This is a genomic window from Corynebacterium callunae DSM 20147 (assembly GCF_000344785.1).
Lineage (GTDB): Bacteria > Actinomycetota > Actinomycetes > Mycobacteriales > Mycobacteriaceae > Corynebacterium > Corynebacterium callunae.
In genome coordinates, this window is record NC_020506.1 from 115,344 (window position 1) to 1,038,089 (window position 922,746).

Annotated in this window: 859 protein-coding genes, 17 tRNA genes, 3 rRNA genes, 2 other RNA genes, 22 pseudogenes and 2 riboswitches (2 of these 905 running past the window's edge); of the genes and pseudogenes, 561 read left to right on the plus strand and 342 right to left on the minus strand. The window is 52.7% G+C overall.

Annotated features, from left to right (window positions below; translation table 11 throughout):
- The 4 genes from H924_RS00530 to H924_RS00545 form a co-directional block, all read right to left on the minus strand.
- Positions 1-1,022: the 5' portion of an MFS transporter gene (locus tag H924_RS00530; RefSeq protein ID WP_015650014.1), read on the minus strand. The gene continues 460 nt to the left of window position 1, outside the view; the window shows 1,022 of its 1,482 coding nt (coding positions 1-1,022); it begins with the start codon at positions 1,020-1,022; the stop codon falls past the left edge of the window.
- A gap of 152 nt (positions 1,023-1,174) precedes the next feature.
- Positions 1,175-2,422: an amidohydrolase family protein gene (locus tag H924_RS00535; RefSeq protein ID WP_015650015.1), complete on the minus strand. Its 1,248-nt coding sequence runs from the start codon at positions 2,420-2,422 to the stop codon at positions 1,175-1,177.
- A gap of 109 nt (positions 2,423-2,531) precedes the next feature.
- Positions 2,532-3,125 carry a hypothetical protein gene (locus H924_RS00540; RefSeq protein ID WP_015650016.1) on the minus strand — a complete coding sequence of 198 codons (594 nt, stop codon included), beginning with the start codon at positions 3,123-3,125 and terminating at the stop codon, positions 2,532-2,534.
- 87 nt (positions 3,126-3,212) lie between these two features.
- On the minus strand, positions 3,213-3,728 hold the full coding sequence (locus tag H924_RS00545) for a hypothetical protein (protein ID WP_015650017.1): 516 nt from the start codon (positions 3,726-3,728) through the stop codon (positions 3,213-3,215).
- A 130-nt stretch (positions 3,729-3,858) separates the two neighbouring features.
- Between H924_RS00545 and H924_RS00550 the strand changes: the two genes are divergently transcribed.
- Positions 3,859-4,785, plus strand: a complete 927-nt coding sequence (locus H924_RS00550) for a Sir2 family NAD-dependent protein deacetylase (protein WP_029703768.1) — start codon at positions 3,859-3,861, stop codon at positions 4,783-4,785.
- On the opposite strand, the gene H924_RS00555 is transcribed toward H924_RS00550, so the two are convergent.
- The 3 genes from H924_RS00555 to H924_RS00565 all read right to left on the minus strand — a co-directional run bounded on the left by H924_RS00555 (position 4,782) and on the right by H924_RS00565 (position 7,291).
- Positions 4,782-5,777, minus strand: coding sequence for an esterase/lipase family protein (locus tag H924_RS00555; protein WP_015650019.1), 996 nt, complete (start codon positions 5,775-5,777; stop codon positions 4,782-4,784). The genes H924_RS00550 and H924_RS00555 overlap by 4 nt on opposite strands.
- Positions 5,778-5,795: 18 nt before the next feature.
- The gene (locus tag H924_RS00560; RefSeq protein ID WP_029703766.1) at positions 5,796-6,698 is read right to left on the minus strand and encodes an esterase/lipase family protein; all 903 of its coding nucleotides are present in this window, start codon (positions 6,696-6,698) and stop codon (positions 5,796-5,798) included.
- An 83-nt stretch (positions 6,699-6,781) separates the two neighbouring features.
- Positions 6,782-7,291 carry a MarR family winged helix-turn-helix transcriptional regulator gene (locus H924_RS00565; RefSeq protein ID WP_015650021.1) on the minus strand — a complete coding sequence of 170 codons (510 nt, stop codon included), beginning with the start codon at positions 7,289-7,291 and terminating at the stop codon, positions 6,782-6,784.
- An 86-nt stretch (positions 7,292-7,377) separates the two neighbouring features.
- On the opposite strand from H924_RS00565, the gene amn reads away from it, so the two are divergent.
- Positions 7,378-8,826, plus strand: coding sequence for an AMP nucleosidase (gene amn / locus H924_RS00570; protein ID WP_015650022.1), 1,449 nt, complete (start codon positions 7,378-7,380; stop codon positions 8,824-8,826).
- A 253-nt stretch (positions 8,827-9,079) separates the two neighbouring features.
- Entirely contained in the window at positions 9,080-10,546 is a 1,467-nt protein-coding gene (locus H924_RS00575; protein WP_015650023.1) for an aldehyde dehydrogenase, read from the plus strand.
- Positions 10,547-10,757: 211 nt separating this feature from the next.
- On the opposite strand, the gene H924_RS00580 is transcribed toward H924_RS00575, so the two are convergent.
- From H924_RS00580 to H924_RS00595, 4 genes are all read right to left on the minus strand, one after another.
- Positions 10,758-11,216, minus strand: a complete 459-nt coding sequence (locus tag H924_RS00580; protein ID WP_081602446.1) for an MFS transporter — start codon at positions 11,214-11,216, stop codon at positions 10,758-10,760.
- Between the two features lie 165 nt (positions 11,217-11,381).
- Positions 11,382-12,794, minus strand: a complete 1,413-nt coding sequence (locus tag H924_RS00585; RefSeq protein WP_015650025.1) for an IS1380 family transposase — start codon at positions 12,792-12,794, stop codon at positions 11,382-11,384.
- Between the two features lie 49 nt (positions 12,795-12,843).
- Positions 12,844-13,422: a transposase gene (locus H924_RS00590; protein ID WP_081602447.1), complete on the minus strand. Its 579-nt coding sequence runs from the start codon at positions 13,420-13,422 to the stop codon at positions 12,844-12,846.
- Positions 13,382-14,473, minus strand: coding sequence for a hypothetical protein (locus H924_RS00595; RefSeq protein WP_015650027.1), 1,092 nt, complete (start codon positions 14,471-14,473; stop codon positions 13,382-13,384). The genes H924_RS00590 and H924_RS00595 overlap by 41 nt, the downstream gene beginning before the upstream one ends.
- 381 nt (positions 14,474-14,854) lie before the next feature.
- Between H924_RS00595 and H924_RS00600 the strand changes: the two genes are divergently transcribed.
- Both H924_RS00600 and H924_RS14455 read left to right on the plus strand, forming a co-directional pair.
- Positions 14,855-16,294: an IS30 family transposase gene (locus H924_RS00600; protein ID WP_015650028.1), complete on the plus strand. Its 1,440-nt coding sequence runs from the start codon at positions 14,855-14,857 to the stop codon at positions 16,292-16,294.
- 7 nt (positions 16,295-16,301) lie between these two features.
- Positions 16,302-16,512, plus strand: a pseudogene (locus tag H924_RS14455) (IS3 family transposase); the annotation flags it as partial.
- Positions 16,513-16,794: 282 nt separating this feature from the next.
- Here the strand turns inward: H924_RS14455 and H924_RS00610 are convergent.
- The gene (locus H924_RS00610; RefSeq protein ID WP_015650025.1) at positions 16,795-18,207 is read right to left on the minus strand and encodes an IS1380 family transposase; all 1,413 of its coding nucleotides are present in this window, start codon (positions 18,205-18,207) and stop codon (positions 16,795-16,797) included.
- A gap of 105 nt (positions 18,208-18,312) precedes the next feature.
- A complete protein-coding gene (locus tag H924_RS13775; protein ID WP_211208106.1) occupies positions 18,313-19,041 on the minus strand; it encodes an MFS transporter in 729 nt (242 codons plus the stop codon).
- 273 nt (positions 19,042-19,314) lie between these two features.
- Here H924_RS13775 and H924_RS00620 point away from each other — a divergent pair, with 273 nt between their 5' ends.
- From H924_RS00620 to H924_RS00635, 5 genes are all read left to right on the plus strand, one after another.
- A complete protein-coding gene (locus tag H924_RS00620; protein ID WP_081602449.1) occupies positions 19,315-20,205 on the plus strand; it encodes a PaaX family transcriptional regulator in 891 nt (296 codons plus the stop codon).
- 118 nt (positions 20,206-20,323) lie between these two features.
- The gene (locus tag H924_RS13570) at positions 20,324-20,722 is read left to right on the plus strand and encodes a hypothetical protein (protein WP_052160427.1); all 399 of its coding nucleotides are present in this window, start codon (positions 20,324-20,326) and stop codon (positions 20,720-20,722) included.
- Between the two features lie 26 nt (positions 20,723-20,748).
- The gene (locus H924_RS13575; RefSeq protein WP_052160426.1) at positions 20,749-21,099 is read left to right on the plus strand and encodes a hypothetical protein; all 351 of its coding nucleotides are present in this window, start codon (positions 20,749-20,751) and stop codon (positions 21,097-21,099) included.
- Positions 21,071-21,601 carry an AMP-binding enzyme gene (locus H924_RS00630; RefSeq protein WP_015650033.1) on the plus strand — a complete coding sequence of 177 codons (531 nt, stop codon included), beginning with the start codon at positions 21,071-21,073 and terminating at the stop codon, positions 21,599-21,601. Before H924_RS13575 ends, H924_RS00630 begins: the two co-directional genes overlap by 29 nt.
- 99 nt (positions 21,602-21,700) lie before the next feature.
- Positions 21,701-22,579 (plus strand): RNase H family protein, encoded by an 879-nt coding sequence (locus H924_RS00635; RefSeq protein WP_015650034.1) that lies wholly within the window; start codon positions 21,701-21,703, stop codon positions 22,577-22,579.
- Position 22,580: 1 nt separating this feature from the next.
- Here H924_RS00635 and H924_RS00640 read toward each other — a convergent pair whose 3' ends face one another.
- Positions 22,581-23,885: an MFS transporter gene (locus H924_RS00640; RefSeq protein WP_015650035.1), complete on the minus strand. Its 1,305-nt coding sequence runs from the start codon at positions 23,883-23,885 to the stop codon at positions 22,581-22,583.
- A 438-nt stretch (positions 23,886-24,323) separates the two neighbouring features.
- On the opposite strand from H924_RS00640, the gene H924_RS00645 reads away from it, so the two are divergent.
- The 6 genes and pseudogenes from H924_RS00645 (at position 24,324) to H924_RS13780 (ending at position 32,578) form a co-directional block, all read left to right on the plus strand.
- On the plus strand, positions 24,324-27,782 hold the full coding sequence (locus tag H924_RS00645) for a bifunctional proline dehydrogenase/L-glutamate gamma-semialdehyde dehydrogenase (protein WP_029703761.1): 3,459 nt from the start codon (positions 24,324-24,326) through the stop codon (positions 27,780-27,782).
- 197 nt (positions 27,783-27,979) lie between these two features.
- Positions 27,980-29,587, plus strand: coding sequence for an AbgT family transporter (locus H924_RS00650; protein WP_081602451.1), 1,608 nt, complete (start codon positions 27,980-27,982; stop codon positions 29,585-29,587).
- Between the two features lie 15 nt (positions 29,588-29,602).
- A complete protein-coding gene (locus tag H924_RS00655) occupies positions 29,603-30,985 on the plus strand; it encodes a M20 family metallopeptidase (protein WP_015650038.1) in 1,383 nt (460 codons plus the stop codon).
- A gap of 159 nt (positions 30,986-31,144) precedes the next feature.
- Positions 31,145-31,525, plus strand: coding sequence for a YidH family protein (locus H924_RS00660; protein ID WP_015650039.1), 381 nt, complete (start codon positions 31,145-31,147; stop codon positions 31,523-31,525).
- Entirely contained in the window at positions 31,515-31,865 is a 351-nt protein-coding gene (locus tag H924_RS00665) for a DUF202 domain-containing protein (protein ID WP_015650040.1), read from the plus strand. Before H924_RS00660 ends, H924_RS00665 begins: the two co-directional genes overlap by 11 nt.
- A gap of 323 nt (positions 31,866-32,188) precedes the next feature.
- Positions 32,189-32,578, plus strand: a pseudogene (locus H924_RS13780) (VOC family protein).
- A 36-nt stretch (positions 32,579-32,614) separates the two neighbouring features.
- On the opposite strand, the gene mcrC reads toward H924_RS13780, so the two are convergent.
- From mcrC to H924_RS00690, 4 genes are all read right to left on the minus strand, one after another.
- Complete coding sequence (mcrC, locus tag H924_RS00675) at positions 32,615-33,667, minus strand: 5-methylcytosine-specific restriction endonuclease system specificity protein McrC (RefSeq protein ID WP_015650043.1); 1,053 nt, start codon at positions 33,665-33,667, stop codon at positions 32,615-32,617.
- Complete coding sequence (locus H924_RS13785; RefSeq protein ID WP_015650044.1) at positions 33,664-35,883, minus strand: AAA family ATPase; 2,220 nt, start codon at positions 35,881-35,883, stop codon at positions 33,664-33,666. The genes mcrC and H924_RS13785 overlap by 4 nt, the downstream gene beginning before the upstream one ends.
- A 102-nt stretch (positions 35,884-35,985) precedes the next feature.
- Positions 35,986-37,506, minus strand: a complete 1,521-nt coding sequence (locus H924_RS00685; RefSeq protein WP_015650045.1) for a mannitol dehydrogenase family protein — start codon at positions 37,504-37,506, stop codon at positions 35,986-35,988.
- 337 nt (positions 37,507-37,843) lie between these two features.
- Positions 37,844-39,193, minus strand: a complete 1,350-nt coding sequence (locus H924_RS00690) for an RbtT/DalT/CsbX family MFS transporter (RefSeq protein WP_015650046.1) — start codon at positions 39,191-39,193, stop codon at positions 37,844-37,846.
- Positions 39,194-39,419: 226 nt separating this feature from the next.
- On the opposite strand from H924_RS00690, the gene H924_RS00695 reads away from it, so the two are divergent.
- Both H924_RS00695 and xylB read left to right on the plus strand, forming a co-directional pair.
- Positions 39,420-40,271: a DeoR/GlpR family DNA-binding transcription regulator gene (locus H924_RS00695; protein WP_015650047.1), complete on the plus strand. Its 852-nt coding sequence runs from the start codon at positions 39,420-39,422 to the stop codon at positions 40,269-40,271.
- Complete coding sequence (gene xylB, locus H924_RS00700) at positions 40,271-41,650, plus strand: xylulokinase (RefSeq protein WP_015650048.1); 1,380 nt, start codon at positions 40,271-40,273, stop codon at positions 41,648-41,650. Before H924_RS00695 ends, xylB begins: the two co-directional genes overlap by 1 nt.
- Here xylB and panC read toward each other — a convergent pair.
- The 3 genes from panC to H924_RS00715 all read right to left on the minus strand — a co-directional run bounded on the left by panC (position 41,634) and on the right by H924_RS00715 (position 43,997).
- Entirely contained in the window at positions 41,634-42,461 is an 828-nt protein-coding gene (gene panC, locus H924_RS00705) for a pantoate--beta-alanine ligase (protein ID WP_015650049.1), read from the minus strand. The two genes, xylB and panC, sit on opposite strands and share 17 nt — an antisense overlap.
- Positions 42,462-43,271 carry a 3-methyl-2-oxobutanoate hydroxymethyltransferase gene (gene panB / locus H924_RS00710; RefSeq protein ID WP_035108005.1) on the minus strand — a complete coding sequence of 270 codons (810 nt, stop codon included), beginning with the start codon at positions 43,269-43,271 and terminating at the stop codon, positions 42,462-42,464.
- A gap of 156 nt (positions 43,272-43,427) precedes the next feature.
- Positions 43,428-43,997 (minus strand): DNA-3-methyladenine glycosylase, encoded by a 570-nt coding sequence (locus H924_RS00715; RefSeq protein ID WP_015650051.1) that lies wholly within the window; start codon positions 43,995-43,997, stop codon positions 43,428-43,430.
- A 177-nt stretch (positions 43,998-44,174) separates the two neighbouring features.
- Between H924_RS00715 and H924_RS00720 the strand changes: the two genes are divergently transcribed.
- Positions 44,175-44,762: a nitroreductase family protein gene (locus H924_RS00720; protein ID WP_015650052.1), complete on the plus strand. Its 588-nt coding sequence runs from the start codon at positions 44,175-44,177 to the stop codon at positions 44,760-44,762.
- Here the strand turns inward: H924_RS00720 and H924_RS00725 are convergent.
- Complete coding sequence (locus H924_RS00725) at positions 44,750-45,664, minus strand: alpha/beta hydrolase (RefSeq protein WP_015650053.1); 915 nt, start codon at positions 45,662-45,664, stop codon at positions 44,750-44,752. The genes H924_RS00720 and H924_RS00725 overlap by 13 nt on opposite strands.
- A 196-nt stretch (positions 45,665-45,860) precedes the next feature.
- Between H924_RS00725 and H924_RS00730 the strand changes: the two genes are divergently transcribed.
- Both H924_RS00730 and H924_RS00735 read left to right on the plus strand, forming a co-directional pair.
- Positions 45,861-46,469: an HAD family hydrolase gene (locus H924_RS00730; RefSeq protein ID WP_015650054.1), complete on the plus strand. Its 609-nt coding sequence runs from the start codon at positions 45,861-45,863 to the stop codon at positions 46,467-46,469.
- Complete coding sequence (locus tag H924_RS00735) at positions 46,462-47,019, plus strand: gamma carbonic anhydrase family protein (RefSeq protein ID WP_015650055.1); 558 nt, start codon at positions 46,462-46,464, stop codon at positions 47,017-47,019. Before H924_RS00730 ends, H924_RS00735 begins: the two co-directional genes overlap by 8 nt.
- Here H924_RS00735 and H924_RS00740 read toward each other — a convergent pair.
- The 3 genes from H924_RS00740 to H924_RS00750 form a co-directional block, all read right to left on the minus strand.
- Positions 47,012-48,166 carry a winged helix-turn-helix domain-containing protein gene (locus tag H924_RS00740; RefSeq protein ID WP_035107986.1) on the minus strand — a complete coding sequence of 385 codons (1,155 nt, stop codon included), beginning with the start codon at positions 48,164-48,166 and terminating at the stop codon, positions 47,012-47,014. The two genes, H924_RS00735 and H924_RS00740, sit on opposite strands and share 8 nt — an antisense overlap.
- A 181-nt stretch (positions 48,167-48,347) precedes the next feature.
- The gene (locus H924_RS00745; RefSeq protein ID WP_015650057.1) at positions 48,348-49,634 is read right to left on the minus strand and encodes an MFS transporter; all 1,287 of its coding nucleotides are present in this window, start codon (positions 49,632-49,634) and stop codon (positions 48,348-48,350) included.
- 25 nt (positions 49,635-49,659) lie between these two features.
- Positions 49,660-50,646: a hypothetical protein gene (locus H924_RS00750; protein WP_015650058.1), complete on the minus strand. Its 987-nt coding sequence runs from the start codon at positions 50,644-50,646 to the stop codon at positions 49,660-49,662.
- A 96-nt stretch (positions 50,647-50,742) separates the two neighbouring features.
- Between H924_RS00750 and H924_RS00755 the strand changes: the two genes are divergently transcribed.
- The 3 genes from H924_RS00755 to H924_RS00765 all read left to right on the plus strand — a co-directional run bounded on the left by H924_RS00755 (position 50,743) and on the right by H924_RS00765 (position 53,366).
- Positions 50,743-51,441 carry a hypothetical protein gene (locus H924_RS00755; RefSeq protein WP_015650059.1) on the plus strand — a complete coding sequence of 233 codons (699 nt, stop codon included), beginning with the start codon at positions 50,743-50,745 and terminating at the stop codon, positions 51,439-51,441.
- A 41-nt stretch (positions 51,442-51,482) separates the two neighbouring features.
- Positions 51,483-52,550 (plus strand): ankyrin repeat domain-containing protein, encoded by a 1,068-nt coding sequence (locus H924_RS00760; RefSeq protein ID WP_015650060.1) that lies wholly within the window; start codon positions 51,483-51,485, stop codon positions 52,548-52,550.
- A gap of 63 nt (positions 52,551-52,613) precedes the next feature.
- On the plus strand, positions 52,614-53,366 hold the full coding sequence (locus H924_RS00765) for a sulfite exporter TauE/SafE family protein (protein WP_015650061.1): 753 nt from the start codon (positions 52,614-52,616) through the stop codon (positions 53,364-53,366).
- A gap of 47 nt (positions 53,367-53,413) precedes the next feature.
- Here the strand turns inward: H924_RS00765 and H924_RS00770 are convergent, their stop codons facing one another.
- Positions 53,414-54,325 (minus strand): EamA family transporter, encoded by a 912-nt coding sequence (locus H924_RS00770; RefSeq protein ID WP_015650062.1) that lies wholly within the window; start codon positions 54,323-54,325, stop codon positions 53,414-53,416.
- A 103-nt stretch (positions 54,326-54,428) separates the two neighbouring features.
- Between H924_RS00770 and H924_RS00775 the strand changes: the two genes are divergently transcribed.
- The gene (locus tag H924_RS00775; RefSeq protein WP_015650063.1) at positions 54,429-55,151 is read left to right on the plus strand and encodes a trimeric intracellular cation channel family protein; all 723 of its coding nucleotides are present in this window, start codon (positions 54,429-54,431) and stop codon (positions 55,149-55,151) included.
- Between the two features lie 47 nt (positions 55,152-55,198).
- On the opposite strand, the gene panD is transcribed toward H924_RS00775, so the two are convergent.
- Positions 55,199-55,609, minus strand: coding sequence for an aspartate 1-decarboxylase (gene panD / locus H924_RS00780; RefSeq protein WP_015650064.1), 411 nt, complete (start codon positions 55,607-55,609; stop codon positions 55,199-55,201).
- 223 nt (positions 55,610-55,832) lie between these two features.
- Here panD and H924_RS00785 point away from each other — a divergent pair, with 223 nt between their 5' ends.
- The 3 genes from H924_RS00785 (at position 55,833) to H924_RS00795 (ending at position 59,746) form a co-directional block, all read left to right on the plus strand.
- Positions 55,833-57,497 carry a DUF885 domain-containing protein gene (locus H924_RS00785; RefSeq protein WP_015650065.1) on the plus strand — a complete coding sequence of 555 codons (1,665 nt, stop codon included), beginning with the start codon at positions 55,833-55,835 and terminating at the stop codon, positions 57,495-57,497.
- 793 nt (positions 57,498-58,290) lie between these two features.
- Positions 58,291-58,983: a SpaH/EbpB family LPXTG-anchored major pilin gene (locus H924_RS00790; RefSeq protein ID WP_029703754.1), complete on the plus strand. Its 693-nt coding sequence runs from the start codon at positions 58,291-58,293 to the stop codon at positions 58,981-58,983.
- Positions 58,943-59,746: a SpaH/EbpB family LPXTG-anchored major pilin gene (locus H924_RS00795; RefSeq protein WP_015650067.1), complete on the plus strand. Its 804-nt coding sequence runs from the start codon at positions 58,943-58,945 to the stop codon at positions 59,744-59,746. Before H924_RS00790 ends, H924_RS00795 begins: the two co-directional genes overlap by 41 nt.
- A gap of 76 nt (positions 59,747-59,822) precedes the next feature.
- Here the strand turns inward: H924_RS00795 and H924_RS00800 are convergent, their stop codons facing one another.
- Together H924_RS00800 and H924_RS00805 are read right to left on the minus strand one after the other, a co-directional pair.
- A complete protein-coding gene (locus tag H924_RS00800; RefSeq protein ID WP_015650068.1) occupies positions 59,823-60,944 on the minus strand; it encodes an AbrB family transcriptional regulator in 1,122 nt (373 codons plus the stop codon).
- Between the two features lie 32 nt (positions 60,945-60,976).
- The gene (locus H924_RS00805) at positions 60,977-61,531 is read right to left on the minus strand and encodes a hypothetical protein (RefSeq protein WP_015650069.1); all 555 of its coding nucleotides are present in this window, start codon (positions 61,529-61,531) and stop codon (positions 60,977-60,979) included.
- Positions 61,532-61,679: 148 nt separating this feature from the next.
- On the opposite strand from H924_RS00805, the gene H924_RS00810 reads away from it, so the two are divergent.
- Positions 61,680-62,462, plus strand: coding sequence for a TSUP family transporter (locus tag H924_RS00810; protein WP_015650070.1), 783 nt, complete (start codon positions 61,680-61,682; stop codon positions 62,460-62,462).
- 77 nt (positions 62,463-62,539) lie between these two features.
- The gene (locus H924_RS00815) at positions 62,540-62,935 is read left to right on the plus strand and encodes a hypothetical protein (RefSeq protein ID WP_029703752.1); all 396 of its coding nucleotides are present in this window, start codon (positions 62,540-62,542) and stop codon (positions 62,933-62,935) included.
- Between the two features lie 24 nt (positions 62,936-62,959).
- On the opposite strand, the gene hrpB is transcribed toward H924_RS00815, so the two are convergent.
- Both hrpB and H924_RS00825 read right to left on the minus strand, forming a co-directional pair.
- Entirely contained in the window at positions 62,960-65,302 is a 2,343-nt protein-coding gene (gene hrpB, locus H924_RS00820; protein WP_015650072.1) for an ATP-dependent helicase HrpB, read from the minus strand.
- A 102-nt stretch (positions 65,303-65,404) separates the two neighbouring features.
- Positions 65,405-66,049: a sugar O-acetyltransferase gene (locus tag H924_RS00825; protein ID WP_015650073.1), complete on the minus strand. Its 645-nt coding sequence runs from the start codon at positions 66,047-66,049 to the stop codon at positions 65,405-65,407.
- 24 nt (positions 66,050-66,073) lie between these two features.
- Between H924_RS00825 and H924_RS00830 the strand changes: the two genes are divergently transcribed.
- The 6 genes from H924_RS00830 to H924_RS00855 all read left to right on the plus strand — a co-directional run bounded on the left by H924_RS00830 (position 66,074) and on the right by H924_RS00855 (position 69,892).
- Positions 66,074-66,754 carry an alpha-ketoglutarate-dependent dioxygenase AlkB family protein gene (locus H924_RS00830; RefSeq protein WP_015650074.1) on the plus strand — a complete coding sequence of 227 codons (681 nt, stop codon included), beginning with the start codon at positions 66,074-66,076 and terminating at the stop codon, positions 66,752-66,754.
- A gap of 13 nt (positions 66,755-66,767) precedes the next feature.
- Positions 66,768-67,430 (plus strand): LysE family translocator, encoded by a 663-nt coding sequence (locus tag H924_RS00835; protein ID WP_015650075.1) that lies wholly within the window; start codon positions 66,768-66,770, stop codon positions 67,428-67,430.
- Positions 67,431-67,464: 34 nt separating this feature from the next.
- On the plus strand, positions 67,465-67,761 hold the full coding sequence (locus tag H924_RS00840) for an RNA-binding S4 domain-containing protein (protein ID WP_015650076.1): 297 nt from the start codon (positions 67,465-67,467) through the stop codon (positions 67,759-67,761).
- Positions 67,761-68,615 (plus strand): VOC family protein, encoded by an 855-nt coding sequence (locus tag H924_RS00845; RefSeq protein ID WP_015650077.1) that lies wholly within the window; start codon positions 67,761-67,763, stop codon positions 68,613-68,615. Before H924_RS00840 ends, H924_RS00845 begins: the two co-directional genes overlap by 1 nt.
- A gap of 13 nt (positions 68,616-68,628) precedes the next feature.
- Entirely contained in the window at positions 68,629-68,940 is a 312-nt protein-coding gene (locus H924_RS00850) for an MGMT family protein (protein WP_015650078.1), read from the plus strand.
- A 76-nt stretch (positions 68,941-69,016) separates the two neighbouring features.
- The gene (locus H924_RS00855) at positions 69,017-69,892 is read left to right on the plus strand and encodes a hypothetical protein (RefSeq protein WP_015650079.1); all 876 of its coding nucleotides are present in this window, start codon (positions 69,017-69,019) and stop codon (positions 69,890-69,892) included.
- Here H924_RS00855 and H924_RS00860 read toward each other — a convergent pair.
- The gene (locus tag H924_RS00860) at positions 69,878-70,792 is read right to left on the minus strand and encodes an alpha/beta hydrolase (RefSeq protein WP_015650080.1); all 915 of its coding nucleotides are present in this window, start codon (positions 70,790-70,792) and stop codon (positions 69,878-69,880) included. The two genes, H924_RS00855 and H924_RS00860, sit on opposite strands and share 15 nt — an antisense overlap.
- Before the next feature lie 167 nt (positions 70,793-70,959).
- Between H924_RS00860 and H924_RS00865 the strand changes: the two genes are divergently transcribed.
- On the plus strand, positions 70,960-71,589 hold the full coding sequence (locus H924_RS00865) for a CG0192 family protein (RefSeq protein WP_015650081.1): 630 nt from the start codon (positions 70,960-70,962) through the stop codon (positions 71,587-71,589).
- 500 nt (positions 71,590-72,089) lie between these two features.
- Here the strand turns inward: H924_RS00865 and H924_RS00870 are convergent, their stop codons facing one another.
- Positions 72,090-74,027, minus strand: coding sequence for a M13 family metallopeptidase (locus H924_RS00870; protein WP_015650082.1), 1,938 nt, complete (start codon positions 74,025-74,027; stop codon positions 72,090-72,092).
- A 72-nt stretch (positions 74,028-74,099) separates the two neighbouring features.
- Here H924_RS00870 and H924_RS00875 point away from each other — a divergent pair, with 72 nt between their 5' ends.
- The 4 genes from H924_RS00875 to H924_RS00890 all read left to right on the plus strand — a co-directional run bounded on the left by H924_RS00875 (position 74,100) and on the right by H924_RS00890 (position 82,255).
- On the plus strand, positions 74,100-74,837 hold the full coding sequence (locus tag H924_RS00875; protein WP_404825322.1) for a hypothetical protein: 738 nt from the start codon (positions 74,100-74,102) through the stop codon (positions 74,835-74,837).
- A gap of 2 nt (positions 74,838-74,839) precedes the next feature.
- On the plus strand, positions 74,840-75,784 hold the full coding sequence (locus tag H924_RS00880) for a PrsW family intramembrane metalloprotease (protein ID WP_015650084.1): 945 nt from the start codon (positions 74,840-74,842) through the stop codon (positions 75,782-75,784).
- Between the two features lie 418 nt (positions 75,785-76,202).
- Entirely contained in the window at positions 76,203-80,735 is a 4,533-nt protein-coding gene (gene gltB, locus H924_RS00885; protein WP_015650085.1) for a glutamate synthase large subunit, read from the plus strand.
- Positions 80,735-82,255 (plus strand): glutamate synthase subunit beta, encoded by a 1,521-nt coding sequence (locus H924_RS00890; protein ID WP_015650086.1) that lies wholly within the window; start codon positions 80,735-80,737, stop codon positions 82,253-82,255. Before gltB ends, H924_RS00890 begins: the two co-directional genes overlap by 1 nt.
- Before the next feature lie 131 nt (positions 82,256-82,386).
- Here the strand turns inward: H924_RS00890 and H924_RS00895 are convergent, their stop codons facing one another.
- The 6 genes from H924_RS00895 to H924_RS00920 form a co-directional block, all read right to left on the minus strand.
- Positions 82,387-83,871 (minus strand): glutamate-cysteine ligase family protein, encoded by a 1,485-nt coding sequence (locus H924_RS00895; RefSeq protein ID WP_015650087.1) that lies wholly within the window; start codon positions 83,869-83,871, stop codon positions 82,387-82,389.
- A gap of 148 nt (positions 83,872-84,019) precedes the next feature.
- Positions 84,020-87,457 (minus strand): arabinosyltransferase domain-containing protein, encoded by a 3,438-nt coding sequence (locus H924_RS00900; protein WP_029703744.1) that lies wholly within the window; start codon positions 87,455-87,457, stop codon positions 84,020-84,022.
- A gap of 43 nt (positions 87,458-87,500) precedes the next feature.
- Positions 87,501-89,534: a galactan 5-O-arabinofuranosyltransferase gene (locus H924_RS00905; RefSeq protein WP_015650089.1), complete on the minus strand. Its 2,034-nt coding sequence runs from the start codon at positions 89,532-89,534 to the stop codon at positions 87,501-87,503.
- Between the two features lie 150 nt (positions 89,535-89,684).
- Positions 89,685-90,446, minus strand: coding sequence for a decaprenylphospho-beta-D-erythro-pentofuranosid-2-ulose 2-reductase (locus tag H924_RS00910; RefSeq protein WP_015650090.1), 762 nt, complete (start codon positions 90,444-90,446; stop codon positions 89,685-89,687).
- A 16-nt stretch (positions 90,447-90,462) separates the two neighbouring features.
- Positions 90,463-91,929, minus strand: coding sequence for an FAD-binding oxidoreductase (locus H924_RS00915; RefSeq protein WP_015650091.1), 1,467 nt, complete (start codon positions 91,927-91,929; stop codon positions 90,463-90,465).
- Positions 91,930-92,021: 92 nt separating this feature from the next.
- The gene (locus H924_RS00920) at positions 92,022-92,258 is read right to left on the minus strand and encodes a hypothetical protein (RefSeq protein WP_015650092.1); all 237 of its coding nucleotides are present in this window, start codon (positions 92,256-92,258) and stop codon (positions 92,022-92,024) included.
- A gap of 36 nt (positions 92,259-92,294) precedes the next feature.
- On the opposite strand from H924_RS00920, the gene H924_RS00925 reads away from it, so the two are divergent.
- From H924_RS00925 to H924_RS00940, 4 genes are all read left to right on the plus strand, one after another.
- Positions 92,295-92,786 (plus strand): hypothetical protein, encoded by a 492-nt coding sequence (locus tag H924_RS00925; RefSeq protein ID WP_155861907.1) that lies wholly within the window; start codon positions 92,295-92,297, stop codon positions 92,784-92,786.
- Between the two features lie 106 nt (positions 92,787-92,892).
- Positions 92,893-93,801, plus strand: coding sequence for a hypothetical protein (locus tag H924_RS00930; protein ID WP_015650094.1), 909 nt, complete (start codon positions 92,893-92,895; stop codon positions 93,799-93,801).
- Between the two features lie 15 nt (positions 93,802-93,816).
- A complete protein-coding gene (locus H924_RS00935) occupies positions 93,817-94,251 on the plus strand; it encodes a GtrA family protein (protein WP_015650095.1) in 435 nt (144 codons plus the stop codon).
- Positions 94,252-94,259: 8 nt separating this feature from the next.
- On the plus strand, positions 94,260-94,664 hold the full coding sequence (locus tag H924_RS00940) for a hypothetical protein (RefSeq protein WP_015650096.1): 405 nt from the start codon (positions 94,260-94,262) through the stop codon (positions 94,662-94,664).
- Here H924_RS00940 and glfT1 read toward each other — a convergent pair.
- The 3 genes from glfT1 to wzm are packed head-to-tail and all read right to left on the minus strand — an operon-like array spanning position 94,653 to position 97,344.
- The gene (gene glfT1, locus H924_RS00945; protein WP_015650097.1) at positions 94,653-95,585 is read right to left on the minus strand and encodes a galactofuranosyltransferase GlfT1; all 933 of its coding nucleotides are present in this window, start codon (positions 95,583-95,585) and stop codon (positions 94,653-94,655) included. The two genes, H924_RS00940 and glfT1, sit on opposite strands and share 12 nt — an antisense overlap.
- 52 nt (positions 95,586-95,637) lie before the next feature.
- A complete protein-coding gene (gene wzt, locus H924_RS00950; RefSeq protein WP_015650098.1) occupies positions 95,638-96,435 on the minus strand; it encodes a galactan export ABC transporter ATP-binding subunit Wzt/RfbE in 798 nt (265 codons plus the stop codon).
- 12 nt (positions 96,436-96,447) lie between these two features.
- Positions 96,448-97,344, minus strand: a complete 897-nt coding sequence (wzm, locus tag H924_RS00955; RefSeq protein ID WP_015650099.1) for a galactan export ABC transporter permease subunit Wzm/RfbD — start codon at positions 97,342-97,344, stop codon at positions 96,448-96,450.
- 138 nt (positions 97,345-97,482) lie between these two features.
- Here wzm and H924_RS00960 point away from each other — a divergent pair, with 138 nt between their 5' ends.
- Complete coding sequence (locus H924_RS00960) at positions 97,483-98,658, plus strand: aminotransferase class V-fold PLP-dependent enzyme (RefSeq protein WP_015650100.1); 1,176 nt, start codon at positions 97,483-97,485, stop codon at positions 98,656-98,658.
- Here H924_RS00960 and H924_RS00965 read toward each other — a convergent pair.
- Together H924_RS00965 and H924_RS00970 are read right to left on the minus strand one after the other, a co-directional pair.
- Entirely contained in the window at positions 98,655-99,611 is a 957-nt protein-coding gene (locus H924_RS00965) for an NAD(P)H-quinone oxidoreductase (RefSeq protein WP_015650101.1), read from the minus strand. The two genes, H924_RS00960 and H924_RS00965, sit on opposite strands and share 4 nt — an antisense overlap.
- A 40-nt stretch (positions 99,612-99,651) precedes the next feature.
- On the minus strand, positions 99,652-100,182 hold the full coding sequence (locus H924_RS00970) for a hypothetical protein (protein ID WP_015650102.1): 531 nt from the start codon (positions 100,180-100,182) through the stop codon (positions 99,652-99,654).
- A gap of 106 nt (positions 100,183-100,288) precedes the next feature.
- On the opposite strand from H924_RS00970, the gene H924_RS00975 reads away from it, so the two are divergent.
- A tRNA-Ser gene (locus H924_RS00975) sits at positions 100,289-100,373 on the plus strand.
- A gap of 46 nt (positions 100,374-100,419) precedes the next feature.
- Here H924_RS00975 and H924_RS00980 read toward each other — a convergent pair.
- Both H924_RS00980 and hisC read right to left on the minus strand, forming a co-directional pair.
- Positions 100,420-100,842, minus strand: coding sequence for a phage holin family protein (locus H924_RS00980; protein WP_015650103.1), 423 nt, complete (start codon positions 100,840-100,842; stop codon positions 100,420-100,422).
- Positions 100,832-101,857: a histidinol-phosphate transaminase gene (gene hisC / locus H924_RS00985; RefSeq protein ID WP_015650104.1), complete on the minus strand. Its 1,026-nt coding sequence runs from the start codon at positions 101,855-101,857 to the stop codon at positions 100,832-100,834. The genes H924_RS00980 and hisC overlap by 11 nt, the downstream gene beginning before the upstream one ends.
- Positions 101,858-101,984: 127 nt before the next feature.
- Between hisC and H924_RS00990 the strand changes: the two genes are divergently transcribed.
- The 3 genes from H924_RS00990 to H924_RS01000 all read left to right on the plus strand — a co-directional run bounded on the left by H924_RS00990 (position 101,985) and on the right by H924_RS01000 (position 102,477).
- Positions 101,985-102,073 (plus strand) — tRNA-Ser (locus tag H924_RS00990).
- A gap of 27 nt (positions 102,074-102,100) precedes the next feature.
- A tRNA-Arg gene (locus tag H924_RS00995) sits at positions 102,101-102,173 on the plus strand.
- A 231-nt stretch (positions 102,174-102,404) separates the two neighbouring features.
- Positions 102,405-102,477: transfer RNA gene (locus tag H924_RS01000), tRNA-Arg, on the plus strand.
- Positions 102,478-102,584: 107 nt separating this feature from the next.
- Here the strand turns inward: H924_RS01000 and H924_RS01005 are convergent.
- The gene (locus H924_RS01005; RefSeq protein WP_015650105.1) at positions 102,585-103,607 is read right to left on the minus strand and encodes a prephenate dehydrogenase; all 1,023 of its coding nucleotides are present in this window, start codon (positions 103,605-103,607) and stop codon (positions 102,585-102,587) included.
- Positions 103,608-103,644: 37 nt separating this feature from the next.
- On the opposite strand from H924_RS01005, the gene H924_RS01010 reads away from it, so the two are divergent.
- The 7 genes from H924_RS01010 (at position 103,645) to tgt (ending at position 109,245) form a co-directional block, all read left to right on the plus strand.
- Positions 103,645-104,139 (plus strand): tRNA adenosine deaminase-associated protein, encoded by a 495-nt coding sequence (locus H924_RS01010; RefSeq protein ID WP_015650106.1) that lies wholly within the window; start codon positions 103,645-103,647, stop codon positions 104,137-104,139.
- Positions 104,139-104,618 (plus strand): tRNA adenosine(34) deaminase TadA, encoded by a 480-nt coding sequence (gene tadA / locus H924_RS01015; RefSeq protein ID WP_015650107.1) that lies wholly within the window; start codon positions 104,139-104,141, stop codon positions 104,616-104,618. The genes H924_RS01010 and tadA overlap by 1 nt, the downstream gene beginning before the upstream one ends.
- Positions 104,619-104,717: 99 nt before the next feature.
- Positions 104,718-104,924, plus strand: a complete 207-nt coding sequence (locus H924_RS01020; protein ID WP_015650108.1) for a CsbD family protein — start codon at positions 104,718-104,720, stop codon at positions 104,922-104,924.
- Between the two features lie 42 nt (positions 104,925-104,966).
- Positions 104,967-105,057 (plus strand) — tRNA-Ser (locus tag H924_RS01025).
- Between the two features lie 81 nt (positions 105,058-105,138).
- Entirely contained in the window at positions 105,139-105,492 is a 354-nt protein-coding gene (locus tag H924_RS01030; protein WP_029703736.1) for a hypothetical protein, read from the plus strand.
- 82 nt (positions 105,493-105,574) lie between these two features.
- The gene (locus H924_RS01035; RefSeq protein WP_015650110.1) at positions 105,575-107,980 is read left to right on the plus strand and encodes an MMPL family transporter; all 2,406 of its coding nucleotides are present in this window, start codon (positions 105,575-105,577) and stop codon (positions 107,978-107,980) included.
- Between the two features lie 11 nt (positions 107,981-107,991).
- Entirely contained in the window at positions 107,992-109,245 is a 1,254-nt protein-coding gene (tgt, locus tag H924_RS01040; protein ID WP_015650111.1) for a tRNA guanosine(34) transglycosylase Tgt, read from the plus strand.
- 65 nt (positions 109,246-109,310) lie between these two features.
- Here the strand turns inward: tgt and H924_RS01045 are convergent, their stop codons facing one another.
- A complete protein-coding gene (locus H924_RS01045; protein WP_015650112.1) occupies positions 109,311-110,030 on the minus strand; it encodes a queuosine precursor transporter in 720 nt (239 codons plus the stop codon).
- Between the two features lie 146 nt (positions 110,031-110,176).
- Here H924_RS01045 and H924_RS01050 point away from each other — a divergent pair, with 146 nt between their 5' ends.
- The 3 genes from H924_RS01050 (at position 110,177) to gluQRS (ending at position 113,716) form a co-directional block, all read left to right on the plus strand.
- Positions 110,177-111,262 (plus strand): P-loop NTPase family protein, encoded by a 1,086-nt coding sequence (locus H924_RS01050; protein ID WP_015650113.1) that lies wholly within the window; start codon positions 110,177-110,179, stop codon positions 111,260-111,262.
- A gap of 93 nt (positions 111,263-111,355) precedes the next feature.
- The gene (locus H924_RS01055) at positions 111,356-112,828 is read left to right on the plus strand and encodes an ABC transporter transmembrane domain-containing protein (protein ID WP_015650114.1); all 1,473 of its coding nucleotides are present in this window, start codon (positions 111,356-111,358) and stop codon (positions 112,826-112,828) included.
- 3 nt (positions 112,829-112,831) lie between these two features.
- Positions 112,832-113,716 (plus strand): tRNA glutamyl-Q(34) synthetase GluQRS, encoded by an 885-nt coding sequence (gluQRS, locus tag H924_RS01060; RefSeq protein WP_015650115.1) that lies wholly within the window; start codon positions 112,832-112,834, stop codon positions 113,714-113,716.
- On the opposite strand, the pseudogene H924_RS01065 reads toward gluQRS, so the two are convergent.
- Positions 113,710-114,686, minus strand: a pseudogene (locus tag H924_RS01065) (intradiol ring-cleavage dioxygenase). The gene gluQRS and the pseudogene H924_RS01065 sit on opposite strands and share 7 nt — an antisense overlap.
- Positions 114,687-115,019: 333 nt before the next feature.
- Here H924_RS01065 and H924_RS01070 point away from each other — a divergent pair.
- Complete coding sequence (locus H924_RS01070) at positions 115,020-115,403, plus strand: PH domain-containing protein (RefSeq protein WP_015650116.1); 384 nt, start codon at positions 115,020-115,022, stop codon at positions 115,401-115,403.
- 270 nt (positions 115,404-115,673) lie between these two features.
- On the opposite strand, the gene H924_RS01075 is transcribed toward H924_RS01070, so the two are convergent.
- Positions 115,674-115,758, minus strand: a tRNA-Ser gene (locus tag H924_RS01075).
- Between the two features lie 120 nt (positions 115,759-115,878).
- Here H924_RS01075 and ffs point away from each other — a divergent pair.
- From ffs to H924_RS01100, 6 genes are all read left to right on the plus strand, one after another.
- An RNA gene (ffs, locus tag H924_RS13790) (signal recognition particle sRNA small type) lies at positions 115,879-115,975 on the plus strand.
- Between the two features lie 87 nt (positions 115,976-116,062).
- Positions 116,063-117,343, plus strand: coding sequence for an aspartate transaminase (locus H924_RS01080; protein WP_015650117.1), 1,281 nt, complete (start codon positions 116,063-116,065; stop codon positions 117,341-117,343).
- Complete coding sequence (locus H924_RS01085) at positions 117,344-117,988, plus strand: suppressor of fused domain protein (protein ID WP_015650118.1); 645 nt, start codon at positions 117,344-117,346, stop codon at positions 117,986-117,988.
- Positions 117,989-118,006: 18 nt separating this feature from the next.
- Positions 118,007-120,253 (plus strand): DNA polymerase III subunits gamma/tau, encoded by a 2,247-nt coding sequence (locus H924_RS01090; protein ID WP_015650119.1) that lies wholly within the window; start codon positions 118,007-118,009, stop codon positions 120,251-120,253.
- A gap of 87 nt (positions 120,254-120,340) precedes the next feature.
- Positions 120,341-120,652 carry a YbaB/EbfC family nucleoid-associated protein gene (locus tag H924_RS01095; protein ID WP_015650120.1) on the plus strand — a complete coding sequence of 104 codons (312 nt, stop codon included), beginning with the start codon at positions 120,341-120,343 and terminating at the stop codon, positions 120,650-120,652.
- 103 nt (positions 120,653-120,755) lie between these two features.
- Positions 120,756-121,412: a recombination mediator RecR gene (locus H924_RS01100; RefSeq protein ID WP_015650121.1), complete on the plus strand. Its 657-nt coding sequence runs from the start codon at positions 120,756-120,758 to the stop codon at positions 121,410-121,412.
- A 67-nt stretch (positions 121,413-121,479) separates the two neighbouring features.
- Here the strand turns inward: H924_RS01100 and H924_RS01105 are convergent, their stop codons facing one another.
- From H924_RS01105 to H924_RS01115, 3 genes are read right to left on the minus strand one after another with little or no spacing between them, the layout of a single operon-like run.
- On the minus strand, positions 121,480-122,235 hold the full coding sequence (locus H924_RS01105) for a type 1 glutamine amidotransferase (RefSeq protein ID WP_015650122.1): 756 nt from the start codon (positions 122,233-122,235) through the stop codon (positions 121,480-121,482).
- The gene (locus tag H924_RS01110; RefSeq protein ID WP_015650123.1) at positions 122,235-123,506 is read right to left on the minus strand and encodes a Mur ligase family protein; all 1,272 of its coding nucleotides are present in this window, start codon (positions 123,504-123,506) and stop codon (positions 122,235-122,237) included. The genes H924_RS01105 and H924_RS01110 overlap by 1 nt, the downstream gene beginning before the upstream one ends.
- Before the next feature lie 29 nt (positions 123,507-123,535).
- On the minus strand, positions 123,536-124,648 hold the full coding sequence (locus H924_RS01115; protein WP_015650124.1) for a DNA polymerase III subunit epsilon: 1,113 nt from the start codon (positions 124,646-124,648) through the stop codon (positions 123,536-123,538).
- A gap of 490 nt (positions 124,649-125,138) precedes the next feature.
- Between H924_RS01115 and H924_RS01120 the strand changes: the two genes are divergently transcribed.
- The 5 genes from H924_RS01120 (at position 125,139) to H924_RS01140 (ending at position 133,962) form a co-directional block, all read left to right on the plus strand.
- Complete coding sequence (locus H924_RS01120) at positions 125,139-128,525, plus strand: SpaA isopeptide-forming pilin-related protein (protein ID WP_029703732.1); 3,387 nt, start codon at positions 125,139-125,141, stop codon at positions 128,523-128,525.
- 1,188 nt (positions 128,526-129,713) lie between these two features.
- On the plus strand, positions 129,714-131,231 hold the full coding sequence (locus H924_RS01125) for a SpaH/EbpB family LPXTG-anchored major pilin (protein ID WP_015650126.1): 1,518 nt from the start codon (positions 129,714-129,716) through the stop codon (positions 131,229-131,231).
- Between the two features lie 33 nt (positions 131,232-131,264).
- A complete protein-coding gene (locus tag H924_RS01130; RefSeq protein WP_155861909.1) occupies positions 131,265-132,245 on the plus strand; it encodes a class C sortase in 981 nt (326 codons plus the stop codon).
- A gap of 26 nt (positions 132,246-132,271) precedes the next feature.
- The gene (locus tag H924_RS01135; protein ID WP_015650128.1) at positions 132,272-133,162 is read left to right on the plus strand and encodes a class C sortase; all 891 of its coding nucleotides are present in this window, start codon (positions 132,272-132,274) and stop codon (positions 133,160-133,162) included.
- Positions 133,163-133,320: 158 nt separating this feature from the next.
- On the plus strand, positions 133,321-133,962 hold the full coding sequence (locus tag H924_RS01140; protein ID WP_245533880.1) for a surface-anchored protein: 642 nt from the start codon (positions 133,321-133,323) through the stop codon (positions 133,960-133,962).
- Positions 133,963-134,087: 125 nt separating this feature from the next.
- Here the strand turns inward: H924_RS01140 and leuA are convergent, their stop codons facing one another.
- Together leuA and H924_RS01150 are read right to left on the minus strand one after the other, a co-directional pair.
- Entirely contained in the window at positions 134,088-135,938 is a 1,851-nt protein-coding gene (leuA, locus tag H924_RS01145) for a 2-isopropylmalate synthase (protein ID WP_015650130.1), read from the minus strand.
- A 240-nt stretch (positions 135,939-136,178) separates the two neighbouring features.
- A complete protein-coding gene (locus tag H924_RS01150) occupies positions 136,179-137,048 on the minus strand; it encodes a DMT family transporter (RefSeq protein ID WP_155861910.1) in 870 nt (289 codons plus the stop codon).
- 256 nt (positions 137,049-137,304) lie between these two features.
- On the opposite strand from H924_RS01150, the gene H924_RS01155 reads away from it, so the two are divergent.
- Positions 137,305-138,570, plus strand: a complete 1,266-nt coding sequence (locus tag H924_RS01155) for an aspartate kinase (protein ID WP_015650132.1) — start codon at positions 137,305-137,307, stop codon at positions 138,568-138,570.
- Positions 138,571-138,600: 30 nt separating this feature from the next.
- On the plus strand, positions 138,601-139,632 hold the full coding sequence (locus tag H924_RS01160; protein WP_015650133.1) for an aspartate-semialdehyde dehydrogenase: 1,032 nt from the start codon (positions 138,601-138,603) through the stop codon (positions 139,630-139,632).
- Between the two features lie 43 nt (positions 139,633-139,675).
- Here H924_RS01160 and H924_RS01165 read toward each other — a convergent pair whose 3' ends face one another.
- Positions 139,676-140,254 carry an RNA polymerase sigma factor gene (locus tag H924_RS01165; RefSeq protein WP_015650134.1) on the minus strand — a complete coding sequence of 193 codons (579 nt, stop codon included), beginning with the start codon at positions 140,252-140,254 and terminating at the stop codon, positions 139,676-139,678.
- A 202-nt stretch (positions 140,255-140,456) separates the two neighbouring features.
- Here H924_RS01165 and H924_RS01170 point away from each other — a divergent pair, with 202 nt between their 5' ends.
- Positions 140,457-142,010 (plus strand): catalase, encoded by a 1,554-nt coding sequence (locus H924_RS01170; protein WP_015650135.1) that lies wholly within the window; start codon positions 140,457-140,459, stop codon positions 142,008-142,010.
- 212 nt (positions 142,011-142,222) lie between these two features.
- Here the strand turns inward: H924_RS01170 and H924_RS01175 are convergent, their stop codons facing one another.
- Positions 142,223-142,570 (minus strand): ArsR/SmtB family transcription factor, encoded by a 348-nt coding sequence (locus tag H924_RS01175; RefSeq protein ID WP_015650136.1) that lies wholly within the window; start codon positions 142,568-142,570, stop codon positions 142,223-142,225.
- An 81-nt stretch (positions 142,571-142,651) separates the two neighbouring features.
- On the opposite strand from H924_RS01175, the gene arsB reads away from it, so the two are divergent.
- Genes arsB through H924_RS01190 form a run of 3 tightly spaced genes read left to right on the plus strand, consistent with a single transcriptional unit; the run spans position 142,652 to position 144,844 of the window.
- Positions 142,652-143,743, plus strand: coding sequence for an ACR3 family arsenite efflux transporter (arsB, locus tag H924_RS01180; protein WP_015650137.1), 1,092 nt, complete (start codon positions 142,652-142,654; stop codon positions 143,741-143,743).
- 30 nt (positions 143,744-143,773) lie between these two features.
- Positions 143,774-144,193 (plus strand): arsenate-mycothiol transferase ArsC, encoded by a 420-nt coding sequence (locus H924_RS01185; protein WP_015650138.1) that lies wholly within the window; start codon positions 143,774-143,776, stop codon positions 144,191-144,193.
- Positions 144,194-144,217: 24 nt separating this feature from the next.
- The gene (locus tag H924_RS01190) at positions 144,218-144,844 is read left to right on the plus strand and encodes an arsenate reductase ArsC (protein ID WP_015650139.1); all 627 of its coding nucleotides are present in this window, start codon (positions 144,218-144,220) and stop codon (positions 144,842-144,844) included.
- Between the two features lie 55 nt (positions 144,845-144,899).
- On the opposite strand, the gene H924_RS01195 is transcribed toward H924_RS01190, so the two are convergent.
- Genes H924_RS01195 through H924_RS01220 form a run of 6 tightly spaced genes read right to left on the minus strand, consistent with a single transcriptional unit; the run spans position 144,900 to position 150,780 of the window.
- Positions 144,900-145,217 (minus strand): Na+/H+ antiporter subunit G, encoded by a 318-nt coding sequence (locus tag H924_RS01195; protein WP_015650140.1) that lies wholly within the window; start codon positions 145,215-145,217, stop codon positions 144,900-144,902.
- Positions 145,218-145,490 (minus strand): monovalent cation/H+ antiporter subunit F, encoded by a 273-nt coding sequence (locus H924_RS01200; RefSeq protein ID WP_015650141.1) that lies wholly within the window; start codon positions 145,488-145,490, stop codon positions 145,218-145,220.
- Positions 145,491-145,946, minus strand: a complete 456-nt coding sequence (locus H924_RS01205; RefSeq protein WP_015650142.1) for a monovalent cation/H+ antiporter subunit E — start codon at positions 145,944-145,946, stop codon at positions 145,491-145,493. It lies immediately after the preceding gene.
- Complete coding sequence (locus tag H924_RS01210; protein ID WP_015650143.1) at positions 145,946-147,478, minus strand: monovalent cation/H+ antiporter subunit D family protein; 1,533 nt, start codon at positions 147,476-147,478, stop codon at positions 145,946-145,948. The genes H924_RS01205 and H924_RS01210 overlap by 1 nt, the downstream gene beginning before the upstream one ends.
- The gene (locus tag H924_RS01215; RefSeq protein ID WP_015650144.1) at positions 147,479-147,886 is read right to left on the minus strand and encodes a cation:proton antiporter subunit C; all 408 of its coding nucleotides are present in this window, start codon (positions 147,884-147,886) and stop codon (positions 147,479-147,481) included.
- Positions 147,883-150,780 (minus strand): DUF4040 family protein, encoded by a 2,898-nt coding sequence (locus H924_RS01220; RefSeq protein ID WP_015650145.1) that lies wholly within the window; start codon positions 150,778-150,780, stop codon positions 147,883-147,885. Before H924_RS01220 ends, H924_RS01215 begins: the two co-directional genes overlap by 4 nt.
- A 190-nt stretch (positions 150,781-150,970) precedes the next feature.
- On the opposite strand from H924_RS01220, the gene H924_RS01225 reads away from it, so the two are divergent.
- On the plus strand, positions 150,971-152,416 hold the full coding sequence (locus H924_RS01225) for a hypothetical protein (RefSeq protein WP_015650146.1): 1,446 nt from the start codon (positions 150,971-150,973) through the stop codon (positions 152,414-152,416).
- Here H924_RS01225 and H924_RS01230 read toward each other — a convergent pair.
- From H924_RS01230 to H924_RS01240, 3 genes are read right to left on the minus strand one after another with little or no spacing between them, the layout of a single operon-like run.
- A complete protein-coding gene (locus H924_RS01230) occupies positions 152,413-153,075 on the minus strand; it encodes a response regulator transcription factor (RefSeq protein ID WP_015650147.1) in 663 nt (220 codons plus the stop codon). The genes H924_RS01225 and H924_RS01230 overlap by 4 nt on opposite strands.
- Complete coding sequence (locus H924_RS01235) at positions 153,072-154,565, minus strand: sensor histidine kinase (RefSeq protein ID WP_015650148.1); 1,494 nt, start codon at positions 154,563-154,565, stop codon at positions 153,072-153,074. The genes H924_RS01230 and H924_RS01235 overlap by 4 nt, the downstream gene beginning before the upstream one ends.
- 6 nt (positions 154,566-154,571) lie before the next feature.
- Positions 154,572-154,991, minus strand: a complete 420-nt coding sequence (locus H924_RS01240; RefSeq protein WP_015650149.1) for a hypothetical protein — start codon at positions 154,989-154,991, stop codon at positions 154,572-154,574.
- A 204-nt stretch (positions 154,992-155,195) separates the two neighbouring features.
- Between H924_RS01240 and H924_RS01245 the strand changes: the two genes are divergently transcribed.
- Positions 155,196-155,813: a DedA family protein gene (locus tag H924_RS01245; RefSeq protein WP_015650150.1), complete on the plus strand. Its 618-nt coding sequence runs from the start codon at positions 155,196-155,198 to the stop codon at positions 155,811-155,813.
- A 68-nt stretch (positions 155,814-155,881) separates the two neighbouring features.
- On the opposite strand, the gene H924_RS01250 is transcribed toward H924_RS01245, so the two are convergent.
- Positions 155,882-155,958: transfer RNA gene (locus tag H924_RS01250), tRNA-Pro, on the minus strand.
- Positions 155,959-156,016: 58 nt separating this feature from the next.
- Positions 156,017-156,934 (minus strand): metallophosphoesterase, encoded by a 918-nt coding sequence (locus H924_RS01255; protein WP_015650151.1) that lies wholly within the window; start codon positions 156,932-156,934, stop codon positions 156,017-156,019.
- Positions 156,935-156,961: 27 nt separating this feature from the next.
- Here H924_RS01255 and H924_RS01260 point away from each other — a divergent pair, with 27 nt between their 5' ends.
- Positions 156,962-157,414 carry a GatB/YqeY domain-containing protein gene (locus H924_RS01260; protein WP_015650152.1) on the plus strand — a complete coding sequence of 151 codons (453 nt, stop codon included), beginning with the start codon at positions 156,962-156,964 and terminating at the stop codon, positions 157,412-157,414.
- On the opposite strand, the gene H924_RS01265 is transcribed toward H924_RS01260, so the two are convergent.
- Entirely contained in the window at positions 157,411-159,801 is a 2,391-nt protein-coding gene (locus H924_RS01265) for a transglycosylase domain-containing protein (RefSeq protein WP_015650153.1), read from the minus strand. The two genes, H924_RS01260 and H924_RS01265, sit on opposite strands and share 4 nt — an antisense overlap.
- A 305-nt stretch (positions 159,802-160,106) precedes the next feature.
- Here H924_RS01265 and H924_RS01270 point away from each other — a divergent pair, with 305 nt between their 5' ends.
- The 4 genes from H924_RS01270 (at position 160,107) to H924_RS01280 (ending at position 162,174) form a co-directional block, all read left to right on the plus strand.
- Complete coding sequence (locus H924_RS01270; protein ID WP_015650154.1) at positions 160,107-160,454, plus strand: WhiB family transcriptional regulator; 348 nt, start codon at positions 160,107-160,109, stop codon at positions 160,452-160,454.
- Between the two features lie 120 nt (positions 160,455-160,574).
- Entirely contained in the window at positions 160,575-160,730 is a 156-nt protein-coding gene (locus tag H924_RS14045) for a DUF4177 domain-containing protein (RefSeq protein ID WP_003855791.1), read from the plus strand.
- Between the two features lie 3 nt (positions 160,731-160,733).
- Complete coding sequence (locus tag H924_RS01275) at positions 160,734-161,195, plus strand: RidA family protein (protein WP_015650155.1); 462 nt, start codon at positions 160,734-160,736, stop codon at positions 161,193-161,195.
- Between the two features lie 154 nt (positions 161,196-161,349).
- Positions 161,350-162,174: an MBL fold metallo-hydrolase gene (locus tag H924_RS01280; RefSeq protein WP_015650156.1), complete on the plus strand. Its 825-nt coding sequence runs from the start codon at positions 161,350-161,352 to the stop codon at positions 162,172-162,174.
- Positions 162,175-162,339: 165 nt separating this feature from the next.
- Here the strand turns inward: H924_RS01280 and glxR are convergent, their stop codons facing one another.
- Both glxR and H924_RS01290 read right to left on the minus strand, forming a co-directional pair.
- Positions 162,340-163,023: a CRP-like cAMP-activated global transcriptional regulator GlxR gene (gene glxR, locus H924_RS01285; protein WP_015650157.1), complete on the minus strand. Its 684-nt coding sequence runs from the start codon at positions 163,021-163,023 to the stop codon at positions 162,340-162,342.
- A gap of 255 nt (positions 163,024-163,278) precedes the next feature.
- Entirely contained in the window at positions 163,279-163,461 is a 183-nt protein-coding gene (locus tag H924_RS01290) for a hypothetical protein (RefSeq protein WP_015650158.1), read from the minus strand.
- A gap of 62 nt (positions 163,462-163,523) precedes the next feature.
- Here H924_RS01290 and nth point away from each other — a divergent pair, with 62 nt between their 5' ends.
- The 4 genes from nth to H924_RS01310 all read left to right on the plus strand — a co-directional run bounded on the left by nth (position 163,524) and on the right by H924_RS01310 (position 166,898).
- The gene (nth, locus tag H924_RS01295) at positions 163,524-164,309 is read left to right on the plus strand and encodes an endonuclease III (protein WP_015650159.1); all 786 of its coding nucleotides are present in this window, start codon (positions 163,524-163,526) and stop codon (positions 164,307-164,309) included.
- Positions 164,310-164,882 carry a TlpA family protein disulfide reductase gene (locus tag H924_RS01300; protein ID WP_015650160.1) on the plus strand — a complete coding sequence of 191 codons (573 nt, stop codon included), beginning with the start codon at positions 164,310-164,312 and terminating at the stop codon, positions 164,880-164,882.
- Complete coding sequence (locus H924_RS01305) at positions 164,882-165,625, plus strand: NUDIX hydrolase (protein WP_015650161.1); 744 nt, start codon at positions 164,882-164,884, stop codon at positions 165,623-165,625. Before H924_RS01300 ends, H924_RS01305 begins: the two co-directional genes overlap by 1 nt.
- Positions 165,626-165,701: 76 nt before the next feature.
- On the plus strand, positions 165,702-166,898 hold the full coding sequence (locus tag H924_RS01310) for a MarP family serine protease (protein WP_035107980.1): 1,197 nt from the start codon (positions 165,702-165,704) through the stop codon (positions 166,896-166,898).
- Between the two features lie 103 nt (positions 166,899-167,001).
- Here H924_RS01310 and H924_RS01315 read toward each other — a convergent pair whose 3' ends face one another.
- From H924_RS01315 to H924_RS01325, 3 genes are all read right to left on the minus strand, one after another.
- Positions 167,002-168,003, minus strand: coding sequence for an alpha/beta fold hydrolase (locus H924_RS01315; RefSeq protein WP_042392391.1), 1,002 nt, complete (start codon positions 168,001-168,003; stop codon positions 167,002-167,004).
- Positions 168,004-168,082: 79 nt separating this feature from the next.
- Complete coding sequence (locus H924_RS01320) at positions 168,083-168,631, minus strand: phage holin family protein (RefSeq protein ID WP_015650164.1); 549 nt, start codon at positions 168,629-168,631, stop codon at positions 168,083-168,085.
- 218 nt (positions 168,632-168,849) lie between these two features.
- Entirely contained in the window at positions 168,850-169,695 is an 846-nt protein-coding gene (locus tag H924_RS01325; RefSeq protein WP_042392828.1) for an HAD family hydrolase, read from the minus strand.
- A 477-nt stretch (positions 169,696-170,172) separates the two neighbouring features.
- Here H924_RS01325 and ssd point away from each other — a divergent pair, with 477 nt between their 5' ends.
- The 7 genes from ssd (at position 170,173) to H924_RS01360 (ending at position 174,603) form a co-directional block, all read left to right on the plus strand.
- Positions 170,173-171,237: a septum site-determining protein Ssd gene (ssd, locus tag H924_RS01330; protein ID WP_015650166.1), complete on the plus strand. Its 1,065-nt coding sequence runs from the start codon at positions 170,173-170,175 to the stop codon at positions 171,235-171,237.
- Positions 171,230-172,372 (plus strand): TadA family conjugal transfer-associated ATPase, encoded by a 1,143-nt coding sequence (locus H924_RS01335; protein ID WP_015650167.1) that lies wholly within the window; start codon positions 171,230-171,232, stop codon positions 172,370-172,372. Before ssd ends, H924_RS01335 begins: the two co-directional genes overlap by 8 nt.
- A 122-nt stretch (positions 172,373-172,494) precedes the next feature.
- Complete coding sequence (locus H924_RS01340; RefSeq protein ID WP_015650168.1) at positions 172,495-173,148, plus strand: type II secretion system F family protein; 654 nt, start codon at positions 172,495-172,497, stop codon at positions 173,146-173,148.
- Entirely contained in the window at positions 173,145-173,714 is a 570-nt protein-coding gene (locus tag H924_RS01345) for a type II secretion system F family protein (protein ID WP_015650169.1), read from the plus strand. Before H924_RS01340 ends, H924_RS01345 begins: the two co-directional genes overlap by 4 nt.
- 23 nt (positions 173,715-173,737) lie before the next feature.
- Entirely contained in the window at positions 173,738-173,938 is a 201-nt protein-coding gene (locus tag H924_RS01350; RefSeq protein WP_015650170.1) for a DUF4244 domain-containing protein, read from the plus strand.
- Positions 173,939-173,954: 16 nt separating this feature from the next.
- The gene (locus H924_RS01355; RefSeq protein WP_015650171.1) at positions 173,955-174,290 is read left to right on the plus strand and encodes a hypothetical protein; all 336 of its coding nucleotides are present in this window, start codon (positions 173,955-173,957) and stop codon (positions 174,288-174,290) included.
- Positions 174,265-174,603, plus strand: coding sequence for an Rv3654c family TadE-like protein (locus tag H924_RS01360; RefSeq protein WP_015650172.1), 339 nt, complete (start codon positions 174,265-174,267; stop codon positions 174,601-174,603). Before H924_RS01355 ends, H924_RS01360 begins: the two co-directional genes overlap by 26 nt.
- A 7-nt stretch (positions 174,604-174,610) precedes the next feature.
- Here the strand turns inward: H924_RS01360 and H924_RS01365 are convergent, their stop codons facing one another.
- Complete coding sequence (locus H924_RS01365) at positions 174,611-176,989, minus strand: DEAD/DEAH box helicase (protein WP_029703725.1); 2,379 nt, start codon at positions 176,987-176,989, stop codon at positions 174,611-174,613.
- Positions 176,990-177,304: 315 nt separating this feature from the next.
- Here H924_RS01365 and H924_RS01370 point away from each other — a divergent pair, with 315 nt between their 5' ends.
- The 6 genes from H924_RS01370 (at position 177,305) to H924_RS14325 (ending at position 185,857) form a co-directional block, all read left to right on the plus strand.
- Positions 177,305-177,508, plus strand: coding sequence for a cold-shock protein (locus H924_RS01370; protein WP_015650174.1), 204 nt, complete (start codon positions 177,305-177,307; stop codon positions 177,506-177,508).
- A 549-nt stretch (positions 177,509-178,057) separates the two neighbouring features.
- Positions 178,058-181,051, plus strand: a complete 2,994-nt coding sequence (topA, locus tag H924_RS01375) for a type I DNA topoisomerase (RefSeq protein WP_015650175.1) — start codon at positions 178,058-178,060, stop codon at positions 181,049-181,051.
- A 3-nt stretch (positions 181,052-181,054) separates the two neighbouring features.
- On the plus strand, positions 181,055-181,768 hold the full coding sequence (locus tag H924_RS01380) for a lysoplasmalogenase (RefSeq protein ID WP_015650176.1): 714 nt from the start codon (positions 181,055-181,057) through the stop codon (positions 181,766-181,768).
- Between the two features lie 504 nt (positions 181,769-182,272).
- Entirely contained in the window at positions 182,273-183,109 is an 837-nt protein-coding gene (locus H924_RS01385) for a hypothetical protein (protein ID WP_015650177.1), read from the plus strand.
- A 6-nt stretch (positions 183,110-183,115) separates the two neighbouring features.
- Positions 183,116-185,686, plus strand: a complete 2,571-nt coding sequence (locus tag H924_RS01390) for a VaFE repeat-containing surface-anchored protein (protein ID WP_015650178.1) — start codon at positions 183,116-183,118, stop codon at positions 185,684-185,686.
- Positions 185,687-185,710: 24 nt separating this feature from the next.
- Positions 185,711-185,857 (plus strand): hypothetical protein, encoded by a 147-nt coding sequence (locus H924_RS14325; RefSeq protein WP_169330519.1) that lies wholly within the window; start codon positions 185,711-185,713, stop codon positions 185,855-185,857.
- A gap of 221 nt (positions 185,858-186,078) precedes the next feature.
- On the opposite strand, the gene H924_RS01395 is transcribed toward H924_RS14325, so the two are convergent.
- Positions 186,079-187,605: an adenylate/guanylate cyclase domain-containing protein gene (locus H924_RS01395; protein WP_015650179.1), complete on the minus strand. Its 1,527-nt coding sequence runs from the start codon at positions 187,603-187,605 to the stop codon at positions 186,079-186,081.
- Positions 187,606-187,658: 53 nt separating this feature from the next.
- Here H924_RS01395 and H924_RS01400 point away from each other — a divergent pair, with 53 nt between their 5' ends.
- From H924_RS01400 to H924_RS01435, 7 genes are all read left to right on the plus strand, one after another.
- On the plus strand, positions 187,659-188,894 hold the full coding sequence (locus H924_RS01400; RefSeq protein WP_029703722.1) for a DNA polymerase III subunit delta': 1,236 nt from the start codon (positions 187,659-187,661) through the stop codon (positions 188,892-188,894).
- A gap of 63 nt (positions 188,895-188,957) precedes the next feature.
- Positions 188,958-189,030: transfer RNA gene (locus H924_RS01405), tRNA-Thr, on the plus strand.
- 310 nt (positions 189,031-189,340) lie between these two features.
- On the plus strand, positions 189,341-189,868 hold the full coding sequence (locus H924_RS01415; protein ID WP_015650181.1) for a P-loop NTPase family protein: 528 nt from the start codon (positions 189,341-189,343) through the stop codon (positions 189,866-189,868).
- Positions 189,869-189,997: 129 nt separating this feature from the next.
- The gene (locus H924_RS01420) at positions 189,998-191,104 is read left to right on the plus strand and encodes an S-(hydroxymethyl)mycothiol dehydrogenase (RefSeq protein WP_015650182.1); all 1,107 of its coding nucleotides are present in this window, start codon (positions 189,998-190,000) and stop codon (positions 191,102-191,104) included.
- Positions 191,104-191,739: an MBL fold metallo-hydrolase gene (locus H924_RS01425; protein ID WP_015650183.1), complete on the plus strand. Its 636-nt coding sequence runs from the start codon at positions 191,104-191,106 to the stop codon at positions 191,737-191,739. The genes H924_RS01420 and H924_RS01425 overlap by 1 nt, the downstream gene beginning before the upstream one ends.
- 115 nt (positions 191,740-191,854) lie before the next feature.
- Positions 191,855-193,066, plus strand: a complete 1,212-nt coding sequence (locus tag H924_RS01430; RefSeq protein ID WP_029703718.1) for an MFS transporter — start codon at positions 191,855-191,857, stop codon at positions 193,064-193,066.
- A 21-nt stretch (positions 193,067-193,087) separates the two neighbouring features.
- Positions 193,088-194,023 carry a GDP-mannose 4,6-dehydratase gene (locus H924_RS01435; protein ID WP_015650185.1) on the plus strand — a complete coding sequence of 312 codons (936 nt, stop codon included), beginning with the start codon at positions 193,088-193,090 and terminating at the stop codon, positions 194,021-194,023.
- A gap of 130 nt (positions 194,024-194,153) precedes the next feature.
- Here H924_RS01435 and H924_RS01440 read toward each other — a convergent pair whose 3' ends face one another.
- Both H924_RS01440 and H924_RS01445 read right to left on the minus strand, forming a co-directional pair.
- Positions 194,154-194,519: a DUF2304 domain-containing protein gene (locus H924_RS01440; protein ID WP_015650186.1), complete on the minus strand. Its 366-nt coding sequence runs from the start codon at positions 194,517-194,519 to the stop codon at positions 194,154-194,156.
- Positions 194,516-195,226, minus strand: coding sequence for a glycosyltransferase family 2 protein (locus H924_RS01445; protein WP_015650187.1), 711 nt, complete (start codon positions 195,224-195,226; stop codon positions 194,516-194,518). The genes H924_RS01440 and H924_RS01445 overlap by 4 nt, the downstream gene beginning before the upstream one ends.
- Before the next feature lie 79 nt (positions 195,227-195,305).
- Here H924_RS01445 and H924_RS01450 point away from each other — a divergent pair, with 79 nt between their 5' ends.
- The 5 genes from H924_RS01450 (at position 195,306) to H924_RS01465 (ending at position 201,512) form a co-directional block, all read left to right on the plus strand.
- Positions 195,306-196,364 (plus strand): ribonuclease HI, encoded by a 1,059-nt coding sequence (locus tag H924_RS01450; RefSeq protein ID WP_015650188.1) that lies wholly within the window; start codon positions 195,306-195,308, stop codon positions 196,362-196,364.
- Between the two features lie 59 nt (positions 196,365-196,423).
- Entirely contained in the window at positions 196,424-197,458 is a 1,035-nt protein-coding gene (locus tag H924_RS01455; RefSeq protein ID WP_015650189.1) for a glycosyltransferase family 2 protein, read from the plus strand.
- A gap of 185 nt (positions 197,459-197,643) precedes the next feature.
- Positions 197,644-199,686 carry a bifunctional metallophosphatase/5'-nucleotidase gene (locus H924_RS01460; RefSeq protein WP_015650190.1) on the plus strand — a complete coding sequence of 681 codons (2,043 nt, stop codon included), beginning with the start codon at positions 197,644-197,646 and terminating at the stop codon, positions 199,684-199,686.
- A gap of 617 nt (positions 199,687-200,303) precedes the next feature.
- Positions 200,304-200,477, plus strand: a complete 174-nt coding sequence (locus tag H924_RS14050) for a hypothetical protein (protein ID WP_155861912.1) — start codon at positions 200,304-200,306, stop codon at positions 200,475-200,477.
- Between the two features lie 318 nt (positions 200,478-200,795).
- Positions 200,796-201,512, plus strand: a complete 717-nt coding sequence (locus H924_RS01465) for a DsbA family protein (RefSeq protein WP_282705369.1) — start codon at positions 200,796-200,798, stop codon at positions 201,510-201,512.
- 843 nt (positions 201,513-202,355) lie between these two features.
- On the opposite strand, the gene H924_RS01470 is transcribed toward H924_RS01465, so the two are convergent.
- The gene (locus tag H924_RS01470) at positions 202,356-203,549 is read right to left on the minus strand and encodes an alcohol dehydrogenase catalytic domain-containing protein (protein ID WP_015650192.1); all 1,194 of its coding nucleotides are present in this window, start codon (positions 203,547-203,549) and stop codon (positions 202,356-202,358) included.
- A gap of 585 nt (positions 203,550-204,134) precedes the next feature.
- Here H924_RS01470 and H924_RS01475 point away from each other — a divergent pair.
- From H924_RS01475 to H924_RS01490, 3 genes are all read left to right on the plus strand, one after another.
- Positions 204,135-206,816 carry an excinuclease ABC subunit UvrA gene (locus H924_RS01475; RefSeq protein WP_015650193.1) on the plus strand — a complete coding sequence of 894 codons (2,682 nt, stop codon included), beginning with the start codon at positions 204,135-204,137 and terminating at the stop codon, positions 206,814-206,816.
- 1,074 nt (positions 206,817-207,890) lie between these two features.
- The gene (locus H924_RS01485) at positions 207,891-208,451 is read left to right on the plus strand and encodes a type 1 glutamine amidotransferase domain-containing protein (protein WP_015650194.1); all 561 of its coding nucleotides are present in this window, start codon (positions 207,891-207,893) and stop codon (positions 208,449-208,451) included.
- Complete coding sequence (locus tag H924_RS01490) at positions 208,448-208,759, plus strand: putative quinol monooxygenase (RefSeq protein ID WP_015650195.1); 312 nt, start codon at positions 208,448-208,450, stop codon at positions 208,757-208,759. Before H924_RS01485 ends, H924_RS01490 begins: the two co-directional genes overlap by 4 nt.
- 1,381 nt (positions 208,760-210,140) lie before the next feature.
- Here the strand turns inward: H924_RS01490 and H924_RS01495 are convergent.
- Positions 210,141-211,202: an NAD(P)-dependent alcohol dehydrogenase gene (locus H924_RS01495; protein WP_029703714.1), complete on the minus strand. Its 1,062-nt coding sequence runs from the start codon at positions 211,200-211,202 to the stop codon at positions 210,141-210,143.
- A gap of 545 nt (positions 211,203-211,747) precedes the next feature.
- Between H924_RS01495 and H924_RS14465 the strand changes: the two genes are divergently transcribed.
- A complete protein-coding gene (locus tag H924_RS14465; protein ID WP_245533882.1) occupies positions 211,748-212,140 on the plus strand; it encodes a GyrI-like domain-containing protein in 393 nt (130 codons plus the stop codon).
- A 213-nt stretch (positions 212,141-212,353) separates the two neighbouring features.
- Here the strand turns inward: H924_RS14465 and H924_RS01505 are convergent, their stop codons facing one another.
- The 5 genes from H924_RS01505 to rfbB all read right to left on the minus strand — a co-directional run bounded on the left by H924_RS01505 (position 212,354) and on the right by rfbB (position 218,249).
- Positions 212,354-213,127 carry a creatininase gene (locus tag H924_RS01505; RefSeq protein ID WP_015650198.1) on the minus strand — a complete coding sequence of 258 codons (774 nt, stop codon included), beginning with the start codon at positions 213,125-213,127 and terminating at the stop codon, positions 212,354-212,356.
- Between the two features lie 13 nt (positions 213,128-213,140).
- Positions 213,141-214,454 carry an MFS transporter gene (locus H924_RS01510; RefSeq protein ID WP_015650199.1) on the minus strand — a complete coding sequence of 438 codons (1,314 nt, stop codon included), beginning with the start codon at positions 214,452-214,454 and terminating at the stop codon, positions 213,141-213,143.
- Between the two features lie 556 nt (positions 214,455-215,010).
- Positions 215,011-215,874, minus strand: coding sequence for a glucose-1-phosphate thymidylyltransferase RfbA (gene rfbA / locus H924_RS01515; protein WP_015650200.1), 864 nt, complete (start codon positions 215,872-215,874; stop codon positions 215,011-215,013).
- Positions 215,875-217,230 (minus strand): sugar nucleotide-binding protein, encoded by a 1,356-nt coding sequence (locus H924_RS01520; RefSeq protein ID WP_015650201.1) that lies wholly within the window; start codon positions 217,228-217,230, stop codon positions 215,875-215,877.
- A complete protein-coding gene (gene rfbB, locus H924_RS01525) occupies positions 217,230-218,249 on the minus strand; it encodes a dTDP-glucose 4,6-dehydratase (protein ID WP_015650202.1) in 1,020 nt (339 codons plus the stop codon). Before rfbB ends, H924_RS01520 begins: the two co-directional genes overlap by 1 nt.
- 314 nt (positions 218,250-218,563) lie before the next feature.
- Between rfbB and H924_RS01530 the strand changes: the two genes are divergently transcribed.
- The 3 genes from H924_RS01530 to H924_RS01540 all read left to right on the plus strand — a co-directional run bounded on the left by H924_RS01530 (position 218,564) and on the right by H924_RS01540 (position 221,176).
- The gene (locus H924_RS01530) at positions 218,564-219,346 is read left to right on the plus strand and encodes an NYN domain-containing protein (protein WP_015650203.1); all 783 of its coding nucleotides are present in this window, start codon (positions 218,564-218,566) and stop codon (positions 219,344-219,346) included.
- An 87-nt stretch (positions 219,347-219,433) separates the two neighbouring features.
- Positions 219,434-220,414, plus strand: coding sequence for an ABC transporter substrate-binding protein (locus H924_RS01535; protein WP_015650204.1), 981 nt, complete (start codon positions 219,434-219,436; stop codon positions 220,412-220,414).
- The gene (locus tag H924_RS01540) at positions 220,415-221,176 is read left to right on the plus strand and encodes a siderophore-interacting protein (RefSeq protein ID WP_015650205.1); all 762 of its coding nucleotides are present in this window, start codon (positions 220,415-220,417) and stop codon (positions 221,174-221,176) included.
- A 106-nt stretch (positions 221,177-221,282) separates the two neighbouring features.
- On the opposite strand, the gene H924_RS01545 is transcribed toward H924_RS01540, so the two are convergent.
- From H924_RS01545 to H924_RS01575, 7 genes and pseudogenes are all read right to left on the minus strand, one after another.
- Entirely contained in the window at positions 221,283-222,506 is a 1,224-nt protein-coding gene (locus tag H924_RS01545; protein ID WP_015650206.1) for a hypothetical protein, read from the minus strand.
- Entirely contained in the window at positions 222,503-223,876 is a 1,374-nt protein-coding gene (locus tag H924_RS01550; protein ID WP_015650207.1) for a M1 family metallopeptidase, read from the minus strand. The genes H924_RS01545 and H924_RS01550 overlap by 4 nt, the downstream gene beginning before the upstream one ends.
- A gap of 5 nt (positions 223,877-223,881) precedes the next feature.
- The gene (locus H924_RS01555) at positions 223,882-225,885 is read right to left on the minus strand and encodes a prolyl oligopeptidase family serine peptidase (RefSeq protein WP_015650208.1); all 2,004 of its coding nucleotides are present in this window, start codon (positions 225,883-225,885) and stop codon (positions 223,882-223,884) included.
- 370 nt (positions 225,886-226,255) lie between these two features.
- Positions 226,256-226,777, minus strand: coding sequence for an excalibur calcium-binding domain-containing protein (locus H924_RS01560; RefSeq protein ID WP_015650209.1), 522 nt, complete (start codon positions 226,775-226,777; stop codon positions 226,256-226,258).
- A 500-nt stretch (positions 226,778-227,277) separates the two neighbouring features.
- Positions 227,278-228,372, minus strand: coding sequence for an FUSC family protein (locus H924_RS01565; RefSeq protein WP_015650210.1), 1,095 nt, complete (start codon positions 228,370-228,372; stop codon positions 227,278-227,280).
- Positions 228,373-228,519: 147 nt separating this feature from the next.
- The gene (locus tag H924_RS01570; RefSeq protein ID WP_015650211.1) at positions 228,520-229,620 is read right to left on the minus strand and encodes an alpha/beta hydrolase; all 1,101 of its coding nucleotides are present in this window, start codon (positions 229,618-229,620) and stop codon (positions 228,520-228,522) included.
- Between the two features lie 356 nt (positions 229,621-229,976).
- Positions 229,977-231,773: pseudogene (locus tag H924_RS01575) on the minus strand (prolyl oligopeptidase family serine peptidase); the annotation flags it as partial.
- Positions 231,774-231,955: 182 nt separating this feature from the next.
- Here H924_RS01575 and H924_RS01580 point away from each other — a divergent pair.
- Both H924_RS01580 and H924_RS01585 read left to right on the plus strand, forming a co-directional pair.
- The gene (locus H924_RS01580; RefSeq protein ID WP_015650212.1) at positions 231,956-232,939 is read left to right on the plus strand and encodes an ATP-grasp domain-containing protein; all 984 of its coding nucleotides are present in this window, start codon (positions 231,956-231,958) and stop codon (positions 232,937-232,939) included.
- Positions 232,932-233,639 carry an HAD family hydrolase gene (locus tag H924_RS01585; RefSeq protein WP_015650213.1) on the plus strand — a complete coding sequence of 236 codons (708 nt, stop codon included), beginning with the start codon at positions 232,932-232,934 and terminating at the stop codon, positions 233,637-233,639. Before H924_RS01580 ends, H924_RS01585 begins: the two co-directional genes overlap by 8 nt.
- Positions 233,640-234,154: 515 nt before the next feature.
- Here H924_RS01585 and H924_RS01590 read toward each other — a convergent pair.
- Positions 234,155-235,249 (minus strand): alpha/beta hydrolase, encoded by a 1,095-nt coding sequence (locus H924_RS01590; protein ID WP_015650214.1) that lies wholly within the window; start codon positions 235,247-235,249, stop codon positions 234,155-234,157.
- Between the two features lie 575 nt (positions 235,250-235,824).
- On the opposite strand from H924_RS01590, the gene H924_RS01595 reads away from it, so the two are divergent.
- The 18 genes from H924_RS01595 to H924_RS13580 all read left to right on the plus strand — a co-directional run bounded on the left by H924_RS01595 (position 235,825) and on the right by H924_RS13580 (position 257,588).
- Positions 235,825-237,225, plus strand: coding sequence for a polysaccharide biosynthesis tyrosine autokinase (locus H924_RS01595; RefSeq protein WP_015650215.1), 1,401 nt, complete (start codon positions 235,825-235,827; stop codon positions 237,223-237,225).
- On the plus strand, positions 237,215-237,817 hold the full coding sequence (locus tag H924_RS01600; protein WP_015650216.1) for an arsenate reductase/protein-tyrosine-phosphatase family protein: 603 nt from the start codon (positions 237,215-237,217) through the stop codon (positions 237,815-237,817). The genes H924_RS01595 and H924_RS01600 overlap by 11 nt, the downstream gene beginning before the upstream one ends.
- Before the next feature lie 324 nt (positions 237,818-238,141).
- A complete protein-coding gene (locus H924_RS01605; protein ID WP_015650217.1) occupies positions 238,142-239,956 on the plus strand; it encodes a polysaccharide biosynthesis protein in 1,815 nt (604 codons plus the stop codon).
- On the plus strand, positions 239,957-241,117 hold the full coding sequence (locus H924_RS01610) for a DegT/DnrJ/EryC1/StrS family aminotransferase (RefSeq protein WP_015650218.1): 1,161 nt from the start codon (positions 239,957-239,959) through the stop codon (positions 241,115-241,117).
- Entirely contained in the window at positions 241,104-241,718 is a 615-nt protein-coding gene (locus H924_RS01615; RefSeq protein ID WP_015650219.1) for a sugar transferase, read from the plus strand. The genes H924_RS01610 and H924_RS01615 overlap by 14 nt, the downstream gene beginning before the upstream one ends.
- Before the next feature lie 2 nt (positions 241,719-241,720).
- Positions 241,721-242,380, plus strand: coding sequence for a NeuD/PglB/VioB family sugar acetyltransferase (locus H924_RS01620; protein WP_015650220.1), 660 nt, complete (start codon positions 241,721-241,723; stop codon positions 242,378-242,380).
- 107 nt (positions 242,381-242,487) lie between these two features.
- Positions 242,488-243,636, plus strand: coding sequence for a glycosyltransferase family 4 protein (locus H924_RS01625; RefSeq protein ID WP_015650221.1), 1,149 nt, complete (start codon positions 242,488-242,490; stop codon positions 243,634-243,636).
- Between the two features lie 153 nt (positions 243,637-243,789).
- A complete protein-coding gene (locus H924_RS01630) occupies positions 243,790-244,560 on the plus strand; it encodes a glycosyltransferase (RefSeq protein WP_162139372.1) in 771 nt (256 codons plus the stop codon).
- Between the two features lie 199 nt (positions 244,561-244,759).
- Positions 244,760-245,926, plus strand: coding sequence for a nucleotide sugar dehydrogenase (locus H924_RS01635; RefSeq protein ID WP_015650223.1), 1,167 nt, complete (start codon positions 244,760-244,762; stop codon positions 245,924-245,926).
- 106 nt (positions 245,927-246,032) lie between these two features.
- On the plus strand, positions 246,033-247,505 hold the full coding sequence (locus H924_RS01640) for a lipopolysaccharide biosynthesis protein (protein WP_015650224.1): 1,473 nt from the start codon (positions 246,033-246,035) through the stop codon (positions 247,503-247,505).
- A 70-nt stretch (positions 247,506-247,575) separates the two neighbouring features.
- Complete coding sequence (locus tag H924_RS01645; RefSeq protein ID WP_015650225.1) at positions 247,576-248,874, plus strand: UDP-N-acetylglucosamine 1-carboxyvinyltransferase; 1,299 nt, start codon at positions 247,576-247,578, stop codon at positions 248,872-248,874.
- Positions 248,871-249,905 carry a UDP-N-acetylmuramate dehydrogenase gene (gene murB, locus H924_RS01650; RefSeq protein WP_015650226.1) on the plus strand — a complete coding sequence of 345 codons (1,035 nt, stop codon included), beginning with the start codon at positions 248,871-248,873 and terminating at the stop codon, positions 249,903-249,905. The genes H924_RS01645 and murB overlap by 4 nt, the downstream gene beginning before the upstream one ends.
- The gene (locus H924_RS01655) at positions 249,905-250,900 is read left to right on the plus strand and encodes a glycosyltransferase (protein ID WP_015650227.1); all 996 of its coding nucleotides are present in this window, start codon (positions 249,905-249,907) and stop codon (positions 250,898-250,900) included. The genes murB and H924_RS01655 overlap by 1 nt, the downstream gene beginning before the upstream one ends.
- 198 nt (positions 250,901-251,098) lie before the next feature.
- Complete coding sequence (locus tag H924_RS01660; RefSeq protein WP_015650228.1) at positions 251,099-252,325, plus strand: O-antigen ligase family protein; 1,227 nt, start codon at positions 251,099-251,101, stop codon at positions 252,323-252,325.
- A gap of 544 nt (positions 252,326-252,869) precedes the next feature.
- On the plus strand, positions 252,870-254,279 hold the full coding sequence (gene lpdA / locus H924_RS01665; protein ID WP_015650230.1) for a dihydrolipoyl dehydrogenase: 1,410 nt from the start codon (positions 252,870-252,872) through the stop codon (positions 254,277-254,279).
- Positions 254,280-254,403: 124 nt separating this feature from the next.
- Complete coding sequence (locus H924_RS01670) at positions 254,404-255,330, plus strand: UTP--glucose-1-phosphate uridylyltransferase (RefSeq protein ID WP_015650231.1); 927 nt, start codon at positions 254,404-254,406, stop codon at positions 255,328-255,330.
- 60 nt (positions 255,331-255,390) lie between these two features.
- Entirely contained in the window at positions 255,391-255,888 is a 498-nt protein-coding gene (gene ybaK, locus H924_RS01675; RefSeq protein WP_015650232.1) for a Cys-tRNA(Pro) deacylase, read from the plus strand.
- A gap of 71 nt (positions 255,889-255,959) precedes the next feature.
- The gene (locus H924_RS13580; protein ID WP_015650233.1) at positions 255,960-257,588 is read left to right on the plus strand and encodes a hypothetical protein; all 1,629 of its coding nucleotides are present in this window, start codon (positions 255,960-255,962) and stop codon (positions 257,586-257,588) included.
- 69 nt (positions 257,589-257,657) lie between these two features.
- On the opposite strand, the gene ramB is transcribed toward H924_RS13580, so the two are convergent.
- Positions 257,658-259,082 carry an acetate metabolism transcriptional regulator RamB gene (ramB, locus tag H924_RS01685; RefSeq protein ID WP_015650234.1) on the minus strand — a complete coding sequence of 475 codons (1,425 nt, stop codon included), beginning with the start codon at positions 259,080-259,082 and terminating at the stop codon, positions 257,658-257,660.
- A 422-nt stretch (positions 259,083-259,504) separates the two neighbouring features.
- Between ramB and H924_RS01690 the strand changes: the two genes are divergently transcribed.
- The 4 genes from H924_RS01690 to H924_RS01705 all read left to right on the plus strand — a co-directional run bounded on the left by H924_RS01690 (position 259,505) and on the right by H924_RS01705 (position 263,476).
- Entirely contained in the window at positions 259,505-260,278 is a 774-nt protein-coding gene (locus H924_RS01690) for a succinate dehydrogenase cytochrome b subunit (RefSeq protein ID WP_015650235.1), read from the plus strand.
- Positions 260,279-260,297: 19 nt separating this feature from the next.
- The gene (locus tag H924_RS01695) at positions 260,298-262,310 is read left to right on the plus strand and encodes a fumarate reductase/succinate dehydrogenase flavoprotein subunit (protein WP_015650236.1); all 2,013 of its coding nucleotides are present in this window, start codon (positions 260,298-260,300) and stop codon (positions 262,308-262,310) included.
- The gene (locus H924_RS01700; RefSeq protein WP_015650237.1) at positions 262,310-263,059 is read left to right on the plus strand and encodes a succinate dehydrogenase/fumarate reductase iron-sulfur subunit; all 750 of its coding nucleotides are present in this window, start codon (positions 262,310-262,312) and stop codon (positions 263,057-263,059) included. The genes H924_RS01695 and H924_RS01700 overlap by 1 nt, the downstream gene beginning before the upstream one ends.
- An 87-nt stretch (positions 263,060-263,146) precedes the next feature.
- A complete protein-coding gene (locus tag H924_RS01705; RefSeq protein WP_015650238.1) occupies positions 263,147-263,476 on the plus strand; it encodes a hypothetical protein in 330 nt (109 codons plus the stop codon).
- Between the two features lie 236 nt (positions 263,477-263,712).
- Here H924_RS01705 and H924_RS01710 read toward each other — a convergent pair whose 3' ends face one another.
- The gene (locus H924_RS01710; RefSeq protein ID WP_015650239.1) at positions 263,713-264,699 is read right to left on the minus strand and encodes a winged helix DNA-binding domain-containing protein; all 987 of its coding nucleotides are present in this window, start codon (positions 264,697-264,699) and stop codon (positions 263,713-263,715) included.
- Positions 264,700-264,770: 71 nt separating this feature from the next.
- Between H924_RS01710 and H924_RS01715 the strand changes: the two genes are divergently transcribed.
- The 7 genes from H924_RS01715 to H924_RS01745 all read left to right on the plus strand — a co-directional run bounded on the left by H924_RS01715 (position 264,771) and on the right by H924_RS01745 (position 271,239).
- A complete protein-coding gene (locus H924_RS01715; protein ID WP_029703847.1) occupies positions 264,771-266,081 on the plus strand; it encodes a DUF445 domain-containing protein in 1,311 nt (436 codons plus the stop codon).
- An 11-nt stretch (positions 266,082-266,092) separates the two neighbouring features.
- Positions 266,093-266,491: a CGLAU_01105 family protein gene (locus tag H924_RS01720; RefSeq protein WP_015650241.1), complete on the plus strand. Its 399-nt coding sequence runs from the start codon at positions 266,093-266,095 to the stop codon at positions 266,489-266,491.
- A gap of 18 nt (positions 266,492-266,509) precedes the next feature.
- On the plus strand, positions 266,510-266,815 hold the full coding sequence (locus H924_RS01725) for a DUF2516 family protein (protein WP_015650242.1): 306 nt from the start codon (positions 266,510-266,512) through the stop codon (positions 266,813-266,815).
- Between the two features lie 93 nt (positions 266,816-266,908).
- Positions 266,909-267,109 (plus strand): hypothetical protein, encoded by a 201-nt coding sequence (locus H924_RS01730; RefSeq protein ID WP_015650243.1) that lies wholly within the window; start codon positions 266,909-266,911, stop codon positions 267,107-267,109.
- A gap of 184 nt (positions 267,110-267,293) precedes the next feature.
- On the plus strand, positions 267,294-267,935 hold the full coding sequence (locus H924_RS01735; RefSeq protein WP_015650244.1) for a TetR/AcrR family transcriptional regulator: 642 nt from the start codon (positions 267,294-267,296) through the stop codon (positions 267,933-267,935).
- Positions 267,936-267,949: 14 nt separating this feature from the next.
- On the plus strand, positions 267,950-269,593 hold the full coding sequence (locus tag H924_RS01740) for a DHA2 family efflux MFS transporter permease subunit (protein WP_015650245.1): 1,644 nt from the start codon (positions 267,950-267,952) through the stop codon (positions 269,591-269,593).
- A complete protein-coding gene (locus tag H924_RS01745) occupies positions 269,593-271,239 on the plus strand; it encodes an MDR family MFS transporter (protein WP_015650246.1) in 1,647 nt (548 codons plus the stop codon). Before H924_RS01740 ends, H924_RS01745 begins: the two co-directional genes overlap by 1 nt.
- Before the next feature lie 49 nt (positions 271,240-271,288).
- Here the strand turns inward: H924_RS01745 and purU are convergent, their stop codons facing one another.
- Positions 271,289-272,203 (minus strand): formyltetrahydrofolate deformylase, encoded by a 915-nt coding sequence (gene purU / locus H924_RS01750; protein WP_015650247.1) that lies wholly within the window; start codon positions 272,201-272,203, stop codon positions 271,289-271,291.
- 50 nt (positions 272,204-272,253) lie between these two features.
- Here purU and deoC point away from each other — a divergent pair, with 50 nt between their 5' ends.
- Entirely contained in the window at positions 272,254-272,916 is a 663-nt protein-coding gene (gene deoC / locus H924_RS01755) for a deoxyribose-phosphate aldolase (RefSeq protein WP_015650248.1), read from the plus strand.
- A gap of 51 nt (positions 272,917-272,967) precedes the next feature.
- Here deoC and H924_RS13585 read toward each other — a convergent pair whose 3' ends face one another.
- From H924_RS13585 to H924_RS01785, 6 genes are all read right to left on the minus strand, one after another.
- Entirely contained in the window at positions 272,968-273,378 is a 411-nt protein-coding gene (locus tag H924_RS13585; protein WP_015650249.1) for a hypothetical protein, read from the minus strand.
- A 5-nt stretch (positions 273,379-273,383) separates the two neighbouring features.
- The gene (locus H924_RS01765; protein WP_015650250.1) at positions 273,384-273,698 is read right to left on the minus strand and encodes a metal-sensitive transcriptional regulator; all 315 of its coding nucleotides are present in this window, start codon (positions 273,696-273,698) and stop codon (positions 273,384-273,386) included.
- Complete coding sequence (locus tag H924_RS01770; protein ID WP_015650251.1) at positions 273,695-275,935, minus strand: heavy metal translocating P-type ATPase; 2,241 nt, start codon at positions 275,933-275,935, stop codon at positions 273,695-273,697. The genes H924_RS01765 and H924_RS01770 overlap by 4 nt, the downstream gene beginning before the upstream one ends.
- A 115-nt stretch (positions 275,936-276,050) precedes the next feature.
- A complete protein-coding gene (locus tag H924_RS01775; protein ID WP_015650252.1) occupies positions 276,051-276,866 on the minus strand; it encodes an LmeA family phospholipid-binding protein in 816 nt (271 codons plus the stop codon).
- Between the two features lie 415 nt (positions 276,867-277,281).
- A complete protein-coding gene (locus tag H924_RS01780) occupies positions 277,282-278,109 on the minus strand; it encodes a methyltransferase domain-containing protein (RefSeq protein WP_015650253.1) in 828 nt (275 codons plus the stop codon).
- Positions 278,110-278,121: 12 nt separating this feature from the next.
- On the minus strand, positions 278,122-278,625 hold the full coding sequence (locus H924_RS01785; protein ID WP_015650254.1) for a DUF2505 domain-containing protein: 504 nt from the start codon (positions 278,623-278,625) through the stop codon (positions 278,122-278,124).
- A 24-nt stretch (positions 278,626-278,649) separates the two neighbouring features.
- On the opposite strand from H924_RS01785, the gene H924_RS01790 reads away from it, so the two are divergent.
- Together H924_RS01790 and H924_RS01795 are read left to right on the plus strand one after the other, a co-directional pair.
- Positions 278,650-279,756 (plus strand): UDP-N-acetylmuramate dehydrogenase, encoded by a 1,107-nt coding sequence (locus tag H924_RS01790; RefSeq protein ID WP_015650255.1) that lies wholly within the window; start codon positions 278,650-278,652, stop codon positions 279,754-279,756.
- Positions 279,749-280,390, plus strand: a complete 642-nt coding sequence (locus H924_RS01795) for a DUF1801 domain-containing protein (protein ID WP_015650256.1) — start codon at positions 279,749-279,751, stop codon at positions 280,388-280,390. The genes H924_RS01790 and H924_RS01795 overlap by 8 nt, the downstream gene beginning before the upstream one ends.
- A gap of 45 nt (positions 280,391-280,435) precedes the next feature.
- Here H924_RS01795 and H924_RS01800 read toward each other — a convergent pair whose 3' ends face one another.
- Entirely contained in the window at positions 280,436-282,142 is a 1,707-nt protein-coding gene (locus H924_RS01800; RefSeq protein ID WP_015650257.1) for a long-chain-fatty-acid--CoA ligase, read from the minus strand.
- 97 nt (positions 282,143-282,239) lie between these two features.
- On the opposite strand from H924_RS01800, the gene mshA reads away from it, so the two are divergent.
- The 5 genes from mshA (at position 282,240) to H924_RS01825 (ending at position 287,435) form a co-directional block, all read left to right on the plus strand.
- Positions 282,240-283,511 (plus strand): D-inositol-3-phosphate glycosyltransferase, encoded by a 1,272-nt coding sequence (gene mshA / locus H924_RS01805; protein WP_015650258.1) that lies wholly within the window; start codon positions 282,240-282,242, stop codon positions 283,509-283,511.
- Positions 283,512-283,571: 60 nt separating this feature from the next.
- Positions 283,572-284,318, plus strand: a complete 747-nt coding sequence (locus H924_RS01810; RefSeq protein WP_015650259.1) for a phosphoglyceromutase — start codon at positions 283,572-283,574, stop codon at positions 284,316-284,318.
- A 10-nt stretch (positions 284,319-284,328) separates the two neighbouring features.
- Entirely contained in the window at positions 284,329-285,570 is a 1,242-nt protein-coding gene (locus tag H924_RS01815; RefSeq protein ID WP_015650260.1) for a sensor histidine kinase, read from the plus strand.
- The gene (locus H924_RS01820) at positions 285,567-286,262 is read left to right on the plus strand and encodes a response regulator transcription factor (protein WP_015650261.1); all 696 of its coding nucleotides are present in this window, start codon (positions 285,567-285,569) and stop codon (positions 286,260-286,262) included. Before H924_RS01815 ends, H924_RS01820 begins: the two co-directional genes overlap by 4 nt.
- Before the next feature lie 276 nt (positions 286,263-286,538).
- Positions 286,539-287,435, plus strand: a complete 897-nt coding sequence (locus H924_RS01825) for a hypothetical protein (protein WP_015650262.1) — start codon at positions 286,539-286,541, stop codon at positions 287,433-287,435.
- Here the strand turns inward: H924_RS01825 and H924_RS01830 are convergent.
- Together H924_RS01830 and H924_RS01835 are read right to left on the minus strand one after the other, a co-directional pair.
- On the minus strand, positions 287,432-290,002 hold the full coding sequence (locus tag H924_RS01830; protein ID WP_015650263.1) for an ABC transporter permease: 2,571 nt from the start codon (positions 290,000-290,002) through the stop codon (positions 287,432-287,434). The genes H924_RS01825 and H924_RS01830 overlap by 4 nt on opposite strands.
- A 182-nt stretch (positions 290,003-290,184) precedes the next feature.
- On the minus strand, positions 290,185-291,102 hold the full coding sequence (locus H924_RS01835) for a hypothetical protein (RefSeq protein WP_015650264.1): 918 nt from the start codon (positions 291,100-291,102) through the stop codon (positions 290,185-290,187).
- A gap of 33 nt (positions 291,103-291,135) precedes the next feature.
- Here H924_RS01835 and H924_RS01840 point away from each other — a divergent pair, with 33 nt between their 5' ends.
- From H924_RS01840 to H924_RS13795, 5 genes are all read left to right on the plus strand, one after another.
- On the plus strand, positions 291,136-292,065 hold the full coding sequence (locus H924_RS01840; RefSeq protein ID WP_035108047.1) for a Ppx/GppA phosphatase family protein: 930 nt from the start codon (positions 291,136-291,138) through the stop codon (positions 292,063-292,065).
- 25 nt (positions 292,066-292,090) lie between these two features.
- A complete protein-coding gene (locus H924_RS01845; protein WP_015650266.1) occupies positions 292,091-292,903 on the plus strand; it encodes a hypothetical protein in 813 nt (270 codons plus the stop codon).
- A gap of 50 nt (positions 292,904-292,953) precedes the next feature.
- A complete protein-coding gene (proC, locus tag H924_RS01850; RefSeq protein ID WP_015650267.1) occupies positions 292,954-293,766 on the plus strand; it encodes a pyrroline-5-carboxylate reductase in 813 nt (270 codons plus the stop codon).
- Positions 293,767-294,012: 246 nt separating this feature from the next.
- Complete coding sequence (locus H924_RS01855) at positions 294,013-294,204, plus strand: helix-turn-helix domain-containing protein (protein ID WP_003855509.1); 192 nt, start codon at positions 294,013-294,015, stop codon at positions 294,202-294,204.
- Positions 294,205-294,476: 272 nt separating this feature from the next.
- Positions 294,477-294,578, plus strand: coding sequence for a 30S ribosomal protein bS22 (locus H924_RS13795; RefSeq protein WP_003855542.1), 102 nt, complete (start codon positions 294,477-294,479; stop codon positions 294,576-294,578).
- Between the two features lie 53 nt (positions 294,579-294,631).
- Here H924_RS13795 and H924_RS01860 read toward each other — a convergent pair whose 3' ends face one another.
- The gene (locus H924_RS01860) at positions 294,632-295,696 is read right to left on the minus strand and encodes an HAD-IB family hydrolase (RefSeq protein ID WP_015650268.1); all 1,065 of its coding nucleotides are present in this window, start codon (positions 295,694-295,696) and stop codon (positions 294,632-294,634) included.
- Positions 295,697-295,892: 196 nt separating this feature from the next.
- Here H924_RS01860 and H924_RS01865 point away from each other — a divergent pair, with 196 nt between their 5' ends.
- The 6 genes from H924_RS01865 to H924_RS01890 all read left to right on the plus strand — a co-directional run bounded on the left by H924_RS01865 (position 295,893) and on the right by H924_RS01890 (position 300,708).
- Positions 295,893-296,144, plus strand: coding sequence for a glutaredoxin family protein (locus H924_RS01865; protein WP_035108048.1), 252 nt, complete (start codon positions 295,893-295,895; stop codon positions 296,142-296,144).
- An 88-nt stretch (positions 296,145-296,232) separates the two neighbouring features.
- Positions 296,233-297,624, plus strand: coding sequence for a glutamyl-tRNA reductase (locus H924_RS01870; protein ID WP_029703857.1), 1,392 nt, complete (start codon positions 296,233-296,235; stop codon positions 297,622-297,624).
- Between the two features lies 1 nt (position 297,625).
- The gene (gene hemC, locus H924_RS01875) at positions 297,626-298,522 is read left to right on the plus strand and encodes a hydroxymethylbilane synthase (protein ID WP_015650271.1); all 897 of its coding nucleotides are present in this window, start codon (positions 297,626-297,628) and stop codon (positions 298,520-298,522) included.
- A 690-nt stretch (positions 298,523-299,212) separates the two neighbouring features.
- A complete protein-coding gene (locus tag H924_RS01880; RefSeq protein ID WP_015650272.1) occupies positions 299,213-299,590 on the plus strand; it encodes a hypothetical protein in 378 nt (125 codons plus the stop codon).
- Between the two features lie 77 nt (positions 299,591-299,667).
- A complete protein-coding gene (locus tag H924_RS01885; protein ID WP_015650273.1) occupies positions 299,668-300,201 on the plus strand; it encodes a DJ-1/PfpI/YhbO family deglycase/protease in 534 nt (177 codons plus the stop codon).
- 66 nt (positions 300,202-300,267) lie between these two features.
- Positions 300,268-300,708, plus strand: a complete 441-nt coding sequence (locus H924_RS01890; RefSeq protein WP_015650274.1) for a type II 3-dehydroquinate dehydratase — start codon at positions 300,268-300,270, stop codon at positions 300,706-300,708.
- 27 nt (positions 300,709-300,735) lie between these two features.
- Here the strand turns inward: H924_RS01890 and H924_RS01895 are convergent, their stop codons facing one another.
- Positions 300,736-301,032 (minus strand): ribosomal protein L7/L12, encoded by a 297-nt coding sequence (locus tag H924_RS01895; RefSeq protein WP_015650275.1) that lies wholly within the window; start codon positions 301,030-301,032, stop codon positions 300,736-300,738.
- A gap of 498 nt (positions 301,033-301,530) precedes the next feature.
- Here H924_RS01895 and H924_RS01900 point away from each other — a divergent pair, with 498 nt between their 5' ends.
- From H924_RS01900 to ccsB, 14 genes are all read left to right on the plus strand, one after another.
- On the plus strand, positions 301,531-303,315 hold the full coding sequence (locus H924_RS01900) for a bifunctional uroporphyrinogen-III C-methyltransferase/uroporphyrinogen-III synthase (RefSeq protein ID WP_015650276.1): 1,785 nt from the start codon (positions 301,531-301,533) through the stop codon (positions 303,313-303,315).
- Positions 303,316-303,342: 27 nt separating this feature from the next.
- Positions 303,343-303,768, plus strand: a complete 426-nt coding sequence (locus H924_RS01905) for a DUF3806 domain-containing protein (RefSeq protein WP_015650277.1) — start codon at positions 303,343-303,345, stop codon at positions 303,766-303,768.
- Positions 303,769-303,849: 81 nt separating this feature from the next.
- Positions 303,850-304,863, plus strand: coding sequence for a porphobilinogen synthase (gene hemB, locus H924_RS01910; protein ID WP_015650278.1), 1,014 nt, complete (start codon positions 303,850-303,852; stop codon positions 304,861-304,863).
- Positions 304,864-304,903: 40 nt separating this feature from the next.
- On the plus strand, positions 304,904-305,500 hold the full coding sequence (locus H924_RS01915) for a hypothetical protein (protein ID WP_015650279.1): 597 nt from the start codon (positions 304,904-304,906) through the stop codon (positions 305,498-305,500).
- 27 nt (positions 305,501-305,527) lie between these two features.
- Positions 305,528-306,040, plus strand: coding sequence for a hypothetical protein (locus tag H924_RS01920; RefSeq protein ID WP_029703861.1), 513 nt, complete (start codon positions 305,528-305,530; stop codon positions 306,038-306,040).
- 71 nt (positions 306,041-306,111) lie between these two features.
- Positions 306,112-308,748, plus strand: a complete 2,637-nt coding sequence (locus tag H924_RS01925; protein WP_015650281.1) for a heavy metal translocating P-type ATPase — start codon at positions 306,112-306,114, stop codon at positions 308,746-308,748.
- 149 nt (positions 308,749-308,897) lie between these two features.
- Positions 308,898-309,974 (plus strand): uroporphyrinogen decarboxylase, encoded by a 1,077-nt coding sequence (gene hemE, locus H924_RS01930; RefSeq protein WP_015650282.1) that lies wholly within the window; start codon positions 308,898-308,900, stop codon positions 309,972-309,974.
- Between the two features lie 114 nt (positions 309,975-310,088).
- A complete protein-coding gene (locus H924_RS01935) occupies positions 310,089-311,450 on the plus strand; it encodes a protoporphyrinogen oxidase (RefSeq protein ID WP_015650283.1) in 1,362 nt (453 codons plus the stop codon).
- A 118-nt stretch (positions 311,451-311,568) separates the two neighbouring features.
- Positions 311,569-312,900 (plus strand): glutamate-1-semialdehyde 2,1-aminomutase, encoded by a 1,332-nt coding sequence (gene hemL, locus H924_RS01940; RefSeq protein ID WP_029703863.1) that lies wholly within the window; start codon positions 311,569-311,571, stop codon positions 312,898-312,900.
- A 12-nt stretch (positions 312,901-312,912) separates the two neighbouring features.
- Positions 312,913-313,521 (plus strand): histidine phosphatase family protein, encoded by a 609-nt coding sequence (locus tag H924_RS01945; RefSeq protein ID WP_015650285.1) that lies wholly within the window; start codon positions 312,913-312,915, stop codon positions 313,519-313,521.
- A gap of 6 nt (positions 313,522-313,527) precedes the next feature.
- Positions 313,528-314,151 (plus strand): TlpA family protein disulfide reductase, encoded by a 624-nt coding sequence (locus tag H924_RS01950; RefSeq protein ID WP_015650286.1) that lies wholly within the window; start codon positions 313,528-313,530, stop codon positions 314,149-314,151.
- A complete protein-coding gene (locus H924_RS01955) occupies positions 314,152-314,958 on the plus strand; it encodes a cytochrome c biogenesis CcdA family protein (RefSeq protein ID WP_015650287.1) in 807 nt (268 codons plus the stop codon).
- A gap of 54 nt (positions 314,959-315,012) precedes the next feature.
- On the plus strand, positions 315,013-316,638 hold the full coding sequence (locus H924_RS01960) for a cytochrome c biogenesis protein ResB (protein WP_015650288.1): 1,626 nt from the start codon (positions 315,013-315,015) through the stop codon (positions 316,636-316,638).
- 117 nt (positions 316,639-316,755) lie between these two features.
- Positions 316,756-317,760 (plus strand): c-type cytochrome biogenesis protein CcsB, encoded by a 1,005-nt coding sequence (ccsB, locus tag H924_RS01965; RefSeq protein WP_015650289.1) that lies wholly within the window; start codon positions 316,756-316,758, stop codon positions 317,758-317,760.
- Between the two features lie 60 nt (positions 317,761-317,820).
- On the opposite strand, the gene H924_RS01970 is transcribed toward ccsB, so the two are convergent.
- Together H924_RS01970 and H924_RS01975 are read right to left on the minus strand one after the other, a co-directional pair.
- Entirely contained in the window at positions 317,821-318,201 is a 381-nt protein-coding gene (locus H924_RS01970) for an ArsR/SmtB family transcription factor (RefSeq protein ID WP_015650290.1), read from the minus strand.
- 100 nt (positions 318,202-318,301) lie between these two features.
- Positions 318,302-318,634, minus strand: coding sequence for a hypothetical protein (locus H924_RS01975; protein WP_015650291.1), 333 nt, complete (start codon positions 318,632-318,634; stop codon positions 318,302-318,304).
- Positions 318,635-318,724: 90 nt separating this feature from the next.
- Between H924_RS01975 and H924_RS01980 the strand changes: the two genes are divergently transcribed.
- Positions 318,725-319,045 (plus strand): DUF4229 domain-containing protein, encoded by a 321-nt coding sequence (locus H924_RS01980; protein ID WP_015650292.1) that lies wholly within the window; start codon positions 318,725-318,727, stop codon positions 319,043-319,045.
- 3 nt (positions 319,046-319,048) lie between these two features.
- On the opposite strand, the gene H924_RS01985 is transcribed toward H924_RS01980, so the two are convergent.
- The gene (locus H924_RS01985; RefSeq protein WP_015650293.1) at positions 319,049-319,960 is read right to left on the minus strand and encodes a 1,4-dihydroxy-2-naphthoate polyprenyltransferase; all 912 of its coding nucleotides are present in this window, start codon (positions 319,958-319,960) and stop codon (positions 319,049-319,051) included.
- A 195-nt stretch (positions 319,961-320,155) separates the two neighbouring features.
- Between H924_RS01985 and H924_RS01990 the strand changes: the two genes are divergently transcribed.
- Positions 320,156-321,022, plus strand: coding sequence for a hypothetical protein (locus H924_RS01990; protein ID WP_015650294.1), 867 nt, complete (start codon positions 320,156-320,158; stop codon positions 321,020-321,022).
- Here H924_RS01990 and menE read toward each other — a convergent pair.
- The 7 genes from menE to H924_RS02025 all read right to left on the minus strand — a co-directional run bounded on the left by menE (position 321,019) and on the right by H924_RS02025 (position 326,306).
- Positions 321,019-322,149 (minus strand): o-succinylbenzoate--CoA ligase, encoded by a 1,131-nt coding sequence (gene menE, locus H924_RS01995; RefSeq protein WP_015650295.1) that lies wholly within the window; start codon positions 322,147-322,149, stop codon positions 321,019-321,021. The genes H924_RS01990 and menE overlap by 4 nt on opposite strands.
- 91 nt (positions 322,150-322,240) lie before the next feature.
- Positions 322,241-322,648, minus strand: coding sequence for a DoxX family protein (locus H924_RS02000; protein WP_015650296.1), 408 nt, complete (start codon positions 322,646-322,648; stop codon positions 322,241-322,243).
- A gap of 86 nt (positions 322,649-322,734) precedes the next feature.
- Complete coding sequence (locus tag H924_RS02005) at positions 322,735-323,052, minus strand: DUF3349 domain-containing protein (RefSeq protein ID WP_015650297.1); 318 nt, start codon at positions 323,050-323,052, stop codon at positions 322,735-322,737.
- Positions 323,053-323,167: 115 nt separating this feature from the next.
- Positions 323,168-323,452: a hypothetical protein gene (locus H924_RS02010; protein ID WP_015650298.1), complete on the minus strand. Its 285-nt coding sequence runs from the start codon at positions 323,450-323,452 to the stop codon at positions 323,168-323,170.
- On the minus strand, positions 323,452-324,699 hold the full coding sequence (locus tag H924_RS02015) for an inorganic phosphate transporter (RefSeq protein ID WP_035108052.1): 1,248 nt from the start codon (positions 324,697-324,699) through the stop codon (positions 323,452-323,454). The genes H924_RS02010 and H924_RS02015 overlap by 1 nt, the downstream gene beginning before the upstream one ends.
- A 327-nt stretch (positions 324,700-325,026) precedes the next feature.
- The gene (locus H924_RS02020) at positions 325,027-325,986 is read right to left on the minus strand and encodes a 1,4-dihydroxy-2-naphthoyl-CoA synthase (RefSeq protein ID WP_015650300.1); all 960 of its coding nucleotides are present in this window, start codon (positions 325,984-325,986) and stop codon (positions 325,027-325,029) included.
- A gap of 11 nt (positions 325,987-325,997) precedes the next feature.
- Positions 325,998-326,306 (minus strand): 4a-hydroxytetrahydrobiopterin dehydratase, encoded by a 309-nt coding sequence (locus H924_RS02025; RefSeq protein WP_015650301.1) that lies wholly within the window; start codon positions 326,304-326,306, stop codon positions 325,998-326,000.
- Between the two features lie 31 nt (positions 326,307-326,337).
- Here H924_RS02025 and H924_RS02030 point away from each other — a divergent pair, with 31 nt between their 5' ends.
- The 7 genes from H924_RS02030 (at position 326,338) to H924_RS02060 (ending at position 333,713) form a co-directional block, all read left to right on the plus strand.
- Positions 326,338-326,943, plus strand: coding sequence for a Type 1 glutamine amidotransferase-like domain-containing protein (locus tag H924_RS02030; RefSeq protein WP_029703864.1), 606 nt, complete (start codon positions 326,338-326,340; stop codon positions 326,941-326,943).
- Between the two features lie 23 nt (positions 326,944-326,966).
- Positions 326,967-327,983, plus strand: coding sequence for an o-succinylbenzoate synthase (locus H924_RS02035; protein WP_015650303.1), 1,017 nt, complete (start codon positions 326,967-326,969; stop codon positions 327,981-327,983).
- 10 nt (positions 327,984-327,993) lie between these two features.
- Positions 327,994-329,622, plus strand: a complete 1,629-nt coding sequence (menD, locus tag H924_RS02040; protein WP_015650304.1) for a 2-succinyl-5-enolpyruvyl-6-hydroxy-3-cyclohexene-1-carboxylic-acid synthase — start codon at positions 327,994-327,996, stop codon at positions 329,620-329,622.
- Positions 329,623-330,057: a DUF3592 domain-containing protein gene (locus H924_RS02045; RefSeq protein WP_015650305.1), complete on the plus strand. Its 435-nt coding sequence runs from the start codon at positions 329,623-329,625 to the stop codon at positions 330,055-330,057. It begins immediately after the preceding gene.
- Positions 330,058-330,186: 129 nt separating this feature from the next.
- Entirely contained in the window at positions 330,187-331,410 is a 1,224-nt protein-coding gene (locus tag H924_RS02050; protein ID WP_015650306.1) for a glycosyltransferase family 4 protein, read from the plus strand.
- A gap of 155 nt (positions 331,411-331,565) precedes the next feature.
- The gene (gene cycA, locus H924_RS02055) at positions 331,566-332,999 is read left to right on the plus strand and encodes a D-serine/D-alanine/glycine transporter (RefSeq protein WP_404825329.1); all 1,434 of its coding nucleotides are present in this window, start codon (positions 331,566-331,568) and stop codon (positions 332,997-332,999) included.
- 21 nt (positions 333,000-333,020) lie between these two features.
- Positions 333,021-333,713, plus strand: coding sequence for a demethylmenaquinone methyltransferase (locus H924_RS02060; protein ID WP_015650308.1), 693 nt, complete (start codon positions 333,021-333,023; stop codon positions 333,711-333,713).
- A 58-nt stretch (positions 333,714-333,771) separates the two neighbouring features.
- On the opposite strand, the gene H924_RS02065 is transcribed toward H924_RS02060, so the two are convergent.
- On the minus strand, positions 333,772-335,064 hold the full coding sequence (locus H924_RS02065; protein ID WP_015650309.1) for a geranylgeranyl reductase family protein: 1,293 nt from the start codon (positions 335,062-335,064) through the stop codon (positions 333,772-333,774).
- Positions 335,065-335,235: 171 nt separating this feature from the next.
- Between H924_RS02065 and H924_RS02070 the strand changes: the two genes are divergently transcribed.
- The 10 genes from H924_RS02070 (at position 335,236) to rplA (ending at position 340,571) form a co-directional block, all read left to right on the plus strand.
- Entirely contained in the window at positions 335,236-336,288 is a 1,053-nt protein-coding gene (locus H924_RS02070; protein ID WP_015650310.1) for a polyprenyl synthetase family protein, read from the plus strand.
- An 87-nt stretch (positions 336,289-336,375) separates the two neighbouring features.
- Positions 336,376-336,458: transfer RNA gene (locus H924_RS02075), tRNA-Tyr, on the plus strand.
- Positions 336,459-336,735: 277 nt separating this feature from the next.
- Positions 336,736-336,808: transfer RNA gene (locus tag H924_RS02080), tRNA-Thr, on the plus strand.
- 241 nt (positions 336,809-337,049) lie between these two features.
- Positions 337,050-337,122, plus strand: a tRNA-Thr gene (locus tag H924_RS02085).
- A 37-nt stretch (positions 337,123-337,159) separates the two neighbouring features.
- A tRNA-Met gene (locus tag H924_RS02090) sits at positions 337,160-337,231 on the plus strand.
- Between the two features lie 114 nt (positions 337,232-337,345).
- Positions 337,346-337,418 (plus strand) — tRNA-Trp (locus H924_RS02095).
- A 230-nt stretch (positions 337,419-337,648) separates the two neighbouring features.
- Positions 337,649-337,987: a preprotein translocase subunit SecE gene (gene secE / locus H924_RS02100; RefSeq protein WP_015650311.1), complete on the plus strand. Its 339-nt coding sequence runs from the start codon at positions 337,649-337,651 to the stop codon at positions 337,985-337,987.
- Between the two features lie 222 nt (positions 337,988-338,209).
- Positions 338,210-339,073 carry a transcription termination/antitermination protein NusG gene (nusG, locus tag H924_RS02105; RefSeq protein ID WP_015650312.1) on the plus strand — a complete coding sequence of 288 codons (864 nt, stop codon included), beginning with the start codon at positions 338,210-338,212 and terminating at the stop codon, positions 339,071-339,073.
- A 262-nt stretch (positions 339,074-339,335) separates the two neighbouring features.
- Positions 339,336-339,773 (plus strand): 50S ribosomal protein L11, encoded by a 438-nt coding sequence (gene rplK, locus H924_RS02110; protein ID WP_015650313.1) that lies wholly within the window; start codon positions 339,336-339,338, stop codon positions 339,771-339,773.
- Positions 339,774-339,860: 87 nt separating this feature from the next.
- Positions 339,861-340,571, plus strand: coding sequence for a 50S ribosomal protein L1 (gene rplA, locus H924_RS02115; protein WP_015650314.1), 711 nt, complete (start codon positions 339,861-339,863; stop codon positions 340,569-340,571).
- A 75-nt stretch (positions 340,572-340,646) separates the two neighbouring features.
- On the opposite strand, the gene H924_RS02120 is transcribed toward rplA, so the two are convergent.
- From H924_RS02120 to H924_RS02130, 4 genes and pseudogenes are all read right to left on the minus strand, one after another.
- Entirely contained in the window at positions 340,647-341,543 is an 897-nt protein-coding gene (locus tag H924_RS02120) for a S1 family peptidase (RefSeq protein ID WP_015650315.1), read from the minus strand.
- Between the two features lie 48 nt (positions 341,544-341,591).
- Positions 341,592-342,101, minus strand: coding sequence for a DUF418 domain-containing protein (locus H924_RS02125; RefSeq protein WP_081602457.1), 510 nt, complete (start codon positions 342,099-342,101; stop codon positions 341,592-341,594).
- Positions 342,102-342,283: 182 nt separating this feature from the next.
- Positions 342,284-342,436: pseudogene (locus H924_RS14470) on the minus strand (integrase core domain-containing protein); the annotation flags it as partial.
- A gap of 24 nt (positions 342,437-342,460) precedes the next feature.
- A pseudogene (locus H924_RS02130) lies at positions 342,461-343,681 on the minus strand (IS3 family transposase).
- A gap of 95 nt (positions 343,682-343,776) precedes the next feature.
- Here H924_RS02130 and H924_RS02140 point away from each other — a divergent pair.
- Positions 343,777-344,112 (plus strand): hypothetical protein, encoded by a 336-nt coding sequence (locus H924_RS02140; protein WP_015650320.1) that lies wholly within the window; start codon positions 343,777-343,779, stop codon positions 344,110-344,112.
- Between the two features lie 124 nt (positions 344,113-344,236).
- Here H924_RS02140 and H924_RS14055 read toward each other — a convergent pair whose 3' ends face one another.
- Entirely contained in the window at positions 344,237-344,380 is a 144-nt protein-coding gene (locus H924_RS14055) for a hypothetical protein (protein WP_155861914.1), read from the minus strand.
- A 1-nt stretch (position 344,381) separates the two neighbouring features.
- On the opposite strand from H924_RS14055, the gene H924_RS14770 reads away from it, so the two are divergent.
- From H924_RS14770 to H924_RS02150, 3 genes and pseudogenes are all read left to right on the plus strand, one after another.
- Positions 344,382-344,555 (plus strand): antitoxin VbhA family protein, encoded by a 174-nt coding sequence (locus tag H924_RS14770; RefSeq protein WP_015650321.1) that lies wholly within the window; start codon positions 344,382-344,384, stop codon positions 344,553-344,555.
- Between the two features lie 5 nt (positions 344,556-344,560).
- On the plus strand, positions 344,561-345,160 hold the full coding sequence (locus tag H924_RS02145) for a Fic/DOC family protein (protein WP_035108024.1): 600 nt from the start codon (positions 344,561-344,563) through the stop codon (positions 345,158-345,160).
- A gap of 76 nt (positions 345,161-345,236) precedes the next feature.
- Positions 345,237-345,956, plus strand: a pseudogene (locus H924_RS02150) (IS6 family transposase).
- A gap of 205 nt (positions 345,957-346,161) precedes the next feature.
- Here H924_RS02150 and H924_RS14415 read toward each other — a convergent pair.
- From H924_RS14415 to H924_RS14655, 3 genes are all read right to left on the minus strand, one after another.
- The gene (locus H924_RS14415) at positions 346,162-346,740 is read right to left on the minus strand and encodes a CueP family metal-binding protein (protein ID WP_015650324.1); all 579 of its coding nucleotides are present in this window, start codon (positions 346,738-346,740) and stop codon (positions 346,162-346,164) included.
- Positions 346,741-346,953: 213 nt separating this feature from the next.
- Entirely contained in the window at positions 346,954-347,379 is a 426-nt protein-coding gene (locus tag H924_RS02160) for a low affinity iron permease family protein (RefSeq protein ID WP_015650325.1), read from the minus strand.
- Between the two features lie 184 nt (positions 347,380-347,563).
- Complete coding sequence (locus H924_RS14655; protein WP_281167552.1) at positions 347,564-347,695, minus strand: hypothetical protein; 132 nt, start codon at positions 347,693-347,695, stop codon at positions 347,564-347,566.
- Here H924_RS14655 and H924_RS02165 point away from each other — a divergent pair.
- Positions 347,689-348,945 (plus strand): DUF2254 domain-containing protein, encoded by a 1,257-nt coding sequence (locus H924_RS02165; protein WP_029703822.1) that lies wholly within the window; start codon positions 347,689-347,691, stop codon positions 348,943-348,945. The two genes, H924_RS14655 and H924_RS02165, sit on opposite strands and share 7 nt — an antisense overlap.
- A 161-nt stretch (positions 348,946-349,106) precedes the next feature.
- Here the strand turns inward: H924_RS02165 and H924_RS02170 are convergent, their stop codons facing one another.
- The 3 genes and pseudogenes from H924_RS02170 to H924_RS02180 form a co-directional block, all read right to left on the minus strand.
- Positions 349,107-350,306, minus strand: a complete 1,200-nt coding sequence (locus H924_RS02170; protein ID WP_015650327.1) for a YihY/virulence factor BrkB family protein — start codon at positions 350,304-350,306, stop codon at positions 349,107-349,109.
- A gap of 136 nt (positions 350,307-350,442) precedes the next feature.
- A complete protein-coding gene (locus H924_RS02175) occupies positions 350,443-351,270 on the minus strand; it encodes a DUF2382 domain-containing protein (protein WP_015650328.1) in 828 nt (275 codons plus the stop codon).
- 428 nt (positions 351,271-351,698) lie between these two features.
- A pseudogene (locus tag H924_RS02180) lies at positions 351,699-352,466 on the minus strand (ISL3 family transposase); the annotation flags it as partial.
- Between the two features lie 200 nt (positions 352,467-352,666).
- Between H924_RS02180 and H924_RS02185 the strand changes: the two are divergent.
- Together H924_RS02185 and H924_RS02190 are read left to right on the plus strand one after the other, a co-directional pair.
- Positions 352,667-353,692, plus strand: a complete 1,026-nt coding sequence (locus H924_RS02185) for a DUF6414 family protein (RefSeq protein ID WP_015650330.1) — start codon at positions 352,667-352,669, stop codon at positions 353,690-353,692.
- Between the two features lie 448 nt (positions 353,693-354,140).
- A complete protein-coding gene (locus H924_RS02190) occupies positions 354,141-355,319 on the plus strand; it encodes a zinc-dependent alcohol dehydrogenase (RefSeq protein ID WP_015650331.1) in 1,179 nt (392 codons plus the stop codon).
- A 103-nt stretch (positions 355,320-355,422) separates the two neighbouring features.
- Here H924_RS02190 and H924_RS02195 read toward each other — a convergent pair.
- Positions 355,423-356,050: pseudogene (locus H924_RS02195) on the minus strand (IS6 family transposase).
- On the opposite strand from H924_RS02195, the gene H924_RS02200 reads away from it, so the two are divergent.
- The 3 genes from H924_RS02200 to fdxA all read left to right on the plus strand — a co-directional run bounded on the left by H924_RS02200 (position 356,018) and on the right by fdxA (position 357,555).
- Positions 356,018-356,263 (plus strand): hexameric tyrosine-coordinated heme protein, encoded by a 246-nt coding sequence (locus tag H924_RS02200; protein WP_015650333.1) that lies wholly within the window; start codon positions 356,018-356,020, stop codon positions 356,261-356,263. The pseudogene H924_RS02195 and the gene H924_RS02200 sit on opposite strands and share 33 nt — an antisense overlap.
- Positions 356,264-356,624: 361 nt before the next feature.
- Positions 356,625-356,960, plus strand: a complete 336-nt coding sequence (locus tag H924_RS02205) for a cupin domain-containing protein (protein ID WP_015650334.1) — start codon at positions 356,625-356,627, stop codon at positions 356,958-356,960.
- A gap of 271 nt (positions 356,961-357,231) precedes the next feature.
- Positions 357,232-357,555: a ferredoxin gene (gene fdxA / locus H924_RS02210; RefSeq protein ID WP_015650335.1), complete on the plus strand. Its 324-nt coding sequence runs from the start codon at positions 357,232-357,234 to the stop codon at positions 357,553-357,555.
- Here the strand turns inward: fdxA and H924_RS13800 are convergent.
- From H924_RS13800 to H924_RS02250, 8 genes and pseudogenes are all read right to left on the minus strand, one after another.
- Positions 357,443-358,197, minus strand: a pseudogene (locus tag H924_RS13800) (IS6 family transposase). The gene fdxA and the pseudogene H924_RS13800 overlap by 113 nt on opposite strands.
- A gap of 247 nt (positions 358,198-358,444) precedes the next feature.
- Entirely contained in the window at positions 358,445-359,359 is a 915-nt protein-coding gene (locus H924_RS02220; RefSeq protein ID WP_015650337.1) for an NADP-dependent oxidoreductase, read from the minus strand.
- 56 nt (positions 359,360-359,415) lie between these two features.
- Positions 359,416-359,844, minus strand: a complete 429-nt coding sequence (locus H924_RS02225) for a cupin domain-containing protein (protein WP_015650338.1) — start codon at positions 359,842-359,844, stop codon at positions 359,416-359,418.
- A gap of 57 nt (positions 359,845-359,901) precedes the next feature.
- Positions 359,902-361,779 (minus strand): heavy metal translocating P-type ATPase, encoded by a 1,878-nt coding sequence (locus tag H924_RS02230; RefSeq protein WP_015650339.1) that lies wholly within the window; start codon positions 361,777-361,779, stop codon positions 359,902-359,904.
- A gap of 641 nt (positions 361,780-362,420) precedes the next feature.
- Positions 362,421-362,738 (minus strand): hypothetical protein, encoded by a 318-nt coding sequence (locus H924_RS02235; RefSeq protein ID WP_015650340.1) that lies wholly within the window; start codon positions 362,736-362,738, stop codon positions 362,421-362,423.
- A 205-nt stretch (positions 362,739-362,943) separates the two neighbouring features.
- Complete coding sequence (locus tag H924_RS02240; protein WP_015650341.1) at positions 362,944-363,180, minus strand: heavy-metal-associated domain-containing protein; 237 nt, start codon at positions 363,178-363,180, stop codon at positions 362,944-362,946.
- 156 nt (positions 363,181-363,336) lie between these two features.
- Positions 363,337-364,077, minus strand: coding sequence for a Crp/Fnr family transcriptional regulator (locus H924_RS02245; protein WP_015650342.1), 741 nt, complete (start codon positions 364,075-364,077; stop codon positions 363,337-363,339).
- 85 nt (positions 364,078-364,162) lie between these two features.
- Positions 364,163-364,402, minus strand: coding sequence for a heavy-metal-associated domain-containing protein (locus tag H924_RS02250; RefSeq protein ID WP_015650343.1), 240 nt, complete (start codon positions 364,400-364,402; stop codon positions 364,163-364,165).
- 189 nt (positions 364,403-364,591) lie between these two features.
- On the opposite strand from H924_RS02250, the gene H924_RS14480 reads away from it, so the two are divergent.
- Positions 364,592-365,233: a quinone oxidoreductase family protein gene (locus H924_RS14480; protein ID WP_404825330.1), complete on the plus strand. Its 642-nt coding sequence runs from the start codon at positions 364,592-364,594 to the stop codon at positions 365,231-365,233.
- 94 nt (positions 365,234-365,327) lie between these two features.
- Positions 365,328-365,909: a hypothetical protein gene (locus H924_RS02260; protein WP_029703830.1), complete on the plus strand. Its 582-nt coding sequence runs from the start codon at positions 365,328-365,330 to the stop codon at positions 365,907-365,909.
- A 194-nt stretch (positions 365,910-366,103) separates the two neighbouring features.
- Here the strand turns inward: H924_RS02260 and H924_RS02265 are convergent, their stop codons facing one another.
- Positions 366,104-366,715 (minus strand): recombinase family protein, encoded by a 612-nt coding sequence (locus H924_RS02265; RefSeq protein ID WP_029703832.1) that lies wholly within the window; start codon positions 366,713-366,715, stop codon positions 366,104-366,106.
- Between the two features lie 889 nt (positions 366,716-367,604).
- Between H924_RS02265 and H924_RS02270 the strand changes: the two genes are divergently transcribed.
- Together H924_RS02270 and H924_RS02275 are read left to right on the plus strand one after the other, a co-directional pair.
- Complete coding sequence (locus H924_RS02270; protein WP_015650348.1) at positions 367,605-367,916, plus strand: hypothetical protein; 312 nt, start codon at positions 367,605-367,607, stop codon at positions 367,914-367,916.
- Between the two features lie 27 nt (positions 367,917-367,943).
- Positions 367,944-368,654 (plus strand): IS6 family transposase, encoded by a 711-nt coding sequence (locus H924_RS02275; RefSeq protein ID WP_015650349.1) that lies wholly within the window; start codon positions 367,944-367,946, stop codon positions 368,652-368,654.
- A 124-nt stretch (positions 368,655-368,778) separates the two neighbouring features.
- Here the strand turns inward: H924_RS02275 and H924_RS02280 are convergent, their stop codons facing one another.
- Positions 368,779-369,426 (minus strand): hypothetical protein, encoded by a 648-nt coding sequence (locus H924_RS02280; protein ID WP_029703833.1) that lies wholly within the window; start codon positions 369,424-369,426, stop codon positions 368,779-368,781.
- Between the two features lie 149 nt (positions 369,427-369,575).
- Here H924_RS02280 and H924_RS02285 point away from each other — a divergent pair, with 149 nt between their 5' ends.
- Complete coding sequence (locus tag H924_RS02285) at positions 369,576-369,929, plus strand: hypothetical protein (RefSeq protein ID WP_015650351.1); 354 nt, start codon at positions 369,576-369,578, stop codon at positions 369,927-369,929.
- Positions 369,930-370,002: 73 nt separating this feature from the next.
- Positions 370,003-370,263: pseudogene (locus tag H924_RS14420) on the plus strand (IS6 family transposase); the annotation flags it as partial.
- 5 nt (positions 370,264-370,268) lie between these two features.
- Here H924_RS14420 and H924_RS14660 read toward each other — a convergent pair.
- From H924_RS14660 to H924_RS02310, 6 genes are all read right to left on the minus strand, one after another.
- On the minus strand, positions 370,269-370,397 hold the full coding sequence (locus H924_RS14660; protein WP_011266046.1) for a dehydrogenase-fragment: 129 nt from the start codon (positions 370,395-370,397) through the stop codon (positions 370,269-370,271).
- Positions 370,398-370,484: 87 nt separating this feature from the next.
- A complete protein-coding gene (locus H924_RS02290; RefSeq protein WP_015650353.1) occupies positions 370,485-371,147 on the minus strand; it encodes a DUF305 domain-containing protein in 663 nt (220 codons plus the stop codon).
- Between the two features lie 52 nt (positions 371,148-371,199).
- Positions 371,200-373,419, minus strand: a complete 2,220-nt coding sequence (locus tag H924_RS02295) for a copper-translocating P-type ATPase (RefSeq protein ID WP_015650354.1) — start codon at positions 373,417-373,419, stop codon at positions 371,200-371,202.
- A 50-nt stretch (positions 373,420-373,469) separates the two neighbouring features.
- A complete protein-coding gene (locus tag H924_RS02300; RefSeq protein ID WP_015650355.1) occupies positions 373,470-373,802 on the minus strand; it encodes a heavy-metal-associated domain-containing protein in 333 nt (110 codons plus the stop codon).
- 58 nt (positions 373,803-373,860) lie between these two features.
- Positions 373,861-375,060, minus strand: coding sequence for a sensor histidine kinase (locus tag H924_RS02305; protein WP_015650356.1), 1,200 nt, complete (start codon positions 375,058-375,060; stop codon positions 373,861-373,863).
- On the minus strand, positions 375,057-375,779 hold the full coding sequence (locus tag H924_RS02310) for a response regulator transcription factor (RefSeq protein WP_003859491.1): 723 nt from the start codon (positions 375,777-375,779) through the stop codon (positions 375,057-375,059). Before H924_RS02310 ends, H924_RS02305 begins: the two co-directional genes overlap by 4 nt.
- 403 nt (positions 375,780-376,182) lie before the next feature.
- Between H924_RS02310 and H924_RS02315 the strand changes: the two genes are divergently transcribed.
- Together H924_RS02315 and H924_RS02320 are read left to right on the plus strand one after the other, a co-directional pair.
- Entirely contained in the window at positions 376,183-376,758 is a 576-nt protein-coding gene (locus H924_RS02315) for a CueP family metal-binding protein (RefSeq protein ID WP_003859489.1), read from the plus strand.
- Positions 376,759-376,828: 70 nt separating this feature from the next.
- Positions 376,829-378,310: a multicopper oxidase family protein gene (locus tag H924_RS02320; protein ID WP_015650357.1), complete on the plus strand. Its 1,482-nt coding sequence runs from the start codon at positions 376,829-376,831 to the stop codon at positions 378,308-378,310.
- 303 nt (positions 378,311-378,613) lie between these two features.
- Here H924_RS02320 and H924_RS14335 read toward each other — a convergent pair whose 3' ends face one another.
- Positions 378,614-378,757, minus strand: coding sequence for a hypothetical protein (locus H924_RS14335; protein ID WP_155268199.1), 144 nt, complete (start codon positions 378,755-378,757; stop codon positions 378,614-378,616).
- Between H924_RS14335 and cmtR the strand changes: the two genes are divergently transcribed.
- Together cmtR and H924_RS02330 are read left to right on the plus strand one after the other, a co-directional pair.
- Positions 378,758-379,123, plus strand: coding sequence for a Cd(II)/Pb(II)-sensing metalloregulatory transcriptional regulator CmtR (gene cmtR / locus H924_RS02325; protein WP_015650358.1), 366 nt, complete (start codon positions 378,758-378,760; stop codon positions 379,121-379,123).
- Positions 379,117-379,710 (plus strand): cadmium resistance transporter, encoded by a 594-nt coding sequence (locus H924_RS02330; protein WP_015650359.1) that lies wholly within the window; start codon positions 379,117-379,119, stop codon positions 379,708-379,710. Before cmtR ends, H924_RS02330 begins: the two co-directional genes overlap by 7 nt.
- A 425-nt stretch (positions 379,711-380,135) precedes the next feature.
- On the opposite strand, the gene H924_RS02335 is transcribed toward H924_RS02330, so the two are convergent.
- The 5 genes from H924_RS02335 to H924_RS02345 form a co-directional block, all read right to left on the minus strand.
- Complete coding sequence (locus H924_RS02335) at positions 380,136-380,678, minus strand: RDD family protein (protein WP_015650360.1); 543 nt, start codon at positions 380,676-380,678, stop codon at positions 380,136-380,138.
- Positions 380,671-381,714: a serine hydrolase domain-containing protein gene (locus H924_RS02340; RefSeq protein WP_015650361.1), complete on the minus strand. Its 1,044-nt coding sequence runs from the start codon at positions 381,712-381,714 to the stop codon at positions 380,671-380,673. The genes H924_RS02335 and H924_RS02340 overlap by 8 nt, the downstream gene beginning before the upstream one ends.
- Positions 381,714-382,022, minus strand: coding sequence for an ArsR/SmtB family transcription factor (locus H924_RS14495; protein ID WP_245533887.1), 309 nt, complete (start codon positions 382,020-382,022; stop codon positions 381,714-381,716). Before H924_RS14495 ends, H924_RS02340 begins: the two co-directional genes overlap by 1 nt.
- A gap of 65 nt (positions 382,023-382,087) precedes the next feature.
- Positions 382,088-382,216, minus strand: coding sequence for a hypothetical protein (locus H924_RS14665; RefSeq protein WP_281167553.1), 129 nt, complete (start codon positions 382,214-382,216; stop codon positions 382,088-382,090).
- A 328-nt stretch (positions 382,217-382,544) separates the two neighbouring features.
- Entirely contained in the window at positions 382,545-383,354 is an 810-nt protein-coding gene (locus tag H924_RS02345) for an SDR family NAD(P)-dependent oxidoreductase (RefSeq protein ID WP_015650362.1), read from the minus strand.
- A 52-nt stretch (positions 383,355-383,406) separates the two neighbouring features.
- Between H924_RS02345 and H924_RS02350 the strand changes: the two genes are divergently transcribed.
- Positions 383,407-383,928 (plus strand): TetR/AcrR family transcriptional regulator, encoded by a 522-nt coding sequence (locus tag H924_RS02350; protein ID WP_015650363.1) that lies wholly within the window; start codon positions 383,407-383,409, stop codon positions 383,926-383,928.
- 30 nt (positions 383,929-383,958) lie between these two features.
- Here the strand turns inward: H924_RS02350 and H924_RS02355 are convergent, their stop codons facing one another.
- Entirely contained in the window at positions 383,959-384,702 is a 744-nt protein-coding gene (locus H924_RS02355) for a DUF4839 domain-containing protein (protein WP_015650364.1), read from the minus strand.
- Positions 384,703-385,096: 394 nt separating this feature from the next.
- On the opposite strand from H924_RS02355, the gene H924_RS14670 reads away from it, so the two are divergent.
- Positions 385,097-385,231 carry a hypothetical protein gene (locus tag H924_RS14670; RefSeq protein WP_281167554.1) on the plus strand — a complete coding sequence of 45 codons (135 nt, stop codon included), beginning with the start codon at positions 385,097-385,099 and terminating at the stop codon, positions 385,229-385,231.
- Between the two features lie 134 nt (positions 385,232-385,365).
- On the opposite strand, the gene H924_RS02360 is transcribed toward H924_RS14670, so the two are convergent.
- The 4 genes from H924_RS02360 to H924_RS02370 all read right to left on the minus strand — a co-directional run bounded on the left by H924_RS02360 (position 385,366) and on the right by H924_RS02370 (position 388,628).
- The gene (locus H924_RS02360) at positions 385,366-386,214 is read right to left on the minus strand and encodes a hypothetical protein (RefSeq protein ID WP_029703784.1); all 849 of its coding nucleotides are present in this window, start codon (positions 386,212-386,214) and stop codon (positions 385,366-385,368) included.
- Positions 386,215-386,308: 94 nt separating this feature from the next.
- Positions 386,309-386,527, minus strand: coding sequence for a hypothetical protein (locus H924_RS14080; protein WP_155861916.1), 219 nt, complete (start codon positions 386,525-386,527; stop codon positions 386,309-386,311).
- 23 nt (positions 386,528-386,550) lie between these two features.
- Entirely contained in the window at positions 386,551-386,829 is a 279-nt protein-coding gene (locus H924_RS13590) for a hypothetical protein (RefSeq protein WP_015650367.1), read from the minus strand.
- A 290-nt stretch (positions 386,830-387,119) separates the two neighbouring features.
- Positions 387,120-388,628, minus strand: a complete 1,509-nt coding sequence (locus H924_RS02370; protein WP_015650368.1) for a PucR family transcriptional regulator — start codon at positions 388,626-388,628, stop codon at positions 387,120-387,122.
- 142 nt (positions 388,629-388,770) lie between these two features.
- On the opposite strand from H924_RS02370, the gene gabT reads away from it, so the two are divergent.
- The 10 genes from gabT (at position 388,771) to H924_RS02425 (ending at position 405,876) form a co-directional block, all read left to right on the plus strand.
- Positions 388,771-390,117, plus strand: coding sequence for a 4-aminobutyrate--2-oxoglutarate transaminase (gabT, locus tag H924_RS02375; protein WP_015650369.1), 1,347 nt, complete (start codon positions 388,771-388,773; stop codon positions 390,115-390,117).
- Between the two features lie 2 nt (positions 390,118-390,119).
- Positions 390,120-391,493, plus strand: coding sequence for an NAD-dependent succinate-semialdehyde dehydrogenase (locus H924_RS02380; RefSeq protein ID WP_015650370.1), 1,374 nt, complete (start codon positions 390,120-390,122; stop codon positions 391,491-391,493).
- Between the two features lie 49 nt (positions 391,494-391,542).
- Entirely contained in the window at positions 391,543-392,814 is a 1,272-nt protein-coding gene (locus H924_RS02385; protein ID WP_015650371.1) for an aromatic amino acid transport family protein, read from the plus strand.
- 62 nt (positions 392,815-392,876) lie between these two features.
- Positions 392,877-394,313, plus strand: coding sequence for a phytoene desaturase family protein (locus H924_RS02390; RefSeq protein WP_015650372.1), 1,437 nt, complete (start codon positions 392,877-392,879; stop codon positions 394,311-394,313).
- Between the two features lie 319 nt (positions 394,314-394,632).
- Positions 394,633-395,148, plus strand: coding sequence for a 50S ribosomal protein L10 (gene rplJ / locus H924_RS02395; protein WP_015650373.1), 516 nt, complete (start codon positions 394,633-394,635; stop codon positions 395,146-395,148).
- Positions 395,149-395,224: 76 nt separating this feature from the next.
- Positions 395,225-395,605 carry a 50S ribosomal protein L7/L12 gene (rplL, locus tag H924_RS02400; protein ID WP_015650374.1) on the plus strand — a complete coding sequence of 127 codons (381 nt, stop codon included), beginning with the start codon at positions 395,225-395,227 and terminating at the stop codon, positions 395,603-395,605.
- 145 nt (positions 395,606-395,750) lie between these two features.
- Positions 395,751-396,725: a DUF3068 domain-containing protein gene (locus H924_RS02405; RefSeq protein ID WP_015650375.1), complete on the plus strand. Its 975-nt coding sequence runs from the start codon at positions 395,751-395,753 to the stop codon at positions 396,723-396,725.
- A gap of 413 nt (positions 396,726-397,138) precedes the next feature.
- Entirely contained in the window at positions 397,139-400,636 is a 3,498-nt protein-coding gene (rpoB, locus tag H924_RS02410; protein ID WP_029703787.1) for a DNA-directed RNA polymerase subunit beta, read from the plus strand.
- Between the two features lie 84 nt (positions 400,637-400,720).
- The gene (locus tag H924_RS02415; protein WP_015650377.1) at positions 400,721-404,722 is read left to right on the plus strand and encodes a DNA-directed RNA polymerase subunit beta'; all 4,002 of its coding nucleotides are present in this window, start codon (positions 400,721-400,723) and stop codon (positions 404,720-404,722) included.
- A 371-nt stretch (positions 404,723-405,093) separates the two neighbouring features.
- Positions 405,094-405,876, plus strand: a complete 783-nt coding sequence (locus H924_RS02425) for a helix-turn-helix domain-containing protein (RefSeq protein WP_015650378.1) — start codon at positions 405,094-405,096, stop codon at positions 405,874-405,876.
- Positions 405,877-405,904: 28 nt separating this feature from the next.
- On the opposite strand, the gene H924_RS02430 is transcribed toward H924_RS02425, so the two are convergent.
- Positions 405,905-406,600 carry a DUF1707 SHOCT-like domain-containing protein gene (locus H924_RS02430; protein ID WP_015650379.1) on the minus strand — a complete coding sequence of 232 codons (696 nt, stop codon included), beginning with the start codon at positions 406,598-406,600 and terminating at the stop codon, positions 405,905-405,907.
- A gap of 327 nt (positions 406,601-406,927) precedes the next feature.
- Between H924_RS02430 and rpsL the strand changes: the two genes are divergently transcribed.
- The 5 genes from rpsL (at position 406,928) to H924_RS02455 (ending at position 412,648) form a co-directional block, all read left to right on the plus strand.
- On the plus strand, positions 406,928-407,296 hold the full coding sequence (rpsL, locus tag H924_RS02435; RefSeq protein WP_015650380.1) for a 30S ribosomal protein S12: 369 nt from the start codon (positions 406,928-406,930) through the stop codon (positions 407,294-407,296).
- Positions 407,297-407,302: 6 nt separating this feature from the next.
- Positions 407,303-407,770: a 30S ribosomal protein S7 gene (gene rpsG / locus H924_RS02440; protein ID WP_015650381.1), complete on the plus strand. Its 468-nt coding sequence runs from the start codon at positions 407,303-407,305 to the stop codon at positions 407,768-407,770.
- 346 nt (positions 407,771-408,116) lie between these two features.
- Positions 408,117-410,246, plus strand: coding sequence for an elongation factor G (fusA, locus tag H924_RS02445; RefSeq protein WP_015650382.1), 2,130 nt, complete (start codon positions 408,117-408,119; stop codon positions 410,244-410,246).
- A gap of 380 nt (positions 410,247-410,626) precedes the next feature.
- On the plus strand, positions 410,627-411,817 hold the full coding sequence (gene tuf / locus H924_RS02450) for an elongation factor Tu (RefSeq protein WP_015650383.1): 1,191 nt from the start codon (positions 410,627-410,629) through the stop codon (positions 411,815-411,817).
- A 129-nt stretch (positions 411,818-411,946) separates the two neighbouring features.
- Positions 411,947-412,648, plus strand: coding sequence for a hypothetical protein (locus H924_RS02455; protein ID WP_015650384.1), 702 nt, complete (start codon positions 411,947-411,949; stop codon positions 412,646-412,648).
- Here H924_RS02455 and H924_RS02460 read toward each other — a convergent pair.
- The 3 genes from H924_RS02460 to H924_RS02470 all read right to left on the minus strand — a co-directional run bounded on the left by H924_RS02460 (position 412,629) and on the right by H924_RS02470 (position 415,613).
- The gene (locus H924_RS02460; protein WP_015650385.1) at positions 412,629-413,432 is read right to left on the minus strand and encodes an ABC transporter ATP-binding protein; all 804 of its coding nucleotides are present in this window, start codon (positions 413,430-413,432) and stop codon (positions 412,629-412,631) included. The genes H924_RS02455 and H924_RS02460 overlap by 20 nt on opposite strands.
- A 26-nt stretch (positions 413,433-413,458) precedes the next feature.
- A complete protein-coding gene (locus H924_RS02465) occupies positions 413,459-414,469 on the minus strand; it encodes a FecCD family ABC transporter permease (protein WP_245533913.1) in 1,011 nt (336 codons plus the stop codon).
- Positions 414,470-414,629: 160 nt separating this feature from the next.
- Positions 414,630-415,613 (minus strand): iron chelate uptake ABC transporter family permease subunit, encoded by a 984-nt coding sequence (locus H924_RS02470; protein WP_035108022.1) that lies wholly within the window; start codon positions 415,611-415,613, stop codon positions 414,630-414,632.
- A gap of 774 nt (positions 415,614-416,387) precedes the next feature.
- Between H924_RS02470 and rpsJ the strand changes: the two genes are divergently transcribed.
- From rpsJ to H924_RS02545, 15 genes are all read left to right on the plus strand, one after another.
- Complete coding sequence (rpsJ, locus tag H924_RS02475) at positions 416,388-416,693, plus strand: 30S ribosomal protein S10 (RefSeq protein ID WP_003854291.1); 306 nt, start codon at positions 416,388-416,390, stop codon at positions 416,691-416,693.
- A gap of 32 nt (positions 416,694-416,725) precedes the next feature.
- Positions 416,726-417,382: a 50S ribosomal protein L3 gene (rplC, locus tag H924_RS02480; protein ID WP_015650388.1), complete on the plus strand. Its 657-nt coding sequence runs from the start codon at positions 416,726-416,728 to the stop codon at positions 417,380-417,382.
- Positions 417,379-418,035: a 50S ribosomal protein L4 gene (gene rplD / locus H924_RS02485; protein ID WP_015650389.1), complete on the plus strand. Its 657-nt coding sequence runs from the start codon at positions 417,379-417,381 to the stop codon at positions 418,033-418,035. Before rplC ends, rplD begins: the two co-directional genes overlap by 4 nt.
- Positions 418,035-418,340 (plus strand): 50S ribosomal protein L23, encoded by a 306-nt coding sequence (gene rplW, locus H924_RS02490; RefSeq protein WP_015650390.1) that lies wholly within the window; start codon positions 418,035-418,037, stop codon positions 418,338-418,340. The genes rplD and rplW overlap by 1 nt, the downstream gene beginning before the upstream one ends.
- A gap of 24 nt (positions 418,341-418,364) precedes the next feature.
- The gene (gene rplB / locus H924_RS02495; protein ID WP_015650391.1) at positions 418,365-419,207 is read left to right on the plus strand and encodes a 50S ribosomal protein L2; all 843 of its coding nucleotides are present in this window, start codon (positions 418,365-418,367) and stop codon (positions 419,205-419,207) included.
- 16 nt (positions 419,208-419,223) lie between these two features.
- Positions 419,224-419,502, plus strand: coding sequence for a 30S ribosomal protein S19 (rpsS, locus tag H924_RS02500; RefSeq protein ID WP_015650392.1), 279 nt, complete (start codon positions 419,224-419,226; stop codon positions 419,500-419,502).
- A 3-nt stretch (positions 419,503-419,505) separates the two neighbouring features.
- On the plus strand, positions 419,506-419,868 hold the full coding sequence (gene rplV / locus H924_RS02505; RefSeq protein ID WP_015650393.1) for a 50S ribosomal protein L22: 363 nt from the start codon (positions 419,506-419,508) through the stop codon (positions 419,866-419,868).
- Positions 419,868-420,614, plus strand: coding sequence for a 30S ribosomal protein S3 (gene rpsC, locus H924_RS02510; protein ID WP_015650394.1), 747 nt, complete (start codon positions 419,868-419,870; stop codon positions 420,612-420,614). Before rplV ends, rpsC begins: the two co-directional genes overlap by 1 nt.
- Positions 420,615-420,616: 2 nt before the next feature.
- Positions 420,617-421,033, plus strand: coding sequence for a 50S ribosomal protein L16 (rplP, locus tag H924_RS02515; RefSeq protein WP_003854302.1), 417 nt, complete (start codon positions 420,617-420,619; stop codon positions 421,031-421,033).
- Entirely contained in the window at positions 421,033-421,263 is a 231-nt protein-coding gene (gene rpmC / locus H924_RS02520) for a 50S ribosomal protein L29 (protein ID WP_015650395.1), read from the plus strand. The genes rplP and rpmC overlap by 1 nt, the downstream gene beginning before the upstream one ends.
- 2 nt (positions 421,264-421,265) lie before the next feature.
- Positions 421,266-421,544, plus strand: coding sequence for a 30S ribosomal protein S17 (gene rpsQ, locus H924_RS02525; protein ID WP_015650396.1), 279 nt, complete (start codon positions 421,266-421,268; stop codon positions 421,542-421,544).
- 372 nt (positions 421,545-421,916) lie between these two features.
- Positions 421,917-422,285 carry a 50S ribosomal protein L14 gene (gene rplN / locus H924_RS02530; protein WP_015650397.1) on the plus strand — a complete coding sequence of 123 codons (369 nt, stop codon included), beginning with the start codon at positions 421,917-421,919 and terminating at the stop codon, positions 422,283-422,285.
- A gap of 2 nt (positions 422,286-422,287) precedes the next feature.
- Positions 422,288-422,602, plus strand: coding sequence for a 50S ribosomal protein L24 (gene rplX / locus H924_RS02535; protein ID WP_015650398.1), 315 nt, complete (start codon positions 422,288-422,290; stop codon positions 422,600-422,602).
- Positions 422,602-423,177, plus strand: a complete 576-nt coding sequence (gene rplE / locus H924_RS02540; RefSeq protein WP_015650399.1) for a 50S ribosomal protein L5 — start codon at positions 422,602-422,604, stop codon at positions 423,175-423,177. Before rplX ends, rplE begins: the two co-directional genes overlap by 1 nt.
- Positions 423,178-423,852: 675 nt before the next feature.
- Positions 423,853-424,749 (plus strand): SpaA isopeptide-forming pilin-related protein, encoded by an 897-nt coding sequence (locus H924_RS02545; RefSeq protein WP_015650400.1) that lies wholly within the window; start codon positions 423,853-423,855, stop codon positions 424,747-424,749.
- Here the strand turns inward: H924_RS02545 and H924_RS02550 are convergent.
- Together H924_RS02550 and H924_RS02555 are read right to left on the minus strand one after the other, a co-directional pair.
- Positions 424,746-425,555 carry an aldo/keto reductase gene (locus H924_RS02550; protein ID WP_015650401.1) on the minus strand — a complete coding sequence of 270 codons (810 nt, stop codon included), beginning with the start codon at positions 425,553-425,555 and terminating at the stop codon, positions 424,746-424,748. The genes H924_RS02545 and H924_RS02550 overlap by 4 nt on opposite strands.
- A 49-nt stretch (positions 425,556-425,604) precedes the next feature.
- The gene (locus H924_RS02555) at positions 425,605-426,402 is read right to left on the minus strand and encodes a formate dehydrogenase accessory sulfurtransferase FdhD (RefSeq protein ID WP_015650402.1); all 798 of its coding nucleotides are present in this window, start codon (positions 426,400-426,402) and stop codon (positions 425,605-425,607) included.
- Between the two features lie 354 nt (positions 426,403-426,756).
- Between H924_RS02555 and H924_RS02560 the strand changes: the two genes are divergently transcribed.
- Entirely contained in the window at positions 426,757-427,374 is a 618-nt protein-coding gene (locus H924_RS02560; RefSeq protein ID WP_015650403.1) for a hypothetical protein, read from the plus strand.
- Between the two features lie 127 nt (positions 427,375-427,501).
- Here H924_RS02560 and H924_RS02565 read toward each other — a convergent pair whose 3' ends face one another.
- From H924_RS02565 to H924_RS02590, 6 genes are all read right to left on the minus strand, one after another.
- Positions 427,502-428,317, minus strand: coding sequence for an ECF transporter S component (locus H924_RS02565; RefSeq protein WP_015650404.1), 816 nt, complete (start codon positions 428,315-428,317; stop codon positions 427,502-427,504).
- The gene (locus H924_RS02570) at positions 428,314-429,999 is read right to left on the minus strand and encodes an ABC transporter ATP-binding protein (protein ID WP_015650405.1); all 1,686 of its coding nucleotides are present in this window, start codon (positions 429,997-429,999) and stop codon (positions 428,314-428,316) included. Before H924_RS02570 ends, H924_RS02565 begins: the two co-directional genes overlap by 4 nt.
- A complete protein-coding gene (locus H924_RS02575; RefSeq protein ID WP_015650406.1) occupies positions 429,996-431,153 on the minus strand; it encodes an energy-coupling factor transporter transmembrane component T in 1,158 nt (385 codons plus the stop codon). The genes H924_RS02570 and H924_RS02575 overlap by 4 nt, the downstream gene beginning before the upstream one ends.
- A 4-nt stretch (positions 431,154-431,157) precedes the next feature.
- Positions 431,158-432,162, minus strand: a complete 1,005-nt coding sequence (locus H924_RS02580) for a hypothetical protein (protein WP_015650407.1) — start codon at positions 432,160-432,162, stop codon at positions 431,158-431,160.
- A gap of 25 nt (positions 432,163-432,187) precedes the next feature.
- On the minus strand, positions 432,188-433,345 hold the full coding sequence (locus tag H924_RS02585; protein ID WP_029703807.1) for a prenyltransferase/squalene oxidase repeat-containing protein: 1,158 nt from the start codon (positions 433,343-433,345) through the stop codon (positions 432,188-432,190).
- Between the two features lie 67 nt (positions 433,346-433,412).
- A riboswitch (adenosylcobalamin (AdoCbl) riboswitch) is annotated at positions 433,413-433,557 on the minus strand.
- A 35-nt stretch (positions 433,558-433,592) separates the two neighbouring features.
- Positions 433,593-434,114: a GNAT family N-acetyltransferase gene (locus H924_RS02590; RefSeq protein ID WP_015650409.1), complete on the minus strand. Its 522-nt coding sequence runs from the start codon at positions 434,112-434,114 to the stop codon at positions 433,593-433,595.
- A 368-nt stretch (positions 434,115-434,482) separates the two neighbouring features.
- On the opposite strand from H924_RS02590, the gene rpsH reads away from it, so the two are divergent.
- The 23 genes from rpsH to H924_RS02705 all read left to right on the plus strand — a co-directional run bounded on the left by rpsH (position 434,483) and on the right by H924_RS02705 (position 453,912).
- The gene (gene rpsH, locus H924_RS02595) at positions 434,483-434,881 is read left to right on the plus strand and encodes a 30S ribosomal protein S8 (protein ID WP_015650410.1); all 399 of its coding nucleotides are present in this window, start codon (positions 434,483-434,485) and stop codon (positions 434,879-434,881) included.
- 18 nt (positions 434,882-434,899) lie between these two features.
- Complete coding sequence (rplF, locus tag H924_RS02600) at positions 434,900-435,436, plus strand: 50S ribosomal protein L6 (RefSeq protein ID WP_015650411.1); 537 nt, start codon at positions 434,900-434,902, stop codon at positions 435,434-435,436.
- 3 nt (positions 435,437-435,439) lie between these two features.
- Positions 435,440-435,844, plus strand: coding sequence for a 50S ribosomal protein L18 (gene rplR, locus H924_RS02605; protein ID WP_015650412.1), 405 nt, complete (start codon positions 435,440-435,442; stop codon positions 435,842-435,844).
- A 40-nt stretch (positions 435,845-435,884) separates the two neighbouring features.
- Positions 435,885-436,520: a 30S ribosomal protein S5 gene (gene rpsE, locus H924_RS02610; RefSeq protein ID WP_015650413.1), complete on the plus strand. Its 636-nt coding sequence runs from the start codon at positions 435,885-435,887 to the stop codon at positions 436,518-436,520.
- Positions 436,521-436,523: 3 nt separating this feature from the next.
- Complete coding sequence (gene rpmD, locus H924_RS02615; RefSeq protein ID WP_015650414.1) at positions 436,524-436,709, plus strand: 50S ribosomal protein L30; 186 nt, start codon at positions 436,524-436,526, stop codon at positions 436,707-436,709.
- Positions 436,710-436,716: 7 nt separating this feature from the next.
- Positions 436,717-437,163 (plus strand): 50S ribosomal protein L15, encoded by a 447-nt coding sequence (gene rplO, locus H924_RS02620; protein ID WP_015650415.1) that lies wholly within the window; start codon positions 436,717-436,719, stop codon positions 437,161-437,163.
- A gap of 369 nt (positions 437,164-437,532) precedes the next feature.
- Positions 437,533-438,855, plus strand: coding sequence for a preprotein translocase subunit SecY (gene secY, locus H924_RS02625; protein WP_015650416.1), 1,323 nt, complete (start codon positions 437,533-437,535; stop codon positions 438,853-438,855).
- The gene (locus H924_RS02630) at positions 438,855-439,409 is read left to right on the plus strand and encodes an adenylate kinase (RefSeq protein ID WP_015650417.1); all 555 of its coding nucleotides are present in this window, start codon (positions 438,855-438,857) and stop codon (positions 439,407-439,409) included. The genes secY and H924_RS02630 overlap by 1 nt, the downstream gene beginning before the upstream one ends.
- A gap of 186 nt (positions 439,410-439,595) precedes the next feature.
- Complete coding sequence (map, locus tag H924_RS02635) at positions 439,596-440,390, plus strand: type I methionyl aminopeptidase (protein ID WP_015650418.1); 795 nt, start codon at positions 439,596-439,598, stop codon at positions 440,388-440,390.
- 119 nt (positions 440,391-440,509) lie between these two features.
- Positions 440,510-441,292 carry a L,D-transpeptidase gene (locus H924_RS02640; RefSeq protein ID WP_015650419.1) on the plus strand — a complete coding sequence of 261 codons (783 nt, stop codon included), beginning with the start codon at positions 440,510-440,512 and terminating at the stop codon, positions 441,290-441,292.
- A 192-nt stretch (positions 441,293-441,484) separates the two neighbouring features.
- Positions 441,485-441,703, plus strand: a complete 219-nt coding sequence (infA, locus tag H924_RS02645; RefSeq protein WP_003854422.1) for a translation initiation factor IF-1 — start codon at positions 441,485-441,487, stop codon at positions 441,701-441,703.
- Between the two features lie 186 nt (positions 441,704-441,889).
- Entirely contained in the window at positions 441,890-442,258 is a 369-nt protein-coding gene (gene rpsM, locus H924_RS02650; RefSeq protein WP_015650420.1) for a 30S ribosomal protein S13, read from the plus strand.
- Between the two features lie 2 nt (positions 442,259-442,260).
- Positions 442,261-442,665: a 30S ribosomal protein S11 gene (gene rpsK / locus H924_RS02655; RefSeq protein WP_015650421.1), complete on the plus strand. Its 405-nt coding sequence runs from the start codon at positions 442,261-442,263 to the stop codon at positions 442,663-442,665.
- Between the two features lie 23 nt (positions 442,666-442,688).
- Positions 442,689-443,294 carry a 30S ribosomal protein S4 gene (gene rpsD / locus H924_RS02660; protein ID WP_015650422.1) on the plus strand — a complete coding sequence of 202 codons (606 nt, stop codon included), beginning with the start codon at positions 442,689-442,691 and terminating at the stop codon, positions 443,292-443,294.
- Positions 443,295-443,401: 107 nt separating this feature from the next.
- Positions 443,402-444,418 (plus strand): DNA-directed RNA polymerase subunit alpha, encoded by a 1,017-nt coding sequence (locus H924_RS02665; protein ID WP_015650423.1) that lies wholly within the window; start codon positions 443,402-443,404, stop codon positions 444,416-444,418.
- 55 nt (positions 444,419-444,473) lie between these two features.
- Positions 444,474-444,980, plus strand: coding sequence for a 50S ribosomal protein L17 (rplQ, locus tag H924_RS02670; RefSeq protein WP_015650424.1), 507 nt, complete (start codon positions 444,474-444,476; stop codon positions 444,978-444,980).
- Positions 444,981-445,073: 93 nt separating this feature from the next.
- The gene (locus tag H924_RS02675) at positions 445,074-445,688 is read left to right on the plus strand and encodes a hypothetical protein (RefSeq protein ID WP_015650425.1); all 615 of its coding nucleotides are present in this window, start codon (positions 445,074-445,076) and stop codon (positions 445,686-445,688) included.
- Positions 445,660-446,520 carry a tRNA pseudouridine(38-40) synthase TruA gene (gene truA / locus H924_RS02680; RefSeq protein WP_015650426.1) on the plus strand — a complete coding sequence of 287 codons (861 nt, stop codon included), beginning with the start codon at positions 445,660-445,662 and terminating at the stop codon, positions 446,518-446,520. The genes H924_RS02675 and truA overlap by 29 nt, the downstream gene beginning before the upstream one ends.
- An 81-nt stretch (positions 446,521-446,601) precedes the next feature.
- Positions 446,602-449,025: a DUF6541 family protein gene (locus H924_RS02685; protein WP_029703815.1), complete on the plus strand. Its 2,424-nt coding sequence runs from the start codon at positions 446,602-446,604 to the stop codon at positions 449,023-449,025.
- Positions 449,026-449,152: 127 nt separating this feature from the next.
- Positions 449,153-450,406, plus strand: coding sequence for a type VII secretion protein EccB (eccB, locus tag H924_RS02690; RefSeq protein WP_015650428.1), 1,254 nt, complete (start codon positions 449,153-449,155; stop codon positions 450,404-450,406).
- 17 nt (positions 450,407-450,423) lie between these two features.
- Complete coding sequence (locus tag H924_RS02695) at positions 450,424-451,986, plus strand: FAD-binding protein (RefSeq protein ID WP_015650429.1); 1,563 nt, start codon at positions 450,424-450,426, stop codon at positions 451,984-451,986.
- Between the two features lie 63 nt (positions 451,987-452,049).
- Positions 452,050-453,357: an SAM-dependent methyltransferase gene (locus tag H924_RS02700; protein WP_015650430.1), complete on the plus strand. Its 1,308-nt coding sequence runs from the start codon at positions 452,050-452,052 to the stop codon at positions 453,355-453,357.
- A gap of 126 nt (positions 453,358-453,483) precedes the next feature.
- Positions 453,484-453,912: a TIGR02611 family protein gene (locus H924_RS02705; protein ID WP_015650431.1), complete on the plus strand. Its 429-nt coding sequence runs from the start codon at positions 453,484-453,486 to the stop codon at positions 453,910-453,912.
- Here the strand turns inward: H924_RS02705 and mycP are convergent.
- Both mycP and eccD read right to left on the minus strand, forming a co-directional pair.
- The gene (gene mycP / locus H924_RS02710; protein ID WP_035108033.1) at positions 453,909-455,126 is read right to left on the minus strand and encodes a type VII secretion-associated serine protease mycosin; all 1,218 of its coding nucleotides are present in this window, start codon (positions 455,124-455,126) and stop codon (positions 453,909-453,911) included. The two genes, H924_RS02705 and mycP, sit on opposite strands and share 4 nt — an antisense overlap.
- Before the next feature lie 4 nt (positions 455,127-455,130).
- Entirely contained in the window at positions 455,131-456,519 is a 1,389-nt protein-coding gene (eccD, locus tag H924_RS02715; RefSeq protein ID WP_015650433.1) for a type VII secretion integral membrane protein EccD, read from the minus strand.
- 223 nt (positions 456,520-456,742) lie between these two features.
- Between eccD and eccCa the strand changes: the two genes are divergently transcribed.
- The 4 genes from eccCa to H924_RS02735 all read left to right on the plus strand — a co-directional run bounded on the left by eccCa (position 456,743) and on the right by H924_RS02735 (position 462,210).
- The gene (gene eccCa / locus H924_RS02720; RefSeq protein ID WP_015650434.1) at positions 456,743-460,495 is read left to right on the plus strand and encodes a type VII secretion protein EccCa; all 3,753 of its coding nucleotides are present in this window, start codon (positions 456,743-456,745) and stop codon (positions 460,493-460,495) included.
- Positions 460,492-461,421, plus strand: coding sequence for a type VII secretion-associated protein (locus H924_RS02725; protein ID WP_015650435.1), 930 nt, complete (start codon positions 460,492-460,494; stop codon positions 461,419-461,421). The genes eccCa and H924_RS02725 overlap by 4 nt, the downstream gene beginning before the upstream one ends.
- Before the next feature lie 146 nt (positions 461,422-461,567).
- Complete coding sequence (locus H924_RS02730; protein WP_015650436.1) at positions 461,568-461,894, plus strand: WXG100 family type VII secretion target; 327 nt, start codon at positions 461,568-461,570, stop codon at positions 461,892-461,894.
- Between the two features lie 25 nt (positions 461,895-461,919).
- Positions 461,920-462,210, plus strand: coding sequence for a WXG100 family type VII secretion target (locus H924_RS02735; protein ID WP_015650437.1), 291 nt, complete (start codon positions 461,920-461,922; stop codon positions 462,208-462,210).
- A 167-nt stretch (positions 462,211-462,377) separates the two neighbouring features.
- Here the strand turns inward: H924_RS02735 and H924_RS02740 are convergent.
- Positions 462,378-463,598, minus strand: a pseudogene (locus tag H924_RS02740) (IS3 family transposase).
- Positions 463,599-463,651: 53 nt separating this feature from the next.
- Positions 463,652-464,882, minus strand: a pseudogene (locus H924_RS02750) (IS110 family transposase).
- Positions 464,883-465,356: 474 nt separating this feature from the next.
- Here H924_RS02750 and rplM point away from each other — a divergent pair.
- Positions 465,357-465,800 carry a 50S ribosomal protein L13 gene (gene rplM / locus H924_RS02755; protein WP_015650439.1) on the plus strand — a complete coding sequence of 148 codons (444 nt, stop codon included), beginning with the start codon at positions 465,357-465,359 and terminating at the stop codon, positions 465,798-465,800.
- Positions 465,800-466,348 (plus strand): 30S ribosomal protein S9, encoded by a 549-nt coding sequence (rpsI, locus tag H924_RS02760; protein WP_015650440.1) that lies wholly within the window; start codon positions 465,800-465,802, stop codon positions 466,346-466,348. Before rplM ends, rpsI begins: the two co-directional genes overlap by 1 nt.
- Positions 466,349-466,868: 520 nt before the next feature.
- Here the strand turns inward: rpsI and H924_RS13815 are convergent.
- Positions 466,869-468,060, minus strand: a pseudogene (locus H924_RS13815) (IS3 family transposase).
- Between the two features lie 826 nt (positions 468,061-468,886).
- Here H924_RS13815 and H924_RS02785 point away from each other — a divergent pair.
- Together H924_RS02785 and dld are read left to right on the plus strand one after the other, a co-directional pair.
- Positions 468,887-470,044: a DNA methyltransferase gene (locus H924_RS02785; RefSeq protein ID WP_011013961.1), complete on the plus strand. Its 1,158-nt coding sequence runs from the start codon at positions 468,887-468,889 to the stop codon at positions 470,042-470,044.
- 378 nt (positions 470,045-470,422) lie between these two features.
- Positions 470,423-472,138: a D-lactate dehydrogenase gene (gene dld / locus H924_RS02790; RefSeq protein ID WP_013161533.1), complete on the plus strand. Its 1,716-nt coding sequence runs from the start codon at positions 470,423-470,425 to the stop codon at positions 472,136-472,138.
- A gap of 390 nt (positions 472,139-472,528) precedes the next feature.
- On the opposite strand, the pseudogene H924_RS02795 reads toward dld, so the two are convergent.
- Together H924_RS02795 and H924_RS13820 are read right to left on the minus strand one after the other, a co-directional pair.
- Positions 472,529-472,882, minus strand: a pseudogene (locus H924_RS02795) (transposase); the annotation flags it as partial.
- Positions 472,883-472,910: 28 nt separating this feature from the next.
- Positions 472,911-474,102 (minus strand): annotated as a pseudogene (locus H924_RS13820) (IS3 family transposase).
- Positions 474,103-474,238: 136 nt separating this feature from the next.
- Between H924_RS13820 and H924_RS02810 the strand changes: the two are divergent.
- The 8 genes and pseudogenes from H924_RS02810 to H924_RS02845 all read left to right on the plus strand — a co-directional run bounded on the left by H924_RS02810 (position 474,239) and on the right by H924_RS02845 (position 480,955).
- Positions 474,239-474,532, plus strand: coding sequence for a hypothetical protein (locus tag H924_RS02810; RefSeq protein WP_029703956.1), 294 nt, complete (start codon positions 474,239-474,241; stop codon positions 474,530-474,532).
- A gap of 454 nt (positions 474,533-474,986) precedes the next feature.
- Positions 474,987-475,350: pseudogene (locus tag H924_RS14715) on the plus strand (transposase).
- A gap of 46 nt (positions 475,351-475,396) precedes the next feature.
- On the plus strand, positions 475,397-475,873 hold the full coding sequence (locus tag H924_RS14720) for an IS3 family transposase (RefSeq protein WP_015650012.1): 477 nt from the start codon (positions 475,397-475,399) through the stop codon (positions 475,871-475,873).
- The gene (locus tag H924_RS14725) at positions 475,797-476,270 is read left to right on the plus strand and encodes an IS3 family transposase (RefSeq protein WP_015650447.1); all 474 of its coding nucleotides are present in this window, start codon (positions 475,797-475,799) and stop codon (positions 476,268-476,270) included. Before H924_RS14720 ends, H924_RS14725 begins: the two co-directional genes overlap by 77 nt.
- A pseudogene (locus tag H924_RS14835) lies at positions 476,210-477,338 on the plus strand (IS1634 family transposase); the annotation flags it as partial. The gene H924_RS14725 and the pseudogene H924_RS14835, both read left to right, overlap by 61 nt.
- 356 nt (positions 477,339-477,694) lie before the next feature.
- Entirely contained in the window at positions 477,695-479,038 is a 1,344-nt protein-coding gene (gene glmM, locus H924_RS02835; RefSeq protein WP_015650448.1) for a phosphoglucosamine mutase, read from the plus strand.
- 97 nt (positions 479,039-479,135) lie between these two features.
- Entirely contained in the window at positions 479,136-479,441 is a 306-nt protein-coding gene (locus H924_RS02840) for a hypothetical protein (RefSeq protein WP_015650449.1), read from the plus strand.
- Positions 479,438-480,955 carry a hypothetical protein gene (locus H924_RS02845; RefSeq protein WP_015650450.1) on the plus strand — a complete coding sequence of 506 codons (1,518 nt, stop codon included), beginning with the start codon at positions 479,438-479,440 and terminating at the stop codon, positions 480,953-480,955. Before H924_RS02840 ends, H924_RS02845 begins: the two co-directional genes overlap by 4 nt.
- 270 nt (positions 480,956-481,225) lie before the next feature.
- On the opposite strand, the gene H924_RS02855 is transcribed toward H924_RS02845, so the two are convergent.
- Positions 481,226-482,101: a poly(ethylene terephthalate) hydrolase family protein gene (locus H924_RS02855; RefSeq protein ID WP_029703542.1), complete on the minus strand. Its 876-nt coding sequence runs from the start codon at positions 482,099-482,101 to the stop codon at positions 481,226-481,228.
- Positions 482,102-482,226: 125 nt separating this feature from the next.
- Between H924_RS02855 and alr the strand changes: the two genes are divergently transcribed.
- The 11 genes from alr (at position 482,227) to groL (ending at position 493,560) form a co-directional block, all read left to right on the plus strand.
- Complete coding sequence (gene alr / locus H924_RS02860) at positions 482,227-483,336, plus strand: alanine racemase (protein WP_029703541.1); 1,110 nt, start codon at positions 482,227-482,229, stop codon at positions 483,334-483,336.
- The gene (gene tsaE, locus H924_RS02865; protein WP_015650454.1) at positions 483,326-483,829 is read left to right on the plus strand and encodes a tRNA (adenosine(37)-N6)-threonylcarbamoyltransferase complex ATPase subunit type 1 TsaE; all 504 of its coding nucleotides are present in this window, start codon (positions 483,326-483,328) and stop codon (positions 483,827-483,829) included. The genes alr and tsaE overlap by 11 nt, the downstream gene beginning before the upstream one ends.
- 156 nt (positions 483,830-483,985) lie before the next feature.
- Positions 483,986-485,587, plus strand: coding sequence for an aspartate:alanine exchanger family transporter (locus H924_RS02870; protein WP_015650455.1), 1,602 nt, complete (start codon positions 483,986-483,988; stop codon positions 485,585-485,587).
- Positions 485,588-485,674: 87 nt separating this feature from the next.
- The gene (locus H924_RS02875; protein ID WP_035107895.1) at positions 485,675-486,919 is read left to right on the plus strand and encodes an alpha/beta fold hydrolase; all 1,245 of its coding nucleotides are present in this window, start codon (positions 485,675-485,677) and stop codon (positions 486,917-486,919) included.
- A gap of 6 nt (positions 486,920-486,925) precedes the next feature.
- Positions 486,926-487,603: a tRNA (adenosine(37)-N6)-threonylcarbamoyltransferase complex dimerization subunit type 1 TsaB gene (gene tsaB, locus H924_RS02880; protein ID WP_015650457.1), complete on the plus strand. Its 678-nt coding sequence runs from the start codon at positions 486,926-486,928 to the stop codon at positions 487,601-487,603.
- On the plus strand, positions 487,600-488,133 hold the full coding sequence (gene rimI, locus H924_RS02885) for a ribosomal protein S18-alanine N-acetyltransferase (RefSeq protein ID WP_015650458.1): 534 nt from the start codon (positions 487,600-487,602) through the stop codon (positions 488,131-488,133). The genes tsaB and rimI overlap by 4 nt, the downstream gene beginning before the upstream one ends.
- Positions 488,134-488,136: 3 nt before the next feature.
- On the plus strand, positions 488,137-489,171 hold the full coding sequence (gene tsaD / locus H924_RS02890) for a tRNA (adenosine(37)-N6)-threonylcarbamoyltransferase complex transferase subunit TsaD (RefSeq protein WP_015650459.1): 1,035 nt from the start codon (positions 488,137-488,139) through the stop codon (positions 489,169-489,171).
- 18 nt (positions 489,172-489,189) lie between these two features.
- Positions 489,190-490,947, plus strand: a complete 1,758-nt coding sequence (locus H924_RS02895; protein ID WP_015650460.1) for a bifunctional ADP-dependent NAD(P)H-hydrate dehydratase/NAD(P)H-hydrate epimerase — start codon at positions 489,190-489,192, stop codon at positions 490,945-490,947.
- A gap of 53 nt (positions 490,948-491,000) precedes the next feature.
- Entirely contained in the window at positions 491,001-491,426 is a 426-nt protein-coding gene (locus H924_RS02900; RefSeq protein WP_015650461.1) for a hypothetical protein, read from the plus strand.
- A 216-nt stretch (positions 491,427-491,642) separates the two neighbouring features.
- A complete protein-coding gene (gene groES / locus H924_RS02905; protein WP_015650462.1) occupies positions 491,643-491,942 on the plus strand; it encodes a co-chaperone GroES in 300 nt (99 codons plus the stop codon).
- A gap of 10 nt (positions 491,943-491,952) precedes the next feature.
- On the plus strand, positions 491,953-493,560 hold the full coding sequence (groL, locus tag H924_RS02910; RefSeq protein WP_015650463.1) for a chaperonin GroEL: 1,608 nt from the start codon (positions 491,953-491,955) through the stop codon (positions 493,558-493,560).
- Positions 493,561-493,684: 124 nt separating this feature from the next.
- Here groL and H924_RS02915 read toward each other — a convergent pair whose 3' ends face one another.
- Positions 493,685-493,984, minus strand: a complete 300-nt coding sequence (locus tag H924_RS02915) for a WhiB family transcriptional regulator (RefSeq protein WP_015650464.1) — start codon at positions 493,982-493,984, stop codon at positions 493,685-493,687.
- Positions 493,985-494,389: 405 nt separating this feature from the next.
- Between H924_RS02915 and H924_RS02920 the strand changes: the two genes are divergently transcribed.
- Complete coding sequence (locus H924_RS02920; RefSeq protein WP_029703539.1) at positions 494,390-494,953, plus strand: sigma-70 family RNA polymerase sigma factor; 564 nt, start codon at positions 494,390-494,392, stop codon at positions 494,951-494,953.
- A 2-nt stretch (positions 494,954-494,955) separates the two neighbouring features.
- On the plus strand, positions 494,956-495,903 hold the full coding sequence (locus H924_RS02925) for a hypothetical protein (RefSeq protein ID WP_015650466.1): 948 nt from the start codon (positions 494,956-494,958) through the stop codon (positions 495,901-495,903).
- Positions 495,904-495,969: 66 nt separating this feature from the next.
- Here the strand turns inward: H924_RS02925 and H924_RS02930 are convergent, their stop codons facing one another.
- Entirely contained in the window at positions 495,970-496,341 is a 372-nt protein-coding gene (locus tag H924_RS02930) for a DUF5319 domain-containing protein (protein WP_015650467.1), read from the minus strand.
- Between the two features lie 178 nt (positions 496,342-496,519).
- On the opposite strand from H924_RS02930, the gene guaB reads away from it, so the two are divergent.
- The 5 genes from guaB to H924_RS02955 all read left to right on the plus strand — a co-directional run bounded on the left by guaB (position 496,520) and on the right by H924_RS02955 (position 503,314).
- Positions 496,520-498,040 (plus strand): IMP dehydrogenase, encoded by a 1,521-nt coding sequence (guaB, locus tag H924_RS02935; RefSeq protein ID WP_015650468.1) that lies wholly within the window; start codon positions 496,520-496,522, stop codon positions 498,038-498,040.
- Positions 498,041-498,181: 141 nt separating this feature from the next.
- Entirely contained in the window at positions 498,182-499,351 is a 1,170-nt protein-coding gene (locus tag H924_RS02940; RefSeq protein ID WP_015650469.1) for a GuaB3 family IMP dehydrogenase-related protein, read from the plus strand.
- A 188-nt stretch (positions 499,352-499,539) separates the two neighbouring features.
- Positions 499,540-500,934, plus strand: coding sequence for a GntP family permease (locus H924_RS02945; protein WP_015650470.1), 1,395 nt, complete (start codon positions 499,540-499,542; stop codon positions 500,932-500,934).
- Between the two features lie 119 nt (positions 500,935-501,053).
- On the plus strand, positions 501,054-502,625 hold the full coding sequence (gene guaA, locus H924_RS02950) for a glutamine-hydrolyzing GMP synthase (protein WP_015650471.1): 1,572 nt from the start codon (positions 501,054-501,056) through the stop codon (positions 502,623-502,625).
- A 230-nt stretch (positions 502,626-502,855) separates the two neighbouring features.
- Positions 502,856-503,314: an imm68 putative immunity domain-containing protein gene (locus H924_RS02955; protein ID WP_015650472.1), complete on the plus strand. Its 459-nt coding sequence runs from the start codon at positions 502,856-502,858 to the stop codon at positions 503,312-503,314.
- Positions 503,315-503,325: 11 nt separating this feature from the next.
- Here the strand turns inward: H924_RS02955 and H924_RS02960 are convergent, their stop codons facing one another.
- On the minus strand, positions 503,326-504,507 hold the full coding sequence (locus H924_RS02960) for a PspC domain-containing protein (RefSeq protein ID WP_029703536.1): 1,182 nt from the start codon (positions 504,505-504,507) through the stop codon (positions 503,326-503,328).
- 129 nt (positions 504,508-504,636) lie between these two features.
- Here H924_RS02960 and H924_RS02965 point away from each other — a divergent pair, with 129 nt between their 5' ends.
- The 3 genes from H924_RS02965 to H924_RS02975 are packed head-to-tail and all read left to right on the plus strand — an operon-like array spanning position 504,637 to position 506,908.
- On the plus strand, positions 504,637-505,851 hold the full coding sequence (locus H924_RS02965) for an ATP-binding protein (RefSeq protein ID WP_035107892.1): 1,215 nt from the start codon (positions 504,637-504,639) through the stop codon (positions 505,849-505,851).
- Between the two features lie 53 nt (positions 505,852-505,904).
- Positions 505,905-506,597, plus strand: coding sequence for a response regulator (locus H924_RS02970; RefSeq protein WP_015650475.1), 693 nt, complete (start codon positions 505,905-505,907; stop codon positions 506,595-506,597).
- Entirely contained in the window at positions 506,597-506,908 is a 312-nt protein-coding gene (locus H924_RS02975; RefSeq protein WP_015650476.1) for a hypothetical protein, read from the plus strand. Before H924_RS02970 ends, H924_RS02975 begins: the two co-directional genes overlap by 1 nt.
- 40 nt (positions 506,909-506,948) lie before the next feature.
- Here the strand turns inward: H924_RS02975 and H924_RS02980 are convergent, their stop codons facing one another.
- The gene (locus H924_RS02980) at positions 506,949-507,389 is read right to left on the minus strand and encodes a hypothetical protein (protein WP_029703532.1); all 441 of its coding nucleotides are present in this window, start codon (positions 507,387-507,389) and stop codon (positions 506,949-506,951) included.
- 117 nt (positions 507,390-507,506) lie between these two features.
- On the opposite strand from H924_RS02980, the gene H924_RS02985 reads away from it, so the two are divergent.
- Positions 507,507-508,280 (plus strand): hypothetical protein, encoded by a 774-nt coding sequence (locus tag H924_RS02985; protein ID WP_015650478.1) that lies wholly within the window; start codon positions 507,507-507,509, stop codon positions 508,278-508,280.
- A gap of 8 nt (positions 508,281-508,288) precedes the next feature.
- Complete coding sequence (locus tag H924_RS02990; protein WP_029703530.1) at positions 508,289-509,881, plus strand: Y-family DNA polymerase; 1,593 nt, start codon at positions 508,289-508,291, stop codon at positions 509,879-509,881.
- A gap of 95 nt (positions 509,882-509,976) precedes the next feature.
- Here H924_RS02990 and H924_RS02995 read toward each other — a convergent pair whose 3' ends face one another.
- Positions 509,977-510,615 (minus strand): AMIN-like domain-containing (lipo)protein, encoded by a 639-nt coding sequence (locus H924_RS02995; RefSeq protein WP_015650480.1) that lies wholly within the window; start codon positions 510,613-510,615, stop codon positions 509,977-509,979.
- Between the two features lie 216 nt (positions 510,616-510,831).
- On the opposite strand from H924_RS02995, the gene H924_RS03000 reads away from it, so the two are divergent.
- A complete protein-coding gene (locus tag H924_RS03000; RefSeq protein WP_015650481.1) occupies positions 510,832-511,695 on the plus strand; it encodes a sucrase ferredoxin in 864 nt (287 codons plus the stop codon).
- Here the strand turns inward: H924_RS03000 and H924_RS14510 are convergent.
- The 6 genes from H924_RS14510 to H924_RS03025 form a co-directional block, all read right to left on the minus strand.
- A complete protein-coding gene (locus H924_RS14510; protein WP_245533891.1) occupies positions 511,682-513,166 on the minus strand; it encodes an FtsX-like permease family protein in 1,485 nt (494 codons plus the stop codon). The two genes, H924_RS03000 and H924_RS14510, sit on opposite strands and share 14 nt — an antisense overlap.
- Before the next feature lie 9 nt (positions 513,167-513,175).
- Positions 513,176-514,162 (minus strand): ABC transporter permease, encoded by a 987-nt coding sequence (locus H924_RS14515; protein ID WP_245533892.1) that lies wholly within the window; start codon positions 514,160-514,162, stop codon positions 513,176-513,178.
- Positions 514,159-514,830, minus strand: coding sequence for an ABC transporter ATP-binding protein (locus tag H924_RS03010; protein ID WP_042392859.1), 672 nt, complete (start codon positions 514,828-514,830; stop codon positions 514,159-514,161). The genes H924_RS14515 and H924_RS03010 overlap by 4 nt, the downstream gene beginning before the upstream one ends.
- 176 nt (positions 514,831-515,006) lie before the next feature.
- A complete protein-coding gene (locus H924_RS03015) occupies positions 515,007-515,684 on the minus strand; it encodes a methionine ABC transporter permease (RefSeq protein ID WP_015650483.1) in 678 nt (225 codons plus the stop codon).
- Positions 515,681-516,724: a methionine ABC transporter ATP-binding protein gene (locus tag H924_RS03020; protein ID WP_029703527.1), complete on the minus strand. Its 1,044-nt coding sequence runs from the start codon at positions 516,722-516,724 to the stop codon at positions 515,681-515,683. Before H924_RS03020 ends, H924_RS03015 begins: the two co-directional genes overlap by 4 nt.
- Before the next feature lie 189 nt (positions 516,725-516,913).
- Positions 516,914-517,813, minus strand: a complete 900-nt coding sequence (locus H924_RS03025) for a MetQ/NlpA family ABC transporter substrate-binding protein (protein WP_015650485.1) — start codon at positions 517,811-517,813, stop codon at positions 516,914-516,916.
- A 163-nt stretch (positions 517,814-517,976) separates the two neighbouring features.
- Here H924_RS03025 and H924_RS03030 point away from each other — a divergent pair, with 163 nt between their 5' ends.
- From H924_RS03030 to H924_RS03045, 4 genes are all read left to right on the plus strand, one after another.
- Positions 517,977-521,144, plus strand: coding sequence for an error-prone DNA polymerase (locus H924_RS03030; protein WP_029703525.1), 3,168 nt, complete (start codon positions 517,977-517,979; stop codon positions 521,142-521,144).
- Between the two features lie 73 nt (positions 521,145-521,217).
- A complete protein-coding gene (locus H924_RS03035) occupies positions 521,218-521,667 on the plus strand; it encodes a PH domain-containing protein (RefSeq protein WP_029703523.1) in 450 nt (149 codons plus the stop codon).
- Positions 521,664-523,052, plus strand: a complete 1,389-nt coding sequence (locus H924_RS03040; RefSeq protein ID WP_015650488.1) for a PH domain-containing protein — start codon at positions 521,664-521,666, stop codon at positions 523,050-523,052. The genes H924_RS03035 and H924_RS03040 overlap by 4 nt, the downstream gene beginning before the upstream one ends.
- 10 nt (positions 523,053-523,062) lie before the next feature.
- On the plus strand, positions 523,063-523,734 hold the full coding sequence (locus H924_RS03045; protein ID WP_029703520.1) for a metal-dependent transcriptional regulator: 672 nt from the start codon (positions 523,063-523,065) through the stop codon (positions 523,732-523,734).
- Between the two features lie 6 nt (positions 523,735-523,740).
- Here H924_RS03045 and H924_RS03050 read toward each other — a convergent pair whose 3' ends face one another.
- The gene (locus tag H924_RS03050) at positions 523,741-524,535 is read right to left on the minus strand and encodes a metal-dependent hydrolase (RefSeq protein ID WP_211208109.1); all 795 of its coding nucleotides are present in this window, start codon (positions 524,533-524,535) and stop codon (positions 523,741-523,743) included.
- A 194-nt stretch (positions 524,536-524,729) separates the two neighbouring features.
- Between H924_RS03050 and H924_RS03055 the strand changes: the two genes are divergently transcribed.
- A complete protein-coding gene (locus H924_RS03055) occupies positions 524,730-525,506 on the plus strand; it encodes an NAD-dependent deacylase (protein WP_015650491.1) in 777 nt (258 codons plus the stop codon).
- A 6-nt stretch (positions 525,507-525,512) separates the two neighbouring features.
- Positions 525,513-525,965, plus strand: coding sequence for a tRNA-specific adenosine deaminase (locus H924_RS03060; protein WP_015650492.1), 453 nt, complete (start codon positions 525,513-525,515; stop codon positions 525,963-525,965).
- Positions 525,966-525,984: 19 nt separating this feature from the next.
- Here the strand turns inward: H924_RS03060 and H924_RS03065 are convergent, their stop codons facing one another.
- Positions 525,985-526,458 carry a tRNA (cytidine(34)-2'-O)-methyltransferase gene (locus tag H924_RS03065; RefSeq protein ID WP_015650493.1) on the minus strand — a complete coding sequence of 158 codons (474 nt, stop codon included), beginning with the start codon at positions 526,456-526,458 and terminating at the stop codon, positions 525,985-525,987.
- Between the two features lie 45 nt (positions 526,459-526,503).
- Here H924_RS03065 and H924_RS03070 point away from each other — a divergent pair, with 45 nt between their 5' ends.
- Entirely contained in the window at positions 526,504-527,358 is an 855-nt protein-coding gene (locus H924_RS03070) for a bifunctional methylenetetrahydrofolate dehydrogenase/methenyltetrahydrofolate cyclohydrolase (RefSeq protein ID WP_015650494.1), read from the plus strand.
- Positions 527,359-527,434: 76 nt separating this feature from the next.
- Positions 527,435-527,746, plus strand: a complete 312-nt coding sequence (locus H924_RS03075) for a DUF3017 domain-containing protein (RefSeq protein ID WP_015650495.1) — start codon at positions 527,435-527,437, stop codon at positions 527,744-527,746.
- A 1-nt stretch (position 527,747) separates the two neighbouring features.
- Here H924_RS03075 and H924_RS03080 read toward each other — a convergent pair whose 3' ends face one another.
- From H924_RS03080 to H924_RS03090, 3 genes are all read right to left on the minus strand, one after another.
- Positions 527,748-528,716 carry a DUF3500 domain-containing protein gene (locus H924_RS03080; RefSeq protein WP_015650496.1) on the minus strand — a complete coding sequence of 323 codons (969 nt, stop codon included), beginning with the start codon at positions 528,714-528,716 and terminating at the stop codon, positions 527,748-527,750.
- A gap of 131 nt (positions 528,717-528,847) precedes the next feature.
- Positions 528,848-529,981: a homoserine O-acetyltransferase MetX gene (gene metX / locus H924_RS03085; RefSeq protein WP_015650497.1), complete on the minus strand. Its 1,134-nt coding sequence runs from the start codon at positions 529,979-529,981 to the stop codon at positions 528,848-528,850.
- Between the two features lie 193 nt (positions 529,982-530,174).
- The gene (locus tag H924_RS03090) at positions 530,175-531,488 is read right to left on the minus strand and encodes an O-acetylhomoserine/O-acetylserine sulfhydrylase (protein ID WP_015650498.1); all 1,314 of its coding nucleotides are present in this window, start codon (positions 531,486-531,488) and stop codon (positions 530,175-530,177) included.
- Positions 531,489-531,906: 418 nt separating this feature from the next.
- Here H924_RS03090 and H924_RS03095 point away from each other — a divergent pair, with 418 nt between their 5' ends.
- Entirely contained in the window at positions 531,907-534,090 is a 2,184-nt protein-coding gene (locus H924_RS03095) for a carbon starvation CstA family protein (RefSeq protein ID WP_211208110.1), read from the plus strand.
- Between the two features lie 15 nt (positions 534,091-534,105).
- The gene (locus H924_RS03100) at positions 534,106-534,306 is read left to right on the plus strand and encodes a YbdD/YjiX family protein (protein ID WP_015650500.1); all 201 of its coding nucleotides are present in this window, start codon (positions 534,106-534,108) and stop codon (positions 534,304-534,306) included.
- A 45-nt stretch (positions 534,307-534,351) separates the two neighbouring features.
- On the opposite strand, the gene H924_RS03105 is transcribed toward H924_RS03100, so the two are convergent.
- The 7 genes from H924_RS03105 to H924_RS03135 all read right to left on the minus strand — a co-directional run bounded on the left by H924_RS03105 (position 534,352) and on the right by H924_RS03135 (position 542,300).
- Positions 534,352-535,053, minus strand: a complete 702-nt coding sequence (locus tag H924_RS03105) for a hypothetical protein (RefSeq protein WP_029703513.1) — start codon at positions 535,051-535,053, stop codon at positions 534,352-534,354.
- 76 nt (positions 535,054-535,129) lie between these two features.
- Positions 535,130-537,346, minus strand: coding sequence for an NADP-dependent isocitrate dehydrogenase (locus H924_RS03110; protein ID WP_015650502.1), 2,217 nt, complete (start codon positions 537,344-537,346; stop codon positions 535,130-535,132).
- Between the two features lie 83 nt (positions 537,347-537,429).
- Positions 537,430-538,341: a siderophore-interacting protein gene (locus H924_RS03115; protein WP_015650503.1), complete on the minus strand. Its 912-nt coding sequence runs from the start codon at positions 538,339-538,341 to the stop codon at positions 537,430-537,432.
- Positions 538,342-538,351: 10 nt separating this feature from the next.
- Positions 538,352-539,161, minus strand: a complete 810-nt coding sequence (locus H924_RS03120; RefSeq protein ID WP_015650504.1) for an ABC transporter ATP-binding protein — start codon at positions 539,159-539,161, stop codon at positions 538,352-538,354.
- Positions 539,158-540,201, minus strand: coding sequence for a FecCD family ABC transporter permease (locus H924_RS03125; protein ID WP_015650505.1), 1,044 nt, complete (start codon positions 540,199-540,201; stop codon positions 539,158-539,160). The genes H924_RS03120 and H924_RS03125 overlap by 4 nt, the downstream gene beginning before the upstream one ends.
- Complete coding sequence (locus tag H924_RS03130; protein WP_015650506.1) at positions 540,198-541,241, minus strand: FecCD family ABC transporter permease; 1,044 nt, start codon at positions 541,239-541,241, stop codon at positions 540,198-540,200. Before H924_RS03130 ends, H924_RS03125 begins: the two co-directional genes overlap by 4 nt.
- 6 nt (positions 541,242-541,247) lie before the next feature.
- The gene (locus H924_RS03135) at positions 541,248-542,300 is read right to left on the minus strand and encodes an iron-siderophore ABC transporter substrate-binding protein (RefSeq protein ID WP_015650507.1); all 1,053 of its coding nucleotides are present in this window, start codon (positions 542,298-542,300) and stop codon (positions 541,248-541,250) included.
- A 172-nt stretch (positions 542,301-542,472) separates the two neighbouring features.
- Here H924_RS03135 and H924_RS03140 point away from each other — a divergent pair, with 172 nt between their 5' ends.
- The 7 genes from H924_RS03140 to H924_RS03170 all read left to right on the plus strand — a co-directional run bounded on the left by H924_RS03140 (position 542,473) and on the right by H924_RS03170 (position 549,263).
- Positions 542,473-543,732: an MFS transporter gene (locus H924_RS03140; RefSeq protein ID WP_029703508.1), complete on the plus strand. Its 1,260-nt coding sequence runs from the start codon at positions 542,473-542,475 to the stop codon at positions 543,730-543,732.
- Between the two features lie 116 nt (positions 543,733-543,848).
- Positions 543,849-544,766: an exodeoxyribonuclease III gene (locus H924_RS03145; RefSeq protein ID WP_029703505.1), complete on the plus strand. Its 918-nt coding sequence runs from the start codon at positions 543,849-543,851 to the stop codon at positions 544,764-544,766.
- Between the two features lies 1 nt (position 544,767).
- A complete protein-coding gene (locus H924_RS03150; protein ID WP_015650510.1) occupies positions 544,768-545,427 on the plus strand; it encodes a trimeric intracellular cation channel family protein in 660 nt (219 codons plus the stop codon).
- A 188-nt stretch (positions 545,428-545,615) separates the two neighbouring features.
- Positions 545,616-545,807 carry a hypothetical protein gene (locus H924_RS03155; RefSeq protein WP_015650511.1) on the plus strand — a complete coding sequence of 64 codons (192 nt, stop codon included), beginning with the start codon at positions 545,616-545,618 and terminating at the stop codon, positions 545,805-545,807.
- 228 nt (positions 545,808-546,035) lie between these two features.
- Positions 546,036-547,076, plus strand: a complete 1,041-nt coding sequence (trpS, locus tag H924_RS03160) for a tryptophan--tRNA ligase (RefSeq protein ID WP_015650512.1) — start codon at positions 546,036-546,038, stop codon at positions 547,074-547,076.
- A gap of 126 nt (positions 547,077-547,202) precedes the next feature.
- Entirely contained in the window at positions 547,203-548,288 is a 1,086-nt protein-coding gene (locus H924_RS03165) for a YhjD/YihY/BrkB family envelope integrity protein (RefSeq protein WP_015650513.1), read from the plus strand.
- A 72-nt stretch (positions 548,289-548,360) separates the two neighbouring features.
- On the plus strand, positions 548,361-549,263 hold the full coding sequence (locus tag H924_RS03170) for an RDD family protein (RefSeq protein WP_015650514.1): 903 nt from the start codon (positions 548,361-548,363) through the stop codon (positions 549,261-549,263).
- Here H924_RS03170 and H924_RS03175 read toward each other — a convergent pair.
- Complete coding sequence (locus tag H924_RS03175) at positions 549,260-550,621, minus strand: D-alanyl-D-alanine carboxypeptidase family protein (protein ID WP_015650515.1); 1,362 nt, start codon at positions 550,619-550,621, stop codon at positions 549,260-549,262. The genes H924_RS03170 and H924_RS03175 overlap by 4 nt on opposite strands.
- Before the next feature lie 164 nt (positions 550,622-550,785).
- Positions 550,786-552,243: an APC family permease gene (locus H924_RS03180; protein ID WP_015650516.1), complete on the minus strand. Its 1,458-nt coding sequence runs from the start codon at positions 552,241-552,243 to the stop codon at positions 550,786-550,788.
- A gap of 242 nt (positions 552,244-552,485) precedes the next feature.
- Here H924_RS03180 and H924_RS03185 point away from each other — a divergent pair, with 242 nt between their 5' ends.
- Complete coding sequence (locus tag H924_RS03185) at positions 552,486-553,673, plus strand: tyramine oxidase subunit B (RefSeq protein ID WP_015650517.1); 1,188 nt, start codon at positions 552,486-552,488, stop codon at positions 553,671-553,673.
- A 30-nt stretch (positions 553,674-553,703) separates the two neighbouring features.
- The gene (gene solA, locus H924_RS03190) at positions 553,704-554,891 is read left to right on the plus strand and encodes an N-methyl-L-tryptophan oxidase (protein ID WP_015650518.1); all 1,188 of its coding nucleotides are present in this window, start codon (positions 553,704-553,706) and stop codon (positions 554,889-554,891) included.
- 102 nt (positions 554,892-554,993) lie between these two features.
- On the opposite strand, the gene H924_RS03195 is transcribed toward solA, so the two are convergent.
- From H924_RS03195 to H924_RS03205, 3 genes are all read right to left on the minus strand, one after another.
- Positions 554,994-556,223, minus strand: a complete 1,230-nt coding sequence (locus H924_RS03195) for a hypothetical protein (RefSeq protein ID WP_015650519.1) — start codon at positions 556,221-556,223, stop codon at positions 554,994-554,996.
- A gap of 98 nt (positions 556,224-556,321) precedes the next feature.
- On the minus strand, positions 556,322-557,152 hold the full coding sequence (locus tag H924_RS03200) for a C40 family peptidase (protein ID WP_015650520.1): 831 nt from the start codon (positions 557,150-557,152) through the stop codon (positions 556,322-556,324).
- On the minus strand, positions 557,149-557,412 hold the full coding sequence (locus H924_RS03205; protein ID WP_029703499.1) for a hypothetical protein: 264 nt from the start codon (positions 557,410-557,412) through the stop codon (positions 557,149-557,151). Before H924_RS03205 ends, H924_RS03200 begins: the two co-directional genes overlap by 4 nt.
- Positions 557,413-557,510: 98 nt before the next feature.
- On the opposite strand from H924_RS03205, the gene upp reads away from it, so the two are divergent.
- Complete coding sequence (gene upp / locus H924_RS03210; protein WP_015650522.1) at positions 557,511-558,146, plus strand: uracil phosphoribosyltransferase; 636 nt, start codon at positions 557,511-557,513, stop codon at positions 558,144-558,146.
- Between the two features lie 80 nt (positions 558,147-558,226).
- Complete coding sequence (locus H924_RS03215; RefSeq protein WP_245533893.1) at positions 558,227-558,628, plus strand: helix-turn-helix domain-containing protein; 402 nt, start codon at positions 558,227-558,229, stop codon at positions 558,626-558,628.
- Here the strand turns inward: H924_RS03215 and H924_RS03220 are convergent.
- Entirely contained in the window at positions 558,625-560,217 is a 1,593-nt protein-coding gene (locus tag H924_RS03220; protein WP_015650524.1) for a phospho-sugar mutase, read from the minus strand. The two genes, H924_RS03215 and H924_RS03220, sit on opposite strands and share 4 nt — an antisense overlap.
- A 107-nt stretch (positions 560,218-560,324) precedes the next feature.
- Here H924_RS03220 and H924_RS03225 point away from each other — a divergent pair, with 107 nt between their 5' ends.
- The 4 genes from H924_RS03225 to H924_RS03240 all read left to right on the plus strand — a co-directional run bounded on the left by H924_RS03225 (position 560,325) and on the right by H924_RS03240 (position 567,952).
- Positions 560,325-561,509, plus strand: a complete 1,185-nt coding sequence (locus H924_RS03225; RefSeq protein ID WP_015650525.1) for a M20 family metallopeptidase — start codon at positions 560,325-560,327, stop codon at positions 561,507-561,509.
- 138 nt (positions 561,510-561,647) lie between these two features.
- A complete protein-coding gene (locus H924_RS03230; RefSeq protein ID WP_015650526.1) occupies positions 561,648-563,057 on the plus strand; it encodes an NAD(P)H-quinone dehydrogenase in 1,410 nt (469 codons plus the stop codon).
- Positions 563,058-563,512: 455 nt separating this feature from the next.
- Positions 563,513-566,935, plus strand: a complete 3,423-nt coding sequence (locus tag H924_RS03235; RefSeq protein ID WP_015650527.1) for a pyruvate carboxylase — start codon at positions 563,513-563,515, stop codon at positions 566,933-566,935.
- A 102-nt stretch (positions 566,936-567,037) separates the two neighbouring features.
- Positions 567,038-567,952 (plus strand): YbbN family protein, encoded by a 915-nt coding sequence (locus tag H924_RS03240; protein WP_015650528.1) that lies wholly within the window; start codon positions 567,038-567,040, stop codon positions 567,950-567,952.
- Here H924_RS03240 and H924_RS03245 read toward each other — a convergent pair.
- From H924_RS03245 to H924_RS03260, 4 genes are all read right to left on the minus strand, one after another.
- Positions 567,932-569,020, minus strand: coding sequence for a GTP-binding protein (locus tag H924_RS03245; protein ID WP_015650529.1), 1,089 nt, complete (start codon positions 569,018-569,020; stop codon positions 567,932-567,934). The two genes, H924_RS03240 and H924_RS03245, sit on opposite strands and share 21 nt — an antisense overlap.
- A 73-nt stretch (positions 569,021-569,093) precedes the next feature.
- Positions 569,094-569,480, minus strand: coding sequence for a hypothetical protein (locus tag H924_RS03250; protein WP_029703494.1), 387 nt, complete (start codon positions 569,478-569,480; stop codon positions 569,094-569,096).
- A 65-nt stretch (positions 569,481-569,545) separates the two neighbouring features.
- On the minus strand, positions 569,546-571,321 hold the full coding sequence (locus tag H924_RS03255) for an acetyl/propionyl/methylcrotonyl-CoA carboxylase subunit alpha (RefSeq protein WP_015650531.1): 1,776 nt from the start codon (positions 571,319-571,321) through the stop codon (positions 569,546-569,548).
- Between the two features lie 222 nt (positions 571,322-571,543).
- Positions 571,544-572,440 (minus strand): sulfurtransferase, encoded by an 897-nt coding sequence (locus tag H924_RS03260; RefSeq protein ID WP_015650532.1) that lies wholly within the window; start codon positions 572,438-572,440, stop codon positions 571,544-571,546.
- Positions 572,441-572,733: 293 nt separating this feature from the next.
- Here H924_RS03260 and H924_RS03265 point away from each other — a divergent pair, with 293 nt between their 5' ends.
- Positions 572,734-573,801 (plus strand): Cj0069 family protein, encoded by a 1,068-nt coding sequence (locus H924_RS03265; protein WP_015650533.1) that lies wholly within the window; start codon positions 572,734-572,736, stop codon positions 573,799-573,801.
- An 86-nt stretch (positions 573,802-573,887) separates the two neighbouring features.
- Here H924_RS03265 and H924_RS03270 read toward each other — a convergent pair whose 3' ends face one another.
- The 5 genes from H924_RS03270 to H924_RS03290 form a co-directional block, all read right to left on the minus strand.
- A complete protein-coding gene (locus tag H924_RS03270; protein WP_015650534.1) occupies positions 573,888-574,304 on the minus strand; it encodes a DUF3151 domain-containing protein in 417 nt (138 codons plus the stop codon).
- A 16-nt stretch (positions 574,305-574,320) separates the two neighbouring features.
- Positions 574,321-574,932, minus strand: coding sequence for a Maf family protein (locus H924_RS03275; protein WP_015650535.1), 612 nt, complete (start codon positions 574,930-574,932; stop codon positions 574,321-574,323).
- 83 nt (positions 574,933-575,015) lie between these two features.
- On the minus strand, positions 575,016-575,255 hold the full coding sequence (locus H924_RS03280) for an acyl-CoA carboxylase subunit epsilon (protein ID WP_015650536.1): 240 nt from the start codon (positions 575,253-575,255) through the stop codon (positions 575,016-575,018).
- Positions 575,256-575,299: 44 nt separating this feature from the next.
- Complete coding sequence (locus H924_RS03285) at positions 575,300-576,913, minus strand: acyl-CoA carboxylase subunit beta (protein ID WP_015650537.1); 1,614 nt, start codon at positions 576,911-576,913, stop codon at positions 575,300-575,302.
- A 392-nt stretch (positions 576,914-577,305) separates the two neighbouring features.
- The gene (locus tag H924_RS03290) at positions 577,306-578,937 is read right to left on the minus strand and encodes an acyl-CoA carboxylase subunit beta (RefSeq protein ID WP_015650538.1); all 1,632 of its coding nucleotides are present in this window, start codon (positions 578,935-578,937) and stop codon (positions 577,306-577,308) included.
- A 240-nt stretch (positions 578,938-579,177) separates the two neighbouring features.
- On the opposite strand from H924_RS03290, the gene H924_RS03295 reads away from it, so the two are divergent.
- The 7 genes from H924_RS03295 to H924_RS03325 all read left to right on the plus strand — a co-directional run bounded on the left by H924_RS03295 (position 579,178) and on the right by H924_RS03325 (position 585,266).
- The gene (locus tag H924_RS03295; RefSeq protein WP_015650539.1) at positions 579,178-579,987 is read left to right on the plus strand and encodes a biotin--[acetyl-CoA-carboxylase] ligase; all 810 of its coding nucleotides are present in this window, start codon (positions 579,178-579,180) and stop codon (positions 579,985-579,987) included.
- Between the two features lie 10 nt (positions 579,988-579,997).
- Positions 579,998-580,489 (plus strand): hypothetical protein, encoded by a 492-nt coding sequence (locus H924_RS03300; RefSeq protein WP_015650540.1) that lies wholly within the window; start codon positions 579,998-580,000, stop codon positions 580,487-580,489.
- A 75-nt stretch (positions 580,490-580,564) separates the two neighbouring features.
- The gene (locus H924_RS03305) at positions 580,565-581,764 is read left to right on the plus strand and encodes a 5-(carboxyamino)imidazole ribonucleotide synthase (RefSeq protein WP_029703489.1); all 1,200 of its coding nucleotides are present in this window, start codon (positions 580,565-580,567) and stop codon (positions 581,762-581,764) included.
- A gap of 102 nt (positions 581,765-581,866) precedes the next feature.
- The gene (locus H924_RS03310) at positions 581,867-583,801 is read left to right on the plus strand and encodes a potassium transporter Kup (protein ID WP_035107885.1); all 1,935 of its coding nucleotides are present in this window, start codon (positions 581,867-581,869) and stop codon (positions 583,799-583,801) included.
- A 65-nt stretch (positions 583,802-583,866) separates the two neighbouring features.
- Positions 583,867-584,229 (plus strand): hypothetical protein, encoded by a 363-nt coding sequence (locus H924_RS03315; RefSeq protein WP_015650543.1) that lies wholly within the window; start codon positions 583,867-583,869, stop codon positions 584,227-584,229.
- 93 nt (positions 584,230-584,322) lie between these two features.
- Positions 584,323-584,820 carry a 5-(carboxyamino)imidazole ribonucleotide mutase gene (purE, locus tag H924_RS03320; protein WP_015650544.1) on the plus strand — a complete coding sequence of 166 codons (498 nt, stop codon included), beginning with the start codon at positions 584,323-584,325 and terminating at the stop codon, positions 584,818-584,820.
- Positions 584,820-585,266, plus strand: coding sequence for a YdcF family protein (locus H924_RS03325; RefSeq protein WP_015650545.1), 447 nt, complete (start codon positions 584,820-584,822; stop codon positions 585,264-585,266). The genes purE and H924_RS03325 overlap by 1 nt, the downstream gene beginning before the upstream one ends.
- Here the strand turns inward: H924_RS03325 and H924_RS03330 are convergent.
- On the minus strand, positions 585,263-585,826 hold the full coding sequence (locus tag H924_RS03330) for a dihydrofolate reductase family protein (RefSeq protein ID WP_015650546.1): 564 nt from the start codon (positions 585,824-585,826) through the stop codon (positions 585,263-585,265). The genes H924_RS03325 and H924_RS03330 overlap by 4 nt on opposite strands.
- Before the next feature lie 27 nt (positions 585,827-585,853).
- Between H924_RS03330 and H924_RS14775 the strand changes: the two genes are divergently transcribed.
- Both H924_RS14775 and H924_RS14780 read left to right on the plus strand, forming a co-directional pair.
- The gene (locus H924_RS14775) at positions 585,854-586,117 is read left to right on the plus strand and encodes a VOC family protein (protein WP_404825325.1); all 264 of its coding nucleotides are present in this window, start codon (positions 585,854-585,856) and stop codon (positions 586,115-586,117) included.
- Positions 586,118-586,156: 39 nt separating this feature from the next.
- Positions 586,157-586,315, plus strand: a complete 159-nt coding sequence (locus H924_RS14780; protein ID WP_404825326.1) for a VOC family protein — start codon at positions 586,157-586,159, stop codon at positions 586,313-586,315.
- Here H924_RS14780 and H924_RS03340 read toward each other — a convergent pair.
- The 8 genes and pseudogenes from H924_RS03340 to lcpA form a co-directional block, all read right to left on the minus strand.
- A complete protein-coding gene (locus H924_RS03340; protein ID WP_015650547.1) occupies positions 586,312-586,530 on the minus strand; it encodes a hypothetical protein in 219 nt (72 codons plus the stop codon). The two genes, H924_RS14780 and H924_RS03340, sit on opposite strands and share 4 nt — an antisense overlap.
- Positions 586,531-586,560: 30 nt before the next feature.
- Positions 586,561-587,397, minus strand: coding sequence for a carbohydrate ABC transporter permease (locus tag H924_RS03345; RefSeq protein ID WP_015650548.1), 837 nt, complete (start codon positions 587,395-587,397; stop codon positions 586,561-586,563).
- Positions 587,394-588,407, minus strand: a complete 1,014-nt coding sequence (locus tag H924_RS03350; RefSeq protein WP_015650549.1) for a carbohydrate ABC transporter permease — start codon at positions 588,405-588,407, stop codon at positions 587,394-587,396. The genes H924_RS03345 and H924_RS03350 overlap by 4 nt, the downstream gene beginning before the upstream one ends.
- A gap of 62 nt (positions 588,408-588,469) precedes the next feature.
- Positions 588,470-588,833 (minus strand): annotated as a pseudogene (locus tag H924_RS03355) (SRPBCC domain-containing protein).
- Between the two features lie 81 nt (positions 588,834-588,914).
- Entirely contained in the window at positions 588,915-590,189 is a 1,275-nt protein-coding gene (locus H924_RS03360; RefSeq protein ID WP_015650551.1) for an ABC transporter substrate-binding protein, read from the minus strand.
- Between the two features lie 135 nt (positions 590,190-590,324).
- A complete protein-coding gene (locus tag H924_RS03365; RefSeq protein WP_015650552.1) occupies positions 590,325-591,329 on the minus strand; it encodes an ABC transporter ATP-binding protein in 1,005 nt (334 codons plus the stop codon).
- 53 nt (positions 591,330-591,382) lie between these two features.
- On the minus strand, positions 591,383-592,033 hold the full coding sequence (locus H924_RS03370; protein WP_015650553.1) for a TIGR03089 family protein: 651 nt from the start codon (positions 592,031-592,033) through the stop codon (positions 591,383-591,385).
- A 117-nt stretch (positions 592,034-592,150) separates the two neighbouring features.
- A complete protein-coding gene (gene lcpA / locus H924_RS03375) occupies positions 592,151-593,728 on the minus strand; it encodes an arabinogalactan--peptidoglycan ligase LcpA (protein ID WP_015650554.1) in 1,578 nt (525 codons plus the stop codon).
- A gap of 400 nt (positions 593,729-594,128) precedes the next feature.
- On the opposite strand from lcpA, the gene H924_RS03380 reads away from it, so the two are divergent.
- The 3 genes from H924_RS03380 (at position 594,129) to H924_RS03390 (ending at position 597,105) form a co-directional block, all read left to right on the plus strand.
- On the plus strand, positions 594,129-595,004 hold the full coding sequence (locus tag H924_RS03380) for a glycosyltransferase family 2 protein (RefSeq protein WP_029703482.1): 876 nt from the start codon (positions 594,129-594,131) through the stop codon (positions 595,002-595,004).
- Positions 595,005-595,287: 283 nt separating this feature from the next.
- Positions 595,288-596,376 carry a mannose-1-phosphate guanylyltransferase gene (locus H924_RS03385; RefSeq protein WP_015650556.1) on the plus strand — a complete coding sequence of 363 codons (1,089 nt, stop codon included), beginning with the start codon at positions 595,288-595,290 and terminating at the stop codon, positions 596,374-596,376.
- 414 nt (positions 596,377-596,790) lie between these two features.
- Complete coding sequence (locus H924_RS03390) at positions 596,791-597,105, plus strand: WhiB family transcriptional regulator (protein WP_015650557.1); 315 nt, start codon at positions 596,791-596,793, stop codon at positions 597,103-597,105.
- Between the two features lie 53 nt (positions 597,106-597,158).
- Here the strand turns inward: H924_RS03390 and H924_RS03395 are convergent, their stop codons facing one another.
- Positions 597,159-597,617 carry a metallopeptidase family protein gene (locus H924_RS03395; RefSeq protein WP_015650558.1) on the minus strand — a complete coding sequence of 153 codons (459 nt, stop codon included), beginning with the start codon at positions 597,615-597,617 and terminating at the stop codon, positions 597,159-597,161.
- A gap of 94 nt (positions 597,618-597,711) precedes the next feature.
- On the opposite strand from H924_RS03395, the gene H924_RS03400 reads away from it, so the two are divergent.
- From H924_RS03400 to manA, 4 genes are all read left to right on the plus strand, one after another.
- A complete protein-coding gene (locus tag H924_RS03400) occupies positions 597,712-598,113 on the plus strand; it encodes a DUF3499 domain-containing protein (RefSeq protein WP_015650559.1) in 402 nt (133 codons plus the stop codon).
- A gap of 69 nt (positions 598,114-598,182) precedes the next feature.
- Complete coding sequence (locus H924_RS03405) at positions 598,183-599,559, plus strand: phosphomannomutase/phosphoglucomutase (RefSeq protein WP_015650560.1); 1,377 nt, start codon at positions 598,183-598,185, stop codon at positions 599,557-599,559.
- A gap of 72 nt (positions 599,560-599,631) precedes the next feature.
- Positions 599,632-600,630: a hypothetical protein gene (locus H924_RS03410; RefSeq protein ID WP_015650561.1), complete on the plus strand. Its 999-nt coding sequence runs from the start codon at positions 599,632-599,634 to the stop codon at positions 600,628-600,630.
- On the plus strand, positions 600,631-601,815 hold the full coding sequence (gene manA / locus H924_RS03415) for a mannose-6-phosphate isomerase, class I (RefSeq protein ID WP_015650562.1): 1,185 nt from the start codon (positions 600,631-600,633) through the stop codon (positions 601,813-601,815).
- A gap of 75 nt (positions 601,816-601,890) precedes the next feature.
- On the opposite strand, the gene H924_RS03420 is transcribed toward manA, so the two are convergent.
- The gene (locus tag H924_RS03420) at positions 601,891-602,646 is read right to left on the minus strand and encodes a hypothetical protein (RefSeq protein ID WP_015650563.1); all 756 of its coding nucleotides are present in this window, start codon (positions 602,644-602,646) and stop codon (positions 601,891-601,893) included.
- Positions 602,647-602,917: 271 nt separating this feature from the next.
- On the opposite strand from H924_RS03420, the gene H924_RS03430 reads away from it, so the two are divergent.
- The 9 genes from H924_RS03430 to secA all read left to right on the plus strand — a co-directional run bounded on the left by H924_RS03430 (position 602,918) and on the right by secA (position 613,580).
- Positions 602,918-603,271, plus strand: coding sequence for a hypothetical protein (locus H924_RS03430; protein WP_015650565.1), 354 nt, complete (start codon positions 602,918-602,920; stop codon positions 603,269-603,271).
- Between the two features lie 108 nt (positions 603,272-603,379).
- The gene (gene ahcY, locus H924_RS03435; RefSeq protein WP_015650566.1) at positions 603,380-604,816 is read left to right on the plus strand and encodes an adenosylhomocysteinase; all 1,437 of its coding nucleotides are present in this window, start codon (positions 603,380-603,382) and stop codon (positions 604,814-604,816) included.
- Positions 604,816-605,427 carry a dTMP kinase gene (locus H924_RS03440; RefSeq protein ID WP_015650567.1) on the plus strand — a complete coding sequence of 204 codons (612 nt, stop codon included), beginning with the start codon at positions 604,816-604,818 and terminating at the stop codon, positions 605,425-605,427. Before ahcY ends, H924_RS03440 begins: the two co-directional genes overlap by 1 nt.
- A 24-nt stretch (positions 605,428-605,451) precedes the next feature.
- Positions 605,452-606,132 carry a two-component system response regulator MtrA gene (mtrA, locus tag H924_RS03445; RefSeq protein WP_015650568.1) on the plus strand — a complete coding sequence of 227 codons (681 nt, stop codon included), beginning with the start codon at positions 605,452-605,454 and terminating at the stop codon, positions 606,130-606,132.
- 49 nt (positions 606,133-606,181) lie between these two features.
- The gene (gene mtrB / locus H924_RS03450; protein ID WP_052160416.1) at positions 606,182-607,819 is read left to right on the plus strand and encodes an MtrAB system histidine kinase MtrB; all 1,638 of its coding nucleotides are present in this window, start codon (positions 606,182-606,184) and stop codon (positions 607,817-607,819) included.
- Positions 607,816-609,510, plus strand: coding sequence for an MtrAB system accessory lipoprotein LpqB (gene lpqB, locus H924_RS03455; protein WP_015650570.1), 1,695 nt, complete (start codon positions 607,816-607,818; stop codon positions 609,508-609,510). Before mtrB ends, lpqB begins: the two co-directional genes overlap by 4 nt.
- Positions 609,510-610,100 (plus strand): ComF family protein, encoded by a 591-nt coding sequence (locus H924_RS03460; RefSeq protein WP_029703471.1) that lies wholly within the window; start codon positions 609,510-609,512, stop codon positions 610,098-610,100. Before lpqB ends, H924_RS03460 begins: the two co-directional genes overlap by 1 nt.
- A gap of 142 nt (positions 610,101-610,242) precedes the next feature.
- Positions 610,243-610,917, plus strand: coding sequence for a ribosome hibernation-promoting factor, HPF/YfiA family (hpf, locus tag H924_RS03465; RefSeq protein WP_015650572.1), 675 nt, complete (start codon positions 610,243-610,245; stop codon positions 610,915-610,917).
- A 125-nt stretch (positions 610,918-611,042) separates the two neighbouring features.
- Positions 611,043-613,580, plus strand: a complete 2,538-nt coding sequence (gene secA / locus H924_RS03470) for a preprotein translocase subunit SecA (RefSeq protein WP_015650573.1) — start codon at positions 611,043-611,045, stop codon at positions 613,578-613,580.
- Here the strand turns inward: secA and H924_RS14520 are convergent.
- Positions 613,577-613,819, minus strand: coding sequence for an Rv3235 family protein (locus tag H924_RS14520; protein WP_245533894.1), 243 nt, complete (start codon positions 613,817-613,819; stop codon positions 613,577-613,579). The genes secA and H924_RS14520 overlap by 4 nt on opposite strands.
- A gap of 223 nt (positions 613,820-614,042) precedes the next feature.
- Between H924_RS14520 and H924_RS03480 the strand changes: the two genes are divergently transcribed.
- Together H924_RS03480 and H924_RS03485 are read left to right on the plus strand one after the other, a co-directional pair.
- Positions 614,043-614,486, plus strand: coding sequence for an HAD family hydrolase (locus H924_RS03480; protein WP_282101773.1), 444 nt, complete (start codon positions 614,043-614,045; stop codon positions 614,484-614,486).
- 2 nt (positions 614,487-614,488) lie between these two features.
- On the plus strand, positions 614,489-614,995 hold the full coding sequence (locus H924_RS03485; RefSeq protein WP_015650576.1) for a DUF6912 family protein: 507 nt from the start codon (positions 614,489-614,491) through the stop codon (positions 614,993-614,995).
- Here the strand turns inward: H924_RS03485 and rsgA are convergent, their stop codons facing one another.
- On the minus strand, positions 614,996-615,985 hold the full coding sequence (rsgA, locus tag H924_RS03490; protein ID WP_015650577.1) for a ribosome small subunit-dependent GTPase A: 990 nt from the start codon (positions 615,983-615,985) through the stop codon (positions 614,996-614,998).
- The gene (gene aroA, locus H924_RS03495) at positions 615,978-617,270 is read right to left on the minus strand and encodes a 3-phosphoshikimate 1-carboxyvinyltransferase (RefSeq protein ID WP_029703468.1); all 1,293 of its coding nucleotides are present in this window, start codon (positions 617,268-617,270) and stop codon (positions 615,978-615,980) included. Before aroA ends, rsgA begins: the two co-directional genes overlap by 8 nt.
- A gap of 10 nt (positions 617,271-617,280) precedes the next feature.
- Between aroA and H924_RS03500 the strand changes: the two genes are divergently transcribed.
- Positions 617,281-617,922 carry an SOS response-associated peptidase gene (locus H924_RS03500; RefSeq protein WP_029703466.1) on the plus strand — a complete coding sequence of 214 codons (642 nt, stop codon included), beginning with the start codon at positions 617,281-617,283 and terminating at the stop codon, positions 617,920-617,922.
- Here H924_RS03500 and H924_RS03505 read toward each other — a convergent pair.
- A complete protein-coding gene (locus H924_RS03505; protein WP_245533895.1) occupies positions 617,919-619,055 on the minus strand; it encodes an HNH endonuclease signature motif containing protein in 1,137 nt (378 codons plus the stop codon). The two genes, H924_RS03500 and H924_RS03505, sit on opposite strands and share 4 nt — an antisense overlap.
- 141 nt (positions 619,056-619,196) lie before the next feature.
- On the opposite strand from H924_RS03505, the gene H924_RS03510 reads away from it, so the two are divergent.
- A complete protein-coding gene (locus tag H924_RS03510; RefSeq protein ID WP_015650581.1) occupies positions 619,197-619,823 on the plus strand; it encodes a sigma-70 family RNA polymerase sigma factor in 627 nt (208 codons plus the stop codon).
- Complete coding sequence (gene rsrA, locus H924_RS13840; RefSeq protein WP_015650582.1) at positions 619,820-620,089, plus strand: mycothiol system anti-sigma-R factor; 270 nt, start codon at positions 619,820-619,822, stop codon at positions 620,087-620,089. Before H924_RS03510 ends, rsrA begins: the two co-directional genes overlap by 4 nt.
- A 43-nt stretch (positions 620,090-620,132) precedes the next feature.
- On the opposite strand, the gene H924_RS14785 is transcribed toward rsrA, so the two are convergent.
- The gene (locus H924_RS14785) at positions 620,133-620,207 is read right to left on the minus strand and encodes a 50S ribosomal protein bL37 (RefSeq protein WP_020948532.1); all 75 of its coding nucleotides are present in this window, start codon (positions 620,205-620,207) and stop codon (positions 620,133-620,135) included.
- Between the two features lie 99 nt (positions 620,208-620,306).
- Positions 620,307-620,567: a WhiB family transcriptional regulator WhcE gene (gene whcE, locus H924_RS03515; protein WP_015650583.1), complete on the minus strand. Its 261-nt coding sequence runs from the start codon at positions 620,565-620,567 to the stop codon at positions 620,307-620,309.
- Positions 620,568-621,144: 577 nt separating this feature from the next.
- Between whcE and H924_RS03520 the strand changes: the two genes are divergently transcribed.
- The gene (locus H924_RS03520; protein WP_015650584.1) at positions 621,145-621,546 is read left to right on the plus strand and encodes a hypothetical protein; all 402 of its coding nucleotides are present in this window, start codon (positions 621,145-621,147) and stop codon (positions 621,544-621,546) included.
- On the opposite strand, the gene H924_RS03525 is transcribed toward H924_RS03520, so the two are convergent.
- Together H924_RS03525 and H924_RS03530 are read right to left on the minus strand one after the other, a co-directional pair.
- Complete coding sequence (locus H924_RS03525) at positions 621,543-622,736, minus strand: Rv3212 family protein (protein WP_015650585.1); 1,194 nt, start codon at positions 622,734-622,736, stop codon at positions 621,543-621,545. The genes H924_RS03520 and H924_RS03525 overlap by 4 nt on opposite strands.
- 3 nt (positions 622,737-622,739) lie before the next feature.
- A complete protein-coding gene (locus tag H924_RS03530) occupies positions 622,740-624,023 on the minus strand; it encodes a DEAD/DEAH box helicase (RefSeq protein ID WP_015650586.1) in 1,284 nt (427 codons plus the stop codon).
- Between the two features lie 68 nt (positions 624,024-624,091).
- On the opposite strand from H924_RS03530, the gene H924_RS03535 reads away from it, so the two are divergent.
- Genes H924_RS03535 through H924_RS03570 form a run of 8 tightly spaced genes read left to right on the plus strand, consistent with a single transcriptional unit; the run spans position 624,092 to position 636,127 of the window.
- A complete protein-coding gene (locus tag H924_RS03535; RefSeq protein WP_015650587.1) occupies positions 624,092-624,319 on the plus strand; it encodes a DUF3107 domain-containing protein in 228 nt (75 codons plus the stop codon).
- A 20-nt stretch (positions 624,320-624,339) separates the two neighbouring features.
- A complete protein-coding gene (locus tag H924_RS03540) occupies positions 624,340-625,200 on the plus strand; it encodes a DUF3152 domain-containing protein (RefSeq protein ID WP_015650588.1) in 861 nt (286 codons plus the stop codon).
- 9 nt (positions 625,201-625,209) lie between these two features.
- Positions 625,210-625,977, plus strand: coding sequence for a TIGR02569 family protein (locus tag H924_RS03545; RefSeq protein WP_015650589.1), 768 nt, complete (start codon positions 625,210-625,212; stop codon positions 625,975-625,977).
- Between the two features lie 3 nt (positions 625,978-625,980).
- Positions 625,981-629,034 carry a PD-(D/E)XK nuclease family protein gene (locus H924_RS03550; RefSeq protein WP_015650590.1) on the plus strand — a complete coding sequence of 1,018 codons (3,054 nt, stop codon included), beginning with the start codon at positions 625,981-625,983 and terminating at the stop codon, positions 629,032-629,034.
- Positions 629,027-632,269: an ATP-dependent helicase gene (locus H924_RS03555; RefSeq protein ID WP_015650591.1), complete on the plus strand. Its 3,243-nt coding sequence runs from the start codon at positions 629,027-629,029 to the stop codon at positions 632,267-632,269. The genes H924_RS03550 and H924_RS03555 overlap by 8 nt, the downstream gene beginning before the upstream one ends.
- Before the next feature lie 13 nt (positions 632,270-632,282).
- Positions 632,283-633,341: a potassium channel family protein gene (locus H924_RS03560; RefSeq protein WP_015650592.1), complete on the plus strand. Its 1,059-nt coding sequence runs from the start codon at positions 632,283-632,285 to the stop codon at positions 633,339-633,341.
- Entirely contained in the window at positions 633,341-634,060 is a 720-nt protein-coding gene (locus H924_RS03565) for an NUDIX domain-containing protein (RefSeq protein ID WP_015650593.1), read from the plus strand. Before H924_RS03560 ends, H924_RS03565 begins: the two co-directional genes overlap by 1 nt.
- 30 nt (positions 634,061-634,090) lie before the next feature.
- Positions 634,091-636,127, plus strand: coding sequence for an ATP-dependent DNA helicase UvrD2 (locus H924_RS03570; protein ID WP_015650594.1), 2,037 nt, complete (start codon positions 634,091-634,093; stop codon positions 636,125-636,127).
- Here the strand turns inward: H924_RS03570 and H924_RS03575 are convergent.
- The gene (locus tag H924_RS03575; RefSeq protein WP_015650595.1) at positions 636,124-636,915 is read right to left on the minus strand and encodes a hypothetical protein; all 792 of its coding nucleotides are present in this window, start codon (positions 636,913-636,915) and stop codon (positions 636,124-636,126) included. The genes H924_RS03570 and H924_RS03575 overlap by 4 nt on opposite strands.
- A 66-nt stretch (positions 636,916-636,981) precedes the next feature.
- Between H924_RS03575 and H924_RS03580 the strand changes: the two genes are divergently transcribed.
- Positions 636,982-637,470: a M48 metallopeptidase family protein gene (locus tag H924_RS03580; RefSeq protein WP_015650596.1), complete on the plus strand. Its 489-nt coding sequence runs from the start codon at positions 636,982-636,984 to the stop codon at positions 637,468-637,470.
- A 10-nt stretch (positions 637,471-637,480) separates the two neighbouring features.
- Here H924_RS03580 and H924_RS03585 read toward each other — a convergent pair whose 3' ends face one another.
- The gene (locus H924_RS03585; RefSeq protein WP_015650597.1) at positions 637,481-638,884 is read right to left on the minus strand and encodes a zinc-dependent metalloprotease; all 1,404 of its coding nucleotides are present in this window, start codon (positions 638,882-638,884) and stop codon (positions 637,481-637,483) included.
- A gap of 85 nt (positions 638,885-638,969) precedes the next feature.
- Here H924_RS03585 and H924_RS03590 point away from each other — a divergent pair, with 85 nt between their 5' ends.
- A complete protein-coding gene (locus H924_RS03590) occupies positions 638,970-640,025 on the plus strand; it encodes a YlbL family protein (RefSeq protein WP_015650598.1) in 1,056 nt (351 codons plus the stop codon).
- Here H924_RS03590 and H924_RS03595 read toward each other — a convergent pair.
- Both H924_RS03595 and H924_RS03600 read right to left on the minus strand, forming a co-directional pair.
- Positions 640,022-640,699, minus strand: coding sequence for a hypothetical protein (locus H924_RS03595; RefSeq protein ID WP_015650599.1), 678 nt, complete (start codon positions 640,697-640,699; stop codon positions 640,022-640,024). The two genes, H924_RS03590 and H924_RS03595, sit on opposite strands and share 4 nt — an antisense overlap.
- Positions 640,700-640,773: 74 nt before the next feature.
- Complete coding sequence (locus tag H924_RS03600; protein WP_015650600.1) at positions 640,774-641,298, minus strand: PPA1309 family protein; 525 nt, start codon at positions 641,296-641,298, stop codon at positions 640,774-640,776.
- A 101-nt stretch (positions 641,299-641,399) separates the two neighbouring features.
- Here H924_RS03600 and H924_RS03605 point away from each other — a divergent pair, with 101 nt between their 5' ends.
- Positions 641,400-644,345, plus strand: a complete 2,946-nt coding sequence (locus H924_RS03605; protein WP_029703460.1) for a UPF0182 family protein — start codon at positions 641,400-641,402, stop codon at positions 644,343-644,345.
- A 40-nt stretch (positions 644,346-644,385) separates the two neighbouring features.
- On the opposite strand, the gene pdxR is transcribed toward H924_RS03605, so the two are convergent.
- Entirely contained in the window at positions 644,386-645,762 is a 1,377-nt protein-coding gene (pdxR, locus tag H924_RS03610) for a MocR-like pyridoxine biosynthesis transcription factor PdxR (RefSeq protein WP_015650602.1), read from the minus strand.
- A gap of 88 nt (positions 645,763-645,850) precedes the next feature.
- Between pdxR and pdxS the strand changes: the two genes are divergently transcribed.
- The 4 genes from pdxS to H924_RS03630 all read left to right on the plus strand — a co-directional run bounded on the left by pdxS (position 645,851) and on the right by H924_RS03630 (position 648,888).
- Positions 645,851-646,759 carry a pyridoxal 5'-phosphate synthase lyase subunit PdxS gene (pdxS, locus tag H924_RS03615; protein ID WP_015650603.1) on the plus strand — a complete coding sequence of 303 codons (909 nt, stop codon included), beginning with the start codon at positions 645,851-645,853 and terminating at the stop codon, positions 646,757-646,759.
- Complete coding sequence (pdxT, locus tag H924_RS03620; RefSeq protein WP_015650604.1) at positions 646,756-647,352, plus strand: pyridoxal 5'-phosphate synthase glutaminase subunit PdxT; 597 nt, start codon at positions 646,756-646,758, stop codon at positions 647,350-647,352. The genes pdxS and pdxT overlap by 4 nt, the downstream gene beginning before the upstream one ends.
- A gap of 106 nt (positions 647,353-647,458) precedes the next feature.
- Positions 647,459-647,532 (plus strand) — tRNA-Met (locus H924_RS03625).
- Between the two features lie 342 nt (positions 647,533-647,874).
- Positions 647,875-648,888: a S1 family peptidase gene (locus H924_RS03630; protein ID WP_245533896.1), complete on the plus strand. Its 1,014-nt coding sequence runs from the start codon at positions 647,875-647,877 to the stop codon at positions 648,886-648,888.
- A gap of 79 nt (positions 648,889-648,967) precedes the next feature.
- Here H924_RS03630 and hisN read toward each other — a convergent pair whose 3' ends face one another.
- Complete coding sequence (gene hisN / locus H924_RS03635) at positions 648,968-649,756, minus strand: histidinol-phosphatase (protein ID WP_015650606.1); 789 nt, start codon at positions 649,754-649,756, stop codon at positions 648,968-648,970.
- Positions 649,757-649,762: 6 nt separating this feature from the next.
- On the minus strand, positions 649,763-650,638 hold the full coding sequence (locus tag H924_RS03640; RefSeq protein ID WP_029703458.1) for an inositol monophosphatase family protein: 876 nt from the start codon (positions 650,636-650,638) through the stop codon (positions 649,763-649,765).
- A gap of 78 nt (positions 650,639-650,716) precedes the next feature.
- Here H924_RS03640 and prfB point away from each other — a divergent pair, with 78 nt between their 5' ends.
- The 5 genes from prfB to ssrA all read left to right on the plus strand — a co-directional run bounded on the left by prfB (position 650,717) and on the right by ssrA (position 654,828).
- The gene (gene prfB / locus H924_RS03645) at positions 650,717-651,823 is read left to right on the plus strand and encodes a peptide chain release factor 2 (RefSeq protein ID WP_015650608.1); all 1,107 of its coding nucleotides are present in this window, start codon (positions 650,717-650,719) and stop codon (positions 651,821-651,823) included.
- 400 nt (positions 651,824-652,223) lie between these two features.
- Positions 652,224-652,913, plus strand: coding sequence for a cell division ATP-binding protein FtsE (gene ftsE / locus H924_RS03650; protein ID WP_015650609.1), 690 nt, complete (start codon positions 652,224-652,226; stop codon positions 652,911-652,913).
- A 10-nt stretch (positions 652,914-652,923) separates the two neighbouring features.
- Complete coding sequence (gene ftsX, locus H924_RS03655) at positions 652,924-653,826, plus strand: permease-like cell division protein FtsX (protein WP_015650610.1); 903 nt, start codon at positions 652,924-652,926, stop codon at positions 653,824-653,826.
- A 27-nt stretch (positions 653,827-653,853) separates the two neighbouring features.
- Positions 653,854-654,348, plus strand: coding sequence for an SsrA-binding protein SmpB (smpB, locus tag H924_RS03660; protein ID WP_015650611.1), 495 nt, complete (start codon positions 653,854-653,856; stop codon positions 654,346-654,348).
- 103 nt (positions 654,349-654,451) lie between these two features.
- Positions 654,452-654,828, plus strand: a transfer-messenger RNA (tmRNA) gene (gene ssrA / locus H924_RS13845).
- Positions 654,829-655,218: 390 nt separating this feature from the next.
- Here ssrA and H924_RS14095 read toward each other — a convergent pair.
- On the minus strand, positions 655,219-655,371 hold the full coding sequence (locus H924_RS14095; RefSeq protein WP_155861919.1) for a hypothetical protein: 153 nt from the start codon (positions 655,369-655,371) through the stop codon (positions 655,219-655,221).
- A 261-nt stretch (positions 655,372-655,632) separates the two neighbouring features.
- Between H924_RS14095 and H924_RS03665 the strand changes: the two genes are divergently transcribed.
- Positions 655,633-655,706, plus strand: a tRNA-Met gene (locus H924_RS03665).
- Here H924_RS03665 and H924_RS14675 read toward each other — a convergent pair.
- On the minus strand, positions 655,666-656,016 hold the full coding sequence (locus H924_RS14675; RefSeq protein ID WP_015650612.1) for a helix-turn-helix domain-containing protein: 351 nt from the start codon (positions 656,014-656,016) through the stop codon (positions 655,666-655,668). The two genes, H924_RS03665 and H924_RS14675, sit on opposite strands and share 41 nt — an antisense overlap.
- Before the next feature lie 81 nt (positions 656,017-656,097).
- Between H924_RS14675 and H924_RS14790 the strand changes: the two are divergent.
- Positions 656,098-656,226 (plus strand): annotated as a pseudogene (locus H924_RS14790) (hypothetical protein); the annotation flags it as partial.
- Positions 656,227-656,447: 221 nt separating this feature from the next.
- Here H924_RS14790 and H924_RS03670 read toward each other — a convergent pair.
- Entirely contained in the window at positions 656,448-657,119 is a 672-nt protein-coding gene (locus H924_RS03670; RefSeq protein WP_015650613.1) for a GNAT family N-acetyltransferase, read from the minus strand.
- A gap of 31 nt (positions 657,120-657,150) precedes the next feature.
- Between H924_RS03670 and H924_RS03675 the strand changes: the two genes are divergently transcribed.
- The 22 genes from H924_RS03675 to H924_RS03780 all read left to right on the plus strand — a co-directional run bounded on the left by H924_RS03675 (position 657,151) and on the right by H924_RS03780 (position 677,221).
- Positions 657,151-658,290 (plus strand): helix-turn-helix domain-containing protein, encoded by a 1,140-nt coding sequence (locus tag H924_RS03675; RefSeq protein WP_015650614.1) that lies wholly within the window; start codon positions 657,151-657,153, stop codon positions 658,288-658,290.
- A gap of 110 nt (positions 658,291-658,400) precedes the next feature.
- A complete protein-coding gene (locus H924_RS13600; RefSeq protein WP_015650615.1) occupies positions 658,401-658,754 on the plus strand; it encodes a WhiB family transcriptional regulator in 354 nt (117 codons plus the stop codon).
- Positions 658,755-658,983: 229 nt separating this feature from the next.
- On the plus strand, positions 658,984-659,496 hold the full coding sequence (locus H924_RS03685) for a hypothetical protein (protein ID WP_015650616.1): 513 nt from the start codon (positions 658,984-658,986) through the stop codon (positions 659,494-659,496).
- A 151-nt stretch (positions 659,497-659,647) separates the two neighbouring features.
- Positions 659,648-660,532: a hypothetical protein gene (locus tag H924_RS03690; protein ID WP_015650617.1), complete on the plus strand. Its 885-nt coding sequence runs from the start codon at positions 659,648-659,650 to the stop codon at positions 660,530-660,532.
- Positions 660,533-660,535: 3 nt separating this feature from the next.
- Positions 660,536-661,216, plus strand: a complete 681-nt coding sequence (locus H924_RS03695) for a hypothetical protein (RefSeq protein WP_015650618.1) — start codon at positions 660,536-660,538, stop codon at positions 661,214-661,216.
- Positions 661,209-662,840: a cutinase family protein gene (locus H924_RS03700; protein WP_015650619.1), complete on the plus strand. Its 1,632-nt coding sequence runs from the start codon at positions 661,209-661,211 to the stop codon at positions 662,838-662,840. Before H924_RS03695 ends, H924_RS03700 begins: the two co-directional genes overlap by 8 nt.
- A gap of 5 nt (positions 662,841-662,845) precedes the next feature.
- Complete coding sequence (locus H924_RS03705) at positions 662,846-663,490, plus strand: DUF6668 family protein (RefSeq protein ID WP_052160414.1); 645 nt, start codon at positions 662,846-662,848, stop codon at positions 663,488-663,490.
- 2 nt (positions 663,491-663,492) lie between these two features.
- A complete protein-coding gene (locus H924_RS03710; RefSeq protein ID WP_015650621.1) occupies positions 663,493-663,780 on the plus strand; it encodes a hypothetical protein in 288 nt (95 codons plus the stop codon).
- Positions 663,777-664,052, plus strand: coding sequence for a hypothetical protein (locus H924_RS03715; protein WP_015650622.1), 276 nt, complete (start codon positions 663,777-663,779; stop codon positions 664,050-664,052). The genes H924_RS03710 and H924_RS03715 overlap by 4 nt, the downstream gene beginning before the upstream one ends.
- Positions 664,053-664,107: 55 nt before the next feature.
- The gene (locus H924_RS03720) at positions 664,108-664,743 is read left to right on the plus strand and encodes a hypothetical protein (RefSeq protein WP_155861920.1); all 636 of its coding nucleotides are present in this window, start codon (positions 664,108-664,110) and stop codon (positions 664,741-664,743) included.
- Positions 664,743-665,600, plus strand: coding sequence for a hypothetical protein (locus H924_RS14100; protein WP_155861921.1), 858 nt, complete (start codon positions 664,743-664,745; stop codon positions 665,598-665,600). Before H924_RS03720 ends, H924_RS14100 begins: the two co-directional genes overlap by 1 nt.
- 5 nt (positions 665,601-665,605) lie before the next feature.
- Entirely contained in the window at positions 665,606-667,210 is a 1,605-nt protein-coding gene (locus tag H924_RS13605; protein ID WP_245533897.1) for a hypothetical protein, read from the plus strand.
- Entirely contained in the window at positions 667,188-668,678 is a 1,491-nt protein-coding gene (locus H924_RS03735; RefSeq protein ID WP_015650626.1) for an SCO6880 family protein, read from the plus strand. The genes H924_RS13605 and H924_RS03735 overlap by 23 nt, the downstream gene beginning before the upstream one ends.
- 18 nt (positions 668,679-668,696) lie before the next feature.
- Positions 668,697-669,509, plus strand: coding sequence for a hypothetical protein (locus H924_RS03740; RefSeq protein ID WP_211208111.1), 813 nt, complete (start codon positions 668,697-668,699; stop codon positions 669,507-669,509).
- Positions 669,510-669,511: 2 nt separating this feature from the next.
- On the plus strand, positions 669,512-671,182 hold the full coding sequence (locus tag H924_RS03745) for an ATP/GTP-binding protein (protein WP_029703448.1): 1,671 nt from the start codon (positions 669,512-669,514) through the stop codon (positions 671,180-671,182).
- On the plus strand, positions 671,179-671,439 hold the full coding sequence (locus H924_RS03750; protein ID WP_015650629.1) for a transposase: 261 nt from the start codon (positions 671,179-671,181) through the stop codon (positions 671,437-671,439). Before H924_RS03745 ends, H924_RS03750 begins: the two co-directional genes overlap by 4 nt.
- Complete coding sequence (locus H924_RS03755; RefSeq protein WP_015650630.1) at positions 671,436-673,022, plus strand: peptidoglycan DD-metalloendopeptidase family protein; 1,587 nt, start codon at positions 671,436-671,438, stop codon at positions 673,020-673,022. The genes H924_RS03750 and H924_RS03755 overlap by 4 nt, the downstream gene beginning before the upstream one ends.
- A gap of 13 nt (positions 673,023-673,035) precedes the next feature.
- Positions 673,036-673,629, plus strand: a complete 594-nt coding sequence (locus H924_RS03760; protein ID WP_015650631.1) for a hypothetical protein — start codon at positions 673,036-673,038, stop codon at positions 673,627-673,629.
- 11 nt (positions 673,630-673,640) lie between these two features.
- On the plus strand, positions 673,641-674,321 hold the full coding sequence (locus tag H924_RS03765; RefSeq protein ID WP_015650632.1) for a hypothetical protein: 681 nt from the start codon (positions 673,641-673,643) through the stop codon (positions 674,319-674,321).
- The gene (locus H924_RS03770) at positions 674,314-676,053 is read left to right on the plus strand and encodes a type IV secretory system conjugative DNA transfer family protein (protein WP_015650633.1); all 1,740 of its coding nucleotides are present in this window, start codon (positions 674,314-674,316) and stop codon (positions 676,051-676,053) included. The genes H924_RS03765 and H924_RS03770 overlap by 8 nt, the downstream gene beginning before the upstream one ends.
- A 34-nt stretch (positions 676,054-676,087) precedes the next feature.
- Positions 676,088-676,603 carry a DUF4913 domain-containing protein gene (locus tag H924_RS13610; protein ID WP_015650634.1) on the plus strand — a complete coding sequence of 172 codons (516 nt, stop codon included), beginning with the start codon at positions 676,088-676,090 and terminating at the stop codon, positions 676,601-676,603.
- Complete coding sequence (locus tag H924_RS03780; RefSeq protein WP_015650635.1) at positions 676,604-677,221, plus strand: hypothetical protein; 618 nt, start codon at positions 676,604-676,606, stop codon at positions 677,219-677,221.
- Between the two features lie 372 nt (positions 677,222-677,593).
- Here H924_RS03780 and H924_RS03785 read toward each other — a convergent pair whose 3' ends face one another.
- Complete coding sequence (locus H924_RS03785; RefSeq protein ID WP_052160413.1) at positions 677,594-678,568, minus strand: S1 family peptidase; 975 nt, start codon at positions 678,566-678,568, stop codon at positions 677,594-677,596.
- 60 nt (positions 678,569-678,628) lie between these two features.
- On the opposite strand from H924_RS03785, the gene H924_RS14525 reads away from it, so the two are divergent.
- The 3 genes from H924_RS14525 to H924_RS03795 all read left to right on the plus strand — a co-directional run bounded on the left by H924_RS14525 (position 678,629) and on the right by H924_RS03795 (position 680,700).
- A complete protein-coding gene (locus tag H924_RS14525; RefSeq protein ID WP_052160412.1) occupies positions 678,629-679,033 on the plus strand; it encodes a hypothetical protein in 405 nt (134 codons plus the stop codon).
- Positions 679,034-679,096: 63 nt separating this feature from the next.
- On the plus strand, positions 679,097-680,236 hold the full coding sequence (locus H924_RS03790; protein ID WP_052160411.1) for an LGFP repeat-containing protein: 1,140 nt from the start codon (positions 679,097-679,099) through the stop codon (positions 680,234-680,236).
- Positions 680,233-680,700 carry a hypothetical protein gene (locus H924_RS03795; protein WP_155861922.1) on the plus strand — a complete coding sequence of 156 codons (468 nt, stop codon included), beginning with the start codon at positions 680,233-680,235 and terminating at the stop codon, positions 680,698-680,700. Before H924_RS03790 ends, H924_RS03795 begins: the two co-directional genes overlap by 4 nt.
- An 83-nt stretch (positions 680,701-680,783) precedes the next feature.
- On the opposite strand, the gene mobF is transcribed toward H924_RS03795, so the two are convergent.
- The gene (gene mobF / locus H924_RS03800) at positions 680,784-684,788 is read right to left on the minus strand and encodes a MobF family relaxase (RefSeq protein WP_015650638.1); all 4,005 of its coding nucleotides are present in this window, start codon (positions 684,786-684,788) and stop codon (positions 680,784-680,786) included.
- 202 nt (positions 684,789-684,990) lie between these two features.
- Here mobF and H924_RS03805 point away from each other — a divergent pair, with 202 nt between their 5' ends.
- From H924_RS03805 to H924_RS03845, 11 genes are all read left to right on the plus strand, one after another.
- Positions 684,991-685,434: a hypothetical protein gene (locus H924_RS03805; RefSeq protein WP_015650639.1), complete on the plus strand. Its 444-nt coding sequence runs from the start codon at positions 684,991-684,993 to the stop codon at positions 685,432-685,434.
- Positions 685,435-685,436: 2 nt separating this feature from the next.
- Positions 685,437-685,997, plus strand: a complete 561-nt coding sequence (locus tag H924_RS03810) for a hypothetical protein (protein ID WP_015650640.1) — start codon at positions 685,437-685,439, stop codon at positions 685,995-685,997.
- A 183-nt stretch (positions 685,998-686,180) separates the two neighbouring features.
- A complete protein-coding gene (locus H924_RS03815) occupies positions 686,181-686,360 on the plus strand; it encodes a hypothetical protein (RefSeq protein WP_015650641.1) in 180 nt (59 codons plus the stop codon).
- 189 nt (positions 686,361-686,549) lie between these two features.
- Positions 686,550-686,885, plus strand: a complete 336-nt coding sequence (locus H924_RS14340) for a hypothetical protein (RefSeq protein WP_015650642.1) — start codon at positions 686,550-686,552, stop codon at positions 686,883-686,885.
- A gap of 104 nt (positions 686,886-686,989) precedes the next feature.
- Positions 686,990-692,494, plus strand: a complete 5,505-nt coding sequence (locus tag H924_RS03820; RefSeq protein ID WP_015650643.1) for a helicase-related protein — start codon at positions 686,990-686,992, stop codon at positions 692,492-692,494.
- Positions 692,495-692,590: 96 nt separating this feature from the next.
- Positions 692,591-692,851 carry a hypothetical protein gene (locus H924_RS03825; RefSeq protein WP_015650644.1) on the plus strand — a complete coding sequence of 87 codons (261 nt, stop codon included), beginning with the start codon at positions 692,591-692,593 and terminating at the stop codon, positions 692,849-692,851.
- 73 nt (positions 692,852-692,924) lie between these two features.
- Positions 692,925-693,092, plus strand: a complete 168-nt coding sequence (locus H924_RS14105; RefSeq protein ID WP_155861924.1) for a hypothetical protein — start codon at positions 692,925-692,927, stop codon at positions 693,090-693,092.
- A 212-nt stretch (positions 693,093-693,304) separates the two neighbouring features.
- A complete protein-coding gene (locus H924_RS03830; RefSeq protein ID WP_015650645.1) occupies positions 693,305-693,844 on the plus strand; it encodes a hypothetical protein in 540 nt (179 codons plus the stop codon).
- Between the two features lie 39 nt (positions 693,845-693,883).
- Positions 693,884-694,918 (plus strand): IS630-like element IS14999 family transposase, encoded by a 1,035-nt coding sequence (locus H924_RS03835; protein WP_015650646.1) that lies wholly within the window; start codon positions 693,884-693,886, stop codon positions 694,916-694,918.
- 8 nt (positions 694,919-694,926) lie between these two features.
- Positions 694,927-696,354 (plus strand): LGFP repeat-containing protein, encoded by a 1,428-nt coding sequence (locus tag H924_RS13625; protein ID WP_081602463.1) that lies wholly within the window; start codon positions 694,927-694,929, stop codon positions 696,352-696,354.
- A 69-nt stretch (positions 696,355-696,423) separates the two neighbouring features.
- Positions 696,424-697,800, plus strand: a complete 1,377-nt coding sequence (locus tag H924_RS03845) for an HsdM family class I SAM-dependent methyltransferase (protein ID WP_015650648.1) — start codon at positions 696,424-696,426, stop codon at positions 697,798-697,800.
- A gap of 482 nt (positions 697,801-698,282) precedes the next feature.
- On the opposite strand, the gene H924_RS13630 is transcribed toward H924_RS03845, so the two are convergent.
- Positions 698,283-699,002 (minus strand): DnaB-like helicase N-terminal domain-containing protein, encoded by a 720-nt coding sequence (locus tag H924_RS13630; protein ID WP_015650649.1) that lies wholly within the window; start codon positions 699,000-699,002, stop codon positions 698,283-698,285.
- Positions 699,003-699,005: 3 nt separating this feature from the next.
- On the minus strand, positions 699,006-699,461 hold the full coding sequence (gene ssb / locus H924_RS03855; RefSeq protein WP_015650650.1) for a single-stranded DNA-binding protein: 456 nt from the start codon (positions 699,459-699,461) through the stop codon (positions 699,006-699,008).
- A gap of 97 nt (positions 699,462-699,558) precedes the next feature.
- Between ssb and H924_RS03860 the strand changes: the two genes are divergently transcribed.
- The 3 genes from H924_RS03860 (at position 699,559) to H924_RS13860 (ending at position 701,949) form a co-directional block, all read left to right on the plus strand.
- Positions 699,559-699,780 carry a hypothetical protein gene (locus H924_RS03860; protein ID WP_155861925.1) on the plus strand — a complete coding sequence of 74 codons (222 nt, stop codon included), beginning with the start codon at positions 699,559-699,561 and terminating at the stop codon, positions 699,778-699,780.
- Positions 699,781-700,156: 376 nt separating this feature from the next.
- A complete protein-coding gene (locus tag H924_RS03865) occupies positions 700,157-701,650 on the plus strand; it encodes an LGFP repeat-containing protein (protein WP_015650651.1) in 1,494 nt (497 codons plus the stop codon).
- Positions 701,611-701,949 carry a hypothetical protein gene (locus H924_RS13860; RefSeq protein WP_245533898.1) on the plus strand — a complete coding sequence of 113 codons (339 nt, stop codon included), beginning with the start codon at positions 701,611-701,613 and terminating at the stop codon, positions 701,947-701,949. Before H924_RS03865 ends, H924_RS13860 begins: the two co-directional genes overlap by 40 nt.
- A 612-nt stretch (positions 701,950-702,561) precedes the next feature.
- On the opposite strand, the gene H924_RS03870 is transcribed toward H924_RS13860, so the two are convergent.
- The 10 genes from H924_RS03870 to H924_RS03920 all read right to left on the minus strand — a co-directional run bounded on the left by H924_RS03870 (position 702,562) and on the right by H924_RS03920 (position 709,286).
- A complete protein-coding gene (locus tag H924_RS03870; RefSeq protein WP_015650652.1) occupies positions 702,562-702,861 on the minus strand; it encodes a hypothetical protein in 300 nt (99 codons plus the stop codon).
- A 243-nt stretch (positions 702,862-703,104) separates the two neighbouring features.
- Positions 703,105-703,293, minus strand: a complete 189-nt coding sequence (locus H924_RS03875; protein ID WP_015650653.1) for a hypothetical protein — start codon at positions 703,291-703,293, stop codon at positions 703,105-703,107.
- A 242-nt stretch (positions 703,294-703,535) separates the two neighbouring features.
- On the minus strand, positions 703,536-704,330 hold the full coding sequence (locus tag H924_RS03880; RefSeq protein WP_015650654.1) for a restriction endonuclease subunit S domain-containing protein: 795 nt from the start codon (positions 704,328-704,330) through the stop codon (positions 703,536-703,538).
- A gap of 5 nt (positions 704,331-704,335) precedes the next feature.
- Entirely contained in the window at positions 704,336-705,205 is an 870-nt protein-coding gene (locus H924_RS03885) for an HsdM family class I SAM-dependent methyltransferase (RefSeq protein WP_162139367.1), read from the minus strand.
- A complete protein-coding gene (locus H924_RS03890) occupies positions 705,192-705,632 on the minus strand; it encodes a type I restriction-modification system subunit M (RefSeq protein ID WP_015650656.1) in 441 nt (146 codons plus the stop codon). Before H924_RS03890 ends, H924_RS03885 begins: the two co-directional genes overlap by 14 nt.
- Before the next feature lie 54 nt (positions 705,633-705,686).
- Complete coding sequence (locus H924_RS13635) at positions 705,687-706,184, minus strand: type I restriction enzyme HsdR N-terminal domain-containing protein (RefSeq protein ID WP_015650657.1); 498 nt, start codon at positions 706,182-706,184, stop codon at positions 705,687-705,689.
- A 474-nt stretch (positions 706,185-706,658) separates the two neighbouring features.
- A complete protein-coding gene (locus H924_RS03905; RefSeq protein WP_029703424.1) occupies positions 706,659-706,889 on the minus strand; it encodes a toxin-antitoxin system HicB family antitoxin in 231 nt (76 codons plus the stop codon).
- A 12-nt stretch (positions 706,890-706,901) separates the two neighbouring features.
- Positions 706,902-707,489: a ParA family protein gene (locus tag H924_RS03910; protein ID WP_015650659.1), complete on the minus strand. Its 588-nt coding sequence runs from the start codon at positions 707,487-707,489 to the stop codon at positions 706,902-706,904.
- 55 nt (positions 707,490-707,544) lie between these two features.
- Entirely contained in the window at positions 707,545-708,174 is a 630-nt protein-coding gene (locus tag H924_RS03915) for a tyrosine-type recombinase/integrase (protein WP_015650660.1), read from the minus strand.
- Positions 708,175-708,692: 518 nt separating this feature from the next.
- Positions 708,693-709,286, minus strand: coding sequence for a vitamin K epoxide reductase family protein (locus H924_RS03920; RefSeq protein ID WP_029703419.1), 594 nt, complete (start codon positions 709,284-709,286; stop codon positions 708,693-708,695).
- A 346-nt stretch (positions 709,287-709,632) separates the two neighbouring features.
- Between H924_RS03920 and H924_RS03925 the strand changes: the two genes are divergently transcribed.
- The 4 genes from H924_RS03925 to H924_RS03940 all read left to right on the plus strand — a co-directional run bounded on the left by H924_RS03925 (position 709,633) and on the right by H924_RS03940 (position 713,704).
- Complete coding sequence (locus tag H924_RS03925; protein WP_029703417.1) at positions 709,633-710,646, plus strand: siderophore ABC transporter substrate-binding protein; 1,014 nt, start codon at positions 709,633-709,635, stop codon at positions 710,644-710,646.
- Positions 710,647-710,860: 214 nt separating this feature from the next.
- The gene (locus H924_RS03930) at positions 710,861-711,880 is read left to right on the plus strand and encodes an ABC transporter permease (protein WP_015650663.1); all 1,020 of its coding nucleotides are present in this window, start codon (positions 710,861-710,863) and stop codon (positions 711,878-711,880) included.
- Between the two features lie 43 nt (positions 711,881-711,923).
- Positions 711,924-712,952 (plus strand): iron chelate uptake ABC transporter family permease subunit, encoded by a 1,029-nt coding sequence (locus tag H924_RS03935; RefSeq protein WP_015650664.1) that lies wholly within the window; start codon positions 711,924-711,926, stop codon positions 712,950-712,952.
- On the plus strand, positions 712,949-713,704 hold the full coding sequence (locus tag H924_RS03940; protein WP_015650665.1) for an iron ABC transporter ATP-binding protein: 756 nt from the start codon (positions 712,949-712,951) through the stop codon (positions 713,702-713,704). The genes H924_RS03935 and H924_RS03940 overlap by 4 nt, the downstream gene beginning before the upstream one ends.
- Positions 713,705-713,990: 286 nt before the next feature.
- Here the strand turns inward: H924_RS03940 and H924_RS03945 are convergent, their stop codons facing one another.
- Positions 713,991-714,257: a hypothetical protein gene (locus H924_RS03945; RefSeq protein WP_015650010.1), complete on the minus strand. Its 267-nt coding sequence runs from the start codon at positions 714,255-714,257 to the stop codon at positions 713,991-713,993.
- Positions 714,258-714,259: 2 nt separating this feature from the next.
- Here H924_RS03945 and H924_RS03950 point away from each other — a divergent pair.
- The 4 genes from H924_RS03950 (at position 714,260) to H924_RS03965 (ending at position 720,781) form a co-directional block, all read left to right on the plus strand.
- Positions 714,260-715,783, plus strand: a 16S ribosomal RNA gene (locus H924_RS03950).
- A gap of 386 nt (positions 715,784-716,169) precedes the next feature.
- Positions 716,170-719,251 (plus strand): 23S ribosomal RNA (locus H924_RS03955).
- 124 nt (positions 719,252-719,375) lie between these two features.
- A 5S ribosomal RNA gene (gene rrf / locus H924_RS03960) occupies positions 719,376-719,492 on the plus strand.
- Together the 16S, 23S and 5S rRNA genes form the textbook arrangement of a ribosomal RNA operon.
- A 125-nt stretch (positions 719,493-719,617) precedes the next feature.
- Complete coding sequence (locus tag H924_RS03965; protein WP_015650666.1) at positions 719,618-720,781, plus strand: pyridoxal phosphate-dependent aminotransferase; 1,164 nt, start codon at positions 719,618-719,620, stop codon at positions 720,779-720,781.
- On the opposite strand, the gene H924_RS03970 is transcribed toward H924_RS03965, so the two are convergent.
- The 3 genes from H924_RS03970 to H924_RS03980 are packed head-to-tail and all read right to left on the minus strand — an operon-like array spanning position 720,778 to position 725,407.
- A complete protein-coding gene (locus tag H924_RS03970; protein WP_015650667.1) occupies positions 720,778-721,419 on the minus strand; it encodes a DUF3239 domain-containing protein in 642 nt (213 codons plus the stop codon). The two genes, H924_RS03965 and H924_RS03970, sit on opposite strands and share 4 nt — an antisense overlap.
- Positions 721,420-723,153 (minus strand): DNA repair helicase XPB, encoded by a 1,734-nt coding sequence (locus H924_RS03975; RefSeq protein WP_015650668.1) that lies wholly within the window; start codon positions 723,151-723,153, stop codon positions 721,420-721,422.
- Between the two features lie 52 nt (positions 723,154-723,205).
- Positions 723,206-725,407 carry a helicase-associated domain-containing protein gene (locus H924_RS03980; RefSeq protein WP_015650669.1) on the minus strand — a complete coding sequence of 734 codons (2,202 nt, stop codon included), beginning with the start codon at positions 725,405-725,407 and terminating at the stop codon, positions 723,206-723,208.
- Between the two features lie 64 nt (positions 725,408-725,471).
- On the opposite strand from H924_RS03980, the gene H924_RS03985 reads away from it, so the two are divergent.
- Positions 725,472-725,660 carry a hypothetical protein gene (locus H924_RS03985; RefSeq protein ID WP_015650670.1) on the plus strand — a complete coding sequence of 63 codons (189 nt, stop codon included), beginning with the start codon at positions 725,472-725,474 and terminating at the stop codon, positions 725,658-725,660.
- A 93-nt stretch (positions 725,661-725,753) separates the two neighbouring features.
- Here H924_RS03985 and H924_RS03990 read toward each other — a convergent pair whose 3' ends face one another.
- Complete coding sequence (locus H924_RS03990) at positions 725,754-726,329, minus strand: resuscitation-promoting factor Rpf1 domain-containing protein (protein WP_015650671.1); 576 nt, start codon at positions 726,327-726,329, stop codon at positions 725,754-725,756.
- 5 nt (positions 726,330-726,334) lie between these two features.
- A riboswitch (cyclic di-AMP (ydaO/yuaA leader) is annotated at positions 726,335-726,464 on the minus strand.
- Between the two features lie 413 nt (positions 726,465-726,877).
- Between H924_RS03990 and H924_RS04000 the strand changes: the two genes are divergently transcribed.
- Entirely contained in the window at positions 726,878-727,261 is a 384-nt protein-coding gene (locus tag H924_RS04000; RefSeq protein WP_015650673.1) for a cold-shock protein, read from the plus strand.
- A 43-nt stretch (positions 727,262-727,304) separates the two neighbouring features.
- On the opposite strand, the gene H924_RS04005 is transcribed toward H924_RS04000, so the two are convergent.
- Genes H924_RS04005 through H924_RS04015 form a run of 3 tightly spaced genes read right to left on the minus strand, consistent with a single transcriptional unit; the run spans position 727,305 to position 729,327 of the window.
- Positions 727,305-727,841 (minus strand): DUF2771 domain-containing protein, encoded by a 537-nt coding sequence (locus tag H924_RS04005; protein ID WP_015650674.1) that lies wholly within the window; start codon positions 727,839-727,841, stop codon positions 727,305-727,307.
- A gap of 11 nt (positions 727,842-727,852) precedes the next feature.
- Positions 727,853-728,626, minus strand: a complete 774-nt coding sequence (locus H924_RS04010; RefSeq protein ID WP_015650675.1) for a glutaminyl-peptide cyclotransferase — start codon at positions 728,624-728,626, stop codon at positions 727,853-727,855.
- A 20-nt stretch (positions 728,627-728,646) separates the two neighbouring features.
- Positions 728,647-729,327, minus strand: coding sequence for an aminotransferase class IV (locus H924_RS04015; RefSeq protein WP_131385935.1), 681 nt, complete (start codon positions 729,325-729,327; stop codon positions 728,647-728,649).
- 340 nt (positions 729,328-729,667) lie between these two features.
- Between H924_RS04015 and H924_RS04020 the strand changes: the two genes are divergently transcribed.
- A complete protein-coding gene (locus tag H924_RS04020; protein ID WP_015650677.1) occupies positions 729,668-731,128 on the plus strand; it encodes an NCS2 family permease in 1,461 nt (486 codons plus the stop codon).
- The gene (locus H924_RS04025; protein WP_015650678.1) at positions 731,128-731,970 is read left to right on the plus strand and encodes a TrmH family RNA methyltransferase; all 843 of its coding nucleotides are present in this window, start codon (positions 731,128-731,130) and stop codon (positions 731,968-731,970) included. The genes H924_RS04020 and H924_RS04025 overlap by 1 nt, the downstream gene beginning before the upstream one ends.
- Here the strand turns inward: H924_RS04025 and H924_RS04030 are convergent.
- The 3 genes from H924_RS04030 to serC form a co-directional block, all read right to left on the minus strand.
- Entirely contained in the window at positions 731,967-732,830 is an 864-nt protein-coding gene (locus H924_RS04030) for a DUF6928 family protein (RefSeq protein ID WP_029703876.1), read from the minus strand. The genes H924_RS04025 and H924_RS04030 overlap by 4 nt on opposite strands.
- A gap of 9 nt (positions 732,831-732,839) precedes the next feature.
- Complete coding sequence (gene sepH / locus H924_RS04035) at positions 732,840-733,733, minus strand: septation protein SepH (RefSeq protein ID WP_015650680.1); 894 nt, start codon at positions 733,731-733,733, stop codon at positions 732,840-732,842.
- Between the two features lie 106 nt (positions 733,734-733,839).
- Positions 733,840-734,970, minus strand: coding sequence for a phosphoserine transaminase (gene serC, locus H924_RS04040; RefSeq protein WP_015650681.1), 1,131 nt, complete (start codon positions 734,968-734,970; stop codon positions 733,840-733,842).
- Positions 734,971-735,656: 686 nt separating this feature from the next.
- On the opposite strand from serC, the gene H924_RS04045 reads away from it, so the two are divergent.
- From H924_RS04045 to H924_RS04070, 6 genes are all read left to right on the plus strand, one after another.
- The gene (locus tag H924_RS04045) at positions 735,657-736,973 is read left to right on the plus strand and encodes a citrate synthase (RefSeq protein ID WP_029703877.1); all 1,317 of its coding nucleotides are present in this window, start codon (positions 735,657-735,659) and stop codon (positions 736,971-736,973) included.
- 134 nt (positions 736,974-737,107) lie between these two features.
- Positions 737,108-737,464 (plus strand): FKBP-type peptidyl-prolyl cis-trans isomerase FkpA, encoded by a 357-nt coding sequence (gene fkpA / locus H924_RS04050; RefSeq protein ID WP_015650683.1) that lies wholly within the window; start codon positions 737,108-737,110, stop codon positions 737,462-737,464.
- 93 nt (positions 737,465-737,557) lie between these two features.
- A complete protein-coding gene (locus tag H924_RS04055) occupies positions 737,558-738,427 on the plus strand; it encodes an aldo/keto reductase (RefSeq protein WP_015650684.1) in 870 nt (289 codons plus the stop codon).
- Positions 738,428-738,814: 387 nt separating this feature from the next.
- Positions 738,815-739,156: a DUF485 domain-containing protein gene (locus tag H924_RS04060; protein WP_015650685.1), complete on the plus strand. Its 342-nt coding sequence runs from the start codon at positions 738,815-738,817 to the stop codon at positions 739,154-739,156.
- 6 nt (positions 739,157-739,162) lie between these two features.
- Entirely contained in the window at positions 739,163-740,812 is a 1,650-nt protein-coding gene (locus H924_RS04065; RefSeq protein ID WP_015650686.1) for a solute symporter family protein, read from the plus strand.
- Between the two features lie 116 nt (positions 740,813-740,928).
- Entirely contained in the window at positions 740,929-741,696 is a 768-nt protein-coding gene (locus H924_RS04070; protein ID WP_029703878.1) for a serine hydrolase, read from the plus strand.
- Here the strand turns inward: H924_RS04070 and H924_RS04075 are convergent, their stop codons facing one another.
- On the minus strand, positions 741,697-742,530 hold the full coding sequence (locus H924_RS04075; protein WP_015650688.1) for a DUF1906 domain-containing protein: 834 nt from the start codon (positions 742,528-742,530) through the stop codon (positions 741,697-741,699).
- 273 nt (positions 742,531-742,803) lie between these two features.
- Between H924_RS04075 and H924_RS04080 the strand changes: the two genes are divergently transcribed.
- Entirely contained in the window at positions 742,804-751,704 is an 8,901-nt protein-coding gene (locus tag H924_RS04080; RefSeq protein ID WP_015650689.1) for a type I polyketide synthase, read from the plus strand.
- Positions 751,705-751,832: 128 nt separating this feature from the next.
- Here H924_RS04080 and H924_RS04085 read toward each other — a convergent pair.
- Positions 751,833-751,905: transfer RNA gene (locus tag H924_RS04085), tRNA-Arg, on the minus strand.
- A 114-nt stretch (positions 751,906-752,019) separates the two neighbouring features.
- Between H924_RS04085 and H924_RS04090 the strand changes: the two genes are divergently transcribed.
- Positions 752,020-752,286, plus strand: a complete 267-nt coding sequence (locus H924_RS04090) for a hypothetical protein (protein WP_131385893.1) — start codon at positions 752,020-752,022, stop codon at positions 752,284-752,286.
- On the opposite strand, the gene H924_RS04095 is transcribed toward H924_RS04090, so the two are convergent.
- From H924_RS04095 to H924_RS04110, 4 genes are read right to left on the minus strand one after another with little or no spacing between them, the layout of a single operon-like run.
- Positions 752,283-752,522, minus strand: coding sequence for a mycoredoxin (locus H924_RS04095; protein ID WP_015650691.1), 240 nt, complete (start codon positions 752,520-752,522; stop codon positions 752,283-752,285). The two genes, H924_RS04090 and H924_RS04095, sit on opposite strands and share 4 nt — an antisense overlap.
- Positions 752,523-752,526: 4 nt before the next feature.
- Positions 752,527-752,985: a dihydrofolate reductase gene (locus tag H924_RS04100; protein ID WP_015650692.1), complete on the minus strand. Its 459-nt coding sequence runs from the start codon at positions 752,983-752,985 to the stop codon at positions 752,527-752,529.
- Complete coding sequence (locus tag H924_RS04105; protein ID WP_015650693.1) at positions 752,982-753,782, minus strand: thymidylate synthase; 801 nt, start codon at positions 753,780-753,782, stop codon at positions 752,982-752,984. The genes H924_RS04100 and H924_RS04105 overlap by 4 nt, the downstream gene beginning before the upstream one ends.
- 41 nt (positions 753,783-753,823) lie before the next feature.
- On the minus strand, positions 753,824-754,582 hold the full coding sequence (locus tag H924_RS04110) for a 3'(2'),5'-bisphosphate nucleotidase CysQ (protein WP_015650694.1): 759 nt from the start codon (positions 754,580-754,582) through the stop codon (positions 753,824-753,826).
- A 34-nt stretch (positions 754,583-754,616) separates the two neighbouring features.
- Here H924_RS04110 and H924_RS04115 point away from each other — a divergent pair, with 34 nt between their 5' ends.
- The 3 genes from H924_RS04115 to H924_RS04125 are packed head-to-tail and all read left to right on the plus strand — an operon-like array spanning position 754,617 to position 760,321.
- Positions 754,617-759,161 carry an ATP-dependent helicase gene (locus H924_RS04115; protein ID WP_015650695.1) on the plus strand — a complete coding sequence of 1,515 codons (4,545 nt, stop codon included), beginning with the start codon at positions 754,617-754,619 and terminating at the stop codon, positions 759,159-759,161.
- Between the two features lie 9 nt (positions 759,162-759,170).
- Positions 759,171-759,944 (plus strand): DNA-formamidopyrimidine glycosylase family protein, encoded by a 774-nt coding sequence (locus H924_RS04120; RefSeq protein ID WP_015650696.1) that lies wholly within the window; start codon positions 759,171-759,173, stop codon positions 759,942-759,944.
- Entirely contained in the window at positions 759,941-760,321 is a 381-nt protein-coding gene (locus H924_RS04125) for a YccF domain-containing protein (RefSeq protein WP_015650697.1), read from the plus strand. The genes H924_RS04120 and H924_RS04125 overlap by 4 nt, the downstream gene beginning before the upstream one ends.
- Here the strand turns inward: H924_RS04125 and H924_RS04130 are convergent.
- The 5 genes from H924_RS04130 to H924_RS04155 all read right to left on the minus strand — a co-directional run bounded on the left by H924_RS04130 (position 760,299) and on the right by H924_RS04155 (position 765,663).
- Positions 760,299-760,916, minus strand: coding sequence for a DedA family protein (locus H924_RS04130; protein WP_015650698.1), 618 nt, complete (start codon positions 760,914-760,916; stop codon positions 760,299-760,301). The genes H924_RS04125 and H924_RS04130 overlap by 23 nt on opposite strands.
- Before the next feature lie 194 nt (positions 760,917-761,110).
- The gene (locus H924_RS04140; protein WP_015650700.1) at positions 761,111-762,289 is read right to left on the minus strand and encodes an MFS transporter; all 1,179 of its coding nucleotides are present in this window, start codon (positions 762,287-762,289) and stop codon (positions 761,111-761,113) included.
- 22 nt (positions 762,290-762,311) lie between these two features.
- Positions 762,312-763,934, minus strand: a complete 1,623-nt coding sequence (gene pgi / locus H924_RS04145; protein WP_015650701.1) for a glucose-6-phosphate isomerase — start codon at positions 763,932-763,934, stop codon at positions 762,312-762,314.
- Positions 763,935-764,052: 118 nt separating this feature from the next.
- Positions 764,053-765,132, minus strand: a complete 1,080-nt coding sequence (locus tag H924_RS04150) for an HNH endonuclease signature motif containing protein (protein ID WP_245533899.1) — start codon at positions 765,130-765,132, stop codon at positions 764,053-764,055.
- Positions 765,133-765,357: 225 nt separating this feature from the next.
- Complete coding sequence (locus H924_RS04155) at positions 765,358-765,663, minus strand: chorismate mutase (RefSeq protein ID WP_015650703.1); 306 nt, start codon at positions 765,661-765,663, stop codon at positions 765,358-765,360.
- A gap of 68 nt (positions 765,664-765,731) precedes the next feature.
- Between H924_RS04155 and pcrA the strand changes: the two genes are divergently transcribed.
- Positions 765,732-767,981 (plus strand): DNA helicase PcrA, encoded by a 2,250-nt coding sequence (gene pcrA / locus H924_RS04160; RefSeq protein WP_015650704.1) that lies wholly within the window; start codon positions 765,732-765,734, stop codon positions 767,979-767,981.
- A 60-nt stretch (positions 767,982-768,041) separates the two neighbouring features.
- Here pcrA and H924_RS04165 read toward each other — a convergent pair whose 3' ends face one another.
- The gene (locus H924_RS04165) at positions 768,042-768,749 is read right to left on the minus strand and encodes a M23 family metallopeptidase (RefSeq protein ID WP_029703881.1); all 708 of its coding nucleotides are present in this window, start codon (positions 768,747-768,749) and stop codon (positions 768,042-768,044) included.
- Between the two features lie 252 nt (positions 768,750-769,001).
- Between H924_RS04165 and H924_RS04170 the strand changes: the two genes are divergently transcribed.
- Genes H924_RS04170 through H924_RS04185 form a run of 4 tightly spaced genes read left to right on the plus strand, consistent with a single transcriptional unit; the run spans position 769,002 to position 773,384 of the window.
- Complete coding sequence (locus H924_RS04170) at positions 769,002-770,348, plus strand: cell division protein PerM (RefSeq protein WP_015650706.1); 1,347 nt, start codon at positions 769,002-769,004, stop codon at positions 770,346-770,348.
- Position 770,349: 1 nt separating this feature from the next.
- The gene (gene purN / locus H924_RS04175; RefSeq protein ID WP_015650707.1) at positions 770,350-770,949 is read left to right on the plus strand and encodes a phosphoribosylglycinamide formyltransferase; all 600 of its coding nucleotides are present in this window, start codon (positions 770,350-770,352) and stop codon (positions 770,947-770,949) included.
- Positions 770,950-770,955: 6 nt separating this feature from the next.
- Positions 770,956-772,518, plus strand: coding sequence for a bifunctional phosphoribosylaminoimidazolecarboxamide formyltransferase/IMP cyclohydrolase (gene purH / locus H924_RS04180; protein WP_015650708.1), 1,563 nt, complete (start codon positions 770,956-770,958; stop codon positions 772,516-772,518).
- Positions 772,519-772,577: 59 nt separating this feature from the next.
- Positions 772,578-773,384, plus strand: a complete 807-nt coding sequence (locus H924_RS04185) for an HpcH/HpaI aldolase/citrate lyase family protein (RefSeq protein WP_015650709.1) — start codon at positions 772,578-772,580, stop codon at positions 773,382-773,384.
- On the opposite strand, the gene H924_RS04190 is transcribed toward H924_RS04185, so the two are convergent.
- From H924_RS04190 to rpmB, 6 genes are all read right to left on the minus strand, one after another.
- Entirely contained in the window at positions 773,362-774,027 is a 666-nt protein-coding gene (locus tag H924_RS04190; RefSeq protein WP_015650710.1) for a TetR/AcrR family transcriptional regulator, read from the minus strand. The two genes, H924_RS04185 and H924_RS04190, sit on opposite strands and share 23 nt — an antisense overlap.
- Before the next feature lie 82 nt (positions 774,028-774,109).
- Entirely contained in the window at positions 774,110-774,970 is an 861-nt protein-coding gene (locus H924_RS04195; RefSeq protein WP_015650711.1) for a hypothetical protein, read from the minus strand.
- 136 nt (positions 774,971-775,106) lie between these two features.
- Positions 775,107-775,358, minus strand: coding sequence for a 30S ribosomal protein S18 (rpsR, locus tag H924_RS04200; protein ID WP_003858407.1), 252 nt, complete (start codon positions 775,356-775,358; stop codon positions 775,107-775,109).
- Positions 775,359-775,370: 12 nt separating this feature from the next.
- Positions 775,371-775,676 carry a 30S ribosomal protein S14 gene (gene rpsN, locus H924_RS04205; RefSeq protein WP_015650712.1) on the minus strand — a complete coding sequence of 102 codons (306 nt, stop codon included), beginning with the start codon at positions 775,674-775,676 and terminating at the stop codon, positions 775,371-775,373.
- A 3-nt stretch (positions 775,677-775,679) separates the two neighbouring features.
- Entirely contained in the window at positions 775,680-775,844 is a 165-nt protein-coding gene (gene rpmG / locus H924_RS04210; protein WP_006063179.1) for a 50S ribosomal protein L33, read from the minus strand.
- Positions 775,844-776,080 (minus strand): 50S ribosomal protein L28, encoded by a 237-nt coding sequence (rpmB, locus tag H924_RS04215; RefSeq protein ID WP_015650713.1) that lies wholly within the window; start codon positions 776,078-776,080, stop codon positions 775,844-775,846. Before rpmB ends, rpmG begins: the two co-directional genes overlap by 1 nt.
- A gap of 365 nt (positions 776,081-776,445) precedes the next feature.
- Here rpmB and H924_RS04220 point away from each other — a divergent pair, with 365 nt between their 5' ends.
- The 7 genes from H924_RS04220 to H924_RS14345 all read left to right on the plus strand — a co-directional run bounded on the left by H924_RS04220 (position 776,446) and on the right by H924_RS14345 (position 781,388).
- The gene (locus H924_RS04220; RefSeq protein ID WP_015650714.1) at positions 776,446-776,712 is read left to right on the plus strand and encodes a type B 50S ribosomal protein L31; all 267 of its coding nucleotides are present in this window, start codon (positions 776,446-776,448) and stop codon (positions 776,710-776,712) included.
- An 11-nt stretch (positions 776,713-776,723) separates the two neighbouring features.
- Positions 776,724-776,897: a 50S ribosomal protein L32 gene (gene rpmF / locus H924_RS04225; RefSeq protein WP_015650715.1), complete on the plus strand. Its 174-nt coding sequence runs from the start codon at positions 776,724-776,726 to the stop codon at positions 776,895-776,897.
- Between the two features lie 205 nt (positions 776,898-777,102).
- Positions 777,103-777,798: a response regulator transcription factor gene (locus tag H924_RS04230; protein ID WP_015650716.1), complete on the plus strand. Its 696-nt coding sequence runs from the start codon at positions 777,103-777,105 to the stop codon at positions 777,796-777,798.
- Complete coding sequence (locus tag H924_RS04235) at positions 777,795-779,231, plus strand: sensor histidine kinase (RefSeq protein WP_015650717.1); 1,437 nt, start codon at positions 777,795-777,797, stop codon at positions 779,229-779,231. Before H924_RS04230 ends, H924_RS04235 begins: the two co-directional genes overlap by 4 nt.
- An 84-nt stretch (positions 779,232-779,315) precedes the next feature.
- Complete coding sequence (locus H924_RS04240; RefSeq protein WP_015650718.1) at positions 779,316-780,551, plus strand: S1C family serine protease; 1,236 nt, start codon at positions 779,316-779,318, stop codon at positions 780,549-780,551.
- Positions 780,552-780,605: 54 nt separating this feature from the next.
- A complete protein-coding gene (locus tag H924_RS04245) occupies positions 780,606-781,193 on the plus strand; it encodes a MogA/MoaB family molybdenum cofactor biosynthesis protein (RefSeq protein WP_015650719.1) in 588 nt (195 codons plus the stop codon).
- 18 nt (positions 781,194-781,211) lie between these two features.
- On the plus strand, positions 781,212-781,388 hold the full coding sequence (locus H924_RS14345; RefSeq protein ID WP_169330522.1) for a hypothetical protein: 177 nt from the start codon (positions 781,212-781,214) through the stop codon (positions 781,386-781,388).
- A gap of 49 nt (positions 781,389-781,437) precedes the next feature.
- Here H924_RS14345 and mscL read toward each other — a convergent pair whose 3' ends face one another.
- The 3 genes from mscL to H924_RS04260 form a co-directional block, all read right to left on the minus strand.
- Positions 781,438-781,851: a large conductance mechanosensitive channel protein MscL gene (gene mscL, locus H924_RS04250; protein ID WP_015650721.1), complete on the minus strand. Its 414-nt coding sequence runs from the start codon at positions 781,849-781,851 to the stop codon at positions 781,438-781,440.
- 84 nt (positions 781,852-781,935) lie between these two features.
- A complete protein-coding gene (locus H924_RS04255; RefSeq protein WP_015650722.1) occupies positions 781,936-782,571 on the minus strand; it encodes an SAF domain-containing protein in 636 nt (211 codons plus the stop codon).
- Between the two features lie 15 nt (positions 782,572-782,586).
- Positions 782,587-783,162, minus strand: coding sequence for a 5-formyltetrahydrofolate cyclo-ligase (locus H924_RS04260; RefSeq protein ID WP_015650723.1), 576 nt, complete (start codon positions 783,160-783,162; stop codon positions 782,587-782,589).
- 72 nt (positions 783,163-783,234) lie between these two features.
- On the opposite strand from H924_RS04260, the gene H924_RS04265 reads away from it, so the two are divergent.
- The 7 genes from H924_RS04265 to H924_RS04295 all read left to right on the plus strand — a co-directional run bounded on the left by H924_RS04265 (position 783,235) and on the right by H924_RS04295 (position 789,442).
- On the plus strand, positions 783,235-784,170 hold the full coding sequence (locus H924_RS04265; protein WP_015650724.1) for a UTP--glucose-1-phosphate uridylyltransferase: 936 nt from the start codon (positions 783,235-783,237) through the stop codon (positions 784,168-784,170).
- Between the two features lie 27 nt (positions 784,171-784,197).
- Complete coding sequence (glp, locus tag H924_RS04270) at positions 784,198-785,457, plus strand: molybdotransferase-like divisome protein Glp (protein WP_015650725.1); 1,260 nt, start codon at positions 784,198-784,200, stop codon at positions 785,455-785,457.
- Positions 785,454-786,125 (plus strand): GNAT family N-acetyltransferase, encoded by a 672-nt coding sequence (locus H924_RS04275; protein WP_211208119.1) that lies wholly within the window; start codon positions 785,454-785,456, stop codon positions 786,123-786,125. The genes glp and H924_RS04275 overlap by 4 nt, the downstream gene beginning before the upstream one ends.
- 92 nt (positions 786,126-786,217) lie before the next feature.
- Complete coding sequence (gene sepX / locus H924_RS04280) at positions 786,218-787,141, plus strand: divisome protein SepX/GlpR (RefSeq protein WP_015650727.1); 924 nt, start codon at positions 786,218-786,220, stop codon at positions 787,139-787,141.
- Positions 787,142-787,191: 50 nt separating this feature from the next.
- Positions 787,192-787,599: a DoxX family protein gene (locus H924_RS04285; RefSeq protein ID WP_015650728.1), complete on the plus strand. Its 408-nt coding sequence runs from the start codon at positions 787,192-787,194 to the stop codon at positions 787,597-787,599.
- Entirely contained in the window at positions 787,592-788,257 is a 666-nt protein-coding gene (locus H924_RS04290) for a zf-HC2 domain-containing protein (protein ID WP_015650729.1), read from the plus strand. The genes H924_RS04285 and H924_RS04290 overlap by 8 nt, the downstream gene beginning before the upstream one ends.
- A 21-nt stretch (positions 788,258-788,278) precedes the next feature.
- Complete coding sequence (locus H924_RS04295; RefSeq protein ID WP_015650730.1) at positions 788,279-789,442, plus strand: alpha-amylase family protein; 1,164 nt, start codon at positions 788,279-788,281, stop codon at positions 789,440-789,442.
- On the opposite strand, the gene H924_RS04300 is transcribed toward H924_RS04295, so the two are convergent.
- Complete coding sequence (locus H924_RS04300; RefSeq protein WP_029703890.1) at positions 789,429-790,988, minus strand: dolichyl-phosphate-mannose--protein mannosyltransferase; 1,560 nt, start codon at positions 790,986-790,988, stop codon at positions 789,429-789,431. The two genes, H924_RS04295 and H924_RS04300, sit on opposite strands and share 14 nt — an antisense overlap.
- Before the next feature lie 47 nt (positions 790,989-791,035).
- Between H924_RS04300 and rsmI the strand changes: the two genes are divergently transcribed.
- The 4 genes from rsmI to H924_RS04320 all read left to right on the plus strand — a co-directional run bounded on the left by rsmI (position 791,036) and on the right by H924_RS04320 (position 797,851).
- Positions 791,036-791,881 (plus strand): 16S rRNA (cytidine(1402)-2'-O)-methyltransferase, encoded by an 846-nt coding sequence (gene rsmI / locus H924_RS04305; RefSeq protein WP_015650732.1) that lies wholly within the window; start codon positions 791,036-791,038, stop codon positions 791,879-791,881.
- Positions 791,882-792,032: 151 nt separating this feature from the next.
- Positions 792,033-793,817: a glycine betaine transporter BetP gene (gene betP / locus H924_RS04310; protein WP_029703892.1), complete on the plus strand. Its 1,785-nt coding sequence runs from the start codon at positions 792,033-792,035 to the stop codon at positions 793,815-793,817.
- Between the two features lie 50 nt (positions 793,818-793,867).
- On the plus strand, positions 793,868-795,700 hold the full coding sequence (gene metG / locus H924_RS04315) for a methionine--tRNA ligase (protein ID WP_015650734.1): 1,833 nt from the start codon (positions 793,868-793,870) through the stop codon (positions 795,698-795,700).
- 99 nt (positions 795,701-795,799) lie between these two features.
- Positions 795,800-797,851 (plus strand): RecQ family ATP-dependent DNA helicase, encoded by a 2,052-nt coding sequence (locus tag H924_RS04320; protein WP_015650735.1) that lies wholly within the window; start codon positions 795,800-795,802, stop codon positions 797,849-797,851.
- Here the strand turns inward: H924_RS04320 and H924_RS04325 are convergent.
- Entirely contained in the window at positions 797,838-798,455 is a 618-nt protein-coding gene (locus tag H924_RS04325) for a cyclase family protein (protein ID WP_015650736.1), read from the minus strand. The genes H924_RS04320 and H924_RS04325 overlap by 14 nt on opposite strands.
- A 21-nt stretch (positions 798,456-798,476) precedes the next feature.
- On the opposite strand from H924_RS04325, the gene H924_RS04330 reads away from it, so the two are divergent.
- The 10 genes from H924_RS04330 to ppk2 all read left to right on the plus strand — a co-directional run bounded on the left by H924_RS04330 (position 798,477) and on the right by ppk2 (position 809,188).
- Complete coding sequence (locus H924_RS04330; protein ID WP_015650737.1) at positions 798,477-799,301, plus strand: TatD family hydrolase; 825 nt, start codon at positions 798,477-798,479, stop codon at positions 799,299-799,301.
- Between the two features lie 180 nt (positions 799,302-799,481).
- Entirely contained in the window at positions 799,482-800,633 is a 1,152-nt protein-coding gene (locus tag H924_RS04335; RefSeq protein WP_015650738.1) for a resuscitation-promoting factor, read from the plus strand.
- 36 nt (positions 800,634-800,669) lie between these two features.
- Complete coding sequence (gene rsmA / locus H924_RS04340; protein WP_015650739.1) at positions 800,670-801,536, plus strand: 16S rRNA (adenine(1518)-N(6)/adenine(1519)-N(6))-dimethyltransferase RsmA; 867 nt, start codon at positions 800,670-800,672, stop codon at positions 801,534-801,536.
- Positions 801,537-802,475 carry a 4-(cytidine 5'-diphospho)-2-C-methyl-D-erythritol kinase gene (locus tag H924_RS04345; protein WP_015650740.1) on the plus strand — a complete coding sequence of 313 codons (939 nt, stop codon included), beginning with the start codon at positions 801,537-801,539 and terminating at the stop codon, positions 802,473-802,475.
- Positions 802,476-802,507: 32 nt separating this feature from the next.
- Positions 802,508-804,313, plus strand: a complete 1,806-nt coding sequence (locus tag H924_RS04350; RefSeq protein WP_015650741.1) for an ABC-F family ATP-binding cassette domain-containing protein — start codon at positions 802,508-802,510, stop codon at positions 804,311-804,313.
- 292 nt (positions 804,314-804,605) lie between these two features.
- Positions 804,606-805,202, plus strand: coding sequence for a YdhK family protein (locus tag H924_RS04355; RefSeq protein ID WP_015650742.1), 597 nt, complete (start codon positions 804,606-804,608; stop codon positions 805,200-805,202).
- A gap of 32 nt (positions 805,203-805,234) precedes the next feature.
- Positions 805,235-807,343: a heavy metal translocating P-type ATPase gene (locus H924_RS04360; protein ID WP_155861926.1), complete on the plus strand. Its 2,109-nt coding sequence runs from the start codon at positions 805,235-805,237 to the stop codon at positions 807,341-807,343.
- Between the two features lie 72 nt (positions 807,344-807,415).
- Positions 807,416-807,739 carry a putative quinol monooxygenase gene (locus H924_RS04365; protein WP_211208113.1) on the plus strand — a complete coding sequence of 108 codons (324 nt, stop codon included), beginning with the start codon at positions 807,416-807,418 and terminating at the stop codon, positions 807,737-807,739.
- A 75-nt stretch (positions 807,740-807,814) separates the two neighbouring features.
- Positions 807,815-808,138, plus strand: a complete 324-nt coding sequence (locus H924_RS04370; RefSeq protein ID WP_015650745.1) for an antibiotic biosynthesis monooxygenase family protein — start codon at positions 807,815-807,817, stop codon at positions 808,136-808,138.
- Between the two features lie 126 nt (positions 808,139-808,264).
- On the plus strand, positions 808,265-809,188 hold the full coding sequence (ppk2, locus tag H924_RS04375) for a polyphosphate kinase 2 (RefSeq protein ID WP_015650746.1): 924 nt from the start codon (positions 808,265-808,267) through the stop codon (positions 809,186-809,188).
- Positions 809,189-809,240: 52 nt separating this feature from the next.
- Here the strand turns inward: ppk2 and H924_RS04380 are convergent, their stop codons facing one another.
- Entirely contained in the window at positions 809,241-810,041 is an 801-nt protein-coding gene (locus H924_RS04380; protein WP_015650747.1) for a Cof-type HAD-IIB family hydrolase, read from the minus strand.
- A gap of 81 nt (positions 810,042-810,122) precedes the next feature.
- Between H924_RS04380 and H924_RS04385 the strand changes: the two genes are divergently transcribed.
- Together H924_RS04385 and H924_RS04390 are read left to right on the plus strand one after the other, a co-directional pair.
- A complete protein-coding gene (locus H924_RS04385) occupies positions 810,123-811,139 on the plus strand; it encodes a 3-hydroxyisobutyryl-CoA hydrolase (RefSeq protein ID WP_015650748.1) in 1,017 nt (338 codons plus the stop codon).
- 72 nt (positions 811,140-811,211) lie between these two features.
- The gene (locus H924_RS04390; protein WP_015650749.1) at positions 811,212-811,934 is read left to right on the plus strand and encodes a hypothetical protein; all 723 of its coding nucleotides are present in this window, start codon (positions 811,212-811,214) and stop codon (positions 811,932-811,934) included.
- Here H924_RS04390 and H924_RS04395 read toward each other — a convergent pair.
- Positions 811,881-813,086, minus strand: coding sequence for a DUF6882 domain-containing protein (locus tag H924_RS04395; RefSeq protein ID WP_015650750.1), 1,206 nt, complete (start codon positions 813,084-813,086; stop codon positions 811,881-811,883). The genes H924_RS04390 and H924_RS04395 overlap by 54 nt on opposite strands.
- Before the next feature lie 126 nt (positions 813,087-813,212).
- Between H924_RS04395 and H924_RS04400 the strand changes: the two genes are divergently transcribed.
- Entirely contained in the window at positions 813,213-814,580 is a 1,368-nt protein-coding gene (locus H924_RS04400; RefSeq protein ID WP_029703897.1) for an alpha/beta hydrolase, read from the plus strand.
- Between the two features lie 63 nt (positions 814,581-814,643).
- Here the strand turns inward: H924_RS04400 and H924_RS04405 are convergent, their stop codons facing one another.
- A complete protein-coding gene (locus H924_RS04405; RefSeq protein ID WP_015650752.1) occupies positions 814,644-815,225 on the minus strand; it encodes a TetR/AcrR family transcriptional regulator in 582 nt (193 codons plus the stop codon).
- Positions 815,209-817,587 carry an MMPL family transporter gene (locus tag H924_RS04410; protein WP_015650753.1) on the minus strand — a complete coding sequence of 793 codons (2,379 nt, stop codon included), beginning with the start codon at positions 817,585-817,587 and terminating at the stop codon, positions 815,209-815,211. Before H924_RS04410 ends, H924_RS04405 begins: the two co-directional genes overlap by 17 nt.
- A gap of 229 nt (positions 817,588-817,816) precedes the next feature.
- Between H924_RS04410 and rraA the strand changes: the two genes are divergently transcribed.
- Entirely contained in the window at positions 817,817-818,317 is a 501-nt protein-coding gene (rraA, locus tag H924_RS04415) for a ribonuclease E activity regulator RraA (RefSeq protein ID WP_015650754.1), read from the plus strand.
- 121 nt (positions 818,318-818,438) lie between these two features.
- A complete protein-coding gene (locus H924_RS04420) occupies positions 818,439-819,086 on the plus strand; it encodes a hypothetical protein (RefSeq protein WP_015650755.1) in 648 nt (215 codons plus the stop codon).
- Here the strand turns inward: H924_RS04420 and H924_RS13865 are convergent.
- A complete protein-coding gene (locus H924_RS13865) occupies positions 819,083-819,616 on the minus strand; it encodes a DUF2199 domain-containing protein (RefSeq protein ID WP_015650756.1) in 534 nt (177 codons plus the stop codon). The two genes, H924_RS04420 and H924_RS13865, sit on opposite strands and share 4 nt — an antisense overlap.
- A 261-nt stretch (positions 819,617-819,877) precedes the next feature.
- Here H924_RS13865 and H924_RS04425 point away from each other — a divergent pair, with 261 nt between their 5' ends.
- Positions 819,878-821,455 carry an HNH endonuclease signature motif containing protein gene (locus H924_RS04425; protein WP_015650757.1) on the plus strand — a complete coding sequence of 526 codons (1,578 nt, stop codon included), beginning with the start codon at positions 819,878-819,880 and terminating at the stop codon, positions 821,453-821,455.
- 123 nt (positions 821,456-821,578) lie between these two features.
- Here the strand turns inward: H924_RS04425 and H924_RS04430 are convergent, their stop codons facing one another.
- Positions 821,579-823,228 (minus strand): peptide chain release factor 3, encoded by a 1,650-nt coding sequence (locus tag H924_RS04430; RefSeq protein ID WP_015650758.1) that lies wholly within the window; start codon positions 823,226-823,228, stop codon positions 821,579-821,581.
- Positions 823,229-823,472: 244 nt separating this feature from the next.
- Between H924_RS04430 and H924_RS04435 the strand changes: the two genes are divergently transcribed.
- From H924_RS04435 to urtE, 12 genes are all read left to right on the plus strand, one after another.
- Complete coding sequence (locus H924_RS04435; RefSeq protein ID WP_015650759.1) at positions 823,473-823,781, plus strand: urease subunit gamma; 309 nt, start codon at positions 823,473-823,475, stop codon at positions 823,779-823,781.
- Between the two features lie 167 nt (positions 823,782-823,948).
- Entirely contained in the window at positions 823,949-824,257 is a 309-nt protein-coding gene (locus tag H924_RS04440; protein ID WP_015650760.1) for an urease subunit beta, read from the plus strand.
- Between the two features lie 100 nt (positions 824,258-824,357).
- On the plus strand, positions 824,358-826,073 hold the full coding sequence (gene ureC / locus H924_RS04445; protein ID WP_015650761.1) for an urease subunit alpha: 1,716 nt from the start codon (positions 824,358-824,360) through the stop codon (positions 826,071-826,073).
- A 10-nt stretch (positions 826,074-826,083) separates the two neighbouring features.
- A complete protein-coding gene (gene ureE / locus H924_RS04450; protein WP_015650762.1) occupies positions 826,084-826,533 on the plus strand; it encodes an urease accessory protein UreE in 450 nt (149 codons plus the stop codon).
- Positions 826,514-827,212: an urease accessory protein UreF gene (locus H924_RS04455; RefSeq protein WP_015650763.1), complete on the plus strand. Its 699-nt coding sequence runs from the start codon at positions 826,514-826,516 to the stop codon at positions 827,210-827,212. The genes ureE and H924_RS04455 overlap by 20 nt, the downstream gene beginning before the upstream one ends.
- Positions 827,213-827,220: 8 nt before the next feature.
- Complete coding sequence (ureG, locus tag H924_RS04460) at positions 827,221-827,826, plus strand: urease accessory protein UreG (protein WP_015650764.1); 606 nt, start codon at positions 827,221-827,223, stop codon at positions 827,824-827,826.
- Between the two features lie 7 nt (positions 827,827-827,833).
- Entirely contained in the window at positions 827,834-828,694 is an 861-nt protein-coding gene (locus H924_RS04465; RefSeq protein WP_015650765.1) for an urease accessory protein UreD, read from the plus strand.
- Between the two features lie 136 nt (positions 828,695-828,830).
- Positions 828,831-830,135 carry an urea ABC transporter substrate-binding protein gene (gene urtA, locus H924_RS04470; protein ID WP_015650766.1) on the plus strand — a complete coding sequence of 435 codons (1,305 nt, stop codon included), beginning with the start codon at positions 828,831-828,833 and terminating at the stop codon, positions 830,133-830,135.
- 22 nt (positions 830,136-830,157) lie between these two features.
- Positions 830,158-831,042 (plus strand): urea ABC transporter permease subunit UrtB, encoded by an 885-nt coding sequence (urtB, locus tag H924_RS04475; protein ID WP_015650767.1) that lies wholly within the window; start codon positions 830,158-830,160, stop codon positions 831,040-831,042.
- Positions 831,039-832,163: an urea ABC transporter permease subunit UrtC gene (gene urtC, locus H924_RS04480; protein WP_015650768.1), complete on the plus strand. Its 1,125-nt coding sequence runs from the start codon at positions 831,039-831,041 to the stop codon at positions 832,161-832,163. Before urtB ends, urtC begins: the two co-directional genes overlap by 4 nt.
- Entirely contained in the window at positions 832,160-832,897 is a 738-nt protein-coding gene (urtD, locus tag H924_RS04485) for an urea ABC transporter ATP-binding protein UrtD (RefSeq protein WP_015650769.1), read from the plus strand. Before urtC ends, urtD begins: the two co-directional genes overlap by 4 nt.
- The gene (gene urtE / locus H924_RS04490; protein WP_015650770.1) at positions 832,897-833,598 is read left to right on the plus strand and encodes an urea ABC transporter ATP-binding subunit UrtE; all 702 of its coding nucleotides are present in this window, start codon (positions 832,897-832,899) and stop codon (positions 833,596-833,598) included. Before urtD ends, urtE begins: the two co-directional genes overlap by 1 nt.
- Here the strand turns inward: urtE and pth (H924_RS04495) are convergent.
- Positions 833,591-834,202, minus strand: coding sequence for an aminoacyl-tRNA hydrolase (gene pth / locus H924_RS04495; RefSeq protein ID WP_029703915.1), 612 nt, complete (start codon positions 834,200-834,202; stop codon positions 833,591-833,593). The two genes, urtE and pth (H924_RS04495), sit on opposite strands and share 8 nt — an antisense overlap.
- 34 nt (positions 834,203-834,236) lie before the next feature.
- Between pth (H924_RS04495) and H924_RS04500 the strand changes: the two genes are divergently transcribed.
- The 4 genes from H924_RS04500 (at position 834,237) to H924_RS04510 (ending at position 837,214) form a co-directional block, all read left to right on the plus strand.
- Positions 834,237-835,259 (plus strand): nitronate monooxygenase, encoded by a 1,023-nt coding sequence (locus H924_RS04500; protein WP_015650772.1) that lies wholly within the window; start codon positions 834,237-834,239, stop codon positions 835,257-835,259.
- A 42-nt stretch (positions 835,260-835,301) separates the two neighbouring features.
- Positions 835,302-836,744 (plus strand): glyceraldehyde-3-phosphate dehydrogenase, encoded by a 1,443-nt coding sequence (locus H924_RS04505; RefSeq protein ID WP_015650773.1) that lies wholly within the window; start codon positions 835,302-835,304, stop codon positions 836,742-836,744.
- Positions 836,745-836,815: 71 nt separating this feature from the next.
- Positions 836,816-837,019, plus strand: a complete 204-nt coding sequence (locus tag H924_RS13870) for a hypothetical protein (protein ID WP_081602467.1) — start codon at positions 836,816-836,818, stop codon at positions 837,017-837,019.
- Between the two features lie 9 nt (positions 837,020-837,028).
- The gene (locus tag H924_RS04510) at positions 837,029-837,214 is read left to right on the plus strand and encodes a hypothetical protein (RefSeq protein WP_015650774.1); all 186 of its coding nucleotides are present in this window, start codon (positions 837,029-837,031) and stop codon (positions 837,212-837,214) included.
- A 4-nt stretch (positions 837,215-837,218) separates the two neighbouring features.
- Here H924_RS04510 and pth (H924_RS04515) read toward each other — a convergent pair whose 3' ends face one another.
- Both pth (H924_RS04515) and H924_RS04520 read right to left on the minus strand, forming a co-directional pair.
- Positions 837,219-837,749: an aminoacyl-tRNA hydrolase gene (gene pth, locus H924_RS04515; RefSeq protein WP_015650775.1), complete on the minus strand. Its 531-nt coding sequence runs from the start codon at positions 837,747-837,749 to the stop codon at positions 837,219-837,221.
- 128 nt (positions 837,750-837,877) lie between these two features.
- Positions 837,878-838,489 (minus strand): 50S ribosomal protein L25/general stress protein Ctc, encoded by a 612-nt coding sequence (locus tag H924_RS04520; RefSeq protein WP_015650776.1) that lies wholly within the window; start codon positions 838,487-838,489, stop codon positions 837,878-837,880.
- A 271-nt stretch (positions 838,490-838,760) separates the two neighbouring features.
- Here H924_RS04520 and H924_RS04525 point away from each other — a divergent pair, with 271 nt between their 5' ends.
- Positions 838,761-839,138, plus strand: coding sequence for a VOC family protein (locus H924_RS04525; RefSeq protein WP_029703914.1), 378 nt, complete (start codon positions 838,761-838,763; stop codon positions 839,136-839,138).
- Between the two features lie 14 nt (positions 839,139-839,152).
- On the opposite strand, the pseudogene H924_RS13875 reads toward H924_RS04525, so the two are convergent.
- The 4 genes and pseudogenes from H924_RS13875 to H924_RS04540 form a co-directional block, all read right to left on the minus strand.
- Positions 839,153-839,776, minus strand: a pseudogene (locus tag H924_RS13875) (DNA alkylation repair protein); the annotation flags it as partial.
- A 4-nt stretch (positions 839,777-839,780) separates the two neighbouring features.
- Complete coding sequence (locus H924_RS04530; RefSeq protein WP_015650779.1) at positions 839,781-840,758, minus strand: ribose-phosphate diphosphokinase; 978 nt, start codon at positions 840,756-840,758, stop codon at positions 839,781-839,783.
- An 11-nt stretch (positions 840,759-840,769) separates the two neighbouring features.
- Entirely contained in the window at positions 840,770-842,227 is a 1,458-nt protein-coding gene (gene glmU / locus H924_RS04535; RefSeq protein WP_015650780.1) for a bifunctional UDP-N-acetylglucosamine diphosphorylase/glucosamine-1-phosphate N-acetyltransferase GlmU, read from the minus strand.
- 110 nt (positions 842,228-842,337) lie between these two features.
- A complete protein-coding gene (locus tag H924_RS04540) occupies positions 842,338-843,567 on the minus strand; it encodes an MFS transporter (protein ID WP_015650781.1) in 1,230 nt (409 codons plus the stop codon).
- A gap of 78 nt (positions 843,568-843,645) precedes the next feature.
- Here H924_RS04540 and H924_RS04545 point away from each other — a divergent pair, with 78 nt between their 5' ends.
- From H924_RS04545 to mfd, 7 genes are all read left to right on the plus strand, one after another.
- A complete protein-coding gene (locus H924_RS04545; protein ID WP_015650782.1) occupies positions 843,646-845,139 on the plus strand; it encodes a multicopper oxidase family protein in 1,494 nt (497 codons plus the stop codon).
- Between the two features lie 97 nt (positions 845,140-845,236).
- Positions 845,237-846,343 (plus strand): YihY/virulence factor BrkB family protein, encoded by a 1,107-nt coding sequence (locus H924_RS04550; protein WP_015650783.1) that lies wholly within the window; start codon positions 845,237-845,239, stop codon positions 846,341-846,343.
- A gap of 62 nt (positions 846,344-846,405) precedes the next feature.
- Entirely contained in the window at positions 846,406-847,830 is a 1,425-nt protein-coding gene (locus H924_RS14680; protein ID WP_015650784.1) for an ABC transporter transmembrane domain-containing protein, read from the plus strand.
- Positions 847,827-849,560: an ABC transporter ATP-binding protein gene (locus H924_RS04560; RefSeq protein WP_015650785.1), complete on the plus strand. Its 1,734-nt coding sequence runs from the start codon at positions 847,827-847,829 to the stop codon at positions 849,558-849,560. Before H924_RS14680 ends, H924_RS04560 begins: the two co-directional genes overlap by 4 nt.
- Before the next feature lie 174 nt (positions 849,561-849,734).
- Entirely contained in the window at positions 849,735-849,992 is a 258-nt protein-coding gene (locus tag H924_RS04565) for a three-helix bundle dimerization domain-containing protein (RefSeq protein ID WP_015650786.1), read from the plus strand.
- 308 nt (positions 849,993-850,300) lie between these two features.
- Positions 850,301-850,990: a TetR/AcrR family transcriptional regulator gene (locus H924_RS04570; protein WP_035108076.1), complete on the plus strand. Its 690-nt coding sequence runs from the start codon at positions 850,301-850,303 to the stop codon at positions 850,988-850,990.
- 5 nt (positions 850,991-850,995) lie between these two features.
- Positions 850,996-854,640, plus strand: a complete 3,645-nt coding sequence (mfd, locus tag H924_RS04575) for a transcription-repair coupling factor (RefSeq protein ID WP_015650788.1) — start codon at positions 850,996-850,998, stop codon at positions 854,638-854,640.
- On the opposite strand, the gene H924_RS04580 is transcribed toward mfd, so the two are convergent.
- The 3 genes from H924_RS04580 to H924_RS04590 all read right to left on the minus strand — a co-directional run bounded on the left by H924_RS04580 (position 854,614) and on the right by H924_RS04590 (position 860,006).
- Positions 854,614-857,124, minus strand: a complete 2,511-nt coding sequence (locus H924_RS04580) for a bifunctional lysylphosphatidylglycerol flippase/synthetase MprF (RefSeq protein WP_015650789.1) — start codon at positions 857,122-857,124, stop codon at positions 854,614-854,616. The two genes, mfd and H924_RS04580, sit on opposite strands and share 27 nt — an antisense overlap.
- Positions 857,124-858,413: an alpha/beta hydrolase gene (locus tag H924_RS04585; RefSeq protein WP_015650790.1), complete on the minus strand. Its 1,290-nt coding sequence runs from the start codon at positions 858,411-858,413 to the stop codon at positions 857,124-857,126. The genes H924_RS04580 and H924_RS04585 overlap by 1 nt, the downstream gene beginning before the upstream one ends.
- 99 nt (positions 858,414-858,512) lie before the next feature.
- The gene (locus tag H924_RS04590; RefSeq protein ID WP_015650791.1) at positions 858,513-860,006 is read right to left on the minus strand and encodes an amino acid permease; all 1,494 of its coding nucleotides are present in this window, start codon (positions 860,004-860,006) and stop codon (positions 858,513-858,515) included.
- 93 nt (positions 860,007-860,099) lie between these two features.
- Between H924_RS04590 and H924_RS04595 the strand changes: the two genes are divergently transcribed.
- Together H924_RS04595 and H924_RS04600 are read left to right on the plus strand one after the other, a co-directional pair.
- On the plus strand, positions 860,100-860,300 hold the full coding sequence (locus H924_RS04595; protein ID WP_015650792.1) for an Rv0909 family putative TA system antitoxin: 201 nt from the start codon (positions 860,100-860,102) through the stop codon (positions 860,298-860,300).
- 11 nt (positions 860,301-860,311) lie between these two features.
- The gene (locus H924_RS04600; protein WP_015650793.1) at positions 860,312-860,902 is read left to right on the plus strand and encodes a MazG nucleotide pyrophosphohydrolase domain-containing protein; all 591 of its coding nucleotides are present in this window, start codon (positions 860,312-860,314) and stop codon (positions 860,900-860,902) included.
- Here H924_RS04600 and H924_RS04605 read toward each other — a convergent pair.
- Both H924_RS04605 and H924_RS04610 read right to left on the minus strand, forming a co-directional pair.
- The gene (locus H924_RS04605; RefSeq protein ID WP_015650794.1) at positions 860,882-861,262 is read right to left on the minus strand and encodes a hypothetical protein; all 381 of its coding nucleotides are present in this window, start codon (positions 861,260-861,262) and stop codon (positions 860,882-860,884) included. The two genes, H924_RS04600 and H924_RS04605, sit on opposite strands and share 21 nt — an antisense overlap.
- Positions 861,263-861,412: 150 nt before the next feature.
- Positions 861,413-861,793, minus strand: a complete 381-nt coding sequence (locus H924_RS04610) for a porin (RefSeq protein WP_015650795.1) — start codon at positions 861,791-861,793, stop codon at positions 861,413-861,415.
- Between the two features lie 296 nt (positions 861,794-862,089).
- Here H924_RS04610 and H924_RS04615 point away from each other — a divergent pair, with 296 nt between their 5' ends.
- The 8 genes from H924_RS04615 (at position 862,090) to H924_RS04650 (ending at position 868,587) form a co-directional block, all read left to right on the plus strand.
- Complete coding sequence (locus H924_RS04615; protein WP_029703910.1) at positions 862,090-862,878, plus strand: lytic transglycosylase domain-containing protein; 789 nt, start codon at positions 862,090-862,092, stop codon at positions 862,876-862,878.
- A gap of 256 nt (positions 862,879-863,134) precedes the next feature.
- Positions 863,135-864,412 (plus strand): phosphopyruvate hydratase, encoded by a 1,278-nt coding sequence (eno, locus tag H924_RS04620; protein ID WP_015650797.1) that lies wholly within the window; start codon positions 863,135-863,137, stop codon positions 864,410-864,412.
- Positions 864,413-864,529: 117 nt separating this feature from the next.
- Positions 864,530-865,087: an FtsB family cell division protein gene (locus H924_RS04625; protein ID WP_015650798.1), complete on the plus strand. Its 558-nt coding sequence runs from the start codon at positions 864,530-864,532 to the stop codon at positions 865,085-865,087.
- A 48-nt stretch (positions 865,088-865,135) separates the two neighbouring features.
- Positions 865,136-865,690: a DUF501 domain-containing protein gene (locus H924_RS04630; protein WP_015650799.1), complete on the plus strand. Its 555-nt coding sequence runs from the start codon at positions 865,136-865,138 to the stop codon at positions 865,688-865,690.
- The gene (locus tag H924_RS04635) at positions 865,690-866,646 is read left to right on the plus strand and encodes a Ppx/GppA phosphatase family protein (protein WP_015650800.1); all 957 of its coding nucleotides are present in this window, start codon (positions 865,690-865,692) and stop codon (positions 866,644-866,646) included. The genes H924_RS04630 and H924_RS04635 overlap by 1 nt, the downstream gene beginning before the upstream one ends.
- Before the next feature lie 127 nt (positions 866,647-866,773).
- A tRNA-Leu gene (locus tag H924_RS04640) sits at positions 866,774-866,847 on the plus strand.
- Between the two features lie 613 nt (positions 866,848-867,460).
- Positions 867,461-867,664 (plus strand): cold-shock protein, encoded by a 204-nt coding sequence (locus tag H924_RS04645; protein ID WP_015650801.1) that lies wholly within the window; start codon positions 867,461-867,463, stop codon positions 867,662-867,664.
- Between the two features lie 152 nt (positions 867,665-867,816).
- On the plus strand, positions 867,817-868,587 hold the full coding sequence (locus H924_RS04650; RefSeq protein ID WP_015650802.1) for a hypothetical protein: 771 nt from the start codon (positions 867,817-867,819) through the stop codon (positions 868,585-868,587).
- A 98-nt stretch (positions 868,588-868,685) separates the two neighbouring features.
- On the opposite strand, the gene H924_RS04655 is transcribed toward H924_RS04650, so the two are convergent.
- Both H924_RS04655 and H924_RS04660 read right to left on the minus strand, forming a co-directional pair.
- A complete protein-coding gene (locus tag H924_RS04655) occupies positions 868,686-869,399 on the minus strand; it encodes an SDR family oxidoreductase (RefSeq protein ID WP_015650803.1) in 714 nt (237 codons plus the stop codon).
- Between the two features lie 27 nt (positions 869,400-869,426).
- Positions 869,427-870,506: an alkene reductase gene (locus H924_RS04660; protein WP_015650804.1), complete on the minus strand. Its 1,080-nt coding sequence runs from the start codon at positions 870,504-870,506 to the stop codon at positions 869,427-869,429.
- Between the two features lie 236 nt (positions 870,507-870,742).
- Between H924_RS04660 and H924_RS04665 the strand changes: the two genes are divergently transcribed.
- Together H924_RS04665 and H924_RS04670 are read left to right on the plus strand one after the other, a co-directional pair.
- A complete protein-coding gene (locus H924_RS04665; protein WP_015650805.1) occupies positions 870,743-871,708 on the plus strand; it encodes an AraC family transcriptional regulator in 966 nt (321 codons plus the stop codon).
- Positions 871,709-871,821: 113 nt separating this feature from the next.
- A complete protein-coding gene (locus H924_RS04670; RefSeq protein WP_015650806.1) occupies positions 871,822-872,637 on the plus strand; it encodes a Bax inhibitor-1/YccA family protein in 816 nt (271 codons plus the stop codon).
- A gap of 65 nt (positions 872,638-872,702) precedes the next feature.
- On the opposite strand, the gene H924_RS04675 is transcribed toward H924_RS04670, so the two are convergent.
- From H924_RS04675 to H924_RS13880, 3 genes are all read right to left on the minus strand, one after another.
- Entirely contained in the window at positions 872,703-873,155 is a 453-nt protein-coding gene (locus tag H924_RS04675; protein WP_015650807.1) for a hypothetical protein, read from the minus strand.
- A 15-nt stretch (positions 873,156-873,170) separates the two neighbouring features.
- Entirely contained in the window at positions 873,171-873,695 is a 525-nt protein-coding gene (gene greA / locus H924_RS04680) for a transcription elongation factor GreA (protein ID WP_015650808.1), read from the minus strand.
- 175 nt (positions 873,696-873,870) lie between these two features.
- Complete coding sequence (locus tag H924_RS13880; RefSeq protein WP_015650809.1) at positions 873,871-874,341, minus strand: DUF4307 domain-containing protein; 471 nt, start codon at positions 874,339-874,341, stop codon at positions 873,871-873,873.
- A gap of 208 nt (positions 874,342-874,549) precedes the next feature.
- On the opposite strand from H924_RS13880, the gene mca reads away from it, so the two are divergent.
- The 5 genes from mca to H924_RS04710 all read left to right on the plus strand — a co-directional run bounded on the left by mca (position 874,550) and on the right by H924_RS04710 (position 878,511).
- A complete protein-coding gene (gene mca, locus H924_RS04690; protein WP_035108074.1) occupies positions 874,550-875,425 on the plus strand; it encodes a mycothiol conjugate amidase Mca in 876 nt (291 codons plus the stop codon).
- A gap of 39 nt (positions 875,426-875,464) precedes the next feature.
- Positions 875,465-875,785 (plus strand): hypothetical protein, encoded by a 321-nt coding sequence (locus H924_RS04695; protein ID WP_015650811.1) that lies wholly within the window; start codon positions 875,465-875,467, stop codon positions 875,783-875,785.
- Between the two features lie 206 nt (positions 875,786-875,991).
- Positions 875,992-877,092, plus strand: a complete 1,101-nt coding sequence (locus H924_RS04700; protein ID WP_015650812.1) for a 3-deoxy-7-phosphoheptulonate synthase — start codon at positions 875,992-875,994, stop codon at positions 877,090-877,092.
- 62 nt (positions 877,093-877,154) lie between these two features.
- Positions 877,155-877,925: an isoprenyl transferase gene (locus tag H924_RS04705; protein WP_015650813.1), complete on the plus strand. Its 771-nt coding sequence runs from the start codon at positions 877,155-877,157 to the stop codon at positions 877,923-877,925.
- A 67-nt stretch (positions 877,926-877,992) separates the two neighbouring features.
- On the plus strand, positions 877,993-878,511 hold the full coding sequence (locus H924_RS04710) for a flavodoxin domain-containing protein (RefSeq protein ID WP_015650814.1): 519 nt from the start codon (positions 877,993-877,995) through the stop codon (positions 878,509-878,511).
- Positions 878,512-878,612: 101 nt separating this feature from the next.
- Here the strand turns inward: H924_RS04710 and coaA are convergent, their stop codons facing one another.
- The gene (gene coaA, locus H924_RS04715) at positions 878,613-879,599 is read right to left on the minus strand and encodes a type I pantothenate kinase (protein WP_029703906.1); all 987 of its coding nucleotides are present in this window, start codon (positions 879,597-879,599) and stop codon (positions 878,613-878,615) included.
- A gap of 217 nt (positions 879,600-879,816) precedes the next feature.
- On the opposite strand from coaA, the gene glyA reads away from it, so the two are divergent.
- The 3 genes from glyA to H924_RS04730 all read left to right on the plus strand — a co-directional run bounded on the left by glyA (position 879,817) and on the right by H924_RS04730 (position 883,782).
- Positions 879,817-881,121, plus strand: a complete 1,305-nt coding sequence (gene glyA / locus H924_RS04720; protein WP_015650816.1) for a serine hydroxymethyltransferase — start codon at positions 879,817-879,819, stop codon at positions 881,119-881,121.
- Positions 881,122-881,197: 76 nt separating this feature from the next.
- Entirely contained in the window at positions 881,198-883,060 is a 1,863-nt protein-coding gene (gene pabB / locus H924_RS04725) for an aminodeoxychorismate synthase component I (protein ID WP_015650817.1), read from the plus strand.
- Positions 883,057-883,782, plus strand: a complete 726-nt coding sequence (locus H924_RS04730) for an aminotransferase class IV (protein ID WP_015650818.1) — start codon at positions 883,057-883,059, stop codon at positions 883,780-883,782. The genes pabB and H924_RS04730 overlap by 4 nt, the downstream gene beginning before the upstream one ends.
- On the opposite strand, the gene H924_RS04735 is transcribed toward H924_RS04730, so the two are convergent.
- Positions 883,779-884,126, minus strand: a complete 348-nt coding sequence (locus H924_RS04735) for a DUF5997 family protein (protein ID WP_245533916.1) — start codon at positions 884,124-884,126, stop codon at positions 883,779-883,781. The two genes, H924_RS04730 and H924_RS04735, sit on opposite strands and share 4 nt — an antisense overlap.
- A 63-nt stretch (positions 884,127-884,189) precedes the next feature.
- Here H924_RS04735 and H924_RS04740 point away from each other — a divergent pair, with 63 nt between their 5' ends.
- Together H924_RS04740 and H924_RS04745 are read left to right on the plus strand one after the other, a co-directional pair.
- On the plus strand, positions 884,190-884,864 hold the full coding sequence (locus H924_RS04740) for a LysR family transcriptional regulator substrate-binding protein (protein WP_015650820.1): 675 nt from the start codon (positions 884,190-884,192) through the stop codon (positions 884,862-884,864).
- A gap of 57 nt (positions 884,865-884,921) precedes the next feature.
- Complete coding sequence (locus H924_RS04745) at positions 884,922-885,446, plus strand: GNAT family N-acetyltransferase (protein ID WP_015650821.1); 525 nt, start codon at positions 884,922-884,924, stop codon at positions 885,444-885,446.
- Positions 885,447-885,449: 3 nt separating this feature from the next.
- On the opposite strand, the gene H924_RS04750 is transcribed toward H924_RS04745, so the two are convergent.
- The 4 genes from H924_RS04750 to H924_RS04765 form a co-directional block, all read right to left on the minus strand.
- A complete protein-coding gene (locus tag H924_RS04750; protein ID WP_015650822.1) occupies positions 885,450-886,340 on the minus strand; it encodes a 5-oxoprolinase subunit C family protein in 891 nt (296 codons plus the stop codon).
- Positions 886,337-886,990, minus strand: coding sequence for a 5-oxoprolinase subunit B family protein (locus H924_RS04755; protein ID WP_015650823.1), 654 nt, complete (start codon positions 886,988-886,990; stop codon positions 886,337-886,339). The genes H924_RS04750 and H924_RS04755 overlap by 4 nt, the downstream gene beginning before the upstream one ends.
- Entirely contained in the window at positions 886,980-887,738 is a 759-nt protein-coding gene (locus tag H924_RS04760) for a 5-oxoprolinase subunit PxpA (protein ID WP_015650824.1), read from the minus strand. The genes H924_RS04755 and H924_RS04760 overlap by 11 nt, the downstream gene beginning before the upstream one ends.
- 63 nt (positions 887,739-887,801) lie before the next feature.
- Positions 887,802-889,067: an NRAMP family divalent metal transporter gene (locus tag H924_RS04765; RefSeq protein WP_015650825.1), complete on the minus strand. Its 1,266-nt coding sequence runs from the start codon at positions 889,065-889,067 to the stop codon at positions 887,802-887,804.
- A gap of 181 nt (positions 889,068-889,248) precedes the next feature.
- On the opposite strand from H924_RS04765, the gene H924_RS04770 reads away from it, so the two are divergent.
- Together H924_RS04770 and H924_RS04775 are read left to right on the plus strand one after the other, a co-directional pair.
- Positions 889,249-889,902 carry a GntR family transcriptional regulator gene (locus H924_RS04770; RefSeq protein ID WP_029703904.1) on the plus strand — a complete coding sequence of 218 codons (654 nt, stop codon included), beginning with the start codon at positions 889,249-889,251 and terminating at the stop codon, positions 889,900-889,902.
- 210 nt (positions 889,903-890,112) lie between these two features.
- The gene (locus tag H924_RS04775) at positions 890,113-891,303 is read left to right on the plus strand and encodes a hypothetical protein (protein WP_404825331.1); all 1,191 of its coding nucleotides are present in this window, start codon (positions 890,113-890,115) and stop codon (positions 891,301-891,303) included.
- 57 nt (positions 891,304-891,360) lie between these two features.
- On the opposite strand, the gene H924_RS04780 is transcribed toward H924_RS04775, so the two are convergent.
- Positions 891,361-892,770 carry a class II fumarate hydratase gene (locus H924_RS04780; protein ID WP_015650828.1) on the minus strand — a complete coding sequence of 470 codons (1,410 nt, stop codon included), beginning with the start codon at positions 892,768-892,770 and terminating at the stop codon, positions 891,361-891,363.
- A gap of 198 nt (positions 892,771-892,968) precedes the next feature.
- Positions 892,969-893,532 carry an NADPH-dependent FMN reductase gene (locus H924_RS04785; RefSeq protein WP_318532983.1) on the minus strand — a complete coding sequence of 188 codons (564 nt, stop codon included), beginning with the start codon at positions 893,530-893,532 and terminating at the stop codon, positions 892,969-892,971.
- A gap of 201 nt (positions 893,533-893,733) precedes the next feature.
- Between H924_RS04785 and H924_RS04790 the strand changes: the two genes are divergently transcribed.
- Positions 893,734-894,225 carry a flavin reductase family protein gene (locus H924_RS04790; RefSeq protein WP_015650830.1) on the plus strand — a complete coding sequence of 164 codons (492 nt, stop codon included), beginning with the start codon at positions 893,734-893,736 and terminating at the stop codon, positions 894,223-894,225.
- Between the two features lie 124 nt (positions 894,226-894,349).
- Here the strand turns inward: H924_RS04790 and glpX are convergent, their stop codons facing one another.
- On the minus strand, positions 894,350-895,357 hold the full coding sequence (gene glpX / locus H924_RS04795) for a class II fructose-bisphosphatase (RefSeq protein WP_015650831.1): 1,008 nt from the start codon (positions 895,355-895,357) through the stop codon (positions 894,350-894,352).
- Between the two features lie 240 nt (positions 895,358-895,597).
- Here glpX and H924_RS04800 point away from each other — a divergent pair, with 240 nt between their 5' ends.
- The 3 genes from H924_RS04800 (at position 895,598) to H924_RS04810 (ending at position 898,664) form a co-directional block, all read left to right on the plus strand.
- Positions 895,598-896,170: a DUF4245 domain-containing protein gene (locus H924_RS04800; protein WP_081602468.1), complete on the plus strand. Its 573-nt coding sequence runs from the start codon at positions 895,598-895,600 to the stop codon at positions 896,168-896,170.
- 126 nt (positions 896,171-896,296) lie between these two features.
- On the plus strand, positions 896,297-897,232 hold the full coding sequence (locus tag H924_RS04805) for an ADP-ribosylglycohydrolase family protein (protein ID WP_015650833.1): 936 nt from the start codon (positions 896,297-896,299) through the stop codon (positions 897,230-897,232).
- A gap of 331 nt (positions 897,233-897,563) precedes the next feature.
- A complete protein-coding gene (locus H924_RS04810; RefSeq protein ID WP_131449826.1) occupies positions 897,564-898,664 on the plus strand; it encodes a CshA/CshB family fibrillar adhesin-related protein in 1,101 nt (366 codons plus the stop codon).
- On the opposite strand, the gene H924_RS13885 is transcribed toward H924_RS04810, so the two are convergent.
- From H924_RS13885 to H924_RS04850, 6 genes are all read right to left on the minus strand, one after another.
- Positions 898,571-899,757, minus strand: a protein-coding gene (locus tag H924_RS13885; protein ID WP_155861928.1) for an IS3 family transposase whose coding sequence is annotated in 2 segments (ribosomal slippage) — positions 898,571-899,484 and positions 899,484-899,757 — 1,188 coding nt in all. Because the reading frame shifts where the segments join, the coding sequence is not laid out codon by codon here. The two genes, H924_RS04810 and H924_RS13885, sit on opposite strands and share 94 nt — an antisense overlap.
- 68 nt (positions 899,758-899,825) lie before the next feature.
- Complete coding sequence (locus H924_RS04825) at positions 899,826-900,104, minus strand: hypothetical protein (RefSeq protein ID WP_015650837.1); 279 nt, start codon at positions 900,102-900,104, stop codon at positions 899,826-899,828.
- A gap of 115 nt (positions 900,105-900,219) precedes the next feature.
- Complete coding sequence (locus tag H924_RS04830; protein WP_015650838.1) at positions 900,220-900,825, minus strand: single-stranded DNA-binding protein; 606 nt, start codon at positions 900,823-900,825, stop codon at positions 900,220-900,222.
- A 544-nt stretch (positions 900,826-901,369) separates the two neighbouring features.
- Positions 901,370-901,753, minus strand: a complete 384-nt coding sequence (locus H924_RS04835) for a hypothetical protein (protein ID WP_245533901.1) — start codon at positions 901,751-901,753, stop codon at positions 901,370-901,372.
- A gap of 648 nt (positions 901,754-902,401) precedes the next feature.
- Positions 902,402-902,641 carry a hypothetical protein gene (locus tag H924_RS04845; RefSeq protein WP_015650840.1) on the minus strand — a complete coding sequence of 80 codons (240 nt, stop codon included), beginning with the start codon at positions 902,639-902,641 and terminating at the stop codon, positions 902,402-902,404.
- A 59-nt stretch (positions 902,642-902,700) separates the two neighbouring features.
- On the minus strand, positions 902,701-902,868 hold the full coding sequence (locus H924_RS04850; RefSeq protein ID WP_245533902.1) for a hypothetical protein: 168 nt from the start codon (positions 902,866-902,868) through the stop codon (positions 902,701-902,703).
- Between the two features lie 126 nt (positions 902,869-902,994).
- Here H924_RS04850 and H924_RS04860 point away from each other — a divergent pair.
- Both H924_RS04860 and H924_RS14540 read left to right on the plus strand, forming a co-directional pair.
- Positions 902,995-904,181 (plus strand): IS3 family transposase gene (locus H924_RS04860; RefSeq protein ID WP_155861928.1). Its coding sequence is split into 2 segments (ribosomal slippage): positions 902,995-903,268 and positions 903,268-904,181, totalling 1,188 coding nucleotides; the frame shifts between segments, so codons are not numbered across the junction.
- Between the two features lie 20 nt (positions 904,182-904,201).
- Positions 904,202-904,814: pseudogene (locus H924_RS14540) on the plus strand (IS3 family transposase); the annotation flags it as partial.
- 179 nt (positions 904,815-904,993) lie between these two features.
- Here the strand turns inward: H924_RS14540 and H924_RS04870 are convergent.
- Together H924_RS04870 and xseA are read right to left on the minus strand one after the other, a co-directional pair.
- Positions 904,994-905,257, minus strand: a complete 264-nt coding sequence (locus tag H924_RS04870; RefSeq protein WP_015650844.1) for an exodeoxyribonuclease VII small subunit — start codon at positions 905,255-905,257, stop codon at positions 904,994-904,996.
- A gap of 24 nt (positions 905,258-905,281) precedes the next feature.
- Entirely contained in the window at positions 905,282-906,523 is a 1,242-nt protein-coding gene (xseA, locus tag H924_RS04875) for an exodeoxyribonuclease VII large subunit (RefSeq protein ID WP_015650845.1), read from the minus strand.
- Positions 906,524-906,637: 114 nt separating this feature from the next.
- Here xseA and H924_RS04880 point away from each other — a divergent pair, with 114 nt between their 5' ends.
- The gene (locus tag H924_RS04880) at positions 906,638-907,615 is read left to right on the plus strand and encodes a 4-hydroxy-3-methylbut-2-enyl diphosphate reductase (RefSeq protein WP_015650846.1); all 978 of its coding nucleotides are present in this window, start codon (positions 906,638-906,640) and stop codon (positions 907,613-907,615) included.
- A 32-nt stretch (positions 907,616-907,647) separates the two neighbouring features.
- Here H924_RS04880 and H924_RS04885 read toward each other — a convergent pair whose 3' ends face one another.
- From H924_RS04885 to H924_RS04905, 5 genes are all read right to left on the minus strand, one after another.
- Complete coding sequence (locus H924_RS04885) at positions 907,648-908,439, minus strand: DUF6542 domain-containing protein (RefSeq protein WP_015650847.1); 792 nt, start codon at positions 908,437-908,439, stop codon at positions 907,648-907,650.
- A 118-nt stretch (positions 908,440-908,557) separates the two neighbouring features.
- Positions 908,558-909,589: a DNA recombination protein RmuC gene (locus tag H924_RS04890; RefSeq protein WP_015650848.1), complete on the minus strand. Its 1,032-nt coding sequence runs from the start codon at positions 909,587-909,589 to the stop codon at positions 908,558-908,560.
- Between the two features lie 32 nt (positions 909,590-909,621).
- Positions 909,622-911,013 carry an AI-2E family transporter gene (locus H924_RS04895; protein ID WP_245533918.1) on the minus strand — a complete coding sequence of 464 codons (1,392 nt, stop codon included), beginning with the start codon at positions 911,011-911,013 and terminating at the stop codon, positions 909,622-909,624.
- Positions 911,014-911,181: 168 nt separating this feature from the next.
- Entirely contained in the window at positions 911,182-911,355 is a 174-nt protein-coding gene (metS, locus tag H924_RS04900) for a methionine/alanine import NSS transporter subunit MetS (protein WP_015650850.1), read from the minus strand.
- A 2-nt stretch (positions 911,356-911,357) separates the two neighbouring features.
- Positions 911,358-913,001: a sodium-dependent transporter gene (locus H924_RS04905; RefSeq protein ID WP_042392903.1), complete on the minus strand. Its 1,644-nt coding sequence runs from the start codon at positions 912,999-913,001 to the stop codon at positions 911,358-911,360.
- 270 nt (positions 913,002-913,271) lie between these two features.
- On the opposite strand from H924_RS04905, the gene ychF reads away from it, so the two are divergent.
- Complete coding sequence (ychF, locus tag H924_RS04910; protein ID WP_015650852.1) at positions 913,272-914,357, plus strand: redox-regulated ATPase YchF; 1,086 nt, start codon at positions 913,272-913,274, stop codon at positions 914,355-914,357.
- Positions 914,358-914,395: 38 nt separating this feature from the next.
- On the opposite strand, the gene H924_RS04915 is transcribed toward ychF, so the two are convergent.
- Together H924_RS04915 and H924_RS04920 are read right to left on the minus strand one after the other, a co-directional pair.
- On the minus strand, positions 914,396-914,944 hold the full coding sequence (locus tag H924_RS04915; protein ID WP_155861929.1) for a hypothetical protein: 549 nt from the start codon (positions 914,942-914,944) through the stop codon (positions 914,396-914,398).
- Between the two features lie 65 nt (positions 914,945-915,009).
- Positions 915,010-915,579 (minus strand): helix-turn-helix domain-containing protein, encoded by a 570-nt coding sequence (locus H924_RS04920; protein ID WP_029703190.1) that lies wholly within the window; start codon positions 915,577-915,579, stop codon positions 915,010-915,012.
- Between the two features lie 48 nt (positions 915,580-915,627).
- Between H924_RS04920 and H924_RS14730 the strand changes: the two genes are divergently transcribed.
- Positions 915,628-916,560 carry a class I SAM-dependent methyltransferase gene (locus tag H924_RS14730; protein WP_015650855.1) on the plus strand — a complete coding sequence of 311 codons (933 nt, stop codon included), beginning with the start codon at positions 915,628-915,630 and terminating at the stop codon, positions 916,558-916,560.
- Positions 916,544-917,350: an NAD(P)/FAD-dependent oxidoreductase gene (locus H924_RS04930; RefSeq protein WP_015650856.1), complete on the plus strand. Its 807-nt coding sequence runs from the start codon at positions 916,544-916,546 to the stop codon at positions 917,348-917,350. Before H924_RS14730 ends, H924_RS04930 begins: the two co-directional genes overlap by 17 nt.
- 131 nt (positions 917,351-917,481) lie before the next feature.
- On the opposite strand, the gene H924_RS14430 is transcribed toward H924_RS04930, so the two are convergent.
- Positions 917,482-917,643, minus strand: coding sequence for a hypothetical protein (locus tag H924_RS14430; protein WP_211208114.1), 162 nt, complete (start codon positions 917,641-917,643; stop codon positions 917,482-917,484).
- A gap of 273 nt (positions 917,644-917,916) precedes the next feature.
- On the opposite strand from H924_RS14430, the gene H924_RS04940 reads away from it, so the two are divergent.
- The 3 genes from H924_RS04940 to H924_RS04950 all read left to right on the plus strand — a co-directional run bounded on the left by H924_RS04940 (position 917,917) and on the right by H924_RS04950 (position 920,636).
- Entirely contained in the window at positions 917,917-918,231 is a 315-nt protein-coding gene (locus tag H924_RS04940) for a Co/Zn/Cd efflux system component (RefSeq protein WP_015650858.1), read from the plus strand.
- A 101-nt stretch (positions 918,232-918,332) separates the two neighbouring features.
- Positions 918,333-918,830 carry a hypothetical protein gene (locus tag H924_RS04945; protein ID WP_015650859.1) on the plus strand — a complete coding sequence of 166 codons (498 nt, stop codon included), beginning with the start codon at positions 918,333-918,335 and terminating at the stop codon, positions 918,828-918,830.
- A 39-nt stretch (positions 918,831-918,869) separates the two neighbouring features.
- The gene (locus H924_RS04950) at positions 918,870-920,636 is read left to right on the plus strand and encodes a SulP family inorganic anion transporter (RefSeq protein ID WP_282705364.1); all 1,767 of its coding nucleotides are present in this window, start codon (positions 918,870-918,872) and stop codon (positions 920,634-920,636) included.
- 75 nt (positions 920,637-920,711) lie between these two features.
- On the opposite strand, the gene H924_RS04955 is transcribed toward H924_RS04950, so the two are convergent.
- Entirely contained in the window at positions 920,712-921,857 is a 1,146-nt protein-coding gene (locus H924_RS04955; protein ID WP_015650861.1) for a bifunctional 2-methylcitrate synthase/citrate synthase, read from the minus strand.
- A gap of 56 nt (positions 921,858-921,913) precedes the next feature.
- On the minus strand, positions 921,914-922,746 hold the 3' portion of the coding sequence (prpB, locus tag H924_RS04960; protein WP_015650862.1) for a methylisocitrate lyase. 91 nt of this gene lie beyond the right edge of the window; only the last 833 of its 924 coding nucleotides appear in the window; its start codon lies beyond the right edge, outside the window; it ends in the stop codon at positions 921,914-921,916.

The window sequence follows — 922,746 nt, forward strand, 5'->3', positions numbered from 1 at the left end:
ATGCCTGCGACAACGATGACGGCACGGGCGCCAACTTTTTGCATGGTTTTTTCGCCAACACGGATGAAGAGCAAAACACACACTGCGAAGCCGATGCTGGTGAGGCCAGAAACGGTGGAGGAAACTCCCCAGCCGGACTGCTGAATCCACATGACTACGGCAACAACACCGCCGGTAGCGCTCATGAGGAAGTTGGTAAGGGTGGCGCCACTAAATGCGCGGTCTTTGAAAAGATTAAAATCCAGTACTGGCCAAGCCACAAACTTCTCAATTTGGAAGAAGAGAACCAGGAAGGTAGCAGATACTGCGAGCAAGGTCCAGGTCATCCAGTTAGTCCAGCCCAGTGCTTCACCTTGAGTGATAAAGAGTTCGAGGGAGAGCACTGCAAGGGCAAGTGCGCCGATGCCGTACCAGTCCAAACGCATGCCTACGTGCTGGGCAGGGCGAGATTCTGGAATGTGGCGGGTCATAAAGATGGAAACTAAGGAGACAAAAGCTCCGAGGACAAAGATGCCACGCCAGCCGAAGGGGCTTGCTACAACCAGGCCGGCGAAGAGGGCGCAGAAACCGGTGCCACCCCAAGAACCGATGGACCAGATGGAGACGGCTCTTTGGCGAGCTGCTCCCAACCAGTAGGTTTTCACCAGGGCGAGGGAAGAGGACATAATAGCGGCTGCTGCCAGGCCTTGCAGCACGCGACCAACGATCACCATTTCAGTGGCGAAGGCTGACGTAGCAGCGGCGATAAGGAGGGAGCCGATAATATTAAGAATATTTCCTAAGGTCATAACCTTAACGCGACCAAAAACGTCGGCGATACCGCCGGCAGCCACGATAAAAGTGCCACAAAATAGTGCGGCGGCTACAACCGCGATATTCATGGTCTCTGTGCTCATCCCCAGGGAAGTACCCATATCTGGGCCGATATTGAGGGTGGATTGTGCAAAAAGCCAAAATGTTAAAACTGATAATACGATGCCAATCAGAGCTTTATCTTCGCCCCGGTACGTCGTAGGATTCATGGTCGTTCTCTTTCTATCAATCTATAGAAACCTTATGCATTTAATGTATAACATGGTTTCTATAGATTGATAGAATTATGACCAAAACCACTTTTGCAGAAGCGCTTTTCGACGCCTCCCTGTCCAGCAGCGCGGCGTCGCAAAGCAGGGCCTTAAAGGCCCCACTTAACCTCCGCCGGCTGGCGGGAAATAACTGTTTTACCTCGGTGAATGCTGAGCAGGACCGCTGACTTACGCTGCACAGCGGTCTTTTCGTCAGGAGCGTCAATAATGAGGAGATTTGCGGGGGTATTCTCGGCGATTTTATAATCAGCTAGACCCAGGTTTCCGGCAGGATTTGTGGTGATGAAATCAAAGGGGGTGTCTAGGTGATTTGCGGTGAGCATATGGGAGACATGAAGGCCGGAATCTAGAATGCGCAGTGGATCTGCGTCGCCCATGGGATAAAAAGGATCGTTGAGGGAGTCTTGGCAGAAACTAACCGGGATGCCCCATTCGGTGAGCTGCTTTACGGGCGCCACGCCACGAGGGATGGGTCCGTTGTAACCCAAGCCTTGGAGGTGTAGGTTCTCGTTGGGGCACACCGCAAAGCGGATATTGGATGCTGCAAGCTTAGGAAGCAGGCGGGCCATATAGCCGGGGGAGTAATAGGCCATGGCTACGGAGTGGGACACCACAGTCTGCTCGCCCATGGAGCGCTTATTGGCTTCGGCGGCCATAACCTCGACAAAACGGGACTGGGCATCATCAATTTCATCGGTATGGACATCGATGGGCTTTGAATGCTTCTCCGCAAGATCAAAAAGCCACTTGAGGGAAGCTACGCCATCATCGCGAGTGGGCTCTAGGTGAGGGATTCCGCCAACCACATCGGCGCCCGCAGTCATGGCGTCGATCATGAGCTTATCGCCACCTTCGTAGGCATAAATGCCATTTTGTGGGAAGGCGACAATTTGAATTTCGCACCAATCGCGGACTTCGTCGCGTAGTTCAGCAAGGGCTTCAAAACCGGCGAAGGTGGGATCGGTGACATCAACGTGGGTGCGAATAAAGCCGACCCCATGTTCAGCTGCGCGGCGTGCTGCTGCCAGGGCTTTTGCCTTGATATCTGCTTTGATGTGGAAGCCTTGAGCCTTGCGATCTGCCCAGATTCCAATGGCCTCAAAAAGCGTGCCGGAGGTGTTGACGCGAGGAACACCTTCAGTATTGGCATAGTCCAGGTGGATATGTGCCTCGGCAAATTGTGGGGTGGCAATGCGTCCGGCGGCGTCATAATCGTCGGAGCGGTTATCGGTTTCAGATCTTAAAGAAGAGGGGGTGATGGAGTTGATCTTTTCACCCTCGATCTGGATATCTACTAGCTCTGCATTATTTCTAATTTGGGCATTAAGGATGCGCACAAAAACTCCCTTTTCACAGCTAAAACAGTCTTTTTAAGGCCGATCAATAATCAACCCTTTAATATTCTATAGGCCGACAGATAGTTTTTTACAGTGGGGAGCTGTGAGCTTAAACAACCATGGTGAATTGGCGGAGGAAATTAGCCATCATGGCATCGGCATCGGCAACCTCTACCTGGCCTTGGCCTAAAATTTCAATGGTTTTCATGGGGGTTTCAGTATTTGAACGCACTGATCCAAGCACTGCAGCTGCATCGGTAATGGGGGAGTCGGCAGTGCCGCCAGCGCCAGGAGTCGGGGTGGTTTCGGTGTTGGCGGAGCCTGACGCAGTACCTGTTTCAGACGCAGTTCCGGTGGCATCTGAAGTGCCACTGGTGCCGGTAGTTGGCGATTCCGTAGCAGCACTACCTACAGTTCCTTTTAGGCCACAGCTTTCTGCTGCAGCATCAACGCGTGCAAGAGCAGCCAAAATGTCATTGCCGCGGGAATCAAAAGCAGCAAGAGCCTGTGCCTGGGCGACTTTATTTTGGTAATCAGCATCAGAAGTCCAATAGGCAGCTGCGGTATCGCAGGAGATGTCACCCGAAGGAACCTGGGCAAGCATCGCGCCTACTGCAGCATGAGAGGCGGGAACCGGGGCTAGAGAAAGCAAGGCGGTGCCAAGGATGACTGGGGTTAAAAGTCGAGCAGAAAACGTGCGCATATAAAGAGTATGTCACCTTAAATGAAGAAATAGCCTTGCAAAAGAAGGAAAATCCAACTTTTGCAAGGCGCGGAATGACAAAACTACTTAGATGTTGATTCCGAACTGAGCCAAGAACTGCTTGACGATCTGGTAGAGATCAGGAAGCTGAACGCCTCCCACACCTGGGACCTGAACGGTGTAGGAAGGGGTACCGGCAGGAGCGAAGGAAGCTACAGGAGCAGCTGCTGCAGGCGCTGGGGTGTTGTTGGTGGTGTCAGCATTTCCGCCAGTAGCACCGGTAGCGCCGGTGTTGGTGGTGCCACCCTTCAGGCCACAACGGTTGGCTGCCTCATCAACGCGTGCGAGGGCTGCCTTGATCTGTGGGCCACGGGAATCAAAAAGTGCAAGAGCGTTAGCCTGGGAGACCTTGCTGTTGTAATCAGCTTCGGTGGTCCAGTACTTGGAAGCCTGGGCGCAGGAGATCTGGCCAGCAGGAATTGCATTGAGGGCATCGTCAATTGCGTCAGCAGATGCGGTTGCAGGTGCAGCTAGAGCGGCAGCTCCAACGAAGGTTGCGGTGAGGGCGAAAGAACGGGACTTGGCGGAGTTGAAAATGCTCATAGCCACTAAGGATACGGAAGTTATTAAAGTATACAAGTGTTAAAGGTGGGAATTCATTCATAATTTAATAAAAGAACAACCTAAATTCTTCTAAGAGGCTGTGCTGCAACAATGGTCTAGCATTGTTTTTGTGTTCGATCCTCAAATCTCCCAGGCTCATAACTCAGCGCTGAGATCTATTGCTCGAGTGGTATCTGAAACCACCACACCCCTACCAAAAGAACAGGCGCTAGCCGGCGTCGTAAAGCTCTTAAAGGCCGGGGACGTGCTGGCCTTGACCGGGGCTGGGGTGTCTACGGACTCCGGCATCCCCGATTATCGCGGGCCGGGTGGCAGTTTGAGCAAGCATCGGCCGATGACCTACCAGGAGTTTCGCCATGATCCGCAGGCCTCGCACCGCTATTGGGCGCGGTCTTTTGTGGGTTGGCGTTTGATGGATCAGGCTGCGCCCAATCGCAGTCATTTTGCGCTGGTTGAGCTGGAGCAGCAGGGTCATATTAATGGTGTGATCACCCAAAATGTGGATGGTTTGCACGCTGCAGCCGGTACTAAGAACCTTTTGGCGCTACATGGTGATTTGGCCACCGTTATGTGCTTGAACTGCGGTTTTAAGGAGGATCGTCACCTTTTTGATGAACGCCTCGAACAAGCAAACCCCGGTTATGTGGCCTCCATTAAGTTGGATCCCGATGCGGTAAATCCCGATGGTGACGTCACCCTTGATCAGGAACACGTTGACCGTTTTAATATGATCGGCTGCGTAAAATGTGGCTCCAAGCTGCTAAAACCTGATGTGGTTTATTTTGGTGAACCAGTACCTGGCGAGCGCAAGAAAAAGATAAGAGAGCTTCTCGACGCCGCCTCTGCGGTGGTCGTTGTAGGTTCCTCCCTTGCGGTGATGAGTGGGTACCGGATTGTTATTGAGGCCCAGCGGGCCGGCAAACCCGTCGCCGTTATTAATGGTGGCCCGGGGCGCGCTGATCACCGCGTAGAAATACTGTGGCGCACCCGCGTCGCGCCTGCCTTTGACGATATTTTGGATTCTTTGGAGCTTTAAATCTCGGGGGTCTCGGCGTCGGTCTCTGTCTTTGCATCGGCGCGGCAGATGCGGGCGAGGTCGGCGCGTACCAGGGCGCGGACGCGGGAATCATAAGGCATATTTTCATGCAGCACCACAGAGTTGGGATCGAGATTTTCCACCCAAATATTGTGCACACGGTTGGCATCTTCTGGAGAATCCGGCTGCAAAAAGCAGGTCTCTGGAGGTTGGATGACAGTATCAAAATGCGTGGCGATGCAGAGATAACTCACCCCGGGATCAAGATCGCCACCTTCATTAATGGCCTTAATAATCTCGTGGTCTCGAATCATCTCAAACGCAGCACTGCCAAACCAGCTTTGGACCACTGAATTAGCCACAGTTTCCCCGCGATTGCTGCGCAGTAGGGGACTAACAATGCCGCCCATAGTGGTGCCATGATTGGGAACTGCCAAACACACCAGATGTTTTACCTTGGAGGCGCCACCCAACACCCGCATCCAATAGCGCAATAAAACCCCGCCTTGGGAATGGCCCACCAATACCACCTGAGTAGCCCCAGTTGCAAGCAATACTGTATCTATATATGCGCCAATCTGGGCTGCGGATTCAGGTACCGTGCCGGTTGCGCGCTGCCCAAAATCTGGGGCAAAAACAGCCCATCCGTCTTTTCTAAGCTCTGCCCCCAGTTCTTGCCAATCACCTTTGGTAGTACCGGTGCCATGAATAAGCACCACTGGCCAGGGACGTTCGGTGGTGGGGCGTGCCCGCCAATCATCTTCAAAAAGCCCACGAGGTTTAAGACGCGCAAAAATGGGGAGAGCGCCGGTGGAGTCCTCATTAAGTTTGGATCTATTTTTGGGATTGCGGTAATAATTGCTGACGATCTCGCGCACCACATCTTCTGGCAGGGAATCTGCCTGCGGTGCATCATCGGTGGGAAGGTTTTTCCACACGGTTTTAAGAGCATTAGTTAGTTCGCGACGGAGATCGCTAAAGGCTTCGACCATGGCCCCAACTTAGCCCAATCAGCCCAAGCGGGCTACGCGATCTAATTCTGCACGCACAATCTCAATAACCCGCGGATCCCTCACCATGTCATTGTGGCGAATCATAGCGCGCGGATTATCATCTTCTACCCAAATATTGTGCACACGGTTGGGATCATCTTCTTCGGTCACTTCCAAAAAAGCCACCTCGGGAGGCTGGATGAAAGGATCAAAATGGGTTCCCACGCAGGTATAAGTAACTCCTGGATCCAGATCGCCACCCTCTGCCAAAAACTCAATAATGTCGTGGCCACGCAATTGCTCAAATCCGGTAGGTCCAAACATTCGGTGCATAATTCTTTCCATGGTGCCTTCACCAGTGCGAACCTTGGTCAAAGGATGCAAAATTCCGCCCATGAGTGTGCCGTGATTAGGCACAGACAAAGACACCATATGCCGGACTTTCATATATCCGCCATAAGAGCGCATCCAATAACGCGCCACTACGCCACCTTGGGAATGTCCCACCAATACAACTTGGGCCGCGCCGGTGACCAAGAGGACAGCATCAATATAGGCACCAATTTGAGCTGCGGATTCTGCGATGGGAGCAGTGGCACGATGGCCAAAGTCGGGAGCAAAAACAGCCCAACCTTTAGCCCGGAGCTCACCACCCATTTCTTCCCAAGAGCCTTTGCTGGCGCCCGAACCATGAATTAGCACAATGGGCCACGGACGAGCACCAGTTGGGCGCGCCCGCCAATCATCTTGGAAAAAGCCCTTGGGTTTTAGCCGTGCAGTCAGCGGCAAGGTGATATTTGTGGCGTGATCATAGAGCTCTTGAGTGAGTTCTTCTGCAAAATCTTCACGGGGATTTCGGCTCACTTTAGCGAGACCACGGTCAACTGCACGGCGCAGCATTCCGGTATGTTCCTGGGACATGCGATCACATTAACCCCAACCGACACAACTCGCGCGTTGAAAAGTGCGCGAGTAGAGGGCGCCGGGAAAAGGGGCAGTTTGCGTTAGGTCCGGTTGCCACGATTGTGTGCTGCGCGATCGCCTGCCATTAGCTTATTAAGCAGGGAAATGAGCAGATCTTGTTCGATGGGGGTTAATTCATTAGCCCACTGTTCTTCCAATTTCTGCTGTTGGGGAGCTATTTCCGCAAGGTATTTTTGGCCGGCAGCAGTAATACTGAGCATTTTGGAACGTTTATCTGCCGCTGCCGTTTCCTGTTCCACAAAACCTTGGGCTAGCAGTGGCTTTAATAAGTTGGACAGTGCAGGTTTGCTCATGCCACTTAGCTGAGCGGTGTGCGCAGGGGAGATGGGACCCTGCTGGCCAATAATGCTGAGCACTCTAAAAGCTGCCCAAGTGGAATGGTGCGGACGATGCACTGTGGAATCAAGGTCATAGGCCAGCAAATGCGCGCTGTGATGTAGTGCTTCCACCAGACGAGTGGCAGTGGATGATGTAGGAACCGGAGGTTGTCCTTGTTCGGGATTTTCCCCAGAGATCTTTTTCTGTGCCACTGCTTTCCCTGCCTTTTTCGCTTTGATTTAGACCTAGGATTCCACATCCACGGCGTATTTGTGTCAGCACAGTTAGTCTAGGGCGCATGGAATTACGTGAAGCACCAAACATGCAAAAGATGAGCAGTATCGATGAGGCCATTGACACCCTCATTGAGATTTATAATCGCTCCACTGAGCTGGCGAAGCAAACTTTAGAAAACGAAGATTATGCAGCTTATGCGGATGTGGTTTATCCCAAACTCATTGTTGATGTGCTGAAGTGGAAGCCCATTGACCGCACTGAGCCTTTTGGTTATGTGGATAAAGCAGGGCGTTATTCTGCAATCTTGTCCAAGCCGCACATTATTGAGCCTTATTTACGGGAGCAGCTTACCCGCCTGACCAGCAATTATCCTTGCAGTATTGAGGTTGGTCCCTCTGATGTGCGAATTCCGCCGGAGTATATCCGTGATGCTCCCTCGGCCTCCGAAGCGCGCCGGGCCGGTGATGTTGCTGATATCATTCCGCGACCCACCCTCGATGAAGTGCAAGATGCCATTATTGATGGTGAATGGGAAGCTTTTAATGGCTCGGAGCAGCCCCTTTTCCACTTTGGGCCACAGCGTTTTGATATCGCCTGCGCGCGTATTGAGCACTACACCGGCATCCAGGTAGATCATGTACAGAAGTACATTTTGTTCACCAACTACGCCATGCATACCAGCGAGTTTGTGCATTTTGCTATGAATGAGTTGTCTTCTGGCAGCTCCCGTTATGTGGCGCTGTCTTTGCCCAATGGCCAACTTATTGATGCAGAAACTGCCGCTTCTTTACAGGAAGAGGGTGGTGCGGGAGCCCTGGACCTGGGCAGTCGCTTCCAAATGCCACGTTATGATCTGATCACAGAGGATGGCGATGGCATCACCATTATTAATATCGGTGTAGGTCCATCAAATGCGAAAACCATTACTGATTGTCTGGCGGTACTGCGCCCTGAAGCATGGGTGATGATCGGCCACTGCGCCGGCCTTGATGCTCGTATGCGCATCGGTGACCTTATTTTGGGTAACGCTTATCAGCGTGAAGATCATATTTTGAATAATCGCATCCCTTTGGGCAATCCCATTCCAGCTATTCCCGAAGTGCAAAAAGCGCTGGAATCAAGCGTTAATGAGATTTATGGCGATGACAATGAGCTGATGCGCACTGGAACGGTGCTTTCTACCGATGATCGCAACTGGGAATGGCACACTCCGCGCAATCTGTGGAATTGGCTTAAAGGTTCAACCGCGGTGGCAGTGGATATGGAATCTGCAACGTTAGCTACCAATGGATACCGTTATCGCATTCCCTATGGAGCTTTGTTGAGCGTTTCGGATTTGCCTTTGCATGCGGTTCCCAAGCTGCCAGCGCAGGCTCAAGCCTTCTATTCAAATTCCAAGGAAGCACACCTCATGTGCGCGGTGCGTGCCATGGAGTACCTGGCGGTTGACCCGGAGCGTCTGCGTACCCGTAAGTTGCGCCGCACCCTCGGCGAGGTGCCTTTCCGCTAAAAGGATGCTTGTCGACGTCGCCTTTTAGCGTCTTAATGGGATCAGGTTGACACTTCAACATGTGACAAAAGTTTGTATTTCTCGCTCCATTGAAATTTATATTTAACTATAGAATTTAAACTTGTCCAGGAGTTTTTCAGTTAAAAACTATTTCTTTGTAACTTAAACCACTTCATGGGCATTAGTGTGATGTAACGCTAAAATCGGTGGAAATTCATTCTCTGTTATACATTTCCTTGGAAAGGGAGAAACTGTGACCACTGCTCAACCAATGCAATCCCAACTCATCATTGACAATGAAAAGCGCCCAGCTAGCAACGGTGCCACCTTTGATCGCCTGCACGCACAGGATGGTCATGTAGTTACCACCGGTGCTGCTGCTTCTGTAGAAGATGCTATTGCTGCAGTTGAGTCTTGCGCTAAGGCTTTCCCAGGTTGGGCTCAAACTGGCCCAACTGAGCGTCGTCGTATTTTGCTTAAGGCTGCGGATCTTTTGGAGCAGCGCGCTGAAGAATTCATTGCAACCATGACCGCTGAGGTTTCTGCGGCTCCGGATTGGTCTGGCTTTAACGTATTCCTTACCACCCAGGTACTGCGCGAAGCTGCCAGCATGGCATCCCAGCTTATTGGAGAGACCATGCCAAATGACCGCGGTGTCCTTTCCATGACCGTGCGCCAGCCTGCTGGTGTTGTATTGAGCATGGCGCCATGGAACGCTGCTGGCGTTTTGGGTATGCGCTCTATCGCTTATCCTTTGGTCTGCGGTAACCCAGTGGTTTTCCGTGCTTCTGAAGGCAGCCCTCGTACCCACGAAATGCTCGTTGAAGTTCTTATTGATGCAGGCTTGCCAGCTGGTGTTGTTAACTTCATTACCAACCGTCCCGAAGATTCCGACCAGGTTGTTGAAGCCATGATCGAGCACCCTGCTGTGCGTCGTGTGAACTTCACCGGTTCCACCAAGGTCGGTCGTATCATCGCTGAAAAGGCTGCCCGCAACCTCACCCCAGTACTTCTTGAGCTCGGTGGCAAGGCTCCACTGGTTGTTCTTGATGATGCCAACGTTGATGGCGCTGTGAATGCGGCAGTATTTGGTGCATTCATGTACCAAGGCCAGATCTGCATGTCTACCGAGCGCATTATCCTCGATGAGAAGATCGCTGATGAATTTGTCGAGAAGTTCACTGCTCGTGTCGCTGAGCTCAAGACCGGCGATCCAATCAAGGATCCTTCCGTTCAGATTGGTTATGTTTACCACTCCGGCAACGGCGAACGCATCAATGCCATGATCGATGACGCTGTGGCAAAGGGTGGCACCATAGCAGTTGGCGGCCACGCCGATGGCGCAGCTCACCGACCAACCGTTATCGACCACGTCACTCCAGACATGCAGATCTACAGCGAGGAGACCTTTGCTCCAATTACCGCTATCATCCGCGTAAATGGCTACGATGAGGCAATTGAGAAGGCCAACGACACCGAATATGGTCTGGCTGCAGCTGTCCACGGCACCGATTCTTTCCGTACCTTCCAGGCTGCAATGTCCATCGATGCAGGTCACGTGCACATTAATGGTGCAACCGTGCAAAACGATGCCAACGCTCCTTATGGAGGCATGAAGAGCAGTGGTTATGGTCGCTTTGATGGCCGTACCGTCTACCGTGAATTCACCGAAGAAAAGTGGATCACTATTGAAGATCCAAAGCAGCAGTACGTTCTCTAACTCAGCTAAAAATTTCGACCTGCTGGACTGCTAGCACGGTAGAGATCAAACCCTAATCGGGTTTCCAACGACATAACTTCGATAGTTCATCGAAGTTATGTCGTTCTTTAGTGTCGGTACATAAAAACTCCCTGGACGTTGGTTTCTAATTTCTCAGACCAACGTCCAGGGAGTGGTTTAGTTCTTGTGAGTAGGAGCTTCCCTTGAAATTTTAGTGGTGGGAAAGATCCAGTGGCTGCCTACCAACAACACCCTTGCGGCGTGGCACCAAGCTCACTGCAATCATGCCGACAATTGCAGGCAAAGACCAGACTGCAAAGTTAATGAAGGTGGAGTAACCAGCGGCGACCAAAACGCCACCAAGGGAAATTGCAAGCACTGCGCCGATACGGCCAATTCCCAAGGTAAGTCCTAGAGCAGATGCACGGGTTTCATTGTCGTAGTAGGTGGCAACAAAGCCGTTAAGCAGGATCTGTGCACCGATGGAACCGAAACCAACAACAGCAACCAAGGCGTACATACCAATGAGTGGAACCACGCCGGTGGACATAATCAGCAATGCTAGTCCGGAGGAAGCAAAGGAGAAGAAGGTGATGATGCGTGGGCCAAAACGGTCTGCCAGGTAAGAGGTAATCACAACACCAACTACAGCGCCGATGTTAACCTCGATGTTTCATGGGGCTGGTGAGCGGGGTGGGTCGGCGTCGTTGCCGGTGTTGAGCTGCTGATTCTGGCATTCGGGTATGACAGATCGTCGCAGTGTCCGTTGCGGGCGGTCGGGTTCCACTCCCGAGAAGAGGAGCTGCTGGTCGTAGGGGCGGGTGGTCTCGCCGGGTTAGGTCTGTGCGACGGTGGTGCGGAGCCGGTTGACGCCGGTCAGGACCCTCACGGCTTCGGGTGCATGTTCGGCGAGGTGGAGGACCTTGTGCCGGGCGCGGCGCACGAGGGTCGCGGGGATCTCGAACAACCGCGCGCGGAGCCGTTTGGGTTCCCATTTCCTCGCGTCGTGCCTGGTGAAGGCGATGGTTTGCATCCAGGCGACGAGCTCGGAGGCGAGTTGGATGATCTGGCACCAGATCTGGTTCTGCGCGAAGCCCTGCAGCGGGAACTTCTCAAGGCCCATGTCCTTGGCGTTACGGATCCGGTCTTCGCAGCGTGCACGGCGACGGTGCCGCAGTTCCAGGACGGGAAGCTGGCCGCGCGGGGAGTTGGTGGCGAACGCGGTGATGCGCATCCCCTCGTGATCGGTGATCCGCAGCTGCGCCCCAGGATGAGGACGTTCCTTCCGCACGATCACCCGCATCCCGGGCGGCCAACCCTGAAGATCCAGCAGCTCGGTCAGCTCCGCCACCCATGTCCCCTCGCGGATCCCCTCGTCCTCGCTGTCGTAGGCGGGGGTCCACGCCTTTGCCTCGTCGATACGTTCCAGTAGGTCAGGCGTGTTCGCAGGGAGGGTGAACCCGACCGAGTAGGCCAGACGCTGCCGCTGGAGCCAGGCCAGGAAGTCTTTGGTGCCGCCAGCCCCGTCGGTGCGGATCAAGATCTTCTTCGATCCCCGACCACCCCGAGCCAGCAGGCCCGCAGGCAGCTGGGCCAGAGCGTCACGGGTGACGGTGATGTGATCAGCGGCCGTGTTCGAGCCGGCGTTGCCGGGGCGCAGCTGGATCGCCAGTGGTTCCCCGGTCCCGTCGCTGCCGTGGTCAAGGAACGCACACAACGGGTGGTATCCGAAGCCGCGTTTGAACGTCGGTGCGGCCTGCTCCTTCTCACTGTGGGCGGTGATCAGGGTGGCGTCGAGGTCGATGACCAGCGGGCTCTTCACGCTCGCCCCCACAGTCGGGGAATGGTCTCCGGCCAGGGCCCAGGCCTGTTCACGCGCGGCCCGGCGGGCTTTCGAGATCGCCTCGATCACGGTGGGCGCGTCCTGGGCGAGGGTGGTGAGCGTGCGGGAGATCGTCGGGGCCGAGGCGACATCACCGAACAGGCCCGGCTCGCAACGCAGCAGATCAGTATCCGAAGCATGCTCCCCGCCGATTGCGAGAGTGAGTGCGAGGTCCAGCAGGACCTTCGCCGCGTGGTGCTCGGCCAGCGGCTTCGTCCACGGAGCCAGTGCTTCCCGCAGCGAAGAGGCGAGGCCGGTGGCGTGGATCGCGTCGGTCAGCAGCACCGCACCAGCATGCGAGACCGCTGGAACCGGGGCGATGTCCACGCGCGGGCGGGGGTAGAAGAACAAGGTAGGGTGGGACACCTGAAAGGTGCTCCTTCCAGTGGATGGCTACGAGCTTCAACACCCCGTATCATCCCAGGCCAGGAGCACCTTTCTCTATGCCTCCCACCCATCGAGACCATACCGCTATGAAAACTCGAGGCTGAGCCGCGACATCGTCTCCCAACGATGTCTGCGCGGCGGCGATCTCGTTGGTCGGATCCTCGGCGGCGAGGGCGGCGTTGAACCGGGCCTTTTGCTTGACGGTGAGGTGCTCGTAGCCGGTGAGCAGCAGTTGCCGGCTGGCCCAGACTTTGTCGGTGGCGGTGCCGCGGCGGCCGTGCAGTTGCCGGGTGATCCGTTGACGGACCTGGGTGACCATGAGGTTGGCGAGGGCGACGAGATGCCACTTGTCGACTGCGATCCGCGCGTCCGGCAGGGCGGTGCGGATCCCGGATCGACAGGTACAACAGCGCCCGCCCGCACACCCGCCTCGGCAACGCCCCACCCGCCGAGTACGAGGCAGCGCACTGCGCTGAGCCCACCAAGTCATCGCGACCGGCAATGACACCTGCATAGACGTGGCATCAACGCGTAGATGTTTCAGTTTCTTCTGTGCTGGGGCTGTGTCAGGTGCTGGACCGGGTGTAGGCAGCGGCGCGCACCACATCTTCGTCCTCCAGTCCAGCTCCTAGTGCTCCGCCCACGGTGGCCAGGCTGGCGGTGAGCCAGCTGATCTTCGCGTAGTCCAAAGCGTTCACTGGGTGACCGGCGACACCGGCCAGTACCTGCTCGTCGATAAGCAGCAGCGCGCCGACCCAGGACAGGATGAATAAGACGAGGTAGAACACCACAACCCCGATGGCCACGGTCGCGGTGGTGGCCAAATTGAACAGGATCACCTGCTCACGTTGGGCTCGCCGCCGTGGGCGCTCCCACAAGTCGGCTCCCAGGATCAGGGTGGCACTCACCGCCCCGATCGCCGTCACCGCCAGCAGGACCAGGCGCACCGGCCCGTAGGCCATGGCCAGTACCCATAGGTCCGAGGCCACCAATGTCAGCACGCCGGTGGCCGCTGCCACGACCAGCGCCCGGGAGAGCCGGGCCACGAAGGCCCAAGGCTGGTTGGCGCGGATCATGCCCAGCAGCAACCGAACGTTGCCGCTCAGCACTCGGGCCGTGAACTGCACGACGTTGTCATCCGGGCGTTCGTCGAGATCGGTGGACAGCTGGTGGGCTCTTCGAGCAAGATCCCGCTGGGCGTTGAGGTCTTCGGCGTCGTAGCCCAGGAGCTGCCCGACCACGTACACGGTGGTCTCTTGCACCTTCTGCCGCACGTGCACGGCTCCCAGGGCTGGGACGGAGACCAGTCCCACCCCGTGCACGGGGCTGAGCTGGGTGAGCACCGGACGTCGGCCGGTCTTCAGGGGGATCTCGGTGAGCACCACGGCCAAATCCCAGTTCTCCTCCAGCACGCGGTTTCGGGCCGCCTCCAGCAGGTCCAAGGTCTCGGTGGGCGGATCGACCAGCCGGTCTTCGGCCATCTTCAGTTGCCAGCGCACTCCCGGATACCGCTGCACCAAAATCTCGCGCACCGAGGTGGTGACCTCGGGGCCGAGCGCCGCACTCAGGGATGGTGAGACCACCAGGCCGATGAGCAGCTCGGCATCGGAAAGGGGTTCGGCAGGATCGGCAGTGGATCGGCAACGCTCAGCAGTCATCGCTCTATTATGAGGCAACCACGGGCCGGATTGCCACTGGCTCGATGGAGCCCCCAAGGTTTCGTGCAGCACCGCAGGCCGGATTCGGTGGTCGCCTCGATCCCGGAAAGAGCGGTGCTGCTCACTGCGAAATCCTCTCCCCGCCGACGCCGCCAGCGCGAAGACATCACAGCCAGCGGGCCCGGGACCTGCCGGTGTCGAGGACGGCTTCTCGATGATGCTGCAGTGACGGATCGGTTGAAGTGCTTCGGCGGTGTGGGAGCAGTGATCAGCGTGGGGCCGGTCGATTCCGTTCGGACAGGTGATGCATCGACTGCCCAGCGGCAGGTGCGGCGGATTCAACTGGTCGTCGCAACACCTCGACTTCGGAGGTGTTCGAGCATGGCCACGGGAGACTGGAGCAAGAAGACGAGCGACGCGCCAGTGGAGCTTCGTCGTCAGTGGCGTGCTGACCGGGCGCTGAGACCGCCGATGCGCTCGCCCGGACGCCCTGCCCCGTCCCGGGCGGTGCAACGGCAGTTCTGGCGCCTGATCGCCACGGGCATCACGTCGGCAGAAGCGGCGCTCGCGGTCGGCGTGTCCGTGCCAGTCGGGTCCCGCTGGTATCGCCACGCTGGCGGGATGTCGCCTATCTCGCTGGCTGAGCCCACCGGCCGATACCTGAGCTTCGAAGAACGCGAGGAGATCGCCATCCTGCACGCTCAGGACAAGGGCGTTCGAGAGATTGCCCGCGAGATCGGGCGTGACCCCGGAACCGTCTCACGCGAGCTGCGCCGCAACGCTGCGACCCGTGGCGGGAAGCTGGAATACCGGGCCACGGTTGCCCAGTGGAAGGCGCAACAGTCGGCCAAGCGGCCCAAGGCCGCGAAGCTGCTCGAGAACACGCAGCTGCGCCAGTACGTTCACGACCGGCTCGCCGGCAACGTTCGCCGACCCGACGGCACGATCGTCACTGGCCCCACCCCGGCCCCGTGGAAAGGGCTGAACAAGCCGCACCGTGCCGACCGGCGGTGGGCGCTGGCCTGGAGCCCGGAGCAGATCGCACAGCGCTTGAAGATCGACTTTCCCGATGATGAGTCCATGCGCATCAGCCACGAGGCGATCTACCAGTCGCTGTTCATCGAGGGTCGCGGCGCGCTCAAGCGCGAACTGGTCACGTGCCTGCGCACCGGTCGCGCGCTACGCAGGCCCAGGGCCCGGTCGCGGAACAAGCCCGGTGGGCATGTCACGGCCGATGTGGTCTTCAGCGAACGCCCCGCGGAAGCCGCAGACCGCGCCGTGCCTGGTCACTGGGAGGGCGACCTGATCATTGGCACTGGCCGGTCGGCGATCGGGACGATCGTCGAGCGCAGCAGCCGCTCAACGATCCTGGTCCACTTGCCCCGCATGGAGGGCTGGGGAGAGATGCCCTACATGAAGAACGGGCCATCGCTCGGCGGCTACGGCGCTCTCGCGATGAACGCGGCACTCAGTGCGTCGATGGCCACGCTGCCCGAGCAGCTGCGGAAGACCCTGACCTGGGATCGAGGCAAGGAGCTCTCTGGTCACGCGCAGTTCTCCGTGGAGACTGGCACGAAGGTGTTCTTCGCCGACCCCCACTCGCCGTGGCAGCGGCCGACGAACGAGAACACCAACGGCCTGCTCCGCCAGTACTTCCCCAAGGGCACGGACCTCTCACGATGGTCCGCTGAGGACCTCGAGGCCATCGCGCACGCGCTTAACAACCGACCCCGCAAAGTCCTCAAGTGGAAGACCCCTGCCGAGGTGTTCGAAGAACAACTACGCTCACTCCATCAACCCGGTGTTGCATCGACCGATTGAACCCAAGCAATACACTTCAATCACCTACACGAGTCGTCTTGTAGAAGCCGAGATTGAGGAGGCGTCTGTCGGATCGACTGGCGATTCATATGATAACGCAGCAGCTGAAGCGCTGACGAAGCTTTTCAAGAAGGAGGTGGTGTGGAGAAACGGGCCATGGTCAGGTCGTGATTCTGTCGAATACGCGGTGATGGAATGGGTTCATTGGTACAACAACTCGCGGATTCATTCCCGATGCAGTGACATGGCCCCGATGGCGTTCGAGGCGCTGCACTACACTCGGTCCCGCCGGCCTGTTGAGGCTCGCGTACTAGAACCAGCTCTCTAGCCTCGATGTTTCATGGGGCTGGTGAGCGGGGTGGGTCGGCGTCGTTGCCGGTGTTGAGCTGCTGATTCTGGCATTCGGGTATGACAGATCGTCGCAGTGTCCGTTGCGGGCGGTCGGGTTCCACTCCCGAGAAGAGGAGCTGCTGGTCGTAGGGGCGGGTGGTCTCGCCGGGTTAGGTCTGTGCGACGGTGGTGCGGAGCCGGTTGACGCCGGTCAGGACCCTCACGGCTTCGGGTGCATGTTCGGCGAGGTGGAGGACCTTGTGCCGGGCGCGGCGCACGAGGGTCGCGGGGATCTCGAACAACCGCGCGCGGAGCCGTTTGGGTTCCCATTTCCTCGCGTCGTGCCTGGTGAAGGCGATGGTTTGCATCCAGGCGACGAGCTCGGAGGCGAGTTGGATGATCTGGCACCAGATCTGGTTCTGCGCGAAGCCCTGCAGCGGGAACTTCTCAAGGCCCATGTCCTTGGCGTTACGGATCCGGTCTTCGCAGCGTGCACGGCGACGGTGCCGCAGTTCCAGGACGGGAAGCTGGCCGCGCGGGGAGTTGGTGGCGAACGCGGTGATGCGCATCCCCTCGTGATCGGTGATCCGCAGCTGCGCCCCAGGATGAGGACGTTCCTTCCGCACGATCACCCGCATCCCGGGCGGCCAACCCTGAAGATCCAGCAGCTCGGTCAGCTCCGCCACCCATGTCCCCTCGCGGATCCCCTCGTCCTCGCTGTCGTAGGCGGGGGTCCACGCCTTTGCCTCGTCGATACGTTCCAGTAGGTCAGGCGTGTTCGCAGGGAGGGTGAACCCGACCGAGTAGGCCAGACGCTGCCGCTGGAGCCAGGCCAGGAAGTCTTTGGTGCCGCCAGCCCCGTCGGTGCGGATCAAGATCTTCTTCGATCCCCGACCACCCCGAGCCAGCAGGCCCGCAGGCAGCTGGGCCAGAGCGTCACGGGTGACGGTGATGTGATCAGCGGCCGTGTTCGAGCCGGCGTTGCCGGGGCGCAGCTGGATCGCCAGTGGTTCCCCGGTCCCGTCGCTGCCGTGGTCAAGGAACGCACACAACGGGTGGTATCCGAAGCCGCGTTTGAACGTCGGTGCGGCCTGCTCCTTCTCACTGTGGGCGGTGATCAGGGTGGCGTCGAGGTCGATGACCAGCGGGCTCTTCACGCTCGCCCCCACAGTCGGGGAATGGTCTCCGGCCAGGGCCCAGGCCTGTTCACGCGCGGCCCGGCGGGCTTTCGAGATCGCCTCGATCACGGTGGGCGCGTCCTGGGCGAGGGTGGTGAGCGTGCGGGAGATCGTCGGGGCCGAGGCGACATCACCGAACAGGCCCGGCTCGCAACGCAGCAGATCAGTATCCGAAGCATGCTCCCCGCCGATTGCGAGAGTGAGTGCGAGGTCCAGCAGGACCTTCGCCGCGTGGTGCTCGGCCAGCGGCTTCGTCCACGGAGCCAGTGCTTCCCGCAGCGAAGAGGCGAGGCCGGTGGCGTGGATCGCGTCGGTCAGCAGCACCGCACCAGCATGCGAGACCGCTGGAACCGGGGCGATGTCCACGCGCGGGCGGGGGTAGAAGAACAAGGTAGGGTGGGACACCTGAAAGGTGCTCCTTCCAGTGGATGGCTACGAGCTTCAACACCCCGTATCATCCCAGGCCAGGAGCACCTTTCTCTATGCCTCCCACCCATCGAGACCATACCGCTATGAAAACTCGAGGTTAACGGTCAACAAGAAGCTCAAAGAGGAAGCCAGAGAGTAATCAGCCAGGATCATAAGCTGTGGCATCCAGGTGTTAAGACCATAAACCAGAGTCTGGCCGGAGATGCCTACCAGGCAGAACAGGAGGGTAGCCAGCGCGGTCACGCCGCTAAACATGGTTGCCAGGCGACCTTTTTTAGCTTCTCGACATGGCTCGGCCGCAGCAGCAACTGGAGCAGGGCTAGCGTGGGCGAGTCCATAATCATTTTCCACTTTTTCTGCTTCTGCAATTCGTCTACGAACACGCAAGAATGCAGGAGATTCTGGAAGCAGGAAGAAAATAAGCGGGACAACGGTCACAACTGGAAGTGAGCCGATGGCCAGCATGCCGCGGAAGCCAATGTGCTGCAAAAGTGCCATGGCCAGCAAGGGTGTCATGATGCCACCAAAGGCGTAGCCGGAGAACATCAAAGCGTTTATGAAGTTACGACGGTGAGGCTTAGAGAACTCCACGGTAATTGCGATGGCGGTTGGGATAACACCTCCGAGGCCAATGCCTGCCAGTAAACGGCACAGACCGAAGACTAATGGAGTTGGTGCAAGCTGAAGCCAACATGAGGAGGGGGAAGGCAGTGATGCTAAAAGGCAAAACCTTCCTGCGTTCAATGATGTCGGTGAGGTGGTCAACCAGAATTCCGCCAAGGAACATGCCGGCTCGGGCGTAGCTGCCATAGGCGTCAGTTTCCACGGGAGTTAGCCCCCATGGTTCGTATTTCAACAGGGCAGGGGTAATAGCTCCGTAAGCCACAAGATCATAACCATCAAAGATGATGGTGGCGAAGCAAAGGACGATAACCCAAGCTGCAGATTTTTTGGGTTTGTCGTAACTGGTGGATGCGGTCTTTGTCGTATTCTCAGGGGATATCGTCATGAGTGCTCCAAACAAGAAGGGTGCACTGAACTGGCTCTAATCAACGACTAAAGGTGATTAGTGCAATATGTAACATGGTTTATGAAATAAGAATATTAAATGTTTCACAAATCTTTTGTGGAAAAGAGTTAATAAAAGTGGAGGAATGTCAGATGATGGCCAAGCCTAAAGATCTGGTAATGGACCTTTTTGGCGACTATGTGCGCTATATGGGGGGCAGTATTCGGGTGGGCCAACTAACCCAGCTTCTGGAGCTGTTTGAGGTAGAGCCGGCCACAGCGCGAGTAACGCTTTCACGTATGCGCAAAGATGGTTGGTTTGAAACTGAACGTCACGGACGTGAAATTTCTTATCAGGCCACGGATAAGCTTATGAAGATTTTGGAGGACGGCCACGAGCGAATCTTTTCCAAGGCGCAGCCTGTTTGGATTGGTCGGTGGACCACTGTGATGTTTGAGCCTTCAGTGTTGGGGAAGGTGGAGACTAAGTTGCTATCCACTGGCCTGCAATGGGAAGGATTTGCCCAGTTGAACGGTAGTAGTTGGATTTGTCCACGTGATGTGAGGGAAAAAATCCGCAGAAAATATGCAACCCAAGATGGCTCAGTTTTTGTAGCCAATCTGTGGAGTGGATCGCTTGAAGAAGATAAGCGTTTGGCGGAAACCTGCTGGGATTTTGCGGGTATATCTGAGGTTTATAAAAACTTCATTGAGCGCTGGCGTGGAAAATTGGCTGGCGGAATTGAATCGCTAAGCGCTGAACAGGCGCTCATTGCCAGGGTGGGCATGATCAATGAATACCGCTCCTTTATCTATCAAGATCCGATGATGCCGAGGGCACTTTTGCCTGAAGCATGGTGTGGAGATGGAGCTTTTTCTTTCTTGACTGATATGCACCGCGATTTGGGTCCCTTAGCCATGGAAGCTGTCGCCGAGGTGTTGTTTGCAGAAGCGGCCGAAAAATAATTTGTAACAAAATGTAAACGAAATAGCTTTCTCTTATTAAATTTAGTTGGTGACTTGGAACGCCGAGCAATAGAACTCGTGATCTGAACTATCAGCGGCTAAATAGAAAGTTGATCAAATGAGCATTCGTCTTGCCTGCATCGGTGGCGGAACAGGTGGCCCTTTCACTGCAACCCTTCTCAAGCGCTACCTCCCAACCACGGAAGTTGTTCTCTTTGAGCGCAACCGCGAAGAAGATGACTTCGGTTTTGGTGTGGTTTTCTCTGACGAAACTTTGCGCCGCATCACTGAAGCTGACCCAGTTTTGGATGACGTCCTCAATGAAAAGGGCCGCCACTGTGATGCCATCGAAGTATGGAGCAAGGGTGAAAAGAACTCCTTCGCCGGCAATGGTATGTCTGCCATTCACCGCAAGGACCTACTTCGTGCACTGCAGACAAGGCAACTGAAGCTGGAGTTGAACTCAAGTTTGGCACCAACGTCGCTTCCCACACTGAGCTCGAAGGCTTTGATCTGATCGTTGCTGCCAACGGCACCAACTCTTTGACCCGCCGTGAAATCGGAGAGGACGTTTTAGACTACGAGGTTGTACAGGCAGAAGCAAAGTTCATTTGGTTCGCAACTACCCGCATTTTTGATGGTCTAACCTTCTTACACCGCAAGAGTGAGCACGGCAGCTTCGCAGCACACGCTTACCCCATCAGCAATGAGCTCTCAACCTTCATTGTGGAAGCTGATGAAGCAACCTGGCGTGCAGCTGGCCTGGATGAATTTGATGTCACCCAGACCCCTGGTCCTTCTGACATGAAGTCTAAGGAATACATCGAAGCACTCTTTGCTGAGGAACTTGAAGGTAACGAGATCGTTGTTAATAACTCCCGCTGGGCTAAATGAACACTTTAAAGATGTAAAGCCGGGTGAAGAAGGCGAAATCCTGGCCCGTGGACCTTATACTCCACGCGGTTATTTTGCGGCGCCGGAAGCAAATGCCAAATCTTTCCACGATGGTTGGTATGGATCCGGCGATATTGTGCACCGCCGACCCGATGGCAACTTAGTGGTGCATGGCCGTAATAAAGACATCATTAACCGTGGTGGTGAGAAGATTTCTGCTGAAGAGGTGGAATCCTTTATTTACTACATTGAAGGTGTTTCACGTGCCGCTGTGGTTGCCATGCCACATCCCATCTTGCATGAGGATATTTGCTTGGTAGTAGAACTTGTGGGGCGTCATGAGTTGACGGTCTCTGAGGTTACTGACCACCTTGATGCCTTTGGTGTCGCTCGTTTTAAGCATCCAGCCAAGATCATTGTGGTTGATCATATTCCCATGACCAAAATCGACAAGATTGACAAAAAGACACTGCGAGATTTTGTAGCTTCACAGCTTAAATAGGGTTTTCGAGAGTTTTTCGAACATAGCGAGTACCGGTGTCCCAGGGTGGGTACATACTGGAAGCACACACGCTAAGAAAAACTACAAAAGGAGACCACCATGAGCGCCGTTGCTGTACTTCATCATTTCCGTTATGGCGACGGCGATACTCTGATCTCTGCTGCAGTTGATGGCAAGACGCTTTTTAATCGTTGGAGTAAACACGATACTGATGCCAGCATGCGCTCCGATATTGTGGATGCTTTCTTGGACATGTGGAATGACCACGGCTCCAATGGCCTTATCATTTATGTCTCTGACCGCACTATTAGCAGGTTGCTCAAGGAACAAAGCGCGCAATTTTCCGGGCTGCAAGTGCGTGACGTAATTAGTGGTGAACGCTTGCGTGAAACCTGGGATGTATGCCGAAACTCCCACTCTGAGCAGCAGGTGGCAATACGCCCACTGCCTATTGAAATAGAAAAACAACTGCCACCAGTGCTGGTAATTGCCACCGATGCCTCCAAGGGTAAAAACAAAAAAGCCGTGGGCATTTCAGCAGTGACGGCCGAAGGTAACATCCGCACCCGCTGCCTGGAGTTAAAGAGCATTTTCGACGGAGAACTGGCGGCCATTCATTTGGCTTTAAGTAACTTTGGGCAGCGAGCACAAAGAATTGAAATTCTCACTGACTCCCGCAAAGCAGTGCAATATGTAAACGGCTGGACCAGCTTAAAGTCAGAAACTGGGGAGATTTTGATGAAGTGCATTAAAGATCTTGCAGCCCTAGGAATTGAAGTTTCCATCACCTGGGTACGCGGACATAATGGTCATGTGCTTAATAGCTTTGCTGATCGTGCTGCGGTTATTGCGCGCAGATGTGAGCAGTTTGCTACTGACAATAAGGCTCAATTAATTGAAAATCTCCGAGCGGAATTACGCTCGGAGATCACAGGGATTGAACCACAACAGTGGCTTCCACAGCCACAGGCTGCTTAAATTAAGCTTTTTCTCCCAACATGGGGCGAATACCGATAAGCGCAATTGCAGCCAAAACCACAACTACGGCTACTCCAGCGTAAAGGTACAAAGGCGACCAGCCGGCGTCGAGAAGCGCTCCGACGGTGATGGGCGCAAAGATTGCGCCGAAGCGGCCCACGCCGATTCCCCAGCCCACCCCGGAGGTACGCAGTGCGGAAGGATATGAGGCGGGCGTGACGGTATAAAGGCCTGCTACGCAGCCATTAATAAGCATGCCGACGAGCACTCCGCTGCCAAATGCCAAGGCTGGGATCGAGGTGGTGGTGATGAAAATGACCAATGTGATCGCAGACAGCACAGTGAAGACCATGAGCGTGTGGCGGGCGTTAAATTTGGTGGTGAGCGCGCCATAAATGAGTGAACCAAAGGTGCCACCGAGGGTAAGCATAAGACCGCCGATAATGCCTTGGTTTTGGCTCATGCCGGTCTCTACCAGCAGTTTTGGCGTCCAGGAATTGGCAAAATAGAAGCCAAACATGATGAAGAAGAAAGCAGCCCAGAGTTTAAGAGTGGTGGATCGATAAGGGCCGGTGAGGAGATCAACTAGGCGGGTGTTTGTGGAATTTTCTGCAGTGATAGCACCCAAGCCCACATTTTCATCTTTGCCTAGGCGACGCGCAATTTTTTGGGCCTTTTCCTCGGCACCGGCGGGGCGTTTAATGCGCAGGTAGTCCACGGATTCCGGAATGGTGAAAAGCACCAAAATCAGGCCGAGGACGGTGGCAGCTGCACCGGTGATAAATACCGAACGCCAACCCAAGGTCGGGATTAATTGCGCTGCTAAAAGGCCACCTAAAGTTGCCCCCAAACCATAACCAGCGGAGTAAATACTCACCGCCATGCCGCGGTTGCGGTTATTGGAATATTCGCTGGTAATCACGGTAACGGTGGCGAGGATTCCACCGATGCCAATGCCAGTAATTACACGCCACAGGCCCAATTGGGCAGCAGAACCAGCGGTGGCAGAAAGGGCCAAGCCAAAGAAGTTAATGGCTAGTGCCAAAATGAGGATCCGACGGCGCCCGAGGCGATCGGCAAGTGGACCTAAAGCCAAAGAACCAAGGGCCATGCCGATGAGGCCGGAACTTAACAATAGACCAAGCTGACTGCCACTTAATCCAAACTCTTCAGTGACTGGATTGGCGGTAAATGCTAGGGCCAGCACATCGTAGCCATCAAGTGCATTAAGAAATGTAGCTAAGGCGACGATGTACCACTGGTATTTACTCATGGCGGTGGTGTCAATTGCTTGTCTAATGTCCATGTGTGCCTTTCGGGGCTGTTGTAGTGGGATTTTCCGGGGGACGGTTTTAACATTTACCGCAGAGCCATGACAATCCGGAATTAATGGAGGGGTTTTATACACGGATTAATCGCTGGCTTAACAAGTGAGCTCTTGGCGGACATTCAGGGGTCTGCAAAGTGCTTTTTAAGCACTTTCTTAAAACTCTAGGGGGCTAAGTTCTGTATCTTCGGTAGCTTTATGCGCTGCACAAATGGCTTTTATGGCAGCGGATGGGCGGGGGGAGGGGGCTTCCAAAAATCAATTTTGCGGTTATGTTGGGGATCACACCTCTACGGTGCTCATAAAGCGCCCATGTTCATGATCTGGACTTGGACTCTTGCAGCAAAACAAGTGCAGCGATAGTCCTTACCCAGAGAAAAGGAGTTTTGCCAAGTGACAAACAATGCAGCAACATCCCTGAATCTGCCCGTTGAGCTGGCTACCCTCACAGATCAAGCGGTGGATAAAGTACGCGAGTGGCTGGAGTACAGCAAGCAAGAAAGTGTGCCCAACGCTGATGCACAAAGGCTTGCCACGGTGCTCCAGGACCCTAATGGCCTGGACTTTACCGTGGGGTTTGTGGACCGTGTGGTGCGTACTGAAGATACTGAAGCAGCAGCGCGCGCTTTACATGAACTGGGCAAAATTATGCCAACTACCATGTCATTTTTGGACCGCGCCCAGATTCAAGCCGGTTCTTTGCTTGGCCGCAAGCTGCCTAAGGTAGTTGTTCCAGCCGCGCGTGCGCGTATTCGCCAGATGGTAGACCACATGATTGTTGATGCTCGCGACAAGCCATTTGCCAAGGCTGTTTCTGAGATCCAATCCGATGGACACCGCCTTAATATCAACCTGCTGGGCGAAGCTGTGCTGGGCTCTAAAGAAGCCAAAAAGCACTTGGATGACACGGTGCGTTTGGTGCGCCGCTCTGATGTTGATTATGTGTCCATCAAGGTATCTTCGGTGGCTTCGCAGATTTCCATGTGGGGATTTGAAGATACCGTCAACTATGTGGTTGAGCAGCTCACGCCCCTTTATACAGAGGCTGCGCGCGCTCCCAAAGGTACTAAATTTATCAACCTGGACATGGAAGAATACCGCGATCTGCGCCTGACCATGGAGGTTTTTAAGCGTCTGCTTTCCCTAGAGGAAATCAAGGGCCTGGAGGCTGGCATTGTGCTGCAGGCCTATTTGCCGGATGCTTTGGGCGCTATTCAAGACTTGGCCGAGTTTGCCAAGCAGCGCGTTGCTGCAGGTGGTGCAGGAATCAAGGTTCGCCTGGTCAAGGGTGCAAACCTGGCCATGGAGCGAGTACATGCAGAGATTGCGGGCTGGCCACTTGCCACCGAGCCCACCAAACAGGCCACCGATGCCAACTACAAGCGTGTGCTTTATTGGACCATGCGCCAGGAAAACATGGAAGGCCTGCGCCTGGGCGTTGCTGGCCACAACCTTTTTGATATTGCTTTTGCGCATTTGCTCTCTGTTGAGCGTGGCGTGGCCGATCGCGTGGAATTTGAAATGCTGCACGGCATGGCTACCGATCAGGCTCGTGCCTTGAGCAATGATGTCGGTGACCTGCTGCTTTATGTTCCTGCCGTGCGCCCTGCGGAATTTGACGTGGCGATTTCCTATCTGGTGCGTCGCCTCGAGGAAAATGCCGCCAGCGAAAACTTCATGTCCGCCATCTTTGACCTCGACAGCAATAACGCCGCGTTCGCCCGCGAGGAGGCCCGTTTCCGCGCCTCAGTAGCTGAGCTAGCTACACTTCTCGACGCACCCCTCCCGGGCACCAACCACACCCAAAACCGTGCTGCCGAGGAACTGCTCGAAAATTCCTCGAGTGAAATTGCACCGTTTAAAAATGAGCCAGATACCAACCCTGCACTGATTCAAAACCAAGAATGGGCAACAAATGCCCTTAATCGCTCCGCTGAACCGGGTTGGCTAGAAGCCCAAACCGCACCTGCTTCCTTGGCTGATTCTGAAGTTGATGCGCTGGTTTCAGGTGTGCATGCTGCAGCGGCGCAGTGGGCGCAAGTCCCAGCAGCCGAACGTGCCCGAATCCTATATCGCACTGCCGATATCCTCAGTGCGCGCCGCGGGCACTTGGTCTCTATTGCAGCTGCTGAAGTGGGCAAAGCAGTAGAACAAAGCGATCCTGAAATTTCTGAAGCCATTGACTTCGCGCGCTACTACGCACATTTGGCACTTAAACTTGAGGATGTAGATAACGCTGCATTTGAGCCGGACCGCGTTGTAGTTGTCACCCCACCGTGGAATTTCCCCATTGCAATTCCTGCTGGCTCCACCTTTGCCGCCCTGGCAGCAGGCGCTGGAGTAATTCACAAACCGTCCAAGCCCAGCCAGCATTGTTCAGCAGCGGTGGTGGAAGCACTATGGGATGCCGGAGTTCCCCGCGAGGTGTTGCACTGTGTGTATCCCGCAACAAGGGATGCAGGTAAATCATTGATTAGTCATCCTGATGTTGATCGCGTAATTCTTACCGGTTCTTCAGAGACCGCTGCCATGTTCTCATCTTGGCGCCCAGAGCTTGATATCAACGCCGAAACCTCCGGCAAGAATGCCATTGTGATTACGCCTTCGGCTGACCGTGATCTTGCAGTTGCAGATCTAGTGAAGTCCGCCTTTGGTCATGCTGGTCAGAAGTGCTCCGCTGCTTCCTTGGGCATTTTGGTGGGCAGTGTATATAACTCGGAACGTTTCCGCAGGCAGTTGGTGGATGCGGCATCTTCACTCATTGTGGATTGGCCTACCAACCCCGCAGCCACCGTTGGTCCCTTGACCGAGCTCCCCAGCGAAAAGCTCAAGGCTGCGCTGACTACTCTGGAAGCAGGGGAGAGCTGGCTGCTTAAACCTCGCCAGCTTGATGACACTGGCAGGCTGTGGTCACCAGGCATCAAAGAAGGTGTAAAACCTGGAAGCTTCTTCCATCTCACTGAGGTCTTTGGACCAGTTCTGGGCTTGATGCACGCTGCAGATTTGGAAGAAGCGATCGCCCTGCAAAATGGCAATGAGTATGGTCTTACCGGCGGTTTACAATCACTTGATGTTGCCGAAATTAAGACCTGGTTGGAGCAAGTTGATGTAGGGAATGCCTATGTTAACCGCGGAATAACCGGTGCCATTGTGCAAAGGCAATCCTTTGGTGGCTGGAAGAAGTCCTCGGTGGGATTGGGCTCTAAAGCAGGTGGTCCCAATTATGTGATGCTTATGGGATCCTGGCGTGATAATCCAGCACTTGATGCGCCACATCAATCGCATCCGCTATTTAGCCGCCTAAACCTGCCTGCGGAAGATATTGAATGGTTGGAAAAGGCCAATGCCAGCGATGAAGCCGCGTGGGCTCAAGAATTTGGTACGCCACGAGATCCTTCTGGACTCACCGCCGAAGCCAATATTTTCCGCTATCGCCCAGCAACTGTGGTGCTACGTATTGGTGATGATGCCACAGCGCGTGACGTAGTCCGCGCCCTTTTAGCTGCGCGCCGGGCTAAGGCTGAACTGCAGGTGCTGCATAGTCCAGGAATTTCTGAGGCTGTCCGGGAAGTGTTGTCCAAGGTACAAACCCCTGTAGAAACCGTGGATGAAGCGGTATTTATCAGCAAGCTATTGCGTGGGGACTATGACGACGGCGCCGCCGTGCGCATTCGTTTTATTGGTTCAATAAGTCCAATGCTGCGTGAACGTTTGTCGGTTCGTCCAGAAATTGCACTTCTTGACGAGCCAGTCACTTCCTCCGGCCGGGTGGAATTACGCTATTGGCTTAAAGAACAAGCAGTGTCAATGTCTTTGCACCGCTTTGGCAATCCAGTTGCTGCTTTCCATGAGCTTGCAGCTGAATTAAAAAGGTAATTTGAACCCCCTTGGGTAGTTTCTCCCTTTCACCTGGGTATTAGTGCTTGATGTGCCCAGGTGTGGGGGTAAAAATTCCCATAACGTTCCGGTTACGATTTTACTGAAGCATGTTTTCTTCACCTTCGAACTTTTAGTCTGACTTCATCGCCGGGACATCGAACCGAGATGCCCCGCACGATCGGAAGGTCCGGGATATGAGCTCGAACACCGCGTTAAAACAACCCCAAGGGGACAATCTTGCTGCGCCCAGCAGCACTTTAGGAAAATGGAGCGATAAGTTCCTCAACGGTGTGGAAAAGCTTGGAAATAAGCTGCCCACGCCGTTTTCACTTTTTCTTATTCTTTTCCTTATAACAGCCCTTGTCTCATCCATCATGGCGTGGATGAACGTCTCGGTGATTGTGCCAGGATCTGAAGAAGAGCTCTTTGTTAAGGGACTATTCACTGCCGAAGGTTTGGTCTGGTTAACTACCAATTTGGGAGCCAATTACATTGGATTCCCACCATTGGTTACGGTCCTTCCCATATTGCTGGCTGTGGGTATCGCTGAACGCTCTGGCATGCTTTCAGCACTTATCCGCAAGCTTTTTGGATCTGCCAAGAAATTTGTTTTGCCCTATGCAGTTGGTGTGATTGGCGTGACGGCTTCAGTCATGGCCGATGCTGCCTTTGTGGTGGTACCACCACTTGCTGCCATGGTGTTTAAAGCTGCAGGTAGACATCCAGTCGCTGGTTTGCTCGGAGGTTTTGCTGCGGTTGGCGCTGGTTATTCCACCGCTTTGGTACCCACCAGTTTGGACGCACTTTTTGCGGGCATTACCAATGCTGTGATGCAAACCCTGCCAGGTATTGAAACCACCGAAGTAAACCCGGTTTCCAACTATTACTTCAACATTGCATCTTCTATTGTGCTGGGTGTGTTGTGTGGTTTTATCATCGATAAGGTGCTGGAACCGCGTATGTGGAAGCAAAAAGTAACCACTGAATATGCCGTTACTGAGGATTCAACCCCAGCAACAGAAGAAATCTCTGCAACCTTGTCTCCGCAAGAAAACCGCGCTTTGGCAGTTTCTTTGTGGGCAACATTGTTTGCCGCCATCATTGTTTTAATTGTGGTGCTTATTCCGAACTCTCCATGGCGTAATGAAGAAGGTGCATTCTTACCTAAATCTCCACTGCTTAGCTCGGTGGTTTTTATTGTCTGCCTATTCTTCGTGGTCATGGGCGTGGCTTATGGCAAGGTGCTCGGCAACATTAAGAAGATGGATGATGTTGTGGAGATGATGGGTGATTCCATCAAGGACATGATCGGATTTTTGGTCTTGGCCTTCATCCTCGGCCAATTTGTTGCCTTGTTTAACTGGACTGGCATTGGAACCTGGACTGCAGTTCAAGGTGCAGCCGGTTTGGAAGCCATCGGCCTGACGGGATTCCCAGCAATTTTGGCCTTTATTATTTTGGCCTCCTGTTTGAACCTGCTCATTATTTCTGGCTCTGCCATGTGGACATTGATGGCAGCAGTCTTTGTGCCGATGTTTGCTTTGCTTGGTTATGAACCTTCCTTTATTCAGGCTGCTTTCCGTGTTGGTGACTCGGCAACCCAGGTGATCACCCCACTTAATCCTTATATGATCGTCATCCTTGGATTGTTGAAGAGATATGAACCCGAAGCCGGTTTGGGTACCTTGATGTCTCGTTTGATTCCTTTTGTGATCCCATTCTGGCTAGCATGGGCAATACTCTTAGCTATTTGGTTCTATGCAGACTTGCCACTTGGACCAGGTTCGGGAATTTTCCTCTAAGCATTAAAGGAAGCAATGACTCAGAATAATTTAGAACCATCCACGGTCTACCTGGACTATATGCAAGAAGGTATAGCCCAGCGCAAAAAAGAAGCTGAACAAAATGCAAGCACAGCTCAAGAATATGCCCCGGATTATCCAGGCCAGCAGGTGTTGTGGCGTCAGCTTCAAGAAGCAGGGGAGGCGCTTTATCCACAACTCGAAAAGCTAGCCTTTGACCTGCATGATCATCCTGAAGAAGCGTTTGAGGAGGTTTATGCAGCGAAGGAAATCGCCCAGCTTTTAAGCTCTTTTGGCTTTGACGTGACGGTGGGTGCCTATGGAGTAACAACTGCCCTCGAAGCATCCTTTGAAACCCGCGGGTTTGATCCCAAACTGCATCCCACAATCGCCATTTTGGCGGAATACGATGCTTTGCCAGAGATCGGCCATGCCTGTGGGCACAATATAATTGCAGCCTCCGGGGTGGGTGCCTTCCTGGCAGCCACCAACATGCTGAAGTCCGTGCACGCTCGGGGCGTCGACAAGCTTTTTTTTGAAGGGCGTTTGGTGTTTTTGGGAACGCCAGCTGAAGAGGGCCATTCCGGCAAGGAATATATGATTCAGGGCGGTGCATTTGATGATATTGATGCCGCCATTATGATTCACCCCTTTGGTTTTGATTTGGCAGAGCATAGTTGGGTGGGTCGGCGTACCATGACGGCCACGTTCCATGGAGTCTCTGCGCATGCATCGGCGCAGCCATTTATGGGCAGGAATGCTCTCGACGCTGCGAGTTTGGCCTATCAGGGTTTGGGTGTGTTGCGTCAGCAAATGCCACCAAGTGATCGCTTGCACGCGATTATTACTGAGGGTGGAAATCGCCCCAGTGTTATCCCAGATAACGCCAGCATGGCCATTTATGTGCGTTCCTTGCTGCCGGAAGCTTTGGTGGATTTATCGCGCCGGGTTGATGATGTGCTTGATGGTGCGGCATTGATGGCCGGGGTTACTGTGGAAAAACAGTGGGATATTCATCCGGCAAGTTTGCCGGTGCGCAATAACCATTCTTTGGCAGCGCGGTGGGCCAAGAGCCAGAATCTGCGTGGTCGTACCGCGCTCAAAGAAGGTATTTTGCCAGATACTTTGGCAGCGTCTACGGACTTTGGCAATGTGTCTCATCTTGTTCCAGGCATCCATCCCATGGTGAAGATCGCGCCGGAAAATGTGGCTCTACATACCAAGGAATTTGCGGAATATGCGCGGACCGAAGCTGCCATTGATGCGGCGGTGGATTCTGCCATTGGTTTGGCTCAGGTTGCAATTGATGCCCTGGCTGATCCGAGTTTGTTGGCTGCTGCGCGGGCAGATTTTGCAGCAGCAGGTGGTGTGCTCAAGGTTGCTGACTACCTGGGTTAGTGGTTTTTGAATACAACGCCAGACAGCGGAATATCCAAACTTTTGGTATATTTCGCTGTCTTCCGCTGTTTTTGTGTGAAATCTCTTGAAATGTCGCTTTGTGGAGAAGCGGTCTATCCTTAAAGCAAAATAAAAGCATCAAAGGTGGAGAAAAAAATCGTGGCAGCGCAAGCAGATGAGAGAAGTAAATTCGCGCGCTTTGTTTTCCCTGATGGCCAAGAACCCGATCCCCGTTTTACCTTGGCAAATGAGCGTACGTTCTTAGCTTGGACCAGAACCTCACTGGCATTTTTGGCCGGTGGCATTGCCTTTGAAGCTTTTCAAATTTCAGGCTTGCCGGATTCGGTACATACTGCCATTGCAGTTTTTATTATCGCGGTGGGCATGATTATCGCTGCTGGTGCAGCAGTGCGCTGGGTGAATGTGGAAAGAGCTATGCGTAATCGGAGGCCACTGCCAGTACCTGCGATTATTCCGGTACTTTCCTTAGCCGCATTGTTGGCATCTCTTGCTGTAATGGTGTTGATCATTGTTCACTAGCAGGGCCTGGGATCGGCCACAGCGCAGAATTCACGATGATCCAGGATTGCAGCCAGAGCGCACTATTTTGGCATGGAATCGCACTACGGTTTCTATGGCGGTGTGCTCTGCTATCTTGTTGCGCTGGCTGAGTTTTTATGGGCCGATTGTGTTTATTCCTGTTGCCATTTTAGTTCTCTTGGCAGTGTTTATTTTGGTTACCCAGCGTTTGCGTTATCGCCGTCAAGCGCAAGGAGTTGCGCATGAAGAGATGCCTGCAAATATAATCGGGGTGGTCTCCTTGACTTCCACGATGTTGCTCTTGGGTATTTGCGGCATAGTTTTTGTGCTTTCCAGCTAAGAATAAATTTCAACTCAATAACAAATTCGTTGCTTCTTCATAACATTTGTTATGAGGGGTTTCTTTATTGCGATAGAGCTGCAACCATGTGCTTTAGCGCCTTAAGGAAGAGCTTTTAAAAGTCACTTAAGGCAGAGAAACTTCTGATTGGTGTCGCGATTCTTGCTAGCGGTTCGATGAGCTTGGCCCATTGTCCTTCAGTCAGAGGAAAACCTCTCAGCGGATTTGTCATGGAATTTACGCTGAGAGGTTTTCAACGTTTTAGCTGTGCTTTTTTCTAAGAGCTAATGCACAATCCACATGAGGTGGCTATCCTGGCGCCCATGAGAATTGAAATTGCCAGCGTTTTGTTGATGACCAAGCTAAAGCCCTCGATTTTTATACCTCTAAGCTGGGCTTTGAAAAGAAGCACGATGTGGAAACTGGCGATTATCGCTGGTTGACCGTCGTTTCCCCCCGAAAACCCTGAGGGTGTACAGCTGCTGCTCGAGCCCAACCAGCACCCAGCGGCCTCCAGCTACCAGGCCGGAATCAAGCAAGATGGCATTCCAGCCACCCAGTTCTATGTTGATGATGTGCAAGCCGAGTTTGAGCGACTCAAGGCCCTCGGCGTGGAATTCACCCTTGAGCCTATGGATGTGGGTCCCTCCGTCATCGCAATTTTTGACGACACCGTGGGCAACCTCATCCAGATTGTCACCCTTAAAAGCTAAAAAGCACGCTTTTCGACGAAAAACTGCAGCTTGATGCTAGTTCTCAAGCCAACCGACTAATGCCTCGAGTCGCTTAACAAGATGCGACCATGGTTGGTTGAGATCAAGGGTTTTCGCGCCTATACGATTTCCTTGGATGCTGACATCTAGATCAGGTAGTTGAGCTGCCTCGGTTCGAGCATAAAGCAATAGCCCGCTGACCGAACCATCTTGATTAACATCCTTATTTTTAACATAGGTCAGGATTTGGTAGAGGTGTGCCGAGCGAACTGTCGTTTTTCCCCAGTGACTAACTTGCATTGATTGACTGTAATATTTTGCATCGATAATGAGGGTGCGTGCCCCTTTACGAAGTGTGACATCGGTGTACATCGCAGGGAGTTGCTCGAATCCAAGAGAGTTGTCGCGATCAATATCCCAGGCCACTCGTGGGGCCTTGGGAGAGAGATCGGGGTGATGGAAAGAGTAATACTCCAGCAAAAAACGCTCGTATAACCGGCTCATTTGCTCATCTGAAATCCAGGAACTTAGTTTGGTATCACCCGACGTCTGGGTGGGCAAGAGACCTCGCACAATGAGTTCACATACTCCTAGGAGCAATCGATAAGAAGCGTTGGCACGGTGGTAGGTGAGCTTTTCCCAACGAATGGAGTGCGGTGCCACGAGTTTTACTGCATCCAAATACGGCAGCAGTCGTCGCAATGCATCTCTACGCGATGGAGCGACTTGGCCATTGCGAATAAACAGGACAATCACGGATTTTAGAGCTCGGTTATGAGGTGTATCCAGTTCATATTCATCAAAATCACACACCAATTTCCCTCTCAGGGGAGAGCGAGTGGCGATGGTGCGCGTTATATCAATGCGACCCCGCACTGTGGAGAGAGCATCGCTACGCTGCAAATAGTCATGATTGAGTCCACGCTTGACCTGCGCACCAACACCACGGATGAGGATTTCTGCGAAAAGATCATGCAGGTGCTCAAAAGATTCGGTGTCTACCCACGAGTTTTCTTTACTACTGATACTGCGAAAGGCATAGGCCAGCATGACATAAATATTGCGGATGGCTATGGGATTAGTGGTCATTGGAGCGCAGCTCGAAGTGTGAGAGCCCACTCCTCAGCTTTGGCTGGTTCATCAAACCAGTATTCATCAAGGAGTGGAATGAGCTCATCCTCGACAACAGAATTCAGCCAATCGTCATCGTCGGTTGCGGCTCCAGTGAGGTAACTATGGCCAATGGTGAAACCTCTTCCGAGAGCAGGATCATCAACAATAGCTTTGTTGAGCTCAATAATGCTCTTGACCAAGCAATCAAAAGCTGGATCCTCAATACTTTGTTGTCTAAGCAAGAAACCTTCGGATTCAAAGCCGGGTTCCATTTCGAAGAATCCGAAGCGACGGCGCAAAGCGTAGTCGAGCACTGCCAAGCTGCGGTCGGCAGTATTCATCATTCCGATGATATGGACATTTGCAGGGACCGAGAACTTTTCATTTTTATAAAGTAGCCGCAGGTCTTGGCCACGTTTATCGGCTTCGATGAGCATGAGTAATTCACCAAAGATCTTGGAAATATTGCCACGGTTAATCTCATCAATAATGAAAAAATAAGGGCGATTAGCATCATCGGCGCGTGCTTTTTCGCAAAAGCGGTAGAAGGGACCTTCAGCAAGGCTAAATCCGCCGGTCTCTGTCGGGCGGTAACCCATCATGAAATCCTCGTAGGAATAGCTCTGATGGAATTGCACCATCTGCACTCTGCTTGGATCCTTTTGTCCCATGATTGAATAGGCCAGGCGCTTTGCTGCAAAGGTCTTACCCACACCGGGAGGACCTGCGAGAATGACATTTTTCTTACGACGCAACAAAGAACGGAGGCGATCATAGCGTTCTTCTGGAAGATACACTTCCGAAAGAAATTCTTGCTTACCATAGCCAGGCAGCGGAGTAGTAATTTCAAGAATCTCAGGTTCTTCTTCACCTGCAAATAAAGATTCAAGCTTTTCGACGATACCTTGCTTAGAGGTGATATCAGTCAGGGTTTTTAGAGGTATAGTTTCGGGATAATCCCATGAACCATCATGAGTCCATTCAACTGAACGGACGTGATGATATTTCTCGTGTTCCGGTTCAAAACGGGCATCTGAGGTTACTTCTCCACGGCCAATAATGCTTTGGGTTCCGCGTTTCGCGTAAATTACATCTCCTACGGCAATCTCATTTTGGAATTGCCAAACGGCAAGTGAATCATTCCTTTTGGCAGTACCAGATTCTTCTACATCAAGTGCCTCTCGGACTTCTTCTTGGCTAGAGTATTTTGTCAGGTCACCTAGTCCGTCCCAACCAATCGCCATAATGTGCTTGGAATAGAATTCTTCCCACTTTGAGGCCTGTCGACCCGGGGCAAAGAGCCAATAGTGACGCGGCCGGGGCTCAGTTAATTCTTCTGCAGGGTTTTTGGGTGCGGTTTTATCCCACAATTCTTTTACTCCTGGTGACCAGAAATGGAACGGTCCCTTAATTTCGGAGGTGAGACTTGCACGAATTTTAAGCAGGTCTTGGTCAATAGCAGCAGGAGTTGTTCCTGAAGAACCACTGATACGGTGGGAAAGTTTATCGCGAATATCTTTCTTCATCAAGGCTGAGGAGATTAGTTCGAAGACAGCTGGGCGTGCGAGAGCTTGGAGAGCATTACGAATATCAGATCTATCTTCATCAACGGAAAGCACAACTTCTTGTAGTTTCCAAGGATTGCTTCGAGCTGCTTCCTGTTCAACATCTGAAAGGAGATTCCATTTTTGGATGAAGTTGGTCATCCAAATAATGTGCCTCCACATCCCGCCGTTGTAGCCCTGTCCAGGCTTAAATCCGGCGATTCCACTCGGACGGTCCATCCAGGTGGACATCGCTTTTGGAACTTCAATTTGAGAATCAAGGTGTTTGAGCACTAATTCAACATGTGACCGGCGAGTTTGGGGAAGTGCTGAATACAGTGGGTATTCACGCAAAAAGACAATCTCCGCAGCGAGCAGGACAACTTCGCGGGAGGCTCCTTCGAGTTGAATATCCAGCTTTTGCCATTGGTTTAGGCTTTTTCCTTCGAACGAATTATCGGCAATTCGTGCCTTTAGTTCCTCTGCGGCATCTGCTGTCCAGATAGTGACATCTGGATCAATGATTGATTTTCCATCACCCAACATATGGGTAAATATTTCACTGATGTCCTGGGCAAGTTTAAGGTCAGGTTCCGGGCGGGAAGCGTCAAGAGCAGCAGTATTGAGATCAGTGAGTTTGTCAGTCATTTCCTAATTATGCCTGAGTAGCATTACAGCTAAAGAAGGGGCCATAACCAAAAAGGTTATGGCCCAAACTGTTGCTAGGGGGGTGCGTCGAAAAGCGTCTTTCTAAACGGTGACACGCGCAAGCAGCGCGTCGAGGGTCGCTTCGGAACCACGCTCATGCAGGGACTCTAGGGTAGCGGCATAGGCGGTGGTGAACTGCTCGGAATCGACCAGGTCGCCGAAGATGTCGCGGTCGCGAATGAAGGCGAGGATATCTTCGCGGTTGTGGGATGCGTTGGTGTGCACGCGCTCGGCGAGGCGATCGACAATCTTGATTGGATTGCCCTGCTCATCGATACCTTCGGCATAACGCGCCCAGGAAGCAACAATCGCGGCAGAGAGCTCAACCTCGCCACCCTTGGCCAGGTTCTCGCGGACCACCGGGAGCAGCCACTTGGGGATACGGTCGGAGGACTCGGCGCACAGACGAGGCACGGTGTCCTTGACTGCGGCGTTGCCAAAACGAGCAATGAGCTGGTGCCTATAAGCATCTAAATCAACGCCGGGCAGCTCACGCAGGGTAGGAGTAGCCTCGCGCTCCATATACGCCAGCAAGAAATCGCGGAAGTGCTGATCGGCCATGACGTCGTGCACCATATGATGGCCTGCGAGGTGTCCGAAGTAGCAAAGTCCCTGGTGAGAGGCATTGAGGAGACGAAGCTTCATCAACTCATAAGGCTCAACATCGTCAACCACCTGGACGCCGGCTTCCTCATATGCAGGACGGCCAGCGGTGAAAGCATCCTCGAGCACCCACTGTGTGAAATCCTCAGAAACTACCGGCCAAGCATCGACATAACCGGTTTCCTTAACCTCAGCGCGGTCACCGTCGGTGGTCTCAGGAGTAATGCGGTCGACCATGGAGTTAGGGAAGCGGACTTTCTGTTGCATCCAATCGCCGAGCTCAGCGGAGATGGAATTGGCAAAAGCGTGGAAAAACTTCTCTGCCAGCTCACCATTTCCCTGGATATTATCGCAGCTCATGATGGTAAAAGGAGTGGTGCCAGCAGCGCGGCGAGCAATAAGTCCAGCGGTGATTAGCCCGAAGAAAGTCTGCAATCCTTCAGTGTTTCCGGTTTTAAGAGCCTCGCGGTCGGCGGCAATGCGGGGGTTGTTGTGGTCAAACTCGCCTGATGCTGGATCAATGTTGTATCCGCCCTCGGTCACAGTGAGGGAAACAACGCGAATGGCTGGATCCGCAAGAGTATCCACCGCAGCTTGGGGATTTTCTGGCGCAAAAACATAATCAATGATGGAGCCGATAATGCGCTGATCAAGCTCACCATTAGGTGCCTTAGTAGTCAGGGTATAAAGGTGATCTTGTCCTGCAAGTGCATCGCGCATGCGCACATCAGAAGGCATAACGCCCATTCCGACGATGCCCCAATCCAGTGCTTTCCCTCCATTCATTAGGCGATCGAGGTACATGGCTTGGTGTGCGCGGTGGAAACCACCAACACCAAAGTGCACGATACCTGGGGTGATTTGGGAACGATCATAGGAAGGGATTTTTGCTCCGGAAGTTGCTGCGATTTCTGCGAGATTAGTGGTGTTGAGCTGGAGTGGATGCTGTTGCTGGTTCATGGGGTGTCCTTTGGTTGAGGTTTTGGGTTTATTTCGCTGGGTCTTGCTGGGTCTTGCTGGGTTTTGGTGACATGGTGCTTGAGGTGGCCAGGGGTGAGGGGCGGGCAGGCGATTGAGATCCTCGAGAGCCTAGAAATCAGCGTGATAGCTGAGCCGAATGCAGAATCTCGCACAAATCGGGAAAATTTGTAAGTTTGTGCGGGATTTGGTCATTTTTGGGGATTGAAAAGTGACAGAATCTCGCACAAATCCCTGTTTTAGGGGGCTTTGTGGTGGATGTGCTGGGGGGCTAATGCTGAGTCCCTCAGCGCTCCCCAGCACTCCCGAGCTGCAAACTCTAGTGAGCCTTTACGGTCGCCAGATCTGAGATCTCAGCATTTTCATCAAGCGGTGGCAGTCCATCAAAGCCTGGCTGGGTGCCGCGCAGCTGCAAGGTCATCCAACCTGAGAGCAGGTAGAGCGCAATCATAACGAAGATGAGGCCGGTTGCTCCGATGAGTGGGTGTAGAACTGCAACCAGTAGCGGGCCAACTGCAACGGCGCCGCCAACTCCGAGGTTGTAGGTTGCCATTGCTGCACCTGGGTGCTTGGGATCAAGGGAAACCGCGATAGCAGAAAGCGGAACGAAGCCAGCTAGGGAGATACCGAAGAGAGCGCCGGCTGCGATGGTGATGCCGTAGACAACGCCATCGGAGAGCCCGGTTTTAACACCGAAGAATGGGATGAAGTACACCATTGCCAAGGTGACAGCGCCGCCGACGGATCCTGCCCAGAAAACGGTGCGGGCCCAGCCATGGCGATCGCCGAAGCGTCCGAAGAAAGGATTGAAAGGCAGGTTCACTGCATAGATAACAGTGGTGAGGATGAGGAACCAGCTCAGTTGCCATCCCAAGCTATCGGTGAAGAATGCTGGGAAGAACACTGCCATTGCGTAGGTAGGAATGGAGTTGATGGTGCGGATGTAGGTAACAAAACGAGCGCGACGATCAGTACGCAGCAGCTTGAAGCCCTGACCCAAGGTTTGCTTTACGTCTTCTGGGTTGGAAACAAGGGGGTGGCGGCCACGGCGTTCTTTAACGCCCAGTAGTGCAACGAGGGAACCAATGACAACCAGTACCAGGGAAACCCAGAGAGTTTCGTAGAAGCTGAGGTCAATGAATTGGATGGAGATGGTGGCAACCAATGCACCCAGGGTAGGAAGGCCTGCTGAGAAAGCTACATAGAACCAGCCCACGCCGGTGCCCAGGTTTTTGGGGTCTGCGGTAGCGGTAATCCAGACCAGGAAGCCGTAAGCAAAGAAGGGGTAGCCGAATCCGCGGAGTCCATAAGCCAGGAAGATGAGCCAGCTTTGTTCTGAGGTAAGCGCTACTGCCAGGAAGACTAGTTCGAAGCAGATCCAGATGGTTGCGCCGAGGATCATGACGCGGCGTGGGCCCCAGAGATCGGAAAGGGCTGCGGCAAAGAAAGCTGCAATGGCAACGGCAACGCCATAAATAGTTACCAGGGTGCCTACTGAGGAAACTGTAAAGCCGTGTTCAGAGCTGAGGAATGGTTCGAGGATGTTGGTTTCAACACCGTCGCCGATCATGAAGATTGCGAGTCCGATGAATCCGAAGATGAGGGCACGAGGAATGCCGAGACGATCGAGCAGAGCCGGCTTAGCTGCTGGCGAGTGCTGTACTGACATTGGTCCACCTTTGTGAGAAGTGTTGAATCCGGCGTTAGATTGATGTTAAAAACAATCCAATTGAGTGCTTTTAACAGTGTTGAATCCGGGAATTTGAGAGTTTAGTGGTTTGGATCACGTTAACCTAACACTAATTTAACGCCATTATGTTAGGAAAAAGCAAGACCTAACATAAAAATGTTAAAAACCCCTGGTCTTAACAACATGAGCGTGGTAGTTTTTTCACATGGCCCAAGTAATCCCCGCCACCTCACAGGAGCGCAGACGAGAACGCATCGTCGCTTATATCACCCGCCATGGCTCCGCGCGGGTAGAGCAGTTGGCAGAGCATTTTGATGTCAGTGCAATGACAATTCACCGTGACCTGGAGGCATTAGCCACCGAAAATATGGTGGAAAGAATCCGCGGAGGCGCTCGCTCGGTATCGCCGTCCATGAGTGAATTGGCGGTGGGGCAGCGCCGACATTTGCATCGCAACACCAAAGAGGCACTTTGTGCGGCCGCTGCTCGTTTAATTCCAGAAGGTGCGGTGGTGGCGATTGATGATTCCACCACCTTAGAAGCCCTGGTAGAGCAGCTGCCACAGCGTTCTCCTTCAGCATTGATCACCCATTCTTTAAAGGCGATGAGTGAGCACCGCAATCGCGCCGGGATGATCGATATTCGCCTCATTGCCTGCGCGGGTCTTTACTTTGCAGAAACTGATTCCTTTTTGGGACGCTCCACAGCAGCCCAGCTGGCTGAACTTTCTGCTGATATTTCTTTTGTGTCCACCACGGCTTTGCGCGCTACGGGTAATTCCGCAGCGCTTTTCCATCCTGATATGGAGGCTGCCGACACCAAGCGTACTGTGATAGGCATCGGTGCAGTGAAAGTTTTGGTGTTAGATTCCAGTAAATTTGGGTCGCCTGGCGTGTTTAAAGTGGCTCCCATTGATAAATTTGATCACATTATTATCGATCAACAATGCAGCCGCGAGCAGCGCGAATTGCTCAATCATTCCCGCGCCCAGATCCATGTTGTTGATATCAACGGTGAGGAAATCACCTCCACCTACACTCAAGAAGAGGAAATTTAATGGCACTGGTGCTGGGAATCGATAGCTCGACCCAATCTTGCAAAGCATTGCTTGTCGACGCCGCGACCGGTCAGATTATTGACGAAGGGCGCGCGAGTCACCCCGGTGGCACCGAGGTAGACCCCCAGGCTTGGATCGATGCATTAGAAACTGCTACCGCAGGGCTTCTGGAACGCGCCGATGCGGTATCGATTGCCGGCCAACAACATGGCATGGTGGCAGTGGACGCAGCAGGTGAGGTGGTCCGCCCTGCATTGTTGTGGAATGACACCCGTTCCGCCCAAGCAGCGCGCGATCTTAATGCCGAGCTAGGGGGAGAATCAGCAGCTGTTGATGCCACCGGCAGTGTGTATTTGGCTTCTATCACGGCCACCAAAATGCGCTGGATGCGCGATAATGAACCAGAAAATGCAGCGCGTACCCATGCGGTAATGCTGCCTCATGATTACCTCACATGGCATCTTTTGGGTCGCACTCGCATGGTTAGTGATCATGGTGATGCTTCTGGCACCGGGTATTACAGCACCCGGGATCGCGCTTGGCGCCCGGAGCTAGCAGCGCTGGCCTTGGGCCATGAGGTGGAACTTCCAGAGCTTCTTGCCGCCAATGGAATTGCGGGGCGCACCGCCGAAGGAGTCATCGTTGCTGCAGGTACTGGCGATAATGCGGCAGCTGCACTGGGGCTGAATCTGGCTGCCGGTGATGTCAGCGTTTCTATCGGCACCTCAGGTGTAGCTGCGGCGAGTGTCAAAAATAGTGTGCATGATCCTTCTGGATTGGTCACTGGTTTTGCCGATGCAACTGGTGCCTATTTGCCGCTTTCTTGCACCTTAAATGGGGCGCGCGTATTGGAATTTGGGCGCCGAATTTTAGGTGTGGAATGGGATGAATTTGATGCGCTGGCATTGGCGGCGCAGCCTGGTTCCAGTGGCGTTACCCTGCAGCCGTATTTGGATGGTGAGCGCACCCCGAATCGTCCAGAAGCGCGGGGCGTGATTGCAGGACTGACGAGCTCGACAACTCGCGAAGAGTTCGCACGCGCTACCGTCGAAGGTTTGTTGTGCTCTATGGACGATGCGGTCACCGCGTTGGTTGAGGCAACTGGTGTTCCTGCCCAACGCATCTTGCTCATTGGTGGTGGTGCACGCTCTGCTGCGGTGCGCGAAATCGCGCCGGAGATCTTTGGCGTGGACGTTGTTGTTCCAGAACCTGCGGAATATGTTGCTTTGGGAGCCGCCCGCCAGGCAGCGTGGGCGCTGTCCGGCGCTGCCCAACCGCCGCAGTGGGACACCGCAGGTTCTGCTTCTCGACGAACCCCCAAAAACGTTGATGTGGCGCAGCGATACGCGACCCTGCGGGAAGCTACTGCTGGTTGGTGATCTCGATATTATCGATCAACCGTACCGGTCCCACATAAATTGCGGCCACCGCCAAAGCAGGCTGTGAGAGATCGTTAAGAGGTTCTAAAGTGGTTGGATCAACTACTTCCAGATGATCCAGCTTAACTCCCGCAGCCTGTGCAAGTTCAGCCCGAGCATCGGCAATGTCGATTGTTCGGGCTTTAAGCTTGTTCAATACATGAGACAAGACCAGCGCATTTTTGCGTTCCTCGGGGGAGAGGCGTTGATTTCTGCTTGATTCTGCCAATCCATCAGTGCCACGAATAATCGGCACCGCACGGATTTCAACAGGAATATCCAAATCTGCCACCAGCCTGCGGATAACAGCTACTTGTTGGGCATCCTTTTGGCCAAAATACGCGCGATCAGGGCGCACCAAATTAAAGAGTTTGCTCACTACCGTAGCCACGCCATCAAAGTGACCTGGACGGCTGGCACCCTCGAGTTTTTCACCCATTACTCCAGTTCTGACCCACACCAGCGGAATGCCAGTGGGATACATTTCGGAAACGCTAGGTGCAAAGACAATGTCCACCCCGCATTCTTCCAAGAGCTTGAGATCAGCGTCGAGATCACGGGGATAATTACGGTAATCATCGCAATCACCCAGCGCTTCAAATTGCAAAGGATTGACAAAAATGCTGGCTACCAGCAGCTCATTTTCTTGGCGAGCCAATTTCATTAAGGAGGCATGACCGCTGTGTAGTGCTCCCATGGTTGGGACCAGTCCGATGGAGAGATCGCGGGGGATCGCGTCGAAAAGCTCTTTTTTGGTGGTTATTAAGCGCATTTAAAAAGATTCCTGCTCGGCGGGGAAGGAACCGGCGTGGACGTCGGCAATGTAATTTTGGGCGGCGGTGTGAAGATCGGCGCCGAGGTTGGCGTATTCGCGGACGAAGCGTGGCTTTTTGCCGGTGTTGAGGCCGAAGGCGTCCTGCCACACTAAAACCTGGCCGTCAGTGCCATTACCTGCACCGATGCCGATGGTGATAATGCTTAAGTCCTGGGTGACTTCGGTGGCGGCCAGTGCTGGCACCATTTCCAAAACCACAGCGAAGGCACCTGCTTGTTGCACTGCGCGGGCATCGGCGATGAGTTTGCCGGCGCTGGCACCACGGCCCTGTACAACATGGCCACCGAGGGCGTGTTCAGACTGTGGGGTATAGCCAATATGGCCAACGACTGGGATGCCGGCGTCGACGATGCGTCGAATAGTTCCGGCGATCTCTACGCCACCTTCAATCTTGACCGCAGCAGCACCGGTCTCGCGCATAATCCGAATTGCAGATTCTACTGCTTGATTAGGGCTTATCTCATAAGTGCCGAAGGGGAGATCAACAACTACCATCGCGCGTTTGGCGGAAACCGCAACTGCCTTGGCGAGCACAATCATCTCATCCAAGGTGATGGACAATGTGGTTTCTCGTCCCAACACCACATTGGCGGCGGAATCGCCAACCAACAACATATCCACTCCAGCTGCATCAAAGATCCGTGCAGAAAGAGCATCGTAGCTGGTCAAAGCGGTAATCTTGGTACCATTCGCCTTTGCTTCATGAAAGTGGCGGGTACGAATTTTTGGTGCATCAATGCCTGGCATGCGCATGAGTATAGATGTGATGGGCAGCTCAACATAAATCTAAACAGGCCTGGGCCACTGTTGATCGGTTAAGCAATCTGCTATATCGCTTCTAATTGTCAAAAATCCCATTTTTTATCATTAAGGCTTCGACTTAGAGCTTTAAAATCTGCAAAATTACATTTTTGGATATCCACGTTTGCCACTCACTGTGGGATCTCGGGGAATCCAGAATCTTAAAGGCGCTTCGGCATTTTTACTGATTCCGATGCGTGGCCCGCAGACCCATTCCGGTTCCTGGGATCTTTCCTTAATAAAAAATGACGGACCAAAAACTGAGGCATGGTTGTCACTGATATCTAAGCCCAATGTCTGACCCAAATTTCCAGGTCCTTGTGCCAGACGCGCAAAAGGGATGTGGGAACCACGCCGAGACTGCGCGGTAGCTAAGCCATCAACAACCTCACCTGCTCTTAACAGCACCCCTTGGCCAATTCCTGCAGGTCCACACACAATATTTCCGGCACGGTGGATTCCATAGGAGATATAGACATACATGTGTCCACCCGGCCCAAACATAGCTGCATTGCGGGGAGTTTGACCGCGAAAGGTATGGGCAGCGGCATCTTCCGCGCCCAAATAAGCCTCTACCTCGGTTAGTCGCACACTGACTCCAGCGTGGCTTAAAGTGCATCCCAAAAGTTGCGGGGCAACAATATCTGCTGCTTGGAGGAAGTCTATAGGCATGGGTTAATTCTAGGCGGGTTCGGAAATGGGGATTCTAGAAGGCGCGGGCAGTCAAGAAAAGCGAATGTTCCAGGGTGGAAGGAATTCAGCGTTATTCCTTGCTGCCATTTAGTCGGTCGCCTTAGGCTAAAGCCTTCATAAATTAATTAGCCATCTTGAACAGACTCGGAGACACCCATGACGCTTTCAGTTGCTTCGGTAATTAGCTCACGTCGCGCGACCCGAAAATATACCGATGACATTCCAAGTGAAGAGTTAATTGATCGGATTGTGGAGCTTGCCCTGGAAGCCCCCTCGGCATTTAACGTGCAGCAACGTGATCTTGTGGTGGTAACTGATCCTGAAATTAAGCAAGCACTTTTTGCAGCCTCGCACCAAAAGCAATTCTTGGCAGCACCGGTAGTTTTTATTACGGTTGCTCGTATAGAAAATGAACCATCAGATTTGGCAGAGCTCTTAGGGGATGAAAGAGCCTCACGAGTTCAAGGATTTTTGCAGCACCGCTCGCCAGAAGTTGCCCGCGAAGCTGCCATTAAAGATGCAGCGTTATTGGCTGGATTTTTACTTATTGCAGCTCAAGCTGAGGGTTTAGCTACCAGTCCAACCACCGGCTGGAATGAGGAAAAAGTAAAAGCAGCAATTGGAATTGGTGGCCGCGAAGATCGCGCAATCGCCTTGGTTATCGCAGCGGGTTTCCCAGCAGAGCATCCTGAACACCCCGGTCGTGCTGCATCGCGACGCATCAACAATAGTTACGCTTTATAAGATTCCTCAGAGATAAGCGCAGCTTCCAGCTGGGCTCTAATAAAACGTCGCGCAGCACGGGCATCGGTGCTTAAAGTCCCAAGGTTGAGGAAAGCATGGAGTTGTCCCATGAACTCAGCAAGGGTGACCGAGTTTCCTGCACCCAGTAGAGCCTGGGCATATGCGCGCCCCTCATGGGCCAACACATCGCATTCAGCCAGCACAAAAGTCGCCGGAGCTAGACCGCTAAGATCTGAAGCAAAAGCTGGGGAGAGACGCGGATCAGCAAGGTCATGAGTGCCTGCATACTGATCTATATAGCGCTGCATCGCTGCCGCAGTGAGGTAGTAGCCCTCTCCAAATTTTTGGTAACTGGGGGAGTTGGTATCGGTAAGATTGCTAACCGGATAAACCAAAACTTGATGGGCAAATGTGGGGCTGTGGCTTTTTAATTGTTGTGCCATTACTGCAGCTAAATTGCCACCAGCACTATCACCAGCAACGGCTACGCGAGTGGGATCAAGTGCCAGGTCTGTTTCTCCGCTCAACACCGTTCGACATACTGCAAGAGAATCCTCAAAAGCTGCCGGAAAAGGATGTTCTGGTGCCAACCGATAATCCACGCTGATCGCAATAATATCGAGGTCGCTTACTAAAGAGCGCACCAAGCCATCAATCATTGCTGGGTTTCCACCACTCCAGCCTCCCCCATGGAAGTAAATAAGAGCAGGTAATAGCTCATTTTCCGGGAGGGTGCGCGGACTATAAATCCGCACTGGCACGCCGGCAATTAATTGATCCTTGGCCAAATGAGATTGCTCAGCTGCGGGCTGGGGAATGTCTTTGCCAAAGGTTAATTCTTCCTGTGGGCTGAGGGCAGGCAGGCTATCAAGGTAGAACTGTGCTTCGGGATGCAGGAACATCTTGTGATCCTAGCTAGGTTAGGCCATAAAAAGGCAGAGCTTAGGCCCAAAAAGTGGGCAGTCTGTAAGCATGACGCGGTGTTTTAAGAAGGGGTGTAGTGCGGGGCGAAAAATTCCAGGCAGGATCGCAGTTGAGCACCTAGGCTAGAAAATAATCTTGCAGCGAGGCAAGCGTTTACGGTGAGGAGTCTTAGCTATGACTAAACCCAATACTTATCTTTTTGATTTTTATGGAGTTTTGTTAAAACAAGATGCCCCCGGGCAGCTCAAGCGTGTTTTTCGAGCAGTCGGCGAGCCGGAAAAAGAAACCAAATTACAAGAAATCTACGAGGAACTCCGCCCCGATCTTGATGCGGGCAGAGTGAGCGAAATCAATTATTGGAATCAGATTAAACTCCGCGCACAGCTGGAATTTCTTGATCCGCAGGAGGCAATTTCCGCCGATTATGCAGGCCTGGAAGAAGCCGATCCAGAAATGGTGAACTTTGCCTTGAGCCTAAAGCAGGCGGGGCACCACATCGGAGTTTTATCCAATATCCCCAAAGGTTTGGCGCAGATCGTCAAACACCACAATCAGTCCTGGCTGGATCAGCTTGATGCGCTTGTGTTCTCCTGCGATATTGGTGCTGCAAAACCTGAACTTCCTGCCTTCCACGCAGCTCAAGAAGCCCTAGGTGTGCCCGCTTCGGAGATTGTTTTTATTGATGATCGGCTAGAAAATGTGGAAGCTGCCCGCGAGGCAGGCATGCAGGCCTTCGTTTTTACCTCACTAGCACAACTTAAAAAGGACCTTGAGCATGAATAACGGCCCCCTGATCTTGCCTTTTAATGGCAAAACTCCGCGGATTCACCACAGTGCTTGGATTGCGCCAACCGCCACCATTATTGGCGATGTGGAAATCGGCCCCGACGCCTCCATCTTTTATGGTGTGGTGCTGCGTGGCGACGTTAATAAAATCAGCATCGGCGCGCGCAGCAATGTGCAAGATAATTGTGTGCTCCACGTCGACGCCACCGCGCCATGCACCCTCGGCGATGATGTCACCGTCGGTCACTTGGCGCTGGTCCACGGCGCAACCGTGGAAAATGGCAGCCTCATCGGCATGAAATCAGCCATCCTCTCCGGCGCCACCATCGGCGCGGGATCGCTCATCGCCGCCGGGGCAGTAGTGCTAGAGGGACAAGAAATCCCGGCGCAAAGCTTAGCGGCCGGGGTGCCGGCCAAAGTCCGCAGGACGCTTGACGACGAACAGAGCCAGGCATTTATTCCACACGCTGGAAGGTATGTAGAAATTTCCAAAGCTCAGGCCCCAATTTCTGAGGCACTGAGCTTGGATGAGGTGCGCTTTAGCTAGTCTTTGGGACCAAAGACAAAGGCTCGTTAAGCAAACGATCCAAAGCTACTGCACGAGCAGCGGCACGGGTATTTTCGCGGTGAGTTGGGATAAGACGCAATTCGATTTCAGCGTCATATTCCTTCTTCAGCTGTGCTGCAAAAACTGAGCGACCTTTTTGATCCTCAGAAAATGCAGAACCAGCAAGTACCAGAGTGGCAGGTTTTCTTTGCTGAGCTGCAGCCGCCGCAGCATGAGCCAAAAGCGTGGCTCTGTCGTCGAGAAGCTTTCGCGCTTTATCGTTGGTGGCCGCAATCTTGACCAGTTCGCCGAGACTCTCGGCGAAAATGCCCTGATCAGACACGCGGCTGAGGAAGCCCTGGGTGCTTAGCGCAGCCTCGGGGCTCATGCCGAGGGTATCCAAATCGGATCCTCCGGTGGTCTCCAAAGGGCCCAAAACCTGCACCCCAAGATCGTCGCTATATGCAGCACCGACCGAGTCATCAGCATAGAAAGTCAAGGTGACCGGGGTGGGCTGATCTGGGTGAGGCAAAGGAGCGGCCTGCAGTTCAGAAGCTGCGATCGCGGGAATTGCCGAGGCAACGGTGGCAGGCACACTGAACTGGTAGTTGAGGCGTCCTGCAATATCAACGCCATCCCAACCGAGGTTGCTAGCAGTGACTACGCCGGCATTGGTGACCTTGCCGGAGGTCGCAACGCCAATGCCCACCAAAGGAAGTTCAATTCCGGTAGTCAGGCGGTTAACTCCAGCCATGAGGTGCTCGATAAAAGTATCGGGATCAAGGTCTGCTGCTGATTTCTCCAAGATGGTTTCGCGCAGGGTGCGGCCCTTGGTATCAAAAAGCGCAATATAGGAAGACTTGGTACCAATTGCTACACCAGCGTGAATCCAAGGGCTGGGTGCTAGTTCCAAAGGAATATTAGGACGGCCCGGACCTGAAGAAAGAGTGAGGTCAGGACGTTCCTGCACGAGGCCGGCTTGCATGAGCGCAGTAACTGCACGGGTTACCGTTGGTTGAGACAAACCAGTTGCCTCGACTAGCTCATTTCGAATGAGCTGTTGGCCGAGGCGAATATGGTGCATGCACTTTGCTGCCGGGGTAGAGGGGCGGGCAAAGGACGCTGAGAAGTGGGCCTGATTGGGCATGAATTAAACAATAGCCAATCGTAGACAGCACTGTCTAATGAGGTCTTGGTTTAGCTAGACTGCATGGTCTAAGTATTGGCAGGATTTTCGCCATAAGTCCGGCTAGGGGGGATTATATTTCCATAGAAAATAAATTGAAAATTTCCAAATTAGGCATTTAGCACAATTTTTATCCGCCGATTTAAGAAGATGTGCTTTCCACTATTCCAGCAGGACGTTGGTATTTCCAAAACTTCGGAACTAAAACCATACAAAGGGAAGTAAGGGCCACAACCGCAACTCCGCCCCATAAGGTTGTCCAACCTGCGCCCCAAGGTTCCGCAAGCCAACCGTGCAGTACATCGGCCAGTCGAGGTCCGCCAACCACAACGATAATCCATACCCCTTGTATGCGCCCCTGGACATGCTCGGCTGCTGATTGCTGCAGGATTGCATTGCGCACTGCAGAACTGAACATATCGGCCATGCCGCCGATAACCATCATCAAAATAAACATCCAGGCCCACAACGTCACTCTGCCTGGACTGAGCAAAATGGCCACACCACCCAGGGCAACCGCCACGCCCCAAGCAATAATGCACCAGTACACCGCCGCACCTTGGCGGGAAATTTGAGAAACCCAACCAGACAAGATGCCGCCTAAGACTGCACCCAAGGCCATTGAAGAATAAAGGAAAGCCAACATGGTGGCACCGGCATCACCACCACCAAAATTAACATCGGCAATTTCTGGATAAAGCGCACGTGGCATGCCAAAAGTCATGGCAATAAGATCAAGCACCATCACCATCATGAGCACGGGTTGGGTAGCTAGATACTTTAAGCCATCCACCACGCTGGCAAATCCGGCCTTCATGACGTCACCAATTGGTTTCATGGACGGCAAGGTCCACACTGCCCACAGAGTTGGGATGATAGAGACCATATCGAGGAAATAGAGCCATTGAAATCCAATAAGTGGAATCAATGCGCCTGCAATAAGCGGGCCAACAATTGCACCTGTTTGCATCAAGGTCATATTGAGCGAGGTGGCTGAGGCTAATTGATCAATGGGTAAAATGCGCCGCAAAATTGCAGTGCGAGTGGGTTGATTTACCGCAAAAAATGCCTGCTGGAGTGAGAATGTGGCTAAAAGCAGCCAGATATTCTCATTGCCAAATAAGGTGAGCAACCAAAATCCAGCGGTGCTTAAACAAAGTCCAATGGTGGTGCAGATAAGAACAATGCGCTTATCAAAAGCATCGGCAATTGAACCGCCATAGAGTCCAAAAATAACGAGTGGAACCAGGCCAAAAAGACCAGTGAGACCAACGAAGGCAGAAGATCCTGTTATTTGATAAATCTGCACCGGCACCGCGACCACTGTTAGTTGGGCCCCCAATACGGTGGCAATATTTCCTAACCACAGGCGTTTAAAAGCCGGGTTTTTGAAAGGCCGAGTATCGGCGAAGTAGTCTCTTAAGCTCACCTCAACCACCCTAGCCCTCGTGAGGCTATGGGTAATAGGGGTCATCCGCGTACCAGTTGGCGCCCACAACTGGCAATGAATCGCCTTGTAAAAGCTCTTGGATTTCCGTTGCTGCAGCTAAAACCGTGCAGAGATCAAAATTCTCCGGGAGCGGCTGGTTTGCGTCGAAAAGCGCATCTTTAAAGAATGAACCGCCCCGCCTAGCGGGGCCACCGATGCGTGCGATGGCGATGGAGCCGGCGGCTTCAGACTCGAGCAGTACCCCGCGCGGGTCATCGTTGGCGCTGTTTAGTGAGTAATCCGTCCAGACCTGCGGGAGGTGGTGGCAAAAAACGTTGCCCAAACACAGCGCAATCTCGGCGAAGGCATCGCGACCCAAATGCTTACCGATGCGGAAGTGGTACCAGGCGTTTTCGGTAGTGAGATGTTGTGGCGGGGTATCGCCAATAATTGCCGGCGGGTGGGGAAGTTCGGCCCAGCTGGCAGCTTCTTGCTTGGTATCTTCCCAGGTAGCTAGGGCGCCGATTTTGGCAATATTGCCCAGCATGCGAGCGGTGTCTTCGGTGAAAGCTCGATGAAATCCAGCGTAGGTGGCAGGTTCATGGAAGCGTCCGCGGCGCTTTTTCCAGCGATTAATGTGTGAGCTCAGCGTAGGAATTGCTGCGCCGGAATTTTCTACATCCACCACCTGGGTACCCATATAAAAAGCTAGGGGAGGTGTGGGTTCTTCGGCTGGGAGGGGGCCTGGGTTGCTTAACAGGATTGCCGCGGCGTTGTCGCGGGGTTGGAATCCTAAAATTTGCCATTCCAATACGGAACGCAGATCAATGTGGTTAAGGGAATGTGAAATGCCTTCAAATCCCTGCAATTCAAAAATGCGCATGGGCCTAGCTAATTGCACCGCTGCCTGGGCTGCTTGAAGAATTGTTAAATGGGGCCAGGCGCAGATGGTGGCATAAATAAATTGCTCTAAGCGGCTGCGGTGCGAGGCATGGGATTCGCTCGCTACCAATTGTTGAATTGTGGTTTGCTTATCGACGAAAAGACTTGGAACCTCTTTTCCCTCTGGTATCAATGCTCACGGTTTTAGGCTTCCAGATTTATTCCCATGCCGCAGGTTCTACTTTTGGCATGCTTCGGTTTTTTTATTGTGGCTATTCCACTCAGCATGGTACTTCTCATCCAGATCATTTCTCCAGGTAGTCGTTTCCCCTCGTTGCGTCCGGGTGCGGCTTTCCGCCATCGTTCAATTGCTAAGAACCCGCCGTGGTGGTTCATCGTTACCATGTATCTTTTGGTATTTTCTAGCACCTTATTTTGTGGTCAATTGATGAGGTCGCAACAATGGGCGCCCCAGGAATTTGCGGTGCAGCAGGCTATTCCTTTTCTTAAAGAGGGCACACCAGCGGAAAAAGATCTAAGAACAAAAATTCTCAAAGATTTCTCTACTGAAAAGTACGTGGCGGATTATATTGACCACCTTGAGCTTGGCGAAGGTGAACTAATTGTCTCGGCTGCAAATGCCTATGCAATTATGACGGCCTCACAAAACCAAAAGCAGTTTGTTATTCAATCTGATCTTGATTATGTGGAAATGCTGAATTCTCCAGCTGAACATGGTGTGCGCTATATTTTGGCAGCTCCTCCTAAAGATGGTGTTCTTACAGATCCCATCAGTCTGTATTATCCAGAGCTCTATGACACTGGAAGCCACATTGCTACCTTAGACATGGAATTTCCCAACCAAGGTGAAAGTCAACCAGATTGGCGTCTATTCCGAGTGCTTAATGTCCCTGCGACACCGTAGAATAAAATGATTAAAGAATAAACCTCGGTTTCAGGAGAGACATGCCCCGCAAGCTTAAAGAGAAGCTTCCTAGGAATTTTGACAAAATCGTCGAGTCCGGCGATTTTGACGCGTTCAAGGAGGTCTTTGCAGAGCGTGCTCTCGACGCCCGAAATCGACATGGTGATACCGCCTTGCATATGCCCGAGGTGCCTGAAGAATATAAGATCTGGCTCCTAAAACAGGGCCTTGACGTTGACGTTCGCAATGAAGAAGGCGATACTCCGCTGCATGTGCACGCCCAGGAAAAGGACCTTAACACCGATTTCCTCATCGATTTTGGTGCCGATGTCTGCGCGGTAAATAACGAAGGCGAGTCGGTTGCCTACGGAGCCGTGCTCTTTCCTAAAAAACTAAAAAAGCTTATCGACGCAGGAGCCGATCCGAGTTCCCGCACCAATGACGGACACTCGCCAATGATGCAAGTTATCCGCAGCGCCGATGTCGGCCACATTTCTCAATTAGCTAAAACCGTAAAAATGCTCAATAGCAGTGATTTCACCGAGGAAGAGATTCGGGAAACTCAGGAACGGATTATTCGTCTCGGCGAGCAATTTGAGGATGCTCGTGAGGATTATGACCAAGATTATGTGGATGAAGCAGCCGTGGATATGGTCTGGCTTTATGATCGTTTTGGCATTCCGGAGGAACTCCGCGCCAACACCCCGGTACGTCACGATGGCATCAGCAAAATTAAATTGCCAGGCAAGACGTGGCAGGAACAATTTATTGCAGGTTATGACTTCCTAGTACCCGCAGTGGGTAAGGCCAAGTCACTACAAGGTGAGGCCATTCGAATCGCTGGTCGCGTCTCCAATGAATTCCACGATAATGGTGGAGAAAATTGGGATAAAGACTATAGGAAGATGGCCAAGGCCTTGTTGGCTATCACCTCCCAAGGCACGCCATTAAAGAAGCCTCAAGAACAGGAACTCGCCACGGCGATTAAGGCTGTTCGCAAGGGTGATCCCACTCCAGAGGAGGTAGATGTATTGCCTCGTTTAGCAACTGCTTGGGTGGTGCAGAATCCAAATCCCATGCCTTTGGGAGAGCCTGACTATCAGCGTTAGGTGATGGCAGGGGGTAGATGGCGATAGCGCATTTGCGCGTTTAAGGGCTTATTCTGATTCTTCGTGATAACCATCGCCATCATCCTCCTTTTATCTGTCGTTATTGGCGCCCTGCTGCAAAGAATTACCGGCTTGGGCGTCGGCCTTGTTACTGGACCGGTGCTCACCACTTTGCTCGGCCCTTTAGCCGGCGTCACCATGGTCAACGGGCTGTCCATTATCAATGCAGTTAATAATGCTTGGTCAGTTCGTAAACGCACCGATTGGGCGCGCTTTAGAATTTTGGCCGGAGCACTCATTATTGGTTCTCTGCCTGCAGTTGCAGTGGTGCACTTCCTCAATGGGCCATGGCTGCTGATTTTTGTGGGCGCTTTGGTGCTGCTGGCTTTGTGCATTTCACTTTTCCCCACGGAGAAGTTCAGCATTAATCCAGAAGCCAAGCTGCCGATGATTCTCTTCGGTATTATCGGTGGCTTTATGTCCACCGTGGCAGGTATTGCGGGCCCAGCTTTGACTGTTTATGCACGCTTGAGCAAATGGGATTATCGCGATTTTGTGGCCACCCTGCACCCAATTTTGTTGGTTGCTAATACAGTGTCCTTCTTACTGAAGGTCATTCTTATTGGTGGCCTGGACTTTGGTGGCGCACCTGCGTGGCTGTGGATTGCAGCAGTTGCCATGATCTTTGTGGGCGCATGGCTTGGTGAGCGCATCAACGCCAAGATCTCCACCCCGATGGCAAAGCGTATTGCTACCATCTTGGCAGCAGCTGGTGCCGCGGTAGTCCTAATCCGCGGCATTATGCAGCTTCTCTAAAACAAAACTTCCAATAAAGCCTTTATGCACAGTGCATAAAGGCTTTTTTAGTTGCTTATTTCGGCAACGGCGATCGGTGTAACAACTTGCGCTGGGGTGCGGGAGCGCCAAAAACCATCAAAGCCCAAGATAGCTAAAGCGATGCCGAGTAGTCCATAAACTAGGGCATCGCTTAAGTTGAGGGATTCGCCAAGCAATAGGGCTGCCACAAATAACAGGATTGGCTCGCCGTAGCTTAAAAGCCCAAACATTGGCATGCTGAGCAGGGTAGAGGCAGCTAAATAAAGCGCCATCGCCACTGCGCCGGCTACACCAACCAACATCACCAGCATGAGCATGCGGGTGCTTAGGGTTTCTGGAATGCTCAACACCATATAAATAGCCAGCGGGGAAAGCACGAGAACTTCCGCTCCATAAGCGAAGGCATTGTTGAGGCCGGAATGTTTACGCAGGGAAAAATAGAGGGCATAACCTAAGGCAATGGCGAAGGTCACCCAGGAGATTTGAGCGGAAGCCAAGAATTTAATGGCAACTGCGGCAATCGCAATTCCCACTGCTAACCACTGCAGGGGTGTAATAATCGCGGCAAAAAAGACGCGGCCCACAATCACCAAAAAGAGAGGCAGCAGTAGGTAACCCAGGGAAGCATCCAGGGCGTGCCCTTTGGGAGCCCAAGAAAAAAGCCAGAGCTGCAGTGCAATAAGCGCTACCAAAGCTAGGAAATAAAGGGGCTGCACCCGGCTGGAGGTTAAGGTCTGCCAAAAGGAAGAGGCAATAGCGCGTCCGGCTGGGTGGAGGAGAATAAGGATATAACAGGCGGCGGTGAGGATGACTCGCCACGCGACCAGGGTTATGGCGGAGGCTTCAATAGCTCCGGAAATAAAAAAGATCACTCCGAAGAGTAATGATGCTAAAAGTGAGGTGATGACACCTGCGGGGGATGTGCGTTCTACTGCCATTACCTGTCTCCTGATAGTTAATATCTTTCTTATACAGATAATTCACTGTCTACGCACCTTCGGCGGAGTTATATTCACATAGTTTTGAGGTTATGGTTAAGGCATGGACGTACCCTTGGAAACTGTCGATTCCACCGTCTCTAACCTCTATGATTCCCTCGATCTCATTGGTGTGCTCCTCAATGGAATAATCGGCGGAACAATCGCTAGACAACGTGGTTATGATGTCATTGGATTTCTTTTTCTCGCGCTATTTTCTGCCCTCGGTGGCGGCATGATTCGCGATATGTTGATCCAGCGTGGCACCGTTGCTGCGATCGATAATCCCATTTATCTCAGCCTCGCATTTACCGGCGCGCTAATTGCTTGGGCCGTTAATTTTAAGGGACGTATCTGGGAGGTTTTTAAAGTCCATGCCGATGCCATTGTGTTGGGTGTGTGGGCATTTACCGGTGCCACCCAAGCCATGAACTTCGGAGTAGACGTATTACCAGCCATTTTTATGTGTGTGCTTACGGCAGTGGGTGGTGGCATGGTGCGCGATGTGGTTACCGGTGAAACCCCGAGCATTTTTGGCGGTGGCACCCTCTACGCCATCCCCGCACTGCTTTCCGCGGCGTCCATGGTGGCCTTCCACCAGGCGGATTATGTGCTCCTGGGCATGATAATCTCACCACTAATTGGCATCAGTTTGGCCATTACCGCCTATTGGTGTGGCTGGGTGATCCCGGTCAACACCGATTTTGCGCCAGTCAACCTCACGGTGGCGCAATTGCGCCGCAAATTAAAGCGGGCCGAAGAAAAAGGCCGAGATAAGAGACCTTAAAGGCGCTTTTCGACGCCGCGGTGCTGGTGGAGGGGCACGTCGATAAGCTACAAACTGCGGGAGGACAGCAGCGTGGAACCTGGAATGACCGCGCCGGGGTCGGTATCGAGGGAAATGATGCGATTGTCGGAGTCGACGTGGACAATGCGTGGTTTGAAGCTGCGTGCTTCGGGTTCGGTGGCCTGTAGATAGCTCATGATGATGACCAAATCGCCAGGATTAATGAGGTGTGCGGCGGCGCCGTTGATGCAAATCTGGCCACTGCCAGCAGCTCCGGTAATGACATAAGTCTCCAGGCGGGAACCATTGGTGATGTCCACAATGGAGACCTTTTCGCCCTCGATGAGGCCAGCTGCCTTGACAAGATCAGCATCGATGGTCACCGAGCCGACATAGTCCAAGTCAGCTTGGGTAACTGTGGCGCGGTGAATTTTGCTTCCAAGAATGGTTCGCAGCATCGCTTAAATGATTCTCTTTCATCAAAAGGGAAAGTTGATTGGCTAATCCTAGAGCCTGGGTGCCACAGAGGTCAAAGAATTTTGTTGGCTAAATTACTTTGCAGGTGTTTTTAGTTAAAGGTGCTGGAAGAAGGCACTAATGGCAGTTTTGATTATTCCAATCTGGCAACATCCACCCGTACCAGGTGGGATAAAGTCGTTGCAATCGCTACGATAGCAATCTATGACTCCTGAGAGTTCTGTGCAACGTTCTCCTTCACTACTGGACGCCTCTTGCGAGGTTTATGTCCATGATCTGGCAGCGCTGTCGCCGACTGACGCCACCGCCTGGGGTATTCCCGGTTTCGAGGGCGAGCTGCAGGATTTTTCCCCTGATTATTGGAATGCCATCGCTGAACGCAACCGTGACATGGTTGCCGATGTTGATGCCTTTGATGATGGCACCGATGACAATGATGATGAAGAGGACTTTGATCACGTTGATCGCGTGACCGCCGATGTGCTGCGCGATCGCGTTTGTCTGGACCTGGCACTGCATCATCAGGGCGAAACCCTGCGCCTGCTCAATAATATTGACTCTCCAGTTCAGACCATTCGTGATGCCTTCTTGGTTATGCCTCGGGAAACTAGCGAAGACCTAGAAAATATTCGTGAGCGACTCTCTCGTGTACCTGATGCTTTGCATGGTTATTGCGAATCCTTGGCAGAAGCAGCTAGCCAAGGCCGAGTGGCTGCAATCCGCCAGGTTGAAGAAGTTGTCTCTCAATGTGAAGACCTTGCCGATGAAGACTCCATCCTGGCAAACCTGGGACTTGAGGCCCATGATCCAGTAGTTGCGGAAGCCCAAGAAGCATTTGTGCGAGTAGCTGGCTGGATGGCTGAGCAACTGGCACCCCATGCTCCCCATGAAGATGCCGTGGGCCGGGACCGCTATGAACAATTCTCTCATCTGCACGTTGGCGAATTTGTTGACCTTGATGAGGCTTATCAATGGTCTTTGGAACAACTCCACGACATTGATTCCCAGCAACAGCGTCTAGCCAATGAACTTTATGGTCCCGGAACCACCATCCGCGAGGCGATGAAAAAGCTCAATACCGATGAGCGATACCTCATCCGTGGTACCGATGCTCTCCAAGAGTGGATGCAGGGCATTGCTGATAAAGCGATCACCGACCTCAATGGTGAATACTTCAATATTCCTGAAGTTGCTGACAAGGTGGAATGCCTAATTGACCCAGCCGGTACCGGTGGCATTTTTTATACCCCACCAAGCGATGATTTCTCTCGCCCCGGCCGCATGTGGTGGTCTGTTCCCAAAACCCAAGAGGTTTTCCACACCTGGCAAGAACTCACCACCGTTTTCCACGAGGGTGTGCCGGGCCATCACCTGCAGATCTCTGCAGCATTGACCGAATCCCAAAACCTCAACCTGTGGCGCCGGCTAGTGTGCTGGAATTCGGGCCACGGCGAGGGTTGGGCGCTTTATGCAGAGACCCTCATGAAAGAACTGGGCTATCACGAAGACCCGGGCAACCTCATGGGCTATTTGGATGCGCAGCGATTGCGTGCTGCTCGGGTAGCCATTGATATTGGAATTCACCTCTCCAAGAAGACTCCAGAGAGCGCCGGACTGTGGGATGCGGCTTATGCACGCAGCTTCCTGCGAGAGAACACCTCGATGAATGAAGCTTCCCTGTCCTTTGAGCTCAACCGTTACCTGGGTTGGCCGGGACAGGCTGCCTCCTATGCGATTGGCCAGCGATTGTGGCTCAATCTGCGCGATGAAGCTTTGGCGCAGGGGCAGACCTTGGCACAATTCCATGCAGATGCTTTATCTTATGGCAGTATTCCTATGTCTATTTTGCGTGAGCAGGTATTGCATTAATCGTCATATAGCCGAGTTGAGGCGCTCCAGAATCTTGGATTCTGTGGCGCTTTTGCTATTTATATGTGGCGCTTAGGCATATTTCAGACAATGTATATATGCATTAAAGGTGTTACTTTCTAGATTCTGTGGCTGGGGTAGTGTGATTGTCGGGGCTAGGAGTTTTGTCAATTTTAGCCAGCATTTCCTGGGGTTAGTCGTGGCGCTGTTGTGCCATTTAAACAAAGCATATGGATAATTTTGCTAATGAAAAAGTGGGGAATTCCGGACGGGTTTTACGGCATTGAAGGGGTGGGTTTTGGGGTGGTGGAAAACTTAAAGGGTATAGAAAAATATACAGCCCCCCGGTGTGTCATTTATTTGCATAAATGCATAATATAGTTTGTTCATTGGGGAATGGGTTGCGCGGGTGGCCGTAACCGGCAACGGTGATCGGTGTCAGGTTTACTACTTTCCAATTGGTCTCTAGATTAAGTAAAAATTGCCCTTAACTGCAAAAGTCTTGATGGGGGCAGGCGAAATATTACCTATGATATTATTGCCCTGGAGCGCAAAGTGGCAGTTCAGCGATGGAAAATGAACTTCTTTAAGATTGCATAGTATTAATTTCACTCAAGATAGCTTGTGCTGTGGCGTGGAAATTGGTTTGTTTTTTCCAAAAAGCAGCTTCATCTCAAGGCGAGACACAAAGCTTGAGGAGGGATCAAAGGTGCCATGTAGGGGAAGAAATAAAGATTTTTAAGAGAGCGCTTATCGCAGCGGTAGGCTCTACATTTGTTATTACAGCTGGGGAATGACTGCTCCTGCCTTCGCAGTAACAGGCCCAGGTGCGGAATCAATGGCAGCAGCAGCGGTTGCACCATTGACTATTCATAAGCATGCCGGTGTTGTTTTTGACGAGGGCGGCGGATCCCGTGTTGCAATGGGACAAGCTGGTGACGGTACTCAGCAAACCGTTTCCAGTGCGCCTCTGGCAGGCGAAAAATTCCTGGTTGAGCAGGTCAACGGGGTTGATCTCAAGACCGCAGCGGGTTGGCAAGCAGCACAGGACATGAACCCTGCCACCGCTGATGTCACCACCGTTGGCACTTACACCACCGGTGCTGATGGATCCGTCAAGATTGATCTGCCATTGGGTCTCTACCGAGTCACTGAAACTCAGGCCCCAACCGGATATAACTCCACCAATGGTGCATTCTTGGTCACCTTGCCTATGGCCAACCCAGAGAACCGCAGTGAGTGGATGTATGACGTTCACGTCTACCCTAAGAACAACCCGGTAGATGAGACCCTGCCAATCAAGACTGTGGTCGATGCCAACAAAAATGCTGGCGACGTCATCAACTACACCATCAATGCTCCGGTTCAGCAGGTTCAAGATGACCTCTCCCACTTCCGCATTGTGGATAAGTACCCAAGCGATCGTCTGGAAAAGCCAGTTGTAGATGGAGTCACCTTCAACGGCGCTCCCACTGGCAACCAATGAATACACTGTCAACACCACCACTACTGGTGAGGTTGCTATTGCTTTGACTGCCGCCGGTCTGGCAAGAGTTAATGCGGTGGATGCTACTTCAGAACGCACCATTGAAGCGAAGCTAAGCTTCACTGTTTCCGCTATCACCGGTGACCCAAATGTTGCAGTACCTGCCGTGGTTAACGATGTTGTGCTCACTCAGAGCACCACTCCGACCACTGATCCAAGCACCCCACCTCCAGGTACTCCAGAAACCACTCCACCAACTGAAACCAAGCCAAAGTCCTTCTTTGGCAATGTGAAGTTGACCAAGACTGGTGAAAATGCCGCTGGTGAAACTGCTAAATTGGCAGGTGCAAGCTTCCAGGTTTACCGCTGTACCAGTGCAACTCAGCTGGGTGACATGATTGACGGTTTCTCTGGAACCACCAATGCTAATGGTGAGCTTTTCATCACCGGTCTGCAGGCAAATAACTACCAAAACGGTGCAGTATTGGATCCATCAACCAAGTACTGCCTGGTAGAAACCCAAGCAGCACCAGGGTATGAACTTCTAACCAAGCCAATTGAGTTTGAGCTTATAGCTGATCTTAGCGGAAGCGACACCGTACCTACCGTTAACTTGTTGGCTGAGATTGAGAACGTCCAGGCTAATGCCGGCTTCAATCTGCCTCTTACCGGTGGCAAGGGTGTGGCAATTATCCTCGGCGCAGGTTTGATCCTGCTGATCGCGGGTGGAGCTTACTACCTCATGCAGCGACGTGAGAGCTAAAAGCTAAAACACAAAAGCCAGTGCCAGGTTCCTTTTAATAAGGCGCCTGGCACTGGCTTTTTTAATGATGGAATTTTTACTTGCGCAGAATTAAGCGCAAGATCTTGGGCAAAAATCCTGCAATGGTCAAAATGGCCAGCAGGCGAATAATTTGCAGGGTAACAACCACTGGTCCTGCTTCACCTTCAGAAGATAATGCCAACACTGTTTCCAAAGCTCCGGGGCTGGTAGCCAAATATGCCTCAAAGAAGCTGATATCAAGCCAAACGGTGAGCAACCCCGCGGCTCCAGCGCACACTGCTAGCAATGCAAAGATAAAAAGGAATGTTGCAGGTAGTTGCTTAGAAAAGAGCTTGAGTGCTGTCATATTGAGGGCACCGCCACACATCCAACCAATGGACATAAAAGCCACGATCTTGAACAAAGTGGGTGGTTCAAAATTGATATCTTGAGGCAAGAAGAAGCTTAAAACCACGGTGAATAACAAAGGTCCCAGCACTGCGGGAGCAGGGAAATGCAGGAGGCGCCCCAAGGGTTCACCACACAGCACAATAAAGAAGATCACCATAAGTGACATCAGGTTGGTGGAACTACCAAATTCAGAAAAGTGGAAAACGTCCAACCAATGTGGGGGAGCAGTTCCTAGATCACCACCACCCGGTACAAAGAAGTGCGTAACCAGCGGCAAGGTGATAGAAACCACCAAAAGACGCAGATATTGGCTGAGGGCTACATAGCGGAAATCAGCACCCAGCTCCCGCGCCAGAATTGGCATAACCGAGGCTCCACCAGCAAGCATCGAGAGCACACCAGTTTCTGGAGAGATTTCACGGCGGGATCGAGCTAGTAGCAGGCCCCCAATTACGCCTACAGCCACGGTGAAAAAGGAAATCACCAAACCGGGGATGAGATAGTGCAGAAGTTGTTGTCCCGGTGAGGTGATCAGTGGAATAGCCGCCAAAAGTGCAATGATGGAGCGTCCAAAAATATGAACACCTTTGGCCAGCGGGAGGTCTTGGCCGGTAATAAGAGCGCAGGCACCAGCTCCTAAAATAGCTCCCAAAATCCACGCGGCCGGCACACCCCACATGCTAAAAGTCCAGCCCAAGGCAATGGAAATGGGTGCAACCAAGCTCCAACGGAAAACGATGGTTTTTAGTGTTGGCTCTTGTGGGGAGTCAGAATCTTGTTCATTCACCAGTAAGCAGACTCCTCAAAATTAGCCAATATTTAAGTAGTACTTACCATAGCAGTGGAGCCATTTTGGGAATCTGCAGCCTGGATCGCTTCATAGGAATCTGGAGTGATAAGCACCTCATGCTCCTTATCACTATCGATGGAAAAGCGCGCTTCATTTTCTTTTAGCAATACCCGCATTCCTGCGATCTCTGCAGTTCCGGTGATCTCAGTTGGAACCATCCGCACCGTGATGAGAGGTTTTTGAGAAGCATTCACCTGCAGCAAGCCGGATGTATCTTGGCTAATTATTAATTTTGCTGCTTGCGCGTGGGTTTCGTCGATAAGCTTCCAGGTCACTGGAAAGGTCGCCGCGCACTCGGCGCGGGTGGGGGAAGCTGCAGTGGGCTCGCTAAATGCACAGGTGAGAGCCTGTTTTTCGGAGAGTTTGAGGCTATAAAGTCCAGGCCCATAGTGGGTAATTTGCTGGGTGTAGATGGGTGTATTTTGCCGCGCGAGGGTGGAGGGACGATCTGCAGGGGTGCAAGCCGCTGCGCTCAGCAGGAAAATCGCTGCAAAACTTAAGGTAGAAGCAGATTTAAGGTTCATTGTCCTAATCCTTTCGCGGGCGAACTGGCACGTGCAAAAGCTTTTAATAGCAATGCTAATCCGAATCAAAGCCCAAACAAGAGGTTTATACTTTGCCCACCGGCAATGATGCGAGATTGATGCACAAAAGTAATAGGAGAAGGCATAAATGGGTGTGGAACTGGCAATAAGCGGGTGGGGAATTTTAATTGCCGGGGCTGCCGTAGCTGGCTGGATTGATGCCGTTATTGGAGGTGGCGGACTGGTACTAATTCCACTCATCTTGGCCGTAGCGCCCCAATTGGCACCTGTCACTGCTCTTGCCTCCAATAAATTGGCTGCGGTAACAGGCACGGCTTCTGCGGCATTTACGCTGGTCCGCAAGGTTAAGCCGGATAAAAAACTACTTGCCCTTTATGTGCCAATCGCCATGGTGTGCTCGGGAGCAGGGGCGCTAGCGGCCAGCATGATTGATAAGCAGGTAATGCGCCCGCTGATTATTGTATTAATGCTGGTTGTTGGGTTAATTGTGGTTTTTAAACCAAGTTTTGGCACCGGGGAAAGCCAAGTTCTGCCAACCGGATGGAAGCGGTGGGCAACTGTGGGCGCAGTCGGACTTATTGCAGCTTATGATGGCATTTTTGGGCCTGGTACCGGAATGTTTCTCATTATGGCTTTTACAGCATTGTTGTCACAGAATTTTCTTAGTTCTGCTGCGATGGCCAAGGTGGTTAATACGGCTACCAACTTTGGAGCGCTAATTGTATTCATTGCAGGTGGGCATATGTGGTGGACCTTGGGTTTGGTGCTGGCGGTAGCAAATGTCATCGGAGCGCAATTGGGTGCCCGTACGGTACTTGGGGGCGGTACCAGGCTGATTAGATATGCACTGCTTACTTTGGTTGTCGTGATGTGCCTGTACCTAGGCTGGCAACAATACCAAGGACTATAGACAAAGCGGTTCAAAAATTAGGAAGTTCCAAGCTATCGGGATGGTTTGTGGCAGGAAAACTTTCTATGCTGGGTGACATGATCAAGACACAACTGGAATCAACTTCCAGCGACCTCGCGGAAGACCCCCTCAGTTACACTGCAGAAATTGTTAAAGACCTGCAGCACGCCTCCACCACAGTCACCGTGGTAGTTCCGGAAGAACTTGAAGTGGAAGCATTCCCCGAATTATTAAGCGGGGCCGCAGAATCCACCCGCATCCTCGGCTTGGAAGAATTACACATTATTGCGCACGCCCAGCATCTGCCAGCGCTGGCAGTTGCGGCCAGCAACATTGCGCATCAGCTGCCGGAGAAATTCCAATTCTGCGAGGCAGAATCCTGCACCCATGTGCATCCCGATGATGACACCTACCTCACCGCAGATTCCCTCATCCAGCTGGGTAAACAGCTGGGTAAAAAGCTCAGCGCCTAGCTGCAGTTTTAGCGCGCGCGGTTCTTAGCGCGCACGGTTTTTAGTGCGTGCAGTGGCCGGAGCACTCCACGGATCCTCCGGCCAAGGATGCTTGGGATAACGCCCACGCATCTCTGCTCGGACCTGGGAATAGGGGCCGGACCAAAAACTTTTTAAGTCATCGGTAACTGCCAAAGGCCGGCCCGCAGGTGAGAGCAAATGAAATTGCACCGGAATATCACATAAGCGTGGAGATTCCTCCAGCCCAAAACATTCCTGTAATTTTACGCGCAGCACCGGCCTGCCACTTTCATAATCCACCGCATGACGATGCCCACTGGGAACCACCAAATGTGCAGGCGCCAAATCCTCTAAATGTACTGCCTCTGGCCACGGCAAAAGCCGCTGCAAAGCCGTATGCATATCCAGCTTTTTAAGAGGCTGACCTGCAGCAAGCGCTTCTAATTCTGGCCCCAACCACAGTTGCGGATCGGCCTTATCAGTATCTGGCCACGGCGCCCCAACCTGCACATATAAAAACCGCAAGCGATCACGCAAAGAACGTGCAGCGGCAGAAAACTCAAAAATATCTAGCCCAGATGCCTGCATTTCAGCTGCGACAGCAGCTGCAGCATCAGCCTCCTGAGGTTTGACAGCAGTGACACTAAGCTCGATGGCACCAGCTGCTCGCACCTTCCTGGCCTGCACTTTTCCACCGGAAATGGCGGTTTTAGTAATTTCCTCCACACCAATAATCTCCAGGGCATCCGCCTCTGAAATGCGCGCAGCAGCCCGAATCAAAGCCCGATTATTACTGCGATTAATAGCCGCAATGGCCAACCACGGTGCTCCGGCTAAATCCTTATCTTGCAAGATTGCCCGCGTGCCGCTGGTCAGCAAATACTCATTTTCGCCCTCCCGCCGCGCAATTAACTGAGGCAATGCCACACCCACAATCTGCCCGGCTGTCGCCGTGCCAGAATTTTTGGGTGCCAGTCGAGCCAGGCGCTTGACCTCGGCCGGTGCGGCTTTTTGCTTTGCGACGTCGCCCTGTGGGCTATCGGCCACCACTGCCAAGATTGGTGCAGCTTGGAGGCCAAAACGTAGCAAGGAAGCCCCAAAATGTGGCGGCAGGGGTAGCGTCGATAAGCATTTTCCTAGCGGTGTGAGGGCAGAACCCTGCAGCGCACCGATGCGGCTGAGGGTCTCAATTGCGGCGGTCCACGCCGTTTCCGGAGGTGCACTAAGCAGCGGCAGCTCGGCAATCGGAGTGCCCCAAGCTGCCAACCAGAGCGCAGCTTGGGTGAGGTCCGCGACGCTGATTTCCGGCGGATTAAAGCGTGCAGAATGTGCAAAATCCTCCGCTGAATAACAACGAATCACCTCACCTGGCCCTTCACGCCCGGCGCGACCAGCACGTTGTTGGGCAGCAGACTGCGCACAACTAGCCGTAATTAGCCCTGTCATCCCGCGCGCAGCGTCGCGCTTGGGCATACGCGTCAGTCCTGAATCAACCACAATGCGCACGCCAGGAACCGTTAGCGAGCTTTCTGCAACTGGAGTGGAAACAATAATGCGCTGCTCATCACTACGGCTGAGAGCAAGATCTTGTTCTTGTGGCGTGAGCCTGCCATGCAGCGCAAAAACATTGTGGTGCCCTAGTTTTTGGAGCTCGGTAATTACCCACTCAATTTCCGACACACCTGGGACAAAAACCAAGGCGGAATGTGAGCTATTTATGGTGGCTTCATGAGTGACCTGCGCAATGTGCTCTAAAAAGCTGCGTTCCACCCCGCGAGTTCCCAAACGTGCACCGGCTGGCCGATAAGTAATTTCCAGTGGATAGAGCGGTGCCTCTGCAGATAGCACCTGCGCGCCCAAAAGCTGTGCAAAAAGTTCTGCATCCACGGTGGCAGACATGGCAATAAGGCTAAAATCATCGCGCAGCTGGCTGAGTTCAGTAAGCATTCCTAGCAGCAGATCAGTATCTAGCTGGCGCTCGTGAACCTCATCAATTATAACCGCACCGACCCCGGCAAGCTCTGGGTCTTGCAAAAGTTGACGTACCAAAACGCCAGGAGTAACAAATTGCACCTGGCTGCCCGCCACATGATCTCCGCGCACGCTATATCCGACCTTATCGCCCAAGGCACTGCTATCAAGGTGGGCTAAGCGACGTGCTGCGGCTCTAACGGCAACCCTGCGTGGCGCTGTGACCAGTACTTTTTGTTTTAGCTGCTGTGTGGCAAGGACATTTGCAACAACCGGTGGGATGACGGTGGTTTTGCCAGTACCTGGAGGTGCCTGAATAACTAGATTTTGTGCTTGGTTTTGTGCTTGGCGGTCGAGCGCAGCGTGGAGCTGGGAAATTAATGAGGCCGCAGGCAACCCTGCAGAAATAGCATCTACCTTAAAAATTGTTCCAGCCTCACTTTGTTCGCGGTTTATGGGATAAGTGTAGTTTCTGCCGTGGGGGAGGATTTGCCCGGGCTAAAGCACTCCGAAGGCATCAACCGGCGCATTTGGTGGAAGCTGATCTCTTTCCAGCTTTTTAATATCGCGCTTTTTGAGTACTCGCGCTGGATTGCCCACCGCAATAGAATCCGCTGGAATATCCTTGGTCACCACCGCGCCAGCACCAATGACACAACGATCACCAATGCTCACGCCGCCCACCACGGTGACATTTCCACCCAGCCATACATCTTCACCAATGGTGATGGGCTTTCCGTTTTCCCAACCTCCGGAACGCATTTCCCAGTCGTGAACCGGGTGGCCTGCGGTATAAAGCTGACAATTAGGGCCCAGCATACTGCGGGCGCCAATGTAAACGGGTGCAATATCTAAAATGGTCAGGCCAAAATTGATAAAGACGTGTTCGCCGATGGTGGTGTTAAAACCGTATTCGATAATTGTCGGCGCCTTGATAGTGCACTGGCCACTTGCTGGGTTGAGTAGTTCTTTGATGATTTCTGTGGAACGCTGCGGATTGGTGGGGCCGAGTTGGTTGAATTCGTGGACCAAAAGGGCAGCTTGATCAGCAACTTCTTGGCGGTGTGCGCCAGTGGCTAGATACCAGTTGCCACCTGTCATCCACTCGATGGATTCGTAGGGCGTAGGGTCAAAGTTGTCCATGAGTCCCATTATGTAGGTGATGGAATGCCCACGCTTTTTGATGAACTGCCACGTCCCAATGTTGAAGTAGCCTCAGGTGTTGTGCATCTGCCCAATTTTCTCGAGCTTAATGCTCAAGAAAGCCTGGTATCCCAATCGCGCGAGATCGCACGGTCCTTGGTACATACCCCTTTGGCCATGACCAAACCGAAAACACGCACCGGGCAGATGAGTGTACATATGCTCACCATTGGTAGGCATTGGGTAACCGATCAATTTAGATATGTCCAAGAACTTGATGGGACTGCGGTGCCACCGGTTCCGCAAAATTTTGTGGATCTAGCGCAGCTGACCCTGGATCGCGCCGGGGAACTCAGCCCTTCTTTAAAGGCCTGGTCCCGCTCTTTTCGCCCCGATATGGTGCTGGTTAATTATTATGAGCCAACTGCCTCTATGGGACTGCACCAAGATGGTTATGAAATTTCAGAGGCCCCAGTGATCTCTATTTCTATTGGCGATACCGCACTTTTCCGCCTCGGTGGTACGGAAAATCGCAATAAGCCCTGGCACGACATTCCGCTGCTGAGTGGCGATGTCATTATCTTCGGGGGAGCTAATCGACGCGCCTTCCACGGCGTTCCCAAAGTGATGGCCAATACTGCGCCCTTGGGTTGTGGACTTAAAGAAGGGCGCATCAATATCACCATCCGCCAGGTCGACTTATAAACTCAAAAAGATAATGACAATTGCACAATTTCTCGCACTTTTTCTTATCTGGGTCGCCGCTATTGCTTCACCTGGACCTGACCTTTTCCAAATTATTAGGCGTGGTTCCAAAAGTCGAAGTGCTGGCATTTGGACAGCCCTTGGCATCATGGTGGGCAATACCATCTGGATTGTGGGCAGCCTCCTCGGACTTTCCGCACTAATTTCTAGCCAGCCACTTGTACTCAACGCGCTGCAATTAGTGGGTGGCGCTTACCTGACCTGGATGGGTTATGGAGCAGTACGTTCCTGGTGGCGTAGCCGTGGAAGTATTCCGGTTACCGCGGCAGCCACCCCAATTGCCCAGGATGAAGCTTTGGGAATGTGGGCAGCGCTGCGCACAGGTATTGCCACCAACTTGTCTAATCCCAAGGCCGTACTCTTTTTTGGATCTGTTTTTGCGCAGTTTATTAGGCCTGATATGGGATTTGGCTGGAGCTTTTTTATCGCAGCTTTCCTTATCTTTACGGGGGTGTTGTGGTTTGTGGGCTTTGCCATTTTGGTACGCAAGCTGGCAGCGGGAATTACTCGCTATTCAGCGCTGATTGATCTTTTCACGGGGGTGATCTTCATCGGGTTGGGAATGTTCATGATCGTGGAGGGGGTTATGGGAATTGGTGTTAAAGCCTTGGGTTAGCTCCCCTTAAAGGAGACAACTAGACTCAATCACCATGCAACCCCAAGAAGTGCACATCAGGGACGAAGCCATCAAACTTGGCCAGTTCATCAAATTGGCCAATCTCGTTGAAACCGGCGGAGAGGCTAAAGACGCCATTAGTAATGGTGACGTCACCGTTAATGGTGCAGTGGATACCCGTCGCGGTAAAACATTGCGCGATGGAGATGTGGTGTGCATTGGTGACGTCTGTGCGCAGGTAGTCACTGGTGACAGCACCGACGATGATGATTATTTTGATGAAGCCACCGCTAATGATGACTTCGATCCCGAAAAGTGGAGGAATATGTAATGCCAGCTTTTGAAGCCATGCCGGGAATGCCCTATTGGATTGACCTTTCTACTTCCGATATCGCCAAGTCCAGCTACTTTTATGAAAACGTGCTGGGCTGGGAAATCTCCGAGGTAAATGACGGCTATCGCATGGCGCGTGTGCAGGGTCTGCCGGTTGCCGGTCTTATTGATCAGCGCGGCGAATCCAGCATTCCAGATACCTGGATTAGCTATTTCCTCTCCTTTGATCTGGATGCCACATCCACCAAGATCGTTGAGCTGGGCGGACGTATCCTGGCACCTGCTACCGAGGTTCACTTGGGACGTATGGTCTTGGCTGTTGATACCGCTGGTGCCCTCTTTGGAGTTATTGAACCAGGTAGCGAAGAGTCCTTTGTGGCTGCGGGTGAACCCGGGACCCCGGTATGGCATGAGCTAAGCACTGTAGCTAAGTACAACGAGGCTGTGGACTTTTATGGAGAGCTTTTCTCCTGGACCACTTCTCAGCTAGATGGTGCAGGTGATGAGGGATTCCATTACACCACCGCTTTGGTTGATGGTTCTGCCTTTGCGGGAATTTTTGATGCCTCCGGCCACTTCCCACCGCAGGTTCCTAGCTTCTGGCAGTCCTACCTGGGCGTTTTGAGCGTCGACGAGGCTGCTGCCAAGGCCCCAGAGTTTGGTGGCGAGGTTATCCGCGAGCCTTGGGATTCCGAGTTCGGCCGCATGGCGCTGATTTCTGATTCCACTGGCGCCACCATCACGCTGTGTGAAGTTGATGAGTATGTAGAAGAGGGCGCCGAGGGCGATGACCTCCTCAACATTGATCTCAGTGCTTTTGAAGAGCAGTTCCGCCAGCAAAACGGCGAGTAGAAAAATGAGCACCATGGAAGAGCTAGATTTCATGGTGCTTTCCCTTGTCGACGCCATCCCGCCGGGCAGAGTCGCCACCTACGGCGACATCGCCGCCCTTGCGGGCACCGGACCGAGGCAGGTGGGGCGCATCATGGCAGAAAAGGGACAGCTGAGTAATTGGTGGCGGGTTGTGCGTTTCGACGGGGGCTCGCAGGTGGCTGCGGCAGCGAAATTAAAGTGGGAGAGCGAGGGGATTGCGCATTCCACTGGACGGAATCCCAAAGTCCGAATGCAGTCGCATCGCTTGAGTGAAACAGAGCTTTTATCACTAAGCGTTTATTAATGGTTTTCTCATAATTCCCGCATAAATCGGTTTTCAGCTAGGGGATTTCTAGGGCCACAGGATAAGGTCATCCCTTATGAAAAATACTCGTCTGATGGCAGCTATCAGCGTGTTGCTGACTGTCATAGGACTTGTATCAGCTGTACCTGCCAACGCCATTGAACTCGCTGATGCCATTCCTGAGCGCACCCAAATTGTCATTGTTTATGATGATGGCACCATCGTGGCCTCGGAAAATGCCGATGAATCCCGCCCAGCTTTATCCTTGGCAAAGCTTTATTTGGGATACTACGTGCTTGAAGAAGGCGATGAGGAAGACGCCGTCTTGGTATATGACATGATCCGCTATTCCCAAGATTCCACCGCAGACTATTTGGAATCGATTTATCCAGAAGCAATCGAGGAGATTGTGGATGAATTTGACCTGCGCGACACCGATTGGGCAGGTTATTGGGGAAATTCCACCACCAGCATGTTGGACATGGCGGAGTTTGTCTCCAAAGTTAATGATGATCCAACCGCAGCACCCCTGATTGATGGCATGGCCAATACCGCCGAGGAAGCCGCTGATGGATATGCCCAAGATTTTGGCACCATCACCTTGCCCGATATGCTCGGCACCAAATTGGGATGGTCGGACAACCTTGATGTGCATGCCTCGGTAAGTATCGGCTCTGACTTTGTGGTGGCAGCCAATACCTATGGTGATGCTGACACCCTAACTGAGGATGTACAGGACTACCTCAGCGAGGATTCGCCGGAGGTAACCACCCCAGCTATTGCTAATTCCTATGCTGGCAACACTGTCTCAGTTGTAGAAAGCGCTAAACAGATGAAAACCGCAGCTGATGTCAAAGATGAGTTGGCCGGAACCATAAAAGCTGAGGCATTGTCTCTGGTCCCGGATGCTTTACCCATTCCGAACTTTATTTATCGACTACTGATTCTTTAGGAACTCCGCCACATCGGTGATTTTCTCCCGCGCGATTTTCGGGGTAGAAATACGGTGCCGCGCGACATACTCCTTGATCTCGATATTCTCCTGACCTTCAATACCTACAGGTCGGGTAGCGATCTCATCCTGCAAAGCAATCTGTACTAAAGCCTTCGGCCAGCTTTGAGGATCTGCAATCTCCACATCGGCCCGAATTTCCTCCGGCAGCTTTTCCACACTTCCCAGATCTGGGAACGTGAGAATCAAAGCGTCGAAAAGCGAAGCGTTTAGTGCTGCCAACGCTGCCCCGGAGGAATAACCCCAGCCCGTGATCGACGTTGCGTTATGGTGGCGGGCGTAGCCGACCGCCTTGGCCACCGCATCGTTGATCTGTGGCAAGGTGTGACCAGGGGCGAGCGGATAATCCAGATCCACAATAGTGGTACCTGAAAGCTCAGCGGCCGCTGCGACCTCCGGACGCCACTGCATCTCCAGCGCATCACCGGAACCGCGCCACCAACCACCGCTGTGGAAAGACACCGCCCACCGGCCAGTTGGCTGTGAAGGACGGAAAATGGCCGCCCCGATCTCCGGAGCATTATCGACGCTCACGCCGCCAATAAAAGCAACGCCAGGCATGGAATGATCCAAACCAGAACCCAGCATAATCATCGCAGTGTGGGTGGTGCGATCTGGCAAATGCGCAATATAACGATCTGCTGCATCAGGATTGCCATCGCCACCTGCCCATGGAGGGGTGAAATCAGGCAAAGGATAATGCGCATCAATATAAGAGCCCAGCTGTTCTAGCTGCTCTTCATCGGAAAGTTGGCGATCTTTACCGCCGACCTCAAACTCATCGCGGAAGCGCTGATCGCGCTGTTCCTCGGATTCAGAAGGATTATTGTTTTCAGCCATGCTCACCACCTTAGTTCCCTTGCATTAAGTGATGGGGTGAATCCGCACCGAAGCTTTCGCTCTTGCTCTTGCTCTCGCACTCGCTCGCAGCGCCAAGATGGGCGAAGGTGCGTAGGCTGGGGGCTAATTTATTACCTAAAGTTTATTGCTTAAAGGGAGAAGTCTTTATGAGTGGCACTGCAAAAATGTACGACACCACACTTAAGCCAACAAAGCAGGAAATTGCTCAGGCCTGGATCGGAGCTTCGGAAATCCTCGGCAGCTATCGCCTGGTGGACACCGTTGAAGGTGAAGTGGGAATTGAAAGCCTAATTGCCCATGAACGCGAAGGTCGACTCATCCAAATTCCATTGAGCTACCGCTCTGCAGAAATTAGCCCTGAGCACACTATTTCCACCCTCGAGCATGGAGTGCTGGGTAAGCGCTGGGTGACCAATGCACTTGGAGACCCTGTAGCCGTTAGAGAATATATCCGCACCATCTTGACCGGCGATGATGGAGCCAGCCGTGACGATGGCGTAGCTAGCTATTTATCAGTAAAAGGCACCGGCACTTTTGATGCTAAAGACCTTGGCCTGGGCGAAGTAACTCTCATCGAGGTGGGGCGCCAGCGTGTTATTGGCTCCGTTGAGATCGACGGCGAAGGAAAATACTTTAAGCTGCGTATTCCTCAGGTTTTGCAAGGATTTAAGCATACCGGCCGCGGACACAGCGCAACTCATTTGCGTTTAGTTGCTCAAAACCCCGAAAAGCCTGAGCAAGAGTTGCTTATTGCCGAGTTCAACTGGGTTGAATAGAGCCTTTTGTTCTTGAGGAGCTTGGCTTTGGCTGCTTTGTAGGTGGCTTTGGCGTCCGTTTTGGTGCTGAAGGGTGCCGCCAGAGGAGTTTGAGCCACGAAGAGCCTTGATTGGTGCTTTAAGCGTGCCGATTTACGAAGAAATTTGCTTCAGGTATTCTACTTTGGGCAAATCGGGATCTTGGAACGTCAATTCTGGTGCCGATTTACGACAAAAACCCCTGTCGGGCAACTATTCTGCGTAAATCCGCACGCTTTACCGATATATCTTTCAAAAAGTGCCCACTACCTGCAAAAACTGGTACGTCCTAGAAGCTCATTTAAGGGCTGATCGCTTTGTCAATCACCCTTGGAATCGAAAGGGGAGGTTCGGCCTCTTAAATCGGCTTCTGGCGGTGGGCTCTTGGGTGGATCAGTAGTACCGCAGAATCCCTTGAATTTCCCGGGTGCGCAAAAGGACTCACACAAAAGTGTGAGCCCTCAGCTTTTAGAAATTCCGTATCACCAAATGGCTAGGCGGTCTTCTGGCTTGATGTATACCGGTGCATCTTCTGGCACCTCAAAAGCCTCATAGAATTCTGCTACATTGCCCGCGATGACATTGCAACGGAATTCAGCAGGGGAGTGAGGGTCAATAGCTAAGTACTGTAAGGCCATTTGTGGACGGATAGCCGTGCGCCAAACGCGAGCCCAAGCGAGGAAGAGTCGCTGTAGGCCATTAAATTCCTGGCCTGCGAGTTCTGGTTCAGCCCCTTCGGCAACAAAAGGCTGCTTTGGAGAGGTCTCAAAATTAAGTCCCAAATCGGCTAGGTACTTTTCATACGCAACCACAGCAATTCCGAGTCCACCCAGGTCACCGATGTTTTCTCCAAGGGTGAATTCACCATTGACGCCCTCGGTGGAGATGTCATTCTGGCGTAGAACAGCGGGAACTAGACCGTTGAATTGCTTGACCAAGCGTGAGGTCAGTTTCTCAAATTCAGCGCGGTCCTCGTCGGTCCACCAAGAATTCAGGTTGCCATCGCCGTCGTATTGGCTGCCCTGATCATCAAATCCGTGGCCGATTTCGTGGCCAATAACAGCACCAATGGCTCCAAAATTCTCTGCGGCGTCGGCTGCTGGATCATAAAAAGGCGCGCGCAAAATGGCAGCAGGGAAGGTGATGTCATTGACCACTGGGTTATAAAAAGCATTCACGGTTTGTGGAGTGCTTACCCATTCATCGCGGTCAGCGGGCTTGCCGATCTTCTCGAGCTCGTAATCATGCAAGAAAGCCGAACCCTTGCGAATATTTTCCACGAGGTCTGCGCCGGATGCACTAAATTCTAGCCCCTCATAGGAACGCCATTTTTCGGGATATCCGATCTTGGCATTGAACTTTTCCAACTTCTCCAGCGCGCGCTCGCGCGTCGCGGGCGTCATCCACGCCAAGTTGGAAATGCGATCACGGTAGGCGGCAACAAGGTAGTCAACAAGCTCCAGCATTTCAGCCTTTGAGCTTGCAGGAAAGTGCTTTTCGACGAAAATCTGGCCGATTTCCTCCCCGACCATCCTTTCAGCTAGACCAACTGCCCGCTTCCAACGATCTTTTTGCTCAGTAGCGCCAGATAGCTGGGTGCCATAAAAATCAAAGTTGGCCTGTCCAATTTCTTCGGTCAAGGAACCAGCCCGCGAACGCAAGATGTGCCACGTTGCCCACAATTGCCAATCGGCTAGACGATCATCGGTGAGCAGGCCGTTAAGGTGCTCAACATAGGAGGGCATCATGTTGACCAAGCGTTGCTCTGGAACCTGCGCAGCGATCAATAGAGCACGCACCTTGGAAGGGAGTTCGCTAAATTCGGTGGGGTTATAGGTAGCTACTGCATCGCGGGTTTTTACAACATCCCAGTGACCGGCTGCGATTTCCGATTCTAGGTTGAAGATGCGGGTGGCAGCGGTTGCTGTATCTAGCCCAAAGAGGCGGCTAGAATCTAAGAATCCAAGCATGCGCTCTAGGTGCTTTTTATATGCTTCTCGAGTTTCGGTGTGTGCTTCCTCGCGATAATAAGCCTCATCGGGAAGGCCCAGGCCGGATTGCAGGAGGTAGGCAATTGAGCTGTCGGAGGCGGAATCCTTTTCCACCCAGAATCCCACAGGAGCTCCGACACCTTCGCGGTCCAGTACACCGAGAGCCTTGGCAAATTCGGAGATATTAGCAACCGATAGTTTGTCCAAGTCGGCGTCTAGGGGAGTAACACCTGCTGCATTAATGGCATCGGTATCCATATAAGAGGCATAAAGTGCGCCAGCGCGACCTTGGTCTGCCTTGACGATTTCATGAACATCAAGTTCAGCATCATCGCGTAGCTTATGGAAGGTTCCATCTACAGCGCGGTCTTCCGGGATGATGTGTGTGTCAAGCCATGGTCCATTTACAAAACGATAAAGATCTTTCATGGTGCCCACTTTAGGTCAATTCTGTGAACTGAGTTTTTAGGCGGGTGATGTGTCCCTGATACCGGGTAGCCTATGTGTGTGAGTTCAATTGAAGCCAAGTACCAGCTAAAACCGCATGGCCGGGCAAAACTATGGTGGTTCATCTGTGGATTAGCAGCTTTGTTGTTGCTGTTGCCAGTGATTCTTAATCTAGTTGTGCCGGACAAAGGGGGCGATTATAAGGCCCTTGAAATTGACCTTTCAGGCACTGATTGGACAGTCCCAATTACCAATGAAACAGGCGCAGCAGTGATGTGTGAAGAAAGCTCAGACGAGATCTTCATGAAGTATTGGACTTGTAATGATGACACCACCGTGGTGACCATGATGGTGGAAAATGTTGAGGATCCCTCCAACACCTTGCGTCGCATGATTGATGCTTTCTTGTATCTATCGGTTCCTGCGGATACTGAAGCGGTTGCAAGCGAAGATGGTACTGCTCATGCGATGTTTTATCAGCCTTCCCAATCGGATGGAATGACACAGCTCTTGCCGGTTGTCGCATTAAGCCAACAAGGTACCGGCGACTACGAGGGATATACCGCCATTGCCCTCATTAAAGGATTTTCCACGGATTATTATACGCAAAGCATTTGGTCCAGCATGGCGCAGCAACGAGGTCTGGATTATCAACAGGAACTTCCAGTGGAAACCTCTTCGGAACTTTTTGATCCCGGAATAATACCTGGTGAGGAGCTTCCTTTTGATTTGGAGGAAGAACTCAAAGGTCTTCTTGAACAGCAGCCAGGACTCGTAGGCGAGGACGCATAACGATGAGCAAACTTTTTAGAATCACCCTGTGGGTCCTCATGGCTGTGGCCACACCGATGCTCTTCATAAACATTACGAGCCTGGTAATTATTGATCCCCTGGCTAGCGTCGTCGGCTTGCTCTTTTCGGCTCTTTATTTGGTGACTGTGGTGTGGCTGCTAAGTCGTACCCCGCTGTGGCCAGATTTTAAGAGCTATAGAAAACTTCCCGATGAAAGTAAACGAAAAGGCCAAGGTTCCACCTTCCTGTGGGTATTTTCATCCCTGTGGTGGGGTGGCGGAGTGGCAGTGGGAATCATCATGGTCATGGGCTACTCCATTATCGATTTAATGGATAAATTGAACTGGGATTTTGTCAGCATGAGCTTTGGTGGTGCCTATCCTGAGGAGATCGTCAAGACCTTGGGTGTGGCAATTATTTTGCTCAGCTTCCGGCAACTTAATAGGCCTTGGCATGGTTTTGTCACCGGCGCTTTGGTGGGCTTGGGCTTTGAAGTAAATGAAAACATTCTTTATGGAGCAACTGGGGCCATGTTTGACCCGAACTCCGATATGGCGGGCATGCTCATGATGTGGCAGTACCGTACGCTGGCAGGGCCACTGATCCACACTTTGCTCACGGGCTTTGCTGGATATGGAGTTGCACTAGCGTTCTTCACTGCGAAAAAGTCTTTGGCGTGGCGCTGTGGCGTTGCAGCTGCAGGCCTGGGCATTGCTTTCATCCTGCACTTTTCATGGAATCTATTGTGGGAAGACTATACGACGCAGATCATTAGCATCGTGATTATCAGCCTGATCCTGTACCCGCTTGCAGCATTTATCATCTGGCGCAGCTGGAAAGAAGCTAAGGCAGATGAAAGTTATGCCTACGCGCCGGGCGCAATTACCAGCACCAGCGAACTTGCACTAGTGGTGCCACAGCAACAGCAAGAAATAACCGAAGCTTAAAAAGCGCTTTTTGAGAAAAGCCTAACTTTTGCTTCTTCCTGCTAAATAATCAAGAGACCTGACAGTTTGTTAAGGGAGCTTGAAGGGGCTCGTAATTTCATTAGCTGGGGTGAGAGTTGAAAGTTTAAAACGCGCCCCAAAAAAATACGGGATTAAAGTATTTAATGGCCTTTAGGAGTGGAATTTTTGCAGAAAAAACTCTTCAAAAACCCACGAGATTAGAGACTTTATTTCCTAGTTATGGGGACTTAACTTTCCCATGATGTGTGATCTGTAACACAAAGGCGTGGGCTGACCTGTTGTTTTCCTATAGGTTGATTGAAAGTATGTCCGTGCTCACTTGCATTACAGCTTGTTCACCTGTTTTTCTGATTATCGAATGATTGATAGATTTATGAGCGGAAGCGAGGGCTCACGCATGAAGAAACAGGGACTCTATAACCCGGCGCATGAACATGACGCCTGTGGTGTGGCGTTTATCGCGGATATCCATGGCCGTCCAAGCCGCAGCATTGTGGATCGGGCGCTGGAAGCACTCCGTAACATTGACCACCGCGGTGCGGCTGGCGCAGAAAAGAACACTGGCGACGGTGCCGGCATTCTCATGCAGATTCCAGATAGCTTCTACCGCGAAGTTTCCGGCATCGAGCTGCCTGAAGTAGGACACTACGCAACCGGTATTGCCTTCTTGCCACGCGCTCGCATGGCAATGTTGGACGCTCAGAAGGAAATCGAGCGTATTGCTCGCCAAGAGGGCGCAGAAGTCCTCGGTTGGCGCATGGTTCCTTTTGACTCCCGTGAACTTGGCTCCATGGCTCTTGAGGCTATGCCAAGCTTCGCTCAGATCTTCCTTTCTGTACCAGGCAAGTCCGGCGAAGACCTGGACCGCGTTATGTTCTTCATCCGCAAGCGTTGCGAGCGTGAACTGGGCACCATTAACGGTCGCGATACCGTTTACTTCCCATCACTGTCTTCTCGCACCGTGATTTACAAGGGCATGCTCACCACCTTGCAGCTGGAAGGCTTCTTCAAGGATCTTTCTGATCCTCGTCTGGAGTCCGCCATCTCCATCGTGCACTCCCGCTTCTCCACCAATACTTTCCCAAGCTGGCCTTTGGCTCACCCATACCGCTTGGTTGCCCACAACGGTGAAATTAACACCGTTCGCGGCAATGAAAACTGGATGCGCGCCCGCGAGGCGCTTATCAAGTCCGAAAAGCTCGGCAATCTGTCCAGCGTGCTGCCTATCTGCACCCCAGAGGGCTCCGACACCGCGCGTTTCGACGAAGCCCTGGAGCTCTTGCACTTGGGTGGATACTCCCTGCCACACGCTGTCGCAATGATGATTCCGCAGGCTTGGGAGCACAACAAGACCATCTCCCCAGAGCTGCGTAACTTCTACGAGTACCACTCCTGCCTCATGGAGCCTTGGGATGGTCCTGCTGCTTTGGCATTCACCGATGGTCGTTATGTCGGTGCTGTTTTGGACCGCAACGGTCTGCGCCCAGGACGTATCACCATCACCGATTCCGGCCTAGTTGTCATGGCGTCTGAGTCCGGTGTGTTGGATCTGGACGAGTCGAGCGTCGTAAAGCGCACTCGCGTCCAGCCAGGACGCATGTTCCTGGTCGACACGGCTGAGGGCCGCATTGTTGAAGACGAGGAAATCAAGGAAAAGCTTGCTTCCGCTAAGCCATATGGCGAGTGGATCAATGAGAACTTTGTTCACCTTGATGGTCTGCCACAGACCCGTTATAGCTTCATGCCACACTCTCGCGCAGTGTTGCGTCAGCGTGTCTTCGGTATCACCGAAGAAGACGTTGATTTGTTGATCCTGCCAATGGCACTCTCTGGCTCTGAGGCCATCGGCTCCATGGGTTCCGATACCCCAATTGCTGCGATCTCCCAGCGCCCTCGCATGCTTTATGATTTCTTCGCACAGCGCTTTGCACAGGTGACCAACCCACCGTTGGACTCCATCCGTGAAAAGCCAGTGACCAGCATGTACACCCTCTTGGGCGCACAGTCTGACGTCCTGAACCCAGGCCCTGAGGCAGCACGCCGCATCCGCCTGGAATCCCCAATCATCGATAACCATGAGCTGGCTACCCTCACTCATGCCGATGACCACGGCGAATGGGAGTCTTTCGGCGCTGCCGTTATCTCCGGTCTCTACCCAGTAGCTCATCACGGCGCTGGCATGAAGGCAGCTATTGCCCGTGTCCGCCGCGAGGTTTCTGAGGCAATCCGCCAGGGCAAGACCCTGATCGTGCTCTCTGACCGCGAATCCGATGAGCGCTTGGCTCCAATCCCAGCTCTCCTGTTGACCTCTGCAGTTCACCAGTACCTGGTGCAGCAGCGCACCCGCACTCAGTGCTCCTTGGTTGTGGAATCCGGCGATGCCCGCGAGGTACACCACCTGGCTATGCTCATCGGTTTTGGTGCCGACGCCATCAACCCATACATGGCTTTTGAAACCATCGACGAGCTGCGCCTCAAGGGCCAGCTTGGTGATCTTACCCTCGACGAGGCTTCCCGCAACTACGTCAAGGCAGCTACCACTGGTGTGCTCAAGGTGATGTCCAAGATGGGTATCGCAACCGTGTCCTCCTACCGTGGCGCGCAGCTTGCTGACGTGACTGGTCTGCACCAGGACCTGCTTGACCACTACTTCGGTGGAATTTCTTCCCCAATCTCCGGCATTGGCCTTGATGAGGTTGCAGCTGACGTGGAAACCCGTCACCGCAGCGCTTTCTTGCCTCGTCCTGAGGAAAACGCACACCGCGAACTTGATCTCGGTGGTGAATACAAGTGGCGCCGCGAAGGTGAGTACCACCTGTTCAACCCAGAGACCATCTTCAAGCTGCAGCATGCAACCCGTTCCGGCAGCTACGAGATCTTCAAGGATTACACCCGCAAGGTTGATGATCAGTCTCAGCGCCTGGGCACTATCCGTGGTCTCTTTGAATTCAGCACTGACCGCAAGCCAATCCCACTGTCTGAGGTGGAACCGGTTAGCTCCATCGTGAAGCGTTTCTCCACTGGTGCTATGTCTTATGGCTCCATCTCTGCTGAGGCTCACGAGGTTTTGGCAATCGCCATGAACCGTCTGGGTGGCATGTCCAACTCCGGCGAGGGCGGAGAAGACGTCAAGCGTTTCGACGTCGAACCAAACGGTGACTGGAAGCGTTCTGCAATTAAGCAGGTTGCTTCTGGCCGCTTCGGTGTAACCAGCCACTACCTGAATAACTGCACTGATATTCAGATCAAGATGGCACAGGGTGCAAAGCCTGGTGAAGGTGGACAGCTACCTCCAAACAAGGTTTACCCTTGGGTTGCAGAAGTTCGTATTACCACCCCAGGTGTGGGCCTGATTTCCCCACCTCCACACCACGATATTTACTCCATCGAGGATCTTGCTCAGCTGATCCACGACCTTAAGAACGCCAACCCTGCTGCACGTATCCACGTGAAGCTAGTGGCAGAACAAGGCGTGGGAACTGTGGCAGCAGGTGTCTCCAAGGCACACGCTGACGTTGTTCTAATCTCTGGCCACGATGGTGGTACCGGTGCATCCCCATTGACCTCCCTCAAGCATGCGGGTGGACCATGGGAGCTCGGCTTGGCTGAAACCCAGCAGACCCTGCTGCTCAACGGTTTGCGTGACCGCATCCGCGTGCAGTGTGATGGTCAGCTCAAGACCGGCCGTGACGTCATCGTCGCAGCACTTTTGGGTGCTGAGGAATTCGGTTTCGCTACCGCGCCTTTGGTAGTTGAAGGCTGCATCATGATGCGCGTTTGCCACTTGGACACCTGCCCAGTTGGTATTGCAACTCAGAACCCAGGTCTGCGTTCTAAGTTCACCGGTAAGGCAGAGCACGTGGTTAACTTCTTCACCTTCATTGCTGAAGAAGTTCGCGAGTACCTAGCTCAGCTTGGTTTCCGCACCATCGATGAGGCAGTTGGACAGGCTCAGGTCCTGCGCAAGCGTTCCGGCATCCCAGCTGATTCCCGCGCAGCTCACTTGGACCTCAGCCCAATCTTCCACCGTCCTGAGACCCCTCACTTTGCAGAGCAAGATATCCGCTGCACCAAGACCCAGGAGCACAGCCTGGAGAAGGCTTTGGATAACAAGCTCATCGAAGAGGCTTCAGAGACCATCACCCGCGCAGCTGCAGGTGTGGATACCAAGATCGTGCTTGACCACAAGATCAGCAACGTCAACCGCTCCGTTGGCACCATGCTTGGTTCTGCAGTCAGCCGCGTTGCTGGTGCTAAGGGCTTGCCAGAGGACACCATCACCCTGAACTTCACTGGTTGTGCTGGTAACTCCTTCGGTGCTTTCTTGCCACACGGTATTTCCATCAACCTCACCGGCGATGCCAACGACTTCGTGGGCAAGGGCCTCTCCGGTGGTCGCATTGTGATCCGCCCATTCGCGGAGACTCCAAAGCAGCTCAAGAGCAACCCAGACATCATCGCGGGCAACGTTATCGGCTACGGCGCAACCAGCGGTGAGTTCTTCATCCGCGGCCAGGCCGGCGAGCGCTTCTGTGTTCGTAACTCCGGTGCTACCGCAGTGGTTGAAGGAATCGGCAACCACGGTTGTGAATACATGACCGGTGGCCGCGTGTTGGTTCTTGGACCAATCGGTGAAAACTTCGGTGCAGGTATGTCCGGTGGTATTGCCTACGTGGCAAAGACCGATGACCTCGCACTGAAGATCAACGCCGAATTGGTTGACATCGTTGAACTTAATGACAACGAAGTTGAGTGGGCTAATGACCTCATTGACCGTCACCGCGAGCTCACTGGTTCTGAGACCAAGCTGCGTGCAAACGATCTGGCAAAGATCATGCCACGCGATTTCCAAAAAGTTCTTAACATCATCGAAACCGCACAAGCTGCGGGTGAAGACCCAGCTATCAAGATCATGGAGGCAGTGAGCTAATGGCCGATCCACACGGATTCCAAAAATACACCCGACGCGAGCCTGCACACCGTCCCGTGCCTTTGCGCCTCATGGACTTCAATGAAGTTTATGAGCAGGCACCTGCCGGCCAGATTGAAGAACAAGCAGCACGCTGTATGGACTGCGGTGTTCCTTTCTGCCACGAGGGTTGCCCACTGGGCAATATCATCCCTGAGTGGAATGACTTGGTTCGCCAAAACCGGTGGAAAGAGGCATACGACCGCCTCCACGCCACCAACAACTTCCCAGAGTTCACCGGCCGTCTATGCCCAGCTCCTTGTGAAGGCGCTTGTGTGCTCGGCATCAACGATGATGCTGTGACGATTAAAAACGTCGAGCTAGAAATCGTCGAAAAGGCTTTTGCGGAGGGTTGGGTCAACCCAGTTGTACCTTCCATGTCCACCGGTTTGAGCGTTGCTGTGGTGGGCTCCGGCCCAGCCGGCTTGGCAGCTGCACAGCAGCTCACCCGCGCTGGTCACAGCGTTACCGTCTTCGAGCGCGATGACCGCGTTGGTGGTCTGATGCGCTATGGCGTGCCTGAGTACAAGATGGAAAACCACTGGATTGACCGCCGTGTTGCCCAAATGGAGGCAGAGGGCACAACTTTCCAGGTAGGCGTCTCACCGCGCGCCGCTGAGCTGGCGCTTTTTGACGCGATTGTGCTGGCAACCGGTACTCCTGTGGCTCGTCCACTGAAGGTTCCCGGAAGCGATCTCAAGGGTATCTACCCAGCCATGGAATACCTCACCGAGCAAAACCGCGTTAACGAAGGTGATGCAGAGGTTTCCCCAATCAGCGCTAAGGGCAAGAAGGTTGTCATCATTGGTGGCGGCGATACCGGAACTGACTGCTTTGGTACCGCACTGCGCCAGGGTGCAGAATCTGTTACCCAATTTGATATCCGTCCACGTGCACCTTTCCAGCGTGCAGATTCCACTCCATGGCCGATGTACCCTAACCTTTTCCGCACCGCAACGGCGCATGAGGAAGGCGATTACATCATTTCCGGCGATGAATCCGCAGATGAGATCGAAGCTTTGGGCTTGGCTCGTCGTGGCGCTGGCTCCACCTTGGGTGAGCGTAAGTTCGCTGTGAACACTGTGGAATTCCACGGCACCGATGGACACGTCAGTGGCCTCACAGGTAACCAGATCCGCGTTGTCAACGGCAAGCGTGAGCCAATTGAAGGCACCGAGTTCCCATTCGAGGCAGATTTGGTACTGGTTGCACTTGGCTTCACCGGTGCAGAGCAGGGTGGCTTGGCTCATGAGCTCGGCGTTACCTTCGATGACCGTGGTCGTATCATCCGCGATGCAGAATACCGCAGCCCAACCAACTCCCGCGTATATGTCGCCGGTGACAATGGTCGTGGCCAGTCCCTGATCGTGTGGGCAATCGCCGAAGGTCGTGCTTGCGCCGCCGCCGTTGATGCCGACCTAATGGGTGAAACAGCACTTCCCGTGGCAGTAGCTCCGGGCGATGTACCACTGGCCATTTAAGCGCTCGGTACTTAAATTAAGTTTGGATTTCGGTCGGTCCAAAGACATCAATCATTCATAGACCGAGGGCAGCTCCCGTGTACATGGCACGGGAGCTGCCCTTTTGCTATTTGACCATGGAAGGTGAGATTTTAGCCAATCTTCCAGGTATGCACCGGCTCGCCCATAAGTTGATTGTCCAAATAACTACGCAACATAGCTGCTAAAGCTTCCTGACGAGATTTGGAACCAGGCAAACTGCCATGCGCCTCAAAATGATTAAGAGTACGCAATTGCCAGGTGGCACCATTTTGGCGTGACTTTGCCCGGCCTTCAATGATTCCCAGGTAGGTATCGATGAGGTTTTCATCAACACCCAAACCCTGCAAACCAATCCGGGCCTGTGGCAAAAGATGCTCCAAGACCAGGTCAGCAACATTAATCTGACCCAAGGTGGGCCAAGTCATGCGAGCAAAAAGGCCGGAACGGGCACCAGCTTGGAAATTCTTTTCCGCATCAGGGAAAGGCAAGCGAGACCACACTGGGCGGTTTTCCTCTGCTAGATACTTCACCAATCCGTAGTAGAAGGCGGCGTCGGCAGTAATATCAATCGGCGTCGGGCCAGCTGGGAGCAGACGGTTTTCCAAGCGGAGGTGAGCGCGCTCAGTACCGGGTGCATAAATTGGACGATTCCAACGCCACACGGTGCCATTATGCAAGTTGAGATAATGCAGCGCCGGAGATTTCCCCTTCATCATGGGAGTGCCTGATAGCGCCCGGGATTCTGCAATTAGCGGAGAGAAGTACCGCACGTTTTCTTCAAAGAGGTCAAAGACGCTGGTAATCCATCGCTCGCCAAACCACACGCGGGGGCGCACGCCTTGGTTAACCAACTCCGGGGTGCGGGTATCTATGGCCTGTTGGAAAACTGGAATGCGGCTTTCATGCCACACTCGACGGCCCAAAAAGAGGGGAGAGTTGGCTGCTAGAGCTACCTGCACACCAGCAATCGCTTGGGAAGCATTCCACGCCGCAGCAAAGTTAGTAGGTGCTAGCTGCAAGTGAAGTTGGATGGAGGTACAGGTGGATTCTGGTGCGATATCGGCAAAGTCATGAGAGATCTGCTCACGGTCAGCCAAATTGATATGGACCATCTCGCCACGGGAATCCATGATGGTATTGCTCAGGGCTCGGTAGCGATTTTCCTGAGTCATCCAGGCTGGATCTTCTAAGAATGCGGGGGTCACAGTGGGCAAAGTGCCGATCATGGCGACATTAACGCCGGCTGCAGTTGCTGCTTCACGCACGGCACTTAGGCGGGAGCCAATGCCGTCTTCCAAGCGTTTGAGACCATCACCCTGTACTGAAAGGGGAGGGTGGTTCAGCTCCACATTAAAGTTGCCAATTTCAGACTGATACTCAGAATTGAGGGATGACAGAACCGCTTCACCAGCTAGTGCTGGTTGCATGTCTTTATCAACCAAGTTGAGCTCAAGTTCTAGCCCGATGGAACCTCGATCTTCAAAGTCGGAGCTTTGGAGGTGCCGGTCAAAGATTTCAAGGTCTTCCATGAGCAGCTGGCGATAACGCGTGCGCTGCTGTGGTGTGTACCTGTCCGAGGAAACTGATTCGCCCATGACATTGAGCAAACCACAAAAAGTGTCATCTGGTGAGAGCTAGCGGAAAAGAATTCATAGCGCCGCAGATTTTGGACATCAAAAGGCTTAGAGATAAAAAGATGCGGCCGCTTTTAGAAAAGCGACCGCATCTTTTTATGGGGAAGGTTTAATCATCAACCTTCATATGCCCTGGGTTCCACAATCCAGAGCGCTGAATGGTTTCCAGGTTGATATCGGCAACCTGTGGAGCTTCACCATTGGAATTGGTGCGCAGCATATAGCGTTCGATGGAACCCCAGTCACGTCCCCAGTCATTAAGTAGGTAGGAAGGGATTTCATAGGCGTTGTTTACTGCTTCCGCAGTACCCATGGCGCCACCGCCAGCCCAGTCCTGGAATGGGGACAAAGTAGCTTTGCCACCGTGGTCTGGAGAGATACGGTATTCCGGAATCTCAGTAACACCTGCGTAGTGATCAAAGGTGCGTTGGCAAGGGAACTGGAGGCCAACAGCCCAGTCCAAAAGACCTGGGGTTTCAGAGCCAATGACGTTGTTCAAAGAATCAAGGGTAGGAACACGTGGTGGGGTAAATGCCACCCACTGATCCTCATCAAGATTGACGTCAGAGGCAACAATGCGTACTACATCTGCTTCTGCTGGCAGCTTATCCAGTGGATAACGCAGGTTACGCCAAGAAGGCTCTGGTCCAATGTCATACATCATCGCTTCGCCGAGGGCTTCTACATCACCATTGGCAGTGCGCTTGCCGTATTCAAGCATGACCGATTGGCCAGTTTGCAGCACACCGTTGATGTCGTAGTGCTCGATGCGGCCGGCTGCCGAAACCACAATGATGGGGGCCTCTTCAGTTGCTTCCGGAACCGAGTACCAGTCGGTGGTGATGTGCGCTGGGTTTTGAGTGCCAGCTGCCCAGGAACCAATGACTGGAATCTGAGTGTAATCAAGAGCGAATGGCAGGCGTGCGGTGGAACCGTTGACACCTTCCGAAGCGCGGGTACCGCCGGTATTGCCGGTGGACTGCCCGGAAGCTTCATCGGAGCCGCCGGTCTCAGTGTCTTGATCGGTGTTGGCAATTGCGCCCACAGCGGAAAGATCGGCCTGGTCTTGGCTGATGGAATCTGGGATACCAGTTGGAGTAAAGCCACGGACTTCATCGGCTTCCAAAGATTCACCCAAGGTGGAATTAACTGGGGTGAGGAAGGAATCATTGGAGTTGGTTTCTAGCATTGCGTCCTCAGCTAGGCCACAAGTCTGGCCAGTGAGGGAACGCAGGTTGCCCAAACCCACGGAGTAAGCAGGGTATTGATCCACAAAGGCCTTGCCCAGGGAGGCACACGCCATAAAGACCACAAGGGCGGAAACCACAGCGATAGGGGAGGCCAGCAATCCTCTGAATCGAGAAGCACGCTGTTGCTTGGCAACTTCCTCGGCAACAAATTCACCCATGGAATGGGTAGTTTCGGCGCGTGCCACCCGAATGTCTTTGACAAAGGCCTGAATAACACCAATGACCAAGACCGCCACAGAGATAAAGAGCACTACAGTTGAAGCTTCAATGCCCTTAATTTGGATGGTCTTATCCCACCATGGAATTGAATAGCTAGAGGTGTACCACCAGCCATTTACGCCAGCGAGTGACAATGCCAGCACAAAGAGGAATGCGCCGATGGAGAAGGTGCGCATACGTGGGGATTTTACGGCGACATAAGACAGCGCTACCGCTGCAAGTCCGGCCAATGCACCGGCCAGACCTGCATACACACCAAAGTGGTGGGTCCACTTGGTTGGGGTGAACATCATGAAGAACATGGTGCCGAAGATAACCAGCATCAAACGCAGGGTTGGTCCCTTGGCGGAGCCAGGAATACGGCCATAACGCAGGATTGCGGCCACCACGATTGCCAGGCAGGCAATAAGCATCAGCACGGCAAATCGGCGAGTAAAGGAACCGTCCACAGTTTGCTGCATCACCGTTTGGTAGCGAACATATTCGTTGTACCAGGTCAGTGACGGACCCTTTTCAGAGCGCACGGAAATGGATTCCATCACGGTGGATAGGGTCTGATCACCAAACACTGCGATCAGGATGGCAGTACCGGCAGCCAGGAAAGGTGCCAGCATTGCCATAATGGCGCCTAGAACAGCGCTTCTCGACGCACCCTGCGGCGCCCCAATAAGTGGCAAGCGACGATACAAAATACGAAGCAACGCAGACAAGCTGACCAACAGGGCAGAAACCGCCATCAGGCCGGTTGGGCCTGAAGCCAAAGAGATAGTAGCCAAGATGACGCCGATGGCTGCTGGCAGCAAGCGGGAGGTGGCAATGGCCCGTTCAAAAGAGACCCACGTAAGAAGGGCACCCATGGCAATGATGGGCTCAGGGCGCACACCATTGTTATAAGGCAGCCAGAAAGCCAAGAAGACCATGGCAGCGGACCAGTGCGCAACGCGGCGACCATCAACCAGAGCACCAAAGCGTGGCATCACTTCGCGGGAGAGCACAAACCAAATAATGAGGCCAGAAAGCAGTGCCGGCAGACGGATCCAAATGGAAGCAGTGGAGACATAAGCCATTAGCCCCAGCAGGTCATAATAAGGAGCGCCAAAAGGCGATTCAGGTACGCCGAACCAGCGGTAGTAGTTGGCCATATAGTCCGCGTTTTGGGAGACCCGGGCCATGGTCAAAATGAAGCCGTCATCAGAGGTATTGGCACCGATGAAATGCCAGAACACCAAGATGCCTACAACCAAGCCATCAAGCGGCTTAAGTTTGCGCCAATTGGCAGGCAGGAATCGATGTGCCTTGCGGCCATCCAGAATATCCATGCGGTGCAAAGCCCACAGTGCGACCAACAGAGAAGCTAAGCCGATGAAGATGGCGGCGTATTTGATCAGGCTGGGGGAGGAGGTGAATCGCGAGTTAATCTCGACGTCAACGTTGAGCCCCGCTGCACTCAGTGCGTTCGCGGTGCTCGGGTCGTCGACAAGCTCGGTATAAACGCCGGTGACCTGCGGGCGTTCGTCGCCTTCGGTGGCGCCTTCGAAGTTGGTGCCACTGATGGTAGCGGTGGTGGTTTCCTCGGTGGAGGAAATCTCCAGCATGGCCGTATCGGGGATGCGGCTGACCTCGGTTGGGGTGAGCTCCATGAGAACTTCGCCGCGGACAATAACATCCAAGTTGCCATCAATGCTGCGTACAAAGAGGCCACGGTTGGTGGCATCAGTACTATCTGCAGGCAAGGTTCCCAGCACCAAGGACTGATCCTCATTGAGGCTATCCAAGGCTGAGATAGGAACGCTTGCTTCCATGGACTGTGGCGCATAGGAAATTAGCGGTGCGTTAACACTCGCCAGCTCCCCATTTTGTGGCCAAGACAGTGAAGACTGCACCTGGTTGACGGGCAAGAATGGGAGAAGAACAAACATCACAAGGCCTAAAAGGCCTGATCCGATAGCCAGTTTCTTCAGCCAACTCGGTGCAACCTGCGGGGGCACAACTGCGGCGGCATCGCCTGCAGCACCCTTTAGCTTTTTCGACTCAACTACTTCTGACACGTGGAACGAGTCTACGTCATGAACACCCATGTCACCCTGTTGGCGTGCGGAGTGAGCACCGCTTCGTGAGGTATCACTCATTGTGGCTCACCACCACAAAGGGGCCGATTTGGGCAATTTCCCAGTTTTCCCCAAAAACTTCTGGGTTGAAAAATACTCCGCGGAAACGCACATTCGGATTATTGGGGTAGAGATCTTCAGCCAAGTCGTACTTCCATCCTGCTTCGGTATCCTCCACCGAACCGCGGAAGATAAAGACCTCCGGTCCCTGCCAAGGGGCAGAGGCTAGGGCCTGCTCAAAAGCTGCGGGATCTGAGAGCTCATCCCAGCTTTGCAGCGCCCAATTTTCGATGGTTTCATTGCGCTTGCCAAATTCTCCCAAAGGATTGGCATAGTGCGAGGTAAATGCTTGGAAACCGCGATAAGGATTAAAGGACATAAAGTCCAATTCATCAGTGAGCACTACGGTCTCCGAAGGCTCAAAGCCCTGATCTAAAAGGTGCTGATTAATCTCGCCATAATAGCGCGCACTACCAGCGGGGTAGCGGTCCGCGCGCTCGCCATTGCCATCAGTATCGGTATAAGCCAAGTCGATAGCGTGGGAGTTTTTCTCAGGCAGATCTTGGGCATAATCGATGCCAGCCAGCACCACGATAATGACAAGAATGCTGTTCATCGCACGCGCAGTGCTTTCGGAAACCTGCTTGGGATATAGCTGATAAACACTCGCCAGCCGGAAATCAGCAATGGCCAGCACACCGGCCGTGGCAAACATCATCACCAAAACCGTATCCAAACGGAAGCCCAGCAAAGTATTGCCAATCAGGGTGATGGCCATGGAAAGCGCCATCCAGGTATAAAACACACCAATACCAATCCACATGGCGCGCACTTCAGCACTGCGGAAGCGCACCACCAAATAAATCAGACCCGCCAAACACAGCACGCCCAATACACTCGGCGCGAGGAAAGGAACCGGGAATTGCGTGCCCTCAATGGGCAGATAGTGGGTGGCAGTATCGCCGGACTGCTCTGCGCCCTCCAAGTAGGCGAGCAGGTACGGGCCCCAAGTCACCAGGGCAATGCTTATCGACGCAACCCCCAGCACCACAAGCCAGCCAATGGGCTTGAGGGATTTCTGCATTCCCGCAGCAAGAATTACACAAACCACCACCACTGAAAGCGCAATAGTGGCGGTGAACAAAGTATAAAAAGTAGCCGAAAGGCCCAAATAAACAACACCACCGCAGAGCGCGAAGATATCACCGCGGGCAATGCGCGGAGCAAGCACCGCCATAGCTGGAGCACCCAAGGCCACAATGGCGGCATAGGGCTCTTCCGCATGCATAGCCAACATAACGCAGGTGGAAACCAAGGCAATACCCGTTGCTACCGGCAAAGATCCAGTAATTCGCTGCCATACCGGAACAAGCACCGAAGCAGCCATTGCCAAGGAGATAATTGCCCAGGGTTGGAATACCTCCCAGCCGGATAGGCCGAGAGCGTTTGCCAAACGGCCACCCATCCAGAACCAACCGCCCGGGTAATAGGTGGGCATATCAATGTAGTTCATATCCGAAAGGCTGACTTCATCAGCCATTCGTGTCATAAACTGCGTGCGAAATCCCTGGTCAACGCTGACACCATCAAGATAAAGCTTGGTTGCAGAAAGCGGGATAGCAAGAGTTGCCACCACCAAGGCTGCTGGGCTGAGATAAGCGACCACATAACTTAAAGCCAAGCGCCAGGTAGGGCGTGGTTTGATATTGTCCAGCTGCCAGCGCGGATTGTTATTGTGCTCATCTCTAAGCCAGAACCACATCAAAATGCCAGTAGCTACCACTACCGCGGCAATGGTTACCGAGGAAAGTGCACGGGTAACCATCGAAGCACCAAAAGCTGGCAGGTTGGTTTGTTTAAGCGCAAACCAAGCAATGAGCGCAAAGAAAAATGCCATCACTGCAGCAGCTGCAATCGCTACGAGGGTGGCTCCTTTTCCTAAGCGGTCAGGGCGATATACCTCGCCAACTGGTGCCCGCGAGGTGTCCAAAGGATTAAGATCTTGGCGAACCTCGACGGTTCCCTCTTTTTCGGAGGAGTTTGTCATGTTAGAAGTCTTTCATATTCTTCTGCATTTAATGAGATTGCTTTGCACGAGGAAATATTGCAACTGGATAGGGACAATGAAAATACCCGTCACCAAGGGGCTTAGACCAAAGGTGGCGGGTAGTTCACAGCTGCAAAAACCTACTAAGAACTAGAAAGGCAGCTTTCTAAAAATTGCGCGTGGAATGAACTGGAATGCCAAGGAGACGTACTGGAACAAAGGATGGACAAAGATGATGTCCTTCTTGTTCACCACTGCGGAATAAACCTCATTGGCTACGTCTTCGCGGTTAACGGTAAGTGGCGCTTCGCCAGCATCTGCACTCATCTTGGTGCGAACCTGACCGGCACGAACCACCAAAACATTGGCGCCGGTGCCACGTAGAGCCTCGCCGAGCTGGGTGTAAAAACCATCAAAGCCAGCCTTGGCGGAACCGTAGACAAAGTTGGAGCGACGTACACGCTGACCTGCTACTGAGGACATAGCAACGATGGTGCCGTGGCCTTGTGCTTCAAATTTTTGGCCAAGCAGCACACCAACAGAGACACCAGCTGTGTAGTTAACAGAGGTTGCCTCGACTGCTAGTGCCTGGTCGCGCCATTGTGCTTCATTGTCACCGAGGATGCCGAAGGCGACAATTGCGATATCTACATCGCCCTTTTCAAAGGCAGCATCGATAACTGCAGGGTGGCTTGCGGTATCAAGCGCATCAAAGTCCACAACGGTGACAGATTCTGCACCAGCAGCCTCGATCTGTGCAGCTGCAGCTGCCACGCGTGGAGAATCCTGACGAGCAGCCAGGGTGACATGTGCGGCACCCTGCTTGAGGAAGCGCTCTACGATGGACAACCCAATTTCAGAGGTGCCACCAAGAAGCAGAATATTTTGGGCCTTGCCCACTGCATTAAGCATTGTTTAAAAGCCCTTTCTAGTGAAGCTCTAGTCGACGTGACATATCAGAAGCAAAGATGCCGGTTGGGTCAATTTTATTACGAGTCTTAAGCCAACCCTCCAAACCTGGGTACATGGTGTGGAAGTTCTCTGCAGAGGTGCGGGATTCCTTGGCCAGGTACAAACGGCCGCCGAATTCCATGACACGCTTATCTAGATCATCCAAGAAAGCACCCAAACCTGGACGGATAGGGAAGTCAACGCAGACATTCCAACCTGGCATTGGGTAGGAAAGTGGTGCGCGGTTACCTGGTCCAAAGAGCTTAAACACGTTCAGTGCGGAGTAGTGTCCGGACTTCTGCATATCGCGGATGATGTCCTTGAAAGGCTCAACGGCATCCATTGGCACCACAAACTGGTACTGCAAGAAGCCCTTGGAACCATAACCACGGTTCCATTCACCGATAAGGTCCAGTGGCTGATAGAACTGGGTAAGGTTCTTTACCTTGTTGCGAGCTGGAGCGCCCATGGCGTAGTAAGCCTCACCAATAGCCATGAGTGACAGCTTGTTCATGGTCCAAGATGGGAAGATATCTGGCACCTTCATCAGCTGTGGAGCGTTGAACTTCAGTGGATCCTTTGCCAGCTTTGGAGCAAGCTCCTCAAGCTGGGCCAAAGTGGCCAAAGAACCACGGGAAATGGTGGAACGACCAAGCTTTGGCTCAGGGCTGATGACGTCAAACCAAGCAGAAGAATAGGTGTAGTTATGCTCAGATCCATCTGAGTGGAAAGCTACGGTTTCTTCCAGGTTGGAGGTGCGATCAGTGTCAGAGATGAAATATGCGGTTTCGGTCTTGGTCATGCGAATGCGAGCACGCACGATAATGCCGGTCAATCCCATGCCACCAACAGTTGCCCAGAAGAGATCACCCTGGGGATCCTCTGCGGTGCCTTCTGGCTCGAGGTGCAAGATACGACCATCAGCAACAAGCAATTCCAAGGACACAACATGGTCACCGAAGGAACCTGCGGAGTGGTGGTTCTTGCCGTGGATATCAGGTCCGATTGCGCCACCGATGGTGACCTGGCGGGTGCCTGGCAGAACTGGAACCCATAGGCCATAAGGCAGGGCAGCCTTCATGAGCTGGTCTAGGGTTACGCCACCGTCAACATCAACAATTGCGGATTCTGGGTCAATGGAGTGGATCTTGTTGAGGGGCTGCATGTCAATGACAAGGCCGCCGGCATTCTGGGCTGGATCGCCATAGGAGCGACCCATGCCACGGGCAATAACTCCGCGCTTGAGGTATGCAGGCTTGGAGTCATTTTGCTCGGCTACTTGTCGGACTGCCTCGACGATGACGTCGAGATCAGGGGTGGACAAGACCTCAGCAGTGGTAGGGGCCGTGCGGCCCCATCCGTTCAGTTTCTTAGCTTCTAGGGGAAGGGCTCCGTGGGCACCGGCCGAAGCGCCGGAGCTGGACGTGCCGTTAGAACTGTTCATCGCCTTCAAAGGTTACCCCTCAATGTTTGAAGGTGACGCCATCAAGCACCAAAAGTTTGATTTACAGGGTCAATCTCACATTTTGAGAAAGTCTAAAGATCCATCAACTCGCGGATCTCAGCGGGCAGTTCTTCCTGTGAAGTGATAGTGGGGCCATCGTATTCGCGCAGGATGCGGTAAACCACAGAGCGTGAGGTGCTATCAAGAAAAGGGATCTCCTGGGCCATAAGGCGGGTCATGAAATCATCGAGGGGAAGATTGGTTCTTTCCGCGGCGATATGGACTTCAGGTTCCTGCGCCTTTTTAGTGCTCTTGAATTTCTCAAACATGCTCTTAACGATACTCACAGCGGTAGTCTGGGCTGTATGGATAGCAGGATGAGAATGCAGGCAGCAGCAGGTTCAGCCCTGATCGGGGCCGGAGTGGCACTTAATGATTATGTTAAAAGTCCAGTTGGCAGGGCATTAGGTTATGGCGGGCTCATTTTAGGTGGGGCTGGAGTAATCGCTTTTAGCGAGGATGCCACCGGCAAGAATTACATTTTCGGCGAAGATTCCACCTTGGTTTTTGATCAAATCTGCCAGGACATTGGGGATCTTGGAATTACTCCAGGCCCAGATTCTGATGCGCAGTACCTCAATGAGCGCGGGCCACTAGTGACCTGGCTGTTATTGGCGGTTTTTGTAGTGGCTTTTGTGGCATTGGTCTACATTTCTGTGCGCGTCGACATGATGGTGATGAAAAAGCTGGCTGGATTTTTTGCACAGCGCGGGGTGAAGCGTCCTTTTAGTTATGCCGGAATGGTCTACGCTGCCTCGGTTTATGCACTTTTTGAATTGGATAATCGCAAGAAATAGTCCCCGCGTGACCAGGCCTAAGACTTTTATATCGTCAATGGCATATTTGCGACTTCTCTTTTAGCCTCCCAACGCCAAAGTATTAAATGTGGCTATTCTGGGGCACATGCCCACGAACTATGCCCGCGACAACGTCATCTCCCTGGCGTCTGCACGCGCGCATCGATCGGCCCAAAATGAGGTTCAACCACCCGTTGATCCACAGCGCACGCTGATTGTGCGAGCAAATAATGTGCAGGCAGACGGAGAAATTTATCGTCAAATAGGTCTTGATTCCGCCATGGACCTTGAAGAACTGCACACGGTGCTTAATATTTCCTTCGGGGTGGGCGGGGATTCCGCACCCTGGCGCTTTGAAGATTTTCAGCATCAACCCATGGAAGCTTCCAAAAAACTTTCGGAACTTTTGCGCGTGGAAGGCGATGAACTCTTCTATTTTTGGGGACTGTGGCAATTTAACCTGCAGTGTCTAGAAATTTATCCCCGCGATAATGGCACCCCACGCGCGTTGTGCATCGGCGGCTGCGGTGGGCTTAATGATGATTTTGACCAGGCCACTATCAATGCGGAACTCACCGGTACTGACACCATCCGCGATGTGCTCTCCGGGGTGCGCCCCGAAGTAATTGATCTGGTTGATCGCACTGGAGTATTTGATTTTATTCCGCTGTTGCAAGCGCTTGATCTTAAAAGACATACGCTTATCGACGCCGACCGCGTGCGAACCTCCCGGGCGTTGCCCGCGGAGCACAGTGCCGAAGCAAGTGACGCTTTTTGGTCTTGTGTACTGGCGCTGGCCTGTCTTGGTGATGAAGCCCTCTTTGTGGAAGTGATCGAATCCACAATGAGCGCTTTAGGATGGGTCTCAGATGATGGATCGCCACTCAGTGCCAAGGAGATTACAGCAGCGTGTGCCACCTCCTTGCAGATTTTGGAAGAGCTAGGTGCCTATGGTGAAAATCAGTTGGCCCCGGTGGATCGCCTCGACGTTTATAGGGAGCTGCTGCGTTTCTAGGTATTGTGTAATCCCGTGTCAGAGAACCAAGACCTAAACATCATTCGGCCCATGAGTCTAAAGACTCAAGCTTTCCGATTCATCCTCACCGGTGGCCTTTCTGCCGTTGTTGATCTCGGTCTATTGTCGCTCTTCCAGCTGGTTTTTGGGCTGCCCGTGCCAATTGCCCGCACCATTTCCTTCATTGCCGGTACCACCACCGCCTATATGATCAATCGTCGCTGGACTTTCCAAGCTGAAAGTTCCACCTCCCGCTTCTTGGCAGTAGTGGCGCTTTATGCGGTGACCTTCTTTATTAACATTGGTCTGCAGACTTTTTGTTCCGCGCTTTTTGAATCCTGGAATTGGAATGAAGCACTAGCCATGGTGGTGGCCTTTGTGATTGCACAGGGCACCGGAACCACCATCAACTTCATTGTCCAAAGAACTCTGATCTTCCGCGCAAAGTAGGCTAACCAATGAAAAATATGAACCTAACAATGCTGGCAGGTCTGCTCGGAGTGCTTTACTTTATCCTGCTGACCTTGGTGTTTTCAGCTCAAGGTATGCAGGTGGTGGCCGGGGTGGCCTATGCGATTATCAGTCTCGCAGGACTGGTAGCAGCCTGGGATAATTTCCGGGATCGCAATAATCCCACCTGGAAAACCTGGGTGGGATTGGTTGGTGGATTGCTTATTTTTGTCCCTGGTCTATGCCTCTTACTGGGCAATGGAGTGTTATCCCTGACCGGCGGAAATCCATCTACCTTGGTTAATACCCTGCTTTCAGTAGCTGCCATCGGCGCAATTTATTTGTTACCGATTGGCATTATGATGTGCCTGATCGCAGGATTTAACCGCTTTTATGAGACTTTAAGGGCGTGAGAACTTCTCCTGCCTGCCCAAACGGTGCAGGCGGAGCCACTCTCTAAAGCCTTTAATATCCTTCTTTTGCACCAGGAAGAACCACGCAAAACGGGCATATTCCTGCGGTAGGAGCTTGCGCATACCGGGCTGTGCCATCAAATAGCCACGGTTGCGATAGGTGAAAAAGCGCTTGGTGTCATTGTCTGGATATTGGGTGTGCATACGTCCACCCAAGATTGGCTTGAATTCGTCGGAGCCATCTGGGTGCAAATAAGCGGTGGTCAGGCAGGTGCCAAATGGTAGACCGGAGCGCACCAGACGGCGGTGATACTCCACCTCATCACCACGGATAAAGAGTCGATAATCTGGCACGCCGATGCGTTCCATGGCATAAGCGCTGATCAAGGCGCCATTAAATAGTGATGCGATACCGGGCAAGAGGTCGTCCTCAGGCTTTGCCGGATCAATCAACTCACTGCGCATCCGGCGCCATTCCAGGCCACGGCGCAGCGGGAAGGCCAAGCGCTCAGGATTTTCGGCATTGCATACGACTGGTGAAACCTCTTCCAGATTGTGGCGGGAGGCGGCGTCGATAAGCGTCTTTAAAACCTCCGGCCCCTCTGGGCGCCCGTCATCATCAGCGCACCACACAGCGTCGGCGCCAAGCGCCAGCGCGGTCAAAAACCCATAGGCAAAACCGCCACCGCCACCCAAATTGGTGCGCGAGGGGGTGTAAACGCCCCGCTCGCCGGCAACCTCTTTAAGGAGCTTTTCGACGCGAGGATCGTTGCCGTTATCTACCACCACAATGTGTTGCACTGGATAGATTTGATTGGCAACAACCTCAAGGGAATGCCGCAGCAACTCCACACGATTGTGGGTCACAATGACCGCTGCGACGTTGATGCCCGGCTGGAGGTGGGTAGTGGTTTGTGCCATGGCCTATATATTGCCACGTAAATGTGGAGGGGTCAGTTTCACTACCTAAAACTTAAGCCTTTTTCTCTTCTTCCAAGCGGGTGAGCAGGCGGCGAACGTGATCGCCAGCGCCCTTGCCTTCGTAGGCTTCCACCACGTCTGGAACCAGTCCAGCTTCGCGGATTTGGCCGTGGTCTACCCATAATGCGGTATTGCATAGCTGGGCCAGGAAGTCATTGGAGTGGGAGGCAAATACCAAGATGCCAGAGCGCTCTACGAGCGCCTGCAGACGGTCACGGGCCTTAGCCATAAAGGCGGCATCGACTGCCCCGATACCCTCGTCGAGAAGCAAAATTTCGGGCTCAATCGAAGTGACCACGCCGAGCGCAAGGCGGATGCGCATACCCGTGGAGTAGGTACGCAGCGGCATGGAGAGGTATTCGCCGAGTTCGGTGAAGTCCGCGATTTCCTCCATTTTGGCTTTCATCTGCTTGCGAGTTTGGCCGAGGAAAAGGCCTCGAATGACGATGTTTTCATAGCCGGAGATCTCTGGATCCATGCCGATGCCCAGATCAAAGACTGGAGCTACACGGCCGCGGATATCGGCGGAACCGCGGGTGGGCTCATAAATGCCAGAAAGCAGGCGCAGCAGGGTGGATTTTCCGGCGCCATTGTGGCCAACGAGGCCGATGCGATCGCCTTCACGCAGGTGCAGGTTGATGTCTTTAAGTGCTTCAACAACCACCACATTGTCCTGGTTGCGGCCAATTGCGCCACCAGCTGCCCCCAGGAAAGCCTTCTTCATGGAGCGGGATTTGGCGTCGAAAATGGGGAAGTCAACGCAGGCGTTATAAGTGTCAATGGAAACCATGGTGGCTTACTCCTATACCCAGTAGCTGACGCGGAAGCGCCATTGTTTCATTGCGATCAGCGCGAGACCCAAGCCCACAATGGTAAATCCAATAACGATCCACCAGTGATAAGCAGGCAGGGAAGCGCCGATCATGGGAGCACGCACAATTTCCAAGTAGTGATAGAGCGGGTTGAGCTCAGCCAAGCGGGCGCGTCCGCCCACCTCAGCGCTGTGATCTTGCAAAGTAGAGGTCATCCATACAATTGGGGTGACATAGAAAAGTAGCTGGGTGCCAGCTTCCAACAGTGGGGAAATATCGCGGTAGCGGGTGGCAACAATGCCAAAGAACATAGCCACCCACACACCGTTGATCACCAAGAGGAACATTCCCGGGATAATCAGCAGCACATCCCAGCCCAGTGGGCGTGGGAAGATGAGCATGAGGATTAGCCAAATGACCAGGTTATGCGCTAAAAAGAGGGCTTGTTTCCACACCAGACGATACACATGTACGGAGAGCGCTGAGGGCAACTGCTTAATTAGGCCTTCATTGTCCACAAAGATATCAGCGCCTTCTTTGATGCATCCAGAAATAAAATTCCACAGGATCAAACCGACGGTAACGTGGGGAAGGAATTCTGCCAAAGGGATTTTGAAGAGGACTGAGTAGAGCAAGCCCAGCGCCAGCGCCATCACACCGGTGGCAATGGTGATCCACAAGGGGCCAAGCACGGAGCGTCGATAGCGCTGTTTAATATCTTGCCAGCCAAGCTGCAGCCAAAGTTCATGTTGCTTAAATCCGCGGACGATATCATCCCAGGCGGCACGGAAGGTCATTGATTGAGATTCCGGCGCTGTGTCTGATGTCACGGAGGTAATCCTGGCGAGATCAGCCTGTAGGTCTTTCTGCTTAGATTGTTCCTGCACAATAGACACCCTAGCGCCCGTTCACCCAATTTTCCGTATCGGCGCTGGTGAGTTTAGACGGGTTTATGTGTCCCATGGTGGGGTAATGTTGTTGCAAGAGTGCAAAGAAGTACTGTGACGTTGGAAGGAGTGCCTTTCGTGGTTTTCGATGTGGCCAGGGTTCGAGGGCTTTATACTTCTTTGGGCGATGGCTGGACGTACCTGAATGTGCATCAGATTCCACAGGTTCCGGAGCGTGTTGCCTCAGGAGTAGCGGCAGCGTTTCGTACGCATGCCCAAATTTCCGCAGGGCGTGCAGAACCCATGGCTGTTGAACAGCTGGAATTAGCGCGCCAATCTATCGCCCAGATGGTGGGGGTGAACCCAGACTGTGTGGTGCTTGGCCCCACCAGGCAATACCTCACCCAGGCGCTAGCGCAATCCTTGGGATCTTTTGTACGTCGTAAAGCAGGCGTCGTATTATCGCGCGCCGATGCCCTGTGGCTGACGGCGCCCTTTGGTACCTTGGACGGTACTTTCTGCTGGGCCGAGCCCGATTTGGGCACCGGTTTGCTGCCGGACTGGCAATATAAAGAGCTTGTCGACGGCGCCACGCGCCTGGTTGTACTGTCCGCAGCGCACCCCCTACTGGGCACGGTGGCACCAGTAACTCAAATTGTGGAGCATGTGCGCGCGAAATCGCGCGCCTGGGTGATGGTCGATGCTACTTCTTATGCCGCTTATCGTCCCCTAGATTTGGAGGACTGGCAGGCCGATATTGTCATGCTGGACCTGGGCGAAATGGGCGGACCGCAGGTCTCTGCCCTGATTTTCCGTGATACTTCTATGTTCCCGCGTCTGGATAAGAAGATTCCTTTGGAACTTCCAGCCAGCGTGCTGCCACATGGTCTCTTTGGTGGAGTGCCAAATCTAATCCGCCATTTGGGAATCTTGGATGAAAACGCTGAAGACCTACAGCAGTCCATGAAGTCTTTGGCGACCTATCAAAAGCGGTTGCTGGAGCATCTTATTGATTCCCTGATGGGGCTGCCGGCAGTGCACATTATTGGCATTTCTGGCGATGCCGCTGGCCAAGAAGCTGCTCATTTAGATCGCATTCCGCGGTTGAGCTTCACAGTTACCGGAGTGCCCGCTGAAATGGTGCACCGACGTTTGGTGGACAACCATCTAGTCACCACCGTCAGCCCCGCCGATCCACTGCTGGATGCAATGGGTGTCGGCGAAGCTGGGGGATCGGTAACCATTGGTCTTAGCCCATTTAGCACCAATTATGAGATTGACCAGCTAATTCGTGTGCTGGCCTCCTTGGCCTAAACCTCCAGCACTAGTTTTCCGGTCACGCTGCCTTCTTCCAACTTCATGAGGGCAGCGCCAGCCTCCGCTAAGGGCAGAGTGTGATCAATGTGGTGGGAGATAGTGCCATCCTCGAGCAGTGGCCAGATGTTCTCCACAGTGCTTTTAACAATGCGAGCTTTATCTGCAACCTCCCGGCTGCGCAGAGCAGTGGCAGAAATTGTGCCACGCTTTGCCAACAGAAGACCGAGGTTGAGTTCGCCCTTGATGCCACCCTGGAAACCAATAACAACCATATGGCCGTCCGGTGCCATAGCTTTGACATTCTGGCCCAGGTATTTTGCGCCGATAATATCCAAAATGACATTCGCCTTGTTTTTAAGAACTTCCGCAAAATCTTCCTCGCGGTAGTTGATCAAGATGTCAGCGCCGAGCTCTTTGCAGGTCGCTAGTTTTTCTGCGGAGCCGGCAGTCACTGCCACGGTGGCACCCAAAGCTTTACCCATTTGAATTGCGAAGGTGCCGATGCCACCTGCGCCACCATGGATAAGGAAGGTATCTCCCTTTTTTAAGCCCGCAAGCATGCCGATATTGGACCATACGGTGCAGGCAACTTCCACGATGGATGCTGCCTCCACGAAGGAATAACCTGCAGGAATAGGCATTAGCTGGCCAGCTGGCACCGCAACATATTCGGCATAAGCGCCACCACTGAGCAAACAAGCAACTTCTTCTCCCACCTGGCGGTCCGTATCACCTGCATCAACGATGATGCCAGCGCACTCTAGGCCAAAAATCTCAGACGCGCCGGGAGGAGGTGGGTAATTGCCCTGGGACTGCAAAAGGTCAGCGCGGTTAATTCCAGCTGCTTTGACCTCTACCAACACCTCGCCGGGTTGTAACTGAGGAGTTGGGACTTCTTGGAGTTCTAAGGAAGCAGTGTTTTTCTCTTCGGTTTGCACAATTGCTTGCATCGTTTTTGGAGTCATAAAGTCCGAGGGTAGGCCAACTTAGCTAGGCATTGTGTGAGGTCTGGCGTTGCTGCAGGTAGTTGCCGATTCCAGCAACGAGTGCAGAGATGAGACCGAGACTCCAGCCCACTCCAAATAACACCATGATGAAACCAACGCCAGATAACCCTGTGTCATCCATGGAAAAGGCATCAATGCCCCAGGCAACACTAAAACCCCAGGTAGCGCCAATCGCGGCTAGGAAAGGTCCAGAGATTGGCCACTTGGAGTAAAGTCCAATTGCGATGGTTACTGCCACCATGGTGGTACCACAGGCCACCACTTGCCATGGTTGATAGGGGCCGTGGGAATATCCGAACTCGTCGGTGGAATAGTTGTCCCAGCTCAGCCAGATTAGCCACACAATGAGCCCAGCTGCCATGGAGATCAACAGCGTCAACAGGAAACCGGGGCGGTGTCCTGGACGGGGCAAAGCTTTTTTCTTGCGATGGCCGATAATGACAAAAATTAAGGGCACTAATAGCGGCACTGTGGCCATGATAAATGCCATGACAAAAGCAGAGAGTATTGCCATAAAAATGTGCCTAACTTCAGGTTGGATAGGGCAGTTTTAGTTTGTTTAAGACTATCGGGTAATATCTCAACTTGTCGCAAATATCATTATTGATTTTTGGGATGCTGGAGACGTGACAGAGCGGCCGAATGTACTGGTCTTGAAAACCAGCGATGGGAAACCATCCGAGGGTTCAAATCCCTCCGTCTCCGCAAACAGCATTTCCCCTGATCTTGATTGACCAGGGGTTTTGTCGTCCTAATCGCCGCGAGCGCCCAAAATTCCCGTAATGGGTCCCAGAATCCAGTTGACGATAGCCATCACAATGGCACCAATAAAAGCAGCACTAAAGGTTTCAATGGAAAGGCCTAACCCCAAAGCATTGGAAATCGCCTCAGCCAACAGGAAAATGACGGCATTGATAACCAGGGAAAATAGTCCCAAGGTGACAATTGTCAGCGGTAATCCCAAAAGTTTCAGCACTGGCTTTACGGTGGAATTCAAAATGACAATAATTGCTGCCACACCGAGAAATGTCAGCACTTGGTCATATTCACCGGTGCCGTAGATAGGCGTGGTGGGAAGGCTCAGCGAGATGCCGTCGACAAGCAAAATAACTACCCACAACGCCGCGGCGCCGGCCAACGTGCGCACCGCAAAACGCCACGCGCTACCCAGCATTTATGGCCTCCCAGGCCGTTATCAGGTGCTCAACCTCAGAGGCATTGGTGACGGTAATGCGCGCACCCTCCGGGAACGCACGAATCACCACGCCTTGGGTGGCAAATTTCTCCGCCAGTTCAGCAGTATTGGGGCCCGGAATCCACACAAAGTTCGCCTGAGTCGGCGCGGTGCCCAGCGCCTGCGCCACCAACGTGCGCTTTTCGACGGTTTCTTCCACCCGCTCCATCAACTCATCGGCGGCATTGAGGCTGGCCAAAGCCGCTGCCTGCGCCACGGAACTCACCGCAAAGGGGATTGCCACCTTATTCATGGCAGTGATGAGCTCACTATCGCCAAAGGCATAACCCACGCGCAGGCCTGCAAGACCATAAGCCTTGGAGAAAGTACGCAGCCCAATGACATTGCTAAAACGCTTGATTTCCTCAGTGGCTAGGGGAGTGTCTTCGGCGCGGTTGAATTCAAAATAAGCCTCATCCAAAGCCACTACAACCTGCTCGGGCACCTTTGCCATGAAATCATCAAATTGCTGCTGAGTGATGGTGGTTCCAGAAGGATTATTGGGATTGCAAATGAAGATCAAGCGGGTGCGCTCAGTAATCGCTGCTGCCATCGCATCAAGATCGTGGTTGTGCTCCGCAGTGAGTGGAATCGCCACTGGCTTTGCCTCCGCTACCTGGGCGAAAATGGGATAAGCCTCGAAGCTGCGCCAAGGGAAAATAACTTCATCGCCGGCGTTGCATGTGGCCTGCACCAGCTGCTGGCACAGTGCTGAGGATCCATTGCCCACGGTGACCTGCTCTAATTCCACCTCTAGGTGCTCTGCCAGGGCTTTCCTCAACTCCACAGCTCCCATATCTGGGTAGCGGTTAGCGGAGGAAGCTGCCTCAGTGACGGCTTCAATTGCCGCGGGGAGGGGAGCAAAACTTACCTCATTGCTGGATAATTTCAGGGCATCTTCTAGGCGACGGCCGGGGGCATAGGAAGGAATAGTGGCAAGGTCAGCACGAATCATAATTAATAGCGTACTAGTGTGCCTGGACACGCTTGTGTTTAGGGCTTTGACCACACGGTTTGCTCAAATTTGAGAATTGAGGGTACTGTAACTAATCGGTTCTATCGGCAACGCCGTGTGAACCAAAGGAGACGTGCCAGAGTGGCCGAATGGGACTCACTGCTAATGAGTTGTCCTCTTAACGGGGGACCGGAGGTTCAAATCCTCTCGTCTCCGCTCTAGTTAGTTTATTCTGACTAGATTGCGCCCGTAGCTCAACGGATAGAGCATCTGACTACGGATCAGAAGGTTGGGGGTTCGAGTCCCTCCGGGCGCACAAATAAAAACCTCGGATTCAGTACCTCGGAAAGAGTGCTGAATCCGAGGTTTTTTGCGTGAATCCGAGGTACTGAATCCGAGGGATTTAAATTTGCGCCTCCCTCGGTCGCGAGGATCACAAAATCATTTCTTGTTAAACCCGTGTTTACCTGCAAATTTGTTGAAATTTAAAATGCTGTGTAATGTAATCAGTCGTTGCAGAGAGCGCCACACAGTGGTTTTCAGCACTGCGCCCGTAGCTCAACGGATAGAGCATCTGACTACGGATCAGAAGGTTGGGGGTTCGAGTCCCTCCGGGCGCACAAATTAAAATCCCAGGTAAACGTTTGTTTGCCTGGGATTTTTTGCATGTCCTAAAAAGAAAAGGCAGTGTGCAGCATTTTGCTGCGCACTGCCTGACTCTAAGAAGTTAGAAAACCTCGATGCGGGCACCCAAGGTTTCTGCGTGGATGAGCTGCTTTTCCCAGTTGGGGGTACCAGGGTGCAGACGCAGGACTGGTCGGGAAGAGGTAATGGTAGGGCTTACTGATTCCTTAGAACGGCGCTGGCCGGAGCGTGCTTCATAACGAATGCGAGAGCGGTAGCCATTGTCAGCCAAGGACTCGATATTTGGCGTTTCAGCAGCCAGGCCATCGCGGGCCTCCTGCAAGATCACCATGGCTTCATCCAAAGCTTTGAGCAAAGCGCTGGCATTGCCCTCGCACATGGCGCGGACTAGTCCGGGATCAGTGCCGGCAACGCGGGTGGAATCGCGGTAGCTTCCAGCAGCCAAGGAGAGGGAAAGCGCTCCACCGTTATCGCCCACAATGGCCAAGGTCTCAGCCAAAATATGTGGCAGGTGGGACACTCGGGCTGCAGCAGCATCATGCGGGGTTACGCGCGAAGGCACAACTTCTGCACCAACGGCGAGTGCCATCTGCACGACGTCCTTCCAGATGCCAACCCAGCGGGAGCTAACCTTTTCTCCTTCAAAGAGGTGGTCAAAGGTAACAACCCAGACCGCACGCTTGAAGAGGTCGGTCATGGATGCACCCCAGCCGGACTCAGCGGTGCCGGCCATTGGGTGGGAGCCTACATACTGATCTTGCATATTGCGGGCTTTAATTTCGTTGTAGACGGCGGTTTTTACTGACACCACATCAGTAATTCCATTGTGAGGCGCATGCACCTGTATTTCGTCGAGAAGCGTTGCAACGGCGGTCATGGGAACCGCAAGGACAATGAGGGCGTCTTCGGCGGCGGCGCGCTGGAGCGTTGCCTCGAGGTCGGCGGAGACGTCGAAGCCTTCGCCAACGGCGGAGCGAGCGCCGGAGCGCGAGCGGTTATATCCGAAGACGGGGTGATTGGCAGCATGGAGATCGCGGAGGAGAGATCCTCCGATGAGGCCGAGGCCCAGAATGCAGACGGGCCGTGAAATGTCTTTGGTAGTCACCTGACAAGTGTGGCACATACCTACTACGGTTAGCTCTATGAACACCAAAGAGGACGGCCTGAGCTTCGCAGTCACGGCCACCTTAAATGAAGGCCGTTGGCAGGTTCGAGAGTTTGAGGATAATTTTTCCAAGCTCTCTACCTCTATTAATGCTGTGCGTGCGATGCGCAGTGAGGGACCTGCTTTTGCGTTATTATGCGTTGAAGATGAATATTTTGTGATCGTGCGTCCTACCCCAAGTAGGGTATTTGTTTTTCTTTCCGATGCCACGATGGCGGTTGATGATGATTTTGCCGCCGATGTCATGGATGAGCTGGACGCAGATATCCCTGATCTCGACCCCGCGGAATTAGACGATATTGATCCGTGGCCAGAAGGCGATTTTGATATTCTCGCCGATTTGGGCCTGTCAGAAGAGGTTCTTTCCGTTATTTGCGATGATTTTGATATCACTCCCGCAGAGCAATTGCTGCGCATCGCCGAAGAAATTGGTTTTGATAACCAGCTAGCCCGAGCAGTGGACCTGGATTAATGCCAGCCCTTCCCACACAGGCGCGCGTCCTTGATGATGAGCGCCGGATGCGCCATGCCCTCGACATTGCCCGCCAAACTCCGCCGGGTGATGTGCCGGTGGGTGCGGTGATTTATGCGCCCAGTGGCGAGATCTTGGCAGCCACCACCAACCGCCGCGAAACTGACCGCGATCCCACGGCCCATGCTGAAATTATTGCTTTGCGACGCGCCGCTCGCCGTTTTAATGACGGTTGGCGGTTAACTGACTGCACCCTGGTGGTCACCCTAGAACCTTGCAGCATGTGCGCCGGTGCCCTCGTGGGCGCCCGCATTGGTCGTATTGTTTTTGGTGCCTATGAACCGCGAACCGGGGCCTGTGGCTCCGTTTTTGATGTAGTACGTGATCCCCTGGTGCTACACAAAGTAGAGGTTACTGCGGGAATTCTGGAGGCAGAGTGCGCTGCTTTGATGACCGGCTTTTTTGAAGGCCACAGATAACAAATTCATTAATATTGTATTAAGCTCCGTGAATTTCGGCGTAGGTCGGCCTATGGTGGGGCTTATCAACGCCCCAACTATTTAGGAGATGAGCAATACATGAGCGATTTTTCCAACAAGGCAGAAGAATTTGGTGGCAAGGCCAAGGAATCCTTTGGTGAAGCAACCGACAACGAGTCCCTCGCGGATGAGGGTCGTGCCGACCAGACCAAGGCAAATGTTAAAGATGCCGTAAGTGATGCTGGTGAGAAGGTAAAGGACGCAGCCAATAAGGTTTTGGGTGCTTTCTCCAAAAACGACAAGTAAGTGATTTGTCCGCTACCTTAGCGTTCCGTTAAGCTGGTTCGCGGTGGCGTGTCCGAGCGGCCGAAGGTGTTCGCCTCGAAAGCGAATGTTGGGTAATCCCCAACCGGGGGTTCAAATCCCCCCGCCACCGCCAGTGTAAGAACCGGCTCTTAAGCAGTTTGTAGCTGCTTAAGAGCCGGTTTTTTCGCATTCTTAACCAATAAGTGCGGATGAATTGCTCTACTCTGTGGTCATGAACCTTGCACTTTTCTTTGCGACCGCTGTGACCGCTTTGGTCGGCGTTTCTTTGTTACGAAAACAATCCACAGAGGAGCGGGTGTTTCCGTGGTTTTGGGTGTTCTTTCCTCTGGTAATGATGTCGATTTCCGGAATTTTGATGAAGCCTGAGTCGCGGACTTCTTTCGATTTCGGATGGTCAATGTATGAGCCGTCCATTTACTCCAACGAATTCCAGCCAGATTTCTTCGATCTCTTTAATTCCTCCACAATTTCTTTAGTCACTTATGTTGTCACGCTGCTTGTGGGAGTAATTGGTTCTGTGATCGCGTGGAAGAAGCGTCGGATCTAGGAGATTTTCTCGGATTCACAGCTACCGCAGGTAAGTTAGTGGGGCGTTAAAAAATAGCTCATTCAAGAGGAGAAGCAACCCCGTGGCGAAATTGCTATTCAGGTTGGGGCGATGGTCCTATAATCGCAAGTGGATTGTGATTTCGGCATGGCTACTTATTTTGGCCATTGTTGGTGGTCTGGCCCTGACGATGCAGAAGGGGTTCAGTAACTCTTTCACTATTGAAGACACCCCTTCGATTGATGCCACTGTTTCTCTGGTTGAAAATTTCCCTGATCAGACGAACCCGGTGACGGCCGCCGGCGTGAATGTGGTTTTCCAAGCTCCTGAGGGCAAAACCCTGGATGATCCAGAGATGATGGCTGCCATAGATGCAGTTGTGGATCATATTGAAACTAACCTTGAGGATTTTGGTGGGGGAGAGCGCTTTGGCAATCCAGTCGAAGTTTCCCCACAGCTAGAAGAAACCGTCATCGAGCAAATGACCTCCATGGGTCTGCCTGAGGAAACTGCGATTAAAGATGCAGATAACCTCAAAGTGCTTAGCGACGACAAAACCATCGGCTACACCACCTTCAACATTGATGTTCCGAATCCGGAGTCAGTAGAAGAATCTCACCGCGACACCATCAACGAGGCCCTCGAAATTGGCCGTGACATGGGTATTCGTGTGGAAGCCGGTGGCGCTGCTTTTGGTGACCCCATCGAAATTAAGACCACCAGTGAAATCATCGGCATTGTGGTGGCATTTATCGTGCTGGTCTTTACCTTTGGTTCACTGATCGCAGCTGGCTTGCCTTTGATTACCGCCATTATTGGTGTGGGTATTGGTGCCCTGGCGATTGTTTTGACCACTGCCTTTACCGACCTCAACAATGTCACCCCAGTGTTGGCAGTGATGATTGGCCTGGCTGTTGGTATTGACTACGCCCTCTTTATTCTCTCGCGTTATCGAGCGGAATATAAACGCATGCCTCGCGCTGACGCTGCCGGCATGGCGGTGGGAACCGCTGGTAGTGCCGTGGTTTTTGCTGGCGCTACCGTTATCATCGCGCTGATCGCTTTGGCTATTGCTGACATCGGCTTCCTCACCGCCATGGGCTTTGCCGCAGCTTTTACTGTTTTTGTCTCAGTTCTTATCGCATTGACCTTCATTCCTGCTTTGTTGGGAGTGCTGGGAAGTCGCGCTTTTAAGGGCAAAATTGTAGGTATCGGTGGTAACCCCACTCCCAAGCAGACCTGGGAACAGGCGCTAAATAGGCGTTCCAAGGGTCGCACTTGGGTGAAGTTTGTGCAGAAGGTGCCTGGGCTTGTAGTCGCAGTTGTGGTCTTGGGCTTGGGTGCGCTTTCAGCTCCGGTTTTGAACCTGGAAATGTCTCTGCCTTCAGACTCCACCTCCAATTTGGATACCACCCAGCGTCAATCTGCTGATCTAATGGCAGAGGGCTTTGGAGCTGGCGTTAATGCACCATTCTTGGTGGTAGTTGATGCACATGAGGTTAATGCTGATGCTACGGCCTTGGCTCCGCTAATTGATGCTCAAGATACTGGCGAAGCTGATTTTGATAGGGATCAGGCAGCGCGTTTTGCCACCTACATGTATGTCACCCAGACTTATAACTCCAATGTTGATGTCAAAAATGCGCAGATCATCAGCGTTAATGAGGATTACACCGCAGCCCAGATTCTGGTGAGCCCTTTTACTGGCCCAGCAGATCAGGAAACCACCGAACTGCTGCACGTGCTGCGCACCCAGGAAGCTCAAATTGAAGATGTCACCGGGGCGACGGTGGGAACCACCGGCTTGACCGCCGTGCAGCAAGACATCACCGACCAGCTCGAAAGCGCCATGCCGGTTTACCTGGCCGTGGTGGTTGGTTTGGCTATTTTCTTGCTGATCCTGGTGTTCCGCTCCATCATGGTGCCACTGGTTGCAGGTCTTGGATTCTTGCTTTCCGTGGGTGCCGCCTTCGGCGCCACTATTTTGGTGTGGCAGGAAGGACTGTGGGGCCTGGTGAACACCCCAGCTCCGCTGATTTCCTTCATGCCCATCTTCCTCATCGGTGTGACCTTCGGCTTGGCTATGGATTATCAGGTATTCCTGGTGACACGCATGCGCGAGCACTACACCCATCACCAGGGCAAGGGCGTGCCAAATTCTAAGTACACTCCGGTTGAGCAATCAGTAATTGAGGGCTTTGCCCAAGGTTCTCGAGTGGTCACTGCCGCGGCGCTAATCATGATCGCCGTCTTTATTGCCTTTATTGATCAGCCATTGCCGTTTATTAAGGTCTTTGGTTTTGCGCTGGCCATGGGCGTGTTCTTTGACGCCTTCTTTGTTCGCATGGCATTGGTACCAGCCTCGATGTTCTTGATGGGTCGCGCTACCTGGTGGATGCCACGTTGGTTGGATCGCATCCTGCCTAGCCTGGACGTTGAAGGTACCGCCCTGGAGAAGGAATGGGAGGAGAAGCAGGCGACAAGATAGACTTGGCTACCATGTCAGACCTCTCATTCACCCTTAAAACGAAGCTTGCCGACGACACCCCCGGCAAGCATGGGCGTACCGGAACAATCCATACGCCCCATGGTGATATTCAAACCCCAGCTTTTATTCCAGTGGCCACCAAAGCAACGGTGAAAACCCTTACGCCCTCCCAGATTCGGGAAACTGGAGCGCAGGCAATTTTGTCTAATGCTTATCACCTCTACCTGCAGCCCGGCCCCGATATTGTTGATGAGGCAGGTGGCGTCTCTGAGTTTGAAAGCTGGCACGGACCTACCTACACCGATTCTGGCGGATTCCAGGTGTTGAGCCTGGGCTCTGGCTTCAAGAAGGTTTTGGCCATGGACACCAATAACCTCACCCGCAATGACATTAAGGCTGCTAAGCGCGAGCGCATGGCCTTGGTTGATGATGATGGTGTGGATTTCCGCTCGGTGATCGACGGCTCCAAGCACCGCTTTACTCCTGAAGTATCCATGCAGATCCAGCATCAGCTGGGCGCGGATATTATCTTTGCCTTTGATGAGCTCACCACGCTTATTGATACTTATGACTATCAGGTGGAATCGGTTGAGCGTACTCGTCGCTGGGCAGAGCGCTGCTTATTAGAGCACGAAAGACTCACTCAGGAACGCGTCGAAAAGCCCCTGCAGTCCCTGTGGGGCGTTGTACAGGGCGCCCAATATGAAGACCTACGGCGCCAAGCCGTGCGCGGCTTGCTTGACCTTGACCGCCAGGCTGTCGACGCAGGACGCCGTGGTTTTGGTGGTTTTGGCATTGGTGGTGCCCTGGAGAAGGAAAATCTGGGCACTATTGTTGGGTGGGTTTGTGATGAATTGCCTGATGAGAAGCCTCGTCACCTGTTGGGTATTTCTGAGCCAGATGATCTTTTTGTGGCTATTGAAGCTGGCGCGGACACCTTTGACTGTGTGGCACCTACTCGTTTGGGTCGCCGTGGCGGTGTGTACACCTTGGATGGTCGCGTGAACTTGAAGGGTGCGAAGTTTAAGCGCGATTTCCGTGGCATTGATGAGGAAATTGGCGGCTATGCCAGCGAAAACTTCAGCCGCGCATATATTCACCATTTGCTTAAAGCCAAGGAATTTTTGGCAGGCACTTTGTGTACTATGCACAACCTCTATTTCATGATCACTTTGGTGGATAAAATCCGCGAGAGCATTGACAATGGCACCTACTACGACTTTAAGGCAGAGTTCTTGGGACGTTATTATGCAGCCAAAATTTAAGAGAGCACTCTAAAAAAACTGGGGTACATCACTTCTGTGACGTACCCCAGTTTGGTTTTATTAATTTAGTAGGAATAGCCTTCGCGCTTTTTCACCCACGCGATGACAAAGTAAGTAATTGGCATGAGAATAACCTCAAGCAGGGTCTTCCATAGGAAACCAACAATCACGTAGTTAAGGAAGTCGGCACCGGTGGCAATGCCAATCACCGGCGCTGCAATTGCACAAAAAATCAAAGTATCGGCAAATTCACCCACGATGGTGGAACCGAGCAAACGCGCCCACAGAGACTTCTCTCCGGTGCGTATTTTAATGGAAACCAAGACCTTGGCATTAAGCAGCTGGCCCACAATATAACCAGCCAAAGAAGCCAATACGATTTGGGGAACGAGGCCCAAGGTGGAGCTAAAAGCTTCTTGGCCTTCCCAGAAACTCGCAGCAGGCAGCCAAATGGCGATATAAAAAGAGAAAACCGCAATGATGGTGATGATAAAACCGGTGATGATGGCGCGCCGGGTGGACTTATATCCATAACATTCGGCCAAAACATCACCCAGTACATAAGCAATGGGGAAGAGGAAGAAGGCACCGTCGGTAATCAGCGGGCCGATTTCAACACCTTTGGTGGCGTTGATATTTGAGATCAAAAAGACAGTCACAAAAAGTGCCAGCAATACGGGGTAGAGGCTGGGTTGGATGTGAATGAAGGAGGGATTTGCGGACGCAAGTTCTTTTTTGGAAGTTACGCCCTGCCCAGACGTTGAGGTGTTTTCAGTATTTTGCACGTCAACTACCTTAAAGGGCGCCGGTTAAATTAAAGAATATGGCTAGATGAAAACTCTCTCATTTTTGTTTCATGGAGGTTTCATCAACGCACCTTTAACTAGGAGATGTACCCAGACAGCATCTTCTTGAAAGGTTCGTGAGTTCCATGACTATTGCACTAGAGCGCCCCGTAACAATCAGCCACCACCAGCATGCAGTTCCGCTGCCACCGCGTATCCAAGCCAGCTACACCACGCGCCTGGTGGCAGCGGGCTTCGAAAAGCGCCCTTCTGCTTTTTATCTTGTTCCTGAAGCAAAACCGCAGGTGGGAGATGTGGTGATTGCCAAGGTCACGCGCATCAGCAGCCATAAGCGGATTGAAACGCCAGAGTCTCGCAAGGCCGTGCTTTTTGAGGGCGCGCTGGTGATGTTGGCCTATGGAAATCGCTATGCGGCTGATCAATTTTTGGCGCATGTGCCAGCGGACTTAAGTCCCTGCCATTTGGTGGCGGCTGGCGGAATTGCGGGAGTGGTTACTGAAATCCACGATGACATGGAAGAACCCACCGAAATTGAGCCACTTGGTTTGTTGGCCACTAAGGGAAAAGTGGTTAATCTCCGCGATTTTGCAGCCCATGCAAATCCACTTAAAACTCAAGAGACAACTCGGCGCCCGCAGGTCATCGCGGTCTTGGGTACCTCGATGAACTCTGGAAAATCCACCACGCTAGCGTGCTTGGTTAATGGCTTAAGCGCTGCAGGTCAGCGGGTGGCAGCCGGAAAAATCACTGGCACGGGTGCGGGAAATGATCGCATGTTGTATCACGATGCCGGCGCTGCGCAGGTTATTGATTTCACGGATTTTGGATACCCCACCACCTTCAAATTGAACTTTGCAGAAATCCGCGCACTGAGCCTCAATATGATCAACGTTTTGGCAGCCAGCGGCTCCGATACAGTCATTGTGGAGATCGCCGATGGCATCTACCAAGGGGAAACTGCTCGACTTTTGCGCGATTCCAGCTTCCAAGACAGTGTTGATCACGTGGTTTTTGCGGCGGTGGATGCGCTGGGTGCTCATGCCGGAGTGCAAGAACTACAAGCAGCAGGCCTAAATGTTGCAGTTGCCTCGGGTGTGATGACAGCTTCGCCACTGGCTACGGCAGAAGCAGCGGCTGTTCTGGAAGTGCCGGTTGTTCCCACCTTTGATCTCACCAAACCTGAAGTGTCTCAGCAGCTGCTGGCCTCCTAAGCGCCCTAATCCCATAAGCCCCTAAGCTCCGTCCGCGAGCACAGGGCAATAGCGGAAAAGCATAGGAAAAAGGCGTAAAGGGAGGAGGAGAATATGCCTAAAATTTTCTCAGGGCGCAGGCGTTGGCTTTTGGCGCAACTAGCCTGTTTAGGCAGCTTGGAAGCCCTATTGGCAATTGTCATGTCGCTTAGTTTGGCGGCCGTGGTGGCAGGGGATAGCTCCCTTGGTACCGTGCTGGTGGCCTCCGCACTGGGAATTGGGCTAGGGCAGTGGATCCAAAAGGTTTTAGCGGAAGATCTGGGCCAAGATTATGTGCATGAGGTCCGGCGCCTTTTGGTGGGTGCTGCTTTATTGCCTGATAATTCAACATCCTTAGGCGTCACCATCACGCGGGCCAGTAATGATCTCAGCGCGCTGAAAAATTGGATTGCCTTTGGCATCGTTCCGCTCATTACTGGGCTGCCGCTCATCGGAGTAGTGCTCACCGCACTATTTTGGATGGATCATAGAACCGGCTGGGCTGTGGTTGTTCCACTGGCTGTGGCACTTTCCCTGTTACCCGTGGTGGCTGCCTGGACGCTGCAGAGGACTCGGGAGCTGCGCCGGAAAAGAGGCCGTTTAGCTGCCCGTATTGCAGATGCCACATTAGCTGGTGAAGGCATCCGCGCAGCAGGTGCAATTCCGCGAGAGCTTAATGCTATCTCCCGAGACTCAGACAAAGTTGTACAAGCTGCGCTCAAAAGATCCTGGGCAACTGGGTTGGGCCGCGCCATAATGGTGCTGGGTGCTTCAATGTCCATGATTAGTGTGGTACTCGCGGGGCATCTGCAAGCACATGAAACCGCCGGCACCATGTTATTGCTGGGTATTTTGGCTACTCCAATTAGTGATCTTGGCCGGGTGATGGATTATCGCCAAAATTACCGCGCTGCCTGCATGATCTTGGCACCCATTGTGGAAAAAGCCCAGCGGCACCGTGCCACAGAAGCTGCATTGCCGGGCTTAAAAGCAACACCTGAATTACCGGGCATTAAGATCGGCGAACTTATTGTGCAGCCAGGGGAAAGAATCCACCTCAAAGGCTCTCCGGAGGAAACTCGCGCCTTCATAAAGAAACTTATTGATGATCCTGCAGCCATCGTTAATGGGCAAAACCTCAAAGACCTTAAATTGCAAGATCGCAGAGCATTGATGGCGATTGCCTCAGCACATTTGCCACTGAGCAGAGGTACCGTTTCCAGGCTGGTAAGTTTCCGCGTGCCCCAGGCTAGTACTGCGGAAATTCAAGAGGTGTTAGCGCAGGTTGGGCTAAAAAATGATGCCAAAACTTTGAAAACCAAATTGAAAAATGGGGGACAGCCGTGGAGTACTACAGATATCAATAAGCTCAAACTGGCTGCTGCTTTATTGCGCCAGCCACCGTTGATCGTGGTGGAAGATTTTGATCCCAGCTGCATTAACAACTATCCCGGAGTGCTGATTTCCACCATTCGCCCGCAGCCTAAAGCACTAGAGTCAGCGCAGGACTGGCGCGCGGTAGAACTCGGCGCACATATTAGGGTGTAGAGCATGGCAGGTAGATATGCACCCTCACCCAGCGGCGACCTTCATTTTGGCAATCTCCGCACCGCCGTGCTGGCGTGGCTTTTTGCCCGCAGCGATGGCAAGCAGTTCCATATGCGCATTGAGGATATTGATGAGCAGCGCTCCTCCCGCGAATCCGCGGAGCGCCAGCTTAATGATTTAAAAAGCCTCGGATTGGACTGGGATGGGGAAGTGCTCTACCAGTCCTCTCGCTACGCGGCTTATACCGCGGCCTTGGAAAAGCTCGAGACCTATGAGTGTTATTGCTCGCGCCGGGATATTTTGGAAGCTTCCCGTGCACCGCATGCCGCGCCGGGTATGTACCCAGGTACCTGCCGTAATTTGAGCCCACAGGAGCGCGTCGAAAAGCGCAAAGAGTTAGCCGCGCAAAACCGCCACCCGGCCGTGCGCCTGCGTGCTGACCGCACTAGCTTTGCTTTTTATGACCGGCTGCGCGGGCCCTGCGAGGGCGCCGTGGATGATTTTATTTTGCTGCGCGGCGGTCAGGAGCCCGGGTGGGCATACAACTTGGCGGTTGTTGTTGATGATACCTATCAGGGCGTTGACCAGGTAGTTCGCGGAGATGACCTGCTTGATTCCGCGGCCCGCCAGGCCTATTTGGCCACGCTGCTCGGCGCGCCCGTGCCCGAGTACATCCATGTGCCACTCGTCCTAAACACAAACGGGCAGCGCCTAGCCAAGCGCGACGGGGCAGTAACCCTGCCCGAAATGCTTGTCGACGCGACGCTCCCGGAAGTTTTTGCCCGAATCGCCCTTTCCTTGGGCTATAAAGACATAAACTCGGCCACTCAACTTCTCGAGGTTTTTGAACCTGGAAAGTTGAGCACCGAGCCTTTTATCTATTACTGAGGAGGCATCATGCCGCTAGGTGGGGTTCCGCCGGCACCTGGGCCACCCATACCGCCGCCGGGCATGGACTGATTCTGCGCCGTGGTGCTATCAATTGGCACATTAATGGAAGTGGTGTAACCGCTGGTGACATCGCCGGTGAACTTAGGCAGCTGCTGATCATAACCATCAGAGAAAATGCCATCAGTATCGAGAGTTACCTTATCCAGGTTGCTCAGGGAATTTCCGTACACGCTATCTCTGCATAAACAGCGCGGGATACGGTTTCATCGATGGCAATCTGAGAGGTCAAAATATTATTGGTGGAATCCGTAATACTTGCCTTATCAGGGAAAACCTCAAAGTGGATATGTGGCCAACGACCGGAATAACAACCTGGGACGATGGTCTCGAAAGTGACCTGACCATACTTATCGGCAACCTGCACACCGCGTAGGTAAGTCTCATTGGTTAGTGCATCGTCATACATGGAATAACGGCCTGGGGCGTCACAGTGCCAGATATATACTGCAGCACCTTCCATCGGCGCATTGTTATCAGTGATGTCCAAAACAGTCATGGTCAAAGTCAGTGGCACGCCTTCTGCCACGGTGTCAGTATCAATGGACTTAGTGATATCAGAACGCTCTACGCCGGAAGCTTCCAAAACGTCTGGGCCATTGGACCCATCGCCTGGGTAAGGGCCTTGAGTTTCAGATTTCATCTCTGTCAGGGCAGCAGCTGCAGCTGAGGTAGTAGATGAAGCGGTGGTGCTTGCCGCAGCGGAAGAAGTAGAAGAGCTTGCCGCGGAAGAGGTGCCGCTTGGTGAACATGCAGCTAGTGCCACGCTACCACCGGCGATACCGAGGAATCCCAACACCTTACGGCGGGAAAGGACAGTTCCGATGTCAAAGCCCAGTCCCTGGTCCTCGAGGTCATCTTTTTGATTCGGGAGCTCTCTGCCCTCAAATTGACGCATCTGCTGAGTCATGATTCGGCCTTTCTAGGAAGTCTTGGTGTTGCTTACAGCAGAGAACTTTAAAGCGTTGATCTGAACACTTACTGAACACTTCCTGTGTGTAAAAATTTAGCTATATGCCAAATTTGCGCCGAAATTCTTGCCCGCGCAGAAAAAGCTGTGCAAATAGCAGCTTAGCTGTCAGAGAACTCGGTAAATACCTAAATTTTCCCCTTGCTCACAGTGTCACCTCAGAGATGTTGGCATGTGGGCGATATTCCAGGTGACAGATTTTTAACGTCACCTAGTGCGCTGTGCTGTTAAGGTGCAATTAGCGATAGCTCTATCAAGAAAGAGGTTGAATTAATGGCAGCTGAACTAAATGCACTTACAAATTGGCAATTTCATCAAGAGGTTCCTATTCCCAATGACATAGGACCACTCCTTGTTCCAGGTGAAATTCCGGTTGCTGCATACAAAACCTTCCGAGATTCCGCAATCTTTACTGATCGTCGCATGATTGTGCGCGATTCTCAGGGCATGATGGGTAAGAAGATTGAAATGTATTCCTTGCCTTATAAGTCCATTGATATGTGGTCTTCTGAAAACGCAGGCACTTTGGATTTCAATGCGGAGTTGGAACTGTGGACCAGGGTGGGGCTAATCAAAATTAAGTTGGGCCGTGGCGTGGATGTGCGCCGTCTAGATAGTCTCATTGCACATGCAGTTCTGGGAACCTTAGGCCACTAAAACTGTGCTGAGAATTTAGATCCCCGAGTTCGCGTGTCCGAGAGGAGAAGTGGACTCGGGGTCTCCCACTAATTGGGTGCTGGGCGCGCTGGTCTAATAAATCAGCTGTGTGTGGGGAGGACGGGGAGTGCTGTGGAGACCTCGGATTCAAGGCCTCGGATTCACTCAAAAAACCTCGGATTCAGCACTCCTTCCGAGGTACTGAATCCGAGAGATTTCACAGGAGCCAAAAAACACCCCTGATGGAAAACCATCAGGGGTGCTAATTTGCGGAGGATAGGGGATTTGAACCCCTGAGGGATTGCTCCCAACCCGCGTTCCAGGCGAGCGACATAGGCCGCTAGTCGAATCCTCCAGCTAGAACAGTAACAACACGTGGTCGCTGCGTTCTGGAGATTAGATTACACAAAAGTCTTCGCAAAATTCAAATCCGCTCGCAGTTGGCATTTCTTAAGGGGTGTCAGCTAAAGTAATGCGCAGGATCCCGTGCGGCGTTTATCTTGTGAACTCCCCCAGGGCAGGAATGCAGCAAGGGTCAGCGAGCTCTGACGGGTGCGCGGGATCCCCTAAAGCGTCTAGAGTGGTGGCCCGAGGCCACTGCTCTTTTTTGTGGCATTTTTCCGTCGTTCCTATTACCACCACACCGGAGGTACGCAGTCATGAGTTCAGTTCCGCTGCAGGATTTTGATGCAGATCAGCTCGCCCAGTTCCACGAGGACATTAAGCGCGCATTCGAAGACCTGAAGTCCAAAAATCTTAAGCTGGATCTAACCCGCGGAAAGCCTTCTTCTGAACAGCTTGATTTCGCAGATGATCTGCTGGCACTTCCAGGTAAGGGCGAGTACCTCGCAGCTGACGGCACTGACGTTCGCAACTATGGCGGACTCAACGGCATCGAAGATATCCGCAGCATTTGGGCAGAACTAATGGGCATTCCGGTTGAGCAGGTGCTCGCCGGCGATGCTTCCAGCCTGAACATCATGTTTGACGTGATCAGCTGGTCTTATATCTTTGGCAACTGCGATTCCACTCAGCCTTGGTCCAAGGAAGAGACCGTTAAGTGGATTTGCCCAGTTCCAGGCTATGACCGTCATTTCTCCATCACCGAGCGTTTCGGCTTTGAGATGATCACCGTGCCAATGAAGGAAGACGGCCCAGATATGGATGCCGTTGCTGAATTGGTTAAGGATCCTCAGGTCAAGGGCATGTGGGTTGTACCTGTGTTCTCTAACCCAACTGGTTACACCGTCTCTGCTGAGGTGGCACAGCGTTTGGCTGAGATGGAAACCGCAGCTCCTGATTTCCGCGTGGTGTGGGATAACGCCTATGCAGTACACACTTTGACCGAGGACTTCCCCGAGGTTATCGATATCGTTTCCCTCGGCGAGCAGGCCGGCAACCCGAACCGTTTCTGGGCCTTTACCTCCACCTCCAAGATCACCTTGGCCGGCGCTGGCGTCTCCTTCTTTATTACCTCTGCAGATAACCGCGCGTGGTACACCAACTATGCTGGTATTCGTGGCATTGGTCCAAACAAGGTTAACCAGCTGGCACATGCTCGTTACTTCGGCGATGCTGAGGGCGTGCGTGCAGTCATGCGCAAGCACGCAGCTTCTTTGGCGCCTAAGTTTGAAAAGGTGCTGGAGATCCTAGACAACCGCCTTGCTGAGTACGGCGTAGCAAAGTGGACTGTTCCAACCGGCGGTTATTTCATCTCCCTCGACGTGGTTGATGGCACTGCTTCCCGCGTTGCAGAGTTGGCAAAAGAAGCTGGAATTGCCCTCACCGGCGCTGGTTCTTCCTTCCCGCTGCACAATGATCCAAACAACCGTAACCTGCGCCTGGCACCTTCTTTGCCTCCTGTTGAGGAGTTGGAGATTGCCATGGATGGCGTTGCTACCTGTGTGCTCCTCGCAGCCGCGGAGCACTACGCGAGTTAAGTGAATACCGCAGAAACCGCCCACTGGGTAAATGGCCTTCTTCCCGGTGAGCCGGAATTTCACCAGGTAGGGGCCTTTAAAGTGGCTGGTTACACCCTTGGCGATGAGTCAGTGGCTTGTTCGGTAGATTTCGGACGGGTTAATACTGGCTTGATCACCGAGGGTGGGGCGGAAACCGTCGAGGTGCGCAGCGAAATCCTGTGCCTCGCCCGCACCCCGGCTAGCGTGCCAGGTCGTGCAGTGGGCGCTGCCGCAACGATGCTTCTCGACGCCGCCCTGGCGTTGCGCGAGGCAATCTCTCAGGCGCAGTCACCCCTGCCAGTTCCCATGCATGCTCATCCTGGGCAGTTACTGCCCGGAGTGGGCATTATGGCTAATCTTCCGCGGGAAGGTTATTCAGTGGTGCACGGTATCTTGGCTGATCCGCGCATTTGGGGTCCAGAGATTCCTTATGTCAGGGAAGAAGCTGGTCAGGTTAGCGTCGAGGCTCCTGATGAAGCAGGGGAATTGGCTCGCTTAACGCTGCCTTTGCAATTAATTTTGCTTACTGAGGCGGAGTTTGCCCTGGCAGCACAAGAAGGCGGAGATGTGCTTTTCCAGAGAATGGCGGAGCAAGGGGTAGATCTTCTAGATTTCAAACGTTAGAACGGTAGGCTCAAACGCGTGGCTTTGTATCGCAAATATCGACCGGCAAGTTTTGCAGAAGTAGTTGGACAGGAGCAGGTTACTGAACCGCTGTCTGCAGCATTGGACAGTGGACGCATTAATCACGCCTACCTTTTTTCTGGCCCCCGTGGCTGTGGAAAGACTTCCTCTGCCCGAATTCTTGCGCGTTCTTTGAACTGTGAACAAGGGCCTACCTCTACTCCTTGTGGAGTATGTAATTCTTGTATTTCCCTCGCACCTGGTGGCCCCGGCAACCTAGATGTCACCGAGCTTGACGCGGCCAGCCACAATGGTGTGGAAGATATGCGTGAGCTGCGCGATCGTGCCTTTTATGCCCCTGCAGAATCGCGCTACCGCGTCTTCATTATCGACGAAGCCCATATGATCACCAACGCGGGATCAAATGCTTTGCTCAAAATTGTCGAAGAGCCCCCAGCACACCTCATCTTCATTTTTGCCACCACCGAGCCGGAAAAAGTTATCGGCACGATCCGCTCGCGTACCCACCATTATCCTTTCCGACTACTCACCCCACTTGCCATGCGTGGCCTGCTGGAACGCACTGTGCAGTCCGAGGGCGTACACGTTGATGACGCGGTTTATCCGTTGGTTATCCGCGCCGGTGGCGGTAGCCCCCGCGATAGCCTTTCCATCTTGGACCAATTGCTCGCAGGCGCCGGCCCCGAGGGCTTGAGCTATGAACGCGCTTTGCCATTGCTGGGTGTTACGGATGTTTCGCTTATCGACGCCGCCATCCTCGCTTTGGCGACCAAAGATAAAGCCGGCATGTTCACCACCATCGATCATGTCATCGAAGCTGGTCACGACCCGCGTCGTTTCACCACAGATCTCCTTGACAGACTCCGCGACCTCATGGTGCTCCAAGCCGTTCCAGAGGCACTTGAGTTGGGACTAGTAGATGCACCCACCGACCGCGCCGGGATCTTGACCCAGCAGGCTTCAATGTTTAATGGCAATGACCTCGCAAATCTTGCAGCCATGGTCAACAGCGGTCTAGACGATATGCGCGGTGCCACCTCACCACGCCTGCTCTTGGAGATCCTCTCTGCACGTTTGTTGCTCTCCAATGCCAATATTGCAGCACTTCCGCCTGTTGTTGAGGGCACCGCCATGGCTGCTCCAACTTCAAGTTCTGGACTTAGCGCTGCAGCTGCAGCGCGTGCCAAAGCTCGGGAATATAGCCAAAAGAAGGAAGCTGCAGCTGCTGAACCTCAGCCTGCAGCAACACCGAAACCAACGCCTGCACCAGAACCAGCTCCAGTACCGGAACCTCAGCCTGCGGTCTCACAACCAGCACCAACTCCGCCACAGCCGAAGCCAGAGCCTGTAAAACCAGAGCCAACTCCAGCACAGCCAGAGGATTTGGCAGAGACAATCCGTGCAAAGTGGGCAGCTCTACGCGAGGTTGTGGGACAGCGCAGCTCGCGTACCAGCATCATGCTTACTGAGGCGCGTGTCTTAGGCGTGCGGGATAACACCCTCGTTTTGGGCCACACCACCGGGGCACTGGCTAGCCGCCTTAACAATTCCGATCACAATGACATTATTGTGGCGGTGCTCTATGAGGAATTGGGTCAAAAACTACAAGTAGAGTGCATCGTCGGCACTGATCCAGCAGCCGCCGGGTTTCAATCTGGAGCCAAAAGAAACACCTGGAACCCGAATGATAAGCCGAAGTCTGCGCCGCCAACTGAACCCGAGGAGCCTGAAAGACCAGCTCCACAAGCAGGTTGGGGACAACCAGTAAAACTTGGAGGCGACGTAGCTCCTGAGCCAGAGGTAACGCAACCACCGGTACCAGCGCCGGAACCTGCACGAACTCCGGCATCGGATAAGCCATCTTGGCGTGAGCGTGCCGAACAAGCAGCTGCTCATGCCGCCCAGCAAAAGCAGGCTCGTCAACGTACCTCGGCGCCATTTGAGCGTGGAGTGCCATTGCCACCAGAGCCTGATGATATGCCCCCGGATCCTTATGATTATCCAGCTGATGAGGGTATTCCAGAGCGTGCGCCCCAGCCCGCTCCAGAACCACCGACGCAGCTAACGCCGCAGCCCCCGGATGCGGTGAGTGCTGAGGCAGAGGTGGCGTCGACAAGCGCCTTATCTGAAGAGGAAGAACTGATTCAGGAAGCCGCGTCAGAACCGGGTGAACTGGATCGTCGCGATGCCAAAACGATTGCGATGGAGCTGCTGGCGCAGGAGCTCGGCGCGAAGCCTTTGTAAGCCGAGAGCGAACCGGGGAGGCAGGTTCGCGCGAGGCTGGGTAGAATCGGGCGCAGACATTTACAAACTTTTAGGAGAGTTCAACTTATGACTCAGCCCGATATGTCCCAGATTCTGGCACAGGCGCAGCAGATGCAAGCTCAGCTGCAGGCTGCACAGCAGGAGATCCTCGCATCTTCCGTTGTTGGTGACGCTGCAAATGGTCTGGTCACCGTGACCATGTCCGGCAATGGTGCAGTTACCGCCGTTAACATTGATCCTAAGGTAGTTGACCCTGAGGACGTAGACACCTTGCAGGACCTCGTTTTGGCCGCGTTTATGGACGCACACGAGAAGGTCGCTGCCGTGGCCGAGGAAAAGATGGGCCCACTTTCTCAGGGCATGGGCGGACTATTCTAGTTTCGCAGCACATCTCAGGGAGCCGGGTTCTGCGGAACTCGGCTTTTTGCATATGACATACTAAAAGTTGTTCAATTTTCCGCAAGATAGGTTGTGTATAAACGTGTTTGAAGGCCCACTGCAGGATCTCATCGATGAGCTCTCTCGGCTGCCCGGTGTTGGCCCCAAAAGCGCACAGCGCATCGCGTTTCACCTCTTGCACGTAGACCCAAATGACATCACCCGCCTCCAAGAAGCCTTGGGCGGCGTGCGCGATGGCGTGCAGTTTTGTCGAATTTGCTGCAATATTTCCCGCGAGGAAGTCTGTCGCATTTGTGCCGATTCCGGCCGCGATGCCGGCATGATCTGCGTGGTTGAAGAACCCAAGGACATCCAGGTCATCGAGCGTACCGGCGAATTTTCCGGCCGCTATCACGTGCTTGGCGGCGCGCTTGATCCGCTTTCAAACATTGGCCCGCGAGAGCTTAATATTTCCACCTTGTTGCAGCGCATCGGCGGGGTGCTGCCGGACCGTGAGCTGGCGGACTCCAGCCCCGGAAATAAGCTTTTCGACGAAACCCCTGTCATCCGTGAGGTCATTTTGGCAACAGACCCCAATACTGAAGGTGAAGCAACCGCTTCCTACCTCAGCCGTTTGCTTAAAGACTTCCCAGATTTGATTGTTTCCCGTCTGGCCAGCGGCATGCCTTTGGGCGGCGACTTGGAGTTTGTAGATGAACTCACCCTCTCCCGCGCACTTAGCGGCCGATTGACCCTTTAGACTGCGAAAACCCGAGTTCAGCTCCCTAGACGGGCGAGTGAACTCGGGGTTTTGGTGTGGAAGGGAACTAGCCCACCAGACGCTCCGCGCGGAGGCGATCAACCACATCAATATCCAGCTCTGGCAGATCCTTCAGCGCAATGCCCTGGGCCTTGGCCAATAGCAGGTCAGCCAATTGTGGATTGCGAGCAAAAGCTGGGCCATGCATATAGGTGGCAATAACACTGCCCTGCACAGCACCTTCGGCAAATTGTTGACGCTCAGCATCCGCCATGTCAGAGGTGCTAAACACATCGCAGTTGCCTTCACCGCGGACAATCTGGCCCAGTGGTTCTGCATCTGCGCCGAGCAGGGTAGCGCCCATGTGGTTTTCAAAGCCGGTGAGCTTTTCGGTGAGCTCTGCGGTGAATCCAGCCCTGGAGGGATTGGATTCCAGCTCACCAATGGCGCGCTTTTGCAGCGACACGGTGGTGACATCAAGCAGTCCCAGACCATCAATTACCCGGCTGGCGGCGCGGAAGGATTCACCAAGGACCTGCATGCCAGCGCACACAGCAAAGATTGGGCGGCCAGCAGCAGCTGCAGTTTGCAGGCCATCATGTTTGGCCAAGTGCTCGGTAGCCAAGATCTGAGCGGTATCTTCACCCCCGCCGAGGCAGTAGATATCCAAGGTGGAAGGCACGGCATCATCAAGGGTGATGCGCTGGATTTCGGCGTCGATACCGCGCATTCTTGCACGTTGGCGCAGTACGAGCGCATTACCATCATCGCCGTAGGTGCCCAAAACATCCGGCAGGACAAGGCCAATGGTGAGGGAAGTCATTAGTTTTCAGACCCTTTCTCTAGAGCCTTCTTGAGGTCTCGGAAAGCTGTGTAATTGGCAAGCACCTCAACGCGTCCGGGTGGGCAGGCGCGAATGGCATCAACTGGATCAGAGATTAGCTCATGGGTGATTTCTGCATAGGTTAGGCGCACTGCAAGGTCAGTGCCACGCTCACCGGAGGCCTTGACCTCAAGGTTTTCAAAGTCTTCGAAGCGAACATCCCAGAGCCAGGAGAGATCTTCACCATCGGCAACTTGGCCATTAACTGCAATGACCAGACCTTCGGCGCTGCGATCAACCATGGATAGAGCCTCTTGCCAGCCCGCAGGGTTTTTGGCGAGCAGGAGGTGAACTTGATGCTCACCAACTGTGATGGTGGAATAGCGTCCTGCCACATTGTCCACGGCATTTACTGCAGCCAGGGATTGCGCTGCGGGAATGTCAAAAACGGTGGCTGCCGCAATAGCTTGGGCAGCATTGCCACGATTGGCTTGACCAGGCAGATTCAGATCCAGGGTGAGATCACCAAAAGGAGAATGCAACTGATCACCCTCTACCTGCCAGGTGGGGGTAGGGCGCTCGAAGGTCCGGCCGTCGATAAGCGGTTTAGCCGCACGCCAGTGCTCGCCCTCGTGGATGATGCGGGATTCGGTGCGTGGGCAGGTGACGGATTCGCCCTGCCAGCCGGTGCCGACGGAAACCCAGATGACGTTTTTGGCGTCATAGGCTACGGAGGTAACCAGTACGTCATCGCAGTTGGCGATAACGGTCATCTCGGGGCGGGACTTTACAGACTCGCGCAGCACTCTTTCAATCTTGTTGATTTCGCCCACGCGGTCAAGTTGATCGCGGGAGAGGTTAAGCAGCACCAATGCTTGTGGCTTCAGGCGTTCAATAGCGGAAGGTACGTGCAGCTCATCAACTTCGAGCACAACGTGGGAGGCATCGCGAGTGGCCAACAAAGCGGAGATAATGCCAGCGTCCATGTTGTCACCACCTTCATTGGTGGCCACGGTGTGGGAGCTGCGGATAGCAGCAGCCAGCATGCGGGTGGTGGTGGACTTGCCGTTGGTGCCGGTGACCAGCACTGTTGGGCGGTTGTTGATGAGGTTGGACATGATGTCCGGATCTACCCTGCTGGCTACTAGCCCGCCGATCATGCCACCGGATCCACGACCGGTCGCTTTGGACGCGGATGTCGCAACTTTTGCTGAGACGATGGCGGCAGCGCTGCGCAAACGGCGTAGGGGTGCAGGCAGTGAAAGCTTCATGAAGAATAAGTCTAGTGAAACAGTCGCCTCTAACGCTTTTCGACGTCCACTTTCTTTCCTTCTTTCACCCTTTTAACAGCTGCTAAGAAGGCAACATCTGAAAGCAGCGGAATTCCTTTGCGCTGGGCGTGCATGGCTTTGCCGTCAATGTCGCGGGTTTGATTGCACACCACCACCGATGTTTGCCGAGTCAGCTTCTCAGAATAGGACAAATCCGCATCGACACACGCTTGGATAATGATGTCCGGATCCATCTCAATTTCCGGCGCGACCACCACTTCCATCCCAGCGATCAGCGTTTTGCCCGGCTCATACGTTCCAGGGTTGACCAGCGTCGGCGTGGCTTCCTGCGCCTGCACCCGGATGATCGAGCGCTGCAAACCGAACTTGTCGGCGCGCAAGGATTGCGGATCGATTTCCGCCAGCGGCCCCGACCGCTTCAATGAGCCATAAAGCCGTGCCACCAGCAACGTTTCTTCGCGACACAGTTCACGGTGCGGTACCTGTGCGCGGGCCACCGAGGCTTGTGCTGCAGGCGCCTCAACGCCCAAGGTGGCTGCCACGCCACGGGTTCGGACGTCGTCTAAAACAATTGCTTGTCGACGCGCCGATGCAAGCGTATCGACGATCACCAGCGGCTTCGGGATGTGCCCCACGCGCTGCCTGCGGCGTCCGCGACCCCCACGGCGATTCCCACGATTGTTATTACGATTGGCGCGCGCAGCATCATTCATAGCTCGCTTGGCTTCGGAGACAATAAAACCCCAGCTCCGCGCAACATTATGAATAAGGAGGGTGCGCCCATCGATGAGTCGGTCCAAGCTTTTCAAGATCTGCCCAAACTTTTTGGCGCCAGCGAACTCTTCCTCGGTCACACCATGAAGATGGAAAGGACCGGGATCAGTTTTAGAATCCAATACCGCATGGAATGTTTCCACCGGCTCCAAACGAGGAGACAACGTCACCAGATCAATGGTGATCATGCGTGAAGTGGAAGGGTGAATGCCACTTGATTGGATGGTTACGGAAACATAAGGAGCCGCCTCGATAGCTTGTTGGCGCTCTAGCTCAGAGTCAACAGAATTTCGAACGTTATCCTGCCGGCTTTGATTTTGGACACCGTATTTTTCTGAGGTGGTCATTCTTTTCACTTTACAGGTGACTGTGACTTGGAATTTATAGTGTTAAAGCCTAATGGGAAAGGCTAGTTTTAAACACTTGAAACAGGGCTTTTTACGAAGATCATTTACACAAATTTTTAAATACGAGAGCATCTCATCTCGGTTACAAACTAAATAAAGATAAATCGGGGGTTAATCGGGGGTAGGTCACTTCCTTAGAAAAATTCCTTAGAAAAAGAAATAAGGAGGCATATTTGGCGACTAATTGTGGGAAGATCCACCCTTTATAAGAAAAATATAAGATTACATGAAGGGATTCCTTAATTTATTTCAATTTCCTTTAGAAGTGCTCTGGCAGCAACCTTGAAGCGAGCTGGTCGTGAGTGATATTTCTGTGGTTTACTAACTTGCGGTTAGTAGTCTTAGTGTCGAAAATACGGCGATTTGATACAGAAATTCAAAACAAGGGAATTGAACCTCATGACGTGGTTCCCCTTGGTCAGGGAGGATAATGCGTACTTCACCGAGGGTTTCGTTTTGGGGCAAGGTAGCTCAGCCCCTCAGTCGGCGCGTGTTGTCAGGCGCTGCAGCAGTGATGCTAGTAGCAGGCCTTGGACTTACAGGCGCTGCTCCAGTTTTAGCTGATGAAGAGACTGAAATTATCCCTGTCGAAGATTCTGACAACAGCACTGAAGAATCGGTTTCACAGGAACCGACAGACACAGAAACTGATACAGAAACTACGCCAGAGTCAGAAGCCCCTGATAAAGACCTTGAGCTACCCACTACGGATTCTTTAGATAAATTACTTAATTCCCTCGGAGAGCAGGGAACTGCCCCATATATTTATTGGGATGTTCGAGACACCGATGGAGAATTAGTACCTGGTGCGACCTTTAAGCTCGAATACCGAGAAGATGATGAATGGGTTTCCGGACCAGACGCCGATCAAATCGAAGACTGCGATGAGTTATGTGCTGAATTAGAAGATCAGGATCAACTTGATATCAACACAACTGCAGGTGAAATCCTTCTAGAAAACCGTGCCTCCGGGCGAAATTCACGATTGGAAGAAGGCGTGAATTACCGTATTAGCCAGGTAGGTGCCCCTGAGGGATACTCTTGGGTAATTGATGGTGATAACACTCAAACCATCGGTGAAGATGACGAAGATCTTGCCGAATGGAATAACGAAGACACTCATCATTTTGGAACCTTTGAGGTGCAAAAAGGCAGCCCAATTGCCATGCGTGCAGCACGTGCTAGCGCAAACTTGACCTGTGAACCAGGCTATGTCTATGGCATCAGCGCTAATGGACAGCTCCAGCAAGTAAGCACAGGAAATGTAACAAGTGTTGGTAGCCGTGCATCTGGCGTATCAAACTTCAACGGCCTAGGCATTGGTGACAACGGCGAAGTTGTCTATGCATACGAGCGCACAAACAGTTCTCGAACTGTAACCATGCATAGCTTTAACGTGGCAAGCGGAAGCTGGACGAACACTGGAGATACCTATGATACGAGTAACTCGCCTGGAAACTACACTGGCGGGTTGGTTGCAGGCGCAATTAACCTGAACAATGGAAAGTACTACTTCGGTGGATTCCAGACTGATAGTTCGTCGGTGTGGGGAAATATTTATTACACACAGGTATTCAAAGTGTGGGAATACGACCCCTCAGGATCCTTTACTTATAAGGGATATATGCCGACCTATAGCGGAAGGAATAATCCAGGTGCGACGAATGGTGATATGGCGTTTAACAGCACAGGAGACTTGTTTGTTGTGCGAGGAAGCGGCACCACTACAACCGTCTTTAGTGTGACTGCCAATAACTTTAACTCCGCTAGTGGTGGACAAATTACTACTTCTGGATCAAATAACTTTACAACGATGAATAACGTCAACGGTGTCGCTTTTGATGCTGCCGGTCGAGGATACCTTGGTGCCGGAGGCGAGATTCGATCATATGCAATGCCTAACTGGAGTAATCAACAAAACGTTGTATCTAGCAGGTATTCCGGTACAGACCTAGCTAGCTGTTCTTCACCAGCTACAATCACCATTGAAAAAGAAGTGATTGGTGGACGCGTACAATCTGAAGATCAGTTCAGTCTCACCCTGCATCAAGGAAATGAACTTCTCGGCTCGGCTACAACCACAGGCTCAGAGCTTGGTATTCAAGAAGATCGAATTGGACCACTACCAACAGCTCGTGGTGTAACACTCAACTTTGCTGAAACAGGCGCAAATGGAGCCAACCTGGCTAACTATGCTTCGGCATACGAGTGCACAGTTACTTATGTTGGCGGAGCCACGATAGACCTTGGGCAACAGCAAGGAAGTTCCGGTTCTGTTTATATTCCAGACGATGGTGACTCTATTAATTGTGTGATTCGAAATTCCCCTCTGGTATCAACAGTCAACATCACCAAGTTAGTTACTGATGCGCAAGGAAACAATCCGCAGCCACGCTCTGGATGGGAAGTTTCAGCTTCTGCATCTATCGTGACCACGCCAGCTACTCCAGTTCAGCAAACAGATGTTGATGGCTCTGCTTCGTGGGAAATGAAGTTTGACAGCTTCGATCAGACCACAAATGTGTCGGTGGCTGAAGTTATGCAAGATGGATACCAATTCCAGTCCGGTGTATGTGAAGTGACTTCACTGACCGGAGCTGAACGCCAAATTGAGCTGACTGGCCCAGAAAATACGGCACTGAATAATATTGGCCCAGGCGATGCAATTGAATGTACATACATTAACAAGCCATCGACAGGTGCCTTCAAGATCATCAAGAAATTCAAAGAAGATAATGTTCCTTCTGGATTTGGTGTGGACACACAATTCAGTGGAAACTATGTGTGCAAAATCGAAGATGCAGTTGTAAAAGAGGGCACATGGACTTCCACTGGTGAAGGTGAAGCCACACTCGATCCAGCTGGTGACAATCTTCCTGCTGGTGCGGAATGTGAAGTTACCGAAACAGAACCTGAATCTACATCTGGTCTTCCAAATGATTCGTGGTCATGGGACACTCCAGAAATTGGTCAACCAGCACTAATCGAAAGTGGAAAAACTGGTGAGGTTACTGTTACTAATGCAGTAAAACGAATTTACGGAACGTTTAATGTCACCAAAGTCTTGGTGGGAACCGCTGACGCTGATCTTAACTACTCTGGTGAATTCACCTGCCGCTTAGGAGATGAAACCGTCACTGGAACATGGGGAGAAATTCAAGCTGGAGATATCTGGCATGCAGATGACACCCATGAAATTCCACTTGGTGCGGACTGTTCTGTCCTTTCCGAGGATCGCCCTGAGCACCCAGTAGCCAATGATCCTTCCCACTCATGGGATGGAGAGCCAGAATTTACTGGTGCGGTAAAGGCGGTTGCACTGGATGCTTCCGAGATAAACCTTGTTACGGTGACGAACCGAACGAAACAAGAACTTGGATCCGTGATTTGGTTTAAGACTGACGCAGATGGAGTACTTCTCGAAGGCTCGGAGTGGCAACTAACTGGTCCTGATAGTTCGTCAGTGACAGTTGTTGACTGCACTGCGGCGGGATGTGAAAACTTGCTGGATGTTGATCCTGTTTCTGGACAATTCAAGCTTGAAAATCTCGGCTGGGGAGATTACGTCCTAAAAGAGACTAAAGCTCCTGCTGGATACCAATTGCGAAATAATGAAATTGAATTTTCCATTGGAAGCACAGACCCAGCTCGATTGAATTGGGATCTAGGAGAACTGGTAAACGAGAAACGTGATGCACCCGTTATCCCACTTACTGGTGGAATTGGTAGAGACTTCTTTGCAATTCTTGGTGTTCTTGTTCTAGCACTTGGAGCTGGCACAATAGGTTTTAACAAACTGCGCCGTCGTGAGAAGTAAAAGTAACTTAGTTGCTTGAGAAAAGTGACTTCATTGTAGGGAGCGCCCCACTGCGGGACGGTCTCTACGGTGGAGTCACTTTCACTTTTAAGGGCGATCTGCACGTGGTTAGTTTACGTATTGTAACTATGGACTCGTCGTAGTTGTTTATGGAAGATCCATTAATTGACAATCGAATTGTTACTCCTAATTGGCTATCTGAAGTGTGGAGGAACCAAAGATCATTTTCTGAATGCGCTTTTCCAGTTCAATTAAATGTTCGAATATTTTTCAGGCAATTAGCAGGTTCGCAGTGGAAATCTAGGTCTTAAACTGTGAAGATTCTTCGACTCTAGAAACTCGAGAATGTACTATTTTATAAACTGTAATATGGTGTAGAATTAGTGTCATTCTTTAAATCTCCGGCACTGTTCTTCGACTTTTTTTAAATGTATTCGTCGATATTTTGAGAGTTTTAGGGTGGGAGAGCATTCTTCGGGCCATCTCTAAGGTCACCGTCCAAAGTAGGGGCTTGAGCCACTCTTATGCCTATTTTTCCTAATTCACCTTGCCTATTTGACATGGGATGTGTTTTAAGGTTTTTAAAATATAGATTCAATTACACTTTGGTGAAAAAGGTTGCTCCACCTCGGGTGTTGAGCCAATTTGAATACTGAGAAAATTAGATCTTTCACCCTAGAATGGGGCTAATATCTCACTTCCAAAATAAGGGCTCTTAATTTCAACCTTATGGATAAATTGATTTGGGTTTTATTATTTAACGTCCCCCTTGGGAGGTGAATTGCAGTGAGATTACGAGAGCTTGTTCGATTTTGGCAATGCTGAATGGTTTGACCGTGTGATTTGAATGATCTTTTGGCTATTTGTGTGGTCAATGTAATACGTGTGGAGTTAAGTTATGGGTCGATGTGCGTGCGTTTGAATGTAGTTAATAGATCTCACGATTTAAGGGACGCTTACGCTCGGCTGTTGTTATATAAGAAACGTATAAGAGGTTAATAAGTAGCTGGAAGTCGGCTATGTTATTCGAAAAAAAAGTGCGATGATATTGAAGGCTTTAGCAGAAGAGTTTTGAATTGCTGGAGCAGGGTCAGGCCTACGGCTGGTTTTAGCTATAGGATTCGAATCTTTTTAACAATCTTACTTCCGGTGGACCGGTTGCGAGAATGAAAATCATACGGAGGAAGAATGACTAGCAAGTCATCGGCGCTTAGGCGCCTCACCAGCGTCGTTGGCACAGTTGCCATCGCTGTAGCTGGTGTTATTTCTATGGGGCAGGTTGCTTCTGCTGCGGTTGGTCCCGATCAGCCAGATGCACCTAAAACAGGTTCATTAACTGTTCACAAGTACGTCGGCGAAGAAGCTGATCCTGGTACCGGTGAAGAAATTGCCATTCCAGGAGCGGTGCCGCTCGGAGGTGCTGAATTTACACTCTGGCGTCTAGGCGTTGACAATGGTGGTGCTTGTGAAGCCATTGATTTGGCAGATACCAATCATTGGACATATGTACCGAACGGGGCTGCACCTGCAGATCTTGCCGATGTTGAGGACGACTTCTGCATTGTAGGTGCTAAAACCTCTGGTGAGACTGACCAAGATGGTGAGTACACCTTCAGCAACCTTCCTTTGGGTCTTTACTATGTCCAGGAAACTGACGCTCCGGCAAACATCGTTTCTAAGACAGCGCCTTTCTACGTATCTATCCCTCTGCCTCATGAGGACCAGAACTGGCTCTACGACGTTCATGTGTACCCAAAGAACCAGGAATTAGATGCGCCCACTAAGATCATCAACGATGATGCTGAGCAGCCTGGCAAGGGACTTACCGTTGGTAGCGTTGTTGAGTGGACTATCAACCAGAAAGTTCCAGCTCTGAATGAGGGCGAAGAGTACACCTCTGCGACCATTTGGGATGTGTTGAATCCTGCAGAGCTTGAATATGCAGGTACCACCTCCGTTTTCCTCAATGGGACTCCACTTGTTGAAGGCACTGACTACACCATTGATGCAGGTGTTGTTTCTTGGTCACTGACTGAGAAGAAGCTTGCTGAAATTAAGGCTGGCGACACCATTGAAGTTGTCTTCACCACCACTGTTCTTGCTGTAACAGAGACCGGTGATATCGATAACCCAGGTAGCGAAGGCCCAGACAAGCCAGGTTATGGTTCTGAGTTTAACGGTGGCACCACTCCTGGCGGCACCACCCCACACACCTACTGGGGACAGCTGACTGTAAACAAGGGCGATACTGAAATGGTTAACAAGCTCGCTGGGGCAGAGTTCGCCGTATTCAACAACGCAGAGAATGGTGTCTGTGCACCAGAAGCACCTGAGACTGATGCGATCGCAACCGGTACCTCTGACGCTGACGGAATTGTCCGATGGGATGACGTAACCCCTAATGATCCTCTGGGACTGTGGATTGCAAACTCGCCAAACGGAGAGCTTTCTGATGCTAACAAGGATTACTGCCTCTATGAGACCAAGGCTCCTGCAGGCTACGTAGCAGGACCAAGTCAGGTAGTTAACATTAAACCAGGTACCAATGCAAAGCTCGTTGTTAACTTCGAGAACACCAAGAAGGAAGGACCAAACCTTCCGCTCACCGGTGGTCAGGGAACCATGGCAATGACCGTGGGAGGTATCGTCTTGATGCTGGCTGGTGCTGGTGCAGTTTACGTACTACGTCGTCGCGACAACGCATAATATGCGCATAGGCTGACCCACTAGCAGTTTTACATGGCGGTGGCGCATAAAAGCGCCACCGCCACTGCTCATTTTAGAATTCGAGGAGAATCGTTGAAAACGTCACCACACCCAGAGGAATCGAGTAATCGATCTGGGAAATTTCCGTGGTTACAGATTCTAGCTAGCCTTTTGATTGTTGCAGGTATGGCAATTTACCTTTATCCACAGACCGCGTCTTGGTTTAACCAACGCGAACAATCACGGGTTACAGCTTCTGCGATGTCTCAACTTCAGCAGCCTCCAAATAATGATGTTGCTTATCGTGCACATCAATTTGAGCTAGCGCATCAATACAATGAAGCTCTTGCTAGTGGGGCAGTTCTTAATGCCGGTGCAAATATTGCGGTAGGTGAAGGCGTCTCCGACAATGATGAGCTTGTTTATCACGAGCTGTTGAGTATCGGCGACAATGGGTTCATGGGGCGTATGAAATATGATTCCCTAGGAATTGATCTTCCCATCTATCATGGTACGAGTGAAGAAACGTTAAAAAACGGAATCGGCCACTTGGAAGGCACATCTCTTCCTGTGGGAGGTTCTGGAACAAGATCCGTTTTGACTGCTCACCGTGGGTTGCCGGAAGCTACATTATTTAATGAACTTGATCGAGCACAACTTGGCGATCGTTTTACTGTGGCGGTTCTGGATCGGGTACTAACCTATGAAGTCACAGAAACACATGTGATTTCTCCTGATGATACGCAGGCGATTATGGCTGAGCCCGGCAAGGACTTAATAACCCTTATTACGTGTACTCCGCTGGGTATTAATAGTCATAGGATTTTGGTAACTGCTGAGCGTGTCACGCCAACGCCAGAAAGAGATGTCCTTGCGGCGGCTGCAACTCCAGATATTCCAGGGTTTCCTTGGTGGGCCGTAATTTTTGGTGCAACTGCATTAATCGTTTTGGCATACATCGTAGGGTCAATCCGGAAGAGTAAACGAGAGGTGGCTGTTGTTGATGACGTTTAATAAATTACATCACCAGCAACTAGTGGATGGGCATTTCGATGAGTCGTCATAAAACCAAAGGGCAATCACCTGCTCGAATTATTGCATTATGTATTGCGGTAATTGTGTTTTTGGCAGGCCTTGCCACCATGATGTACCCAATCGTGGCGTCGTCATTGAATGACTGGGAGCAAACTCGTGCAGCTCGCAATTACAGTGCTGATCGGGAAGTTATTCCTCCTGCTAGTCAGCAAGCTTCACTGGAGTCGGCTATTGAGTACAATAATCGAGTAGGTGACCTGCCACTTTATGATGCATGGAATGGCCCAGAAAATCCCGTTAGCCCTGAGTATAACGAATATCTAACTCAACTGTCAGACGGCAATGCTATGGGGCAGCTGGTTATCCCATCAATTGATGTCAATCTCCCGATGTATCACGGTACTGATGAAGAAACCTTGGAAAAGGGTATTGGCCACTTGTATGGCACATCTTTACCGGTAGGTGGGCAAAGTACTCACGCTGTCCTCACTGGCCATACCGGAATCGTCAGCGCGACGATCTTGAATCGCCTTGATGAAGTCGAGCTTGGAGACAGCCTATATATAAGGACAGTCGGACAAGACTTGAAATACGAAGTGAGTGACATTCGTGTTGTATTGCCCGAAGAAACTGATTCTTTACGGATCTTTGAGGGGGAAGACCTCCTCACGGTTATTACTTGCACTCCTTACGGTATTAATAGCCACCGGTTGTTAGTAACAGGTCACCGTGTTCCCATGGATGTAAATGAGGCAACAGTGTTTGAGGAAGCTGGTAGCAAATTTGATTGGTGGATTGCTGTTGTAGCCAGTATGATAGTGGTGTTTTTGATTTTCATTTTCTACCGCTGGCGCAAAAAGTCCACACGGAATTCTGAACAGGAAACAAATCGATGAAACTCAAATATTCTAGTCGTGTTTTGGCGTCCATGTTGGCGGTAGGCTTAGCGGGAACGCTTGCCTTAAACTCGCCAGCTTCATCAAAGACAATTACGGGTAACACTGACGGTATTTCGTTTGAAACGATTTCCCAAAGTTGTTCCGTAGGTGCAACTTTGGAAATTCAAAAGCAAAAGCATAAGCCATATCAAAATGCTGCGCCGGAGAATATCCCGGCAGGTGTTATCTCCGGATTAACGTTTGAGGCATTGCACATTAGAGATGTCGATATCACTACTAATGAAGGTTGGCATCTCGCTACTTCGCTGACTTTGAAGGAAGCTGAGAATCGTGGATATGTTGAACGCTTTACTGCCGTTACTAACGTCGAAGGCATTGCTCAGTTTGAGGAGAATCTCCCAGTTGGACTGTATCTAATCCGTGAAGTAACTCCAAGTAATCCGCATGAGGATCATAGAACTTCTGAGCCTTTCTTAACTACGCTGCCAGTAGGAAATGCCGCAGGGGACGCTTGGCAATGTGACGTCGTGATTAAGACAAAAGAATCCCCTGACCCGGATCCGACTCCGACCCCACCGACTCCGACTCCTACGATTCCGATCCCTCCTGTTGTTCCTCCTGTAACGACTACTCACCAACCAGAGGAAGAGGACAGTAAAACTCCAGATAAAGAATCTCCGCGCAGTAACGTGTTGGCCTCCACTGGTGCTAACATTTTGTGGCTTCTAGGTGGAGCAATACTAGTAATTATCGCTGGTGTGATCTTCGTTGCTCGTGGACGTAAGTCCCAGAAATAGCCCAATAACAGTCCAGGAATTAACCCGGGAGACACCGAAAGGTTCTGCCCTCACTCCACATGGAGTGAGGGCAGAACCTTTCGGTGTGTAGGGCCTAGGGGGAGGCGTCGAAAAGCAAAATCTTTTTAGACGCCGCCAGCCAGGACCGTTTCGTGGTTGACATCCAGTGCGCGGTTAACGGCGGAGGTCACGGCCTTCAGGGAAGCGTAGGTGATCGACCCTGCGATGCCGACCCCCCAAACCTTGCGGCCATTGACCTCAGCCAGGACATAAGCGGCTGCTTCTGCATCGTCGCCAGAGGTGCGGGCGTGCTGGCTGTATTCCTGGATCTCAACGTCGATGCCCAGCTTCTCCAGCGCGTTGGCGTAAGCAGCCAGTGGGCCGTTTCCGTGGCCGTCGACGGTGATGTCTTGGCCGTTGTGGATCAGCTCAGCGGTGATGGAAGCATCTTCGTTTTCGGTTTGAGCGTTTTCCACACGCAGCGCAATCTGCTCGACTGGGGCGGTGCGATCCAGGTATTCGGTGGCGAAGATATCCCACATTGCCTTGGAGTTGACCTCGCCGCCCTCAGCGTCGGTGACGTTCTGGACAACGGTGGAGAACTCAACCTGCATGGAGCGAGGGATCTGCAGACCGTGATCGGTCTTCATGATGTAAGCAACGCCGCCCTTGCCGGACTGGGAGTTCACGCGGATAACAGCCTCGTAGTCGCGACCGACATCCTTTGGATCGATAGGCAGGTAAGGAACCTCCCATTCGGTGTCGCGCAGCTGCTCCCAAGAAACTTCAGTGGAGCTAGCACCTGGCTGAACCTTGGCAGCCATGGCGTCCAGACCCTTGTTCACAGCGTCCTGGTGGGAACCGGAGAAAGCGGTGAAGACCAGGTCGCCGCCGTATGGGTGGCGCTCAGGAACGCGCAGCTGGTTGCAGTATTCAACGGTGCTGCGGATCTGGCGTATATCGGTGAAATCCAGCTGAGGGTCAACGCCCTGGGTCAGCATGTTCAGGGCCAGGGTGACCAGGCAGACGTTGCCGGTGCGCTCGCCGTTGCCGAACAGGCAGCCTTCGATGCGGTCAGCGCCAGCCATGTAGCCCAGCTCAGCTGCGCCAACGCCGGTGCCACGGTCATTGTGCGGGTGCAGGGACAGGATAATGGAATCACGACGGTTTACATTGCGGTGCATCCATTCAATGGAGTCTGCGTAAACGTTAGGGGTGATCATCTCAACGGTGGAAGGCAGGTTGATGATCATTGGGTTCTCAGGAGTTGGATCCATGACCTCAACAACTGCGTCCACAACTTCCTTGGCGTACTCAACCTCAGTGCCGGTGAAGGACTCAGGGGAGTACTGCCAGCGCCAGTTGGTGTCTGGGTAATCCTGAGCGATGGTCTTGATCAGTTCAGCGGCATCGGTAGCCAGCTTCTTCACCTGCACCTTGTCCATGCGGAACACCACGTTGCGCTGCAGGATGGAGGTGGAGTTGTAGAAGTGCACGATAACGTTTTTTGCGCCTTCGCAAGCTTCAAAAGTACGGCGAATCAGGTGCTCACGAGCCTGTACCAATACCTGAATGGTGACATCGTCAGGGATCATGTTCTTTTCAATGATTTCACGCACGAAGTCAAAGTCAGTCTGGGAAGCAGAAGGGAAACCAACTTCAATTTCCTTGAAGCCCATCTGAACCAGCAGCTCAAACATGCGACGCTTGCGCTCTGGGGACATTGGATCGATCAGAGCCTGGTTGCCGTCACGCAGGTCAACTGCACACCACTGTGGAGCAACGGTAATCTTCTTGTCTGGCCAGGTGCGGTCTGGCAGGGAGATTTCTTCAACCTCTACCTCAAATGGCATATAGCGCTTGAAAGGCATTGCGGAGCCACGCTGCTTATTCCAGGGGGCTTGGCCTTCATTGCGGGGGCCGTTTGGGGTTTGAATCTTGGCGGGTGCGGAGATAAAAGCGTCATTAGGAGACATTATTTTTAACCTTCTTTAAAGCATTTGGTGGGTTCCACGACCGGCAACACCAAACTCCGCGACGGGGTGCCGGTCGTGTTAAGACCTCTGGGACCCGCCGCGGCGAAGAAGAAGTAGATTCGCACGCGAAGTCATGTGGTGCAGCATACCTCACACTTGGCGGGACTGTGTGAAAATCACCCAAATGGAGGGGCTGAGAGCTAGTCGAGGTAGCCTAAAAATACCTTAAAATACGTGCAATTATTTTTTGTTTTTTAATTCTGGAGTGCCAGTGCGAGACAGCGCAATCGTGGAAATGATCATGGCAAGTAGTGCAGCTCCCATGATGATCCAGGCCCAATCCACAACCTGGAATTTCTCTCCCAACACCAAATATCCCAGTACAAAGGCCACAACTGGCTCTGCGATGGTCATTGCGGGAAGCGATTTTTGAAGTTCACCGCCATTAAAAGAATATTGCTGCACGATGGTGCCCAAGGTTGCTGCGACGATAAGGGCATAAACTTCCCAGTTCAAAATCAAGCCATCAAGGCCCTGGTGAATGAAAATATCCACAGTGGCTTTGGAAAGCACTGCCACGTATCCAAAAAGTGCGCCCGTGACCAAACCCAGAATAAGGGCCTTTTCTTTAGTCAAAATATGTTGCGCTATCAGCCACATTGCGCCCATAATTCCAAAGCCAATAAGCAAAGCTGGAATCCAGCGTTCCAACGGTGGATGCGGATTGCCAGCGAGCGGGCGGCCCAAAATCACCATGACAGCAACGGCAATGGTCAGCACGGAAGCCCAGAAGATTTCACTCTTGCGCAGGCGATAACCATTAAAGCGCGCGGACAAAGGCAGCGTGAACATCAATGACAACACCAACACTGGCTGCACAACTAGCAGCGTGCCAAAACCAAGAGCGACAGTTTGGAGGAAATAGGCAAACATCGCAGTACTCATACCCGCCCACCACATGGGTGTCATCAGAGCATTAAGTAATGGAGAGCTCCGCATGGAGCCGTCTTGAGGGGTTCGAACTGCAATCCGGTGCCGGACAACTGTTCCCCACGCGATGGTTAGAGCCGAGGCCAATGCGAAGAGCACGGCGAGCAGATTGCTTTGCACCTTTAACAGGGTAGTAGACACCAGCAGTGGCTGCGTAGTTAGCGCTGCCTTGGACGGTTGCGTTTACCGGCGTGGGGTAGCCCGCAATGACCAGAGGCACCTACAACACATCAGGAAATTAGGGGATACCCAATGGTGGAGGCACACCCAAGTAATACCAAAGGAATAAAAGCGATCATTCGGCTAGGTGCGTTACATGTATATGGGTAGAGTAAGCGAGGTAACTGTCAGCAGGTAGATCGAAAGGTGCACAAAGGTGGCCCTGGTCGTACAGAAATATGGCGGATCCTCGCTCGAGAGTGCGGAACGCATCCGAAACGTTGCTGAACGGATCGTTGCCACCAAGAAGGCTGGAAATGATGTTGTGGTTGTCTGCTCTGCAATGGGCGATACCACGGATGAACTTCTAGACCTGGCAGCAGCGGTGAACCCCGTTCCACCAGCACGTGAGATGGATATGCTCCTCACTGCAGGTGAGCGTATTTCCAATGCATTGGTGGCAATGGCCATTGAATCATTGGGTGCGCAAGCACAGTCTTTCACGGGATCCCAAGCTGGTGTGCTTACCACTGAGCGCCATGGTAACGCTCGCATTGTAGATGTCACCCCAGGACGCGTCCGCGAAGCTTTGGATGAGGGCAAGATTTGTATTGTTGCTGGATTCCAGGGTGTTAATAAGGAAACCCGCGATGTCACCACCCTTGGTCGTGGCGGATCGGATACCACCGCGGTAGCTTTGGCAGCAGCACTTAAGGCTGATGTTTGTGAGATCTACTCCGACGTTGATGGTGTGTACACCGCAGATCCTCGCATCGTTTCCGACGCTCAGAAGTTGGAAAAGCTTTCTTTTGAGGAAATGTTGGAACTTGCTGCAGTTGGCTCCAAGATTTTGGTGCTGCGCAGTGTTGAGTACGCCCGTGCATTTAATGTGCCACTGCGCGTACGCTCGTCATATAGCAATGATCCCGGCACCCTAATCGCCGGCTCGATGGAGGATATTCCTGTGGAAGAAGCAGTCCTTACTGGTGTAGCAACTGACAAGTCCGAGGCCAAGGTTACTGTGCTGGGTATTCCAGACCAGCCAGGCGAAGCAGCAAAGGTGTTCCGCGCCTTGGCTGATGCAGAGATCAACATTGATATGGTCCTGCAGAACGTCTCCTCTTTGGAGCACGGCACCACTGACATCACCTTCACCTGCCCTCGCGCCGATGGCCCACACGCCGTTGAACTACTTAAAAAGCTGCAGGTTCAGGGCAACTGGACCAACATTCTTTATGACGATCAGGTGGGCAAGGTCTCCCTGGTTGGCGCTGGTATGAAGTCTCACCCAGGCGTGACCGCAGAGTTCATGGAAGCCCTGCGCGATGTCAACGTCAACATTGAGCTCATCTCCACCTCAGAGATCCGCATTTCGGTTCTGATCCGCGAAGATGATCTAGACAGGTCCGCAAAGGCTCTGCACGATAAATTCCAGCTCGGTGGCGATGCAGAAGCCATCGTTTATGCAGGCACCGGACGTTAAAAACCCTTAATTTAGGAGCAGTTTCTTAAAATGACCACCATCGCAGTTGTTGGTGCAACCGGCCAGGTCGGCCAGGTTATGCGCACTCTTCTTGAAGAGCGCAATTTCCCCGCAGATACCATTCGCTTTTTCGCTTCCCCACGTTCTGCTGGCCACAAGCTGACTTTCCGTGGCGTTGACGTGGAGGTTGAAGATGTCACCCAGGCAACCGAAGAATCCCTCAAGGGAATTGACATCGCACTCTTTTCTGCAGGTGGCACCGCTTCTAAGCAATATGCGCCGATTTTTGCTGCTGCTGGCGCAACCGTAGTAGATAACTCCTCTGCATGGCGCAAGGATGAAGAAGTTCCACTTATCGTTTCCGAGGTTAACCCTGGCGATAAGGAAGACCTGGTCAAGGGAATTATTGCGAACCCTAACTGCACCACCATGGCAGCAATGCCAGTGCTCAAGCCACTGCATGACGCTGCTGGCCTGCAGAAGCTGCATGTTTCCTCTTACCAGGCAGTTTCCGGTTCCGGCCTGGCTGGTGTGGAGACCTTGGCAAAGCAGGTTTCTGCAGTTGGTGACCACAACGTAGAGTTCGTGCATGATGGTCAGGCCGCAGACGCTGGCGATTTTGGCCCATACGTTGCGCCTATCGCTTATAACGTGCTGCCTTTTGCCGGCAACTTGGTTGATGACGGCACTTTCGAGACCGATGAAGAGCAGAAGCTGCGCAATGAATCTCGTAAGATTCTGGGCATCCCTGAGCTCAAGGTTTCTGGCACCTGCGTGCGCGTGCCGGTTTTTACCGGCCATACGCTCACGATTCATGCTGAGTTCGCGCAGCCACTCACCGTAGCGCAGGCACAGGAATTGCTGGCTTCCGCACCTGGTGTAAAGCTTGTCGACGTTCCAACCCCATTGGCAGCAGCCGGAATTGATGAGTCCCTGGTTGGTCGTATTCGCCAGGATTCCACGGTTGATGATAACCGCGGCCTAGTTTTGGTTGTTTCCGGCGATAACCTGCGTAAGGGTGCAGCTCTAAACACCATTCAGATTGCTGAACTTTTGGTCTAAAAGCTCCAAAAATCTTGCCTCATCATTTCGATGGGGCAATTTTTTATGCTTCATTTGCGGCCGCTTCATCATCAGCACTGGTATTTTTGGTGGCAGCGATAAGATCTGCCCGAGCACGGGCGACTCGGGAACGAATTGTGCCGACGCGTACATCGGCAATTTTTGCTGATTCTTCATAGCTATAACCCAGTACTTGGGTAAGGATCAATGCTTCACGACGCTCCACCGGGAGCGCGTCGATAAGCGTTTTTAGGTCAATCCACTCCGACCAGATGGTCGAGCTACTCGCGTCTGTGGCACCACTGTTCTCATATTCCACAATGGACTTGCGTGGACGCGCCATGTCATGGCGAATATTGTCCACCCAGACGCGACGCGCGAGCGACAGTAACCAGGTTCGTGCCGAGGAGCGAGCGGCAAAGCGGGGGAGTGCTCCCATTACTCTTAAAAAGGTCTCTTGAGTGAGGTCATCGGCACTTTGCGGGCCGCCGAGGTGGGCTAATAAACGCCACACATCGTCTTGGGTTTCCCGAATAAATTCGGTGAGTGCAGCGCGATCACCACGACCAGCCGCGAGGGCTAGTTCGGTGACATAGGCGTCGTTGCGCTCTTGTGGTTTCACAAGGACTTAGGATACCAGTCCGAATTCTGCGCCCTTGCATTTGCAAAAATTCCGAGTTTCCACCCAACGGGGGTGGCCTTTTGTATATAAGCTGGCAATTGCTAAGGGGAATCGTGAAACGGTGGCGCCAGGTGACATTCTGCGCTAGGCTATTAATCAAACTCAACCTATAGGTTAGGCCCATTAACGGAAGGAAAAGCTTTTGTCTGAAAAGTCAGCAGCCGACCAGATCCTCGACCGTGGCATGCGTGCCAAGGTCTCCGGAAACACCACCCGCCACAACGGCGCTCCAGTTCCATCTGAGAACATTTCAGTAACCGCAGGTCCACAGGGCCCAAACATCCTCAATGACATTCACCTCATTGAGAAGCTCGCACACTTTAACCGCGAGAACGTTCCAGAGCGTATTCCTCACGCTAAGGGTCACGGCGCTTTTGGTGAACTTCACATCACCGAAGACGTTTCCGAGTACACCAAGGCAGACCTGTTCCAGCCTGGCAAGGTCACCCCAATGGCTGCACGTTTCTCTACCGTTGCTGGTGAGCAGGGTTCCCCTGACACCTGGCGCGATGTTCACGGCTTTGCACTTCGCTTCTACACCGAAGAGGGCAACTACGACATCGTTGGTAACAACACCCCAACCTTCTTCCTGCGCGATGGCATGAAGTTCCCTGACTTCATCCACTCCCAGAAGCGTCTTAATAAGAACGGTCTGCGTGATGCAGATATGCAGTGGGATTTCTGGACCCGTACCCCAGAGTCCGCTCACCAGGTGACCTACGTCATGGGTGACCGTGGTACCCCTAAGACCTCCCGCCACCAGGACGGCTTCGGCTCCCACACCTTCCAGTGGATCAACGCTGAGGGTAAGCCAGTTTGGGTTAAGTACCACTTCAAGACCCGCCAGGGATGGGATTGCTTCACCGACGCAGAGGCTGCAAAGGTTGCCGGTGAGAACGCTGACTACCAGCGCGAAGACCTCTACAACGCAATCGAGAACGGCGACTACCCAATCTGGGACGTCAAGGTTCAGATCATGCCTTTCGAGGATGCAGAGAACTACCGCTGGAACCCATTCGACCTGACCAAGACCTGGTCACAGAAGGATTACCCACTAATTCCAGTCGGTTACTTCATCCTTAACCGCAACCCACGCAACTTCTTTGCACAGATCGAGCAGATCGCTCTTGATCCAGGCAACATCGTTCCAGGTATCGGCCTGTCCCCAGACCGTATGCTCATGGCTCGTGCATTTGCATACGCTGATCAGCAGCGTTACCGTATCGGCGCTAACTACCGCGATCTGCCAGTTAACCGCCCGCTTAACGATGTCAACACCTACAGCCGCGAAGGCGCAATGCAGTACGTCTTCGACGCTGAGGGCGAGCCATCCTACAATCCTAACCGCTACGACAAGGGTGCCGGCTACCTGGACAATGGAGAGAACTCCTCCTCCAACCACACCACCTATGGCCAGGCTCAGGACATCTACGTGAACCCGGACCCACACGGTACCGACCTCACCCGTGCAGCTTATGTTAAGCACGAAGATGATGATGACTTCATGCAGGCAGGCATCCTCTACCGCGAGGTTCTGGATGACGCTGCTAAGGAGCGTTTGGCAGACAACATCTCCAACGCAATGCAGGGCATCTCTGAGGCTACCGAGCCACGCGTTTACGAGTACTGGATCAACGTAGATGCAAACCTTGGCGCTCGCGTTAAGGAGCTTTACCTGCAGAAGAAGGGCGCATAGCCTTCTAGCAGTTCCCTAAAAAGTGCCTTCCCTTCGGGGAGGCACTTTTTTGCATTTCTCAGCGTGATGACTTCCGGCGCACACCGCAGTGAAAGCAGAAAAGGGCATTTGTGGTGTGAAAACGCCTTTTTGAGGTGCAAAAAGTGGCCAAATATCACACAAAACCTGGATTTGAGAGGGAATGCGGTGTCGACCGTACCGTAGGAGTGCAACTAGCCAATCTGTAAAACAGTGCGCAGCTCACCAAAAAGCTCGGGGCGGATTCTATGAAATACAGTGCGGCCTTCGGGGACCCGTTCCAAAAGGCCAGCTTCCGTCATCTTCTTCAGGTGGTGGGAAATGGTGGGCTGTGAAAGACCCATCATGTCGGTAAGTTCATTAACACTTACTGGGCCACATCCACCAGCTGCCAGATTGGATAAAATCCGCAGTCGCACAGGTTCAGCCAGCACTTTAAAGAGGGCGGCGTAGCGTTCGGATTCCTCGGTGCTAAGTGGTCCGGTGCCAAGGGAGCAGCATTCCGAGAGGTCGGTGAGGGGGAGGATGCGTGCGATGGTCATACGCACCACTATATATTGACAGCTATCGATATTGGAAGTAATTTAAGTATCGACGAACATCAATACTTTGAAAGGTGTCGCATGACAGCGCCCACAAAACCTGCGTCCTCAAAACCTGTTCAACTTTCTTTCTTAGACCGACTGCTTCCACTCTGGATCATCTTGGCAATGGCTCTTGGCCTCATGCTCGGAAAATTCATTCCAGCACTTGGTACTGCACTCAGTGCCATGGAAGTTGGAGGAATTTCCCTTCCCATCGCACTTGGTCTCCTGGTGATGATGTACCCGCCGTTGGCGAAGGTCCGTTATGACAAAACCAAGGAAATCACTTCGGACCGCCGCTTGATGACAGTTTCGATTGTCCTCAACTGGGTTGTTGGCCCCTTGTTGATGTTCGCATTGTCCTGGCTTTTCTTGCCGGACCAGCCTGAACTTCGCACCGGTCTTATTATTGTGGGCTTAGCTCGCTGTATCGCCATGGTCTTGGTATGGAGCGATCTTTCCTGCGCAGATAGGGAAGCAACTGCAGTGTTGGTAGCTATCAACTCTGTCTTCCAGATCCTCATGTTTGGTGTGCTGGGCTGGTTCTACCTGCAGATTCTGCCTTCATGGCTAGGTCTAGAGACCACCTCGGTGACATTCTCCTTCGTTTCAATCGTCACCTCAGTGCTGGTTTTCCTGGGAATTCCGTTGCTCGCAGGTGTTCTTTCCCGCATTATCGGTGAACGCACCAAGGGCCGTTCTTGGTATGAAAACAAGTACCTGCCTGCGATTTCTCCATTGGCTCTGATCGGTTTGCTCTATACCATCGTGTTGCTCTTTGCCTTGCAGGGCGATCAAATCACCTCCCAGCCACTTACGGTGGCAAAGGTTGCAGTGCCACTGTTCTTGTACTTCGTAATCATGTTCTTCATTGCGCTGGCTACCTCGAAGCTCAGCGGCATGGGATATGCGCAATCTGCTTCGGTGTCTTTTACCGCGACTGGAAATAACTTTGAGCTGGCAATTGCAGTGGCAATTGGTACTTTCGGCGCTACCTCAGGCCAGGCACTAGCAGGCACTATTGGACCTTTGATTGAGGTTCCCGTGCTGGTCGGCTTGGTTTATGTCATGCTGTGGCTGGGACCAAAACTTTTCCCGCAGGATCCCACCCTGCCCCCTGTGCGTAACTAAATTACTTAACAAAAATTGGAGTTATTAAAAATGTCTGAAAAAGCTTCTGTTCTCTTTGTATGTGTTGGCAATGGCGGTAAGTCCCAGATGGCTGCGGCTTTGGCGGAAAAGCACGCCGGCGCCAATCTCGAAATCCACTCTGCAGGCACCAAGCCAGGCACCAAGTTAAATCAGCAGTCCATTGAGGTTATTGCGGAGTCCGGGGCGGATATGTCCGAAGGAACTCCTAAGGGAATTGATCCAGAGCTGCTAAAGCGCGTTGATAGTGTGGTTATCTTGGGTGCAGATGCACAGCTAGAAATGCCAGCAGATGCCCAGGGTACCCTTGAGCGTTGGGTTACCGATGAGCCTTCTGAGCGTGGCATTGAGGGCCTGGAGCGCATGCGCTTGGTTCGCGATGACATTGAGAACCGCGTGGTAGATCTGCTGGAAGAGCTTAAAGTTTCTTAAGTCACTGACCCAGAAAGGTCTGAAATGCCCGACACTCCGGAATCCCAACTCAAGCTGCTTAATCGAGTTGTAGAGGATCTCGCCAAAAAGTACGAAGACAAGTTCTCTGTGGAGACAATCGAGCGTTATGTCTTTGAGTCTTATACTGCTTTGGCTCGTACTGCGAAAATCCGTACCCACCTTCCGCTCCTCGCTGAGCACTTTGCCACTGATCGTTTGGAAGCCCTGATCCACGCTGGAGATAAAATCGAGGACGCATATCCTCAGGTTTTGTTTGTTTGTGAGCGTAATGCGGGGCGTTCCCAGATCGCTTCTGCGCTGCTCAAGCACTATGCAGGTGGGGAAGTTCACGTGCGTTCTGCGGGCACTTTGCCAGATTCTGAAGTTCATCCGGTGGTTTTGGATGTTTTGGCTGAGCGCGGAATTGATATTGGTGGGGCATTCCCGAAGCCGCTTACTGATGATGTGGTGCGCGCTTCCGATTATGTAATCACCATGGGCTGCGATGACGTCTGTCCTATTTACCCAGGCAAGCACTACCTTGATTGGGATTTGATGGATCCCGAGGATGAATCACCGGAGCGAGTACGCGCGATCGTGGATGAGATTGATGGACACATCCGCGAATTGTGGGCACGTATTTCCCAATAAAAGCACGCTTTTCGACGAAAAAACCCAGCTTGTGAACTCACAGGCTGGGTCTTTTTTAATAGCGCCGGTTATCCACCACGGTTACGCCATAGATGGTGCGTCCCATATAGAAGGAAGCAACCGAGGCAACAACCCACACTCCGATAATCGCAATGATGGCGCGTACGAAGTTGTTTGGATCAAAGCCTTTGGTGGACCAACTGCGGATCAACAGAGCCACGATCAGCAGTGGAATTACAATTCCCACCGTTGGTCCCAGCAAGTTTGCCCTGGTTAAAGGATCTGGTGCCCGCCACAAAGCGATTGCGGTACCGAGGGAAAAGATGCCGGCGATGATGATGAGGATGGAGATAATGATCTCTGGAATAGTCATTTAGCGGCGTCCCTTCGAGATAATGCGCGCCATGGATAATGTCGGCAAAACGCCTCCCAAAACCGCTGCCAGCAACGCAATTTCATAGGCAATAGATGTTGGGTTGTTAAGCACCCAAATCAGGTAAATGGCGATCATGGAATAGAAGATCATATCGGACAAAATTGCGCGGGTGAGAAAATCTCGGGTGCGCAAGATCAGTACTAAGGTGGCTAAAAGGGCTATAAAAATCATGCCGATGCCAATGGCACAAATGATTTCAAAGGCGGTCATTTAGAACTCCCTCTTATCGCGGCTCACAGTGTTTTGGGCGGTGTCGGCAATTTCGTGGCTGGGCCACTCGGCATCGCCCGGGCGAATATCTTTATGTGGGCCTTGGCCTGGAACACCGTGATCAATGCCCTTCACATGGGGTGACATGCGCTCTTCCATATCAGCAATAGATTCAAAAACTTCTACTGGATCGGCTCCAAAAACTGCTTGAATCAACAAGATGAAGGGATCACCTGGGTTACGAGGCTCCCTTAATCCTAAGGACAGGGTAGCCGGAGTCATGGTGATGCAGGTAGAAAGTGCCGCGATCTGAAAATCGGTGGTCACACGCAGCGGATAGCGGATAACTACCGGATTAAAACCAGTATCTTTTTTCACCGCAGCTTTAATAACGTCAAAGCCTGCAATAAAGATTTGGCCAATCAGCCAGGGAATGAACTTGAGGGTATGCAACATTATTTACCTCCCTGGTAGTTGGGGCTGGGAACAGCCACAGCATCGTCGCCGAGCACCGCCTGCTGGTAGTCGCCTGTATCCAGTAGTCCCGCTGTGGCCGTGAGCGTTGCGTCGATAAGCGGTCCTGCAAAGAGGAACATGGCTACGGACAGCACCATTAAGGTGGCGGCCGGTGCCAGTTTGGTGAAGCTTATGCGCAGCTGGGGGGAGACGCCTTTTTGGTTCATGGAGCCGCCCCAGAAGACTTGGCGCCACACGCGGATCATGGAGAGTAACGCGCCGACGCTGGCAATGATAATGGCAGCGATAACAATCCACGCTGCAACATTGCCCACACGGGCAACTTCAAAGATAAGCAGCACTTTGCCCCACATGCCGGAAAACGGTGGGAAACCAACTACGGAGAAGGCACCGGTGGCAAAAACTGCAGCCACCAGTGGATCGCGGCGAGCCAAGCCGGACAACTTGGAAAGCAAACCTGTGCCATAAGTTTCTTCGATAGCACCAGAAGCCAAAATTAGGGCGCCGACGGTGATCATATGGTGCAGGGTATAGAACAAACCGGCAGCCAGCGCCCGCTGTGGATCATCGCTGGTAAAGGCCAGCATGACCAGGATAAAAGGCATGCCGTTGACCATTTGGTAGGCCAGTACTCGGCGGATGGAGTTTTCACCCAAGCCGGCAAAACCGCCGACGATCATGGAAACCACCATAAAGGCAATGATCAGCCAATTCCAGGTGGGGTCCAGTGCAAAAATATGCACGTAGATGCGATAAAGCATGTAGACCGCAACCTTGGTGTGCATACCAGAGAACAAGCCCATAACTGCTGCGGAAGTGCCGGGGTAGGTGCGGGGCAACCAGGTGTGGACGGGGAAAACTCCGGCCTTAACTGCAATGGCAATAACCACAATGCCCATGGCGGTAGCTGCCAGCGGATTGCCTGCCACCACGCCTTGCAGGGAAGCGATATTTACCGCACCGAGCACACCATAAACAATGGAAACCGCAGCGACCAGCAAGGTAGAGGCAGAGAGATTAACCAGCACAAAGATTCGTCCAGAAGCCAAGCGCGCCCAGGTTCCAGTCATTGCCATCAGACCATAGGAGGGCAGCAGCATAACCTCGATAAAGACGAAGAAGTTAAAGAGGTCAGCGGTAAGCAATGCACCATTTACACCGGTAATGAGCATCAAAGTAAGCGCTGGATAAAAACGGGCCCGAGTTTCACCCACCACGGTGGCAAACCAGTTGGCTGCCACTGCCACAATCGAGGTGGTGATAATCATGATGGCGCTAAAGGCATCAGCAACAAAAGGAATTGCTACGCCACCGACATAAAGGCCAATAGAATGCGCGATTGTGCCGTGCGTGGAGGTATAAGCAAAGAGCCAAATACCAGCAAAAACACCCAAGAGTGGGATAGCAATGTGCAAAATATCGCGCGCCACACGCCATGGCAATAGCACTGCAATTGCAGACGCTGCCAGCGGGACAGCTACAAAAATAGGAAGCAGAACATCAACAGCCATTTATTTGTCTCCCGCCTTCTGCTCTGCGGTGCGAGCTACTTGATCACTTGGGTTGGTAACAGAGCGCGCTGAGGTGGTCAGCGGGGATTGATCATCATCAGGTTCGATGGAACGAGTGTCATCACTGCGTCCCAAAGCAGCCAAGGTCAACATGATGGTGGTGGTAGCCATGGCAATAACAATGGCGGTCAGCACGAAGGCCTGGGGGATGGGGTCAGCTGCATCAGCTAGCGCGGTGCGGTCGGGGAAAGCCTCGCCACGCCAGGTGGGAACACCGGTATACAAAATGGTCAGGTTGGCAGCGTGACCAATCAAAGACATGCCAAAAACAATGCGCACCATGCCACGTTGTTGGATGAGGTAGACGCCACCGCCAAAAAGGATGGCTATGCCGAGTGCGAGAATCATCGAGTTGCCTCCTTTTCAGTAGTTGCGGTTGCAGGGTTCATTGGGGCTGGCCAGTCTTCATCACCTTCAGGTTCTGGTTCCACCAAAGGAGTATCAGGCAGCGGGCCATTAACGCGGGCATAGTCCAAATCACTGATATCCGCGCCGGGGCGCAAGTACCCGCCCAGTCCATTAATTGCCATTGAGACCATACCCAGCACTGCGAGGAAAACGCCGAGGTCGAAGATCATGGAGGTGGTCCAGTGTTCACCGGCGAAGTTGAAGTGGATGGGGTAGAGGAAAGAATCGTGGGTTAATCCCAGAACACCGGAGAAAACCGCAGTGAGGATACCCGCGCCAGTCAAGATAAAAGGCACATTTTCTTTGAAGATGTGCTCATCGCGAGACTTGGAAAGGTAAAGGAACATCAAGGCTCCACCGGTAATAAGTGCTGCGATAAAGCCACCGCCGGGGTTGTTGTGGCCACGCATAAACACCATGAAGCTCAAGAAATATAGGGCAGGAACCAGTACCTTCAGCAAGACTCGCAAAGGAATGGAGTTGAGCTGGGATTGGCCAAAGGGACGCGGGTGGGTGCCCTTGGGGAAAGGATGGCGTGGCATGGAAGTAACCACAGCAGCGATCACAATTGCTGCCATGCCCAATACGGAGAGCTCGCCCAAGGTATCAAAGGCACGGAATTCCACCAGGATGGTATTTACAACATTGGAACCAGAGGTAATTTCCGGGCCTTGCTGCAGGTACCACATGGCAAGTTCGGAACGATCGTGGCGGCCCAGCAATCCCCACACAGCCATAAAGGCGGCAAAGCCGGCCATGAGGGACACCAAGACGGCACTTCGTCGGCGGCTGTGCTTCATGCGGTTGAAGGTATTGGGCTGATGGCGGATCACCATCATGATGATTACCACCACCAAGGCTTCTACCAAGAACTGGGTTAAGGCCACATCGGGTGCGCCGAGCAGCAACATTTGGAAGGACACACCCACACCAACGGTGCCCAAAAGTACCGCGGCGCTGAGGCGGTTTCGGGTACTCACAAGCCCTGCAACAGAGAGCGCGATGATGGCAAAAGGAACCAGATCAATCCAGCGATCAATGCCAGGGGTTTTTGGTGCCAGTTGCACGGCAGGGTGCAAGGTGGCAAAAACAGCCAAGGCAAAAAGCAACACAATCAGGCTCACCAAGTGGCGGCGGGGACTCATGGAATCGGCCATCTTGCCCAGCCATCGGCCAAAGCGGTTTAAGCGGTAGGTCAGCATGGACAAGGAGTCATTGCCAGTGGCAATGGGGAAGGGGTTCTTTTCTGCCACTGCCCACAAAGGCTTGCGGAAGATAATTCCCACAACGCCCACAATCAGCACACCGATTGAGATCAGCAATGGAATATTAATTCCATGCCAGAGTGCTAGGTGCAGGTGGGCTGGTGCCCCCGCTGCGGCGGTGGCCGCTGCGGAGAGGGGCTCGTCGAAAAGCGTTAAAAAGAAAGCGAGGGGAAGAGAAAGTAAGCCGGGAAGAGCTGCGGGTAGCCAAAGGGAGACTGGTGCTTCGCGGACATGATCAAGTTCGCGGGGGCCGTCGACAAAAGCGCCGAGCACAAATTTGGCGGAGTAGGTGAAGGTGAGGACGGCGCCGATGGCAGCGGCGATAAGCAGCACCACCACATAGGAATTGCCGATGGGAGCTTCCAGGAATGCAGTGAGCATGCCTTCTTTGGAGACAAATCCAAACAGTGGTGGGACCGCAGCCATAGAAAGCGTGCCTACCAGCACCGATACAAAGGTAAATGGCATTTGTTTGACCAAAGGGCCAAGGCGGCGGATATCGCGGGTTCCGGTTTGGTGGTCAATTACGCCGATAAGCATAAAGAGCGAGGACTTGAAGAGTGCGTGGCTTAGGGTGTGGACCAGGGCTGCAGCCAGGGCAAATGGAGTGCCCACGCCGATGGTCGCCACGATCCAACCCAGGTGGGAGACAGTGGAATACGCAGTTAGCTTCTTCAGGTCGGTCTTTTGTACCGCAAAGAATGCAGACATTACGGCGGTGCCCATTCCAACCACAATCAATAGCCAGTTCCATACCGGCACATCGTGGAAGACAAAACTAAAACGCAGCAGCAGATAAACGCCAGCCTTGACCACCGCAGCAGCATGCAAAAAGGCCGAGACGGGAGTAGCCGCCGCCATGGCCTCTGGCAACCAGAAGTGGAAGGGGAACTGGGCGGATTTGGTAAAAGCGGAAATCGCAATTAGGACTGCAATAACCCCACTGAGCACCGGCTTTTCCGCCCAAAAGTCAGAGTGCAAAATGTTTTGTAAATTGGTGGAACCAGCCTGGGTGGCAGCGATTGATACCGCCGCGAGCAGTGTTAAACCACCAAAGAAGGTAAGGATCAGGGTGCGGACTGAACCAGATTCGCCTGAAGATCCGGAACGCGCAATCAGCATGAAGGAGGCCAGCGAGACCAATTCCCAGCCAATAAAAAGCACTATGACGTCATTGGCTAATACCAGCAGCAAAATTGCGGCGGTAAAGGCCGTCATTATGGTATAAAAACTGGTGTTACCTTTGCGTTTTGGTAGATATTCCGCGGAATAAATAAACACCACCGCGCCAATAACCAGCGCCAAAAGTGCAAAGAAGAGACTTAGTGCATCGGCACGCAGGGAAAACATGAGGTCAGTTCCCGTGCCCAGGAAATCCCTTACCCAGGTGACTTCCCAACTTAAGGCTTGACCTTCCAATATAGGTTCGGCTTCGCGGATCAGAAAATATGCCGCGGCCACGAAAAGTGCCGCCAGTGGCCAGCCAGCTTTCCGATCGAGCACGCGGACAGAAATTGGCGCAAAAACCACGGAGATCACAGCAAGCGCTACAACAAAAAGTAAGGTCATGCTTATCCCTAATTACCCATTAACCTCCGCCAACACTCCAAAACTGTATTAAACAACAGAGTAAATACGGTGATGCAGGCGGATATCTAAATTTTTATGATCATCTTCCAAGGTACTTCAGGTAATAGGCCAAAACACATTTCGGTGCGCCTCCCTGATATTTTTCAGTACCTTCGCTAGATTGCAAGCTATGACTCGCGCTGCGTCACCCATCAAAAAACTATTGGCTGCTCTGTTGCTATTAATTCCGCTTATCGCGGGCACCATTTACGCTTCCGTCGCCAATTTAGATGTCTCCCGAGCATGGTCCTCCACCGAGGAGATCACCGGTGCTCCGGCTGTATCCACCGCAAATAATAAGGAGCTTATCGACGCGCGCCGCGCCGCGGGCGAAGCTGGCGCGCAGGCGGGGTTCCTCTCCTCAGGCACTGAGGAATTGGTGTCAGGCACCCAGCAGCTTATCGACGGCGCGCAGCCCCTGGACGAAGGCGTGACAGCCGCGGCTGACGGTGCCCAAGCACTCCACGAAGGATTAGTGCAGCTTCAAGCAGGAACCGGACAGATGGGATCCGGTGCTACCGAAATTGCAGATGGTGTAGCGGGTGCTGTTGAGCAACTTAATGGTCTGATGATTGTGCAGCAGCAATTACTCACCGCGATGTCTGATGCTGATGCCCAACTAGCCAAGAGCACTGTGCCAGAGGCCAAGGACCTACGCACCCAATTGGCTGGGCTGCGCACCCAAGTGGAAAACTTTGGCATCTCGGTAGAAACCACCGATAAGCTCAATGACCTGCGTACTGGCACCCGCGATCTAGCAAATCAACTAGCAGTTCCAGGTTATGGCTTCCACGACGGTATTTATGAGGCAACTAATGGCGCCTCCGATTTGGCTGCAGGTCTGGCGGAGTTAGAAAAGGGCGTTGATGATGCCGTCACCGGATTCCAAGCTCTTGACCAAGGCGCCAACCAGCTGGATTCTATGGCTGATTTAACTGAGGAAAAAACCGAAGCAGTGCAGCGCGCTCTGCCAGTTCCACAGGTGGCAGCAGTTGCTGGTGCAGCTACCTCTGAGGAAGCCCGAACCACCGCACTTGCTCCCATGTATGCCTTCCTGATCTCCGCATTGGTGATGCTAGCTGGTGCAGCTTTAGACTGGGCTACCTTTAAGAACCGCTTCTTATTGGCCTTTGTGCTGCTGGGCATCACCGCAATTGGTGGCATCATCTTGTTCACCGTGGCTTTGGGAATGTCAGCCTTGGCGCTGGCTGGGGCCGTCGCGGTGTTGCTGCTGGCTACTGTCGTAGCTGCGATCATCACCCGCGTACTGATTAATTTCTTTGGATCAACCGCGGCCATTATCGCAGCAATTGTGGGCTGGATTGCCCAAATTGCAGTTACTGCCCATGTGTGGAGTGTTACCGCAGTATCCGATATTTCCGTGCTGTGGCGCGTGATTGCTGGCCTTATGCCATTGCACTATCCCACCTTTGCAGTAACCGCCATTGGTAACTCTGGTTCACAAGCTGCGATTTGGATGGCTGTTGCGGTGCTAGTTGCCTTGGGTGTTATTGGTGGAATTATGTTGCGCAGCCCCGCTCCAGCAGCTGATTTTGTTGAAGAACAAGAAGACTAAAGCAGGCGATAGCCAGAACCTCGGATGGTTTCTACATGCTGCGCACCAATCTTTTTGCGCAGCGCCCTGATATAAACATCAACCACATTGGACCCGGGATCCCAGTCCATATCCCACACCAAACGCAAGAGCTGAGCGCGGGATAAAATCTGCCCCGGATGACGCATAAAGGTTTCCAAAAGATCAACTTCGCGCCGGGAAAGATCGCGCCAGGAGTCGTCGACAAGCACTTTTTGGGTACGCAAATCCAGCTCCAAGGCCCCGTGGCGTAGCACCCGCGCATCGGTGGGGGTCGGAGCATGAGCGCTTAAGCGCAGCTTAATGCGCGCTAAAAGCTCCGCGAATTGGAAAGGCTTGGGCATATAATCATCGGCGCCACCTTCCAAAGTGCGCAGGCGATCGGCAATATTAGTGCGCGCGCTGAGCACAATTATCGGCATGGAAACCTGCAATAAACGCAGCTGCTCCAGCACATCAGCGCCATCCATATGCGGCAAACCCAGATCCAAGACCATCAAATCAAAGTCGCCTGAATGCGCACGCGCAAAGGCTTGAGCACCGGAATCTGTAAGTTCACACTCAAAACCCTCGCGTTTGAGTCCGCGCACAATAAAATCTGCGATGCCAGGATCATCTTCGGCGATGAGAATTTTGCTCATTTTTCATCCTTTTTGCGGTCGGGATTGTGTACTGGGGTGGGGGCTGTTGTTGGGGCGGGGATTTCCAGCCCAAAAATGGAACCCAAGCCAGGGGTGGAATTTACAAAGGCTGCGCCACCATGTGCCTGCGCGATTGCTTGGACAATGGATAGGCCCAGGCCAGCGCCGGATTTGTGGGTTGGATCAGGGGTGCGGGGGCCGCGGGAAAAGCGATTAAATAGTGCCTGCTGCTGAGCCTCTTCAATGCCGGGGCCTTTATCGCGCACCCAAATTCGGAACACTCGCTGGGAATCTCTGCCGCGGAAATCGGAACCCAAATCAACGGCACCCTCGCTATAGCGCAAAGCATTGCCATAAAGCTCAAGAACAGCCTCAGTGATGCGCTCTTCATCAAGATCAACCACACCTTCAGCAGCATCAACCAGTGTTATGCGATCACTAATAGTGCGGGCTTTATCCTCAATATCAATGGTTAATTCAGTGACATCAGTGGGGGCGGGGTGGATGAATTTTCCAGAATCAGCCACTGCCAAAGTTAGGAGATCATTAACCATGCGCGCCATGCGATCCAGCTCCGTGGTGGCTAATTGAATGGAACGTGCTTGTTCCTCCGGAGTTGCAGTATCCATAAGCTCCAATTGCCCGCGCACCACCGTAATTGGAGTGCGGAGTTCGTGACCAGCATCATCTACAAATTGGCGTTGTTCCTTATAAGCGGCCTCAATCCGATCCAACATGGAATTAAAAGTGCTGGCCAATTGCGCAATTTCATCGCGGCCCTGCACCGGCACACGCCGGGTTAAATCAGAGTCATTAATCTCTGAAGCCACAACGCGCAGCTTGCGAATCGGTGCAATGATCTGGCCCGCAATAATCCAGGCAATCAAAGTAGAAGCCAGTAATCCACCCAAACCAATCAAAATGAGCGTGCGGATATGAGAATCCACCTGCTCTTTATCCGATTCTGCAAAATAGGCAACCAAGAAAATACCCTCAGCGGAGTTGCCATCACTTAAGAAAGACACCTTTCCCCAATGAGTGGCGCCACGGGTGGGATCTGCAAAAACTCCAGAGTTGGCTGTTGAGCCGATAATTTCTTGGATGAGGGCTTCAGAATGTTCCAGGGGTGGTGGATGTGCACCATTAAGCTGCGAAAAATCTACCTGTACCAATTCTCCTGGGAAAATTCCGACGATGGCTTCACTTTCATCAGGAATTTGGCGGGAGAGATAAACCTCAATAAGACGGTGCGAGGACTCAAAGGCGCGGGCAGTGGTGGGATCAATACCCTCGGCGCTAAAACGTCTAAACTCCTCAATTTCCTGCTCAACGGCAGCATTAGCAGTTTGGGTCGCCTCTGTATAGAGCACTGAACGGGTAATTAAAACCACACTGCCAAGCGTGAGAAAAACCACTGCTGTCATCCACAAAACAATCCGCCAGCGCAGGGATGTGGGTGTTTTTCGGGTTCCGGGAATAGGAGAGCTCATAGGTGCTTAGTCATCGTCTCCATCGTCGGCGTCACCATAATCGGAATCATCCCAGTCGTCGAGATCGTCTTCGCCATCATCCCAATCATCCTCATAATATTGATAATTTAAGGGCACTTGAGGCTTTGGCGTAGGTTGAGGTACCGAGGCCGGGGGGACTGCAGCTTGCTGCGGTGCCGGTGGTGGGGCTGGTGCCGGGATTGGAGGAACTGGGGGAGCGGCGGAACTTGGTGCAGCCAAGGCTGGGGCAGAGCTGCTGATGGGGGCAGCTGAACTCGGCGTAGTCGGGTTGAGCTTGATGGTTGCAGGCTCCGCATCCACCTTAGGAATTGAAGAATTATTGGCCAAAGCAGTACCACCAATTGCAACCAGCACCAACAACACCAAAATCGTCAGCAGCGGCGCAAAACGAGGCAGAGATTTCATAGGGTGTGCTCCTTAAAAGTTCATGTGCCTTTAATTGTGCAAGCCCAAAATGAAATGAACATGAGAACTTTTAAAAAATAAAAAAAGCGCTTTTCAACGCAAACCTCGCGTCGGAAACTACTGCTAGCTTCACAAACTTCTGCCAGCTTTAACCACTATGATCGAACTTCTACTAAATGGTGCTTAATCATAAAAGGAAAGCCATTGACAGATCAGCTGGTGACTTGGGTGGAAGCCCTCATGACAGCGCCTATTTATTACCCAATTCTGGCGCTAGTTGTGATTATTGACAGTATTCTCCCGCTCATCCCCAGCGAGACAATTCTTTCGGTATCCGGAGCTTGGTCCGGTTCAAGTGGAATTCCCAATCTTTTGGGAATTATTACAGTGGCAACCCTAGCTGCAGTTGTTGGCGATAATCTGTGTTATTTCTTTGGCACCCGTTTGATCAAAATTGTTGATCAAATCCCTGGTGATTCCGGCCGTGGCAAAGCCCTGATCTGGGCTCGGAAAAACCTTAATGAACGAGATGTTTCTACTATTATTATCGCCCGTTTTATACCCTGGGCCAGGTGGTTTGTCACCATCATCTTGGGTTCGGTGGGATATTCCTGGGGGCGCTTTGTGTTGTGGGATTCTATCGGCGCCTTTATTTGGGCAACTCAAGGTACTTTGCTGGGTTATCTTGGCGGTCGACTCTTCCAAGACCAGCCACTAATTGGGCTGTTATTGGGCGCGAGTTTAGGTATTACTTTTGGATTTCTCTTGCAGTGGCTTAACCGTGCGTGGGAGAAATCGCGAGCACAAAAAACTGTTGCATAATAACGAAACCGGCATGGTCTGCTTCCAATGCGCAGAAAATGCCGGTTATGTAATCCATCTTGGGAATTTGGTCGGGATAACAGGATTTGAACCTGCGACCTCGTCGTCCCGAACGACGCGCGCTACCAACCTGCGCCATATCCCGGGTACGCAGATCACTATAGTCCTGCCCCGGATTATGGCCAAAACTGCAGGTCAAAAGCTTAACTTGGTTTTTCGGTGATTTTAAGCAGGGTGGCGCTAGGGCGGCAGAAGATTCTAAATGGCACAAATTTGGAGGTGCCTAAACCATTGGAAACATGCATCCACATATTCTCAAATTTGTGCAATCCATTGGCTCGTTTGCGGTCAATATTGCAGTTTGTCACAATCGCATGTCCACCTGGCAGGCAGAGCTGACCGCCATGAGTATGGCCGGAAAGTGAGAGCTGGTAGCCATCATCGGCAAACTTTTTAAGTACGCGTGGTTCAGGAGCGTGCAAGAGCGCCAAGCTGAGATCGGCATCTTGGTTGGGAGCTCCAGCAATGAGATCATATTTATCTAAGTCATGGTGCGGATCGTCAACACCAGCTGCGGCTAAACGCACTGAACCTACCTGGAATTCCAGGCGTTTGTGGGTGGCGTCTTGCCAGCCGCGTTCGATAAAAGCAGCGCGCATGGATTCCCAAGGCAGATCGATATGGCTGACGGGGCGCTTTTTACCAAGTAGATATCCAAAAGGATTAACTGGCTTGGGGGCCCAATAATCATTGGTTCCAAAAATAAACATGCCGGGGCGATCCAATAGTGGGCCGAGTGCGCGGAGGGTATCGGGGACAGCTTTTTTGTCGCTCAAGTTGTCGCCGGTATTGACCACCAGGTCTGGATTGAGGGAATCGAGGGCAGAGACCCAGGCCTTCTTAGTTTCTTGGCCAGGAATCATATGCAGATCAGAAATGTGCAGCAGGCGGAATTCTTTTTTGCCGCGCAAAGTTCCAGGCTCTAAAAGAGGCAAGGTCTGCGTCTTGAGCTCGAAGTTTCTTAATTCTGCATTGCCCCAGGCAGCGACTGCGACACCAGCTCCAGCGAGGCCAGCGAGGGTAAGGGCAAGGGTTTTGGCTTTAGCTAACACCTTATCCACACTACCTGGGGAGTAACCTTGGCAAGCATGAGTGAACTAAAAGATAAAATCCGCGCGGACCTAACCGCTTCCATGAAGGCCCGCGACAAGGACACCACTGGCACCTTGCGCATGCTGCTTTCTGCACTGACGCAGGAAGAAACCACCGGAACCAAGCACGAGCTTAATGACGAAGAAGTTTTGAAGGTCATTGCTCGTGAGATCAAGAAGCGTCGCGAATCTGCCGATGTCTACGCCGAAAACGGTCGCCAGGAGCTTGCCGATGTTGAGCTTAAAGAGGCTGGCATCTTGGAGGCTTATCAGCCCACCCAGCTTGACGACGAAGAGCTAAATGCGCTTATCGACGACGCGATCGCTGAGGTTGGTGGCGAAGCCTCCATGAAGCAGATGGGTCAGATTATGAAGGCCGCAACTGCTAAGGCTGCTGGTCGAGTAGACGGAAAACGACTCTCCACCGCAGTGAAGAGCCGTTTGAACTAATTTCCGAGGAGCTGCCCGATCGCGTCATTGATGACGTCTTCGATGGTAGTGCCACCCGTAGCAGGAGCCGCCGGAGCTGTGGTCGCCGGAGCATTATTAGTTGGCGCCGTTACTGCGGGAGCTGGGCTGGTCCCATCTGAAATATTCAAAATCACAGTGGCCCCGTCGACAAGCACTGCGTCCTGCGGGGTCGCACTGACCACGGTGCCACGTGCCTGACCAGTTCCGCTGGCGGTGCGCGTTGTTGCTTTGTACCCCTCGGCCTCCAGAGTGCGGCGCGCTGCTGCCTCGGTTTGGCCGACTACGCGGTTTAATAGCTCACCGGCACTGCCGAGTTTGAAGGCAGAGCTATTGGCGGGCAGGGTGCCCTGCTGCGCTGCTGGTACTGAAACGGCCATATCAAACCAGGTTTGGGCAGGCTCATTGCCACCAAAGAGGTTGCCATCGCCGCACTGGCGCACTGGGCTAGAGCACAGATCTGCGGTGGTGGTGCCGTCATTGTAGATATAAGGCACAGCGGCAAAGTTGCTGTTAAAGCCCATAAATGAGGATGACTGATTGGACTCAGTGGTACCCGTCTTGGCCGCAGTTGGCAGCGTCCAACCGTATTGCTTAGCGGCGGTTGCTGCGGTACCGCTGATGATGTCCTGGCTCATACCAACTGCCAAGGCCTGAGCGGTTTCAGGTTCAATGGCGCGTTCACAATCGGGGCGGTCAATATAAACCTCATTGCCATCGCGGTCGTGCACGCTGACAATTGGATTAGGCTCACACCACACGCCACCGGATGCGATAGTTGCAGCCACATTGGAGAGCTCCAGAGGATTAACCGCAGTTGGTCCCAAGGTGTAGGAACCAAGGTTGTGGTCTTTCATATAATCCGCGATGGAAGATTCGCCATCAAAGGAACCTGCATCGGTGTAGCTGCGCAAACCTAGCTTGACGGAAAGATCAACTACGTTTGAGACGCCTACTTGCTCAATCAACTCCACAAAAGGAGTATTGGGGGATTTAGCCAAAGCTTCCTGCAAGGTCATCTGGGCAGGGTAAGTGCCCGCATTTTCCACACAATAGGTATTGGCTGGACAGTTATCGGCACCGCCCGTTCCCATGCCACGAGCTTCATAGCGAGTTGGAACCTGGAGCGTGGTATCCAATCCAGCGCCTTGCTGGATAGCTGCTGCAGCGGTGAAAATCTTAAAAATCGAACCTGCACCATTGCCCACCATGGAAGCAGTTTGAGACAGCATGGTCTCGCCCGCATCGAGGTTGAGGCCGTAGTTGCGGGAGGATGTCATAGCCAAAATGTCATGGGACTGCTCGCCGGGCTTAATAACGTTAACCACCTCAGCAACGCCTGGAGTGCTGGGATCAACATAGGTGGATACAGCACTGCGCGCCGCATCTTGTACCTGCGGATCCAGGGTGAGCTTGATGGTATAAGAATCCTTGGCCAACATATCCTGGGTAATGCCCTGCTCAGAGAGGTATTGCAGTGCGTAATCACAGAAGAATCCGCGGTCGCCGGCACCAATGCAACCATTTGTTAGACCCTGTGGACTATCTAGCACCCCAAGTGGTTCTTGCTGGTAGGCAGCGGCTTCCTCGGGAGTGATGGTTCCGGTGCTAGCCATCGCGTCCAACACCGTATTACGACGCTCAAAAACTGCATCGTGGTTGGTGTAGGGGTTGAGGTAGGAAGAGGACTGCACAATGCCAGCCAGCATTGCTGACTGTGGAATTGAAAGTTGTGCAGCTGGAATGCCAAAGTAGGTTTGAGCTGCGGATTCAATGCCGTAAGCACCATTGCCAAAAGGCACGATATTGAGATAGCGAGTGAGGATCTCATCCTTGCTCAGTTTGTCATCCAAGGTGGATGCCATCTGCATTTCGCGCAATTTACGAGGAATAGAAGTTTCCACGGCCGCCGCTTGCTCAGCCTCATCATCTGCTTCCACCAGCAGCAGGAAGTTCTTTACATATTGCTGATTAAGGGTAGACGCACCCTGCTCCACACCACCGGCAAAAAGGTTGGTGAGGATTGCGCGGCCAAATCCCTGGAGGTCAACGCCATCGTGCTCATAAAAGCGGCGGTCCTCAATAGAGACAATGGCATCTTTCATCGTCTGCGAGATCTGATCTCCGGTAACTTCAAAGCGCCTTTGTGCGTAAATATAAGCAATTGGCTGGTTGGTGGAGTCGGTGATGGTGGTGACACCGGGTCCACGACCGTCAGTGAGATCCGAAAGATTGGTTTGCATCGTATCTTCCGTGCGCGCTACGGCCACGCCAGAAATGCTGGCTAATGGCACGAGGGCTAAGGCGCCAAGGACGCCTGCAGCAACAGTGGATGCAATGAGCTTCGACAGAGAATTTGTGATGGACACTCCAACAGCCTAGCGATTGGAATTACATTCGTGAACCCGAGTGGGTCAGTTTTGGGTTAGTTTTCAGTGCTGTGCGCAAGTCTTGGGAGCTCAGTGTGTGCTCTGTGAAGGTTGGCTGTATGGGATCACCTTTGCTTTCTAATGATGTGCGCAGGGCGAACCACATAGACCCAAGAGGGGGTAAATATATGTCCGTTAAAGAGGGCTTTTAGTAATTAGGTGTGACGTATTAGACACTGATTTGACCATGTGACTACACTTACTAATGTATTTAGTGTTTAGCCGTGTCTACCGAGGAGATTGTCATGACGTCTGTTATTTCAGAACAGCGCAACAACACCTTTTCCAGGGATAATATCCAATCCTCAACTGTGGAGACGGAGCGCGGCGAGTGGATTACCCAGGCAAAGTGTCGCAACGGCGATCCCGATGCACTCTTTGTACGCGGTGCGGCACAGCGCCGAGCAGCAGCGATTTGCCGGCACTGCCCAGTAGCCATGCAGTGCTGCGCCGATGCCTTGGATAACAAGGTGGAATTTGGTGTGTGGGGCGGTCTGACCGAACGTCAGCGCCGTGCCCTCCTGCGGAAAAACCCTCATATCACCAATTGGGCTGAGTACTTGGCTCAAGGCGGAGACATCCCGGCTGTCTAGTTCCTCGATACTGCAGTGTCTTAATAGAGGCGCTGTAGTATCGGGCGCGGGCGTGCATCGTGGGGCTGCTAGGGCATGAAAATCCCACTGTTGTGCCATGTCCCCGGTAGGATGTTCCCCATGACTAAATGGGAATATGCCACCGTACCTTTGATTACTCACGCTACAAAACAAATCCTTGATACTTGGGGTGAAGATGGCTGGGAGCTCGTCTCTGTCATGCCAGGAATGAACCCAGAGAATCTGGTTGCTTATATGAAGCGCGAGGTGGCTTAACTCATGGCTACCACTTCTGAGCGTTTGGCTGAACTCGGCATTACATTGCCAACCGTGGCAGCTCCAGTTGCTGCCTATGTACCTGCAGTACAGGTAGGAAACCAGGTTTGGACCTCTGGCCAGCTTCCTTTCGTAGCAGGTCAGTTGCCTGCTACCGGCAAGGTAGGTGCTGAGGTTTCCCCTGAGGATGCAGCTGATTATGCGCGTACTGCTGCCTTGAATGCTTTGGCTGCCATCGATGCTCTCGTAGGCATCGACAACGTCACTCGCGTTTTGAAGATTGTTGGTTTTGTGGCTTCTAGCACTGATTTTGGTGGCCAGCCAGCAGTAATCAACGGCGCATCCAACCTCATGGTTGAGGTATTCGGCGAGGCTGGCGCGCATGCTCGCTCCGCCGTTGGCGTCGCAGAGCTACCCCTCAACTCCCCAGTCGAGGTTGAGGTTATCGTCGAGGTAGCTTCTTAAAAGCGCGCTTTTCGACGCAAAGATGCTGCTGATGGAGTCCATCGCAGCATCTTTTTTATTGTCTGGAATAAATTAATGCACGCCTCAAAGCTTGTATCCAGCAATTTTCACCTTCAGTTCTACTAAATGTCCTATACCGGCTAAGCTGGACGTTATGGAGCATCCTGCTTACAGCCAATTGCGGCCGGTTACCCCGTCCGCATCTGTTGTTTTGTGCCCTAACCCAGGCTATAGCTCGCTGGAGGGCACCAATTCTTGGGTTATCCGGGCACCTGAAGACCCCCGGAGCATCGTCATCGATCCAGGCCCCGAAGACGAGGGCCACCTTAATGTCTTGCACTCCAAGGCTGAAGAGGTTGGATTGGTATTGTTGACTCACCGCCACCACGATCATGCTGATGGCGCACAACGTTTCCGCCAGCTCACTGGAGCACCAGTTCGCGCGATGGACCCTACCTACTGCGCACGCGGTGAGCAGCTGGTTGACGGCGAGATCATCACTATTGACGGTGTCACCCCACAGATCGAGGTTGTGGCCACACCAGGCCATACCCGTGATTCTGTGTCCTTCTTCATTTGGAGTGGTACTCCTCATGAATCCACCTTAGAGGGCATTGTCACCGGCGATACCATCGCTGGCCGCCACACCACAATGATCTCCGAAACCGATGGTGACTTGGGAGAATACCTAAACTCTCTCGCAATTTTGGAGCAGCGTGGCGCTGATGTCCCACTGCTTCCAGGCCACGGTCCTAATGGTGAAAACGTTGCGGCTTTTGCTCGCAAGTATATTGATCGTCGTGAACTTCGCCTTAACCAGATCCGCGAAGTTTGGGCTACCGAAGGCCGTGACATCTCCATGAAGCATCTAATTGATGCCATCTACGATGATGTTGATCCCGTTCTGCGTGGTGCTGCCGAGCAGTCCACCCATGTTGCTATCCGTTACCTCCAGGCGCAGGAAGCTGCGGCTTCTTAAGAAATCACAAATCCAGGCTTTAAAGCCAATAAAGCGGCATGGCTTCAATAATTTATTGAAGCCATGCCGCTTTATTAATCTTGACATCTGTAGTGCAGTAGAAGATCCCCAGTAGTTGGCCGGAAAAACCAGGCCAATTACTGGGGATCTTCTACTAACTAGTGTTTAGCGAGCGCGTCGTGCAAGGTGCTCGGTATCAACAATCAATACGGACTTACCCTCAAGGCGAATCCAGCCACGATGTGCAAAGGTAGCCAGAGCCTTGTTAACGGTCTCACGGGAAGCGCCCACAAGCTGTGCGATTTCTTCCTGGGTGAGGTCGTGGTTAACGCGCAGCGCGCCAGCTTCTTGGGTGCCGAAGCGGTTGGCTAGCTGCAGTAGGGTCTTGGCAACACGGCCAGGAACGTCAGTGAAGATCAAGTCTGCCAGGGAAGCGTTGGTGCGGCGCAGGCGACGAGCCAGCACGCGCAGCAGCTGCTCTGCAATGGCAGGGTGGTCAGCTACCCAGTTGCGCAGCATTTCGGAGTTCATGGTTGCTGCGTGAACTTCGGTAACGCAGACTGCGGAAGAGGTACGTGGGCCTGGATCGAAGATGGAGAGCTCACCGAACATGTCGGAAGGTCCCATAATGGTCAACAGGTTTTCACGTCCGTCAGGAGCGTGGCGGGCAAGCTTAACCTTGCCGGAGGTGATGATGTAAAGTCGGTCGCCTGGCTCGCCCTCGTCAAAGATGGTTACTCCGCGAGGGAATCGAACGGTTTCCATATCCTGGATAAGGTTATTTACTGCCGTTGGGTCAACGCCTTGAAAAATTCCTGCACGGGACAGGATTTCCTGAACACCTTCCACTGTTTTCTCCTTCGTTTGCACACATATTGTTGAAAGCCCAGATGAGTGGCATCACCCTTAGGTATTTAGAATTAACTAGAATCTGGACGATACCTAACGGGAGGTATCAAGTAATGTGGCAAAGGCCACTCTACTATGTGATTGGTCACCACGTTAGTGTATTTGACTAAAATGTCACAGTTAAAGAACCATGAATTAAATATTCACAGTGAGCTATCAGTCTAAAACAACCTTCAAAGGTAATTCCATTCGCTATTAGGCGGCTGAAGCTTCTGGCTGCACATCATCGTTTTTGTCCGTGCTGCCAGCGTTCTTTGCCAACTTTACCTCAGTATCTGTGGCAACGTGCGGGTGTAGCAAGGAGGCTTCGATTCGCTCCATAGAAAATGCAAAAAGCATTAACAATAGCGGGATAAGCACCACAAGCAGACCAGTCATAAAGCACATTCTAGTGAAGAAGTATTTTCCCGCGCACCTAAGGGTCTGGCAAGGTGTGAGTTATGGGATCTATAACTCCGCAGAAGCGCCCCCGCGTGGGTTCTCACCTTGCCAACAAAGGCCAGGAGACCGAAATTGGGCGCAAAAGGCGAGCTCGACGCATAAATCGCACCCTTGCCGTGGCATATCCCGACGCTCACTGTGAGTTAAATTTTAGAAACCCCCTCGAGCTGACCGTGGCAACCATCTTGTCGGCGCAGTGCACTGACGTGCGGGTAAACCAAGTGACCCCGGCTCTATTCGCGCGCTATCAAATGGCACAGGACTACGCTTCGGCAGACCGCAGTGAGCTGGAGGAAATGATCCGTCCCACGGGGTTTTATCGTAATAAGGCCAATTCCCTCATTGGCCTCGGTGAAGCTTTAGTAAGCCAATATGATGGCGAGGTTCCGGGCACGCTGGAGCAATTGGTGGAACTTCCCGGGGTAGGGCGAAAAACCGCCAATGTGGTTTTGGGTAATGCTTTTGGAGTACCTGGCATTACTGTTGATACTCATTTTGGCAGGCTAGCGCGACGATTAAAGCTGACGGAATTGGAAGATCCAGTAAAAATTGAGCAAGAGATGAATGTTCTCATTGAGAAATCAGAGTGGACTATGTTCTCGCACCGGCTTATCTTCCATGGACGTAGAATATGCCATAGCCGACGCGCTGCTTGTGGAGCGTGCATGCTGGCTGCGGATTGTCCATCATTTGGACTCGCGGGGCCGGCAGATCCTTTAGAGGCTCAAAAATTAATCAAGAGTGATGATAGGGAGCACCTGCTGAAGATGGCAGGGATTGAATAAATGACAAGCAGTGCAAAGTGGTCGCTAGTTGGCGTAGTGGTAATTCTTGCTGCGTTGGTGGCTATTCTGCCACGTCTTTTGGGTGGCTCTGCCACCGATACCTCCGCTGACAAGGCTGCGGGGCAGGACGAGGGGGCGTCGACAAGCGTTATTTCCCAACGCCCAGATTGCGTTGCCACTAGTGTGGCGGGCGTGGAACTGCCGTGTTTGGGTGGGACAAGCGGTGTGGGAAATGATAAGCCGACCGTGGTGAATCTGTGGGCGTGGTGGTGTGAACCTTGCCGCGATGAACTGCCTATTTTTGAGCAATTTGCGGAGGCGCATTCAGAACTTAATGTCATTGGGGTGCATGCTGACGCCAACGCCGCTAATGGTGCAGCACTGCTTGATGATCTTGGAGTGAATTTGCCTAGCTACCAGGATGATTCCAATCTTTTTGCGGGTACCTTGGGGCTGCCTTCGGTTGTTCCAATTACCGTAGTTGTTTCCGCATCGGGCGAGGTTATTGGCACTTTTCCGACTCCATTTACCTCTGTTGATCAGCTTAATAATGCCGTTATTGAGGTACTCTAATGCATAATTTTCCAGATTTTCCACATGACTTTCCGGGCGAAAATATCGAACTTGCTCCTGATAAGGCGCCAGTGTGGATGCACCGACTAATTGAGCGGATTCAGTCGGGGAAAATGCGTGATCCACTTACGGGAGTTAAAGCCGGTGATCCTTCGGAGGCTGAAAAGCGCGCTGCTGTCTTAATGCTTTTTGCAGGCTCGGAAACCTCCTTTGATCTGCCTAACGATGCCTCGGTCCTACTGACTCATCGCTCTCCGACAATGCGTTCGCACGCTGGGCAAATAGCTTTTCCGGGTGGTCGAATTGATCCCACCGATGTAAATGCAGTGGATTGTGCTTTCCGTGAAGCCTGGGAGGAAACCGGCCTGGATCGACGCAGTGCGACGCCATTGGCACAGCTCAAAGAGGTGCATATTAGAGCAACTGGCTATCCGGTTTATCCGATTTTGGGGCATTGGCATAGTCCTTCGCCCGTTGCGGTGGCTAGTCCACATGAAACCGATGAAGTTTTTGACGCGCCGGTTTATGAACTTATTGATCCTGCAAACCGCTTGATGGTGGGCTGGAATCAGTGGCATGGTCCGGCCTTCAAAATCAATGATTATATTATCTGGGGTTTTACCGGTGGATTATTATCTGCGATCTTAGAAACCGCAGGATGGGCCACGGAATGGGATCAAAAGCGAATTTTTGATCTTGAAAGCACCTTGGCCAAATCACGCAACAATGAAAATTTACGTTAGGTGCTAGACCTCGAGTGTCCTAAACTCGAGTCGTTCCCCGATTAAGCAAATTTTGAAAGAGTAGAGCACCAGTCAATTGTTGAGTTCGAGCGCGGTCGTCGATGCCATCATCGTCCTCGTAATGGTGTTCGCCCTATGGGGCGGATGGAGGCAGGGAGCCTTCACGTCATTGCTGTCCACAGTAGGGGTCATCGCTGGCCTCATTATTGGATCCGCAGCGGCACCTTTTGTTATGGGTTTTACGGAATCCACCGCCCTGCGTTTCCTACTCGCCATTGGCACAGTGGTGCTTTTTGTGGGTGTGGGCAACCTGGTGGGTGCTTATTTGGGATCCTCAATCCGGGAGAGCATCAAGTTCCGAAGCTCACGTTTGGTGGACTCTTTTATTGGCGCTATTTTCCAGTTGCTGGCCACCCTCGTTGTAGTGTGGCTGGTGGCAATTCCGCTGGCAACCGGTCTTTCCGGGCCAGTTGCCACGGGTATTAGAGATTCCAAAATCTTAGGTGTTGTGGATCGCTTCACCCCGCAAGGACTTGATACCTTGCCCTCTAAAATCTCTGCGATGCTTAGTGAATCCGGGCTGCCGCCACTGGTTTCTCCTTTTGCTGGTGGATCTACCGTGGAGGTGGAAGCGCCGGAAATTAACGTTGCCAATGTGGCCTTGGTGGAGGCTATGCAGCCTTCGGTAATTCACGTGATGGGCGATGCTCAAGAATGTAGCCGTCGCTTGATGGGCTCCGGCTTTGTTGCAGCACCTGATTATGTGGTGACCAATGCGCACGTAGTCGCGGGCACTTCTACCGTCAGCTTGGACACCATGGTGGGAACTCGCTCTGCCGATGTGGTTTTTTATGATCCAGATGTAGACATTGCTGTGTTATATAGCCCTGACCTTGGTCTTGATGCACTTCCATGGGCGCAAACACCTTTGGAAACCGGCGATGACGCCATTGTTATGGGCTTCCCACAATCTGGTCCATTTAATGCCTCTCCGGCTCGTATTCGAGAGCGCATTATGATCACCGGCAGCAATATTTATGCCAATGGTCAGCATGAACGCGAAGCTTATTCCGTGCGCGGTTCCATCCAGTCCGGAAACTCTGGTGGACCAATGGTTAACCAGGCAGGTGAGGTTGCAGGCGTGGTCTTTGGTGCTGCAATTGATGGTTCAGATACCGGATATGTATTGACCTCTGAGGAAGTCCGTCAGCGTATTGGTGATATCACCGCGCTCACCACTCCAGTGGACACCATGGAGTGCGCGGTTTCCTAGCGGCTTCCTAGCGGTTTCCCGCAAGCGCCTAGCCCCGAACCCAGCGACGCCCAATCCCTGCCCGGTGGCGGCACTCGAGGGGTGCTAGAGGGGTTAGAGGGGCCTAGAGGGCGCGGGCGAACTCCGCAATGCTGTGAGCAAACTCCGTTGGCTTTTCCCAATAAGGCAATTCAAAACCACCCGGGATTGCGAGACTGTGGAATTTTCCATGGCAGCGGCTATGTGCCAAACGCGCCAGGTATTCCCAGCGTTGGGTGTTGAGTTTAAGAATTAACACCGGGACAGACACGGTAGTCTTGGTGTATTTCGCAGGTACCGTGCCGGTTAAAAAGCGATTGCTGCGCACAATGGGGCCGCGGGTGTGATCGATACCCAGTGCTTTTTTACGTAATTTGACGATCTCTCTAAAAGCATTGCTGCGTTGGAAAGACACCGAGGTATTGCGCGTTATTTCCAGCTGTGCTGCGCGAGGGATGGAAATTCCAGCTAGGCGGTGCAGTGGGGTAGGCACACCAAAAACCATGCGCCGGGCCATATCGGGCATAAAAAGATAGGGCTTGAGTAGCATGGCGCGTCTCATATCGCTGGGGTGAATTGCGCCAAGTGAAACCAGTCCGCGCACTCTTTCGGGGTACATAGTGGCGCTGACCCAACCGATGCTGGCGCCGGTATCGGAACCGACTAATACTGCGTCATCGTGGCCAAGAGCTGCAATAACGCTGCTGATATCGCCGGCTGCATGGCGTAAATCATAACCTGCTGGTGGTTTATCGGACATGCCATATCCGCGCAGATCAATGGCTGCAACGTGGAAGCCAGCGGCTGCGAGTGGTGCAATGACCTCGCGGTAGTCATACCAACCGCCAAAGGCGCCGTGGATAAGCAATACAAGCGGATCGGTGGGGGAGCCGGCGGTGGCCAGGTGCAGGCGGACACCGCGCACAAAGACGTGTTCGTGGCTGTAGGGGCCCTCGAGGGCAACGATATTGGGGGAGCGTTCGATGGAGGCAACGGTAGTTGCCATGCGCCGGTTAGCGCGCAAGCTTTTAAACAAGGTGCGGAAGGGGGAGGGGTTCGTCGACAAGCTCTTTTTTGAAGCTGCCATCGATGATTCCTTAAGAGTGCATATGGGGATACTTAAGCCCCGCGGTGACCAGAGGTGCGCGGGGCTTTAAGAGGGGGTTTTACTTAGGGGTTACGGCGCCTGGGCCGTGGAAGGACTGGGTGGTGTAGAGGCCACGCTGGCTGGAGCGCTCGAGCTTTGCAGTTGCCTGGCCAGGAACCAGGTTCTTGAGCTCATTAACAGAGTTAATCGTCTGCTTTGGAGCACCCATCTTCTTCACCTTGCGCCAGCCGAAGAGAGCCAGAGCGGATGCGAGAACCAGCATCAGCAGGAAGACGATGAGGAAAGCAGCCCAGCGGGCGATCCAGTTATCGAGCAGCTCTGCGAGGAAGAAGAAAAAGAAGAAGGAGCTGTACAGGGCAATGGTGCCAGCAACGCCAAAAGCGCCGCCGCCGACGGCTGCCTTCTTGGCCTCGCCAGCCAGCTCGGTCTTAGCTAGCTCAACTTCAGCGCGGAACAGGCTAGACATTTGGGAGGTGGCATTGGAAATCAGGGTGCCGATTGATGCCTCACCACTTACGCTTGTGTCCACATCGCTGAGGGGAATTGCGTTCACCTTTGGGGCAAAGGTGTTGCTGCCATCAGTAAAAAGGCCATCGTTATTGCTCACTTGGAAGCTCCTCCAGTGTTTAAAAGGCGTGTATCTAAAGCGTTCTTTAATCCCAATCGTGCCACGAAAACTCATTTCAGGTGAAGTTCATAGACTTTTTGCAGGGCAAATGTGGCCTAAAAGCATAACCATGGGTTTTCGGACAGTACGTCATACATGATAAACGATGCTTGTCGACGCCCACCTCCACCGCACCCCTGAAACGAGTCAGGGGGAGTTTAGGCAGTGCCGCGCCGGCTGCGCCGTACCCACCACAAACTACCCGCTGCCACGGCAGCGATGCCAGCCACCACACCGGTTCCAATACCTACATCACGTGAGCTCGGCATCTGAAAAAGCGGCTCGGGGTTTTTAAAACTTAAAATTTCCCAACCACGTTCCAGGGCAGTTTTCTTAAGCGCGCGATCTGGATTTACTGCCGTTGGATGGCCGACAGCTTCCAGCATGGGGAGGTCTGTAAAAGAATCTGAGTAGGCATAACTTTCCGCGAGGTCGTAGTTGTCCCGCGCTGCCAATTCCATAATGGACTGGGCCTTGGCGCTGCCTTTGCAGTAGTAGAGGACCTCGCCAGTGAAACGACCTTCTTCTGACTCCAACACTGTAGTGACGGTTTTTTCTACCCCAAGCTCGCGGGCAATGGGTTCTACCAGCTCTTTTACCGAGGCTGAGATGATAATGACATCGTGCCCGCACGCTTGGTGGTATTCAATAAGCTCTCGAGCCTCGGCATAAATAGTAGGCGTGACCACCGTGTGCATGGTTTCCTCAGCGATGGTGCGCACCTGTTGGACATCCCAGCCTCGGATCATCGCGGTGAGCTGATCGCGGGTGTTGTCCATTTGTTCGCTGGTGTGCCCGGCCAACATATATGTGGCTTGCGCAAGGCTAAGCTGCAGGGCTTCCACGGGGGAAATGAGCCCGCTATTCATAAATTCGCGACCATAAGCATAGGTGGAGCTCATTGCGATGATTGTCTTATCCAGGTCAAAGAACGCTGCCACCCGGGGTGGTTTAGCAGGCTGAGAAGGCTCAGAAGAGCCTGCTGCGCTTGAGTGCGCTGCGATGCCGTGTTCTTCCTGATTCACATGGGCTAGTTTAGCGCCTTTTATCAAGTTTTAAAGAGTGACCCCAAAACTTCTGTGACTGGAGTGGCTATTGTGACTAAGCTGCATTTCTGCTATTAGTCCAGCTAGGTGGCGGTATTTCGAGCTTTGTGGGAAATTTTCTATTCGAAAGAATAATCGGGTGAGATATTGTCTTGTGTGGCCTAATGTGTCATAATTTCAAATGCAAGGCCCCGATATACAGTGTGGCCTGCCCCGGCACAATCCCCCCCCGTTGCCGGGTTACGACGGCCCGCGCACACCCCCCCCGAGGCGCGGGCCGTCCCTTATGCCTATAGCAGTTTTAGAGTTCTCGCGTGACTGCCTTTAAAAGTTATCCACAGCCTGGCTGGGGGTGCGGGCTGTGGGGTGCTAGTTATCCACAAGTTGGCGGCAGTGGCATTGCTGCAGTGCTGTGAAAGCAGCAGAGTAAAAGCCATGAAAACACCTAGAACCCAGGCAATTTTAATAGCTATTGAGGATCCCGCTCTGCACCCAGAAGCCATGCATGTGGCTGCTGCTACCGGGCGTCCCATTATTGAAACCACCAGCCCCGGCGATATTGCCAGGCATTTTCATCGGGTTTCCGCGGTGCTTATCGATGCAGCCAGTTCGGCCAACATAACCAATGAGAAGCGCCGCGACCGCGTATTTTTATTGGATTTGGATCCGGGGCCTTCCAATTGGAAAGCCGCGGTGCAAATACATGCTGAAGAAGCCTATATTTTGCCAGCTCAAACCGCTGAGCTACTTGGAGCGCTCGGCCGAGAGGACAGCAAAACCACAGCTAGTGCGGGTGTGGTTATTGGCGTGATGGGAGCGGTTGGTGGGGTAGGCGCAAGTACTTTAGCTGCTGTGCTTGCTCGCAAAAGAAGTGCCCACAACACCACTGTCCTTATTGATGGTGTGCCTAGCTCAGGAGGGATAGATCTGCTGGTTGGTGCAGAGGAAACCTTAGGTGCACGCTGGCCTGATATGGGTTTTAAACGAGGCAGTGTGCAGGCCACAGACGTTTTGGAGGCTTTACCGCACACCAAGGATAAGATGGCCGTCTTATCCACTGCACGATCTAAAGTTCTTGATCCTTTCCAACTCAACCCAGCGGAACTAAGTGCTGCTATTAGCTGTTTTAGCGCATCAGAAAATACCGTTGATGTCATTGTGGATTTACCTGCGCATTGGGCTAATTCTGAAGTCATGGAGCACCTCAGTTATCTGGTGCTGGTCGTGCCGGCGGAGGTAAGAGCAGTTGCCGCAGCGGGGGCTGTGGCATTGGAATTACAACCTTTTCAGCTTCCACTACTGGTGGTACTGCGTCATCGAGGCTGGTCCGGGCTCGATGTAGGCGATGTTGAAGAAATCTTAGGGTGTGATGTGATCGCAGAACTAGGAACAATCGCCAAATTGCCTAAAAGCCTGGAAATGCAGGGGCTAACTGGACTTTTGCCACGGGCCTTGAGCGCTACCGCTGATGCAGTTCTTGCGGAGATAACCAATGGTTGACATGGATCTGCTGGTGGAAAAGGTACAGCGACACCTCGCTACCGTTGCAGAACCTTTAAGCAGCGCTGATATTGCCCGGGTGATCAGACAGGAAGCCACAGTTATTAGCGATGAAGATGTCATTGCAGTTTTGCGGCGCCTGCGTAGCGATTCAGTGGGAGTAGGTCCCTTAGAAACGCTGCTTGCAGTCCCTGGAGTAACCGATATTTTGGTCAATGGTCACCGCAGTGTCTGGATTGATAGGGGATCGGGCCTCGAAAAAGTTGATGTTGAGCTGGGATCTGAGGATATGGTGCGACGCTTGGCCACCAGACTTGCCTTATCTTGTGGACGGCGTCTTGATGATGCCCAACCCTATGCAGATGGTCGTTTAAGCCGTGATGACGGCAGTATGTTGCGCATTCACGCAGTGCTTGCGCCACTGGCAGAATCTGGATCATGTATTAGCCTGCGAGTCTTACGCCAATCCAAACTAAGTCTGGATGACCTGGTTGCCGGGCATACTCTCTCACCTCAATTGGCAGCGGTGCTGCGCCACATTATTGCCCAACGGCGTGCCTTTTTAGTGGTGGGTGGCACTGGAACTGGGAAAACCACCCTCTTATCCGCCATGCTCAGTGAGGTTGCAGCTAATCAACGCATTATCTGTATTGAAGATACCGCTGAGCTGCATCCTTCCCATCCCGGCACTATTAATTTGATAGCCCGCCAAGCCAATGTGGAGGGTGCTGGTGCTGTCACCATGGCAGACCTGCTTAAACAATCTTTAAGAATGCGCCCGGACCGCATCGTCGTGGGAGAAATCCGCGGTGCTGAGGTAGTTGATCTTTTAGCAGCTATGAATACCGGACATGATGGTGGCGCGGGCACGATCCACGCTAATTCCATTTCGGAAGTACCAGCTCGCATGGAAGCCCTGGCTGCCAGCGGCGGACTAGATCGCATGGCGCTTCATTCCCAGTTGGCAGCAGCCGTAGATGTGGTGCTGGTGATGAAACACAGCCCACAGGGGCGTCGGCTTGCGCAAATTGGAGTGTTGCGCGGAAACCCTGTTAAAGCCCAGGTGGTGTGGGACATCGAGGCAGGACTACGCCCAGAAATTGATGCAGAGGTAGCCTCATGGTTCTCCCAATAGTGCTGCTCGGTCTAGCAGTCTTATGCAGCTCACCGGGTCCTTTGGCAAGTGGCCCAAGGGTAAGAGGGGAAAAGCTGCAGCCGCAGCGTCGAGCGTCGTGGTTGATAGTGCTGCTATTTCCCATGGCAACAGTTGCTTTTGTAGTCATTGGGGTGGACGCAGCAACAATGATTGCCCTGTTTATGGTGCTCTTTGTGGTGGTGTGGCGAATTAAAGCGCAGCAAAAGCGCACCACAGCCACCAAACAAGCAACAGCTCTGGCCGGGTTTTTAGGGTTGTGCGCCGGAAACTTAAGAGCAGGCGCGCCGATGGTGGAAGCAATGGATCATGCCTTGGCCAATACACCAGCAGAAAAGACTCTTAAGGAAGCATTGGGGTCAGCAGCCCGGCGCGCACGTTCTGGCGGCGGGGGACATGCGGTATTGGCAGAGGCCGAAATCCCTGATCTCAAACGCCTGGGCACTTTATGGAGTACCTCGGAAAAACACGGCATTCCACTGGTCACACTCATTGAACAAATGCGTCAACGAATTGATGCTCGAGAAAGACATCATGCAGCCACCCGAGCAGCATTACAAGGACCCCAGGCCACAGCAGTGATTCTGAGTTTATTACCAGTTGCTGGAGTGCTGATGGGAACGGCTATGGGAGCAGATCCCGTGGCAGTGCTCACCGGGGGCGGGTTAGGCGGAGTAATGCTCGTTGTCGGAGTGGGATTGGGTGTGGCGGGATTTATTATCACCCAAAAAATACTGGAAAATGCGAGTCCCTCATGATCGCCGCCTGCCTTATCGCAATGATTGCAGCACTGGTCATGCCACCTCAACCAGGTTTTAGAGTCGGGCTTAAAAAGCCTAAGACCACCCTGCGTATCCGGGCGGGACCGATGTTGAAAAAGCAGGTGGATCCGCTGGAAATAGCAGCGGATATTGAGCTCTTCTCTGCCTGTTTGGATGCCGGTTTAAACACCAGAGATGCCGCAGCAGTGGTTTCTCAAGTGGCGGTGGAATCCCAACAACACATCTGGACCCAAGTGGTAGCGCTGCTCTCAATTGGTGTTAGTGCCCACAGAGCCTTTTCACTAATGGCTGGACAATCCGGCCTAGACGAACTGGCAAATTTGGCCACTGTTTCACAACGATCTGGAAGTGCTCTAAGTACTGGATGCAAACAAATAGCACTTAGTTTGCGCGCTGTTGCAGCTGATCACCGCACCGCAGCTGCAGAACGCGCCGGGGTTTTTATTGCCTTGCCTCTAGCTTTATGTTTTTTGCCGGCTTTTATCATCATCGGCCTGGCACCCGTGGTGCTGAGCCTGGGTACGCAACTTATCAATTTCTAAAAACACACTTAAAGGAGAAAACCATGTCCCTAATTCCCAACAACCTTCGTTCTCGCTCTTTAGCCGTGCTTAATGAGGAGGATGGCTTAACCACCGTCGAATATGCACTTGGCACCCTCGCCGCTGCGGCTTTAGCGGCCGTACTTTATGCCGTGGTGAATAGCGATGCAGTGTCTTCAGCTTTTGAAGCCATTATTAATGATGCATTAAGCGCACGACCTTAGTTATTCGGCAGCAGTCATGGTGAAAAAACACAAAATAATCGGGCGACAGCGTTTCCCACCATTGCTTGCCGATGAGCGCGGATCAGTCAGTATTGAAGCAGCTCTGGCGCTCTCAGCAATGGTGGTGGTGTGCGCCTTAATTGTGGCGGCAATGGCCACCCTAGCTACATATTTAGCAGCCATTGATGCAGCTGGAGCTGCTGCCAGGGCACATGCCATCGGGGAAGAATTTTCACCGGCTAGAGGCAGCCTGCACCTGGCAGAATCCGGAGGATTGCTCACCGCCACAGTTACCATCCGAGCACCATTCGGGGAGATCTCCGCAGATGCCATCTATCCCTTGGAAAACTGATGACGCAGGTTACGCCACAGTTGCCGGTGCGGGTTTTGCTGCTGCTCTCGCAGGACTTTTTATCCTGCTGGCATGGCAAGCAAGCCAGTTGTTGGCGCGGGAACAAGCACAGGTGGCAGCAGATTTATCGGCAGTGGCAGGTGCCTATGCATTTGCCAGCGGCGAACAAAAGACAACTGCGTGTACCCGTGCTCAAGAAATCGCAGAGCTAAATAAGGCACAACTAGAAAGCTGCACCGTTGAGGACCAAGACCTCATTGTGGAAACCCGAGTGAGAGGAGAAGAAGCTCAAGCCAAAGCCGGACCACTTTAGAGACAACTTAGGAGGAAGTTCCCAAAAGAGTGACCATGGCGCCAAGCAATTTAATGGCACCAGCCTTATCCAGCGGATTATTTCCATTGCCACATTTGGGGGATTGCACACAGCTGGGGCATCCAGATTCACAGCTACAGCTGCGGACAACCTCAAAAGTGGCTTCGATCCATTCCGCAAAGCGCCTAAAACCGCAATCGGCAAAGCCGGCGCCGCCATCCATACCGTCATAAACAAAAACGGTGGGATAGCCGGTATCGGCATGCAAAGCAGTAGAAACACCTCCGATATCCCAGCGATCGCAGGTGGCCAACAAAGGCAACATTCCAATTGCCGCATGTTCGGCTGCATGCAGTGCGCCGGGGATATCGGCCTCTGCAATGCCCATTGCTCTTAAAGCCAAAGGATCGATGGTGTAGGCAACTGCGCGGGTATTAAGAATTTGAGGAGGCAGATATAGGGGAGTGGCATCCAAGGTGGTGCCATCGGGCAGTCGGGTGACATAACCGGTGACGCGGTCAGTTACCTGGACGTTGACATTGGCAACCCACAAACCACCACCAGCATCAAAAACCTCGGATTCTTCAGGAGCTGAAGTAATTCGAATATCGGTATCACTGCGCGCAAAGGTGGTGTACTCAGGTAATTCAGGCCTGGCCAAGGCTAGTTTTTCTTCCAAATCAAGCTCGTCGATCACAAAGGATTCACCCTGATGTAAATACACAGCTCCGGGATGTACCTGCGACATGGCACGCGCGGAATCAATCGTGCCCAAAAGACGTCCATCAGTGATGTCCACAATCAAGAATTCCGATCCGGAACCACCGCGCAAACTAACCTGCTGATGTGCGGTCTCAGGGCTTAGCTCAACATCGGCTGCAGCTGGGTTTTCCACAGCAAACCAGCCTCGCGGACGTTTGCGCAAAAGCCCCTGAGCAGTAAGTTCTGCAACTACCTGCTGCGCGCCGAAGGCTTCTATCTCGGCTTCATCCAGTGGTTTCTCCACGGCTGCACAGTAGATATGTCCCCGGATAACATGCGGATTAGTGGGATCAAATACCGCTGCCTCCACAGGTTTATCCAAAAGTGCTGCTGGGTGATTAACCAAATAGGTATCCATGGGTTCATCGCGGGCCACCAACACCACAATGGATCCTTGACCCCGTCGTCCAGCTCGGCCGGCTTGTTGCCAAAAAGAGGCAACGGTGCCGGGGAACCCTGCGGTGACAACCGCATCGAGGCCGCCGACGTCAATGCCCAGCTCCAACGCATTGGTTGACGCAACGCCGAGCAGGGTGCCGTCGTCAAGCATTCTTTCCAGCTTGCGCCGGTCCTCGGCCAAATAGCCCGCGCGGTAGGACGCTACGCGCCGGGCAAAATCGGGGCGGCCCAGTAAAGATAATTCTTCTTGGGCGCGCAGGGCGACGATTTCTGCTTGGCGCCGGGACCGCACAAAGGTCAAGGTCCGGGCACCTTCGGCGATGAGCGTGCCCATAATATTGGCGGCCTCAGTGCTGGCGGCGCGGCGCACGGGAGCGCCATTTTCGCCCTCGGCACCCTCAATAAATCCTGGTTCCCAGAGCATAACGGTGCGGCTGCCTGTGGGGGCGCCGTCCTCAGTCACCGCGGTAACCGGTGTACCAAGCAGGCGGGAGGCGTGAATTGCCGGCTCAGAGCTGGTGGCAGAAGCCAAAATAACGGTGGGATGACTGCCATAAAAAGCGGCAATGCGTAGCAATCGACGCAGTACCATCGAAATATGTGCGCCAAAAACCCCACGATAAGCATGGCATTCATCAACCACAATAAATTTTAGGTGGCGCAGTAGCCGAGCCCAGCGCGGATGATTGCTCAAAATCGAGGCATGAACCATATCGGGATTTGTAAAAACAAAACGCGTGAGATCACGAATACCCGCTCGTGCCTCCGTGGGAGTGTCCCCATCATAGGGAGCTGGATGAATTGGGCTTGCTGGATTTAAGTCCTTGACCAGGGAGGACACAGCAGCTAATTGATCAGAGCCCAAAGCCTTGGTGGGCGTGAGATACATGGCGCAGGCTGTTGGATCGGCAGATAACGCCGCCAAAATTGGCAATTGATAGCCCAAGGATTTACCCGAGGACGTACCCGTAGCTACCACCACGTGTTTGCCTTGCCAGGCAAGTTCCGCAGTGCGCGCCTGATGGCTAAAAAGCTTGTCGACGCCGCGATCGCCCAGGGCTTTTTGTAGTTGCGCGGGCACAAAGCTTGGCCACTCGGCAAAAACCGCCCGCTTTGCGGGCAGAGTGCTCAGGTGGGTCAGCGTGGATTCGGGATAGCGCTTAACAATAACTTCTGCCAGTTCGGCACCAAGACCTACAGGTTGAGACGCATCACCAGGTTTCATAGCGGTTGGGTTTTCCGAAGCAAAATCGGGGGTGTTCAAGCTTTTACCCCCTTTCGTGGAGTTTCTTAAAGGTTACTGACCTGCACAAACTAAAAACGATTTCCTTTTACCCTATCGCTTAGGCCACAAACATGAGACACTTGTTCCTAGGTCGCAGATTCAAGGCGCAGTGTTTAACGCTCGCAAGGATAGACGCGGGCGTTCGACTTTTTAATGTTGTCGGCGTTCGAGCAAGACGGCCAGATGGCTATTTATACATAGGTATAGGTACGGCATCGAACCCGATAGTATTTCCAATCAGTAAAGGTAAGACACATGGCACAGGGCACGGTTAAGTGGTTCAACGCAGAAAAGGGCTTTGGTTTCATCGCTCCTTCCGACGGATCCGCTGACGTTTTCGTCCACTACTCCGAGATTGAGGGCAACGGCTTCCGTTCCCTCGAGGAGAATCAGCTCGTCGAGTTCGAAATCGGCGAAGGCGCAAAGGGCCTCCAGGCTCAGGCTGTTCGCGCAGTCTAATTTGCAACTAGCATAAAACCGGTAACCATTGGTTACCGGTTTTTTCATGTCTGCCATTAATTAGCGGGGCAATGTGGGGGTGCTCAAACTAAATAATTCAGAGGACATAGAGTTAGAAAATAGGGTGTAAAAAAACTGCAATTCTTGCTCATTTAGTGGGCTTAATGGGATTTTTGGTGGTACTGAGAAGTCTCAAGGAGGTAGCTTGGAAAAATGCCCAGAATTGCTGAGTGTTGGACAATGACTGCAGAAGGCCCTAATAATACTGTGTAGCGTGTAAGTATATGAGAGACTAAAAATCATTTTGGTCTCAGCGTGTTTGCTCGAGTGCTGAAGAAAGTGTTTAAAAAGTACTTTCTAAGGTGCGCTGGATGGTGTTCTTTCCCTGGGAAGAGCACCGGATTCAATGAATGCAGCAGCCTTGTGGTTATGCTTTCCAAGAGTGAACGTTTATTTGTGCGATGAAATTAAGGCACAGTGGACAACACATGCGTAATGGAAAACAGTGTTTCAAAAGAACACCGCAGTCAACGAGAGGGATGCATTCCCGTGGCAGAATCTAAGGGATCCGGCAAGAAGTACCTGGTCATTGTGGAATCAGCGACCAAAGCCAAAAAGATCCAGCCGTATTTGGGCAACGACTACATTGTCGAAGCCTCCGTCGGTCACATCCGTGATCTGCCTCGTGGCGCTGCAGACGTGCCAACTAAATACAAAAAAGAGCCTTGGGCTCGCCTTGGTGTTGACACCGATCACGGCTTTGCGCCCCTTTATGTTGTTAGCCCAGATAAGAAAAAGAAGGTCGCTGACCTCAAAGCAAAGCTCAAGCAAGTTGATGAGCTGTTGCTCGCAACAGACCCCGACCGTGAAGGCGAAGCAATCGCTTGGCACCTGCTCGAGGTGTTGAAGCCCACTGTTCCAGTACGTCGCATGGTCTTTAATGAGATCACTAAGTCAGCGATTCTGGCAGCTGCGGAAAATACCCGTGAGCTAGACGTTAACCTGGTTGATGCGCAGGAAACCCGACGCATCCTCGACCGTCTTTATGGTTATGAAGTGTCTCCGGTGCTGTGGAAGAAAGTTATGCCACGCCTTTCTGCCGGACGTGTGCAATCGGTAGCAACACGAGTGATCGTGGAGCGCGAGCGCGAGCGCATGGCCTTTATTTCTGCTGATTACTGGGATCTTTCTGCAGAATTTAACACCGGTGAAAAGTCCTCCTCTGATGCAGCGAATCCTTCTTCTTTTAGCGCACGCTTGTCCACTATTGATGGCAGCCGCGTAGCCCAAGGTCGAGATTTTAATGACCGCGGCCAGTTAATTTCGGACGTGGTTGTCGTCGATAAGCAAAGGGCTGAGGCCCTGGCCGAGGCACTTAAAGGCCAGGAAATGGCCGTGGTTGGGGTTGAGGAAAAGCCTTATACCCGCCGACCTTATGCGCCTTTTATGACCTCTACGCTGCAGCAAGAGGCTGGCCGCAAGTTGCACTTTACCTCTGAGCGCACCATGCGCATTGCTCAGCGTTTGTATGAAAACGGCCATATTACTTATATGCGTACTGACTCCACCTCGCTCTCGGCGCAGGGTATGAAGGCTGCGCGTGATCAGGCGCTGGAGCTTTATGGCAGCGAATATGTTTCGCCTAGCCCGCGCACCTATGACCGTAAGGTGAAGAACTCGCAGGAGGCTCACGAAGCTATTCGCCCTGCTGGTGAATCTTTTGCAACTCCGGGCCAGCTACATGGTCAATTAGATGCGGAAGAATTTAAGCTTTATGAGCTGATTTGGCAGCGCACCGTAGCTTCCCAGATGGCTGATGCGAAGGGCACCTCGATGAAGGTGACCATTGCCGGTACGGCAAAAACTGGCGAAAAAACCGAATTTAACGCCACTGGACGCACCCTGACATTCCCCGGTTTCTTGCGTGCTTATGTGGAGGTTTCTCAAACCACTGATGGCAAAGATGTAGCCGATAATGCAGAAAAGCGTTTGCCACGCCTTGCTGAAGGTGATGCACTCACTGCCACTGAGATTCAGGCAGATGGCCACAATACCAATCCGCCAGCGCGTTTTACTGAAGCATCTTTGGTGAAGAAGATGGAAGATCTGGGCATTGGGCGTCCTTCCACCTATGCCTCTATTATTAAGACCATTCAGGATCGTGGTTATGTGTACTCCCGCGGTAATGCGCTGGTGCCTTCCTGGGTTGCTTTTGCCGTAGTTGGCCTGTTGGAAGCCAATTTCACCTCTTTGGTGGACTATGATTTCACCTCTTCTATGGAAGATGAGCTAGATAATATTGCCGCGGGCCGCGAAGGCCGCACCGAATGGCTAAATGGCTTCTACTTTGGTGATGCTGAGGCCGATGATTCTATGGCGGAATCAGTTGCGCGCCAGGGTGGTTTGAAGGCGCTGGTTAATTCCAACCTTGAGCAAATTGATGCACGCTCCGTAAACTCTTTGAAGCTTTTCGACGATGCCGAAGGCCGTGCCGTCAACGTGCGTGTGGGCCGTTATGGTCCGTATATTGAAAGGGTTGTGGGCACCAACGCGGAGGGCGAGCCGGAATACCAGCGCGCCAATCTGCCTGAGGAAACCACTCCTGATGAGCTCACCTTAGAGGTGGCAGAGAAGCTTTTTGCTACCCCACAAGGTGGCCGTGAGCTGGGCATTAACCCCGCTAATGGACGCATGATTGTGGCTAAGGAAGGTCGCTTTGGTCCTTATGTTATCGAGCAGGTGACTGAGGATGAGCGTGCCGGTGCTGTCGCCCAGGCTGAAGAGGTTGTTGCTGCTGAGCGCAAGGCTGAGGATGAACAGCGTGCTGTGGAAGGTAAGCGTCCCAAGAATTGGGAGACCAAAACCGCGGCCACCCAAAAAGAAAAGCGCATTAACCAGCTGGTAGAAGAAACCCTCAAGCCAGCTACTGCCTCACTCTTTAATGGCATGGAACCTGCCACCGTCACCTTGGAAGAGGCTTTGCAGCTCTTGTCGCTCCCTCGTGAGGTGGGCGTGGATCCTGCTGATGATGAGCTAATTACCGCGCAGAACGGCCGTTATGGCCCATATCTGAAGAAGGGTAATGATTCTCGCTCGCTATCTAGTGAAGCGCAGATTTTCACCATTACTTTGGACGAGGCTCGTCGTATTTATGCCGAGCCAAAGCGCCGTGGCCGGGCGGCTGCTCAGCCACCGCTGAAGACTTTGGGTGATAATGACGTCTCAGGCAAGCCAATGACCGTTAAGGATGGTCGTTTTGGCCCTTATGTTACTGATGGCACCACCAATGCTTCCCTGCGCAAGGGTGATGTTCCAGAGTCGTTGACCGATGCGCGTGCCAATGAGTTGCTTTCTGAGCGTCGTGCCAAGGAAGCTGCTGATGGCGGTGCGCCGGCTAAGAAGACGGCTGCTAAAAAGACCACCCCTAAGAAAACTGCAGCTAAAAAGGCTCCTGCCAAGAAGGCAGCGAAGAAGAGCACTAAAAAAACTCCGCCAAAAACTACTAAGAACGTGGTGAAGGCTGGATCGCGAAAGCAGTCTTAAGACATGTGGCGCGAATTTTGGGATCGAACCCGCCAAGGCACGCAAGCTTTAACCTTGGCGGTGGGTAAGGCTTCCTCCGAACCTGAACGCGCCGCTTATCTTGTTGCTGCTAGCAGCAATGTTTTGGGTTCTTTAAGTGGCCAACGTCGCTTAAAAAACATCACTAAACCACTGTTAATGCCCTTATTAATGGGCCGAGTGCTGCGCTCTGAACAATCAGATCGGGCGCTCGGAGCACTGGGATTAGCTGGTGGTTGGGCAGGTGACCTGGTGTTGATGAAACCCCAGTCACTGCCACAGGGGGCTGCCGGTTTTGCACTTAATCATGCAGTTTATTGCGTTTTATTATGGCGTCGCGGAGCCCGCTTTGGCCTGCAACGCACCGCCATCCGCGCGATTCCGCTCGGCCTGGCTGCTGTATTAGCCGGCTGGAAAGCGCCCAAATTAGTGCCCATGGTGCTGGGGTACGGTGGCCTGCTGGCCACCACTTCTACGCTTGCCGACGACTCCCGCTTGCTTGGCTTTAGCAATGCGGGGAGCTTTGGCGCTGGTCATGGGGGAAATCTTTTTCTTGTTTCTGATGCCGTGTTATTCGTGCGGGAGTTGGTGCTGGAGGATTCTTCGCACCTCCAGCGCTTGGCTGATGGGGCAGTGATGGGGACTTACACGCTTGCTCAACTATTGCTGGTAGATGCCCTTTTTGGTGATACTAAATAGCACTTTGGCGTTGGTATTTTTTGAAGATTTTTGCTGAGAAATTTTATCCAATTGGCAGATTTTAGCCAGAAAAATAAGAAAACTAGCCCCTGTAGTAAGTTCTTGGAGGGGGGGGAACGTTTTTGGCGCGACTTCATTACCCCAATATTTAAAATGCGATACATGAAACTGAGATTGCTATAAGCAGGAACCGTTTGTTTTATGTGCAAACATTAAGAGCTTCACATGCAATTTCTTAGGCAAATCCTATCTACTGCTAATTTGCTATCCCTTGAATTATAGTGACCGCAGAGTGTGACCAGTGTTTTATTCTGCAATTTGGTTTTTTCTTGAATGCTCCTTGGTTAAGCCAAAAGTGCCAAATAGAGCCTTGTGGAATATTGCGTCAACTCTGCGACCGAGAACGTAATTCACAAGCCCGCTGAGGGTGGGGAAAGATCCTAGGAAGGCAGCAGAATGAAAAAGCACATTTCAGGACAACCGCGGAAGGGGGTGGCACCATGGATGATGATCACCATTCTCGTGGCTGTATTGGCGCTGGTTGTAACTCTCGTTCCAAATACATTTTCGCAGTCTCGTGCAGCGGACAAAGCTCCAGACATTGCCACCGTCGCCGAAGTTGGCGAAACTGGAGAGGTCGATGCCAGTAATTCTGAGGTAACTGACGTTATTGGTGAAACACCTACGGTCGAAGTTCCTGCCGTTGAAACACCAGTAACGGTGGAGTCTCCAGAAAACATCGAAGCGCCAGTAGTTGAGGAACCTAATCTTCTAGAGCAGGCACTTAACCTCTTGGCGCCAGCTCCTGCGGCTATTGGAATTATGGCAGACCGCTCTGCTGAAGTGACCGTTACTGTTAATGTTGCCGAGGGGCAATACAACATTGGTGACGATGTACGTATTGCAGGCTCATGGCGTTTTACCGGCACTGATCCGGATCTGCTTAATGGAGATTCCTTTCGGATTGCAGGCCCTGAGCTGCTGCGTATTGTTGACGAAGCTTTTGAACTTGTTGGTCCAGACAGCAATAGTTGGGGTACCTGTACTCCAGTAGTGGCAGATAACTATTACAACTGTGAGATCACCGATAAGCCAAGCAATCTTTTTGGTGGTAGTGGCTTGTGGCAGGCAACTGCAACAGCCGAAGAAGCTGGCACCCGCACTAGCGACGATGGAAAGACTTATGAAGTTCTTCCCGGCGCGGACTTTTTGGCTGAGATTACCAAGACTGGAAGCATCCTGAACAATGCAAGTGCTGCAGGTCTTAATGGTGCACCGGCTGGTTCTGTACTGCGCTATAACGTTGAGCTGAGCGCGAGCGATATGACCTTGGTTAATTAAGATATTGTGATCAGTGATGTATTTAGCGAAAACCTGCGTTTATGCACCGATGACACCATCACCAACTTACAGATTTCGCAGCCTTTTAGTGCGCTGACGGCAACAATTGCACCAGTGGGCACCACTGGCTTTAACATCACCATCCCACGTCCAGCTGCTGGTTTTAGCAATGCACCGATTTACCTGCAGTACAGCCTTTGCACCACCTCAGGTGGACGCGATGCCAGCGGCACTGTCTACGTCAACACTGTCGAATCTGAAATCCAAAACCCACGTGGTGAGGATGTTCTAAACATTGACTCCACCTACCAGCTCACTCAGATCCGCAGTGCTTCCGGTACTGCAGATGGTGTACTTGGCGGATCCTTTGATCTGAAGAAAATCATTGATCCCACCAAGATTCCAGCTGGTTTCGATCCAGCAACCACCGCCTTTACTGTCAAGGTTTCCGAATTTGCGCCTGGTCAGTACCCAGGCGGTACTGCAGAAGCCAACTATGACCTCATCGTGTTGGCGAATGGCGCAACCGTCAGCGGATTTAATGCTCGGCCAGCTGGTTGGACCATCGTACTCAGCGAACCAACCATCTCCCTGCCTGCAATCCCAGGCCATGATTGGGATACCCCAGTATTTACCGGCACCGGAATTACCACTGGAGTTGATAACAACGGCGACTCTTTCGCAGTAGTTACCACTTTGGATCCTGCGCTAGAGCAAAATGTGGCCGTTGAATTGGAAAACTTCCCAACGCCACTTACTCCAGAGGTTAAGACTCAGGCGCTGGTAAGTAACAGCCCAAGCAACATTTTGGCGCTTACCGGTGGTGAAGTAACTGACGTTGTCACCTACAAAAACCTCAAGCCAAATACCGCTTATATGCTGCTTGGCACCATCATGAATGACGCTGGTGTTTCTACGGGAATCACCGGAACCGGCACCTTCACCACGGGTGATGCACCAGCAGGTGGCTTAGTAGATGGCACTGCAAATGTCATTTTCACTCTTACTGGCGCTCATGTTGAAAGTTACGCCGGCAAGAAGCTCGTGGTATTCGAAGAACTAGCAGAAGCTGCCACCCCCACTGTTGTGGTGGCCGAGCACAAAGATCTCAACGATATTGAGCAGACCTTCTGGGTTGAGCGTAAGCCAACTATTGGAACCACCGCATTGGTGTCCGGCAGTGAAGACAATATCCTTGCTCTCACCGGTGGTGAGGTTGTAGACACCGTGGCTTATACCGACCTCAAGCCAAGCACTACCTACAAGCTCGACGGCACCATCATGTACACCAATACAGCAGGAGCAGCAGTTTCCACAGGCATCACCTCAACCGCTGAATTCACTACTCCAGCAGGGGAAGGTTATGTTTCCGGAACCACCACTGTTAGCTTCACTATCTCCGCCGCTGATGCAGCACGTTTTGCTGGCCAGGACCTCGTAGTCTTCGAACGTCTCTACCTGGGCACTGACCTGGTAGCAGTCCACGAAGACAAAGACGATGAAGATCAAACCTTCGAAGTTGAGCGCAAGCCATCCATTGGAACCACCGCAAAGGTTGAAGGCGCAGATGACAATGTCTTGAGCCTCGAGGGTGGAACCGTCACCGATACTGTGGCTTATACCAACCTCAAGGCTGGTACCCAGTACCGCATCTCTGGTGAGATCATGCATGTGGCCGCCGATGGAACTGTCACTGCCACCGGAGTTGCCGGAGAAGCTACTTTCACAACTCCCGCAGGTACCGGCTATGTTTCCGGAACTCAAGATGTTGTATTCACCGTTCCAGCAGCAATCGCTGCAGCTTATGAGGGTGAAAAGCTGGTAGTTTTTGAATCCCTCTACGGCCCTGACTCTGAAACTCCTATTGCTGAGCACAAGGATAAAGATGACGTAAAGCAGACCTTCTGGATTGATACTCCTCCAGAGGTCATTGTGAAGAAGAAGGTCACTGGCCCTAAGGGCGATGATGTCACTGCTGATGAGGATGCAGTATTCCAGATCCGTGCGAGCTGGGTAGACAAGGCTGGCGTTGCCCAGTCCCGTACCTACACCGTGCGCCCTGATCAGGAAGTTTCTTTGGAAGGCCTGCCACTCAACACTGAAATCACCCTTTCTGAGACTGGTGCTCAAACCAGTGTCAGCAACGTGAAGTGGGGCGATGTTATCTGGTCCGGTACCGGTGTGGTGGATGAGGCTGGAAGCTCCCGCGATGCAGTTGTCACCCTGGAAAATGCGAATACTCCAATCCGCATCAACTTGGAAAACAAGACCAGCTCCTCTGGGCTGATCATCATTCCAATTCCAATTACTCCACCAACCAGTGGACCTCCAGCACCTCCAACGGTTCCAACCACCCCGATTGCACCGCCAACCACCACCGCTATTCCAGCAACTCCAACCGTTCCAGCCACTCCAATTCCTGCGCCAAAGGTAAAAGCGTCTGCTCCGCAGACTCCTGCCAAGAGTGAAGGACTGGCAATGACTGGTGCAAATGTTGCATGGCTGGCATTAGGCGGAATCCTGGTGCTGCTTCTTGGTGCAGCTCTGGTTCTACGCGGACGCCGTAAAGAATCCTAAACAACCTCACTCAAGGAGAACCCTGTGTATTTTCTTCCCATCCCACTAGTAATTGAAGATCTGGATTATGTGGGCTCTACCGTGGTAGATGGCCTGGTAGACCTCATGATCGCCTTCTATGACCTGGTCGCTGGCACTGGTAGCAGCATGGACATGCTCTCTTCCATCTAGCTTCAAAAGCTAAAAGGTACTGCACGTGGTGATTTCTGCACCACGGGCAGTACCTTTTTGTTAATCAGAGTTAGAGATAAGAGTCAAGTATCCACCGGGATTTCTGTGGATAACTCCGGCGGAGAAGGAGTTATCCACAGCTGCCAAAAGAGCAACATTGACCAAAACACCCCGCAGCTTGCAAGCTACGGGGTGTGAAGAGGTTTACGTCGAAAAGCGTTTTAAGAACGGTCCGCCAAAGTTGGCCGAATTGGCCGCGCCAGCTGCGTCATCTGACCGCGTCCGCGCAGCTCCACGGACTTCATCAGCGTCCAGCGCGCCTGCTCCGCCTCATTGGCCTCGCGCAGAGTAGAGGCGTTGGTTACGGTACGGCCAGGAGTCGTCTTGGCGATCTCAGTCAGGCGCGCGGCCTGATTCACAGCATCACCAATCACGGTGTACTCAAAGCGGGCGTGGCCACCAATATGACCTGCCACGACGTGTCCGGCAGCCACACCGATGCCGGCCTTCAACTGCAGATCCTTCAGCTCCACACGCAGTTCGCGGGCAGCTGCCAAAGCATGGCCCGTCGCGTCAGAGAGTGGCAGAGGGGCACCAAAGATTGCCAGCGCAGCGTCACCCTGGAATTTGTTGATAACGCCCTTGTTGCGGTGCACCACCTCAACAACGTGCTCAAAAAACTCATTAAGCGCCCCCACTACTTCTTCAGGAGTGTGGTTGACAGCAAAGGTCGTGGAACCGATGACATCGACAAAAAGCACGGCGACCTTACGGTCTTCGCCGCCCAAAGTGGGGCGCTCTTCCAAGGCGCGCCGGGCAACTTCAGTACCCACATAACGGCCAAAGAGGTCACGCACCCTTTGGCGTTCACGCAGGCCACGCATCATTTCATTAAAACCGGCCTGGAGTACGCCGATTTCCGAGCCATCATAAATATCAACTTGGACATCGGTATCACCACGGCGCACCCTATTAATGGCCTCTTGCAGCTCCAAGATTGGGTCAACCACCGAAGAGACCACCAAACGAGTTCCCAAATAGCCCGTGACCAGGGCAACGATGCCAAGCGCGCCAATTGCCGGCAGGATTTGAGCAGCATCGGTGCCAAAAATTCCGCGGGAATAACCCAGCATCAGCAGCAAAATACCAATGACTGGCATACCAATGGTCATCACCCAGGTCAGGCGCAGACGCTGACTCACCGGCGGCTCCAGCGTGGAATCCTCAAAACGACGAGCCAGAGCAGAAGCCGCGACGGGCCGCACCAGACGTTCGGCCTCTAGGTAGGTCAGCATCACCACGATGGCGCCGGCCATCAGGGTAGAAACTGCGATGACTGCCGCAAGGCTCATCGATAGACGCGCAGTAATAAAAGTGGCGATTGCAATACCGATTAACCACACGACGCCACATAAAATGGCCTGGTAAATCGGGATGCGCATCACCAAATTACGCACCATATTGGGGTCATGTTCCTCCGGGTGGCGTTGCCACTCCAGCACTGGCCGGAACATAAGGAAAGTGACCACAATGCCCGCCACCACGGCAAAAGCAAGGTAGGCAAAACCCACGGCAGGGAGGTAGGAGATCTCGGCATTAAAATTGGACGCATCCGGCTGCGGTACGAGGAAACGCACAAAAAGCATAATTGCGAGTGCACCAAGTACGTTCGTGCCAAGCACCGTCGCGGCGTACAGTGGCCACGAAGTGCCCCACAGCCATTTAAGTGCCCTCAGCATTCGACTCATGTTCAATACTCTAACGTGCCACAGCACTTCACATGGGAAGTAGTGTGGAGAAGGTGACTAAAAAGAGTGTCTTCGACAGCTTAGCCGGACCGGAATTGGTGCAAACCACGCTTATCGACGCCGCAACCACCGCTCGCCACATTGTCTCCACCGGAGCGCGGGCAGGTGCCCCCGGTACGCTAAACGATGCCACTTTCACCCATTCCTGGTTGTTTACTGGCCCTCCCGGTTCCGGTAGATCGGTGGCTGCAAAAGCCTTCGCTGCTGCACTTGTATGTTCAAATCCTGATGTTGTTGGTTGTGGACAATGCGAAGATTGCCGTTTAGCCATGCGGGATGCCCACGCTGATGTGGTGCATATTATTCCCCAAGAGCTCGTGATCTCTGTGGCAAGCATGCGTTCTGTTATTAACGATGCAGCTCGCATGCCATCGGTAGCCAAATGGCGCGTCATCATTATTGAAGATGCCGATCGTCTTTCCGAGGGCGCAGCCAATGCTTTGCTAAAAACTGTGGAGGAACCACCGGAGCGCACCATCATCATTTTGTGTGCACCTTCCACCGATCCCAGGGACATCGCTATCACTTTGAGATCGCGCTGCAGGCACGTCTACATTCCAACTCCGACGGTGGCAGAAGTTGCGCGCATTTTGGTGGCAGAAGGCAAAGTCAGCCAAGCTGATGCTGAACTTGCAGCTGCTGCCTCCGCCGGACATATCGGTCGAGCTCGGCATTTGGCGTTAAATCAGAATGCACAAAAAAGAAGAGCGAATATCCTAAATCTGGCGGAGTTGATCTATCACGGTGACACTGCTTTTCGAGCCGTAAATACTCTTGTTAAAGGCATAGAAAAGGAATCACAAGAATCCTTGGCTGCCCGTGATGAAGCCGAATTGGAAAAACTGCGCAACAGCATGGGCATGGGTGCTAAAGGTAAAGGTGCTCAAAAAGCGTTGCATGGTTCTGCCTCGCAAATCAAAGAGTTAGAAGATAACCAAAAGAAGCGTCGCACCAGGTTCTTGCGAGATAGCTTGGACTTGGCACTTATTGACCTAGCGGGTATTTATCGTGATGCTTTGATGATTTCTTCGCAGGCAACTGTGGGACTTACCCATCCTGATATGGAAGGACTATCCCAAGAATTGGCCACGCGCGTAAGCCCAGAAGGATTGGTCGCCTGCCTGGATGCGATCTCCAAATGTAGGGAGTCTTTTGGCTTCAATGTGCGCCCCGTTGTGGCCATGGATGCGCTGGTTGGTCGCCTGCGTAAAGCCTATAAAGTGACATAGTTGACCCGAATTATTGAAGTGCAGATCCTTTCAGGTAAAGTAGCGAATCGGTAAATCTACCGTGCCGCTTTAGCTCAGTCGGTAGAGCGTCTCACTCGTAATGAGAAGGTCGCGAGTTCGATTCTCGCAAGCGGCTCAAATAAAATCCCAGGTCAAGACCATCTTCTAAAAATGGAAGGTGGTCTTACTTATTTCCAGGTACACACGAGTGGTTAATTAGCTGTCTGATATCTACTTGCAAACCCGCCTCATTAACAGCTGTGGGTAGCGTATTTTCAATAGTGTCCAGGTTGCTTTGGGAATTGTCTCTTGAATGATCCGCGGTCCGGTGAGAATGTAATAGCTAACTTTTCCTGTTGACTCCTCAAGTAGTTCGACAGACACCACCTTTGTGTCCACTAGAAAAATGTTGTAAATCATCCACCACACAACCTGGGGGCACCAGAGTGAATATTCCACAGCGCATTGCAGTGGCCGGAACAAGTGGAGTGGGCAAAACAACCTTGTGTCGGCAATTGGAAGACCTGCTGGGTTATCCGCGGGCGGAATTGGATGCACTTTTTCTCGGGGAAAACTGGACTCCGCGGCCTAGTTTTCTGCGCGAGGTGGAGGACTTCATAACAGGGGAGCAGTGGATTTGTGAATATCAATATCCTCAAGCTCGGCCACTAATCGCAGCACGCGCCGATACTTTGGTGTGGCTGGATTTTAAGTTCTCCGTGCAAATGACCCGCTTGATAAAACGCACGGTTTTTAGAAGCCTGAGCAAAAAGCCGCTGTGGAATAACAATGTTGAGCAGCCTCTCCACACAATTGTTAAGGATCCCGATGATATTCTGGGGTGGGCGTGGCGGAGTCGGAATGATCTAAAGAAGTCGGTGCCACAGCTGCAGCAAGGGTTTCCGCATTTAACAATTGTGCATCTTAAAAGTCCGGGGCAAGTGAAGTTATGGATTCAAAAAATCTCAAGTTAGCCAACCCCGCTTAACAGGGGTGGCTGAGTTTTGAGGCAAGTGTGCGTCGAAAAGCGCTATTGGGTTGCGCTTCTAAATAATCGGTAGTCTGGTGGACATACTGAATTCTTATTAAAAAAGGGAGTGTCCATGAGTTCTATCGTTTCCGGCATTGTTGCACTGAGCAAGGGTGAACCAGTTGTTAAAACCAATGTGGTTGTTCCAGACCCAGGTGCCAATGATGTCATTGTTAAGATCCAGGCCTGCGGCGTCTGCCATACCGACCTCGCTTATCGTAATGGCGATATTTCTGATGAATTCCCTTATCTGCTGGGCCATGAGGCTTCCGGCATTGTGGAAGAAGTTGGATCTGCGGTAACTCACGTTGCTGTTGGTGATTTTGTGGTTTTGAACTGGCGTGCAGTGTGTGGCGAGTGCCGTGCATGTAAGAAGGGCGAGCCAAAGTACTGCTTTAACACTCATAACGCTTCTAAGAAGATGACTTTGGAAGATGGCACCGAGCTTTCCCCAGCTTTGGGAATTGGTGCTTTCTTGGAAAAGACCATCGTTCATGAGGGTCAGTGCACCAAGGTTAATCCTGAAGAGGATCCAGCTGCAGCAGGTCTTTTGGGCTGTGGCATTATGGCAGGTCTCGGTGCTGCCGTTAATACCGCCGATATTAAGCGTGGCGAATCCGTAGCAGTATTTGGCCTCGGCGGCGTGGGCATGGCAGCAATTGCCGGTGCCAAGCTGGCTGGCGCATCCAAGATTATTGCCGTTGATATCGACGCCAAGAAGTTGGAGTGGGCCAAGGAATTCGGCGCTACCGACATTGTTGATTCCTCCAACCTTGGCGGCGAAGGCGATGCCTCTGAAGTAGTTGCCAAGGTTCGCGAGCTCACCGGTGGTTTTGGTACCGATGTCACCATCGACGCCGTGGGCATCATGCCAACCTGGCAGCAGGCTTTTTACTCCCGCGACTTCGCTGGCCGCATGGTGATGGTGGGCGTGCCAAACCTCACTTCCCGCATTGATGTCCCAGCAATTGATTTCTATGGTCGCGGCGGCTCCCTGCGTCCTGCTTGGTACGGCGACTGCCTGCCAGAGCGTGACTTCCCAACCTACGTTGACCTGCACCTACAGGGCCGTTTCCCATTGGATAAGTTTGTTTCTGAGCGCATTGGCCTCGACGATGTTGAAGAGGCTTTTGCCACCATGAAGTCCGGCGATGTCCTGCGCTCGGTGGTGGAGCTCTAATGGCTCACGAGGGTTTGCGCGTAGAAAATATTGTTACCTCCGGCATTTTCGCCCTTGATGGTGGCGAGTGGCAGGTGGATAACAATATTTGGGTGATCGGCAATGACTCTGAGGTCTTCATTATTGATGCAGCTCATGATGCCGCACCTATCATTGAGGCTGTTGGTGGCCGCACTGTGAAGGGCATTTTGTGCACCCATGCGCATAATGATCACATCACTGTGGCACCTCAACTGGCCGCCGAATTTGATGCACCGATTTTTGTGCACCCCGGGGATCAGATGCTGTGGGAGGAAACCCATGGCGATCTCGCGCACGAGGAGCTTGCAAACGGTCAGAAGTTCCAGATCGCTGGCACCGACCTGATTGTGCTCAACACCCCCGGCCACTCCCCGGGCTCTAGCTGCTTCTACATTCCAGAGGCCAATGAGCTCTTCTCCGGCGATACCCTTTTCCAGGGCGGCCCGGGCGCAACAGGGCGCAAGTACAGCTCCTTTGACACCATTATCGAGTCCCTCAAGACCTCGATCTTGGATCTGCCTGCAGAAACCACTGTGCGCACCGGTCACGGCGACCACACTAGCGTCGGCGCCGAGGCCCCTCACCTTGAAGAGTGGATTAAGCGCGGCCACTAAAACGCTGCTTATCGACGCGCCTTAGCTCCGTAGTGCCCCTGCCTTTCAGGCGGGGGCACCCCCTTTTAGGGCGGGCTGGTTATTTCTGCCTCGCCGAAGCTGTGATGCGCATAACATGTCGCACATGGCTGAGAATAAACGCGGGCAAAGGCAAGTCTGGTTGGCGGTAGCGCTATCTATCTTCACCGTGGCATGGGGTGGCAATGAGTTCACCCCGCTTTTGGTGTTTTATCGCCAAGAAGGCGTATTCAGCAATCTCTTTATCGATTTACTCCTGGTCTTCTACGCCATCGGCGTGGGAGTAGGACTGCTTGCTGCCGGACCACTTTCTGACCGTCTGGGCAGACGCACCATCATGTTGCCCGCACCGATTATCGCAGCTATTGGTTCCGCTCTGATTGCAGGTGGTGAAAACACCGCATTACTAATTGCAGCTGGCCGTGTGCTTTCTGGCATTGCAGTTGGCATGGTGATGACAGCCGGTGGTGCCTGGATTAAAGAGCTTGCCTCCCCACGTTTTGAACCCGGCATCAAAAAAGGCATCGGTGCCAAAAGGGCGTCGATGTCTTTGACCGCAGGCTTTGCCTTAGGTCCAGCTGTTGCCGGTTCCATGGCGCAATGGCTGCCACTACCTGGTCAAATGGCCTATATTTTGCACATTATTTTATCGCTCGTGCTTTTGCCTTTGCTGCTGACCGCGCCGGAAACTCGCCAAACTGCACATCACGGACTCAAGGGATCATTTTGGGCAGATGTTTTGGTGCCCTCGGCACTTAACCGGCGCTTTTTGCTGGTGGTTGCGCCTATTGCGCCTTGGGTCTTCGGCGCGGGCTTTACATCCTATGCCGTGATTCCAACTTTGATGCATGAGATGGTCTCTGCCCCGATTGCCTATTCTGCACTTCTAGCTCTGGTCACCTTAGGTTCGGGATTTACCATCCAACAATTTGGTCCGCAGATTATGGGAAACTCTAAAACCCGCGGCCCCATTTTGGCCATGATCGTGGCAGTGGTGGGAATGTCTGGAGCTTTCTTAATTTCCCTGCATCCGCACCCATGGTGGGCCTTGCTGGTGGGAGTGTTCTTAGGCCTTACTTACGGACTCTGCATGTTTATGGGTTTGGCCGAGACGCAAAATATTGCAACGCCCTCCGATATGGCGGGGTTGAGCGGAATTTTCTACTGCTTGGCTTATTCCGGCATGGTTTTCCCAGCTATTTTGACCAAACTTAATGCCTGGTTTAGTTATCCAGAAATGTTGGGATTTGGTGTTTTCATGGCGATTTTATGCTTGGGACTGGTGAGTATAACTGCGCGCAAGCTGTGAAATCAGGCTAAAGTTGCACACATGCGTACAGTAGTTACCGGCGGCGCCGGCTTTATTGGATCCCACCTTGTTGATCTTCTCATCTCTGAAGGACACGAGGTGGTTGTTATTGACAATCTTTCCAGGGGCCGTCTGGAAAACCTTGAGAGCGCTCAGGAAACCGGCAAGGTCACCTTTGTTAAGGCAGATCTGCTAGAGGTTGATTTTGATCTGTTCCTAGCCGAGCACCAGCCAGAGGTAGTTTTCCACCTGGCAGCGCAGATCGATGTGCGCCACTCCGTGGTTGATCCGCTACACGATGCCGAAACCAACATCCTCTCCACCATCCGCATTGCCGATGCATCTCGCAAGAACAATGTGCGCAAAGTAGTCTTCACCTCTTCAGGCGGCTCCATCTACGGCGAGCCAACCGAATTCCCGGTTTCCGAGACCGTACCTGTTGACCCGCACTCTCCTTATGCAGCCTCCAAGGTGTCCGGCGAAATCTACCTCAACACCTTCCGCCACCTCTATGGCCTGGACTGCTCCCACATCGCACCAGCAAATGTATATGGACCCCGCCAGGATCCACACGGAGAGGCTGGCGTAGTTGCCATCTTCTCCCAGCGTCTGCTTAACAATGAATCCACCAAGGTCTTTGGCGATGGTGGCAACACCCGCGATTATGTCTACGTCGGCGACGTAGTCCGCGCCTTCTACCTGGCCTCCGGTGAAATCGGTGGGGGAGAGCGCTTTAACATCGGCACCTCCGTGGAAACCTCCGACCGTCAGCTGCACTCTCTGGTTGCTGAAGCCGCCGGCTCCGCAGATGATCCGGAGTACGCACCAGCTCGCCTGGGCGATGTGCCTCGCAGTGCGCTGAGCTTTAATAAGGCCAAGGAAATCCTCGGCTGGGAGCCTCAGGTGGATATTAAGCAGGGTGTGGCCAATACCGTGGAGTACTTCCGCACTCACTAAACCCCACTAAATCCAAACCCTCGGATTCAGTACCTCGGATTCACGCAAAAAACCTCGGATTCAGCACTCCTTCCGAGGTACTGAATCCGAGGTTTTTGTGTGCAAGGGCAGGGCGAACCCCTTAAACCCCTTAAGCCTCTTCTTTTTCAGGAAGCACTGCGTTTTGCAAAGCCACAGCGCGGGCCAGCTTGGAATAGCGCAATTCCTGCTCGCGGAAGCGCACATAACTGGAAAGTGTGGTGAACATAAAGGCCACCACTAGACCATAAAGCATGAGGTCAGTGCCCCTGTCCACTCCAACCAAGTGCGCAACGGCAGTGAGATCATTGGGTCGAAGTACCGCCCACACGGCTGCAAAAATGAAGAGCACAAAGCCGATTTTTACCCAAGCTTTAGCGCGTGCTTTGCGGCGATTCTTCAAAAAGTACAAAGCCAAGGCCAAAGTGGCCAGCAGCAAAAGCACCTGAATAACAATTTGTGTTGCAGTTTGGGTCATGGGAGTCTCCTGGCAAGGAAGCCATCGGCAAGGATGTTAACTCCATTAAGCAGGGACTGGCCCTTGCTCATGGAATATTCGGTGTAGAGGATATCAACCGGCTCTTCGGAAATCCGCCAGCCTTTTTGCGCAATCTGATCAACAATCTCAGAGGCATGGGACATGCCATTCATGCGAATATTGAGCTCCTGCGCCACCTTCTGGTTAAACACACGCAATCCATTGTGGGCATCGGTCAAACCCAGTTTGCGGGTCTTTGGCGAAAGCAACACAACGGTGCGCAGCACAATGCGCTTAATCAGCGGAACCTGATCAGTCTCTTTGCGGGGACGGCCAAAACGGGTGCCCACAATAATATCGAGGGGTTCTTTGCGCAGCCGTTCCACCATGGTCACCACGTCTTTGACCTGATGTTGGCCATCGGCATCAAAGGTGACAAAGTATTTTGCCCCGGGTTGTGCGCGGGCATATTCAATACCGGTTTGAATCGCAGCACCCTGGCCCAAATTAACCGGGTGATTAACCAAATGTGCGCCTGCAGCATGGATCTCCGCGGCGGAATTATCCGGAGAACCATCATTAACGGCCACAATATTAGGGAAAGTCTGGAGAGCATTTTCGAGCACTTCCCTGATTACTGTGCCCTCGTTATAACAGGGAACGACCAACCAGGTGTCAGTGAAGTCGTTTTTATTTTTTGCATCCATGATAGAAACAGAGCCTAGTGCATAAAGATGAATATTCCCTTTAGATAGGGCCGACAAAGCTAATGATAACTTGTTCATCATGGAATCCATCGACCTAGAGCAGCTGGCGGGCACTCAATCGCGCACCTACCAATCGCGCAAGATCACCCCTGAGATGATCAATCGGCCGGTTCATGTTGCCATCGCGCTCTGGGAAGTCCCTTGGGAATCCGCGGCCTCGGGGAAAATTGATGGATGGGTCATCGCCGTTGACTCCGCGCATGGCAGATTTGTGCGCAATGGCCAAACCAAAAATGGCGACGTTGTGCTACGCGCTGTTGCCGCCCTTAAATCTGCGTTGCGTGGGGTTCAAGGCAAGGTATGGATTGTTACTGGCCGGCGTCAAACCGCCTTGCGCGCTGAACTTGTGCGCCAAAACTACCTGGTGACGGGCAGCTTTGCGGAAGAAAACCGCGCTGGCGTCAAAGCTTCAGCCCTGTCGCGCCGGGCTGAGCAGTCCGCTCACTATAAGGCCAAAAAAATCGGCGAAGCTGTCGAGCGCGCTCCACGCCCCAAAGAAAGACAAGAGGCTCACTGGTGGCCACGCTATTCCTTGAGTAACGGTGTGTTGCCTACCGGACCTTTACGCGTTGCGACGGATGCTTCTACCGATGGGGTCTTTCGCGGAGCAATGTGTTTTGTGGCAGCCAACGGCGATTATCTTTTAGAAACTGCTGATACCACTGCTTCCTCTGATGAATTGGAATTGGAGAGTATCACTCACGCGCTGGAATATCTGAAAAATATTGGTGCCGAAGCAGCTCGCATTGAAACTGATAGTAAGGCAGCTCTCGAGGCGATTGATTACATTCTTAATGCCAATCCGCGGCGCAGTAAAACTGGTCAACGCTGGCGTGGAATTTCTTCCGGTGCCCGTTCTCGTTTTAAGGATGCCTGGCTAGCACTGGAAGGTCAGTGCACCGTGGAACTTGCCCGGGTGTTGGGGCATGCTGGCGATCCACTTAATCAAGCAGCTGATCAGATTGCTTATATGGGTATGCGCGCGATCATTTTTGAGAAGAAGACCTCTCGCCACACTCTTACTGAGGGGATTAATCGCACGCTGCACAAGAGCATTGCTCGTGTGGAGGGGGAGTAGCAGGCTCCACAAGGTAAGCTGGTGACCACGTGCAAAACCAAAAGGAGCCTGGATTTTCGATGAGCAACCAACGCATCGGTGTAGTTATTGTCTCTTATGGACACGAACAAGATGTGGCGAATCTAGTTGATTCTTTTGCCTCGCAGTTAAAAGATGGCGACCGCGTGGTTGTGGTGGATAATCGCAAACCTTGGGTATTGGAATCCATGGTGGGTGAACGCCTTAAAGCTCATGGTGTGGAAATCATCAACCATGACAATGGCGGCTTTGCTGCCGGCTGCAATGTCGGCGCTGCAGCCATTGTCGATGATGTGGATCTACTCTTCTTCCTCAACCCCGATACCGTCATTGACGATCCTTCACTTTTTAATTCTTTGCGCCGCGTAGATGAGCAGTGGGCTGCCTTTATGCCTTATCTGCTGCTTCCCGATGGCACCGTCAACTCTGCGGGAAATGCCCTGCATATCTCAGGTCTTTCCTGGGTAACTGGCCTTGATGAAAAGCCAGAGGATGATAAGGATATCTCGGAAATTTCCATTGCTTCCGGTGCTTGCCTCGTAGTGCGAACACAGTGGTGGAAGCGCCTAGGTGGCATGGAAGAAATGTACTTTATGTATCACGAAGACACTGACTTCTCTGCGCGCTTGTTGCTGGCCGGTGGCAAGATTGGTTTGCTGCACTCCGCTTATGTCACCCATCACTATGACTATGCCAAGGGCGACTATAAATGGATTTATATTGAGCGAAACCGCCACGTATTACTGCTGAGTGTGTTACCACTGCCTCTACTTGCAGTTTTGGTACCGCAAATTCTGGGTGTAAACCTGGGGCTGTGGGCAATTGCTGCCAAGGAAGATCGTTTGGCGTTGAAGGTGAAATCCCTCAAACTGCTCATTCGTGATCTCCCAGCTATTTTTAAACTGCGCAGGCGGACCCAAAAGTTGGCACAGCTTAATGCGGCGCAGTATTTGGAAAAAATGGAATGGCGACTGGATAATCCGAACCTCGGGAGCATTGGTTCAAATAAGATCGTTAACGCAGTATATGGCACTTATTACAAACTGTGCTTAAAGGTTTTGCGTCGCAAAGCGTAAATCTTGGGGGCTTCGGCCTTGCCCCTGAAGGGGGGTAATACTTTAAGCTCAGGTGCGCTTAAGGTGAACACTTCTTAAATATCACCTAACCCCCATACAAAGCCCCTGCTCATCAAATTCTCAGTAGTATTCAATTCTCCTGTAAAGAAATTTCACGTTTCCATGTTCTTTCTCAGGAGAATTTAATGAAGAGGCTTTCTCGCGCAGCCCTTGCGATCGTTACCACCGCAGCAGTGAGCGCTAGCGCATTCGCCCCAGCTTCTGCTCAAGCAGCAACTGTTGAGCTCAACATCCTCGGTGTTACCGACTTCCATGGCCACATCGCTCAGGACCTTGAAAAAGGCGAGATGGGTGCAGCCGGACTTGCTTGTTATGTTGAATCCGAGCGCGCAGCAAACCCAAACACCAGCTTCATTACCGTCGGTGACAACATCGGTGGTTCTCCATTCGTCTCTTCCATTTTGAAGGACGCTCCTACTCTGGCCGCGCTGAGTGAAATCGGCGTAGATGCATCCGCACTGGGTAACCACGAGTTTGACCAGGGCTACGCAGACCTTGCCGGCCGTGTCTCCCTGGACGGCACCGGCTTGGCTCAGTTCCCATACCTCGGCACAAACGTTGAGGGTGGCATCCCTGCTCCTGCAGCTTCCGAGGTTGTTGAACTTGGCGGCGTGCGCGTTGCTTATGTTGGTTCCGTAACCGATGAAACCTCCACCCTGGTTTCCCCAGCTGGCATTCCTGGCATCACCTTCACCAATGACCTCAATGCAGTAAACGCTGAAGCTGACCGCATCATGGCTGCTGGCGAGGCAGATGTTGTTATCGCGCTGATGCACTCCCCAGCTCAGGCAACCGACGCATTCTCCACCAACGTTGACGTAGTTTTTGCCGGCCATACCCACGAACAGCGCGTTGAAACCGGCCCAGCCCGCGATGGCAAGCAGCCATTGGTTGTAATCCAGGGCATGGAATACGGCAAGTTTGTTTCTGACGTAGAGATCTCCTATGACTCCACTGCCAAGAAGATCACTGCAATCGAGGCAGTAAACGTTGATGCAGCTACCGCTTCTGGTGCTTGTGGAGTGTCAAATGCTCTAGTCACTTCGGTCGCTGGCATTGTTGATGCTGCCAAGATTGCTTCCGACGTTGAGGGCGCAAAGGTTGTTGCCACCATTGAGAATTCCTTCTTTCGTGGTGCTGACTCCGCAGGTGCAACCGGAACTAACCGCGGTGTTGAGTCCTCCCTGAACAACCTCATTGCCGAGGCTGGCCTGCAGGCAATCAACGCTCAGACCCCACTTAACGCTGACATCGGAGTTATGAACGCCGGTGGCGTGCGCGCTGACCTCGAGGCTGGCGACGTTACCTTCTCTGAGGCATTTGCCACCCAGAACTTCTCCAACACCTACGGCGTTGTAGATATCACTGGCGCTGATTTTATTGCGGCACTGGAGCAGCAGTGGAAGGATCCAGCAGCTGACCGTCCTCGTCTGGCACTGGGCCTGTCCAACAACGTGCAGTACTCCTACAACCCTAACGCTGCACAGGGCGAGCGCATCACCCACGTCACCATTAACGGTGAGCCAATCGATGAGACCAAGACCTACCGCATCGCAGGTTCCACATTCCTGCTCAGCGGCGGTGACGGCTTCACTGCTTTCACCAACGGCACCGACATTACCGATTCTGGCCTCGTTGACATCGACCTCTTCAACTCCTACCTCGCCGCCAACACCGGCGTAGATGTCCGCGCTAATCAGGCCTCCGTAGGCATTGAGCTCTCCGGAGCAGCGCTTGCCGACGATTCCAGGCTCATCCCAGGCGAAGAGCTCACCGTTGATCTCTCCGCACTGTCCTACACCGGCGGCGAAGCAACCCCAACCACCGTTACCGTGACCTTGGGTGCCGAGACTGTGACCGTACCTGTGGACAACACCATCGTTCCTAAGCTTGACACCACCGGTACTGCAACTGCCACCCTCACCGTTCCAGCAGGCGCAACCGAGCTGAAGATCGAAACCGACGCAGGCACCACCTTCACCTTGCCTGTTGTTGCGACCTCAAAGCCTGCAGATGGATCTTCCGTTGGATCTTCTGCCGGTTCCCTTGTTGCAATCCTTGGAGTTTTGGGCGCGCTTGGCGGACTTCTTGGAGTCTTCCTGCACTCCCCACAGGGCGCTCCATTCCTGACCCAGCTACACGCATTGATCAACCAGTCCAAGGCATAATTAGTCCCAGCTGAATTTGTTTCCTATTAGTCACCTGTTGAGGGGATAAGGAATCTTGCGAGTGCTAACTTTTCACGAGTATTGCGTGCTTAGATCGATCGTTCAAAGTTAGCTCTGTGAACTTCTTTAAGTACTTTGAAATCCTTAATCATGTGACGTTGGGTATTAATTGGCCTTGAAGTAGGTTTTGAAGGCCCTCTCTTGGTTTTCACGCTGGATTTAATTCTTCTTAAATTGAGATTTTCGATTCCAAAAGCGTGGGTACTGCGACGAAGTATCCTACATGCGCAGCCGGAACTGAAACGATCCTCACTGTTAGGAACGCTTAGTCAACGGAATAGTCCTCCCCAATCCGAGAACAAGCCCAGCAGCTTCATGACGCGGGCGGACATTCCTCTTTACAGCTCGTAACTAGAGGTCTTTGTGGCCAGACCGGGGAGGTCAGAGACGGTCACGAGTTTGAACCATGTCGCACTCGTCTCAATTTCTAAAGTGTGGTTTCGTTCCTACACGCGACGGCGCGTCCGTCAATATTCGACAGCGCAACCACCTGACGGGCTTAGAGCTTCGGGTCAAAGACCTATTAAGAAAAGACACGGACAGCTATTCACGTCAACGTGTGTGATGTATTCGCCCCGCTGCGACGTGCAGAGGGAATGGAGAGCCTCTTGATGGTCATCGTCCACGTCGCGTGGCTGCACGGAGCAGTCATCGATCAGTTCATCCCCATCGCTGATCCCCGCCACCTGCGTCGACTCATCAGACACTGCGCAATGAACGTCAAGGCCTGATCTCTGATCAGCATCTCGGACAGATCAATCTTCTTATTTGAGGAGTTCTGGGCACGGGAAGGGTGTATGCCATTGGGTTGAAGGTGTGCGCAATCGCCGAACTATGCCACGTCAACGTGGCCATAATTCACCTACCTCGACGCGCCAGAGAGGAATATACGCCTGGCTATATGTCTGTCACCCATGCTATGGCTTTGGCAGGGAGTGATCCGTCTCGGCCGTCCATACGGTGGCGACAATGACTCAACTAAGTGCTGATATTTCAAGACTCACACCATCGGATGCCTACACCCTTTAGAGTGGGGTAGCTCTTTCAGCATCGGTTTCACCATGTCCTTGCTGATTATCGGCATTGCTTTCGATTCCTCCTCCGATCTGGGACGTCAGGCGCCTGTGGGTGTTCTGGTGGCGATGGCTCTTGCCATCATTATGGGGTGGACCATCTTCAAGGTTGCGGCTCGTCGGTGGGGAGAAGAGACTGCCGATCTGCCGATGATACTTGACTCTGCGGTCGATCCTGAGGTGGATCATATTCGCGGCTCTGAAGACGCCAAGCTCACTCTGGTGGAGTTCGTAGACTTTGAATGCTCGTACTGCGCGCATGCTACCGGTTCATGGGAGGATCTCCACAAGCGTTTCGGGGACGATTTACGCTACGTCGTTAGGCATCTTCCTCATCATCCTCACGGCCCGCTCGCTGCACGGGGCGCAGAAGTGGCCGCGAAGCAAGACATGTTTTGGCCGTGGCTTGACTTCGTATTCACTAGACAGCACGCCCTCGAACGCGAGGATCTCATCGGTTACGCGGCTGAGCTTGGTCTCGACGTCGAGGCGTTCGTTAAAGACCTGGACAGCGCTGAAGTTGCCGCGAGGGTCGAACGAGACGTTGCAAGCGCAGCGGCAAGTGGCGCCCATGCGACCCCGACGTTCTTCGTTGATGGTTACCGACTGAAGGGAAGCTATGATGCACGCACATTGGCCGCGGCGTTGGAATCTAGTCGTCGTGGAGCACGCACCAAGGAGAGTCAGGCCTGATGTTGACCATTGGGCTTAAAACCAGCTAGGGCAAGGGCTTCCGATTGGGTTCCCTGCCTAGTTTTTTCAGCTGCTGACGACGATGTAGCACGGGTGAGTTCGTTTTTGTCGAGTTTATGATATTGGTTGATCTCACATGGTTTTCGACTGCCGATGGTCTTGGAGCGTGCCGGGACTGGAAAACGGTGCGAGCCCTCAGGCACCTGTCGCATACCTTTCTAAGGGTGGACGGAACGAGCAAACGCCAGTTTCTCGCTGCGTATGAGGGAGTAGGTTCGCTCTGGAGGAATCGCTATCCTCGCTCTGAGGTGAGGTTTGTGGAGAAATCAACGAGTGATCACTCACACCATCAAACCGAAATGCTTCGCTCAACGAAAGTTGCTTCCGTCCACGACGGCTCAAGCGAACGCGTCGTTGGGAGAAAGAATACTTCCTGCTCCTAGTCCCCCGTAGGTGTACACGGGTGATCGGAGTGTGCTGTCCTAAATGATGAGCAGGTACGGTAAACAAGTTCTTCGTGTCTGAGCTGACCGTCGAGCAGGTTGCGGAGATCTGAAACAGAAGATGGAAATGATCTTTAGCCTCGTCAGTTTACCCTTCCCAATCCGCCGCCGGGTCTATCCCGGCCAAGACCTACGCTTCTATCTCATTGCTCCATGTGTTATTCAGAGCTGAGCGAGGTATGGGGTTAGAGATGGTTGCTCTGGTTGTCGCATGAGCATCCCCGGTTGGCTAATCTATGCGAGTGCGTTCGTGCACATTAATTGGGTATAGCAGAGGTGGGGGAGCCACACCGTACGAACCTGGGTTGAGAACAGATCCGTACAGCGAGCCGTCCCAGAATTAGGAGGGGATCATGCCGTGGGGATCGATGATGAACTTCTCCGAGACACCTTTATCAAAGGTGTCATAGGCCTCGGGTGCTTCGTCGAGGCTGATGACTTTGGTGTTGAGCATGCTGCTCAGATAAGGCATCCGGTCCCACAAGATCGACATCATTAGGTCACGGTTGTAGTGCATGATTGGAGCCTGGCCTGCAGATATCCTAGGGGACTTGATCCACGCTTTGCCGAAGTCTAGAGGGAAAGTGCCCTCCTGTTCGGCTTTGGAGGTAGCCAATGGATCGGGGCCGTAGACGCCGACGATGCCGGTGGCGCCACCTGCACGGGTAGCGTCAATGACCTGATTGATGGCGTAGGCGGGGTTCATGTCCTTGGACTCACGGCCAATGCCGTGTGCTTCAGAGCCAACGTAGTCGACGGCACAGTCCACCATGGGTTCGCCGAGGATAGCCTCGATCTGGTCGGTCAGCGGCACATCTTCATTGAGGTTGATAGTCTCGCATCCGTTGTTTTTCATCAGGTCTAGGCGGTCTTGGTGGTAGTCGCCGACGATGATGCAGGAAGCGCCTAGTAGCCGGGCTGCTGCGGCTCCGCACCGGCCGACGGGTCCGGCTCCGGCGATGTAGACGGTTGAGCCGGGCTTGGCGCCAGCCTCCATGAGGCCGTGGAACGCGGTGGGCAGGATGTCAGAGAGTAGGGCGAGGTCACGGATCTTCTCCATGGCCTGGTCCTTGTCTGGGAAGCGGAGCAGCTGGAAGTCTGCGTAGGGGACGAACATGTATTCCGCCTGTCCGCCTTGCCAATTTCCTAGGTTGAACCCGTAGGCACCGCAGGCCGTGTCGGGGTTTACGTTCTCACACACGTCGGTTCGACGGGCGCGACAGTTGCGACAGCGACCGCAGGCGACGTTGAAGGGGACCGAGACTAGGTCGCCCTCGGAGAGGAACTCGACGTCGGACCCGACCTCGATAACTTCCCCGGTCATTTCGTGCCCCATCACCATACCCTGTGGGACGGGGAAGGAACCGCGGTAGATGTGCAGGTCAGACCCGCAGATGTTAGTGGCGATGATCTTGAGAATGACTCCGTGAGGGGCTCTCTTACCGTTTGGCATTTCTAGCTTCGGGAAGTCGAGAGACTCGACGCGCATAGTCCCGACGTCCTCGAAGATGACAGCGCGATTGCTACTTGTCATGATGATCTCCTTTAGCGGTGGTTGGATTGAGCGCGACGGTACCACAAACATCTGGGAACCCGTGCTCCACGACCCGACCTATTTCGGAGCCTAAACCAGAAAAATTTGGAGCAAGGGAAATTTTTTTGAAGTAGTGAAGTAGTGGGGCGCTAGGTGATTTCTCAGTTGGTGGGGCGCTGTGTGCCAGGTCGAGACCGGTGTTCTCTTTTGGGGTGGTGTCGGTGCTGAGTTGTGAATCGGGACCATAGACTAGCCGGTCGATTCGAAACCGAGAAAGCTACGGGGCATAGTTTCTTTGTCGTGCTGGTTCGGCACGACATGAACATCCTGTAAATATTTTCTAAGAAGAAGTCTTGGGTGGTCCGTACTTAAAATATATGTTGACTGCCTTACGTTGGCATGCTATATATTGCGTGTCTGTCATACATCACCTTAATGGGTTTCATCCTGCATAGTTGCGTGTTTCACCGCACTAACAAGGCCTGTGGCATACAGGCGAACCGTGGAAAATTTGTACCCGAGGACTAGTTCTCCCGCTAACAAACTTGGGCAACCGCGTTGCGAATAATTGCTAATATCGCGAGCATGGTTAATCCACCTCTCCCCGAGTCAACGCAGCCCTTGCCCGTTCAGCCAGACGTTCGTGTTTTAGGTGCTCGCGAACACAACCTTCAGGACATCGATCTCGCGGTGCCCCGCGATGCGCTGGTGGTTTTCACCGGGGTTTCTGGGTCGGGGAAGTCCTCTCTGGCTTTCGGAACGCTGTTTGCGGAATCGCAGCGCCGTTACCTAGAGTCTGTCGCTCCCTATGCTCGTCGTTTGATTGACCAGGTCGGCGTTCCAGACGTCGATTCGATTACGGGCATGCCTCCGGCCGTTGCTCTTCAGCAGCAACGTGGAGGCCGTAGCGCTCGCTCGTCGGTGGGTAGTATCACCACGATCTCATCACTAGTGCGCATGCTCTATTCCCGGGCTGGCAACTACCCCGATGATCAGCCGATGCTCTATGCCGAAGACTTCTCTACTAACACCGTGCAGGGAGCATGTCCGGACTGCCACGGCATTGGCCGGGTGTATGAGGTCACCGAGGACAAGATGGTGCCCGACCCCTCGCTGACGATCCGCGAGCGGGCTATAGCCTCGTGGCCAAAGGCTTGGCACGGTCATCAGCTACGCGATGTGCTCGTTTCCCTTGGCTACGATGTGGACGTCCCCTGGAAGGACCTGCCGAGGGAAGAGCGTGAATGGATCCTTTACACAGAGGAGACACCGCATGTCCCGGTCCACTCGCGGCTAACTCTTGCCGAGGCCCGGGCTGCTATCGCGGCGGGTGTTGAACCGAGTTACTCGGGTACCTTCGTCGGTGCTCGCAAGTATGTGCTCGACACATTCGCGAATACCAAGAGCGAGTCGATGAAGCGGCGCGTGGCGCAGTTCCTTACGGTCACTCCCTGCCCTGCTTGCCATGGTAAACGACTGAAGCCAGAGGCACTGTCGGTAACGTTTGAAGACCGTGATATCGCAGACCTCTCCAGCCTGCCGCTGGCACAACTCTCGGTGCTGATTGAAAAGGCAGTCGAGCAGGCCACCGCCGATCTCGACGTGATCGAGACGGCAGATCACGCAACAGATGTAACAGCCCTGAGCGATGCCGCGCAGCAGAGCGTCGACGCCGGGGAAACACCCCGCGCGGGTGCCTCTAACCTGCGCAGGGAAGCGAACCATTCGGCAGGGAAGCTGGCGGCGACAACCCGCCTGGGCACAGAACTCGTCAGTAGACTGCGGCCCATTATTGACCTGGGACTGGGCTACCTATCCTTGGATCGCACCACTCCCACACTCTCTGGCGGGGAATTGCAGCGACTGCGTCTCGCTACCCAACTGACCTCTGACCTCTTCGGAGTGGTATACGTTCTCGATGAGCCTTCGGCAGGATTACATCCACAGGATATTAGCGCGTTGCTCGGCATTCTTGACGGACTCAAACGACGAGGCAACAGCCTATTTGTCGTCGAGCATTCAGTAGACGTGATGCGCCATGCTGACTGGCTGGTAGACATCGGACCTGGAGCGGGCGAGCGTGGCGGACGTGTTCTCTATAGCGGGCCTACTGACGGGCTAGCGCAAGTGGAGGAATCCGTCACCCGAGGATACTTATTCGGAGGCAGTGGCTTGGTTCATCGGGCTCCCCGAGAGCCGCAGGGATGGCTATATCTAGAGCACGTCACTCGTAACAATTTGCACGATGTGTCGATCTCCGTTCCACTCGGGGTGTTCACCGCAGTCACTGGAGTTTCTGGATCAGGCAAGTCAAGCTTGGTCAGTCAGGCGTTGCCTGAGTTGCTTGGCGAGCGACTAGGAAGAACTGCTCAGACACAGGATGCTGCCGCCCCTGAAGATGATGAGCTTTTGCTGTCAGGCGAACCCGAAGAGGTCAAGGGAACGATCCGCGGAGACTTCTCTGGGTTGCGTCGTGTCGTAAGTATTGACCAAAGGCCTATTGGTCGCACTCCGCGTTCAAACGTGGCCACCTACACCGGGATGTTCGACCACGTGAGACGGAGGTTCGCCGAGACGCCGGAGGCTCGCGCGCGAGGTTACAAACCGGGTCGTTTCTCCTTCAACGTCGCCGGCGGTCGTTGTCCTACCTGCAATGGAGAAGGATCAGTGATGGTAGAACTGTTATTCCTACCGTCGGTGTACACCGAATGTCCTGACTGCCATGGCACCCGTTACCAGTCCAGCACTTTGGAGATTATCTGGCGTGGCTGCAACATCGCGCAGATTCTCGCCATGAGCGTTGAGGAAGCCTATGATTTCTTCCACGGGGAGTTTGACATCATGCGCTCGCTCACGGCGCTAATCGACGTCGGCCTCGGGTACCTGCGACTCGGGCAGCCGGCTACCGAGCTGTCCGGAGGTGAGGCACAGCGTGTCAAACTCGCCTCTGAGCTTCAGCGATCCCAGCGCGGAGACACTCTCTATGTACTTGATGAACCGACGTCCGGGTTGCACTGTGCAGATTCCGATCGGCTTGTGGCACATCTACAGACTCTTGTGGAAGCAGGAAATACGGTCGTCGCGGTTGAGCTCGACATGCGCGTTGTCGTCGCAGCCGACTACGTGATCGACCTCGGCCCGGGCGCAGGTGAGGATGGAGGTACGGTGGTGGCCTCAGGAACACCCGAGGAAGTTGCTTCGTGCGGAGTCGGTGCGTCGGCACCGTATCTCAAAACGGCATTGCATGAGGCCGTCTCCCGGGGGTGAGTATTGGTGGGTATCGAGAAGGGCGATGGTCTTGGTTAGCTGGAATATCAAATGAGCAGTTTGCTTTGGCTAATCCAGAATCCAGGTCGCGTGCTTGTGGTGCCCGAATAGCGGGAGCCCTGCGTGGTTTGAGTAGGTAGGCGGGCGTCGACGGTTCCTGAAGTATGTCGCTGGGACGTTCTTGCTGGGTATCCAGTCATGGAGGCTTTGAGCAACCTGTCGATAGCAATCCGTTTTTATCACAGTAAGCAGGAATTCCGAGATCGCGGCGATTTTTAGAAAGCATAGTGACCTGCTATTGGGTGTAGTCGCAGAGATATACATCAGGGTTGCAAGAAGATAGATGATGTGCTGGAGAGTGGGGTTGTCTCAACTCCACTCGATGCGAACCGGTAGGGGAAGTGTTACTCGTCCGGGTTAAGGACGCTTCGGTTGTGAAAACCCGAAGATTTACCGGAGTTCTCGTGTGGATAATCGCCACCCACGTGTTCGGCTCGGGTCGGTGTGCGGACGAATGACGTACTGAGTTCGATGCTAGGTGTATCTTTGGCTGCGAGAACCGCCGTGCGGTCATTGGAGCCCAGGCCATCGTGGACTGTGAGCGCATGGGCTATCTGGCCAAGATACCTAGGGTATCCCTGAAGCGCCTGATGTAGATAGTGCAGTTCAGTGTTGGTATCAGTTGGTAGGCGTTTTATAATTCCAGGTCCCGCACGGGGCGGGTCAGTTGGCAAAAGAAAGCTAGGTTCCCTTCGATTGCTATATGCACTAGTTGTCTCAAGGTATATACTTCCTGAAAGGGCTGGACGTGAACTTCGGCCAGACCCCGGTATATAAAAACAAACTGTCAACTGAGGGATCTCATCGTTGGACACAACACAAAGCCGTATTTGATAGTTTCCTACGACTGGTCTTTGGAGCAGGCGCTGCCCGCTAAAACTTCGATGAGTGTGCTGACGCTTAAACGGCGACTAAACCACAGTCGTGTTGAACCTTCATTACGCTGTCCTGTACGGACAATGGATGGCTCGCCTACATAGGTAGGTCACCACTTCTCACAGAACGGAATGGAAGATGTCAGATGAATTGAAAGGCAAGCGGGTCGCGATCCTTGCCGCAGACGGCGTGGAGCGCGTCGAGCTGGAGCAGCCGAGACAGGCGCTTCTTGATGCTGGCGCCACGACTGAGTTGCTGTCGCTGCACGAGGGTGAGATCAAGGCTCGCAACAATGACTTAGATGAAGCGGGTACGTTTTTGGTCGATGCTCTAGTTAAGTCAGTTTCGGTTGATGACTATGACGCTCTGTTGCTTCCTGGTGGCACAGTCAACCCGGATCAGCTACGGATGGACACCGACGCGGTAGGTTTTGTGCGTGATTTCGTAGCCACTGGCAAACTAGTTGCCTCGATCTGCCATGGCCCGTGGACTCTGATCGAGGCCGGAGTCGCAAATGGCCGGACGCTGACCTCTTACCCAAGTATCCGCACCGACTTGCGCAATGCCGGTGCGAATGTCGTCGACGAAGAGGTTGTCCGTGATGGGAACCTCGTCACCAGCCGCTGGCCGGATGATCTTCCGGCCTTTTGTTCCACAATCGTGGAACTGCTCAGCCAGTCCAAGGAGGGACAATCATGATTGAAGTTGCATTGTCAGTAGTTTTGCGAGCTAAGCCAGGCAAAGAGGAAGAAGTCGCGGAGTTTCTACGTAGTGCGCGCTCCATTGTCGAGCAAGAAGATGGCACGAGGGCTTGGTTCGCTTTGCAGTTCGATGCGTCTACCTTCGGGATCTTCGACGTATTCCCAGACGATGAGGCCCGCCAGGCTCATCTGACGGGAAGCGTGGGCCAGGCACTCGCCGCGCAGGGAGCAGAACTGTTTAGCGTAGAACCCGACATTCAGCACGTCGATGTGCTCGCGTATAAGCTACCTGGTGAAAGCGTTTAGAGGACTAACTGCGAGTTTTCATCCGGTGTTGTCTGAATCGGTTGGCCTTAACTAGGACGAGGAATCAGTTCCCGGCGCGTACACCCATAGTTAAGCCCGTTACGAAGCTAACTAGTACACGATGGGTTCTTTGACTGTGATTCTTACCGGCATATTCAGCTAAATCGTAACGGATCCTGGGGCGCAGATGGCCGGCCGGTTGCCAGTCTCAAGCGCAGGGTTTGGTGGTGGTGAATAAGTTCTGGTGAAGTCCTATGTACTCGTTGGCTGGTTTTGCTTCGGAGTGGTTACTCTTAGCGCGGTGGTCTATCTTTACCGCAAGGCCATGGAGCTTCTAGGTTTCTCCATATTGTGACAGGCTAACCTCTGCGCAAATTAAGCGAAGCTTTGTGCTGAGAGTTTTGCGTGGCACTGTATCTCGTGATCCGTGCGGGCTTGTAGGCGGCTGGCGGACTCTGTTCTCATTTTGTAGTAAATCATTGAAGCATCCCGCAACAATTGCGGGATGCTTCAGTGCGAAAAGGCATGTGCATTCATCACCGATAAGGAATATCGGCTTCTCCAGACCAGTAGCTTTGCATAGTAATCGCTGCCGTTTTTTAGCTGTCACGATTCGAATTATAGGTAGCTAAGGCCCTCACTTTTGGGTTTCGAACCCCACTTGGTCTTTGACCCGACAAAAGTTGTCGAAGCCCCGCTATCCTTGCTCGTGTACTGATAATCGTTAAGCCATCGGACTATGAGGCGTGGGCAAGTTGCCCCTTTCAAAGTCGCGCTTGTGTTTGATAAGTGTCTGTGCCAGAACATAGTAGATCATGCTTAAACTGCGCCGCGCTCTCTAGTAGCTGAAAGTCGCCCCACCGCACTTAGATAGAGTCCCTCTACATTAGTTTTCCATGCTTAGCTGATGGATCCGATAGACGGCGACATTGATTATGTTTATCTTCTCGACGTTGATTGGTCCTTCTGCTGAAGGGGGAGCTGTGGAATCTCCAAGCTCTCTGCTAAGGAGCTCGATTTCTTTTTCTTTGTTAGCCAGCAATCAATCTCTTAATACAGGGGGCTACAAGGTGGTCTGCTTATACGGATTAAGAGATTGTGAGGATCATTTTCGCAGCAGGGGTGTACATGGGTATCAAGTTCCCTGAGATGAGTATTAGATTTTCTATATTTGCAAAGCTAAACCCCCACTTTCTCCGAAAAAGATTTTCGAAAAAGCGGGGGTAATTCACCCCATCGAAATGGGGAAGATGATCGCTTGGGATGTTCAACGGGATCATCCCTACTGAAGTAGGGAAGCCACCAAAGGTTGCTAAAGATTAGCTTCCTTAGGTGGCCTTTATGTGCCCTAGTCTAAAACATTTTGGGCATCGGGTGGTGCTTAAACAGCCTCAGCCTCGGTGAAGGTCTCGGTGTCAATAACAAAGCGGAACTGGACGTCGCCAGCAACAACACGCTCATAAGCTGCATCAACGTCGTTGACGCCGATTTTCTCAATAAGTGCGCCGAGGCCGTGCTCTGCACAGAAGTTAAGCATTTCCTGGGTCTCGGCAATGCCACCGATGTTGGAGCCAGTCAGAACCTTACTGCCCCCGATGAGGGAGCCAAAGCTAACAGCTTGAGCCTCTGGTGGGAGGCCAACAACTGCCATAACACCATGTGGCTTGAGCAGGCGCAGGTACTTATCCACTGGGATAGAAGCACTGATGGTGTTGAGGATGAAGTCAAACTCGCCAACGTGATCTTCAAAGAAGTTCTCATCGGTGGTTGCGAGGGTACGAGCTGCGCCAAGGGTCTTAGCTAGCTCTGCTTTACGCAAGGAACGGGACAAAACGGTAACGTCTGCACCCTTAGCTGCGGCGATCTGAACGCCCATATGGCCAAGTCCGCCAAGGCCCATAACTGCAACCTTGTCGCCTTCCTTAACGTTCCAGCGAGCGATAGGGGAGTAAGTGGTGATGCCGGCACAGAGAAGCGGTGCAGCAACATCAAATTCAAGTTCATCAGGGATAGAGCAAACGAAACGCTCGTTAACTACTACCTTTTCAGAGTATCCGCCCTGGGTAATGGTGCCGTCCACATCTTCAGAGTTGTAGGTCCCAACGGCGCCCTTGAGGCAGTGGTTTTCAAATCCGGCGAGGCACTGTTCGCATTCGCCACAGGAATCGACCAGGCAGCCGACGCCAACGCGGTCGCCGACCTTCCACTTGGTAACTCCGGAGCCAACTGCGGAAACAACTCCGGCGATCTCATGGCCAACAGAGAGTGGGAAATGGGCTGGTCCCCACTCGTTACGAATGGTGTGGATGTCGCTGTGGCAGATCCCAGCAGCTCTAATATCGATTACGACGTCATCTTCGCGGGGGTCGCGGCGGTTGATGACCTTAACCTCGAATGGTGCTTCGGGGCCTGTTTTCTGGAGTGCTTTTACTTGGATGCTCACTCGCGCCATGCTACCTACAGTTGCCTTTTGGGTGTTGGTCCCAAAGAGTTTCTGCAGGTTAACAGGGTTCACTTAGGGTAAATATTTTGGGGAAGAATTGACTTTTCTTGATCAGGATAAGTCAAGAAGAAACCTTCACGGGAAAATAAAGTGAGTGCTCTCGCAACAAGGAGGCACAATGCTGGAATTGAATCGTGTTATTTAAGAGATTGAAGATCATGTGGGGGTTGACGTCGAAAAGCTTGCACGCCATGCCCTGACCAGCGAAAATCACCTGCGAAGAATGTTTGGCACCCTTGCCGGGGAGCCCGTATTAGACGTTGCAATTAAGTACGGCTATGCGTCTTCCGAGGCCTTTTCAAGAGCTTTTCGACGTTTTCATGGTGTGAACCTTTCAGAAGCTCGTTTAGAGTCCACCACTTTGCGATCCCAACCGCGTTTATGCTTTCACATACAAGTAAAAGGAGTGACAGATTTGCGATACCACATTGTCGATAAAGTTGCTTTCTACCTTTCCGGTTTTCACCGGCGCTAACTCTGTAATTATGGAATTCGAGAAATTCCTGGATAAAGACACCAAGACGAAATTGTTAGCAAAGAACGACATAGAGCCGCGGGGCCCGCTTTCCATCAGTGATGAAATTGAAAACCAGCAGGAAGAAGGCTCAATTCTGGACTATTGGCATGCCGTAGCCACGAGCGAACCTGCCACCGACTTTGAATCCCTCGCTGTCCCTGCAGGTAAAGGGGTGGTCTTTGAAACTGAGGGTGCATTCCCTGAAGCAATCCAACAAATGTGGGCCGACGCTGCCACCGAATGGTTCCCCGCCAACCCTTATTTATGGGCGAAAGGGCCACAACTCTTAAAAACCACATATTCCACCGACTTTTCCACTGCTAAAGCAGAGCTTTGGCTACCGATTGAGGATGTGGGGTGATTGCGAGTCCTATTTCGGGCTAGGGATTCACCCAAGCGTGCCGATTTACGACGAAAATATGTTCCGGCATGCCCCTTTACGTAGATCGGCACGTTTGGTGAATAAAACTCCAAACAGGCCTTAAAAAGTGTCTCTCTAGAAGCGTGTTTAAGGCAAGAAAAATGGACTCCCGAGGTGGAAGTCCATTTGTAAAAGTCGAAGCTTTAAATCGTTTTAAAGCTGAACGGATGTTTTAACTTGCACTCCAAATTCATAAGCACAAATTTCGGCGATGGAGGTTGCAGCTGCATCGGCAATGATCTTGCCTTTTTCGGAAGTTGCTCCGACAGCGTCGGCGAGAGCTCCATGACTAGGGATATCACTAGGTTGTAGTGGAACCCGAAGGTATGGAGGAACAGCGAAAGCTTCCTTAGCGGGTAACTTATCTGCATGTACTAGCTCGGGGGCGAGGTGCATGAGTAAGGACGTTTCTGTAACCGCGGCATGTTCTAGATCCCAGCCGGGGAACATGATGTCGGAAAAGACTTCGTCCATAACTGAATCTTTGAGAGGGTCCCACCAGTTGGCTAAAACAATCTGGTTATCGGTGCCATGTCGGCGTTGAGCCAGGTGCATTGCTTCAAGGATCGGAGCTTGGTTTTCGAAGTGGGCACTGAGGAACAAGATCTTGCGGAAACCATCGCCAAGGAGCTCATCTAGCAGATTGCTTGCCAATTCCACCATGGTGTTGAGGGAAAGATCTACCGTGCCAGGGAAGAGTGGACCGCCACCACTATAAGGAGAAGACCGGTATCCATAATTGAGAGTGGGGAGCACTATGCCATCGATTTGCTCAGCTACCATTCGAGAAATCTCGGTGGCGATGATGGAATCGGTGGATAGTGGCAGGTGAGGCCCGTGTTGTTCACATGATCCAGCAGGAATGATGGCTACTCCATCAGTTTTGGCAGCGTATTGCTCCCAGGTCATATTGGCTGCAAATACCATTGTGTTGAGCTTTCTACTTGGACTTTGCGGCGAATGCGACACCAATTGCGGTAATAATTGCAGCTGCGACCATGTAGTAAGCCGGTGCAATTACGTTGCCGCTGGCACCGATCATCCAGGTTGCGATCATTGCTGCGGTGCCGCCAAAGAAGGCATTCGCGCAGTTGAAGGTAAGGGCAAAACCAGTGAGTCGAACGTCAGCTGGGAATTGTTCAGAGATGAAGGACGGGAGCACTCCGTCGTTAAGCGCAAGACAGGCACCCATGCCGACCTGGATCAAAATGACTCCGACGAAGCTCGCGCTGTCAAGCGCGAGGAAAGCAGGAATTGAAAATACTGCAAAAAGTGCTGCAGCAATAAGCATTGTGGTGCGACGGCCTAGGCGGTCAGAAAGTGCGCCGGTTGCGACGACGAGGACTGCATACACTGTGGAGGAGATAGTGGTAGCGATAAAAGCACTGCTAGAGCTCATACCGAGTTCTTCGGAGAGGTAAGTGGGCAGGTAAGCCAGAACCATGTAGAAGCCGATGGCATTGAGGATGGCGCCGGAGAAAGCTACAAGGAGTGCACGTGGGTATTTGAAAACCTCGAGGATTGGAAGCTTTTTAGCGGAGTCTTCGTCGGCAACGTGAGTTTCGGGAGCCATGCGTCGGATGATGAGTCCAACAATTCCTAGAGGTGCTGCCAAAAGGAATGGTAGACGCCAACCCCAGGAAGCGAGGGAAGCATCGTCAAGGAGGGAAGTGAGAAGAGCGACAAAGAGGGAACCAAGGAGGAGTCCACAAGCGGTAGCTGCAGGAACTACTGAGGCGAAAAGTCCGCGACGGTTCTGTGGAGCAGATTCTGAGATATAGGTAGATGCTGCAGCATATTCGCCGGAAGCACTAAATCCCTGGATAAGGCGTAGCACCAAAAGCAAGATTGGTGCAGCAATGCCGATGGAGTTATATCCGGGAAGTAATGCAATACAGAAAGTTGCAAGGCTCATAAAGAGGATGGAAGCGGAAAGACTCTTGGTGCGACCAAGGCGGTCTCCGATGTGTCCCCAAGCAACTGCGCCGATAGGACGAATTAGGAATGAGAGTGCAAATAGGGCGAACGTGTTAATAAGTGCCGCACGTCCGGTGAGCTCCGGGAAGAAAACTCCCGCAATGATGGAAGCCATGTACATGTATGCGGCGTAGTCGAACCATTCAACAAAGGTTCCGATAAAGCTCGCGCGTACTGCGTTCCTAAGATCTTTTTTGCTGGTTTCAGTGGTGCTAATTGTGGTGCTAATTGTGGTATCTGGCGTGGCACTTACTATTGCCGGGTTTTGAACAGACATTGCACTTCTCCTTTTATCGGCTCACCCCGATCCATAGTTTTCTATAGGGTGATAGAAAAGAATATAAGTACAAGCCGTGGAGGAAGTCAATTCCTATAGAATGATAGGTTTGATTCGTGGTTAGTGTCACTAATTTTGACCATTTTTCCCCGGTACCTTTGGGGAATCCGGGGTTGTCACGTTCCTGGACGCTTCCATACCGGGATCTTTGCGGAGTGGCATGGTTTATTGGGCTGAAATTGAGTATCGGGTAGGATTTTTTGGCCCTGGAAAGCCTGCAAGCGTGCCGATTTACGACGAAATGTCCTTTTAGGGCTCTTGCTTGCGTAAATTGGCACCGCTAAGGGCCTCGAAGCGTGCCGATTTACGACGAAAATATGTTCCGTCACGGCCTCTTACGTAGATCGGCACGCTTGGTGAATAAAACTCTAAAACCGCCCTTAAAAGTGCCTCTCTAGAAGCTTGTTTAAGACAAGAAAAATGGACTCCCGAGGTGGAAGTCCATTTATAAAAGTCGAGGCCTTAAATCGGCGCCGGTAGTGCCAACAAAAACCAGCTATTCACCAGCGACGCGCAACAAATAGTTGCCATAGCCGGATTTCTTTAATTCCTCACCCAAAACAGTGAGCTGAGCTGCGGAAATGAAACCCTCACGGTAGGCAGCGACCTCAGGGGAGCCGATGATATTGCCGGTGCGCTTTTGCAGAACCTCAACATAGGAAGAAGCCTCGGACATGGAATCGATAGTGCCAGTATCGAGCCAGACATCGCCGCGGTCCAGACGTTGCACAGTTAAAGCACCTTGCTGGAGGTAGGCATCGTTAACGGAGGTGATTTCTAGCTCGCCGCGCGAGGAAGGCTTGATTGACTTAGCGATGTCCACCACGCGATTGTCGTAGAAGTACAGTCCTACCACGGCAAAGTTGGATTTTGGTGCGGTGGGCTTTTCTTCAATCGACACCGCCTTATTAGCAGCATCAAATTCCACCACGCCATAACGCTCTGGATCGGACACCTCATAAGCAAAGACAATGCCGCCGGAAGGATCAGAACATTGCTTCAAAGAGTGACCAAGTTGGGCGCCGTCGAAGATGTTATCGCCAAGGACCAGTGCCACATCGTCTGAGCCGATGAAATCTTCGCCGATGATAAACGCCTGGGCAAGGCCATCGGGCGAGGGTTGCACGGCATAGCTGAGTGAAATTCCCCAGGCAGAGCCATCGCCAAGCAGGCGTTCGAAGGAGGAGCGGTCTTCTGGGGTAGTGATGATGAGGATATCGCTAATGCCGGATTGGATAAGCGTGGTCAATGGGTAGTAGACCATGGGCTTGTCATAAATCGGCATGAGCTGCTTGGAAATGCCCTTGGTGATTGGGTAGAGACGGGTTCCGGAACCACCTGCGAGAATGATGCCCTTCATTTACAGCTCCTTGAGGTAATCGTTGAGGCGGGACTGCCAGGTCGGCGCGTTAAAGCCCGTCGCTTCAATCTTGGAGAGATCAAGCACGGAATTAAGTGGACGCGGTGCTGTCTCTTTGTCGGCGAAGTATTCGGCGGTGGATACTCCGGTGACATCGGAAGGCTCTGTGAACACTGCGCGTGCGATATCTGCCCAGCTTGCGGGCTCGCCAGAGTTGCTGAGGTTGTAGGTGCCAAATTCTGCACCAACCTCAAGCAGGTGCGCGATACCTGCGGCGATGTCGGCGGTAAAGGACAAACGTCCGATTTGATCATCAACAACTGATGGTTTGATGCCGCGTTCGTCGAGGGATTTCATGGTGCGGACAAAGTTATTGCCATCGCCAATTACCCAGCTGGTGCGCACAATATAATGCCGTGGCGCGGTGGCAGCTGCAATATCGCCGGCTGCTTTGGACTGTCCATAAACGCCAAGCGGGGAAAATGGTGCGTCCTCAGTATAGGATTCTTGGCTGCCATCAAAGACGTAATCCGAGGACACATGCACCAAAGTGAGGTTGTTTTCGCGTGCGATTGTCGCCAAGTTCGCCACGGCAGTGGCATTAATTGCCCACGCCGCTGCGCGATCGTTCTCGGCGCGATCAACGGCTGTGTAGGCGGCAGCGTTGATGATGGTGGAATATTGTTTCCATTGCTTTGCGACGCGCAGATCCGCGGTGATATCTAAGTCAGCGCGGCTTAAGAACTCAGCATCGGGGAAAACCGCGCGCAGCGCGGTTCCCAACTGACCGCCTGCACCCACAACGAGCACCTTGCGTGGCGGGACAGGGGTGGCGTCGATAAGCGCAGGGTGGTTAGCGTCTTTGTCGGAAATTTCAGTGGGCTTGAGCGGCCAGTTGATCATGTTGAGGTTGACGAAGCTGTATTCAGCGTCCGGGGACCAGTGATCGTTGACGAGGTAGGTGTAGAGGGTGCCGTCCTCGAGGGCTTGGAAGCCGTTGGCGATGCCGCGTGGGACGTAGACGGCGGTGTCGGGGCCGATGGTGACGGTGACGGTTTTGCCGTAGGTGGCGGAGCCTTCGCGCAGGTCAACCCAGGCGCCGAAGACGGAACCGACGGCGACGGAGACGAACTTATCCCAAGGTTCGGCGTGCATGCCGCGGGTGACACCTTTGAGGGCGTTAAAGCTCATGTTGTTTTGGACGGGTCCAAAATCAGGCAGGCCGAGTTCGACCATTTTGGTGCGTTGCCAGTTTTCTTTGAACCAGCCGCGGTTGTCGCCGTGGACGGGGAGATCAAAGATGATCAGACCGTCGATATCGGTGGTGTGGGAGGTCAGTTGTTTGCCGTATTCCATTATTGTCCCTGCTTAGCGTAGGTAGCTTCGACGTTGTCCTTGGCGGGGCGCCACCAGGATTCGTTGTTGCGGTACCAGTCGATGGTTTGCTCGACGCCTTTGCGCATACCGGAATCGGTGTCGGTGTATTTGGGCACCCAGCCAAGTTCGGTGCGCAGCTTGGTGGAATCCATGGCGTAGCGCATATCGTGACCCGGGCGGTCAGCAACGTGTTCATAAGCGTTTTTGTCGAGGCCCATCAATTCGCAGATGAGCTCGATGACCTGCTTGTTGTTGACGTGATCGTTGTCGGCGCCGATGATGTAGCTTTCGCCGATTTTTCCTTCTTTAAGGATCAGGTGCACGGCGTCGTTGTGGTCGTCGACGTGGATCCAGTCGCGGACTTGCTCGCCGGTGCCGTAGAGCTTTGGAGTAAGTCCGGCCAGGATATTGGTGATCTGGCGGGGGATGAACTTCTCAATGTGCTGGTAGGGGCCGTAGTTATTGGAGCAGTTGGACATGGTTGCTTGGATGCCGAAGGAACGGATCCAGGCGTGAACCAGGTGGTCTGATCCTGCCTTGGTGGCGGAATATGGAGAGGATGGCTTGTAGGCGGTGTCCTCGGTGAAGCGGTTGGGATCATCGAGTTCGAGATCGCCGAAGACCTCATCGGTGGAGATGTGGTGGAAGCGTTTGTTGTGCTTGCGCACGGCTTCTAGCAGGGTATATGTGCCGATAAGGTTGGTGTGGATAAAGGGGGAGGGATCTTTGAGCGAGTTATCGTTGTGGGATTCTGCGGCGAAGTGGACGGTGATGTCGTGGTCTTTGACCAGGGTGTCTACTAGTTCGGCGTCGCAGATGTCGCCTTCGATGAGGGTTACTTTGCTGTCGGGGAGGCCTTTGAGGTTGTCGGCGTTTCCGGCGTAGGTGAGCTTATCGAGCACCGTGATCTGGGTGTATTCAGAGTGTTGCTCAACAGTTTGGCGGACGAAGTTGGCGCCGATGAAGCCGGCACCTCCGGTCACAAGCAAAGAAGTCATGTTCGTAATACTACTTGGGGCGTGGAATTGGGGCAGCCATTAGCGCGCGGCGGGGCATAGCGGGGAGTTTGCGTGGTGGGGCGAAGGGTGAGCTGGGGATATACCGCAATCATCGATTTTGAGGAAGTTTGTAGTGGATTCTGCTGAAAAGTTATCGATAGCTAAATGTCTACCAGGCAGGTAAAATTCCAGTAGCAAATGGGATTGAATTTTGATGTCTTGGAGACTAAAATTCATTAAATCACCCCTTGCCGTTGACCCTCTATAATCAGGAGAGTTGCCGATGACAAGGGGTTTTATCATTGGGGGGCTAAGTGTCTCAAAAGATGCGCAGTAATGAGACTTACCGTCAACCGCAATTGAGGCCAGTGTTAACGGCGATTCTTATTGATGGTGGCTTTTATCGGCGCAGGGCTTATTCGCTCTTTGGAGATAAAAGCCCGGAGGACCGAGCCAATGAGCTAGAGGAATACGCGCGTCGGCATATTCGTAAGTCTAGAAGCAGCCTATATCGCATCTTTTACTATGATTGTCCGCCTTCGGAGAAGGTAATTTTTCATCCACTTACTCGTACTCAGGTAAATCTAGGGAAGTCTGAGCAATTTAGGTGGACCAACGATTTTTTCGATGCGCTCAACCATAAAAGGAAATTTGCTTTGCGACGGGGTGAAGAACTTGAAACTCAGCAAGGGTATTCGCTTAAGCAGAAGTCTTTGAAAAAACTCCTTAATGGAACGCTAAAGCTAGAAGAACTAACAGAGGCTGACTTCTCGCTTGATATCACTCAAAAAGGTGTCGATATGCGGATTGGGTTGGATATAGCTTCTTTGGCCGAGCGTAAAACTGTCAATCAAATAGTCATGATTACCGGGGATAGTGACTTTGTGCCTGCAGCTAAACATGCACGTCGGGAGGGGATTGACTTCATTTTAGATCCTATGTGGGCTGATATTGCTAGGAGTCTAAGTGAGCATATTGATGGCGTGCGCCAATGCGTGAAAAATTATCCCGAGAACAAGCGTGATCCTCTTTATTTTGAGAATTTGCACAAAGAAATACTTCCTACCGTTTCTCAGGTAGATGAGGAGGAGCTTTAGGTGCTGTACCCCCCTCCTCACTTTAAAACTAATGCAAAAACTAAAGTAAACCTTGCCTTACTTTCATTCGTAAAGTAATTTGAGGGGATGATTCTTCGCTTCCCCTCGTTGGCAAAACCTCAAATTGCCCTCAAAAAAGCCCTCGCACCAGCATGTATCGGCCTGGCGCTAACACTCAGCGCCTGCAGCGGCTCCTCCACAAGCAACACCGGAAGCACCGAAACCGCCGGAAGCACTGAAACCGCAGCCGCCTCCTACACCGTGGAACACGCAATGGGCACCACGGTCATCGATGGCCCAGTGAAAAGAGTTGTAGTTATTGATTCTCCACACCTCGACGCACTCCTAGCCTTGGGAATCACCCCAGTTGGTGCTACTGAATCCGGTGCAGAAAATGGCTTCCCCACTTACCTCGCTGATCAGCTGCAGGATACGGAATCTGTGGGTTCTACTTCGGAGCCAAATCTGGAGAAAATCGCTTCACTTGACCCCGATCTCATCATCGGCGCGAAGGTTCGCCATGAGGGAATCTATGAGCAGCTTTCGGCAATTGCACCGACTGTGATGTCGGAGGGCTCTGGTACTAATTGGCATGAGCAGGCAGAAATCACCGCGGCAGCTGTTAATCGCAGCGCGGAAATGACTGACCTTATCAATGATCTCTCCACCCGCGCAGATGAAGTCGGCGAGGAAGTTGGAGCAGAAGGCCAGACTGTGTCTATGGTTCGCTTCCGTCCGGATAATTTCAGACTCTATGGTCCAGAAACTTTCTCTGGCTCCATTCTGGAGGAAGTCGGCTATGACCTGGGCGAAAAGGAGTGGAACGAGTACTCCATGATGGAGCTCAGCACTGAGAACTTCGGCCAAATTGATGGCGATCTCATTTTCTACACCATCCCTGGCGAGCCAGCCGCAACCACATATCCGCAGGTCTCTGAGTTGTGGAAGGATTCCCCAGCGGTCCAGCAGGGCAAGACCTATGAGTTCGAGGATGAAACCTGGATGGTTGGCATTGGCGTGCTCGGCGGCAATGAAATCCTCGATGACCTCGAAGAGGCCCTTAGCTAATTGTCCACTTTCAATAAGTCACCCAATGTGCTCTTTCCCGTCCGCGTGGCGCGAGCGCAGCGGGTGTCGCCTGGTTTTATGCGGATTACTTTTGCCGCACCGGAGCTAAAATTTTTGCCCAGTCGCAGCTTGGATCAGCGCATCAAAATCCTTTTCCCCAAAACTCCACATCTGCCCCAAAGCCTTGCCGAGCCTATCCTCCCAGAGTCCCAGTGGCGTAAGCAATGGCGAGAGCTAGACCCAGATATTCGCCCTCACCTGCGCACTTATACAATCGCACAGTCGCGACCCAAAGTTGCAGAGGTGGATATCGATTTCTTCCTCCACGATCAAACCCCCACATTTAGCGCCGTGAATTGGGCTCGCACGGCGCGGATCGGCGATCACGCGGCAATTTCTGCGCCCGACACCCGCAAGTCCCCCGGCTTGCACGGCATTCAGTGGCGCCCCGGCCCCGCGCGCCACGCAGTCCTCATCGGCGATGAAACCGCGATTCCGGCAATGCGGGGCATTTTAAGCGCTTTTCGACGAAAAAACGCGGTGGTTCTCCTCCACGCAAAGCATCCGCTAGATGCCCAACTTTTGGGAGATCATGAACCTTTTAGTGATCAAACCCTAAAGCGCATTAAAAAGCAGCTCACACCAGAAACCTACATTTGGTGTGCCGGCGAAAGCCTTTGGGTGGCGCAACTTCGTCAGGAATTCCTTGCTACAGGCCTAAGCCCCGAACAGATCCAAGTCCAGGGTTATTGGAATCGATAGATGCGACGGTTGCGATTCCACACCGCAGATAGCTCATGTGCCTGCATTTGTGCGGGATTTGGTCACTTTTTAGCCTCCAAAAGTGACATTTCACCGCACAAATCTCTCAAATCTCGGCTTTTGTGGTGCGAGATCCCGAGAACAGCGCACCCAAATGCACAATCAAGCCACACAGCGGTCCGCAGATGAGTGCAAGCGCAGCGGCGAGTCCGAGGGAGAATGGTCCAAGCAGAAATCCAACTGCAACAACGGTGGCAACTACCCATCCGGCTAGGTAGATGCCATGTTTTTCAAAGGCAATGGCGGCACATCCAGAGACCATCAAAGATGCAGTGGTGGTGGCGCCCAGGGTTAGCAGAGCCAGCAACCAGCCAGGCACGGTGAAGAGGTCTTTGCGCAGGACTACCTCCATAAGCCAAGGACCAGCCACCCAAGCCAAGCCCGCACCAACTAGACCAATTCCCCATACGAGTGCCAACGGCCCTGTTAGCGCTTTAAAAGGACCAAGTTTTCCGGAGACAAAGCGCACGATGATGGCAGATTGGAATTGCTGGAGGGGAACCAAAAGGGGAGCGCGGGTCAAGATGACGGCGTAGGAGACGGCAGCCATTGAAACCGTGCCGGCAACGCTAGTGGGGTTCGCAAATTTCAGCAGGGTGGGGAAGCCGGTGATGAGGATGGCGGTGGCACCGGAAGCAGCCATCGCTAAGAGAGCTTGGCGCACAAATACGCGCGCGGAAACATCGGCAACTGAGCCCAATACTGAGCGTACGGAACCAAAACACAGCACGATGACCAGCCAAGATATGGAACCAATAACGGTGATCACCAAGAATGCCAAAAGTTGGTAGCCCAGCAACCAAGCACCTACAGCTAGTAGCATGCGCACGCCGGTATCTAAGGAAATCAGCGCTGCATATTCTTTCCAGAGCTGGCAGCCGGACAATATTCCGGAGATGGTGGCTTGGATGGCATAGCTGGCAAGCCCAATGGCAAGCATGCCAACACCGATGCCTTGTTGGGAACTTAAAAGCTGGCCAATCCAAAATGGAGCAGAAACTGCCAGCAGCACCAGCACCACAGCGCCGACAATAAAGGCGAATTTAAAGGGCTGAAAAGTGCCACCAGCGCCAGATCTACCCGCAGTAACCGCGCGGGTGGTTTCTTGGGTAAGGCCAGTCAAGACGCCGGTACCTGCGAAGAATAAGCCCCAGTAGGCGGTGAATTCTTCGGCGAGCGTGCCAGAATCGCCAAGCGCCCAGGCTGCGATGATGATCACCACAAAGCCGGAAAGCCCAGCGATGATTGTGGCCAGCGTCAAATACTTCATGCCGTGGGGAATTCCGGCAGGGGAAGTTCGCGCAGCCAGGAGTTCCACAAGGCATCAAGTGCTGCGTGATCTGTAGAGACCATATAAAGGTGGCGTTTTAGATCGCGAGGCTCCACTAGGCCATGTCGGCCTTCGGCAACATAGCTTTGAATCGCGGAGAAGAAGGCTGCATCGCCAAGCAAAACGCGCAGTGCGTGGACGGTTAGAGCACCGCGCTTGTACACCCGATCATCGAACATGTCCTTGGCACCGGGATCGGCAAGCAGCAGGTCCTGCGGCAACTTCGCCAGCTCCTCATAAAACGATAGAGCACTCGCAGCGGCAGATTTTACGCCAGCTTTTTCCAACCACAGCCATTCGGCATAACAGGCAAAGCCCTCATTAAGCCAGATGTCATTCCACTGGGCCAGGCCCAAGGAGTTACCAAACCACTGGTGGGAAAGCTCGTGGGCAATAAGGCGTTCCCAGGTGTCTTTACCGGTGGCGTGGTTAGCACCAAAGGTGGAAAGTCCATGGGCTTCCAGCGGAATCTCCAGGTCATCTTCGGTGATTACCACGCGGTAGCTGCTAAATGGGTAGGGGCCAAATAGTTCTTCATAGGCATCAACCATGGCAACTTGTTTGGAGAAGTCATGCAGGATCCGTGCCTTCAAAGCGGAAGAGCCGCGCGGAATATAAGCAAGAACCGGAACTCCGGAGGCTGCCTTGCCAAGGGAAACTTCTTCATAGTCACCAACGTGGATGGCTGCCAAATAGGTGGCCATGCCTTCGCGGGTTCGATAATGCCAGGTAGTCATGCTGCCACTGACACTGCGTCCAATAAGTTCGCCGGTGGCGATAGCGCTGTAGCCATTATCCACCGCGATTTTTACGTCGAAAAGCGCCTTTTCGTCTGGGGTGTCGTCGCAAGGCAACCAGCTGGGCGCCCCGCACGGCTGGGAGGCGACGAGGGAGCCGTTGCTGAGTTCTTCCCAGCCGATCATTCCCCATTGGCTGCGCACTGGGCGCGGGTTGCCACGATAGCGGATGACCAAGGAAAATTCTTGATCGACGGGGATTTGATTGCGGAAGGTGATGCGCAATTTGCGGTCGGAGTGGCGGAAACGAGCCACCTCGACGCGGGTGCCAGCGGTGCCGATGGCGGAAACTTTTTCCACGCGCAGGCTATTGGCCAGGTCCAAAGTGAGCGAATCGAGGGCATGGTAATTGTCCATACGCAGGGTGGCTGTGCCCATGAGCAGATTGGGGGCTACTCGATAAGTTAAGTCCAACTCATAACCGCGAATGTGATATCCGAGGTTGAAGTTAATGCCTGTGTAGGAATCGCTGGTTCCTGGGACCGGAGTGGTGCGCAGCCTTCTCTTTATCATAGGAATTAAATGTTACCTTCTGCGTCCAGCGCTGCGTCGATCCAGGTATAGATCAGTGCTTCCATAAACGCCACTTGCTTATTATCGGACGCACCCGCGTGCCCGCCCTCGGTGTTCTCGTAATAGTCCACAGGCTGCCCGGCATCGCGCAAGGCCTGCGCAAAAAGCCGCGCGTGCGCGGGATGGACGCGATCATCGCGGGTTGAGGTGGTCACGAGTGCTGGGGGATAAGGGCGCTTTTCGACGTTGTGAAGCGGTGAATATTTCTCCAATACGGCGCGTTCTGCTGGATCATCGGGATTGCCATATTCCGCCATCCAAGAAGCACCCGCTGACCAGGTGTGATAACGCAGCATATCGGTCAACGGCACCTGTACTACGGCAGCTCCGAAGCTTTCAGAGTATTGCGTTAATGCGCCACTGGTAAGGAGACCGCCATTGGATCCACCGCGGATAGCGATCTGCTCTGGCTTGGCATAACCGCGTGCAACAAGATCCTGGAGAACCGCGTAATGGTCTTCCCATACCTTCATGCGGTTGAGCTTGGTGGCTTGGGAATGCCACTGCGGACCAAACTCACCGCCACCGCGCAGATTGGCTTCCACAAAGTAATAGCCCTTTTCCAGCCAAGCGATGCCGCGGGTCGGGGAGTGGCTAGGGGTGAGGGACACCTCGAAACCGCCATAGGCGTGGACCAAAGTCTTCCGCTGGGCTGTCGGATCTGAGAAATTTCCGGTAATAAAATATGGAATCTTCGTCCCATCCGCGGAGGTCGCCCAATGCTGACGAGTCTCCTGCCCAGCATTATCAAACTGCGATGGCGCATGCTTTACTTCCTCAAGCCCACCAGGAAGCACCGTCCGCATCAACGTAGGCGCCTGCGTGAAACTAGTCGCCTGCACCCAAATTTCATCGCCATCCAAGGGGGAGGTAGCAACCACATGTGCAGTCGCATGCTCCGGCAGCTCCATTCGGGTTGGCTTTGCCACTGGATCAGCCAACGGCACCGTGATGATGTCCGTGGACACATTATTTAATAAAGTAAGCACCAAAAAATTCTTCGTGGTGGCAAGCCCCTGCAAAGATGTGGATGCAGAAGGCTCAAACACTTGCTTGAAATCCCGCGCGCGCTGTAGGAACGCATCCAACTCCAGAACACCTAAACCACCAGCCTGAATGCCTGCATAATCAGTGCGCGGATTAATAAACAGCCACTGATTCTTCACGATCACATCGCAATCAGTCGGCACATCCAGCAGCACCAAACCATCGGCAGTCTCCAGGTAGGTTTCCGAGTTGTAGAAATCCAAAGAACGTGAGGCAAAAATCCGCTCAAACCCAGGCGTAGAATCCCGCCACGCATGAGTTGCCACGTCTTGTTGGTCGCCCTCGAAAAAGATTTCCGCCTGCTCAATCGCGGTACCGCGCTTCCACTTCACAGCGCGCGCCGGGTAGCCCGAGTCCGTCAATGAGCCTTCGCCGGTATCGGTGCCCACCAACAAGGTATCTGCATCAATCCACGTGACGCTCGATTTCGCCTCAGGCAACTCAAATGGCTCAGATTCCACGAAGGTGCGCGAAACCAGATCAAACTCCCTGATCACCGTGGCATCTGCACCGCCCCGGGACAGCTTAACCAGTGCTAAATCCCGCTCCGGCGAACGCACCACCGCGCCCTTCCATACCCAGTTTTCGCCCTCGGCCTCCGCCAACGCATCCACATCAATTAACACCTCCCACTTGGGCTGCGCCGTGTAATAGGACTCCAAGGTGGTCGTGCGCCACACTCCACGCGGATGCTGTGCATCCCGCCAAAAGTTATACAGTTTCTTCCCGCGCCTGCTCACGTACGCAATGCGGTCATCGGTGTCTAACGCGGCCAGCAGTCTGGCTTCGAGTGCGTCCTTATCAGGACTTTTTAGCTTTTCGACGCTTTCCCCCGACCACTTCTTCGCCCACGCAAGTGCTTCCGGGGTGTCAATATCTTCGAGGAAAGTGTAATCAGTCATGAAGATCAGACTAGTGATCTTTTACCTTGAGTGTTTTTACTTGTGAGGCGCCGGTGCTTGAGTGAGTTTTCACCATAAAATGCTCGTAGCGGGGCGAGCAACTTCCAAAAGCAAACTGGCGTGCCAAGATTTAGAGTTTTCAAGAAGTATTGTCACGTTTGTTTGGTCGGGCCTAAACATTTGCGTTGATCGTGGAAAGTCATATCTTGTCAGAATCGCTTTTAAGCGATTTTCCGGGCCATGCTCATGCAAATAAGTTTGGAAAATCTGGGCGCTTTAACGGCCTGTTAGCGACCGTGACCCAAAGAGGCATCGCTTTAAAACTAGGGTTCAGGAACCAACCTTCCGGCAATCCTAAAACCCAAATTACTTAGGGGCGTGACTCGCAGCCAATGCCGTCGCGGTCGCGGTCAAGGTGTGCGCCGTAGCCTGGATCGCTTTGGCGGATGGACCTTCCCAGGACGTTCCATACTTCGGTGCAGTTTTTGTAGGTGCGGTTTGTCTGTACGGGAGCCGGCGCAGGCGCGACAACCTGGGGCGCGACAGCCTGAGGTGCAGGAGCGGGAGCAGGTGCTGGGGCAACTGGCTGAGGTGCCAATGCCGGGGGATTTGGAATAATTCCGGGGAGGGGATTCGGGATCATGCGCTGTTGTACTGCCCAGTGCACACCACCTGCGATAAGTCCGCCGACTGCAGCGATAGCTGCGATACCGAAGATGATGTCCCGGTTAGAGAGGTCGGAATCCTCTGAACTTCCTGAGCTTGTGCCGCTGCTCAGCTCAGATGACACGGAGGCGTCAGTGTCTGTGTCCACGGTTTGCGCTTGCACTGGCGAGATGGCGGAAAAGACGATCGCGGTGGTCGCGAGCATGGTGATGATGGTTTTACGCATGCCAATCATCTTGGCACGAGCTGTCAAAATTATTATTATTTTCTGTCAGTGCTCCCCTTTTTCGGGTGTATAGGAGGTGCTATTTTCCAGGCGCCTAGCGCGCAGGCGCCCCGTTAAGCTACATGCCCGGTGCAAGCTTTTGCTTATCGACGCCCCGCTCAACCACAATTCACCCAGCCCCAATGCAACTTCAATTAGACGCCAACCGCATTATAGTTACCTCACGGGGAAACGAAATTAGTTTAGGTTGGATGAAAACGCTTTACACCCAATGCCACCGGCTGTTCATTAACTATGCAAGATGGAATTAATTTTTAAATCTTTGGATGAAGTTGAATCGGAGTGTTTATAACTGGCGGAGATAGTGTCAGACCCCGGCAACTATGACGTGGCCGATTGGTTACCAAACACTCTTGTTCAGACGCTTCTGGGCTAAAAGAGAGTTGTGTAATGCCACTTTCACACATAGCCCGTGAGTACTGTAAATGATTACGGGGAATTTAACTATTGTGCTCTTTATCTTCCGCTTTTCTGGTGGTCACAGCATCATCGACAAGCGCAGAAAGGTGAAACAAACTGGTGAGGAGAGAACCATAGATAGGCCACTTCTTTGAAGCTAATTGTTTATCCTCACTCATCTCACTTGAGAGGTTAGAGAGCCTGTCGCGGATAGGATCTATTTCCTGATTCGGATCTGCGAGCAGAGCGCCGGCATCGTGCATAAGGGATACCCACTGTTGCTGGAATACTGGATCCCAGTCGGAATCTATATTCGGGGTATCACGAAGAGTGCGCGCAAGGTGGCGTAAATGAGCGATCCCTTCATCAATGCGGGTGAGGTTTGATTCATAACTTGTTTCCGTAGGCTGGGGGCGGCCCCCTCGGATGCGGATTTTACGAGGATTAATCCGGCGGCTTTCTCGAGCGAACCGCACGGAGTGCCACGCTTTTTCTAGGTCATTGTTAATAGAATTAATTTCTTCCAGCCACTCATCTGCATTGTTGATATTCCACTTTTCTGCAAGCTCATCGGCCATTTTTTGTAAAACCTCACCCATCCTCCGATCTAAGCTTCCTACCACCATGTTTGCCTCCTGGTCGCGTAAGGGAGGAAAGATGATGAGGTTGATGGCTATGGCAACAGCCACGCCGAGCAGGATCTCTAAAATACGGTCGTATAAAAGGGGTTGTTGATCATCAAACCCGGAGGCAAGAAGAAAAATGGATGTAGTAGCAATCCCTATTCCTTCTGCGCGGAGCTTTGGTACTCGTGCACCTATTAATCCTATGACCATTGCCAGGCCGAAAGTCCATACATTGACGTCCAAGTAGGTGCCTATGACAAAGGAAAGTCCAACTCCGATGACAGAAGCAATTGCAGTCTGAATTCCACTGATAAAGGTGTGGTAGACGGTGAATTGCATCGTCATCAACGCTACCCAGGGAGCTAAAAAGGGTAGTTGGGAGTTGAGGAGGTTAACCGAAATCCACCACGTGACTGTCGCAGCAAGTGCTGATTTAAAAACCTGCAGTGCATCTGATTGGACTGCGGGTGAGCGAATTTTTTCTACTAATGGGGTAGTTATTTCAGCCACGAGTCTCTCTTCGACGGGGATGGTTTTACAGAAGCCTATCTGAGTTGCCGCGGAAAAGGGCGAGCCTAGTATGGACAGGCGATAGGGACGGCAAAACCGGCTGCCCTTATGTCTAAAAGGCAGCCGGTTTTAATGTTAAATCTGTATCTAGGCCTCTAACTCAAATGCACGAGCGAAGGTGGTCCAGGAACCGCGAAGGTCATCTTGCCACCAACCCCATGAGTGGGTTCCGGTTGGACGAAGGTTCCAATCGGCAGCGATGCCAGCGGAATCAAGCTTTGCCTTGAGATCGTGGGTGCACATGTTGGTTGCAGCCTCGATAACACCACCAGTGATGATGGTTTCACCCATAGCTACAGACTGAACCTGATCGGTCAGACCTTCAAAACGAGGACTGTTGACAGACTCCCACTCACCGGCAAGGCCGGTTGCGTTAGAAACATAAAGCTCAGTGCCCCGCAACTGGTCGGAATTGATCAATGCATCGTTGTAGAGGTTATATGAGCCACCGCGAGGTCCCCACATCTGCTCTGGGGTTGCATTGCCACGCTGCAAGGTAACCTTCAGGTATTCCCAAGGCAGTGGGCTGGAGGTTGCAGCACACCCGGAGAAAGAAGCAGCTGCATCGTAGAAGCCGGGGAAGTGCTCAGGTAGAAGCAGGGAAGAGGTTGCCGACATTGACATGCCGGCAATTGCACGCTGACCGTCAGTGTTGAGCTTGGACTCCAATGGTCCTGGAAGTTCCTTAACGAGGAAGGTTTCCCACATCTGCTTGCCACCGAGGGAAGCATTCTCTTCTACCCAGTCGGTGTAGTAGGAGAACTTGCCTTCCATGGGGATGACAACGTTGACGTTCTTCTCAAGGTAGAAATCGATAACGTCGGTCTGCATAACCCAGTTAGCAGCACCTTCGCCGCCATCGCCACCGTTAAGAAGGTAAACGATTGGGCGAGGGCCAGCAGATTCGTCGGCAGTAATAACTACTAATGGGACATCGCGATCCATGGAAGGGGAGTAAGCCCACATTTCCTTGACGCGGTCATTGTTGGCTGCATTGACATAAGCACGCCACTTGGGTGCTGCCTGGTCGGTGTACTTTGCGCCTTCGGTGATAGTTGATAGAGCTGTATCACCAGCGACTGCCGCTGGGGTTACCTCTGCAGCGCCTGCCGCGGTAGGCAAGGCAATGGTGGAAAGAGCAATGCCCAGCGCGACCGCTGGTGCTGCAAGACTGCGAAGAAGCTTCATACGTTTTTCCCTCGTGAAGTTGTGGTCGGTAACCCTCTTTGACCATGAAAGTCAGGTTGGGACTTCAGGGCCTAAACCCACTACTAGCTAAAAGTAAATCAAGAACAGATATATATCTGGCAGTGTTATTCAAAAAATTTGAGACACACCTTTGAAATACATCGAGAATTCAAGGAACAACGTTAACAGTTTTTTTTATCCAATCAGGAACCTAAGCGCCGGATTAAGGTCAAGTTAGCAGTCAACGGTTGTTCTGGAGTTACGGCGGCAATCTTCCGGATCATGTGAACTACAGGGAAATAAGCCATACCAGGTCTAGTGACTATCCCCATTATGGGGATACGTTCAAAGTAACGGGGATAAGGGCGCTTTTCGACGTTGTGAAGCGGTGAATATTTCTCCAATACGGCGCGTTCTGCTGGATCATCGGGATTGCCATATTCCGCCATCCAAGAAGCACCCGCTGACCAGGTGTGATAACGCAGCATATCGGTCAACGGCACCTGTACTACGGCAGCTCCGAAGCTTTCAGGGTATTGCGTTAATGCGCCACTGGTAAGGAGACCGCCATTGGATCCACCGCGGATAGCGATCTGCTCTGGCTTGGCATAACCGCGTGCAACAAGATCCTGGAGAACCGCGTAATGGTCTTCCCATACCTTCATGCGGTTGAGCTTGGTGGCTTGGGAATGCCACTGCGGACCAAACTCACCGCCACCGCGCAGATTGGCTTCCACAAAGTAATAGCCCTTTTCCAGCCAAGCGATGCCGCGGGTGGGGGAGTGGCTAGGGGTGAGGGACACCTCGAAACCGCCATAGGCGTGGACCAAAGTCTTCCTTTGTTCTGGAGTGCCTGCGCTGCCGAAGTTGCCGGAGATGAAATAAGGCACCTTGGTGCCATCTGCGGAGGTTGCCCAGTGCTGCTTGGTGCTTAATCCGCGGTTAGCCCACTGCAATGGGGCTTGTTTGGTTGGCTCCAAGTGGCTTGGGAGTTCGGCGCGGTAAAGGACAGCAGGCTCGGTGAAACTTGCTGCATGCACCCAGATCTCATCGCCATCATGCGGGGAAGTAGCCACCACATGCGCGGTGACATGCTCTGGCAGGCTGATCTCTTGGGGTGTGGCGGTGGGATCGCTCAGTGGAATGAAGCTGAGCTGCGTGGATACATTATCCAGCAAGGTGAGCAGCAAATAATTCTTGGTGGTGCTCAATCCCTGTAGGGAAGTGGTGGGTGAAGGCTCAAAGATCAGTTTGAACTCGCGAGTGCCGTCAAAGTTGATCACACCCAGGCCGCCTGCTGGAACGCCGGCAAAATCCGTGCGCGGATTAATAAAGAGCCACTGGTTTCGAACAATCACATCGCAGTCCGTGGGCACATCAATCTGCTGCAGTTCACCGTTATCTGGGTTGGCAGTGAAGGTCAGCGAATTATAAAAATCCAAGGAGCGCGAGACAAAAATACGTTCAAACCCAGGTGTGGAATCCCGCCAGGCATGAGTTGCCACATCTTGTTTATCACCCGCAAAAAAATAGCTCTGCCTGGGAGATCTCGGTCCCGCGCTTCCAGGTGAGTACACGCGCCGGGTAACCGGAATCAGTTAAAGAGCCCTCACCGGTATCCGTTCCCACCAACAAGGTATTCCGATCAACCCAGGTGACACCGGTTTTAGCCTCTGGCAGTTTAAAAGGATTTTCTGTGATGAATTCACGTGATTGCAGATCAAATTCACGAATCGCCGTGGCATCTGCGCCGCCGCGTGAGAGCTTGACCAGAGCACGATCATATTCCGGGCTGTGCACGTCGACACCCTTCCATACCCAGTTTTCATCTTCTGTTGCTGCGAGCGCATCAATATCCAGCAAGGTTTTCCACTGCGGCATATCGGTCAGATAAGACTCCAAGCTGGTGGTGCGCCACACACCCCGCGGATGCTGCGCATCACGCCAAAAATTAAATAAGGTATCGCCGCGCCGGCTGACATAAGCGATGCGATCATCAGTGTCTAAAGCGGCCAGCAGCCGGGCCTCCAGGTCAGCGCGCTCAGCCTTTTAAGCTTTTCGACGCTTTCCTGCGACCACTTTTCAGCCCACGCTAAGGCTTCGGGGGAATCAATGGTTTCAAGGAAGGAATAATCAGTAGTGTTATTGCTCATGGGTTAAGGGTAGTTGGGTTTAGTGGGAGGGGCGGTTTCGCAGACGGACAGATGTGAGTATCACTCTTCTTGATGAGTTATCAAGAGCTAAATAGTATTTTCCTGATAATGTTTGAATCGTTCTAGGAGATCAAATTCTGTAAACTAGCAAATTTATAATTACTATGAATAAGGACAATAAAATGAGAAATATTCTACTTTTAAGTGCAGGACGAAGAGTTGAACTAATCCAAGCTTTCCAAAGTGCTTTCGCAGAAGTTTCTCCATTATCGAAAGTAATAGCTGCCGATGCCCAGCCCCTTGCACCAGGGCTATACCATGCGGACCTAGCAATCATTTTGCCAAAAGTTTCGGCAAACAATTTTAGAGATGAACTTGTAAAAGCAATTCGGGAATATGAAATTGACTTGGTTGTGCCGACTATCGATCCTGAACTTCCCGTGCTGTCTCATCTTCGTGAACAACTGGAAGATGAGACAGGAACTAGAATTATGATTGCAGAACCATGGGTCATTGATATTTGTAATGATAAGGTTTTGACTCAGCAGCATGTTACAAAGAATGGACTCCTGGCCCCCAAAATTTATGAGGATTCTTCGTTAATTGAATCTAGCCAATTTCCACTAATTTTGAAGCCACGAGCTGGTAGTTCAAGTATTGGAGTGAATATTGTTAATTCACTTGAAGAACTTAACTATTTACTTCCTGCTACGCAGAGCCCAATGATTCAGCAATTGGTTTTCGGCGATGAATTTACTGCGGACTGCTTTAGCGATTTCGAAGGCAAAGTCATCAGTATCGTTCCTAGATTGAGAATTGCGACCCGTGGTGGAGAGATTCTAAAAGGGCGAATCGTAAAGGATACGGATGTAATCGAAGCCGTCCGACGACTTCTGGAGTCACTCCCGATGCCGGGCCATAGCACTGTTCAGTGCTTTAAGACTAAAGAGGGCGTGGAATTTATCGAGGTCAATCCAAGGTTTGGTGGAGGGGCTCCAATGAGTATTGCTGCAGGTGCGGATAGTTGTAAACGATTAGTAGAACTGTTAAATGGTGGCGTACTTGAATATGACGAATCTTACGAGGATGGATTGACTTTCCTAAGATTCGATCAGTCTATTGTTTTGAAAGATAATGAACTGATCCAGGGTAAAAATCTTGATTAAGGCAGTTATTTTTGACCTTGACGATACTCTCTTATCTGAAAACTCGTATCAAGAAAGTGCAAATAAGGCTGTATTGGAATTTCTGGCAAGCACTAACAATATTCCAATAGAAGTGATTAAGAATTATTCCCTCCTTGCATCCCGTGCTCCGCGGTCTCAGTATTTTCAACAGTTACTCTCACTGTTAGGAATAAGTCCTAATGAAGATAATGTTGTGGATCTAATTTCAGTCCATCGGGGGCACCTGCCAAATATCTCATGGTATCCAGACGTCATAGAAACCTTGAACTCTTTACGGAGCTTGGGCTCGAAGCTAGGTATTATCACGGATGGTTACTCAGTTGCACAACATCAAAAGCTAAATGCATTGGGAGCGCGCGAACATTTTGATGAAATTGTAGTTAGTGATGATTTAGGCAGAGAGTTTTGGAAACCGCATTCAAAGCCTTATGTCGTAATTGCTGAAAAGTTAGGGATCGAACCCAGTGAAATGATTTATGTCGGTGATAATCCGGAAAAGGATTTTTACGTTTCGAGCACACTGGGCGTTACAACTGTTCGTATAAGAAGAGATGGTTCTCTCAAAGCTGACAGATCCTATAAAGACGGCATAATTGAGGATTATTCGGTCGATTCTTTAAATTTGGTCACGCCACTTTACGAGGAATTGAATAGTAAAGATGCAGGTAGCTTGGGCTAATTTATTGATGAAAGGAAATCCCCATAGTAGTCGTTGAGCTCAAAATTATGGGTGGGTGTGATTCAAGTCAAGTATTTAAAAGGTTGACGTGTGATTCCAAAACTAGAAACTTAAATTTTAGTCTTCTATTTTCAGCTTTCTAGCCAATTAACCTATTTGTTTACGGGGCAATTGAGCGAATTCAATCGTTAAATATATTATAAATAGCCTTCAAAATTTATCATCTCGTAATGTCCGATTGAAAAGATGTCACAGAAGATTTGTGGGAGCTAAATTCTCTAGTTGTTTAAATTTTCTTGCTGGTATCCACTGCAGCTTACGCATAAGAATTTTCAGAAGGCTAACTAGAGGATGCTTAGAGGATATTTAGATTAGAAAGTTGTTTCAAGTTCTGAAATATGAATTTGTTTATTTCAACTTTTCAAACTATTGATTACTTTTAAGCCTGAGAACTGGAAGGGCTGACCCCACCTCACATGAGGTGGGGCCAGCCCTTCCAGCGGATTAGCTAATTACTAAATTTCAAATGCACGAGCGAAGGTGGTCCAGGAACCGCGAAGGTCATCTTGCCACCAACCCCATGAGTGGGTTCCGGTTGGACGAAGGTTCCAATCGGCAGCGATGCCAGCGGAATCAAGCTTTGCCTTGAGATCGTGGGTGCACATGTTGGTTGCAGCCTCGATAACACCACCAGTGATGATGGTTTCACCCATAGCTACAGACTGAACCTGATCGGTCAGACCTTCAAAACGAGGACTGTTGACAGACTCCCACTCACCGGCAAGGCCGGTTGCGTTAGAAACATAAAGCTCAGTGCCCCGCAACTGGTCGGAATTGATCAATGCATCGTTGTAGAGGTTATATGAGCCACCGCGAGGTCCCCACATCTGCTCTGGGGTTGCATTGCCACGCTGCAAGGTAACCTTCAGGTATTCCCAAGGCAGTGGGCTGGAGGTTGCAGCACACCCGGAGAAAGAAGCAGCTGCATCGTAGAAGCCGGGGAAGTGCTCAGGTAGAAGCAGGGAAGAGGTTGCCGACATTGACATGCCGGCAATTGCACGCTGACCGTCAGTGTTGAGCTTGGACTCCAATGGTCCTGGAAGTTCCTTAACGAGGAAGGTTTCCCACATCTGCTTGCCACCGAGGGAAGCATTCTCTTCTACCCAGTCGGTGTAGTAGGAGAACTTGCCTTCCATGGGGATGACAACGTTGACGTTCTTCTCAAGGTAGAAATCGATAACGTCGGTCTGCATAACCCAGTTAGCAGCACCTTCGCCGCCATCGCCACCGTTAAGAAGGTAAACGATTGGGCGAGGGCCAGCAGATTCGTCGGCAGTAATAACTACTAATGGGACATCGCGATCCATGGAAGGGGAGTAAGCCCACATTTCCTTGACGCGGTCATTGTTGGCTGCATTGACATAAGCACGCCACTTGGGTGCTGCCTGGTCGGTGTACTTTGCGCCTTCGGTGATAGTTGATAGAGCTGTATCACCAGCGACTGCCGCTGGGGTTACCTCTGCAGCGCCTGCCGCGGTAGGCAAGGCAATGGTGGAAAGAGCAATGCCCAGCGCGACCGCTGGTGCTGCAAGACTGCGAAGAAGCTTCATACGTTTTTCCCTCGTGAAGTTGTGGTCGGTAACCCTCTTTGACCATGAAAGTCAGGTTGGGACTTCAGGGTGTCACACCCACTGATCGACAATATAAACCAAATTTGGGTTTTCAGCCCATTGCACGACTCATTTTTGAGAAATTGAGACGCACCTTTCATTTACATCGAGAACCTGGGTAACAACGTTAACAGTTTCGTTGGAATTGGGGAATAGGAAGCTGTAGTTAATAAGAATGAACTTGAGTATAGTTTTATTCTTATTTTTTAAATTGTTGAGAATTGTGCTTCAGACTGCAAAAATGGAAAGTACCTGTATATAAGCTTAGAAAAATCTATATTCGGAGGATATCTTTTAAATCGTTCAAAGGTGATTAAAAGTTGCGCTGAAGAGTTGCGTGTTAGAAGCTAACTTAATATGTCAGAGATTGGTAACTTTTTACCTTAGAATAGCTTGTGTTGGAAGTTTCTTGGAAAATATGTTGGATTCTTTCAAAAATTTTCCCGGAATTTCATCGAAGCAAAAACTGAAATCGTCCCAATTGTAAGTGTCTAGAGTTAGAGAGCTCCAAAATTATGGAACTACGTGAATATGTGTCGATTTTGATGAAGAATTGGCTGCTGATTCTTGTAGCAGCAATTCTCGGAGTTATTGCAGGTGCCGGATATTCCCTGTTGGCTACTCCGGAGTATCAGTCTAAGACGCAGCTTTACGTTTCAGTACGTTCCGGTGCGGGTTCTACCTCGGATATGGTTCAAGGTGCGAACTTCTCCCGCCAGATCGTAAATAGCTACGTGGATGTAATTAAAACTGGTGTGGTTTTAGATCCTGTAGTTGATGAACTTGGCCTTGAAATGACAGGCTCTGAGCTGGCTTCTTATATTACTGCTGCTTCTCCTGTAGACACAGCTTTGATTAACATTACTGTCACTAGCCCCTCCCCTGATCAAGCGGCGAGTATCGCAAACGCGATAGGGGAGAGCTTTAAAAATATAGTTCAAACTCAGCTGGAGCCTGACGTTGAGGCGGGTATGAGTCCCGTTAACCTCACTACCACTCAATCTGCACTAGTTCCTTCCACGCCGGTAAGTCCAAACATACCGTTAAGTATCGCGTTTGGTTTTTTGGTGGGACTAGCAATCGGCATTGGTCTAGCGGTATTGCGTAACATTCTGGATACCCGCATTCATTCACTGCGTGACGTTGAGGAAATTACCGATAAGCCGCTGCTTGGTGGAATTATTGATGATGCTGATGTGGAAAAGCAACCACTTACGATGAAGCATAAGCCTTATAGTCCTATGGCAGAGTCTTATCGCACATTGCGTACAAATTTACAGTTCCTCAATGTTGATCAAGAGTCTTCCGTTTTTGTAATTACTTCTGCAAATCCAGGTGAAGGTAAATCAACAACTTCAGTTAACCTGTCATTGGCTTTGGCGGAAGCGGGAGCTCGAGTTGCTTTGATTGAAGCCGATCTCCGCCTCCCACGAGTGAGCAAGTATCTCGGTGTGGAAGGAAATGCTGGTCTAACCGACATACTCATTGGAAAAGCTGAACTTAATGATGTGCTTCAGCGATGGGGACGAACACAGCTCTTTTATTTGCCTGCCGGACGAATCCCTCCAAACCCTAGTGAGCTCTTAGGCTCAGACGCAATGAAGGAGATTATTGCAGAATTGGATGAAAGCTTTGATTATGTGATTATCGATGCTCCTCCAGCTCTCGCTGTGACTGATGCCGCAGTAATTGGACATGCGAAGGCTGGGCTTCTTCTGGCAGTCGCGGCTGGTTCGACAAAGAAGCCGGAATTAGAAGCAGCTCTTGCGACGTTAGATCATGCCGGTGCAAAGGTTCTTGGAGTAATTGTCACTATGCTTCCGCCAAAAGCAGCTGCTGGATATGGCTATGGCAATTATGGTTACGGCGAACCTAAGGCTGTAGATCCCGCACTTGCAGGTTCAGATGAGCATTAATTTCCGAATCTTAACTGTATGCACAGGTAATATTTGTAGATCTCCCCTGGCGGAACAACTTTTCCGCCTTGAATTTCAGGGGGATGATCATTTTGAATTAGATTCAGCGGGAACTCAGGCTATGGTAGGTCACTCAATGCCTGAGAATTCCCTTAGAATTGCACGTCGAATTGGAGTCCGTGATCCAGACCAGCATAGAGCTAAACAACTCACTGAACCATTAATCGACAATGCTGACCTCATATTGGCGATGGATCGGGGGCATAGGAAACAAGTTGTCGAGCTGAGTCCGCGTTCCACCCGTAAAGTTTTCTCCGTTCGAGATTTTGCAAGGTTGGTCGAGGTAACAATGCCGGTAGATCTGGCAGCGGAAGTGGAACTGGCGGGGGAAACTTCAAAAGCGAAACTGAATGCAGCAGTTGAAGCTGCACGCTTAGGTCGCAGCGATCTCCTTCCTCTGGAGAGTCCGGCAGATGAAGATATCGTTGATCCTTTTGGTAAAAGCGATCAGGTATATGAAGATTCCGCTGCGCAGTTAATACCCGCAGTGAGGCAAATAGCTTCATATTTTAAGAGCACATTGGAGATTTAAAAGTGGCTAAAAAGTACATGAAGTTCCAAAGAAACGTCAACTGCCTTTATGGCTTAATATTTTGATCATTTGTGTACTTTTAATTTTGGCTTGCTTGACTACCTACGCAGCATTTCAACACGTCAATAATGGCGCCAAAAATGAAGGCTATTTGACGACCAACGCTGTCGCAGAAATCTGATCAATCCAGCATCCCTAACGAGCAAAAGCCAATGGGCGATATACGAATTAATAAATGCTTAATTTTCAAAAGTTAAATTAAAATCATTTAGATGAAGCCCAGCTAGACATCAGTTAAATAATTTCAAGAGATGGTTGAATAATATGGCAATAGAATCAAAACCCGAGGTTCGAAAAACTGGTGCGGCAGTTCCCGTGGGGAAGTCGCTTTTCGTCGTAGATGCTTTAAGCTGGGTTTTCGCAATATTTTTGGCAATGGTATTGCGATATGAGTTTGATTTATCGGCGATTGATTGGAGCACCCATCTCTGTTTTACATTGGCCGCAGTTCTTATGCAGTTGATGATGGGAATTTTTCTTCACCTTTATCGTAAGGGACTACGACACCCATTCGGAAGCTTCGAAGATACTTTGAATGTTTCCTTATCAGTAGTCGTTGTGGGCGTGCTGCTTTGGATTGTCTCACTCATTTTTGGTGAAAAGTGGAATATTTCCCGAGGTGTAATGCTAATTGCCATGGTATTTGCATTGGTTATGATCCTCGGTGTTCGCTATTTCGCGCGAATGAGAGTCGAACGTATGCGCCGACCTGCTGCGGATTCCACACCTGCATTGATTCTCGGTGGAGGCTACATTGGAACTAACCTAATTCAGTGGATGATGTCTGATCCAAAATCTCCTTTCAAACCAGTGGGCGTTATCGATGATAATCCCGACTTGGCATGGCAGCGTGTTCGAGGTGTCGAAGTCCTTGGAACTTTTAGTGATATTGCGAAAGTTGCTTCTGAGACTGGTGCAGAATTACTAATTGTTGCCATTGGGGACGCGGATGCTGCTCTTTTAAGAAGGGTCCAAGATATAGCTAATAAAAATGGATTGGCCGTAAAAGTTATGCCAGCAATCGACCGTGTTGTTGCGAAGGGCGTGCGTGGAAATGATCTTCGAGATCTTTCAATTGAAGATCTGCTCGGTCGCCAACCTGTAGAAACAAACGTTTCTGAAATTGCGGGTTACCTAACCGGGAAACGCGTACTGGTAACAGGAGCTGGCGGGTCTATTGGCGCACAGTTATGCGTTGAAATTGCCAAGTACGGGCCAGCAGAACTGATTATGCTCGACCGTGATGAGACCGGATTGCAGCAGGTTTTGATCAACGTTGCAGGTAACGGACTTCTCGATACTGACGCAGTTGTTCTTGCGGATATCCGGGAGGCCGAAGCCGTTAAAGAACTATTTTTGGACCGCAAACCTGAGGTTGTATTTCATGCCGCAGCGCTGAAACATCTCCCAATGTTGGAGCGGTATCCAGATGAAGGATGGAAGACTAACGTCCTAGGTACACTTCATGTGCTTCAAGCTGCTGAAGCAGTCAACGTAGAAACCTTTGTTAATATCTCCACAGATAAAGCAGCGAATCCTACAAGCGTTCTTGGACATTCAAAGCGAGTAGCAGAGAAATTAACCGCTTGGTTCGGTGAATACACTGGTAAAACGTACCTTTCAGTTCGTTTCGGAAATGTCATCGGTAGCCGTGGATCGATGCTTCCGACATTCACACGTTTGATTATGGAAGATAAGCCTTTGACGGTGACTCATCCAGACGTCACTCGCTTCTTTATGACGATTCCAGAAGCCTGTCAGCTAGTTCTTCAAGCCGGCGGAATTGGACGTAGTGGAGAAGTATTGATTCTTGATATGGGCGAGCCAGTTAGCATTTTGGAAATTGCTCAGCGGATGATCGCAATGTCAGGAAAAGATATTGACATCGTATTCACTGGTCTTCGCGAAGGTGAAAAGATGCATGAAGAACTCGTGGGAGATGGCGAATCAGAAGAACGCCCATTCCACTCTAAGATTTCACATGCGCATGCAGATAGCCTTGCACCTGACAACTTAGATCAACAAAAATTTATGGAACGAGCAGGGAAAGCAATCAATTCGATCAAGGAGCAAAACTAAATGTCAAGTGAACGTATCTATCTTTCATCCCCTGATGTTACTCAGCTTGAGGAGAACGCACTTGTACGGGCATTTCGTTCTGGTTGGATTGCTCCTCTCGGTCCTGAAGTTGATGCTTTTGAACACGAATTAGGCCAATACTGTGGACGAAAATATGTCGTAGCATTGTCGTCTGGAACAGCAGCCCTACATCTCGGACTCTTAGCGCTTGGAATTGGAGCAGGTGATTTGATACTCACCTCGTCAATGACCTTTGCAGCGACTACAAATGCAATTATGTATACAGGTGCTACTCCAGTTTTTGTGGACTGTGACGAGACTGGAAACATGGATCCAGCTTTGCTTGAACTGGCTTTCCAAACACTTAAGAGTGAAGGTCTCAAGGTTAAAGCTGTAGTTCCGGTGGATCTGCTTGGAAAAGTAGCTCCTAATGAAGAGATTGAAAAGATTGCCTCAAACAATGGTGCAATTGTACTTTCGGATGCGGCAGAGTCTCTTGGAGCGATTAGGTATGGAAAGTCCTCTGCAGCCTATGGAGTAGCAGCAGCTGTTTCCTTTAATGGAAACAAAATTATGACCACTTCTGGAGGTGGTGCGTTCCTTACTGATGATAAAAGACTCGCCGATAAAGTCAGATATCTTGCTACGCAAGCTCGGCAGCCGGTTGTTCATTATGAACACAAAGACATTGGATACAATTACAGACTTTCAAACATTCTGGCAGCTATGGGCCGGGCTCAGCTTTCTCGTTTGGATGAAATGATTGAACGTCGTCGTCAGCACCGTGTTTTTTATTCTGAATTATTTTCCAGTATTCCTGGCGTAGAGATGTTCGGAGAACCTTCTGGAACTGAAGGTGGTGACACAGTCGATAATTTTTGGCTTTCTTCAATTCTTATCAATCCAGAGAAAGCTGGCTTCAATTGTGAAGAACTTCGCCAAGCTCTTGCCAGTGAAAACATCGAGGCTCGCCCCTTGTGGAAACCTATGCATTTGCAGCCAGTTTTTGAGGAATGCCGCTCCTTCAAATCGGGATGGAGCCAAAGGCTTTTTGAAACAGGACTTTCTTTACCTAGTGGTTCCGTACTGACAGATCGGGAAATGGATCAAATTGGTAAAACAGTTCGCAATTTCGTGGAGAGCAAAAATGGTTCCAAGTAAGAATTTTGAATATGACTTGGTTAAGCGTGCAATGGATATTGTTGTTAGTGGCGCCGGGTTAGTTATTACGGCGCCGTTGCAGCTGGCTATATGGGCTGTAGTTAGGAAAGTGCATGGTAGGCCCGTACTTTTTCGGCAGTTGCGTCCTGGTAAGAATGCAGAAGTTTTTGAGATGATCAAGTTCCGAACCATGCTGGAGCCCACAGAAGATCGTCAAACTGATGAGGAACGATTAACTAAAACGGGCAAAATTCTAAGGGCTACGAGCCTTGATGAACTCCCAACCTTGTGGAATGTTTTCAAGGGGGATATGAGCTTAGTTGGACCACGTCCGCTTTTAGGCAGTTATTTGGATCATTATTCTCCTGAACAAGCACGACGTCATGAAGTGCGCCCGGGAATTACAGGATTGGCACAGGTGAATGGTAGGAATTCCATTTTATGGGAGGATCGATTCAAATTAGATGTGGAATACGTAAATAATAGAAGTCTTGCCTTGGATCTTAAAATATTGAAGGAAACTTTCAGAGCAGTATTGAAACGCGAGGGGATTAGCCATTCGGGTCATGCAACGATGCCGAAGTTCTCTGAAGGAAAATAGAGATGGGCCTGGTTGGGAATGATTTGAAAAATATTTTTGTGATTGGTGCATCCGGTTTCGGGCGTGAATCTTCAGACGTGTTATTCGCGATGAAGGAATCTGGGGAAAGGATCGAAGTCCTCGGAGTGGTGGAGGATTTTCCTTCTCAAATTAACCTGCAAAGACTAGATAGCCGAGAAATCGCCTATTGGGGTAAAATAGACGAATTTTTCAACGATTCCTCTTCGGAAAGTATGTTTGTTTTAGGGATAGACAACCCGAAGATAAGATCTTCGATTGCGATCCGTTTAGAATCGATGGGGTATAAACCATTTAATGTAATTCACCCTACCGCGACAATTGGGAGTGAAATTAGTACTGGCGCTGGGATAGTCACATGTGCTGGTGCGGTTACTTCAACTAACGTGCAGCTTGGGAATCATGTTTATGTTAATCCAATCGTTACGGTCGGTCATGATTCAATTTTGGAAGACTTTGTATCAGTTAACCCGAATGCCGTTATTTCAGGAGAAGTCTTAGTTAAGTCAGTGCCCCTCATTAGGGCAAATGCCACAATCTTACAAGGGCTGACTGTTGGATCCGAGGTAATTGTCGGAGCTTGTGCCTGTGTTACTAAAAATGTGAGTGAAAAGAAAATTGTAAAAGGCATACCTGCAAGATAAAGAATCGGAAGGTTACTAATACAGTAAAGGCTGTTTACCAAATCAGACTGATAGTAAGACTGCTATAACTCACGGGGTAAATCAATTCAACTTTTAAGGAGACCTTGATGGGCTATCAAAATGATCCAGAATTAAGGCATTTGGTGATTGTTGTTACTGCGAAAATGACTGCTGAAACTTTCGTTATGAAATTTGCCACCTACATTGCTCAAAAAGGCTATAGAGTGACAGTCATCGCAGACGGGCTCAACAAGGAAAAAGTAATTGTAGATAACGGGGTATTGGAGCAAGTTCCTGTTCAGATGGAGCGTGAACCCGCACCTTTGAGGGACTTCAAGTCTCTAAGAAATTTAATTGCGACGCTTCGTGACCTACAACCCGATATCCTGATTTATGCTACCCCTAAGGCTTCACTATTGACTTCTATAGCAGGTCTCTACTTGAAGATCCCTGAGCGGATATATCAAATTTGGGGATTACGTCTTGAAACCACAAGTGGATTGAAGAAGTTTGTCTTAAAGATTATGGAAAAAATGACGAGCTTAGGGTCTACGAAAATATTGGCGAATAGCAGGAGCTTGGCAAACAGGTATCAAGAACTGAACCTCAACTTAGGGAAAGAAATTAATGTCGTGGGTAAAGGCTCTTCACATGGTGTGGATCTAGAATTTTTCGCAAACGACCGTCCAACTCCTGGTTTGAATACTGAAGTTTCGGATTTCTTGGCTAAGACTCAAGGAATGATCAAGCTGGGTTTTGTGGGACGACTACATCCAGATAAGGGCATATCGACGTTGGTCGAAGCTGCTGAAATATGTGCAATAAATGGGCTAAAGATTTCTTTAATTTTTGTAGGCGGAGATGAGGGAGCTGGGATTAAGCTTCCTGAGCACCCGAACCTGAGTTACATTACAGTTGGCCATACGAGTGACGTGCGACCTTATTATTCCATAATGGATATATTAGTCCTTCCAAGTTTAAGGGAGGGTTTCCCGAATGTAGTGCTTGAAGCTGCCGCAATGGGGGTACCTGCGATAGTAAGTGATGGGACAGGTGTAGTGGATTCTGTGGTTGATTGTGAAACTGGGTTGATTTTTCCAGTTGGGAATTCATTAGCTTTAGCTGAGGCAATTCAAGAATTAGCAAAGGATCCACAATTGTTGAAGAAGATGGGTTCAATGGGGCGCAAGTGGGTAGAGAGTTACTACTCACAGGAAAATGTCTGGATTAAGACTTTGGAATATTATTTGAAATGAGTCCTGGAGAGTTTCTTTTTCAGTCTTAGCGCCCAGGAACCTAAAAGTGATTTTACGACATCAACTCATAGGGTAACCAAATAGATAATTAAAGGTAGAGAAGTTTAGGAGCAGGTGAACGAATCTATGATATTAATCAAAGCATCTGTAATAATGGCTGAGTTTAATACAGATTATAAGAAATTAATACAGTCGATCGATAGTCTCTTAAGGCAATCTTTTCAAGAGTTCGAAATTATATTGATTGATGATTGTGGACACATTGATTTGGGACAAGTAGTACTCCATTTTAATGATCCGAGAATTCGAATAATAAAGAATGATCGAAACAGAGGTCTTCCGTATTCGTTAAATCGCGCAATAAAAGAATCCAAAGCTGAGATCATCTTCAGAATGGATACTGACGATATTGCATTATCAAATCGATTTGAGAAGCAATTTAATTTTCTTAATCAAAATCCTGATATTGATGTCGTCGGAAGTTGCGCAAATCAGCTCTCAGATGGAATTGTAGTCGGAAAAATCGGAAAACCAGGCGAAAAAGGCGCCCGCGAGATCATGCGTGGAGACTCATTGATTCACCCGAGTGTTGCATTTCGGAAAAGCAGCGTTGAAAAGGTTGGCGGTTATCCAAATAGGAATCGAGCAGAGGATCTTGCTCTGTGGTGTGAGCTATTACTAAATGGATCGAAGCTTTTTGTAATGGAAGATGTATTGCTGAATTATCGAGTGGATTCTCTTGATTACCAAAAACGGAGGATGAGACACCGAAAAGGGGAAATACAGACGAGGTTATATTATTACCCCAAATTGAATGCTGGACCTTTGGAATATTTAAGAATCATTAAAAGCATAATTGCAGGGATTCTTCCCCCTGTCTTAATTCGATTTTATAGAAATAGATTAATCGTAAAGAATGAATAGTAACCTCTCGACAGAGGTGCTTGAGCCTGTTTGATATGGATAAATGCTTGCTCTCTTGAGTGTCAGTACTGAAGGAGGAAGGGCTGTTGTCTGACTTGGGTCTAATTCTCCGATAACGAAGAAATTTTGAGAGTAGTACTCGATATTAAAGATTGCTATTTAGTAAACATTAAAAAATAAAGAAGAATTTGGTGAATTCATGAAAATTTCAATCGCGGGGCTTGGGTATGTTGGTCTTTCGAATGCGGCATTACTTTCAAAGAGAAACGAGGTAATTGCAGTCGATATTGACTCAAAAAGGGTTGACCAGGTAAATAATTTTATCTCCCCAATTTCCGATGCTGAATTGGAGGAATATCTACTGACGAAGCCTAATACTTTAAGGGCTACGGTAGATGGTTCTGATGCTTACAGAAATGCTGATTTTGTCATTATTGCGACGCCCACTGATTATGATCCTAAAACTAACTATTTTGTGACGACGAGTGTTGAAGAGGTTATTCAATCGGTCCACCAGGTGAATCCAGGTGCCAATGTTGTAATCAAGTCCACCGTACCGGTGGGATTTACTTTAGAGATGCAGAAGCGTTATCCGGAAATGGTGATCATGTTTTCTCCGGAGTTCCTTCGGGAAGGACGGGCCTTCTATGACAATTTGTATCCCACTCGAATAGTCGTAGGTAATAGATCTCAAATAGGTCAAAAATTTGCAGACCTATTGAAAGAGGGCGCAAATATAGATGACGTTCCGACCTTATTAACCGATTCAACCGAAGCTGAAGCTATTAAGCTTTTTGCAAACACCTATTTGGCTTTGAGGGTTGCATTCTTCAATGAATTGGATACTTATGCCGCTGTTCGTAATTTGGATTCAAAGCAGATTATCGAGGGGGTCGGCTTGGATCCTAGAATTGGTATGCATTACAACAACCCATCCTTTGGTTATGGAGGGTATTGTTTGCCCAAAGATTCCAAGCAGCTTTTAGCTAATTACCAGGATGTGCCCCAGAATTTGATTTCTGCTGTAGTCGATGCTAACAGAACTAGAAAAGATTTCATTGCAGATGACATCTTAAAAGATAAACCAAGCACTGTTGGTATTTATCGACTGGTTATGAAAACAGGTTCTGATAACTTCCGAGCTTCTTCAATTCAAGGCCTTATGAAGCGGATTAAGGCAAAGGGCGTTTCAGTAATTGTCTACGAGCCAAGTTTGTTATCCGAAACTTTCTTCAACTCAGAAGTTGTCTCAGACCTGGAGGAGTTTAAGAATCGTTCAGACGTAATTGTTGCTAACAGGCCCGACAGTGAACTTGAATCTCATATTGAGAAAGTCTATACACGAAGTCTATTTGGTCGTGATTAGGGCTGTGAGCCGATCCTAAGCTCAGTTAACAACTATGTTTGAGTTGCTTAGCTTTAATGGGAGACGCAATGCTTCGGGGATTTGCCCATATGGAAGGTAGTAGTAAATGAACGATGATGGAAAATCTCTGAGGCAAAGCGCTGCCAAAGGATCAGCGGTAACGTTGTTAGCACAAGGCTTGCGAATAGTTTTGCAATTAGTAAGTGTTGTTGTACTAGCTCGCTTAATTTTGCCTGACCAATTTGGTCTATACGCTATGGTATTGGCTGTTGCAAGTGTGGCAAGTATTTTCCTTGATTTTGGTTTTTCCATGGCAGCTCTTCGGTCGAAGTTCCTGACTAACCAACAGCAATCAAATCTTTTTTGGATTAATGTTGGTGCGGGTGCGATTTTGAGTATTCTCGTATTTTTTTTGGCTAATCCTATTTCAAATTACTTCAATGAATCACGCTTAGTTGGAATCACACAAGGGATTTCAGTTATTTACTTGATAGGCGGGATCACGGCACAATTCCGCGTAAAACTAAATAGAGAAATGCGTTTTAAGGCATTGGCTTCAATTGATGTAATTTCTCCCCTGATTGGTTTGATAACAGCAATTTTATTAGCTCTCACTGGCTTTGAAGTTATGTCCTTGGTTTTTCAGCAGATTGCAACTGAATTAACTATGCTACTAATTTCTTTTTTCTTGGCGAGATGGATTCCGGTGTTTCCTAGAAAAACTGAAGGCATGAAAGAACTTCTTACTTTTGGAGCTGGATTTGCAGCGACACGCGTATTGTCGTATTTAACTCAAAATGTTGACAGCATTGCAATTGGTAGAGTTTGGGGCGCCGCTCCATTAGGATTGTACGATCGCGCATACAGAGTTTCAGTCGGGCCAATTACTCAAATTAGTTTTCCAATGACTCGAATTGCAATCCCAGTGCTTAATAAAGTTGTGGATTCACCGCCGAGATTCATTTCGGCGTTAAAAGAAGCACAGCTAATTGGTACCTTCATTACTTCTACATTGCTTTTAATTCTCGCTGGTGTTTCGGAGCCTGTCGTAGTGCTGCTATTTGGGCCACCATGGGTTGACGCTGCGCCAATATTAAGCATGTTGTGTATTGGTGCCACCTTTCGCACGGTTCAACAAGTCTCTAATTGGGTCTTTATGGTGAAGGGATTGGCCGGCGATCTACTTAAATTCAATTTGGTAGCTCAACCTTTAATTGTTTTTTGCACAGTCGCAGGCGTTTGGTGGGGGCCGGTTGGTGTCGCCGTTGGATCTTCTATAGGTTATGGATTCTATTGGTTGCTTTCGATTTGGTGGGCGGGAAGAGTCACCAATATGAACTTATTTCCACTCTTTACCTACCCGCTGAAAGTTATAATAATTTTTAGCTTGCCGGCAGGTATAGTTGCGTTCGTGGTTGCGAGCGTAGTAGATGCTAATTCCCCTATAAATTTACTGAGTGGTGTTGCCGCGGCAACCTGTTGGTTATTGATAATTTATATGCTTTCGAAGTCAATCAGAACCGATATAAAGAAATTGATTAACTTTACGATGATCGCACTTGGCCGCCACCAAAAGTGAATGAAAGTAACATTAAATTTTACAGGTTGATCAAGCCATACTAATTGAAATTCAAGACAAAGGAATAAATATGTTTGCACTAATTGAAGGCGGGCAGACGCCACGAGGAACGGTAAAAGTAAGTGGAGCTAAGAACTCTGCGACAAGACTACTTGCTGCCTCGCTCTTGACAGATGAAAATGTATATCTTCAGAATTTCCCTACTAAGTTGGTAGATGTAAACCACAAGGTTAATTTCATCAGGTCCCTTGGTGGAAATATTGAGGTAAATCATAATGGTCAAAGCCTATTGATTAATTCAAAGGATCTTACACCCCGTGACATGACGACGGATGAGCTTGACTTACCTATTAGGACTACTTACCTTCTTGCTGCAGGGCAGCTTCTACGAGATAGGGTGGCTAGGGTGCCTTTTCCGGGCGGATGTGCTATTGGAGGTGGACCTGCGGGAGGACGTGGGTATGATCTTCATATTATGGTATGGGAACAACTTGGCTGCAAGGTTACCGAAAAAGTTGACCATATAGAGGTACTGGCACCAAAAGGTCTGCAAGGTGGAAAAATTGACTTTCCTATCTCAACAGTAGGCGGAACTGAAAATGCGTTAATTTGTGCGGCAATTGCACATGGGGAAACAGAAATTTTCAACGCATATATTACACCCGAGGTGCAAGATCTAATCGATCTCCTTAGGCGAATGGGTGCAGAAATTTCCATTTTCGGCACAAGTCGAATTCACATCAAAGGACGTGCGGGAGTGCTTAATGGCGCTCGAATGGATGTGATGCCTGATCGAATTGAAGCTTTAACCTGGATAGTGTATGGAATTATCTCGGGCGGAAATTTGACAATTGAAAATATTCCATTCAGCTCAATGGAAGTCCCATTAATTCATCTTCAAAAAGCTGGCGTGGATTTGTTTACGAATTCGAATTCAGTACACGTAACACCTCAGTGTCTTCCTTCTGGGGTTGTACAACCTTTTGAACTAGCTTGCGGCACCCACCCTGGAGTGATTTCTGATATGCAAGCACTCTTTGTGCTACTTGGGCTTAAGAGCGCCGGTATTTCAAGGGTTTATGATTACAGGTACCCGGAGCGAATTGCCTTTGTGGAAGAGCTGGCGAAACTAGTTGATGGAAGCCATCTCTGGGCTAAACGGGGTGAAATCAAAATAAGTGGACCAGTCAAATTTAAATCGGGAGTTGCGAATTCGACTGATTTGCGTGGGTCCATGGCAGTAGTTCTTGCAGCTTTATGCGCTGAAGGTACTTCCAGAATTGAAAACGTTCACATGGCTTTACGCGGATACAATAACCTCGATGAAAAATTACGCGGCCTAGGAGTATCAATTGAGGTTCATGAATGAAAGCCTGGCACCTCAAACATGAGGAATGGTCAAATGAATTTAAGGTTCTGATCGAGTCAGAGCTAAATCAGCTATTGGAAGTTCCTGTCCGTCGAGGAGTGAACCTACGCAATGAAACCCGTTGGAAAATTGGTGGCATTGCAGAGTTTTTAATTGAGCCTTCCACAATTGGTGAGATTCAGTCATTGGTGGCGTATTTCAATAAGAATTCTTTACCATTTACTTTCATCGGCGCGACCTCCAACATCTTGTTTGATTCGAGAGGAATTAGCGCTTTCCTTGTAAAAATTGGAGATAGGCTAAATAGTTTTGAGGTTGAAGCGCAGACTGTAACCGCAGGCGCGGGGATTTCAGTGCCATCATTGGTTAGGAGAACCTCTGAACTGGGATTGGCTGGAATCACCCATGCTGCTGGGATACCTGGAACATTGGGTGGGTTAGTCGTGATGAACGGTGGTACCCAGCGAAAAGGTATTGGTGAGAATGTTAATCGGATTTGGGTAGTGGATACAGAAGGTGATCTGACTGTAATTGAAAAGGAAGATCTTCAGTTTTCTTACAGAGACTCGATCTTGAAGGAGAAGGTTCTAGCCGTTGTTACGGTTGAACTTTCCTTGACAAGTGGTGATCGATTGACCCTAATGGCTGAAATTGAGGAAATCCTAAGTGAAAGATCTCAAAAATTTCCACAAGATTTACCGAACTGCGGGTCTACCTTTTTGTCAGATCCTTCAATGTATCAACTAGTTGGCCCTCCTGGGCGAGCTATCGAGGAAGCTGGCTTAAAAGGGCTTCAAAAGGGCGATGCTCAGATCTCTGAATTGCATTCGAACTTCATCGTTAATACAGGGAATGCCACTGATAATGATGTTCTCTGGTTAATTGCAAAAGTTAGAAGAGAAGTCGAAAAAAAGACGGGATATCTGATGAATTGTGAAGTTCTCCATATGGATCAATGGGGAAATCTTAGACCAGCACATGAAGTTGCAGATCAACGTTTCGTGTTATCTCAAGATGAAATAGGAATTTGATGACTAAGGTATCTGTAGTTTCGGGTTTTTATAACCGAAAGGACTTTCTCGAACGAACTATATCTTCAATTCTTAACCAAACATTTGAAGATTTTGAGCTAATTGTTTTCGATGATTGCTCTATGGATGGGACGAAAGATGAATTGGAAAAGCTAAAGGTGCAATTTTCCGATGATCGGTTTTCGTTCGTAATTCATGAAAATAATAAAGGCTTTGTTAAAGGCTTGATTGATGCTATCGAAATTTCCACCGGGGAATTTATTGCAATTCAAGGTTCCGGTGATATTTCATTGCCTGAGAGGCTCCAAAAGCAGGTTGATTTTTTGGAGGACAACCCTGATGTAGGTGCAGTTGGGGGGTGGCTATACAACATCGAAGAGAACGGCAGTGGTCGATCATTGCATGAACCTAAGCCGGGTAAACTGTCTTTTAAAGATTTGGAGAATACTGATCCACCATTTACACATGGTGAGGTTATGTTCCGTCGACGCGATTATGAAGCCGCAGGGAAGTACCGAGAGGGTTTTAAATATGCCCAGGATTATGACTTGTGGTACAGGATTGCTAAGCGTTCGAAATTAGCTGTAATTCCCTCCGTAATATATCATCGATTTACCTTGTTGGATGGGGTTTCATTTGTACCTTCCAAGACTGTGCTACAAAAATGCTATGCAATGGCGGCGAAAAGACTGTCTACGTTACCTGAGGATGAGGAAAAACGAGCTTATCGGCGACTAGTCGTCGAAGGCCCGACTGCTGTTGTGCCGATAGCGGATGCTGAGGTTCAATCATTTATTCCCAAAGCAGCCATTAGACTTTGTGTGTTTGGTAATGCTCAAGAAGCACGTAAAATGTCGAATCAATATATTGTAAATTCTACAACTCGATATTTGACCAACCTGGCCATAATAGTATTATCCACAAGGGTTACTAAGCCAATTGGAATTGCTTTATTTGGAAAATTGATTTCGATAAAGAAAACGTTAAGTAAGTAATCCAGTTTCCCCTCAAGTGTGTTTGGCAGCATTCCCTAAGCTCTTAGCTTTTTTGAGATTACTAAAGGGTAAGTCAGCTGCGGTTAGAGGTATGTTCATAGTTGGTATTGTACTAAAAACCAACTAATGGCCTAAACTTGAGTGATCAAGAGTTCTAAGTTCCGATTGATTTAATTACTACTGTGTTAGGTATTCAAGGTGACTTCGGAGACGTTAATTTTGGGCTTTTTAGTCCTGATTGCTGCTGTGGCTACTATCGTAACTCCTGGTTTTATGGCGGGTCTAATAGTAGGACTTTGGTATGTTTTGCCGGGCATTGCAGGAAATATTGCTGGTTTTAACGTCACTATTGCAGTTCTTTTGATTTGCCTAATTTCAACCCTTTTTAAGGGGGGGGACTTCAAGCAAATAAACTCAATTAGAGTATATTTTCCCTTACTGGGATTTGTGGCCCTCTTGTATATGCTGGAACGTTTTTCGTTTGACTTCTCTGACCAGTTTTCCAAGTTTATGGTAGCGGCAATTGTGGGATTTTTGCTGTGTGGTGTTGGTATTTTTGATCGAAATGTTAAGTCAATGTCGGTTGGATTTATCTTAGGTATTTCAGTATACGGAGTTTTTGAATTAATTCGAGTCGTTAATGGCGGAGAAATCCATGCTCAGGTCAGCGCGTTTGGGGCAAACCCAATTTATGCGGCACATTTTTTGGGTTTGGCAGTTCTTGTCTCTATTGGGCTTTATTTTGCAAATTTTATAGGGCGGTGGACCTTTCTTGTAACACTAGGTTTACTGATCCTATTTCTTATTAGTACTGGTTCTTGGGGGCCGAGTATTGCGTTGGTGGTAGCTGTATTGCTTAAACTTCCTTCTTTACTTGATGATCTCAGGGGGAAGAACAGTCATATCAAATCGAATCTTCTTTTTTGGGGTTTGGTCCTATTGGGCCCAGTCTTATTTATTGCTTATGAAAGTATTGAAGAATCACTTCAAGGTCCTGATGCGCAAGGTAGATTTGCTATTTGGCAACTCTTTTTGGACCATGCATTGTCAAGTCCTGTTTCCGGTATTGGACTTTCTGAAGTGTATCGGATTAGAAATCCGTTAGGTGTTGACAAGTTAGTTTCCCCGCATAATATATTTATCGAAATTTGGGTTGCCTACGGAATATTCCCACTCATAATTTTTGTTGGGGTATTACTTTTCATTTACTCACGAATAAATCAACTTGGTCAAACAATGCTTATTTATATAGTCATTTGTTTCTCGCTTTCAGGTAGCTTGGCGGTTACGTTTAATTTTTGGGTGGGTATCGCTCTAAGTATTTCAGTGGGTGTGTATTCAGGGGTCATTCGCAGGTTGGAGCCTAAGTTAAGTATTCAAGGTGGATGGCACATAACGGGATGTCAGGCTGAGGTTGTTAGGTAGTCTTCCATACTAAATTCTATTTGAGTATTTTCCTTTCCCTCGACAACAGTGACAGTCGGGGAAATATGAGACTTGAGTTTTTTTATGATCTAAAGATAGCGGTATCTTGTTCGTTATCGATTTTTTGATTCAATTGTGTTCTTGAATAATCTCTTAATGCTTTTTACCAGATTATTGATAACGTTTTGAAAAGAATTTACGATATAAACTTTGAAAACTTAGTAGCATATTAACGAAGGCTCTAGTCCATTTAGGGAATTGAGCGGAACGGGAAACCAATGGAATTTCTAGAACCAATCATCTTCTTCATCAACACCATCCTGGGTTACGGATTGCATGCAGGATCCTCTGCAACCAGCAACCTTTCCCACACCATTGGCTTGTTCTAAATCAAAGCCTTTCACGAAAAACACCTGCTTTAAAGCACCAAAAATTGCTTTAAAGCAGGTGTTTTTATCTGTATTGCCCCTTATATAGTGTGGTTCCCTCCATCAAGCCACCCACGTGCACGACAATGCGAGACTAAACACGTATTCTTGAATACGTGACTGAACATTATGACGTTGTTGTACTCGGCGCTGGCCCTGGTGGCTACGTTGCCGCCATCCGCGCAGCCCAGCTAGGCAAGAAGGTTGCCGTTATTGAGAAGCAGTACTGGGGCGGTGTTTGCCTAAATGTTGGCTGCATCCCTTCCAAGTCTCTTATCAAGAACGCTGAGGTTGCCCATACCTTTACCCATGAGAAGAAGACCTTCGGCATTAACGGTGAAGTGACATTTAACTACGAGGATGCTCACAAGCGTTCCCGTGGTGTCTCCGACAAGATCGTCGGTGGCGTTCACTATCTAATGAAGAAGAACAAGATCACCGAAATCAACGGTCTCGGATCCTTTAAGGATGCAAAGACCATTGAAATCACCGAGGGTGCAGATTCCGGTAAGGTTGTTACCTTCGACGACTGCATCATCGCAACCGGATCTATCGTTAACACCCTGCGCGGCGTGGAGTTCTCTGAGAACGTCGTGTCCTTCGAAGAGCAGATCCTTAACCCTGTAGCTCCTAAGAAGATGGCTATCGTCGGTGCCGGTGCAATCGGCATGGAGTTCGCTTACGTTCTTGGCAACTACGGTGTTGACGTAACTGTTATTGAGTTCATGGACCGAGTTCTTCCAAACGAGGACCCTGAAGTCTCTAAGGTTATCGCCAAGGCTTATAAGAAGTTTGGCGTTACCTTGCTCCCAGGTCATGCCACCACTGCTGTGCGTGACAATGGTGATTCCGTTGAGGTTGATTACCAAAAGAAGGGCTCGGACAAGACCGAGACCATTACTGTTGATCGTGTCATGGTTTCTGTGGGCTTCCGTCCTCGCGTTGAGGGCTTCGGTCTAGAAAACACCGGCGTTAAGCTCACCGAGCGTGGCGCAATTGATATTGATGACTTCATGCGCACCAACGTTGATGGCATTTACGCCATCGGCGATGTCACTGCAAAGCTTCAGCTTGCTCACGTTGCTGAGGCACAGGGCATCGTTGCAGCAGAGACCATTGCAGGTGCAGAGACCCAGGCTCTGGGCGATTACATGATGATGCCTCGTGCAACCTTCTGTAACCCTCAGGTCGCTTCCTTCGGTTACACCGAGGAGCAGGCTAAGGAGAAGTGGCCAGATCGTGAGATTAAGGTTGCTTCCTTCCCATTCTCTGCAAACGGTAAGGCTGTTGGGCTTGCTGAAACCGATGGCTTTGCTAAGATCGTCGCTGACGCAGAATTTGGTGAGCTACTTGGTGGCCACCTGGTTGGTGCTAACGCATCCGAGCTCCTTAATGAGCTTGTTTTGGCTCAGAACTGGGACCTCACCACCAATGAGATCGCTCGCAGCGTTCATATTCACCCAACTTTGTCTGAAGCTGTTAAAGAAGCGGCTCACGGCATTGCTGGCCACATGATTAACCTTTAACCCACACATTGGAAAGCCTGGTTGTCTACTGACGACCAGGCTTTTTCATGATTTGTGGTCATACTCACAGCAACTGTTGAATCTTGGCAGGGCAAATCTTAGAAAGTTCGGTAACGTATGGGAAATGAATTTACCGATTAGTGAGCATATCAATGCTGTAAAAACTGTCGTTGTACCCGCGGCAGGAATGGGAACTCGGTTCTTACCAGCTACAAAGACTGTTCCAAAAGAACTTCTTCCTGTTGTTGATACTCCCGGCATTGAGCTAATCGCTAAAGAAGCAGCTGATCTTGGTGCAACCCGCATGGCTATTATTACTGCGCCTAATAAACAGGGCATTCTCAAACACTTTGATAGCTTCCCAGAGCTGGAAGCAACCCTCGAAGCCCGTGGTAAGACTGGCCAGCTGGAAAAGGTCCGTGCTGCCGGCAAACTAATCAATACTGTTCCAGTTGAACAGGATCAGCCTCTCGGGCTGGGTCACGCAGTCGGCCTTGCAGAAGCTGTACTGGATGATGATGAAGACGTTATTGCTGTCATGCTTCCGGATGACCTGGTCCTGCCTTTTGGTGTAACTGAAAGAATGGCTGAGGTTCGCGCAAAGTTCGGTGGTTCAGTGTTGGCTGCTATTGAAGTGGCTGAGGATGAGGTTTCCAATTATGGAATCTTTGAACTCGGCGACATCGATGCTGAATCTGAAAAGGAAGGCATTCGTCGCGTTGTGGGAATGGTGGAAAAGCCAGCTCTTGCTGATGCACCATCTCATTTGGCTGCTACGGGCCGTTACTTGCTGGACCGTGCAATCTTTGACGCACTTCGTCGTATCGCGCCAGGTGCTGGCGGAGAATTGCAGCTTACCGATGCAATCGCACTGCTTATTTCTGAGGGGCATCCAGTTCACATTGTGATTCATGAGGGTAAGCGTCATGACCTCGGAAATCCTGCAGGTTATATCCCGGCAGTTTTGTACTTTGGCTTGCGCCATGAGGAGTACGGCCCGCACATCCTGCGTGCTGCAAAAGAGATTCTGGCAGAGTTTGAAGCGGAATAGCAGAAAACGCTCTGACCTAATGGTCAGAGCGTTTTTCTTATGCGCCTAAAATGATATCTTATGGCTAAGAAAGTCGATAATAGTGCAGCTACCCCCGCTTTGATCAAACTCACGGAAATGGGGATTTCCTATGGTTTGGATATCCATGACGTGGACCCAAAATCGGCAAAAGGGTTTGCTCTAGATTCTGCTGAAACCATGGGGGTGGATCCTGATCAGGTGTTTAAAACCTTAATGGCAGAGGTTGATGGTGAGCATGTCGTCGCTATTGTGCCTGCGAGTAGTACTTTGAATCTCAAACAGCTGGCGCGCGCCGCCGAAGGCAAGCATGCTGTCATGATGGATCGCAGCCGGGCGCAGGTGGTTACCGGTTATGTACCTGGTGGCATTTCTCCCATTGGTCAAAAACACCTCCATCGAGTGTTTTTGGATGAGTCGGCAATCTTGCAGGAACAGATTTATGTCAGTGCGGGGCGCCGGGGCTGGTCATTAATTATGAAACCCGATGACGTAATAGCCGCTACGGGCGGACAGTACGCCGACATTGCCGATCACTAGGCGGGGGAGGTGCGTCGAAAAGCATCTTTAATAAGCATGTCAAAACACTGATAACTTGATATGTTTACCTGATGAATGATAGAGGATCTGCTCCTGCAAATGAGGTAGATGAGCGGCAAGTGGAAACGCCGTCAGCGAATTGGCTGGCAAATAAGAAGGTGTGGATTGCTGCACTCAGTGCAGTGCTGATCCTCGTGCTTATTCTTGGTTTAATTCTGATTCCGCGTGGCTCAGATGATCAAGAAGCAATGCCTGAGTCTAATTCTGTAGAGAAGTCTGAGGGGGATACGAGTGTAGTTCTCGATTCAGACGGCGATGGAATCCTAGATGTCGTAGAGGTGGCCGGGTGGAAAACTGAGGCGGGTGCCACCTATGCCACGGATCCAAAACTTGCAGATACTGATGGCGATGGCTTGAACGATAGCGAAGAAGCTGGTGCCGAGGTTTCTGAAGGCGTGTACAAGGGTGTTGCTAATCCTCTCAAGTCAGATTCCGATGATGATGGGCTTGATGATAAGACTGAGCTTGCCGGCGGCATGACCCTGGATGGTCGAGCTTTCACGCTGGATCCTCAAAGGGCCGACACTGATGCCGATCAGCTTTCTGATCTTGACGAAGTTGATTACGGCACTCATCCGAATTTGGCAGATACTGATGGCGATGGGCTAGATGATTTTTATGAACTCTATGTAATCGGCACTGATGCACTTTCCCTAGACACTGATGGTGATTCCTATGATGACGCATTTGAGGATGCAAACCGTGCATCCAGAGAGCTAGATCCGCAGTTTCCAGATGTCCAAGTTACCAAGACAGAGTGGGCTACGGATGTTGCTCAAGGTGTGTTGTTTGGCGACTTGATGGAAAAAGATACGGTTCCATTTTTTATTGGCATGTTATCTGTGGGCGCTCTTGGCTTTATTCCGATTATAGGAGGGGGGCTATCTTCGGTAGCAGATATTCGTGATGCCATTGCTGCGTTGGTGAAGCAGGATTATGTTACCTGTGGAATTGCCCTTGTTGGGATAATTCCATTTGCTGGAGATGCAGTGGCACTTGGTAAAAAAGTAGAGAAGTTCATCGCGAGAGCTCCTCATCTAGCGCCCCAAGTGGCTGGTGTTATTTCTCGGGCTCCTAAATTTACGGACGATACCAAAGAATTCCTTCTTAAAAAGGTGTGGGGACAGAGCTGGGATCACTTGATCTCCGAAGGTTCAACCAAAGCTTCTTTAATAAGGCTCAGCAACGATGGCCGAACAAATATCACTTTTCTCAGCAAGATAATTAAGGAACGTCCGGGTCATAAAAAAGGGCGTTCAGTTAGCCCTATGAAGGATGGAAGAGATGGCGAAGAATGGTTAAAGAAGAATATCCAAACTAAGAGCGGGGCGGTCTCTTCCCAAAAAGTCCTTAAAACCGATGGATGTGTGCAGGTTTGTAACTCCTCGAATCGCCGTTTTGATGTTTTTGCAGATGGCATCGCACATGAATCAAAGGTGGGGTACACCACTCTGACTGAAAGCATTAAGAAGCAAATTGAATCTGATGCGTATTTGATGAAGACAGGCCAAATCGACGGCGCTCAGTGGCACTTTTTCCCAAGTGAAATCGCACAGTCAGGTCGCTTGGGTCCTAGTGAGCCTTTACTTGATCTTCTTGATCAGCACGGGATAAAGTACACTATTCACCTTCCCAAATAAGCAACTGAAAAGGCCGAACCCCGCGCACTGGTGCAGTGGCGGGGGAGAGGAGCGTCGACAAGCACGCTTTTAATAAGGCGCGATTGTTGATTCGTGGGCGTCGATGTTAATGCGTCCATGCACCGAGGGGAAGGCGCGCTGCGCGCAGTTCTCGCGGGTGCACACGCGGCAACCGGAACCGATCGGAGTGGCGGTGGAAAGATCCTGCAGGTTGAAGCCTCGCGAATAGACGGTTCGATCCGCGTGGCGGGCCTCGCAGCCAAGGCCGATGGCGAACATCTTATCCACCTCACCATAACGGGCCTCGTGGTGTCGTACAGTGCGCGAAATCCACAGGTAGTTACGCCCATCGGGCATCTGCGCGAATTGGCGCAGTACTTGGCCGGGGTTGGTGAAGGTTTCAAAAACATTCCATAGCGGGCAGGTTCCGCCGTAGTGGGTGAAGTGGAAACCGGTGGCGGATTGGCGCTTGGACATATTGCCGGCGCGATCAACTCGCACAAAGGTAAAGGGGATGCCGCGCAGGTTGGGGCGCTGCAGGGTGGACAGGCGGTGCGCGGTGGTCTCATATCCCACGCCAAAGAGCTGTCCGAGGAATTCAATGTCATAGCCGGACTTCTCGGCTTCATTGTGGAAAATCTTATAAGGCAGCATGACGGCTGCGGCAAAGTAGGAAGCCACACCGCGGATCGCTAGGGTGCGGGCTTCGGGGGTGGACCAGATGCCATCGTCCACAATGCCTTCAATGAGGTCATTGGCTTCCAGGTAACCCAGCTCGGTGGCCATGCGGAAAGCTTTTTGACCAGGGCTGAGGCGGGCATGGATAGTTAGTAGCCGGGTTTCGGGATTGAAGTGGTGCAGGGTGCCGGTTTCCTCTTTGGAGGTTTCGATGGTGACATCGTGATCCAGCTGCAGCCGGCGGGTGATTGAATCTTCCATGGCACGCGCATCATAAGGCTGCCAACCTAGCTGTGCGGCAATGGCTTCCGCACGGCGATCGAGGGCATCAAAGTAATTCTGGCGCGCATAAATAAAATCTCGCACTTCCTCATGCGGCATGCTCACGGCTTCCGCGATGGGGCGACGTTCCTCTGGAGTGCTATTGCGGTTATCCACCGCGATGGAGAGTTTGTCACGCACATTGCGATAACGCTGGTGCATTTCCACCATGGCGCGCGCTAACTGTGGATGGTTATAGACCATCTCCGAAAGCTCTTGGAGCTCCACATTTGCCGGATTAATCTCACGATCCAGCATGACATCTTGGACCTCGGCGAGCAGCCGGGAATCATCATCGCGAGAAAAGAAAGTGGCGTCAACGCCGAAGGCCTCAGTGATACGCAGTAGAACTGGCACCGTTAGTGGACGTACATCATGTTCGATCTGATTGACATAACTGGCAGACAGGCCCAGCGTTGCCGCCAGCGATGCTTGGCTGAGGTCTCTTTCCCGGCGCAACTGGCGCAACCGGGACCCCACATAAGTCTTTCCCATGGCACGACTATAGCGTGATCGGCATCACCTTAACCACTCTTGGCAATATGGTGTTGCAAACTTGTGGATTTCTGGGGGCTTGCAGCCCCTAAAAAGGCGCTTTTCGACGCACCCCAGGTGGGCGTCGAAAAGCGGGGTTTGGTCTTTTAATCTTTTGGTTGATACCAAACGGGGTTAAAAACCTCCCCCGTAGCTAATCCTGTGAGCAAGCTCACTTGTTCGTGGAAATGTTGAAAAAACCTCTAGTTTTCGCAGGTAGATTAACTTCAATTAAATGAGCGTCAAATGACAGTGAAGTAAGGCTTGCCTAAAACAGGTGTCTAAGTGTGGGGAAACGCACCTTTAGGCATGGTGGGGGAGTGCGCTTTGACTAGTGGACGCGTGCCGCTCGGAAGTAGAGTGACTACGACACTGGAGGTGCCATGACTGTTAGAAATCCCGACCGTGAGGCAATCCGTCACGGAAAAATTACGACGGAGGCGCTGCGTGAGCGTCCCGCATTCCCGACCTGGGCAATGAAGCTGACCATGGCCATTACTGGCCTAATCTTCGGTGGCTTCGTTCTTGTTCACATGATCGGAAACCTGAAAATTTTCATGCCGGATTACGCAGCCGATTCTGCGCATCCGGGTGAACCACAAGTAGACGTCTACGGCGAATTCCTGCGCGAGATCGGTGCTCCGATCTTCCCACATGAATCCGTTCTCTGGATCCTACGAATTGTGCTGCTCGTTGCACTCGTTCTGCACATCTACTGTGCATTCGCTCTGCACGGCCGCTCAAGCCAATCCCGCGGCAAGTTCCGCCGTACCAACCTGGTTGGTGGCTTCAACTCCTTCGCAACCCGCTCCATGCTGGTTACTGGAATTGTGCTGCTTGCCTTCATTATCTTCCACATTCTCGACCTGACTGTCGGCGTTGCACCAGCAGCTTCCCAGGCATTCGAGCATGGCGAAGTTTATGCAAACATGGTTGCTTCCTTTAGCCGCTGGCCGGTCGCAATCTGGTACATCATTGCCAACCTAGTTCTCTTTGTCCACCTGTCTCACGGCATCTGGCTCGCTGTGTCTGACCTCGGCATCACTGGCCGCCGCTGGAGGGCAATCCTGCTCGCAGTTGCGTACATCGTTCCTGCCCTCGTTCTGATCGGCAACATCACGATCCCATTCGTCATCGCAGTCGGCTGGATTAGCTAGGTAAAGGTAGGAATATTTAATGAGCATTATCTCTGAAACCACCCCACGCCCAGAATTTAAGCACCCGGTTTCCATCCTCCCAGAGGTTTCCGCCGGCACCGTTCTGGACTCTGCTGAGCCTGCAGGCGTTCCCACCAAGGACATGTGGGAATACCAAAAAGACCACATGAACCTGGTCTCCCCACTTAACCGTCGCAAGTTCCGCGTCCTCATCGTTGGTACCGGTCTTTCCGGTGGCGCTGCAGCTGCAGCCCTCGGTGAACTCGGCTACGACGTTAAGTCCTTCACTTACCACGACGCTCCTCGTCGTGCGCACTCTATTGCTGCACAGGGTGGCGTTAACTCCGCCCGTGGCAAGAAGGTTGATAACGACGGCGCATACCGGCACGTTAAAGACACCGTTAAGGGTGGCGACTACCGCTGCCGCGAGTCTGACTGTTGGCGTCTAGCCGTCGAGTCCGTTCGCGTTATCGACCACATGAACGCCATCGGCGCTCCATTTGCTCGTGAATACGGCGGAACCTTGGCAACCCGTTCCTTCGGTGGTGTGCAGGTGTCCCGTACTTACTACACCCGTGGACAAACCGGACAGCAGCTACAGCTTTCCACCGCTTCCGCGCTACAGCGCCAGATCCACCTTGGCTCCGTAGAGATCTTCACCCACAACGAAATGGTTGATGTCATCATCACCGAACGTGATGGACAGAAGCGCTGTGAAGGCCTGGTTATGCGTAACCTCATCACCGGTGAGCTCACCGCTCACACCGGACACGCAGTTGTCCTGGCAACCGGTGGTTACGGCAACGTCTACCACATGTCCACCCTGGCGAAGAACTCCAATGCATCCGCAATCATGCGTGCATATGAAGCTGGCGCATACTTTGCATCCCCATCCTTCATTCAGTTCCACCCAACTGGCCTGCCTGTGAACTCCACCTGGCAGTCCAAGACCATTTTGATGTCTGAGTCGCTCCGTAACGACGGCCGCATCTGGTCACCTAAGGCTCCAAACGATGATCGCGATCCAAACAGCATCCCTGAGGACGAGCGCGATTACTTCCTGGAGCGCCGCTACCCAGCGTTCGGCAACTTGGTTCCACGCGATGTGGCATCCCGTGCGATCTCTCAGCAGATTAACGCCGGCCTTGGTGTCGGCCCGCTGCACAACGCCGCTTACCTGGACTTCCGCGACGCTACCGAGCGCCTCGGCCAGGACACCATCCGCGAGCGTTACTCCAACCTCTTCACCATGTACGAAGAGGCAATTGGTGAAGATCCATACGCCACCCCAATGCGTATTGCTCCTACCTGCCACTTCACCATGGGTGGCCTGTGGACCGACTTCAATGAAATGACCTCCATCCCAGGTCTTTTCTGCGCCGGTGAAGCATCTTGGACCTACCACGGTGCAAACCGTCTGGGTGCAAACTCCCTGCTTTCCGCTTCTGTTGATGGCTGGTTCACCCTGCCATTCACCATCCCTAACTACCTCGGCCCATTGCTGGGTACTGAGGTTCTGGCAGAGGATGCTCCAGAGGCAGTTGCAGCAATCGAGCGTGCTCAGGCTCGTATTGATCGCTTGATGAACATCAAGGGCGACAACCCACACGGACCTGATTACTACCACCGCCAGCTCGGCGATATCTTGTACTTCTCCTGTGGCGTTTCCCGAAATGTCGAGGACCTTCAGGATGGCATCGACAAGATCCGTGCCCTCCGCGAGGACTTCTGGAAGAACATGCGCATCACCGGTAGCCCAAATGAGATGAACCAGGTTCTCGAGTACGCAGCACGCGTTGCTGACTACATTGACCTTGGCGAGCTCATGTGTGTCGACGCCCTCGACCGCGACGAGTCCTGTGGTGCACACTTCCGTGACGATCACCTCTCCGAAGACGGCGAAGCTAAACGTGACGACGAGAACTGGTGCTTCGTCTCCGCATGGGAGCCAGGCGAGAACGGTACCTTCATCCGCCACGCTGAGCCACTGTTCTTCGAGTCCATCCCGCTGCAGACAAGGAACTACAAGTAATGAAACTGACACTTGAGATCTGGCGTCAGGCAGGCCCTACTGCGGAAGGCAAGTTCGAGACCGTACAGGTTAACGACGCCGTTCCACAGATGTCCATCCTGGAACTGCTTGACCACGTAAACAACAAGTTCATCGAAGAAAACAAAGAGCCTTTCGCCTTTGCTTCTGACTGCCGCGAAGGTATTTGCGGTACTTGTGGTCTCCTCGTAAACGGCCGTCCTCACGGTGCCGACCAGAACAAGCCTGCCTGTGCGCAGCGTCTGGTCAGCTACAACGATGGCGACACCCTGAAGATCGAGCCACTTCGTTCCGCAGCCTACCCGGTTATCAAGGACATGGTTGTTGACCGTTCCGCTCTGGACCGCGTCATGGAGCAGGGTGGCTACGTCACCATCAACGCTGGTACCGCACCAGACGCTGATACCCTGCACGTCAACCACCAAACCGCTGAGCTTGCACTCGATCACGCAGCCTGCATTGGCTGTGGCGCTTGTGTTGCAGCTTGCCCTAACGGTGCAGCTCACCTCTTCACCGGTGCAAAGCTCGTTCACCTCTCCCTTCTCCCACTGGGTAAGGAAGAGCGCGGACTTCGTGCCCGTAAGATGGTCGACGAGATGGAAACCAACTTCGGTCACTGCTCCCTTTACGGTGAGTGTGCCGATGTTTGCCCTGCAGGCATCCCCCTGACCGCTGTGGCAGCTGTCACTAAGGAACGTGCGCGTGCAGCTATCCGTGGTAAAGACGACTAGTCTAAAATCTAAGTAATTTTTCCACAGGCTAAGCATTCTCTTCGGAGGATGTTTAGCACTGTTCGACAAGAAAGACGAGTGAACGCCATGTCCTCCGCGAAGAAGAACACCGCCCCGGAGCGTATGCACTACATCCAGGGTTATGTACCAGTGAGCTACAACGCTCCACACTCCTCCCTGGATCGCTCCTCCACCTGGATCGGAATGGGCCTTCTGCTCGCTTCCCTTGCTGGTATCGGTGCAGTGCTCTTCGGAATCGGCGCAAACAGCGTTGGTCAGCAGCAGGAAAACTGGATGCTCTACACCATCATCGGCGTAGTTTTTGCCGTTGTATGCCTCGTTCTTGGAACTGTTTTGATTATGAAGGGCCGTTCCGCTTACCACGCTTATGCAAAGGAAACCGGTCGCTCCCAGTAATCGCCTTTAGATAGGCAGACTGAATCAGCAGCACCTCCGAAAACACCCTCTCACCCTGGTTCTACCTGGGCGAAAGGGTGTTTTTCATTGAGCTAACTTAGCTAGCAGCTAGCGCAGAGCAAAAAGAAGCCCGCTGCACTTGTGGAAAGTGCAGCGGGTGATCTCAATGTTTACAGTTTTTAACCTGTTTGCTGAAAACAACTCTACACCATTTTTGCTCAGCCAAACATCCAGCCCTAAACCGGCAGCGCCTCACCTTGAACTACCTTGAATGGCTTGAACACACCGTTTTTGCCCGGTCCAATGCTAAACAAGTGCTCTGAATCCATCAGGTGGGTCCGGTCGGTGTAGGAGAGTAGGTATTCATCAAAAGCCGGCAGAGTGAGTTCTGGTTCCAAGGCTGACGCTACCTCTTCGGAAGTTACAGACTCAGCCCAGGCAGGGATCCACATTTCTTCTTTATTTGGGCCTGCAACCTGCACAATTTCTCCACGCCCAGCCAGGAATGCAACTCCTTTTCGCAGATCTCGCAAAGTAAGGCCAGACCACCACTGCACATCCTTGATGGTGGCAGCGCCGCGGGAATAGAAGTAGCGGCGAGTCATTTCAAATAGGGCTTCATCACCGCGCAAACCCAAAGAAAGTGGGCAAATGGAGTCGAGTAGCACAAAGGTATCTTCGTTATCCACCGGTGGTCCTTGGACAATGTTGCCCTCCCCGCCAAAGTGACGGAGCAAGTGCTGTCCGCGGTGTTCGCCGGGGTCAACATCTACGGAACGGAATAGTTCATATGCTTGGCTTCTAGGCACAGGGGCAATAGCGGCGTGCTCGCTGAGCACCTCGTGTGCGCGGTGAACGGCGGCGTCGTCAAGCCCAAGTTGGTGACGTCGCTTGGCGGAGGCCGCAACGATGCGTGGGGAGCAGAGCAGTGTCATCCAACGGACGTCTTCGGCGGCCAGGATTTGGTGGGTGCCACGCTGGGACCAACTGCGTATGAGCAGGGAGGTTTCCAGGGCGGTGGCTGCTGTACCGGGCTTGTGGGAGCGGATGTCTAGGGCGACCAAAGCGGATCCGCGTTGTTGTGCCTGGCTGGCCAACATATGTTTGGCGGCACCTACCGCGGAATCCATGGCGAAGGTTCGTGGAAAAGCCGTAGAGGGGGCAAGGAGCTGGGCAATTAAGCGCAGCGCGCGGATGCGACCAAGTGAAAGTGGGGCATTCATACCCCTGAAATTACCCTGAAACTTGGACACACTATGCATTCGTGTCCCAGGCACAGTACATAATGGGCGCTATGGGAAATCACGAACTTCAGCATGCACAAAATTCGGTGCCTGGACCAGCTCCGGAGGTGGAGGCGGCGCGGCGTCGCGAACTGCGCCGCCACAAGGCTTTTGCCACTGGATTGCTGATCTTTGCGGCATTGATTTATTTGCTGTGTCGCTATGTAGAAACTCGCCCTGGGGAGACTGCAACATGGGTGGGTTTTGTGCGTGCCGCAGCGGAGGCCGGCATGATCGGCGGTTTGGCGGACTGGTTTGCCGTCACCGCCCTGTTCCGCCATCCGCTTAAGCTGCCAATTCCGCATACTGCGATTATTCCGCGCAAAAAAGACCAGCTTGGTGAGGCTTTAAGCGGCTTTGTGGGCGATAACTTCCTCAATGCGCAGTTGATTACAGAGAAAGTCTCCCAGGCGCAGATTCCTGAGCGTGCCGGCAAGTGGCTGGCGCAACCGGAAAATGGTGAGAAAGTATCCCGTGAGGTGGGCAAACTGACCGCCAATATTGTGCGCGCCATCGACCCCAAGGATGCCGAAGCTGTTATTAACGCTGCAGTGATCGACAAGCTGGGGGAGCCTGCGTGGGGTCCGCCTGCCGGGCGCCTGCTGGAGCAGCTGATTGCGGAGGGTAAAACCGAGCCAGTGGTGCAGGAACTTGCGCAGTGGCTGCATAAAAAGGCGCTGGGTTCCGAGGAACTCATTGACCGCCTGCTTAATGAGCGCCGCCCGATTTGGGCGCCGAAATTCACCGCGCAGCTGGTCAGCGGCAAGGTTTATGAGGAAGTTATTAAGTTCACCGCTGCCGTTGCCGAGGATCCCAAGCACGAGGCACGCATTTCGCTGCGCCGCTTCCTCAATAATTTGGCCCAGGACCTGCAATATGACGCCGCCATGATCACCCGCGTGGAAAAAATCAAGCAGGATGTCATGGGCTCGGCAGCGATTGCGCAGGCTGCGCCGACGATTTGGGAGTCGGCCTCCGCCTCCCTCATCGACGCCGCCAGCGACGAGTCATCCCTGCTCCGCCGCAAAATCGCCGAGGCCTCAGTGGTCTGGGGTCAAAGAGTGCTTGACGACGAAAACCTGCGCAGCTCACTGGATAATCGCATCACAAAAGCTGCCGCCTTCTTGGCAGATAACTACGCCCCCGAGGTCACCAGCATCATTTCCGAAACCATCGAACGCTGGGATGCAGATGAGGCTTCTGAAAAGATTGAGTTAATGGTTGGTAAAGATCTGCAATATATCCGCCTCAATGGCACCATTGTGGGTGCATTAGCTGGCCTTGGCATTTACACTGTGTCTCATATCTTATTCGGCGCTTAAAGGAGTTTTAAATGTCCACTTTTGGAGACGCTGCTTCTGAGCTTGGCGATGTTGCAGGCAAAGTAGGAAAGCAAGTCCGTGAGGAACTTTCTGAAAAAGAAACCCTCAACAAACTAAAAACCGAAGCCACCGAGGCTTTTCAGCAGGCTAAAGCTGGTGATGTTGTTGCTGCTGGCAAGGATTTCGCCCGTGATGCTGGCGAGATCCTCAAGGAAGTGGCCACCTCTGTGCGTGGCGCGCTGAGTGAATCCGATACTGATAAGGTGAAGACTGCATTTAGTTCTGTCGTGGAAAGCTCGCGCGATAAGCTTGATGAGACTTTGGAAAAGCGTAAAGCTAAAAAAGCCAATTCCGCCGAAGACGGTGGGGAAGATATTATCGACGGAGAAGTAATTCCTCCGCAAAGCTAAGGAAGTTCCACATAAATCATGGATATGCAAATGCTTTATAACGGCACCAGTTGGTTCATCTGGGGCATTTTCACCCTGATTGGAATCTTTGGCTTTATCGGAGCTTTCCTTGCTGCCACCACTCGCGAAGATGCCTTTGAGGTGGCAGATCGTCAAAAGAAGCTGGTCTGGGTGGCCATGCTCATCGCTTCTGGATTTGTCCTCATCGTGCTGGGTACCGCAGTTCCAATCTTGCCATGGGTGGGCATCGTCCTCATCGGCATCTATTGGTTTGATGTACGACCACAAATCAAGGGAATCCTCGAAGGTGCCGGCGGCTGGTAGTTTTTAACGCAATTTTTCCCTCATCTCCACAGTGGAGATGAGGGGATTTTTTGTGGCAAAATTGAATAAAGAAGAATGAAAGGGGGATTAATAATGCCAGCATTTTTGATTGAGTATCACCGTCCTAGTGGTCGCGTGAAGTGCACTCCCTTCGATTCTCTTATTGAAGCTACTCGAGAGCGCATTAGGCTTGATCGTCTTAACGAAGATCCAGATATGGAGATCGTTGCGATTTCTGGGGCGAGTGAAAATGTAATTCGCCATTCGCACTCGCGTTATTTTGCTGCAGTTTAGCGGCGGTTTGACGTTAGTTTTCAAAATGTCCAGCACTTGAATTTCAAGTGCTGGACATTTTATTTGTGGAAAGTCCCTCCGTTGCGACACTAAAAGTGACTTGATTCACTTGATATGGAACGCGTTAACAACTTCACCCGGTGCAATATTGCACTCAGTGCAAAAGTTCACTAGGTTTACTTGAGTGGATATTGAAGAGCAACCCTCGTTGAGGGAAATCAAACGTAAAAAGACCTTGGAAGCGATCGAAGATAACGCAACCAGACTGGTCTTGGAGCGTGGGTTCGACAATGTCACCGTCGAAGATATTTGTGCTGAAGCTGGGATCTCTAAGAGAACTTTCTTCAACTATGTGGAATCTAAAGAAGCCGCCGTCATCGGCTCCAGCTTTAGAGTTCCCTCTGAAGGAGAGCGCGAGGAATTTCTCGCAGTAGAGCATGATGATGTTTTTGACAAAGCTTTTGAACTGGTCATCAACTTGATCGGTAGCCATGATCACTCCACAGGAGGGCTCTCCGGAACGATCATGAAGCGCCGCAAAGAGATCCGATTTAACCATCCCGAACTGGCAATGCAACACTTTGTCAGATTCCACGAAGGTCGCGCGGTTTTGGAAGATCTGCTCCGTGATTACTTCATCAAGTGGCCCGAGGCGCAACGCCTGAAGGAAAGCCCAGAAACTGAAGCTATCACCATGGTTGGCATCCTGGTCACCGCAGTTTTTCAAGGTTCCAGGAAGTGGCATTCACTACCTGAAGTCACCCAAATAGATTTCCGCGCCTGCTGCCAAAAGGCATTAAATAATATTTTTCTTCTTAAAAGGTGAACAACAAAATGACAATGAATAACGACGTGGACCAAGATCGCCCCGTCACCACCATCTCAAAGAGCGGCGCGCCCTCGGCGCACGTTTCCGCTCCTTATGGTGAAGCTGCAACTGAAACAGCAGTAGCAGAGAAAGCAACCGGCCACGTCGGTCTGATCATCGGCGCACTGATGCTCGCCATGCTGCTGAGCTCACTGGGCCAAACTATTTTCGGTTCCGCCCTGCCTACCATCGTTGGTGAACTCGGTGGCGTTAACCACATGACCTGGGTTATTACTGCATTCCTCTTGGGCCAGACCATCTCCTTGCCAATCTTTGGCAAGTTGGGTGACCAGTTCGGCCGCAAGTACCTCTTTATGTTCGCCATTGCACTCTTTGTAGTGGGCTCCATTATCGGCGCCTTGGCTAACTCCATGACGGTGCTGATTGTGGCTCGTGCACTGCAGGGTATCGCTGGCGGTGGCTTGATGATCCTCTCCCAGGCAATTACCGCAGATGTCACCACTCCTCGCGAACGCGCAAAGTACATGGGTGTTATGGGTTCCGTCTTCGGACTTTCCTCAATCCTGGGACCTTTGCTCGGTGGCTGGTTTACCGATGGGCCAGGCTGGCGCTGGGGCCTCTGGCTTAACGTGCCAATCGGCATTATTGCTCTTGTTGCAATTGCAGTCCTGCTAAAGCTTCCTCCTCGTGAACGCGGCAAGGTTACCGTTGACTGGCTGGGCAGCATTTTCATGGCGATTGCAACCACTGCCATTGTGCTTACTGTCACCTGGGGTGGCAACGAATACGAGTGGGGCTCTTCCATGATCCTCGGATTGATGGTTACCGCTGTGGTGTCGACCATCGTGTTTGTTTTCGTCGAAAAGCGCGCGGTTGACCCACTGGTCCCCATGGGCCTTTTTGCAAACCGCAACTTCGTGCTCACCGCAATCGCCGGTATCGGCGTTGGTATGTTCATGATGGGCACCATCGCATATATGCCTACCTACCTGCAGATGGTGCACGGCCTCAACCCAACTGAAGCCGGCCTGATGCTGATCCCAATGATGATTGGCCTGATTGGTACTTCTATTACCGTTGGCAATATTGTCTCCCGCACCGGTAAGTACAAGTGGTTCCCAGTTGTCGGCATGGTTGTTATTGTCGTCGCCCTGTACCTGCTCTCCACCCTGGAGCCCAAGGATCCACTGTGGTTGGTTGGCATTTACTTCTTTGTCTTCGGTTTTGGCCTCGGCTGCGCTATGCAGATTTTGGTTCTTATCGTGCAGAACTCCTTCCCAGTCACTATGGTTGGCACCGCAACAGGTTCCAATAACTTCTTCCGTCAAATTGGTGGCGCCATTGGCTCCGCACTGATCGGTGGCCTGTTCATTGGCAATCTGTCTGACCGCTTTGTGGAAAATGTTCCCGCTGCCATCGCTTCTATGGGTGCCGAAGGCGCTCCATACGCAGATGCAATGAGTAACTTCTCTGGCGCCTCCAACTTGACCCCGCATCTCGTGGATACCCTGCCTCAGGTTCTGCGTGAAGCCATCCAGCTTTCCTATAACGACGCTCTTACGCCAATCTTCTTGGCGCTAACTCCGATCGCCGTGCTCGCTGCCATTCTGCTGGTATTCATCCGCGCAGATCATCTCAAGGAAACGAACGAATAATGTCTGAAACCTCTACAAGCCCCGTAAAGGTGCGGGGCAGGAAAGCGAAGAAGGAAAAAGTACCTTCTTCCATGACCCCCGAAGAACAGAAAAAAGTCTGGTGGATTCTCGCCGCACTGATGGTTGCCATGATGATGGCGTCCCTCGACCAGATGATTTTTGGTACCGCACTGCCAACTATCGTTGGTGAACTCGGCGGCGTTGACCACATGATGTGGGTTATCACCGCATACCTGCTGGCAGAAACCATTATGTTGCCTATCTACGGCAAACTTGGTGACTTGGTAGGACGTAAGAGCCTCTTTATTGGCGCCCTGTCGATCTTCCTGCTGGGCTCTATCATTGGTGGCCTCGCCGGCAATATGACCTGGTTGATTGTTGGCCGTGCTGTGCAAGGCATCGGTGGCGGTGGCTTGATGATTCTGGCCCAAGCAATTATTGCCGATGTGGTTCCTGCTCGTGAGCGTGGCCGCTACATGGGTGTTATGGGTGGCGTTTTTGGCCTCTCCGCAGTTCTTGGACCTTTGCTCGGTGGCTGGTTCACCGAAGGCCCCGGCTGGCGCTGGGCATTCTGGATGAATATTCCTTTGGGAATCATCGCCATCGGTGTTGCCATCTACTTCTTGGATATTCCAAAGCGCAACGTGAAGTTCCAGTGGGATTACCTGGGCACCGTCTTTATGATCATCGCAACCACCAGCTTGATCCTCTTCACCACCTGGGGTGGTTCCCAGTATGAGTGGAGCGATCCGATTATCATCGGCTTGATTATCGCTACTATTGTTGCTGCTATTTTGCTGGTTATTGTAGAATTTCGTGCTAAGGATCCTTTGGTTCCAATGCAGTTCTTCCAAAACCGCAACTTTGCCATCACCACGATCGCGGGTCTGATCCTGGGCGTAGCAATGTTCGGCGTGATCGGCTACCTGCCTACCTATATGCAGATGGTGCACAGCATTAATGCAACTGAAGCAGGTTATATGCTCATCCCAATGATGGTTGGCCTCATGGGCATGTCCATCTGGACTGGTTTGCGCATCACCAAGACCGGTAAGTACAAGCTCTTCCCACCAGTGGGTATGGCAATCACCTTTGTTTCCTTGGTTCTCTTTGGAACCTTGTCCGTGGAAACCAGCCTCTGGCAGATCGGCATTTACCTGCTGGTGCTCGGCGTTGGCCTCGGCTTGGCAATGCAGGTGCTCGTGTTGGTTGTGCAGAATACTTTGCCAGTCGCAGTTGTTGGTTCTGCAACCGCAGTAAACAACTTCTTCCGCCAGATCGGTTCTTCTTTGGGATCCGCATTGGTAGGCGGCATGTTCGTAGGCAACCTCAGCGATCTCATGGCAGAGCGTATGCCAGCTGCTATGGCTGCACTTTCCCCTGAGGAACAAGCTGCAATGGCTGCCCAAGGTGGCGTTGATTCCAATGACCTCACCCCCGCCATGGTTAACCAGCTGCCAGCACCGCTACACGATGCATTCGCCAGCGCATATAACGATGCACTGACCCCAGTGTTCTTCACCATGATGCCGCTGATTGCCATTGCATTTGTGCTGCTGCTGTTCATTAAACATGAGAAGCTGCGGGAAACCACCAGTGATGAATCTACTAGTGATTTAATCCAAGAGCCCGTCGCAAAGCAATAAATAGTAATGCCCCGTGGAAACCTGAAAGTTTCCGCGGGGCATTTTGCATTTAATCAAAAACTACGGTGCGATTTCCATAGACCAAAACGCGGTCCTCTAGGTGGAATCGCAAACCGCGAGCCAGCACCTGCTTCTCCGCATCGCGGCCAAGACGCTGCATCTCAGCAGGGGTATCCTTGTGCGTCACGCGGATAACATCCTGCTCAATGATGGGACCGTCGTCGAGATCAGGGGTGGCATAGTGGCAAGTCGCGCCAATCAGCTTCACGCCACGGCTATATGCCTGGTGATAAGGGCGCGCACCCATAAATGACGGCAAGAAGCTGTGGTGAATGTTAAGCACGCGGCCAGCCCACATCTCACAAAGATCCGGTGGCAAAATCTGCATAAAGCGTGCGAGCACAATCGCATCCGGCTCATAACCATTAACGATCTCTGCGACCTGGTCAAAAGCCTTACGCTTGCCCACTGCATCCTTAGGGAAAGGCACGTGGAAAAACGGCACATTGTGGTTCTCTGCGATATAACGCAAATTATCGTGATTGCCCACCACTGCGACAACTTCCATCGGATAGTCATTCTCCGCCACACGGCCGAGCAGATCGTGCAGGCAGTGACCCTCCTTGGACACCACCAACACAGCCTTCTTCACCTGTGCGGTGTCGGTGAACTTCCACTTAGCGCGAGGACCAAATTCCTCCGCGATAGGAGCGAATTCCTCCCGCAGCTGCTCAATGGACATATCAATGGATTCCGCGCGGATAGCTTGGCGCGTAAAGAACCAGTTAGAATCCGGGTCAGTAAAGTAACCCGCCTCAGTAATCCAGCCCCCTCGCTCCGCGAGAAAAGAAGAAAGCTTTGCGACGATACCCGTGGAGTCTGGGCAGCCGAAAGTAAGCACAAATTGACGCTCCTCCGGAGCGGTGCTGGGGCGATTACGGATCTCAGAAGAACTCGGAGTCATTTATCGGATTCTACCTTGGATATCTGGCGATGCTAAGTAGGGTAGGAGATATGACTATTTCCCGCGCCCAGATGGCCACACTGCTCGACTACACCTTGCTCGGACCAGAAGTAACTAAAGTCGAACTTGCTGTATTTATAGAAGAGGCCATCGAGCTGGGCGTTGGTGCTATTTGTGTCCCCAACAACATGGTCAATCTCACTAAAAAGGCGCAAGAAGCTGGCATTACCGTGGCTACTGTAGCTGGATTCCCCCATGGAAAAACCCCCGCTTTAGTAAAAGGTGCCGAGGCGCGCCTGGCAGTGCAAAATGGAGCTTCCGAAATTGACGTGGTTCTTGACATTGCCAATGTAAAAGCCGCTGATCCCAATGTTTTGCTCTCTGAAATCGTGGCGATCCGCGAAGCCGTGCCTTCACCCATTGTGCTGAAGCTGATTCTCGAGACCGCAGTGCTCTCACCCGCAGCTATTGCCGTTGCGGTACGCGCTGCACGAGCCGCCGGTGCCGACTTTGTAAAAACTTCTACCGGATTCCATCCCGCCGGCGGCGCCACTTTAGAAGCTGTGCGAGCTATGGCTGCGGCTGGCGAAGGAAAAATCGGCATCAAAGCCTCAGGTGGCATCCGTACTTGGGAAGATGCTGTTGCATTTGTTGAAGCCGGCGCCACTCGCATTGGCACTTCTCAGGCTGCGGCTATTTTGCGGGAGGGTTAGGGGCTGGGGCGCTGGTGTTGCCGCAGCTCACGCCACTCAAGGAATTAAAAGCTACACCTGGCAATCGATAAGGTTGTGCAGCAGTTCTTCGGGAGCGCCGAATAATCGCAAAGCTGAGGTGTCATAACAATGGGAGCCGTTGGAAGTGTGGCCATTGGGTGCGATTTCTAACCATTGTCCATCAACCCACTGGAAGTTTTGTAATTCCTCGCTATCCGGCTTGCCACCGCTGGCCCAGCCAGAATCACAAAATAGCAGGGTGTAGCCCATCTCTTGGAAAATCTCGGGATCACAATGGGTTGGCACTGGTGGGCGATAGATTGTTGCGGTAACTGTGGTGGTGGAACCCGCATCGCCCTCGTCACTAAAAGGCAAGTACATCCACACCACAATGGCCCCAGCTGCGCCGACCATGGACATAAAAGTGGTGGTCAGCAGTGCAGTTCGGGCCGGCGTGGACATGATTTTTAGGTTTTGGAGAATCGGGCGATGGCGTCGGAAACTTCTTTGAGCTTGGCGTCGAGTTCTTCTCCGCCGAGCCCCGCTGCATCCTTAACGCAGTGAGCGAGGTGGTCGTCGAGAAGCCCAAATGCCACATTTTTGAGGGCGGAGTTAACGGCGGCAATCTGGGTGAGAATGTCGATGCAGTATTGTTCCTCGTCGATCATGCGGTGAATGCCACGGGTTTGGCCTTCGATGCGCTTGAGTCGGGCCAGGTAGCGGGCCTTTTCCTCGATATAGCCGTGGGTGTGGCCCTCGGCGTGGCAGCTATTTTCACTCATTTTGAATTCCTCGATTTAAAACCGCGCAGGCGCAGGGAGTTGGAAACTACAAAAACTGAACTAAAGGCCATTGCAATGCCCGCGAGCATCGGGTTGAGCAGCCCAAGTGCAGCAATTGGTATTAGCGCCACATTGTAGGCGAAAGCCCAGAAAAGGTTGCCCTTGATGGTGCCTAAAGTTTTGCGGGAGAGGTCGATGGCATCCACTGCTGAATGAAGATCATTGTTCATGAGCGTGATATCGGAGGCCTCGATGGCAACGTCGGTACCAGCGCCCATGGCCAGACCCAGATCTGCTTGAGCGAGGGCTGCCGCATCATTGACACCATCGCCAACCATGGCCACATTTTTTCCTGCTGCCTGCAGTTTCTTTACTTGTTCCACTTTTTCAGCAGGCATTACCTCCGCGATAACTTCCGTAATGCCAACCTCGGCGGCAACGGCACGCGCAGCGCCATAATTATCGCCAGTGAGCAAAATTGGGGTCAGCCCAAGGTCCTTGAGCTGCGCAATTGCCGCGGCAGAAGATGGCTTGACACTATCGCGCACACTAATGACGCCGTGCTCAACGCCATCCACAGAAACCACAACCGGAGTTCCACCCTCAGCTTGGGAACGTCGAAAAGCGTCTAAGAGTTCGCCCTGCAACGGCCGAACCGGCCGGCCAACCTGAATCTCGCGCCCATCAACCCGGGCAAAAACGCCCTGACCTGCAGTGTTCTTAAAGTCCGTGGCCGTGCGGGGCGTCCCAGCAAGGGCAATCGCCTGCGCAATTGGGTGTTCAGAGAGCTTTTCGACGGATGCAGCGAGATCGATTAGCTCTTGCTCGGAGATTCCCGCCGCGGTGACAGCAGCCACGGACATATTTCCGCTGGTCACAGTGCCAGTCTTATCGAGGACGATGGTATCAACCTTCTTGGTGGATTCCAGCACCTCCGGTCCCTTAATTAACAGGCCGAGCTGCGCACCGCGTCCCGTACCGACCAAAAGCGCAGTAGGAGTAGCCAAACCCAGGGCACAGGGGCAGGCGATGATGAGCACAGCAACCGCAGCGGTAAATGCCGCGGACAGGCCATCGTCAGTGAAAATGAGGTGGCCGGCAAGCGTAAGCAGGGAAATGACAATAACCACCGGCACGAAGATCTGCGAGATCTGATCCACCAGCCTTTGCACGGGCGCCTTGTGGGATTGGGCATCGCTAACGAGCTTTGCCATCTGGGCGAGCGTGCTATCTGCGCCGAGCCGAGTGACCTTGACCAGCAAACGGCCGGAAGTGTTCAGCGTTGCACCGGTGACTTTATCGCCAGGAGTGACTTCAATGGGCAGGGATTCGCCGGTGAGCATGGACTGATCAATCGCGGAGGTGCCTTCCATCACGACGCCGTCGGCTGCGATTTTCTCGCCGGGGCGGGTGACAAAAATATCTCCAACTACCAGCTGGCTGATGGGAATGCGCAGCTCAGCATTGTCGCGAATGACGGCAGCATCTTTTGCTCCCATATCCAGCAGCGCTCTTAAAGCTGCGGAGGATTGTCCCTTAGCTTTGACCTCAAACCAGCGGCCTAGCAATAGGAAGGAAATAACCACTGCGACAGTTTCCAAATAAATGTCATCCATGGTGGATTCTGTGGGGAAAAGATGAAATTCCATCTTCATTCCGGCGTGGCCGGCGGTTCCTAAGAAGAGAGCCCACAGGGACCAGAGATATGCCGCGGCAGTTCCCAAGGAAACCAAAGTGTCCATGGTGAAAGAACCATGCTTGAGATTTGCCCAGGTTGCCTTATGGAAAGGTGCGCCACCCCAGAAAAACACCGGGGTGACCATTGTTAAAACAGCCCACTGCCAATTGTTGAACTGCAGCGCCGGAACCATGCTGAGCAGCACAATTGGCACCGAAAGGGCAGCGGAAATGAGCAGGCGGTGCTTGAGGTCGGCTGCTTCTTCCTCCCTGGCAGCATCGATTCGATCCTGGCCGTCGGGCGTGTGTTCTTCATCCTGTGCAGGGGTGGAAGTCATGGAAAAAGCGCTATAACCTGCGCCTTCTACAGTTTTGATGAGCTGTTCTGGGGCAACCAGGCTGGGATCATAACTTACCTGTGCGGACTCGGTGGCGTAGTTAACTGAGGCGGTGACCCCTTCTAACTTGTTGAGTTTTCTTTCCACCCGGGCGGAGCAAGAAGTACAGGTCATACCGGTTACACCAAGATCAACGGTGGCGATGTTTGGAGTGGTAGGCATTTTTAGTCCTTTGAAAATGGGGATGTGCTACCACTTAGCTTATACCCCGGTGGGGTATATAACAAGGCTAAAAACACCGCCCTTGGTTGGGGCGGTGAGGGGTGCGTCGAAAAGCTTAGTTTGCGCTCTCCAGGGTGCGGACGTTGATATTTTGGCCGGTGAGTGTGACATTAATGCCACCTTCTGCCACCTCAATATCGGAAATCTGCAGGCCGCCGGCAACGTTCTGAATGGAAGACTTCACGCCTTCAGTCAACATATTGGACACCTCATCAGGCAGACTGAAGCCAAAAAGCTCAGAATCGGTGATCTCAAAAGCGAGCTGACCATTAAGAACTAGTGGTCGCAGGTTGGCGCGTGCTGCACCGTCGGTGAATTCCACCTCCACTGACTGATTCTCTGGATTTGAGGTGATATTGGTGACTTTGACCAATTCCTGCACCAACATCGCGGCCAGTCCAGCATCTTCCGTGGTTCCGCCAGCTGCCTCAGCCATTTGCTGCTGCATGGTGGCCAACACAAACTCATCGGAGGCGAAAGTAGTGAGAGTCAGGTTCTCTGCCACTGGATTCTCGCGATCCCGCACGCCCAAGCCGCCGAGCTCAATTGTGGCCTGCGGGGTGCCAGTGATCTCAGGGGCAGAAGTTGCGCCGCCAGGATAAGTGATCTGCACCGTGTTAGGCGTATCCACCGTAACCTCATCAATACTGCCTTTGACCAGGCCCAACAGCAGGGGAGAAGCGCCAAAGCTAATCGACGGCTCCTCCTCGACGGTGATCCCTTGCTCCGCCGCCTGGTTTTGGAATTCCTCTTTCAGCTGCTTGCCGACCATCCAGCGCAGGCCGAACTCCGCGATGATCACCAAAATCAGCAAAACAACCACAATAGTGAGCAGAACTTTAGGAAATACAGATCTTTTTGATTTAGCCACGTTCCCAGTCTCCCTTATCATTCAGGTGTTTTAAAGTTTTCCACGCCACAATCTCATAAAAGCTTGCTGGGAATGCTGTTGAGGTGCCGATTTTGGGTCGGTTTTGTGCCGCGCCCGGGGCATGACCATGGCGGGCGTGCGGATTTACGCAAAAAGGACGCCTGGCGGAAGTTTTTGTCGTAAATCGGCACCGAAATGGGCGCATTTTGGTGCCGATTTGCACAAATATTCGATGCAACACTATGGATTTTCGTAAATTGGCACGCTTCCCGCTCAAACCTCGGAAAATTGCACTGCAGCTGCAAAAATAACCACCATCTAGAAGGCGATTTACGGGCATAAAAACGAGCCTAGTACCTTCTTGGTCATTAGCAAATATAAGCGCTTTAAATTGGCTCCAGGCAAATCCCTAAAATTAGGGCGCAACAACATCCCAGGGCACAGTTAAGAGGCAGTCACCCACACGTCGCCGGGGGATTTCAATGGGCCAGCCTTGTTCAACAAGCATCAGCCGAGCCTTTTCCCAGCGCACCCGCGGTCCATAGGGCTCCCAGCCGGCGGAATAATCCCAGGCAGCATCAGCAGCGGCAAGCAAAGAGTAGATCTTTTCGCCGGGAACATTGCGGTGGATCAGCACCTTTGGCAGTCGTTCGGCCACGTCAGAAGGTTTTTCTACACCCCAAGGATCCCATGCCAGCGTTAATGTCACAGGACCGGTTGCATCCAAGGTGATCCAGCTGCAGCGTCTGCCGATTTCATCGCAGGTGCCTTCAAAAAATAATCCACCGGGGGCAAGTCGAGAGGTGACGGTATTCCACGCATCGGCAACCTGCTCCACATCGTATTGGCGCAGCACATTGAAGGCCCGCACAAGTTGGGGCTGATAGCCGGCTAGTTCAAAGCCGCCAAGCTCGAAGGAAACTCCGCCTTGAGCAGGTAAAACTCTTTCGGGATTAATTTCTAGGCCCACCACGCGCATTTTTGAATCGAGGCGGTGTAGCCAGCGTCCCCATTCCACGGTGGTGGTGTGGCTGGCGCCGTAACCGACATCCAAAGCCAGAGTCCCAAAACCATAGCCAGCTACAAGCGAGCGGACCCGGTCATGATGAAAGCACCACCGATCGAAGCGTCGTAGACGATTCACACCGGTGGTGCCACGAGTGATCACGCCAATTGGCTTAATTTTTTTCCCAGTTGTTGGGACATTAAATGAAGCGCGGAGATTATGAGCGTGATCGACCATGAAGAGATGTGTTTAGAGGTTCTCGGAGATCCACTTTTCGGTGAGTGCACCTTCGTTGCCGAAGAGCTCGCCAAGTGCGTCGGCTACCTTTGGCTCGATGGCAGGGCCCATGAATGGGATGTTGACGGAGACTTCATTGCTGTATGCAAAGGTGGTGGCGGTGTCGTCGCCATTCACAGCGATGGTGCCCTTGAAGTCAACTGGGGTGCCCTTGACGTCTGCAAGGTAGTTGATGGTGCCAGCGTTGTTGTTGAATGCTGGAACGTTAACTACTCGCTTGACCTTGAGTGCCTGGCTGATCATGGCGCGCACTGCCTCTGGAAGTACGTCCAATGGAAGTACCTCGAAGAGGGTGACATCTGCGCTGCCGTCGGCTGCAGAGAACTCATTCACCTCGCCTGCTTCTGGGGAGAGGTTTGCTGCGATGTAGGCCCAGTACGCTTCAGTGGTCAGCGCCTCGTGGACCTTATCGATGGGCTGATTAATGGTAATTGTGTTTTCGCTACGCGTTGCCATGCAGTTAAGACTACCGTTAGTAGGGTGTTGGATTCATCGCTAGCCCAAGAAATTGCCGCAATTGACGGTGTAGAACTTGATTCTGAGGTCACTTTTGCTGATCTCACGACCCTCCATATAGGGGGAAAACCGCGCCTAGCTGTGCGTTGTCGGACCACCGCCGCGGTGGTTGCCGTTGTTAAATTGCTTGACGACGCCTCCCTCCCGCTGCTCATTGTGGGCGGGGGCTCCAACCTTGTTGTCGCCGATGGCGATTTAGATGTGGTTGCTGTCATCATCGAAGCCGATGCAGTAAGCGTGAATTTTGCCGAGTCCACCATCACCGCTGAAGCTGGAGCACAGTGGGATGATGTTGTGGCCTTCTCGGTGGAATCCGGGTTGGGCGGAATTGAATGTCTTTCCGGAATTCCAGGTTCTGCAGGTGCCACGCCGGTGCAAAATGTGGGAGCCTATGGCACGGAAGTATCTGATGTATTAACTCAGGTGCAGCTTTATGATCGTCACTCTGGTGAGGTCTCCTGGGTACCAGCCTCCGAGTTGGAGTTGGCATATCGCTATTCAAACCTGAAGTTCACAAATCGTGCCGTGGTTTTGGCCATCACCATGCAACTATTGCCAGATGGTTTGTCCGCCCCTTTGCGATACGGCGAGTTGGCTCGTCGATTAGCAGTTTCGGCGTCTGAGTGGCAACCACGCCGCCCTATTCGACTAGTCCGCGATATGGTGCTGGAATTGCGCCGCGGCAAGGGCATGGTGGTCGATGCAGGCGACCATGACACCTGGTCAGCGGGCTCATTTTTTACCAACCCCATCGTCGATCCTGCAGTTGCCACCTCCGTTTTTGAAAAAGTTGGCGAGCCCACAATGCCGCGCTACCCAGCAGGCGAGGACAAAGAAAAGCTTTCCGCAGCCTGGCTTATTGAGCGTGCAGGTTTTGCCAAGGGACACCCCGGCCCTGGCGCAAAAGCTGCGCTGAGCAATAAACACACCTTGGCGCTGACTAATAGGGGAGAAGCGAGCGCAACTGACCTGCTGCGCCTCGCCCAGGAAATTCGCGCCGGGGTACACGATGCTTTTGGAGTGACCTTAGTTCCTGAACCCGTATGGATTGGAATGAGTATCGATGACTGATTTCGCGGAAGTACCCGGCACTGCAGCTCCCTTGCACAATGCTCTCAACGCGGCGGGCTATCCAGACCTGGAATCGCTTGATGGAGTGCCCTATAAAACGCTTATTGCGCTGCATGGAGTGGGCAAGGTTGGATTGGGGCGCATCCAGGTAGCTTTGGAGGAACGCGGCCTAGCGCTTGGCGCAGAAACCAAGGGCGCCACCATTACAGCTGGTCATACCGGCAAAGTAGCCTCCGATATCAAAACGCATATCACCGGCGTGGATCCGCTGAACTATATCGAGGCGCTCGACACCCCGCGCCGGGTGGAGCATGGCAAGCAGCTTTTGGAAATTTTCAACCGCGTCACCGGGGCAGAGCCCAAGATGTGGGGACCTTCGATGATCGGCTATGGAGAAACCCACTACATCTCCCACACCGGCCGCGAAGGCGATTGGTTCCAAGTGGGATTTAGTCCTGCCAAGTCCAAGATTTCGCTTTATGGCCTTAAAGACTCTGAGCGTGGAGCTAAGCTTTTGCCGGAATTGGGCAAGTACACCGAGGGCCGAGGCTGTGTGTACATCAATAAGCCTGAAGATGTTGACCTTGAGGTGTTAGAGCAGCTCATCGCCACTTCTTGGGCCACCTTAAACTAAAAATATGCGGTAGCTGGGAAGATTTCCCGCAGCTACCGCATATTTTTATTTCTGAGTCTTCTTAATCAACTCGGCCTGAACTTCGCGACGGCGAATCTTGCCCATTTGATCGCGAGGCATCTCCTCAAAGTGATAGAAGGTGCGTGGAACCTTGTAGCGAGTGAGGTTTTCGCGGGCGAATTCCTTCAAGCCCTCTGGGTTCAGTGCAGCGCCTTCCACCAGGGTGATAGCTGCAACAACATTCTCAGAGCCATCTTCTCGTGGCAATCCAACTACCGCAGCATCCTGAATATCAGGGTGCTCGATGAGGACTTCTTCCACCTCAACCGGATAAACGTTGAAGCCGCCGGTGATGATGACTTCCTTGATACGAGCAACCAAACGTACAAAGCCATCTTCTTCCATGACTCCGACATCGCCGGTGCGGTACCACTCGCCGTGGAAGCTGGAGGCGGTTGCTTCTGGCTGATTGAGATAGCCCTGGAAAACCTGTGGGCCCTTAACCAAAACTTCGCCCTCAGTGCCATCTGGCAGGGTCTCATCGAGGTTTTCTGGATTAGCAATGCGAACCAGGGTGTCTGGGAAAGGAATTCCCACATAACCTGGGCGACGGCTCTTATTCATGGGGTTACCCACGATGATTGGAGAGGTCTCGGTGAGGCCATAACCTTCCACCAGCAGGCCACCGGTGTGGCTTTCCCAACGCTCAACAGTGCGTGTTGGCAGGGTAGAGGCGCCAGAGAAGGAATTGCGCACGCCCTTAATTGGGATGTTCATCTCATCAGAGGCGTCGACGATCTTCTCGTAGAGAGTAGGAACGCCGGGCAGCCAAGTGGGAGTGTGCTTCTTCATCAGGTTCATGATGAGGTCGATGCGTGGAGTTGGCAGCAGCACCATTTCGCCGCCGATAAACACAGAGAGGGTTCCGACCATGGTCAGGCCATAGGCGTGGAACATTGGCAGGGCACCGAGCAGGCGCTCTGGTTTATCGCCAAGACCAGGTACCCAGCTTTTACCCTGCAACAAATTGGCAAAAAGGTTGCCGTGGGAAAGCTGCGCGCCCTTTGGACGGCCAGTGGTGCCGGAAGTGTAGAGAATCAGGGCGATGGTCTCTTTTGTGACTGAAGGTTCGGAAACTACATCTTCGCCTTCGCCACCCATTGCGGCACTCTTGAGAGTCTCATAAGGCACAGTGTTGGGTGCAGTTCCGGAGAGGGAATCGCGAGTCTTACGCAATGCAGGGATAGGCAGCTTCAGAGCAAAACGCTGCAGAGTTGGCATTGCGTTGATCATGTTGACGGAAACGATGGTTTCCAAAGGAGTCTCACTGCGAAGTTTTTCCACAGTTGGAGCAGCCTTATCCCACACAATTGCTACGCGTGCGCCATGATCCTTAAAAGGCTCCAAAAGCTCATGGGCGGTGTAGAGCGGATTGTGCTCGATGACAGTGGCGCCCAGCTTGAGTGCTGCGTAGAAAGCTGCAATGTGCTGCGGGCAGTTTGGCAAGACGATGGCTACGCGGTCACCAGGGCGAACACCCAGGGCACGCAAGCCCGCTGCAATGCTACGAACTTCTTTGTCCAGCTCCGCATAGGTTTGGGTGCGGCCAAAGAAGTAGGTGGCTGACTTTTCGGCATTGATGGCCAGGTTGTTGTCATAAACGTCCAGCAGCGTGGTCTCGCCATATTCAAGAGAGTGCGGAGTCCACTCGGGATAGTGCTGGAGCCAGGCCTTGGTTTCGTATGCTGACATGCTGTCCCTTCAATAGCGATTGATTTGTTCCCTTAAGTATATAGAGGGCAGGTGTACTTAAGCTCCTCCCATTAAACACAGCCCCTAGAATAGACCCATGCGCATCGCAATGATCTCCATGCATACCTCCCCGCTACAGCAGCCGGGAACGGGTGATTCTGGAGGAATGAACGTCTACGTTTTGTCCACTGCCAAGGAGCTGGCAAAGCAGGGCGTAGAGGTAGATATTTATACCCGAGCCACGCGACCATCCCAGGGTGAGATCGTAAATGTGGCCCCTAACCTGCGGGTTATTAATATCGTGGCAGGTCCCTATGAAGGCTTGGCCAAGGAAGAACTGCCTACTCAGCTGGCGGCTTTTGCCGGCGGCATGTTGGTATTTACGCGCCGTGAAAAGATTGAATATGATCTCATTCACTCTCACTATTGGCTATCTGGCCAGGTGGGTTGGCTGATGCGCGATATGTGGCGCATTCCTCTAGTGCATACTGCACACACCTTGGCTGCGGTGAAAAACTATTATCGCGATGACACCGACACACCTGAATCGGAAGCGCGGCGTATTTGTGAGCAGCAATTGGTGGATAATGCCGATGTGCTGGCCGTGAATACGCAGGAAGAATTACAGGATTTGGTGCATCACTATGACGCAAATCCGGAGCACATTTCAGTGGTGTCGCCCGGTGCTGATGTCACGCTTTATAACCCGGGCAATGATCGTGCTACTGAGCGTTCCCGCCGTGAGCTGGGTATTCCTTTGCATACCAAAGTGGTTGCCTTTGTTGGTCGCTTGCAGCCCTTTAAAGGTCCGCAGGTGCTCATCCGCGCGGTTGCGGAGCTTTTCCGCCGCGATCCTAATCGCAATTTGCGAGTAATCATTTGTGGTGGCCCTTCAGGGCAGAATGCCTCTCCAGATACCTATCGCAACCTGGCAGTGGAGTTGGGCGTCGAAAAGCGTATTCGCTTTCTTGATCCCCGCCCGCCGGCCGAACTGGTTTCGGTCTATCGCGCCGCCGATATTGTCGCGGTGCCGAGCTTTAATGAGTCCTTTGGGCTGGTCGCCATGGAGGCACAGGCCAGCGGCACGCCCGTGGTGGCTGCACGCGTGGGTGGCCTCCCGATTGCCGTTGCAGAGGGCGAAACCGGGTTGCTCGTGGACGGTCACGATCCGGCCCTGTGGGCCGACACCCTTGCAACGCTGCTTGACGACGACGAAACTCGCATCAGAATGGGAGAAGACGCAGTTGAGCACGCCCAAGCTTTTTCCTGGTTTGCTACGGCGGCACAGCTATCCTCCCTGTATAACGAGGTAATTGCCAATGACAGCGTAGATGGCCAAACCCGTTTTGGAGCAGCGGGCGGAGTGTGATCGCTTGCATATCGTGAATTCAACGCGCAATTGAACTCATAAAGTGGCAAACTAGTATCCATGACTAACGGAAAACTGATTCTTCTGCGTCACGGTCAGAGCGAATGGAACGCATCCAACCAGTTCACTGGATGGGTCGACGTCAATCTGACTGCGCAGGGTGAGGCTGAAGCCAAGCGTGGCGGCGAGCTCCTCGTTGAGGCCGGTATCCTGCCAGACGTTCTTTATACCTCTTTGCTGCGTCGTGCGATCCGCACCGCAAACATCGCGCTGAACAGCGCAGATCGTCACTGGATTCCCGTTGTTCGTGACTGGCGCCTCAACGAGCGTCACTACGGTGCGCTGCAGGGCCTGAACAAGGCTGAAACCAAGGACAAGTACGGCGATGACCTCTTCATGCAGTGGCGTCGTTCCTACGACACCCCACCACCAGAGCTTGCCGACGACGCTGAGTTCTCCCAGGCTAACGATCCTCGTTATGCAGAACTTGAGACCGTGCCTCGCACCGAGTGCCTCAAGGATGTTGTTATCCGCCTGATCCCTTACTTCGAAGAAGAGATCTTGCCTCGCGCACAAAAGGGTGAGAACGTTCTTATCGCAGCTCACGGCAACTCCCTGCGTGCGCTGGTGAAGCACCTTGATGGCATCTCCGATGCAGACATTGCCGAGCTCAACATCCCAACCGGTATCCCACTGGTTTATGAGATTGCTGAAGACGGCAGCGTAGTAAACCCAGGTGGCACCTACCTGGATCCTGAAGCAGCAGCAGCTGGCGCAGCAGCAGTGGCAAATCAGGGTAATAAGTAGCTACTTGTAGGTGGGCACTTTTCTTGCTTTCGTTTTGGGCGTGGTCCTCATGGGCCTCGCCCTACCTGCGTATTCCCGAATCAAGGACAGACTGCGCCGCCACAAATCAGCAATTACCCTTTCTCAAAATCAGGTAACCACGGTGGGCCAGGTCTTGCACCTAGCCATTCAGGGCTCACCAACTGGCATCACCGTTGTGGACCGCACCGGTGATGTCATCCTTTCCAATGGCAGTGCCCATGAGCTGGGCATTGTCCACGAGCGCACGGTTGACAATGAAGTGTGGCGCGTGGCCCAGGAAGCTTTCCAGGACCAAGAAACCCATTCTTTAGATGTTTATCCAGATAAAAACCCGCGTCGCCCGGGCAACCGCATCACTGCAGTGCAGGCCGTAGTTAAACCCCTAACGCTTATCGACGACCGCTTTGTGATCATCTACGCAACCGATGAATCCGAAAATGTGCGTATGGAATCCGCTCGCCGTGACTTCGTAGCCAATGTCTCCCATGAACTTAAAACCCCTGTTGGTGGCATGGCTCTATTGGCTGAAGCGCTGATGGAATCCTCCGATGACCCTGAACAAGTGGTTTATTTTGGATCCCGACTCCACCGCGAAGCTCACCGCATGGCGGATATGATCAACGAGCTCATCTCCCTTTCCAAGCTGCAGGGTGCTGAACGACTCCCCGATATGGAACCCGTCAAAGTGGATTCCATCATCGACGAAGCCATCGAAAGAACCCAACTTGCCGCCGACAATGCAAATATCGAAATTGTCCGTGGTGATCGCACCGGAGTCTGGGTGGAAGCCGATCGTTCCCTCCTGGTTACTGCTGTAGCTAATTTGATCAGCAACGCAATTAACTATTCCCCCAAGTCAGTGCCGGTTTCTGTATCCCAAAGCATCCGTAACAACGTGGTGATGATCCGAGTTACTGACCGTGGCATCGGAATTGCACCCGAAGATCAGGGCCGCGTTTTTGAAAGATTCTTCCGCGTGGACAAAGCTCGTTCCCGACAAACCGGCGGAACTGGCCTTGGCCTGGCTATTGTTAAGCATGTGATGGCCAATCATGGCGGTAGTATTAGTTTGTGGTCGCGTCCAGGAACTGGCTCCACATTCACGCTCGAACTTCCTGTCTATCAACCAGAGTCCAAGGAACCGGCTGAAGCTAAGCAGGGTCCAAGTTTAGACTCACCAATTCGCACGACTGCGTCCAGAAATTCGGGACGCCGAAAGGAAAAATCATGACGACAATCCTGATCGTTGAAGATGAGGAATCGTTGGCGGATCCTTTGGCCTTCCTTCTCCGCAAAGAAGGTTTTGACACCATCATCGCAGGTGACGGCCCTACAGCTCTTGTAGAATTCAGCCGCAATGATGTTGACATCGTGCTTTTGGATCTTATGCTTCCCGGAATGTCCGGCACTGACGTTTGCAAAGAACTCCGTACCGTCTCTACTGTCCCGGTAATTATGGTGACTGCCCGCGACTCTGAGATCGATAAAGTTGTGGGTCTAGAGCTCGGCGCCGATGACTATGTGACCAAGCCATATTCCTCACGCGAGCTCATCGCCCGTATCCGTGCAGTACTGCGCCGCCGTGGAGTTTCGGAAAGCGAAGCCGAAGAGGTTGATGACGATCAAATCCTCGAAGGTGGCAGGGTAAGAATGGACGTTGACAGCCACACAGTCAGCGTTGATGGCAAGCCAGTCAGCATGCCTTTGAAGGAATTTGATCTTTTGGAGTATTTGCTGCGCAATGCTGGCCGAGTACTCACCCGCGGCCAGCTTATTGACCGCATTTGGGGCGCAGATTATGTCGGCGACACCAAAACCCTCGATGTTCACGTCAAGCGATTGCGTTCCAAGATCGAAGAAGAGCCTTCTCGCCCCCGTTACCTAGTAACTGTGCGTGGCCTGGGCTATAAATTCGAGCTCTAACCCCATAAAGCGTGCCGATTTACGCAAATATGCAATAACGAACGTGTATTCGTCGTAAATTGGCACGATATTTGGGTCTAGATGGTGCCGATTTACGAAGAAAAGCACTAGACCAGACGGTTTTAGGGCACATCGGCACGACTGTTGAATAAAATTCGAAATCAGGTTCTAAAAGTAGCGCTTTATATGGCTGTTTAAGCGCCTAAATCTGTGGTCCCAATATAAAAGTTCATCCGGGGTGGGAACCGAGCTGAGACGCGCGCAGTCCAAATAGGTATGGGGGATTACCTATTTTTCAGACATCCAGTGCGCTATAGAGAAGTAGCAGCAGAAATTTCCAAAAAAGAGTTCTATCGGCATTTCACGAAGGTCATAGGAAACGTCTATCTGCGCAATGATCTCTTATCGAAGCGGCATAATTTGTCATTAGCACTGCTCAAACGCTATCCCGATGGGGTACTAAGGGGCTTTGCTGCGCTGCAATATCGCGGATATGAGTTGCTCGATGAGAATTGGAAGCCAATCATCACCGTTTCTTCCCAAGATGGCAAGCCTAAAAATGACCTTGTCAAAGTGATTCGGCGTAAAAATCCTGATGAATTACAAAAAGTTAAGGGATATTCGCTGGTCACTGATGCCCAAGCCTTAGTTGATATTGTCTCGATGCCGGAAACTGCGATGAAGTTTGAGGAACAGGTGGCTTTGCTTGATCACCTGCTGCGACAAAACCCATATTTGCGCACTGAGCTGGGAAAACATGAGTGTTTAAAAGAGCTTTTGGAATACTCAAATATCTTTGCAGAATCACGTCCGGAATCGATAGTTAGGGTACGTCTGCAAAAAGCCGGGATGGGCACGTTTGTGACGCAATTTAGGGTGGAGTATCAGGAGCGACGGTATTTTTTAGACCTAGCTGATCCATATTCTTTTGTGGGCATTGAATACCAAGGAATCTGGCACTTTAATTCCAAACAGCGTGCTGATGATATAGATCGCAAAAATGATTTGGCAGACGCAGGTTGGACAGTATTTGAAATTTCTGCAGAGACACTTCATGACAAAAAGCGTTTTGCCGACATTTGTCAGAGAATCAAGAACATCAGAAAAGCCAGAATGGCCGAGCGACAGCGGAGACTTCCGCTTTCTCGGCCACTGAATGGGGATGAATTTTAGCTAATTGCTTCCAGTGGCGAAATCTTGGAAGCCCTATTGGCAGGGATCAAAGCGGCTATGGCGCCTACTGCAATGGTGGCCAGCAGCATCAGGGTGATCTGTGTCCATGGTAGTTCTACTGGCGCCATGCCTTTAGACCGCAGGGAGCTCACAATTGCCCAACCGGTGAAAGTGCCCATCAACAGTCCGCTAAACGCGCCATGGATAGACAAAATGACAGATTCCAAGGTGACCATGCGACGGATTTGTCCACGTTGCATACCAGTTGCTCGCAAAATGCCAATTTCTCGAGTGCGTTCGCTGAGTGACAAAATTAGGGTATTCACAATGCCCAATACTGCGATGATGACAGCAAGTGCTAGCAGACCGTAGACAATTCCCAGGAGTTGGTTAATTTGGGTTCCTAGGCTGCTGCGGAATTCTTCATTGGATTTCACCTGCACGATGAGGAAGGAAGAAACTGCCGCAGTAAGGTTTTCACGGAGATCAGCATCAGAAATGGTGCCGTCGCTAGTAATAAACACCTGGGAGCGGTGATAATCCGCGGGATTGGTGACAACTCTTTGAGTCGCAGCGTAATTCACTACCAAATGCCCGAGCAGATTCGTTTCGGCATAAATGCCGGTAATGGGAACCAAAATGCCATCTTCGGAGCCATAAGGGGTGACGGGGATTTCATCGCCCACTTTGAGATCTGATTGATCTGCATAGGTGGTGGAGATCATTGCGCCGGGCTTTTTATCATCAAATGCCTCGCCGGAACGCACAGCTAGATCCATAAAATGCCCGATATCGCCATCAAAGACGGTGGTTGATTCATTATCCCAACGGTTTGCGGCGAGCTCGCCTGTCATCAAGGTGCCTACTTCGGCAACTCCTGGAACGTCTTCGGCTTTATCTGCAACGCCTGCGGACATGGACAAGGAGCGTGATCCGCCAGCAGGTTGGCCGGGGACCATCGTTCCGCCGATGGTGTCGAGGACAAAAGAAGCCTTGATGGAGGATTCCATGGATCCAAAGACACTGGCGCGGGTGGTCGCGCCAATAACACCAACGCAGGCAACCAGGCCCACACTTAAGGTCACCGCAAGTGCGGTTGTTGCTGATCGACGCGGGTTTCTTAAGGTGTTGCGCTGTGCCAGTTTGCCCACAGCTCTAAAAGGAGCCATCAAAATGACGCCTAAGGTACGCCCGGTAATGATGATCAAGCTGGGGCCACTGAGAGAAATTGAGAGGAAGACCAGTAGGGTGCCGGCACCAATTAGGGCCATGCGTGGTTCGGTGCCAAGCTCGCCACCATTCACTGCAGACACCAGGGCGCCAGCAATGGTTAAGGCAATTCCGGCAGTCATAGTGATTGCACCGGCAATGTTTTTAAGCATGCCAAGGGCCGTACTGCGGGAGTCGGAAGATTGGAAGGCCTGCACCGGTGGCAGATTGCCAGCGCGGTGAGCTGGGGCAATAGCACTCAAGACAGTTGCAGCGACGGCGAAAACCAGTGGGAAAATAAAAGAGCTGGGGTTATATGAGATTCCGATAGAAGAGAGCGAATCGCCCCATCTATTGAGAAATTGCACCAGCGCATTGACTACGGCAAATCCCAAAGCGATGCCGATGAGCCCACCGATCGCGCCGATGAAAACTGCTTCCATCACCACGGAGAAACCGATTTGGAAGGAGGACACACCGATGGAACGCAGCAACGCGAATTCACTGGTGCGCTGCGCCACGATCATGGCGAAGGTATTGGCGATGATGAAAGAACCAACAATCAGGGCGATGGCCGCAAAAGCGATGAGGATATAGGTCATAAACTCAAGCTGTTTGGTGGTATCACCAGTGGTTTCTTCAATAATTTGCTGGGGGAGCAGGGGCATAAGATCGCGGTGGCTTTTGCCAATACGATTGCGCACCGCCATTGGATCGGCACCATCTTTAACGGCAATGGTGATCTGGCTGGCGTGGGTTCCATTGGTAAAAAGCTCAATATAACGAGATTCAGAAAAGCCCACTCCGATCCAGCCGGCGACATCGGAATTAGATTCAAAAATGCCAGCAAGGGTTGCGTCGATACGCTCAGTCGGGGTGACAACAGTAACCTTGTCGCCCACGCTGAGGTTGCCACGCTCGGCGGCGGAGGTATTGACAATGATTTCATTGTCGCCATTGGGGGCGCTGCCCTCGACAATTGTAGGCTCGGGGGAGACCCATTTATTGGGTGGATAAACCGCAAAAGGATGGGTGCCGGAGCTGCCGGCCTGCAAGGGCTGACCATTGGAGTTAGTAAGGATCAGCGCCGACTGGCCGGTCATGGTGGTGCCAGAGGGGGTACCGGGACCATCGCCAATGATGTTGACGGCGCGGACTTCGGGGTAACTCGAGATTTCTGAGATTACCTCGAAGGGAACCCCATCAGGATTATTTTGCTGAGCGATCACACCGAGATCCACACCCTCAACGCCGGCATCCACAATGGAGGAAAAGGTGCGCTCCAGGGAATTGGTGAGCAGCAAAGAGCCACACAAAAATGCGGTGCCCAAAACCACGGACAGCACTGTCAGCAACATTCGAAGCTTATTGGCAATAACAGAGCGCCAAGTAATGGTGCGCAGCGGGGAATTTAAAAACGCCTTGGCGGAAATGAGGATGGTGCGTAAACCAGGATCTCGGCGAGAGATAGCTGCCTCCAGACGTTTTGTCGGTAATTTTTAGGGTCGATTCAGTTTAACCGCGAGGGTAGACACGGATGTTACTCAACTACCTTTGCGTTCGAATCAGCAACAGGGACAACAACAGTAGCCGGATGCTGAGAACGCAAATGTGCTGGTATTGCGCTGCGGGCCACCAAATATTCTCGCAGCATGTCAAATGCGGCATCACCCATGAGTGCGCGCATTTCATTTTCCTGGGTTTGCCACATTGGTGAACCGCCGGCATGGCAACGTGGGGAAGTGGTGCAGTACCAATCGAAGTCCTCGCCACCGTTTCCCCAGCCACGGCGGTTGTATTCGGTGATGGTGGTGCGCAAAATCTGGTGCCCATCGGGGCGCTCTTCCCAGTCCTCTAAGCGTCGCAAAGGCAACTGCCAGCACACTTCGGGCTTGACCACGGTGAGATCTTGTCCGGTTTCTGCACCCCATTGGTGGAGCGCGCATCCAGCGCCGGTTTCCCAGCCCACACGATTGGCAAAAATACAAGCGCCTTCAATCGTCACGGTTTTTAGAGCTGGTTCTGGATTGCCATCTTCATCATCAAGCTCATCCCATTCCAACCAGGGCTCCAAGTCCACGCCATCTGAGGTGGCTAAATAGGAATCGGTGGTGTCTGGTCGGAGCTGCCAATATTTTGCGGGCATCATGGCGACGGCATCATAAAGCTGATCGCGGTCGGTTTCATCGGAGAGGAAAGCGCCGTGGACGCAGCAGCCAACGCTGGGGTTTGTAGCATCAATGCCTAAACAATCGGGGGTACCAAAGGTGCAATTCCAATGGGATTCAATCCACGTTAAATCGATGCTAAAAACATGATCTGGATCGGCTGGATCAGCGAATTCATACCATTCACGTGGGAAATCAGGGGCGAGCTCCTCACCGGAACGGATGGATGCAGCAGCGGGGGAGGACTCGGGGAATCCTAAAAAAATTGGAGTTGAGTTTGGCCGATTCACACTTTGTCACCCTAGACCGTCTAACCTTTAAGTGTGAGATTAGGTGTATTAGATGTGGGCAGCAATACTGTCCACCTAGTTGCAGTAGATGCGCGTCCCGGTGGACATCCAACCCCGATGAGCAATTGGCGTACGCCTTTGCGTCTGGTGGAGCTCCTCGATGCCGATGGCGCGATCTCAGAAAAAGGCATTAACAAGCTAACCGCTGCGGTTGCAGAGGCTGCAGATTTGGCAAAGACGCTGGGCTGCGCTGAGTTGATGCCTTTTGCCACTTCCGCGGTGAGATCGGCCACCAATGGCGATGCAGTGCTTGATCACGTGGAAAAGGAAACCGGCGTGCGCCTGGATATCCTTTCCGGTGAGGATGAAGCACGGCTGACTTTCCTTGCGGTACGTCGCTGGTATGGCTGGTCAGCGGGTCGAATCACCAACCTAGATATTGGTGGCGGCTCGCTAGAGCTGTCTTCTGGCACCGATGAATCCCCTGATATGGCTTTCTCTTTGGACCTGGGTGCGGGCCGTTTGACGCACAACTGGTTTGATACTGATCCACCGTCACGTAAGAAAATTAACCTCTTGCGCGATTACATTGACGCAGAGCTTGCAGCACCTACTCGTCAGATGCGCACCTTAGGGCCAGCGCGGGTGGCAGTAGGTACTTCTAAGACCTTCCGTACCTTGGCACGCTTGACTGGTGCCGCGCCGTCTTCCGCTGGACCCCATGTCACCCGTACACTAACAGCGCCAGGCTTAAGGCAGCTGATTGCTTTTATCTCACGCATGACTGCTGCTGACCGCGCTGAGCTGGAAGGTATTAGTGCGGATCGCTCCCACCAGATTGTGGCGGGTGCATTAGTTGCGGAAGCTGCAATGCGTGCGTTGGATATTGAGAAGGTAGAAATTTGTCCATGGGCGCTGCGTGAAGGCGCGATTCTAACCAGAATCGACAAAGGTCTCGAATAATTATTAAGGAAAGGAGTTGGCGAACATGAGCGAAGAAAAACTCACAGTCGCTGAGCTGATGGCGCGTGCTTCCAAGGAAGGGCAAACCAATGACGCTCCCCGTCGTCGTAGACGTCGCAGTCTTGAAGATGGTGGCGTTTCAGTTGCCGAGTTGACCGGCTCCATTCCTGCGGTCAAAGAAAAGCCCGCGGAGTCTCGACACTCTGCAGTGCCAATTGATGCCCCAGCGGAAAACACTGAGCTTGTCGACGAAACCCCCCAGGTGGCAACCGAGGCTGTAAAGGTCGAGGAAAAAGCGCCGGCAGCGCCCGTCGAAAAGCAAGAGGCCAAGGCGCGCCCAGCGCCGAGCAATGAAGAGACCATGGTCTTGAGCATTGTTGATGAGAAGGATCCAATCCGCCTGACCACTGGTGCTTTCCCGGTGGTCCCGGCTGCTGCGGCAAAGCCTGCGGTCCAGCCTGATTTTGCGGAGGAGCCAGCTGACGTCTCTGAGACCACCCAGATGGCTGCAATCACCGACACTGACACTCATGCTGCCATTGAGGTTGAGGAAGAGACTGCAGAAGTAACCGAGTCCACCGAGGGCAAGATGTCTGTTTTTGCCATCATCCTCATGGCAATCGTTGGAGTCGTGCTTGGCGTTGTGGTCTTTATGGGCTTTGAGATGCTCTGGGGCCGTCTAAATAACTGGCTAGTTGCCGTGCTTGCAATCGCTGTGACCCTCGGTATGGTGGGAATTATTCACGCTATCCGCACCTCACGCGATGGTTTTAGCATGTTCCTAGCGGGCGTCGTTGGTCTGGTTATGACCTTCGGTCCCCTCCTAATTGTCATGTAATTAGCCCCCAAAGCTGCACAACTGGGGTGGTTAGTGGCAGTGTGGGGGACATGACAAATATTGCTGTAATTGGTGGCGGTCAGATCGGCGAGGCTTTGGTCTCCGGTTTGGTCGCAGCAAACACCAACCCTTTGAATATTCGAGTGACCAACCGCAATGAAGAACGCGGCAAAGAACTCCATAAGCGTTATGGCATTGTCAATCTCACCGATAACGCTCAGGCTGTTGATGAAGCCGATGTAGTGTTCCTCTGCGTTAAGCCCAAGGGCATTCTCGATGTCATTTCCGAGATCACCGCAACCCTGGACAATAACTCCGCACAAAGCGTGATTGTGAGCATGGCAGCTGGCATCAGCATCGGCGCCATGGAAGAAAACGCCTCCGCTGGACTGCCAGTGGTGCGCGTGATGCCAAATACCCCGATGCTGGTCCGCAAGGGCATGAGCACCGTAACTCCCGGCCGCCACGTCTCCAAAGAACAACTTGAGCAGGTCAAGGAATTGCTGGGCACCGTCGGCCACGTGGTGGAAGTTGCAGAATCCGATCTTGATGCCGTCACCGCTATGTCCGGATCTTCACCCGCCTACCTCTTCCTGGTAACAGAGGCGCTTATCGACGCCGGGGTCAACCTAGGATTGTCGCGTGCAACCGCCAAGGAACTTGCGGTTGCAGCTTTTGAGGGTGCGGCCACCATGATGCAGGAAACCGGCACAGAACCTGCCGTCCTGCGCGCTGGAGTGTCCTCGCCGGCAGGCACCACCGTTGCTGCCATTCGCGAGCTGGAGGAGAGCGGCCTGCGCGGTGCTTTCTACCGAGCCGCCCAAAAGTGCGCTGAACGCTCCGCAGAATTAGGCAAGCAATAACGTTATTGCCCTGTTATCGGCCCGTTGTCTGGGGTGAATTTTCAAGAAAACGATTTTTTCACCACAGGCACGTGACCTGGCTTTTCACTTAAGCCACATTGTGTCCCGGGGGAATCTTCCGCGTGTTTAAGCAACAATTGTCGCACTGATAACAAAAATCACGCTAAGCTGAACCAGGCAAAAGCGTGATCCTACTGCGGGAGGGGAAGCCTGCAGCGCGCACTTTGCTGAAGGGTAGTGATAGTTATGGCTAGAGAAGATAATGGAACCTTTTTGACGGTTGCTGAGGTCGCGGAGATTATGCGCGTATCCAAGATGACCGTCTACCGGCTAGTTCACTCTGGTGAGTTGCCAGCGGTTCGCGTGGGACGCTCATTTCGCGTTCATGAAAAGGCTGTTAATGAATACTTGGATTCCTCCTTTTACGAGGCTGGATAAATCCACGTTTGGCATAATTGCCTTTTCTAGAAAACCTCTTTAGGTATTTACCGGAAGCAAATTCCGGCAGCTACCTAGAGAGGTTTTTCTTTTTGGCAGTACCGATTTTTGGTGCTTAATGGCCTTAAATGTAAGATAGAACAATCGTGCCAGCGCACACCCTTGGATTAACCATCGCGGAAACTCCGGTGGTGTACCTCCGAAAGTGCACTTCGGCAACAAGTGCTGGCAGGTTTGTACGTACAACATCTATCAAAGCGAGGGAAACCGTAATGGGTTCTGTCATCAAGAAGCGCCGTAAGCGCATGTCCAAGAAGAAGCACCGCAAGATGCTGCGTCGTACTCGCGTTCAGCGTAGAAAATTGGGCAAGTAAATCTTGTGCAAAATACCGCCTGCACACTCTTCGGAGTGGGCAGGCGGTATTTTTTATTTCTGCAGGCTTTTCTTAATGCGCCAGCCGGTCACGCTAAAAGCTGCAGTGGCTAAGGCTGGTAGACCATAAGCGCGGGCTGCTTTACGCAGGCTGCGGAAGTCTCGGACTGCCCAGCCACGCTTGATGGCCTCCGCGCGGAGCTTCTTATCGGGATTCACGGCCACCGCGGTGCCCACCATGGACAGCATGGGGAGATCGTTAATAGAGTCTGAGTAGGCCGTACAGCGCGCTAGATCCAGCTTCTCAATAGAAGCTAGGGCAGCCACTGCATGGCGCTTGCCAGGGCCGTGCAGGATATCTCCCACTAAACGACCAGTGAAGATGCCATCCTTAGCCTCTGCAACTGTGCCAATAGCACCAGTAAAACCCAGCCGCTTGGCCAAGATCTGAGCTAATTGCACCGGAGTGGCAGAAACCAGCCACACTTGATGGCCGGCCGCAATATGCATATCAGCCAGTTGTTTGGTGCCCGGCCACAGCTTTTCCGCCATGTGGTTATCAACAATTTCCTCACAAAGCTCCACCAGCTCTGCCACGGAACGGCCCTTAATAAACTCCAGCGCTTGGAGGCGGCCCTGTGCCACATCCTCGGCATTTTCTGAGCCGGTAACCTTAAACTTCAATTGCTTCCAGGCCACCGGCAGGATTTCACGAACCTTGAAGAACTTCTTTCGGAACAGTCCCTGGGCAAAAACAATGAGCGAAGACCCCTGAATAAGGGTGTTATCCACATCAAAAAATGCAGCTGCTCCTATGTCTTGGGGCACATCTGGATCAGGGGAGCTGACATGGAAAGCTCCGGCGGCCTCGATTGCACCTGTGACTGAATCCACTCCGGCATGGAAATCATCAAGCTCCAGCCCATAAATTGAAGCCACCGCCTGAGTGGCCGCGGCCTCTCCGGCCAGGCGCTGAGTTTTTTCGTCGATAGGCGGAATAGCATGATCTTCCAGGAAGCGACGCAAGTTTCCCCTGGTGGAGCTCCAGCTGGCGAGGAAATCTTCCGGTGTGCCGACCGTTTCAAAATCCCAATTGCCAAAAGTGCTGTCGGAGCTCATGAGATGACTAAAACCTTCCCTGTGCCGCGTGTATAACAACGCTGGGCGAATGTGGCCAAGGTCACCAACTCAAAGCCTTAACCTGAGGCTTTGAATGGTGTTATTGACCGAAGTGAGTATCGTATCCATGGTAAAGCTTTTGGGATTCCTCTGCTTGCGGAGGGCATCAAAATTCAAAGAAGGGCAGCGTTTACCTGTGTCTCTAGAGTCAACGTCACATACCGTGGACATCATTGTGCGCGATAACTGCGGCTCCTGTGTGCGGGTAAAAGCGCAGATTCTGCCCATTTTGCAGGCTGCTGGAATCGAATTACAAGAACACAATGTGGATCAAGATCCTGCACTCAAAATCGAATTTGGGGATCGTGTTCCAGTGATTTTGGTTGACGACGAAGAGTTCTCGGCATGGGAAGTTGATAACGACGACTTAGCCAATGCTTTGTTGTGATGACCGCGATTGAACGCTACGTTGAATTAAATAACAAAGATTCATTCTTTTGGTGGATCAACAACTCCGTTGAAAGTCGGGTGTAATGGTGAGTGTGCTCATTGTGGGAATGTCCCACAGGTCAGCACCGGTGGCGCTCTTAGAGCGCCTAAGTATGGACGATTCGGTTCGTGGTGAAACAACACAGGCATTGCTGGGGCGCGCCTCACTGTCAGAGGCAATGATTGTCTCTACGTGTAACCGCCTGGAGGTCTACACCGTAACCAATAGTTTCCACACCGGCGTTAATGATGTTGTCGAGGTCTTGCACGAGGTCAGTGGCGTAGATATTGAAACTCTGCGCGGCTACCTTTATGTACGCTATGCCGACGCCGCCGCTGAACACATGCTGGTTGTTACCTCCGGCCTGGACTCCATGGTGGTTGGCGAACAACAAATCATTGGCCAAGTTCGCAACGCTTATCAAGCAGCAAGTGCCTCCGGTTCCGTCGGACCTGCACTGCACTCCCTGGCACAAACCGCACTGCACACCGGCAAGCGTGTACACACCGAAACCAATATCGATGACGCTGGCGCTTCCATGGTGTCCTTCGCTATTGATCAAGCACTGGCACAAATGGGCATTGACCCTGCCTCTGAAAAGCCACTAGCTGGCAAAACTGCGCTGGTTTTGGGCGCAGGTGCGATGAGTTCTTTGGCAGCTACCCACCTGGGTAAAGCCGGAATTGATCGCCTTGTATTGGCAAACCGCACCCGCGAGCGCGCCGAACGCATGGCTCAGCACTCCGAAGAAGCTGGAGTTGCAGCCGAGGTTATTGACTTCGAAGAACGTACCTTTGTACTAAATCGCGTGGACATGGTGGTTTCTGCAACCGGTGCCGATGACTTCACCATCAAGCCCAGCGATATCCCTGTTGACGCTGCATTGATGCTGGTAGACCTTTCCATGCCACGCGATATTGACGATGCCTGCACCGAGATTCCAGGTGTTGATCTGGTTAATATTGAGCGCCTGCACAAAACCAATAGGGAAGATCCATCCGCAAATTCCCCTCGCGAAGCCGATGCCTTGGCAATCGTCCGCGAAGAACTCGAGGCTTTTACCTCTGAGCAGCGCATTCGCGATATCGTCCCGGCTGTTTCTGCACTGCGCAAACAAGCAGCCGACGTCGGAACCGAAGAGCTGGAAAGGCTTCGTCAGCGCGCGCCGGGAATCTCCGAAGATGACTGGGCAGAAGTAAATCGCACCGTGCGTCGTGTCGTCGACAAGCTTCTGCACCAGCCCACTGTGCGGGTAAAGGAACTGGCCGCCCGCTCCGGCACTGTCTCTTATGATTCTGCTTTGCAGGAGCTCTTTGGTTTGGAGGCCGTGATCACCAACGCAGCGCCTTCGACGACTTCCGTTAACGCCTCGGAACTGCCCGATGCGGGTATCGTCGCCTTTGTTAACTCAACTTCTGCAGGACAAACCAGGGAGTAACATGACCTTAAAAATCGGTACTCGAGGATCAAAGCTAGCCACCACCCAGGCTGGCCATATGCGTGACCAGCTCAAATACTTTGGTCGCGACGCAGAGCTACATATTGTTACCACCCCTGGCGATCTCAATATGTCCCCCGTGGAACGCATCGGTGTTGGCGTATTTACCCAAGCGCTGCGCGACGTCTTGGAAAAAGGCGAATGCGATATCGCCGTGCACTCCATGAAAGATCTGCCCACCGCAGCCGATCCTCGTTTCCACCTGGTTGTTCCCACCCGCGCAGATTCCCGCGAAGCCCTCATTGCCCGCGATGGCCTGACTCTTTCCGAGTTGCCAGAAGGTGCAAAAGTAGGAACTTCTGCGCCTCGCCGCGTTTCTCAACTGCGTGCATTGCGTCCTGACCTGGAGATTTTGCCACTGCGCGGAAATATCGACACCCGCATGGGCAAAGTGACCTCCGGCGAACTCGATGCCGTCATGCTGGCATACGCTGGGCTTACCCGAGTTGGAATGCAAGACCGCGCCACCGAAGTTTTTGATCCCGACGTCATCATGCCTGCTCCTGCGCAGGGTGCACTTGCCATTGAATGCCGTGCTGACGATACCGAAACCATCCGCGCTCTCAATATGCTCATGCATGCAGACACCTATGTCTCCGCCATCGCAGAACGCACCGTTTTGAATAGGCTGGAAGCAGGCTGCACCGCTCCAGTAGCAGCTCATGCCACACTCGGAGGATATTCCGGCGACACCATGACCCTTACTGCAGGTGTTTTTGCACTCGACGGTTCCCGCCAGCTTGTATTCACTGTTGAAGGTGACGGCGCACGCCCTGAAGAGCTTGGTGAACTGGTCGCTGCACAGCTTATTTCCGAAGGCGCTGCTGAGCTTTTGTAATTTCTTTGCGGGTTCCGTGGTGTTTTGGAACTCTAGCAGCGCTTTTGCTGGGCCTTTGCTGAGCTTTTGCAGGATGGGAAATGCTCGGCCTGCTTCGCCGCCCCGAACTTGCCTGAAATGGCTGGGGTTTGTCCAAGAATCGCCTTGAAAATGCCCCAAACTGGGCTCGAACTAGCTCCGGACTGGGCCTGGACTTGGCCCGGAAGCGCCAAGGCGTGCGAATTTACGCAAGTTTCAGTACTTGGGGGTCTGTTTTGCGTAAATCGGGATCAAAATCAGCCCAGAGTGGTCCCGATTTACGCAAACTGATACGCCTCCTGGCATATTTTGCGTAAATCGGCACGCTCGATGAATAAAACTCAAAGTTAGCCCTAAAAGCCCAGGTGCTATATGGCCTTCTGAGGCCTTGAAATACCTTGAACCATACTCTGGCTAGCTTGGGATGTTTAGGGTCCTTAAATCGCCTTCTCTGGAGTAGCTCGTTCGGACCCAAAATCCTCACTGCCGCCGCGCCAGCCACGCCAGGAACAGCGCCAGCCCCCGCAGCATCGTCACGCGGAAAATTACATGTATTTTAAGAATTTTTTCTGCAACACTTAAGTTTCTGCCAGTTTGAGAGGCACAATTCGTGCCAGAATTGTGTAAAAGCCAGAGCAGCCGAGACTTTCGGTAGAAAAGAGAATTAGTGTCGTGGCTGAGCTAAAGATTAATGACAACAATGTCACCGTGCATCTTTCCTGGTGGGAGAAGATCGGCGCGCGCCGTAGCCATTTGACGGTTCCACGTCGCGCAATCCGCGAAATTAAAGTTGTGGACAATGTCATTGATGCAGTGGATATTCCTCTAAAGAGGGCAGGGCGAATTCGTATCCCAGGTGTTTTTGTCGTGGGAACCCGGGCTTATACAACTCAAAAAGTTGATGAGGTTTGCCGGGAGAATGAGTTCTCTGTTTGCCGCAAAAATGAGCCTGGCCTGGTTATTGAGCTGGAAAATATCAGCATTGACCGCATTGTTATTTCTACGCCTAATGCGCAACGTTATGCTCGTGAGCTCGCCACAGCACGTTAATAATCCAATAAGTAATAAATAGGTACACTCGGGTCTTGTAATTCTTGTAACGAACCACAATTTTTGAGGAGAGTTCAATGGCCAAGAACATTCTTGTTATTTCAACGGAATTTGGTACCGAGCGCGATGAGCTGACAGTGCCAGTTGAGAAGCTTAAGGAACTGGGACACCAGGTTACGGTGGCAACTCCGACCGGCAAGCCAGTACAGACAGTCTTGGGGGATAAGGACTGGGACTTTGTTTTCCCTGCTGACGCCACTATTCAAGAGGTTGGCGCAGAGAAATTTGATGTTATTGTGCTGCCGGGTGGCACTGTGAATGCTGATCAGGCGCGCATTAACACCGATATTCAGGCGATACTCAAGGCGCAAGCTGCGGGTGGGCGCGCGATTGCGGCTATCTGTCACGCACCCTGGGTGCTTATCGACGCAACCCTCGCTCCCAAGAAGAATCTCACCTCCTACACCAGCATCAAGATTGATCTGGAAAATGCTGGCGCACAATGGAGCGACGTTCCTGTAAAGGTGTGTAATGCTGGCGATTGGAAGCTCATTACTTCCCGCAATCCTGGTGATCTTGAGGAATTTGTCGCAGCAATCGATCAGGCTTAGCAATCCCTTTGGTAGGCGAGCAGTATCCTAAAGTCATAAGACTGCCTAGTGAAGGAATGGAATTTCATGCCCGGAAAAATCTTGCTGCTTAATGGACCAAACCTCAACATGCTGGGACTGCGTGAACCAGATATTTATGGACACGACACCCTCGAGGACGTCGTTGCTTTGGCCTCCGCAGAAGCTTCAAAGTATGGGCTAGAGATTGACGCACTGCAAAGCAATCACGAGGGTGATCTCATCGATGCACTGCACAAAGCTCGCGGCACTCACCTCGGTTGTGTGATTAATCCCGGCGGTTTGACCCATACCTCGGTTGCTTTGCTGGATGCGGTTAAGGCCTCTGACCTGCTAACTGTTGAGGTGCACATTAGCAATCCTCATGCTCGCGAAGAATTCCGCCACCATTCCTATATTTCGCTCGCCGCCATCGCCGTTTTTGCTGGCGCCGGTATCCAGGGATACCGCTACGCTGTTGACTTGCTGGCGACCAGGGCACAGGCCTAGCGCTTTTCGACGGATGCTGGTGGCGCTTTAGCGCCCCCGCTGGGATTTTTCCCTATCGATAGCATCCTTTGCTTCTTTCAACCCAGCACCAGTTATTTCGCGATGCCTCTTAATCGCAGCAATTTCCTTGCCGTCATTTAACAGGGCAAGTACCTCAGGATGTAAAGCTGAGGTGCGTGGCATGAGCGATCGCGGAATGCTGGGCTGAAGCTCGGTTGCTTGCAACAATTGATCAATGAGCTGTTGTTGACGTGCAGCGGTTTCTTCTAAGGCGCTGATTCTAAGTTTGAGGGACTGAATTTCTGCGTCATTTTTGCCGAACATGAACCCCTTTATACCAGGGGCTGATTTAATTTGATGTTCATTGTGAAATCTCGCAGAGTGAGAAAAAGTTGCTGCCCCCGCAGTATCAACAAAGTGTGGCCAATATGGCATTAGAGCCCTCAATGGTATGGCAAATTGAGGCTGTGAACTGCATGTTTGGGGAAAATTAGGGACCTAATGTGTGCTGCAAATTGGGGGTTTGATAAAAGCAGCACTAACAGCCGTTTTCCTAAAATGGCGTCACTGAATTATCGTGTATATACCACACGTTAAACGCCCAATAAGAGGGTGGTCACTTTTGGCCACACCGGCGGGGATCATTAGAGATCGCTGCATTTTAGTTGGGCGTGAAATTGTGCGCCGACCAGTTACGTCCTCATCCGGATGCGGTCAGTGTGCATCATCAACTTCTGTGCAAACCGGATCTTCAGATTCGGCTTTTTTCTTGTTGATGATGCATGTTGGTCGCTTTCGAGACAAGAACTAGAAAAGATATTGATGACTATCGCCCAAAAGGCCGAGATGGCTGATACCAGCGGGATCGAAACCAGCCAGGTTTCCGAGACCTCCGGGGTTGAAACGCCCGTAACAGGAAAATTGCGTCCTGTTGCGTCGCATGATGAACAAGCGGAAGAGTTACTTCCAGGCAAGGTCATTTTTGTTGGAGCAGGGCCGGGTAATCCAGATCTGCTGACGGTTCGTGCGCGCGAAGTACTTGGAAACACAGTCCGAGCAATTACTGATGAACAAGTACTTGAGGGAGTGCGTGCTTTTGTAGCCACGGAAATCCCAGTTCCTGAGGATAAACTTCAGGAAGCAGAAGATGCCTATGAAGCTATGTGCATTGCTGCCAAAGAAGCTGGTGCCCGCCGTAAACCAGCACGTCCAGCACCTCCAACTGCCGCTGAAATTGTTGAGGTCACGGAATCCAATCCAGCCGAGATTGTCTCTCTAGTTAAAGAGGCAATGTCGCACGGTGGAGATGTCATTCGCCTTGTTACCGGTAATCCTTTAAGCAGTGATTCTGTTTTGGCGGAAATCTCCGCTGTTTCTGCAGCAGGATTTGAATTCCAGGTTGTTCCAGGAATGTCACTTCCGGCTACGGTTCCTGCTTTTGCGGGCATTGCATTGGGCTCTACTTATACCGAAACCGATGTTAATGGCGTTGACATTGACTGGGATCAGCTGGTCAGCGCTCCGCAGCCTTTGGTTTTGCAGGCCCGTGAGCAAGATTTGGGGCGCATTGCTGATGAGCTTAAGTCCCGCAATATGCCAACAGATACGCCAGTTTCTGTCACTGCGCACGGTACAACCCGTTTGCAGCGCACCTATGACACCACTCTGGCGGGCTTGGCCAAGCTTGATGGTGAATTAACTGGACCTTTGGTTGTCACCCTTGGAAAAGGCGTGGATGATCGCGCTAAGTATTCCTGGTGGGAAAACCGTGCCCTTTATGGTTGGCGAGTTCTAGTCCCGCGTGCCAAGAACCAGGCCGCGTCTATGAGCGAGCGCCTGAGCAGCCATGGTGCAATTCCAATGGAAGTGCCCACCATTTCTGTCGAGCCACCTCGTAACCCTGCACAAATGGAACGCGCAGTAAAGGGAATCGTTGAGGGTCGCTATCAGTGGGTAGTGCTTACCAGCGTTAATGCTGTTAAAGCAGTGTGGGAAAAGATTTCAGAATTTGGTCTCGATTCACGATCTTTCGCCGGTGTGCGTATTGCTGCAGTTGGTGAAAAAACCGCTGCGGAGATCCGTGCCTTGGGTATTACTCCTGAGCTTTTGCCACCACGGACTCGTCAAAACGCAAAGGGCCTGGTTGAGGTCTTCCCTGAGTATGTTGAAGAGCTTGACCCCGTAGGTCGGGTTTTGTTGCCTCGCGCTGACATTGCCACCGACGTCTTGGTTGATGGTCTGAGCGAACTCGGCTGGGAAGTGGAGGATGTGGTTGCTTACCGCACCGTCCGCGCTGCGCCTCCAAGTGCGGAAATCCGCGACATGATCAAAACCGGTGGCTTTGATGCCGTGGCTTTTACCTCTTCTTCAACGGTGAAAAACCTAGTCGGAATTGCTGGAAAGCCACATCAGCGCACCATTATTGCCTGCATTGGGCCGATGACTGCAGCTACAGCTGAAGAATTGGGCCTGCGCGTAGATGTAATTCCAGAGGTCGCAGAGGTTCCAGATCTTATCGATGCACTTGCCGAGCATGTGGCTCATTTGCGAGCTATTGATCAGCTTCCACCTGCACGTAAGAAGCGCCGGCGTCGTAAAGCTTCTTAAAAGAAGTTTTTGAGTAGGGTGTTGTCCATGGACATCCAGCAACTCGACGCAGAAACAAATGCATGGAAAGACAGCCTCCTGCGCACCGCGCGGGAGGCTGGATTTACGCTTGCAGCCCCTCAGATCTATGAAGATTTTGAAACCACAGTTGCGCAATATAAAGAATCAGCGGCGCAGCAACCAGATTTAGATGTCACGGATCTCCAACAAATGTTTGGAGTTGTGGTGGGGGAGTTTCTGCGCCAGGAAATTGGCATGGAGTGGGCCGTAATCACTGATGAATATGGCACTGACTTGGCTATTATTTCCGAAGCTCAGGATGGCTCTTATGTTTATTCCTGCCCAATTGTGGTGGTGGGCAAAAGATTTTCTCCTGATTATGAAAAAGGACAGCTAGAGGGCTTTTGCAATCAATTTATTGCTACCTCAAAAGCACGTTTAGCAGCCCGCTAGCCCCGTTTTGAGCAAAGCGTGTCCACCCCAGTCTCTATGATGGGATAAGACCTAAAAATGAACGTGAAAGAAGGATCAACCATGAGTGAATTTAATGATTACTCCCAGCACCTTATTCGCCGCCCACGCCGTTTGCGCAGTAACCCTGCAATGCGGGAATTAGTAGCAGAAACTTCTTTGCGTCCGGCCGACCTCATCCTGCCGATGTTTATCGCTGACGGCATCACCGAGCCACGCGAAATTACCTCCATGCCTGGAGTTTTTAACCACACCAAGGATTCCCTGCTCAAAGCTGCACATGAGGCGCTGGATGCGGGTGTGCGCTGCGTGGATCTCTTTGGTGTGCCAGTGGATGCAGATAAGGATGCCACCGGTTCTCAGGCCTGGGCGGAAGACGGCATTTTGAATGTCGGATTAACCGCGCTGCGTGAGGAATTTGGCGATGACCTCATGGTCATGGCTGATACCTGCTTGGATGAATTCACCGATCATGGCCATTGCGGTGTGGTGAGCTTGGATCGTTATGGCAACGCTGTGGTTGATAATGACGCCACCCTGCCTCTTTACCAGCAGATGGCCGTTGCCCAGGCTAAGGCTGGAGCTCACATTATTAGCCCTTCCGGAATGATGGATGGCCAGATTGCGGCTATTCGTGGCGCACTTGATGCTGAGGGCTTTGAAGATGTCGCCATTATGGCTTATTCCGCAAAGTATGCTTCTTCCTTCTTTGGTCCCTTCCGCGAGGCCGTGGGTTCCTCCCTCGAAGGCGATCGTCGTACCTACCAGCAGGATCCTGCCAACCTGCGCGAGTCACTCCTCGAAGTTGAGCTTGATATCGCAGAGGGTGCAGACTTTGTCATGGTCAAGCCTGCATTGCCATATTTGGACGTGCTTACCCGCGTTGCAGAAGCTTCTCCGGTCCCAGTTGCTGCGTATCAGGTGTCTGGCGAATATGCCATGATTCAGGCAGCGGGACTTAATGGATGGATTGATACCGAGGCTGTCATGATGGAATCCTTGATCTCCATTAAGCGCGCTGGTGCCAACCAGATTCTTACCTACTTCGCTACTGAAGCAGCCCGCAAACTGCGCTAACACCGGAGTTTAGAAACACGTCAACTAAACTAGGACTCCTATGAGTATTCTTCCCAACCTCACTCCCAAAAAATCCTCCACCCCCAGCCCGGTAGAGGATAAAGAGCAGCGCACTCAGCCTGCTCATAAAGGTGATGGTGGCACCAAGGGCGAAACACTCCAATTGTTGTTCAAGGTGTGGGCGGTGATGATCGGTCTGGAGCTAATCCACCAGATCTTCAATGTGGTCATGACGTTTATGGATCCCGCAGCCTTGCGCGCAGTGGCTGCTGAACAAGCCACCGCAGAAGGTTTGTCGGAGTCCATGGTTGATGCCACTGTCCTTGCCGCCACCTTGGTGATGGGCTTGATTAACCTCATTGTCATCGCGATTCTGGCGTGGATGGTGGTGGTAGTTAAAAAACACACCAAACGCACACCCACGGCATTTATGTTGCTGACTATCTTCAGCTTCTTCTTTATGCTGCGTACCCTCATGCTTTTCTTCGCATCCCCGGGTGCCATGGACATCCCCATCGCACTTTATGCCGTTGACGGCTGCATCCAAATCCTCATCGGCGTCAGCGCCGGCATAGCCTATGCACTCTCGCGCAGCGATGAGTCCATCAAATGGCTAAACGATTCCCCAAAACCTTAAAAACCACGCTTTTCGACGGAGCTTCCCATGCCGAGTATGTTCCCTTCACCCGCCACGGGCGGCGACGATATTAATCGCCGACCAGTCCACGAACCTTCAGCGGCAGACGGCACCATGCCAAAGTTGCTCAAAGCCGTGTTCTGGATGCTCTTAGCAACTGCAGCTTTTATGATCCTCACTGGCCTCATTTTGTATACTGCCGGCTACACGGGCCCCGCGGACATGGATGAGAGCTACAAAGAAGCGGTGGTAAACAACCAGAAGTTCATTGGTGGAATTAACGCTTTTGCGGGTGTGGTGATCGCAGCCCTGACGTCGCAGCTGCCCCGTGGAGGTAAGACCCCACGCCGCGTGCTCTTGGCATTAATGATGCTGGTGGTTCTTGTTGATCTGCTATCTTTTGCCACCCGTGCAGGTGGCTTTGCTTTGGGAATTATCGCTGTGCTCTTGGCTTTGGAAGCGCTGTTACTTTTTAGGCCTTCCATTAGCGATCACATCGATCGAAACCATATGGCGCGAGTAATGAACCAAAGAAAATAGGGTTTGCTGCTTATACTGTGGTGTCATTAAGCTAATCGCTTTTGTCCCTCTCTCACCCAAGAAAGTTGATTGTGAGCACCCCGGAGCACCAAGAGGTGGAAAACGCAGTTGATTCCGCCATCAACGACGCTAAATCAGCCGCCCTTAAGGCTGGCATCGGCATGCGGACAAAAGCTGAGGATGAAGACGAAGCCTTATTAGATCTTGGGTCTAAAGTCTCGATGGGCTTTGAACTAGAAGGTCTTGAAGGGGCACCGTCACTGGTAGCTGTGGAAAAGGCATTGGAAGAAATTCCCGGTGTCTCAACAAGAATTATTTACCCCACTGCAACTGCCTGGATTACTGCCACCGATCGGCTCGATCCAGAGACAATCATTAGTGTCTTTGCCACTTTTGGTATCAAAGCGCAGCTTTCAAACTCTTCACTTTTGCGCCGTCACCAACGCTTAAGCGCAGAAGCCGGCCGTGAGGCACGCGTTGAGAGATTTCGTTCCCGGATGGAATCCAATCGCATTAGTCCACGTGTACGCAGGCATAACCGTGAAGAACTGCTGGCAGCGTTAAAAGCCCGCGAAAGTGGCTGGATTAAACGCAAACATAAGAGCACCGAAGCCGGCGACCTCAATATGACGGGTGATGTGCTTTTTACCGCCCGTGCGCTAATTACGCCTTTACGTTTATGGGTATGTTTGCCTTTGACGTTGATAGTGCTGGTGTTGTCTTTTAAAACTTCGCTGCAATTTGATTATTGGCAGTGGTTGGTTGCTGTTCTGGCACTGCCGGTGGTGACTTGGGGTGCTTGGCCCTTCCACCGAGCTGCAGCTGGAGGTATTCGACGTGGTATTTCTGCGCTAGATGCGACCAGCTCAGTGGCGATTATTGCTGCCTATTTGTGGTCGATCGCCATGTTGTTATTCCAAACCCCAGGTGAACCTGGATGGCGCTCCTATCCTGCGTGGTTTGCTTTTAACTATGGCACTCTCACCCAAAATGAGATTTATTTTGACGTAGCCTGTGGAATGACAGTCTTGCTCTTGGCGGGGCGTTTGCTTACTCGTCGCACCAGCCGAACCAGTTTGTTGGCAGAGCTTGACCGGCTACAAGTTGATCCCCAACGTATTGTCACCGTGGTTCGCAAACACCGTATGAGCCGTGTTGTGGAAGAGCTGCAAATTCCAGTGCAGGAAGTACGCGTAAGTGATGACGTCATCATTCCGGCAAATACGATGATTCCGGTTGATGGAATGGTAATTGGTGGAAAATCCAAGATCGCTGCCAGCATCATCATGGGTGAGGATGCTCGCGAGGTCAAGGTAAATGACAAAGTTACCGCGGCCAGCCTCAACCTGGAAGCAGAACTGAAAATCCGTGTGATGCGCACCGGACACCGCACCAAAATTGCCGCTGTGCACCGCTGGGTCAAAGAATCCACAATGCGAGAAAACCGCCACAATCGTGCGTCGATAAGATCTGCAGGAACCCTGGTTCCTGTTGCCTTTACTATCGCGGTGGTGGACTTTGCCCTGTGGGCGCTGATTTCTGGAAATATTTATGCAGCTTTTACCACCACTCTCGCGGTCCTGGCCTGTGTTGCTCCGGTAGCGCTGGCGCTGTCGGCCCCGCTGGCAACCAAAAATATTATTGAAGCCGCAGCTCGCGGCGGCATGCTGGTGCGCAGCGGTGAAATTTTCCGCGTTCTTGATGACGTGGACACTGCCGTTTTTAACCGCGTGGGCACCCTGACTGATGGTCAGATGATGGTGGAAACCGTCACTGCTGACAAGGGTGAAGATGCCGAATTAGTGTTGCGCGTCGCCGGCGCACTGGCTATGGAATCTCCGCACGCTGTGTCCCAGGCACTGGTGAAGGCCGCCCGCGAAGCCCGTGATGCCGGTGCCGGTGGCGAGAACATTCCGCACTGGATTGAAGTGGGAAATGTAGAAATCACCGAAGAAGGAAGCTTCCTCGGCAATATTGAGATCCCCATGGCTAACTCTTCCGGTCAGCTGAAGATGCGTTCAGTGGAAGCGATGTTGTGGCGCCCGCGTTCTATGACCGAGGTGCGAGCAACCCTGAGCCCTCGTCTAACCGCAGCGGCAATCTCTGGCGGTGCACCACTGATTGTGCGATGGAAGGGTAAAGACCGCGGAGTCATCACTCTCAATGACCATGTGCGTCCCGATGCAGCCGATGCCATTATCGATATTGAAGAACAAGGCATTGAAACCATGATGCTCTCGCGCGACACTTATCCGGTGGCACGCCGTTACGCTGACAGTTTGGGCATCACCCATGTGTTGGCAGGCATCGCGCCGGGTAAAAAGCCACAGGCGGTGCGCGCTGTGCACACCCGTGGATCAACCGTTGCGATGATTGGCGATGGTTCCGTCTTGGACTGTCTCAGAGTTGCCGACGTCGGAATTTTGATGGGCGTGGATAACCCACGGGAGCTGCGCGATGATTCCGATGATCCAGCAGCGGACGTGGTGTTGCTGCGCGAGGAAGTTTCCTCGGTACCGCATCTTTTCACCTTGGCGCGTCGATACGCAAAATTGGTCAATGGAAACCTGTCCCTGGCCTGGGGTTATAACGCAGTGGCCATGTTGATGGCCATTTCGGGTGTCTTGCACCCGATGGCGGCAACGGTGTTCATGCTGACCTCCTCGCTCCTTATTGAGTGGCGCTCTGGGCGCGCTCGCCGCTACTAATAAAACCTGCCACCGCACAATGCGTGGACTTTAGGGCGGGCGTAGTGCACAATCTCAGCCCCCGATATCCACCCTTTTATTGATGAAAATCTCCTTAATTAGGTGTGGCTTCTTTCCCAAATTTCCTTCAATGGGGCAAGATTAAGCCCATGTCTTCTCACTCCGTTTCGGCCACACGCCGAGTTTTGCACAATGCACCTTTATTAGATGCCATCAACGGCAAAACCCCCACCCGCACCCCAGTGTGGTTTATGCGCCAGGCCGGGCGCTCCCTTCCGGAATATAAAAAAGTCCGCGAGGGAATCGGCATGTTGGACTCTTGTTTCATGCCGGAACTTTTGGCTGAAATCACCTTGCAGCCAGTGCGTCGCCACGATGTAGACGCTGCAATTTTGTTCTCTGACATTGTGGTTCCACTACGCGCTGCAGGCGTAGCCGTAGAAATTGTGCCCGGTCGTGGCCCAGTTCTCGACGCTCCTATCCGCACCCGCGAGGATGTTTCAAACCTGCCAATTTTGGATGTCGATGTTCCTGAGGTTGCTGCGGGAATTGGCATTATCTTGAAAGAACTAAATGAACAGCAAGCTCTCATCGGTTTTGCAGGTGCACCATTCACCCTGGCCAGCTACCTGGTTGAGGGCGGACCTTCCAAAAACCACGAGAAGACCAAAGCAATGATGCATGGCGATCCAGAAACCTGGCACGCACTCATGCAGCGTTTGGTTCCAACCATCGTTAACTTCCTCAAAGTCCAAATTGACGCTGGCATTGATGCCATGCAGCTCTTTGATTCTTGGGCAGGCTTCCTCACCGAACGTGATTACACCGAATTTGTATTGCCTTATTCCACCGAGATTCTCCAGGAAATTGAGCAGTACGCAATCCCCCGAATCCACTTTGGAGTGGGCACCGGCGAAATCCTCGGCGCGATGAGCCGTGCAGGTTCTGAGGTCATGGGTGTGGATTGGCGCGTGCCTTTGGACAAAGCAGCAGAGCGCATTGCTGCAGTCTCCGGACCAAAGGTATTGCAGGGTAACCTGGACCCTGCATTGTTGTTTGCAGGTACCGACCCACTAACCCGGGAGGTTGCCCGTATTAAGGCGGAGGCTGCCACAGCCATTGCCGCTGGAAATGCCACCGGCCATATCTTCAACCTGGGACATGGCGTACTGCCAAACACCGTGGCAGAAGATATTACAGAGGCGATTTCAATCATTCACGCCTAAAGAAAGTGGATCTAGCGTCAGGCGGAGTGTTCCTGTCACTAGATGCGCAGTGTTAATAAGGTGATTTTTCGCCCCAAGTACCGCTAAAGTACCTCGCTGATTTAAGGAAGTTTTATGCGTTTTGCCATCATCGGAGCAGGACTTGCAGGTTTAACTGCAGCCTATGAAATCCACAAGGCTGATCCAGCAGCCCATATTGATGTCCTTGAGGCAGGGGAGCGTATCGGTGGCAAATTGTTCACTGTGCCTTTTTCCTCAGGCCCCACCGATATTGGTGCAGAAGCTTTCTTAGCAGCGCGCTCTGACGCCCTGGAGTTCTTCCAAGAGCTTGGCCTGGGTGATTCTCTGGTGGCGCCATCAGGTGCGAAATCCCAGTTTTTTGCAGGTGGCACCTTGCAGGAGTTTCCTGCCGGGGGCGTAATGGGTATCCCCGCCACCCCACCGGCAGGAGCAGCAGATGCACCTTTTGAATGGACCCCGGGGTCTGATATTTCAGTTGGTGCTTTGGTGCGTCAGCAATACGGCGATGAAATCGTCGATAGCGTTGTCTCCTCCTTGTTGGGTGGCGTTTATTCATCCACTGCCGATGATCTGGGCCTACGTGCTAGCGTTCCGGCGTTGGCTGCTGCCTTGGATCAACTGGCGGAGGCTGGCCAGCCAGTTACGCTAAGCGCTGCAGTTAAAGCTGTAGAAGCCCAGCGCGCTGCAACTAAAAAGACTGCGGAAACTCGCCCAGTATTCCAAACCTTCAAAGGTGGATACGCCGAGCTTTATGAGGCTTTGGCAGAACAATGCGGCGCCGATATTCACTTAGATTGCTTTGTCTCTGCAATTACCAAGTCCGGTGCCGGATTTGCCATCAAGGGCGGTGGCGAAGGCATTTATGATCGCGTGATTTTGGCGGTGCCAGCACCAACTGCAGCCGTTTTGCTTCGTGATCTCACCCCAGCTGCAGGAAATCACCTTAAGGCCATTAAGTTGGCTTCCTCTGCAGTGGTGGGCATGCACTTTGATGATGCCACCGGCCTGCCAGAAAACTCGGGCGTGTTGGTGGCCGTGGGTGAGCCTGGAATTACTGCCAAGGCCTTCACCTTCTCCTCGAAGAAGTGGCCACATATCGCTGAGCGTGGCGGCGCACTAATTAGAGCTTCCTTTGGCCGTCTCGGGGATGAAAAGACCGCCCGAATGGATGAAGATGCTCTTGTGGATGCAGCACTTGATGATCTCCAGACCATTACTGGTTTTGATGGCCGTGCTGCAGGATTGTCAGAAATTTATGTGCAGCGCTGGTTTGGTGGATTACCTGCCTATGGTGTTGACCACATTCAAACCGTGGCTGCTGCGCGCGCCGAAATTGCTGTGATTCCAGGGCTAGAGGCCATCGGCGCGTGGGCTGGGGGAGTGGGAGTGCCTGCAGTTATTGCAGATGCGCGTGCTGCTGTGCAGCGACTTCTGCAGCTTCCCACCAACAGCTAAAACCCTAAAGAACTAGCCCCATCCCACAGCCCAAAAGGACACTATGTGGGGTGGGGAAACTAATTTTAGGGCAAGTCTGTCAATGCCCTGGATTGGATTCACAGCTTCAATCAATACAATGACTGATATGACTTCATCCTTTAAGGGTACTTCCGCCAATATTGCCCGCTCAGCGCACTGGTTTGAACAAGCTCAAAAGTTGACTCCGGGAGGTGTGAATTCCCCAGTTAGGGCTTTTGGTTCTGTCGGGGGCCAGGCTCGTTTTATTGAAAAGGCACATGGCTCCACCCTTATTGACGTGGATGGAAATGAATATGTGGACCTCGTCTGCTCTTGGGGTCCAATGCTAATGGGCCATGCCCACCCTGAGGTTGTAGAAGCTGTTCAAAAAGCAGTGGTTAATGGCCTATCTTTCGGCGCTCCTACCATTGGTGAAGTTGAGCTTGCCCAGAACATCGTAAAGCGCACCTCGGTTGAAGAGGTCCGCTTGGTTAACTCCGGCACCGAGGCCACCATGTCTGCAGTTCGTTTAGCTCGTGGATATACCCGCCGTTCCAAGATTTTGAAGTTTGAGGGCTGCTACCACGGCCACGTAGACGCTCTTTTGGCTTCTGCAGGTTCCGGCGTGGCAACTTTCGCACTACCTGATTCTCCTGGCATCACCGGTGCGCAGACCTCAGATACCATCGTGGTTCCTTATAACGATATTGAAGCGGTCCGTAATGCATTTGCTCAGTACCCCGGCCAGATTGCCTGCATTATTGCAGAGGCTGCAGGTGGCAATATGGGCACCGTTGCCCCTCTAAATGGATTTAATGACAAGTTGCTCGCCATCGCACATGCCGATGGTGCGCTGCTCATCCTGGATGAGGTCATGACCGGTTTCCGTACCTCTTATCGCGGTTGGTTTGGCGTCGATAAGGTCACCGCTGACCTCGTGACCTTCGGCAAGGTTGTGTCCGGCGGTTTGCCTGCCGCAGCGTTTGGCGGCAAGGCTGAGATCATGAACATGCTGGCCCCACAGGGCCCGGTTTACCAGGCAGGTACCCTGTCCGGTAACCCAGTTGCGGTTGCAGCTGGTCGGGCTTCTTTGAGGCTTGCCGACGAAAACCTCTACAACACAATCAACGCTAACGCCGATCGCCTGGACAGCCTGATTTCAGCTGCGCTTACCCGCGAAGGTGTAGCGCACCATATTCAGCGTGCCTCCAATATGCTTTCCATCCGTTTTGCAGAAGGCGAAGGCCACAACTTCAGTGATATGAAAGCTGCGGATACTTTCCGCTTTGCACCTTTCTTCCATGCACTTCTTGATCATGGCGTTTATGGCCCACCAAGTGTTTTTGAAACCTGGTTTGTTTCTTCGGCGCTAACGGACGATGATTTCCAGAAGATTGAAAACGCACTTGTGCCCGCTGCCCGCGCAGCTGCTGCAGCCACCCCAAACTGACCCGAAGGCATCATGAGCTCAACGATTGTCCACCTCGTCCGACACGGCGAGGTACACAACCCGGAAAAGATTCTCTACGGCCGCATGCCCGGCTACCGACTTTCCGCCCGTGGACGCAGCCAAGCAGCTGCCACCGCCGCCTCCTTCAAGGGGCATGACGTCACCTATCTCGCTGCATCTCCATTGCAGCGTGTGCAGGAGACTTCCCAACCTTTTGCCGCGATTACCGGCTTGGACGTCATCACCGATGATGATCTCCTCGAGGCAGGAAACCGCTTTGAAGGTCTGCGCACTAAAGGATTGCGTTCCCAATTATGGAATCCGGTGCGCTGGCCTTTGATGCGCAACCCTAGTTTGCCCAGCTGGGGTGAGCACTATGAGGACATACTCGAGCGCATGATAGCAGCAGTGGAGCGTGCTCGCGTTGCAGCCGAAGGTCACGAGGCCATCTTGGTTAGCCACCAGCTGCCTATTGTTTGCGTACAAAGGTATGCCCGTGGCAAGCAGCTATGGCATAACCCTGCTGCTCGTCAGTGTGATTTGGCATCGGTAACCTCCTTGGTTTTCCAGAATGACCAAATTGTTGATGTCCACTACAACGAACCAGCACAGGAGATTTGATCAATCGTGCGTTTAGCTAAGTTTGCAGCGATACTAGCAGTGGTAACTCTCGGCTCAGTGACGCTGGTTGCTTGCGGAGAAGACTCCACCGCTGGCACCGATGCGGTTGCCGTCGGTGGAACCTTCCAATTCCACTCCCCAGGTGGCCAAACTGAGATTTTTTATGATGAAGCAGAGCGTGAAAACTTGGCTGATATCAGTGGTGAATCCCTCATGGATGAAACCCAAGAAATCAACCTCGCTGATTTTGAGGGCCAAGTTGTGATTCTTAATGCCTGGGGCCAGTGGTGTGCGCCTTGTCGTTCAGAATCTGATGACCTCCAAACCATCCATGAAGAACTCCAAGCTGCCGGCGATGGTGAAACTCCTGGTGGCACCGTGTTGGGTATTAATGTCCGTGATTATTCTCGCGATATTGCCCAAGACTTTGTCACTGACAACGGTATTAGCTACCCCAGCATTTATGATCCACCTTTTATGACTGCAGCTCAGCTGGGTGGCGTACCAGCCTCTGTTATTCCAACTACCATCGTGTTGGATAAGCATCACCGCCCCGCAGCAGTCTTTTTGCGGGAAGTTACTTCCCAAGATGTCCTTGACGTTGCTCTGCCTTTGTTGGATGAGGCCTAAATGTCTGAACTAATTGTGGCCCAAGGTATTGGCCAACAATTTGCCGATATCGCCACCACCGGGCCACTGTTCTTAGGCATTTTGGCAGCAGCACTGGCTGGTCTTGTTTCTTTTGCCAGCCCCTGCGTGGTGCCATTGGTACCGGGATATATTTCCTATTTGGCAGGCGTTGTTGGTGGGGAAGTGGAATATACCGCTGACGGCACCAAGGTGAAGAATAAGCGGCTCGCGGTAGGCGGCGCTGCATTGTTGTTCATTTTGGGCTTTACGGTGGTATTTGTCCTGGCCACGGCTACCGTTTTTGGTGCGATTAGCGCATTGACCCTGAATGCGGAAACTTTGATGCGCGTGGGTGGTGTAGTCACCATCATCATGGGCATTGTGTTTATGGGATTTATCCCAGGGCTGCAACGAGATACCCGCATGGCACCAAAACGCTGGACTACTTGGTTGGGCGCACCACTGCTCGGCGGAGTGTTTGCACTGGGCTGGACTCCTTGTTTAGGGCCAACTCTTGCTGCGATTATTTCGGTTTCGGCGGGTACTGAAGGTATGACTGCAGTGCGTGGTGTGGTGCTGATTATTGGTTATTGCCTGGGTTTGGGACTGCCATTTTTGCTTATTGCACTGGGCTCTTCCAAAGCACTGACCGGTGTTAATTGGCTGCGCAAGCATTCTCGCACCATTCAGATTATTGGTGGTGTCCTGCTGATTTTGGTCGGCGTGGCTTTGTTGTCCGGTTCTTGGGCAATTTTTATCAACTGGGTTCGCCAGTGGACTGTCGAATATGGTGCCACGCTGATTTAAGCAGCACCCCAGTTTTCCCCATCTTTTCAACCTAGGAAGCGAAGCAGCACAACAATGCTAAAAATAGTCAAGGTTTACGCAAAAAAGGCGTGGCACTGGCTCACCAGTATGCGCACCGCACTGGCGTTGCTGTTTCTTTTGGCGATCGCGGCAATTCCGGGAGCTTTGCTACCGCAGCGTTCGCTAAATGAATCAAATGTCACCGAGTACTTGGCCAATAATGGCAAGCTCGCCGAGATTTACGATAAATTGCAGCTCTTCGACGTATTCTCTTCGTCGTGGTTTACCGCTATTTATATGCTGCTTCTCATCTCCTTGGTCGGCTGTATCTTGCCACGAAGCTGGGATCACTACAAAGCCATGCGCGCACCCGTGGTGCGGGCGCCGCGCAACCTGACTCGCCTTAACCACCACGGTGAGGGGGTCGTCGATAAGCCCGCTGAGGAAGTTAAAAAAGACGCGCTGAAACTTCTCAAAGGCTGGAAGATTACCGAGTATTCTGCTGCCGAGGACCGCGCTGGTGTGGCTTCAATTGCGGCGGAAAAAGGATATATTCGCGAGTTTTTCAACCTGGTATTCCACTTGGGAATTGTGGGCGTGATTCTTTCCGCAGGTCTGGGCCGACTTTTTTATTATGAGGGCCAGGTAATCGTGGTTACCGATGGTGAGCAAAATTCCACCTTCTGTAATACGGCAACCGCCAACTATGACTCTTTCCGTGCGGGTGCAAATTTTGATGGCACTGGTTTGAATACTTTTTGTTTTGAAGCTCATGATTTCTCGGCTGATTATTTGTCTAATGGTCAGGCTGAGATGTTCCGCTCTAATATTTCTTATGCAGTGGGCGATGACATCCAAAATGATCCAGAGACCTGGGAAGATTATGAGCTGCGTGTGAACCACCCGCTGCGCGTTGCAGGCGATCGTGTTTACTTGCAAGGCCACGGCTTTGCGCCAACTTTTACTGTGACCTGGCCAAATGGTGAGACCCGTACTCAAACTGTGCAGTGGCGCCCCGATGATCCAACCTTCTTCCTGTCATCTGGTGTGATGCGTTTTGATCCTCCCGCCGGCATGTACCCGGATCTTTATGAACGCCGCCAAAACCAGCTGGCTATTCAGGGTCTTTTTGCTCCTACCGCGCAATGGGAGGGCGACAATAATGAATTGCTTACCTCTTCTTATCCAGCGATGACGGATCCTGCCGTAGCTATTGATATTTACCGCGGTGACAACGGCCTGGATACCGGTATTGGGCAGTCGCTATTTAGCCTGGATTCTTCCCTGATGCACAGCGGTGTTTTGCAAAAGATTGAGCGCGTAAACCTGCAGGTTGGTGATACCGTCACTCTCGACGATGGCACCACTGTTTCCTTCGATGGCGCTTCTGAATTTGCCAACTACCAGGTCAGCCATGACCCATCTCAAAACTGGGTGCTGGTTACCGTGGTGACCGCGCTGGTCTCCCTGGTTGGCTCCCTGGTTGTACGTCGTCGTCGTATCTGGGTGCGCCTGTACCCACAAGAAGATGGCACCACTCGCGTAGAAACCGGTGGTATTGCCCGAACTGACCGCGCTGGTTGGGGTGGAGAGTATGAGAAGTTCCACCGCCAGCTGCTGGGGTTGGAAGAAGAAGATGAAGACGAAGAGTACTTCGTCGACAATGACCGGGATTCCTAAAATCCCAGTGAGCTAGCCCACCAGATCCGTTTTGACATTAGTTTCTTAAATTCAAAGCGGGTAGGGTGACACACAATCCAAATAATTCGCAAAAGAATAAGGGTGGATGAATCCATGTTGCCCGTCAACCAAACGTATGCGCAATTCTCCGATACCGCGTTTGCTTCGGCTTTTATCATCTATGCACTGGCGCTAATCCTGTCGCTTGTTTATTACGTCAAACAACAGAGCATCATCGATGCTCACCGCGAGGCAGTACGTCAGCGCGAGCTAGTTAATGCCGGCGGAGTCAGCGATTCCGCTGACCCAACCGAGAGTGCCTCCACGCTTATCGACGAAGAGACTCTCGCAGCACGTGAAGAATCCGCCCGCAGATTAGCCAATATGACCCAGTCACTCATGTGGCTTGGTGTGCTGGTTCATCTCGCCTCTGTGGTGATGCGTGCGCTTTCTGCCAGCCGTTTCCCCTTCGGCAATCTTTATGAATACATCCTCATGGTGACCCTCTTCGCCATGTTGGCAGCTACCTTCGTGCTGCAGCGTCCACAATTCCGCGTTATGTGGCCTTGGGTTATCACTCCAATGCTGGCACTGCTCTTTTATGGTGGTACCGAACTTTATGCAGACTCCGCACCTGTTGTGCCAGCCCTGCAGTCTTTCTGGTTCCCAATCCACGTTTCCACTGTTTCTGTCGGCGCTTCCATTGGCATTGTCTCCGGTATTGCTTCACTGCTTTACCTCTTGCGTATGTGGCAGCCAAAGGGCAATGAAAAGGGCTTCTTCGGTGCTGTAGCTAAACCGCTACCATCTGCCAAGGCCTTGGATAACCTGGCTTATAAGTCTGCTATCTGGACCGTGCCAATCTTCGGTCTGGGTGTTATCTTGGGTGCGATTTGGGCTGAAGCTGCATGGGGCCGTTTCTGGGGCTGGGATCCAAAGGAAACTGTTGCCTTTATTACCTGGATTCTTTACGCCGGTTACCTGCATGCTCGTGCAACCGCTGGTTGGCGCGATACCAAGGCTGCTTGGATTAACATCCTGGCCCTGGCAACTATGATTTTTAACCTCTTCTTTATCAACATGGTTGTGTCCGGCCTGCACTCTTATGCTGGCTTGAACTAAGCATTAAATCAGCAAAGAGCCGGTACTTGTATAAAACAAGTACCGGCTCTTTGCTATTTTCTATTCCACAGTCGTTGCAGCGTCTGAAGTTTCAAAAATCTGCGAAACCAAATGTGCGTTTTCGCTATGAATGCTGAAATACGCCCATTTCCCGCATTGTTTGCGAGTGACCAAATTAGCTGCCAGCAGCTTTTTCATATGGTGTGTCACTGTAGGGGCAGAGATGTTAAGCGTATTGGCCAAAAGATTGGCGCTGACCTTGGAATGGGTGGAAGTGGCTATGAGGTAAAGAATCTCTAAACGGGTGCAATCTCCGAGTGCCTTATAAAACTTACTGGCTTCTGCTGCTATTTCTGCAACTTCATGAGGCACAGCATCAAAACCTACTTCCGGGTGGGGAAGTGGAGAAGCGGCCGTCGGAAATGAAGTGGCAGAGGTCATTTCTCCAATATATAGGTTTGGCAAGCCTAAGTGAACATATTGGGGAAGATTGCGCTAAAAAACCACCCGCTTTAAAAAGCGAGTGGTTGGGAAAAATCTTTTAAGCAGTGGGGTCTGCTGGCTTATCCTTATCCTGATCATCCTCAGGTTTCTGGGGCTCAACTGGTTTTTCTGGAGTGGCGTAACGCTCACGGGCTCGTTTGAGGCGTTCTTCCTCTTCCTTCTGAGCCGCTTCCTCCGCACGACGCTGTTTAAAGCGCTTCTTTTCAATCGTCCACAAGAAGTCCTCATCATCGTCGGGGCCTTTGACCTGTCGAGGCGCCTGGGCAGCATTATTTTTTCCGGCTCGGCTCTTCCAGGTGGATGGTTTAAAAGCCATCCACAAAAGTACTACGGCTGCGATGATCAAAATAAGTAGCAAGAGTCTACCCATTGTCTTTCTCCTCTATTTATCCTCTGTTCTTACCTTACGGAAAGTGCGCGCATTGTTTAATAAAGATGACGATTGAGTAGGGTTGAAGGGGTGAGTGAGTCGAATTCCCAACACCCCCCGGAGCTAAACCCTCAGGTACGGGCTGCCGCACGTAAAAATGTCCTCATCTATGGTCTTGCAAGACTGGGACTTTTTATTGTCCTAACAGCTGTTATTCATGGTCTGGCGCTGCTTATTAGTGCACCAGTGCCGTTGGTGATGTCTGCGCTGCTGGCTTTGATTGTGGCATTCCCACTGTCCATGCTGGTTTTTAATAAATTGCGCGTTAATGCCACTCAAGCAGTAGCAACCTGGGATGCCCAACGCAAAGCCCATAAGAAGTGGGTTCGTGATGAGCTTGCAGACCGCTAAAAACTACAGATTTAAGGCTTGAGAAACAGCCAGTGCGACACCACTTAACACTGCCCAAATTGCCATAGCGCGCCCGGTTGCACCAATAACTGGAATAAGGTCCTTGCCGGTTGCCTTATTCAGGATTGGTTTAGCTGCGCGTAATGCCAAAGGCAGTGCAACCCAGGCAATAAGCACTGGCCAAGCAGCTACAGCCATTAGTAGCGACATGATAAAGGGCATGGAGACCAGTGCGACAAATAGCTTGCGGGCTCCAGCATCTCCCAAGCGCACTGCGAGGGTGATTTTTCCAGCTTCAGCATCGGTGGGGATATCGCGAATATTATTGGCCAGGTTCACACCGGCCGACATGGATCCCACACCGACGGCAGCTGCTAGTCCGATCCAGCTAACAAAGCCAGCTTGGGTGAATTGCGTTCCCAAAACGGCGACCAAACCAAAGAAGATGAAGACGGCGATCTCGCCAAATCCGCGGTAGCCATAGGGGTTTTTGCCACCGGTATAAAACCAGGCCCCCAAAACGCAGAGCACGCCGATTAAAATGAGCCACCAAGCACTGGTCAAACTCAACGCAGTACCAGCTACTCCGGCAACACCAAAGGAAATAAACGCAGCATTTTTTACCTGCTGAGGTTTTGCAAGCCCAGAACCGGTAAGTCGCAGCGGGCCGGTGCGGTCCTCATCAGTACCCCGGATACCGTCGGAATAATCATTGGCATAGTTGACGCCGATGATTAAAGCCCAGGCAACTACCAATGCGAGCAGCGCTTTCCACCACACAAAACCATCGTGGAAGGCGGCTGCGCCCGAACCTGCGATAACAGGTGCAAAGGCATTAGCCCAGGTATGCGGGCGGGCGCCTTGGAACCAATCGGAGGCGGTTGCTGTGGATTTCTGGGGAGCAGATTGAGACATACCTTCTATCTTCCCTCATTGTTGCTCAGCGGTGAAAAATATCGTGGCAGTGGTGAAAAAATTAGTACCAGCCAGCGAAGGTGACCAAAACCGCAGCCCGGCGCAGGCGCTGAAACAGGGCGTCCAAGCCACTTCCGGCTATTGTGTGAGGAGGTCTTAAATTAGGAAACGCACGAGGAGGAGTCGCAGAAGTTTATGTGGATTGGTTATGCGGTTCGACAAATTGCCAGTATCTTCCTCACCCTGCTGCGTATGCTGCCCCTTTCCTTGCGTAATAAATTTGCTAAAGGGAAAATCCCACAGCAGGGACCAGTGGTTATTTCTCTTACCACCCACGGCAAACGCATAAACCAGGTGCATTTCACGATCGAATCCATCGCGCGCGGTTATCATAAAGCGCCCATTGTGTTGTGGCTGGATAAGCAGGATTTTGAAAGTGAATGGCCCGCCACCCTCAAAAGATTGGTGGATCGTGGCCTCCAGGTGCGCTGTAGTGATGGCTTTTATGGGCCACATACCAAATATTGGAATCAATTCCGCCTGGTCAAAGGCACCGGTGTGCGCGTGGCCACCGTTGATGATGACATGATTTACCCGGAGTGGTTCCTGCAACGTTTGCTGTTTATCGGCGACCTCCGCAATGACGCGGTAGTTGCCTACCGGGCGCACAGAATTGAGCTTCGCGACGAAAAGATGCTGCCTTACATCAAGTGGACCGCTGCAGATACCTCGGAAGCATCATTTTTGCACTTTGCCACAGGAGTGTCTGGAGTACTTTATCCAGAGACTTTTATTGATTATGTGGTCGCTCAGGGTGATGTGTTTTTGGAAAGCTGTAAACGTGCCGATGATGTGTGGCTGCATGTTATGGCGCTGCGTTCTGGACACCCGATCCGTCAAGTTTATGCGCAGCCACGGCACTTTGCCGTAGTTCCCACCACCCAAGTGGGATCGCTGGTGGTGGGCAACACTTTGATGGGTGGCAATGATGAGCAAATCGCCAAGGTATATACGGCAGATGACGTGGCAAAACTTGTTGCTATTAGCAAGCGCGAGGATTAAAACAGCGCTGCGATAGCTTTACGATCAACCTTGCCGGGACCAATAGTAGGCATCTGGGGGAGATGTTTAAGTTGCTTAGGCAATTGCCAGCGGGGGAGAGAATCAAGACCCTCAATAACTTGAGAAGGCGAAATTGAACCCGCATAAGCAGCCACAATCGCTTGACCAAGACGGGGATCAGGGATACCCACCACACAGGCTGAGCTAACACCTGCAATATCTGAGATTGCGCGTTCGAGCACCTCAGGATGGAGTTTAAGACCACCGGAATCAATCACTGCATCAATGCGACCTTTGACCACCAAAGTGGAATCAACAAACTCGCCGGCATCGGAAGTTTTAAACCAACCGGATTCTGCAAAATCCTCATGCGCGGGGCTATTGCGATAACCTTGCGCAATCATAGGTCCACCAAGCTCGATGCGACCTTCACGAATGCGTACCTGCGCGCCGGGAATCGGTTTGCCATCATAAACGCACCCGCCTGAGGTTTCAGAGGATCCATAGGTGGTGACCACCTTGAGCCCTAGTTTGCTGGCAGCCTCCCGGGCCTGCCTGGAAAGGGCGGCCCCGCCGACGAGTATGCCGTCGAAAAGCGCTAAAGCTTCTATTCCTTGGAGCGAATCCATGGCCTTGAGCAGCTGCATCGGAGTAAGGGAAGTGTAGATGCGATCGCCGGTGGTTTTGAGCTCGGTGGCGGCGGAGGCGAACTCGGAGATGTTGAAGCCGCGGCTGAGATCGATGGCCAGTGGATCAACGCCAGCGATCAGTGCACGGATGAGCACCTGCATGCCAGCGATGTGGTGGGCGGGCATCGCCAGCAGCCATTGGCCTGGGCCACCGAGGAATTGGTGGGTGGCATCCGCAGAGGAAACGAGGTTAAGCGGACTAAGTTGAGCACCTTTGGGCGTGCCAGTGGAACCAGACGTAGCCATAACCAAAGCGATGGCTGAATCGATGGGCTGGCCGGCGCGTTGGGAGCTGCGCAAAAGCTGCGCTCGTTCTTTATCTTGAACCGGGATGGGGAGCAGGGTGCGCCGTCCGGAGATGGCATCCTCTAAGTCATCCAAAATTGCGGTGGGGTTGCGCAGATCAACTGGAAGAGGCTCGAGAATGCGGTTATTCATGGTTGAAAGTCTAGTGCTTTAACTACAGGCAAAATAAAAAGCACCGCGGTGGAAAAATCCACCACGGTGCTTATGTGCTTTTGTTTGAAGTTTAAGCCTTGTTCTTTGCAAGTGCTGCGTCGACGCTCCATGCGCCTGCGCCAGCGGCAACGAGAAGTAGTGCGCCAGCGCCGATAGCACCGGTGAGCTCCCAGCCGTTGTTCATGACAAATACGCCATTGGCAATGTGTGCAAGGAGGGCTGCGAGCAGCATGTCGACGAAGACAACTGCGGCAGCAATGCGGGTGAAGGCACCGGCGATGATGAGGATGCCGCCGATGATCTCAACGAGGGCTGCTACTACAGCGGCGAAGCCAGCTGCAGGGATACCAAGGGAGGCGAAGTATCCGGAGATACCTTCAAGACCGGTGATAGCGAATTTATCCCAGCCGTGAGCGATCAGGATGATACCGAGAAGGATACGGGCAAGGACAAAAGCAACTTCTTTAATGGTTGACATGGAAACTAAACCTAAAGTAAAAAAGTTGCGGTGTCAACTATTGCTTCTGCTAGGCCTTGCCTCACACCGCGAAAATGTGAAATTAACTAACTCTGGGTGAGAAAACCCTCGGCCTTTAGCTTTTCTTGAATGCGTTCAATATCTGCATCTTCCGGAGGTTGGTTATGAACATGGGTAATAAGTTTGGCAATCTTTTCCCGAGTGACTGGCTTTGGGTGTAGGCCATTCTCTGCACCTTCGGCAATAAGTAGATTTGCCAGTTCGTCCAGATCTGCCTCATTAAGCTCGCGCTCTAGGACGTAAAAAAGAGCAAAGGTGTCATTGCGTGGAACTCCCGCTGGATAACCTTGGCGAAGCCAGCTCAGCACTCGGTGGGCGATGGTGGGGTGCTCTTGGTTGCTCATGTTTTAAGTTTAAAGAGCCTAAGTGAAAAGGGGAGCCAAATGACAAAAACAAACCCCACTTTTTAAAAAACCGAGCTGGTTTTTTAAAAAGTGGGGAAAGTGTTTGCAGGAAAATTTACTCGACTTCAGTGCCGAAGATATCGAATCCCATGTACTCATAAATAGTGGATTTGGTGACCCATAAAATGCCCACCACGATTGCGATGATGATAATGCCAAAACAAATGGTTGCTGCGATCTTGCCCAACGCACTCGCAGAACCGGTGGTGGCGCCATCGGCAGCAACTGGGGCGTGGGCAAAACGTACGCCGAGTGCAAAAAGTGTTGGCAGGCCGGCGCCAAGCAGAATGCCAACCAGGGTGACATCAACGAGGCTGCCAAAGAGAGTTGCAAAGTTCATTATTTGGAGACCTCTTCTTCAATCTGGGCCGCGGTTGCAGGAGTGGAAGGCGCAGCAGGAGCAGTAGAGGCTGCAGGTGCAACGCTATTGGATTCTTCATCCCAGTCAGCGTTAACGTTGTTGGGATCAATTGGGGCCTTGCGGGAACGGGCGAAAATATAGCCAGAAAGACCGAGCAAAATAGCAAAGGCTACAAGCACGCCGACCAGATCGGTGGTGAAGGATCCGATGGCGTGGGCAACCCACCAGCAGAAGATGCCTACAATTGCAGAGGCTGGCAGGGTGATGATCCAGGCCAATGCCATGCGGCCAGCTACGGACCAGCGCACGGAGGAACCCTTGCGGCCGATGCCGGTGCCCATGATGGAACCGGTTGCCACGTGGGTGGTGGACAGTGCCATGCCGAAGTGTGAGGAGGTCAAGATGATTGCTGCAGAAGATGCCTCAGCAGCCATACCCTGTGGGGAATCAATCTCAACCAAGCCCTTGCCCAGAGTGCGGATAACGCGCCAGCCACCCATGTAGGTACCAACGGCGATTGCCAGTGCGCAGGAAGCCTTTACCCAGAATGGGATGGTGGCATCTGCGCCGATGTGGCCAGTTGCAACCAGGGAAAGGAAGATAATGCCCATGGTCTTCTGGGCATCGTTGGTGCCGTGTGCCAGGGAGACGAGGGATGCAGAGCCGATCTGACCCCAGCGGAAGTAGCGATTCTTTTCATTGTCGCCAACGGACTTGGTCAAGCTATAAACCGCGAAGGTGCCAATTGCGGCTACCAAGCCTGCAACGATGGGAGCGGCCAGGGCGGGCAAGATCATCTTGGCCATAACACCTTCCCACAGCACGCCACCAAAGCCCATGGAAGCAATGGCTGCGCCGATGAGGCCGCCAAAAAGTGCGTGGGAAGAGCTGGAAGGAATGCCCAGCAACCAGGTCAGTAGATTCCACACGATGGCGCCGATAAGGCCTGCAAAGACAACAAGCAGCAGCTGGTGGGAATCCCACGCATTACTGAGGTCAAAGCGGTCGAGATCAACGATGCCTTTGGCAACAGTGGCAGCAACTTCCACGGAAAGGAAAGCGCCAACCAGGTTCAAAGTCGCAGACAGTGCCACGGCAATCTTGGGGCGTAGGGCACCGGTGGCAATTGAGGTTGCCATTGCGTTTCCGGTGTCATGGAAGCCATTGGTGAAATCGAAGGCTAGCGCCGTTGCGATAACAATTAGAAGAATAATCAGCTCGGTCACAAACCAGAAGTATGCCTGAATAATGCAGAAATCCAAGCATCGATTTTGGGACATTTGGTGGGTGTATCCCCAGCTTTGGGAATATATTAACCCCAAATAAGGGGTTTAATGTGTACTAAACCAAGTTAAATAATTGGTATGAGCCAATGAGAGTCGTGCACTTTTAGAGGGCGAAGCCCCAAAATTGCGTCGAAAAGCTATGAAAACTACATACTTTAAATTTTAGAACCAACCAGATGAACATTGGGTTAATTTATTCAGAAAGGTGCTACCTAATTTAAAAAGCTGCTTTTCGACGCAACCCCGCTGCGCTAGACGGCCCTATCTTTAGTAGTAATAGGGGAAGTCACTCCAATCTGGATCACGCTTTTCCAAGAAGGATTCTTTACCCTCCACAGCCTCATCGGTCATATAAGCCAAACGAGTAGCTTCACCTGCAAAAACCTGCTGACCCATCAGCCCATCATCGGTGAGGTTAAAGGCAAATTTGAGCATGCGCTGCGCAGTGGGGGACTTGGAGTTAATCTCCTTAGCCATCTGAATTGCTTCATTTTCCAACTCGCCATGATCGGCCACCACATTCACAGCACCCATTTGCTGCATACGCTCGGCATCATAGGTACGGCCGAGGAAGAAAATCTCGCGGGCATACTTTTGACCCACCATTTTGGCCAAATAAGCAGATCCATAACCAGCATCAAAGGAGCCGACATCGGCATCAGTCTGCTTAAAACGAGCCTCTTGACGGGACGCAATGGTGAGGTCACACACCACATGCAAGGAGTGTCCGCCACCAGCGGCCCAGCCATTAACTACGGCAATAACAACCTTGGGCATGGTGCGAATCAGACGCTGCACCTCCAAAATGTGCAAACGTCCACCTTCTACCTTGGCTCTGGCAGCATCAACAGTGGAAGCATCGGCATGGACATCGTCGTGGTCATGCTCAGTGGCGTATTGGTAGCCAGAACGTCCGCGAATGCGCTGGTCGCCGCCGGAACAAAAGGCCCAGCCACCATCCTTTTGGCTGGGTCCATTGCCGGTGAGCAAGATGGTTCCCACATCTGGAGTGCGACGCGCATGGTCGAGCGCTTGATAAAGCTCATCAACGGTGTGAGGGCGGAATGCATTGCGGACCTCCGGGCGATCAAAGGCAATTCTTACGATGCCCTCAGCCCGAGAGGTGCCAACATGGCGGTGGTAGGTGATATCGGTTAAGTTTTCAAAACCTGGAACAGTTGCCCACTGGGTGGGATCAAAAGGATTCTCAGTGCTGTAATTACTCATGGTTTCTAAGCTTAAGCCTCAAAAGACAATCCGAGGGCAGTGGCATGCTCATTAATCTCGCGGGCCAAATTAATATCGCGAATGGTAATGCCACCAACATCATGGCTAGATAGCTCCACCACAACCGCACCATAATGCAGCGAAATATCAGGGTGATGGTTGGCAGCTTCTGCAGATTCGGCAATAGCATTAATAAACTTCACACCGGTTAAAAAATCGCCGGTGGAGAAAGTGGCTTGGATATAGTCAGCAGCGATATCCCATCCCAGTTTTTCGTCGATAATGCTTTCGGCCTTAAGTAGCTGGCGGGGGTCAGTCATGGCACATCCTTAATTTGTATGCTGGGCGAGTATGAAAATGTTGCTCACCTCTTTTGGACACGAGCGTATAGGCAGTTTCCTGCAAGGAACAGTGGCCTATATTTCTGATGCCACCCGCAGCTTTGAAAATGATCCGGAAGCAGCGCCCTTCATCAATGTGGAAAGGGAGATGTTGCGCAGCCACGGCCTGGAAATCCGTGAACTTCCCATTGCCACCACACCTCTGGCGGAAGTGGAAAGAATTTTGGATGAGGCTGATGGCATTTATGTCGCTGGCGGTGAAACCTTTGATCTGATGTGGGTGCTGCGATCTACTGGGGCGGCGGAGCTCATCACCAAAAAGGTGCGCGCCGGGCTGCCCTATATTGGCACCAGCGCTGGCGCGGTAATCGCCGGCCCAGATATTGAGGCAGTAAGCCTGCTGGATAATCCAGATATTGCCCCGGAACTGCCAGATTTTAAAGGACTAGGGCTGTGCGAACAGGTGATTATTCCGCATGCTGCGGGCACCATTCCAATTTTCCCCATTGAGGTTTTTGCGGAAACAGTGCGTCTTTATGGCCAGCGCTTCCCGTTAATGTTGCTGCGCGATGGCCAAGCCCTGCTGATTGATGAGCAAGGAACCCACCTTATTTAAAGCGGGGCTTATGCTTAATAACCATGAACCTGCCTGCACTTGATGAGATTTTAGAGCGCGCCCATGTGGTGTCCCTACCTATGAATGTGAAATTCCGGGGGGTCACCACCCGCGAGGCCATGCTTATTGAAGGCCCAGCTGGTTGGGGTGAATTTGCCCCATTCTTAGAATATGATGCCAAAGAATCAAGCGCCTGGTTAGCCTCGGGAATTGAAGCAGCCTGGCAGGGTTTCCCTGAACCACTGCGTGAACGCATTGAAGTAAATGCCACCATTCCGGCTGTACCTGCAGCTCAAGTGCCTGAGGTATTGGCCAAATTCCCCGGCTGTCGCACCATTAAAGTAAAGGTTGCCGAGCGCGGCCAAACCCTTGCTGATGACATTGCGCGAGTTCAAGCAGTACGTGAAGCCCGACCCGGCGCGATTATCCGCGTGGATGCCAATTGTGGCTGGACCGTGGAGGAAGCCCTCACAGCAGCGCAGTCGCTCGGACCCTTGGACTATTTGGAACAGCCTTGTAAAACCGTGGAGGAATTGGCACAGCTGCGTTCTATTCTGCAGCGCAGCGGAATTTTTGCGCGGGTTGCAGCTGATGAATCCATTCGGAAATCCGATGATCCTTATCGGGTGGCGGAATTGAAGGCAGCTGATGTGGCAGTGGTGAAGGTAGCTCCGCTTGGTGGGGTTACTCGGGTGTTGGAGGTAGCGCAGCATTTGCGGGCGCGCACCATGGACATCACGGTAGCAAGTGCGTTGGACACGGTGGTGGGTATTAATGCGGGCTTGGCGGCAGTGGCGGCACTGCCCAAACTTGACGATGATGACCTGCTCGACGTTGCTCCCCAAGCTGCTGGGCTTGCTACCTCCCAGCTCTTTGTTGAAGACGTAGCCACACCGCATGAAATCATTGATGGTTTTATGAATACGCGCCCTATCGTTCCTGAACCTGCGCGCCTGGAAACGCTTGCTGCCAGCGCAGATCGCAAGGATTGGTGGCTGCAGCGGGCCCGTGAATCCTATGGAGTACTGACAAACCTCTAGACTATGGAGCATGTCTCGCACTGCTGCTTTAGATTTATCACGCGCCGTCATTGAAACCCTCAGCCCACATATCACCGACGTGGTGCTGTGCCCGGGTTCGCGTAACTCACCCTTAGCCCTTGAGGTGCTGGCCCGCGAGGACTTGCGCGTGCATGTGCGTATCGACGAGCGCGCTGCAGCCTTTTTGGCGCTGTCCCTAGCGCGAGTACAGCGCCGCCCGGTGCCAGTGGTGATGACTTCGGGAACAGCTGTATCCAACTGTTTGCCGGCTATGACCGAGGCAGCTCATGCCCACATTCCACTGATTGTGTTGTCGGCTGATCGTCCCGCACATTTGGTGGGTACCGGTGCGAGCCAAACCATTGATCAGAACAATATTTTTGGCGCCGTGGCGCCAACCGTTTTGGTACAGACCCCAGCCGGCCTTGAGCACGTGGTGGAAAGCTTGAGCGTCGGGGCGTCGCAAAGCCCAAGGCACTTTAATATCGCCCTAGATGTACCTTTGGTGGCTGCTGAATTGCCAGCTCCGCAGCGTGCGGAAAAGCAGATCTGGCAGCAACGTTGGGTGGATCATGGTGAAGTGGCCGTGGATATTACCGAACGCACTCTGGTGATTGCCGGCGATGAAGCTTGGGAAGTGGAGGGCCTGGAAGATGTGCCAACGCTGGCAGAACCCACCGCACCTAAGCCTTTCCATCCAGTCCACCCGCTCGCTGCCAATATTTTGCTTAAAGAACAGGTGTCGGCCGAAGGCTATGTGGTAAATACCCGCCCTGAGCATGTGATTGTGGTTGGTCACCCTACTTTGCATCGAGGTGTTATCAGCTTGATGTCTGATCCTGAGATTAAGTTGACCGTGCTTTCTCGTACCGATACCATCACTGATCCCGGCCGTCATGCAACTCAGGTGGCAAGCCGCGTGAAGGTTTCTGGCACCCAAGATAAGCAGTGGCTAAAAATTTGTGATGCAGCTTCCGAGGTCGCGGCCTCCGGGGTGCGCGAAGTGCTGGAAAATAAGGACTTCGGCTTTACTGGTTTGCATGTAGCTGCAGCGGTTGCCGATACCCTCGGCACCGGCGATACCCTTTTTGCTAGTGCTTCCAACCCGATCCGTGATCTCTCCATTGTGGGACTGCCTTTTGATGGTGTGGATACGTTCTCTCCACGCGGAACTGCTGGCATTGACGGCTCGGTATCCCAAGCTGTGGGAACTGCGCTGGCTGTGCAATCTCGCCATCCCGATGAAATCCGCGCACCTCGCAGCATTGCGCTCTTGGGCGATTTAGCCTTCTTGCACGATGTGGGTGGTTTGTTGATCGGCCCTTATGAGCCACGTCCAGAAAACCTCACCATTGTGGTGGCCAATGACAATGGTGGCGGAATTTTTGAAACGCTGGAAACTGGTGCACCTGAGCTCCGCGAGAAATTTGAACGTGCCTTTGGCACTCCGCATGATGTTTCTCTGGCCGAGCTGTGCGCTGGTTATGGAGTAGAGCACCAGGAAGTAGATAATCTCCAAGACCTCATCTTGGCGCTTGTTGATTCCACTGAAGTTTCTGGCTTTAGAGTTATTGAAGCTCATACGGTGCGTGATACGCGCCGGGCCCAGCAAGAGGCGCTTAAAGCAAAGGTTATCTAAATGGAGTGGGGGAGACTACGGCGCCGCCTGCAACAATTATTGATTGTTGCTTATATAGCAGTGATGTTGGGCGTGGTGTCCATGGTGATTGGCCCGTTTCTAAATGACCGCACCATCGCTGAGAATCCTGGTCGAGCTTTGGCTCAAGTAACAAATGTGGGAAGTTATCGCACCACCGCGGACTTTCAGGATGAACATGGAATTTTCCATTCCCCAGAAACCGGCCTCATTTATCCCACCGGCTTGGGTGAAGGCCAGCGCGTGTGGGTGAATTATTCCAAGGCGGATCCTGATCTGGTCAAGGTGGAAGGCCGTGGCTGGACTTTGGCTATCATTCCGGCGTTGAGCGTGGGAGCTGTTGCTACCGTGATTGCCGGACTATTATGGCTAGGGGTCGCACGGATTGGTGCGCGTTCTGAGCGCACTGATGAGTAGTGCCCTGAGTAGTTCCTTTAATGATTCACTAGAATGTAACCCTGAATTATTAAAAACTTTCTTAAAGTTCTCGATAAAGCCACGTACGGTTCATCGTGTGGTTGGCATGATATGGAGATAATAGAGCCCATGCGGGTAGCAATTATTGCAGAGTCCTTTCTTCCGAATGTAAACGGAGTAACCAACTCGGTACTCCGCGTTTTGGAATACTTAAAGGCCCATGGCCATGAGGCTCTGGTGATTGCCCCGGGTGCCCGGGATTTCGAAGAAGAAATCCCGCATTACCTGGGATTTGAGATCGTGCGAGTACCTACCGTGCGGGTTCCGCTTATTGATTCCCTCCCCATTGGTGTGCCACTGCCATCGGTTACCACCGTGCTGCGTGAATACCAGCCCGATATCATTCACCTAGCTTCCCCATTCGTTTTGGGCGGTGCAGGCGCCTTTGCAGCCCGTCAATTGCGTATCCCTGCAATTGCTATTTATCAAACCGATGTGGCTGGCTTCTCCCAGCGTTATCACCTTGCGCCTTTGGCTACTGCCAGCTGGGAATGGATTAAGACCGTTCACAATACTTGCCAGCGCACTCTCGCACCCTCTTCAATGAGCATTGATGAACTGCGCGAACACGGCGTAAATGACATTTTCCACTGGGCTCGTGGAGTAGATTCCCACCGCTTTGATCCAGCTAAACGTTCCAAGCAATTGCGTCGCAGCTGGGATCCCAGTGGCAAGAAGAAAATCGTGGGCTTTGTAGGTCGCCTAGCTTCTGAAAAGGGAGTGGAACGCCTGTCTAGCCTTTCTGGTCGTGCAGACATCCAATTGGTCATTGTGGGCGATGGCCCAGAGGCCAAGGATCTGCAAGAAATGATGCCGGATGCAATCTTCACCGGCGCTTTAGGTGGCGAGGAACTAGCTCGCACCTATGCTTCCCTCGATCTTTTTGTGCACCCTGGTGAATTTGAAACCTTCTGCCAGGCTATTCAAGAAGCTCAGGCCTCTGGTGTACCAACCATTGGCCCACGTGCTGGCGGCCCAATCGACCTTATTGATGAGGGCGTTAATGGTCTGCTGCTTGACGTTGTTGGTTTTAAAGAGAATCTGCCAGCAGCAGCTGAATGGATTTTGGATTCCTCCCGCCATGAGACCATGCGCAAGGCAGCTCGCAATGGTGTGAAGAACAAAACCTGGGATGCGCTCTGTAGCCAGCTGTTCCAGCACTACACCGATGTTATTGAGCTTTCTCACCGCGTACCCTTAACCTTCTTTGGCCCCAGCGCTGAAGCTGCAAAACTGCCAGCGTGGGTTGCTCGCGCCCTGGGTGTGCGCGTGCGCTCCAGCATCGATGCTTAACCACTGCCTAAAAGTAGTACTTAGAAATAGCATTATTTTAACGCCAGCCTTCTATTAAGGAGGCTGGCGTTTCTTCGGGCGGGGGAGAGAGTAGGATTAGCGCCCATCAATTGCACAACCTCATAACAGGGAGCGCGTGAGTGTCCTCACCACAGATAAATACCTCAGAAGATATCAGGCAGCCAGGTGAAGAAGTTCACCTCAAACGTGGCCTGAGCAACCGGCACCTCCAGCTCATTGCAATTGGCGGAGCAATTGGCACCGGACTTTTTATGGGCTCAGGAAAAACCATTTCAGCAGCTGGCCCCTCCGTCATCTTGGTCTACGCAATCATTGGCTTTATGCTCTTTTTTGTCATGCGAGCCATGGGGGAGTTGCTACTTGCAAACCTCAGCTATAAATCATTGCGCGATGCTGTTTCCGACATCTTGGGACCAGCAGCCGGCTTTGTAACTGGCTGGACCTACTGGTTCTGCTGGATCGCTACTGGCATGGCAGACATCGTGGCAATTACCGGCTATGCCCAATATTGGTGGCCAGAGATTCCACTCTGGTTACCTGGCATTGTGAGCATTGCACTGCTCTTTGTACTGAACCTGGCAGCAGTTCGCCTCTTTGGTGAAATGGAATTCTGGTTCGCCATTGTCAAAATTGTGGCCATTGTGGCACTTATTGCTGTTGGCTTTTATATGGTGGTCACCGGATTCCAAGAACCCAATGGCGCCACCGCAAAATTCTCAAACCTCATTGAGCACGGCGGATTCTTCCCCAATGGCATCACTGGCTTCTTGGCTGGTTTCCAAATTGCCATCTTCGCCTTTGTGGGCATTGAGCTAGCAGGCACTGCAGCCGCAGAAACTGTAGATCCGGAAAAGACCCTGCCTCGCGCAATCAACTCCATCCCAGTGCGCATTGTCATCTTCTATGTCTTGGCACTGGTTGTCATCATGATGGTGACCCCATGGAATGAAGTAAGCCCGGAAAGTAGCCCCTTTGTGCAGATGTTTGCTTTGGCAGGTATTCCGGCAGCAGCGGGCATGATCAATTTTGTGGTGATTACCTCGGCAGCTTCCTCTGCCAATAGTGGTATTTTCTCCACCTCTCGTATGCTTTATGGATTGTCCTTGGAAGGTGCTGCACCGCGTCGCTGGAGCAAGCTTTCCGATAGCCAGGTACCAGCACGAGGACTTATTTTCTCGGTGATCTGCCTGATCCCAGCCCTGGGTATGCTCTATGCCGGTGGCACTGTTATTGAGGCCTTCACCTTGATCACCACCGTGTCTTCGGTGCTGTTTATGGTGGTGTGGTCTTACATTCTGGTGGCTTATATTGTCTACCGCCGGCGCACCCCGCAGCTTCATGAACAATCCATCTTCAAAATGCCTGGTGGAGTAGCCATGGCTTATGTGGTGTTGGTGTTCTTCGCGGCCATGCTGGTGGTGTTGTCACTGGAACCAGATACCCGTTCTGCCCTCATTGCTACCCCAGTGTGGTTTATCCTTTTGGCCATTGGTTGGTTTGCAGCTGGTGGATCTAAGGGAGCCGCCCAGCGCAGCAGGATTAAACCCCGCGACACCATCAGCCACTAGTGCTCGGATAGACTGAAGAACGTGGCTAAGGCATCTTTGGACAAGGACCCCTTCGACGTTGCATCAATGTTTGATGACGTCGGAAAAAATTATGACCTCACCAACACCGTGCTTTCCTTTGGTCAGGACCGTGTATGGCGCAAACGCACCCGCGAGCGTCTAGACCTCAAACCAGGTGAAAAAGTTTTGGATTTGGCAGCAGGTACTGCGGTCTCCACCGTAGAGATGGCTAAATCCGGCGCCTGGTGTGTGGCCTGTGATTTCTCGCAGGGCATGTTGGCAGCAGGTAAGGATCGTGACGTTCCTAAGGTTGTTGGCGATGGCATGAAATTGCCTTTTGCCGATAACTCCTTTGACGCCGTAACCATCTCCTATGGCCTACGCAATATTCACGATTTCCGCGCGGGTCTGCGCGAAATGGCGCGTGTAACCAAGCCTGGTGGACGTTTGACGGTGGCGGAGTTTTCCACCCCAGTTATCCCGGTTTTTGGCACCGTGTACAAGGAATACCTCATGCGTTTTCTACCCCAGGTGGCGCGCGCGGTATCTTCCAACCCTGAGGCATATATCTACCTGGCAGATTCCATTAGGGCATGGCCCAGCCAAGCAGAGCTAGCCAAGGAAATTAATGCTAATGGCTGGTCTGATTGCGGTTGGCAAAACCTCACCTTCGGAATTGTGGCCTTGCACTCGGCTATCAAACCAGAGGCTTAAAACTAAGAGAATCAAAAAAGTACTGCTCTCCTCAATTCCCGAGGAGAGCAGTACTTTTTTAAATGGTGGAAGACCACAAAGGCGCACCCTTGAGGGCTTGCTGCATGGTGGAACCAGCCAGGCGCCAACCGCGCGCCAAAAGATCTTTATCCTCAGGCGTAATCAAATTGCCCATAAGACGAGCAGCAGCCGGCATAATCGCCTTCTGTAAAGGACCTCGGAAAGCCAATGGGCCAGTGATTGGCAAGAATTGCGGATACGTTAGCAGCCGTGCTGCGGTGCGTGCTAAGAGGAAAGTTTCACCATAGTGTTCCCGCAAAATATGTGGCCATAAAAGGGTGAGGTCGCGCCGGGGATAGGAACTAAGCGTTTCGACGGCCAACGCCGCGGTTTCCAGGCCATAGTCGATGCCTTCACCATTGAGAGGGTTAACACAAGCTGCAGAATCACCAATAAGCATCCAATTGGAACCAGCCACATTAGATACCGCACCACCCATTGGGAGCAGGGCAGAGGTGACATGTTGTTCCTCGCCCAAGCCCCATTCCTCACGTTGTTGAGCGGCATAAAAGCTTAAAAGCTTTTTGGTATTGATACGAGCCGGGCGCTTATCGGTGGACAGTGCACCACAACCAAGATTGACGGTGCCATCACCGAGCGGGAAGATCCAGCCATAACCTGGCTGCACCACACCTTGTTCATCGCGCAATTCCACATGGGAGTGCATCCAAGGTTCATCGGACTTGGGGGAGGTGCAATAAGAACGCGCCGCGATGCCATAAACCTCATTGCGGTGCCACACCCGTCCTAGCTTCTTGCCAAAGGTAGAGCGCACACCATCGGCCACAATGACATGGCCGGCAGCTACCTCATGAGACACACCGCCGTAGTTAATGCGTACTGCTGCTAAACGAGAGCCCTTAAAAATGGGTTCTTCGGCGGTGGCATTTTCCCAGGTGCTCACTTCCGGGTGGGATTGCGCCAGGCGGAAGAGGAGCTCATCAAAGCTATGGCGAGCCATCGCTGAGCCGACCGCGGTGGGGTAGGAGGAAGGCCACGGGGCGGTGACAGAGCCACCAAAACCGTGAAGCTTAAGGCCTTTGTTTGAGTAATTTTTTAGGAGCTGATCGGCTACTCCTAAATTCTCTAGCTGATGCATGGCGCGTGGAGTAAGTCCATCTCCGCAGGTTTTATCCCGGGGGAAGGAGGCGGCGTCGACAAGCAAAGTTTTAAGCCCAGCGCGCGCGGCGTGGACGGCGGCTGCAGCGCCCGAGGGGCCAGCCCCGATGATTAAAACGTCAAAGCTATCGCCCTCTTTAGGGGCGGGAGAAACATCAGATGTTGAAGACACGTCCTCTATTGTCGCAGGAATTGGCGCAGGAAGACTAACCCAAGGTGCTTGAAAGGGCTGCTGTGGACTACGGTTAATTGAAAAGCATTATGTCCATTTCCCTGGATTGGCTTACCTGCGGTACCCACAGGTATGTCTAAATCCACACTCGATCACCAAAGGTAGCGATGAATGAGTAGCGGCCGAACCGTTCCAACCCGTTCCCACGGGCTCGGAAAAGAAGGTGCCACCGGAAGCGGAGCATCTCAGGTCGAGTTTGGTGATCCCGAGCTTACGGCCGAGATCAACCACGCAATGGTGCAGGTAGAAGAGCTTCTGCACAAGGAACTATCCTCCGGACAAGAGTTCCTGGTGGATAAGGTCATGCACCTCACCAAAGCCGGTGGCAAACGATTCCGCCCAATGTTTGCTTTGCTGGCATCTAAATTTGGTGAAAAGCCACTTTCAGAGGACGTCATTAAAGCGGCTGTGGTTGTGGAAATCACGCACCTGGCTACCCTCTATCACGATGATGTGATGGATGAGGCGACTATGCGCCGCGGTGTGCCAAGCGCCAATGCACGCTGGGATAACTCCGTAGCAATTTTGGCCGGCGATATTTTGCTCGCCCACGCCTCCCGACTGATGAGCCAGCTGGGCACTGAGACAGTGGCGCACTTTGCCGAAACCTTTGGTGAATTGGTGACCGGACAGATGCGCGAGACTATCGGACCCCGCGATACCGACCCCATTGAGCACTATATGGAGGTTATTCGGGAGAAAACCGGTGTACTTATTGCTTCCGCTGGTTATCTGGGTTCCTTGCATGCAGGTGCTGCTGCAGAGCATATTGATGCCCTGAAGAAATTTGGCGCTGCCATCGGCATGATCTTCCAGATTGTTGATGACATTATCGATATTTTCTCTGAAACCCATGAATCCGGTAAAACCCCGGGTACTGATCTGCGCGAAGGCGTTTTTACCCTGCCAGTGCTTTATGCCATGCGTGAAGAGACCGAAGTTGGTGCGCAGCTGCGTGAGATCCTCACCGGCCCGCTTACCGACGATGAAACCGTGGAAAAGGTCTTGGCCTTGCTTTCTCAATCCGGCGGCCGTCAGGCGGCGCTGGATGAGGTTTATCGCTATATGGATATCGCCAACGCAGAGTTGGATCGTTTGCCCGATAATTCCGTCAAGGATGCACTGCGCGAACTAGCCACTTTTACAGTTAAAAGAGTCGGCTAAAAACCCTGTTTTCTGGCTCTGAGCAGCCGATTTGCACTTTGGTCGGGGTGTCATAGTAAAGTATAGAGCGCACCAAGCAAGGTGCTCGCCAGATTGCCCGAGCGGCCAATGGGAGCGGACTGTAAATCCGTCGGCTTGCGCCTACGTAGGTTCGAATCCTACATCTGGCACAATCACCCGCTGAATTTTCTTCGGAAAGTTCAGCGGGTTTTTGCATTCCCAAAAGTGGCGTTTATCGGTACTTCTGAGCGTTTTTCAGTGCTTTTCGACGCGGCCTGCTGCCTCAGTGTGTGGGGTAGTCGCGCCCTTAAAGGTTAAAAGGTGGCTTAGGGTGCTTAAAAATAGGCTTTAAACTGCAATTTTGTGTTTTCCAAACTTCACGCTAATCTACATAGGACTTCAACGAAGAGCGCGGAGAAATTCTCGCTTATTGTTTATGAAGTTGATGCCCCCTTAGCTCAGTCGGTAGAGCGTTTCCATGGTAAGGAAAAGGTCAACAGTTCGATTCTGTTAGGGGGCTCTTTTGCATTTCTGGGGTAATTTTAACCTGCTAAGTTGTACACTTTTCTCCACTTGTGGGAGGTGTCGGCGCGCAACTGGCTGCTCCGGAAAGCAAAAAGTTTTGTCGCAGTACCTTTAACCCCAAAAAACTGCCAACATGCTGCAGATTTGTGTTGATGTGTAAGTTCGGGTTAAAGTTCTTAAGGCTTCAACACAGCGGGGGAGTTAAAAATAACTCGCTCAACGTATGTGAAGTAGATGCCCCCTTAGCTCAGTCGGTAGAGCGTTTCCATGGTAAGGAAAAGGTCAACAGTTCGATTCTGTTAGGGGGCTCTGTTGTTTTCCTTCTATCGCAGAAGTTAAGCAATGTGGCGGTGTAGCTCAGTGGTAGAGCAAGCGACTCATAATCGCTGTGTCGCGAGTTCAATTCTCGCCATCGCTACCGCGGAAATTCCTTTAAGGAAATGACGTCGCTTCTAACTACAGAGTAATTTGCAGTTGGAAGTGGCGTTTTTCGCAAAGATTCAGGCAACTGGTATGGTTGTTTGTGTTGCAGAGGGGCGTAGCTCAATTGGCAGAGCAACGGTCTCCAAAACCGTAGGTTGCAGGTTCGATTCCTGTCGCCCCTGCAAAATTTTTAATGAGGCACCCAGTCTAAATTAGACTGGGTGCCTCATTTTTCATTCTTAGCAGCGTTTTTCATGGCTTTGTAGCCTGAGAAAGATCTTGTATTTATTGCGAGGCTTTGAGCAAGTGGGGTATTCTCAAAGGCTGAACACAGGGGCCGTGAATGTGCTGGGAAAAGTCCTAAGCATAAAAAAATTTCACACCTGGCCGAGTAGTAATTTTGAGGAGTGTCGTGAGCGACGAGCAGAACACTGGCGTAGGTGGAACTTCGCGTCCAACCGGTAAGCGTCAGCTGTCGGGTACCTCAACCACCACCGCCTCTAGCACCGAGGCAAAGCAGGTTTCCGCACCAGCAAAAACCACCGGATCGGGTGAAACCAAATTCGGCGGGGGAGTGGCTTCTTTCCTGCCTGAGGTAGTTTCCGAGGTTCGTAAGGTTATTTGGCCAACCGCAAAGCAGTTGGTTGTTTATACCATCGTCGTTTTGGTATTCCTCATCCTGCTGACTGCCTTGGTTTCCGGCGTAGATTTCTTGGCAGGTCTCGGAGTTGAGAAGATCCTTACTCCATAGCTAAGATAGAAATATCTTTTAAAGTCCCGCTGTTTCCGCTGAAGGAAACGGCGGGATAATTTATTGCCCACGGTGACCACTGTGAGGCGTTGGATGTAATTGCCTGTTCCGCGCAGTAGCATGGAACAAAAAGCTAAGGCAGATTAAAACATTCCCGCGCCACTCAAGTGGTGAGCTGGGTCCGAGGGTCTTTTTTACACAGAGGTTTGGAGAACACGCACAATGAGCGATGAGAACAACAACGAGTTCGCAGTTGAAGAACAGACTGTCCAGGAAGCCGATCTAGATATTGCCGCCGGCTTTGATGAGGACTTCGCTACTGCACAAGACGGTGCAGAGGTAGAGGCTCAGGATGTAGATGCTGAAGCTGAAGACGCTGACGTTGATCTGGCACAGGCTGCAGCTGCATTGGGCGATACTGATGAGGTTGACGCCGACGCAGATTACAAGGCTCGTCTGCGTAAGTTCACCACCCAGCTGAAGAAGCAGCCTGGCGCTTGGTACATCATTCAGTGCTACTCCGGATATGAGAACAAGGTTAAGGCCAACCTTGATATGCGTGCTCAGACCCTTGAGGTTGAAGATGACATCTACGAGGTTGTTGTCCCAATCGAGCAGGTCACCGAAATTCGCGATGGCAAGCGCAAGCTGGTTAAGCGCAAGTTGCTGCCAGGCTACGTGTTGGTCCGCATGGACATGAATGACCGCGTATGGTCCGTTGTTCGTGACACCCCAGGTGTTACCAGCTTCGTGGGCAATGAAGGCAATGCAACTCCGGTCAAGCACCGCGACGTCGCAAAGTTCTTGATGCCTCAGGAAGCCGCAGTGCTTACCGGCGAGGCAGCAGCGTCTAGCGCTGAGGGCGAGCAGGTTGTGGCAATGCCTACCGACGCTAAGTCCCAGAAGGTCTCGGTGGACTTCCAGGTTGGCGAGGCAATCACCATCCTTACCGGTGCTTTTGCTTCTGTTTCCGCAACCATCTCCTCCATCGATGCTGATAACCAGAAGCTGGAAGCCCTAGTTTCTATCTTCGGCCGTGAAACCCCTGTTGACCTGGCCTTCGATCAGGTTGAAAAGGTCAACTAAGCAGTATTTTTAAGGTTGGAAATTTTCTAACTTGCCCCGTAGTTGCAGAGTCATTTTCAGGCTTTGGAACTACGGGGTTTTGCGTGTAAAGTAGACACTCGCGTGTTTTTTAATACGCATATATACATTCATCCCCGGTGGCCCGGTTACGCTAAGATCCACTTTTTCTCTTTTTAGGTGGTAGCGGGACCGAGCATCCGGACGACGCAGGTGGGGTTTCATCGTCCCATCGACCGTCGGTAACAAGGAAGCAGGTCAAACGATGGCTCCTAAGAAGAAGAAGAAGGTCTCCGGCCTCATCAAGCTTCAGATCCAAGCAGGTCAGGCTAACCCAGCTCCTCCAGTGGGTCCTGCACTTGGTGCACATGGTGTTAACATCATGGAATTCTGCAAGGCTTACAACGCTGCAACTGAGAACCAGCGCGGCAACGTGATCCCTGTTGAGATCACCGTCTACGAAGATCGTTCATTCGACTTCAAGCTGAAGACCCCACCAGCAGCCAAGCTGCTGCTGAAGGCTGCTGGCCTGCAGAAGGGCTCCGGCGTTCCTCACACCAACAAGGTCGGAAACGTCACCATGGCTCAGGTTCGCGAGATCGCTGAGACCAAGAAGGAAGATCTCAACGCACGCGACATCGACGCTGCTGCAAAGATCATCGCTGGTACTGCTCGTTCCATGGGCATCACCGTCGAAGGCTAATTTTTAGCCTTCCGTTAAGAAATTTTTACTGTGGCAGGGCCAGCTCCGGCCCGCTAAACCACAAAATTCCATGAAAGGGAATTCATAATGAGCAAGAAGTCAAAGGCTTTCCGCGAAGCCGCTGAGAAGATCGACGCTGGTCGCATCTACTCCCCAATCGAAGCTGCAGAACTCGTCAAGGAGACCTCCTCCAAGAACTTCGACGCTTCCGTCGACGTTGCTATCCGCCTGGGCGTTGACCCACGTAAGGCTGATCAGCTTGTTCGTGGCACCGTCTCCCTGCCTAACGGCACCGGTAAGACCGTCCGCGTTGCTGTTTTCGCACAGGGTGAGAAGGCTACCGAGGCTGAGGCTGCAGGCGCTGACTTTGTTGGCACCGATGAGCTCGTTGAGAAGATCCAGGGTGGCTGGACCGACTTCGACGTTGCAATCGCAACCCCAGATCAGATGGCTAAGATCGGCCGTATCGCTCGTGTCTTGGGACCTCGTGGCTTGATGCCTAACCCTAAGACCGGCACCGTAACCAACGATGTTGCTAAGGCAATTGAAGAGGTTAAGGGCGGCAAGATCTCCTTCCGCGTTGACAAGGCTTCTAACCTGCACGCATCCATCGGCAAGGCATCCTTCGATGCGAAGTCTTTGGCTCAGAACTACGGCGCACTCCTCGACGAGCTGCTTCGTATCAAGCCATCTTCTTCTAAGGGCATCTACGTCAAGCGCGTTACCCTTTCTTCCACCACCGGTCCAGGTGTTGAGATTGATACTCACGTAACCAAGAACTACGCAGGCGAGGCTTAAGCTTCTTGTTTGTGCTCTTAACTGAGTAAATAAAAGTACCCACCACAGTGAAAACTGTGGTGGATACTTTTTTGTCTATTTCAAGGTGGACTTTGCGGCCGCAGCCTGTGTCGCCCGGCGGCGTTCCCGGCTAATTACTGCAAGTGCCAGCAATAGCGGAATGCTGATCAACAACAAAGGCTTGGTATAAATTGCTGCCTGTTGGGTAGGGATTTCATCCATCGAGGGCATGTTGGGATCAACTGCTTGCTCTTTGCTGTCGCTAATCAGCTCAGCGTTATCGCCAGCAGCCATGGTCTGATCGATCCACTCACGTTCTTCAAGAAGTGGCGAATAGAGAGCTCCGGGGCTGGGGCGGTACATATTTTTGGTAGAAAGCGTGGCAGTAAGAACTTCAGCTAGCTGACCATTGATAAATAATGGGCCACCGGAATCTCCACCTTGGAAACCAGCTTTGGAGTCGGTGTTGACATGTACCGAGGTTGAACCTCCTGTAATGCCGCCCTCTGCAATCTGCTCCACCCGCACCGACGTGCTGGGCAAGATATTGGAATGACGGGCAAGTTTGCCATTTAGACTCCAACCATAACTTTGCCCGGTGTCGCCCACAGCTGGGAGGTCATTGGACAAAGGGATGGGAGTGATGTTTTCTACTGGCTGTGCCAGGCGTGCCAAAGCTAGATCGCCAGCCGCTGGGAAGCTCCAACCAGTCACATCATAGGTCTGGGTGGAATCACCTTGACCAAACCGGACCTGGGAGCCCGGTTCGCCGAGCTCAAAGCAGTGCCGGGCGGTCAACACCCATTGCTTATCGACGAGGGTTCCGGTGCAATCGCCAAAGGCACCGATTTTACCCACCTTGATGGAAGCGACGGCATTGGCCTCTTTGATATTGCTTGCGGGCTCAGCATATTCCAGGGCTTGGGCAGGAGCACCCAGGCCAGCGCAGAGCATGATTGTTGCAGCCACCATGAGGGGTGTTTTTATAAATCGCATATCTTCTATGTCCGTTTTCTTCAATTAGGCGGAAGTTTGGCTGAACTCAGGAGCAGTATTTGCCTGGCGGGGTTGTGGGGAGACCACAATGAGGTTGATGCACTTGGCCATGAGCCATTCCAAAGGTCCCTTGGCAAAAAATTGCTTCCACACCAGGGCCAGTACAATTCCCGCGACAATGCTGACTAGCGCCGCCGTGGTGGATTCATGTGCCACATTGTTTTGGATATAGGTAGCACTGAGTACATGTAGGCAATACATGGTCAAGGGCATGGAACCAAAAGCGACAAAAGGCGCATTGAGTAGGCGGGGAAGTCGTGGGGCTCCCAATAGACAAAGGGTGAGGACACTCCAGCTGGCAGCGATGGAGACAACCACCTCAGCAGGTGTTCCGGTGTGGCCATTAAAGTTCGCTTGCTCGGGAAGGCTTTCATTAAAGCGCAATGCAAGTCCTGCGATTGCCACCAGTGTGGCAATAATTCCGAGGAAGGCAAAAACATCAAGCCCTGCGATCTTTTTTTGGTGTTGGCGGATGTATACCCTATGGAGACATACTCAGTGGACATAAAGACTATGTTGCACCAAGTTGGAAACTGCTTTTTTACAACACAATGTCGCAGAACTGTAGATCATAGCTGGTACTTTGCTCCCTGGCTGCGCGTAACACAGGGCGCGCAACCCCTTCCTGGGGTTACCCGCAAGTCGTGGACAGTTAGTTAAGCAACATTTTCCAGGACAGTGACATCTGCCTGGTGGTATGCATTCTCGAAATCAACCGGGCTCTGATACCCAATCGATGAGTGCCGGCGCTGCCGGTTGTAAAAGATCTCAATCCAGCGTGCAACCTCACGACGAGCTTCGTTCCGGGTTACCCGCAAGTCGTGGACAGTTAGTTAAGCAACATTTTCCAGGACAGTGACATCTGCCTGGTGGTATGCATTCTCGAAATCAACCGGGCTCTGATACCCAATCGATGAGTGCCGGCGCTGCCGGTTGTAAAAGATCTCAATCCAGCGTGCAACCTCACGACGAGCTTCGTTCCGGGTGACCCATTTTCGCCGGTCGTAGAACTCAGTTTTCAACGTCGACCAGAATGACTCCGCCATCGCGTTATCAAAGCAGACTCCGGTACGTCCCACCGACTGATCAATATGAAGCTCTTGGCAGACCTGGTAGAGCTGCTCACTGGTGAACTGCGTTCCACGATCTGCATGGAAAACAAGGTCATCAGGGACCTCACCACGTAGTGTGTGCGCCATCCGCAGCGCCCGTTCCACCAGGTCAGTGGTGTGAGTGGCATCCATCGCCCAGCCCAGCACTCGGCGGGAATGTCCATCCCGGATTGCACACAGATACAGCCAGCCTTCGTAGGTCACGCAGGTAGGTGGTATCCGAGATCCAGACTTTGTTGAGTTCACCTGCGTCCCAGGTACGTTTCACCAGATCTGGGAAGCTGTGGGTGGAGGTGCCCGGGATCGTGGTCACCGGCACCCATGACCTTGGCGAGATGCCCTCGATCCCCATCCGGCGCATCGCTTTGGCCACGGTCTTTTTATCCACGAGGATTCCCTCATCATGCAGGTCACTGGTGATCCTGGGTGATCCGTAGGTCTGGCCTGATGCGTCCCAGAACGTCCAGATCTTCTCATCGAGCTTCTTCTGGAACTCCTCCCGGGAATCCTGCCCGGCGGCTTTCCTGTCCTGAATTTCAGCCCACTTATAGTACCCAGACCGAGACACCTTCAACAGTCTGGCCATCCGGGAAACGCTGTAGCTCGCCTTCTCCTGGTGCATCAGTTGGAAGCATTCTACTTTGGATGCTTGCGAGCGAAGAAGGCTGCTGCTTTTCCCAAGAACTCGTTGTCCATTTTCAGTTCAGCGATTTCCTTGCGCAACCGGGCAAGTTCGGCCCGTTCATCAACTTCCAGCTCCCCTGTGGGGAGCTCACCGCTGCGTTCACGTTCAGCTTTCACCCAGCGGCCCAGAAGTCCTGGATTCACATTCAATTCGCGGGCGACTGCCGCGGCTGACCGGTCAGTATCGATGACCAATCGGGCGGCTTCCTGCCGGTACTCCGGGGTGTACTTTTTCCTTGTAGACATAGTGGTTGACATCCTCCTTGATGAGCCTGTGGCCCATCGTCATTAGGTGTCCACTATTCGAGGGTAACCTCATTCCGCTCTGGGCGGAGTGTGGATACTCTTAGGAGATGAATTTCGGATACCAACACACATGCATGATCTGCGGACTGCCCGCTGGCGATGGGTTCCTCATGATCGATCCTGGCCTTCTCCTTCAATCGGCCCGAAACGGAACTCTTGAAGCTTTTTCAGATGAGACTGGCTGGCCCGTCACTATGTGGCTCTCAGCATGCAAAGACTGCTCTTCCCACTGGGGTGACGATATGTATTACATCCATCTAGAGGCACTTCGCTGGCCTCACGAAGTTAATGATTGGGAGTCTCAGCTCAAGGCGAAAAACTGGTTTGCCTACTCTAACTGGGAGTTCTACGCGAACAAGATCCGCAATCAGCAACTAACGTAGTCGCCCCCAGGGTGGGGGCTAGCCAGCACGATCCGCCGTTGCTACTGGACAGAATGTACTCTATCAACACGTTGTGCACATGTCAGTGTCAGAAGTGACTGCAGCAGCACCAGGAAACTTAAGTCTATAAATTTCCTTTAATTTTTCCTCGACCTGCTGTTACATCGGCATCAGATTGTTTCAAAACCCCAAATTGAAGTAAAATTAAAAAATCAGCGAGGTCAAAACCTGACTGCTCAGCATCGGCCCCACCAGGAAGGGAAAGCATTATGCACTCTCAAGAACGGCGATCCACCTGGGTCGCTCAAGCTAATCACTCTCTATACCTGGAAGGCCTCCTAACAAGCAAGGAATATGACGGCGATGCAAATTCCTACGTTGTAGGAAAAATTAGCGCTGACCAGCTTGTAGAAAAAACACGAGCACGATTCGGACTTATTTAGAAGCCTTGTCAGTTCAGGATCCGTATTTGATACCAGGCAAATCTGTATTAAGAAATCTTATTGGAATAGATTCTGCAAAAGCCCTCTCCACAGCAGAGGCCGACCTGGTTAATGCTCGCACTATCCAATTAATGGATTCGGAAAATACTCGCTTACCTAATAGTCGAGACTTTAAAGAACTCAGCGCTATACATTTTCATCTTTTTCAAGATATCTACGACTGGGCCGGAAAATTACGCACGATTGATATGAGGCGTGGTGATGGAGAGTTTTTTGCCCCGTGCATATATCTTGAAAGGAACTTAATTTCTCTCTCCAGCCAATTAGCAGAGAAAAATTTTCTACGGATCAAAGATCGATCTACATTCATTAGAGAATTGACATATTTTTATGATCATCTCAACTGGATTCATCCTTTCAGAGAGGGCAATGGGAGAACTCAAAGACATTTCTGGTCGAGAGTCTCGGCTGATGCTGGATGGATCCTTGACTGGCGTCCGATTCATGGGGAGCTAGATGAAGCCAGTCGACAAGCTCGTGAAGATGAAGACTTTCAAATGCTCTACAGTGTTTTTGAAAAGGTCGTTGCAACAAGTAGGACCTAAAAATGCGGAAGAGCCTCTTTATGGTGCTGTTGCAAAGTTGGGGCAGTAGGAAGAGCGACGTGAAATAATCACAGCCATGGGTATCTTCTCCGGTCGTCATTTCCCCCGTGACATCATTTTGTGGGCAGTGCGCAGGTCACTGCCGCTACGGGGTGAGCTGACCTAAGATCTGGAGGAAATGATGACTTCAGCCGCGGCGTGCCGGTCGATCACACCACGATTCTCACCGCTGGGTCCAGAAATACGCCCCTGAGCTGGACAAGCACACTCGGTGGTACCGGCAAGTTCCTGACTGGCAGGCCAGTTCCTGGCGGGTGGATGAGACCTACATCCGGGTCGGTGGGAGGTGGTGTTACCTCTGATCTGGCGATCACCGCCGGTGGCCAGACCCTGGACTTTTATCTCTCCGAAGCGCAATGTCGCGGCAGCGAAGCGTTTCCTGGCCAAGGCCCTCAGATCCGATGCGTCAGCCGGGTACCCCAGAGTGATCAACACCGATAAAGCACCCTCCCTAGCCAGGGCAATCGCCGAGTTGAAGTCAGAGGGAATCTGCCCGCCAACAGTGGAACACCGGCAGGTGAAATACCTCAACAATATCCTGGAAGGTGGCCACGGTCGGCTGAAGCGGATCCTCGGGCCGAAAGGCGCGTTTAAGAACTTAGACATCTGCATATCGGACGTTGAAAGGGATGGAGGCGATGCACTCATTGCGGAAAGGGCAAGGCACGATGTTTGACCTCACGGGCAACCGAACCCGGACGCGGTGATCGTCAACCGGGTCTTCGAGACGGCCTAACAACGCCCACACGCAGCGACGATCAGGGAATGAGAAACTGGGTCTTCGCTGCTCTCCGCCCAACTTTGCAACAGCACCATCCTTACCCGGTCGGGTTCATCCTCCCGGGGTTGGGTGGGCGATGCGGGCACCACTGACAACGATTGTCGCACTCCACGTCTGACGGTTATATACCGTGAATCTCGAAAAAACCGGCTCAAACCGGTTAAACCTGCGGCAGCGGGGAAGCCCGGAGATGGAGATCGGTGAGGCAGGTGGCCCCGTCCGGCCCGGTGTCGAAGAAGGAATGGCCGGTGAACTCCCCGTGGGTGATCTCGATGGTGCCGGCTGTATCGCGCGGGAGCCAGTAGCCGATGAACCCGTTGTCGAAGGTGGTGGCATGCTCGGCGACGAGCACCGCGCCGGTGCCCGCCTCGATGATCTTCACCTCCACGGAGGCATTGCGCAGCTCACCCAGGCAGGTGGTCAGGCTGTGATAGAAGCAGTCATGAGTCTGGTTGATAAACGGAGCCACCGACACGTAGACGGAATCGGCGGGCATCTCGAGCCGGATCTCCTGATCTGAGTGGCTGAGAACCAATTCATCAGAGCGGACTATGGCCATCAGATCGTGCGGAGGGGCCTCGACGAGGAGGGTGTCCAGGTAGTCGATAATCCCGACGGTGTCCATACCTCCCAGATCGACCGAGGCGAGAAATTCCGCCTCCTCGGTGTTCGCCTGCGAGGTGGTGCACCCGGCCAGGGCGAGCGCGCAGACGGCGAGGAGGGCCGAGAGTCGGTTCATGGCAGATCCTCAATTTATGTTCACAAAGTGAAGCATAAAGATTACTACATGTGATCAGACAAAGATAGAGGAACACTCTTTAATAGGGCAGAGCTACGTGAGCTCATCGCGTCACGGCCGGCATTACTATGAGCAGCTGTCCCCGTCGGCCGGGGCCGTTTCGGGTTTTGGGACCTCAAGTGAGGAGTTTCTACGAACAAAGCCGTATGTTCATTACTGCACCTCTTCCCCGGCTGAGGGCTGGGGGCGGTTCGTCGTGGTGGGATCGGTGGGCGGGGTGATCTGCTCGTTCATCGCCTCCAGCTCGTCCTCGCCCCGATTTTCCGCGTCGTAGAGAACCGGGTCCTGCACCCCGTGCTCGCGCATGAGGGTGTCGAGCTTGAGGTGTATCGCCGCGCTGTCCCGGTTCTGGGTGTTTTGGATGATAAACACCATCAGGAAGGTCACCAGGGTGGTGCCGGTGTTGATGATCAGCTGCCAGGTATCAGAAAACCCCAGGACCGGCCCGCTGGCAGCCCACAGCACGATGGCGATGACCGCCACGATAAACACCCCGGGTTTGCCGAGGTAATCAGCGCTGGCGGTGGTAAACCGGGTAAAAGTTTCCCGGGCACCGGCCGGGGACAAATGATTCGGCATGACAGCCTCCTGACATAGGTCGGCCAACCTATAACCGACAGTGAATACAACCTGTTCATTATACCCGGCTCCTCCCGTAACCCGATGCCCAGGTCACAGGGACAGTCCCGGGGGCATCACCTTGCGGTGCCCGGCTGGTTGCCCTCGCTAGGCTGACACACACCCTGGAGGTGATGGAGGTGTCTCAGCGGTGCACCGACGCGGCGAGGCGGTCAGGATCATCTGCCCACCCTGGGTCGGCGGCACGGTTGATGGCCCGCCGGTTACCTGGCGGGGTGGACAAGGCCAAGAGGAAGGCAGGGACAAGGGATGACACGTGTGGGTATCTCGGGCAGGTTGCGCCTGGCGATGCTGAGTTACCGGTTCGAGGAGAGTCTGTTTCTCTACCCGGCGTTGATCATGTCGGGCGGGATCGTGCTGGCCGTGGTGGCCACGGTTGTTGACGACGCACTCGGTCACGGGACGCGGGTGCCGCTCACACTCACGATGAGCAGCAACGCGGCTACCTGGCTGCTGGCCACGGTGGCGGGGGCGATGATCACCACCGTCGGGGTGGTCTTCTCCCTGACAGTGGTGAGCCTGCAGCTGGCCAGCGACCAGTTCTCCCCGCGGGTGATGCGCTCGTTCATCCGCGACCGCCTGAGCCAACGGGTCATCGGCCTGCTGGTGTCGCTGACCGTGGCGGTGATCCTGACCCTGATCACGGTGGCGGGCATCATCGTCCACCTGGACCATCTGGCGCACGGGTTGCAGGTGGGCAATGTCGCCCGGGGCATCGCCCGGGAGGGTGAGGCCGTCGCCTCCGCACTCGATGACGTACCCGCCGGTATGCGCCAGGTCGATCCCCGGGATTTCCGCGACATCCCGGCGGAGGCGGTGCTTATCGACGCCCCGTCCAGCGGGTGGATCAGCCAGGTGGATCTTACGCGGGTGTTCGCGGTTGTCCCGCCCGGCACCGTCGTGCGCATGGAGACCCGGGTGGGCGCCTACATCCATTCCGGGGAGCCGTTGTTCACGGTGTGGCCGGAGCCTGACCACCGCAGCCGGAGGAGGCTGGCGGCGGCGATCGAGGTGTCCGAGATACGCACCATGCTCCAGGACGTGGACTTCGCCATCCGTCAGCTCGTTGACATCGGGCTGCGCGCGCTGAGCCCCGCGGTCAATGACCCGACCACCGCGGTGGAAGTCATCCTCCGTTTGGGCAGTCTCATGCGCACGGTGCTCACCACTTCGCTGGCGCCGCCGGCGTTGCAGGACGACGCTGACCGGGTGCTGGTGCAGCCGTGGAACCTCTCGCACGAGGAGTACGTCGCCCATGCCTTCGACCAGCTCCGGCAGATGTGTCTGGATCAGACCGAGGTGGCGGCCGCACTGCTGAGGGTCCTGAGGATGCTGGGCACCCATGTCCGCGAGGAGGGCAATCCTGACCTTGAGCCCGTCCTCCACCGGCAGATGCAGCTGCTGTTTGACGGGCTCGAGCGGCAGCCCGACCTGCATCCGGAGGACCTGCGCCGCCTGCGGGCGCTGACCTCCGGGGACACGGACCCCGCCGATCACAGTCGGTGACCCACCCCTTATCGACAGACCAGCTAAGCCAGAACGACACAGGCAGATTCCCGTATGCATCCTGGCGGGGTGTTTTCTGCCTGCCCGCACGGTGCCCAAAAAAACGGCAAGGACAAGGCCAGGGCGTCGGGGACCCGGATAAAGAGGGGGGAACAAGAGGACTACGGCCGGTGGGCGGTACTGCCCGAAGAACCCCTGTCGTCGGGGACTGGCGCATCATGGTCCTGGGGGTCATCGGCTTTTTCCGAGGTGGCAGCGTGGGAGTCCTGATTGTGGGTGGCGCGCAGTTCCCGGCCCTGGGATTCGAGCCGTTCGCGTATCTTCTGCTGTTTTTCCACCTTGGCGGTGTCGCGCGGGGGGAGCTGGATGTTATCTTCTGCCGCAATATCGCCCTGCAGCTGGCGGGCGCGTTCAACCTCGGCGTCGATCTCCACGCCCAGCAGCAGGACGATGTTGAACACCCACAGGGTAAACAGCAGGGCCATGACACCGCCGATCGTGCCGTAGGAGCTGTACCCGCCCAGGTACGAGAAGTACAGGTAGAGCAGGCCCGCGGCTGCGGCGATGCCGATGATCGCGACGGTCGAGCCCAGGCTGACCCACCGGAACTTCGGCTGCCGGACGTTCGGGGTGAAGTAGTAGAGCACGGCGATGAGGAGGACGAGCAGGACCAGGATCACCGGCCATTTCACCCACGCCCAGACGGGCAGGAAGGTGCCCATGAGGAAGTCGAGGACTCCGCCCAGGCCGAAAGATGCCGCGACGGGGCCGAGCAGCCCGGAGACCACGGTCTCGTTGAGCACGAGGCAGATGAGGATGAGCACGATCCCCAGCAGCAGGACAAGGGTGGTTGCCAGCATGGTGCCGGTCAGTGTGATCAGCCCGCGGCCCTCAGCACGCTCGTAGATGGTGTTGGTGCTGCGGGAGAACGCTTTCACGTACGCAGAGGCTGACCACAGGGCGGTGGCGACACCGATGATCAGGGCAACAATGCCGCCGGTGGTGGAGACGGTGATGGTGTCGATCAGATCGATGACCAGGTCCTGGTAGTCGGTGGGTACGTAGGTGGTGGTGAAGTCCTCGGCCAGGGTGGTCACTGCGCCCGCGTTGCTGGCCAGCACCAGGGACAGCAGGGAGAACACCGCAAGCATCGACGGTGCCAGGGACAGCACGGTGAAGTAGGTGAGCATGGCCGCCAGGTCCGTGCCGCCGTCGGCGAGGAACTCCTGCCCGGACCTCTTCACGGCGTATTTCCAGCTGGCGGAGGTGAGCTTCGTCGGAGAATCGGGTTTTGTGTCACTGTCGGGGGCGGGGGCGTCAACCGCGTCCAATGTGTCGTCGATGTTTTCCTGGACAGCCATGAAGGAAGATCCTCTCATCAGTCACATAACGGTGAGTGAATATGTCGGGGGTGGCAGGGGTGAGGCGGGGATGCAGTCAGGCCCTGACCGACCACACGGGGTCGGGCAGGGCCTGAACAAAAGCAGGGCGCGGTGCTTAGCGGCGCAGGGTGGGATCCTCGTCGATGTCACCGGTGATCTCGCGGTCGCCGTCGATCTCGAGTTCCTCACGGGCGACGTCCTCGCGGACGGTTTCGGTCTCCCGGACGGTCTCCTTGTGCAGACTGACCTCCTCGACCGGGACGGTTTCCTTGGTCACGGTCACCCGCTCCTCGGACAGGGTGATCGATGCCTCGTCTTCGGTGAGATCGCCGCCGCGCACAGCGTGCGCATCATCGGCGTCGATGGGGGTGCGTTCGATGCGGACTTCTTCGCGCTGGACGGGGACCTCGACGGTTTCGGTGTCGTGGACGACATACTTGCGCAGACGCACCTGGCCGGTCTCCACGCGCTGCTTGTCGACGTTGATCCGCTCCTCCGACAGCGTCATCGAATCAGCGTCCGTGGTGTCTACACCGGTGTCGACACGCTCGTGCTTACGCTCCACATCTACTCCGCCGGCCAGATCAGCGCGGTCACGGTCGTAGTCGGCGTGGTAGGTTTCCAGGTTGTCGGTGCCCTCCAGGCCGTAGTGACGGTAGATGACCGCCTGGTCCTCGTCGGAGAGGTGGGCCTCGGAATCAAAATCCGGGGCATCGGCGATGCGGTCCTTGGTGAACCCCAGGCGCAGCTCGTCACCGGTGAGCTGGTGGCCGCGCAGCGGCACCAGGCTGGAGCTCATGCCGAACAGACCGTGGCCGACCTCAACGAAATCGGGCTGGCCGGTGGCGTCGTTGATGTAGACCTGCTTGACGGAACCGAGCTTGTCACCGGTGCTGTCGTAAGCGGTGGCGTTGGCAAGCTCCTGGATGTTGCGGTTGACCATGATATGCTCCTTGGGTGTTCTCGATTGTCAGGCTGGGCGATCAGAACCTGCCACGAAAGCAAGATCCTACTCGCCACCTGAAGACGGACTTGCCCCAGTCTAGCAAGTCATCCGGCCACGTGTGTGATCAGAGACACAGTTGGTTGTCAGTTGACGGCCTTCCTTCAATGTTCTCACAGCAACACGGTGCCGACATGCCCTTCCATCCCCGCGCTGGGGCCGTCCGGAGTAGAACCCACCCGGTGGTCGGCGCCGGAGGAAGACGGCCCGGGTCCGGGCCACCATAATTTCCTAGATGTGATCTATTGATATTGTCGGGTTCGTGGAGGAGGGTGAGGAGGATGCTTACTGATCAGGATGTGTTGTATGCCTTCGGTATCCGCCTGCAGGTGGCCCGGGAGTCGGTGGGATTATCGGCTCTTCACGATCTAGAGTGCGTTGATCCGGTTTTGCAGCTGTCCGGAGTGAATCAGGCACCGCAAGATGTAGTTGTCCAGTTTCCTGAAGCCCAGAGCAATACCACGCAGGTGCTCGAGCCTGCCGTTGATCGCTTCCACAGGGCCGTTGGATGCGCCGATGTCGAAGTAGGCGAGCACGTCCTCACGCCGGCGCCACAGCGTCCGACCCAGCTGGGCGAGCTCCTCCAGCCCTGCGGGCAGCCTCTTGTGCAGGGTGTTAATGATCCGTTCCATCAGCTTCTTCCCCTCTGATTTCTTCGGATGCCCGTACGCCTGAATCATGTCCTGGTAGAACATCCAGGTCACCTCCAGAGCAACGTACTCATCGTCGGTGGCCCACAACAGGTTCAGTCGTTGCTTCTGCCGGACCGTGAGGTAGTTCGTCCTGCTCAATAGGGTGCGACGGTATTTGTACAATGGATCGTCCTTGCATCCCCGACGCCCGGCGGTCTCTCGCTGGAGTCGTTGCCGACAGCCGGTGAGTTTGTCCGCGGCCAGGTGCACGACGTGGAAGGGGTCCATCACTTTGGTGGCGGCAGGTAGTGCCTCGTCCACCGCGGTGGCGTAGCCGGCGAAGCCGTCCATGGTCACCACCTGCACATTGGTCCGGAATCCTGGGGTGCACTGATTGAGCCAGGTCCGTAGGACTTCTGCGCTGCGTCCCGGGCGCATGTCCAGCAGTCGGGCGGGCCCACGGCCGTCCACCAGTGGGGTCAAATCCACCAGGACCGTCACGAACAACGGGCTTCATTTCACAAATACGATCGTTTATCTGACAATCTTAGGAATCTTGGAACCTCAATATCGCCCATGCACCGCCCGCCATGCCGAGCTGTTGATAAGGGTGCGGTAACCTGCCCTGGCACGGTCATGGTTGCTCTTATATGCCATTGAAGTAAATGAAATGTTCGCTCTCAAAAGTATGGTAGTTGTACAGTATGACGGAAAAAGAAATCATAGACTTGCCGGACTCCCTTACGCCGACAGTGGTCGTTTATCAGAATGCTGATTTTGTCTCGGGATTACTTCAAGAGATCTATCAGGTTGGAATCTTAGAAGCCACAGAGACTGATATTGCCTCGACAGCCTCGAAGAGCAGTGAATCATCGAACAAAGCAGACGCATCTGGAGAAGGAAGATTCAATCTTCCATTCTTTAGTAAAGCGAATCTCAAAGTAGCTGGAGAGTATGCCCGTGCACAAGCGGAAAATGATGGAAGTATGGCATCCGATCGCCGAAAATTCGTTTATTCTCAGGCCTATTACATGGATCGAGTCCGCAATGCTCTCCGTGCATCTGAACAGGTACGGACCGTAACATCCCTCATGGATGCAGAATCCATCAGAGTGGGTGAATTCATTGAGTTTGAAGCCACATTCACGGCAAATGAAGCTAATGCGATTCTAGATATCCTTACCCCAGAACTAACGTTCGCTATCACTAGTTATCTCCATAAAGCAGAAGGAATTAGAGAAATACAAGAGATCTCAGACGATCTGGAGAAAAACAAAGGGGAAATCTCCGTAGATAAGATCTACAAAATTAGGGCTATTTATGATGCAAAAGCCCAAGATCAAGCTGAACTCGCTGCAGCGGTGACCGCTGCTATCAGAACAGACTTCCGAAGTGACAAAACTAAGGAATTCTACGCCACTATTGGTCAAGGAAATGAAGCCTTTACTGCGGTTACCATCTGTGATGCGGAACACTTTGTTTCTATAGATTCCGACCGTCTCCTTGACGGCCGATTTACTGTTTTGGCAAAGGTTATCGCTGATGCCAGTCAAGACGTACCCGTCCTTGCTAAGAATAAACTTCTACATCGGCTCGATATTAAAAGTATTAAAGAATCCTTGAGTTCTTTTGCTACCGATGTAGACGCTCAAGACTACGTAAACCTAGACTTCAAGACTCAAATCGAAGGCACATCAATCAGCGTTTTACCAGTGGCTATCTATATCTAACACATTATTTATAGAGATTGGATCTGTGTTCGTTTGGTAGATACCTTCATCCGTGTCCGCGTCGACACGATCTCCGAACATTGAAGCCTCTGGAAGATGCCAATGCTTCGGAAAATTACAGCCCAGTCAACTGCTCGCCATCCGCGACCAATGTCAGGTCGCCTAGCGTCGTCTCAATCTGTGTGTGTCGTAGGTTCGTCATGTTTATCACCTTTCCTCATTCACCGTGAAGACGCTCTAGGAACAGAAAACGTGAGATGACATCCACTATTACTCACTCGATCATGCTTTGCGAGTGCATCCGTCGCAGGATCTTCAGCTAGGAGATATGCCCTAGGGCCGTCGGGATATTGGCTACCCGCCTTCCGTGTTTTTAGTATAGTCGGTCACAACCAACCGAACAGTGGCGCCGTTTCACCCGAGGCGGCCGCCCTGGCAAGGAGGACACATGAAAGCGTTAACCTGGCAGGCGTCAAACACGGTGAGCGTGGAGAAGGTTCCGGACCCACAGATCCAGGAGCCCACCGATGCGGTCATTCGGGTCACCTCAACCGCCATCTGCGGATCTGACCTGCACCTCTATGAGGTGCTGACCCCGTTCATGGACAAAGGCGACATCATCGGCCATGAGCCCATGGGCATCGTCGAGGAGGTCGGCTCGGCCGTCACTCACATCAAGCCCGGGGACCGGGTGGTCATCCCCTTCAACATTTCCTGTGGCCACTGTTTCATGTGCCGCCAGGGCCTGCAGTCGCAGTGTGAAACCACCCAGGTCCGCGAATACGGCACCGGCGCCCAGTTCCTCGGTTACTCGCGGCTTTACGGCTCAGTGCCCGGCGGGCAGGCAGAGTACCTGCGCGTGCCGCACGCGGACTACGGGGCGATCAAGGTTCCCAACGTCGGCGAAGACGAGCGCTACCTGTTTCTTTCTGACGTCGTGCCCACCGCCTGGCAGGCCGTGGACTACGCGGCAGTTCCCGACGGTGGCACGCTGGCGGTGCTGGGTCTGGGCCCCATCGGCCAGATGAGCGCCCGGATCGGCAAGCACCTGGGCTACCGGGTGATCGCGACGGATGCAGTGCCCGAGCGTCGCGCCATGGCCGAGCGTTACGGCATTGAAACGCTCGATTCCTCCGAGGACGGCGTGGCGGAACAGCTCAAGGACCTGACTGACGGGCGTGGCCCGAACTCCGTGGTCGACGCCGTTGGCATGGAGGCGCACGGTTCGCCGGTGGCCAGCGCGGCGCAGGCGGCCGTCGGCAAGCTGCCGTCGCCGCTGGGCCGCAAGGCAATGGAGAAGGCCGGGGTGGACCGGATGAGTGCGTTGTATACCGCCATCGACTCCGTTCGCCGTGGCGGGACGATCTCAATCAGCGGTGTGTACGGTGGCATGAAGGATCCGATGCCGATGATGACGATGTTCGACAAGCAGATTCAGCTGCGGATGGGCCAGTGCAACGTGCGCTCCTGGACCGAGACGCTGCTGCCGCTGGTGGACGACCCGTCCGATCCGCTGGGTGTGCTCGACCTCAAGACGCACACCGCGCCGTTGGAGGAGGCGCCAGCGATGTACGAGAAGTTCCAGAAGAAGCAGGACGGCTGCATCAAGGTGGTGCTCAAGCCGTAGCCCCGTCACGCAATTGGCCTCCGCCGGTGCTGTTGCAAAGCGGGGCGGAGAGCGGCGAAGACTCAGTTTCTCATTCCCTGATGGTCGCTGCGTGCGGGCGTTGTCAGGCCGTCTCGAAGATCCGGTTAACGATCATCGCGTCTGGGGTCGGTTGCCCGTGAGGTCAAACATCGTCCCCTGACCTTTCCACAAGCAGTGCATCGCTTCCATCCCTTTCAGAGTCCGGTAGGAAAACGTTAGGTTTTTTAAACGCCCCCTTCGGCCCCAGGATCGGTTTCAACCGCCCATGATCGCCGTCAATGACGTTGTTGAGATACTTCACTTGCGGGGACCCGGCTGGCGCGTTCGACCGCAGGGTCTTGGCCAGGAAACGCTTGGCCGCAGCCACATTCCGTTTTGGTGAGAGATAAAAGTCCAGGGTCTGCCCACCAGCGGTAATAGCCCGATAGAGATAGCACCACGTGCCGCCGACCCGGATATAGGTCTTATCCACTCGCCAGGAACTGGCCTGCCAGTCAGGTACCTGCCGGTACCACCGTGTTTGCTTGTCCAGCTCAGGGGCGTATTTCTGGACCTATCGGTGAGAATCGTGGTGTGATCGACTGGCACGCCGCGGCTGAAGTCATCATTTCCTCCAGATCTTAGGTCAGCTCATCTCGTAGCGGCAGTGACCTGCGCACTGCTCACAGAATGATGTCATGGGGGAAGTGACGACCGGAGAAGGTATCTATGGCTGTGATTATTTCACGCCTGTCTTTCTACTGCCCCAACTTTGCAACAGCACCGCGCGGAAGACCATCGGAGCAATCCAACCAGATGCCGAAGTCCGAGAGACGTTACGACCGGGTTATGCCACGAACGCGGATTCTTTGACCATGGCCGGCCATGTCGTCGCCATCGAGTTCGCTACCGTCGCCGCCGCCAACAATTACTGGCGAGCTTAAGTCCCTGACGTGTAGCAAAGAGCGATCCCTGACCGGCCGCTGGTTTTGACCATCACGATCAACCACAATCGAAGAGCTTGCGCAATGGGTCGGATGTAGTTGACTCGTCGCGTGATGCTGCAATAAAATTGTATTCCTCATGAATAATCGCCGCCCATCTCGATGTCAGTGACCGAAACTAAGCGCTGACCGCTATCCTGCGCATCGGCCCGCCCACGGAGGATCCCTACCACTGACACGTCAGAGTCCACTTCTTTACGTACTGCGCTAACTTCTCGGGCCATCAGGGAAGGCGCATGAACAAAAACATCGTCTCCTCACCATTCGATGCTTCCCAGACCGGCTCCGAAAGGTTGTTTATATGCACAAAATATCGATCGAGGCCCTCGCCCGCAAGCAACTTAAAGAGGCCGTCACCGCCCCTAGTGCTCGTGCCGCCGATACCGTCTTCGGCGGGCACGAAAAAATTCTGCGGCAGACCGTCGTCGGGATACGTCAGGGCGCCGAGCTCGGAGAGCGCGACAATCACGATGAATCCACGATTTATGTCCTACAAGGGCGTGTCCAACTCAGGACGGGCGATGAGACCTGGATAGGTCGCAGCGGTGATCTGTTGATCGTGCCGCGATCTCGGCACAGCCTCGAAGCAATCGAGGACTCCGCTGTTTTGATCACCATTGCCAAACTGACGCAATAAGAAAGATAGGGACTTCCCCTGGGGTGTTTGAGCCCGCCGAGGGTCCGTCTTCCGCGGCGAGACCATGGACCGGTACCGTTCGATCACCAGCCTCCTGCCCCTGATGTTTGTACCAGCATGCGACGGTGACCAACTGACCGGTTCCACTATCCTTACCGCTACTGGCGGCGGGGATAATCGAAAATATGTGCCCCTTGGTGAAGGGTCGGGGAGCTAATAGGATGACAGTGAACCTATTTTCCACGTCTTTATCCGTAGTATTGGAGATCCGATGACCTACACAATCGCCCAGCCCTGCGTTGATGTCTTGGATCGAGCCTGCGTCGAGGAATGTCCCGTGGACTGCATCTACGAGGGCAAACGGATGCTCTACATCCACCCCGATGAGTGCGTCGACTGCGGTGCCTGCGAGCCCGTCTGCCCGGTTGAAGCCATCTTCTACGAAGACGATGTTCCCCACGAATGGTGGGACTACACCGGCGCTAACGCCGCCTTTTTCGACGACCTCGGTTCGCCAGGCGGTGCCGCCAGCCTGGGTCCGCAGGACTTCGACGCCCAGCTCGTCGCGGCGCTGCCGCCACAGAACCAGAACTAGGACCTGATATCGGCCCTAAACGACCTGATATAGGCCCTAATGATATGCAGATGTCTAAGTTCTTAAACGCGCCTTTCGGCCCGAGGATCCGCTTCAGCCGACCATGGTCGCCTTCCAGGATGTTGTTGAGGTATTTCACCTGCCGGTGTTCCACTGTTGGCGGGCAGATTCCCTCTGACTTCAACTCGGCGATTGCCCTGGCTAGGGAGGGTGCTTTATCGGTGTTGATCACTCTGGGATACCCGGCTGACGTATTGGATCTGAGGGCCTTGGCCAGGAAACGCTTCGCTGCGGCCACGTTCCGCTTTGGGGACAGGTAAAAGTCCAGGGTCTGCCCACCAGCGGTAATAGCCCGATAGAGGTAGCACCACCTGCCGCCGACCCGGATATAGGTCTTATCCACTCGCCAGGAACTGGCCTGCCAGTCAGGTGCCTGCCGGTACCACCGTGTTTGCTTGTGTCCAGCTCAGGGGCGTATTTCTGGACCCAGCGGTGAGAATCGTGGTGTGATCAACCGGTACGCCGCGCTGAAGTCATCATTTCCTCCAAGTCTTAGGTCAGCTCACCCCGTAGCGGCAGTGACCTGCGTACTGCCCACAGAATGATGTCATGGGGGAAATGACGACCGGAGAAGGTGCCCATGGCTGTGATTATTTCACGCCTGTCTTCCTGTCGCCCGAACTTTGCAACAGCACCCCGAAATTCATCATCAGACATACTATTGGGCGCCATAGTTTTGAGTTTATTGGCAAGAGTTAAGACTGGGGTGTTTTCACCTGAGCATTGGGGCGGGGCAGGTCACGCCCCGCCGGGACTACCTCGATACCGACGGGGATGACCGGAGCTCGTGTCGTGGCTTCTGGCCGCGGTGCGTGCGAGTGGTGGTCGATCAGGCTGCGGTCATATCAATCACGATTTTGCCGGTGGTGTGGCCGTCTTCAACCACGGCTAGTGCCTCCCCGGCCCGATCGAGGGGATACCGGCTGGTGACCTGCGGGTCAACCAGGCCGTATTTGATCACATCGGTGATCTTCGCCATCGCCTCCGGGGTTCGCTCCAGGCCCACTCCACCGAGTTCTGCGGCGGTAGCCGGATCAACGGCAGAGATGAGATGGGAGGGGTCGGTGACCAGTCCGGCGACCTCGCGCAGTGCCTGCCCGCCGACCAGGTCGACGATGAGGTCGACTCCGTCCGGGGCTAGGTGGCGGACCCGGCCGGCCACAGCATCCCCCGACGGGATGAAGGTGGCACCGGTGGCTTCGACGACCTGGCGTTTAGCTTCACTGGCCACTCCGAGCACGGTGAACTTATGGACCCGACCGATCTGGGCGGCCATCAAGCCGACACCCCCACCGGCCCCGACGATCAGCAGAACCTGGCCGGGATCGAGCTCGATCTGGTGGGTGACATCATAAGCGGCCGCTGCGGCTACCGGGATGGTGGCGGCATCAGTGAAGGAAATCTCCTCCGGCTTGACCACCGCGTCGACCGCGGCGACTAGGGTGTCTTCAGCGAAGCCGCCGTAACCCGGGACGACTGGGCCCAGGATCTCCTGGCCGACGGTGAACTCCTCGACTCCGGCTCCGACGGCGGTGATCACGCCGGCGACTTCCTGGCCCATCGGGGCTGGCAGCGCCAGATCGGTGCCCAGGGCGCCGGAGCGGATCTTCCAGTCGACGGGGTTGACCCCGGCGGCACGAACGTTCACCGCGAGTTCTCCCGGTCCTGGTTGTGGGGCTGGACGGTCAATCAGCTTCTGAGTGTCAGGCCTATCGAAGATGTGGAACGCATATACCTTGGACATGGTTGTTCTCTTCTTTCTGTGAGTGGTTCTCGTAGGTGTCAGAGCCGTGACGGTGATCAGCTCTCCGGCGGGGTGTCTCGCCCCTCGGCTTCAGCTGTCTCCGCCTTAGTGCGGGTGGCGTGGGCGCTATCGACGGCGTGCTCGGGCGGGGAGTAGATCGTATAAAGCACCAGCGGTTCATCCCCGGTGTTGCGGAAGTTATGTCGGGCTCCGGCCGACACGGCGCACTGGTCACCGGGTCCGATGAGATGGGTTTCGCCGTCGAGATCGGGCTTACCGGTGCCGGCGACAAACGTCAGGATTTGATCGGTGGTGTCGTGGACTTCCTCGCCGATCTCTTCTCCGGGTGGAATTGTCATCACGACGGTCTGGGCATGGTGACCGGTCCACAGCACCCGGCGGAAGTCCGGGTTGTCTGTGGCGATATCGGCGATGGTGAAGTGCTTAATGTTGTCACCGATGTGGAAATTTTTCGATGAAACCATGGTGTCCTCTTTCTTTCCTGCGGCACTGCCGCTGGTGGGGTGGCGGGTGATGATTGGTTATGTAGTGGCGGTCTGGTGGGTATCGGCGGCGGCCTTCTTGGCCGCGGCCTGCGGTTCCTTGAGGGTGGGGCGCAGCAGGAGCATCGCAATCGCGATGACTAGCAGTACGGAGGCCTCGTGGACGAGCATGCCAATCGACATGGTCACTCCACCGAGCAGGACACCGATCAGCAGGATCGTGACGGTGAGCAGGGCGATGCCGATGTTGACCCGCATCGTGTTGACGGTGCGCTTAGCCACACCCAGGGCGTAGGGCAGCCGCGGCAGCCGGTCGGCCATCAGGGCGATATCGGCGGTTTCGATGGCGGCAGGCGAACCGGCCGCACCCATCGCCACACCGATGTCCGCGGTGGCTAGTGCCGGGGTGTCATTGACACCGTCGCCAACCATGGCCACGACCCGGCCCTGCGCCTGCAGCTCCTTGACGATCTCGAGCTTGTCCTCAGGCATCAGTTCTGCCCTTACCTCGTCGACACCGAGCTCGGCGGCGACGTTGCGGGCCACTCGCTGCGCGTCACCGGTGGCCATGACCACGCGGATTCCCTTATCGTGCAGGGACCTGATCGCGGCCGGGGCGTCGTCACGGATGGTGTCGGCCACGGCGACGATGCCGATGGCTCGTCCGTTGACGCCGACGTACATGGCGGTCCTGCCCTGGTCATTGAGCTCGAGAATGCGGGTGTTATCCGGGGTGTGATCGAGCAGGTCGGCTGAGCCCACGGCCACGGTGGCACCGTCCACGTCAGCGCGGATGCCGCGGCCGGCGACCGGTTCGGCCTTTTCCACCATCGCCACGGTCAAGCCCTTGTTCTCTGCACCTTGGATGATGGCCTCGGCCAGGGGGTGCTCCGAGGCGGTTTCGGCACGGGCGGCCAGGAGCAGTACGTCTTCGTCCGAGTAGGAGGGGTCGATGACCTCGACATCGGTTAAGACGGGCCGGCCGTTGGTCAGCGTGCCGGTTTTGTCGACGACCACGGTGTCGACTTTCGCGGCGGTCTCGAGGTATTCCCCGCCCTTGATCAGGACGCCGTCCTTGGCGGAGCGGCCGATGCCGGCGACGATCGAGACCGGGATCGAGATGACCAGAGCACCGGGGCAACCGATGACTAGCAGGGTCAGCGCCAGTTCGACGTTGCTGGTGATCAGACCGATCACCAGGGCAGTGACCATCACACCGGGGGTGTAGTAGGTGGAGAACTTCTCCAGGAAGGTCTGGGTCTTGGCCTTGTCATCCTGGGCGTCTTCGACGCGGTGGATGATCTTGGCCAGGGTGGAATCCGAGCCGATGCCGATCGCCTCAATGCGCAGCACACCGGAGCGCAGCCAGGTGCCGGCGAAGACCTCGGAGTCCGCGGCCTTCTCGGCTGGGACGGATTCTCCGGTGATGGTGGCCTCATCGACCCCACCGTGTCCGGAGATCACCCGGCCGTCGACGGGGACCTGTTCGCCGTTGCGCACCAGAACGGTGTCGCCGGGGACAAGTTCCCAGATCTCGACCGTGTCAGGTTCCCCGTCGCGCAGGATGGTGGCGGTTTCCGGGGCGGCATCCACCAGGTCGGACAGGGCCTGGCGGGTGCGGTTCATGGTCGCCTTCTCCAGTGCCTTGCCGAGGGCGAAGAGGAAGGTCACCGCGGCTGATTCCCACCAGTTCTGGAGAAACAGGGCGCCAACGGCGGCGACGATGACCAGCAGGTCAATTGAGATCATCTTGATCCGCAGTGCCTGGTAGGCGGAGAGGGCGATCTGCCAACCGGCGACGACCGCTGCGGCGATCATGAATGCATCCGACAGGATCATCTCGGCAGGGGTGAGCCAGGACAGAATAATCAACAGGCCTGAGACGGCGACGATGCCCCAGGTTTTCCAGGTCTTCATGGTGGGTGTCCTTTACTTTTTGAGGGTCTTTTTCTTGCGACACTCATTAAGTTAGGGGCATTCCGGGTTTAACTCCTTGATCTGGATCAATTACCCACCCACCTCCGACCTGACGAGGTGGAGTAGAAGAGCATGCCACGTGGCCTGTCAAGGCCAGAGACCCACCAGCACCGTACGGTGCTGGTGGGTTCCTAGGGTGGAGATGACGTGGCGTCGATCATGCTCCTTTCCCGGGTACTCGGATAGGGGGTGTTTAGTAGGCCGAGGGTTTGGTGGTACAGCCGGCGTCCATGAGAGGGCCGGTGTGAGTGCTCAGCCATTCCCGGATCGGGTAGCGGCCGTGTGGGTCGGCGCCGCAAGGGAGGGGAACAGGGCGAGGTCGTCATCTACGCGTCGCTGGTAGGCGTTACGGGTCTCCTTGAGATGTCCTAGGTGATAGTGTCGTCCTGGCCCGCAGGATGGTTCACGCGGTACAACGCCGCCACACTGTGATAGGCGGGAGTAGCCGTTGCGTATGGCATCCTGGATGTCGCCTGTATTCAGGGCTCGAGTTCTTGCGAGAAGATTCGGTCCCTGTCGTTCACGGGTCGGTGTGGGCATGAGGACAGCGCGGCTCCCACTTCGGAAAGATGGTCCAGTCGCTAATGATCGTGGGCGTTGACAATGGCGTTGACCTTGGCATCCACAGCCTCCAGTGTGCTCAAGTCCAGGCGGGCAGTGTCGGTGTCCACGCCGTGCCCCTTCATCAGGAAGTCCAGCTTCGGGTGCAGCTGGGCGAGGGTATCGTTCGCCATGCTAGAGGGGTCACCGCCGTGGGCGGCGCATAACGCGTTCGCCTTGGCGTGCAGTGAGGAGACGGATTCGAGGTCCAGATCCGACTCGTCGAAGTTCTCGACCCCGTGGTCCTTGAGCAGGAAGTTCAGTTTCTCGTGGAGACCGGCAAAGGTCACTTTGGCCATGGTGGTGTCCTTTCACGATGAAGATCAGGTGTTTTTTGTGGCACTCATTAAGTTATGGACAATCCGGAGAAAGTACCTTGATCCGCATCAAGTACCCGCAAAGTGAGATCTGGATCGCAAAAAGACTGTGGTGCTCGTAGCCCGGGGACACAGATGGCCCGCCGGCACTTTCTGGTGCGGGCGGGCTTGTGGGGTCGGGAGTGCGTCAGATCGCCGACGGCTTGGCGGTGTAACCGACCTCGGCTACCGCGGTAACCAGGTCACGTACGGAGGCCTTCTGTGGGTCGTGGGTGACCAGGATGCGTCCGGAGGAGAACTTCACCTCTGCATTCTCCACGCCATCCAAACCATTCAGCTTGTTTTCGATCTTGGCAACACAGCTCGGACAGGTGAACTCATCAGAGCGCAAGGTGGTGTTCTTCAGCATGGCCGGGGCGGTCATCGTAACCAGGTCCTTTCATCTTTTATCGTCATGTTCCTGTGCTTGCACCTTTAAAGATAGGGTCCTTTCCGGGTTAATTCCTTGACCTGGATCAAACAACGACAAATCTCTCCTACCAGGAAATTGTTCTGGAAAAGAGAGAGGGATGTGGGCGTTTTAAAGGCCGGTGACCAGGTCGGCCAGGGCCTGGTGGTTGGTAATGGCGATCCATTCGCGGCCGGAGTCGATGACACCAGTTTTCTTCATCCGCGCCATTGCCCGGGAGGCGGACTCGACGGTGGTGCCGGCCATGCCGGCCACGTCGTCGCGGCGCAGGCGGACCTGCAGCAGGCTGGATCCGTCTTGTCGGATTTGCCCGAGCTTGGCGTCCAGATGTTGGAGAGCGGCGGCCACGCGCTGCTCGACAGTCGAGGTGGTCTGTGTGGTCTCGCGTTCCCGGGACCGGACCAATTGGTCCTGCTGCATCCGCATGATCGCCAACGCCAGTTGCGGGTAGGCGACCACGACCTCGGCCAGGGCATCGGCGGGCAGGTAGAGCGCGCAGGTGGTCTCGATCGCCCAGGCCGAGTCGGTGGCTGGGGAGCTATGGGTGTGCAGTGGGCCGATGACATCCCCGGGGGCGGCGATGTCGACGGTGATTTCGCGGCCATTGATGGTGTCCCGGGTGATCCGGGCCCGACCGGAGGCGACCATATAGCTGCCCTGAGCCTGCTCGCCGGCTAGGAGGATGGGATCACCCGCGGCCCAGGCCCAGGAGGTCAGATGCTGGTCAAGCTCCCTGTGCTGTTGTTGGTTCAGCTTCTTGGTCAGCGGAGAACGGGCTAGGACCTGCATGCGCACGTCCAGGGAGCACTGGTGCGGCTGAGCACAGGTGCGACGGACGGGATTGCGGGCCATAAGCCCCATGCTATCAAGCCCGGAGAGCAATGACCGCGGAAGCGGAGGAACAAAAGCCTCCGACACAACCGACAGCCGCGCGCCCTCACCACTCGCTGCCTGAGGAGTGGGCAGTGGAGGTGATGTCGGTGACGATCTTGATGAGCTCGTCCACAGACACCTGTTGTAGGTCATGGGACACCACGAGATGGCCGGGCTGTACTACCACTTCGACGGAGGCCACCGCGTCCAGGTCACTGAGTGCGGTCTGGGCGGTGGCCAGGCAACTCGGGCAGAAAAACCCCGACGTGGACACGGTGGTGTGCTTGAGGATGGGAGTGGTCATGATGAACTGCTCCCCAGAAGTTGGAGTAGTTCAAATGTCGGTGGGGTCCTTCGTGATCACTTCTTTCACTCTTTGATCCACGTCATGGTCTCGCGGTGATCATCTTCCTACCGTGACAGGCAAGGCCGCGAACGGCCGTGACCACAGGAAAGAAATTCACGAGGAGAGGAAGCACACGATGTCGAAGGTATACGTGTTCAACGAGTACGGCGGCCCGGACAACCAGGAACTGATCACCCGCAGCACCCCCAGCCGGCCCCGGGAGAACTCGGGGTCAAGGTCCACGCGGCCGGGGTCAACCCACTTGATTGGAAGGTCCGTTCCGGGGTTGCCGGAACCCCGCGAGAGCTTCCGGCACCCCTGGGCGCGGAGGCCTCCGGGATCGTCACCGCCGTTGGAGACGATGTGGAGGGCTTCGCGGTCGGCGATCAGGTGCTCGGCCTGGTGGTCCCCGGCGTCGGCGGATATGCCGAGGACACCCTGCTGGTGGCAGAGAGTACCGTGCTCAAGCCGGAGGAGATCTCGTTCACCGACGCCGCCGCGATCCCGGTCGCTGGGGCGAGCGCCTACGCCGGCACTCACCAGGTCGAGCTTGAACCAGGCCAGTCGTTGCTGATCAATGGGGCCGGTGGTGGGGTCGGGCTGATGGCCGCGCAGATCGGACGGGTCCACAAGTTCCAGGTCGTCGGCGTTGACCACGAGGACAAGCGCGAGCTCATCGAATCCACCGGTGCTATCTTCGTCGCCACCAGCGACGCCGTCGCGGAGCAGGTGCATGCGCTGCTCCCTGACGGTGTGGACATAGTCTTCGACCTAGTAGTACTTCGTTAGGTAGGGGCGTGCCCGCACCACGATATTGGATGCAACCTGTTCTTCTCCCGCCCCATAGAAAAGAACATGGGAGCTGGTGGGTTAAGATTCGAGGGTGAAGTCCCAGCTAGTTGCCTACATCGATGAGTCCTCAGCTCGTCGCCCTCCGCGTAATCAGGAGTACATGGTTTGCGCAGCAATCCTTGACTCTGATGATTTAGACAAGGTGCGAGCGGAGTTACGTCCACTCCTCCTTCCGGGACAGATCAAACTGCATTGGACTGATGAACGAACCAGCCGGCGCCGCAAGATAGTAGAAACACTATCGACGATTGATTCCATGCAGGCCGTTATCACTCATCGCAGTGAACTAAGCAAAAAGACCGAGCGTTATCGCAGGAAATGCCTGGAACAGATGTATTTTGAGCTATCTTCTATGGGTATCTGCAACGTGACCTTGGAAGGCCGGCAGGAAGCACAAAACAGCAAAGACATCGAACATATCGTTGCCTTACAGGGCCAGGGTCAAGGCGCTGGTATCCGCTTACGGCATGTCCGAGGTGGGGATGATCCGTTGTTGTGGATTCCCGATATTGTGCTTGGTGCATTGAATTCTGTGTATCTGGGTGAGGAGCAGTACTGGGACCAACTTCATGACAAGGCTATCCTCAACCGCCCCACACCGGAATCCTTATAGATAAAGCGAAGACCCTAGGTCCAGTCGTCCGGCTGGGGTCCTAGGGTCGTCTTCCGATCCTGTCGTAACAGGTGGCTATGTTAGCAATTCTAACATTAATGCCCAACAAATCAAGGCAAAACTACCCCGAACCCGGGGTTGGGCCCGACGATGTCCTGGTGAGCGGTGAGAAAGATATCCAGCGTGACACCTTATTAAGGTGTCAGCATCTGGCTGTCAGCGGTGTGGGTATCTTTCGGCCTAGGTGGCAGGTACCGGTAGAGGGTAGTACGGGCAATACCTGTTTTCTCCACAATCTCGCGCATTGATAATCCTTCATTGCGCAGATGTTCCGCATAGCGCAGCTTATCCGGGTCGACAACGCTGGGCCGGCCCACGCGCTTGCCCTTCGCCTCGGCCACTGCCCGGGCATGAGCCGCGCGCTCGACGGCATAGGTGCGTTCCATCTGCCCGAACAGCGAGAGGATCACCACCGCCAACTGCGCCATCGGATCATCCGGATTAGAAGAATCCACCGGGATGGGATCAGCCAGGGTGCGCACCCCAACCTCACGCCCCTGAAGGTCATGGATCAGGTTCAGCGTGTCCCGGACGGTACGTCCCAACCGGTCCAGAGTGTGGACAACAATGACATCACCCTCGCGAGCGTGATCGAGTGCCCTCTGGAGTCCGGGGCGGTTAGTGGTGGATCCGGATTTTTTATCGATATAGATATATCTGTCGTCGATGCCTTCGTGGCGTAAGGCGTCGATTTGTCGGTCCAGGCCTTGTTTCATAGTTGATACCCGGGCATAGCCGATGTCCATAGCCTGAATAGTACCAGAAGTATATTCAGCAGCAGGTAATATGGGATGGGGTTGTGGGATAACTTCTGGAACAGGCTCGTGCTGGGGCAATGTGTTTTCTGCTTAGCGCCATCAAGGGTGTCCCACTTCCTTGGAACTGGGACACCCTTCAGCAGCACGACCGCATGGCCATCCTTGTGAAGCGGTCCTCAGGTATCGCGAGTAGATGACTGTCATCTCCCTGACATGCCCACAGTGAATCACGCCGCTTTATTTCCTGAATATGGCGAAGAGTGAGTCTGGGCCCTGCAGTAAAGGAAGGCTTGAGCACGGGGTTCGGGTGCTTGACCCAACATACGAGGGGTAGGTATGGCGATCTCAGGATGATTTGACCTGATGTGGTAGACCCAACAAATGTGAGGCGAGGCACGAGCACAAGAAACTGGTGGTCGTACTAGCGGGTTATCTCGTGGCGGTCGTGCTGGTGATATTCGGCCTCGGGATGATGTTGTAACCCGAGGTGCGACCAGCCAGGGGGACCTGACCCCAAAGGCGGAGAACGGATGTCTCCGATAGCAGCTCCTCAAGGGGCCGCCAAACGAAGTTGCGAAAAAGCCGCCAAACAAGACTGCGAGTCACAGTCCGCATTCACGAAAATTGTCACTTAATCCGTCATAATACCTATGTCACGTCAACGGTCTGAAAGGGAATGAATATGACAGTGTTTCCCGGCCTCGCCGAGTTTTCTCCACACCTTTCATATTCTGGCGGGGACGATTGTCATATCAAGCAGTTGTGTCCGTCGCCGGATACAGAAGTCTTCTAAAAATGACATCAGCACCAGCGACTTCTAACTCTGACAAGCACTTTAAATCTGATAAATCTTTCCCTCTATATCTAAGGTGGGATTATGAAGCCAAAAATTCTCTGGGCTGGTGCATTAGTGGGGATTATGGGCTTTTGCCTTAGCGCCTGCGCCAGTGATGATGTGGAGGCAGCTGAAGCCCTGGTTGAGGTCTTTAACCAAGAAGCCCAGGATCGTGATCTTGGCATTCATTATTGGGTGGGCGGGGTGTATTCCGTGATTGACGGTCAGACTGCCGATCCCTCACCCGATATGCCTGCCACAATTTTCGTGGAATCTGATCTGAAGGAATCGGATATGGCAGAGCTCTCTGAAGCACTGAACTTATTGGGTGCTGTTGCAAAGTTGGGGCAGTAGGAAGACCGGCGTGGAATAATCAGAGCCATGGGCATCTTCTCCGGTCGGCATTTCCCCCGTGACATCATCCTGTGGGCGGTGCGGTGGTACTGCCGCTACGGGGTGAGCTACCGCGATCTCGAAGAAATGATGACCGAGCGGGGTGTGCCAGTCGATCACACCACGATCTACCGCTGGGTGCAGAACTACGCCCCTGAGCTGGATAAGCAGACTCGCTGGTACCGGCAGGTACCCGACTGGCAGGCCCGGTCCTGGCGGGTGGATGAGACCTATATTCGGGTCGGCGGCAGGTGGTGCTATCTCTACCGGGCTATTACCGCCGGTGGGCAGACCCTGGACTTTTATCTCTCCCCGAAGCGGAACGTGGCCGCAGCGAAGCGTTTCCTGGCCAAGACGCTGCGATCGAATACGACAGCCGGGTCCCCGCGGGTCATCAACACCGACAAGGCACCAGCTCTGGCCAAGGCAATATCCGAGCTGAAGGCGGAGGGAATCTGCCCTCAGACGGTGGAGCACCGGCAGGTGAAATACCTGAACAACGTTATCGAGGGAGATCATGGCCGACTTAAAAGAATCCTGGGGCCGAAGGGAGCGTTCAAAAACCGAATTTCCGCCTACCGGACGTTGAAAGGGATGGAAGCGATGCACTCATTGCGGAAAGGCCAGGGCACGATGTTTGCCTACGGGCAACCGAACCCGGACGCGGTGATCGTCAACCGGGTCTTCGAGACGGCCTGAGAACGCCCACACGCAGCGGCCATCAGGGAATGAGAAACTGAGTCTTCGCTGCTCTCCCCCCCCCCAACTTTGCAACAGCACCTACCTGGGTGCCTAACAAGAAACAGGGGACAGCCCCCTCTGTCTACTTGCGCTTGTGCAAGTAGGGATAAAGCTTGAAAAAGTGCTGACTGGTCCATGCCGAGACTGCGGCAATGGCCAGTGCCGAAACGATGAACCAGGCGCTATTCTCCGGGAGAAACATGCCCACGAGGAGACCTGCTGCGGCAATCAGGATGGACAGCACAAGGCCCCAGTGTGTTCTGCCTAGGGGGTCCCGCCCCTTTGCATCCTCCCCAGAGTTGTTGGTTGATTTCGAAGCCAAATGAAACATGCGAACAAGGCAAACTAGGTAAAGGACGATGAAGAAGCTGAGCCAACCCCATGACACCCCTTCTTTTGTTGCCCCCATGAAGACAGTGATAACGGCAGGGAGGAACGCGCTGAACCAGGCGTAGGATGCCTCTTCTTTTTCAGAGAGCTTTCCGCTGCCCCAGCCAAGCTTCTGGGCCCACTTTTCTCGCCAGTTTTTCCCTTCTACTTCTACCCGTGTGGATGCCGTTTCACTTTCTCCGGGGACATTCACCCCGTTGGCATGGGACGCCTTGGAACGGGGCTGGTCTCTGCGATTATGTGCCATACCTTCATCATGCTGGACTCTCGGCTTAATCGCGAGGGGAATCCAAATATGCACGTTTGGGGTATACCCTAATGAGACATCTTCAATGGACATAAAGACTATGTTGCACCAAATTGAAAACTGCCTTTTACAACACAATGTCGCAGAACTGTAGACCATAGCTGGTGTCTTGCTTCCCTGGCTGCATAACACAGGGGTCGCAACCCTTTCCGCTCCGGGCGGAGTGCGGATACTCTCAGGGCATGACTTTCGGATACCAACACACATGCATAATCTGCGGACTGTCCGCTGGCGATGGGTTCCTCATGATCGATCCTGGCCTTCTCCTTCAATCGGCCCGAAACGGAACTCTTGAAGATTTTTCAGACGAGACTGGCTGGCCCGTCACTATGTGGCTCTCAGCATGCAAAGACTGCTCTTCCCACTGGGGTGACGATATGTATTACATCCATCTAGAGGCACTTCGCTGGCCTCACGAAGTTGATGATTGGGAGGCTCAGCTCAAGGCGAAAAACTGGTTTGCCTACTCTAACTGGGACTTCTACGCGGACAAGATCCGCAATCAGCAACTAACGCAGTCGCCCCCAGAGGGCTAGCCAGCACGATCCACCGTCAGGTGCTGTTGCAAAGTTGGGGCAGTAGGAAAAGCGACGTGAAATAATCACAGCCATGGGTACCTTCTCCGGTCGTCATTTCCCCCGTGACATCATTCTGTGGGCGGTGCGCAGGTCACTGCCGCTACGGGGTGAGCTGACCTAAGATCTGGAGGAAATGATGACTTCAGCGGGGCGTGCCGGTCGATCACACCACGATTCTCACCGCTGGGTCCAGAAATACGCCCCTGAGCTGGACAAACACACTCGGTGGTACCGGCAGGTACCTGACTGGCAGGCCAGTTCCTGGCGGGTGGATGAGACCTATATCCGGGTACGGTGTCATCGGTAATCGGTGGTGACGTCGCTGACCCCGAGGAGTTCCATGTCCTCCTGGGCTCTCACCGCGTCGGCTACACGTTTACCGATGACACCGTACCCGTTTACTGCAACCTTGATTTTATTCGGCATGCTGATTGTCCTTCCCGGAAATCCTGGTTTGGCCCGATGGTCGTATGGTCGTGTTTCTCATCTGGGGTGGTCGGGGAATGTCCTTGTTCAGAGCTCGTTGAGCATCTGCTCCATCTCGGCGATCTCGGCCTCCTGATCTTCAATGACCTGCTCAGCCAGAGCGATGGCCTGCGGGTTCTGGCCATCAGTGACCTCATCGCGGGCCATATCGACCGCGCCCTCATGGTGAGCGGTCATCTGCTCAAGGTAGAGCCGGGCAGCCTCGGTGCCCTGGGCGTCCTCGAGGGCTGTCATGTCCTCCTCGCTCATCATTCCACTCATCCCGCCATGGCCCATCTCACCCATATCACCGGTGACCGGATCTTCTTCCCAGGTCTCGAGCATGGTATTCATCCGGTCGATCTCCGGGCCCTGGGCATCGATAACACCCTGGGCGAACTCGATGACCTCGGCCGGGATATCGTCCTTGGCCAGGAGGATTTCACTCATCTCCACGGCCTGTTGGTGATGCGGGATCATCATCTGCGCGAACATGATGTCCGCGTCATTGTGCTCGGCGGAGACCTCTCCGGCCGCCCCCGTCTCTGTCTCAGGATCCGTGGTGGCCCCGGTCGTTTCGGTGGTGTCGGGGGCGGACGTAGTGGCGATGGTCGTGGTGTCGGTGTTTTCTCCCTCAGTGTTATCTGCGCAGGCGGACAAAACCAGGGTGGAGGTCAAGGCGAGAGCGGCGATGGTGATGGTGCGCTTCATGGGGGTTCCCTTTCGGAGGTTGTGTATGGGGGAGTCGATGAAGGATTGAAAGTCAGCGGACGGGGGCTGCAGAGCTCACAGCAGCCTTCTCCTCCTTCCCGTCGGTCGGAGCCAGGTGAGCCGGGTCCAGGTCGATCCGGCGTAGCAGCTGGGCGTTGAGGGCGACGATGATCGTGGACAGGGACATCAAGATGGCGGCGGCCGCCGGGGGAAGCAGCACACCGATAGGGGCGAGCACACCGGCGGCCAGGGGAACGGCCACGATGTTGTACCCGGTCGCCCAGACCAGGTTCTGGACCATCTTGCGGTAGCTGGCATGGGAGAGCTCGATCATCGACAGCACGGCCCGGGGATCATCACTGGCCAGGACCACCCCGGCGGACTCCATCGCCACATCTGTACCCGCGCCAATCGCAATACCGACCTCGGCCCGGGCCAGGGCCGGGGCATCATTGACACCGTCGCCGACCATGGCCACGCTCAGACCGCGCTCCTGCAGCTGGGTGACCTTGGTGTCCTTGTCCTGCGGCAGAACCTCGGCGAAGACCTCATCGATCCCCAGATCCTTGCCCACTGCCTGGGCGACCTGGGTGGCGTCACCGGTGATCATCGCCACCTTCACCCCGCGGGCCTGCAGGGCGCGTACCGCCGCGCGGGATTCGGGGCGGATTTTGTCCTCCACTGCCACCGCACCGATGATCTCACCGTCGCGGACGACATGGAGCACTCCGGCACCTCGCTGTGCCCAGGAACCGGTGACGTCGGCGAGCTCACCCGGGGTGGTCAGATTGAACTCGCGTAGCATGTTCGGCCCGCCCACGAGGATTTCGGCACCGTCGACGGTGGCCCGGATCCCGCGGCCGGAGGCGGCGGTGAAACCGGTTGCGCGCAGCTGACGCTGCGAGGCCTCCGGGTGTGCGGCCGCGGCAGTCACGATCGCGCGGGCCACGGGGTGCTCACTATCGGCCTCAGCGGCGGCGGCCAGGGCCAGCAGCTCACCCTCGGCGATACCCGTGGCCGGAGCCACGCCGGTGACGGCGTGTGCGCCTTCGGTCAGGGTGCCGGTCTTATCGAACAAGACGACATCGATGGTGCGCATGTGCTCGAGTGCCATGCGGTCCTTGATGAGCACCCCGGATTTCGCGGCGCGCTCGGAGGAGATCGCGATGACCAGCGGGATGGCCAGGCCCAGGGCGTGCGGGCAGGCGATGATCAGCACGGTCACGGCGCGGACCACGGCATCGTCGGGGCTGCCGATGATGGTCCAGACCACGGCGGTGATCAGGGCCACGATCAGGGCGAACCAGAACAGGAAGGCTGCGGCTCGATCGGCCAGGGCCTGGGCCCGGGAGGAGGAGGCCTGGGCGTCGGCGACCATGCGCTGGATGCCTGCCAGGGCGGTGTCCCCACCGGTGGCCTCCACCCGGATACGGACGGTGTTGTCGGTGGCCACGGTGCCGGCCACCACGGTCTCACCGGTATCCCGGTAGACGGGTCGGGATTCGCCGGTGATCATGGCCTCATCGAATTCGGCCGCTCCGTCGATGATGGTCCCGTCGGCCGGGACGCGGGCACCGGCTCGGACCAGCACGACATCGTCGACGGCCAGCTCTGAGATCGCTACGGTGCGGGTGGTCCCGTCGACGACCTTCTCGGCCTCATCGGGCAGGAGCGCTGCCAGCGCGTCAAGCGCGGAGGAGGCTGCACCAAGAGCGCGCATCTCCAGCCAGTGGCCTAGCAGCATGATGGTCACCAGCAGGGCCAGTTCCCACCAGAAATCTAGGTGGAACCCGCCCAGCCCCAGGGTGGTGACCCAGGAGGCGATAAACGCCACGGTGATCGCCATGGCGATCAGGAGCATCATGCCCGGTTGGCGGGATTTCAGCTCGGTCATTGCGCCCTTGAGGAAGGGGGTGCCGCCGTAGAGGAAGATGATCGTGCCCAGGACCGGAGGAATCCAGTAGGCTCCCGGAATCTCCGGAATATTATATCCCAGCAGGTCGGCGAACATCGGGCTGAAGAACACCACCGGAACCGACAGGATCAGCGACCACCAGAAGCGGTCCCGGAACATCGCGGCGCTGTGGCCGGCGTGTTCACCGTGACTGTGGACCTGGTGTTCTTCATCGACAGCGGAATGCGGATGATCGTGCGGCATGGCCTGGCCGTGGGTGGCGGCATCCGCATGGTGCTCGTGACCGGCATGATCCGGGTGGTGGGTGTGGTCTGTTTCCGGAGTGGGGTGATCACCGTGGTGGTGGGGAGTGCTCATGAGGTTCCTTTCGCTCAACCCGGTCGGGGTCGAGATGATGGGCGAATCGATCAGGACAAGACGGTGTAGCCGGTCTCTTCAATCGCCCGGTGGACGGTTTCCAGGGGCACGGAACCCGTGACCGTGACGATGGAGACCCCACCGGCGATGAGGTCGACCTGGACGTCGTCGACCTGGGGCAGAGCGCTCACCGCCTCGGTGACGTTGCTGGCGCAGTGTCCGCAGGTCATGCCTGTGACCTGGTAGGTGGTGGGACCTTCAGGTGTTGCGTCGGTTGCCGCGGCCACGGCCGGGGCGGAGACGGTCGCGGACGGCGTAGAGGGCGCGCAGCATCCACAACCGTCGGAGGCCAGCGGCAGCAAGGGGGAAGTCGGGGTGGTCATCGGGTGGCTCCTGTGGGATCGGGGGATCAGGCGGGGTTTCCCCTCCCATCATATACCCCTACGGGGTATTGTCCAGGGGTTGATATGGATCGCTGCCGAGGTCATCAGAATTATTGTCCCCGGGAGTGGGGTCACTGAGCATCAGGGACACGTTTTCCTGGTGCAGGGGAAGACGGATGGTGAAGACCGATCCGGCACCGGGGCCAGGAGAGGTGGCGGTGAGAGTGCCGCCGTGGGCCTCGATCAATGCCTTGGAGATGGTCAGACCGATACCGGCCCCGCCGTTGTCCCGGCTGCGGGCGGCATCCCCCCGGTAGAAGCGTTCGAAGATGTGTCCGAGCTGGCCAGGTGGGATGCCCTCGCCGTCATCGGCGACGTGGATGAGCGCGGTGGACGCCCCCTGTCGGTGGACGCTGATCCGGACCTGCCCGCCGGCCGGGGTGTGCCGTAGCGCGTTCGACAGGAGATTGCTCATCACCTGGCCGAAGCGTTGCCGGTCCACGAGCACCCGGGCGGTGTCCGTAATGGTCTCGACCTGTAAATCGACGCCTTTGTCAGCATAAGCTTCCCCCGCGGCAGCAGCGGCGGTATGGAGCAGATCCCCGAGCCCTTCCTCCGCCAGGTCCAAATCGATCCGGTGTTCCTGGGCCCGGGAGACATCGTCGATGTCTTCCATCAACCGGGTCAGGCGGGTGAGTTGGTCAGCCATGATCGTGTGGGTGGCATTATTCCAGTCCACGACCCCGTCCTGGAGACCATCGAGGTAGACCGTGAGCACCGATAAGGGGGTGCCCATTTCGTGGGCCAGATCAGAGAGCATCTGGCGGCGGACCTGTTCGGTGTGTTCCAGCCGGTCGGCCATGGTGTTGAAGGTATGCGCCAGGGTGGCGACCTCGGGGCCTGCTTCTCCGGCGGGCACGCGGATACGGTAGTTGCCGGCCGTCAGGCTGGTAGCGGCGCGGGTGAGATCCTGCAGGGGGGTGCGCAGGCGACGCGATAACCACAGGCTGGCCAGCAGGGCGCTGATCAAGGCGGTGGGCAGGGCGACGGCCAGGGTGATCAGGTTGGCGTCCCGGTAGGCCTGCTCGGCATGGAACAGCTCCCGCGAGGGGTCCTCCCGGCCGGTCATCAACATATGATCATGGAACAGGGTCGGGCCCACCATCGTGGCCACGGCTGCGGCCACCAGCAGGCTAATCACCACGACCAACACCTGGGCGGCCAGGAAGCGGAAGGTCAGGCCGGGTCCGTGATTCATGGCTGCCCCACCCGGTAGCCCACGCCACGCACGGTGTCGATAAACCCCCGGCCCCGGGTGTCGGTGCCGAGCTTGCGACGCAAGTTGCCGATGTGGACATCGACGATGCGTTCATCACCGACCCAGGTGGTGTCCCAGACCTCGGTGACCAGGTCGTGGCGGGTCAGCACCTGGCCGGGGCGCAGGGCCAGGGCAACCAGCAGCTCGAACTCCGTGCGGGTGAGCTCCACGGTCGTCTCCCCCACCCGCACCTGATGGGCGACGGGGTCAAGGATGAGGTCACCAACGATCAAGGGGGTGGTCACCTGCGGTGGGGTGGTGCTGGTGCGCGGGCGGCGCAGCACCGCATGCACCCGGGTCACCAGTTCCCGGATGCTAAAAGGTTTGGTGATGTAGTCATCCGCCCCCAGGGTCAAACCGCTGATCTTGTCGTCCTCGCTGCCACGCGCGGTGAGCATGAGGATGTAGCAGTCCGAGAAGGTGCGGATCCGTCGGCACACCTCCAGGCCGTCGAGTTCGGGCAGCCCCAGATCCAGCACCACAACATCGGGGGAAAAGCGACGGGCCTCGTCCACGGCCTGGGTGCCGGTGTGCGCCTGGCGGGTATCGAAGCCGGCCCGGATGAGGTAGGAGGCCACCATCTGAGCCAGGGGTTGTTCATCATCGACGACCAGCACCCGCCCCGGGGGCGTGGCGGTGGTCGGTGTGCGGTCAGCCATAGACCCCAGTATCGCTTCGGCCGGGGGGAATACCACCCTCGCTCAGTGCCCGGCGGGGAAATCTTCATCAAATCTTCAAACATCACCCTTCGACCGCCGTCACCCCTGTGCCCCACCCCGGGCCGGCGGCATCGCCTCCCCTGGTCGGTTCAGCAGGCGCCACCAGGGATTTCACTGCCTGCACCGCATACCCGGGGCGGGTAGAAGGACATCGCCCACGGCTGTGGGGTGGTGTCCCGGTGGTGACCCAGCCCACCAAATTCACCCCCTTTTCGCCCTGTTATAAGGCTGTGAGCAGGGTTTTTGATTTCTAGTCCGTCAGGCACCCGTGCTAGATAAAGGTATGGCATCGACCTTGAGGCGGTGTCTTCTCACGGTCTTACCACGATCCAAGGAGATTGACGTGAAACGAGCAGCGATCGCAGCCGCCGCCCTTGCCCTCGCCCTCACGGGGTGTTCGGCCGCCGACCCGGAACCCACCGCCGACGGGACGGTGTCCCAGGATACATTCCTGACTACCCATGGCCTGGCCGCCATGGACGCGGTGGAGATCATTGATCACCTCGACCGGCAGAAGGTCACTGAGCGTCCCACGGATCTGATCGCCTCCGTGCGTGCCGATGAACTGCTGCTCTCGAGCGATGACCAGGAAGTCGTGGTCGATCTTCCCGACAATCAGACGTATGTCTCGGTTGCTCCGTATATCACCTCCACCCACGACTGCTTCTACCACAGCCTCACGACCTGCCTGGGGGAACTCGACAATGAGGATATCCAGGTCACGATCACCGATGAAGCGACCGGCGAGGTCCTAATCGATGAGCAAACCACCACCTTCGACAACGGGTTTGTCGGCTTCTGGCTTCCCGATGATGCCACCGGCACCATCGAGATCACCCATCAGGGGCGCACCGGTGTCACCGAGTTCTCCACCACCGAGGACGGGGCCACCTGTGTCACGGACCTGCGCCTGACCTGATGCCTCAGCAGTGGGTTTCCCCTGATCCTTCCCCTGTGTCACTCAGACTTGCACCAAGGACGGTTTAACCATGACAAGTAGTTTTTCCCGGCGACAGTTTCTGCTCGGCGGGCTCGTACTCGCCGGCACCGGGGCCGTGGCCGCCTGCACCAGCGACCCTGGACCCGCTGCCTCGGCACCAGGTCCCTCCCTTCGCCCCACTCCCACCCCCACTGCGCTCGGTGAGCCGACGGTGCGCCGGACACTGACCGCCCGGCCCCTCTCCCTGGATATCGGCGGCATCGAAGCCAAGACGTGGGGATACGTCTCTGACACCGGGGATGCGGCCATTGAGGCCACCGCCGGCGACGTCCTCCAGGTCGATATCACCAATGAACTGCCTGAGAGCACCTCCATCCACTGGCATGGCATCGCACTCCACAACGCAGCCGACGGTGTGCCCGGCATGACCCAGGACCCCATTGAACCTGGCGAGTCTTTCTCCTATGTTTTTGAAGTCCCCCACGGTGGCACCTACTTCTACCATTCCCACACCGGCCTGCAGCTTGATCGCGGCCTCCACGCCCCACTGATCATCCGTGACCCGCAAGACGCTGAGGACCAGGACGTCGAGTGGACCATCGTGCTCGACGACTGGGTCGATGGCATTCAGGGCACTCCCGACGATGAGCTCGACAAGCTCACCGGAATGGGTTCGGGCGACCATAACGGGAGGATGGGAATGGGAGGTCACGGCCAGATGATGCACGGCACCCCGGACCGGGTACTGGGCGGGGATGTCGGCGATGTGATGTATCCGCACTACCTCATCAACGGACGTATCCCCCGTGCTCACCGGACCTTCGAGGCTCGCCCGGGCAACAAGGCCCGCCTGCGGTTTATCAACTCCGGCGGTGACACCATCTTCAAGGTGGCCCTCGGTGGTCACCGCATGACTGTCACCCACACCGACGGCTTCCCTGTCCAGCCCTGGGAGACCGAATCGATCTACCTGTCGATGGGCGAGCGTGTCGACGTCGAGGTCATCCTCGGCGACGGCATCTTCCCGCTCACGGCTTTGGCGGTGGGTAAGGACGACCGCGCCTTCGCCGTCATCCGCACCGCCGGCGGCCAGGCCCCCCGCCCCGATGTCGACTTCCCCGAGTTGTCGTCCACCGGACTGCTTCTGTCCTCCCTGAAGCCAGCAGACCGTGCACTCCTGCCCGAGGGCACACCAGACCGAGAAGTCAGCATCGACCTGGGCGGGCAGATGATGCCGTATGAATGGAGCATTCTCACCGACGGCCAATCCTCCTCCGCGACCGTGCAGGAGGACCAGCGCCTGCGGATGGTCATGCGCAACAGGACCATGATGCCCCATCCCATGCACATCCACGGCCACACGTGGGCGCTGCCCGGCAGCGGCGGGCTACGCAAGGACACCGTCCTTCTCCGCCACGGTGAAACCATGATCGCCGACCTGATCGCTGACAACCCCGGTGAGTGGGCATTTCACTGCCATAACGCCTATCACATGGAAACCGGGATGGTCAGCTCGCTTCGCTACGAGTAACCCCCACAGCAGGGTTGAGTGCCGAGGTGGGCAGAGTCGCTGCAGACCACCCACCGGGCAGCACGATGACCTTCCTCGGTGTTGTGGTCTTCCGGGACAACCAGAACACCGTCTTCTTCCCCACCGCCCCGGAATAAGGAGATCTAATCCATACCGAGCACACCCCGCAGAGCCGCCATCGCGGTTGCCGCGGTGCTCTCCGCCCAACTTTGCAACAGCACCGATTAAAGTGTCTCATTTCCTTGGAAGTGGGACACCTTGATCGGTACGTGGGCCGGAAGCTGCCGGCAATAGCCCTCACTTTTAAATCACGTCGGGAACACCGCCAACTAGGCAGCCGCTTCCTTCCTGCGCAGTGAAGGCCTCAGCCTGAAAGTGCAGACGACCTCTGGCAACGACGCCACCCCATGTTGAAGTTAGTTCAGCAACAGCTGTATAGTTCAGCACATGATGACTATTGCTTCTCGTCTAGACGTGATGAACCGGTTGGGTCGGGCCATGGCGGATCCGACTCGTTCCCGCATTCTCCTGGCGCTGCTGGAGGGGCCGGCCTACCCGGCCGCTCTCGCCCAGGATCTGGAACTGACACGCTCGAACGTGTCGAACCATCTCGCCTGCCTGAGGGACTGCGGAATTATTGTCGCCGAACCGCAGGGGCGACAGACCCGCTACGAGATCGTTGATGCTCATCTGGCGCAGGCGTTGAACGCGTTGCTGGATATCACCCTGGCCGTCGATGACAACGCCGAATGCATCGACGCCGGATGCGCCGTACCTGGGTGTGCCACTGGACAGGAGAGTGCGCAGTGGTAACCGGTCTACTGTCGGCGATTGGTCTGTTTATCGCCACCAATATCGACGACATCATCGTGCTCTCGCTGTTTTTTGCCCGCGGGGCGGGGCAAAAAGGGACCACGCTTCGGATTCTGGCTGGTCAGTACCTCGGCTTCATGGGCATCCTCGCGGCCGCAGTCCTGGTCACGCTGGGGGCAGGAGCATTCCTACCTGCTGAGGCGATCCCGTACTTCGGACTAATTCCCCTGGCCCTGGGACTATGGGCGGCCTGGCAGGCCTGGCGAAGCGATGATGACGACGATGATGCGAAGATCGCCGGGAAAAAGGTGGGTGTGCTGACCGTCGCCGGTGTGACGTTTGCCAACGGTGGCGACAATATCGGCGTCTACGTCCCGGTATTCCTCAACGTGGACACTGCCGCCGTCATCATCTACTGCATCGTTTTCCTCGTCCTGGTGGCAGGCCTGGTCCTGCTGGCAAAGTTCGTGGCCACCCGCCCGCCCATCGCAGAAGTCCTTGAGCGCTGGGAGCACGTGCTGTTCCCGATCGTCCTGATCAGCCTGGGCATCTTCATCCTCGTCAGCGGCGGCGCCTTCGGCCTCTAATAAGCCCATCCCGAGCGCCCGGGTGGCCTATCCAGGCGTTGCCATCGGCGTCGACTGAACCGCCAAACGAAGCTGCAAGTCACAAGTAGAAATAGTGGGATCAAAAGTGTCTCAATAGGGTATATTCAACTGATTCAAAGCGGGGATTGGTTCTTTGGTCGTATGCCCATGTCCCTTCGGCATACAAGGAACCTTATCCTGGGCAAGTACGCGAAACAATTATTCGACAGATTGAACGATTTGCGCCTGGATTTCGTGATGTTATTTTGAAAACGAATGAAATCAGTCCGGAAGCATTAGAGGAATGGAATCCGAACTTAGTTGAAGGCGACATCGCAGGTGGCTCAATGGTTGGTTCTCAAATGTTATTTCGACCAGGGATTGGACTTCGCCCACATAAGTTGGCCCAGAGCCTTTATATAGCGTCAAGTTCCACACCTCCCGGAGCTGGTGTACATGGAATGCCTGGATGGTGGGCAGCTCACGAGGCAATGATCGACATTAATGGCTGTCCATAAATCCTTGCTTTTTCTACGAACCACGATTGCACCGGTATACAGGTCATGGAGACCAATAGAATTTTTTCCTTTAATGCAGCTGGCCAGTAATAAAGCCATTGCCACAAGTGATGCTACGGAACCGATAAAGGGCAAAGGCTCAAGAAGAATCCATGAATTTCTCACCCCTGAAGCAAAAATCTTCAGTGCACCACTACCATCTGCGGCGACGACCTTTATGCGTGCAAGAGCTTTTCCAGGTGTTGTCTCAAATTGAGATTCCACAAGCGATTTAAACATCCAGAAAAACATATTGAGCATGGCCAAAAATAAAGGAGAGAAGATACTGACACCCAGAAGAACAGCAATGACTGTGCCAACCGCAAGTCCGATAGTGCAATCGATGAGTAGGGCTATAATTCTCCTACTAATCGATGCCGTGATGAGATTTGGTTTGGCAGTTTTATCCATAGTGTGCGTCTTCTTCTCTGGGGATATCCTGCGCAGCGGCGAGAAGTTCTTCTGCAATCGGCATCACTGACTCAGATACATCAGCAACCACAAATACCGCTGAGTCACTAGTGGGAGATATAAGTATCATCGAACTAAATCCGAAAGACTCCCCGTTATGCCACTTAATAGTGGGATCTTCAACATTGTCTTGCCATGTAAATGCAGGTAGTCCTTTGTCCAGCAGATATTGAGAGAATATAGACATATCGTGTGCCGTTGAGCGCAAACCTGCAGCTGGAAGAAAGCCATCCATTTCCCAGGGCTCAACGATCTTCCCAGACGGAGCGTAACCAGGTGTTGCCTCCTCGGATAAAGATCCAGGTGTCATAAGAGTGGTATCGGTGAGCTTTAACGGTTGTAAAAGGTCACGGTCTAGTAGCTCTGCATAACTTAAATGAGCGTTGTGAGCAAGGACATGCCCTAGGAGTGAATAGCCCAGATTTGAATATTCAAACTCACCACGTGACGACAATTGTGCTTTAGAGCTTGCCTCAATTACATGATCTACTGAAATGTTGGCATAAGGATTCTTGTCAAAAAATGGCATCAACCGTGGTCGAATTCCTACGTTTCCTAATCTCGGTAAACCACTAGTGTGATTTGCTAATTCTCTCATTGTCACAGTTTCGATGGGAAACCCGCTAACTCGCTGACCAAGAACATCACCTACAGTGGTGGATTCAGTAATGTCGCCACGTTCAATCTGAATGCGGAGTAATTCTCCAGTAAACACTTTTGTAATGGATGCTATTTCAAAGGAGTCTGTAGGTGTAGCCCCCAAACCGCCAAAGCGTACTGTGCCGTGAGAGAGAACGGCAGCAGACATACGGTGAAATTTCCCCTGTGCCTCACCAGCGAGAATGCTCGATACCATAGCGTTGCCCGTCGGTTCTCCTGCGTTAAAAGACTTTGGCTGCTCATTGACGGCGCTGAATATTGAGAGGGCAATGATACTTGCGATTGTTCCAGCCACTATCTTCTGGTGTTTCATCATCAGTGATCCTCGCTTGCAGAGATGATGGCGAAGAGTGGAATGATCCTTTCGGAGGGAATTTCGTAGACTCCGCCGCGACCCTTTCGAACCCAGCCTGATGCTTCAAGTTCGTTAAGGTGATGATAAGCAGTACCAGTTGATGAAGTGACCTCAAGTCGGCAGAGTTCCGCGACAGTACACGGTTCATGTATTAATTGCTTGAGAATCAGCGCTCGTTGCGGATGTGCCAATGCCGCTAGACGTAAAAAGGAACTTTCCCAGGAGTTCTCTACCAAGTCTTCTGGATGCTTTGTCCAGGAGTAGGACACAGAGCCATCTCGCCCCTGAAACTGGCCGGAGAAGTTAATGGTTCCATGCCCAACTTCTCCTGGCTCTATATATGGATCGACATAGTTATCGTCGGTTTTTCTTGGTTGAGGATGAGCTTTTCATGGCGGGCGACGATAGTTTCTAATCGCTCAATGCGCCGGAAAAGATCCTCATTATTATCCCCTTTGTTCACACTGAACATTATTCCATAAATCTAAATGTTTAGAATAATTACAGGGGTAATTTTCATTGCCCCATGATAATTCCATATTTAAGAAATTTAAACACCCTAAAAATGGGGTATTTTTATGGAAATTTAAATATTCTCCATGTAATCGCATACAGAATTAATTGAATTTGAGTGCAAGCTGAAACTTTCACTCATGGATGCCTCACATGCATCAGTTTTGTTAATAGCATGTCAACGTTGCCCCGTTACATTAACTAGCGAATGCCAGTCTGCATCCCCAGTTTCAGAAGGAAAGTCCCACACCTATAGATGTTTGAAGATGTCGGATACCTCATCCTTCTATCCTTATTGTGCTCAAAGTGGTGCTGTTGCAAAGTTGGGCCAGGGTCGAAAAGCCCAACCTCAAGACAAGACGCAATGGACCACTTTCTGCGGCGACGTGCGTGAGGATGCTGCGGGCGACCTCGTCCGGGGCGGTTCCCCCGCCCGTTGCTCCCGGTTCGCTGGGCCATGGAACGGTCGCCGTACCTAGCAGCTGTTCGCGCAGTTCGTCGTAGTCGCTGTTGGGCTCGCTGAACCTCATCCCTGACGTTGCCCACTGTGTGTCCATCGCGCCGATCTCGGCGAGGGTGACTCGGATGCCCATCGACTGCACCTCGGCAGCCAGCGCCTCGCTAAATCCCTCCAGGCCCCACTTGGCAGCGTTGTAGAGACCGAGGAATGGCATGGCGCCTACGCCGCCCGTAGAGGAGATTTGCACGACGTGACCGTGCCCGTGGCGTCGCATGATGGGCAGTGCAGCTTGGGTCATCCACATCGGACCGAACAGGTCGACGTCCAAGATGGCGCGAGCCTCCGCCTCGCTAATTTCCTCGACGGCTCCCACCAGTCCATAGCCAGCGTTGTTCACCAGAACGTCCAAACGTCCGGTGACGCGACTGGCCTCCTCCACAGCGTGTCGGCATCCCTCCCTGTCTGCGGGATCGAGCCGGGCCACGGTGAGGCGTGGATCCTTGACGGGCAGGGCTTCCTTCCGGGTAGTGGCCACCACGTGATGACCAGCGGCCAGCGCTTGCTTGGTCAGAGCGAGCCCGAGGCCGCTGCTCGCACCTGTGATGAGCCAGGTCTGCGTTGTCGTCATCCCACCATTCAACACCAAACGAGACGCTACGTCTCGTTTCTATACTGGGGGCATGGCCAGACCCGAGACCGTCAAGCGTGTGCACGCCGCAGTCATGGCCCTTGCTGACCGCGGTGGCCCCGGTGCCTTGACGATGGAGGGCATAGCCGCTGAGGCGAGGGTGGGCAAGCAGACCCTCTACAGGAGCTGGCTTTCCGTCCATGCCATTCTCTTCGACGCTCTTGCCGGCGAGTCCGCCGCCTTGGACGCGTCCGCCGACGATCTCACAGTCATAGAAGTGCTGCGAGCAGCGATTGACGAAATCTCCACCGAGCCACGTTCCTCACTGCTGCGGATGCTGGCTGCCTCGATCCAGACGGACGAGGTTGTTGCGCAGCAGTTCCGGGAACAGCTATTCGAGCCTCAACAAGCTCAGATCACGAAACTTGTCGCAGCCGCCGGATATGCGAACCCTCAAGCGTCGACCGAACTGCTACTCGCGCCGATCTTCTACCGCTGGTTCCTGCGACTGCCCCAGTTCCGAGACGACGAGCTCCGGGAGCATGCCGAGCGCATCCTCGACCTGGGGTCGTAATCCTTCAATCAACGTGTCCGGTCAGTACAGCTAGCGAATCTCGGTGGTCACGGGATCGAGCAAGAGTAGACAGGTGTTCTCCTCGAATTCTTCGACGACCGCGGTGATACGAAGAGTGTCTTTGACGCCTAAGGTGTCGGGAATGTTAGGACCGGTGAGCTGCAGATCAGAGACGATGTTCACGTCCCGGAACTGGAACGCCGGCCCGCGGACGTAGGTTTCATCAAAGTCCCTTGGGCCGATCAGAATGTCGTAGCGTGTGTCGTAGTCACCGTGGTTGTTCATCGCAGCGATGTGGCCGTCGAATGCGATGGTCCGGCCTGCGTACTCGGTGGCAAAATCGACGACCGGTTGGCCACAGTAGTCCGGTTCGTGCAGGATCCGGGCGAGATCTGCATTGTTATCGACGGTAAGAATCTCAACAGCTTCAGAGGCAGCCGGTTTTGCTTCAGGCTCAGGAGCAGGCTCCAGGGAAGGCAGCTCGGTGCTCGAAGCTGTGGCAGCTTCGGTCGTGGACGTGTCGTTGCTGTCTTCCTGTAGCACCCCGATGGTGATGATGGCGGCCAGGACCACACCGACGCCGCCGAGTGCGGCCCACAGACGCCAGGGTGTCTTTGGCTTAGGTCGGCGGAAGGTCAAAGTGGTTCGCAGTCGACCCTGCTCTTGGGTGACCAGTTCCCAACCGTCCTGCTGCTTGTTCGTGATCGTTTTTTCCTCGGTGCCCCGGATCGCCTTGACTTCAGTGACCTCGTACTTCGGTTCTTCGCTGGTCATATCTCTTCCCGTTCTTCGATAAGGGTGTGGTGGGTAACCCGTACCTAAGGGCAGGGGAGTCACAGTCACGGTGTCCTGGGATGGGATTATCCTACCGTGACTGACGTTGTTGGAAGATTATCACCGGCAAGGTAGGCGGAAAGCACTGGACAACAGGGGTAATTCAGGCGACGAGTGAGGCGGGTCATTTCGTCGGACTCTGACCGTTGAGGGACGCGGAAAAACCCTCCGGATGCGCATCGTGCGGTGGTGCACTGCGCGCCCATCGTGATGGGCGACAGGCGTCATACCGTGTACCAGCCTGGAAGAACACCGTCAGGAGGGCCGGCCACGATGCCAGATAGCTCACACTTCCCGCAGCCGTGGGTTCTACTTCAAAACAGCGATCCGGGCGATGCTGCTAGCCCTAGAGGAAAACTACTGGAGCCAGCAGGCCACCATCTACGAGGAATCCGTCATCGACCGGGAGTTCCACACCATCATGGACCACGCGCTACGCCCCGACGGCCAGGAGCCTGACCTCATCTAACGAGGAAAGAGCTAGGAGCTGTTCCCCTGACCGCATCCGGCTATCTCACGTTGTTCCGCGAATCTTCTTGGGCCATTTCCGCCGAGGTACCCCTGGTTTTAACGCAGAGATTGGGATATTGGAGGGACCCTGGACTACTGCCCGGCTTCATCTACCCCGCGACTCTCGCGGACGTCGGCTTCCAAATGGGCGATGAAGAACAGGTAAACCACGAGGCCCGACACCATTTGCGCCGCCATCATCCCACCACTCGAGGCAGTAAGTCCCGCCTCCAGCGTGTTAATCAGCACGGCAAAAGTCGCCCCGGCGAAGTTCCACTTCTTGGACGGCTTCAGTTCCTTCCACTCGGAAAGACCATGCCCTGTGGTGGTGCTGACGAATTCTTCCAGCTCGTCCAGATGCTCTTCGACAGCAAGCGCCGCGGCTTCCCCGATCTCCGTGTCCGCTTGGGCGATCTGGACCGTCGCTTGCAGCGATTTCGGGTTGTAGAACGCGATTTTGCTCGAGATCTGCTTCAGCACGTCCTCCGGGAGGAAGCTGGCATGCGTGTGGAGCTGGGTCATCAGCTTGGCCGTGTCCAACGTCGGGTTGAAGCTGCCCATCAGCTTGGCCGTGTCCAACGTCGGGTTGAAGCTGCCCATCAGCTTGGCCGTGTCCAACGTCGGGTTGAAGCTGCCCATCAGCTTGGCCGTGTCCAACGCTGGCCCCTTCGCCAGACCCGACCAGACGCTGGTATCCAACACGGAGGCCTTCACCAGGCCCGCCCACGCGCTGGTGTCGATTGAGGGACGGATCGATTCCAGCACTGATTTCCCCAAGCGGGAATTTTCCTGGAGTAAGTCATTCAACGGATTCATCTTCAAGGTCTCCGCAACCAGGTCAACCATGGGATCCATCTTCAAGGTCTCCGCAACCGAGGAAGCGGGAAGGCGAACGTCATCGCTGATGTCATCGCCTTCGAAAGGTGAGTCTGTACCAGTCAAGAATATCTCCATGTCAGATGAGGGGTTATCGCCAAGAAAGGCTTAAGGGAAATTCTACGGCCCACCTCCAATGGCTAAATGGGGGAAGACGTCGCTATCGGGCCAAAATGGACCCAGATCTCCTAAATGATCTTCTGGGGTATACCTGGTAGACCAACATGCCGGCGACCATATATGCCATCCAGATCAAAATTGGATAGGGCGAATAAGAAGGCATAAAGAGATGTTGAACACCTGCTGCAATGCAGAGCAACAACAAGATGATGATTTGCAGGTTCCAGCACACTTTGGCCACCCACTCGAGCACTGCCATGGAAACACCCATAGCAATCAGGACTACTGGATATCGCCAGCGAAGGGGAGGAGCGCTATGCCCAACAAGATGAGGAGCAGGCCACGGCAGAGCAATTTCAAAAAGGAGTTCAGCGCTGTTCCACGGGAGATGAACATCATGGAGAAGCCTGCAATGACGGCAAAAAGTGCCGCGGGGATTCCAGCGAGGATGGTGTGGGGAATCCAGGGGACAAAAGCTAGGTGCAGCACAATCATGCCAATGATTGCGAGAGCCCGAGTAAGGTCCAAACCGACTATGCGGGAGGACGGAAGTGATGGCATGTTAATCCATTCCAAAAGGCTAAGGTGCAGTCCTACCTATAGAGTTTTCTGACATCTATTTTCATTAGCAAGGTGAAACTACCTTATGATAGAAAAAGAATTTACCTATCAGGCAAGGCTGCAGCGCTTTACGTGAACGCGATTAATCTATCCCCTGTTTATTTAAGAATGGTGAAAGCTCTAATGATGGCAGCTGGGAAAAATTCCCCAGCTTGTGATTTTAATGAAAACGTTTTCAGATTAGACTCAAAAAACTGGCAATCCTGAAATGGTGCTGGCAGCACGTCCGTTTAGTGACCGCGAGTTGCCACAATTAACAGCAATTCGGCGCGAGTAAGGGGATCGGAAAGGTTGAGTTCGCAAATCTCCGCAATGCGTTCCATGCGGGTGCGCACGGTATGGCGGTGAATACCAAGTTTTTGGGCGGTTTCGCCAAGATGTCCGCCACTTTGGGCAAAACACACCAGGGTAGGCGCAAGCTCAGTGCCATAAACGTCATCATTATCGATGAGGCGATCATAGGTTTGTTGGGCGCGTGCATCTAGAGCTTGCTGAATGGCCGGATTGCGCAGCCACATGGCGCTCGCTTCGCGCGGTTCAGAAAAAGTGCCGAGCTTTAATAACACTGCCTGTGATACCAGCTCTTGAATGAGTGCTGGGGTGATTTTCTCAATTTGGGTGGGTAGGCCAATGCAAATGCGCACCTCGGAGATGGTGTTTCCAAAGAGTTCCATCGTGGTTTTGACAGTTCTGCTGCCACGCAAAAACACCAACACTGCGGGCTCTGGAGTGTCGTGCAAAATGAGGTGTGACAAAGCGCGGTCATGATCTTCCAACTGGGAAGCTGCATGGTTAAGGGTTTTGTTTACTGCCTGGGCGCGCGTTCCGCTAATAACGACAGGGCGCACCTGCCCTAAAGCATCGGTGACATCGTGGAAAATCTCGCGGACATTGGGAGCGTGGTCAGTACGTCGCAATAAGAGGGACATGGCCAAGGTTTTGAGGTCAGTTTCCCGGGTACGCATGGCATGGGGGCGCTGCAGCAAAATATCGGAAAGGCCAGCACAGTGACGGATTAGGGCACGGTGTTGATCACTGGGGCGAGTGCGCATGACAGCGGAAAACATATGGTGGCGGTCTCCAAAGCGGGTCATACGCTGCAAAATGCCCATCTGCCCTTCATGATTGATGGCCTGGCTGCCGCCATCTAGGTGGGCTTGGGCCTGGGGGACTGCACTTAAACCGGAATGTGGAATGGAACAGGCGATTCTGCCATCACTATCCACAATGGCGATCGCAGCACCAATGGTGGTGGCGGTGTATTGGCAAAGGGCAGCAAGCCCGCCGGTGATGGCAATTGAGTTGAGTTTTTCTTGTTCAATAAGCAGTTCTTGTTGGCGCCGGCCGGCGCGGCGAGATTGTTCTTTTTGTACTGCGGAGGTGATGGAGATGAAAGGGATTTCGCGGGGAACCTCAAAAAGTCCGAGATTGTGTTCCAAGGTGGCGTCGACAAGCTCTTGAGGAACCTCTGGGAAGGTGAGGCCGGAGCCGAACCCGATGGCTTGCACCCCCGCATCGGCGAGTTTTTGGGCCCAATTTTTGAGTTTTTGGGGGTGGTTGGCAAAGGCAATGCCCACAGAGAGCACCACTGTATTGGGTTGAATGAACTCGGAGGGGTCAAGAAGTTCACTAATTTGAATTTCTTTGAAGGTAGCGCGGGAGGAGTGGATTTCCCGGAGTTTGAGCTGCTTTTGACGGTATAACCAGCCTAGATCGAGATCATCAAGGTCAAGATTCATCTGCCACCACTCCTGTCAATATTCTATATTGGCGAAAATCTTTCCATAATTTCGCCAACTTGTATATATTATCTGTCGATCGACACGGGGAATACTCATCTTTAAGACATTCAGAGTTGTAGTCCAGATCACAGGAGTAGCCGTGCAAGATTTCACCTACCGCATCCCCCAGACCCGCCACATCAACGAGCAGGTCCCAGGAACCCAATCTGAAGCATTGGATCAGCGTCGCCAAGCAGCAGTTGCCCGCGCACTAGCGCCGGGCCTGCCTGGATACGTCGTTGATGCAGACGGCGGCATCTTGGTTGACGCCGATGGAAACCGCTACATCGACCTCGCTTCCGGCATTGCAGTAACCACGGTCGGCGCCTCCAACCCTGCCGTTGTACAGGCGGTAGCTGAGTCTGCTGCTCGCTTCACCCACACCAGCTTCATGGTTTCCCCCTATGAGTCCTACGTGGCAGTGGCTGAAAAGCTCAATGAACTCACCCCTGGTGACCACGACAAAAAGAGTGCACTTTTTAACTCCGGTGCGGAAGCCGTGGAAAACGCCATCAAGATTTCCCGCGCCTACACCGGCAAGGGTGCCGTAGTTGTTTTTGACAATGCCTACCACGGTCGCACCAACCTCACCATGGCAATGACCGCAAAAAACCGCCCTTATAAGTCTGGTTTCGGCCCTCTAGCTGCAGAGATCTACCGCGTCCCAGCTTCCTACCCACTGCGCGATGGTCTCAGTGGCGCTGAGGCGGCAGCGCGCACCATCTCCGCAATTGAAACCCAGGTTGGCGCAGAAAACCTGGCTTGTGTAGTAATCGAGCCAATCCAGGGCGAAGGCGGATTCATCGTCCCAGCCGAGGGCTTCTTGCCTGCACTTGCACAGTGGTGCCGCGATAATGATGTCGTCTTTGTCGCAGACGAAATCCAGTCCGGCTTCCAGCGCACTGGCCAGTGGTTCGCGAGCGAGGCTGAAAATGTGGTTCCTGACCTCATCACCACCGCAAAGGGCATCGCCGGCGGTATGCCACTATCTGCCGTAACCGGTCGCGCAGAAATCATGGACGCTGCTGGCCCAGGCTCCCTCGGTGGCACCTACGGCGGCAACCCAGTTGCTTGTGCTGCAGCACTAGCTGCCATTGACCAGATGGAAACTCATAACTTGAAGGATCGCGCGCTGGAAATCGAAGCCATCATTCGTGATGAATTCGCTCCACTGCTTGAGCTGCCTGAGGTTGCTGAGCTCCGCGGCCGCGGAGCCATGATGGCCCTTGAGCTTCTCGACGCCGCCGGCCGCCCTAACCCAGCACTGACCGCAGCGGTGGCACAGCGTGCCAAGGCTGCCGGTGTTTTGACCTTGACCTGTGGCACCGACGGCAATGTCATCCGTTTGCTGCCTGCTTTGGTTATTTCCGAGGACACCTTGCGCGATGGTCTGCAGGTTATTGCAGCAGCTATTGAGCACGAGACCGCAACTCAGAAAGTTGGCTAAACATGACAACTGTAGATATTGATACCTTTGACGTTGTTAACCCAGCAACCGGCGAAGTAATTGCAGAACTGCCCAACACCGGCACCACCGAATGGTTTGAGGCACTAGAAAAGGCAGATCATGCCAAGGCAGACTGGGTGGCATTGGCACCACGCAAGCGCTCTGAAATCCTTTATGAAATCTTCCAGCAGCTTATGGCAGATGCAGATGAGATCGCAGAGATCATCCACTCCGAAACTGGCAAGGCAGTTGCAGAAGCCAAGGGTGAAGTTGCTTATGGTGCAGAATACTTCCGCTGGTTTGCCGAAGAAGCTGTTCGTTTCCCCGGTCGCTTTAACCAGGCTCCCAATGGCAACGGCCATATTGCAGTAACCCGCGCTCCTGTGGGCGTAGTTTTGGCTATCACCCCGTGGAATTTCCCCATCGCCATGGCTACCCGCAAGATTGCCCCAGCACTTGCAGCTGGTTGCACCATCCTGGTTAAGCCTGCTTCTGAAACTCCTTTGACCATGATCAAGGTGGGCGAGGTTATTGCCTCCGTTTTTGAAAAGCACAATATTGATCAGGGTGTGGTGGCAATTTTGCCAACCGTCCGTGATGCTGAGCTTTCTGCGCAGCTGATGGCCGATAGCCGTCTTGCCAAGATCACCTTCACCGGTTCCACTCGCGTGGGCAAGATTTTGGTCCGCCAATCTGCCGACAATCTTTTGCGCAGCTCCATGGAGCTGGGTGGCAATGCAGCCTTTGTTATTGATGAGGCCGCAGATTTGGAAGCAGCAGTTGAAGGTGCAATGCAGGCCAAACTACGTAACACTGGCCAGGTTTGTATCGCTGCCAACCGTTTCTTGGTGCATGAATCTATTGCTGATGAGTTCACTACTAAACTCAGCGCAGCTATGGAAGCAGCCACTATCGGGCCAGTGATCTCAGCAGCTCAAAGAAACCGCATTGCACAGTTGGTTGATGAAGCAGTTGCAGATGGCGCTCAGGTAATCATCGGTGGCGAAGTGCCTGCAGGTGAGGGCTTCTTCTACCCAGCAACCGTGCTGCGTGATGTACCTGCGCAGTCCCGCATTTTGCATGAAGAAATCTTTGGACCTGTTGCTACCATCACCACCTTCGCCACCTTGGAAGAAGGCGTGGCACAAGCCAATGCCACTGAATTTGGTTTGGCAGCTTATGGTTTCAGTGAAAATGTGCGTGCTGCGCAGTACCTGGCACAGCACCTGGAAGCTGGAATGGTGGGCATCAACCGTGGCGCAATTTCAGATCCGGCTGCTCCTTTTGGAGGCATTGGTCAGTCCGGTTTTGGCCGTGAAGGCGGCACCGAAGGAATCGAAGAATACCTTTCCGTTCGTTATATCGCTTTGCCTTAAATCCTCCCTCGCTTAATTTCATGTGCGTTATCGACACAAAGGAAAAACCATGAGCACCGAACCTCTCTCCACAGCAGCTGCTGTGCCGGTAACTTCTGACACCTCGCCGCCTGCGGAGCACACCCCTGAGACCTCCCATGGCCGCAAATACCTCAGCGTTGCCCAAGGTGTGGCGCTAATCTACGGCACCAATATCGGCGCCGGAATCCTCAGCCTTCCTTATGCAGCACGTAATGGTGGTTTCTTGGCATTGGTGGTAGCACTGCTTATCGCTGGTACTTTGACCACCATCTCCATGCTCTACATCGCGGAAGTTTCCCTGCGCACCAATAAGCCACTACAGCTTTCGGGTTTGGCAGAAAAGTATCTGGGACAGTGGGGCCGCTGGCTGATCTTCGTAGCCATTGTGGTTAACAGCATTGGCGCGCTGATTGCCTATGCTTCCGGCTCGGGTTCTCTAATTTCCAATCTCACAGGATTGCCTCCCATCGTGGGTACCTTGGCGTTCTTTGCACTTGGCACCTTCGTAATGGTGAAGGGCTTGCACGCTGCAGGTTTTGTAGAAGGCCTGATCACCACGGGTATGGCATTAATCATTGTTACCTTGTGTGCTTGGACCATCTTGGGACCGGGAATCTACGCGGAAAACCTCATTGTTTTCCATCCTTTCTACATCGTGCCCATCATGAACCTGGCTGTGTTTACCTTCTTGGCACAGTATGTGGTTCCTGAAATTGCCCGCGGCGTAGATCCAGCATCTCCACAAGCAGTGCCACGTTCCATCATCATCGGCATGGTTGCCACCGGCGTCACCCTGGCTGCTGTTCCTTTTGCAGCTCTTGGTTTGCTGGGCACCAACGTCAGTGAAGTTGTCACCCTTTCCTGGGGAGATGCTCTCGGACCTGTTGCTTATTATCTGGCTAACGCCTTTGCTCTCTTGGCTATGTTTACCTCTTTCATTGCCATCGGCTTTACTGCAATGCGCAATGTGTTGGATATTCGCCACTGGCCAGAATCTGGTTGGCAGCGTTCCGTGGCAGTGGCTTTGACAGTCATTCCACCACTGTTGATCTCCATCGCAGGTCTTGGGGGCTTTGTGGCAGCACTTAGTTATGCCGGCGGTTTTGCCGGTGCGACTATGTCCATCATCCCCGTGCTCTTGCTGCGCGCAGCTCGAAAGAATGGTGATAGGCAGCCAGTATGGATGGCAACCTGGCAGGCACACCCAGTACTGCAGTTCCTGCTGATTGCTGTTTATGCGCTGGCTTTTGTTTACTCCGTGCTTGCTATCGTCGGTCTGGTTCCTGCAGGTTGGGCATAAATCCGGCATAAAATTAGCTTAAGATAAGGTAATTCCTTTGGTTTCGCGGTAGCGTAGGTGCTGTGACAGATAACGGCACCGCACAGCACTCACAAAACTCCAAACATGCAGTCATCGTGGGCGCTGGCCCCAATGGTTTAACTACCGGTGCATTGTTAGCCCAAGCAGGCTGGCAAGTAGACATCTATGAAGCGAGCCCCCACCTCGGTGGAGCGGCTCGCTCCCAGTCGTTATTGGGGGAGGGGACCATTAGTGATTTGGGTGCAGCTGCCCATCCTTTTGGAATTGCCTCCCCGGTGTTCTCCAAATTGGGATTAGAAGAACATGGCCTTAAATGGGCGCACTCCAAATATCCCATGGCCCATCCTTTTGATGATGGCCACGCAGCTTTTCTAAAACATGGTGTTAATGACACTGCCCAAGGGTTGGGAGCAGATGCGCGCCATTGGAAGCGTGTACATCGCTCCATTACTAAAAATATTGATAAGCACTTAGAAAATGTCTTAGGTCCGGTGCTGCGTATGCCACCGCATCCTTTGCGGATGGTGCAATTTGGAGCAGCAGCTCTTTTACCAGCGCGCACCTTGGCCAATGCCGCCTTTGAAACTGAAGATGCCCGCGCGCTATTTAGTGGCTCTGCAGTGCACGCCATTACTCCGCCAGATAAGCCACTTACCGCAGCTTTTGGATTGCTTTTTAATGCGCTGGGCATGTCGCGCGGCTGGCCGGTAGCAGTGGGTGGAACTCAAGCAATTGCCGATGCGCTGGCTGCCGTAGTCGCAGAACATGGCGGAAAAATCCATCTAGAAGAGCCCATTGAGGATCTCAGTAGGTTTAAAGCTGCCGATGCCATCGTGTTAAACCTCACGCCAGCGCAGGTATTGCGCCTCAAAGGTGTTGAGGTTGCAGATTCCATTGAGCGCAAAATGAAAAAGTGGCGTTATGGGCCATCTTCTTACAAGATCGATTTCCTCCTTGATGGTCCGATCCCTTGGAAGAATCCCGAGGTAGCCAACGCAACCACAGTGCATGTTTGTGGTTCTGCCGATGAAATCCGCTTGGCTGAAGCAGAAGCCGCCGCCGGACGAATGCCAGATCGCCCCTTTGTTCTGGTGTGTCAACAACAAGCTGCAGATCCTACGCGCGCCCGAGAGGGCAAGCACGTGGTCTGGGCCTACGCACATGTACCGCGGGGTTTCGTCGATAAGCGGGCAGGTGGCCTGATTGCTAATCAGATTGAACGTTTTGCGCCGGGCTTTAGGGACTGCGTTATTCAAGCGGTGACAACTGATGCCAACCAATTAGAGGACTGGAATCCAAATTTGGTGGGCGGTGATGTGGCTGCCGGCGCCACTGATGGTCTGCAGTCTATTGTGCGGATGCCTTCTAAACTTGGCCCCAAAACTTATATGGCGTCGGCGTCTAACGCGCCGGGTGGGGGAGTGCATGGCATGCCGGGCGCGTGGGCCGCGCGCGCCGTGCTAGCTGACCACCATTAAAACGCTTTTCGACGGGCACTAGGTGCGGATTTGTTTATTATGGAAGGCTGCTCTAGAGTAAGTCATCGAAGTTTGAACGATCGGCATTTGGCCGATCGAGCTCAAGGTTCACCGAAGACCGTAGGTCATTTGCAATTATGCGAATCGAAGGATTCCTCTTCAGGAACGGCCCACGCAGGAGACACTTGATCGCCTTAGGTTCCTTTTATGGAATATATTGCGCCCTGTGCTCTTGCACGGGGCTTTTTTCATGAGTTTTTCTTGTGAGTAAAGCTCCGCGGATCAGTAGATTACACATAAGAGGAAAGGAGGCGAAGTAATGGCAAACCCTAAAAATGAAGCAGCTTTGGCAGAGCTCAAGGCACGTTTCGCTGAGACCGACACCGTCGTACTCACCGAGTACCGTGGCTTGACCGTGGCTCAGACCACCGAACTGCGTAAAGCACTGGGATTCGATGTCCAGTACTCCGTCGCCAAGAACACCCTTGTTAAGATCGCCGCTAAAGAAGCTGGCGTCGAGGGCCTTGATGATCTCCTGACCGGTCCGACCGCTGTTGCCTTCATCAAGGGCGAAGCAGTCGATACCGCTAAGGTGCTGAAGAAATTCGGCGAAGAGAACAAGGCATTCGTAGTCAAGGGTGGCTACATGGATGGCAAGGCGCTTAACGCTACTCAGGTTAACGCAATTGCTGAGCTGGACAACCGCGAGACCACTCTCGCAAAGCTTGCCGGCGCCATGAAGGGCAACTTGGCAAAGGCCGCAGGCCTGTTCAACGCTCCTGCTTCCCAGGTCGCACGCCTCGCCGTTGCGCTCCAGGAGAAGAAGGAAGCTTAAGTCGCCATCCGGCGCAAAAGTTTTACCCCATATTTTTTCGGGTGTGTAAACACCCACCAACAGGAAGGATGCCACCATGGCTAAGCTCACCAAGGACGAGCTCATTGAGGCTTTCAAGGAAATGACCCTCATCGAGCTCTCTGAGTTCGTTAAGGAATTCGAAGAGGTCTTCGAAGTTACCGCTGCTGCTCCAGTTGCAGTTGCTGCTGTTGCAGGCGGCGAAGCTGCTGCTGTTGAAGAGAAGGACGAGTTTGACGTCGTTCTCGAAGATGCAGGCGCAAAGAAGATCGGCGTCATCAAGGTTGTCCGTGAGCTCGTCTCCGGTCTTGGTCTGAAGGAAGCTAAGGAGCTCGTTGAGGGCGCACCTAAGGCTATCATCGAGGGCGCAAACAAGGACGACGCTGAGGCTGCTAAGGCTAAGCTCGAAGAGGCTGGCGCAAAGGTCACCCTTAAGTAAGAACTTTCTTACTCTTAAACCCCATCTCCACTGGATTTACTCCAGCTGGGATGGGGTTTTCCCATGTCTAAAAACGGTGGGCGGATTCACGGGCTAGTGGCGTCCATATATAGAGTCAGACAGGCCTTCCGGTAACATCGACGACATGCTGCCTAAATCCAGGATTATCTCCGCGCTCTTGCTCGGAATAGGTGTGGCACTAGTGGTGTGGGGCCTTGTAGCTCCGCGCTTTGTGCATGCCGACGGTCGACTGCCCCTCGACCTCGAGGCCACCACCTATGTGCTTCATGATGCGGACGCCCAGACCACCATTAACTCTGACCCCGCAGCGGGTGTGGTGACCACCCCTGTGACCCGTCAGCTGCATTTTGAGGTTATGGATCCAGCCAGTGCGGAAGAAGCAACCATCCGCATTGGAGATACCTATATGCGCGGCAATCCTGACACCCAAGGCTTTGAACAGGAACGCCTGCTTTCAGCCACGGTGTCCAGCCTGCGTATTGATCGCCTCAGTGGAGAGGTGCTCTCCGATATCTCACTGACCAACCAGCTAGCCAGCCCCACAGTGGAGTATTCCGTGGATGGCATTTGGTTGAAATTCCCCACGGACGCTGCAGCCACCACCTATAACGTGCTTGATCCCACGCTGCGCAAGGCGATGCCAGCTGATTTTGTGGAATCCACTGAGCTTGAGGGCCGCCAGATTATGCACTACCGCCAGGTCATTGATAATGCCAACGTGGCGGAATCCTTTGCCGATTCAAATAACACCACCACCTTGACAAAGGAGGATGGCGGCACCACCACCGGTTATCTTTATCACAATGTCACCCGCGACTTCTGGGTAGATCAAAAGACTGGTTTGTTGGTGGACTTGGCCGAAAATATCAATGATTATTATGGCGACCGCAGCGGGCAAAAATACGAACAAAAACTGCTTTTCGACGCCTCCCTCGACGATGCTGCCGTGGCTGCGCTGGTGCAACAGGCCGCCGAAATTCCCGATGCAGAAGTAATTGAGACCTTAAATAAGGTTGGAATTGGTGTTGGTGCAGTACTAATTTTGCTGGGTCTTTTGGGTAGCTTTGGAGTCTTTGCAAAAAAGCGTCGAAAAGCTTAAAACCCCAGCTGGGGGCACTTTCGCTGAATTTATCTCGCGCCCTAGGGCGCGCTGAATTGCGAAAACTGGGGGGTTATTTGCTAGGGTGCCCTTGTGAAGGCCAAAGCGGAGTGGCCAGAACCGAAGAATGTCCCGTTATCATGTGGGTATCCGGTTTAAGAAATCTCCTCTTTACTTCTGCGCTCATGTGGTATAAGCTGAGTCGTTGCGTTGGAATTTGTGTCTCTTTTTCGTTCCGATAGTCTCAAGACCTTGTTCAAGGTGGTTTGAAAAAACCGATTTGACAAGGTCATTCAGTGCTATCTGAGGTCGAATCGGTTGTGTAAATTCCTCAGCAGACCAATTGCTCAAAATACCAGCGGTGCTGTTTGCGCACGGGCCTTGACCAGCCCCGTGTCACTCACCCGCGTGAGGTGCTGGAAGGACCCATCTTGGCAGTCTCCCGCCAGACCAAGTCAGTCGTCGATATTCCCGGCGCACCGCAGCGTTATTCATTCGCGAAGGTGTCTGCGCCCATTGAGGTGCCCGGGCTACTAGATCTACAACTCGATTCTTACTCTTGGCTGATCGGCACGCCTGAATGGCGCGCTCGTCAGAAAGAAGAGTTCGGCGAGGGAGCCCGCGTAACAAGCGGCCTTGAGAACATTCTCGAGGAACTCTCCCCAATCCAGGATTACTCTGGAAATATGTCCCTAAGCCTTTCGGAGCCACGCTTCGAAGACGTCAAGAACACCATTGACGAGGCTAAAGAAAAAGACATCAACTATGCGGCCCCACTTTATGTGACCGCAGAATTTGTCAATAACACCACCGGTGAAATCAAGTCTCAGACTGTCTTCATCGGCGATTTCCCAATGATGACGGACAAGGGAACGTTCATCATCAATGGAACCGAGCGTGTTGTCGTGAGCCAGCTCGTCCGTTCCCCGGGCGTCTACTTCGACCAGACCATTGACAAGTCCACCGAGCGTCCACTGCACGCCGTGAAGGTTATTCCTTCCCGCGGTGCGTGGTTGGAATTCGACGTGGATAAGCGCGATTCAGTTGGTGTCCGCATCGACCGTAAGCGTCGCCAGCCTGTCACCGTGCTCTTGAAGGCACTGGGCTGGACCACCGAACAGATCACTGAGCGCTTCGGCTTCTCTGAGATCATGATGTCCACCCTGGAGTCCGATGGTGTTGCAAACACCGACGAGGCTCTGCTGGAGATCTACCGCAAGCAGCGTCCAGGCGAGCAGCCTACCCGCGACCTTGCACAGTCCCTCCTGGACAACAGCTTCTTCCGCGCAAAGCGTTATGATCTGGCCCGCGTTGGCCGTTACAAGATCAACCGCAAGCTCGGACTTGGTGGCGACCACGATGGTTTGATGACTCTCACCGAAGAGGACATCGCAACCACCATCGAATACCTCGTGCGTCTGCACGCAGGTGAGCGCGTTATGACTTCCCCTCGTGGTGAAGAGATCCCAGTCGAGACCGACGATATCGATCACTTCGGTAACCGTCGTCTGCGTACTGTGGGCGAATTGATCCAGAACCAGGTTCGCGTCGGCCTCTCCCGTATGGAGCGTGTTGTTCGTGAGCGCATGACCACTCAGGATGCGGAGTCCATCACTCCTACCTCCCTGATCAACGTGCGTCCTGTTTCTGCGGCTATCCGTGAGTTCTTCGGAACTTCCCAGCTGTCTCAGTTCATGGACCAGAACAACTCTTTGTCGGGTCTGACCCACAAGCGTCGTTTGTCAGCTCTTGGCCCGGGTGGTCTGTCCCGTGAGCGCGCCGGCATCGAAGTTCGAGACGTTCACCCTTCTCACTACGGCCGTATGTGCCCAATTGAAACCCCCGAAGGTCCAAACATTGGCCTGATCGGTTCCTTGGCTTCCTATGCTCGAGTGAACCCATTCGGTTTCATTGAGACCCCATACCGTCGCATCGTTGAGGGTAAGCTCACCGACCAGATCGACTACCTCACCGCTGATGAGGAAGATCGCTATGTGGTTGCACAGGCAAACACCAACTATGACGAAGATGGCAACATCACCGACGAAACCGTCACTGTCCGTCTAAAAGATGGTGACATCGCCATGGTTAACCGCGAAGAGGTTGACTACATGGACGTGTCCCCACGTCAGATGGTCTCTGTCGGTACCGCGATGATTCCATTCCTCGAGCACGACGATGCTAACCGTGCCCTCATGGGTGCGAACATGCAGAAGCAGGCCGTGCCACTAGTCCGCGCCGAGGCTCCATTCGTGGGCACCGGTATGGAACAGCGCGCTGCTTATGACGCAGGTGACCTGGTTATTACCCCTGTCGCCGGTGTTGTAGAAAATGTTTCCGCTGACATCATCACCATCATGGCTGATGACGGCAAGCGCGAGACCTACATGCTGCGTAAGTTCCAGCGCACCAACCAGGGCACCAGCTACAACCAGAAGCCTCTGGTTAACCTTGGTGACCGCGTTGAAGCTGGACAGGTTATCGCCGATGGTCCTGGTACCTTCAATGGCGAAATGTCCCTCGGCCGCAACCTGCTGGTTGCTTTCATGCCATGGGAAGGCCACAACTACGAGGATGCAATCATCCTCAACCAGAACATTGTGGAGCAGGACATCCTGACCTCCGTACACATCGAGGAACACGAGATCGATGCCCGCGACACCAAGCTTGGTGCCGAGGAAATCACCCGTGACATTCCTAACGTCTCTGAAGAAGTCCTCAAGGACCTCGACGAGCGCGGTATTGTGCGTATCGGTGCAGATGTTCGTGATGGCGACATTCTGGTTGGCAAGGTCACCCCTAAGGGCGAAACCGAGCTCACCCCAGAAGAGCGTTTGCTGCGCGCCATCTTCGGCGAAAAGGCTCGCGAAGTCCGCGATACCTCCATGAAGGTGCCTCACGGCGAGACCGGCAAGGTCATCGGCGTGCGTCACTTCTCCCGCGAGGATGACGACGATCTAGCCCCAGGTGTCAACGAGATGATTCGTATCTACGTTGCCCAGAAGCGCAAGATCCAGGACGGCGATAAGCTCGCTGGCCGCCACGGTAACAAGGGCGTTGTGGGCAAGATTCTGCCTCAGGAGGATATGCCATTCCTTCCTGACGGAACTCCTGTCGACATCATCTTGAACACCCACGGTGTGCCTCGTCGTATGAACATCGGTCAGGTTCTTGAGACCCACTTGGGTTGGCTAGCTTCTGCTGGTTGGTCCGTGGATCCTGAGGATCCAAAGAACGCTGAGCTCATCAAGACTCTGCCTAAGGAACTTTATGAAGTTCCTGCAGGTTCTTTGACTGCAACCCCAGTGTTCGACGGTGCTTCCAACGAAGAACTCGTAGGCCTGTTGGCTAACTCCCGTCCAAACCGCGATGGCGACGTCATGGTTAACAAGGATGGTAAGGCCACCTTGATGGATGGTCGTTCCGGCGAGCCGTACCCATACCCGGTCTCCATCGGTTATATGTACATGCTTAAGCTGCACCACCTTGTCGACGAGAAGATCCACGCTCGTTCCACCGGTCCATACTCCATGATCACCCAGCAGCCGCTTGGTGGTAAGGCTCAGTTCGGTGGCCAGCGCTTCGGTGAAATGGAGGTGTGGGCAATGCAGGCATACGGCGCTGCTTACACCCTCCAGGAACTGCTGACCATCAAGTCTGACGACGTGGTCGGCCGTGTCAAGGTCTACGAGGCAATTGTTAAGGGCGAGAACATCCCAGATCCCGGTATTCCGGAATCATTCAAGGTTCTCCTCAAGGAGCTCCAGTCGCTGTGCCTTAACGTGGAGGTTCTCTCCGCGGACGGTACTCCAATGGAACTCGCGGGCGACGATGACGACTTCGATCAGGCAGGTGCCTCTTTGGGCATTAACTTGTCTCGTGACGAGCGTTCCGACGCTGATACCGCATAGCAGATCAGAAAACCCACAAGCTAGAAATCAAGCCATACATCCCCCGGTCACCCGACAGGGTCCTGGGGTGAAAGGGAGTTTTACGTGCTCGACGTAAACGTCTTCGATGAGCTCCGCATCGGCCTGGCCACTGCTGACGACATTCGTCGTTGGTCTAAGGGCGAGGTTAAGAAGCCGGAGACCATCAACTACCGAACCCTCAAGCCTGAGAAGGACGGTCTGTTCTGCGAGCGTATCTTCGGTCCTACCCGCGACTGGGAGTGCGCCTGCGGCAAGTACAAGCGCGTCCGCTACAAGGGCATCATCTGTGAGCGCTGTGGCGTTGAGGTCACAAAGTCCAAGGTTCGCCGTGAGCGCATGGGCCACATTGAGCTCGCCGCTCCGGTAACCCACATCTGGTACTTCAAGGGTGTTCCTTCACGCCTTGGTTACCTGTTGGACCTGGCTCCTAAGGATCTCGACCTCATCATCTACTTTGGTGCGAACATCATCACCAGCGTTGATGAAGAGGCTCGCCACAGCGACCAGACCACTCTAGAAGCAGAAATGCTGCTGGAGAAGAAGGACGTTGAGGCAGACGCAGAATCCGATATCGCAGAGCGTGCAGAAAAGCTCGAAGAGGATCTTGCTGAACTTGAGGCTGCTGGCGCTAAGGCTGAAGCACGCCGCAAGGTACAGGCTGCAGCCGATAAGGAAATGCAGCACATCCGTGAGCGCGCTCAGCGCGAGATCGATCGCCTTGATGAGGTCTGGCAGACCTTCATCAAGCTTGCTCCAAAGCAGATGATCCGCGACGAGAAGCTTTACGATGAGCTCATCGACCGCTACGAGGATTACTTCACCGGTGGTATGGGTGCAGAGTCCATCGAGGCTCTTATCCGTAACTTCGACCTCGATGCTGAGGCTGAAGAACTGCGCGACATCATCAACAATGGCAAGGGCCAGAAGAAGATGCGTGCGCTGAAGCGCTTGAAGGTTGTTGCAGCCTTCCAGCGTTCCGGCAACGATCCAGCCGGCATGGTTCTGAATGCGATCCCAGTGATCCCACCAGAGCTGCGCCCAATGGTTCAGCTGGACGGTGGTCGCTTTGCGACCTCCGACCTTAACGACCTCTACCGTCGTGTAATCAACCGCAACAACCGCCTCAAGCGCATGATCGAACTCGGTGCTCCCGAGATCATCGTGAACAACGAGAAGCGCATGCTGCAGGAATCTGTAGACGCACTCTTCGACAATGGTCGTCGTGGTCGTCCAGTGACCGGACCGGGCAACCGTCCATTGAAGTCACTGTCTGACTTGCTTAAGGGTAAGCAGGGACGTTTCCGTCAGAACTTGCTGGGTAAGCGTGTTGACTACTCCGGTCGTTCCGTTATTATCGTTGGTCCTCAGCTGCGCCTCCACGAATGTGGTCTGCCTAAGCTGATGGCACTTGAGCTCTTCAAGCCTTTCGTTATGAAGCGCTTGGTTGAGAACGAGTACGCACAGAACATCAAGTCTGCAAAGCGCATGGTTGAGCGTCAGCGTCCTGAGGTTTGGGACGTTCTCGAAGAAGCCATCTCTGAGCACCCAGTGATGCTAAACCGTGCACCAACCCTGCACCGCCTTGGTATCCAGGCTTTCGAGCCTGTGCTTGTTGAGGGTAAGGCTATTCAGCTGCACCCACTGGCCTGTGAAGCATTCAACGCTGACTTCGACGGTGACCAGATGGCAGTTCACCTGCCACTGTCCGCTGAGGCTCAGGCTGAAGCTCGCATCTTGATGCTTGCTTCCAACAACATTTTGTCCCCAGCATCAGGTAAGCCTTTGGCTATGCCTCGTCTGGACATGGTTACCGGTCTGTACTACTTGACTCTGCTCAAGAACGCTGATGAGTTCGGCGGTCAGGGTGCTTACGCACCTGCAGATGAGAATGGTCCAGAAAAGGGTGTCTACTCTTCCTTGGCAGAAGCCATCATGGCTTATGACCGTGGAGTACTAGGCCTGCAGGCTCCAGTGCGTATCCGCCTGGATCACTTGCGCCCACCAGCAGATGTTGAAGCAGAGCAGTTCCCAGACGGTTGGAACCAGGGTGAAACCTGGTTGGCATCCACCACCTTGGGTCGTGTGCTCTTCAACGAGATCCTGCCTTGGAACTACCCATACCTTGAGGGCGTTATGGTCCGTAAGGGTGGCGGTACCGACAAGATCATGCTTGGCGACGTGGTTAATGACCTCGCAGCTAAGTACCCAATGATCACTGTTGCGCAGACCATGGACAAGATGAAGGACGCTGGTTTCCACTGGGCTACTCGCTCTGGTGTCACCATCGCTATGTCTGACGTTTTGGTTCTTCCTAACAAGGAAGAAATGCTGGACCGCTACGAGGAATCTGCTCGCCAGATCGAAATCAAGTACGGCCGCGGAAAGCTTACTTCCCGCGAGCGTTACGATCGCCTCGTAGAGCTCTGGAAGGACGCAACCGACGAGGTTGGTCAGGCTGTTGAGAATCTGTACCCAGATGACAACCCAATTCCAATGATCGTGAAGTCCGGTGCTGCCGGTAACATGCGTCAGATCTGGACCCTTGCAGGTATGAAGGGAATGGTTGTGAACTCAAAGGGTGACTACATCACCCGTCCTATCAAGACTTCCTTCCGTGAAGGCTTGACAGTTCTTGAGTACTTCAACAACTCCCACGGTTCTCGTAAGGGCCTTGCCGATACCGCACTGCGTACCGCGGACTCCGGCTACCTGACCCGTCGTCTTGTTGACGTCGCCCAGGATGTCATCGTCCGCGTTGAGGATTGTGGTACCCGTCAGGGTGTTCGCGTTCCTGTCGCTGCTGAGGTTTTGGATGCAACCGGTGCTGTCACCGGCTACACCCGCCATGACTTGATCGAGACTTCTGTGTCCGGTCGTGTGTTGGCTGGCGATGCTACCGACGCCAACGGCGAAGTTGTGCTCACCGCAGGCACCGACCTGACTGAACTCAACATCGATCTCTTGGTTGAAAAGGGCATCAAGGAAGTTAAGGTTCGTTCCGTACTTACCTGCCAGACTCCTACCGGTGTTTGTGCTAAGTGCTACGGCAAGTCCATGGCTTCCGGCCACCAGGTTGACATCGGAGAGGCTGTCGGCATCGTTGCTGCACAGTCCATCGGTGAACCTGGTACCCAGCTGACCATGCGTACCTTCCACCAGGGTGGTGTCGGTGGCGATATTACCGGCGGTCTGCCTCGTGTTCAGGAGCTTTTCGAAGCACGTGTTCCAAAGAACTGTGCTCCAATTGCTTCTGTTGAAGGAACCATCCACCTCGAGGATGAAGGCAACTTCTACACCTTGACCATCATTCCTGATGATGGTTCGGACAATGTTGTCTATGAGAAGCTGTCCAAGCGTCAGGGTCTTGCATCCACTCGCGTGGCTATGGAATCCAACGCTGGTGCCTTCATTGAGCGCACCTTGACCGAGGGTGACCGTGTCACCGTTGGTCAGCGTCTGCTCCGTGGTGCAGCTGATCCACACGACGTGCTCGAGATCCTCGGTCGCCGTGGTGTGGAGCAGCACCTCATCGATGAGGTGCAGGCTGTTTACCGTGCACAGGGTGTGGCCATCCACGATAAGCACATCGAAATCATTATTCGTCAGATGCTGCGTCGCGGTACCGTCATTGAGTCCGGTTCCACCGAGTTCCTTCCAGGTTCTTTGGTTGACCTTTCCGAGGCAAAGCTGGCTAACTCTGAGGCAATCAACGCAGGCGGCCAGCCTGCAGAGCTGCGTTCTGAGATCATGGGTATCACCAAGGCCTCTCTCGCAACTGAGTCTTGGCTGTCTGCAGCGTCCTTCCAGGAGACCACTCGTGTCCTGACTGATGCTGCTATCAACAAGCGCTCCGATAAGCTCATCGGCCTGAAGGAGAACGTGATCATCGGTAAGCTGATCCCAGCTGGTACTGGTATTTCCCGTTACCGCAACATCTCCATCAAGCCAACCGAGGCTGCTCGCAACGCCGCATACTCGATCCCAACTTATGGTGAGTCGATTTACGGTGACGATGGATTCGGTGAGTTCACCGGCGCATCCGTCCCATTGGATGAGGCTTTCTAGAGCAAGGAAACCTTAAATCCAGCACAGCTAATTGGTCGCTGAGAAGTTGAGGCCCTGGTTCTACTTGAAAAAGTAGATCCAGGGTCTCCTTTCTTTTTTGTACACAGACGTGGGGAATAAAACCCTTAACCCCCATATTCTTAGGCAAATCCCCAGATCAGACCTAGTTTTATAACTATGTGGAAACTATCTATTGGCATCGCAGTTGGTGCCATCTTGTTCGGTTTAGGTCTGTGGGGAACCCACTTTGAAGACACCGTCATCTCGATCGCAGGATGGGTCGGAACGTTCGCGTCGTTTGCAGTGTGGTTCTGGGTCATTTGGTGGGCAGCGGTAGGAAACACAAAAAGCCCCCTCTAAGATGGCAGGGTATGGATGAGCTGCTCAAACAGGAAGTCAAGGATTTCCTCACCACCAGGCGTGCACGGATTACGCCGGCCGCTGCGGGACTAGAAACGCAGCCGTGGAGTGATCGTCGGGTGCCGGGGCTTCGGCGGGAAGAAGTCGCGGATCTGGCGGGCATTTCTTTGGAGTATTACATCCGGTTTGAGCGCGGAAATCTCAAGGGTGCATCGCCTGAAATATTGCAATCGTTGGCTAAGGCTCTCCAGCTGAGCCCAATTGAGCGCGAACACCTTCACAATTTGGCTTATCGCGCCGACCATCCGCGCAACCTACCTAGTGCAGAGACCCCAACGGCACCCCTCCAGGACATCGTTGATGCGGTCACAGATAAACCGGCGTGGATCCGCAATGAGCAGATGGATATTTTGGCTACAAATCGGCTCTGCGCGGAACTTTACGCCCCGATTTTGAAGGATCTGCCCGATCGGCCCAACACTGCGCGGCATTGCTTTATCGGCGCAACAGCCGAGCAGTTTTGGGTGGACCGAGATCAGTTCAGTGCGGAGTTCGCTGCCAAACTGCGCCTCGAGTACGCCCGGCGCCCCAGCGCGCCAGGTTTAAAGGAGCTTATCGACGAGCTCCATCAGAAAAGTTCTGTTTTCCGTGAGAATTGGGCGTCTGCTGATGTTTTGTCATTCGGATCTGGCCTCAAACGTTTCAGGCACCCAACATTGGGGGAGCGGGACTACAAATACGAGACGTTTAATCTCAATAGTGCACCGGGGTATGTGTTGAGCATTTACTTTTAGGTGGTGGATGGGCGCGTCGACAAGCTTTTTAAATGTTTTTCTTGGTGACTACGCTGACTCCGCCCATGAACGCCAGGCCCTTGACGTGGACCGTGGGCGCGTTGTTTGGCAAGCGCGCGGGATTGAGCACACCGGCCTTATCAACTGACTGCTCGAAGCCACCGAAAATGCCGATGCCGTCACAGATGACAAAAACACCCTCGGGAACGATGATCTCGATGCCACCCATGAATGCGTAGGCGTTGATCTGAATGCGGTCGCTCTCCAGGAAGGCGTCGCGCAGGTCGATCTGATTGCCACCCATCATGGCGAAGGACTTGTGGAGATTAGGCACATGCCATCCACCTTTGCGCACGGTGCCACCCATAAATGCGAAAGACATTTTGGAGCCATTCGGATTGCCAGTGATCCTGTTTCGGACAATATTGACCGGATCTACCGCGTTTTGCATGGCTGGGGGAGCGGCCTCGTAGAACGCCGGCACATAGGAAGCGCCGGGAAACTGTTGACCAAGCAGAGTGTAGGGATTGTCGTTCACGTCAGAGATCAGCTCTATAAGAGTGTCTAAATGACGGGCATTCCACGCTTTGGTGGAGCGCTGCTCAAACTCCTCCAAGGTGATTTGACCTCGGGAAACAGCTTCAGAAAGTTCATTCACGACTTGATTTCGGTTAAGGTCAGTAGCGAGTTTCTTTACTGGTTCGTTTCCTTGAGGAACAGTCATGTGAACCATTCTAACAAGGGATTTGGTTTTTCCGGTCGTAGCTGATAGTATGAGTGGCTGAGTCCCGCTCTTGTAGTTGGGAACTGACGGCACCTCGCAAACACGCGCTGGTATCGCCCCTGGTTTACCGGGACGCGGTGGCGCATGTGAGCTTTAGAGTAGGTTGTTCGTGACATGTTGGACGGGCCCCCAAAAGAGCCCCCTTTTTTGCGTGTCTGGGCACTTTTTCTCGATTAACACGCGCCATCAGAAACTCAGCCATCGTGTTCGTCTCTTCCGAGGTGTCACGTCAGCTTAAAAAGAACAACTCCGAAATAAGGATGGTTCATGCCAACTATTCAGCAGCTGGTCCGTAAGGGCCGCCATGATAAGACCGTTAAGGTGGCAACTGCGGCACTGAAGGGTTCCCCTCAGCGTCGTGGTGTTTGTACCCGCGTGTACACCACTACCCCTAAGAAGCCTAACTCTGCACTTCGTAAGGTTGCTCGTGTGCGCCTTACTTCCGGCATTGAGGTTTCCGCTTACATCCCAGGTGAGGGACACAACCTCCAGGAGCACTCCATGGTGCTCGTTCGCGGTGGTCGTGTTAAGGACCTTCCTGGTGTTCGTTACAAGATCATCCGTGGCGCACTTGATACCCAGGGTGTCAAGGATCGCAAGCAGGCTCGTTCCCGCTACGGCGCGAAGAGGGGATAATTAAAAATGCGTAAATCAGCAGCTCCTAAGCGTCCAGTCGTTCTGGATCCTGTATACCAGTCTGAGGTTGTTACCCAGCTCGTAAACAAGATCCTCTTGGACGGCAAGAAGTCCACCGCCGAGCGTATCGTTTACGGTGCACTCGAGATCTGTCGCGAGAAGACCGGCACCGATCCAGTTGGCACCCTCGAAAAGGCTCTTGGCAACGTCCGCCCAGACCTCGAGGTGCGCTCCCGCCGCGTTGGTGGCGCTACCTACCAGGTTCCAGTTGAGGTTCGTCCAGCACGTGCCAACACCCTGGCTCTGCGTTGGTTGGTTACCTTCACCCGTCAGCGTCGTGAGAACACCATGATCGAGCGTCTTGCAAACGAGATCCTCGATGCAGCTAATGGTCTTGGTGCTTCCGTGAAGCGTCGCGAAGACACTCACAAGATGGCAGAGGCCAACCGCGCCTTCGCTCACTACCGCTGGTAGTTCTGCACCAGATGAATGCCCATTCACCCTTGTTCACTGCTTGTTGACATATTTCAATAAAGGAATACGTTGGCATTATGAGTGGCTTGTGGTGACTGGGCATTTAGTCTCATTTATGCAGTACAAGGCCTTTTTAAGGCTGAGATTAAACTTTGCTTAGGCAAAAAGTTATATAGATTGTTCACTTGTGAAATAAGCAGCATGCTGCCTAAAGCGCAAGTTAGTGGCAAAATGTAACAAGAGAATTATCCGTAGGCGTCAAACTGATTACTTGGGTCTTAAAGCCTGGTGTTTTAAGACCCCAGTGAGAGGCGTAGCGCCGCAACCAATAAGTTGGGGTACCACTGTGGCACAAGAAGTGCTTAAGGACCTAAATAAGGTTCGCAATATCGGCATCATGGCTCACATCGATGCTGGTAAGACCACTACCACCGAACGCATCCTCTTCTACACCGGTATTAACCGTAAGGTCGGCGAGACCCACGACGGTGCATCCACCACTGACTGGATGGAGCAGGAGAAGGAACGCGGCATCACCATTACCTCCGCTGCTGTTACCTGTTTCTGGCAGAACAACCAGATCAACATCATTGACACCCCGGGCCACGTTGACTTTACCGTTGAGGTTGAGCGCTCCCTCCGTGTTCTTGATGGCGCTGTCGCAGTGTTCGACGGTAAGGAAGGTGTTGAGCCTCAGTCCGAGCAGGTTTGGCGTCAGGCTACCAAGTACGACGTTCCTCGTATCTGCTTCGTTAACAAGATGGACAAGCTGGGTGCAGACTTCTACTACACCGTTGGCACCATCGAAGACCGCCTTGGCGCTAAGCCATTGGTTATGCAGCTTCCAATCGGCGCCGAGGATGCTTTCGAAGGCGTCATCGACCTGCTGACCATGAAGGCTCTGACCTGGCGTGGAGTTACCCCAATTGGTACCGAAGCTACCGTTGAGGAAATCCCAGCTGAGCTTGCTGACAAGGCTGCTGAGTACCGCGAGAAGCTGCTCGAGACCGTTGCAGAGTCCGATGAAGAGCTCATGGAGAAGTTCTTCGGCGGCGAAGAGCTGACCATGGACGAGATCAAGGGCGCCATCCGTAAGATGGTTATCAACTCTGAGATCTACCCTGTTTACTGTGGTACTGCATACAAGAACAAGGGCGTTCAGCCTTTGCTCGACGCAGTTATCGACTTCCTTCCTTCCCCACTCGACCTCGGTGTTACCGAAGGTACCGACGTGAAGGATCCTGAGAAGGTTCTTACCCGTAAGCCTTCTGATGAAGAGCCACTTTCCGCTCTTGCATTCAAGATTGCAGCTCACCCATTCTTCGGTAAGCTGACCTTCGTTCGCCTGTACTCCGGCAAGGTTGAGCCAGGCGAGCAGGTTTTGAACTCCACCAAGGGAAAGAAAGAGCGCATCGGTAAGCTCTTCCAGATGCACGCTAACAAGGAAAACCCTGTTGACGTTGCACACGCTGGTAACATCTACGCGTTCATTGGTCTGAAGGACACCACCACCGGTGACACCCTTTGCGATCCAAACGCACCTATCATTCTTGAGTCCATGGACTTCCCGGATCCAGTTATCCAGGTTGCAATTGAGCCAAAGACCAAGTCTGACCAGGAGAAGCTGGGTGTTGCTATCCAGAAGCTTGCTGAAGAAGACCCAACCTTCACCGTGCACCTTGACGATGAGTCCGGCCAGACCGTTATCGGCGGCATGGGCGAGCTCCACCTTGACGTTCTTGTTGACCGTATGCGTCGCGAGTTCAAGGTTGAGGCAAACATCGGTGACCCACAGGTTGCTTACCGCGAGACCATCCGTAAGCCTGTTGAGTCCCTGAGCTACACCCACAAGAAGCAGACCGGTGGTTCCGGTCAGTTCGCTAAGGTTGTTATCTCCATCGAGCCTTACGCACCTGCACAGGAAGAGCTTGAAGAGGGCGAATCCGCAATCTACAAGTTCGTGAACGCTGTTACCGGTGGTCGTGTTCCTCGTGAATACATCCCTTCCGTTGACGCAGGTATCCAGGACGCAATGCAGTACGGCTTCCTCGCCGGCTACCCATTGGTTAACGTCAAGGCAACCCTTGAAGACGGCGCTTACCACGACGTTGACTCCTCTGAAATGGCCTTCAAGCTTGCCGGTTCCCAGGCATTCAAGGAAGCTGTTGCAAAGGCAAAGCCAGTTCTGCTGGAGCCAATCATGTCCGTCGAAATCACCACCCCTGAGGACTACATGGGTGAAGTTATCGGTGACGTGAACTCCCGTCGTGGCCAGATCGCTTCCATGGATGACCGTGCAGGCGCTAAGGTCGTCAAGGCTAAGGTTCCTCTGTCCCAGATGTTCGGTTACGTCGGTGACCTGCGTTCCAAGACCCAGGGTCGTGCAAACTACTCCATGGTCTTCGATTCCTATGCCGAGGTCCCTGCCAACGTTGCGGCAGATGTTATTGCTGAGCGCAACGGCACCGCTTCCTAGTTAAACGCTCCGACACTTCGGTGTCAGGGCGCCGCTAGGGCACATCAATAGGAGGCTTAGCCTCCTATAGCCACCCCGCGTGTTTTATCGTGTCAGAGAGCGCGTAGGGTGGTGTAGGGTAGTGGCCTGCTAGCGATATTGAGACCGCAGATTTAAGTGTGGTTTGCAATGTATCTAGCTGGCCGTTACCCTGCGAAAGTCCACAGGGTAGCTGGTAGTTTGAAAATCAACGCCGTTGCCCTTAGGATTCAGTAACTGGCACATTTTGTAATGCGCTAGATCTGTGTTCCTCAGCCCCCGTGGCTGCTTCTCACAGTGAAGGCTAAACCAATTCGTGGCTGCGAAAGTCGTAGCCACCACGAAGTCCAGGAGGACATACAGTGGCAAAGGCGAAGTTCGAGCGTACCAAGCCCCACGTAAACATCGGCACCATCGGTCACGTTGACCACGGTAAGACCACCACCACCGCGGCTATCACCAAGGTTCTGGCTGATGCTTTCCCAGATCTCAACGAGGCTTTCGCCTTCGACGCCATCGACAAGGCTCCGGAGGAGAAGGAGCGTGGTATTACCATTAACATCTCCCACGTTGAGTACCAGACCGAGAAGCGCCACTACGCACACGTTGACGCTCCAGGCCACGCCGACTACATCAAGAACATGATCACCGGCGCTGCTCAGATGGACGGCGCAATCTTGGTTGTTGCTGCTACCGACGGCCCAATGCCTCAGACCCGTGAGCACGTTCTTCTTGCTCGCCAGGTTGGCGTTCCTTACATCCTCGTTGCTCTTAACAAGTGCGACATGGTTGACGATGAGGAAATCATCGAGCTCGTCGAGATGGAAGTTCGCGAACTTCTTGCTGAGCAGGACTACGACGAGGACGCTCCAATCGTTCACATCTCCGCTCTTAAGGCTCTTGAGGGTGACGAGAAGTGGGGCAAGCAGATTCTTGAGCTCATGCAGGCTTGTGATGACAACATCCCAGACCCAGTTCGTGAGACCGATAAGCCATTCCTCATGCCTATCGAGGATATCTTCACCATCACCGGTCGTGGCACCGTTGTTACCGGTCGTGTTGAGCGCGGTTCCCTGAACGTTAACGATGACGTCGAGATCATCGGCATCAAGGAGAAGTCCACCTCCACCACCGTTACCGGTATCGAGATGTTCCGTAAGCTTCTTGACTCCGCTGAAGCTGGCGACAACTGTGGTCTGCTTCTCCGCGGCATCAAGCGCGAAGACGTAGAGCGTGGCCAGGTTATCGTTAAGCCAGGCGCTTACACCCCTCACACCGAGTTCGAGGGCTCTGTCTACGTTCTGTCCAAGGATGAAGGCGGCCGCCACACCCCATTCTTCGACAACTACCGTCCTCAGTTCTACTTCCGCACCACCGACGTTACCGGTGTTGTGAAGCTTCCAGAGGGCACCGAGATGGTTATGCCTGGCGACAACGTCGACATGAGCGTCACCTTGATCCAGCCAGTTGCTATGGATGAGGGCCTGCGTTTCGCTATCCGCGAAGGCTCCCGCACCGTTGGCGCCGGCCGTGTCACCAAGATCATCAAGTAATTAATGATCTCTTAAGGATTCAAAGCCATAAGGTTTAGATTCTTAAAAACTTAGAAACCCAGAGGATTTTTCCTCTGGGTTTCTTTGCGTTTATCGCACACTTAAAAATCTGGATTAGGCTTAAAACTTATGAGCAAAGATCCCGCCCGCATTCCCGCAGTAATCGCAGAACTACAGCAGACCTGGGAAGGGCAACCGGAACTTTCCTTAAGTACCCTCTTTGGAATCCTGGCTAATAAGGGCGTGGGGTGGGGTAGTGATGATGAGGAGCTGGTGCAACATCTACAAGAAATGCGCAGGAAGTTTCCGGCACAGCTGCGCGGCCCAGTCATTGATATGCGCGAAAGATATGTAGTGGAAACGCTGAATCCCGCCAATCTGGTCACTGTTGATCCCTATCGCGTCGTGGTGCGCCCACTCAACCAGGTCCGTCAGCCGGGCATCTGGGAATACCGCCAGCTCAAGGCCTTTGTTAATGCCCCGCTTTATATCGAGGACCGCGAGGGCATCGAGCACAACCTGGGCACCATTAAACAAATCAGGCTTGTCGACGAAAAACCGCAGCCACAGGTGGATCAGCTAAACAACCAAAAGCAGCAAGATATTGGTGACGACGTTTTTGTCGTCCTCTTGGAGTCGGGAACCAGTGTTGTTATTGAAAGAAAGATCAGCGTTTTTGCAGAACAAAGGCGCAGTGTGGATAAGCAAAGAATCAAGTGGCTAAAAATAGAGCGCTGTGAAGTCGGATCAGAGCTGGAAGTTTTAGCAACCAGCGGACCAATCACCGTTGCTGGTGGCAAAGTCCTGCAGATTATTCCAATTGATGCTTAGGCAGTGGCACCACCATTGGGGTGGCGGTGACGGGATCGGGGGCAATTAGGCAGTCTAGGCCGAAAACCTCTGAGATGAGTTCCGTGGTGATGACGTTATGCGGGGTGCCGGTGGTGATGATTTTGCCGTCTTTCATCACAATGAGGTGATCGGCGTAGCGCGCTGCTTGATTAAGATCGTGCAGCACCGTGACAATCGTTTTGCCCTCGCGGTTGAAGGCACGTAAAAGCTCTAGAAGTTCATATTGGTGTGCAATATCCAAGAAGGTTGTGGGCTCATCAAGCAACATGAGGGGAGTTTGTTGTGCTAGCAGCATTGCCACCCATACTCTTTGCCGCTGACCGCCGGAGAGCTCATCAACTAAACGGGCGGAAAGTTCTGTGAGGCGAGTGGCTGCCAGTGCTTGGGCTACCGCATCGGCATCAGAATCACGCCATTGCTGAATCAGGCTTTGATAGGGAGCTCGGCCACGCGCCACCAAATCTGCCACTCGAATGCCTTCTGGCGCGATTGAGGTCTGGGGTAGGAGGCCAAGCTCGCGGGCAATTTCTTTGGGCTTGTATTCTTTGGTCTCGCGGCCATCAAGCAGCACCTTGCCTGCGGTGGGGGAGATGACTCGGGAAAAACCACGCAGCAAAGTGGATTTGCCACAGCCATTGGGGCCGATGATTGCGGTAAATGATTTATCCGGAATTTCAATACTGAGATCCGCGGAGATAGTGCGCTTGTCATAGCCGATAGTGGCGTGTTCCATCTGCAAGCGTGTTGTAAAAGATTCGGTCATAGTAGAAATCCTCAAGAATTGCGGTGTTAGTGGGTGTGACCCGCGAAGTTGTGGCGGCGGGTTTCGCGAATAATCAGCCAGATCATGTAACAGCCACCAATGCAGACGGTGAGTAGACCAACCGGAATCGTGCGGTAAAAGCTAGCAATGACCAGGGAGGTAAGGTGCGCGATGCTTAGTAGTGCTGCTCCCATCGCTGCGGCAGAAAACAAGCTAACGCCAGGAGTATGAGTAATACGCCTGGCTAGCTGTGGGGCAACAAGGGCAATAAAGGAGATCGGTCCAGCTGCAGCGGTCACCAGTGCCGTAGTTGCTACACCCAAAACAATGAGTGCTAAGCGAGTGGAATTGAGGTGGAAACCCAAGGTGGCTGCGGCATCATCGCCCATCTCCAAAAAGCGCAGGGTGCGTGACAGGGCGATGGTGCAGATGAAAATAATTGCAGCGATGATCAACGATGGAATTAGAGATTGCCAGGTAACGCGATTAATGGAACCTGCGCTCCAAAAACCCACCACCATGGCATCTTCTACATCGGCGCGGGTGATCAAATATGCATTAATAGAACCCAACATGGCAGAAACGCCAATACCGACAATGATCAGCCGGAATCCCTGGACCCCTTTGTGCCAAGCCAACACATAAACTGCCAGTGCAGTGAGCAAACCACCCACAATGGCAGCACCAGCGATGGTCCAATATTGGTTATTGCCCAATACCAAAATCACCAAGACCACGGCGGTATAAGAACCAGCATCAAAACCAATCACATCAGGGGAACCAAGTGGATTCCTGGTTAGTGATTGGAAAATAGCACCACCAATGCCCAGCAGCGCGCCAAAAACAACGGCTGCAATGGCTACTGGCAAACGCCATTCGCGTACCACCAGCACGGGGAACTTCTCACCAATGCCAAATATGGCGGGCACAACCTGGCTTAGTGTGAGGGGATAGTCACCAAGCGTGATGGCGAAGGTCGCACTGCCCACCGCCACCACAAACAAGATGGCAGACACCGTGATAATGCGCAGGGGCATATCAAAGGAGAAGTAGCGATTTCTTAACACAAGCGCGCGGTAGCCGCGGTTGAGATCTGAGGTGGCAGCGACGGTGCCCGAGGTTTGGTTACTGCGGGAGGGGGCGTCGACAAGCGTGGTTTTAAGCGGATCGGAAGGGGAGAGTTTGTTGTTCATTGGGCTAGATCCCGCTCGCTTTCTTTCCTCGAACCAGTGCAATGAGCACTGGGGCGCCGATAACGGCGGTGACAATGCCAACTTCAATTTCGCCCGGGCGCGCAATAACCCTGCCGATCACATCAGCTGCGAGCACGAGCACGGGGGCACTCAGTGCAGAATAAGCAATAATCCAGCGTTGATCAGGTCCCACAATCCAACGCACAATATGGGGAATCATTAAACCCACAAAGCTAATGCCGCCGGTCAGTGCGGTGCCACCGCCGGCCAGCAGCGTCAAAGCAATAATTCCCAGCACGCGGGTGCGGAAAACACGAGTGCCCAAGGAAGCTGCAAGGTCATCTCCAAGAGCAATGGAATTTAGAGCTCCAGACAACAGGAACGCAATGATCAAGCCAACCGCAATAAATGGCGCAACAGAAAAAGAATCATGCAGATCGGTGCGGGCGATGGAACCAAGGTTCCAATTTCGCACACTTTGAAAAGTATCGGGGTTAATTAGCGTTAAAAAGGTGGTGATGCCACCCAATACTGCCGCCAGCGCCACACCGGCGAGTACCAGCGTTATTGGCTGTGCGCTGCTACTGGCACCTAGTCCGCCGCCAGCGCTAATGAGATAAACCAGGGCGGTGGCCACCGCAGCGCCGATGAAAGCAAACCAGATATAACCGCTGACACTGCTCAGCCCAAAAAACCCTACTCCGAGGGTAACCGCAAAACCTGCGCCTGCATTAACACCGAGGATGCCGGGATCCGCCAGGGGATTGCGGGTCAGGGCTTGGATCAGCGCGCCAGCAACGCCAAAGGCCGCGCCCACCAAAATGCCAACCACGGTGCGCGGAATACGCATAGACCACACGATCACCGCTGCCTCGGAATTATCGCGGTGCATCAGTCCTTCCCATACCGCACTCAGTGGCAGGGGATTCGCGCCCAGCGCCAAACTCAGCGCGGAGACAACAAGTAACGCTGCGATAATGATCAGCAAACCGAGCGCGCGCCGGCGATGTAGTCGCGTCGGACTAAGCGTGGGTGCCGTGTTAGTTGTTGCGGTTGTTGCGGTTGGGACAGGGATTTTCTGATGGCTAGGGGATGACAAGCGGAGCTTCCTTAAATTAGGTGAGCCTGATCTAATAAATTGTGCCACAAAGGGCAAAAGATAAAAAAGACGCTTTTCGACGCACAGCTGATGCGTTTGAATGTGACCTGGATTGCAAAGTTATGGAGATGTGGGTGGAGGTCAATGGCGCTGCCGACTTTTTCAAAGTTCTTGCTGATAGGGGTTGTATTCCGAGTGACGATGTGGTTAACTACTTGAGTTGCCTTAACACGGCGTGTGTTTCCTTATGCATTTAAGGAGATGGACATGTCAGTTGGTAAGGCAAACATGACACCTTCCATTGAGGTCGAGGATCTAGGTTTCCTAGAGTTTCAACTTCAGGAGGTATCCACTGAAGCCGGGTAACTGGTGAAGGCGGAACCGGAGAAGGGGCATGGCAAATAAACAGCGGCAGTTACGTTAGGGCCACGCATACGCATTTGGTCCCTTCCGATTTTCCTGATTAATTTCAGATCAATCGTGGCGCGATTTATTTGCACAGCGCCCGTGATCCAATGTCAGAGAATTTTGACAGGTCAGGTTAAACACTGGCGTTGCGCCCGAGCCCCTAGCCCGGACAACGTTATAGAGAATAATGAGTGAAGCGAATTCCCACCGCTCTCCAAAATGGAAGATGTGGGACTAGCGAGGAAGAGGATAAGCGTGGCGGGACAAAAGATCCGCATTAGGCTCAAGGCCTACGACCACGAGGCGATTGATGCGTCTGCACGCAAAATCGTTGAGACGGTCACCCGCACGGGTGCCCGAGTCGTTGGACCGGTGCCTTTGCCCACCGAAAAGAACGTATATGCCGTTATTCGTTCTCCCCATAAGTACAAGGACTCTCGCGAGCACTTCGAGATGCGCACCCACAAGCGCCTGATCGACATCCTCGACCCGACGCCGAAGACTGTTGATGCCCTTATGCGCATCGACCTTCCGGCCAGCGTCGATGTGAACATTCAGTGATCGACGGAACTTTTGGCAGCGGAGAATAAATAATGAGTGAAAACGAGATCAAGGGCATTCTGGGCACCAAGCTCGGCATGACTCAGATCTTCGACGAGGAAAACCGCGTTATTCCGGTTACCGTCGTTGAAGCTGGTCCATGCGTAGTTTCCCAGATTCGCACCGTTGAGACCGATGGCTACAACGCCATCCAGATCGCCTACGGCGAAATCGACCCCCGCAAGGTGAATCAGCCAGTGGCTGGTCACTTTAAGAAAGCAGGCGTTACCCCCCGCCGCCACGTCACCGAGATTCGTATGGACGATGTCTCCGGTTACGAGGTTGGACAGGACGTTACTGTTGACATTTTCGACGGCATTAAGTTCGTTGACGTCACCGGTACCTCCAAGGGTAAGGGCTACGCCGGCGCTATGAAGCGCCATGGCTTCGCTGGCCAGGGAGCCGGCCACGGTAACCAAGCAGCACACCGCCGCGTAGGTGGCATTGGTGCAGCTTCTACCCCAGGTCGTGTCTTCAAGGGCAAGCGTATGGCTGGCCGCATGGGTAATGACCGCGTCACCACCCAGAACCTTAAGGTTCAGAAGATTGACGCCGATGCCAACCTCATCCTGATCAAGGGTGCGATCCCGGGCAACCGTGGCGGCATCGTTACCGTTAAGACCGCAGTGAAGGGCGGTGCACACGCATGACGAATCTGAAGCTGGACGTCCAGGCTGCCGACGGCACTACCGCCGGTTCTGTTGACCTACCTGCAGAGATTTTTGACCGTGAGGTTTCCGTCGCACTGCTGCACCAGGTTGTCAATGCACAGCTTGCAGCAGCTCGACAGGGCACCCACTCCACCAAGACCCGCGGTGAAGTACGCGGCGGTGGCCGTAAGCCATTCCGCCAGAAGGGAACCGGTCGCGCTCGTCAGGGCTCGATCCGTGCACCTCACTTCACCGGTGGTGGTATTTCCCACGGCCCTAAGCCACGCGACTACTCTCAGCGCACCCCTAAGAAGATGATTAAGGCTGCCCTTTTCGGCGCCCTTTCCGATCGTGTTCGTAACGATCGTATCCACGTCATCTCCGAATTGGTGCCAGGCCAGACCCCTTCGACCAAGTCTGCAAAGGCTTTCATCGAGCGTCTGTCCGAGCGTAAGTCCATCCTGCTCGTACTGAGCCGTGAGGACATCAACGCCCAGAAGAGTGCCAACAACCTGCCCGGCGTACACATCCTGTCCGCTGATCAGCTGAACACCTACGACGTTCTCAAGTCTGATGACGTTGTGTTCTCCGTTGAGGCTCTCCACACCTTCATCAACCGCGCTTCTGGTGCGGTAAAGGAGGAGCAGAACTAATGGCTACTATCGCCAATCCACGCGACATCATCCTCGCGCCGGTCGTTTCTGAGAAGTCTTATGGCCTCATGGAGCAGAATGTTTACACATTCTTCGTCTCCACCGATGCCAACAAGACTCAGATCAAGATTGCCATCGAAGAGATCTTCGGCGTCAAGGTTGCTGCTGTGAACACCGTAAACCGTGCAGGTAAGCGCAAGCGCTCCCGCTCCGGCTTCGGTACCCGCAAGGCCACCAAGCGCGCTTATGTCACTCTTCGCGAGGGCAGCGACTCCATCGACATCTTCAACGGCTCCGTCGCTTAAGACGTCGATAGAAAAGGACTAATTATGGCTATTCGTAAGTACAAGCCGACAACCCCGGGTCGCCGTCAGAGCTCCGTTTCCATGTTCTCGGAGATCACCCGTTCGACCCCAGAGAAGTCACTGCTTCGCCCGCTCTCCAAGACCGGCGGCCGTAACTCTCACGGACACATCACCACCCGTCACCGCGGTGGTGGACACAAGCGTCGTTACCGCGTCATCGACTTCCGTCGTAATGACAAGGACGGCATCCTGGCTAAGGTCGCTCACATCGAGTACGACCCAAACCGCACCGCAAACATTGCTTTGCTGCACTACTTTGATGGCGAGAAGCGTTACATCATCGCTCCTAAGGGCCTGCAGCAGGGCGCAGTTCTTGAGTCCGGCGCTGGCGCCGACATCAAGATCGGCAACAACCTGCCTTTGCGTAACATCCCAACCGGTACCACCATCCACAATGTGGAGTTGAAGCCCGGTGCAGGTGCTAAGCTGGCTCGTTCCGCTGGTACTTCTATTCAGCTTCTTGGTAAGGAAGGCGCTTACGCTGTTTTGCGTATGCCATCCTCCGAGATCCGTCGCGTAGACATCCGCTGCCGCGCAACTGTTGGTGAGGTCGGCAACGCTGACCAGATCAACATCCGCTGGGGCAAGGCTGGCCGTATGCGTTGGAAGGGCTGGCGCCCAACCGTCCGTGGTGTCGTTATGAACCCGGTCGATCACCCACATGGTGGTGGTGAAGGCAAGACTTCCGGTGGTCGCCACCCAGTTTCCCCATGGGGAAAGAAGGAAGGCCGCACCCGCAGCCCTAAGCGTTACAGTGATGACATGATTGTTCGTCGCCGTCGCGCTAACAAGAACAAGAAGCGCTAAGAGGAGGTAACGAAGAATGCCACGCAGCCTTAAGAAAGGCCCGTTCGTCGATGAGCACCTCCTCAACAAGGTAGACGCTCAGAACGAAAAGGGTACCAAGCAGGTCATCAAGACCTGGTCCCGCCGTTCCACCATTCTCCCCGATTTCATCGGTCACACCTTTGCTGTCCATGATGGACGCAAGCACGTGCCAGTTTTCGTGGATGATGCCATGGTCGGTCACAAGCTGGGCGAATTCGCCCCAACCAAGACCTTCAAGGGTCACATCAAGGACGACAAGAAGGGACGTCGATAAGCGATGAGTGAAAACATCACCTCCGCAAGCGCGACTGCTCGCTTCGTCCGCGTTACCCCAATGAAGGCTCGTCGCGTCATTGATCTCGTGCGCGGCAAGACCGTGTCCGAGGCACTGTCTATCCTTAAGTATGCTCCACAGGCCGCTTCCGAGCCTGTCGCAAAGGTTGTTGCTTCTGCAGCTGCCAACGCTGAGAACAACTTTGGTCTGGATCCACGCACCCTGGTTATCTCCGAGGCTTACGCCAACGAGGGCCCAACCATGAAGCGTTTCCAGCCACGTGCTCAGGGACGTGCTTTCCAGATCCGTAAGCGCAGCAGCCACATCACCGTGGTAGTTGAGAGCCAGAAGGAAGGAGCCAACTAGTGGGCCAGAAGATCCATCCACACGGCCTCCGATTGGGCATCACTTCCGACTGGAAGTCCCATTGGTACGCCGATAAGTCTTACGCTGCATACGTAGCTGAAGACATCAAGATTCGTGAATTCCTTTCCAAGGGTCTCGACCGCGCCGGCATCGCTGACGTTGTTATTGAGCGCACCCGCGATCGTGTTCGCGTTGACATCCACACCGCACGCCCAGGCATCGTCATCGGCCGTCGTGGTGCTGAGGCAGACCGCATCCGTAAGGAGCTCGAAAAGCTCACCGGTAAGCAGGTTGCCCTCAACATCCTCGAGGTCAAGAACGTTGATGCCAACGCTCAGCTGGTGGCACAGTCCATCGCCGAGCAGCTGACCAACCGCGTGGCTTTCCGTCGCGCAATGCGCAAGGCTATCCAGTCTGCAATGCGTCAGCCACAGGTTAAGGGTATTAAGGTCGTGTGTTCCGGTCGTCTTGGCGGTGCCGAGATGTCCCGCACCGAGCGTTACCATGAGGGACGCGTTCCTCTACACACCCTTCGCGCCGAGATCGACTACGGCACCTACGAGGCTCACACCACTTTCGGACGCATTGGCGTCAAGGTGTGGATCTACAAGGGTGACGTCGTTGGTGGACGTCGCGAGAGCGAGATCAATGCACCCGCAGAGCGTCGCGGTCGCGGCGACCGCAACGCACGTCCGCGTCGTGGTGGCCAGCGTCGTCAGCGTGCTGAGCAGAAGCAGGAGGGCTAAACATGCTTATTCCTAAGCGCGTTAAGTACCGTCGCCAGCACCGTCCTACCCGTAGTGGTATTTCTAAGGGCGGCAACCGCGTCACTTTCGGTGAGTACGGCATCCAGGCTCTTGAGCCTGCCTACATCACCAACCGTCAGATTGAATCTGCACGTATTGCCATCAACCGCCACGTCAAGCGTGGTGGCAAGGTATGGATCAACATCTTCCCAGACCGTCCGCTTACCCAGAAGCCACTCGGCGTTCGTATGGGTTCCGGTAAGGGTCCTGTGGAGAAGTGGGTCGCAAACATCAAGCCGGGCCGCATTCTCTTCGAGATGAGCTACCCGGATGAAGCTACTGCTCTCGAGGCACTGCGCCGCGCTGGCCAGAAGCTTCCCTGCAAGGTCCGTATCGTCAAGAGGGAGGATCAGCTCTAATGGCTATCGGTACCCCAGCACATGAGTTCCGTGAACTCAACGAGGAAGAACTGGTTACCCGCCTCAACGAGGCTAAGGAAGAACTGTTCAACCTTCGCTTTCAGCTTGCTACTGGCCAGCTGACCAACAACCGCCGCCTACGCTCTGTCAAGCGCGACATCGCCCGCATTTACACCGTTATTCGCGAGCGCGAGCTGGGCCTGTCCGTGGTTCCGGGAGCTGAGGCTTAATTATGAGTGAGGCAAACGTGGACAACAAGGAAAAGGGCACCCGCAAGGTTCGCACCGGCTACGTGGTTTCTGACAAGATGCAGAAGACCATCGTCGTCGAGCTTGAGGACCGTAAGCAGCACGCTCTCTACGGTAAGATCATGCGCTCCGCCACTAAGGTGAAGGCACATGACGAGGCTGAGATCGCCGGCATCGGCGACCTCGTCCGCATCGAAGAGACCCGCCCATTGTCTAAGGACAAGCACTTCCGTCTCGTCGAGATCGTCGAGAAGGCTAAGTAATTTGGGCCGTTATCCGCTTCGGATAACAACCTAAAGAAATCCCTATCTGGTTTCCAGATAGGGATTTTTTGCGCTTTTCGACGCCTCCCTCTGCCAACATTGACGCTGGGGGAGGGGTGCAAGGTAGTTCCTTAATCGCAGTTGTACTTAGGTGCAACTGCGATTTGTATTCGGGGGTAGTGATGTGGTTAAATGTTTAGGTTGTCTGCGTAGGTCGGACTGGCGGTGCTTTTCCGAGTCGCCCTTCCGAGACCCCTCGACGTAAATCGTTCGTTGCCCACTTTGTGGAGTGTGTGGACATCTGTAGTACATAGACCACGCATGTTTGGGACGGAAATCCAGCATGCATTAATCCAGGTCAGGAGACCAGTAGTGATTCAGCAAGAATCGCGTCTGAAGGTCGCCGATAACACTGGTGCACGTGAAATTCTGTGCATCCGCGTCCTCGGTGGATCTACCCGACGTTTTGCTGGCATTGGTGACGTCATCGTCGCCACTGTCAAAGAAGCAACCCCAGGCGGCAACGTCAAGTCTGGCGAAATCGTCAAGGCTGTTATCGTTCGTACCAAGAAGGAAACCCGTCGTGCAGACGGCTCCTACATTGCATTCGACGAGAACGCTGCCGTTATCATCAAGAACGACAACGAGCCACGTGGCACCCGTATCTTCGGACCAGTTGCTCGTGAACTTCGCGAAAAGAAGTTCATGAAGATCGTTTCTCTTGCACCGGAGGTGATTTAAGAATGAAGGTCCATAAGGGCGATATGGTTCTTGTCATCGCTGGCCCTGACAAGGGTGCCAAGGGACAGGTCATCGCGGCATTCCCAAAGACTGAGAAGATTCTCGTCGAGGGTGTTAACCGCATCAAGAAGCACGTAGCTAACTCCGCACCAGAGCGTGGCGCAGAGTCCGGCGGAATCGTGACCCAAGAAGCTCCGATCCATGTCTCCAACGTCATGGTCATCGATTCTGACGGAAACCCAACTCGCGTTGGCTTCCGTGTAGATGAGAGCGGCAAGAAGGTTCGCGTTTCTCGTCGTAATGGGAAGGACATCTAATGACTGAGAACTACACCCCTCGTCTGAAGAGCCGTTACCAGGACGAAATCCGCACCAAGCTGCAGGGCGAATTCGAGTTCGCTAACGTCATGCAGATCCCAGGTGTCACCAAGATTGTTGTCAACATGGGTGTTGGCGACGCAGCTCGTGACTCCAAGCTCATCAACGGAGCTATCGAGGACCTCACCGCAATCACCGGTCAGAAGCCACAGCTTCGCCGTGCGAAGAAGTCCATCGCTAACTTCAAGCTCCGTGAAGGCATGCCAATCGGCGCAAAGGTTACCCTGCGCGGCGACCGCATGTGGGAATTCCTCGATCGTCTGCTGACCGTGGCACTGCCACGTATCCGCGACTTCCGTGGACTTTCTGACCAGCAGTTCGACGGCCACGGTAACTACACCTTCGGCCTCACCGAGCAGACCATGTTCTACGAAATTGACGTCGACAAGGTCGATCGTCCTCGTGGTATGGACATCACCGTTGTTACCACTGCGGTTAACGACGATGAAGGTCGCTCCCTGCTTCGCGAGCTCGGCTTCCCTTTCAAGGGTGAAGACGGAACTCGTCAGCAGTAATTAGAACTTTTATAGTTCATTCAATACGTCGCACAGCCTCTGGTTGTGCGGCGTATTTTTATGTTTACATGATATTCAAAATGCTGACCGAAGAATCTGCTTCTTAAACTCTGCGTAATCTCTGGTAGCGGAGCGAAAAATGAAATTACACTGCCGTGGAATGTATAAGTTACGCTAGGAAATATTTTCTCCGAGATGGATAAGTTTATGCATTACGTGCAATTTATAGATTCTGGAAAAGGTGTTGCTAATTGAGCATTATTCAGCCTCAGAGATTTACATAGATTTATATGTAGTTTTTAGCTAATTTCATTTAGCTTTTTGGGGAGCTAGCTGGGGTTAATGGTGCTAAAGGTATTAAATAGTATCTTGGATCGGAATGTGAATTCGTTGGAGTCTTTGAGGTTGCAGGCAGTGTGCAAAAAGATGCAGTTTTGCCATATGCAATTTATTCATACGTTATAAATGGGCAATATTTCTAATTAGATAATAATTTGCATGATAGTACATTAAATCTGGATAAATTTGAATTCAGGTTTTTAGAGACATCTTTTCAGTTCTAAAACTGAAGCCCTTCCTGAATTAATCATGAAACGAGAGTGTCTAATGGTTTGTGTGTGGGGATTCCCCACACACAAACCATTAGACACTCTCGATGGCGTAGCAGTACCAAGTGTGGAGGAAGAAAACGCTTGTGCACCGCTCAAGATTGCACATGCAATGACCATGCTTAAAGATGTCACTGCGGTAGAGACTGTGGCCAAGACCGTGGAATACAACATTACGGTGACTAACCCAGCAGCCTCTGCCCATCAAGCGTGGATTACTGATGCTCCGAAGTTCTCGGATTCGGTAAATATCACTGGCGCAACGGTAAACGGCACTGCGGTCACCGTAAGCAATGGAGTCTATCCTATTGCAGGTACTCAAGCTGCACCGATGAGTTTTGCGCCGAATTCCATCACTAACTTCAGAGTGAAGTCCAGTTATTACTATTCTGCCAAGGCGCTTAGGTACACCACACTTAATTGTGCGGCCAAAACTGCGGGAAGTGGTTTCTTCAACCAGGCCACGATGAACCTTTCAGGCAGCACCACTCCAGTAATTGATGATGCCTACGCCAATATTCCAGCGCTGCAAAATGCAGCTCTGGGTGTAGTGAAGACTGATTCTGCAGGAACCATCATTCCGCTGGATAGTGAATATGCCTTTGCGGTTTATCAAAATGGTGTGAAGATCGTAGATGTTAATGATTCCAGTGGTCGTAGCTTTGCGGCTACTGCTGCAACACTGACCATTGGCCAGGAATATCAGCTGGTGGAAACAACGGCACCAAATGGTTATCAGTTGCTGCCTGAAGCAGTGCGGTTCAAGATCAACACCGTTGGAAGTGCGCTGCAGCTAGCAATCATCGATGCTGCCAAGCAACCAGCCACCATGGTGGTGATGTCAGTATCTGATATCCGCACTGGTGCTCTGCCAGAAGCTGGCGGAAGTGGTGTGGGCTGGTGGATGGGAGCAGGATTTCTGCTCCTTATCATCGGAGCAATCGGTAGGAAGCGCTTAGCTTAAAACTCTTCAAAGGTGGCCGGATCTTGATTCTTGATCCGGCCATCTTCGCGTCCTAATGCAGTGATCGCCGCAATCTCTTCGTCGTTAAGCACAATCTTTATTGCTTCGAGGTTGGAACGCTGGCGCTCAGGTTTAGTGGAACGGGGGATGGGGATAATACCGCGCGCGTGGTGCCACGCCAACGCGACCTCGCCGCCGCCAACTCCGTGGCGCGCGCCGATTTCGGCGAGCAAAGGCTCATTGACCAGGCCGCGGCCGTTACTCAGCGGGCTCCAGGCCTCGGTGAGGATGCCGTTGTCATCGTGGAATTGCACCTGCTCAACCTGCGGGAAGTAGGGATGCAGCTCAATTTGGTTGATGGCTGGCAGCTCGCCGGTTTCCTTTTCAAGGCGCAAAATGTGCTCAGGCAGGAAATTTGAGACACCAATGTGGCGCACCAAACCAGCGTCGCGTACCTCGATGAGGGTTTGCCAGGCCTCCACGTAGAGATCACGCTGCGGATTTGGCCAGTGAATCAGCAAAAGATCCAGGTAATCGGTGCCCAGACGATAAAGGCTTTCCTCAATACGCACCCGCCCCAGATCGCGGGCGTGGAAGCGACCGGGCAATTTGCTCGTCACAAAAAGCTCTTCACGGGGCAGCCCGGACTTTTTCAGCGCCACACCCACTGTGCCTTCATTTTCATAGTTGTAGGCGGTATCAATAAGGCGATAACCAGCACTAATAGCTGAAGTTATAGCCTCGACGCCAGGGGCGCCATCAAGGTGGACGGTACCAAAACCGATTTCAGGAATTTTAAGGGTCATGGGTGCCACCCTACAAGCTTGTCGACGAGTGCCTGCGGCGTTTAAGAACTTAGTTTTTCGCGACCTCGCCTGAGTAAAGATTGAACTTATTGCCTTGGACAAAACCAGCCAAGAAGATTCCCGCTTCTTGGGCGGTTTCAATTGCCATGGAGCTCACCGATTCCGTAGTGATCACGCCAGCAATTCCCGCCATCGCAGCCTTTTTGAGGATCTCATAGGTTACTTTTTCAGTGACCACCAAAATGGCAGGGGACTGGGGGATACGCCGCTCCATTAGCAGGTGGCCAGTGATCTTATTCACCGCGTTTTCAGCCTGAATATCCTCCCTGACCAGGGTTAATTCTCCATCAAGATCAGCTAGCCCAGCCGCCTCCACGCCCTTGGTCTTGTGGAAGATTTTGCGCAGTTCATTGAGCTTTTCCGGCAACTGCACAATTGTCTCAGCGTTGGGAGTAATTGAGGTTATGGCCCACTGCGTTTGTGGCTTCGGGGTGGGGGAGACTCCGCAGGAAGGACCACTGTTTAAGAGGGGGAGTGGTTGAGCTCCCAGTACATCAAGGTCCAATACGTTATATGAATTTTTATTGTCGGGACCTACCGCACCGGCACAATAACGTGCTGTAGAAAGCTCAGTGGCTTTCTTAATTAGGCCCTCAGCCAATAAGAGTCCATGAACTAATTCAATATCTTGGCCTGGGGTACGAGTAATCGACCTAAAGAGGCTGCCATTCACCCGAATGTCTAAAGGCTCCTCTACAGCGATCGTATCGGGGCGAGTATTAATAAAAACCTCAGCCGGGGTAGCAACCACCCGTGGAACCTGCAATTTTTGGGTGATTCTGCCCATTTACCAACGCCTCCTGATGTCGCTTTAATGTCTTTGTGTTCCAACGCTGTCACAGGGTTGAAAAATTCCAAATAATCGCAGTTCGTAGAGTATTCTTGAGAAGTCTTAAGTGTTAACTGTGTTAAAGAACTAGAGATCATTTTGAGGGAAGCCGGTCAAATCCCGGCGCTGACCCGCAACCGTAGATCGCCTTTAATTGGTGATGAGCCGGATTACTCAAGATTTCTGGAAATGGCTTAGAACAACCGTCGTGGAATACGGAAGTTTTTTAATTAAGCATCCCCATGAGTAAAGAGCCTTAACGCTACCTCGCTAAGACAATATTTTCCCAAAACCTCATGGAAGGCACATACTTTGAGCATCACTTTTAAGCGTACTGCCACCGCTGCTATCACAGCCACCCTTCTCACCTCAGTTCCAGCAGCTCACGCCCTGGGATCTTCAGCACCCGTAAATGCCCGCGACTGCGTGGAAGCAAACAACGTATGGGTCTATGTGGAATATGGTGCAGATTCCGAGAAATCTCCCGAAGGCGGCTGCGCTACCAAATTCTCCACTGGTTTTGAAGCCTTGGAATCTGCTGGATTTACCCCTAAGTACCAGGATTTTTCTTTTGGACGCGCGCTCAACGGCATTGATGGCGTAGCACCTGTTTATGGAGAAACCGGCACCTATTGGGGCTATTACACCGGAACTGTCGCAACTGATCACACCGTAACCTACGAATACGCACCCGTCGGTGGCGATGAAACCACCCCAGCACCAGGTTCCGTTGAAGCATGGGTTGTTGGCGATGGCAGCAACTCCCCAGCGCTCACTGCACTTCCAGAGGCAACTCCTGAAAGTGGTTCCTCTGAGAACTCAAGTCTCTTTGCAGTGATCGCGGGCATCCTAGCAGTTGTGGGTGGCGCAGTAGCAGCCCTATACAACGGTCTCATCACCATCCCAGGCGTGGTTTTGCCGAAGTTTTAGTCCCGATCCACCGCACCTGCCTCCAAATGAGCGCCTTGTGTGGTGAAACCGCACTTTTTACTCCCCAAAAGTGACCAAATCCCGCACAAACTGCTTCTCAGAAGCAGTTTGTGCGGGATTCTGCTTTTTAGTTTTTGTCAGCTGACAAGTCGGGAGTCGGACCAAAGCTACGGTCAACACCAAAAGCAGCGCGTCGATTAGCGCGCCTTAAGGCTCCGAGTACTGGGGTAGCGGTAATCAGCAGTAAAAAGGACGTAAAAATCGCCCGGCCCAGATCCCACCCCAATGAAGTGGTGAGGCAGAAGAGGAAGAAGGTGTGCAGGTTTTCTAAGATTGGCACGCCGGGCACAAAGGAAAGCTCGGTGGAAGTGCCGATGGCATAGGGCCAAAAGCTCATGTTCATCAAAAAGCCGTATCCCAAAGAGGCGATGATGGCATAGAGGATGATTAGCAAGGTTTCTTTTTTGCCGCGCAGCTGTGGCAAAAGCCCTGCTCCAAAACCAACCCAGGCAGCGGCCAGCATTTGGTAGGGCAGCCATGGTCCAATTCCGGCGGTGAGCAGTGCAGATGCAAAAAGCCCGGTATTTCCCAGGATGAATCCGAAGCCCGGGCCAAATGCGCGTCCGCCCAGAATCAACACAAAAAACACTGCTTCGAAACCTGCAGCTCCGGCGCCAAAAGGACGCACCACGGCAACAAGTGCACTCAAGACGCCCACCATGGCGATGGCTTTAACATCAAAGCCGTCTTCACTGATTTCGGAAACCACGGCAGCAAGTACCAATGGAATTACTAATGCTAAATAAAGCGGTGCTTGGGCATCATTCGATAAAGCTGAAGAGGGGTCGACAAAAAGTGGCCAAAAGAAAATGACAATGCTCAAAAGTGCCAAAAGCCCAAGGGTGATAAAGGTTTTTGGCTTGAGGGAAATGACATTGTTCACGGTTCTAGCACCCCTCCCAAAGCTGTTTGTACCGCGGAAACCGTGAGCCAGTGGGAAGGGTCGTGCAGGCCAGAGGTGACCTTGGCAATTTGCGGGGCATAGGCAGGGGAAGAAGCAAGCATATCAACCGCGGGTCCATCGGCAATGATGGAACCATTGGCCATAAATAGCACTCGGTTAGCACACAGCGCCGCAAATTCCACATCGTGGGTGACCACCAACAAAGCCCGGCCCTGCTGGGAGAGCTGTTTAAAAGAGGCGGCCAGAGCCTTTTTAGCAGCATAATCAAGACCACGGGTGGGCTCATCAAAAAAGATCACATCAGGATGGGTAGCCAATTGAATTGCCAGAGCCAGGGCTAATTTTTGGCCTTCGGAAAGATCGCGGGGGTGTAGATGCGAGGCGATATTGGGCACGAGGGAATCCAAAATATCGCGAGTGGTGCCAGCAAATGCGCCACTGTCTCGATCAGAGCGATCCAATTCCGCAGCAACTGAGGATTCATAAAGGAGATCACTGGGGTTTTGCGGAACCATTGACACAAGTTTGCGTCGATTAGCTGGTTTAAGGCTGAGGGGATCGCGGCCGTCAACGTACACGTGACCGTGGGTGCGCTTACCTGATCCCTGCAACGCCCAGAGCAGGGTGGACTTGCCGCAGCCATTGCGCCCCATGAGCACTGTGATCTCACCGGCGTTGAGCTGCAGGGATACATTGTCCACGGCGCGGATCGCGGGGAAATCCACCACAATATCCGTAGCCACCAGCGCGGGCTTAACAGCGGACTGAATCCTGCGGGCCACTAATCCCTGTTGGAAAAGGCGTTTGCGCAGCTCTGGGGACTGCTGGCGGGCGCGGCGGATAGAAAGGGGCAATGGATTCCAGCCAGCCAGGCGGCCCAGCTCAACCAGCGGAGGCGCCACATCGGAGTTCTTCATAATTGCGGCTGGGGAGTCAATTCGCACAGTGCCGGTGGCATCAACGTGGGCCACGCGGTCGACATATTGCAGCACTCTTTCAATGCGGTGTTCCGCGAGCACCACTGTCATGGCCAGGTCATGGGCCAATTTGGTGATGGTGGCTAGTACATCCTCGGCACCATTGGGATCTAGCGCGCTGGTTGGTTCATCAAGAATAATCAGCGCGGGCCGGGTGGTGAGCACTGCACCGATAGCCACGCGCTGCTGCTCACCGCCGGAAAGTTCAGAAAGCGGGACGTGGCGCAGCTCTGCAATACCCAAAAGATCCAGGGTTTCTTCCACGCGCTTGAGCATGATCTCCGGGGCCAACCCCAGCTGCTCCATGCTATAAGCCAGTTCTTCCTCTACGGTATTGCTAACAAATCCAGCCGCCGGATTTTGGCCCACCACACCGACCACATCAGAGAGCATATGTGGTGGGAAATCGCGGGTATCGCGGCCCACAATGCGCACATGTCCATCCAAACGCCCGCCGGTGGCATGTGGCATAGCCCCTGACATGGCATTTAAAAGTGTGGTTTTGCCCGCACCGGTACGCCCAATGACCAGCAAAATCTCGCCCTCGTGCAGGGTGAGATTAACATCGTGAATCTGCGGCGCAGCCAGCGTGCGCTCATCGTGATAATAGGAAGCTGCCACATTTTCCAGCTCCAGAATCGGCTCGGTTGACCACGCCGCGCGTGGGGGAAGTGCAAAACTCATCGCAGGGTGCGTCCTTTAAGGGCGTCAGGGGCAAGTGCTTTGCGACGCCTGACTCTGTGGGTATTTCTGGGCAACATGGGGGTTAAATAGCCAGGAAGGGCTGCCATAACCAAACCAAAAATGACAAAAAGAGGAATGGTATTGGGAATGTGCAAAGGTACCCAGGTGGTGATCATGGAGGCGGGATCATTAATCCGCGTGACGATTGCTGCAAGTAGTGGGCTTAGGCCACAAATGCTAGTCAGCCACTCGGCTGTGCCCCAGGGCAGCGGTTTGAAGGTGCTCGAGGTTTTTCGTCGAGAAGCAATAAAAAGCGAAATCACCACAAACCCCACGCCCGCCAGCAAAATGGGGACTGCCACGTACAGTGGGGTGGTCGCATCCAAAATGACAAAAAGGCCGATGCACACACCCACAATGCCCAGCAGCCCAAAAGCAGAAGTAATGCGCTGCTCCAGGCGAGAAATCTGCGCGCGGCGGCCATAACCGCGGGCATCCATGGAATGCGCCAACGCGAGGGAACGATCCAAAGTATCTTGAAAAACTGGCAGCAAAATGCGAGAAAACCCGCGGAGACCTGCAGTGTTATCGCCACGCAAAGTACGCGCACGGTGAATGCGAACCGCTGATTCCGCCATCTGGGGAGCAATAGACATTCCAATAATGATCGCCGTGCCTAATTCTCCCAAAGCCCCGGGCAGCGCCTTGAGCAACTTCTTAGGATCCGCCAAGGAGTTCGCAGCACCAACGGCCACGATCATGGTTCCCAAAGCCATGCCCTGGATCAGCGCAATGACCAAACCTTCGGCATAAACCGTGCCAAAAATATTAATGCCCGCAGCCCATTGTGGAAGCTGCACCGCTGGAATGCGGAAAAGCTCCACCTGGCCGATTTTGACGCCCACCACAATATGCATAACCACGCGGTAGGCCACAATCCACGCCGCGATGGTCACATAGATGGGAAAAGCTCGAGACCAGGGGGAAGCGCCACGCCTTTTAGCAACCACAAAGCTCAAACTAGCCAGTGCCAAGACGAGCACATAAGGATTGTTACTCATGCTCACGGTGCCGGCGATGCCCAAGGCCCACACCCACCACGCCCAGGGATGAACCTCGCGCCGGGATAATAAATACCGCTTAATTGCCTGCACTGATTTAGCCCTGGATCTCGGAACGTCGAATAACCCAGGTGCCAATGGCGGAGGCTCCAATAACGGCAGTGAAAGCGAGGCTTAGTCCAATCATCCAAGCTTGGGAATCATCTGCTTCATTAGCAGCAAGGGGGATGCTTTGAGCTTCTTGTCCGGCAGCGGAGCCGGGGCTGCCGGGGGCTGTCATGACCATTGTGGAAGCAGCCGCTCCAGTAGGGGAGGTGGTGGGAACTGCAGCAGGTGCCATTGCGTTGGCAGAAGTTGCCGGATTCGCTGGGTTTGCCGGGCTGGCGGGATTGCTGGCGGGATTGTTGGCAGCTGCAGCAACCAGTGACTCATATTGTTCTTTGGAAATGGGGTTTCCAGTGGAGTCTTGATAAACCACAACTTCCTGCGGATTATTCGGATTTACATAAGGTGTTGGGGTCGCGCTGTTGGCAGCAGATTTGGTGGGCTGAGCAGTAGCTGATTGTGGGGTTGTTTCCAGCTCCGGAATGATGAGGTCATTGGGATCAAAATTAGCTAGCGGATCTTCGGTGGTTTCTTCCTCAATGACGGAAGCTTGGCGGGTGGGAATTTCTCCAGGCCGTTCGCCAGCTCCCCAATTCCAAGACACCACGGTGCCGGCTGCTGGATAATCGGAAAAGGCACCGACGTTGCTATATTCCCAATCGCTGCCATCAAGCGGAGCTTTCCAATATGCCCAATAAGCACCCTCCGGGGAAGTAGTGAGGCAGGGATCTACCTCAGCGGAGGGAAAGCCATTGATACGGCAAATGAAATCCGGGAATTTAGCGGTGCCCTCAACGCTGAAACCTGCTTCGATAAGGACGTTATAGCCATTGCCACCAGCACTGGCACAGCCGATGGAATCCTCCACAATGACCGTCACCTGATCATTAGAACAGGGAGTACTAAATGCAGCTGCTTCCGGGATCCACGGGGACAGGGCTAGAACTAACCAAAGCCCAAGTGCAAGAGCTGTGGCTTTGAGGGAATGTTGAAACATAAGGTGCCTTTTGTAGCGGGTGAATTTAGGCAGGAAGATTAAGCAGTAGCGGTCCCACCGCAGCAGCAATTGCAGCTAACAGGGCCACCACAGCGATAATGATGCCCGCTGACCCGGCAGAAGATCCTGCCTCAGGGGCGGGAGCAGGAGCAGGAGTCGGCTCAGAAGTTGGCGGAGTAACGCTAATAAATAGGTTGTCGTTGGCATAGTTGGCACCGGCATATGCCAGGGCAGCTTGGGCGCTGGTGCGGCGAATTTGATCAGTCACCGTGGTAGCTGTGGCAACATCGCTGCTGCGCCAGGCAAAAGCGCCAGCCAAGTCAGTGCTGGCGGAAGCTCCAAAGCGAGTGCTTTCCAGATAAGCATGAGCCTTGGAAAACTCAGTTTCCTTATTAACTAGTGCAAAAGCAGAAGCCGCCAAAGCAGTGGTATTAGCGTTAACGTCCAAACGGAAACCCGAGATTCCGCCGCTGGCATCTTGTGCAGCACTGAGATAATTCACGGTACGGGTAGTGGAATCGGCAGTGGTGCCATCTACCAGGGCAAAAGCCTGTGCTGTCAGGGCAGTGGTATCGGCATCCTGTGTGGTGCAGGTGGGCTCAGTTAGTTGTGACAGTGGCACACCACCATTGGCACAGATTTGCGTGGCCAAAAAATCTGCTGCGCGCTCGGCAGCTGCGGTTTCACCAGCACGCGCCAATGCCAACACCCCCCAGGCCTGCCCAAAGTTTGTTACTCCGGAAGTTGGTTCACCAGCTGTTTCATTTTTGAGCTGGCCATTGTCCTGCACGGTGTCCACCAGCTGCGCAATAAGCACAGCATTAGGCTGTTCAAAGGCATCTGCTACCACGACGGTTTTGGCTAGACGCGCGGCATCTACTTCTCCGCCAAGGTAAAGATAGGAATCAAGAGAATCCATCATGGTGCGGAAGCTCTGCTGAGCTTGAGAAGAATCAGGATCCAAAGCATCGAGGGAGAGCAGCATATCCTGGGTTAATCCAAGATCATCAGCGCCGGAGGGACCAGTGGCTAAACCATCACTGAGCTGATTGCTCAAAAAGTTAGCGCTGAGCTGAAGATCTGCAGCAGTTGGGCCACTAATTGCGGCATAAGCTGGGGCAATTGAAGCCGCCGCCAGTGCAGCAACAAAAGTAATTGTGAGAGGAGCGCGGAGCTGAGACAAAAGCAGTCCTTTTAATAGATTGAGAAAAGGATTCTGTTCCCCCGCAAAGCGCATGACTGCCCTCAACACGGGCTGCAGAACCGTAATCCACGACGGTTGAAGCCAAAGAATATTTCCAGGTAATCCGACTTCAGTGCCACACAGCACCCATACGGTTGCGGGTCAGCGCCGGATTCTCACCGGACTTCCCCTGAAAATAAAAACTTGCTGAACTAACCATAAAAATAGCAGCTTAAAGGGTCAACCCCTAACTGCCAGCAGGCTGAGTGGTGGCCTCAAACCAGTAGCGGCGCATCCCCCGAATTGAAGATTCATAAACTCCGCCCGCACGCTCAATTACGCGCCGGGAAGCCGCGTTTTCCTCGCGCACACACAACAAGGTACGTTCAATACCCATTTCTTGGGCTGCTGTGAGTGCTAAATCCAAAGCTGCACCGGCCACACCTTTATTACGGGCACTGGGACGCACGCTATATCCAATGTGTCCGCCTTGCTCCAATAAAAATTGGTTGAGTTCATGACGCAAAGCCACAAAGCCTAAGAGTTCTTGGGTGTCATCAACGATCCAAAAGTAGGTGCAGGGGACAAAATTTGGTGGAGGTGGTCCTTGGCGGGCTGCTAAATAGCGCGCAAAACTTGCCTCGGAAAGATCCTCCACCTGGGCGGGGTCAAAGAAGCCGGAACCGTCGATTGAACCTTGTCCGAACTCTTTGAGGCAGGCTGCCCATTGTTGATGTCCCTGCGGGTTTGGAGCAATTAAACGGTACATAGTCCCAGCTTAAAGCAATAATGCTTATCGACGCCCACCGCCGCGCGCCGCGCCGCGGTGGGGGCTTAAGCGTTGGATGCATGGCGACGTCGTAAAGCACTTGCGTTTTTCTTGCTTTGTCCTGTACTCTGTCCGTTTGGACTTTGCGCAAGAAAACTCTATAGAGCAAAAGGCGTCTAGAAGATCCATGTAATCGTAAACACCCTACTTTGTTGTAGGCCCCCCGCCATGAATGGCGATCCGCGTGGACATTGGCAGCGAGCAAACCGACTATTGAGTTCGGGGAGCGTTGAGTGGCCAGAAAACACACGGTTAACGTCCAAGGTGGGTAGGGAACCCCAACGAGAAAGGCATCAGGTCACAATCTTATGACCATGACTGATCCAATCGCCGACATGTTGTCGCGCGTGCGCAATGCGAGCAACGCGCACCATGACACCGTGTCCATGCCATCCTCCAAGATCAAGGCAAACATTGCTGAGATCCTGAAGCAGGAAGGCTACATCGCTAGCTACACCGTCGAGGATGCCAAGGTCGGCAAGACCCTGACCCTCGAGCTGAAGTACAGCAACACTCGTGAGCGCTCCATTTCTGGTCTGCGCCGCGTGTCCAAGCCAGGTCTGCGTGTATACGCTAAGTCCACCAATCTGCCACAGGTTCTGGGCGGACTGGGCGTGGCTATCATCTCCACGTCACAGGGCCTCCTGACCGACCGTCAGGCTACCGAGAAGGGCGTAGGCGGAGAAGTTCTCGCCTACGTCTGGTAAAGGGAGGATTGACTAAATATGTCACGTATCGGAAAAGAACCGATCACCATCCCATCCGGTGTAGAGACCAAGATTGATGGCCAGTTTGTTGAGGTTAAGGGACCTAAGGGCACCTTGAACGTCACCATTCCTGCTCCGATCACTGCCGCTATTGAAGATGGCAAGATCATCGTCTCCCGTCCGGATGACCACCGCACCAACCGCTCACTCCACGGCCTCTCCCGCACCCTGGTTAACAACCTGGTTGAAGGCGTTACCGCTGGTTACACCATCAAGATGGAAATCTTCGGTGTCGGTTACCGTGTTGCACTGAAGGGCAAGGACCTCGAGTTCTCCCTCGGTTACTCACACCCAGTACTGATCGAAGCTAAGGATGGCATCACTTTCGCAGTTGATGGCAACACCAAGCTTTCAGTTTCTGGCATCGACAAGCAGAAGGTTGGACAGGTCGCAGCAGTGATCCGCCGCCTACGTAAGGACGATCCTTACAAGGGTAAGGGCATCCGCTACGAGGGTGAGCAGATCCGCCGCAAGGTCGGAAAGACGGGTAAGTAAGCAATGAGCAACACTGAAAACAAGCAGAAGCGCGTTTCTATCGGTAAGGACATCGCGACTCGTCGTCGCGTTGCCCGTGCACGCCGCCACTTCCGCATCCGCAAGAACCTGCGTGGAACCCCAGAGGCTCCTCGTTTGGTTGTCCACCGTTCCTCTCGCCACATGCACGTTCAGATCATCGATGACGTTGCAGGCCACACCTTGGCTGCAGCTTCTTCCATCGAGGCTGAGGTTCGTGCAACCGAGGGTGACAAGAAGGCTAAGGGCGCAAAGGTCGGTCAGTTGATCGCCGAGCGTGCTAAGGCTGCTGGTATCGAGCAGGTCGTTTTCGACCGCGCTGGTTACAAGTACCACGGCCGCGTTGCAGCTCTTGCTGACGCAGCTCGTGAAGGTGGTCTGAAGTTCTAATGATGACCATTTCCAAGAACATCAACGGAAGGATTGCGTAATGCCGGGACGTGAACGGCGTGACGGCGGACGATCCGCCGACGACAACAAGCAAAACGATCGCAACGAGCGTCGTGGCGGCGGCCGCCGCGATGATCGTCGCAATCAGCAGCAGGACGAGCGCTCACAGTACATCGAGCGTGTCGTCACCATCAACCGCGTTTCCAAGGTCGTTAAGGGTGGTCGTCGCTTCAGCTTCACCGCACTTGTGATTGTTGGCGACGGCAAGGGAATGGTCGGTGTCGGTTACGGCAAGGCCAAGGAAGTTCCCGCTGCTATCCAAAAGGGTGCAGAAGAGGCTCGCAAGAACTTCTTCCGCGTTCCTATGGTTAACGGCACCATCACCCACCCAGTTCAGGGCGAGAAGGCAGCCGGCATCGTTATGCTGAAGCCTGCTGCACCAGGTACCGGCGTTATCGCCGGTGGCGCAGCTCGTCCAGTGCTTGAGTGCGCTGGTATCCAGGACATTCTTTCCAAGTCCCTTGGTTCTGACAACGCTATCAACGTCGTTCACGCTACCGTGGATGGCCTGAAGCAGCTGGTCCGCCCTGAAGAGGTTGCAGCCCGTCGTGGCAAGACCCTCGAAGAGGTTGCACCAGCACGTATCCTGCGTGCACGCGCAGGTCAGGAGGCGTAAGAAATGGCGCTGAAGATTACCCAGATCAAAGGCACTGTGGGCACCAAGCCCAAGCATCGCGAAAATCTTCGTTCCCTCGGTCTAAAGCGAATCCGCCACTCTGTGATCCGTCCCGATACCCCTCAGGTACGTGGCATGATCCTGGCAGTTCGCCACCTGATCGTCGTCGAAGAAGTGGCGGGGGAGTAGGTAACAAATGAGCGAACCAATTAAGCTCCACGATTTGCGCCCAGCAAAGGGCTCAAACAAGGCTAAGACCCGCGTCGGTCGAGGCGAAGCATCTAAGGGTAAAACTGCAGGTCGCGGTACCAAGGGTACCAAGGCTCGCAAGCAGGTTTCTGCTGCATTCGAGGGTGGCCAAATGCCACTTCACATGCGTCTGCCGAAGCTCAAGGGCTTCAAGAACCCAAACAAGGTTGACTACCAGGTAGTTAACGTTGCAGACCTTGCAGAGAAGTTCCCACAGGGTGGCGAAATCAGCATTGCTGACCTCGTTGCTTCCGGACTTGTTCGCAAGAACGAGCTAGTCAAGGTTCTTGGCAACGGCGATCTGAACGTCAAGTTCAACATCACCGCTAACAAGTTCTCTGGCTCTGCCAAGGAAAAGATTGAAGCCGCTGGCGGCTCCATCACCGTGGCATAAGTTCTTTAAGAACTAATAAGGCCTTCGGGTTTTATGCTCAAAGCTCCCCCTTTCTTTTGAAAGGGGGAGCTTTTTGTTCTTTGTAGGGCAGGGGAGTGCCTGTACTCTGTGGCTCTGCTCATCTGCGGATGGATCTTGTTACCTATTAGCCTGGAAAAAGTACGCGACTGTGCTATTGCGGATATGACTCACCTAACAAAAAGGGGGCTAGGAATCCCCTGTGCTGCCGAAAGCTGGTAGGGTAAATAGGTCAATCGTGCCCGTTTATCTAAATGTGATAAATGGGCCAGGATCTAAAAAATACATCTCCCGCCATTCCGAGGTTTCCATGTGGAAATTTTCGCGATGACGTGGGGGCCAGGAGGATATGTGTCCGCCATTATTCAGGCATTCAAGGACGCCGATCTGCGTAAGAAGATTCTCTTCACTATCGCGTTGATCGTTCTATACCGCATCGGTGCGCAGATCCCTTCCCCGGGAGTTGACTACGCAACGATCAGTGGTCGTTTGCGTGACTTGACCGAGGATCAATCAAGCGTTTATTCGCTGATTAACCTGTTTTCCGGTGGAGCGCTGCTGCAATTGTCCATCTTCGCCATCGGCATTATGCCGTATATTACGGCGTCGATTATTGTGCAGCTGTTAACAGTTGTTATTCCGCACTTTGAAGAGCTGAAAAAAGAAGGCCAATCCGGCCAGGCCAAGATGATGCAGTACACCAGGTACTTGACCATCGCGCTGGCTTTGCTGCAGTCTTCTGGCATCGTCGCTCTTGCAGACCGTGAGCAGCTACTCGGTGCTGGCATTCGCGTGCTGGTGGAGGACCGCAACTTCTTCGACCTCATCGTGCTGGTATTCACCATGACTGCAGGCGCCATCTTGGTTATGTGGTTGGGTGAGCTCATTACCGAAAAGGGTGTGGGCAACGGTATGTCCCTGCTGATTTTCGCAGGTATCGCGACCCGACTACCCACCGACGGTATGAACATTCTCGGAAACTCCGGCGGCGTGGTCTTCGCAGTTGTACTGATTTCCGTGCTTGTTTTGGTTATCGGCGTGGTTTTCGTGGAGCAGGGTCAGCGCCGCATTCCGGTGCAGTATGCAAAGCGCATGGTTGGTCGTCGCCAATACGGTGGCTCTTCTACCTACCTGCCTTTGAAGGTGAACCAGGCTGGTGTTATCCCAGTTATCTTCGCTTCCTCCCTGATTTATATGCCAGTGTTGATCACTCAGATCGTCACCTCCGGCTCGGTGGAAGTTACTGATAACTGGTGGCAGCGCAATGTCATTGCACACCTACAGACCCCATCCTCTTGGCAGTACATTGTTTTGTACTTTGCCTTGACCATCTTCTTCTCTTACTTCTATGTTTCTGTGCAGTACGATCCTGCAGAGCAAGCCGACAATATGAAGAAGTACGGTGGCTTTATTCCTGGCATTCGTCCAGGCCGCCCTACCGCGCAGTACCTTGGTTATGTGATGAACCGCCTGCTTTTCATCGGTTCCCTATACCTAGCGCTCATCGCTGTGCTGCCAAACATTATGCTGGATCTAGGCGTTGACGCCGGTTCGGCTGGAGCCACCCCATTCGGTGGTACCGCAATCCTGATTCTTGTATCTGTTGCACTAACTACCGTGAAACAGATTGAGAGCCAGCTCCTGCAAAGCAACTACGAAGGACTTCTGAAATAATGCGACTCGTTCTCCTTGGACCTCCCGGTGCCGGCAAGGGCACCCAGGCTGCAATTCTCTCTGAGAAGCTTGGTATCCCTCATATCTCCACCGGTGATCTTTTCCGCGCCAACATTGGCGAGGGCACCCCGCTAGGTGTTGAAGCAAAGCAGTACATCGACGCTGGCAAGCTTGTGCCTACCGATGTCACCGCACGCATGGTTGCTTCCCGCCTTGCCGAGTCCGACGCTGCAGAAGGCTTCTTGCTAGATGGCTTCCCACGCACCGTGGAGCAGGCTGATATCTTGGCTAACCTGCTCACCGAAGCCGGCCAGCAGCTTGATGGCGTAGTTAACTACCAGGTTTCTGAGGACGTAGTTGTTGAGCGCATGCTCTCCCGTGGCCGCGCAGATGACAATGAAGCAACCATCCGCACCCGCCTGGGCGTCTACCGCGATGAGACTGCACCACTGATCGATCACTACGGTGAGAAGATCATCAACATCGAGGCAGAGGGCACCGTTGAGGAAATCAACGCTCGTACCCTAGAGGCACTTGAGGCTTTGGGAAAGTAAATTTCCCAGAATCTGGTTGCTAAATCTACGATAGGTTAAGCGGTCAGAAACAAGCGGCCGGGCCACACCTAAGGTGTGGTACCGGCCCTTTTTATATTTAGCTCTATTTTTTATTGCTTTATCAGACATAAACTCTAAACGGCTAATGAGCCAAAATTAGCTCAGCAGAAAAGGAGATACCCGCAAATGGGTTTCCGTAACAAGAAGAAAACAATTCCCGCCAAGACCCCAGGCGAACTAGATGCTATGCAGGCAGCAGGGGAGATCGTCGGCAAGGCTTTGCAGACTGTGCGCGCTGAGGCGAAAGCGGGTATGAGCACCTGGGATCTAGATCAGATCGCAGAGCAGGTTATTCGCGATGCTGGCGCTATTCCTACCTTCCTGGGGTACCAGGGCTTTCCAGGTTCGGTGTGTGCCTCTGTTAATGAAGTAATCGTGCACGGCATTCCCTCCAAGGAGGTCGTCTTGGAGGAGGGCGATCTGCTCTCCATCGACTGTGGCGCCACTTTTGAGGGCTGGGTCGGCGATTCCGCTTGGTCTTTCGGCATCGGCGAGCTTGATGAGGACGTTCAAGCCCTTAACCTGGCAACCGAGTGGGTGCTCATGGAAGGCCTGAAGGCCATGGTTCCAGGCAACCGTCTCACTGACGTTTCCCACGCTTTGGAAGTTGCTACCCGCAAGGCGGAGCAGAAATTCGGCGTGCTGCTGGGCATCGTTGATGGTTATGGCGGACACGGTATCGGACACACCATGCATGAAGATCCTTACCTGGCCAATGAGGGCAGCCCCAACCGAGGCCCAATTATCCAAGAGGGCTCTGTGCTCGCCATTGAGCCAATGCTTACCCTTGGCACCGAGGATTCTGCAGTGCTCGAAGACGATTGGACTGTTGTAACCCTCGATGGTTCTTGGGCAGCTCACTGGGAGCACACCGTAGCAGCTACTGCCGGTGGCCCTCGCATTCTTACCCCGCGTTACTAAAACGCTTTTCGACGCGCCCCTGCCCCGCAGCACCCTCGGTGCTGCGGGGCTTCAGGTTTTTTAAAAGAAATTGTTCCACAAGTATCAATTTCGCAGAGGTGGCTTATATACTGCTGTTTATGCAGAAAATTTCCCGCACCCGTTACGCTTCATCCATCAAGCGTGGCGTCGCAGCCATCCTTACTACAGCTGCAGCAACCGCTGCGCTTGTTGGCGCACCAGCATCCGCATCCGCACAGGATTTCACAGCCGGCAGCTCCGCCATCGCTCAGAACCTCACCGCTGGTAGCTCCGCTGTCACAGCAGATGCTCGTGAGGGTGCGTGGGCTTCCCGCAATAACCTCCAAGCTCAGCTTGATACCATGGGACCTGCTGCAATGCCTGCTAAGGCTGCAGTTGATCAGGCAGTCAACGCTGTCTTCCCAGGTCTTATCGATGAAAAGATCGCTGTTCAGCAAGAAGCTGCGCGTGCACAGGCTGAGCGTGAAGCAGCAGCTGCCCGCGAAGCAGAGGCAGCTCGTATTGCTGCTGAGCAAGCAGCCCGTTTTGATTCTGGCTCTTGCCCAGCAAGTGCTGATGTTTGTGTTGATATCGATGGTGGCCGTTCATGGTTGCAGGAAAACGGCCAGGTAGTTTATGGTTCCGTCGCTGTTTCCTCCGGTGGTATCGGTAACGAGACTCCACGCGGAACTTTCTACATCAACCGCAAGGTCGAGGATGAGATCTCTTATGAGTTCAACAATGCCCCAATGCCTTACGCTATGTACTTCACCAACTCCGGTCACGCATTCCACCAGGGCAATGTTGCAACCACCTCTGCGGGCTGTGTTCGCTTGGCTCAGCAGGACGCCATCTACTACTTCAACAACGTTGAAATCGGCGACATGGTTTATATCTACTAGGTAGAACCCATACGGGACGCGGAATAGGAAACTCCTATTCCGCGTTTTTTATGAAATTCACCAAATGTTTGATATTTACTATGCCCCCGTGTAACCTGTATCGATGGTGTGTATGCAATTCGCAACACCACCATTTTGAAGTGGAAAAACTTAGAAGCTCCCGAGGGGGAGCATTCTGGAAAAGTGGAGGATATGGCTAAGGAAGGCGCTATTGAGGTTGAGGGTCGCATTGTCGAGCCTTTGCCGAATGCAATGTTCCGTGTCGAGCTCGACAATGGACACAAGGTACTCGCCCACATCAGTGGAAAGATGCGCCAGCACTACATCCGTATCCTTCCTGAGGACCGCGTCGTTGTAGAGCTGTCGCCCTACGATCTTACCCGCGGCCGCATCGTTTACCGCTACAAGTAAAAAGCTTTAAGCCTCCATATATCAGGGCCCGGCGGGGATATCCCGTCGCGCTGACACACCTTCAGGCATCGATGGCTGAAGCCCTGCGAATCACAACCCACCCTCCGGTATCCGTCCGGGGAAAGCGTTGCGTGGCAGGGGCGATTATGGGGAAAACCATCGCAACAACCGGAAAGGTTCTGCCACATGGCACGTCTAGCTGGTGTTGACCTTCCACGCAACAAGCGTATGGAAGTCGCACTTACTTACATTTACGGAATCGGCCCAGCCCGTTCCAAGCAGCTTCTCGAGGAGACCGGAATCTCCCCAGACCTGCGCACTGACAACCTCGACGACGAGCAGCTCGCTGCTCTTCGTGACGTTATTGAAGGCACCTGGAAGGTTGAGGGTGACCTCCGCCGCCAGGTACAGGCTGACATCCGTCGCAAGATCGAAATCGGTTGCTACCAGGGTATTCGCCACCGCCGTGGCCTGCCAGTTCGTGGTCAGCGTACCAAGACCAATGCGCGTACGCGCAAGGGCCCTAAGAAGACGATCGCCGGAAAGAAGAAGTAAAAATGCCTCCAAAAGCACGCTCTGGCGCGCGCCGTACCGGCCGTCGCGTCGTAAAGAAGAACGTTGCCCACGGCAACGCTTACATCAAGTCCACCTTTAACAACACCATCGTATCGATCACTGATCCACACGGTGCTGTCATCTCCTGGGCTTCCTCTGGACACGTTGGATTCAAGGGCTCTCGTAAGTCCACTCCATTCGCTGCTCAGATGGCCGCTGAAAACGCTGCTCGCAAGGCAATGGATCACGGCATGAAGAAGGTTGACGTATTCGTCAAGGGCCCAGGTTCGGGCCGAGAGACCGCTATCCGTTCACTCCAGGCCGCAGGCCTCGAGGTCAGCTCGATCTCCGACGTGACGCCACAGCCACACAATGGTTGCCGTCCGCCGAAGCGTCGTCGCGTTTAATAGGGAAGGAAAGGTAATACATTATGGCTCGTTATACCGGCCCCGCAACCCGTAAATCCCGTCGTCTGCGCGTCGACCTCATCGGTGGAGACATGGCGTTTGAGCGCCGTCCATATCCTCCGGGACAGGCTGGCCGCGCACGCATCAAGGAGTCCGAGTACCTCCTGCAGCTCCAAGAGAAGCAGAAGGCTCGTTTCATCTACGGCGTCATGGAAAAGCAGTTCCGTCGTTACTACGCTGAGGCTAACCGTCGCCCAGGCAAGACCGGTGAGAACCTCATCGTCTTGCTTGAGACCCGTCTCGACAACGTAGTTTACCGCGCAGGTCTGGCACGCACCCGTCGCCAGGCTCGTCAGCTTGTTTCCCACGGCCACTTTGTGGTAAACGGCAAGGCAATTGACGTTCCTTCTTACCGTGTTTCTCAGTACGACATCATCGATGTTCGTGAGAAGTCACAGAAGATGAACTGGTTCGAAGAGGCTCAGGACAATCTGATCGACGCAGTCGTACCAGCTTGGATCCAGGTCGTTCCTGAGAGCCTGCGTATCCTCGTGCACCAGGTGCCCGAGCGCGCACAGATCGATGTTCCGCTGCAAGAGCAGCTTATCGTCGAGCTGTACTCGAAGTAATTTCTGCTTACCCGGCTGCCCCGGGTGCACAGGAATCTTCCGATTTTTCACCATCCTTTCCGCCCCTTTAAGACGTCAAATAGCGGACGTCACCCAAGGAGAGTTCAATGCTCATTTCACAGCGCCCTACCATTACTGAGGAATTTGTCGATAGCGCACGTTCCAAGTTCGTCATCGAACCTTTGGAGCCAGGCTTTGGCTACACCCTCGGTAACTCTTTGCGCCGCACCCTGCTGTCCTCCATCCCTGGAGCTGCAGTTACCAGCGTAAAGATTGATGGTGTACTCCATGAGTTCACCACCATCAATGGTGTGAAGGAAGATGTTTCTGACATCATCCTAAACATCAAGGGCTTGGTTCTTTCTTCTGACTCTGATGAGCCAGTTGTAATGCACCTTGTTAAGGAAGGCGCTGGCGTTGTCACTGCCGGCGATATCCAGCCACCAGCTGGAGTTGAGATCCATAACCCGGATCTGCACATCGCTACCCTTAATGACACCGCCAAGCTGGATATTGAGCTCATCGTCGAGCGTGGACGTGGCTACGTTCCCGCAACCTTGACTACTACCAGTGGTGAGATCGGCCGTATTCCGGTCGACCAGATCTACTCCCCAGTATTGAAGGTCAGCTACAAGGTGGAAGCTACTCGTGTTGAGCAGCGCACCGACTTTGACAAGCTGATCATCGACGTTGAAACCAAGAACTCTATTACTGCCCGTGACGCCCTGGCGTCGGCAGGTAAGACCCTGGTTGAGCTGTTCGGCCTCGCTCGCGAGCTGAACATCGCAGCCGAGGGCATCGAGATCGGACCCTCCCCACAGGAGACCGAGTACATCGCTGCCTACAGCATGCCAATCGAGGATCTGGACTTCTCCGTCCGTTCCTACAACTGCCTCAAGCGCGAGGACATTCACACCGTGGGTGAGCTCGCCGAGCGCGCAGAGACCGACTTGCTTGACATCCGTAACTTCGGACAAAAGTCAATCAACGAAGTCAAGATCAAGCTTGCTGGCCTGGGTCTTACCCTAAAGGATGCTCCTGAAGACTTCGATCCTTCAACTCTTGAAGGTTATGACGCCGAGACTGGTGGCTACATCGATGTTGAGGCGGAAGATTCCGAGTAAGTCGCATGGTCCAAGCCTGGGCCGCGCTAAATCAATGTACAAGGAGTACAACTAAATGCCTACCCCTAAGAGAGGCGCCCGCCTCGGCGGATCCGCTAGCCACCAGAAGAAGCTTCTTTCCAACCTGGCAGCTTCCCTGTTCGAGCACGGCGCAATCAAGACCACCGATGCCAAGGCAAAGGCTCTGCGTCCTTACGCTGAGAAGCTGATCACCAAGGCTAAGTCCGGCACCGTTGCTGATCGTCGTAACGTTTTGGCACTCGTTCCTAACAAGGACGTCGTTGCTTACCTGTTCAACGAGCTTGCACCTAAGTTCGAGAACCGTGCAGGTGGCTACACCCGCATCATCAAGCTGGAGAACCGTAAGGGCGACAACGCTCCTATGTCCCAGATCTCCCTCGTTCTCGAGGAGACCGTTTCTGCAGAGGCATCCCGCGCAACCCGCGCAGCTGCTTCCAAGAAGGCTGCTGAAGAGGCTCAGACCGAAGAGGCTGAGACCGAAGAAGTAGCAGAGACCCCAGCTGCAGAGACCGCAACCGAAGAGGCTGCTGAAGAGAAGTAATTTACTTACTTCATCTTGAAGTCCCTATTCCTGAGATTAAATCTCGGGGATAGGGACTTTTCTGCTTGGTGTGGTTTTATCAAGATGTCTCACATGATTTATCGATTAGCGGGTGTGCTGTTTGTCTTGAGCTCTGTGGTGGCACTGCTTTTTCAAGGTGTTGCAATCGCGCAATGGAGCGGTTTTCTCATCATGTGTGGTGCGATGCTGCTGTGGTCCATTGGCAAGAGCGATGTTCATGTTCTTACCTTCTTGCTGGTTGCAGCAGGTTTAAGCGGCATGGTCTTCGGCCTAAGTGACTCTTTGGTTGCGCTTTTTGCCCAAGTCCTGGCCACCTGGGGTGCCATGCTCTGGGCCTGGTGGCCGCGCACGGAAGCGTCGAAAAGCGCAATTTCAGTGGTTAATGGTGGACTGACCTTGATCCTTTTGGGTGCTTCGGTGGCCGGTTTTGTTGGGCTGGGAATTATTGGCAGTATGGATATTGTGCCGGGCTACTTTGAAAGGCTCGCACTTTATTCTCTGCACCTGTGGTTCGTGTTACTTGGAGTGGGGGTATTTAGGAGGCCCAAATTCCGCAAAAGTGAAAAAACTCACAATAAAATTGAACCCCACCTCACAGCACAAAATTCGAGTGCAGCAAACCGAAAGGCAATGGAAGGTATTGACAACCCAAGACAGGGTGCGGATTCGCCTAGATCTGGCCTATGACGGAACTGATTTCCATGGCTGGGCGCGACAAGGTACAAGCGACCTGCGCACGGTGCAAAAAGTTCTCGAGGAAACACTCAACCTGGTTTTGCGGGAGCCCATTGAACTAACCGTGGCAGGACGCACCGATGCTGGGGTGCATGCTGCGGAACAAGTGGCGCATTTCGACGTCCCCGCCCAGGCTTTGGAACAACGTTCCATTGATGGCGATCCACAACGTTTGGTACGTCGACTTTCTAGATTATTGCCCGATGACATTCGGGTTCATGATGTCTCACTGGCCCCGCCTGGTTTTGATGCGCGTTTTGCAGCGCTGCGCCGGCATTATGTTTATCGCATTACCACCCATCCCGCTGGTCCTTTGCCCACCCGCATCCGTGATACCGCCGTGTGGCCCAAGCCGGTGGAACTTGAACGCCTGCAGGAAGCGGCTGAAATGCTGCTTGGACTTCATGACTTTGTTGCATTTTGTAAAGCCAAACCTCATGCCACCACAGTCCGCGATCTCCAGGAATTTTCCTGGCGCGATATTTCCACGCCCACCGAGCCACAACTTTATGAAGCACATGTTGTTGCCGATGCCTTCTGCTGGTCCATGGTGCGTTCCCTCGTGGGCTCCTGCATGGCAGTCGGGGAGGGACGTCGCGCACGTGACTTCACCGCTACGCTTCTCGACGAAACCCAGCGCAGCCCCATGGTGCCTGTCGCCCCAGCGCGGGGGCTAAGTTTAGTGGGCGTTGACTATCCGGAAGTGGAAAAAATGGCCGAGCGCGCACTAGAAACGCGGGCATATCGGGAAATCCCCGCGAGCCTAAGTCTTGAACAAGACTAAGGGTAGCTAGACTTATTGCGGGAACTTTTGGCCTACGGGCTGTTGTGATACTGAGAATAAGAAAGTGAAGTGGGTATCCAGATGCTGATGACAGTTTGGATCGCGGTACTGGTTTTTACCGTTCCAGGATTAGTCGTCTCTTGGGTGTCCGGACTGAAGGTGCCCTGGGCGCTCGCTGCTTCAATTCCTGCAACCTTTGGAATTTACGGTTTTGCAGCTTGGGTGCTGGGCACCATGGATATGCGTTTTGATCTACGCTCCGTCACCATCTCCACCCTTATATTCTTAGTGGTTGCGCTGTTGTGGCGCCTCATTTTTATTGGCGGTTGGGCATTAAAAAAGCGCCGCAAACAACCAGTCGAAGAAACTGAATCTGCCACAGTTAGTGAAGAAACAACAACATCTGCAGATGAAATAACTGAAGAAAATATTGAGCCAGCAGAACCAGCCCAAAAACGTGGTTTCTGGGCTGCAGTTTATGGCTATATGCGCAATGGTGGCATCTTGGATCACCGTTGGTTATTACCTGCCGCTGGTGTGATCACTGGCGCTTGGATCATTATTGACCGCGCCCTGGATCTCCTGCTGTCCACCTCACATGGCCTTGATGATATTTTCCAAGGCTGGGATGTGCACTGGCACGCCTCCACGGTGCGTTTTATTGAGGAAACCGGCATTGCTTCCTCCACCCTCATGGGGCAATTGCGCAATGTTGAAACCCAGCAAGAACTCTTTTATCCCAGTGCTTGGCATGCCGGCGCGTGGGTGCTATCTGATGTTGCCAATATCTCTCCTATTGCAGCAACGAACCTCACCGGCATCGTGCTTTCAGGTATATTGCTGCCACTATCCATCGCGCTCATTGCCTGGCGTTTGCTTAACAACCGTGGTCTCACCGCACAGCTCGGTGCTGGTTTAGCAGCGCTTGCCACCATGGCTTCCCCGGTGTTGTTCTGGGTGGGTAACTATGTGGGTGCTTGGCCATATGTGGCAGCCATTGGTGCATCTGGAATTGTGTTGGCGCTATTTATGTCTGTGCCTGCGGTACCAGTACGTATCTTTGCTACAGCTTTGGCTTTTATCGGCATGTTCCAATTGCACCCAGCTCCAGCAACCATTGTGATCATTGCGCTTTTGTTGTGGTGGCTTCTGCAATTGGTATGGGCGCCAAGCACCAAGGTTAAGGGCTTCAAGCAGGGCGTTTTGATCCGCCTTAAAGATGTTGGGTTAATTGCCGCGGCTGGCATTTTGGGCGTGCTGTTGGTCTTGCCGCAGGTTATTTCTGGCTCCCAACAAACTGAAGATGTGTTGGCCTATTCTGCTGAGGAAGCGGTAAGCCGTAGCGAATCCTGGCTGATGGCTCTGCATATGGAAACTCGCCACGTTGACTTCTTTGGCGATATTGATATGACTCCAGTGCTGGTGCTAGCGGCAATTGGTGGAATTGTGGCCTTGGTGTGGCGCATTAATTTGTGGGCACCGCTGTTCTACTTCTTTAGCTTGGCGCTAACCGTTAACTCACTTAAGCCTTTTGGTGATCCTTGGGGGGATTGGCTGACGATCATTGGTGGCCTGCACTATTCCACTGGTCACCGTCTGATCATGCCGGTAGCCATGTTTACTTTTGCGGCTGCGGGTATTGCACTGGCTGCCATCATCAGGCTTATTTGTTTGGGGCCGGTGAAGAAATTTGCCACAGTTTCCAGCGTCGCCTCGGTGGTTTTGGGACTGGTCGTGGCAGTACCTTTGCAAAGCTGGGCACAGGACTTTGTGGAGGAAGGCTCAGAAAAAACCATGCTGGCGCCACATGATGACCGCATGGTTAATGATGCAGACCGTGCTGCCTGGGATTGGCTGAGTGAACAACCTGGTGGCCGGGAATACAACATTATGGGTGATCCAGCCGATGGATATGGCTGGATGTATGCCTATAACGGATTGCACTCGGTATCGCGTCACTATGCGTGGCCTGCCGCCGGTGAAGGCTCAGCAACTGCTGTGTTGTTCTGGTGGCCACAGCTTTTGGGTACCGGCACAGATGATAATCCTGATCAAATTAATCAGGTTGATCAGGCAGCTCGCGATCTTAATGTGGGATTTTTTGTGCTCAGCCCGTGGCCTTTCTGGGCTTTCCAAGATCCCAATTTCCGCATGATTGATCAGCTGTGGAACACCCCAGGTGTCACCCCGGTTTATCAAAATGAGCAGGCGGTGGTTTTTGCAGTCAACGACATGTTCACTGATGAAGAGCTTGATCAAATGCGTGAAGATGGAAATTCTCCGGAGCCGCTACCAGAGCTTGAAACCAAGGGTGAGTTGGGTCTAGCGGAAACAGATGAAGAATGGGATGAGCCCTATTATCACCGTCCAACTGACGCTGCCGAAACCGGCGCGGAGGCCGAGGAAGATCTGCCTTATGCGCCAGATCCTTCCAAGCCTAGTTTTGTAGCTCCGGGAGAAACCACGGAGAAGCCGGTACCCACCAGCACCAAAAGCGGCCAATAGTTAGACTGCTAAAACGTCGCAACGGTTCCCTTAAAAATACATTTGAGGATAATCTCACTTCTGCTACTTTTTGCCCTCGATCTTCATTAAGGTCGAGGGCAATAATCGTGTGTGGGGGAGTGAGCGCATGGCTAATGGGATTTTGATGCCCACAACATCAGCGCAGGTTTCGGGGCATAAATTTTTGGTGCGTCGGATTGAACACGGTCTGGTGCTAGGCGATATTCGGATGATTCATGACCCTTTGGCAATCCGTCGGCGAGCCTTGGTTTTTGGTGCTATAGCCTGCGTGATGTTAGCGGTGGGAGCACTTGCCTTGGCACTTTTCCGGCCCGCAATTAATCCGGGTGACGCTCCACTTATCCGCGCTGAATCCGGAGCGCTTTATGTGCGCTTGGAAGATAAAGTGCATCCGGTTGCCAACCTGGCATCGGCACAATTAATTGTTGGCCAACTTGTGGAGCCTGCCAATGCCAGTGATGAGATTTTGGCACAGTGGCCACGGGGAGTTCCGGTGGGCTTGGTGGATGCGCCGGGAATTGTTAGCACGGCGGAAAATTCGGGGCAGTGGTTTGCCTGCCAAACTGCCAAAACCGGGGATATGCATGTCCTTGCAGCGGGTTCGGGGCAGCTCGCCCAGCCCAGGTTCCTGGAGGGACGCCAGGGGTGGCTCGGGGCGTCGCAAAGCGCAAATGGTCTGGACTGGCACCTGATCACCGCCGAGGGACGTCGTGCGCTGCCCGCGGAGGCGAGCGAGCAGGGGCGAATTGTGCGCCGTCACCTGGGCATTAATGCTGAAACCCCGCGGATGTATCTGAGCGCCGATATGTTAAATAATATTCCGCAGCTGCCCGATATCACCTTCCCAGATCCGCTGCCGGAACTAATTAGCATCGGCACGCGGGCGTGGGTTCGCAGCGGCGAGGGGATTGCGCCGATCAGCGCTTTAACGGAAGGGATGCTTATCGACGCCGGCTCCCGCACCACCGTGCAACCGCGCGCCCTATTGGGCGGCTATCCCGAAACAGCGGTGGAATTACACCTTCCAGCAGCACTGGTGGAATGGCAAGACCCGGCCGTGGCCTGTGCTGATGGTCTAGGACGGATTGGCTCTTTTGAGGAAATTCCAGCTGGGGTGGCCTTATCAGGAAATACCGTGGCCACCAGTTTTATCTCAGATTTGCCTGGGGGAGTAGCCCTGGACAGCGGTTTTGGCTTTTATTTGGTGGCTGATTCTGGGCTGCGCCACCATATTGTGGATAGTCAATCCCTGGAGGCTTTGGGTATTAGTCAGGTAACCAAGGTGCCCTGGAGTGTGTTGCGACTTTTGCCGGAGGGCAGTGAACTTTCTCGACAGGCCGCGCTTGCGCCTATGTATTAGGCGTATGATGGCGGTTCATGAGTGCAGTTGTAGCAGCGGATAGTGCCTTTTTCACCACCCTCGGAAAACTCACCAATAGTCTGTCCATCGGTCGTGGAATTGATGCCAAAGAAATAACTCCCATTGGATGGCCAGCTCACGATGCGGCCATAAAGCGGCTCTCAGAAAGCTTCGCAGCTATCGCGCCGGGTGAACGGGTGCGTTTAAAAAAGAAAACTTCCAACCTTTTCCGGGGTCGCAGTGGCAGCGCGCAAGGCCTAGATGTTTCAGCGCTAAATGGTGTCATCGAGATTGATGCCGAACATTCCACCGCTGAGGTCCAAGGCATGTGCACCTATGAAGATTTAGTGGATGCCACCCTAGCTTTTGGTCTCATGCCTTTGGTGGTACCTCAACTTAAGACCATTACACTCGGCGGAGCAGTTACTGGCATGGGTGTGGAATCCACAAGTTTCCGCAATGGCCTGCCCCATGAATCTGTGCTGGAAATGGATATTTTGACCGGCACTGGCGATATTGTGACATGTTCACCCACTGAAAATGTCGATCTTTTCCGTGGCTTCCCCAACTCCTATGGATCTTTGGGTTATGCCGTGCGCCTGAAAATCGAACTAGAACCGGTCCTTGATTATGTAGCCCTGCGTTATGTGCGTTTTTCAGATCTCACTTTGCTAAGCCACACCCTGGAAGAAATCTCCGTTGATCGCGCCTTTGAAAATGACAAGGTGGATTATCTAGATGGTGTGGTGTTTTCACCTACAGAGGCTTATCTCATCCTCGGTACTCAAACTGCAAAACCCGGCCCCACCAGTGATTACACTGGCGACACTAGCTTTTATAGGGCACTGCAACACGATGGCTGCATTAAAGAAGATCGGCTGAGTATCCGCGATTATATTTGGCGCTGGGATACAGACTGGTTCTGGTGTTCGCGTGCTTTTGGGGTGCAAAATCCGCGGATTCGTAAACTCTGGCCCCGCGATCTGCTCAGGTCGAGTGTTTATTGGAAGTTCATTGGGTTGGATCGCAAATTTAATATCGCCGACCGCATTGAAAAGCGCTATGGCCGGCCAGCTCGCGAGCGCGTGGTTCAAGATGTGGAAGTAACCGCAGATAAAGTGCCAGATTTTCTGCAGTGGTTTTTTGAAAGCTGCGATATTGAACCAGTGTGGTTGTGCCCAATTCGGCTGCGCCATCACCGCGATGAGACCGGTGCGCAGGTGCGTTTGGGAGCCGGAGAGATCCTGAGCTCTGCACAAGCCATTGCAGACGGCGCGGAACAACACCCATGGCCGCTCTATCCCCTCAAGCGCGATGTCACTTGGGTAAACATTGGATTCTGGTCCTCAGTGCCGGTGAATTTACTAGGTGATGACGCACCTGAGGGAGCTTTTAACCGCTCCATTGAAAAGGAGATTGCTCAGCTAGGTGGGCATAAATCTCTTTATTCCGAGGCTTTTTATAGCAAGGATGACTTTAAAAAGCTTTATGGCGGAGAGATCCCACAGCTTTTAAAGGCACGTTTTGATCCGCAGGGCAGGTTCCCAGGGTTATATGAAAAGACCGTTAAAGGAGCCTAAACTCGGGACGTGCGGGAAAAATAAACACCGCATCTAAACAATTGCAGAATAGGGAAGCACATTATGAGTAACGCCATTGCGCAGGACCTCATGACCATCGCCGACATCGTCGAGGCCACGACCACAGCGCCAATTCCTTTTAGAATCACCAGTTTTGATGGAAGTTCCACCGGTCCAGAAGATGCGAAATATCGCATCCACGTGGCCAATACTGATGCGGTTGCTTATATCGCCACCGCACCAGGAGACTTAGGTCTGGCCCGTGCTTATCTGATGGGTGACCTCATCGTAGAAGGTGAACATCCAGGCCACCCCTATGAAATATTTGATGCTCTCAAGGCCTTTTATGGCTGCTTTAAGCGCCCGGATGCTGCCACCACTTTGAAGATTATGCGCACTTTACGCAAGATGAATGCGCTGAAATTCCAAGCCATTCCAGAGATGGAGCAAGCACCTGCTTGGCGCAAAGCCCTCATCAATGGCCTTGCCTCAAGGCATTCCAAAGACCGCGATAAAAAAGCCATCAGCTACCACTATGACGTGGGCAATGACTTTTATGCGCTCTTCCTCGGGCCATCCATGACCTATACCTGCGCCTACTATCCAACTCCGGAATCCACTCTTGAAGAGGCACAGGAAAATAAATACCGCCTCATCTTCGAAAAACTGCGCCTTAAAGCAGGAGATACGCTTCTCGACGTCGGATGCGGCTGGGGCTCAATGGTACGCTACGCAGCTAAGCGGGGAGTCAAAGCACTCGGCGTGACCTTATCAGAACAGCAGTATCGCTGGGCACAGGAAGAAATCAAACGCCAGGGCCTAGAAGGTCTTGCCGAAGTCCGCTTTATGGACTATCGCGATGTGCCAGAAAGTGGCTTTGATGCCATTTCTGCCATCGGAATTATCGAACACATCGGAGTGGGCAATTATGCCGACTACTTTGAGCTGCTTAACTCCAAACTCAAAACCGGTGGTCTGATGCTCAACCACGGCATTACCTATCCCGATAATCGCCCGCGCCATGCCGGCGCCTTTATTGACCGTTATATTTTCCCCGACGGTGAACTAACTGGTTCTGGCACCATCATTCGGCATATGCAAGACAATGGTTTCGAGGTGCTGCATGAGGAGAACCTCCGCTTTGATTATCAGCGCACCTTGAATGCCTGGTGTGAAAACCTCAAACGCAATTGGCATGAGGCAGTCGCCCTTGCTGGCGAACCAACTGCGCGCCTTTTTGGCCTTTATATGGCAGGTTCGGAATGGGGCTTTGCTCACAATGATGTGCAATTGCACCAGGTCTTGGGTGTAAAACTCGATGAACATGGAAGCCGCGGTGATGTTCCAGAGCGCATGTGGTGGCAAATTTAACCTTGTATAACGCCCCAACGAGTAAACTGGGACAACGTTATTAAAGAAGTTGAAACCAACAGCCAGGATTATTTGATGCCCATGTTCCTTAACCTTTATGCCTTCAAAGAAAGGTGTAATTAAGTCATGGGCTCTATGCGCGAGATAGTCTCCGACCGCATTGATCGTTTCCAAGCCTCACATGAGCGCTCTAAGCAGAAGAAATATGGATTTCTTGTCCGCCCCGCAACGCTCATTGTGGGCTGGTTGGTCACCATCATTGGGCTGGTCACTATTCCATTGCCGGGCCAAGGCTGGCTGACCACCTTTATCGGGGTGGGCATTTTGTCGTTGGAATTAGAATGGGCCAAAAGGCTTCTGGCCTGGGGCGTTCATCAATATGATCGCTTTTTTACTTGGTATTCCGGAAAATCTTTCCGCTTCCGCATGGCGATGCTGGCGCTTATGCTGATTCTTATTTGGATCATTTTCAGCGTGAGTTTTTGGGCCATGTGGCATGCCGGAACCTTGCCTTGGGCTGATGAGTTCTTTCACTGGTTTGGGCTTAGTCGCTAGTTTTTAAGGCGGGATAAACCCTTAAGCAGAACACCCAATACAATGCAGATCCCTAGCAAAGCCAGGATATTTAGCCCGCGTTTTTGGGTGGAGGTGTCAGGGGCGCTGGGAAAACTCAAGGTGATTTCTGGAGGTGTGGTTTCAGCGCTATCCGGTGGTACAAAACTCAAGGCCGCATAAGGATCAATTGCTCCGCGTGCTGGATCACTGCTGTAAATGATGCGATCCCGGATTTCCTGCGGGGTGGCTTGTGGGAATCGCTGTCGAAGTAACGCAGCGGTGGCACTAACAACCGGAGCGGCAAAACTAGTGCCTTCAAAGGGGCTAGATCCAGATTGAATAAGCATGGCATTGGCAAAACCATCATTACGCGGGGATAAACCGACTCCCACCAAACTTGGAGCGGAAAGAATGCGCTGGCTACTAGGGATCGAATAAGCGGCGATAACGTGGGGTTGCTCGCGTGCGGAAACGGCGAGGACCGTATCGGAATGTGCTGGGTAAACTGTCGATCCCGCAGCACAGGTAGGGCTGAGGTTACCTGCTGCTGCCACCACAATCACCCCGCTGGTTTCAGCTCTATCTAAAGCACTATTAAGAGGCTGAAATTGAGCAGGATCAGAACTTGCACCAGGTAAACAAGACACCACAGAAATATTGATTACGTGGGCACCAGCGTCAATAGCGCGGTGAATGGAATCAGCCAAGGTACTTACAGTTCCCACCAGGGAATCCTCAGTGGTACGTACATAAGCACTGGTTTGTTTAATAGCGATAATCTCAGCAGCTGGCGCAATTCCAATAAGTTCATCGGCGCTCCCATCAAAAGGCCAACCAGAACCCGTATTGGGACGGGTGGCAATAATGCCAGCAACGATTGTGCCGTGGCCATCACAATCAACAAATTCTCCCGGCAACCGTGGTTGTTGATGTGCGCCAATAAGGTCACCACCGGGAATAAGCGGTGGGAGCCTGGGATGTGGGGCTACTCCGGTATCAATGACGGCAACTTTAATACCAGCTCCAGTGGCAAGCTCATGAGCATGAGAAATGGACTCGCGCAAATGTTCATCCATCACAAAGCTTGTTGCATCAGCCTCTTGTACAGCAGGGCATGGCAATGCCGAAACCTCTTGGGCTCGAGCTAAAGGCAACGGTAGTAATTGACATAAAAGAAGTACACCGGCGCTCGACAAGGCTAGGGGTGTTTTCATGGTGTTAGCCCCAACCCAAATCCAAGGCACGCAGCATCTCAAAAACCCCAAGTAGGTGCAAAGCCAGTGGCAGGGCAGCTGCGATGCTTAAAGATTCCAATCTTTCCAACCACACCACAGCGGTGGGCGCTGGCGGCGGAATCTTGGAGAACCACACTCCAACTGACATCACCGCAAGCACCAGCACCACACATCCAGCAAAAGTAAACCATGAAGGACTCTGCGCAAAAGCGAGAGAATACAGGGCGCCTAAAAATCCAGAGCAGGCCAAAACCATCAAAGACCAGGTGGGAATGGGGGCGTGATGACGGATAGCATGCAGCGCCGAGGCAATCATGATGCAGCAGCTAAAAGCGGTGGAAAACCAGGTATTAGGGGAAACAGCTAAAAAGATAAGGGGAGCACTGACAATAACCAACCCCAGCAGTTGGGCGTCGAAAAGCGCTGTGACGCGCCGGGTGCGCGCAACTGGATCCTTTAATTCGGTGTCGCTGACGGATAAATCTTGGCCGGCGGTGGGCAAAGTGGGCACGCGCAGACCTGCTAATTGCGCGGAAAAATAGGGTGCCACACTGGTGAAAATCAACGCGGCAGCCACGGTGGCGGCTGCGGGTCCACTGAAATCTGCGCGCGCCGGATGCGGCCACAATAGCGTGGTCAGCGTGCAAAATAGCAGGCTAAGCCCAATGGTGATCAAGGTGGCGGTGGAGAGAATATGCGGATGGAAAACCAGCTGAACTACTACCGCAGCCAAGAGCAAAGTGGCAGAAAAACTTAAAAGCACCCAACTGAGAAGCTGCGGATCCTCAAGTACCTGCGTGGAGTTTGGGCCTGCCACCAAAATGGCTGCGGTACTGGCTGCCAAAATTGGAATCAGTAGAGCCAGGAGACGGTGGCTTAGTGTGGCTTCCCGGCGCGGCAACCACACTAAAATAACCATGCTCAGCAGCATAAATATCAGGGTGCGCCAGGCTAGGTTCAGTTGCGCAGCCAGGGGACTGAGTAGGATCAGTGCAAGTCCCGCAAAGCCTACGAGCGTGATTAATTCCAATAATCCTTTGGTGCGATTTTCGGAAGATAGTTCAACAAGTGCTTCGGCAGCATCGCGGATTATTGGGGCGGGTAGTTCCCGCTCGGGGGAAAGAACTAGCACTCCACCTTGTTCCAATTGGGTCTGGGCCAAAGGAATCCCTGCATCGATGGGAGAACCTGCGGCTGTACGAGCTACCCAAGGCCGTGAAATCTGTGGGGCACCAGTGAGTTCGAGGATTTCTTCTAAGATCTCGGCCAAACTTGATCCCGCGGGGAGTGCCATATCTGCCATGGCAACGGGCATATCGCCGACTGTGAGATCAATGCGCACACTCAGGCGCAGCAAATTATCAATGGCCAATTTTATCCCCCGCTACAGTTTCCAACGTTTTCCCCAAAACAGTGTGTTGAGGCAATTGTGCCAAAAAATTGGGAGTGGTAGCAGCTCTGGTGAGAAAAACCCCAATTTAAAAATTTTGGGAACCTCAGAGCAGTTTTTGCAGTCCAACCTTTAATGACAAGTAGTTGTCTTAGCTTTTAGGGATCTAAAACGGGGTTCGGATTTTTCGGGGGAGGGGTGGGCAATGTCCACAGCAGAGGCCACAATAAATGGAACAGCACAGGCCACAGCAGCAACCGCACAAGAAATTAAGAAGGCACCACGCGCTGCCACCTTGGTGGGGCCGGGGCCAGATAATGAGGTTTTTAGGCAGGGTGATCCGGCTCGAATCGGCGGATATGTGGTGGAGCCTTTAAGTTGGGCAGAACGCGATCCAGCCCCACATTTGCCCACCGAGCCTTTAAGCGCAGAACCTGTACCACCGGCGGTACGTCCAACGCCTAAACCATTGTTAAAAGTGCTGATGCCAGTGATTATGGTGGCGCTGGTTTTGGCCATGGTAGGGCTCATGGTGATTAGTAATGGGCAGCTAAACCCCATGGTGCTGATCTTTCCGCTGATGATGGCGATGAGCTTGATGATGATGTTTGCACCGGCGGAAGGTGATGATACTGATGAAACTCGCCGTACTTATTTACGTCACCTTGATGCGCTCAGAAGCAAAGCACTTAAACACGCAGCAGCACAACGAAACCATCAATGGCACCGTCATCCGGATCCTGCATCCTTGTGGTCGCGGTTGGGAACTGCGCGGATGTGGGAGCGCGCTGCTGTTGATCAGGACTGTTTAGAAATCCGCTTTGGTTTGGGCACTACCAGGCTTGATCCAGCCATCATTATTAAGGATTCCGGGGCGCCGGAGGATCTTGATCCAGTGTGTGCGGTGTCTTTAAGGCACACCATTAAGGCAGTAGGTTCAGTGCAAAGTATGCCAGTTGCCGTGCAATTACAAGCTTTTCGTTTTATTGCACTTAATGGCCCGCAGGCACATGATTTAGCGCGCGCCATAATTTTGCAATTGTTATATCACCACGGTCCGGAAACCGTCACCATCAAAGTGGAGACCACTCAAAATACTGGTGCGGATTGGCAGTGGCTGAAGTGGGTGCCGCATACCCGCGACCCAGATTCAGCACGCCACCGCATTTTGGTGGTTGATTCGCTGCTGACAAATGGCACTGAACATTTCATTGACGATCCTTATTGGACCACCATTATTAATGTCGGCGCGCAGACCAGCACTGCTTTGGGCCAGCGTGCTGAGGAAGAAGGCCTGCTCTTATACGTTGCTGAGCAGTTGACGGTCACCACCGCCCAAGGCGTGGAAAACCTCGGAACTCCCGATGCGGTGAGCGCGAACATTGCGCTTAACTTTGCGCGCCACATGACTGCTTTTCGACGCCCCACCACCGCGGATAACCAGGTCTCAGGGGAGTTACTGCCACTTTTGGGCATTAAAGATATTGCCCAGCTTGATGATGACACCATGTGGAATCACCGCAATAGCGATCCAAACTCTCGGCTGCGGGTTCCTTTAGGACTTAGCGCTGCCGGCTCTCCGATGATTTTGGATTTGAAGGAATCTGCACGCGGTGGCATGGGTCCACATGGATTGTGTATTGGTGCCACCGGTAGCGGAAAATCCGAGCTTTTAAGAACTCTGGTGGTGGGCCTGAGCATTATGCATTCACCAGCAGAACTCAATTTGGTTCTTGTTGATTTTAAAGGTGGCGCAACCTTTTTAGGATGTGAGGATTTGCCACATACCTCCGCTGTTATTACCAACTTGGAGGAGGAATCCATCCTGGTAGAGCGCATGCATGATGCTATTTCAGGAGAAATGAATCGGCGCCAAGAACAGCTGCGCAAGGCTGGCAGCTTTGCCAACGTTGATGATTACAACAACGCCGCCCAAACGCGTAGCGATCTACAACCCATGCCAGCGTTGTTGATTGTTATTGATGAGTTCTCAGAACTGCTTGGCCAACACCCGGATTTTGCCGATCTTTTTGTCGCAGTTGGTCGCTTGGGGCGTTCTTTACATATCCACTTATTGCTCGCCAGCCAGCGCCTAGAAGAAGGCAGATTAAGAGGTTTGGATTCGCACCTGTCTTATCGCATAGGCCTTAAGACCTTCTCTGCCACTGAATCTCGCCAGGTCTTAGGCATTAATGATGCCTATCAGCTACCCGCACAACCAGGTGTAGGCTTCCTAAAATCTGATGTCGAATCCATCACCCGCTTCCAAGCAAGTTATATCTCCGGGCCTTTGACCCGGCGTATTGAAAACTCCCGCGCACCCGCACGGGTGCGCCTTTTTAACGGGTGGGAGCAAGAATCCAGTGAGGTCACCATTGAGCGAGGAACCCAAACGCTTATCGACGCCGTGGTTGCGCGCGCCATTAGCGCTGGGGCATCCCGGGGCTTAAGCGCTCATCAAATCTGGCTGCCACCACTGCCGGCTGAAGTATCTATTGGAGCCGTGGCCGAGGAAATTGGGGGACTAGCAGCAGTCATTGGAATGATCGACCGCCCTTATCAACAGCGCCAAGATCCTTTGATTATTGATTTCTCCTCCACTGGCGGTAGCGGACACTGGGTGGTTTGTGGCAGCCCACAGTCAGGAAAATCAACAGCCCTGCGCAGCATCGTGGTTTCTTTGGCAGCAACGCGCAACACCGAGAGCATTCGCTTTTATATTCTGGACTTTTCCGCCGGTGCCCTTAAACATTTAGCACGTTTGCCGCATGTGGCAGGGCTGGCAGAACATAAAGATCCAGAGCGCGTACGACGCCTGGTTGCTGAGGTTTTGGGATTGGTTAATAACCCGGAACCACGCCATACCTTCCTTATTGTTGATGGCTGGCACACCATCACTCAAGATTTTGAAGAGCTTTTTGATGATTTTGTTCACATCGCCTCCCACGGTTTAGCGGCGCGAGTGCATCTGGTGTTAAGCACACAGCGATGGAGTTCCATTAGACCGGCAATCCGTGATCTCATCGGCGGACGGCTGGAGTTGAAATTGGGTGAGGCGATGGATTCATTAATTGATCGCAAGGCCCAAATTCGAGTTCCAGCGCAACCTGGACGTGGGCTTAACCAACAGGCCGAACAAATTCTTATTGCCCTTACCTCCACTCAAGATATCGCCCATGTCAGTGCCGTGGCAGAAGCTGCTGGTCAACAACCTGTTCCACAGTTGCAGATGCTGCCCAATGATATTGCGGTGCATGAGCTAGAGAGCACCAGCGCGCCGGGAATTCCTTTTGCTCGAGGTGGCGCGCAACTTAGTACCTTGTGTTGGGATCCGGCAGCTAGCCGCCATCTTTTGGCATTTGGCAGCCAAGGTTGTGGCAAATCCACCTTAATTAGAACTGTTGCCACTGGACTTACATCTTTGGGCAGAGAAAACGCACGCTTGGTGGTCTTTGATTTCCGGCGCAGCCATTTAGGAGTATTCCCGGCGGAGATGGTGGCTGCTTATTGTGCCAGTAGTGCAGCTGCCCACAAGACAATTTCTGACTTGGTGACAACCCTGAGCGGACGTTTGCCAGGTTCCGAAATTACCGCCCAAGAATTAAAAGAACGATCCTGGTGGAACGGGCCCGATATATTCTTGGTTATTGATGATTATGACTTGCTGCCTGCAGGTTTATTACATCCCTTAAAAGAGATCATTCCCCATGCGCGTGATGTGGGGCTGCATATTGTGATGGCTCGTAAAGCTGGCGGTGCAGCGCGTGCACTTTATGATCCCGTGCTTGCAGAAATTAAGGATCAAGCTCCACAAGTGGTGTTGTTTAGCGCCGACCGTGAAGAAGGCCCCATCTTGGGTATCAAAGCGGAAACCCTCCCGGTTGGCCGTGCCAAAATGCAGATTCGCGGTACCGCAGTTGGCATGGTTCAGATCGCGCGTCTCGGGGGACAATCATGAAGGCGATCACCGTAACCGTGCTAGAAACCGCCACCATTTTTGATGGCCCTGACACCGTTTACCGCTATGACATTATGGCTGCCGGAATTATCGAAGGCTGGGCGGTACCAGCGGTGGTGGATCAAGTTCGGCAAATGGCATCGGTGCAGTGGCCCGAGATGGATGTCATTATCGATGCCGAAGATGACGTGGTGGAAATGCTCACCAAAACCTTTATTTCCAAAGGTGTGGGCTCCTATCCCATTGAAACCCTGCGGGAATACCCACTACCTGCGCTGGAAGAAGCTCCGCCACCTGAATTAGAACCCGTTAAAAGGCCTACCTCAGGACGCCGGGTAGTTGACTTTTATGGCATCCGCCCAGTGCATGTGATGCTGGTCAGTGTACTAATCGGTGTAGTTGTGGTGTGCTGGTTTGTGCTGCTAAAACCCACCGAAATGCAGGCGACACCAGCCCCGCCCACAACCTCCCCAGCCGCCGTCGAGGTCCGGGAGAGTACAAGCAGGCCGGCGTCGACAAGCGTGCAACCCACCGTGCTGGTCACCCAGGACCTGCTGGTTGAAGCGCCCCATGGGTTCCAGCTCAAGCTTATCGACGACACCCACCAGCTCATTGGACCGGATCCCAACCTAAAAATTCATCTGGGTGTGGACCCTTTACATGGGGTGGATCCGCAATTGGTCGCAGCAGAAATGCGCCGGCTTATTGAAAGCGATCCGGCCTTGGTGGAAACACCGGCGGGGGAATGGGGAAAGCCCATCACAATTGATTATGTGGAGGATCCCGGAGATGGCTCCAAGGTGGCATGGGTGACGTGGTTTGAGGCAGATCGCCAGCTCAGCGTGGGTTGTCATAGTCGGGATGCGGAAACTCTGGCGCATAAAGCGACTTGTCGCAGTGTGATTGAGAATCTCACTCTCAAATAAATTGCAGTGCCGGGGAACCTTTAAGGCCTGTACACAGTCCAACATAAGTAGAAAAGATAAAAACTATCTTTTCGGGGGAACTCCAGGAAGTGGTACTTGCTGGGTTACTAAAAAACACATTTTCTTCGAGGAGGGGCGAACTAAAGATGTCACAACTTTTTAGGACTGAATCCGATGTCATGCTGGCAACCGCCGGCCAAGTAGATGGCACCAATGATGAAGTACAGGCAGAACTTAATCGACTGCGCGGAGTTGTAGATTCCGTACGCGGCAGTTGGGCTGGTCAGGCGCAGGTGAGCTTTGATGCGCTGATGAACCGCTGGAATGATTCCGCACGTCAACTGCAGGAAGCACTCAATTCCATTTCTGAAAACATCCGTCACAATGCCCAAAGCTTTGAAAACACCGAAGCTGATAACTCCCAAAGCTTTAATGCTGTGGGTGCAGGCGATGGCGCTGGACTAGCACTCTAAAAAATCTCTGGAAAGGATAAACACGATGGATATGATCCGTTATGAATTTGGTGCCATCCAAGGCGCCGCCACCGATATCAACGCAACTTCTGGCCGCATCAACTCTTTGCTTGATGGCCTTAAATCCCAATTGCAGCCTATGGTCAGCAGCTGGGAGGGTGATTCCGCAGCTGCTTATAACGAAGCGCAGCAGAAGTGGGATCGTGCCGCTGCCGAGCTCAACACCATCTTGGCCACCATCTCCAACACGGTTGCTCAGGGCGCAGAAAGAATGTCCGATGTGAACCGTCGTGCTGCGGCAAGCTGGGGAGCGTAATTGGACTATTAAAAACCAGCAAGTTGCGCACTGTTAAAAAATATTAGCCACCAGGCAAAAGACTTACCCCGTCTAATACAGTGCATACTTAAGGCCGTTGCAGTTTTTCCCTAATGGGAAAGGTGCTGCAACGGTTTTGGGGTTACCCGCAAGTCGTGGACAGTTAGTTAAGCAACATTTTCCAGGACAGTGACATCTGCCTGGTGGTATGCATTCTCGAAATCAACCGGGCTCTGATACCCAATCGATGAGTGCCGGCGCTGCCGGTTGTAAAAGATCTCAATCCAGCGTGCAACCTCACGACGAGCTTCGTTCCGGGTGACCCATTTTCGCCGGTCGTAGAACTCAGTTTTCAACGTCGACCAGAATGACTCCGCCATCGCGTTATCAAAGCAGACTCCGGTACGTCCCACCGACTGATCAATATGAAGCTCTTGGCAGACCTGGTAGAGCTGCTCACTGGTGAACTGCGTTCCACGATCTGCATGGAAAACAAGGTCATCAGGGACCTCACCACGTAGTGTGTGCGCCATCCGCAGCGCCCGTTCCACCAGGTCAGTGGTGTGAGTGGCATCCATCGCCCAGCCCAGCACTCGGCGGGAATGTCCATCCCGGATTGCACACAGATACAGCCAGCCTTCGTAGGTCACGCAGGTATGTGGTATCCGAGATCCAGACTTTGTTGAGTTCACCTGCGTCCCAGGTACGTTTCACCAGATCTGGGAAGCTGTGGGTGGAGGTGCCCGGGATCGTGGTCACCGGCACCCATGACCTTGGCGAGATGCCCTCGATCCCCATCCGGCGCATCGCTTTGGCCACGGTCTTTTTATCCACGAGGATTCCCTCATCATGCAGGTCACTGGTGATCCTGGGTGATCCGTAGGTCTGGCCTGATGCGTCCCAGAACGTCCAGATCTTCTCATCGAGCTTCTTCTGGAACTCCTCCCGGGAATCCTGCCCGGCGGCTTTCCTGTCCTGAATTTCAGCCCACTTATAGTACCCAGACCGAGACACCTTCAACAGTCTGGCCATCCGGGAAACGCTGTAGCTCGCCTTCTCCTGGTGCATCAGTTGGAAGCATTCTACTTTGGATGCTTGCGAGCGAAGAAGGCTGCTGCTTTTCCCAAGAACTCGTTGTCCATTTTCAGTTCAGCGATTTCCTTGCGCAACCGGGCAAGTTCGGCCCGTTCATCAACTTCCAGCTCCCCTGTGGGGAGCTCACCGCTGCGTTCACGTTCAGCTTTCACCCAGCGGCCCAGAAGTCCTGGATTCACATTCAATTCGCGGGCGACTGCCGCGGCTGACCGGTCAGTATCGATGACCAATCGGGCGGCTTCCTGCCGGTACTCCGGGGTGTACTTTTTCCTTGTAGACATAGTGGTTGACATCCTCCTTGATGAGCCTGTGGCCCATCGTCATTGGGTGATGCTCCTATGTTGTGTCAAGCAGTTTGAAGGAATTCTTCGTAGGTTGACTTCAACTCCGATAGCCGACGTTTGCCGGTTTCAATATCGCTAATTCTTGCTGGAGCACATCCAAGTTTCCTGGCGACTTGGGTTTGTGAAAGCCCTTTTTTCGAGCGCAGAGCTCTGAATTCATCGCTACTTAATCCACTGGATTGTTTCACAGGTCGCCCCAGGCACAGCACTTGATAGATCTCCTAAGACAATGGCGCGTTTTAAGCACCGCATAATTTCCTTCTTCGACAATCCTTCTTTGGTTCGACGTTGCACATAGTCCCTGGTGCGTTCATCGTGACACATCCTGACCAGGACAATGCGATGCAGTGCGGCGTTGGCTTGGCGATCACCACCTCTATTTAACCGGTGCCGGTTCGTCCGTCCGGAACTCGCCGGAATAGGTGCAACGCCCCACAGATGCGCCAACGCAGCCTGGGAACGGATCCGCTGTGGATTTTCACCGACGCTCACAATCAATTCTGCGGCAGTAAGCGCCCTGCAGCCGAAAACTTGTGTTACCCCAGGATTGATTACCTCGACCAGATCGGTGATCTTGTTATCGAGTTCATCGCATTGCGCCCGCAGCATGTTGTAGGTGGTAGCCAAACTCTTCAAACTGATCAAGGTGCCATTGATCGGATCAGTGACATCTGCAGGTGGGCGACACCGCGACAAAGTCATAATCAGGGTGGGAGTCGCCATCGTCGCATAACGCTGTCGAACAGTCACGGGGGCCGTGACCAGCAAAGACTTGATGAGAGTTACTAGTTTTGCCGCTGTAGCAACCAGTTGATGGCGGGTGATCTGGAGCATGCGTAGTGACTCCACCGGCCCTGTGGTGTCTTTCGGCGTGCTCAATGCTTGGCCGGTGAGCACCTGCCGGGCGGCAGCAAGTGCGTCGACGGGATCTGATTTGCCATCCCTGCGTCGAAGGGCCCGGGTGGGACGCAATACCTCGAAAACTACATGTCCATGATCAATGAGATGCCGGGTCAGGGCAGCTCCGTAGGAGTTAGTACCTTCTACCCCGACGACTGTGACTCGGTGAGCGGTGAGGAACTCGGTGACGTGGCGGTAGCCGTTGCTGGTGGTGGGAAAGGTATCGGTGGCGAGGTGTTTACCAGTCTCGGTCACGATGGCCACGGTGTGGGTATCGGTGTGGGTATCGATGCCGGCTACGGGGCCAGCAATGTCGATGGTTGGTGTGGGCATGATGTTCACGGGCTTTCTGAAGTCGTCGGATACGGTGATCCGCATATCCGGAGCTTCAGACAGACAAGACGCTGATGGGACTACTACCATGACACCTGCCAGGGTGGTCACGGAAACGGTCACGCTCCTATTAGGTCATGACCGAAGCACCGGATCGCGGTACGGGATCGGAACCATTCCGAAAGACAGATCACAGGCAAGGCACACAGTGTGGCCAGTCCACTTTAGGGTCATTTCGGATGGCTCCGATCCCGTACTCCCATTATCAGCGTCCACTATTCGAGGGTAACCTCAGTTTTTGGTTTTTAGGACACTTCATAGTACAGTTTAATCTTTGTGTGTGGAGTCTGATCTTCTCTTCCTTGTGGGGGTGTAGACAGCAGGACATGTGCGGGTCACCACCGGCCGCCGTCATGAACCCTTCCAAGCACGTTTCTGGCTGGCAGTTCTAGACAGACTTATTAAGGAGTCATTTTGTCTACTTACCACCCAAAGAGCGGTGACATTACCCGTAAGTGGTACGTCATCGACGCCACTGACGTGGTGCTGGGTCGCCTGGCTACCCACGCCGCTGACCTGCTTCGCGGCAAGGGCAAGCCTTTGTTCGCACCTAACGTTGACTGCGGCGATCACGTTATCGTTATCAATGCTGACAAGATTGCAGTCACCTCTAACAAGCGTGACCGCGAAATGCGTTACCGCCACTCCGGTTACCCTGGTGGACTTAAGTCCATGACCCTGGGTCGTTCCCTGGAGCTGCACCCAGAGCGTGTTATCGAAGAGTCCATTGTTGGCATGATGCCACATAACAAGCTCACCGGCGCTTCTGCAAAGAAGCTGCATGTTTTCGCAGGCTCCGAGCACCCATTTGCTGCTCAGAAGCCTGAGACCTACGAGATCAAGAAGGTGGCCCAGTAATGTCCGAGCCTATCCAGAACGAGAACGTAGAGAGCAACGTCGCTGACGCTGCTGACATCGCTGCAGCTGCTGCTGCAACCGAGGAGTTCACCAACACCATCGGTGATGCAATTGCTACCTCCGCCGAGGAAGAGACCGCTGAGGCTGCTCCAGTAGTACTCGATGGCCCAATCCAGACCGTTGGTCGCCGTAAGCGCGCCATCGTTCGCGTCCGCGTTGTTGCTGGTTCCGGCCAGTTCAAGTGCAATGGTCGCACCTTGGAAGAGTACTTCCCTAACAAGTTGCACCAGCAGCTTATTAAGGCTCCTCTGGTCCTTTTGGGCCGCGAGAACCAGTTCGACATCGTTGCAAACCTTACCGGTGGCGGCCCTACCGGTCAGGCAGGCGCTTTCCGCCTGGCAATCGCACGTGCGCTTAATGCTTACAACCCAGCAGAGCGTGGCGTCCTGAAGAAGGCCGGCTTCCTCACCCGTGACGCTCGTGCAGTTGAGCGTAAGAAGGCTGGTCTGCACAAGGCACGTCGTGCACCTCAGTACTCCAAGCGTTGATATTTACTCAACGTTTGTGCAAACCCGTTTCGCCGAATTTCTCGGTGGGGCGGGTTTTCCGCATTATTGGGGTTTTGTGCTGTGGGATTACCCGCGGTTGCAGCGGTGTGGGTTTGGGCGCGTATCGATCTTGGCGCAGGTTAATTGAACTGAATGAAAAAGACACAGTTAATCTACGATGTGGCAATAGGAATGGAAAGGGTGAAGGGTACTTCCATATAAAGAAAAATCACTTCGGTGAATGGCAGCAAGCCGCATCAATCGAGGGGATCGGTTGGACAGAAGTTGCAGACATGGCGATAACAAAGGCTTTGACAGCTGATGAGATGTGGAAAGAAGACACAAAAAACGACACGACTTGTTATTCAAGTCAAATTTATCTCGTCGATAAGAGAAAGGGGACTATCCATTCAACCCGCAATCCGTCTATTTTTGTGTCCAATGGGAATAATACTATTGTGACTGCTTTTACGGTACTGCGCTCGTCAAGTTTTTGAGACAGCTTGATTGATTTTTCTTCTTACGCGGCTGCTAATCCATACTGCTGCTGATATGCGGTCAAAGCACTAGCCGGTGAGAGCCCCTGGTTATTGCTATGCGGGCGGCGCCGGTTGTGACCTGCCCCTCGATGTACTCCATCACCGCGGTTCGGGCCGACAGGTGATTGTTAAAGTCGTAGTGGTGATACATTTCGGTCTTCAAATGTGAGAAAAAATTCTCCGCGACTTCCGTTATCCCAACATACCCCGGTCAATCCCATGGATTGGGTGATCTTGTTGCCGGCGCACCATGTCTGGAACTGCTCGGAGGTGTATTGCGATCCTCTATCGGAGTGAAAAATTGCGCCTTCAGGATGAAGACGCCCATGATTACGTGCCATGGCCAGCGCGTTGATCACCAACGGTGTGCGCATAGTGGAATCCATAGACCACCCCACCACCATCCGCGTAGCCAAATCGATCACGGTAGCCACATACAGCCACCCGGAACCCGTCTTTAAGTACGTAATGTCACCAACGAGCCTGGTCCCAGGCACGGTAGCGGTAAAGTCTCGTTTCCCTTGGCTATCGAGCATATGATTTTTAATATGCTCGGTCCGGGCAGAAGGGTCACTGACCGTGGTGTTCTTCCAGGCCCGCATTCGTCTGGCACGCACTGCTAATTCGTTCATAATTGATCCCACAGTCCCAGTAGAAACTTTGACACCACGCTGGTTGAGCAACGTGGTCAGCTGATCCCTGCCAGCCATCTGGTTGCTTTTTTCAAACTCCTGGGCAACCTCAGCCCTGAGTTCTAAATGCCTTATGGCTGTCGGAGTCAGACCCGCAGGCTTGGCCCACCGGTAATACGACGCTCTGGACATGCCCAACTTTGTGCACATCCATGTAATGGGAAACGACGCCTTCTCTTGCTCGATGAACGCTGAGAGATCCTCTACAGGTGCTTCGGCTTCCAAAGAAGGCGCTGGCTTTTCCCAAAAACTCGTTTTCCCGTTTCAACGCGGCGTTCTCAGCCTGCAGGGCCTTGTATTTCGCCCATTCGACTGGGTCTGGTTCATCCACACCGGCGTCTGGATGCTCGGCCCTCCAGGTTCTTACCCACGCGCTCAGTGTTCCTTCTTTGATACCCAACTCGGTGGCCACTTCCTTGACCGAGCGCCCTGAGGAGACGACGAGTTGCACAGCTCCTGCTTTGAATTCTTCGGTGAAGATGACGTGCGATTCGACATGGAACTAATTCTCCTAGACCCTGTCTCAAATCACCATACGGGCGCACGACCAACACGAATCTGACAAGCCACACTTTAGCACTAAAACGTCATAACGTTATAGTGCTAAAACTTTTTGACGTCAAAAAATCATCACGTTTTAACGCTATAAGTTTTTTCATTAAATTACCTGATCACAGCGATCATAAGTGTTTTTAAAGAAGACTGGAATAGTTCCTCTACAAGGAGATAGATCCCTGACAGGTGAGTCTTTTACATAATGTGGTCGCACGTCAGAAATACAACGGTTTCCTGCGGTTTCATGCTCTTTAAGCCATTGAGAAAAGTGGGAAATGCCGTAAGAAATAGAGCGGTGCCCTAAGGCTGAATAACTCTAGGGCACTTAATAAGGTGCTGTTGCAAAGTTGAGTCTTGGGCCGGGGAAACCCCACCAGCGCCGCTCCATTGTTGAAGCGTTTGTCGATACCAATTCCGCCTCCAAGACTGAGGAAAGCACTATGTTCAATGTCCGCATGACCACCAGTGTGCATAGACGGTTGAAACTACAGGCATTTAAAGAACATCGCACGATGAAAGAAATCGTAGAGCAATCAGTAGTCAGATACCTTAACGAGTGCGAAGATTGATTTACAAATACACAAATATATGTGTATTTGTAAATCAAGAGAGAAATTCTTGTTAGTCCTAAACTGGCTAGATTAGTTGCATACAGGTTGAAGGATCACGTGGTGGAGTTCCGGACGGGACTTACGTCTGGAAGTAAGAAATAGCCCGGACGCGCTACGGATGATGACGAAGGAGCCCTATCCGTGTCGAGACTGACGGAACTGCTGCGGCAGGTGCGCAAGGCGGACGCGCAACTTGGTACTGACCTGGAAGCCGAGGTCGCTGCGCTGACCAAGCGTCGCACCTTCGGGCTCGTCTTTGAGCAGCATCAGCCTGAGGCTGTCGAGCTGCCCGGCAGGGTCGTCCGTCGCGGCGACAAGGTGCGGGTGCTGCCTCCGCGAGGGGGGACAAAGGCAGGTGACCAACGGCTGTGGCGGACAACTCGGATCGAGTGCGTCGACGGGCAGCGTGTGGCTCATCTCGCGGAGCTCGACGTCGAAGAACCCGAGACTCGGGCAGTGCTTGCCGACGACGTGGTGGTCGTCGCGGAGTTCCGGGATCGCATCTACCCCGGCCTGGTGGAGACAGGCAGGGTTGAGCGGGGCGGCGACAAGCCGTTCCACACGGTCGTCAACGCTGAGAACTACCACGCGCTGGAGATGCTGACCTATACGCACCGGCATTCCATCGACGCCATCTACATCGACCCGCCGTACAACACCGGGGCGAGGGACTGGAAGTACGACAACGATTACGTCGCGAGTGATGACGACTATCGACACTCGAAATGGCTGGCGTTCATGGAGCGACGGTTGAAGATCTGTCGGGAGCTCATGCGTAGCGATGCTACTCTTGTGGCAACTATCGATGAGCATGAAGTAAACCGTTTGGGCGTGTTGCTAGATCAGCTCTTCCCGGAATCTACGCGGCAACTCGTCACAATTGTCAACAACCCTAAAGGCGTTACTCAGGGATATCTTTCGAGGGTCGAAGAGTATGCGTTCTTTGTATTTGGTCCTGACGCGCGAATCGGTTCGGTCGATGACGACCTTCTGACGCATCGAGACATGGCCGATGCTGAAGGGGAACTGCAGAGGCCTCGATGGAAGGGGCTCTTGCGGTCGGGCGACGACTCGCTTCGAGCTGACCGTAAAGATATGTTCTATCCGGTGTGGTTCGATGAGTCGACTGGGCGACTCAGCCACGCGGGCGAAGCATTGCCACTTGACGAAACTCCTGACTTCAGTCCGCAGGATGGCCTGACGCCGATCTGGCCTATTAGGCGGGACATGAAGGAGGGGCCTACCCGGGCAGCGCCACGCCGTTCGATCCTTGACTACGCGCTACACCCTCATCTGTGAAGAGCCACCAAACCTGGGACGGTTCAAGCGGCGCTAGGCGAGTCTGATTGCTGCGTCGATCTATGGGGTGAGGGCAGTGGCCGACATCGCGGTCCGAACTATCGCGGTCCGAACCTACCGGAGTCCGAAAGTACCGCGGTCCGAAACTATCTGATGCGCATCTTGTACAATGAGGATGCGCGTATGCACATGCATACGCACACGCACACTCCTTGGACGCCGTAGCGAGCTTCCGGGCAGACGGTCGCAGACGTCGTCCCCCTGGCTCGTTTCCCCGCCCATCAAAAAATGAACGACCGCGGACTAGCTCGGATCAAGGCGACATCCCCTCAGCATCATGACGCGCTTGTGATGCAACTGAATATAGGAAGCTTAGAGATGACGCAACCAGGACAGACCACCACGACTTCGCACGAAGCGATCGATGCGTTCAAGAGAATCGTCGGCGACGAACATGTACTGACCTCTGAGCGTGCCACGATGCCATTCAGCAAAGGCTATCGATTCGGCGGAGGACCAGTCTTCGCCGTGGTGCGCCCCGGCACGCTGGTCGAGATGTGGCGGGCGCTGCAGGTATCCGTCGACAACAACCTCATCGTCATCCCGCAGGCATCGAACACGGGCCTGACTGGTGGATCCGGCCCCGGCTTCCAAGACTACGATCGCCCCATTGTGATCATCTCGACTCACCGCATCGATGAGGTGCACCTCATCAACGACGCGCGCGAGGCGATCTCGCTCGCGGGCACCCCGCTGACACACCTGACCGACGCGCTCGCCAAGCACCAGCGCGAGCCGCACTCGGTGATCGGGTCGACATCAATCGGCGCCTCGGTCATCGGCGGCATCGCGAACAACTCGGGCGGCAGCCAGATTCGCAAGGGTCCGGCATTCACGCGCGAAGCGATCTTCGCCCGCGTCAACGACGACGGCAAGGTCGAGCTGGTCAATCACCTGGGCATCTCGCTCGGAGACGACCCTGAGGTCGCACTCGACCGTCTACAGCGCGGCGAGTGGTCTCCCGAGGATGTCACCCCAGCTCCCGAAGACTCGAACGAGACCGAGTACGCCGAGCACTTGCGCAAGATCGTGCCTTCGCCTGCTCGCTATAATGCGAACCCCGAGTACCTGTTCGAGGCTTCCGGCTCGGCCGGCAAGCTGATGGTGTTCGCGGTGCGCACCCGCACCTTCCCTCGCGAAGTGCACCCGACCGTGTTTTACATCGGCACGAACAACACGCACGAGCTCGAAGAGATCCGTCGGTTGTTCCTCGAAGCCGACATGCCGCTGCCTATCTCTGGTGAGTACATGGGCCGCAGTGCCTTCGACTTGGCCGAGAAGTACGGCAAAGACACCTTCGTCTTCCTGAAGTTCATGAGTCCAGCGCTGCAGACGCGCATGTTCTCGTTCAAGACGTGGGCCAACGGCTTGTTCTCGAAGATTCCCGGCATTGGTCCGACCTTCGCCGACACGGTATCGCAAGCCATGTTCAGCGTGCTGCCCAACCAGCTGCCCAAGCGCATGATGGAGTACCGCAACCGTTTCGAGCATCACCTGCTGCTCACCGTCAGCGAGTCGCAGAAGGCCGCGAGCGAGAAGATGCTCAAGGAGTTCTTCGCAGAGCCCGAGCACACTGGTGAGTTCTTCATCTGCACGTCTGATGAAGAAAAGAGCGCGTCGCTCAACCGGTTCGGCGCGGCCAGTGCCGCCACTCGCTACGCCGCGTTGAAGCGCCGGCACATCGCAGGGCTCATCCCCATCGATGTGGCCCTGCGTCGCGACGATTGGAACTGGCTCGAGGTGCTGCCGGAGGAGATCGACGACCAGCTTGAGGTCAAGGCGTATTACGGGCACTTCTTCTGCCATGTGATGCACCAGGACTATGTCGCCAAGCAGGGCGTGGATCCCGAGGCGCTGCACGACCGCATCCAGCACCTGCTGGAGGAGCGCGGCGCGAAGCTGCCCGCCGAGCACAACTACGGTCGCATCTACAAGCTGCCGGAGTCCATGGAAGAGCACTTCAAGGAGCTCGATCCGACGAATACGTTCAACGCCGGTATCGGCGGCACGTCGCCGCACAAGGACTGGGCCTAAGTCCCCAAGGTAGCGCGACGCCGTGAGAGCCTGAGCGATGTCTTATCCATCTCGGGTGGACCTAGGGCTCGACTCCCTAGGTCCACCGGGACGGATGAGTCGAGACATCGGTCAGAGGCTGGGCAGGCCATAGAATCGCGTGGCGGCGAGGGCCGCGCCCGGTCCGAGAACGGGTCATCGCCTCACGCCGTCAGCTGACCCGCGACGGCCGGCACACCGGCGAAATCCTCGCCACCGGCCACATCGACGAGCCCGGAGGCTATTGCTGAAACACATTGCCTGAACATATTGGTGGAGCTGAAGGTGTGTAGGTTCAGGACATCGTTCATAGGTGAGTCTGGACATCGTTCATAGTGGTCCGTGACGATGAGGGATGTCTAAAGCGGCTCTTCACAGATGAGGGTGTAGTTGAGGTCTGAATCCGCCGGACTCGAGCAGGGATCTGACGATGTAGTTGGTCAGGTTGCAGAAGCCCAGGGCCGAGCCGCGCAGGTGCTCCAGGCGTCCGTTGATCGCCTCTGTGGGGCCATTGCTGGTGCCAGGCCGCTCGAAGTAGGCCAGCACGTCGGTGGCGCGAGCCTTCAGGGTCCGACCGAGCTTGCGCAACTCGTCCAGCCCGGCGGGGACGTCTTGGCTGACGGCGTCGATGAGCGCCTCCATCGCCGCGCGGCCGAGGGATCGGTCCTTCTCGCGGTAGGCCGCGATCATCCGCTGGTAGATCCCCCAGGTTGCGCTCGTCAAGTTTTTGAGACAGCTTGATTGATTTTTCTTCTTACGCGGCTGCTAATCCATACTGCTGCTGATATGCGGTCAAAGCACTAGCCGGTGAGAGCCCCTGGTTATTGCTATGCGGGCGGCGCCGGTTGTGACCTGCCCCTCGATGTACTCCATCACCGCGGTTCGGGCCGACAGGTGATTCTCAAAATCATAGTGGTGATACATTTCGGTCTTCAAATGTGAGAAAAAATTCTCCGCGACTTCCGTTATCCCAACACACCCCGGTCAATCCCATGGATTGGGTGATCTTGTTGCCGGCGCACCATGTCTGGAACTGCTCGCAGGTGTATTGCGATCCTCTATCGGAGTGAAAAATTGCGCCTTCAGGATGAAGACGCCCATGATTACGTGCCATGGCCAGCGCGTTGATCACCAACGGTGTGCGCATAGTGGAATCCATAGACCACCCCACCACCATCCGCGTAGCCAAATCGATCACGGTAGCCACATACAGCCACCCGGAACCCGTCTTTAAGTACGTAATGTCACCAACGAGCCTGGTCCCAGGCACGGTAGCGGTAAAGTCTCGTTTCCCTTGGCTATCGAGCATATGATTTTTAATATGCTCGGTCCGGGCAGAAGGGTCACTGACCGTGGTGTTCTTCCAGGCCCGCATTCGTCTGGCACGCACTGCTAATTCGTTCATAATTGATCCCACAGTCCCAGTAGAAACTTTGACACCACGCTGGTTGAGCAACGTGGTCAGCTGATCCCTGCCAGCCATCTGGTTGCTTTTTTCAAACTCCTGGGCAACCTCAGCCCTGAGTTCTAAATGCCTTATGGCTGTCGGAGTCAGACCCGCAGGCTTGGCCCACCGGTAATACGACGCTCTGGACATGCCCAACTTTGTGCACATCCATGTAATGGGAAACGACGCCTTCTCTTGCTCGATGAACGCTGAGAGATCCTCTACAGGTGCTTCGGCTTCCAAAGAAGGCGCTGGCTTTTCCCAAAAACTCGTTTTCCCGTTTCAACGCGGCGTTCTCAGCCTGCAGGGCCTTGTATTTCGCCCATTCGACTGGGTCTGGTTCATCCACACCGGCGTCTGGATGCTCGGCCCTCCAGGTTCTTACCCACGCGCTCAGTGTTCCTTCTTTGATACCCAACTCGGTGGCCACTTCCTTGACCGAGCGCCCTGAGGAGACGACGAGTTGCACAGCTCCTGCTTTGAATTCTTCGGTGAAGATGACGTGCGATTCGACATGGAACTAATTCTCCTAGACCCTGTCTCAAATCACCATACGGGCGCACACCTAGATGTAAGAGTGTTAAATAATTTGGAATTGTTTTGAGAAGAGACTTTTGGTCCTTTTTGGAGGGGATATGAACGGGCAGCATCGGCGGACGATACGATTCTTCGCAGATTGGGGCGCAAATACTCCATTATGGGAAAATGGCACGGAGAATTATTTAATGTCTCCAGAAGATTATGGTCTATCTGAATCACTATCCAAGCGTGTGTACGACTGGGCCGATCATTGGAAGACACACTGTCATTGGGAGCGTGGCTGGGATTCTCCTTCTTCAAAGGAAGAGTCAAAAATTAAAGGGGATGCCATAGTAAGGGATCTTCGAGCAGAGGTTGCTACTTTTGCTGATGTGATTGATGAAAGATAAAAGTAGTCTGTGTCTCGATTCATGCACGTAGCTATTTGTGGCCTTCATGTCGCTTTTTGAGTGATTGACAGCTCATTTAATGGTGGAAGCACCCCGTATAGTCCCTTGTACCTGAGTGAAAAATTAACCCTCTATAAGCCCTTTAAGGGCTTATAGAGGGTTAATTACGTGAGAATTATTGTTTATTCTGTGACCTGAGTTGGCTCACGGTGGTGTGATTGATTTAACACTTGACACGTAGGCCTGCGGGTTTACGTTTCTGGATAGGTAAATTTCCGCGACTCAAGGGGGTGGTGGTCGGGGTGGATCAGTAGGGTGATCTTTTATGAGCCCCTATATCCGCACTGTGACCACTGCTTCTGGCGCGACAGCGGTGCAAATAATCCTGAGCGAATACTCAGGCAAAAGGACGATGCAGCATATTGGTTCAGCCCATGATGAACACGAACTTGAACTGTCCCAGGTTTTGTTCCGTCTGAGTAGATGGGAAAATCTAGTACATGCCAAAGAAGTTTGACCAGGAAGCCAAGGACCGTGTGGTCCGCCTGGTAGAGGATCGTATCTTGGCCGAGAACCTTTCGATGCAACAAGCGTGCCAAGCAGTCGCACCAAAACTGGGCGTCTCGTGGCACACGGCCAGGCAATGGACGCAGCAGGCTCGCCGTGATGGTCTCACTCACCAACACCAGCCAGAAGACTTAGTCGCTGAAGTTGCCAAGCTGCGCCGTGAGAATCAAGAGCTGCGAGACACCAACGAATTGCTCAAGGCTGCATCGGCTTTTTTCGCATCGGAACTCGACCCAAAACGTCGGAAATGATCCAGTTCATTGACAAACACCGCGATCGTTTCTCAATCGAGTTCATGTGCGTAGGACGTTGAACACCCACCGTGCGGGCGGCTTTATCACCTCCCGCGGCTATCGCCAGTCCAAGGCTCGCGGGCTAAGCTCACGTCGTCTGCGCGATATTGCTTTGGTAGAACACATCCGCGAGATCCACGCTGAAAATTACGGTGTTTATGGAGTACGAAAGATGTGGCACACTCTTGCTCGCCAGGGGATTGATATTGGTCGTGAGCAAACCGCTCGTTTGATGCGACTGGCTGGCGTAGCAGGTAAGCCCAAAGGCCGAGCGCCGATAACGACCCGTAAACCCAAAGGCCCGGATAATCGTCCTGACATGGTCAATCGCGACTTTACCGCGCACAGGCCGAATCAGTTGTGGGTTGGGCGATATTACCTATGTGCGAACCCGAAAAGGCTTTGTGTACACCGCTTTCGTCACGGATGTGTTTTCTCGCCGCATTGTTGGCTGGGCCTTGTCCGATTCGATTCGCACTGAGGCTTTGCCTTTGCAGGCACTGAATCAAGCGATTGTGTGCGCTGAGGAAACGGCTGGACTGATTCACCATTCAGACCACGGATCGCAATACGTCAGCATTGTCTATAACGAGCGTCTTGCTGAGCATAAAATCGTTGCATCCACAGGAACGGTGGGTGATTCCTATGACAATGCTCTAGCGGAAAACGTCAACGGCTCGTACAAAAACGAGCTTATCCATAACAGGACGTGGGATGACGTTGTCGACGTGGAAATAGCGACATTCGAATGGGTTACTTGGTGGAATGAGACCAGAATCCATCAAGGGTTGGGCTACCGCACGCCAGATGAAGTTGAATCAGAATTTTGCCAGAGCAACCCGGGCCAAGAAATAATAGAAATCAAGGCAAACGCCTAGGAACAAAACCCGGGGCACTTCAACTCGCTCTCCTAAAAGCACAGGCCCAACGCATCATTGACGGTGACCAAATGTCACTAGATTTAGGTCTTAGTGATGTCAAAACCCCTGCAGGAACCGGCTCTGCCGACAAGCCCCTACCGATTAGTGCTCAGCGTGCAGGCTATTTACTGGACTGCATCGATACCTGCTACCAGCGCCTAGGTTTAGATACTGCAACCGGTAAAGATGAGGTATTTTTAGATCTGGTTCGAGCACGGATCATCCAGCCAGGCTCCAAATTTGATTCAATTGAAACCCTCGCTGAAGTCGGTATCACAAGCGCCTCGTACGCCACGATTAAACGCCGACTCCCGGACTACGCTACTGATTCCTTTCGTCAACTGTTATCGCAGTCACTTGCAGCACACGCAGGTATTGGGGCTGGAAGCTTCATTCTTTACGATGTGACCACGTTGTATTTTGAAACAGATACCCCAGACGAGCTACGTAAATCTGGGTTTTCGAAAGAACGTCGATTAGAACCACAAATCCTGGTCGGTCTTCTGACAGACGCAACAGGGTTTCCACTGCATATCGGGGCTTTTGAAGGAAATAAGGCAGAAACCCACACGATGCTGCCGATGATTAAACAGTTCCAACAGGCTTACCAGCTAGATCGCGTCACAGTTGTTGCTGATGCAGGAATGCTTTTCAGCGGACAATAAAAAGGCGATTATTGAAGCTGGTTTGGACTACATCTTGTCAACAAAAGTCCCATCCATCCCAGAGGTCATTGCCCGATGGCAAACTGATAACCCAGATGATGATTACACCCACGGTCAGATATGGTCCCAGCCATCGTATACCGATGGCAGGAAAAGGAAGTCCGGCAAACCTGATTCAGTGACACATTTCCATTACTCCCACGACAGGGCACGGCGCACACGTCGCGGTATTGACGAACAAGTCGCGAAAGCCCAACGTGCTGTTGACGGGGCGGTGGCTATTAAACGCAATCGGTATATCGACTTAAAAGCACCGGACAAAAAGGTCAACTTGGCATTAGCTGCTAAACATCGTGCTTTAGTGATCCGCGCTTTTGTTGGGTACCTGTATTCCCGCATCCGGTACCGGGAACTTCACAGTCCCCGGACCGGTCGAATTACCCCCGACTAACGACGCAACCGTTGACGACCACGCGAGGCTAGAAGCGTGCGTTCACTGTGTGGTAATAATCTTTGGTACTAGATCGGTTCGGGAATCACGATGCAATATGGAATCTGAGTGCCGGTATTGCTTCTACCCCGAATGTTCAAATGGAATCTAAACCGGCAGGGACTTGGTGTTCTGTGCGTTACGTTTACACAGCTTAACCGAAGAAATATTGTTCACCAGAGTTTTAGAACAGGTTGATTTGCGCTAAGCAGTGCATAATTAATCGCATGACTCGACTTTTTGGAACTGATGGCGTCCGCGGACTAGCCAATGAAGTACTCACCGCACCTTTGGCTTTGAAACTCGGTGCAGCAGCAGCTCACGTACTCACTGCAGAAAAGCGCGTAGATGGGCGTCGCCCGGTTGCGATCGTTGGTCGAGATCCTCGAGTTTCTGGAGAGATGCTCGCAGCAGCACTTTCAGCAGGTATGGCCAGCCAAGGCGTTGATGTTATTCGCGTTGGCGTTCTCCCAACTCCAGCTGTTGCATTCCTTACCGATGATTATGGTGCGGATATGGGCGTGATGATTTCTGCGTCGCACAACCCAATGCCCGACAACGGCATCAAGTTCTTTTCTGCAGGTGGACACAAACTCCCTGATGATATCGAAGATGAAATTGAGCGCGTCATGGACAGCTTGCCTGCTGAGGGGCCAACGGGGCACGGAATTGGTCGTGTGATCGAGGAAGCGCCAGATGCTCAAGATCGCTATCTAGACCACCTTAAAGATGCGGTCCCAACGTCTCTTGAAGGCATCAAAGTGGTTGTAGATGCTGCTAACGGAGCAGCCAGTGTCGTGGCTCCTAAGGCTTATGAAGCAGCAGGGGCAACTGTAATTGCTATTCATAACAAGCCAGACTCCTACAACATCAACATGGACTGCGGTTCAACCCATATCGATCAGGTGCAGGCGGCAGTTCTGAAGCACGGAGCTGATCTTGGTTTGGCACATGACGGCGATGCTGACCGATGCTTAGCGGTAGACAAAGACGGTAACATTGTTGATGGTGACCAGATCATGGCCATCCTGGCAATCGCTATGAAGGAAAATGGTGAGCTGCGCAAGAACACCCTGGTAGCTACCGTAATGAGTAACCTTGGCTTACAGATTGCTATGAATGAAGCCGGAATCACCATGCGTGCTACAAAGGTCGGCGACCGTTATGTGCTGGAAGATCTAAAAGCAGGCGGATTCAGCCTCGGTGGCGAGCAATCCGGTCACATTGTGCTTCCTGACTATGGCACCACCGGTGATGGCACCCTGACCGGACTGTCACTGATGGCTCGTATGGCTGAAACCGGAAAGCCACTTGGTGAACTCGCACAGGCTATGAAGGTGTTGCCACAGGTGCTTATCAACGTTCCTGTTTCTGATAAGACTGCAATTGTGGCCAACCCACAGGTAGTGGCAGCAATTGCGGAAGCAGAAGCAGAACTGGGCGATCGTGGTCGTGTGCTATTGCGTGCCTCTGGTACCGAAGAGCTCTTCCGCGTCATGGTTGAAGCTGGTGAGCAGGAACAAGCTCGTCGTATCGCTGGACGTCTTGCAGCTGTAGTTGCTGAGGTCTAAAAGGTTTTCTTAAAAACCCGGGAACCCATAGCCCCTCTGAGCAGTCCAACATAAATGTAGGAGCATTTTATGTTGGATAACTCAGGGGGGATTTTTTATGGATGATATGGAATTAGAGGTTGATGCTGCACTTGAGGCCTTGCGCAACCTCATGGGGGAGACAGCACAACAACACACCACGCATCGCGCAACATCACCTCAGATGGAACCAACCGCTACCGGACGCGGCTTTGCCGCGCAAGGTCGTAACTTAAGTGAAATGCTTAACGCCCTGCATCTGGGCGTCGAAAAGCGCCTTAATGCTCTTGCCCTGAGCTCGGAAGCAGCTGTTGTACAGGTGCAGGAATATGCCGGAAGTGACAAGAATTTTGCGGCCGGTTTAGAGGGGATTGACCGGGGATGAATGAGATTATTGAAGGCTATAAAAAGGCTGTTGAATTATTAAGTTCAGCTAGTCGGGGGCTTTATGGGCAGCCAGCGGTTCCAATTGGAATTTTGCGCGAGGCTCATGGCACCATCGAAGGTTTGGATACTGCTGCTATTAGAACTGCTGGTAGTCGTGCCGGGGGTGGGACTGAAACCGGCGGAGTGCAGGGCTGGGTCGCGGAAATTTTGAAATATGTGGGTGGTATCGCCGGCGGAATTGTGGTTACCGAGCTTTTTGAAAGAGCCACCGATTGGTTTAGCAACCGTGATGAAGCTGAGGAAGTGGGGGAGGCCTCGGGAAAAGCTGCTGATGCTATTGATACGGCAGTTGATGAATCTGATCAGGGAATGAAAGAGATCATTGCGCAGCTCATCGGTGTTATTGAGCAATTAACCGCAACCTTGGGTGCGATTGATCCAGCTGAACATCCACAGGCTTTTTCAGAATGTGTGGCCGCTGGTTCTGGCCTTATTGATCAAGCAGGTGAGATGATTTGTGGTTTGTGCGCCGACCGAGATGAAGCGATTTCGCAATGCTTAAATGCTTTAAGTGATCATGCAAAAAAGGTATGTGAAACTCCAATTGCACCCCTTAAAGATGCCGTATCGGGCTCGGGGGTTGCTACTGCAGCAGCTAGTGCTGGCGGCATTGTTAGTGCTGATGCTTCTGCTGCTTCTTCGAGTTCCTCAAGCTCTGGAGGAGAGACAAACACGGAGGATAAAACAACTCCAGCCAGTGTAGATAAAACTACCGAAACTCAAACCGCAGACGAATGCGAAGAAACAAAAAAGTGTGAAACCGAACCTGCGAAAAAACCAGTAGAAAAGCCTGAGACTCCAAGCGCAGCGGATTCTGACTCGAAGGTTAAAAATGCGGAAAAAGATACTGCGGTAGCCGAAGACTGTGCTCCGGAATCTGCTTCTGAAAAGCCGAGCGCTGAAGATGATTGTGATGAGGCGCCGGCAAATGAGCAAAAAGAGGCACCAGCTGTGGAAGCAGTTTGTGATGAAGCGGAACCCTGTGATGAAGAGCCTCCAGCTCCGGTGGAAGATGATAAAGAAAATCCCGAGCCTGTAGCGGAGAACCCTTCAAATAATGGCGTGAAAACTGTCCTGGGGGTTATCGGAATTGGCGCGCTGGTATTAGGCGTCGGGGCGATCGTGAGTTTTATTGAACAGGCTATTGCAGTGCCCGCGGAGCTTCCGTTGCCTCCGGCAGAAACTCCTCCGGCAGCGCCTGAACCTGCAGCACCGCCAAAAATGACTGAGGCGGAGTTAGCAGCGGTGCCTGAACCTGCTCCGAAACCTATTCCCACCGCGAGTGCTGCAGCAGCACCAGCTGCCGTTGCACCGGTAATAAATCCGCCTTCAGCACCAGCGCCAACTCCAACACCTGTGCAATTTAATGCTGCGCCGGTGGACACTCCGTTGATTGGGGCGGCTGCCGGAGCGGTGCCCAATGTGAATGTGCGTAAGTCTGGAGGCTGGTGACTTTATGGAATACGCAGAATTTATCCGGCTTTTTAGACAGCGGGCAGCGAACAGAATGGAGGAATTTGAACAGGCTTTGGCGGCTGCCCAACAACAAGCGACGCAATCATTAGACACTGTGGAGAAATCTAAAAAACCGGCTGTACCTCTGGAAAGAAAGGTACAGCCGGTGAAAAGATCAACCCGTGGCCGGGGACCTGTACAGTCCATTTTGCGAAACGTCTAAAGCGTCACAAAACGTCGAGAACTGGGAGCCTCGAGAACTAAATCCTAGGAAGCGATTTCTTGGTTCTTTTCATTAAGGAAGGCAAAGGGGGAGTTGTCTTTAGGGAAAGCATGTTCTTGAAGTTCCTGACCAAAGTAGGACTTAACCTTCTTGGCCTCCGCGGTGGGATCGGAAAAAGCCTTGTATTTCTTTTCCTCGGCCAAGGTGTGCAGCAAGAAACCGGTGATCAAGCCACGAACCGTTTCTTGGGCGCCAGTTTGAGGACGGCCAATTCCAGCGAACAATTGGAAGAGGGCATCTTCAGAAAAGCCTTGTTGAGTGCCCTTTTCCATCTCGCGGTAAGCCACGTGTCCAGCCCAGTTGGCAGCGAGCTTGCTGGCCTCAGGTGTTTCAAAAAGACTGAGCTGGGCAGAGCCAATAACCAGGCCTGGAGCTTTAACACTAAATGCTGCATCAAGTGCAGAAGGGGAGGTCTTAGCGGGGTAGATAGCACCAACTGCATGGACGATATCGCGGTTAGCGGCAGCCAAAACCGCTGCACCTGCGCCCATGCCATGTCCAATAACACCCAAGCGGGCTGGATTAACGGTGACATTTCCAGAACCCAGCTTCACGCCACCCAGAATTTGCATGGCGGAGTCTAGATCAGAGGCAAAACCTTTATGGTCTGGCATAAATCCAGTTTCGGTATCTGGAGCTGCAACGGCGATTCCCCAGCTAGCCAGGTGTCGCAAAGTTTGGTGATAATGCTTAATTGGTTTGAGCCAATCATGGCCAAAAGCTACACCTGGAATGCCATTTCCTTCGGCGGGGGTGTAGATCTTGCCAGGTAGACCTGCATAATTGAGATCGCCCACGAGGACGCGATAAGGACCGCGCTTGGACAATTTGGATAGATGTTTATTCAGATTCTCAGCCACGCTGTCCAGAATAGTGGAAAGCACCTGAGAGTTCGTGAACCTGGCACTAACTAAGCACTAACTCGGCTAAATTCCTAGGGAGTCAATAGCTATTGGCAAAGAACAAAGTGGCACAATTGGAAAACATGAATCTCTTGACCAAACGCATTGATTTGGATGCGATCGCCCATAACACTCGGCTGCTCAAAAATCTGGCAGGTCCCGCGAAGCTCATGGCCGTGGTCAAGGCAAATGCTTATAACCATGGCGTGGAGCGCGTGGCTCCGGTCATTGCGCAAAATGGCGCTGATGCTTTTGGCGTGGCAACCCTCGCGGAGGCGCTGCAGCTGCGCGAAATCGGTATTAAGCAGGAAGTCCTGTGCTGGATTTGGTCGCCTGAGCAGGACTATACCGCTGCAATTGCGCAGAATATTGATTTGGCAGTGGTTTCTCCTCAGCATGCGCAGGCACTGATTAACACTGATGCTAAGCACATTAGGGTGAGTGTAAAGATCGATACTGGTTTGCACCGATCTGGTGTTGATGAGCAGGACTGGCATGAGGTTTTTAGCCAGCTGCACGCTGCCCCTCATATCGAGGTCACAGGCCTTTTCACGCACCTTTCCTGCGCCGATGAGCCGGAAAATCCAGAAACTGATGCCCAAAATGACGCTTTTCGACGCGCCCTCGCCGTAGCCCACAGCGTGGGCCTTGAGGTACCGGTTAACCACATGTGCAACTCGCCGGCAGCGCTCACCCGCCCGGATCTACATTTCCAGATGATCCGTCCGGGTCTGGCTCTTTATGGACTGGAGCCTATTGAAGGGTTGGATCATGGATTACGCCCAGCCATGAGCTGGGTGGGGCAGGTGACCGTCGTAAAGCCTATTGAGGCCGGTCAGGGCACCTCCTATGGCCTTACCTGGAGGGCTGAGGACTCCGGTTTTGTGGCGGTTGTCCCAGCAGGTTATGCCGATGGCATGCCACGTTCGGCGCAGGAGAAGTTTGCTGTGACCATTAATGGCGTGGATTATCCGCAGGTGGGTCGTGTGTGTATGGACCAATTTGTCGTTTACTTGGGTGAAAATCCCCAAGGTGTGCAAGCTGGTGATAGTGCCGTTATTTTTGGCGCAGCGGGCCAAAGCGCTACTGAATTAGCTGACAATATTGGCACCATTAACTATGAAGTTGTGTGCCGTCCCACTGGTCGCACCGTGGCCACCTATGTGTCTGAAGGAGAAATTGATGAAGCCTGATTTTCCTACTTCCGGAACCCGTCGCTTTGAGGAAGCCGCTGATACCCAAGCTTTTGGCGAGGAGGTTGGTCGTGCTCTAGAGGCTGGCGATGTGGTGATTTTGGATGGGCCACTGGGCGCTGGAAAAACTACCTTTACCCAAGGTCTGGCGCGTGGTCTGCAGGTGAAGGGGCGCGTGACCTCGCCAACCTTCGTCATTGCCCGTGAACACCGTTCTGAAGTTGGTGGCCCAGACCTTATCCATATGGATGCCTACCGCTTATTGGGCGAAGATGATGAGAGCGCAGATCCCATCGGAGCGTTGGATTCTTTGGATCTAGACACTGATTTGGATTCGGGTGTTGTGGTTGCTGAATGGGGTGGGGGACTAGTGGAGCAAATTTCTGAGTCCTACCTGTTTATCTCCATTGACCGCGAAACTGCCGTTGCCGAGGATCCAGATTCCGAAGCACGAATTTTTAACTGGGAGTGGCGCAGCGGTCAGATTGTGTGATTCTGTCCGTATCTGTTGTTTTACTTCTGAAACTGCGGGATCATAGGAAGTAGTGAAAAGTACTTTCTAGCCCCCGAGTGAACCTGCTAGATGTTTTAGAAAAAATGGGATCACAAGTTGGGCCAGATTGACCTAAATCAAGGAATGTGATCCCGCGTGCTCGACTTTTTTTCCAGTAATCCCATTATCGCGCTTGCCGTAATTTTGGCGGTGGGCCTAGCCATTGGCCAGATTCGATTCTTAGGCATTTCCCTGGGAGCGGCAGCCGTACTTTTTGTCGCCCTGGGACTTGCCACTGCGAACCCCGCTATTCAGATCCCGCCTTTTGTTTATCAACTGGGCTTGGCAATGTTCGTTTATGTCATTGGACTTTCCGCTGGCCCCGTCTTTTTTAAAGAGTTTGCGAGCCGTGGCTGGAAGCTGACACTCTTTATCATTGCGCTGCTTATTAGCTTGGTGGCGCTGGCATGGGTGATCATCAAAGCGCTGGGCCTGGATTCCATGATCGGTGCCGGAATGTTTGCCGGATCCTTAAGCTCCACCCCAGGTATGGCAGCGATCGTGCAAATTGTTAATGGCCAAGATCCTTCCATGGTAGGTGAACCAGTTATTGGTTATTCCCTGGCCTATCCCGGCGCAGTATTGGGCACTATCTTGGTGGCTGCCATTGGAGCCCAGATTCTTAAAGTTGATCACCTCAAAGACGCCAGCGAGGAAGGGCTGATTACGGCACCTTTGGTGTGGAAGGGTGTGCAGCTCAGCCCGGAAATTACCGGCAAAGTTGGAGATCTGCCACGCCTATCAGGCCAAAGCATCATTGCCACCCGCATTGTTGATGATCCTCACTCGCACCGCTTGGCTGACCCACAGCTTCCTATTACCCCAGGTATGCAGCTGCTTATCAACGGCACTGAGGAAGCAGTAGATAAAGCCATTGCAGCACTTGGTGAAGAACGCGAAACCAAAATTGAAGATACCGAGCTGATTTATACCCGCTTGACCGTTTCTAATCCTGAGGTTGCGGGCCGCACCGTTGGCGATCTTAAGACCGTGGAACATGGCTTTATGATCGCGCGTATTAGGCAAGGCGATACGGAGGTTGTGCCTGACCGCAATACTGTCATCAATCTTTCCGACCGCATCCGCGTGGTTGTAGCTCCGGGCCGTGTGGCTGAGGTGCGTAAATTCCTTGGCGATTCTGAAAAGTCTCTCGCCGATGTCAACCTGCTGCCTTTTGCAATTGGTTTGTCATTAGGCCTGCTCCTTGGTGCTATTCCAATCCCACTACCAGGTGGTACCACCATGTCTTTGGGCTTTGGTGGCGGTCCCATCGTGGTGGGCCTTATCTTGGGTGCATTAAAGCGCACCGGCCCGATCACCTGGCAGCTGCCTTTCCACGCCAATAGGACCATCTCCACTCTGGGTCTGGCGCTTTTCTTGGCAGGTGTGGGAACTTCTGCTGGTGCTGGATTCCGTGGGGCGCTGACCGATCCTTCCTCTTTGATTTATATGGGTACAGGTTTTGGCATCACGCTGATCTCTGCGCTGGTTTGTGCTGTGTTCTGTATGGCTGTTTTGAAGCTCAAGTGGGATGAATCCATGGGTGTTGCAGCAGGTGTGACCACCAACCCGGCGATTATTTCCTACCTCAACGGCCAAACCGGAACTGATCTGCCTAATAGGGGATATGCCACCGTTTATCCCACAGCAATGGTGGGCAAAATTATTGCAGCCCAGCTTCTCTTCCTGCTGCTCTAGGCCCATTTAAGAGCTGCTTGAAATCCTTTTGAGGACTGGGGTAAATGGGTGTCCGCCCCCGGGCGTAACCTTGAGAGCATGAATGAAATGACAAGCACTCAACTTGGTCAACTGCACCTGGAAGAACTTACCCTCGAGGTTCCACTTACCACGGATGCAACAGATTTCCGCACCATTGAGGTTTTTGCCCGCATTGCTACTCGCCCCGGTGGGGAAAACCTGCCCTACCTGGTATTTCTCCAGGGTGGACCGGGAAATGAAGCTCCTCGTCCGAGCCTTAGCCCGCTTAATCCCAGCTGGTTGGCCGTTGCCCTAGAGCGTTATCGCGTGATCATGCTCGATCAGCGCGGAACTGGAAGATCCACCCCAGTAGGTGATTCCATCTTGGAAAAGCCCACTGCTGAAGTAGTGGAGTATTTAAGCCATCTGCGTGCCGATGGCATTGTGCGTGATGCTGAAGCCATCCGTGAATACCTAGGCGTAACAAAGTGGAATCTGCTGGGCCAATCCTTTGGCGGATTTACCACCCTGCATTACCTCTCTACGCACGCAGATTCATTGGACCAGGTGTTCCTAACGGGCGGTCTAAGCGCCATTGATCGTCCTGCTGAGGATATCTACAGCAACTGTTATAACCGCATGCAGCGAAATTCTGAATGGTATTACCGCCGTTTCCCACAGCACCGTGACATTTTCCGCGGACTGGTTGAAAAAGCTAGAGCTGGGGAGATTACCTTGCCTACCGGGGAAGTAGTTTCAGAATCCCGATTGCGTTCCCTTGGGCATCTTTTAGGCAGTAATGACGGTTGGCTTGACCTCTACCACCTGCTTGAGCTTGCGCCCGATACCAATGCTTTCCGCCATGACCTGGCCAATTTGCTGCCCTTTGGTAACCGCAACCCAATTTACTATGTGCTGCATGAGTCCTCCTATGCCGATGGAGTTATCACCAACTGGGCTGCGGAGCGGGTCTATCCAGAGGCTTTCCGCGCAGATACTTCCTTGCTCACCGGCGAGCATGTCTTCCAAGAATGGACCGATACCGTGCCATCACTCCAACCCTGGAAAGAAGTAGCGCTAGAACTTGCGCAGATGCCATGGCCAAAGCTTTATGATGCAGCAGCACTAGAAACTTCCAATGCCACAGGTGCGGCGGCGGTATATGCCAACGATGTTTTTGTACCCATCGATTTTTCCTTGGAAACCGCAGCTCATATTCCAGGTGTGCAGGTCTATATCACCAGCGAGCATGAACACAATGGCTTGCGTGCCAGCTCAGGTGAAGTTCTCCAGCACCTTTTCGATCTTGCAGATGGCAGAAAGGTACGCTGATTCTCCGTGCTAGTACTTGCTCTTGATACCTCAACCCCTGACCTTATCGTGGGCCTTGTTGATTCCACCACCAATGAGACCATCTCATCGCGCATTATTGAAGACACCCGCGCCCACAATGAGCAGCTCACGCCCACTGTGCAAGAAACCCTGCGCCAAGCAGGCCGGAGCTTTAGTGATGTGGAAGCAATCGTCGTTGGTTGTGGCCCCGGACCTTTTACCGGCCTGAGGGTTGGCATGGTGTCCGCAGCAGCCTTTGGTGACGCCTTAGGAATCCCGGTTTATGGTGTGGGCTCTCTCGACGCCATCGCTCAGGGCATCAACTTCCAAAAATATCCCCGCGCCTTGGTAGCTACCGATGCCCGCCGCCGTGAAGTTTATTGGGCAACTTATACCGATGGCGTTAAAGATGCAGGCCCCGATGTTATTGCGCCAGCAGCCCTGGAGCTAACTGGTGAAATTGATGTGGTCTCTATCCCTGCGCATCTGGTTGAAAAACTTCCCGAAAAGTTGGCGGCAGTAGAACACGTATCCCTAAAGCCACTGCCAGAGCACCTGGTTGCTGTTGCTGATTTCAGCATCACCCCAGGCCCATTGGTACCGCTTTATCTGCGTCGCCCTGATGCTAAAGAGCCAAAACCTAAGCCTAAATCAGCTGCCATTCCAGAGGTGGATCTCTCATGAGCGAAACCGAAACCTATGAGCTTAAAGAATTACGCCGCGAAGATGCAGCGCGCTGTGCAGAACTAGAGCAAATCCTTTTCCCAGGAGATAATCCTTGGCCAAGGGATGTTTTTGCAGTCGAGTTTTCACATCCCAACACCTTCTATATCGGTGCCTTTGATGATGATTACCTCATTGCTTATGCAGGTCTTGCCATGATGGGACCAGCCGATGATCCAGAATTTGAAATCCACACCATCGGCGTAGACCCAGCACACCAGCGTAAGGGACTTGGCCGGGTGCTTATGGATCAAATGATGCACGTAGCTGATAGCCATGATGGGCCAGTGTTTTTGGAAGTACGCACTGATAACGTTCCTGCTATCTCCATGTATGAAGACTTTGGTTTTCAAACTTTGGCAGTGCGCAAAAACTACTATCGTCCCTCCGGCGCCGATGCATATACGATGCAACGCCTACGCCAAAGCGATAGGGAAACAGGCCAAGCCACACCAGATTCAACACACGATTCAGACGGGACTAACGTTTAAACAATGATCGTTTTGGGTATTGAGAGCTCCTGTGATGAAACAGGAGTGGGCGTAGTCAAGCTGGATGAACAAGGAAACTTGGAGATCCTGGCGGACTCAGTAGCCTCATCCATGCAGCAGCATGCACGATTTGGCGGTGTTGTTCCAGAGATCGCCTCCCGTGCACACCTTGAGTCCATGGTTCCAGTTATGCGCGAAGCCCTCAAACAAGCAGGCGTCGAAAAGCCCGATGCGGTCGCAGCCACTGTCGGCCCGGGCCTAGCTGGTGCCCTGTTGGTTGGTGCTAGTGCGGCAAAGGCTTATGCAGCAGCGTGGGACGTGCCTTTTTATGCGGTTAACCATCTTGGCGGACACGTCGCTGTGGCCAACCTTGATGGTGAAACCTTGCCACATTCAGTGGCCTTGCTGGTTTCTGGGGGACACACTCAGCTGCTGGAAGTTGATGCGGTTGGTTTGCCCATGAAGGAACTAGGTTCCACCCTTGATGATGCAGCTGGCGAGGCTTATGACAAGGTCTCGCGCTTGCTTGGTCTGGGTTATCCAGGTGGCCCCATCATTGATAAGTTGGCGCGCCGGGGTAATCCTGAAGCCATTAAATTCCCGCGTGGTTTGATGAAGAAGTCGGATTCCCGCCATGATTTCAGCTTCTCTGGATTAAAAACTGCGGTGGCTCGCTACGTGGAAGCTGCGGAAAGAAATGGCGAGGTCATTTCAGTAGAAGATGTCTGTGCCTCTTTCCAAGAAGCTGTGTGTGATGTCTTGACCTTTAAGACGGTTCGGGCCTGCCGCGATGTGGGTGCCAAGGTGTTGTTGCTGGGTGGTGGTGTGGCTGCGAACTCTCGCCTGCGGGAACTTGCCCAAGAACGCTGTGACAAGGCTGGCATCGAATTGCGGGTGCCACGCTTTAAGCTGTGCACCGATAATGGCGTCATGATTGCTGCTTTGGCTGCACAAAGGATCCACGAGGGTGCACCAGAATCACCAATTTCGGTAGGAACTGATCCTTCTTTGTCCGTTGAGACCCCCCAGGTGTTTTAAACCTTTAGTATTAGGTTCATGAAATCTGTATTCTCCGTCGATCAAATCCGACGTGCAGAAAACACCCTAATGGCCCTCCAAAGTGACTCCGATGAACTGATCATTTCAGCTGCATCGGCAGTCGCTGATGTTGCCCTTGCCCTCCTTAAAGTTCCCGCCCCAGCACTGGCTCAAGATGGAAAAATCTTGTTGTTAGTAGGCTCTGGCGGAAATGGGGGAGATGCACTCTACGCTGGTGCTTTCTTAGCAGAAGAAGGCAAAAAAGTTGATGCGCTGCTGCTTAACAAAGAGCGAGTCCATCACTCAGCACTGTCCTATTTTGAGTCTTTGGGCGGCACCGTGTTGGATTCTGAGCCCAATCATGGCGATTATCGCCTGCTTATTGATGGCATTTTGGGCATCGGCGGACGCGGGGGAATTGCGCCGGAAACGGCCCGATTTGTAGAAAATTTCTATTCTGCAGGCATTCCAATTTTGGCTGTTGATATTCCTTCTGGAGTACATGCAGATACCGGTGCCGTGCCCGAACCAGCTTTGGTCACTTTGGACGGTTTTGAACAAGGTGCACCGATTGCCCGCCAAAAAATCCCAACTCATATTAATGCCGATGTCACCATCACATTTGGTGGTTTAAGACGGGCTCATGCCGTGTCTGCTGCCTGTGGGGAAGTTTTGCTCGCCGATATCAGCGTGGCAGGAGCGGGTGGCCGTTCCCTGTCTCATGCTTTGCTAGAAATCCAAAGTGCTGATAGCGGACCTCAGTATTTTGCCTCCAAAGCATGGAACGGCGTACCTAATGCACCTGCTCAGAACCCTAAATTGGCGGCAATGTTTGAGGCTTTAGCCGCCGAAAATTCCGGGATTCAGCGGTTGGGGCGCCAATTTATTGTGCTAGATGTTGAGCCAAGCCCTGATCATGATAAATATTCCGGCGGAATTGTGGGCATTGTTGCAGGTAGTGAGCAATATCCCGGGGCTGCGGTGTTGGCTACAGCTGCGGCAGTGCGCGCTACCAGCTCCATGGTGCGATATGTTGGCCCCGTCGCCGCAGCAGTGCTGGCTGCTCTGCCAGAAGTAGTTGCTACATCTTCCTTGGGCACCGCCGGCCGTGTCCAGGCCTGGGTTTTTGGCCCCGGTCATGGAATCGATGAGCAGGCTTTTAAAGAATTACAAGAACTGCTTAATAACCCAGAACCGCTGCTTATCGACGCCGACGGCCTCACTTTACTCAGTGCCTCAGCGGAGTTAAGGCAGCTGTTGCGTACGCGCCACGGCGCGAGTGTCTTAACCCCGCACCGCGGGGAATTTGAGCGCATTGCCTCCGCGTTAAGAGCAGAGGGAATTGAGATTCCGAATCCTGAAACAGACTCCATTGGGGCAGCTCATGCGATGGCGGAAAACCTTAAATGTTGTGTTTTGCTCAAGGGTAGATTCACCATCATTGCCACCTGTAACTATGTATATGCGGTCAACGCTGGGCATTCTTGGTCGGCTACCCCAGGTTCTGGTGATGTGTTGTCTGGATTAATTGGCGCGCATTTAGCGCATAGTAGTGCAGAACTTAATCGAATCCCGGAGTATATCCCGGAGTTAGAAATCTCAGATACCGCGGTTTATGCACAGGTAGCGCCCGCAGTGACCATTCATGCAGTGGCTGCCGCACTGGCAGCACGGACTGAATTTGGGCCAGCGCCCACCTCTGCCTCGAAGATCGCAGCGGCAATTCCAGCTGCCACAGCCATGGTTAATACCCACGCGCCCATGAATTTCTCATGAACTTTTGTCTGCCCAACTAGCAGAGTGGGGGAGGTGGAGGTTTATTGAAAGCTATGACCAAAGGATTTCTTGCTAACCCAGACCTCACCCACCGCATTATCGAGTTTGATCTAGACCACGCTGAGATGTTCTTGGGCGGGGCAGACGATGCCCACGTAGCTGTTGCTTTCCAAGAAGACGGCAGCCAATACGCCGCACTTTTTAACTCCAAAGCTAAGGATGAGGGAGCTGCCGCAAACCCTGTGGCTTCCCTTGGACGTAGTGCAGCTGCCACCGGTAACTCAGCATTCTTCTCTGATCCTGCTACCGCAGTATGTGGTCCAGTGATTTTTGTGGGTGCTAAGGGTGAAGATGTGGAAGACGCGGAAATTGAGCGTATTTCCGATGGTATTCGTGCTGCTAAGAACTATCGTGATGATTTCCCACAAGAGTTTTTGCTGTGGCGTCGTGCAGTTTATAACTTGCGCAAGGAGGCTTAACGGCGTTTTGTTGCCTTAAATGTGTAGCAACCCATGAGTGAAATTAGTGTTTGCTGTGAGCTTGAAAATTAGCACCCTTATTAGTTGAGTGCTGGCACTCGCGAGGGTAGAGTGCCAAATAGGTTGTTTGACACACAGTTGTTCACCCGCGACGACGGCTGTGCTGGAAATCCACAACCGGCACAACAAACATTATTTCTCATGGAGGGATTCATCGTGGCAAACGTCAACATCAAGCCGCTCGAGGACAAGATCCTTGTTCAGATCAACGAGGCAGAGACCACCACCGCTTCCGGCCTGGTTATCCCAGACTCCGCTAAGGAAAAGCCACAAGAGGCAACCGTTATCGCTGTTGGCCCAGGCCGTTTTGATGACAAGGGCAACCGCATTCCTCTCGACGTGAAGGAAGATGACGTTGTTATCTTCTCCCGCTACGGCGGCACCGAGATCAAGTTCGGTGGCGTTGAGTACTTGCTGCTCTCCGCACGTGACATCCTCGCAATCGTCGAGAAGTAGGCGATAGTTCATGGCAAAGCTCATTGCTTTTGACCAGGACGCCCGCGAAGGCATTCTCCGGGGCGTCGACGCCCTGGCCAACACTGTCAAGGTCACCCTCGGCCCTCGTGGTCGTAACGTGGTTCTTGATAAGGCATTCGGCGGACCGCTGGTCACCAACGACGGTGTTACCATCGCCCGTGAAATTGACGTTGAGGATCCTTTTGAGAACCTCGGTGCACAGCTGGTTAAGTCTGTTGCTGTTAAGACCAACGATATCGCTGGCGACGGCACCACCACCGCAACTCTGCTGGCTCAGGCGCTGATTACTGAAGGCCTGCGCAACGTTGCTGCTGGCGCTAACCCAATCGAGCTCAACAAGGGTATTGCTGCAGCTGCAGAAAAGACCATCACCGAGCTCAAGGCACGCGCCACCGCAGTTTCCGATACCAAGGAAATCGCAAACGTTGCAACCGTTTCTTCCCGCGATGAAGTTGTGGGCGAAATTGTTGCAGCTGCAATGGAGAAGGTTGGCAAGGACGGCGTTGTCACCGTTGAGGAATCCCAGTCTATGGAGACCTCTTTGGATGTCACCGAGGGTATTTCCTTTGACAAGGGCTACCTGTCCCCATACTTCATCAACGATGCAGACACCCAGCAGGCTGTCCTGGACAATCCTGCTATCTTGCTGGTTCGTAACAAGATTTCCTCCCTGCCAGATTTCCTTCCGCTGCTGGAAAAGGTTGTTGAATCCAACCGTCCACTGCTGATCGTGGCTGAGGATATCGAGGGCGAGCCTTTGCAGACTCTCGTGGTTAACTCCATCCGCAAGACCATCAAGGTTGTTGCCGTGAAGTCCCCATACTTCGGTGATCGTCGTAAGGCGTTCATGGACGACCTGGCTGTAGTTACCGCTGCAACCGTGGTTGATCCTGAGGTCGGCATTAACCTGAACGAAGCTGGCGTCGAGGTCTTCGGCTCTGCTCGTCGTGTTTCTGTCACCAAGGATGAGACCGTCATCGTTGATGGCACCGGCACCGCTGAAGCTGTTGAGGCACGTCGCGCACAGATTCGTCGCGAGATCGAAAGCACCGATTCCAGCTGGGATCGCGAAAAGGCGGAAGAGCGTTTGGCTAAGCTCTCCGGCGGTGTTGCTGTGATCCGCGTTGGCGCTGCTACCGAGACTGAGGTTAATGACCGCAAGCTTCGTGTGGAAGACGCTATCAACGCTGCTCGTGCTGCTGCTCAAGAAGGCGTTATCGCCGGCGGTGGCTCTGCATTGGTACAGATCGCTGAAACCCTCAAGGCTTATGCCGAGGAGTTCGAAGGCGATCAGAAGATCGGCGTGCGTGCTTTGGCAACCGCGCTGACCAAGCCTGCTTTCTGGATTGCATCCAATGCTGGTCTTGACGGTGCTGTTGTGGTTTCTGAAATCGCAGCATTGCCTAATGGTTCTGGTTTCAACGCTGCAACCCTGAAGTACGGCGATCTCATTGCTGATGGTGTTATTGACCCAGTTAAGGTCACTCACTCCGCAGTTGTTAACTCCACTTCCGTTGCTCGCATGGTTCTTACCACCGAGGCATCCGTTGTGGAAAAGCCTGCTAATAGCTCTGATGACCATGGTCACCAGCACTAATTAAGGCTTAAGAATTTACCCTCGGAAGATCATTCTTCTGAGGGTTTTTTCGTCGAAAAGCGCGCTTTTCGACGCGCCCACGCCGCGCAAAAAAGACCCTGCGTCGGGGGCAGGGTCTGTGGTGCTAAACGGCGATTGGCTGTTTGCGTTCAATCTTGCGCAAAATAACCAAGCGCTCGGACTCGGAAAGTCCACCCCATACTCCATAGGGTTCGCCCACTGAAAGCGCATGCTGGCGGCAAGATTCCAAAACTGGACAAGAAGCACAAATAGCCTTGGCGCGCAGCTCACGACGCTGGCGAGCACGACCGCGCTCGCCGTCTGGATGGTAGAACACATCCGAGGTCTCGCCGCGGCACGAACCGTGCAGCTGCCAGTCCCAGAAGTCAGCGTTTGGTCCGGGAAGCTGGTGAGGCAATGTCATCTTCGATTACTCCCTATTTGAGCTACGTACGCGTTCACTAATGTTGGGTGTTCGCCCGAGAAGACAGTGTCATTGCCAAGTATGAACAAATAGTGGCGCAATGGTGACACAAATCTGTCTAAATGGTCATGAGAAAGCGAATTTTGAGCAGTACGGGTGTTCTGACCTGGCTTTATATCCCGAAGTGAACCTATGGTGAATTCTTAGAACATCCTGGCTACTCTGCTGAAATCATGTGAAATGTAAAAAATGGGTAACGGCAGCGGGGTTAAACCGTCGGCGTAGCAGCCCATATTGTTAAGATGGGACGAAACTCGCCTGCCGTTTGGTTGGTGCGTTGTTGTTTGTGCCTGAGTTGATCGCACACAACGGTCCATTTAATTCGAGGTAGGAAGGTGCGAGACCTTGGCTGATACCGAGCATGAGCTCGCCAAGCTAGTACCTCAGGCGACGGCGGGGGATCGTCGAGCTTTACAGCGAATAATGGAAATTATTCACCCAATTGTGTTGCGATATGCTCGTGCGCGAATTGGCGGCGGCCGGCAACCCACGGCTGAAGATGTAGCTCAAGAAGTATGTTTGGCAGTGGCAACGTCAATTGGAAAATTTGTGGATCAAGGTCGTCCATTTATGGCCTTTGTATATGGCATTGCTTCAAATAAGGTCGCCGATGCGCATCGTGCCATGTCACGTGATAAATCGACCCCCACCGAAGAAGTTCCAGATTCCACTCCAGATACCTTTACCCCCGAAGAGTTTGCGCTGCTCAGCGATGGAAGTAACAGAGTGAGGGGACTTCTCGATCTACTCAGTGAAAAGGCACGCGATATTCTCATTTTGAGAGTTATCGTCGGTCTTTCAGCAGAAGAAACTGCAGAGATGGTGGGCAGCACCCCGGGTGCTGTCCGAGTTGCTCAACATAGAGCACTCGCAACACTTCGAAGCGCACTTGAGCAGCAGGAGAACTAGTAATGACTCGACGTCACAACCCAGGTGACCAGGACGGACAGGACATCGTCAATTCACAGCTTAAGCAGCTGTTTGATGACGATGAGTTCCTGACTGACCTGTCCCGCGGCGTTGATCCCTCTGAGGGTCGTGATGTCCTCGCTGGGCTCCTTCTGGACTTAAATAGGGAAGTGCAAGCTCCGATGCCGGCAGCGCCGGACCTTTCGAAGCTGCTTCCTGGATTTGAAGATCTGGCACAGGACTCATTCGAGGACCAACAGAGGGATTCCAACCCTGGAACCACTGAATTCGCCCCGATTTCCACATCCGACATTTCCACAAACTCTGACAACACCGATACCACCGTCATTGCTTTGGATGAGCGTCGCGATAAAAAGCGCAAATCTCATCCATTTATGCACGGACTCGTTGGTGCAGCCGCTGCAACCCTCGTGATTGCCGGTGGCGGTTCCGCAATTTACAACGCCGATGCAGATTCGCCTCTTTATGCCATGAACCAGCAGATTTTTGGCGAAGATGACACCGTCAACACCGTGGAGTTGGCATCAACTTTGGAAGAAGTTGATAGCCGCACCGCAAACGGTGACGTAGCCGGTGCTCGTGAATTGCTTGAGCAAGCTCGCGTCATGGTTGAAGACATGCACGGTCAGCGTCCTCCAGCACCAGAGCATGTCACCACTGTGACGCCAGCTCCAGTGACGGAGACTCAAACTGCAACTGCAACGGTGACAGAGTCTGCCCCAACCGAAGAACCAGTTACTGCAACTGCCACTGTGACCCAAACACAAACGCAGGTTCAGACGATTGTTTCTACCGTTGTGGCTCCGCCAGTGTGGACTCCTAGCCCAGAACCAACCGCGCAACCTACCAGCGCCGTTCCCACTGCGGGAACGCCCACTGGTACGCAAACCGGTGGCGGGTTAGTAGACCCACAGACTCCTGGAAACTAGGAATTAAAAAAGACTGTTCAGTTTTGCGCTCATGGAGCAAAGCTGAACAGTCTTTTACTTTTGTCTTTAACGAGCTTCCAAACCGTCTAGATAACCCAGGCAATAGTCCCAAGGGACATAGGCTTCCACATTGGGCTGTGCGCTTGGCTCATGAACAGGGCTGAGTTCACCGGCTAGGGTAGCGCGCATATTTGCAGCCATAATATCCCAGTCGTAATAGTGGAATTCCTCACAGTCCTCGCACATAAAGAAAATTCCCTCAATGCCACGAGGCTTGAGAATCTTCTTAAATTCAATGACTGATTTTAGGTCCTGCTGCACATGAATGCGCTCTTGATCTGAGATTGGCTCAAAAGGCTCATCCTCAGTCAAAAAGGATGCCGGGTCATTGGGATCATCGGCAAACGGGTCGCGGGGCATCATCGCATCAAAGTTCACAGCACTAACCCTATTGCCCCATGGGAAAAATGACCAACACAACCCGCCCACAATGTGATTTAGGGCAACCTAATTAAGCTGGCGGAATGTTGTTGCTACTTTTGTGGTTATCCGAATTAAGAACAAACTACTAAGGTTTAATTAATTGTGGACACAAAATGAGGAGGAACTGTCGCAAATGACCACCCAGAGCCGAGTTTCCACCGGAGGAGACGATCCCAACAAGGTTGCCCTCGTTGGACTAACATTTGACGATGTACTACTACTTCCAAATGCGTCGGACATTGTTCCTTCCGAGGTAAACACCTCAACGCAGCTGACCCGTAATATTCGTCTAAACACCCCGATCCTTTCCGCCGCGATGGACACCGTTACCGAAGCTCGAATGGCTATCGGAATGGCGCGCCAAGGTGGTATCGGTGTTTTGCACCGCAACCTCTCCATTCAGGAGCAGGCCGAAAACGTTGAACTAGTAAAGCGCTCCGAGTCCGGCATGGTTACTGATCCAGTAACCTGTACCCCCGACATGAGCATTCAGGAAGTTGATGATCTCTGCGCACGCTTCCGCATTTCTGGCCTTCCAGTAGTTGATGAAAATGGAAAGCTCGTAGGTATTTGCACCAACCGCGATATGCGTTTTGAAGCAGATATGACCCGCCGTGTTGCTGAGGTTATGACCCCAATGCCACTCGTGGTTGCTGAAGAGGGCGTTACCAAGGCTCAGGCTTTGGAATTGCTTTCCGCAAACAAGGTGGAAAAGCTTCCAATCGTATCCAAGGACGGCAAGCTTATTGGCTTGATCACCGTTAAGGACTTTGTTAAGACCGAGCAGCACCCAAATGCTTCCAAGGACGCATCCGGCCGTTTGCTGGTTGCTGCTGGTATCGGAACCGGCGAAGAGTCCTTCCAGCGAGCTGGCGCTCTTGTTGATGCAGGCGTTGACATCTTGGTTGTGGATTCTGCACACGCACACTCCCGTGGCGTTTTGGACATGGTTACCCGCGTTAAGAAGGCTTTCCCAGGCGTTGATATTGTCGGCGGCAACCTGGCTACCCGTGAGGCTGCACAGGCCATGATCGACGCTGGTGCTGACGCTATCAAGGTTGGTATCGGCCCAGGTTCCATTTGCACCACCCGCGTGGTTGCTGGTGTTGGTGCTCCTCAGATCACCGCGATCATGGAAGCTGCAGTTCCAGCACACAAGGCTGGTATCCCAATCATCGCCGATGGTGGCATGCAGTTCTCCGGTGACGTCGCTAAGGCTCTAGCCGCTGGCGCAAACTCCGTCATGCTCGGCTCCATGCTTGCTGGTACTGCAGAGGCACCAGGCGAGACCATCACCGTTAACGGCAAGCAGTACAAGCGTTACCGCGGTATGGGCTCCATGGGCGCTATGCAAGGCCGTGGCCTCAGCGGTGAAAAGCGTTCCTACTCCAAGGACCGTTACTTCCAGGCAGATGTGAAGAGCGAAGATAAGCTCGTCCCAGAAGGAATCGAAGGCCGCGTGCCTTTCCGTGGCTCTATCGAAGACATCATTCACCAGCAGGTGGGTGGACTTCGTGCAGCTATGGGCTACACCGGTTCTGCCACCATCCAGGAACTGCACAAGGCTCGCTTTGTTCAGATTACCAGCGCTGGCCTGAAGGAATCCCACCCTCACCACATCCAGCAGACTGTGGAAGCTCCTAACTACCACTAGGATCTAAAACATTAAGAAACAGCCCGATTTCTGTATGGAAATCGGGCTGTTTTGCTGTGTTTCGGAGTTGATGGCTAGTTGTGTCCAGGGTCTCGGGTAAAGTCTTCGAAGTATACGAACACAAAGGGAGGCCAGTCACTAATGCGTGACCACGTTGAGATCGGCATCGGCCGCGAGGCACGACGCACCTACAGCCTGGACGATATTTCTGTCGTTTCCAGCCGCCGCACCCGTTCTTCCAAGGACGTTGACACTACCTGGCATATCGACGCTTATAAGTTTGAGCTGCCATTCCTCAATCACCCCACTGACGCACTTGCCAGCCCAGAATTTGTTATTGAAATGGGCAAGCAGGGTGGCATGGGTGTTATCAATGCCGAAGGCCTGTGGGGACGCCACGCAGACCTCGATGCAGCGATCGCCAAGGTCATCAAGGCCTATGGTGCACAAGAAGAAACCGGAATTTCCGGTGTTGAGTTCATCGGTGGCGGTGACCAGGCAGCAGCAACTCGCATGCTGCAGGAACTACACGCTGCACCACTGGACAAGGAATTGCTCAGCGAGCGCATCGCACAGGTACGTGACTCCGGCCAGATTGTGGCCGTTCGCGTATCCCCACAGAACGCTCGTGAACTAGCTCCAACCGTTATCAAGGCTGGTGCTGATCTGCTGGTTATTCAGGGCACCTTGATCTCTGCAGAACACGTAAACACCGGGGGAGAGCCACTTAACCTCAAGGAGTTTATTGGTTCCCTAGAAATCCCAGTTATCGCTGGTGGCGTCAATGACTACACCACCGCATTGCACATGATGCGCACTGGTGCGGTGGGCATCATCGTCGGTGGCGGCGAGAACACCAATAGCCTGGCTTTGGGCATGGAAGTGTCTTTGGCTACCGCAATTGCTGATGTTGCTGCAGCACGTCGCGAATACCTGGATGAAACCGGCGGACGTTATGTGCACATCATTGCTGATGGGGATATCTACAACTCCGGCGATGTCGTGAAGTCCATCGCTTGTGGTGCTGATGCTGTGGTCCTGGGATCTCCTTTGGCTCGTGCCAAGGAAGCCGCAGGAAAGGGCTACTTCTGGCCAGCAGTAGCAGCACACCCACGTTTCCCACGCGGCATTGTGTCTGAGTCGGGAATTCTTGATGAGCAGGCTCCATCCTTGGAGCAGATCCTGCGCGGACCTTCCACCATGCCTTGGGGTATTGAGAACTTTGAAGGTGGCCTTAAGCGTGCCATGGCAAAGTGTGGTTTCACCGACTTGAAGAGTTTCCAAAAGGTGCCTTTGCACTTTAATGGCTAAACGTTAGCGTTTCTCAAGGGTTGGGCATGTAGTTTTGATGCCCAACCCTTGTTGTTTTTCTTTCTGAATTATTGGCAAACATGCAGGTTTTCATGGGTTTATGTCCGAAGATTTCCACTTTAGGGAGATATAGGTCATACTATTAAAAAAATCTTTTGCGGGTCACTAATTTAAAAGGAGATCAATCTGTGGACACCTGGCAACAAACACTGGGGGCGGGGCCCTTGCTTGGCATTGCAGCCGGCGCAATCGCTCTAATCCTCATCCTGGTTATTTTCTTCAAACTTCACGCCTTCCTCACCCTAGTTTTGGTCTCTGTGCTTACTGCACTGGTGGCTGGCATTCCAGTGGAGTTTGTCGTCGAAACGCTCCTTGATGGGTTCGGAGGTACCCTTGCCTCCGTCGCTCTGCTCGTTGGTCTTGGAGCCATGTTGGGCCGATTGGTGGAAGCATCCGGTGGTGCAGCTTCGCTGGCCAATATGATGATCCGCATTTTTGGTGAAAAGCGCGCACCTTTTGCGCTTGGTGTTGCTTCTTTGATCATGGGCTTCCCAGTGTTCTTTGACGCCGGCCTGGTTGTCATGCTGCCAGTGATTTTCGCTGTGGCACGTCGCATGAATGGCCCAATCTTGGCCTACGGTATTCCTGCTGCTGGCGCGTTCTCTGTAATGCATGTATTTGTGCCACCACACCCAGGTCCAATTGCCGCCTCAGAGTTCTACGGTGCACAGGTGGGATTTGTTCTGCTTGCTGGTCTTATCGTTGCGATCCCAACCTGGTACCTCACCGGTTACCTGCTGGGCAAGTACCTCGGAGTGAAGTTCCCAATCAGCGTTCCTGATTTACTTACTGGTGGCGAAGTTGCTGGTGAACAGCCTAAAAACCCAGCCAGCGCGGGCACCGTTATCGCAATTTTGCTGATCCCAATGATCCTCATCTTCGGCAATACCGGTACTGATATGGCTGCTGCTGCAGGGCTTATCGACGCTGATTCCTTGGTTGTTTCTGTCCTCGGATTCCTCGGTGCAACTCCAATTGCTTTGCTTATTTCCACTCTTGTTGCCATGTGGGCACTGGGAACTCGCCGCGGAGTCAGCGGATCCGCTCTGGACAGGACTGTTGAAGGCGCACTTGGCCCCATCTGTTCTGTGGTTTTGATTACCGGTGCAGGTGGTATGTTTGGTGGCGTTTTGCGCGCCTCCGGAATTGGTGATGCTTTGGCTGACTCCATGGCCGAGCTTGGTCTGCCAGTTATTGCAGCCTGCTTTATCGTCGCTGCAGTACTGCGTGTGGCACAGGGTTCTGCAACCGTCGCGTTGACCACCGCTGCCGCTTTGATGGCTCCTGCTGTGGCAGCCGCTGGCTACAACGACTTCCAGCTAGCCACCATCGTTATTGCAACCGCTGCTGGTTCCGTAATCGCCAGCCACGTTAATGACTCCGGCTTCTGGTTGGTTGGTCGCCTCATGGGAATGGACGTTGCCACCACCTTGAAGACCTGGACTGTAAACCAGACCGGTATTGCCATCGTGGGCTTTGCCCTAGCTTGTGTGCTCTTCGGTATTGGCTCAGCTATCGGTTAAAAACCGGTTACTCGCCTGGCTGCGTGGGGGACGCGGCCAGGCGAGGGCGCGTCGAAAAGCGCTGGGGTGGTTGAGGGTGAAAATCGAGATTCGGGGCGGGTCTAGTAGAGTGATCTTTTGTGAGCCTTCAGACAAATCATCGCCCAGTACTCGTCGTTGACTTCGGCGCACAGTACGCGCAGCTGATCGCACGTCGTGTGCGTGAAGCCGGCATCTACTCCGAAGTTATTCCGCACACCGCAACCGCTGCTGAAATCCGTGAAAAGGATGCCGCAGCGCTAATTCTTTCCGGTGGACCTTCCTCTGTTTATGCAGAGGAAGCACCATCTTTGGATCCTGAAATTCTGCAGCTTGATCTGCCAGTTTTCGGTATTTGTTATGGTTTCCAGACCATGACCCACGCGCTCGGTGGCACCGTTGCCAACACCGGCAAGCGCGAATATGGCCGCACTGATATCACCACTACCGGTGGCGTGCTCCATGAAGGCCTCGAGCCAACTCATAAGGTGTGGATGAGCCACGGCGACGCCGTCTCTGTTGCACCTGAAGGCTTTAGCGTTACTGCCACCTCCGAGGGCGCACCAGTTGCAGCCTTTGAGAACGTAGAGCGCAAGATGGCTGGCGTGCAGTACCACCCAGAGGTTTTGCACTCCCCACACGGCCAGCAGGTTCTTACCCGCTTCCTCACCGAAATCGCTGGTCTGGAGCAGAACTGGACCGCTGCAAACATCGCTGAAGAGCTCATTGAAAAAGTTCGCGAGCAAATCGGCGAGACCGGTCGCGCAATTTGTGGCCTCTCCGGCGGCGTTGACTCCGCAGTAGCCGCAGCACTCGTGCAGCGCGCTATTGGTGACCGCCTTACCTGCGTATTTGTGGACCACGGTCTGCTGCGCGCCGGTGAGCGCGAGCAGGTAGAGCAGGACTTCGTGGCAGCAACCGGCGCCAAGCTGGTTACCGTTGACGAGCGCGCTGCCTTCCTAAACAAACTGGCTGGTGTGACCGAGCCTGAAGCAAAGCGCAAGGCTATTGGCGCTGAATTCATCCGCTCCTTCGAGCGCGCCGTTGCTGGCGTTTTGGATGAGGCACCAGAAGGTTCCACCGTGGACTTCCTGGTACAGGGCACCCTGTACCCAGACGTTGTTGAGTCCGGTGGCGGCACCGGCACCGCCAACATCAAGAGCCACCACAACGTGGGCGGTTTGCCTGACGACGTCGAGTTCAAGCTGGTTGAGCCACTGCGTTCCCTTTTCAAGGACGAAGTTCGTGCCGTTGGCCGCGAGCTGGGTCTGCCTGAGGAAATTGTTGGACGTCAGCCTTTCCCAGGACCAGGTCTTGGTATCCGCATCATCGGTGAAGTCACCGAAGAGCGCCTGGAGACCCTGCGCCACGCTGACCTCATCGCCCGCACCGAGCTCACCGCAGCTGGTCTAGATGGCGTTATCTGGCAGTGCCCTGTTGTATTGCTTGCCGACGTTCGCTCCGTGGGTGTGCAAGGTGATGGTCGTACCTACGGCCACCCAATCGTGCTGCGTCCAGTGTCCTCCGAGGATGCTATGACCGCCGACTGGACCCGCTTGCCTTATGAGGTACTGGAGAAGATCTCCACCCGCATCACCAATGAGGTTCCAGATGTGAACCGCGTTGTGCTCGATGTAACCTCCAAGCCACCAGGAACCATCGAGTGGGAGTAAATTCCCGCCGCTAGCTAACTAAAGCAGCCACCTTTTTGCCACGATTTTGTAGAGATTGTGGGGGAGAGGTGGTTGTTTTTGTTTTTTGGGAGGTGTTGATGGGGCGCTGTTGGAACTAATCGCCAGGAAAAACTAGATGAGATTACCCTCGGGAAAACTGGCGTATCCTTGCACCCAGAGCAAAAACTAGCTAAACCCCGCACCACTTTAAAAACAGGAGACATAAAACAATGAGCGATATCCTCACTACCTATTGGAGCAGTTTGTTTGGAACCTCAGCAGAGGCGCAGGCTTTAGTTGGATATCTAGCGGAGGATGTAGAAAACGCCGAAGGTGTTATTGAGGTCCATAAGATTTTTGCAGATCTCGGCCTTGATGGGCTGTCAGGAAATTACACCGATACCGAACTTGATGGTTATGGCGATGCTTTCCTCGTGGTGGCCGCTCTTGCTGTGCTGATGGCAGAAAATAAAGCCCAAGGCGCAGTGCAGCTTGCTGAGGTCGGTGGAGAAGCTGCTGCTAAGGAAATTCGCTTGCACACTGAGCCTAAGGAAAACACTCAGATTAATACCGCGTTGAAGTACTTTGCGCTTTCACCCGAAGATCATGCTGCTGCAGAGCGTTTTGATGAAGATGAGCTTAGTGAATTTGCTGATCTGAATGAGCAGCTGCGTGGCCAGCTGGATTAAGTGTTAATGGCCTAGTTTTCTGCAAACTCCACAGCAACATCGCCGATGCCAGAACTAACGGAAATATTGAGCATCTCACCACTAAGTCCCTCATTGTGAGCCGCTAGATCTCCTATATCGCAGTGGGTAGTTCCCACACCGGCATTGCAGTTGAGGCTAATGGGAACATTTTCGGGCAGGATTACCTTGACCTCGCCCACGCCAGAATTGATTTGAATATCGCGTTCTTCTTCCAAAGGTGCAAGGTTGCTTAGATCTAGGTCCATTTGGCCGACACCGGAGGAATAGTTATCTTGCAGACTCGCATTGGATGGAGCAAGTGAGACATTGCCGATCCCAGAATCTTCATCTTCAAATTGCGCCGGGTCGATGGCGAACATAATAAATCCAATGGCAGCTACCGCAACAAGGCCAGTGCCCACCCCTCCACTGAGAATCCAAGGCCATAGTCTCCTGCGCTTTTTGGCAGGAGCAGGTTGCTGCATGTGTAGATCCCAAGAATTGTGCTGCTGAGTTAAAGGATCCCAGCTGGGGGCATCGGCAGAATATTGTGCAAAAGGCGCATAGTAGCCTTCAACTGGGGTTATTGAGCCAAGATCAGGTTGCGGTTGTGGATAGCTATCAGCGGGATTGTTCATCGTATCTTCCTGAGTCGCAGAGTCGGTGGCAAGTAAACCACGCGGCGGAATCGGTTGTTTTTTATGCAGACCCCACCACATTGCAGCCACTAAGACATAGGTAAGAAAAGATGCGGAACCAAAGGTATTGGCAGCTGAACTAAGCATTCCGGAGAACATCACAAAGGCGATGAGCAACCACCATCCGTGAGTACGATCTTGGGGATGTCCGGGCTTCCAAATGGCTTCGAGCGGGGAAACTGGAACGGAATAACGAGGCATGATCAGCCAGGCCAGGAGATAGGCAGCAATGCCTGATCCAAATACGCCGGAGACCACAAAGAAAAGCCGAATGAGCACGGGATCAATTTGATAACGCACACCGATGCCTTCACAAACACCAGCTACCTTGGCGTTGCCACCTTGTTTAGCAGGTAAACGCACCGGGCGGGTTTGCCACATGCGCTGCAAGGTTCCAGTTGCTGAAGATGAGGAAGGGGAGGGATAAGAGCTTATTGCCCCAGGTTGTGCAAAAGGCACGTAGTGCGGCTGCGTGTTCTCCTCGAAAGTGCTCATAAAAACAATTGTGGCGTGGCGCGCGGAAAATGTGAATCGGGGAAAGCCCTGACATTGTTTGTGCAGCTCACATGGTTCAGGGTCTTCCCCGATGGAAGCGTGTCCGGTGCTCATGACAAGATCAAGAACATGAGTAATTCGCCTGCACCATATACTCCGCAACCCGCGGGGCAGCTTAAACCCCTCTATCCCGCGTTCCGGCGCGCGCGGGATGGTCGGGTGGTGGCTGGTGTTGCCTCGGGGCTGGCCTATCACCTTAATGTTTCGGTCTTTTGGGTACGTGCAATTTTTATTATTTCCGCGCTGGCCAATGGCGCCGGCTTGGCAGCTTATGCGTTGGTGTGGATTTTTACCCGCATGGAGCGCAAGGATGCGCAGTCCCCGCAAGCACCGGGGGTTTCGTCGAAAAGCGCTAAGTGGATTTCCTGGGCGCTGGTGGTGTTGGCACTGGTGGGTGCCGGGGTGTCACTGACGCTGACCACCGGTTTTGGACTGAGCACGCTGATTCCGATTGGCGTGGTTGGCGTTGGCATGTTGATGGTCTGGCTGGCCTATGACCGGGGCGTGGATTCTGGCCCCAGCGTGCTTATTATTGTGGCCGGCGGTGTGCTGATGCTCACCGCAATTGTGCTGGTGGTGATGAATTGGAGCACTCATGACGGCTTCCTCATGGCACTGGTGGCAGTGGTGCTCACGCTGCTGGGAGTCGCAGCACTAGGCGTGCCACTGTGGGTGCGGATGTGGGATCAGCTGGGCCAAGAACGCGCCGAGAAAGCAGCAGCTGCTGAGCGCGCTGACATTGCCTCGCGGCTGCATGATTCTGTGTTGCAAACCTTGGCGCTGATTCAAAAACGAGCCGATGATTCAGCTGAGGTGACACGCCTCGCACGCGGGCAGGAGCGGGAATTGCGGCAATGGCTTTTTGATTCCCAGGATAAAACTCCACAGACCACCGGCACTGTTTTTACTGCTTTGAACCGTGCATGTGCCGAGGTAGAAGATCTTTTTGGGCTGCGCATTGTGCCTGTGACAGTGGGTACTGATGAACCTTTAGCAGATTCAACGCAGGCCGCGGTGATGGCTGCACGCGAGGCTTTGGTGAATGTGGCAAAGCACGCCGGGGTGGATTCTGCGGATGTTTATGCCGAAATCATGCTGGGGGAGTTGAGTATTTTTGTCCGCGACAGGGGCCGGGGTTTTGATCCGGACAATATTCCTGAAGGCCATCACGGTTTGGCGGAGTCGGTGATCGGCCGCGTGGAGCGCGCCGGGGGCAAGGTGAAAATTAAATCTGAGATGGGTGAGGGCACCGAGGTAGCAATCACGATGGCCATGTCAGCGTAGGTAGTTTTGCCTTAAAGCCACAGATTGGGTGCGCGGGCGGTAACCTGTGAGGCATGGTAGATGTGTTTTTGGTTGATGACCACTCGGTATTCCGTTCGGGCGTAAAGGCAGAGCTGGGCGATGCAGTTAATATCGTCGGCGAAGCTGGCACCGTGGCTGAGGCCGTTGCCGGGATCAAGCAGACACGCCCTGAGGTTGTGCTTCTCGACGTCCACATGCCGGATGGCGGCGGCTTGGCAGTTCTCAAAGAAATTAACGCCTCTGATGTGGATACCATCTTTTTGGCATTAAGTGTTTCTGATGCTGCTGAGGATGTTATCGCCATTATTCGTGGCGGTGCACGCGGTTATGTAACCAAATCAATTTCTGGAACAGAGCTGGTAGAAGCCATTAAACGGGTTAATTCCGGTGATGCTTTCTTCTCACCACGACTGGCTGGCTTTGTGCTGGATGCTTTTGCCGCCCCTGATTCCACTGCCGGCGCGGGCATTGTAGATGCTCCGGAAAAGGATGCCGCCGTGGAATCTGGTCGCATTATTGATGATCCCATCGTTGATGCGCTTACTCGCCGTGAGCTGGAAGTTTTGAGATTGCTGGCCCGCGGTTACACCTATAAAGAAATCGGCAAAGAACTTTTCATCTCTGTAAAGACGGTGGAAACTCACGCCTCCAATATTCTGCGCAAAACGCAGCAGTCCAACCGCCACGCGCTTACCCGCTGGGCTCATTCAAGGGATCTCGATTAATGGCTCAAAAACCTCGCAAAAACTTCGCGGCTGATTCCGGTGCTGAAAATCGCAGCGAGGCGATCGATCAAAGCCAGGCCAAATTCACTTTCCAACCCACCCGCACCCTCTTTTTCAGCATCATTTTTACGGTGCTGGTGATGTGGCAATCCAACTTTTCCCTCTGGTGGGCCATCCCAATCTGGTTCTTCGTGTGGGCACTTTTTATCCTGGGCCACAGCTTTTATAACTGGGCAAACCTCAAACTCATCGAATTGGGTCGCCGCAACCAGCAAGTTCTTGATGAAGAAGAAAAGCGCCGCAAGCGTTAAAAGATTTTAAAAGCGTGCTTTTCGACGCAACGACTTTTGCTTAAGGGGCTTCCTGCGTATTGGCAAAAGCGAGCTTTCGGGTGCCATCAATGTGGGGAAATGTCAGGAAAATCCAGCCTGCGACAATGACAAAAACCAAGATTGTCACCCACAGTGCAGCTCCGGAGAAAAACGGTGCCACCATGAGCATCAACCACGTGACAAATAGCGGCATGACCTGGCCAGGTGTGGGAACCGGGCTGATGTTGTGCTGCAGGCGATACATCCTCACCTCTGAGCGGTAAGGGTGCATAAAAGCCAGCAGCAGCGTGATGATCAACCCTGCTGCAGTGACTCCAAACTTAATGGTGGGGGAGAGATCCGTAGTTAAAACTGCAATAGCTGCACCAACAAGCACCGAAGCGCTCAACCTAATGATGGCGGGCGTGGGGATCGGGGTGACATGGGACTTCATATTGGCGTAGCTATTTAAAGGATCCATAGCATTTAAGGATAATGCAGCGAATGAAGGAGAGGCTCTTAGTAACCTTCTATGCCCAAATCTCCCTCATGAACTGCGCTGTTGCGAGCTAAGAAAAACGGGTGTTTACTTAAACCCATGAGTGGAACAGGTGTTCGAGAATTTGGGATTGAGGCTAGTGCTGTAGCCGTACCTGATCTCTCGGGAATGAGTAGAGCAGAGCGGATTACCGCACTGCGCTCACGCATGTCCGCCATGGGTGCTGCCGCGCCACAATTGGTGGAAAATCCTGCATCTGCACCGGTTGAATACTTTGATAAAGAGAACATTCTTGCAGCTCCTGATAGTGTTTCGCAATTTCTTCCCGGCGGGGGCTTGCCACGGCGGGCCTTAAGTCAAATAACTGAACTGCCCCTACTGGTGGTGGCCTTCCTGGCTCATGTTACGGCGCAGGGTGGACACGCTGCGGTGATCGGCTGGAAGGAACTAGCTTTTGCAGGAGTAATTGATTTAGGAGGTGTGTGCGAGAACATCATTGCCATTCCAGATCCAGGTACCGAGCCTTTAAACGTGGCCGCGGTGTTATGTGAAGGTTTGGATTTGGTGGTCTATAAAGGTCCTGAGATTTCCCTTTCACCCACACGTGCCCGCCCGTTATTGGCCAAACTCCGCAAGGGCAGTGCCGCACTTTTGATGGTTGGCACCCGTGTGTCTTCGCCGGCATTGGTGATGGAGGCAGAAACCAGCAACTACTTAGGCATTGGTCAAGGTCGGGGCCGGATTCGGGGCGTGGAATTGAAATTTCGCGCAATGCCCAAAGGCCAGCCTCCACGCAGCGGACTAGTTACCATCAGTCGCGCTGAGGATGCTGCATTGCTAAACACCACACCCACATTGCGCGTGGTGCCTTGATGCGGATTATGGTGCTGTGGTTTCCCGATTGGCCAGTTCAGGCTGTGCGTTTGGAACGCGATGACCTTAATGATGTGGAAAAACCAGTGGCCATTGCCGCCAACTACCGCATCAAGGTTTGCGGGCTGGCTGCGCGCAAGCGTGGAGTGCGTCGTGGGATGAAGGTTCGCCAAGCGCAGGCGGTGTGTCCGGAGCTCGAGGTTGTGGACCAAGATCTAGACCGTGATGGCCGCATTTTTGAAAATATCGTGGCTTCGCTTGGCGAGGTCGCTTCCAGCATCGAGGTGCTGCGCCCCGGCCTGGTCGCGATTGATGCAGCAGCTGCGGCGCGTTATCACGGTGGTGAGGAGATCGCTGCCCAGTTGCTTATCGACGCCGCCGCGCGCCGCGGCATTGACGTTGAAGCCGGGGTGGCAGATAGCCTGAATACGGCGATTATTGCAGCCCGCGCCCCGCATGGGGCGGTGGCTGGCAGGGGAGAGGGCGCGTCGACAAGCTTCTTGGCACGCCAAGCCATGTCAGTGTTGGTAGCAGAAGAGGCGCTGGCTTGTGATCCTGACATTATAAAAACCCTGGTAGATTTGGGTATCTCGACTTTGGGTGAGCTGGCGGCGCTGCCGGTGGAATCCTTGGCAACACGCTTTGGCAAGGCCGGTGTGCACTGTCATAATATTGCGACGGCGCGTTATGGCCGTAAAGTTGCGCCGGCACTGGAGGGTGCTTCCTGGGAAATTAGCCATATTCCAGAAGAACCCATTACCCGCGTGGATGCTGCAGCCTTTGTTGCCAGGGCTTTGGCAGCGCGCTTGCATCAGCAGCTTTCTGAGGCTGGTGTGGTGTGTCAATTGCTTAAGGTGGAGGCTGATTTTAGCGATGGCACGCAGGTCAGCAGGGTGTGGCGCACCGGCGAACCATTGTCGGAAGCTGCTACCGCTGACCGTGTGCGCTGGCAATTGGATGGTTGGCTCAGCGCGCGCGGAAATGTCGATGAAGCCAATGAAGAAGATGGCATTATCGCTTTGACCTTGCGGCCTTTGGAATGTGTGCCTCCTGATATGGCCAGCGGTGGTTTATGGGATACCGGGCGCAGTCAAAAACATGTGGCGCGCCAAGTGATTCAAAGAGTGCAATCAACCTTGGGAATTGATGCTGTGCTGCAACCTATTCCGGCAGGTGGCAGGGGAGTAGAGGAGCGGATTCGTTTTGTGGCCTTCGGCGAGGCGCCAGATCCGGTGCGTGCTCCGCAGGGCAGTTGGCCAGGGAAAATTCCAGGCCCTTTGCCTGCGCGTTTAAGTGCGGGAATTAACCACCCAGCCTCGCGAGTGGTGCTTATTGATGCCAGTGGGAAGCGTGTGCAAGTTACTGCGGAAGCTTTATTAAGTTCTATTCCCTATGCGTTGTCCTGGGGAAATAAGCGTTATGTGGTTACTGCGTGGGCAGGGCCTTGGCCAGTGGATGATCGCTGGTGGGAAAGCAGTGGTAAACGTTATGCCCGCTTGCAGGTGGTGGGGCAGGCGGTATCAGCGGAAAGCAATGAGCAGATTAGCGCCTGGCTTTTGCTGTGGATGGAAGAAAAGTGGCGGGTGGAGGCCAGTTATTAGGCGTTGACATGGGGAAACCCCGGACTCAGTTAGTTAAAAAAACTGGCGAATCCGGGGTCTGTGGAGGTTTGCGCGGGTTGGTGGGGAAGCTAGCGCTACTGCGCCATCACATCAACAACCAAGCGCAGTGGATCCTGGAGCACACTCACAGAATATGGGTGCTTGCCATTTAATCCGATAACAAACTGGGAGCGGCCTTCAAAAGTGCCAGCGCTGACAACCTGGGTGACAATGCTGCCAGAGCCTTCAACGGTGCCAATCTGCGGATCTTCCATGCCCAAGTCAAAGGGATAGGTGGTGCCATCAATGTTGAGGTTGATGGCGGTATCGCCAGTAAATTTCACTGGGTTTCCACTGCCTTGCTGGGTGGGGCTGGTGGTGTAATCCGCAAACCAACCAGGTTGGCCTTCGCCGGTGAGATCAAAAACTACGCGGTCAAAGCCATTGTGGGAGCCGGTTCGAACACCTGTGACCAGAAGCTGTGCAGGTTCTTCAGCACGCAGGGTTTTCATAGCGGTATCGGCAGTGCCAAGAGGAGTGGGGCCTGCGGAAGCTTCATTGGAGAGATCAGCGCCGCCGGCAGTGGCGGACAATGTTTGAGTAGCTCCCGCTGAACTTTCGGTGGAAGTCTCATTTGTTCCACAGCCAGCGAGGGTCAAGGCACTCACGCTTAAAAGGGTAAGTGCGCCACGGCGGACACGCTGCTGGGAACTAGAAGAACGCTGCACAATCATTCTCTTACCGTAACTCTGAAAGCCAAAAGAACCCTAAGCAAGAAGGCCAACGTGACACAATCGTGAACGAATTGTTGTAAAACTCTGCAAAAGCCCAGGAAAAATCGCTAAAATTGCATCATACAAACACCAGATGAGGGTGTGGAATCGATTGCCTGAGCCCATTTATCCCCCATTTATCTAGGGTCGGAGCAAGGGCAGACTAGGGTTAAGGCCATGAATCAAGCGCTACTTAGCTGCTCCGACACCATAGTGGAGCCACTTGAGGGAACTGCCAAAGCTGGTAAAGGCTTTGTGCTTTTTGAACACCCCGGTTCTTGGAGCCACGATATTTTAGATGGCCATACCTTCAGACCGGAGCTCACTGCGCAGCTCAAAGCGCATACTAAAGCGGCCAATATGGGCTTGCAGCTCATTAGAAAACCAGGACGCGCTGGCCGCCAGGTGGAAAAACATCACCTATTTTTGGTTTTTTCTGAGGAAGCAATCATTGAACATCTGGTACTTGATTCCGCTGAGCAGATTTGCCAATTAGATCTTGCAGGTCCGGGGCGAAACAACGCCGCACGCATGACAGATCCCATGCTGCTTATTTGCACCCACTCCAAACGTGATGTGTGCTGCGCAGTTAAGGGCCGTCCGCTGGCTGCAGCCATTGAACCGAAGTTTGGCGAGCTGCAGGTGTGGGAGTCCTCGCACACTAAAGGCCATCGCTTTGCGCCTTCTATGATGCTTATGCCGTGGAATTATTCTTTCGGTCGACTCAATGAAGAAGCCACCACCACTCTTTTTGAGCAGGTACTCAACCATCAGCTATTCCTTCCCGGAAACCGCGGACGTGGCACCCTCGATCCACGTGGCCAGGTCGCGGAGTTAGGCGTCGCAAAGCTTCTCGACGCCCTACCGCCTGCCTACCTCGACGTCGTCAATGACGGCGAGGTAGTGCGCGTGACCCACCCGGATGGTCGCAGTTGGGCAGTGGAATTAGAGCGCGTGGAGGTTGAGGGTGTGATTTCTTCTTGTGGAGATGCCCCCAAAACTGGCAAGGCCTGGGTGATTAGTTCAATTACTGAGCTTTAGTACGGCCCAGCACCAGCAAACCGCACAGCACTGCACCCGCGACCATAACCAGCGGCGTATAAAGCAGGATGTGGGGATCAAGCGAACTAGCTGCAACCTGCGAACCTGTAGCGCTTGCAGCCACCACGTTGCCCCAAAAACCACCCGCAACAGTGCCGATAAGCGCGGCAGGCAAAGCCAATGCAAAGATCTCAATGCCCATTACTGCGCGCTGGCCACTGGCAGTTAAGCCGATGGTGCGCAGCAAGGCACGGTCGCGGGCGCGCTCGGCAACGGTCAGCGCCACCGTGTTGGCCAAGCCCACCGCAGCGATCGCCAATGCTACAAAAGCCAGCAGCGAAGACATCGTGGTTACCCGCGAGACCAGCGCAAAGGTATTAAGGCGTGCCGAAAAACCTTCGGTGACAGAATAGCGTTCGGGGTAGGAGGCAATGACCTCGCGGATGGCCTGCACCGTGGGATTATTGGGATCTTGATTAGCTTCGCCATCAAGCAACACCATTACATTGCGCACCGGCTGTGCAGGCAACATATCCGCACTAACGCCCAGCTCCGCAGCCTTAAGCTCACGAGCCTGCGCCACCACGCCGGGATCGATTAGGGAAAAATAATTATCGCTGTGCGCAATGGTTACCGGAAGCGAAATATCGGCAAGGGAGATATCAGCGGTAGAACGGGCCGGGAAATTTTCTTGCTCCCCAGAACTGCGCCCCAGCACCATGGTTTGAGGTGGTGCGCCGGCATCGTCATCGCGCATAACCTCCGCGCCTTCAGCCTCGCCTAACACCAGCGCGGGAATGTCTCCGGCCTGCGCAAACTCCACCGTGGCAGCAGGTGGCGCAACCGCCATTGCCACCCCATCAATAGCGGAAATCTGCTCCACCAAATCAGCAGGGATATCTTCGTCCAAGCCGGTGACCAGCAGATCTGTGCCACCCATGCCCTTGGCCACGGATACTAAATGTCCACCGATCTGCGCCTGACCATGCAAAACCGCCGAGCTTAGTGCAGCACCTGCCAAAATAACGCCAATCAAGGCAGCTGATCGCGATTTCTGCTTAGAGGCAAAAGCCAGACCCAATTGCACACTCGGCGCAGCTTTACCCAATAACCGCGACAGCCCATAAAGCAGTGGTGGCAACAAGGTGGCAGTAGCGATGAGCAGCGCACAGATAGCTGCTGCGGCTGCTGCAATTGCCAAAACCACCGCACGTGTTCCAGTCAAGGAGCCAGCTTGGTCATAAGCCCACCACGCAGCGGTCCCCGCCGCAGCTGCCGGGACAAGCCACAGAACCATCAACAGTGGCGCGCGTTTAGAAACCGCAGCCGCATTTAAAGAATCCACTGTAGATTTCCGGCATGCACTAAAAACCGCAGGTAAAGCTGCCACAACCGTCAAAATGACGCCAGCTCCGGCAATCAAAGCCATGGTTTTTAACGGTGCATCAAGATGATCCAGCGGAATCCGCACCCCAAAATGCTATGCTTGAGTGGCCAAAAATCGAGCCCCAAACAGGCCCGCGGGAGCGCCCAAACCAGCGGCAAACAATCCCAAAATACCAGCCTCTACCAGCGCTGATCCCATAATCTGTGGAGTGGAAGCGCCAATTGCGCGGATTAGGCCAAACTCTTTAATACGCTCGCCGGTAAGCACTGTAAAAGCAGAAAAAACCACTAAAAATGCCACTGCCGCTGAGACCACCACAAAGGCTGAAAGCAGCAGAAAATAACGATCACGCTGGCCCAAATAAGAATCAGAGAGCTTGTCGACGAACCCCTGCGCCGTAGCAACCTGGGCAGTCGTGGAAGTTGCGGTGGCTGCCTCTTGCACCGCCACTGTCGTGGCGGCGGGATCAGTAGAACTTATCCGAAACTCACCACGCACACTGGACTGATTCCATTCCTGCACAGCCGCAGGGGTGGCCAAAGCGATAAAAGATCCCGATAAGGTTTCTTGAGCTGCCGCTTCCATTGTGCCCACCACCGTTACCGGTACGTCCTCACTTTGGGAGGACAAACGCAGCGCAATAGTTGAGCCAATTGCTGGAGCATCAGGGGTGCTGCTCACCGCAATTTCTTGCGGGTTTTCCGGCAACCGTCCAGCTAAGAGGGGACGCCACTGCAATTCACCAGGACTAATGGACTGCACTAGGGTGCTGGCATAAATGCCATCTGGCTGCTCCAGAGAAACCGAAAGGCTTTGGTCAAAAGCCCAGTCACTGATTGTGGGATCATTGGCAATACTGTCTTGGAGGGCCTGAAAGCCTTCTTCATTTTTGGCACTGGTGGTGACAACCAGATCGGCGTTCTCATAGGGCTTGGCAAAAAGTTCATTGACGCTACTGACTAAGGAATTAGTGAGCACAGTGGCACCAATACTTAATGCAACCGCTGCAAAAATCGCAAAAAAGAGGGAGGCATAACGAAACCCACGGCGCCGCAGCTGGGCAAAGGCGAGTCCAATCATCGGCGCGCCAACTTTGTGTTTTCCAGAATGTGACCATCACGCATGGTGATTAGGCGATCGCCACGCAGCGCAGCCTCTTTATCATGGGTGACAAAGACCAGCGATTGTCCAAGCTGATCAACCACAGTGCGGAAAAGATCCAAAACTGCATCGCTGGTTTGGGAATCGAGGCTGCCGGTTGGTTCATCGGCGATCAAAATATCTGGTTTGCTAATCAATGCGCGTGCAATGGCTGCGCGTTGTTGCTGCCCACCGGAAAGCTCATGTGGCAAGTGGTTTAGGCGCTGATCAATCTGCAAAATATCAGTGATCTGATCCAGCCATGCTTTATCAATTTTTTGATGAGCCAGGCGCATGGGGAGGGAAATATTATCGCGTATCGACAAAATAGGCACCAGGTTAAAATCTTGGAAAACCACACTGATGTGGGTGCGTCTTAATATGGCACGTTTATTTTCTGAAAGCCCACTGATATCTAAAGAGCTGCCATCCTGGGAATGGAGGGTGACTTTTCCTGAGGTGGGCTTAATCAGCCCGGAAAGACAGTGCAGCAAAGTGGTTTTGCCAGATCCGGATTGCCCCATAATTGAGGTCCATTGACCACGGGGAATATCCAGGTTGATCTGGTTGAGGGCGTGTACTTCGGTGGAACCTTTTCCGAAGATCATGCTCAGCTCTTGCGCCAACAATACTGGCGGTGGGGTACTGATGGAGGCTTCGGAAGTGGGGATCACGCGAGATAACTCCTTGGGGTTTAAAAACTTTAAAGCACTAACCCGCAACAACTATAGGGGAAAATGCAAAACACCCGCGGTAATTAAACCGCGGGTGTAGGGGACCGTGCTTAGCGACGCATGATCTTTTTGGAGAGCCAGTTGCCCAGGAGCTGTGCTGCCTGAACGATGATGACAATAACCAAAACTGCGACGTACATAACCTCGTTATCAAAGGCTCGGTAACCATAAACAATGGCAAAGTCACCAAGACCGCCACCGCCGATGTAGCCCACCATGGCAGACATATCAACAATGGCAATAAAGAGGAAGGTATAGCCCAAAACCAAAGGTCCAAGAGCTTCAGGGATGATCACGGTGCGAATGATGGTGAAGGGACTTGCACCCATAGAGCGGGCTGCTTCAATAACACCAGGATCGATGGCCACCAGGTTTTGTTCCACGATGCGGGCCACTGAGAAGGTGGCTGCCACGATCATGACAAAAATACCGGCGTCACGGCCAATGGATGTTCCCATAACTGCCACCGTTAAAGGCTTCATGGCGGCGATGAGAATAATAAAAGGAATGGGTCGAACAAAGTTCACCAGCACGTTAAGAATGGTGTAGATGGCTTTGTTTTGCAGAATTCCACCATTGCGGGTGGTGTAGAGTAGCAGGCCAACAACCAGGCCGAGCAAGCCAGAAACCACCATGGTGACGCTGACCATGAGCAAGGTGTCAAGGATGGCGGTGCTAAAAGTTGGCCCCAAGCGATCCCAGTCAGCTGCGAGAATCATCTCATTCATCGGGTGATCTCCTTGATGGTCGTGGTGCGTTGGAGGCTTTGATAAAACTCTTCAACAGCTTGTGGATTGCCGCCGAGGCGAACCGTCATCTTGCCAAAGGAATGGCGCTGCAAGGTGGTAACACCACCGTGCACGATATTGATGCTGGCACCATTTTCGGCAGCGATGGCAGAAGCCTTGAAGAAGCCGGAATCCTCGGTGAGATCAATGGTGAAAAGGCGGCCTTCGTGGCTCAGAAGATCCTCGGCCTCAACATTGTCTGGGGTGTTGCGCAGTGCAGTTGCCACAAAGCGCTGGGCCACATTGGTTTGAGGATTGGAAAAGACCTCGTAGACGCTGCCGTATTCAACAACCTTGCCTTGTTCCATGACTGCAACCTTGTCGGCGATGGAGCGCACAACTTCCATTTCGTGGGTAATAACCACGATGGTGATGCCGAGTTCACGGTTGACTTTGCGCAGCACCTCCAAAACCTCTTGGGTGGTTTCCGGGTCGAGAGCAGAAGTCGCCTCGTCGGCAAGCAAAAGGGTGGGGTTGGTGGAAAGCGCACGGGCAATGCCGACGCGCTGTTTCTGACCGCCTGAAAGCTGTTCCGGGTAATTGTTGCCCTTATCGGAGAGGCCGACGAAGTCCAGCATTTCTTTAACGCGCGCTTTGCGCGCAGCCTTGCCCATTTTGGCCAGCTGCAGTGGGTACTCAATATTTCCGGCTGCGGTGCGGGACTGGAAGAGGTTAAATTGCTGGAAAATCATGCCAATATTGCTACGAAGTTTACGCAGCTGGGATTCTGGCATGCCTACGATGTTGGTGCCGTCGAGAAGCAGCTCTCCGGAGGTAGGGGAGTCGAGGCCGTTGATCATGCGGACCAGGGTGGATTTGCCGGCTCCTGAATAGCCGATGATGCCGATGACTTCACCAGGTTCGACGGTGAGAGTGACATCATCTAGAGCAACGGTTTTAGCATTTTTGTTGTTGCTAAAAACCTTGGTTACTCCGCGAAACTCCACCCGAGTGCCCTTGGTGGTGGAGCGCTGCGGCAGGCTTTCTTCAGGCGTCGGTGTTGACGCAGTTTGTGACACGGCGGTGTCCTCGATTCAGATGGTCTGGGGACAAAAGTTGCAGGGGAACAGTTTAACGCCCCGGGGAAGCATTTGCGACGTGGTGTTCGTCTAAAAGTTTCCAGCGGGGCGTTAATGTCATAACTTCTGTGGCGAAGTTATGAGGCAGGTTTAGGAAGCTGCCTGAGCTTCTTCAAGACGATCAAGGATGGTCTGTAGTTCAGCAGCGGTGCGCTCAACTGGGACGGAAGTTCCCTTGGAATCGCGGTCAACAGCAGCTAGAACCTCAGGATCGTGCCAGAGCTCAACGAGGCGAGCGATGTTGGCATCGTCCTTATCCTCAGCCTTGGTGACGAAAGCGTTGATATAAGGCTCAGCTTCCTGGGAGTTTGGATCATCCTGGAAAACAGCAAGCTTAGGATCGATGCCTGCGCGGTCAAGGAAGGAGTTGTTGATGATTGCTGGGGTGCCCTCTTGGTAAGCGGTAGGGGACTGAGCTGCATCAACTGGGGTAACGGAGACCTTGGACTTGCTCTCGTCGATATCGAGTGGAGCTGGGGTGATCAGGCCTGGGGTCTTCAAGGTAACAAGACCAGCCTGGACGAGGACGTTGATAGCGCGACCTTGGTTGGAAGGATCGTTAGGGATAGCAACGGACTGGCCGTCGATGCCGTCGAGGGAATCGTGGTCCTTCCAGAACAGTGCCAAAGGAACGATTTCGGTAGCGCCAACTGGGGTGAGGTCTTCGCCGGAACCAACGTTGTACTCAGCCAGGAACTTCAGGTGCTGGAAGAGGTTTACGTCAATCTGATCCTGAGCCAGTGCTTCATTTGGGGTGGAGTAATCAGAAAAAGGTACGACCTCGAGCTCGATGCCTTCAGCTGCAGCCTTGTCCTCAAAAACGGTCCAAGCTTCTTTAGCTGCATCGGTGGTGCCGATACGGATCTTGACTCCATCGGTGCCTTCAGCAACGGAGGTGCTGCTGCCATCGGAGTCGGAACCGCAAGCAACAAGTGCGGTTGCGGCAAAGAGGCCAGCGATGGCCGTGGTGGTAATGCGACGAAGCTTCATGTTCGGCGTCCCCTTATTTCTGTGGGTGGTTACTTAGTTGTTTAGGAGGTTAGCACTATAGACCGCGATCTGTACAGCTCGGTCTATTTAGTGGCCGGGACGGGCTGGGAAAATTGGGAAAAATCTATTGGAAAACTTGTTCTAAAAATGTATTCTAGTGCATATGGAATGGAATGGCGGGGGAAGCTTTAATGGACGTCCATTGTCCTGGTCTGCAATGGAGAAAATCCTCTCAGGAAAAAAGGTTCAACCTTTAAGGCCAGTGTTACATGAACCAACTGAAAATGCTGGGGCGGATGACAGTATTGGGGTTTATGGGGCAGATGGGGAACGGGTTGGGTTTGCGGAGCTGCATGCCACCAGTAGTTATAACTTTCTAATGGGGGCCTCAGATCCAGAACGGCTCGTGACAGAGGCTAAAAAGATGGGTTTAAGTGCACTTTCCATTCTTGATAGAGATGGATTTTATGGGGCGGTGCGCTTTGCTCAAGCAGCTGCGGAAGCCGGATTAAAAACTGTTTTTGGAGCAGAGCTAAGCCTTCAAGAAGGGGTTTTAAGTGTGCTTTGTAAAGGGGTAGAGGGTTACCGCCGGCTCAGCCATCTTATTACAGAGGCAAAAATGGCAACACGAGAAAAGGGAAAAGTGTCTTACCCGCCTTTACCGCTAGTGGCACAGCGATCCGGTGGGCACTGGATTGCCTTGCTGGACTATCAATGGATTGACAAAATCGATTATGTTATCGAATGCTTTGGTCGCGATAATATTGTGCTGGAATTTAGTGCCACTATGTTGCCAGAAGAAGCTGATCGCAATGAATGTTTAAGGCGTGCACAAGCCGAATTTCAGCTGCCTGGCATCATCAGCGCGCACCCACAATCAGCCTCCAAAAACTCTGTGAGATTAGCAGGAGCCAAACAAGCACTATCCACCCGTAAGTCCCTCAGTGACGCAGAAAGTGAACTCCACCCAATGGGCTCAAGCTGGCTGCGCAGCGGTCAAGCACTGCTAAGAGCACATCCAGGCTGTGCCGACCTTTTAGCCAGCTCAGTGGAACTAGCGCAGCAATGTGCTTTTACCCTCGATCTGGTTGCTCCCAATCTGCCATCTTGGGACACTCCGGCCGGACATACGGAGATGAGTTGGTTAAGTCAGCTGGTGGAGCAACGTTTTGCCGCGCGTTATGAAGGCCGCTCGCCAGAAATTAAAGAAAAAGCCCTAGCTCAAATCACCTATGAACTAGGAGTTATTAAAGAGCTAGGTTTCCCGGGCTATTTTCTCATCGTTAATGACCTGGTGGAATTTTGCCAAAAAGCCAATATTTTATGTCAGGGCAGAGGCTCTGCAGCCAACTCTGCAGTGTGTTTTACCCTCGGCATCACCAACGCCGAACCAATTTCCGCGGGCCTACTTTTTGAAAGGTTTTTATCTCCCGACCGCGATGGTCCGCCAGATATTGATATAGATATTGAATCTGGTCGCCGCGAAGAAGTAATCCAATATGTTTACACCAAATATGGTCGCGATAACGCAGCTCAAGTGGCCAATGTGATCACTTACCGTACGAAAGGATCAATCAGGGATGCTGCACGCGCCTTGGGTTATCCCCAAGGTGCTGCCGATGCATGGTCAAAAGGCACCGCAGAAGCCCCTCAAGATGTAGTGGAATTAGCCGCCCACTTTAAAGGGCAACCCCGCCACCTGGGTATTCACTCTGGCGGCATGGTTATTTGTGATCGTCCCATTGCAGATGTGGTGCCGGTGGAATGGGCGCGGATGGATAATCGCTCGGTGGTGCAGTGGGATAAGGATGATTGTGCAGCAGCAGGCTTAGTAAAATTTGACCTCCTAGGTCTTGGCATGTTGGAAGCAATTCACCACATGCTGGACCTGGTGCAAGAGCACCGTGGCATAACGGTAAAGCTGTGGGAGCTAGATCTTGCAGAGCCTGAGGTTTATGAGATGCTGTGTCGCGCCGATGCGGTAGGAGTTTTCCAGGTGGAATCCCGCGCACAGCTTTCCACCTTGCCCAGATTAAAACCGCGTACCTTCTTTGACCTGGTGGTGGAAGTTGCGCTGATTCGCCCCGGGCCCATTCAAGGTGGCTCGGTGCACCCTTATCTGCGGCGGCGTGCGGGAGAAGAAAAAGTCACCTATGACCATCCAGTATTGGAAAAATCCCTAGGAAAAACCCTCGGCATTCCACTTTTTCAAGAACAACTAATGCAGATGGCTGTTGATGCCGCAGGCTTTAGTGGTGGGGAAGCAGATTCCTTGCGGCGCGCCATGGGCTCAAAACGATCCCCAGAGAAAATGGCAGCCCTGCGCGCCAGATTTTTCCAAGGCCTTGCCGATACCAATGGGATCGTGGGAGATACTGCTGAAAAATTGTGGAATAAAGTGGTCGCCTTTGCTGCCTATGGTTTCCCAGAATCACACTCGCAGTCTTTTGCTTCTTTGGTGTATTTTTCTGCCTGGTTTAAATATCACTACCCGGCGGAGTTTTGTGTGGGGTTGCTCAGAGCCCAACCTATGGGTTTTTATTCCCCGCAGTCGCTCATTAGTGATGCCCGACGCCACGGTGTGCAGATCTTGCCAATCACGGTTAATGATTCTGGAGTGGAAGCCAATGCACCTGGCGGGGCAATTCGTTTAGGTCTTAATTTGGTCAAGGGACTATCCAAAGATGCAGCACAAAGAATCGCCCAGCATGCGCCCTATGAATCCATCCCGGATCTGTCCCGGCGTGCGGAGCTCAATGTCTCCCAGGTAGAAGCCCTCGCCAGAGCTGGTGCCTTGGAATGTTTGGGAGTAAACCTGCGTGAAGCACTGTGGCAAGCAGGGGTGGCAGCAACTGAAAAACCGGGGATGCTGCCGGGGCTTTCTGCTATTGATGCACCAGCTTTGCCGGGGATGAATGCCTTTGAATTGATGGTGTCAAATATTGGGGCCACTGGAGTTTCGGCACAGCAACAACCAATGGCTTTGGTGCGCGCACAACTAGCTCAAATGGGTATTGTGCCAGCCGATCAACTGCTTAAGGTAGAAGATGGCACCCGGGTAAAAATCGCAGGGATTGTTACACACCGCCAGCGTCCGCAAACAGCGTCTGGTCTCACTTTTTTGGGACTAGAAGATGAAACAGGGCTGATGAATGTCATGGTCTCGGTGGGCTTGTGGAAGCGTCAGCGTATCCTGGCGCGCACTGCAAAGGCACTGATTATTCGCGGCATTGTGCAAAACGCTAAAGGTGTGGTCAATATTGTGGCTGATCGTCTAGAACCCATGGAAGTGGGCGAGCTGTTAAGTCGCGGATCACGAGATTTTAGATGAGTAACTTCAGATGAGCGAGAAGAAATTTGGCAAAGTAGTGGATATGGATAAAACCCTAGAACCGTATAAAAGCATGAACCCCGTGCTGCCCAAACTAACCACAGCTCGTTATATTGCACGTTTGCCCTGGTTGGTTATCATTGGAGTCATTTTTGCGGTTTTAGGATTTATGTTTAGCACCTGGTGGTATATCGGCACCGGCATCGCGGTGGCATTGCTGATTTGGCAGGTGTGGCTGATTCCGCAGCAAGTTAAACGCCTGGGTTGGTTGGAAACCCCTGATGAGCTGCTGATAACCAAGGGGAAATTGTGGCATATTTTCACGGTGGTGCCCTATGGCCGAATTCAATTTGTTGATGTCACCGCCGGCCCCATTGAGCGCGCGCTGGGGATGAAAACCCTCAAACTGAATACTGCATCGGCAACCTCGGATTCCACTATTCAGGGGTTGCCCGCGGAAGTTGCTGATCAATTGCGTGAGCGTTTGGCTACCCAAGCTAGGGAGCGGATGAGCGGATTATGAGCCAAGAATTTCAGAAGGTTCATCGGCTGACCCCATTACTTCGCATGTGGACGCTGATTTTGGCGGTGGTGGCAGGTTTCGCATTCAACGTTAACGCCTCCACCTGGGCAACGGTATGGGGTTTTATTAGCGGCGCTCACGATGTATCACTATGGCCAATGCTTGCTGCTATTGCCGCTTTTGTGCTGGTCTGTGCAGTTATTTGGGGGCTTTCCCAGATTTGGTGGAAGGCTACGGGTTATCGCCTCACCGATGAAGAATTACAGATGAAAAGGGGAGTGCTTAATACCCAATTGCGCAGCGCCCGTTTTGATCGCATTCAAGCCGTCGACATTGTGGAATCAATTATTGCGCGCATGTTTCGGGTCGCCGCGGTGCGTGTGGAAACCGCCGGTGGCAATGATTCGGCCATCGATATTTCTTATCTGACCCGCGGGGATGCGGAAAAACTAAAAAGAGCGCTTCTCGACGCCGCCCAGCGCCCTACCCCAACCCCCGCCGTAGCGGGGGAGCAGCTGGTGGAAGTCGGCGTCGATAAGCAAGTTTTGGTTCCTGAAATCCCTATTATGCGCAGTGTGGCAAGCGCTGCGTTGTCAATGAGTACGTTGATCACGGTTGTGGGTGTGATCATTATGTTTTTAACGCCCATTGGAGTTGCTGGTGGGCTGCCGTTTTTGGCGGGTATGGCACCGACGGTGTGGAACCTGATTGATAAATCGTGGAAATACAATGCCAACTTAAGAGATGGTGTGCTCAGTGTTAGTTATGGGCTGGCTGATCGTCGTCGCCAGTCCATTCCGCTAGAGCGCATTCATGCCATTCAACTGAGTCAACCGCTGCTGTGGCGAATGCTGGGGTGGTGGAAAGTAACTGTGACGGTAGTCGGTTATGGTGCAGAAACTAAGAAGGGCGGTACCTCCAAGATTTTGCCGGTTGGCTCCAAAGAGCTCGCCCTCAAAGTTTTGGCAGCGGTAGGGCCTTTGAGCCCGCAAGAGATTTCCCGCAGCGCCCACCCAGAGCATTTGAGCACCCCAACGTTTACCTCACCAGCCAAGGCAAAGTGGGTTTCACCACTGGACCGCAGCCGACAGGGCGTAACTCTTATTGGTGAGCAGGCGGAGGTGGCGGTAATTCACTATGGGCGATTGGTGCCACGAATGGCTGTTATTGAAACCTCGCATATTCAAGAACTCACTTTGCGACGCGGCCCTATCCAACGCCAACTCGGGTTATCCACAGTGGAATTTAACCTGGTACCAGGACCGGTGGCGATGTCCGCGCGTGATCTTAGTTATGCCCAAGGTACGGAATTATTACAGGTGCTGCGGCAGCGGAAACTACCGGCGCTCAGTGCTAGCTCAGGGCCAGAATTAGGGCTGGATTAGAATGTCTTTTATGCATATCTCAGATCTTCCCGACAAGTCCCAGGACTACCTGAAGACCATCTGGGATATTACGGAACTGCGCGCCGGGCAGCCAGCAGCCTTGGGAGAAATCGCAGAGAAGCTTAATCAAAAAACTTCCACCGCCTCTGAAGCAATTAAAAGGCTGGTGGCGCGCGGTTTGGTGAATCATGAAAAATACGCTGGCATCACCTTGACTCCTGCCGGCCAAAGGCTTGCCATTGATATGGTGCGCCGCCACCGCCTGCTGGAAACCTTCTTGCACGATGTCTTGGGCTACACCTGGGATGAGGTTCATAACGATGCTGACCTGCTAGAACACGCAGCCTCAGATCGATTTATTGAGCGTATTGATGCTCATTTGGGTCGCCCCCGTCGCGATCCCCATGGAGATCCCATTCCTACCGCCACGGGAGATATAGATAATCTCCCGCGTACCACTTTGGATACGGTGGCTCCAGGAGAAATTGTCACTATTTTGCGAGTCCAGGATAGTGATCCTGAGCTGCTGCGCTATTTGGCGGAATTTAAAGTGGGACCTGGTGCGCGGATTATTCTTGACGCCAGCCCCGCCGCTGGCATGGTGCACATCCGAGTGGAGGAAAGTGGGCAGAGATTCCCACTCGCCGAAACCCAAATGGCACTCATTAACGTAGAAACCTAGGCCCTGCTAAACGGGCAAGTGCAGCAGATTCACCATGATGGTGCGCATATTGCCTGAGGACACCAACCCGATTTGCACAATAACTGCCACTGAAAAGGCAAAAAGTAAAAAGCGGTCAGCGGGGCCATCGGCACGAATGCTTAAAAACTTAGGCAATTTAAGATTCCACCAGCGCCGACCTTTAAGAGGCAACAGTGGCGCAAATGCCGGAATGCCCGCCTTGGTGGCCATATCTCCCAACATATGGGTAACACAGCCGACTGTGATGGCAGATCCCAATACAATCCCGAATGAACTTTCGGGAGCGTAATTCCACACACCAATGGCCAAGGCTGCAGAAGCAGCTGTTACCCACAGCCAGTCCACACTCTTGGACCATTCCGGCAAAAGACCACGGATACCAAGGCCCAGGAAGAAAAAGAGCAAACCAATAACCGCAGGTTTTCCATAAGCGCCAATCAGTGCAGTAGCTCCCGCGCCGGTGGCTAGCGCACTCCAAATGGTGTGGGTAAGTGTGCGGTGGCCATTATTGCAGTGTTTATCCCGGCGCCCGCGCGTGATATTTACAAAGGCCTGAGAGGTGTTTTCGGTGAATCGAGAGATCACCTGCGTGATTGGTCCAAAGGATCGAGACACCGTCGCCGAAGGTGAATCAAGGTCTGGCAACAGGGCCGCGCCTGCGGTTAGACCGGCATAAATAAAAGTTTCGGTAGCGGTGGTGACACCACCCCATTCCGGCGGCAAAATTTGGGCCACAGCAAGACCCACTGCAGCACCACTCATAGCGTGGGTAGGACCCATGACCACGTGTACATCAGCTCACTTCGAGAATTAAAAATGAAAATACTTTCCACCTACACTAAACGATCACAAACACGCTTATTCAAACGGGTGCTCGAAAGTATTTGAAGCTTAAGTTGTCAGTGTGTCAACAGTTGAAAAATGTGATGAGTTTTTTACTGCATTTAGGTAGCAAAAAGGTCTATTTTTAAATCATGAGCGAACGTCAGCTGGAAAAGTCCATTGAGCAGGTTATTGAATTAGCCCGCGAAGCACGCAATATTGAGGTCTTTACCGGAGCTGGCATGAGCGCAGATTCGGGACTGGAAACATATCGCGATGATAAAACCGGAGTGTGGACCAAGGTGGATCCCCAGGCCATGGCAAGTATTGATGCCTGGCTTAAGGATCCAGAACCCATTTGGGCTTGGTACCGCTGGCGCGCCGGGGTAGCAGCACGGGCAGAGCCTAATGCTGGCCACCGCGCAATCGCTTATTGGCAAGGCAGTCACCTAGTTGACTATGTGCATGTCACCACCCAAAACATCGACGACCTTCACGAACGTGGAGGATCCAAAGATGTTACCCACCTACACGGCAGTCTTTTTAGCTACTACTGCACAGATTGCCAGCAGCCGTGGGAGGATGATCGCAATTATCCCGCACAACCTATTGAGCGGCTGACCCCACCGCTGTGCCAAAATTGTGGCGGCTTTATTCGCCCCGGTGTGGTGTGGTTTGGTGAGCAATTGCCCATGACCGAGTGGGATCTAGCAGAACAGCGCATCGCTGAAGCTGATCTAATGGTGATTGTTGGGACCTCAGGAATTGTGCAGCCAGCAGCATCTTTACCGGAAATGGCCTATCAGCGTGGCATCCCGATCGTAGAGATTTCACCGGCGCCCACTGAGCTCACTCGGTGGGCAACCTTGAGCTGGACAGCAACCGCAGCCCAAGCTCTACCGGCATTGATGCGCGAAATCAGCGCATAAAACACCATGACAGAAGATGATTTAGACCTATTGCAGCGGTGCATTGAGCTCGCGGCAATAGGTCTAAAAAAGGGCAATAGTCCCTATGGTGCGCTGTTGGTGGATCGTTATGGAGCTGTGGTTTTTGAAGGGCATAACCACGGCGATAAACATCCAGAATTTGAGATTGCGCAGCTGGCCGAAGCTACCATGAGTGCGGAAGATCGTGCCGTGGCCCGGGTTTATACCTCCACCGAGCATTGTGGCAGGTGTGCTGCAGCCCATCAGCGTGCGGGCTTGGGCGAGGTCTTTTGTGCAACAACCGCTTCTCAAGTCGCGGGTTGGTATTCAGCCTGGGGCGCGCCACACACATCGTTTGCCTCAGGGCTCAAAGTTAATGGTCCGGCACCCATCTTTGAGGAAGCCCTTTTTGATCTTCATCACTGGTACCACCTAGGAAACGTCGAAAAGCGTTTTTAAGACGCTTTTCGACGCACCCCTACACCCCGCCCGGAAAGCCGAGCTGCCTCCAGGCCTCGTAGGTGGCAACGGCAGCAGAGTTGGAAAGATTCATGGAACGCCGCCCCGGCAACATGGGAATCCGCAGCTCTTTAGTAATTCGCGCATGAGCCAAATGCTCCGGTGGCAAACCAGTTGGCTCCGTACCAAATAACAACGCATCGCCGGGCTCAAAATTGATCTCGGTGTAATGCGTGGTGGCAGCGGTCGTAAAAGCAAAAACACGACCGGGAACCGCAGCCATCGCTGCATCAAAGTTCGGATGAACTGTGACTTCCGCCAAATCGTGATAATCCAAACCCGCGCGCCTTAAGTGTTTTTCGCTGAGATCAAAGCCTAGTGGTTCAACAAGATGCAGGTGAGCGCCCGTTCCCGCGCACATGCGGATGGCATTTCCGGTGTTTGGAGGGATGACAGGATTGTCAAAGATGACATGTAAAGGGTGTTCGGACATGTCAATGATTGTAAGGCCTGAACAAAGGGTGGAATAATGGCGGGCGTGACTGCACTTAAACTTGATGGAAACCTATACCGCGATGAAATCTTCGCCGATCTGGAACAGCGCGTTGCTGCGCTCAAAGAAAAGGGAATCACCCCAGGCCTGGCAACAGTGCTTGTTGGCGATGATCCTGCCAGCCACTCCTATGTGAAGATGAAGCACCGTGACTGCGAGCAAATCGGTGTGAACTCCATCCGCAAGGACCTGCCTGCTGATGTAACCCAGGAAGAACTTTTTGCGGTTATTGATGAGCTCAACAATGACGATGCCTGCACCGGCTACATTGTGCAGCTGCCACTGCCCAAGCACCTTGATGAAAATGCCGTGCTAGAGCGCATCGATCCCAACAAGGATGCCGATGGCCTGCACCCAGTAAATCTGGGCAAGCTGGTTCTTAATGAGCCAGCTCCACTGCCTTGTACTCCTAATGGATCTATCAGCTTGCTGCGTCGCTTCGGCGTTGAACTTAATGGTGCCAAGGTTGTTGTTATTGGCCGTGGTGTCACTGTTGGTCGCCCAATTGGACTGATGCTGACCCGCCGTTCCGAGAACTCCACTGTGACCCTTTGCCACACCGGCACCAAGGATCTCGCCGCAGAAACCCGCAACGCAGATGTCATCATCGCCGCTGCTGGTCAGCCACATATGCTCACCGCAGATATGGTCAAGCCAGGTGCAGCAGTGCTCGACGTCGGAGTTTCCCGCAAGGACGGCAAGCTGCTCGGCGATGTCCACCCAGATGTGTGGGAGGTTGCTGGCGCAGTTTCTCCAAACCCAGGTGGCGTCGGTCCACTAACCCGTGCCTTCTTGGTACACAATGTGGTCGAGCGTGCTGAAAAGCTCGCTGGAATCTAAGCGTCTTTAACCAATGAGTAACCCCCACTCTGATTCCTCTTTAACGGCTATAACAGCTGTGACAGCACAGGAAGCGATGTTGGCAAACCCCCATGATGTGGGTCTTGCCCCTTCCAAGCTGCCGCAAAAGGTGCAGAAAGCGGGGGTTGTTCTCTTTGTCGTGGTTATTGTGGTGGCCGCGGTGTTTGCGCTAACTGAACACTGGCGCCGGGCCACCTTCACCTTGGGAATGTCCCTGATTTACCTTGCCGGACTGCGTTTGCTGTGCGATTCCCACATAATGGGCATTTTAGCAGTGCGTTCGCGCCGTTTTGATGCCTTTTATACCGCCGCGCTAGGCATTGGCATGGCCTTTTTAGCTGCCTCCGTGGATTCCCTGGGCAGCTAATTTAGGATTCATTCGGATTGGGGTCGCGGAATTCGGAATGAATTTCCGGGGTACCAGGAACTGCTGGATCTGCCTCCGCAGGCCTGCTCTCCTGATATTGGATATAAACCTCAGGGCCACTAATGCGGAATTGCATACCGTCTGGTCCTTGGGAACTCCACGAGAAATAAGTTTCGTCGATAGTCTCGGCGATCTCTTCCTTCTGCTGAGATTTAGCCTTAGGATCAGCCAATTCCACCCAATTGCTGGTGATAGAAATAAGCAATTGTTGCTGTTCAGTGCTCAGTTCCGAGCCTTTGAGTCCGGCATTTTCGGAAGTAGAATCCGTTTGCAATGCAGCGCGCTGGTCCTCGGTGAGGCTATTAAAAAACGCAAGTGCGGAATCATGAATCCGAGAATTCTTAAAAGGCACATCTACATCTGCTGCAACCTCAGCAATATCTGCTGCGCTGAGCTCAATATGTCCGGATTGGAAAGTGATTTGGCCATCAGGGAAAAATGTTGCCTCCACACCCGCTACTGGACCTTCTAGGCTGAGCTGCCAAGTTTGATCAGTAGCTGGTTCTTGGGAAAAACGCAGGAAGTGGTGCTGAGAGACATCTTCGGTGGGTTCTTGGGCAACATGATCAATCACGCCGGCCAAAATCCGATAAGCATCCTCATTAAACACCGATTCCAACACCCGCAGTGCTGTAACCTGCTGGGCACGACTTAAGCTATTGATATCTAGACCGGAGCCGAGCAACGCCGCGCGCTGCTCTTCATTGAGGTAGCCCAAAAAACCACGGGCAGTCAGCGAGGTTTCTTGCCCGGGGGTGGCCTCAAAAGAGGTGCTTGTCGACGCCTCTTGGGATGCGGTTTGCATCACAGAGGCGACTTTGGATGGCTGTTCAGAAACTGTAGGAGTTTCACCTTGCTGAGGTGCACATCCACTTAAGCCTAAGCTGCTGGCTGCAAGAGTGGTTGCCAATGCACCTGTGGTGTACCGACGACACGAGTTCAACAAAGTCACAACAGCTAACTTATGCTGATAAATATGGTTTATCCGGAAGATTAGCTGTGAGTTAAGTAGAGATACACAACGATAAATCTTATTTTCCTCTAAATATAAAACTCAATATAGGTAGATGGGTTGTCTTCATCGGGGGAGATGAGACTAAAGAAGTTTCGCAAAATGCGATCCATCTGGCGGGTTTCCGTAAGGAAAGCGTCATGGCCAACCGGGGAAACGATCTTAGCCATTGCAAGTAAATTGCCCAGATTGCGGGAGAGGTGTTCCTGCTGGTGGTAGGGGTACAAAATATCAGTATCCACACCGGCAACCAGCACTGGAACCTTAATTGCTTCTAGTGCCTTATTGAGTCCACCTCGGCCCCGGCCAATATCGTGACGATTAAGGGCGTCAGTTAAGACCACATAAGAGCCCGCGTCGAAACGCTTAACAAGCTTTTCTGCCTGGTAGTCGAGGTAAGACTCCACTGCAAAGCGCTGTTCCTGGCTGCGATATGCGCCCAGTGGGTTTTCGCCTTTTTGTGGTTTGGTACCAAATCGCTCATCAATTTCTAGCTCGCCGCGGTAGGTGAGGTGTGCAATGCGGCGGGCAGCTGCTAGACCTACTGCAGGGTTACATCCTGACTCATAAAAATTTCCTTCGTGCCAGTGATGGTCATTTTCAATGGCTTGGATCTGTGCTGATTGAATGCCAATCTGCCAAGCGCTGGCACGTGCAGAGACCGCCAAAACAGCTGCAGCCTGCACTACTTCTGGGTGCATTGCGGCCCATTCCAGGGTGCGTGCGCCACCCATTGAGCCACCCAAAACGGCTGATACAGTGGTGATTCCCAAAGAATCAAGGAATTGCTTTTCAGCAGTTACCTGGTCACGGATAGAGGTAGCGGGGAAGCGGTTGCCCCAAAAGTTGCCATCTGGGTGCAGGGAGCTAGGTCCGGTTGAGCCATTGCAGCCGCCAATAACATTGGTGCAGATGACACAATAAATATCGGTGTTGATTGCTTTGCCAGGGCCAATTAGCCCATCCCACCACTCAGCGGCATTGGAGTCACCGGTAAGTGCGTGTTCAATGAGAAGAACGTTGCTTATGCCATCGTCATTAACACGGTATTCGCCCCAGCGGTGATAAGCGAGTTGGGCGTCAATAATAACTGCTCCGGCCTCGGTGGGGACATCACCAATTGCTTGTGTTCCAAGCTGACCTACTGGTGCGAGTTGTGGCATAAAAAGCGAACCGCCTGTTCTGGGTGGGCAGGACAAAAATCCATTGTTAAACAATGTGAGAAAGCTTAGCTGTACCGCTCTGTCTAGTCTAGTTGGCTGGGGTGTTATATTCGCAGCTAAAATAATTAAAATCCCCGGCCTTTGGGCCGCAGATGGGCAGTTAAAAGGTCAGGGGAGTTAGTGGAACTTGGACTTAGATAGCTGCAAATCCAGCTTCAAGGTCGGCAATAATGTCATTGACATTTTCAATACCAACCGAGAGACGAATGGTGGATTCGGTGATTCCGGCGCGCTCTAGGCCTGCAACATCAGACTGGGAGTGGGTGGTGGTTGCAGGGTGAACTACGAGGGAGCGGACATCGCCAATATTGGCCAGGTTGGAGTGCAGCTTGAGGGCATCAATGAAGGCCCAGGCAGTTTCACGGCCACCGTTGATCTCGAAGGTAAGCACAGATCCGGTGTACTTCAGGCCTAGCTTTTCCTTGGTGGCATACCAAGGAGAATCTGGCAGGCCGGCAAAGTTAACCTTTGCCACCTTCTCATGGTTGTTCAGGAATTCTGCCACCTTGATGGCATTTTCATTGTGTCGTTCCACGCGCAGGGGCAGGGTGTCGATGCCCTGGATGGATACCCAAGCATTAAATGCGGAGAGGGTGGATCCGGCATCGCGCAGCAAACCAACACGAGCCTTCAGGCCAAATGCTGCAGCGCCGAGGTCGGCGTACTTCAGGCCGTGGTAAGCGGCATCTGGGGTGACAAAGTAGGGGAATACTGGCTTGCCATCGCGCTCGACAGTCCAGTCGAAGTTACCACCATCAACCAAAATTCCGCCCAGTCCGGAACCATTGCCGGTGTAGAACTTGGTCAAGGAAGCAACAACAATATCGGCGCCCAGCTCGATTGGGCGCACAATTGCTGCGGTAGCGATGGTGTTGTCAATGATTAATGGCACATTATTGCGGTGCGCAACCTCTGCGACGGCAGGGATGTCCAGGACGTCTGCCTGTGGGTTGGCGAAGGTCTCACCGAAGAAAGCCTTGGTATTAGGCTGCACGGCTGCCTGCCAAGATTCTGGATCATCTGGATTTTCTACAAAGCTAACGTCAATGCCCAAACGGTTCAGGGTGATCAGGAAGAGGGTCTCGGTGCCACCATAAAGTCGGGGGGAGGTAACGATGTGATTGCCAGCGCCTGCCAGGTTAAGGATGGCATTGGTGGTTGCAGCCTGTCCGGAGGAGAAAGCTACTGCGTGAACACCGCCCTCGAGAGAAGCGATGCGGTTTTCTAAGGCCTCAACGGTGGGGTTGGTAAGGCGGGAATAAACGGGACCAAGATCCTCAAGCGCAAAACGCTGCTTAGCGTGTTCTGCGGAATCAAAAACGAAGGCAGTGGACTGGTAAATCGGCAGGTTGCGGGCGCCAGTTTGGGTGTCAACAGGCTGTCCAGCGTGAATGGAGCGGGTTTCAAAGCTCCACTGATCTGCATTGGAATTATCGTATTTTGGCATGGTTTTAACGTCCTTTGATGTTTTGTGTTTTCCCAACCTCAGTGGATTGGGGCTCTGTGTTTCGACCATAGTGAACCGCTTGGTCTATTGCAATAGACCAAGCGGTTCAATTCACTTTTCGCTCCCAAATGGGGGTGTGATCCACTAACTAAAAAACCCATTTTAGTGGTGGGGGTCATGTTCAAGTGTTAGATTCCATCTGTAAAGAGCGTGAGAAAAAGCAAGGAAAAAACCCCTTTTTTTGCCAGCCTAAACCCACTGAATCCATAAAGGTACAGGTAGCGCGCCGTACAAGAACTAAACAGGAAGCGAAAGTCCTAACACTGTGAGTATTCAACAGCACGCACCTAAAACGGACAGCGATCTCATACACAGCACAGCCACCGACCTCCCCGTCGGTGTGAATAAAAATAAGAAGATGTCACCCACTGCCCGGGTGGCTTTATTAGTTTTTGGAATTTTGGCGGCAGTAGGTTGGGGCGCAATCGCCTTCGCGCGTGGCGAAACAATCAACTCGGTTTGGCTCGTACTCGCAGCTGTAGGTTCCTACATTATTGCTTTTAGTTTTTATGCCCGGCTTATCGAATATAAGGTGGTCAAGCCAAAGGCAGAACGCGCCACCCCGGCTGAATACGTCAATGATGGCAAAGACTTTGTTCCAACCGATCGTCGCGTGCTTTTTGGCCACCACTTTGCAGCAATCGCTGGTGCCGGTCCCTTGGTTGGACCAGTTATGGCTGCCCAGATGGGCTATTTGCCTGGCACCTTGTGGATCGTGCTCGGTGTGATTTTTGCCGGTGCGGTGCAGGATTACCTGGTGCTGTGGGTTTCCACCCGCCGTCGTGGGCGCTCCTTGGGCCAGATGGTGCGCGATGAAATGGGCACCGTTGGTGGTTTTGCAGGCATTATCGCAACCATCACCATCATGATCATTATTATCGCGGTGCTCGCGCTGATCGTTGTTAACGCTCTTGCGGATTCTCCTTGGGGTGTTTTCTCCATCTCCATGACCATCCCGATCGCCCTATTTATGGGTGTTTATCTGCGTTATTTGCGCCCCGGTCGAGTCACAGAAGTCTCCATCATTGGTGTCAGCCTACTGCTGCTGGCAATTGTGTCCGGCGGTTGGGTCGCGGAAAGTGAATTGGGCCAGCAGTGGTTCACCCTATCTAAGACCACTTTGGCATTTGCCCTGATTGCCTATGGCATTTTGGCTGCTATTTTGCCGGTGTGGTTGCTGCTTGCACCTCGCGACTATCTCTCCACCTTCATGAAGATCGGTGTGATTGGACTGCTGGCAATCGGTATTTTGATTGCACGTCCTGAGGTTCATATGCCGGCGGTCACCAGCTTTGCCACTGAAGGTAATGGCCCGGTGTTCTCCGGAAATCTCTTCCCCTTCCTGTTTATTACCATCGCCTGTGGTGCGCTCTCAGGATTCCACGCGCTGATTTCTTCTGGTACCACTCCAAAGCTGGTGGAAAAAGAAACTCAGATGAAGATGCTGGGATATGGCGGCATGCTCATGGAGTCCTTCGTGGCGATCATGGCGTTGATCACTGCCGTGATTTTGGATCGTCACCTGTACTTCGTCATGAATGCCCCACTTGCGTTAACCGGTGGTGCACCTGACACCGCAGCACAGTGGATTAATAATGCTGGAATTCCCGGCGCAGATGTCACCCCAGAACAGTTGGCAGCTGCAGCTGAGGGCGTTGGCGAATCGTCAATTATTTCCCGTACCGGTGGTGCACCAACCCTGGCCTTTGGTATGTCGGAAATTTTGTCCGGTCTGATCGGTGGCGCCTCCATGAAGGCGTTTTGGTATCACTTTGCCATCATGTTTGAGGCACTGTTTATTCTCACCACCGTTGATGCTGGTACCCGTGTTGCACGCTTTATGATGACTGATACCTTGGGCAACGTTCCGGGTCTGCGTCGTTTTAAGGATCCTTCATGGACTGTTGGCAACTGGATTTCCACCGTATTTGTATGTGCGCTGTGGGGTGCCATTTTGCTGATGGGTGTTACCGATCCACTAGGTGGCATCAACGTCTTGTTCCCACTTTTTGGTATCGCTAATCAGCTGCTTGCTGCAATTGCATTGTCCTTGGTGCTGGTTGTGGTGGTGAAGAAGGGTCTTTATAAGTGGGCCTGGATTCCAGCAATTCCGTTGGCATGGGATCTTATTGTCACGATGACTGCTTCTTGGCAGAAGATCTTCCATTCCAACCCATCCATCGGTTACTGGGCGCAGCACACCAAGTTCAAGGAGGCTAAGGCCAGTGGTCTCACGGAGTTTGGGGCGGCTAAATCCCCAGAGGCAATCGATGCGGTCATTCGTAATACCGCAATCCAAGGTGTACTTTCCGTCCTCTTTGCGGTGCTGGTTTTGATCGTCGTCGGCGCTGCGATCGTGGTGTGCATTAAGGCAGTTCGGGCTCGTGCAGCCGGCCATCCTTTGGAAACTACTGAAGAGCCCGATGTGGATTCTCAGCTCTTTGCTCCAGCGGGCTTTGTGGCAACTCCTCGTGAGAAGGAAGTTCAGCAGCAATGGGATGAGCGATTCCCACATGGCGCCCCCTTTAACTCCACGCACTAAAAGGAATTAGAGACAATGTTGCAGCTAGAAACCTGGACCAAAATTCCCAAAGCGGTGTGGTGGTACCTAACTGAGCTTATGGGCGATACCGCTTATGCTAAGTACACCGCGCATCTTAAGGCTCATCACCCGGATGCACCGATCCCCAGCGAGCGGGAATATTGGCGGGCACGATATGCCGAGCAAGACGCTAATCCAGGAGCTCGCTGCTGTTAAAACGTCGAAAAGCGTGCTTTTCGACGCGCCCCCTGCCCGCAACACCTACCCGGTGTGGCGGGCATTTTTGCGTGAATTACTCCACGCCCGCAACCCCAGCGCCACGGCCGCTAACGCGCCCGCACCGCCCAAAATGAGGTATTGCAGAGGAATCGGGCGAGCCTCATCAATGGCATCAACGCAGGCCTGAAAATCAGCCTTGAGTGCTTCTTGAGTATCGTTATATTGCGCGGTTTGGGCACTAAATTTCTCCACCCGAATCTCAGCAATGCGAGTGGTAGCTGCGTCCTCCAATTGGCTTAGCACCTTGGCGGCGGGATCCTCGGAAATGCCGTCAATAACGCCTCGGGCTTCGTCATAGGTATAGGTGGTTTTGAAATCCTCAGTTGCCACAGCAAGCGTGGGATCGGTGGAATCCTCCGGAATCAACATGGCCAAACCTTCACCCGAATTTAAGGCATCGAGGCGAGTTTGGATTTCCGTAGCGGTGGGAGCAGCCGGATCCTTGGCTACAAAACTTGCGATGGCTGCGCTAATTCCCGGATCTTGCGCCTCAAGCTCCGCGATGCGGGTAGCGCGCACATCAGCTTCCAAATCCTCCCAAAACTGCACCACAGGGGAAGAATCAGTATTGGAAGCTACACAGGTTTCATTTTCTACATCAGCGTTTAGAGTTGCCGCCGAGGCCAGGGGGCTGTGCAGTACGGTGGCGAAAATAAGCGCTGGAAGAATCTTTCGAAAATGCATAAAGCCCATTATGTCAGCCTTGGGCAGAGAAAAACGCCCTGCTTCCTTAAAGGAAACAGGGCGTTAGCCTAGAAGATTACTTCTTCAGAGCGTCAACGATCTCGTTGAACTCTGCAACTGGACGCATAACAGCGGTGGTCTTAGCCTCATCCGGAGCGTAATAGCCGCCCAGATCAGCAGGAGCACCCTGGTTAGCGAGGAAAGCAGCGTCGATCTCTGCAACCTTGGCATTCAAAGCCTCAGCAACAGGAGCGAAGGTTGCAGCCAATTCTGCATCCTCGGTCTGAGCTGCAAGATCATCAGCCCAGAACTTGGTCAGCCAGAAGTGGGAGCCACGGTTGTCGATCTCGCCAACCTTGCGGGATGGGGACTTCTCTTCGTTGAGCAGCTTCTCAGTTGCACGGTCAAGAGCGTCAGCCAAAACGCCAGCCTTGGTGTTGCCATGGTTGTTGAGCTCGTGGCGGAAGGACTCAGCCAATGCGAGGAACTCGCCGAGGGAATCCCAACGCAGGTGGTTTTCGGTCTGAACCTGCTGGACGTGCTTTGGAGCAGATCCACCGGCACCGGTCTCGAAGAGTCCGCCGCCAGCCATCAAAGGAACAACAGAGAGCATCTTTGCGGAGGTGCCCAGTTCCAAGATTGGGAAGAGGTCGGTGTTGTAGTCACGCAGGACGTTACCGGTAACAGAGATGGTGTCCTCGCCACGACGGATGCGATCGATGGAGAGCTGAGTTGCCTCAACAGGGGAGAGGATACGGATATCCAGACCCTCGGTGTCGTGATCCTTGAGGTACTTCTCAACCAAGGTGATCAGGTTACGGTCGTGCGCACGCTCTGGGTCAAGCCAGAACACTGCAGGCATACCGGAGAGGCGGGAACGGGTAACAGCAAGCTTTACCCAGTCCTGGATTGGAGCATCCTTGACCTGGCAAGCGCGCCAGATGTCGCCCTCTTCAACCTCGTGCTCGAGGATGACATCACCATTGGAGGCGATGATCTGAACCTTGCCGTCGGCAGCGATGCGGAAGGTCTTGTCGTGGGAGCCGTACTCCTCAGCCTTCTGAGCCATCAGGCCAACGTTAGGAACGGTGCCCATGGTGGTTGGGTCGAAGGCGCCATTCTTACGGCAGTCATCGATGACAACCTGGTAAATGCCAGCGTAGGAGGAGTCAGGGATAACAGCGAGGGTGTCCTGCTCCTGGTCATCCTTGTTCCACATGTGGCCGGAGGTACGGATCATGGCAGGCATGGAAGCGTCGACAATAACGTCGGAAGGAACGTGCAGGTTGGTGATGCCCTTTGCGGAGTTCACCATTGCCAGTGCTGGGCCTTCAGCAAGTGCCTTATCAAAAGCAGCCTTGATCTCAGCACCGTTGTCCAGGGAATCCAGACCGGAGTAAATAGCAGCCAGGCCGTTTTCGCCGTCCAGGCCAGCAGCCAAGAGCTGCTCACCGAACTGGTCATAAACATCCTTGAAGAATGCGCGTACAACGTGGCCGAAGATGATTGGGTCGGAGACCTTCATCATGGTTGCCTTGAGGTGGGTGGAGAAGAGGATGCCCTCTTCCTTTGCACGAGCAACCTGCTCGAGCAAGAAAGCGTCAAGTGCCTTTGCAGACAGGACAGTTGCGTCCAGAACTTCGCCCTGCTGCAACTTCAGGCCGTCCTTCAGAACGGTCTCGGTGCCATCAGCTGCGATGTGCTTGATGGTAACGGAGTCAGCTGCTTCGAGGATGACAGACTTCTCATTGTGGCGGAAGTCGTTGGCATCCATGGTGGCAACGTTGGTCTTGGAATCTGCAGACCAAGCGCCCATGCGGTGAGGGAACTTCTTAACAAAGTTCTTTACAGCGATTGGAGCACGGCGATCGGAGTTACCCTCACGCAGAACTGGGTTAACAGCGGAACCCTTGACGGTGTTGTAACGAGCGAGGATGTCTTTTTCTTCCTCGGTCTCGGCTGCATCGGGAAGGTCCGGAATGTCATAACCCTGCTCCTGCAGTTCCTTGATAGCAGCCTTAAGCTGTGGCACGGATGCGGAGATGTTTGGAAGCTTGATGATGTTAGCTTCAGGGGTCTTTGCAAGCTCGCCGAGTTCTGCGAGAGCGTCAGAAACCTTCTGCTCCTCGGTGAGGCGTTCCGGGAACTGGGCGAGGATACGGCCTGCGAGGGAAATATCGCGGGTCTCAACCTCAATACCCGCGGTGGCGGCAAATGCTTCTACGACTGGCTTGAATGAGTAAGTCGCAAGCAATGGTGCTTCGTCGGTGCGGGTCCAGATGATCTTAGCCATGAGTCTCCTTGGTTGATGGGCTCTTTTGTTCAATTAACCAGAATACAGCGTTAAGTGTCTTATGGGTGTTTTGTGGTGGGGTTTTAACCACGCATAGCCACGCCACGCTTCCAATAACCCATAAAGGCAACTCGGGAGCGGTCTAGTCCTTTGTCTTTAATTAGGGATCGGCGAATGGTAGTCACCACACCGCTTTCACCTGCAATCCAATAATATTCCCCGCGTGCAGTGCTGTCAGATGACACGGGTTCCCCCGTAGCGGAAAAAGCGGGGGTTTCCCACACCAAGGTATCGCCATCTGCGGGGGTAGCAGTGAGATGTTTTGCGGTGATTCCTAAACTCTCAAAGAGCAGCTCACCGTGGTTTCGGCCCTGGCGGGGCAGCCATTTCACCTGGATGCCAGCAGGTGCGGCAATGGGCAAAATATCGGCCTTTTCTGGGACTTCAATCAGCGCAGTACCAGTGAGGGAAGAATCACTATTAGCTGCCAGATCTTCCAAAATGCGGGCAATGGCTGGGGCTGCGGTTTCATCACCCGCCAACACAATGCACTGTGCATTCCCATGATCAAATTCAATGCCACCCATGGATTCTGCATCAAGGCGTGGGGCGATGATGAGCAATTTATCACCTACCTGGGCATTAGCAGCCCAGGTTGCTGCCGGGCCAGTAAATCCGGGGGCAGTATGTAATACAAAATCTACCGTCAAAGTGGTTGCATGGGCACCCATATTTAAGGAACGAATGGAATAGGTGCGCATGACACCGCGGGAATCTTCCGGGAGCGCCGACCAATTGGCATACCAGTCGCCGTTGGCAGGCAATGGTGGGAGGTCTTTACCCGGATTGGGGAAAATAAGCTTAATGCGCTGGTCAAAGACAGGTTTGTGGCTGCCTACAGTACGCATTTCAGGGCCGGAAAACACTATTCGAATAAAATTAGGGCTCAGTTGCTCGATGGATTCCACACATGCAGTTACTGGAAGAAAAGCCATTTTTTACCCCTTAATTGGTGGTGACGTGGTGGCGGCCTATGGGCATCACCAAAGGTGCGCCGGAGATGGGATCGGTAATAACGCGAGCCTTGGTATGAAAAACTTCCTGCATCATTGTTTCTGTGACTACTTCAGCAGACGTGCCGGCTGCATAAATCTGTCCTTGGTGCATTGCAATGAGGTGGTCAGAATAACGAGCTGCCAGGCCAAGTTCATGGAGCACCATAACAATGGTGGTGCCTTGGCTGCGGTTGAGATCAGTAAGTAGGTCTAAGACTTCTAGCTGATTGGCGATATCAAGATAGGTAGTGGGCTCATCAAGTAATAAAATATCTGTCTCCTGAGCAAGCGCCATGGCAATCCACACTCTTTGGCGCTGGCCACCAGAAAGCTCATCAATACTGCGCTCTGCTAAGTCGGTGGTATTGGTGGTTTCCAAAGCTTTGGCCACCACCTCATAATCCCGGGTAGACCAGCGGCCCATGAGGCCTTGGTGTGGGTGGCGTCCGCGTCCCACCAGGTCAGCGACCACAATGCCGTCGGGCGCGGTAGGAGATTGGGGTAACAGTCCCAACATGCGGGCTAGTTCCTTGCCATGAAACGTTGCCAGCGGGGCGTCGTCGATAAGCACCTCACCGGAGGTGGGTTTAAGGAGGCGCGCCAGGGCGCGCAACAGAGTGGATTTGCCGCAGCCGTTGGGGCCGACGATGGAGGTGATTTTTCCCGGCGGGATGTCGAGGGTGAGGCCATTGATAACACTGCGCTCGCCATAGGAAAGCGAGACATTGTGGGTGCTTAATTGGTGCGAAGTAGTGGTCACAGTGATGCTCCCGCACGGTTGGATCGAATAAGTAAATAAATAAGGAAGGGGGCGCCGAGCGCGCCAGTAACCACGCCGACCGGATAGCGGGTGCCCAAGAAATATTGGCCGATAAGGTCAGCGCTGAGCACAACGAGGCCACCGATAAATGCCGAGGGCAAAATTAGAGAGCCACCAGCACCTAAAAGACGCGCTGCAATGGGCCCAGATACAAATGCCACAAAGGCAATCGGACCGCAGGCCGCGGTAGCAACCGCAATCAGCGCCACGGCGGCAATAATGACAATGAGGCGGGTGCGATTGGTATTAACGCCCAGACCAAGTGCGGAATCGTTGCCCAAACGCAAAATATTTAAATTACGCGAAAACGCCAGTAATAAAGGAATCAGCACTGCCGCAGTGCAAAGCAGTGGCAGCGTGCGCTCCCACGTTGCACCATTTAAAGAACCGCTCAGCCAACGAGTTGCCGTGGGCAAGTCCCAGGTATCAGCCTTGGACAGAGAATAACTAACCAGCGAATTCAGCATGGCGGCAATGCCGATACCAGTAAGAATAAGGCGAGTGGGCGAAAAACCACCACGATAAGAAACCAGATAAATCAGCAGTGCGACGGCCAGAGCTGCCAGCAGCGCAATGACAGAGACCAGCGATTGGCTGAGCCCAAAAAAGACAATACAAATAACACCGGCTGCCGAAGCACCAGAAGAAATGCCGATAATATCTGGCGAGGCCAATTGATTACGCAGCAGCGTTTGAAAAATAATTCCAGCTGCCCCAAAGGCCATGCCCGCAGCCAAACCCATGGTGGCACGCGGCAAACGCAACACACCCACCGAATAACTCGCGCCGGGAACCTGCTGCCCGCTCAAAACCTGAATCACTTGCGCCGGGGAATAAAAAACCTCGCCCCACATCAAAGAAAAAGCAAAAACACTAAGCGTTGCGACGCCCAACGCCACAGTAATCAGCGCCCTACGGGAGTTGCGCTTAGCGCGCTGGCGTTTAATTTCCAGCGCCAAGGTGGAAGTTGTTGTACTCATAGTTCGCGCGTTTTCTGTCGACGAATAATCCAAATAAAGAGGGGAGCGCCAATAATCGGCATGATAATTCCCACCGCAATTTCACTAGGACGGGTGATGACGCGGCCAAAGGTATCAGCAAACACAATAAGAATGGCTCCGGCCAGCGCAGAACAGGGAATCAGCCAACGATGATCAGTTCCCACAATCATCCTGGTGATATGCGGAACCACTAGGCCCACAAAAGCAATGGGGCCAGCCAGCGCTGTTGCCACACCACATAAGATCACCGCCCCTAGCGAGGAGAGAATGCGCGTACGCAGCACATTTTCACCCAGACTTGTGGCTACATCATCACCAAGTGCCAGTGCGTTTAGCCCGGGAGCAAAAAAGAGACACATGCCAAAACCTAAGAGCAAAAACGGCGTTGCCATAGCCATGCGATCCCATTCGGCACCGCCTACGCCACCGATCTGCCAAAAACGGAATTTATCCATAACGTCAATACGAGGCAATAACACCGCACTGACCAGAGAACTTAAAGCAGCAGTGGTAGCAGCACCGGCCAAAGCCAGCTTGAGGGGAGTTGCGCCACCGCGGCCTAAAGAACCAACTGCATAAATAAAAGCTGCAGCAAGTGCTGAACCTAAAACAGCAACCGCCATTGTGGATACTGCATTAGATAAGGAAAAGAAGCTAATGCCAATTACCACTGCCAAAGAAGCGCCAGACAAGACGCCAAAAATACCGGGATCAGCGAGCGGATTGCGAGTCACTGCTTGCATGGTGGTGCCTGCAACCGAAAGGGCTGCTCCAATGAGAAATCCCAGCACCGTGCGCGGAATTCTTTTAAAGGCAGCAGCTTGATCAGTGGTATCTGCATGGCCCAAAAATGCTTGGAGAACATCTGCGGTGTTGATAGAGCGCACCCCAAATTTGAGGGAACACACCGTAGCCAGCACTAAAAGCAAAATTGAGACTATAAGGAATAGACTTTTGCGCTTAAAACGCGCATCCGCCGGCCTCAGTGCAGAAGCCGACGGATTAGTAGCTAGAGACATAAGAATTTACTTCAGTGGCTCGGAGATCTTGGCTAGGTACTCATCAATTCCCCAAGAAATAGACAATGGGGAAGGATTAGCCGCAGCTGCCAAAGGGCCCTCTCCGAGGAAAACAACCTTGCCTTCAGCGATCGCAGGGATGCGAGAAAGCAGGGGATCGGCCTGCATCTTGGCCAACAAGGCGGCATTGGCAGCGTCATCGTCGGTGCCATAGGTGATGATGAGGTTTACATCAGCAAAATCTTCTGGAGATTCTGCAGAAACCTGCTCATAGAAGCTATCGGAATCTGCAAACTTCTTGAGGACTTCAGCTTCCTGGACGCCGGCATCAAGCAGGAATCCCATGCGTGGATCGGCAGCGGTGTATACGCCGATCTGGGAAAGATCACTTTCATCAAAGAACGCAAAGATTGGCTTTGCTTCTTTTAGCTCAGGATTAGCATCCATGGCTGCAGAAACTTCACCATCAAGCTTGGTGATAAGTTCCTGGCCTTCTGCTTCCATGCCAATAGCCTTGGAATTCATCTCAATCATCTCATCCAATGAAGTGCCCCATGCCATTTCTGGGTAGGCGATTACCGGTGCGATTTGAGAAAGCTGATCGTAGTCTTCCTGAGTGATGCCAGAATAGGATGCCAAGATGACATCAGGCTGTGTGTTGGCGATTTCTTCAAAGGGCAGAGCATCGGTGGAATCAAAAAGCACTGGCTGCTCATCGCCGAGGGCCTCTTCTACCCAAGGCAGGATGCCGTTATCGTCATCATCACCCCAGGTAGCTTTGTCCATTCCTACTGGAGTAACACCCAAAGCCAGTGGAACCTCATGGTTTGCCCAGGCAACAGTCGCCACGCGCTCAGGCTTTTTTTCGATGATAGTTTCACCGAAAGCATGCTTGATGGTTACTGGGAAAGCGGTATCGTTTACCTCTGCAGATGAAGCAGAATCTGCTTGGGAGGAAGAGGAACCGGTAGCAGTGGAATCAGAATCCGAAGAACATGCTGCCAGGGAAACAGTGAGGGTCGCGGCCAACAGGCCAGCAATAACGCGAGAAGATCGCATAGGTGTGTTTCACTTTCTCAAACTTAGTTAGGTTAGGCTGCCCGATATACTAACACTCTTAGGGCATCATAAGAAATGTCCTAGGTCACACAGGTTTTATAGATGGCTAAGTAAGCACAATTGAACCTTGAAACTGCGAGGACTACGCAGGTGTCCGATAGTGTGTGCATCTATGCACGACTCCGGTAAACCTCCCGTAAAAATTATTGAATCTTCAGCGCCTGAAGCTCACAAAACTCATCTCAAAAGGCGACCAGTGCCACGTCAAACGGAGATTTCCGAGTTTCGTCGATATGTAGTCATGACGGCTATGGCGCTGGGTGGGTTTGCCATCGGTGTTACCGAGTTTGTCTCCATGGGTCTACTGAGCGCGATTGCCCAAGACTTCAACATCTCTGAGGACAAAGCTGGCCTCATCATCACCATCTACGCACTTGGTGTGGTGGTCGGTGCACCACTCATTACCGCCTTTACCGGCAGCATTCCACGCCGCCGATTGCTGCTAATTTTGGTGGCTTTCTTTGTTGTGGGCAATGGACTTTCAGCTTTTGCCAACTCTTATGAAGTGCTCCTACTCGCGCGCTTTATTGCGGGTCTTCCACATGGAGCATATTTCTCTGTTGCTGGTCTCGCAGCTGCTTCCATGGCGCCTGAAAGCCAGCGTGGTCGTGCCATTGCCTATGTTGGCATGGGACTTTCCATCGGTACCGTCGCCGGCGTTCCTGCAGCTCAAGCCCTGGGAGATGTCTATGGTTGGTCCACTTCCTATGTACTAGTGGCCTTCCTCGGAGCGCTCACCCTGCTGGGACTGTGGTTCCTTATGCCACATATGACTGAGATGAAACCAACCAGCCCATTGACCGAACTGAGTGCCCTGAAAAATGGTCAGGTGTGGTTGACGCTGGCTATTGGTTCCATCGGATTTGGTGGCATGTTTGCGGTTTATACCTACATTTCCTGGACTATGACCGAGCAAGCAGGAATGTCTAGTTCACTCATTTGGATCGTGCTTATGGCCTACGGTGTCGGCATGATTTTGGGTAACTATGTGGGAGGTCGCATCGCGGACTGGAATGTAGACCGCGGAATTTTGTTAGCTTTGATCTGCATTGTGTTGGCGCTCATTGGCTTCTACTTCACCTCAAATAATGCCATCGCTGGCACCATTAACTTTGGTGTGGTCGGCTTCTTTGGATCCACTCTGATTCCATCCCTGCAGATTCGTTTGATGGATGTTGCAGGCCGTGCCCAAACCCTGGCAGCGTCACTTAATCAATCGGCTCTCAACATTGGCAACGCTCTGGGGGCTGCCATTGGCGGTGTGGTTATTAGCGCTGGATATTCCTATAGCACCCCAGCTCTCGCTGGTGCCGGGCTGGCCATTGTGGCGATTTGCGTGTGGTTCCCGATGGTTGGACTCCGCAAGAAGTAGAGCTGCCTAAAGAAGCACTGCAAAAAAATAAATGGGCCCAGCTTAAACCCATAAAAGGGGAGGGGATGGGGCAGTCCGTAATAGCGATGTCCACCCCAGGCGCTACTCTGACAATCATGAGTTTTCAGATCACCACCGTCAACGTCAACGGTATTCGTGCTGCTGTAAAAGAAAGAAGTGGGGAAAACCGCGGATTTTTGCCGTGGTTGGAAGAGTCCTCCTCAGATATTGTGCTCTTGCAGGAGGTGCGGGCCAGTGAAAAAGACACTGAAAAAGCCCTGCAACCTGCACTTGATGCAGGCTGGCACTATGTAGGTGCACCGGCTGCAGCCAAGGGGCGCGCCGGGGTTGGAATCCTGTCCCGCCATGAACTCCACGATGTTTCTATTGGATTTGGATCTTTCATGGATTCTGGTCGCTATATTGAGGCCACCGTCAAAGAAACGGCCCTAGGTACCCCCGTAACAGTGGCCTCGCTTTATTTGCCATCTGGATCTGCTGGAACTGAAAAGCAGGATGAGAAATTCCACTTCCTGGATGAATTTGAAGAGTTTTTGGCGGAGCGCGCCACCAACCACTCCCACATGGTTGTTGGTGGTGACTGGAATATTTGTCACCGCCGCGAAGATCTGAAAAATTGGAAAACCAATCAAAAGAAATCCGGTTTCCTCCCGGATGAGCGCGCCTTTATGGATGCCCTATTTGGTACTTTCCCAGATACCACCACCCAGGTGGCAGGCGCCGGTGACTTCCTCGGCGCGGTTGAATACCCCGGAACAGCGGGACGTCGAGAAGCAACTGACAACCCTGCGTGGTTCGACGTGGCACGTCGCCTGCAACCAGAAGGTGAAGGGCCATATACGTGGTGGACCTACCGTGGCCAGGCCTTTGATACCAACGCCGGCTGGCGCATCGATTACCAAGCAGCCACCGCCTCAATGTTGGAGCGCGCAGAGCGGAGCTGGGTGGACAAGGCTGCAGCTTATGATCTGCGCTGGTCAGACCACGCACCTTTGAACGTGGTGTACTCCTAAGATGCTGCTGACTGTTCTCTGGGCAATCGGCATTACCGCGGAAGGTATGACTGGAGCCTTGGCTGCAGGTAGGCAAAAGATGGACCTTTTTGGTGTCTCAGTAATTGCCTGCGTCACCGCAATTGGCGGTGGCTCAATTCGTGATCTGTTGCTGGGGCATTACCCCCTGGTCTGGGTGGCTAAACCCCACTTTCTGCTGCTCATTATTGGTGCAGCAATTTTGACCGTATCCATTTCCTTCCTGATGCAGCACTTTAAGGTGCTGTTCTTGGTGCTGGACGCAGTTGGGCTATCGGCCTTTGCGGTCATTGGTACCCAGGTGGCATTGGAAATGGGCTATGGCTTTATTATCGCCGTGGTGGCGTCCGTGCTTACCGGCGTTTTTGGTGGTGTGCTGCGTGATTTGCTGTGTGACCGCATTCCGCTGGTATTCCAAAAAGAGCTCTATGCCTCCATCGCTTTGCTGGCAACCTGTGTCTACTTCGGCATGATGTATTTGGGTGCCAACGAGAACACCACCGTTATTGTCTCGGTGCTGGTGGCTTTTGTGGTGCGTTTGCTTTCTATTTGGCGTGGTTGGCGCTTGCCGGTCTTTGATTATCAAGAACGCGAATATAAGCGTGATCCCCGGCAGCGTCTGTGGCGCTTCTTTAGGAAATAGCAGAAAACAGGTTGGATTTAGGCCCCGGTGAAGGCAATAAATGAGCAAGCAATAATTTAGCTTTCTTATGTAATCGGGGTATTGTCATTGCAGAAACTTAAATGGGAAAGTATCAGCTTGAGATAATGCAGATCCCGCGCATCTTGGGAACGGGTATCGAAAGTTGAGAAAAAACGTAAGGATTGCACATGGGTAAGGCATTCGCCCTTATTGTTCTCGGCGCTATCATTTTGGCTGCGGGTATCTGGTACACCAATGAAGTCGGCCACTCCGTAATGGCTATTGTCGCTGCTTTGATCATGGCTGTCGGCGGCGGCATCATCACCTGGGGTCTGGCAGTTGCTGCAGACGTTCATTCCCCAACTTCCCGCAAGCTCTAAGACTTCTTAGCAGGAGCGGATTACCGCGGGGCAACTTATTTGGCTTAAAAATGAGTCGCCCCGCGGTTTTGTTGTGCCCGCGAACTATCCCGGAGTGCCCCAGGAGTGCCTCAGGAGTGCCTCAGGAGTGCCTCAGGAGTGCCCCAAAATCTTCTTGCCGGGAAATTTTGGCAATTAACTCTTGCCTAGGCACAAACTCTCCGGCTTAAATGACTAGACTGATACACCATGACAACGCAGGAAAAAGATCAAACCACCGAAACCGTCTCCAGAGTCCTTTCCGGAATCCAGCCCACGGCTGATTCCTACCATTTGGGCAATTACCTTGGAGCTGTAAAACAGTGGATTGACCTGCAAGATTCCTATGATGCTTTTTACTTCATCCCAGATCTTCACGCCATTACCGTTGATCAAGATCCTGAAGAACTAAGGAATCGCACCATCGCAGGTGCCGCGCAGCTGCTCGCATTGGGTATCGATCCTGATCGCTCCACCCTCTTTGTGCAGTCCCACGTGCCTGCACATGCCGAGCTGTCTTGGGTGCTTACCTGCCTCACCGGTTTTGGTGAAGCTTCCCGCATGACCCAGTTCAAAGACAAGTCTGCAAAGCGTGGCGCGGATCGTACTTCTGCTGGTCTGTTTACTTATCCAATGCTGATGGCTGCCGATATTTTGCTTTACCGTCCACATTTGGTTCCAGTTGGTGAGGATCAGCGTCAGCACCTCGAGCTCACCCGCACCCTCGCCGAGCGCTTTAACAACCGTTATGGCGTGGCTTTTGAGGTTCCAGAAGGCTTGATTCCGCAGGGCGCTTCCAAGATTTACGATCTTCAGAACCCCACCTCCAAGATGTCCAAGTCAGGTGATAACCCTAAGGGCCTGATCAACTTGCTTGATGATCCAAAGATTTCCACCAAGCGCATCAAGTCCGCCGTCACTGACAACGATGGCGTTATCGCCTTCGATCCAGAGAATAAACCTGGTGTGTCCAACTTGCTGGTTATCCAGTCCGCCCTCACGGGCAAGAGCATCGAAGCGCTTGTCGACGCCTACCAGGGCGCTGGTTACGGTGCACTGAAGGGTGACACCGCCGAAGCACTTGAGGCGTTTACCACGCCTTTGAAGGCAAAATTTGATGAGTACATGGGCGATCGCGCAGAACTTGAGCGTGTTTTGGCTGTTGGTGCTGATCGCGCAGCGGAGATCGCCAATGAAACCTTGGCAGATGTTTATGACAAGATTGGCTTCCTAGCACCGCGTCGTCGATAAGCTAGAAATCCACGCGCTATTATTACAATCCGGCCACAGCAAGACAGTTGGGGCCGGATTTTTCTATTGTTGTAGGTAGTAATTAGATCGCCAAGCGTAGTTCTATGAGTATCGGAAGGAATCCCCATGGCAACAAGAACCAAGCCTGATGATCGCAACACAGATGAATATGGCATTGAGCGCGTCAATCAGGACGAGCCAGGATTTATTGATAAGCAGCGGGAAGCCCATGAGTGGTTTGACCACCTCATGCGCATGAATGAAAGATTCGGCGCTAAGGGTGGAAACCAGCTTTCCGCGGGCATTACTTATTTCTCCGTATTATCCGTTTTTCCACTCGCCATGCTGATCTTTGGTATCGCCGGTGTCATTCTTGCCGGCAATCCCGATCTGCTGACTCGTCTCCAGGAACAAATCAGTTCCTCCCTAGATGGAGAAATTGGCAATACCGTAAATCAGATTGTAGAAACCGCTATTTCACAACGTGGCGCCGTCCTGGGAATCGGTGGTCTAACCGCGCTATGGTCCGGCCTGGGCTGGATGTCCAACCTACGTTTTGGCGTTAGCCGCATGTGGAGCCTAGACCCCACTGAAGGTAACTTTCTGAAGAATAAGCTCACCGACCTTTTCGCTCTGATTGTTTTGATCCTGGCACTGTTCCTTGCTTTTGGTGTCACTGCAATCGGCGCTTCCGGCCTTACCCAAAGCTTGCTGGAAATGCTTGGTCTTGGCGGTATCCCCGGAATTAGCGTAATTACTTGGGCGGTTGCGCTACTTGTGGGTATTTTGGCGAACTTCTTAGTATTTGCCTGGCTGATCTTCTCCCTGCCGCGTACCAAGGTTCCACTGCGTTCTGGACTGCAGGCATCTCTCATTGGTGCTCTGGGATTTGAGATTGTTAAGCAGGTGGGATCACTCTTGGCATCAAATGCTTTGAGCAACCCAGCTGGCGCCACCTTCGGCCCAATCATCGGCATCATGGTGGTGCTTTACCTGATCTGGCGCATCTTGATGTACTGCTCTGCGTGGGCTGCCACCAGTGAGGAATCACTGCGTATGGCTGAGGTTCCCGCACCAGAACCCGCAGTAATCAGGGTTCGCCATGAGATCAACCCCACCGAAGAAATCTCCGGATCTGCCCGCAAGGTGGGTATCGGCGTTGCAGTAGGAGCAGTTGCCGCAGGAGCACTTTCGCTATTGTCTAGAAAATAGGGCAAGAGCTTGTAGTTAATTCAGGGCATTCCCCGATTATGGGGCAATGCCCTTTGGTTTAAGGTAGAGGTTATGAACACCAATATTCCCAACCTCTACTCCGCCTTTGGGTTGGATCGTAATGAAGATTCCAATGCGCTCGCTCTTTCCCTTTCTGCTCGGGATCTCCGACTAGAACAAATGGGCATTCCCCAAAATGATCCCCGCAGAACCCAAACCGTTCAAGCTTTTTCGGTGTTAGCAGATCCGCAAAAGCGTGCCACCTATGATGCAAAGCTAGATCTGGGTATCCCACTAACCTGGGGCCAGATTCAACATTTGGGCAATTTTGGCACATTGCCAGCTGATACCGCGTCTCCCAGCAATCCACAGCCTTTTGCGCAGCCACAAGCAACCACTAATGGATATGTTTTTGGTGATCCCACCGTGCAAGCAGCAGGGCCAGCCTTTAATCCGCTAGATAACCAAGTGCATTCGGCGATGTATGGTCAAACGCCGTTTTCACCTACTCCGGCCTCTTTTGCTGGGCAGTCCTATGGAATGATGAATTCCAGTAGCGAGCGCCCAACCTCCTCCACTCGTTTGCTCATGGCGATTTTGGATATGTTCATCGCAGGTTTTGTTGGCTTCATGGTGATGGGATTTTTTGTCTACGTTAACGAGTCACTCATGTTTATCGTGGGCGTGCTCTTTACGGCCTTCTACATTATTGGCACAGAATCGGTTTGGGGAGCCACTCCAGCGAAGAAGCTCATGGGTTATGAGGTTCGCGACGTGACCACCCATTCTCGTCTTTCCGCAGGTGCAGCAGCCAAGCGCAACTGGTGGAAGGTCATCAGTGTGGTGCCAGGTGTCGGGGGCATCGTGAGTTTCATTATGGCGATTGTGTATGGCACATCTATTAAGCCAGAAAACGAAATGCGCGGAATCCACGACCGCGTTGCTAATGCAGAGGTTGTGAAAAAGCAGCGTTAACGGCGACGCTTTTTAAAAGTCCACAGAATTGCTGCGATCACTAATAGGACAATCGCAGCAATCGGGAAAGCTACCTTCACAAAATCAATGGAGGCTGGCGCTGCAGAATCTGGTGTTTCAGCAGCTAAGGTCGCAGTTGTAGTTGGGGCAGGCAACTGTGTTGCCTGTTCGTCCTGGGTGCCCAGCTGGCCTATGCCGCCACCTTGGGGGATGACCAGGGAGGCGTCGATAAGCGTTCTCGCTTGCTCCCAGGCACGTCCCTTATCGATGGTGGTATCCAAAATGACTGCTGCGAGGCGACGACCATTGCGGTCGAGGCCACCGACGAAGGTGTGGTTGGCGTCATCGGTGTAGCCGGTCTTGCCGCCGATGCCATCGGGATCGTTCATAAAGAGACTATTGTCATTCCATACCTGGAAGCCCTCGTTATCGCCCCAACCCGGGAAATCGACATATTCCGTGCTGATGATCTGCGCGAATTTCGGGTTTTGCCAGGCATGTTGATAAATCAGCGACATGTCATAGGCGGAGGTAGACATGCCAGCCGCATCCAAACCGGAATAGGTGGCGGCATAAGTATCCTGAGTGCCCAACTCCTTGGCCAGCGCATTCACCTTATCTAGGGTTACTCGATCGCCGCCGAGCTCCTGCGCCAACAAATAAGCCGCATCATTGCCGCTGGCCAGCAAGAGGCCGTGCAAAAGTTGATCGATGGTGTACTGGCCACCCTCACCGACTCCCACGCGAGAGCCCTCAATGTTGGCAGCTTCATAAGTTCCGGTGACAACCTTGGTGGGATCAAGCTCCTCAATGGCGATTAGTCCCAGCAAAACCTTAATAATCGAGGCCGGGCGGTAGCGACCATGGGGATCCTTGGTGGACATAATTTCGCCGGAATCAATATCAAAAACCATCCATGAAGATGCCGTGAGATTCTCAGGCAACACAAACTCCGCAGGCGCAACAACGCCACAGCCAGCCAATAGTGAACCACCAGCTGGAACTGTGGCTACCGGCAGGGGAGTAGGGGTGGCAGCACCCGGAGCCAGAGCTTCGGAGGTAGTACGTGCCGGTGCCGGGCTGATCTGATTGGGGCAAGTATCAGTGTTAGGAGCTGCATCACGAGTGGTGGGAGTGGCATCTTGTTTGATGATATCTTCCAAAGACTCGGCATTATCTGCGGTGACAGCTGCGGGATCTTCCGGGTTGGTGCTTAGCGTGGCGGAAGTGGGAGTGTCTGCGATTACGGTAGCTGGTGCTTGGGTAACTGGTTCCTGAGCAACCACCTCCTGCGCAAAAGCAGGAAAGGGCATGATTAGGGCAGCTGCGGTTAAAGCCGCAATGGCAGAAGTCCTCATGAATTGCTCATAGTACTAATCCCTGCGGGGGCGTGCGGGTATTGACCCATTTGTAGCAACTTTCGGAAAGCAACTTACGGGTAAATAAATGAATCCGGCCACCGTGGATCCTGTTGAGGATCCACGGTAGCCGGATTTGTGAAGTCTCTGCTAGACCTTAATTTTTATGCGTGGGTGATTTTTCCCTTGCGAACCACGAGGGAGGAAAAGTATCCGATTCCGAAGAAAATAGGAGCCAGAACACCCATTGCAATTGCGATTGTTACTGACCCACCAACAAGCATTGGAAGGTTGATGACGATGAAGATTAGTACTGCAATGAGTGCAACCAAGGAAATCATTGGAGCTATGAAAGTCGCCCAGGTGGAGTCATTTGCAGAACGATTCATTGCGAAGTAGCGGATAACAGCAGCCGAAACCATAACCATCATTATGACAATGGCATAGGTGGAAAGTCCGGAGAACCAGGTGAATATTTGTGTAATCGGATCAGCTCCGACGATCACTGCTACTGCCAGTAAGACAACAACGCTGATGGATTGAACGACTGAGGCGGTGTGTGGAGAACCATGCCTCGCGTGGGTGGCGGCAACCTTTGTAGGGAGGCAGCCATCTTGTGCGATTGATTTGATGTAGCGGGCTAGAACATTGTGGAAGGAAAGGGAAGCAGCAAAAAGACTGGTGGGGAGCAAAACCTGGACTACGATTCCAGCCCATGAACCTATGTAGTTTGCAGCGGTTGTAATAACCATTCCTTCTGGATCTTCGGCAGCGATAGCGGCGATGTCCGCAGCACCCCAAGCTTCGACGATTGCCCATCCAGAGAGGGTATAGAAGATGCCGATGACTGCAAGGGAGATATAGGTTGCGCGAGGGATGGTCCGCTCGGGGTCTTTTGCTTCATCTCTAAATACCGTTGTTGCCTCAAAGCCGATGAAACCTGCAAAAGCGAGCATGAGTCCGACAACTGGGGAACCAGAAGTGATTGCACTTGGCGCGAAGGAATCGAGATCCAATCCATCACTTCCTCCCTTGGCGATGATCATTGCAACCATCAACAAGGTAATTCCGATCTCTCCAACAAGAACGTATCCGAGTGCCTTTGAACTCAGTTCGATATGACGATACCCAAGAAAACCAATGATAATAACGTTGACTAGCATCCAAGCCCACCATGGAGTTGGAATTCCAGCTTGGGCGGAGAGTGAAGCGAGGTTAACGCCTAGATAGGCATAAACAGCAAATTGCACTGCTGTGTATGTCAACAGTGCTAGCCATGCAGTTCCCATTCCAATGTGCTGGTTGGATGCAGCCTCAACGTAGGAATAAAATGCACCGGGTTTCTTAATTCTTCGGGCCATTGTGGTGAGGCCAACAGAGAATACTCCGAGAATCACTGCACTTAGTGCATACATTGCCGGGTATCCAGCCCCATTTCCCGCAGCAATACCGACAGGTAGAGCACCAGCAATCACAGTTAAGGGAGCAGTGGCCGCAATGACCATGAAGACAATTGAGGTGGTGCCAAGTTTGGCCCTTGATACTTCAGTGCTGACAATGCTGCTACCCGACTGAGGAATTGTCGAAGTAGAAACAGTCTCCGGAGGCGTTTTAATCGTCATTTGATGGCCTTTCAAGAGCGGGACTGATAAAAGTTTATGCACTTGCGTGTGACCTATTTCTACCTATTGAACGATAGATATTGCAATAGATATGTAATGAGAGTCACTATTTCTCAAGGATTTAAAAGGGCGTAACTATTAACGTAAAACCTGTCGAACGACCGGTTTTGCATATATAATTTCGGTAGATCTATAGTTATCCGTTATCGGATCAAGCTCAAAATGTTCAAGGAGGACTTCAAATGTCAGAAGCAGTAACTGGTGGATCAGCATCTATCCAGATTGATCAAGGGGTAAATCCACGCATGGACACTCTATTTTTGAGCGAACCTGAAATGATTGAAGCTGGTGTCACGGATATGGCACGTTGTGTAGCGACAATGGAGGAAGTTCTGACATGTCTTTCGGTAGAGGACTTCCGGATGGCTGGCATGAATAACAACTCACACGGCGCGATGGTGTCTTTTCCAAAGTCCTCCCCACATCAAAACATGCCACTTGATTCCCCCGATCGTCGATTTATGGCTATGCCGGCTTACCTTGGCGGACGATTTAACCGTGCAGGGGTGAAATGGTATGGATCTAACGTTTCCAACCGAGAAGTTGGTTTACCACGTTCAATCCATATGTTTGTGCTCAATGATGCAGTGACAGGTGCGCCACTTTCAATCATGAGCGCTAATTTGATTTCTGCAATTCGTACTGGAGCAATTTCTGGAGTAGGTGGACGTCACCTTGCACGAAAAGCCGCAGAAGTCGTAGCAGTGGTTGGACCTGGTGTTATGGGCAAAACTGCGCTAGAGGCCCTAATCGTCAGCGTGCCCACGCTTCATACGCTGAATATCAAGGGTAGAAGTGCTCGTGGTGTTGAAGATTTTAGTAATTGGGTCAAAGAGAATCTTCCTCAGATTACGACAATTCGCTCTTTCGAGACAGAAGAAGAGGCATTAAAAGACGCTGATGTCATCACCGTAACTACAACCACTTCCACTGAGGGCGCCAATGGATATCCTCAGATTGATCCTGCGTGGTTAAAGCCGGGCGCCTTCCTTACGCTTCCGGCAGCTGCCAGTATGCCTGATGATTTCCTAATCACTCCTCGAGTAAAACTCGTGGTCGATAATCGTGATCTTTATGAAGCTTGGCACGAAGAGTATGGCCCAGATGCGTATCAGACTGTTGGCATCATCGGCACTAAATTTATTGAGCTGGAGAAGCGCGGACTTCTTGCCCAGGGATCTGTCGTAGAAATTGCAGATGTTATTTCCGGGGCAGACCCAGGAAGAACTTCAGAAGAAGAAATCATTGTTTATTCCGTTGGTGGCATGCCGGTGGAAGATGTTGCTTGGGCATCTGACATCTACGAAAATGCTCGAGCCAAAGGAATTGGCACCACTCTCAATATCTGGGAATCACCAGCACTTGCTTAGTCACTAGCGATAGATAAGGGAGTTCGCATCTTGCCAAAAGAAGAGCATTACGATTACGTCGTCATTGGGATCGGTTCTATCGGATCTATGGCCCTGTGGCAGCTGAGCAAATTGGCAGCATCAGGAAAGAAGATCCTCGGAATTGAGCAATATGGGCAAGTTCATCCGCATGGTGGATATGCTGGTGAATCCCGATTATTTCGAGTAGCTGTTAAAGAAGGGGGCGAGCTAGTCCCCTTAGCTCAGCGAGCGAGAGAAATGTGGCTCGAGCTTAATGCAATTTCAGGGCGAGATGTGTTTCTCCCAATCGGAGCCCTGTCTATTGGACCAAAGGGAACAGTCCCAATTGAAGCAACGCTGAGCTCCATCAAAGAATGGAATCTGGAACATGATTATTTTGAGCCAGAAGAACTTCGAGAGCGTTTTCCTCAATTTGAGGTTGAAGACAATATGGTGGGAATTCTCGACTTAAATGGTGGTGGAATACGACCCGAAGTAGCAGTTGCGGTGGCATCGGATGCTGCTGTTGAGCTCGGCGCTGAACTGCGTACACATACACGTGTGGATTCTATAAATGTTGAAACTGACGAAAATGGTGCGGAGCGCGTACGAATTGCGACACAAGATGGTGATGTGTTGGCTGCGCATGTCATCATTACAACGGGTTCTTGGGCTAAGGAGCTCTTGCCGGAGTTTGAATCGAAAATCAGCATTACTCCGATAACACTGACTTGGATGATGCCACGAAACATAGCCCAGTTTTCCCCAGAAAAGTTGCCTGTATTTCTGTATGACACTGATCTGTCCAGTGGATCTCATTTTCACGTGTACGGAGCACCGAGTCTTGATGGCTACACGGTAAAGATCTCTCACGGACACGAACGGAAGCCGGTGGGCTCAGTAGCAGAACTCAACAAGGTAGTTTCGGAAGAGACCTTGGATGAGTTTTCTATCAACGCCAGTGGTGTAGTACCTGACTTTTATGAATCATGTCCTCGGTATTCGGTGCATCATGACGGTTTTACCGAAAACGGTAAGCCGATTATTGACAGGTTAAAAGACAAACCAATTACTGTAGCGGTCGGTATGAGTGGAACCGGTATGAAGTTTGCGCCAATATATGGCCAAATTGTGGCAGAACTTGCTATTTCAGGGGACTCTTCTGTGAGACCAAAGGCTTTTGGTGTTGAAAGGGAAGTATTAAACCAAAACGTGTGATCCTTAAATCTCCCTAATTGGGGGGAGCTAACCGAGAATAAAAAAGAAAATGGGTTCGACCGGAATCTTCCGGACGAACCCATCTTTTTGTTTCAATAGAGCTTAAATCTTGCTAAAACGCTTGGTCAGCATTTCTTCCAATTCACGCCATGACTGGGAGTGATCATTAAAAGGTGCGTGAGGCACATAGCCGGAGGTATCGCTGCCGCCGAGCATATAAGAGATGTAATCCTGCATGCGGGGATTGGCTAGGAAATAGGAGTTCATGGAGTCATCGTCTGCCCAGTCCGCGGTATCAGCCATGAGCTCATAAGCGCGACCCATTTGCTTGGTATCAACGGCGTCCACGGAGGTGTTGATATCTTGGACCAGGCCGTTGAAGGAGTAAACATTGTCTGGGTGAACCTGAACTTCAGTTTCGCCAGCGTTAATGCCGAGCATAAGGTCACTCCAGGTGGAAGCTCGAGCTAGATCGTGGTCATCGTGTTCTACCAGCCAGCGCAGCAGTGCCTTTTGGCTGTTGAAGGTGTAGATCTCGCCAAATTTTCCAAGGAAAACTGGCTGACCACCGAGGTAGGTACGCAAGGTGTAAACAGTGCGTCCGTCAATGATGATCTTGATGGGGTCGATGCCAGCGGCAGCCCATGCAGAGGTGTCATAGGGATCGATCTTCTCTGCTTCTTCTTTAGCAACCTGCTCTTCGGCTTCGCGGGCGGCGATTGCTGCAGCTTCTGCCTCTTGGATGCGGGTTTGGGCATCCTCGACAAATACCTTGTCTACTTCCTTGATGGTGATTGCCTCATCAAGTGCATCCACAACCTTGTCCCAGTTCGCCACAACCGCGCGACCAATGGCGGTCCATTCGCCAAGACCATTAGGGCCAGCGTAGTGGTCGGCACCACGATCAACATTGTGCAAAACCGAGTGCGAGGAGAAGAACACACTAACTGGGGCAGAAGCGGTGACATTCCCCAGGCTGCGCATCACAGCAAAAACGCGGGAAATGGTTTTGACATTGGCGTAGGAAGGGCGATCTGCCAGCAACGCCGGTGCACCGACAATGTCCAATTCGTTGTTTGCTTCTGGAACAACACGTGCAGCATCGCGGGAGTTAAAGGACTTCCACTCCGGGTGAGAGCTGAGATCGTGCTTATTATCTGATTCGATATAGGTCAAAAGCTCCGCGGGGGAGTTGAAGACATAAAGGTCATCATCGGCGCCGAGGAATGCTTGCCATTCATTGCCACCCTCGCGCCAACTTGGTGCCCAGAGAGTATAAAAGTCACCTTCGGTGAGCGAGAGTTTAATCGGGACGATTCCTTTTTCAGCCATGGTGATAAATCCTAGCCGTTAGTGAATTGCCACGTCACCTGTGCACTCAGCTTTAAGGCAATTTTTAAGGAAGCAGGCAGCCACTATGCAGATTTGAATCAACCCGTGGGCCTAAAAAATCCCTGAAAAGTCATGCCCATATTGGAAGTACGCAGCGGATTTAATTGCACGGGATCACCGGCCTCAATCAATTCACCGTTGCCGGCATACATCGCCACATGCCCATCCCACACCGCTAAATCCCCAGGTTGTAGTTGGTCTGCCGAAACCTGCGTGCCCACAGCTTGCTGCTCTGCGGTGCGCGGCAATTCCAATCCGGCTGCCCGCCATGCCCATTGCGTAAAACCACTGCAATCAAAACCATTCAAACTGGTTCCACCCCATAAGTAGGGTGCACCCAGCGCCGTCTTGGCCGCTGCCACGGCACGCTCCCCAGCACTTGCCGCGCCCGAGGTGGGCGCTGGTACCTCAGCCAGGCGGGGTTCTGCCACCGGGGTAATTGTAGAAAGCTTGTCGACGTAAGGTTGCAGGGTCTGGGTCATCTCATTAAGGCGCAAGCTTGCGTGGTCGATAAAAACGCCTGGCAACTGCATTAACTGCATTTGAGCAGCTATCGCCACCGCGGGATTTGGTATTAAAGACTGCATAAATAGCTCAATGCCTTGGCGGATAAAATCCTGCGCCAGCTGGCTTAACTCTTGGCGAGTGGCATTAATGATGGGGGCGACTTCGCGCAGCGTATTGATCAAAAGTGATCTTTGTACATCAAGAATTTCCACCAGCTGAGTGAGTTTAAGAGGGTTGGCTTGTAGCTCAGCACCAAGTTCTAGAGCTGTGGTGATTTCCGGCACCTTTGGAATGTTGAGCTCTGGCATGCTTGCTGGCTCTTGGGAGGCTAAAAAGCGCACGGTGGACAATAAATCAATCATGTCAACCGCTCCAACTGGTGAGCTAAATCAGTATCAACTGTCTCAATCTGTGAGAGCGCTTCCAAAGCCACGGTGGCCATATCTGTGGCTGTGTAATTGAATTTTTCGATATTGCCGGAGTAGGTGAGCAGGGAGTTTCTTAGTGCTTGGTGGATTTCATAGGCCATTTGCTCGCCAAAATCCGGTTGTGGCACAACTGGAGTGTCAAGGTGGAGTAGTTCTTGTGCTAAATCGCGGGCGCGGGGAATATTTATCCTCATACCCTGTTGGTCTGTGCAAAGGCTTTGAAGGTTCCCACCCAGTTTAAAAAACACTGCCACAAACGTTTTTCGGCGTTCATCATTTAACATGAGGGACTATGGACATCACCATCGTCAACCACCCACTCGTAGCCAGCAGGCTAACCCTTATGCGCGATGAGCGCAGCGACAACGCAGCCTTCCGTGCTGCTGCCAGTGACCTCGGCGCCATGCTTATTTATGAAGCATCCCGCGACTTGGAAGTTGAGCACTTCGACACCAAAACTCCAGTTGCTATCGCCGAAGGCACCCGTCTCAAACAACCTCCAATTATTGTTCCCATCATTCGCGCCGTTTTGGGCATGATTGATCCAGCGCTATCCATGATTCCTGACGCCCAGGTTGGCTTTATTGGCCTGGCCCGAAATGAAGTCACCCACGAGCCAGTTCCTTATTTGGAGGCACTGCCTGAGGATCTCACCGGCCAGCCAGTATTTTTGGTTGACCCAATGTTGGCAACTGGTGGCTCCTTGCTGCATGCCATCCGTTTGCTTGCTGATCGTGGCGCTACAGATATCACCGCCATCTGCATGGTTTCTGCACAGCCTGGTGTTGATGCTTTGGAGCAGTCCGGTCTGCCAGTTCGCTTGGTTACCGCAACAATTGATCCAGAGCTTAATGAAGATGCCTATATCGTTCCTGGTCTTGGTGATGCAGGCGATCGTCTTTATGGACCTCGAAACATTGACCTATAAAGGTCTTTAGTTCACTTTCTCAACCCCTTGCCCACTTTAGTGGGCGGTTATTGGGGGACTTGGTCGGCACAGTTGTTTTTATGTCGACAGAGATGGGTGGAAGGCGGTGGCCAAGTTATGGCCACGCCTTAGCAACCCGTCTACGAAAAATCCGCACACTGCGCGGATTAAGCCAAGAAGAATTGGCAGAGCTGTCTGGAATTAGTAGAAATTCCATCTCCAACCTGGAAAGAAATGAAAATAACCGGGGCACCGAAGTTGATCCCCGCCTTTCCACCATTTATGACCTGGCCTTTGCCTTAAATGTGCCACCCATGGCACTGCTGCCTGCAGCAGGGGATCTAGTGGCCAATATTTGTGTTGATGAACAACTCAGCATCGATGTGCGCTGGCCGACAGAAAAAGACGGCATCATTTTCGAGGACGAGCGAAACCTTAACCATCCTCGAAAATCTGCCGAAGTAGAAGAGCAAGAGACCTAAAGCTCACGCAGCCATAATTCAACTTCACTTTGCAGCTGCTGCAAGGTTTGTTGCGCCTCATCATGGGAGGCTGCTTGGCCAACTTCCAAATAAAGCTTGGCCTTGGCCTCGGTGCCTGATACCCGGGCGATCGCTCGAATATGAATGGCCCCCAACTGACCATGCAGGGTAGTTCCCTGGTTTTCTGGCAGTGCCACCGCGCGCAGTGGTACCCCTATGAGTTCCTGTGGTGGATGAGTGGTCCAGGCGTCGACAAGCTCTCTGGGGTTGGTGGTACGCACCGCAACCTGTGTGGAGGCGAAGTAGCCGTAGCGGCGGTAGAGCTCATCGAGCTTGTGCTGCAGGTTTATACCCTGTGCCTTCAGCTCCGCGGCCCAAGCAGCCATAAATAGACCTGTGGCAATGCCATCTTTATCCGGCACCATGCTTGGCGCTGGGCAGGTGCCCACTGCTTCCTCATAAGCAAAAGCCAACTCGCCGGGGAAATTATCGGCAGCACGGGAGAGATTTTTAAAACCAGTTAAAGTCTCGCCATAATCCCAGCCTTTATCGGCGGCGATGATGCTGAGCAAATGTGAGCTCACAATGGAGGTTGCTACCACCGGCGGATTGCCCGTGCCATCAAAATCCGGTACTAGGCGAGTGGCCAGCAAAGTTCCGGTTTCATCACCAGAGAGCATGCGGTGGCCGCCATCTTCGGTTCTAATACCCACCGCACAGCGATCCGCATCGGGATCGAGGGCAAGCAAAATATCAGCATCTTTAGCTGCGGCATAGTCCAGTAGCATCTCAATCGCCGAAGGTTCTTCGGGATTGGGAAAAGAAACCGTGGGGAAGGTCGGGTCGGGGAAATGCTGTGCCTTCACCGGATAAGTCTCCGGGAAACCTGCAAATTGCAAAGCATTCGACATCGCGCGACCGCCCACACCATGAAGCGCGGTATAAACTACTTTTAAGCCAGCGCGCTCGGAATTAACCCGCAGCAAATCGGCTTGATTTGGGGTGACAAGCTCCACCAAATCATCGATATAACGCCGTAATTGATCAGTGGTGGGGCGCACCGTCACGCGCGGTACTAGCACTGGATCTTCAATGGCCTGGATATGCGCCTCGAGCTCTTGCTCCAACTCCGCATAAAGTTGCCGGCCATTGGCCAAGAACACCTTATAGCCGTTATCTGCAGCGCCATTATGGGAAGCAGTAATCTGCACACCAGCATCAAGATGGCGCTGTTTTACCAGCCAAGGCACTACTGGGGTAGGGCTTGGGGTGGGCAATAACATCACCTCAAAACCAGCACCAGCAAAAACCTCCGCGGTGGTGGCTGCAAAAGTGTGGGAACCATAACGTGCGTCATATCCGACCACCACGCGCAGCGGGCCGTCTTCTGGATAAAGCGCGCGCCCAATTCCGGTTTCATCTTCAGGGACCGGATGTGGGATCTGGTCAAGGGCAGAGCGTTCTGCTAGCCAACTTGCCAAACCTGCTGTAGTGCGAGTTACCTGAAGTACATTCATCTGATGCTGAGCTGGGCCCACGGGCGCACGCATACCTGCGGTGCCGAATGTGAGCTGACGGGACTCGTCCATGAACACCCCGATCCTTGGTTTTCGTGCAATCACTATTAGAATCGACTCTACCGCTATGCGGGTAATCCCGATATGTCAGTGGAACTCAAAGGAAGGGACTACGCGTGATGGATATTGGTGCGCAGGTTGCCTCATGGATGGACCGCCACCATGACGAGGTCATCGGCTGGAGAAGGCATCTTCACAGTCACCCCGAGCTTTCCCATATGGAATATCGGACTACCGAATTTTTGGCGTCCGTACTCAAATCTCATGGACTAGAGCCTCATCTTTTCCCGGGCACTGGACTTATGGTCGATATTGGGCCCGCAAGTGATTCTCGCTTGGCTTTCCGTGCTGATATGGATGCCCTTCCATTGGTGGAAAGTACCGGTTTGGACTTCGCCTCTGAAACCACCGGAGTAGCCCACTCCTGCGGCCATGACGTTCACACTGTCATTGCGTTGGCCTTGGCATGTGCCCTGAACTCTGTGCAACTAGATATTGGAATCCGCGTAATTTTCCAACCAGCTGAAGAAGTGATGACCGGTGGCGCCACCGACCTCATCTCCTTTGGAGCACTACAGGGGGTGGATGCCATTTATGCCATTCACGTTGAGCCCAAATTGAAGGTTGGCAAGGTCGGAATTCGCGCCGGGGCGATCACTTCTGCCTCAGATGTGATTGAAATCAGAGTTAAGGGCGAAGGGGGACATAGCGCACGTCCGCACCTAGCAGCCGATGTGGTTTATGCCTTGAGTAAATTGGTTGTTGATTTGCCAGGCCTATTGTCACGTCGCGTGGATCCACGAACCGGAACTGTTTTGGTCTTTGGAACCATCAATGCGGGGTATGCCCCCAATGCCATCCCAGATTCTGGTGTGGTGTCTGGAACCTTGCGTACTGCTGATATTGGCACCTGGCGAGAAATGCGTCCTTTGGTTGCTGAGCTGGTAGAACAGGTTCTGGCACCAACTGGTGTGAAGCATGAATTGATCTACAATCCTGGTGTTCCACCGGTGCTAAATGATGATGTTGCCACTGCCTTGTTGGCTAGTGCAGCTCGAGATGTGGACCAACAAGCGGTAGTTCAAGCCCCCCAATCCTCGGGTGGCGAAGACTTCTCTTGGTACCTCGAACACGTCCCTGGATCCATGGCCCGTTTGGGTTGTTGGTCCGGTCAGGGGCCTAAACAAGACCTGCATCAAAGTGATCTGGTGGTTGATGAAAGAGCCATCGGAGTTGGTGTGAGACTGTTCGGATCACTCGTACAGCAGTACAGCAGCAGATCTGAGGCTTTCTTAAAGCATTAATGGGGGTAGTGTGTAGGGCTGGCTCTAAAAAGCTGAGACGTCACCCAGGACGGATCAGCATGTTTCATTTAGACTTGGATCACGCATAGGTGAAATCCAACCAGCATTCACCCAGCTCACACGTGTGGAGGTGCCTTAATGGCAAAGAGAATCGTAATCATCGGCGGTGGCCCAGCAGGCTACGAAGCTGCTCTAGTAGGCGCTAAATATGGCGCCGAGGTCACCGTTATCGAAGATGAGGGAGCGGGTGGATCAGCGGTTACCCTAGACTGCGTTCCTTCCAAGTCTTTTATTGCCGGTACGGGTATCAAGACTGACCTTCGTCGTGCAGATGACATGGGCCTTAACCGCGGATTGGGTAAGGCTCATCTCGAGATCGATGCTCTTAATGTCCGTGTGAAGGCTCTCGCTCAGGCTCAGTCTGAGGATATTCGCGGTCAGCTGCAGCGCGCCGGTGTGCGTTTGATTGACGGCTTTGGTCGTTTTGATGATTACAACACCAAGCAGACCACTCACTACATCAAGGTCACCCATGCCGATGGCAGTGAAGAAACTGTGGAGTGTGATCTTGTGCTGGTTGCTACCGGTGCGACCCCTCGCATTCTTAAAGGTGCAGAACCAGACGGCGAGCGCATTGTCACTTGGCGTCAGGTTTATGACATTGAAGATCTCCCAACCCACTTGATTGTTGTCGGTTCTGGCGTAACCGGTGCGGAGTTTGTCTCTGCCTTTGCTGAGCTTGGCGTGAAGGTCACCATGGTGGCTTCCCGCGACCGCATCCTTCCACACGATGATGCGGATGCTGCTGATGTGTTGGAAACCGTTCTTGCAGAGCGTGGCGTCTCTCTGGAGAAGCATGCTCGCGTGGATTCTGTTACTCGCACCGAAGATGGTGGCGTGTGCGTTCGTACTGCTGATGGCCGCGAAATCTACGGCTCCCATGCTTTGATGACTGTCGGTTCTATTCCCAATACCCATGATTTGGGCTTGGAGAACATCGGCGTGGAGCTGACTCCTTCCGGTCACATCAAGGTGGACCGTGTTTCCCGCACCAACATCTCTGGCGTTTACGCTGCCGGCGACTGTACCGACTTGTTCCCACTGGCATCTGTGGCAGCAATGCAGGGCCGTGTGGCTATGTATCACGCACTGGGTGAGGGTGTATCCCCAATTCGCCTGAAGACTGTGGCGACTGCAGTGTTTACCCGCCCAGAGATTGCGGCTGTGGGTATCACTCACGCACAGGTTGATTCCGGTGAGGTTTCTGCGCGTGTGATTGTTTTGCCACTGGCTACCAACCCACGTGCCAAGATGCGTTCCCTGCGCCACGGCTTTGTAAAGCTCTTCTGTCGCCGTAACTCTGGTTTGATCATCGGTGGTGTGATTGTGGCACCAACGGCGTCTGAGCTTATTTTGCCGATTGCAGTGGCTGTGACCAATCAGCTCACGGTGGCGGATTTGGCTGCTACTTTTGCGGTGTATCCTTCCTTGTCCGGTTCGATTACCGAGGCTGCTCGTCAGCTGATGCAGCATGATGATTTGGGCTAATTAGCCTCAATAGTGCAGCGCACCTTACCCGGGATTTCCAGTATTTTGCTGGAGGTCCCGGGTTTTTCCGTTGTGGGTTTTGGGACGTAGGGGAGAAAATCGAGGGGGAGGGTAGAGGTCTGATGATGTGAAGATGCACACCCCCTTTTTGTTAACTTTGCAAACTTTCGCAATTTTCTATGTATGCAGGTAGTGACCGCCTGATTTTTCAACTTGGCTAAAAACTAAGGCGAAATTAGCCCGAGGAATCGGCCTGAGAGTAAGGGCGGGGCTAGTGAATGGGGGGTTAATTTCATTTGACCATTTATAGCTTTCGCAGGTCAGCAAACTAAGTCGAAGAAGTTGTGTGGGGAATTCGGAAATCGATGTTTGATTGATGGTTCCCGGCGTTACGATGTTTAGACAGAGTGACTGCCATCACCCTAGGCGGACTCTTGTTGAAAGGAACAAACATAGTGTCAACTCACACCACTTCCACGCTGCCGGCATTCAAAAAGATCTTGGTTGCTAACCGTGGAGAGATTGCAGTTCGCGCCTTCCGCGCCGCCTTTGAAACGGGAGCGGCCACCGTCGCTATTTATCCTCGCGAAGACCGTGGCTCCTTCCACCGCTCTTTTGCCAATGAGGCAGTGCGCATTGGTACCGAAGGATCTCCAGTTAAGGCCTACCTGGATATCGATGAGATTATTAATGCCGCCAAGCGAGTAAAAGCAGATGCTATTTACCCTGGTTATGGTTTCCTCTCCGAGAATGCTCAGTTAGCTCGCGAATGTGCCGAAAACGGCATTACCTTTATCGGACCTACCCCTGAGGTACTTGACCTCACCGGTGATAAGTCCCGTGCAGTTACTGCAGCTAAAGAAGCCGGACTGCCAGTTCTTGCAGAATCAACCCCCAGCAAGAACATTGATGAGATTGTTAAAAGCGCAGAAGGCCAGACTTACCCCATCTTTGTGAAGGCGGTAGCTGGTGGCGGCGGACGCGGTATGCGTTTTGTGGCAACTCCAGAAGAGCTTCCTCAACTTGCTAAGGAAGCATCCCGCGAAGCAGAAGCTGCCTTTGGTGATGGCTCAGTTTATGTTGAACGCGCAGTTTTAAATCCACAGCACATTGAGGTTCAGATCCTCGGCGACCACACTGGTGATATCGTCCACCTCTACGAGCGTGACTGTTCCTTGCAGCGCCGTCACCAGAAGGTTGTAGAGATCGCCCCAGCTCAGCACCTAGATCCTAAGCTGCGCGATCGTATTTGTGCCGATGCTGTGAAGTTCTGTCGCCACATTGGATACCAGGGTGCAGGCACCGTGGAATTCCTGGTGGATGAAAAGGGCAATCACGTCTTTATTGAGATGAACCCTCGTATCCAGGTGGAGCACACCGTTACTGAAGAAGTAACTGAAGTTGACTTGGTGAAGGCACAGATGCGCTTGGCCGCTGGTGCAACCTTGAAGGATCTGGGACTAACCCAGGACAAGATCAAGACCCACGGTGCGGCCCTGCAGTGCCGTATCACCACTGAAGATCCCAACAATGGTTTCCGCCCAGATACCGGAACCATCACCGCTTATCGCTCTCCAGGCGGAGCGGGTGTGCGCCTTGATGGTGCAGCTCAGCTCGGCGGCGAGATCACCGCGCACTTTGACTCCATGTTGGTGAAGATGACCTGCCGTGGTTCTGACTTTGAAACTGCAGTTGCGCGCGCTCAGCGTGCACTGGCAGAGTTCACCGTCTCCGGTGTGGCCACCAACATTGGCTTCCTCCGCGCCCTGCTGCGTGAAGAGGACTTCACCTCTAAGCGCATCGCCACCGGCTTTATTACCGATCACCCTCACCTGCTGCAGGCTCCACCTGCTGATGATGAGCCTGGCCGTATCCTCGATTACTTGGCTGATGTTACCGTCAATAAGCCACATGGCAGCCTGCCTAAGAACGTGGCTAGGCCTATCGATAAGCTGCCTCCGATCAAGGATCTGCCACTGCCACGCGGCTCCCGCGATCGCCTGAAGCAGCTGGGGCCTGAGGCTTTTGCCCGCGACCTGCGCGAGCAGGATGCACTGGCCGTCACCGATACCACCTTCCGCGACGCACACCAGTCCCTGCTGGCGACCCGTGTCCGCTCTTATGCCTTGATCCCTGCGGCGGAGGCCGTCGCAAAGCTCACCCCTGAGCTGTTGTCGGTGGAAGCCTGGGGCGGTGCTACTTACGATGTGGCCATGCGATTCCTCTTTGAGGATCCTTGGGCGCGCCTTGATGCGCTGCGCGAGGCTATGCCAAATGTCAACATTCAGATGTTGCTGCGTGGCCGAAACACCGTCGGTTACACCCCATACCCAGATTCTGTATGCCGCGCGTTTGTGCAGGAAGCCGCCAAGTCCGGCGTAGACATCTTCCGCATCTTTGATGCGCTTAACGACGTGTCCCAGATGCGTCCAGCAATTGACGCAGTCCTGGAAACTGGCACTGCAGTGGCTGAGGTTGCGATGGCCTACTCCGGCGATCTCTCCAACCCAGGTGAAAAGCTTTACACCCTGGACTACTACCTCAAGATGGCTGAGGAAATTGTCAAGAGTGGCGCTCATATCCTGGCAATTAAGGATATGGCTGGCCTGCTGCGCCCTGCTGCAGCAACCAAGCTGGTCACCGCACTGCGCAAGGAATTTGATCTGCCAGTGCACGTGCACACTCACGACACCGCAGGCGGCCAGCTGGCTACCTACCTAGCAGCAGCTAACGCAGGTGCTGACGCTGTTGATGGCGCATCCGCACCACTTTCCGGCACCACCTCCCAGCCTTCACTCTCGGCGATTGTGGCTGCCTTCGCACACACCCGTCACGATACCGGTCTGAGCCTGGAGGCAGTATCTGACCTCGAGCCATATTGGGAAGCAGTGCGCGGCCTCTACCTGCCATTCGAGTCCGGTACCCCAGGCCCAACCGGCCGTGTGTACCGGCACGAGATCCCAGGTGGTCAGCTTTCCAACCTGCGTGCCCAGGCAATTGCTCTTGGTTTGGCTGATCGTTTTGAGCTCATCGAAGACAACTACGCAGCTGTGAATGAGATGCTCGGCCGCCCAACCAAGGTCACGCCATCTTCCAAGGTGGTCGGCGATCTTGCGCTGCACCTGGTTGGTGCAGGCGTGAAGCCAGCTGATTTTGCGGCAGATCCACAGAAGTACGACATCCCAGATTCTGTGATTGCCTTCCTCCGCGGCGAACTTGGTAACCCTCCAGGAGGCTGGCCAGAACCACTGCGTACCCGTGCTTTGGAAGGTCGCGCAGCAGGCAAGGCACCAATGAAGGAAGTTCCAGCCGAGGAGCAGCAGCACCTTGATTCGGAAAATTCCGCAGAGCGCCGTGGCACCCTGAACCGCTTGCTCTTCCCGAAGCCAACCGAGGAATTCCTGGAGCACCGTCGTCGCTTTGGCAATACCTCAGCCCTAGATGACCGCGAGTTCTTCTACGGATTGGTTGAGGGTCAGGAAACCCTGATTCGTTTGCCTCATGTTCGCACCCCAATGGTGGTTCGACTTGATGCAATCTCAGAGCCTGATGATAAGGGCATGCGTAATGTGGTCACCAACGTTAACGGCCAGATTCGCCCCATGCGTGTGCGTGACCGTTCCGTGGAGTCTGTCACCGCAACTGCAGAGAAGGCAGATAGCTCCAACAAGGGCCATGTAGCAGCACCATTTGCTGGTGTTGTCACCGTAACCGTCAATGTTGGCGATGAGGTCAAGGCTGGCGATCCAGTGGCCATCATCGAAGCTATGAAGATGGAAGCAACTATCACTACTCCAGTAGCTGGTGTGATTGATCGCGTGGTTGTTCCGGCAGCCACCAAGGTTGAGGGCGGCGACCTCATCGTTGTAGTTTCCTAAACTCCCCGCTAAACCAGCACCCCAGCGCAGCCTAACGTTGCACTGGGGTGCTGTGCTGTCTGCCCGGCGCGAGGAAAATAAGTTTGGCTAGGATCGGAAACCATGCATGACCATTCCCATGATTCTTGTTCCCCCGACCTTGAACGTGACCTGCGCATCACTGGCCAATTGCCGCCTAGTCAAGAACATAAAATCCCGGATTTGGCAGAGCTCAACCAAGACCACCAAGCTGCGGAAATTACCCAGATCAGCGCAGCAAATCTCAAAAAAGATGTGATTGAGCTATCTCATAAGATTCCGGTGATTGTGCTCATTGGAAATTCTTTGCAAGCTACTTTTTCGCCCCTTAAACAAGAGCTTTCTCAGCTTGCTAGCCACGCGGGTTTAAGTTGGTCGCTGGCTTTGGTGGATCCCGATCGAGCTGCTGATGTGGCCTCGCAATTTAGGCCTCGCCAATTGCCGGTGGTTTATGCCGTGGTGGGTGGAACGAGCGTCTCCAATTTTGAGCCAGGTTTGCCAGGCATTGAGCTCGCGGACTGGCTGGAGGATGTGCTGAGCAATCATGGCACAAACTTACCGGGATTAGCAGCTGATGCCACACCAGCTGGGCAAGCGGAACAACCAATGGCCCAAAACCAAGATCACAGGTTATGGCAGGCTGCAGAGGCAGTTAATGCCGGTGACTTTGCGCAGGCGCTAGATCTTTATAAGGAACTACTGCAGGAACAGCCACAGAACCCGACGCTACTGAGAGCGCAGGCTGCGGTGTCGGTGCTGCAGCGGGTCCAGGAATCCAGCCGGGAGAGCGATCCCATTGCCTTATCAGCAGCTCAACCACAGGATATTTCCCAGGCACTCAAAGCAGCAGATGCCTTTGTGATGCTGGACCAGCCCCTGGAAGGCGTCGAAAAGCTCTCTGAATTGCTGCACACCGCACCCGAAAATGCCGAGCTCCGCGCGCAGTGTTGGCGCGGCAAAATTTGGCTGCAGCGACTTTTAACTAAGCAGCCGGGTTAATTCCGTATCACTCAGCGTGGCGGCCTCCAGCTTGGCTCGCAGCGCAGGGGCATCGAGCGCGATGCCAATGAGCACCAGCTCGGTGCCCGGTGTGAGCTCACTAGATGCCCAATAGGCGGCGGGGCGGATGCTTAAATTGGGACCAGCCTGGTGCCACACCTGGACGATGTCAAGATTATCGGACAACCAGCAATAACCCTTGGAACGCACCAAACCCACGGTAGAGCGCAAAGCTTCGAGCAAACGCTGCTTATCAAAGGGGCGATCGCTGCGGAAAACCAGCGAACTAATGCCATATTCCTCCGTCTCCGGGGTGTGTGGATTGGCCAATTCCTCGGCATAACCCTCATAGGTGCGTGCGGTGGCTTCATCATAAAGCTGCGCGCCCAAGATCTCCTCAACCACCGGGCGGCCCTCACTTAAGCCATCTACCAGGGGAGAGATCAAGGCGCGGGGATTTAGAGTGTGCACCAGCGCGCGAGTTTGATCGAGGCGTTGCTGAGACACCAGATCGGCCTTTGTCAGATAAATGCGATCGGCAAATTCCACCTGGTCGGTGAGGAGATCAGCAATGGTGCGCTCATCTTCCTCGGCAGCTGCCATTCCGGCGGAACTCAGCTGGGTGTTGCGCCGGATTTGATCCAAAAACTGGGTGCAGTCAACCAAGGTGACCATGGTGTCCAGCGGAGCGTGATCGGCCAGACGGGTGCCATCCTCCCATTGCCATTCAAAGGTGGCGGCCACGGGCATGGGCTCAGAAATACCGGTTGATTCAATGACAATGTGGTCAAATTTTTCACTACGAGCCAGCGAGCCGACCGATTCCACCAGGTCTTCGCGCAGGGTGCAGCAGATGCAACCATTGGTCAATTCCCCAAAACGATCCTCGCCACGGGTGAGGTGTCCTTCGGCAGCGATGAGGGCTGCGTCAATATTGATCTCGGAGAAATCATTGACAATTACCGCGATTTTCTTCCCTCCGCGGTGTTCCAAAAGCTGATTGAGCAGGGTGGTTTTACTGGATCCTAAAAATCCGGATAACACGGTAACAGGGGTGAGGGGCGCCATAAAAGCTCCTTGATGAAAATAGTTTCCAGTAATGCTTAACGACGCGCCCCCGCGCGCAATCTGCCGCGCCTTTTCAGGCGGGCTTAATATCCATCCCTAAAAAGCCCTGTGCCCAGCGGGAGATGGTGTCTTTGCCTACCCGCTGAGCATCGCCGATGGTCACTGGCTCCAAAATGGGATCATTGGGCAAGACCGTGGTGAGATCGGCAGTGGGGAAGAGCTCTAGTGTGCCGCTGGTGGGATTGAGGCGAGCAAACACCAACATCTCCACATTGGTCTGCTCGCACACCGCCCAGGTGTATTCCTCATCGGCTTCCCATTTGCGCTTGGCCTCTGCTACAAACTCCGCATCAACCTCAGTGTCCAAGGCTGCGCTGAGTGCGGGGATATCGTTGATGCGGTCATCGGCAAGCAAATTGCGGGCATAGAATCTGCCGCCATTTAAATCCATGGGTTCCATAGGTGGCAGCTTAACCAAAAAAGGCGGTGCGCAATCGAAATTGCGCACCGCCTTTTTAAAAAGAATTACTTGATCTCGAGGAGAACAGCACCCTTATTAACACCTTCGCCAGCAGCTACTGCCAAGCCGGTAACAGTACCGGACTTGTGAGCCTTGACAGGGTTTTCCATCTTCATAGCTTCAAGGACAACAACGATATCGCCCTCATTAACTTCAGCGCCTTCTTCAACGTTGACCTTGATGACAGTGCCCTGCATTGGAGCTGCCACTGCATCGCCGGATACGCCAGCCTTGGCGCCACCGGAACGACGCTTCTTGGACTTCTTCTTAGGGCCGTTGGCACCGCCACCGAGGGCAAGGTCACCTGGGAGGGCGATCTCTACACGGCGACCATCGATCTCCACAACAACCTTCTGAGCTGGGACCTTATCTTCATCTTCCAGATCAGCTGCATCGGTATATGGAGCGATTGGGTTATCCCATACCTCTTCGATCCACTTGGTGTAGATCTCAAAGCCATTGTCATCGCCCACAAATGCAGGGTTGGAAACAATGTGCTGGTGGAAAGGAATAACGGTGGGCATGCCCTCAACAACATACTCAGCCAGCGCACGGCGGGAGCGCTCAAGAGCCTGCTCACGGGTAGCGCCCCAAACGATGAGCTTAGCCAACATGGAGTCGAACTGACCAGAGATTTCAGATCCTTCAACAACGCCGGAATCCATGCGGATACCAGGGCCTGATGGCTCACGGTAGCCGGTGATCTTGCCAGGAGCTGGCATGAAGTTGGAGCCAGCATCCTCGCCGTTAATACGGAATTCAAAAGCGTGGCCGCGTGGGGTTGGGTCTTCCTTGATGGAAAGTTCTGCGCCCTCAGCGATGTGGAACATCTCGCGGACTAGGTCTAGGCCGGTGGTCTCTTCAGTAACTGGGTGTTCCACCTGTAGACGGGTGTTGACCTCAAGGAAGGAGATAAGTCCATCGGAACCAACTAGGTACTCAACGGTGCCAGCACCGTAGTAGCCAGCTTCTTTACAAATAGCCTTAGCGGAAGAGTGTAGACGCTCGCGCTGCTCATCGGTGAGGAATGGGGCTGGAGCTTCTTCAACAAGCTTCTGGAAACGGCGCTGCAGGGAGCAGTCACGGGTACCAGCAACAACAACGTTGCCGTGCTTATCGGCGATAACCTGGCACTCTACGTGGCGTGCCTTATCCAGGTAACGCTCCACAAAGCACTCTCCACGGCCGAAGGCTGCGGTTGCTTCACGGGTTGCGGATTCAAAAAGCTCTGCAACCTCTTCCATCTTGTAGGCAACCTTCATGCCACGTCCGCCGCCACCGAAGGCAGCCTTGATAGCGATTGGCAGACCAAATTCCTCGGCGAATGCCACAACTTCGCTGGCATCCTTAACTGGCTCTTTGGTACCAGGAGCCATTGGGGCGTTGGCGTTGTTAGCGATGTGGCGAGCAGTGACCTTGTCGCCCAAGGAGCGAATTGCCTCTGGTGAAGGTCCGATCCAGATCAGGCCTTCGTTGATAACTGCTTCTGCAAAATCTGCATTTTCAGCGAGGAAGCCATAACCAGGGTGGATAGCGTCGGCGCCGGACTTGCGGGCAGCGTCGATAATCTTGTCGATGACAAGGTAGGACTCGGCAGAAGTGTTGCCTCCAAGTGCGAATGCTTCATCTGCGTACGCAACAAATGGTGCGTCTGCATCTGGCTCGGCGTAAACAGCGACGGAGGCGATTCCCTCATCGCGAGCAGCACGGAACACACGGATTGCGATCTCACCGCGGTTCGCGACAAGAACCTTGGTGATCTTCCTAGTCTCGACGGACACTAAAACCCTCCTGGATAAAATTGATGGCACAGCTGGGCATGCGAAGTACTTGCCCTTCCAATACCGAATATTCTTGCACACTCACCGGCGAAGAACTTAACCACACATGAGTATTTCCTCATATTTTTTTGGAAGTGTTTAAGTTTTCGCAGGTAAACACTAGTGGTATAGAAACTTAAAAGTGTGCTGGAAATTTCCCAGCACACTTAAAAAGTGAAATTTTTAGGATTCTGCTGCTTCCGCAGTGCCCACCTCAATTGGCATACGAACCATATTGCCCCACTCAGCCCAAGAGCCGTCATAGTTGCGGACATTTTCAAAGCCCAAGAGGTACTTGAGTACAAACCAGGTATGAGCTGCACGGTCACCAACGCGGCAATAAACCACGGTGTCATCGGTGCGGTTGAGGGACGAATACAAAGCGTCCAGCTCTGCACGGGTGCGGAAATTGCCATTGGGCAGCACAGTGTCAGACCAATCGAGGTGCTGTGCACCAGGAATGTGACCGCCACGCAGCACACCGTCGCCACCCGCAGGGTTGCCCTGCGCATCAAGGCCAGCGAATTCGGTGGCTGTGCGCACGTCGATAAGCTTCATGCCAGCAGGCTTGTTGAGGGATTCCAAAACCTCAGCGACAAAGGCACGCTGGCCTTCATCGATGCGCTCAACTACGGGGTAACCGGTGGCAGGGTACTCGGGAACAACGTAGGAGGTGTCGCGCTCTTCGGACATCCATGCATCGCGGCCACCGTTGAGCAGGCGCACATCGGTGTGGCCAAAAAGTTCAAAAACCCAGAGGGTGAAGGCAGCCCACCAGTTGGATTTATCGCCATAAACCACCACGGTGTCATCACGTGCAATGCCCTTGCGGTCCATCAATTCAGCAAATGCTTTGCCATCGATGAAGTCACGGGTGATGGGATCATTAAGATCCTTTTTCCAGTCGATGCGGACTGCGCCGGGAAGGTGGCCAATATCGTAGAGCAGGGAATCTTCATTGGATTCCACAACTTTTAGGCCGGGGGATCCCAACCGTGCGGAAAGCCAGGATGCGGAGACGATCCTCTCAGGGTGTGCATATTCCTGAAACGCGGGGAATGGGTCAAACGGTGCTGCCATGTGAGGTCGCTGCCTTCCATAAGGGGGTCAATACTTTTGTTACGTAACCCAGCATATTGGTTTATGTTCCTTGTGTCCTTAATTACTACTGGGTTTGTTAAGTCTCCGCGATCATGGATGGTGCTTTATTGTCTATCTTGTCAACGTGAAAAAGCCCGACTTTTAAGTTATCTCTGCGAGCCTACGTATATGAGGGTTTCCCATGTTGTCCGCAATTTTTGACTCTGCTGTTTAGTCCGGGCTGGCGCGTAATTCTAAAGCCCCCGGGAGATGAGAAAGTGAAATCCACCACCATGCACAAGAGCATCGTTGTTTTTGAAGTTGAAGGCGGCTCCGACAAGTACCTGGATGGGCATCGCAAGGACACCATGCCAATCGTCAATTCCATTTTGGGACACGGCTGGCACGCTGAGGTTGTGTTCTATCGCCCCGAGTGGAGCGAAGACCTATTTAATTATGTTTCTGAAAAATTTGATGGTTATATTTCCCGCGTAAACCCCGGCAATATCCCTGGTGGCGAACGTGGCTATTTTGATTTGCTTACCCGTCTTTCTGAGGCCGGCCTGGTGGGAATGTCCACCCCAGAGGAAATGATGGCTTATGGCGCTAAAGATGCGCTGGTAAAGCTCTCTGAGACCGATCTGGTGCCTTCTGACACCCATGCTTATTACGATGTGGAAACCCTGCATAAGCTCTTCCCATCATCCCTGTCCTATGGCGAGCGTGTGCTCAAGCAAAACCGTGGTTCCACCGGTTCCGGCATTTGGCGCGTGCAGCTGGTGGATAAGGAATTGGCTGCCAGTATTAAACCTGGCACCGAGCTGCCCCTAGACACCAAGATCAAGTGCACTGAGGCCGTAGATAACCACACCGAAATTCGCGAGCTCGGCGAGTTCATGGACTTCTGCGATCAGTACATCATTGGTGACAACGGCATGCTGGTTGATATGCGATTTATGCCCCGCATTGTGGAAGGCGAAATCCGCATCCTGCTGGTTGGCCCACACCCTGTGTTTGTGGTGCACAAGAAGCCTGCCGAGGGTGGCGACAACTTCTCTGCAACCTTGTTCTCCGGCGCAAAGTACACCTATGACAAGCCAGAACAGTGGCAGGACCTGATCGATGAGTTCGCTGAGGCTCGTCCCGTCATCGCAGAAAAGCTCGGTGGCGATAACATCCCACTGATCTGGACTGCTGACTTCATGCTCGATACCGCTCCAGACGGTTCCGATACCTACGTGCTCGGCGAGATCAACTGCTCTTGCGTGGGCTTTACCTCTGAGCTGGACATGGGCATTCAGCAGCTCGTTGCTAGCGAGGCCATTAAACGCATCGAGGAAACTGCCGCTAAAGCTATTTAAGAGCGCGCTTTTCGACGAAAAACTGGGTGGATAAGCAAAAGACCGGGGATCATCACTGGTGTTGATCCCCGGTCTTCTTTTAATAATTACTTGTCGAGCAGGATTGCTACTGCTTCTGGATCAGCATCGGAAAGCATTTGACGGCAGCGATCGTATTCGTTGGTTTCACCGATGAGCTTGGCCGCTAGTGCCAGGGCAGCGATCGCACGCAACACACCGCGGTTTGGTTCATGGGAATAAGGAACTGGTCCCCAGCCCTTCCAACCATTAGCGCGCAGGCGATCGAGGCTGCGGTGGTAACCGGTGCGGGCAAAAGCATAAGCCTGCAGCTTTTCTTCATCGGTAGTGGCTGATTCAAGCGCAGCTTCGGCACGAACAGCCCACACTAGTGGGCTATCGGGATGAGTCAGCGCAGTTGCAGTAAGGGTGGCGTCTGCACCCTGTGCTGGATCCTGCGGCAAGCGGACGGGTGGGGGAGCTAACATGTCATTCATTTGAACCATGCCCCTCATCCTAACTTCAGGACACCGATGTTGGGGTGGCGCCCCAAAAATCGCTGATATTAAAACCACATTGGTAGAGCGCGCGACGCACCACTGGCAGGGATAGTCCGATAACGGAGGAAGGATCGCCCTCAATGGAATCGATGAACCATCCGCCTAGTGCTTCTAGGGTGAAGGCTCCCGCGCACTCTAAGGGCTCTCCAGAGGCTGCGTAGGCGTTAATGTCGGCATCGCTTGCCTCTGCGAAGTGGATGGTGGTGGAGGATGCCTCGATAATCTCTTGATCCTGCCAAATCACACAATGTCCAGTGATGAGCTGTGCAGTCTTTCCGCGCTGTTGCTGCCAACGGCGAATCGTCTCTTCAACTGTATGAGGTTTTCCTTGCAGGGTTTCGTCGATAAGCAGCATGGAGTCGCCCCCAATGGTGACCTGATCTGGAAAGTTCGGTGCTACGGCGCGGGCTTTTGCCAGTGCCAACTGGCTGACGATCTCCTGCGGGGAGGCGCCGGCCAGGCTTGCGATGATGGCATCCTCATCAACATGCGCTGGGTGGATGAGGGGCTCGACGCCGGCGCTGCGCAGGATCATGCGGCGGGAGGGGGACTGGGAGGCGAGAACAATCTGCATGCTGCCAAATTCTAATCACCACCCGCGCACAACAAAGCGCCACGACCCTTTGATGAGATTAGGTCGTGGCGCGAAAGCTGCTTTTAGAAGAAATTCACATTCTGGAAAGCGCTGGGGTTGAAGATGGTTGGGCGGTTGAGGCGTTCTTCCACCCGACCCCAGTTATTGCGGGTCTCAGGCTGGATGAGCTGTGCTTGCGCAGCAGCTTGAGCCAAACCTGCAATCACCATGGTCAGCGCTGCCACCTGGGTATCATCAGGGTTGCCAGATAGCACCGTAAAAAAGGGCTTCTGAGCAGCCTCGGTGGTGTTGTTCTCAGACATGGTTCTCCTTTAAAAATAATGAGTTTCAGCAGCTAGATAAAGCTTTATAGGGGAATATTTCCGTGCTTCTTAGCAGGAGTATTAACCACCTTGCGGTCAAGCAGGCGCAGGCCTTCAATGATCTGACCACGAGTTTCAGAAGGTGGGATTACCGCATCAACATAACCGCGCTCAGCTGCGAGATAAGGGTTGAGGTGGGACTCCTCGTATTCCTTTTCAAATCCCTGCAGCAAGGCATCGATATCCTGGCCTTCGGTTTCTGCCTGCTTGATTTCCTTTTCATAAATCACGCTGACAGCACCGGAGGCAGCCATCACTGCGATTTCCGCGGTAGGCCAGGCAAAGACCAGGTCTGCGCCCAGATCCTTGGAACCCATCACACAATAAGCAGCACCGATGGATTTGCGGGTGATCACAGTGATCTTGCCGACGGTTGCCTCAGAGTAGGCATAAAGCAGCTTGGCGGTGCGTCGAATAGCGCCATCAAATTCTTGATCGGTGCCCGGCAAGAAACCAGGAACGTCTACAAACTCAATGAGCGGAATGTTGAAAGCATCGCAGGTGCGGATAAACCGAGCTGCCTTTTCAGATGCCTTAATATCCAGGCAACCAGCCAATTCAGTGGGCTGGTTAGTCACGATGCCAACGGAACGACCCTCTACACGCGCAAAGCCACACAAGATATTTGCTGCGTAGTTGCCCTGGATTTCAAAGAAATCGCCACCATCAACCACACGGGAAATAACTTCCTTCATGTCATATGGCTGGTTGGGGGAGTCCGGAATGATGGAATCCAGTTCACGATCGGTGTCATTGATGTTGTCAACAACTGAACCAAGCATGACTTCCGCAGCCACGCGAGGAGCCTCGGCACGGTTGTTGGAAGGCAAGTAAGTGGTGAGCTCACGAACCCAGTCCAAGGCTTCAGTTTCCCCAGCTGCAGTGAAGTGGGAGTTGCCGGAGGTAGCCATTTGAGTGGAGGCGCCGCCAAGCTCCTCTGCGGAAACATCTGCACCGGTGACAGTCTTGATGGTCTCTGGATCAGTGAGGTACATCTTGGAGTTCTGATCCACCATGACAACAAAGTCAGATAGCGCAGGGGAGTAGGTGTTTCCGCCGGTAGCGGCACCCATTACCAATGAAATCTGAGGTACCAGGCCGGAAGCCAGGGTATTGCGGTGGAAGATCTGAGAGTAAAGGCCAAGGGAAGCCACGCCTTCTTGGATACGAGGGCCAGCGCCTTCGCTGATGCCAATTAGTGGCACACCGGTTTTGATTGCAAGATCCAAAACCTTGACGATCTTCTCGCCATAAACCTCACCGAGAGCGCCATCAAAGATGGTGCCGTCCTGGGAGTAGATGCAGACCTTGCGGCCATCGATGGTGCCGTAGCCGGTGACTACACCATCAGTGGCTGGGCGGTTGGCATCCAATCCAAAGCTCTTGGAGCGGTGGCGCGCGAGGGCGTCAACCTCTACAAAGGAGCCATCATCAAGCAAGTACTCGATGCGTTCACGGGCAGTTTTCTTACCTGCCTCATGCACCTGCTCTACGGCAGCCTCGCCCATGGGGACATAGGCTTGGCTCAGTCGCGCGCGGAGATCAGAGAGCTTTCCGGCGGTGGTAGTGAGGTCAGGTGTGGTTTGTGCTGCAGTCATGGTTTCTTAGTCTAAATCCTGGGGTGGGTTCATGAGTAATACGCGAAAGTGCTAAATAAAAAGCAAGGCTAAAAATCAGCACGGGAGGAGGGTCTCAGCGAGCTCTTGGCGCAGCTTTAGCGAATTACTTTGCTAGTGCTGCCCAGAGTGCTGAGGAATCCCCCAAAGGTGCAATCTTGCTTTAACTACGAAGAATGCTAACCCAGCGTGCTGGATTTTTGCCAGCACGCAGGGGTCGTGGAGTGTTTTCCTTTTAAATTATGGGAAAACTGCCATAGTGCGCGTATACCCAAGGCAAAACTTTTAGCCCAGTGTCAGGGCAAAAATAAAAGTGTCGGAAACTTTTAAGTTAACTTCCAAGAAGCACTTGAGGTTTCCGACACCAATATTTTTTACAAAGGCATATTGCCGTGCTTGCGTGCAGGACGGGTGACGTTCTTGTGCTTGAGTAGACGTAGGTTGCGGGCGATTTGTCCGCGGGTCTCGCTAGGCAAGATAACTGCGTCAATGAGGCCACGCTCAGCTGCCAAATATGGGTTGAGCATGTGATCTTCGTACTCGCGCTCGAAGGACTTTGCTAGTGCCTGAACATCAAGTCCCTTGGCGTCAGCGGCCATGAGCTCCTTGCGGTAGATGAATCCCACAGCGCCAGCAGCACCCATGACGGCGATCTGAGCGGTAGGCCAAGCGAGGCAAATATCAGAGCCCAAGCCCTTGGAACCCATCACACAATATGCTCCGCCATAAGCCTTACGCATAGTGACAGTGATCTTTGGAACGGTTGCTTCGCCATAGGCGTAGAGCAACTTAGCGCCACGGCGCAGGATGCCACCGTATTCTTGGCCAGCACCTGGCAGGAAGCCTGGAACGTCAACAAGCATGACGATTGGGATGTTGAAGGCATCGCAGGTGCGAACAAAGCGGGCAGCCTTTTCGGAGGAATCGATGTCCAAGCAACCAGCAAACTGGGTGGGCTGGTTGGCTACAAATCCCACAGACTGGCCTTCGATGCGACCAAAGGCGATAACGATGTTTTCCGCGCGATCAGCCTGGATCTCGAGGTATTCGCCATCATCGGTAATGCACTGGATAACTTCGCGCACGTCATAAGGAACGGTTGCGGAGTCTGGGATGATGTCATCAAGTTTGAGGTCATCAGGGGTGAGGTTGTCTTCGATGCCACCTTCTTCAGCGTCGAAATCTTCCTCAGGAGCGAAGCTGCGGTTATTGGAAGGCAGGAAGGAAATAAGATCCTGTACCCAATCCAGTGCTTCCTCATCGGTTGCAGCGGTGTAGTGAGAGTTACCCGCGGTGATCATGTGGGTGTTGGCGCCACCAAGTTCTTCCTGGGTGATTTCCTCGCCGGTAACGGTCTTAATAACGTCAGGGCCGGTGACGAACATCTTGGAAGTTTTGTCCACCATGACTACAAAGTCGGTCAGTGCTGGGCCATATGCATTGCCACCAGCACAGGCACCCATGATGACGGAGATCTGTGGGATCACTCCAGAGGCCTGAATATTTTGGTAGAAGGTCTGGGAGATGTAGTCCAGGGAAACAGCGCCATCCTGGATACGAGCGCCAGCACCTTCATAAAGACCAATTAGAGGGCGACCGGTTTCAATGGCGAACTCCATGATCTTGATCATCTTTTCGCCATAAACCTCACCCAAAGCGCCACCGAAGACGGTGCCGTCCTGGGAGAAGATGCAAACTTCACGGCCGTCGATGGTGCCCCAGCCGGTGACGATGCCATCGGTGACAGGGCGCTTAGAGCCCAGGCCGAAGGCGGTGGTGCGGTGACGGGCTAGCTGGTCGTATTCAATGAAGGAGCCTTCATCGAGCAAGTAATCAAGACGCTCGCGGGCGGTAAGGCGTCCAGCGGCGTGGACCTTCTCCACTGCCTTCTCGCCCATTGGAACCTGGGCTTCAGCGCGGCGCGCTTTAAGATCGGCAATCTTGCCGGCAGTGGTGTTGATGTCTGGCATGTTGGCGACGTCAATCAAAGGTGAGGAAATGGTCATGTTTTGGAATCCTAGTGTCTCACGGGGGTATCGTCCACACTCATTTCTTCGTGATTTAACTCACATTCGTTATTAATGCAGCTAAGGGATAGTTTTTGAAATAGAAACTTCTTAGGTGTGTCGTGAGCATCACTAAAAAGCTGGAGAAAATGCACATTTAAGAAAACAAAACTATGCACCGCGCGCAAAGCCCCAGAATTTCCAAACACGCTCAAGTGGTGGGGGACTAGATTATCGGTTATGAAGGATAACTCTCTAAAGTCCCGTGAACCGCTAGATCCAGACACTCTGCGCACTGCCCTGGTGGATAATGGCCCCTATAACCAGCTGAATTACCAAGAAGCTACCGGCTCTACCAATGCTGATCTTATTGCCGCTGCAGAACAAGGCGCACCTGATTGGACCATCGCTACGGTAGAACGCCAAGACAGTGGACGCGGACGTTTGGGCAGGCCATGGACTGCACCACAAGGTGCCCAAGTTATTTTTTCTATTCTTTTCCGCCCGGGCAAAGACAGCCTGGATGCGCTTGGCACCATTCCGTTGGCCTCGGGGCTTGCCATGATGGACACCTTGGAATCATTTGGCGTGGCCGGTGCGGGTTTGAAATGGCCCAATGACGTGCTAATTCACGGCAAGAAACTCTGCGGAATTTTGGTGGAGGCAGCAGCACTTGATAGCAACCCAGCGGTAGTAATTGGCATGGGTACCAATATCAGCCTGCAAACAGATGAGCTTCCCGTTCCTCATGCAACCTCCCTTGCTTTGGAAGGAATGGAGATTGATAGGAATGAATTTCTCATAAGAATGCTCAACAATTTGCATGAGCGTTTGCTGGAATGGGCCAAGGGAGAAAGTGCGTGGCTGGCAGATTATCGTGCAGTATGTTCCAGCCTGGGCCAAGACGTGCGCGTTATTTTGCCTGGTGATCGCGAACTTTTGGGAGTTGCAACCGGTATCGCAGCCGGTGGACAGCTGATTGTGCGTGATAATGATGGGGTAGAGCACACCCTTAATGCCGGTGAGGTTACCCACCTGCGCCTGCAGTAGCATGGACTTTATGCAGGGGAAAGCACTTGAAAGACATATCGGAGCAGGCGATCATATTCACGTTGATCTCACTGCACCTTTATCAAATATGTTTTTCCCACTCATGGAATTTATTGCCATCACCGGTGTGTGCTGGATGGGGATTGGATTTTTAGATCAGCTCCCGGGCATCGATGGAAGCAACCCCGCAGCCAGTTTCCCGCCTGGTACACGTAACCTCTTGTTGGCTATTTGGGCGGGTTTAAGTGTGTGGCGTTTTGGCTTGCCTTTAATTCGCCAGCGGCGTTTCCGGGTGATTGTGACGGATCGTAAATTGCTGGTGCGTCGTGAAGGCCTAAGCAGCAAATATGATTCCATTCCTTTGAGTTATATCAATCGGATTCAGCGTAAAAGAAATAGTTTGGTGCTGGGTGTGGGCGGACATCATCGTCCCTATGTAATTAATAAACTGCCCCGCGCTAAAAAAGTGGAGTCTGTTCTTAAAGATCTGCAGTACTACTAACCAAGACTAGGGAATCCTGAGTTGAGGAAACTATAGTTGCACAATGTGACTGAAAAAGACTCTGGAAATACATCCATTCCCGTTGGAAATCCCGCAGCCCACGCTCCTGGTATGCCAGTTGTAGCAGTTATCGGTGATGGCCAACTAGCCCGCATGATGCAAACCGCAGCCATTGAGCTGGGTCAGTCTTTGCGTATTTTGGCCGGTGCCAAGGATTCCTCGGCCGCGCAGGTCGCTGCTGATGTGGTGCTTGGTGATTACACCAATATTGATGATCTGCACCGCGCAGTTGCAGGCGCAGATGTTATGACTTTTGATCATGAGCATGTGCCTACTGAACATTTGCGTCAGCTTATTGCTGAGGGAGTTAATGTACAGCCAGGTCCAGATGCATTGGTAAATGCGCAGGATAAGTTGGTTATGCGCAAGCGTCTGCGTGAGCTCGGCGCTCCAGTTCCTCCGTTTTTGGCCATTGAAAATGTGGCAGATGCGGAGGGCTTTTTTGATGCTGTTGACGGCCAAGTGTGCCTCAAAGCTCGTCGTGGCGGATATGACGGCAAGGGCGTGTGGTTTCCAGAGACCAAGGACGAGCTAGCACAGCTCGTCGAAAAGCTCCTTGGTGCCGGTACGGCGCTGATGGCGGAGAAGAAGGTCGCCCTGGTGCGCGAGCTTTCCGCGATGGTGGCGCGCACGCCATCGGGCGTGACTCAGGCGTGGCCGGTGGTGGAGTCGGTACAGCGTAATGGCGTGTGTGCTGAGGCAGTGGCGCCAGCGCCGAATCTCTCTGCTGAGTTGCAGGACACCACCCGCGCTTTGGCACAGCGCATTGCTTCTGAGCTGGGCGTTACTGGTGTGCTGGCAGTTGAGCTTTTTGAAACCCTGGATGTTAATGGGCAGCCAGAAATCTTTGTTAATGAGTTGGCTATGCGCCCTCACAACACCGGCCACTGGACCCAAGATGGTTGCGTGACCAGCCAGTTTGAGCAGCACCTGCGGGCAATTTTGGATTATCCGCTGGGCTCCACTGAGACTTTGGCGCCGGTGACTGTCATGGCTAATGTGCTTGGTGCAGATACTGACCCTGAGCAGCCCATGGCGGAGCGCATGCTTGAGGTGTGGCGCCGTTACCCACAGGCCAAGATTCACCTCTACGGCAAGGGTCATCGCCCGGGCCGCAAGATTGGCCACGTCAACATGGTGGGTGAGGATGCAGCACAGGTACGTGCGGCAGCGCTCGCCTCAGCCCACTATTTGGTGCACGCTAGCTGGGATTAAAACGCTTTTCGACGCCGCCCTGGCCACCCCATTGACCGGGGGGTGACCAGGGCGTTTCCGGTGCAGTGGACATTTAGTGCGCAACGGCGCAAAATGATGAAAATGAAAAATTCGCAGCTCGATTCTGCTGCTCCAAAATCAGGGCAATTTTTTCTTGCCCTGGGCGCTTTAGGCGTGGTTTTTGGTGATATCGGAACCAGCCCGCTCTATGCACTGCATACTGCTTTTAGCATGGAACACAATGAGGTAGAGGTCACCCCAGAAAATGTCTACGGCATTATCTCCATGGTGCTGTGGACGATCACCCTCATTGTCACAATCAAATACGTAATGCTTGTTACCCGCGCTGATAACCAAGGCCAGGGCGGCATTTTGGCACTAGTTGCCCTGCTAAAGAATAAGTTTGACGATAAATCCAAGATGGGCGGATTTATCGCCCTGATCGGTATGTTGGGTGCCGCACTCTTTTATGGCGATGTGGTTATTACTCCCGCCATCTCCGTGCTCAGCGCGACTGAAGGTCTAGCCGTTATTTCCCCTAGTTTTGAAACCCTAGTTCTCCCAATCTCTGTTGCTGTTCTCCTGCTCATTTTTGCTGTACAACCTCTTGGAACTGAAAAAGTAGGCCGTGCTTTTGGCCCCATCATGCTGCTGTGGTTTGCCGTACTGGCAGCACTCGGCTTGCCCCAGATCATTGCGCATCCCCAAATCCTGCAGAGTTTGTCTCCTACTTGGGCTTTGCGATTAGTTGTCAGTGACCCTTTTGAAGCCTTCATCCTGCTAGGTGCAGTGGTTTTGACGGTTACTGGTGCCGAAGCACTCTATGCAGATATGGGCCACTTCGGAGCAAAGCCAGTGCGTATGGCATGGTTTTTCGTCGTTATGCCCGCGCTGATTATCACCTACTTGGGCCAAGGCGCACTGGTTATTGACAACCCCGCTGCAGTGGCAAACCCCATGTTCTACCTGGCGCCTCCTGCATTGCAGATGCCGTTGGTGATCCTGGCTACGGTGGCCACCGTCATCGCATCCCAGGCCGTGATTTCCGGTGCATACTCCATGACCCGTCAGGCGCTGATCCTCAACATCATGCCGCGCATGCTGGTGCGCCACACTTCACCACGTGAAGAAGGCCAGATCTACATGCCAGTGGTTAATGGCATCCTCTTTGTCAGCGTCATGGCCCTAGTGTTCATCTTCCAGTCCTCCGCCAACCTGGCCAACGCATATGGCCTGGCAGTGACCGGCACCTTGGTACTGGTGAGCACGCTCTTTGTGATTTACGCGCACAACGTCTGGAAGTGGAGCTGGTGGAAGTTGGCTCTCTTTATCTTGGCTATTTCCATTCCCGAGGTACTGCTCTTTGCCTCCAATACCACCAAGATTTTTGCCGGTGGTTGGTTGCCACTATTTATCGCAGCTATTCTCATCGTGCTTATGCGCACCTGGCGTTGGGGTAATACCCGCGTTAAAGAAAAGCGCATCGCTATGGAAACCCCGGTTGAAGAGTTCCTGCAGGAACTCAGGGACATTTCCGAATGCACCCCACTAGCCTTTGGCGTGCGCAAAGTTGCAGGCACGGCGATCTTCCCACACGCCTTCTTGGACACCGTGCCACTTGCATTGGTGCGCTGCGTAAATGACCTCAAAATGCTCTACCGCGAAACCGTAATCGTGCGCATTGTACGCGAAAACGTGCCACATGTGCCACATAGCAAGCGCGTAAATGTGGAAGTTTTGGCAACCAGCCCAGTGCGCATTACCCGCATAGACCTGCGAGTTGGATATTTTGATGCCCAAGATATCCCCAAGAACCTCGCCTTGGTAAACACCTACAGCGATAAAATTAATATCAATATTGATGAAGCCACGTACTTCCTCTCTGCTGTAACCATCCGCAGCTCTTTGACCGGCAAACTTTCCGGTTGGCGCGATCGTTTGTATATGTCGATGGAGAAGAACCAATCTTCCCGCACCGAATCCTTCAAACTGCCACCAAGCCGCACCATTGCCTTGGGATCCGGCGTCGAGCTGTAGTTTTTGGCTCTAGTTTTTAGTTGGCCCGTGCTGCCATAAATGGCGGTGTGGGTTAGCCTTGATAAATGACTAAAAATTCCTTAATTGACTGGGTCTGGACCATGGATGAGCTGGGCATTGGATGGTGCCAATGCGAAAAAGATCCAATTAGTGGCAAAGCTCCCCACACCGTTAATAAACCACTGGTAACCAAGTCCATTGTTAATGCCCTGGGCGATATTCCTGAGGTCATGAGCAACCAGGACATTAGCCTCGTGGTTTTGGACCTGTGGAAATTCCGGGATATTACCCCGCCGATTGCAGAGGCCCTCATGCGTTCAGTGAAGGCAGTTAATGGTGAAATGCACCCGCAGTATCCAACCGCCACCGCTATGGCAGCGATTAAACATTTCTCCAATACTTTCGCTGGCGAAGAGGCCCGTGGGTAGCTGCTGTTAATTACAGCACTGGGCATTATAAACTTGGCAGTGCTCAAGCTTTAACCCCATAGATGTGGGGAAATAACTCATAAGGAGAAAAACGTGGCACCTCTTGTTGGATTAATCATGGGTTCGGATTCAGATTGGGACACCGTAGCCCCCGCAGCAGAGGTGCTCGCAGAATTCGGAATTCCTTTTGAGGTGGGCGTTGTTTCCGCACACCGCACCCCAGAAAAGATGCTGAACTACGCAAAGACTGCACATCAGCGTGGCCTCAAAGCAATCATCGCTTGTGCCGGTGGTGCAGCCCACCTGCCAGGCATGGTGGCAGCAGCAACTCCTCTGCCAGTTATCGGCGTGCCACGTGCATTGAAGGATCTTGACGGCATGGATTCCTTGCTTTCCATCGTCCAGATGCCAGGAGGCGTGCCAGTAGCAACCGTATCCATCGGCGGAGCTAAAAACGCTGGCCTGTTGGCAGTACGCATCTTGGGAGCTGGCGATAACAGCCTGCTAGAGAAGATGGCCGCGTACCAGGAAAATATGGCTGCCGAAGTTGAAGCTAAAGACGAGGCTCTCAAGAAGCGTCTGTTGGGCTAATGAACCCTATTTTGGTGCTGGGCTCAAAGGTAGAAAACGGCCGAGTCAGTTCACTATTGGCTACTCGTTTAGACAAAGCCATAGAACTGGTTTCCCACAATCCTGAAGTACCCATTGTGGTGAGCGGGTTGGGGGAATCTGGTCCGATGGCGCAGTATCTCCGCGAGCATGGCATTAGCAATATCATTGAGGAAGATGCTGCTACCAGCACCAATGAAAACCTGGAAAATGCCCACGCACTATTGCCCGACACTAAGTGCTGGACCGTGGTGAGCAATGATTTTCATGCCTGGCGCACCTATTTATGGGCTTGGCATTTGGGCATTCCCATCAAGGTTATAACCGCAAAAACTCCCTTACCTGCTCGGATGAGAATGCTGGGCAGAGAATGTTTTGCGTTGCCACATTCCACCTCACGGGTGTTGTGGCGCAAGCTAGTTTCCTAAGATTTTGAAATCTCAAATGTGAGCTCAGTAAATTCGCCCAACCTGCGCACCTCTGCGGTGTGCAGGTTTTTGCTATCTAGCAGTCCAGTAAATACTGGTTTACCAGCGGGCAAGAAGACCGGTGCCATGGTCAAAGTGATGCGATCGAGGGCACCGGCCTCATAAAACTGGGTAGCGAGCGCACCGCCGCCAACAATCCAGATATCGCCACTTGAGGTATTTGCAGCTTGAATCTCTGCGATTGCCTCCGAGATAGGAGCGTTAATAAGTGTAATGGGAGCGCCGGCGGGTAGGGAAAGTTCACGGCTACTAAACACCCAAGTCGGACGATCGCCATAAGTATCGCTCCATCTTTCGGGGTGGTTGAGCAGATCTAGCTCATTAACCATCCATTCGAAGGTATGTGAACCCATCACAATGGTGCTGACCTTGCTGAGGAAATTACCAAAATCTTCCTCCGCTGCTTGGGAGCCAGGGACCTCAAAAAGCCATTGCAGGCTGTGGTTTTCATCTGCAATAAAACCGTTGAGAGTACAAGAGGTATTAAAAATAATTGCCATAGGTTCAAGCCTATCTAATATGGGGCAATGGGAATCAAAAGATTAGACAATATTGCCATCGTGGTCGACTCACTCGATGAGGCAGTGGACTTTTTTCAACGTCTGGGGATGAGCCTGCATGGCAGAGCGTTTATCTCTGGAGACTTTGCCGATATTTCGGTGGGGCTTAAAGATATTAAAAGTGAGATCGCAGTCCTTGAGACACCCGATGGGCATTCTCGGATTGAGCTCAGCCAATATGTGCATCCATTTGAGCTCAGCCAATATGTGCATCCATCGCTGATCGCCTAAGATCCACCTGCCCCCAATACCCAAGGGCTGCATCGATTGATGTTTAATGTTGACGATATTGAAGAAACTCTGCGCGATCTAGGCGCTGAACCTTTGGATGGTATTGCTATCTATGAAGACACTTATAAGTTGTGTTATCTGCGCGGACCTGCGGGAATCATCGTGGCATTAGCCCAAGATATTGTCCCGGAAAGCTAGCGCTGTTTACGCCAGCTGCGCAACACTGCGACAAAGGCGATGACCAAAACTAAAGCTAAAAGCGCGGGCCATACCTTTGGTTCTGGTTGAAAGACATTGATAATGGCCTGCACTACCGCCAAAAAACTAAAAAATCCCAGGAATCCCAGCACAACCTCCAGCTGCAGGGAGGCGCGTTTAGATTTGGAAGGATCCTGGGATTCTTGGGAGTTCATGCACTCAAGTTTAGGCAATGGCCTAAGACTCTAGGCTTTGACACCGCCGGCGGTAAGGCCGGAGACAATACGACGCTGGAAAATGAGCACCATAATAATCAGCGGGATGGTGACCAAAGTTCCGGCAGCCATCACTGCTGCATAGGGATATTCAAAGGAACTTGGTCCAGAGAAGCGGGCGATCGCCACGGTGACTGGTTCGGTTGAGGTGTTGGAGAGCTGACGAGCCAACATGAACTCATTCCAGGTGGCAATAAAAGCCAAGATCGCAGTGGTAAAAAGTGCTGGAGCTGCCAGTGGCAGAAGTACCAGCCGGAAAGCTTGGCCACGGGAGGCTCCGTCGACACGGGCTGCTTCTTCTAATTCCCAGGGCAGCTGCCTAAAGAAAGAGACCAAGGTGTAGATGGTCAAAGGAAGCGCGAAGGAAATATTGGGGATAATCAATGCCTGGTAGGTGCCAATCCAGTTGAGATCACCAAAAAGTTGGAAGAGCGGGGTGACCAGCGCAATGCCGGGAAACATTGATGCTGCCAAGATAATTCCGGTAACAATGCCTTTGCCTGGGAAGTTGAGGCGGGCTAGTGCATAGGCGGTAAAGACTCCAACCAATACGGCAAGCGCGGTGGTGGTGACACTGATGATGAGAGAGTTTCCAATTGCTGCCAGGAAGTTATTTCCTTTGTCGGTCGCTAGCGCATCGTGGAAATTATCCAAGGTGACATGTGTTGGCCATGGAGTGGTGTCAAAGGTGTGGGAGGAATCGCGTAGGGCGGTAATCACCATCCAATAAAAGGGAGCAAGCCCCCAGAAGAGAATGAACACCACTCCGGCGTAGTTCAGGATGAGACCTTTGGTGCGTTTAGTCATGATGCTGCAACCTCCGAGTCAGGTTGTGGGGAATGTTGAGAATCCTTTTTCAAACCTCGCCGCTTCCGTTTTGGCATACCTCTTTGTCCAGAGACATCAGCTCCGAGGAATTTGATCATCACAAATGCCACAAAGAAGATGAGCAGGAAGATCAGGGTAGAAAGTGCAGAGGCGGAGTTGAAGTTGTTCTGGCGCATATCTTCCACCACCAGCTGAGAGATGACGGCGGTAGGGGAGTTGGAGGAGCTAGAGATCATGATGACAGGCAGGTCATACATGCGCAGCGCGTCGAGGGTACGGAAGAGCACTGCCACCATGAGAGCAGGTTTAACCAGCGGCAGAGTGATTTTGGTGAATTGTTGGAAGGTGGTTGCACCATCCACACGAGCTGCTTCATAGGTGTCTTTGGGAATCATCTGCAGGCCAGCCAAAATCAGCAGCGCCATAAAAGGAGTGGTTTTCCAGACATCGGCCAAAATGACGGCGGCGCGGGCAGCCCAGGGGTCAGTGGTCCAGCTGACATTAATGCCAAGGACGGAGTTGATAATGCCCTGAGGTGCGAAGATAAATTGCCAAAGCTTCGCGGTTACTGCGGTGGGGATTGCCCAAGGAATGAGGACCGCTGCACGCACAAGGGCACGGCCGCGGAATTCTTTGTTCATAATCAAGGCCATACCCATGCCCAAGATGGTTTCTACGGTCACGGTGACCACGGTGAAGAAGAGGGTGATGCGCAGCGCTGGCCAGAAGTCGGTGGCTAGAGTACCGGGCGGGCAAACTCGGACGGTGCCATCGCCACCCATGCAACGTTGGGTGAGCCAATAAAGATAGTTTTCTAGTCCCGCAAAGCCGCCATCGGTAAAAAGTCCGGTGGTGGGATCGAGACCTTTATCGGCTTGGAAAGATAGCCAAATAGCTCGCACAATGGGATAGCCGATCACTACTGCAAGGACGGCTAGGGCGGGCGCGATTAGCCAAGCAGCACTGCGTACCTGCTTAAATGAGGCCATTTTTTCATCGCTCCTTCTTGATTGTTCATGCTCAGTATTAGGTCAAATAAGCCCAACCGAGGCTATTTATAAAAACCTTCACGCAGGTTGATGCCATATTCCAGCCAGGCTTTCAGTGATTGTCAGCTTGGTGCGGGTTTTTTCGTCGATAGGCGCAAACTCAAAGGTGACGGTATGCAGATCGCCTTCCTCGCCCCACAACAACTCAATCTTTTCGGCCTCGGTAGCCTGCACGACCTGGACTGGGAAGGCACCGGGGAAGTCGGCAAAATCCCAGGTCACGGTATCACCGCTGATTAAGCGCCCGCGGGCGCCACCGGTGGTGAAATAGCGTGAAAGTTGCTCGGGATTAGCGATAGCTTCATAGACGTCTGCGGGTGGGCGGGCGATGAAACCGAAGGTGGAGGTGGAGAATTCCGAGGGCATGAGGTTCCTTTGATAACTAAAACTCCGGCCACCAAATGCGGAATAAGGTAACCGGAGCTTGTTAAACGTGAAGGGAAAGGCCTAGCTGGAGGCGTTTTCGATGGCTGCCTTCATATCAGCGGTCGCTTTATCTACATCGGCGGTGCCATTAAGCGCTGCATAAGCGTTGTCCTGGATTGCCTTGGAGATTGCAGGGTAGAAAGGAGAAACTGGGCGTGGAGCTGCGTTTTCCAAAGACTGCTTGAGTGCTGGCAGGTATGGGTACTTCTCAACCAAAGCCTCGTCATCGTAGATGGACGCGAGAACTGGCGGGAAGGAAGCATCAGCGAAGGAGGTCTGGTTTTCCTCGTTGATGATGAACTCGATGAAGTCACGGGCGGTTGCCTTGTGCTCAGAGTTGATGTTGATGCCGTTGTTGTAACCACCGAGGGTGGAAACGCCTACGCCGTCTTGGCCAACCAGGGGCTGGACCTCAAATTTACCGGCGGTTGCTGCTGCTTCTTCAGCGTTGGTGAACATATATGGCCAGTTGATGGCATATGCGGTCTTGCCTTCGGTGAAGGCAAGGTTGGTTTCTTCTTCGGTTGCTGCAAGGGAAGCCTGGGAGATGGTGCCATCGCCGAAGCCATCAACCATTGCCTGGATGCCAGCCTTGGATTCTGCACTGTCAACGGTGACGGCGCCGGAATCATCAAGGACGCTGCCGCCCCAGCCTTCGATAAATCCGATGGTATTTACGGCCAAGCCTTCGTACTGCTTGAGCTGGGTGGTGAGGCAGTCAACATTGGCGGTCTTTGCCATGTCACAGGATGCAACCAGGTCAGCCCAGTTTGCGGGAGCTTCCGGGATGATCTCGGTGTTGCGGAAAAGCAACTGGCCATTGGTGTTCTGTGGGAGCGCGTAGAGGGTGTCATTGTAGGTAGCGGATTCCACGGTGGATTCCAGCAGACCGGAGGTGTCTACTTCCAAGTCACCGGTCAGCGGTGCGAGCCACTGGTTGGCTGCAAAGTCGGCGGTCCAGATGACATCAAGTGCCATGACGTCATAGTCAGCATTGCCCGCCTGCAGGGACTGCACCAGGGTTTCGCGCTGGGCGTCGGCCTCGCCGGCAAGTTCGTTGAGAGTTACCTGCTCATCGGGGTGTGCTGCATTCCAGCGTTCAATAACCGGAACCAGTTTGTCGGTGTCGTTTTTACCCATCGCAAAAGTGATGGGGCCGCGGCTGTCTGCGCCTTCGGTGGCGCTGGAGGTTGCGGAATCAGAGCTGGAATCGGAGCTACACCCGGCCAAAGCGATCGCTGCGAGCAGGGTGGTGGCAGCGAGTGAGGCGCCGGTCTTGCGGGAAAATGTGGACATAGGGAAGTCACCTTTCTTTGCAACAGTTGACTTCAATCTAATGACTTAGAACACTATTTGTCAGCGTTTTAATGTGAATCACCCCCACAAGGGAGCAAATAAAGGCGCTTTTCGACGCCGCCCTCAGTGTGGGAGCTAATTTAAGCGTTCCCCGCTCACCGGATCGAAACGGTGTGCGGTAGCGGGGTCGTAGGCAAATTTCAGCGGAGTGCCAGGGGATGGAACCGGCCCCTCAGGCCAGCGGGAAACCAGGCGATTGCCCTGCCAGGTGGCATAAACATAGGATTCTGAGCCGAGTTCTTCCACAATGTCCACCACCACATCAATGGTGGTAAATCCGGCGGGCAGGGTGTCGGTGGCAATCATCATATGTTCTGGTCGTACACCTAAAGTGGCGCCCTCTGCAGGGAAGAGGTTCATAGCAGGGGAACCTATAAATCCGGCAACAAATGAGTTGATGGGGGCGTCGTAAAGCTCCCTAGGTGGTGCGACCTGCTGCAGTAACCCGTCCTTCAAAACCGCAACCCGGTCGCCCATGGTCATGGCTTCTACCTGGTCGTGGGTGACATACACGGTGGTGGTGCCCAGGCGGCGCTGTAGCGCTGCCACCTCAGCGCGGGTTTGCACACGCAATTTGGCATCAAGGTTGGATAGGGGTTCATCCATAAGAAAGACCTTGGGATTACGAACCAGCGCGCGACCCATGGCCACACGCTGGCGCTGACCGCCGGACAGATCCTTCGGTTTACGATCCAAAAACTCAGTCAAACCCAGGATCTCTGCAGCTTCTTTGACCTTCTTATCGATCTCAGCTTGGGGAGTTTTGGCCAATTTCAGGGCAAAGCCCATATTCTTAGCCACCGACATATGAGGATAAAGCGCATAATTTTGAAAAACCATGGCGATGTCTCGATCTGCAGGTTCTTGCGAGGTGACATCCTTGCCATCAATTTTAATGCTGCCCGATTCCACATCCTCCAGGCCAGCGAGCGCGCGCAAAGTGGTGGATTTACCACAACCGGAGGGTCCCACCAATACCAAAAACTCGCCATCGGCGATGTCTAGGTCCAGTTCATGGACAGTGGCGCGCTCCGCGCCGGGGTAGCGGATTGTAACCTTGTCAAATGTGACCGTTGCCATGGTCAACTAGATTACTAGCTCTGTGCCACATTTGTGGCAAGAAGTGAATAAAGCTAGAGACGCATGCTCACTTTTTCATTGGTAGCAATCTGCTCCAGGCGCTCAGCGGTGGTCAGACCTGCAACAATTACTACCGAACCACCAACGGCTAGAGGCTCTAAAACCTGGGTATCAAATTCTGCACGATCCTTCCAACCGGTGGACAAAACGCGGGAACCGGCGGGCAACTCAGAGCTAATCAGTTCCGGCAATGCGCGCGTGGGATGGAAGAATTGATCGCCATAAAAACGCACTGTGGGGCCAAAATCGATGGCGCCATTAGGCAATTCACCGCCACTTTCAACAACGCCACGACCAAAAGGATCCTCGCTGACAATCAGCACATCACTATGGCCCTCATACTGGGAAAATCTATCAAGGGAGGTAAAGATGGCATCTGCTTCGGGATCATCAAAAGAGACCTCAACGCCAGTTGCTAAAGCGCCGAGCATAATCATTGCGGCCTGCCAGCTCACCGGCAAATCAATGGTGATGAGCGATCCTTCTTCCAGATCCAATTCCTCAAGGAGCATATTGCCAACCTTGGACGCCCAGTTATCAAGTGTGATGGCGGAGAAATCCAAACGCGCACCCGTGGACTCGTTATAAACAGTAAAACGAGGGGAGGCAGGATCAAGAGCAAGCAAGTGGGAGAGAAGTTCCATAAACACAAGCCTAAATAAAAGCTAGAGATTGTGCTTAAAGGGGGTTTAAGTCTTTGAAAACGCCAAACCCCGCAGCCCACGGTGGTGGGATGCGGGGAGGCGTCGAAAAGCGGGGTTTTAGTTAACACAACGGGGACCGTCGCCACCAGCATCGAACTCGGGGCTTTCAATCGGCTCGCCGACATCCGCGCCGGGCTGGCCCACAGCGGTGGTTTCTTCGGCAGCGTTGGCAACAGCGGTTGGGCCTGCGTAATCGCCAGCAGAGACGACGATGACGGTGTTGTCATCGAGGGAAGAATTCACTGCAATCGGCAGTCCGCCGAGAGCTTCAGAAATAGCCATTGCCTGGGCATTGTCTGCCTCTGCGGCAAGCACCTGGGATTCGTAGTAGACGCCCTCGGTAGCGTTGCCAGTTTCAGCGATGGTGTAACCCTGCTCCTCCAAGAAAGCTGCAATCCCGCTGGCCAGGCCCTCGGTATAAGAGGAGTTCAGAACGTGAACTTCAGTATCGGCCTTGGCAGTGTCTTCTGCCGGAGCGGCTGATTCCTCGGTGTTTTGCCCCGCGTTCTCCTCTGGAGCGGGCTCCTCAGTGCCGAGCGCATCCTCAAAGAAAGTGTGCACCTGCTTCACATCAACAGTGACCACAGACTCGCCATAGTCGCCCACGCCATCAATAGAGGTCACTGGAATGGTGCTGAAGGAAACGTTGCCGCCTGCGAGGTTTTGCAGCTGGGTGGCAAAGCCCATGACATCCCAGCCATCATCGATAATGACCGAACGCATGACAGCATCAGCAAGCGCGTTGAGCTTGGAAGGATTGGTCAAAGTGCCAGAAGAAAGAACCTGGTTAACCAAAGAAGCCATATAAGACTGCTGGCGCACAATGCGGTCAAGGTCGCCGCGGGGGAGATCGTGACGCTGACGCACATAAGAAAGCGCATCGGAGCCACCTAAGGTCTGGCGACCAGCAGGGAAGTTAGCGCCGGAGAGAGGCTCATCAACCGCGTTGTTCAAACACACCTCCACGCCGCCGACAGCATCGGTCAGCAGCACAAATCCCAGCAGACCAATTTCTGCGTAGTGGTCAACGGTGACGCCGGTCAGATCAGAAACAGCATTAATAAGGCCTTCGCGGCCGGATTCCTTAGCACGGGTTTCCATCTCCGCGTCTGCGCTTGCGCCTTCCTCAGTCAACTCCGTAATGCGGGCATCTTTATAAGCGCCATACACACCGTTGATCTTCATGTTGCCGTATTCCTCATCGTGAATATAGGTATCACGGGGAATGGAAACGGCAGTGGCAGAAGAACCATCGTTGGGAACACGGATCACCATGATGGTGTCAGTGTTGTCATTTTCCTCATCACCAGCGCGCAGCATGGCAAGTTCATCATCAGACAGAGCATTGCCCTGCGCATCAGAACGGGAATCTGAACCAACCAGCAAAATATCGGTAGCGCCATCAGCAGCCTCACCATCTTTGACGCCGGAACCGCCGCCGAGGGAAAGGTTGCCGGCGTTAGCGACATCGCCAACCTTGCCGACGGCAAAATAACCGAGCCCAGAAACCAGCAACACCAGCACAGAGAGGAAGGCAATGATGCTTCTTAGTGCGGGGTGGCCTGCTTGTTTGGTGGATTGAACAGCCACCGGTGCTGCTTGAATATCCCGGACGGGGCGGTACTTTTCGGTCACGAGGTGCAAACCCTTCGAGGATGGTTCGTGGCGGAGGCTTATTAATTTCAGGTCGCTGTTTCCGAGCTGGAGCTGTGCTGGCCGCTTGCTGCTGCTTGCTGCTGCTGGCTGTTGCCTGCAGTTGCTTGCGACTGCTTGTGGCTGCTTGTGGCAGGGGGACTGCTGCAAGTTTCTGCAGCAGGGGTCTGCTGACTAGCTGAGGCACTGCGCCGGATCGGAAAAGTTTCCTAAAAAGGTCACCGCTTAAAGATGTACAGATGGCGTGAAAAGTTCACTGTTTAGTGATTCTAAGGCAAATAGGAGGGATTTCCTTAACGCTTGTCGGGAGTGGCAGGTACTTCTTTGGACAACCACCCATTAAGCTCTAGTGGCTGTGAGCAATTCTAAACCACCCATCGCCGTGATTACTGTGACGTATTCGCCAGGTAAGTACCTAGATTCCTTCCTGGATTCACTGCCTGATGCAACCGATCGCGACACTCTAGTGATCATGGCTGACAACGGATCCGTGGACGGCGTGCCCGAACAAGCTGCACAGGAACGCGAGGGCGTTGAGTTTCTGCCCACTGGTGGCAACCTTGGCTATGGCACCGCTGTTAACGTGGCTGCTCGTGCGATCAAAGCGCGCCGGGATGCTGGCGAGATTGATGCAGAATACTTCATTCTTTCCAACCCTGATGTGGTTTTTGATGCGGGCTCTATTGATGAACTCATCAATTGTGCGCAACGCCACCCCAAATCCGGCTCGATTGGTCCGCTGATCCGTGAAGCCGATGGCTCCGCCTATCCTTCCGCTCGTGCGGTGCCCACTTTGGCAAATGGAATTGGACACGCTTTGTTGGGCTCGGTGTGGAAATCCAATCCTTGGTCTGCGGCCTACCGTGATGATCACGATATGGAAAGCGAGCGCACCGTCGGCTGGCTCTCTGGCTCCTGCCTATTGATCAAGTGGGATGCTTTTGATCAGATCGGTGGATTTGATGAGCGCTACTTTATGTATATGGAAGATGTCGATCTTGGCGATCGATTGTCTCGAGCAGGATTTGAAAATATCTTCTGCCCTCAAGCTCAGATCGTGCACGCCAAGGGCCATGTTGCAGGCAAGAACCCAGAGCACATGCTGCCCGCACACCATGAAAGTGCCTACCGCTTCCAAGCCGATCGGCTTTCTGCACCGTGGCAGGCGCCGATCCGTTTGGCACTGCGTGTTGGTTTGAAAGCCCGTGCTGCGGTTGCAGTGGGTGTGGCTAAAGCCAAAAACCGAATCGCAAACTAGAGCAGACTTGATATTCGGAATATATGCTTAATAGCTAATTGAAGATTGTTGCGGATTCTTTAGGGGTTGGGTTCGGCTCCTCTTGCCCGGTGCAGTGCCAGATTTTGGGAGATACTAACCTTTAATCAAACTATTTATATGTGGCTACATCTCTTCCCCAATGGGGGAGGAGTGATCACACAGTTGTGAAACTTTTCCAATTAAAAGTTTTTGCAGATCCCGCAACATAGCTTTGAGTTTTTTTAAACACTGTCTACATCCAAGAAAGTGAACAATAGGAAATATGACATCCTCCGAAAACAGCGTGAATGTTGATGCCGTCATCCTGGTAGGTGGCAAGGGCACTCGTTTGCGTCCGCTGACTGTCAACACTCCAAAGCCAATGTTGCCAACTGCTGGCTATCCTTTCCTCTCTCATCTTTTGGCGCGCATCCAGGCAGCCGGCATCAAGCATGTGGTGTTGGGTACCTCTTTTAAGGCTGAGGTTTTTGAGGCGTATTTCGGCGATGGTTCCGAGATGGGCTTGGAAATTGAATATGTAGTGGAGGATAAGCCACTGGGTACCGGTGGTGGTATCCGCAATGTCTATGAAAAGCTGCGCCACGATACCGCCATCGTCTTTAATGGCGATGTGCTTTCCGGTGCTGACCTCGGCCAGATCCTGGAGACCCACCGCACCAAAGAGGCCGATCTGACCATGCACCTGGTGCGCGTAGAAAATCCGCGCGCCTTCGGTTGTGTGCCAACCGACGCAGATGGCCGAGTAAACGCTTTCTTGGAAAAGACCGAGGATCCACCAACCGACCAGATCAATGCTGGTTGTTATGTTTTTAATAAGCAATTGATTGCTGATATTCCAGCGGGCCGTGTGGTCTCCGTAGAGCGCGAGACTTTCCCACAGTTGCTCGCCGAGGGCAAGCGCGTCTTTGGCCACGTGGATACTTCCTACTGGCGCGATATGGGAACCCCGGATGATTTTGTCCGCGGCTCCGCCGACCTCGTGCGCGGCATCGCATATTCCCCCTTGCTTGAGGGCAAGACCGGAGAGGCGCTTATCGACGCCTCCGCTGGTGTGCGTGACGGTGTGATTTTGGTGGGCGGCACCGTAGTTGGCCGCGGTACTGAAATTGGAGCGGGCTGCCGCCTCGATAACACTGTGGTCTTTGATGGCGTGACCATCGAGCCGGGTGCTTCAATTGAAAACTCCATCATTTCCTCCGGTGCACGGATCGGTGCCAATGCTCGAGTATCTGGCTGTGTCATCGGCGAGGGTGCTCATGTTGGTGCTCGTTGTGAGCTCAATGCCGGAATGCGTGTTTTCCCAGGAGTTGTTATTCCTGATGGAGGCATCCGCTTTTCCTCTGATCAATAAGAGTTTTTAGGGGCTAAAAGCCCAGTCTGCACCAAGTGCCCGCCACCTGTTTTGTCAGGTTTGAGCGGGCATTTTGCATTTGGCATTACCTATTGAAATGTGGGATAGCGTCTGTACTAGAATCAATTGAACACGCCGATATAGTGTTAAATTGGTGCCAAAGTTTATTCCCACCACAAGATATAGTACCCCCACAAATCACCCCTAAGGGCCGAGTTTTGTGACTGGTGGTAATAGTGTGATTTAAACAAGGTAAGTTTCATTGATTTTCGCGATAACGGTTGACGGCTTTACCTAAGCGCGTGTGTAATCACTATTAAGTAAGAAACAGCTAAGAAACTAGACCCGCTCGGGATCAACGACGCCCGATGGGAACAGACTTACATGGCCTGGAAAGTGAGAGGGGGGCGAGGCATGGAAGATTCAGCAGGCAATACTTCTGCAAAAAACCACGGAGTTCAGACTCGCACCGCACTGGAAATGACTTTAGATGATCTGTTCGGCGCGGTAGAGCAAGAATGGCAGGAACAGGCGCTGTGTGCGCAGACCGATCCGGAGGCATTCTTCCCTGAAAAGGGTGGCTCCACGCGTGAAGCAAAGCGTATTTGCCAGGCGTGTCCAGTACAGGACGAATGCCTGGAATTTGCGTTGGAACATGATGAACGCTTTGGCATTTGGGGCGGACTATCAGAGCGTGAACGTCGCAGGCTTAAGCGCAATGTTTCCTAAAATTTCACACATTTTGATCGCGGGTTTCCCTCAGGGAGCCCGCATTTTTATGTTTAAAGGTCTTGGAATCCAGGATCAATATCGCGGGGATCAATATTGAGATAGTTGGCCACCAAAGAGGTCAGCACATGGGTAAGCAAATCCAGGCGCTCACTGGCATTGGTGGTGCGTTGCTCGATCGGCATCCGGAAAATTACGATGCGCGCACGAGTGGGATTGCCTTTGGAATCGATGGCAGGGGGAATCACTCGTCCCAAAGGGACGGGGCCATCGGCGGTGATCTCATCGGGCAGAATCGACATATCGGCGCTAAGACGCATGCGCGGCACGGTGTCTACCGCGATATCTAAATTGCTGAGCTCGCGCTGGTAGGCACCATAAAGTGGGGCATAGGCCTCAAGGACGGCGCGGTCAAAAACTTTTCGACGAGAAGCATAACGGCGAACTTCACTGGGCAATAGTGGTCCGCGCAACCCGCGACCGTGCCTATTTCGAAAAGTTCTGGTGTGCATGGAAATAAATTCTAAGTAGTGTGAGCTGCAAAAAGTCGGAGACTCGCCGAATAGAACTGTCCAAACCTCAACCAAAGGTCTAAACTTTGGCCTCGTGAGTCAGTTTCGTCGTTGTTCCCGCCCCGGTTGTGGCAAGCCCGCCGTTGCCACCCTCACCTATGCCTACTCGGAGTCCACTGCGGTGGTCGGCCCCTTGGCCCCTGCTGCAGAACCCCATAGCTGGGACCTCTGCGAGCACCATGCTGCGCGCATTACTGCGCCACTTGGTTGGGAGATGCTGCGGGTCAATGACATCAGCATGGATGATGATGAAGATCTCACTGCCTTGGCACAGGCAGTGCGTGAAGCCGGCCGAAATGCCAGTGGTTTGATCTCCTCCGAAGATGAAGTGGGTGGAAACCACCCAGTCAATCGTTCGGCTCGGGTAGCGGAACAGCGGGTGCACCGAAAGGGTCACCTCTACGTTGTCCCTGATCAAGAGGATCTTTCAGAGTAACTTTTCGGGAACCTTGCACAAAAGCGTAGAATAGCCAAGATTATTGTGCTCTCTACCTGGTGAGGATCTATGCGTACCCGTGAATCAATAACTGCCGTTATCAAAGCTTATGATGTCCGTGGAGTAGTTGGCGTTGATATTGACGCTGACTTCATCCGCGAGACCGGTGCGGCATTTGCTCGCCTCATGCACAGCGAAGGTGAAACCACCGTGGCAGTAGGCCATGACATGCGCGATACCTCCCCTGAGCTCTCCCGTGCTTTCGCAGAGGGTGTTACCTCCCAGGGCCTTGATGTTGTGCTTTTGGGACTCACCTCCACCGATGAGCTCTACTTTGCTTCCGGCACCTTGGAATGCGCCGGTGCAATGTTCACCGCCTCCCACAACCCAGCTGAGTACAACGGCATCAAGCTGTGCCGCAAGGGTGCGCGCCCAGTTGGCCAGGACTCTGGTCTGGCTACCATCATTGATGATCTTGAAGCTGGAATCCCAGCATTTGAGGGTGCTACCGGCACCATTACGGAAAAAGATCTGCTGCAGGCATACTCCGATTACCTCAATGAGCTCGTTGACCTCAAGGGCATTCGTCCTCTTAAAGTTGCTGTGGATGCTGCCAACGGTATGGGTGGCTTCACTGTTCCTGAGGTTTTCAAGGGTCTGCCTTTGGAGATCGCACCTTTGTACTTTGAACTTGATGGTTCCTTCCCTAACCATGAGGCAAACCCACTAGAGCCAGCCAACTTGGTAGATCTGCAGAAGTTCACCGTGGAAACCGGTTCTGATATCGGACTAGCCTTCGACGGCGATGCTGACCGCTGCTTTGTGGTGGATGAAAAGGGCCAGCCTGTAAGCCCATCTGCAATTTGTGCCATTGTGGCGCAGCGCTACTTGCAGAAGCTGCCCGGCTCCACCATCATTCACAACCTGATTACCTCTAAGGCAGTGCCTGAGGTCATCGCGGAAAATGGTGGCAAGGCAGTACGTACCCGCGTGGGCCACTCCTTTATTAAGGCAAAGATGGCAGAAACCGGTGCGGCCTTTGGTGGCGAGCACTCTGCACACTATTACTTCACTGAGTTCTTTAACGCCGATTCCGGCATCTTGGCGGCAATGCACGTACTCGCAGCACTGGGCACCCAGGACAAGCCACTGAGCGAAATGATGGCGGAGTACAACCGCTACTACGCTTCCGGTGAGCTCAACTCCCGCTTGGCAAATGCGGAGGCTCAAAAAGAACGCACCGAGGCAGTGCTTGCAGCTTTTGCTGATCGCACCGAATCGGTTGACACCCTCGATGGTGTCACCGTAGAGCTCAAGGGCACCCCTGCCTGGTTTAACGTGCGTGCTTCCAACACCGAGCCTTTGCTGCGCCTCAACGTTGAGGGCACCTCTGAGCAAGAGGTGGCAGAGCTGGTTGAGGAGATCTTGGGCGTAATCCGCGCTTAAGTTTTTACCCCCAAAGCAGACACTGCGGGAATTGCCTATCCTTTAGGTTAACGAAGGAGAGGATTGATTCCCGTGGTGGATTCCTTTTATGACGGCTCGCCCTATGATCAAGAGACCGTCCGATTTTATGATGTCGCCCTGGAAGGGGCTCAAGTTCGACTTATTGGCAGCTTTGTTGAGGAGGGTGGATTTAGCACCCTGGAAGGCCTCAAGCCACGCAGTGTGGTGATTTTAGGCAAGGGTGAAATTGCGCGCAGCTGTGCCCGTTTAGTGGAAGCTTTACATGCGCCTTTGCGCCAGCCTTTGGTGATTACAGCCACCTTGCCTAGTTATATCGGCGCCCTTGATGTGCTGGTGGTGGTTACTGATGATGGTGGAGATGAAGAGGCCCTCAAGGCTCTTATCACGGCGTCACAACGTGGTGTGACCAGCATTTTATTAGGTCCCTCAGTTGGCCCCTTAATTGAGGAAGTCCCCGCAGATACCATCGTCCCACCCACGTTGCCCACCGCTGCGGGCCTTTCGCCCGCCCGCGTTGTGGCGTCGATAAGCACAATTATTGATCTTTTTGCTGAGGATCCGCATATTGTGGCCGCGCGATTGGAACATGTGGCCGGATATGTGGATGAGGAAATTGAGGCACTTTCGCCAGAACGTGATGAACTTGTAAATCCAGGCCGAATGTTGCGTAATTGGGCGGAAGGCCATCGTGTGATTCACAGCGGCGTTTCCGAGCTTGGGTTAGCAATAGCCAACGTTATGGCCCCTTTGTGGAGTCGGCGCGGTCTGATATCCGGAGCTTTGGACTATCCCGAATTGGTTGTTTCCTTGCCGGATTTGCGTGGGGATCAAAGCGGGGAACACGATATTTTTTATGACCCATTCCTAGATGACACTCCAGAAGTGGTACCGTTTAGGGCTGTTGTCTGGGCCGCAGATGAGCCCGGAATTCCCGATGCCATGGCGCAACAATGCGATGGGCCTGGCAAAGGGCCGCTAGCCTCCGCACTGCGCTTATTAGCGCGCGGACAGGCAGCCACTACTTATTCGGTTAAGGAAAAGGATTTGTAAATGGAGCTATTGGACGGCTCGCTACGTGCCTACCCCTGGGGCTCACGCACCCTTATTGCGGAGCTCAAGGGTGAAGATGCCCCGGCAGCCCGCCCCGAAGCAGAAATTTGGTTCGGCGCGCACCCCGGCTCACCTTCAACCGTTAATGGTGTTGCCCTGGATCGCGTGATTGCAGAAAATCCCGAGGCTGCCCTCGGTGCTCGCGTGGCAGAAAAATTCGCCGGGGAATTGCCATTCCTGCTTAAGATCTTGGCAGCCGATGCACCACTTTCTTTGCAGGCACATCCTTCTTTGGAACAAGCCCGCGAAGGTTTTGCGCGTGAGAACGCTGCTGGCATTAACGTAGATGCGCCCGATCGCAATTACCGCGATCCAAACCACAAGCCAGAGCTCATCGTTGCGCTCACGGACTTTAATGCCATGGCAGGTTTCCGTCCTTTGGCTCGTACCTTGGCCATTTTTGATGTTTTGGCCTGCGAGGAACTTAACCGTTATCGCAGTATGCTCACGGTTTCTAATGAAGCAGAATCGCTGCGTGCGCTTTTTACCACGTGGATTACCATCCCAGTATCCAAGCGCCATGAGCTAATTAATGCTTTGATGAGCGCTGCTCAAATTTATTGCGATTCAGCCGATGCGGATCCAGAACTCGTGGCAATTTTGCGCAATGTCATGGATTTGAATGATCGTTACCCGGGCGATGTGGGAGTTTTGGGCGCGCTTTTGCTCAACTACTACCAGCTCAAGCCAGGCGAAGCCCTCTATTTGGACGCCGGAAACCTGCACGCTTATGTCAGCGGCCTTGGCGTTGAAATCATGGCCAACTCCGATAACGTACTGCGCGGCGGTTTGACCTCCAAGTACGTTGATGTGCCTGAATTGGTGCGTGTGTTGAACTTCAATTCTTTGGCGGATGCATCTGTTGTCCCTGAGCCAAAGGGCGATGAAATCCACTATGAAGTGCCAATTGATGAGTTCCAGCTCGATCGCCTTGATGTAGCCGGTGCTGCTCGCGCGGATCATGATGGCCCCATGATTGTGCTGTGCACCGCAGGTCACGCAACCTTACAATGCGGGGATAACACAGTAGAGCTAACTCCAGGTACCGCGGCTTGGGTCCCAGCTTCTGACCCCGAGGTGGCAGTATCCGCTGAGAGCGCCGAGCTTTTCCTCGCCCGCGTATAAAAACTTTTAAACGCTTGTCGACGGCGCCCCCTGTGGGTGCCACCCAATAAACCCAGCTAAGTGCTGGGTTTATTTTTATGGGGCAGTAGGTTCGGGGGAGAGCTGATTCGGATTCAGCGGAGCCGTTGGCTCTTCCACAAATTCCGTTGCCGGAGCTTCCGTTTGGGTAGGGGAAGTTACCGGATCGCTCGTCTCAGGGGTTGTTGTTTCCACTGGGGTAATCGACGTCTCTGGAGTGGTGGGATCTTCTGGATCGCTGGTCTCTGGAGTATCAGTAGGAACTGGTTCGACCGGAGTTACCGGATCCACCGGTGAAGGCTGTGTTTCCACTGGCGGCACCGTGACATTTGGCACCGTGGTACTCGGAGGGGTTGCGCTATCTCGTGGGGAACCAGAATCGCCAGGTACTTGGCTAGGTGCTGTAGCTGCGGTGGATGGCAACTGCGCGTTGGTACCAGGTTGAGCAGCTGCGCTGGTCGCATTTGGCTCAGTAGGCTCATAATTCGTGCCCTCACCATTGAGATTGGTGTTTGGGGTGCCTGCCTGATTTCCCCCTGGACGCACATAGGCATTCGGAGGAAGATAAGGATCAGCAGTATCAATCGCTGCCAGAGTTTGATTTTTCAAGTCTGGTGCCTGGGCGGGAGTCTCTGTCTCACCTGGGGAATCAAAATGTGCAAGCGTTTGGGTGGTAGACGTAGTGGGAGACATGGCAATATCAGTGGTGAGTCGGCTGGGGCTCGAAGATTTCCAGACGATCACACCCAAAACGGTGGCAGCAAGACAGCCAACAACGATGAAGGTGAGAACTTTTAAAGTCTCAGATTTCAACGTGATTCGCCTCCATAGGTGATTGGTTGTCTTAAAAGTAAAGTAACAAGTTAATAACAAACGCTAGCATGTCTTGGCAGTATTGGATAGGCCTATAGGGAAAACCGCAGGTAAAAGCCATGCTTGCGCTGTCGGCCTTGCTGTTAGCAAACTGAGATTTCTCAGCTTTCTGCTTTGATAGGGTATCGGCAGAAAATCTCTGAAACTGCGCGCATAAACTAACAATCCGCATAAGGTTTTTTCTAAGAAGTTTTTTAAGAAAGGTCATGAAATGGGTGCATGGGACGATGCAATTCTCACTGAGGAAATCAACGTAGATTTCCTTGATGAAATTGCAGAGCTAGATACCGACGACATCGTTGAAGCTCTCGAAGATGCTTGTTTGCTGATTATCAACCAGGACAAGGCCACTGAGGATGAAATCCTTAATGGTCAGGCAGCCGCCACCATCGGCGCCATCATCTACGGCGCACCATATTCCGCCGGCCAGGTACTGGAAAGTTACCCCTTCATTCGTGAGCTCATCGGCGAGGGTTCTGAGACCCTGCGCGCAGCAGCAGCTCGTGTGTTGGAAGAAGCCGATGTGGAATATGACCTCGAGGCTTATTTGGAAGCCCTCAACTAAAAGCGCCGCCTTTGGGCAATAGAGCGCAACGCAGGTGGCACGCCCAAGCCAGGTAGAGTAGGGCGCGTCGAAAGTTTTTCTCATTTTCTTTAAGGAGCACGCCAGGATATGGCTACGGTTAAGGACTTCAAGGTCGCCGATCTTTCCCTCGCAGAAGCAGGTCGTCACCAAATTCGCCTCGCAGAATACGAAATGCCAGGTTTGATGCAGCTGCGCAAGGAGTATGCAGAGGAGCAGCCATTGAAGGGTGCCCGCATTGCAGGCTCCATCCACATGACTGTCCAGACCGCCGTGCTTATCGAAACCCTCACCGCACTAGGTGCAGAGGTTCGTTGGGCATCCTGCAATATCTTCTCCACTCAGGATGAAGCTGCTGCTGCCATTGTTGTTGGTGAAGGTACCGTCGAAGATCCACAGGGTGTCCCAGTATTTGCTTGGAAGGGTGAATCCCTGGAGGAATACTGGTGGTGCATTAACCAGATCTTCAGCTGGGGCGAAGAGCTTCCAAACATGATCCTTGATGATGGCGGCGACGCCACCATGGCTGTTATTCGTGGCCGCGAATATGAAAAGGCCGGCATCGTTCCACAGCCTGAGTCCAATGACTCCGATGAGTACATTGCATTCTTGGGCATGCTGCGCGAGGTTTTGGCAGCAGAGCCAGGCAAATGGGACAAGATTGCAGAGTCCGTTAAGGGCGTTACCGAGGAAACCACCACCGGTGTGCACCGCCTCTACCACTTTGCAGAAGAAGGCGTTTTGCCTTTCCCAGCAATGAACGTCAACGACGCTGTCACCAAGTCCAAGTTTGATAATAAGTACGGCACCCGCCACTCCCTGATCGATGGCATCAACCGTGCTACCGACATGCTCATGGGTGGCAAAAACGTCCTCGTCTGCGGTTATGGCGATGTGGGCAAGGGTTGCGCTGAGGCATTTGACGGCCAGGGCGCTCGCGTGAAGGTCACCGAAGCTGACCCAATTAACGCACTGCAGGCACTTATGGACGGTTTCTCCGTGGTCACCGTTGATGAGGCAATTGCAGACGCCGATATCGTGATCACCGCGACCGGTAACAAGGACATCATTTCCTTTGAGCAGATGCTGCAGATGAAGGATCACGCACTGCTGGGCAACATTGGTCACTTTGATAATGAGATCGATATGCACTCCTTGCTGCACCGCGATGACGTTATCCGCACCACCATCAAGCCACAGGTTGATGAGTTCACCTTCTCCACCGGTCGTTCCATCATCGTGCTTTCTGAAGGCCGTTTGCTGAACCTTGGCAACGCCACCGGACACCCATCCTTCGTGATGTCCAACTCCTTCGCTGACCAGACCATCGCTCAGATTGAGCTCTTCCAAAACGATGGCCAGTATGAGAATGAGGTCTACCGTCTGCCAAAGATCCTCGATGAGAAGGTCGCACGCATCCACGTTGAAGCTCTTGGTGGCAAGCTCACCGAGCTCAGCAAGGAGCAGGCAGAATACATCGGCGTTGATGTAGCTGGCCCATACAAGCCGGAGCACTACCGCTACTAATGATTGTCAGCATTGAAGGCATCGATGGTGCCGGTAAAAACACCCTGGTGCGCGCCCTCACCGAAAAAATCGAGGCACAAGTCCTAGCGTTTCCACGTTATGAAACCTCGATCCACGCGCAATTGGCCAATGAGGCCTTGCATGGGCGCATGGGCGATTTAACCGATAGCGCCTATGGCATGGCCACGCTTTTTGCGCTGGACCGCCATGGCGCCCTCGAGCAGTTAAACGCCCCCGGGTTGTTGTTACTCGACCGCTATGTTGCCTCCAATGCGGCATATACCGCCGCTAGATTGCTTGACGACGCCGCCACGCAGTGGGTGGCTGAGCTTGAATTCGGCCGGCTAGGTTTGCCGCGCCCAGCGCTCCAAGTGTTGTTAGATACCCCCGCTGAGCTGGCCCAGGAAAGAGCAAAACGTCGAGAAGCACTCGATGCCGCGCGCACCCGGGACCGTTATGAATCCGACTCCGGGTTACAGGAGCGCACCGCTGCGCAATATCGCCGCTTAGCGGCGCAGAACTGGCAATCACCCTGGATCGTGGCTGCCCCCGAGGAAGATCCCGGCCAAGTTGCCACAAGAATCATCGAGTTCCTGGGTAGTATTAAATAACCCCGACTAGCTGGAAGGTATCTCATGCCGCAGAAAATTCTCGTCGTTGATGATGATCCCGCAATCTCAGAAATGCTCACCATCGTGCTCAGCGCCGAAGGTTTTGACACCGTTGCCGTCACCGACGGAGCGCTCGCTGTAGAAACCGCCGTGCGTGAGCAACCCGATCTCATCCTGCTTGACCTGATGCTGCCCGGCATGAACGGTATTGATATCTGCCGCTCCATCCGCCAAGATTCCGCCGTTCCAATCATCATGCTCACCGCCAAAACCGACACTGTTGACGTGGTGCTCGGTTTGGAATCCGGTGCCGATGACTATGTGAACAAGCCATTTAAGGCAAAGGAATTGGTAGCTCGAATCCGAGCTCGCCTGCGTGCCACCGTCGAAGAACCCGGTGAAATCCTCGAGGTCGGGGATCTTTCGATTGACGTCCCGGGACATACCGTCAAGCGTGGCGAGGAAGAAATCTCCCTCACTCCGCTGGAATTTGATCTGCTTTTGGAGCTTGCTCGCAAGCCACAGCAGGTATTCACTCGCGAAGAGCTGCTGGGCAAGGTGTGGGGCTACCGCCATGCTTCTGATACACGCTTGGTAAATGTGCATGTGCAGCGTTTGCGCGCCAAGATTGAAAAGGATCCGGAAAACCCTCAAATTGTGCTCACCGTACGAGGCGTAGGATATAAAACCGGACATAACGACTAATACCTGGATATAAGAGGGGCAGTTTCCCATTTTGACCTGGCTTAAGCGACTGCGAAATCGCTTTGTAGATAAATGGCGCACCTCTTTGCAGGTACGTGTACTTGGATCGATCTTCACCGCCTCAGCGATTGTGATGATCCTCCTTGGACTCGGCATGCTGACGGTTTTCACCCAGCGTTTGGTCGATCAAAAAATTGACATTGCCAATTCCGAGATCGACCGCGCCCGCGTGATTGTGGAAAATCAAATCACCGCATCTGGCGCCTCAAGCTCATTGCAAGTTCGAGTGAACTCCGCGCGCGCCGCCCTTTCCAGCTTGGGCAATGGCGGGGGAGCAGAAGTTAATGCTGCCTATGACGCCGTGGTGCTGGTTAATAGTGATGAAGTAGTGGTCTCACCAGAGGGCTATCGCATTCCCGAACGACTGCGCTATTTTGTCTCCCAAGATCAAGTGTCCTACCAATTTGCCACCATCGATCAAGGTGATGGATCTTCTTATAATGCCCTCATTATTGGCACACCCACCGATAGCGATATTCCCAATCTGCAGGTTTATCTAGTCTTCTCCATGGAAAGCGATGAGGCGTCTCTAGCTTTGATGCGAGGACTGCTATCGGCAGCCTTGTTGATCGTGGTGATTTTGCTAGTGGGCATTGCCTGGCTTGCTACCCAACAGGTGACCACGCCGGTGCGCTCAGCGAGCCGAATTGCCGAGCGTTTCGCTCAGGGCAAACTCCGCGAACGCATGGTGGTTGATGGCGAAGATGAGATGGCTCGATTGGCTGTCAGCTTTAACGCCATGGCGGAATCGCTATCTGCGCAGATTACGCAATTGGAAGAATATGGCAATCTGCAACGGCAATTTACTTCCGACGTATCCCATGAACTTCGCACGCCTTTAACAACTGTGCGTATGGCCGCTGATCTTATTGCCGATAGTGAAGATGAGTTGTCTCCAGGAGCTCGGCGCGCCAGCCAGCTGATGAATAGGGAGCTTGATCGATTTGAATCCTTGCTCAGCGATCTGCTGGAAATCTCGCGCCACGATGCCGGAGTTGCGGAGCTCTCCACCGCGGTTCACGATATTCGCATTCCAATCCGCTCTGCCTTAGAGCAGGTTTCGCATTTGGCTAAAGAGCTTGATGTGGAATTGCAAGTGGATATGCCAGAAGAATCGGTCAATATCAATGGCGATTCCCGCCGCATCGAACGCATTGTGCGCAATCTGCTAGCCAATGCAGTTGATCACTCCAAGGGACATCCAGTGGAGCTGAAATTGCGCGCAACTGAGGAAGCTGTCGCTATCGCAGTAATCGACCATGGCGTGGGCCTCAAGCCAGGTCAAGATGAATTGGTCTTTAACCGTTTTTGGCGAGCAGACCCTTCCCGTGTGCGTCATTCTGGTGGCACTGGTTTGGGATTGGCAATTTCTCGGGAAGATGCAATGCTGCACGGTGGAACTCTTGACGCGGCTGGTACTCCTGGAATTGGCTCAATTTTCCGACTGGTCTTGCCACGTGAACCACAGGGGGATTACCGACGTTCACCCATCGCACTTATCGCTCCAGAAAAACCTTGGGAAGATGAGCCAGCCGTTGATACTGCAGCAGCTGACGCGCCTCAGCCCGCAGTTCAGCCCGCAGTTCAGTCTGCAGCGATAGCAGAGAAGCAGGAGAACACCCCATGAGCAAATTCAAACAAGTGATAGCTACCTTGGCCGTCACTTCCGTGGTTGCCGGATGTTCCACCCTTCCCACTGACACTGACCCACAGGTTTTGCGCTCTTTTAGTGCCACCGACACCACTCAGGAAATTGCAGGTCCTACTCCCGGTCAAGATCCCGATCTACTTTTGCGCGGCTTCTTCTCGGCTGGTGCTTATCCCACGCAACAATATGAGGCAGCTCGCGCTTATCTGACCGAAGCCCGAAAAAAGAGTTGGGATCCAGCGGCCACGTTGCGGGTTGTGGACCGCGTTGATTTAAATACCTTGCCCGGTTCCACCGATGAGGAACGCAAAATTACGATTCGCGGAACTCAAGTGGGAACCTTGGGCAGCGGTGGTGTGTATCTGCCGGAAAATACTGAGTATGAATCCGAGATCACCATGCGGAAAGAAAACGGCGAATGGCGTATCGATGCTTTGCCAGATGGCGTGATCATTGAGAGAAACGATCTGCGTAACCGCTATACCCCACACGATCTCTATTATTTTGATCCTTCCGGCCAAGTGTTGGTGAGCGATCGTCGCTGGATTTTTAATGACACCCAATCGCTCGACACCATCATGATGTCTTTGTTGGTTAGTGGTCCATCCTCAACGATCGCGCCCGGTGTGGTCAATCAACTTGCCAGCGATGCCGCCTTTGTGGGATTAAACAATGGGGAATACCAATTCACCGGTTTGGGCAATCTGGATGATGATGCCCGGCTGCGGTTTGCCGCTCAGGTGGTGTGGACGCTGGCGAATTCTGATATCGGCGGGCCATATACTTTGGTTGCCGATGGTGCGCCTCTGCTAGCGGAATTTCCTTCGCTGACTCTTGATGATGTAGCTGATTACAATCCGCAGGCTTATACCAATACGGTATCCACGCTTTTTGCGCTCAAGGACGGTTCGGTTTCCAGGGTGAGTTCTGGATCGCTCTCACCACTTCCAGGGCAACTGAGTTCTGGTTCGATTGAGTCGATAGCGATTTCTACTTCGGCAAATGTGGCAGCGTCGGTTCGCTCCCGAGGTGAGGAAGCTGTGTTATCGGTTGGCTCGCTGGAAAATACCTCTACTGATGTGTTGACTGCCAAGACAATTACGCGACCAACCTTTGAGTACGAAGCTACGGCCTTGTGGGCGGTGATTGACGGCGATACTCCTGTCAGAGTCGCACGATCGGCAACAACCGGTGAGTTGGTGCAAAGTGAATCCGAGATCGCCTTGCCACGGGATGTCACCGGCCCGATCTCTGAATTCCAGCTTTCGCGAACCGGAGTGCGAGCCGCAATGATCGTGGAGGGTCGGGTGTATATCGGAGTGGTAACTCGGCCAAGTCCAGGGGAGCGACGCATCAGCAATGTCATTGAAGTCGCGCCAACTTTGGGCGAGACCGCGTTGACAGTTTCTTGGCGACCAGATGGATCGCTGTTGGTGGGCACTTCGATTCCCGAAACACCGATCTGGCGCGTCGAGCAAGATGGTTCGGCGATTACGTCTTTGCCGAGCGGAAACCTCAATGCGCCGGTGGTATCGGTGGCAAGTTCGGCGACAGCCGTTTATGCCACGGATGCGCATGCGATGCTGCAATTGCCGGCGTCCGATGATGATATTTGGCGCGAGGTACCGGGGCTGTTGGGTTCGCGAGCCGCGCCAGTGGTTGCGCACTAATGGAATTATTGCTGCCGCGAGAATGCGCCGGGTGTGGGGCCCCGGGCGCTTCGCTGTGCAGTTCTTGCCAATATGTGTGGCGCACACCCCCTAAAAGGGTAGGGGTGGCAGTGGATTTTCCGGTGTGGTCTTTGTCGCCCTATGAGGGACCGCATCGCAGCGTTCTTATTGCGATGAAAGAGCGCGGCCGGCGCGACCTTGCCGCTTTTGTGGGGGCGTCGATCGGAGCGTCGATAAGCTATTTGGCCGCCCAGGGAGAAGTGGAACACGATATCACGCTGGTGCCAGCGCCCACTCGCGATGCCTCCCGCCGCCGCCGTGGCGGCGATCCGGTTGAGCGGGTGTGTTCAAAAACGGGCTTTTCGACGTTTCCCTGCTTGAGGATTGCTGCGCGCACACCCGATTCTGTGGGCCAAAGTGCGCAACAGCGAAGGCGCAATATGCGCGTGGAATTATTGCGCCGACCTGCGGTTCCGGTGCTCATTGTGGATGATGTGGTAACAACGGGGGCAACCATTGCAGCATCTGCTGATGTTCTTCGATCAGCAGGAGTGCAGGTCAGAGGAGCGCTAACTTATTGCTACGCGTGATGTGGAGCATAAAATTAGACCCCTATTGGCAATGTGGTTATGACCAGAAGTATCATAGGAAGTGAAGTTGATCGCGTCACCGTAGTAAGAGTAATTCCACTCACACGAAATGCGGTGGCCACAATTGGGAGGAGATGTAGAAGTGACTACACCTGCTGAGAACAACACCCTTAGCCCTGAGACCCAGGTGAGCATCACCGGTCGAAACGTTGAGGTTCCTGATCACTTTGCTGAGCGAGTACATACCAAGCTGGCAAAGATTGAGCGCCTGGACCCAACGTTGACTTTCTTCCACGTTGAACTGCAGCATGAGCCAAATCCTCGTCGTGCAGAGCAAAGTGATCGCATTCAGATCACCGCAACCGGCAAGGGCCACATTGCCCGTGCAGAGGCTAAAGAAGATAGCTTCTATGCAGCACTGGAAACTGCTCTAGCTAAGATGGAGCGCTCTTTGCGCAAGGTCAAGGCACGTCGCAGCATTTCCCGTTCCGGTCACCGCGCACCTTTGGGTGCTGGTGAAGTTGGAGCACAGTTGGTAGCGGAATCCCAGGAACAGCGGGGCGCCGATGACCTAGGTAAGTACGATGTTGATCCTTATGCAGATAAGGTCGAAGATGTCGTACCAGGCCAGATTGTGCGTACCAAGGAGCACCCAGCCACCCCAATGAGTGTTGATGATGCACTTTCTGAGATGGAGCTTGTCGGCCACGATTTCTACCTCTTCGTTAATGAAGAGACCAACCAGCCATCAGTGGTTTACCGTCGCCACGCATTTGATTATGGTTTGATTGCCCTATCGGCAAACGAAGAAGCATAAGCTTCTCCAACATTTACCCGTCGCCTGCAATTCGCAGGCGACGGGTACTGTGTTTTAAGGAACCCTGCGTACAATACAGGTTCGATATCTATTTCCCGTTTCGCTATTAATAAGGACGACTGCTCGTGTTTGGATTGTCCAAGATGCTCCGCGTCGGCGAAGGCCGTGCCGTGAAGCGACTGCATAAGATCGCTGACCAAGTTACCGCTCTGGAAGACCAGATCGAAGAACTCAGCGATGATGAGCTCAAGGCAAAGACAGCCGAGTTCAAGGAACGCCTTGCCGATGGTGCAAGCCTCGATGAGATCTTCTTCGAAGCTTTCGCAGTGGCTCGTGAAGCCTCCTGGCGTGTGTTGGGCCAGAAGCACTACCCAGTGCAAATCATGGGTGGCGCCGCGCTGCACTTTGGCAACGTAGCCGAAATGCGCACCGGTGAAGGCAAGACCTTGACCTGTGTGCTGCCCGCTTATCTCAACGCCTTGGAAGGCAAGGGCGTGCATGTGGTGACGGTAAATGATTACCTCGCCAAGCGCGATGCTGAGATGATGGGCCGTGTACACCGTTTCTTGGGCCTCAGCGTGGGCGTCATCCTTTCTGAGATGCAGCCTGCCGAGCGTCGAGTAGCTTATGCTGCGGACATTACCTATGGCACCAACAATGAGCTGGGCTTTGATTATCTGCGCGATAACATGGCTCGTTCCCTGGGCGATTTGGTCCAGCGTGGACACCACTACGCCATTGTCGACGAGGTTGACTCCATCCTTATCGACGAAGCACGTACCCCGCTTATTATCTCGGGACCAGTTGAAGGCACTTCACCTCACTATGCGACCTTCGCACAGCTGGTTCCACGCATGACCAAAGACGTTCACTATGAAGTAGATGAGCGCAAAAAGACCGTGGGTATCAAGGAAGAAGGTGTGGAATTTGTCGAAGATCAGCTTGGCATCCACAACCTCTACGCCCCAGAGCACTCACAGCTGGTCAGCTTCTTGAACAATGCCATTAAGGCGCAAGAGCTGTTCACTCGCGACAAAGACTATATTGTGCGCAATGGCGAGGTCATGATCGTGGATGGCTTCACTGGCCGTGTGCTGGCAGGGCGTCGCTACAACGAAGGCATGCACCAGGCTATTGAGGCCAAAGAAAAAGTAGAGATCAAAAACGAGAACCAGACGCTGGCCACCGTTACTCTCCAGAACTACTTCCGTCTCTACGACAAGCTTGCTGGTATGACCGGTACCGCAGAAACTGAAGCGGCTGAGCTCCACCAAATTTATAAGCTCAACGTGGTTGCTATCCCAACCAACCGCCCTAACCAGCGTGAAGATCTTACCGACCTGGTCTACAAGACCCAGGAAGCTAAGTTCGCAGCAGTGGTGGACGACATCGCAGAGCGCAGTGAAAAAGGTCAGCCAATTCTGGTTGGTACCGTCTCTGTCGAGCGATCTGAGTATCTTTCCCAGCTGCTGACCAAGCGTGGCATCAAGCACAACGTGCTAAACGCCAAGCACCACGAGCAGGAAGCACAGATCGTCGCCCAGGCAGGTCTGCCCGGAAACGTCACTGTGGCAACCAACATGGCTGGCCGTGGTACTGACATCGTGCTCGGCGGAAACCCTGAAGTCTTGCTAGATATCAAACTTCGAGAGCGCGGACTTGATCCTTTTGAAAACGAAGAGGAATACCAGGCTGCGTGGGATGCTGAGCTGCAGGGCATGAAGGCTCGCTGCGAAGCTCGTGGAGATAAGGTCCGCGAAGCTGGCGGACTTTACGTATTGGGCACCGAGCGCCATGAATCACGCCGTATTGATAACCAGCTGCGTGGTCGTTCTGGCCGTCAGGGCGATCCGGGAGCAACTCGCTTCTATCTCTCAATGCGTGATGACCTCATGGTGCGATTTGTGGGCCCAACCATGGAAAACATGATGAATCGCCTCAACGTGCCAGACGATGTGCCTATCGAGTCCAAGACTGTGACCAACTCCATCAAGGGCGCTCAGGCACAGGTGGAAAACCAGAACTTCGAAATGCGTAAAAACGTGTTGAAGTACGACGAAGTGATGAACGAGCAGCGCAAGGTGATCTACGGCGAACGCCGTGAAATCCTGGAGTCAGCCGATATCTCCCCATATATCCACAACATGATTGAAGAAACCGTGGGCGCATATGTTGATGGCGCGACGGCACATGGTTATGTCGAAGACTGGGATCTAGACAAGCTGTGGAATGCTCTCGATGCACTCTATAGCCCATCTATCACTTGGCAGTCCCTCGTCGAAAGTGATGAGTACGGCAAGCCAGGCGAGCTGAGCGCTCAGGATCTGCGCCAGGCACTGGTTGCTGATGCACAGTCTGAGTACGCAAAACTCGAAGAGGCTGTCTCTGCAATTGGCGGCGAAGCACAGATGCGCAATATTGAGCGCATGGTATTGATGCCAGTTATCGATACCAAGTGGCGTGAGCATCTCTATGAGATGGATTATCTCAAGGAGGGCATCGGCCTGCGCGCGATGGCACAGCGCGACCCACTGGTGGAATACCAAAAAGAGGGTGGCGATATGTTCAACGGTATGAAGGACGGAATCAAGGAAGAAACCGTGCGCCAACTCTTCCTCCTGCGTAAGCAATTTATTAAGCAGGAAGAAAACGCAAACGCTTAAAACACTCGAAAATTAAGCATTTTCCATATGCCGTCCGCTTGTACCAAGCGGGCGGCATATGCCGTTGTACGCGACTGCAAAGAAATGCTGCCACACACCTCAGCTGAGTTTTCAGTCACTTGAATATGACAAGACATGAGTTTCGCCACCTCCGCACCACCTTGCTTCCGGCGGGCGCTGATATGCGCGCGCACCGGGGCGTCGAAACGCTTTGGGTGGAGGTGGGTGACGGGCCGCAACCCATACGCAGAGTCAAGCGCTACGCGTACCAGCGCCGATACCTCGCGGGGGACTGGGATGTGATCGCGCGAGCGAGTGAGAACGGGGTCCGAAACCAGGTATTTAAGATGGGTGAATCCGGGGATTGGAATGAGTATGGCTAATCTCCTTGGGTGCTAAACCCAAGACAAAAGACGTTCCACCCCGAACTGTGCGACAATCAAAACACAGATTGAGACTATTATGTCACGAGAGAAGAAAAAAGAAAGGGAAAAAGTGCGCGGACTAATTGTGGACTATGCCGGAGTTTTAGACGGTACAGATGAGGACCAACGTCGTTGGCGTAACCTCTTGGCAGCAGCCAAGAAAAATGGGGTTGCCACCGCCGTTTTGAGCAACGATCCAGGTGGGCTCGGCGCAGCGCCGATCCGCCAGCTAGAGACCACCGGGGTTGTCGATAAGGTGCTGCTCTCCGGCGAAATCGGAGTAGAAAAGCCAGAAGAGGCAGCTTTCCAGGCCGCCGCGGATGCCATCGACCTGCCCATGCGTGACTGTGTGCTTGTCGACGATTCCATCCTCAACGTCCGCGGTGCGGTCGAGGCTGGACTAGTAGGCGTTTACTACCAGCAATTTGACCGCGCTGTGGTCGAGATTGTCGGACTCTTTGGCCTAGAAGGTGAATTCTAGTTTTGCGCGTTTACATTCCTGCCACATTCTCCACCCTGCGTGGTCTTAACGAATCCGGTGTTATCACTGCACGCTCTGGATATGGCTTTGCAGTAACCCCAGCACTCCTTGACTTCTACACCGAAGGCGATGAAGAAGAGATCGCCCACGCAGCTTTCCAAGACGCTGCCGAGGCCTCCATTAGGTTGCTAGCAGTAGGTGATGAGGAGCAATTCCCATATCGCCGAGTCGTCGTCTCTGCAGATATTGATGAAAAGCACATCACTTTCCAGCCCGAAAATGGCGAGTCAGTAGTAAAGCTCACCCCCGCACATATCAACCTGGTTGATATTGCAGCTATCCACATCGATGTTGAAGCCTCAGAAGCTGATACCAAAGCAGCGATCGCTGTTATCGATGAGTCCGACCTCGGAGAAGAAGACGCCGAACTCATCGTTGGCGATGCACAAGATAACTTCATGGCCTGGTACGACCCTGAAGAGCTGCCGTTTCTAGTAGAACTGCTCTAATTACATATCCCAGGCGTCATTACTACGTAATGCCACCAAGAGCGCGCGCACGGCCTCAACACGGCGCGCGCTAGCACCCTCGAGCAGATCCAAACCACATTCAGGATCTGCAGGAGGTCCCATATGGGAACAACCGCGAGGGCAGTTCTCTGCCGCTAACGCCAAATCCTCAAAAACTCCCACCACGGTATCGGCATCAACATGCGCCAAACCGAAGGATCGGATACCCGGAGTATCAATGATCCAGCCATCATCAATTGCTAAGGCAACCGACTGAGTCGACGTATGCCTTCCTTTACCCACGCCAGAAACCACACCAGTTTCGCGATCGGCATGAGGTACCAAGCGATTAACCAGCGTTGATTTACCAACACCAGAATGGCCAATCAGCGCAGTAATATGCCCTTGGACAACCTCGAGTACGGGATCTAGCGGATCATCAACACCACACACCACAACGGGAATCTCAAGAGCTTCAAACTCGGCTGCAAACTCTGCAGGATCAGCCAAATCTGACTTTGTCAGACACAAAATAGGTTGCAGATTGCCCACAAAAGCAGCGATGAGGGCGCGTTCCACAAAACCCGCCCGAGGTGGTGGATCCGCGACAGCTGAGACGATGAGTAATTGATCTGCATTGGCGACCACGATGCGTTCATAGGGATCGGTGTCATCAGCAGTGCGTCGAAGCACGCTAGTTCGTTCCTCAAGGCGCACAATACGAGCTAATGACCCGGGACGTCCAGAAGTGTCACCGACAACGCCTACGCAGTCACCAACCTCAATTGCGGTACGTCCAAGTTCACGAGCACGCATGGTGACTACGGCTTCTTTACGACCATCTAGGACAACACCCCATCGACCGCGGTCCTTGGTTACCACCATGCCTACCAGGGCATCATCATGTGAAGGGCGATCTTTAGTGCGAGGTCGAGTACCTCTACCTGGGCGAACCCGAACATCGGACTCGTCATAGCTACGCTTAGCCAACCATTTCCTCCCAAAGATTTTCAAAACCAGGAAAAGTCTTTGCCGTAGTTTGAATATCTTCTACCTGTACACCATCAACCACCAGACCAATAATCGCGCCGGCAGTAGCCATACGGTGATCGGCATAAGAACGCCAAGCGCCACCATGAAGCTCAGCTGGCTCAATAAGTAAGCCATCTTTAAGCTCTGTGCACTTACCGCCCAGGCGGTTGATTTCAGTGGTTAGTGCAGCTAGCCGATCTGTCTCATGGCCTCGTAGATGAGCAATACCAGTGAGTCGAGACTCGGTGGTAGCCAGCGCAGCAAGAGCCGCAACAGTTGGAGTTAGTTCTCCAATATCACTCATATCAAGGTGAATACCTTGCAAAGATACTGGACCAGTAACTGCGAGGTCATAGGCATCACCATTAGAGATAAACTCTACGGCGCAACCCATCGATTCTAGGATTGAGCGAATGGTGTCACCAGGTTGAGTAGTCGCACGAGGCCAGTTCTTGATGCTTACCGTTCCGCCAGTAACTGCAGCAGCTGCAAGGAACGGGGTGGCATTAGACAAATCGGGTTCGATTCGCCAGGTCTTGCCATCAATTTCGCCTGGATGAACGGTCCACTGGTTTTCAGAAACATCAACCTGAACACCTGCTTGGCGCAGCATATCTACGGTCATTTCAATATGAGGCAAGCTAGGGAGACGCCCACCAACATGCTTTACAGTGACTCCATTTTTAAAGCGCGCAGCTGAAAGCAGCAAGCCCGAAACGAACTGAGACGACCCAGATGCATCAATCTCCACCACGCCACCCTCAGGAATTTCACCCGCATTAACGGTGAAAGGTAGAGAGTTGTTTTCTACCTCAACTCCGAGGGTACGAAGAGCGTCCAAAATGCTCTGCATGGGGCGCTGGCGCGCTTGAGGATCACCGTCAAATTCAACAGGTCCGGAGGCAAAAGCTGCGACCGGAGGAAGGAAACGCATAACAGTTCCGGCCAAACCGCAGTATACGGAGCCAGCAGACAATTCTGCTGGTTCAACGTGGTAGCGAGTGGTGGTTTCTTCGGTGATGCTGGTACCGAGGCTGCGCAATCCATCGGCCATAAGATCGGTGTCACGGCTGCGTAGAACATCAACAATTGAAGATGGTCCAGAGGCAAGAGCCGCCAAGATCAAGGCACGGTTAGTAATTGATTTAGAACCAGGGATAACTTGGTCCCAAACAATGGGGCCGCGAGCGCGCGGGGCATCCCATAATGGCAAAGAGGTAGGCAAATCGGTCACACAGTACATAATAGGGGGTATGTGCGGAAGATTCGTTTTGTTCACCACCGGTGATTCTTTAATTCAAGCAGCAGAGACGTTTATCGGCAGGCCAATTCAAGCTCCTCAAGGAACTCCTGGCCCGCGTTATAACTTGGCACCGACGCAGATAGTGCCGATCGTTCGCCCCGGGGAAGAGATGCTTCTTGAGCCTGCTCGATGGGGACTATTTCCGCATTGGAAAAAGGATGATTCAGGCCCTCCGATGTTTAATGCGCGTGGTGAAACCGTGGCTGAGAAACCTTCCTTTAGAGATGCATTTAAAAAGCAACGCTGTTTGATTCCGATGGATGGTTTTTACGAATGGCATGAGAAGAAACCACACTTCGTCTCTTTGGGAGATCAATTGATGTGGGCTGCTGGATTGTGGTCGACAGGCCTCGATCAGCTATCGGCAACGATGGTGACAACTGAATCCATTGAACCGATTGCATGGTTGCATAATCGTTTGCCTCGATTCCTGGAACAACACGAGGTGGAACAATGGTTGTTTGGCGATGTGGATCAGGCTAAAGAACTATTGCATCCAGTCTCCCAAACATGGGTGGAACAATTAAAGGTTCGTGAAGTGACTGCGGATGTGGGCAATGTCCGTAATGACCACGCTGGACTCCTGGATTAGGCAGCGATTTTGCGCTCCATAAAAGCCCCAAAGGAGGTTCCCCATGTCCTATGGGAATGCGAAAGCGGGCCGTCTGGTGTGGTGACAATGGGTAGACCATCGATTATGAAGAGGATGTCTCCATTGGGGAGCGGATAACACTGCAGGCGCCCATCAGTTTTTTGGTTATGGTGGAAGACACAAAGAGGGTGCAAATTCCAAGGGGTAGTTGGGCCGCCCTGCTTCCATGGGATGATGTGGTCAAGCTGGCATTTTTTCACTTCGACGCAGCAGCCAGGAACACTGCAAGTGGTGAATTTTCCTTTGACGAAGAGGCGAATTTCCGGAGTCGGTTCATAGGCTGCAGTGAGCGCCCATTCTGCCTCATCCATGTCTCTTAAAGAGGTCACGCGGTCTTTCCAAAAGTCTTGCTGCTTGGTGGATAACCAATACCCACCTTCAAGGTATTCGGGACAATTCTCGGACCCATAAGTGTTGAGGACAACCTTGGTGCTTAGACCACGCACCAAGTTGAGGAGGGCGGAGCCAGGGGCACAGTTCTTGTCTTTGGCCATTTGCTCTAATGTGGCTTTAATTTCAATAGCTTCGCCTTCTGCGGCATCAACCGTAATGCTGATGCCTTCGCGACTGTTGCGACGATAACGAATAGTATCTGCGGTTTCTACAGTGGGTTCTTCCTGTGCAGGGCAGTGAATAGCGATGAATTTTCGCAGCATCGCTGCGATGGAGGGCGCTTGTGGAAGCGCCTGTGCCTCCTTTGTAGGGGTCAAGTAGGTGACCAGGTAGGCGTCGAAAAGCGCTCTTTTGTCAGTGGGTATTTTCTGAGCTGCTTTTGTGATGGTATTTATTCGTGCCATGTCTAGATGACCTAATTTGTCGAGGAGTTTTTGGAATCCGGGGAGATGAGGCAACATGCACATGCTAAAAAGGCAGGCAGCAATGAATTTGCGAGCCAGGCCAGAACGGGCATTGATCCTATTAATGGCGGTAGCTAAATCTTCCTCATTATCAGGGATGAGGCTTTGCCAAAACTGCAGCTCACGGCGATTTAGCTGGATAATTTCAGTGCTGAGTGGGTCATTTGGGTTATTGACTGTGTAGAAGAACATTGTTTTCCCCTTAATTGAGTTCATACGTATGTTCTAAACCATGGGGTGGACACGCGGGGGTGGTCCAAAAATAAAAGTGCAGCACAGGTGCGTTAAGCACTACCCCCGCAGGCGAGGGGAGAGGACCAAAGTAGAATGGTCAAGACGCATTCTGAAAGGGGCCATATGGCTGAGAACCGAACCGGCGCAGTCGATGGAGATGCTCTGGCTGCCCGCTTTGAAGAGGAAGCATTGCCGCTCCTAGACCAGCTCTACGGCGGTGCGCTGCGCATGACGCGAAACCCCGCTGACGCTGAAGATCTGGTGCAAGACACCTACATCAAGGCGTATCAAGCTTTTGCGAGCTTTAAACCGGGAACGAACCTAAAAGCCTGGCTTTATAGGATCATGACCAACACGTATATCAACATGTATCGCAAAAAGCAGCGCCAGCCTTCTCAAACTTCCGCAGATGAGATCACCGATTATCAGTTGGTGGAATCGCAATCGCATACCTCTACGGGGTTGGAATCGGCGGAAGTTGAGGCGCTGAAAAACCTTCCCGATGGGCAAATTGGGGAAGCGATGAATCAACTCAGCCCGGAATATCGCATGGTGGTCTATTATGCCGATGTAGAAGATCTTGCGTATAAGGATATTGCTGAGATTATGGATGTTCCACTGGGAACAGTGATGTCTCGGTTACATCGTGGAAGAAAACAGCTGCGCGGGATGTTAAAGGAAGTAGCGAAGGAACAAGGCATCGGTCTTGGACATCCCGACATGAAGGAAAATTCGGAGGCTAAGAAATGACAGATCCCACTCGTGGCGTCCCGCGAAACGAATGCGGCTGCCCTGAATTCTTCGATGATATGCATCAGCTACTTGATGAGCAGCTTTCCGCGGATGAATGCGCGCGTCTGCGTTCTCATGCAGAAGGCTGCCCCAAATGTATGCAGCTCTTAGAAGCGGAAGCTGAGTTTCGTAGTCTTTTAAGGAAATGTTGCTGTGAATCCGCTCCGACGGAATTGCGACAGCGTATCTCTTATCGAATTCGCGTGGAGTATAAAGAAAATTAAAAAAACCGCCAGGAAGAATATTCTTCCTGGCGGTTAACTCTTTTTAAGAGTTAGGGCGACGTCCGTGGTTGGCGCCCTTCTTGCGACGGTCCTTGCGCTTGCGTCCTCGCTTGCTCATGAGTCCTCCTTATAGTTCAGATGTTGATCAACTTAAGATACTTTAGCCGGTGCTCATCAACGGAACAAAGATGAGGTCTCATGGCATATTAAAAAGTCTTTAGACGGTGATGCGTGCGCGACCGCGACCGCGGTTCTTGCGACGCTTAAGAGCGCGACGCTCGTCTTCGCTCATGCCACCCCAAACGCCGGCATCCTGACCGGTCTCAAGTGCCCATGCAAGACACTGGGAGGTAACAGGGCAGCGGTTGCAAACCATCTTTGCAGATGCGATTTGTGCAAGAGCTGGGCCGGAGTTTCCGACAGGGAAGAACAGCTCGGGATCCTCTTCGCGGCAGATAGCCTCGTGGCGCCAATCCATTTCGATAACTCCTTTTCAATAAAGCTCGATAATTTTCAGTCCGGGCGCGCAGCAAAAGTGACCTAATAGAAGGTCAGATGAGTGGATTTCGATACCCGCAATTGACAGAAAGAGATGCGATTCGCATCTTCTGGTTTACCTGGGGTTCATGTTGCGCTGCACCGGAGTTAAGAATCAGTTTTTCCTGAGTTCTTTTTGGTACTTGGAAATAATGTCATGTACACCCCGAGTTGGCTAGACCTGAAGGCCATTTTGTGACAGACTTCACATTAAAAGCATGAATATTGATGCATACATTCTTTGGAGATGTGGGGTGGACCACATTGTTTGGGTATGTAATTTTCCCTAAAACTTCCTACTACCACTAGTTTCACTAAATGGTGTTTAAGAGCGTTGAGGTACGGAGTGTCAAATTCCTTTTAACTTGCTCCGGAAACCATTGTCAGCTGGTGCAATGCAGATCTGTTCACCCTTTGGTCAAGGTGAACAAATTGTTCACCTGACTCAAGAAAATTTCACCGCAACATGGTGTACAAAAAATGAACGGCTAGAATCAAAGCCCGTGACCTCACCTCATATGCCCGCATCTATCCGCTGGGGCGGAATCATCGCCCTTATTCAATCCGCCATAGGTTTTGCATACGCACTTTTTCTCATTTTTAGAGAAGTAACGGGCAAAACCGATCCCAGCATCGTCTACACAACTTCCGATGCCAATACGTGGGTGGGATACGGAACTGCAGCCTTTTTCATTCTGGTTTTCGGAACCGTTGCAGCCGGCGCCCTAAACATGATGAAAGGACGCCGCTGGGGTAGGGGAGCAGTAGTTATGCTCAACCTCATTTTGCTGCCCGCAGCTTATTACATGTTCGTCGAAGGCAGGATCCTGTGGGCCGTTGTGACGGGAATTTCAGCGATCGCGGTTCTCGGTATGCTTTTTAACCCCCGCGCCGTCCACTGGGCGAACACGGCCTTTTAGGCCAGTGCTACAACCTCGGTGCCACGCTTTTCGACGAAAACCTCGCCGGCTATTCCTAAGAACACCGATCCTTGGTATCCGCCCCGATCCACTTGGATGGTGCGGATCACTTCGCCAGTATCCCAATTGGCGATTGTGAGTCCAGATGCTGTGGGATAAACCAACTGACCATTAATTCCCACACCAGTGCCGATCGCATCTTCAAAAACTTGTCCCACTGACAACTCAGTTGGAGTGAAAAGCGTTAAGCGATCGCCATCAAACCAACTCATATGATGTGGTAGATCTGCAGTTGCAGATTGGAATGGAGCATCGGGAAATGTTGCTGCGCTAACTGGTTGCTCGCTGAGCTTTTCGCCTGTGTCCTTATAGGACACAATCATTGGTTGGGGATCATCCACGTAAATTGCAGCAGCAGTTTGCCCAATAGCAACTACTCGGCCATCTGGGATCGCAATGCTCTGGCTGATTTCTGGAACGCGAGAATCTTCTGGAGCAGTAGCTTGCAATCGCAAATAGTGGGCGCCATCTGGGCAAGTCTCAGTAACGGCTAACAAATCTTTACGGGTCATTGCAGAAGTGAGAGAACATTCTGGATTGGGCTGCTGATCAGCTTCCTGAGCTGCTTCAACTTCGCCGTATTCCACCGTTCTCACGAGGTCAGAACGCCACAGCTCGACTCTCTCGGTACCAAGGACACCGACTCGGTCATTGGAGGTAATGGGGACAACATTATCGCTTGCAATAGCACTGCGAGTGGCTTTGTACTGCCCATCAGTGGCATTAATTGCAACTACATCGCCACAACCCACTCCAGTTTTGTAGGTGGCAACTGTGGCATCAAATGCTGTGGAGAGAGCACAGAGCTCATCGCTTCTCTCATAACTCCACAATTGCTCACCAGCGGGTGTGAAGCTCTTTAGAGTCGACCCATCTGCAGTAACCACAACTCCCGCAGAAATTGCGGGGCGTTGGTTGGTGGAAGTGTCCGTGCTGCGCCAAATTTCATGAAGCTCAGCGGGCACGATAGCCAAAGTTCCAGCAGCGTTGTAGCTCTGTGCAGCTGGATGTAGTTCTGCCTGCCGGATTGGAGCGGTCGCCCAGACTGTTGCAACGCCAGCCACTGAGAGCGCAGCGATGACACCCGTGGCGATGAAATCAGCTCGAGTTCTGCGAAGAATCTTTGCCACTTCTTAACTCCGATCGCGGGAACGACGCGGATTAGAGCGTGGGATTGATCCTCCCAAAACCTTTTGCGCAGGTCCTACACGCTCGCTTGCACCTTCAGGAATATCTAGTGCTTCATAAAGTTCGGGTGAAGTAGAGAACCACTGTGGTGGGTTAGGCTGACCCAGTTCAAGTTCATTATCGATGGCGGACCATTTCAGGACTTCGTCATATCCGACCAAAGTGACAGCGATGCCATCGTGACCAGCACGTCCGGTACGGCCGATACGGTGCACATAAGTCATGGGATCATCTGGGGTCTGGAAATTGATTACGTGGGTGACGTCGTCAATGTCGATGCCACGTGCAGCTACATCGGTTGCCACCAAGATGTCGATTTTTCCGCTACGGAATGCATTGAGGGATTTTTCGCGAGCAGGCTGTCCCATATCACCGTGTACTGAACCTACAGAGAATCCGCGAGCCGCGAGATCTTCAGCAACCTGTGCGGCAGTGCGCTTGGTGCGGGCGAAGATAATGGTTTTGCCACGATTTTTAGCCTGCAAAATGCGGGCAGTGATCGCTTCTTTGTCCATTTGGTGAGCCTGGAATACCACCTGGCGAGTGGTTTTGTGGGTAGCCGCAGAATCTGCGGTTTCAGCTCGAATATGGACTGGCTTGTGCAGGAAGCTGCGGGCCAGCGTGAGGATTGGGCCGGGCATCGTTGCGGAGAAAAGCATGGTTTGGTGCTTGTGTGTAAGCGCGCTCATCAGCTTTTCAATATCAGGCAAAAAGCCCAGATCGAGCATTTCATCGGCTTCGTCCAAAACCAAGATCGCAACCTGGTCCAATTGCAGCGCTCCACGCTTATAAAGATCCAGGAGGCGGCCGGGGGTTCCAACGACGATATCGACACCCACCTTGAGAGCATCGATCTGCTCTTCATAAGGAGTTCCACCATAAAAGGTGAAAATCTTAAGTGGTAGATTCGTGGCAGCGCGCTCAAGGTCATTGCCAACCTGCACTGCAAGTTCGCGAGTGGGCACAATGACTAAGGCACGTGGCGTACCGTCGATCTCTGCAACATCGGCAGAATCAAAGACGCGATCAAGTAGGGGCACACCAAAACCGTAGGTTTTGCCCATTCCCGTGCGTGCTTGGCCGATGAGATCATGGCCATCAAGCGCGATGGGAAGGGTGTACTCCTGGATCGCGAAAGTGTGAGTAATACCGAGAGCTGCTAGTGCATCGGTGATTTCCACTGCGACGCCGAGCTCAGTGAACGTAGGTCTGGGGCTTTCAGAAGACACAACTTAGATACTATCGTTGCACGGTTACAATAGGGTCATTCCACTTAAACGATTCTTTAAGGAGAAACATGGATATCAAGGTCGGATTCACTGATTCCGCACGTGAGCTGGTTATTTCTGCTGATTTACAGCAGGAGGAAGTAGCAGCAAAGGTTTCCGAAGCTTTGGCTAATGATGCCGGAGTTTTGGAACTGAATGATGAAAAGGGTCGTCTTTACATCATTCGCAATAGTCGCATTGCCTACGTTGAAGTAGGCACCAACACTCCACGTACTGTCGGCTTCGCCGGCGCTTAAAAGGGCGGGTTTTTAGAGCAGTGTCACAGGAACCGTTTTTGGTCCGTTTTGCGCGGGATTATGGCTGGCGTGCCTACGCCATCCCGGTTTTGACCGTGATAACGGTCTGGGTGCTTTTCGACGTTTTCACGGCTGACCAGCCCGCTACCGGGGTGATGGCCGCGTCGACAAGCGAAGTTTCGACGACGGATCGTGGCGCCGGACCCGATCCCGCGCAGGTTGAGTCCATGGACGTTCCTCTGACTGAACTGCCACCTGGCGGTGCATATACGCAACGTGGCGATGGCACATTTCGCCAGGTAGGAACCGCCTTGCCACGGGTGGGGCAGGGTGTGGAACGCACTTATACGTACGTTGTTGAGATTGAAAATGGTGTTAATACCAGCGCTTATGGTGGCGATGATGCTTTTGTAGCAGCCGTTGATGCCACATTGTCTGATCCCAAGAGCTGGACTGCCGATCCGCAATTTGCTTTTGAGCATGTCAGCGGAGATGCGGAACCAGATCTGCGCATTCAATTAACCTCGCTCGATACCACGCACAGCTTGTGTGGCAACGATATTGCGATGGAGACCAGCTGTTTTTATTCCGATGGTGGTCGCGTGATGATTAATGAATCACGCTGGCTGCGCGGGGCAGCACCATTTGAGGGCGATCTGGGTTCTTATCGGCAATATTTGATTAACCATGAAGTAGGTCATGGTTTGGGATATGCCGCCCACGATGTTTGTACTGCCGATGGCGAACTTGCGCCGATTATGATGCAGCAAACCTTGAGTCTTAATAATTCTGAACTTTTCAAGATTGACCCCTCCGAGGTTTATCCGGACGACAATGCCACTTGTGAGTTCAACCCTTGGCCTTATCCGCGTGGATTTTAGAGGAGAATAATGTCAGAGTCAGATCAGTTGCCAGACCACGTGCGCGATGCCTTTCAAGTAGGCGCGGGACCTGCAGAGCAACTTAGCGAGGCCTGGGATTATGGATTCCGCGTGGGCAATACCGTCTTTTCCAAAGTGCTAAGCCCCGAAACAGCGGCGTGGTCCTCCAAAACTCGCGAAGGTCTTAAACCAGAAGGCGTGCGCGTAGTACGCCCGATTCGTTCCACCGACGGCCGTTTTGTCGTCGCCGGATGGCGCGCATCGGTGTTCTCTACAGGCAACGTTGCTAAGCGTGTCGACGAAACCGTGGTTGCGGCCCTGCGTCTGGCCGACGCCTTAGTAAAATCCCACGCTCCAGAGCCCGTGGATAATGTTTTTCACCGCGCCGATATTCGAGCCTGGGAAGAACAACCTGGCCAGATCGGCCAGCTCCTGCGTCCCATCGATCGCGTGAATCAGGTCGGACATGCTGATATGTTGGCCACCACCTTATATTCCGGAACGCAACCACCAGCAGTGACTGATTTGGTGCCAGTGTTGCGACCACATGGATTTACCGCAGCGTTGGTGATCGTTGATGGTCTGTTACTCGGTGCAGTGGATGAAGGCATCTTGGGAAGATTCTCGCATTTGCCAGATATTGAATCTCTTTTGCTGCGCGCGTTTTTGTCCCGACGCAATATTCAAGAGTTGTCTGAGAACAACGATCCGAATATCATTTCGAACCTAAATAGGGTAGAAAACACGCTTGTGTCCTATGTTTCTGACAAACTTTGAGGTATGTCGGAATATCAACCCCCAATTCCAGCCGATCCACAAGTCCGTCTTGTTAAGGCTACGTCCAAGCTTCGTCCTCGTTCCTGGGAGGGCGAAGCTTCCCATTTAGTACACGAGGGCACCGGTCGTTGGAGAGTCAGCGGATCTGCCGGCTCCGGCGTTAGCTCCTTGCTTATAGATACCGTCATCGAGCGCATCAAGCAGGGCTGGGATCCGTCCTCTTTGCTGATTATCGCCACTTCCAAGGAAGCCGCCAGTCGCCTGAGACGCGAGATCTCAGAGCTGGTGTCTCAGATGGATTATGTTTCCCAAGGTCCTTTGGTGCGATCGGTGCACTCTTTAGCTTTTGCGCTTATTCGTGATGCCAGCGATGACGATGTGCGGCTTATTACCGGTGCGGAACAAGATGCGGTGATTCGTGAATTGCTGCGAGGCCAGGCCGAAGATGGTCGTGGTGGCTGGCCACCGGAACAGCGCGAGGGTTTGCGTATGGTGGGGTTCGCGCGCCAGCTCCGCGATTTCTTGCTCCGTGCAGTGGAACGTGGAATAGGTCCTGCAGAGCTCCAAGAACTCGGCGCACAGTACGATCGCCAAAACTGGAGTGCTGCGGGGCAGTTCTTGCAGGAATATAAGCAAGTGATGAACCTGGCTGGTTCACATAGCTATTCCGCATCGGAGTTGGTTACGGCTGCGCTTGCGGGACCAGAACCTCGCCAGATGTATCGCGGAGTTTTTGTTGACGATGCGCAACACCTCGATCCGAAATCTGCGGAACTAATTAGTAAGTTTTTGCCGAGTGCGGAACTTGCGATTATTGCTGGCGATGCACAGCAGTCCATTTTTCACTTCCGCGGTGCCAACCCTGAATTTCTTAAAAGAGTTGAAGTTGACCATGAGCTCATACTCGACAAAAGCAGGAGGGGTGCGTCGACAAGCGTTGTCTTGGCAGAAACCGATTCCGCGCACGCCAACCTCATTGCCGACACGGTGCGCCGTTCGCACCTCATTGATGAGGTGCCGTGGTCCGATATTGCGGTGATTGTGCGCTCGGCGGGCATGATTGCGCCGATGCGGCGCGTCCTTCTTGCCGCCGGTGTGCCGGTGCAGATTAGTCCGACGGATGTGGTGTTGGCGGAACAGCGCATCGTTGCTGCGATGATTTTGGGATTGCGCGCGCTTACTGAAGATCTCACGCCTTTAGAATTGGAAGATCTGCTCTTAGGGCCGATCGGTGGTGCCGATCCGGTGACTCTGCGTCGTTTGCTGCGTGGATTGCGCCAAGCTGAAATGAAAACTGGCGGGCATCGGCGCGCGATTGAAGTGCTCCGTGAGCTGCTGGCATCAAATGAAACTGAGAACACAGAGCTGCTGGCTTACCTCACCGAGCGTGAACTCGGATTGCTGGAAAGAGTGCGATCGGTGCTGCGCGCCGGGCGTCGCAGTTTGGCCGAGCACGCGAGCATTGAGGAAATCTTGTGGTCGGTGTGGGCTGCAACTGAGCTTTCTAATGCTTTGTCGGCAGCCAGCTTGCGTGGCGGCGCTGCGGGTTCGCAGGCCGATCGCGATTTGGATGCCATGATGTCGCTTTTCGACGCCGCCGGCGACTACGTTGAGCGCTACCCTGCAGCGGGGTTACGCAGTTTTATCCTCCATATTTCGGAGCAGGAACTGCCCACCGGTGTGCGCGAACGTCGCGGCGTCGTCCCCGATGCGGTAGAGATTTTGACTGCGCACTCCACGACTGGACGTGAGTGGCCACGTGTCATCGTCGCCGGGGTTCAAGAAGGTAGTTGGCCTTCTTTGGGTGAAACTGGAACGTTGCTTGGTCAAGAAGAATTTGTGGATCTGGTTGATGAGGACATCGATCCCGATATCTTCATTTCGCGATCCGCTGATCGGCTCGCTGAAGAAAAGCGACTATTTTATGTAGCCACAACTAGAGCTACTGAATCGCTGTTGGTTACTGCTGTTAATTCCCCCGAGGCCGATGAAGTGCGCGAGCCTTCGCGATTCTTGGAACAGCTGAGTCAACAGATCGCAGTTTTCGAAGATGACGATCGGGTGCCTCTGGCCGAGCCGCAAGAAATCGGTCACCGCTTGTTATCAGTTCCAGCTTTGGTGGCAGAGCTGCGCCGAGTCGTGTGCGATCCCACCGATCCACGTCGCAAGCAAGCCGCCCGCCAGCTGTCCCGCTTGGCTGAGGCCAATGTCCCTGGCGCAAACCCCGATGAGTGGACGCAGCTGCGCACCCCGTCTACCACTGAGGTACTTACCGAAGGTCCGGTTTCTTTGTCTCCTTCGCGCATTGAGGCATTGCTGAATTGTCCGCTGCGTGCGGTGCTCGATCGCCTTGACAGTGAGGATGAGACGCCAATTGCCATGCTCAAGGGCACTTTGGTCCACGCATATGCCGAGGCTGTAGCAGGTGGCGTGGACGGCAGCTTAGCTGCCGAGAAGGTCACCGAGGCCTATATGTCGCTTGCCAACGTGCCAAGTTGGGCGGCAGAGAGCACCGAAAGTGCTTTTCGACGGATCCTTGAGCGCACTCACACTTGGCTGGAAGTTTCCCGAGCTGATTTCACTGAAGTCGGCACTGAGATGGATGTATCGGTCAACATCGATGAGAATATTCGCATCCGCGGACGTATGGACCGCCTCGAACGCAATAAATCTGGCGAATTGGTGGTGGTTGACCTCAAGACTGGAAAAACTCAACCAACTATAGAAGCTGTCAAAGAACACCCACAGCTTTTTGCCTATCAGCTCGCACTCTCACGTGGTGAATTGGTGGAGGGTCGAATCGTCGATGGAGAAAATCCCGAGCCAGTCGGCGGCGGATTATTGGTATTTCCTGCATCTAATGCCTCCAAGATTGGTACTCGGATGCAAGATCCGAAAACTCAGGAAGAACTAGATGAATTTGCAGCGCTGTTGCCAGGACTCGCCGAGCATATGCGTGGTCCAAATCTAATAGCGCGAATTAACCCATCCTGCTCGCATTGCCCAGTTCGTAGTTTGTGCCCAGTTCAACCGGAAGGACAAATGATCCATGCCTGATATTTCTCCTCGACTACTTTCGCAATACCTGGGCCAAGAACATGCGCCGACTGATCAGCAAGCGGTGATTATCGGCGCACAGCCAGGTCCACTTTTGGTGGTTGCTGGTGCTGGTGCAGGAAAAACCGAAACGATGGCCGCACGAGTGGTGTGGCTGGTGGCCAATGGATATGCCGCCCCTGACCAGGTTTTGGGATTGACCTTCACTCGTAAGGCAGCGCAACAGCTTTCTCAAAGAATTAGAAAGCGCCTGGAGGTCTTGGCTGGAGTGCCACGCCTGGATGAAATGGACCCTACTGGCCAGCTTAAGAAAAACCTGCAGGCAATTACGCCAACGGTGTCTACCTATGATTCTTATGCGGGCTCGCTCATTAGAGAATACGGATTGCTGCTCCCGATGGAGCCTTCGGCGCGTTTGATCACTCAAACTGAGCTTTATCACATCGCCAGGGGAGTAGTGGATAACTACCGCGGTGAACTTATCGCCACCCAGACGCCTGCCACCGTGACTGAATATCTGTTGCAATTGATCAGTGAAATGGATAATCACATGGTCAGCACGCAGGACATCATGGAGGAATCTGATCCCTTCATTAAGCTTTTCGACGAACTGCCAAAGGCTCCACGCCAAAAAGCTGAGCTCAATGAAACCATGAGGACTTGGCGAGATACTCAGATCACTCGTCTCCAGTATTTGCCACTGGTCAAGCTGCTCAAACAAGAACTACATGACCGCGCCGTAATCACCTTCGGTGAGCAAATGTCCAAGGCAGCTCAATTGGCTTCGACGCATCCCCAGGTGGGTTATTCCCAACGTCGCCGTTTCCGCGTGGTCATGCTCGATGAGTACCAAGACACTAGCCACTCTCAACGCGTATTGCTGCGCAGTCTTTTTGGAGGCACTGATCCGGGACTCACCGTCAACGCCGTGGGTGATCCCATGCAGGCGATTTATGGATGGCGTGGTGCAACAGCCGCCAACCTAGAAAACTTTGTTGATGATTTCCCAGTTATCACTCTTGAAGGTAAAAGCAGTGCTCCGAAAAATGAGTTGACCACCAGTTGGCGCAATCCTCCCGAGGTTCTCACATTGGCGAATGCAGTATCTCGTGAAGTTCTGGGATCACCAGAGTCGCCAGATCGCACTGTTCAACCGTTGAAGTCTCGCGATGGTGCGCCTCAAGGAGAGGTTTCCATTGGTTGGTTTGGAACTGCGGCTGAAGAGCGTGAGTTCGTGGCAGAACAGCTGGAAAAGCATTGGGAAAATCGCGATAAGGAAAAAGGTTTTACCGCTGCCGTATTGGTGCGTAAGCGTCGTCAAGCGGCAGCGATGGCGGAAGTGTTGATCAAACGTGGCATCCCTGTTGAGGTTGTTGGAATTTCGGGTCTTTTGAATGTTCCTGAGATCGCCGATCTGCTTGCCATCGCAACTATGCTGATTCGCCCGCAGGATAATAAGGCTGCGCTGCGTATTTTGGGCGGTCCGCATGTTGGTTTGGGCATTAAGGATATGCAGCGCCTCCAAGAGCGCGCTAATAATCTAGCCGGGCGGGTATCTCGAGAACGTCGTCAAAAGAACTCTGATCCGCTTGCCGAGTTGGAGGCGATTATTGATGAGGTTTCCATTACTGAGCCCGAAGCAGTGGTGGGCCTGAGTGATGCGATCGCTGATCTCGGAGAGAAAGATCGTTATAGCGCTGAAGGCCTCAAGCGATTGCAACGACTTTCGGCACAGCTGCGTTATTTGCGCACCCATAGTTTGGGTCGTTCAGTGGCAGATATATTTGCTGATATAGAGGATGTCTTTAATATCCGTACCGAGGTCTTGGCTCGTGAAGATCCACATGCAGATGGTGCGATTGGCACGGTGCATTTGGATAAATTTGCCGCGGAGTTAGCTTCTTTTTCCAGCATTGGTTTGGCAGAGCTGCTGGACTATTTCGAATTGGCACGCAGCCAAGAAGAAGGCTTGGAGCCCGGCGAAGTGACGGTGCGCTCTGATCGTGTACAAATCCTTACAGCGCATAAGGCCAAAGGCTTGGAATGGGAAATCGTGTCGGTTTTGCATGCCGATAGCGGAACCTATGATGCTAAAGCTTCAACGTGGCTGAAAAACGTGACTTTGATTCCATCGTCTCTGCGTGGAGATGCCGGAACCGGTGCCCCGGAAATGGACACTGCCGTTGAGAATCGTAAAGAGCTCGAAAACGCGGGCTTAGAATTTGAGAAGGAAGTTAAAGAGCACGCAGCAGAGGAAAACTCTCGCCTGTTTTATGTCGGCATTACCCGCAGCGAGCGCGTGCTTATGGTGACAGGTTCTGCCACGGATGAAAGCGGTGCAAAAAAGTCGAAAGCGCCATATGAGCATTTGGAGATTCTGCGCGATAAAGCTCCTGAGGCAGTAGTCCATTGGTGGGAAGGCGAAGCGGAAGACGTCGAAAAGCCCCTACCGGCGGAAGGCATCTACCCGCAGCTGCACGCCAACCCTTCTGCTGAGGCCGGGGCCGCGCTGGTGCGCGGCGAACGCGTGGCACCCAACACCGAGGGCGGTCTGGAGACCTTGTGGGAAAAGGAGGTCACTGCGCTTATCGACGAACAACGCAGGCTTTCGGCACCTTCGCTGGATGTGGAAATTTCGCGAGAGTTGACGGCAACTGATCTCGTTAGTCTCAAGAACAATCCGGAGCAATTTGCGCGTCGGCTGCGCCGGCCGGTTCCTTTTAAGCCAAATACCTATGCCAAGCGTGGTACCCAATTCCACCAATGGCTCGAGGATCGCTTTGGTGCGACTGCATTGTTGGATGAAGATGAACTACCCGGTATTGATGAAGAACTTTCGGATAGCACCTTCGCCGAGTTGCGTGATGCCTTTGTAAATTCTGAATGGGAGGCGCGCACTCCAGAATTTGTGGAGCATCCTTTTGAAGTAGTCATCGGTGAACATGTCATTCGTGGGCGTATGGATGCGGTATTCCGTGACCCCGATGGCGGGTGGATGGTGGTCGACTGGAAGACTGGACATCCGCCGACCGGCAAAGAAATGGACGCTGCCATTATCCAATTGGCGGTTTATCGCATTGCTTGGGCACAATTGCACCAGTTAGATCCCGCGGAAGTTCGCGCAGCGTTTCACTATGTGGCTCACAACCACACCTTTGAGCCACGCAATCTGCCGACTTCCGATGCCTTGGCTGCTTTATTGTCTGCGGAAAGGCCTAAGATCAATCAGGAATGAAAGGACGGTGAGGATGGGTAGCGCAAAAAAGGACGGCGAACTCGCAGATCTCCCGGATCACGCTCTGCTGAGCATTATTAGAATCCCCGAGGCTGCAAAGCTCAGCCCTTGGTGGCTGATTCTGCGCAGGTTTGCCTATGCCATGGTGCTGTTGATAGGTATTACTGCCGTGGTCTACTTTGACCGCGAAGGTTATTCTGAGGAACTCACACTTATCGACGCCCTCTACTACTCCACGGTTTCCCTCACCACCGTGGGCTATGGCGATATCACACCAGTTACGCAGACTGCCCGTCTCATCAATATCATCGTCCTCACCCCGGCGCGCATTGGATTCCTGATCCTCTTGGTCGGTACCACCTTGTCCGTGCTTACCGAAGAAACGCGCCGGGCCCTGCAAATTCAGCGTTGGAGAAAACGAATGCGCAATCACACTGTTGTTGTTGGTTATGGCACCAAGGGACGCTCCGCTGTGGCAGCACTCCTGGCTGATGGCGTACCAGCTAATCAGATCGTGGTTATTGATACCGATCAAACCTCACTTGATGCAGCCAATAACAACGGTCTAGTTACCGTGAAAGGATCTGCAACCAAAGCAGATGTGTTGCGTCTAGCCGGAGTCGCCCGCGCGCGAGCCGTCGTGGTAGCTCCCAACCTGGATGACACCGCTGTGTTGGTTACGCTCTCGGTGCGTGAAATTGCACCGCGCGCCATGATCGTGGCCAGTGTTCGGGAATCAGAAAACCAACATCTACTTGAGCAATCCGGTGCCGATTCAGTGGTGATTTCCTCTGAGACAGCAGGTCGCATGTTGGGTCTTGCTACCGTGACGCCTTCGGTTGTGGAGATGATGGAAGATCTTTTGTCTCCAGATGAAGGATTCTCTGTTGCTGAGCGACCCGTTGGTGAAGATGAAGTGGGATCCAATCCGCGTCACCTCGCCGATATCGTTTTGGGTGTGGTGCGCTCAGGTGAGCTTTATCGTATTGACTCGCCAGAGGCAGAAACTGTAGAGCCCGGCGATCGATTGCTTTATGTTCGTCGTGTGTTTAGTGAGGATGTTAAGGACTAATGAGAATTCTTCCCATTGGTCCTAATGATGAGATCGCTGTTCTCAACGGCACCGCGGTTTTCGTCGAAAAGCACTCCGGTGAGGTTCTCCCTGTTGCACCTGAACTGGGTGCGGTGCGGGTAAGTTTGGCCGAGATCGAGGCGCTCGGGCAGGCGCGGGCGCCGCGCGATGTGCGTGATCGGGATGTCGCAGCGTGTGTCTCTTTGTTGCGCAATCGCGAGTTGGTGCGATTTGATCCTTTTGATGGCAGCGAATTGAGCTATCACGAACCGGGTGTGGCCTATGGTGCGAGTGGCCGCCCGCATTTTCCACGACTTGATCCGGCAGTGATTGGCATTGTGGAATTACGTGGTGAGGATCGACTGTTGCTTGGTATGAATGCGGCTCGGCAAACCAGGTTTTCTTTGATTGCAGGATATGTCTCCCATGGTGAATCGTTGGAAGAGGCTTTTGAGCGCGAGGTTTTTGAGGAAGCTGCGCGCCGGGTTTCAGAGATTAGCTATGTGGCGAGTCAGCCGTGGCCAGTGTCGGGATCGCTGATGCTGGGTATGCGTGGGGTAACAGAAGATGAGTTGCCTCAGGGCGAAACCGATGGCGAACTCTCGCAGACTATTTGGGCGAGTCCGCTAGAGATTATCGATAACAAGATTCCGTTGGCACCTCCCGGATCAATTGCCCATGACATGATTCATGCCTGGGCCAGGAGCAAACAACAATAGCTCGCTAGCAAAATGTAGGGGTAAATTTTCGTGATTAATCTGCAGGACCTCGACGAGGATCAGCGCATCGCAGCATCTGCACCACGCGGACCAGTGTGTATTCTCGCCGGAGCCGGCACTGGTAAAACTCGCACTATTACATATCGCATCGCGCACCTTATTGATCAAGGATTTGTCAGCCCTAATCGAGTGCTGGCTGTTACTTTCACCTCGCGGGCGGCAGGGGAGATGCGCCATCGCCTTAATCTCATGGGCATCGGCGGGGTGCAGGCGCGTACTTTCCACGCAGCCGCGCGTAAACAACTGATCTATTTTTGGCCTCAGGTGGCGGGAAATCTGCCTTGGCGATTGATCGATAATAAATTCCAGTTGGTTGGTCGCGCAGTTCGTAATGCCCGGATGGAATCGCAGACGGAAAAGGTTCGCGATATTTTGGGCGAGATTGAGTGGGCTAAGGCATCGTTGATTACTCCGGAGCAGTATCCGGAAAAACTCGGTACTCGCACGCCTCCAGCTCCAGCAGAAAAGATCGCTGAAGTATATCGCCGATACGAAGATATGAAGGCAACACCAGAGGGCATGCTGCTGGATTTTGATGATCTGCTTTTGCATACCGCTGGTGCCTTGGAAAACTCTCCGGCTGTGGCAGAGGAATTCCGTCAGCAGTATCGCAGTTTTGTGGTTGATGAGTATCAAGACGTCACGCCTTTGCAGCAGCGAGTATTGGAAGCGTGGCTAGGTGATCGTGATGATCTGACTGTGGTCGGTGATGCCAATCAGACTATTTATTCCTTTACTGGTGCCACACCTTCGTATTTGTTGAATTTTTCGCGTACTTATCCGCAGGCAACCGTCGTAAAGCTCCAGCGTGACTACCGCTCAACGCCGCAGGTAACCGGATTGGCCAATACCGTAATTGGTCAGGCCAAGGGCCGTGTGGCGGGCACGCGCTTGGAGTTGGAGGGTATGCGCGCTCCTGGTCCCGAGCCGGAATTTAATTCCTATGACGATGAGACCACAGAGGCGCGCGAGGTGGCGGGTCGGATCCTTAGCTTGATGGCGCAAGGAGTGCCGGCATCAGAGATCGCTGTTCTCTATCGAATCAATGCGCAATCTGCGGTTTTTGAACAAGCACTTGCCGATGCCGGAATTGTGTATCAGGTGCGCGGTGGCGAAGGATTTTTTAATCGCACTGAGATCCGCCAAGCATTGACGCAGCTGGTCCGCGCGGGGCAGCGTGATGTTGATGAAAGCGATCTGGTGCGTCTGACCCAGCGAGTGTTGGTGCCTTTGGGATTAAGCTCCGAGGAACCAGAGGGCGCGCAGGAACGCGAGCGCTGGCAATCGCTCAACGCACTTGTTGAGTTGGTACAGGAATTGGTCCAAGCCACTCCTGATCTGGATTTGGCGGGGTTGCTGTTGAAACTGCGCGAACGCCAAGAGGCAAAACATCCGCCGACTGTGGAGGGTGTGACTCTTGCTTCTTTGCACGCAGCCAAGGGTTTGGAATGGGATGCTGTATTTCTAGTTGGCCTCATCGATTCCACTTTGCCAATCAGCCATGCGATTAAAGCTGGCGATGAGGCGATCGAGGAGGAGCGTCGGCTGTTTTATGTGGGCGTGACTCGTGCGCGCGAGCATCTGTTTTGTTCTTGGGCTTTGGCTCGTCAGGAGGGTGGCCGGAAATCTCGTAAGCGCAGCCGCTTCCTCGATGGCATTGTGATCGATATGCTGCCAGAGGCAGGCGCTCCGCGGAGCAATCGCCCGCGCAATTGCCGAGTCTGTGGAAATCCGCTTGATACCGCTGCCGAGAAAGTAGTCGGACGCTGCTCGAGCTGCCCTCCTCAAGCAGAGGAAGAGGTCTATGAGGCGCTGCGTACTTGGCGAAACGATACGGCGCGTCAGGAAAACAACGCTGCCTATATGGTTTTTAGCAATGCAACGTTAATGGCAATCGCAGAGATGAAACCTACAAATGAAAATGAGTTGCTCAGTGTGCCTGGGGTAGGGCCGATGAAGATTGAGAAATACGGCGAGGATGTGCTCGAGATTCTGCGGACCGCCTAAGCCCAACACAGCGGGCACTTGGGGTGCGGGGCGAGGTTGCTGCGTCGATTCGTGCCCCGATGTGGATCAACCTCCTCCACCTCGCCGACCTGCCAGGAATCGGCAAGAACCAGCGCGGCCAGACGCGCCGCAGTCGCTGCCTCTGCAATGGGGTCGGGGTGCGTGGGGCCATTGGGATGCTGGCTAACAAGCGCATGCCAATGCGGATCGATATCACTGCGATGCAAATCAACACATATCAAACAAGGCCCCACGCCATTTCGTCGCCCCGGGCCGATGAGCCCGCGCGAATCAATAAGTGCCGCGCTGAGATAATTGGGCACGGATTTGGCAAGCAGCGGAGCGAGATTTTGAGTGTGTGCCAAACGGTTAATCACCAAAATATGCGATGCGGGCCGTTGGAAAAACTCCTTTGAATTTTCTCCGTTAATGCGGGTGCGCGGGTTAAACCCGGCCGCTTCCAGCAACGCCGAGGTCGCGTCGACAAGCGTGCCATGCCCATAAAGCAGCACCGGATGGGTGGCCGTTTCACGGACCACCCCAAAAGCCAAGAGGTCCTCAACGAGGCTGAGCGCTGCAGCCGCCCCGAGACCTGCGGTACAGAGCTTGTCGACGACACCCGCCAGCTCCTTTGGTTCGCGCAAATGAAGCAAAATGGGAACAACCTGAGCAATATAATCCGGATCGATTTCTAAGACACCCGATCGCGTGGCATCGATGCCAAATTGGATCGCGGAATCAGGGCGCACCACAATCTGCGCTGTATCGGATAATTTGATGTGTGTCATGGATTCTCCATGGCAAAAACTTCCCCGCCCCGTGCCCCTATTTCACCACAGATACAATGAGCTGTCATGCAGGAAATTGAGGTTATTCGCTCGGCTCGTCGCACTCGCACCGTGCAAGCAAAAATTGTGGACGGCAAAGTTCAAGTCCGCATTCCGGCTCGGATGTCAAAGGCCGAGGAAGAAAAAGCAGTTGCAGAGATCGTGGCTAAGTTGCATCGTCGTACGCGATCGTCTGCCTCTAGCGACGATGATCTCATCGCTCGTGCCCATCGCCTCAACGAGCAGGTCCTCGAGGGCAAAGCCACCGTTAATAGTGTGCGTTGGGTGAGCAACCAAAATAGTCGATGGGGATCGTGCACCATCGCCACGGCGGAGATTCGTATTTCAGATCGTCTGCGCGAGGTGCCAGATTATGTGCTGGATTCGGTTTTAGTGCATGAGTTAACACATACGTTTATTTCCGGCCATGGTCCAGAATTTTGGGAATGGGCAAATAAAACACCCTTGGCCGAGCGAGCCAAGGGCTATTTGGAAGCGTTGCAGCGCTGGGGCTGATTGCTACAGATTATTTTTCAGTATCTGGGTTGTCGGTGTCTTCGTCGTCAGAATCCTGCTTTTCGTCCTTCTTCTCTGCTTCTTCAGCGAGGAGCTTTTCCAAAGCGTTGATTTCAGCGATGGGATCAAAGGATTCTGCATCGGATTCGCCAAGCAAGCTATCGATAAACTCAGCTGGCTTAGCTACATCTTCAGCGGTAGGCAGGAAGTCTGGGTGATCCCAGATAGCATCGCGGCGTTTAACACCAACGGCGTTTTCTACACGACGCCACAGTTCGGCTGCCTCTGTAACCTTTGGTGCACCGAGCTCAATGCCAACAACCTTGGCGAAGGCCTGTTCGGCAGATCCGCCAGTGGCGCGACGGCGACTCCATGCTTCATTCATCGCTTCGGTGCTTGGAATACGATCGCCCATTGCCTGGGTGACAACAAGATCCACCCAGCCTTCAACCAAAGCCAGCAGAGTTTCCAAACGAGCAACGGCATTGGCATTACGGGAGCCAATGCGTGGGGAGAGATCCATACCCTGGAGCTCGTTCATCATTTCCTGCAGGCGCTCGGGATCTGGATTATCCATTTGGAAACTGCCCATTGCTTCTTGGATATGCGAGGTATCAATTTCTAGTCCGGCGGCGTATTCCTCAACGGAGGAAACTAGGCGCTCTACCAGCCATGGCACATGTTTAAACAGGCGCTGGCGGGCAGCTTCGCGGGCACAAACATAAACCAGCATTTCCTGTGGGGCGATATTCAAGCCATTGGAAGCTTCAGCCAGATTCACCGGCAAGATGGCAGAAACACCAGCAGGGGAGACGGGGAGCCCAAAGTCAGAGCCGCTGAGAGTTTGCTTGGCTAGATCTCCGAGAGCATTACCCAACTGCATCCCGAAGTTCATTGATGACATGGAGTTCATCATCTGAGACATCGGACCCATCATCTCGCGGGCTTCCTCAGGCAAGTTTTCTAATTGTGCTTTATTCATCTGTTCTGCCACTGGGGAGACCAGACGCTTCCACACCGGCAAGGTGTTGGACAGCCAGTCTTCTGCGTTCCAAGCCACCACGCGGTGACCGGAGGTTGGGAGCTCGGTGGCATCATCAAGCCAAAGTTCCGCCAGTCGCAAGGATTCCTCCACTGCTTCTTGGTCGGATTTCTTAATGGCAGCAACATTTCCGATTTGCTGGCGCGCAATGCGTGCTGCGAGATCATAATTAACTGGGCCTTTAGCCTCAGGTGAGTTCATCGAATCACCCATGCCCGAAAGCATTTGGCCAAATTGGTTGAGGATATCGCCTAATCCGCCGGCACCCATATTGCCGCCACCGAAGAAACCGAAAGGATCGTTATTATTACGATCCTTATCGTTGTCATCGTCATTGTTTCCGAAAGAGAAACCGAAGCCATTGGAATTCATAACTACCAATCTACAAGGCGCCTATTTGTCAATGCCATGATCTAAACAACGCTGTTAGCGAACACAGGTTGTAGGGTGGATATTCGTGAACCGCCGACTCAAAACCCTTGTATGGGGTGCAATCCCTTTAGTGGCCTTGGCATCCCTGGTTAGCATTGACCATATTCCCGGTACCGAAATCAACTTGAGCGTGCCTTATGCCGCTGAAGGACCCGGTCCTACCTTCAATACCTTGGGCGAAGTTGAGGGCGAAGATGTGGTGTCTATTCAAGGCGCAGATACAGATGAGGTCAGTGGCAATCTGAATATGACCACCGTGTCAGTGCGCTCTGGTATGACATTGTCCCAGGCTTTGTCGCGCTGGCTTTTTACCGATGACACCCTGGTACCCATTGAACAGATCTTCCCCTCCGGCCAAAGTGCTGAAGAAGTTCAGGAATCCAATCGCACTGCTTTTGTTTCCTCAGAGGCTAATGCCACGATCGCTGCTATGAATTACCTCAAGATGCCAGTCAAAGTTGAGGTTGTGGAAGTTGTGGAAGATAGCGCTGCCGCCGGGCACTTTGAGGCGGGCGATCATTTGCTCAGCATCGACGGCACCGAGATTAAGACTCCCGGCGAAGCTCAGGAAATCGTCCGATCCAAGGCTCCTGGCGATTCTGTAACCATTCGCTATGAACGAAACGGTGCAGAGGCAGAAGATAGCATCACTCTAGGCGAACACCCCGAGGATTCTTCGGTTGCGCTTTTGGGAATTTCTATGACCTCGGTGCCCAGCAATGGCATTGAAGTTGATTACAACCTGGAAGATGTCGGAGGTCCGAGTGCAGGCATGATGTTCTCGCTAGCAGTCGTCGACAAGCTCTCTGCGGGGCAGCTTAATGGTGGCAAGTTTGTGGCCGGTACCGGCACTATCTCTGAAGATGGCACGGTGGGGTCCATCGGCGGAATCGCGCACAAGGTGCGCGCCGCCGAGGAAGCCGGGGCTGAGGTATTTTTGGCGCCTGCTGATAACTGCGCGGAGGCCATGAGTGCAAAACCGGAAAATATGACGATTTTGAAGGTTTCCACGCTCGATAATGCGATCGCCCAAATGGAAGCCTATTCCCAGGGCGGAAATTATGAGATCTGCGGCAACTAGCTCTTAGCCGCAGTAGTCTCGGTTACCTCGGTAGTGTCAGTGGCCCCAGTGGCCTCCCCAGCCTCGGTGGTCGCTGACGGATCGGAGGTCTCTGTGGTCTTGGGCTCCGCTAAGCCGAGCTCATAGATGCGTTCCTCGGGATCAATCTTGTCCGAGGACACCATCTGCTGGAGCACCAAACCTTTATCATTATCAACGACGGTAATAATGGACATGGTGCCAATTGTGGTCCAACCAACTACTTTCGAACCGGTATCCTCGACCACCCGTGAGCTGCGCAATTCCGTGAGCAGCTGAGTGGTGCTGGCAGCTTTAGAGGCATTCCTAAAGAATTGGAATTGCCCAACCTTTGAACCGGAACAGGCATATGAATCCTCCACGCCGGAAGGATCGCAGGTCTCAAACTCCGCAAAAAGCTCCTCCGGTGCCAGCGTTCCAAACACCTCATAAACCTTCTGAATATCCTTTGCCAACCCCGAGGTTGCCGTGCTTTCAGTGGTTGGGGTTTCAGGCAGGGCACTAGTAGTAGTGCTTTGCGACGAGATGCTGGTCGCAGGCGTTGTGGGAGTAGAAGTTTCCTGCGGAGAGTCGTCCTGTGTACACGCCGCTAAGAGTGGAATAAGCGCCACAAATCCCAGTGCAACGCGGGCATGCTTCTGCGGATTGGACGCCACTGTGTGAACTCCTAGCTATAAAAACGCGGGGTTTAACTAAACCAATCTTAGTCAAGTCTGCCAGATTGTCAGTTTTAGAACTCTTCTGGATCTGCTTCCAAGGTATAACGCAGTGCTGCAATAACACCAGGAGCAACACCGGGGCCACCACGTAGCTCGATCTCATCTTCGGCAAATGCACCACGCTCGGCCAATTCTTCTTCAGTTGGGCGCAACTGCAAAAGGGTTAGTTCTGCCTCCCCCCGTAGTACCCCGGAGAATAGGCGTGCCGGACGAGCTGCGGATCCGGGTTCGGAGACATCAGTAAACATGATTTCTTGAGCCAAAATAGCGCCGACGATTTCCTGTGGCCATGCTAGACGAGAAATGTAGTCTCCCAAAGCTTCAGAACCGGGCAGCAGATTATCAGGGAGATTATCTTGAACCACAAGGGTGAGCGGGGATTCTTCCAAATCGCTGTCAAGAGTGTCCAGCAACATTTCGCTTGGTACCAATGCAAACAGGGTAGGGCCCGCATCCCAGCCTTCGGCATGGATAAATTCCACGGCCTCGAGCATGGCCTTATTTAGAGCCTGGGGACTGTAGATAGCATCATTCATAAATTTTTTTCCTTTTGGGAAGATACTTGTTGGTCTTTATAGGTGATTAAACCGTAGAGTAGGGGAGAAAAGCTGAATCACGTATACCTAAGGATATTGTCTTGTCGACTGGTCTTACACCTCCGCCCCAACCGATCAAGCGACCTCCAAAGGCGGTGACGTGGATCTTTGGCATTATTGCGCTAATTATCCTCATTGCCCCCATGGGTGTCGGTTTTTACACCGACTGGCTCTGGTTTGGTGAAGTGGACTTCCGCGGGGTCTTCACCAAGGTTCTTGTCACACGCATCATTTTGTTTGTCATTTTTGCGCTTGTGGCCGGATTTGTCACCTGGCTTGCTGGATACTTTGCCATCAAATTGCGTCCTGATGAAATAGCCGCCTTTGATCGTGATTCGCCGGTTTACCAGTACCGCCAGATGATCGAAAATAGCCTGCGAAGAATCTTGCTCTTTGTTCCTATTTTTGTGGGTTTACTAGCAGGCCTGGTGGGGCAGCGCTCCTGGCGCACCGTTCAGCTCTGGCTTAATCGCCAACCTTTTGGCATCCAAGATCAGCAATTTGGCAAGGATTATGGCTTTTATGCCTTCGACCTGCCAATGATCCGCCTGGTTGTAGAGTCCTTCTCCCTATTACTGATCGTCGCCTTCGTGATCGCCCTGGTGGGACACTATCTCCTCGGTGGTATCCGCGCTGGCAACCAAATGACTGGCCAAAAGGCTTTTGTCTCCCGTGGTGCCCGTGCACAGCTGGCTATTACTGCAGGTATTTGGATGCTTGTAAAGGTCGGTTCCTATTGGTTGGATCGTTATGATCTCCTGACTCAGGAAAACTCCACCTTCACCGGTGCGAGCTATACCGATATCAACGCCCAACTCCCAGCCAAGATCATCCTCATGGTCATTGCACTGTTTGTGGCTTTTGCATTCTTCTCCGCCATCTTCCTGCGCGATCTTCGTATCCCAGGTTTGGCAGTAGTACTGATGGTGCTGAGCTCTGTAGTTATCGGAGCCGTTTGGCCACTGATGCTGGAGCGTTTCTCCGTACAGCCAAACCGTGCGGAAAAAGAATCCGAGTATATTTCTCGCAATATTGAATCCACTCGTTTTGCCTATGGCATTACCGATGAGGATGTCACCTATGAGGAAAACTGGGGTGCTGGCGAAACTACCAATGCGGAAGTAGCTGCAGACTCTGCAACCATTTCCAATATTCGTTTGCTCGACCCTCAGATTTTGTCTCCGACCTTCACTCAGCAGCAACAGCTGCGTAACTTCTATGGCTTCCCCGACCAATTGGCTATGGATCGCTTTGTAGTTGATGGTCAATTGCGTGACTTTGTGGTTGCCGCTCGTGAGCTTGATCCAAATGCACTGCAGCAAAACCAGCAGGACTGGATTAACCGCCACACGGTTTATACCCACGGCAATGGCTTCATTGCGGCGCAGGCTAACCAGGTTGATGAGGTTGCCCGCGATGTCGGATCCACCCGTGGTGGTTACCCGGTTTATACCGTCTCTGATTTGCAGTCCAATGCTCGTGCCGCCGAAAGCGAAAATGCTGAAGAACTCGGTATCAAGGTTGATCAGCCCCGCGTTTACTATGGTCCACTGATCGCATCTGCGACCGATGGTGCCGATTACGCCATCGTGGGCTCTACCGGCGATGGCCCGGTGGAATATGACACTGATACCTCCAGCTACACCTATGAAGGTGAAGGCGGAGTCGGAATCGGCAACTTGGTTAACCGTGCAGCATTTGCATTGCGCTACCAAGAAATGAATATGCTGCTTTCCGATCGTGTGGGCGAGGATTCCAAGATCCTCTTTGAACGTGATCCTCGTGCTCGCGTGGAGAAGGTCGCACCGTGGTTGACCACCGATTCCAAGACCTACCCAACTGTGATTGATGGTCGCATCAAGTGGATCGTTGATGGTTACACCACTCTGGACAGCCTGCCTTACTCCACTCGTTCCTCATTGACTGAGGCAACTCAGGATACGGTGACTCCAGATGGCACCCAGCAGCAGCTAATTACTGATCAAGTTGGTTATATCCGCAACTCGGTTAAGGCCGTGGTTGATGCTTATGACGGCAGCGTTGAGCTCTATGAATTTGATACTGAAGATCCAGTACTCAAGGCATGGCGTGGCGTTTTCCCAGATAGCGTGAAGCCTGAGTCTGAGATTTCCGATGAACTGCGCGCGCACCTGCGTTACCCAGAAGATCTCTTCAAGGTCCAGCGCGACATGCTGGCTAAGTACCATGTTGATGATTCCGGTACTTTCTTCACCAACGATGCTTTCTGGTCTGTCCCTAGTGATCCCACCGCAGCTGAAGGCCTCCAGGAACTAAAGCAGCCTCCTTATTATGTTGTTGCTGCTAATCCAGAGACCGGCAATCCTAGCTTCCAGCTGATTACACCTTTCCGTGGTCTCCAGCGTGAGTATCTCTCTGCACATATGTCTGCATCTTCGGATCCACAGACCTATGGACACATCACGGTTCGTGTATTGCCAACCGATGCTTCAACGCAAGGTCCAAAACAGGCCCAGGACGCAATGATGTCATCTGACCAAGTTGCCCAAGATCAAACCCTGTGGCGCGGTTCGAATGATCTGCACAACGGCAACCTGTTGACCCTCCCGGTTGGTGGCGGAGAAATCCTCTACGTTGAACCGATTTACTCACAGCGTAAGGATCAGGCCTCGGCCTTCCCGAAGCTGCTGCGCATGTTGGTCTTCTACAAGGGCCAGGTTGGCTACGCACCGACCATTGCAGAGGCGTTGTCTCAGGTTGGCATTGATCCAGCCGCCGCTCAAGACATCGTCGAAGTTGATGGAAATGTGGTCGAGCCAGAGGTAAGCGCTGCTGCTCCGGCAGCTGAAACTCCAGCCGCTCCGGCTGCAAATCAGGCTGAGGGAATCGCTGCGATTAATGAAGCACTCGATAACCTCGAGGCTGCACGCGATGGTTCCTTCGAGGAATATGGTCGCGCCCTCGACGCCCTTGATAAGGCTGTCGAAAGCTACCAATCAACTCCCTAATAGTTGAGTAAAGCGCTCCAGGATTATCCTGGAGCGCTTTTTAAATGCCCGAAATCGCATCGGCAATCTCTGCAAGTACCCAGTCCAAGGTGTCATCGTCATGGGAACCAAAACCAAAAACGATGCCATTTTCCGCCCCGGCACCGCCCCAATAATCGGACAAGGCAGTTACTTGTAAACCGCGCATCGCAAGCTTGTCGACGATTACCTCCGCGGGTGTTGCGGTAATCAGCACGGCATGCAGGCCACCATCAATCGGCCTAAGTTGCGCGCCGGGCAGTGCGCCGAGGCGCTCTTGTACGATGCTGCGCCGGCGACGATAAACCCGGCGCAAACGCTGAGTGCGGCGTCGCAAAGCACCCGAGGCCAGGTAAGTGGAAAGCGCAGCCTGGGTGATCGCGCCGACTGGCTGGCCGAGAATCCCGCGCAGCTGGGCCAACTCGGCTGCCAAAGCCGGGGGCAAAAGGAGATAACCACAGGCGATTTGCGGAGTGATCACGGAAGAAAAAGTGCCAAGCAGTACCGTGCGATCTGGGGCCAGGGCAGTAAGCGGAGGCAGTGGCATGCCCACATAACGCAGCTCGGAATCGAAGTCATCTTCAATGAGCAAGGTATCGCTTGTCTCTGCCCAATTCACCAAGGCGGTGCGACGCGCAGCGGAAAGCGATCCGCCGTAGGGGTACTGGTGGCTCGGGGTGACCAGCAATGCGTCCAAGTTAGTGGGGAGATTGGTGGCAATCAGGCCATCGGAATCGGTGGGGAGATCGTGGATGTGGTGTCCCAAAGCTTCGGGGATGCGTCGCAAACTGGGATAGCCGGGGGACTCCACGCCGACGGTCGATGAGTTTTTGAAAGTGCGCAGCAACAGAGATAACCCCTCGCGAGCTCCGGCGGTGACGATAATGCGCTGTGGATCGCAGACTAATCCACGCATGCGTCTGAGATGTTCGGCGATTTCATTTCTTAACTCTGCAAGTCCAGCATCGGGTAGCTCCCGGGGCGGTTGCGCACATGCGGTACGCCACGCCGCCCGCCATGCAGAATCTGCCAGAGTCGCCGTATCTGGAATTCCGGGATCCAGATTCAGCAGCGGGGGAGTAGGAGGTGGAGATTGCCGATGTGTGTTCTCTGTTTCCAAAGGCTTGAGCTGGTGCAGATTGGGATTGATAATTGTGCCCGAGCCATGGGTGCTGCTGAGGTAGCCTTCGGCGGCGAGTTGATCATAGGCAGTAACCACACTCCCCCGGGATACCCCCAATCGTTTAGCTAGTGCGCGGGTACTGGGTAAAGGATCGGCTGGGCTTAAGATTCCGGTGGCCAGCAGATCGCGAATTTGGGCGGTGAGCTGCGCAGGAATAGGTGCAGGGGAGGCTGGATTAAGCACCAGTGGCAGGGTGGAAATGAGGTCAGAGCGCATAGTTCTAGGGTGCTCTGAAAAGTGGTCCAATGCAACTAGTCGAATGTGGATCTATTCCTAGACCACTTTGGGGAGTTTGATAATTGCCATGACTGAACTAAACCAAGACAACAACCAGGCGACCGCCACCACCCGCGTGAAGCGAGGACTGGCCGATATGCTCAAGGGCGGCGTGATCATGGACGTGGTCACCCCAGAGCAAGCTCGTATCGCTGAAGATGCAGGTGCCACCGCCGTCATGGCACTTGAGCGCGTTCCTGCCGATATCCGTTCTCAGGGCGGCGTGGCCCGTATGAGCGATCCCGACCTCATCGAGGGCATCATCAACGCGGTTTCCATCCCAGTTATGGCCAAGGCTCGTATCGGTCACTTCGTGGAAGCACAGATTCTGGAATCGCTCGGCGTTGACTTCATTGACGAGTCCGAGGTGCTCAGCCCAGCTGACTACACCCACCACATCAACAAGTGGAACTTCCAGGTGCCTTTCGTCTGTGGTGCTACCAACCTCGGCGAGGCACTGCGCCGTATCACCGAAGGTGCTGCCATGATCCGCTCCAAGGGCGAGGCCGGCACCGGCGACGTCTCTGAAGCTGTGCGCCACCTCCGCACCATCCGCGGCGACATTAACCGCCTGCGCACCCTCGACGAGGATGAGCTCTACGTTGCTGCCAAGGAACTGCAGGCACCATTCGACCTGGTCCGCGAGGTTGCGCAGACCGGCAAGCTGCCAGTTGTCACCTTCGTAGCCGGTGGCGTTGCCACCCCAGCGGATGCCGCACTCGTGCGCCAAATGGGCGCCGAGGGCGTCTTTGTCGGCTCCGGCATCTTCAAATCCGGCAACCCAGCCGCCCGCGCCGCCGCGATCGTCAAGGCCGCAACGCTTTACGACGACCCCGCTGCACTCGCTGAGGTTTCTCGTGGACTGGGCGAAGCTATGGTTGGCATTAACGTTTCCGATGTTCCTGCTCCTCACCGTTTGGCGGAGCGCGGCTGGTGATTATCGGAGTTCTTGCACTCCAAGGTGGAGTTGATGAACATCTGCAGATGCTCGAGGAACTGGGAGTAACCGGACGTAAAGTTCGTTTGTCCCGCGATCTCGACGGCATCTCCGGAATCATTCTGCCTGGTGGTGAATCCTCAGTTATGGATAAACTCGCGCGAGCCCTAGATCTTGCCGAGCCGCTGAGACAGCGTATCGAAGAGGGGCTTCCCGTCCTTGCGACCTGCGCTGGTCTTATCTATGCAGCCAAAACTGTGGAAAATCCCGCACCGGGTCAACAGACCTTGGGAGTGCTTGATATTTCAGTACAAAGAAATGCCTTTGGTAGTCAAAAAAATTCCTTTGATACTGAACTAGATATCGCATTGCCAGATAAAGTCTTGGAAAAAGTGCAAGCCTCATTTATTCGTGCACCGCAGGTTGTCTCCTGGGGTGGCGATGTCACTCCGATTTCTATCTTGGGAAATGGGGCAGTGGTGGGTGTTTCACAAAGAAATATCCTGGCTTTGTCTTTCCATCCGGAAGAAACTGGCGATTCCAGAGTCCACCAAGCCTGGTTGGATACTCTTAAAAAGAACTCTGACCAGTAGATTTGAAGTTTGGCTTAGCGCTCTGTATAGTTTTAACACGTTGCCACAGAGCGTGAAAGCATTTTCTACTCGTGGCAGAGATTAAATGACATTTTAGTCATTGCGTCGCGGGGTGGAGCAGCTCGGTAGCTCGCTGGGCTCATAACCCAGAGGTCGTAGGTTCAAATCCTGCCCCCGCTACTAATTAACAAAAGCCTTACTAACTTCGGTTAGTAAGGCTTTTGTCATTGTTGCGCATTGTTGCGCATTGGTGCGGGAGGCGAGGGGTTCGTCGAAAAGCGTCGGTGTTTTAAATACCCCCAAATACCCCTATCGCCTGCGTAAAAGAGGTTTTTGCGGCAACGGCGGAGAATTTTGGCAACGACTCGGTCACACTTCTGAATTCAAGGGTTCAAAGTGACGTGGGGCATGGCAGTATATAAATCATTGCCCGTTTCATGTTATGAAAGTGAACTAAAGATCCTTATGCGCTTCCCGGTCTCACGCCGTGCCATTTTTTCCGCATCAATTCTTATTGCGGGAGTGAGTCTGACAACGCCAGCGCATGCAGCTGAGTGGGTGGACACCACGGCCGTGGTTGATCAAGCGAATGCGCAACTTTCACAATTCGGAATAACTCTTGATCGCAGTGCCGCGGAAAATTTCGATGCAAGCACCAATTCCACCATTGATGCAACTCTTGCGCCTTATGGTGTGACTGGGGTTTCCGCTGGCCAGGTTGTAGAACAGCCATTGGCACCGCCTGTTGAAACCGCTGAAACTGTGGCCACTGAACCCGTAGCCCAGCCCGCGCTGCCCAATTATGAGGTTCGCAACGATATTCAGTCTCAGGTAATGGCTGCAACCTTGGGTCAAGTGGTGCACCGAGTTCCAGGTTCTTGGTTTAATGCGCCAGCTGTTCCGGAGGAATCTCAGATAGTGGAAGAGCAGGGGCAATCACTTTATGGCCCGGGCACTCCGATCTATCTTGATGGCACCGCAATGTGCACCTTGGCGGTGACCGGAACTGACGCCGATGGTCGCAAAATTGGTATTACTGCCGGTCACTGTGGTCAAGCCGGTGATGCTGTGCGTTCTGGAGATTCTTATTGGGTAGGCGATTCTGGAACTGTTGTATATAACGCACCAAATGCGGATTACTCAGTTATTGAGTTCGGCTCTAATGCACAACTTACAAATTCTTATAACGGAATCACCGTTAACTCTGTAGGCGGCGGCGTTGCTCCCGGGCAACAGGTCTGCAAAAGTGGTGTTGCTACCGGCCTTACCTGTGGAATTGTGTGGTCTGCCGATCAGCGCATGACGATGTCCCAGGTCTGTGCCGGCCGTGGCGATTCCGGAGCTCCAGTTTTTGTGGATAACCGCTTGGTGGGCATCGTCTCTGGCGGCGTTATTCCGAATTATGACCTTTCCTGCACCACACCTTTGCAGGGTTCTTTGTTCATGCCGTCCCTGTCCGTAAATATGGACCAAATCCTCGGAGATCTTAATACCGTCAATGGTCCAGGTCGTGGTTTCCAGCCCACCGCTGGATAAAACGTAGCCCACAAAAAGGAAGGGCCTAGCTGCCAAAATTGGCAGCTAGGCCCTTCCTTATTCTGAGAAACAAGCCGGCTTAGGACTGCTTGAAGCGGTCCAGCACCTCTTGGTGCAATAGGCCATTGGTGGCGATAGCATCGCCACCATGAGGTCCATCAACACCGGCTAAAGAGGTGAAGCGACCGCCTGCCTCAGTGACCAAAATGGACAGAGGCGCCAGATCCCACAGACTGACTTCTGGCTCGGCAGCGATATCTACTGCACCTTCGGCGACTAGGCAGTAGGAGAAGAAATCGCCAAAGCCACGCAGTCGCCAGGTGTCATCGCTGAGCTCAATGAATTGTTCGCGAAGCTTGCGTTCTTCCCAACCGGAGAGGGAAGAAAAGGAAATGGAAGCATCCTCCAACTTAGACACAGAAGAAACCTGCAGCTTTCGAGGAGAAGTGCCATTAAAAGTACGCCAGGCGCCAGCACCCTCAGCAGCCCACCAGCGACGTGCCAAGGCAGGAGCTGAGATAACACCTGCAACGGGGCGGCCATCATCGAGCAGCGCAATTAACGTTGCCCAGACGGGAACTCCACGCACGAAGTTTTTGGTGCCGTCGATGGGATCGATAATCCACTGACGGACACTGAGTTCTACATCGCCGCCAAATTCTTCACCCAGGATTGCATCGGCAGGACGCGCAGTACTGAGCTTTTCGCGCAGTGCTTGTTCGGTCGCCAGATCGGCATCACTAACGGGAGTCATATCAGGCTTGGAGGAAACTTCCAGGTCAGTGGCTTCAAATCTTTCCAAAGTGAGAGAATCGGCAAGTTCAGCTAATTCCAGGGCCAGGGCTAAGTCATCTGCGTAGTTACTCATAATGTCCTAGTCTAGTGCGCTGAAGGTATCAGAAATCTCAGAGACAGCCTCGGCGTTTCCCGCCACACACCAAACTACGCCGCCAGCGTTGACCTTGATGCAAGCACCGCCCACACCTTCAATCAGCGCGCGACCCGGCAGCCAATCCCAATCGGCCACACTGTGCTGCACCCAAGCACCGACGCTGCCTTCTGCAACCCCGGCCAAATCCACCGAGCCAGCACCAAACATTCTGATGGTGGCAGGTTTGGTGGCAACGCTGCGCCACGCCTCATGGATCTTGTCATCGGCCAGGCGAGTGGGGTGAATATAGGTGCCAAGAGAAATGCTTTTCAGGGGTTCGTCGACAAGCATCTTTAGCTCCTTGCCGTCGCGCGTGGTCCGGATACCCGGGCCCCCGAACCAGGTATAACCCATGGCAGGGCGGTGCACCGCCCCAAAAAGCAGGCGATCGGGATTGGCAGGCTCGCCCTCTACCAGCGCGATTGCAGAGCACCAATAATCGGAGCCCTGCGTGAAGTTATAGGTGCCATCAACTGGGTCAATGACCCAGAAACGACCGCTTTTCGACGCCCGGTTGGCGCCTTCTTCACCAATCACGCCATCTTCCGGTCGCAGCGCTTCCAAAGCACCTGCAACAAAAGATTCGGCAGCGCGATCAGCATCGGTCACCACATCAGAAATCGAAGTTTTGAAATCAGTGGCGAGGCCATTTTCCCGCATCCGCCATGCCAAACGACCGGCGTTATAAACCAAAGCCTGTGCCAAATGTTCATCAGTGTCCTGCTCATGCGCAATGACAAAAGTTTTGGTGATGGTCTTGATCATGTCATCTAAGCTGGCGGCTGGATGAGTCTGCTCGGGATTATTCATACTCTCTATTGTGCATCCCTTAAGCTCAGCGTGCCGAACAGGGCGGAGTTCTTAGCTTAAACACCTAAACGGGTAACATATGCAGACATGCGTCCCGAAATTTCTGCAGCACTTTCTGAGCTCGACAGCACCCTCACCACCATTGAGAAGGTACTAAACCCGGAAGAAATGTCCGACCGAGTCCGAGAACTAGAAGCACAAGCAGCAGACCCTTCACTTTGGGACGACCCCGACCACGCGCAGCAGGTCACCTCTGAGCTCTCCCATGTACAAGCTGAGCTGCGCAAAATCACCGAATTGCGCCAGCGCATCGAAGATCTTCCCATCATGTACGAACTTGCCGAGGAAGAAGACGGCGATACCTCCATTGCCGATGAAGAACTCGAGGACCTTCGCGCATTGATTGAGGCTCTGGAAGTAAAAACCATGCTCTCCGGCGAATACGATGCCCGCGAAGCCGTGATTAATATCCGTTCCGGCGCTGGTGGAGTGGACGCTGCGGACTGGGCCGAGATGCTCATGCGCATGTACACCCGCTGGGCGGAAAAGAACGGCCACAAGGTAGATGTTTATGACATTTCCTATGCTGAAGAAGCTGGCATCAAATCCGCCACCTTCGTGGTCCATGGTGACTATATGTACGGCCAGCTCTCTGTGGAACAGGGCGCTCACCGTTTGGTTCGTATTAGTCCCTTTGATAATCAGGGCCGCCGCCAAACCTCATTTGCCGAGGTAGAAGTGCTGCCAGTGGTGGAAAAGACCGACTCCATTGACGTTCCAGACAATGAGATCCGCGTGGACGTTTACCGATCTTCCGGCCCTGGTGGACAATCCGTGAATACCACCGACTCCGCCGTGCGTCTTACTCACATTCCAACCGGCATCGTTGTGACCTGCCAAAATGAGAAATCACAGATCCAGAATAAGGCCTCTGCGATGCGGGTTCTCCAGGCGAAATTGCTCGAGCGTAAGCGCCAAGAAGAGCGTGCTGAAATGGATGCACTTGGTGCCGGTGGCAATGCTTCCTGGGGCAATCAAATGCGATCCTACGTTTTGCACCCTTATCAAATGGTGAAAGACCTAAGAACCAACTTTGAAGTAAATGATCCCCAAAAGGTGCTTGATGGTGACATCGATGGCTTCCTCGAGGCCGGCATTCGCTGGCGCATGGCGGAGCAAAACACCTCAAGCTAGGGCAGTTGCTTGGTTTTTGGTTTAAGTTTGGCTCGGGGAGTTGAAAAACCGTCCCGATTTACGAAGATCGGCTGCTTTAGAAGTGTTTTTTGCGTAAATCGGCACGGAAATTGGGGCAGCACCGTGCGGATTTACGCAGAACTTTTGTTTGCTTAGCGCTGTTTGCGTAAATCGGCACGCTTTGTGAATAAAATTGCCGGAACCCCGTTTTCGCAGGCGCGCTAGATGACGATTTAGGGCGCTTAAAGGGGTGGATCGATATAAAAGGCCATCTTCAAAGGTGTAGGCCTTAAAACGCAATTGCGCTAGGTGGGGCTTTTCTAGACGTTTACTGGGAATCTTTACCTAAGTTTGTCACTTTCGTTTCTTTAGTCACAACTGTTTCGCTAGAGTGTGAGCCGTGATCACCTTCGAGAATGTCTCCAAGAACTACAAGACATCAACCCGCCCAGCATTGGACAATGTGTCCTTGCATATTGAAAAAGGCGAGTTTGTTTTCCTCATTGGGCCTTCGGGATCGGGTAAATCTACCTTCCTGCGCCTTTTGACAAGAGAGGAGAATGTCAGTTCCGGAAACCTCATGTTCGCAGACTTCCAGGTCAATAAGCTGCGCGGCACTCAGGTAAATAAACTGAGGCAACGCATCGGATATGTTTTCCAGGATTTCCGACTACTCAAAAACAAGAATGTCTATGACAATGTGGCATTTGCATTGGAAGTAATCGGCAAAAAGAAACACAAAATCGAGCAGCTGGTTCCCGAAACACTCGAAATGGTGGGACTGGCAGGCAAGGCAAACCGCATGCCCAATGAACTTTCGGGTGGTGAGCAGCAGCGCGTGGCAATTGCTCGCGCCTTTGTGAATAGGCCATTGGTGCTTTTGGCAGATGAGCCCACTGGAAATCTCGATCCAGATACCTCAGATGAGATCATGATTTTGCTTAATCGAATTAATCGCATGGGAACCACCGTTGTCATGTCCACACACAATGCCCGCACTGTGGATGATATGCGCCGTCGCGTTATTGAATTGCAGCTGGGCAAATTAGTTCGCGATGATGCTCATGGCGTCTACGGCGAAATGCGATAGGGGGGGAATTATGGCTTTAGGATATGTAATTCGCGAGGCTTTCCGTGGCTTGGGTCGAAATTTCACCATGACGGTAGCGCTCATTATCACCACTTCTATCTCATTGGCACTTTTGGCCACGGGATTTTTGGTCACCAATATGACAGAGCGCACCAAGGATATTTATTTGGACCGCGTTGAGGTGATGATTCAGCTTGATGAAAGCACCTCCGCTAATGATCCGGAGTGTACCAGCGAAGAGTGCGTTGAAGTTCGCGATACCTTGGAAGGCGTTGAGGGAATCGATTCCATTACTTATCGTTCCCGCGAGGCCTCTTATGAGCGTTTTGTAGAAGTATTCCAAAACACTGATCCGGTTTTGGTGCAGGAGACTTCGCCAGATGCGTTGCCGGCAGCTTTCCATGTGCGCCTGGCAGATCCCTTGGCGGTGGATATTCTTGATCCAGTAAGAGAACTTCCGCAGGTTACAAATGTTATTGACCAGGTGGATGATCTGCGAGGAGCAACCGATAACCTGGATTCAATTAGGAATGCCACCTTCTTGATTGCCGCCGTGCAGCTTTTGGCTTCCATTTTCCTCATTGCCAATATGGTGCAGATTGCGGCTTATAACAGGCGTGAGGAAACTGAGATTATGCGTATTGTGGGCGCTTCGCGCTTTTATACTCAGGGTCCTTTTGTGCTGGAGGCGATTATCGCAACGCTTATTGGCGCAGTGTTTGCCACAGTTGGTTTGTTCCTGGGCAAGGAGCTGGTTATCGATAAAGCTTTGCAGGGTCTGTATGAATCGCAGCTGATTGCGCCAGTGACCACAAATGACATTTGGCTGATCGCGCCGGCAATTTCTGCCTTTGGTGTAGTGATCGCGGGGGTTATCGCGCAGCTCACTTTGAGGTTCTACGTTCGTAAATAACTTCCTCTGCCGTAGACTGAAATGATTATGGCCAAGAAGAATAAGAAAGTCGACGATAACAACGCTGTTCTCGCGACAAATCGTAAGGCCCGTCATGACTACCAGATCATTGATACCTGGGAGGCGGGTGTGGTGCTGCTCGGCACCGAAATTAAGTCCCTCCGTGAGGGAAAGGTTTCGCTCGTAGATTCCTTTGCGAGCATTGAAAATGGTGAAATTTGGCTCCAGCACCTGCATATTCCGCAGTATTCTATGGGTTCCTGGACCAATCACACGCCAAAGCGCACTCGTAAATTGTTGTTGCACCGCAAGGAGATCGATTCCCTTATGGGTAAGGTGCGCGATGGTAATCGCACCTTGATTCCGCTCAAGCTCTACATCAAAAATGGTCGAGTCAAGCTCGAACTTGGGCTGGCGCAAGGTAAGCAGGATTATGACAAGCGTCAAGACATTAAGCGCCGTACCGAAGAACGCGAGGTCACTCGGGAGCTTGGGCGCCGTATTAAAGGCATCAACGCCTAGGGCGGCGTCGAAAAGCGCTTTTCGACGCTTGCATGTTGCGGTGTTTTGCGTTAGAGTTAAACCTTCTTGTGGAATTGCACAATCCCTCCACAGGATGATCGACGGGGCTGACATGGTTTCGACTACGTTGATTTAGCCAGGGGAAGCGTGCCGGTGAAGGCTGGAGACCACCGTGAGCGTCGCAGCAAACTAATAAGCGCCGAGAAGTCTCAGCGCGACTACGCCCTCGCTGCATAATCCAGCGACCGCGTGTCTGTCAGCCCAGGGGAGTCCCTGACCTGGATCCTGGCATCGACTAAGGGACTTGCTGTTCAATCGCGTCCGCGGGGTTGAATGGGACTTTTACCGCAGACTGGGCTCATCATCCGGAAGTGTTCGTTCTAGCCGGAGGGCCGAGCAGAGATCATGCTACGAACTGCGCACGGAGAAGCCCTGGCGAGATAACGTAGGACCCGGGTTCAATTCCCGGCAGCTCCACCAATATGGAAAATCCTGGTCATTAGTGGCCAGGATTTTTCTGCGTCCTGGTCTTATTAGACGTGAGGGATATTCGATTACGTACAGCTAGCGGACAAATCTGGTAAATGCCCAAGCACCTGGCAGGCAGCACCTCAATTGCGTAGTTTTAGGGACGTTACGGGAAGAGATTTCTCACATCAGCTAGAACAATGCCCCGCTCACATCAAGGTGAGCGGGGCATTGTTCATAAAGATCGAGTTATAGAGAGAGTAGGCCGCGGATGGCGTCAAAGGCGAAACCAAAGGCACTGCCAATGATTGGCAGACTGGCGTAGAACTCGGTGAAGGTATCGAAGTAATGCATTAGGTCCTCTTTAGTAAGTTTTTGGATATGTTTTGGAAACTAAGTTCTTTAGATGCCGCTGGACAGGCCAATTTCCGTGAAGAAGGTGTCTAGAAAAGGTGCAAGAGCTACAGTGCTGATGATCGCTTCGATAAGGTATGGAAATGCGAGGATTGAATTGGTGGCATTGCTTGCCAGTTGCTGAATTGTTGCAAGGTCCATGTGGAAAATCCTCTGGGCAGGGGTGGATTATTGAGTAAATGTAGAGCTAGTGCGAAGATTATCAGTGTAAATGGGCTTCTGCTATCGGTTTGAAATTTTCTTAAAATGCTCTTAGGAAAGTAGCTTTCCCTTTGGTTGTGGAGATTGATTGCAGGGGAGCGCTTTGGTTAATTTGTAAATCATTAACATAGGTGTACACTTTAAAAATGAAGCAAAAACAGTATATGTATTTGTTTTAGATGAACACTCTAAGTGTTGCGTCGCGGGGTGGAGCAGCTCGGTAGCTCGCTGGGCTCATAACCCAGAGGTCGTAGGTTCGAATCCTGCCCCCGCTACTAAATTCCAAGAATCCCTCTCAACTTCGGTTGAGGGGGATTCTGGCGTTTCCAGGGGGGAACGCCGGGGGAGTAGGTCAGTGATGTTAACACCAAAGAAGTCTGCTGTGGCATAGAGGTCATCGAGTGACCATGAAATCTCTCCTCGCACCTTGCGCCCTGCTGTCGCGCCTGAAATTCCCAGAACCGCACCAAGCTCCCGCTTGGTTGTCTTTGTGGTGAAGAGAAGTTGATTAACTACAATCCCTACACATTCGTCAGGTGTCCGTTTGTGTCTTATGGGCTTGTTTGCTCGTATTCCGGATGTCATGACTTAAAAACTATACTATGAACGCAAACAGCGCAAGGCTAACGTTTGACGTTAGTTTGGGTTTCTGTGATACTCGTTTTCATGAGCGAACGAAATACGTTAATTATTGCAAATAAGGAGTGGCTGACTCCGCTAGAAGCATCCGACTTGCTTCCATCAGTCTCCCGTCGATCTGTGCAGTTGTGGGCAAAAACAGGAAAACTTCCCAACTCCATCCAACTGCCTTCTGGTCAGTGGAGGATCTCCCGTTCCGATATCGACAAAATCATCAACCCCGGCTTGGCCTCATGAAACCACACAAAAAAACGGCCACTTGTGGGGGAACACAAGTGACCGTCAAAACATCAAGCTGCTGCAACGCTGCTCAGCCACATGATAAGTCTCAGACCTTTGCAAGCGCAACCGTCGAGCCTCGTCTTCCTGTTATTGGATTACCGATTGGTAGGGACATGGAAGGCCCTTTCGGTCAACTGCCACATAGGAGTTCCGTGATCCCATCCAGAAACATCCGGATGCGTGATCATGAAGGAAAACCGGTTACTGCGGCCGATTTCTTTAACAGCGAAAGCACAGTCTGGAACACCGGGCAAAATGCCGAGGTCAAGCAGCGTGTCGTTTTGATTGGCTGTGAGCACGAGACCGACATTCGGCTGCAAAATGATGTAATCCGCGTGTGCAAAGAGCTTGCGCGAGTCATTGTTTCCGGCAACAGCGATGATGATTTCTCGACCTTCATCAGCAGCGATGGATTGAATCTTGGACAGCAAGCGGTGGGCGATGCCTCTGCGTCGATACTGCGCCACTGTCGCGATCAACTCAATAAAAACTACCTTTTCCCTCAGCCAGGTATAGCTATCGCGGGCCAAGTCATCGTCGATGCCGGAAAGGTTGTCGTAGATCGCGTTGGCTTCAGTGCTCGCTGGGCTGATGAATGCTGCGCCTACCAGGCGGTTATCTTCCCAGGCTCCCAGCAGGGTACCGAGTTCCTCGAACTGGGCGGGCTTCCTCGGCAATTCCGGGAGCTCCCACTCTGGGCTCATTTCGCTGGTGAAAAGAAGCCTAATATCGCGGCATTCCTTCTTCGACGTCGCGTGCTTGATCATGCAGAGATGGTACCTGGGGTAGGGGATCGCAATGGGATTCACTGAAGTTGCTTTAGTTTTCGACAAGGTTGGTTGCCTGCGCCCAGCTGAAAAGCTTCTACTGATTGCACTTGCCGATCGTGCCAACGGAGATGGAGAAGCATGGCCGTCTGTGCGTGAGCTTTGCCGTCGATCTTGCCAAGCCCGCAGTACAGTGATGCGCCAGCTTGATTCACTTCGACAGCACGGACTTATCGTCTCAGAATCACGCCGAAAGCGTGATGAAGACGGTCGCTCGCGACAAACCAGTTCGCTCTACCGAATCGACATTGTTGGCATCGCGCTTGGAAAATATGGCGAAAATGGGTCAGGGTCCCAAAATGACACCCTGAAAGAAAAGACCAGGTCAGAGTCAGGGTCCCAAAATGACACCCTGAACGCTTCAGGGTCTCAAAATCCGCATGTTCAGGGTCTCACCCATGAGACCCCTATTAACAACCAACAGAACTACCAACCTTCCCCCCAGCCCCCCAGCGCTGATTCAGCTGGTGGTGAACCAGCAAACGAGGGAGCAGCTTCGCCGCTTGGTGGATCGCCTGACGGCGACCGGGGAGGGGAGGAGTTCCCATCTCATGAAAAATCTTCAGAACCCCCGGAAACTAGCCAATCGGCCACACAAGACGATTTATGCCATGAAATACCTCTGGATGATGGAGTTGGGTCTCCAGTGGTAGAAAATCCCTCTAAAGGGCGTTTAAGGGATGATTTGGGCGTCTCTGAGTTGGTTGGTCAGGTGCTACCTAGGTCGATGAGAGCTATTCCACCTCGCCAGCTTCCACGCATTGCTTCCATGATTCGTGAGCGGCTTGATGCTGGATGGACGATTGAGACTTTGCACGCAGCGCTGGAGGCACGATCGCTTCCCTCAGAGGTACGAAACCTTTCTGCGCTGGTTATCGCGCGGTTCCGCGACGATATTCCAGTCAATGGCGCACCACCAATCGAAGATCAGGCTCCACCGGCTCAAGAGCTGGTTCGTGCTGATGGATCGCCGGTGAAGCACTACGACCTTGACTGGGGCTTGATCGCCATGGATCACAAGCAGGCACGTGAATCCGGCACGACTTCTGCGGCTACGCGTCGCCAATTTGTTCTGGAATCCGGAGTTGAGCGCTACCTACTGGGCACATAGTGCACCGGCATGGAGGGGCGCGCACTCCCCCAATCACGCGCACGCAAAAGTATCCCTTTGCGTCGATCTGTCTTGACATGTTGACGCGCTACCTGAAAGGCCAGGTCATCATGAGGTCCGTTCATGATCCCTTCGCAATCACCCAAATCCGCGCCCCGCGAGTGGCACCAAAAATTGATCCAGTTCCTAATTTCTTCGCTGATTCGCTCTGCCGAGAACCGGAGGAATTCCTTTGGGATTGGAGCATTGATGGTGAAACGCCGATGCAGCGCACTCAGCGTCTTCGTCGGGCTGTGGATGTGTGCCAGGACTGTCCGTTGATACAGCAGTGTCGTGATTTCGCCGCAACTGAACGCTGGGCCTGTGGTGTCTGGGGCGGGGAAGTGTTGGCCCCGCGACGAGAAATTCAAGCCGCAGAAACTTCAAGCGAGGAGTTCAAGGAAAATTCTAAAAAATCTGCCTAGAACCCAGCTTCAAACATGAGGGTGAAGCCGACGGTCCGTGTCGGCTTCACCACACACAAACAGTACCTGTTCCCCGCATGTATCCCGGCCGGTATGCCTCAATTTTTTTGATTCCTATCAGTTTCCTGCTGGTGGTTGCGGTAGCAGGAAAAAGATTTTTACTTAATCAGCGCCCGTACTCGGGCGATACCACTCGCTGTCTCTTCAAATATCGACAAGGAACACACCCATGGCAATCACGCCTAAAACCTGGAACATCGAAGGCAAATTCTTCGGAGAACAGATCTCGCTCGAAGCACATGCTCAGCGCTACGCAGATAACGGGAGAATTGCTATTCCGATTTTCCGGGAAGACGAAGAAGAAGGACAATCCCTTTTCACCATGCTCACTGTCAACGCTCCAAACATGCTCCTGTGGGATGAAGATGCACAGGTAATTATCGACCCTAACGTGACTAAAGAAACGCTGAAAATGGTGATTGATTCTGGCCTCCTGGAAGAAGAACCAGTGATGGACATGAAACTTGGTATGTCCACGACTCAGGCATATGAACTCACAGATAAAGCCATGGATTGGATCGAAGCAACCGCACCTCGTCAAACTCTGGCACCCGCAACCGAATTGCTTGACCGCATCGGAATCTCCAGCTCCTCAATCGACATTCAAGCGGAGCAGCCCGCTGAAAAAGGAGAAGCCCAAAACGTAGAAGAGCACGAAAATACCACTGGCTTGGAGCAGTAGAACTTCAATCCCGTCCTAGCGTGCTGTAGCACAACCCGTGGGGTGGCTTTTCGCAGGTCACCCCACTACACCCTAGGTGGTTGCGGTAAGAGCAGATCAGCGTTGAATACGTGTTGCCCATGTCAAACTTTGTCATCTCAAGGAGAAAAAATTGAAGGCTAAGAATCTTGCAGTCGCAGCAGCTATCGCTGTGGCCTGTGCATCGGTCACCCCAATGGCACATGCACAATCCCGCGCTGCCCAGCCAGGAACCAGTGAGCCTGGAACCAGCCAGCCGGGTACGGGTGGGGAGACTACCCCGCCGGAAAAGCCAGGTACCGGGGGATCTCAGCCGGGTACGGGTGGGGAGACTACCCCGCCGGAAAAGCCAGGTACCGGGGGATCTCAGCCGGGTACGGGTGGGGAGACTACCCCGCCGGAAAAGCCGACGGAACCAGAAGAGAAAGAACCGACACCAGTTATCCCTGCTCCAACGCCTACTTACCCGAACGTCGATAACAGCGACGATGACGGCGATGACGACATTGACTCCGATACTCCCAGCCAGCCAGTAATCATCCCACTGCCTGTTCTTCCTACACTGCCGGCAGCCACACCTCTGGCAGAAGCCCCAAATGATCCCTCAATCATCCCTGTAGACAGTGACATTCAGACTGAGGTTGTGCGCACCGGCACAGTAAACTTCGTTGAAGTCACAGCATCACAGACAGATGTCGCAGCACAGCAGATCCTGTGGAATGACGGGACTTCCGAGCTGTCGGCATCCGGCACAGTCGCTGGACATGCCATTGCTTCACCAGTTGTGGAATCACGAACTACTGCCACGTCTGCACAGATCAAAGTCAATGGAGCCACCGTGGTTGACTTCTTCGTCCCGGATGCCATCGCTGGAGTCGTAGAAACCAATGCAGCGGTTATTGATCAAGCCGTCAAGAGCGTTACTGGTGAACTGGAGCCTGCCTACGGTCGTCATGCGCTCCAGGTGGGCAACGCCCAGGTTGCTGTCGGCTCTGAGACCATCACCGCCGAGGTGTAAATCATGTCTAGCAAGTGGTTCGAACTGGAGGATTTCACTCCTCGCCCAGAGCAAAACGTTGATGCTGTAGAGCCTAACGATGTGGCTTTTGAGCAAGAAACGCTAGCAATAAAGACACCACAGAAAAAGCGCGTCTCCACTGGTGCTTTCCTCGCTGGTGCAGGCGGTGTTCTTGCCGTGATCGTCGGAGTCTCAGTGTGGGCAGTTATGCCCACCAACAGTGCTGCAGATGCTCAGGTAGAACCGTCCGAATCAGAGGTTCCCGCGGCCTCAATTGTGGCTGCTACAACAGAACCATCTACAGAACCATCTGTCATGCGGGCCGGCACTAATTGTGCTGGTGAATCCACTATTGATGCTGGTCGTGAATCGCTGGAAGAGGCAATTGTCACATTTCAGACGGCATATCACGAACGGAACGCTGATGGCGTGCTAGCAGTCGTGGCACAAGATTCTGCCATGGCTGCCGAAAACTGGGCCGAAATCTTGCCACTTGCAGCACCAGAAGGCACCACCTGGTGTGTCACTTTTTCCCCAGAATCCGACACTTCCGTTGCCACTGACCTCACGATCACAGACCCCGCTGGAAAATCAGTGATCTACCGCCAAAACATCACCGGAGCAGAGAGCGACAGCGGATGGATTCTTCACAAAATCACAGAAAGGGTAGACGAAAATGCGTAGATCACTTGCGGTTTTCTCCACCATCGTTATCGCAACCGCTGTAGTTGTCCCTGCATCAGCGCAGGAGAACACTATCGGTGAATGCCCGGCCATGCACATTGTCATGGTCAACTCATCTGCGGATTCCATCACCGGATCTGATCAGGTCGATTCCGGTTTCCTTGCAGAGATCGCTACGCCAGTTCTTAAAGCCGCCAATGAGGGAGAAACCGGAACTACGGCAGGTTTTGAACCGATCATCGAAGACAGCTCCGATGAAGCTTTTGAGACCTTTGACGCGGGCATTCCAAACATGTGGGGAGAAACAGAAACAACTTATAAGAGCGAGTGGGGAAATGTCTCCGAGACCGCTACTGAGACTGCGACAGCTCAATCTTCCCCCGAAGCATCACGGGCGGAAGTGGGCAGAACGTACATCCCCATCCGGGGAGATAGGACAGGCTCCTTTATCCCTGGTGTGCATTCCGTAGAGCCAGAGCCATATACCGAGATCATCACCCGCGCGGTTGATGACACCATGAGTGTCTTTAACCAGATTGGTGAGCTGTGCCCAGGAACCAAGGTTGTGCTCATGGGCAACGCCCAGGGCGCGCAGGTTGCCAGCACTGTGTCCAAAAAGATCAGTGCAGGTGAATCGTCATTCAGCGCAGACAATCTCGTTGGTGTTGCGCTTTTCGCTGATCCCTCACGCGAAGATGGTCGGGCTACTGATGGAATGGACGCAATTGGCAACCTGAATCCACAAATTGCCTCCGGCGTTGATGGCACCGGTGTTGCAGCAGTGACAGGCCAAACCACCGCGACAGGTGCTGCTCCACAGAACACTGTTTCTTGGTGCTTGGACGGGGACGTGACCTGCGGAATCAAAAAGGAAGACCCGCTTGCTGTACTTACCGCAGCAGGGCAAAACATCGATATTAATGATCCTGTTCGGTCGCTGAATTACATCTCTGATGTTCTTGGCCCAGCAGTCATGCTTGGTGGTGTTGAAGCTCTCGCAGAAGGTGTGGAAATGGGAAGCGGGGGACTGCGCATCACCCGCGCTAACTCTGTTGATGAAACTGTTCTGGGGCGTATTGCATCACAGGTTGCTAAGCCAATTAGCCAGTCTGACCGGGAGCGCCGTGTGGTTGCTGCTGGTCAGCAAATCGGCGGCATGGCGCTAGCCGCAGGTGTCACTGTGGCGAAGAAGACACTCACCCCAGCAAATATTGCCCAGATTGCTCTTGCTGGTGCGGTTAACCCAGCAGCAGGGGCGGGAATGGCGTTAGCACTAGCAGGAACCGCTGCCCTGGATTTGGTCACAGTAGAAACAGCCACGACAACTGCTGCACGAGTCTTTGATGAAGCAGATGCAGCAGGTCTAGAGACACCAGATGTTGCCCGCGCAGCGGTGCAATCGGCAGTTGCTCGCACGGTCACTGAAAATACCTACCGCACCACACCAGTCACTGATGATGGTTTGACTGCAACTCAGGCGACTACCTCGTGGCTTGCGGATCTTGCGGGTGATTCCACTGGTAATGACTTAACTGAGGCGCTGGTAGATGTTGTCGGTGCCGTGGCTGTGAGTGCGTTCGATGAGGCAGGTACCCAGTCGGCCATGGATTCACTGAAGGTGTGATGACAATGCTTAGGAAGAACACCAAAGGTTCAACCATCACACCTCAATCCCTTCCTGGTCGGATCGCAGTTGATCGAGAGCGTCTTCTTGGCGTTGCTGAGTACTGCTTGCATGACGCTGATCAGATAGAAGAAGATCGGGCTTCATGGGCACCGGCTTTTTGGCTGGTAGCAGCTCACGGTGGGGCAGGGGCTAGCACGCTGTCACAGATGTGGGCACCTGCCGGGGATGCAGGAAACTTGTTTCCTGCATTAGATGCCTCTCCGCTTGTCGTGATCGTGTGCCGACCGTCTAAAACGGGCCTCGAAGCAGCTCACCGCGCGGTGCTCCAAGTGCTTGCTGATGAAGCTGGTCAGTGCCAATTGGTTGGAGTTGTGTGTGTGGCAGATTCTGCGGGCAAGCTTCCTAAGCCTCTTGCACAAAAAATTCGTGTGATTGAGGAAGTCACCAGAGTGTGGCATGTCCCGTACATGCAGTCTTTGCGTATTACGGACACAGACGATTTAGCGGTGTGGAGTCCAGATGATCCTCCGATGGAAAAACCAAAGAAGAAACGGCCTGTGACCACAGCCGTACCACACACCATTGCCGCTGTCGGACGAGAGATTTTCACCGCAGCAGGAACAAAAAATCAAGAAGATTGGACTTAAAAATGGATTACCTTAACGCTAAAGCACTTCTGGTTCTGGCACAGATGCCAGGACAGAACATCACTCCGCAAGCACCGGCTGGTTTTGGCTCCAAAGTAGATCAAGGGCTGAATTTTGCCATGTATCTGGGGATCGTGGTCGCCATCATTGGTGTCATCACCATGGGTGCGGCAATGGCCTTGTCTCGTCAACAGGGTTCAAGTGAGGAAGCAACCTCCAGGGCGTTGGCCATTGGCATTGGTTGCTTGTTGATTGGTGGCGCGTCCGGTCTCGTAGGCGCATTCCTGTGATTGTTTTCGCACAGGGTGTTCAGCCACCAACAAGCCCCTGGACTCCACCAGCGTCCGTGGTTTCCACGATCTGGAGCTGGTTGGAAATCGCCTTGTATGTGGCAATTGTTGTGTCGATTCTCGCAGTGATCACTCTGGGGGCATTTATGGCACTGGATAAAGACCGTGGTGAGCCAGTCAGCGCCACCGCACCGTATGTGACTGCTGTGAAAATCGCTCTAGGCGTTTTGATGTTTTCCTCTGCGGTTGCACTGGCAACAGCGTTTTCCTAGAACTCTCTCCATCACTGTGCCCCCAATTTTTTGGGGGCACCACATAGAAACTGATATGCGAAAGAAAAAAATGATGAAACTCCGTCACACTTTGCCCGTTGTCCTTGTTGCTATTAGCGGTTTTGCCGTTTCATGCAGCTCGGCAGAACCAGAAGATGCCTCCATCGCGGTGGTTGAGTCACCTGAGGCTGTCTGGGTTCCAGGGCCAGCAGGTCTATCTATTCCTACCGGTGCTCAAGGGCCGTATGAGCTTGATCCTGTTCCTCATGAGTGGGAGGAATCCCCTCAGGGAGCTGCGATGGCAGCTGTGGCTGCGCAGGTCTATATGGCAGGGGCAGATGATGACACGTGGACAGATGTATCTCGGTTCATGTTGGAGCCGGGTGCAGGGCGAGACCAGTGGTTGCAAGCTCGTGCTCTGGTCACTGTGGATGGTGTCGTAGACAACCCTGCTCAATTCACGGGGTTCAGCGTTGCGGAATATGACGAAGAAGCTGATAAAGCCTTGATTATCTTGGCTACTACGTGGTCAGACGGAGTTTCTTTTGCTTATCCTGTGCAGCTTTCTCGCACATCGGGTGACTGGAAAGTTGTGCTTCCCACACAGGATCAAGCACCTGATTTAACGGCACTGTCGGAACAGCAGCTTGATGGATTTATCGCGTTTACCAGCGTTGAGGATGAGCGCTAATGACTAAAAAATCACTCATCATTCTGTGTTCAGTAGTCGTGGCTTTCGTTCTACTTGCTGCGATAGTGGTCGTACTGACCCGGCAAAATGAGACCACGCAAGGGGCTTCATCTGAAATCACATCGGGCTCTTCGGAGTATCCATCAGACGACGATATTGCTAATCGAAGCTGGCCACGACCACATTTCGATGACTCTACGTTTCGCCCCGGCACGTGGTCAGTCGATGCGACGGGGCAGCCTGTCCTGACCCCGGACTCTGCCAATGGTCAAATACTGGGTAATCCTCGTGAAGCTCGGATGGAGGAATGCGGTTCGTTCTCGTGGGTACAGCCCTCGCGGCTTACGGCGCAATATATTCATGGCCGATTTTTGTTGTTCTCAGAGTCAGATGGCCCAGGTCGTGTGAATCGAGAGAATTTGCCAGTGGACTACTCACAGTCTGCGGCAGGGGCCTTTCTCGGTGCGTACAACTTTTTGGCACTTACTGATCCTGCCCGCGATGAGATTGCGCTTGCTGCATGGAATCAGCTCTTTGAAGGAACAGTTTCACCCGCCGTTGAGCGTGGAGAAGTCGATGAAACCGGTACTTTCAAACCAGCAGTTCCGCTTCCTGTCGCTTTTCAAATAGAGACATGTTCAGAAAGCACTGCGGTGGTCAAGATTGCATTCGAATCATCTGTGGGGGCATCAGGTGATGCGCTGACCTATGACGCTTATGCAGCGTTGCGACTTCCTGTGGTTTATCGAGGTGGTCAGTGGGTCGTAATTCTCGATGATGCTGCGCGTGCTCGAAGTTCAGAACATGGGATTGAATCTTTATCCGGGTGGACGACCTTGACGTACTCGGGAGCGTAAAAGGGATGAAAAGAATTGTAATGGCTGTATTTATCAGCCTGATTGCTTTCCTTGGCTCGGTGTCACCTGCATTTGCACAGGAAGAACTAGAAGCACCATCAGCTACAGAACACACCGGCGGGCTCGGGATTTTCGGTCAAGACAGCTTCAATACCTGCCGTGACAATCTCTCTCAGGCCAATATCGCCACGGTTGGTGAAGATGCGGCGCAAAACGACGGTCTAGGAGCTGGAATCACCAATGTTCTAAGAAATGTTGAGTGTTTCGCGCTGTCTCCAGTAATTAATACCGTGGCTGATGGTGTGGAAGCTGCCTCGAAATTTTGGGACACCAATATTGGTCAGTTCGTTCAGTCGGTGATGGAAGGCAATGCCGAAACAATGATGTGGGCCATGACGTTCTGGATGGACTATTCCATGACCGGCATCGGCGGTGCTAGCTTGTCCGCGAATGTGGAAGGTGTGCGCAATATTGTCCTGGGACTCACCGGGTTGGCGTTGGTCGCCAGTTTCATTGTCGGTGGTGCCAGACTTGCAGCGTCTCGGCGTATGGGATTACAAGAAGGGATCTCCGATTCTGGCGAAGTCATCGGGCGCTGGTTGATCTTCTCTTTGGTCGTGCCTGCTGCGGTGCCCGGTGCACTGATGGCCTCGGACATGCTCGCTGATGCGATCATGGAAAGCTTCGGTGTTTCTGATCCTGCAACGTTTGTGCAATTAACAATGCTGGATGAATCATTTGGTGGCCCTATTCTGTTGCTTATTCTCTCGGGCTTGACGCTTGCTGGCTCGATTATGCAGCTGATCGCACTGGTCATTCGTGTGCTGATTTTGCCGATAGCTGCTGGATTAACACCATTGTTTGCAGCACTGAGTTTCTCAGAGACAGGCCGATCAGGACTGAACCACTTGGTGGCCTACATCATCGCTGCGATTGCGTTCAAGCCCGTCTCAGCGCTGCTGTACTCGGTGGTGCTGTGGAATGTGAGCAATAGTGGAGACGGAAGCACCACAACGGGACTGATTAATGCGCTCATGATTGGTATCGCTGGATTTACCGCGCCAGCCTTGGTGCGTGCCATCGTCCCAGCTGTGTCTCAAGCGGGTGGTTCGGGTGCTGCTGGTGCGATGACCGCTGCGGGAGCTGTCGGTGCTGGCGCAGGTGCTCTTGCAGGTGGAGCAGGAAGAATGCTGGGTGGCGCAAGCGCTGCTGGAAAGGCAGCTTCATCAGCAGGCGGTGGCAGTGCTGGTGGTGCAGGAGCCGGCAGTGGGGGAGCGACTGGTGCTGGCGCGTCTACATCAACTCCGCCACGCTCTCCGGTAGCTGGTGCGCCTGGTGGCGGGGGAGCCTCACGCGGTGGATCTGGTTCCGGTGCACGCGGTGGCGGTGGATCTAGTGCCAGTGGTGCAGGCACGGTTCGTCGTGGTGCTGCTCGTGTGGGTGGTGCCGCAGGCCGTGGAGCGTCAAGCGTTGGCCGCGGAGCTGCGTCGGTAGCTAGGGGCAGCGGATACGCGCTTCAAGGCACAGGAAATTTAGCGCAAACGTCACAAAACACTCTTGAGGGTTCGATTGGAGGAGCAGGTCACTATGCAGGACAAATTCACCGCTGATGAAGCCGTACAGTATTCGCTAGGTCAGCCATCTGTACGCACTGGTCTCGGGGGCTTCTCTATGAAAGCCACCGCCATAATTGCAGTAGGTTTTATCTCATTTCTTGTGCTGCAACTCATGGGTCTTGCGAAGTGGGGCTTTACCCTTGTTTTACCTCTGACGATTGTGTGCGCAGTGGTCGTGTCTGTGAAATGGGCGGGTCGATCACTGGCTGAAACTGTTCAGTTGATGTGGCAGGATCAGCGCAGAAAACGCGCTGGTGGACACCTTTATTTCTCGGGGATTGGATCACGTGTGCCACTAGGACAGCGCAAGTTGCCAGGGCTACTAGCGCGTACTGAAATGCTAGAGGGCATTGATACAAGTGGGCATAAATTTGGTGTAATTTTGGATCGTCCACGACGTGACGCCACCGTCGTTTTTGATTGTCAGCTCACGGGTCAAACTGCCATGACGCAGGCTGAACGTAATGCGCAGACTGCTGAATGGTCACACTGGCTTGCCGGATTATCTTTGGCTGGAAACATCAAACATGCAGTGATTGTGATCGGTTCATATCCCGGCACCGGAGAACTGATTTCGCATGAGGTACAGTCGCTGATTTCACCGACTGCTCCGATGGTCGCGCAGACGATTATGAGGGAAGCTGCTCAGGCAGTCTCTGTAGGCATTCCAGAGGTTTACGCCCATATTTCTGTGACCTATCACGTAGAGCGCGACATGCTCACAGAAGACTCGTTTTTACATCAGCTTTCAACGGCCATTGCGCCAATGTATGAGTCATTGACGTGGGCGGGCATTCTTGCTCATCCTATGTCGGCTACAGACATCACTGCACGTGCACACGTTCTCTTCAATCCAGCTTCTGAACAAGATTTCGAGCAAATGGTGGTGGACAACGAAAACCACGGTCTGAACTGGGATGATGCTGGTCCAAGTTCAGCGATCACGTTGCCAGGTGTTTATCACCATGATGGGTGTGCTTCGGTGACCTGGGAGATGAAAGACGCTCCCAGATCTTCCTTTGAAGACACGCTTTTGCACAAGCTGATTCAGCCTCATGATCGCCTTGACCGTAAGAGGGTTGCGCTAGTGTACCGCCCGTATGAATCTGGTACCGGCGCTTCTCGTGTGGAGGATGAGCATCGTGATGCGATGGTGGCTGCTAACTCGTCTAAGAAGTTGACTTCGGCCAGTGCTGAAATGCGTCTTGAGCACACCGATGCAGCCAGACGTGCGCAATCAAAGGGTGCTCAGCTTGGTCGGTACTCGATGTTTGTCACCGCGACCACTGATGATCCATCAGATTTACGTCGGATCTCCACAGAAGTTGTTCATCTCGCGTCGTCTTCATCTATTCGACTCCAAGTGATGAAGCGCCAGCAGGATGTCGGTTTTCAGATCAGCTGTGGACTTGGACAGGTTCCGTGGGATAAGGCCACGACCTCCAAAATAATTGGTGAATAACAGAAAAGACTTGATCATATGTGGAGTTTAAGAAAGGTGATGACCAGTGAGTTCATCGCCGCAGAGCTTAAGAGCACCGAATTGGGTGAAGTGCGAGATCGTGCAGGTTTTGATCACGGCGCAATCATTGACACGCACAAGGGACAGGTGACTCTGCTATCAGAGTCAGCTCATCGCGATAACCACATGGTGAGACGATTTGAGCAGGTCATGTCCATGGACGATGAAATTGCATGTGTGGCCACCACGCCACATTCTGATGGTGTTCGCGTCTCGTTGACGTTTAAAGCCACCGTCAAGACGGAAAAACGTGATCGAACAGAATTTCTGACTTCCCTTGCTCGGCGTGGTGACATGATCACCGCGGAGTCAGACGAGATCGGCCTGGAGCTAAATCCGCTCAATTCTCGTGCGGTGGGAAGCCTCGCGGAGAAAACATGGGGATCTTCGTGGCCGCCAGTAGCCATAGGAAAAGTTCACTACGACTTTATCTCCATTGCCGATACTGTCGCGGTGGCCTCGGAGATTGATATTGATGAGGAGCTTCACGACCACCTCAGCGAAATTGCATTCAAAGAATCATGGCTGACCTACACACACATAACGCGCCCAGCGATCTTAGGTACGGGACTACGCCTTGGATTGATCGTTGTGCGGGGCGCAACTTTTAATGAAGCGAATTACCGGATAGGTGAGATTATTTCTGGGTTAAAGCCACCACAGAGACTGCGTTTTCACCGGCTTTTTGGTCGGCAGCGAATGGGAACGTTAGCAGGGGCAGGCTTGGGAATTCTTCCCTGGCAACACATCAAAGCGGAGGTCATGCCATGACAATGACAAAAACTACTGAACTAGACTTCTTTGACCTCCACCAGCGTATTTCCGCAGGAGAACTCCAACCACCACCCGCGCTGACCACACGAGGGCGGGCGTATCGTCGGTGGCTGAAAGAACATACCAGCATCCCTGATATGGACGGTATCCGTTTTGATCATTCCTATCATTCCCCTAGAGTCACCGGCTTCTTTGGCTCAGGAGCTGGCACAGCCTCGGTGGTATCAGGTGGTCTGGAATGGCAAACAACGACGAACTTAGGCGCAGGATTTTCTCCCAATGTTGTCGGTGCGCCCGCACCGATTATCGGTACTCCACTGGGTAGGCATGTCACGACAGGAGCCGATGTGGGTTGTGACGCAATGAGTTGGTTTCGAGAGGGCATTATCGCTAACCCTTCGGCTTTTGTGCTCTCACTGCCAGGTTTGGGAAAATCGACACTCATCCGAAAAATGCTCATGGGTGGGGTAGCCCAGGGTCACATCCCGATCATTGCTGGTGATATCAAAGGTGAATATGTTGGTTTTACGCAGCAAGTCGGTGGTCAGGTCATCACGATTGGCCATGGTGAAGGCAAAATCAACCCGCTGGATGTCGGTGCTCTTGGTCGTGTGATTCCGCTTCTGGAGTCTTCGAAAGAACATCTCGAAAAAACTGGTAACGGTGATCTCATCGAGCGTGCGAAAGAACAGGTTCACGGGAGACAGGTCACGATGGTGGCCACCTTGGTGGGGCTTGGACGAGGTGCTCCCATTGCAGACTGGGAAGCGATGCTTGTTTCTGTTACGCTTCGTGAGCTTTCTGCTGATTCTCGATTTTCATGGGAACATCCTCCAATTTTGACCGACCTTATCGAGATTCTTGAAGAGGGAAGCACGAATCTGAGGAAAAAGGCGCGTGCCCGAACGGATGAAGCTTGGCAGGAACGTATTGATGATCTTGTTCTTTCACTCAACGCCTTGCTCGATGGTGCTACGGGACAGATTTTTGCAGGTCAAACCACTGATCCCATCCAAGTTGATTCCACAGCCGTATGTATTGATGTTTCTGCCGTTGACCGTGGGGATTCCTCTATGAAAGCCGCGGTAATGATGGCGTGTTGGTCGTCTGCGTTCGGTGCGATTGAAGCCTCACACATGCTTGCTGATGCAGGGCTTGGTGATCAGAAATACTTTTCAGTCACCCTCGACGAGATGTGGCAAGTGCTTTCTTCGGCACCGGACATGGTGGGACAGGTAGACAGCTTGACTCGATTGAACCGTACGAGTGCCACTGCGCTGCACATGATTACACACACATTCAAAGACCTGGAATCACTACCAACAGAAGAAGATCGTAAAAAAGCGATGGGCTTTATTGAGCGTGCTGGGATGGTGGTTTGCGGTGGGCTGCCGAACTCTGAGCTGGATATCCTTTCTTCTCGGTTGGAGTTTTCTCCGGCTGAAGCCTCGATGATCACATCTTGGTCAAAAGGCGCACATTTGCGCCGGTCACGAACTTTTGGTGCCCGATCCTCACCTCCTGGCCGTGGTCGATTCATGATCAAGCCGTCGAAAGATGGCTCAGCAGGTGTCCCAGTTCAGGTGGTACTTACTCCCACTGAAATTACTGATCGTCTTCATGACACAAACCAGCGCTTTGATACTTATTTCTCGGATGGTGAGTCATGAGGGCGCACCGTTTTTCAGCAGAGTTCCGAGATGAAGTGATCAAAGAATTCATCACGACGTGGGAGTCCTATAGTCACCCCACGAAAGCGGCCACCACGATTGCTTGTGAAAACGGAATTGGAAGATCCACGCTTGAAGGTTGGCTGCGTCAGGAAGGCGTGTGGCCAGCCCCGCGAGCAGGTCGGATCTTAGAACTTGAACAGGAAGTTCGTCGTCTCCGTGCGAAGGTCGAAGAGTTAAAGAAGAAAGCAGTATGAAAAAGGTCATTGCAATAGCTTTGGCTATTGTGCTGTTTATCGTTATCTTAGTTTCTGCGATTATGAGCAGCGACGAGGAAAAGTGCTACCCATCGCGTCAGCCGATGGGATCAGGTGTTCCGGCAGGGGCTTTTTCTTTGCCTGAGGCTAACGCCATGGATCACATCACGTCTGGTTTTCGTAGTGCGGATCGTCCGACACACCAAGGACTGGACATTGCGCAAGGCGCAGGAACTCCGCTGTATGCGTTTGCTGATGGTGTGGTCTCTAAAGCTGGATCGGCTTCTGGTTTTGGGCAGTGGATCGTTCTAGATCATCAGCTCGATGGGCAGCTAGTGTCCACGGTCTACGGGCATCTTTTCCCAGAGGATGTTCACGTCAGTGCAGGTGACACCGTTAAAGCAGGCCAACACATCGGCAATGAGGGTTATAATGGCGAGGTTTATCCACCAGGTGAGCAGGGGGCACACCTGCACTTTGAAGTCTGGCCTGGAGGCCGTGATGCTGGAGCATCTGTAGATCCCATGCCGTGGTTAGAGCGTGCTGTGGAACCAGGAACAGCAGACAGCCCAGATACTGAGACATCACCTATTCCTACCCCTGTGCTTGATGCCGATTCTTCCACTCGTCTCGATGAAACGAACCTGCAAACTGACGCCATCAAACTGGGGCGTGCTCTCGTGGCGCAATTCCCAGAAGTAGCCGCATTCGGTGGATGGCGAGCAAATGGTGGATACGCCTCAGATCACACAGAAGGCCGCTCAATTGATGCAATGATCGCGGATTATTCCAGCTCAGAGGGTATTGCGCTAGGAAACAGAATCCGTGACTATGTGCTGGTGAACAAAGAGGCATTTAATGTCGACTATGTGATCTGGAGACAAGAACTGTTTCCGGCGAATGGGTCTCCATACATGATGGAAGACCGACATAGTTTGACTGAAAACCATTTTGATCATGTCCATATTTCAGTGCTAGGAGCAGGGCTTCCCAATGGATCAGAAACCTATGATGTGCCAGGATCGGACGGCAGTTCACCAAACTTTGCCACCGGTGACTGTGATACGAACCTGTCCGCAGAACACGTGGATGCTGATTTGGATGAGGCGACGATTCCAGAAGAGCTTCGCAGGTGGTTCCAGCTCGCCGGTCAGGTATGCCCAGAAGTCTCAGCACCTACTGTTACCGGTCTTGTGTTCCATGAATCAGGTGGGTTCAATGCCAATGCAGTCTCGCCTGTCGGCGCACAGGGATACGGCCAATTCATGCCAGGCACGTGGGCAAGTGTCGGTGCGAAAGTCGATGAGAATGGCCAGGTCATTGGGGCACCGGGTTCAGGATCACCCAGTGATCCGGGCGACGCGATTATGGCCTCTGCACGCTATCTCTGCGAGATCGCAGAGTCACAAGAACCCATGATTGCTTCGGGGGAAATTTCTGGTGATCCGCTTTCACTGATGCTGGCTGGCTACAACGCTGGGCCTGGAGCAGTGCAGCAGTACGGAGGGGTACCGCCGTATGCAGAGACACAAAAATATGTCGTGATTGTGCCACAAGAAATTGAACGCTTCACCAAAGTCTAGAAAGGGGATCGACATGGAGAAAAAAGCTTCTCCAACAGTAATAATCATGGCCGTTGTGGTGACTCTTGCCGTAATCGCTGGCATTGCCTGGATGGTGTGGGCAAGCATTGCGCCAAAACAAGCAGATCTCACCGCAGATCAGGAAATTGTGAGCCACGAAGGACACGATCATGCTGACCCAACGAAAACTAGTGCTCAGGCAGCAGCACAAGCTGTTATGGGCGCGGCATATAGCTGGCAGCCAGCTCACTTTGAGACTCCGCTCGATGGGCTTCTTGGGGTTTCTGATCGTCTCACCGAAGAACTTGCTGAGCAGATGGAGATTGCAGCGACCGATCCTAATCATGTTGTTGCCAATGAGTGGGACACATGGGCAAAAAATGGCGATGTGATCTCTGCGGCTACTGAAACCACGAATGAAGAAATCCGGGATGACCTAAGCAAAGTCACTGTGCTGGTGACTCAAAATGTGCTCACCTCTCAGGGCGATGTCACTCCCTATTCCCAATTTGAAGTCACCGTGGATGCGGTGGCCACGACTGGTCAGTCAAAGCAAGAAATGACCTGGCTTGTGCAGCGCTTCGCTATTACCAACGTTATTTTTTAAAGGAGAACAACATGGCACTATCAACAGCAGAAAAAGCCCGCTGGGCAGAGATCGACTCCATCGTGGCAGAGCATAAGGCAAAATTAAAATCCGCTACCACGCATGAAACGCTCAAAGACTTTGCCGAAGAACAGGGTTTCATGAATGAAAATGACTTCGGGAAGTACAAGTTTTCCCTCAAGAAGATCGCTGTCTCTTATGAGGATCTGCGCGCTCAAACATTTGAAGCTCAAGACAAAGAACGGGCAGAAGCTCTAGAAAGTCTTGCATCTGATGCCCCCGCAGTCATGCTGTGGACAGGTGCAGTTGAAGGCGACAATGGTGAAGGCTCGTTTGCCATTTGCAACAGTGAAGACGATGCCATTTGGTATGGACGCTTCTTTGATGGTGACAAGATCCGCGTTGCGGGTGACCTTATCTCCGCAGAGCAATCTGTCGCAGAAAAGGCGGTATGGATTGCATCAAAAGCATTTGAGGCTGCGGGACACAAACAGGGCCGGCTCTATCTTCACAGCACCTGTCCTGCGCTAGATGAACACGAACTTCGTGCTCAAGGCGCACGCTTTGGCGTCGCTGTTGATATTGAAGTCAATGAGGATCTTCGCGCGGTGACGATGGCGGAGGTGCCGGGATTTAAGAAGTGGCAGGACAACAATCTGGCGGAACTGGTCGAGGCTGATACCGATGAGTAGAGACAATATTCGGCGTGCACAACAGCCTGGATCAGATCCACAGCTTGTGCTTGTGGCCTCATTGTTTGTCCTGTTACTTGCAGCGACTGTGGCAGTTCATCTCGCATTGGTGTATTCCAATGATAAAAACGGCCTTGAAGATGCTGTGCCGTGGAATCCCATCAATTTGTTTATCAGCCTAGCTAAAGGCCAATTCACCTGGACAACCGATGCCACCATCGTCACTGCTGTACTCTCAGTGATCTTTGCTTTTATTGCTGCGGGTTTTTGGTGGCTAATTCGGAAACCAAAGGCGGAAAAACGTGTTGATCAGGTGCGCCATCTGCTGGGTTCCAGCAGAGATATGGAATCTTTTTCCAAGAAGAAGGCTACTGATCTATCGAAAAAATGGCTTCCTGAACAGCTTGCAGAAAAATACCCTGGACTGAAATTTGGAACGGTGGTGGGCAACCGCAAAAGGGGTCTGTACTCCTCCTGGGAAGACCTCTATCTGGTGATTTTCGGGCCACGAATGGGCAAGACCACAACGCAGGTAATCCCTGCCATTGTCGATGCTCCCGGAGTCGTCATGACCACCTCAAATAAACGTGACATTGTGGATGAAACAGTGGCATTTACCTCCGCGCGTGGAAACGTGTGGGTGTTTGATCCCCAACGCATTGCAGCTGGCTTTGACCAAAATCCGTGGTTCTTTGATCCGTTGGATTCTTTGCGTGAAAATCCCGACATGATGGACAGTGCCGCACTTGCTTTGGCAGATATTTTCCTCTGTGCTCAAAGTGGGGATACTTCCGGTGGAGACAGCTATTTTCATAATGCTGGCCGGGATCTTACCTCCAGGCTTCTTATGGCAGCAGCTATTGGCGGACGACCAATTAGTGATGTCTTTATCTGGGCAAATGATGATTCTGATCGCACGCCGGTGGCAATTTTATCCGGCGATGGCGGGTGGGATCAACAGGCCTCAGCGTTGGCAGCAACTTATTCGATCACCGAACGTACGCGAAGCGGAATTTTCTCTCAAGCTGCGCAGATGGTCGCACCTCTAGGACGAAAAGAAGCAGTGAAATGGGTGACCCCAACCGCTGGTGCCAGGCGTTTCATACCAGCTGACTTTGTTCGCACCGCTCATGACACGCTGTATGTCCTTTCAAAAGAAGGCCCCGATTCCGCAGCAGCACTCACCACTGCATTAGTGGCGTCGATCATGCAAGCAGCAGAACGCTACGGTGAAGCCAATGGCGGCAGGTTACCTGTGCCCCTGGTGGCAGCACTAGATGAGGCTGCAAACGTTGTGCGCTGGCCGGAACTACCCAAATTGTATTCCCACTATGGATCGCGCTCGATCATTCTCATGACGATCTTGCAGTCCTACGCCCAGGGGGTAAGTGTCTGGGGAGAAGAAGGGATGGAGGCCTTGTGGTCTGCGTCCGCGATCATGCTCTATGGCGGGGGCGTTCGTGATGAAAAGATGCTGTCAAAGATGGTGGAGCTTATCGGAGATGCAGAAGAACGTTCCAAGTCAGTGTCTTCCTCACGTGATGGGCGTTCAGTCTCGACGTCGCTTCATGAAAAGAAAATCTTAACTGTGGCCGAACTGTCGTCACTTGAGCAGGGACGCGCGATTGTTTTCGCTACGAAACATCGTCCGATTTTGGCTGAGCTTGAGCCGTGGTGGGAACGTCCGTGGCCACAGGAAACCAAAGACCTCCTTCGGATCACCAAAGCTTAGTGTTATGCAACCCTCCGATAGAAAGAGATAGATCATGTCTGAGATGATTAAGCAGAAAGTTGAGCAGGCACTTTTAACGCCGGCGCTTTCGGAAGTTGGCGCGCAAATTGGAGAGCTGGCACAGGCCTATGGCCATGACAATGAGATTGCGCAGCTTCTCCTTAACTTCGTGGAGAACGAGTTAGGAAATATCAAGGCCAGCCTCGATACACAATCTATTCCTGAGCCACAGTTTGCATCGGTCTTTGAGTTTGTCGATGACTGGTTACTGCATGTCTATCCGTACACCCAAGCGCGGGAGCGGGATGTGAAGTGGACTCCATTTTGGTGGTCTCATCCCGAGGCTGTGCTGCGGTTGACGTCGCTGTGGCAGCGTTTTGAGAATCTTCGTGTGGCTGAGCCAGCAACATATTTGGAAACATTTTTGCGTGTTCATGCTGATTATCACATGCGGGTGCTCATGGCTGATGAAGGCGTTTTTGATGATTCACGACGTGAAGATACTCCCTCAATTCCACTTCCTAGTGCCCCAATCCCGGAGAAGAAGTAAATGGAAAAGCAAATGACAAGCATTGATCAGAAGTTGGCGTCGCTGGTGGCCACGGTTATTCAGTCTTCTAGATTTCGGAAGCATCCGGTTCCAATGCGGACGTATCGGCCAGGAGCTCGACAGCTTAAAAGCTACAGCACTGTGCGTCTGATCCGTGAAGTTCACAGACGATCTGTCGAGTCAAAGGGTAACTTATCTGAGCGAGATAAATCGCTGTTCTCAACGGAACTGCAGCGTCGCCAGTTCTCCACGACAGCTGCAATTGTTACTCGTGCTGGAATCGCCGTGATGATCGCCCCGTTGCTAGAAAGGCTTATCAATCAAGGTCTGAATGAATCACAAGCTGCGATTGATGAAGCAACAACGGATCTTCTAGCATCTGAGAACGTCGATCTTGATCATGATGTGATCGAACCGTTTACGTCTGCAGATCTTCTCGATGATATGCGGGATCAAAATCTTGATCCCGCAATGATTGAAAAGTTCGATATGGTGGCCCACTTCATGGTGACTGATCTTGGAGCAGCGATTGAACAGCAAAACGCTGTAGAGCAACCAGCTCAGAGCTTTGACCTTGAAGCCCTAGCTGAGATTTCAACCGAAGTCGCAGAACTATAGACATCTAAGTGATTCCGCTGGATGAGTAAAGTCACAAAAGTCCGTTGATCAAATGCGGTTGGGGAAATTTCACAAGGTGGTTGGAGACACTAGTGTCTCCAGATCGTCACTTTGGTATCAATGCCTTAGTCGCGACGTGAGGATAGAAGCCCTGACAATTTGAACTGTAATCCTGAAGGTATTAATCGCGATCGACGGCTACCTTCAGGATCTGTGGCGGTTTTAACGCGTGTGTTCAAAGGTTGACGACCTGTCAAGCAATCGTAACCGCGATAAAGGATGCTGTGTTTTACGTAGTGGGAAAGAAGTGGAGATCCTCGTTTCCTGCTTCATGCCAGGGTTCAGTGGATACAGAACCCTGGCATGAAGCACTTAGAATGAACTTCCCCACGAGCTTGATCTTGGGTGTAGTGGCATAGGCGCAGTGGGGTGGAGCTCTCGCCCTCTGTGTGCCCTGTCACGTTCAGAGTCGGTGAAAGCAAGGTTGGCAAATACGGTTTCTCTAATCCAGCTGACCCGGGAGCTTATGTTGGTGTGCCACATCAGTCGATCTTGCCCCTGAGCGCAGTTTGGATTATACCCCCCTCCGGTGTGGACCGCATAGATTACGTTTCCTTTAAAGATAGGTCCGCCAGAATCTCCGCTACAAGAGCGAGACGCAGAAGTTGATGTGCCCTCGAAGAGGTCAGTGTAGATCGCTTGGCCAAAGTCCAGTGAGTTCAGATGCTTGGAAATCTGAGTGGTGGCTTCGGAAGCGAAACTATTGGTAGCTCCGTACCCAATCAAGGTTGCTGTTTCACCCACTGAAAGCGGCTTCGTCGATATCTCAAATTTATCGGCATCGATGCCTTCTTCCGTCTTGATGAGTGCTACATCATCGGTGTCGGACATTGTGTAAACGTTTGCGATGCCGGCTATTTCTCCATCGAATTGCTCAAGATACCCCAATGCTTGGGGATGTCCAGCTACGCAGTGATGTGCGGTTAACCAGAAACTATCCCCGAGATACGAGGCAGTACAAGTTCTGCGCGCAGGTGGAGGTTCAAGTTTTTCATCTGTTGATGCTGAGAGCGAATTGCTTATCCACAGTGCCGCAATCCGGTTATCTTCAACGGGAGTAGTGCTGGTTGCTTGTAACTTTGGAGTATCGAATGCAAGTGTTTCTGTCAGCGGTAAGGCGTTTGCGGTGACCGGTGATGATAGCGCTGTTGCAGTGGTTAGCATAGCTAAGATCGCGGGAAGAAAGCGTTTTAAGAGAAGGTGCATAGCTCTTTTCCAAAGTGGTACGAGGTCATGGGGAAGGACTTTGAAGGTAATTTTGATGTTTCTCCGCGGGAACTCTATCACTAAATTAAGGTTAGAAGAGGTTTTTGAAACCACCTTTACATCTAATTGACAGGATCTTCCATGAACAGATTATTGAAGCAATGTCTGGCTGGCGTGACGGCCGCATTCATTGTCATAGGGAGTGCAGCAAGTGCTGATGCTCAAGCGCTGTCATCTTCATTTCCGTTGGGGTCGTCTCAGGGGGTAATTGATCCTCCATCGAATTTGGAGCCCTCCTTCGATGGAGAGACTTCTTCTCCCAACTATCCAATTTTTCCAGAAGATACGGTAGTATCTTCAGGAGAAGTCATAGACTTCCAGCTTGACCCAGAGGAAACTTTGGACTGGAAACCAACTGAAAAACCAAACCCTAATATTACTCTCGGGCAAATGCGTAGTGATAGGGAAGAAATCCCTGGGGGCTTTACTAAAGCTGAAGCTGATTTAGCTGAGATCAGAGAAGCCCAACTAGAAGATGAAGCGTAGCCTACTCTAAATGCTTTGTCAGGGTGCAAAGTTTACTGGCCGTCCCCTTACCAGGTGTGCGGTTTGATACGAGAGCTTTACGATTCTATCGGTGGTCCACAGAGCTTTCTCACGTTTCCCAAGTCTAATGAGCTGACAAATCCAGACGGTGTTGGGAAAAGAACAGAGTTCATTAATGGCTTCATCTACTGGCATCCCAACACTGGTGCCCATACGGTTAGCATTCCAGCTACAGTTGTCTGGGCCAAATATGGATGGGAATCGGGGCACTTTGGTTACCCGTTAACTAGTGATGTGTCCCTTGGTGATCAGTGGTTCAGGCAGAGTTATCAAGGTGGATATATTTACACCCGAAATTCAGTTCCTGCAGTTCAAGCAGGAATTCAAGGAGCTATCTACGACAAGTGGGCTGCTATGGGGGCGCAAAATAGTGTTCTTGGATTCCCTATCGGTAACGAGGAAACTACGCCAGATGGAGCGGGGAAATATAACCTCTTTGAGCGAGGAATTATGATTTGGCATCCACTTTATGGTGCGTATGCAATAACTGGAGATATCCTTCTCCAATGGGTCTATTCTGGAGGCTATACAGGACAAGTAGGATACCCCACTAGCGATCCTGTGGAAGATACTGACGGTTGGAAAAAGCAAGATTTTGTCGACGGTCCAATCTATGGAAAACATCTCGAAACTATTTTTCCATCTTGGAACCCTGCAGCCGGGGCGGAAGATGAAAGTCCCACCCTTCAGAATGACGCACGAGGAATAGCAGGTGGTAATTCGTACACAGACCACGAAATTATACCTAGGTTTGAAGACGCCTGTGGCGAAGACTTGATCCTTCGGCGGGGCTGGTATGACCCGGCGGTAAAAAAAGGACCATGGGGATATGACAAAATTGTCCACAAACATGGTCTATGGAGCATTCGCACTATCGAGACGTATTTATCAAAAGCATGCAAAGATAGGACGGAAGGTACTGATCGGGTATACGAAGACGAAATTGACAATAGAATATGCGATCTTCTTCAGATTTGTAGACCTACTGGTGAAACCTTTACCTTGCGATCAGTTTACGAAACAGAAGCATTTGGCGGTGCTCGTGAAAATCGAGGTATCAACACAATGTATCCACCATCAGGAGGGACTGCGGATAAAGTTCCTGAGTGGTTCAATGTCAACGATAACAAGGACGAGAGATGATGTTGCTCTTGATGAATCTGCCCCGGTTTGTTGAGTTTATGGATAAAAAACTTCACATTATCGAAACTGAGAACATCTATGTCGAGGCTGGACAGCAGAAGTATGCACATTTGAATGTTATTAGTGCATGGGATGATGGGCTGATTTATCAAATGGTTATCCGTGTTGATGCGGGCACTGTTCAAAGATTCGTTGGTTATTCTAGTTCGGCAGATCGAAACCTTCGTGAGTTTGGAGAAGCTTCAGATGATTACGCAGGCTTAGAGGATTTTTTGTCGCAGCACATTCGTCGTGAAAGCATGTACGGAGATTTCATTCTCCGGAGGCTTGAGGAGTCTCCGGATGAGATTGTGTGGCGCTATCCAGAACCAAACGATGAAACCCCTAGCACTTTGAAAGAGCTATTCGCATTAAAGGATAAGGAGAATATCTGGTTCAGTTCAAACTTTCAGCCGACAAATTAGTCATCATAGCGTGCAAGTTTGTTGCGGAGTTATAGTAATCTTCGTTCGTTTTTGTGGGCTGATTTTTAAAGGACTCAATGCCTTTAAAAGGCGCGATCATCCTGTCGTTCTATCAGAATTGCAGGAAGTTCATCTTTGTCTGGCAGATGGCTTTGCTCGAAGCGTGAAGCGCCCGTGGAGGTAGATGCAATCGGAAGATCGGTATCTACCTCACAATCACGTAGCTCAGACATGAAGCTTGTTGTCGTGGTGTGATCTGCTTGTGCGCCGGTGAGATCAGAGCTGAGGAAGGTAGCGAAGTTTGCGGCAGCACCTCTCAAGTCCAGGTTTTTTAATTGACTCCACGTGACCTCCAGCATATGAATTACAGCATGTGCAAAGGACATATTTTCACCGTCAACGCTCAAGAAATCAACCTTGGCGGAGTAGTCTGCATCTGCACCTATAGTAGCTCCTGCAAAGCTTGTACCCTCCATGTGTGACATGGAGAAGTTCACCGCTTTAAGTGATGAATCGGCAAAGGATGCATCATCTAACCGGCACTTGGTGAAGGTGACGAGATTAAGTTGTGCTCCATCAAAGCGGGCGTTGGTGAAGTCGCAGTTTTCAAATTTCAGGCCTCGTAAATCTTGGCCTTGAAGATCGAGACCAGTGAAGTTCTGGTTCTCGATGATGTCGCCTTCGGTGAAGATTACATCTGTGGCCACCGCTTGCTGAGCTGTGTGACCGTGAAGGAACTCTGCTTGGTTTTCGTCTAACCACGTCACTAATTCCATGTCCGTCAAGTGGGACAGTGGGGGAATGCTAAAAGTGTCTGGTTCTTCGGGAAGATGTTGGCGAAGTTTATAAGCCAGGAGCCGACCCAAGTCTTTATAATTGTCACAGTGACGCATAGCTTCTTGGGTCAATGGGCGCGGGTCAATCCCTGACTTTAACAAAAATCGCCATGCAGCATCGACTGGTTCGAGTCCATCTCCAGTGGTGGTCAATGCTTGGTAATCGGCTGTAGAGAGGCTTTCCACAAATTCGGTTAGATGTGCAGAGACGAATTGATCTACTGCTAAGTCATGGCCATGAATCCAGAGTGCGCGCTTGCGATCTGGGGCGGTTGCTTCGTCAACGTTTTGCCATAAGGTCTCGATAGCTGAGGTCTGGTGATTGTCCTTTTTAAGTACCTTTTCCAGCACATCGCGTGCTGTAGGAGCTGCATCATTACCGCCGTGGTGGTAGTGAGCGTCCTCAGCGTCTTCGTCAAGAATGTGCTCTGTGACCGTGTACGTGTAGGTTGCGTATTTGCCACGAGTGAGTGCAACATACAGCCCTGCTCGATCAACAGATTGGTCGATAACTGCCCTCGCAACATCGACTGTTGCGCCCTGTGCGCGGTGGACTGTGGATGCGTATCCTAGTTGCACATTGGTGGTGACGTAGTCAGCGGGAAGTGTCTTTCGATCACCGCTATTATTGTCAACAACAATAAGTTCGCCTGTCTCGGAAATAGCTTCAATGGTGAATAGATCGCCGTTCGAGACTCGTCCTGTAACGCCATGCTGTGCGTAGGTGAAAACGGTATTTTTGCGTGCTAAAACTACGTCTCCCACTCCGCATACTTCATCTCGACTGAGTTTAATAGTGCGGCTATCATCGACTTCTTTGTTCTCGATTCGCGCGCTTCGAATCATTTCATTTAGTGCCGCAACATCGGCATTGGTGGAGGCTAGAAGCAGGGATTGTCGTCCTGCAGCGGTGTCATGAAGATAGTCTTGAGCTGCATCAGTGAGCATTGATTCCCGTGCGCCACCGGTAACCCAGCCCCGTTCAAAGTGCAGATCGAGACCTTCTGAATTTCCCTCCCGGATCTTCAAAGAGGCCTCGGACTGCTCTGTATCATCTTTGAAACGCATGACATCTGTGAGCGTTACTGTGTTCCCAGTTCGGGTCATTGCACCAAATAGGCCGCCTGATTCCACAGCGTCAAGCTGTTTTGGATCACCGATGAATCGCACGACTGCGCCAGCTGCGCGAGCAATGTCAATCAAAGCGGAAATGTTGGTTGTTGATGCCATTCCCGCTTCGTCTACTAGCAGCATATCGCCGGGATTAATCTCGATTGGAAGTTCAGTTACGTCGTGGCCACGCTTGCTGGGGTGCTTTCCATTCCATACGAATGTCAGTGAATCAATGGTGGATGCTGGCGCGTCGATGTCTTTGGCTAAGACTTTCGCAGCTGCAGCAGATGGTGCCAAACCAATGACGTTGCCACCTGTTTTCTTCCATGTGGTGGCCACCAATTTCATGGATGCAGTCTTGCCTGTTCCAGCAGGTCCGACACCAGTTGCAGCGAGTGTTCCACAAGTTAAAAGATGACGGGCGAGGGCTTCTTGGCCATCATTGAGTGACCAGCCCTCTCTGTCTGTGTGAGCTGTAAGTTCAGAAGAAACAAGAGAGTTTGAAGCAAAAACTGCAACTGGTTCAAGAACAGCGTCGAGTGCTTTTTGCTCTGCTTCGAGGACTTCTTTTGTCGTGAAAACCTCTGAGTCTAGGAGCTTGTCAATCGCGTGTCCATCGGCATCAAGCAGCTGGGTGGGGAGGTCTAGCTGCTCATTCGCATTTAGTGAAATGCCATGTCGGTCAATGATTTTTTCGAGTATTTGGTCTTGAATTTCGTCACGATGTTGAGTGGATTCAAAGCGAAACGCCATTAATTTTGACGCTATTGCAGTGTGAATGTGGCTGCGTCGAAATGTGGATCGGCGGCGGATTATGGTCTCTAAAGCATCATCAATAATGTCGCTGTGATCAGTGAAGTTAAAGACTGGTCGCTGGTCTTTCGTCTCAGAATTTAAAACAGAATTGACGGATTCAAGCAGTTCTTTTCCGTTGTCTAAGGCGCGTATTTCCTCCATCCAATTCTCACGGAGATCAGTCAATGATTCTGCGGGTCGTTTCGCAGATCGAGTGTCCAAAATGGCTTGCTGCCAGAGCTTGTTGACCATTCTCTTTGATGGTGCAACGCCGTGAGCCTCGATGTATTCAGCTACCATTCGGTCATAAACTGGGCGTGCGCCAGCGCGTCGTTTAGAGAATTGGTCTAGCAACTGTGGATCAACACCGTCAACTTCCCAGACTGCTTCTTTTCCTTCACCACGATCATGTGCGACGAATTCTACGCCCATTTCTCGGTTCAAAATGTCGGCTAGAAGTGAGTTGTAGCGAAAGCCCATAGCCTGATGGAAGCGAAAAATTGTGCGCCCATCAAGCGATAACCATTTGCCATTTTCGTCCTGGACTTTATTGGAAACCAGCACGTGGGAATGCAGGTCGGGATCACCTAAACGGGTATCAAAGTGTGTAAATTCAGTGGCGATGATGCCCTGAGTCTTCACCTGTTTGATTCCTCCAGCGCCTTTCCTTGTACGGATTACTTCTTCTTCTACCCATGCCATGGCCTCGGAAACGGCCTTGTGATGGCACTCCGCTATGCGTGCGGCGGTTTGTTCATCAGCTAATGCCCACAGCACAGAAACGGACTTGACTGGGGAGAAAGTGAAGTCGTATCCTGCGCAAGCCTGCTTCACATTTTGTCGCTTCGTATTGATCCAGTCGAGTAATTCTCTTTTGTTTGCCGGTGGAACACCGTGAGCATCCATGAAGTGGGGGGAGCCAACTTCTATAGCGATTTCTGCGCGCTCTTCAGCGGTGGGGACGGCGTTGTTGTTAATCCTAAATGCTCGTTCGGCTTCACGAAGTGCGGTGAGAACGGGATCATTATTGGTGAAGTAGGGGAAGGGACGACCGATTTTACATTGGTCGAGACCCTGGCCGTTTTTGACCATCTCATCAGATTCAGGATGAAGGCCTTCGCCGTACAATGCTGCCATTTGTAGCTCAGTGATTTCGCCACCTTCGACTACAGCGTCAGTGTTAAAGCCAGTTAGTCCTGATCCCATCCAGCGTCCGGGAGGTGTGCCTTTCGCAGCGTAGTAATCGGAGAGCTTTTGCTGTTCAGGCGGGGCATCGTTGGTCGCAACAGAGCGCAGTAGGTACTCGTACCCACTGCCTGCATTGACTGGTCTGATGCTGAGCATGAGAGCTAGTTTATCGTACTTTTCCCGTCAACACTAAAGAGTGCATATGGTGTAAGGGGATTTTTACGGCGTAGCCGTTGACGGTGGCCGTCAGGCCACCGGGTTTTTGGGGGTAGATCATTCAAAGGTGGTTGCGGTAACAGGTGGATCATTTAACCTCAACGGCTGAGTACTATCCCTCAAGTAGCAGAGAAGGAAAATTATGAAGGCTTCGCGGAAAGCAAGAGATCGTGCCCGCAAGGACCATGCAGAAAAATTTGAGCAACTCCAACGCCAGGTGGAAGCGCAAGCAGTCATTCTTGACCTGCTCGATGAGCAAGAAAAACTGGAAGCGAAGTTCGGCCGCGCGGTGGATGTGTTGCGTTCGCTAGGAGTTAAGGCCGCGGAAGTGGAGGAGTCCACTGGGCTGAGCAGTCTCCAGCAATCCCGGTATATCAAGATCTGGCAGGAGACAGGAAACCTGGAGGATGAGGAGCCTCAGGAAGACTCGGAGGTGGAAGAAGAAAAGACCACACCTGAGTCTGGCACCGAGGTTGCTCAAGAGCCGGAAGAAACGGAAGAGTCAGCGGTAGTTGAATCTATCGCTGAGGCGGCAGAAGCTTCAGATTCATTTGGCTTCCCGCCACGTAAGGCAGTGGACGTTTAAACATGGAGGATTGGGAGCAGTGGGAACTTTTCAGCATTAGCGGCACGCCAACCCCGGCGTCGGTGAACGCTCGGAATGTCATCACCAACCCTAACCTTCGTGCTACACCAGATGCTATTTCACGCTTTTGGCGGCAGGTAGTTAAAGGGCCAGCAGACCACTGCTGGATCTGGGTCGGTGCGGTCTCCACACCTGATGGCTACGGGCGAATCTCCTGGCAAGTGGATGGGCAGCGACGCACCTTGTCTGCTCACCGATTTGCCCTCCTGCTTGATCACGGTGACGTGCTCCCGGACGGCATCGTCGGTGAGCATTCCTGCTGTGAACCCCTATGCGTGCGTGTGGGAGATGAGCACCTTCGACTGACAACCCAGTCGGCTAATATCTCCTACGCGGTTGCGCGCGGACGGCACAACAGCAACCGGAAAGTCGTAGATTCCGATCAGCGGGCAACGCGCTCACTTCGCGTTCGCGCTGCGGTGAAAGATGGATGGGATCTGCGCACCCTTCGTGCCGCACAAGACAACTTCCCCACCATCCCTGGACAGAATCTGCTCTGGTGAAAGTGCTTGTGTTGCGTTTGGTCTAGGGTGGCTGATCTTTTCCCGCGCTTGCGGGGGATAGCGTTTATGTTCTTGCATCTGTGAGGACATAAACGCTTTTATTATTAATCCTGATGGTAATGATTGCGCTACCAACTCATACGGGATATTCTCTACGTACGTACGTAGAGAATGGGAGGAGAAGTGACAGAGATTCCAGAAGAGAAGTGGCAACCACCCTTGGTCGTGAAGATCACTACCCAGATGACTATGGAGCACCGGAAAATGATTGATGAACTTTCCCGTGAGACCGGGAAGAAACCGTGGCAGCTCATCCGAGATGCTCTCGACTACACCTACCTGCATAAAAAACCTGAGGACTAACCAGCCACCCCCGAAACGTAGACCATGGATGCGCTAAGCCGCATAACGCTTTAAGTTCCTGCCCGCCCATACGCACGTACGGCGGAAAGGAAAAAGATATGGCGCGACGAAGAAAAAACACCATTCACGACGATCAGATCTCATTGTTCGATGAGCTGATGAACCCCTTGATAGGACTTGGAGAAAACAATGACACAGTTGAACTGGCAATCAATCATGATGGCTCGGCAGACACTGGGGCTACCCGTGGACGACGCGACGATGAGCACAGTTCAGGAAGACCTGGAGGAGAGAGTGGACGACCTCTTCCAGACGATCAACTGGCGAGCCGAGCGGGAATGGTTCGACCAGAATCCCGGACAGTTAATTCCCTCGGAGGTGACGATCAGCTTGCACCAGCAAGCGCTGAGGGAAGCGGTAGCGCAGATCATGGACGACGAAGTGAACGATCCAATGCAGCAGCACCTGATCGCGCTGGAGGAAGCAGAGGAGACACAGCGACAGCAGACACTCGACGCAAGCTGACATTTACGTGGTCTACAGACCGCAGTGGGACACCTTCCACTTATTCACCTGGTGTTGTTGATGTTCCGTCGACACCGCGTGAGCGTGCGCGTGTCAATCTCGAAGTGCTGGAGCTTTTACGCACCCTTGAAGAGGATGATCGCTTCGCAACTCCGGCAGAGCAAACCAGACTTGCTCAGTACAGCTCTTGGGGCGGATGTCGTGAAATTTTCGACCGCACACTCTCATCCTGGACAGCCGAGCGAGACCGTCTCCATGGGCTTGTCGATGATCGAACCTACAGCCAGCTTCGTGAAGCTGGCTTGACTGCTTTCTACACTGCGCCCGATGTCACACAGGCGATGTGGGGTGCGCTAAAAGAAGCTGGGTTAAACGCCGGTACGGTACTTGAACCTGGTAGTGGTGTGGGTGGTTTTATCGCCTCAGCACCCACAACTGTTCGCATGGTTGGCGTTGAAGTTGATCCTGTAGCCGCAACTATTTCTCGTCATCTCTACCCCGCAGAGACCATTCGTAATGAAGGCTTTGAGAAGACTTCGGTGGCCGATGGTTCGTTTAACGCTGTCATTGGCAATGTTCCTTTCGCCGACATGCGACTCAACGACCCAGCACACAATTCTGGACAGCATTCGATCCATAATCACTTCATCATCAAGTCGCTTAACCTTACTCAGCCTGGCGGCTACGTGGCGCTTCTCACCAGCTCATTCACCGCTGACGCACAGCGCAGTGACGCACGAAAAGAGATGATCGATCGTGCTGACCTGATCTCTGCGGTGCGCCTACCGTCACAAGCTTTCAAGGCGGTTGCTGGAACAGAAGTCATCTCAGATCTTCTCGTCTTCCGGGTGCGTGAACCAGAACGACAATCTACTCAAAAGAGTGTGGACTTCCTTAAAACTGATGTGTTGGAAGTTGGAGATAAAGAGTTGCGCGTCAACGCAACCTTGGCACGAAGTACCGGGAATATTCTCGGTACCGCAACAGTGTCTACGGGTCGCTTTGGTGATCCTGTGCTTAACGTTTCTGGCAGCGCATCAGATCTTGGTGAGCGTCTAGCTCAAGTTGTCTCGGGCGACATTGCTATTGCCAAATCTCAGGGCTTGGGACATACGGCTTCTTCATCCGTGGCCGCAGAAGAATTCACTCGCAGTTCGTCATTGGAGACTGTTCTTCCGGGCACATATCGCTATGCTTTCGATGAGGCCGGGGTTCCCCAATTTGAGCAATACGATGCTGGATCTAGACAGTGGCAAACAGTCGCGTTCCGAGGATTCAATGATGCGCGGAAACAAGAATGGAAACAGCTTCTTGAGCTTCGAGATGCTGTTGTTGATCTCAGGGATGCTTATACCTCCGGTACTGCTGATCAGACTTCACAGAGTCAACGTGTTCTTTCTGATCGCTATGACACGTACGTAGAAGAGTACGGGTTGATTAACCGGTTTGAAGCCCCTAAGCCCTCTCCGCCGACGAAAAAGCAACAGGACGAAACTTTCCGTGATCTTGCCAATGAGTGGCGTCTAGCTCATGGAGAGCCAGCAACCGCGGATCTACCAGATGAAGTGGAAGCAGATTTCCGTGAGCAGGCATCAGCCCCTCGAATCGTTGATCCAACTCCGCGCCCACATCTCAACCGAATCAGCCGTGATCCACTTTTTGCTCAGGTTCGTGCATTGGAAAGCTTTGATGCAGAATCCCAGACTGCTGAAAAATCTCCCATATTCCTGTCCAACCCGGCTCGTCGGTCTTTAGAGGTTTCTTACTGTGACAATATCCAGGATGCTGTCTCAATCTCACTAGACCGCGTCAACGCTATTGATCTCTCTCTTATTTCTTCGCTCATGGATGAAGAGCCGGCGTGGGTGGAAACTGAGATTGAACGCGCCAAATTGGCCTATCGTGATACTGCCGAGCCAGAGCGATTCATCCGCGCTCAGCAGTATCTTTCGGGACAAGTCTTTACCAAGCTGGAAGAAGCACAGCTCGCTGCGCAAACTGACTCACGGTTTTGCCCTAATGTCGAAGCATTAGAGGCGGTTCTTCCCGAACGACTTGATTCGATTGACGTTCGTCCAGGTGCAAGTTGGATTCCTCAGGAGGTTTACAAGCAGTATGCAAGTGAACGTCTTGGACTGCACCCTGCCCGGTTTACGATCACGCACGAAAATGACACTTGGTATGTCAACGTTGACAAGGGGTCGTGGGGCTATGGTGGCGAGCAAGACCAAAGGTTCGGGGTGATTGCTGCTAAGAACGCCTACAACGGCCCGTTTAACTTTCAAGCCACAGGAAAAGCTTCAGCAGCCTCAAATCAAGGCGTTGCGTGCAACAGAAACGACGGTGTGGTGGTCACAGCACCTCAGATGTTTGAGTCCATTCTCAACTTGTCTTCGCGCACACTAAACTATTCAAAGGCATGGAATGAGGAGCACCCCCATGGCGGATCAGTTCACTCAGAAGCCTCTGCATTTGCTGGTCGCAAAGCCAAAGAAATGCGAGAAGATTTTGCGCAATGGGCACTAGATGATCCGCAGCGCCGTCAACTCCTAGTAGATCGCTACAACGACATTTTCAATGCCCATGTAGCAACACAGTGGGATGGTTCTCATCGCACAATGCCAGGTCTAGGGGAGAGCTTTAAACCGTACAACTACCAGCTCAACGCAGTGGAACGTATGGTCAATTCTCCTTCCACTTTGTTGTCGCATGTTGTGGGCGCAGGCAAGACTGGAACCATGCTCATGGGGGCCGCAGAGCTGAAACGTTTGGGCAGAATCCACCAGCCCTGGCTCGTGGTGCCCAACCACATTGCCTCCCAGATAACCAATGAGGCGATTCAGTGGTATCCCAATGCGAAAGTGCTGTCTGCCTCCGGGATCAACACTGCTGAGGGCAGGCGTGAATTTGTCGCACAGACCACCGCCGATGACTGGGATTTCGTCATTGTGCCTCAGTCGGTTTTTGAGCGAGTACCTATGAGCATTGAGACTCAGCTGCGCTACATGGAAGGGCAAAAAAGCCAGCTTGAGGAATCACTCTGGCGAGCAAAAGAAGCCGCAGGAGGCGATGAAAAAGCTTCGTCGGTCCGTGACATCATCCGGAATGTGAAAAACCTAGAAACAAAAATTGAGGACATCCTCAACCGAGAGCGTGATGTCGGCCTGGAGTTTGAGCAGACTGCTTGTGACTATCTTATTGTCGATGAAGCGCACCTGTATAAGAACTTGATGCGCTCATCTCGGGTGCGTGATCTCACCTGTGCTGGATCTAGCCGTGCCTCTGATCTGCATATGAAGCTGGAGTACCTGCGCGATACTAAAGATGACAATGCCCCTGTCGTAACCTTTGCCACCGGCACACCGATTGCGAATAATTTGGCGGAAATCTGGGTCATGATGCACTACCTGCGCCCTGACTTGACCACCGGAAATAGTCTTGGCTCAGTCAATGAGTTCGCGGCTACGTTCACCGAACAGGTCGAAGACGTGGAGATGAACCCGTCAGGTACAGAACTTCGGAAAGTGACTAGAACTTCCGCATTTCTCAATACCGGCGACTTGGCTACTGTGTCCTCATTGTTCATTGATTCAGTCACCCGTGACCAAATCCCAGCAGCTTTGCCTCAATTGGGAGACGCTGGCGAGAACACAATTATTGAGTTTGAAGTCGAACAGGAAGTCAAGGATTTCATCAATGATCTTGGTTGGCGAGCGGATTACAACTGGGATGAAGATCCAGAACGCCGGGCGATGAAAGAAACCTATGGGCCAAAGATTGATAACGCGCTCAAGATCAGCGGTGACGGCAGAGCCGTCTCATTACACCCATCCCTAGCCAATCTTCACGTTGATGGAGCAGGCGCGCGCGTGCAAGCTGTCCAGAACCAGATCCTTGATGTGTGGGAGAAGAATCGGGATCAGATCTACATTCAGGGTGGAGAAGCATCCCCGGTGACTGGTGGCCTCCAGATTGTCTTTTGCGACAAGGGGACACCCAACAAAGATGATCGGTTCTCTGTCTATCAGGGGCTGAAAGATGAGCTGGTGAAGTCTGGCATGGATGCTCAGCGAATTCAATTCATCCATGATTGGGATCATGACCGCGATGCACTCTTTAGAGACTGTCGAAATGGGCATGTGGATGTTTTGATTGGTTCGACAGAAAAGTTGGGCACGGGTGCCAATATTCAAGCTCGTGCGGTGGCGCTTCACCATGTCGATGTGCCGTGGCGACCAGCTGACTTAGAGCAGCGCGAAGGCCGTGTGATCCGCCAGGGCAACCTGAACAAGCGGGTAGAAATATTTAACTACATCGCTAGTGGCACATTCGATGCCGTGCAGTGGCAGACTCTGGCACGCAAAGCAAAGTTTATCTCTCAGTTTTTGTCGGCTGATCGGTCGATTCGTCGGATCGAGTCTATTGAGGATTCTGGCGCTCAAGCTGCTGCACATAATAAAGCTATTGCGACTGGTGATCCACGCTATGTAGAGCTGATGGAATTGGAAACCCGTGAGCGCGAACTTGTTTCGCTGCACTCGGAGTGGAAAGCAAAGGGCAGTTCAGTGCGCTTCCAGCGCACTGTCGAAGAGTCTGCTGTTAAGAGACTGACCAGCGAAGTTTCTGCTTTCGATCACGTTTTTGAGGGTGCAGCGCAGTGGGTGGCTACTGATCCGGAGCAACGAGCCTGGACAGATTTGAAAACAGGACAATATTTCGAAGATCGCAAGCAAGCCGCAGAACATGTGGGGTCAACTGTGGTCGATATGTTTGGTCGCCGAACTCTGGAACCGACACCGCTGATTTCTATTGGTGGTGTGGACTTCCATGCGTGGTACTACGTGCCCACGTCCTCAGTGGTGATTTCGCCACTAGGATCTGATGGGTTTGCTGGCCGGGAAATTCAGCTGAAAGCCGATGATCTATTTAATGATCAAACTGATGCCCCTCGTAGGAATCTGAGAATACTCACACGGGTAGAAAACCGTGTGAAGTCGATTCCTGAGGACTTGAATAAGACGATGGCATCGTTGGAGAGTTCGAAGTTGCGCTTGGCGAAGCTGGAATCTTTCGTGGCCACAGATTTTGAGCACACTGATGAGCTGTCATCTGTGGTTAGGCAGCGTGAGAGCTTACAGAGGGCGCTGGCAGCTGTCAGTGAGTCCCAGGCGGCTAAACAGCTCCAGAGAGAGCGTGATGCTCGCAATGACGAGCATGGTCGTGAGCCTGGCTGGACGTTGCGGCTTAATCCTTCTCCAGGCTATGCCGACATGGTTGAAGATCGCAGCCAGCGGGAGGTGATTTATCATGCTCAGCGCGACACTCTCGAAGCACAGTACAACGCAGGAACTTTGACTGTGGATGAACTTTCTGCCGGGCTACAGCAGTTAAATTCTGGATCAGTTATTGATAATGATTCAGCTCAGAAAGAATCTGAAGCCCCGGTGGGCGTTGTCTCTGATGTGGTTGCTCATACCCCGAATACCAGTTTGCTTGACGTACTGGGAATGGATACCTCGACAATTGCCCCGATGGGAACAGTGGTAAAACCCTTAGAGGATCAAGTGGTTTTATCGGAGCAAGAAAAGGACAATTCTCAGTTCATGTGATATGCGTGGGGGTAGCTTCACCCCCTTTGCAGTGTTAAGAATTCATTCGTCTTAATCTTTCGTCACCTTGAGAGAGAAAAGATATGGAGTTTGAACATGGATCTTGGTTTGGCTTTTGAATATTTCGTCCTGGGCAAGGAAGCTGCACTGATGCCTTTGCTGTCTTCAGTCATCGGACTTGATGCTGACGCTGGTCTCGGTGGCGTGCTGTCTTCGGTCGTGGGATCGAGTGAGCCATCCTCGGGTGGCTCCGAAGGTTCTTCTGGAATGTTGTCTTCGGTCGTGGGATCATCCGAAGATTCTGGCAAGGATTCTGGTGGATCTTCCGGGCTACTATCTAGCGTTTTGTCCAGCTAGGTTTAGAAAGGGGACTCAGCGAAAGTTGAGTCCCCTTCTTTTCCCACAAGGTGCGTCAAACTGTCAAGACAGTTTGACGCTATGGCATTTCGAGAATCACAATGTCCTCCACTTCGCAGTTGAGGCAGGCAGCAGCCAGTCGAAGCAGATCATCGTCATTTGTAGGGTCAATAAGGCTGAGCAAAACATCAAGGAGCTGGGATTGGTTTTGCGCGAGGAGCCATTCATCATCGTTGTCTAGTAGTACTTCGTTAGGATGCTGCCCGTACTGTGGACGCGCACCTACCTAACGAAGTACTACTAGATGCTAGTTTTTTACGCCTCATCACCAGACGAACTGAAAACTTTTCAACAGCACTTTTCGGTTTAGTTATACATTTCAGCATATTTTCAGGATATCTAGTTTACATTGAATAAATACTGAATTTAGTCTGACAGAATAGGATTAGTAGTTTGAGGTTAAAACGAAATTTTGTAAGCCTGGTAGCTTCCATTTCAGTTGTTTTTGGGCTTTTTCCAGCCATCGCATCGGCTCAAAGCGAGCAGGAAGTTATTTCCAAGGGAAGTTTGGAGACTGAAAATATTTCTCCCACGGACTCTCTTAGCTCTCGATATGAAGCGGGAGACTCACATTTTCTAAGCCCCGATCTCATTCCCACAGTCCCCTCCTACGAGGAGTCAACCCTCCAAGAAGAACTTCTCCACCTTGGAGAGGATAGCGTTAACACTACTCCGGCAATTCCTCAATACGATCTCGGTCTTGCGCAGTCGGAAAAGAAACCAGGTCAGATGCGATCAGATCGCTTTCCGCTGCCCAATGGAATCACCAAAGAAGAAGCTGACGCAGCTGAAATACTAGAATCACAATTGCAGCAGTCTAACCATCTTCGTGCCACAACTACTTCAGGGTGCGAGGTCTTTTGGCCGTCTAGTTATCTTGTTTGCGGAGCTATAGCTCCCCCAAAACAAAAGCTCCCTGATAAGCGTGTTTGAACGCTGATCCATGTCACCTGGGTTGTTGACTTTTGAACTATGGCCGCAACCTTGACCACCGCACTCACGGGCGAGGAAATCACCATCCTCAAAAGCTACAAACGCTCCCGATTCAGCCTCGTCCAACACAAAGCCGAGGCACTCCTGCTTCTTGAAGACGGCGTCACCTTGGACATCATCGCCCGGTTCGTTGAGCGACAACCCTCCACCATCACCACCTGGATCACCGACTTCAACCGACTACGTACCGCCAGCCTGTTTACCGGCCACGCAACCAACACCAACGCCTCCAAACTCACCCCAACACAACGTGAAGAAATAGCCACAGTCCTATCCCAGCCCCCATCTACGCAGAGCATTCCCTCCCAGTTCTGGACCGTGCCACAGCTCAAAGACTGGGTAGCCAGCCAGTTTGAGGTGGTCTACGACTCGGACACCACCTACCACCTGCTTCTTCGGCATGCGGGCCTGAGTTTCAAATATCCCCAGGTCTTTGATAAACGCCGCGGCAGTGACACAGAAATCAACGCCCGGATCGCTGAGATCCGCGAGGAGATCGCAGACGCACTTCAGGATCCGGATCAGGTGGTGTTCGCTGCTGATGAAGTCCGTGTGGAGCATGAAGCAGAGGTACGCAAAGCCTGGATCCACAAGCACGCCCCAACCACGTTGAGTGTTGATCGTGTCCGTCAGGCACAGTCGTATATCGGGTTTCTGTCGCAGACGACTGGTGAGGTGGATTTGCTGCGGTTGACGTGGCAGAACACCGAGACCATTGTGGAGGCGCTGACCACGTTGGTGGGCAGGTACCCGGACAAGAAGATCACGATCGTGTGGGATAACGCACGCTGGCACCGGTCGAAGAAGCTGCGTGAGCACCTCGGTGAAGGCAATCCGTTGGCTAATGTGCATCTGGTGTGGTTACCGCCGTATGCGCCGGATCATAATCCGATTGAGAAGGTGTGGAATGAGGCGAAAGCAGCGATCAGTAACCGCCAGAGATTGGTGTTCGAAGACACCTGTATTGGGTTTGAGACGTTTATTGGTTCATCGGCTTTTGCCTACCGGATCTGAGCTTGTGAGTGAAGCTTTTGATTTGGGAGAGCTATATTCTAGATCGATATAAAGAGATTGGCGGGCGAACAAGTTGGTTGGGACTCCCTACAACAGATGAACTTACCAATCCTGATGGTCAGGGGAAAAGAACTTCATTCATGGGTGGAAGCATCTACTGGCACCCGAACGTTGGGGCACACGCCCTCACCTTATATGGAATGCGACAATGGGGAACACTGGGCTGGGAAGCCGGGCCATTAGGATATCCAGTTTCAGGCCCAGTCGACATTAACATTCCGCTCACCCAGATGCAGAGGTTCGAAGGCGGAGATACCTATTATAATGCGTTGACGGGTGGGTCCGTGTGGGGAGACATTAAAAAACGTTACGACGAAATGGGGGGCTCCACACATTCTATTGGCATCCCAATTACAAACGAGCAGTCTGCCGGCAGTGAATACCTGTACAACAACTTTTCAAATGGAACGATCAGTTGGAGGTCTGATCGTGAAACTCGGTTCATGTATAAAGCCACTCAAGCAGTATGGGAGGCGAATGGACGAGAGAATGGGGTTCTTGGATTTCCATTATCCGACGAGTTCGCAGATATTCCTGGAGTAAAACATCGAGTCAAATTTAATGACGGAGAAATCTTCTGGGGAGGAATTCTCGGAGCAATTGCCCTTAATGGAAATGCGTATGCTGCATGGAAGAGCTTCGAGGAGAACAGTCCTTTGGGGTATCCAATTGGGCTCAATTTTGACCCCCTCGTCAACGCAATCGAGACAGAACTAGGTTTTATCGAGGATACACTTGAGGGCCTGCGCGTAAGTGTAGAAAATAATGACTGGATTCCAGGAACAGAACCTATCGAAGACATAATCCTCGAAGACCCAGAAAGCCCCTCGACGCTAGAGATAGATCCGAATCTAGAACCAATCGATACTTCAGAAGAATCTATTGTGCCGACAATTACGAACAAAGCTGTTTCTTCCGCTCAGATTCTCCGAACAATTTATGTTAAAGGAGGTTCTAAGCCTGTTGTTATTCGCTTCGGCGCCTATAACGGAAAATCGGGTTTTGGCCTAGTCAAAGCGAGTCAGAAACATAATGTTACCAATCAGGACACTATTGCTCAGGTCTTTATAAAGGGAGCGGCCGTTCAAACGGAGAATAAGACTGCTATTAGCAGACAACTCAATTACTACCGTGTTGAATGTAGTAAAGTTGGCCCGATAGTTAGTTGTAAACAGACGAAGGACATTCCAGTATTAGCAGTTTCTCTGATTGGCCATCCTAAAAACTACCAAATGGCCGGTCATCCGACTCGAAACAATACACGCGATACCGCACCTATGGGGTTGTTAACCATTTATTGCCCTAATGATAAGAAGTTAGAAAAATGTGATAACTTCATTAATCTCCCAGCTACGGTAGCTGCTGCAGGAAACTAAACATTTTCCCCAACTTATTGTTTAGAGTTACCTCCTAAGATATAAACCGATCAAGGGGTGGTCTACACCATGGCAACTAACGTCCCGTCCACGCATGATCAGCAGGTGTTAGAGGAAATATGGAGCCTTTTAGAAGGACTTGGGTACAACACCCGACTGGTTGATTGTGTCGTGGAGGCCCTTACCCTGCTCACGCTGCGTGCAGCTGTAGAGAAAACCCATCCACGCACATGGGAAGACATCCGGCAAAACCCACCATCACAACAAGCTAAAACCACTCGATTGCTCGTATCCACTGTTCTTTCCAGGGCTGAGCAGTACCGTATCCCTGAGGGAAAAGTAATCAGCCGTCGGACTTTCCCTCCAACTATCATCTCAGCTTTGATAGCGATCATCTCCGATCCACGCCTTGGTCAGGGGCCTTTGGCTGTTGTGTCCTTTGCCCGTGCATATGAGTTTCTTTTAGACCGGGTTGCGGACTGCACTCCGCCTGATTTTCTTGGCCCGCCCCCTCCCCGCTGGGTGCGAGAATTAATCACAGGGATGTTACGCCCACACCAAGGTGTGGTTTATGACCCGTGTGCCCGATCAGGTCAGTTATTAACAGCACTCGATGACTACCAACAAACAACCGATACCGCTGAGCGGTTAGTGCTGTGTGGGCAGGAAAATGACCCAGTGCGCTGGCGTCAGGGACATGAGCAGGCTGTACTACGAGGTACCCGTATTGATCTTGGATCACAACCGCTAGATATGTTCGGTTCGTATCTTGACGATGGAAATGGGCCAGGGGGATGGTGGTTTCGCCAGGAGATGCACCCTGGGTTGGAGTGCGACTTTTGTGTTAGCTATCCGCCTGCATCATTTATTGATTCCGGCTTGGAGTTTGTTCTTACTGACCCGCGATGGGAATTCGGCCCCGGTATGCCTGATCCGGCCGATTTTGCTTGGCTACAGCTGGCTTATCATCACCTTCGTCCTGGTGGCACCGCAGCAGTGATGCTTTCCGCCGACACCTTATTCAGTGATGATTGGGAAATGAACCGGGTACGGACAAATATGATCAGCGAGGGAGTAGTTCGCTGTATTATCCACCTCTCGTCTGGTAATCACCCCGGCGGTAGTCATGTTCCTACGGCATTATGGGTGTGTAGCCGACCAGACAACGATATGTCATCAACGGTGCAGGGTCACGGTAGAGATCAGCAAATACTGCTGGTGGATCTGAGTCAGGCAGTATCCGGTGTGAGTGATAGTAGAGACGTAGGAAGTGACCGTGTTCTCCAGAAGATTATTAGTTTCTACTACCACTGGGGCCTGAATAATTCCCTGCCTGTTCCTCTTGACCTCACTGAACTCGCGATAAGTATCTCCGCGGATAAGATTCTTGACGGTGGTGGCAAGCTTATTCCTTCTTACTGGATTGGCCACCAAAAAGGGATTTAACTGGTTTGCCCTATTAGTAGTACTTCGTTAGCTCTTGGGGGTGGGACCACAGCGGCGTAACGTCCAATTCTGAGGCACGACAACCCCATCCATGCCCCAGATGACCTGCGCAATTTCGTCGCTAAGGTCTTTCACCTCCTTGGTCCGCAAAGGATGGACCTGACCCCCGTTTGGTGACCGCGGCGCATCTGTTTCTCACTGAGCAATGGTTGGCCACCACCGGCCCAAAATTTCTCTCGGTGGTCTGAGTTTCTATGCTGTGTTGGCTTAGCTTCAGACCGTCGTTATCCAGCTGTTGGCCTGTTTCCCGTATTGCGGCCGCACACCACCTAACGAAGTACTACTAGAAAGATCACAATATTATTTAGACTGGTTTTAAGTGAAAAGGTTCCATATGCGTCAATCTGTCATGGCTGTTTGACGCAATTGGGGAGTAGGTCATGTCCGCAGGCCAAATGGTCTGCGGACATGGCAGGTCTGGATTATCGGATTGATTCTTGGGCGTGCTGGTTCTCGGTTGCCTGTTGCTGCGAGTCGTCGTGAATTTCCGTTGCTGCTGGGACGTGGATTGATACAGCGTTGGTGGAAACATTAAGCATATCTGTCAGGTTAGTTGCTGGTGCTCGCGCTGGAGCGCTTGTGTTTATTTGTTTTTGCTGGTGTTGGCGAAAGAGTTCAGCACGTTGGGTGAGCTTTTCGGCTTGCTGCTTGGCCTGGGCAACGGCTGGCCTAAACCCTTCCCTGCGCCTGTGCGCTTCGCGTTGGCGTTTTCCGTGCTCCACCATGATGTCGAAAAGTTTATCTTCGGGTGCGTGTTCCGCAGCTGTTGCTAGTGTCGTGGCCATTGCTGCAAACTGCCTGCGATAGGCGGCGCTAAGGATGTGGTCTGCAAACCCTTCTGCCTGCTCGGCGATCACGACATTAGCTGTCATTGCATCAACGAGAAGTGGGCGCAGAGTGGCTGCGTTTCCGTGGCGCTGTTCTTCGTCTTGGAGAGATTCATTAATGAGTTGAGCTGAGAATGGCTCAGCGTTCTGGTATTTCTCTTTTATGATGTGGAAAAGCTGGCCATGAAGGGGGCTGTGGAAGTCGTCTGAGGTGAGATATTCGATTGTGGTCTTTGTCGTTGGGTGTTTGGCGTCTGACCACATTAGGGCACAGAGTAGGTTGGTCTCGGCATGAGCATCATCGGGAGCCTTCATGGTTTAAAATGGCTCCTTTTCGTCTGTGGCTCCGGTGTTCCATTGATCCTTTGGAGGGAGAAACTGGTCGATGGATTCGTCACTCTCCGTTCCTCGCACCGGGGGATTCACAGTGACTGATGAAAAGGCTAGGGAAGCGCCGATTTCGTCGATCTCGATTTCCCAGCCGGTACGCTTGTATCCATCATTCCCACTCCAGCTAGTGGGTTTAATTTTACCTGTGATCAGTACGCGATTGCCCTTTGCCAGAGAGACGGAAATGTTTTCTGCCATCTTGTTCCAGGCGGTGGCGGTAACAAAGATTGTTTCTTTTTCCTCCCACCCTGTTTCTCGGCTAAATGATTGCGGGGTGCAGGCAAGTCTGATGTTTACCACGGGTTTGCCAGAGTCAGTTTTCCGCAGGATTGGATCTGTGACCAGCTGTCCCGCGATGGTGACATTGACAGTATTTAGCGGCATGTGTTCTTCTTTCAGGATCGATAGAAAGTGTGCTCATGATAAAGTGCTGGGCTTCTTAGTGCTGCAATTTTGAATCCATCTGCGTGAGCTTCTTCATATGACTAAACCATCGGGGGTCAGGCCCCTAAGTGCTGTGCTGCTCTCGCAAGCCCTCAATGCAGATGTGAAGAAGTACTATAAAAGCTTTGCTACCATGCAGCATCCCTTAAATCGTAGCGATGGAACGCCGTTTGTCATCGCGGTGTTGGAACTTGTGCGCGATTATATTGCACGCATAATTAGGGATAACAATAAGCTAGATTTAGCAGATGTGTGTTAAGTGGTCAAATCTCGATTCCGTCGCTTTGGAGTTACGGCGATGTAGTGAAAAAGGTTGAATCTGCATCCCTTATGGATTTCCTGGCCTGCTTAATCGGTGGTGTCCGGTGTGCCGAAGCGCCGCGTGTCAAGAAGCCCAGCAGGAGGCCTCTGAGTTGAAATAGGCGCCGCTGTGCTGTAATGCAGGAGTAGATATTTCACCCTGGATAAGGGTAGGGAAGTAGTAGCCAAAAGTTACCTTTTTAGGTGATATTTTCCGTGCCTATAACAGGGGTGAAAACATACACATACACAACTATTTTATTCACAAGAAATTATGACTTTTTCAGGTTAGGGTCAGACTGTCCCCATTATTTACCTACGAAAAGAACATGTGAATGAAGCTGCTTTCTAAGGCTGCGGGCGTCATAGCCACAGCGTTATTGGTCATAGGTGGTGTTGCACCTGTGGCGCAGAGTCAATCTGAACAGATAGTCACATCTGATAAACAAGAGGCTTATATCCAAGAATTCCACCACGAAGGTGACACCCCACCTATCGTTGATGGTGTCGGTGGCTACACGGACGAAGAGATCGCACAGATCCACGAGGCTATCCGCCAAGCACAAGAATCTGGCGAACCTAATGATGAGCTAGTTCCTGGTGAAATGTGGTCAGACAAGGTTGAGCTGCCGGCAACGATTGATAAAGCAGCTGCCGATGAGGCCGAGATAAACATCGCGCAGCAACAATCCCAGCCACAGGCCAGGGCTCTTGCTGCTGCGCAGTGTCAGTTTTTCTGGCCGTCTCCGTATCAAGTATGTGGCGCTATTTTGGAGCGCTATATCCAGCAGGGCGCACAGTTTAGTTGGATGCTGTTGCCTACAGAACATCAAGCACTGAACCCTGATGGTCAGGGGTATCGTCAGCGGTTTATGTCTGGGTTTATCTATTGGCATCCCACCACTGGTGCACATGCGGTAAATAATTACAGTGCGCAGGTGTGGGAGCGTAACGGGTGGGAGTCTGGATGGATGGGCTATCCCACTGGCGGTGAAGTCCCTGTTGAGGGATCTAGCCCAATCGAAGGTGAGTTGAATGGGTGGGTGCAAACGTTCCAGGGTGGGCGAGTGTACCGAAGCTCAGTTATCGATGGTTTCCAGGTTGCCAGTATCAACGGCATCATTCTGGATAAATGGCTCCAGGAGGGGGGACCTAAAGGTGCCCTTGGTTTCCCTATTGCGGATGAGGCTGTCACAGCTGACGGTGTTGGTAGATTCAGTGTCTTTCAATGGGGATCAATGTATTGGTCTCCCACTACTGGTGCATATGCTGTCTATGGACCAGTTTTAGAGAAATGGGCTGAAAGCGGGTTTGAGAGCGGCCCATATGGGTATCCAATTTCCGATATTGAAGGTGAGGCATCCGGCGACGAACACCAAGAATTTCAAGGTGGTCGTATATCTACAGTGCCGGAAATGGAAGAAATAATCTATTACTCGGACGGGAAAGAAATCGATTTCAATTATGACGACATGTTGGAATGTCTTGGCGGTTACGATAATGGCCGTCTTACGCATTTCCACAAGACAGGTCAGAACTTGTATTGCAAAGATTTCCGTCACATTTATGCTCGACACATGCCTAAAAACATTACTTATAGTCTCTGGGATGATTTCCAGTATTGTGTTAGCGCCACTCTGAATTCTACGGAGGAATGGGAACCGAATGAACTCGGTACTTATGGTCGCACTCGCTATAATACTTACACCAAGACAAGGAGCTGGGTCATTGTGTGGGAAAATTCCGATAATATTCGCAGTGCGTATACCGATGGTGAAGGAGGAGGGCGATGGAGCCAATGTCGGCGCTACGTAAAACCGTGGAGTTAAATCCTGACTATGGTTCACCATGGGGATTATGGTCCAATCACCCGATTATCCCTTCATATCAGGGTGCCTTCTTAACACCGGATAACTTTCTCTTAAGTACTGGGCTGAAGGATCGTATGGATGCTTGGTTACAATTGTGGCGAGAGAACTATGCGGATGTTGTTGAAGAAGATTCAAACCGATGGAGACCAGGTTTCGATCGACGTGCATGGGCAGAGGAAGGAAATGCTATTGCAGAGTTGATTGAACGAGAAGTTCCTGGTTATGGAGTGGTTAGAGGGTTTCTTTCCTATCTATAGATGAGTTAGTGTCGGCATATAAAACAGGGTTGAGATTTTGAAGGGTCAATAATCACGGGGATAAGCCCCGTGATTATTGACAATCTAAATGGACCCCTACAGTTTCCATCGTCAAAAAAGAACATGTGACGCACTTGTTGAGGCGATTCGACATGACTGGGGGCTGTGGCCGTCTGTTTTTATTGGGTAAGTAATTAACCCCACGCAGATACAGTAAAAAATCCCCCGTACCGCATTAAGAATGAAGACAAGACGTTGTGTCTGCTGCGGGCCCGTCCTGTTATTTAAGGGTTGCAGAAAAAAGCTAATTAAAGCCGGTATTGGAGTCGTCTTTTGACCCTGCGTTTGCGGTCGTAACGCTCCTTGGTGGGTAACTTTGAACGATACGCGTTCCAGGGCTGTCTTGTACCTCCCGCCCTGGATCCGTTACCGGTTGTCTTCCAGGGCGGCGAGTGCTTTTAGGTAGGCGTTCTCGGCTTCTAATCGCGAAATACGTTGCTGAAGCTGCTGCTCCTTGGTTAGTGGCACAGCCGGGTCGTGGGCGTGTTGAGGTTTTCGACGTTGTGGTTTAGCCGCTAGACCTTGTTCACCGTATGCACGGTATGCCCTGACCTAAACTTTCAGCGTGGATCGGTTACTAATCCCAAATTCAGTACACGTTTCTGATTGTGAGTTTCGATCAAGAAAGTATCTGACGGCGTTGACCTTCTCGGCTTGGGTATAGGCCTTTCTTGAATGTGAACTCATAGCACCATTTTTACCGAAGGTTTCATAACGCTGGATAAAACCTCGCGCTGCGTCGATTGATACGGAAAGCTCGGATGCTAAAAGATCTCTGCCGATGCCCTGGTCGACGAGATCGCATGCGCGTTGAAACAAGATGGGATCGTCTAGTCGTGAAGAACCAGCCATAAAGAAACTGCACCTCCTGGGGCGGACATTAATTCCGATGTCCAACTTCAGAGACGCAGTTCAATTGTGTCGGGGGTTTCGCTTCTAGCGTTTATCTCTTAGGAAGACAATAGGATTCCGAAGATTCCCTGGAGGATTCCACCAACAGCGGAACCGATGATCGGGAGATTGGAGTAGAAATTAATGAAGGTGTCAATGTAGTACATTTTGTACCTTTCTTTAGATCGGTATTTCGATGAGGGATTAGGAGCTGAGTCCGCCACTGCTAAGGAGGCTACCGCCACCGCTGAGCAGGCTGCCTGCGGAAGAAAGTAGACCAGAGGACAGTCCGCCACCGCTGAGTCCGCCACCCGAAGATAGGCCGATGGTTTGCGCAAATTCTGCGACGAAAGGTGACATGGTGATCAGTCCGATGATGAGTTCAAGGCCCATGGAGATTCTCTCTTTCATTGATGTACAAAGGGGTTCCGGTTTGGGCGGTAGGTATCCCTATCTACCGCCCAGGTCGGTGTCTTAGGTTCCTAGCAAGAATCGGAACGGGTCAAAGATTAAGATGGATGATCCCTTAGCACTGCAAAGGGGGTAGAAGCACCCCCGTTAATGAGAAAGATGCAGTTAAGAGCACTTTTCTATCTATTAAGTCCAACTATCGAGACTCACTGACGCATGCTAATTTAGCTTGCCTTTTCAGAGCTTTGAGTTGCTTGGGCGATTGTTGCGCCAAGATGTGTTCTAAAGCTTTCGAAATGCGTACATGCCAATTTTAATTGATTTCCAATTTCTGAAATTTCCTTTGTTGAAGCTTTTGGAATTACAAGACGTTCGAAGTCCTGAGGGTAAATTTCAACCTGGCCACTCGATCCATTTATATATCGATAAATTTGGTGCTGTCCAGCATTGGTCAAGAGGTATGCAGCTGTGTACCAAGCAAGATCAGGATTCTTGAAACGAATGATTGAAACATGGCCATCAACTACGGCAGGAAAATCATAGTGATAAACTGCCACTCGGCCGATCGTGCCATCACCAGTTGAGTTGATAAGAAGATCATTGCGCTGTACTCCGGCGCGTTTTGTTCTTAAGCGAAAAAACTCAGAAGAGACAGAACGAGACGAATCAATATCTACGTAACCACTACGAATTCCAACTGACTTAATAGCGGCCACGTTGTCAGTGTTATTTTTAGAAAGCCTGGTTCCATCTGGAGTCATCATCCCAATAAATGCGAGAGAGTCGGGATCGTCTAAGTCATCGCTGTACTCCGGCTGAACACCCCTATGAATGGGTTCTTGTAATATTGCATCGGCGAGTTGGAATGAGCCATGCGCCGAAGCAGACGCGATTTCAGCGGGTGATCGGTAAATTTCTTGATGAAATTCGGGCTCAAAAACATGCATCGTAGAACCGCTTATATCTGACTTTGTGGAAAGTACAGCTTCAACAAAAGGGCGCGTAGTAAATAGGGCCATCTTCCTTAATCCTCCCAGTTAATGTTCTGTACCAGGTAGTCACGAATCTCTGGTAAATCACTATCGATGCTTCCATCAGATTTACGAACAAGCGAGCCGCTTCGGTCCTTTCCGGATCTTTGAGTGACTGCATAAACCACATCTGCGTCATTGTGTGTTTCTTTTAGATCTAATAAAGGCTTCGCACGCTTTTGGAGGAATATAACGCATGTCTTCGTGTTCGTAAATGGTTTAAACATGGTGCCGCTGAGACTCACTACAGCACGAATACTTGCATGCTTGAGAAGGTATTGTCTAACTCTCTCATCGTTGTAGTTTTTGAGCAGCCCACGTGGTACGACAACCGCCATTCGACCACCGGGACGGAGATATTGAAGACCTCGTTCTAAAAATAGTATGTCCCTAGCGACCGAAGCGGAGCGCTTGCGCTTTCCTTTTGAATCTATTTTGTAGGAAAGATCAAATTGAGACAGCACCTCTTCAGAAGAAACTGCTCCGGAAAAGGGAGGATTCATCATTACCACGTCAAACTGCTTTAGGTTTTGGCTCCCGAATTCATCAGGAACTAATAGCCGGTCACGTGAGTGTTCGTTCCAGTTTTTCTGGGTTAACCCGTCCGCGATGCAAATATTTGAGCGACCATCACCCCAGATCAGCATATAAGCCTTTGCAACTTTTGCGATTAGCGGATCGTAATCAATTCCGTAAACATTATCTGAGGCATAGTCTTTCTGATTTTCCAGAATCTCATTAATGTCGTCGCGCTCGGACTCAATAGTCTTGAACACATGATCCATTGCTCCCACTAAAAAGCCTCCGCTTCCGCAAGCAGGATCAAGTACGGTTTCGTACTCACGGGGGTTAAGCACTTCCACGCAACACGCAAAGATTGACTACATGTCGAGGAGTGAAGTATTGCCCTTTATCGCCTTTCATAGCGGGGTTGACCATGATTTCGAATGCGGCTCCGAGTACATCGACATCCGATTTGAGCAGATAAGTACGTTGTAACGCTGAGACACAATAAGCAAGAGAGTGATCGCCAAGGAGGATTTCTTCGCCAGGGTTGAAAACACCTTCCCAGCGCACTTTTGCTTGTTTAAAGAGAGTAGTGATGCGCGTCCTTGCTGTTTCAGCTGCTTCCAGAGCGCCTACGCGAAACTGAGCTGATGAGGAATCATTCTTTAAATTCCGTCTTTCATCGAAGAGCTTGGCGAAGATAAGTTTGAAAATCTCATCGAATGCATCTGATCCTTCGTGAGCTTTAATATAATTCTCACAATCTTTTACGATTGAAAGCATGTCTTCAATCGGTTTCAGGTCAGCTCGTGTGATCGGATTATCAACATCACTTAATTACTCTGTCCGCGAAGGGATATTTCGCAGCTCACGCCATTCAACATTTTCAGAGTGTGAATTAGGCTCCAAACGAAGTAAATAGACATTAGATTCGGAGCCGTTAGACCACACACCTAATCGGCATCCAGTCGCATTCATATAAACTTTTAGCTGTTCAAGTCCGTCAATTCGCTTGGGCCTTTTAACCTCAATGAAAATACGGGGGGTGTTTTTTTTACTGTCCGTATAAACGACAATGTCTGCCGCTTTTTTAGCTTCTGTGGAACCAACAATAACCGGAACTTCGACTGAGATTTGTTCCCATTTATACCCGTAGACGTCTCGTAGCGTATAAAGCCAGCTTTGTCTTACGACTTCTTCAGGCTTTCGGCTCACTGAATAAGCCCGTTCCCGTATGGGGCAAAAGATGAACTTCTCCTCATTAACTGAAGTGACGGTAAAGAGATGCTCTACCACAGTTGGTTTGGTATCAGAAGTTTTAAAAATCGGTTCCAATGGATTTCCATTTCAGTTTTTCTGGTGGTCAGATAAGGAAACCAAACACCTTTAAAAGTGAGTTCGTTTACTTAAATCCGCGGTCTTATATCTTCTTGATGTTTCGTGTCTGCCAGTTTGAATAAATCAACAAGTCTAAGGCCTCGCTCCAGCTACAGATGCAATACTAACCGTGTCATTCTGCCATGACATCAAGGCATGATGACAGTTTGACACAGAGATATTGCTTAATGGGGGTATTGAAATGGTCTCTAGCTGGCGAGACGGAGGGACATGGTCAGATGATCCCATTTTCCGTGAACGTAGTATAGAGCAGGTTCTGGGGGACTTCATAGATGGATTCGTAGCCACTGTTGTAGAAGATGGATGCGGCGTTGGTGATATAGCACCGATCTTCCCATGATTCAGGAAAGTTTTTCTGCGCAATTGGTTTAATTTCGCTGTACATGTGGTCAATGTATCGCCAGTTCATCGTTAGTCCTTAATGTTTTCGGCGGCGAATTTAGTCAGCAGTTCACTGATGATCGTGTTGATGCTGGTGTCGTTCGTGATGGCGTAAACGTGGATTTTGTGTTTGAGATCAGGATCGAGGCGAACGGTGAGGCGAAGATCCTTTGGTTGCGTGTTCTTGAGCGTGTCTGAGGCACTGGTGATCTCCCGATTTCGGCGTGTGCTGCGTCCAACTTCTGGTGTGTTCTTCGACATGGTGTATTTTCCTTACTTTCCAGTGATGGCTTTGAGTTCTTTTGCTACGGCTTCGTATCCGTAGAGGTCGTCTTCGAGTGGGTATCCAAAGCTGTTTTTGATAGCTTCACGCTGACGGATGGCAGATCCGTAGGTATCGACTTCTTCGGCTTGGAGTGCGTTTTGCAGGCTGTTGAGCGACTTGGTGCCACAGATGATGGAGGTCATGAGGATCTTAGGATTCTTCTGTGCTGACAGGTCAAGTGCTTCCCACATTCTGTCGATTTCGATTCCTGATGGGCGGGTAGGGATGATGACGTGATCTGCTATGGCGACTGCTGCGTCGATGATCTGTGCGGTTCCAGGAGGGCAATCAATGAGCGTCCATTCGGCCTTGGCTGCACTGCGGGCGAGGCTGCGGGCGTTACCAGGTTCCACAGTGAAGGGGAAGGGTGTGCCTTTATCTTCTGCTCGTGCTGCCCATTCAGTGGCGGAGCCCTGGGGGTCTGCGTCAACGACCGTTACGGTGTCGCCGGTGCGGGTGAGTGCATAGGCCAGGAAGATTGCGGTGGTGGTCTTGCCTGTTCCGCCCTTGAGGTTGCAGATTGCGATGGTAGTCATGGTTTGCTCTTTTCTGTGTGATCAAGCTGTCTTGACGTAGTGGCATGTTGAGGCGTTAGAGGATGGTTGTGGTAACGATGGCTTTAAGGTCGAGGCTGGATGCGGTGTAGCGTTTGGTGGTTTCTATGGATTCGTGGCCGAGTGCCTTTTGTACTGCGATAAGATCACGTCCTCCCTGCTGATAGCCGGTGGTGGCGAAGCGGTGGCGCAGGGTGTGGAGTGTCCAGATGGACGGCAGTGCGCGGGAGGCGAGCTTTCCCACCCATGGCGCAGAGAGGTGGCCATTGAGCTTGCCAGGGAAGATATATCCGCCATCTGGGGCTTGCTGTTTGATCATCTTCATGATTCCTGGAGGGACGGGGAGGATACGCTGTCTTCCACCTTTTCCATGGATCACTACTTTTCCCCATCCGTCGCTGCCCTGGAGAAGGTCATTGCTGTGAAGCTGGGCAATTTCCGCTGCGCGCATTCCAATTTCCGCTGCGAGAAGCAGGATCAAGCAGGTGCGTTCAGAGATGTCGATGATTGCATCTTTGATTGCATCGTCAGGCGCGGGGCGAGGTGGGGGAGTCGGCCGACGTACTGAACCTAGGGAGGTAGCCGGATTCTCGGTGTCACTGTGTTGTGAGTACCAGCGGAAGAAGGTGCGGATCGAGGCGTGATACGCATTTCTGGTTTCAGGCATCCACTCTTTTTCTCCGCTCCAGCAGATGAGGTTGTCTGTGGTGACGGATGTTGGATGATCAACGTTCAGCCCTCGGGCCATGCTGCGGATGTGACGAATCCGTGTGTTGACTGTGCTGGTGGTCTGCCCTTTGGAAACTAGGAGTAGTTCCCAGTTTCTGATTGGTATTACCCAACCGTGTGGGACTGCCTTTAGGTCTGGTCTGTCGGAAATTAACATGCCATCTATCCAATCCAATGGCATAGTAGAGTTGCGTCATGGCATAATGACCTATAATTGTCATGATGGTTAGGCAGCTTGGTGTCGTGACATTTTGACGCATGGTCGGTGAAAAAAAACGGCGCTCAAGAAAGCACATAATTTCGTAGATGTAGACCCATGACCCAGAGGTCGTAGGTTCAAATCCTGCCCCCGCTACTAAATTCCAAAATCCCACTCAACTTCGGTTGGGTGGGATTTTGTTGTTGGAAAAACAAAAGGCACAACCGGGGAGGTTGTGCCTTTTAGGATCTTAAGCTTTAGAGCATAAAGCGGAATGACCATAGTGCGGTTGCTGCAATGATGAGTAGCCAAACGATGGCAATTAGGTAGTTGTACTTGTAAATGCCACGGACAAAGGCATTGTCCAGGCCGCTGAATGTCTTGACGTTCCAGGTTGTCACCACGACAAACATGATGATGGAAACTGTCCATACGCCCATGCAGTAAGGGCAAAGGGAGCGGATGATTGCCATGGACTGGTAAGCCAGCCAGTGGCAGAAGAATAGTGCAAAAGTCATGCCGATCTGAGTGCAGAACCAGAACCAGCCGGCAAAACGGGCACCAGCGAGAATCGCCGCACCGATAAGTGCGGTGGCGGAGAACCCGGCAATGCCGATTAATGGATTGGGGATTTCGCCAAAGGCTGTGGATTGGCCTGAGCGCATGACGTTTCCGCAGGCTAGGACCTCGTTAATGTCACAACTGGTGATGTAATCCGGATTTTCGAGGATCATGAGCTTTTCGGCCATGATAATCACGGAAAGAAGAAGGCCAATTATTCCTCCGAGTAATAGAACCCAACCAAGCCAATTTGGTGCTTTGGGCTGGGCTGTCTGTGTTTCGGTATGCACTCGGGGAACCTCCGGGTTATTAGTTCAATCAATTCTAACTTCGGCATAATTCTATGCCTCTAAGAACTTAAATTCTTAACCTGAAAGCAACCTCACAGCTTCCTGGGTGTCTGAGAGGTAGTTGAAAGGAGAGTCTGTCGAAAACCCTAGATGAAGCATAGGTGGGGTGGGGGTGCTCCCAAATATGTTGCGACTTGGGAACTTCCGAAACAAGGGTGTGTTCTAGATTGCAAAGGTTTGCCTTAGTTTAGTTGGTGTGTTAATTTTTTCCTTTAGGTACCCCTTACCTAATTTTTGGTGAGGATAGGTATTTCCGGGCAATCAATTAAGAAACTCCAAGGACGTAATTGTGAAAAATAGGTTTAAGCTCTTCTCGATCGCTACTGTTGCTGCACTAGCACTCGTCGGCTGCTCCAGTACCGACAGCAGCACCACTTCTGAGTCTTCTTCCACCGCTGCCGCTGAGACAGCTATCACCATTGAAGATAACCACGGCACTCAGGAGATCGCGCAGCCTATCGAGGCAGTAGCTGCTACCGATAACCGTTCTTTTGAGTTGTTGGATCGTTGGGGTGTTGACCTGGTAGCGGCGCCTATCGCGTTGGTGCCTTTCACCATTACTAACTACAAGGAAAATGCTGACATCGCGGATATGGGTACTCATAATGAGCCCAACCTCGAGGCCTTGACTGCAGCACAGCCAGATCTGATCATTAATGGTCAGCGTTTTGCTCAGTACTACGAGGATATTTCCACCCTTAACCCAGATGCTGCGATCGTTGAGTTGGACCCTCGTGATGGACAGCCACTGGACCAGGAATTGATTCGCCAGGCTGAGACCTTGGGAACCATCTTTGGTGAGGAAGAAGATGCAGATCAGCTGGTATCTGATTTCAATGCAGCTCTCGAGCGCGCAAAGACTGCCTATGCTGCAATTTCTGACAAGAAGGTAATGGCTGTCAACGTCTCTGGTGGCGACATTGGTTATATTGCTCCATCTGTGGGTCGTACCTTTGGACCAATTTTTGATCTTGTTGGCCTAACCCCTGCACTTGAGGTTGAAAATGCTTCCAGTGATCACCAGGGAGATGACATCAATGTTGAGGCAATTGCTGCAGCAAACCCTGACATCATTTTGGTTTTGGATCGCGATGGTGGCACCAATACTCGTAATGAAGCGGAATACGTTCCAGCCGAGGAAATCATCTCCAAGAATGAGGCGCTGACGAATGTCAAGGCCATTTCCGCTGGTGACGTTTACTATGCACCAGCTGATACCTATACCAATGAGAACATCATTACCTACACCGAGATTCTCAATGGCATGGCAGATCTTTTTGAAAAAGCTGCACAGCAATAATTGGTATCTAAGTAACGTAAATGATCTACAATTTCTTAGGTAAGGCTTGAATATGTAAGGCTGTCTTGTATATGCAAGGCAGCCTTATCTTTTTTGTGTTGAAGATCCACCGGGTTTTCGTCGAAAAGCAAGTTTTTAGCAGATTAATTAGAAACCAGGTAAACAAAATGTTTTGTGCACACACGAGTGTTTGTGGAAGAGGGGAGTCACGCTGATGGCTATTTCGACTTCGCAGACACGGACTGTCAGCAACAACCCGGACGGCGGGCGTGAAAAACGCACTCGAGCAAAACTGCTGGATTGGAAGCTGCTGATCGGCCTCATTTTTGTGATCGGCCTCGTGGTGCTGTCTCTATTTACTGGGCAATATGACATTTTTGGCGGCTCGGATGGAGAGCTGATGTTCGAGGCAGTGCGTATTCCACGAACTGTGTCACTCATCCTTTCTGGTGCGGCCATGGCGATGTGTGGCTTGGTGATGCAGCTGCTGACGCAGAATAAATTTGTGGAACCTAGCACCACCGGAACCACTGAATGGGCTGGTCTAGGCCTACTTTTTGTTATGTACTTTATCCCAGCTGCCACTGTGCTGGACCGCATGATCGGCGCCGTGATTTTCTCATTCATCGGCACCATGGTGTTTTTCCTCTTTCTTAAGAGGGTGACATTGCGTTCCTCCTTAATTGTCCCGATTATTGGCATCATGATCGGCGCTGTGGTGTCCTCGGTATCCAGCTTCTTTGCACTGCAATTTAATATGTTGCAGCAGCTGGGAATTTGGTTTGCGGGCTCATTTAATACTGTGTTCCGCGGTCAATACGAGATTTTGTGGATTGTCGTCTTTGTTGTCTTGGCAGTTTTTTATTTTGCTGATCGCCTGACCGTGGCCGGCCTGGGAGAAGAGATCGCCACCAATGTGGGAGTCAATTACAACCGCATGGTGCTCATCGGCACTGGGCTGATTGCGATTGCCACTGGAGTTGTCACAGTAGTGGTTGGTAGTTTGCCATTCCTTGGACTAATTGTTCCCAACTTGGTTTCAATGATGCGTGGCGACGATCTGCGTTCCAACCTGCCGTGGGTCTGTCTGACCGGTATCGCAGTGGTGACCATTTGCGATTTGATTAGCCGCACCATCATCGCCCCCTTTGAAATTCCGGTATCGGTGATTCTGGGAATTTTAGGCGCGATTGTTTTCCTCATCATGATTGTGAGGCAGCGCGGACGTGGATAATTCTCGGAAAGAACAAGTTAAGCAACGGGAGAGTTTAGGAGCGATGCAGGCAGTTAAAGCACCTGCAAAACGCCGCAGCTCCGGCGCCTTCCAAACCGTGAAAGCGCAGCGACGCTATTGGGCGATCATGGCAGCACTTGTTGTATTGGCATTGGCCTTTACCTGGGGTCTGATTTGGTACGACAACCCCATGCCAGTGGGGCACCCGGCTTTTGCACTGATTGCAGAACGCCGTATGCAGGCAGTTTTTGTCATGATCATAATCGCGGTCTGCCAAGGTTTTGCCACTGTGGCTTTCCAAACAGTGACGAATAACCGCATTATCACGCCCTCAATTATGGGCTTTGAATCGCTCTATACCGTGATTCACACCGCCACCATCTTCCTTTTTGGATCCACAGCCCTGATAGCGACCCGAAATTTGGAAATGTTTGTGGGTCAGTTAGTCCTAATGATTTTGCTGTCGCTGGTGCTTTATACCTGGTTACTCACCGGTAAACGCGGAAATATGCATGCAATGTTGCTCGCCGGAATGGTGATCGGTGGTGGACTTGGTTCCATCTCCACCTTTATGCAGCGCATTTTGACACCTTCTGAGTTTGATATCCTCACCGCGCGTCTTTTTGGTTCTGTTAATAACGCCGAAACTGAATACTTCCCGGTGGCAATTCCACTCATGGTGGTCGCAGCGGTGATTTTGCTCCTAAGCTCGCGCACTCTGAATGTGGTGGCCTTGGGTCGTGATACCGCTACTAATCTGGGCATGAATCATCGCCGAGCATCTATTTACACTCTTATTTTGGTCTCTGTACTAATGGCGGTGTCTACCTCTTTGGTTGGCCCCATGACCTTCCTCGGCTTTTTGGTAGCAACGTTGGCCTATCAATTTGCAGATACCTATGATCACCGATTCCTTATGCCGATGTCCGCACTAATTGGTTTTGTGGTGCTTTCAGGTGCGTACTTCATCATGAACCATGTGTTCCGCGCCCAAGGTGTTGTTTCCATCATTATCGAGATGGTCGGCGGCACGCTATTCCTTATTGTCATTCTTCGAAAGGGTAAACTGTGATTTCCTTAACCAGCGTTCGCAAACAGTATTCCAACGACGTAGCGATCGGCCCGGTTGATCTTGAGATTCCAGCCGGCGGCATCACTGCTTTTGTGGGGCCCAATGGTGCCGGCAAATCAACTTTGCTCACCATGGTTGGCCGATTGTTGGGAATTGACGAAGGCCAAATCAAGGTAGCCAATTATGATGTCAGCACCACAGCCTCCAAGGATCTGGCAAAGGTGCTCTCCATCCTGCGTCAGGAAAACCACTTTGTAACCAAGCTGACTGTGCGCCAACTTGTTGGATTTGGACGTTTTCCCTATAGCAAGGGCCGACTCACTGCGGAAGATGAAAAAATCATCTCCAAATATATTGACTTCCTCAACCTCACTGAATTGGAAGATAGATATCTAGACCAGCTGTCCGGCGGACAGCGACAGCGTGCCTACGTGGCAATGGTGCTCAGCCAAGAAACTGATTACGTGCTTCTCGACGAACCTCTCAACAATCTTGATATTGCGCATTCGGTTGAAATGATGAAGCACCTGGAACATGCAGCACGTGATCTGGGGCGAACCATCATCGTGGTTTTGCATGACATCAACTTCGCTGCGCGTTATGCCGACTACATAGTCGCAGTGAAGAGCGGAAAGATCGCGACCCAGGGAACTCCCGAAGAGATCATGGACGATGAGGTGCTTTCCGAAATCTTCAATACTCCTATCGAGGTAATTGAAGGTCCCTACGGCAAGATCGCTTGTTATCACTAGCCTTGATCCGCGTTGAGCAGGCAATTTGTATAAAAGTGCGCTCGGAGGTAAATTAATCAGCACACCAGCGACGTGGCCACAAGGTTACGAGCTGGGAAAGACATAAAGAAGACTGATTGAAGTTTTTGACTTAATCAAAGATCTTCACTACAGTATGTCGAGCCACTTCAAAACAAGCTCCTTTTAAAGAGTGTTGTTGAGGTGTGTGTATGTTGTTTGAGAACTCAATAGTGTGCCATTTATTTTATTATGTTTACCATAATCCCCAAACATGGTTTGGGGTTGGTCATGCCGGGTGGTGGGTTGCATATATCCCACCACTGTAAATAAGGAACATGCTCTTTGGGGTGTGTTTTAGTTTTTGTGCATGGTTGTGGTAGAACACTTTTGTTTCCCACTCTTTGACCCCGTCGGGTTGGTGGGGAACGTTTTTTGTTTTATTTTTATAACCATTATTTTTGGTTAACAGCCAGTCAATCACCCTTTTTTGTGGTGGTTGGTTGTTTGTTGTTGGCTGGGTTTTGGGCTTTTCACGGCCTTGATTTTTTTTCATATTTTGTGGAGAGTTTGATCCTGGCTCAGGACGAACGCTGGCGGCGTGCTTAACACATGCAAGTCGAACGATGAAGCTTAGCTTGCTAGGTGGATTAGTGGCGAACGGGTGAGTAACACGTAGGTAATCTGCCCTGCACTTTGGGATAAGCCTGGGAAACTGGGTCTAATACCGAATAGGACACACTATCTTTACGGTGGTGTGTGGAAAGCTTTTGCGGTGTGGGATGAGCCTGCGGCCTATCAGCTTGTTGGTGGGGTAATGGCCTACCAAGGCGTCGACGGGTAGCCGGCCTGAGAGGGTGTACGGCCACATTGGGACTGAGACACGGCCCAGACTCCTACGGGAGGCAGCAGTGGGGAATATTGCACAATGGGCGAAAGCCTGATGCAGCGACGCCGCGTGGGGGATGAAGGCCTTCGGGTTGTAAACTCCTTTCGCTAGGGACGAAGAGTTAAATTGACGGTACCTGGAGAAGAAGCACCGGCTAACTACGTGCCAGCAGCCGCGGTAATACGTAGGGTGCGAGCGTTGTCCGGAATTACTGGGCGTAAAGAGCTCGTAGGTGGTTTGTCGCGTCGTCTGTGAAATCCCGGGGCTTAACTCCGGGCGTGCAGGCGATACGGGCATAACTTGAGTGCTGTAGGGGAGACTGGAATTCCTGGTGTAGCGGTGAAATGCGCAGATATCAGGAGGAACACCAATGGCGAAGGCAGGTCTCTGGGCAGTAACTGACGCTGAGGAGCGAAAGCATGGGTAGCGAACAGGATTAGATACCCTGGTAGTCCATGCCGTAAACGGTGGGCGCTAGGTGTAGGGGACTTCCACGTCTTCTGTGCCGCAGCTAACGCATTAAGCGCCCCGCCTGGGGAGTACGGCCGCAAGGCTAAAACTCAAAGGAATTGACGGGGGCCCGCACAAGCGGCGGAGCATGTGGATTAATTCGATGCAACGCGAAGAACCTTACCTGGGCTTGACATATACCGGATCGGCGTAGAGATACGTTTTCCCTTGTGGTCGGTATACAGGTGGTGCATGGTTGTCGTCAGCTCGTGTCGTGAGATGTTGGGTTAAGTCCCGCAACGAGCGCAACCCTTGTCTTATGTTGCCATCACGTGATGGTGGGCACTCATGAGAAACTGCCGGGGTTAACTCGGAGGAAGGTGGGGATGACGTCAAATCATCATGCCCCTTATGTCCAGGGCTTCACACATGCTACAATGGTCGGTACAGCGAGTTGCCACACCGTAAGGTGGAGCTAATCTCTTAAAGCCGGCCTCAGTTCGGATTGGGGTCTGCAACTCGACCCCATGAAGTCGGAGTCGCTAGTAATCGCAGATCAGCAACGCTGCGGTGAATACGTTCCCGGGCCTTGTACACACCGCCCGTCACGTCATGAAAGTTGGTAACACCCGAAGCCAGTGGCCCAACCTTTTAGGGGGGAGCTGTCGAAGGTGGGATCGGCGATTGGGACGAAGTCGTAACAAGGTAGCCGTACCGGAAGGTGCGGCTGGATCACCTCCTTTCTAAGGAGCTTTAAATAAACTCATCCTCAACAGTTGTTGGGTTGTATGGGTTGTTGGTGTTGGAACCCATGTGTGGTTGCCATCAACACAAATTAATCGGGTGGAGATGACCCTTGGTGTGGTAAACACTTCTCTCTGTGGGGGAAGATAAAAATAGGTGGCATGCTGTTGGGTGTCTGAAATGACATGTAATGTGTTGTTTCTTCATCAGATCATGATTATCCAGTGATTGTGCACGGTTGTGTGTGGTTGGTGGTGGTGATGGTGTGTTGTGTGAGAACTGTATAGTGGACGCGAGCATCTTTATTTTTTGTATATTTTTTTGTGTATCCGAACGTGACACACGATGAATGCTTGTTTGAGTGTTTGTTGGTGTGTTGTCTTAGTGTTTTGTTTTTAAGAGCACACGGTGGATGCCTTGGCATATCAAGCCGATGAAGGACGTGAGAGGCTGCGTTATGCCTCGGGGAGTTGCCAACTAAGCGTTGATCCGAGGATGTCCGAATGGGGAAACCCAGCTGCAGTAATGTGTGGTTACCTGCCGGTGAATATATAGCCGGTTGGGAGGTTTACACGGGGAAGTGAAACATCTCAGTACCCGTAGGAGAAGAAAACAATTGTGATTCCGTTAGTAGTGGCGAGCGAACGTGGATGATGGCTAAAGCTTATGTGTGTGATACCCGGCAGGGGTTACATGTAGGTGGTTGTGGGGTTACAGCGTGTGTGTTCTGCCGGACACTGGCACATGGTTAATTGATTAGTGGAAGTGGTGTGGAAACGCCTGCCGTAGAAGGTGATAGTCCTGTACGCGAAGATCAGTTGGTGTGTGTGGTTGTTTTTCCCAAGTAGCAGCGGGCTCGTGGAATCTGCTGTGAATCTGCCGGGACCACCCGGTAAGCCTGAATACTTGATATGACCGATAGCGGATTAGTACCGTGAGGGAATGGTGAAAAGTACCCCGGGAGGGGAGTGAAATAGTACCTGAAACCGTGTGCTTACAATCCGTCAGAGCCTCACTTGTGGGGTGATGGCGTGCCTTTTGAAGAATGAGCCTGCGAGTCAGCGGCATGTCGCGAGGTTAACCCGTGTGGGGTAGCCGTAGGGAAACCGAATCCTAATAGGGTGTGTTAGTGGCATGTCTTGGACCCGAAGCGGAGTGATCTACCCATGGCCAGTGTGAAGCAGAGGTAAGACTTTGTGGAGGCGCGAACCCACTTAGGTTGAAAACTGAGGGGATGAGTTGTGGGTAGGGGTGAAAGGCCAATCAAACTCCGTGATAGCTGGTTCTCCCCGAAATGCATTTAGGTGCAGCGTTGTGTGTTTCTTGCCGGAGGTAGAGCTACTGGATGGTTTAGCGGGACCAACATCTTAGCGACATCAGCCAAACTCCGAATGCCGGTAAGTCAGAGCACAGCAGTGAGACTGCGGGGGATAAGCTTCGTAGTCGAGAGGGAAACAGCCCAGATCGCCGGCTAAGGCCCCTAAGGGTGTGCTAAGTGGAAAAGGAGGTGGGGTCGCGAAGACAGCCAGGAGGTTGGCTTAGAAGCAGCCATCCTTGAAAGAGTGCGTAATAGCTCACTGGTCGAGTGATTCCGCGCCGACAATGTAGTGGGGCTTAAGCACACCGCCGAAGCCGCGGCAATGATACTTTATTGTGTTGTTGGGTAGGGGAGCGTCGTGCACGCGTTGAAGCAGCCTGGTAATGGTGTTGTGGAGTGTGTGCGAGTGAGAATGCAGGCATGAGTAACGAATGATGAGTGAGAAACTCATCCGCCGGATGACTAAGGGTTCCTGGGTCAAGTTAATCTTCCCAGGGTGAGTCGGGGCCTAAGGCGAGGCCGACAGGCGTAGTCGATGGATAACGGGTTGATATTCCCGTACCCGAGTGTGTGCGACCATGGTGAATCAGTGATACTAACCACCCGAATGCTTCCATGTGTCATCTTTGATGATGTGTGGTTGTGGTTTGCGTGGGACCTGATCTGGTAGTAGCTAAGTGATGGGGTGACGCAGTGAGGTAGCTAAGCCACTTATTGGATTGTGGTGTAAGCGTGTAGCACTGTTGGTAGGTAAATCCGCCAACTATTAATGTGTGAGGCGTGATGCAGAGCCCTTTTGGGGTGAAGTTGGTGATCCTGTACTGTCGAGAAAAGCCTCTAGCGATGTACATATTCGGCCCGTACCCTAAACCGACACAGGTAGTCAGGTAGAGAATACTAAGGCGTTCGGGTGAACTGTGGTTAAGGAACTCGGCAAAATGCCCCCGTAACTTCGGGAGAAGGGGGGCCATCATAGGTGAACACCTTTGCGGTGGGAGCGTGTGGTGGTCGCAGAGAATAGAGGGAAGCGACTGTTTACTAAAAACACAGGTCCGTGCGAAGACGTTTAAGTTGATGTATACGGACTGACGCCTGCCCGGTGCTGGAAGGTTAAGAGGACCGGTTAGCTGTTAAAGGCGAAGCTGAGAATTTAAGCCCCAGTAAACGGCGGTGGTAACTATAACCATCCTAAGGTAGCGAAATTCCTTGTCGGGTAAGTTCCGACCTGCACGAATGGCGTAACGACTTCCCTGCTGTCTCAACCACAGGCCCGGTGAAATTGCAGTACGAGTAAAGATGCTCGTTACGCGCGGCAGGACGAAAAGACCCCGGGACCTTCACTATAGCTTGGTATTGGTGTTTGATTCGGTTTGTGTAGGATAGGTGGGAGACTTCGATCATATGACGCTAGTTGTGTGTGAGTCGTTGGTGAAATACCACTCTGATCGGATTGAATGTCTTAACCTTGGCCCATGATCTGGGTTGGGGACAGTGCCTGGTGGGTAGTTTAACTGGGGCGGTTGCCTCCCAAAATGTAACGGAGGCGCCCAAAGGTTTCCTCAGCTTGGTTGGTAATCAGGTGGTGAGTGTAAGTGCACAAGGGAGCTTGACTGTGAGAGTGACAACTCGAGCAGGGACGAAAGTCGGGACTAGTGATCCGGCACCAACTTGTGGTTGTGGTGTCGCTCAACGGATAAAAGGTACCCCGGGGATAACAGGCTGATCTTCCCCAAGAGTCCATATCGACGGGATGGTTTGGCACCTCGATGTCGGCTCGTCGCATCCTGGGGCTGGAGTAGGTCCCAAGGGTTGGGCTGTTCGCCCATTAAAGCGGCACGCGAGCTGGGTTTAGAACGTCGTGAGACAGTTCGGTCTCTATCCGCCGCGCGCGTTGAAACTTAAGGAAGGCTGTCCCTAGTACGAGAGGACCGGGACGGACGTACCTCTGGTGTGCCAGTTGTTCCGCCAGGAGCAGGGCTGGTTGGCTACGTACGGAAGGGATAACCGCTGAAAGCATCTAAGCGGGAAGCCTGTTTCGAGATGAGGTTTCTTTTGAGGTTCCCTATAGATTATGGGGTTGATAGGCCAGATCTGGACGCATTGTAAGGTGTGGAGGTGACTGGTACTAATTTACCGACAACAAAACACAAACAACTTTAGGGTTGTTGGTGATACGCAAAACGTAACGAAAAATAGCAAAAAGATTTGCTCGCGTCCACTATGCAGTATTTGACACAACACGCATCATTTTTTGTGGTGTGGTGGTTGGTTGTGTCGGTGGTGATAGTAGCAGGGAAACGCCCGGTCCCGTTCCGAACCCGGAAGCTAAGCCTGGTTACGCTGATGGTACTGCACTCGGGAGGGTGTGGGAGAGTAGGTTACCGCCGACCTAAAACTTAATGATTTATTGTGTGAAGGCAGTGTAAGAAACAGTTTGTTTCTTACACTGCCTTTCCGCATGCCCAAAAACACCCCTGAACATCACTAGTTTTAGGTGATGAAATATAGTGTCCCCATGAGCACAGATCACATCGTTTCCCGGCTGCGGCCTTTTGGAGAAACGATCTTCGCAACCATGACACAAAAAGCTGTTGCAGCGGGGGCGATCAACCTGGGACAAGGCTTCCCAGACGAAGATGGTCCACAGGAGATGCTGCAGATAGCAACGCAGCAGATTTTGCAGGGCAATAATCAATACTCTGCCGGTCGTGGTGATAAGAGCTTGAGAAAAGCGATCGCCAAGGACCACAAAAAGCGTTTTAAAATTGAATACAACCCAGACACCGAAATCCTCATTACCGTCGGTGCCACAGAAGCGATTACAGCTACTGTTTTAGGTTTAGTGGAACCAGGGGAGGAGGTTATCGTCTTTGAGCCCTACTACGATGCTTATGCAGCTGCTATTGCGTTAGCAGGTGCAAAACGTGTCGCTGTTCCCTTAAAAGAGGTGGATAACTCCTGGGATCTTGATACTGACCTGTTGCATAAGGCAGTATCCAAAAAGACCAAGATGATTATTGTTAATTCTCCGCATAATCCAACTGGTTCTATCTTTTCACAGAAGGCATTGAAAGATCTTGCGGGTATTGCCCGGGCCTATGATCTTCTGGTGCTTTCTGATGAGGTGTATGAACACCTAGTATTTGACGGCCTGGAGCATCAAAGCGTCGCAAAGCTTCCTGGTATGTGGGATCGCACGGTGACTGTGTCTTCGGCGGCCAAGACCTTCAACGTTACTGGGTGGAAAACGGGCTGGGCGCTGGCGCCCGAGCCTCTATTGGATGCGGTGCTGCGCGCCAAGCAGTTTATGTCTTATGTGGGCGCAACGCCTTTTCAGCCGGCGGTGGCCCATGCTATTAAAAATGAGCAGGCTTGGGTGGACTCGATGCGCCAGAGCTTAAGCACCAAGCGCGATATTCTCCGTGAGGCCTTGGATGGCGCTGGTTTGCACACCTATGAGAGCAAAGGCACCTATTTTATTGTTGCGGATATCGGTGACCGCGACGGCGCCACGTTCTGCACGCAGCTCATTGATGAAGTTGGTGTTGCCGCAATTCCAGTGCAGGCTTTTGTGGATCATCCCGGACAATGGTCTTCAAAGGTGCGTTTTGCTTTTTGCAAAAAAGAAGAGACGTTGCGCGAAGCTGCACAACGTCTCAAGAAGATTAAAAAGCTTTAGAGAACCAAAAGGTTATTTGAGGTCTTTTTAACCTCTGCTAGCTTGCCCCGGTTCTTTTCCAGCTTGGCCCATAATTCATGGGGGATGGTCTTTTCTGCCTCGCGCACCACATCTTTGTCGGTGGTGCCCCAGGTAATGGGCATTGGGCTGACTTCATCCCAGTGGTCTTGGTCTTTTACTGTGCGGCGACCGGAAACAGCCACCGCAGGCACTCGCTCGCCGAGGCGGCGCTCATGGACTCCCACGCGGTTAATGGTGCGGATAGCCAAGCCCCATTTTGGTTTTAGGGTGTTATCAACATTGGTGTTAACCAGCGCGAGCAAAACAACATCGCGCGGGTTGACCTCTGCAATAACGGCTGGGACGAGGTCATAGTTGTCATAAAGTGACTGAGCGCTGCCCATTTGGCGGGGAATAACTGGGATCATGATGAAGCTGATCAGCGCCATAATGGCCATTACGCCAAGAACTAGCCATCCCCACACTGCGCCGTGAGCTAGGTAGTAACCACCAGCGCCGACTGCGAGTAGGACAAGTCCAAAACAGAGAGCAGAGATCTGCAGCCTCTTGGCATCGCGGAGGAATTCATTGTTCTTTTTTGCGTAGGATTCATCTACCGCAAAAGAAAAGTGCTGCATTTAGATATCTTTCTCTGTAATCGGGTCGGGGTCGAAAGGTTGTGGATCGACGCGCTCGGGGTCAACAGCTGCAGGGATGATCGGGAAGAGCAGATCATCAGCATCCATAATTCTATAGGCATAACCTTGTTCGGCTAAGAAGCGCTGGCGGTGGGCTGCATACTCCGTATCGAGGGTATCGCGGCTAACAATGGAGTAGAAATGCGCCTCGCCACCATCGTGTTTGGGGCGAAGTAAGCGACCCAGCCGCTGTGCTTCCTCCTGACGGCTGCCAAAGGTACCTGAGACTTGAATCGCCACCGAAGCTTCGGGGAGGTCAATGGAGAAATTAGCCACCTTTGATACCACCAGCACATCTAATTCCCCGGCCCGGAATTGTGCAAAGAGTGCTTCACGCTTCTTATTAGGAGTTTTGCCGTCAATAACTGGGGCATCAAAACGTTGTCCAAGTTCCTCCAGCTGATCCAAATAAGCACCGATAATCAAAGTGGGCTGGCCGGCGTGGTGCTCAAGTACCTTTTGCACAACTGCCACCTTGGTATGGGCGCAGGCTGCTAGACGGTAGCGATCTGCTGACTCAGCAGTGGCATAAACCATGCGCTCGGCATCAGTCATCGTAGAACGGATTTCCACACAATCAGCGGTGGCAATAAAACCTTGGGCTTCGAGGTCTTTCCAAGGTGCGTCATATCGTTTTGGACCAATGAGGCTAAAAACATCACCTTCGCGGCCATCTTCACGCACTAAAGTGGCGGTCAGGCCGAGACGACGCCGGGATTGAAGATCAGAGGTCATACGGAATACCGGTGCGGGGAGGAGGTGGACCTCATCATAGATAATTAGGCCCCAGTCGCGGGAATCAAAAAGTTCCAAAGCTTTGTACTCGCCCTTGGTACGTCGGGTGACCACCTGATAGGTCGCAATGGTCACCGGGCGGATTTCTTTGCGCTCTCCGGAGTATTCGCCGATTTCTTCTTCGGTGAGGGTGGTGCGGCGCAGCAGCTCGTCCTTCCACTGCCGTCCGGCCACCGTATTGGTCACCAAAATCAGAGTGGTTGCCTGGGCACGAGCCATGGCAGCAGCTCCCACCATGGTCTTGCCAGCGCCACAGGGCAAAACGACAACGCCGGAACCTCCGTTCCAAAAGGAATCGGCAGCCATTTCTTGATAATCGCGCAGTGCCCATTCTTCATCGGCGGTCGATAGCGCAATGGGGTGTGCCTCGCCATCAACATAGCCAGCCAGATCTTCTGCAGGCCAGCCAATCTTTAGCAGCTCTTGTTTGAGACGACCTCGCTCAGAGGGATGCACAATGATGGTCTCGGGATCCACCTGTTGGCCAAGCATGGGCTTGATCTTTTTGTGGCGTGAGATTTCCACCAAAATCGCAGGTTCGGCAGATTCTAGAATCAGTCCATGTGCGGGATGGCGGTGCAAACTGACACGTCCATAACGAGACATCGTTTCTGCAATATCAATAAGCAGCGATTGCGGGACCGGGAAGCGGGAATAGCGTTCCAGCATATCCACCACTTGCTCGGCATCGTGTCCAGCAGCCCGGGCATTCCATAGCGCTAGGGGAGTGATGCGATAGGTGTGAATATGTTCCGGGGCACGTTCCAGCTCTGCAAAAGGAGCTAGTTCCGCGCGTGCTGCGCTGGCCTGGGGATGATCGATCTCCAGCAGCACAGTCTTATCTGATTGAACAATCAGTGGTCCATCGCCAAAAGCCACGAATTAAATCTCCTCCAAAAGTTTAAGCTCCCATTATGTCACTATTTTCTGCCTAGTCCACTATCACTTCGCTGATCCGATGCAGCATAAATCGATGTACCGCACCGCTGGCCTCATCTATGGCGTCTACCTGCCCGGCGGTCACCGTTAGTGGCTTCACCACCCGGTGCACGGCAACACCTTGCTTATCGACGAACCCCAGGGTCACCGTTCGTTGTCCGCGCACCGCGGCCTGGAGTACAGCGAGAGTGGGTTGCTCAGATGCAACTCCAGTGGTGGCTGCATCTTCTCGTCGAATAGCTTTAACGGCGGCCTGGATACGGGTCTCATCTAAAGGTGCTTTCGGCGCCGGCTGGTTGGCGGCAGGCACCCGCGCGGCCGCGGGGGCGATATTCAGGCTGGCGCCGGTGGTGTCCTCGGCAACAGGCTGGAATCCCGCCTGGCGCAGCTGTGTGATCACCTGCAGCAGGGGAGCCTGCGCGATAGCCACAGTCGGTGCAATCTGGTGCAAACCTACTTCCTTGCCCGCTTCCACAGCCTGATGCAGGAGCGCGGGATCTTCACTGCGCAAGTAGCTTAAGGCAGGGCCACCACGCAAAGTTCCGTGCTTGCGCGCAATATCGCTTAAAAGATAAGCCACTGACTGCGGAAGCTCCATGGCCGCATGGGATTTAAGGAATTCTAAGATTTCCGCAGTGCTTAGACCCATGTCTAGAGCATGCCTAATGGACTTTTCACTCAAGCGGTATACCGAGGCCAAACCTGGAGATTCCAAGCTAGCGATAGTATCCATGGTTTTTTGCATCTCAGGGGTTAAAGGACCTGGCACCATGATGGTGAAATCACCTTGGACAATAAAATAATCCACTGTCTTTGGCGCCTTAATAGCCTTTGCTGGATCTTCCCCGGCCAGCAGAGCGCGGGCACCCGCGGTCACACCGCCAGCATAAGCACCAATCCACTGTGCTTCAGAAATTAGTTCTGCTACCAACTCTGGTTGGAGACGATGCGCGGCAATGGGGTAATTAAAGGAGAGATCGGCACGCAACTGCTCCCGTTCTACTCGTGCGAGCCCCGCGATGACCTTATGGCGATTATCAGCAATGATGTCTCGCACACTTGCAGCGCTAAGCAAATGAATAGGCTTATCCTTTTCATCTGCCTGACCGACCATCCACGGTGCGATATTTTGATTCCACCAACCGCGCATTAGCATTCCCAGCTGCTCTGATAAATCAGCTTCTAAAAATTCATCGGCCAAGGGGGTTGGCGCAATATAGTCGCCACCCTCGTCATCGGCAGGGAGGGGATCCGGCACGCCACGACGCAATAATCCAGTAGCCACACCTAGACTGATTACCCGCGCAACCTCGGTTTCGCTGACCTCAAGTTCTTTGGAAAGACGCGAAATTGTGCGCACGCCCAGCCCGCCTCCCTTGAGTGTGGTGGCAGGGGACTGGCTAAGGGCGTCGATAAGCAAACGGCTGAGACGCACTACCTCCAAGCCAGCAGCCACGCCGGCATCATCATTGCCGGGGGCAGCGTTCGCGGGGACGGGCAGCAGCTGCGCGGGGATTTCTGGACGGCCCTCGAGCACACGTCGCACAATCGCCGGCAGTTTTACAGTTTGCTCATCAACCCGCGCGAGCAACCCGGCCACAATTAACTGAGGAATGGGGCGAGTCGGATCGGCGCCCAGCGCCGCATCCTTGGTTAAACCAAAACCCCCAGCAGCCACCAGGGTGCCTAAAATTTTGCGGTGCTGGGCAGAGAGCTTATCGACGGCTTCCTGAGCGGCTGCAAAATTAAGGTGCGAGCCCCTGGATTCTGGCAGCAATTGCCAGTTATTGGGCAGCGCCGGCATGGTCTCCTGCGCAATCATCAGCTCCTCGGTGCCGTACATTATGGCAAAGCTTTTTAACCTGGTGAGCGCATGTTTAATTTGCGTCTCATCGGGGTGGGGCTGCTCTTTGAGGGCAGTGTTCAGGTATTTAATGATGTCGGGGGCAGTCACAGGGTGGAGTTCAGCCCCGATATTTGCTGCAGCCTCTAAGACCACCAATTCGAGAGAGTTAAGTTGCAATAAAACTCGCACGATCGAGACGCGCAACTGTAAACGCGCAGCAAGCGAGCCTAAATTAGGTGGTAGGGGGAGGACAGTATCGGGGCGATTTCGTAGAATTCCGGACAGTTCTTCATTGTTGAGCTGTTCTAACCACCGGTGGAGGGTGGGAACGGGGGAATCTTTTTTCATGATGTGTCCAAGTTTAAGCCTTCTAAAGGTGACTTTTCTTCATCGAGTTTGAAAGAATAGAAACATGGCAAACGTAGAGAAGAAGCACTTCGTCGATCCGGCTTGGCCGGAGCATGCACCCGGTGAGCACGTGGTTACCGAAATCATTTCCAAGGTTGCTGGAGCTTCCAGCCCCTGGGGCGATGAGAAGGAGTTCCCATTCCCAGCTGAAGAGCTCGGATACGTCCACCCTTATTCCCGCATCAATCGCTAAGAGTTCGCAAAAAAGAGGCAGTCATGATGACTGCCTCTTTTTTAATGCATGAAAAAAAGGGAACCCGTAGGTTCCCTGATTCACTGTGGCTAATTAGCCAACATAGGCATTGTAGTAAGCCTGAACCTCTGGTGGAACGGCAACGCCGTACTGTGCCAAGGTGCCGGTGACAGCGCCATAAGCAGCCTTGATGGTGTTGAGATCAGTGGAGCCGATAGCAACATTGTTGTTGGTTGGCTCTGCTGCGTACTCAGCCTCGGTGGAGACAGGTGCTGCAGCTGGTGCAGGAGCGGAGAGATCACGCTGGGTAGCAGCGGAGTTCAGACCAAGCTTTGCAGAACAAGCAGGCCATGCGCCCCAGCCCTGCTGTGCGAGGGTACGCTCTGCGACAGCGATCTGTTGTTCACGGGTTGCGAGGTTTGCAGAAGGTGCAAACTCAGTTCCGCCAAAGGCAGCCCAGGTGCTCTGGCTGAACTGCACGCCACCGTTGTAGCCATTGCCGGTGTTGATAGCCCAGTTTCCGCCGGACTCACACTGTGCGAGGCGATCCCAGTCAGAATCTGGAGCTGCGGATGCAGTTGGAGCCATGATTGCAGCGGCTGCGCCAAAAGCAACAGTAGAAGCTGCGATCTTGGTAAGGGTAGAGCTCTTGGTGGAATGACGTCCCATGAAAAGTTTCCTCTCATTAGTCGCCGTCGAGGTTAGCTGTCGGGTTAGGGCGGAGGATATGCCCTGCCGGAAAATCCGGCTTCACCCCAAGGAGTTGACCTCCGATGCTCTTTTATTAAAGAGCGGGTGGGTTCCCCGTCCCTGTCTGCAGATTTTTTCTTATCGAATGATAAGAATTTGTGGTTTAAAGTTCTTGCTCCTAGACAGATTTTCAGCCTCCGACCCCAGACAGGGTTTGGCGATGAGCCGGAAAATATGGATGAAAAACTGCGGTGCCTTGGCTAAACGCTAGCCGGAAGGTCACGATTGTGTCACGTTTTTTATCGGAGCTATATCAAAACTGGCTTTTTCTGAGGCTAAAACCCCTGGTCATATTAATAAAAAATTAAGGTGTTAGTTATGTCACATAATTAGTGTTGGGGCTATGCAAGGGGGTAAGTGAAGCGAGTTTTAGCAGGCGTGCTTGCCGTGTACAATGATTTCTTCTGGTTATATAGCGCCTGCTGCTATGGCGCTAAGAATATGCGAATTGAAAGTGGTGAGGACGAGTGCCTGTCGGAACAGTGAAGTGGTACGACGCAGAGCGTGGTTTCGGCTTTGTCTCCAATCCGGATGGTGAAGACTGCTATGTAGGAAAGCAGGTTCTTCCCAAGGGGATTGGTGAACTACACAAGGGGCAGCGAATCGAGTTTGATTTCGCAGCAGGGCGTAAAGGTCCACAGGCGCTGCGCATTAAGGTCATGGAAACTCCCCGCCGCAAACCTCAGCATAAATATGAACCTGACGCCCTCCATGGCATGATTTCAGATCTTATTACCCTTTTGGAGAGCGGTATTCAGCCAGGTTTGGCCAAGGGACAATATCCCGAAAAGAAGGCCGGATCTCAGGTCGCTGAAATCCTTCGCGTGGTAGCCAAAGAACTAGACGCATAAGAAAAGGAGAGAGTCCATAGACTCTCTCCTTTTTTAGGCTGGACTATTCGGCAGCCTGTTCCATGGTGGAAAGGGACCAGGTCACGGTGTAGGGAGTTTCTTCGCCGTTACTGTCGTGGCCGATCATAATTGCAGAAATTTCCACCACCACCAGACGTGGACGCTCGCCACCATCTTCTAGCGGATCAACAGAGCCAGGCAGTGTTACCTCAGTGGTTTCATTGGCACCGTGATAAGCCTCATCATTGGCAGCTGGATCATCATAGATGGTGAGCAGGTACCAGTCATGATCGTAGATTGATTCCGGAATGGTGAGATGGAGTTCTTCATCTGCACCCACATTCAAAGTGGGAACCTCATTCTCCGGGCATTCCACACCTGGCTCACAGATGCTAAATGGGAAAACCTCGAGTTCGCCTGCAGGGGCGGAGGCTGCAATGGAGATCTCCGCAGGTTCTGGGTCGGGACGATTATTCCACCATTGTTGGAAGAGCACTGAAATCACCACCACGATAACCACCGCTAAAGCGAGGCTAATAATTTGGATGATGTTCTTGCGCTTGGTTTTCCGGCTTGCCATGAGTCTTGATTCTAGCCAGCTGGAATGAAACGTACCTCATAGAGGTCTGGCCAACGCTTGCCAGTGAGATAGAAATTCTCCGAATCGGGTATAAAAGCAATGCCATTTAGCACATTATTAATATCTGGATCTGCGTTATTGGGTAGGGAAGAGGCATCAATAACTGCATTAACGGCACCGGAATCTAAGTCAATGCGCACGATATCGGTATCCATGAAAATATTGGCATAAACCTCGCCGTCCACGCATTCCAGCTCATTGAGTTTGTCCACGGCGGTGCCATCCAGAGTGACGTTTATGATATTTAGTTGCTCAAAGGTTTCAGGATCGCGTACCTGCAAAGTGGAACTGCCATCGGACATGATCAGCTGATCTCCACTGGTGCACAGACCCCAGCCCTCGCCGTCATAATTAACCCGCGCTAGCTCTTCTAAGGTGGTGGCATCTCTTTTGAAAGCCACACCCTCATTCCAGGTTAATTGCCACACCACGTCGCCAGCCCTAGTGATGCCCTCGCCGAAAAAACTGGGATCCAGTGGCTGGGAAGCTTTCTCTTGGCCATCAATGGTGCTGCGGTAAATCCGCGAACCGCCATATTGGCCTGTACCGATTATGAGATCAGAGCCATCAACTTCTAAGCCTTGTGTAAAGGAGCTCTCATTAAAAGGGAGAGTTTGCACAATCTCTGGAACCAAATATTCCACCTCTGGCTGTGCTGTTTCGCTGCTACTACAACCAGCACTGAGTGAAGCGATAACCAAAGGTGCGAATTTTTTTAAGGACATGGCACTGAGTCTATAAAGATTTAGATCTCTTCGGCGCTTTCCCAAAGGTGTGCATTTACCTCAGAGAAAGTGGGGATGAATGCAGCGACTGGGCGTACTTCAGAAACCTGCAGGGCACTGCCATATTCCAGCCAGGCATTCACCCTTCTAATGCCATTTAGTGAATCGATCAACCAGACCTCGGCAGCACGCAGTTCATTAATATCAAAGCCTTCTGCACGAGCTTTGGAGCTGGCACCACGTAGGCGTAAATAATCCAAAATGGGGCCTTCAAGCACTGAAGGCAGATGGCGTGGGTGGGTGGAATGAAAAACCATTGAACCCTGTAGTACGAACAGGGAAGCGTTAACGGCTCCGATAACCTTGCCGGACTCGTCGATAAGCAAACCCTCGTCGGCGCCTTGGCGTCGGCTGGTGGCAGAGGCACGGTCCTGCCACGCACTGTCCACGCCTTTAACGGTGGGCTGGGAACGCTCATCGCGGTGCCCATGGATGTCAACGGTGATGGTTGGCTTAATGGGGCGCGCGGGGCGAGTTTCCACACTAAAGTGGTTGTTTTCTACGGTGACAGCGCAAATGGCCTGGCCCTTGGCAGCGCGCAGCTTGGCGCGGATGGGCTCATCAAACTGCGCGGTAATTGGAGCTGCGGCGGCAAGACGGTCCATGTGGCCGGTGAAGTTGCGGACATGTCCGTCAACCATGAGGAAACTTGTGGTCACCAAGGTGGATTGCTACGCCTTTCGAGTCTTGTGCGTGGAGTACAACACGGCCATATATAGATAGCAAGACAGTAGCACTCAAGTAGTCAAACTGTTGATTTTAGGGCGTCATCTAGCGGTCTAGAGTAAAAGGCGATATGAATTTTATCCTTGGTCACTGAAAACAAATTTTTCGACCTTTGTCACTGGACTTGCTCGCTACGCCCGGCAGGTGAGAAAATTCTGTCGCACTAAAGGTTATGTTTCTTTGGGCGAATTTCACATTGTTTTTCATGAGTTTTCAAGCAACCTCACAACTTGAGTAGAAAATAGGTATCCGGCAATGACGTCGAGAAATACTACCGAATCCCAGGGCGCCCTGGATCGGTATTTCAAAATTTCGGAGCGAGGATCCAGTATCGGCACGGAAGTCCGTGCAGGTATTGTCACCTTCTTCGCGATGGCCTACATCATCATCCTTAACCCACTGATCCTTGGTACCACCGAGGACATCAATGGCACCACCCTCGGCATCCCACAGGTTGCTGCAGCCACTGCTTTGGCTGCCGGTGTCATGACCATCGCCTTCGGCCTGATCGCGCGTTACCCATTTGGTATCGCAACCGGCCTTGGCATCAACACCATGGTGGCCGTCACCCTGGTCTCCGGCGAAGGCCTCACCTGGCCAGAAGCTATGGGCCTGGTTGTAATTGACGGTATCGTCATCGTCATCTTGGCTGTCTCCGGCTTCCGCGTGGCCGTTTTCCGTGCAATCCCAGCTTCTATGAAGGCTGCGATCGGCGTGGGCATTGGTTTGTTCATCGCCATGATTGGCCTGGTTGACGCTGGCTTTGTGCGCCGTATTCCAGATGCTGCCGGCACCACCGTTCCCGTTACCTTGGGAATTAACGGTTCTATCGCTTCTTGGCCAACCTTTGTCTTCATCATTGGCGTTTTGCTTTGTGGCTTTATGGTGGTCCGTAAGGTCCGCGGCGGTCTCTTCCTCGGAATCCTGGGCACCACCATCATCGCCATCATTGTGGAGGCTATTTTTGGTGCAGGTCCATCCTTTGAAAATGGTGAAGCGAACCCGGCTGGCTGGAACCTCGCAGTTCCAGGAATCCCAGATTCCTTCGGCGGAGTTCCTGACCTTTCCCTCGTGGGCGCAGTTGACCTCATCGGTGCGTTCTCCCGCATCGGCGTTGTAGCCGCCACCTTGCTGGTATTCACCCTGGTATTGGCAAACTTCTTTGACGCAATGGGAACCATGACTGCGCTTGGTAAGCAAGCTGGCTTGGCTGATGAAGAAGGCAACCTTCCTGATATCAAGAAGGCCCTGATCGTAGAAGGCGCTGGCGCAATTGTTGGTGGCGCAGTTTCTGCTTCCTCCAACACCGTTTTCGCTGACTCCTCCGCTGGTGTTGCTGATGGCGCTCGCACCGGCCTGGCAAATATCGTCACCGGTGTGCTCTTCTTGCTGGCCATGTTCCTCACCCCGCTGTATGAGATCGTGCCAATTGAAGCAGCAGCTCCTGTGCTCGTTGTTGTGGGTTGCATGATGATGGCTCAGATCCGCGAGATCGACTTCACCCAGTTCTACATCGCATTCCCAGCCTTCCTCACCATCGTTATCATGCCTTTCACCTACTCCATTGCCAACGGCATTGGCGTCGGATTCATCATGTACGCATTGATGGCAGTAGCTGCTGGCAAGGCAAAGGAAGTGCACTGGCTCATGTGGCTGGTAGCTGCACTATTTGCAGTATTCTTCGCTATCGACCCAATCATGGGTGCCATTAGCTAATGGAAAGAATCCTCATCTCTGGCCCCGCAGATCCACGCCTGGATGATTTCCGTGATCTTAACCATTCGGATTCTCGTCCAGACTTGCCCGGTGGCAAGGGCCTGGTAGTTGCTGAAGGACCACTCGTGGTGGGACGTCTGCTGGAATCTCGTTTTCCAGTTCGTGCCATCGTGGGATTCAAAAATAAGCTGGATTCCTTTTTTGCTTCTTTTCAGGCTGAAAACTCAGGTGTTGATCTTTCGGGGATCCCGATTTATGAAGTTACCCGCGAAACTCTGGCAACTGTTGCCGGCTTTGATATGCACCGTGGTTTGTTGGCAACTGCGGACAGAGTGGTGGAGGATTCTGTAGCTTCCGTTTTGGAGGGCGCCCGCACAGTGGTGGTTCTCGAAGGCGTTGGCGATCATGAAAACATTGGTTCCATGTTCCGTAACGCTGCGGGCATGGGAGTAGACGCCATTCTCTTTGGCAATGGTTGTGCAGATCCGCTCTACCGCCGTGTGGTTCGCGTCTCCATGGGCCATGTGCTGCGTCTGCCATTTGCGCATTTAGAGGGCAGTTACACCACCTGGCAACGGAGCTTGGAAGAGCTTTCCCAAGCCGGTTTCCACTTGGTTTCGCTTACCCCGGATCCCGCAGCGGTTCACCTTGAAGATGCTCTTAAAGGGCGCGATAAGGTGGCCTTGCTGGTGGGAGCTGAAGGCCCCGGTCTAACCGAACACGCTATGCGGGCAACCGATGTACGCGCTCGTATTCCAATGGCGCCGGGTACAGATAGCCTTAACCTGGCTACTTCGGCAGCGATTGCGTTTTATGAACGCGACCGCTCCCAAAGAACTTAACGGTCAGTATGGCGGAGTTTCTCCGCCATCGTAGCGCCCCATTCGCGGCCCGCTCTGAGCATAGATTTAGCCATCTTCTGCGCAGAGTGAGCCGCTTTTTGCGCATTTGCCGTCACGCGCCGGGGGACAATGCGATCGGGGCTGTCATGCTGCTCATAATCGTCATAATCACTAAAACCAAGCTTGTCGACGGCGGCTTGGGTGACAGCGGCTGAGCTGATCTGCCGGGGGCGAGGAATACGGGGCTCGGGGCGCCCATCAACGGCATACGCCACCACATTGATATCAGGGGAGGTGGTGGCATCAAAACCCAACCAGGCGCGTTGCGCCTCATGAACTAACTCAATGGGATTGAAGGGCAGGGCTAGGGGAGTCTTGCGGGTCCCTTTTTTGCCTGCCCAATAGGGAGTTTCAAAACCGCCAGGCATGCCTTCATCTTCAAAGACACGTTCTTCAAGGGCGATAAAAGAACGTTTCACCGAATTTTCATGAATATGTGCGAAGCCACCGAGGGTGGTTTCTTCATTGACCGCAAAGACATAAATATCGGTGGAGGGTACAGATTTCAGTAGACGGGGGCTCAACTTAGAAAGCGCAGATACATCTTCCAGCACCGTCTGAATGATGGTGACACCGGGAAAACCTGCTATATAAAACTCATTGGCGCTGGCTGGTACCGAGCGGTTAAGAGAAAACTGGCCAATGGGGGTAATTGGCCAGGTGGGATTTAGTTGGGCTAAAAGCTTGCGCCCAAAACCACGATCCGCCCGCGGTTCCGAACGGATAATGGTTTGTGGATCAGAGGCCGTGACAAACCAGATGGTCACGATTGCGGCATTAGCTCCCAGTTGACTCGGCATCAGCACACCCTATTTCTTTGGACGCTTGGTGTTAGCGCGAACTCCAAGAAGTACATCTTCCCAATGCGGGGTTACTGCCTTACGGCGACGATTGCGAGGTGCTTCCACATCGCGGTCTTCATCGTGCTCGGTGGATTCCAAATGCTCTTCGGAGTCATTAAAATCGATGTCCTCGTCATCAAAAGAACTGTCTTCGACATCGTCATTGTGACTAATAGAGGTCAAGGTACGAACTGGCTGAATAAACTCCGGATCAATAAGATCCGCAGCCACTGGGGTGCGTGGATCTGCCGTGGGATTGCTGGTGTTATGCAGATTGAGGGTCCATTCTGCATGGTTATCACTCAGGCCAGCTTTCCAATCAACTCGCACAATCCACTGGTTGGTGGCGTCCTTATAGGAATCCCACACTGCAGAGGTGAGATCATGGCCACGAGTAGCAAAGGCCGTTGCCAAAATTTCCCATAGCGTGAGTTTGGCCGGGCCATTTTCGCGGATGGGGTGTGATTGTTTAGCGAGTTCCGCAATGCGGGCGCGCTCTAACAACACGGGGTGGGCATAAGGTTCGATACGAGCCTCAGTTACTCCATTTTCCTCTGCCAACTCGGCAATGGAGGCGCCAGCACGCACTCGAATCTGAATTTCACGAGGAGACATGGTTAAAGGCGCGCTGATACGCGGATCAAGTTCTTTTTCCTCACGAGGAGCTGGCTTTGGAGAAACTGCTTCCAAAACTACTGGGACTTCTGGTTCCGGTGCAGGAATTTCCTTATGACCTGCAAGAACCTGGCGTAGATCCTCAGTTACAGCAATGAAGAATTCCTCAGCGCCATCCTCATCGGAGGACCTGAACACCAGGGATGATTCGGTAGAATCTTCCCTGACCAGGAATATTTCACGCATGTTGACTCCTTATGGCTGGGTAAGTTATTAAACAAGCTTAACGAAAAACACCCTGTACTGGTGTATCAGTACAGGGCGTTTTTAGAACTTGTTTAGTTTGGGGGTATTACTTTTGTGCAAAACCACCATCAAGAATGAAGTCAATTGCACCGGTCAGCTTCTCAATATCGGTGGAATCAATAGCTGGGAACATACCAATACGCAGCTGGTTGCGGCCGAGCTTGCGGTAAGGCTCGGTATCCAGGATGCCGTTGGCGCGCAGGATCTTAGCGATAACACCAGCGTCGATAGCATCATCAAAGTCGATGGTGCCGACAACGAGGGAGCGCTTAGCAGCATCTGCAACATAAGGGCTGGTCTCTTCGCGACCTTCAGCCCAGTTGTAAAGGGCAGAGGAGCTAGCAGTGGTGCGAGCAACCATTCCGTCCAGACCACCGTTTGCGTTCATCCATGCAACCTGGTTCTCCAGCATGAGCAGGGTAGAAACAGCAGGGGTGTTGTAGGTCTGGTTCTTCAGGGAGTTATCAACTGCGGTCTGCAGGTTGAGGAACTCAGGGATGAAACGATCAGAAGCGTTGATCTTCTCGATGCGCTCCAATGCAGCTGGGCTCATAGCTGCAAGCCACAGGCCACCGTCGGAAGCAAAGCACTTCTGTGGGGAGAAGTAGTAAACATCAGCCTGGGACATGTCGACAGGCAGGCCACCAGCGCCGGAGGTTGCGTCGATAGCTACGAGAGAACCTTCAGAACCTGCTGGGCGAATGACTGGAACCATGGCTCCAGTGGAGGTCTCATTGTGTGCCCAAGCGATAACGTCGGCACCTTCAAAAGCCTGTGGTGCTGGAGCGTCGCCGGTTTCAGCGGTGACGATCTCTGGCTCATCAAGCCAAGGAGCAAGCTTAGAAGCCTTAGCGAACTTCGAGGAGAACTCGCCGAAGGACAGGTGTCCGGACTTCTTCTCAATCAAGCCGAAGGTTGCGGCATCCCAGAATGCGGTCGCTCCACCCAAGGAGAGGATGATCTCATAGCCTGCTGGCAGGGAGAAAAGCTCTGCCAAGCCCTCGCGAATATTTCCTACAACGTTCTTTACTGCAGGCTGGCGGTGGGAGGTTCCGATGATGGAGGTAGCGCCATCAACAATGGCCTGGATCTGTTCTGGGCGAACCTTGGAAGGTCCGCAGCCAAAGCGGCCATCATTAGGAATAAACTCAGCGGGCAGGGTGGGGAAGTCTGACATGTCTTCGGGCAACTTTCTGCGCTTGGAAGTAAGAGAGTCAACACTAAGCAATAGTTAGCTGACTAAATCACTATAACTGCAAGTGTTAAAAATCTAGATGTCAATATTCGTTCCCAGTTTGGGAATTGCTGAAATCTTACTGAAATTCTTTTTGACGATAGGTGACGGTTCACCAATTTGGGGGTGAGCTGATAATGGCTGTTAATAAAGTTCCCAAAGTTGCAAATATCACTCCCTGCGGGACAAATGCCAAGGTGTTTACGTGCTAAAAGTCTCAATTATCACTTTGACTGTAGTGCATATCACAAGATTTGCTAAACTGTGCACTGTTCCACTTGATGTGTGCTGTTTGAAACTAATAAACCGGACTGCTTAACTACTTGAAGCTGTAACAACGGGTTAAGCACCTAAAGAACTAAATAGCTGGAAAATGGCACTACCTAAACACTTTCACTTTCCGCGGTATTTCCCTGGAAGGTGGGTTAAAGAAATACATCCGCACAATGCAATAGTGGGGGATGTAGCCGGTATTTGGAAGATGGCTAAACCACACATGTCGGTATAGCGTGTTAACTGAACCGGATTGGGATTTAAGTGTGCCGAGCACTAAACCTGTATGCGATCGGCGCATCCAAGTTGGTTAAATTTAAACGATTTCACTTCCGTAACCCGGAGTGGATCGAACAATGAAGTTTGAAAGGGAAATCGTGGCTACTGATAACAACAAGGCTGTACTTCACTACCCCGGTGGCGAGTTTGAGATGGACATCATCGAGGCTACCGAGGGCAACAATGGTGTTGTCTTGGGCAAGATGCTGTCTGAGACCGGACTAGTTACCTTCGACCCAGGCTATGTCAGCACCGGCTCTACCGAGTCTAAGATCACCTACATCGATGGTGACCAGGGCATCCTGCGCTACCGCGGCTACGACATTGCTGATCTAGCTGAGAACGCAACCTTCAACGAGGTTTCCTACCTTCTCATCAACGGTGAGCTACCAACCGTCGAAGAGCTTCATAAGTTTAACGATGAAATCCGCCACCACACCCTCTTGGATGAGGACTTTAAGTCCCAGTTCAACGTGTTCCCACGCGATGCACACCCAATGGCTACCTTGGCTTCCTCGGTTAACATTCTCTCCACCTACTACCAGGATCAGCTGAACCCACTTGATGAGGCTCAGCTGGACAAGGCTACCGTTCGCTTGATGGCAAAGGTGCCAATGCTGGCAGCTTATGCACACCGCGCACGCAAGGGTGCACCATACATGTACCCAGATAACTCCCTTAACGCACGCGAGAACTTCCTGCGCATGATGTTCGGTTACCCAACCGAGCCTTATGAGATTGACCCAATCATGGTTAAGGCTCTGGATAAGCTGCTTATCCTGCACGCTGACCACGAGCAGAACTGCTCCACCTCTACCGTTCGTATGATCGGTTCCGCACAGGCCAACATGTTTGTTTCCATCGCTGGTGGCATCAACGCACTTTCTGGTCCTTTGCACGGTGGCGCAAACCAGGCTGTTCTGGAGATGTTGGAAGACATCAAGAACAACCACGGTGGCGACGCAACCGAGTTCATGAACAAGGTTAAGAACAAGGAAGACGGCGTCCGCCTCATGGGCTTCGGACACCGCGTCTACAAGAACTACGATCCACGTGCAGCTATCGTTAAGGAGCTTGCACACGAAGTTCTTGAGCACCTCGGTGGCGATGATCTGCTGGATCTGGCTCTGAAGCTGGAAGAGATCGCATTGGCAGATGATTACTTCATCTCCCGCAAGCTCTACCCAAACGTAGACTTCTACACCGGCCTGATCTACCGCGCAATGGGCTTCCCAACCGATTTCTTCACCGTGCTCTTTGCTATCGGTCGTCTCCCAGGCTGGATCGCTCACTACCGCGAGCAGCTCGGCGCACCAGGTGCAAAGATCAACCGCCCACGCCAGATTTACACCGGAAACACCCCACGCAAGGTTGTTCCTCGCGAGGAGCGCTAAGCAAATAGATGAGCCTTCGTGCCCATCTCGACTTCGGCCGGAGCCTATAAATCTGCCATAATGGCAGAGAATGGTTCCGGCCATCGTCATGTCCGGACCTAAACTTAAAGATTTTCAAGGAGCATGTAATTCACATGGAAAAGCCACAGATTGAGCCACAGGTTGGTCCTGCACCAGAGGACCTCGTCATCAAGGACATCATCGTCGGTGAAGGCGCAGACGCACAGCCAGGCGGTGTTGTAGAGGTTCACTACGTCGGCGTTGACTTCGAGACCGGTGAAGAGTTCGATTCATCTTGGGATCGTGGACAAACCGCACAGTTCCCCCTCAACGGCCTCATTGCTGGTTGGCAAGAGGGAATCCCAGGTATGAAGGTTGGCGGTCGCCGTCAGCTGACCATCCCACCAGAGGCTGCATATGGCCCTGAGGGATCCGGCCACCCACTTTCTGGCCGCACCTTGGTCTTTATCATTGACCTCATCAGCGCCTAGTTTTTCTTTTGTATCGATGCCCTTCATGGAATTTTTCACGGAGGGCATCGTTTTTTAAATTTTTTCGTCGAAAAGCGCCTTAATTGGTGTTGAATGGGCGCTATGAGCACATATGAACACAGCACCCCGGCCCGCAAACTAATAGATGGATCCGAGATTCCTCAGCTCGGGCTCGGCACCTGGAAGTTGACTGGGGATGAGGCCTATCGCGTGGTTCGTGAGGCCATTGAAATTGGGTATCGGCATATTGACACCGCGACGCTCTATGACAATGAAGAGGTTGTGGGAAAAGCTATAAACGATGCGATCAATGCCGGAGACATCAGCCGTGATGACCTCTTTGTGACTTCCAAGGTATGGAATAACGAACAGGGTAGGGAAAAGGTAAATAAGGCCTTTCAGCGCTCTTTAGAGGCACTGGGGCTGGACTATTTGGACTTGTACCTCATCCACTGGCCTTGCGCGAACCAGGGGCTATATAAAGAAACTTTTGAGGCGATGGCCAAAATTCAGGGACTTGGCCATGTGCAATCTATTGGTGTCGCCAATTTTTATCCTGAAGTTTTGCAGGATTTGGTCAGTGGCACCGGCATTACTCCAGCAGTAAACCAGGTGGAATTGCATCCTGGTTTTAGCCAGGCATCCTTGCGTGCACTTCATGATGAAATGGGAATTATCACTGAAGCGTGGGCGCCTTTGGGGAGGGGAGAGCTGCTGAAACACCCGCAGATAGTGAGCATTGCGCAGGCGCATGAAGTGCCGGCGTCCGTAGTAATTTTGCGCTGGTTGGTACAGCTGGGTTGTGTGGCAATTCCCAAATCTGCCAATAAAGATCGTTTGGCTATGAATCTTCATATCCAAGATTTGACGCTTTCGGCAGCGGAAGTTTCTGCTTTGGAAGCTATTGATCAGGAGCCGGGTATGGGCCGGAAATATGGCGATCCCGAGGTTTTTGGAAACTAAAGTGAAGCAATAGTAGCCAAAATGTGTAGAAAGTGACGGGCTGTGAAGCCCGTTAACTATTACAAGGTATCGTTAACAAAGTTTGCAAATGGCCCAGTGGGAGCCATTTAGGGGGTAGATCGGGAACTTTTATAAATGCAGGTCTTTGCATGTTTCTGGGGGATTCGGGTGTAAATGGGGGATAAGAGTTTTCTCAATCGCTATCGCATTGCAATGTGAGTTAGGTAACTTCACATTCACACGTTTAGCTGTGATCGACAACATACTTGGCGTTCGGCGGCCAGATGTGATGAAGAACTTTTTGTAGCTAGAAAAGTCACAAATATTTTTCCAGCAACAGCTCACTACATCCCCGCTCGAGGGATATGAAAGCGAGATGAAATTCCAATGAGCTCAAGTCCGACCGTTCCGGGGCGTCGCCAGCCGACTCCCCAAGAATTCCGAGAGATGCAAGATAGCGCTCAGTTTGGCGAGTTGCGTAGCAAGTTCCGCAACTTTGCATTCCCCATGAGCGTTGCCTTCTTCGTGTGGTACATCCTCTACGTCCTCTTGGCAACCTTTGCCTCTGACTGGATGGGTACCCCAGTTATTGGCTCGATCAATATCGGAGTTATCTTCGGACTCGCACAGTTTGTCACGACCTTTGCGATCACTTATATCTACATCATTTATGCCAACAAGAACCTCGAGCCGCTTCAAACTGCGATTCGTCAAAAGATGGAGGGCTAAGCGATTATGAATTCCACTATCGTTCTTGCACAAGAAGACACCGGAAACCCAATCCTCAACATTTCCGTCTTCGTTATCTTCATTGTCATCACCATGACAATCGTTATGCGTGCCGGCAAGACCACCAAGGAAGCTTCTGACTTCTACACCGGTGGTGCATCCTTCTCCGGAACCCAAAACGGTCTGGCTATCGCAGGTGACTACCTCTCTGCGGCATCCTTCCTCGGCATCGTCGGTGCTATTGCACTGACTGGTTATGACGGATTCCTTTACTCCATTGGCTTCTTCGTGGCTTGGCTCGTAGCGCTGCTGTTGGTGGCTGAGCCACTGCGTAACGTGGGTCGCTTCACCATGGCTGACGTTTTGTCTTTCCGCCTCAAGCAGAAGCCAGTTCGTGTGGCAGCTGCCTTTGGTACCCTCTTCGTTTCCCTCTTCTACCTCATCGCTCAGATGGCCGGCGCGGGTTCCCTGGTGTCCGTGCTTCTTAACATCCATGAATTCAAGTGGCAGGCACTGGTTGTTGGTGTCGTCGGCATCGTCATGATCGCCTACGTTCTCCTCGGCGGCATGAAGGGCACCACCTACGTGCAGATGATCAAGGCTTGTTTGTTGGTTGGTGGCGTGTTGATCATGACCGTCTGGACCTTCGTTGCTGTTAAGGGTGGCATCACCACCCTGCTTGATGCAGCAGTTGCTCGTCACGCAGAATCTGAATACGCAGCAAAGCTGGGCTATGAAGCATCCGCTATCTTGGAGCCAGGCCTGAAGTACGGCGCTGACCTTACTCACCAGCTGGACTTCATCTCCTTGGGTATTGCTCTGGTTCTTGGTACCGCAGGTTTGCCACACGTTTTGATGCGCTTCTACACCGTGCCAACCGCACGTGAAGCACGTAAGTCTGTTACCTGGGCCATTATCCTCATCGGTTCCTTCTACTTGATGACCTTGATCCTTGGTTATGGTGCAGCTGCACTTGTTGGGCCAGACCGTATTACTAAGGCACCAGGTGCTGCAAACGCTGCAGCTCCATTGCTGGCACTTGAGCTCGGTGGCTCCATCTTCATGGCGCTGATTTCTGCAGTTGCTTTTGCAACAGTGCTTGCTGTGGTTGCAGGTCTTGCCATCACCGCTTCTGCGGCCGTTGGCCACGACATTTACGACGCAGTGCTTCGCGACGGAAACTCCAGTGAAGCTGAGCAGGTTCGAGTTTCTCGTATTACCATCGTGGTAATCGGTATTCTCTCAATCGTCCTCGGTATCTTGGCAATGAAGCAGAACGTTGCATTCTTGGTTGCACTTGCTTTCGCAATCGCAGCTTCTGCAAACTTGCCAACCATCCTGTACTCCCTGTACTGGAAGAAGTTCAACACCACCGGCGCAGTAGCCGCAATTTACACCGGCTTGATCACCGCACTGGTTCTGATTTTCTTCTCCCCAGCAGTTTCTGGCACCGCAACCTCCATGTTCCCTTCTGAGGGTGGCGGATGGGCATTCTTCCCACTGACCAACCCAGGTATCATCTCCATCCCAGCTGCGTTCATCGCAGGTTGGATTGGCACCCTGGTTGGTAAGCCGGACAACATGGAAGACCTGCAGGCTGAGATGGAAGTTCGTTCCCTCACCGGCGTTGGCGTTGAAGCAGCTGTTGATCACTAATTAACACTGTTATCCCATAAAAGAACCGTCCCTATTCCTCGGAGTAGGGACGGTTCTTTTATGCAGTAGTATTAGCTGACGTGTCAAGAACTCCCACTGTCCACCGCGGGTGGCAGATATCTACTTTGGTTCTCGCAGCGGTGGTTGTCGGAGGATCAATTGTTGCTTTTAATGGCAAAGATGCAGAAGAAGTGCCTGCTGTAGTAGCTACCTCTACTACTGCGAGTCGTACAACTTCGGCCACTGTTGCCCCTGCTGAAGATAGTGTTTATAGCAGCTTTATTGAAAACGCTACGGGCTCACAGGTGACTTATCTGAGCTTGGACGATGATTTCCATACGGGCACTTCCACAGAGCGTTTTGCGCGCCCAGCGCTTAGTTTGAGCAAGCTTTACATTGCAGATTATGTACTTGATCATGGCTCAGCAGCCGAGCAATCACTGGCAACGGAAATGATTAGTACTTCCTCCAATGCGGCAGCGCAGCTGCTTTATGAAAAGTATCCAGAATCAATAGATGGCACCGCAGATAAATATGGGCTGTTATCCACCAGGGGAGCAGAGCGCTGGGGTTATGCCATGACCTCTACATATGACTTGGCAAAGTTCTTGGCTGAGTTAATTAAAAAAGACAAAAACTCCAAGATTTTGCAGGCTATGAAAAATTCTACCGACGTGGCAGCTGATGGCTATCCCCAAGACTGGGGAACTGCGGTGTTACCTGGCGTGGAAGGCTCTAAATGGGGATGGTCTGATGATTATCAGCTGCATTCATCCATAAGTTTTGGAGAAGACTTCGTTGTTGCAGCAGCAGTGACTGGAACAAAAGATGACCTCACCGAATTGGTGCAAAATCAATTGGGCGAGGTCACCGCAAAGAAATAACTAGCTAGAAAGAGTTCCCAGAATCTTTAGCAGTTGATTAAAGGTCTCCGCGTTAGCAACCGGAGCAGTACTAGGTGTTGTGGTTGGGGCGGTCGTGACAGGTATGCCTGGAGTCCACTGTCCCCAGTCGCTGGCATAAACATTGTTCATATCAATGCCAACACCGTCGAGCGTGTCTTTATCAATGCGGATCTGGTGGATGGTGGTGCGGGGATGGATCTGTCCATTGGAGCCCCAGTTGTGCATCCAGAAGTATTCTCCGAGGCCATCGGCAATGGCCCAGTCAATGACGTTGTAGTTGCCGTAGATACCCAGCTGGTATCCGGCAGCTGAAAGCGCAGCCTTAAATGCCTGTAGATAAGGGCGGATCAAGCTGGTGTATTGCGCATTGGTGGGGTTGTCGTCGATAGCTACATAGATTGGGCGGTTGGTGGGGCCGCCTGCTGCTGCGTGGAGTGCAATTGCCTGTGGGGCATGGGTGACCGCGCCAGCAGCACCCTGCTTCCAGTCGGCGGTATCACCCTTGCCGAACTGATATACCGAAGCAGTCTTTAGCCCGAGGCGAGCAAATTCCTGGGTTTGGGCCAAGGTAACAGGCTTGCCGATCATCCAGGATTCGGTACCCGGGCGACGCTGCGAAACATAACGCACAGCTCCGAGGTGACCTGCATTTTTGATAGAGGTTGCGCTCGGCACACCAGCTGCGTAGTCGATGACAGTGCCCAAAATAGGGCCGAGTGCACGAGCTTGGGGAACAAAAAGTCCGGCCACGCCGATGGTTGCCACGCCCGCTGCGCCCTTAAGGAATGTTCTGCGGTTGAATTGTGCGTCCATGTATCTCCCAAAAATCTCTTGAATCCCACCTATAACAGTGGTTAACAATAACAACAGGGGCACTAAAGGGCTAGGGGGAAGCTGAAAACTCCTAAATGGCCGTAATCAGATTGTGATCTTACTCACGATAGAACTCCCTTTCCTGGGGAAACTGGAAACTGCCAGAAAAACATGAGGGTTTAGTCATCTATTTCAGTTACGCTCACGTAACCTACGCATACGTAAGTGGTCATGGGAGTTCTGTGCCCATCCAAGACTTAGGAGCTTTAATTCGTGAGTATTTCTTCACTGACGCCGCTGCATTCTTTCAAAGAACCAGCAATTCTCTACGCCGGTCAGGCTTCTGCCTGGCAGCAGGTGATCGCTGATGCCAGCGACGACCACATCGCCGCCAACCACCTGCGCGAGCTGCTGTCTCGTTCACGTGCAAAAACTGCCCCTTATGCCCGTCAAATCGCCTCCACCGTCCCAGGCTCCCTGGCACGCTTGGAAGCACTGACCCGCGAAGATGCGGAAATCGGTTCCGATATTGATCCACAGCCTGCAGTGTCCATTCCTGGAATCCTACTCGGTCAGATTGCTGCCACCCGCCAGTTGCGCGATTTGGGATTAGACGTAGAAAAGGCAACTCGTCTCGGCCACTCCCAGGGAATCTTGGGTGTTGCAGCTGTAGATAATGAAGAAGATGTGCTCGCCTTCGCTATCTTGCTTGGCACCGCAGCTTCCCAGTTCGCCGGCAAGGGCGCGCATATGCTCTCCGTGCGTGGCCTTAACCGCGAAGTGGTCGAAGCAACTATTGCAGAGGTTGATGGGGTTGAAGTATCCCTGCGTAATGCCCGCACCCACTTTGTAGTTTCCGGCAAGCCAGAAGCTCTGAAGAAGGCAGCTGCTGCACTGCAGCGTGCCGCTGATGCCTACAACGAAGACATCAATGAAAAGCGCAAGGGTGGATCCCTCGCCGAGCCTAAGTTTGACTACCTCGATGTAGCCATCCCATTCCACCATTCCTCCATGCAGGAAGCTGCCGACCTAGCAGTTAAGTGGTCTGCAGCCTGTGGACTTAACGTTGATGCACGTACCTTGGCTGAAGCAATTCTGGTTAAGCCCAGCGATTGGGTAGAGCAGATCGCAAACCTCAAGGCAGATTATGTACTCTCCCTTGACGCAGGCGTCACCCGCTTCACCGCACCTTTGCTTGATGGCACCGGCATCACCCTTATCCCAGCATTCTCTGCAGCAGAGCGCGATAACCTGGCTCGCCCAGGTTTCCAGATCCCAACTGCTGAAGACTGGTCTGAGTTCGCACCAAAGCTAGTCAAGCTGCCTAATGGTGATCTGAAGGTCATCACGGGTTTCTCCACCTTGACTGGTTATTCCCCAATCTTGCTGGCTGGTATGACCCCAACCACTGTTGACCCAGCGATCGTTGCAGCTGCTGCAAACGCTGGCCACTGGGCTGAAATGGCCGGCGGCGGACAGTACTCCGAAGAGGTCTTCACCGGCAACAAGGAAAAGCTTGTTTCCTTGCTTAACGTTGGACGTTCCGCACAGTTCAACTCCATGTTCTTTGACCGCTACATGTGGAACCTGCAGTTCGGTGCGCAGCGCATTGTTTCCAAGGCCCGCGCTACCGGTACCTCCATCAACGGTGTGGTAGTTTCCGCTGGTATTCCTGAGGTTGAGGAAGCAACCGAGCTGATCAAGGACCTCAACGCAGATGGCTTCCCATATGTTGCCTTCAAGCCAGGTACCGTTGATCAGATTCGTGCAGCCCTCAAGATTGCGGCTGCTAACCCTGATACTAAGATCATCGTGCAGATCGAAGATGGCCACGCAGGTGGACACCACTCTTGGGTTAACCTCGATGACCTTCTGCTCACCACCTATGCAGAGCTGCGCGCTCACAAGAATGTGGTCGTCGTAATCGGTGGCGGTATTGGTACCCCTGAAAAGGCTGCTTATTACCTCACCGGTGAATGGTCCAAGGACCTTGGCTATCCTAAGATGCCAGTCGACGGCATCCTCGTTGGTACCGCTGCAATGGCAACCAAGGAAGCAACCACTTCTCCTCAGGTTAAGCAAGCGCTTGTTGACACCCCCGGTGTTGATCCACAAGACGCTGGCGGCTGGGTTGGCCGTGGCCAGGCACGCGGTGGCGTGACCTCAGGTCTTTCTCACCTGCACGCTGATATGTACGAGTTGGACAATGACTCTGCAGCAGCATCTCGCCTGATCTCCTCCATTGATTCTGATGATTATGCAGATCACCGCGAAGAGCTGATCGCAGCCATCAACAAGACCTCCAAGCCTTTCTACGGCGAGGTCGAGGAAATGACCTACGCACAGTGGATCGAGCGCTGGGTTGAGCTTGCTTACCCAACTCAGGATCCAACCTGGGATGACCGCTTCTTTGATTTGGTTCACCGCATCGAAGCTCGCCTCAACGATGCTGAACAGGGTGCAATCACCACACTATTCCCAGATCTCGAGTCTGTTGCAGACGAGCAGGCAGCCGTCGAAAAGCTTCTTGCTGCCTACCCGAATGCCCGCGAGATTAAGGTCTCCGCGCGCGACGCCGCGTGGTTTATTGGTCTGTGCCGCAAGCACCACAAGCCAATGCCTTGGGTTCCTGCTATCGACGCCGACCTCGCACGTTGGTGGGGTCTGGATACCCTGTGGCAGTCCCAGAATGAGCGCTACGGCGCTAACCAAGTCCGCGTCATCCCAGGTCCAGTATCTGTGGCCGGCATTGACCGCGTTGATGAGCCTGTTGCAGAGCTCCTTGGTCGTTTTGAAGCTGCCTGCGTGGAAGCTCTCGACGAAGAACCAACCGAGATCTACTCCCGTCTCAACGCTGCCAAGGATGAGCGTGAATTCCTGCTCGCCACCCCACACATCGTGTGGCACGGCAACCTTATCGACAACCCAGCGCACGTCCTCAAGGAAGGCGCCTTTGAGCTCATTGAAGAGGACGGCTACTGGATCATCCGCATCCTTGCTGACTCCTACTTTGATGATCTGCCACTAGAGCAGCGTCCATACCTGGTCAAGCACGTTGACATCCCAGTTGAACTTGGCGATGCAGTGGCAACCGGTGGATCCCCAGTAGTCTCCCGCGAGAAGCTGCCTAAGTCTGTATTCGAGCTGCTTGCTGGCGTTGCCGGCGTTGGTTCTGTCTCCGCTGCTGGTGATGAAATCAAGGCTCTGCCAGTTGCTGAAGAAGATGGATCCCCATTCGGCGTGGTCCGTGATTCCTTCACCTTCCCAGCATCCTTGCTTGCAGCACACACCGCCGTGACCGGCGCTGCGCTGGAAGAGCACAACACCGGCACCCCTGACGTGCTCATGGGCGCTTGTTGGCCAGCCATTTACGCCGCACTGGGCACCGGTAAGCTTTCCGACGGCTACCCAGTCATCGAGGGTCTGCTCAACGCAGTGCACCTTGATCACCTGCTTGATCTGCACATCCCACTCGAGGAGCTGGCTGATGGCCGCACCATCGACGTAGAGGCACGCACCGACTCCATCGAGGAATCCTCCTCCGGACGTATCGTTACCGTGCGCATCACCTTGACCACCGAGGGCGAAGTTGCAGCCAAGCTGGTTACCCGCTTTGCAATCCGTGGCCGTATCACCACCACCGAGATGGCATCCCAGGCTGATGCTTATGGTGCTCGTGCTGAGGTTGTGGAGCCAACTCCACGTTCCTTCGTTCGCCAGGCAACCGTCTCTGCACCTGCAGATATGACTCCTTTTGCCATGGTTTCCGGCGACTACAACCCAATCCACACCTCTGACAACGCTGCCAAGCTAGTTGGTTTGGATGCTGCTCTCGTGCACGGCATGTGGCTCTCTGCTACCGCCCAGCACCTTGCAGGTCTTGGTTCCGAGGTCATCGGCTGGACCTACTCCATGTACGGCATGGTGCAGCTCAACGACGTTGTTGATATCACCGTCGAGCGCGTCGGCCGCGCAGGCCTGAAGCCTGCTTATGAGGTCACCTGCCGCATTGATGGCAATGTGGTTTCCCGTGGTCAGGCATTGCTCCGTGAGCCAGCTACTGCTTATGTTTACCCAGGTCAGGGTATTCAGGCTAAGGGCATGGGTCAGGGCGATCGCACCGCTAGCCCAGAGGCTCGCGCTATCTGGGAGCGTGCCGATGCACACACCCGCGCTAACCTCGGATTCTCCATCCAGCAGGTTATTGATGAAAACCCAACTGAGCTGAAGGTCGGCGATACCACCTTCGTACACCCAGCTGGCGTTCTTAACCTCACCCAGTTCACCCAGGTTGCACTGGCAGTAGTTGCCTACGCTCAGACTGCACGCCTGCAGGCTGCCAATGCAATTGTGGAGGGTTCCCTCTACGCAGGTCACTCCCTCGGCGAGTACACCGCACTGGCTTCCCTGGGCAATATCTTCGAACTCGAAGGTGTTATTGACGTGGTGTTCTCCCGCGGCTCCGCAATGCACTCCTTGGTGCCTCGCGATGCACAGGGACGTTCTAACTACGGTCTGGCTGCATTCCGTCCGAACATGATCAATGTTCCAGCCACCGAGGTTGAGAACTGGGTTAACCGCATTGCTGAAGAGTCCGGAGAATTCCTCCAGATCGTCAACTACAACGTTGATGGCCAGCAGTACGCAGTAGCTGGCACCTTGGCTGGACTGAAGGCCCTGAAGGCATCTGCTTCCGCCAACCCACGTGCTTATGTCAACATCCCAGGCATCGACGTTCCATTCCACTCCAGCGTGCTGCGCCCAGGCGTTCCTGCCTTTGCCCAGAAGCTTGATGAATTGCTGCCTGAGACCATCGACATCGAAGCTCTCCGCGGCCGTTATATTCCAAACCTGGTAGCTCGCCCATTTGAGCTCACCCAGGACTTTGTCGACGCCATCCTGGCAGTGGTTCCTTCCGAGCGCCTCAAGGGCCTCAAGGTTGCAGACACCGACGAGAACACCCTGGCTCGCTTGCTGCTCATCGAGCTGCTTTCCTGGCAGTTCGCCTCCCCAGTGCGTTGGATCGAGACCCAGGCCCTGATCATCGACAAGGTCGAGCAGATCATCGAGGTCGGCTTGGCAGCCTCCCCAACCCTGACCAACCTGGCGCTACGCACCATGGACGTCATCGGCGAATCCCGCCCCGTCTATAACGTAGAGCGCGACCAAGACATCGTGATGCTTAACGACGTCCGCCAGGCCCCAGTCGCAGAGGTTGAAGAGGAAGAAACTGTAGCAGCACCGGAAGCACAAGCCGCTCCAGCAGCACCAGTAGCTGCCGCAGCTCCTGCCGCCGCACCAGTTGCCGTGGGCAATGCGCCAGAACTGAAGTTCAACGCTGCCGACGCCATCATGGTGCTCTTCGCAGTACAGAACAAGATCAAGATTGATCAGATCACTGCTGCAGATACCTCTGAGACTCTGACCAACGGTGTTTCTTCTCGCCGTAACCAGATGCTCATGGACATGTCCACCGAGCTTTCCGTACCAACCATCGATGGTGCTGCGGATGCCGATGTAGCAACCCTTAAGGGCCGTGTGGTTACCGCCGCGCCGGGCTACAAGCCTTTTGGACCAGTTCTTTCCGAGACTGTCCGTGCACGTCTGCGTACCCTCACCGGCGCAGCAGGTCTTAAGACCTCCTACGTTGCAGATCGCGTAACCGGTACCTGGGGTCTCCCAGAAAGCTGGGTTGCACACGTAGAAGCAGAATTGCTGCTGGGTACCCGTGAAGGCGAATCTGTCCGTGGCGGAAACCTGGGCACCTTGCCTGCAACTGCTTCCAATAAGGCTGATGTTGATGCCCTCATTGACGGTGCAGTACAAAACGTTGCTGCCGCCAATGGCGCCAATGTCTCCTTGTCCTCCGGCGGCGCAGCTGCTGGCGGTGGGGTAGTAGACTCCGCAGCTTTGGATGCTTATGCTTCCACCGTCACCGGTGAAGAAGGCGTGCTGGCAAATGTTGCACGCGGTATCCTCAGCCAGCTTGGCCTTGATAACAAGGAGCAGGTTGAAGGTGCAGAGATCGACACCGAGCTTTATGACGCCGTTGAGGCTGAATTGGGCACCGGTTGGTTGAAGCTGGTTACCCCAGTATTCTCCGCTGATCGCGCCATCCTCTTTGACGACCGTTGGGCTTCTGCTCGTGAAGATCTCGCTCGCTTGGCCAATGGTGCCGAGATTGCAGTTGAGCGCTTTATTGGCACCGGGGCAACCGTCGCAAAGCAGGCAAGCTGGTGGGCTGACCACGTGGAAGACACCGCTCTCGCCGCCACCCTGACCGAGGTTGCCAAGCTGGCTGCACAGCCAGCCGAGGAGCCACATGCTGAGGACGTTGCGCTGGTTACCGGCGCCGCTCCAGAGTCCATTGCTGGTGCAGTAGCTGCACGTTTGCTCTCTGAGGGCGCAACCGTCATCATGACTGCCTCCAATGTTTCCCAGGCTCGCAAGGAATATGCCCGCAAGCTCTACGCAAACAACGCTTCACCAAATGCGAAGCTGTGGATTGTTCCTGCGAACATGTCCTCCTACCGCGACGTTGATGCCCTGATCGACTGGATCGGCAATGAGCAGCGCGTCACCGTCGGTGGCTCTGTGACCGTGACCAAGCCTGCGTTGACCCCAACCTTGGCTTATCCTTTCGCAGCTCCATCTGTCTCCGGCTCCTTGGCTGATGCCGGCCCACAGGCTGAGAACCAGGCACGTTTGCTGCTGTGGTCCGTTGAGCGCACCATCGCAGGTCTGGCCAACTTGGCTTCCCGCGGTGTTGACGGTCGCGTCCACGTTGTTCTCCCCGGTTCACCAAACCGTGGCATGTTCGGTGGCGACGGTGCATACGGCGAGGTCAAGGCAGCATTTGATGCCATCTTGGCGAAGTGGGGCTCCGAGACCGGCTGGCCTGAGTTTGTCACCCTGGCACAGGCGCGCATTGGTTGGGTTGCAGGCACTGGCTTGATGGGACGCAATGACGTTCTAATCCCAGCAGCTGAGAAGCTGGGCATCCACGTTTACACCCCTGAAGAGATCTCCACTGAGCTACTGGGTCTGGCATCTGCTGAGTCCCGTGCAAAGGCTCTTGAAGCTCCGATCGATTATGACCTCACCGGTGGACTTTCCGGCGGCGTTTCCATCGCCGAACTGGCTGCATCCCTCGAGGCTGACACTGCTGAAGCAGCAGCTGAAGATGCAGAGACCATCAAGGCACTGCCTTCACCTAAGCACCCAGAGCAAAAGGCTGGCGCACAGGTTGGCGATGTCACCACTGATCTTGACGACATGGTTGTCATGGTTGGTGTCGGCGAAATTTCCTCATGGGGCTCCGGACGTACTCGCTTTGAAGCTGAATACGGTATCCAGCGTGATGGTTCTGTAGAGCTCACCGCCGCTGGCGTGCTGGAACTTGCTTGGATGATGGGTCTGATTTCTTGGAATGAAGATCCAAAGCCAGCTTGGTACGACGCTGATGGCACTGAAGTTCCAGAAGAAGAGGTCTACGAGCGCTTCCGCGATGAGGTTGTCGCCCGCTGTGGTATCCGCGAGCTTGTCAACGATGCATTCTTGGTAGACGGCGGCTCCATGGACGCTGCTGAGATCTTCCTCGATCGCGACATCTCCTTCTCCGTTACCTCTGCTGAAGAAGCTCAGGCATATGTGGATGCTGATGCATCTGCAACTGTTGAAGAGGCTGATGGTGAGTGGATTGTGACCAAGAAGAAGGGTTCCACCTCCTTCGTTCCTCGCAAGGCCACCCTGACCCGCTCCGTTGCAGGCCAGCTGCCAACCGACTTTGATCCAGCTAAGTGGGGCATTCCTGCTTCCATGCTTGATGCGCTAGACAACATCGCAGCATGGAACCTGGTCACCGCCGTGGATGCATTCTTGTCCTCCGGCTTCAGCCCTGCAGAGTTGCTGCAGTCTGTGCACCCAGCTGATGTGTCCTCCACCCAGGGCACCGGTATTGGTGGCATGCAGTCCCTGCGCAAGCTCTTCGTGAACCGCTTCCTAGGTCAGGATCGTCCTTCCGACATCCTGCAGGAGACCTTGCCTAACGTGGTTGCTGCACACACTATGCAGTCCTACGTTGGTGGCTACGGTCAGATGATCCACCCAGTTGCTGCTTGTGCTACCGCTGCAGTTTCTGTGGAAGAGGGCGTTGACAAGATTCGCCTCGGCAAGGCTGACTTTGTAGTTGCCGGTGGTATCGATGACATTCAGGTTGAATCCCTCACCGGCTTCGGCGATATGAATGCAACTGCAGATACCCAGGCAATGCTGGACAAGGGTATTGATCCTCGCTTCATCTCCCGCGGTAATGACCGCCGTCGTGGTGGCTTCCTCGAAGCTGCCGGTGGTGGAACCGTGCTGCTGGCTCGTGCTTCTGTAGCTGCTGATATGGGACTTCCAGTCCTCGCAGTTGTGGCACACGCACAGTCCTACGCCGATGGTGCTCACACCTCCATTCCTGCTCCAGGTTTGGGTGCGCTGGGTGCTGCGCGCGGTGGCGAGAACTCCCGCTTGGCTCGCGAGCTCAAGAAGATGGGTCTAACCCCAGATGACGTGCGCGTGATCTCCAAGCACGACACCTCCACCAACGCCAATGACCCTAACGAGTCTGAGCTGCACACCTTGCTCTGGAAGACCATTGGCCGCGAGGCAGACAACCCAATGTTCATCATCTCCCAGAAGTCCCTCACAGGACACTCAAAGGGTGGCGCTGCACTCTTCCAGATCGGTGGTTTGGTTTCCGTCCTGGAGACCGGCAAGTTGCCACAGAACGCGTCCCTGGACTGCGTTGATCCAGAGATGGCTGAAAAGGGCGAGAACTTCGTCTGGCTGCGCGAACCACTGGATCTCGGTGTTGGCACCATCAAGGCTGCTGCACTGACCTCCCTGGGCTTCGGTCACGTTGCTGCCGTGGTTGTCATGGCAACTGTCGGTGTCTTCGAAGAGGCAATGCGCAATGCGGGCCGCGACGTTGAGGAATGGCGCAAGCGCGCTACCGAGCGTCTGCGCGCAGGTGCGAACCGTCTGGAGGCCGGCATGGTTGGCCGTGCTCCACTGTTCGAGCAGGTTGAAGGACGCCGCCTCCCTGAAAAGGGAGCACACCAGGCTGAGATCAATATGCTTATCGACGCCGACGCTCGCCTCGGTGCTGACGGCACCTACCGGGTATAACGGTTAGATATTAAAAGGGGGCTTCGGCCCCCTTTTTTTAATTGATGTACTTATGCGTGTACCTTGCCTAAAAAATGGCTAATCCCCCTGACCTGCAAGCTGTTAAACTTGCTGGTCAGGGGGGAAAGTGCCCTGGAGAGGAATCGAACCTCCGACACCCGCTTTAGGAGAGCGGTGCTCTATCCACTGAGCTACCAAGGCAATAGCACTAGATTACAACATTGTGATGCCGGAGAAAAAAGAGGGTGCAATTTTACATCCGGCCACAAAACAAAGGGCTAAACTGAAAGTTAATTACTTACTTATCTTTTGGGAGTGGCCATGTCGAAGCCTTCTTTTCATGATGTTCAACGCCGAGCTATCGTGGTCCACCAAATCACCAAGGATAATATTCCAGTCTTGGCTGTTGATGAAGTAGACGATGCCGGTAGCCGACGCATCATGCTCCTGAACAAATACGATGCCAAGCAGCTCAGCGCTGCTTGTGATCGTTATTTGCAGCAGGTGTACTCGGCAAGTTTTGCTGGGGTGAATACCGATCTTTCACCAGAGGATATGGCCGATCTTTTTGGCGATGACTAAGCCAGCGCCTCAAGCTTGGCAATAACCTCAGCAGCTGGAGGATTAGTAGCGTGGGTGCCATCTGAAAACAGCACGGTAGGAACCACACGGTTGCCATTGTTGACGGATTTCACCCATTCGCCAGCCTCTTCGTCTTGATCGACGTCGATGAGATCAAATTCCTGGCCTTCAAGTCCGCGCAGCAGTGCTTTGCAGTAAGGGCACCAGTCGGTGGCGTAGATGGTTACATTGCTCATTTTTTTAGTCCTTAATATAGCGGAGGAATTTGTAGCGGTACTCGCCGGATTCTTGCCATTCGGATTCTTTTTCCAAATGGAAATCCGCGGGGATTTCTGGGGCGTAAACAGCCGTTGGATGCGCTATTTCGACGTCGACAAGCGTTATTTCAAGCACGTCCGCGGCACCGACGGTGGCGCGGTAGACCTCGCCGCCCCCGATAATCCAGCCTTCTTGGGGGATTTCGGTGATTACGGTTGCCCCGGCGGACCACTCGCCGGGATCCCGCGAGGATAGTACGAGGTTCTCGCGGCCGGGCAGTGGTTTAAAGGGGAGCGATTCCCAGGTGCGACGGCCCATAATCACTGGTTGGCCGAGGGTAACGGCTTTGAAGTGTTTGAGGTCTTCAGGGATGTGCCAGGGCATGCCTTGACCGTCGCCGATGACTCCGTTGCGGCTTTGGGCCCAAATCGCCCCGATCATACGGCGACTTTGCCGCGGATCACGGGATGTGGATCATAACCTGCGACGGCGATGTCCTCGAAGGTGTAATCGAAGATGGAATCAGCCTTCTTGAGCTCCAGAGTTGGGTAGGGACGTGCATCCCTAGACAGCTGCTCGGCAACCTGCTCACGGTGGTTGTCATAAATATGGCAATCGCCACCGGTCCAGATGAACTCTCCAACTTCCAGGCCTGCCTGCTGGGCAAACATATGGGTCAAAAGAGAATAGGACGCAATATTAAAAGGCACGCCGAGGAACATGTCAGCTGAGCGCTGATAAAGCTGGCAGGAGAGCTTGCCATCGGCTACATAAAATTGGAAGAGCAGGTGGCAAGGGGGCAATGCCATATTTTCTAGCTCTGAAACATTCCACGCGGAGACAATATTGCGGCGGGAATCAGGGTTGTTCTTCAAAGTTTCCAGGGCGCCCGCGATCTGGTCGATGTGTTGACCATCGGGAGTGGGCCAAGAACGCCACTGCACGCCATAAACGGGGCCGAGTTCGCCGTCTTCGTCAGCCCACTCATTCCAAATGCGGATGTTATTGTCCTGCAGCCACTTCACATTGGAATCGCCACGGAGGAACCACAAAAGCTCGCCCACTACTGAGTGGAAATGCACCTTTTTGGTGGTCAGTAGTGGGAAACCCTCGGCCAGATTAAAACGAATCTGCTGGCCAAAAAGGGAAGTGGTGCCGGTGCCAGTGCGGTCGTCCTTGTGGGAGCCCTCTTCGGTAATTTTGCGGAGGAGATCCTCATAAGGGGTTAGAACAGTCATGGGGCTAATGCTATACCCGGGAACTATTCTTGGCCAACGGCTTAGTAGGAGCCGTTTTCCTCGTAGAAGTCCTTACACATCTTGAGGATATCTTCGGCCAGTTCAGGGCGGCAGATCAAAACATCGGGGAGATAGGTGTCCTTGTTGTTATAGGTCAACTCAGAACCATCGAGCCGCGAGCAGTGCAGACCAGCTGCCTTACACACACCAACAGGCGCAGCAGAATCCCACTCGTATTGGCCACCGGCATGGATATAGGCGTCATAATCGCCCAGCAATACGTGCATGGCCTTAGCTCCAGCAGAACCAAGAGCTTCGGTAACAAAGCCCAATTTATCGGCGCAGTGCAAAGCAACCTTTGGTGGACGGTTATGGGAAATAGCAATCACCTTGGAATAAGGTCCAGTGACAGCACGAGCGTCCGCGGAGTGGAAAACCACACCGAGGTCTGGCAGGCCTACCGCAGCGTGGGTGGGAATGCCGTTTTCTACCAGGGCAATATGTACGGCCCAATCTTGGCGGCCGGTGGCAAATTCTTTGGTGCCATCGAGGGGGTCGATAATCCAAACGCGGTCCTTGGAAAGGCGGTCTAGGTTATCGGCTGCTTCTTCCGAGAGGAAGCCGTCATCGGGGCGGTGCTGCTCCAAAACGCGGGCAATCCAATTCTGGGCCAGGTCGTCGCCGGCATCGCCGAGGTTTCGACCACGTAATACGCCTACGTTGCGTACACCTTTAAGGATTTCACCAGTGCCTTGGGCAAGACGGTGGGTGAGGATTGAATCATCAATCTGAGCAGTCATGTTATTAATTCTAGATGTTTGGTTACATTGAGGCATGGCTAATAGCGTTCTTTCCCGATTCCGTCCCCAAGTAGCAGAGTGGTTTAGGGATGTTTTTGCAGCGCCAACTCCGGTTCAGGAAGGAACCTGGAAGGCGGTTTCAGAGGGAAATAATGCATTAGTGGTAGCACCAACAGGTAGTGGTAAAACCCTCGCTGCTTTTTTGTGGGCACTTAATTCGCTCACCGAACAAACAGGTCAAACGGTTCTAGATACCGGCACGCCAGTTCCAGTCCGCGGTGGCAAGGTGAAAGTTCTTTATATTTCACCGCTTAAAGCACTAGGTGTGGACGTGGAAAATAACCTGCGCGCACCCCTTAATGGTATTGCTCGTACGGCTGCAAAAATGGGCCTTGATGTGCCGAATATCACCGTGGCAGTGCGCTCTGGCGATACCCCGGCAGCGGAGCGTGCACGCCAGGTTCGCAAAGCTCCAGACATCCTCATTACCACTCCCGAATCTGCCTACCTCATGCTCACTTCCAAGGCCGGAGCAATCCTCTCTGAGGTGGATGTTGTCATCATTGATGAGATCCACGCCATGGCTGGCACTAAAAGGGGAGTACACCTCGCACTGACCCTGGAACGCCTGGAAATGCTGACCAAACGCCCGGTGCAAAGGGTAGGTCTTTCAGCTACTGTGCGACCGCTAGAAACCGTAGCTTCTTTCCTCGGGGGCAATCGTCCGGTAACTATTGTGGCGCCACCTGCGGAAAAGAAATGGGAACTTACGGTCACTGTCCCGGTGGAAGATATGTCAGATCTGCCGACTCAGGAGCAGGGCTCGACTATCGGGGAGTACGTCATCGATGATCCTTTGGGACTCACCGGTGAATCTGCCTTGCCTACCCAGAATTCCATTTGGCCGCATATTGAGCAGCAGGTTTATAACCAGGTGATGTCTGCCAAATCCACCATTGTCTTTGTAAATTCCAGACGCTCGGCGGAACGCCTTACTAGTCGCTTAAATGAAATCTGGGCGCTGGAGCATGATCCGGAATCGCTATCACCAGAATTGCGGCGCCCCCCAGCACAGGTCATGGGAAGTGATGTTGCAGGCAAAGCGCCACAGGTGATTGCGCGTGCCCATCATGGGTCAGTGTCCAAGGACGAGCGGGCCCTCACTGAAACGATGCTGAAGGAGGGGCGTTTAAAAGCCGTTATTTCCACCTCCTCCCTCGAGTTGGGTATCGATATGGGTGCGGTGGAGCTTGTCATCCAGGTGGAATCACCGCCGTCCGTGGCAAGTGGTCTGCAGCGCGTGGGGCGCGCGGGGCACTTTGTGGGGGCGACGTCGATAGGCTCCTTTTATCCCAAACACCGCTCAGATTTGGTGCAAACCGCGGTCACTGTGCAGCGCATGAAAGAGGGCCTTATCGAGGAGCTAAAAGTCCCCAAAAATGCCCTTGACGTGCTGGCACAGCAAACTGTCGCGGCCGTGTCCATAGCGGATGTTAATGTCGACGAGTGGTACGAGATTGTGCGGAAATCTTATCCCTATAGGGAGTTGGCCAGGGAGGTTTATGATTCAGTCATTGATTTAGTGAGCGGGGTATATCCCTCCACGGATTTTGCGGAGCTGCGGCCTCGCGTGGTCTTTGACCGTGTCTCCGGAATGCTTGAATCGCGTCCCGGCGCGCAAAGAGTTGCCGTTACCAGTGGTGGCACTATTCCAGACCGTGGCATGTTTGGCGTGTTTTTGGTTGGCGATGGTCCGCGCCGGGTAGGTGAGCTTGATGAAGAGATGGTCTATGAGTCTCGGGTGGGAGATGTATTTACCCTCGGCGCCTCCAGTTGGCGTATTGAGGAGATCACGCGTGATCAGGTGATCGTTACCCCTGCGCCGGGGCACACTGGCCGCCTGCCGTTTTGGACTGGCGATGCCGCCGGGCGGCCTGCGGAGCTCGGCAAAGCCTTGGGAGCTTTTCGACGCACCACCCTCGCTGATCCCGCGTCTTCTGGATTAGAGGGCTGGGCACATGACAATCTCATTGCTTTCCTGCAGGAACAAGAGGAAGCAACGGGAGTGCTCCCTGATGAAAAAACCCTGGTTCTTGAGCGTTTTAGGGATGAACTAGGGGACTGGCGCATTGTTTTGCACACCCCTTATGGACGCGGGGTTAATGCTGCGTGGGCACTTGCCATTGGGGCAAAAATTGCGGAAGCAACGGGAATGGATGCGCAGGCTGTTTCGGGAGATGATGGCATTGTACTGCGGCTTCCAGATGGCGAAGAGCCCAGCGGTGCCTTGTTTATGTTTGATGCGGAAGAAATCGAAAAGATCGTCACTGAGCAGGTGGGAAACTCCGCACTTTTCGCCAGTCGCTTCCGAGAGTGCGCAGCACGTGCTTTGTTGCTGCCGCGTCGTAATCCTGGAAAGCGTGCACCTTTGTGGCAGCAGCGCCAGCGCGCAGCCCAACTACTGGACGTGGCACGGAAATATCCTAGTTTTCCGATCATTTTGGAAACGGTTCGCGAATGTCTCCAAGACGTTTATGATCTGCCGGCCCTGAAGCAATTGATTGAGGATCTGCAGCTGCGCCGGGTGCGAATTGTGGAGGTCACCACCCAGCAGCCCAGCCCCTTTGCTTCTTCTTTGCTCTTTAACTACACCGGTGCCTTTATGTATGAGGGCGATAGTCCGCTGGCGGAAAAGCGCGCAGCAGCCCTTGCTCTCGATCCAACTCTCTTGGCAAAGCTGCTGGGGGAAGTTGAGCTAAGACAACTTCTCGATCCAGATATTATTCAGGAGGTCCACGATCAACTGCGCCGGGTAAGCGACCGAGCTGCGCGAAATAATGAAGAGCTGGCCGATTCTCTCCGTATTCTTGGTCCAATTCCACTGGATGAACTAGGCGAACACATCACCTTTGATGATCCTGACTTAGGTGATCGTGCCATGACGGTGCGAATTAATGGACGCCCGCACTTAGCGCAAGTTCTTGACGCACCACTGCTGAGAGATGCTTTGGGAGTCCCAGTGCCTCCGAGAGTTCCGGCGCAGGTGGAAACCATCACTGATGCCATGGAACAGCTGGTTAACCGGTGGGTAAGAACTCGTGGACCATTTGTGGCACAAGACCTCGCGGATGCCTTTGGGCTAGGAATTGCCCAAGCAATCACCTATTTGCGAGCAGCTCCCGTCACGGAGGGTCATTTCCGGCAAGGGATAGCCGCGCAGGAATATTGCGCCACGGAAGTCTTGGGCATTATCCGCAGGCGCAGCCTTGCCTTGGCGCGGAAACAAACAAGGCCGGTGTCGCAGACGGCTTATGCGCGTTTCTTGTTGGATTGGCAGCAGGTAGCGCCCGTCGGCAAGCGTCCGACGCTGCGCGGGGTTGATGGTACCTATTCGGTTATTGAGCAGCTCGCTGGCGTGCGTTTGCCAGCTAGCGCGTGGGAGGATTTGGTGTTGCCTGCCCGCGTGGATTATTCGCCGGCACATTTGGATGAGCTCACTGCTAATGGGGAAGTCCTGATTGTCGGTGCCGGCCAAGCCGGCAGCCGTGACCCCTGGATCACCTTGTTGCCCGCTGACTTCGCTGAGCAGCTGGTGGGGGCGGCGTCGACAAGCTTGACGCCTTTACAAGAAGCAGTTGTGGAACAGCTTAAACCGGGTGGCGGTTTCCTTTTTAGTGATATTTTGGCGGCGAATTTTGGCTATACCGCGAGCCAACTGCAGGAAGCTATGTGGGGATTGGTGGAAGCTGGCGTTGTCAGCCCCGACAGCTTTGCGCCGATCCGCGCGCGCCTGGCGTCTGGTGGCGCGCATAAGGCCAAGCGGCGTCCCACACGCTCCAGGGTGCGCACCCGCACCACCTTTAACACCGAAGTGCCACCAGATATGCGTGGTCGGTGGGCATTGACCGTGCAACCTGCCGACGCAACCAGCCGCTCGGTGGCGCACGGCGAGGCTTGGTTGGACCGCTACGGCGTGGTGACCCGGGGCAGCGTGGTTGCCGAAGACGTGGTTGGGGGCTTCGCGCTCGCTTATAAGGTGCTGTCGGGGTTTGAGGAAAGCGGCAAAGCCATCCGTGGCTACCTCATTGAAGGTCTGGGCGCCGCGCAATTTTCCACGCCCGCGATCATTGACCGCCTGCGCGGCAACGATGATTCCCCCGACGTTGAGGGGTGGCCCTCCGGCGCCACCGACCCCGAGGTCTACCTCATTGCCGCCGCCGATCCCGCCAACCCCTACGGCGCCGCGCTGCCGTGGCCCGAGTCCGGAAACCGCGCTGCGGGCGCGATGGTAGTGCTTTGCGACGGGATGCTCCTGGCACATATTTCTCGCGGCGGGCGCACACTTAATGTTTTTCACGATGACATTGAGCGCATTGCCCGTGCGCTAGCTACCTATGATCGCCTCACCGTAGAAAAAATCAACGGAGAAAGTGTTTTTGATTCTCCGCTCTTGGCAAAGTTCCGAAGCTTCGGGGCGTCCATCACTCCGAAGGGAATGCGCTTTCGGGAAGTGATCAGTTTTGATGATCAACTACCTGAGCGAGGGGCTCGACCATTTCGTGGAGGCTTCGGACGCTAACCTGTAGATATGCCTGAAGGTGATTCCGTCTTTCAACTTTCCCGCCGTCTGCAATTTATGCGCGGTAGGGAAGTCCTAGAAACCTCGCTGCGCGTGCCTTCGGTGGCATTGCATGATTTCACTGGCAGCACTGTGCACCGGGTGTGGCCATATGGAAAACACCTCTTTATGCAATTTGGCGAGGAAGTTCTGCACACCCACCTTAAGATGGAGGGCTCCTGGGCTGTGCATCGCAAAGGGGATCGCTGGCGCAAACCTGGCCACACCGCTCGAGTTGTTTTAGTGCTTTCTGAAAACATCGAAGTGGTGGGGCATTCCCTGGGGTTTGTGCGAGTGTTCCCGGTCCAGGATTATCCCTCACAAATCGCGAACCTTGGCCCCGACGTTTTGGGCGACTTTGATATGTCGCTGGCCAAAGCAAATATTATGCAGCAACCACTGCGAAGCATCGGGGAAGCTCTGCTGGATCAATCCAATCTGGCGGGGGTAGGAAATGAATACCGCGCGGAGATTTGTTTTTTGTTGGGAGTACATCCGGCCACTCCAGTTGCCTCGGTAGACGTGGATCGAGCGCTGCGGATTACCCGGAAGCTCATGTGGGAAAATAGGAATTCCCCATTGCGAGTAACCACGGGGGTTCGTCGCGCAGGGGAATCATCCTACGTTTTTGGCAGAAATAACAAGCCCTGCCGCAGATGTGGTACTCGAATTGTTAAAGCAGAGCTGGGTGAAAGGATCATCTGGTGGTGTCCGCGCTGCCAACCGCTAGTATCAGATCTGTGAAACTTCTACTAAATCTAATTTGGCTTTTCTTTGGTGGTATTTGGCTTGCCTTGGGCTACATCTTCTTCGGTATCATCGCCTGCTGTTTGATCATCACCATTCCCGCAGGTGTTGCCAGCTTCAGAATGGCCAGCTACGCCTTCTGGCCTTTTGGCCGCACCGTAGTTCGCACCGGTGGCAGCCTATCTACCTTCCACAATGTGATTTGGTTCCTCATCGCCGGGTTCTGGTTGGCGTTGGGGCACCTGGCCACCGCAATTGCCCAGGCAATCACCATCATTGGCATTCCGCTGGCCATTGCGAATCTCAAAATGATTCCGGTTACCTGCTTCCCCTTTGGAAAGCAGATTGTTGCTAGTCCGAACTCGCTTTTTTAGTTGCGTTTCGACGCACCAACTTAAACAAGAAGAACAGCAAAACCAACACAATTACTGCGTAGATGACGGAAGAATAGCTCTCGAACCAACGGGATACTGTTTCCCATTCGGCGCCGAGAGCTACTCCGGCCCAGATTAAGATGGCATTCCAGATGGTGCTGCCCACTGCGGTAAGGACACCAAAAAGCAGGGGATTCATCTTATCGACACCCGCAGGGATAGAAATCAGACTTCTCACGCCTGGGACGAGTCGGCCAAAAAACACCGAATAACGGCCATACTTATCAAACCAAAGCAGGGACTTATCGACGTCGGAGGCATCAACAAGCCACATTTTGTCAGCGATTTCCCGGAGGCGGTTTGCGCCGATAGCGCGGCCTAGGCCATAGAGCAAATAAGCTCCTGCCACGGATCCAATGACAGACCAGATTAGGGCCGCCCACACATTTAGATCACCTTGAGTTGTGGTGAAACCTGCGAGAGGCAACACTACTTCACTGGGAATTGGTGGAAAGACATTTTCCAAAAATACTGCGAATCCCACGCCCGGAGCCCCCAAGGCCTCCATCAGCGAGATAATCCAATTCATGATCATTGTGCGTTCCTCCGATAATTCTTGACGGTTGCAGCCCACGCTGGGATCACGGGGTACATGATTAACAGCTGCCAAACCCACCCGACATGAAACACCCAATGAAGTATTGCAAGAACCGTCAGGAATAAAACGACGGAGATTATAGAAGTTTCGTCGAAAGCTAACTTGGGTTTTTCGGCGCGCATGTAGCCATCCTATCTATTAATAAGATCTTCGACATGGACAGCGCGTGTGGCAAAGTACCCACCAATCAAAACGAAGATCGTTGCGAGGATGAAAAGTACCAACACTGAGGAAAAGGACCGGGTGGCGTCGAGAAGCAAACCGGTGAGCAGCGGACCGAGGCACGCAACTGAATACCCCAGCCCCTGAGCAAATGAGCTAAGCGCCGCAGCGCCGGCGGTGCTGCGGGCGCGGAAGTTGATGAGGGTAAGCGCCATGGGGAAAGCCAGAGGCCCGAGCCCGGAAAGCGTAACCCACAGCCACGGGGCAGCCATGGGTGCGAGGCACAGGCCTGCATTGCCGATGAGAAAGCAGATGCCGGCGGTGAATAAAAGTGGATAGGAATCTCTAAAGCGCGACACGAACCACGGTCCGAGAATGTTCAGGGGCAATCCTAAAATTGACCACCAGCCCAAAAGAATTGCGCCGAGCTGAGGATCGGAAACCATTTGGGGCAAAAACGACATCAGAATATAGGTCGAAAAGGATGTAAAGCCAAACATGAAACCCAGGCCGAGGCCCACGGAAGTTTTCCACACCGGAAGCATATTTACTTCAAGGTTTTGATTGCTGGAAGTTCCCGATCTTGAAGTAAGAAGCGGGATCCAGGCTACGGCGGCGGCTAAGCCTAAAAGTGCCCAGGACCCCAGGGAGACTCGCCAACCGCTAATGCCGAGATGCGCGGCCCATAAAGAAATGGGTACGGCGAGCATCGGGGCTGAGGCTTGCACTAATTGGGAGGACACCAAATATGTGGTGGACATACTGGCGATATGGTTCGGGAAATATTCCCGCACTGCCAGTGGCATCAGCGCGTTGGTTATGCCGATAGCAAAAAGTGCGAGGATCGAGCCAATTGTGAGTAAGTTGGCGCCACCAACCACTCGGATAAGCTGCCCCGCGGCGGTGAGCAGCATTGCAAAAAGTAAGAGCTGCGAGGTTGAGAGCTTCCGCTTCAAACGAGGAAGCACAAAAGCAGCTAATGCAAACATGGCGGTGGGAATCATTCCCAAGACCCCGATATGCGTAGCGCTGACTGCGAGGTCCGTCTGAATCTCCGGAACCAACGGTGCGAGGGCGGTAATTGCCGTGCGTAGGTTGAAGGAGGTGAGGACGATTGCAGTCAGCGCTAAAAGCCGCGGGGATTTCACCCAATCGATACTAAGGGATTACCTATCGATTGGAGCGGTACCACTTGATCAATGAATCAGTGGAGGAATCACCGGAGTTAACTTCTTCCTCGCCGGAAACAGCTGGAGCAAGGTCATTTGCCTGCTGTTTGCCGAGCTCGACGCCCCACTGGTCAAAGGAGTTGATATCCCAGATGACACCCTGAACCATCACGATGTGCTCGTAGAGAGCAATGAGTGCACCTAGTACTGCGGGGGTAAGTTCCTCAGCCAGGATGGTGGTGGTTGGTCGGTTACCAGGCATGACCTTGTGGTTTACCAAGTCAGCTGCGACACCTTCAGCAGCGATCTCTTCCGCAGTCTTACCAAAAGCAAGAACCTTGGTCTGTGCGAAGAAGTTGCTCATGAGCAGGTCATGCATGCTGCGATCACCGGCTGGCAAATCCTTCTTGGGACGGGCAAAGCCAATGAAGTCTGCCGGCACAAGGCGGGTGCCCTGGTGGATTAGCTGGAAGAACGCATGCTGGCCGTTGGTGCCTGGCTCGCCCCAGTAGATTTCGCCGGTGCCGGTGGAAACTGGAGTGCCATCACGGTGGACAGACTTGCCATTAGATTCCATGGTCAACTGTTGCAGATAAGCAGCAAAACGGCTGAGATCTTCAGAATATGGAAGTACTGCGTGAGTTTCTGCACCATAGAAGTCGGAGTACCAAACGCCAAGCAGACCCATTAGAACCGGAATGTTTTCGGAGAATTCAGCAGTGCGGAAGTGCTCATCCATGGCATGGAAGCCTCCGAGGAATCGCATGAAGTCGCGAGGTCCGATGACTGCCATCAAGGAAAGTCCAACTGCGGAGTCCACGGAGTAGCGTCCGCCTACCCAATCCCAGAAACCAAACATGTTGGCGGTGTCAATGCCAAATTCAGCAACCTTTTCCGCATTGGTAGACACTGCGACGAAGTGCTTGGAAACAGCATCTTCACCCAACTTTTCGACCAGCCAGGCACGCGCCGCACGGGCATTGGAAAGGGTTTCCTGAGTGGTGAAAGTCTTGGAAGCGATAATAAAAAGGGTGGATTCTGCATCCAGGTCTTCCAAGGTTGCGACCAAGTCGGCTGGGTCAACGTTGGAGACAAATTCAGCGGTAATGCCGGCGGTGGCGTAGGAACGAAGCGCCTTGGTTGCCATTGCAGGTCCGAGGTCAGAGCCTCCGATGCCGATATTGACGATCTTCTTGATGGTGTGTCCGGTGTGTCCGAGCCACTTGCCGGAGCGAAGCGCAGTAGCGAAGTCACGCATACGACCAAGGGTCTCGTGCACATCTGCGACGACGTCCTGGCCGTCTACCTCTAGGTTTGCTTCCACAGGAAGGCGCAAAGCAGTATGCAGCACGGCGCGATCCTCGGTGTTGTTGAGATGCACACCGGCAAACATGTCATCAATGCGCCCGCGTAGACCCGCCTCCTCGGTGAGTGCGAGTAGGCGAGTTAAAGTCTCTTCATTAGCCAAGTTTTTGGATAGATCAACGTGCAAGCCAGCCGCGGAAAAGGTGAACTTCTCTGCGCGTGTGTCATCGGAAAACAGCTCACGCAAGGTGGTTCCATCAAAAGTGGAATAATGCTCAGCAAGTTGCTTCCAGGCTGCGGTTGTTGAAATGTTTGGCATCAAAACTCCTCTAAAGTTGTAGGTATAACTTTAGGGTAGCCGGAGAGTGTGGCCTGCTGCAGCGAAACGGGGGCAGATGACTTTTTAAACACCGCTTTTCGACGAGAAACCTGTCGCTTTAGGTGGTCCAACGCTTGTTAAAAGCAGTGCGGTGTTGTGAAACCGTTTGAGCCCACCTCGCATTCTTCGGAGATAGCGGTCCGTTTGGTTCGGTAACTGACCAAGTTCCATCGCCCATCAGCCAGACAATGATTCCTGAATAAGGATCGATCAGATAATTTATCCGTCCATCAGTTTTCATATTGTGGTGATGCTGGCAGAGATCAGCAGAGTCATCCAAAGTGGTTTTTCCACTTTCTTCAAAAGGAACTCGATGGTCGATCTGAGCTTTGTGGGCTGGTACTGAGCATCCGGGGAAGCGGCATGTTCCATCGCGGCCGATGATGGCAGCTCGCAGCGCAGGTGGTGGGTCGTGCTTAGTTGTGGTGATTTTTGCTGCTTCGTCCATGTCGCGAGTTTTTGTTGCGCGCTTAGACCAGAACTTTCCAGCTTTGGCGTCAAGCCAACCGATACCACTTGCCCAAACTGGAGCATTCGCCAGATCAGAGGCTGTGTAGAGGTTGAGGATTACTTTGACGTTGATCTTATTACGCAGAATGTCACTAAATGCTTCTCCAAAGCTGAGTTCATTGGCTTTGGCGCGTTGCGAGACTGCTTCATTGATGATGTAGCCATCTACGGCATCAACTGTGGCGCCTATTTCAGCGCTGCCATCGGGATGGAAGTCCACTCCAAAACTGGCATCATCCTGAGTTCCACGGGAACCTGTGGCTCTTGCGTCGTCAAGCAAATCTCTTAAGTCTTTAATACGGCGGCTAATAGACGCGGCGCTGGGCAAGACCTGATTCGGTGAGGTCGCGGTGAGAAATTCGGTGAGCAGACGATCGGCTTCCGGGAGGTTTTCGGGGTTGATGCCAGCTAGGGCATTGCTAATTGCAATAAGTCGAGTGCAGTCCAAGTGGAAAAGATTATTTTGTAGCGTTTCGAGCTGGGGGAGATCTCTCAGAGTGGCAAAGGCAATAGATAAGCGGGAAATATAATCACGCGGAACACCAGTTGCGGTGGCCAAACTAGCGATTGCGGTGGAGTGGTCTTCCTCATCGTCTGGCAGGACGTCTTTCCAGAATCGATGATCCATTTCTCGAAGTTTGGTTTTTTGAACAGCGATCGGGTTGTTGGGGTTATTAACAGTGTAAAAATTTCCTATCATCATCCCTCCTCGCCCTCAATGTATCGTCTTCAAACGCAGAGGGGAATTATCGCAGTTCGCAACCTGTGGATAACTTCCCAGCAGGCATAAAAAAACCCTGACCATTTAAATAAGAGCAGGTCAGGGTGGTTAATAAATTTTTTAAATTGTGGATTAACCGAGCTTGCCGCGACCCAGGCGCAATAAGATACCAGCCAATGCTGGGCCTTCCTCGCCGATTTCTTCACGGAATTGATTAATAATCGCAACCTCGCGGGTGTGCACCAGGCGCGTGCCTCCAGAGCTCATGCGAGTTTTTCCAATTGTTTGAGAAATAGTAGTACGACGCTTAATTGCATCAATAATTTCGCGATCTAGACGGTTAATTTCCGCGCGATACTTCTGAATTTCTGCATCAGATAGTGGGTCATCTGTGCCAGAAGGCATCCTGATCTCGAAGTTTTCACCTGCGTTAGTCATGGGAACTATTCTGCCATGTTTAACTCGAAACTATGTGTGTCCACCCCACCTAGTAGGTTATTGGGGTAATGAATACTTCACCTTTTAATCCAAGCAAAAGCCCAGATCTTGTTGAAGGGCTCAATGAACAACAAAGGGCAGCCGTAGAACATATCGGCTCTCCTTTGCTTATCGTGGCAGGCGCCGGTTCAGGAAAAACTGCTGTGCTTACTCGTCGAATCGCATATTTAATGCGCTATAGGGGAGTGCAGCCACAGGAGATTTGGGCCATTACCTTTACCAATAAAGCCGCTGCTGAAATGCGTGAACGTGTAAGCCAATTGGTTGGCCCAGTAGCGCAGCGCATGTGGGTGGCTACTTTCCACTCGGTATGTGTACGCATTTTGCGTCAGCAGGCACAACTAGTGCCCGGCCTTAATACCAATTTCACGATTTATGATTCTGATGATTCCAGGCGTTTGCTCACCATGATCGCCAAAGATCTGGAATTAGATATCAAGAAGTTTTCCGCACGTACTTTGTTGGGCGCGATTTCCAATTTGAAAAATGAATTAATTACTCCGGCAGAAGCAATCGCAGATGCTGAGCGCACCCATAATCCTTATGAAACTGTGGTAGCCAGGGCTTTCTCCGAATATCAAAGCCGGCTGCGTCGCGCTAATGCAGTGGACTTTGACGATCTCATTGGGGAAACTGTGCGAATTTTCCGCGAACACCCCGCAGTTGTGCAATATTATCGGCGTCGATTCCGCCATGTTCTCATCGACGAATACCAGGACACCAACCACGCGCAATATGAGCTGATTGCAACCCTGGTGGGCAAGCCTGATGAGGACCCTGCGGAGCTTTGCGTGGTGGGCGACTCTGACCAGTCAATTTATGCCTTCCGCGGCGCCACCATCCGCAATATTGAGGAATTTGAGCGAGATTTCTCTAATGCTCGCACGATTTTATTGGAGCAAAACTATCGTTCCACCCAGACGATTTTGAGTGCGGCCAACGCGGTGATTTCCCAAAATGAAAACCGTCGTCCTAAGAAGTTGTGGACTTCCCTCGGGGACGGCGAGAAAATCATTGGCTACGTGGCGGACAACGAGCATGATGAAGCTCGATTTATCGCATCTGAGATTGATACCCTTGCAGACCGCGGCCTGAACTATTCAGAAATCGCGATTATGTACCGTACTAATAATTCTTCGCGTGCTCTGGAAGATGTTTTTATGCGCACCGGCATTCCTTATAAGGTGGTCGGCGGTACGAAGTTCTATGAGCGTAAAGAAATCCGCGATATCATCGCCTATCTGCGCGTCTTGGAAAACCCTGATGACACCGTCAATTTGCGCCGCATCATCAACACTCCAAAGCGTGGCATCGGCGATCGCGCTCAGGCTTTTATCGCCCTGCACGCTGAAAATAACCAGGTCAGCTTCGGACAGGCGCTTATCGACGCGGGCAACGGCAAGGTTGACCTGCTCGGCGCCCGGGGCAAGAACGCAGTTATTAAGTTTAATGAGCTTTTCGACGCGCTGCGCGGGGAATATTCCGTCACCCCTGATATTGGAAGTGTAATCAACCACATCTTGGATCTGACTGGTTATAAGGCAGAGCTGGAAGCCTCCAATGATCCTCAAGATGGTGCACGTCTGGATAACTTGAATGAGTTGGTCTCAGTAGCTCGCGAGTTTTCCGCTGATGCCGCAAACCGTTTGGCTTATGAGGAACCAGCAGAGGGGGAGCCAGAGCCAGGCAGCTTGCAGGCTTTTTTGGAAAGAGTGTCATTGGTAGCGGACGCCGATCAAATTCCAGATTCTGAAAATGGGGTTGTCACCTTGATGACCTTGCACACCGCCAAGGGGCTGGAATTTCCAGTGGTATTTCTAACCGGTTGGGAAGACGGACAATTCCCTCATTTGCGTTCTCTCGGTGATACCAAAGAGCTTGCTGAGGAACGTCGTTTGGCTTATGTCGGAATTACTCGCGCCCGCAAGCGTCTGTACCTGACACGTTCATTACTGCGTAGCTCTTGGGGCAATCCGGTAACAAATCCACCATCGAGGTTCTTGGAAGAGATTCCAGCTGAGCTCATTGAGTGGCGTCGGGAAGAAACCCGTAGTTCCGCCTGGGCTCCTCCAGTTAAGAGCCGCAATAGGCAACTGGAGCTAGCAGTGGGCGATCGTGTTAATCATGACAAGTATGGTCTTGGCACTGTTATTGCTGCAGACGGCGCAGGCTCTCGTGCCACAGTGACCATCGACTTTGGATCCAAAGGCAAGGTTCGATTGATGCTGCTTGGTGGAGTGCCAATGGAAAAACTCTAGAAATACGAAAAGGCGACCTAATGGTCGCCTTTTTTCGTGAGAATATTCTTAAGAATATTTTTAAAGGGTGATACCGCGCTCTGCCAGCCAAGGTGCTGGATCAATTGCTCCGCCGCCCTGAGGATAAACCTCGAAGTGAAGGTGGGAACCGGTGGAGAATCCACGGCTACCCATACCTGCGATGCGATCGCCGGCCTTGACGGTTTGGCCAACGGTGACCTCAACGGTTTCCATGTGTCCATAAACGGTGATGGTGCCATCAGCGTGCTGCAAGCGAACCCAGTTACCAAAACCAGAAGCAGGACCAGCGTCGATGACAGTGCCATCCATAGCTGCAAGGATTGGGGTTCCAATGGCATTGGCAATATCAATACCATTGTGGTTTGTGCCCCAACGAGCACCGAAACCGGAGGTGTAGCTTCCTTCTGCAGGCTTTACAACTGAAGGGCCACGAGCGTCCAAGTCAGCCTGGATGCGGTCTGCATTGTATTGGATGGTCTTGGTGATCTGCTCACCAAGGTTTACCACTGGTTTGAACTCAGCAATGGAGAGGATCTGCGGTGCAGAGCTTCCGACAGGTGCAACATCATTTGCAGCAAGTTGGTAATCAACTTCTACAGCAGGTTCAGAAGTCTGGGCAGTTACTGCTCCACCAGCTCCGGCGGTGGATACTGCACCGGTTGCAACCGCTACAAAAGCGACACGACCCCTGGTTACCTGTGAAGTGGTTTGCTTGCGGTGCTTGCCACCTCGGGTGTGCTCCTGCAATTTCGCCTGCTTCCAATCATTGCCACAAACTGCTTGAAATCGCCTTCGGAAAATCACGTTAGCGAGGTTCAATTGTGACCATCTTGTTATCTACCGGAAGTAACACTAGCCGGATTGCTTCGAGTGGGCAAGTGAAATGTTGAATTTCTATAACAAATCAGCCTTTTACTCTGAAATTTTTGAGACCTTTTCAGGAAAGTTAAGCCGTGCCATCGCCAAAATTGGGCCAATTGGTGGCACAGTTGTCAGGTGATGAGCAAGAATAATAGTCCGCAGACACGGCCCGGTTCAGTTCGGCGCCGCCGACCAAAGCCACAGGTCTCCACGCCGGCTCAGGCCTCAGATAAGAAGCAATCACGCCTTAAGCGCTTTTTACCCACGGTCTTAATTCCGCATGGCGTGGCAGTGCTGTTGGTGATTATTACCGCTGTTGTTGCCCTCATGTTCAGCGCAACTTCGATGGTGAACCTGCCAGCAACAATCGCGCAATTATGGCTGGCTCTTAATATGGGCGGAGTATCCGGCAGTGGACAAACGATCACAGTTTTCCCTATGCTGCCAGCACTTATCCTATTTTGGGCCATTGCTTGGCGAGTCCACCAAGCTGTTAAAGATCGCGTCAGCATCGCAGATCTCTTTGTGCTTTTGGCGCTTACCGTCGCCACTCCACTAGTCCTCAGTGTTATCGCGTGGGCGATGCTCTTGGATGCTTCCAGCGTCCTTAATGTCGGTGTTCCACCCGTACTCTGGCTGCTACGCATTTTGCTCTTACATATCTGCGCCATGTTCTTGGGCATGGGGCCTCGACTGTGGCGCGCGTTGGCGCGCCGGTACGGTGTTGCAGAGTGGCTTATCGACGCCGGGTCTCAGGCAAGACGATTTATTCTCGCCTACGCCGCCGTCGCAACAGTAATTGTGTTGATTATTACAGCAGTTAATCACCAAGCATTTGGCGAGACCCTGGCTGGTTACGATGGAGCATCCATCGTCGCCCTAATTCTCCTTAGTTTGCTTTATCTCCCCAATATGGTGGTTTATGCGATGGGAATGATTCTCGGAGCTCCATTAAGCTTTGGCGAAGCCTCCATCAGCCTATTTAGTGTCCACATGGTTCCCATGCCTCCACTTCCTATTTTGGCTGCGCTGCCGGCGACAGCTCCACAGTGGGGAGTTGTATTGCTTGTTATTCCTGCAGCAGTAGCAGCGTGGATCTTTGTTAAGAATCCCATGCGTTTAAGTGTGAATATCGCAACCGCGGTTTTTGCTGCCGTATTTATCATGTTGCTTGGTTTGTTCTCTGGCGGTGTACTGGGCGTTTATAACTACGTTGGTCTAAACCTGTTGATCGCTGGCGGATTGGCGCTGGTCTATCTCCTTATTGTTGGAACACTCATCTTTGGTATTGATAGATTGCGCACCCCAGTAATCGTGGCTCCAGTAGCGGAACCTGAAGTAGTGGAAGAACCCGAAGAAGAGGAAGAGTCTGAGGAAGAGTCTGAGGAAGAAATTGAAGAGGAATCGGTAGAACCTGAGCCTGAAGTAGAGGCCGATGAAGAAATCGATGCCTCCGATGATGGTTCTAAGCCGGATTCCCATTAACATGTTTCCTGTGAATTCCGACTCAACGACCACCATTGTCGTTTTAGCTTCGGGGACTGGAACACTCTTACAGTCCATCATCGAAGCACAAGGTTCCTACCGCATCGCAGGCGTAGTCTCTGATGTTGATTGCCCCGCACTTGAAAAGGCTAAACAAGCTGGAATAAAGACAAACGTCGTTAAGCTGGGTGCAGACCGAGCTGCGTGGAATGCGGAACTGGCAGATGCCGTCGCCGAGAGTACTCCGGATGTGGTGGTCTCGGCGGGATTCATGAAGATCCTAGGGGAGGGGTTCTTATCAAGGTTCCCTTCCATTATTAATACCCACCCCGCTCTTTTGCCTTCTTTCCCTGGCGCTCATGCGGTCAGGGATGCATTGGCTTATGGAGTTAAAATCACCGGCTCAACTGTGCACTTTGTTGATGCTGGCGTTGATACCGGCCCGATCATTGCGCAAAAAGCAGTGGAGGTGCTGAGCGGGGATGATGAATCCAGCCTGCATGAAAGAATCAAGCAGGTTGAGCGTAAACTTATTGTGGAAGTCCTGAATAACGTGGAATTTTCCCGTCAGGGTGGCGTACAACTCAACTGGAGAGGCTAATCCTTCATGAGCGATGATCTTAAGGCTATTAAACGCGCGTTAATTAGCGTATACGACAAGACAGGTCTGGAGGATCTGGCTAAGGCGCTGCACAGTGCCAATGTAGAAATTGTTTCCACCGGATCCACCGCAGCAAAAATTGCGGAACTTGGAATCCCTGTTACTCCGGTTGAAGAACTCACCGGATTCCCAGAGTGCCTCGAGGGCCGCGTTAAGACGCTACATCCCAAGGTTCACGCTGGAATTTTGGCAGACACCCGCAAGGATGATCACCTGCGTCAGCTCAAGGAGCTCGAGATTGCTCCTTTCCAGCTTGTAGTCGTCAACCTTTATCCTTTCGCCGAGACCGTGGCCTCTGGCGCCGATTTTGATGCCTGCGTTGAGCAGATCGATATCGGAGGGCCATCCATGGTTCGTGCAGCAGCTAAGAACCACCCATCTGTTGCCGTTGTGGTTTCTCCAAATCGTTATGAAGATGTCATCGAGGCTCTTAAGACCGGTGGCTTCTCCCGCGCTGAGCGCACCAAGTTGGCTGCAGAGGCATTCCGCCACACCGCAACCTACGATGTCACCGTCGCTACCTGGATGAGTGAGCAGCTCGCTGCTGACGATACCGAGACCGAATTCCCAGGTTGGATCGGCAGCACCCACACCTTGGCTCGTAACTTGCGTTATGGCGAGAACCCACACCAGGCTGCTGCGCTCTACGTTGGCAACACCAACGGTTTGGCACAGGCTCAGCAGTTCCATGGTAAGGAAATGAGCTACAACAACTACACCGATTCTGATGCTGCATGGCGTGCAGCTTGGGATCATGAGCGTCCTTGTGTAGCCATCATCAAGCATGCAAACCCTTGTGGCATTGCAGTCTCCGATGAGTCCATCGCAGCAGCTCACCGCGAGGCACATGCTTGTGACTCAGTATCTGCTTTCGGTGGCGTTATCGCTTCCAACCGTGAAGTTTCCGTAGAGATGGCGCACCAGGTTGCTGAGATCTTCACTGAGGTCATTATTGCTCCTTCCTATGAAGAGGGCGCTGTAGAGATCTTGAGCCAGAAGAAGAACATCCGTATCTTGCAGGCTGAGGCTCCAACCCGTGCTGGATTTGAAACCCGTGAGATCTCTGGCGGCGTTTTGGTCCAGGAGCGCGATTTGATTCACGCTGAGGGCGACGACTCCTCCAACTGGACTTTGGCAGCTGGCGAAGCAGTTTCTGCTGAGGTTTTGCAGGATCTGGAATTTGCTTGGACCGCAGTTCGCGCTGTGAAGTCCAATGCCATTTTGTTGGCTAAGAATGGCGCCACTGTTGGTGTCGGCATGGGTCAGGTTAACCGAGTTGATTCGGCACGCTTGGCAGTTGATCGAGCAGGTGCAGAGCGCGCTGCTGGTTCTGTTGCAGCATCTGATGCCTTCTTCCCATTCGCTGATGGTTTTGAGGTCTTGGCAGAAGCCGGCGTTAAGGCTGTTGTGCAGCCTGGCGGATCCATTCGTGATAACGAGGTCATCGAGGCAGCCAACAAGGCTGGCGTGACCATGTATCTCACCGGTTCCCGTCACTTCGCTCACTAAGAGCTAAAAAATAAAATGGGCAGACTTCGGTCTGCCCATTTTCGCGTAAAAATGTAGGTATGACTCAAATTTCTGGAGCTGTGCTTTTTGCTCCCGCAGGACGTGCCGAAATTATCCCCAAAGCTTCGCGTGCGGATGCAGTTATTTTGGACTTGGAGGATGGTGCGGGTGATGTTGATAGGGAAGTTGCCTACCAAAACATCATTAATTGTGGATTAGATCCAGCTCGCATCATCGTCCGAGTTGTCGGACCTCAAAGCCCGCACTTTGCAGCAGATATCAACATGGTGAAAACCAGCCAATTCCAGCTGGTGATGATTCCTAAGCTGCAAGCAGAATTGCCAGACATTGCGGGCTTGGACATTATTGCGATGATCGAAACCCCACTAGCGGTGGCCAATATCGCCAAGATCGCCAGTGATCCGCGGGTAGTTGGACTCTTCTGGGGTGCAGAGGACCTCACCACGCTAATGGGAGGCACTCATTCACGCTTCCAAGCAGATGAACCAAATGAAGGCTACCGAGACACCATGCGGCTTAGCCGCGCACTAATGCATATTCATGCAGCGGCAAATGGAAAATTCTCGATTGATGCTATCCATGCAGATTTTCACGATGATGAGGGGCTGTATACAGAGGCGTTGGATGCTGCGCGCTCGGGGTTTGCCGCAACGGCGTGTATTCACCCGCGGCAGGTGGACATAGTAAGACGCGCCTATCGTCCGGAGCCCCAGCAGTTGGAATGGGCTCGCCGGGTAGTTGAAAAAGCAGCACAACATCCCGGGGCTTTCCAGCTCGATGGCCAGATGATAGACGCGCCTTTGGTCGCTCAGGCGGAAAGAATTATTTCGCGTCAGCCTGTTTGATGAGGTTTAGGGTTTTTTCAACCCTATCCTCTGGCAATTTAGCGCCCAGCACGGCGAGGGAGGCGTCGGCAAGCATAATTGCGGTGTCCGGTATGGAATCTCCCAGGGGGCTGGGCACGGTGCCGTCGTTGCGGCGCATTTCAATCGCGGACATGGTGATGTGGAATGGGAGTTCCACGCGAGGATCGTCGCCGATGATTTCGGCGGCGAGGTCGCGGAAAACTGCGGTGAGTGCATCACGCTGGGCGTGGTACTCGGCGAATTCCTCAGAAGCTGCGATTGGCAGCTGGTAGAGGCGTCCGACGTTCCACTTAGTTGAGAGCAAAAGACGGACCTCAGCGGCAACGATTGCCCAAAGGCGAAGCTCGGGGCCAGCATCGAGGGAATTAAGATCTTCCGCCAGCACAGTGGAAGGCTCCACCGTGGACTTTAGCAAGGTGAGGAAGATTTCCGTCTTGGAAGGGAAGTGATAGTAAAGCGATGCTTGACGAATTCCCACTGCATCAGCAATTTGATGGGTGGAAGTTGTTGCAAAGCCCTGGCGGGTGAAGAGCTCAGCGGAGGCATCCAAAATCTCCTCGCGAGGGTTCTTTCCCGAACGTCGCGGAGCCGATCTCCGGGGGCGTCCCACTGCTCCTGCCATGGCTTACTTTCACTTCCTTTAGAAAATTATGTTGAACAACCTATTGGTCTAGAAGAGTTTAGCCACTTATATGTAGAAGTTGCTATTTGCCCCCCTCAAACTCCCTTGCCTCGATTGATCGAATGACCTCGGAGAGCAATCGAGCAGAGGCACCAAAAGTTGCACGCTGCAGAGCTGGAAGCTCCCAAGCAGTGGTTTCTTTATCGTGAATATGATCCATCCACCGCTTTGACTGCAAGCTTAGTGCAGATTTCCAGACCTGTGTTAGCGCATCTGTTTCATCCAGCGTCAGCACACCACGGGCGTCAATGAGGCGCTGTGCTGTTGTTGGTGCCAGCGAGCCAGCTCGGTGTGCAGCCCAACGCGCAACCTTTACGGTCGGAATCATAAGATTCTCACGGACATTCACAACCATGTCCAAAGAAGGAAGACCTTCATAGGTTTCTACCGCTGGTGGGCGCGCATCAAGTGCGTCACGCAGCAGCGCTTTATCATCAACCTGCGCAATGGAGGCTACCCAAGTGCCGGCATCCAAGAAAGCTGCAGGTTCCTCGCCAGCACGGGCGCGAGCCTCCCACTCCTCACGGGTTGCCGCCCCAATTGGCTCAGCGACAAATCCGATCTCCGTCAAAAGTGCAGAGATCATGTCATTGGGGTTGTCTTCTTGCTTTTCGACGACCGCCAGCCACCGCACGGGTGAGGTAGGCAGCGCGTCTCCACGTCCCACGGGGCCGGTGAGAACCACGGTGGCGTCAAGGCCAGGGGAGTGGAAGGCATCAGTAATAACTTGGGATAACCAGCCCGCCAACTCCGCTGGATCTTCCCCATGGTGGAGAGCATTACTGAGGAGGTCTAAGGATTCTGTCAGCACGCCCCGAACGGTGGCAAGATCGGTGCATTCGGGGGCGCTCTCTGCGAGATCGATCAATGAGGGGTGGAGCACTGTGGGATCCTTCTATGAGCCAAATTGCTTGTCGTTATAAAGGTACACCGTGCCATGGACATAGAAAGAACCGCCCATTCCTAATTGCATAGGAACAGGCGGTTCTTTGGAAGTCGCTGTTACGTTATTCCCAGTCTTAGCGGCTGGTGAACGGCAGGAGAGCCATCTCGCGTGCGTTCTTCACGGCGGTTGCAACCTCGCGCTGCTGCTGCGGGGTCAGGCCGGTGACACGACGTGAGCGGATCTTGTGGCGGTCGGAGATGAACTGACGAAGGGTGTTGATGTCCTTGTAGTCAACCTTCTCGATGCCCGCTGCCTTCAGCGGGTTCTTCTTTGGGCGGCGGGTCTGCTCAAGGCGGACACGCTTAGCGTTATTACGCTGCTTCATTGGTAAACTCCCTTACCAGCTGGACTTACGAACGCCGGGAAGCTCACCACGGTGAGCCATCTCGCGCATACGGACACGGGAAACACCGAACTTGCGGAGGTAGCCGCGTGGGCGACCATCGTGTGCGTCGCGGTTACGAACGCGAACCTGTGCAGCGTCACGTGGCTGACGGTTCAGTTCGAACTGTGCGTCTAGACGATCCTCATCAGAGGTGTTCGTGTTACGGATAATGGCCTTGAGCTCAGCGCGACGCTCCGCGTAGCGGGCGACGATTTCCTTGCGCTGCTCGTTCTTGGCGATCTTTGACTTCTTAGCCATTGATTATCGCTCCTCGCGGAATTCGACGTGCTTACGGACTACCGGATCGTACTTCTTTAGGGTGATACGATCTGGGTTGTTGCGCTTGTTCTTACGGGTGACATAGGTGTAACCAGTGCCAGCAGTAGACTTCAGCTTAATGATGGGGCGGATATCATTACGTGCCACTAGATTTTCTCCCCACGTGCGCGAATCTGAGCGATAACGGCTTCGATGCCGTCGCGGTCAATGACCTTCAGACCCTTGGTGGAAACGGTCAGAGTGATGGTACGGCCCTCGGAGGGGACGTAGAACTTACGACGCTGCACGTTGGGGTTCCAACGGCGGGAAGTGCGTCGGTGCGAGTGTGAGACAGACTTGCCGAAACTCGGCTTGCGTCCCGTTACCTGGCAATGTGCCGACATAACTTACTTTCTCCTAGCCGCCCACATTCAGTTAGAAGACGCGCCGCACCGGAGACACCGGGGCGCGAGCATGCCAGCTGACGGGGCGATAACGAATATTTACGACAACAGCAAGGGACAAGTCTACATACCATGTGCCGAAACACCTAATCGCCTCTGCAGGGGCAATTAACTTGGGGAAGTACTCAGTATTAAATAAGGCCCAGATATATAGTGGATTTTTAGTTCTCTCGCAACAGGTGTAAGGTATTGGAGGTTCATTGCCAAATTCTCGGCAGTGCATACTTACCGAACCCAACTCGGGCACGATCCGCAAAAATGCTGGAACCGACCTGAAGTTTCTATCCTGAGGGAATCGAGAGTAAATGAAGAAGGATATCCACCCTGACTACCATGCGGTAGTCTTCCAGGACGCAGGTACTGGCTTCCAGTTCCTGACTAAGTCCACCGCTACCAGCGACCGCACCGTGTCCTGGGAGGACGGAAATGAGTACCCACTGATCGTCGTTGACGTAACCAGTGAGTCCCACCCGTTCTGGACCGGCGCTCAGCGTGTCATGGACACCGCTGGTCGTGTTGAGAAGTTCGAGCGTCGCTTCGGCGGCATGGCTCGCCGCAAGAAGAAGGCATAGGAGGGAAACCAATGGCAGTTCCAAAGCGCAAGATGTCACGTGCGAACACTCGCATGCGCCGTTCCCAGTGGAAGGCTGACAACGTTGCCCTTCAAGAGGTAAAGGTCGACGGCCAGACCGTTCGCATCCCACGCCGTCTTGTCAAGGCAGCTCAGCTCGGTCTTGTAGACGTAGAGCAGTTCTAAAAATAACCAAATACTTAAGGCTCTTTAAGTAGAGTATAAGGATTTGAATAGAAGCCGGTTATGCCCCCAAAATATGGGGGTTGTAACCGGCTTCTTTGTTATGCAATGGTGTTAGCATATGCGAAACTAGTTATACAGGCGTCAAAATGCTTGCGTTGCGCGCTTTTAATGTGGTGTCGCGTGGCCTATTGCGAGAAGAGTAATAATGAAGATTTTGGTTGTTGATGATGAGCAAGCTGTACGCGAATCATTGCGTAGGTCGCTTACATTCAACGGATACAACGTGATTCTCGCTGAGGACGGCATTCAAGCCCTTGAAGTAATTGATAGGGAACAGCCTGGTTTGGTGATTCTGGATGTAATGATGCCGCATTTGGATGGTTTGGAAGTATGTCGGCAACTGAGAAGCGAAGGCGATGATCGCCCCATCTTGGTGCTGACAGCTCGAGACAATGTCTCCGACCGCGTAGGTGGCCTAGATGCCGGCGCGGATGATTACCTGGCTAAGCCTTTCGCTCTGGAAGAATTGCTTGCACGTGTGCGTTCTCTTGTACGTCGTTCTGCAGCAGAATCTAACCAGTCATTGGTTGATCGCACTGAACTATCCTTTGGCGATCTTAGGCTTAATCCAGAAACTCGCGATGTCACCCGTAACGGGAGAATTATCAGCCTTACCCGCACTGAGTTCTCCCTGCTGGAATTATTGATGCAAAATCCTCGCCGGGTGCTTTCACGTTCGGCCATCTTGGAAGAGGTGTGGGGTTATGATTTCCCGACCTCCGGAAATGCGCTGGAAGTTTATATCGGCTACCTACGCCGTAAGACTGAACAAGAGGGCGAAAGCCGTTTGATCTACACCGTGCGTGGGGTGGGATACGTCTTGCGGGAGACCGCTCCGTGACATTACGTCGCATTGAGTCGGACTCTGAGCAGCACATCACTGAAAAAAGTGAACCAGGAGGTTGGAGCCATTCAACCTCCTTAAGGTGGCGCCTTTCCCTTTTAAGTGCCACCCTTGTTGCCATTGCGGTGGGAATTATTACCGTGGCGGCATATTGGACAGTGTCCTCATTTTTAACAGCCTCAGTTGATAGGGATCTCGAGCAAAAGGCAGACGCTTTATTAAGCCGTGCCGCCGAACCTGATTTTTATGCTCACGTTGATCATGAACTTGAGGGCTTAAAAGTCTTCAATACTGGATTACGGGTTGCTTTCGCTCCGCCACATTGGGATTTTGTCGTCGGCGATAGCATCGCGCTGCCAGGTAGCATCGTTTTGGAGAATGCCGATTCTGGTACTCAGATGATGAATACCTCGACAGAGCGCATCCTGGTGAAAAAGGATGAATCAGGTGCGGCTGTCATTCTTGCTAAAGATGTCACCGAAACCCATCGGCTAATTTCAACGCTTGGAATATTGTTGCTCACCATTGGTGGCGTCGGAGTGCTCGTCTCTATTTTATTAGGATTCTTTATTGCCAACGCAGGGCTACGGCCATTGGTACGCCTCCAAAATGCGGTGGATGAGATTGCGCGGACGGATGATCTCCGAGGAATTCCAGTAGTTGGCAATGATGAGCTTGCGCGTTTGACCGTCAGTTTTAATGCAATGCTTAAAGCATTGCGGGAATCGCGACAACGTCAATCTCAATTCGTTGCTGATGCTGGACACGAGCTTAAAACTCCACTGACGTCGATGCGTACCAATATTGAGCTATTGATGATGTCCACTCGTCCAGATATGCCAGCTATTTCAGAGCAGGATCGCAAAGATTTGGAACGCGATGTGCTGGCACAGATGACGGAGATGTCAACGCTTATCGGAGATCTGGTGGATTTGGCTCGCGAGGAAAGCCGGGAAGTATCTGAGCAGATCCAGCTGGAGCATGTACTTGATACTGCGTTGGGTCGAGTTGCCAGCCGTCGCCTCGGTGTCCAGATCAAAATTGTTGAGTCAATTCCCTGGACCATTAACGGCGATGAGTTTTCTTTAACTCGTGCGCTAGTAAATGTTTTGGATAATGCCATCAAGTGGTCTCCCGAAAAGGGCATCGTTCGTGTGGCATTGCGGCCTTTGAGTGATGGTTTTGTCCGCATCACTGTTGAGGATTCCGGCCCGGGTATTTCTCCTGAAGACCGTGAACTAGTTTTTGAACGTTTTTATCGGGCCGTGAGCTCACGCTCCATGCCAGGATCCGGACTGGGTTTGTCAATTGTCTATCAGGTTGTCCAGCGACACTTCGGAAATTTGGAAGTCTCTGATTCTGATGACGGAGGCACCAAGATTATTATCGACCTGCCAGGAAGACCTGGTGGCAGCGACTTTGAAACTTAAGACGATCAAACCACTAATGAGCTCACAGGAAGTGTTCAGAACGCTGGTAGTGGCTCTCCAGCCAGGAAGTTCATAATCATGAGCATGACAAATTCATTCCCCGGAGAGAACGACAACTCCTCCGAAACCAATTCTTTTGAACCTGTGCGTAGCTCTTACCCACAATGGGGAACTACTGAAGCTGGACAGCAACAAACGTGGACCAGCTGGGATAGTCAACCAGAAGCGGCACCTGAAGAACCAAAAAAGAAGAAGACTGTCGGTCTCGGTTCTGCATTGGCGCTTATGCTCGTTGGCTCAGTAGTTACCGGCAGTGTAGTTGGAATTGCAACCACTCAATTCGGTTCTAACTCTGCAGCACCGGTTAACTCCCTTGATCAACCATCTGTGCAACGCACCACCAATGCAGAACAAGGCTCTGCTGAGCAGGTCGCTGCGGCAGTATTGCCATCGGTTGTATCAATTCAAGCCATTACTCGTACCTCAACCTCCGAGGGCTCAGGCTCCATTATTTCTTCCGATGGTTATGTTATGACCAATAACCATGTGGTAGCTGGCATTGAGCAAAGCGGAGTTCTACAGGTCACCATGTCAGATGGCAGCACTAAGGAAGCAGAGTTTGTTGCTGGCGATGCCTCAACTGATATCGCGGTGATCAAGATTAAGGATGCTTCTAATCTGCCTGTAATGAGCTTTGGTGACTCCGATGCGCTTGGAGTTGGACAATCAGTCATGGCAGTTGGTTCACCATTGGGCCTGAGTTCTACGGTAACCACTGGTATTGTTTCTGCACTGAATCGTCCAGTCCGTGCTTCTGGTGAAGGTGAAGAGTCTTCCCTTATCGATGCCATCCAGACCGACGCTGCGATTAACCCAGGCAACTCAGGCGGTCCTTTGGTTGATATGCAGGGCAACCTCATTGGTATGAACTCGGTTATTGCCTCGCTGTCCACCTCTAGCGATACCTCAGGTTCTATTGGTCTTGGCTTTGCAATCCCATCTAACTTTGCCAAGCGTGTGGCTGATCAGCTTATTGAGACCGGAACCGCCACCCAGCCTATGCTTGGGGTTCAGGTAAGTGCTGATGAGTCTGTAAGCGGCGCACTAATCGCAACTGTGCAAGATGGTGGCCCGGGTGCTGCCGCTGGTTTGCAGCCTGGCGACGTAGTAACCAAGCTAAATGATCGTGTGATTGACAGTGCTGATGCATTAATCGCAGCTGTTCGCTCCCAAGATTTTGGTGAAACTGTTACCCTCACACTTACTGAGCCGAACACCTCGCAGACTCGTGAGGTAGAGGTTACTCTCACCAGTGAGTAGGTTAGTTAAGGAACGTCTAGAGCGTTGAAGATAATCGAGCGTTAGCGAGGAACAATGAGCCAGGACCCGCTGGGAATCATCACTGATGTGGTGGAAACACGTAGCCCACTTCCCGATGTTGAACCAGATCCGGAGTATTTAAAGGCCACCGAGCAGGAGTTCGTACAGTCCTCTCAACGTCGCGCGCTAGTGGTATTGGTGCGGGATCATGCTCCAGAAGGTGATGAAACAGGACGATTGGTTTCTGAGCTGCTTGTTGAATCTGGATTTAACGTCGATGCAGTAGTACAGGTTCGTTCCAAGAAGTCTGAGATTCGTCAGGCTATTGAAACTGCCGTGGTTGGTGGCGCAGATCTAGTCTTGACCATCGGCGGTGTCGGAGTTGGTCCGCGAGATAAAACTCCAGAAGCTACCAAATCTATTTTGGATCAGTCTTTGCCTGGTATTGCACAGTCTCTGCGGTCTTCTGGAATGGCCTGCGGTGCGGTAGATGCTTGTGTCTCTCGCGGTATTTCCGGCATCTCTGGATCAACTGTCGTGGTGAACCTGGCACCTTCACGTTCTGCAATTCGTGATGGAATGGCTACTTTGACGCCATTGGTTCATTTTGTGGTTGATCAGTTGCGTACTTCTATTGTTTAGGCGGTGAGAGTTGTGGGAATGCAACGTCGTCGAGCTTTTCGTCCTTCACCGGTGGAGTATGACCGCACCGCTGATAAACCAGCGGTGGAGTCGACCAATGAGGAAGAACGCGAAGTTAATCTTGACCCTGAACAAGTAGAGCAGGTTAGTGGGGATGAGTTCTGGAAAGAACAATTGCCTCCGCACTATAGTTAGCATGCAAAAAGCGCCGTGAATTTCTTCACGGCGCTTTTTATGTCTCTAATTACTGAAGACGCTTCTGCTCCTGGAGCAGGTCGCGGATTTCGGTAAGTAGGGAAGCCTCGATGGAAGCTGGTGCTTCTTCGTCTTCCTCTTCAACGCCCTTGCGCTTAGCAAGTGCTTCGTTGAGCTTGTTCATTGGAGCAATCAGGATGAAGTAAACGATTGCTGCGATGATCAGGAAGTTGATGATAGCGGTGATAACGGCACCGAAGTCAACAAAGGTAGCAGCGTTGCCGGAGCGGATCTGGAAGCCCAAACCGCCAACCTCGGTGCTGCCAACGGATGCAATCAAAGGATTGATGATGTTGGTGGAGAAAGCGGTAACGATTGCGGTAAAGGCAGAACCGATAACCACAGCGACGGCAAGTTCAATGACATTTCCGCGGAGAATGAAGTCTCTAAAACCTTTAAGCATGATGGATACTCCTGTTTTTGTTGAGTACTTAAGTGACAAATGAACTGTATCGAAGATATTCCATTTTGGGCAGGTTTATTAATATCAGCTCGCTCTTTCGCCGCTGAGAACCACGGCGAGTGGGGAAGTGAGTGAAGTAGCTGCAACTTCTTCGGCAATGGATTTTGGCAAAGCGATCAAAATCGTTGCGGGATCTTGGTCGCTCACTAAGATTACCTTTCCACCTGCTGCGATGGTGTGTGCTTTGCCACTTATTGGATCCTGGGAAACTACTGAAATTGTGTCTCCATGGTGAAGTAAGGGGATAACGGAGGGGTCTGCAAGTTTGAGGGGAACCATGTTGACTTCCTCCTCAGGAAAATTATTTGTGACATTGCCCACAAATGAATTAATGAGGTCCGTACCCAGGAATCTGGGAGTAGTGGCAATCTCTCCGGAGCTAAGGCTAGAGGCTGCTATCAAACCGATGGCATGCGTTGGATCGCTAAGCGCATTTTGGGGCACTAGAGCATCTGGAATCGCCGCCAATCCTACATCTGCTGCGGTAATTTCAGTCCCGGCTGGCACATCACGTTGCATGACTACTACCTGGGGATCTGAGGAGAGCATTGATTGGGTGCCCAAGAGTGCAGCTGTTGCAAATAATAAGGCTGCTAAAAATCGTCTAATAAATAAGGTGCGACGCCACCCGGGAGTGGTGAGAATATTTTTTAAGTCCATACTTATTTGGACTGTCTAAAAGGCTCCTAGGTTCCGAATCCCAGCGGGGGTAATGATTACGTGGACGGCACGATCATGTTCTTCAACGGGGATGTCATCGCGAATTTCTCCACTAAAGAGGAGAGTAACAACTTCAGCCTTGACTCCGGTAGCAAGAGCGCGATCATAAAAACCGCCACCTTTGCCCATGCGGATGCCAGTGGGGGTAGTCGCCAGTGCGGGGGCAATGATTACATCGCAAAAGTTCAATGCTTCGGGGCCAAGCCGCGTGCCGGTGGGCTCGAGAATGCCAAAAGCTCCGGGGCTCAATTTGGAAGGACCCTCATAAAGCGCCCAATCCAAACGCCTATCGGAGAGGGAGACTGGCAGGATTAGGGCGGAAATTCGCGCGTGGACTGCGTCGATAAGCAAATTACCACCGGGCTCGATGGAGTTAGGCACATATGCTGCCACCCGTTTTGGCCGCTTAGCGGTCAAATAGTGAGTGAGATTTGCAAGGAGCATTTCATTTTCTTTGGCGCGGTTCATAGGATTCATGCCAACGCGATTTTTGAGCAATTGGGCGCGCAGCTCTTGTTTGGACTGGCTCATACTCACAAGGATATCCCTTATTTTCGGAGGGGCACGCCTAAGCTCAATTGCGCTGCGGGTACTGTTGTCTGCATGAGTTTGCCTATCGATGAGCACGTCAACGCAGTCAAAACCGTTGTGGTGCCAGCTGCGGGAATGGGAACCCGATTCCTGCCGGCTACAAAAACCGTGCCCAAGGAGCTGCTTCCGGTTGTTGATACCCCCGGTATTGAACTAATCGCCGAAGAAGCCGCAGAGCTCGGGGCAACCCGCCTCGCGATTATTACTGCACCCAATAAAGCGGGTGTCATGGCGCATTTTGATAGTTTTCCAGATTTGGAAGCAACCCTTGCAGAGCGCGGAAAAACTGCGCAGGTCCAGAAAGTTCGCAGAGCTGCCGAGCTTATCAAGGCAGTTCCGGTAACTCAGGACAAGCCTTTGGGCTTGGGCCATGCTGTTGGTCTGGCGGAGTCCATTTTGGATGATGATGAAGATGTCGTCGCTGTAATGCTGCCCGATGACCTGGTTCTTCCTACCGGCGTGATGGGTCGTATGGCACAGGTGCGCGCAGAATTCGGTGGCTCGGTATTGTGTGCCGTAGAGGTTGCTGAGGATGAAGTAAGCAATTACGGCATCTTTGAAATTGAGGCCGATACCGCTGAAGATGATGTGAAAAAGGTCAAGGGCATGGTGGAAAAACCCGCTATGGCCGATGCCCCCTCTCGTTTTGCGGCTACCGGTCGCTACCTGCTTGATCGCCAGATTTTTGACGCCCTGCGTCGCATTACCCCCGGGTCCGGCGGCGAGCTGCAGCTCACCGATGCTATAGATTTGCTTATCGACGAAGGACACCCCGTGCATATCGTGGTGCATAAGGGCAAGCGCCACGATTTGGGTAACCCTGGTGGATATATTCCAGCCTGTGTTGATTTTGGATTGTCTCATCCGGTTTATGGTGCGCATTTGAAGCGAGCCATTAAGCAGATTTTGGCGGAGCATGAGGCAAACGACGTTTCTGACGTAAAATAGCTGCCTGTTCCGTTAAGGAGGACCGTAGTGCGATCAGTCGAACAACAGCTTTCCATTGTCACCCAGGCAGCGGTGGCACCTGAACCTGTGCGAATTGCCATTGCTGAGGCATTGGGCTTGATGTGCGCAGAAGAAGTTCAGGCAACCCGTGCGCTGCCAGGTTTTGCTCAAGCAGCGATTGATGGATACGCGGTCCGAGCTGTAGATGTGGGCGGTGAAAAATCGCTCAGCCGCGAGCTGCCAGTAGCCCCACCGGAGAAATCTCTGCCGGTGGTGGGTGAAGTTGCCGCGGGCTCTCAACAGCCTTTGCGCTTGCAGCCTAAACAAGCCGTGCGGGTGCAAACTGGTGCGCCTTTACCCATGCTTGCCGATGCCGTTTTGCCAATGGCATGGTCTGATCGCGGCTCCAAGAGAGTTACCGCGCAGCGTCCGGTTCGCTCTGGCGAATTTGTGCGTAAAGAAGGCGATGATATTCAGCCAGGCGATATCGCCGTAAGTTCCGGAGCAATCTTGGGTCCTTCCCACATTGGCTTATTGGCTGCTGTGGGCCGTTCCAAGGTGTTAGTTTATCCGCGTCCCCGTATGTCGGTTATCTCTGTTGGTGCTGAGCTGGTTGATATTGATCGCCAGCCAGGACTTGGCCAAGTCTTTGACGTAAATTCTTATTCCCTCGCTGCTGCAGGTAGGGAAGCGGGTGCCGATGTTTATCGTTATGGCATCGCAGCCGGCGAACCACGCCGCATTAAAGAAATTATCGAGTCCCAGCTGCTGCGCGCTGAGGTAATTGTGATCACCGGTGCAGTCGGTGGAGCGGGCTCTGAAGGTGTGCGCGAAGTACTGCGTGAACTTGGAGAAATTGATACCGAACGCGTAGCCATGCATCCAGGTTCCGTCCAGGGATTTGGTCTGCTGGGGGAAAATAAGATTCCTTGTTTCCTGCTGCCCGCTAATCCTGTTGCCTCCCTGGTGATTTTTGAGACCTTTGTACGTCCTTTGATCCGTATTAGCTTGGGCAAGAGCAATCCCACGCGCCGGGTGGTGCGAGCACGTGCGCTTAATCATGTGGCTTCAGTTGCTGGCCGTAAGGGATTTATCCGTTCCCGCTTGATGCGCGATGCCCAAACTCAGGATTATTTGGTGGAAGCTTTGGGCGGCGCTACCGGTGCTCCTTCGCACCTCTTGGCTGGTTTGGCCGAGGCTAATGCCATGATCCGCATTCCAGAGGAAGTTACTGAAATCCGTCCTGGCGATGTGGTTGATGTGATCTTCTTGGCGCAGGGTAGATAAGCGTGGTCGAGGTGTTAACACAGCGAGCTGTGCACCATAGACATCCGGGGTGGCCCGAGATAACTCCCACCGTCACTTTATTAAATGGTGGGAGGCTAAGGCTGCGGCCTTTAAAGCGTCGCGATTTCCGAGCCTGGTCGGATCTACGGATGAAGGATATGGAGTTTCTCAAACCCGTGGAGCCCACCGTGCCCAGTACGTGGAGCGAGGCGCATTCGCGTTTGGCTTGGTGGGATAATGTGAGTTATTTGCTTAAGGCAGCCCGTCAAGGTTCGGTTGTGCCCATGGTTATCGAGCTTGATGGTCGTTTTATCGGGCAGTTGACCATCGGAAATATTCAGCACGGAGGCATTTCTGATGCCTGGATCGGCTATTGGGTTTACAGCGGAGTAACCGGGCGGGGAGTGGCCAGCGCGGCCTGCGCGCTGGGCGTTGACCACGCTTTTCGACGCATCGGTCTGCACCGTTTAACCGCCACTTATTTACCCAGCAACCCGGCTTCGGGGCGCGTTTTAGCCCATAGTGGATTCCGCGAGGAAGGCTTTTTGAAGCGTAATCTACATATTGATGGGAAATGGATGGATCATCATTTTGTGGCAATTTTAGCCGATGATTTTTCTACCACTGCGGTGGAAAGATTAATCCTTGATGGCCGTTTATTGCGCTAAACCCGGCGTGGCAGTCCTTAGGGTTCCTTGTGAAAGGTTAACCTCGTTACAGTTTTAACTCGCACCCGTCTCGGAAGGTTAGGTGCTTTAAAGTGTCCGGATTCTTGGTAATCGGCCTTATTGTTGTGGTGTGGCTCGTTGTGCTCGCACCGCTTGTTTTGCGTACCCAAAAGCCAATCTCCAAAGCTGGAGAAGCCTTTGATGATACCCGCGTGATTTTGGAGGGTGGCAGTAATGTGCCAGCCCGACGACGTCCACGTCTGACGCAAGATACTGCCTCGGAAGAGGTGGACACCGCAGAAGATGATGAGGACTATGAAATTGTAGATTCTCCAAGCATCTTCAAGCACCGCAAGGAAGAGCCTGAAGAGGTGGAAGAACCTGTCGAGGAAGTCATCGAAATGCTCGATGAAGAGTGGGATGATGACCTCGATGACGCTTATACCTCTCCGCTAGACCATATGCACCCTGCTGCACGTGCACGTGCCCTCGAGGAATACCAATCCGAGGAAAAGCTGGAAGAGGATCTCCAGGACACAGATGTTTCTGCAGAGTTGACTCAAGAGGATGTAGAGTTCGCCGAACGTCGCCGAGGACGTGGCTACTATGATCCCCAAGCTGATCGGGAATTTGCACAGTCCCAATATGCGCGCCGTCAAAGGACGTTGTTGGGCCTTAGCGCTGTAGTTGTAATCAGCGTCATCCTGGGCTTTGTTGTGGGTGGCTGGCTGTGGGCACTGCCTGTTGTTTCCCTTGCTATGACTGCTTTGTACCTCACCGCTTTGCGGAGCCAGGTGCGTGCAGAAAATGAGCTGCGTGCGCGTCGAATCCGTCGTCTGCGCCGTTCGCGAATGGGCGTGCGTCATTCTGAGGACCTGCCTTCTCGTTTGCGTCGTCCTGGTGCAGTGGTACTTGAACTTGATGATGAATCCCCAGATTTTGAGAATCTGCCAACTCTGCTGCAGGTTGAAGAAGAATATCCAGCACCACGCTCTATTAACCGTCGCGTAAGTTAAATCTGTCCTGAACTAAGTCTCTGTTTGAAAGCTGGGGTAGTCTGTCACACATGGATAAACCAGTCGTGAGGGATGCAGCCCTGCTGATTTTTCGCGCTGTGCTTGGCGTTATTTTTGTGGCTCATGGGTGGGAAAAGCTCTTTATTGCCGGGATAACCAAGACCACAGGACAATTTTCTGCATGGGGCGTTCCACAACCAAAGCTATCTGCATGGATCACCGCCATCGCCGAATTGCTGGGTGGGGGATTGCTAGTGGTGGGTTTGCTTACCACCTTTGTGGCAGGCGCAATGGCTTTGCTTATTGCCGCTGCAATGTATTTTGTGCACCTGGATGCGGGATTTTTTATTAGCGAAGGCGGCATTGAATATCCTTTGCTGCTGGTGGTCTCCCTTTTGATGATTGTGGTCTTCGGATCCGGACGCGCCAGCGTTGATGGGGTCTTAACCCGTGGTTGACTGTAGTTCCATTCAGGCAGCTCTTTCCGCCCGACTTGATGGTGAACCTGCAGGTATTGAGGATGAGATTATTGATGCTCACCTTGCCAACTGTGAAGACTGCCGAAACTTCTATGATCAGGCAGCACAGCTCAACCGCTTAATTAACTTTTGTGCCGTTCCACCGCCTGTCACCCCGAATCTTTCGGAGATTATTTTGGCGGAGGTGGAGCCTGCTTGGCGGCGCCATGCCAACGCCCGCGTTGTATGGTCAATTCTCTCGCGCACCGCGCTGGTGGTTTTGGCACTCTTGTACCTCGCCTGGGGCATTAATATGCTCGGCGAGGCGACGTCGATAAGCATTCAAGAAGACCCACTGAGCTCGCGCCTGATTGCAGAGGGGGCTGCCCTGCGCATTGGTTTGGCAGCTGGGCTGGGCTTTGCGGCGTGGAAACCGCAAATTATCGGCGGTCTTTTGCCGGTGGTGGCCACCATGTGGACCTTCAGCATGGGCTTTGCGGCGCAGGATCTGGTTTTTGGACGCGCTGATTATGAAACCCTTTCCGCGTTGGGATTGCTCTTTATCTCTACCGCGGTGCTTTTTGCTGCTTGGATAAATTCGCTGGGTAATGGGGCATTGCGGCGTACTTGGCGCTCAATTAACGCCACTCCTGCTTAAATAACCCCTAAGCTGGGCGCTATGAGCTTTGCAGAACACGCAATTATCTGGCAGGTTTATCCGCTCGGCGCCGTTGGTGCGCCCATTCGCCCGGCAGCCCCGGAGCCCCTGGAACATCGCCTGCCCACGCTTGAAAAGTGGCTGGACTATGTGGTGGAGCTGGGCTGTAATGTGCTGTTGCTCGGCCCAGTTTTTGAGGCGCTGAGTCACGGTTATGACACCCTAGATTTTTATCGTGTTGACCCACGCCTCGGCGATCAGGGAGATATGACGTCGCTGCTAGATGCAGCGCAGCAGCGTGGCATCGGGGTGCTTTTCGACGGAGTGTTTAACCATGTCTCCAGCTCTTCTAAATATGCTCAGTTGACCACTGGCAATTCCTTTGAAGGCCATGAGGCTCTGGCCGAACTTGATCACGAAAACCCCGAGGTAGTTGAACTAGTGGTGGATGTGATGAACTACTGGCTCGATCGTGGCATTGCGGGTTGGCGTCTCGATGCCGTTTATGCCACCAGCCCCAAATTTTGGGCCCAGGTAATTCCACGGGTGAAGCAACGCCATCCTGACGCTTGGATTATGGGGGAGATGATCCACGGCGATTATGTGGCTTTTAGAGCAGAATCTGGCATTGATTCCATTACCCAATATGAACTGTGGAAGGCCATTTGGAGCAGCATCAAAGAAAATAATTTCTTTGAATTGGAATGGACATTGGGCCGCCATAATGAGTTCTTAGAATCCTTCGTGCCCCAAACTTTTATTGGCAACCACGATGTCACCAGAATTGCCTCACAGCTTGGCCAAGAAAGAGCAGTGCTGGCAGCAGCAATCTTGTTCACCGTTGGGGGTACGCCAAGTATTTATTATGGTGATGAACAAGGCTTCAGTGGGGTGAAAGAAGAAAGGGAAGCGGGCGATGATGCTGTGCGCCCACCCCTTCCGGAGGAGCTATCGCCACTTGGTAAGTGGATTGAGGATAGCTATAAGGCGCTAATTTCGCTGCGCCGCCAACATCCTTGGCTGCACCATGCTCGCACTGAGATTCAGGAGATTGAAAACCAAAAGCTCACCTACCGAGCAGTGGCAGATGAGCAGTGGATTGAGGTGCAGCTAGATATTGAGCATCCCTCGGTCCGCATTAGTGATGCAGCAGGTACTGAGCTTTTTAGTTTTAGCGCCAGCTAGGTAGCCACATGAGGGATTCATAGACAGAATCTGGGATGACATAGCCATAAAACAGCGGCGAGAAAATAAGGAACATGGTCAGCACCACGGCCACGTACACAACCACAATTATCGAGCCACGTGTCAGCCCAGATTCCATCTTGGTGCCGCGCTGCCATAATTCGCCACAGGCCAGCGCCAATAAAACAATGGTAAATGGCACTAGGGCAGTCGCGTAGAAGAAGTACATTTGGCGATCATAGGCTGCTAGCCAGGGCAAAAAGCCAGCTGCAAAAGCTACCAGCGGAACAAGGTATCCGCGGTTTTTGCGGATGATTAAAGACCACAGAGCCCAGATAATCACCGGCACTGTGAGCCACCAAATTGCTGGGGTGCCAAAAAGGTAAATCATGCGACGGCAGCTGCCACCGATTTCACAAGAGATATCAGTGGAGGAGAAATAAAGGATAGGTCGGCCTGCCACCAGCCAAGACCACGGCTTGGAATCCCAGGGGTGGCTATGGCCAGAAGACGTAGTCAAAGAGCCATGGAACTCCAAAACGCTGATGTGATAGTGCAGCCAGCCAGCAATAGAATCAGGCAGAATCTGCAAAAATGAGCTGCCTGGAATAGTGCCATCTTCAGCGGCGTGGCGGTACACGGAAGTCTCAGAGGCAAACCATGCGCGCCAGCTCCAGATATAAAGCAGCACTGGCACAAGAACTAATGAGGCAAGGGCCGGGAAAACATCAAACCAAAAGGTTCCTGCGATATAGCGCCGCACTCCATAACGTTTACGCAGCCACATATCCAAAAAGACGCTGAGTAGCCCAAAGAATGCGATGTAATAAAGCCCAGACCATTTCACCGACAGTGCCAAGCCAAGGAAAATTCCGCTACTAAAACGCCACCAACGGAAGCCAAAACGCGGTCCAAATTCCATGGGCTTAGGGTTGTCACGAACATGGTTATGGATGCGGTGATGCATCTGCTGGTGATCGCGAATTAAAGCCCAAGCAGCAAGAACAATAAAAAGCACCTGGAAAATATCCAGCATGCCAAAGCGGGAGCTTACTAATAACACTCCATCTGCCACTGCCAAGATTCCGGCGATGAAGGTGATTACCGTAGATCCGCTGAGGCGGCGAGTAATCGCCATGATGCCGAAAATAGTAAGCGTGCCAAAAAGAGCTGCCATAACGCGCCAGCCAAGGGGAGAGTATCCAAAAACCCACTCGCCAAGAGCTTCGATCTGCTTGGCTAGGGGAGGGTGGACTACCAGGCCATATCCCGGGTTTGATTCAATGCCACCGGTTACTGGATTAATCCATGAGCGCACCATATCCCAGGCTTGGGGTACATAGTGCTTTTCATCAAAAACTGGGGTGCCCGAGGCTGTTGCGCTGCTCAAACCAATAAACCTGGTGAGGATGGCAAAAAGCGCAATAATCGCCCAGGTGTAGCTATCTAGACGGGTCCACTTAAATTTTGGGGGTGCCGGCGGACAGGACCCAGCGAACATTCCGCGGTCCCGTCCCTGTTCACGAATAGCTAGGACTTGGCTCACTCGGTTGATTGTAGAGCCTTGGAGCAAAATTGTGGGAAGCTATATGCATGCATGTTGCTGAAATTACTTTGCCCACCGGAATTATTATCGCGGCTACTCCGCTCGGCAACATTGGGGATGCCTCTCCGCGTTTGGCCTATGCGCTAGCTCATGCCACCGTGGTGGCCGCTGAAGATACTCGCCGCACCTCCGCCTTGGCAGCTGCTTTGGGAGTGGAAATTTCCGGCCAATTGATTTCCAATTTTGACCATAATGAGGTGGCGCGCGTGGAGCGCCTTATCGAGGCAGCACACACCGGAACTGTCTTGGTAGTTAGTGATGCTGGTATGCCGGTGGTTTCTGATCCTGGCTTTGCCCTCATCGACGCCGCTCATGATGCCGGAGTCCCGGTGACTTGTTTCCCCGGACCTTCAGCAGTTCCCACCGCCTTGGCACTATCTGGATTGCACGTTGGCAGATTTGCCTTTGATGGTTTTGCACCACGCAAGCAGGGGGCACGCCTCGAGTGGCTCGAAACTCTCAAGACTGAAAAGCGCGCTGTATGTTTCTTCGAATCACCCCACAGAATTCAAGACACGCTTGCCGACGCCGCTCTCGTCCTTGGTGACCGCCGTGCAGCTGTGTGCCGCGAACTGTCTAAAACTTATGAGCAAGTTAAGCGTGGCACTTTGCCAGAGCTAGCTGCTTGGGCTGTTGATGGTGTGCGTGGTGAGATCACCGTGGTCATCGAGGGAGCGGGTGCAATTGAGGTTGATGTTGAGTCGCTAATTGGTGTTGCAGAGGAGCGAGTTGCAGCCGGCGAAAGATTAAAAGAAGTTTGTGCAGACCTGGCTAAAACCTATGGAGTAGGTAAAAAAGACCTCTATGATGGCGTAATTTCTTCCCGAAATTAGAGATCGTTACACTATTGTGACCTTCATATAGGTTTTTAGGGCGCTTACTGCGGGTTAGTGCTGTCACGAAATTATCAAGATGCCGCATTTCCCATCCGTTTAAGTGGTTTTGGGTTTGCTATATAGGTTCTATCCAGCCACAGTGGGTTATATGACTACATCTGACCCAAATTCCAAACCGATCGTGGAGGATGCACATTCAGAGCAAGTCACCGCGACCGAGGAATTGGCTGGACTGCTGAAAAACCCCGATGTGGGCGAGCAACTAGCGGATTTTGAAGAAGAAATTGTCTTTGAAAGTGAAAGCGAGACGGCTTCACTTGATTGGACCGTAATTATCCCAGCGCTGGCTGTTGTTTTGGCAACGGTGGTCTGGGGCATTGGCTTTAATGAGAGCTTTTCCAAAGTGGCTGGATCCGCATTGGGATTTGTTGTAAACAATCTAGGTTGGGCATTCGTCCTCTTCGGCACAGTATTCGTATTTTTTGCGATCGCCATCGCGGCCAGCAAATTTGGACAAATACGCCTTGGGCGAATTGATGAAGCACCCGAATTTAGGACAGTGTCCTGGATTTCCATGATGTTTGCTGCTGGCATGGGCATTGGCTTGATGTTCTACGGAACCTCCGAACCCTTGACTTTTTATCGTAATGGCGTGCCTGGACACCAGACACATGAAGTTGGCACTGCGATGGCATCAACCATGTTCCACTGGACGTTGCATCCCTGGGCTATTTACGCAATCGTCGGTCTTGCCATTGCTTATTCAACTTACCGAGTTGGACGAAAGCAGCTGCTAAGCTCCGCCTTCGTTCCTCTTATTGGTGAAAAGGGGGCTGAAGGCTGGCCTGGCAAGCTCATTGACATCCTGGCAATTATCGCCACTGTTTTTGGTACTGCATGTTCTCTTGGACTTGGCGCCATGCAGATTGGCGCGGGTCTTTCAGCCGCCGGAATCATTGAAAGTCCAAGCCAGTGGACTGTGCTGGGCATTGTGAGCATTTTGACCTTGGCTTTTCTCATCTCTGCGGTTTCTGGCGTGGGCAAGGGAATTCAATATCTTTCTAATGCCAATATGATCCTCGCTGCACTCCTGGCCATTTTTGTTTTTGTGGTTGGCCCGACCATTTCCGTCCTCAACCTCATCCCAGGTTCCCTCGGAAACTACCTCTCCAGCTTCTTTGAAATGGCTGGACGCACCGCCATGAGTGCTGATGGTACTGCCGGTGAGTGGTTAAGCAGCTGGACCATCTTCTACTGGGCATGGTGGATTTCTTGGTCCCCATTTGTAGGAATGTTCTTGGCTCGAATTTCTCGAGGTCGCAGCATCCGTGAGTTTATTGTCGGAGTGATGCTAGTTCCAGCCGGCGTATCCACCGTGTGGTTCTCCATCTTTGGAGGCACGGCCATCGTCTTTGAACAAGACAGCAAGTCAATCTGGGGTGAAGGCTCCGCGCAAGAGCAGCTCTTCGCTTTGCTGCACTCCCTTCCAGGCGGTCAGATCGCTGGCATTATTGCGATGGTGCTTTTAGGTACCTTCTTCATTACTTCCGCAGACTCTGCATCTACCGTTATGGGAACCATGAGCCAGCGGGGCAGCCTCGAACCAAATAAGGGTGTTACTGCTGCCTGGGGCATTGCTACCGCAGCTATTGGTTTGACCCTTTTGCTTTCTGGTGGTGATGATGCGCTCAATAACCTTCAAAATGTCACCATTGTGGCGGCAACGCCATTCCTCTTTGTGATCGTCGGATTGATGTTTGCGCTGGTCAAAGATCTCAGCAATGACATAATTTATGTCGATTACCGTGAGCAAATGAAGTTCAATGCGCGCTTGGCGCGCGAGCGCCGAGTGCACAATGAGCACCTCAAACGCGAGCTCGCCGCTAAACGACGCCGTGAACGACAGGCTCAGCGCGTCTTAAAGCATCGCTAAGGGCAACCTCGATACCCCTTAAAGGCCGGGCATAAATTAAGGTGTAAAGCATGACGAAGAACGTGCTTGTATCTGTTGCCTGGCCGTACGCAAACGGACCCCGCCACATTGGACATGTGGCGGGGTTCGGCGTCCCCTCTGACGTGTTCGCAAGATTCCAGCGAATGTCCGGAAACAACGTCCTCATGGTTTCAGGCACCGATGAGCATGGCACCCCACTTTTGGTGCAGGCCGACAAAGAAGGCGTAAGCGTTCAGGAGTTGGCTGATAAATACAACCGCCAAATCGTAGAAGATCTTTCCGGTCTGGGCTTGTCCTATGACCTCTTCACCCGCACCACCACTTCCAATCACTACGCAGTTGTGCAGGAGCTCTTCCGTGGGCTTTATGACAACGGCTACATGATCAAGGAGACCACTCTTGGTGCAATTTCACCTTCAACTGGTCGTACCCTGCCAGACCGCTATATCGAAGGCACCTGCCCAATCTGTGGCGCTGATGGAGCTCGTGGCGACCAGTGCGATAACTGTGGTAACCAGCTAGACCCTTCCGACTTGATCAATCCTGTTTCTAAGATCAATGGTGAAACCCCCAACTTTGTAGAGACCGAGCACTTCCTGCTTGATCTTCCAGCTTTGGCTGAAGCACTTACCGAGTGGCTTAAGGGCCGTGAAGATTGGCGCCCCAACGTACTTAAGTTCTCCCTCAACCTGTTGGAGGACATTCGTCCCCGCGCAATGAGCCGAGATATCGACTGGGGTATCCCAATTCCAGTTGAGGGTTGGCAGGATAACAACGCCAAGAAGCTTTATGTGTGGTTCGACGCGGTGGTTGGCTATCTCTCTGCATCCATCGAATGGGCTTACCGCAATGGCGACCCAGAGGCATGGCGTACCTTCTGGAATGATCCAGAAACCAAGTCCTACTACTTCATGGGCAAGGACAACATCACCTTCCACTCCCAGATTTGGCCTGCCGAACTACTCGGATATGCAGGTTTGGGTTCTCGTGGCGGTGAGGTAGGAGACCTCGGGGTCCTCAACCTACCTACCGAGGTTGTGTCCTCTGAGTTCCTTACCATGTCCGGATCTAAGTTCTCCTCCTCCAAGGGCGTTGTTATCTACGTCAAGGACTTCCTTAAGGAATTCGGAGCAGATCCATTGCGCTATTTCATCGCGGTGGCTGGACCAGAGAATAACGACACCGACTTCACCTGGGATGAATTTGTCCGTCGCGTGAACAACGAGCTGGCCAATGGCTGGGGCAACCTGGTTAACCGCACTGTCTCCATGGCTCATAAGAACTTCGGTGAAGTTCCAGTTCCTGGCGCTTTGGAAGAAGCCGACCAAAAGATTCTGGATCTCGCTACCGCTACCTTTGAATCAGTTGCTGCCAACCTGGAGCAGTCCAAGTTCAAGGCCGGCATCACCGAGGTCATGCACGTGGTTGGCGAGGCAAATGCCTACATTGCTGACCAAGAGCCTTGGAAGCTGGCAAAGGATGACACCCAGCGTGAGCGCCTTGCAACCGTATTGTGGACTGCTCTGCAGGTAGTTTCTGACTGCAACACCATGCTCACCCCATACCTGCCTCACACCGCGCAAAAGGTACATGAGACCCTAGGCCGTGATGGTATTTGGGCAGCCAGCCCCCAGATCGTGGAAGTCAAAAATGATTCCCCACGTTTGCCAATCGGTGTGGGACTGCCTGACCCTGAGCACACCTACCCAGTGATCATGGGTGACTACAAGACGCAGCTGGCCAGGTGGGAGCGTATCGACGTAGTACCAGGAACTCACTTGGAGAAGCCAGCACCACTGATCGCCAAGTTGGATCCAGAACTTGGTGAAACCGGCCCAGAGTGGGCACCAGTTCAGAAATAATTACTAATAAGGCAGGTCACTTGCGGGTGACCTGCCTTTTTGGGTGAATGGGGGTAGGAGGGGGCCGTGATGTCCCACCGGTGGTGTTAGGTGGAGGACATGAACACAACAAGAGAAGAAGCAAATACCTTATTAGCCGGCATTGCTGGTCCCGGCGCCCAATTACGCGATGACCAATGGCTAGCAATTGATGCCTTGGTTAATAAGAAACAGCGCATGCTAGTGGTGCAAAGAACTGGTTGGGGCAAATCAGCCGTTTATTTTATTGCCGCCAAACTATTGCGTGCCAGGGGAGCTGGGGCCGCCGTGATTATTTCCCCGCTATTGGCACTGATGCGCAACCAGGTGGCAGCAGCTGAGCGCGCCGGGATCAAAGCAGCAACTCTAAACAGCGCCAATATGAAGCAGTGGGAAGATATTGAAAAGAGCGTCATCGGGGGAGATGTTGATGTGCTCTTAATTTCTCCGGAACGCCTTAATAATCCAGATTTCCGCAGTAGTATTTTGCCACGTCTAGCTGCAGAGACTGGGCTGGTAGTAGTAGATGAGGCGCACTGTATTTCTGACTGGGGACATGATTTCCGCCCAGATTATCGTCGTATTAGAGATCTACTTGCCGGCCTCGGTGCACAGGTTCCAGTGCTGGCAACTACTGCAACAGCAAATGACCGCGTGGTGGAGGATGTACGGGCGCAATTAGGTGAGGGGACAGGTGTTCTCAGAGGCGAGCTGGACCGTGATTCGCTTTATCTCTCTGTGGTTAATTTGGAAGATTCCACCCTCCGGGCAGCTTGGCTGGCAACCCACCTTAAAGAGCTTAAAGGTTCTGGAATTATCTATTGCCTCACGGTTTCTGCCGCTCATGACCTTGCTGATGCACTTAAAGCACTGGGGTGGGAAGTGGCCGCTTATACCGGTAGAACCGAGGCAGGAGAGCGGGAACGCTTAGAACAAGCCTTGTTAAACAATGAACTTAAAGCTCTCATTGCTACCTCTGCTTTGGGAATGGGATTTGATAAACCAGATTTAGGTTTTGTGGTGCACCTCGGTTCCCCAAGTTCTCCTGTGTCCTATTACCAGCAAATCGGCCGTGCCGGGCGTGGCACAGACCATGCAGATGTAATTTTGCTGCCCGGTGTAGAAGACAAGGCTATTTGGGAGTATTTCGCGTCGGTATCCTTCCCAGCAGAAGAAGTAGTGCGACAGTTACTTAGCGTTTTAACCACCGAAGCTCAATCAACGGTCAAGCTGGAATCTCAAGTAGATCTTTCTCGTTCGCGACTGGAACAGGTGCTAAAAGTTCTTGATGTTGATGGTGCAGTAGATCGTGTTCGTGGAGGTTGGGTTTCCACTGGGCAGGAATGGACTTATGATGCCCCGCGCTACGCTGGACTCCAAGAAGCCAGGCATGCAGAAGAAGTAGCAATGCTGGAATACCAGCGTTCGACCTCTTGTCGCATGCTCTTTTTGCGCCAGCAGCTAGATGATATTCACGCGACTGTTCCTTGCGGGCGCTGCGATAATTGCACTGGCCATAAATGGAGTGAAAATATTGATAGTGGAATTAATCTGCAGGTGGAACAACAGTTAAAGTCTCCTGGAGTGCGGCTTCCGGCACGTAAGATGTGGCCGAGTGGAATTAGCGTAAAGGGAAAAATTTCCGGAATTAAGGAAGGACGAGCACTGGGCCGACTAAACGATATCGGGCGTGGACCTGCACTAAAGCAGTTGCTAGAAAGTGGACACTTTATTGAAGATCCCTGGATGGGTCGAATTATTGAAGTACTCAAGAACTGGGATTGGCAACAACGTCCAGCGAACGTAGTGGCATTGGGAAAACCCGATGTGCAGGCAACTGCTTTAACAGTGGAGGTGGCACAGGCGATTGCGCGCATCGGGCGAATGAATTTTGCCGGTTTACTTAATGTTGCTCCAGGTGCTGTGGAGGTTACCGCTCAAAACTCCGCCTATCGGGTTGAAGGATTGTTAAATCAGTGGGATTGGTCTGCTGGGCTGCAATTGGTGGACGGGCCGGTGCTCTTGGTGACTGACCTTTTTGATACTGGTTGGTCTGTCACTGTGGCAGGAACTGGAATTGCACAGCGCAGTTCTTTAGATGTTTTGCCTTTTGCCTTGGCTAGTCGGGGATAAGCGCTATCGGTCGAACCGGAAAGCTGGCACCTGAGCGAGGTACTGGCCAAGGACAAGCCAGATGTGCGCCAAGCGGCGGGACTTTTTCCAGATTGCACATATTTTCTATCTGCCAATGGTCATGATGTAACCACCAGTGCTGGGCTTCTAATGTGGGATCAGTATCGGGAAGGTCGTGGCCAATGGCGATTACGCCTTTGAGATGCAGATATTCCAGAGCGTTAATGGACCACCCTGGAGCAATTCCTGTTCGGCCCCACGTCCAACCGGTGTGCAAGGCTACGAAGCTACCTGTCTGAATTTCTCCATATTGAGATTCAAAGGATGTGAGCTCGGCAGGAGTAATTAAGCTTTCTTGAGGGAAACTCACTCTATATATAGGTAGGTAGGTTTCTTGAACCGGAATCTGATCCAAGGTTCTGCCGGTGGGGTCAAAATGGGCCGGGGCATCAACATGAGTTCCCCAGGGGCCGACCAGGTGATAGCGGTGCATGAGGAAGCCGTCTTGAGAGATCTCGGAAACAACGTCAACCTCTTCATCCGGATCGCCCGGATAATGGGGTTGACCTGGATGAAAGGCATGGGAGAGATCGATGATCTGCATGCGTCTAGAATAAAGGCCAATATGTCTAAGAAGAAGCCACGCCCTATACCTGTCCCTGCTCAATTTATTCCGCAGCTCATCGATGCGCATACCCATCTTGCTTCCTGCGGCGGTGACACCGCTGAATTGCTCAAGCGCGCCCACGAAGCCGGCGTCGAAAAGCTTTGTACAGTCGGTGATGGTCTCGCAGAGGCCGAACTTGCCCTGCAAGCGGCGCAGGAATTTAACAATGTTTATGCAGCTTGCGCGATTCATCCAACTAAGGCCGATCAATTGGATGCTGCAGCGCGCCAGCGTTTAAGTGAGATGGCGCAGGATCCTGCTTGTGTTGCCATCGGTGAAACTGGATTGGATACCTATTGGATAACTCATGATCCGGAAAACACCGCATCTTTGGAGGTTCAGGAAGAGGCATTGCGTTGGCATATTGATTTGGCGGTCAATTCCGGCAAAGCCTTAATGATTCACAACCGAGAAGCTGATGCTGATTTGATGCGCGTGCTGGGTAGTGCACCACGTCCCGAGAACACAATTTTGCACTGTTTTTCCTCGCCTTTGGGTGTAGCAAAAGAAGCTTTGGAACGTGGATATATCTTAAGTTTTGCCGGAAATGTTACTTTTAAGCGCAATGAGGAGCTGCGTGAGGCTGCCAGAATTGCTCCATTAGAGCAGATTTTTATTGAAACTGATGCGCCTTATATGACTCCGGAGCCTTTCCGCGGATCGCGAAATGAGCCTTCACTAATTGGCCATACGGCGCTTTGTATCGCAGAGGTGCGAGGCATGGCGGTGGAGGAATTGGCTGTGGCACTTTCCGCCAATTTTGATCGGGTTTATCATTCCTGAAGCCCATAATGTGACGCAACACACTCTTTTGAGGTTGGCCGTGGTCAGTTGTAGGGGATGGGGCGGATGTTACTGAAGTTTAATTGGGAGACGTCATTGGCGTTTTGCTTCTAGACGGGGTCATTTTGTTACCGTATTGTGATTAATTGTTCATACCCCGAGAGTGAAGAAGTTTAAAAAATGGCGACCCATCAAAAGTCACGGATCAACCAGATTAACGGCACCCGTTCAGTGCCGCTACGTCTGGCTACCGGTGGCATGCTCGCCACTCTGCTCATCGGCGGAGTGACAGCTGCAACCACTAAAAAAGACATCACTGTTGATGTCAACGGACAACAGCTGGCACTAGTCACCATGTCTGGAACTGTCGAAGGCGCGCTTACCCAAGCAGGTATCGAGCTCGGCGACCAAGACATTGTGTCCCCATCCTTGGATTCTGCACTTACTGACAACACCAAAGTGACAGTGCGAACAGCAAAGCAGGTAGCAGTGGTTGTGGAAGGTGAGACCAAGCAGGTCACTACCACCGCAGCTTCGGTGGAAGACCTCCTCAATGAAATTGGTGGAGTTACTCCCGCCGATGCCGTTGACGCGGACCTCAATGCAGAGATCCCAGAAGATGGCTTGGAACTTAATGTCACCAAGTCCAAGATCATCTCCATCAATGATGGCGGCAAGATCACTTATCTTTCCATCGCAGCCAAGGACGTTGCTGAAGCTTTGCAAGAGCGTGGCATTTCCCTCGACGCTGATGATCGCCTCAATGTGGATCCCGCAACCACGCTCAAGAACAACACTCAGATTGTTATTGACCGCGTGGAAAACAACCACGTCACTGAAGCGGTTCCTTTTGATGTAGCCGCAGTTTATGTGGATAATCCTGACGCTCCAGAAGGCGAAGAGTCTGTCCTGGAACCCGGCGCAGCTGGTACTAAGGAAATCACTCGCCAAATCACCACTGTCAACGGTGTTGAAACCAACTCCGCAGTGGTTAATGAAGTTGAAGTAACCCCAGCAACTCCTGCCAAGATCAGCCGTGGCACCAAGGTTGCAGCTGCTGCTCCTGCCGCAGCTGCCGTAGCTGGTAACTCAGTGTGGGATCAGCTGGCACAGTGTGAAGCTGGTGGAAACTGGGCTATTGATACCGGCAATGGTTACTCCGGTGGCCTGCAATTTGCAGCTTCAACCTGGCAGGCATATGGCGGTGGCGCTTACTCTGCAACCGCCGCAGGTGCATCCCGCGAACAGCAGATTGCCATTGCAGAAAAGGTTCAAGCCGCTCAAGGCTGGGGCGCATGGCCTGCTTGCACCGCAAGCCTAGGCATCCGATAGTAGAAATCTCGCATCCTGCAGGTAGATTGGGATGCTATGGAAGAACCCTCAGGCGCACAGCTGCTTGGCCCGGTGGAGATCCGCGCCCTCGCAGAAAAACTCGATGTCACACCCACGAAAAAACTGGGACAGAACTTTGTTCATGATCCCAATACCGTGCGTCGAATTGTTGGCGCCGCCGGACTTACCGCTGAAGACCATGTAGTAGAGGTCGGACCAGGGCTCGGTTCACTAACCTTGGCCCTGGTTGATGTGGCAAAAACCGTCACCGCAGTGGAAATTGATCCACGCCTGGCAGCAGAATTGCCAGCCACCTTTCAATGGCGTGCCCCAGATCTGGCCGATAAATTAAGCATTGTGCTCAAAGATGCGCTCCAGGTAAAACAAGCAGATTTGGCAGTTCAGCCCACCGCATTGGTGGCTAACTTGCCATATAACGTCTCTGTTCCAGTGCTGCTACACATGATGGAAGAATTTCCGACCATCACCAAGGTGCTCGTTATGGTGCAAGCCGAGGTAGCTGATCGTTTAGCAGCTGATCCGGGCTCCAAGATTTATGGTGTACCAAGTGTCAAGGCTTCTTTCTATGGACCTGTCACCAAAGCTGGTTCCATTGGTAAGAATGTTTTTTGGCCTGCACCGAAGATCGAATCCGGGTTGGTGAAAATCACCCGAGTGGAAACTCCGTGGCAACAAGACGATGAAACCAGGAAGAAAGTCTGGCCCATCATTGATGCTGCCTTCCTGCAGCGTCGCAAGACCTTGAGAGCTGCTCTTTCGGGATACTTTGGATCTGCCCAAGCTGCCGAGGATGCCCTTAGAGCAGCAAATATTGATCCTGGCCTGAGAGGTGAAAAGCTCGATATCGCCGATTATGTTCGCCTTGGATTGCAGGAGGCATAGGTGAAAATTACGGCCAAGGCCTGGGCGAAGACCAATCTGCACCTCGGTGTGGGGGAGGCTCGTCCCGATGGATTCCATGAACTGTTGACAGTTTTTCAGACGATTGATCTTTTTGACACCGTCACACTAGAAACCATTGATGAGGAAATTGTCGAAACAGGATCCGTCGTAAAGCGCCTTTCTGTAACCGGACCCCGTGGGGTCCCGGAAGACGCCACTAACCTGGCGTGGCGCGCAGTTGATGCGTTAGTGGCGCGTCGCGCCGAGCAGACCCCGCTGCCTGCAGTTACCTTGCATATTGACAAGGGGATTCCGGTGGCTGGTGGCATGGCTGGCGGTTCGGCGGATGCGGCGGCGACGTTGCGCGCTGTGGATGCTTGGATCGGGCCTTTTGGTCAAGAGACCTTATTAGAGGTTGCCGCTGAGTTGGGTTCGGATGTGCCATTTTGTTTATTGGGTGGCACCATGCGTGGCAGCGGTCGTGGCGAGCAATTGGTAGATATGCTCAATCGTGGAAAGTATCACTGGGTGGTCGCAGTTTTTGCAAAGGGCCTGTCCACGCCTGCGGTATTTAAAAAGCATGATGAAATACATTGGCATGGCAATTTTGAAATTGAAGAACTCAGCGAGGCTTTGCTGCAGGGCGACTACTTAAGCGTAGGTTCTGCTTTGCACAATGACCTGCAGATTTCCGCTTTTAGTTTGCGTCCGGAATTGCGCACTGTGCTTACCGATGGCATTAAGGCCGGTGCTTTTACTGGCATCGTTTCCGGATCGGGCCCAACATTGGTGTTTATTTGTGAAAATGCTGCCGATGCCCGCGATGTTGCAGAATCGCTTATTGATGGCGGACAGGTTTTGGCAGCTCACACTGCCACTGGCCCAGCATCACGCTCCGCGCGAACCCGCGGCGCACATATTTTGTCTATCGAAGACTAAAGCTAGTGAAATTGGAGTAAAAGAAAAACACAATGGCCAATCTGATCAATCTGGAAAACGTCTCAAAGACGTGGGGATTAAAGACGCTTCTCGACGGGGTGTCGCTGGGAGTGCAAAGCGGCGACCGTATCGGTGTAGTAGGCCTCAACGGCGGTGGCAAGACCACCTTGCTTGAAGTGCTTACCGGCATCGAACCTCCGGATGCGGGCCGTGTTTCACATAACTCTGATCTGCGCATGGCAGTTGTTACCCAGCGTGCCGAGCTCAATGATGATGACACTGTTGCTGATGTTGTGCTTGGACCACTTGGCCTGGAAGTTTTTGAATGGGCTTCCAATGCAACTGTGCGCGATGTGCTCGGCGGCTTGGGAATTGTCAATCTGGGTCTAGATACCAAGGTGGGCAACCTCTCGGGTGGAGAGCGTCGCCGTACCAATTTGGCTGCTGCTTTGGTCCAAGATTTGGATCTCATTGTGCTTGACGAGCCCACCAACCACCTTGACGTGGAAGGCGTGCAGTGGCTGGCATCTTATTTGCTTTCCCGTCGCATTGCCATTGTTGTGGTCACCCACGATCGTTGGTTCCTGGACACCATTGCCACCACCACCTGGGAAGTTCATGATGGCGTAGTTGATTCCTATGAAGGCGGCTACAACGACTGGACCTTCGCCCGTGCTGAGCGTGCGCGCCAGTCCGACATCATCGAGCAGCGTCGCCAGAACCTAGCCCGCAAGGAACTTGCTTGGCTGCGCCGCGGTGCACCTGCCCGTACCTCTAAACCTCGCTATCGCATTGAAGCCGCCGAGGCGTTGATTGCTGACGTGCCAGCTCCGCGTGACAAAGTGGAATTGATGAAATTCTCTAAATCACGCCAAGGCCGTGTGGTTATTGAGTTGGAAGATGCAGCAATTGCAACACCAGATGACCGCATGCTGGTTGAGGATCTCACCTGGCGTCTGGCCCCTGGCGAGCGCATCGGTCTGGTGGGCGTTAACGGCTCCGGCAAAACTACGCTGCTGCGCACTTTGGCTGGCGAGCATCCTTTGCGAGCCGGTAAGAGAATCGAAGGCCAAACTGTAAAGCTTGGTTGGCTGCGTCAGGAGCTCGATGATCTTGATCTTTCCCGCCGTCTTATTGACTGCGTGGAAGATGTTGCTTCTTATGTGGTGATGGGTGATAAGCAGATTTCTGCCTCCCAATTGGCTGAACGCCTGGGATTTTCACCGCAGCGTCAGCGCACTCCAGTAGGAGATCTGTCCGGTGGTGAGCGCAGGCGCCTGCAGCTTACCCGAGTGCTCATGGCCGAGCCCAACGTTTTGCTTCTCGACGAGCCCACCAACGACCTTGACATCGATACCCTTCAAGAGCTGGAATCTTTGCTTGATGGTTGGCCAGGCACCTTGGTGGTTATCTCTCACGACCGTTATCTGATCGAGCGAGTAACCGACTCCACCTGGGCACTTTTTGGCGATGGCAAACTTACCAACCTACCAGGTGGCATTGAAGAATACCTCGCTCGTCGTGTGGTTTTGATGGAAGCTTCAGATACTGGTGTTTTGAACCTGGGATCGGCCAATGCTGTGTCGGAGAGCTCTTCAACCTCTACGATGTCTTCCCAAGAACGCCACCGCATCACCAAAGAAATGAATGCTTTGGAACGCAAAATGGGAAAGCTTGACCAACAAATGGACAAGTTGAACCAGCAACTGGCAGCTGCGGCAGAAGAAATGGATACCGCGAAGCTCACTGAATTAGACACCAAGTTGCGCGCGGTACGCGATGAACATAGTGATCTAGAAATGCAGTGGATGGAACTTGGCGAGGAAATTGAAGTCTAGATTTTGCTGCTTTAGCTAGGCATTTCTAAGAAGGTCATTTCTTGAGGTTATTCCTCGGGGGATGACCTTTTGTTATGTTTCACGAAGTGGCGGGTGCACAAGTGTGATGGGAAAGCTATTGCCGTATACCCCCCATGGGTATATATTGATGTTTAGGTCACTAATAGCTTTTGATTGTGACTAAGGATCTTTGTTGAAATTTTTACCCAATAAAAATCCGTTGACATAACCCTGAAGCGTTCGCTGGAAATAACATTCTTGACTGGCGTGCGTGCAAACGAAGGAATGCAAAATGAACTACCGCACAAAAACACTGCTCGTTGCCTTAACTGCAACTGGAACTTTGGTTCTCAGCGCATGTTCTCCAGCAGATGAAAGTTCCTCCGCAACATCTTCTAGTTCCTCCAGCTCCTCAAGTTCTTCCAGTGCTGCAGCTGATCCACACTCTTCAATGATGCACTCAATGGGAAATGCAGAAGTTCCTGAAGGAATGACCGAGGCAACAGATCCTACCTACCCAGTTGGAACTGAAGTGACCTTAACTGCAGACCACATGCCAGGTATGGAAGGCGCAACGGCAACAGTGTCAGGAGCATATGACACTTATACCTACGCTGTGGACTATGTACCCACTACCGGCGGCGCCACCGTCCTAGACCACCGTTGGGTTGTTCAAGAAGAGATCGAAAACGCTGGCACCGAGCGCCTGGCAAATGGCACCAAAGTTACGCTAACCGCTGGCCATATGGCGGGAATGGACGGTGCAGAAGCAACGATTGCTTCCTCCACCGATGAGACGGTCTACGCCGTGGACTTTGAAATGAACGGTATGACCATGGAAAACCACATGTGGGTAGTCGAAAGTGAAATGCAACCCCTAAGCAACTAATGAACCTGCTTCAAGAAAGGTAGTGGTTTCTCATGACTATGGGAGATTCACACGCAACTCACACTGGTCATGAGGGCCACGGAGGTCATGCTGGGCATGGTGGTCATGAGGGCCACGGAGGTCATGCTGGGCATGCTGGGCACGACGAACACGGAGGTCATGCTGGGCATGGTGGTCATGGTGGTCACGTAGAAAAATTCAGAAAACTGTTTTGGCTCATGCTTTTGCTGGCCATTCCTGTCGTTATTTTTAATGACATGTTTGCAGGAGTGATTGGATACTCGCTTCCAGACTGGCCATGGGTTCCATGGGTCTCCCCGCTGATTGGTACCGTCATATTTTTCTGGGGCGGCTGGCCCTTCTTGCTAGGTGCTTATTCAGAAATTCGTGGACGTAAACCGGGCATGATGCTATTGATTGCACTTGCTATCAGTGTCGCTTTTCTAGCTTCATGGGGCTCTAGCCTTGGACTCTTAAGCCATGAACTTAACTTCTGGTGGGAACTAGCTTTATTGGTTGTCATCATGCTTTTGGGACACTGGATCGAAATGCGTTCATTGGCTCAGACCACCTCAGCTCTTGATTCTCTAGCTGCTCTGCTTCCAGATGAAGCTGAGAAAGTAGTTGGGGCAGAGGTCGTTAAGGTTTCTCCAGGTGAACTGGCCGTTGGTGATGTAGTGATCGTACGTCCAGGCTCAGCTGTGCCCGCGGATGGAATCATTGTTGATGGTGCAGCTTCCATGGACGAAGCAATGGTGACTGGTGAATCTAAAACAATTTGGCGAGAATCCGGTGATCATGTCATTGCTGGCACTATCGCGACAGATTCTGGTTTAAGAGTTAAAGTCACCGCCGCTGGTGATGAAACCACATTGGCTGGAATTCAAAAACTCGTTTCTGAGGCTCAGGCTTCATCTTCGCGAGCTCAACGAATTGCTGATACTGCAGCAAATTGGCTTTTCTGGTTTGCGCTGGGGGCTGCGGCTATCACTGCTGTAGTTTGGTCGCTTTTGGGAATGCCAGATGAGGCAGTAATCCGTACTATTTCGGTTCTTGTGATTGCTTGTCCACATGCCTTGGGTCTGGCAATTCCGCTAGTTGTTTCAATTGCAACGGAGCGAGCTGCCCGTGGGGGAGTGCTCATTAAAGATCGTCTTGCTTTGGAATCCATGCGCAAGATTGACACGGTTCTCTTTGATAAGACAGGAACGTTGACCAAGGGTGAGCCACATCTTGCGGAAATTGAGGTGGTAGAGGGTTTTGCAGCAGATGAGGTGCTCGCTTTGGCAGCAGCAGCCGAAGCTAATAGTGAGCACCCACTTGCTCGCGCTATTCTTCGAGCTGCAGATGAAAAAGGCTTGAGCGTAATGCCTGCTAGTGATTTTTCATCGGCGCCTGCGGTTGGTGTCAAAGCGACGGTTGCTGGGAAAGTTGTTGAGGTAGGTGGCCCATTTTTACTTAAACAAGCTGGAGTAATCGAGCTACCTATTGTGCAAAGATGGAGTTCCGTAGGGGGAACAATTCTCCACGTCTTGGTAGATGGCCAGGTCATTGGTGTCATTTCCTTGGTTGATGAGGTTCGCCCGGAATCTTATACGGCAGTTAATGCGCTACATGAACTTGGAATTCAAGTCGTGATGATCACCGGTGATGCTCAAGCAGTGGCTGACACTGTGGCAAAGGATCTTGGCATCGATAGGGTTTTTGCCGGAGTTCGACCAGAAGATAAAGCATCCAAGGTGGCTGAGCTGCAACATGAAGGCAGGTTAGTTGCCATGGTTGGGGATGGCGTTAACGATGCTCCTGCTCTTGCTACGGCTGATGTGGGCATTGCCATCGGTGCTGGTACCGATGTGGCGATAAACTCTGCCGGCGTGATTTTGGCTTCTTCAGATCCTCGATCAGTGCTTTCCATGGTCAAGCTTTCACAAGCGGCTTATCGGAAGATGAAACAGAATTTGTGGTGGGCAGCAGGTTATAACTTGATTTCTGTGCCGCTGGCAGCAGGAATTTTGGCTCCAGTGGGATTTGTCTTGCCAATGAGTGTTGGTGCACTTTTGATGTCGGTATCCACGGTTGTTGTGGCGTTGAATGCTCAACTCTTGCGCAGGTTGGATCTATCGCCAAATAAGGTGATTTAGAAAACCTGTTGCACATCAGAAATTTAGAGGTCTTCTGGATAAGGCCTCTATCTATTGGCTATGATGGGTGAAATGATCTTAATCAACGTAAAATTCAAGCCTTTGCCCGAGTATGTAGCCAATTTCCGCGAATTGGTTGCCGAGTTTACTGAGAAGACCCGTGCTGAAGAGGGAAATATCTTCTTTGAGTGGTCCATCAATACCGATAACCCAAATGAATTTGTTCTTATTGAGGCTTTCCAGGACGATGCAGCCGAAGCTCATGTCAACAGCGATCATTTCAAGGCAGCATGTGAGCTCTTCCCAACCATCTTGATTGAGACTCCAGAGATCATCAACACTCTTATTGAAGGCAAGACTGAGTGGGATCGTATGGCGGAGTTTGCTGTTAAATAAGATGTCCTAAATTGGGCAGATAGTTTATGAATATGATGCTAGTCATATATTTCAAAATGGACGTATGATGAGGGCATGCACATTGTAAATATTCGATTCAAGCCCAAGGCTAAGTATGTGGAGACATTCCGCTACACCGTTGACAAATTCACCGAAGAAACTAGGACAGAGGAAGGCTGTCTCTATTTTGACTGGTTCCGCAATACTGATTATCCAGGTGAATATCTGGTAGTTGGTGTCTGGACTGATGAAGGTGCCAAGGCACATCAAAACAGTGAACAGTACCTCAGAGCCCAAGAAACTTTGCCACCGTTGCTGCAACAAACGCCACTTATTGTGCAAAGCGAGTTTCCGCATAAGAAAGGCTGGGAACGGTTTAGTGATTTTGAGGTCAACTAGTTTTTCGGTTCAAAACCCCCCATCTCGAAGGTATCTTTATCAAACCTTTGTAGCTAATGGGGGATTTTTCATGTCAACTTAGCAAATAGGAGCAATTACTTAAGGATTTACTTGTAGGCTCAAATCATGGGAAATAAAAAAGATTCTGAAAGTCTGCCGGACTTCCACAAGAATCCGCCAAAGCTCGATAAAAAAGCTTATGAAAAAGAGCTCAAGCGTCTCCAAGCTGAGTTGGTCAATCTCCAGCAATGGGTCGTGGAGACCGGAGCTCGCGTTGTTATCGTGATGGAAGGTCGCGATGCTGCTGGCAAAGGCTCTGCCATCAAGCGGATTACTCAATACCTCAACCCACGTTCTGCCCGGATTGAAGCTCTTCCAACACCTAGCTCTCGAGAAAAAGGGCAGTGGTATTTCCAGCGTTATATTGAAAAGCTGCCAACTGCAGGCGAGATCGTAATTTTTGATAGGTCTTGGTACAACCGCGCCGGCGTTGAGCGAGTGATGGGTTTTTGTACCTCTCAGGAATACCGCCGATTCTTGCACCAGGCCCCTATTTTTGAGCGTCTGCTGGTAGAAGATGGCATCCACCTGCGTAAGTACTGGTTCTCAGTATCTGATGAGGAACAAATTTCCCGCTTCCAGGATCGGTTGAGTGATCCGTTGCGCCGTTGGAAGCTCTCACCAATGGATTTGCAGTCTATTACCAAGTGGGAGGACTATTCTCGTGCGAAGGATGAGATGTTCATCCACACTGATATCCCTTCTGCACCGTGGTACACGGTGGAATCAGAGGACAAGAAGCGTTCTCGAATTAACGTGATTTCACATCTCTTGTCCACGATTCCTTATGAGAAGATCGATCGCCCTTTGCCAGAGATTCCGGAACGTCCAAATCCTGACACTGACTATGAGCGTCCTCCACGTGATGAATTCCGTTATGTTCCCGATGTTGCTGCCCACCTAGAAGAAGATCGCATCGAGGCAGTAAAGCAGGAGAAAAAGGATAAGAAGGCCAGTAAGAAAGAGAAAAAGGGCAAAAAGAAGGCTTAATAACAGTCACCTTCTTGCCCCGGGCCCAACTTAAATAAGCCCCAGCCGGAGTTTAGAGTTCTTCAGAAAGTAGATTTTGGAGGACTACTACAACTCCGGCTTCGGCATTTGAAGGTGCAATTTCATCGGCCAACGCCAAGATATCGGGGTGTGCATTAGCCATGGCATAAGAGGTGCCAGCGGCTTTCATTAGTTCTGTGTCATTGAGGTAATCGCCAAAAACAAGGGTTTCAGATTCGGCAATGCCCAAAGCTTCGCGCAGGGTAGCAAGTGCATGACCCTTGTTGGCTGATTTATCCATAACATCAACCCAGTGTTCACCGGAGACGACCACATTCGCGCCGGGAGCAGCTGCGCGAATGACGGGGGCGCAATCCTTTTCTGCATCTGCAAAGGTGAAAATGGCGACCTTAATAACCTCGTCATTAACTACTTCGTGGAGGTCTTCCACTTCATCGAGGGCGAGGTAATACTGAGATCCTTCTTCACGGAAGGCGGCGTCGAAACGCTCTACAAAGGCGCGTTCCGGGCGGCAGACCACAACACCCATATCTACGGAGGATTCGCGGGCTGCATCAATGATGGAGTGCACGGTCTCGCCATCGATGGTGGTCAAAGAAATAATCTCACCGTTGTGGACAACCACGGTGCCATTTTCGGCGATATAAGAAAGTGGCTCTCCAGCCCTTTCAAATTGGGTTTGCAGGGTGGCTAGTTGGCGGCCACTGGCGGGTGCAAAGGCAATATCTTGTTCCCTGAGCTGTTCGAGAACCTTCCAAAATCCTTCTGGGATTCTTCTTTGATCATTGAGCAGCGTGCCATCCATGTCAGTTGCGACGAGGCGAAAATCCATCAGAGAGAGACTCCTTTCAAATAAAGTGCTAATTGCCTATTGTGTCACACCTCGGCAGGCAAGCTATGCCACACTAGTTTCATGAACATTTCCGAACCTCCCGTGATTATTAGGGTGCAGCATAAAACCGGCATCGTAGCGCTTAATCGAGCAAAGGCACTGAACTCCATCAACCTAGAGATGGTGAATATTATCCAGCAGGCTTTGGATGAATGGGCTGCCGATGATGCGATCTCGCAAGTGCTTATTTATTCGACTTCAGAGCGTGCATTTTGTGCCGGCGGAGATATTCGAGAATTGCGTGATGCGGTGATTGCAGGAAATCCTGAATTTGGCGATCACTATTTCACTGAGGAATTTAACCTGGTTAATTGCCTGGGAACTTACCCTAAGCCAGTAATCGCGCTGATCAATGGCATTGTTATGGGTGGTGGTATGGGGGTTAGCATGCATAATTCCCATCGCATTATTACGGAAAACGCCCTAGCTGCGATGCCAGAAACTGCGATTGGTTATGTCCCGGATGTGGGATTCACCTATTTTGCACACCAGATCACCACCCCGGCAATCGCCAAGTTCTTAGGTATTACAGGCTGGCGTATGAGTCCCGCCGATATGCTGTGGACCGGAGTGGCCAGCCACTTCATTAAATCCGCAGATATCGAGGCATTCACCAACACCCTGCTAGAAAATTCGCTCGAGCAGGCCCTCGACACCTTTAGCACCCAACCTGAAGAATCCAGCACCTTGGAAAGCTTTGCCTCCAGCATTGAGGAGACCTTCGGCCAAGAGACTGGGGAGCTTATCGACGCTGCCCTCGCCGCACATCCCGACGCTGCCTTCAGGGCCAAGATTGAGAAGCCACTGCGCCAGGCTGCGCCTAGCGCAGTGGTGGCAACTTCTGCTTTGATGAACCAAAATCGCGAGGCGCAGAGTCTGCGCGAAGGCCTTGATAATGAACTTGTGATGGCACTTTTTATGATCCGCCAACCTGATTTTGCAGAAGGAGTACGCGCTGCGGTGGTGGATAAGGATCGTAATCCACAGTTTGGAGCGGCACTGCCGGAAGAGAATTACCTTGAGCTAATTAAGAATTAGCAACCACCTTTTGATAGCTTAGGTATAGACCTTTCGTTTGAGAGGTCTATTCTGCTTAAGGGAAGGTGTGCAGTGAAAGCGCTGAGCAAAATACCTGTTCCTTGGACCTGGTACCTGGGAATCATGGGAATGATCGTGATGAGCATCGTGGCAGCACTTGCAATGCTCAAGTATTTTCCCAATGAAATGCCCACGCAGGTAAATAGCGGACTTTTTGCACTTGGTGGTTCATATTCGCCACCGATGAGCTCTCAAACTCTCATTGCTCGGGTGGTTGCAGGTGCTGTTTTAGTGCTCGCAATTTCCTTGGGTACGTCCACGTTGATCTCTTATCGATCCGAGAATCTGGCGGCAGATCATCCCCATGCGTCTGCTATTCAATTGGCACGCCGCTGGTCTTTCCTTAATAATGTCCAAAGCTGCTTGGGATGGTTTAGCTTTTTCCTGGCCGCCGTACTCACGATTTCTGCGCTGCGAGTCAACGGTCCAGGTCCGGTTAGCGCTTTCGAGATGGCCGCGTATGTTGTGTCAATAGCCGTTTTGGCCTGGGTGTTTGTAATTTCCCTAAGGCGCGGCCAATTAGAAATAGATCGCGCCATTCCCATTCGTGAGGATGATTCCGCTCTTAAATGGGGCATCATTTATCACAATGTTTCCGACCCTCGAGTTTTTATAGAGCTTGACGACGGCCAGACCACCGTAATTAACATGGCTCGCCCGGCGAGCTGGGGTTTGTTGGGCTTAATGATCCTGCCCGCTGTGGTCATTGTCGGAATCATTATTTATGGAAGCTAAGTTAAGTTGGCGATTTTCCACCGTGATTTTGCTGCCATCAAAAGGTAATCCGCGCAGCTGGGCGTAGGAAGCTACCGCCCGCTGTCGATCAAGATCGCTGGCAAGTGGTTGATAGAGGGTAGCCTCCACCGCAGCAAAAGAGGCTGGCGGCAGGTGCAAACGTGGATGATCAAGCAGGATGACGATGTGCCGATCGCCATCTTTGACAAAAGCATGTGTCCACCGCTTGAGGATGGGTTTTGCTACATTAATGAGCTCAAATTCCTGCGCATCGGCGACCTCAACTTCAGGAGTGGTGAGCAACAAGATTCCATTATCAAATCCAAAACGCGCCACCCCCTCAGTTTCGGAGCCGTGGAATTCTGGCTGGGACCATGCCCATTTCCAGGTGTTACCCTCGATGGTCGCGAGTGGAAAAGCCTGCACCTCATGAACATTATCCAGCTGTGCGGTGCGTGAGCTGGCATTAAACTGCAGCTGATAATTCGGCGAGATGGCGTCGAAAAGCAACTGGTGCTCAGCCGACATGAAGGCCGCATCCGCGCGTACCTCGCGCAACCCCAGCCCACCTGCGAGTTCAATGGGCTTCCCATTGCGTAACAAGAGGGAAGTGCCATCGCTGAAGGCGATGCGATCCTCTTCAATCCGGATGCCTAAGCCGCGGAAGGCGGCGTAGGAGCTGAGCGCGCGTCTTAACGTGCCTCGCGGTAGCCCGGGCAAACCGTCGATGAGGTCGCGGCGGGCGTCGAAAAGCTCAGGTAAGTAATTGATGATGACAAGTGCTTGGCCACGGGAGCCAAAAGGGGCAATGAATGCTGGTGCATTGCCATAAAGTGTGCGGGCGGCAGAGATGAGGTTATCGCTAAGTGGCTGGGTGCCCTGTAGTTCCGGGATGTTGAGATCAACACCGCGCGTACTTTCCCAGGTCAACTGGTTATTTTGAATCCAAGCGACAACTTCGCCAGTGGTATCAAAAGGTGCACCTGAGGTACGGTTAATTCTAACTTCGGCATGTGTTGCGCCTTCGTCGAGGTTAAACTCGACCCCCAGGATTCCTCCCAATTGGGCTGCAAATGCCTGGTCAACGCCTGATTGTCCTATTTTTCCGTCAGCTACAACTTCAGAGAGTGACACGGGAAGCGGGATATCCATTCCTTTAGGATATTCCTTCCACCTGGCTTTTGGGGACAGTGGGCGGGTTGTTTGAAATTATTCCATCTGTGAAGATGGAGGGATGCCAATATCAATTCGGCGTTTATTGAATAGGAAGTACTTAGAGTGAAAACCGCAAAATCTCGACTATGCTCCATTGTTCTTGGAGTTTCAATCGGGGTGACCTCAGTATTTACTGGCGCAGGAATTGCCGCTGCCTATGACTACGGCATGGACCCTAACCAAAACTATAATCCCGTAGAAGATATTACCGATCGCCCGGAAGGGCTTTCCAAGCTGCCATTTTTTGGCAGTCAACTAACTAGTTTTGGTTCCTCAGAAGGCTCATCCTTCGGGGAAATTGTGACCTCCACCGAACCGCAATACACCGATCCGCGTTATCCAGCAGGTAAGGATGCTCTGCCGAAGGCAACGATCGACATGAACCCTGAGGTTCTAGCGCGTTTGGAACGTTTTATTGGCGTTGATGGTGATCGCATTCGCCAGATCAATGCTTATTCACCATCCATGGGACGCACGATTCCATTGCTATGGATTGTTCCTGAAGATAATTCCGTACCACGGCCTACGCTTTATGCACTTGGTGGTGGAGATGGAGGCCAAGGCAGCGATAACTGGGTAAATAACACTGACCTTGATGAATTGATGAGTCAGAACAACGTCAATGTCATCATGCCTATGCTTGGTGCATATACTTTTTATGCTGACTGGGTGGAAGAAAGCGCAGATCTCGGTGGCAAGCAGCAATGGGAAACCTTCTTAACCCACGAGCTGCCAGAGCCTTTGGAAGCTGCGATTGGTGCTGATGGTCAAAGAAGCATTATTGGCATGTCAATGTCGGGTGGCACTGTACTGAATTATGCGAGCCACAACCCGAATTTCTACTCTTCGGTAGGTTCATTCTCTGGATGTGCAGAAACCAACTCCTGGATGGGGCGCCGTGGAATCGCGGCAACTGCCTACAATGGCAATGCGCTTCCAAGCCAGATTTTTGGCGAAGTTGATAGTGACTATTCCCGCTACAATGATCCACTGCTCAATGCTGCAAAACTGGGTGAACAAGATAATCTCTATGTTTTTTCAGCCTCTGGTTTGTCCTCGGAACTAGACTTCACCGGCCCAAATGCGCCTACCGATCAAGCTGGCATTGATGATCGACTTAGTGTTGGTTTCCAAATCGAGGCAATGTCCAATACTTGTACCCATAATCTCAAGGCTGCGACAGATCAAATGGGCATTAAATCGATTAACTATGACTTTGGTGTAACTGGTACTCACTCCTGGGATTATTGGAATCAGGGATTGCACCGCTTTTTCCCTCTGATGATGCAGGGATTTGGACTAGATGGTGGAGAAATCCCAGTTTATAACCCCAATGGTGTGAGCTCTACTGAATCATCTTCTGAACTTTCCTCCGGTGTTAGCCTCGGTGGAGTAATTGGCAGTGTGGTTGGTAGCTCGCTTTCCAGCTAAATCTTTAATCCAAAAATGCACTGTGTTCCGGGCGGAACACAGTGCATTTTGGTGTTTTTAGCCTTAACGCTTTAGGAGGGCGCTGGCTCTTTTAACTAGCTCGATCGCCTCTTCAGGATCGCGTGGCTCAGGGTTGCGGTAATACCACTTCAAAGCTGCTGCAATTGCTGCAGCTTGTAAGTGGATCGACACATCAATTTCGAAATCATCTAGCTGTGGCATCTTGTGTTTGAAGAATAAGCGCAGTGGCTCCAACATGATGTTGGCATCAAAAGCACAAGGGGGAGGGCCGAGCTTTTCTAAGATTTCACCCACTTGATAAAGCGCACTAAAAGAATCAAGCTCTGAATCTCCCTTGCGGAAATGGTTAATTACTAGATGCTCAAGGGCGTCTTGAGTATCTAAATCTGCAGGGAGTTCCTCAAGTTGAGCAATCAAATTCTGGATTTGAGAACTCATAAACTCTACAAGTGCTTCTTCTCGAGACGCAAAATAATTGTGAAAGGTTCTCGTCGAAAAGCCTGCTTCGGCCGCAATTGTTGCAACCGTAAGGGACTCGGGGCCTTCAGTTAAGGCGAGCTGCGCAGCAGCGCGGGAAAGCGCTGTGCGCGTTGCAGCTTTTTTAGTTTCACGAAGCCCCGACACTGGTAGATTCCTTTAGTTCCGCGGTGCGGGCCTTATCTAAACCGCTAAGACCTTCACCTTCGACATCAACATTTGGAAGAATCTTATCCAACCACTTAGGAAGCCACCAAGCCTTGTCGTCGAGTAGGAACATTGTTGCTGGGATGATCATCATACGAACGATGAAGGCATCGAAGAACACAGCAGCTGCGAGGGCAAAGCCCATTGTCTTAATGAAGGCCATGTCCTGGGCCATGAAGGCGGCAAAGACAGAAACCATGATGATGGCAGCTGCAGTAACCACGCGGGCGCCGTGTTTAAAGCCGTTGGAGGTAGCATTGCCGGCGGTCTTTCCCTTGGTGAAGCCTTCTCGCATACGCGTCACCAAGAAGATCTGATAATCCATGGCGAGGCCAAATACCAGGCCAATCAGCATAATTGGCAAGAATGACAGCAGCGGTTGAGGATCTTCAATAATTCCGAATGCGCCTTCTTGGAAGATTGCTACGGTGGCACCGAAGGTGGCTGCCACGGACAATCCGAAGCCGAGGGCCGCAATTAGTGGAACCCAAATGGAACGGAAAACAAGAAGCAGCACAAAGAAAGCTAGGACTAGCACAATGAGGACATAAGGAATCAGCACGCTGGAAAGACGTTCTGAAATGTCATCATAAATTGGAGTGACGCCGGTGATGCCATAGGTGGCGCCGGTTTCAGATTCAAAAGTGCTGGTGTTATCGCGCAAAGCCTGAAGGGTATCTGAGGTGCGCTCATCAATGGCATCGAACTCAGGGGTAATCAAGATTTGTGCAGTGTCGAGATTCTCAGTGGTCTGCGTGACCTGCGCATTCTTCACGCCATCGATGGTGAGGAATTGCTCTACTGCCTTTGCGAAGGCCTGAGGGCGATCCTGCTCTGCCACATTTGCAGCATCTATCAGAGCAATCATCGGAGCGTTTTTGCCTGGACCAAAGGCTTCGGCAGTCATGTCATATGCGGTGCGTGGTGCAGAGCCCAAGGCGGAGGTGCCATCGGTTGGCATTGCTAGGCGCATGTTGCCGGCAGGGATCGCAATGGCGCCCAGCAAGATAACGCCAACGGCAAGGTAAGCAAGAGGCATTTTGCGGATGAGCCGAACCCATTTGAGACCCATGGTTGGCTTCTCATCTTCAGGGTCTGGAACCTTAGGTCCAGGCATTCTAGCTGCAAAGATCTTGGTTCCCAGAAGTCCCAGCAGGGCTGGGAGGAAGGTAAGTGCTACCAAGACGGCGACTGCGACCGTGATTGCAGCGGCAATAGCCATTGTGGTGAGGAATGGGATGTTAATAATTGACAGTGCAATGAGGGCAATTAGAACCGTGGTGCCTGCGAACACAACTGCAGATCCGGCGGTGCCGACTGCCATTCCCATAGCGTGTGCACGGGTGCTCAGCGGCATATTGCGAAGCTTCTGGGCAAGCTCTTTGGGCTCCAAGTTATTGGAACCGGTTTGCCCGATGAGCTCATTGCGGAAGCGAGAAACAATAAAGAGGGCGTAATCAATACCCACTGCCAGGCCAATCATGGAGGCCAGGGTTGGGGTCATATCGCTGACAGAATCCGTGAAAGCGGTTGCCAGCTGAATGCCCATGATGCCGATACCCACGCCGATAATGGCAGAAATCAGTGGCATGCCAGCCGCAATAAATGAACCGAAAGTAACGATGAGCACAACAGCTGCAACGAGGAGACCAATGAGTTCAGAGGTCATATTTAGGGAGGTAGCTGCAGCGCCGAAAACATTTCCGTTATACACAACGGTGAGATCGCCATCGTCGTATTTGTCCAGAATGTCAGTGACGGCGGTGCGATCTGCTGCAGGGACGTCCGCGGCTGCTGCCGCGTCAAAAGTCATTGAGACGATGCCGGTGGTTTCATCCGGGCTCAGAGGGCTTATCGACGCTATATCTGCGGCGATTTTATCTGCAGGGACGCCCTGGGCTTCTAGAGCTGGGGTCATTTGAGCCGTTATGCCTTGCGCGGCCATAACTGGATCTACGACGCTTTCCGCATCCTTCAGCACTCCAGTTGCGCGAATTTCTTCGAGCATCTTGTTTACTTCAGCCGATACTGCTGGATCAGTGAGTGTGGAACCTTCAGGAGCTTGGATAACTACCGAGCCAGTAGCAGCTGAGGTGGCGTCGCTGGAACCAGGGAAGCGCTCCTGCATTTTCTCCATTGTGGTGACTGAGTCAAGCCCTGGGATGGAGAAACTGCTGGTAGTTGGCTTGGAATAGAGTCCCGCCAAGGTTGTAATGCCGATTAGCAGGATGAGCCAAAAAGCGAGGAAAGGCCACTTCTTGCGGTAAGCAAGGGAGCCGATGTTATAGAGAAATCTTGCCATGAGTTTCCTTCTTGAAAGTGAAGATTTGAGGCTGGCAGGGAAGTGAAAAACTTGCACACTTTATGCAATCTTGCGCAACATGTGCAAGTTTATCCCGGGGCTTTCATTCAGGGTTAATGTCAAAGGTGATTTGTGATGCAACTCTATTTTTAGCAAGTGGTGTGTGATAAATCTCTATATTTCTTTGGGAAGCAAGACGGTTGTACTGATGGTGGGTTATTGTGCCCCTATGACTACGAATAACGCGAAATTTATCCCCACGGCCGACCTTGTTGACATCATCGGTGAGGAAGTTCGATCCTGTGATCTGCAATTCCAAAACCTGGGTGGGAATGTGGAATTTTATGGCCCAATTACAACTGTTAAATGCTTTCAAGATAACGCACTTTTGAAATCAATTCTTGGTGAAGAAAGCACAGGTGGAGTTCTGGTTATTGATGGAGATGCGTCCCTGCATACTGCATTGGTGGGGGATATTATTGCAGCTTTAGGTAGGGATCATGGTTGGTCTGGAGTTGTAGTTAATGGTGCGATTAGGGATTCTGCTGTTATCGGCGAGATGGAATTTGGTTGCAAGGCTTTAGGTACCAATCCTCGTAAGTCCTCCAAGAGTGGGGCAGGTGAGCGTGATATCACCGTCAGTTTTGGTGGGGTCGATTTTATCCCTGGTCATTACCTTTATGCTGACTCTGATGGAATTGTTGTCACTGAAGAGCCTGTAATTCAGTAACGGCAGGCGATAGAAGAACGACACTATTAATCAGGGCTGAATCTGATTGTGATTAACTTGCGCAGGTAGGCTCTAATTACTATTTGTCGTCTATCAAAGGTTTAAACAATTGTTTCATGCCGTGAGTTTTGCACTATTGGACTCTGTTAACGTCCTACTCATCGGCATTGTTGTCGCAATTGCTGCACTGCTTCCGCGCTCTGGGAAATATGGCCCAATTGCCACCCTGCTTTTAGTGGGGGATTGGCTTGGGGTCTTTTTGCTGAGCATCGTTGTCATGCTTGTTTTTGATGGACTGGAAGGATTAGTCGGGGCCTTCCTAGATTCCCCATGGTTTGGCATCATTTTGATTGCAACTGGTGTCATTTCTCTGTTTGCAACCATGCTCTCCAAAGGTGATGGCACCAAAGTCTTAGATGGTTTTTTAACGCCAGTAAAGACCCCAAGCTGGAAAACTGTTGGTGCAGGCCTAATCTTGGGAATCGTGCAATCGGCTACCTCGCTCCCTTTTTATGCTGGCCTAGGATTCTTAAGTATCGGCGACTTTAGTCCCGTCATTCGTTATGGTGGCCTCGTAGTTTATGCAACCTTGGCGCTGAGCTTGCCTATAGTTACCGCGATCCTGGTTGGATGGGTTCGCCGATATCCCGAAAGTCCTATTGGCAAGCTCTTTGAAAAGGCTGGAGAAAACAAAACCAAAGTGGCAAAGTGGTCCGGCTATGTAGTGGCATTAGTACTTTGCCTCATGGGTGTTAACTCCCTTATTTAGTCATGCCGCTCGGGGTGATTGTGGGAATCCTGAACTGCGAGCATCCACGTTGAGACTCTTAGATCTGCCTCTCTATTTGAGATTCCATTAGTGAAATCTACATATAAGGAATGAATTGCTGGCAATGGTTGAAACCTTGAGTGCAGGGATCTGCCTTTGGTTTTAAGCAGTACTGGGCAGCCATAGGAGTCCTCGAGCCCTGGAATTTTGCTTGCTAAAAAGCCATTTAATTCCAGACTTTGGTTAAATAGATTGCTTTTCGAGAATCTGCTTAGGTCATAGCGGCTCAGCTCAACCCAGCATCCGTATTCAAGAGTTTGTTTTTCACCGTGAACTGGGATTCCAATATTTGATCGAACAAAGTGTCGTTTAGGTTTTGGGTAATGAATATGGCAAATTGTCGGATCTTCAGTGACCCTTGAATCATTGGCTTTTGCTTCAATCAGTGGATCTGGATAGCGCAAGCTTAAGGCTGGAACTCCATATGAGGGTCCGGTGCATGCTGGGCATTTAAAAATTCTTGGTTCCATAACGGCTCTCCCTGGGTAAATAATAGTAGTTCGACCACAGTCTAAAGCTTTTTGTTCTTTGGGATGGGTTGGGTGATGTGGTTCCTGTGGATAACTGGGGGCGCGGGAGTCGCCTGTGGATAACGTTCGATTTCCAATGTCTAAAGTTCTGGCTTGAGGTTCGAAAAAATGTTCGCAACCACTATTGCTATCGAACACATGAGCCACTAAAATAAGAAGCAGAAAACCACGGGGAACACACAAACACCAAAGGGGGAGATGATGGCGTCATTAACACACCACGTTGATGCATTAGACACCCATATCAAAGCCATCATCACCGCCTTATCCACTGACCTGTCAGCACAGGTATTTAATGACAACGAAGCAGACCTTGTGCGGTTGGAACATGTGTTTAACCAACGTGGGGTGATTAACGCTGCGGTGGCTGTGATGGCTGAACTAGCCCACGCCGGCACGAGGGTGGGGTCTGCAAAAACCACTGATTATCTCGTTGAGCGTTTAGGAGTGTCACGCGTAGAGGCGTTTAACAGGGTGGCGTTGGGTAAGTCATTGTTCCCGCAGGATAAACCCGCTGTCGTAGAGGCTTTGCCGGTGGTTGATGCTGAGGCTGAGGTGGCCGATGGTGATGCGCCCGCGGTGTCTGTTCCTGAGGTGGATGTGGTGGCTGAGGTTATCGGCTCTCATCGTTCAGGATCGGTGGTGGTCAGTCCTGATCGGTTGGTGGTGATTAACCGTGAGTTAGACAGACTGTCTGGGGTGGCGGTGGATTCTCGTGAGGTGTTGTTTGCGCAGGCTGTTAGTCAGGCGAAGTGGCGTGGGGTGGATGATCTGGGGTTGTGGGTGCGTGATCAGGTGGTCAAAGCCAATGGGATAGCTCCTGATCCGGTAGCGGCGATGGCTCACCGTTATGTTGCTTTTAGTAAGGCTGATGCTGATGGGTTGGTGCGTATTTCGGGGTTGGTGCCATCTGCGACGGCGGCGTTGATGAAGGCTGCGTGTGCGCCGTTGTCGACGAAGGGCAGTTTGGTTGGTGGGGATGTGGAGTTGGATGGTCGTAGTGCTGGTCAGCGGTTGGCTGATGCGGTGCATTATGTGTTTGAGCGTTTTCATCAGGGTTTTACGGTCAAGGGGCGTCGTGGGATTGGCAGCATTGTGGTGTCGATGACTACTGATGATGTGGAGTTGGTGGAAAAGCGGGGGTTGGGGCATCGGTATCCGACGAATACGGGGTTTGGGTTGACGTTGGGTGAGGTGTTGTTGTTGGGGGCTGCGAAGTATGACTTTGGGGTGGTGTTGGATGGTGAGTCTGGTCGGGCGTTGCATTTGGGTCGGATGAGTCGGTCGGCGTCGTTGGAGCAGAAGGTGGCGTTGTTGGAGTCGGAGTTGGTGTGTTCTGCTCCTGGGTGTTCGCGGGCGTTGATTGATTGTGAGATTCATCATTTAGATCCGTGGGTGCGTGGTGGGTTGACGGATGTGGTGAATTTGACGCCGCAGTGTTTTGGGGATCATCCGCGTAATGATGATTCTCGTGGTGGGGTTAATGGGAAGGGGTTTATGGTTCGTGATGAGGTGACGGGTCGTGTGGGGCGGCGGGTTGTTGGTGGTGGGGTGGTGTTTAATGATGGTGTTGCAGCTGGGTTGTCGGGTGGTGCGTGGGCGCGGGCGAAGCATCAGAAGTTGAGGGAAGGGGATCTGCCTGATCCACCTGATCCGCCGGGTATGTCGGATGTTCCTGATCCGCCGGATCCGCCGGGTGGGGGGCAGTTGGGGTTGTTTGGGGAGGTGGGTGTGTGTGGTTGGTGGTGCCTGGTGTGGGGGTCTGCACTGGGCTTATAACCATGCCCACCTGCATTTTTGAGAAATCACGTTGGGCTGATAGATTTTCGGGGGCGGGCTAAGAACGCCAAACGCGCCCACCAAGTGGTGGGCGCGCAGAGGGAAGCGTCGAAAAGCGTGTTTTTATTCGGCGACTAGCGATTCAAGAACGAAGTCCGGGTGTTCTTTCTCAATGAAGGACAGACGCCACTTGTCGCTGAAGAGGGCGATGAGCTCGCCATCGGTACGGGTGAAGATTTCAACACCACGCTGCTTGGCGAGTTCCGGTGCGGAGGCTGCATCGGTGCGGCGTGCGACGGTATAAGGAATTGGATCTGCAATGGTTTCGACGTTGTACTCGACTTCCATGCGGGCTTGCATGACCTCGAACTGCATGGGGCCGACCGCAGCCATGACTGGGTTGGCATCGCCACGCAGGTCATTCTTGAGGATCTGGACAACGCCTTCGGAATCCAGCTGCTCCAAAGCCTTGCGGAATTGCTTGTATTTGCCGAGGGACTTGGCGCGCAAAATGCGGAAATGCTCAGGGGCGAACTTCGGCATTGGAGCGTACTGAATCTTGCGACCTTCGAAGATGGTGTCGCCAGGCGCAAGTGCGCCAGCGTTGACCAGACCAACGATATCGCCTGGGAAAGCGGTCTCGACAGTGGAGCGGGTGCGTCCGAAAACAGTCAGCGCATACTTGGTGGAGAAACTGCGACCGGACTGGGCGTGGGTGACCTGCATGCCGCGGTCGAACTCGCCGGAAACAACGCGCATAAAAGCAAGGGTATCGCGGTGGTTCTTGTCCATACCGGCCTGCACCTTGAACACTATGCCGGAGAAATCATCGGTGGTGTCGCGGTGCTCGTCCATGGCTGTAGTGGAAGCTTCGAGAGCATTAGGATCGGCGTCACGACCGGCAGGAGCGGGAGCTAGGTAACAAAGTGCGTCCAGGATCTGGTGCACACCGAAGTTAAGCATCGCAGAGGCGAAAATAAGTGGTGAGGTGGTGCAGTTGAGGAACATTTCCTGATCGTGAACCGCGCCGTCGGCGGCGAGGAGTTCAGCTTCTTCAGCAGCATTTTCCCAGACGTCGCCTTCGCGCTCGGCAGCTTGCTGGGGAGTGTAGAACTCTTCTGGAGCAATGGTGGAGCCACCGGCAGTACGAGTGAATTGGATGTATTCTTCGGCTTCACCTTCTTCATTGATGCGAGCCAAACCGCGGAAATCGCCAGCTTCGCCAACTGGCCAATAGAGAGGGGTTGGCTGGAGCTCGATTTCCTTCACGATCTCGTCGACAAGCTCTAGGGGGGTGCGACCCACGCGGTCCCACTTATTGATCACCGTAATAATAGGTAGGCCGCGGGCTTTACAAACGCGGAAGAGCTGGAGGGTCTGAGGCTCGAGGCCTTTGGCGGCGTCGATAAGCATGACGGCGGCGTCGACGGCCATGAGGACGCGGTAGGTGTCTTCGGAGAAATCGGCGTGACCTGGGGTATCAACGAGGTTGATCATAAAAGGCTCACCCTTGTGGCCTTCTGGTGCATATTCAAACTGCAGGGCGGAAGACGCGATGGAAATACCTCGGTCTTTTTCCATTTCCATCCAGTCGGAAACGGTGGCTTTACGACCAGCCTTGCCGTGGGTAGCGCCAGCTTCGGAAATAATGTGCGCATGCAGCGCCAATGCCTCCGTCAAAGTGGACTTACCAGCATCGGGGTGGGCGATGACAGCGAAGGTACGGCGGCGATTTGCCTCGATGGCAGTATTGGCGGGATTGGCAGTGCTCATGGCTAATAAGAATAGCGGGTGGGGTGGCTTAGACCCTAGCCGGAGGGCGGGAAAGTACTGTGTCCCTAGATTGTTTGTAATTTGTGTCCTGAATTTTTCAAAGATTCAGGGGGCAGTGACATCTAAGTGGAACTAAGTTTGGGGAGGTGCGGTGTGCAACGCTTAACCAAGCATGCTAAATTCTACCTATTAACCTATAGGTATATGTATTTCTTTATGACTCAGCTCCGGAAGGGTGCATATTTTGTATCTTCAAGCTCGTGACCAGGAAAAATTAATGATTGTGGTCGCCGCCGATCTGGCACGCCGTAGGCAGGCGCGCGGGTTGAAGCTAAATTACCCGGAAGCGATCGCGATTATTTCCTATGAGCTCATTGAAGGTGCACGTGATGGCCGTAGCGTTGCAGATCTAATGAGCTGGGGTACGACCATTTTGACCAAAGGTGATGTCCAAGAAGGAATTCCGGAAATGATTCCTGAAGTCCAAATTGAGGCTACTTTTCCTGATGGAACCAAATTAGTAACAGTGCATAACCCCATCAGACTTCCCTAAATGACTTCCTTTTAATTACTTCCTTAAATTCAGGCAAGTCCGCCTGGTTTATTTAGAAGTTTTCTAGAGTCCAAGCGCAAAACCTTTAGCGCAATTAATGCCCTTGTTTATTAATGCCCTTGTTGTAGTACCAGTTCGCAGACCCCGCTTGAAGATAGGAAAACACAGTGATCCCCGGAGAGTTCTTTTGTGCAGATGAACCGATCGTTTGTAATCCTGGTCGGGAGGCCGTGGAAATCGAGGTAGTTAATACCGGAGATCGCCCAGTTCAGGTGGGCTCGCATTATCACTTTGCGGAGGCGAATCCGGAGTTGTCCTTTGATCGCGCAGCTGCGCAGGGCAAGCGCCTTGATATTCCTGCGGGTACTGCCGTTCGTTTGGAGCCCGGGGATAAGGCAACAGTTCTGCTTATTGATTTTGGTGGCACGCAGACGATTAGGGGATTCAGAAATCAGGGAGCCCCGCAGTCTGGCTAGATCCGGCCAGCTAGACCCGGCTAGGCAAACCAGACCAAACCAACCCTAAAGACCTAAAGACCTAAACCCCCAAAAACCCGAAAACCAAGGAGCACCCAAAATGTTTGAGATGAGCAGGGAGCGTCATGCTGCAATGTATGGCCCAACTACTGGGGATCGGGTCAGGCTTGCTGATACAGAGCTCCTCGCAGAGATCGAATATGACCTCACGGTTCCGGGTGAAGAGGCTGTTTTTGGTGGCGGCAAGGTTATTCGCGTCGGCATGGGGCAGAATGGCGAGGCTACTCGTGCCGAGCACCCAGAAATTCCCGATACTGTAATAACTAATGTCGTGGTGCTGGATTGGTCGGGAATTTATAAGGCTGACCTGGCGATTAGAGACGGTCACATTATAAAGATTGGCCATGCGGGAAACCCGGAAACTATGGATGGGGTGACAATCCCGATTGGTGTTTCCACGGACATTATTGCTGGTGAGGGCAAGATTCTGACGGCGGGTGGCATCGATACCCATATTCACTTTATTTCTCCGGACCAGATTAATACGGCGTTGACCTCGGGAATTACCACGATGATTGGTGGTGGTACGGGACCGTCAGAGTCTACGAAGGCCACTACTATTACGCCGGGACCGTGGCATATTCATCAGATGTTGCGGTCGCTGGAGCAGTTCCCTATGAATTTTGGGCTCCTCGGCAAGGGACATGCAACTTCTTATGAGGCGCTGGCTGAGCAGATTAAGGCGGGAGCTATTGGCCTTAAGGTTCATGAGGACTGGGGTGCTACGCCTGCCACAATTGATCTTTCGTTGCAGGTAGCTGATGATTTTGATGTGCAGGTGGCGGTGCATACGGACACGTTGAATGAAGCCGGGTTCTTGGAGAGCACGGTGGAGGCAATTGGTGGTCGCGTTATTCACACTTTCCATACTGAAGGTGCTGGTGGTGGGCATGCGCCGGACATTATTGCGTTGGCAGCGCAGCCAAATGTGTTGCCAGCTTCTACTAATCCGACTTTGCCTTATACGGTGAATACGGCGGAAGAGCACCTGGATATGCTCATGGTTTGTCACCATCTGAATGCGGATATTCCGGAGGATGTGGCGTTCGCAGATTCCCGCATTCGCACCGAGACGATTGCAGCGGAGGATGTGCTGCATGATTTGGGTGTCTTTTCTATTACTTCTTCGGATTCCCAGGCGATGGGCCGTGTCGGTGAGGTGGTGATTCGTACCTGGCAGGTGGCGGATGCGATGAAGCGTCAGCGCGGACCATTGGCGGGGGATAGCGAGAAAGCTGATAATAATCGCATTAAGCGTTATGTGGCTAAGTACACGATTAATCCCGCGATTGCGCAGGGTATTGATGGGGTAGTGGGCTCTGTTGAGCTGGGCAAATTTGCGGATTTGGTGTTGTGGGAGCCGAAGTTTTTTGGAGTTAAGCCTTTTATGATTTTGAAGGGCGGCCAGGTGGTGAGCTCGATTATGGGTGATCCCGGTGCGTCAATTCCGACTCCGCAGCCAGAGATTTATCGTCCGCAGTTTGGTTCTTATGGGGCAGCGCCACACCAGAACTCTATTACTTTTCTCTCTCAGGCCGCGATCGATGCGGAGGTGCCACAACAGCTGGGACTAAAAAAGAAAATTGAGCCCTGCCAAGGTATTCGCACCTTATCCAAGCGGGATCTCAAACTTAATGGCGAGACCCCGGATATCACAGTGGATCCGGAGACCTATGAGGTGCGCGTTGATGGTGAGCTCATCACTTCGCAGCCTTCTGAGGTTTTGCCCATGGCCCAGCGTTATTTCCTTTTTTAGAAAGCCCATCATGATTATTAATAAAATCCTCGGCAATATTCACGATGACCCCAGCCTCATCACCCCGCATACTGAAAAGATAACGCTTGTCGACGCCGCCCTCGTCAAGCGTATTCAGCGTCTCCAGAGCGACCACAACACCGAGGTGGGATTGCGGCTGCCCTCCGGGCATCCGCCGCTGCGCGATGGTGATGTCTTGTTTATTGAGGGTTCAAATTCCATCGTTATTCAGGCAGCACCCACCGATATTTTGAAGATCACGCCAAAGGATATGAAAGAGATGGCATTTGCGGCGCACTCTTTGGGTAATCGCCATTTGCCGGCGCAATTTAGCGAGGATGCATTAATCGTGCAATTTGATTCCACGGTGGTGGATTTCTTGGAGCATTATCAGATCGCCTATGTGCGTGAAGCTGCCGTGATGCCAAAACCTTTCCGTCATGCTGAACACACCCACTAGCTCGCTTGATCGCACCTTGGCGGCCATGCAATTAATGGATTCCGCCTTGCCCACTGGAGCTTTTAGTCACTCCTTTGGTTTTGAGACCTATATGCATCGGGGAGTAATTACTGACGCTGAAAGTTTTGCGCAGTGGTTAGAAGCTTTTTGCACGGAGCAATTAACTTTCACCGATGCAGTGATTGTGCGTGAGGTTTTTAAAGCAGAAGAATTTGCAGAGATTATTGATCTAGACCATGTGGTGCGGGCCCAAGCAGTGCCAGTGCAGGTGCGAAATGCGGGGCGCACAATGGGAATTCGCATGCTTGAAATTGCCAGTGAAGGTTATCCATCGCAGTGGCTCAGTGAGTATCAGGGTTGCGTCGAAAAGCGCTCTTTGGCTGCACACCCTGCCCTGGTCTGGGCGCTGGTGGCGCGGGGCTTGGGATTTGGGGTGGATGAGGCGGTGGCGCATCACGTTTATGCCACTGTTATTTCACTTATTCAAAATGCGGTGCGTGCGGTGCCGATTGGGCAAAATGCGGGCCAGCGTTTGGCTACGCGGGCGCAACAGTGGGTGAGTGAGGCCACGCGCGCTTCGGCTGAGCTGGGTTTGGAAGATATTGGGGCAATTACCCCGGGTTTAGAAATCGCCCAAATGCAACATGAAAATCAACGTGCTCGAATGTTTATGAGTTAGGAAGAAAAATGATCAGAATCGGAATCGGTGGCCCAGTGGGTGCCGGAAAAACCCAGCTTATTGAACGTATTACCCGTGCTCTCGACGGAAAACTGTCGATGGCGGCCATCACCAATGACATTTACACCATCGAAGATGCCAAAATCTTGGCTAAAAATGGTATTTTGCCTGTTGAGCGCATTGTTGGCATTGAGACCGGCGGCTGCCCACACACTGCAATCAGGGAAGATACCTCCATGAATGAGGCGGCAGCTCGAGAATTGCAGGAAAAATTTCCTGATTTGGAATTGCTCTTTATTGAATCCGGTGGAGATAACCTTTCAGCTACTTTCTCCCCTGAGCTAGTGGATTTTTCCATCTACATTATCGATGTTGCCCAAGGCGAGAAGATTCCACGCAAGGCTGGCCAGGGCATGATCAAATCTGATCTCTTCATCATTAATAAGGTCGATTTGGCGCCTTATGTTGGTGCAGATCTTGATGTCATGGTGAAAGACACGCTGGAATTTCGCGGCGAGCGTCCCTTTGCTATGACCAATTTGCGTACCGACGACGGCCTGGACCAAGTTCTGCAGTGGATTTCCCATGACGTCCTCATGCTGGATCTGAAGTAATTTACTGGTGGACAACGCAGCAGCACGGGGTGAACTCCAACTAAAAATCGCCCGAGATCCGCACAATCAACGCAGTTTTGCAGCCTCGCAGTATCACCGCGGCGCCTTGAGAATTTTGCGACCCCACTATTTGGACGATTCCGGACAGGTTAATTTCACCCTTATTAACCCCGGCGGAGCTTATTTGGGTGGAGATCGTTTTGAGATTGATCTCCACCTAGAACCTCATGCCAGCCTGCGCCTGGACACACAGTCCGCCACCAAGATTTATCGCACCCCTCAAGGTCTCGCTCGGCAAAATATGCGGGTGCGTTTGGAAGATGGCGCGGTCCTGGAAAATTTGCCGGATCCGGTCATTGTGTATCGCGAGGGCTCCTATGTGCAGTCCACGCTGGTGGAGATGAGCCCAGAAGCAGTTTTCCTCTCTACAGAAATTCTCACTCCGGGTTGGTCTCCCGATGCGCGACACTTTGCCTTTAATAAGGTTCATATGCGCACCGAGGTAAGAGTGCAGGGGAGACCTGTGTTGGTTGACAATCTGCGCTTGCTCCCCAGTCGTGCCACTTCTGGGCTGGGTGTGATGGAGGGATTTAGCCATTCGGGATCACTGTTGCTGGTCGCGCCGAGCCTATTTAGTCAGGCCTCTCCACCGGCTTCTCCACTGGGCACTCCATACCTTTATGCGCACCTCTATCAGAGCTTCTTAGCACTGACACAAAGCTTGGGAGGAGCTGTGCAGTGCGGAATTTCTCGCGTTGAGGGTGGCTTGGTTGTCCGCTCCTTGGCTAATTCTTCTGCTGAAATTGAAGGAATTAATAAGGGATTAGTGATTTCTACGCGCGACATTCTAAGAGCTCAGGGGCTTTAATTTTGGGGACCACCCCTTTTTGGGGGTGTTTACAGAGTGTCGCAGATCACTCTAATTCCAGACCTGAGAATTTACCTATAGCATGACAGAAACTCTTAAAACTATAGGGTGATAGAAACTCAAATATGGAGGATCCATGTCTGCAAAAGTGACTGCAAAAGTGACTGCAAAAAAGTCTTCGAAGGTAGTAAAACAAGCTCTTTCGATCTCCGCTGTATCCGTCATGGCTCTGGCAATGGCCTCCTGCACCAAGGCCGCTGATGTTGACAGCGCAGCTGCAGGAAGCGACAGCTCTTCTTGTGTGGACACCTCCGGGGATTCCATCAAGGTCGGTTTCATCAACTCCCTGTCGGGAACGATGGCAATTTCTGAAACCACCGTCAATCAGTCCCTGCACATGGCTGCAGAAGAAATCAATGAAGCCGGCGGCGTATTGGGCAAGCAGTTGGTGATCTCTGAAGAAGATGGCGCCAGCGAGCCTGCAACTTTCGCAGAGCGCTCCCAGCGTCTGATCCAGCAGGAATGTGTGGCTGCAGTGTTCGGTGGTTGGACCTCCGCATCCCGCAAGGCAATGTTGCCAGTGTTTGAAGGCAATAACTCCCTGCTCTTCTACCCAGTGCAGTACGAAGGCATGGAGTCTTCTCCAAATATTTTCTACACCGGTGCAACCACCAACCAGCAGATCATTCCAGCTTTGGACTACCTAAAGGAACAGGGCAAGAAGAAGCTCTTCCTGGTAGGTTCTGACTACGTTTTCCCACGTACTGCTAACGCCATCATCAAGGAATATGCAGCAGCTAATGGCATGGAAATCGTCGGCGAGGATTACACCCCACTGGGTTCCACTGACTTCACCACCATTGCTAACCGCATGAAGGATTCCGGCGCAGACGCCGTATTCAACACTCTCAATGGCGATTCCAACGTGGCATTCTTCCGCCAGTACAACAGCCTTGGCCTGACTGCAGAAACCTTGCCAGTAATGTCGGTTTCCATTGCTGAGGAAGAGGTTGGCGGCATCGGCGCTTCCAACATTGAGGGTCAATTGGTGGCTTGGAACTATTACCAGACCATCGATACCCCAGAGAACACCACCTTCGTAGAGAACTTCAAGGAACTCTATGGCCAGGACAAGGTCACCTCTGACCCGATGGAAGCTGCTTACACCAGCTTGTACCTGTGGAAGGAAATGGTTGAAAAGGCTGATTCCTTCGACGTAAATGCCATCAAGGAAGTAGCAGACGGCACCAGCTTTGATGCTCCAGAAGGAACCGTGGTGATTGATGGTGAAAACCAGCACATCTCCAAGACTCCTCGTATTGGTGTGATCCGCCCAGATGGCTTGATCGATACCGTGTGGGAAACCGACGCTCCAGTAGATCCAGACCCATTCCTGAAGAGCTATGACTGGGCAGCCGGCATTTCCACTGCAACTTCCTAAAATTTAACAAAGGACTATCCGCATGGATATTTTACTAAATCAGCTGGTCGCGGGACTCTCAGTAGGTTCCGTACTGCTCTTGGTTGCAGTGGGACTCTCACTTACCTTTGGGCAGATGGGCGTTATTAACATGGCCCATGGTGAATTCATCATGGTCGGAGCTTATACCGCGTATGTGGTGCAAATGGTGGTGAGTTCCGCTGGAATATCCTTGCTTATCAGCATCCCTTTGGCCTTCATTACTGGTGGACTCTTCGGAGTTCTCCTCGAACAGGTTTTGCTGCGCTATCTCTACCATCGCCCGCTGGATACGCTGTTGGCTACCTTCGGTGTGGGTTTGATTTTGCAGCAGCTGGCGCGAGATATTTTTGGCGCCCCCGCAGTTGATGTGCGGGCGCCAGAAATCTTGCGAGGCAATGTGGAGCTACTTGGAACTTTGATTCCAACCTCACGCTTGTTTATTCTTTTCCTTTCTTTGGCCGCAGTTGCTGGCCTGGCGGTATTCCTCAACCGCTCGGTGTGGGGTCGTCGAATTCGCGCGGTGGTGCTTAACCGCGATTTGGCGGAAACCAATGGCATTGATACCCGCGCAACTGACCGCATGACCTTCTTTATCGGTTCGGGACTCGCCGGCGTGGCTGGCGTTGCGATCACCTTGGTTGGTGCAACTGGACCAACCATTGGCCAAAACTACATTGTTGACGCTTTCCTCGTGGTGGCGGCCGGTGGTATCGGCAGGATCAAGGGTGCAGTGATCATGGCATTCTTGCTCGGCATCACCCAAGCATTTGTGGAGTACACCACCAGCGCCAGCATCGCGAAGTTTATCGTTTTGGTCGCCGTGGTTGCCTTCCTCCAGTTCCGTCCTCAAGGTCTCTTCCAAACCAAAACTAGGAGTCTGGTATGAGTACTGCAACCTCAGCACCTACCCCGCAGAAAAGCGAAAAAGCTGCTTTTCGACGCAAAACCCCACAGCTTAAGGTCACCAATGCTTTGAACCTGCGCCAAGCAGGATTAGGACTGGCAGCCCTGGCAGCACTGTTATTGTGCGCACCTTTGGTTTTGACTTCTTTCCAGCTCAACCTCATGGCTCGCCTGGTGTGTTATGCCATCGTAGCCGTGGGAATTGGACTGGCCTGGGGTAGAGGCGGAATGCTCACCCTTGGTCAGGGCGTGTTCTTTGGTATCGGCGCTTATATTATGGCCATGCATATGCTGCTCAGCGATGCAGCATTGGTGGGACAAGAAATTCCTTCCTTTATGTCACTAACTGGCACTACCGAGTTGCCATGGTGGTGGAAGCCTTTTGCCAACCCGACAGTCGCTCTTATTTCAGTAGTAGCAATTCCTGGTCTGGTTGCTTTTGTACTGGGCTTCTCCATCTTCAAAAGGCGCATTAAAGGTGCATATTTTGCCATCCTGAACCAGGCATTGGCAGCTGCAGTAGTGGTGCTTTTGGTAGGCCAGCAGGATACCCTCGGTGGTTCCAATGGTTTGAGCGGTTTTAGGTCCTTCCTGGGCTTTGCACTTTATGATCCGGTCAACCGCGTGATGTTGTACCTCACCGCAGTGGGATTCTTGCTTGGACTAATCGCCGTTTCTTATTGGCTGATGCGCAGCCGTTATGGCGAGTTGCTGGTTGCCACCCGCGATGCAGAAGAGCGCGTGCGCTTCCTGGGTTATGATCCAGCGCTTATCAAAACCGCGGCTTATGTAATCGCCGCCATGATGGCTGGTATCGCCGGTGCACTTTATGTGCCAATTATGGGAATTATCTCGCCCGCAGAAATTGGCGTTGTGCCTTCCATCGTCTTTGTGATCGCCGTTGCCGCAGGTGGTCGTGCTTCACTCTTCGGTCCAGTAATTGGAGCTTTGGTGCTGGGTTGGTTGCAGTCCAGCTTGGCTCAAACTTTCCCAAGTGTGTGGTCTTATTTCCAGGGTGCGATCCTGGTGCTTGTTATCGTCTTGCTGCCTGGTGGTATTGCTTCACTGAGCTGGAAGAAGTTTAGAAAAGGGAAAACATCATGAGCCTTGATATTTCAAACCTTTCGGTGAAGTTCGGAAGTTTTACCGCAGTTGATGGGGTTTCCTTCCAGGTTGATCCTGGCCAGGTGCACTTCCTCATCGGTGCCAATGGTGCTGGCAAGACCACCTGTATTGATGCAATTAGTGGTTTGGCTCCGGGCGAGGGCTCAGTCAAACTTGATGGCAAGGAGATCCTGGGAACTCCGGTACACCGCATCGCGCGTATGGGTGTGGGCCGTACCTTCCAGACCGCCAGTGTTTTTGAAGAACTCTCCGTATTGCAAAACTTGGATATTGCCTGTGGTCTGCACCGATCCTTGCGTTCTTTGCTGGGGATTAGGCACTCCATTGATCCCCGCATCGAGCACGCTTTGGAGGTAACCAAGCTTGGCGATCTCCTCAATGTTCAAGCTGGCGCACTCTCACATGGCCAAAAGCAATGGTTGGAAATTGCCATGTTGCTGGTACAAGATGCACGAGTCCTCATGCTTGATGAGCCAGTTGCCGGCATGAGTGAGGAAGAGCGCGTGGCCACGGGCGAGCTGCTCTCTGCAGTGTCTGGCAATCGCATTGTATTGGTCGTTGAGCACGATATGGACTTTATGCGTCGCTTCGCCACCTTCGTCACTGTGATGAACCGCGGCACCATTCTTACCGAGGGCACTGTAGATGAAATTCAGGCCCATAAGGGAGTGCAATCCATCTATTTGGGAACAGCAGCAGGAGCTGGTGAATAATGTTGGAACTAAAAAGCGTTAGCGCAGGTTATGGCCGTACTGAGGTACTGCATTCCCTGTCGATTGCTACCAAGGAAAATAGTATCCTCTCCATTTTGGGCCACAATGGTGCCGGAAAATCCACGATGCTGCGTGCGGCTGTTGGTTTGATTAAGCCAACCTCTGGACAGGTCTTTTTTAAGGGCGAGGACATCACCACGCTTTCCCCGCACCAGCGTGTGAAGCGCGGTATGGCTTATGTGCCACAGGGACAGCAGTCTTTTACACAGCTCAGCTGCCTGGAAAATTTGAAAGTGGTGGCGGATCTGCAAGGTCGCGCCGGGCGCAGCCGAATCGATGAGGCACTGGAAAGATTCCCCGCCTTGCTGCAGGTTTTGGATCGTCAAGCAGGTTTGCTCTCCGGTGGTCAGCGTCAGCAGCTAGCCATCGCGCGCGCTCTGATTACGGCCCCTGAACTGCTGCTTCTCGACGAACCGACCGAGGGTATTCAGCCTTCGGTGGTCGCGGAGATTCAGCAGACCATTATCGATCTTGCCAAGAGCGGTATGACCGTCATGCTGGTTGAGCAAAATATGGGCTTTGCACTTGAGGCTGCCGATAACTACGCCATTGTGGCGCGTGGTCGTGTGGTTGAAAAGGGCGATGCCACCGAGGATTCCTCCACCAAGCAGCACAAGGTACGCGAGTCGCTAGCTATCTAGCGTGCACTGAGTTTTGAGCCGCCGCCAAGCCGTTTTCTAGAATCAACATTACGGCTTCGGCGGCTAATTCTATGCCCGGCTGGGGGCCTTCAAATGGTTCCAAAACATAGTCGGGAACTGTCATTCCGGCAGGTGGACGCGAGATTCCAATGCGCACGCGTAGATAATCGCGGGTGCCAAGCTCAGCAGTGAGGGATTTCAGTCCATTATGGCCGTTTTCATTGCCGCCCTTTTTCAGGCGGACCTTGCCAGCTGGCAGATCTAGTTCATCGTGCACCACAATGATGCGTTCCGCTGGAATGCCGAGCTTAGCTGCCAACGGTGCGACAGCTTCGCCGGAATTATTCATATAGGTGGTTGAGCGTAATGCCAGCGCACCCTGAGGCAGTTGAGTATAGGAAACCTTAAAGCCCCGGGCAGGGGCCAAGGGGTGCGGCGAGTGGGCGTCGATAAGCGTATCTAGGCTGAGGTAGCCGACGTTGTGGCGGGTGTTGTGGTATTTGGCACCGGGGTTGCCGAGGCCGATAACCAGCCAATCTGCGGTTGGCAGGCTATCTGGCCCAAAAAATGTTTTGATTTTCGACAAAAAACTCACGGAACTCATCTTAACCTGTGCGCGCATCCCTATTATGGGCGCCATGGATCTTCTGGAATCGCTGAACATTCCCGTGCTGGTTGCTCCGATGGCTGGCGGGCCGTCTACTCCGGCGCTGGTCAACGCTGCCGCTGCCGCTGGAACAATAGGGTTTTTGGCGGGTGGTACGCAGACTCTGGAGCAATTTAAGCAAGATTTAAGCCAGGTCACAGCGCCTTTTGGGGTTAATCTTTTTCAGCCGCAATTAGAAGAACCGGACCCAGCGGACCTTGCTCGGCTCAGTCAAATCTTAGCTCCCGAGTTTGAGAAATTTGATCTGGTTCAGCCATCAGTTAGCCCCGACCTCACAAATGGTTGGGCGGAAAAGTTTGAGGCAGCGCTGGCTGCGCAACCTGCAGTGATGTCTGCAACCTTTGGATGTTTTAGCGCGGCCGAGTTTCAGCAATTGCATGAGCGCAATATTGCAGCTTGGGTGACGGTAACCAACCCGGAGGATGCACTAATTGCCCAAGATGCGGGCGCCGATGCGCTGGTGGTGCAGGGGCCGAAGGCTGGTGGACACCGATCTACCTGGTCAATCACTGAAGAGCCTGATAGCCGCAGTTTGGCGGAACTACTCCAGGCGGTGCGGAATGCGGGCGTGAAAATTCCGCTGATTGCCGCCGGCGGAATAATGAACGCCGCAGATGTGCGTGGCGCTTTGCAGGCGGGTGCGGTTGCGGTGTCTTGTGGCTCGGCGTTTTTGCTTTGCGACGAGGCCGGTACGAGCACCTTCAATCGTTGGCTCCTTGCCCAGGCGACTGTTCTTGATCTTGAATCGGTAAGTTCTCGTGCTTTTTCGGGACGTTTTGCTAGGGGAGTGGCTACCCAATTTGCTCGAGATAATGAAGGGTTACCCCCGTTATACCCATACCTCAATAAAATGATCACACCATTGCGCGAGGCTGCTGCGGGGGTTGGGAACTGGGAATATGCCTATTGCCTGGTCGGATCAGGGGTTCAGGGCATAGGTAGCGGATCTGCAAAACGGATACTTATGTCTTTGGCTCCTTCCGCTTTGCGTTAATGTTGGGGGGATTGTTCTCATCTACCCACGAAGGACGTTTAAATGACCCACAACCACAAGGACTGGAATCAGCGCATCGACGTTGCTGAGGACATGCTGCCCCTGATCGGACGCTTGCATCGAAACAACAATGTGGTGGTATCCGTATTCGGTCGCCTCCTTGTGAATGTCTCTGACATCGACATCATCAAATCCCACCGCTACGCACGTCACATCATCTCCAAAGAACTTTCCCTGGAAGGCTCTTTGGAGATTTTGCGTGAATTGGTGACCATGGATCTTGGTACTGCCTCGATTGACCTGGGACAGTTGGCTTATAACTTTGAGCAGTCTGAAGCTACTGAGCTGCGCGCATTCCTCGAAGCAGAACTCGCACCGGTTATCGGAGCTGACTCTGAAAGCTCACATACCGATGTGGTGCTTTATGGCTTTGGTCGCATCGGACGTCTCTTGGCCCGCATCATGGTTTCCCGTGAGGCACTTTATGGTGGTGCACGTTTGCGTGCGATTGTGGTTCGCAAAAATGGTGAAGAGGATCTGGTTAAGCGTGCATCTTTGCTGCGCCGCGATTCCGTGCATGGTGCTTTTGATGGCACTATCACCACGGATCATGAGAACAACATTATCTGGGCCAATGGCACTCCTATCCAGGTCATTTACTCCAATGACCCAGCTACCGTGGATTACACCGCCTATGGCATCAACGACGCAGTAGTGGTTGATAACACCGGCCGCTGGCGTGACCGCGAAGGCCTTTCCCAGCACCTGCAGGCAAAGGGTGTTGCCAAGGTTGTGCTTACGGCTCCAGGCAAGGGCGATCTGAAGAATATTGTGTATGGCATTAACCACGATGACATCACTCCGGAAGATCAGATTGTTACCGCAGCATCTTGTACCACCAACGCGATCACCCCAGTGTTGAAGGTGGTCAATGATCGTTATGGTGTGGAATTTGGCCATGTGGAGACCGTGCACTCCTTCACCAATGACCAAAACCTCATTGATAACTTCCACAAGGGTTCCCGCCGTGGCCGCGCCGCAGGCCTAAACATGGTGCTTACCGAGACCGGAGCTGCAAAGGCAGTTGCTAAGGCGCTTCCGGAACTTGAGGGTAAGCTCACCGGTAATGCTATCCGCGTTCCCACTCCAGATGTATCCATGGCTGTGCTGAACCTGACTCTGAATCAGGAAGTGGAGCGCGATGAGGTTAATGAATTCCTGCGTCGTGTTTCCCTGCACTCCAATTTGCGCCAGCAGATTGATTGGATCTGTTCTCCTGAGGTGGTTTCCACTGACTTTGTGGGCACCACCCATGCTGGCATTGTTGATGGCCTAGCTACCATTGCCACCGGCCGCCACCTGGTACTTTATGTGTGGTACGACAATGAGTTTGGTTACTCCAACCAGGTTGTCCGCATTGTGGAGGAAATTGCCGGAGTACGTCCACGCGTTTACCCCGAGCGAGCTCTCCCAGTTAGCCTTTAAGACTTAAGGGATGCCCTAAACTTTTGGAAAACTTTAGGTAACCCAAGCCTAAAGAGACTAGAGTTTAGGGTATGAGTAAGCGTACAAAGGTGAGCGCTTCACGTGTAAAAGTCACCCATAATCCGCTGGGCATCAAGGTTAAATCAACCTGCTGTCGCAAAACCCCGCGGTGTACTGGATGCCCAGTGGTTTATACCCGCTTGTTGCGCTCTGGAGTCTTGGAAAATGACGATGCTGATTTACCACGGCGTCTTAAAGAAGCCCGTCGTAAATAAGGCCATGACATGGGCAATAAGGCACTGAAAGTGCGCAAGAAGCTGGAATCGGGCAAGGTGAAAAAGAAGTGCTGTCGCGATAATCCGCGCTGTTCTTCTTGCCCAACCGTGGCGCACCGCCTGCGTAAAGAGCAGGCGCTGACCTTAGATGATGCCGCGCTACTTAAAGCTCTTAAGCACGCGCGACGCTGGTAGCGCCTTAACCTTTGAGGTGCTTTTCGACGAGATCCGCGGCGTCAGCAGCCATAATTGGGATATCTGCCAGTTCCTGTTTGCTAAAAGGCTTTAGTACATAACTGGCGGGATCCATGCGTCCTGGAGGGCGCCCGATTCCCACGCTGAGTTTAAAATATTCCTTGGTGCCTAAGGATTTGGTGGTGGATTTGAGCCCATTGTGGCCATGATCCCCGCCACCTTTGCGCAGCTTAATCACTCCGAAGTCTTGTTCCAATTCGTCATGGGCAACGATAATGCTTTCGGGTGGAATCTTAAAGAAGTCACACAATGCCCTAATTGGGGTTCCTGAAAGGTTCATGAAGCTACGTGGTTTTGCCAAGATCATGCCTGGCAGCTGCGCTATTTCCGTATTGGAGCGCTTGTGCACGCTAAAACTTGCGTAGTTTCGAGAAGCCAGTTCTTCTACAACCTCAAAGCCAATATTGTGGCGGGTTCCAACATATTTGGAGCCGGGATTGCCAAGTCCTACAACTAACAGCGGGGAGTCATTCACAACTCCTATCCAACCATGTTGGTAGGAGATGCAAAAAAACGAGTTCCTCACTTCTTCTCAAACCTGGTGATTGTGCACTATCACCAGCAGAGTAGGGGAGTGAGGAACTCGCCTTAGAAAGCAGAGTCTTACTCGGACTCGGTTGCCTCAGCCTCAGCTTCAGCCTCGGTGCCCTCTTCTTCGGTCTCTTCGACCTCAGGGTAAACAACGTTTGCGATCAGGGTCTCTGGATCCTCAACGAGGGTGGTGTCCTCATCAAGCTTGATGTCGCCAGCGGTGATCTGAGCGCCGAACTCAAGGCCCTCAACGGTAACCTTGAACTCTTCAGGGATGGAGAGAACGTCAGCCTCAACCTTGATGGTGTCAGCATCCTGAACAACCATGGTGCCTGGAGCTGGCTCGCCCTCGACGATAACTGGAACGTCAACCTCAACCTTTTCGCCGCGCTTGATGGCGAGCAGGTCAATGTGGTCGATGTTGAAGGTCAAAACGTTCTGGTCGATGTGCTTGATCATGGTGAGGTGCTTTTCGCCCTCGATGTCGAGTTGCAGAACTGCGTTGACGCCGTGGTTACGGACCAATGCAGCGAAGGTGCGGTGATCAACGGTGATGTGCAGGTTGGACTCAACGTCTGCGCCGTAAACAACTGCAGGAACCTGGCCGGCAACGCGGGCGCGACGAGCGGAACCCTTGCCGAACTCGGTGCGTACAGCAGCCTCGATGGTTTCGTACTTAGCCATGTGGGATTCTCCTAATGGTTTTGGATGAATACTCGGCCGCGAAATCAGAAAAAGCCCGCGACCGACTCGAATGTCTTGGTCGAGTCTTCGCAGGCAGAAGCCTAAAATTTAGGCCCAAATGAAGTCTAGATCGCGTCGATAACGGTAAATTATTGCTAATTTGCCCTCGCCGAGACCTAAACAATCTAGCATGCACCACGGCACTCTTCCAAAAATTCAAGCATAATGGCGGAAGAAAAGTTAGTCCGATCACAGCAGAGGGATCTAGGTAATCGCTCGTTTAACGCATGACATGGTTTTTATTAATCTTCCAGTTTCTGACCTAGCAGATTCTAAGCGCTTTTATGCAGGTCTTGGCTTCACAGAAAACCTCATCTTCCGTGATGATCACACCGCTTCCTTCGAAGTCAGCGATGCCATTGTCATCATGCTGCTGGAGACCGAGCGTTTCCAAGGTTTCACAGAGCGTCCCGTGATTGAGAAGAACGGCCCCCGCGAAGTCCTTAACTGCCTCTCCGTGAGTTCCCCTGAAGATGCCGATGAGCTGGTGCGTCGTGCTCAGGAATTTGGCGGTACCGTCACCCGTGAACTAGCTGCCGAAGGCCCAATGTATGGCGGTGCTTTTGATGATCCAGATGGCCACGGCTGAGATGCAGGCTGGTCAATAAGCCTTAAAGCTTCTCGACGACTCAACGCAGCCAAGTCAGTAGCGGCAGCGAAGGCGCGAACCCAGGAGGGATCGTGCCTTGAGAGATCGCGTAATGCCCAACCAATGGCCTTGTTAATAAAAAATTCTGTGGAGCCAAGGTTGCGTTCAATGATCCAAGCCAGCAGGGCAGTATCGGTATTTTTCTTGCGTCCCAGCTGGTGAATGATCGCAACTCGGCGTACCCACAGGTTGTCGTCGACAGCCCATTCCCGCATGGCTATGTCATCGTGGTTTGCGCCGATGGGCTTTGCTAGCGCATCTACGGTATCCCACCAGGATTTGCTCTGGATAAGGGCTTTGGCAAATTCTAAATCGCTGATGCCAACCCGGCGGATATGATCGCAGGCTGCGTATTGATACTCCCGTTCTGGGGCACTAAAACAGTCCTGCACAAAGTCTTGGTCAAGGGTTTTCATCTCGCGCAACAGTGGTTTATATGCTTCTTTGCGTGCAGCGGAGGAAATGCCTAAAAAAGAAAACTGATCCCGCATATATGCTGCCATTCCGGCAGCACGAGCGGGATCAGCCAAAGGCTCTAATGCCTGCCGGACGCGGATGAAGGCGTCCGATTCAGTCATGAGCTTATGCTTCACCTTCAAAGAGGGTGGTCACAGAACCATTTTCGAAGATCTCGTTGATGGTACGAGCCAGCAAAGGTGCAATGGACAACACAGTGAGGTTGCTCCAGCCTTCGGTGGACTGTGGCAAGGTGTCGGTGGTGATAACTTCTTCAGCACCACAATCAGAAAGACGCTGACGTGCAGGGTCAGAAAAAACACCGTGGGTACAAGCAATAACAACTGACTTTGCGCCAGCCTTCTTCAAGACGCCAACTGCACCAGCAATGGTTCCACCAGTGTCAATCATGTCGTCGAGAAGCACACAATCCTTGCCCGCAACGTCGCCGACCACGCGGTTGGAGACAACCTGGTTAGCAACCTCGGTGGAGCGAGTCTTGTGGACGAAGGCCATGGGCGCATCGCCCAGGATATTTGCCCACTTCTCAGCGACCTTCACACGACCTGCGTCAGGGGAAACAACGCAGATATTATCCAGGTTGTAGTGCTCCTTGATGTAATCAGTCAGGATCGGCATGGCATGCATGTGATCAACTGGGCCATCAAAGAAGCCCTGAATCTGGTCGGTGTGCAAGTCAACGGAGACAATGCGATCAGCACCAGCGGTGAGCATGAGGTCTGCGATCAAACGAGCAGAAATTGGCTCACGGCCACGGTGCTTCTTGTCCTGACGTGCATAAGGGTAGAAAGGCAAAATCGCGGTAATTCGCTTTGCAGATCCACGCTTGAGGGCGTCGATCATCAGCAGCTGCTCCATGAGCCACTTGTTTAGTGGCTGGGTGTGGGACTGCAAAACAAAGCAATCTGAGCCACGAACGGACTCTTCAAAGCGGACGTAGATTTCGCCATTGGCAAAATCACGCGCGGTCATAGGAGTTACTTCAACACCTAGTTCGCTTGCTACGGCCTCTGCTAGCTCTGGGTGTGCTCGACCCGAGAAAAGCATGAGGTTCTTATTATTTTCTTTCCAGTGAGCAGTCATGGTGAGTCTGCTTAGCCTTCCTGGTTGAGGGACTTTTGTGCTGCTTCTGCGGCATCAGCTGCAGCAGTTCCCGGGCGCTTCTTTTGCACCCAGCCTTCGATGTTTCGCTGGCGTCCGCCGGACACGGCAAGGGCTCCCGGTGGAACATCGTCTTTAATTACTGTACCGGCTCCAGAATACGCACCATCACCCACGGTCACTGGAGCGATAAACATGGTGTCAGAACCGGTGCGAACATGACTGCCGATGGTGGTGTGGTGCTTGTTCACACCGTCATAGTTTACGAAGACAGAAGAAGCACCAATATTAGTTTCTTCGCCGATGGTGGCATCGCCAACATAGGTCAAGTGAGGCACCTTGGAACCGCGTCCGATGGTGGCCTTCTTGGTTTCCACAAAGCCACCTAGCTTGCCTTCTGCCCCCAGAGAAGTTCCGGGCCGAATGTAGGTGAAGGGACCGACCGTGGCATTTTCACCAATGCTGGAATCGGAACCGTGGGTGCGGATCACGGATGCACCATCAGCAACGGTCATGTTGCTCAGGGTGGTATCAGGACCAAGTTCTACGCGGTCACCGATAACCGTATTGCCCTTGAGCTGGGTGCCTGGGTTGATAATCACATCGCGGCCAACCTTGACAGCAACATCAATCCAAGTGGTTGCTGGATCAATGATGGTAGCGCCACCGCGCATAGCTGCTTCAACAGTGCGTCGATTAAGCTCCGCGCCTGCTTCGGCTAACTGGACACGGTCATTTACACCAGCCAACTCGCGGGCATCAGCGGCGGTGTGAGCACGCACTGGATGTCCCTCGGAACGTGCAATGCCCAAGACGTCTGTTAGATAGAGCTCGCCTTGGGCATTGTCGGATTTAAGCTGGGAGAGTGCATTGCGCAGGATTGCGGCGTCGAAAGCAAAAACGCCGGAGTTGACCTCGGTGATGGCGCGCTCTGCCTCGGAAGCATCTTTTTGCTCAACGATGGCGGTAACTTCGCCTTCCTCATTGCGCACAATGCGGCCATAGCCGGTTGGGTCATCTAGGTGCATGGTGAGCACGGTGACCGCGGTTGGAACGTTGGTATGTGCTTCCAAGAGCGCAGCAAGAGTATCCGCAGTGAGCAGGGGAACGTCACCATTGGTAACGATGATGGTTCCCTCAAAGCCTTCCAATTGGTCCATGGCACACTGAACTGCGTGGCCGGTGCCGTTTTGCTCTGCCTGAATAGCGGTGCGCACCTCGCGGCCAAGTTCTTCTGCAACTGCAATTACGGCAGGGCCAACTTGATCGCGACCGTGGCCAATAACTGCCACGATGTGCTGTGGGTTTAGGCCAGCTGCGGCATGCAAGCTGTGGGAAAGTAGGCTACGACCGCCGATACTATGCAAGGTCTTCTGGAGATCTGACTTCATTCGGGTTCCAGCACCGGCTGCCAGTACAACAACCGCGCTGGCGGAATCACTTGCGCTCAAGATGGTCTCAAATCCTTATTTGCTAGGGCACATTTACTTAACACAGCATAGTGCCCACAGCGCCTTCACTGTCTTTTTCGGGGCTAAAGTTTCCTAAACCCGGGAAATATTTAAGATTTTTGTGAAACTTCCTTAAGAGATTTGGCGCAGACCACTCCAATTAGGCCAATGAATGCCAGAAATAGCAGAGCTATGTCATTGCCCAATGTAGATAGTGCTCCGGAAAGTGCTCCGACCAGCAATAAGATCACACCCATAAGAGTGTTGGCGTCGGCTACATAACGGGTTCTTTGATCACCCTCGGCCATGTCAAGAACATAGGTTTTGCGGGCCACCCGCACCGCGGTATGGGCGACGTTTACTAAGAAAAATGCCAGTGGAAAAATCCACATATTAATGGTGGAACTTACCCAATATGAACAGGCAACCACCGCAATAAGAATTAATGAGGCACTGAGAGCTCCAACGGCCATTACGTTTTTGGAAGATCGATCTGACCACATGCCAGAGATCCTGCCACCCACAATCGAGGCCAGCCCAGAAGCGATGAGAAAAAATCCTAAAGCGCCGATATTGCTGCCGGCTTCTGCAGCCAAGGCCACGATAAAAGCCGTGGAGAGGGAAGTAACCAGCATCATGGAGCGCACCACCACAAATCTGCGGAAATCTTTGTCTCGAATCAGGGTGTCAACACAGCGACGTAACCAGTTTTCACCGGCGTCTTTAGAAGCTTTAGCGGCAGATTCCGGCGCTTCAATTCTATTAAAAATAATGGCCGCAATTAGCCAGCTAAATGAGCTAATAATGACTACACCGCCCAAAACCCACACCGCGGCGTTTTCTCCCACTAAAAAGGCGAGGGCAGCGCCAGTGAGCAAGCCAAAAACGCCACCGATCATGGTGGCGCGACCGGTGATTTCGCCGCGGTGACCTTTGGAGATTGTTGCGCCCTGGACATCCTTGGAGGATATGGAACACAACGCTCGGCATAGCGACAGCGTTGCCAAAAGAGCAATGACCACTAAACCTAAGGCCCAGCCCTGCAGACTAAGGGCTGCAATACCAATTCCTAAGGCACTGAGAAATTGGCCGATAGATCCGATAACCCAGACGCGAACACGAGACTTTTGAGAAAGCACCCAGCCGGTAATTGCAGCTTGGGGCAGCATAGATCCTGATTCGCGGATTGGGACTAATAAGGCTAGTAAAAAACTCGGTGCGCCCCCGACATGTAAAAGCCAAGGCAAAACGGTTTTAGCCGCCACGATTTGATCGCCAATATTTTGCAGGCCATTAGCCCAGATCAGGCGTTGAGTATTGGGTTTTTCTGCAGGATCCATGAGTTAGATCATAAAGCTATGTCCAGATATTTATGAGCCAAGAACTCTAAAATAGAAAAAGACACGAAAGGATACTCCATGCCGCAAATAACTCGCAGAACTTTCTTTAAAGGATTGGCTCTGGCCTCAATTGCGGCAGCAGGTTCGCAGGCATTAATCGGATGTACTCAAAAGCAGCCCTTAAGGAAGCTGCCTATTCCGCCACTCCTCGCAGGAACTCAAGAGGGCAATAAGAGGCACTTCCAATTGGTGGCACAACAGGGGGAAAGCCAGATTTTGCCCGATAAAACCACCACTACGTGGGGTTTTAATGGAGCACACCTTGGCCCAACCCTGATTGCTAAAAAGGGCGAAGAGGTCCATATAGCGGTAAAAAATGAGCTTGATGAAATGACCACGATGCACTGGCATGGAATGAAATTGCCAGCTAGGGCAGATGGCGGTCCACATTCTCCAATCGAGCCCGGCACCAGTTGGGAAGCAAGCTGGACTGTAGTCAATGCAGCAGCCAGTCTCTGGTATCACCCACATACCCACGGCTTAACTGGCTTGCATGCTTATCGGGGATTAGCAGGCATGTTCATTATTGAAGATGACACCTCCGCAGCACTGGATCTGCCGAGTGACTATGGAGTAGACGATATTCCGCTGGTGTTAATGGATCACCGCTTCCTTGAAGATGGATCCTTGGATGAGAGCGATTTGCCTGATCTAGGCCTGTTGGGAGATACCCCCACGGTTAATGGCATCACTGGCGCAGAATTTCAAGCAACTACGTGCCGGATACGATTGCGCATTCTCAATGGATCAAATATGCGCTTTTTTAAGTTGCAGTTTTCAGATAAGCGCAGCTTTGACGTTATTGCTAGCGATACAGGATTTCTCCAGGAGCCTTTTTCAACTACCAACATTGCTCTTGGACCAGGGGAACGCTGGGAAATTGTGGTGGAACTAGAACCTTCGGAAGAAGTCACCTTGGAGTCCATCGGATTTAAGGACAATTTTGGGGTGCCAACAGATAAGTACACCCCAGATTTTGGCATGGCTGATCACTTTGAATTGCTCAGCATCATTGGTCCAGACAGTCCAGGGCAAGATCCAAAACCACTGCCGGGAATTTTAGAAAAAGCTGAGACTTTAGATATTCAAGACGCACCGCAACGCAGCTTTGTGCTTAATACTTTTAGCATCAATGATCAAATGATGGATATGCAGCGGGTTGATGAGGTTATTGATCATCAAGGCCCAGAGGTATGGACGGTGACTAATGATAATTCGGATTGGCCGCATAATTTCCATATCCATAACGCGCGCTTCCAGGTGTTATCCCTGGATAACACCGAGGTAGAGCTCTTTCAAGCAGGCTGGAAAGACACTGTGGCATTGCCGCCCGGCGCGAGCGCAACGTTGGCTGTGGAGTTTGGTTATTACCCAGATCCGCAGTGGCCGTATATGTATCACTGCCACATGCTTTATCACGAGGACCAGGGCATGATGGGGCAGTTTGTCATCGTAGAACAAGGACAGCAACCGGCTGCCACAGTGGGCGCCGGTGCGACGCACAACCATTGAGAAAAAAGATAAAAAGCGTGCTTTTCGACGAGACCCGCTAGCCTCATAATCTTTGCACAACCTATATATTTAATTGGGAATATGCAAAGATAAACCGGTGGTACAACCTCAAGGACATTTAGATGCAACACTAATCGCCGCCGATATTTATAATGAGGCTCGCGATGTTGATCCAGAGCGGATAAAAAAGCTCTCCGGTGAGGGTTGGAAATATGCCTTTAAAAGGGTGTTGCGAGATATCATCCCGGAGGGGCTGCTGGATCTGGCAGCCTTGCTCACCTTCTTTTCTATTATGTCCTTGGCGCCGGCGTTATTAGTGGGCTATTCCGCTATTACCCTCTTTTTGGCTAGTGATTCCTTAGAGGTGCTTGCCCAGCTTAAAGGACAGATTCAAAACTATTTCCCCGCAGAACAAGCAGAAGTGGTCTTGGGTGTGGTTGATGCAGTAGCCGGCTCTGCAACTGGCGGTCGAGTTGGTGTGATTGTTGGTGTGCTGGTGGCACTGTGGACATCTTCTGCCTATGTCCGTGCTTTTTCACGCTGTGCCAACGCCGTTTATGGGCGCACCGAAGGCCGGCCACTATTTAAACAGTGGGGAATGATGTTGCTGCTTAACCTGGGTCTCCTTTTTGGAGTCATGGTTATCTTGGTGTCTTGGGTTATTAATGAAACCTTGGTCATGGGCGTATTAGGGCCAATTGCTGAACCCCTGCATCTGACCTCATTGTTGACCTTTCTCAGTGAAACCTTCATCCCTATTTGGAATTGGGTGAAGTGGCCGGTGATTGTGGTGGTGCTCATTACCTTTGTGGCCACCCTTTATTATTGGGCGCCCAATGTGAAGCTGTGGAAATTTCGTTGGTTAAGCCCCGGCTCCATCTTTGCGGTGTGTGGCATCATCCTCGCGGGTGGTTTATTAAACCTGTATTTCTCCTTTTTTGCAGCCTTTAATACCTATGGTGCAGTCAGCTCCGTAATGGCGATCATTATTGCGTTGTGGATTTTTAATATTTGCCTAGTGCTGGGGCTAAAAATTGATGCTGAGATCGGCCGTGCTCGTCAGCTACAGGCTGGTATTCCTGCTGAGGAACACAATATGGTGCCACCGCGCTCCATTGATGAGGCTGCCAAGATGAAACAGCGCCAGCATGAACTAAATGAAGAAGGCCGGGATTTTCGTGAAAATCAGCAGGCTGCTGACTAAGCCCATGATTAAAGACAGTGTTGCCTAAGATAACCTGGTGAGATCATTAGGGAAAGGCTTCCATGACATCACCCCAGGTCACCGGCACTGGCATTTTAAAGCGCAGTATTAAACGCCAATGGAAAAACTCAATTTTAGGAGGGTTTTTCCTCGGCCTCTGGCAACTTAGCGAAGCGCTGGTTCCCATTGCCATTGGGTTGATTGTGGATCACGCCATTTTGCAACCCACCCTTAAACTTTTGGCCATTGGACTGGCAGGTTTTGCGCTGCTTTTTGTGGTGCTGAGCTATTCCTATCGCTTTGGATCCCGCGCACTTAATAAAGCTGTGAATTTTGAGGCCCATGCACTCCGTGTGGAAGTTGCCGAACATGCACTTAAACGGCTCAGCGCTAAGGACTTGGTTCCTGGTGAGGTGATGTCGCGTTCCACCGCCGATGCAGATTCCGCCACCCGAGTTTTTGGACAAATCGGTACGGGAGTATCTGCGGCAACCGGGTTTAGTGGGGCTGCTGGATATTTGCTGCTTAGCGATTGGCTGGTCGGGCTTGCCGTACTAGCACTTGCACCGGTGATCGCTGGAATTGTGGCCTTTGCCAGCCGCGGGATCTCCCAAAGAAGTTCCACCCAACAAGAAACCTTGGCAGCAGCGGGCGCCCAAGCCAGCGATATTATGTCGGGCTTGAGAGTACTTAAAGCTATTGGCGGGGAACGTTGGGCGGCTAGTGCTTATAAAGATGCCTCCCAGAAATCGGCATATGCAGCTATTAATACCGCGGCAGCGACCGGCAAGGTAGCTGGAATTGGCGAGTTATCGATCGCTCTTAATCTCGCAGTGGTCCTGCTATTGGCTGGATGGCGGGTAACCACTGGGCAATTAAACCCAGGGGAGTTAATTGCGATTATTGGTGTGGCAGTTTATCTGTCTGAGCCGATTCGACTGCTGACAAACTCCATGCGGGAGTCAGCTATTGCGCATGGTGCAGCAGCACGCATTGCAGAATTTCTTAACTCCACACCCCAGCCCGCAGCGCTGCCAGATCTGGAACTAAAATCAGGAGCTTTTATTGTGCTGCAACCGGGGTCTGTGGAATTACCCCAATACCATGAACATGCGCTAAAAGCACCACATAATGCGGATATTTTTGAAGGCACAATTCGCTCTAATATTGCACTGAGCCATGATCCTAACATCGAAATAAACCCACAGATCATCGCAGCCGCGGGTATTAAAGAACTAAACCTCAACACCGCAATTCATGATGCTGGCACCAACCTTTCCGGTGGTCAACGCCAAAGGTTAGCGCTGGCGCGTGCGCTTTATACCCAGCGGGAGGTCCTTATCCTGCAAGATCCCACCAGTGCGGTGGATTCAGTGACAGAAGTGGCCATTGCGCAGGGGATTTATCAGCTCCGCAAAGGAAAAACCACGGTGGTTATAAGTTCTTCCCCGGCCTTTAAAAGTGTTGCAGATGAGGTAGAAAAATGAGCCAAATTTTGCCTTCAGCGACTCCGCGCCGGGCTTTTCAGGTGGCTGCCACAGTGCTTAAGCCACACCGAATGGCTCTTATCGGAGTGATAATTCTGGGCTTAGCCACGGCGATTGCAGGTTTGGCGGGTCCGTGGGCAGTGGGAAGAGTCGTCGACAAGCTCCTAAAAACGCCGGATTTTGGCGAGGTTGCCCTGTATGCGGGCCTGGTGGTGGCAGGTGGTGTGGTTGCCAGCCTGGGAACGTGGTGGGGCACAGTGTTATTGGCCAGGGTTTTGGAGCCTGCCATTGCGCACCTGCGCGAAGCGGTGCTTGCAGCGGCGCTGAGCTTGGATGCGCACACGGTGGAACGTGCCGGGCGCGGTGATGTTGTTTCGCGCATTGCCGATGATTCTCGAGAGGTGTCTACGGCGGCAAGTGCCGTGATGCCGCTTTTTGTGCAGGCAATGTTTAGTGTGATTGTTTCGGCGCTGGGTATGGCTGCCGTGGATTGGCGGCTCGGCCTGGTGGGGCTGGTGGCCATTCCGCTTTATTGGAGCACCTTGCGGGTGTATTTGCCCCGCTCAGGGCCGATGTATACCCAAGAACGGGAAGCTTTTGGAGTGCGTAGTCAACGCCTTTTGGGGGCGGTGGAAGGTGCTGCTACCTTGCAGGCTTATGGTGCTGCCGAGGTGGAATTGCGCCGCATTGACGCGGCTTCCGGGCGGGCGCGGGATATTTCCATATCTGTTTTTAGGTTTATTACCTGGGCTTTTTCACGCAATAATCGGGCAGAGTGCATTACTTTGATCCTGATTTTGCTGGTGGGTTTCTTCCTCGTTGATGCCAATCTGATCACTGTCGGCGCAGTTTCTACAGCAGCGCTGATTTTCCATCGACTTTTTGGTCCCATCGGCATTTTGGTGGGGATGTTCGCCGATATCCAATCCGCCGGCGCCTCATTAATCCGCATGGTGGGCGTCATTGATACTGCCCAGGAGCTGCCGCGCGGCACCTTAAAGGTGCCAGTACCTGCCACTTTAGAGCTTGTCGACGTAACCCAGCACTTCGATGGCCAGCCCGTGTTAAAAAACATCGATCTTTCTGTTTTGCCTGGTGAACACGTGGCAGTGGTTGGGGCAAGCGGTGCTGGCAAGAGCACCCTGGCTCTTATTGCAGCTGGCATGCTCTATCCAACTAGTGGTCAGGCACGGTTATCGGGCGTGGAAATAGGCCAGCTAGATGCGGATTTTTTGCGTGCGCAGGTAGCTATGGTCAGCCAAGAAGTGCATTGTTTCCGCGGTTCGGTGCGGGAGAATATCCAGCTGGCTCGTCCCGCGGCTAGTGATGCGGAAGTTTTGGCCACCTTGGAAAAAGTGGGGGATAAGTGGTTAGAGCGCTTGCCTCAAGGTTTGGACACTGTCATTGGAGATGGTGGTTTTAAGCTCAGTGCGGTGGAAAGCCAATTGGTGGCCTTAGCGCGTGTGGAATTACTGAATCCGGCGCTGGTGATTTTGGATGAGGCGACTGCGGAATCTGGTTCAGATCAGGCCCGTTTTCTAGAGCAGGCAGCTGCCTCAGTTATTGCAGGACGGGCCACAATTATTGTGGCGCATCGTCTTAACCAGGCAATTTCTGCTGATCGCATCATTGTTATGGAAGATGGGGAGATTGTGGAGTCTGGTTCCCATGAGCAGCTGCGTGCTCAAAAAGGACGTTATGAAAGCCTGTGGCGCGCCTGGAGTGCTTAAGAGCTGAAAAATTTTCTTGGGGAAAGCCAATCATTGGCTATTTGCAAAGATGAATGGAAAAGGTCTAAGGTTAACTTTAAGTTAACAAACGGGGTTAAGAAGATGAACCCCACTTTTAGGGCACCGGCTCTGAAACTTTTTACCTCACTTCTTCTTCAAGAAAGGAATAACACTGTGAAGCACATCCAAGCCGAGATTTCTCGCATCGAACGCAGCCATGACCACCTGTGGAGCATCCGACAGGACCTACATGAGCGCTTTGATGGCCAGCTCAAGTCTCATATCGTAGACAGCATTCTTGATGCTGCAGCAGCAGGTTATGAGGGACGTATTTCTCGCTTCCGCAAGATCTTTATTGAAAAGGATGCTCGCGAACAGCTGGAGACCATTCGCTCTTCTCAGCCCAGCCACCTCATGGCACAGGCTGCTTAAAACTGTATAAAGCGAAATTACTCCCCACAAGATCTTGTGGGGAGTAATTTTTTCGACTGCTGCCTAGCGCAGCAAAAAGGCGTTTTCTGAGGTCTTAAAAAACCTGCAGAAAAAGCCTTTGCCCATATCAGGGCAAGTAATTGCTTTCCCACCAGGACTCGAACCTAGAATGACGGTACCAAAAACCGTAGTGTTGCCGATTACACCATGGGAAACTGCAGTAGTAAGTGACTGCACCGATAGAGTTTACATGAAAGTCTAAAAAAACCAATTATTGGGGTCGCGGTTACTGGGATATTCTGGTTCATATGGTTCGACAAAGGATGACCGGCATCGAGCGTCGGGAGCAATTAATCTCCATTGGGCGCGAGGTTTTTGCAGAACGCGGCTTCGAGGGCGCAAGTGTAGAGGAGATCGCTGCTCGTGCACATGTGTCCAAGCCGGTGGTCTATGAGCACTTCGGCGGTAAAGAAGGCCTTTATGCGGTGGTGATTGATCGTGAGATGCTCAAACTTGAAGCGATGATCACCGGTTCGCTGCAAAAGGGGCGTTCGCGCTACCGCATTGAACAAGCAGTGCTGGCACTGTTGACCTATGTGGAAGATGAAACTGATGGCTTCCTTATATTGGTGCGCGATATGCGCCCCGGGGAGAACCGCTCCTATGGCACCTTGCTTAATGACGCCACCACCCAGGTTTCCCATATTTTAGGAAACGCGTTCCAACGCTCAGGCTTGGATTCTTCTAAAGCGATCCTCTATGCCCAGGCATTGGTCGGTATGGTGTCCATGACAGCACAATGGTGGCTTGATGAACGTAGTCCCTGTAAAGAAGAAGTGGCCGCCCACATTGTCAACCTGTGCTGGAATGGTCTCACGGGCATGGAAGCTGATCCCAAATTAACTCCCCAAAGTAGTGATCGCGGAGCAATTTTTGGTAAAGACGCTGAAAAAGAAGTTCCCGAAGTAGTGAATGTAATCAAGGAGATTGAAGCGTGACACCAATGTTGGCAGGCCTACTTAAAGTAGCCGCAACTGATCCCAAACTTAAGGGCATGATCAGCAATGTGGGTGCCCCGCAGCTCCACATCACTGGCATCGATCAAGCTCGTCCCTGGGCGCTGGGCACCTTGGCGCACCACGCGCCGGTGCTGGTGGTTACCGCCACCGGACGCGAGGCCGAAGACCTCACCGCCGAGCTCAAGGCGATGATGGGCGATAAAGTGGCCTGGTTTCCCTCCTGGGAAACCCTGCCACATGAGCGTCTGAGTCCCGGCGTAGATATTGTCGGGCACCGCGCGAAGGTCCTAAATACGCTTTTCGACGCCTCCATCGTGGTCACTGCAGCTCGCGGGTTTTGCCAACCGGTGCTCAAAACCGCAGAAGGCCGTGCTCCTTTAACTTTGTCCGAAGGTGGCGAATTTGATTTTGCAACCTTGGGCCAGGAATTAGTCTTCCGTGCTTATAAGCATGTGGATATGGTGGCCAAAAGAGGAGAATTTGCTACCCGTGGTGGCATCCTCGATATTTTCCCCACTACTTCTGATTACCCAGTGCGTGTGGAATTTTGGGGTGATGAGGTCTCGGAAATCCGCCAATTCTCTGTGGCTGATCAGCGCACCATCCCCGAAATCACCATCAATAGCATTGATATCTACCCAGCTCGTGAGCTGCTGATCACTGATGCAGTTGCCCAGCGTGCTGCTGAATTAATGGTTAAACACCCTGGTAACCCCACCTTGGTGGAAATGCTTTCGCGAATTGCAGATCATCAAGATACCGATGGCATGGAAGCTCTCATCCCTGCGCTGACGGATACTCCCATGGTGCCCATGCTGGAATTAATGCCAGAAAACACCCATGTGGTGGTTATTGCTCCGGAAAAAGTCCGCACTCGTATTGCTGATTTGGAAGCCACCGACGCAGAATTCCTGATGGCTGGTTGGGAAGCTGCTGCCATGGGTGCCGATGGTCCAGTAGCAGTGCAAGGTCTTGATCTGGAGGCTTCTAGTTATAGAAGCTATGAAAGCCTGGAGAAGTCGGCGTCGAAAAGCGCTTTTGCCTGGTGGACTTTCGCCCCGCCGGGCATGTTTGAGGCCTCCGAGGCAGCCACCCTGCCTTTGGATTTTGAAGCCGGGCCCACGCCCCGCGGTGAACTGCCCAAAATTGAGGAAATGATGGGCCAATTATTGGCCCACACCACCGCACATGGACGAGCAGCCTTTATTGCCCCCAATGAGGGCGCTATTAAACGCATGGTGGATCGCTTTGCTGAAAAGGGCATTCCTACCCACGTGGCCAGCCCTGGTTGGGAGCCCAGCCCCGGGGAAGTCACGCTCTACCATGCGCTGAGCCATGCCGGTTTGGTATTTCCTAAGGTGCGCAAGCACCGCGATGCCGAGGCGATGCCACTGGTTGTTATTACAGAAACCGACCTCACTGGTAACCGTGTCGGCGATATTGCTGGTGCTAAAAGGCGCCCGGCGCGTCGCCGCAATAAGGTTGACCCCTTGGCGCTGGAACCAGGTGACTTGGTGGTGCATGAAACCCACGGCATTGGTCGCTTTGTCAAAATGACCGAGCGCACCATTTCCGCAGGTGATGAGACTTCACGCCGGGAATATATTGTGCTGGAATATGCGCCCTCCAAACGTGGACAGCCCGGCGATCAGCTTTATGTCCCCATGGACTCGCTGGATATGCTGAGCCGTTATGTCGGTGGCGAGAAGCCAGCACTCTCCAAAATGGGTGGCTCTGATTGGAAAAACGCCAAGAAGAAGGCGCGCGCTGCGGTGCGCGAAATTGCTGGTGAATTGGTAGAACTCTATGCCAAGCGCCAGTCCGCACCAGGACATGCCTTTGCCCCGGATTCACCCTGGCAAAAAGAAATGGAAGATAACTTCCCCTATGTCGAAACTGAAGATCAGATGCTCGCCATCGACGCAGTTAAAGAAGACATGGAAAAAAGTGTGCCCATGGACCGCGTCATCATTGGCGATGTCGGCTATGGCAAAACCGAGGTGGCAGTACGTGCTGCCTTCAAAGCAGTCCAAGATGGCAAACAGGTAGCCGTGTTGGTGCCAACAACCCTGTTGGCACAGCAGCATCAGTCCACCTTTGAAGAGCGTATGGCCGGATTCCCTATCAAGATTCAGGGGCTTTCCCGATTTACCTCCCGCGCAGAATCCAAGGAAACACTAGCGGGCTTGGCTTCAGGTGAAGTTGACATTGTTATTGGTACACACCGTTTGCTGCAAACCGGTGTGCATTGGAAAAACCTTGGCTTGGTTATTGTCGATGAAGAGCAGCGCTTTGGTGTGGAACACAAAGAACACATCAAGGCACTGCGTACTCACGTGGATGTTTTGACCATGTCTGCTACCCCAATTCCTCGTACCTTGGAAATGTCGATGGCGGGTATCCGTGAGATGACCACCATTTTGACTCCACCGGAGGATCGTCACCCAATTCTGACCTATGTCGGCCCCTATGAAGATAAGCAGGTAGCGGCCTCTATTAGGCGTGAGCTTTTGCGTGATGGCCAGGTCTTCTTCATTCACAATAAGGTTGCCGATATTGAAAAGAAGGCCCGCGAAATCCGCGATCTGGTCCCGGAGGCCAGGGTAGTGGTGGCGCACGGCCAGATGAGTGAAGAGCTGCTGGAACAAACTGTTCAGGGCTTCTGGGATCGCGAATATGACGTATTGGTGTGTACCACCATTGTGGAAACCGGTCTTGATATCTCCAATGCCAATACCTTGATTGTGGAAAATGCCCACCATATGGGCCTTTCACAGTTGCACCAGTTGCGTGGTCGTGTGGGACGTTCCCGTGAACGTGGTTATGCTTATTTCCTCTATCCCAAGGGTGCGACCTTGACTGAGACCTCCTACGACCGCTTGGCTACCATTGCCCAAAACAATGATTTGGGTGCCGGTATGGCCGTTGCCATGAAGGACCTCGAGATGCGTGGCGCGGGCAACGTGCTTGGTGCGGAGCAGTCCGGCCATATTGCCGGCGTGGGCTTTGACCTCTACGTTCGCCTAGTCGGCGAAGCTGTTGAGGCCTATAGGGCGCTTGCCGACGGAAAACCAGTGGATGGCACGGTACAAGGACCAAAGGAAATCCGCGTTGATTTGCCGGTGGATGCCCATATTCCAGAGAAGTACATCAATGCCGAACGCCTGCGCCTAGAAATTTATCGCAAGCTTGCGCAATCTGAATCTGAGGTGGATCTGCGTCTGGCAGTGGAGGAAATGGAGGACCGTTATGGCCCCATTCCTGAAGAAGTATCTAGGCTTTTGGCGGTTTCGCGATTGCGTCACCTCATGCGTCAGGCACATCTCACCGATATTGCGGTGCAGGGTACTCGCATTAAGGTGCACCCAGTTGATCTGGCAGATTCTCAGCAGGTGCGCCTCAAGCGTCTTTTCCCAGGTGCTAGTTATAGGGCTGCAGCAAAGGCGATCCAGCTGTCTTTCCCCAAGGCAGGCAAGAAGGTTACCGATCCTTTGCTGCGCGATGTTGATCTTCTGCAGTGGGTAGCGGACTTTATTTCCAAGATGTTTAACCTGGAGGAAATTAATGTCCGTGGCCCTCGTCTCGGGCAGCCAGCTAAGAAATCATCCGTTATCTCGGTTACCCAATAGTTTGAGGCTGGACAACAGCGACCAAGGGAAACCATCTACATAGCAGCCTGCAATCGCCACACCGATTGCAGGCAAAGCTAGTTCATCGCGATAACACAGATACCAGCCATGATGTTCAGGCTGGAATTTGTTTTTGGACGCCGCCAGCGAACGGAAGCCATAAAAAGGCTCCATGGTGCGACCCAAAAGATCAAGTGTTTTGCCTAAAGCTCCAGCATCTTGTTGTTCCGGGGGAGTACTCAATGGCGCCCCGGAGAGTGAGACCCACCGCAAACCCTGTTCTTTGGCAATAAGGACGGCTTCGGACATGAGAAACTCAATGACCGAGCGGAATCCTTGGGGATCACGCCGCATGATATCAAGGGTATAGCCAATGACTTGGCCGTTTTCATAAACCGGCAGCCAGCTAGTTATGCCGTGTAGATGTCCCTGCTCATCTAGTGCAAGCAACAAATGGGTTTGGGGGTCGGCAAGTTCTGTGACGGTGCCTAGGGTAAAGCCCATCTCCGGCAGGGCTTTTTCAGAAACCCACTCTTCGGAGAGATCAATGATTTTATTTTGCATCTCTGATCCAGCTGCAGCCCAGGTGGCCCATTGGGTGCTGATGCCTTCTTTAAGTGCGCGGTTGCGGGCAGTGCGCACATTTTGGAATTTCTTGCCCTTAAATTCAGCTAGTTCAGTGCTAAGCACCGCTTCTTCGGCGATGCGTAGGCGGCGGTGTCCTTTTTCTTTGAGGGCATCGGTGAAGTCCTCGCGCACTGAATACCAGGCCACCTGCCAGCCTTGATTCATTGCAAATTCTTCAAATTCATAGGCGAGGGAAATCCGCGCAGTTGCTGGGCTACCTGCTGCCGTGACAGGTTCGCCAAGGCTAATGGCAACGCCGTTTCTCAGACGATAAGCCACATATCCAGCCTTGTTTGGGGCAAACCAATAGGAGTTTCCATCCCAAATAGTCATCCAGGAAAGGTGATCACCACTGCCACTTTCTAAGAGTTGGGTGGCAAGGGTGCGGTCAGTTTCAGCTTGAGTGTTGGCAACACCCATGAGGAAGCGGTACATGATTACCGCTGTAACAAGCCAAAAGATGGTGCCAGTCCACTCAAATAATGCCCACCCCACCGGATCATGAGGGAAGAGGTGGTGGTTGAGAACAGTTCCCACGGTCGGAGGAAGATAACGCATGGGAAGTTCTTGAATTGCTAACCCAAAAGTGGCATGCGGATGGAAAGCCTGTGCAGCAAGCTGTGCACCAAAAACCCATAACAAGGCGGTGCCTAAGAAAGTGAGTGTAATTGCGCGGATTGCTCTAAAAACCTTCGCAGCTTCAATAGAAATTGAGAAGGAACGGCGGAAAATCAGCAGCAGACCTAAGACAATGACCCATGGAACTAATGCTTTAAATATGTTGAAGAAACCAACAATATCGGTGGCATCAGAGGTGAGGCGTTTCATTTGGAAGAGCAATATTGCCAAGGTAACAATTTGTGCGCCCACCGATAACCACCAAGCAGCTTTTCTGCCGCGACTCAGCCCTAAAGCCAGAATCAAGGTCAAAATAACTGGAATTAGGTTGGCCAGCATTGGCGTAAATCCATGTTGTTGCAATTGTGCTAATGCTTCTTGGCATCCAGTGGAGTTGATATCAACCCGGCACAGGTGATGCATTCTTTCTTCGCTAACAGCAGGAGTCCAAATTAGCCTGGTGGATCCAGAAAATGGGCCATCTGTGAGGGGATTTAGTCCAGCAATAACGGGACCCAGCGCACTAACTGACATCACAATAGCGACGATGATTCGGGTTTCACGGAGTGACCAAGGGCCAGGGAGAAGACTATGTAGAGAACTTGACTCGGAACGACGAATTCTTAAGATCTCACCCCAGATAGTTCCCACTAAAACGGTGCTGAAGATCGCAATATCGGCGATTGTTCCGGTATAAAACAGCAGGGTTAAAGAGATGCTGAACAAGGCCAAACGGATACGGCGACGCCACAAAAGGGAACGATAACCTGAGGCCACTGCAGCAATGCCAAAGATCCAAAAATCGGGAGTGAGCAGGGTAGTTGCCAGTAGGCTTTCGGTGCCAATTTCAACATTAGGATGCTCAAAAATCTCCACCAGTGCAAGGCTGAGTGGGATGGAAAGCAGATAAAGTACTGAGGTGAAAAATAGGAATTTGCGGCTGCCCAGGACTTTCTCAGCGGGGATCGCCAACAAAATCAACCACAAAGATGACATCAGTGCACCGCGCAGGTTGGCGGTTGTCAGCCCAGCAGTAGGCAACAGCGGTTCGCCCCATTGCCAAGAGGTACTCATGCCCAGCTGGTTCAGCAGCTGATTACTATCAGAACCCAACAGCGCCAACAGCAACCACATAAGCAATAGCGCTGCAAAACTAATTGGGGCTTGGCGCAATTGTCCAGCGCCCCAGTGCGCGGCGTTTTTAAAGCTTTGCGACGTCTCCTGCACTTGGTTTTCCATTAGTTTTCCTCCAATCCACCGCGTTGGGCTGCCCACTCAAAACTATCTGCCAAAGCAACCCGCCAGACCTGGAAGGAGTGCCCACCTGGAACGCTATCAAAGGAGGTGGACATGCCCGCTTGAGTTGCTAGTTCATTGAGGTTTTGAAGTGCCCTAAGAGCTTCTTTATCGGATTGTCCAGCGATAAATTTGCCTGCTAACTGGCTATATCGTCGATCGCCTGTATTAATGGCAGTGGTGAGTAGATCAGCTGGATTTACGGCAATAAACGCTGATTCATCTCCGTCGAAAAGCTTATTAACGGTGTCTTGGCGGGTGCCGAGCGTTGGCTCGGCCTGGCCGGAAAAATCTAAGAAAGAGCCATAGGCATCGGGATGGTTGGTGACAACCTGGAATGCGCATGTACCGCCATAACTTAAACCACCGATAGTCCAAGTTTTTTGGTCGGAGTTAACGTGGAATTTCTGTTTCACCAAGGTTGGGACGTTTTGGGAAAGGTAGGTCATGATATTCAGGTCTGGACCATCAACACATGCGGGGTTGCCTGAAAAAGAGCCCGTGCCATCAACGCTGATCACAATGGGACTAATGCCATCGTGGGTTGCTTGATAGTTGTCTGCCGTTTCGGAGGCCTGGCCACTACTAAACCACTGATCAGGTTCACCGGGATTGCCAGCCAACAGCACAATCACCGGCAATCGGACATCGGGGTGGGTCCAATAAGCTGGAGGAACGTAGGCGAAAGCATCGCGCGCATCAAAACCTGGTGCTAATCCATCCGCGGTCCCGTCGAGCGACACCGTGACCAGGGCGCCTACCTGTTGGTCAGGGTGATCGGGCAGCGTCGGAGGGCTAGTGAGCTGCGAAAATTCCTCATAGGACATAGCAATATTGGTTGCTTGAGGATTAATGGATCCAAGAGTGGGGTAGGACTGAAAAATCAGATTACCCACCGCCGCGGTATTAAGCAGCGCAATGATGGTGAGGATCGCAAAAAGAGTGCGTCGTCCGGAGTGGAGCAACATGCTCAACAAACACCAGACGGCAGGGATACAGGCTGCATAGATGCTCAGTGGGTTGGCATCTGGAAAAGGTTTCCACAGCTTTTCAAGCACCAGCCAAGCCAGGGCTACCACCAGAAAAGCAGATAGCAACGCAATAAATGTGGCTTTGCGTCGTCGAGCTTTAAAAAGTCCGACGGCTGGAACCACCATGGTTAAGGCAATAAGCAGCAAAATTACGGTGGTTGCGGTGGTATCAGTAAGCGAAATTGTACGCCATTCATTCACACCGTAATTATGCTCCGATTAAATAGTAAAGGCTGTTGTATTAATAGGAGCTTTTAAACTATCGCCTTGGAGTTGCTTGGCAAAAACTTGCATGAATCCTTAAAGGCTGAGAGTGCCGTTGATAAGTCCAATGGCACCTGCGCCGGCGGCAATCACCAACACAATCACTACACCCCACTCAAAGGTATTAAAAACTTGCTCTTTACGGTAAAGACGAGTCCAAACATAAGGAATAAGCCCAGGAAGCAGCGCCATGGCTCCAAAGAGAACATATTGGGGATCAGCGGCATAAAAGAGCCAGATGGAATAGACCATCGCGACCACACCGATGATGAGGTGCTTGCGGTTTTCTGCTGTAGGGATCTCCGGGCCGGAATCATCAAAGCGGGTGCCAGCATGAGGGTGGGTGAGTCCCTTGCCACGAGTTGCTAGCAAAACCAGGTAAATAGCGGAGAAGAGATAAGGAACCAAATAAAGGTTAGTGGCCAACTGCACCATGGATACATAGGTGGTTTCATTGAGGAAGAAAACCACAATAAAAAGCTGAATCACGATGGTGGAAATTAGCTGTGCCATCCACGCCGCACCACGGCTATTAATTGCACCAATCTTGCGGGGAATTAGTCCGTCCATGGCCATCATGGCCAGTGGCTCGGCGCAAAGCATCTGCCAAGAAACATAAGCGCCCAAAACAGATAGACATAGGCCAGCAGAAATTAGTGCAGCACCCCAAGGACCTACTACAGCCTCCAGTACTGATGCCATTGAGTTATCGGGCAGTGCGGCAAGTTCAGCTTGGGTGAGTACGCCGTAGCTGAGGGAGGAAATAGAAACCAGCAGCAGAAGTACTGTTATAAAACCGATGACCGTAGCTCGGCTAACGTCATTGCGGGAACGGGCTTGGCGGGAATAAACCGAAGCTCCTTCCACACCGATAAACACCCACACGGTATAGACCATAATGCCGCGGACCTGGTCAAAAACACTGCCAATATCGCCATTGGTGGCCCAAAAATCAAGGGTGAACTTATCCCAACTAAACCCAAGGAAAGTTACCAGGATGATAAAACACAGCAGTGGCAGAATCTTTACCACGGTGGTTAGGGTGGTCAAGAAGGCAGCTTGGGTGACACCACGGGCAACAACGGCAAAAACTAGCCAGGTCAAAAGGCTGACAGCAATGGCTAGAACGATAGGGTGATCTCCAGAAAAGATAGGAACATAGTGCCCCAAGGTGGAGAAGAAAAGGGTTGCATAGCCGACTTGGGCGATAACAGAGCCTAGCCAATAACCCCACGCCGAGGAAAAGCCCACAAAGTCACCCAGTCCCACTCGGGCATAGGCATAAACGCCAGAATCCAAATTTGGCTTACGGCGCGCGAGAACGTGAAAGACAAATGCAACGGATAGCATACCGATGCCGGCGATGATCCAGCCGATAAGCATCGCACCGGGGCCAGCAACAGAACCAATATTTTGGGGTAATGAAAAGATTCCGGCGCCGACAGTTGATCCAATAATTAATGCGATGAGTGTTCGCATAGAAACCGTTTGGCTGGTGGCCACAGTTCCAGTCTCAGTTTGATTGTGCACCCAATCAACTTAGTCGACCACAACAAAGAAGCTAAATTTCGCGTATCCTCGGGCGTCACAAGATCTTCACATGCTAGATAGATAGGAACCTTTATGGGTATTTTTGACAGCGCAAAAGACAAAGCAACCGAATTCTTGAACTCTGAAGCAGGCGAGCAGAAGTCTGATGAATTTCTAAACAAGGCTGCTGATGCAGCTGCTGGTCGCTTTGGTGAAGATAAGTCAGAGCACATCAATCGTGTGCGTGACCTCGCTGATGACCGTCTGGGCACAACCGAGGATCCTGCCGACTAATCTAGACAGTTATGACTGTCATTTTGATTGACCCCCAACACCCCGTCCTGCCCGTTTCTTTTTTAGAAGCGGTGTTAGGGCGGGGTGAAGCAGTTGAAATAGACGTTGATCTCCCCTTAGACCTTTCCTTTTTAGGCATCAAAACGTCGCAAAGCGCCCCCTGGTTTATTACCGCCAACCCGCAACACGGGCGCACCGATGAGCTTTTCGACGCCCGCCCGCATCCAGTGGCTGAGGCAGTCGGGGTCATGCGGGCGGCTGTGGGCCGCGGTGAATGGGAAAAAGCCCAAACTCATGAAAGCCTGATCCCTTATCTTCGTGAGGAATCTGAGGAATTTATTGAGGCAATTTTAAGCGGGGATGAGGCAGAAATCCGCAAAGAATTGGGCGATGTATTTTTACAGGTGCTTTTTCATGCAGAAATCGCCGCCCGTCGGGGACAATTTGAGCTGTCCGACGTGGCGGCGAGTTTTGTGGCCAAAATGCATTCGCGTGCACCCTATCTTTTTGATGGCTCAACCGGAATTGTTGCTGAAGCCGAACAAGAAAGATTGTGGGCCTTGGGTAAGGCGAGCGAGAAATTAGCCCAGGATCAAGCTTGAGGAGAGGTTAGAAGACATAACCTGCAGCTGAGTCATGAAGTCCTGTCGGTCTTCCTTAACGATGCCACAGGCCAAAGCGCGGTTGGCAATGCGCTCAGAATATGCAACGGCAACCAGATTCATTGGGGAAGGAAGCTGGTTAACCGCACCTGAGGTACGCAGGGTAGCTGCGAACTCAGAACGAGTGGTGTTAGCGTGAGCCAGGCCGGAGTTATAAACCGCAGCCTCGAGGATTTGGCAATCGGAGTTGTCGATCGCCGTATTGATCACGCTGAGGTCCTGGGCAGATGCTGCAGGGGTAAGTCCAGCAGTCAAGGCGATAGATGCCGCTGCGATGGTGGCAATGCGTAGCTTTTTCATGGTATTTCCTTAAAGTCTTGGGATTTTACTAGGCAAGTATCACATGAGATGACAAACGCCACAACAGCCAGAATCTTACGTTAAAAGATGTGACTGATGTGGCGAATGGTGTCATTGATGCTACTGGGGTTACCCCCGGCGTAGCTGAGCTTAGGAAGAAAGGGTGGAGGAGAGCTCAGAGATGTAAGTATCTTCCTTGACGAGGCCACAAACCTGTGCGCGGTCTGCAATTGCTGCAGCCTGGTCTGCATTCCAAGCGCCAACCTGCGGGTACTGTGCAGTCAGCCAGCCCTCGCCCTTAGCGGTGATTGCTTCTGCCAGCTCGCGGTTGTACTGACCTTCTTCAAGAACACCACCCTGGGTTAGCGTGGACTCGAGGATTCCACATGGAATCCAGTTGTAGCGGTCGTCTAGTTCTTTGTTGATGGAGGACATGCTTGCGAAGTTAACTGCGGAAGCTGGTGCAGCCAAAGCGGCGATAGCGATTCCTGCGGAAGTTCCGGCAATGGCGATACGACGTGAAATCTTCACGGGTTTTTCTCCTTAAACTAGGGATACCCTCTAGAGGGCATGGGGGCGTTTGTGACAATTATAATAAAGTCCTTTGAAATTCTTTAGAGTCAGTTAAGTTTATATATATCTATATAAAAAGGCCTTTGAGGTGCATCAATAGTGCCTTACTAAGGCTTATGTGAGTTGCCTGAGGGTTGAAAGCTTAAGAAAATTAATTTCAAAACTAAGCAATTTTAGGATTTCCTCAGGTTTAAGGATGTCGGGAAAATGTGGGAATGTCGGAGTTTTCCGCGGAATCGGTACTATCGAATCTCATGAGTTCAGGGCTTCAGAAGACATTGGGATTTGGCTGCGGTGCAGTGTTGGCAGTGGTCATGGTGATCTCTTTTGTCGGCTGGGCCTTAAGTGTGATGGATAATGCCGCACCAAATCGGCAACTGGAGCAGATCCCGGCAGACGTGCCACCTGCGCGTGGTGAGGTAGTTCCGGAAATTGATATCAATGCCGAGGGTCGTACCTCCCAACACCTAAATTTTTGGGCAGAACCCATTGCAATTGACACCGGAATCTCACCTCAGGCAATGGCGGCCTATGGAAACGCCGAATTGATTGCCACTGAATTTTGGCCAAATTGCAACATTGCATGGACAACGCTTGCTGGAATTGGACAAATTGAAACTCGCCATGGCACCTACAATGGCAAGCTTTTTGGCGGCAGTAACCTTAATGAAAACGGTATTGCAGATCCACCAATTATCGGTGTTCCACTAGATGGCTCACCTGGCCTGGCAGAAATTCCTGATTCTGACGGTGGGCAGTGGGATGGGGATACGGAATATGACCGCGCAGTCGGTCCGATGCAATTTATTCCAGAGTCTTGGGAGCGTTTAGGTCTGGATGCCGATGGTGATGGGGTAGCAAACCCCAATCAGATTGATGATGCTGCCTTAAGTGCTGCCAATCTTTTGTGTTCTAGTGGCGGAGACCTCTCCACTCCTGAAGGGTGGACTGCTGCGGTACACGCCTACAACATGTCCAATCAGTATCTAATTGACGTGCGTGACGCCGCGGCTTCCTACGCTTTGCGACAGCCGGCAATTTAGCGCTTAAAAATAAAGCCAAAAGAACACAGTTTTCGACATCCTTTAAGCCCTAAGAAAATGTGGGAATGTGTGGTTTCGGACATAAATGGGCAGGAAAAGGGGTGTTATATTCCACTAAATCCATGTGATTGCGTCATGGAAACGAGATTCATGCAACAATTGGAGGCAGACGTGATTGAAAGCCAGTGCTTTAGGGTGATGGTTTTTAATGACGTAATTATTCTGGATAGCTCCCAAGTTGGCATAGGAGGCCACAGTGGCTGAAATCATGCACGTATTCGCTCGCGAAATTCTCGATTCCCGAGGAAACCCTACCGTTGAGGCAGAGGTTTTCTTGGACGATGGCTCCCACGGTGTCGCAGGTGTTCCTTCCGGCGCATCTACCGGAGTTCACGAGGCTCATGAGCTACGTGACGGTGGCGATCGCTACCTGGGCAAGGGCGTTCTTAAGGCAGTAGAGAACGTTAATGAAGAGATCGGCGACGAGCTCGCTGGCCTCGAGGCCGACGATCAGCGTCTGATCGATGAGGCCATGATCAAGCTCGACGGCACTGCAAACAAGTCCCGCCTCGGCGCAAACGCCATCCTTGGCGTTTCCATGGCAGTGGCAAAGGCAGCAGCGGAATCCGCTGGCCTGCCATTGTTCCGCTACATCGGCGGACCAAACGCTCACGTTCTTCCAGTTCCAATGATGAACATCATCAACGGTGGCGCACACGCTGACTCCGGTGTGGACGTTCAGGAATTCATGATCGCTCCAATCGGTGCTGAGACCTTTGCTGAGGCACTGCGTCAGGGTGCTGAGGTTTACCACGCACTCAAGTCCGTCATCAAGGCAAAGGGTCTGTCCACCGGCCTGGGCGACGAGGGTGGATTTGCACCTTCCGTTGGCTCTACCCGCGAGGCACTTGACCTTATCGTTGAGGCAATTGAGAAGGCTGGCTTTACCCCAGGTAAGGACATCGGACTTGCACTTGACGTTGCTTCCTCCGAGTTCTACAAGGATGGCAAGTACCACTTCGAAGGTGGCGAGCACACCGCTGAGGAGATGGCTAACGTTTATGCAGAGCTCGTAGCTGCATACCCAATCGTTTCCATCGAGGATCCACTGCAAGAAGATGACTGGGAGGGTTACACCAACCTCACCGCTCAGATCGGCGACAAAGTTCAGATCGTTGGCGATGACTTCTTCGTGACCAACCCTGAGCGTCTGCAGGAAGGCATTGACAAGAAGGCTGCTAACGCACTTCTCGTTAAGGTCAACCAGATCGGTACCCTCACCGAGACCTTCGACGCTGTTGACCTTGCACACCGCAATGGCTACCGCACCATGATGTCCCACCGTTCCGGTGAGACCGAGGACACCACCATTGCTGACCTCGCAGTCGCACTTAACTGCGGCCAGATCAAGACCGGTGCTCCTGCACGTTCCGACCGTGTTGCAAAGTACAACCAGTTGCTGCGCATCGAGCAGCTGCTCGGCGACGCTGCAGTTTACGCAGGCCGTGGCGCATTCCCTCGTTTCCAGGGCTAATACGCTTTTCGACGCTTGACCCCAACGCCCCAGCAACCTCCCTGGTTGCTGGGGATTTGGCGTGAGTGGGGGCGTCGCAAAGCAGGTTTTTAAAGCATATGACTAAGATCAAGGGTTATGGCAAAGCAGAAGAAGTCTCATAAAGGAATCGTTCCTGTCTCCAGCAGGGAACGGGCATCGGAGACCGTTTCTGCAGCTCGCGCCCCTTTTAAGCTTGGCGCCGTCGGACTTGCATCCCTGGCGGTTGCGGTGTTGGTCATTCTTTTTGTTATCGCCATCCCAGTCCGCAACTATTTTCAATTGCGCTCTGAAATTGCCCATACGCAGGCCTCAATTGCCGCCAAAGAGCAGCAAATCACGCAATTGGAATCAGACCTGGAGCGTTACCGGTCCGAAGCCTATATCCGCGAACAAGCACGCCTGCGTTTAGGTGTGATTGAACCAGGGGAGACCGCCTTTAGAATTTTGGATCCCGCTTTGGAAACTGATACTTCTGTCACCTCTTATGGCACCGAAGCTGAACCGCTCGGCCCGTGGTATGAAAATCTGTGGGATTCCGTCACCGAACCAGAGGCAATTGGTGAAGGCGAGATTGCTCCGCCAGCTCCGGTGACTACCTCCGAGACGCCGGTACCATCTTCACCATCTGCAGAAGCGCCCGCACCTGCCCAGTAGGAATACTCAATAGGGACGTCAGCTTCATCTCATGACAGAATAGATAACATGAGTGTTACTGATGCAGATCTAAAAGCTGTCGAAGAGCAGCTGGGAAGGGCGCCACGCGGAGTCCTTGAAATTTCCTATCGCAGCCCTGATGGGGTTCCCGGCGTAGTTATGACCGCCCCCAAGCTTGACGATGGCACCCCATTTCCAACGCTTTACTATTTAACTGATCCACGCCTGACCACCGAAGCATCCCGCCTTGAAGTTGCTTTGATCATGAAGTGGATGACTGATCGTCTTGGTACCGACGAAGAACTGCGTGCCGATTACCAGCGTGCTCACGAGCACTACTTGGCAAAGCGCAATGCAATTGAAGATCTAGGCACCGACTTCTCCGGTGGTGGTATGCCAGACCGTGTGAAGTGCCTACATGTGCTCATTGCATACGCATTGGCAGAAGGCCCCGACCATTTCCGTCTGGGCACTGAAGCAGTAGCACTAGCTGCAGAACACGCCGACCTGCGTGGCACTGCCATCCCTGCAGATTGGCCTACTCTGGAAGAACTTGGCATTGATATCAACGAGTTTGATTTCTCCCGAGCGGGTGGCGTTTAATGACGCGATTTGCTGCTGTGGATTGCGGAACCAACTCCATTCGCCTTTTGATCTCTGAGCTCACAACCGATGGACTTCAAGAACTTACCCGCGACAATAAGATTGTGCGCCTGGGTAAAGGTGTAGACGCTACGGGCCAATTAGACCCCGAGTCCATTGCACGCACGCGTGTTGCGTTAGAGGAATATGTACAGGTGATGGAGGAATATGGAGTCGATGCAGTTCGCATGGTCGCCACCTCTGCCACTCGCGACGCCTCCAACCGTGAAGAGTTCTTTGCTATGACTAGGGAGCTTCTCTCACGCATCCAACCTGGCTACCAAGCCGAGGTTATTAGCGGTGAAGAAGAAGCTTCCCTATCCTTCCGTGGTGCGGTTGCTGATCTTCCTGCTGATCAGGGACCTTTTTGTGTTATCGATCTTGGCGGTGGATCCACCGAATTTATCGTTGGTGAGCACAATGGAGAAATCCTGGGTTCACACTCAGCTCAAATGGGCTGCGTGCGCCTGACTGAACGTATTATGCGCAGTGATCCCCCCACTCCAACCGAGGTGGAAATCGCCCGCGATTATGTTGCAGAGCGCATTGCAGACGTTAAGAAGATTGTGCCAATCGCAAAGGCCAAGACCTTTGTGGGATGCGCTGGCACCTTCACCACTATTTCTGCATGGGTACAAGGCTTAGAAAGCTATGACCGCAACGCTATTCACCTATCAGTGCTGAACTTCGATGCACTACGGGTGGTAACCGATGAGATTATTTCAGAGTCTGCGGCTCAGCGTGCCAGCAATCCAGTGGTAGATATCGGACGGGCCGACGTTATTGGTGGCGGCTCAGTGGTGGTCCAGGCCACCATTAAACTCGCAGCTGAAGAAGCTGGGGCAAACTCCATCGTGATCTCTGAAAAAGATATTCTTGATGGCTTGATTCTGGGTCTGGTAGATCAACACATCTAGTTTCGAAGTTTTTGAGAACTTATTTTGACCCCCAATTCCGAGGTTTAAGGCACCATGTTCTATGATGTTGTAGGTGTTTTAAACCTCGGTTTGGCACTTTAAGAATGTGTGCTTTTGGTTCACATTCGCCCCCATAGCCCAATCGGCAGAGGCGGTTGACTTAAAATCAATACAGTGTGGGTTCGAGTCCCACTGGGGGCACAATGACCAGCGGAAACGCTGGGTAAATAGGCACTATTTCGGCTTAAGTGACGAAATAGTGCCTATTTATTTTTGGACTTAGTGCGTTTTGGAACCTTTAGGGTCTTAGGGTTTTCGGTTTTTGGGGTTTTCCTAAAGTAGTTCACGGGGTAGCGCATGGGGTGGTGCACGGGGAAAGCTTAAGTTTTAGCAGGTTTTTGCGGCCTATTTTCCCTAATGTATTCAGTTTCCAAAAAGTTTCCTGGATAGTTTTTGGAGCAGATTGAGAATTGTTTAGGCGGCAGTTTTCTCAGGTAATAGCAGGTCAGGTGTGTGAAATTTGGTTTGCATGACGTGTTTGGGTCAGCCTTGCAGAGTTGGCTGATCGCAGAATTTTAAACAAAAGTTGCTCTTGCACTATCAATCGAAGCTGTTTTATGGCACACTAGAACATGGTCGCGGTTTCTGTACGCAGTGTTTAGGCGCTTGCAAGAGATGTACACGCGAGCGCCCGGTTTTCCACAATCATGCATTAACTGCGGAGGTTGAGGTCGCCGAGGAGTTTTAACGACCTGGGTGTCAGCGAATCATGCTGACGCACATAGCATCACCTCTTAAGAAATAAGGTATTAAAATGGCACAGGGAACTGTGAAGTGGTTCAACGCTGAAAAGGGCTTTGGTTTCATCGCTCCTTCCGACGGATCCGCTGACGTATTCGTCCACTACTCCGAGATTCAAAGCGGCGGTTTCCGCAGCCTTGAAGAGAACCAGCAGGTTGAGTACGAACTTGGTGAAGGCGCCAAGGGTCCTCAGGCTCAGCAGGTTCGTGCACTTTAAGCCTAACGCTTAACGCACATTAAAACCGCCACACCTTCGGGTGTGGCGGTTTTTCTTATTTTAATTTGGCACAACAGTGGTGGCTCGTCCAAGTATCCAAAGTGATAGGGCAATATAGGTGCAATAACTTCAGCGAAATAGAAAGTGCGCGCATGTATTCCGATGACGATTCAGAAGATTTTGTTAGCCGTGACGAGCTTAATGCGGATCTTGATGTCACCATAGATTACGACTTCCCAGATGCCACGGCGTTGATCAGTATTGAAGTCCAACCTCATAATGGGATGGCTTATGATCTCCCGCATATGACATTGGTGGAAGGACTGCGCGAAGTTATCACCACTTATTGTCAGCTGCACCATTATTACCGGGAACCGGGTACGTTGGTTTCTGAAATTGATCCTCCAGTTGGGGCGGTTCAATATTATGTGGAGTTGGCATATGCAATTACTCTCACAGAAGCCCTAGAAGAGGACCGTGCACAGGTTGATTTCACGAGGCGAGTATTGCTCTTAGAAAAGCTAGTGGACAGTTTGAAGAGAGTCGCAAAGCGCAATGTGGTGGTTTCCCAAGCTTTATCCTGTGCGCAATCGGCCTTGCAGATGGCTGCAGAATTTGATTTAGAATCCTCTGAGGAATACTTGAAGGACCTTAGACTAAGGCTTCCCCTGGATTATGTGCGTTATCTCCCCACTGATGAGGAAGAACAGCATGGGGAATGGGAGGAGCGTCTGGCAAAATTAAATGAAGACTGCCTGGACTATCCTTTTTTTATTTTTGTAGATGATGTCCAATCAGCTGAAGAATTTGAAGCTGCAGATAATTTGGATGATAAGAATAGGCTCATTGTCTCAAAAGGGGAGTGGCCGTTGACCTGGGATGATGTCCGCCCGCGGCGCAGAATCTTCTTGCACACCGCCTAAAGTCACTCAGCAGAACACCAATGAAGCCCTCGCACCCCAATATAGGGAGTTGCGAGGGCTTCATGTGTGCCTTGAGCCAGAAATTCCGAGAAGTGGGCCTAGTTCTCAGCGTTTAGCTGTGGATACATCGTCTCCAGAGGAGCAGACAAACCAGCCTTAAAGCCCTTGGCGGTATCGTCGGCCAGCACTTCATAGCTTCCCGCAGCTAGACCGTCAAAAACTTGATTGACCAGGTCTGCTGGAGCCAGTTTTGGCGCGTTGGCGTGTGCTGCCATTGGAGTGTCGACAAATCCCATATGCACGCCCATCACATGAACTCCGGCAGGCAGCAATTCCAAACGCAGTGAGTTGGTAACTGACCACAATCCCGCTTTGGTAGCTGAGTAGATGCCAGCGAGGGCATTCCAAGACAAAGCGGAGTGGATGTTGATGATGGCAGCCTCACCGCTGTGCTGGGAAAGAAGAGGTGCAAATGCTCGGGAGAGGAACAGTGGTCCGAGGAAATTGGTTTCCATACTAGAACGAATCTCTTCATCAGTATGAGTCAAAATGCCAGTACTTTGAGTTGAGACACCAGCATTATTGATCAATACGGTGACGTCGGAAGCCTGTTCCGCTACGGCTTGGATGGAGGCGGGGTCTGTGACATCAAGTTGCAGAGGAATAACTCGCTCATCCTCCCACTCGCGGGGTTGACGAGCAGTCGCGTATACCTTTGCAGCACCACGAGTGAGTGCTTCTTCAACAAATTGGCGGCCAATGCCACCGTTTGCGCCGGTAACTAGGACAACGGCATTTTTAAGTGAAGTCATTTTCTAAGCTTTCTATACTTGAGCGAATTAGGCTTGGTTGAGAGTTGGGTAGTCTGTATAGCCATGGGCACCACCGGCATAAAGCGTTGCTGGATCCACATCATTTAGCTCAGCTCCAGTACGAAGGCGTTCTACGATATCTGGATTTGCAAGAGCCATACGTCCCAAAGGAGCAATATCTGCTAGTCCGGCCTCAACATCGGCCGCGATATTTTCCCTTTCGCGTCCATAACGAACAACCAGCACAGCAGTAGGCCACGTCTGACGCAGAGATGCCAAGAGCTCGTCATCTCCGAGGTGGTGGACATGGAGATAAACCAAGTTCAATTTGGCCAGCTCAGAGACCAAGTACTCGTATTGCGCTCGAACAGCAGTGACATCACCTTCGTCGAGTCCACCCAGTGGGAAGGCCGGGGAGATACGGATACCGGTACGGTGGGCACCAATTTCTTCAGAAATTGCTTTTGCTACTTCGATGACAATGCGGGCGCGATTTTCTACAGATCCGCCGTATTCATCAGTGCGTTGATTGGCATTGGGGGCGAGGAACTGGTGAAGGAGGTAACCATTTGCGGAGTGGATTTCTACACCGTCGGCGCCGGCAGCAACTGCAGAAGCAGCAGCATGGCGGAATTCTGCAATAACATCCTGAATTTCAGCAGTGCTGAGTTCATGTGGAACAGGAGCTATTTCTTTACCGTTGGGGGTATAAATTTCCTGTTCCGCGGAAATTGCAGACGGTGCTACAGGCAACTGACCTTCGGTATTGTTGTCCTGATGGGCAAGTCGTCCCGCGTGCATCAACTGGATGAACAAGTGGCCGCCGTTTTCATGCACAGCATCCGCTACTTTTGACCAGCCTGCAATGTGCTCAGGAGTATAGATACCGGGGGTATTCATATATCCCTGGCCGACGGCGGAAGGCTGTGCACCTTCGCTGATAATTAGTCCCAGGGAAGCGCGTTGGCGGTAGTACTCGCTAATAAGATCGCCGGGTACGCCCTCGGAATCGGCGCGATTTCGGGTCATGGGAGCCATGGCCAAACGGTGGGACAGTTGAATTTCTCCCAGCGTAAATGGCTGCCATATAGCGTCGAGGGAAGTCATAGATTAATCCTTTTGGGTTGCTGTACAGACATGAAATGTCCTGACCATACTCATAACTGAGCCTAGTCATAGTTTATTCCCGCAACTGGCAAGCCCTTTAAAGTTTTCACTTTCGCAAAATTCCTTGCTATCCCATGTGAAGAAACGGTAGGATCACATTCAAATCAAGTGAGGTTAGCGTAACCTACATTAATGTGAAATGGCCGAGGATTCGGCGAGGTCGAAAAGGAGCTTTTATGAACACAGCCAGCCTATTGTGGTGCAGTGCAGGCACAACCACAGTCCATGTTGCTGATTCAAGCTTTAGCGTTGTAGCCGGAGATCTCCTCCACGTCCCCAACGGCCTGCATTGGGAGGATCGCGATACCGCATTATTGCTGGAAATTAAGTTCAATCCGGAAATTCTCAAAGGTTCCGCCCGTCGAATTCATCTGGGCAAGGCATGGAATGAGCGCCTCATTTATGAATACAGTCGCAGTCTCCTCGGGGAGCGTAGCTTGTCGGCGGAAATCTTGGCGCTTTTTAGGGATCGCATCGCCGCTCCTCCTTTGCCGACACCTCGCAAGGCTCGCTCCGTAGCGCAGGTTTTGGCTGCCAACCCAGCGGACCAAACGAGTCTGGAAGCTTTCGCCGCGCAACAGGGCGTGTCCGCGCGTACCCTTCAGCGCCAGTTCCTGCAGTCCACGGGATTTTCTTTTAGTGAGTGGCGTGCTGCCCAGCGCGTTTTTGTCGCCTCTAGCTTGTTGGCCCATGATTTCAGCATTTCAGTGGCCGCCAACCTAGTTGGCTTTGCGGCGACCAGTAGCTTGACCCGCGCTTTTCGACGACATACTGGAGCAACTCCATCAGCATTTACAAATGCTCAGATAGGTATGGGAGCAGTAGGGCAGGCTCCTAAAATTCCAGCTCTAACCGCATTTGCTGAAGCAACTCGGGATCAACAATTATGGATTCATAGTGGCACCGCAACGGTTACCACTGATGGGTATTGCCGCTTCTTAGGCCAAGGAGATATGGCTACCATCCCGGCAGGTACACACACTCGAATTGACGTTGCCGCAGGCTCTATTGCCTTGCCTGTTCCAATCGGTGTAGCCGAAGAAGATATGAATTTGGATCGTGTTTTAAGTCTGCATAAGGAACAGGAATTGCTCCTCAAGGTGGTGGAAAACCCGCAGCTTTTGGAAACTGCAGTGAACTAAAAACAACTATTTCTATAAATAAGCATTAAATAATTGTATTGGGGAACTAAAACTCGATTATCGACGTTGATTTATATGAAGTAAAAAATCAACTGAAAGGATCGGGGACCCCCTTGCGAAGCAGCAATCCCGTTTTTAGCTCCCTGAAGGAAACTCAAAGGCCACACGGCCAAAACCCATACGGCGGTTACGACAACTTCGGTGGTGTCTACCAACAAAACTCTGCTCCTCAGCGGACAGAACGCCCCATGACCGTCGATGACGTGATTACCAAAACTGGAATCACTCTTGCGGTCATTGTCGTTTCGGCTTTGATTACTTTTGGCGTCTGGCTCTTTAACCCAGCCCTCGGCATGATGCTGACCCTGATTGGCGCGATCGGCGGTTTTGTAACCGTCCTTATCAGCACCTTCGGAAAGAAGTACGGTTCGGCAGCCGTCACCCTTACTTATGCAGTTTTTGAAGGCCTTTTTGTCGGTGGTATTTCGCTCTTGCTCTCCGAATTTACCGTTGGAGCTTCCGACGCCGGCGCTTTGATTGGCCAAGCAGTGCTGGGCACCATCGGTGTATTCATCGGCATGCTCTTTGTTTATAAGACTGGCGCTATCAAGGTCACCCCTAAGTTCAACCGCATCCTCACCTCCATGATGATCGGCGTGCTGGTGCTCGCTTTGGGCAACTTCTTTATGGCAATGTTCCTCGGTACGAGCCCACTTCGAGATGGTGGCATCATCGCTATAATCTTCTCCCTCTTCTGCATCGGCCTGGCAGCTTTTAGCTTCCTCACCGACTTTGATGCAGCAGACCGTATGGTTCGCGAAGGCGTTCCTGCAAAGATGGCATGGGGCGTAGCCCTCGGCTTGGCAGTGACTTTGGTGTGGCTCTACACCGAAATTTTGCGTCTGCTCAGCTACTTCAGAAATGACTAGTAGTAGATACTAAAAATCCGGTTACCTCCATCGTGGAGGTAACCGGATTTTTTATTTAGCTCAGCTTAAAGAGCAATAACTTCGCCATCAACGGTGACCTGTGCGAAGACCAAACCCTGAGAAGACTCAGTAGGGAAGGAAAGCTCAACGTCGACGTCTTTGGTCTCAGTCTTTTCGCCATTGGCGGCAGTGACTACACGGGTAGCAGTTCCAGTTGCAGAAGTTGCTTCCCATGCATCCCAGTGAATCTCGGTAAGCTGCTCGCTGTTATCCAAGCAGTTGAGGGAGATTTCTGCAGGCTGCTGCTCTGGAGCACCAACACAATCGATATAGCCAGGAGCATTCGCAGCTGCTGCCACAGTGGTAGCGGTGGAGGAGTGCGTAGGAGCTTCAACACCAGTTGCGGTTTCTACCTTGAGGTCAGAATCGTTCTGGTGTGGAGGAGTACAAGCAGCCAAAGCCAACGCAGCCAATGCTGCAGTAGCGGATGCCAAAAGCTTTTGTGAATGTGAAGACATTTTTAGATAAGTTCCTTAGTCCTTGTTGCGCAGCGCTGCTGCCTTTTCAGAGTTATAAGGTTCTGCGGAAACCACAGTGACAGAGATAACCGAACCGTTAGGAGCGGTGTACTCGCGGGTATCACCCTCCTGAGCACCAAGAATTGCAGCGCCCAGTGGGGACTGCTCGGAGTAGGTCTCCAGATCAGGGTTCTCGGAAGCGGCAGCGCGGGTACCGATAAGGAAGGTTTCCTTGTCGCTCTTGTCACCGTCATAATAAACGTGGACCACAGAGCCAACGTGTGCGACGCCTTCGATGATTCCTTCGCGCTCGGTGGTGGAGTTAGCCAACACCTCAGAAATCTGCTTGATTCGAGCTTCTTCCTGATCCTGCATTTCGCGGGCTGCGTCGTAGCCTGCGTTTTCCTTCAGGTCGCCCTCTTCGCGACGCTCATTGATTTCTGCAGCTACGGCTGGGCGGTGGGCGATAAGAGCGTTGAGCTCCTCTTCCAACTTAGCCTTGGTTTCAGGGGTGATGTACTGCTTTTCTGCACTTGCCATGGTGTTTACCCTCCCGGGAACTGTAGAGGTAGATCACCGGTCAACCGTGCTCATGTCATGACTTAAGCCCCGGTTTTCCCCGGGGCCAATAGTTACATGATGCACGCGGAAATTGACCGGCAATGTCAACGTACGCTTTCTGCTGCAAATTTTAGCACAGCAATTTTTTGGAGCTTTAGAAGTTCATATGTGAAGGAATAATGGTGGAACATCCATAAACGCCACCGGAAACCGCAATGTCGCGGGTGGGGATCAATGTCGAGATGCGAACAGTGGAGTGATCGCTTGGCTCAACCAAAACTTCTCGACGTCCAACCTCTGCATGTGAATAGTCCTTAGCAGTCACAATGCAATAAGCCTTCTGGCTGGGATCATCACGAGTGACATCAACTTCAAAGCGGAATGTGTCATCGTCGATCCTTTCAAAAGAGCCCATTTGGCCAGATACCGTCTGAGATTCACGATTATTCATAAAGTTCGCAAAGGCAACGATCAAGGCGATAATCAATAAGACGCCCACGATTGCGATCGCCTTACCACCCCAATTCCCGCCACTTATGGTCCCACCTTCAGTGTTATAACGGCTGCTGGGGCGCTGGGAGCTTGGAATTTTGGAATTAGATGAAGCGTTGGAATTGGTGCTCATGGCGAAGTTCGTCGACGTCCTCTTCAAAGCCGTGCATGGTAACCGCCGGAGTCAAAAATATGATCTAGCGGAGTGGGGATAGTCAATATATTAGTCGTCATCGGGAAAACTGATAACCGGGGTCGACGAACATAGGGTTATCATGGATTGAATACAAATCAACTAATTTTTTAGCAAAGTAGAAATTGCTACAGAAAGGATGAAACACGTGAGTGGTCTACGCCTAATGGCGATCCACGCCCACCCAGACGACGAGTCCAGTAAGGGCGCGGCCACGATGGCTCGTTATGCGGCAGAAGGCAATCGAGTAATGGTTGTCACCTGTACGGGAGGTGAGCGCGGTGACATCCTTAATCCAGCCATGGACAAGCCAGGTGTGCTGGAAAATATTTCTGAAATCCGTAAGAAGGAAATGGCCACGGCCATGGAAGTCTTGGGAACCGAACACCGGTGGTTGGGATATGAAGATTCCGGCCTGCCACAAGGTGATCCACTTCCGCCATTGCCAGCAGGCTGTTTTGCGCTGGAGGACTTGGATAAGGTGACCCGTGACTTGGTCGCAGTAATCCGTGAATTCCAGCCTCATGTGATCATTACTTATGATGAAAACGGCGGTTATCCACACCCTGACCACATCAAGGTTCATGAGGCATCCATGCAAGCGTGGGAAAAAGCTGGCGATGCTGATTATGAGCCCGAAGCTGGTGCTCCTTGGAAGCCTTTGAAGCTTTATTACACCCATGGCTTTATTCGTCAGCGCATGCAAATGTTCCATGACCTACTAATTGCTGAGGGGAAGCCCAGCCCCTACACTCCAATGCTGGAGCGCTGGCAGGCCAACCAAGCCGATATTATGGCTCGAGTAACCACGCAGGTGCCAAGTGCTCAGTATTTTGAACAGCGTGATGCAGCTTTGCGTGCCCACGCTACGCAGATTGATCCCGCTGGCGCATTCTTCGGAACACCAGTAGAGGTCCAGCAGGAACTGTGGCCAACAGAAGAATTTGAATTGGCAAAAACTCGGGTAAAAACCTCAATCCCCGAGGATGACCTGTTTGCTGGAATCACTCCCGATGCAGAATAATGCTTAAAGACAACATCCTTTAGGAAGGACTTTCCAGGCGTGATTGATTTCAGCCCAGTGTTATATACCGCCGCGAGCGCATATAACAACACCCAAACCCTTATTCTTGCGCAACAACAAGAAGGTGGCCCATTGGGGCCAGAGTTCGGAAAAGCTTCTCCAGTTGGACTTTTGCTCATTGTTGCCATGCTTGCAGCGGTATTAACACTTGGCTGGATGTTTCATCGTCGTTGGTCACGCATGAACCGTAGGCGTATCTTCGCTGAGCGCCATGGCCTTGATCCTTTTGATATTGAAGGAGTCCGCAAGGCCATGGCAGAAGCGGGTCTGAATGAAAAGTCGAAAAAAGGCTTCTTTTAATTAAGAGTTGTGTTAAGGTCTTGAACATGTTCGCAGCACGATTTTATTTTATGTCCGGCTCCGGGGTTCCCCGCGCAAGCTGGCCATTAATTGTGCCAAGTTAACGCGAACAAGTTCCGGAGTCGAGCAGCACCTCCCCGCAAGGGTCGAGGGGCTGCTTTTTTGTTTCCCATATAGTCTTCTAGCCCTGAAAGGCACCACATCCCATGAGCTCCCCGGTTTCCCTCGACAACGCAGCGTCTACCAGTAACAAGCGCGTTGTGGCTTTCCACAAGCTTCCAACCCCAGCTGAGCTGATCGCGGCAAATCCGCTGACCGCACAGCAGGCTGACAAGGTTGAGCGCGATCGCCAGGAAATTGCTGATATCTTCGCTGGTGAAGATGACCGCCTCGTTGTTGTTGTTGGACCTTGTTCTGTGCACGATCCTGAAGCAGCAATTGATTACGCAAACCGCTTGGCACCTCTGGCAAAGCGCCTTGAAGACGACCTGAAGGTTGTTATGCGTGTGTACTTCGAAAAGCCACGCACCACTGTGGGCTGGAAGGGTCTGATCAATGATCCTCACCTCAACGAGACTTACGACATTAAAGAAGGCCTGCGCCTTGCTCGCAAGGTGCTTATCGACGTAGTAAATCTTGACCTTCCAGTTGGTTGCGAATTCCTCGAGCCAAACAGCCCGCAGTACTACGCAGACACCGTCGCGTGGGGCGCAATTGGTGCTCGTACCACCGAATCCCAGGTTCACCGCCAGTTGGCGTCTGGGATGTCTATGCCAATCGGCTTCAAAAACGGCACCGATGGCAATATCCAGGTAGCAATTGATGCCGTTCAGGCTGCTCAGAACCCACACTTCTTCTTCGGAACCTCTGATGACGGAGAGCTCAGCGTCGTCGAAACCGCCGGCAACAACAATTCCCACATTATTTTGCGCGGCGGTACCGCCGGCCCGAATTATGATGCACCTTCGGTGGCGGCCGCCGTCGAAAAGCTTGGTGGCAATGCCCGTTTGATGATTGATGCCTCCCACGCCAACTCCGGCAAGGACGATGTCAAGCAGATCGGTGTGGTTAAGGAAATCGCTGCTCAGATTGCGGAAGGCAATGAAGCAATTTCAGGCATCATGATTGAATCATTCCTGGTAGCAGGTGCACAGAACCTTGATCCCGCAAAGCTGCGCATCAATGGTGGCAGTGGCTTGGTCTACGGCCAGTCTGTAACCGATAAGTGCATTGATATCGATACCACCGTTGATTTGTTGGCGGAATTGGCAGCAGCTGTGCGCGAGCGTCGTAACTCCGCACAATAATCTGCATGTGAATTGGAGGGTAGCTCCCATGCCACAGTGGTGTGGGGGCTAGACTAGGACATGTGTTTAACCTGCCCCGACTGCTATACCCGGTTTATGAGCGTCGCCTGCTAAAAGAACTTCAGGACGCCAAACAGCCCGGTCACGTTGCCATTATGTGCGATGGTAATCGGCGCTGGGCGCGTGAAGCTGGATTTACTGATGTCAGCCATGGGCACCGTGTCGGCGCCAAAAAAATTGGGGAAATGGTGCAATGGTGCCAAGACGTTGACGTCAACCTTGTCACCGTTTACCTGCTCTCCATGGAGAATCTGGGACGCTCCTCCGACGAGCTGCAATTGCTCTTTGACATCATCGCTGATGTTGCGGATGAATTAGCGCGTCCTGAAACCAATTGTCGGGTTCGTCTTGTTGGCCATGTGCATTTGTTGCCCGATAATGTGGCAGCCCGTTTGCGCGCCGCGGAAAAAGCCACCGTGCGAAACACTGGAATTACAGTCAATATGGCTGTCGGTTACGGCGGTCGCCAGGAAATTGTTGATGCCGTGCGCAAGCTTCTTTCTGAAGGCGCTGCAGCAGGCAAAGATATCCCAGCGCTAATTGAAAGCGTAAATGTGGGCGCTATTTCTACACATCTTTATACTTCCGGACAACCAGATCCAGATTTAGTGATCCGTACCTCAGGTGAGCAGCGTCTTTCTGGATTTATGCTGTGGCAATCGGCGTATTCTGAAATTTGGTTTACTGATACTTATTGGCCAGCCTTCCGCAGAATTGATTTCTTGCGCGCCCTGCGTGATTATTCGCAGCGCAGCAGGCGTTTCGGAAAATAGATTTCAGAAAATAGTTCTGGTGCGGGACTAATTGCAATAGCTAAACACCGCCCACCTGAGGAGAAAAATGTCTGACTACATCGTTGCCTTCGAATCAACCTACGGTTCAACCCGCCAATACGCAGAGGATTTAGCAACCCGCTTGGGAGTTAAAGCGCTACATCTTACTGAGGCAGCGGCTGCCATTGAAGCCAATTCCACCGCACCGGTAATTGTGCTTAGCCCGGTACATGGCCCTATGCATCCAGGTGCCAAGTTCGTCTCATATACCGATTTTGGCCAGCGGAAAGTTGCGCTCTGCACAGTGGGCATGACCTTGGATGAAGTAGCTCAGAAGAAAGATGGTGCTGCCAAGGCGCTAGGCTCAAAAGCTGATTCGGTGCAGCGTTTTTATCTTCCAGGTCGCCTGAACTATTCCGAACTTTCCACTGCACATCGCACCACCATGTGGACCATTGTGAATATGCTCAAGGCCAAGCCAATGAAAAGCGCCAATGACAAAATGATGATCAACACCTTTGACACAGATGTTGATCGGGTAGATCTTGGGCGCCTCGACGAGATTGTGGCCTGGGCGCAGAACTAAACAGCAGGATTAAACAGCAGAACTAAACCGCAGCGCCAAGCCCGCAAGCGCTGAGCTTGCAGCGCCAAGCCCGCAAGCGCTGAGCTTGCAGCGCTAAGGCATTAGAGCTTGCGCATGCGCACCCGTTCAACCAAATGGTCGCTGCCTTTTTTGAGTACCAAAGAAGCACGCACACGGGTAGGAAGAATGTTTTCCACCAGGTTGGGCAGGTTGATTGATTGCCATAGCTCACGTGCCACAGCGGAGGCTTCTTCATCGCTCATATCGGCATAGTGCGAAAAGTGCGCGCCGGGACGTCTAAAGGCAGTGTGACGTAATTGGAGGAAGCGGTCGATGTACCACTTTTCAATATCGTCAGTACGGGCATCTACGTAGACGCTGAAATCAAAAAGATCTGAAATCATCAGTGTTGGGCCGGTCTGAAGGACGTTAAGGCCTTCCACAATAAGAATGTCCGGTTGGGAAACTGTAATAAATTCGCCCGGCAGGCGGTCATACGCAGTGTGGGAATAAAGCGGAGCCTTTACCTCGTATTTGCCGGATTTTACATCTGTGACAAATCGCAGCAAGGCTCGCTGGTCATAACTCTCCGGAAAACCTTTACGTGCCATCAGTCCGCGCCTATTTAATTCAGCAGCGGGGTAGAGGAAACCATCGGTGGTAACCAGATCTACGCGTGGATGGGAATTCCAGCGCTGCAGCAAAACTTGTAGCAAACGGGCAGTGGTGGACTTTCCAACTGCCACAGAGCCAGCAACACCAATAACAAAGGGCACATTGGTTTTTGGGAGGGGAACGCTGGTGGATGCTGCCAAGAAGGTCTCAGTAGCTGCAGTTAGTTCCTGTCGGGCACTGACTTGCAGGTGAATGAGACGAGACAGGGGAAGGTAGACCTCAGCGACTTCTTCGAGGTCAATATTTTCACCGATACCGCGTAGCTCAATGACTTCATCTTCGGTAAGCACCTGGGGCATGGATTTTCTTAGTTCACGCCATTGCGGACGATCAAAGTCCAGGTAGGGGCTGAAATCCGGAGTGCGGTGAGAGCTGCGCGCAAGCTGCGCAGCCGCAGCGGTTTGTTCTGCCATGTAGTCCATTGTGCACCTTTGTTGTGAGGGGGAGCTCACAAGGGTCGAAATTTTGAGCTTCGAGCCACAGTTCGAGCCACAGTTCGAGCCACAGTTGAACCCAAAGACTGCTGTTACTTTTCTATCTGACCTTTAAAGGTCTATGCTAGGTTGCGTACCTGTCCCGCGAGTGAGGTCTTACGCGCGGGATTCGTCTTGTGAAAGGTTAGCTGACCTGATGACCGATGCCCACCATGCGGACGATGTCCGTTACCAGCCACTGAGCGAGCTTGATCCGGAGGTGGCTGCGGCCATTGCTGGGGAACTAGCCCGCCAGCGCGACACTCTTGAGATGATCGCGTCTGAGAATTTTGTACCACGTGCTGTTTTGCAGTCACAGGGTTCGATTCTTACTAATAAATATGCCGAGGGATATCCCGGCCGCCGTTATTACGGTGGTTGCGAGCAAGTAGATATCATCGAAGATCTTGCACGCGATCGTGCGAAGTCCCTCTTCGGTGCTGATTTTGCCAATGTACAGCCACACTCTGGCGCACAGGCTAATGCTGCTGTGTTGATGAGCCTTGCCGAGCCAGGCGTTAAGATCATGGGTCTTTCGCTTGCTCATGGCGGTCACCTCACCCACGGTATGAAGCTTAACTTCTCCGGCAAGCTCTATGAGGTTGTTGCTTATGGAGTTGACCCTGAGACCATGCGCGTTGATATGGATCAGGTTCGTGAGCTGGCTCTGAAGGAGCAGCCAAAGGTGATTATCGCCGGTTGGTCTGCTTACCCACGCCACCTTGACTTTGAGGCTTTCAAGTCCGTCGCGGATGAAGTTGGCGCAAAGCTTTGGGTCGATATGGCTCACTTCGCTGGTCTGGTTGCAGCTGGTCTGCACCCAAGCCCAGTTCCTTTTGCTGACGTGGTTTCCTCCACCGTTCACAAGACTCTTGGCGGACCTCGTTCCGGCATTATTCTTGCTAAGCAGGAGTATGCCAAGAAGATCAACTCTTCTGTTTTCCCTGGTCAGCAGGGTGGTCCTTTGATGCATGCTATTGCTGCAAAGGCTACTGCGCTGAAGATCGCTGGCACTGATCAGTTCCGCGATCGCCAGGAGCGCACCCTTGAAGGTGCTCGTATTTTGGCTGAGCGTCTTACCGCATCCGATGCAAAGGCTGCTGGAATTGATGTGCTAACCGGTGGTACCGACGTGCACCTGGTTTTGGCTGATCTGCGCAACTCCCAGATGGATGGCCAGCAGGCTGAGGATTTGCTGCACGAGGTTGGCATCACTGTTAACCGTAACGCGGTTCCTTTTGATCCTCGTCCGCCAATGGTGACCTCTGGTCTGCGCATTGGTACCCCTGCTTTGGCAACCCGTGGCTTTGACGCCGCTGGTTTCACCGAGGTTGCCGATATTATCGGTACCGCCTTGGCGCAGGGCAAGGCTGCCGATATTGAGGCGCTGCGTGGCCGCGTCGCAAAGCTTGCAGCTAACTACCCGCTGTACGAGGGCCTGGAGAACTGGACTATCGTCTAATCTAGGTTTTCGCTTTGTGTGAAGGCATCGTCGGCTGCGGCCGTACGGTGCCTTTACCTTATTTCAGAGGATTTTTGTGCGCGTTTTAATTGTTGATAATTATGATTCATTTACCTTCAACCTTGCCACTTATGTGGAAGAAGTGACAGGTCAGGCGCCAACAGTGGTGCGCAATGATGACATTATTGATGAGACGCTTTTCGACGCCGTCATCCTCTCACCCGGTCCAGGTCACCCCGGAGTGCTGGCAGATTTTGGTATCTGTACTGGGATTATTGAACGCGCGCAGGTGCCCATTTTGGGTGTTTGCCTGGGCCACCAGGGCATTGCGCTGGCGCACGGCGCCCGCGTTGAGTTGGCACCAACCCCGGTGCATGGGCAGGTTTCTACCATCAGCCACAACGACAGTGCGCTTTTCGACGCCATCCCGCGCGACTTTGATGTGGTGCGTTATCACTCCATGATTGCCTCAGATTTACCGGATTCTGTGGAAGCAACTGCCTGGACCGCCGATGGTTTGATCATGGCATTGCAACACAAAACCCTGCCGCAATGGGGAGTGCAATTCCACCCAGAATCCATTGGTGGACAGTGGGGGCATCAGATTATTCGTAATTTTTTGCATGCTGCCCGTAGTTATCACTGGGAAATTCAAGAGGAAGTACTTGAAATCTCAGTGGATCCAGCGCGCGTTTTTGCCACTCTATATGGCGCCGCTGAACAAGCATTTTGGCTAGATGACGCAGCTGGCACTAGCTATTTAGGTGATGCCAGCGGACCATTAGCTCGCACTAAAACTTTTAGGGTAGGCGAGGGAGACTTCTTCGAATGGCTTGCCGCGGATCTTGCTAAAAACACTGTCGCCCCAGGTGAGGGCTTTAGGCTCGGCTGGGTTGGCTATGTGGGTTATGAACTCAAGGCTGAATGTGGAGCACAAGCCGAGCATCGCTCAAAGCTGCCCGATGCACACCTTATTTTTGCCGATCGCGCTTTGGCCATTGAAAAGGATCGAGTTCGCCTACTGTCCTTGCAAGCTGATGCGCAGTGGTCGGCGCAGGTCGAGGCTGCCCTGAAGCAATTGCAGCCTGCGCCAGCTGCGCAGATCAAACCCATTGAACTGCAGGTTCGTGATAGTCGTGAGCAGTATTTGGATAAGATTGCAAAGGCTCAGGACTTGATTCGGCGAGGAGAATCTTATGAAATCTGCCTTACCACTCAGTTGTCAGGGGAGTGCACACAAGATCCTTTTGAACTGTATTTAGCACTGCGCGCGGAAAATCCAACTGCCTATGGGTCTTTCCTAAAATTTGGTGAAACCGCCATTTTGAGCTCCTCACCAGAGCGTTTTATCACCATCGATGCTGGTGGGCGCGTGGAGTCTAAGCCGATTAAAGGTACTCGCGGACGTGGTAAAAATGCGGCTGAGGATGCCGAAATCATTAAGGAATTGCAGAGCAATCCAAAAGATCGCGCCGAAAACCTCATGATCGTGGATTTGGTGCGCAATGATCTTGCCCGTGGCGCCCAGCCCATCACCGTGAAAACCGAGAAGCTTTTCGACGTAGAAACCTTCGCCACGGTGCACCAATTGGTAAGTACGGTTTCTGCACAATTAGGTGAGAAGAACGCCATTGGCTGTATTCGGGCGGCTTTCCCCGGTGGCTCAATGACTGGTGCACCTAAGTTACGAACCATGGAAATTATTGATGCCCTGGAGGCTGCACCACGTGGCATTTACTCCGGTGGTTTGGGATATTTCTCGTTGGATGGTTCGGTTGATCTTTCCATGGTGATCCGTACTCTGGTACTCCATGCCGGCCACCTGGAATATGGCGTGGGCGGTGCGATTTTGGCACTATCTGATCCCGCTGAGGAATGGGAAGAAATCCGCATTAAGTCCACTCCGCTGCTTAAACTGTTTGGAGTGGAATTTCCATGAGTACTTTGCTGTGGGATGGACACACCCTAAAAGAAGGCGTGGGGGAGACTCCACTGGTGGTGGATTCCTATTTAATGCGCGAGCGACACGTGGTGCGCTGGGATTTACATGAACAGCGTTTTGCACGCAGTATGCCAGTTGATGCTTATCCTTTTTTAGCAGCTGTACGTGCCGCACTACCCAGCACTGGGCAGTGGTTTCCGCGTATTGAATACTACGGCGAGAACCACTTTGGATTACAAATTCGCCGCGCTCCCGCATTGCGGACCACAACAAGTTTGTGGCTATCAGATATGCCTGATCCGCGTACCCAGCCGTTAATTAAGGGCCCTGATCTAGAGATTTTGGGTCATTTCCGGGCATTGGCCCAGGATCATGAATGTGATGACACCTTATTGGTTAGCGCTGATGGCACGGTGCTGGAAGCTGCCAATGGGGCAGTGGTGTTTTGGGAGGATCCACATACTGTAATTTTGCCAGTCGCCGAAGTCTTGCCTTCAATTACGGTGCAGGCCAGCATTCCGCTCTGGGAAAAGGCTGGTATTAAGATTCGCCACCGCAATATCCGCCATCTGGATCTGCCAGCCTGGTGTGGCAGTGCCTTGCATGGCTGGACTGCGGTGGAAAGTTGGGGCCGAGGTTCCGGCCAAATAACTGCAGCGCCTGCTCCGCCGGTAAAACCGTGGAATCAGGCGCTGTGGGGCGCGTCGAAAAGCGCTTAGCTTTCCTGCTCTTCGCTTTCTGCGTCGGCAGTGCTGCGACCTTCAGCGAGCTGGGTGCGTGCGAGACGCAACCACTCAGGCTGATTTTCCAGCAGTGCCTTGATGTCGGCGGTGGTCAGGGGCTTGTCCATATCGTTCTTCTTCAATGCCGCAATGGTGATGCCCAATTTTTGGGCCACGACTGGACGAGGGTGAGGGCCCTCGCGGCGTAGGGTTTGGAGCCACTCCGGTGGATTTTCCAGCAGTTGCTTCAACTCTTGGTGAGTTACAGCGCTGCTTTGGAACTCCTCTGGCGTGGCGGGCAAATAGAGACCCAGCTTCTTGGCTGCGGTCGCCGGCTTCATGGCCGTGCCCGATGGCTTGCGTACAGATTCTTCGTTCACGAACACAACGGTAGCATTAGTTCCATGCTTATCTTAAGTTTCAGCACCGGCACCGAACCTGGAAAGTGGTTTATGCGATTCCGGGAACGTACTCACCACGGCGGACTTGAGACGCTTGATTCCGACGACGCACTGGGCGAGATGCTCGAGGGCAAGGCACAACTGGCGCTTACCCGCCTCCCAGATGCGCGTATCGACGAAAACCTGCACGTGGTTGAGCTTTATTCCGAAAACCCCGGCGTGGCCTTTCCCAAAGATTATTTCCTCGCTGCCGAAGAAGGCGATGTAGATCCCGCCGAACTACAGGGTGAGATTATCAACTGGGAAATTCCCGAAAGTGGCGAAGTTAACGCAGCTGAAGTACGTGCTGCCTTGCAGATTGTGGCAGCGAATGTGGGAATTGTCATTGCTCCGCGTCCGCTAATTAAGGTCCTAAGTAAGAAATTGGTGGAGCACCGTAACCTCAAAGGGGGTAAAAAAACGACCATTGCCCTGGTGTGGAAAAAATCCGAGGACAATGAAGAAATTCAAGATTTTGTGGGAATTGCGCGTGGTCGAACTGCTAATTCCAGCAGGCAGCAAACGGTAAAACGCAGTGCGCGTGAAAAGACTTTGGCAAAACAGGCCCGTAAGCAGGCAGAAAAGCCCAAGGGATCGCGTTCCAATCAGGGGCGAAAGACGCCTCGAAAACGGCGCTAGGGTTACCCCTTAAATGTCCGGTTGCCGAGATGGAAAAAGATCAGGACAATTGCGTTCATGGTTGAAAGAGACTTCACAATCCGACCAATCCGCGAAGGTGATTTCCCTCAGGTGAGGGCCATCTACGAATTGGGCTTGGAGACGGGACATGCGTCATATGAGACAACTGGTCCCACATGGGAGCAGTTCAGCACTTCAAAGATTATGGATACTGTTCTGGTCGCAGCAGAAAAAGAAGACCCAGACTTCATTCTGGGCTGGGTTTCCGCTGCACCAATCTCAACCCGCCAAGTTTTCCACGGTGTCGTGGAAGACTCCATCTACATCCACCCCCAAGGCCAAGGCCGCGGAGTGGGAGGCTCACTGCTCAGCACCCTTATCGAGCTCTGTGAATCCAGGGGAATGTGGGCCATCCACTCCTGGATTTTCCCGGAAAACGAGGGCTCTGCAAAGCTGCACGCCTCCCGTGGATTCCAAAAAGTAGGAACCATGCACCAAATGGCACGCATGACCTATGGAGAATTGGCAGGGGAGTGGCGTGACTGCGATCTCTGGGAGCGTTTGCTAGCCACTCCGGAGTAGTCCTTACTCTGGGGTGACCTTGCTAAAACGGATCTTATCGCCTGGTGCGAGCTGTGCTGCAAGATTTGAAGACTGCGCAGTAAGCACCGCGATAACCGGGTAACCACCGGTCACTGGATGATCTGCGCCAAAAATAACTGGGTGTCCACCGGGCGGAACTTGGATAGATCCGCGCACCATTCCTTCGCTTTTTAATTCCCCGGTTTGGACCCTCTCTAAAGGATTCGCAGAGTTCAGCCGAATGCCAATGCGATTGGAATCCTGACTGACCTCAAAAACCGTGGAATAGAAGCTGTTTTGTGATGCTGCACTAAACCAGTCCGCGCGTGGACCCGGAACCACCTCAAGGGTGTTTGTTTTTTGAAGTGGCCAGCGCAAGGGGAGATGGCGCAGAGTAGGCCACCATGGCTTAGGCTGAACATCTTGCGCGATATGCAGCTCATCGCCTGCTTGCAAAGGTGCTGGGCCGATATGTGAGAGCAAATCAGATGAAGCAGATCCTAAGACCTTCTCCACCTTAAAACCGCCACGTACTGCCAAATAACTGCGCATGCCGCGGTCTGGAATGTTAAGGAAAATCCGGTCGCCTGCCTCCAGATCAATGATGGTATTGCTCAGCGCATCCTTGTCTGGCCCATTGAGGCTTTTGACCTTTATGAGGGACTGCGCGCCACAAAAAATAACTGTGGCAGGATGCAGTGCCTCAAGTTCAAAACCGCCTAAAAGCACTTCAATGACCGTAGCGTCAGCGAGATTGCCCACGGCATAATTAGCGCGCGCTGCTGCTGCACGATCAAACACTCCGGAGGAGCTCACACCTGAGCTGGCAAAACCAAAGCGGCCGCGATCTTGGAACAGAGCTTGCAGGCCGGTGGAAAGTACTTTGAAACTCATCGTTTTACCTCCACAAAGCGGACGCTATCTCCAGATTTCAGCAAGGATGGCTGGGGTCGAGTGAGATCCCACATATCTAAAGTTGTCGAACCAAGCAACTGCCAACCACCGGGGGAGGCTTGCGGATATACAGCACTGAATTCTCCAGCTACTGCTACCGAACCAGCTGGAATTTTGGTGCGCGGTGATTCCAAGCGGGGGATATCCCAAAGAGGAGACTGCGGCACCAGATAATAAAACCCAGGTGCAAAGCCGCCAAAAGCAGCGGTCCACAGCATTTCTCCATGGGCTTGTTTTACCTCTGCCACACTCAACTGCGTTAACTGCGCAATGGTGGCTAGATCAGGGCCATCATAAGTAACCGGGATTTCCACGATGGCCTGATCGCGCTTTTGTGCATTTTCTTGGGGGGCAAGGGAGATGTTATCCAACGCTTCTCTCAGCTGATTTAGAGAAGTTTGGGTGGGATCGAAGGTGATTAACAAAGTCTGCGCTGCTGGAATGGTATCCACCACTCCTGGCAATTGCGCTGACAATACTGCGCTATTGAGCATCAGTACTGCATCCAGCACATTTCCCTGTACTGCCCTAGCATCCACTTCGTTGAGATCAACAATAAGAGCTTGATCTCCACAGAATTTAACATCCATTAGAAACCTTGATGCCATGTGTATTAAGCGTGGAGATAATATTCTTGATCAACTCCAGAGCAGCAGGGTTATCGCCGTGGACGCATAGAGAATCAGCTTTAATCAAGACTTCTTCGCCGGTAATTGCCTTAATTGGCTGGCCTTGTGCAAAAGCGAGGGCTTGTGCTGCTGCAATCTGTGGGTCGTGATGGACCGCGCCGGGCTGGCTGCGGGAAACCAATTGTCCTGCAGCAGTATAAGCGCGGTCGGCAAAAGCTTCTTGTTGTACCTGCAAACCCATGCAGCGAGCTTGTTCGACGATGGGGGAGCCTGCCAAAGCCATAAGTTTGAGAGTGGGATCAACCCGAGTGATTCCCTCAATGACCGCGGCTGCAGGTTCAGGATTTACCGCGATGGTGTTGTAGAGCGCACCATGAGGCTTGACGTATTCCACTGTTGCACCGGCAGCAGTGGCAATAGCTTGGATTGCACCGATTTGATAGATGGTTTCTGCAACCAGGTCTTCGTGGGAATAGTCAATAAACCGTCGCCCAAACCCAGCAAGATCGCGGTAACCGATATGAGCTCCGATACGCACGCCTCGGGAATAGGCGGCGCTGACCGTTTTTAGCATGACATTGGGATCGCCAGCATGAAATCCGCAGGCAATGTTTGCACTGGATACAAGATCAAGCACGGCAGTGTCATTGCCCATTGTCCAGTTGCCAAAGCTTTCGCCGAGGTCACTGTTGAGGTCAAGGGTGGTCATTGTGTGAGACCTTTCTTAGAATGCTGGGTTTTAGCTTGTGGCTGGTGTGCTTATTGTTAGCGCTTAGGAACTCAGCAGGTCAAAAACACTGCCGAAGGATACATAGGCCAAGAACCAGGCGATAATAAGGCCAATGACACCAATGATGATTAGCCACAGTGGGTACTTATAACCCTTGAGCAAGTCCTTTTGGCGGAAGATAGCAACGTAAATCATGAGCGTGAAGCCAACTGGTAGAACGAGGCCGTTAAAGGCGCCGGCGAATACCAGAAGCAGGGCTGGGGCAGTGCCGAGGAAGATAAACACTGAGCAAGAGATCAAGATGAAAACGATGGTGACCCAGTTTTGCAGCTTCTTCTTTTCTGGACGGTTAGGTACCAAGAAGGTTGCAGAGGTGTAGCTTGCGCCGATTACGGAAGAGATAGACGCGGCCCAGAGCACGGCACCAAAGATGCGGAGTCCAACTTCGCCAGCTGCATGCTCAAAGGCAGCAGCAGCCGGATTGGTTTCTCCGGTTAGTGAGATTCCGCCCGCTACCACGCCGAGAACTGCGAGGAAGAGGACAACGCGCATGAGGCCAGTGATCAAAATGCCAGTGATTGAGGAGTTTGAAACGGCCTTGATATTGTCTGGTCCGGTTTGGCCGGAATCCAGCATGCGGTGTGCGCCGGCATAAGTGATATAACCGCCGACAGTGCCGCCAACCAGGGTAGTAATAACAAGCCAGTCGATGGTGTCAGGCAGGACCGTGTTTTTGAGGGCAGATCCCACTGGAGGTCCGGAGACAAAAGCGACATAGACGGTCAGGGCAATCATGATGACGCCGAGGACCACGAGGAACTTATCCAGGGCATCGCTGAGGCGCTTGAACAAGAAGATTGCGATTGCGATTGCTGCGGTGAGGACACCACCAATTTTGACGTCGAGGCCGAGAAGGGAGTTAAGTCCCAAACCGCCGCCGGCAATATTGCCGATGTTAAATACGGCGCCGCCGATGCAGACCAGGATTGCAAGCAGCCAACCAAGTCCAGGGATGACGGTATTGCCAAGTTCTTGGGCACGCATTTCGGAGATTCCGATAATGCGCCAAACATTGAGCTGTACCGCAATGTCAATGAGGATTGAGACGAGGATGGCAAAGGCAAAAGCTGCCCCAAGTTGGTTGGTAAATACTGCTGTTTGGGTCAGGAAGCCTGGGCCAATGGCCGAGGTTGCCATGAGGAAGATAGCGCCCATGAGGGCACTGCGTCCGGAAGCACTGGCAGCTGCTTGTTTGAGAGACGGGCTTTGTGCCTTAGCTAAAGCGGCAGCGTCTTGGTTTTTAGTCACTGTCTCACTCCTTTCATTGAGGTGTTTAGAAACCCAATCCGAAGATCGTGGCGGATTGTTGAACAATTCTGGTGAATTGAAAGTGAGTTTAGACCCTCTGTGGCTGCCGACACAATACCTAGTGCTGAATTGGTATTTTTAGATGTAATAAAAAGGCTGTAAATCCCATAACATTGGGATCATGACCTCGGCTATGGCAACCTCATTAGAGCTGGCAGCATTAATAACTTCCAAGATCGATCGCGGAGAATTAACCTCCGGAACTCGCCTTTCAGAGGTGGCTTTGGCAGAAGAGCTGGGAGTTTCTCGAAATACCTTGCGCGAAGCTTTTCGGGTGCTTGCCCAGGATGGATTGGTTGATCACATTCCTAATCGCGGAGTTTTCGTGCATAGTTTTTCCAAGAGTGATGTCAATGACATCTATGCCTATCGAGAGTTTGTGGAGCTGGCGGCAATTCGTGCAGCTAAGGATCATCCTGCACAGGTCCAACAATGTCTTCTGCAAATGCGCCAAGCTTATGAAAATGCGGTGACAGCCAATGAAAATGGGAATTGGCAAACTGTTGGATCTGAAAATAGTGCCTTTCACCTGGCAATAGTAGAATTAGCTGGGGTTAAGAGGCTGGTTATTGAGGCACGGAAAGTGCTGGCTTTAGCACGTATTGGCTTCCTGGAAACTCGAGATTCAGAAACCTTTCACAGCCCCTATGTGGAGTTGAATTCGGAGATTTTGCACCGCTTGGAAAAAGGGGAGTTCGTGGCTGCGGAAGATTTTCTCAAGCAGTACTTGGAACGCTCAAGGCAGGATCTCCTATCGCGTCTGCCTGAAAAGTAGAATTAGACTAAGATTATCTATTCAACAGTGTCCTAGCAGAGGTCTATCCCTGAGCAAAGGCGTAAGTTTTGCTTTAACCGCCTCTTCCTTTTGCTTGTAGCTTGGGTTATAGCAACGACAAGGCCACGGAAGGAGATTGACTCCATGGCATTTGGATTTTTTCAAAGGCGTAAGAAGAATCAAGAGGATAACCCTCAGGTTGATTTTTCCATGCCAGAAAACAACCCAGACAAAGACCCAGAAAATCTCTCGGATGCACCCGCAAAAAATACGCGCAAAGTAGGCGACCCATTTGAACAAAAGGTGGAGCGGGATCAGCAAGGTCAGCTTTCACCGGCGGATCTTTTGCCTGATGTGGATTTGCCCCAGCTAAACCGGACTCGCGCTGATTTGCTTAGGCGCGAATTGGAATATCGTTTTGCTTTACAGGATGCGCATATCGATATTGAAGGCAGCTCGGCCAAGGTTTTGCGTGCTGATGGCGGTTCCGCTCATGTTTCCCTGCGTACTTTGGCTATGAATGCTGCAGGTTTGGGCAATGTGGATCAGCTCCCTGAATTGGTGGAAAGCTTTGTTCACGGCACTCTAGCCGATGCCACCTTGAGCGATATTTCCACAGCGGATCTTTATAAGAGTTTGAGGTTGCGTTTGCTTCCCACTCCGGAGGCAGAATCTGAGTTATTGGACCTGGGCGGCGATATCGAGGAACAAATCCGCGATGATTCCATCCTGCGGCCTTTTACCTCAGATATGTCGATTGCGCTGGTGCTAGACACCGAGCATGCCATCCGCATCCAGCCTTTACAGGAGCTCGAACGCTTTGACTCCCTCGAGGCCCTAGAGCGGGCTGCGGATCGTAATACTTGGCAAGAGCTTGTCGACGCCTCCGTGGATGCCACCCACATCACCACAGAGGAGGGCGGCGAGGGTGCCGACTTCTGGGCATTTGAATCTGATACTTATTACCTCGGAAGCGCCCCACTTTTCCTCACTGATTTATTGCGCATTTGGGCTCCTGACCTGGATCAAAGCAATGGCGTGATTTTTGCGGTGCCAGATCGAGATCTTTTGATTGCAAGGCCAGTAACCACCGGTGAAGATCTCATGAATGGCATTACTTCAATGGTGCGCATTGCCATGCGTTTTGGGTTGGGCAGTCCTACGTCGATTAGCCCTCGTTTGCACCTACTGCATGAAAATAACATCAACACCTTTACTGACTATCGCTTCATTCAAGCAGATAGTGCCGAAGAATGGGAGGAGAGCTCTTTTGAGACTCCGCCACCCGGAGCCATCGGTATTGAAGTTCGCCCCGATGCTTATCTCATGGAGCGTCTCCAAGAAGGCGGCTTTGGAGACTTCGGGGATTTTGGCGAGGATCCACGCGATCTTGAATTTTAGCCACAACTAAAAGTGGGGCCTACCGAATCGGTAAGCCCCACTTTTAGTTTTTAAACTTTAGAACTTGTTTGCACGCTCGGTGTGTGCCATGGACAAAACGTCAAGACGCTTGTCTAGTTCTTCTTCGGTGAGCTTTTCGCCATCAACGAAGCCGAGATCAATAACGGTCTGACGGATGGTCTTGCCTTCCTTCAGCGCGGTCTTTGCGACCTTTGCTGCAGCCTCGTATCCAATTGCGGAATTCAGCGGGGTAACGATGGAAGGAGAAGACTCAGCGAGCTGCTTCATGTGCTCTTCGTTTGGCTCGATGCCATCAACCAGGCGAGTAGCAAAAACGCGAGCGGTGTTAGCCAGCAGGCGAGCGGACTCGAGGACGTTACGTGCCATTACTGGGATGAACACGTTGAGCTCGAACTGACCCTGAGTGCCGGCGAAGCCAACAGCTGCGTCATTGCCAATAACCTGAGCGGAAACCTGAGTTGCGGTCTCGCACAGAACTGGGTTGACCTTGCCAGGCATGATGGAAGAACCAGGCTGCAGGTCTGGCAGACGGATCTCACCAAGACCGGTCAGTGGGCCGGAACCCATGAGGCGGATGTCGTTAGCGATCTTGTAGAGGGATACGGCGATAACGCGCATTGCGCCGGAGAATTCAACTAGTGCGTCACGAGCAGCCTGTGCTTCGAAGTGGTTTTCAGCTTCCTTGAGCTGCTCAACACCGGTGAGCTTGATGAGCTCAGCAACAACCTGGCCACCGAATTCAGCGGAGGTGTTGATGCCGGTGCCGGCTGCGGTACCACCAATAGCAAGTTCACCGAGGCGAGGCAGGGTAGCTTCAACGCGCTCGATGCCCAGCTGGATCTGGCGAGCATAGCCACCAAATTCCTGGCCAAGGGTAACTGGAACAGCATCCATAAGGTGGGTACGTCCGGACTTAACAACCTCAGACCATGCGGTTGCCTTCTTAGCCAAGGACTCGTGGAGGACCTTCAGGCCTGGGATAAGGTCATTAACGGCAGCTTCGGTAGCAGCAACGTGAGTTGCGGTTGGGAAGGTGTCGTTGGAGGACTGACCCATGTTGACGTGGTCATTTGGGTGAACCTCAACGCCATTAGCCTTTGCAATGGATGCAATGACCTCATTGGTGTTCATATTGGAGGAGGTACCGGAACCAGTCTGGAAAACATCGATTGGGAACTCAGCATCGTGCTTACCGGATGCGATCTCCTTACCAGCGGCGATGATGGCATCTGCCTTCTCTGCGTCGAGCGCACCGGTGTTCTTGTTTACCTGTGCACAAGCTGCCTTGAGCAGACCCATTGCGCGGATCTGTGCGGATTCCAAACCACGACCAGAGATAGGGAAGTTCTCTACGGCGCGCTGGGTCTGTGCTTGCCACAGTGCCTTTGCCGGGACCTTCACTTCACCCATGGTGTCGTGCTCAATACGGAATTCCTGCTCGGTCATGAAATCACTCATTTCTTACTGAGAGTTAAATACGGCTGTCCCAAGCTTACCCTCACCTTTAGTGATCCACATTGGCCTCCCCCATAAATGTGGCATATCTCTTGCAGTGGGGGTAAGGGGGAGGAAGTTTGTGTTTAAAAAAGTCAAAATGCAGTGCCCCCGGAAATGGAGGCACTGCATTTTAGAAAAGGTTAAAGATTAGTTGCCCTTGCGGACGGTCTCCATAGCCTTGGTCCAGGTAACAACCTGCTCAAGCATTGCATCAACGGTGGTTGCGCTCTGCTCGGTTGGCTTGAAGGTTGGGTACTCGAAGTCGGTGAAGAGGCCGAACATGCCGGTCTTCTGAACGTGAGCGATCTGCAGCTCGGAAAGGATGCCACGCAGGTGCTCGGTTGCGCGAACGCCGGAAGCGGAGCCGTAGCCGACGATGCCAGCAGCCTTGTTGTTCCACTCAGCGGAGAGGAAGGAAAGAGCGTTGGAAAGTGCAGCTGGGACGGAGTGGTTGTACTCGCCGGTGACGAAGATGAAGCCGTCGAATTCAGCGATCTTTGCAGCCCAAGCCTTGGTGTGCTCGTTGCTGTACTGGCCGTAACCTGCAGGCATTGCCTCGTCGAGCAATGGGAAGTTGTAGTCTGCGATGTCAACAAGCTCGTACTCAGCGTCGTTACGCTGGGATGCGCGCTCGAGAACCCACTTTGCAACGTCAAGGTTGACGCGGCCTGGGCGGGTGGTTCCGGTGATGATGGCGATCTTGCTAATGATGTATTCTCCTCAGATTTACTTAGTTGATGTATCAACTATTTGATGTTCAAAGTATAAAATAACTTTCCATGTCACGCAAGTCTTTCTTTAAAAGCTATTTCTACCTGGGGAGATGGGGAAGAGCTAGTGGGGAAAAGTGGCTTAATTTCACCGTGGAAGGAACGCTAGACCGAATTTTAGACTGCATGGTCTACTTAGTTTATGACTTCAACACTTGTTTCCGGAACCGACCTGCGCACCGTTCTCCGCAACGTGCCCACCCCAGTTGCTTTTATCGCTACTCATACTGAAGTGCCTCGTGGCATGGTTGTTGGCACCTTCGTCAGCATTAGCTTGGATCCACCACTGGTGGGAGTTTTTCTGCAAAAGTCCTCTTCTTCCTGGCCAGAAATTGAAAGGGCTTTGGTTACTGGTCAAGAATTGGGAATTTCACTTTTGGGCGCCCAACATGCAGAACATGTTCCTAAATTAGCAGGCCCAGCTGAGCAGCGTTTTGAAAACCTTGAGTGGTCAGGCACCAGCGGGGGAGCAATTCACCTGCACGGTGCGGACGCTACTTTGACTACCAGGCTTAATGATCTGCAAGACATTGGCGATCATTATTTTGCGGTTTTAGAAGTGGCTCATGCTGCAACTAATGCTGACAATTCTTCTGCCTTGGTTTTCCACCGTTCGCAGGTAAGCCACCTTTAAAATAGAATCCACAAAACCCTCTTCGGAAAAATTTTTCCGAAGAGGGTTTTAGACTATGTGTTACTGTTTTCGGCGCAGCCTTCCAAACACTAGCTGGAGGGCGACGTCGAAAAGCGTGGTTCTTTTAGGAATTGCGGGCGTAATCAACCACGGAGTATTCCTGCAGCTTTGCCAGCTGGTGGACGGACTCAATGTGGCGGATGGTGCCGGACTTGGAGCGCATAACCAAAGAACGGGTGGTAGCACCATTAGCGCGGTAGGAAACGCCACGCAGCATGTCACCATTGGTGACACCGGTTGCCACGAAGTAGCAGTTCTCAGAGCGGACGAGGTCATTGGTGTGGAGCACTTCGCCGAGCTTTAGGCCAGCATCATAAGCCTTCTGGCGCTCAAAATCATTCATTGGAGCCAGGATGCCCTGGATTTCGCCACCCATGCACTTCATGGCGCAAGCGGTGATAATTCCCTCAGGAGTTCCACCGGTGCCCATCATCATATCCACGGAGTTGGAGTCCTGAGCTGCAGCAACAGCACCTGCAACGTCACCATCAGAGATGAGGCGAACCTTGGCGCCGGCGCGACGGATATCGGCAATGAGCTCGATGTGGCGAGGGCGATCCAGCACCATGACGGTAACGTCGGAAGGGTTAACGCCCTTAGCCTTTGCAACCGCATTGATGTTGTGGGAAACCGGAGCCTCAATATCAACCTTGCCGGCTGCTTCGCGGCCCACAGCCAACTTCTTCATGTAGAAGACAGCAGATGGATCGTACATGGAGCCACGCTCTGCAGCTGCCAATACGGAAATAGCGTTGGGGCGACCTTCAGCCATCAAAGTGGTGCCGTCAACTGGGTCAACAGCGATATCAACCTCAGCGCCGAGGCCGTTTCCTACCTCTTCACCGTTGTAAAGCATGGGGGCTTCATCTTTTTCGCCTTCGCCAATAACAACGACGCCCTTCATGGCAACGGAGTTGATGAGGCTGCGCATTGCGTCAACAGCGGCGCCGTCACCCTCATTTTTCATACCGCGACCAACCCAGCGGCCGGAAGCAAGAGCTGCAGCCTCGGTGACGCGCACCAATTCCATGGCGAGGTTACGATCCGGTAATTCGGGGTGCTTAGCGTTCATAAAAAGAGCCTCCTGAGGGCGCTAAAATTGTTCTAGCTGGCCATTTACAGCCTGCGCTGCGTTTAAATGTACCAAGCTACAAAGGGTTAAAACAGTGAAAAGGTGAACTTAAGAGGCATAAACGTGATTTATGCCAGTTATAGCTTCCATTGTTGCACTTTTTACTGATTGCAATTGGTTTTTGGGCACCCAAAAGGGGGGTTTTGGCTTAACTCTTTGAGGTCATGACATACTTATCGGGTGGCTGAGAAACGACCGAAGATATTTGAGGGCAGTAGGGACATTTTTCTCTCGCTCGTAGTTTCTGGAATTATCATGGTCCTGGCGGTGAGTTTCACGGGCATGTGTTCTTTTAATACCGGAACTCCGGAAAATGGGCAGGTGCCAGAGGTTGATGCCTCCACCTTTATTTCCATGGAGGCGCGTTCGATGACGGATCACGCGACTCGTTTGCCGGAAAATCCAGAGGGCTGGGTAACCAACTCTGCACGGCGCACCATGATCGATGACACCCCGGCGTCCGTCGTTGGATATGTGACCAAAGACGGTGGTTATCTCCAACTCACCCAAACAGGCGAGAATGTCGAAGATGCTGTTGCCGGATTTGATGAGCGCTGGCGCGACCTCGCTGAAACCTACACACTTGATGGCTTTGAGGTAGGCATTTACACCTCCACTGAGGATGAAGTCCGCGATATTCGAGTGATGGATCTCAAAGATGAGCGTGTGATTGTTACCGGCGCTGCAACTGATGAGGAATTTAATGAGCTGCTCAGCGCAGTAGCTTCCGCAGATCCGCTGCCAACCAACTAAAAAAGAATTGCTTTTCGACGTGCACCTGCCCCAGCACCTGGGGCAGGTGCTTTTTTCGGCGTTATTTTCGACTCAGAGATTTTCCCCGCGAGCTGGTGTCCACCCCGGCTACTAGTGTCATGGTTTATGACAACCCACATCTCTCAAGAACAGATCATTGACCGCGGTTGCGGCGTGTTATTAGGCCAGCTTATTGGCGATAGCCTGGGAAGTTTGGTGGAGTTTCAAACCGCTGCTGAAATCTCCCGAAACTATCCCAATGGGGTAGACACACTGGAAGCTGGCGGCACCTTCAATTTGGAGGCAGGACAACCTACCGATGACTCTGAAATGGCTTTGTCTTTGGCGCGCAGTTTGGCCCGCACAGGGGATTATGATCCCCTTGATGTCCATGAATCTTATGTTGAATGGGCATTATCCAATCCTTTTGATATTGGAAACACCACCTACTCGGCGCTGCGCGAAAATCAGCTTGAAGTGGACTCTCAGGCCAATGGCGCGCTAATGCGAGTTTCACCCATTGCAATTGCCTTTGCCGGACGCCCCGACGCGGCAGCGCGGGCGGCGCTATTGGACGCCGCCATGACTCATCCACACCCGCTATGTCTAGAAATCAATGCGCTTTTTGCTGGTGTTTTGGCCGAAGCCATTGCTCAAACATGGGATGCTGCACGTACCTTTGCTGAATTTGAAGAGCAGTCAACTGATGATTTAGCAGCCTTGGTTGCAGCCGCAAAAACAGCTCCGCCGGCAGATTTTACAACCCATCAAGGGTGGGTAAAAGTGGCTTTCCACAATGCGCTCTATGAACTCGCCAATGGTAAAAGTTTCGAGCAGTCTTTGGTGCGCACTGTCGGTCGTGGTGGCGATACAGATACAAACGCTGCCATTGTTGGTGCTTTGTTGGGCGGAATTTATGGTGGCTCGGCAATTAAACAAGGGTGGATTGACACTGTGTTGGCCTGTACCCCGGATGAAAACTCCAGGCGTCCGCGCCCAGAAAAATATTGGCCCACAGATGCCCTCCAACTTGCAGAAGATCTACTACGCTTGCATCGGTAGAAAATTTTCGATGCCTAGTCCGCGAGGTTAAACCTCTCCTTAAAGTGCTCTTAGCTGGGGGAATGAGAGTACCAAAGGGGAAGGGGTGTGGATTAGTGGGGGTGGGAATGGGCGAAAATCAGAAGATTTGCTCAAAATATGGCGCGACGTATTTAGTGATGCTAATTTAATACATGATTTCTAAAGGACACCGCTTTGCTTGTGGGCTGAATTTGGAGCTCTTTGATTCATTTTGGGTCTCAAGAGGAAGATATAAGGACCTTGTTACACGACTAAATTTCAGCTACCCCGCACTTCTTGGTTGTCTCGGACTATAACCTCACTATTTTTAGTGTTGGTTTTTGTCTTGGCTCAAGCACTACCGGGTCTTGGTTTGTTTTCTCCGCCTAGTGCCAATGCGCAGACAGCTGCGGGCTGCCACTATCGACAAGGCGCTTACCTTGATTCATCCCTCTGCTGGATTGAATTGACCAACGTTAATGACACTCTCGCAGGATCAGCGAGCGGGCAAAGGGTGACGATCCAGCTCGACGCCTCACATACGATGTCTTTTACCGTGAAATACAACCAGGGAACATCTGGTTCTGTTATCGGCAATATCATCAAAACGGCACTTCCTACCTGGCCAGGTGCGGTGATGGGAAATACCATTAATGGCGTTACTTATTACAAGGCTCCCACTGGAGTTTCAACCAGCACTCCGATGGCCTTTTATTCGCAGCGAATCGCATCTGTTAACCAAGTTAATCCTTCCGTAGAGCTCCGTGACATTGTTGTCACAAACTCCAGTGGTGCATCACCAAGCTTTGGATTGGTGATGGCAGATGCTGAATCCACCAACGCTGGTGAATCACTTACTATGCTTTCCAACACTGGCGTTAGCGAGTTGGGTAGGTTTGTCCCACCAACATATAGCCAGCCTTGTGGGGGAGGTATAACTCTAGCCACCGGCACTGGTGGCGTAGGTGGCACCATCCCGCTTAGCGGTTTGCGTTGTCAGGGAAGTGCGGGCAACGTTGGTATGCTTTTGGGCTCTACCACCAACCCCAGCAATATCAAGGTTGAACTCGGTGCAAATCAAGGTGGTTTGCAGGGTGTGTCCTTAGCAGTGCTGATGGGTGGCGCCAAGGGAACCGTAGCCACGGATCAGCGTGCAGATCAGGGCCAGACTCCAAAGACCAACTTCAACATGGAATTGGCCTATAACAACAATGCACTTGGCAAAATCGTTACCACCACCGGAACTGCGGTTTCCGCAACTTCTGGAACTTTCTTGCTGGCCTCTACCACTGGCCAAGTAAGGGCCCGACCCCCGGATAGTAGACACGGAGGATTTAATCAGGAAGCAGATTTCAGGATAACAGAACCGCGCTCCTCAAACACCGCAGGGGCGAGATATTTACACCAGGAATGCCGGCGCACCGTGTTGTAACGGGTACACCAGCGGAAAACATCTCGGCGGCAGATCAACTGGTTCATGAATGTCTTGGAATCCTGAAGGACCTCCCGCTTCATCGCGGCATTGAAAGACTCAGCCAAGGCGTTATCCGCACTGGTACCGATTGATCTCATCGACTGCCTGATCCCTAATTCCTTACAGGTGTTCTGGAATGCGCGGGACGTGTAAACGCTGCCGTGATCCGAGTGAAAAATCGCCCCAGTCAGGCTTCCACGCTGGCCCTTCGCCATTTTTAGCGCGTCCTGCACCAGGGAGGTGCGCATGTGATCCGCGATGGAAAAGCCGATCAACCGGCGGGAATAGCAATCAATGACCGTCGCCAGGTACATATTCGACCCGTCCGCGATCGGCAGGTACGTAATATCCCCAACGTAGAGCTGGTTTGGCTTCTCAGCAGTGAATTTACGGCCCACCAGATCAGGAAACACTGGTTTCTTCTGATCGGACACGGTAGTGGTGACCTTGCGCTTCTTGGTGTAACCAAACAATTTGAGTTCACGCATGACCCGCGCAACTCGCTTGTGATTCACGGGGGCCTGATCGGCCTGGTCCTTGAGTTCAGCGGTAATCCGCTTGGCACCATAGCAACCATGTTCAGCAGTGAAGACCGTCTTGACTCGGGCCCCGAGGATCGCGTCGGACATGAGGCGTTTGCTGCGGGCTGAGCAGGTACTTTTCCATTTGTAATAGGAGGATCTGTTGAGTTTCAGCACTTCACATAACCGCTTGACCGAGTGGTTCTTCTGGGCGTCATCAACGAACCGGAAGCGGATCACCAGTTCGTCTCTTCCGCGAAATACTTGGCCGCCTTTCGCAGAATATCGCGTTCCTCCCGGAGCTTGCGGACTTCGCGTTCCAGCTTTCGGATCCGCTCGGCTTCGTTCACCGAGGCTGGCGAGGGTTTTTCAGTGGGAGCCGCGGTGCCGTATTTTTTCACCCAGTTCGCTAACGTGGCACGGTTGACCCCAAGATCAGTGGCGATGGTCTGGATCGAGGCGCCGTCGGAGTTCTCATACAAGGCGACGGCGTCGCGCTTGAACTCCTCTGAATAGGTCTTGCTTGGCATGGTGTGGAGATTACCTTTCAGTCCCAGATTGTTGGGATGTTAGGTGTCTACCAAACGGGGGTCAGGTCCTACAGCGTTAGATCACGTTCTTCAGCGAGACTCTTCACCTGTGCATATAGGTCACGGTTGATCTTTATGCTATTGAATTTGGTAGAAGGTCGAACATTTTTCGAGATGCTGTTAGGTGTATTCCTTATGAGCGGTGCATCTAGTGCCTGTGGATTAACTCGGTCATGATTGAAGTGGACATGCGGAGCTGAGTGGTGTTGCATTTTAGCGCTATCAGGGTCAGCTGGGTGTGGTGCAGCACCATTGGTGATGATGATGTTGATATTGGTTGTAGACATGTGGGAATCCTTCTGGATTAACAGTGGGAAAAAGAGGAGAAGAGGTAGGCGAGAAAAAAGAAACCCCCATCCACCAGCAGATACTGGGTGGTGGGGGTTTCTTTAGGGGTGCTTCTTAGATGAAGCGTGGGTCAATTTCAACCTGTGGGGCGACTGGTGCAGGCGCAACAAAACCGGCCTGTGGCTGTGCGTACGGGTCGTTAACGTACTGTGGCTGCGGTGCGACCTGCTGAGAGGGACCAGCGAAAGGGTTGACTGCGTACTGTGGTGCTTCCTGAGCAGCGAACTGCTGAGCTGGTGCAGGAGCCTGCTGTGCAGCAGCCTGGGCCTTGTTTGCCTCAATGACCTGCTTGCGAGCACGGCGAGCGTCAGCAGCAGACTTGGTTTCGAGTGGCTGGATGGAGTCGATGGACAGGTTCAACTCGTAGCGCTTAGCGCCAGTGGTCTTGTCAATGAACTGATCCTGGTGGATGTAGCCGTTGACTGCCACCTGGTCACCCTCCTTAAGGTGGGTGTAGATTCCGTTTCCCTCCTTGGATGCGGAGTAGAACTGGGTGAGCGGAACGATGGAGTCCTCATAAACGCCGTTGCGGTTAGCAAAGTTGTTGGTGGCGTACAGGGTGATCTGAATGTTGCGGGAGCCATCTGGGTTGGAGAAGATCTTTGGATCAGCAGCGAGACGACCGATGACGTTGAAGTTGTTGGAAGGATTAGCAGACATGATAAATACCCCTTAATGGTATGAGTGAATGAAGGATTGAGTGTTAAGACACACAGTGCTTATTTTTTAAGCTGTTGGCTGTGTAGCCTTTCAAGAATGTCCCCGAACGCAGCTATGCTGTCGTTGGTTTTTTAAGTCTTTTAGATCTTTTAGAAGTCTTCTGACTCTTTAGATCTTGTAGAACTAGGCATCTGACCGAGCTCTTATTGTTTGAGAGTTTTTTGTTGTCTCTCATGGTTGTTCCCGAACGCAGCTTCGCTGGCGTTGAGCTTTTCTATCTTTTAAAGCTTTTGAGGCTTCGGCTGTTTTTCCGAATGCAGCTTCGCTGTCATTGGTCTTTTGTTTGTGTCTTTTAGTTTTTGTGCACAACAGAACTCATGAAAAAACCCCGCACTGAACGCACATCAGAGTGCGAAAAAGCGTGGGGATAGGGTGGGTTGGCTCGTCACAGTGACGTAAATAGCTGTGGGTCTTTACATGAGCGGAATACCTAAATTTTCGGGGTCACCTTTGTAGTGATCGAGTCTGTTTAGAATTTCTTCCTCTAAAATGGTACTTGTTCGAAAACTTCGATGCGACTGGGGAAAGCGTCAACCCTTACGTCTCGATCATCCATAATCAAGAGTTCAGCAGCTTGTTCAAATTTCTCGATATCGTTGAGAACGACTACAGTAAAAACATCGCATAGAATATGGTTCTCTGGATATTTACCGTTATGCTCCATCTGATATTGATCGGCAAGTGAGCTCCATCCATATGCCTTTTCAGCTTGATGAAGGTTTTTGGACACCGAAATTACATCAACATCGTCTAGAGCTGATAGATTTTGGACTCGATCGCGATATCTAATGTATGCGTTATGTTCATTCCCAATTTCTACAATAAATTGAGTTAGAAAAATGTAGGTCTTTCGCATGGGTTGATTCACGTCTCACCTTAACTTCGGTTAAGTCCTTCGAATGGAAAACGGTCAATAGGGACCGGTAAACAATGCCGTTTAGTGTGACCAAATGGAACGAAGGTGTTGGCTCTCTTTTCCGCCTCGTTAATACCATATGCGTGACCAACCACGACCCAACCGTCATAGTTGTTTAGGCTTGGGACCGACCATATTTTGTGGACATTGCACTTTACTGCAATTCGATCCATGGCTTGAGGTGTGATCATCTCATTGGCCTGAATAGTGGGGGTGATTGCAAGTGATAATGCTATCGCAATACCAATCGAAACTAGTTTCCTCATGTCACATTCCAATCAGTGTGGTGAGTGTGGCAGTACGTATGGAGTTGGCAAGTTGTAGAATTATATTGCCTGATTTTTATTATCACATTTATTTTCATAAAAAAAGTTTTTTTTACTCCATAAAATTCGATATTGTTATAAGAAAGATATATCTGGCTTTGAAATTGTTTTGCCTCAAGCAGCCTCTGGCCATACCTGCGAATAGACATTGGTGGCAGGATCAGGGTCAGCAGATTCGTAATGAATCTTGTTGTAGGGCTTAATGAGGTTACCCAAGTGGAGTTCATGTTCGCAGGCGCGAACTGAGGTTGTTTTGGAAAATAAGTGTTGTTCATCAGAGTTGGCACACGGTGCAGCCGAGATCAACGAGTTTGGGGAGCACAAACGTAAAAGCGACAAAGCCTAAGATGCCTGAGAGAATCAGCGCTGCGACGATGTCATCAAACCCAGCACCTTTCTCTAAGGTCACTACAACAGGGAGGCCACAGATTAGTGCCACAGCACCGAGCACGAGTATGGAGGTAATACTCAAAGACTCGAATGCGGGCAGGGCTGCAGCAAAAAGATTAATCATGGCGTTATCTGCTTCATGTTAGAGATCTGGCTTAAGTGGGAGGTGTTGCCCGGTAAACATCATTTCAAGATCACCCCAGGAGCGACCTCAATGACCTGGTAAAACTCGTCGTAGAACTCTGAGTCGTCAGTCAACACAGTGCGGTTGTGGCCGGCAATAACAAGCTGGCTGTAGGTGGTGCTGTATACGCGGTCACGGGTGCGACCCTGGGTAATAAGTGTGCTCAATTTGTCAAAGAAGGCAGTGGCAGTCGGCACAGTATCTGGTGGGGTTTGTGCAAGCTGGGACCTGACCCCCGTTTGGTAGACACCTAACATCCCAACAATCTGGGACTGAAAGGTAATCTCCACACCATGCCAAGCAAGACCTATTCAGAGGAGTTCAAGCGCGACGCCGTCGCCTTGTATGAGAACTCCGACGGCGCCTCGATCCAGACCATCGCCACTGATCTTGGGGTCAACCGTGCCACGTTAGCGAACTGGGTGAAAAAATACGGCACCGCGGCTCCCACTGAAAAACCCTCGCCAGCCTCGGTGAACGAAGCCGAGCGGATCCGAAAGCTGGAACGCGAAGTCCGCAAGCTCCGGGAGGAACGCGATATTCTGCGAAAGGCGGCCAAGTATTTCGCGGAAGAGACGAACTGGTGATCCGCTTCCGGTTCGTTGATGACGCCCAGAAGAACCACTCGGTCAAGCGGTTATGTGAAGTGCTGAAACTCAACAGATCCTCCTATTACAAATGGAAAAGTACCTGCTCAGCCCGCAGCAAACGCCTCATGTCCGACGCGATCCTCGGGGCCCGAGTCAAGACGGTCTTCACTGCTGAACATGGTTGCTATGGTGCCAAGCGGATTACCGCTGAACTCAAGGACCAGGCCGATCAGGCCCCCGTGAATCACAAGCGAGTTGCGCGGGTCATGCGTGAACTCAAATTGTTTGGTTACACCAAGAAGCGCAAGGTCACCACTACCGTGTCCGATCAGAAGAAACCAGTGTTTCCTGATCTGGTGGGCCGTAAATTCACTGCTGAGAAGCCAAACCAGCTCTACGTTGGGGATATTACGTACCTGCCGATCGCGGACGGGTCGAATATGTACCTGGCGACGGTCATTGATTGCTATTCCCGCCGGTTGATCGGCTTTTCCATCGCGGATCACATGCGCACCTCCCTGGTGCAGGACGCGCTAAAAATGGCGAAGGGCCAGCGTGGAAGCCTGACTGGGGCGATTTTTCACTCGGATCACGGCAGCGTTTACACGTCCCGCGCATTCCAGAACACCTGTAAGGAATTAGGGATCAGGCAGTCGATGAGATCAATCGGTACCAGTGCGGATAACGCCTTGGCTGAGTCTTTCAATGCCGCGATGAAGCGGGAGGTCCTTCAGGATTCCAAGACATTCATGAACCAGTTGATCTGCCGCCGAGATGTTTTCCGCTGGTGTACCCGTTACAACACGGTGCGCCGGCATTCCTGGTGTAAATATCTCGCCCCTGCGGTGTTTGAGGAGCGCGGTTCTGTTATCCTGAAATCTGCTTCCTGATTAAATCCTCCGTGTCTACTATCCGGGGGTCGGGCCCCTTTACCAAGCGTCGCCGGTGCGTGACTACCAAGCGCAGCACGACGAATCCAGTTTTCGCGGACTTGGTAAAGCGGCGGTTTCATGCTGGTGCTGCGAACCAGGTGTACGTCGGCGATATTACCTATTTGCCCTGTAAGAACGGTACAAATATGTATCTGGCTACGGTCATTGACCTATACTCGCGCAAGCTAGCCGGTTTCGCGATTGCTGATCATATGCGCACCAGCCTCGTGATAGAAGCTTTAGAACACGCCAATATCGTGCGTGGTGGGCTTGACGGCGCCATCTTTCATTCAGATCATGGCAGTGTATACCTCTTCAGCATTTGGTGCGCGCTGCAGCGAGTTGGGCGTGACCCAGTCCATGGGTGCGGTAGGTACCAGCGCTGATAACGCTATGGCGGAGTCGTTCAATTCCACGCTGAAAAGAGAAGTCCTTCGAGATAGGAAAGTCTTTGCCAATCCACTGCACTGCCGTCACGACGTCTTTCGCTGGTGCATCAGATACAACACCCGACGCAGACATTCATGGTGCGGACAAATATCACCGGACGCTTTCGAAGCACGATCCGCTACACTATCTAAAGCAGCATAACTGCCCCTAACCTGTCTACTTTTCGGGGGTCAGGCCCCTCGGCGGCGGCGCTATCTTGCTGCTGCTCGGTGGACTGGGCTACTACTGGATCAAAAAGCGCGAAAAGAACTAACTCCTAAAGCATCGGGAGTTGAAAAAGGGGGCTCAGTTCAAACTGAGCCCCCTTTGTTTTGCCAGAACTAGTTTTCTTCGCCAGAACCTGCAACGGAGTTCAGAGCTTGTTCAACACGCTTGGAAGCACCAGCTAGGTGTTCCTCGCAACGTTTGGCTAAGGCCTCGCCACGCTCCCAGTATTTGAGGGATTCATCCAAGCCCATTTGACCAAGTTCCAAGATCTTGACAATCTCCACTAACTCATCACGAGCATGTTCATAGGAGAGAGTCTCTACTGGTTCAAAGGCAGTTGCGCCATTACCTGCGCCAATGACATCGGGGTTGTTCATGGTGTAATTCTCCTAAAATTTCTTTTAATTAGCTTCTTGGGTGCCCATGGCTGCGGCGGTGATGGAGCCATCGGCAACGCGAATTCGCAATTGGCTACCAGGTGGGGATTGTTCAATGCTGGTGACAACTTCAGGGTCGCGGCCATCGCGGGGCACTACCTGGACTACGGCATAACCACGTGCCAAAGTCGCGGAAGGGCCAAGTGCAGATACCTGAGCTCGCAGCGCAGATACCCAGGCTTGTTCGGTTCGCAGCAGGTGCGAGATATCGCGACGGAGTAAATTACGCGCCTGCATAACCTCTTCTTGACGTCGCACAATTGGTGTCATGGGATCTGCCAAGACTGGGCGCGAGCGCAGTGCAGAGAGAGCTTGGTGCTCGCGGAGTACCCAACCACGCAGTGCAGCAGCAGAACGCTCACGCAGTTGTTTAATTAATAAACGCTGCTCGGCAACATCAGGCACCACTCTTTTAGCGGCGTCGGTGGGGGTAGCTGCACGCAAGTCCGCCACATTGTCGAGCACTGGCGTATCAGGCTCGTGACCAATGGCAGAAACCACCGGAGTAACTGCAGCAGCAACAGCACGTTGGAGTGCTTCTTCAGAGAAGGGGAGAAGATCCTCCACCGAACCGCCACCACGGGCAATGATGATTACATCAACTTCAGGGTCTTTATCTAGCGTTTCCAGAGCCGCGATAATTTCCGGAACAGCAGATGCCCCTTGGACGGCGGTGTTGATTACGCGGAATTGCACCTCGGGCCAGCGGTCCTTGGACACACTGAGTACGTCCCGTTCTGCAGCAGATCCACGGCCGGTAATTAGGCCAACACGATGGGGCAAAAAGGGCAGTGCTTTCTTGCGCGAGGCGTCGAAAAGCCCCTCGGCTGCAAGCCGTTTACGCAGCTCCTCGATGCGGGCCAGCAGCTCGCCGATGCCCACCGGCCTAATATCGGTAACCCAAAGGGAAAAAGTACCGCGGCCGGCGTAAAACGCCGGCTTGCCGTAAACGATGACACGATCGCCATCTTTAAGGGGTGTGGGCCTATTGCGGATGATTTCGGTGGGGCAGGTCAGCTGCACCGAAACCTCTTGTTCCACATCTCTGAGCGTGAGGTAAGACAGCTTCCAATTGGGCTTGACGTTGATTTGGGCAAGTTGGCCCTCAACCCATAAATGGCCGAGCCTTTCGATCCAGGTTTTTACCTGATTATTTACCTCGCGTACGGGCCAGGGTGTTTCTGGCGTTGATTTAGCAGACGGCACAGCCTTGTGACCCTCCTTAATTTCATCGCTTTAAAGTGAATTACCCCGCCTTTAGTGGGGTGCTTGACTCCCCAGTCTAGGTGTTTGGCTCCAACCTTGGATACGCTGGGAGGTATGAGCTCACCTGTAATTAGCCCAGAAATTAAGACTGGAAAGAAGATCCTGCTCGCAGCCCCGCGCGGATACTGCGCTGGCGTGGATCGTGCCGTGGAAACTGTCGAGCGCGCGCTCGAAGAATATGGCGCACCTGTTTATGTCCGTAAAGAAATTGTTCACAACCGTTATGTTGTAGACACCCTGGCAGAAAAGGGTGCGATCTTTGTTGATCAAGCATCCGATGCTCCAGAAGGTGCAAATATGGTGTTCTCAGCACACGGCGTTAGCCCTGCCGTGCATGCCGAGGCCGCTGCTAAAAATATCAAGGCTATCGACGCCGCCTGCCCATTGGTGACCAAGGTCCACAATGAGGTTAAGCGTTTTGATAAGCAAGGCTTCCACATTCTTTTTATTGGCCACGAAGGCCACGAAGAAGTTGAAGGCACCATGGGTCACTCCGTCGAAAAGACCCACCTGGTTGACGGGGTGGCCGGCATTGACAACCTTCCTGAGTTCCTGGCTGATGAGCCAAATCTGATTTGGCTTTCCCAGACCACTCTTTCCGTGGATGAAACCATGGTGATCGTTAAGGAGCTGAAGGCTAAGTACCCCCAGCTGCAGGATCCTCCATCTGATGACATTTGTTATGCCACCCAGAACCGTCAGGTTGCCGTGAAGGCAATTGCCGAGCGCTGTGAGCTGATGATTGTCGTTGGTTCCAAGAACTCCTCCAACTCGGTACGCCTTGTTGAAGTTGCCAAGCAAAATGGCGCCGATAACGCTTACCTGGTGGATTATGCCCGCGAGATTGACCCAGCGTGGTTTGAAGGCGTAGAAACCATCGGAATTTCCTCCGGTGCCTCCGTGCCTGAGATTCTGGTGCAGGGTGTTGTTGAACGCCTCGCAGAGTTCGGTTATGACGACGTTGAGGAAGTCACCTCGGCTGCCGAGAAGATTGTCTTCGCCTTGCCGCGCGTTTTGCGCCACAAGGACTAAATAAAAAATCCCGCCTGAGAGCGGGATTTTTTCTAGCTATAAAGGTCGTCGTCGAGTGATCCACGGCGTTTAGGCGCTTGTCGACGTTCCCCTGTATCCAGGCGTTGCGGTTGTTCGCGGGGGATTGGGCGGGGTGCCGGGCGTACCCGTGGTGCTGGCTCCGGACTAACTTGAGGCTTCGGTGCAACCACAGGACCAGGAGTTGGAGTAAAAGGAACTCCGCGGGCTGCTTGACGTTGAGCCACCTCTTGACGGCGCTGCTGGCTTTTGCGGATAAGCTCATCAACTGTGACTTGGGAGCCATCACTGCCAGGAGCCTGCGCGCGTCGGCTGCGTACCTTGGTGGTTTGAGCGCGAGCACGACGGGCAGCATTGGCATTGGCCTGATCGGCTTCTCTTTGGGCGCGCCGGGTTTTTTCTTCAGTGCTGAGCAATGTCTGCTGGTTTTTGCGCAGTAAACGAATGCGTAGCACGGCAATAATGCTGGCTATTACCGTCACCAAAATTAAGGTGGGGAAAAATTGGGCCAGCGGATAAATTGCCGTCAAGATTTCGGTGGTAGAGACACCCGGGGCGCTGCCGCTGGGGCCTTGTTGAGAAACGAACCACGCCGTAAGTGGGGTAAAAATTCCGAAGAGAATCGGAATGGACGCCACGGTTAGAAAAAGGCCACGAGCCTCGATCAACAGCGTGATACCCAACGTGGCGATGATGAAAATCACCTGGTAGGGCATCCCAATCGTGCCAAGCAGGAGGCTTAGGAGCAATCCGGTAACAAGGGACGCAAAAACCACTGCAGGTCCAGACCAGGTTGGCAATCCCACAAAGGGGGCATGCGTGGTTGATCTGGAGCTTTTTCTCGGCGAAACGGATCCATGTGACACGTTTGATCACTTTACCGGTCAATGGCTCAAAACCAGAGTTGCAGCTCTGGTTTTGAGATTAATCTGATAATTTATCGACACCTTCCGTACTCACAAAGTGTTCGCTATGTCCTTTGATGGCATGGGTTTGGGTGATGCGAGTGGGCAGGGGATCATCGGCGGAAAGTTGTCGGGCGATGGATAATACCTGGTTATCAATTCCATAGAGGGTGTCATTGAAGGCTTGGACGGCCTTTTCCAAGCTGCTTCCCACTCGATTAAATTGATCTGCCATTGCATTAAGCCGCTTTTGAAGTTGTTTGCCTAGTTTTTGGATTTCTGCAATTTTTTCTGTGGTTTCCTGTTCTTGAAAACCTAAGGCGATAGTGCGTAAGACCAGCTGCAGGGTCGTGGGGGTAGCCAACACCACACGCTGGGAAAAAGAAAACTCCAATAATTCAGCGTCCTTGGATAGTGCTGCGCTGAGAAAGGCATCGCCTGGAATAAAAGCAATGACGTACTCTTCCGCTGGTTTGTGAGTTGCAATCTCACTTACATAATTGCGCATTTGAGCAGCATGGCGTTTCAGTGCACTTGCTGGATGAGCGCTTTCAGTCGCTTCTAAATAAGCCTCATAGGGAGCTTTATTATCCAGTCTTAAAGATTGCCCACCGCTAAGAAGGAAGCGGAATTCGGGGGAGGTATCAAAATCAATATGTTCCTCCATACCTGCTAGCTCGATAATTCTGCGTAGTTGTATATCGCCCCAGCGACCATGAGGTTGAGAACCATTAAGGGCCGCGAGTAAGTCATTAGTCTTCGTCGAGTTGGCCACAATTGCTGTTAATTTTTGATTTAGGGCATGAGTGCTGTGGTCGGTTTCTACCTCCAGCTGGCTTATATGTGCCCCGAGCTCGCTTAAACCCTCTTGGAGGGGTGAGAGCTGTAAAGAGAGGGCGTCGACAAGCGAATCTGGGGAGCGTTCCTCAATCGACTTGGTGAGTTTGCGCAGTTGACGTGATTGCATGTCGGCGTCTCGATTTCCGCGCGCCAACCAGCCGATCACTACGCCAAAGGCAGTGAAAAGCAGGGTGAGCAACGTGGAAATCATGTTGCTCACCCTGCCATAAGGGGTGGACACGGTTATTTACGTTTACGAAGTTTATCGAACGCTTGTGTGGTTATGTTGCGGGCGGTGGAAAGGCGTTTCTTCAAAGCACTTCGTCGCAGCTCATCAAAGTCCACCTCAGTGCGATCGCGGTCAATAAAATCAGGCACGCTTAAATCATTGGCCTCTGCGTGAGAAATGAGGTGCTGGTAATGGCGTTCGCGGAAAATTCCGCCCTCTGCCTCCATATGACGACCAGCTAACGGTCCATAAGCACTTTGATAGTGGAGATCGTCTGCGGATTTTTCGCCTGCCCGCAAAGACGTCATATCTTGGAAATAACGGAAAGCAACCGCAATCATCGCAGCTACAGGAACTGCCAGGAACGCACCGATAATTCCGAAGAGAGTGCCACCAACAGTCACGGAAAGCAAGACAATTACTGGGTGCAGATTCATGGCTTTGGACTGCAGCAGCGGGGACAAAATATTGCCTTCAATTTGCTGCACTGCAACAACCAAAATCAGCACAAAAATTGCCTTGGTAAAGCCCAATGACACGAGCGCCACCAACACTGCTAGCGCGCCGGCAGTAAATGCACCGATGATAGGAATGAAGCCAGCTACGAAGGTAATTACCGATAGTGCAAGCGCCATTGGTACCCCAATGATGAGCAGGCCAAAGCCGATAAAGACTGCATCAACTGCAGATACCAAGGCCTGTGCGCGCACAAAGCCAGATAAGGTTTTCCAAGCGCGAGTCAGCAATTCAGTGAGATGCCAGCCGGAGGTCTCTCCAACAATATTGCGAGCCCAAGGTAAGAATCGATGTCCATCTTTGAGGAAGAAGAAGGTCAGGACCATCACTACACCCAAGGTGACAACGACGCTCGTGGCCATGCCGAGGCCAGAGAAGATTTCACCGGCAATCGCACCTGCTTGATTTTGCATCCAGGTGGCTACCTCGTTGAAGAAGCTACTCAAATCTTCGGAATTGAGATTTAGCGGTGGGCCCTGCAACCACAACTGAACGCTGAGGATGCCTTCAAACGCTTGGAAATACAACGCCTGAGACTGTCTGCCGATACTTGGTGCGATGACCCAAAAGACTGCGCCAATGGCTGCGAAAAAGATTCCAATGGTTAGAAAAGCTGCAATTGCCCCTGGCACTCCATGCTGGCGCAGCCATCTATTGGGTGAGGACAATACTGTGCACAAAATTAGGGCGAGCGTAACCGGCAAAACTCCTTGCCAAAATTGACCAAGGGTCCACCAACCTACATATGCTGCAGCGGCAATAAAGAGAATCCGCAAACACCACATGGACAGACTTCTGATGTAATCGCTAATCACAATCGAGCGGTCAATGCGGTCGATTGTGGAATAGTCGCCCTCAGCTTCAGTTGGGTGGGCGGTCTTATCTGCCATACCTGCAGACGTGCCAGTTATGGGGTTGTCTTTATTCTCACCGACAACACTTTCAAGTTCCTCTGGGAAATCATCCATCCTTGCCACAATTATCCATTCTGCCTGCAAACCATCGACAAAGGGAGAGACACTCCCAGAAGTGAAAATCTGGAAGTGTCTCAAGTTTAACTAGTGGCGGTGAAATTCCTGATCAATGAGGACTTCATCGGTGGCATAAGGCGAGGTGCCGAAGTCTCCGACGCTTTCATCAGGGAAACGCCGCAGGGCGATGGTGCTGATGACCAATCCGCCCCAGATGATGAGGATAAACAGCACCATCATGGTAATTGCGAGGGTACTCATGATTAAGCCTTCCTTTCGCTGTCAAAAGGTACAACTGGATCATTGGAATCCCAACGGCGCGGACGGTGCAGCACTCGGCGGAATTCAGGCTCCACACCAAAGTCAGAACCGGGAGGGCCATCTACCAGGGTGCCCTGTGGCCAAGGGATCAGTGGGCCAATGATGGCGACCAGTGCGATGATGCCGATTACACCCCAGCCATAAAGGCCGTTTTGTAGCAGGGTGTATCCGCCATAAGGCTCATCTACCAGGGTGATTAACTCCTGGAAGAGGTTGTAACCCAAAACCAAAGTGGTCACGTTAACAACGCAGATACGCCACACAGTGTTGACCTTGAAGGAGGAAATTGCATTGAGGTGGAGTGCAAATTCATCAATGCGGCGATAGATCCAGTCGATTACAACCACAGCAATTAGCGCGATGGCCACAATGCCGATGTTGTTGGTGAACTTGTCCATGATGTCCAAGGTGGCCAAACCGGAAGTGGTGGAGAACAGTGCCAGGGAGAGGATTGCCATAAAGGTTCCAACTCCAATTGCAGCTGCCTTGCGGCTCATATTGAACTTGTCCTTGACTGCGGAGATAACAACTTCCAAAAGAGAGAACAGGGAAGTGAAACCAGCCAGGGTCAAGGTGGTGAAGAAGAAGAAACCAAAGAGCACACCAAATGGCATCTCATTGATAATCGCTGGGAAAGCCACAAAGGCAAGGCCAATGCCGGAGGTAGCAACCTCATCAACGCCCACGCCAGCGTTTTGTGCCATAAAGCCCAATGCTGCAAACACACCGATACCTGCCAACACTTCGAAAGAGGAGTTAGCAAAGCCAGTGACCAAGCCAGTGCCAGTGAGGTTGGTACGTGGCTTGAGGTAAGAGGAGTAGGTCAGCATAATGCCGAAGCCCACGGAAAGGGAGAAGAAGATTTGGCCATAAGCGGCGATCCATACGGTTGGATCCTTCAGTGCTTCCCAGTTCGGTGTAAACAGGGCATCCAGACCAGCTGAAGCACCAGGCAAGAATACTGCCTGGATAACGACGATGATGAAGATGATCACTAGGACTGGCATGAAGATCATGTTGGCACGACCGATGCCCTTATCAACGCCTACGGCTAGGACGGCAATTGCAGCAATCCATACTAAGAAAATAGCGATGGCAACTTGCGGAACAATATCTAAGGAAAAGACGGAAGTTTCATCAAATTGCAGGAAGTCGCTGAAGAAGTAGGTATCGGGATCAGATCCCCACGCTTTGGTGAAGGACTTTACGGCATAAAGGCCAGCCCAACCGATGATGGCTGCGTAGTAAATCGTGATGAAGAATGCGATTCCTACCTGGATCCAACCAATAGCTTCGGTTTGCTTTTTAAAACGTCGAAAAGCAAGGGGCGCTGAGCCCCGGTAGCGGTGACCGAGCGCAAAATCCAGGAAGAGCAGCGGAATACCCGCGGTCAGCAGCGCAATCAAATAGGGGACAAGGAATGCTCCGCCGCCGTTATCGTAGGCGACGTAGGGGAAGCGCCAAATATTGCCAAGGCCAACGGCGGAACCGATGGCGGCCAAGATAAAGACGGATCGAGAGGAAAATACTTCGCGGCGCTGACCTTTATGAGAATGGTCAGAGGCCGCTTTGTGTGGAGTTGACATGTCAGTGTCTCCAGTCATGCACAAAGGACTATTAAAAGTGCCCATAGAGTGGAGCAATCCTTGGTAAGGTTTGCTCCCTGGCTTTCCTCAATCTCCGCTTGTGGGTGGGGCAGAAGTGTGGATATGGGATTAATTGCTTGTGCTGAAATTAGCACAGCGGTGTTTTGGATCACTACACGTTTATATATTTGGGGCTTTGGTGGGGGTATTTAGTGGCCTAAGGGCAACCACCTTTTAGTAATTCTGCTCTGGTTGCTAGGATTGGTGGCCGTGACCCTTACTCTTGGAATTGTCGGTTTGCCCAATGTTGGCAAGTCCACCCTGTTCAACGCTCTTACCCGCAACGATGTTCTGGCAGCGAACTACCCTTTCGCTACCATCGAACCAAATGTGGGATTAGTGGAACTTCCCGATGCGCGCCTGGGACGCCTTGCTGAAATCTTCGGTTCCGAGCGCATCCTGCCTGCCACCGTGTCCTTCGTGGATATCGCCGGCATCGTTAAGGGAGCTTCCGAAGGCGAAGGCATGGGCAACGCATTCCTTGCCAACATTCGTGAAGCAGATGCAATCTGCCAGGTGGTACGTGCCTTCGCTGATGAAAACGTGATTCACGTTGACGGCGAAGTTAATCCTTCCGAAGATATCTCCGTTATTAATACTGAGCTGATCCTGGCTGACCTGCAGACCGTCGAAAAGGCGCTGCCACGTTTAGAAAAGGATGTCCGCAAGGACAAGAGCCTGGCTGACGTAGTAACCGAGGTGAAGAAGGCTCAGGACATTCTCAGCGATGACCGCACTCTCTTCTCCGCAGCTAAAGCCGGCGAAGTAGACCTTTCCCTCATCCGCGATCTGCACCTGATGACGGCAAAGCCTTTCCTCTACGTTTTCAACTCTGACGAAGCAGTGCTTACCGACGAAGAGAAGAAGGAAGAGCTGCGCGCGTTGGTAGCTCCTGCTGACTGCGTATTCCTTGACGCTCAAACTGAGACTGAGCTGCTTGAACTTGATGACGAAGATGCAGCCGAGCTTTTGGAAGCTGTGGGACAGACCGAGCCAGGCCTGCACTCTTTGGCTCGTGCTGGTTTTGAGACCCTGGGACTACAGACCTACCTCACCGCAGGTCCAAAGGAATCCCGTGCATGGACCATCCGCAAGGGTGACACTGCACCTCAGGCTGCTGGCGTGATCCACAGCGATTTTGAGCGTGGCTTTATTAAGGCCGAAATTGTGTCTTTTGCAGATCTTGATGCTGCAGGTTCCATGGCTGAAGCAAAGGCACAGGGCAAGGTCCGCCAAGAAGGCAAGGACTACGTTATGGCTGATGGTGACGTGGTGGAGTTTAAGTTTAACGTGTAAGTTTTATGAGCTCAGCTATCACAAGTGGTGGCTGAGCTTTAACGGTTTTCTAGCTGCGAAAATTTTTCATGAGCTGCAAGGAAAATCGGATACAAGTGGCGGTGGCTTAGCTCAAAACCGCCACTTATTGCACGCTGCCTCGACATTCCTCGGGAGATTCCAAAGCGACGTGCAGCATTCTCGGTAAAGACATAGGACAAGACTCGAGGAGCTAGCGCGCGAGGTCGCTCGAACACAATCTTTTCGATGTCATTCCATGGGAGTAGGGAATTCGGAACGATCTCCCCGCGACGTGCCATGGCGACACCGGTTGGGGAAAGTACGATCGATTCTCGGCGACGGAGGCGGAGAATCGCACTAATCGGTGCGAAAACAAAGCAGCCGATGATTCCCAACACGCATGCCCATACTCTGAAGTTGATTGCAATCAATGCCCAGTCGGTGCCTTGTTCTGCGCTACTGGAGAGGATTATTGCGAGCATCGCGAGGAGAAATATTCCGACGGCCAAGGCACTCAGCAGGATTAGCGCGATCGTGCGGGTAGACGTACCAATGGTCACATCACGTCCATCCTCTAGCGCATTCATAACGGAGGAGGCTGACAAGTTTTCGACATCACCGCGAGTCTAGCTGAATTGCTGTCGTGATTTTTCTAAGAGCGATGGGGATGAAGATGCGCCTGCTCGCCATCGTGATCAAAAATGGTGAGAATCTCCACTGGTCCCTGATGGGCTTCTAAAAGGTGGGGAGTCATGGTGGAAAACTCGACAGCTTGACCTGGAGTTACCATGATCGTCCTAGATCCCAGTGTGAGTTTGAGGATGCCACTGAGGACCGTGAACCATTCATAACCTGGGTGTACCGATGGTTCGAAGGCGGGGCGCTCCTCAGTAATGCGCATCTTTCCGATGGTGACACCGCGTCGGTCGCGTTCTCGGGAGAGCAACCAGAATGTGGTGCCATCGAGCGTTTCAGGCTCAGGACGAATTACTACGTCGTCGTTGCCTTCTGCCTCGACAAGTTGATCAAGCGAAGTACCAAGAGCTTTTGCTATGGCTACTAGCTGTTCAAGGGTGATTCTTTGGTGCCCAGTTTCGATTCGGCTCAGTGTTGACGCAGAGATAAAACAACGACTGGCGAGTGTATCCAGGGTCCAACTACGTGCCAATCGTAATCCGCGAATCCGCTGCCGGACGATCATTTCCGTGTCTTTTTGCGTCATATGCAAGAGTGTATGCGTTAAGTGGGATAGATGCATAAAGTAAGTTGCATGACACAACATCAGCATCACTCTGCAAAAGAGCCTTGGCAAAACCTCCCAGCTGGATTTGCCGACTTCCTTGACCTCGAAGCCCGATTGAACGCGCCACTGCGAAACTCCGCATTGAGCCTTTCTGCTGCTGCACTTAGTACCCAACCTCAGCACATCGTCGACCTCGGATCAGGTACCGGTGCAGATGCCATCGCCTTAGCTAAGCGTTTCCCTGAAGCGCGTGTGCATGCACTCGATGTTTCCGCAGAACTGCTTGGTCGCGTGGAAAATGCCGCTGTGCACGCTGGACTGGCAGAACGTGTGGAATTGCACGAGGCAGACCTGAACTCTGACTGGACTGCGGGGATCCCGGAAGAAGTGGATCTTGTGTGGGCAGCGTTGGCCATGCACCACCTTAAGGATTCCGCGCAGGTACTTTCCCAGGTCTTTAAGAAACTGCGCCCAGGTGGAGTTTTCACCTTGATTGAAATGTCAGGAGATACCCGATTTGAACCTGCTGTGATTCAGGATCAGGTGCAGAATGTGCGATCTCATGGCCATACCAATTGGACGAACTTACTGGAAGAAGCTGGTTTTGCGGTAGTAGAGCAGCATGAACAAAATTTCCAGGCGCATGGGTCCACCCCAGACGGCAGAGAATATGTTGCGCGACAATTACGTGGACGCCAGATAGAGCTAAAAGAAGAAACTTTGGACAATATCTCGTTTCGGTCTGGCCGAAAGGTGTGGGTGGCCGTTCGCCCGAACGTGGAGGGCGGCGTCGAAAAGCAAAAAACAGTGACCGTTGATGTGGCGGTAATCGGCGGTGGAGCTGCAGGCCTCGCAGCGTCGGTCGCGTTGGCGCGTTCGCGCCGTGATGTGGTGGTTATTGATGATGGTCAGCCACGAAATGCGCCTGCGCATGGTGCGCATAATGTGTTTGGGGAATGAAGGTATCTCGCCACTGGAGCTGCTCGCGAAGGGACGTCAAGAGGCTGAATCTTATGGAGTGAAGATTCTAAAAGGTAAGGTTTCCCAGCTCAGCGGTGAAGTTGATAACTTTGACCTAAAAGTTGGAGATGGCGAATTCCAGTTAAGGGCGCGCCGGGTCATTTTGGCTACTGGCTTGGTTGATGATCTTCCGCAGATTCCGGGTGTGGAAGCAGGTTGGGGAGTTTCCGTACTGCACTGCCCGTTTTGTCATGGCTGGGAGGTACGCGACCAGAAGATTGCGATCCTGACCCGTGATGAAATTGCTATTCATCAGGTGATGCTTTTTGGTCAACTCAGCGATAACGTAACAGTCTTCTTAAATGATGCTCCTGAACCTACAGATGAGCAGTTGGAGCAGTTGGAGGCACTGAATATTCCGCTGGTACGAAACAAAGTTGAGCAGTTACTCATGGATGGTGCGCAAGTTCGTGCAGTCCAGCTGGAAGGCGGGGAGACCTTTGCAGCAGATGCGGTCGTGGTGGTGCCGCGCTTTAATTCCCGAACTGAATTATTTGAAGCACTAGGCGGGACAGCGGAAGAGTTGCCATTTGGCCACCATATTCCTGTTGATCCACAAGGTATGACCCCAATTCCAGGGGTGTGGGCTGCTGGAAATGCGGGAAATCTCATGGCAACAGTGGCAGTTTCGATGGCAGCTGGATTAAATGCTGGTGCTGCTGTTCATGGTGATCTTGCTTTTGCGGACCTTAATCGTGCGGTTTTAGAGAACCGAGGTAGCTCTCACTAAAGCTGGGACTAGGAAATGATTTTCATGGAGGTAGCAATAAAGCGACCTTGCTCTAAATCTGCTTTTTAAGATGAGTAATATGAGAAAAAACAACTTTTAAAAGGAGAAGTAGAATCATGCATTATGTCGTCTTACAGGTAGTTCTCAAAGAAAAACTCATCGGAACGGGTTCCGGAAACCTGACCTCGCTGGAAAGCACCATCAACCAGCAGGCAGCTAAGGGGTACCGCCTCCACACGATTTCTACCACAAGCAGTGGAAGTAAGGGTCTCATCGGAGGCGATCGTATACAAGCGACTTTGGTATTCGAGAGCCTAACTTAGAGTAAATTCAGCTTCAGCTAATTTTGGAGCAAAAGCTCCGCTGATCGTTTAGCCACGGGGCCGGGACTAAAGAGACAAAGAACGTAAATACTTTTGAAGCAAGCAAAGTACGGCGCGCGGTACTCATCGTCGCAGCACTAAACTTCGCTTATTTCTTTGTGGAGTTTTTTGTCGCATTAAGGTCCAGCTGCAATTGCGGCATGGGAAGCTATCCAGCGGTTTAGTGCCCCGGAAGCTCCCGCAGTGCTACCGGTAATTCTGGTATCACTTGGCGCGATTGCCATTAATGGGACTTGCGCCTTGGTTATCGCGCGCGTTCGACAGCACAGTGGATCTTTAGGAAGCGCAGCTTTTCTTTTAGCACGTAATGATGTTCTGGTTACTGCGGCCATCATCGTTATGGCTCTTATTACCGCGGTCATTCAGTCAGGATGGCCAGACCTTATCCTTGGCATCTTTATCATCTTGTTGGCTTTGCATGCTGCCCATGAAGTGTGGGAAGTTAGTGAAGAAGAACGCCTGGCAGCCAAGGCACTTGCTGGTGAGGCGATCGATTAGTCTCCTCGGAGCCATAGTTTTCAGGGAGCAACCAAAGGCAGCCAAAAGCAACCAAGAGCATCCGGGTTTCGTCGAAAAGCGTTTTAAGAGGGGAGTGGGCAGTGGCGTCACCAGAGAATATTTTGCTGCAGCTTGCTCCAGAAGATGAAGCAAGAATCAATGCGATTTATGAGCAGCTAGCTGCGCAAGGTTTTCCCGCGCAACAGCAAACGCCACATATTACTGTCACGTTTTCCACGCATATGCCCACGCCGGTGCTGCAGCGGGCGGCCGAATTACTGCCACCGTTGCTTCCAGCTGATTTCCAAAGGGTGGGCACGGTAATTTTTGGAACCAAGCGGAAGCAGACTGTTGCGTGGCTGTTGGAGACCACCGATGAATTAGAGGAAGCAGCCCGCGAAGTCAGCGCGCTAAACCCGGATGGTCGAGGTCCGCGTTGGACTCCTCATCTTACGATGGGGCTACGTTTGCCGCGCGAAATTATCGGGGAGTATATCGAGGCTCTGGATAATGCGACCTCTGCGCACTTTAAGCAGCTCACCGCCATCCAATCCGCGTTTTGGCAACCGGGGGCAGAACGTTTGCGGATATTGCCCTAATAACTCCTAAAATAGCCCGCTTAGCTGTAGTTTTAAGGTATGTCCAGCCCGTTAAAATCTTCCGCACATTCTCCGGAAAATCCCCAGACGGAGTTCCACAAGCGGCAAAGATCTGGGACTCGCTTGTTGCCCGGCATCACCGTTATGCGTAGCTATAAGTTGTCTTGGTTGCGGGGTGATCTGCTGGCCGGGGTGACCGTAGCAGCTTATTTGGTGCCTCAAGTTATGGCTTATGCAGTGATCGCAGGGCTGCCACCTGTTGTGGGTTTATGGGCAGTTCTTGCACCGATGGTTATTTATTTTTTCCTGGGCACCTCCCGCAAGCTTTCTATCGGGCCGGAATCAACCACCGCGCTGATGACAGCAGCCGGTGTGGGCGCGCTAGTCGGAGCCACAGGAGCCGCAGGAGCACCGCAACGTTATGCAGAAGTAGCAGCTCTTTTAGCAATAGCAACAGGGGTAGTCTGCCTTATTGCAGCAATTGGCAGGCTTGGATTTGTCAGCCGCCTCTTGTCTCGGCCGGTGCTGATTGGTTATCTCATTGGCATTGCCATGTTGATGATCATTAGCCAATTATCCAAGGTGACCAAAGTCCAGGTCCAAGGCGAAAATTCTTATCAAGAAATTCACTCCTTCCTTTCTCAAATCCGGCAGATTCACCTGCCCACACTCATTCTTGCCGTGGTGATCCTGGTAGCTCTTTTTGCTGGCAAGCGATTTTTGCCCAATATTCCTTCTGCCCTCGGGGTGCTTCTTTTAGCGGCCATAACCGTCGCGGTGTTCCAATTGCAGCAATTTGGTATCGAGGTAATTGGTGAGGTGCCGGATGGATTGCCCCAGCCCCAACTCCCGCATCTGGGAGATCTGCAATTGTGGACTCTGTTTCCCTATGCCATTGGCATTGCCATTGTGGGTTTTTCAGATAACATCCTCACCGCGCGCGCCTTTGTGGCAGAAGAAGATGAGCCCATTAATCCCAATCAGGAGCTTTTGGCACTTGGTGCAGCAAATATTGCCAATGGCTTTGTGCAGGGTTTTCCGGTTTCCTCCAGTGGTTCGCGCACGGTTTTGGGAGTTGCAGCTGGTGCTCGTTCGCAGGTGCATTCGCTGGTGGTCATAGCCGTGGTGATATTGGTTCTGCTTTTTGCTGGCCCGGTTTTGCAAAATTTTCCCCAAGCAGCTCTTGGTGCCTTGGTTATTTATGCCGCCACGCAGCTTATCAACGTTGCAGAGGTGCGTCGAATAGCGCAGTTTAGGCGCAGTGAACTGGTACTTACCCTGGTCACCGCAGGGGCGGTGGTGGTTTTGGGGGTTCTTAATGGAATTGGTGTGGCTATTGCGTTTTCAATTTTGGATCTTATTCGCCGTATTACCAGGCCCAATGCGGATGTTTTGGGTTTTGTGCCAGGGATTCCGGGCATGCATAGTATCGAAGATTATCCCAACGCAACTACGGTGCCAGGTCTGGTGGTTTTCCGTTATGATTCCCCGTTGTTTTTTGCCAACGCGGATGATTTTTATACCCGAGCGCTCCAAGCCGTTGATGCATCCCCGCAGCCAGTGCACTGGTTTTTGCTCAACGCCGAGGCGAATACGGAGGTTGATTTAACAGCTGTTGACGCCCTGGAAAAACTTAGAAAAACCCTGCATGAGCGCGGAATTCGTTTTACTATGGCGCGGGTGAAAATGGAGCTTAGCCAGAATTTGCAGCCCACTGGGTTTTTGGAGCATGTGGGCAAACAGTACATTTTTGCCACGCTGCCCACCGCGGTGGCAGCTTATGAACAAGAATTTCCCCAAAAATAATGCTTGTCGACGCGCCCCTGGGTGCCACTGCAGCCCCCTAACCAAGGGCTAGGGGGCTGCAAGAGTTATGCGGATTTACTTAGAAACGAGTTCCTCGATGGAACGCTGTGGCACACCGTTGTAGGCAGACAGCGGACGGATCAGGGAATTGTTCTTGTATTGCTCAATGATGTGTGCGGTCCAGCCGGTAACACGAGCTAGCACAAAGAGCGGGGTGAAGAACTCAACGTCAAAGCCAAGCAGGTAATAAGCAGGTCCGGAAGGGAAGTCCAGGTTTGGCTTAATTCCGGTGCGTTCATCCATGGTCTTTGCCATGATGTCGTACATCTCGACCCACTTCTGGCCATTCTTGCGGCTGGCCAGTTCTTTGAAAGCAGCTTCCATGGTGGGGACGCGGGAATCGCCCTTCTTGTACACGCGGTGTCCAAAGCCCATGATGAGGTCCTTGTTATCGAGTGCATTGTTGACCCAATCGGCAGCCTTTGCAGGATCGTCGATTTCCAACATGGTGTGCATAACAAACTCATTGGCGCCACCATGCAGAGGTCCCTTAAGTGCACCGATTGCTGCAGTAATTGCAGAATAAGCATCGGAGCGGGTGGAGGTGACCACGCGGCTGGTGAAGGTGGAGGCATTGAAAGAGTGCTCTGCATAAAGAATCAGGGATTGTTCAAAGGCCTTGATATCTTCTGGGTTGTTGGCAGGGGAATCTGGCTCATCGCCGAAGACCATGTAGAGGAAGTTCTCTACAAAGCTGCGCTTATCGCAAGGCTCAATGAAGGGCAGTCCCTTACGGCGGCGGATGTCATAGGCCACTGCGGTTGGGAGCTGTGCCAAAAGGTGTAGGCCAATGCGCTGGATATGTTCTTCCGAGGTGGTGAAGAACTCCGGATCCTTGGTTCCCAGGTAGGAAACCACGGTGCGCAAAACATCCATTGGGTGGCAGGTGGTTGGCAAAACGTCGATCAGCTTGATCAGATCGGGATCCAGCTCGCGCAGGGCCTTGCCTTCAATATTGCGCTGTTCGATCTGCTCCGGGGTTGGAAGTTCGCCCTCCCACAAAAGGTAGGCTACATCTTCAAAGGTGCAGTTTTTGGCGAGTTCCTGGACTGGGTAACCCCGGTAGGTCAGGGAGTTGGTTTCGGGGACAACTTTGGAGACTGCGGTGTAGTCGGCAACAACGCCTGCTAGTCCCTTGCGGACTTCATTTTCTTGGCTCATGAGATTTCACTCCTTTTGTGGGTTCGGGCTGGTAGGTAAAACGGAAAAACTAGAAACTAGAACTTTGGTGAATATGCATCTTTGGAGTAGGTGAATACTTCCTGGTCAAAGGCGTTGTACTCCTCGTAGCGCAGCAATTCATAAAGGCGCGCACGGTGTTGCATACGATCGACCCAACCGGTTTGGGTACCGGTTTCTGCGATGTCTTTGAGGGCTTCTTCGACCTGTCCCATGGCAATGCGCAGGGTGGTTACCGGGTAGATAACTGCGTTATAGCCCAGGTCATTGAGGGTTTGAGCGGACAATAGTTCGGTTTTGCCGAACTCGGTCATATTGGCCAGTAGTGGGGTGTCTACAGCGGCGCGGAATTTTTCAAAGTCTGCCGGGGTATGCAGGGCTTCGGTAAAGATAAGGTCTGCGCCGGCATCGGCATAGGCTTTGGCGCGCTCAATGGCAGCGTCGATTCCTTCTACGCCTGCAGCATCGGTACGTGCGCAGATCACGAAGGCAGAGTCGCGGCGTTCATTCACTGCGGCTTTGATGCGACGCACCATCAGATCGGTGGGCACAACTTCTTTGCCATCAAGGTGACCACAACGCTTGGGGTTGACCTGGTCTTCCAAGTGGAAACCAGCGATGCCAGCATCTTCGAACTCACTGATTGAGCGAGCAGCAGACATTGGTTCACCAAAGCCGGTGTCTGCGTCGACAAGCACCGGTAGGTCGGTGGAGCGCGCAATTTGGCGCGCGCGACCGGCAACCTCAGTGAGGGTGGTGAGTCCGATATCAGGAAGTGCCAGGTCAGCGGCAACAACGGCGCCGGAGACATAGACACCATCAAAATTCGCTTCCTGGATTGCACGTGCTACCAGCGGGGAGAATGCACCGG

What these genes read in the sequence shown, in the direction of transcription:
- H924_RS00540 (WP_015650016.1), bottom strand. Translation starts at nt 3,125, where the DNA reads ATGCGCACGTTTTCTGCTCGACTTTTAACCCCAGTCATCCTTGGCACC.
- H924_RS00545 (WP_015650017.1), bottom strand. Translation starts at nt 3,728, where the DNA reads ATGAGCATTTTCAACTCCGCCAAGTCCCGTTCTTTCGCCCTCACCGCA.
- H924_RS00555 (WP_015650019.1), bottom strand. Translation starts at nt 5,777, where the DNA reads ATGGTCGAAGCCTTTAGCGATCTCCGTCGCGAACTAACTAATGCTCTT.
- H924_RS00560 (WP_029703766.1), bottom strand. Translation starts at nt 6,698, where the DNA reads ATGTCCCAGGAACATACCGGAATGCTGCGCCGTGCAGTTGACCGTGGT.
- amn (WP_015650022.1), top strand. Translation starts at nt 7,378, where the DNA reads ATGGAATTACGTGAAGCACCAAACATGCAAAAGATGAGCAGTATCGAT.
- H924_RS00590 (WP_081602447.1), bottom strand. Translation starts at nt 13,422, where the DNA reads ATGTGGTGCGCGCCGCTGCCTACACCCGGTCCAGCACCTGACACAGCC.
- H924_RS00595 (WP_015650027.1), bottom strand. Translation starts at nt 14,473, where the DNA reads ATGACTGCTGAGCGTTGCCGATCCACTGCCGATCCTGCCGAACCCCTT.
- H924_RS00600 (WP_015650028.1), top strand. Translation starts at nt 14,855, where the DNA reads ATGGCCACGGGAGACTGGAGCAAGAAGACGAGCGACGCGCCAGTGGAG.
- H924_RS13775 (WP_211208106.1), bottom strand. Translation starts at nt 19,041, where the DNA reads ATGGCAGCTACGCCCGAGCCGGCATGTTCCTTGGCGGAATTCTGGTTG.
- H924_RS00620 (WP_081602449.1), top strand. Translation starts at nt 19,315, where the DNA reads ATGGTTTATGAAATAAGAATATTAAATGTTTCACAAATCTTTTGTGGA.
- H924_RS13570 (WP_052160427.1), top strand. Translation starts at nt 20,324, where the DNA reads ATGAGCATTCGTCTTGCCTGCATCGGTGGCGGAACAGGTGGCCCTTTC.
- H924_RS00635 (WP_015650034.1), top strand. Translation starts at nt 21,701, where the DNA reads ATGAGCGCCGTTGCTGTACTTCATCATTTCCGTTATGGCGACGGCGAT.
- H924_RS00640 (WP_015650035.1), bottom strand. Translation starts at nt 23,885, where the DNA reads ATGGACATTAGACAAGCAATTGACACCACCGCCATGAGTAAATACCAG.
- H924_RS00650 (WP_081602451.1), top strand. Translation starts at nt 27,980, where the DNA reads ATGAGCTCGAACACCGCGTTAAAACAACCCCAAGGGGACAATCTTGCT.
- H924_RS00655 (WP_015650038.1), top strand. Translation starts at nt 29,603, where the DNA reads ATGACTCAGAATAATTTAGAACCATCCACGGTCTACCTGGACTATATG.
- mcrC (WP_015650043.1), bottom strand. Translation starts at nt 33,667, where the DNA reads ATGACCACTAATCCCATAGCCATCCGCAATATTTATGTCATGCTGGCC.
- H924_RS13785 (WP_015650044.1), bottom strand. Translation starts at nt 35,883, where the DNA reads ATGACTGACAAACTCACTGATCTCAATACTGCTGCTCTTGACGCTTCC.
- H924_RS00685 (WP_015650045.1), bottom strand. Translation starts at nt 37,506, where the DNA reads ATGAACCAGCAACAGCATCCACTCCAGCTCAACACCACTAATCTCGCA.
- H924_RS00690 (WP_015650046.1), bottom strand. Translation starts at nt 39,193, where the DNA reads ATGTCAGTACAGCACTCGCCAGCAGCTAAGCCGGCTCTGCTCGATCGT.
- H924_RS00695 (WP_015650047.1), top strand. Translation starts at nt 39,420, where the DNA reads ATGGCCCAAGTAATCCCCGCCACCTCACAGGAGCGCAGACGAGAACGC.
- xylB (WP_015650048.1), top strand. Translation starts at nt 40,271, where the DNA reads ATGGCACTGGTGCTGGGAATCGATAGCTCGACCCAATCTTGCAAAGCA.
- panC (WP_015650049.1), bottom strand. Translation starts at nt 42,461, where the DNA reads ATGCGCTTAATAACCACCAAAAAAGAGCTTTTCGACGCGATCCCCCGC.
- panB (WP_035108005.1), bottom strand. Translation starts at nt 43,271, where the DNA reads ATGCCAGGCATTGATGCACCAAAAATTCGTACCCGCCACTTTCATGAA.
- H924_RS00715 (WP_015650051.1), bottom strand. Translation starts at nt 43,997, where the DNA reads ATGCCTATAGACTTCCTCCAAGCAGCAGATATTGTTGCCCCGCAACTT.
- H924_RS00720 (WP_015650052.1), top strand. Translation starts at nt 44,175, where the DNA reads ATGACGCTTTCAGTTGCTTCGGTAATTAGCTCACGTCGCGCGACCCGA.
- H924_RS00725 (WP_015650053.1), bottom strand. Translation starts at nt 45,664, where the DNA reads ATGTTCCTGCATCCCGAAGCACAGTTCTACCTTGATAGCCTGCCTGCC.
- H924_RS00730 (WP_015650054.1), top strand. Translation starts at nt 45,861, where the DNA reads ATGACTAAACCCAATACTTATCTTTTTGATTTTTATGGAGTTTTGTTA.
- H924_RS00735 (WP_015650055.1), top strand. Translation starts at nt 46,462, where the DNA reads ATGAATAACGGCCCCCTGATCTTGCCTTTTAATGGCAAAACTCCGCGG.
- H924_RS00740 (WP_035107986.1), bottom strand. Translation starts at nt 48,166, where the DNA reads ATGCCCAATCAGGCCCACTTCTCAGCGTCCTTTGCCCGCCCCTCTACC.
- H924_RS00755 (WP_015650059.1), top strand. Translation starts at nt 50,743, where the DNA reads ATGCCGCAGGTTCTACTTTTGGCATGCTTCGGTTTTTTTATTGTGGCT.
- H924_RS00760 (WP_015650060.1), top strand. Translation starts at nt 51,483, where the DNA reads ATGCCCCGCAAGCTTAAAGAGAAGCTTCCTAGGAATTTTGACAAAATC.
- H924_RS00770 (WP_015650062.1), bottom strand. Translation starts at nt 54,325, where the DNA reads ATGGCAGTAGAACGCACATCCCCCGCAGGTGTCATCACCTCACTTTTA.
- H924_RS00775 (WP_015650063.1), top strand. Translation starts at nt 54,429, where the DNA reads ATGGACGTACCCTTGGAAACTGTCGATTCCACCGTCTCTAACCTCTAT.
- panD (WP_015650064.1), bottom strand. Translation starts at nt 55,609, where the DNA reads ATGCTGCGAACCATTCTTGGAAGCAAAATTCACCGCGCCACAGTTACC.
- H924_RS00785 (WP_015650065.1), top strand. Translation starts at nt 55,833, where the DNA reads ATGACTCCTGAGAGTTCTGTGCAACGTTCTCCTTCACTACTGGACGCC.
- H924_RS00790 (WP_029703754.1), top strand. Translation starts at nt 58,291, where the DNA reads ATGACTGCTCCTGCCTTCGCAGTAACAGGCCCAGGTGCGGAATCAATG.
- H924_RS00795 (WP_015650067.1), top strand. Translation starts at nt 58,943, where the DNA reads ATGGAGTCACCTTCAACGGCGCTCCCACTGGCAACCAATGAATACACT.
- H924_RS00805 (WP_015650069.1), bottom strand. Translation starts at nt 61,531, where the DNA reads ATGAACCTTAAATCTGCTTCTACCTTAAGTTTTGCAGCGATTTTCCTG.
- H924_RS00810 (WP_015650070.1), top strand. Translation starts at nt 61,680, where the DNA reads ATGGGTGTGGAACTGGCAATAAGCGGGTGGGGAATTTTAATTGCCGGG.
- H924_RS00815 (WP_029703752.1), top strand. Translation starts at nt 62,540, where the DNA reads ATGATCAAGACACAACTGGAATCAACTTCCAGCGACCTCGCGGAAGAC.
- H924_RS00825 (WP_015650073.1), bottom strand. Translation starts at nt 66,049, where the DNA reads ATGGACAACTTTGACCCTACGCCCTACGAATCCATCGAGTGGATGACA.
- H924_RS00830 (WP_015650074.1), top strand. Translation starts at nt 66,074, where the DNA reads ATGCCCACGCTTTTTGATGAACTGCCACGTCCCAATGTTGAAGTAGCC.
- H924_RS00835 (WP_015650075.1), top strand. Translation starts at nt 66,768, where the DNA reads ATGACAATTGCACAATTTCTCGCACTTTTTCTTATCTGGGTCGCCGCT.
- H924_RS00840 (WP_015650076.1), top strand. Translation starts at nt 67,465, where the DNA reads ATGCAACCCCAAGAAGTGCACATCAGGGACGAAGCCATCAAACTTGGC.
- H924_RS00845 (WP_015650077.1), top strand. Translation starts at nt 67,761, where the DNA reads ATGCCAGCTTTTGAAGCCATGCCGGGAATGCCCTATTGGATTGACCTT.
- H924_RS00850 (WP_015650078.1), top strand. Translation starts at nt 68,629, where the DNA reads ATGGAAGAGCTAGATTTCATGGTGCTTTCCCTTGTCGACGCCATCCCG.
- H924_RS00855 (WP_015650079.1), top strand. Translation starts at nt 69,017, where the DNA reads ATGAAAAATACTCGTCTGATGGCAGCTATCAGCGTGTTGCTGACTGTC.
- H924_RS00860 (WP_015650080.1), bottom strand. Translation starts at nt 70,792, where the DNA reads ATGGCTGAAAACAATAATCCTTCTGAATCCGAGGAACAGCGCGATCAG.
- H924_RS00865 (WP_015650081.1), top strand. Translation starts at nt 70,960, where the DNA reads ATGAGTGGCACTGCAAAAATGTACGACACCACACTTAAGCCAACAAAG.
- H924_RS00870 (WP_015650082.1), bottom strand. Translation starts at nt 74,027, where the DNA reads ATGAAAGATCTTTATCGTTTTGTAAATGGACCATGGCTTGACACACAC.
- H924_RS00875 (WP_404825322.1), top strand. Translation starts at nt 74,100, where the DNA reads ATGTGTGTGAGTTCAATTGAAGCCAAGTACCAGCTAAAACCGCATGGC.
- H924_RS00880 (WP_015650084.1), top strand. Translation starts at nt 74,840, where the DNA reads ATGAGCAAACTTTTTAGAATCACCCTGTGGGTCCTCATGGCTGTGGCC.
- gltB (WP_015650085.1), top strand. Translation starts at nt 76,203, where the DNA reads ATGAAGAAACAGGGACTCTATAACCCGGCGCATGAACATGACGCCTGT.
- H924_RS00890 (WP_015650086.1), top strand. Translation starts at nt 80,735, where the DNA reads ATGGCCGATCCACACGGATTCCAAAAATACACCCGACGCGAGCCTGCA.
- H924_RS00895 (WP_015650087.1), bottom strand. Translation starts at nt 83,871, where the DNA reads ATGGGCGAATCAGTTTCCTCGGACAGGTACACACCACAGCAGCGCACG.
- H924_RS00900 (WP_029703744.1), bottom strand. Translation starts at nt 87,457, where the DNA reads ATGGGTGTTCATGACGTAGACTCGTTCCACGTGTCAGAAGTAGTTGAG.
- H924_RS00905 (WP_015650089.1), bottom strand. Translation starts at nt 89,534, where the DNA reads ATGACAAACTCCTCCGAAAAAGAGGGAACCGTCGAGGTTCGCCAAGAT.
- H924_RS00910 (WP_015650090.1), bottom strand. Translation starts at nt 90,446, where the DNA reads ATGCTTAATGCAGTGGGCAAGGCCCAAAATATTCTGCTTCTTGGTGGC.
- H924_RS00915 (WP_015650091.1), bottom strand. Translation starts at nt 91,929, where the DNA reads ATGAACAGTTCTAACGGCACGTCCAGCTCCGGCGCTTCGGCCGGTGCC.
- H924_RS00920 (WP_015650092.1), bottom strand. Translation starts at nt 92,258, where the DNA reads ATGTTTGAGAAATTCAAGAGCACTAAAAAGGCGCAGGAACCTGAAGTC.
- H924_RS00925 (WP_155861907.1), top strand. Translation starts at nt 92,295, where the DNA reads ATGGATAGCAGGATGAGAATGCAGGCAGCAGCAGGTTCAGCCCTGATC.
- H924_RS00930 (WP_015650094.1), top strand. Translation starts at nt 92,893, where the DNA reads ATGCCCACGAACTATGCCCGCGACAACGTCATCTCCCTGGCGTCTGCA.
- H924_RS00940 (WP_015650096.1), top strand. Translation starts at nt 94,260, where the DNA reads ATGAAAAATATGAACCTAACAATGCTGGCAGGTCTGCTCGGAGTGCTT.
- glfT1 (WP_015650097.1), bottom strand. Translation starts at nt 95,585, where the DNA reads ATGGCACAAACCACTACCCACCTCCAGCCGGGCATCAACGTCGCAGCG.
- wzt (WP_015650098.1), bottom strand. Translation starts at nt 96,435, where the DNA reads ATGGTTTCCATTGACACTTATAACGCCTGCGTTGACTTCCCCATTTTC.
- H924_RS00965 (WP_015650101.1), bottom strand. Translation starts at nt 99,611, where the DNA reads ATGCAAGCAATTGTGCAAACCGAAGAGAAAAACACTGCTTCCTTAGAA.
- H924_RS00970 (WP_015650102.1), bottom strand. Translation starts at nt 100,182, where the DNA reads ATGGCAATACTCTCTGCTTTTGTCATGGCATTTATCATGGCCACAGTG.
- H924_RS00980 (WP_015650103.1), bottom strand. Translation starts at nt 100,842, where the DNA reads ATGCTGGGTAGCGCGTGGCGTTTTGCGGTGCGCACGTTGGCCGGCGCC.
- hisC (WP_015650104.1), bottom strand. Translation starts at nt 101,857, where the DNA reads ATGATTCGTGCTGACCTTGCCACTATTCCTTCCTATGCCCCCGGCCGT.
- H924_RS01010 (WP_015650106.1), top strand. Translation starts at nt 103,645, where the DNA reads ATGAACACCAAAGAGGACGGCCTGAGCTTCGCAGTCACGGCCACCTTA.
- tadA (WP_015650107.1), top strand. Translation starts at nt 104,139, where the DNA reads ATGCCAGCCCTTCCCACACAGGCGCGCGTCCTTGATGATGAGCGCCGG.
- H924_RS01020 (WP_015650108.1), top strand. Translation starts at nt 104,718, where the DNA reads ATGAGCGATTTTTCCAACAAGGCAGAAGAATTTGGTGGCAAGGCCAAG.
- tgt (WP_015650111.1), top strand. Translation starts at nt 107,992, where the DNA reads ATGTCAGACCTCTCATTCACCCTTAAAACGAAGCTTGCCGACGACACC.
- H924_RS01050 (WP_015650113.1), top strand. Translation starts at nt 110,177, where the DNA reads ATGACTATTGCACTAGAGCGCCCCGTAACAATCAGCCACCACCAGCAT.
- H924_RS01055 (WP_015650114.1), top strand. Translation starts at nt 111,356, where the DNA reads ATGCCTAAAATTTTCTCAGGGCGCAGGCGTTGGCTTTTGGCGCAACTA.
- gluQRS (WP_015650115.1), top strand. Translation starts at nt 112,832, where the DNA reads ATGGCAGGTAGATATGCACCCTCACCCAGCGGCGACCTTCATTTTGGC.
- H924_RS01070 (WP_015650116.1), top strand. Translation starts at nt 115,020, where the DNA reads ATGGCAGCTGAACTAAATGCACTTACAAATTGGCAATTTCATCAAGAG.
- H924_RS01080 (WP_015650117.1), top strand. Translation starts at nt 116,063, where the DNA reads ATGAGTTCAGTTCCGCTGCAGGATTTTGATGCAGATCAGCTCGCCCAG.
- H924_RS01095 (WP_015650120.1), top strand. Translation starts at nt 120,341, where the DNA reads ATGACTCAGCCCGATATGTCCCAGATTCTGGCACAGGCGCAGCAGATG.
- H924_RS01105 (WP_015650122.1), bottom strand. Translation starts at nt 122,235, where the DNA reads ATGACTTCCCTCACCATTGGCCTTGTCCTGCCGGATGTTTTGGGCACC.
- H924_RS01110 (WP_015650123.1), bottom strand. Translation starts at nt 123,506, where the DNA reads ATGAAGCTTTCACTGCCTGCACCCCTACGCCGTTTGCGCAGCGCTGCC.
- H924_RS01115 (WP_015650124.1), bottom strand. Translation starts at nt 124,648, where the DNA reads ATGACCACCTCAGAAAAATACGGTGTCCAAAATCAAAGCCGGCAGGAT.
- H924_RS01120 (WP_029703732.1), top strand. Translation starts at nt 125,139, where the DNA reads ATGCGTACTTCACCGAGGGTTTCGTTTTGGGGCAAGGTAGCTCAGCCC.
- H924_RS01125 (WP_015650126.1), top strand. Translation starts at nt 129,714, where the DNA reads ATGACTAGCAAGTCATCGGCGCTTAGGCGCCTCACCAGCGTCGTTGGC.
- H924_RS01130 (WP_155861909.1), top strand. Translation starts at nt 131,265, where the DNA reads ATGGCGGTGGCGCATAAAAGCGCCACCGCCACTGCTCATTTTAGAATT.
- H924_RS01135 (WP_015650128.1), top strand. Translation starts at nt 132,272, where the DNA reads ATGGGCATTTCGATGAGTCGTCATAAAACCAAAGGGCAATCACCTGCT.
- leuA (WP_015650130.1), bottom strand. Translation starts at nt 135,938, where the DNA reads ATGTCTCCTAATGACGCTTTTATCTCCGCACCCGCCAAGATTCAAACC.
- H924_RS01160 (WP_015650133.1), top strand. Translation starts at nt 138,601, where the DNA reads ATGACCACCATCGCAGTTGTTGGTGCAACCGGCCAGGTCGGCCAGGTT.
- H924_RS01175 (WP_015650136.1), bottom strand. Translation starts at nt 142,570, where the DNA reads ATGACCATCGCACGCATCCTCCCCCTCACCGACCTCTCGGAATGCTGC.
- arsB (WP_015650137.1), top strand. Translation starts at nt 142,652, where the DNA reads ATGACAGCGCCCACAAAACCTGCGTCCTCAAAACCTGTTCAACTTTCT.
- H924_RS01185 (WP_015650138.1), top strand. Translation starts at nt 143,774, where the DNA reads ATGTCTGAAAAAGCTTCTGTTCTCTTTGTATGTGTTGGCAATGGCGGT.
- H924_RS01190 (WP_015650139.1), top strand. Translation starts at nt 144,218, where the DNA reads ATGCCCGACACTCCGGAATCCCAACTCAAGCTGCTTAATCGAGTTGTA.
- H924_RS01195 (WP_015650140.1), bottom strand. Translation starts at nt 145,217, where the DNA reads ATGACTATTCCAGAGATCATTATCTCCATCCTCATCATCATCGCCGGC.
- H924_RS01200 (WP_015650141.1), bottom strand. Translation starts at nt 145,490, where the DNA reads ATGACCGCCTTTGAAATCATTTGTGCCATTGGCATCGGCATGATTTTT.
- H924_RS01205 (WP_015650142.1), bottom strand. Translation starts at nt 145,946, where the DNA reads ATGTTGCATACCCTCAAGTTCATTCCCTGGCTGATTGGCCAAATCTTT.
- H924_RS01210 (WP_015650143.1), bottom strand. Translation starts at nt 147,478, where the DNA reads ATGGCTGTTGATGTTCTGCTTCCTATTTTTGTAGCTGTCCCGCTGGCA.
- H924_RS01215 (WP_015650144.1), bottom strand. Translation starts at nt 147,886, where the DNA reads ATGATTCTCGCACTCGGCATAGCCATCCTTTTTGGCGGTGGCGTCTAC.
- H924_RS01220 (WP_015650145.1), bottom strand. Translation starts at nt 150,780, where the DNA reads ATGACCTTACTTTTTGTTGTAGCGCTTGCTGTGATCTCCGTGGTTTTT.
- H924_RS01225 (WP_015650146.1), top strand. Translation starts at nt 150,971, where the DNA reads ATGACTCGCGCTGCGTCACCCATCAAAAAACTATTGGCTGCTCTGTTG.
- H924_RS01230 (WP_015650147.1), bottom strand. Translation starts at nt 153,075, where the DNA reads ATGAGCAAAATTCTCATCGCCGAAGATGATCCTGGCATCGCAGATTTT.
- H924_RS01235 (WP_015650148.1), bottom strand. Translation starts at nt 154,565, where the DNA reads ATGAGCTCTCCTATTCCCGGAACCCGAAAAACACCCACATCCCTGCGC.
- H924_RS01240 (WP_015650149.1), bottom strand. Translation starts at nt 154,991, where the DNA reads ATGAAATCTCTGCCTCGTTTTGCGCCGCTGCTGACGATTTTGGTGTTG.
- H924_RS01260 (WP_015650152.1), top strand. Translation starts at nt 156,962, where the DNA reads ATGAGTGAACTAAAAGATAAAATCCGCGCGGACCTAACCGCTTCCATG.
- H924_RS01270 (WP_015650154.1), top strand. Translation starts at nt 160,107, where the DNA reads ATGACGTCTGTTATTTCAGAACAGCGCAACAACACCTTTTCCAGGGAT.
- H924_RS14045 (WP_003855791.1), top strand. Translation starts at nt 160,575, where the DNA reads ATGACTAAATGGGAATATGCCACCGTACCTTTGATTACTCACGCTACA.
- H924_RS01275 (WP_015650155.1), top strand. Translation starts at nt 160,734, where the DNA reads ATGGCTACCACTTCTGAGCGTTTGGCTGAACTCGGCATTACATTGCCA.
- H924_RS01280 (WP_015650156.1), top strand. Translation starts at nt 161,350, where the DNA reads ATGGAGCATCCTGCTTACAGCCAATTGCGGCCGGTTACCCCGTCCGCA.
- H924_RS01290 (WP_015650158.1), bottom strand. Translation starts at nt 163,461, where the DNA reads ATGACTGGTCTGCTTGTGGTGCTTATCCCGCTATTGTTAATGCTTTTT.
- nth (WP_015650159.1), top strand. Translation starts at nt 163,524, where the DNA reads ATGGGATCTATAACTCCGCAGAAGCGCCCCCGCGTGGGTTCTCACCTT.
- H924_RS01300 (WP_015650160.1), top strand. Translation starts at nt 164,310, where the DNA reads ATGACAAGCAGTGCAAAGTGGTCGCTAGTTGGCGTAGTGGTAATTCTT.
- H924_RS01305 (WP_015650161.1), top strand. Translation starts at nt 164,882, where the DNA reads ATGCATAATTTTCCAGATTTTCCACATGACTTTCCGGGCGAAAATATC.
- H924_RS01315 (WP_042392391.1), bottom strand. Translation starts at nt 168,003, where the DNA reads ATGGCAGCTTCAAAAAAGAGCTTGTCGACGAACCCCTCCCCCTTCCGC.
- ssd (WP_015650166.1), top strand. Translation starts at nt 170,173, where the DNA reads ATGAAAACACCTAGAACCCAGGCAATTTTAATAGCTATTGAGGATCCC.
- H924_RS01335 (WP_015650167.1), top strand. Translation starts at nt 171,230, where the DNA reads ATGGTTGACATGGATCTGCTGGTGGAAAAGGTACAGCGACACCTCGCT.
- H924_RS01340 (WP_015650168.1), top strand. Translation starts at nt 172,495, where the DNA reads ATGGCAACAGTTGCTTTTGTAGTCATTGGGGTGGACGCAGCAACAATG.
- H924_RS01345 (WP_015650169.1), top strand. Translation starts at nt 173,145, where the DNA reads ATGATCGCCGCCTGCCTTATCGCAATGATTGCAGCACTGGTCATGCCA.
- H924_RS01350 (WP_015650170.1), top strand. Translation starts at nt 173,738, where the DNA reads ATGTCCCTAATTCCCAACAACCTTCGTTCTCGCTCTTTAGCCGTGCTT.
- H924_RS01355 (WP_015650171.1), top strand. Translation starts at nt 173,955, where the DNA reads ATGGTGAAAAAACACAAAATAATCGGGCGACAGCGTTTCCCACCATTG.
- H924_RS01360 (WP_015650172.1), top strand. Translation starts at nt 174,265, where the DNA reads ATGCCATCTATCCCTTGGAAAACTGATGACGCAGGTTACGCCACAGTT.
- H924_RS01365 (WP_029703725.1), bottom strand. Translation starts at nt 176,989, where the DNA reads ATGAAACCTGGTGATGCGTCTCAACCTGTAGGTCTTGGTGCCGAACTG.
- H924_RS01370 (WP_015650174.1), top strand. Translation starts at nt 177,305, where the DNA reads ATGGCACAGGGCACGGTTAAGTGGTTCAACGCAGAAAAGGGCTTTGGT.
- H924_RS01380 (WP_015650176.1), top strand. Translation starts at nt 181,055, where the DNA reads ATGTGGCGCGAATTTTGGGATCGAACCCGCCAAGGCACGCAAGCTTTA.
- H924_RS01385 (WP_015650177.1), top strand. Translation starts at nt 182,273, where the DNA reads ATGATGATCACCATTCTCGTGGCTGTATTGGCGCTGGTTGTAACTCTC.
- H924_RS01395 (WP_015650179.1), bottom strand. Translation starts at nt 187,605, where the DNA reads ATGAGTCGAATGCTGAGGGCACTTAAATGGCTGTGGGGCACTTCGTGG.
- H924_RS01420 (WP_015650182.1), top strand. Translation starts at nt 189,998, where the DNA reads ATGAGTTCTATCGTTTCCGGCATTGTTGCACTGAGCAAGGGTGAACCA.
- H924_RS01425 (WP_015650183.1), top strand. Translation starts at nt 191,104, where the DNA reads ATGGCTCACGAGGGTTTGCGCGTAGAAAATATTGTTACCTCCGGCATT.
- H924_RS01430 (WP_029703718.1), top strand. Translation starts at nt 191,855, where the DNA reads ATGTCGCACATGGCTGAGAATAAACGCGGGCAAAGGCAAGTCTGGTTG.
- H924_RS01435 (WP_015650185.1), top strand. Translation starts at nt 193,088, where the DNA reads ATGCGTACAGTAGTTACCGGCGGCGCCGGCTTTATTGGATCCCACCTT.
- H924_RS01440 (WP_015650186.1), bottom strand. Translation starts at nt 194,519, where the DNA reads ATGACCCAAACTGCAACACAAATTGTTATTCAGGTGCTTTTGCTGCTG.
- H924_RS01445 (WP_015650187.1), bottom strand. Translation starts at nt 195,226, where the DNA reads ATGGATGCAAAAAATAAAAACGACTTCACTGACACCTGGTTGGTCGTT.
- H924_RS01450 (WP_015650188.1), top strand. Translation starts at nt 195,306, where the DNA reads ATGGAATCCATCGACCTAGAGCAGCTGGCGGGCACTCAATCGCGCACC.
- H924_RS01455 (WP_015650189.1), top strand. Translation starts at nt 196,424, where the DNA reads ATGAGCAACCAACGCATCGGTGTAGTTATTGTCTCTTATGGACACGAA.
- H924_RS01460 (WP_015650190.1), top strand. Translation starts at nt 197,644, where the DNA reads ATGAAGAGGCTTTCTCGCGCAGCCCTTGCGATCGTTACCACCGCAGCA.
- H924_RS01470 (WP_015650192.1), bottom strand. Translation starts at nt 203,549, where the DNA reads ATGACAAGTAGCAATCGCGCTGTCATCTTCGAGGACGTCGGGACTATG.
- H924_RS01475 (WP_015650193.1), top strand. Translation starts at nt 204,135, where the DNA reads ATGGTTAATCCACCTCTCCCCGAGTCAACGCAGCCCTTGCCCGTTCAG.
- H924_RS01485 (WP_015650194.1), top strand. Translation starts at nt 207,891, where the DNA reads ATGTCAGATGAATTGAAAGGCAAGCGGGTCGCGATCCTTGCCGCAGAC.
- H924_RS01490 (WP_015650195.1), top strand. Translation starts at nt 208,448, where the DNA reads ATGATTGAAGTTGCATTGTCAGTAGTTTTGCGAGCTAAGCCAGGCAAA.
- H924_RS14465 (WP_245533882.1), top strand. Translation starts at nt 211,748, where the DNA reads ATGGAATTCGAGAAATTCCTGGATAAAGACACCAAGACGAAATTGTTA.
- H924_RS01505 (WP_015650198.1), bottom strand. Translation starts at nt 213,127, where the DNA reads ATGGTATTTGCAGCCAATATGACCTGGGAGCAATACGCTGCCAAAACT.
- H924_RS01510 (WP_015650199.1), bottom strand. Translation starts at nt 214,454, where the DNA reads ATGTCTGTTCAAAACCCGGCAATAGTAAGTGCCACGCCAGATACCACA.
- rfbA (WP_015650200.1), bottom strand. Translation starts at nt 215,874, where the DNA reads ATGAAGGGCATCATTCTCGCAGGTGGTTCCGGAACCCGTCTCTACCCA.
- H924_RS01520 (WP_015650201.1), bottom strand. Translation starts at nt 217,230, where the DNA reads ATGGAATACGGCAAACAACTGACCTCCCACACCACCGATATCGACGGT.
- rfbB (WP_015650202.1), bottom strand. Translation starts at nt 218,249, where the DNA reads ATGACTTCTTTGCTTGTGACCGGAGGTGCCGGCTTCATCGGCGCCAAC.
- H924_RS01535 (WP_015650204.1), top strand. Translation starts at nt 219,434, where the DNA reads ATGATTCTTCGCTTCCCCTCGTTGGCAAAACCTCAAATTGCCCTCAAA.
- H924_RS01545 (WP_015650206.1), bottom strand. Translation starts at nt 222,506, where the DNA reads ATGAAGTATTTGACGCTGGCCACAATCATCGCTGGGCTTTCCGGCTTT.
- H924_RS01550 (WP_015650207.1), bottom strand. Translation starts at nt 223,876, where the DNA reads ATGATAAAGAGAAGGCTGCGCACCACTCCGGTCCCAGGAACCAGCGAT.
- H924_RS01555 (WP_015650208.1), bottom strand. Translation starts at nt 225,885, where the DNA reads ATGACTGATTACACTTTCCTCGAAGATATTGACACCCCGGAAGCACTT.
- H924_RS01560 (WP_015650209.1), bottom strand. Translation starts at nt 226,777, where the DNA reads ATGCGTAAAACCATCATCACCATGCTCGCGACCACCGCGATCGTCTTT.
- H924_RS01570 (WP_015650211.1), bottom strand. Translation starts at nt 229,620, where the DNA reads ATGAAGCTTCTTCGCAGTCTTGCAGCACCAGCGGTCGCGCTGGGCATT.
- H924_RS01580 (WP_015650212.1), top strand. Translation starts at nt 231,956, where the DNA reads ATGAGAAATATTCTACTTTTAAGTGCAGGACGAAGAGTTGAACTAATC.
- H924_RS01590 (WP_015650214.1), bottom strand. Translation starts at nt 235,249, where the DNA reads ATGAAGCTTCTTCGCAGTCTTGCAGCACCAGCGGTCGCGCTGGGCATT.
- H924_RS01595 (WP_015650215.1), top strand. Translation starts at nt 235,825, where the DNA reads ATGGAACTACGTGAATATGTGTCGATTTTGATGAAGAATTGGCTGCTG.
- H924_RS01600 (WP_015650216.1), top strand. Translation starts at nt 237,215, where the DNA reads ATGAGCATTAATTTCCGAATCTTAACTGTATGCACAGGTAATATTTGT.
- H924_RS01605 (WP_015650217.1), top strand. Translation starts at nt 238,142, where the DNA reads ATGGCAATAGAATCAAAACCCGAGGTTCGAAAAACTGGTGCGGCAGTT.
- H924_RS01610 (WP_015650218.1), top strand. Translation starts at nt 239,957, where the DNA reads ATGTCAAGTGAACGTATCTATCTTTCATCCCCTGATGTTACTCAGCTT.
- H924_RS01615 (WP_015650219.1), top strand. Translation starts at nt 241,104, where the DNA reads ATGGTTCCAAGTAAGAATTTTGAATATGACTTGGTTAAGCGTGCAATG.
- H924_RS01620 (WP_015650220.1), top strand. Translation starts at nt 241,721, where the DNA reads ATGGGCCTGGTTGGGAATGATTTGAAAAATATTTTTGTGATTGGTGCA.
- H924_RS01625 (WP_015650221.1), top strand. Translation starts at nt 242,488, where the DNA reads ATGGGCTATCAAAATGATCCAGAATTAAGGCATTTGGTGATTGTTGTT.
- H924_RS01630 (WP_162139372.1), top strand. Translation starts at nt 243,790, where the DNA reads ATGGCTGAGTTTAATACAGATTATAAGAAATTAATACAGTCGATCGAT.
- H924_RS01635 (WP_015650223.1), top strand. Translation starts at nt 244,760, where the DNA reads ATGAAAATTTCAATCGCGGGGCTTGGGTATGTTGGTCTTTCGAATGCG.
- H924_RS01640 (WP_015650224.1), top strand. Translation starts at nt 246,033, where the DNA reads ATGAACGATGATGGAAAATCTCTGAGGCAAAGCGCTGCCAAAGGATCA.
- H924_RS01645 (WP_015650225.1), top strand. Translation starts at nt 247,576, where the DNA reads ATGTTTGCACTAATTGAAGGCGGGCAGACGCCACGAGGAACGGTAAAA.
- murB (WP_015650226.1), top strand. Translation starts at nt 248,871, where the DNA reads ATGAAAGCCTGGCACCTCAAACATGAGGAATGGTCAAATGAATTTAAG.
- H924_RS01655 (WP_015650227.1), top strand. Translation starts at nt 249,905, where the DNA reads ATGACTAAGGTATCTGTAGTTTCGGGTTTTTATAACCGAAAGGACTTT.
- H924_RS01670 (WP_015650231.1), top strand. Translation starts at nt 254,404, where the DNA reads ATGAATTTACCGATTAGTGAGCATATCAATGCTGTAAAAACTGTCGTT.
- ybaK (WP_015650232.1), top strand. Translation starts at nt 255,391, where the DNA reads ATGGCTAAGAAAGTCGATAATAGTGCAGCTACCCCCGCTTTGATCAAA.
- H924_RS13580 (WP_015650233.1), top strand. Translation starts at nt 255,960, where the DNA reads ATGAATGATAGAGGATCTGCTCCTGCAAATGAGGTAGATGAGCGGCAA.
- ramB (WP_015650234.1), bottom strand. Translation starts at nt 259,082, where the DNA reads ATGGGAAAGACTTATGTGGGGTCCCGGTTGCGCCAGTTGCGCCGGGAA.
- H924_RS01690 (WP_015650235.1), top strand. Translation starts at nt 259,505, where the DNA reads ATGACTGTTAGAAATCCCGACCGTGAGGCAATCCGTCACGGAAAAATT.
- H924_RS01695 (WP_015650236.1), top strand. Translation starts at nt 260,298, where the DNA reads ATGAGCATTATCTCTGAAACCACCCCACGCCCAGAATTTAAGCACCCG.
- H924_RS01700 (WP_015650237.1), top strand. Translation starts at nt 262,310, where the DNA reads ATGAAACTGACACTTGAGATCTGGCGTCAGGCAGGCCCTACTGCGGAA.
- H924_RS01705 (WP_015650238.1), top strand. Translation starts at nt 263,147, where the DNA reads ATGTCCTCCGCGAAGAAGAACACCGCCCCGGAGCGTATGCACTACATC.
- H924_RS01710 (WP_015650239.1), bottom strand. Translation starts at nt 264,699, where the DNA reads ATGAATGCCCCACTTTCACTTGGTCGCATCCGCGCGCTGCGCTTAATT.
- H924_RS01715 (WP_029703847.1), top strand. Translation starts at nt 264,771, where the DNA reads ATGGGAAATCACGAACTTCAGCATGCACAAAATTCGGTGCCTGGACCA.
- H924_RS01720 (WP_015650241.1), top strand. Translation starts at nt 266,093, where the DNA reads ATGTCCACTTTTGGAGACGCTGCTTCTGAGCTTGGCGATGTTGCAGGC.
- H924_RS01725 (WP_015650242.1), top strand. Translation starts at nt 266,510, where the DNA reads ATGGATATGCAAATGCTTTATAACGGCACCAGTTGGTTCATCTGGGGC.
- H924_RS01730 (WP_015650243.1), top strand. Translation starts at nt 266,909, where the DNA reads ATGCCAGCATTTTTGATTGAGTATCACCGTCCTAGTGGTCGCGTGAAG.
- H924_RS01740 (WP_015650245.1), top strand. Translation starts at nt 267,950, where the DNA reads ATGAATAACGACGTGGACCAAGATCGCCCCGTCACCACCATCTCAAAG.
- H924_RS01745 (WP_015650246.1), top strand. Translation starts at nt 269,593, where the DNA reads ATGTCTGAAACCTCTACAAGCCCCGTAAAGGTGCGGGGCAGGAAAGCG.
- purU (WP_015650247.1), bottom strand. Translation starts at nt 272,203, where the DNA reads ATGACTCCGAGTTCTTCTGAGATCCGTAATCGCCCCAGCACCGCTCCG.
- deoC (WP_015650248.1), top strand. Translation starts at nt 272,254, where the DNA reads ATGACTATTTCCCGCGCCCAGATGGCCACACTGCTCGACTACACCTTG.
- H924_RS13585 (WP_015650249.1), bottom strand. Translation starts at nt 273,378, where the DNA reads ATGTCCACGCCGGCCCGAACTGCACTGCTGACCACCACTTTTATGTCC.
- H924_RS01765 (WP_015650250.1), bottom strand. Translation starts at nt 273,698, where the DNA reads ATGAGTGAAAATAGCTGCCACGCCGAGGGCCACACCCACGGCTATATC.
- H924_RS01770 (WP_015650251.1), bottom strand. Translation starts at nt 275,935, where the DNA reads ATGCCTACCACTCCAAACATCGCCACCGTTGATCTTGGTGTAACCGGT.
- H924_RS01780 (WP_015650253.1), bottom strand. Translation starts at nt 278,109, where the DNA reads ATGGTCGATCACGCTCATAATCTCCGCGCTTCATTTAATGTCCCAACA.
- H924_RS01785 (WP_015650254.1), bottom strand. Translation starts at nt 278,625, where the DNA reads ATGGCAACGCGTAGCGAAAACACAATTACCATTAATCAGCCCATCGAT.
- H924_RS01795 (WP_015650256.1), top strand. Translation starts at nt 279,749, where the DNA reads ATGACTGATTTCGCGGAAGTACCCGGCACTGCAGCTCCCTTGCACAAT.
- H924_RS01800 (WP_015650257.1), bottom strand. Translation starts at nt 282,142, where the DNA reads ATGTCAGCATACGAAACCAAGGCCTGGCTCCAGCACTATCCCGAGTGG.
- mshA (WP_015650258.1), top strand. Translation starts at nt 282,240, where the DNA reads ATGCGCATCGCAATGATCTCCATGCATACCTCCCCGCTACAGCAGCCG.
- H924_RS01810 (WP_015650259.1), top strand. Translation starts at nt 283,572, where the DNA reads ATGACTAACGGAAAACTGATTCTTCTGCGTCACGGTCAGAGCGAATGG.
- H924_RS01820 (WP_015650261.1), top strand. Translation starts at nt 285,567, where the DNA reads ATGACGACAATCCTGATCGTTGAAGATGAGGAATCGTTGGCGGATCCT.
- H924_RS01825 (WP_015650262.1), top strand. Translation starts at nt 286,539, where the DNA reads ATGGGGGATTACCTATTTTTCAGACATCCAGTGCGCTATAGAGAAGTA.
- H924_RS01830 (WP_015650263.1), bottom strand. Translation starts at nt 290,002, where the DNA reads ATGTTGCTGACAGTGCTGTCCGTGGTTTTGGGCACCGCATTTTTGTGT.
- H924_RS01845 (WP_015650266.1), top strand. Translation starts at nt 292,091, where the DNA reads ATGAGCGAAGAAAAACTCACAGTCGCTGAGCTGATGGCGCGTGCTTCC.
- proC (WP_015650267.1), top strand. Translation starts at nt 292,954, where the DNA reads ATGACAAATATTGCTGTAATTGGTGGCGGTCAGATCGGCGAGGCTTTG.
- H924_RS01855 (WP_003855509.1), top strand. Translation starts at nt 294,013, where the DNA reads ATGGCTAGAGAAGATAATGGAACCTTTTTGACGGTTGCTGAGGTCGCG.
- H924_RS13795 (WP_003855542.1), top strand. Translation starts at nt 294,477, where the DNA reads ATGGGTTCTGTCATCAAGAAGCGCCGTAAGCGCATGTCCAAGAAGAAG.
- H924_RS01860 (WP_015650268.1), bottom strand. Translation starts at nt 295,696, where the DNA reads ATGAGCTCCGACAGCACTTTTGGCAATTGGGATTTTGAAACGGTCGGC.
- hemC (WP_015650271.1), top strand. Translation starts at nt 297,626, where the DNA reads ATGACCTTAAAAATCGGTACTCGAGGATCAAAGCTAGCCACCACCCAG.
- H924_RS01885 (WP_015650273.1), top strand. Translation starts at nt 299,668, where the DNA reads ATGGCCAAGAACATTCTTGTTATTTCAACGGAATTTGGTACCGAGCGC.
- H924_RS01890 (WP_015650274.1), top strand. Translation starts at nt 300,268, where the DNA reads ATGCCCGGAAAAATCTTGCTGCTTAATGGACCAAACCTCAACATGCTG.
- H924_RS01895 (WP_015650275.1), bottom strand. Translation starts at nt 301,032, where the DNA reads ATGTTCGGCAAAAATGACGCAGAAATTCAGTCCCTCAAACTTAGAATC.
- H924_RS01900 (WP_015650276.1), top strand. Translation starts at nt 301,531, where the DNA reads ATGACTATCGCCCAAAAGGCCGAGATGGCTGATACCAGCGGGATCGAA.
- H924_RS01905 (WP_015650277.1), top strand. Translation starts at nt 303,343, where the DNA reads ATGGACATCCAGCAACTCGACGCAGAAACAAATGCATGGAAAGACAGC.
- hemB (WP_015650278.1), top strand. Translation starts at nt 303,850, where the DNA reads ATGAGTGAATTTAATGATTACTCCCAGCACCTTATTCGCCGCCCACGC.
- H924_RS01915 (WP_015650279.1), top strand. Translation starts at nt 304,904, where the DNA reads ATGAGTATTCTTCCCAACCTCACTCCCAAAAAATCCTCCACCCCCAGC.
- H924_RS01920 (WP_029703861.1), top strand. Translation starts at nt 305,528, where the DNA reads ATGCCGAGTATGTTCCCTTCACCCGCCACGGGCGGCGACGATATTAAT.
- hemE (WP_015650282.1), top strand. Translation starts at nt 308,898, where the DNA reads ATGTCTTCTCACTCCGTTTCGGCCACACGCCGAGTTTTGCACAATGCA.
- H924_RS01935 (WP_015650283.1), top strand. Translation starts at nt 310,089, where the DNA reads ATGCGTTTTGCCATCATCGGAGCAGGACTTGCAGGTTTAACTGCAGCC.
- hemL (WP_029703863.1), top strand. Translation starts at nt 311,569, where the DNA reads ATGACTGATATGACTTCATCCTTTAAGGGTACTTCCGCCAATATTGCC.
- H924_RS01945 (WP_015650285.1), top strand. Translation starts at nt 312,913, where the DNA reads ATGAGCTCAACGATTGTCCACCTCGTCCGACACGGCGAGGTACACAAC.
- H924_RS01955 (WP_015650287.1), top strand. Translation starts at nt 314,152, where the DNA reads ATGTCTGAACTAATTGTGGCCCAAGGTATTGGCCAACAATTTGCCGAT.
- H924_RS01960 (WP_015650288.1), top strand. Translation starts at nt 315,013, where the DNA reads ATGCTAAAAATAGTCAAGGTTTACGCAAAAAAGGCGTGGCACTGGCTC.
- H924_RS01970 (WP_015650290.1), bottom strand. Translation starts at nt 318,201, where the DNA reads ATGACCTCTGCCACTTCATTTCCGACGGCCGCTTCTCCACTTCCCCAC.
- H924_RS01975 (WP_015650291.1), bottom strand. Translation starts at nt 318,634, where the DNA reads ATGGGTAGACTCTTGCTACTTATTTTGATCATCGCAGCCGTAGTACTT.
- H924_RS01985 (WP_015650293.1), bottom strand. Translation starts at nt 319,960, where the DNA reads ATGTCTCAATCTGCTCCCCAGAAATCCACAGCAACCGCCTCCGATTGG.
- H924_RS01990 (WP_015650294.1), top strand. Translation starts at nt 320,156, where the DNA reads ATGTGGATTGGTTATGCGGTTCGACAAATTGCCAGTATCTTCCTCACC.
- menE (WP_015650295.1), bottom strand. Translation starts at nt 322,149, where the DNA reads ATGAATAACCGCATTCTCGAGCCTCTTCCAGTTGATCTGCGCAACCCC.
- H924_RS02000 (WP_015650296.1), bottom strand. Translation starts at nt 322,648, where the DNA reads ATGTCAACCATTAAAGAAGTTGCTTTTGTCCTTGCCCGTATCCTTCTC.
- H924_RS02005 (WP_015650297.1), bottom strand. Translation starts at nt 323,052, where the DNA reads ATGAGCAACCAAGAGCACCCCACCATCGCCCACCGAGTGCTGAGCTGG.
- H924_RS02010 (WP_015650298.1), bottom strand. Translation starts at nt 323,452, where the DNA reads ATGAACTTTGCAACTCTCTTTGGCAGCCTCGTTGATGTCACCCTGGTT.
- H924_RS02020 (WP_015650300.1), bottom strand. Translation starts at nt 325,986, where the DNA reads ATGAGTAATTACAGCACTGAGAATCCTTTTGATCCCACCCAGTGGGCA.
- H924_RS02025 (WP_015650301.1), bottom strand. Translation starts at nt 326,306, where the DNA reads ATGACTGACCCCCGCCAGCTACTTAAGGCCGAAAGCATTATCGACGAA.
- H924_RS02030 (WP_029703864.1), top strand. Translation starts at nt 326,338, where the DNA reads ATGAAAATGTTGCTCACCTCTTTTGGACACGAGCGTATAGGCAGTTTC.
- H924_RS02035 (WP_015650303.1), top strand. Translation starts at nt 326,967, where the DNA reads ATGAACCTGCCTGCACTTGATGAGATTTTAGAGCGCGCCCATGTGGTG.
- menD (WP_015650304.1), top strand. Translation starts at nt 327,994, where the DNA reads ATGTCTCGCACTGCTGCTTTAGATTTATCACGCGCCGTCATTGAAACC.
- H924_RS02045 (WP_015650305.1), top strand. Translation starts at nt 329,623, where the DNA reads ATGGAGTGGGGGAGACTACGGCGCCGCCTGCAACAATTATTGATTGTT.
- H924_RS02050 (WP_015650306.1), top strand. Translation starts at nt 330,187, where the DNA reads ATGCGGGTAGCAATTATTGCAGAGTCCTTTCTTCCGAATGTAAACGGA.
- H924_RS02070 (WP_015650310.1), top strand. Translation starts at nt 335,236, where the DNA reads ATGAGTAGCGGCCGAACCGTTCCAACCCGTTCCCACGGGCTCGGAAAA.
- nusG (WP_015650312.1), top strand. Translation starts at nt 338,210, where the DNA reads ATGAGCGATGAGAACAACAACGAGTTCGCAGTTGAAGAACAGACTGTC.
- rplK (WP_015650313.1), top strand. Translation starts at nt 339,336, where the DNA reads ATGGCTCCTAAGAAGAAGAAGAAGGTCTCCGGCCTCATCAAGCTTCAG.
- rplA (WP_015650314.1), top strand. Translation starts at nt 339,861, where the DNA reads ATGAGCAAGAAGTCAAAGGCTTTCCGCGAAGCCGCTGAGAAGATCGAC.
- H924_RS02120 (WP_015650315.1), bottom strand. Translation starts at nt 341,543, where the DNA reads ATGGTGGCTGCAACAATCATGCTCTGCGCTGGCCTGGGTGCTCCTGCC.
- H924_RS02140 (WP_015650320.1), top strand. Translation starts at nt 343,777, where the DNA reads ATGAATTTCGGATACCAACACACATGCATGATCTGCGGACTGCCCGCT.
- H924_RS14055 (WP_155861914.1), bottom strand. Translation starts at nt 344,380, where the DNA reads ATGCTTTCCCTTCCTGGTGGGGCCGATGCTGAGCAGTCAGGTTTTGAC.
- H924_RS14770 (WP_015650321.1), top strand. Translation starts at nt 344,382, where the DNA reads ATGCACTCTCAAGAACGGCGATCCACCTGGGTCGCTCAAGCTAATCAC.
- H924_RS14415 (WP_015650324.1), bottom strand. Translation starts at nt 346,740, where the DNA reads ATGAACCGACTCTCGGCCCTCCTCGCCGTCTGCGCGCTCGCCCTGGCC.
- H924_RS02160 (WP_015650325.1), bottom strand. Translation starts at nt 347,379, where the DNA reads ATGCCGAATCATTTGTCCCCGGCCGGTGCCCGGGAAACTTTTACCCGG.
- H924_RS02165 (WP_029703822.1), top strand. Translation starts at nt 347,689, where the DNA reads ATGACACGTGTGGGTATCTCGGGCAGGTTGCGCCTGGCGATGCTGAGT.
- H924_RS02170 (WP_015650327.1), bottom strand. Translation starts at nt 350,306, where the DNA reads ATGGCTGTCCAGGAAAACATCGACGACACATTGGACGCGGTTGACGCC.
- H924_RS02175 (WP_015650328.1), bottom strand. Translation starts at nt 351,270, where the DNA reads ATGGTCAACCGCAACATCCAGGAGCTTGCCAACGCCACCGCTTACGAC.
- H924_RS02185 (WP_015650330.1), top strand. Translation starts at nt 352,667, where the DNA reads ATGACGGAAAAAGAAATCATAGACTTGCCGGACTCCCTTACGCCGACA.
- H924_RS02190 (WP_015650331.1), top strand. Translation starts at nt 354,141, where the DNA reads ATGAAAGCGTTAACCTGGCAGGCGTCAAACACGGTGAGCGTGGAGAAG.
- H924_RS02200 (WP_015650333.1), top strand. Translation starts at nt 356,018, where the DNA reads ATGGGGGAAGTGACGACCGGAGAAGGTATCTATGGCTGTGATTATTTC.
- H924_RS02205 (WP_015650334.1), top strand. Translation starts at nt 356,625, where the DNA reads ATGCACAAAATATCGATCGAGGCCCTCGCCCGCAAGCAACTTAAAGAG.
- fdxA (WP_015650335.1), top strand. Translation starts at nt 357,232, where the DNA reads ATGACCTACACAATCGCCCAGCCCTGCGTTGATGTCTTGGATCGAGCC.
- H924_RS02220 (WP_015650337.1), bottom strand. Translation starts at nt 359,359, where the DNA reads ATGTCCAAGGTATATGCGTTCCACATCTTCGATAGGCCTGACACTCAG.
- H924_RS02225 (WP_015650338.1), bottom strand. Translation starts at nt 359,844, where the DNA reads ATGGTTTCATCGAAAAATTTCCACATCGGTGACAACATTAAGCACTTC.
- H924_RS02230 (WP_015650339.1), bottom strand. Translation starts at nt 361,779, where the DNA reads ATGAAGACCTGGAAAACCTGGGGCATCGTCGCCGTCTCAGGCCTGTTG.
- H924_RS02235 (WP_015650340.1), bottom strand. Translation starts at nt 362,738, where the DNA reads ATGGCCAAAGTGACCTTTGCCGGTCTCCACGAGAAACTGAACTTCCTG.
- H924_RS02240 (WP_015650341.1), bottom strand. Translation starts at nt 363,180, where the DNA reads ATGACCGCCCCGGCCATGCTGAAGAACACCACCTTGCGCTCTGATGAG.
- H924_RS02245 (WP_015650342.1), bottom strand. Translation starts at nt 364,077, where the DNA reads ATGGCCCGCAATCCCGTCCGTCGCACCTGTGCTCAGCCGCACCAGTGC.
- H924_RS02250 (WP_015650343.1), bottom strand. Translation starts at nt 364,402, where the DNA reads ATGACCACTCCCATCCTCAAGCACACCACCGTGTCCACGTCGGGGTTT.
- H924_RS02265 (WP_029703832.1), bottom strand. Translation starts at nt 366,715, where the DNA reads ATGGACATCGGCTATGCCCGGGTATCAACTATGAAACAAGGCCTGGAC.
- H924_RS02270 (WP_015650348.1), top strand. Translation starts at nt 367,605, where the DNA reads ATGAAGCCAAAAATTCTCTGGGCTGGTGCATTAGTGGGGATTATGGGC.
- H924_RS02275 (WP_015650349.1), top strand. Translation starts at nt 367,944, where the DNA reads ATGGGCATCTTCTCCGGTCGGCATTTCCCCCGTGACATCATCCTGTGG.
- H924_RS02280 (WP_029703833.1), bottom strand. Translation starts at nt 369,426, where the DNA reads ATGTCCATTGAAGATGTCTCATTAGGGTATACCCCAAACGTGCATATT.
- H924_RS02285 (WP_015650351.1), top strand. Translation starts at nt 369,576, where the DNA reads ATGACTTTCGGATACCAACACACATGCATAATCTGCGGACTGTCCGCT.
- H924_RS14660 (WP_011266046.1), bottom strand. Translation starts at nt 370,397, where the DNA reads ATGCCGAATAAAATCAAGGTTGCAGTAAACGGGTACGGTGTCATCGGT.
- H924_RS02290 (WP_015650353.1), bottom strand. Translation starts at nt 371,147, where the DNA reads ATGAAGCGCACCATCACCATCGCCGCTCTCGCCTTGACCTCCACCCTG.
- H924_RS02295 (WP_015650354.1), bottom strand. Translation starts at nt 373,419, where the DNA reads ATGAGCACTCCCCACCACCACGGTGATCACCCCACTCCGGAAACAGAC.
- H924_RS02300 (WP_015650355.1), bottom strand. Translation starts at nt 373,802, where the DNA reads ATGACCACCCCGACTTCCCCCTTGCTGCCGCTGGCCTCCGACGGTTGT.
- H924_RS02305 (WP_015650356.1), bottom strand. Translation starts at nt 375,060, where the DNA reads ATGAATCACGGACCCGGCCTGACCTTCCGCTTCCTGGCCGCCCAGGTG.
- H924_RS02310 (WP_003859491.1), bottom strand. Translation starts at nt 375,779, where the DNA reads ATGGCTGACCGCACACCGACCACCGCCACGCCCCCGGGGCGGGTGCTG.
- H924_RS02320 (WP_015650357.1), top strand. Translation starts at nt 376,829, where the DNA reads ATGACAAGTAGTTTTTCCCGGCGACAGTTTCTGCTCGGCGGGCTCGTA.
- cmtR (WP_015650358.1), top strand. Translation starts at nt 378,758, where the DNA reads ATGATGACTATTGCTTCTCGTCTAGACGTGATGAACCGGTTGGGTCGG.
- H924_RS02335 (WP_015650360.1), bottom strand. Translation starts at nt 380,678, where the DNA reads ATGGATAAAACTGCCAAACCAAATCTCATCACGGCATCGATTAGTAGG.
- H924_RS02340 (WP_015650361.1), bottom strand. Translation starts at nt 381,714, where the DNA reads ATGATGAAACACCAGAAGATAGTGGCTGGAACAATCGCAAGTATCATT.
- H924_RS02345 (WP_015650362.1), bottom strand. Translation starts at nt 383,354, where the DNA reads ATGACGACAACGCAGACCTGGCTCATCACAGGTGCGAGCAGCGGCCTC.
- H924_RS02350 (WP_015650363.1), top strand. Translation starts at nt 383,407, where the DNA reads ATGGCCAGACCCGAGACCGTCAAGCGTGTGCACGCCGCAGTCATGGCC.
- H924_RS02355 (WP_015650364.1), bottom strand. Translation starts at nt 384,702, where the DNA reads ATGACCAGCGAAGAACCGAAGTACGAGGTCACTGAAGTCAAGGCGATC.
- H924_RS14670 (WP_281167554.1), top strand. Translation starts at nt 385,097, where the DNA reads ATGCTGCTAGCCCTAGAGGAAAACTACTGGAGCCAGCAGGCCACCATC.
- H924_RS14080 (WP_155861916.1), bottom strand. Translation starts at nt 386,527, where the DNA reads ATGGCAGTGCTCGAGTGGGTGGCCAAAGTGTGCTGGAACCTGCAAATC.
- H924_RS13590 (WP_015650367.1), bottom strand. Translation starts at nt 386,829, where the DNA reads ATGCCATCACTTCCGTCCTCCCGCATAGTCGGTTTGGACCTTACTCGG.
- H924_RS02370 (WP_015650368.1), bottom strand. Translation starts at nt 388,628, where the DNA reads ATGAATCTTGACCTTGATGATCTCGATCTAGGCTGGTTATACCGTCAA.
- H924_RS02380 (WP_015650370.1), top strand. Translation starts at nt 390,120, where the DNA reads ATGACAACTGTAGATATTGATACCTTTGACGTTGTTAACCCAGCAACC.
- H924_RS02385 (WP_015650371.1), top strand. Translation starts at nt 391,543, where the DNA reads ATGAGCACCGAACCTCTCTCCACAGCAGCTGCTGTGCCGGTAACTTCT.
- rplJ (WP_015650373.1), top strand. Translation starts at nt 394,633, where the DNA reads ATGGCAAACCCTAAAAATGAAGCAGCTTTGGCAGAGCTCAAGGCACGT.
- rplL (WP_015650374.1), top strand. Translation starts at nt 395,225, where the DNA reads ATGGCTAAGCTCACCAAGGACGAGCTCATTGAGGCTTTCAAGGAAATG.
- H924_RS02405 (WP_015650375.1), top strand. Translation starts at nt 395,751, where the DNA reads ATGCTGCCTAAATCCAGGATTATCTCCGCGCTCTTGCTCGGAATAGGT.
- H924_RS02425 (WP_015650378.1), top strand. Translation starts at nt 405,094, where the DNA reads ATGGATGAGCTGCTCAAACAGGAAGTCAAGGATTTCCTCACCACCAGG.
- H924_RS02430 (WP_015650379.1), bottom strand. Translation starts at nt 406,600, where the DNA reads ATGACTGTTCCTCAAGGAAACGAACCAGTAAAGAAACTCGCTACTGAC.
- rpsL (WP_015650380.1), top strand. Translation starts at nt 406,928, where the DNA reads ATGCCAACTATTCAGCAGCTGGTCCGTAAGGGCCGCCATGATAAGACC.
- rpsG (WP_015650381.1), top strand. Translation starts at nt 407,303, where the DNA reads ATGCGTAAATCAGCAGCTCCTAAGCGTCCAGTCGTTCTGGATCCTGTA.
- H924_RS02455 (WP_015650384.1), top strand. Translation starts at nt 411,947, where the DNA reads ATGAGCAAAGATCCCGCCCGCATTCCCGCAGTAATCGCAGAACTACAG.
- H924_RS02460 (WP_015650385.1), bottom strand. Translation starts at nt 413,432, where the DNA reads ATGACCGAATCTTTTACAACACGCTTGCAGATGGAACACGCCACTATC.
- H924_RS02465 (WP_245533913.1), bottom strand. Translation starts at nt 414,469, where the DNA reads ATGCCCCTGCGCATTATCACGGTGTCTGCCATCTTGTTTGTGGTGGCG.
- rplC (WP_015650388.1), top strand. Translation starts at nt 416,726, where the DNA reads ATGAGTGAAAACGAGATCAAGGGCATTCTGGGCACCAAGCTCGGCATG.
- rplD (WP_015650389.1), top strand. Translation starts at nt 417,379, where the DNA reads ATGACGAATCTGAAGCTGGACGTCCAGGCTGCCGACGGCACTACCGCC.
- rplW (WP_015650390.1), top strand. Translation starts at nt 418,035, where the DNA reads ATGGCTACTATCGCCAATCCACGCGACATCATCCTCGCGCCGGTCGTT.
- rplB (WP_015650391.1), top strand. Translation starts at nt 418,365, where the DNA reads ATGGCTATTCGTAAGTACAAGCCGACAACCCCGGGTCGCCGTCAGAGC.
- rpsS (WP_015650392.1), top strand. Translation starts at nt 419,224, where the DNA reads ATGCCACGCAGCCTTAAGAAAGGCCCGTTCGTCGATGAGCACCTCCTC.
- rplV (WP_015650393.1), top strand. Translation starts at nt 419,506, where the DNA reads ATGAGTGAAAACATCACCTCCGCAAGCGCGACTGCTCGCTTCGTCCGC.
- rplP (WP_003854302.1), top strand. Translation starts at nt 420,617, where the DNA reads ATGCTTATTCCTAAGCGCGTTAAGTACCGTCGCCAGCACCGTCCTACC.
- rpmC (WP_015650395.1), top strand. Translation starts at nt 421,033, where the DNA reads ATGGCTATCGGTACCCCAGCACATGAGTTCCGTGAACTCAACGAGGAA.
- rpsQ (WP_015650396.1), top strand. Translation starts at nt 421,266, where the DNA reads ATGAGTGAGGCAAACGTGGACAACAAGGAAAAGGGCACCCGCAAGGTT.
- rplX (WP_015650398.1), top strand. Translation starts at nt 422,288, where the DNA reads ATGAAGGTCCATAAGGGCGATATGGTTCTTGTCATCGCTGGCCCTGAC.
- rplE (WP_015650399.1), top strand. Translation starts at nt 422,602, where the DNA reads ATGACTGAGAACTACACCCCTCGTCTGAAGAGCCGTTACCAGGACGAA.
- H924_RS02550 (WP_015650401.1), bottom strand. Translation starts at nt 425,555, where the DNA reads ATGACCCTTAAAATTCCTGAAATCGGTTTTGGTACCGTCCACCTTGAT.
- H924_RS02555 (WP_015650402.1), bottom strand. Translation starts at nt 426,402, where the DNA reads ATGGGCAGAATCACCCAAAAATTGCAGGTTCCACGGGTGGTTGCTACC.
- H924_RS02570 (WP_015650405.1), bottom strand. Translation starts at nt 429,999, where the DNA reads ATGAGTTTTGCACTTCCCCCACGCGCGGCGTGGTCAACCGAGCCGATT.
- H924_RS02580 (WP_015650407.1), bottom strand. Translation starts at nt 432,162, where the DNA reads ATGTTTCAACATTCCCTCAAAGCCACAGCTCTTGCACTTGGGCTTTGG.
- H924_RS02590 (WP_015650409.1), bottom strand. Translation starts at nt 434,114, where the DNA reads ATGTACCGTTTAATTGCTCCAAACCCGCAGGGACATCAACAATGGGCA.
- rpsH (WP_015650410.1), top strand. Translation starts at nt 434,483, where the DNA reads ATGACCATGACTGATCCAATCGCCGACATGTTGTCGCGCGTGCGCAAT.
- rplF (WP_015650411.1), top strand. Translation starts at nt 434,900, where the DNA reads ATGTCACGTATCGGAAAAGAACCGATCACCATCCCATCCGGTGTAGAG.
- rplR (WP_015650412.1), top strand. Translation starts at nt 435,440, where the DNA reads ATGAGCAACACTGAAAACAAGCAGAAGCGCGTTTCTATCGGTAAGGAC.
- rpsE (WP_015650413.1), top strand. Translation starts at nt 435,885, where the DNA reads ATGCCGGGACGTGAACGGCGTGACGGCGGACGATCCGCCGACGACAAC.
- rpmD (WP_015650414.1), top strand. Translation starts at nt 436,524, where the DNA reads ATGGCGCTGAAGATTACCCAGATCAAAGGCACTGTGGGCACCAAGCCC.
- rplO (WP_015650415.1), top strand. Translation starts at nt 436,717, where the DNA reads ATGAGCGAACCAATTAAGCTCCACGATTTGCGCCCAGCAAAGGGCTCA.
- H924_RS02630 (WP_015650417.1), top strand. Translation starts at nt 438,855, where the DNA reads ATGCGACTCGTTCTCCTTGGACCTCCCGGTGCCGGCAAGGGCACCCAG.
- map (WP_015650418.1), top strand. Translation starts at nt 439,596, where the DNA reads ATGGGTTTCCGTAACAAGAAGAAAACAATTCCCGCCAAGACCCCAGGC.
- H924_RS02640 (WP_015650419.1), top strand. Translation starts at nt 440,510, where the DNA reads ATGCAGAAAATTTCCCGCACCCGTTACGCTTCATCCATCAAGCGTGGC.
- infA (WP_003854422.1), top strand. Translation starts at nt 441,485, where the DNA reads ATGGCTAAGGAAGGCGCTATTGAGGTTGAGGGTCGCATTGTCGAGCCT.
- rpsM (WP_015650420.1), top strand. Translation starts at nt 441,890, where the DNA reads ATGGCACGTCTAGCTGGTGTTGACCTTCCACGCAACAAGCGTATGGAA.
- rpsK (WP_015650421.1), top strand. Translation starts at nt 442,261, where the DNA reads ATGCCTCCAAAAGCACGCTCTGGCGCGCGCCGTACCGGCCGTCGCGTC.
- rpsD (WP_015650422.1), top strand. Translation starts at nt 442,689, where the DNA reads ATGGCTCGTTATACCGGCCCCGCAACCCGTAAATCCCGTCGTCTGCGC.
- H924_RS02665 (WP_015650423.1), top strand. Translation starts at nt 443,402, where the DNA reads ATGCTCATTTCACAGCGCCCTACCATTACTGAGGAATTTGTCGATAGC.
- rplQ (WP_015650424.1), top strand. Translation starts at nt 444,474, where the DNA reads ATGCCTACCCCTAAGAGAGGCGCCCGCCTCGGCGGATCCGCTAGCCAC.
- H924_RS02675 (WP_015650425.1), top strand. Translation starts at nt 445,074, where the DNA reads ATGATTTATCGATTAGCGGGTGTGCTGTTTGTCTTGAGCTCTGTGGTG.
- H924_RS02685 (WP_029703815.1), top strand. Translation starts at nt 446,602, where the DNA reads ATGCTGATGACAGTTTGGATCGCGGTACTGGTTTTTACCGTTCCAGGA.
- eccB (WP_015650428.1), top strand. Translation starts at nt 449,153, where the DNA reads ATGGCTAATGGGATTTTGATGCCCACAACATCAGCGCAGGTTTCGGGG.
- H924_RS02695 (WP_015650429.1), top strand. Translation starts at nt 450,424, where the DNA reads ATGAGTGCAGTTGTAGCAGCGGATAGTGCCTTTTTCACCACCCTCGGA.
- H924_RS02700 (WP_015650430.1), top strand. Translation starts at nt 452,050, where the DNA reads ATGAGTAACGCCATTGCGCAGGACCTCATGACCATCGCCGACATCGTC.
- H924_RS02705 (WP_015650431.1), top strand. Translation starts at nt 453,484, where the DNA reads ATGGGCTCTATGCGCGAGATAGTCTCCGACCGCATTGATCGTTTCCAA.
- mycP (WP_035108033.1), bottom strand. Translation starts at nt 455,126, where the DNA reads ATGAAAACACCCCTAGCCTTGTCGAGCGCCGGTGTACTTCTTTTATGT.
- eccCa (WP_015650434.1), top strand. Translation starts at nt 456,743, where the DNA reads ATGTCCACAGCAGAGGCCACAATAAATGGAACAGCACAGGCCACAGCA.
- H924_RS02725 (WP_015650435.1), top strand. Translation starts at nt 460,492, where the DNA reads ATGAAGGCGATCACCGTAACCGTGCTAGAAACCGCCACCATTTTTGAT.
- H924_RS02730 (WP_015650436.1), top strand. Translation starts at nt 461,568, where the DNA reads ATGTCACAACTTTTTAGGACTGAATCCGATGTCATGCTGGCAACCGCC.
- H924_RS02735 (WP_015650437.1), top strand. Translation starts at nt 461,920, where the DNA reads ATGGATATGATCCGTTATGAATTTGGTGCCATCCAAGGCGCCGCCACC.
- rpsI (WP_015650440.1), top strand. Translation starts at nt 465,800, where the DNA reads ATGTCCGAGCCTATCCAGAACGAGAACGTAGAGAGCAACGTCGCTGAC.
- dld (WP_013161533.1), top strand. Translation starts at nt 470,423, where the DNA reads ATGACGCAACCAGGACAGACCACCACGACTTCGCACGAAGCGATCGAT.
- H924_RS02810 (WP_029703956.1), top strand. Translation starts at nt 474,239, where the DNA reads ATGAACGGGCAGCATCGGCGGACGATACGATTCTTCGCAGATTGGGGC.
- glmM (WP_015650448.1), top strand. Translation starts at nt 477,695, where the DNA reads ATGACTCGACTTTTTGGAACTGATGGCGTCCGCGGACTAGCCAATGAA.
- H924_RS02840 (WP_015650449.1), top strand. Translation starts at nt 479,136, where the DNA reads ATGGATGATATGGAATTAGAGGTTGATGCTGCACTTGAGGCCTTGCGC.
- H924_RS02845 (WP_015650450.1), top strand. Translation starts at nt 479,438, where the DNA reads ATGAATGAGATTATTGAAGGCTATAAAAAGGCTGTTGAATTATTAAGT.
- alr (WP_029703541.1), top strand. Translation starts at nt 482,227, where the DNA reads ATGAATCTCTTGACCAAACGCATTGATTTGGATGCGATCGCCCATAAC.
- tsaE (WP_015650454.1), top strand. Translation starts at nt 483,326, where the DNA reads ATGAAGCCTGATTTTCCTACTTCCGGAACCCGTCGCTTTGAGGAAGCC.
- H924_RS02875 (WP_035107895.1), top strand. Translation starts at nt 485,675, where the DNA reads ATGACAAGCACTCAACTTGGTCAACTGCACCTGGAAGAACTTACCCTC.
- rimI (WP_015650458.1), top strand. Translation starts at nt 487,600, where the DNA reads ATGAGCGAAACCGAAACCTATGAGCTTAAAGAATTACGCCGCGAAGAT.
- tsaD (WP_015650459.1), top strand. Translation starts at nt 488,137, where the DNA reads ATGATCGTTTTGGGTATTGAGAGCTCCTGTGATGAAACAGGAGTGGGC.
- H924_RS02895 (WP_015650460.1), top strand. Translation starts at nt 489,190, where the DNA reads ATGAAATCTGTATTCTCCGTCGATCAAATCCGACGTGCAGAAAACACC.
- H924_RS02900 (WP_015650461.1), top strand. Translation starts at nt 491,001, where the DNA reads ATGACCAAAGGATTTCTTGCTAACCCAGACCTCACCCACCGCATTATC.
- groL (WP_015650463.1), top strand. Translation starts at nt 491,953, where the DNA reads ATGGCAAAGCTCATTGCTTTTGACCAGGACGCCCGCGAAGGCATTCTC.
- H924_RS02915 (WP_015650464.1), bottom strand. Translation starts at nt 493,984, where the DNA reads ATGACATTGCCTCACCAGCTTCCCGGACCAAACGCTGACTTCTGGGAC.
- H924_RS02925 (WP_015650466.1), top strand. Translation starts at nt 494,956, where the DNA reads ATGACTCGACGTCACAACCCAGGTGACCAGGACGGACAGGACATCGTC.
- guaB (WP_015650468.1), top strand. Translation starts at nt 496,520, where the DNA reads ATGACCACCCAGAGCCGAGTTTCCACCGGAGGAGACGATCCCAACAAG.
- H924_RS02940 (WP_015650469.1), top strand. Translation starts at nt 498,182, where the DNA reads ATGCGTGACCACGTTGAGATCGGCATCGGCCGCGAGGCACGACGCACC.
- H924_RS02955 (WP_015650472.1), top strand. Translation starts at nt 502,856, where the DNA reads ATGAGCGATATCCTCACTACCTATTGGAGCAGTTTGTTTGGAACCTCA.
- H924_RS02960 (WP_029703536.1), bottom strand. Translation starts at nt 504,507, where the DNA reads ATGAGCACTTTCGAGGAGAACACGCAGCCGCACTACGTGCCTTTTGCA.
- H924_RS02965 (WP_035107892.1), top strand. Translation starts at nt 504,637, where the DNA reads ATGAGTAATTCGCCTGCACCATATACTCCGCAACCCGCGGGGCAGCTT.
- H924_RS02970 (WP_015650475.1), top strand. Translation starts at nt 505,905, where the DNA reads ATGGTAGATGTGTTTTTGGTTGATGACCACTCGGTATTCCGTTCGGGC.
- H924_RS02975 (WP_015650476.1), top strand. Translation starts at nt 506,597, where the DNA reads ATGGCTCAAAAACCTCGCAAAAACTTCGCGGCTGATTCCGGTGCTGAA.
- H924_RS02980 (WP_029703532.1), bottom strand. Translation starts at nt 507,389, where the DNA reads ATGGATCCTTTAAATAGCTACGCCAATATGAAGTCCCATGTCACCCCG.
- H924_RS02985 (WP_015650478.1), top strand. Translation starts at nt 507,507, where the DNA reads ATGAGTGGAACAGGTGTTCGAGAATTTGGGATTGAGGCTAGTGCTGTA.
- H924_RS02990 (WP_029703530.1), top strand. Translation starts at nt 508,289, where the DNA reads ATGGTGCTGTGGTTTCCCGATTGGCCAGTTCAGGCTGTGCGTTTGGAA.
- H924_RS02995 (WP_015650480.1), bottom strand. Translation starts at nt 510,615, where the DNA reads ATGATTGTGCAGCGTTCTTCTAGTTCCCAGCAGCGTGTCCGCCGTGGC.
- H924_RS03000 (WP_015650481.1), top strand. Translation starts at nt 510,832, where the DNA reads ATGAATCAAGCGCTACTTAGCTGCTCCGACACCATAGTGGAGCCACTT.
- H924_RS14515 (WP_245533892.1), bottom strand. Translation starts at nt 514,162, where the DNA reads ATGATTGGACTCGCCTTTGCCCAGCTGCGGCGCCGTGGGTTTCGTTAT.
- H924_RS03010 (WP_042392859.1), bottom strand. Translation starts at nt 514,830, where the DNA reads ATGATCTTCGGAAAAGGTTCCACCGAAGTACACGCCCTCAACCAGATC.
- H924_RS03015 (WP_015650483.1), bottom strand. Translation starts at nt 515,684, where the DNA reads ATGAATGAGATGATTCTCGCAGCTGACTGGGATCGCTTGGGGCCAACT.
- H924_RS03025 (WP_015650485.1), bottom strand. Translation starts at nt 517,813, where the DNA reads ATGAAGCTTCGTCGCATTACCACCACGGCCATCGCTGGCCTCTTTGCC.
- H924_RS03030 (WP_029703525.1), top strand. Translation starts at nt 517,977, where the DNA reads ATGGAATGGAATGGCGGGGGAAGCTTTAATGGACGTCCATTGTCCTGG.
- H924_RS03035 (WP_029703523.1), top strand. Translation starts at nt 521,218, where the DNA reads ATGAACCCCGTGCTGCCCAAACTAACCACAGCTCGTTATATTGCACGT.
- H924_RS03040 (WP_015650488.1), top strand. Translation starts at nt 521,664, where the DNA reads ATGAGCCAAGAATTTCAGAAGGTTCATCGGCTGACCCCATTACTTCGC.
- H924_RS03045 (WP_029703520.1), top strand. Translation starts at nt 523,063, where the DNA reads ATGCATATCTCAGATCTTCCCGACAAGTCCCAGGACTACCTGAAGACC.
- H924_RS03050 (WP_211208109.1), bottom strand. Translation starts at nt 524,535, where the DNA reads ATGGGTCCTACCCACGCTATGAGTGGTGCTGCAGTGGGTCTTGCTGTG.
- H924_RS03055 (WP_015650491.1), top strand. Translation starts at nt 524,730, where the DNA reads ATGAGCGAACGTCAGCTGGAAAAGTCCATTGAGCAGGTTATTGAATTA.
- H924_RS03060 (WP_015650492.1), top strand. Translation starts at nt 525,513, where the DNA reads ATGACAGAAGATGATTTAGACCTATTGCAGCGGTGCATTGAGCTCGCG.
- H924_RS03065 (WP_015650493.1), bottom strand. Translation starts at nt 526,458, where the DNA reads ATGTCCGAACACCCTTTACATGTCATCTTTGACAATCCTGTCATCCCT.
- H924_RS03075 (WP_015650495.1), top strand. Translation starts at nt 527,435, where the DNA reads ATGTTGGCAAACCCCCATGATGTGGGTCTTGCCCCTTCCAAGCTGCCG.
- metX (WP_015650497.1), bottom strand. Translation starts at nt 529,981, where the DNA reads ATGCCACAACTCGCACCAGTAGGTCAGCTTGGAACACAAGCAATTGGT.
- H924_RS03090 (WP_015650498.1), bottom strand. Translation starts at nt 531,488, where the DNA reads ATGCCAAAATACGATAATTCCAATGCAGATCAGTGGAGCTTTGAAACC.
- H924_RS03095 (WP_211208110.1), top strand. Translation starts at nt 531,907, where the DNA reads ATGTCACCCACTGCCCGGGTGGCTTTATTAGTTTTTGGAATTTTGGCG.
- H924_RS03100 (WP_015650500.1), top strand. Translation starts at nt 534,106, where the DNA reads ATGTTGCAGCTAGAAACCTGGACCAAAATTCCCAAAGCGGTGTGGTGG.
- H924_RS03105 (WP_029703513.1), bottom strand. Translation starts at nt 535,053, where the DNA reads ATGCATTTTCGAAAGATTCTTCCAGCGCTTATTTTCGCCACCGTACTG.
- H924_RS03110 (WP_015650502.1), bottom strand. Translation starts at nt 537,346, where the DNA reads ATGGCTAAGATCATCTGGACCCGCACCGACGAAGCACCATTGCTTGCG.
- H924_RS03115 (WP_015650503.1), bottom strand. Translation starts at nt 538,341, where the DNA reads ATGGCTTTTCTTCCAGTAACTGCATGTGTGGAATCCATCGAGCAACTG.
- H924_RS03125 (WP_015650505.1), bottom strand. Translation starts at nt 540,201, where the DNA reads ATGAGTACAACAACTTCCACCTTGGCGCTGGAAATTAAACGCCAGCGC.
- H924_RS03130 (WP_015650506.1), bottom strand. Translation starts at nt 541,241, where the DNA reads ATGTCTCTAGCTACTAATCCGTCGGCTTCTGCACTGAGGCCGGCGGAT.
- H924_RS03135 (WP_015650507.1), bottom strand. Translation starts at nt 542,300, where the DNA reads ATGCGATCTTCTCGCGTTATTGCTGGCCTGTTGGCCGCGACCCTCACT.
- H924_RS03140 (WP_029703508.1), top strand. Translation starts at nt 542,473, where the DNA reads ATGCACGACTCCGGTAAACCTCCCGTAAAAATTATTGAATCTTCAGCG.
- H924_RS03145 (WP_029703505.1), top strand. Translation starts at nt 543,849, where the DNA reads ATGAGTTTTCAGATCACCACCGTCAACGTCAACGGTATTCGTGCTGCT.
- H924_RS03150 (WP_015650510.1), top strand. Translation starts at nt 544,768, where the DNA reads ATGCTGCTGACTGTTCTCTGGGCAATCGGCATTACCGCGGAAGGTATG.
- H924_RS03155 (WP_015650511.1), top strand. Translation starts at nt 545,616, where the DNA reads ATGGGTAAGGCATTCGCCCTTATTGTTCTCGGCGCTATCATTTTGGCT.
- trpS (WP_015650512.1), top strand. Translation starts at nt 546,036, where the DNA reads ATGACAACGCAGGAAAAAGATCAAACCACCGAAACCGTCTCCAGAGTC.
- H924_RS03165 (WP_015650513.1), top strand. Translation starts at nt 547,203, where the DNA reads ATGGCAACAAGAACCAAGCCTGATGATCGCAACACAGATGAATATGGC.
- H924_RS03170 (WP_015650514.1), top strand. Translation starts at nt 548,361, where the DNA reads ATGAACACCAATATTCCCAACCTCTACTCCGCCTTTGGGTTGGATCGT.
- H924_RS03175 (WP_015650515.1), bottom strand. Translation starts at nt 550,621, where the DNA reads ATGAGGACTTCTGCCATTGCGGCTTTAACCGCAGCTGCCCTAATCATG.
- H924_RS03180 (WP_015650516.1), bottom strand. Translation starts at nt 552,243, where the DNA reads ATGACGATTAAAACGCCTCCGGAGACTGTTTCTACTTCGACAATTCCT.
- H924_RS03185 (WP_015650517.1), top strand. Translation starts at nt 552,486, where the DNA reads ATGTCAGAAGCAGTAACTGGTGGATCAGCATCTATCCAGATTGATCAA.
- H924_RS03195 (WP_015650519.1), bottom strand. Translation starts at nt 556,223, where the DNA reads ATGGCTGAAAAAGGAATCGTCCCGATTAAACTCTCGCTCACCGAAGGT.
- H924_RS03200 (WP_015650520.1), bottom strand. Translation starts at nt 557,152, where the DNA reads ATGATTGATTTATTGTCCACCGTGCGCTTTTTAGCCTCCCAAGAGCCA.
- H924_RS03205 (WP_029703499.1), bottom strand. Translation starts at nt 557,412, where the DNA reads ATGAGGATAAATATTCCCCGCGCCCGCGATTTAGCACAAGAACTACTC.
- upp (WP_015650522.1), top strand. Translation starts at nt 557,511, where the DNA reads ATGGACATCACCATCGTCAACCACCCACTCGTAGCCAGCAGGCTAACC.
- H924_RS03215 (WP_245533893.1), top strand. Translation starts at nt 558,227, where the DNA reads ATGTCGACAGAGATGGGTGGAAGGCGGTGGCCAAGTTATGGCCACGCC.
- H924_RS03220 (WP_015650524.1), bottom strand. Translation starts at nt 560,217, where the DNA reads ATGGACGAGTCCCGTCAGCTCACATTCGGCACCGCAGGTATGCGTGCG.
- H924_RS03225 (WP_015650525.1), top strand. Translation starts at nt 560,325, where the DNA reads ATGGATATTGGTGCGCAGGTTGCCTCATGGATGGACCGCCACCATGAC.
- H924_RS03230 (WP_015650526.1), top strand. Translation starts at nt 561,648, where the DNA reads ATGGCAAAGAGAATCGTAATCATCGGCGGTGGCCCAGCAGGCTACGAA.
- H924_RS03240 (WP_015650528.1), top strand. Translation starts at nt 567,038, where the DNA reads ATGCATGACCATTCCCATGATTCTTGTTCCCCCGACCTTGAACGTGAC.
- H924_RS03245 (WP_015650529.1), bottom strand. Translation starts at nt 569,020, where the DNA reads ATGGCGCCCCTCACCCCTGTTACCGTGTTATCCGGATTTTTAGGATCC.
- H924_RS03250 (WP_029703494.1), bottom strand. Translation starts at nt 569,480, where the DNA reads ATGGAACCCATGGATTTAAATGGCGGCAGATTCTATGCCCGCAATTTG.
- H924_RS03260 (WP_015650532.1), bottom strand. Translation starts at nt 572,440, where the DNA reads ATGGCAGCACCGTTTGACCCATTCCCCGCGTTTCAGGAATATGCACAC.
- H924_RS03265 (WP_015650533.1), top strand. Translation starts at nt 572,734, where the DNA reads ATGCACAAGAGCATCGTTGTTTTTGAAGTTGAAGGCGGCTCCGACAAG.
- H924_RS03270 (WP_015650534.1), bottom strand. Translation starts at nt 574,304, where the DNA reads ATGGTTCAAATGAATGACATGTTAGCTCCCCCACCCGTCCGCTTGCCG.
- H924_RS03275 (WP_015650535.1), bottom strand. Translation starts at nt 574,932, where the DNA reads ATGCAGATTGTTCTCGCCTCCCAGTCCCCCTCCCGCCGCATGATCCTG.
- H924_RS03280 (WP_015650536.1), bottom strand. Translation starts at nt 575,255, where the DNA reads ATGTCTGAGAACAACACCACCGAGGCTGCTCAGAAGCCCTTTTTTACG.
- H924_RS03285 (WP_015650537.1), bottom strand. Translation starts at nt 576,913, where the DNA reads ATGACTGCAGCACAAACCACACCTGACCTCACTACCACCGCCGGAAAG.
- H924_RS03290 (WP_015650538.1), bottom strand. Translation starts at nt 578,937, where the DNA reads ATGACCATTTCCTCACCTTTGATTGACGTCGCCAACATGCCAGACATC.
- H924_RS03295 (WP_015650539.1), top strand. Translation starts at nt 579,178, where the DNA reads ATGAAGGATAACTCTCTAAAGTCCCGTGAACCGCTAGATCCAGACACT.
- H924_RS03300 (WP_015650540.1), top strand. Translation starts at nt 579,998, where the DNA reads ATGCAGGGGAAAGCACTTGAAAGACATATCGGAGCAGGCGATCATATT.
- H924_RS03310 (WP_035107885.1), top strand. Translation starts at nt 581,867, where the DNA reads ATGAAAAATTCGCAGCTCGATTCTGCTGCTCCAAAATCAGGGCAATTT.
- H924_RS03315 (WP_015650543.1), top strand. Translation starts at nt 583,867, where the DNA reads ATGACTAAAAATTCCTTAATTGACTGGGTCTGGACCATGGATGAGCTG.
- H924_RS03325 (WP_015650545.1), top strand. Translation starts at nt 584,820, where the DNA reads ATGAACCCTATTTTGGTGCTGGGCTCAAAGGTAGAAAACGGCCGAGTC.
- H924_RS03330 (WP_015650546.1), bottom strand. Translation starts at nt 585,826, where the DNA reads ATGGCAATTATTTTTAATACCTCTTGTACTCTCAACGGTTTTATTGCA.
- H924_RS14775 (WP_404825325.1), top strand. Translation starts at nt 585,854, where the DNA reads ATGGGAATCAAAAGATTAGACAATATTGCCATCGTGGTCGACTCACTC.
- H924_RS14780 (WP_404825326.1), top strand. Translation starts at nt 586,157, where the DNA reads ATGTTTAATGTTGACGATATTGAAGAAACTCTGCGCGATCTAGGCGCT.
- H924_RS03340 (WP_015650547.1), bottom strand. Translation starts at nt 586,530, where the DNA reads ATGAACTCCCAAGAATCCCAGGATCCTTCCAAATCTAAACGCGCCTCC.
- H924_RS03345 (WP_015650548.1), bottom strand. Translation starts at nt 587,397, where the DNA reads ATGACTAAACGCACCAAAGGTCTCATCCTGAACTACGCCGGAGTGGTG.
- H924_RS03350 (WP_015650549.1), bottom strand. Translation starts at nt 588,407, where the DNA reads ATGGCCTCATTTAAGCAGGTACGCAGTGCTGCTTGGCTAATCGCGCCC.
- H924_RS03360 (WP_015650551.1), bottom strand. Translation starts at nt 590,189, where the DNA reads ATGTCCACATTTTCCCGCAAGACCGGCGCCTCACTCGCTGCCACCACC.
- H924_RS03365 (WP_015650552.1), bottom strand. Translation starts at nt 591,329, where the DNA reads ATGGCAACGGTCACATTTGACAAGGTTACAATCCGCTACCCCGGCGCG.
- H924_RS03370 (WP_015650553.1), bottom strand. Translation starts at nt 592,033, where the DNA reads ATGGAACTTCTCTCCCACTTGCTTGCTCTTGATCCTGCCTCCCCTCGT.
- H924_RS03385 (WP_015650556.1), top strand. Translation starts at nt 595,288, where the DNA reads ATGACATCCTCCGAAAACAGCGTGAATGTTGATGCCGTCATCCTGGTA.
- H924_RS03390 (WP_015650557.1), top strand. Translation starts at nt 596,791, where the DNA reads ATGGAAGATTCAGCAGGCAATACTTCTGCAAAAAACCACGGAGTTCAG.
- H924_RS03395 (WP_015650558.1), bottom strand. Translation starts at nt 597,617, where the DNA reads ATGCACACCAGAACTTTTCGAAATAGGCACGGTCGCGGGTTGCGCGGA.
- H924_RS03405 (WP_015650560.1), top strand. Translation starts at nt 598,183, where the DNA reads ATGCGTACCCGTGAATCAATAACTGCCGTTATCAAAGCTTATGATGTC.
- manA (WP_015650562.1), top strand. Translation starts at nt 600,631, where the DNA reads ATGGAGCTATTGGACGGCTCGCTACGTGCCTACCCCTGGGGCTCACGC.
- H924_RS03430 (WP_015650565.1), top strand. Translation starts at nt 602,918, where the DNA reads ATGGGTGCATGGGACGATGCAATTCTCACTGAGGAAATCAACGTAGAT.
- ahcY (WP_015650566.1), top strand. Translation starts at nt 603,380, where the DNA reads ATGGCTACGGTTAAGGACTTCAAGGTCGCCGATCTTTCCCTCGCAGAA.
- H924_RS03440 (WP_015650567.1), top strand. Translation starts at nt 604,816, where the DNA reads ATGATTGTCAGCATTGAAGGCATCGATGGTGCCGGTAAAAACACCCTG.
- mtrA (WP_015650568.1), top strand. Translation starts at nt 605,452, where the DNA reads ATGCCGCAGAAAATTCTCGTCGTTGATGATGATCCCGCAATCTCAGAA.
- lpqB (WP_015650570.1), top strand. Translation starts at nt 607,816, where the DNA reads ATGAGCAAATTCAAACAAGTGATAGCTACCTTGGCCGTCACTTCCGTG.
- H924_RS03460 (WP_029703471.1), top strand. Translation starts at nt 609,510, where the DNA reads ATGGAATTATTGCTGCCGCGAGAATGCGCCGGGTGTGGGGCCCCGGGC.
- H924_RS03480 (WP_282101773.1), top strand. Translation starts at nt 614,043, where the DNA reads ATGTCACGAGAGAAGAAAAAAGAAAGGGAAAAAGTGCGCGGACTAATT.
- aroA (WP_029703468.1), bottom strand. Translation starts at nt 617,270, where the DNA reads ATGTACTGTGTGACCGATTTGCCTACCTCTTTGCCATTATGGGATGCC.
- H924_RS03500 (WP_029703466.1), top strand. Translation starts at nt 617,281, where the DNA reads ATGTGCGGAAGATTCGTTTTGTTCACCACCGGTGATTCTTTAATTCAA.
- H924_RS03505 (WP_245533895.1), bottom strand. Translation starts at nt 619,055, where the DNA reads ATGAACTCAATTAAGGGGAAAACAATGTTCTTCTACACAGTCAATAAC.
- H924_RS03510 (WP_015650581.1), top strand. Translation starts at nt 619,197, where the DNA reads ATGGCTGAGAACCGAACCGGCGCAGTCGATGGAGATGCTCTGGCTGCC.
- rsrA (WP_015650582.1), top strand. Translation starts at nt 619,820, where the DNA reads ATGACAGATCCCACTCGTGGCGTCCCGCGAAACGAATGCGGCTGCCCT.
- whcE (WP_015650583.1), bottom strand. Translation starts at nt 620,567, where the DNA reads ATGGATTGGCGCCACGAGGCTATCTGCCGCGAAGAGGATCCCGAGCTG.
- H924_RS03520 (WP_015650584.1), top strand. Translation starts at nt 621,145, where the DNA reads ATGCCCGCATCTATCCGCTGGGGCGGAATCATCGCCCTTATTCAATCC.
- H924_RS03535 (WP_015650587.1), top strand. Translation starts at nt 624,092, where the DNA reads ATGGATATCAAGGTCGGATTCACTGATTCCGCACGTGAGCTGGTTATT.
- H924_RS03545 (WP_015650589.1), top strand. Translation starts at nt 625,210, where the DNA reads ATGTCAGAGTCAGATCAGTTGCCAGACCACGTGCGCGATGCCTTTCAA.
- H924_RS03550 (WP_015650590.1), top strand. Translation starts at nt 625,981, where the DNA reads ATGTCGGAATATCAACCCCCAATTCCAGCCGATCCACAAGTCCGTCTT.
- H924_RS03555 (WP_015650591.1), top strand. Translation starts at nt 629,027, where the DNA reads ATGCCTGATATTTCTCCTCGACTACTTTCGCAATACCTGGGCCAAGAA.
- H924_RS03560 (WP_015650592.1), top strand. Translation starts at nt 632,283, where the DNA reads ATGGGTAGCGCAAAAAAGGACGGCGAACTCGCAGATCTCCCGGATCAC.
- H924_RS03565 (WP_015650593.1), top strand. Translation starts at nt 633,341, where the DNA reads ATGAGAATTCTTCCCATTGGTCCTAATGATGAGATCGCTGTTCTCAAC.
- H924_RS03575 (WP_015650595.1), bottom strand. Translation starts at nt 636,915, where the DNA reads ATGACACACATCAAATTATCCGATACAGCGCAGATTGTGGTGCGCCCT.
- H924_RS03580 (WP_015650596.1), top strand. Translation starts at nt 636,982, where the DNA reads ATGCAGGAAATTGAGGTTATTCGCTCGGCTCGTCGCACTCGCACCGTG.
- H924_RS03585 (WP_015650597.1), bottom strand. Translation starts at nt 638,884, where the DNA reads ATGAATTCCAATGGCTTCGGTTTCTCTTTCGGAAACAATGACGATGAC.
- H924_RS03600 (WP_015650600.1), bottom strand. Translation starts at nt 641,298, where the DNA reads ATGAATGATGCTATCTACAGTCCCCAGGCTCTAAATAAGGCCATGCTC.
- pdxR (WP_015650602.1), bottom strand. Translation starts at nt 645,762, where the DNA reads ATGCGCTCTGACCTCATTTCCACCCTGCCACTGGTGCTTAATCCAGCC.
- pdxS (WP_015650603.1), top strand. Translation starts at nt 645,851, where the DNA reads ATGACTGAACTAAACCAAGACAACAACCAGGCGACCGCCACCACCCGC.
- hisN (WP_015650606.1), bottom strand. Translation starts at nt 649,756, where the DNA reads ATGAGTAACTACGCAGATGACTTAGCCCTGGCCCTGGAATTAGCTGAA.
- prfB (WP_015650608.1), top strand. Translation starts at nt 650,717, where the DNA reads ATGCGTCCCGAAATTTCTGCAGCACTTTCTGAGCTCGACAGCACCCTC.
- ftsX (WP_015650610.1), top strand. Translation starts at nt 652,924, where the DNA reads ATGGCTTTAGGATATGTAATTCGCGAGGCTTTCCGTGGCTTGGGTCGA.
- smpB (WP_015650611.1), top strand. Translation starts at nt 653,854, where the DNA reads ATGGCCAAGAAGAATAAGAAAGTCGACGATAACAACGCTGTTCTCGCG.
- H924_RS14095 (WP_155861919.1), bottom strand. Translation starts at nt 655,371, where the DNA reads ATGGACCTTGCAACAATTCAGCAACTGGCAAGCAATGCCACCAATTCA.
- H924_RS14675 (WP_015650612.1), bottom strand. Translation starts at nt 656,016, where the DNA reads ATGACATCCGGAATACGAGCAAACAAGCCCATAAGACACAAACGGACA.
- H924_RS03670 (WP_015650613.1), bottom strand. Translation starts at nt 657,119, where the DNA reads ATGATCAAGCACGCGACGTCGAAGAAGGAATGCCGCGATATTAGGCTT.
- H924_RS03675 (WP_015650614.1), top strand. Translation starts at nt 657,151, where the DNA reads ATGGGATTCACTGAAGTTGCTTTAGTTTTCGACAAGGTTGGTTGCCTG.
- H924_RS13600 (WP_015650615.1), top strand. Translation starts at nt 658,401, where the DNA reads ATGAGGTCCGTTCATGATCCCTTCGCAATCACCCAAATCCGCGCCCCG.
- H924_RS03685 (WP_015650616.1), top strand. Translation starts at nt 658,984, where the DNA reads ATGGCAATCACGCCTAAAACCTGGAACATCGAAGGCAAATTCTTCGGA.
- H924_RS03695 (WP_015650618.1), top strand. Translation starts at nt 660,536, where the DNA reads ATGTCTAGCAAGTGGTTCGAACTGGAGGATTTCACTCCTCGCCCAGAG.
- H924_RS03700 (WP_015650619.1), top strand. Translation starts at nt 661,209, where the DNA reads ATGCGTAGATCACTTGCGGTTTTCTCCACCATCGTTATCGCAACCGCT.
- H924_RS03705 (WP_052160414.1), top strand. Translation starts at nt 662,846, where the DNA reads ATGCTTAGGAAGAACACCAAAGGTTCAACCATCACACCTCAATCCCTT.
- H924_RS03710 (WP_015650621.1), top strand. Translation starts at nt 663,493, where the DNA reads ATGGATTACCTTAACGCTAAAGCACTTCTGGTTCTGGCACAGATGCCA.
- H924_RS03720 (WP_155861920.1), top strand. Translation starts at nt 664,108, where the DNA reads ATGCGAAAGAAAAAAATGATGAAACTCCGTCACACTTTGCCCGTTGTC.
- H924_RS14100 (WP_155861921.1), top strand. Translation starts at nt 664,743, where the DNA reads ATGACTAAAAAATCACTCATCATTCTGTGTTCAGTAGTCGTGGCTTTC.
- H924_RS13605 (WP_245533897.1), top strand. Translation starts at nt 665,606, where the DNA reads ATGAAAAGAATTGTAATGGCTGTATTTATCAGCCTGATTGCTTTCCTT.
- H924_RS03735 (WP_015650626.1), top strand. Translation starts at nt 667,188, where the DNA reads ATGCAGGACAAATTCACCGCTGATGAAGCCGTACAGTATTCGCTAGGT.
- H924_RS03740 (WP_211208111.1), top strand. Translation starts at nt 668,697, where the DNA reads ATGTGGAGTTTAAGAAAGGTGATGACCAGTGAGTTCATCGCCGCAGAG.
- H924_RS03745 (WP_029703448.1), top strand. Translation starts at nt 669,512, where the DNA reads ATGACAAAAACTACTGAACTAGACTTCTTTGACCTCCACCAGCGTATT.
- H924_RS03750 (WP_015650629.1), top strand. Translation starts at nt 671,179, where the DNA reads ATGAGGGCGCACCGTTTTTCAGCAGAGTTCCGAGATGAAGTGATCAAA.
- H924_RS03755 (WP_015650630.1), top strand. Translation starts at nt 671,436, where the DNA reads ATGAAAAAGGTCATTGCAATAGCTTTGGCTATTGTGCTGTTTATCGTT.
- H924_RS03760 (WP_015650631.1), top strand. Translation starts at nt 673,036, where the DNA reads ATGGAGAAAAAAGCTTCTCCAACAGTAATAATCATGGCCGTTGTGGTG.
- H924_RS03765 (WP_015650632.1), top strand. Translation starts at nt 673,641, where the DNA reads ATGGCACTATCAACAGCAGAAAAAGCCCGCTGGGCAGAGATCGACTCC.
- H924_RS03770 (WP_015650633.1), top strand. Translation starts at nt 674,314, where the DNA reads ATGAGTAGAGACAATATTCGGCGTGCACAACAGCCTGGATCAGATCCA.
- H924_RS13610 (WP_015650634.1), top strand. Translation starts at nt 676,088, where the DNA reads ATGTCTGAGATGATTAAGCAGAAAGTTGAGCAGGCACTTTTAACGCCG.
- H924_RS03780 (WP_015650635.1), top strand. Translation starts at nt 676,604, where the DNA reads ATGGAAAAGCAAATGACAAGCATTGATCAGAAGTTGGCGTCGCTGGTG.
- H924_RS14525 (WP_052160412.1), top strand. Translation starts at nt 678,629, where the DNA reads ATGAACAGATTATTGAAGCAATGTCTGGCTGGCGTGACGGCCGCATTC.
- H924_RS03795 (WP_155861922.1), top strand. Translation starts at nt 680,233, where the DNA reads ATGATGTTGCTCTTGATGAATCTGCCCCGGTTTGTTGAGTTTATGGAT.
- mobF (WP_015650638.1), bottom strand. Translation starts at nt 684,788, where the DNA reads ATGCTCAGCATCAGACCAGTCAATGCAGGCAGTGGGTACGAGTACCTA.
- H924_RS03805 (WP_015650639.1), top strand. Translation starts at nt 684,991, where the DNA reads ATGAAGGCTTCGCGGAAAGCAAGAGATCGTGCCCGCAAGGACCATGCA.
- H924_RS03810 (WP_015650640.1), top strand. Translation starts at nt 685,437, where the DNA reads ATGGAGGATTGGGAGCAGTGGGAACTTTTCAGCATTAGCGGCACGCCA.
- H924_RS14340 (WP_015650642.1), top strand. Translation starts at nt 686,550, where the DNA reads ATGACACAGTTGAACTGGCAATCAATCATGATGGCTCGGCAGACACTG.
- H924_RS03825 (WP_015650644.1), top strand. Translation starts at nt 692,591, where the DNA reads ATGGATCTTGGTTTGGCTTTTGAATATTTCGTCCTGGGCAAGGAAGCT.
- H924_RS03835 (WP_015650646.1), top strand. Translation starts at nt 693,884, where the DNA reads ATGGCCGCAACCTTGACCACCGCACTCACGGGCGAGGAAATCACCATC.
- H924_RS03845 (WP_015650648.1), top strand. Translation starts at nt 696,424, where the DNA reads ATGGCAACTAACGTCCCGTCCACGCATGATCAGCAGGTGTTAGAGGAA.
- H924_RS13630 (WP_015650649.1), bottom strand. Translation starts at nt 699,002, where the DNA reads ATGAAGGCTCCCGATGATGCTCATGCCGAGACCAACCTACTCTGTGCC.
- ssb (WP_015650650.1), bottom strand. Translation starts at nt 699,461, where the DNA reads ATGCCGCTAAATACTGTCAATGTCACCATCGCGGGACAGCTGGTCACA.
- H924_RS03860 (WP_155861925.1), top strand. Translation starts at nt 699,559, where the DNA reads ATGACTAAACCATCGGGGGTCAGGCCCCTAAGTGCTGTGCTGCTCTCG.
- H924_RS03865 (WP_015650651.1), top strand. Translation starts at nt 700,157, where the DNA reads ATGAAGCTGCTTTCTAAGGCTGCGGGCGTCATAGCCACAGCGTTATTG.
- H924_RS13860 (WP_245533898.1), top strand. Translation starts at nt 701,611, where the DNA reads ATGGAGCCAATGTCGGCGCTACGTAAAACCGTGGAGTTAAATCCTGAC.
- H924_RS03870 (WP_015650652.1), bottom strand. Translation starts at nt 702,861, where the DNA reads ATGGCTGGTTCTTCACGACTAGACGATCCCATCTTGTTTCAACGCGCA.
- H924_RS03875 (WP_015650653.1), bottom strand. Translation starts at nt 703,293, where the DNA reads ATGGGCCTTGAACTCATCATCGGACTGATCACCATGTCACCTTTCGTC.
- H924_RS03880 (WP_015650654.1), bottom strand. Translation starts at nt 704,330, where the DNA reads ATGGCCCTATTTACTACGCGCCCTTTTGTTGAAGCTGTACTTTCCACA.
- H924_RS03890 (WP_015650656.1), bottom strand. Translation starts at nt 705,632, where the DNA reads ATGCTTTCAATCGTAAAAGATTGTGAGAATTATATTAAAGCTCACGAA.
- H924_RS03905 (WP_029703424.1), bottom strand. Translation starts at nt 706,889, where the DNA reads ATGTCGAAGAACACACCAGAAGTTGGACGCAGCACACGCCGAAATCGG.
- H924_RS03910 (WP_015650659.1), bottom strand. Translation starts at nt 707,489, where the DNA reads ATGACTACCATCGCAATCTGCAACCTCAAGGGCGGAACAGGCAAGACC.
- H924_RS03915 (WP_015650660.1), bottom strand. Translation starts at nt 708,174, where the DNA reads ATGCCTGAAACCAGAAATGCGTATCACGCCTCGATCCGCACCTTCTTC.
- H924_RS03930 (WP_015650663.1), top strand. Translation starts at nt 710,861, where the DNA reads ATGGCTATTTCGACTTCGCAGACACGGACTGTCAGCAACAACCCGGAC.
- H924_RS03935 (WP_015650664.1), top strand. Translation starts at nt 711,924, where the DNA reads ATGCAGGCAGTTAAAGCACCTGCAAAACGCCGCAGCTCCGGCGCCTTC.
- H924_RS03945 (WP_015650010.1), bottom strand. Translation starts at nt 714,257, where the DNA reads ATGAAAAAAAATCAAGGCCGTGAAAAGCCCAAAACCCAGCCAACAACA.
- H924_RS03965 (WP_015650666.1), top strand. Translation starts at nt 719,618, where the DNA reads ATGAGCACAGATCACATCGTTTCCCGGCTGCGGCCTTTTGGAGAAACG.
- H924_RS03970 (WP_015650667.1), bottom strand. Translation starts at nt 721,419, where the DNA reads ATGCAGCACTTTTCTTTTGCGGTAGATGAATCCTACGCAAAAAAGAAC.
- H924_RS03980 (WP_015650669.1), bottom strand. Translation starts at nt 725,407, where the DNA reads ATGAAAAAAGATTCCCCCGTTCCCACCCTCCACCGGTGGTTAGAACAG.
- H924_RS03985 (WP_015650670.1), top strand. Translation starts at nt 725,472, where the DNA reads ATGGCAAACGTAGAGAAGAAGCACTTCGTCGATCCGGCTTGGCCGGAG.
- H924_RS03990 (WP_015650671.1), bottom strand. Translation starts at nt 726,329, where the DNA reads ATGGGACGTCATTCCACCAAGAGCTCTACCCTTACCAAGATCGCAGCT.
- H924_RS04005 (WP_015650674.1), bottom strand. Translation starts at nt 727,841, where the DNA reads ATGGCAAGCCGGAAAACCAAGCGCAAGAACATCATCCAAATTATTAGC.
- H924_RS04010 (WP_015650675.1), bottom strand. Translation starts at nt 728,626, where the DNA reads ATGTCCTTAAAAAAATTCGCACCTTTGGTTATCGCTTCACTCAGTGCT.
- H924_RS04015 (WP_131385935.1), bottom strand. Translation starts at nt 729,327, where the DNA reads ATGGTTGACGGACATGTCCGCAACTTCACCGGCCACATGGACCGTCTT.
- H924_RS04020 (WP_015650677.1), top strand. Translation starts at nt 729,668, where the DNA reads ATGACGTCGAGAAATACTACCGAATCCCAGGGCGCCCTGGATCGGTAT.
- H924_RS04025 (WP_015650678.1), top strand. Translation starts at nt 731,128, where the DNA reads ATGGAAAGAATCCTCATCTCTGGCCCCGCAGATCCACGCCTGGATGAT.
- H924_RS04030 (WP_029703876.1), bottom strand. Translation starts at nt 732,830, where the DNA reads ATGCCGAGTCAACTGGGAGCTAATGCCGCAATCGTGACCATCTGGTTT.
- sepH (WP_015650680.1), bottom strand. Translation starts at nt 733,733, where the DNA reads ATGCGTGAAATATTCCTGGTCAGGGAAGATTCTACCGAATCATCCCTG.
- serC (WP_015650681.1), bottom strand. Translation starts at nt 734,970, where the DNA reads ATGTCAGACTTCCCCACCCTGCCCGCTGAGTTTATTCCTAATGATGGC.
- H924_RS04045 (WP_029703877.1), top strand. Translation starts at nt 735,657, where the DNA reads ATGAAGTTTGAAAGGGAAATCGTGGCTACTGATAACAACAAGGCTGTA.
- fkpA (WP_015650683.1), top strand. Translation starts at nt 737,108, where the DNA reads ATGGAAAAGCCACAGATTGAGCCACAGGTTGGTCCTGCACCAGAGGAC.
- H924_RS04055 (WP_015650684.1), top strand. Translation starts at nt 737,558, where the DNA reads ATGGGCGCTATGAGCACATATGAACACAGCACCCCGGCCCGCAAACTA.
- H924_RS04060 (WP_015650685.1), top strand. Translation starts at nt 738,815, where the DNA reads ATGAGCTCAAGTCCGACCGTTCCGGGGCGTCGCCAGCCGACTCCCCAA.
- H924_RS04065 (WP_015650686.1), top strand. Translation starts at nt 739,163, where the DNA reads ATGAATTCCACTATCGTTCTTGCACAAGAAGACACCGGAAACCCAATC.
- H924_RS04075 (WP_015650688.1), bottom strand. Translation starts at nt 742,530, where the DNA reads ATGGACGCACAATTCAACCGCAGAACATTCCTTAAGGGCGCAGCGGGC.
- H924_RS04095 (WP_015650691.1), bottom strand. Translation starts at nt 752,522, where the DNA reads ATGAGCAATGTAACCATCTACGCCACCGACTGGTGCCCTTACTGCAAA.
- H924_RS04100 (WP_015650692.1), bottom strand. Translation starts at nt 752,985, where the DNA reads ATGATCGGGGCGATTTGGGCCCAAAGCCGCAACGGAGTCATCGGCGAC.
- H924_RS04105 (WP_015650693.1), bottom strand. Translation starts at nt 753,782, where the DNA reads ATGACTGTTCTAACCCCTTATGAGGATCTCCTCCGCAAAATTACCGAA.
- H924_RS04110 (WP_015650694.1), bottom strand. Translation starts at nt 754,582, where the DNA reads ATGACTGCTCAGATTGATGATTCAATCCTCACCCACCGTCTTGCCCAA.
- H924_RS04115 (WP_015650695.1), top strand. Translation starts at nt 754,617, where the DNA reads ATGGCTAATAGCGTTCTTTCCCGATTCCGTCCCCAAGTAGCAGAGTGG.
- H924_RS04120 (WP_015650696.1), top strand. Translation starts at nt 759,171, where the DNA reads ATGCCTGAAGGTGATTCCGTCTTTCAACTTTCCCGCCGTCTGCAATTT.
- H924_RS04130 (WP_015650698.1), bottom strand. Translation starts at nt 760,916, where the DNA reads ATGATCATGAATTGGATTATCTCGCTGATGGAGGCCTTGGGGGCTCCG.
- pgi (WP_015650701.1), bottom strand. Translation starts at nt 763,934, where the DNA reads ATGCCAAACATTTCAACAACCGCAGCCTGGAAGCAACTTGCTGAGCAT.
- H924_RS04150 (WP_245533899.1), bottom strand. Translation starts at nt 765,132, where the DNA reads ATGGATCATCGATTCTGGAAAGACGTCCTGCCAGACGATGAGGAAGAC.
- H924_RS04155 (WP_015650703.1), bottom strand. Translation starts at nt 765,663, where the DNA reads ATGACTAACGCAGGTGAAAACTTCGAGATCAGGATGCCTTCTGGCACA.
- pcrA (WP_015650704.1), top strand. Translation starts at nt 765,732, where the DNA reads ATGAATACTTCACCTTTTAATCCAAGCAAAAGCCCAGATCTTGTTGAA.
- H924_RS04170 (WP_015650706.1), top strand. Translation starts at nt 769,002, where the DNA reads ATGAGCAAGAATAATAGTCCGCAGACACGGCCCGGTTCAGTTCGGCGC.
- purN (WP_015650707.1), top strand. Translation starts at nt 770,350, where the DNA reads ATGTTTCCTGTGAATTCCGACTCAACGACCACCATTGTCGTTTTAGCT.
- purH (WP_015650708.1), top strand. Translation starts at nt 770,956, where the DNA reads ATGAGCGATGATCTTAAGGCTATTAAACGCGCGTTAATTAGCGTATAC.
- H924_RS04185 (WP_015650709.1), top strand. Translation starts at nt 772,578, where the DNA reads ATGACTCAAATTTCTGGAGCTGTGCTTTTTGCTCCCGCAGGACGTGCC.
- H924_RS04190 (WP_015650710.1), bottom strand. Translation starts at nt 774,027, where the DNA reads ATGGCAGGAGCAGTGGGACGCCCCCGGAGATCGGCTCCGCGACGTTCG.
- rpsR (WP_003858407.1), bottom strand. Translation starts at nt 775,358, where the DNA reads ATGAAGCAGCGTAATAACGCTAAGCGTGTCCGCCTTGAGCAGACCCGC.
- rpsN (WP_015650712.1), bottom strand. Translation starts at nt 775,676, where the DNA reads ATGGCTAAGAAGTCAAAGATCGCCAAGAACGAGCAGCGCAAGGAAATC.
- rpmB (WP_015650713.1), bottom strand. Translation starts at nt 776,080, where the DNA reads ATGTCGGCACATTGCCAGGTAACGGGACGCAAGCCGAGTTTCGGCAAG.
- H924_RS04220 (WP_015650714.1), top strand. Translation starts at nt 776,446, where the DNA reads ATGAAGAAGGATATCCACCCTGACTACCATGCGGTAGTCTTCCAGGAC.
- rpmF (WP_015650715.1), top strand. Translation starts at nt 776,724, where the DNA reads ATGGCAGTTCCAAAGCGCAAGATGTCACGTGCGAACACTCGCATGCGC.
- H924_RS04230 (WP_015650716.1), top strand. Translation starts at nt 777,103, where the DNA reads ATGAAGATTTTGGTTGTTGATGATGAGCAAGCTGTACGCGAATCATTG.
- H924_RS04240 (WP_015650718.1), top strand. Translation starts at nt 779,316, where the DNA reads ATGACAAATTCATTCCCCGGAGAGAACGACAACTCCTCCGAAACCAAT.
- H924_RS04245 (WP_015650719.1), top strand. Translation starts at nt 780,606, where the DNA reads ATGAGCCAGGACCCGCTGGGAATCATCACTGATGTGGTGGAAACACGT.
- H924_RS14345 (WP_169330522.1), top strand. Translation starts at nt 781,212, where the DNA reads ATGCAACGTCGTCGAGCTTTTCGTCCTTCACCGGTGGAGTATGACCGC.
- mscL (WP_015650721.1), bottom strand. Translation starts at nt 781,851, where the DNA reads ATGCTTAAAGGTTTTAGAGACTTCATTCTCCGCGGAAATGTCATTGAA.
- H924_RS04255 (WP_015650722.1), bottom strand. Translation starts at nt 782,571, where the DNA reads ATGGACTTAAAAAATATTCTCACCACTCCCGGGTGGCGTCGCACCTTA.
- H924_RS04260 (WP_015650723.1), bottom strand. Translation starts at nt 783,162, where the DNA reads ATGAGCCAGTCCAAACAAGAGCTGCGCGCCCAATTGCTCAAAAATCGC.
- H924_RS04265 (WP_015650724.1), top strand. Translation starts at nt 783,235, where the DNA reads ATGAGTTTGCCTATCGATGAGCACGTCAACGCAGTCAAAACCGTTGTG.
- H924_RS04285 (WP_015650728.1), top strand. Translation starts at nt 787,192, where the DNA reads ATGGATAAACCAGTCGTGAGGGATGCAGCCCTGCTGATTTTTCGCGCT.
- H924_RS04295 (WP_015650730.1), top strand. Translation starts at nt 788,279, where the DNA reads ATGAGCTTTGCAGAACACGCAATTATCTGGCAGGTTTATCCGCTCGGC.
- rsmI (WP_015650732.1), top strand. Translation starts at nt 791,036, where the DNA reads ATGCATGTTGCTGAAATTACTTTGCCCACCGGAATTATTATCGCGGCT.
- betP (WP_029703892.1), top strand. Translation starts at nt 792,033, where the DNA reads ATGACTACATCTGACCCAAATTCCAAACCGATCGTGGAGGATGCACAT.
- metG (WP_015650734.1), top strand. Translation starts at nt 793,868, where the DNA reads ATGACGAAGAACGTGCTTGTATCTGTTGCCTGGCCGTACGCAAACGGA.
- H924_RS04320 (WP_015650735.1), top strand. Translation starts at nt 795,800, where the DNA reads ATGAACACAACAAGAGAAGAAGCAAATACCTTATTAGCCGGCATTGCT.
- H924_RS04325 (WP_015650736.1), bottom strand. Translation starts at nt 798,455, where the DNA reads ATGCAGATCATCGATCTCTCCCATGCCTTTCATCCAGGTCAACCCCAT.
- H924_RS04330 (WP_015650737.1), top strand. Translation starts at nt 798,477, where the DNA reads ATGTCTAAGAAGAAGCCACGCCCTATACCTGTCCCTGCTCAATTTATT.
- H924_RS04335 (WP_015650738.1), top strand. Translation starts at nt 799,482, where the DNA reads ATGGCGACCCATCAAAAGTCACGGATCAACCAGATTAACGGCACCCGT.
- rsmA (WP_015650739.1), top strand. Translation starts at nt 800,670, where the DNA reads ATGGAAGAACCCTCAGGCGCACAGCTGCTTGGCCCGGTGGAGATCCGC.
- H924_RS04350 (WP_015650741.1), top strand. Translation starts at nt 802,508, where the DNA reads ATGGCCAATCTGATCAATCTGGAAAACGTCTCAAAGACGTGGGGATTA.
- H924_RS04355 (WP_015650742.1), top strand. Translation starts at nt 804,606, where the DNA reads ATGAACTACCGCACAAAAACACTGCTCGTTGCCTTAACTGCAACTGGA.
- H924_RS04360 (WP_155861926.1), top strand. Translation starts at nt 805,235, where the DNA reads ATGACTATGGGAGATTCACACGCAACTCACACTGGTCATGAGGGCCAC.
- H924_RS04365 (WP_211208113.1), top strand. Translation starts at nt 807,416, where the DNA reads ATGATCTTAATCAACGTAAAATTCAAGCCTTTGCCCGAGTATGTAGCC.
- H924_RS04370 (WP_015650745.1), top strand. Translation starts at nt 807,815, where the DNA reads ATGCACATTGTAAATATTCGATTCAAGCCCAAGGCTAAGTATGTGGAG.
- ppk2 (WP_015650746.1), top strand. Translation starts at nt 808,265, where the DNA reads ATGGGAAATAAAAAAGATTCTGAAAGTCTGCCGGACTTCCACAAGAAT.
- H924_RS04380 (WP_015650747.1), bottom strand. Translation starts at nt 810,041, where the DNA reads ATGGATTTTCGCCTCGTCGCAACTGACATGGATGGCACGCTGCTCAAT.
- H924_RS04385 (WP_015650748.1), top strand. Translation starts at nt 810,123, where the DNA reads ATGAACATTTCCGAACCTCCCGTGATTATTAGGGTGCAGCATAAAACC.
- H924_RS04395 (WP_015650750.1), bottom strand. Translation starts at nt 813,086, where the DNA reads ATGGATATCCCGCTTCCCGTGTCACTCTCTGAAGTTGTAGCTGACGGA.
- H924_RS04410 (WP_015650753.1), bottom strand. Translation starts at nt 817,587, where the DNA reads ATGGCAAGATTTCTCTATAACATCGGCTCCCTTGCTTACCGCAAGAAG.
- rraA (WP_015650754.1), top strand. Translation starts at nt 817,817, where the DNA reads ATGACTACGAATAACGCGAAATTTATCCCCACGGCCGACCTTGTTGAC.
- H924_RS13865 (WP_015650756.1), bottom strand. Translation starts at nt 819,616, where the DNA reads ATGGAACCAAGAATTTTTAAATGCCCAGCATGCACCGGACCCTCATAT.
- H924_RS04425 (WP_015650757.1), top strand. Translation starts at nt 819,878, where the DNA reads ATGGCGTCATTAACACACCACGTTGATGCATTAGACACCCATATCAAA.
- H924_RS04430 (WP_015650758.1), bottom strand. Translation starts at nt 823,228, where the DNA reads ATGAGCACTGCCAATCCCGCCAATACTGCCATCGAGGCAAATCGCCGC.
- ureC (WP_015650761.1), top strand. Translation starts at nt 824,358, where the DNA reads ATGTTTGAGATGAGCAGGGAGCGTCATGCTGCAATGTATGGCCCAACT.
- ureE (WP_015650762.1), top strand. Translation starts at nt 826,084, where the DNA reads ATGATTATTAATAAAATCCTCGGCAATATTCACGATGACCCCAGCCTC.
- H924_RS04455 (WP_015650763.1), top strand. Translation starts at nt 826,514, where the DNA reads ATGCTGAACACACCCACTAGCTCGCTTGATCGCACCTTGGCGGCCATG.
- ureG (WP_015650764.1), top strand. Translation starts at nt 827,221, where the DNA reads ATGATCAGAATCGGAATCGGTGGCCCAGTGGGTGCCGGAAAAACCCAG.
- urtA (WP_015650766.1), top strand. Translation starts at nt 828,831, where the DNA reads ATGTCTGCAAAAGTGACTGCAAAAGTGACTGCAAAAAAGTCTTCGAAG.
- urtB (WP_015650767.1), top strand. Translation starts at nt 830,158, where the DNA reads ATGGATATTTTACTAAATCAGCTGGTCGCGGGACTCTCAGTAGGTTCC.
- urtC (WP_015650768.1), top strand. Translation starts at nt 831,039, where the DNA reads ATGAGTACTGCAACCTCAGCACCTACCCCGCAGAAAAGCGAAAAAGCT.
- urtD (WP_015650769.1), top strand. Translation starts at nt 832,160, where the DNA reads ATGAGCCTTGATATTTCAAACCTTTCGGTGAAGTTCGGAAGTTTTACC.
- urtE (WP_015650770.1), top strand. Translation starts at nt 832,897, where the DNA reads ATGTTGGAACTAAAAAGCGTTAGCGCAGGTTATGGCCGTACTGAGGTA.
- pth (WP_029703915.1), bottom strand. Translation starts at nt 834,202, where the DNA reads ATGAGTTCCGTGAGTTTTTTGTCGAAAATCAAAACATTTTTTGGGCCA.
- H924_RS04500 (WP_015650772.1), top strand. Translation starts at nt 834,237, where the DNA reads ATGGATCTTCTGGAATCGCTGAACATTCCCGTGCTGGTTGCTCCGATG.
- H924_RS04505 (WP_015650773.1), top strand. Translation starts at nt 835,302, where the DNA reads ATGACCCACAACCACAAGGACTGGAATCAGCGCATCGACGTTGCTGAG.
- H924_RS13870 (WP_081602467.1), top strand. Translation starts at nt 836,816, where the DNA reads ATGAGTAAGCGTACAAAGGTGAGCGCTTCACGTGTAAAAGTCACCCAT.
- H924_RS04510 (WP_015650774.1), top strand. Translation starts at nt 837,029, where the DNA reads ATGGGCAATAAGGCACTGAAAGTGCGCAAGAAGCTGGAATCGGGCAAG.
- H924_RS04520 (WP_015650776.1), bottom strand. Translation starts at nt 838,489, where the DNA reads ATGGCTAAGTACGAAACCATCGAGGCTGCTGTACGCACCGAGTTCGGC.
- H924_RS04530 (WP_015650779.1), bottom strand. Translation starts at nt 840,758, where the DNA reads ATGACTGCTCACTGGAAAGAAAATAATAAGAACCTCATGCTTTTCTCG.
- H924_RS04540 (WP_015650781.1), bottom strand. Translation starts at nt 843,567, where the DNA reads ATGGATCCTGCAGAAAAACCCAATACTCAACGCCTGATCTGGGCTAAT.
- H924_RS04545 (WP_015650782.1), top strand. Translation starts at nt 843,646, where the DNA reads ATGCCGCAAATAACTCGCAGAACTTTCTTTAAAGGATTGGCTCTGGCC.
- H924_RS14680 (WP_015650784.1), top strand. Translation starts at nt 846,406, where the DNA reads ATGACATCACCCCAGGTCACCGGCACTGGCATTTTAAAGCGCAGTATT.
- H924_RS04560 (WP_015650785.1), top strand. Translation starts at nt 847,827, where the DNA reads ATGAGCCAAATTTTGCCTTCAGCGACTCCGCGCCGGGCTTTTCAGGTG.
- H924_RS04570 (WP_035108076.1), top strand. Translation starts at nt 850,301, where the DNA reads ATGGTTCGACAAAGGATGACCGGCATCGAGCGTCGGGAGCAATTAATC.
- mfd (WP_015650788.1), top strand. Translation starts at nt 850,996, where the DNA reads ATGTTGGCAGGCCTACTTAAAGTAGCCGCAACTGATCCCAAACTTAAG.
- H924_RS04580 (WP_015650789.1), bottom strand. Translation starts at nt 857,124, where the DNA reads ATGGAAAACCAAGTGCAGGAGACGTCGCAAAGCTTTAAAAACGCCGCG.
- H924_RS04595 (WP_015650792.1), top strand. Translation starts at nt 860,100, where the DNA reads ATGGGTATTTTTGACAGCGCAAAAGACAAAGCAACCGAATTCTTGAAC.
- H924_RS04600 (WP_015650793.1), top strand. Translation starts at nt 860,312, where the DNA reads ATGACTGTCATTTTGATTGACCCCCAACACCCCGTCCTGCCCGTTTCT.
- H924_RS04605 (WP_015650794.1), bottom strand. Translation starts at nt 861,262, where the DNA reads ATGAAAAAGCTACGCATTGCCACCATCGCAGCGGCATCTATCGCCTTG.
- H924_RS04615 (WP_029703910.1), top strand. Translation starts at nt 862,090, where the DNA reads ATGAGTTCAGGGCTTCAGAAGACATTGGGATTTGGCTGCGGTGCAGTG.
- H924_RS04625 (WP_015650798.1), top strand. Translation starts at nt 864,530, where the DNA reads ATGGCAAAGCAGAAGAAGTCTCATAAAGGAATCGTTCCTGTCTCCAGC.
- H924_RS04630 (WP_015650799.1), top strand. Translation starts at nt 865,136, where the DNA reads ATGAGTGTTACTGATGCAGATCTAAAAGCTGTCGAAGAGCAGCTGGGA.
- H924_RS04635 (WP_015650800.1), top strand. Translation starts at nt 865,690, where the DNA reads ATGACGCGATTTGCTGCTGTGGATTGCGGAACCAACTCCATTCGCCTT.
- H924_RS04645 (WP_015650801.1), top strand. Translation starts at nt 867,461, where the DNA reads ATGGCACAGGGAACTGTGAAGTGGTTCAACGCTGAAAAGGGCTTTGGT.
- H924_RS04650 (WP_015650802.1), top strand. Translation starts at nt 867,817, where the DNA reads ATGTATTCCGATGACGATTCAGAAGATTTTGTTAGCCGTGACGAGCTT.
- H924_RS04655 (WP_015650803.1), bottom strand. Translation starts at nt 869,399, where the DNA reads ATGACTTCACTTAAAAATGCCGTTGTCCTAGTTACCGGCGCAAACGGT.
- H924_RS04660 (WP_015650804.1), bottom strand. Translation starts at nt 870,506, where the DNA reads ATGACTTCCCTCGACGCTATATGGCAGCCATTTACGCTGGGAGAAATT.
- H924_RS04665 (WP_015650805.1), top strand. Translation starts at nt 870,743, where the DNA reads ATGAACACAGCCAGCCTATTGTGGTGCAGTGCAGGCACAACCACAGTC.
- H924_RS04675 (WP_015650807.1), bottom strand. Translation starts at nt 873,155, where the DNA reads ATGTCTTCACATTCACAAAAGCTTTTGGCATCCGCTACTGCAGCATTG.
- greA (WP_015650808.1), bottom strand. Translation starts at nt 873,695, where the DNA reads ATGGCAAGTGCAGAAAAGCAGTACATCACCCCTGAAACCAAGGCTAAG.
- H924_RS13880 (WP_015650809.1), bottom strand. Translation starts at nt 874,341, where the DNA reads ATGAGCACCAATTCCAACGCTTCATCTAATTCCAAAATTCCAAGCTCC.
- H924_RS04700 (WP_015650812.1), top strand. Translation starts at nt 875,992, where the DNA reads ATGAGCTCCCCGGTTTCCCTCGACAACGCAGCGTCTACCAGTAACAAG.
- H924_RS04710 (WP_015650814.1), top strand. Translation starts at nt 877,993, where the DNA reads ATGTCTGACTACATCGTTGCCTTCGAATCAACCTACGGTTCAACCCGC.
- coaA (WP_029703906.1), bottom strand. Translation starts at nt 879,599, where the DNA reads ATGGCAGAACAAACCGCTGCGGCTGCGCAGCTTGCGCGCAGCTCTCAC.
- glyA (WP_015650816.1), top strand. Translation starts at nt 879,817, where the DNA reads ATGACCGATGCCCACCATGCGGACGATGTCCGTTACCAGCCACTGAGC.
- H924_RS04730 (WP_015650818.1), top strand. Translation starts at nt 883,057, where the DNA reads ATGAGTACTTTGCTGTGGGATGGACACACCCTAAAAGAAGGCGTGGGG.
- H924_RS04735 (WP_245533916.1), bottom strand. Translation starts at nt 884,126, where the DNA reads ATGAAGCCGGCGACCGCAGCCAAGAAGCTGGGTCTCTATTTGCCCGCC.
- H924_RS04740 (WP_015650820.1), top strand. Translation starts at nt 884,190, where the DNA reads ATGCTTATCTTAAGTTTCAGCACCGGCACCGAACCTGGAAAGTGGTTT.
- H924_RS04745 (WP_015650821.1), top strand. Translation starts at nt 884,922, where the DNA reads ATGGTTGAAAGAGACTTCACAATCCGACCAATCCGCGAAGGTGATTTC.
- H924_RS04750 (WP_015650822.1), bottom strand. Translation starts at nt 886,340, where the DNA reads ATGAGTTTCAAAGTACTTTCCACCGGCCTGCAAGCTCTGTTCCAAGAT.
- H924_RS04755 (WP_015650823.1), bottom strand. Translation starts at nt 886,990, where the DNA reads ATGGATGTTAAATTCTGTGGAGATCAAGCTCTTATTGTTGATCTCAAC.
- H924_RS04760 (WP_015650824.1), bottom strand. Translation starts at nt 887,738, where the DNA reads ATGACCACCCTTGACCTCAACAGTGACCTCGGCGAAAGCTTTGGCAAC.
- H924_RS04770 (WP_029703904.1), top strand. Translation starts at nt 889,249, where the DNA reads ATGACCTCGGCTATGGCAACCTCATTAGAGCTGGCAGCATTAATAACT.
- H924_RS04775 (WP_404825331.1), top strand. Translation starts at nt 890,113, where the DNA reads ATGCCAGAAAACAACCCAGACAAAGACCCAGAAAATCTCTCGGATGCA.
- H924_RS04780 (WP_015650828.1), bottom strand. Translation starts at nt 892,770, where the DNA reads ATGACCGAGCAGGAATTCCGTATTGAGCACGACACCATGGGTGAAGTG.
- H924_RS04790 (WP_015650830.1), top strand. Translation starts at nt 893,734, where the DNA reads ATGACTTCAACACTTGTTTCCGGAACCGACCTGCGCACCGTTCTCCGC.
- glpX (WP_015650831.1), bottom strand. Translation starts at nt 895,357, where the DNA reads ATGAACGCTAAGCACCCCGAATTACCGGATCGTAACCTCGCCATGGAA.
- H924_RS04805 (WP_015650833.1), top strand. Translation starts at nt 896,297, where the DNA reads ATGACAACCCACATCTCTCAAGAACAGATCATTGACCGCGGTTGCGGC.
- H924_RS04825 (WP_015650837.1), bottom strand. Translation starts at nt 900,104, where the DNA reads ATGTCTACAACCAATATCAACATCATCATCACCAATGGTGCTGCACCA.
- H924_RS04830 (WP_015650838.1), bottom strand. Translation starts at nt 900,825, where the DNA reads ATGTCTGCTAATCCTTCCAACAACTTCAACGTCATCGGTCGTCTCGCT.
- H924_RS04845 (WP_015650840.1), bottom strand. Translation starts at nt 902,641, where the DNA reads ATGATTAATCTTTTTGCTGCAGCCCTGCCCGCATTCGAGTCTTTGAGT.
- H924_RS04870 (WP_015650844.1), bottom strand. Translation starts at nt 905,257, where the DNA reads ATGAACAACCCCGATGTCATTGGCGCAGGTAATGGCGCAACTGCCTTT.
- H924_RS04880 (WP_015650846.1), top strand. Translation starts at nt 906,638, where the DNA reads ATGAGCTCACCTGTAATTAGCCCAGAAATTAAGACTGGAAAGAAGATC.
- H924_RS04890 (WP_015650848.1), bottom strand. Translation starts at nt 909,589, where the DNA reads ATGATTTCCACGTTGCTCACCCTGCTTTTCACTGCCTTTGGCGTAGTG.
- H924_RS04895 (WP_245533918.1), bottom strand. Translation starts at nt 911,013, where the DNA reads ATGGCAGATAAGACCGCCCACCCAACTGAAGCTGAGGGCGACTATTCC.
- metS (WP_015650850.1), bottom strand. Translation starts at nt 911,355, where the DNA reads ATGAGTACCCTCGCAATTACCATGATGGTGCTGTTTATCCTCATCATC.
- H924_RS04905 (WP_042392903.1), bottom strand. Translation starts at nt 913,001, where the DNA reads ATGTCAACTCCACACAAAGCGGCCTCTGACCATTCTCATAAAGGTCAG.
- H924_RS04915 (WP_155861929.1), bottom strand. Translation starts at nt 914,944, where the DNA reads ATGAATGCGCTAGAGGATGGACGTGATGTGACCATTGGTACGTCTACC.
- H924_RS04920 (WP_029703190.1), bottom strand. Translation starts at nt 915,579, where the DNA reads ATGACGCAAAAAGACACGGAAATGATCGTCCGGCAGCGGATTCGCGGA.
- H924_RS14730 (WP_015650855.1), top strand. Translation starts at nt 915,628, where the DNA reads ATGACACAACATCAGCATCACTCTGCAAAAGAGCCTTGGCAAAACCTC.
- H924_RS04930 (WP_015650856.1), top strand. Translation starts at nt 916,544, where the DNA reads ATGTGTTTGGGGAATGAAGGTATCTCGCCACTGGAGCTGCTCGCGAAG.
- H924_RS04950 (WP_282705364.1), top strand. Translation starts at nt 918,870, where the DNA reads ATGTCCAGCCCGTTAAAATCTTCCGCACATTCTCCGGAAAATCCCCAG.
- H924_RS04955 (WP_015650861.1), bottom strand. Translation starts at nt 921,857, where the DNA reads ATGAGCCAAGAAAATGAAGTCCGCAAGGGACTAGCAGGCGTTGTTGCC.